Below are 922,746 nucleotides of genomic sequence, written 5' to 3'. Positions count from 1 at the left end.
CGCCCACGCCGAACACGGTGTTGATCACGATCCGCATGATGTCTTCGACACCGTCGGTGATCTTCAACTGCAGCAGGTTGTTTGCCGCAATGTAGACGTCGCCGATGTTCGAGAAGAAGTTCGTCACGCTGTCGCGCACCGGCTGCGGCGTGATGAACACGTAGCCCTTCGCGACCGGCTTGAGCGCGTACTGATCGAGCTTGTCGTTGACCGTGAAGATGGTGCGGTTCAAACCTTCGAGCGGGTCGCCCTTGGTCGGCGTCTGCACCGTCGAACAGCCGGCGAGCAGCGCTGCGGCTACCGCCAGCTTACCGGCCTGGAAGGCGCGCGCGCCGCTGATGCGTGTGGTCTGCATTCTTGTTCTCCTTATTGAGCGGCCGCGCCGGAGGCGGGCAAGCTCGGCGCCGCCGGCGCCGCCGCAGGCGCGGGCGTGCCCGTCGCCGCGCCAGGTTTGGACGCACCCGAATCCGCGGCCTTGCTGTACAGAAATTGGCCGATGAGGTTTTCCAGCACGATCGCCGACTGCGTCATGGAGATGGTGTCGCCCGCCTTGAGCATTTCGGTGTCGCCGCCGGGTTCGAGCCCGATGTATTGCTCGCCGAGCAGACCCGAGGTCAGGATCTTCGCCGAGGTGTCTTTCGGAAACTGGTACTGCTTGTCGAGGTCGATCGTGACGACGGCCTGGTAGGCGTTGCTGTCGAAGCCGATCGAATCGACGCGGCCAACCGTCACGCCGGCGCTTTTCACGGGCGCGCGCGCCTTCAGTCCGCCGATATTGTCGAACTTGAGCTTGACCGGATACGTTGCCTGGAACGACAACGAGCTCATGTTGCCGGCCTTCAGCGCGAGAAACAGCAACGCCACGAAACCCAGCACCACGAACAGGCCGACCCAGAAGTCGAGAGCAGCAGTCTTTTTCATCGTCATCCCAAAGTGAATCCGCCACGCCGCCGATACTCCCCGCCGCGCGCGCCCAGTGACGCGTCGCCGGCGGAAAACGCGCAGCGCAGTCTTAGCTGAACATCAGTGCGGTCAGCAGAAAATCGAGGCCGAGCACCGCAAGCGACGCGTACACGACCGTCTTGGTCGTGGCGCGCGACACGCCTTCCGGCGTCGGCTTGGCTTCATAGCCTTGAAACAGCGCAACGAACGTCACCGCGAGCCCGAATACCACGCTCTTGACGACCCCGGCGCCGACATCGCGCCAGACATCGACGCCGCCTTGCATCTGCGACCAGAACGCGCCGGCATCGACGCCGATCAGCAGTACGCCCACCACATAACCACCGAACACGCCGACCGCGCTGAAGATCGCGGCGAGGATCGGCATCGAAATAATGCCCGCCCACAGGCGCGGCGCGACCACGACCTTGACCGGGTCGACCGCCATCATTTCCATCGCGGTCAGTTGCTCGCCGGCCTTCATCAAGCCGATCTCGGCGGTGAGCGACGTCCCGGCGCGCCCGGCGAACAGCAGCGCCGTGACCACCGGACCGAGTTCGCGCACCAGCGACAGCGCGACCAGCAGGCCGAGCGCCTGCTCGGAGCCGTACCGGTTCAGCGTGTAATAGCCCTGCAGGCCGAGCACGAAGCCGACGAACAGGCCCGACACGGCAATGATCACCAGCGAATAGTTACCTACGAAGTGGATCTGCTTCGTGACAAGACGCGGACGGCGCAACAACGGGAAAAATTCGAGCAGCAGCCTGAAGAAAAACCGCGTGGCGTAGCCGGCCGTGCCCAGCCCGTCGATCACCGAGCGGCCGATCGCACTGATCATGACTGACCTCCGCCGATGCCGAAGTCCGCCGCGAGCGGCGTCTTGCTGGGATAGTGAAATTTGAAGGGGCCGTCCGGCGCGCCGTCGATGAACTGACGCACGGTGGCATCGGTCGACGCGCGCAGTTCGGCGGGCGTGCCTTCGGCGTGAACCCCGCCGTTGGCGAGGAAGTAGACGTAATCGGCGATCGCGAACGATTCCGGCACGTCGTGCGTGACGAGAATCGAGGTGGCGCCGAGCGCCTGATTGAGCGCGCGAATCAGGTTCGCGGTGATGCCGAGTGAGATCGGATCGAGGCCGGCGAACGGCTCGTCGTACATCATCAGTTCGGGATCGAGCGCGATGGCGCGAGCCAGCGCGACACGCCGCGCCATGCCGCCCGAAATCTCCGAAGGCGCCAGATCGCGCGCGCCCCGCAGACCGACCGCGTTGAGCTTCATCAGCACGAGGTCGCGGATCAGTTCTTCGGGGAGGTCGGTGTGCTCACGCAGCGCGAAGGCGACGTTTTCGAACACGGACATGTCGGTGAACAGCGCGCCAAACTGGAACAGCATGCCCATCTTGCGGCGCAGCGCGTACAGGCCGTCGCGCGTTTGCCGGCCGACGTCCTGGCCCTGGAACAGGATCTGGCCGCGCTGCGCGCGCACCAGGCCGCCGATCAGGCGCAGCACCGTGGTCTTGCCGCAGCCCGACCCGCCCATGACCGCGACTACCTGGCCGCGCTTGAAGCGCAGATTCAGGTTCGACAGGACGAGCCGGTCGCCATAACCGAAGTCGACGTCGCGCAGCTCGAGTAAGGTCTCGGGAGAGGAAGACACGAAACGGACAGTCCTTTTACACGGAAGGCGAATTATAGGGCCATCGTGCAAAAGTTGCCCTGAGGCTGCCCCGTCCCTTGACTAAACGTGACGATTATTGCGCAAACGCTTGTTGCAGTGCAGAAACGGCGGCGGCAGGATCCGCTGCTTCCGTTACTGCCCGCACCACGGCCGCGCAACCGACGCCCGTCGCCAGCACGTCGGGCAGCACCTGCATATCGATCCCGCCGATCGCCACCAGCGGCACCACGCCGTCGAGCAGCCGCACGTAGCGGGCTAGACGCTTCAGGCCCTGCGGCGCGGTCGGCATGACCTTGGTGGTGGTCGGAAACACCGCGCCCAGTGCAATGTAGCTCGGCCGAAAATGCAGCGCTTTCAGAATCTCGTAGAAACCGTGGGTCGACAGGCCCAGGCGGACGCCTCCCGCCGCGAGCGCGGCGAGGTCAGCCGTATGCACGTCTTCCTGACCGAGATGGACGCCGTATGCGCCGGCCTCGAGCGCGGCCTGCCAGTGGTCGTTGATGAACACCTGGGCGTCGTGCTCACGGCCGGCGGCCACGCAGCGGGCGATTTCGCGCTTCAGTTCATCGACGGGTTCGGCCGATTTGCGGCGCAACTGCACGGTCTTCACGCCGAAGCCCACCACGCGTTCAACCCATTCCGCCGTCGGCAGCACCGGATAGAGGCCGAGCCGGTCCGGGCAGCGCGCGAACGCCTGGGCCGGCGCGTCGGGCAAGCCGGCCAGACGCGGGAAATGGCTGAGATCGGCGGGAAAGGCGTCGTCGGTGCGGGTTTCATCGCCGTCGCGCCAAGCCAGCGCCAACACCAGCGCGTCATGCGGGTCGAAGCCGCAGTCGAGGAAAGCCGCCAGCGCGGCAATCCAGTCTTCCGCCAGATGACCTTCGAGGCGGTATTTTTCGCCGCCCAGATGCAGCGTGGCCTTGTCTTCAGCGGCTTCGATCACGCCGGCGCCCCGCACCAGCCAGCGCGCCACCTGCTCGCCATGCTGCTGCGCGTCGGCGATGACGATCAGATCGCCGCCGTTCGGTTCGTCCGGCGCGGTCAGGCAGATGCGCCACGGCGCATGCGTCGGCGGCCAGTCGCCCAGCCGGGCGCGGATGCGCTCGGTGGCTTCGGTGAGTTCGTCGGCGGGCGGCCAGAACAGGTCGCGGTCTTTCAATGTCAACGTCTGTGTCATGCGGCGCTCCCGTCTTGATGCCAGAACGGCATGCCGACCACCGGCGTGCTCGCGTGCGCGCTTTCGCGCTCGGCCATCGGCCCCGCCAGAAAAGCCTGGCGGCCCGCTTCGACGCCCAGCGCGAAGGCGCGCGCCATCGCGTCGGGGTGCGTCGCCTGCGAAACCGCCGTGTTCAGCAACACACCGTCGAAACCCCATTCCATGACCTGCGCAGCATGCGACGGTACGCCGAGGCCAGCGTCGACGATCAGCGGCACGTCCGGCAGCCGCTCACGCAAGACGCGCAAGCCATACGGATTGATCACGCCCTTGCCGGTACCGATCGGCGCGCCCCACGGCATCAGCGCCTCACAACCGGCGTCCAGCAGACGGCGACCGATCACCAGGTCTTCGGTGCAATACGGCAGCACCTTGAAGCCGTCCTTGACCAGTTGTGCGGCCGCTTCGATCAGGCCGACCGGGTCGGGCTGCAGCGTGTAGTCGTCGCCGATCAGTTCGAGCTTGATCCACTCGGTCTCGAAGATTTCGCGCGCCATGTGCGCGGTCGTCACCGCCTCGCCGACCGTCAGGCAGCCGGCCGTGTTCGGCAGGAGCGGCACGCCGTGGCGCTTGAGCAGGTCGAAGAAGCCGGCTTCGGCGCCGCCTTCGTTCATCTGCCGGCGCAACGCGACGGTCACCATGCCGGGCCGCGCCGCGTCGATCGAATCGGACAGCGATTGCAGCGACGGATAGCGCGAAGTACCGAGCAGCACGCGGCTCGCGAAGGTCTGGCCGTAGAGCGTGAGCGCGTCGGCGGTTTGGGGGGAAGTCATTTGCATCATCCTGTTTGTCTCCGGCAATCGGCGTTCCGGCAATGCGTGGCGGGCGCTCAGCCGCCGGCCACGGGTTGCACGACATCGAGCTTGTCGCCCGTGCGCAGCGCGCGCGCCGCATGCTGGGTGCGCGCCACGAAGTCGCCGTTCAGCGCGACCGCGAACGGCGGACGCGCGCCGAACGCGGTGAGCGCGTCGGCGACAGTCGCGCCTTCGGGCAGCGACAACGGCTTCTGATTGATATGAATGTCCATGGTGTTCGAATACGTTTCAGTCGATGGCGAAAGCGGCGTGGCGTATAGCGCTCGATTGGGTAAAGACCATTCGCGCAACGCTCATGCCGGCTCCCGCGCGGAGTCCAGTTGAAAGAGTTCGCTCCAGCGCGCATCGCGCTGCCAGTCGGCGAAGGCATCGGCGTCGCCGATGTGACCGTCGAGCAGCGCCGCGGCGAAGCGCACGGCTTCGTCGGCGACTTCGGGCACGATCATGTAGCCGTGCCGGTACAGGCCGTTCACGCGCAGTGTCTGCGCGCCGTCCCACAGCAAGGCCGGACGGTGGTCCGGCAAAGTTGGGCGGCACTGCGAATTCAATTCGAGAATGCGTGCCTCGCCGAAGCCGGGATGCACGGAAAACGCCGCGCTCAGCAGTTCGAGCGCGGAACGCACGCTGACCGGCGACATGTCCTCGCCTTCCACTTCGGTCGCGCCGATCACGTAGAGATCGTTCTGCTTCGGCGCGATGTAGAGCGGATAGCGTGGATGCAGCAGCCGCACCGGCCGCGTCAGTTTGATACCGGGCGCATGCACGCGCGCCACTTCGCCGCGAATGCCGCGCAACGTAGGCAGCACGGGCTTCGCGCCGAGGCCGCGGCAGTCGATCGTGATGCGTGCGGGCGGCAGCGCGCGATCGTCGACGGGCGTATTCCAGTGCGTGTCGACACCACGTTGCGCGAGGCCCGCGGCCAGTGCGGTCAGCACCTGACGGTTATCCAGTTGACCTTCACGCGGCAACAGCCAGCCCTGATTGAAGCGTCCCGCCAAAGCAGGCTCGGCGGCGCCGAGCTGCGCGCCCGCGAGCGTGACGAAGCCACCGTCCAGCAACTCAGCCGGGGCATTCGAGCGCACCCGGCGCTCGAACAGCGGTGCTTCGGTACGGTCGGCGTGATGCCAGACGACCAGCGTGCCATTGCGTTGAAAGAACACTGGCTCAGGAAGTTCGGCCAGCACTTGCGGCCAGGTTTCGAGCGAACTCGCGCCTAAGCGCGTGATCAGCAACTCGGCGCTGGCGGCTTCCGCGAGCGGCGCCAGCATGGCCGCGGCGACCCACGCGGCCGATTGCGTACCAGCGGCGTCGCCACGCTCATAGAGCGCCACGCCATGCCCCTGCCCGGCGAGACGCCACGCCACCAGCCGCCCGCACAGGCCGCCGCCGAGCACCGCGAAATCGGGTTGTGCAGGACGCGTCATCGCGCACACTCCGTTTCAGGACGGCAAGCAAAGCTGAAGCACGGCGCGCCGACGGCGGCGTGACGAAGAGCAAAACACATATCTGAAGAATAGGCGGTCATCGAGTCCTTTCCGTACGGCAAAAAAACGCACGTACCCAGGACGAAACCGGCGGGTGAGGCCGGCCGGGCAATGCGCGTTCCAATGACGGACGCTGCCCGGCGGGGAATGGAAGACTGGCTGCTTCCGGAAACTTCCCGCGCCGGTATTACCCGGATCGGGTGCAAAGGGTGTCTCTCAGCCTCGCCGCTGCGCCATGAAAACCATGCCGCCTGTGCGCGAAGCACCCCTGTTTTCGTCGAAGGTCATTAGACCATAAAAGGCGCGGCGCCCGCAAACCAGCGGCTGGCCGCGTCGCGCGCGATTTGATCCGGCACCATCTTTCACGTTATCAATACGGCCGAAGGCGGCGCTCTGGCACAATGCCAGCACAGGATGCCGCACGAACGCGGCGCGGGCGGCACGCCGTCCCGCCATGTTCGCAGCGGCACCGGGCGCGGGGCCTCGCGGCGCAAATTAATTTTCGCTTAAGGGCTTCACGCCAGAATCTGACGCTCACCCAGGCGTGCGTTCGTCGAGCACGACGCCCGGGCATGTACCGCAAACCCGCCGCAGGGCAGCCCGCAGACGGGCCTGCCCCGATGGGTCAGCCCGAATGGGCCAGCACTACTTCAGGATGCTCATGACACCGAATACCTCTGCCACCCCCGTGCTGCCGCCGGACGAAAAAGTCTCCGCCTGGAGCCTGATCAAACCCTACTGGGTTTCCGAAGAACGAAAAACGGCATGGGGCCTGCTCATCGCGATCATCGTGATGAATCTGCTCGTGGTGTGGATCAACGTGCGCCTGAACCGCTGGAGCGCCGACTTCTACAACGCGCTGCAAACCAAGAACGTGCACGACTTCCCGCATCTGCTGATGGTGTTCTCGGCGCTCGCGTTCGGCTTCATCATCCTAGCGGTGTACGGCCGCTACCTGCGCCAGATGCTCGGCTTCCGCTGGCGCCAGTGGCTGACCACGCGCTATCTGAACGAGTGGCTGAAGGACAGCGCGTTCTACCGGATCGAACGCGATCGCCTCGCCGACAACCCCGACCAGCGGATCAGCGACGACCTGCAGTCATTCGCCACCAGCACCCTTTCGCTGACGCTCGACCTGCTGTCCACCGTCGTCACGCTGGTATCGTTCATCACGATCCTGTGGTCGCTCGCCGGCGCGCTGACCATTTCGCTCGGCGGCATGCCGATCGAGATTCCCGGCTACATGGTGTGGGCCGCGGCGCTTTACGCCGTGGTCGGTTCGCTGATCATCCAGAAGGTCGGCCATCCGCTCGTGCCGATCAACTACCAGGCGCAGAAAGTCGAGGCCGATTTCCGTTTCGGCCTGATCCGTCTGCGTGAAAACGCCGAACAGATCGCCTTCTACAACGGCATGGACACCGAGAAGACGAACGCGCACTCGCTGTTCGGCCGCATCCGCGACAACTGGTGGCAGGTGATGAAGTACACCAAGCGGCTCACGTTCGTGCTGAGCTTCTATGGTCAGATCGCGATCATCTTCCCGCTGGTGGTCGCCGCGCCGCGCTACTTCGCCGGCGCCTTCACGTTCGGCGTGCTGATGCAGATCTCCAGCGCATTCGGCACCGTCAGCGATTCGTTCTCGTGGTTCATCAACAGTTACGGCACGTTGGTCGAATGGCGCGCCACGGTGAACCGGCTGCGTGAATTCAAGCGGGTCGTGCACGCGCCGCGTCTGAAGGAATCGGTCTCGCCGGCTACCGCGCATGGCGGCATCAATCTGCATTTCGTCGACGAAGACAAGCTCTCCACCGACGGCCTCAAGCTCGCCCTGCCCAACGGCAACCCGTTGTCGCGCATTCGCGATGTCGCGATTCAGCCGGGCTCGCGCTGGCTGGTGCGCGGCCCGTCGGGCTCGGGCAAGAGCACGCTGATGCGCGCCCTCGCCGGCTTGTGGCCGTTCGGCGACGGCTCGATCGACGCCCCGGTCAACGCGCGCATGATGTTCATCCCGCAGGTGAGCTACATGCCGATCGGCACGCTCAAAGCCGCGCTCGCCTATCCGTCCGCCGTCGACACCTACACGGACGACGAATGCCGCGAAGCGCTCATCGTGTGCCATCTGTCGGAATACGCGGACCGTCTGCAGGAATCGGGACACTGGACCCGCATTCTCTCGCCGGGCGAGCAACAGCGCCTCGCCGCCGCGCGCGTGCTGCTGCACAAGCCGGACTATCTGTTCCTCGACGAAGCGACCAGCGCGCTCGACGCGGAAAACGAAGCGCGTCTGTATCGCCTGTTCACGGAGCGGCTGCCGAAGGCGGCGATTGTCAGCGTTGCGCATCGCGAGTCGCTGGCTGCATTCCATGACGAGACGCTCGAAGTCGAGCGCTCGGGTGAAGCGGTCGCGGCATGACCACCATGAGCCGCGTGAGTGACCTGAACGACGCCGGCAGCGCCGGTTTCGAACGCGTCGTGCTGATCACCGGTGCGGGTTCCGGCATCGGCGCGGCGTTGGCCCGGCGCATCGCCGCGCCACGCTCGGCCTTGATGTTGCACGCACGCGGCGCCGATCACGACGCGCGTGAACGGCTTGCGCAAGTCGCCGTCGATTGCAGCGCGAACGGCGCGCGCTGCGCGACGGTGTTTGGCGACCTCGCCGAACGCGGGGCCGCGGAACATGTGGTCCATCAAACGCTGGCGAGCTTCGGCGCACTCGATCAAGTCGTCGCCAACGCGGGACACGCCCAGCGCCAAACGCTGAATGCGCTCGATCCCGACGCGCTCGGCGCAGCCTTTGCGGCGATGCCCGCCGCCTTCGCGGCGCTCGTCAAACGCGCGACACCCGCACTTGAACCTCGAAGCGCGGCCGCGTGATCGCGCTCAGTTCGTTCGTTGCGCACCGCTATCGCGCGGACGCGCCGTTTGCCGCGACGGCCGCCGCCAAAGCAGCGCTCGAGTCGCTGGCGAAAACCGCAGCCGCCGAACTGGCACCGCACGGCGTGACGGTCAATTGCGTGGCGCCCGGCTATACCCGTAAAGATCGCGGGCCGAGTGCCGATAATGCATCGGTGTGGACTCGGGCTGCTGAAGCGACGCCGCTCGGGCATGTCGCCGAACCGGCGGATGTCGCCGCGTTGATCGCGTTCCTGCTCTCTGACGAAGCGCGTCATATCACCGGCCAGGTGATTCATGTAGACGGTGGTCTCACGCTTGGTTGAGTGACTGGCGAGTCAGGCTACGCCAACCACAAGTCCTCCGCCGCATCCCTTCGCGATCCCAGGCAATACCCGCAACATCCCGAAACACGCGAGAAGAGTTCGAAAGCATTTGCGAAGCGGGCAAGCTGTTCCGCGCTTTGGAAATGCCCCCCAGCGGCGACGATAGTCGTGCGGGCCGTACCACGTCCTGCCCCACGTCATTCATCGCTACTGGATTCTCCGCCCATGTCATTCGATCGCCGCTCCCATCCTTTGGCCCAGCGTCTCGCGCTGGCTCTCGGCGCCGCGCTGCTCGTCACGAGCGCCGCGCACGCAGCCCAGGCGACTCAGGCAAATCCGGCCAACAAGCCGGCCGACGTTTGCCCCGCGCTCAAGCACATCGTCGACGCCGCCGATTTCCGGCAGTTGCAAACCCAAGCCGCCGCGCAACTGCCGGGCACGTCGAGCGCCGACGACTGCCGCGCCAACACGCACGCCTACGATTGCCACTGGCGCGCGCACTGGCAAGCCGACGGCGTCGTCACCGATCCGCTTGAAGAGTTCGGCGCTGATATCGCCGCCTGCTTCCCGAACGTCGTGCACGACGTCAACACACCGACGCGCCAGCATTTCATCGTCACCACCGCCGAGCGGCGCATCAGCGTCACGGCAAGCGTGCAAGGTCAAAACGAACTGCGCCTGCGCGTCACGCGCTGACGCTCGATCCAGCGCGCAGCTATCCGCGGTGATTCGCCGCGATTCACCGCATCCACTGACCGCCACCAGGCACCGCCTCATGACCTTCATGCCGAGCATGCACGCTTATGCTTTCACGCGAGCCTCGCGCGCCGCGTGGGTCACGTTGCGGCGTCCCTGCGCGTGGCTCGCCGTTTCCGCCACACTGGCGGTCGGTCTGAACGGCTGCGCCTGGACGCTGATCCAGGCCGCCGATGCCACCGGCTCCGTGATTCAGGCGGGCTACGCGATCGCCGCGAACTATTCGTCGCCGACCTTCGTCAACGGCCGGCCGGCCGAGGTGAGTAACGTCTGCATCGAAGTGAATCAGAACGTGTCGGTCGGCGATTTCGTGCCGGCGCTGCAACTCGCGCTTGACCGGCGCGGGATTCGTTCGGACGTCTACAATCCGGGCACCTCGCCCGCCGGCTGCGAAGCGCGCCTCGTTTACAACGCCGCGATCGATTATGGCCGCCGCTCGTTCAGCGACGAAACGATCCAGTATCTGTCGATCATCGACCTGACGCTGATTCAGAACGGCCGCATTCTCGTCACGGCCCGTTATCAGACCGGCGGCCTGAACACCGATCGCTTCTCTTCGGCGTCAACCAAGCTCAACGGCCTGATCGAGCGAATGGTGGTCGATCGAACCGACTTCGCGCGGCAGCCGCTGCAGACCATTCAGACCTCCCAGGCGAACTAGGCACGCGGGCTCTTGCTTTCTCTTACACGGGAAAGGATTCGAAAGCGTTACGCGCTTTGCTCCGCCCGCGCCGTTCTCTAAGATGACCTGAATGAACCAATCCATTCTGGTCGTCGACGACGACCCCGTCGTACGTGAGCTCGTCAGCGGCTATCTGCAAGGGCGCGGCTTCAAAGTTGACACGCTCGAGCACGGCATGGCGCTGCAGCGTCGCTTGCAGGACGAGCGTCCCGCCTTGATCGTGCTCGACATCATGATGCCGGAGCTCGACGGCATCAGCGCGCTGCGCGCCTTGCGGGTGGCCGGCGACGACATTCCCGTGATTCTGCTGACCGCGCGCTCCGATCCGATCGATCGCGTGATCGGCCTCGAACTCGGCGCGGACGACTATCTCGGCAAGCCCTTCGAACCGAGCGAACTGGTCGCGCGGATTCGCACCGTGCTGCGCCGTCGCGGCGGTATTGCGCCGAGCGCGCCGGAGCAGCGCGCGCCGTACCGCTTCGGCCGTTTTGAAGTGAATTTCCCAGCGCGCGAATTACGCCGCGATGGCGAGCGCATCACGCTGCGCTCGAGCGAATTCGCCATGCTGAAGGTATTCGTCAGCCACGCGATGACCGTGCTCACGCGCGCGCAGTTGCTGGAGAAACTGCACGGCAATAGCGAGCTGCATCGCAACCGCAGCCTGGACGTCTCGATCTGGCGTTTGCGCCGGCTAATCGAAGTGGATCCGTCCGAGCCGCGCTATGTGCAAACCGTGTGGGGACGCGGCTACGTATTCGTGCCGGACGGTGAAATCGGCGCGGCCGAACGCAGCGCCTGACGCGTGCATGAAGTGCGACGAACATCCCACTTCATGCATCTCTTGCGTTTCAGGTATCCAACGCGTCGTCGCCGGCTCAGAACGTCAGCACGCTCATGAACATTCGCTGCAGCCACCCCATCGTCGTGGAGTCGGACACCATCCCCACGCCCGCCTGTTCGATGCGCGCGTTCGCAACCTTGCTCGACGCCACGTAGTTGCCCGCTTCGATATCCTTAGGATTGACGATGCCCGACAGGCGCAGCCGGTCGCGGTTGCCGCTCATCGCAATCACCTTCTCGCCCGACACCACGAGATTACCGGTCGACATCGTGCCGATCACAGTGACGGCGAGCGTGCCGCTCATGCCGCTGATGTCGGTGATATTGCCCTGCCCTTTGTATTCAGTGCTCGCCGAGCCGATGTTGAACAGGCGCGCGAGCCGCGCGGCGGCATTGGTGGACTGGTCGGCGGCGTCGGCGGTAATGCTGCTCGAACGGCTCGCCGCCGCGGTCGCGCTGTTGTTGCCGCTATACGATTCCGCGAGACGGATCGTCAGCACGTCGCCGATATGCTGGGCGCGCGGCGTTTCGTACAGCAGCAACGGCGTGCCCGCCTGATAGATCGCGCCTTGCGTGTTGACGTTCAGCGGCGCCGAGGCGAGCGGCGGCGCCATCGGCGTATCGACGATCGAGTTTTGCTGGTGGCTCGCGCAAGCCGCAAGGCAAGCCGCCGCGCCCAGCGCGACAGTCAGACGTAGCGCAGTCATGCATGCTCCTTGTTCGAAACGGGCCTGGTGGCCATACTCATTGGCCCACTCATTGGCCCACTCATTGGCCACACTCGTGCCGCGCATCAACCCGCCTCCGCGCCGCTCGCCTGCCATTGCCGCACGACCGACTTCACCCACGCGTCCGAGCCCTTCAGCAGATAAGTGAGCGTGCCGTTGCGCGTGCCCGGCAGAAAGCACAACGTGATCGAACTCACGGCGTTTTCCCAGACATAGGTGGGCATCGCGCCGGACGCCGACACGTTCTGCGTCGCGAGACGCGGCGGCCCGTAGTGGTCCGCGAGCGCGTCGCGCAAGTCCTCGGCGGTGATCTCGTCGATCACGAAAGAAATCTCGTACAGATGCAGCGCGCTTTGCCCGTCCACGCGCGCGAAGCGCAGCACGTGCTCTAACGCAGGTGCGCCATCGACCACCGCCTGCGACACCGCCCAGCCGTTGTCCGCGCGATGCGCCCAGCGGCATGCCACCGTGAGACTGTCGTGCGACTTGAGCCGCATGCCGAGCGCGCCCGCCTGCACGTCCGTCTCGCAGACCGGCACGCTGCCGAGCGGCGTCGCCCGCACGCTCGAGCCCGCGCGGAATTCGTCGAGCGTGATGCCGAGCGCGATGCCACGAAACGCGAACGGCGCGTCTTGCGGGCGCCGCCGTGCATCGACGGAAGGCTCTTTCGACGCGGTGCTCGCCGCACTCGCGTCGCGCGCGGGCGGTTGCGCTTCGGCGCTCGACGACAGCACGCCGCCCAGCAACGCCAGCGCGCAGACAATCCGTTTGAGTGTCATGATTCAGTCGATGGCGGATGAGCACATGTCGAACGGCGAGGCCGCGGCATGGCCGACGACCGGGATGATTTTCAGCGTGGCCGAAGTCAGCCGGCACGGCAGCGCGGCAACGGCGCAGCCACCCAGGGGCAGCAGCGCCGCGCCGAGCGTCAACCACGCAACGACACGCATGAAGCGGTGAAGAATTCTCGGGGTCGACACATGGGCCTCGGTACGTCAGGCTGTCGTATTGACGTGGTGCCCGACGAGCCCGGCGGGCAGCGACGGCTGCGGCTGGGTGGCGGACTCCTTGGCTTGCCCGGCGGCGCCCGAGTTGTTGGCGGCTGCGGGCCTTTCGGCCGGCGGCATCGGCGCCAAGGAAGAAAAGCGGGTTGAAGTGAGATTGCTTGGAACGGTCATGGTGAGCCTCGCGTGGCGCTAGGTTTCGATTTCACGCCGCTTGCCGTGGGCCCAAGGCGTTAGGCTGTTTTCAGCATGCGGCGCAACGTACTGCACGACGAATCATCTCGCCGACCACGCAGTGCCGATGCACGAAGGAAAGCGCGCTTTCCACCGGTTCTTACGACCTGTTCCTACCCGTTGCGACCTGTTTCGACCGGTTGCAGATACGCGCAAATTCTTTCTTCGGAGGGATGTTGGCGATGCGAAACGACTTCAGCACCACTGCGCGTATCGCCAGATATGGCGCCGCTGAAATATGCCGCGAGCCTTGCGTGGCGGGCCTGACAAGCGAGCCCCCCGAAGCGGCGCGGCATGCCGTAAGCATTGGTAAGAAAACAGTCGGCCGCGCGTCACGCGCGCCAGTCTAAAATTTCGCCATGAATCCACAGGTCCTCATCGTCGACGACGATCCGGTCGTACGCGATCTACTTTGCAAGTTTCTGCAATCGAACGGCTTCGACGCGTCCGTGCTCCACGACGGCACGCATCTCCAACGCCGGCTCGAACGCGAACGGCCGTCCGTCGTCGTGCTCGACATCATGATGCCGAACACCGACGGCTTGCGCGCGCTCACCGCGCTGCGCGCCGCCGGCGACGACATTCCGGTGATCTTCGTGACGGCGCGCGGCACCGTGGCCGACCGCATCGTCGGGCTTTCGCTGGGCGCGGACGACTACCTGACCAAGCCGTTCGATCCGCGCGAATTGCTGGCCCGCATCCACACGGTGCTGCGCCGGCGCGGGCCGTCCACCACGAGCGCGCCGGAAGCCCGCAAGCCGTACCGATTCGGCCCGTTCGAACTCGACTTCGCCACGCGTTCGCTGTGCCGCGACAACTCGAAGCTGGCGCTGCGCGACAGTGAGTTCGCGCTCCTGAAGATCTTCGTCAACAATCCGTACAAGGTGCTGTCGCGCGTGCTGATTCACGATCTCGTGCATCGCGACAATCTCGCCTTCCGCGACCGCAGCCTCGACGTGCCGATCTGGCGCCTGCGCCGCGTGATCGAAGACGACCCGTCGAATCCCTGCTACGTGCAGACGGTGCGCGGCAAAGGCTACGTCTTCGTGCCCGACGCCGACGGCACGCCCTTCGCCGACGAGGCCGCCGCAAGCGCATGAAAAACCCGCTGAACACGCTGTTCGGCAGAATGGCGTTACTCTCGGCGGCGGTGTTGTTCGCAATTCAGGCCGGCTGGTTCGTGCTGGTGGTGATGCAGCCGCCGCGCCATGAAATCGACGGCTTCGCGCGCGGCATCCTGTTGGTGCTGCAAGCCATCAACGGCGAGCCGATGAAAGGCGCCGCGCTCGCGCCCGCCATGCGCGTGCATCTCGTGCCCACCTGGAACATGCCGGCGAGCGTGCATCTGCACCAGCCGACCCAGCGTCCGCTGGAAGAACTGAGCCGGCATCTGCGCGAGAACCTGCCGCCCGGCACGCAGATCGCCGTCGACGACCTGCGCCCGCCGCAGTTATGGGTGCTGTTTCCCGGCAAGTCGAACTGGGTCGTGGTGCCGGTCGACGTGCCGCCGCGCCCGCGCTTCCTGATCGAGGCGATCTCGATGCTGCTCGCCGCGCTGATCCTCTCGCTGTTCGCGGTCTGGCAGATGCAGCGGCCGCTCTCGCGCGTCGCCGACGCCGCGCGCGCATTCGGCTCGGGCGGCCGTCCGGAACCCGTGACGGTGCAGGGCCCACGCGAATTGCGCGATCTGATCGGTTCGTTCAACGACATGATGCGGCGCCTGAACGAGGCGGGCGACGACCAGGCCGTGATGCTGGCCGGCGTCGCGCACGACCTTAAGGCGCCGCTCACCCGCCTGAAGTTGCGCGCGAGCGTGCTGGTCGCCGAAAGTGAACGCGCCGGTCTGATTCGCGATGTCGACTCGCTCACCAATATCGTCCAGCAGTTTCTCGAATTCGCGGGCCAGTCCGCCGACACCGGGCCGCCGGTCGAAGTCGACGACTTTTTGCAGGAACAGTTCTCCGCCAGCGACAGCACCGAAACGCCGCTCTTCACGCTCGATCTGCGCGCCGGTTCAGCTTTCACGCTGCCGCGCACGTTGCTGGACCGGCTGGTCACGAACCTCGTCGATAACGCGCTCGAACACGGTGCGCCGCCGGTGGATATCGTCACCGCCCGCACTGACGGCCATTGGGTGATCAGCGTGCGCGACCACGGTCCCGGCATCCCCGACGACCGCATCGCCGCCGCGATGAAGCCGTTCGTCCGGCTCGACGCCGCGCGTGGCGGCGAAGGCCATTGCGGCCTCGGCCTCGCGATCGTCGCGCGGCTCGCGCACGATCGCGGCGGACGGTGTCACGTGCGCAATCACGCGCAGGGCGGCCTGGAAGTGCGGATCGAATTGCCGGTGGTGCCGGCGTTGACGTGAGAGAGAGTTGGGCGGGCGCTTACGCGCCCTTACTGCATGAACCATCACAGGCGCGGCGGCTTTATAGTCGCCCCCGGCAACCTCGATGCCGCCCTTCTCTGTCCGCCCAGTCACTTGGGGCGGACTTTTTTTGCCTGCTTCGAGCGCGCGGCGTGGACGTCTCAGACCACCAAGCGGCTGTGCAAAGTGTCGATGGTCGTCTGCGCGACGCCGAGGCCTTGCGTCAGATAGCTCATCATCGTGCCGTAGCTCGCCTGCACCTGGTCGAACCCGGCCTGCAGATAATTTTCCTGAACATTCATCAAAGGCGCTTCGGCCGACGCGACGGCGTCGCCGTCCTGCGCGCGCAACCTGTCGGTTTGCGCCTTGATCGACGGCACCAGATAGACGTTGCTCAGCAAATAGTCCTGCATGATGACGTCGAGCGGAACGTTCGCGATGCTGAGCAGAAGCGCCGCGACCCAGCCAGCGCGGTCCTTGCCCGCGTTGGAGTGAAAGAGTTGCGCGCCGGGCCCGTCGGCGAGCCTCGTCAGCAGCGCACCGTAAGCGGCGCGCTGCGCGGCGCCGGTGACGTAGCCGCGCGCCTGCGCCTCCATGAACGCGACGGCGGCACCCGCCGTATCGAAGGGCTGCGCCACGAAGTCCGTGATGCCGAGCACGTTGAGCGTCTGGCTAGTCGCGCCACCCGGCAAGATATCAGCGGTGCGCGCGATTTCACCGGGCGTGCGCAGATCGTAGACCGAGGCAATGCCGAGCCGGTCTATCGTGGCCTGATCGGTGGCGTTGAGCGTCAATGCGTTCGCGCGATAGAACGCGCCTCGGCGCATCTGCTTGCCGTCGACGGTCGGATAACCCGCGGCCGCTCCCGCCAGATCGCGGAAGTTGTCGACCGACGCAAGGCGCGGCGTGGCCGGCTGATCGGCGTCGAGGTTGCCGCCGCCGCACGCGGACAGCAGCGAGCTGCCCATGCCGGAAACCAGCAGCACACTGGCTGAGCGCTTCAGAAAAGTGCGGCGCGAGGCCAGCGGCGCCTCGTCTGAGATCTGGCTTGCCCGCGGGAACGTGCTCGCGGAGCGACGGGATGGCGAGCAGGTTTTTGCGGTAGCGGGCATTCGGCGTGGCTGTCGCGGGCGTGAGTGGATTAGTCGCAGCATCGGCGCTGCGAGCGCAGTTTAACCACGGCAAATATTGTTTGGGTTACACGGTAGTAGTTGGTAAGGAAAAAGATCTTCGCGCGTATCGCCCGAACAGCGCGATCGCCAGCCTGGCTGTGGGTCTGGCCTTTCCTCGGCCTGATTTCGCCGGCATTTCATCTGTTATCGGTTTCTTACCGTTCCCTGCCATTTTTGACCACAACTGGCCCCACGACGCCCCATCCCCGTAGAATACAAACACCCCACATTCACGCCGACGGCAGGCCAACAAGCCCTGGAGACCACAACAAAACATGCCTTCTCTCCAATGGTTCACCGAACTGACACAACGAGAACGCCGCACTCTGTACGCCGGCTTCGGCGGTTATGCGGTCGACGCCTTCGACTTCATGATTTACTCCTTCCTCATTCCGACGCTGATCGCGACATGGGGCATGACCAAAAGCGAAGCCGGCATGATCGCCACCAGTTCGCTGATCTCGTCGGCGGTGGGCGGCTGGCTTGCCGGCATTCTCGCTGACCGCTACGGCCGTATCCGCGTGCTGCAGTGGACCATCGCCACCTTCGCGCTCTTCACCTTTCTGTCCGGCTTCACGCATTCGTTCTGGCAGTTGCTCACCACGCGCACGTTGCAAGGCATCGGCTTCGGCGGTGAATGGTCGGTCGTGACGATCATGATGGCCGAGACCATTCGCTCGCCTCAGCATCGCGCGAAAGCCGTGGGCACCGTGCAGAGCAGCTGGTCGTTCGGCTGGGCGGCTGCGGCCATCATTTACTGGGCGTTCTTCGCGCTGCTGCCGGAGCAATACGCATGGCGCGCCTGCTTCTGGATCGGCCTGCTGCCCGCCGCGTGGATCATCTACATTCGCCGCAACGTGAGCGATCCGGATATTTTTCTCGAAACGCGCCGCGCTCGTGAGAGCGGTTTCGACACCTCGCATTTCCTGCAGATCTTCTCGGGCGATCACCTCAAAACCACTTTGCTCGGCAGTGCGCTGTGCACTGGCATGCTCGGCGGCTATTACGCGATCACCACCTGGCTGCCGACCTATCTGAAAACCGTGCGCCATCTGTCGGTGTTCAACACCAGTGGCTACCTGATCGTGCTGATCGTCGGTTCGTTCACCGGGTATATCGTCGGCGCGATACTGTGCGACAAGATCGGCAGGCGCGCGTCGTTCGTGCTGTTTGCGATCGGCTCTTTCGTACTCGGCATGTTCTACACCATGCTGCCGATCACCGACGGCATGATGCTCGCGCTCGGCTTTCCGCTCGGCATTGTGGTGCAAGGGATTTTCGCGGGCGTGGGCGCTTACCTGTCGGAGCTTTATCCGAACGCGATACGCGGTTCGGGACAAGGGTTCTGCTACAACCTCGGGCGCGGACTCGGCTCGTTCTTTCCGATTCTGGTCGGTACACTGTCGCAAACCATGACGCTGGTGAAGGCAATGGGCATCGTGGCCGGCTCGGGCTATCTGCTCGTGATCGTCGCCGCGTTGTGTCTGCCTGAAACCAAGGGCAAGGTACTCGGCGCGACCCGCACCGCCGCCTGAATCCGCAGTACACACACATGAAAACGATTGTTCTGGGCGGCGGCGTCATCGGCGTCGCCACGGCTTTTTACCTGCGCCAGCAGGGCTGCGAAGTCACCGTGATCGAGCGCGAGCCGGACGTCGCGCTCTCCACCAGTTTCGGCAACGCCGGCGTGATCGCGCCGGGCTATGTGACGCCTTGGGCCGCGCCCGGCATGCCGACGAAGATTCTCAAATACCTGTTCAAACCGGCCTCGCCGCTGATCTTCCGTCCGACCTTCGATCCGGCTCAATGGCGCTGGATCGCGCGCTGGCTGCGCGAATGCGACCTCGAACGGTTTCGCGTCAACAAGCAGCGCATGCAGCGCATTGCTTACTACAGCCGCGACTGCCTGCACGAATTCCGCGCCTGCTATCCCTTCGACTACGGCCGCAGCCAGGGCTATCTGCAGTTGTTCCGCAGCGAGTACGACGTCGAACTCGCGCAGCCTGCGCTCGCCGTGTTGCGCGATGCGGGTATCGCGCATCGGGAAGTCAGCGCGGCGCAATGTGTCGAGATCGAGCCGGGTTTGAGCTGGGCACGTCAGGCGCCGCTCTCGGGCCTCTATCTACCCGAGGACGAAGCCGGCGATTGCGCCCGCTTCACGCGCGAGTTGCGCGCCATCTGTGAACGCAGCGACGTGCGCTTCCGTTTCGACACGCGCGTTACGTCGCTCGATGTGCAAGGCGGTGCGGTGCGCGCGGTGCGTATCGAGAGCGAACGCGGCGCGGAGATGCTGTACGCGGATGCCGTGGTGGTGGCGCTGGGCGTCGACAGTGCGGCGCTGCTCGCGCGGCTCGGCGTGAAGGTGCCGCTTTATCCGGTGAAAGGCTACTCGGCGACGCTGCCCGTCACCGATGAAGAAAAAGCCCCGCGCGGCGCGCTGATGGACGAATCGCTGAAAACGGCGATCACGCGCTTTGGCAACAATCTTCGGGTGGCCGGCACCGCGGAACTCGGCAATCGCCAGACCACCTTGCGCGAACAGGCCCTGCAAACGCTGATGAAAGTGCTGAGCGACTGGTTCCCGCACGCGGCCAATCCTACGTCCGCGCATTTCTGGGTGGGCCGCCGTCCAATGACACCCGATGGCGCGCCGCTGCTCGGTCCGTCCGGCGTGGAAAAACTGTGGCTGAACCTCGGACATGGATCGACGGGCTGGGCGATGTCAATGGGTTCGGGACGCGTGGTGGCGGATTTGATCACGCACCGCAAGCCGGAGATCGATCTCGACGGGCTGACGTTGGTGCGGTATGGCAAGTCTCGCGGGTAGGCACGCACATAGCGCCGCGTCGCGCAGACATTAAAAAGCCGGGTCACCCTCTCAGGTGCCCGGCTTCATTTTTTACCGCTCGATGTGCCGCTGACGGCGCACATTGTCGTCTCCACCTCTTCCTGCAAGCAGTAGCCGGTTTCCACGCCACAGTCAGAGCGTGAAAAACCGACGGAGACGTTTACCGCGGCAGTTCCGAATGCCCCATCAAAAACGCATCGACCGAACGCGCGCACTGACGGCCTTCACGAATCGCCCACACCACGAGCGACTGACCACGGCGCATGTCGCCCGCGGTGAACACCTTGTCAACCGACGTGTAATAGGCCTTGTCGCCTTCGGTCGAGGCACGCACGTTGCCGCGATTATCCTTGTCGACGCCGAACGCTTCGAGCACCGGCGAAACCGGCTGCGTGAAGCCCATGGCGAGCAGCACCAGATCGGCCTTCATTTCGAATTCGGAGCCCGGCACTTCCTGCATCTTGCCGTCCTTCCATTCGACGCGCGCCGCGATCAGCTTCTCGACCTTGCCGTTCTTGCCTTCGAGGCGCTTGGTCGCGACCGCCCAATCACGCGAGCAGCCTTCGTCATGTGACGACGACGTGCGCAGCTTGATCGGCCAGTACGGCCACACGAGCGGCTTGTTCTCTTCTTCCGGCGGTTGCGGCAGCAGTTCGAACTGCGTGACGCTCTTCGCGCCGTGACGATTCGACGTGCCCACGCAGTCCGAACCCGTATCGCCGCCGCCGATCACGACCACATGCTTGCCCTTCGCGAGCAGCTGGTTCGCGACCTTGTCGCCGGCATTGACCTTGTTCTGTTGCGGCAGGAATTCCATCGCGTAGTGGATGCCTTCCAGCTCGCGGCCCGGCACCGGCAGATCGCGCGGCGTTTCCGAACCGCCAGCGATCACCACGGCGTCGAATTCTTCCTTCAGCTGATCCGGCGTGACGGTTTCCTTCGCCGTGTTGCCGATGTGCGCCGGCAGCGAATCTGGCTTGCCGATGAACACGCCCGCGCGGAACGTCACGCCTTCGGCTTCCATCTGACGCATGCGGCGATCGATCAGCCACTTCTCCAGCTTGAAGTCGGGAATGCCATAACGCAGCAAGCCGCCGATGCGGTCGTTCTTTTCGAACACGGTGACATCGTGCCCCGCGCGCGCGAGTTGCTGCGCGACGGCCAAACCGGCGGGGCCGGAACCGACCACGGCGACCTTCTTGCCGGTCTTGTGCTTCGGCGGCTGCGGCGCAACCCAGCCTTCGGCCCATGCCTTGTCGATGATCGCGTGTTCGATCGACTTGATGCCGACCGGGTCGTCATTGATGCCGAGCGTGCACGCCGCCTCGCACGGCGCCGGGCAGATGCGGCCCGTGAACTCGGGGAAGTTGTTCGTCGAGTGCAGCACTTCGATCGCGTTCTTCCAGTCCTGATGGAACACCAGGTCGTTGAAGTCCGGGATGATGTTGTTCACCGGGCAGCCGTTGTTGCAGAACGGAATGCCGCAGTCCATGCAACGCGCGCCTTGAATCTTCGCTTCCTCGTCGGTCAGTGCTGCGACGAATTCCTTGTAGTGCTTCACACGCGTGAGCGGAGCTTCGTACGCCTCGTGGCGGCGTTCGAACTCGAGAAAACCGGTTGCCTTGCCCATGTGGTTCTCTTCTCTATCTGTATCTAGGGGTGATCTGGACCCGCCGCGTCGCACCGTTGAACGGTCGCGCGCGGCGGGTACGGCTAAAGGTGACGTTTTGCTGATGAACAACGTTGCGAATCAGGCGGCGAGCACTTCCTTGTTCGCCTTCTTCGCGGCCATTTCGCCCAGCGCGCGCTTGTATTCGGTCGGGAACACCTTCACGAATTGACGGCGCGACGCGTCCCAGTTTTCGAGCAGCGCCTTGGCGCGCGGCGAACCCGTGAACTGGAAGTGACGCTCGATGAGTCCCTTGAGCAGCGCTTCGTCGGTCGTGCCGGTGTGCCACAGGCCCTTGTCGACCGTGCGTTCCTGTTCGGCCGTTTGCAGGACCGGATCGAGCGCGACCATCGACTTGTTGCACTTGCCTGCGAACGTGCTGTCCGGGTCGTACACGTAGGCGACGCCGCCCGACATGCCGGCCGCGAAGTTACGGCCCGTTTCGCCGAGCACGACCACCGTGCCGCCCGTCATGTATTCGCAACCGTGGTCGCCCGTGCCTTCGACAACCGCCGTCGCGCCCGAGTTACGCACGCAGAAGCGCTCGCCCGCGACGCCGCGGAAGAACGATTCGCCTTCGATCGCGCCGTACATGACCGTGTTGCCGCAAATGATGTTCTCTTCCGACTTGCCGCGGAAATCGTTGGTCGGACGGATGATGATGCGGCCGCCCGACAGGCCCTTGCCGACGTAATCGTTGCCGTCGCCAACCAGGTCCAGCGTGATGCCCTTGGCGAGGAACGCGCCGAAGCTCTGGCCCGCGGTGCCCTTCAACTGGATGTGGATCGAGTCGTCGGGCAGGCCGTCGTGGCCGTACTTCTTGGCGATCGTGCCGGACAGCATCGCGCCGACCGTACGGTTCACGTTGCGCACCGGCTGGATGAACGAGACGTGCTCGCCCTTCTCGATCGCCGCCTTCGCCTTCTCGATCAGCGTGTGGTCAAGTGCCTTGTCCAGACCGTGGTCCTGCACGTCCACATGCTTGCGCGCCACTTCGGCCGACACTTGCGGCAGATAGAACACGCGCGAGAAGTCGAGACCCTTCGCCTTCCAGTGCTCGATGCCCTTCTTCATATCGAGCAGTTCGGCGTGGCCGATCAGGTCGTCGAACTTGCGGATGCCCAGTTGCGCCATGATTTCGCGCGCTTCTTCCGCAACGAAGAAGAAGAAGTTCACGACGTGTTCCGGCTGGCCCTGGAACTTCGCACGCAGCACCGGATCTTGCGTCGCGACGCCGACCGGGCAGGTGTTCAGGTGACACTTGCGCATCATGATGCAGCCTTCGACGACGAGCGGCGCCGTCGCGAAACCGAACTCGTCCGCGCCGAGCAGCGCGCCGATCACGACGTCGCGGCCGGTCTTCATCTGACCGTCGGCCTGCACGCGAATACGGCCGCGCAACTGGTTCAGCACCAGCGTTTGCTGCGTTTCGGCGAGACCGAGTTCCCACGGCGTGCCGGCATGCTTGACCGACGACAGCGGCGACGCGCCCGTGCCGCCATCATGGCCGGCGATCACGACGTGATCGGCCTTCGCCTTGGCGACACCTGCGGCAACCGTACCGACGCCCGATTCCGACACCAGCTTCACCGAGATGCTGGCCGCTGAGTTGGCGTTCTTCAGATCGTGGATCAGCTGCGCCAAGTCTTCAATCGAGTAGATGTCGTGGTGCGGCGGCGGCGAAATCAGGCCGACGCCCGGCACCGAATAACGCAGCTTGCCGATGTAGTCGGACACCTTGTGGCCCGGCAACTGGCCGCCTTCGCCCGGCTTCGCGCCCTGCGCCATCTTGATCTGGATCTGATCAGCGGACGCGAGGTATTCCGCGGTCACGCCGAAACGGCCCGACGCCACCTGCTTGATCTTCGAGCGCAGCGAATCGCCTTCCTTCAACGGAATGTCGACGATCACTTCGTCGCCGATCACCGACTTCATGGTGTCGCCGTTCTTGATCGGAATGCCGCGCAGTTCGTTGCGATAACGGTTCACGTCCTCGCCGCCTTCGCCGGTGTTCGACTTGCCGCCGATGCGGTTCATCGCGACTGCCAGCGTGGCGTGCGCTTCCGTGCTGATCGAACCCAGCGACATTGCACCGGTGGCGAAACGCTTGACGATGTCTTTCGCCGATTCGACTTCGTCGAGCGGGATGGCCTTGGTCGGGTCGAACTTGAACTCGAACAGGCCGCGGAACGTCATGTGACGCTTGGTCTGATCGTTGATCAGATGCGCGTATTCCTTGTACGTCTGATATGAGTTGCTGCGTGCCGAGTGTTGCAGCTTGGCGATCGCATCCGGCGTCCACATGTGTTCTTCGCCGCGCACGCGGTAAGCGTATTCGCCGCCCGCGTCGAGCATGTTCGCGAGCACCGGGTTGTCGCCGAACGCCTCGCGATGCAGACGGATCGCTTCTTCCGCGACGTCGAAGAGGCCAATGCCGCCGACCTTCGACGACGTGCCCTTGAAGTACTTCTGCACCAGATCTTCAGCGAGACCGACTGCTTCGAAAATCTGCGCACCGGTGTACGACATGTAGGTCGAAATGCCCATCTTGGACATGACCTTCTGCAGGCCCTTGCCGACTGCCTTGGTGAAGTTGTAGACCGCCTTCTCCGCCGACAGGTCGCCCTTCAGGCCGGCTGCGAGCTGGCCAAGCGTTTCCATCGCGAGGTACGGGTGCACGGCTTCGGCGCCGTAGCCCGCGAGCAATGCGAAGTGGTGCGTTTCACGCGCCGAGCCGGTTTCCACGACCAGGCCCGCGCTCGTGCGCAGACCATGCTGGACGAGGTGCGTGTGGATTGCGGCGGTAGCCAACAGCGCCGGAATCGCGACGTTGTCGCGGTCGGTCTTGCGGTCCGACACGATCAGCATGTTGTAGCCGGACTTGACCGCATCGACGGCTTCCGCGCACAGCGAGGCGAGGCGCGCTTCGATGCCTTCCTTGCCCCACGCCACCGGATAGCAGATGTTCAGTTCGTACGAGCTGAACTTGCCGCCCGTGTACTGATCGATCGCGCGGATCTTGGCGATGTCCTTGAAGTCGAGCACCGGCTGCGACACTTCGAGACGCATCGGCGGGTTGATGTTGTTCGTGTCCAGCAGGTTCGGCTTCGGACCGACGAACGACACCAGCGACATCACCATGTTTTCGCGGATCGGGTCGATCGGCGGGTTCGTCACTTGCGCGAACAGCTGCTTGAAGTAGTGGTAGAGCGTCTTGTTCTTGTTGGACATGACCGCCAGCGGCGAGTCGTTGCCCATCGAGCCGACGGCTTCTTCGCCGGCTTGCGCCATCGGCGCCATCAGGAACTTGAGGTCTTCCTGCGTGTAGCCGAACGCCTGCTGACGATCCAGCAAAGCAGCGGCTTCGCGGCGCTCCGTCACGACGTCTTCGGCCTTCGGCTCGATTTCGTCGAGCTTGATGCGCACGGCGTCGATCCAGCTCTTGTACGGCTTGGCGTTCGCGAGGTTGTCCTTCAGTTCCTTGTCGTCGATGATGCGGCCGTGTTCCATGTCGATCAGGAACATCTTGCCCGGCTGCAGACGCCACTTCTTGACGATCTTCGACTCGGGGATAGGCAGCGTGCCGGCTTCCGACGCCATGATGACGAGGTCGTCGTCCGTGACGATGTAGCGCGCCGGACGCAGGCCGTTACGGTCGAGCGTGGCGCCGATCTGGCGGCCGTCGGTGAAGGCGATCGCAGCGGGGCCGTCCCACGGCTCCATCATCGCGGCGTGGTATTCGTAGAACGCGCGGCGGTTGTCGTCCATCAGCGTGTGCTGTTCCCAGGCTTCCGGGATCATCATCATCATCGCGTGGACGAGCGGGTAGCCGGCCATCACCAGCAGCTCGAGACAGTTGTCGAACGAGGCGGTGTCCGATTGGCCCGGATAGATCAGCGGCCAGAGCTTCGGCAGATCGTCGCCGAGCACGTGCGACGCGATTGCGCCGGTACGCGCGTTCAGCCAGTTGACGTTGCCCTTCACCGTGTTGATTTCGCCGTTGTGGGCGATCATGCGGTACGGGTGAGCCAGTTCCCACGCCGGGAACGTGTTGGTCGAGAAGCGTTGGTGCACCAGCGCCAGCGCCGACACCGTGCGCTCGTCCTGCAGGTCGCGGTAATACACGCCGACCTGGCCGGCCAGCAACAGGCCCTTGTAGACGACCGTGCGCGCCGAGCACGACGGCACGAAGTATTCCTTGCCGTGCTTGAGCTTGAGCGCCTGGATGCGGTGGCTCGCGGTCTTGCGGATCACATACAGCTTCCGCTCGAGCGCGTCCGTCACCATGATGTCCTTGCCGCGGCCGATGAAGATCTGGCGGATCAGCGGCTCGCTCGCCTTGACGGTGGGCGAGATCGGCATGGTGTGGTCGACCGGCACGTCGCGCCAGCCCAGCACGACCTGGCCCTCGGCCTTCACCGTGCGTTCCAGTTCCTGTTCGCAAGCCAGACGCGACGCGTGTTCCTTCGGCAGGAAGACCATGCCGACGCCGTACTCGCCGTGCGGCGGCAGCACTACGCCCTGCTTGGCCATTTCCTCGCGATAGAAGCCGTCCGGAATCTGGATCAGGATGCCCGCGCCGTCGCCCATCAGCGGATCGGCGCCGACGGCGCCCCGGTGGTCGAGGTTCTCGAGAATCTTCAGGCCCTGCTCGATGATCTCGTGGCTTTTCTTGCCCTTGATGTGTGCGACAAAGCCGACGCCACAGGCGTCGTGCTCGTTTTGCGGGTCGTACAGACCTTGTGCGGCGGGAACCGGATGAGTCGGTTGCTGGTGGTCGTTCATGGGGACACCGTCTGTGAGGGGCCGGACAGGCCGTTAAACCATTTTTTCTATTGCCGCAGTGCGATTCACAACCGCGACGGCGCGCTCAACGCCCGATGCTACGCGCGTCAAAAAGCGCCGGAATTCGGAATATACGCGACGAATCAATGGAATAGCAAATAAAACGTGATCATCGAACCCCAATTATCAAGTTGGTGCATTGCACCTTATTTTTATTGGTGCCACATCAAAATCGTGCAAAAGAAAACGGCATGCGAAGATGCCGTTTCGATGCAGCCCTTTGATGCGAAACGCTTTATTGCTGCTGCGGCGTCTCGCGCACCTTGCGCGGCCGTCCGCGTGGCAGCGGCGACACACGCCGATTGGCGGCCCGCGCCGCCCATTCACGATACGTGTCGCTGCCCAAAACCCAGCCCTTCAGTGTGGCCTGTTGAAGCTGGCTGGCTTCGCGTTCGTCGAGCGGCTGTTCGCACAGTTCGCGGTACGCACGCTGTCGTTCGAACGGCGTATTGCCAAGCGACCAGTACAGCGGGTGGTCGGTAATCAGGCTATCGAGCGTGAGGCCGATGTGATGGCGGTAGCTCGACCAGCGGTAGTCTTCCGGCGCGCTCACGAGCCCCGCGCGCACCGGGCACATCTCGACGACGCGGCTCGCCAGCAGGAAGTAGCGCTCGCCTTCGATCACCGTGGCGCGGTAGCGGCCTTCCCACAAGGTGCCGCGGCGCGCGTAACGCCGGTTGAAGTGCGCCACGTAGCGGCGCCCAACCGCCTGCATCGCCTTGGGCAGACTCGACTCCTCGGTGGGCGTGACGAGCAGTTGCACCGCGCCCGGCATCAACGCATAGGCGTGGATGGATAAGTGATGGTCGCGAGAAGCCGCTTTCAAACAATCGATGAAGAGCTCGTAGTCCTGGTCGTCGACGAATGCGGGCTGCTGATCGAGCCCGCGGAGGATGACGTGCTGCGGCTGGTCAGGGACATAGAGACGTGCAAGCCGTGCCATGCTGGAGTATCCGATAGTCGCGTTGGTACATACCCGAAGGTCCGAAGAACCGCATGCGCCAAAGGTTCGGCGCGGCGCGGCAAAGCCAGAAACCGCGCGGAGCTTAGGGAGAAAGCTCTAACCGCCGCGTATGGTTTGTTTCAAACGTTGTAGTCATAATGAGCGGGCCTTTTTTGGAGGAGCACATATGAAATTAAAACAGGCCGTAACGGGGATCGCGGCGCTAGCCTGCATGACAACGGCAGCGCATGCGCAATCGGCCGGTAGCTTTTTTCGTCACATCAGGCTGGTTCCATCTAGCGCCTCAATCGAGCAGCGAACCGTTGAAGGTGACAAGCATCGGCGGCAGCCCGACCAACATCACCGAAGCCAACACCGGTGCAACACTCAGTTCCGCCGACACCATCGGCTTCACTGCCGGCTACTTCGTCACCGATCACATCGCAGCCGAGTTCGTGATTGGCGTCCCGCCTTCGTTCGACCTGGAAGGCTCGGGCAGCCTCGCCCAATTCGGCAAGCTGGGCCAGGCAAAACAGTGGAGCCCGACTCTGCTGTTCAAGTACTACTTCAACGCCCCGACTGCCGCTTTCCGCCCGTATCTCGGCGTTGGCGTGAGCCGCATCTGGTTCACCGACGAAAAGATCACCAACAGCGCATTCGAGGCAAACGTACTGCATGGTCCGACCAGCGTCACTACGGATAGTTCGTGGGAGCCGGTGTTTAATGCCGGCTTCACTTACGCCTTCAACCAGCACTGGTTCGCCGGCTTTTCCGTTTCCTACCTGCCGCTCAGCACGACTGCCAAGCTGAATACCGCGGCGAACACGCCGGTCGGCACGCTGAACGTGCAATCTGAAACCAAGATCAAGCTGAACCCGATCGTTACCTACGTCAACATCGGTTACCGTTTCTAACGCTTCGAGAAAATTAGGGGCCGTAGAGTTAGGGTAGTCGAATTTTCGTGGCTTGGACAACGCCGTCATACATCCAATGGCGGCGTTTTTATTTTTGTGGGCGCTTCATGGCTCCCAGTTCGGCGCCCGTGGAAGCCACGCGCCGACCGGCTGTCAGCGTTGTAAATTTGACCCGGATTCGCGTCAGCCAGTGCAATATGTGCTGACGAATCCGCGTCCAAACCACGACAGGTGGGGCCTCTCGGGTTTGGCATCGAAGTTGCGTTCGCATGGTGTTTCCCGCGTCGCGACGTGAATCTGCGTCTTCGTGACAACGCGCGGGACCCTTTTCACCTCATCGACGGAGCGACCATGACTGCACTTCCGAATACGCGAGACGCCCTCGGCGAATCCTGGACCAGCACCAGCCGCCGTGCGCGGCGTATCGCTCGCCACAGCCGCCACGCGGCCGAAGATATCGCAGGCGAACTGCGCACGCTAATGTCGGAACTCGAATCCACGCTGGCGGACGGCACCCAGGCCGACGCGGTGGCGTTGCGCAGCAAACTTCGCAAACAACTCGAGGTCGCGCGCGCCCGCTTGAACGACACGCGCGAAGCCGTGCGCGAACGCGCCGAAGTGGCGATCGCCGATGCCGACGATTACGTGCATGAGAATCCGTGGCAGACGATTGCGATCGTCGGCGGCGTCGCGTTGATTGCGGGCGCGTTGTTCGCGTCGCGGCTGCGTTAAGACGGCTACAGCGCGGGGCGCGCCCTCGGCCTGGCGGTTGTTGCAGGTGCGCTGAAACGGCGCCGTGCACTGGTGCCGGCCCGCGGGCCGTCCGTGCCGGCGCAGCCTCGCGCCGCGCTGCTCAGTTGTCGTCGATCACGAACAGCCGCTGGTATTCCTTGACCGCGTAGCGATCCGTCATGCCCGCGATGTAGTGGGCGATCAGGCGCGGTTGCTGCGTCGCGTCGGTCGACTGGTAGCTCGGCGGTAGTAGCCGCGGATCGTCCGTGAACGCGTCGAACAGACCCGCGACGACGCGGCGTGCCTTGTTGGCCATGCGCATCACGCGGTAATGGCGATACAGGTTCTTGAACAGAAAGCGCTTGAGCGCCGCGGCCTGCGCGGCAATCGTGTCGCTGTGCGCGACGAGCGCGGGCGACAAGCGCACGGCATCCAGCGAGGCCGGTGCGTGCCGGTCCAGATTCAGCTTGGTCGTGTCGATCAGATCGACGATCAACGTATTGATGATGCGGCGCACCGTTTCGTGAATGAGCCGGCGCCCTTCGATCTGCGGAAAATCGCGTCGCGCCGCCTCATAGTGCACTTGCCACAACTCCACTTCGGCGAGTTGCTCGACGGTGAGCAGGCCCGAGCGCAGGCCGTCGTCGACGTCGTGATTGTTGTACGCGATCTCATCGGCGACATTCGCGATCTGTGCCTCGATGGACGGCTGCCGCCCTTCCAGAAAGCGCTCGCCCAATGCACCGAGCCGCCGCGCGTTCTCGCGCGAACAGTGCTTGAGAATCCCCTCACGCGTTTCGAAGCAAAGGTTCAGGCCGTTGAACGCGCCGTAGTGCTCCTCCAGATCGTCGACCACCGCCAGGCTCTGCAGATTGTGCTCGAAGCCGCCGTGCTCGCGCATGCATTCGTTGAGCGCGTCCTGCCCGGCGTGGCCGAAAGGCGTATGGCCTAAATCATGGGCGAGCGAAATGGCTTCGACGAGATCTTCGTTCACCCGCAGATTGCGCGCGACCGACCGCGCGATCTGCGCGACTTCCAGGCTGTGCGTCAGACGCGTGCGAAACAGGTCGCCCTCGTGGTTCACGAACACCTGGGTTTTGTACTCGAGCCGGCGGAATGCCGTCGAATGGACGATGCGGTCGCGGTCCCGCTGGAATTCGGTACGCGCGCTGGGCGCGGCTTCCGGATAGCGGCGGCCGCGCGATTGCGCGGAGTGCGCCGCGTACGGCGCGAGGTGCGCTTCGAGTGCTTCCTGCGAAGGCACGCCGATCGTCGACGCGCCTGCCGCCGGGTCATGCTTTACATCGTCGCTGCGCCTGTCAGTCACCGGGTTCTCCGAAACATGGGCGGCGCCTCGTGACGCTAGTGCGTGTTGCGTTGCTGGATGCCCCGCGAGACTCAGACGGCGGCGGCCAGCGTGGCGTGCACCTCGGCGTCGGGCGCCTGGGTGATCAGCGTCTCACCGAAACGCTTCAGCAGAATGAATTTGATCGCGCCGGCTTCCGCCTTCTTGTCGACCCGCATGAGTTCGACATAGCGCGAGTCGCCAAGAGCGGGCGCCCGCGTCGGCAAATGCGCGGCGACGATTACGTCGACCAAGCGCTTGCGTGCGGCCTCGTCGAGATAGCCCAAGCGCACGGACAGATCCGCCGCCATCACCATTCCGCAGCCGACCGCCTCGCCGTGCAGCCACTCGCCGTAGCCGAGGCCAGCTTCGATCGCATGGCCGAAGGTGTGACCGAAATTGAGAATGGCGCGCAGTCCGCCTTCGCGTTCGTCCTGCGCGACCACCGACGCCTTGATTTCGCAAGACCGCTTGACCGCCTCAGCTAGCGCTTCGGGTTCGCAGCGGTTCAATGCTTCGATATTGGCTTCGATCCAGCTGAAGAAACCCGCGTCGGCGATGGCGCCCGTCTTGATCACTTCGGCGACGCCCGCCGCGAGTTCACGCGCCGGCAGTGTGCGCAGCGCGCCGATGTCGGCGATCACGGCCTGCGGCTGGTAGAACGCGCCGATCATGTTCTTGCCAAGCGGGTGATTGATGCCCGTCTTGCCGCCCACCGAAGAATCGACCTGCGACAGCAACGTGGTCGGCACCTGAATGAACGGCACGCCGCGCATGTAGCAGGCGGCCGCAAAACCCGTCATGTCGCCGATCACGCCGCCGCCCAATGCGATCAACGTGGTCTTGCGATCGGCGCGGCCGCCGAGCAGCGCGTCGAAAATCAGGTTCAGGGTTTCGAGGTTCTTGTACGCCTCGCCGTCCGGCAACACGACCGTGGATACCTGCTTGCCGAGCGGCGCCAGCGCGGCGCGCAGCTTGTCGCCATACAGCGGCTCGACGGTGGCGTTGGTGACGATGGTGACCGAGCTGCCGGCGATATGCGGCGCGAACAGCGCCGTCTGGCCAATCAGATCGGCACCGATATGGATGGGGTAGGCGCGTTCGCCCAGTTCGACGTTGACGGTAATCATACGGTCCATTATGACGCAGGATGTTTGGCGACGCCGGCCATCTCGAGCTGCATCAGAACCATGTTGACGAGTCCGTTGACCGAAGGCCGGCCGGTTTCGATCACGAAATGCGCGCATTCCCGGTACAACGGGTCGCGCACTTCATAGAGTGCTTCGAGACGCGCTTTGGGGTCTTCGGTCTGCAAAAGCGGGCGATTCTTGTCGCGCCGCGTGCGCAGCCAAAGGTCGTGCGGATTGGCGCGCAGGTAGATGACCACCCCGCGATTCTGCAGTGCTTCGCGATTTTCCGGCCGCAGTATCGCGCCGCCGCCGGTCGCGAGCACGATATTGTCGCGCCCGGTGAGGTCGGAAATCACGCTGGCTTCGCGCTCGCGGAAGCCCGCTTCGCCCTCCAGCTCGAAGATCACCGGGATGCGCGCGCCCGTGCGCGCCTCGATTTCATGGTCGGAATCGAAGAACGGGCGATCGAGACGGCGCGCAATGGCCCGGCCCACGGTGGTTTTCCCTGCCCCCATGAGCCCTACAAAAAATACATTGGCGTGTGCGTCCCGCGCTTGCAACGGTGTCCTCTGGCTAATCCGGTATGGTTCGTGCCGCAGCTTACTGGCAAAGCGGCTGCCTTGTCGAGCCTGCGCGCCCCCGCTCGCAAGCGGCGGCAGCATGCCCCTAATTTGTCTGAACGACGCGCGGCGTGATGAAAACAGCCAGTTCGCTGCGCTGGTCGCGATGAGCCCGATGGCGGAAAAGCGCACCTAAAACCGGTATTTTGCCCAGGACCGGGACCTGCGTCACATCGTCCCGGTCGTCGGTCGCATAAATTCCGCCGATCGACACCGTACCACCATCCTCGACCTCGACGCGCGTTTGCACGTGCTTGGTGTTGATCGCGGGCCCGGCGTCGGTCTGTTCGCCGACGCTGTCCTTGGCGACGTCGAGGTCCAGCACCACACGGCCGTCCGGCATGATCTGCGGCTCGACCTCCAGTTTGAGCGTGGCGCGGCGAAACTGCACGCCCGACACACCCTGCCCCACTTTCGCCTGATACGGCAGCTCGGTGCCCTGCTCGACCACCGCCTTCATCCGGTCGGCCGTGACCACGCGCGGACTCGAGACGATTTCGCCACGGCCCTGCGCTTCGAGCGCGCTCAGCTCGATGTTCAGCAGCCGCGTCGCGCCGGCGGCGAACAGGGTCAGGCCGGCGGTCGCGGCGTCGAAGCCGGAAATCGGGCGGGCCGACAGATCGTAGCCGGCGCCGGTCAAGCCTCTCGCGGTGCCATCAGCGTTCGTGGCCGCCATGGAGAGCTTCACGCCGAGATTGCGCGAAAAACCATGTTCGCCTTCGACGATACGCGCTTCGATCAACACCTGGCGCGTTGGCCGGTCGACGGAAGCGAGCAGCGCCGCAATCTGCGCGAGGCGCCCTTCGAGATCGGTCACGAACAGCAGATTGGTGCGCGGATCGGCAGTCGCGGAACCGCGCTTGGACAAGACGCGTTGCGCGCCCGAACCGGTCAACAGCCGTCTGACGTCTTCGGCATGCGCGTAGTGCAGCTCGAACGTGCGGCTCGCGAGCGGCTCCAGATCGGCGGCTCGGGCGTGCGCTTCGAAGCGCTGCCGCTCGCGCGCCGCCAGATCCGCAATCGGCGCGACCCAGATCACGTTGCCGTGGCGCTCCATCGCCAGGCCGTTGACGTCGAGCAAGGTGTCGAAGGCAGTGCGCCACGGCACTTTGTCGAGCTTCAGTGAGACCGCGCCGCGCACTCTTTCGCTCGCGACGATGTTCAGCCCGGTGAACTTGGCGAACGCATTGAGGACGGCGCCGAGTTCGGCACGCTGGAAATTCAGCGAGATCGGTTTGTCGTCGGGCGCGAGGGCTGCGTCGGCGGCGCTGCGTGGCGCGTTGCTCAGACGGGCGAGCGGTGGCAGCGGCACCGGCGGACCTTCGAGCGCGGCGGTGCCGGCGGCTTCGGCGCGAGCCGGAGCGGCGGATTGCCTTCGCAGCGGGACAGAGCCGTCGGCGTCGGCATCGCCGAGATCCGGAGCCGCGGATTGCGTTGCAGCGGCGTCGGCACGCTCGTCCGTGCCGGCGTTGGCCGCCGCAGTGCTCCCGCGCGATGCCTCTGGATCGTCTGTTGAATCTTGACGAAACGGGTTGCGCACTTCGGCCGAAACGTCGTGTGGCAGCGGCGGTATGCCGCTGTACGGAGCGTCGCGCGGCGATACCGCGTCGTCGAGCGGCATGTAGGCAGGCAACGGCGGCAGTGGTGGAGTCGACGCCTGCGTGACGCTGGCGCCCAGCGTCGCGCTGAGATACAGGCCGAGACACACCTTGAGGTGAGGCGACGCACGTGTATCGACGCTCGACAATGCAAAGGGAAAGGGCTTCACCAGTCTCATCAGGAAGCCTCCGTCATCGCCAGCATGCGTGTCGCACCATCCTTCGCGAGCGTGATGCCGGACGCGTCCAGCTTCGTGACTCGCTCGGCGCCGATCCGCTCTCCGGACTCGACGGTTGCCACGCCGTCCGGTGTATCGAGCAAGGCCAGCGCGCGCGTAAGATCGCTCAGCAATCCGACCAGACGTAGTTGCGAGACATCGGGCAGATCGGCGGCAGCCTGCATCTGCGGCTGCGAAAACGGATCGAAGAAAACGATGTCTTCATCGTCGTCGGAGTCGAGGCTGTCGTCGGCGAATGCGTCCGCGGAGGTTGTCGATGGCGCCGGCCGCAGCGCGTCGAACACTTGCAGCGTAGCGCTCACCGACAACGCCGCGGCATCACGCTTGACGGTCACATCGACCGGCACGATCAGCACCGGCAAATCGGACAGTCCGCGCAAAAATGCCATCAGGTGAACGAAGTCCGTACGCGCGGTCAGTTGCAGCGGGCGCATGCTTTCAACGCCCGCGCCGCTGACCGCGCCGGGTTCCACCGCCAGCAACGCGACGTTATTTTGCGCGGCCAGTTCGGAGACGATGCGCAGGTCGTCGGCGGAACTCCACGACGCGGATGTGCTCGTGGTCGAAGCAGCAACCGGCGCGGCGGCGGCATCACGGCGCAGCGCGGGCAATTGCGCAAGCGCGCGCCGCGCGTTGGCGAGATGCAAGCTACTGGCTTCCAACGCAGTGCGGCTCGCTTCGACACCACCGAGATCGGCCACGACCCAGCCATGCGCGCCAAGACCGAACACCAATGCCGCGATCAGCAACGCGACCACCCAACGACGGCGCCGGCTCCATGCATCGAGCGGCAAGCGCACGCGCTTCATCCAATGGGAAAGTGAAAGCCGCGCGTTTGCCGCGCCGCCGAACTCGACAAAGACCGTACTCATTTCGCACCTCTTGATTGTTCAGACTTCACAGGACGCTGCGTCGTGGACCCAGCCGGGCGAGCCGCTTTCTGCGCCGGCTCGTTCCACCGCAGATGCGCACCGAATTCGATCGGACCGGCAACGCTCACCTGCGCAGCAGCCGCACCTCCGCGTGAAACCGAACGATGCAGATCGCTCACCTCCGCCCCCTTCACGCCACGGATCGCACTCAGCCGCTTGAGCCACTCGGCCGAGGCGAGATGTCCACGCGATGACGCCAGCAACTCGGTCTCGTCCTCGCGGTGGCGCAACTGCTGCAGCACCACGCCGTCGCCCGGTTCGAAACTCAGCGCGTCGAGCAGGTCGCGCAGATGCGTGAGCGGCTCAGACGCGCTCTTTGCGCGTGCGACGTCGCGGCGCTGTTCGTCTCGCGCGCGCAGCAACGCCGCGTGCTCCGCGAGCGGTGCCGACAGTTGCGTGAGCGTGTGTTCGATCGACACGCGCTGCGCATCGAGCCGCGCTCTCTCGATTACCTGCCAACCGCCCAATGCGAAAACGGCAGCGCAACCGGCGCAGACCGCGGCAACCCATTCGATCACGCGCCGTCGGCGCGCGAGCCGCGCGTTGGTTTGCCGGTACGGGAGCAGATTGAAACCGCCGAGCCACGACCGCGCGAAGCGCGTGCCGCGTACCGCCGCTCGGGTGTTAGAGGCCGTTGCGTGCAACAGGCCGCCCGTCATTCGAGCACCCCGCGCAACGCAAGCCCGAACGCGACCGCGCCAGACGGCTCGTGCAACAGCGAATCGTCCAACGGCCGCACGAGACCGCCCAGCGCCGCGCATTCGAACGGCAGCACTGCGCAGCTCAATACGTCGGCGATATCCGCGCTCGAGAAACCCACACCGTCGAGCAGATCGACCTCGCCGCTCAATAACGCGCAGTCGAGTTCCGGGCCTTGGGCCAGGTCGCGCAACGCATCGGCGAGATCGGCGTGTTCCGGTGCGGGATAGCGCATTTCGCAGCAGATGACGTCGTCGACGATCCGCCAGCCATACACGCCGTCCGTACCGATCCACAACGCGACATACGGCTCGTGCGGATCGAGCTCGTAACTCGCCGCGTAGCGCATGGCGCGCAGCGCCGCATGCGGCTCGCCGTCGATGACGGTGAGCGAGATACCCGCAATCGCCGCGCATTCGATGCGCGCTTCGAGATGTTGCCGCGCGGTAGCGGCAATGGTCACGGAGCGGACCGGCGAATACGTTTCGTCGAGATACCAGTCGACGGCGAGAGCATGCCGCTCGAGGCCGGCAATGCGCTCGACCTCGCTCATCACCGCCGGCTCAAGTTCGGCCAGTTGATGCCCGCCGTCTTCGCCGCAACCGCTCTGCGCGGCAAGCCGCGTGAGCGGCACCGTGGTGGTCATGGTGGCCGACGCGGGCAGCGCCATCGCGCATCGCAAGGCATGTGTCGCGCACGCGTGCGGCAGACCGGCGAACGCCTCGCGCAACGCACGCGCCACCGCGTGCCGGTCGGCGATCTCACTGCCAGCCATAGCACCGGCGGCAAGCGGGACGGTGCTCACGTATTCGATATGCAACGCGCCGGGTGAGCGCACGCGCTGACTCAGCACGATCAGACGCACGGTCTGCGAGCCGATATCGATCCCCGCAGCAAAACGCTGCGCACCGGGTTGCACTGCCTGAAGCCAAGATCTTTTCAACGCCATGACGCCCTCCCTCTGACTCACGCGACGAACCATTCGAACGCGAGTGATGAGGAAGAATTGTGCGTAGCCGCGCCGCCGCGCGACACTCAGCCAAATGGCTAACGTTGAGCAACGCACGTCCTGTATGCCATCAAAGCGGCTACAGTGAAGTCATTCCCGCGCGGCGCGCAGACTTGCCAATAAGTGTCAGTAAGCATGCCGAAAGCTGAAAAGCGAGGCGGCTATAATCGCGGGACTGTTTTTTGGTGCCTATATGCAATCCACGTCTCCTACGTCCCCGCCGCCCGCGCCGCAGAAGCGCAAACGCCCGCTGTGGCTGAAGCTCATCCTGGGCTTCGTGGGTCTGATCGTCGCAGGCATTCTGTGCGTGCTGCTGGTGCTCGGCTATGCGCTTGTCGTCGCCACGCCCAATCTGCCGTCGCTCGATGCGTTGACCGACTACCGGCCGAAGGTGCCGCTGCGCATCTATACGGCCGACCACGTGCTGATCGGCGAATTCGGCGAAGAACGGCGCGACATCGTCCATATTCAGGACGTGCCCGATCATCTGAAGAAGGCGATTCTCGCCATCGAAGACGCGCGCTTCTACGATCACGGCGGCGTCGACCTCACGGGCATCGCGCGCGCGGGCTTCGTCGCGCTGACCAATGGCCACGCCACGCAGGGCGCAAGCACGATCACCATGCAGGTGGCGCGCAACTTCTTCCTTTCCAGCGAGAAGACCTACACGCGCAAGATCTACGAGATGCTGCTGGCGTACAAGATCGAGTCGAAGCTGTCCAAAGATCAGATTCTTGAGGTGTATATGAATCAGATCTATCTCGGCCAGCGCGCCTACGGTTTCGCGAGCGCGGCGCGGGTGTACTTCGGCAAGGATCTGAAGGATCTGACGCTGGCGGAATCGGCCATGCTGGCCGGCTTGCCGAAGGCGCCGTCCGCGTATAACCCGGTCGTCAATCCGAAGCGTGCGAAGGTGCGTCAGGAGTACATTCTGCAACGCATGTACGAGTTGCACTACATCACCCAGGAACAATACGACGAAGCGAGCAAACAGCCGCTCGTGGTCAAGGGCGCGGGCAAGGAATTCAGCGTGCACGCGGAATACGTCGCGGAAATGGTGCGTCAGATGATGTACGCGCAATACCGCGAAGAAGCCTATACGCGCGGTCTGAACGTGGTCACCACGATCGATTCGGCGGATCAGGACGTCGCGTACCGGGCGCTGCGCAAAGGTCTGATGGACTACGAACGACGCCACGGTTATCGCGGTCCGGAGGCGTTCATCGATCTGCCGTCCGACGCCGACGACCGCGAGCAGGCCATCGACGACGCGCTGCTCGAACACCCGGACAACGGCGAGATCATTGCCGCCGTGGTCACCTCGGCGAGTCCGAAGCAGGTGCAGGCCGCTTTCATCGACGGCAATGTCGCGACGATTCAGGGCGACGGCCTGCGCTTCGCGCAGTTTGCGCTCGGTCCGCGCGCGCAGCCGAATCAACGCGTGCGGCCCGGCGCGATCATCCGGCTCGTCAAGAACGACGACGGCAACTGGTCGATCACGCAATTGCCGCAAGTGGAAGGCGCGTTCGTTTCGGTCATCCCGCAAGATGGCGCGATTCGCGCACTGGTCGGCGGTTTCGACTTCAACAAGAACAAGTTCAATCACGTGACTCAGGCGTGGCGTCAGCCGGGATCGAGCTTCAAGCCGTTTATCTATTCGGCGTCGCTCGAAAAGGGGCTTGGGCCGGCAACCGTGATCAACGACGCGCCGCTCTTCTTCAGCGCGGCTGAGACAGGCGGCCAGGCGTGGGAACCGAAGAACTACGGCGGCGGCTTCGACGGCCCGATGACCATGCGCACCGCGTTGCAACGCTCGAAGAACCTGGTGTCGATTCGTATCCTGAACCAGATCGGCACGAAGTACGCGCAGCAGTACATCACGCGTTTTGGCTTCGACGCGGATCGCCATCCGGCCTATCTGCCGATGGCGCTGGGCGCCGGTCTCGTCACGCCGTTGCAGATGGCGGGCGCGTTCTCGGTATTCGCCAACGGCGGCTATCGGATCAATCCGTATCTGATCGCTGAAGTCACCGATCAGCGCGGCATGGTGGTCGCGCACGCACAACCGCTCGTGGCCGCGCAAAGCGCGCCGCACGCGATCGAGCCGCGCAATGCGTACGTGATGAACAGCCTGCTGCAAAGCGTGGCGCAACGCGGCACGGGCGCGAAGACCAACGTACTGAAACGCACTGACCTCGCCGGCAAGACGGGCACGACCAACGATTCGCGCGACGCGTGGTTCGCCGGTTATCAGCACACGCTCACGGCCATTGCGTGGATCGGCTACGACAACCCGCGCAGTCTCGGCGACAAGGAAACCGGCGGCGGCCTCGCGCTACCCGTGTGGGTCGAATACATGGGTCGTGCACTCAAGGGCGTGCCGGAGTACAAGATGCCGATGCCCGACGACGTGACTGAAGTCGGCTCGGAGCTTTATTTCGACGACTTCACGCCGGGGCATGGTTTCATCGCCACGGTCGGCATCAGTCAGGCGGCGCTGGACGCCGAGGCGAGCGGCGCGTCGGCCGCAGCGCCCGAGCAGGTCGGCGAGCAGGAGAAGCAGGACATCATGAATCTGTTCCGCGGACACTGACGCTCCGCCCGAAGTCCCGCAGAAAGCAAAACGGCCGCGCTGAATGCGCGGCCGTTTTTTGTGCGGTTCGGGTAATCAACTCGGCCGCGTCGGCGGCACTCACGCGACCAGCGGATTTTACGCTTCGAAGTGAACCGGCTCGCCCGCCTGCTGCGTGGCGTACTCCGACAGCGCGGCAAAAAACTCCGTGCCGCTGCGCGTGTCGCGCCATTCGCCGTCGACGAAACGGAAGTGGAAACCACCCGCTTTCGCGGCGATCCAGATCTCGCTCATAGGTGGCTGCAGGTTGACGATGATCTTTGAGCGATTCTCGAATTCGAGGGTCAGGACGTTGCCGCTGCGCTCCAGTTCGATGTCGGCATCCGTGTCGTCGAGCGCGCGTTCGATGGCGGCTAGCGCGGCTTCCGCGCGGGTCAGGTATTCACTATCGGACATGCTAAACTCCATCGATTATTTATTCAGGGACAGTCATGCGAGTCGTATCTCGGATGCGCGCGGCGGCGCCCGGCCGCGCGATTGTAGCGGGTTTAGCCATTCTCGCAGGTTGTGCACTTGCCGGCTGCGGACAACGCGGTTCGCTCTATTTGCCCACCGTGCCGCCGCTACCGGCCAAGCCGATCGATCGCACGCAAACGCCGCCGAACGTTGCGCAACCCGCCTCGGCAACATCCACCGACATGAGCACCGTCCCGGATACCTCCGGCACACCGCTTTCGTTGGCGCCGGAAAACGAACTCGCCACGCCGCCCGCCTCCGCTGCATCAGCTACGGCGGCTCCGCTGCCTGCTTCCGCCGCCACACCTGTTCAATAAGACTTTCGCATGACTCGATCCGCATTTGACTACGTCGACGGCGTGCTGCACGCCGAAGGCGTGTCCGCCGTCTCCCTCGCCGAGCAGTTCGGCACGCCGCTGTACGTGTATTCGCGCGCCGCGCTCACCGAGGCGTGGAACGCCTACGCGGGTGCGTGCGCCGGGCGTCGCGCGAGTGTGCATGTCGCCGTGAAGGCCAATAGCAACCTCGCCGTGCTGAACGTTTTCGCGCGCCTGGGCGCCGGCTTCGACATCGTGTCGGGCGGCGAGCTGGCGCGTGTGTTGGCTGCCGGCGGCAAAGCGGAAAACACTGTGTTTTCCGGCGTCGGCAAGAACGCGGATGAAATGCGCGACGCGCTCGTGGCCGGCGTGAAATGCTTCAACGTCGAATCGATTCCCGAGCTCGATCGCCTGAATGCGGTTGCCGCGGAAATGGGCAAGAAAGCGCCCGTTTCGCTGCGCGTGAATCCTGACGTCGACGCGAAGACGCATCCGTATATTTCCACCGGCCTGAAGTCGAACAAATTCGGCGTCGCATTCGAAGACGCGCGCGCCACGTATCAGGCGGCCGCGGCCATGGCGAATCTCGAAGTGGTCGGCATCGACTGCCATATCGGCTCGCAGATCACCGAAGTCGCGCCGTATCTCGACGCGGTCGACAAGGTTCTGGAGCTGGTCGAGCAGATCGAGCAGGACGGCGTGAAGATTCGTCACATCGACGTGGGCGGCGGTCTCGGCATCACGTACGACGATGAAACGCCGCCGGAAATCGGCGAGTTCGTGCGCATCGTGCTCGATCGCATCGAAGCGCGCGGTCACGGCCATCGCGAAGTGTATTTCGAGCCGGGCCGTTCGCTGGTCGGCAACGCGGGCGTGCTGCTCACGCGCGTCGAGTTTCTGAAGCCGGGCGCGGAAAAGAACTTCGCTATCGTCGACGCGGCCATGACCGATCTCGCGCGCCCCGCCATGTACGAGGCGTATCACGCGATCGACCCGGTCGCGGAGCGCGACGTGCCGGCCCACGTATACGATGTGGTCGGTCCGGTTTGCGAGAGCGGCGATTGGCTCGGACGTGAACGCCTGCTGGCGGTCGAACCGGGCGATCTGCTGGCGATCCGCTCGGCCGGCGCATACGGATTCGTGATGAGCTCGAACTACAACACACGTCCGCGCGCGGCGGAGGTGATGGTTGATGGTACACAGGTGCATGTGGTTCGCGCACGCGAAGAGGTGAAGCAGTTGTTTGCGGGCGAAACGGTTTTGCCGGCGTAACCTTCAACAACTGCCCCAACATCAAAAAGGCGATGCCACCGCGGCATCGCCTTTTTGTGTTTACGTCGCCGTTGTGCGCGATCTACGTCAGCGCAGCGCCGATCAACGCGTCTTCGACGTCCTGTCACGCGCCCAAACGATCAAGCGCCAGCCCAGCAAAGCCAACATGATCGCGCCGTAAATCTTCGGCAGGATCAGATCGTGTTTGCCGGCCTTCATCCACCAGAAGTGCAGGATCGCCAGCGCGCCGATTAGGTAGATCGACCGATGCAACATCTGCCAGCGACGCCCGAGCTTGCGCACCATCGCGCGCGGCGACGTCACGGCTAATGCGATCAGCAACACGAACGCCGCGAACCCCACCGTGATAAACGGTCGCTTGCCGATGTCCTTGATGATGTCAGCGACATCGAACCATTTATCGAACCACAGGTAAGTGGTGAAATGCAGCGTCGCGTAGAAAAACGCATAGAGTCCGAGCATCCGCCGAAAACGCACGAACGCGGCGACGCCGGTGAGTCGGCGCAACGGCGTCACGGCCAGCGTGATGCAGAGAAAGACGAGCGTCCAGAGACCCGTCGAGCGCGTGATGAACTCGATCGGATTCGCGCCGAGCCGGTCGGTCAAGCCAAATAGCACGATGCGCGCGAGCGGATACCATCCCGCGATAAACACCGCGATCTTGGCCGGCACGATCCAACGCGCGCCGGCTGCGGGGCGCTTCGCCGCCACCGACGCGGACGCTTGTGCGCGCGGCGTTTTTCGTTCGGCCTGGGTAGCGGATTGCGTATCGGAAGCCATGTTCGCGCCGCTCAAAAATTCTTCTTCAGGTCCATGCCCTGATAAAGCGACGCGACCTGATCGCCGTAGCCGTTGAACATCAATGTCTTGCGCTTGGGCGTGAAGAAACCGTCTTCGCCGATGCGTCGCTCGGTCGCCTGACTCCAGCGCGGATGATCGACGTTCGGATTCACGTTCGAATAAAACCCATACTCGTTCGATGCGTACGTATTCCAGCTGGTCGGCGGCTGCTTGTCGAGGAAGCGGATCTTCACCAGCGACTTCGCGCTCTTGAAGCCATACTTCCACGGCACCACGACCCGCACCGGCGCGCCGTTCTGATTGGGCAGCACCTGGCCGTAGAGGCCCATCGTCAGCAACGTCAGCGGATTCATCGCTTCGTCCATGCGCAGACCTTCGGAGTACGGCCAATCGAGCACGGGCGTCGACAGTCCGGGCATTTGCGACGGATCGGCCAGCGTGATGAACTGCACGTATTTGGCATTGCCCGTCGGTTGCACGCGCTTGATCAACTCCGAGAGCGGCACGCCGATCCACGGAATCACCATCGACCAGCCTTCGACGCAACGCAACCTGTACACGCGCTCCTCGAGCGGCGCGAGCTTGAGCAATTCGTCGATATCGTAGACCTTCGGATTCTTGATCTCACCCTCGACGCTCACCTTCCACGGGTGCGGCCGCAGCGTCCCGGCATTGTGCGCGGGATCGGCCTTGTCGGTGCCGAACTCGTAGAAGTTGTTGTACGTGGTGATGTCCTTGTACGGCGTGATCTTGTCGAGCGCGACGAATTTGGGGTTGGTCTTCGCCGCCAGCTTTTGCGCTTTCGGGTCCGGCGACGTATAAGCCGCCAGCGCCTCGCCGTTCACCCCGATCAGACTGCCGAGCGCCACCGCGCCGGCCGCCTGCAACACGCGCCGCCGGTTCTGGAAAACGCGCTGCGGCGTGATTTCGCTGCGCGCAATGTCGTCGCCAGTGAGTTGAATTCTGTCGCTACGCTTGATCCACATCGTGCTGCTCCTTGCCGGCCCATCGGTCTATGCATCTTAAGGGGCCATATTGATGATCGCTCGTCCGGGCGTCCGTCTTTCAGCCATCCATGGGTACTGTCAGGGCGAACACTCTGGAGGCAGCCAATATTCCATTGGCCGTAAAAAAACCGCCGGTGCGAAGCACACGGCGGTTTTGAGTCGGTTCAGAACGGCAGATCTTACAGCTTGCCGTAACTATGCAGGCCCGACAGGAACATATTGACGCCGAGGAAGGCGAAGGTCGTCACCAGCAGGCCGGTCAGCGCCCACCATGCCGCGACCGCGCCACGCAGCCCCTTCATCAGACGCATGTGCAGCCACGCCGCATAGTTCAGCCAGACGATCAGCGCCCACGTTTCCTTCGGGTCCCAGCTCCAGTAGCCGCCCCAGGCTTCAGCGGCCCACAGCGCGCCGAGAATCGTCGCGATCGTGAAGAAAGCGAAACCGACGGCGATCGACTTGTACATCACGTCGTCGAGCACTTCGAGCGCCGGCAGGCGATCGGCCAGCACGCCGCGCTCCTTCGACAGGTACGCGACAGCCACCATGGCCGACAACGCGAAGCTGCCATAGCCGATAAAGTTCGCCGGCACGTGAATCTTCATCCACCAGCTTTGCAGCGCCGGAACCAGCGGCTGGATCTGCTGCGCGTCACGCGCCACCGAGTACCACATCAGGAAACCGACCGCGGCGCTGATCACCAGCAGCACGAACGCGCCAAGCGCACGGGTGTTGTAGTGCTGCTCGTAGTACAGATAGAAAAGCGCGGTGATCAGGCTGAACAGCACGAACACTTCGTACAGGTTCGAGATAGGAATATGGCCGACGTCCGCGCCGATCAGGTACGACTCGTACCAGCGCACCATCAGGCCGACAAAGCCCATCACCACTGCCGCCCACGTCATTTTCGAGCCAATCGCGGCGCCGGTCGGCGAGCGCGACAGCAGGCCGATCCAGTAGAAGACGGTGGCGAACACGAAGAGCGCGCTCATCCACAGAATTGCGGACTGGCTCGACAGGAAATACTTGAGGAAGAAGGCGTTATCCGCGCGGCTGAGATCGCCGTGATAGATCTGGATGGCCAGCAGCGACAGCGCCGCGATGCCCACCATCAGCGGACGCACCGGTTTCCAGCGCCAGCCGAGCACCACGAAAACCGGCACCGCGCAGCAGAGCACCAGCTTGTCGTAGTAATTCATGAACGGGTGATAGCGCGACAGCGCGAACCCGGCGCCCGCGACCATCGCGAGGGCAAACAGCCAGTCGACGACGCCGAGCCGCTTCAGGAACGGCCGTTCGTCGTACTCGCCGATGTTGAGTGACTCGCCTGCCAGCGCCTTTTGGGGCCGCGAAGAGGGAGATTGGGAAACCTGAGTCAAGTCCATGATCTTACCGGGTCGAATCTTGTGAGCTTGCGGACGGCGCGCCGGCGTTGCCGGATTGAGCGGAGGCGCCGGCGGCGTCGGGTGCTTCAACGAGTTTGGCGCCCAACGCGGCGCCTACCGCGTCGCGCGTCTGGACGAACTCTTTCTCGAAGTCGAGCGTCTTGCGCGCGCTCGACATCGCCATCACGACGTTCGTGCCGTGCTCGGTGTCTTTAAGCCAGAACCAGAGGCGCCGTTCGCGGACGTAGAACATCGAAAAGATGCCCAACACGAGGAGCAGGCTGCCAAGATACACGACTTTTTTGCCCGGCGCGCGCGTCAACTGAAATACCGAAGCTTGCACCTGCTTGAATGAGTCAAGCTGTAAATAGACCGGCGATCCATACAAAAAGCTGTCGGAAATCGCGTTGATCGAGCTTTGGATGAAACGGCTGGCGTCCGGATTGGCCGGCGCCTCGGGCTCGCCGAGTTGCTGGCGGGACAGTTGATACAGGTCCCACGTCGCGCCTTCGAGCATGCGCAACAGCAGGCCGGCGGCCTTTTCCTGCTCGCCCTTCGGCACCGAATGGTCGATAAAACCGGCAATAGCCTGGAAGCCGCCGACCGTCTGGCCGTTCGGCATCTTGATGCCGTTGTCCGCACCCGCAAAAAGGGTCAGCACTCGCAGCGCGCTTTCTTCGAGATGCTGTTGCAATTCCGCGTTCGAACCGGGCACCGAGCGCAGCGCGAAACGGTGAGCCGCCGAGGCGCGCATGGCCGGATCCTCGAGCGTGGCGCGCAGGTTCATCCATTCCTTGACGGTGCCACCGTTGTCGGCGGGAATGCGCAGGTAGCGGAACGGATCGTCCGGATTGACGCGCATGCCGGCGAGGAACATCTTTTCGCCGGATACGTCGACCGGCAGCATGTAGTTGTTGTACTCGCGCGCCTGGCCGTCCTTGTCGCGCACCTTGTATTGCACCGACGGGCCGACGTTGTGCAGATCGAGCGGCTTCGAGGTCTTCGCGCCGGAGCCGAGGCGCTCGTCGAACGCTTCCTTCAGCGTGCGCTGCGCCGCGACGCCGCGGGCGTCGGTCTGGCCGCTGCCGTTCTGGATGTTTTCGACGTTGATCGCGCGGAAATCTGTGAATTCGACCGTCTGGCCGTCGGCGAGCGGCGTGGCCGTGCCCAACGGCGCATTGCCGCCGATCGTGCCGCCGAACGGTGCGGTCTTCGCGCTCGCGCCGCTCATCGGGTAGGCCGTCATCTGCATCTGCGAGCCGCCGTCCTGGAAGCTCGACTGATAAATCGATACGCCGTCGTAGGTGAACGGCTTGTTCACTTCGACGCGCGCAGGAACGCGCGCGCCGGTCTTGTGATCCACCACCACGATGTCGCTCGCGAACAGCTTCGGCATGCCCGTCGAGTAGTAATCGACGATGAACTTGTTCAGTTCGATCGAAAACGGCAGGTCCTGAATCAGCGAGCCGTCCGGCTGGTTGAGGATCGCCGTGGACACGTGCTGGCCTTCCGGCACCCACGCGTAGCCGCGGAACGTCGGATTGGACTGTGACAGGCGATGGTCCGGCGTGATGTCGTTGATCACCGTGTTGGCGCGGATCGGCGACTTGTCGAACAGCCACATTTGCAGCTTGATCGGCAGATTGCTGTCCAGCAGGCCGCCGAGACAAATCACCACGATCGCAATGTGAGCAGAGATGTAGCCGAACTTGGTCAAGGCGCCGCGCTTGGCGGCGATCAAGGTCGCGCCTTCGGACTCTCGCGTGACGAACTTGTAGCCGAGCTTCGCCGAGAGCTTGGCGAGCAACGTCGCGGTCTGCGCGCGGGAGGCATGCACCGCGAATTCGCCCTTGTGATGGAAGGCGCGCAGGCTGCCTTCGCGAACCCTGTCCTTCCAGCTCTTCGCGTCGGCGACCATTTTCGGCGCATTGCGGATCACGCACAGCGACACCGACACCATCAGGAAGCCGAGAATCAGCATGAACCACCACGAGCTGTACACCGTGTACAGGCTCAGCGAGCGGAAGATGTCTGCCCAGAAGGGGCCGAACTGATTGACGTAGTTGGGATACGGATCGTCCTGCGTGAGGACGGTGCCGATGATGCTGGCGATCGACAGAATCACGAGCAACGAAATGGCAAAACGCATCGAACTCAAGACTTCGACGACGCTGCGCATGACGCGATTGCCCGACTTCGACTGCAAACCCGACGTGGTGACGCTCATTCATACTCCGACTGAACAGCAAAAAAGGGTGAAGGGCTGTCGTAGGCACGACGCCCTCACCCTTTTCTTGTTTTGTACCGGCCTCGCCGGGCCGGTTGCACTTGCGTGCGGACTTCCTAGTGCAAGCCCGCGATGTAATCGGCTACAGCCTTGATCTCGTTGTCCGACAGACGCGTTGCAATAGCATGCATCGCCTCGTTGTTGTTACGTGCGCCAAGACCTTGCGTGAACGCGGTCAACTGCGCCACCGTGTATTCCGCCCACTGCCCCGACAGCCGTGGATACTGCGACGGAATCCCTTGCCCGGTCGGCCCGTGGCAGCTTGCGCACGCCGGCACGCCCTTGTCGGCAATGCCGCCGCGATAAATCTTCTGGCCGAGCGGCACGGTGTCCTTGTTGTGCGCGTAGCCCGGCTTCTGGGTCTGCGCCGCGAAATAAGCTGCGACGTTGACCATATCCTGATCGGACAGTGCCGCCGCCATGCCCGCCATGATCGCATTGTTGCGCGCTGGCTGCTTGGCACCCGACTGGGTCTTGAAGTCCTTGAGTTGCTTGACGAGATACTCAGGGTGCTGGCCCGCCAGCTTCGGATACGCGCCGCCGGCACTGTTGCCGTCTGCCCCGTGACATGACGCGCACACCTGCACCGCGATTGCCTGCCCCCGATTGACGTCCGGCTTTGCCGGTTCTGCTGCTCGTGCCTGAATTGCCAAACCTGAAAGACCTGCCGCTACATGAAGCACCATCAGAGTCTTGCTCAGTCGATTCATTCGCACACCCTGTCTCGTCTTGTGGGATTTTTAGAGCGCCCCCAAACCTGCCGCTTCGCGCCAGGCCCGGCGTTTTTCTTGAAGGTTTTGCAAAATACGACGGCGACCGAGTGACCGCCAGGAGCCGCCAAGGCACGTGGGCTGGCCCCCTCAGGTTTTCAGTAAACCATCGTATTGTACAATAACTCGCTAATCGCTAAGACGCCAGTCGGGCTTGACCCGTCCCCACTCCGGGTTCCCCGGCGTCTCGAATCCTGGCCTGATCATGTCCTTCCTGCTCCACCAATCCCGCTTTTTCACGACCGTCAATCACTTGCGTGATCTGCCGGCCACTTCGCAACCCGAGATCGCCTTTGCGGGACGCTCGAACGCAGGCAAGTCGACGGCCATTAATATTCTGTGCAATCAGAAGCGATTGGCGTTCGCCAGTAAGACGCCGGGACGCACGCAGCATATCAATTACTTTTCGGTGGGCAAGGCGGACGAGCCGACCGCGCACCTGGTCGACCTGCCGGGCTACGGCTACGCGGAAGTGCCGGGCGCGGCCAAGGCGCACTGGGAAGCGCTGCTGTCCACCTACCTGCAATCGCGCTCGCAATTGCGCGGCATGATCCTGATGATGGATTCACGCCGCCCGCTGACCGATCTGGACCGCCGCATGATCGAGTGGTTCGCGCCGACCGGCAAGCCGATCCACACGCTCCTGACCAAATGCGACAAATTGACGCGTCAGGAAAGCGTGAACGCGCTGCGCGCGACCCAGAAAGGTCTGGCTGAGTATCGCACCGCCGGCTACCAGGGCGAACTAACCGCCCAGCTGTTCTCGGCGCTCAAACGCGTCGGCATCGACGAAGCGCACGAGCTGATCGAAAGCTGGCTGATCCCCGAGGCGAAGGGCGAAACGGACGTCGCTCAGTAAGCGAGGCGAACATCGCCGGACAAGGCAAAAACGCCATTCCGGCCGCCCATAAAAAAACCCGCCGCTTTAACGGCGGGTCAAACAGCCTAATCGAAAAACGACAGGCACCCGCTCAGGGAGGAGAAGCGGGGAGGTCAGCGCAAGGCGCCTTGCTCGATCGGTATGATATACCATTGTCTCGAAAAGTTTCCGGCAGCGGAGGCAGGCGTTACTTGTCCACTCCACACATCCACGTTTCTTCGATTCGCTATGAGCTTCTATCCGCACTACCGTCCGCGCCGCATGCGCCGCGACGACTTCTCGCGCCGTCTGATGCGGGAAAACATCCTCACCACCAACGATCTGATTTATCCCGTCTTTATCGTCGAAGGCACCAACGTGCGGCAAGCCGTGCCGTCGATGCCGGGCGTCGAGCGCGTGTCGGTCGATCTGCTGATGGGCGTGGCTGAACAATGCGTCGAACTGGGCGTGCCCGTGCTGTCGCTGTTCCCGGCGATCGAGCCGTCGCTGAAAACGCCCGATGGCCGCGAAGCGACCAACCCGGCCGGTTTGATTCCGCGCGCGGTTCGCGAACTCAAAAAGAACTTCCCCGGGCTGGGCGTGCTCACCGACGTGGCGCTCGATCCCTACACGAGCCACGGTCAGGACGGCGTGCTCGACGAAACCGGCTATGTGATCAACGACGAGACCGTCGAGATTCTGGTCGAACAGGCGCGCGCGCAGGCTGAAGCCGGCGTCGACATCGTTGCGCCTTCGGACATGATGGACGGCCGCATTGGCGCGATCCGCGAAATGCTCGAGAGCGAAGACCATATCCATACGCGGATCATGGCTTATGCGGCCAAGTTCGCGTCGGCGTTTTACGGCCCGTTCCGCGACGCCGTCGGTTCCGCGACGAACCTCGGCAAGAGCAACAAGATGACTTACCAGATGGATCCGGCCAATTCGAATGAGGCGCTGCGCGAAGTGCAAGCGGACATCAACGAAGGCGCGGACATGGTGATGGTCAAGCCCGGCATGCCGTATCTCGATATCGTGCGTCGCGTGAAGGACGAGTTCCAGTTCCCGACCTATGTGTATCAGGTGAGTGGCGAGTACGCGATGCTGAAGGCGGCCGCGCAGAACGGCTGGCTCGATCACGACAAGGCGATGATGGAATCGCTGCTTGCCTTCAAGCGGGCGGGCGCGGACGGCGTGCTGACCTATTTCGCGTTGGATGCCGCGCGGATTTTGCGCTCGCAGAAGTAAGGCGACGCGCCGCCCGGCGCCGTGACGAACCGCCGGTTTGCGTTACGCACCCGGCGCGTTCACCCGATCCAGACTGCGCAAAAATTTATCCGCGGACTCGTAGCCGACGACGCGCAGCACCTCCTTGCCACTCTGATCGAAAAAGATGATCCCCGGTGGCCCGAACAAACTGAAGCGCTTGAGCAGCATCTGATCGTCGACATTGTTGGCGGTCACGTCGGCGCGCAACAGGTTCATCTGCTTCAATTTCGCTTGAACACGCGGATCGCTGAAGGTGAATTTCTCCATCTCTTTGCAGCTGACGCACCAGTCCGCGTAAAAATCGAGCATGGCGGGCTGTGCAGCCGTTTTGACGGCCTGGTCGAGTTCATTCGATGAACGGACCGGGGCGAACGTCAAATCGCTCTGCGGCTCGCTGTCCGGCTTATTCGAAGTGTTCGCGACGCCCGCTTCTCCGCCACGCGCCGCCAACACCGCAAGCGGGCGCAGCGGATCGGATGAGCCCGCCGCCAGCCCGACCAGCAGGACCGCCGCCCAGATGGCAAATGCTGCACCGATGCCTCGCCCGAGCCGGCGCCACACGGAAGCCTCCGCTGTGGGTGCCGAGAACAAGCCGAGGGAGGCCGCGGCGATCAGCAGCCAGAGCGCGCTCAGTAGCATCGTCGCAGTCGCGCCGAGCACCGGCCAGACGATCCACAGGGCGGCCGCAAGCAGCACGACGCCGAAGAACACCTTGACGCTGTCCATCCATGCGCCGGCGCGCGGCAGCAGTGTGCCCGCGCCTAGACCGAGGATCAGCAGCGGCGCGCCCAATCCCAATCCCATCGAAAACAGCGCCGCACCGCCGAGCACGGCGTCGCCTGTATGCGCGATGAACGCCAGCACCGCGAAGAGCGGTGCGGTCATGCAGGCGCCGACCACCAACGCGGACAGCGCGCCCATCACGGCAACGGCCGCAAACTTGCCCCCGGAGCGCCCGGTCGATGCACGCGAGACGCCGTCCTGCCAACGCTGCGGCAGCGCAATGTCGAAACCTGCAATCAGGGTCAGCGCGAAAATGGCCAACAGGACGCCAAAAGCGCCAAGCACCCAAGGGTTTTGCAGCCACGCGCCGAGACTCTGCCCGACCAGCGCGGCAGCGATGCCGAGCGCCGTGTACACAAGCGCCATGCCGATCACATAGGCCAGCGACAGTGCGAATCCACGTGCACGCGTCACGCGCGCACCTTCGCCGATGATGATCGCAGAGAGAATCGGAATCATTGGGTACGAACACGGGAGCAGACTGAGCACGGCGCCGGCGACGAAATAGAGTCCGACGATCGCGAAGAAACCACCGCCTTGCAGCAGCGACTGCGCGTAGTCTGCGCTGGTGGCGCGGTCGTACCACGAGGTGGCCGCGGCAGCGGATTTCTGCGCAACTTCGGCGCCGGCGTCAGCCGCGCTGCCGGCCGACTGCAGAGCCGCGCCGCTCACGTGATACACGCGCTCCATCGGCGGATAGCAGATGCCGGCATCAGCACAGCCCTGCGACGTCACCGCCAGGTCGAACGGTCCGGCCGCCTGTTTAACGGGAATCCGGATCGTCAGTTCGTTCCGATACGTCTCGACGTTCTTGTTAAAGGTCTGATCGAACTTGACGTGGCCAGCCGGCAATTGCGGCTCGCCGATCGTGGTCGTGCCGTTGCGCGTCGCGAAGGCGAAGCGCTCACGATACATGTAGTAGCCATCCGCGATTTTGTAGGTCACGTCGACTTCGCCGGGTTTCTCCGACGCGCTGAATTTGAACGCGACCGCAGGATCGAGAAAATCGTCCGCCGCGCGGGCGAGCGTGCCGAACTGCGCGAAGATCAGGCAACCAAGCAGGAAGAATACGGTGCGCAGTGCATTGCGCGCGCGCCGATCGAGGCCGTTAAACATGAAGAGGACGTTGGGTTTCAGCAGTGATCCACTGGCCGTACGCGGCCGATGCCGTCGCTTGCCATGAGAGGATTTCCGGCGTGTCGTAGGGATGGTGAGCCTGAATGTACTGCTCGAGTTCGAGCGCGCGTGCCGCGCTGGTCTTGAACAGCAACTGGATTTCCTGCGCTGTTTCGATCGCGCCCTGCCAGTGATAGCTGGACTGCACGGTGCCTAACTGCGTGGCACAGGCGCATAGCCGCGCGACCAAGGCATCTGCGGCAAGCTTCTGAGCCACGGCCGCATCCGGCACCGTTGTCAGAATCAAGGTCACATTCACGCTCACAGATGGCTCCGGCAAAGGCACGATTCAGGTGCCGATATCGTATCACCTAGCCTTGTCCGACCGCTGAGGGCTCTGCAGCGGCCACGCGGCAAATGGCCGCAACCATTGCGTTCTGGCGCTATAAACAAAAAAGCCAGGCTTGGCGCCTGGCTTTTTTTTGGATGCGAGGAAGCTTACTCAGCTTCTTGCACTTCAACTTCTTCAACTTCCGGACGATCGAGCAGTTCGACCAGTGCCATCGGAGCGTTGTCGCCGACGCGGAAGCCGAACTTCAGAACGCGCAGGTAGCCGCCCGGACGGGTAGCGTAACGCGGACCCAGAACTTCGAACAGCTTCGTGACCGAGTCACGATCGCGCAGGCGGTTAAACGCCAGACGACGATTTGCCAGCGACGGCTTCTTGCCGAGCGTGATCAGCGGCTCGACAACCTTACGGAGTTCTTTCGCCTTCGGCAGCGTGGTCTTGATGACTTCGTGCTCGATCAGCGAATTGGACATATTACGGAGCATTGCCAGACGGTGGCTGCTCGTGCGGTTCAGTTTCCGCAAACCATGACGGTGACGCATGTTAATTCCTTCGATTCAGAGTTTTGGTCCAGCTCTTCTATCGCGCTCGAACTACCTGCGGTTTCCCAATGGTAGCGAGTGCACGGGCCGGTAGTAAAAAAGACAAGACGCGGATTTTAAAGGAAAATCCGCGTCTTTGCCAGTGCAGCGACGGGTTCTGTCCCGGGATTACTTGTCGACTTACTTGTCCAACCCTGCCGGCGGCCAGTTTTCGAGTTTCATGCCGAGCGTCAAACCACGCGACGCCAGTACTTCCTTGATTTCGTTCAGCGACTTGCGACCCAGATTCGGCGTCTTCAGCAGCTCGTTTTCCGTGCGCTGGATCAGGTCGCCGATGTAGTAAATGTTCTCGGCCTTCAGGCAGTTCGCGGAACGAACCGTCAGTTCGAGATCATCGACCGGACGCAGCAGGATCGGATCGATCTGCGGCGCACGCGACGGCGCTTCAGCCGTTGCTTCGGTGCCTTCCAGTGCAGCGAAGACCGACAGTTGATCGACCAGAATGCGCGCCGATTGACGGATCGCTTCTTCCGGCGAAATCACACCGTTGGTTTCGATGTTCATCACGAGCTTGTCGAGGTCGGTACGCTGTTCGACGCGAGCGCTTTCAACGGCGTAGCTCACGCGGCGAACCGGCGAGAACGACGCGTCCAGCACGATACGGCCGATGATCTTGGCCGACTCTTCGCCGTAACGACGTACGTTGCCCGGCACATAGCCGCGGCCTTTCTCGACCTTGATCTGCACGTCGAGCTTGCCGCCCTTCGACAGATGCGCAATCACGTGATCCGGGTTGATCACTTCGCAATCGTGCGCGAGTTCGATGTCGCCAGCGGTGACAACGCCTTCGCCTTCCTTGCGCAGCGTAACCGTTACTTCATCACGGTTATGCAGCTTGAAGACCACGCCCTTCAGGTTCAACAACAGGTTGACCACATCCTCTTGCACACCGTCGAGCGTCGAATACTCATGTACGACGCCTGCGATCGTCACTTCGGTCGGCGCGTAGCCCACCATCGACGACAGCAGCACGCGCCGGAGCGCGTTACCCAAGGTGTGGCCGTAACCGCGTTCAAACGGTTCCATGACCACTTTCGCATGGCTCTCACCAAGCGATTCAACAGCGATGATCTTGGGCTTCAACAAACTGGTTTGCATAGGTTTTCCTTTTCAATACCCTCGGCTCGTTACACCGATAAGGCTGACCGGTAACAACCTGAAAATAAACAGCCGAGGCGCCCCCTTGCTCAGCGCAATCAGGGTGCCCCGGCCGTTAATCCGATTACCGCGAATACAATTCGACGATCAGGCTTTCGTTGATATCGCCAGCGATGTCGCTGCGTTCCGGCTTCTGCTTGAACGTGCCTTCGAACTTCTTCGAATCGACAGCGACCCAGCTCGGCAGACCGCCTTGCTCAGCCAGCGACAGTGCTTCGAGAATCCGCGCCTGCTTCTTCTTCGTTTCGCGCACCGCGACGACGTCGCCTGCCTTCACTTGCATCGACGGGATGTTCGACACCACGCCGTTCACGACGATCGCCTTGTGGCTCACGAGCTGACGTGCTTCAGCGCGCGTCGAGCCGAAGCCCATGCGATACACGACGTTATCCAGACGCGATTCGAGCAACTGCAGCAGGTTTTCACCCGTGTTGCCCTTCAGGCGGTCGGCTTCAGCGAAGTAACGACGGAATTGACGCTCGAGGACGCCGTAGATGCGCTTCACTTTTTGCTTTTCGCGCAGCTGCGTGCCGTAGTCGGACGTACGTGCGCCCGAGGTGCGGCCGTGTTGGCCGGGCTTGCTGTCAAGCTTGCACTTGTCAGCGAGCGAACGACGGGCGCTCTTCAGGAAAAGGTCAGTGCCTTCACGGCGGGACAGCTTGGCCTTAGGGCCGATATAACGTGCCACGTTGATTCCTTCAATGATTAATCACGCGAATGCGTGCACTCGCGCTAGTCCGAACCCTTTGGGCCGAACGGTGGGCTTAGTCAATTCAATAGCGCAAGCAGCCTGCCGCCGCGCAGGGCGGCAACAGGCGCAAGCAATACTAGCGTCTTAGATACGACGACGCTTCGGCGGACGGCAGCCGTTGTGCGGGACCGGGGTCACGTCGGAGATCGCGGTGATCTTGATGCCAAGACCATGCAACGCGCGCACCGCCGACTCACGGCCAGGACCGGGGCCCTTGATCCGCACTTCGAGGTTCTTCACGCCGTATTCCATCGCCACGCGGCCAGCCGATTCGGCTGCCACCTGGGCTGCAAACGGGGTCGATTTACGCGAACCCTTGAAGCCCTGACCACCCGACGTTGCCCAAGCAAGTGCATTGCCTTGACGATCGGTGATCGTGATGATGGTGTTGTTGAACGACGCGTGAACGTGAACCACGCCCTCGGCGACGTTCTTCTTGACCTTCTTGCGAACGCGTTGCGCCGCGGAGTTGTTCGAAGCCTTAGCCATTACGTTTTCCTGTAACTGTCAGTTCCGCTTACTTCTTCAGCGATTGCGCTGCACGACGCGGACCCTTGCGCGTACGGGCATTCGTACGCGTACGTTGGCCGCGCAGGGGCAAGCCCTTACGATGCCGAACGCCACGGTAGCAGCCGAGATCCATCAGGCGCTTGATGTTCATCGTCGTTTCACGGCGCAGATCGCCTTCAACGATGAACTTGCCGACTTCTTCACGCAGCTTTTCGAGGTCTGCGTCGTTCAGGTCTTTGACCTTCTTCGAAAATGCCACACCAGCAGCGACGCAAATGTCGCGCGAGCGCGTGCGGCCGATACCGTAAATAGCCGTCAGGCCGATTTCGGTATGCTGGTGATTCGGGATGTTAACCCCTGCGATACGAGCCATTGTTTTTCCTCAAACAAAAAGCGCAAGCAAAAGCGCGGCGTTCAGCCTTGACGCTGTTTGTGGCGCGGATCAGAGCTGCAAATCACGCGCACAACGCCTTTGCGCTTGATGATCTTGCAATTGCGGCAAATGCGCTTAACCGATGCCATCACTTTCATGATATTACCCTTTTTTCAAATCACTTCGCCCGGAACACGATCCGCGCACGCGACAGATCGTAAGGCGTCAATTCAACCGTCACCTTGTCGCCCGGCAAGATTCGGATGTAGTGCATCCGCATCTTCCCGGATATGTGTCCCAATACGACATGGCCGTTTTCCAGCTTCACCCTGAAGGTAGCGTTAGGCAGGTTTTCGATGACTTCACCCTGCATCTGGATAACATCGTCTTTGGCCATAAGTCCTTTCAACGCATCGGGACGCCGCCGCCTTTGAAATTAGCTTTCTTCAGCAGCGATTCATACTGTTGCGACATAACGTACGACTGCACCTGCGCCATGAAATCCATTGTGACGACGACAATGATCAGCAGCGACGTTCCACCAAAATAAAACGGCACGTTCCAGCGCAGCACCAAAAACTCGGGCAGCAGACAAACAAACACGATGTAGATCGCACCGGCCAGCGTCAGACGCGTGAGGATGCGGTCGATATATCGCGCCGTTTGATCGCCCGGGCGGATGCCTGGGACGAAAGCGCCACTCTTTTTCAGGTTGTCGGCCGTCTCTCTGCTGTTGAACACCAGTGCGGTGTAGAAGAAACAGAAGAAAACGATCGCCAACGCGTACAGCAACACGTACACGGGTTGACCGGGCTTGAGGGCTTCGGCCACGTTGTGCAACGTGTCTGCGAACCAGCCGGTACGCGACCCCGAACTAAACCAGTTCAGGATAGTTGCCGGGAAGAGAATGATCGACGATGCAAAGATCGGCGGAATCACGCCCGACATGTTCAGCTTCAACGGCAGATGCGAAGACTGTCCGCCGTAAATCTTGTTACCGACTTGCCGCTTTGCGTAGTTCACAAGAATCTTGCGCTGGCCGCGTTCGATGAACACCACCAGATACGTCACAGCAGCAATCAGCGCGACGACGATAATCGCGGATATCGGGCTCATCGAACCGGTTTGCACCAGCGAAACAAGACCACCGATCGCATTCGGGAAACCCGCTGCAATCCCACCGAAAATAATGATCGAGATACCGTTGCCAAGCCCGCGTTCCGTGATCTGCTCACCTAGCCACATCAGGAACATCGTGCCGGTCACCAGCGTCACGACCGTCGTCAAACGAAAAACCATCCCCGGGTCGATCACGAGACCAGGCTGATTTTCCAGCGCCACGGCAATGCCGAAGGCCTGGAACGTTGCCAGCAGGACCGTAAAGATACGCGTGTACTGCGTAATCTTCCGTTGACCTGCCTGCCCTTCTTTTTTCAGCGCTTCGAGCTGCGGCGAGACAATTGCCAGCAACTGCATGATGATCGACGCCGAAATATACGGCATGATCCCCAGCGCAAAAATCGTGAACCGCGAAAGTGCGCCACCCGAGAACATGTTGAACATGCCAAGGATGCCGCCCGACTGGCTTTGGAACAACTTTGCCAGCTGGTCCGGGTCAATACCCGGCACCGGAATATGCGCGCCGATACGGTAGACGATCAGCGCCAGCAGCAGGAACACTGCTCGCCGACGCAGATCGCCGAACTTCGCCGCGCCGCGACCGGGTTTTGCGAGACTCGGGCTGTTAGCCAAGTACCTTCTCCGATGCAAATGCTAGTGACGGCAAATAACTTGCACGTTACTCGGCAAAAGAGCCGCCGGCTGCTTCAATAGCAGCGCGCGCACCCTTCGTCGCACCCAGACCCTTCACAACGACCTTGCGCTTGAGCTCGCCCGTCGCGATGATCTTGGCGCTCTTGATCAGCTCGCCGACCAGGCCGGCTTGCTTCAGAGCCAGCAGATCGATTTCGTCGACCGGCAGCTTTTCCAGATCCGAGAGACGCACTTCACCGACGAATTCCTTCGTCAGCGAGGTGAAGCCACGCTTCGGCAGGCGACGTTGCAGCGGCATTTGACCGCCTTCGAAGCCAACCTTGTGAAAGCCGCCCGAACGCGACTTCTGACCCTTGTGACCACGGCCAGCGGTTTTGCCGAGGCCGGAGCCGATGCCGCGACCAACGCGACGCTTTGCGTGCTTCGCGCCTTCAGCCGGCTTCAGGTTATTCAATTCCATTATCAACTCCTTGAGTCCTGGTCAGCCGCTTAGCTGATGACCTTAACGAGGTACGAAACCTTGTTGATCATGCCGCGCACAGCCGGCGTGTCCTGCAACTCGCTAACCGAGTTGAGTCGGCGCAGGCCCAAGCCACGCACCGTTGCACGGTGCGTTTCACGGGTGCCGATCAGGCTCTTGACGAGCTGGACCTTGACAGTTTTATCAGACATGGTGTCCACCTTAGCCCAGAATATCTTCGACGGACTTGCCGCGCTTCGCCGCGATGTCGCCCGGCGTGGACTGCTTGCGCAGACCGTCGAGCGTTGCACGAACGAGGTTGTACGGGTTCGTCGAACCGTGGCTCTTGGCCACAACGTTCTGCACGCCCATCACGTCGAACACTGCGCGCATCGGGCCGCCAGCGATCACACCGGTACCGTCCTTGGCCGGGGCCAGGAGGACCATCGATGCGCCGTGCTTACCGTGCACTTCGTGTTGCAGGGTACCGTTCTTGAGCGGCACCTTGAACATGTTGCGGCGAGCCTGTTCCATCGCCTTCTGAACAGCGACCGGCACTTCCTTCGCCTTGCCCTTGCCCATACCGACGCGGCCATCACCGTCGCCAACCACGGTCAGTGCGGCGAAACCGAGAATCCGGCCACCCTTCACGACCTTGGTCACGCGGTTGACCGAAATCATTTTTTCACGAAGGCCGTCGTCGCGTTCGTCAGCCTGAACTTTCGCTTGCATCTTTGCCATGACGAATTCTTCCCTTAGAACTTGAGTCCGGCTTCGCGCGCCGCATCAGCCAGCGCTTTCACGCGGCCGTGGTAACGGAAACCCGAACGGTCGAAGGCGACGGATTCGATGCCGGCAGCCTTAGCCTTTTCTGCGATGCGCTTGCCGATCAGCGTAGCAGCGGCGACGTTGCCGCCCTTGCCCGTTTGATCAGCCAGTTGCGCACGCACTTCGGCCTCGAGCGTCGACGCGCTGGCGAGCACCTTGGTGCCGCACGGCGAGAACACTTGCGCATAGATGTGCGTGTTCGTGCGATGCACGGCGAGACGCGCGACCTGCAGCTCAGCGATCTTGATACGCGTCTGACGAGCGCGGCGCAGGCGAGATTGAGTCTTATCCATGATTGCGCACCCTTACTTCTTCTTCGTTTCTTTGAGGATCACAACCTCGTTGGCGTAACGCACACCCTTGCCCTTGTAGGGCTCCGGCGGGCGATAGCCGCGCACTTCTGCAGCGACCTGGCCAACTTGTTGCTTATTGATCCCCTTGATCACGATTTCGGTTTGCGTCGGGGTTTCAGCCTTGACGCCTTCCGGCATCTGGTGCACCACGGGGTGCGAGAAACCCAGCGACAGATTCAGCTTGTCGCCTTGCGCTTGTGCGCGGTAACCAACGCCAACCAGCGTCAGCTTGCGCTCGAAACCCTTCGTCACGCCGTTCACCATGTTCGCAACCAGTGCGCGCATCGTGCCCGACATCGCATTCGCTTCGCGGCTTTCGTCAACCGGCTCGAACTTCAGCGTGCCGTTGTCGTTCACCACCTTCACGAGGCTGTTAGCAGCCTGCGAAATCGTACCCAGCGGGCCCTTGACGGTAATGCGATCGTCGCTCAGGGCCACTTCGGCGCCTTGCAGCGCGACCGGGCTTTTACCTACTCGAGACATGTTTCTCTCCTTTCGGCCTTAAGCGACGTAGCAGATGACTTCGCCGCCAACGCCCGTTGCGCGCGCCTTGCGGTCCGTCATCACGCCCTTCGGCGTCGACACGATTGCCACGCCGAGGCCATTCATGACCACAGGGATGTCGTTACGGCCGCGGTACACACGCAGACCAGGCTTCGAAACGCGTTCAATGCGCTCGATGACCGGGCGGCCAGCGTAGTACTTCAACACGATGTTCAATTCAGACTTCGCACCTTCGGACTTCACTGCGAAATCATCGATATAGCCTTCGTCCTTCAGGACCTGCGCAATCGCAACCTTGACTTTCGACGAGGGCATAGTCACCGAGACTTTCTCAACCATCTGCGCATTGCGGATGCGAGTCAGCATATCGGCGATAGGATCACTCATGCTCATTTACGTTTCTCCTATTACCAGCTCGCCTTGGTCAGGCCAGGGATCTCGCCGCGGAACGCGATTTCGCGAATCTTGTTACGCGCCAGCCCGAATTTACGGAACGTGCCACGCGGGCGACCGGTAATTGCGCAGCGGTTGCGCTTACGGGTCGGGTTAGAGTTGCGCGGCAGTTGTTGCAGTTCCAGACGTGCTGCGTAATGCTCTTCGTCCGACTTGCTCATATCGCCGATAATCGCTTTCAGCTCAGCACGCTTGGGAGCGTACTTAGCGGCCAGGCGAGCACGCTTCTTTTCACGTTCGATCAGTGCCAGTTTAGCCACGGTAACCTCAGTTTCTGAACGGGAACTTGAAGCTGGCGAGCAGAGCCTTTGCTTCGTCGTCGGTCTTCGCAGTCGTCGTGATGCTGATGTTCAGCCCACGCAGTGCGTCGATCTTGTCGTAGTCGATTTCGGGGAAAATGATCTGCTCTTTCACACCGATGTTGTAGTTGCCGCGACCATCGAACGCACGACCCGACACGCCACGGAAGTCACGCACACGGGGGAGCGCGACCGTCACGAAACGGTCCAGAAATTCGTACATTGCCTGACCACGCAACGTGACCATTGCACCGATCGGATAGCCTTGACGGATCTTGAAGCCAGCGATTGCCTTGCGTGCCTTCGTGATCACCGGCTTCTGGCCTGCGATCTTCGTCAGGTCGCCAACGGCGTTTTCGATGATCTTCTTGTCAGCAACCGCTTCGCCAAGACCCATGTTCAGGGTGATCTTGGTGATGCGCGGCACTTCCATCACGGACTTGTAACCGAACTTCTCGATGAGGCCGGGTACAACCTTCTCTTTGTAAAACTCTTGCAAACGAGCCATTTTTTTACTCCGCAGCGTCAGGCGCTCAGCTCGGCACCGGTCGTCTTAAGGAAACGGACTTTCTTGTCTCCTTCGACCTTGATGCCTACACGCGACGCCTTGCCATTCGCGTCGACCAATGCGACGTTCGAAATTTGCAGCGGCATCGTCTTGGCTTCCACACCGCCCGTCGTACCCTTCATCGGGTTCGGCTTGACGTGTTTCTTGACGAGGTTGATACCCTCGACAATCACTTTGCCTTCGCCAACGGACAGCACGACGCCGCGCTTGCCTTTATCTTTGCCGGTGATGACGATAACTTCGTCACCCTTGCGAATCTTGTTCATCGCGACTCCTTACAGCACTTCAGGTGCCAACGAAACGATCTTCATGAATCGTTCGCTGCGCAACTCGCGCGTGACAGGCCCGAAAATACGGGTGCCAATAGGTTCGAGCTTGGCATTCAACAACACAGCGGCGTTGCCGTCGAACTTGATCAGCGAGCCGTCCTGACGGCGCACGCCCTTGGCGGTGCGAACCACCACGGCGTTGTAAATTTCGCCTTTCTTCACGCGCCCGCGCGGCGTTGCTTCTTTGACGGTCACCTTGATGATGTCGCCAATGCTGGCATAACGACGCTTCGAGCCGCCGAGCACCTTGATGCACATGACTTCACGCGCACCCGTGTTGTCGGCCACTTCAAGCCGAGTTTCGGTCTGGATCATGGTTTATCTTTCCCAACTTAATCCGGCCACACCACCATGGCGTACCCGGTCAGTCTTGGTCCCGTCAGCCAATCGGCTGCTTGGGTATGAACAGCAGCGACGGCAAACGAAACCCGCCATCGCAATCCGGTGAATCCTTCGGAACAGACTGGCGCCTGGACCGCTTCCCCCACCAACTTCGCCCGCGACGGGGCTCCCATAAAAGAGGGAAGACCGAGATTATAACAAATAATCCCGGCCTTGCAAGCGAAACTTACTGCGATTTCAATTACTTCTACAACTTTGCGGCGTCAGATGACGCGAGCAGCCTCGACCAAGCGAGCCACAACCCAAGCTTTCGTCTTCGAAATCGGACGTGTTTCCTGGATTTCAACGAGGTCACCCTCGTTGTACGTGTTCGCATCGTCGTGCGCATGGTACTTCTTCGAACGCACAACGTACTTGCCGTAGATCGGGTGCTTCACGCGGTGCTCAACCAGCACGGTGACCGTCTTGTCCATCTTGTTGCTGACGACCTTGCCGACCAGCGTCCGCTTGAGCGAGGTTTTTACGCTATCGTTCATTTCTGGTTCGCCTTCTCAGTCAGGACGGTCCGCACACGTGCGATGTCGCGACGAACCTTCTTCAGCTGGCTCGTGTTCGTGAGCTGCTGGGTCGCGAGTTGCATGCGCAGGCCGAATTGCGCCTTCAACAGGTCCGACAGCTCCTTGTTGAGCGCGGCCTGATCTTTCTGGTGAAGTTCGGAAGCCTTCATCATTTGCTCCTTAGGCGCCGAGCTGACGCACGATAAACGTCGTCTTGAGCGGCAGCTTAGCTGCAGCCAGACGGAACGCTTCGCGTGCCAGCTCTTCGGTTACGCCGTCCATTTCGTACAGCATCTTGCCCGGTTGAATCTCTGCGACGTAGTACTCAGGATTACCTTTACCGTTACCCATACGTACTTCAGCCGGCTTGTGCGAGATCGGCTTGTCCGGGAAGATGCGGATCCAGATGCGGCCACCACGCTTGATGTGACGCGTCATTGCACGACGTGCCGCTTCAATCTGGCGCGCGGTCAAGCGACCACGACCGATAGCCTTCAGGCCGAACTCACCGAACGACACCGCGTTGCCGCGGGTAGCGATACCGGTGTTACGACCCTTCTGCTCTTTGCGATACTTTCTGCGTTTCGGTTGCAGCATCGTTATTCTCCAGTCTTCCCGCCGTCGCCGGCACCGCCAGCACGACGAGGAGCGCCACGGCGTGCACCTGCCGGGCCACCACCTTCACCATCGCGACGCGGACGGCGATCGCCACCCGGACGTGCGTTGCGGCGCGGACGCTTTTCTTCGGCGACTTCTTCAACCACCGGTGCGTCGTTGCGGCCGAGCGTATCGCCCTTGTAGACCCACACCTTCACGCCGATGATGCCGTACGTCGTCTTCGCTTCCGAAGTTGCGTAGTCGATATCAGCACGCAGCGTATGAAGCGGCACGCGACCTTCGCGATACCATTCCGTACGAGCGATTTCGATACCGTTCAGGCGGCCAGCGCTCATGATCTTGATGCCTTGAGCACCCAGACGCATTGCGTTTTGCATCGCACGCTTCATCGCGCGGCGGAACATAATCCGGCGCTCGAGCTGTTGCGTGATCGAATCCGCGATCAGTTGCGCATCGGTTTCCGGCTTGCGGATTTCTTCGATGTTGACGTGGACCGGAACGCCCATGCGGCGTTGCAGTTCCGACTTCAGCAGCTCGATATCCTCACCCTTCTTACCGATGACCACACCCGGACGCGAGCTATAAATCGTGATGCGCGCGTTTTTTGCCGGACGCTCGATGACGACACGACCAACCGAAGCGTTCTTCAGCTTCTTCTTCAGGTATTCACGAACACCGATGTCTTCCTGCAACATCGCCGCGAAATTGTTGTTGTTCGCGTACCAACGCGACGCCCAATTGCGGCTGACGGCCAAACGGAAGCCAGTCGGATGAATTTTCTGTCCCATCGTATGACCCCTTAATTCCCGACCGTCACAGTGATGTGACAGGATTGCTTCTCGATGCGGTTACCGCGGCCTTTAGCGCGCGCGGTAAAACGCTTGAGCGATGCAGCCTTGTCGATGTAGATGCTCGTGATCTTGAGCTCATCGATATCGGCGCCTTCGTTATGCTCCGCATTCGCGATCGCCGACAGCACGACCTTTTTCACGATTCCCGCAGCCTTCTTCGGCGAAAACGTCAAAACGTTCAGCGCCTTGTCGACCGGCAAACCGCGGATCTGGTCAGCCACAAGGCGCGTTTTCTGCGCCGAGATGCGGGCACCGCGATGAATTGCTTTCACTTCCATCATGAGCCCCTTATTTCTTAGCCTTCTTGTCGGCTGCATGACCCTTGAACGTACGGGTCAGTGCGAACTCGCCAAGCTTGTGGCCGACCATGTTTTCCGAGATGTACACCGGAACGTGTTGACGGCCGTTGTGAACGGCGATCGTCAGACCGATGAAATCCGGGAGGATCGTCGAGCGACGCGACCAGGTTTTGATCGGCTTCTTATCCCGCGAAGCTGCTGCCGCCTCAACTTTCTTCAGCAAATGGGCGTCGCAGAACGGACCTTTTTTTACAGAACGTGCCATTGCCTACTCCTTAACGCTTGTGACGGCGCTGGACGATCATGCTCGTCGTGCGCTTGTTGCTGCGGGTGCGATAACCCTTAGCAGGCGTGCCCCACGGGCTCACCGGATCGCGACCTGCAGCCGTCTTGCCTTCACCACCACCGTGCGGGTGATCGACCGGGTTCATTGCAACGCCACGCACCGTCGGGCGGATACCGCGCCAGCGGTTCGCGCCAGCCTTACCGATTTGACGGAGGCTGTGCTCTTCGTTGCCAACTTCACCAATCGTCGCGCGGCATTCAACGTGAACGCGGCGGATTTCACCCGAGCGCAGGCGGACCTGTGCGTAGATGCCTTCACGAGCCAACAGCATCGCCGACGTGCCAGCCGAACGCGCCATTTGCGCGCCCTTGCCCGGCAGCATTTCGATGCAGTGAATCGTCGTACCGACCGGAATGTTGCGGATCGGCAGCGTGTTGCCTGCGCGGATCGGAGCTTCCGAACCCGACATCAGTTGCTGGCCAACCGTCACACCCTTCGGAGCGATGATGTACTTGCGCTCGCCGTCTGCGTACAGAACCAGCGCGATGTTCGCGCTACGGTTCGGATCGTATTCAAGACGTTCGACCTTTGCCGGAATGCCGTCCTTGTTGCGACGGAAGTCGACGACACGATAGTGATGCTTATGACCACCGCCCTTATGACGGGTGGTGATGTGACCGTTGTTGTTACGGCCGGCGGTCGTGGATTGCGAGTCGAGCAGCGGTGCGTACGGCTTGCCCTTATGCAGATCCTTGTTGACCACCTTGACCATCGCACGGCGGCCCGGCGAAGTCGGCTTAACTTTAACGATTGCCATGATTACTTGGCCTCCGCTTCAAAGTTGATTTCCTGGCCGGGCTTCAGGCAGACGTACGCCTTCTTCACGTCCTTGCGCTTGCCCATGAAGCGGCCAAAGCGCTTGGCTTTGCCCTTCGAGACCAGCACGTTGACGGAATTGACTTCCACCTTGAACAGCAGCTCGACTGCAGCTTTCACTTCCTGCTTCGTGGCATCGGGCGCGACTTCGAACACGACTTGCTCGTTCTTGTCGGCCACCAGCGTCGCCTTTTCGGAGATCACCGGCGCGAGCAGGACCTGCATCAAACGATGATCGTTCTTGCGAATCTCGCTCATGACAGCAACTCCTCGATCTGGGCGACCGCAGCCTTCGTGATCAGGATCTTCTTGAAGTAGATCAGCGACAGCGGGTCGGCGTAACGCGGCTCGACAACTGCCACATGGGCGAGGTTGCGCGACGCGAGGTACAGGTTTTCGTCAACCGTGTCGGTAATCACCAGCACGGAGTCGAGACCCATCGCCTTGAATTTTTCGGCCAGCAGCTTCGTCTTCGGCGCTTCGAGCGTCAGCTCGTCGACCACCGAGATGCGGCCCTCGCGGGCCAGCTGCGAGAAGATCGAGCAGAGACCTGCGCGATGCATCTTCTTGTTGACCTTGTGCGAAAAGTTTTCTTCGGGCGAATTCGGGAAGATCCGGCCACCGCCGCGCCACAACGGGCTCGACGACATACCGGCACGGGCGCGGCCCGTACCCTTCTGGCGCCACGGCTTCTTGGTCGTGTGCTTGACTTGCTCACGATCCTTCTGCGCACGGTTGCCGCTACGGGCATTCGCCTGGTACGCAACCACTACCTGGTGAATCAGGGCTTCGTTGTAATCGCGGCCGAACACGACGTCCGACGCGCTAACGCCTGCACCTTCCTGACCATTGGCATTCAGGAGCTTAAGTTCCATTATTTCGCTCCTTTCACGGCACGCGTCTTCACGGCCGGCGTAACGAATACCTTGCCACCCTTCGCACCCGGAACGGCGCCCTTGACCAGCAACAGCTTGCGGTCAGCGTCGATACGAGCGATTTCGAGGTTTTGCACGGTTACCGTATCGTCACCCATGTGACCGGTCATGCGCTTACCCGGGAAAACACGACCCGGATCCTGCGCCATACCGATCGAGCCCGGCACGTTGTGCGAGCGCGAGTTACCGTGCGATGCACGGCCAGATGCGAAGTTGTAACGCTTGATGGTACCGGCGTAGCCCTTACCAATCGACACGCCTTGCACGTCGACCTTCTGGCCTACTTCGAACAGGTCGGGGCCGACCACGGTGCCGTTCGACAACTCGGCAGCCTTGGCAGCATCGATCTGGAATTCTTTGAGGATTTCACCGGCTTGAACACCGGCTTTGGCGAGATGACCGGCCAACGGCTTCGTCACACGCGATGCACGGCGCGTACCGAATGCAACCTGCACGGCCGTGTAGCCGTCGGTTTCAACAGTCTTGATCTGCGTCACGCGGTTGTCGGACACGTCCAGCACGGTAACGGGAATCGAATCCCCTTCTGCCGTGAAGATACGGGTCATGCCAACCTTGCGACCTACGAGTCCAAGGCTCATCGTTTTCTCCATTCCCGACTGCGATTGGTCGGGGCTAATTTACAAAATGCCGGTGCCGTTTCGGGCATGAATTCATGCTGCAGCACACCGACTTTTTTGCGCCAATGCGCGAAAAGCCTTGCATTATAGCGAGGCTTTTCGTTTTCCGCAAGCAATCAATGACTTAGCGATGTCCGGCGGACCGGATAACCGCTGGAAGCCTTATTGCAGCTTGATTTCCACGTCCACGCCAGCCGGCAGATCGAGCTTCATCAGTGCGTCAACGGTCTTGTCCGTCGGATCGACGATGTCCATCAGACGTTGGTGCGTACGGATTTCGAGCTGATCGCGCGAGGTCTTGTTGACGTGCGGCGAACGCAGGATGTCGAAGCGTTGAATGCGGGTCGGCAGGGGCACCGGACCACGAACGATTGCGCCAGTCCGCTTTGCCGTGTCGACGATTTCAGCTGCCGATTGATCGATCAGACGATAGTCGAAAGCCTTCAGGCGAATGCGGATTTTCTGGTTCTGCATGACAATTCCTTGGAAAAGAGCGAGGCGGTGTTGCACCGCCAGACAATAAAAAGAACGTAGAGCCGGGCGCCCGCTGAGGGCCGGCGCCCGGCTCCGGGCACCACTTACAGCAAATACGTCGATCCGCGATTTTACTCGAGAATCTTGGCAACCACACCTGCGCCGACCGTGCGGCCGCCTTCGCGGATTGCGAAGCGCAGACCTTCTTCCATCGCGATCGGGTTGATCAGCTTCACCGTGATCGACACGTTGTCGCCCGGCATGACCATTTCCTTGTCCTTCGGCAACTCGATCGAGCCCGTCACGTCCGTCGTACGGAAGTAGAACTGCGGACGATAGTTGTTGAAGAACGGCGTGTGACGGCCACCTTCGTCCTTGCTCAGCACATACACTTCAGCCGTGAAGTGCGTGTGCGGGTTGATCGAACCCGGCTTCGCCAGCACCTGGCCACGCTCCACGTCTTCACGCTTCGTGCCGCGCAGCAGGATACCCACGTTGTCGCCCGCCTGACCCTGGTCCAGCAGCTTGCGGAACATTTCCACGCCCGTGCAGGTCGTCTTCACCGTCGGCTTGATACCGACAATTTCGATTTCCTCGCCGACCTTCACGACGCCGCGCTCAACGCGACCCGTCACCACCGTGCCGCGACCCGAGATCGAGAACACGTCTTCCACCGGCATCAGGAACGCACCGTCAACTGCGCGCTCCGGCGTCGGGATGTACGTGTCCAGCGCGTCGGCCAGATTCATGATCGCCACTTCGCCCAGCTCGCCCTTGTCGCCTTCCAGCGCCAGCTTGGCCGAACCCTTGATGATCGGCGTGTCGTCGCCCGGGAAGTCGTACTTCGACAGAAGTTCGCGAACTTCCATCTCGACCAGTTCCAGCAGCTCAGCGTCGTCCACCATGTCGCACTTGTTCAGGAACACGATGATGTACGGCACGCCAACCTGACGCGCCAGCAGGATGTGCTCACGCGTTTGCGGCATCGGGCCGTCAGCGGCCGAGCACACCAGGATCGCGCCGTCCATCTGCGCTGCGCCCGTGATCATGTTCTTCACATAGTCAGCGTGGCCCGGGCAGTCGACGTGTGCGTAGTGGCGGTTAGCCGTTTCGTACTCGACGTGTGCCGTGTTGATCGTGATACCACGTGCCTTTTCTTCCGGCGCCGCATCGATCTGGTCGTATGCCTTCGCCTCGCCGCCAAACTTCTGCGTCAGAACCGTCGTGATCGCTGCCGTCAGCGTGGTCTTGCCGTGGTCAACGTGACCGATCGTGCCGACGTTCACGTGCGGCTTGGTCCGTTCGAATTTACCTTTAGCCATGTTTCTCTTCTTTCAAAAAGTTAATCGTTGAATGACTTGCCGCGCGATTACTTCGACTTCGCGTTGATGATCGCTTCGGACACGTTACGCGGTGCTTCGGAGTAGTGCTTGAACTCCATCGTGTACGTTGCACGACCTTGGGTCAGCGAACGCAGCGACGTCGAGTAGCCGAACATTTCCGACAGCGGGACTTCGGCGCGAACGATCTTGCCGCCGCCAACCATGTCGTCCATGCCCTGAACGATACCGCGACGACCCGACAGGTCGCCCATCACGTTGCCCATGTAATCTTCAGGCGTTTCGACTTCCACAGCCATCATCGGCTCGAGGATGACCGGTTGAGCCTTGCGCATTGCTTCCTTGAACGCCATCGAACCGGCCATGCGGAACGCATTTTCGTTCGAGTCAACGTCGTGGTACGAACCGAACGTCAGGTGAACCTTGACGTCGACGACCGGGAAGCCTGCCAGCACGCCTGCCTTCAGCGTTTCCTGGATACCCTTGTCCACCGCCGGAATGTATTCGCGCGGAATCACGCCGCCCTTGATCTCGTCGAGGAACTCGTAGCCCTTGCCTTGCTCATTCGGCTCGAGCGTGATGACCGCGTGACCGTACTGGCCGCGACCACCCGACTGCTTGACGAACTTGCCGTCAACGTCTTCCGCCTTGCCGCGAATCGTTTCGCGGTAAGCAACCTGCGGCTTGCCGACGGTCGCTTCCACGCCGAATTCGCGCTTCATGCGGTCAACCAGAATTTCCAGGTGGAGCTCGCCCATGCCCGAAATAATGGTTTGGCCCGATTCTTCGTCCGTTTGAACGCGGAACGACGGATCTTCCTGTGCCAGACGGTTCAGCGCCAGACCCATCTTTTCCTGGTCAGGCTTCGTCTTCGGCTCAACAGCCTGCGAAATCACCGGCTCTGGGAAAATCATGCGTTCGAGCACGATCGGGCTTTGCGGATCGCACAGCGTGTCGCCGGTCGTTGCGTCTTTCAGGCCGACCGCAGCAGCGATGTCGCCTGCGCGGACTTCCTTGATTTCTTCGCGCTGGTTCGCGTGCATCTGCAGAATACGACCCAGACGTTCCTTCTTGTCCTTGGTCGCGTTCAGCACGGTGTCGCCGGAATTCACAACGCCCGAGTACACGCGGAAGAAGATCAGCTGGCCGACGAACGGGTCGGTCATGATCTTGAATGCCAGTGCCGAGAACTTTTCGTCGTCGGCAGCGCGGCGCTCACCCTTTTCACCGTTTTCCAGCTCGCCGGTAACCGGCGGGATGTCGATCGGCGACGGCAGGAAGTCGAGCACGGCGTCCAGCATACGTTGCACGCCCTTGTTCTTGAACGCGGTACCGCACAGCATCGGCTGGATTTCGCAAGCGATCGTACGGTCGCGCAGACCCTTAACGATTTCCGCTTCCGTCAGCTCGCCCTCTTCGAGGTACTTGTTCATCAGGTCTTCGCTCGACTCAGCAGCCGCTTCGACCATCTTTTCGCGCCACTCGTTGCACGAATCGAGCAATTCCGCCGGGATCTCTTCGTACGAGAACTTCGTGCCTTGCGACGCGTCGTCCCAAATGATCGCTTTCATCTTCAGCAGATCGACGACGCCCGTGAAGTTTTCTTCCGCACCGATAGGCACCACAACCGGAACCGGGTTCGCCTTCAGACGCAGCTTGAGCTGGTCGTAAACCTTGAAGAAGTTCGCGCCGGTACGGTCCATCTTGTTGATGAACGCGAGACGGGGAACCTTGTACTTGTTAGCCTGACGCCACACGGTTTCCGACTGGGGCTGAACGCCGCCCACAGCGCAGTAGACCATGCACGCGCCGTCGAGCACGCGCATCGAGCGCTCAACTTCAATCGTGAAGTCGACGTGGCCCGGGGTGTCGATGATGTTGATGCGGTGCTCAGCGCGGTCGCCGGCCATGCCTTTCCAGAACGCCGTGGTAGCAGCGGACGTGATCGTGATGCCGCGTTCCTGCTCCTGCTCCATCCAGTCCATGGTGGCAGCGCCGTCGTGAACTTCACCAATCTTGTGGTTCACGCCGGTGTAGAACAAGATGCGCTCGGTCGTCGTCGTTTTGCCGGCGTCGATGTGAGCGCTAATACCGATGTTACGGTAGCGCTCGATAGGTGTCTTGCGAGCCACTTTGATCCTCTATTGGGATGACGCGATGCGAGAAAATACCCATCGCGCTGTAACACAAACGGGCGAGGCGCTTTGTAAGCGCACCCGCCCGGAATTTCTTTCCGTTTTTTCTGCTAAACCCGGGTTCGGGAAGCTTAGAAACGGAAGTGCGAGAACGCCTTGTTGGCTTCTGCCATCCGGTGAACTTCGTCGCGCTTCTTCATTGCGCCGCCACGGCCTTCGGCCGCTTCGGAGAGTTCACCTGCCAGACGCAGGGCCATCGACTTCTCGCTGCGCTTCTTCGCGGCTTCACGCAGCCAACGCATCGCCAATGCCATACGACGCGACGGGCGCACTTCGACCGGAACCTGATAGTTCGCACCACCAACGCGGCGGCTCTTCACTTCGACCACCGGCTTGACGTTGTTGAGCGCTACCGTGAACACTTCCAGCGGGTCCTTGCCACCCTTGGTCTGGATCTGTTCGAAAGCGCCGTACACGATACGCTCGGCAACCGACTTCTTGCCAGAGAGCATCAGCACGTTCATGAACTTAGCTACATCAACGTTGCCGAACTTCGGATCCGGCAACACTTCCCGCTTGGGGACTTCGCGACGACGCGGCATGTTTCTTCCTTTAACTTTTCAGTTGGAGCTATTTTTAGCCCCGCGGCCACCAACTAACCCGATTCATCTCTAACGACTTACCAGCCTGGTCGGGTGACCACTTACTCGACAGCGCCGGCGATTCCGGCACCACCGCTATTACCGCCCTTGCAGGCGACCTGAAACTACTGACCGGCTAGTTACTTGCCAGCCTTGGCACGCTTCGCACCGTACTTCGAGCGAGCCTGCTTACGATCCTTGACGCCCTGGGTATCCAGCGAGCCGCGAACCATGTGGTAACGCACACCCGGCAAGTCCTTGACACGGCCGCCGCGAATCAGCACGACCGAGTGTTCCTGCAGGTTGTGGCCTTCACCACCGATGTACGAAATCACTTCGAAGCCGTTCGTCAGGCGCACCTTCGCAACCTTACGGAGTGCCGAGTTCGGCTTCTTCGGCGTCGTGGTGTACACACGGGTGCACACGCCGCGACGCTGGGGGCAGTCCTGCAAAGCCGGGCTCTTGCTCTTCGTCGTTTCCGACGCGCGGCCTTTGCGAACCAGTTGATTGATGGTTGGCATTGTTTATTCCTGAAATTGAACAAAATCGACGCATCTGTTTCCGGGCAAAGCAGAAACGATTGCGCATCGAACTTCCGGACCGGTAGTCGGCGTACGAATCGACTTCGCGCGCAGGCATTCCAAGAACTGGAACCTAGCATAATATTCCGAAAATACTAAGGGAGTCAACAGGTTGCGACGTTTCGCATCCCTGCCGACCCGCTCAGGCACTCGCTGAGCGCTCAGTCGGCGGCGACGACTCCCAGCAATTCGTCGCCGAAACGGTCGAGTTTGCGCGCGCCCATACCCGGAATGCCGCGCAAATCCTCAATCGAATCGGGGCCGTTGCGAGCAATTTCCGCCAAGGTCGCGTCGTGGAAAATCACATATGCCGGCACGCCGTCGCTCTTGGCCGTTTCCGTGCGCCACGCGCGCAGACGCTCCCAGCGCGCGCGTTCACGCGGGCCCATGCCGATCGTCGGGTCGGCGCGCTCACTGGTGCGGCCGGACGATTGACGCGTGCGCGTCGGCTTCACATAACGACGCATCGTGACGTTCTGCCCGCCCTTGAGGACCGGCTTGCTTGCCTCGGTCAGGACCAGTGAGCCGAAGCCTTCGTGGTCGACCGTTAGATAGCCGAATGCGACCAGTTGGCGAAATACCGCGCGCCACTCCGGCTCGCCCAGCGCCGAGCCGATGCCGAACGTAGTCAGTTTCTCGTGACCGCGCTGCAGGATTTTCTCGCTGCTGTTGCCGCGCAGAATGTCGATCAGATGGCCGGCACCGAAATGAAAGCCGCTCGCCCGCTGCGCGCGGAACACGCACGATAGCGCCATCTGCGCCTCACGCGTCGCATCCCATGTGTCCGGCGGTTCGAGACAGTTGTCGCAGTTGCCGCACGGCTTGCTCGATTCGCCGAAATACGCGAGCAACCGCACACGCCGGCAGGTCGCCGCTTCGCACAGTCCCAGCAGCGCATCCAGCTTGCCCGTTTGTACGCGTTTATGCGCGTCGTCGGCATCGGATTCGTCAATCATCTTGCGCTGCTGCACGACGTCGCCGAGACCGTACGCCATCCACGCGTTGGCCGGCATGCCGTCGCGGCCCGCGCGGCCCGTTTCCTGGTAATAGCCTTCGACGCTCTTCGGCAAGTCGAGGTGAGCGACGAAGCGCACGTCCGGTTTGTCGATGCCCATGCCGAACGCGATCGTCGCGCACATCACGATCCCTTCCTCGCGCTGAAACATCTCCTGATGCTTCTGGCGGATTTCGAACTCCATCCCGGCGTGGTACGGCAGCGCGCGCATGCCTTTTTCCTTCAGCCACTCCGCCGTCTCTTCGACCTTGCGACGCGACAAGCAATAGACCACGCCGGCGTCGGTCGTGCCGTCCGGCTTTGAATGCTCGGCGCGGATGAAGTCCAGCAATTGCGTACGCGCGTTGTCCTTTTCGACGATGCGATAGCGGATGTTCGGCCGGTCGAAGCTCGACACGAAAATGCGCGCGTCATCCAACGCGAGGCGGTGGATGATCTCATCGCGCGTGATGGCATCCGCGGTGGCCGTGAGCGCGATTCGCGGCACGTTCGGAAAACGCTCGTGCAGCACAGATAGCTGAATGTATTCCGGCCGGAAATCGTGCCCCCATTGCGACACGCAATGGGCCTCGTCGATGGCGAACAAGCCGATGCGCGTGCGCTCCAGCAGTTCCTGGAAACGGGGCGTCATCAACCTCTCCGGCGCCACGTAGAGCAGATCGATATCACCGTCGCGCAACGCGCGCTCCGTTGCCATCGCCTCGGCGCTCGACAGCGTCGAATTCAGATACGCCGCGCGTACGCCCACTTCAGTGAGCGCGGCCACCTGATCCTGCATCAACGCGATCAGCGGAGAGACGACGATGCCCGTGCCGAAACCGCCTTCGCGGCGCACCAGCGACGGAATCTGATAGCAGAGGGACTTGCCGCCGCCCGTCGGCATCAACACGAGGCAATCGCCGCCGCCGGCGACGTGCTCGACAATTTCACCCTGCTGCCCTCTGAACGCGGGGTAACCGAAGACTTCGTTGAGGATTTCGAGGGGACGGGACATGAATTTGAGAGAAGCAGCGTGATGCCGGTGACACGAATTTTACCAACGCATTCGTGCTGCGCCCGCGCTTTGATGCAGCGTTAGCCGTTTGGCCTACGAATCCGCAAAGAAACGCAAAAAAAAGAAAAGCGCATAAAAAAAGCCGCTCAGTCGAAACTGAGCGGCTTCGCTGGCTGGTCAGCCCCAAGCGGCTTGCGCCGCCAGGACTTACTCGCCTGAGTGCTGCTGTTCGGCGGCCGGGGTTTCCGGCGTACCGAATTCGAACGACTCTTCCGCTGCGATCTGATCGAAACGCTCGCGGTCGGACAGTTCCTTGCTCTTGCGTGCCTTGTGGAACGCGAGACCCGTACCGGCCGGAATCAGACGGCCGACGATCACGTTTTCCTTCAGACCACGCAGGTCGTCGCGCTTGCCCATGATCGCCGCTTCGGTCAGCACGCGGGTCGTTTCCTGGAACGACGCCGCCGAGATGAACGAATCGGTCGACAACGAGGCCTTCGTGATACCGAGCAAGACGTTTTCGTACGTTGCCGGACGCTTGTCTTCCGCGATCATACGGTCGTTCTCGTCGAGCATATCCGACCGCTCGACCTGTTCGCCCGGGATGAAACGCGTATCGCCGTTGTCCGTAATCTGCACGCGGCGCAGCATCTGACGAACAATCACTTCAATGTGCTTGTCGTTGATCTTCACGCCTTGCAGACGGTACACGTCCTGCACTTCGTCCACGATGTAACGCGACAGCGCTTCGACGCCCTGCAAACGCAGAATGTCGTGCGGATCCGCCGGCCCGTCGACGATCATTTCGCCCTTGTTGACGACTTGACCATCGTGCACCAGAACCTGCTTTTCCTTCGCGATCAGGAACTCGTGCTGGTTACCCTCGAGGTCCGTGATAACGAGACGCTGCTTGCCCTTCGTGTCCTTACCGAACGACGTCGTACCCGTGACTTCCGCCAGGATACCTGCGTCCTTCGGCGAACGTGCTTCGAACAGTTCCGCCACACGCGGCAGACCGCCGGTAATGTCACGCGTCTTCTGCGATTCAGTCGGGATACGTGCGAGCACTTCACCGACCTGCACTTGCTGACCGTCCTTCACGGTGATCAGAGCGCCGACCTGGAAGCCGATCTGCACCGAGTGCTCGGTGTTCGGGATCTTGACTTCTTCGCCGTTCGCATCGAGCAGCTTGACCTGCGGACGCACCGTCTTCGACGCTTGCGAGCCACGACGCTTCACGTCGATCACGACCAGCGTGGACAGACCCGTCACGTCGTCGATCTGCTTGGCAACCGTCACGCCTTCTTCGACGTTTTCGAACTTCACCGTACCACCGTACTCGGTGATGATCGGACGCGTCATCGGATCCCACGTCGCCAGCTGCGTGCCGGCCTTGATCTGCGCGCCGTCCAGTTGCAACAGCGTCGCGCCGTACGGCACCTTGTGACGTTCGCGCTCGCGACCGTGGTCGTCAGTGATCATCGCTTCGCCCGAACGCGAGATGACGATCTGCTCGCCCTTCGCGTTGGTGACGTAACGCATCGTTGCCGTGAAACGCACCGTGCCGTTCGACTTGGCTTCAACCGACGAAGCCACTGCCGCACGCGATGCCGCGCCACCGATGTGGAACGTACGCATCGTGAGCTGCGTGCCCGGTTCACCGATCGACTGCGCAGCGATCACGCCGACTGCTTCACCAACGTTGACCGACGAGCCGCGGCCCAGGTCGCGGCCGTAGCAGGCTGCGCACAGACCGTAACGCGTTTCGCAAGTCAGCGGCGTACGCACGCGCACTTCGTCGATGCCGAGGCGTTCGATTTCTTCGACCGCGTCTTCGTCGAGCAACGTGCCCGTTTCGTACAGCGTTTCCTGCGATTCCGGATTGACGACGTCAGCCACCGTCACGCGACCCAAAATACGGTCACGCAGCGCTTCGACGACTTCACCGCCTTCGACCAACGCCTTCATGGCGACGCCGTTGGACGTACCGCAATCGTCCTCGACCACCACCAGGTCTTGCGTCACGTCGACGAGACGACGCGTCAGGTAACCCGAGTTTGCCGTCTTCAGTGCCGTATCAGCCAGACCCTTACGTGCGCCGTGGGTCGAGATGAAGTACTGCAACACGTTCAGGCCTTCACGGAAGTTCGCCGTAATCGGCGTCTCGATGATCGAGCCGTCCGGCTTCGCCATCAGGCCACGCATACCGGCCAGCTGACGAATCTGAACCGCGGAACCACGAGCACCCGAGTCCGCCATCATGTAAATCGAGTTGAACGATTCCTGACGCGTTTCGTTGCCGTCGCGATCCGTGACCGGTTCCGTCGACAGCTGCTCCATCATCGCCTTGCCGACCGCTTCCGACGTTGCCGACCAGATGTCGACCACGTTGTTGTAGCGCTCTTGCGACGTGACGAGGCCCGACATGTACTGACGGTCGTATTCCTTCACCTTCTTTGCGGCGTCGCCGACGATGGTTTCCTTCTGCGGCGGCACGAGCATGTCGTCGACGCAGATCGAGATACCAGCGCGCGTTGCCAGACGGAAACCCGACTGCATCAACTGGTCGGCGAAAATCACCGTTTCACGCAGACCGCACTTGCGGAATGCGGTGTTGATGAGGCGCGAGATTTCCTTCTTCTTCAGCGGCTTGTTGAGCACCGAGAACGGCAGGCCCGGCGGAAGAATTTCCGACAGGATTGCGCGGCCGACGGTGGTCGGGTACAGCGTGATCTTCGGCACGAACGCCGGCGCACCTTCCGACTTGTCTTCGTTATGGACCATTTCGGTGATCCGCACGTTGACGCGCGAGGCGAGCTCGACTTCCTTGTTCTCGTAAGCACGCAGCGCTTCCGAGACGCCCGTGAACGTCAGGCCTTCGCCCTTGCCGTTCACTGCTTCACGAGTCGCGTAGTACAAACCGAGCACGATATCCTGCGACGGCACGATCGACGGATCGCCGTTGGCCGGGAACAGGACGTTGTTCGACGCCAGCATCAGCGTGCGCGCTTCCATCTGCGCTTCCAGCGACAGCGGCACGTGAACAGCCATCTGGTCACCGTCGAAGTCGGCGTTGAACGCCGCGCAAACGAGCGGGTGCAGCTGGATTGCCTTACCTTCGATCAGCACCGGCTCGAAAGCCTGAATGCCAAGACGGTGCAGCGTCGGCGCACGGTTCAGCATGACCGGATGTTCGCGGATCACCTCTTCCAGGATGTCCCACACCACCGGCGTCTGGTTCTCGACTTCCTTCTTCGCAGCCTTGATGGTGGTAGCGACACCCATCACTTCCAGCTTGTTGAAGATGAACGGCTTGAACAGTTCGAGCGCCATCAGCTTCGGCAGACCGCACTGATGCAGCTTGAGCGTCGGGCCGACCACGATCACTGAACGGCCCGAGTAGTCAACGCGCTTACCGAGCAAGTTCTGACGGAAACGACCGCCCTTACCCTTGATCATGTCAGCGAGCGACTTCAGCGGACGCTTGTTCGCGCCGGTCATGGCCTTACCGCGACGACCGTTGTCGAGCAGCGAATCGACGGCTTCCTGCAGCATCCGCTTTTCGTTGCGGACGATGATTTCAGGCGCCTTCAATTCGAGCAGACGCTTCAACCGGTTGTTACGGTTGATCACGCGGCGATACAGGTCGTTCAGGTCCGACGTCGCGAAACGGCCGCCGTCCAGCGGCACCAGCGGACGCAGTTCCGGCGGCAGCACCGGCAGCACTTCGAGCACCATCCAGTCAGGCTTGATGCCCGAACGCTGGAAAGCCTCGAGCACCTTCAGGCGCTTCGCGTACTTCTTGATCTTCGCTTCCGAACCCGTGTTCTTGAGTTCGGTGCGCAGCATCTCGACCTGTTCGTCGATGTTGATCGCGCGCAGCAGTTCGCGCACGCCTTCCGCGCCCATCTCGGCACGGAATTCGTCACCATACTCTTCGACCTTGTTGTAGTAATCCTCTTCGGTCATGATCTGCCGCGCTTTCAGCGGCGTCATGCCCGGATCGATCACCACGTATGCTTCGAAGTACAGCACGCGTTCGATGTCGCGCAGCGTCATGTCGAGCACCATGCCCAGACGCGACGGCAGCGACTTCAGGAACCAGATGTGCGCAACCGGCGAGGCCAGTTCGATGTGGCCCATGCGTTCGCGACGCACTTTCGCCAGCGTCACTTCGACGCCGCACTTCTCGCAGATCACGCCACGATGCTTCAGGCGCTTGTACTTGCCGCACAGGCATTCGTAGTCTTTGATCGGCCCGAAGATCTTCGCGCAGAACAAACCATCGCGTTCCGGCTTAAACGTCCGGTAGTTGATGGTTTCCGGCTTCTTCACTTCACCGAACGACCACGAACGAATCTTGTCCGGCGAAGCCAGACCGATCTTGATCGCGTCAAAAACTTCAGGCTGTTGGACTTGCTTGAATAGATCGAGCAGAGCTTTCATTGCTTTCTCTCCGTAGTCCGATTAGTTGCGGTCGAGGTCGATATCGATACCGAGCGAGCGGATTTCCTTCACCAACACGTTGAAGGATTCCGGCATGCCGGCGTCGATCACGTGATCGCCCTTGACCAGGTTTTCATAAACCTTGGTCCGGCCTGTCACGTCGTCCGACTTCACCGTCAGCATTTCCTGCAGCACGTACGATGCGCCGTACGCTTCGAGCGCCCACACTTCCATTTCACCGAAACGCTGGCCACCGAACTGCGCCTTACCGCCCAACGGCTGCTGCGTCACGAGCGAGTACGGGCCCGTGGAACGTGCGTGCATCTTGTCGTCGACCAAGTGGTGCAGCTTCAGGTAGTGCATGTAGCCGACCGTCACCGTACGTTCGAACATTTCGCCCGTGCGGCCGTCGTACAGACGCACCTGATTCTTCGACGGCGTCATGCCGAGGTTCTTCGCGATGTCGTCCGGGAATGCCAGATCCAGCGCGCGCGACATTTCTTCTTCCGTCGCACCGTCGAACACCGGCGTGGCAAACGGCACGCCTTCGCGCAGGTTCTTCGCCAGTTCGACGATTTCGTCGTCCGTGAAGCTGTCCAGCTCTTCAGCGCGGCCCGACTCGTTGTAGATCTTGGTCAGGAATTCGCGCAGTTCTTCGATCTTCGCCTGACGCTGCAGCATTTCGCCGATACGCCAGCCGAGACCCTTCGCGGCCCAACCCAGATGCACTTCGAGAACCTGACCCACGTTCATCCGCGACGGCACGCCGAGCGGGTTCAGAACGACGTCAGCCGGACGGCCGTCGGCCATGTACGGCATGTCTTCGATCGGAACGATCTTGGACACCACACCCTTGTTACCGTGACGGCCCGCCATCTTGTCGCCAGGCTGCAGGCGGCGCTTGACTGCCAGGTAAACCTTGACCATCTTCAACACGCCCGGCGGCAGTTCGTCGCCTTGCGTGAGCTTCTTGCGTTTTTCTTCGAACGCCAGATCGAACTGGTGACGCTTCTGTTCGATCGAGTCCTTGATAGCTTCGAGCTGGGCCGCTGCTTCTTCGTCCGCGAGGCGGATGTCGAACCAGTGGTAGTGATCCAGATCTTCCAGGTAAGCCTGTTCGATCTTCGTGCCCTTCGCGAGCTTCTTCGGACCGCCGTTCGCGACCTTGCCGGTCAGCATACGTGCGAGACGCTGGAACGCGTCGCCTTCCACGATACGCAGCTGGTCGTTCAGGTCGAGGCGATAGCGCTTCAGTTCATCGTCGATGATCTGTTGCGCACGCTTGTCGCGCTGAATGCCTTCACGCGTGAACACTTGAACGTCGATCACCGTGCCGCTCATGCCCGACGGCACGCGCAGCGACGTGTCTTTCACGTCCGAAGCCTTCTCGCCGAAGATCGCGCGCAGCAGCTTTTCTTCCGGCGTCAGCTGGGTTTCGCCCTTAGGCGTGACCTTGCCGACCAGCACGTCGCCTGCTTCGACTTCAGCGCCGATGTAGACGATGCCCGACTCGTCGAGACGGCCGAGTTGCACTTCAGCCAGGTTCGAGATGTCGCGCGTGATTTCTTCCGGTCCGAGCTTCGTATCGCGAGCAACGACGTTCAGTTCTTCGATGTGGATCGACGTGTAACGGTCGTCAGCAACCACCTTCTCCGAGATCAAAATCGAGTCTTCGAAGTTGTAGCCGTTCCACGGCATGAACGCGACCAGCATGTTCTGGCCGAGAGCCAGTTCGCCGAGGTCGGTCGATGCACCATCAGCCAGCACGTCGCCACGCGACACGATGTCGCCGACCTTCACGATCGGGCGCTGGTTGATGTTCGTGTTCTGGTTCGAACGCGTGTACTTGATCAGGTTGTAGATGTCCACGCCGACGTCGCCAGCAACGGCTTCATCGTCGTTCACGCGGATCACCATACGGCCTGCGTCGACGTAATCGACCACACCGCCGCGGAATGCCTGAACCGTCGTACCCGAGTCGACTGCCACCGTGCGCTCGATACCCGTACCGACCACGGCCTTTTCAGGACGCAGACACGGCACAGCCTGACGCTGCATGTTCGAACCCATCAATGCGCGGTTCGCGTCATCGTGCTCGAGGAACGGAATCAGCGATGCTGCCACCGAGACGATCTGCGACGGCGCCACGTCCATGTACTGGATGCGGTCCGGCGTGACCATCAGCGTTTCGCCTGCTTCACGCGACGACACCAGTTCGTCGGTCAGCGAGCCGTCAGCAGCAACCGCCGCGTTCGCCTGAGCGATCACGTAACGGCCTTCTTCGATCGCCGACAGGTAGTCGATCTGATCGGTCACCTTGCTGTCCACGACCTTGCGATACGGCGTTTCGAGGAAGCCGTATTCGTTCAGGTGCGCATACAGAGCGAGCGAGTTGATCAGGCCGATGTTCGGACCTTCCGGCGTTTCAATCGGGCACACGCGACCGTAGTGCGTCGGGTGCACGTCGCGGACTTCAAAGCCTGCGCGCTCACGCGTCAAACCGCCCGGGCCAAGAGCCGAAACACGGCGCTTGTGGGTGATTTCCGACAGCGGGTTCGTTTGGTCCATGAACTGCGACAGCTGCGACGAACCGAAGAACTCGCGAATCGCCGACGAAATCGGCTTCGAGTTGATCAGGTCGTGCGGCATCAGGTTTTCGCTTTCGGCCTGGCCGAGGCGTTCCTTCACAGCACGTTCGACACGCACGAGACCTGCGCGGAACTGGTTTTCCGCCAGTTCGCCGACGCATCGCACACGACGATTGCCCAAGTGGTCGATGTCGTCCACTTCGCCCTTGCCGTTACGCAGCTCGACCAGGATCTTGATCGTGGCGAGGATGTCGTCGTCTTGCAGCGTCATCGGGCCGACGATTTCGTCGCGGCCGACACGGCGATTGAACTTCATACGACCCACCTTCGAAAGGTCGTACGCGTCTTCGCTGTAGAACAGACGGTTGAACAGCGCCTCGACCGCTTCTTCGGTCGGCGGTTCACCCGGACGCATCATGCGGTAGATCGCGATGCGCGCGGCCATCTTGTCCGCGGTTTCGTCGATACGCAGCGTCGACGAGATGTACGGACCTTGATCCAGATCGTTCGTGTAGAGCGTCTGGATATCTTTGATCTTCGACTCGCGCAGCTTCTCGAGGACGGTTTCCGTGATTTCGTCATTCGCGTTGGCGATGACTTCACCGGTGTCGCCGTCGACGACGTTCTTCGCCAGCACGCGGCCGAGCAGATAGTCTTCCGGGACCGAGATGAACTTGGTCTTGGCGTTGTCGAGGTCGCGAATGTGCTTCGCGTTGATCCGCTTGTCCTTCTGGACGATCACGTTGCCATCACGGTCCGTGATGTCGAAACGCGCGACTTCGCCACGCAGACGCTCCGGCACGAATTCCATCTGTGCGCCTTCCGGCATCAGCGTGAAATTGTCGAACACGAAGAAGTTTGCGAGGATCTGTTCCGGCGTGAGGCCGATTGCCTTCAGCAGGATCGTGACCGGCATCTTGCGGCGACGGTCGACGCGGAAGTACAGCACGTCCTTCGGGTCGAACTCGAAATCGAGCCACGAGCCGCGGTAAGGAATGATACGTGCCGAGAACAGGAGCTTGCCCGAGCTGTGCGTCTTGCCCTTGTCGTGTTCGAAGAACACGCCCGGCGAACGGTGCAGCTGCGAAACGATCACACGTTCCGTGCCGTTGATGACGAACGAACCTGTCGGCGTCATGAGCGGAATTTCGCCCATGTACACTTCCTGTTCCTTCACTTCCTTGACGACCGGCTTGCTCGGCGATTCCTTGTCGAGCAGCACCAGACGCACTTTCGCGCGCAGGGCCGAGCAGTACGTCAAACCGCGCTGCTGACATTCCTTGATGTTGAATGCCGGCGGCGACAGCATGTAGCTGACGAACTCTAGACGAGCGAACCCGTTATGCGAAACAATCGGAAAAACGGAGGTAAACGCAGCTTGCAGGCCTTCCGGCTTGCGTTGCGTGGACGACGTGTCTGCTTGCAGAAACGTGCTGAATGATTCAAGCTGGGTAGCCAGCAGGAAAGGTACTTGGTGAACGATGGGGCGCTTCGCAAAACTCTTGCGAATACGCTTCTTCTCGGTGAAGGAATATTGCATACGATCTCCGAATCACGGCGGGCATTGTTGTCGAGGCAGGATACCTTGATGAGACAACCCGAGTGTTCACCGACTGAGACCCGATGGCCGTCCGATGGCTTGAACGAGCCTAGAAGCTTGGTGGTTGGCCGCTACCAACCGCTGGCTGACGGCAGCGGATGCCTATGTTGCCCGCTACCCGACCAAACTTGCCTTCTGCAGTCGCTTCAGAAGACAAAGAGAAACGCCGGTCAATGTTGCCGAAAGGCGGTTTTCTTTGGCTTCTGGGGCGTCTGTTCTTGCCGAAATTAGCTGGCAAAAACGTAGTCCCCACAAAGCACAAAAAGGCCGGCGGTGGAAAACCGCCAGCCTTCGCACAGCGCGCTGAAACTTACTTGATTTCAGCCTTCGCGCCGGCTTCTTCCAGCTTCTTCTTGGCTTCTTCAGCAGCAGCCTTAGGTACCGATTCCTTAACAGGCTTCGGTGCGCCGTCGACCAGGTCCTTCGCTTCCTTCAGGCCAAGACCCGTCAGTTCACGAACAGCCTTAATGACCGAAACCTTGTTCGCGCCGACTTCCGTCAGGTTGACCGTGAATTCGGTTTGCTCTTCAGCAGCAGCAGCAGCGCCGCCGCCTGCCGGGCCTGCCACTGCAACAGCAGCTGCCGACACGCCAAACTTTTCTTCGAACGCCTTGACCAGCTCGTTCAGTTCCAGAACCGACATCGAGCTTACTGCCTCGAGGATGTCTTCTTTTGCGATTGCCATTTGAAATACTCCTAAATTGAATTCGGATACAGCCAGCGATCAATCACGCTCGACTGAAGTGCATTACGCAGCGGTTTCTTCGCCTTGTTTCTTTTCTGCCAGCGCGGCCAGAGCGCGCGCAAAGCCGGAAACAGGTGCCTGCATAACGTACAACAGCTTGGAGAGCAGTTCTTCGCGGCTCGGGATGTTTGCCAGCGCTTGCACGCCAGCCTTGTCCATCACCTTGCCTTCGTAGGAACCAGCCTTGATGATCAACTTGTCATTGGTTTTGCCGAAGTCGTTGACGACCTTAGCAGCAGCAATTGCATCTTCCGAGATGCCGTAGATCAGGGGACCAGTCATCTGCTCTGCCAGCGGAGCAAACGGGGTACCTTCGACAGCGCGACGCGCCAACGTGTTTTTCAACACGCGAAGGTAAACCTGTTGCTCACGCGCTTTCGCGCGCAGCTTGGTCAGATCGCCAACCGCGATTCCACGATACTCAGCCAGAACCACGGTCTGGGCTTTCGCGACTTGCGCGGCAACCTCAGCGACGACGGCCTGCTTGCTTTCTTTGTTGAGTGGCACGGTTAACCTCCAGATTCGATACACGCGGCGTGCGCCTTGTGTACCGCGTTCAATAACGGCGTCCGACCAGTCAGGAGTATTTCGACCGCCCGACACCCGCGTTGCTGCGGAGATCGACCGGCTTCATCACTACAAAACCTTTTCGGGTTCGCCATCTGCGTTGGCTTTGCATTAAGGACTCGCCCACCTGCTGCGTGCCCGCCAACGGTCTTTGACAACCGGCTGTGCCATGCAAACTGCCATTTCACAACCGCCCAAAGCCCATAAAACCGCCCCGACTTTCGCCGAGGCGATGAATTTTCTTACTGTGCTGCCAGCGATGCCTGGTCGACGCGAACGCCGACACCCATCGTGCTCGACAGCGCAACCTTGCGCAGGTAGATACCCTTGCTCGTTGCCGGCTTCGCTTTTTGCAGCGCGTCGACGAGAGCGTTCAGGTTGCTACGCAGAGCCGTCGGCTCGAACGAAGCACGGCCAATGGTGGCGTGGATGATACCGGCTTTGTCGACACGGAATTGCACCTGACCAGCCTTGGCGTTCTTGACCGCGGTCGCGACGTCCGGCGTAACCGTACCGACCTTCGGGTTCGGCATCAAGCCGCGCGGGCCGAGGATCTGACCGAGCGTACCGACAACGCGCATCGTATCCGGCGAAGCGATCACGATGTCGAAGTCCAGCTTGCCAGCCTTGACTTGTTCAGCCAGGTCTTCCATACCGACGACTTCCGCGCCGGCTGCACGGGCCTGTTCAGCCTTTTCGCCTTGTGCGAATACGGCGACGCGAACCGACTTACCGGTACCTGCCGGCAGAACGACCGAGCCACGAACCACTTGGTCCGACTTCTTCGCGTCGATGCCGAGTTGCACTGCAACGTCGATCGACTCGTCGAACTTCGCGCTTGCGCATTCCTTCACGAGCGACAGAGCTTCGTCGATCGCGTACAGCTTTTGACGATCAACCTTGGCTGCAAATGCTTGCAGACGCTTTGAAAGCTTAGCCATTTACACGCCCTCCACGGTGATGCCCATCGAGCGGGCGCTACCAGCGATCGTACGAACCGCTGCGTCCAGATCAGCTGCCGTCAGATCGGGCATCTTGGTCTTGGCGATGTCTTCAGCTTGAGCGCGGGTGATCTTGCCGACCTTGTCGGTATGCGGCTTGCTCGAACCCTTGTCGATCTTCGCTGCCTTCTTGATCAGAACCGTAGCCGGCGGCGTCTTCAGAACAAACGTGAAGCTCTTGTCCGCAAACGCGGTGATCACGACCGGAATCGGCAGACCCGGTTCCAGCGCTTGAGTCTGCGCGTTGAACGCCTTGCAGAACTCCATGATGTTCAGGCCGCGTTGACCCAGTGCCGGACCAACCGGCGGCGACGGATTGGCTTTACCTGCAGGAATCTGCAGCTTGATAAAGCCGATGATTTTCTTTGCCATGTTGAAAACCTCTTTGGAACACCGCATGGGCACATGCGGGAGTTCAGTGAGTAGTAGCGCGCGTTCGCCGAAAATCTGGGTACTTACGCTCCTCAACGGCCATTACGCGGACCGTAAGCGCGAAATACGAAACGCACCGACTGGTGCGCTCCGTAGAATTTTGGATTACAGCTTTTCGACCTGGCCGAATTCCAGCTCGACCGGCGTTGCGCGGCCGAAAATCGTAACGGAAACACGGACGCGCGACTTTTCGTAGTTCACTTCTTCGACGCTGCCGTTGAAATCCGTGAACGGACCGTCCTTCACCCGCACCATCTCGCCGACTTCGAACAGGGTCTTCGGACGCGGCTTTTCCACGCCTTCCTGCATTTGCGACATGATCTTCTCGACCTCCCGTGGGGAAATCGGACTCGGACGATTACGCGCACCACCAACGAAACCCGTCACCTTTGCCGTATTTTTCACGAGGTGCCACGTCTCGTCAGTCATTTCCATCTCCACGAGCACATAGCCCGGGAAGAAACGACGCTCGGTCACCGATTTGTGACCGCCCTTCACCTCGACCACTTCTTCAGTCGGAACGAGGATTTGACCGAACTGGTCTTGCATGCCAGCACGTTCGATGCGCTCCTGAAGCGCTCGTTGCACGCTCTTCTCCATGCCGGAGTAGGCGTGCACGACGTACCAACGTTTGCCGCTCGGGGATGCCGGAGTATCGCTCATATCATTTCCAACCCAGAATCACCGAGAAAATCGCCCATTCGATGGATTTATCACTAATCCAAAGAAAGATCGCCATGACGAACACGAAGCCGAACACTACGAGCGTTGTCTGGGTAGCCTCTTTGCGAGTCGGCCAAACAACCTTGCGAACTTCCTTATACGAATCTTTGGCGAAAGCGATGAAACCCTTGCCAGGCGCGGAGAGAAGACCGACTGCAACACCCGCGATCGCACCAACAGCCAAGGCGGCTCCGCGGACGTACCATTCCTGGCCGCTAAGCCAGAAGAACCCCACGAACCCGGCCAAGACCAACAATACGCCCCCGACGAGCATCAGCTTGTCGCCGGATGTATTTACAGTTTCGACGGAAGGATTCGCCATAACACCTTAACGAAGCGCCACATACGGCGCGAGAGTTGGCAGGGGCAGAGGGAATCGAACCCCCAACCTTCGGTTTTGGAGACCGACGCTCTGCCAGTTGAGCTATACCCCTAAACCCATTTGGGGTTGACGACACCGCCAACCCCGAAACTACCGATCAACGAGAACTATCTGGCGTTACTCGAGAATCTTGGCAACCACACCTGCGCCGACCGTACGGCCGCCTTCGCGGATTGCGAAACGCAGACCTTCTTCCATCGCGATCGGGTTGATCAGCTTCACCGTGATCGACACGTTGTCGCCCGGCATGACCATTTCCTTGTCCTTCGGCAACTCGATCGAGCCCGTCACGTCCGTCGTACGGAAGTAGAACTGCGGACGATAGTTGTTGAAGAACGGCGTGTGACGGCCACCTTCGTCCTTGCTCAGCACATACACTTCAGCCGTGAAGTGCGTATGCGGGTTGATCGAACCCGGCTTCGCCAGCACCTGGCCACGCTCCACGTCTTCACGCTTCGTGCCGCGCAGCAGGATACCCACGTTGTCGCCCGCCTGACCCTGGTCCAGCAGCTTGCGGAACATTTCCACGCCCGTGCAGGTCGTCTTCACCGTCGGCTTGATACCGACAATTTCGATTTCCTCGCCGACCTTCACGACGCCGCGCTCAACGCGACCCGTCACCACCGTGCCGCGACCCGAGATCGAGAACACGTCTTCCACCGGCATCAGGAACGCACCGTCAACTGCGCGCTCCGGCGTCGGGATGTACGTGTCCAGCGCGTCGGCCAGATTCATGATCGCCACTTCGCCCAGCTCGCCCTTGTCGCCTTCCAGCGCCAGCTTGGCCGAACCCTTGATGATCGGCGTGTCGTCGCCCGGGAAGTCGTACTTCGACAGAAGTTCGCGAACTTCCATCTCGACCAGTTCCAGCAGCTCAGCGTCGTCCACCATGTCGCACTTGTTCAGGAACACGATGATGTACGGCACGCCAACCTGACGCGCCAGCAGGATGTGCTCACGCGTTTGCGGCATCGGGCCGTCTGCGGCCGAGCACACCAGGATCGCGCCGTCCATCTGCGCTGCGCCCGTGATCATGTTCTTCACATAGTCAGCGTGGCCCGGGCAGTCGACGTGTGCGTAGTGGCGGTTAGCCGTTTCGTACTCGACGTGTGCCGTGTTGATCGTGATACCACGTGCCTTTTCTTCCGGCGCCGCGTCGATCTGGTCGTATGCCTTCGCCTCGCCACCAAACTTCTGCGTCAGAACCGTCGTGATCGCTGCCGTCAGCGTGGTCTTGCCGTGGTCAACGTGACCGATCGTGCCGACGTTCACGTGCGGCTTGGTCCGCTCAAACTTACCCTTGGCCATTTTCGACTCCTAAGAGGATTTTTCCGTACGTTGCGCCGGGCGCAAACAATCACCGAGTACTTCTGGTGCCCATGGGCAGGATCGAACTGCCGACCTCTCCCTTACCAAGGGAGTGCTCTACCACTGAGCCACATGGGCGCTACGTCTGTGTTACTGGAGCGGGTGAAGGGAATCGAACCCTCGTCGTAAGCTTGGAAGGCTTCTGCTCTACCATTGAGCTACACCCGCAAGGATTCATGGATTCCCAACAACTGCTACAACTTGCATTCTGGTGGAGGAGGTTGGATTCGAACCAACGTAGGCGTAAGCCAACAGATTTACAGTCTGCCCCCTTTAGCCACTCGGGCACCCCTCCGCAGAGAACTGATGATTATGGGGGAACAACCGCTTGTTGTCAAGGCTTGCTTGACTGCTCCAAACCCAATGCTCTCACTTATATAGTGATTGCAGCCTCGCCGTAAACGCAGAAACCCCACCTTTTCGGGGTGGGGTTTCTGTTTGCTGCGGGGGAGCCTGACGATTACCTACTTTCACACGGGTAATCCGCACTATCATCGGCGTGGAGTCGTTTCACGGTCCTGTTCGGGATGGGAAGGGGTGGGACCGACTCGCTATGGTCATCAGGCATGACTGGTTGCCGCACTGCCCGTGGAGCAGTACAGCCAATCTGGAAGAAGTAGTTTCTGGTGATGCTCACCAGGGGTAAAGCGTTGGGCTGTGCTGTTTCTGGCACAACATCGATCTCAACCTGTGTGCGCCCCCCTTCGGGGGTGGGATGCGCGCAAGTGCTGAAGCACTGACGGTCATCGCAAAACACACCGGTTATAGGATCAAGCCTTACGGGCAATTAGTATCAGTTAGCTTAACGCATTACTGCGCTTCCACACCTGACCTATCAACGTCCTGGTCTTGAACGACCCTTCAAGGGGCTCGAAGCCCCGGGGATATCTCATCTTAAGGCGAGTTTCCCGCTTAGATGCTTTCAGCGGTTATCTCTTCCGAACATAGCTACCCGGCGATGCCACTGGCGTGACAACCGGTACACCAGAGGTTCGTCCACTCCGGTCCTCTCGTACTAGGAGCAGCCCCCTTCAAATATCCAGCGCCCACGGCAGATAGGGACCAAACTGTCTCACGACGTTTTAAACCCAGCTCACGTACCTCTTTAAATGGCGAACAGCCATACCCTTGGGACCGGCTACAGCCCCAGGATGAGATGAGCCGACATCGAGGTGCCAAACACCGCCGTCGATATGAACTCTTGGGCGGTATCAGCCTGTTATCCCCAGAGTACCTTTTATCCGTTGAGCGATGGCCCTTCCATACAGAACCACCGGATCACTATGACCTGCTTTCGCACCTGCTCGACTTGTCGGTCTCGCAGTTAAGCACGCTTATGCCATTGCACTATCAGCACGATTTCCGACCGTACCTAGCGTACCTTCGTACTCCTCCGTTACACTTTGGGAGGAGACCGCCCCAGTCAAACTGCCTACCATGCACTGTCCCCAGTCCGGATAACGGACCAAGGTTAGAACCTCAAACAAACCAGGGTGGTATTTCAAGGTCGGCTCCACGCAGACTGGCGTCCACGCTTCAAAGCCTCCCACCTATCCTACACAGATCGGTTCAAAGTCCAATGCAAAGCTACAGTAAAGGTTCATGGGGTCTTTCCGTCTAGCCGCGGGGAGATTGCATCATCACAAACACTTCAACTTCGCTGAGTCTCGGGAGGAGACAGTGTGGCCATCGTTACGCCATTCGTGCAGGTCGGAACTTACCCGACAAGGAATTTCGCTACCTTAGGACCGTTATAGTTACGGCCGCCGTTTACCGGGACTTCAATCAAGAGCTTGCACCCCATCATTTAATCTTCCGGCACCGGGCAGGCGTCACACCCTATACGTCCACTTTCGTGTTTGCAGAGTGCTGTGTTTTTATTAAACAGTCGCAGCCACCAGTTTATTGCAACCCCTTCACCCTTCTGGCGCAGGCCAGTCAAGCTACAGGGGCGTACCTTATCCCGAAGTTACGGTACCAATTTGCCGAGTTCCTTCTCCCGAGTTCTCTCAAGCGCCTTAGAATACTCATCTCGCCCACCTGTGTCGGTTTGCGGTACGGTCTTGTTAAACTGAAGCTTAGAGGCTTTTCTTGGAACCACTTCCAGTTGCTTCTTCACCGAAGTGAATGGCGCCACGCCCTTGAATTGCGCACCCGGATTTGCCTGAGTGCCTTCTCCAACGCAGCGACCGGGACTTCCAACACCCGGACAACCTTCCGCGATCCGTCCCCCCATCGCATTTAACAATGGTGCAGGAATATTAACCTGCTTCCCATCAGCTACGCATTTCTGCCTCGCCTTAGGGGCCGACTCACCCTACGCCGATGAACGTTGCGTAGGAAACCTTGGGCTTACGGCGAGGGGGCCTTTCACCCCCTTTATCGCTACTCATGTCAGCATTCGCACTTCCGATACCTCCAGCGCACTTTTCAATGCACCTTCGCAGGCTTACGGAACGCTCTCCTACCATGCATATAAATATGCATCCGCAGCTTCGGTATATTGCTTAGCCCCGTTACATCTTCCGCGCAGGACGACTCGATCAGTGAGCTATTACGCTTTCTTTAAAGGATGGCTGCTTCTAAGCCAACCTCCTGACTGTTTTAGCCTTCCCACTTCGTTTCCCACTTAGCAATATTTGGGGACCTTAGCTGGCGGTCTGGGTTGTTTCCCTCTTGACACCGGACGTTAGCACCCGATGTCTGTCTCCCGTGATTGCACTCTTCGGTATTCGGAGTTTGCTATGGCGTAGTAATCCGCAATGGACCCCACAACCATGACAGTGCTCTACCCCCGAAGGTGATACACGAGGCACTACCTAAATAGTTTTCGGAGAGAACCAGCTATTTCCAGGTTTGTTTAGCCTTTCACCCCTATCCACAGCTCATCCCCTAACTTTTCAACGTTAGTGGGTTCGGACCTCCAGTACGTGTTACCGCACCTTCATCCTGGCCATGGATAGATCACCTGGTTTCGGGTCTACACCCAGCGACTGAACGCCCTGTTCGGACTCGCTTTCGCTACGCCTGCCCTAATCGGTTAAGCTTGCCACTGAATGTAAGTCGCTGACCCATTATACAAAAGGTACGCCGTCACCCCCTTGCGAAGGCTCCGACTGTTTGTATGCATGCGGTTTCAGGATCTATTTCACTCCCCTCCCGGGGTTCTTTTCGCCTTTCCCTCACGGTACTGGTTCACTATCGGTCGATCACGAGTATTTAGCCTTGGAGGATGGTCCCCCCATCTTCAGACAGGATTTCACGTGTCCCGCCCTACTTGTCGTACACCCAGTTCTTCCATTCTGTTTTCGTCTACAGGGCTATCACCTGCTATGGCTGCACTTTCCAGAGCATTCGACTAACAGTACGGATAAAGAGTACAGGCTGGTCCCATTTCGCTCGCCACTACTCTGGGAATCTCGGTTGATTTCTTTTCCTGCGGTTACTTAGATGTTTCAGTTCACCGCGTTCGCTTCACATGACCTATGTATTCAGTCATGGATGACCCATACGGGCCGGGTTTCCCCATTCGGATATCGGTGGATCAAAGCTCGTTTGCCAGCTCCCCACCGCTTTTCGCAGGCTACCGCGTCCTTCATCGCCTGTGATCGCCAAGGCATCCACCACATGCACTTGTTCGCTTGACCCTATAACGGGTGTGTCTCGTGCATGATCCACGGGGAATCATGTGCTCGCCACAATCGCTACAGGTTGAGTATTCGTGTTGCGCCGTATTCCAAAGCGATCTTTCGATCACCTTTAAAATACATTGATACAATCACAACCCTGATTCACCTACTCAATCACCCATCTCTAAGTGATCTTTCGTGAATCTCTTTACTACTTCTTCCTGATTGTTAAAGAACGACAGCCGATATAAAGCTCTGCTTCATATCACTCTGACTGGCTCAATCGCCAATGCACAACACTCTGCTTCGTGCAGAACGCTACGCATTGAGGATTGGTGGAGGATGACGGGATCGAACCGACGACCCCCTGCTTGCAAAGCAGGTGCTCTCCCAGCTGAGCTAATCCCCCAGTCATACACAGATAAACTCTCTACCTGCATGGATACCCCGGGATCATCGATCAGCACACCAGACAAGACTTTGGTGGGTCTGGATGGATTCGAACCATCGACCCCCGCCTTATCAAGACGGTGCTCTAACCGACTGAGCTACAGACCCCTGAGTCTGTCCTAGATTTCACAGCCGATAAGCGTGAGCGCTCAACGCGATTGACACGTTAGCTCGAGAAAGGAGGTGATCCAGCCGCACCTTCCGATACGGCTACCTTGTTACGACTTCACCCCAGTCATGAATCCTACCGTGGTGACCGTCCTCCTTGCGGTTAGACTAGCCACTTCTGGTAAAACCCACTCCCATGGTGTGACGGGCGGTGTGTACAAGACCCGGGAACGTATTCACCGCGGCATGCTGATCCGCGATTACTAGCGATTCCAGCTTCACGCACTCGAGTTGCAGAGTGCGATCCGGACTACGATCGGTTTTCTGGGATTGGCTCCCCCTCGCGGGTTGGCGACCCTCTGTTCCGACCATTGTATGACGTGTGAAGCCCTACCCATAAGGGCCATGAGGACTTGACGTCATCCCCACCTTCCTCCGGTTTGTCACCGGCAGTCTCCCTAGAGTGCTCTTGCGTAGCAACTAGGGACAAGGGTTGCGCTCGTTGCGGGACTTAACCCAACATCTCACGACACGAGCTGACGACAGCCATGCAGCACCTGTGTTATGGCTCCCTTTCGGGCACCCCGGCCTCTCAGCCAGGTTCCATACATGTCAAGGGTAGGTAAGGTTTTTCGCGTTGCATCGAATTAATCCACATCATCCACCGCTTGTGCGGGTCCCCGTCAATTCCTTTGAGTTTTAATCTTGCGACCGTACTCCCCAGGCGGTCAACTTCACGCGTTAGCTACGTTACTAAGGAAATGAATCCCCAACAACTAGTTGACATCGTTTAGGGCGTGGACTACCAGGGTATCTAATCCTGTTTGCTCCCCACGCTTTCGTGCATGAGCGTCAGTATTGGCCCAGGGGGCTGCCTTCGCCATCGGTATTCCTCCACATCTCTACGCATTTCACTGCTACACGTGGAATTCTACCCCCCTCTGCCATACTCTAGCCCGCCAGTCACAAATGCAGTTCCCAGGTTAAGCCCGGGGATTTCACATCTGTCTTAGCGAACCGCCTGCGCACGCTTTACGCCCAGTAATTCCGATTAACGCTTGCACCCTACGTATTACCGCGGCTGCTGGCACGTAGTTAGCCGGTGCTTATTCTTCCGGTACCGTCATCCCCCACGGGTATTAACCACGAGGTTTTCTTTCCGGACAAAAGTGCTTTACAACCCGAAGGCCTTCTTCACACACGCGGCATTGCTGGATCAGGCTTTCGCCCATTGTCCAAAATTCCCCACTGCTGCCTCCCGTAGGAGTCTGGGCCGTGTCTCAGTCCCAGTGTGGCTGGTCGTCCTCTCAGACCAGCTACAGATCGTCGCCTTGGTAGGCCTTTACCCCACCAACTAGCTAATCTGCCATCGGCCGCCCCTGTAGCGCGAGGTCCGAAGATCCCCCGCTTTCATCCACAGATCGTATGCGGTATTAATCCGGCTTTCGCCGGGCTATCCCCCACTACAGGACACGTTCCGATGTATTACTCACCCGTTCGCCACTCGCCACCAGGATTGCTCCCGTGCTGCCGTTCGACTTGCATGTGTAAGGCATGCCGCCAGCGTTCAATCTGAGCCAGGATCAAACTCTTCAGTTCAAACCTGTTACTGTTTTCGGTCCAGTTACGGACCGGTCGCTCACTCAACGTACTGACGATGATTTGATTGCTCAAACCTTCCTCTAATACTGTGTGAGACTTGATACTTTCGCTTGGTCGGCAGATCCCGAAGGACCCACCTCGCGTCGCGCATCAAGCGCCCACACTTATCGGCTGTTAATTTTTAAAGATCGGTTACGCATTCACTACCGGACCGGCACCGCGCGTCGTCAACCTCACAACCACCCGGCACCGCTTCGTTCTGCGTCGCTGCATCAGCAGCAGAGAAACGAGATTATGAAGGCTCTTTTTCGTTTCGTCAACAACATTTTTTCGCTTTCGCTTAAAACCTTGCTGACGCTACGGCCGCTGGTTTCTGCCGCGGCCCTCGTTCGCAAACGAGGAGGCGAATCTTAGGCGAACATCAGCCATATGACAAGGGTTTGACCGAAATCTTTTTTTGCGAGTCACCTGCGGGTCGATTTCACCACTGCGTCCATCGGAACCGCCTCGGCCATAGCTGTGTAGCCGGCGTCGCTCGGATGGATGTGATCGCCGCTGTCAAAGCCACGCTGCAGGCGGTCCGGCTGCGCCGGATCGCGCAGCGCAGCGTCGAAATCTACGACGCCGTCGAAAGCATGGCTGGTCCGAATCCACTGATTGACGGCGAGCCGAATGCTTTCTCGCTGCGACGGAAGCGACGCCGGCGTCAGCGTCGCGCCGAACACCTTCACGCCGGCATGCCGTGCCGCGGCGATCAACCGCTGGTACCCGGCGATCAGATCGGCAGCCGTCACCGAGGTGTGCGGGAAGTCGCAGTCGAGGCCGTTACGCGGCGGCATCGCCGCAAAATTGATGTCATTGATACCGATCAAAAGAATCGCCGTCTTGACGCCCGGGCGCGTGAGCACGTCGTGCTCGAAGCGCGTCGCGAGCGCGTCGCCGTAGCAAGGGGAGTCGCTCAGCAAGCGGTTGCCGCTGATCCCCAGATTGACGATCGCGGTCGACCGGTCGCCGCTAGTGGCGAACCGGCGCGCCAACGCGTCCGGCCAGCGGCGATTCTGGTTCAGGCTCGAACGCATGCCGTCCGTGATCGAGTCGCCGATCGCGGCAACGGCGGCGGATGCAGGTGCCGCGTCCACCGACAATCCCGTCACCCATACATATTGCGTGAACCGGGCGCGAAACGCTTCCGCGGAAGCGTCCGCCGCGTGGTTACCCGGCGCCGAAACGTAGTTCACCTGGTTCGACACGCGGTGCCAAGCCACGATACGTTGCTCGGGACCCATAAACGCGCTGACCGCATAAGGCGCACCTTCAGCAATATCGACAGCGACGGGGTCGCTGTCCAACTCGCCACCCGCCGGAATCGAAACCGCGCTCTTGCCACCGAACGTCACGCGCGCCTCGCCGTTACCAGCCGCCGCCGCGCCGCCCGCCGAGCGTGCGATACGCAGATCTTCGATGACAAGCGGAGTCTTGCCGTACCGGTTGCTGAGGTGGACTCGCGCCGACTTTCCGGACAGTGTCGGATACACAATCTGACGAACCGTGCGCCCGGCTACTTCCGGCGCGCGATAGAGCGGCGGCAAGTCCGCCCGCTGTGGGATAGGTTGCAGCGCTGTCGCCCAGGCGGTGACCCAATGTGCCGGGGCGTCGGCGGCGAAAACGGTTGGGGAAACGGCAAATTGGACAAGCAGCGCCGCGCCGCATGCGGCAGCCAGGGTGCGAATGGTCATTCGGGTGGTCGGTTCGAGGCGAAACGTGCATTGTGCCCGATCGCACCAGCCGTCGCGTGTCCGCGCGACGGCACTCCAGCGCTTGCCGACTCAGGCCGTCTGTGCCCCGGCCATCTTCAACGCGAGCGCTTCAGCGACTTCGATTCCGTCGATGGCGGCCGAATAGATCCCACCGGCATACCCTGCGCCTTCGCCAGCCGGATACAGACCTTCGACGTTCATGCTTTGATAGTCGTCCCGCCGACGCACGCGAATCGGCGACGACGTTCTCGTCTCGACGCCCGTCAGCACCGCGTCGTGCATTGCAAAGCCGGCGATCTTCTTGTCCATCTGCGGTAGAGCTTCGCGAATGGCCTCGATCACATAGTCGGGAAGCGCGGTGCTGAGATCGGTTGGATGCACGCCGGGTTTGTACGACGGCACCACCGAACCCAGCGACGTGGACGGTCGGCCGGCGATAAAGTCGCCGACCAGTTGGCCCGGCGCCATATAGTTGCCGCCGCCGAGCTCGAAAGCCCGCTCTTCCCACTTGCGCTGAAAAGCGATGCCGGCGAGCGGGCCGCCCGGATAGTCGTCCGGCGTGATGCCGACGACGATCCCCGCGTTGGCGTTCCGCTCCGCCCGCGAGTACTGGCTCATGCCGTTGGTCACCACGCGACCAGGCTCGGACGTCGCCGCCACAACGGTGCCGCCAGGGCACATGCAAAAACTGTAGACAGCGCGGCCATTGCTGCAGTGATGCACCACCTTATAGTCGGCGGCGCCCAACTGTTTGTGACCGGCAAATTTGCCGAAACGGCTACGGTCGATCAAACCCTGCGGATGTTCGATGCGGAACCCGAGTGAAAACGGCTTCGCTTCAATATAGACGCCGCGGTCGTTGAGCATCTGGAAAGTGTCGCGCGCGCTATGACCGACCGCCAGCACCACATGGTCGCAGCGCAGCGTTTCGCCGGTCGACAGCTTCAGCCCGCGCACCTTGCCCTGATCGATCTCGATATCGTCGACGCGGCTTTCGAAGCGCACCTCGCCGCCCAGCTCGTGAATGGTCGCGCGCATTTTTTCGACCATGCTCACCAGCCGGAACGTGCCGATGTGCGGCCGGCTCAGAAACAGAATGTCTTCCGGCGCGCCGGCTCGCACGAATTCGTCGAGCACCTTGCGCCCGTAGTGTTTCGGATCCTTGATCTGGCTGTACAGCTTGCCGTCCGAGAAGGTGCCCGCGCCGCCTTCGCCGAACTGCACATTCGACTCGGGATTAAGCACCGACTTGCGCCACAGGCCAAAAGTGTCCTTGGTGCGCTCGCGCACGGCCTTGCCGCGCTCGAGGATGATCGGCCGGAAGCCCATTTGCGCCAAGATCAGGCCGGCGAACAGGCCGCACGGCCCCATGCCGATCACGACCGGGCGCAGCGCGGTCATCTGCGCCGGCGCTTTGGCAACGAACCGGTAGGCCATGTCAGGCGTGACGCCGCAGTGCGGCACATCGGCGAGTCGCTTGAGCGCGGCCGCTTCATCCGTGACCTCGACGTCGACGATGTACGTGAGTTTGATGTCGGCGCGCTTGCGCGCATCGTGCGCGCGGCGAAATACGGTGTATCGGATGAGCCCGTCCGCGGCCACGCCGAGTTCCGCGAGGCGCGCACGCACGGCGGCTTCGAGGGCGCTCTCGGGATGATCGAGCGGGAGTTTGATTTCGCTTAAACGTAACATGAGTACCGGGGGATGCAGGAAGGCCGCAAATCGTGGCCAATTCGCAATTTTATAGGTTTAGTGTGGGGGCGGGGCGCCGGCGCAGACGAAACGCTTGCCAAGGAAACCGCCCAAGCCCCTATCGGCCCAATCGACCCATCTCAAAAAATTTATTAACCGACCGGTCGGTTGGCTTATACTGTGCGCACACAGACAACTTCCGCAGAGAGCGTCCCCATGTACACGCAATCCCTGGATATTCCCGGCAATGTCGCCCCGCTGGATGCTGGCGCAGACTCGTCAGAGCAGACGCAGTTCGACGCGGTCATGGCCGCCGACGGCAAGATCGAAGCTCAGGACTGGATGCCGGAGGCCTACCGCAAGACGCTGGTCCGGCAAATCTCGCAACACGCGCATTCGGAAATCGTCGGCATGCTGCCGGAGGGTAACTGGATCACGCGCGCGCCCAGCCTGAAGCGCAAGGCGATTCTGCTTGCCAAAGTGCAGGACGAAGCCGGCCACGGCCTCTATCTATATAGCGCGGCGGAAACGCTCGGCGTGTCGCGCGACCAGTTGATCGCGGCGCTGCACTCGGGCAAAGCCAAATATTCAAGCATCTTCAATTACCCGACGCCCACATGGGCCGACGTCGGCGTGATCGGCTGGCTGGTGGACGGCGCGGCGATCATGAACCAGATTCCGCTGTGCCGTTGCACGTACGGCCCGTACGCGCGCGCCATGATCCGCATCTGCAAGGAAGAGTCGTTCCACCAACGCCAGGGTTTCGACGCGCTCATGTCGATGATGGCCGGCACCGAAGCGCAACGTGAACTGGTCCAGCAGGCGGTGAATCGCTGGTGGTGGCCGGTGCTGATGATGTTCGGCCCGAGCGACAAGGATTCGATCCACAGCAATCAGTCGTCGAAATGGGGCATCAAACGCATTTCGAACGACGACCTGCGTCAGAAATTCGTCGACGCGACCGTCGACCAGGCCAAGGTGCTCGGCGTCACGCTGCCCGATCCGGACCTGAAATGGAACGAAGCGCGCGGCCATCATGACTACGGCGACATCGACTGGGAAGAATTCTGGCGCGTGGTGAACGGCGACGGTCCGTGCAACCGCGAGCGTCTCGCCACCCGCGTCAAAGCCCACGACGACGGCGCCTGGGTTCGCGAAGCCGCCCTCGCCCACGCCGACAAGCAGCGCCAGCGCGCACAACAGCACGCCGCCTAAGCAGCGCGGCATGCCAGACAAAGCATCTCAGGAGATCTGCAATGAACAAGGAATGGCCGATTTGGGAAGTCTTCGTGCGCAGCAAGCAGGGACTCGACCACAAACACTGCGGTAGCCTGCACGCCGCCGACGCGCCGATGGCGCTGCGCATGGCGCGCGACGTCTACACGCGCCGCCAGGAAGGTGTGAGCATCTGGGTGGTGCCGTCGTCGGCGATTACGGCGTCCGCGCCGGAAGACAAGGCGGAGCTGTTCGAACCGGCTGGCGACAAGATTTACCGCCACCCGACGTTCTACACGCTCCCCGACGAAGTCAACCACATGTAAGCGCGGCCATGAACATCACGCCCCAACATCTCCAATACGTGCTGCGCCTCGCGGACACCGCGCTGATCCTCGGTCAGCGCAATACCGAATGGTGCGGCCACGGCCCGATCCTCGAAGAGGACATCGCGCTGTCGAACATGAGCCTCGACCTGATCGGCCAAGCGCGCCTGCTGTACACGCACGCCGCGTCGCTCGAGCAACAGCTCACCGGCAAAAGCCGCACGGAAGACGACTACGCGTACTTTCGCGCCGAGCGCGAATTCGCCAACTACACGCTCGCGGAGTTGCCGCATGTCGGCCCGCTGTCGGCCACCGCGCAAGCCGAGAAGGATTACGCGGTCACGATCGTCCGCAATTTCCTCTACTCGACGTTGATGGCGCATCTCTGGACGGCGCTCACGGCATCCACCGACGAGCAGCTGGCGGCGATCGCGTCGAAGTCGATCAAGGAAACCAGCTATCACGTGCATCACGCCCGCGAGTGGCTGATCCGTTTCGGCGATGGCACCGAGGAATCGCATCGCCGAGCGCAAGCCGCACTGGACTATCTGGTGCCGTACACGCGCGAATTCTTCAGCACGGACGCCGTTGAGGAAGTCGTTGCGGCAGCCGGCATCGGCCCGTTGACGTCGGACCTCGAAGCGGCGTGGCTCGACGACGTGCGCGCCACGCTCGACGAAGCCACCTTGACGCTGCCCGAGCCGGTCAAGCACATCACGACCGGCAAACACGGCGAGCATTCCGAGCACATGGGTTTCGTGCTGGCCGAAATGCAGAGCCTTGCACGCCAGCATCCCGGCGCCACCTGGTAATCCGACGATGACGACTTCGACTGCCCTTCGCACAAACGACATGACCGACACGACCGACGCCGCGCTCGCACGCGCATGGGCCGTGCTCGAAGCGGTGCCTGATCCGGAGATTCCGGTGGTGTCGATTCGCGAGCTCGGCATCCTGCGCGACGTGCGGCGCGCCGCCGACGGCACGCTCGAAGTCGTAATCACGCCGACCTACTCCGGTTGCCCGGCCATGTCGCAGATTGCCGAGGACGTCGCGCATGCCCTCGACGTGGCGGAGCTCAAGCCTTATCGGATCGCCACGGTGCTCGCGCCTGCCTGGACCACCGATTGGATGACCGCCGACGCACGCGAAAAACTGCGCGCCTACGGCATCGCGCCGCCCACGGGCAATTGCGGTTCGCCTGCGCCCGTGCAGGAAAAGGTGATGCGCTTCGTGCCCCGCGCGCTGCCCGCGCCGTCGTGCCCGCGCTGCGGCTCGGCGCACACAGAGCGTCTCGCGCAATTCGGCTCGACCGCCTGCAAAGCCTTGTACCGCTGCCTCGACTGCCGCGAACCCTTCGACTACTTCAAACCATACTGATATGGCCACCCCGCAATTTCACCCGCTGCGTATCCGCGAAGTACGGCCCGAAACCGCCGATTCGGTTTCGGTCGCCTTCGAAGTCCCCGCTGAACTGCGCGACCACTATCGCTTCACGCAAGGCCAGTTCGTCACGCTGAAGACGCATATCGACGGTGAGGAAACGCGCCGGTCGTATTCGATCTGCGTCGGCGTCACCGATTACGACCGCGACGGCGAACTGCGCATCGGCATCAAGCGCGTACGCGGTGGGCGTTTCTCGAACTTCGCCTTCGACACGCTGCAGCCCGGCCACACGATCGAGGTGATGACGCCGGACGGGCGCTTCTTCACCCATCTGAACGCCGATCAAGGCCAGCAATACCTGGCGTTCTCGGGCGGCTCGGGCATTACGCCGGTGCTGGCCATCATCAAGACCACGCTCGAAGTCGAACCGCGCAGCACCTTCACATTGGTGTACGGCAACCGCAGCGTCGATCAGATCATGTTCGCGGAAGAGCTCGAGGATCTGAAGAACCGCTTCATGAACCGCTTCGTGCTCTATCACGTGCTGTCCGACGATCTGCAGGACGTCGAGCTGTTCAACGGCGTGCTCGATCAGGAGAAGTGCGCGGCCTTCATCGAGAATCTGTTGCCGGCAGATGCGATCGACGAGGCCTTCATTTGCGGCCCCGGTCCGATGATGGACGCCGCCGAAGCCGCGCTGAAAGCCGCCGGCGTGCCGTCGGAAAAGGTGCACGTGGAGCGCTTCGGTTCGCCGCTGCCGCAAGCGGGCGTGCCGCCGGTCGAAATCACCGAAGACACGCCGGCTGCCGATCTCGAAATCGTGCTCGACGGCAAACGCCGCAAGCTGCGCCTGCCGTATCAGGGCGTGAGCGTGCTCGACGTCGGCCTGCGCGCCGGCCTCGCGCTGCCTTATGCGTGCAAGGGCGGCGTCTGCTGCACCTGCCGCGCGAAGGTGCTGGAAGGCGAAGTGAAGATGGAAAAGAACTACACGCTCGAAGAACACGAGATCCGCGACGGTTTCGTGCTGACGTGCCAATGTCATCCAATCAGCGACCGCGTGGTGGTGAGCTACGACGAACGTTGAGCCGCGTGCGGCGGGCGAGCTTGCTAGACGTCCGCCGCGCTTTCAGCAGTTCCGCGATCCGCTTACACTAGGGGCCGCTCGCGATCGGACACCTGTTCCGGTCGATGAGCGGCCCCTAGTGTTGTTAACCGCCCTACGCCACTGCCGATGAGCACGATCCACCTCACCAACGGCGATGTCGCCGCCGAGTCACTGCGCACCGCATTGCGGGATGCCGGCCGCGACGATCGCGTGCACGCCTTGCGCGACGATCTCGCGGTCGGCCCGCTACGTGGCGTCGACGACGCACCGGACGTGCGAGCGGACTTCTGGGATCGCGTGAGTGCGGACACCCGACGTGATTTCCTTCGGGAATTCCGCGAACAGGCCGCGGCGCTGGAGAGTGTCGCGCGCGGCGAAGCGAATCTGGTGGTGTGGCACGGCGAAAGCGCATCGGATCAATTGATGCTGCGCCGCGTCTGCTATCACCTGCGCAACAGCCCGCAGCGGCTGAACGAAGTGCGTCTGTCGATTCGCGATCTTACCGATCCGGGCGCGTGGGCGCACAGCCGCAAAGACCGCGCGACGTCGGTCGGCATGTTCGCGCCGGCAGTGCTGCAATCCCGGCTGCCGGACGCCGCGCCGATTTCCGTACTGCGCATCAGCCGGCTCGCGCTCGAATGGCAGGAAGTCAAACATGCAAACGGCGAAACGCGGCGCTGGCGCGACAATACGTTCACGAGCGGCAGTTTCGCGGAATTGGACGCGCTGATTTTCGAGCACGTCACTGAAGACTGGCAGCCCGCCGCGCGCGTTGCCGCCGAATTGATGACCGCCGAACTCGGATTCCTGGTCAGCGACAGCATTGTGCTGTGGCGCTTCCGCGAACTGGCCGCGACCCGGCGCATCAGGCTGCGCGGCGACGCGAGCGCATGGCGCACGCTCGAATTGTGCGCGGCGTTCGCCCCCTGTCCACACTAATACAACAGACGACTATGGCCCGCACCCGTGCCCCCGACCACGAAACCCAGCGCGAGCAGATTCTCGAACTCGCCGCGGCAAAATTCGCCCAGACCAGCTATCCGAGCACCTCGATGGCCGATCTCGCCGCCGCGAGCGGCACCTCGAAAGCGCGCCTCTACCACTACTACGCGAGCAAGGAAGCGATCCTGTTCGATCTGCTGGACCGTTACACCAAGCGGCTGATGCTGATCATCGCCGAGGTGGAAGGCGCGAGTCAGCGGCGCGGTTTGTCGGAGCGAGAAACCTTCGCCGAGCTGATCCGGGCGTTTTTGTCGGAGTACGAGACGTCGCACAGCCGGCACGTCGCGCTGTTGAACGACGTGAAATATCTGGTCGATACCCAGCGCGAAGTGATCCTGAACCGTCAGCGCGACGTGGTCGCCGCTTTTGCGCGACAGTTGGCCCGCGCGTATCCGGAGCGCGCCACGCGCGACAACCAGACCGCGCTCACCATGATGGTGTTCGGCATGATCAACTGGACATTCACCTGGCTGAAGCCGGATGGCCGGATGGGCTACCGTGAATTCGCCGAACAGGTGGTCGGTATGGTGGACCACGGATTGAGTTCGAACCCAGCCTGATCCCGCACTGCAACAATATTCAGACGAAATAATGGACCAAAGTGCCCGATGTGCGACACCGTGTCAAGAACGCCTGTTCCATTTATTTATTATTTAAAATCAATAACCTAAAATTAGGGCGCCACCTTTTTAGGCATCTCCTTCAAATATTGATACGGGTTTTCCCTAGTGATCGGTCTGGATCTCCGCTAAAATTGCTTTTGCGGTGCACCACGCCGCTCGACTAAAAGGAGAACCCGACCATGAACTTGATTACACCCCGCGCCGCTGAGCCGATCGTCGCGCACGATCGTTTGACGCAGCCAGCCGGTCGTGCGCCTGCTCTGGTCCGCGAGCTCACCGCTGTCGACCGCGAGCGTCTGCTGACCCACTTCCTCGCACTCGACGAAGACGACCGGCTCCTGCGCTTCGGCCAGATCGTGCCGGATCACGTCATCGAAAACTATGTTCGCGCGATCGACTTCAAGCGCGACACCGTCTTCGGCGTGTTCAACAATCAACTGCAGTTGACCGGCGTCGGCCACCTGGCCTATCTGCCTGCCGAAGGCGACAAGCGCACGGCGGAGTTCGGCGTGTCCGTGCTGGAAAGCGTCCGCGGCCAGGGTATCGGCACGAAGCTGTTCGAGCGCGCCGCCATTCGCAGCCGCAATACGCACGTCACCATGCTGTACATGCACTGCCTGTCGCGCAATTCGACCATGATGCACATCGCGAAGAAGGCCGGCATGAAGATCGAATACGCCTACGGCGAGGCCGACGCTTACCTCACGCTGCCGCCGGCGGATCAATCGAGCATCATCGCTGAAATGCTGCAGGAGCAGGCTGCAGTGTTCGACTACGCGCTCAAGCGGCAAGCGCGTCAGGCGTCGAAGCTGTTCGAGTCGTTCATGCCGACGGAAGTCGCAGCCTAAAACGCTTGCGCTTCGGCAAACAACAAAGGGCGGCCCCGTGGCTGCCCTTTTTGTTTGCTGGGCGGTCGCACGCCACGCCGTCGTGCTCACAAAATCGGCAGCGCCGTCGTCTCCTTGATCTTTTCCAGTGAGAAGCTCGTTTTCACGTCGATCACCGACGGATGGTGTAGCAACTGGTCCTGCACGAAGCGCGAAAAGTGCGCCATGTCCTCCACCTGGACGCGCAGCAAGTAGTCCATCTCGCCGGTCATCGCATGACACGCCACCACTTCCGGCCACGTCTGAACGGCCGCGCGAAACAGATCGGCATGCGTGGCGTCACCGCGCGGACTGAGCGCCGGACCGCCGCGCTTTTCCAGCCGCACATTCACGTACGCGAGCAAGTCGAGCCCAAGCCGCTGCGCATCGAGCAACGCGACATAGCCGCGGATCACACCGCTCTCTTCCAGCCGACGGATACGCCGTAGACACGGACTCGGCGAAAGATTGATGCGCTCGGCGATCTCCTGATTCGACAGCCGGCCATTCTCCTGAAGGATCGCCAGAATCCGCCTGTCGATGGCGTCTATCTCTATATTGGCCATTTTCTGCCGTCCATTCAAAACATTGAGCTATAAACTAGCGTCAGCGTATCGATGCACGATTAAGTTCGCAAGTTTTCGCCGCAGGCAGGCCTTTACACTTGCGTCATTCAGTCGCGCTCAATCGCACATCCGGAGACAGACATGCAGGTTTCAACTTGGGAAAATCCGCTCGGCACCGACGGCTTCGAGTTCATCGAATACACCGCACCGGATCCGAAGGCGCTCGGCAAGCTCTTCGAGCAGATGGGCTTCACCGCCGTCGCGCGGCATCGTCATAAAGACGTGACGCTGTATCGCCAGGGGGAAATCAACTTCATCGTCAACGGGGAGCCGGATTCGTTCGCACAACGCTTCACGCGTCTGCACGGCCCGTCGATCTGCGCAATCGCTTTCCGCGTTCAGGACGCCGCCAAGGCGTACAAACAGGCTCTGGAAAAAGGCGCCTGGGGCTTCGACAACAAAACCGGCCCGATGGAATTGAACATTCCGGCGATCAAAGGCATTGGCGACTCGCTGATCTATTTCGTCGACCGCTGGCGCGGCAAGAACGGCGCCGAGCCGAACAGCATCGGCAACATCGACATTTACGATGTCGACTTCGAACCCATTCCGGGCGCGAACCCGAATCCGGTCGGCCACGGCCTGACCTACATCGACCACCTGACGCACAACGTGCATCGCGGCCGGATGCAGGAATGGGCGGAGTTCTACGAGCGTCTGTTCAACTTCCGCGAAGTGCGTTACTTCGATATCGAAGGCAAGGTGACGGGCGTGAAGTCCAAGGCGATGACCTCGCCGTGCGGCAAGATCCGCATCCCGATCAACGAAGAAGGTTCGGAGACCGCCGGCCAGATTCAGGAATATCTCGACGCATACCACGGCGAAGGCATTCAGCACATTGCCCTCGGCAGCAACGACATCTACCGCACGGTGGACGGCTTGCGCGCATCGAACATCTCGCTGCTCGACACGATCGACACTTATTACGAGTTGGTCGATCGCCGCGTGCCGAATCACGGTGAGCCGCTGGACGAATTGCGCAAGCGCAAGATCCTGATCGACGGCGCGCCCGATGATTTGCTACTGCAGATCTTCACCGAAAACCAGATCGGCCCGATTTTCTTCGAGATCATTCAGCGCAAGGGCAATCAGGGCTTCGGTGAGGGCAACTTCAAGGCGCTGTTCGAATCGATCGAACTGGATCAGATTCGCCGTGGCGTGGTGCAGGACAAAGTCTGACGGCTTGCGCCGCTTCACGAGAGCGGACACATAGGTCCAAATGAAAAGGGCGAAGATCTCACGATCCTCGCCCTTTTCATTAGCGCCGTTGTCTCAGGTGAAACCTTGGTCGGAGAACGGCTGGTTACTCAATCGACACACCGCCTGCGCGGCGCATCACGAATTCTGGTCTTCCTCGTCGGACTTGGTGGATCGCGTGACGCGGTCCATGGCAATGCGTGCGGGCGCGACCTGCGCCGTACGGGTTACAGCGTTCGACAGCGCGCCTGCACTGCCCGAGTTCGAACGCACCGGTGCGCTCATGGCGAAAAAAGCGGCCGAAACCATCAGGAACGTCTGGATGTTTCTCGTGTTCATGCGTACTCCTTTTCTGACTGCCCTGTTGTCGTGAAGCTCCGCCGAATGCGGAGCGTTGCGCGGACATTACTCACAGGTTGGGGGTTAGACAGACATTTCAACTGCGGTTCCGCAGATTTGTAGTTTTTACAGCTTGTTACAGGCCGTCGCAGGAACAGCGGGCGCGCACACGCCGAGCGGGCGCACGCCTATATCGGCCATATCGCTGCGGTCCCGATTTTTTCGCGGCCTGCGGCGGGTTTTCACCAGTGCTACCATCACTTAAAACACGTCAAGATGACGGCCCCGGCCCTACGCATTCACAAGATGCCGCGGCCCAAAAAAGTTTTGGTGATCCCAAACTGGTTGGAGGAGTACACATAATGAACGCCCCGCTAGACGCAGGTCAGCGAGCCTCGCTCGAAGCCGCGTTGTCTTCCGTCACGCTCGACGACAAATACACCCTCGAACGCGGCCGCGCGTACATGAGCGGCATCCAGGCGCTGGTGCGTCTGCCGATGCTGCAACAGGAACGCGACCAGGCCGCCGGGCTCAATACCGCCGGCTTCATCTCCGGTTACCGCGGATCGCCACTCGGCGGACTCGACCAATCCCTGTGGAAGGCGAAACAGCATCTCGCCGCGCATCAGGTCGTGTTCCAGCCTGGCGTCAACGAAGACCTCGCGGCCACCGCCGTTTGGGGTTCGCAGCAAGTCAATCTGTACCCGAGCGCCAAATACGACGGCGTGTTCTCGATGTGGTACGGCAAAGGCCCGGGCGTCGACCGATCCGGCGACGTCTTCAAGCATGGCAACTCGGCCGGCTCGGCGCGCAACGGCGGCGTTCTCGTGCTCGCCGGCGATGACCACGCGGCGAAATCGTCCACACTCGCGCACCAATCCGAACACATTTTCAAGGCGTGCGGCCTGCCGGTTCTATTCCCGTCGAATGTGCAGGAATATCTCGACTTCGGTCTGCACGGCTGGGCGATGAGCCGCTATTCCGGCCTGTGGGTCGCGATGAAGTGCGTAACCGACGTGGTCGAATCGTCGGCATCGGTCGATATCGATCCGCACCGCACGAAGATCATCCTGCCGGAAGACTTCGCGATGCCCGAGGGCGGCCTGAATATCCGCTGGCCGGATCCGCCGCTGGTGCAGGAAGCGCGTCTGCTCGACTACAAGTGGTACGCGGCGCTCGCCTACGTGCGTGCCAACAAACTGGACCGCGTCGAAATCGATTCGCCGCATGCGCGCTTCGGCATCATGACCGGCGGCAAGGCGTATCTCGACGTGCGTCAGGCGCTGACCGACCTCGGTCTCGATGACGAAACGTGTTCGCGCATCGGCATCCGTCTGTATAAGGTCGGTTGCGTGTGGCCGCTCGAAGCGCAAGGCGCGCAGGCTTTCGCGCGCGGCCTCGACGAAATTCTGGTGGTCGAGGAAAAGCGCCAGATTCTCGAATACGCGATCAAGGAAGAACTGTACAACTGGCCCGACGCACAGCGTCCGCGCGTGTTCGGCAAGTTCGACGAGAAAGACGGCGCGGGCGGCGAATGGTCGGTGCCGATGGGCAACTGGCTGCTGCCGGCGCACTATGAACTCTCGCCGGCGATCATCGCCAAGGCTATCGCCACGCGGCTCGACAAATTCGACCTGCCGTCCGATGTGCGCGCTCGCATCGCCATGCGCATCGCGGTGATCGAAGCGAAGGAAAAGGCGCTGGCGCGGCCGCGCGTCGAAGCCGAACGCAAGCCGTGGTTCTGCTCGGGCTGCCCGCACAACACATCGACCAATGTGCCGGAAGGCTCGCGTGCGATGGCCGGCATCGGCTGCCATTACATGACGGTCTGGATGGACCGCAGCACCAGCACGTTCAGCCAGATGGGCGGCGAAGGCGTCGCGTGGATCGGCCAGGCGCCGTTCAGCAACGACAAGCACGTGTTCGCCAATCTCGGCGACGGCACGTACTTCCACTCAGGGCTGTTGGCAATTCGCGCGGCGATCGCGTCGAAGGCCAACATCACCTACAAGATTCTCTATAACGACGCGGTCGCCATGACCGGCGGCCAGCCGGTCGACGGCGTGCTGACCGTGCCGCAGATCACGCACCAACTCGCCGCGGAAGGCGCGACGAAAATCGTGATCGTCACCGACGAGCCGGAGAAGTACTCGGCGAACGTCGGCCTTGCGCCCGGCATCGACATCCACCATCGCGACAAGCTCGACGAAGTGCAGCGCCAACTGCGCGAAGTGTCCGGCACGACGATCCTGATCTACGACCAGACTTGCGCGACCGAAAAACGCCGCCGCAGGAAACGCGGCACGTATCCGGATCCGGCGCGCCGCGTCGTGATCAACGAAGCGGTGTGCGAAGGCTGCGGCGATTGCTCGGTGAAGTCGAACTGCCTGTCGGTCGAACCGCTCGATACCGAATACGGTACGAAGCGCCAGATCAATCAATCGACCTGCAACAAGGACTTCTCGTGCGTGAACGGTTTCTGCCCGAGCTTCGTCTCCGTTGAAGGCGGTCAGTTGCGCAAGCCGAAGGCCGCCTCCGGCGTCGCCGGCGACGCGATGCCGCCGGTGCCGGAACCGGAATTGCCGTCCATGGAGCGGCCGTACGGCGTGCTGGTGACGGGCGTCGGCGGCACGGGCGTCGTGACGATCGGCGCGTTGCTCGGCATGGCCGCGCATCTGGAGAACAAGGGCGTCACCGTGCTCGACGTCACCGGCCTCGCGCAAAAAGGCGGCGCCGTGATGAGTCACGTGCAGATCGCGAAAAATCCGGCCGACATCCACGCGACCCGCATCGCCATGGGCGAAGCAAGCCTCGTGATCGGCTGCGACGCGATCGTCACGGCCAGCGACGAATGCGTGTCGCGCATGCAGGCAGGCCGCACACGCGTCGTGTTGAACAGCGCGCATACGCCGACTGCCGAACTCATCAAGAACCCGAACTGGCGCTTCCCTGGCAGCAGCACGGAAGCGGACGTGCGCGCCGCCGCCGGCGACGACGGTGTCGATGCGGTCGACGCGAATCACTTCGCAGTCGCGCTGCTCGGCGATGCGATCTATACGAATCCGTTCGTGCTCGGCTATGCATGGCAACGCGGCTGGGTGCCGCTCATGTATGAGTCGCTGATGCGCGCTATCGAGCTGAACAACGTGCAGGTCGAGAAGAACCGCGCGGCGTTCGAGTGGGGCCGCCGTGCAGCGCACGATCTGGCCGGGGTTCGCAAGCTGGCGCAATCGCAAGGACGCGGCGCCGCGGCGGAAACGGCGAGCAGCAAGATCATCTCGCTGCACACGCCGAAGGCCCTCGACACGCTGATCGACAAACGCGCCGAGTACCTGACAGCTTGGCAGAACCGCGCGTATGCCGAGCGTTATCGCGCGGTGGTCTCGCAAGTGCGTGCGGCGGAGTCGGCGCTCGATTCGATCGACGGTCAGTTGCCGTTGACCGAGGCGGTCGCGAAGAACCTGCACAAGCTGATGGCCTACAAGGACGAGTACGAAGTCGCGCGCCTGTACAGCGATCCGGCGTTCATCGAAAAACTGAAGTCGAATTTCGAAGGCGATTGGAAGCTGCACATTCACCTCGCGCCGCCGACGTTCTCGAAGAAGGATGCCAAGGGTCATCTTGTGAAGAAGAAGTACGGCCCTTGGGTTTTCAGCGCGATGCACGTGCTGGCCCGCTTCAAGTTCCTGCGCGGCACCGCGCTCGATCTGTTCGGCAAGACGGAAGAGCGTCGCACCGAGCGCGCGTTGATCGGCGAGTATGAAGCGCTGGTGCGTGAACTGATCGCCGGCCTGACTGCGCAGAAGCGTGAGCTGGCCATCGAACTGGCGAATCTGCCCGACGGCATCCGCGGCTATGGTCACGTGAAGGAAAACAACCTGAAGGGCGTGCGCGTCAAGTGGAACGAGTTGCTCGCGCGGTGGCGTTCGCCGGAGGCTGGCAAGACGCAACACGCGGCGTGATCGGAATGGCTTGACCGGCTCGCCGGTCTGAAAACAAAAGGCGACTGTCCTTGCGGACAGTCGCCTTTTTTACGTGCTATGAGACGTGACGCGTAACGCCGGCGCAACTACTGCGCCAATAAAAAAGCCACGGGTTTAGCACCCGTGGCTTTTTTTGCAAACTCGTCGCGATCGCCTCGACGAGGCGCCGCTCCGGGTCTCAAAGCATCCGCATTACTTCGCGTTCACTGCCTTGCGTGCATTGGCCGACGCGACTGCCGTCATGTTGATGATCCGGCGCACGGTCGCAGCCGGCGTCAGAATGTGCACCGGCTTTTCCGCGCCCAGCAGGAACGGGCCGACCGTCACGCCTTCGCCGCCGATCATCTTCAGCAAGTTGTACGTGATGTTCGCCGCTTCCACGTTCGGCATGATCAGCAGGTTGGCTTCGCCCGTCAGCGTCGTGCCCGGGAACGCCGCCTTGCGCACCGCTTCCGACAATGCCGCATCGCCATGCATCTCACCGTCGATCTCGAGCGACGGCGCACGTTCGGTAATCAGCTTGCGAGCCGCAGCCATGCGTTGCGACGACGACGACGGCGCGCTGCCGAAGTTCGAGTTCGACAGCAACGCCACCTTCGGCGTGATACCGAACTTCTCCATCTCACCCGCAGCCAGCATCGTCATATCGGCGAGCTGCTCGGCGGTCGGCGTTTCGTTCACGTAGGTATCGCAGATGAACAGATTGCGGCCCGGCAGCATCAGCAGATTCATCGCGGCGAAGTTCTGCACGTTGTCCGCCTTGCCCAGCACCTGTTCGATGAACTTCAGATGCGCGTGGTACTGACCGATCATGCCGCAGATCATGCCGTCCGCTTCGCCGAGGCGCACAAGGATCGCGCCGATCAGCGTGTTGAACTTGCGCATTGCGGCCTTCGCCACGTCCGGCGTCACGCCTTCGCGCGCACCGAGTTCGTGGTACGCCTGCCAGGATTTCTGATAACGCGGATCGTCTTCCGGATCGACGATCTCGAAGTCGTCGCCGCACTTGAGCTTCGAGCCCATCTTCTTCAGACGCATCTCGATCACCGACGGACGGCCGACCAGGATCGGTTTGGCGATCTTTTCCAGCAGCACGAATTGCGCGGCGCGCAGCACGCGCTCGTCTTCACCTTCGGCGAACACGATACGTGCCGGCTCCGACTTGGCCGCGGCGAACACCGGACGCATCACCATGCCCGTGCGATACACGGTCGTGCCGAGTTCTTCGCGATACGCGTCCATGTCCTTGATCGGACGGGTCGCGACGCCCGAATCCATTGCCGCTTGCGCGACGGCCGGCGCGATCTTGATGATCAGGCGCGGATCGAACGGTTTCGGAATCAGATATTCGGGACCGAATTCCAGCGAGTGGCCTTCATAGGCCTTCGCAACTTCATCGCCCTGATCGGTTTCTTCGGCCAGTTCGGCGATTGCGCGCACGCAGGCGAGCTTCATTTCTTCCGTGATGGTGGTGGCGCCAACATCCAGTGCGCCACGGAAGATGAACGGGAAACACAGCACGTTGTTGACCTGGTTCGGATAGTCCGAACGGCCGGTCGCGATGATGCAGTCCGGACGCACTTTCTTCGCGTCTTCCGGGCGGATTTCCGGTTCCGGGTTCGCCAGCGCGAGAATCAGCGGCTGGGTGCCCATTTCGGCGACCATCTCCGGCTTCAGCACGCCTGCGCTCGAGCAGCCGAGGAACACGTCGGAACTACGGATCGCGTCAGCGAGCGTGCGTGCCTCGGTGTTCGCCGCGTAGCGTTCCTTCGACGGATCGAGGTTGCCGCGGCCTTCGTAGATCACGCCCTTGGAGTCGGTGACGAGAATGTTCTTCTTCGACAAGCCCAGGTTCACCAGCAGATCCAGACACGCGATTGCCGCGGCACCCGCGCCCGAACACACCAGCTTCACTTCGTCGAGCTTCTTGCCGACCACTTTCAGGCCGTTCAGGATAGCCGCCGACGCGATGATCGCGGTGCCGTGCTGATCGTCGTGGAAGACCGGAATCTTCATACGTTCGCGCAGCTTCTTCTCGATGTAGAAGCACTCGGGCGCCTTGATGTCTTCAAGGTTGATGCCGCCGAGCGTCGGCTCGAGCATCGCGATCGCTTCGACCAGCTTGTCCGGATCGGACTCGGAGAGCTCGATGTCGAACACGTCGATGCCCGCGAACTTCTTGAAGAGACAGCCCTTGCCTTCCATCACCGGCTTCGCGGCGAGCGGGCCGATGTTGCCGAGACCGAGCACGGCCGTGCCGTTCGTGATCACGCCGACCAGGTTGCCACGCGAGGTGTACTTCTGCGCGTCGAGCGGCTCCTCGTAGATCGCCATACAGGCCGCGGCGACGCCCGGCGAGTACGCCAGCGACAGATCGAGCTGATTCGATAGCGGCTTGGTGGGCGTGACCGAAATCTTGCCGGGTTTCGGATTCTGGTGGTATGCGAGAGCGCTTTGCTTAAGTTGTTCGTCCATTTTTTGGCCTGCGAGACGTAAGAAATTGGGCCCGGCACACCGCACGTCAGCGTCGCGTGCATCTATCGAATGGATAATCGACCGAGGCGGTTTGCGCATGCGCCGGTTGAGCGCGGCGTCGAACCTCGCCGGAGGACAGGACGATGCGGAGTGCTTCGCGGGTCGGTTAGTGTACACCCCGAATGAGTCGATGCACTGACTGGTTAACGCTGCTCGCCATCGGCGAAACAGCGCTCGCGCAATGCTGCAGCGCCGCATGCGGCGGCCCTTTCGCGCTTTGTCATGCGCAGGTCACGGACAGGCTATTCGCGCTCACTCGAGCTCGGCGCCGCGTCGTTCGGGAATCAGGAAGAGTGTCGCGAAGATGTCGAGCAGGTAGATCGACGCAAGCAAAGCCAGCGCCGCGCCGAACGAATAGCGCGCGGCCAGAGCGCCCACCACCACCGGCCCGAAACCGCCCACCGCCCGGCCGACGTTGAAGAGCACATTCTGCGCGGTGGCGCGCGCATCGGTTGGATAAAGCTCGGAGATCAGCGCACTGTATCCGCCGATCATGCCGTTGACGAACACGCCCATCGCCGCGCCGCCGATCAGGAGCGCCATCGGCGTGCTCAGGTGAGCGTAGACGAACACCATCACCACGGCGCCCGCCTGGTAGAACAGAAAGGTCGGCTTGCGGCCGAAGCGGTCGGCGGCGATGCCGAACAGCCAGATGCCGCACGCCATGCCCAGAATCGTCGCGGCGGTCCACAGTCCGGATTTGGTCAGCGAATAGCCGAAGGTTTTCGACAGATAGCTCGGCAGCCAGATCATCAGGCCGTAGTAGCCGAAGTTCTGCACTGAACAGAGAGTCGCCACGCCGATGCTGGCGCGCGTGGTGCGGCCATCGGCCACCAGCAATTTCAGCGGCAGCTTGCGCATGCCGCGCGCCACGCGCTCGGTGAAGAGCGCCGGTTCCTCGACCTGGCGCCGCACGAAAAACGACACCACCGCCGGCAACAGCCCGAGCGCGAACATGCCTCGCCAACCGATCACCGGCAATAGCAGCGGCGTCAGCAATGCCGCAGCCAACACGCCGAGCTGCCATCCCAAGCCGACGTACGACGAGACGCGCGCGCGCTGTGACGCCGGCCATGCCTCGGCCACGAGCGTCATGCCGATGCCGAATTCGCCGCCGAGCCCGATTCCGGCGATGGTCCGGTATGTCAGCAGATCGGCATAACCTTGCGCCAGCGCGCACAAGCCGGTGAACACCGCGAAGATCAGGATCGTCCACGTCAGCATGCGCACGCGGCCGAAATAGTCGCTCAGCACGCCGAAAATCAACCCGCCCGCCACTGCGCCGATCAGCGTCCACGTGACGAGCGAACCGGCCTGCGCGGAACTCAGATGCAGATCGGCGGCAATCACCGGCAGCATGAAGCCGAGGATCAGCAGATCGAAGCCGTCCATCGCGTAGCCGAGCACCGAGGCGATCAGCGCCCGGCCGGCGTAGCCATTTCTCACGGATGCGCGGGGGTCGGTAGCGGAGGGAGCGGTGTTCATTGAAAGCATTCCGTAGGTCGAATGGGCGGCAATGGCGGCAGGCGCCCGAGAAATTCGCGTGAGTGTAAAGGCGCCTCCGACGCCTCACAAGCGAACCAAAAAGCGCTCGTGGATGCGGGCGCCCGATGCGCCCTTCGATGCCCGCCCAAGCCTGCCCGGTGCGCCCGTTATGACCGTCATTCGTCGCGGCCACGCACGACGGGTTCCTCGGAAGGGCCCGTTTCGGGTAAAATGTCGGCCTACGCGCGCAGCAAAAACCGGCCTGCACTCCACTGACCGGCTGCGTATTCCGCCCGGCATGGCGCGGAATACCACGCTTGCTGCGCCACCGGGCCCCGCGCCCGCTTCTCCCCGCTCACACCCAAGGATCCGCCCATGACAGGCTTCGATCGCCAGACGATCTCCGACACGACCGCCAAAATGCTGCTGGAAGTGCAAGCAGTGCACTTCAACGCGGAGAAACCGTACATTTTCACGTCCGGCTGGGCGAGCCCGGTTTATATCGACTGCCGCAAGCTGATCTCGTATCCGCGCGTGCGCCGCGGCCTGATGGAAATGGCAGAGTCCACGATTCTGCGCGACGTCGGCTATGAGCAGATCGACGCGGTCGCCGGTGGCGAAACCGCCGGCATCCCGTTCGCGGCATGGCTCTCCGATCGCCTGATGGTGCCGATGCAATACGTGCGCAAGAAGCCGAAGGGTTTTGGCCGCAACGCGCAGATCGAAGGCCTGCTGACTGAAGGTCAACGCGTGCTGCTGGTCGAAGACCTGACCACGGACAGCCGCAGCAAGATCAACTTCATCAACGCGCTGCGCACTGCCGGCGCCACGGTGAACCACTGCTTCGTGCTGTTCCACTACAACATCTTCAAGGAAAGCGTGTCGGTGCTGAAAGACATCGACGTCGATCTGCACGCGCTCGCCACGTGGTGGGACGTGTTGCGCGTCGCGAAGGAAAACAAATACTTCGACACCAAGACGCTCGACGAAGTGGAAAAATTCCTGCACGCACCGGCTGAATGGTCGGCTGCGCACGGCGGCGCAACCTCGACGCCGCAGTAAGCCTCTCCGCCTCGCGCGGATCGAATAAAAAGGGCACCTGTCTTATCGACAGGCGCCCTTTTCTATTTTTGCCTTAAGCCTCGTATGCGACCTTAAGACGTTCCGCCTGTGTTTTCCGTTGAATGCGACGACAGGTTCAGCAAGCCATTGCTTTGCGCGTACTGGAACAACTCGGAATCGCGCTCGATGCCGAGCTTGCGCATAGCGGTGTTCTTCTGCGTGCTGATGGTCTTGATGCTGCGGTTCAGATGCTCCGAGATTTCCTTGATCGTCATGCCCGACACGAACAGACGCACCACTTCCAGTTCGCGTTTCGACAGCATCACTTCGTCGTTCTTGCCACCGGCATTCATGCGCAGTGTGTCGAGCGATGCCTTGACCGACGGGCTCATGTATTCGAGGTGGCGGCTGACGTGCTGCACCGCGAGCCCAATGTGGCTGAGATCGTCCGACTTGTTGACGACAGACGTCACGCCGAGTTCGCTCAGCCGCTTGAGCAACGCCGCGTTCTCGAGCATCGTCAGGACGACGATGGGAAGGTTGGGGAAATTTCGCCGCAGATAGCCGATCAGCGGCAAACCATCGCCGTACTGACCGCCTGGCATCGCCAGATCCGTGACGAGCACGTCGCAGGCAATGGTTTGCAGCACCTTGATCAATTCCGTTGACTGTCGCGCACGCGCGACGACCTGCAGACCGGGAAACTTGAGCAAAGCCTGTTCGGCGCCGAACAGAATAACCGGATGGTCATCAGCGACCACGACCCTGACTGGATCTTGCATTGCCCTCCCCTCGACAGATAAACCACTCTGCAAAACTTCCGACATGTCTTATGTATTCTAGCTACTGAAACGGGTGAGGACGCGGCCTATCTCCGCGGGCAATTCCTCTGACTATAGCCGATTCCGGTGCGCAAATTCCAGCGGACCACAACAATGATGTGTCGTAGAGCTAATGTTAGACTTGAATCGACCTTGAGGCACAAAATAGGGACAATAACCATCGCGAGGACAACCGCCTCGCGCCCTCACAGGAGAACCGGCACATGCGCTCGCGTTGCCTGGTTGTTTCGATTGCTTCGCCGTTCCGCCGTCTGCCGTCGTTCCCCTGCGCCATGCTGGGCCTCGCCCTCCTGGCCGCTCACGGACCACACGCCCTCGCCGAAGGCGCGTTCGCGCTGACCAGTGCCAGCTTCCGTGCGGGCGGCACCGTGGCGGACGCTCAGGTTTTCAATCAGGACGACTGCAAAGGCGGCAACCGCTCACCGCAACTTTCGTGGCACGACGCGCCGCCCGGCACGCGCAGCTTCGCGGTCACCATGTTCGATCAGGATGCGCCGGGCCGCGGCTGGTGGCACTGGTCGGTGGCGGGCATTCCGGCCACGGTCAGCAGCTTGCCGGAGAATGCGAGCTCTTCCGGCTTCCTCAGCAAACTCGGTGCGGTCGAAGCGCGCAACGACTTCGATACCGACGGCTATGGCGGCCCCTGTCCGCCGCCAGGCAAACCGCATCGCTACATCGTCACCGTTTATGCGCTCAGCACCGCGGACCTGCGCCTCGCGCAAGGCCGTCCCGCGCTGATGTTCGATCACGAGATCGGCACCGCCACGCTCGGCTTTGCGCGAATGGTGGTCAATTACGGGCGCTAGCGCGTATCGAAGCGCCTCACGTGCAAGCGGCACTGCCAAGGCCGCCGACGCAAGCCGAGGCTGGCGTACGGATTGCGTCGCCTTGCCGCCCACGCGGAAATTCTGTCATCCGCGCACGCTAATGTGCAGCCTGGCGGTGTGCGCCATGCTTGCCGCTGCCGCGCCGCCGCAGGTGCGCACCATTGCCGTGCCCGACCCATCGTCTTTTCACTTTGCTGGAGTTTGTCATGTCGAAGATCGTCATCGTTTATCACAGCGGCTACGGCCACACGAAGAAAGCCGCCGAGTCCGTGCTGGCGGGTGCCCTCGAAGCCGGCGCGGACGCCAAACTGATGCCGGTCGGCGAGGTCGACGACGCCGCCTGGGCCGAACTGGCCGCCGCCGACGCCATCATCTTCGGTGCGCCGACATACATGGGCGGCCCTTCCGCAGACTTCAAAAAATTCGCCGATGCGAGCTCGAAGCCGTGGCTCGAGCAGGCGTGGAAGGACAAGATCGCGGCCGGCTTCACCAACTCCGCGACCATGAACGGCGACAAGTTCTCGACGATCCAGTACTTCGTCACGCTGGCCATGCAGCACGGCATGATCTGGGCGGGCACCGGCATGATGCCGTCCAACACCAAGGCGGCGACCCGCAACGACCTGAACTACGTCGGTGGCTCTACCGGCGTGCTCACGCAGTCGCCGGCCGATGCCTCGCCGGAAGAAGCACCGCCCCCCGGCGATCTGGAAACAGCGCGGCTGTTCGGCGCACGCGTAGCCGCGGTCACGGCGCGCTGGACCGCCGCGGCCCGCTGACGCGCGGATTGCCGCGATCGGCCGGCATCGGCGTGCATCTGCCGCATAACGGGTCACGCCGATGTCATGTCCGGCGCGCATCGTCGTTTTTTCACCCCCTTTTGCACGTGCGGCGCCATCAGGTCTTAAAATGACGTTCCGGCGCGGCGTCGCGCCCCGTTTCCAGCAAGCCAGTGAGATCGAGATGAGCACGAAAGTTTTTGTCGACGGACAGGAAGGCACGACCGGCCTGAAGATTTTTGAATACCTGTCGCAGCGCGCCGACGTTGAGATCCTGCGTATCGAAGAAGCGAAGCGCAAAGACCTCGAAGAACGCCGTCGTCTCATCAACGCGTCGGACGTCACGTTCCTGTGTCTGCCCGATGTCGCCTCGCGCGAATCCGCTTCGCTGGTCGAAAACGATCACACCGTACTGATCGATGCCAGCACCGCGTTCCGCACGTCCGCCGACTGGGCCTACGGCCTGCCCGAACTGGCCCGCTCGCAACGCGAGCGTCTGCGCTCGGCGAAACGCATTGCCGTGCCGGGCTGCCATGCATCGGCCTTCGTGCTCGCCATGCGTCCGCTGGTCGAAGCAGGCGTGGTGGCGCCCGAGTTCGCGGCGCACGCTTACTCGATCACCGGCTATAGCGGCGGCGGCAAGAAAATGATTGCCGACTACGAAGCCGGCGGCAACGACAAGCTCAAGAGCCCGCGTCCGTACGCGCTCGGTCTCACGCACAAGCATCTGCCGGAAATGGCCGCGCATACGGGCCTGAAGTCGGCGCCGGTCTTTACGCCGATCGTCGGCGACTTCTACAAGGGTCTCGCGGTCACCACCTTCTTCTCGCCGAACCAGTTGGCGAAGAAGGCCACGCCGCAAGACGTGCAGGCGCTGTTCGCCGAGTACTACGCGGGCGAGGCGTTCGTGCATGTCGCACCGTTCGACGCGGAAGCGAACCTCGACAGCGGCTTCTTCGACGTGCAGGCAAACAACGACACGAACCGCGTCGACCTGTTCGTGTTCGGCAACGAAGAGCGCTTCGTGACCGTCGCGCGTCTGGACAACCTGGGCAAGGGCGCGTCGGGCGCGGCGATCCAGTGCATGAACCTCGCGATCGGTGCCGCTGAAGAAAGCGGCTTGAAACGTTAATCAAGTTCGAAATTACGGACGGTAATTCTCCGTCAATATATTGAAAGGCTGGTCTGCAAAGACCGGCCTTTTTGTTTTAAAAGTCCGCCATTCAAAATTCCCTCTCCGCGTTTAATCAGTAGTAGCCCGTATGTCCTAAAAAATAAAAATCGGACTGCTCAAAAACCCGCCGGTAATTCATTCCTGATATCGACGCATCGCGCATAGTTTTCCGCATAGGGAAATTCCTGATTTTTTCGCGAACGGTCGTTCGCAGATGATAGAGCCATTTTGCTCAAAGGCTTACCTGGCAATGGAGTGCGGCGAAGCAACGATGCCGCCTTCCAGGCAAAAAATCGTTTTTTGTTTAAAAGACCCGCAGATGTCCACGCGGCGCGCGCGCAGCAAAAAATGCGCTGTTTGAATCGGTCTTTTTAGACGGCTCATTCAATTGACAGTCATTATCCGCGCAGCGAAATTAGCTCGCACAATTACATGAAGGGAGACAGCTGCATGTCGCACGCCATTACTCGAAGCCTCGCGATGGCCATTGCCACGGCCCCATTCCTGATCGCTTGCGGCGGTGGCAAGGCCGACAATCCAGGCGCGATCAACGCACCGCAATGTTCCGGCGCGAGCTGCGGCGTGCAAGGCCCGCCCGCCTCGGGTGCCGGCGCGGCGGCGTTGTGCCCGGCAACTGCCGACATCGTCAAGAGCACCTTCCTCGGTGGCGCGGGCAGCGGCGAAGTGGTGCAACTGAACATCGACGCGACGGCGATGACCTACACGCTGAAGTGGCTCAAATCGCCGATCCCGCTGACCAGCGCCGACGTCACGATCACGCGCGAAGGCACGCAGATCACCGGTGCGGTGATTCATCCGCCGACCGGCACGCTGCCCACCGCCGAGCAAACACGTTGCGCGTTCATTCTCGGCAAAGGTACCGGCACCGCGCCTGCCAACGGCACGACCTACACGACACCCGACTTCGTCAACAACCCGAACCCGCCGATGATCCTGGTCGGCCAGGGCGTGGCCGGCGGTGGCATTCCGGGCGCGACCGTCGAGTACGACGGGCTGACCATCATTCCGGGCATCATCGATCACGTTGGCGCAGTGCCGAACCGGCATTTCGATTTCTATCCGTTCCTCGGCTTCGCCAGCACGACGAACGACGTCACCAAGCTGGCCGGCACCTACAACGGCCTCCTGTATCACCTGGTGCCGTCCGGCTCGTACGCAGCGACCGCTACCAACACGGTCGAAACCTTCGACGCGGCCGGCAACTGCACGGGCTCCAATCCAGCGAACGCGGCCTTTACGCCGAGTTCGAGCGGCTGCCTGACGACGGGCACGGCGTGGACCGCGAACAGCAGCGGCTACTTCGACAGCCAGAATGCGCCGCAGATCGGCATGCAGCTCAAACTGCCGCCGCTGAATCAGCCGAGCGGCGTGTCCGCGCAGGCGCACATGATTCTCGGCCAGGTCAACGGCGCAACGGTGCCGCTTGTGATCCGCACGGGCTCCGTGAATCTGGGCACGGCAGTGTTGCTCCACTCCGACGCCAAAGTCGACGACGAGTCCGGTATCGCGATGCTCGCCGCTGCCACACCGCTTGCCTCCGGCGGCTTCGACGGCGGCTACGTGGGCGCCGACTCCAACTTCAAGTACACCGCGGCGTTGATCCAGGGCGGCGTCGGCACCTTCATCAATCCGTCGACTTCCGCAGGAGAAGACGGCTTCGGCCTGGGCTACGCGTTGCCGAGCCCAGGACTGGTCGGTGTCCAGCAGGCCAACGGCCAGAAAGGCCTCGCGATCGCTTCGGGTGGCCTGTATGCGATCGAGATTCAAGGCACCGTCAACGGCGGCGTCGCGCCGACGTCGCAACTCAGCAGCACGGCTTCGAGCGCGCCGTACTTCGGCATTGGAGCGCAAATCAGCAAGTAAGGCATGCAAGTAAGCCAGACAGCCAAGCCACAGCGGACCGGCAGTGGGCAGTACGAGAGACAAATAGCAAAAGGTGGCGGGACTGGGAGCCGGCCACACACAACGAGAAAATTCTGGAGGCGGTATGAAATGGAGAATCCTTTCGGTGCTCACTCTTGCTGCACCGTTGCTGGGGGCGTGCGGTGGTGGCGGCGGAGGCGACGGGCCCGTGACGGAAGTGCGTCTGTGTCCGGCGTCGCTGGACTACAGCACGGTATTCACGGGCGGCGGCGGTGACGGCGAACTGGTCAAGCTGCAACTCGATACGACCAAGATGACCTGGCAGGTCAATTACATCGAGTCGCCGATCCCCGCGACCACCGGCACCGTCGTCCCGACGCGCGCCGGCCAGACCGCCAGCGGCACGCTGACTCAGGAAACCCAGCTGCCGACCAACAAGCTCAACCAGTGCGCGTTCCGCCTGAATGGCGCGAGCCTCGATCCGAATCGTCCGGCGCGGATTTTCGTCGGCGAAGGGGTGGCGGGCGGCACGATCCCCGGCGCGGAAATCTCGTTCGGCGGGATTCTCGGCGTGGGCGCCGTGCCGGATACCAAATTCCCGTACTACCCGTTCATCGGTTTTTCGTCGATTGAAACGAATCTCGCGAACGTGGCCGGCACGTACAACCAGCTCGGCTATCACCAGGTGCCGTCGCAAAACTTCGCGCCGGTCGCGGTCGATTCGAAGATCACGATCAACGCGGACGGCACGTGGACCGAGTGCGACAACTCCGGGGTCAACGCGGGCAAGTGTCAACAGCCGGGGAGCAACTTCGCGCAGTCGGCGGACGGCAGCGGCGCGTTCCAGACCAACAACTTCCTGGGCCAGGCCAAGCCGACGCTCGCCACGACCCCGGAAGCGCGCGGCTACATGATCGTCGGCAAGCTGCGTAACCAGCTGGTGCCGATCCTGGTGCGAACGGGCGCGGCGAACTCGTCGGTGACCGTGCCGCAAAACGGCGCGCTCGGACCCTACGCCGACGACGAATCCGGCATCTCGATTCTGGCGCCGCAGAGCGCGATCACGGTGAACTCGCAGAACGGTGAGTACATCGGCGTGGATAGCCAGTTCGACTACCGCACCACCGCGCTCGAAGGTGCCGAGGCCACGCTGCTGGATCCGTTCAATGCATCGCAGGCATCGCTGGCGACGGCGCTGAATCTGGACTTCACGCAAACCGTGCCGGGCGTGGTGACGACGACGCGAGTCGGTGCCTCCACCGGCACTACGCCGACCGGAAAGATGATCTTCACGGGTGGTGTGTTCGGCTATCTCGATCTGACCAACGCGGCCTCGCCGTACTTCACGATCGGCGCCTTCGTCCAGTAACGGACTCAGCACGCGCCGCCAATCCGCAACGTGGCGTTCGCGTCCCGGCTGCCGCGCAGCGCAACCGCGCGGCGGCCGGCGCCCAACGAATATGCAGCGCGCCGGCGCGGCCGCCAACCCGCCGCCGCTTGCCGCGCGCGATGAGTTTTAGCGCGCCTCAGGAGGAACAAAATGAAAAAAATCTATTTCGCGTTACTGGCCGTCTGCCTGTCAGCCGGTGCGCACGCCCAGCAAGCGGGCGACAACGTCGCAGCGCTCGGCTGGTTCCACGTGATGCCGCAGGATTCGAGCACGCCGCTCACCACCCATGTCGCGCCGACGCCGATCAACACACCGCTGCGTCTACCGAGTTCATTCACCTCGTCCGGCACGAGCTTGTCGACCAGTAACGCCGACACCGTCGGCCTGGTGTTCAGCCATTACCTCACCGATCACATCGCCGTGACGACGGTGGCAGGCGTGCCGCCGGTCTTCAAGATCTACGGGCACGGCACCATCAAGCCGCCGGGACCGGCCGGCGCGCTCGGCCAGCAGGATCTGGGCGATCCGCAAGCCAACCCGATCGTGAAAAGCGTGCGCCAGTGGAGCCCGGCGCTGCTGTTCCAGTACTACTTCAATGCGCCGACGGCGAAATTCCGGCCGTTTGTCGGCATTGGCGTGTCGTACAACTGGTTCTCCGACATTCAGTTGAGCCCGAATTTCGTGACATCGACGCAAAACAATCTCGGCGCCGTGCTGGCCGCCGGCGCGGGCAAGCCGGGGCAGACGCAGGTGTCGGCGAAAGCGTCCTCGTCGTGGGCGCCGGTGTTTAACGCGGGCCTCGTGTACAACATCACCGAGCACTGGGGCCTTCTGGCGTCGGTCACCTACATTCCGCTGAAGACGACCTCGTCGGTCATCATCAAGGCGGCCGACGGCACGGAGCTGGGTGTGTCGAAGGCGGACCTGAAGGCCGACCCGATCATTTCGTTCCTCGCCCTCTCGTACAAATTCTGAGTTCGGTTCTGACGCTACAAAGCCGGCTGCCCCGCGCAAGGGTCAGCCGGCTTTGTCTTGTATGGGACGCTGGAAATTCAAGGCAAAAAAAAGCCCGCCTATGTGGGCGGGCTGAATCCATATCAGAGGAGACATGGAGGAGACAAGACAAACTATAGCAAACGGCTTGGTGCGGCGCAACATGAAAATTAGGGTAGACCCTCTGCGTTGTAAATTCGCAACACTATGCAAGATGTCTTGCCGCCGCCATTGACCAGCGGCTGCGCCTTGCGTCTAGTGCCGCACCAGCGCCATCATCGCGCCGAAGCCGACGAATACGCCACCCGTCAGACGATTGAACATGCGGGCGACGCTGCGGCTCTTCAACTTCGCGCCGATGCGCGTGCCGAAACCCGCGTACACCAGATACCAGCTCACCTCGATCACGGCGAAAGTAGCGACGAGCACGCCGAACTGCGGCAACTTGGGCTGCGCGGCGTCGATGAATTGCGGCAGCAGCGCCGCGGCGAACAGAATCGCCTTCGGATTGCTCCCCGCGACGAGAAAGCCGTTGCGGAACAGCGCGAAGCGCGAGCGCGCGGGCTTGACGGCCAGTTCGTCGGCATCGCCGGCGGCGGCTTCGTCAGCCGGCGCGCGCCACGCCTTGATGCCGAGATACACGAGGTACGCCGCGCCGATCATCCGCAGCGCGTTGAACATGGCCGGCCACGCCTCGAGAAACACGCCGAGGCCCGCCGCCGACACCGCCAGCATCAGCACCAGCGCCGACAGGCAACCCGCCATGGTCGCGCTGGAGCGGCGCAAGCCGTGCTGGGCGCCGTGCGTCATCACGAGCAGCATGTTCGGACCGGGAATGGCGGAAACGACGAAGACAGTGGCGACGAACAGCCACCAGGTATGCAGACTCATGGGAATCAGGGCGGATAAAGGATCGGGCGGCTATTATGCCCGCCCGCGCCCGTCAGTGCCGTTCCTCAGTGGCTCTTCAGGGCCTGTCAATTGCTCTTAGCGCCCGGCTCGCCGCGCGGCGACCTGGCCCAGCACCGCGAAATCTTTCTCGCCGTCGCCGTGAGCCATGGCTTCAAGCAGGCTGTCGCGCACCACGCTGGCAATCGGCAGCGGTGTCGTGACGGCGTCGGCCGCGGCCAGCGCGAGCCGAATGTCTTTCAGGCCGAGACGCGCCTTGAACAGCGCCGGCTCGTAGCGCTGCTCCGCGATCAGCTTGCCGTAGCCGGAGTAGACCGGTCCCGGAAACAGGCCGCTCGTCATCACGTCGAGGAAATCCTGCATGGCGAGACCGTGTCCGGTCACCAGTGTGGCCGCTTCGCCGAGCGTCTCGACTGCCGCGCCGAGCATGAAGTTGGCGGCGAGCTTCATGACGTTCGCCTGCTGCGGGAGCGAACCGATGCGCCAGGTCTTCTGGCCGATCGCGTCGAAAATCGGCTGGACGCGGTCGATCGATTCGGCCGGGCCGCCCGCGACAATGGTGAGCTTGCCCGCCGCCGCGACATCGGGCCGACCCATCACCGGCGCGGCGACGTAGTTGACGCCGCGCGAGGCGTGCGCCGTCGCCAGTTCCTCGGCCAGCGCCACCGAGATCGTCGCCATGTTCACGTGGATCAGCCCGCGCGGAGCATGTTCCAGCAGCGAAGCGGTGATGACCTCGCGCAAAGCGCTATCGTCGGCGAGCATCGAGAACACGGCGTCGCCCGCAAACGCTTCGGCCGGCGTCGCGACGACCCGCGCGCCGGCGTCGGCGAGCGGCTGCGCGCGCTCCGGTGAGCGGTTCCACACGCGCACCTGATGCCCGGCTTTCAAAATGTTTGCAACCATCGCGGCACCCATCTCGCCGAGACCGATAAAACCGATGTCCATCTGTCGCTCCGTCTTCTAAAGAACTGGAAGTAAAACACACCCATGCGACACGTGCAGGACAGCGCGCAAAGAAACACGGTGCGATACTGCGGTGATGGTGACCGCGACATTCCGCTTCTACGAGGAGCTGAACGATTTTCTCGCCCGGCCGCTGCGCCGGCGCGCGTTCAGCTACGCCTGCGCGCCGGGCGCCACCGCGAAGCACATGATCGAAGCGCTCGGCGTGCCGCATACCGAGGTCGAGCTGATTCTGGTCAACGGCGAGTCGGTCGGTTTCAATCATCCCCTCGCGGACGGCGACCGCATCGCCATCTATCCGAAGTTTGAAGCGCTCGACATCCAGCCGCTCCTGCGCGTGCGCGAACGGCCGCTGCGCGTGGTGCGTTTCATCGCCGACGCGCATCTGGGCGGCCTCGCGCCACTTCTACGGCTAGCGGGCTTCGATACGCTGTACGACAACCACTTTCCCGATGCCGACATCGAAGCGCTCGCCGCCGAGCAGCAGCGCATCGTCCTGACACGCGACCGCGAGCTGTTGAAACGCCGCAGCATCACGCATGGCTGCTACGTCCGCACGCTCAGGCCGCGCGAACAATTGCGCGAAGTATTTGAACGGCTCGATCTGGCGGGCAGCGCGCAACCGTTCCGCTTGTGTCTGATGTGCAATGTGCCGCTGCGGCGCATCCCCAAAGAGGAAGTCGGCACGCGCGCGCCCGACGGTGTGCTGGAACGGCATGCCCAGTTCGTCACCTGCGACGTGTGCCGCCGCGTGTTCTGGGAAGGCACGCATTGGCAAAGAATGCGCGCACTGATGGACAGCGTGGCTGCCGCGCCGGGCCGGTCCGAGTGAGTTTCGATTCAGAGTCATCCCGGTTCGCATTGCACGTGGCAAACCACGTGCGCGGAAGCTGAACGCCATGCGTTCGCGCGACGCTCGGCGCGATGCGTACAATGCGGGATTACTTATCTGGCAGAGGCCTTCCGTATGGCGATGAAAAAAACCGACCTTGAAAAGAACAAGGCACTCAAGCTGAACAACGCAATGAAGCTGTCGACCGCCGACCGTTTCGGCAAAGCCGCCGCAGCCGAGCCGAAGCTCGATCGTCGCGAACAGCGCAAGCTCGACCAGGCGCAGGGCCTCGTCGCGTTTGCCTGCAAGCTGAACGGTGATCTGGTGACCGAACTGAAAGAGCGCGCCGCGACCCATCCCGAAGGGATGACCGGTTTGCTCAACGAAGTCATCAAGCGCGGCCTTGCCGGCTAATCGCCGCAAAAAACCCGCCTCGAATGCAAAAAGGCCAGAGCTCGTGCTCTGGCCTTTTTGCTTGCGACGCTTTCATCCGAATCGCGCTGCACTAGCCGGCTAGCGGCGCCGTGCAGTCGACCGGCGAAGCTGGCCCGAAGGATCGGGCGACAGCTTAGTTTTGCGTGCCCTTGTCGTTCGTGCCAGCTGCCGAAGCAGCTGCCGAAACCGGAGCGCGCTTACCGTGCGTCGTCAGCTTCTTGACGTGATGCTTCTTCGGCGCGCTTGCTGCAGCAGCCGGCGCTGCGTCCGACGCTTGTGCGAAAGCTTGAACAGAAACCAGCGCGATCGAAGCGGCTGCGAGCGAGACGATAACTTTTTTCATGTGTTGTTCCCCAAACCTGGACGACTGAGTCAATGTGAATGAATAAGCTGCACGGTGAAGCAGACAGGGCTTGAGGCGCCTTCCCGCTCCCCGCGGGAGAGTATTACCCAGTGTAGGCGGTTTGTCATGCCCAAAACTCGATATGTATTTTCCGGGAGACAGCTTTGCTTTCGACCCGCTTTCACTCGTTAAGCATCCCGTACCAGGGGATTCACCTAGACCGTGTCAAACGAGGTTGCGCAGCAGGCTGGCGTTCTCCAAAAGGGTCGGCAACACCCGGTGCAGCGCGGCATTGGCCGACTCCTGCCCGATCGGCATGCTGACGCTGATCGCCGCCACGACCGAACCATGCCGGTCGCGCAACGGCACCGCGACGCCGCGCACGCCCAACTCCAGTTGCTGATCCGTGACCACGTAGCCGTTGCGGCGAATTTCGCCCAGCACTTCGCGCAACTGTTCGATCGTCGAGTAGGTGTGGGGCGTGAACACCTTGATCGGATACGACGCCAGCCACTGCTCGATGTTCTCCGGCGCCTGGAACGCCAGCAGGACCAGTCCCGCCGACGACAACGGCGCGGGCGCGCGCGAGCCGAGCACGAAACCGACCGCCATTGCCCGGTTCACGCCGTTGCGCGCCACGTACACCACATCGTGTTCGTCGAGGATCGCGACCAACGCGGTTTCCTGCACGGTCGCGGTAATGCGCTGGAGGAACGGCTGCACGGTGCGCGGCAAGCGCGCCGAATCCAGATACGACTGGCCGAGCCGCAAGACACGCGGCGCCAGCCAGAACAGCTTGCCGTCGGTATCCACGTAGCCGAGTTCACGCAGCGTCAGCAGATAACGGCGCGCCGCCGTGCGCGACAGACCCGCGCGGCCGGCGACCATGGTGGGCGTCATGCGCGCGTGCTCTTCGTCGAATGCTTCGATGATCGCCAGCGCTTTCGCGGCGCCGGCGATCCAGTCTTTCTCGTCCATTGCGTTTGCCTGAAAATCGGCCGGTCGTTGGGTCAGTCGTGTCCGAGGTCCGTGGCCGACTGGCGCGATTATCGCGCGAGTCGGCTAGAGAACGAACCGCCATGAGCGGATTCAATCATTTGAGGTCTCAGCGCATCTGCTCGGCGACGCGGTGTGACTCGGCGCACTGCCGATATCAGGCTCTCCCGCCAGCCCTTGAACCGCAGTTTGTCATGCGGCGATCCCGAGTACCTTGAGAAGACGTCGAAGCGGCATGCCGACATTTCGGATTCCCGATCGACGTACCTCAATAGCGCGATCAATAGCGATAAGTCAGTGCCGTAATCGCGAAGTAGTTATTCTTCGACTGCGCGATCAGGCTGTTCGCCGAAGCGCCGAGAAGCCGCGTCATGCCGCCAACTCGCGCTGCGCAAAGACGTGCGCGAACTCGATGAACTGGTCACCGAATTGCTGACCTTGAGCCGTCTGGAACAAGGTGCGGGACATCTGGTGCTGATGCGCGTGTCGGTGGATGAACTGCTCGATAGCGTGGCCGCGAGCATGTGCAACGATGTCGTCGCCCGCTCGCTGACGCTTTCGGTTTCCACGGGCGGGCGGCGGTTGCGCAGGCGCCCACGTATCATGTCTGCGATCCCAAGCTGGTCGCGCGTGCGCTGCTGAATCTGATCCGCAACAGCACACGCTATGCAAAGCGGGCGATTTCGCTGGGCGCGGAAGTCGATGGGACGGGCGCGCTGGTGCTGACCGTCGACGATGACGGTCCTGGCATTCCGCTCGCCGATCATGACCGTGTGTTCGAGCCGTTTCATCGACCTGATTCGAGCCGTGACCGGCATACCGGCGGGTACGGCCTCGGCCTTGCGATCGTGCGGCGTGTGGCACTGGTCCATGACGGCGACGTGCGGCTCGAGTCGGCCGCCTCAGGCGGCGCACGCTTCGTGATGACGCTGCCGGCGTTGAGGTTGCCGGCCAACGCGACCGTTAGCTAACCAGCGCCGCGCCTCTGTCGGACCACCAGCAACTTGTCACACAACAACCGAATTAGACAGACCACCTTTGAAAAACGAAACCCGCCAACACCTGCGCGCCAATGTCCTGATGCTGATCGCCGCGATGATCTGGGGCTCCGCGTTCGTCGCGCAACGCTTGAGTCTCGACGCGATCGGACCGTTCCTGTTCACCGGCCTGCGCTTCCTGCTAGGCGCGCTGGTCGTGCTGACGCTGATCGTTTGCGTGCGGCGCTCCGCGCTGGCCGAACTGTCAAAGCGCGAACCCGGCGGCGCACGCGAGCTGCTCGGCGCCGGCGCGCTGCTCGGCGTGGTCCTGGCCGCCTCGATTTCATTGCAGCAGATCGGCCTGCAATACACGAAGGTCGCCAACGCGGGTTTCATCAGTTCGCTGTACGTAGTGATCGTGCCGCTGCTGGGCGTGCTATTCAAACATCGCACGGGGATCGGCACATGGCTCGGTGCGGCGCTCGCGGCCGTCGGCATGTATTTCCTGAGTGTCAACGAGCACTTTTCGATGCTGTATGGCGACTGGTATCAGCTCGCCGGCGCGCTCGTGATCTCCATTCAGATGATGCTGGTCGGGCGTTTCGCGCTGCGCCACGACACGCTGATGCTCGCGCTCGTGCAGTTCGTGACGTGCGGACTCGCCTGCCTTGTTGTCGGTCTCGCCGTCGAACCGTTCAGCCTCGCGGTGATTGCGCTCGCCGCGCCGACCATACTGTACGGCGGAGCGCTGTCAGTCGGTATCGCTTACACGATTCAGGTGGTCGCGCAAAAACACGCGGCGCCGTCGCACGCGGCGGTGATCTTCAGCATGGAAGGTGTGTTCGCCGCGCTTGCGGCCTGGCTCGTGCTAGGCGAAACGCTGACGGCGCGCGCGCTGTTCGGATGCGCGCTGATGCTCGCGGGTTTGATCGTGTGTCAGGTGATGCCGGCGTGGCAACGCGGACGTGAACGCGTGACTCGCGCGTCGTCTTGAGGATGCAGCCAGCCACCCCATTCGACGCCAAAGCGTGCGAGATATTTGCGCAGTCGTTCGGCGTCGTTGGGTTGCTTGCTGCCCTCAGGCCGCCCGCGGATGCGCAAACAAAGCGGGCGTATCGGCGGTTGGCGGAAACACGCACCAGCAGCCGTCGTCGTGACGAAAGAAGAACAACCCGCGCGAGCCCCTCTCGAGCGAAGTCTCGACGCGCACATAACGCCGCCCTCCGAGGCGAGTGCGGCTGAATTCGGTGACGTGAACCGGCGCCGAAGGCTCCGGAGCGAGCCATTTCTCAACCAGAAACCGCAGCGACTGTTCGCTTGCCGTTCTCATGATCCGCTCCGGGCCGGCTTGTTCTGATGCGCGTCGCGCGTGGCGTCGCTATTCTCGTCGCTGTCGGCGAGGTCCGCTTCGTGTTCAGCGGATGCGTGCGCGATGGCCCGGTTGGTGGCTGCCGCCCGCAGCGTGCTGCAACGGGTGGCATGTCGGATATCCGAGAGAAGACGGACAAGCTGTCGAGCTGTTCTGCGTTTCATTCCACACCCCCCGCACTGCACCAATAACCTCAGAAAACACTTTAACTCTATGCCTGGATCGGGCGTTGCCGAAATGGTTTTGACTAAATAGCAACAGTTGCGCTTGCAAAAAGAGAGACGCAATCTTTGTACCGTCCGTCTTCAATGTGCGCGTCTGGCAGGCAGCGGTCTGTACGGTGGCGAGCGCTTGGGTAACTTGAAAAACTTGCCCGGCAACGGTTGGAGAAACGACTGCGAACGCGAGTTATCCACAATTCCCTATGAATAACTTCGGGATAGCGCATGGAACAGCCTGTGTGCGGAATCTTGATAAGACGGCGCGTCAGGCAAGCCCCGTCAAAGTTATCCCGGTTTGGTAGTTTTTCTACAGACGTGTTCCGCAGGGTTATCGAGTTTGCATGGCGTTGATGTGACGGAACATTCGGGAGTTATCCACAGAAGGGGTTAACCCTTGTTAACTATTACTACATATATATACGTATGAAGTAAAAGACATTGGATAAGTAATGCGTCGCGATGAGATTGGAGGCTGATCAGGTCTTGACCAGCCTCGACACCGCGAACGCCCGCGGACGGGTCAGGGCGCTACGCCGACTCCGCTCGCCGGCTGCACGGACGCCGCCTTGCCGATGGCATCGGGCATCTCGGCAACGGGCACTGGAGCCGTCGCTTCGACTGGCACCGGCAGCAGGCGCGTCTCGATGCGGTTATTGGCGACCGGCTGCGTGCGCACCACCGTCTGCAGATAATGATCGACGAGCCCGAAGAAGCGGTCGTAGAACTTGCCCGACGGAATGGTCTCGCTCGAAATCTTGACCATTGCATCGCTGTTCGAACGGATCGGCAATGACAGCGACCCCAGCACGCTCAGTCCGACGCTTGCCGACGTGTCGCTTTTCTTCAGCGCAAAGCCGTTCTGCACCGCGTTGACATAGACCATGCTGGTATCGCTCGCTTCTTCTCCCGGCGTACAGACCACGTGAAATTCGACGACCACGTGCGTGTCGCCCGTCGGCTGGAAGTTCTTGGTGCCGTCGACGGTATCGTTGCGGGTCATCGTCGTCAGATAGCCCTGGCTCAAGAGCGCCCGGCGCGCGGCCTCACAGCTATCCGTGGTGCTCGAATTGAAATTGCGTGCGTACGGGCTCGCGCCGGTTTCGAACAATTCCTGCTGGAATTTCGGCTGCGGCGTGCTGCTACAGGCGGCTAGGGTCAGCAGGCCGGCAAACGCGGCGGCTGTGGATCTGGAAAACGAGGTCAACATGGTCGATCGGAAGAGACGCTGCGTCAGCGCGAATGGGAATGCATTGTAGAGCGGTTGCCCACTGTGCGTAAAAAGGGCGCAACGTGGCGTCGTACGGGACGTGACAATGCATGACCGCGGCTGCGACGCTGCGGCAGGAAAAGAGACGAATGGCGCTTAGTGTGACGTCGCGGGAAGTCCCGTCGCCGACGTCGCCGCGCCGTTCAATCCGGCGGCATTGACGGCCGGGACGGTGAACGCATCGGCCCAGTTGCCCGGTGCCGCGCAACGGTCAGACGCAGGCCGTGCCGCGCACATGCCGGCCCGCACGTCCGATTGCTGTGCAGCGTCTTGCGACGGCGCGACCGCTGCGAAGTCTCCGACGCGCAAGCTCACCTTCTGCGCGTAAGCTTGCGATCCGCCGTAGCTCTTGAGCGCGGCGTTCATGTCGCCGTTGGCCGAACGCATGTAGCCGTACAGAATCGCCGAGCCCACTTCGATATTCGCGGTTGGCTCGGTCAGGTCCTTGACGTTCCTCAGCAGTCCGCGATGGGCGCCGGGCACGACCTGCATCAGCCCGGTCGCGCCGTTGGCGCCCTTGGCCTTTTCCTTGAAGCGGGATTCGATCGAGATGATCGCCAGCAGGAGCGCCGGCGGGAGGGAATATTTCGAGGCGGCCGATTGCACCGCGTCGGAAATCTTTTGAGCCTTTTCCTTTGCCAGACCGAATTTTTGCGTCAGGTACGCGGACATTCGGTCGGTGTTTTCGTCGGCCGTCGCGGTCTGCATCAGGCCGAGCGAAAGCACCATCAGGCAAAGTAACCGGCTCATAGCGGAGGACGGGAAAGAAAAGGGAATCCGGCCATTATAGCTCTGCCCCCAAATTAGACCCAGAATGAGCCGAAATTCGTCTGAAGCATCGTGGCTGGTGGGCTTTTTTCGCATGTCAGTGTGACGGCTTCGGCTTCAGCACATAGTCGTCGTTCAACGTCACCAGGAAAACGGCGACGTCGTCGATATCGCGCTCCGACCAGACCGGATGCTCGCCGGCTTTGCGTGTGAGCGGTTCGTCGGTCGTGTCGACGTTGACGCGCAGCGCGGCCGGAAAATCGTTGGATTTGTCGACCTTGCGTCGCCCGCAAATCTGGATTGCGTGGCACGCTGAGCGCATGAAGTTGAAATCCGTGAATAGCGGATGAGAGCCGTCGACGCCCACCTGATCGATATGGCAGGTGGCGGAATTGCCGCCCGCCGGATTGTCGACCAGTTTTTTCCCTCTCAACTCTTGTGCCGTTAGTTGCAATTTATTGTCCAAGTAGTAGTCGGACTTGCTTCTGTGCGGATCAAATCTCGGATCTTCGAACTCGAACCGTTCGATCGCATACATGGCGCGCGTGAAGGCCTTGGCGCGGTCAACTAAGATGTTCTGACCGAACACTTTTTGAAGCGCGCCGCGTACGGCGTCCGCTCCAGTTTCGCGAGCACGGCCGCAGGATCCTTGTCGGCCCGTTCGGATTGAACAGCGAGAAACTCGCCTGATCGTGCGGACGGCTAAAAGCGGCCATCACAACCGACACCGCCCACCGGGCGCGTTTCCCGTTTCGCTCAGACGCTCGGTCATGCTCGCCGCCTGCGCGTGACTCCGCATCGGCGTGCGGTTCAGCACGTAGCGCAGGCCCGGCACGGCGCGCTTGCCTTGCGAACGCATGTGCCACCCTACCCAACTGTGCCGCGACGCCGTTGGGCGGCCCGTACACGTGCGACGGACACTCTCACGCCGTCATTCCGCGTAACGTCGATGCAACGCCGCCGCGACTTCCGACATGCGCGCGCGCAACTCAGGCGGCGCCAGCACCTCGGCCTCGGTGCCGAAGCGCAGCAATTCCGCGCACGCCTGTCTTACGGAACCGACCGGCAGCGTCACGGTGCGCCAGCCATCGATGGGATCCGGCTCGCCAATGATCGCCGCCGACCGTGCGAACGGCGACACGAAGATTTCGAGCATCCGCATGCCCCAAGGCGACAGACGCAGCGTCGCTTCGCTCGCATGCATTTCTTCGGAGAGACGCTGCGTGCTGTCCTGCCAGTAGGCGGCGAGATCGAATGCGGGCGGCCGCTCGAACGTCTCGTCCAGCAAGCTCAATTCGAGAATGCGTGAAATTCGGTAGATGCGCACGTCCGGCGCGACGCGCCCGACCACATACCACGCGCCGCTTTTCAGCACGATGCCGAGCGGTTCGATCCGGCGAAACTTCTCCGCTTTCCAGCTCTGATAGCGAATCTCCAGCGGATGCTGCTCCCACACCGCACGCGCGATCGACGGCAGATAAGCGGGCTCGTCCGCGTCCGAAAACCACGCTGGCGCATCGAGATGAAAACGCGAGCGCATGCGCTCCGCGGTCGAGCGCAATTCGACCGGCAGCGCGGCCAGCAACTTGGTCTGCGCGCCGGCCATCACCGCGCCCAGGCCGAGCGCCTGCATCGGTCCCGGCAGGCCACCGAGAAACAGCGACTCCGCTTCCTGCGAGGACAAGCCGTTCAGCCGCGTGCGGTAGCCGTCGAGCAGGCGATAGCCGCCTTCCGACCCGCGCTCGCTATGAACCGGGACGCCTGCAGCGCTAAGGGCGTCGATATCGCGATAGATCGTGCGCAGAGAAACCGCGCAGTCGTCGGCGAGCGACTGCGCTGTGACGCGGCCACGCGCCTGCAGCGTCATCAGGATGGAAAGAAGGCGGCTCGCTCTCATGCGGACAAGTGTAGTGATACCTGACACAAACTGACAGGTATGGACGCTTAGGATGAACGCATCCCCCCGGCGCTTCGTTGCTGCCTCAAAGCCGGTTTTTTCGTCCACCACGCACATTCGGGAAGGCTCAAGCCATGACCACAGACCGCACGATCACCCTGTTCCACTCGCCGCAATGCCGCTCCGTCAGCGCGCTCACGCTGCTGGAAGAGCTCGGCGCGCCGTACCAGTTGAAGGTGCTGAACATGAAAGCCGGCGAGCAGCGCAAAGCGCCCTATCTCGCCATCAATCCGCTCGGTAAAGTGCCGGCGATTCTCCACGGCGACGCGCTGGTCACCGAACAGGTCGCCATCTTCATCTATCTGGCGGACCTCTTTCCTGAAGCCGGTCTCGCGCCGGCGCTCGATGATCCGTCGCGCGGGCCGTATCTGCGCTGGCTGGTGTACTACGCAGCTTGCTACGAACCGGCGCTGGTCGACAAAGCAATGAAGCGTGAACCCGCTCCGCCCTCCACTTCGCCCTACGGCGATTTCGATTCGATGCTCGCAACGGTAACGAGTCAGTTGCAGGCCGCGCCTTATTTGCTCGGGGACACGATGTCGGCGGCGGATATTTTGTGGGGCATCGCCTTGCATTGGGGAATGATGTTCAAGCTGGTGCCCGACACGCCGGCCTTGCTTGAGTATGTCGAACGCATCTGCTCGCGGCCGAGCTTCGTGGGCGTGAACGAGCGGGACGTCGCGCTGGCGGCCGAGCACGCGGCGGCGGTCAAAGACGCTTGAAGATGGCGGCGAGCGGCCGTGTTGCCGGCCACCGCTCGGCGCGGCTGTTGGCTCGCCGGTTGAATCGGTCCGGATTTGAGACAATGAAGCCCGCCGGCGAATATCCTCCCCGGACAACCGGGTGTAGGCTTGGCATTCGTGCCGGTGCCGGCCCATCGAACAAGAGATGTTTTCAGGTATGAGCAAGACCGCATTCATTCCCAGCGTCCCCGCGACGTCGGAGGACGATTTTGAAATTTCGGCCACGTCGAAGCTGGCCGGCTATCGGCGTTTCTTCGGCGTGTTGAAAGTGGTTCGAACCACCGACGGACGCGTGCTGTTTCCGTTCGACGGCGCGCCCGAACTCGGGCCGTACGCGACCAAGCTCGAAGCGGTCGCGGCGGCGCAGGTGTACGGCGAACATATCGTCATCAGCGATCTGGCGCGGCCGGAGTTGTAAGCGCGAGTGCGTGGCCGGTTTTGCGTTGGCCGCCTGCGTTGACCGTTGGTGGCGATCACTTCGGGAGCTGCGAATGACCTGTGCGCGCAAAGTGGGATCATCGGCCGCTGTCATGTGGCGTGCGGCCTCTCTCGTGAGCGTGCTCGCTGCGACGCTCTGTCAATCGAGCTTCGCGCAGGATGCCGACGCCCCCGCCGGACAACAGGCGCTCGGACGCGCCGAAGTGATTCACGCGCAAGTCCGCGTGGTCGCAATCAATACCGTCACGAATAGCGTCACGCTGCGTGGTCCGCGCGGCAATCTCGCTGACGTGGACGTCAATCCTGCCCTCGCCGATGTCAGCCGGCTCAAGATCGGCGACAAGCTCAACGTTGCGTATCAGCAGGCGCTGCTGGTCAACATTGACAAGCTCGCGACCAAGGGTGTGCGAGAACGCGTGGAGACGACCGCGGCGATACCGGCTTCGGCGGGCTACGCGTCGTCGGCGCATAGCGTGAAAGTGGTCGCGACGGTGATGAAGATCGACCGCAGGACCCGCATGGTCACGCTGCGTGGCCCGAAGCATCAGCAGGTGCTCAGGGCCGCAAAGGGGATTTCGCTCGATCGGTTGAAAGTCGGCGATAGCGTGCGCGCGGAGTTTGTTTCGGCGGCGGCGGTGGAGTTGGTGAGGGAGTGAGGATGAGGTTCGTGGGACGCCGACCGTAGGCGCGAAAAAAAGCCACCTGTGAACGACAGGTGGCTTTTTTCCAGCAATAGAGCAAGCAACAGCTACCTCACTCCACTGTCACCGACTTCGCCAGATTCCGCGGCTTGTCCACATCCGTACCTCGCGCACACGCCGTGTGATACGCCAGCAACTGCAGCGGCACCACATGCAAGATCGGCGACAACAAACCGTAGTGCTCCGGCATCCGGATCACATGCAAACCTTCGTCGTTAACGATCTTCGTATCCGCATCGGCGAACACATACAGCTCACCGCCGCGCGCGCGCACTTCCTGAATATTCGACTTCAGCTTTTCCAGCAGCGCGTCGTTCGGCGCCACCGTCACCACCGGCATCGCCTCCGTCACGAGCGCGAGCGGCCCATGCTTCAACTCGCCAGCCGGATAAGCCTCGGCGTGAATATACGAAATCTCCTTGAGCTTCAGCGCGCCTTCGAGTGCGATCGGGTAGTGCAAGCCACGCCCGAGGAACAGCGCATGTTCCTTGCGCGAAAACTCTTCCGACCACGCGATGATCTGCGGCTCCAGCGCCAGCACGCTATTCAATGCCGCCGGCAAGTGGCGCAGTTGCTTCAGGTACACCGCTTCCTGCTGTTCACTCACACGGCCACGCATCTTGCCCAGCGTCGCCGCCAGCACGAATAGCGCAACCAGTTGCGTCGTGAATGCCTTGGTCGATGCCACGCCGATCTCGCGGCCCGCGTGCGTCAGGAACGAGAACTCCGTCTGGCGCACCATCGCGCTCGTACCGACGTTGCAGACCGCCAGCGTATGTTTGTGGCCGAGTTCCTGCGCGTGCTTGAGCGCCGCGAGCGTGTCCGCCGTTTCGCCCGACTGCGAGATCACCACCACCAGCGACTTCGGATTCGGCACCGACTCACGGTAGCGATACTCGCTGGCGATTTCCACCTGAGTCGGAATCTTGGCGATCGATTCGAGCCAGTACTTCGCGGTCAGCCCCGAGTAGTAGCTGGTGCCGCACGCAAGGATCAGCAGGCTGTCGATCTCCGCGAACACCTTCTCCGCACCCTCGCCGAACAGCGAGGCATCGAACGAATCGGCTTGCGGGATCGTGTCGGTGATCGCGCGCGGCTGCTCGAAGATTTCCTTCTGCATGAAGTGGCGATACGGGCCGAGTTCGACCGCGCCGCCATACGCCGCCACTTGGCGCACTTCGCGCTGCGCTTCATTGCCGTCGCGATCGGCAATGCGCACACCTTCGAGCGACAGTTCGCAGACATCGCCTTCTTCGAGGAAGATGAACCGCTCGGTGCTGCCCGCGAGCGCCAACGCGTCCGAAGCGAGGAAGTTCTCGCCGTTGCCGAGCCCGACCACCAGCGGCGAACCCTGCCGCGCGCCGACCACCGTATGCGGCTGATCCTTATGCAACACGGCGATCGCATACGCGCCGTGCAATTGCCCGACGGCTTCACGCACCGCCGCGAACAGATCGCCGTGGTACAGGCTGTGAATCAGATGCGCGATAACCTCTGTGTCGGTCTGCGAGACGAACGTGTAACCCTTGCCGCGCAACATTTCGCGCAGCGTTTCGTAGTTCTCGATGATGCCGTTGTGTACCAACGCAAGCGCATCTTTCGAGAAGATCGGGTGCGCGTTGTCCGTAACCGGCGCGCCGTGCGTCGCCCAACGCGTATGGGCGATACCCGTGATGCCTTCGAGATGACTCTCGCGCACCTGTTCGTCGAGATCGGCCACCCGCGCCACGCTGCGCGCGCGGCGCGGACCGTCTGCGCCAAGCACGGCCACGCCGCACGAATCGTAGCCGCGATACTCGAGGCGACGCAGTCCTTCGATGAGGACGGGAACGATATTACGTTGCGCTACCGCGCCGACAATGCCACACATGGCTCATTCCTTTTCAGTGCTAGTGCTGCGTTTCAGGGAGCGCGCGTTGAGCGCGCGTCATGACCATCAGCTCTTTTTCTTGGTCGGGCGCACGTAGCCCGTTTTGCTCGTTTGCGTCTTGTCGTTCAGGACCAGCGCGTCGGCTTCAACGTCCTTCCAGACCGTGGTGCCCGCCGCGATCGTCACGCCGCGCTTCACGCGCACCGGCGCAACCAGTTGCGTATCCGAACCGACGAAAACGTCGTCTTCGATGATCGTGCGGAATTTGTTCGCGCCGTCGTAGTTGCACGTGATGGTGCCCGCGCCGATGTTCACACGCGCGCCGATATCCGCGTCGCCGATATACGTGAGGTGATTCGCTTTCGAACCGTGGCCGAGCACCGCGTTCTTCACCTCGACGAAGTTGCCGACATGCGACTCGTCGTGCAGCGACGCGCCGGGACGCAACCGCGCATACGGTCCGAGCACGACATTCGCGCCGACTTCGGCGCCTTCGATGTGCGTGAACGCGTCGACGCGCGTACCGGCGCCGATGTTCGCATCGCGGATGACGCAGTTCGGCCCGATGGTGACGTTCTCAGCCAGCGTCACGCGGCCTTCGAACACGCAATTCACGTCGATCGACACATCGCGGCCGCATTCGAGCGTGCCACGCACATCCAGCCGCGCCGGATCGGCGAGCGTCACGCCCGCGACCAGCAGCGCATCCGCCACGTTGTGCTGATGAATCCGCTCGAGTTCGGCAAGCTGCTGCTTGCTGTTCACGCCGAGCGTTTCCCACTCGTCGTCCGGCTGCGTGGTGACGACTTCAAGGCCTGCTTCGATCGCCATCTCGACCGCGTCGGTCAGATAGAACTCGCCTTGTGCATTGTCGTTCTTCAGCGCGGCAAGCCAGCCGCCCAGACGCTCGGTCGGCGCGACGATGATGCCGGTGTTGATCTCGGCGATCTCGAGTTGCTCGGGCGTCGCGTCTTTCTGCTCGACGATGCGCGCCACTTTGCCTTGCGCATCACGCACGATGCGGCCATAGCCGCTCGGGTCCGCGAGCGTGACAGTGAGCACGCCGTAGCCGCCCTGCCCCGCACACTCGGTCAGCGCCTGCAGTGTGCTGGCGCGCGTGAGCGGCACGTCGCCGTATAGCACCAGCGTAGGCGCGGACGGATCGAGCAGCGGCAACGCCTGCTGCACCGCGTGGCCCGTGCCGAGCTGCTGTTCCTGCACGGCGAACTGCACGTCCGGCGCGGCGACGGCCTTGCGCACGGCTTCGGCGCCGTGGCCGATCACCACCACGAGATGCGTGGGTTTGAGCGTGCGAGCCGTGTCGATGACGTGAGCGAGGAGCGGCCGGCCAGCCAGGGGATGAAGCACCTTGGGAAGCGCGGACCGCATGCGCTTGCCGGTGCCTGCCGCCAAAATCACAATGTTCATGGCACGGCAAATAGACGAGTTTGGAGGCGTCGATTCTAACACGCACCCTCTAGCGAAAAAGGCCGCTGTGGCGGCCTTGATGCGTACTGCAGTGTGCGGAAACGCCCATACCACGGGCGTTTTTCGTCAAAGCTCGTCGAACTGGACGATGGAGATCGATTTTGTTGCGCTGGGCATTGCGCCGTCGCCGGCATCGGTCGAACACGGCTCCTCGTCGAAGGCGATATCGCCTTGCGGATCGGCCTCGCCGGTCGCACGCAGGCCCGCGAACGGGAACAGCTTGTGATCCATCAAATGCGAGGGCACGACGTTCGACAATGCATTGAACATGTTTTCGATGCGACCCGGGAAACGCTTCTCCCAATCGCGAACCAGCGCCTTCATTTCCGCGCGCTTCAGATTCGGCTGGCTGCCACACAAGTTGCACGGAATGATCGGAAATTCGCGCAGCTCGGCGTACTTCTCCAGATCGGTTTCCTTCACGTAGGCGAGCGGGCGGATCACGATATTCTTGCCGTCGTCGGATTGCAGCTTGGGTGGCATGCCCTTCAGCTTGCCGCCGTAGAACATGTTCAGCAGCAGCGTTTGCAGAATGTCGTCGCGATGATGGCCGAGCGCGATCTTGGTCGCGCCGAGCTCGCCGGCGACGCGGTAAAGAATGCCGCGCCGCAGCCGCGAGCACAGCGAACAGGTGGTCTTGCCTTCCGGTACCAGCCGCTTGACGATGCTGTACGTATCCTGATTCTCGATGTGAAACGGAATGTCGAGCTGCTTCAGATATTCGGGCAACACGTGCTCGGGAAAACCGGGCTGCTTCTGGTCCAGATTCACCGCGACGATATCGAAGTTGATCGGCGCGCGCTCGCGCAGCCGCATCAGAATTTCGAGCATCGCGTAGCTGTCCTTGCCGCCCGACAGACACACCATGACCTTGTCACCGTCCTCGATCATGTTGAAGTCGCCGATCGCCTGGCCGACCTGGCGCGCGAGCCGCTTGAACAGCTTGTTGTTCTCGTACGCTTCCTTCTGTTCGCGGCGCGTGAGCGGCGACTTGGCGCGCGAGGCGGCTTGCGTGGCCTCGGTTGCGGCAGCGGCTTCGGCGGTTGCGGCGCCGTTCAGGATCTCCGGAGCATTCATGGCTCAATCCTCTTTGATGCGGAAGACTTCGACGCCCACCGCGTCGCAGTCAGGATAAACGTCCGGCTTTTCCGTCGACACACGCGCGGCTCGCACTTGCGGATGCTCGAGCATGGTCTTGACGAGGTCGTCGCAGAGCGTTTCCTGCAAATGGATGTGGCCTTGCTCGACGCGTCGCGAAATGGTCGAGCGCATGAAGTCATAGTCGACGACTTCGTTCAGCTTGTCCTGAACCGGCGTGGACAGCGCGAGCGGCACGAACAGTTCGACGTTGATCACGACGCGCTGTTCGCCGCGCTTTTCGAAGTCGTGCACGCCGATGTTGATGTGCACTTCGTAATTGCGCAGAAAAAGCCGGCGGCAATCGGCGAGCCGGGGATGCGAAAGAGCGGCAAACATGTTCGTTCCAGTCGAAAAAAGCGTGCGGAGCACGCAAAGGGGCGCTTCACAGCGCGGCGGCCGCCGCTACAACGGCTGGCCGCGCGCGCTTCAGGCGCCCGTCAAAAACATAACGTCGCGCGGCAGCGGCACGAGGTGCTGCCCGCCGTCGACCACCAGCGTCGTTCCGGTGACGCCCGCTGCATCCGCGAGATACAGCGCGGCGGCGACAATATCCTCGGCCCGCGACGCGCGGCCCAAGGGCGTAGTACGGTGAGCGGCCGCGAAACCGTCCGTCGTTTGATCGCCGGACTGCATCGTCAGACCGGGTGCGAGCCCGACCACGCGCACTTTCGGCGCCAACGCCTGCGCCAGCGCGACCGTGGCTGTCTGCAACGCCGCCTTGGTCAGCGTGTACGACAGATAGTCCGGGTTCATGTTGTACAGCTTCTGATCCAGCACGTTGATGACGACGCTGCGCAGGCTTTCGTCCGTGCGCGCGGCTTCCGGCGTCGCCTCGAACAGCCTGCGCGCCAGCACCAGCGGCGCGCCGACGTTCATCGCGGTCAGTTTCAGCAGCAAGTCGTAACTGACGGTCTGCGCCGTGTCCTCTTCGAAGCGCGACGCATTGTTGACGATACACGACGGCCGGCCCAAGGCGTCGATACAAGCCGGCAAAAGCCGCTCGACCTGGGCCTCGTCGCCCAGTTCTGCCTGCAAAGCGACTGCCCGGCGGCCCAAGGCGGTGATTTCAGCGACCAGTTCGTCGGCCTGTTCCCGCGACGCGCCGTAGTGGACGGCCACGTCCCAGCCACGCGCGGCAAAGCCGAGCGCGAGCGCCCGCCCGATACGGCGGGCGGCGCCGGTAATCAGCACGACGCGCGGCGTTTCGGGCGCGCGGGCGGCGGCGGTGTCCAGAGAGGCGGTCATTTACAATGCGGGGATGAATCCGAAAGCTCACCAACCCGATAGTTTACCTGCTCCCGGCCCGAGCGCGCTTGCGCAGTCCGAAGCGCTGGTCGCGCAGATCCGAACGGAGCTCGACGCCGCCGGCGGCTGGCTGCCGTTTGACCGCTACATGGAACGTGCGCTGTATGCGCCAAGGCTCGGCTACTACAGCGGCGGGGCCCGCAAATTCGGGCTGCGCGGCGACGACGGCAGCGACTTCGTCACCGCTCCGGAACTGTCGCCGCTGTTTGCCGCGACGCTGGCCCGCCCGGTTGCGGAAGCCTTGCAGGCGAGCGGCACGCGCGACGTGATGGAATTCGGGGCCGGCACGGGCAAACTCGCCGCCGGCTTGCTCAACGCGCTCGACGCTTTGGATGCGGAATTCGACAGCTATTCGATCGTGGATCTGTCGGGCGAGCTCCGCGAGCGCCAACGCGAGACGATCGAGGCCGCTGCGCCCGCGCTCGCGGCCAAAGTGCGCTGGCTGGATGCTTTGCCGGAGCGCTTTGAAGGCGTGGTAATCGGTAACGAGGTGCTGGACGCGATGCCGGTGCGCTTGTTCGCCTTCACCGGCGGCGCGTGGCTCGAGCGCGGCGTGGTATGGCGCGACGACGCGTTCGCCTTCGACGATCGGCCTGTGTCCGCCGCTGCGGACCTCGCGCTGCTGTCGGAAATCGAAACCGCCGGCGAAGACTACGTGACCGAAACGCACGAAGCCGCGAGCGCCTTCACACGCACGATCTGCACGATGCTCGCACGCGGCGCGGCTTTCTTCATCGACTATGGCTTTCCGCGCCACGAGTATTACCATACGCAGCGTGCGCAAGGCACGTTGATGTGCCACTACCGGCACCGGGCGCACGGCGATCCTTTCCTCTATCCGGGCTTGCAGGACATCACGGCCCACGTGGAATTCACTGGCATCGCCGAAGCCGGCGTCGAGACGGGCGCGGACTTGCTGGGCTTTACGTCGCAAGCGCGGTTTCTGCTGAATGCCGGGATTACCGAGGCATTATCCGGAATCGATCCTACGGACACGGCGAGATATCTGCCTGCGGCGAATGCGGTGCAGAAGTTGTTGTCGGAGGCGGAGATGGGCGAGCTATTCAAGGTGATCGCGTTTTCGCGCGGACTGGATGACACGCTGCAAGCGTTTTCCAGTGGCGACCGGTCGCATACGCTATGAAGTTTTGCTTCAGGAATTGGCCATGATCCGCTGGCTGTTGACTACGTTTATCGCGGTGGCGGTGTTGTCGTCTTGCTGGCCGTGGCTTAGGAAGATTGGCATTGGGCGCCTGCCGGGCGATGTGACTTTGCGGATCTTTGGGCGGGAGTACCCGTTTCCGTTTATGTCGACGTTGGTGTTGTCGATGGTGCTTTCGCTTCTGGCCAGATTGCTCTAGTTTGCCGTTGACGGCAGCGGCAAAGAAGCAGGCTCCAAGCCGCCGCCCAAGACGTCAAAAAACAAACTTAGCCGATCGCCGCTTCCACAGCCCTGACCCGCTCCTGATGCACGGCATCCTTGATCCCAGCGGGCGCATCGACAAGCCGCTTAGCCACAGCACCGGCATCCACGCCACGCGCAGCGACCAGCGCGACTCTCAACCGCTCAGCCTGCGGATAATCCCGCATCTCAAACCCAAGCCGCCCGCGAGCATCCGCCTCGCACGCCTGCAAGGCTTCGGCGAAGCGCGCGGGTTTGCGGATCGCATCGCTACGTTCAAGCAGCCTCACCAGCGCCGCGGCCCCCATCTCCATCACACGATGAATATTGCCGTGCTCACGCGCAACCAGCACCGCGAGATCGCGGCAATCGTTCGGCACCCGCAGCCGCTCGCATAACGGCTTCAACAGATCCACGCTGCGGCCCTCGTGGCCGATATGCCGCGGCAGCACGTCTTCGGGCGTAGTCGCCTTGCCGAGGTCATGGGCCAGCGCGGCGAACCGAACCGGCAACGCATAGCCCTGCTGCGCGGCATGATCGATCACCATCATCACGTGCACGCCCGTGTCCACTTCCGGGTGATAGTCGGCGCGTTGCGGCACGCCGAACAGCGCGTCGATTTCCGGCAGAATCCGCGCCAACGCGCCGCAGTCCCGCAGCACCTCAAACATGCGCGACGGCTTCTTCTCCATCAAGCCGCGCGACACTTCCTGCCACACGCGTTCGGCCACCAGCGCGTCCACTTCGCCGTCGGCCACCATCTTGCGCATGAGCGTCAGCGTCTCCGGCGCGACCGTGAAATCCACAAAGCGCGCCGCAAACCGCGCGATCCGCAAAATCCGCACGGGGTCTTCGAGAAACGCATCGCTGACGTGGCGAAACAGACGCGCCTGCAAATCACCCTGGCCGTTGAACGGGTCGATCACCGGGCCGGTCAACTCGCCGTCCGGACGCACCTCGCGCGCCATGGCGTTAATGGTCAGATCGCGGCGCGCCAGGTCTTCTTCGAGCGTGACGTCCGGCGCATAGAAGAACTGGAAGCCGTGATAGCCGGCCGCCGTCTTGCGCTCCGTGCGCGCGAGCGCGTATTCCTCGTGCGTCTGCGGATGCAGGAACACCGGAAAATCTTTGCCCACCGGACGGTAGCCTTGCGCCACCATCTGCTCCGGCGTCGCGCCGACCACCACGTAATCACGGTCCTGCACCGGGACGCCCAGCAACTCGTCGCGGATCGCGCCGCCTACTGCGTAGATGTTCATGGGCAGTCGTCTTGATACGGAACCGTGTGCGTTTCGCTCAGCGAGTCGTCGATCCACGCTTTCACCGCCGGCAGTTCCGTCACGCGCCGCACATAAGCTTGGGATACTTCCGACAGCGCCGGCTGCCACGTGTTAAAGCGCATCACGACCGGCGCGTACATCGCGTCGGCAATGCTGAATTCACCGAACAAAAACGGGCCGCCGTAGGTGTCGAGACAGTCGCGCCAGATTGCCTCGATACGCGCGATATCAGCCAACGCGCCCGGTGTCGCGTTCTTGCCCGGGAACGACGCGCGAATGTTCATCCACATGTTCGAACGCAGTTCGCCGAAGCCCGAATGCATTTCCGCGCTCACGCTGCGCGCGCGGCTGCGCGCGGCCGCGTTGCGCGGCCAGAGCGCATGTTGAGGAAATCGCTCAGCCAGCGTTTCGGCGATCGCCAGCGAATCCCAGGTGGCCGAACCGTCGTCGTTGACCAGACATGGGATCTTGCCCGAACCCGACGGCGCAAGTGCCAGCACTCTCGCATTGGTGTCCGGCTGATTCAGGTGGATCAGCACTTCTTCGAACGGAATGCCGAAGTGTCTGAATAGCAGCCACGGCCGCATCGACCATGATGAGTAATTCTTGTCACCAATAAGCAGCTTCATGCTTTGTATAAGGAATGAGAGAAAATTTAACGTCCCGCGCTGGCGCGGAATGTGTCGAAGCGCGAACGCGTGGACGTGCCGGTCAGATAAATCGGCGCGATCGTTTCGATACTGGCCGGCTCGATGCCGAGTTCAGGCGCAAGCGGTCCGCTCAACACGTTGTCGACTTTCATCGAATCGAGATTGTCGCGCGAGATCACCGGTTCGCCGGGTGCCATTTCGAAGGTCAGCGCCTGCAGCCGCGCGAACGCTTCCGGCAAGCGGATGATGCGTGCATGCTTGCCGATCACATCGCCGCAATACTTGATGAGATCTTCGAGCGAGTAAACAGTCGGGCCGCCCAGTTCATAGGTGCGGCCGCCGGCGGCATCGAGGTCGAGCACGTTGACGATCGCCTTCGCGACGTCGCCGACGTACACCGGCTGGAATTTCGCATCCGGCATGGCGAGCGGAATCACCGGAAACATCCGTTGCAGGAAGGCGAATTTGTTGAGGAATTGATCTTCCGGGCCGAACACCACGGAGGGCCGGAAAATCGTCCACGCCAGATTCGCCGCGTGCACGGCCTTCTCGCCGTCGCCCTTCGAGCGCGTGTACATGCTCGGGCCGTTCGAGTCGGCGCCGAGCGCGCTGATATGAAGCAGCCGGTGCACGCCCTTGCCTTCGCACGCGGCGACGACTTTAGTCGGCAATTCCACATGCATCCGCGCGAACTCCGGGCCATACGGCGTGCCGCGTTTGCCGTGCAGCGTGGCCACGAGGTTGATCACGCAATCGGCGCCTTCGACGAAGCGCGCGAGCTGGACCGGATCGAACACGTCCGCTTCGATCACGTCGATGGGCAACAGGGTGAGATGACGGGCGTTGTAGCGCCGCCGGGTGGCGATGCGCACGTCCTTGCCCATTTCGACGAGGGCGTTGACAAGATGGCTGCCGATAAAACCTGAGCCGCCGATGATCGCAATGGCTTTATGTCGCATTTTCGACTCCCTGGTGGAAGCCGCGGCAACGGCTGGCGTGGCGCGCCGCCGCCTCGGAACGAGGCGGCGGCGGCACGGCGCTTACGGCGCGATATAACCCAGCCGCGCCTTCAGCGATTGCGGACGGCCTTCGAACAATGCCGCGTAGTAGACCGTGTTGGACAACACATTCTTAACGTAGTCGCGCGTTTCCTGGAACGGAATCGCCTCGGCGAAGATCGCGCCTTCCACCGGATGCTGCAAGGACTGCCGCCAGTTGCGCGGACGGCCCGGGCCCGCGTTATAGCCCGCGGTGGCGAGTACGGCCGACCCATCGAACTGATTGTAGATCATCGACAGGTAGTTCGTGCCGAGCAGGATGTTGGTGTTGATGTCGTTCATCTGCTCGCGCGAGATCGGCCCCAGGCCGATCTTCTTCGCGACCAGTTGCGCGGTGCCCGGCATCAACTGCATCAAACCGCTCGCGCCAACTTCCGAGCGCGCGTTCATGATGAAGCGCGACTCCTGGCGAATCAGGCCATAGGCCCACTCCACGTCGAGGCCATTCGACTGCGAATCGCGCTCGACGATATCCTTGAACGGCGACAGATAACGCAGCGAGAAATCGTGCTCGCTCTTCGTGCGATCCGCCGTGTTGACGGTGCGGTCATACAGCTCGATACGGCGCGCGTATTCGGCGGCCGCGATCAGTTGGCGGTCGCTCATGGTGCGCAGCGGCCAGTTCCATTCGCGATTGCCTTCGAGCCGCAGATTCAGCGCGTAGAAACGCTGCGCCAGATCGAAGCCGGGCGTGTTGCCGGCCTGTTGCACTTCGGCGTCGCTCACCGTGGTTTTCGGCGGAACCGTGATCTTCTGGCCCAGTTCTTCCGCGGCTAACTGGCCGTAGAAGTTGAAGCCCTGCGAAATCGACTCGAATTCCTGATTGGCCGCGGTCGTGTCGCCGGCCTGCTTGAGCGCACGGGCATGCCAATACACCCACGACGGCTGATTGCGCAGCGCAGCGGGCATCTGTTCGATCGACCAGCGCACCATCGTCCAGTCGCCCGCGAGCAAGGCGGTGCGGGTGCGCCATTCATACGCGGGGTTCGACAGCGGCGCATTCACCGACAGGCGATACCAGTCCACCGCGCTCGGCATCTGCTTGGCGGCGGCCTGATAGGCAATCGTGCCCCAGCCGATGGCGCGCTCGGGCGAGCTCAGCGACGGCGCCACCGAGGCAAACGTGGCCGCGGCCATGGCCGGATCGTTGCGCGCCATGCGCGTGATAGCCAGCAACGCCAGTTGATGCGACTGCGTATCCGGACCGACGCCGCGCGCCAGCAGCAGCGGCGGCGTAGTGGTGGCCTGATTGAACAGCACCGGATCGGGCGGCTCGTTGCTGAGCGCGTCGACGAGTTTCGCGCCCGTGTTGGTGTAGTTCTGTTCGTAGGCGAGGCGGATCTGTTGCCACACGTCGGCCGAATTGAACTGCTGGTTGATAGCCAGCGAGTTGATCAGATCGACGCAGCCGTCACCGTACCACTTCGGATCGACGAGCAGCGCGCGCGCCGCATCCGCGACGTTTTCGCCGCGCGAGGCGCGCGATTCGAGTGCGTAGCACTTCACCTGCGTGTCGTCGTTCAGCACGAAACGGGCGTATTGCTGATCGAAGTTGCGCCAGTCGTGACGCGCGCCGAGCACCGTGAGGTAGTCGTTGCGCATGCGGTCGGCGATCGCCTGGCCGTCGTACTTTTGCAGAAACGACAGCACCGGCGCGTCCGGCGCGTCGATCCGCGCGTGGCCGCTCGAATCGAACAATTGCGGCTTGATCTGGAAGTACTCCAGATACGAAGGCGCCGGATAGCTCGGGATCATGCTGGCCAGCTGCGCTGCGCGCGCCGCGTCGTTACTGCGGGCGGCCTCGCGCAGTTGGACGAAGATCTGGTCGTCGTTTGTGAGTTGCGAAAGGGGAAGGGGCTTGACGGCGGAGGCCGTGCTGCACGCGACGAGTGCCGCAGCGGCAAGCGCCAGACCGGCCGCGCGATATACTCGGTAAAGGCGTTTTGACATCGTTGTTTCTGGAGCGCGAATTGAACCCAAGCATAGCATGCAACCCTGCAGCGGAATCGAAAAAGGCGCTGCGTAAAATGCTATTGGAAGCAAGGCTACAAGCCGCTTCTGAGCCCGCGCACAATACCGCGCTCGCACGGCACCTGCTGGATGCGTTAAAGCAGTACGGTGTGAATAGCGTGGGATTCTACTGGCCGCTCGCCGGTGAATTCGACGCGCGCGCCGCCATCTCGGTCTGGCTAGCGGCAAGCGCGCAACGCGAGGCGAGTCTGCCGGTGGTCAAGGAGCGCGGCGTGCCCCTCGAATTTCATGCATGGACGCCCGCAATGCCGATGAAGATCGGCCATCATGAGATCGCCGAGCCGACGTCCGGGCGCGTTGTGATTCCCCAACTGCTGTTCGTGCCGTGCGTGGGTTTCGACGCTCACGGGTACCGGCTTGGTTACGGCGGCGGCTATTACGATCGCACGCTGGCTGCGTGGCCGAGTGCGGCCAAGCCGATCACCGTCGGCATCGCCTATGAAGCGTGCCGCGCACCGGCATTGATACGCGAAGCCCACGACATTCCGCTCGACCTGATCGTCACCGAGGCGGCGCTCTACCCGCGCCCGGCGGATTGAGCGTTTGGCGCGCGCCGCGCTTTTAGCCTCGGCGCGCCGCGCCGCCGCAAAACAAACAGTCCTGCGTTATAAAGACGCTGCCGCCCGCGCAGCCGTGTCGTAAAGACCTGACGCGTTGCGCATCAACTGGGCCGCTTCGCCGATCTGCTCGTTGGTCAGGCCGCTTTCCTTCAACGTCGAAATCAGACAGCTCTCGCGCACCTCGCGATATTTCAGACAGAGTTCGCGGCCCGAATCGGTCGCCGAGAAGAACACTTCCTTGCCGGTCTTTTCGCTTTTTACATACCCTCTAGCTACGAGCTTCTTCAACGCGTAGGTGGCGACGTGCGTGTCTTCGATGTTCAACACGAAGCAGATGTCCGCCAGCTTCTTGCGTCGCTCGCGATGGCTGACGTGATGCAGCAGCGAGACTTCGATGGCGGTCATGTCCTTTTCGCCTGCCGCTGACATGCAGCGCACCATCCATCGGTTGAATGCATTGCCCGCCATGATGAGCGCGTACTCGAGTTCGGACAGTTCCGCGCTGGTCTCGGACACGAGATGTTCCGAGGAGACGATCTTGGTGGGATGGCGCGACATGGTGACGATTCTCGACAGACAGGTTGGGAAGGTGTCGGGAGTGTACGACGCGCGTTCGATCCCAGGGAGCCTGGCACAAACGCTTATTGAGAAATTGTTGATATTTTATTGATAATGTACGCTTCAACCGTCGCCTGCCCGATGCCGTTAACCGTTCAAAGGGTGTGCTGTGCCCGAATCCATCGACTCGACCTGGGCTGTTAATCCATGAGCCAACCAAGAATTTTTCCGCTCGGCGATAGCGCGCTAGTCTGCGAAGCGCCGCCGCCGGCCACGCTGGAATGCCAGCAGCGCGTGTGGGCGGCCGCCGAGGCCGCGCGCGACTGGCCGCACGTGCTGGAGGTGGTGCCGGGCATGAACAACCTCACGCTCGTCTTCGATCCGCTCGAGGCCGACCGCGACGCGCTGGTGAGCCACCTGCAGACGGCTTGGAATGCGGTGAGCGATGCGCCCGCGCCCGGCCGTGAAGTCGAGATTCCGGTGCAGTACGGCGGCGAGTTCGGCCCCGATCTGCAAGCGGTCGCCAATCACACGGGCTTGAGCGTGCGCGAGGTCGTCGAACGTCATTCGCGGGGCGAGTATGTCGTGTTCTTTCTCGGCTTCCAGCCGGGCTTCGCCTATATGGGCGGGCTCGAAACCGCGCTGCACACGCCGCGCCGTTCATCGCCGCGGCTGGAAGTGCCGGCGGGGTCCGTCGGCATCGGCGGCGAACAGACCGGCATTTATCCGGCCACTTCGCCCGGCGGCTGGCAGTTGATCGGCCGCACCGAGCTGCCGCTGTTCGACCCGGCGCGCCGCCCGCCCACGCTGCTGCAGCCGGGCGACCGGGTGCGCTTCACCATCGCGGGGATACACGCATGATCGATGTGATTCGCGCGGGTCTCTTGACCACGATTCAGGATCTCGGCCGTCACGGCTACCGGCATCTCGGCGTCGCGATGGGTGGCGCGCTCGATCGTCTGTCGCTCGAAGTCGGCAACCGGCTGGTCGGCAACCGGCCCGACGCGGCGGGTCTGGAAATCACCTTCGGCCCGACCGTGCTGCGCTTTCTGCGCGCCACGCGGGTCGCCATTACGGGCACCGAATTCGGCGCGACGCTCGACGGCAAGCCGGTCTACTCGTGGTGGAGCCTGCCGGTGCGGGCCGGCCAGGAACTGGTGCTCAATGCGGCCAAGCGCGGCATGCGCGGCTACGTGTGCGTGGCGGGCGGCGTCGACGTCTTACCGATGCTCGGCTCGCGCAGCACCGATCTCGCCGGTCATTTCGGCGGACTCGGCGGCCGCGCGCTGCGCGACGGCGACCGTTTACCGGTCGGCGCGCCGCCGCAGCGCGGCCATCTCGGCTTTACGCCGGAGGCGCCGGAGTTCGGCGTGAAGGCGCCCGCCTGGTGCAAATTCGTGCTGGTTCACGAGCCGCTGCGGCGCGGCCGTCATCCGTCGGGCGTGCCGTGGGCCGTGCCGATCCGCGTGCTGCGCGGACCGGAATACGAGAGCTTCACCGATGAAGCCCACGAATCGTTCTGGTCCGATGAATGGCTCGTCACGCCGAACAGCAACCGCATGGGCTACCGCCTCGCGGGCAACGAGCTCAAGCGCACCCGGAAAACCGATCTGCTTTCGCACGCGGTGCTGCCCGGCACGATTCAGGTGCCGCCGAACGGCCAGCCAATCGTGCTGATGAGCGACGCGCAAACCACCGGTGGCTATCCGAAGATCGGCGCGGTGATCCAGGCCGATCTGTGGAAGCTCGCGCAGGTGCGCCTGAACGCCGCCGTCCGCTTCATCCCGACGACGCCTTACGAGGCGCGTCAGGCCTTATTGGAAGAACGTACGTATTTGCGGCAGATCGACGCCGCGATCGCGATGCACGAAGAACGCTGCGCGCGGCAAGCGGCCGTCGCAACACTGTAACGATGAGCGCCCCCAACCTGGCGCTTCGCGCCAGCCCCGCAAGGGGGCCCCAAGAAAACTTGGGGCGGCCCGGCGTTTTCTTGAAGAGCAGAGGAACACCATGGAAATCGATTTGAACGCCGATCTCGGCGAAGGTTGCGGGTCCGACGAGGCACTGCTCGACCTGGTCAGCTCGGCGAACATCGCGTGCGGCTGGCACGCGGGCGGCGCCAACGCGATGCGCGATTGTGTGCGCTGGGCGGTGCAGAAAGGCGTGTCGATCGGCGCGCATCCGAGCTTCAATGATCCGGAGAATTTCGGTCGCAAGGAAATGGATCTGCCGGCCAACGACATCTATGCGGGCGTCCTGTATCAACTCGGCGCGCTGTCGGCGATTGCCCAGGCCGAAGGCGGGCGCATCGCGCACGTCAAGCCGCACGGCGCGCTGTACAACCAGGCCGCGCGCGACACCAAGATCGCCGACGCGATCGTCTCGGCGGTGCACGACTTCGATCCGTCGGTGGCGGTGTTCGCGCTCGCCAACAGCGGTCTCGTGACGGCCGCGCGCAACGCGGGTCTGGTCGCCGTCGAAGAAGTCTTCGCCGATCGCGGCTATCGCGCAGACGGCTCGCTGGTGCCGCGCAAAGAACCCGGCGCGCTGCTCGACGACGAAGACGAAGTGCTGACGCGCACGCTCGCAATGGTTCGCGAGCAACGCGTGCAGGCTGTGGACGGTCAATGGGTGTCGCTGAACGCGCAGACCATCTGCCTGCATGGCGACGGTCCGCATGCGCTGGCGTTCGCGCGACGCATTCGCGGCGCGCTGCAGGAAGCGGGCATCGAAGTCCACGCGGCCGGCGCCGCCCGCGCCTGAAGCGCCGGCCGAACCGCGGGACGGACAGCGCGATTCAAACCTGGTGCTCCTTGCAACGCCCCGCTCCACGCGGGGCGTTTGCCAGGTACACGACGCATTGCAGTACCCGCAGTCGATCAGCGGGTGCAGGTGTAGTTCGAAGCAAACGCGGCCATCAAGAGCCGCGGCAGCAAGACGGCGTCTGGACCACCCGGCGCCGGCCCACGTTAGCCGTCACAAGCGGCGAGGTTGAAACCCTGTTTGGAGATCCAGATGCAGACAACAGTTAGTCTATGGCCGCTCATTGGCGTGGCCGTCATCATCGTCGGCTTTTTATTACGGTTCAATCCGATGCTGATCGTGGCGGTCGCCGCGATTATCACCGGCCTGGCCGCGCACTTCCCGCCTGAAAAGATTCTCGCCGAGATCGGCACCGGTTTCATCAAGACCCGCAATATCCCGTTGATCATTCTCCTGCCGCTCGCCGTGATCGGTTTGCTCGAACGGCATGGCCTGCGTGAGCGCGCGCAAACATGGATCGGCGGCATCAAGGCCGCCACCGCCGGGCGTCTCCTGATCGTCTATCTGCTGGTGCGCGAGCTGACCGCGGCGGTCGGTTTGACCGGACTCGGCGGCCATCCGCAGATGGTGCGTCCGCTGATCGCGCCGATGGCCGAAGGCGCGACCGAAACCCGCTTCGGCAAGATCAGCGACGCGGTGCGTTTCAAACTGCGCGCGTTCTCCGCGGCGACCGACAACGTGGGCCTCTTCTTCGGCGAGGACATCTTCGTCGCGTTCGGCGCGATCGTGCTGATGACCACCTTCCTGAAAGAAGCGGGGATCATCGTCGAGCCGATTCACGTGGCCGTGTGGGGCATTCCGACCGCCATCTGCGCGTTCATCATTCACGGTTTCCGTCTGTATCTGCTCGACCGCAAGCTCGAGCGCGAACTGCGCGGCAATGCCCCGGCGAGCAACGTCGCTGGTTCGTCGACGCAATCCGCCGCAGGAGACAAAGCATGACGCTCACGATTACCTATCTGTTCTGGCTGCTGGGCGTGGTGCTGCTGGTTGTCGGCGGCATGATCGTCACGGACAACGATCACCCGCGCCGTTTTACCGCCGGCGGTTTCTGGATTCTCTACGCGCTGATCTTCCTGATCGGCGACAAGCTGCCGCCCGCCGTGGTCGGTGTGCTCGTGATCGTGATGGCGCTGATTGCCGGCTTCGGCGGCGTGACCGCGGGCAAGCCGAAAGTGCTGTCGCTCGAAGCGCGTAAGGCTAGCGCCGCGCGTCTGCGTAACAAGCTGTTCGTGCCCGCGCTGACGATACCGGTCGTCACCGTGATCATCACGCTGTCGGCGAGCCATCTGGTGTTCGGCGGCATGCCGCTGATCGAGAAGGCCAACGTCACACTGATCGGTTTCGGCATCGGCTGCGTGATCGCGCTCGCGATTGCCTGCGTGATGACGCGCGACACCGTCGGCCAGTCGATGAAGGAAACGCGCCGGTTGGTCGACGCGCTGTCATGGGCCGCCGTGCTGCCGCAGATGCTCGGCATGCTCGGCCTCGTGTTCTCGGACGCAGGCGTCGGCAAGGCCGTCGCGCACGTGACGACGGCCTACATCAGCCTCGACTATCGCTTCATCGCGGTGGCCGTGTACTGCATCGGCATGGCGCTCTTCACCATGGTGATGGGCAACGGCTTCGCCGCGTTCCCGGTGATGACCGGCGGTGTCGGCGTGCCGATTCTGGTGGGCGTGTTTCACGGCAACCCGGCGGTGATGGTCGCGATCGGCATGTTCTCCGGCTACTGCGGCACGCTGATGACGCCGATGGCCGCGAACTTCAACATGGTGCCGGCCGCGCTGCTGGAATTGCCGGACAAGAACGCGGTGATCAAGGTGCAGATACCGACCGCGCTGACCTTGCTGATCGTGAATATCTTGCTGCTGAATTTCCTGATGTTTTTGTAGGACTCTTACCGTTGATGTGAAGGAACGCCGACGTATCGCAGGATATCTCCGCGATACGTCGGTGAAATGGACTCACTGCACGGCACGGACGCAACCGAATTAGGATGCGTCCGATCGTCGGGAAATGGGGGGCGACCATACGATGCTGGACGCTCTCCCATCCACACGCGCCGGTACGCGCAGCGCGCGCCACCGACGCTCTCCCGCAGATTCCATGGAACATCAATCCCAGTCTGATCGCGCGCGCAACGAACCGCCGCACGCCGCTTACCTCGCCTCATTGGTCGACGCCGCGCTCGAAGCGCATCAGGCCAACCGACCCGACGCCGCCGAATCCCTCTATCGCGAAGCCCTCGTGCTCGATCCCGTCCATACGGGAGCGCTGCACTACTTCGGCGTGCTGCAATACCAGCGTGGTAATCACGACGCCGCCGCCAGCCTGATGAGCCGCGCGCTCAAACTCGACCGTCACGATGCCGCCTGCTGGAGCAACCGAGGACTCGTGGCCGCCGCGCTCGGCCATCTCGACGAAGCGATGATCTGCTACGACCAGGCGCTGCAACTCCAACCTGATTTCGCCGACGCGCACAACAACTTCGGCGTCGCACTGCAAGCGCACGGAGACCTGGAGGAAGCGATCGAACAGTACCGGTTGGCGCTGGCCTCGAACCCCACGCTGCTCGACGCGCATTTGAATCTCGGCACGGCGCTCAGCAAACTCGCGCGTTTCGACGAAGCCTTGGCGTGCTATCGCGGGGTCTTGTCGCTCGATCCAACATCGGCGGAAGCGCACTTCAACGCAGGCAATGCACATAAAGCGCGTGGCGACCAAGGCGCGGCGATCGCCAGCTTCGAGCGGGCGCTGGCGCTGCGCGCGAATTATGCGGAGGCGCACGTCAATCTGGGCAGCCTGATCGGTAAGCTCGGCGACTACGCGGGCGCCGAAGCGCATTACCGGCATGCGGTCGCACTCAAACCGATTCCGACTCACCTCGTGTGTCTGGGCGGATCGCTCGGTGCGCAAGGCCGGCTGGACGAAGAGGAAGGCTTTTACCGCCGGGCGCTCGCACTCGATCCGCACTACGCCGACGCGCATCAGAATCTCGCGTGGCTGTTGCTCAAGCGCGGCGACTATCGGCAAGGCTGGGCTGAATTCGCGCTGCGCTGGCGCAAGAGCGACTATGACGCAATCGCGGTGCCGGGCGTGGCCGAATGGCATGGCGAGCCGCTCGAAGGACGTCGTCTGCTGCTGGTCGGCGAGCAGGGTTTCGGCGACCACTTCCAGTTCCTGCGCTTTGCAAGCGTGCTCGCCCAACGCGGCGCGACGGTCGACCTGTGCGTGCGCGAACCGCTGCTACCTTTGGTCGAACGGATCGCGGGCGTGCATCGCGCGTTCAGCGGCAAGCCCGGCGGCGAATACGATTTCTGGGTACCGATGATGAGCGTGCCGTCGTGCATCGGCATGGATCTCTCCGACATTCCCGCAGACATGCCCTACCTGTTCGCCGATAAAGCGAAGATCAAGGCATGGCGCAAACGGCTCGGCGCGACCGACAAATCGAAGCGCAAGGTGGGCCTCGTCTGGGCCGGCAGTCCTACATTCGGCAACGACCGCTATCGTTCGATGACGCTAACCGACCTGAGCGCGCTCGGCGAGTCGGACTACGTCGCCTGGTACGCGCTGCAGAAAGGCCCGGCGCATGCGCAACTGGCCGACGCGCCGCCCGCTTTGCGTGCCCACGATTTCACCGCCGAATTGAACAGTTTCGAAGACACGGCCGCGTTGATCATGAATCTCGACCTGGTGATCGCCGTGGACACTGGCGTCGCGCATCTGGCGGGCGCGTTGGGCAAACCGGTGTGGTTGATGTTGCCCGCCAATTCGGACTGGCGCTGGCTGGAAGCACGCCGCGACTCGCCGTGGTATCCGGGGATGAGGTTGTTCCGGCAGGCGGTGCTGGGGGATTGGGCGCCGGTGGTCAAGGAAGTGACCGAAGCGCTAAAGGCCGCTATGGCTGCGTGTGCCGCGAGCGGTTTGTGGCACACGTGAGCGTCGGACTGGGCGCTTCAGATGCCGGTTCCGTGATGGCCGAACGGCCGATACGGTTTAGGACGTTTGAGTCGCTGCGTAGATCTCGTGCCGGGCTGCGATGAAGCTCAACCCGCCTCCACCACAAACCCGTGCTGCCGCAAAATCTGCAGCACGCCTTTGCGGCCACCCAGATGCAACGCGCCGATCGCCACGAAAACCGGCTTGTTCGGCGCGGCGATCAGCAGCATCCGCGAAACGAAGCGGCGGTTGCGGTCATAGACGATCTTGTTGTCGATCGAATCGGAGATGCGTTTGTCGCGAGCCAGTTTTTCGGATTTCGCGGCCTGCCAGGCGGCGATCGCATCCGCATCGCCCACGCGCCACAGACGGTGCAAGGTCCGCACATCCGCGACGTTTTCCGCCGGCGTCTGCACCAGATCCTGCGCCAGCATCTCGCGCTGCTGCGCGAGCGACAGTCCCGTGAACGCGCGCATCTGCTGCGACAACGTCTCCAGACCGACGATCTTGCCGCGCGTGCGGAGATAGACATTTTGCAGTTGCGCTTCCGACCCGTACTCAGTCTGCAGGCCGGCACTCAGCGAATCGTAGGTTTCGACCAGCAGCGAAGCGAGCCACGGCCGCATCTTCTTGATGGCGTCGAGCGCCGCCGGGTTGCCGTGCAGCCGGAGGGCCAGCTTGTGCCACAAAGGCTCGGGCAGCAATCCCGGCAGACAGTCGCGCCGGCAGACGCCGTACTTCGAGACGTCGTCTTGCGAAACCAGCAGTTCGTCGGGTGACAGTTCGAGCGCCAGCGTCGGCGAGGCGGCGAGTGCGCCGAGGATCGGCGCGCGGAAAGGCTGATTGGCGGGGTAGTCGGCGGGATCGCCGACATGCAGCGTGCCCAGCACGTAGATGGTGGTCGTGCCGCGTGTCGCGACATAGAACGGCATGCGCGCCGGCTGCGCGCGCACCGGGCCGCTCGCCGTGGTGCCCGGCAAGGCAGGCGGCGCAACGGGCGGCGGATTGAGGCCCGGCAAACTGGTGCGTGGCGGCGCCGGCATGTTGGGCACCGGGAGCGCCGGACGCCCCGCCTGCGCGGGTGCATTGGCGGCCGCCCCGGCGGCATGCGCGACGCCGATCGGCCCGACGCCGGGATGAAATACGGAACAAACGCCGAAGAGCGCGGCACCGGTCAGTGCACGCGCCCTCCAGCGCCGCGTGAAAGCAGCATTCAGGCCGCCATCACGCAAGCGGCGCGTAAGACGACGCGCCGCCAACCCATCAGGCATCCACGTCCCCCACCTCCTCGGCGCGGTGACACGACACCTGGCGGCCATCCACTTCACGCAGCTTCGGTTCTTCGCTGCGGCAGCGGTCGATCACGTACGGGCAGCGCTGATGAAACGTGCAACCCGACGGCGGATTCAGCGGCGAGGGCATTTCACCTTGCAGCTTGATCTTGATCGTGCGATCCGCCTCGAAGATCGACGGCGTGGCCGACATCAGCGCGCGCGTGTACGGATGACGCGGGTTCGAGAAAATCCGCTTCTTGTCGCCGAGCTCCGCCACGCCGCCGAAGTACATCACCATCACGTCGTCGGCGATATGCTCCACCACCGAGAGGTTGTGCGAGATGAACACGTAGCTGGTCTTGAACTGCTCCTGCAGATCCATGAACAGATTCAGAATCTGCGCCTGGATCGACACGTCGAGCGCCGACACGGGTTCGTCGGCGACCACGATCTGCGGGTCGAGAATCATCGCGCGAGCAATCGCCACGCGCTGGCGCTGACCACCGGAGAACATATGCGGATAACGCTTCGCATGTTCCGGACGCAGACCGACGGTGCGCATCATCTGCGCGATCCGTTCGGCGCGCTCGGTCACGCTTAGTTGCGTATTGATCGCAAGCGGCTCGCCGAGCGTCTGCTCGACGGTCTTGCGTGGATTCAGCGAGGCAAACGGGTTCTGGAACACCATCTGCACGCGCCGACGCAGCGCCGCGATTTTCGCGTGATCGGCGCCGGCCACGTCTTCACCGTCGATCAACAGACGGCCCGCGGTGGGCGCTTCGATCATGGTCAATTGACGCGCGAGCGTCGATTTGCCGCAGCCGGATTCGCCGACCACCGCCAAGGTTTTGCCGCGGTCGAGCGCGAACGAGACACCGTTGAGCGCCTTCACCGTGCCCGACGCGAACATGCCGCGCTTGACCGTGTAGTAGCGCGCCAATTGCTCCGCGACCAACACGTGATCGCCCGCATGGTCCGACTGGCGCCGCGTTTCGAGTACTGCGTTCATCGTGCGCCTCCATGGGTGTGAACGTTGGCGTCGCCGCTCAGGTTCAGGGGTTTGATGCAGCGCACGCGCGCCACTTCAGCGTGACCTTGCATCGGCGCGAGCGCGGGCCGCGCTTTCATGCAGTCGTCGACCACATACTTGCAGCGCGGCGCGAACAGACATCCTTTGGGACGGTCGTCGCGACCCGGCACCATGCCCGGCAATGCAGCGAGCCGCACGGCGCCGACATTGTGCTCGGGAATCGCCGCCAGCAACGCTTCCGTGTACGGATGATGCGGCGCGGCGAAGATGTCGGGCACGCGGTTGGTCTCGATCACTTCGCCAGCGTACATGACCGCGACGCGTTGCGCGACCTCGGACACTACGGCCAGATCGTGCGAGATCAGCACGAGCGCCATGCCGCGTTCCTTCTGCAGCTTGATCAGCAGCTCCATGATCTGCGCCTGGATCGTCACGTCGAGCGCGGTGGTCGGCTCGTCGGCGATCAGCAGCTTCGGGTTGCAGGCAATCGCCATCGCGATCATCACGCGCTGGTTCATGCCGCCCGACATCTGATGCGGAAACGAACCAATGCGGCCTTTCGGGTCGGGAATGCCGACCTGATCGAGCAGTTCCAGCGCGCGCTTGTCCAACGCACTACCGCGCAAGCCTTCATGCAGCTTCAGCACTTCCTTGATCTGATAGCCGACGGTGTAGCTCGGATTCAGACTGGTGAGCGCGTCCTGGAACACCATCGCGATGTCTTTGCCGATGATCTTGCGGCGTTCCTTCGCTGACGCCTTCAGCAGGTTTTTGCCGTTGAAGGTGATTTCGTCGGCGGTCACGATGCCCGGTGCGTCGATCAGGCCCATCAGCGCCATCATCGTCACGCTCTTGCCCGAGCCCGATTCGCCGACTACGCCGACCACTTCGCCCGGCGCGACATCGAGGTTGATCCGGTCGACAGCGGGCAGTCCGTTGAAGTTCACCGCCAGATTGCGGATGGTCAATAAGGTACTCATGTCAGGCCATCCTTTTCAGTTTGGGATCGAGTGCGTCGCGCAGCCCGTCGCCGAGCAGATTGATCGCGAGCACCGAGATCAGGATGGACAGACCCGGCATGGTGACGATCCACCAGGCGCTGTCGATGTAATCGCGCGCCGAGGCCAGCATCGCGCCCCACTCCGCCGACGGCGGTTGCACGCCGAGGCCGAGAAAGCCGAGAGCCGCGGCGTCGAGAATCGCCGACGAAAAACCCAACGTGGCCTGCACGATCAGCGGCGCGGTGCAGTTCGGCAGCACTTGCGAGAACATCAGACGCAAGGTGCCGGCGCCCGCCACCCGCGAGGCCGTCACGTACTCCTTCTGCAACTCGCCCTGTGCCGATGCGCGCGTCAAACGCACATAGCCCGGCAGCGCGACGATCGCGATTGCTAGCATCGTGTTGACGAGACCCGGACCGATGATCGCCACCACCGCGACGGCGAGCAGCAGCGACGGCAACGCGAGCAGCACGTCCATGATGCGCATGATCGGCGTGTCGGCCCACTTCTCGAAGAATGCCGCGATCAGACCGAGCACGACGCCGGGAATCAACGCGAGCACCACCGAGACGAAGCCGATCCAGAACGACAGCCGCGCGCCGTACATCAGACGCGAGAGGATGTCGCGGCCCGCTTCGTCGGTGCCGAGAATGAACTTCCAGTTGCCGCCCTCGAGCCATGCGGGCGGAATCTTGACGAAGTCGCGGTATTGCTCGATCGGACTGTGCGGCGCGATCAACGGCGCGAAGATCGCGATGAAGATCAGCACGAGCACGATGACGCCGGCGCTGACCGCGCCACGGTTACGCGAGAAATTCGCCCAGAATTCCCGGGCGGCGATAGCGCGGCCACTCGGAGGAGTGACCGACTGGGGGACTGTATTTTGAATGTCTGCCATTTCGGTTCACCTCGTATGGCGGATGCGCGGATTCAGCACGCCGTACAACAAATCGACGACGAGGTTCACGACGATCACCAGCGTGGCGATCATCAGGATACCGCCCTGCACCACCGGATAGTCGCGCCGGCCGATCGCGTCGATCAACCACTTGCCGATACCCGGCCACGAAAACAGCGTCTCGGTCAGCACAGCGCCCGCGAGCAGCGTGCCGACCTGCAGACCGATCACCGTCACCACCGGAATCAGCGCATTGCGCAATGCATGCACGACGATCACGCGCCCCGGCGACAAGCCCTTCGCGCGCGCGGTACGGATGTAGTCCTCACGCAGCACCTCGAGCATCGACGAGCGCGTCATGCGCGCGACGACCGCCAGCGGAATCGTGCCGAGCACGATGGCCGGCAGGATCAGATGGCTCAGCGCGGATTTGAACGCGCCTTCGTCGGTGGACATCATCGCGTCGATCAGCATGAAGCCGGTCACGTGCGGAATGTCGTATTCGACCGCGATGCGGCCGGACACCGGCGTCCAGCCGAGCTTCACGGAGAACACCATGATGAGGATCAAGCCCCACCAGAAGATCGGCATCGAATAGCCGGTGAGGGCCGTGCCCATCACGCCGTGATCGACCACCGTGCCGCGCCGCAACGCCGCGAACACGCCCGCCGGCAAGCCGACGATCAGCGCGAACAGCATCGCGCAGATCGACAGTTCGACGGTAGCGGGAAAGCGTGCGAGGAATTCGCCCATCACGCTGGTGTTGGTGATGATCGAGGTGCCGAGGTCGCCGTGCAGCGCGCGCCCGATGTAGTGGACGTACTGCATCGGCAAGGATTCGTCGAGCCCGAGCCGGTGCATCGCCGCGGCGTGCATGGCGGGATCGACGCCGCGCTCGCCCATCATCACTTCGATGGGGTCGCCCGGTATCAGGTGAATCAGCGCAAACGCGAGGATCGTGATGCCGATGAAGGTCGGAATCACCATGCCGATGCGGCGCAAAACAAAGCGGAACATGGTTCGTCCCTATGGTCTTGGTGAAGAAAAAACGCAACCGGCGACGAGGGCTCGTGACCCCGGTCGCCGGACCATTTCGACCAGTTTTCTAACCGTGCGAAAAGCGTACTGCGCGAATTTTACGACTAGCTCGACGAATTACTTGATGCTGACGCCATCGAAACGCGCGTAGCCGAGCGGTTCGATGCGCATGTCCACCACCTTCTTGCTGACAGGCTGGTACACCGTGGAGTGAGCGATCGGCGAGAACGGCAGTTGTTGCGCGAAAATCTGCTGCGCCTGCATGTAAGCCGTCGTGCGCGCGCCCTGATCGGACGTGACGCGACCCTTCTGGATCAGGTCGTCGAACGGCTTATAGCACCACTTCGAGAAGTTGTTGCCGTTCACCGCTTCGCAGCCGAGCAGCGTGCCGAGCCAGTTGTCCGGATCGCCGTTGTCGCCGGTCCAGCCAATCAGCATCGTGTCGTCCTCACCTGCGTGAGCGCGCTTGATGTACTCGCCCCACTCATACGTGACGATCTTCGCCTTCACGCCGATCTTGGCCCAGTCGGCCTGGATCATTTCCGCCATCAGGCGGGCGTTCGGGTTGTACGCGCGTTGCACCGGCATCGCCCACAGCGTGATGTCGAAGCCGTTCGGGTAGCCAGCCTTCGCCAGCAGGGCCTTGGCCTTGTCGGTATCGTAAGACGCGCCCTTCAGGTTCTTGTCGTACGACCATTGGGTCGGCGGCATCGGATTCGTGGCTGCCTGGCCCGCGCCCTGGTACACCGAGTCGATGATCGCCTTCTTGTTGATCGCCATGTCGAGCGCCTGACGGACTTCGACCTTGTCGACCGGCTTGTGCGTCACGTTGTACGCGAGGTAGCCGAGGTTGAAGCCCGGTTGCGACGGCATCGCGATGTTCGCTTCAGCCTTCAGCGGCGCGATGTCGGCGGGACGCGGATAGCTCATCACCTGGCATTCGTCGCGCTTGATCTTCTGCACGCGCACGCCGGCGTCCGGCGTGATCGAGAAGATGAGCTTCGAGATCTTCACCGTGTTCGGCTTCCAGTAATCCGGATTGCCGTCGAAGCGGATCGTCGCGTCCTTCGTGTAGCTGCGGAAGATGAACGGGCCCGTGCCGACCGGGAACTGGTTGATGTCGGCGGCCTTGCCGGCTTTCATCAACTGGTCGCCGTATTCTCCCGAGAGAATCGACGCGTATTCCATTGCCAGATTCTGGATGAACGGCGCGTTGACTTCCTTCAGCGTGAACTTGACCGTGTACGGATCGACCTTTTCGACGCTGGTGATCAGCTTGTCGAGGCCCATGTCCGTGAAGTACGGGAACTGGACCGGGTAAGCCTTATGAAAGGCCGAGTTCGGGTCCAGCATGCGCTGGAACGTGAACACGACGTCGTCTGCATTGAATTCGCGCGTCGGCTTGAAGAACGACGTGGTCTGGAACTTCACGCCATGACGCAGATGGAACGTGTACGTCTTGCCGTCCGCGGACACGTCCCACTTTTCGGCGAGGCCCGGTTCGACCTTGGTGCCGCCGCGTTCGAATTCGACGAGACGGTTGTAGACCGTGAACGTATTAGCCGTGAAATCGGTGCCCGTGGTGTATTGGGCAGGATCGAAACCCGCAGGGCTGCCTTCTGAGCAGTAGACCAGGGTTTTGTTCGGAATCTCAGCGCGGGCGACACTTGCGCCCACCATCGATGCCGCTGCAGCTGCGACGAGCGTCGTAACACGCGCGGCGCGCAACAGATTGTTTTGCTTCATGTTTCCTCCAGGTTCGTGGCCGGCTCCCGCCGGCGTAGCGCGATATTACTTGAGCTTGGCTCACAGCACCAAGCGGAGGAAATTCCAGGTGTGTCGATCGGAGTTACCGCTTTGCCGGTTACTCCGATCCCACGCAGCGTGGACGATCGGAAACCATTCGGGCATAAGGGCCGCCGCACGCCGGCGCTGGCCGGAGCATGCGGCTTTAGAGGGTCGTCTTAGCAAAAAACGGCCCGCGGGCCTTATTTCAGACCCACATTCATGAATTGCGTCGGGCCGAACGGGTCGATCTTGAAGCCCGTGACGTTCTTGCTGATCGGCTGATAGACCGTGGAGTGGGCGATCGGCGTGAACGGAACCTGATCCTTGAAAATTTCCTGGGCTTCCGTATAAGCCTTGGTGCGCTCAGGCAGAGCGGTCGTGCCACGGCCCTTTCTGATCAAATCGTCATAAGGTTTGTAGCACCATTTGGAAAAGTTACTGCCGTTGACCGCGTCGCAGCCCAGCAATACGCCGAGCCAGTTATCCGGATCGCCATAATCGCCGGTCCAGCCGATCAGCATGGCTTCATGCTCGCCGGCATGGCCGCGGCGAATATATTCGCCCCATTCAAAGGTGGCGATCTTCACTTTGACGCCGATCTTCGCCCAATCGGATTGCAGCATTTCCGCCATCAGCCGCGCATTCGGGTTATAAGGCCGTTGAACCGGCATGGCCCACAGCGTCAAATCGAAGCCGTCCGGATAACCTGCCTGTTTCAGCAGCGCTTTGGCTTTTTCGGTGTCGTACGGGGCGTCCTTCAGATTCTTGTCGTAGCCCCACTGGGTCGGCGGCATGGGGTTGGTCGCCGCCTGGCCCGCGCCTTGATACACCGACTCGATAATCGCTTTCTTATTGATCGACATATCGAGCGCGCGGCGCACCAGCACGTTGTCGAGCGGCTTTTTGGTGGTGTTGTAGGCGATATAGCCGAGGTTGAAACCCACCTCGTTCGGCATGACGAGCGACACATCGGTTTTCACCGTCGGAATATCGGCGGGACGCGGATACGACATCACCTGGCATTCGCCGCGTTTCAGTTTCTGCAGACGCACGGCCGGATCGACGGTAATCGCGAATATCAGCTTGCCGACTTTGACGACGCCCGGCTTCCAGTAGTCGGGATTACCGTCGAAGCGAATCGTGTCGTCTTTCGTATAGCTGCGGAAAATAAATGGACCGGTGCCGACCGGATATTGATTGATATCCGACGCTTTACCCGCTTTCAATAACTGATCGCCGTATTCCGCCGAGAGAATCGAGGCGAACGGCATCGCGATCTGTTGTAAAAACGGTGCGTCGACTTCCTTCAGCGTGAAACGCACCGTGTACGGATCGACCGCTTCGACCTTCGTGATGTTCTTGGCGAGGCCCAGATCGGTGAAATACGGGAACGGCACCGAGTACGCCTTGCGGAACGGTTGCTCCGGATCGAGCATGCGCTGATAGGTGAAGACGACGTCGTCCGCGTTGAATTCGCGCGTCGGCTTGAAGAACGCCGTGGTCTGGAACTTCACGCCGTGGCGCAAATGAAACGTATAGGTCAGCCCGTCCGGCGACACGTCCCATTTCTCGGCGAGACCCGGCTCGATATCCGTGCTGCCGTGCGCGAACTCGATCAGGCGGTTGTAGACCGTGTACGACCCCGCGCTGAACTCCACGCTGGTGGTGTATTGCGCACTGTCGAAGCCCGCCGGACTGCCCTCGGAGCAGAACACGAGGGTCTTGTCAGGCAGCTTGGCCGCGTCGGCGACGGCGGGCGAAAACCCGGCGCTCAGAACCGCACAGACGCTCAACGCCGGAAGGCAGGTTTGGCGAACTGCAAACAGCAACTTGGATACCGTCATCACGTTCTCCGCACAGCAGCCACGTCAGCTGCGCTTTGATCATAGACAGCACAAAAATCGGGTTCAATGCGGGCTTACGCGCCGCAAGCTTGGGTCGGGCAGGCGTGTTTGTTGCGGCGCAGCGGCCGTTGCGACGATTGTGCCAGCGTCGGATTGGTCATTCCGGCTTCATTCGCCTGACACTCGCATGGCATTTGCGGCGCGAAAAAAAACCGCACGGCTGCGTCAGCCGCGCGGTTTCGTCTCGACAACGTGATAGGAGCTTAAACGCCCAACCGTTCGCAGATCGCTTTGGTCGCTGCGGCGCCGTTCAGCGTGTAGAAGTGCAGACCCGGCACTTTGGCGTCGATCAGACGCCCGCACAGGTCGGTCACCACATCCAGCCCGAACGCGCGAATCGACTCGCGATCGTCGCCGAAGCTTTCCAGCCGGCGCGCGATCCAGCGCGGCACTTCAGCGCCGCACATCTCCGAGAAACGCATCAGTTGCGAGAAGTTCGTGATCGGCATGATGCCCGGCACGATCGGCACATCCACGCCGAGTTTTTTTGCGTCGTCGACGAAACGGAAGTACGCGTCCGCGTTGAAGAAGTACTGCGTGATCGCCGAATTGGCGCCGGACTTCACCTTGCGGGCGAAGTTTTCCAGATCGTGACGCGGCGAGCGCGACTGCGGGTGGTATTCCGGGTAGCCGGCCACCTCGATCCAGAACCAGTCGCCGAACTCGGCGCGGATGAAGCTCACCAGTTCCGACGCATAGCGCAGCTCGCCGACTTCGCCCATGCCGGACGGCAGATCGCCGCGCAGCGCGACGATATGGCGAATGCCATGCGCGCGGTATTCGTTGAGAATAGCGCGCAGGCTCTCTTTCGACGAGCCGATGCACGACACGTGCGGCGCCGCTTCGAGCCCTTCCTTCGCCATATCGACGACGGTATCGAGCGTGCCCTGTTGCGTCGAGCCGCCGGCGCCGAACGTGACGGACACGAACTTGGGCTTGAGCGTGGCGAGCTGGGCGCGTGTGGCGCGCAGCTTGTCGACGCCTTCCTGCGTTTTAGGCGGGAAGAATTCGAATGAAAGTTCGATCGGGTTCATGATTCAGTGGGTCAACCGAGACTGCGGTTGCCAAAAATAAGCGCGGACAGCAGCCACGAAACGATGCTGTACAGGATCGAGCCGAAGAACGCCGACCAGAAACCCGACACTTCAAAGCCCTTCAGCAGCGACGCGCACAGCCAGAAGCACAGCGCATTGACCACCAGAATGAAGAGTCCGAGCGTGAGAATCGTGACGGGCAGCGTCAGCAGAATCAGCAACGGCCGCAGGATCGTGTTGATCAACCCGAGCACCACCGCGACGATCAATGCGGTGCCGAAACTGCGGATATGAATCGACGGCACGAGGTAGGTGATGATCAGTAGCGCAAGCGCGTTGATCAGCCAGGTCAGCAGCACGGTCATGTAGAGCTCCTTTGGCAGGATGTCCGATAACGGGAAAAAGCGCGCAACAGAGAGCGGCAGGCGGGCATGGCGAACAAAGCGGCGCATGATGCGCCGCCCTGTCGTCAAACTGTCATGCTGTCAAACCGCCTGCGGCGCGCTTAATAGCGGTAGTGGTTCGGCTTGAACGGACCGTTCTTGTCGACGCCGATGTAGCCGGCCTGATCGTCCGACAGCACGGTCAGGTTCGCGCCGATGCGCGCGAGATGCAGGCGTGCGACCTTCTCGTCCAGATGCTTCGGCAACACGTACACCTTGTTCTCGTACTTCTTGCCTTGCGTGAACAGTTCGATCTGCGCGAGCGTCTGGTTCGTGAACGAGTTCGACATCACGAACGACGGGTGACCGGTCGCGCAACCCAGGTTCACGAGGCGGCCTTCAGCCAGCAGGATCACGCGCTTGCCGTCCGGGAAAATGATGTGGTCGACTTGCGGCTTGATGTTGTCCCACTCGTACTGACGGGTCGACGCCACGTCGATTTCCGAGTCGAAGTGACCGATGTTGCAGACGATCGCGTTGTGACGCATCGCCTTCATGTGGTCGTGGCCGATCACGTGGTAGTTGCCGGTTGCCGTCACGAAGATGTCGGCCTTGTCCGCCGCGTATTCCATCGTCACGACACGGTAGCCTTCCATCGCCGCCTGCAGCGCGCAGATCGGATCGATTTCGGTAACCCACACGGTCGCGCCCAGACCGCGCAACGATTGCGCGCAGCCCTTGCCCACGTCGCCGTATCCGGCAACCACGGCGATCTTGCCCGCGATCATCACGTCGGTCGCGCGCTTGATACCGTCGACCAGCGACTCACGGCAGCCGTACAGGTTGTCGAACTTCGACTTGGTGACCGAGTCGTTGACGTTGATGGCCGGGAACGGCAGGCGGCCTTCTTTTTCCATCTGATACAGGCGGTGCACGCCGGTCGTGGTTTCTTCCGTCACGCCCTGGATGTGTGCGAGGCGCGTGGAGTACCACGTCGGGTCGGCGTCCAGATGACGCTCGATCGACTTGTACAGCGCGACTTCTTCCTCGTTGGTCGGCTTCGAGATCACCGAGCGGTCTTTTTCAGCCTTCGAGCCGAGGATCAGCAGCAACGTGGCGTCGCCGCCGTCGTCGAGGATCATGTTGGCGAATTCGCCGTTCGGCCATTCGAAAATGCGGTGCGAGAATTCCCAGTACTCGTCGAGCGATTCGCCCTTGAACGCGAACACCGGTGTGCCGGCCTTGGCGATTGCCGCGGCCGCATGATCCTGCGTCGAGAAGATATTGCACGATGCCCAGCGCACGTCCGCGCCGAGCGCGGTCAGCGTCTCGATCAGCACGCCGGTTTGAATCGTCATGTGCAGCGAACCTGCGATGCGCGCGCCCTTCAGCGGCTGCTGCGCCTTGTACTCTTCGCGCGTCTGCACGAGACCGGGCATTTCCGTCTCGGCGATGTTGAGTTCCTTGCGGCCCCAGTCGGCAAGCGACATGTCGGCAACAACGAAATCCTGGGAATTTTTGGAATCGATAACTGCGGCGTTCATCACGCCCTCCTTTCTAAGAAATTGACTAGAAATTTGACGTGAGCGCGGTTCGATGCGGTGGATGGGAAAGCGCTATGCGCATCCGAGCCCTCCGATTGAAGTCTCCGAGCCTGGCGGGCAGCCGGCGAATAGCCTGATTCGCGGTACCCGTCGCAACGCTCCTCGGCGACGAACGGCGATTGTAGCAAATCGAGATGGCTTCGGGGCGCGCGCGTTTTCTTGGGTTTCGTGTGTGCGCGAAGCCGACGCGATGGATGCCGCGTGACTTACGACGCGGCAGTCTCCGCCATCACGTTAGCCGCGCGCAATTGCGCGATGCCTGCGCGCGCGGTGTCGACGAACTGCCTGGAAACGCGGAACGCTTCAGCGACATCGGCTGGATCCGGAATCTGCAGTCCGAGTGCGATGCGGAAATAGCGTTCGGCGTGAATCCCCGCGTGGTAATGCATGCGCACGCGCTTCACGTCATTCAGCCGCGGGTTGCCGAATATATCGCGCAGCGCCCACGACAACGCGCCGTCTTCGCCGCCTATACGGCGAAACGCATCGTCCATTGGAAAGCCGCCGAGTGCGAGGTACACGGCGCGGCGAATGAACAGGCCGCTCGGCACCGTATTGCTGAGCGTCGCCGCGTGCGCGGCGAAGTCGGGATGGGCCGTGAGGTCGCGCGGAAAATCCGCGTACTCGACGTCGAGCCGCACGGACACGTCCTTCGGGTTTTGCGCGAGGAATGCACTCGCGGCGGAGAGTGCACCGGGAAGGTATTCGTCGTCGGCGTCGAGGAAGGCGATCAGGTCGTGCGACGCATGCATCGCGCCCCAGTTGCGCGCTCGCGCCGCGCCGCCGTTGTAAGGCATTCGTAGCAGATCCACGCGCGCGTCGACGCGGCCGATTTGGCCCACGATGTCCGCGGAGGCATCGGCCGAGCCGTCGTCCACCACGATGATCTGTGCGGCTTCAGGCTGAATCCGGCAACTTTGCAAAGCACGCGCGAGTGTCGCCGCGCCGTTATAGCAGGGAATGATGATCGAAACGGGCGTCATGATGAACGGGCGCGATGGGCGGGGCGGCGGTGGAGATCCACAGATGTTATGCCGTTCGCGCGCCGCTCCATCTTGAAATGGGTGCGACGTCTTCTCCTCGGCGCAGAGCCTGACTTCGGCCGAACACAACGACCGCGATTGTCGACCACGACGCCGGCGCGCAACCATACCGACCGCTCCGTACGACCTTTCTGCAATATAAACATATTGACTTACAATCACTGAGATCATTCCAATTTGGAATTCTGGAGCCTGAGATCGTGGAACTACGTGCGCTGCGGTATTTCGTCGAAGTGGTGCGTCAGCAAAGTTTCACCGTCGCCGCCGAGCAGATGTTCGTCACGCAGCCGACCATCAGCAAGATGGTCAAGTCGCTGGAGGATGAAATCGGCTCCCCGCTTTTGCTGCGCGACGGGCGCCAGATGGTGCTGACCGATGCCGGCCGGATCGTCTACCAGCGCGGTCAGGACGTGCTGGCGGCGCACGCGCAGTTGCAGGCTGAACTGAACGATCTCGACACGCTCGGCCGCGGTCAACTCACCATCGGCATTCCGCCGATGGGCGGCTCGCTCTTCACGCCGGCCATCGCCGCGTTTCGCCAGCGCTATCCGAAAATCGAACTGAAGCTGTTCGAGCAGGGTTCACGCGCCAACGAGACGGCGCTGATCAACGGCGAACTGGACTTGGGCGGCGTGTTGCAACCGGTCGACCCGGAAAATATCGACGTGCTGCCCATGACGCGTCAGTTGCTGTGGCTGGTCGCGCGCAACGGCTCTAGCTGGGACGATCTGCACGAGGTGCCGCTCGCGCAACTCGCCAACGAGCCGTTCGTATTTTACGGCGAAAGTCTCGCTCTCAATGATGTCGTGCTGAACGCGTGCCGTACCGCCGGCTTTGCGCCGACCATCGTCGGACGCAGTGGGCATTGGGATTTTATGGCGGCGCTGGTGCTTGCCGGTGTCGGCATCGCGCTGTTGCCGGCGCCGTATTGCCGGCGTCTCGACCCCGCGCAGTTCACTTGCCGGCCGGTGGTGGAACCGGAAATTCCGTGGGAAATGGCAATCGGCTGGCGCCGCAATGGTTATCTGTCGCACGCCGCGCGCGCGTGGCTCGAGGTCGCCCGTGAGGCGTTGCCCGGTCAGGCCGGCGACGATTTCATGCTTGGGCCGGGCATCGGCGTGACCGGCATCACGACGCCGTTTCCGACACCGCCCGCCAAATGACAAGACGATGCCGCCCGAAGTGAACTGGCGGCATGTCTCGCATGCTTGGTCCTGGCCGTGCTTACTATTGCGCAACGAACTCGATGCGGCGGTTGGCGAAGCGACCGCTCGCCGTGTCGTTGCTCGCGACCGGACGCGCTTGACCGTAGCCTTGCGCCATCAGCGATTTAGCCGGGACGCCCGTCTTGACGAGATAGGCGCGCACCGCTTCCGCACGTTGCTTCGACAATTGCAGATTCGCCTGTTCGCCGCCGACGTTGTCCGAATAGCCCGCCACTTCCAGCCGCGCCGTCTTGCCGTTGCGCGCGCAGGCGTTCAGCACGCGCGCCGACTGGTTCAGATCTTCCACCGCCGAAGCAGGCACATGCGCGCTGGCGCTCGCGAAGTTGATCACCTGCAGGTTCAGCACCTTGACCACGTCTGCTGTGACGCACGGGCTATCCGGCGTGAGCAGGCTCTTGATCGCGCCGCGGAAGTTCTCGTTGGCATCGGCGACGGCGTGCGCGACGTCGAACGAACCGATCTGATACGACGTGCCGAGCAGCGACTTCAGTTCGTCGAGCAAGCCGAGCTTCTTGTCCGCTGCGGTGCCGCTCAGTTCGATCTGCGTGCCAATCACTTTCACTTCCGCGCCGGGCAGCGACAGCAGCGGCAACAGGCCGTCGAAATGGACCAGCCAGTCGGCCGGCTTCGTGGCCGGATCGACCGTGATGTTCGGGACGAAATTGTATTGACCGAGGCGCTTGGTCAACTCATCCATGAATTGGGTCTTTTCGGCTTCGCTGCCGACGGTGGCCGTGAGCGTCGGTTTGCCGGCGGCGTCGACGGTGAAACTGAGCTGGCTGTCCTGGGTCGGCGCGGGTGCGGCGGCTGGTTGCTGCGCGTCGCTTGCGCCGCTCGCTGAACTCGCGGGCGTCGATGCGCTGGCTGCCGACGCCAGCACCGCCGCATCGCTGGCGGCTAGCACGGCAACTGAAGCCTGAACCGGCGCCGATGCCGGCTGTATGGTGACCGCCGCTTCGGAACTGCCGTGTCCGTCGGCGCGGCCGACGCTCTGCTGGCTTTGGCAGCCGCGCAGAAACAGAAAGGCCAGCACCGCCGCAGCGACCGCGGGCAGCCACCACAGCCACGTGTGCGAATGGCGTTCTTCGCGCACCACAGCGTCCACAGGCACGTGGATGTTCGACAACGCGTCGGCCACCGGCTTGGCCGCGGGCGTCGGATGATCGATATGCGACGAAACGGCCTTCAACTGCGCCAGAATGTTGCCGACAAACGCGCCAAGGCCGCTCAGGCCGAGCGTGGCCATCAACCGGTCGTTCAGATAAGGCGCAATGACCGGCAGTTGATGACCGAGCAGCGTGGGCAATTGCCCGGCATTGCCCTGACCTTCGAGACAATGCCGCTTCAGCAAGCCAAGCAGGGTTGCACCGACGATGCCCGTCATGGCATGTGTGGCGTGCGCCGGCACCCCGGTTTGCGAGGCGACCTCATCGCTCAGCGCGTCGACGGGGCGGTCCAGCGCCCGTTCGAGCAATTGCCGCCCGGCCATTTCCAGTTGGCTCACGCCGTTCGTGCTGCCAACCAGATGCGGCAACTGTTCGGCGATATGGCCGTTCACCTCCGGCGAGAGAATCGTAGCGAAAAGCGAACGCGCGCCGTCAAGCGTCGCGCCCTTTTGCATCAGGCCCGCGATGAGCGACGGCGCCGTGGTGGCCAGCACCTTTTGAGTCGCGTCCGGCGGCAGCCCGAAGCGCCCCGCTAGCTGCCGTACGACACCGTCCGTCATGGCGGACTGAATCAATTGAATTGCGTTGATGCTCATCGCTTCGCTTCCTGGAGTTCCCGAACGCGCCACCTGACGCGCTGCTTTTTGCGGCGCGATTATAAGTTTCAGGAAATCTCATAAACGAAACGGCACAATTTATGACGAATTGGCAGACGTTCACCCAATTTGTCTCATATTTAGCAGCAGGAAATGAAAACGTCGCCGAACGCTCAGGCGGTATTCGTCGCCACGCCAGCTCTGCCGAGCGACGCCATCTTCAGGTCCGCTTGCGACTCGCGACGTGCCGCCGCGATCAGATCGGCCGCGCGTTCACCGATCATCACCGTCGGCGAATTGGTATTGCCGCCGATCAGCGTGGGCATCACCGAGGCATCGACGATCCGCAGCCCCGTGACGCCTCGCACTCGCAATTGCGGATCCACCACCGAGCGCGCGTCGCCGCCCATCCGACAGGTCGCCACCGGGTGATAGATCGTGTCGGCGTGCTCGGCGATCGTGCGGCGCAACTCGGTGTCCGACTGGCCGGGATGGTGTACAACTCGCTGCCGCCATGGAGCGCGAGCGACGGTGCATCGAGAATGCGCCGCGCCATCCGCGCGCCGTCCACCAGCAGATCGAGATCGCGCGGATCGCTGAAAAAGCGTGGGTCGATCACCGGCGCGGTGCGCGCATCGGCGTTTGCCAGCGTCACCGTACCGCGACTATGCGGCCGCAATACGCACACGTGCAGCGAATAACCGTGGCCCCAATGCATATGACGGTTGTGATCGTCGACGATGGCCGCACAGAAATGCAGTTGCACATCCGGCCGGTCGAGCGTCGGATTGCTCTTTAGAAAGCCGCCCGCCTCGGCGACATTGCTCGACAGCATGCCGCGCCCGTGGCGCATGAACGTGACGAACTGCGGCAGCATCCGCGCGATGCCGCGAATCGAAAACCCGGTCGGTTCGATCGACGAAACCTGTTTGTTGATGGTGAAATCTATGTGGTCGATCAGGTTCTGGCCCACCTCCGGCGCGTCGTGCAGCACGGCAATGCCGAGCGATTGCAGATGCGCCGCCGGTCCGATACCCGAACACATCAGCAGCTGCGGCGAATTGAACGCGCCCGCGGCGAGCACCACCTCCGCGCGTGCTTCGAGCGTTTGCGTGCGGCCGCCGCGCACGATCTCCACGCCGCTCGCGCGCTTGCCGTTGAAGGCCACGCGCAGCACCGTCGCGTCGGCAATCGTGTGCAGGTTGGGACGCTCGCGGTCGTAGATATAGGCGCGCGCCACACTGCAGCGGCGTCCGTCGCGCTGCGTCACCTGGTAGAAGCCGATCCCTTCCTGATCCGCGCCATTGAAGTCGCCGTTCGGCTTGTATCCGGCTTCTATAGCCGCCTGCACGAAACGGCGCGAAAACGGATTCTGATAACGCAGATCGGAGACGGTAAGCGGGCCGCTGTCGCCATGCCATGCATCGGCGCCGCGCTGGTTGCCTTCGGCGCGGCGGAAATACGGCAGCACTTCCGCCCACGACCAGCCTTCGCAGCCCAGTGCCGCCCATTCGTCGTAATCGAGCGGATGACCGCGCGTATAGATCATCGCGTTGATCGCGCTCGATCCGCCGAAGCCGCGCCCGCGCGGCTGATACCCTTGCCGTCCGCCGAGCCCCGGCTGCGGCGTGGTCAGATAACCGTAGTTGGTCTTGAGTTTGTGCGGCACCACGGCCGCCACGCCGACCGGCATGTTGACGAACAGATTGCGGTCCGTGTGCGGGCCGGCTTCGATCAGGGCGATCGTCGCGTCCGGGCAGTTATCCGCGAGACGACTCGCCAGCGCGCAACCACCCGAGCCTGCACCGACGATGATGTAGTCGTATTGCATCCGCTCCTCCTGATGGGCGCGCATTGCTCGCGAACCCTGTCACGTGCACACTTGTCTACGTGCGCTTTACCGGCATTGTAGGGAGCCTTCGGATAGCGCGGCGGGTTCGCGTCAGAGCGATTCCTCTAAACGGAAGCGGCGCCGCGACTCTATGATGAAAGACGCGCTTGCGCCCGCCGGGCGGCCGCGCACGGCATTCAAACACGGCGTCGTACGCGCCGTCCTCTCGGCCCGCGGCACGACACGCGGCGATTAAACAGCGCACTGCCGACCGACGCCGGCGAGCATGCGTTGAACGGAGACAGCAGATGGAACGGCACAGCTTCGGCCAGACTCACGAGGTGACCAATCAGGTTCCACCGCTGGCGGACTACAACCTGTTTTCCAGCGACGCCGCGTTGTCGGCCGCCCTCGAACGCGACGGCGCCGGGTGGCATCGCGGCGCGTTGCTGCAGCACGGTGCGGCGCTCACCACGCCGGACACGCTGGCGCTCGCCGAACTCGCCAACCGCCATTCGCCTGAACTATTCACGCACAGTCCACGTGGCGAGCGCATCGACGCGCTGGAGTTTCATCCTTCGTGGCACACGCTGCTTTCGCTCCTGCGCCGCGAAGGTCTGCACGCGCTGCCGTTTTCCGATCCGCAACGCGGCGCAATGGTTGCACGCTGCGCCGGCTACTTCCTGCATGCGCAAATCGAATCCGGTTCGCTCTGCCCGCTGACGATGACCTTCGCGAGCATCCCCGTGTTGCAACGCGAACCCGCGCTATTCGCCACGTTGCGCGACAAGCTCTACGCGCGCGAGCACGATCCGCGCGACGTGCCGCTCAAGCAGAAAACCTCCGCGATGATCGGCATGGGTATGACCGAAAAACAGGGCGGCTCGGACGTGCGCAGCAATCAGACCCGCGCCTATTCCACCGCCGGCAGCGGCCGCGGCGCCGCCTACCGGCTCGTCGGCCACAAGTGGTTTTTCTCCGCGCCGCAGTGCGACGCGCATCTCGTGCTCGGCCGCACCGACGAACACGAGGGCCTCTCGTGCTTCTACGTGCCGCGCTTCGCGCCGGACGGGCGCAAGAACAACGTGCAGATCCAGCGCCTGAAAGACAAGCTCGGCAACCGCTCGAATGCGAGCAGCGAAGTCGAATTCCTCGACGCGTTCGGCATCATGATCGGCGACGAAGGACGCGGCGTGCCGACCATCATCGAAATGGCGAATTACACGCGGCTCGATTGCGTGATCGGCAGCGCGGCCTTGATGCGGGCGGCGCTCGTGCAGGCCATCCACCACGCGCGCCATCGCAGCGCGTTCGGCCGGCATCTCGCCGATCAGCCGCTGATGCGCAACGTGCTCGCCGACCTGGCTTTGGAATCGGAAGCGGCGACGGTGCTGTTCATGCGGCTCGCGCGCGCTTTCGAAGAGTCCACCGACGCCGCCTCCACCTCGCTTGCCGAGCGCGCGTGGCGCCGCATCGTCACGCCCGCGGCGAAATACTGGGTCTGCAAGCGCGCGCTGGAATTCACCGGCGAGGCGATGGAAGTCTGGGGCGGCAACGGCTACGTCGAAACCGGTCCGATGGCGCGCTTCTATCGTGAAGCGCCGGTGAATTCGATCTGGGAAGGTTCCGGCAACGTGATGTGCCTCGACGTGCTGCGCGCGATGGAGCGCGAACCGGAAGCGGCGCAGGCGTTGTTCGCCGCATGGCAAGCGGACGCGCAAGCGCATCCGGCGTTGAGCGCCGCGCTCGGCAAACTCGCCGCTACGCTCAACGGACCGGCCGAGCACCGCGAAGCCTCGGCGCGGCGGATCGCGCAGCAGGTCGTGCTGATCGCTCAGGCGACCTTGCTTCTCAAACATGCGCCTGGCGAAGTCGCAGAGGCATTCATTGCCACGCGTCTTGCCGACGGCTGCGGTGAGAGCGGCCGTGTGTACGGCACGCTGCCGGCCACGTTCGATCACGCGGCGATCATCGAACGGGCTTTTCCCGCCTGACGTTCGGCACGCCGCGAAGCTGCACGAGCACATCCAATAAAAGCGCGACTCGACGCGCAATGATATCCGTCAGGGAGTGGACACATGAAGAACGATCTACCAGAGGTCGTCGCGCTCGAAGCGCTGCTGCGCGATCAGCGCCACGCATATCTGCGTACGCCGTATCCGTCGTGGGAGACACGCGCCGCGCATCTGAAAGCGCTGCGCAAAGTCATGCTCGACAATCGCGACGCGCTCGCCGACGCGATGAACCTCGACTTCGGCAATCGCGCGAAGCAGGAAGTGCTGCTCGCCGAATTCCTGCTGGTGAAAGAAGAGATCAACGGCGCGCTGAGACACGGCAAGCGCTGGATGAAACCGCAGCGCCGCAGCACCAACAAATGGCTGCTGCCGGCGCGCGCGAAGGTCGTGCCGCAGCCGCTCGGTGTGGTCGGCATCATCGTGCCGTGGAATTATCCGGTGTTGCTCGCCGTCGGACCGCTCATCAGCGCGTTGACCGCCGGTAATCGCGCGATCATCAAAATGTCCGAACTGACGCCACGCACCTCGGCGCTGTTCGAGCAGTTGATCGGACAAACCTTCGCGCGCGATCACATCGCGGTCGTGAACGGCGACGCCGCGCTCGCCGCCGCGTTCAGCGCGCAGCCCTTCGACCACTTACTGTTCACCGGCTCGACCAAGGTCGGCCACGAAGTGATGCGCGCCGCCGCCGAGCATCTGACGCCGGTCACGCTCGAACTGGGCGGCAAGTCGCCGGCCATCATCGGCGCGCACGCGCGCTTCGACAACGCGGTGGACAACCTCATCGCCGGCAAGACACTCAACGCGGGACAAACCTGCGTCGCGCCGGATTACGTACTGGTGCCGCGCGGCAAGGAGCAGGCGTTCATCGAACGGGCGCGTGCGCGGATGACGAAGATGTACCCGAACTTCGGCAACAATCCGGATTACACCTCGATCATTTCAGAGCGCCACTTTGCGCGCCTCGAACGTCTTGCCGACGAAGCCCATGCCGCCGGGGCGCAACTGCACGCGCTCACCGACAGTTCACCCGATGCAACAAGCCGCCGCTTCCCGCTGATCGCCGTCACCCACGCGCCCGACGAATGCGCGCTGATGCAGGAGGAAATCTTCGGGCCGCTGCTGCCGGTCGTGCCCTACGACACGCTCGATGACGCGATCGCCTGGATCAACGCCCGGCCGCGCCCGCTCGCGCTGTATCTTTACGCCGACGACGACGCCACGATCGACCGCGTGACGCACGAAACCATCGCCGGCGGCATGGCGATCAACGAAACGCTGATGCATCTGGCGTGCGAAAGCCTGCCGTTCGGCGGCGTCGGCGCGAGTGGAATGGGCGCGTATCACGGCTACGAAGGCTTCGTGACTTTCTCGAAGATGAAGCCGGTACTGACGCAGGCGCGTCTGAACGCCCGTGGCTGGATTTCACCACCGTACGGCAAACGGGTGAACGCGCTGCTAAAATTGATGATGCGGTTCTAACGTTCAGCGCGCCGCCGGGCCGCCTTCGATCTCGGTGGCCTCCACGTCGATGACGTCTTGCGCGTCGACACTCGCGGCTTGCGGCGGCTCGTTCTCCGCGCCGCTTTCCAGCCGATGCAGCCACGCGAGCATTTCCGCCACCGCCTGGTAAAGCTGCGGCGGAATCCGCGCGTCGAGATCCACCTGCATCAGCAGGGAAACCATTTCAGGCGCCTCGTGCACATATAGGCCGGCCTCCTTGGCGCGCTGCACGATCATCTCGGCCAGCATGCCGTAGCCTTTGGCGATCACGCGCGGCGCGGGATCGCCGCCTTGGGCGTCGTAGACGAGCGCGGCCGCGCTGCGGCGATGTTTGCGACTCATCTCACATGTCCCAATCAAAATCGTCGAGCGGCGCGGATTCCGTGCGGCTGGTTCGCGCTGTGCGGCGCACGCCCGTGGTTCGGTTCGCTGCCGAACCGGCCGCACCGCCCGCCTCTGTCGAACTACCCGCCGAAGCCGACCGCGCATACGCCGACGCTGCCGCCTGAGCGGCCGCCGCACCCGCTGCATTCGCGGCGCTGGCGGGCGCGCCGCCGCCGATCTCGCGAATCGTCAACCCATTCAATTGGATGCCCGCCGCCGCGAGCCGCTGACGGAAACTTTCGCCCTGCATCGCAAGGCGCGCGGCGCCGTTGGGACTCGCCTGCACGCGCGCGACGAGCCGCGTGCCGGTCAGTGTCAGTTCCGCGTCGACGGTGCCGAGCGTCGGCAGCGACAGCGTCAGGCGGGTGCGCCACGGCTGGTCGTCCTCGCTCGCCGAGCCGCCGCCGCTGCGGTCCCATTCATCGCCGTCCTGTTCGATGGTCCAGTCGAGTTTGGCGCCCGGCCACGCTTCGCCAGTCCAGCGAAACTGGCCGGTCGCGAGCAGATCGAGCTGCTGGCGCACCAACGGCACGGTTGCGGGATGAACCGCGGCGGCCATCGACTGCGAATTCTGCGAGGCGCCGCCGTCGACGGTTTGTGCCGCCGCGCTATGCAGGCTCGCACGCGTGGGTTGGCCGTTCAGGTCGGACAGGGAACTGGCCAGCACCTCGCCGGCCACGAAACGTGCGGCTTGCGCGTTAGGAATCGAGGGCGCCCCGCGAGCGGCGGCGCCAGCGTCCGGCGCGCCGCTGTTCGATGAACCATTCGGCGCCGCACCCGTGCCTTGGCGGGCGGACGGATTGGCGGGGGCCGCTTCGCCGCCGTCGTTCGCCCAGTCGAGCGGCAGTTGGGCGGCAGCGGCCACGAGTTTGTTTTGCGCTTCGCCCGCGAGCGAAGCGGGCGAACGCTGGCCAGCCAGCCATTGCGCGAGATGCGCTTCGTAGAAGAGGCCACTGTCGCCGACGGTCTGTTCGAGCGCGGCCGCGAGCGCCGCGACCGGCACTTGGGCCGCCGCCACATTGGCGGTGGCCGCGGTACCAGCGGCATTGGGATTGGTGGTGGGAGCAGCGGAACCCGTCGCAGCCGCGGACGTGTCGAACAACGGCAACGCACCGACTTCGACGTCGAGCGCCGGCGCGGCCGGCCAGATCGGCGTCTGGCCGATCACGGCGGGCGTCGCCTCGCCGCCCGAGCGCACGATCGCATTGAGCGTCAGCGCGACAGCGGACAGCGCGGTCTGGGCGGAAGGCTGCGGCGCGGGCGTCTCAATGAGCGCCGGCATGGTCGGCGCGGTTTCGACGCCCGCCGTGCCGGCCTGCGAAGCGGCCGCACTGCCTGGCGCGATGTTGAGCAGACTGTCGATCCGGCTCGCGAGCACCGAAGCGACAGCCGTGTCGATTCCGTTCATGCCGATTCCTTGGTCACATTGGCGGCGTCGCGCTCAAATAAAGTCAGTCGGCCGGATGGATAGAGGCGCCGCTCAGCGCGCGCGGCAAATCTCAGCGCGCCCCGTACAGCTCCTTGAGCACGCGTGTCGGCCGTCCGGCGAACAGCGCGGACAGATTGGCCATGCGCGGATTCGCCAGATCGCGGATCGCAGCGTCGTCGGCGAGGATCTGGCGGATCAGCGCGTATTTGCGCAGACGCTCCGATTCGTCGAGCTTCACCCCTGTTTCGGCGTCTTTCAACCCGTCCACCAGATGGCGGTATTCGTCTTGCAAGTGGACCAGATCGTTCCACAGTGCGCGCCGGGCAGCCATCAGCATGCGGCAGGAAATCGCTGCAATCGCCTCATAACGGGCGAAGTATTCTGCGTTCGATGTCATCTCATGCTTTCCGCGGCGGGCTGGGCTGCCATCCGCGCGATCTCCGGGGCAATCCCGATCCATGCCTCTTCGAGTGTGGCCAGAAGACCATCCACCTCGACCAGCATCGCCTCGCTTTGTTTTATGTTGGCTTCGAGCAACCGGCGCGACATATAGCTATATAGCGCGTTCAACCGCTCCGCAATCTCACCGCCCGCCTCGAGGTTGAGCGACTGCTGCAGCCCGCTTTCGACGATCTGAATCGCCTTGCCGATCGCATCTCCGCGCGCCGGCACATTGCCCTGCTGCAGGTGCATGCGCGCTTGCGCGATCGCCTGCCGGGCGCCCTGATACAACATCACGATCAGACGATGCGGACTCGCGCCCATCACCCCTGTCTCGACGCCGACGCGTGCGTACGCATTGGCTCCAGAGTGTCCTGGGGAAAACATCGGCGCTCCTCCTCTCTTGCACTGCGGTTGGTCGTGGCACCCCATCCGGGCACGTTGCCGCACCCCGATTTCTGCCTGTACCTGGTTATCGGATAGGCAGCGGGAAAGCTTTAGGCCAGTGTAAGGAGGATTAAGGGGCCAGATGGCGCGGCCCTCGTGGGCCACACGGCGCGCACGCGTTCGGGCGGGCGGAACAGCCTTGCCGCCCGAGCCGCGTTCACACCGACATCTGCATGATGTCGTTATAGGCGGACACCAGCTTGTTGCGCACCTGCAGGCCGAACTGGAAGCCCACGTTGGCCTTTTGCATATCGACCATCACGTCGTTCAGCGACACGTTCGACGAGCCGAGTTCGAACGCCTGCGATTCGCCGACCGCCTTGGTCTGATCGCCGCTGATCTTGTCCAGCGAAGCTTTCAGCGCCGAGGCAAAACCGGTGGGCGTAGCCGCGCCGGACGTGTCGGCCGCGGCATTACTGCCGCCGGCCGCTTGCGCCGCCATCGACTGAATCTGTTGCAGCGCCGACGAAAGCGCGTTCACGGGGAAAGTCATGTTTTCTCCAGGGAAGGACGACCGGCATGCCAAACCGTACCGATCTGGACGAAAGCATAGCAGCGGGCCATACGGGAAAGCCCCGAAACTAGGGGGGAAACCCGGCTCTATTCAAGCAATCGGGTTGAGCCGCGCTGCGGATAATTTCGATGGTGAAAGTCTCTGTCCGTGCGCCCGCCGACCCTCGGTGCGGCAGCGGGCAGAACGCAAAAGGCATCCCGGAGAAACCCGACGCATGGATTCGTCAGCCAACTCTTTGATCAACCCCGACGCCCGCATGGGCCTCGCCGGCGCGCAGCCAGGCGTCGGTGCGGCCGGTGCCGGCCAGGCCGGTGGAGCAGCAGACCTCGGCGGCCTGGGGAGCAACCTCGGCGGCAACTTCGGTCAGCGCCTGTCCGGCCTCGCGCAAATGCGCGGCAACCCGCGCGCTCCGCTGATTTTCGCGGTGGCGCTGCTGGTCGCCGTGGTGGCGGGGCTGTTCCTGTGGTCGCGGGCGCCGGACTACAAGGTGCTCTACAGCAACCTGTCGGACCGCGACGGCGGCGCCATCATCACCGCGCTCCAGGCAGCCAACATTCCCTATAAATTCTCCGACGCCGGCGGCGCGATCCTCGTGCCGGCCGAACAGGTGCACGAAATGCGTCTGCGCCTCGCGTCGCAGGGCTTGCCCAAGAGCGGCTCGGTCGGCTTCGAGCTGATGGACAACCAGAAGTTCGGCATCAGCCAGTTCGCCGAACAGATCAACTATCAGCGTGCACTGGAAGGCGAACTGGAGCGCACGGTCGAGTCGATTTCGTCGGTGAAGTCGGCGCGCGTGCATCTGGCGATTCCGAAGCCGTCCGTATTCGTGCGCGACAAGGAAGCGCCGTCCGCCTCCGTGCTGGTCAACCTCTACCCGGGCCGCGCGCTCGACGAAGGCCAGGTGCTGGCGATCACCCATATGGTGTCGTCGGCGGTGCCGGATATGCCGGTGAAGGGCGTGACCATCCTCGACCAGGACGGCAATCTGCTGACGCAGCCGTCCACCGGCAGCGGACTCGACGCCTCGCAACTGAAGTATCGCCAGCAGATCGAGCGCAGCACCCAGCAGCGCATCGACGCCATCCTCGCGCCGCTGTTCGGCTCGGGCAACGCGCACTCGCAGGTCAGCGCCGATATCGACTTCTCGCATAGCGAGCAGACCTCGGAAAACTACGGCCCGAACGGCACCCCGCAACAGGCGGCGATCCGCAGCCAGCAATCGAGCAGCGCCACCGAAATGTCGCAAGGCGGCGCCTCGGGCGTGCCGGGCGCGCTGTCGAACCAGCCGCCGCAACCGGCTTCGGCGCCGATCAATGCGCCAAACGGCGCGAGCGGCGTGACGACCACGCCGGTCAGCGACCGCAAGGACTCGACCACCAACTACGAACTCGACAAGACGGTGCGCCATCTCGAACAGCCGATGGGCGGCATCAAGCGCTTGTCGGTGGCGGTGGTGGTGAACTACCTGCGCGTGGTCGACGGCAAGGGTCACGCCACGATGCAGCCGGTCACCGCCGACAAGCTCGCGCAGGTCAACCAGCTGGTGAAGGACGCGATGGGCTTCGACCAGGCGCGCGGCGACTCGGTCAACGTGGTCAACAGCCCGTTCACCACCGAAGTCGATCCGAACGCCGACCTGCCGTGGTGGCGCACACCGGACATGATCGCGCTCGCCAAGCAGATCGCTACTTACCTCGGCATCGGCGCGGTCGCCCTGTTCCTCTACTTCGTGATGGTGAAGCCGGCGCTGCGCCGCGCTTTCCCGCCGCCGGAGTCGGCCGCCGCCGCGGCGCTGCCCTCGCCGGACGAGCCGATCCTGCTGGACGGCATTCCCGCCGCCGAGCGCGCGGGCGCGAACACGGTCGCCGAACTGGAAACCGACAGCGAACTGCTCGCCCTCGAAAGCTCCAAGCACAAATACGAACGGAACCTGGAATTCGCGCGCAACATCGCGCGCCAGGATCCGAAGATCGTTGCAACCGTCGTGAAAAATTGGGTGTCCGATGAGCGCTGAAGGCGTAATGAAGAGCGCGCTCCTGCTGATGTCGATCGGCGAGGAAGAAGCCGCGCAGGTGTTCAAGTTCCTCGGGCCGCGCGAAGTCCAGAAGATCGGCGTCGCGATGGCCGCACTGAAGAGCGTGACCCGCGAGCAGGTCGATGAAGTCCTGCAGGAGTTCGTGCGCGAGGCCGAGCAGCACACCGGCATGTCGCTGGATTCGAACGAGTACATCCGTTCCGTGCTGACCAAGGCGCTCGGCGACGACAAGGCCGGCGCGATCATCGACCGGATTTTGCAGGGCAGCGATACGAGCGGTATCGAAGGCCTGAAGTGGATGGATTCCGCAGCGGTCGCCGAACTCATCAAGAACGAGCATCCGCAGATCATCGCGACCATCCTCGTTCACCTGGACCGCGATCAGGCGTCGGAAATCGTCGCCTGCTTCACGGAACGGCTGCGCAACGACGTGCTGCTGCGCATCGCGACGCTCGACGGCATCCAGCCGGCCGCGCTGCGCGAACTCGACGACGTGCTGACGGGCCTCCTGTCCGGCAGCGACAACCTCAAGCGCAGCCCCATGGGCGGCATCCGCACGGCGGCCGAAATTCTCAACTTCATGTCGAGCAACCATGAGGAAGGCGTCATCGAGAATGTTCGTCAGTACGATGCGGAACTTGCGCAGAAGATCATTGATCAGATGTTTGTGTTCGAGAACCTGCTCGATCTGGAAGACCGCGCGATCCAGCTGTTGCTGAAGGAAGTCGAGTCCGAGGCGTTGATCATCTCGCTGAAGGGCGCGCCGCCCGCGCTGCGCCAGAAGTTCCTGTCGAACATGTCGCAGCGTGCCGCCGAACTGCTCGCCGAAGACCTCGACGCGCGCGGTCCGGTGCGCGTCTCCGAAGTCGAGACGCAGCAGCGCCGCATTCTGCAGATCGTGCGCAACCTGGCCGAAGGCGGCCAGATCGTTCTAGGCGGCAAGGCCGAAGATGCATATGTCTGATCAGAACTCCGCGGCGAAGGAAAGCCTCTCGGCCTACCAGCGCTGGGAGATGGCCTCGTTCGATCCGGTGCCCCCGGCGCCGCCCGAACCCGAAGTCGACGACGGCGCTTTCGAAGCCGAACTCGAACGTCTGCGCGACGCCGCTCATGCACAGGGCATCGCGTCCGGCCACGTGGCCGGCCAGGCGCTCGGTTATCAGGCCGGTTACGACCAAGGCCATGCGCAGGGTTTCGAGCAAGGCCAGAGCGAAGCGCGCGAAGAAGCCGCGCGGCTCGCCGCGCTGGCTGAAACCTTCAAGGCTGCGCTCGACGGCGCGCAAGGCGCGATCTCCGAAACGCTGGTGGCGCTCGCGCTCGACATCGCGCAACAGGTGGTGCGCCAGCACGTGCAGCACGACCCGACTGCGCTGATCGCCGCCGCGCGCGAGGTGCTGGCCGCCGAGCCCACGCTGGTCGGCGCGCCGGCTTTGATCGTGAGTCCCGCCGATCTGCCGGTCGTCGAAGCCTATCTGATGGAAGAATTGCAGACGCGCGGCTGGACCGTGCGCACCGATCCGGCGGTGGAACGCGGCGGCTGCCGCGCGCAAGCCGGCACCGGCGAAGTGGACGCCGGCATCGACACGCGCTGGGAGCGGGTGGCTGCCGCACTCGGCAAGGTGAGCACATGGTGAAGCCGACGCTCGAAGAGATCCGCGCCAGCGACCTGACGCCGCTCGAACGCGAACTGGCGCTGGCGTCGTTCGGCGCCGAGGCGCTCGCGGAAGTACCGGCTGCGGTGACACCCGCCGCGGCCGCGGTCGCGGCGATCGAAGCCGCCTTGCGCGATCCGGCGCATGCCCATCCGGCGACGGGCGCCGCCGCGAGCCGCGTTGCAGCGCCTGCGAGCTCCGCTTCCGCCGCTGTTGCCCACGCGCCGTACGATCCCGCGCTCGACAGCAATCCGCACATGCAAGCCTGGCGCGGCCGCCTCGACGCACTGCGCGCGCGCAATGCCATCGCCAAGCCGATGCGCGCCTGCGGACGTCTCACGCGCGCCGCTGGTCTCGTGCTCGAAGCCGTGGGCCTGCGCCTCTCCGTAGGCGCCGAAGTGATGATCGAACTGCCGCAAGGCAGTTCGCTGCCGATGGCCGAAGCCGAAGTGGTCGGCTTCTCCGGCGACAAACTGTTTCTGATGCCGACCACCGAAGTGATCGGCCTCCTGCCCGGCGCGCGCGTCTTTCCGCTCGAAAGCGCGCCGATCGCCGACCCGATGGCGGGCGCGAAGCGCCTGCCGGTCGGCTGGGAATTGCTTGGCCGCGTGTTGGACGCCTCCGGCCGTCCGCTCGACGGACTCGGTCCGCTCGGCACGCATGCCGACGCCCCGCTGTCCTCGCCGGTGATCAATCCGCTGAACCGCGAGCCGATCCACAAGGTGCTCGACGTCGGCGTGCGCGCGATCAACGCGCTCTTGACCGTCGGCCGTGGCCAGCGCATGGGATTGTTCGCCGGTTCGGGCGTCGGTAAGTCGGTGCTGCTCGGCACGATGGCGCGCTACACCAGCGCCGAAGTGATCGTGATCGGCCTGATCGGCGAACGCGGCCGCGAAGTGAAGGAATTCATCGAGCAGATTCTCGGCGAGGAAGGCTTGGCGCGCTCCGTGGTGATCGCCGCGCCGGCCGACGTCTCGCCGCTGCTGCGTATGCAGGCCGCCTCGTATTCGACGTCGCTCGCTGAGTATTTCCGCGACCAGGGCAAGCACGTGCTGCTGCTGATGGACTCGCTGACCCGTTACGCGATGGCGCAGCGCGAGATCGCGCTGGCCGTGGGCGAGCCGCCCGCCACCAAGGGCTATCCGCCTTCGGTGTTCGCCAAGCTGCCGGCGCTCGTCGAGCGGACCGGCAACGGGCCGGCGGGCGGCGGCTCGATCACCGCGTTCTACACGGTGCTGACCGAGGGCGACGACCAGCAGGATCCGATCGCCGACTCGGCGCGGGCGATTCTGGACGGCCACATCGTGCTGTCGCGCTCGCTGGCTGAAGCCGGCCACTATCCCGCGATCGACATCGAAGCGTCGATTAGCCGGGCAATGACCGCGCTGATCGACGATAACCATCTGGACAAGACGCGTATGTTCAAGCAGATGCTGTCGCGCTATCAGCGCAACCGCGATCTGATCAACGTCGGCGCGTATTCGAGCGGGCGCGACGCGCTGCTCGACCGCGCGATTGCGCTGTATCCGCGAATGGAAGCATTTTTGCAGCAAGGTTTTCGCGAGTGCGCGAACTTTGAACCGAGTCTCGAGATGCTGGACACGCTGTTTGCCCAAGGAGGCTGACGATGGCGAAACACTTTCCGATCAAGACCCTCATCGGCCTCGCCCAGGACGATGTGGACGCCGCCGCGCAACGTCTGGGCCGCGCGCAGCGCGAGCGCAACGACGTGCAGTCGCAGCTCGACGCCCTCGTGCAGTACCGCGACGAATACCACGCACGCTTCACCGCGACGGCCCAGACGGGCATGCCCGCAGGGAACATGCGCAATTTCCAGGCATTCATCGACACGCTCGACTCCGCCATTGAACAGCAGCGCAACCTGCTGGTGACGGCCAACGCGCGCGTCGAGGCAGCCAAGCCCGATTGGCAGCGTCAGAAGCAGAAGCTCGGTTCGTACGAAGTGCTGCAGGCGCGCGGCGAGGCAGCCGAAGCCAAGACCACGGCGCGGCGCGATCAGCGCGACGCCGACGAACACGCCGCCCGGATTCTGAGGATGCGCGCAGAAGGCGCATGACGCGCATGAGCGCCACCTCGATTGACTGAACACCGTTTGACCGATTGACAGGATTCCCTATGTCGCTTCTTTCACAGATCGGCTCGCTGCTCGGCTCCGCCAGCAGCACGTCAACCAGCGCGGCCATCGCCGCTGCGGCGAACGCCAAACCGTTCTCGCAAACCCTGCAGCAGAGCATCGACCAGCAGAGCAGCGCGGCTGCGCTGAGCGCGAGCCAGCAGCAGGCTGCGGCTGCGGCGTCGTCAGGCTCATCGTCGTCTTCGTCGAGCGTGCACGACGCGCCGCCGCCGGCCGATCCCGCACCGAAAAGCGCCGACGACGCGAGCAACAGCAAGGACACCAGCAAGCCGACGAGCTCGGCTTCGTCCACGGCTTCGTCGGGCGATACGCAACAGGCTTCGACCGACAAGACGAACGCCACGCCGGCGAAAACCGGCAACACGGCGAACCAGACCGACGCGGGCACCGCGGCGGCAGCCGCTGCCGCTCAGGCCCAGGCACAAGCTCAGGCCGACGCGAACAGCGCCAATACGCCGACAACCGCCGACCCCGCAGCAGCCTTGACCGATGCCGCGACCACGCTACCGGGCACGGCCACGGACGCTACGACCGGCGGCACGCCGGGCAAGGAATCCACCGCCACCGATCCGAAGTCACTGCAAGACGCGCTGCAGGCAGCGTTGGCCGCATTGGCGAACGGCCAGGGCGTTCCCGCGCAAGCACTGGCGAGCGGCGCAGCCGCAAGCGCCGCGACCTCGGCAAACGGCTTGGCTGGTACGAACACTGGGCTGAATGGCGCCACCGACGGCAAGAGCCTGGCGGCTGGCCTGTTCGGCGACGGCAAGGGATCGACTGCATCGAAAGCCGCGATGACGACGGCGGCGACGACCGTGGCCGACCCATCGGCGGCCGCAAAAGCGGCGGCTGACGCAATGACGGCGACGGCAGCCGGAGGCACGCAAGCCGACGATCTCGCCTCTTTCAAGAGCGCGACGGATGCAGCAACAGCGGCGCTAGCCGCTTCGCAAGCCGCGGCGAGCGCAGCGAGCACGACGGCAGCCGTCCAGACCACTGGCAACGCCGGCGCGGCGGAAGCGGCGAACGCGCTGTCACCGCAGGTCGGCACGACTGACTGGGAAGACGCGTTGAGCCAGAAGGTGGTGTTCCTGTCGAACGCACATTCGCAGAGCGCCGAGCTCACCTTGAACCCGAAGGATCTGGGGCCGCTACAGGTTGTCTTGCAGGTTGCCGATAACCATGCACATGCGTTGTTCGTGTCGCAGCACCAGTCCGTGCGCGAAGCCGTCGAAGCCGCGCTGCCGAAGCTGCGCGAGGCGATGGAATCCAACGGCATCGGCTTGGGGAGCGCGAGCGTCAGCGACGGCTTTGCGCGCCAGAGCGGCCAACAGCAAAGCGCCGACTCCGGCCGTTCCGGCGGCCGCTCGAGCGGGAGCGGATCGTTTGGCGGCAGCAGCGGCACAGACGCGATCGACACGGCGGTCAACGTACCGGTGCGCCGCACGGTAGGCCTGGTCGACACATTCGCTTGAGATTGTGCCTTGAGCGCCGGCATTCGCCGTGCGCCAAAGCATTTGCCGAACATTGATTTTGCAGACAGTTGATCAGCGGCGCCCACCAAAGGGCGCCGATTTGCGTCGGGCGGTTAAGTGAAGTACCGCCACGGCGCGCGTAGCGTCGCCGGAAGAATGAGCGCCTTGTCACTCACGCGGAATGCGCGAGAACACTGATTCCAGATGCACCACTACTGCGACTGCGCGAGGGGCCCGCTTATGAGCTGGCGGTGTGAAGCGGCTTTCTTTGCCTACTTTCTTTGTTGCGGCAAAGAAAGTAGGTGCCGCCCCGCACAGGGGCAACGCCAATAGACCACAGCGACCTCAAGGAAAGGCCAACACCCCACAGCGGACCAAAAGAAAAGCCCAACAAAAAAGCAAAAACCAGAGATAACCCTCAATCCCCCTTCTTTTCGACCCATCGCGCCGCAGGAAAATCAACAACAATCACCATCACCAGCACTAAAGGCAAGCAAAGCAAACCTCATGGCAACCACAACCGCACCCCAGCAAGCCGCGCCCGCCTCTCCGGGCCCGATGAAGCGCATCATCCTGATCGTCCTCATAGCGATCATTGCCGCGGGCGCAGCCGGCGCGGGCGTGTGGTTCTTCATGTCGAAGCGCGCCCCCGCCGCCGCATCGGCTGAAACCGCCAGCGCGCCAGCGCCACTCGCCGCTCCGCTGTTCTTCCCGCTCGAATCCATGACCGTGAATCTGCAATCAGACGACGGCCAGCAGCATTTCCTGCGCATCGGCCTGACGCTAAAACTCACCGACGCCAAGACCCAGCAGGAGCTGACAGACCACATGCCCGAAGTGCGCAGCCACATCCTGCTCGCACTCTCGAACAAGCACCCTGACGAACTCGCGCCGCTCGAAGGCAAGCGCGCGCTCGCCACGGAATTGCGCACGCTGATCGAGCAGCCGACCGACAAGGGCGCCGCGCCGATCCATGTCCAGGACGTGCTGTTCACCGAATTCGTCGTGCAGTGACGCCGGTCGTGACGTTAATCAGCGCTGCCATCATCAACCGCCACGGGACGCACGAGGAATAAGGAATGGGCCACGAAGAGTTCATGTCCCAGGAGGAGGTCGATGCCCTCCTCAAGGGCGTAACCGGTGAAACCGACTCGGAAGCCGAGCAAAGCGACCGTGCGGGCGTACGGCCTTACAACATCGCGACGCAGGAACGCATCGTCCGCGGCCGGATGCCCGGCCTTGAAATCATCAACGACCGGTTCGCGCGTCTGTTGCGCGTCGGCATTTTCAACTTCATGCGGCGCTCGGCGGAAATCTCCGTCGGTCCGGTGAAGGTGCAGAAGTACAGCGAATTCACCCGCAATCTGCCGATCCCGACCAACCTGAACCTGGTCCACGTGAAGCCGCTGCGCGGCACATCGCTGTTCGTGTTCGATCCGAACCTCGTGTTCTTCGTGGTCGACAACCTGTTCGGCGGCGACGGGCGTTTCCATACCCGCGTCGAAGGCCGCGATTTCACGCAGACCGAGCAGCGCATCATCAACAAGCTGCTGAACCTGGTGTTCGACAACTACACGGCCTCGTGGAAGAGCGTGCGTCCGCTGCAGTTCGAATATGTGCGCTCGGAAATGCACACGCAATTCGCCAACGTGGCGACGCCTAACGAAATCGTCATCGTCACGCAGTTCTCGATCGAGTTCGGCACGACCGGCGGCACGCTGCACATCTGCATGCCGTACTCGATGATCGAACCGATCCGCGACATCCTCTCGTCGCCGATCCAGGGCGAGGCGCTCGAAGTCGACCGCCGCTGGGTCCGCGTGCTGTCGCAGCAGGTGCAGGCAGCGGAAGTGGAACTGACCGCCGACCTGGCTCAGGTGCCGGTCACGTTCGAACAGATCCTGAACATGCGCAAGGGCGATGTTTTGCCGATCAACATCCCCGAACACATCACGGCGAAAGTCGATGGCGTGCCGGTGATGGAATGCGGCTACGGAATTTTCAATGGTCAGTATGCGTTGCGGGTCCAGAAGATGATCAGCGCAGCCGAAACGATGAAGGAAGGTGGATATGAGTGACCTGAACGCAAAAACTGAGGCCGAACTGGCCGCTGGCGAGCCGCAATTTGCCGCCGACGCAGCCGCTGCCGAAGACGACGCGGCCATGGCGGACTGGGCCAGCGCGCTGGCCGAGCAGAACGACAATACGGAAGTCAGCGCAACGACGGCGGGCGTGTTCCAGCCGCTGTCGAAAGTCGAGCCGACCTCGACGCGCAACGACATCGACATGATCCTGGACATTCCTGTTCAGATGACCGTCGAGCTCGGCCGCACCAAGATCGCGATCCGCAATCTGCTGCAACTCGCGCAGGGTTCGGTGGTGGAACTGGACGGCATGGCCGGCGAACCGATGGACGTGCTGGTCAACGGCTGTCTGATCGCGCAGGGCGAAGTGGTGGTGGTGAACGACAAGTTCGGTATCCGTCTGACCGACATCATCACGCCGTCCGAACGTATCCGGAAGTTGAATCGATGAAACGCGTTGCCGGTCGCGCCGTGTTGCGCACTGTTCTGAATCGCGCTGCACAGGCCGCGAACGTCGTGGCGGCGCTATGCGCCCCGGCGTCGATCTTCGCGCTGCTCGCACCGTCGGCCGTTCACGCGGCGGACATGAACGCGGTCAACAACGCCGCGAAAATCGCCTCGGGCGTCGGCGCGGGCACGGCTGTTCCGGCGCTCGGCGTCGGCGCGGTATTGCAAACCATCGTCGGCCTGCTGGTCGTGATCGGTCTGGTGTTCGGTTGCGCATGGCTCGCTCGCCGCTTCGGCTTGCAGCCGGCAAACCGCGGCGGTCTCGTGAAGACGGTCGGCGGCGCCTCGCTCGGCGGCAAGGAACGGGTCGCGGTGGTCGAGATCGGCGATACGTGGCTCGTGCTCGGCACGGCGCCCGGCAACGTCCGTCTGCTTCACACGATGCCGGCTGGTTCGGCCGCCATCGATCCGCTCGGCGCCACGCAGCCCGGTCCGGCAAGCACGCGGGCGACGGGCACGGCACTCCCAGGCACCTTCGGCCAACGCTTTCGCGACGCTTTGAAAGGCGAAGTGGGCAAACGTTTCAACGGGCAAGGCGGCGGGGTTCGGTAATGCAGTTCAGTCTTACTTCGGCGCGTCACGCGCAATCCGCTCGCATGTCCAGCACCTCCTCGAAAGTGATTTCAGCCGTGCGCCGCGTTGCGCCTGTCGCGTTGCCGGCGCTGATGCTCGTGCTGCCGACATTGTCGTTCGCGCAAACCGCCGGCTTGCCGGCCTTCAACACGAGCCCCGGCCCGAACGGCGGCACGACCTACTCGCTGAGTGTGCAGACGATGCTGCTGCTCACGATGCTGTCGTTCCTGCCGGCGATGGTGCTAATGATGACGAGCTTCACGCGCATCATCATCGTGCTCTCGCTGCTGCGCCAGGCGCTCGGCACGACCACGACGCCGCCTAACCAGGTGCTCGTCGGACTCGCGCTGTTCCTCACGTTGTTCGTCATGTCTCCGGTGCTCGACAAGGCCTACACTGACGGTTACAAACCGTTCTCCGACGGCACGATTCCGATGGAGACCGCGGTGAACCGCGGCCTCGCCCCGTTCAAGACGTTCATGCTGCGCCAGACCCGCGAAAGCGACCTCGCGTTGTTCGCCCGCATCTCGCACGCCGCGCCGATGCAAGGTCCGGAAGACGTGCCGCTGTCGCTGCTGGTGCCCTCGTTCGTGACGAGTGAACTGAAAACCGGCTTCCAGATCGGCTTCACGATTTTCATTCCTTTCCTCATCATCGACATGGTGGTGGCGAGCGTGCTGATGTCGATGGGTATGATGATGGTGTCACCCGCGACCATTTCGCTGCCGTTCAAGCTGATGCTGTTCGTGCTGGTCGACGGCTGGCAATTGCTGCTCGGCTCGCTTGCACAGAGCTTTGTTTAACCGCGCTTTTTAACCGCGCCCGCGCCCTTCACGCTTCCGGTCCCATCGCCATGAATCAAGAATCCGTCATGACGCTCGCGCACCAGGCCATGTATGTCGGCCTGCTGCTCGCCGCGCCGCTGCTGCTGGTCGCGCTGGTGGTCGGTCTGGTGGTGAGCCTGTTCCAGGCCGCCACGCAGATCAACGAAAGCACGCTGTCGTTCATTCCGAAACTGCTCGCGATTGCCGTCACGATGGTGGTCGCCGGCCCGTGGATGCTCACGACCATGCTCGACTATCTGCGCCAGACGCTCACCAACATTCCGACGCTCGTCAACTGAGCGCGGCGCCGGCTCTCACCTTCCCTTCCGACCCGCGATGTTCTCCGTTACCTACGCGCAACTGAACGCCTGGCTCACCGCGTTCCTGTGGCCGTTCGTGCGTATTCTCGCGCTGGTCGCCACCGCACCGGTGCTCGGCAACCGCTCGCTGCCGATCCGCGTGAAGATCGGCCTCGCGGCATTCGTCACGATCATCGTCGCGCCCACGCTCGGCGCGCTGCCGCAAGTCACGGTGTTTTCCGCGGAAGGCGTGTGGATCATCGTCAACCAGTTCCTGATCGGCATCGCGCTCGGCATGACCATGCAGATCGTGTTTCAGGCGATCAGCGCGACGGGCGATTTCGTCGGTCTCGGCATGGGGCTCGGCTTCGCGACTTTCTTTGACTCGCAGGCAGCCAGTTCGAGCCAGGTGCTGTCGAGCTACATGAACACGATCGCCATGCTGGTGTTTCTGGTGATCGACGGCCATTTGCAGATGATCAGCGCGCTGCTCGCCACGTTTCAGTCGGTGCCGGTGTCGGCGAACATTCTCGGCGCGCCCGGCTGGCGCACGCTGGCGAACTTCGGCAGCACCGTGTTTTCGGCGGGCCTGCTGTTGTCGCTGCCGGTGGTCGCCGCGCTCCTCATCACCAATCTCTCGCTCGGCATACTGAACCGCGCCGCGCCGCAAATCGGCGTGTTCCAGATCGGCTTTCCGCTGACCATGCTGATCGGCATGCTGCTGCTTCAGTTGATGACCCCAAACATGATTCCGTTCTTCATACGGCTCTTCGACGTCGGCCTCGATCAGATGGGGCGCGTGGCGGCGGGGTTCAAATAGCACGCTTCGCTCGCCGCGCAGTGCAATGAAAAAAAGAAGGGCGGAACCGGCTCACACCGGCTTCCGCCCTTCCCCGTTTCAGACTGCTCGTGCTATCAGTTCAAGTACTGGAACAGCGAGATATTCTGAATTTTCGCGAACGCCTGCTGCGCCGCTTGCAGTGCGGCCTGCGTCATCGTGTACTTGCCGATCGTCTTGACCATGTCGGTCTGCGTCAGATCCGCGAGATTGCTCGACGTCTGCAGCGTGTTGGTCTGCGTGACCGTCTGCAATGCCTGCACTTCCTGCTCGCGGCCACCCACTGCTGCTTGCGCCGTCACGACGTTGTTCATCGTGTTCTCGAGCTGGGTCATGCTGGTGGTCAGCGCGCTCTGGAAGCTGGCCGTCGAAGCGCCGCCCGACACCGGCGTTTGCAACGTGGTGATCAACTGGCTCAGATTGGCGAACACGTCCATGCTGCCTTGCGTGGCCGGCGTCACCGTGAAGCTGTCGCCCGCGTTCGGCGCGCCGGTGATCGACACCGACTGGCCGCCGAGCGTGATCGCCGAACCGGCCGTGAACGCTTGCGGCGCGCTCGTGGTCACCGCGCCGGTCGCCGGATCGGTCTGGCTCACGGTATAGGTGGTCGCCGACGAGAAGTCGATCGAATACTTGTCCGCGTTGGTCGGATCGGTCGGGTTGTTCAGGCTCACCGTACTGATCACGCCCGTGCCGGTGTTGCCGGTTTTCGCGGCCGGCACGGAACTGGTGCCGATCGGCGCAACGCTGCCGAAGATCGCAATGCCGTTGTCGCCGGTCTGCACCACGTGCGAATCGGTGATCTGCACGCCGGGCGTGCCGGTGTCGCCGGAATAGGTCACGACGCCGGCCGAATTCGTGGTGTACGGCTGCGCGCTGCTTTGATAACCGGCGAACAGGTAGTTGCCTTGCGGGTCGGTCGAATTGGCGAGCGTCATCAACTGGCTGCGCAAGCTTTGCAGTTGCGTCGCGATTGAACCGCGGTCGCCATCGTTCAGCGAACCGTCGCCGGCGCGCAGCACCAGCGTATGGATGGTTTGCAGCACCGTGTTGACGCTGCCGAGCGTGGTGTCTTCCTGCTGCAGCGAAGCCAGCGCGGTGCCCTGATTGGTCGTGTATTGCGACAGGGTCGTCGCCGTCGAGCTCAACTGCACGGCCTGCGCCGCGCCGAGCGGATTGTCCGATGGCGTGGAGAGGCTCACGCCGCTCGAAATCTCGGCATACAACTGCGACAACTGAGCTTGCTGATCGCTCATCGTCGCGACGTTCATGTTGAAGTACTGCGTGCTGGAGATGCGCATTGTCAACGCCTCACTGGAAGATGCCGAGTATCGTCTGGAACAGGGTCTGCGCGGTCTGGATGACCTTGCTGTTCGCCTGATACAGCTGCTGATACTGAAGCAGGTTGGCTGCTTCTTCATTGATGTTCACGCCGGAAACCGACTGCTGCGCGGTGGTGATCTGCGTCACCAGCGAGCTTTGCGCGGTGCTCGACGTCTGAATCTGGTTGGTCTGGTTGCCGATATTGTTGACGTAGTTCGCATACGCGCCCGTCAGCGTGACCGTGCCGCCCGACAGCGATTTCGCGGTGGACAGATTCGACAGCGCCAGTGCGTTGCGGCCGTCGTTGTTCGCGCCGGTGTTCGGGCCGATGGTGAACTTGTCGCCGGCAGCCGGTGCGCCGCTGATCGTCACCGAGACGTTGTTCATCTGGCCGGCGGTCGTGTTATTGATCGTCAGCGAAGCGCCGGTGGCCGACGAATACGGCACCACGGTCGTCGCGCTGGTGATCGAATACGTGGTAGCGGGGGAACCGGCCACCGTCACCGTCGAACCGACCGGGAAACCGGACAGGCCCGTGCCGTCGTACGACAGCGTGGTGGTCGAGTTCGGCATGGTGTAGCCGGCCGTCACCGTGCCCTGCGTGATCGTGGCGGTGCCGGTGTTGCTCGAGGCGGCCGCGCCCAGAACTGGCGCGGCGGCGGCGATGGCCGATGCGTCGGTGGTGGCGGTCGCGAAGCTGTTCAGCGCGCCGCGGGTCGGCTCGACCGTGAACGAGTCGCCAGGATTCATCGTCCCGGTGGTCGAGAAATTCAGGCCGTTGATCGGCTGGCTCAGGTTGGTCGCCGAACCCACCACGCTGCCCGTCGAATTGTCGGTCAACGTGTAGGTGGTGCCGTTGTAGGCGAGCGTGTAGTCGCCGGTGGTCGGTTGCGTGGGATTCGCGAACGACACGTTCAGCGACGCATTGCCGGTGTTCTGCGTATTCGCATAGACCGTCGGGCCGCCCACTGAGAACAGCGCGCCACCCTTGGCGCCGGCGAGCGTAATGCCCAGCCCGTTTTGCGCGTTGACCTGCGCGGAGAAGCTCACGGCGATCGCGCCGAGTTGCGCCTCGCCCGGATCGAGCGTCTGGCTGCGGAACGCGAGCAGGCCGCCGAGCGTGCCGCCGTCGATCTTGCTGTCGGGCAGGTTCTGCGGCGCGGCTGCCGGGTTCGCACCCGCCTGGCCGAGATACTGAACGGACAATTCGCTGGTGTCGCCGGTCGAAGGCGCCGTACCCAGGTTGTAGCTGTTGTTGGAGGACACCAGCGGCTGGCCGTTGCTCATGAAGACGCTGTAGCTGCCGTTGCTGTTCACGACGTTCACGCCGATCAGTTGCGACAGGTTGGACACGGCGAGATCGCGCTGATCCATCAGCTGGTTCGGCGGCTGGCCTTGCGTGCTGGCCTGGGCGATCTGACCGTTCAACTGCGCGATCTGCTGCGTGAAGCTGTTGATCTGCGAAACGGTGTTGGTGAGCTGCGTGTTGACGCTCTGGCGCAGCGCGTCGTATTGCTGACCCGCGGCGTTGATCTGGTTCACCAGCGTCTGCGCGCCGCTCATCGCGGTCTGACGTGTAGCCAGGCTCGACGCGTTGTTCGAGACGTTCTGCAAGCCGGTGAAGTAGCCGGTGATCGCGCTCGCAATCCCGGCGGTCGGGCTGCCGATCAGATTGTTCAGTTGCGAGATCAGCGTGTTGTACGTCGACAGCGCGCTGCCCGAGCTCTGCGCATTGTTCAGCTCAGTGGTCAGATACTGGCTGTACTGGCGCGTCACGGTCGTGGTCGAGACGCCTTGCGGCAGATAGCCCGAGCCCGTGTACTGGCCACCGCTTTCCGCATACACCGGCCTTTCGATGGTGTAGCCGGGCGTCGACGCGTTGCTGATGTTCTGGCCGGTCGTCGTAAGTCCCCACTGGGCTGCGTTCAGTCCACTGAGGCCGAGATTGATGAGATTGGACATGCGTCATCCTGAAGGGCGACACCGTACACATGCCGCCGCGTTACTTGAACATCTTGTTTAACGGCCTCAACAAGGAAAAATTGAGGTCATTCCGATGCGTGTTCGACGTTTGTTTCAACGTTTGCGAGGCTTGCCTGCCGGGCTTGTCACTCATCGCGCAGAGACGCGCGCCGGTACGGAAAACAGGTGACAAGGAAGTGACGATGAACCGGCAAGCGGACACGGTGCGCAAGCCACCCCTCTCACGCACCGCGGATCCAACATTTCAATCAGCGCACCAGCGAACGGCGCTTCATCTCGAGCTGCGTGATCAGACGTTGCAGCGTGTTTTCCGCGCTGCCCGGCAGCGTCAGAAAGCGGAAGCCGAGCTGAAAACGCTGCGTGCCATTCGGCAACGCGGTGGAGCGATGCGACACGAGTTGCAGATCGAGCGAGAGCCGGCCGAGCGCGCCGAGCGCCAGCTCGCAATCGAGCAGGCGCGTGCCCATCGGCAATTCGGCCACGCGTTCGTCCGCGGTGCGCATGCCGACGCCGCCGAGCGACAGGTCGTGCACTTCAAAGCGGAACGAATCGCCTTCGGGCAAACGGCCGGAGCATACGTACGGATCGAGAATCGGCGCATCGACGCGGAAGTACTCGCGGCGCTGCACGTAAAACAGCACCTCGGGGAAATCGGCCTCGAATGCGGGCAGTCCTTCGAAACGGGTCTCGCGCGGCGTGCTGGTGGCGAATTCGACACGCACGCCGTCCGGCTGCGCGTGGAACTGGCAGCGCGGCGCACTCAGCAAGCCTTTGTTCTGATCGGACAACGCGCCCCAATCGAACGTGAAGCTGCGGCCGCGCACGTCGACGTCGAGTAGACGCGTGACGAGCTGTCCGCCTGCGTATTGAACGGTGAGGAAATCGCCGCGATTGACGAGATTGCGCAACTGGACGCCGATCTCCAGCGGATTGCGACGGCCAAAATCGTTGCCGCCTTCGTCGGTCGGAGCGTGCAGCTGGCCGTGTGTGTCGGTCTGGCCGTTCGACTGGGTAGTATCCATGGGCTTGCCGGTATGCATGTTCTTGCGGGCGCGTGCCAGGGCTCCTGCCGGGGCTTTCGCGCGGTCTTCATCGAAGCCGCAGCACGCGCATCCCAACCGGACATTACAACGCTTTCCGGTATTGGGTCTAACTGATTAGCGGCAGCATCCGGCCAAAATTTAGGGGCCTGTAATGAATTATTTGCCGCAAACGTTAAAACGCGCCATGCCTCTCGCGGGTGGACCGGCCGCCCGTGGGCGGCCGGCCTCGTCCGTCTTGCCATGCACCTGGCCCCGTCGCGTGCATGGTTTTGATTCGGTTAAGTGATCGGTTGATTCGAACTGCGGTAACTGCGGATCAGCCCATCTTCTGCATGATGGACATCAGTTTTTTCGCGTAGTGCGGATCAGTCGCGTAACCGGCGCGCTGCATGCCATTCGCGAAGCCGTTCACGTCATGCGCCGAATTGATCACCTGCGCGTAACGCGGATTGCCCTTGAGCAGGCTCGCGTAATCGGTCATGGCTTCCTGATACGAGTCGTACGCGCGGAATTTTTCGACAACGCGCTGCGGCTTGCCGTTCACATATTCGGTAGTGACCGTCGACACGGTCTTGCCGGTCCAGTCCTTGCTCGCCTTGATGCCGAACACGTTGTGGCTGGTCGAGCCGTCCGCCTTCTTGATCTCGCTCTTGCCCCAGCCCGATTCGAGCGCGGCCTGGCCGATGATGAAGCGCGCCGGAATGCCGGTCGCAGCGCTGGCGGCTTGCGCAGGTTGGGCGAGCTTGTCGACGAAAGCGTCGACCTTCGGCGAGCTGCCGTCGCCTTTCAGCGGCGGAGTGAGCGCGCTGTTGGCCGAGTAGCCCTTGCCCATCGCCAGTTGGCCGTTGGCCTGCGCATTGCCGTACGCCTTGGCGAGCGCGTTCAGCGCCGCGGTCTGGCCTTCGTCGCCGCCGCCGCTGCCGCCGCCCAATGAGTTAGCCATGCCGGTCAAACCACCCGCACCGCCGCCCACCTGCATGCCTTGATTGCGCATCAGTTGCTTGAGCATTGCGTCAGCCACGCCAATGCCCTTTTGCGACATCTGTTGCGACAACTGCTGATCCATCATCGACGTGAAGGTGGCGCTGTCGTGCGAATCGAACGGACCGTCTTGCGGGGTCGCGTCGCGCATGCTCTTCAACATCATCTGCGTGAACACCGCGTCGAACTGCTGCGCGGCCATCTTCATGCCGGCTTGCGGCGATGCCTTGGCTTGCGCGCTCAGCTTCGCGAAACCCTGCACGTCGAGCGCGAAGCGCTGGGTCAGGTCGTTCGCCGAAGCGGCGGAATTGGTCGTATCCGAATTCATCCTGTGTCTTCCTTAGATGATTTCCAGGTCGGCGCGCAGAGCGCCCGCCGCTTTCATCGCCTGCAGGATCGACATCAGATCCGCGGGCGTCGCACCCAATGCGTTGAGCGCCTTCACCACTTCGGCGAGATTGGCGCCGGCTGTCACCAGCTTCAGTGCGCCGTTGTCCTGCTTCATCTGAATTTGCGACTGCTTGGCCACCACCGTCTGGCCGTTCGAGAACGCGCCCGGCTGGCTCACCACCGGCTGCGTATTGATCACGACCGAGAGGTTGCCATGCGCCACCGCGCAGTTCTGCAGCGTGACCATCTGATTCATCACGATCGAGCCGGTGCGCGCGTTCAGGATCACCTTCGCGGCGGCTTGCGCCGGCTTGACGTCGAGGTTCTGCAACTGCGCCATGAAGGCGACCTGCTGCTCCGGATCGCTCGGCGCGCGCAGTTGAATCGTGCGGCCGTCGAGCGCGGTTGCCGTGCCGCCGCCGAACGCGTTGTTCACCGCGGCCACCACGCGCTGCGTGGTGTCGTAGTCCATTTCGTTCAGGTCGAGCTGCATCGTGCCCGCTTGCGACACCGAAGTCGGCACCGCGCGTTCGACAATCGCGCCGCCGGCGATGCGGCCCGCGGCCAGCGTATTCACCTGCACCTTGCTGCCGTTGGCGCTCGCGCCGGCACCGCCGACCGCGAGATTGCCCTGGCCGAGCGCATACACCTGGCCGTCGGCGCCCTTCAGCGGCGTAAGCAGCAGCGTGCCGCCGCGCAGGCTCTTCGCATTGCCGAGCGACGACACGGTCACGTCGATTGCTTCGCCGGGACGCGCGAACGGCGGCAGCACCGCCGTCACCATCACCGCGGCGACGTTCTTCAGCTGGATGTTCGACAGCGACGACTGCGAGTTGCTCGAACCCGCCGCCTGGTTGTTGATCGAGATGCCGAGGTTCGCCAGCATGTTGGCGAGCGTCTGCGTGGTGAACGGCGTTTGCGTGGTCTGGTCGCCCGTACCGTCGAGGCCGACGACGAGGCCATAGCCGATCAGCGGATTGTCGCGCACGCCCTGGATCTGCACGAGGTCCTTCAGCCGTTCGGCATGAGCAGGCGTGGCGGCCGGCAGCGCCGCGCAGGCAAGCGCGACGAAGGCCAGCGCACGGCCGAAACCGGCGAATCGTGCGAGGCGGATGCGGATGCGCATACGGAAGAGGACGGTACGCATGATCACCACGGCGACACGTTGAGGAAGAAGCGCTGCAGGAAGCCCATGTTCTCGGATTCGTCGATATAGCCCTTCGCGGAATATTCGATCTTCGCGTCGGCCACCTGGGTCGAGTACACGGCGTTCAGGTTGGAGATCGTGTTGGGATTCACCACGCCCGAAAAGCGCACGAATTCATTGCCCTGGTTGATCAGCATCTGCTTTTCGCCGCTGACCATCAGGTTGCCGTTCGGCAGCACGCCGGTCACCGTGACGGTGATCACGCCGCTGAACGTGTTCGACGCATTCGCGCCGCCCGTCGCGGCGAACTTGTTGGCGCCGTTCGCACTCAGGTTGACCTTGCCGAACAGGCCGCTGAGAAAGCCGGAGGTCGGCACGTCGAAGTTGGTGTTGCCGCTGCGGTTGACGCCCGCGCCCGAGGACTTGGTCGCGTTGACGTTTTCCTGGATCACGATCGTCAGGATGTCGCCGACATTGCGCGGCCGCTGGTCTTCGAACAGCGGCCGGCCCGCGTAACCCGGGTTGTAGATCGAGCCCGGCGACTGCGCCGACGGCGGCATCGGCGGCAGCGCAGTCATCGGTTGCTGCGTGATCGGCTGCTTCGGCACGAGGCCGCAGCCACCCAGGGCCGCGAGCAGCGTGAGCTGCACGAGCGCCTGAGCGGTGCGCGAATGAACCGGATTGCGAGTGAAGTGCGACATCATCATTACCGCCTGTTAATTCCCAGTCCCTCGAGCCTTAAACCTGCATCTGGCTCAGGGTCTGCAGCATCTGGTCGGAGGTCGTCACGGCCTTGCTGTTGATTTCGTAAGCGCGTTGCGTCTGGATCATGTTCACCAGTTCCTGCACCACGTTCACGTTCGATGCTTCCACGTACCCCTGATTCAGCGTGCCGGCGCCGTTCAGGCCCGGCTGCGCGACGTTCGGCGCGCCCGACGAAGCAGTTTCCGCAAACAGGTTTTCACCCTTCGCATCCAGACCGGCCGGGTTGATGAAAGTCGCGATCTGCATCGAGCCGAGCTGCTGGCTGTTGGTCGAGCCGGCCACGGTGATCGACACCACGCCGTCGCTGCCGATGGTGAGCGAGGTCGCGTTGTTCGGGATCGTGATCGCCGGGATCACCTGGTAACCACTCGATGTCACGAGCTGGCCTTGCGCGTTGGTCTGGAACGAACCGTCGCGGGTATAGGCGGTCGTGCCGTCGGGCATCTGCACCTGGAAAAAGCCCTGACCGTTGATGGCGACGTCTTTCGAGTTGCCGGTCTGTTGCAGATTGCCCTGCGTGTACAGACGTTCGGTAGCAACTTGCTGCACGCCCGTGCCGAGCTGGATGCCGGACGGCAGTTCGGTGTTCTGCGTCGAGTTCGCGCCCGGCTGGCGGACGGTCTGATACAGCAGATCCTCGAACACCGCGCGCGAGCCCTTGAAGCCGTTGGTGCTGACGTTCGCGAGGTTGTTCGAGATCACGTCCATCTGCGCCTGTTGCGCATTCATGCCGGTCGCGGCGATGTAGAGTGAGCGATTCATGGTTCTTCTCCGGTGTCGATCGGTGTTGGCGCTTTAGCGCCTGCTCCGATCTCATGCAACTTGTTTGCTGCGCCTACGCGCCCGTTAGCTAAAGCTGAGCAACTGGTTGGCGGACTGGTCGTTCTTGTCGGCGCTTTCCAGCAGCTTCGTCTGCATCTGGAACTGGCGCGCGTTGGTGATCATCGAGACCATCGCGCTGACCGGATTCACGTTGCTGCCCTCTAGCGAGGCCGGCGCGAGCGTGACAGCCGGATCGGCGTCGGCGGCATTGCCGTCGGCGGTGCGAAAGAGGCCATCGTCGCCGCGCGTCATGGTTTGCGGATCCGGATTCACCAGCTTCAACTGATCGACCGTCACCACGGCCGTCGGCGGATCGCCCGGCGTCAGCGCGGACACCGTGCCGTCCTTGCCGATGGTGATTTCCGCGCCCGGCGGCACCGACACCGGGCCGCCGTTGCCGAGCACCACCTGATTGGTGGCGTTCACAATTTGGCCGTTTTCGTCGACATGCAGATTGCCGGCGCGCGTGTAGGCCTCGCCGCCGTCGGCGGTTTGCACCGCCAGCCAGCCCGGTCCCTGAATCGCCACGTCGAGCGGGTTGCCCGTCTGCTGGATCGGCCCGGGCGTGTAGTCCGCACCCGGCGTCGACGACAGCACGAAGGTGCGCGTGGTGTTGTCGTTGATCGAACTGCCGTCGCCGAACGACATCGGCACGGCGCGGAAAGTCGCCAGTTGCGCGCGAAAACCGGTGGTCGATGCGTTGGCCAGGTTGTTCGCGACGATTGCCTGCTGTTCGAGCGCCTGCGTACTGCCCGACATCGCGGTGTAGATCAGCCGATCCATGATGGGTTAGTCCCGGTCGCTTACAGGTTGATCAGGGTCTGGTCGACGGTCTGCTGGGTCTTGATCGTCTGCGCGTTCGCTTGATAGTTGCGTTGCGCGGTGATCAGGTTCACCAGTTCGCTCGTCAGATCGACGTTGGAGTTTTCCACCGCGCCGCCTTGCAGCACGCCGTGGTTGGTCGAGCCCGGCGCCGAAATCTGCGCGACGCCCGAAGCCGAGGTTTGCTGGAACTCGTTGTTGCCGAGGTTCACGAGACCGTTCTGGTTCGAGAAGTTCGCCAGCACGATCTGGCCGAGAGCCGCGGTTTGCTGGTTCGAATAGTTGCCGGTCAGCGTGCCGTCGGCGCCGATCGTGAAGCTCGTCAGCGTGCCCGCGGCGAAGCCGTCGGGCTGCAGCGAGTTCACGCCGTCCTTGCCGCCGAACTGCGTCGTGCCGGCGATGTTCAGCGTCAGCTTCTGCGGCGTCGACGAACCGTCGGTAGTCGGGATCGAGAAGTTGTAGGCAAACGGCGTGGTGGTGGCGACACCCGACGCGTCCGTCGTGCCGAGCAGCGTGCCCGACGAGTTGAAGTTCGCGTGGCCGACCAGTTGCGCCGTGCCCGTCGAGGTGCCGGCGTACACGTTCCACGTACCGGCCGACGTCTTGGCGAAGTACATGTTGACCGTCTGCGAGCCGCCGAGCGTGTCGTAGACCGTCGTGCTGGTCGAGTAGTTGTACGTCGACGAGCTGTTCTGGTTGAACGCCACCGGGGTCGGCGCGATCGCAACGCTGTCGCCGGTCGCCGGCACGCCGTTGAACGTGATGGTCTGGCCGTTGCCGAGCGAGATCGCCGTGCCCGCCGTGTAGGTCGCGGCGGCGGACGTCGTGCCGAGCGTGGTGTCGGTGACCGTGTAGGTCGTCGGGCTCGTGAAGTTGACGGTGTAGCTGTCGTTGTTCGTGCCCGAAGCGGTGTTCGTGATGGTCGCGCCCGGCGTCGTCAGCGTGCTGCCCGTGACGAGCGTCGGCGTGACGGCCGGCGTGCCGAGCATCAAAGGATCCTGCGCGTTCAGGTTCAGGCCGGCCGTGATCTTGGTGGTCGCTTGCGGCGCGATGTTCGCGGTCGGCACGGTGAGCGGCACGGTCTGCGCGGTGTTGATGATGCCCGAGCTGTTCGCGGCATAGCCCATCAGCTGCAGGCCTTGCGCGTTGGTGATGAAGCCGTTCTTGTCGAGCTGGAACACGCCGTTGCGCGAGTACACCAGCGAGCCGTTATTCGACAACTGGAAGAAGCCGTTGCCGTTGATCGCGACGTCGAGCGCCTGGTTGGTGCTAGTGATCGTGCCTTGCGAGAACTGCTGCTGGACTTCGGCGAGCTTGGTGCCGATGCCGACCTGGTTGCCCACCGCGGTCGCCACGGAATTGGCGTACATGTCGGCGAATTGCGCAGCGCCGCTCTTGAAGCCAACCGTATTCGCGTTGGCAATGTTGTTGCCGATCACGTCGAGGTCGCTCGACGATGCTGACAAACCACTCAAACCTTGTTGGTAACCCATGACGGTCTCCGTATCTGGAAAGTCGTAACTGACAGAATCTGAATCAGAGGATGGCGGCGACGCTGGTCAAGCCGACCGTCGAGCCGTTCGACAGCACGAGGCCCGGCGTACCGTTGGGCTGCATGACGACGCTTTGCACCGTGGAGCCCGTGAGCGTGGTGGCCGTGGCCTGTTGACCGTTGATCGTGCCGACCGCGCTGATCGTGTAGGTGCCGTCCGGCAGCGCATTGCCGGCCGTGTCGGTGGGCGTCCAGCCCACCGGAATCGTGCCGGCCGACTGCTTGCCGAGGTCGATCGTGTTGACGATCTGACCTGCCGAGTTCTTCACGACGACCTGCAGATCGCCCACCGAGTTGGCGAGCTGCACGCCGAACGCGGCGGCCTTGCCGCTCGCGACCGCGACCGAGCTGCCCGGGGCGAGCACGGTCGAGCCGATCAGCAACGCGGCTTGCGACTGCTGTCCCGCCGACATTTGCGTGGCGAGCGAGCTGAGCGTGGTGTTCAACTGGCTGATGCCCGAGACCGTGTTGATCTGCGCCAGCTGTGAGGTCATCTGCGAGCTGTCCATCGGATTGGTCGGGTCCTGGTTCTTCAACTGCGCGACGAGCAGTTGCAGGAAGGTGTTCTGCAGATCGGTCGCCGAGGTGCCGGACGTGCTGCCCGTCGAACTCGAGGCACTGTTCGTGCCGTTCATCGTGTCGAGCAGCGTTTGCGACACAGTCGTGCCGCTGCCGCCAATGGTGGTGTTGGTGGTCAAGGAGCTCTCCTCAGGTTCCGATCGTGAGCGTTTTCAGCATCAGTGTCTTGGCGGTGTTCAGGGTCTCGACGTTGGCCTGGTACGAGCGCGAGGCCGAGATCATGTTGACCATCTCCTGCACCGGATCGACGTTCGGCAACGTGACGTAGCCGTCCGAATTCGCGGCCGGATTGCCGGGGTCGTAGGCGGTCTTCATCGGCGTCGGGTCGTCGACCACGCCGGTGACCTGCACGCCGCCGACCTGCTGGCCGGAAGCCGTGCGCGCGCCGCCGAGCGGGCTGACCGCGAACACGACCTGCTTGGCCTTGTACGGCTGGCCGTCCGGGCCGGTGGTGCTGTCCGCGTTGGCGAGATTCGACGCCGTCACGTTGAGCCGCTGCGACTGCGCCGACATCGCGGAGCCTGCAACACCAAAAATGTTCATCAGGGATGGCATGTTTCCTGACTTCTCCTGCCGGTTCGAACCGGCTCAAGTGTTAATCCCGTAGCGATTGTTCTTGCGTACTGCTGAGTCTGTCGCCGTGGCTTCTTACGAGCCCGACTGGATTGCCGACAGCATCGTTTTGATCTGGCCGGATAGCACCGTCATGCCCGATTCGAAGTGCAACGTGTTGTCCGCGAACTGCACCCGCTCGGTATCGATGTCGACCGTGTTGCCGTCGAGCGCGGGTTGCGTCGGCACGCGGTATTGCAGGTTGCCGTAGTCGTCGGACGTGCCGCCGGTCGGCGTCAGCGTCGACTTGCCGGCCATGTGGCCCGGCGCGGTCGACACCATCGACATGCCGCTCGTCACACCCGCGGGCTGCATCATCGCCAGCGTCGCGTTGTTCGACGCGGCGGTTCCAGTAGCGCCGCCGCTCTTCTTCAGCGCGCCGGCGAGCGACGAGGCGAAGTCGACGTCGCGCGCCTTGTACCCGGGGGTATCGGCGTTGGCGATATTCGACGACAGCAGCTCCTGCCGATAGGCGCGTACATCGAGCGCTTCACGGCCAAAGGCGAATTCGGCATCGAGTTTGTCCAGCATAAGAATCTCCGGAGAACGTTCCCGAGGCTTCCCGTGCATGCCTCGCGTGAGGACTGCACCAGGCGGGAAGACCTTTTTGCATGAGGTGCATCTTATGGGCCGAACGCAAGCGGCAATCGGACGAATAACCGGGAAAGGGGGCTTCTATTCAACGTTTGCGCAATGGGGGCGCTCACTAGAATGCAAGGCGTACCGATGTATTCGATGGAGAACCACGATGGACCAGCCCGCCTTCGATCCGACGCACCGCGCGAATTGCGCGGCGGCGCATCGCGTGGGTGCGGGCGCTGGCGTCACGCGGCGTGCCGCGCGCACGGCCTCGCGTCTCCTGATTCGCCTCGTGGTGAGCCTGACGGTGTGGGTCGCCGGCGGCATCGTGCTGCTGCCGGTCAACGCGCAGGCTCAGGAAGCCGGCGGCCCGATCGTGATTCCGGGTCCGGGAGAAAAGAATCCGGCTGCGCTCGCGGATCTGGCCGAGCACATGCAAGCCACGCCTGCAAAGCGCACTGGCTCAGCTGCAACGTTGGCCGCCGCCACCGCGCAGTCGCTGACGCCGAATTCCACGGCTCGCGACGCCGATTCATTCACGCGCGCCGCCAATGCGAGCGGCTCGATCGTCATTCCGGGCGCGGGCGAACCGCCGGCCGCGCCGCAAATGATTCGCACCAGCTTCAAGCCCGACGCCAGCGGTGTCGTGACGATTCCCGCGCCGGGCAGTGGCAATGCCAACGCCATGGATGGCGTCGCACGGGTCAACGTCGTGCCGGGTTCGCGTCAGGCGGTTCCGGTCGTGGTGACGCCTGCGCCGCAGGCGAATGGCGCACGGCAAGCCGCGGGCGTTCAGCCGGTGGCCGCCAATGCGCCGCTCAACGCAGCCGCTGGGGCCTCCGCGGCAGCAGGATTCGATAGCCTCGCTTCACGCGGAGAGCCGCCGCAGTTGGGCGCGAATGGCAAGCCCGTCGCGACCCGGGCGACTGTCGCGCCGGCTGCGACGACCGCGTCCGCACAGGCTGCTATCGCTCGCACACCGACGGTGCGGCAAGTCGCTCCCGCCGTCGCGCAACAGAATCTTCGCCCCGCGACGCTCGCGCCAGCTGCGCCGCTGCCCGGCCAGCAAGATCCAGAAGCGATCCGCAGCGCCGCGCTCGCGTTCCTGCAGCAGCAGTCCGCCGGTTTGCCCGGCAAGGTCGACATCACCGTGGCGCCGGCGTTTCCGCGCGGTCTCGCAGACTGCACGATGCTCGAACCGTTCATGCCGAGCGGCGCGCGCCTGTGGGGCCGCATGACCGTCGGCGTGCGCTGCGCGGGCGAGCGCCCGTGGACCATTTATCTGCAGGCGCGCATCTCGCTGCACGCCACCTACTATCTGGCCGCACGTGCCATGGCGCCGGGCGAAGTGCTCACCGCCGCCGACCTCGTCGCACGCGACGGCGACCTGACCGGCTTGCCCCAGGCCATTGTCACGGATCCGTCGCAGGCGGTCGGCTCGGTCACGCTGACGCGCGTCGCCGGCGGCATGCCGCTGCGCCGCGACATGCTGAAAAGCGCGTCGGCGGTATCGATCGGACAGACGGTGCGGGTCGTGGCGGCCGGCGATGGTTTCGCGATTTCGGCGGAAGGCAGCGCGATGAACAATGCGTCGCCGGGCCAGCAGGTGCGGGTCAAGACGGCCAACGGCCAGATCATTTCCGGCATCGTGAAAGACGGCGCGACCGTGGAGATTCAGCTGTGAACCGCCGGGCTGCGCACGTCCTGCCGGTTCATCGCTTAAGGCCCGTCCCGACTTGCGCCAGCGGCGCGGCGGGCAGCGCCGAAATCAGGCCGGTCAACGGGCCGGCCGGAGATGTAAGGAAAGGTAACGCCTTGATCGATTGCGCTAAAGTTTTGATCAGCGGTAGCCGTTATAAGGATCAAATCGTTCAGGAAGCCAATCGTGAAAGTCGATTCCACAACCAATTCGAATCTGCCGACGTTGAAAGACGCCCTGTCCCGTTCGCAACAAAGCGACGCGACGACCGCGAACAGCAACGCGCAGAATGCGGGCACGGCCTCGCAGACCACCACCAGCGGTTCGGGCGATGCCAGCGTCAGCCTGTCGGGTCTGTCGCAGCATCTGCGCAGCCTCGCGGCGTCCGGCTCGGCCGATATCGACACGGCGCACGTCGAGTCGATCAAGCAAGCCATCAAGGACGGCTCGCTGAAGATCGATTCCGGCAAGATCGCCGACGGCGTGCTGAACACCGCACGCGAACTGTTGCAAAGCAAAACCTCGTCGGCCGGCAACTGATCGACGCATCGAAGTACGGTGAAGTGCCGGGCGGCGTTCGACAAACCCGGCTCGCGGAGCATTCGCGAGCCGTCGTGTTCAGCGAGTTGTTGAGATGAAAGACGCCCTGCTTGCCACCCTCATCGAAGAATATTCGGCCGTCGAGGCATTTGCCTCGATTCTGACGCTCGAGACCAAGGCGCTGACTGCCTTGTCGCCGCTGGAATTGCTGCCGCCGATCGTCGAGAAGAAAACCGAACTGATCGGCGAGCTCGCCAAGCTCGAAGCCACGCGCGACGGGCTGCTCGCCGAGCTTGGCTTTCCGGCCGGCTGGCCCGGCATGGAGCTCGCGGCCAGTACCGACGCACGAATCGCCGAGCAATGGTCGCTGCTGCAGAAAGCCGCCGAACGCGCGCGGCGCTGCAATACCAGCAACGGTGAATTGATTCGCGTGCGCATGGACTACAACCAGCGGGCACTCACAGCGCTGCAGGTGGCTGTGCCGCAGAAGGTCGGTTTTTATGGTCCAGATGGCCGGATTCCGGCGCGTCCCACCGTGTAGAGACTGTCGTTGGACCCGCGTGGCCTGACGCGCGGGTCTGGCTGAAACAGCTGTATTAAAAGGGCTCGTCTTTTGACGAGCCCTTTTTGCTTTTCAGGCATTCCGTATCGGTCACGCCGCCCTCCTTCCCACCCACGTTAGCCATCCGGCCAGATGGCGCGGAATCGCCACCCGCGTTGAAATCACGGCTTCCCCCTTACTGAGTCACTCCGTCGTCCCGGGCTTTTTCAAAGTTATCCGGACGTGCATCAACGGAGTGCTAAGCACTAGCGAGGTTGTGTAATGGTGTGTATGATTCGAGGAGTGCAGTATGAAAAGTGCCGAGGTCGTGAAACTCATTCAAGCGGCGGGTTGGCAGCTGGTCCGCATATCGGGCAGCCACCATCATTTTCGTCACGCGGCAAGATCCGGTCTCGTGACCATCCCGCATCCGAAGAAAGACCTTCCGCCCGGCACGTTGAACAGCATCCTGAAACAGGCGGGCCTGAAATGAAAAACCTGACTTTCCCCATCGCGATTGAACCGGGTAGCGCGGATCACGCGTTCGGCGTCATCGTGCCCGACATTCCGGGCTGTTATGCGGCAGGCGACACGCTGGAGGAAGCCTACGCGAACGCCAAGGAGGCTATCGAGGCACATCTGGACCTGCTGCTCGACGAGGGCTTGCCGATTCCCGCGCGACGAACGCTGCAAGAGCATCGGCGCAATCCGGACTATGCGGATTTCACGTGGGGACTTGTCGCCACCCGGAATATTCCCGCCTTGAAGAAAGCGGTACGTATCAATATCTCGCTGCCCGAAGCGCTGGTCCAGGAGATCGACACTTATGCCCAGGCGCGCGGCATGTCGCGCTCGGCCTTTCTGGCACTGGCCGCGGAACATGAAATGGCCGAGGCATGAGGAAAAGCGGATGCGCGACGCCCCGCTCACCGCTCATTCATACCATCGAGTACTCGAACTTCAGGTCGCCTCGGCGTTCGCCCAGGCCATCTCGCGCAAGCGCGTGCGCAAACGGGCCACGGCCTGGCTGTGCAACTGGCACACCCGTGATTCGCTGACTTCCATCACCGCGCCGATTTCGCGCAGGTTCATGCCGCGTTCGTAGTACAGCGACATCAGCAGCTTCTCGCGATCCGGCAGGCGGTCGATCGCCTCCACCAGCGCCGAGCGCAGGCTGTCGTCGAGCAGCGCCGACAGCGGGTCCGAGTGATCGACACAGTAGCGGTCGAGGAACGGCTCGTCGTCCGCCGAACGGTCGAAGTCTTCGTAATAGATCAACTGGCTGCCGTGCAGATCCTGCAGCATCGACTGATACTCGTCGAGCGGCATTTGCAGGTGCTCGGCAATCTCCGTTTCGCTCGCCGAGCGGCCCAGGTTCTGCTCCACCTTGTGCACCGCCGTTTCCACTTCACGCGAGGTGCGCCGCAAGCTGCGCGGCAACCAGTCGTTGCTGCGCAACTCGTCGAGCATCGCGCCGCGAATCCGCTGGCTGGCGTAAGTCTCGAACTGCGCGCCCTGGTCTTCCTTGTAGCGGCTTGCCGCGTCCAGCAGTCCGATCATGCCGGCCTGGATCAGATCGTCGAGATCGACGCTCGCCGGCATCTTGGCGACGAGCTGCAAGCCGAGGCGACGCACGAGCGGTGCGTACTTCGTCAGAACTTCGGCTTGGGAAATCTTTCCCTGAGCGTTGTACATCGTGCTCCCCTTGTCCTTGTGCCGCCTCTAGGCGTGCTGCGCAGACGGTTGGTCGGCGTGTTGCGCCGCTGTAACTGTCGCAGGCGCCATCCACGGCGTTTGCGACGACATCGCTGGCCGCATCGGCCAGTACTGCAATTCGGCCGCGAGGTGCCGGAAGTCGCGCGCAGCCGGTGTCGATGGAAACGCATCGACGACACAACGCGACAACTCCAGGGCTCGCGCCATCCGCCCGTCGGCGGCAATACAACCGGCGTCTTCCAGCGCCACCGTCAGGTAGCGCCCGGCCACGCCGGCCAGGTTTGCAAACGCGGTATGGGCGTCGTTCACGCTCTGCACGTGGTTCACCAGCACGCGGAACTGCGCGATGGCGTGCCCGTAGTGCAGGCGCTTCATGCATGCGTACGCGTCGGTGATCGCCTGCGCGGCCATGCGCGTGACGATCATCACGTCGTGCGCCTGCATCGCGAGCGCCGACAGGTGGCCTTGCGGATCGAGTTGCGCGTCGATCAGCACGACATCGGCGGAGCCCCGCAACACCACACCGAACTCCGCAGCCGTATGGCCTTCCCGGTTAGGACGCGAGGCGGCCAGCACCGAGAAGCCGAGCGCGTGCCGCGCGGCGGCGTCGTCGAGCGTCATCTCGCCACGCATCACGGCGGCGAAATTGCCTGCGCCGCGCACGCCGCCGAGCATCGCGCTCACCGACTTCTCGCCGAGGCATTCGTCGATTACCAGCACGTCTTTACCTTGCTGCGCCAGCGCGGCGGCGAGGTTCACCACCGTCGTCGTCGAGCCGACACCGGCCGAGCCGCTCGTCACCGCAATCACGCGCGAGCCGCTGCGAGCCAACATCCGCCGCAGTCCTTCTGCCTGATCGGAGATGAGCTTATCCAAAGCGGACCTCGTGCAACTCGGACGTGGAACGCGCGGACAAAGCGGACAGCAAAGCCGGAATGTCGTCGTCGTGTGGCACGAATGGCGAGTTGTCGCGCGGTATGCAGAAGGCGCTCTTGATCAGGAATTTCCTCGTCGCGACGTACAGGTTCTCCGGCACCTTCTGACCGGTCGACACGTAGTGCACCGGCAGCTTGTAGCGGATCACCGTATCGAGCACGCCGCCTAGATTGGTGGCTTCGTCGAGCTTGGTCAGAATGCAGCCGGCGAGCGGCTGTTGATCGGGCGCGCGCTGATAGGCCTGCACGACTTCGTTGAGCGTGTCGCCGTGACTCGTTGCGTTGAGCAGCAACAGGCGCTGCACCGGCTGACCAGCGTGGCACAGCATTGCGATCTGGTCGGAGACGAGGCGGTCGCGCTGGCTCATGCCGATCGTGTCGATCAGCACGATGTGCTTGTTGCGCAGTTCGGAGAGCGCGAGTTGCAGGTCGGCACCGTCCTTCACTGCGTGCACCGAAACGCCGAGAATCTTGCCGAAGATGCGCAGTTGTTCGTGGCCGCCGATCCGGTAGCTGTCGGTGGTGAGCAACGCGACCTTGCTGGCGCCGAAGCGCATCACGCAGCGCGCGGCAAGCTTGGCGGTGGTCGTCGTCTTGCCGACGCCCGTCGGGCCCATTAGCGCGAACACACCGCCGCGCTCCATCAGCGCGTCTTCGTCTTCCATCACCGGCAGGTTCGAATCGAGCACCGAGCGGACCCAGTCCATGCCGCCTTCCATGTTCTCGACGTCGTCCGGCAGGTTGTCGACCATCATCTGCACGAGCTGCGCGGAGAAACCGGCGGCGAACAGATGCTTGGTGAGCGAGGCGCGCACCGGATTGCGGCGCTGGCGCTCGCCCCACAGCAAGCCGGCGAAGTGTTCTTCCATCATCCCGCGCATCGACGACAGTTCGCTCATCACGGTGTCGTTGACGACCTGTTCCATGCGCGCCTTGATAGCTTCGGCGACCGAAGCGGGCGTGCGGGCGTCATCGCTCGAGGACGGCGCGGGTGCGTTTTTTTGCGCGGCGCGGCGCGCGGCGGCTTGCGCGCCTTCGCGCGCCCAGTCGGGCGTGTCGACGGCTTGCGGCGCGGGGGTCTTGCCCGGCTCGACGGCGGCGCCGAGACCCTTGGCCATCGCGGCGGCCGGCGTCATCGCCGCGGGGCGCGCGCTGTATGCGCCTTGCGGCTGCTGTTCGGCGGCGATGCGGCGCGCGTGGTCGATCAACCATGGATTCGATTCGGCCATCGTGCGCGGCGTTTGCGCATTGGAGCTCGGCGCGCTCGGCGCGGCCGGTACGCCGGCCGCTTTGAGCAGATCGGCGCGGATGTCTTCGGTGAGACGTGACGCCGCGGCGCGGGCGCTCGGTTGTTCGAGGGCGATCGGTTGCGACGGCAACGCCGCTGCTGGCTTGACCGGTGCCGCTGCCTTCACCGGCGCGGCTGGCAGCGCTTTGGGCGTGCCCGCCGATGCGGCCTTCGGCGCGTTCGCGGCCGGCTTCATGATGGCGGCCGGTGCGTCGCTCGCGTCTTCATCGGCGTGGCTGGAATTGGCGTGGACCGAGCTGTTGCCCGCATTCTCCGCGCCCGCTTCCGGGCTTGCGCCGAACACCGACGAGAACACATCGGGCATGCCGCTCGCATACGGATTCGCCTGCATCGCCGATGTTGCCGGCATGGCGCGCGGTGCGGCGAGCGCCGGTTGTCCAGCCATGACATTCATCGATCCAGCCTGCGTTGCGCCGGCGCCGGCGCGCGGAACCTTCGGCGTGATGGCGGCGAGGTCGCTGTCGGCCAGTGCGACGATCTCGACGCTGCCGTCGTCCATCGTGCGATTGGACAGTACGACGGCATCCGCGCCCAACGCTTCGCGCACGAGACGCAGCGCATCACGACTGGTAGCACCGACAAATTTACGAATGTTCAAGCTGGACCCCCGATGAGGTAAACGGACTAACGGACCGGCAACATACCGCTTCCCATTGAGATCATTATTGCGAAACCCGTCGAGTCACGATCGATGGATAAAGACCGTTAAACGTGGGCAATTCGGGCGATGGAAACGCGCCGCAAGTCATGCGCACGGCGGTTTTAAACATGTCTTTCCCGCGCGCGCGGCGGCGCTTTCGCGAACGCGGCATGGACTCCGCCGTCCGCTCGCGGCATGAAAAGTCAGGCGCCGAAATGAAAACCGGCGCTCGATGAGCGCCGGCAAGAGACATTGGCCGGGAGCAGGCCGCGGTGAGCTGGCCGCGTCAGCCGTGCGCGCCGATCAGATTCACCACCTTGATATTGCGCGTGTCGGGCACTTCCGCATACGACAGCACCTTCAGCTGCGGCAGGCTGCGGCGCAGGAAACGCGCGAGCATCGGCCGCAACGCGTGCTGCACGAGCAGCACGGGCGCGAGCCCGAGGTTCTGCTGACGCGTCATCGCCTTCTGGGTTTCGTTCAGCAGCGTGTGCGCAAGGCCCGGCTCGAGACCCGGATTGGAGCCGGTCGAGAGCGCCTGCGAGAGCACCCGCTCGAGATTCGAATCGAGGCCCATCACCTGCATGTCGCCAATGCCCGGGAACCACTGCTGCGTGATCGCGCGACCTAGCGCGAGGCGCACGGCGGCGGTGAGATCGTGCGCGTCGGTGATCTTCGGCGTGTGTTCGGAGAGCGCTTCGAGGATCGTGCGCATGTCGCGAATCGGCACCCCTTCTTCCAGCAGGTTTTGCAGCACCTTTTGCAGCGTGGTGAGCGGCAGCGACTTCGGCACCAGATCGTCGACCAGCGACGGCGTGTCCTTCTGCATCCGCTCGAGCAGCGCCTGCACTTCCCGGCGGCCGAGCAGTTCCGACGCGTGCGTGACCACGAGGTGATTCAGGTGCGTCGCCACCACAGTGCTCGAATCGACCACCGTGTAGCCGTACACCTGCGCCTGTTCGCGCAGGTTCGTATCGATCCAGATGGCCGGCAAGCCGAAGGCGGGATCCTGCGTCGGCGTGCCCGGCAGAGCGGCGGAGACCTGGCCTGGATTGATCGCCAGCCACTGGCCCGGATACGCTTCACCGACGCCCACTTCGACGCCCTTGAGCGCGATGCGATAGCCGTTCGGCCGCAACTCCAGGTTGTCGCGGATATGAATGACCGGCGGCAGAAAGCCGATTTCCTGCGCGAACTTCTTGCGGATGCTCTTGATCCGCTTGAGCAGTTCGCCGTCCGAGTTCTTGTCGACGAGCGGAATCAGCCGGTAGCCGACTTCGAGGCCGAGCGTGTCGATCATCGTCACGTCGTCCCAGCTCGCTTCGGTGTTTTCGACCGGCGCCATCGCCGCCGGCGCGACATCGACGAGTGCCGTGGTGTTCTTGCGATCGTCGGCGCGCTTTTTCATCGTGCGGCCGAGCTGGATCAGACCGCCGCCGAGAATCAGAAACGCGAAGTGCGGCATGCCCGGAATCAGGCCCATCAGCACGAGAATGCAGCCGGTGATCACCAGCACGCGCGGATTCGTGAACAACTGGCCGGTAAGCTGCGTGCCGATGTCCTCGTTGGTCGCGACGCGCGAGACGATCACACCGGCCGCCGTCGAAATCACCAGCGACGGAATTTGCGCGACGAGGCCGTCACCGATCGTCAGCAGCGTGTAGTTCTTGCCCGCGGACGCGAAGTCCATGCCGTGCTGGACCATCCCGACGATCAAGCCGCCGACGATGTTGATCACCATGATCAGTAAACCGGCGATCGCATCGCCGCGCACGAACTTGCTCGCGCCGTCCATCGAGCCGTAGAACTCGGCTTCCTGCGAGACTTCGGCGCGGCGCTTCCTGGCCTGTTCTTCGTTGATGAGGCCGGCGTTCAGGTCGGCGTCGATCGCCATCTGCTTGCCGGGCATCGCATCGAGCGTGAAGCGCGCGGACACTTCCGCGATCCGCCCCGCGCCCTTGGTGATCACCATGAAGTTGATCACCATCAAAATGATAAAGACGACGATACCGACCGCGAAGTTGCCGCCCACGAGGAAGTGGCCGAACGACTCGATCACCTGGCCGGCCGCGTCGGGACCGGTGTGGCCTTCGAGCAGCACGACCCGCGTGGACGCCACGTTCAGCGAGAGGCGCAGCAAGGTCGAGAACAGCAGCACGCTCGGGAATGCGGCGAAGTCGAGCGGCTTCATCGTGTACATGCTGACGAGCAGCACCATCACGGACAGCGCGATGTTGAAGGTGAACAGCAGATCCAGCAGGAACGGCGGCAACGGCAAAATCATCATGCCGAGGATCATGCAGATCAGCACCGGCCCGGCGAGGGCGCGTAAATTGGTGCTGCTCAAGGCATCCGGCCGTCGGGCGAGGAAACCGGCGCGAGCGTTCATGCGGAGGCTCCTGAAGCGTCGTCGTTATCTGGGTTGACAGCGGGGTTGAGCGTGTCGGCGGCTTCCTGCTCGGCTTCGTCGTCCGATACGCCGCCCTTGTCGAGTTCCGCGGGCACGTCGAGTTCGGTCGGTGCGAGCGGCACGTCGCCGCCTTCGGTCTTGAAGCGCCGCAACTGGTACACCCACGCGAGCACTTCGGCGACCGCGCCATACAGCGGGCCCGGAATCTCGCGGTTCAGTTCGACGTTGTGATACAGCGCCCGCGCGAGCGGCGGCGCTTCCAGCAACGGCACGTTGTTTTCGGCGGCGATTTCGCGAATTCGCGCCGCCACGAGGTTCACGCCTTTGGCGACCACCTTCGGCGCGCGCATCTCGCCGTCGGTGTATTGCAGCGCCACGGCGAAGTGCGTCGGGTTGGTCACCACCACGTCGGCCTTCGGCACGTTGGTCATCATGCGGCGACGGGCAATCGCGCGCTGCTGCTGGCGAATCCGGCCTTTGACGTGCGGATCGCCTTCGCTTTCGCGGTGTTCGCGCTTCACTTCTTCCTTCGTCATGCGCAGCTTCTTGTGGAATTGCCACAGTTGATACGGCACATCCATCGCGGCGACGACGAACATGCCCGCCACCGTCATGCCGCAGCACACGGCGATCAGATGCACGGTGTTGGCAAGCGCGAGATGCAGCGGCTGGGTGGCCAGCGCGAGAATCTCCTCGCGGCGATTCCAGACCGCGGTGCCGCCGATCACGCCCACCACCAGCGTCTTCGCGAGCGACATGCCGAGCTGGATCGGTCCGTTGATCGAAAATATCTTGCCGAGGCCGGCGATCGGATTGAGGCGGTTGAACTTCGGTTCGAGGCCTTTCGCCGACAACTGCCAGCCGCCCAGCGCCATCGGTGCGAACAAGGCGGCCGCGCCGGTGAAACCGAGAATCGGCAACAGCGCGTAGAGCCCTTCGCGGCTCGCCACGCCCGCGCCGATCATCATGCGGCGGGTTTCGAACGCGCTGGCGTGATCGAACGTGAAGGCCGCGCGCAGCATGCTCTGCAAATGTTCGCCGATGCTGCCGGACATCCCCCACACGCCGAAGAAGCCCGCCGCCAGCAGGGCAAACGTGGACAGCTCCCGCGAACGCACGATCTGCCCTTCCTCGCGCGCCTTCTGCAGGCGCCGGGGAGTGGCTGATTCGGTTTTTTCGAGGTCGCTATCCTCTGCCACAAAAGCTCTCCAGTCGGCTGAGGCACGGCGCCTCTTTCCAGTGAGAGCGATTATTCCCGCTCGACGCAAGCACCGATCGGCGGATAAGGGCGGAGAAAGGGGGGTATTTCGAGGGATGGAACAGCCGGGAAGCCGGCCGGTCGGGCTTGCTGGCTGCGCCGCGACGAGACTGTGTGGTCGACGCGAGCGTGCCGGGACGGCGCGGCGTGCTCAGTGTAAGCGCGCCGGCGCGGGCAGGTTTTCGCGGCCGATCAGTGATCGATCCGCGCAAAGCCACCGCTCGCGGCCGGACCGGACGCTCGCGCAGGTCTCGCGCGAGCGTCGGTCCCGCCTCAGCCTTCAGTGCGGCGCTTCGATCAGAACGCCACGAAAGGCGCCTGACCGCCGTTCGCGGTTTGATCGATGCCGTAGTACACGTGGCGGCCGTAGAAGAACGGCAAGCCCAGATCGAAGCTGCTGTTGCCGCCGATCTGCCCTGCCAGGTCGTTGAACGCGTAGTTGCTGCCGTTGCCGAACAGCGTCGACGCACTCAGGATGCCGATGCTGGCGCTCGCCTGCGTGTTGTTCAGCCCGACCAGCGTCAGCGTCCGCGTTTGCGCCGACGACGGGCAGTAAAAGCCCGCGAAGTTGCTGCCGCACTGCGCGAGGGAGCTATCGCCGAAGAAGTAGGCGTTCGAGCCCGAATCGAGGAAGGCTTGCACCGTCGTGCCGTTGAACACGCTGTTGTCCAGGTCGCCGAAAGCGTCGGTGGTAAAGACCTGGACCCCGGTGAGCGCATTGTTCGACTGCGTGCCGACACCGAACACCAGTGTGCCGGTTGCCGACGGCGCGCCGGTATTCGACACCGGCGGCATCTGCACGATCACGCCGTTCTTGTCGACCGGGAAGAACGGGACCGGATTGGCCACCTGCTGCGCGAGCGGCACCGCCGTGCGGGCGCAAGACGCGCCGTTCGGACAGGCGAAGTAATTGCTGAAGTTGGCCGCCGTCCCAGCATCCACGCAGGTCACACCGCAATCGGTAGGCGACGTGCCAATGCCGAGAATGCCGTTCGCGCCGAGATCGCTGGCGGTGTTTTCGTCCGAGCCGTTGCCGCAACTGCTCGTGGGCACCGTGCTCGAATCCTTGTCGCCGATGATCTGCATCGGAATCGCCGCCGTCGTTCTCTCGCCGCCGATCGCGATGGTCGCGGTGCGCACCGTGCCCCACGTGAAGCCATCCGCGAACGTCGCGCACTCGGCAAGCTGCGCGCCGCCGACGGTGCTGACCGGCAACGCACTGAGCAGCGAGCCGTTGAAAGCCGAACTGACCACGCGCAGTCCGTACGAACCCGTATCGACCTGGATATTGTTAATAGTCTGACAATTCGAGGTCGAGCCGGGCGCGCAAACCGTCACACTGACCGTCGGGATATTGACGATGCCGGTCACGCCCCGGCCGACCGTGATGGGCACGGTGTTCGCCGCGTTCGCGGCGATTGGCTGCTGGGTCGGGCTCGGCGGCAGCGAGCCGCCGTTCAGCGCGTTCGACGAATTGTTATTGGAATCGCCACCGCCGCCGCATGCAACGAGCGCCGACACCAACGCCAAGGCCGCGACGGCCTGCATCCAGCCCTTGAGCTTCACAGCAATATGCTTGGTTCGCATGTTTCGTCCTCGCTATTACTGGATGTCTGAACCGCTGACGCCGGCGGGCAGCGCCGGGGGCAGCCACGCCTGGCCGTTGAACGAGCCCATATGGCCCCCGGAGCGCACGACGAGGCCGCTCTGGTCGACCGAGACAGGGCCGCGGCCGCCGCCGCGCGCCGCGCGCACCGCCTTCACGCCGGCCACGTACTGCGGGAAATAGCTGCCGAGCAGATCGTTCAGATCCGGCATTTGCGGGCCGCGCCATGCAATGCCGAAGACGGAGCCGTTCGCGGCGAGATATTCGCGGACCACGGTGCCGTTGCCGAGCGCCGTCTCACGCACGGTGTAGGACGGGGAAGTGGAAGTGGAAGACGCAGCGTTCGATGCTGAACGCATCACGCCCTGCGCCGCATTGGCGGCGCTGCTGCCGGGCTGGATGGTACGAGTTGAAACTGACGAGCCCGTGGGCGGCGTCATGGGGGCGCCGCCCAGTCCCGCATGAGCGGACTGCACGGCGATGAGCGAACATGGCAAGGCAAGCGCCGTAACGATCCCGGCGCGGCGTACACAACTCCACATGACGAGGCTCCTCCCGAGCTGCTGCTCGATTCGCACGTCGTGCAAACCGGCTGCATGTGTGCAGATCATACGGCACCGCTGCGGTTGCACTGCGGAGGGTTTTTCCCCATCGTGCTACCGACCGGTGTGTGTCGTCACCGGAGCGCCGTGCCGCTGCTTGAGCTCGTAGTATGCCTGTGGTTTGTGTCGGTAGACAGCAAGCCGGCGCGGGCGCGCGGCTTGCTATGCGTACTGGTTCGATCTGGCGCGCCCATGGCGGGCCGCCGCGACGTGCTATGACCCCGGCAGGTCAGAAGCCGAGGCTTGCCAGCAGATCGTCGACTTGCGACTGGTCCTGCACCACGTCCGTTTTACCTTCCGGATTCATCTGCGGACCGTTCAGCAGATGTTCGGGGCTGCCGGTCGGCGAGACTTCGGCCGCCAGCGCCGCCGCGTTCGCCGCGAACTGCTCGCGCCGTTCGAGCGCGATGTTCTCGACCAGCACGCCGAGCAACTGCTGCTCGATCAGGTACACGACATCCGTGATCTTTTTGATGACCTGGCCGGTCAGATCCTGGAAGTCCTGCGCCAGCATGATCTCCATCAGCTGCGAGTTGGTCGCGCTGGTCGCGTCGGGCACACCGCGCAGGAAGGTCCGCGTGTCGTTCATCAGCGCGCGCACTTCCTCGCGCTCGATCGGCGCCGCATACCACTGCTCCCAACGCGCGTCGAGTTCGCCCGCGTCTTTCCGCAGCTGCTCCTGGATCGGCTTGGCGACGTCAATTGCGGACAGGACGCGCTCGGCGGCCTGCTCCGTCATATTCGCGATGTATTTCAGACGGTCGCGGGCATCGGGCACGGCTTCGGCCGCACGCTCGACATGCTTGTCGAGCCCGAGCTCGCGCATCGAGTCACGCAGCGTGCGCGTCAGTTGTCCAATGCGGGCGAGGATGCGGTCGGACGCGAAGTCGCCGCTCTCGTTGACCGCGTCGGCGCCTTGCGCGTTGGTCGGCAGATTCACATCAGCTCCCGGTCTTGGCCATCTTCTCGAGAATCTTGTTGAGCTTCTCGTCGAGCGTCGCGGCCGTGAACGGCTTGACGACATAACCGCTCGCGCCGGCCTGCGCCGCCGCGATGATGTTTTCCTTCTTCGATTCAGCCGTCACCATCAGCACCGGCAGGTGCGTGAGGTTGGCGTCGGCGCGAATTTCCTTCAGCATGGCCAGACCGTCGAGGTTCGGCATGTTCCAGTCGGAGATCACGAAGTCATACGTACCTCCGCGCAAACGCGCGAGACCGGCCTGACCGTCTTCCGCCTCGTCGACGTTCGAGTAGCCGAGCTCTTTGAGAAGATTGCGAACGATCCGGCGCATCGTCGGAAAGTCGTCAACAACCAGAATCTTCATTCCCTTATCCATTTCATTCCCTTTGCTTGATCCATGGTGCGGCGCCTGTCCGCCTCAAACTAACGCCTCAAATCCTACCGGCGCGCATCATACCCGTTGAACGCGGTCGCCCATTGCCGAGAGACGCGCCATCACGCGCCGGCTCATTTCCGGCAACGCTGCGATCTCGTCCGCCGCGCCGAGCGCAATCGCTTCACGCGGCATGCCGAACACGATACAGCTCGCTTCGTCCTGCGCAAGGGTGTACGCCCCTGCTTTTTTCATGTCCAGCAGTCCGGCGGCGCCGTCGCGCCCCATCCCGGTCAGAATCACGCCGACCGCGTTCTTGCCCGCATGCTGCGCGGCCGAACGGAACAGCACGTCCACCGACGGACGATGCCGGTTCACCGGCGGCTCGTCCGACAGGTGAGCAATATAGTTCGCGCCACTACGGGCAAGCAACAGATGAGCGTGCCCAGGCGCGATATACGCATGTCCGGGCAGCACGCGTTCGCCGTGCTCTGCCTCTTTAACGGTAATCCGGCACAAACCATTGAGGCGTTGTGCAAAAGATTTTGTGAAGCCCGGCGGCATATGCTGCGCGATCAGCACCGCGGGTGCGTCCGGCGGCAGCGGCACCAGCACTTCGCGGATCGCTTCCGTGCCGCCCGTCGACGCGCCGACGATGATCAGCTTCTCGGTACTGAGCAGCGGATTGTTGAAGAGCGGCGCGGCGCCGACCGGCGCCTGCGCGGCCTGCGCCGCCGCGTGCTGCGCAGGCGCGGCCTGGCGCACGCGTGCGCGAGCGGCCGCGCGAATCTTGTCGGCGAGCTTTTCCGAGTAATCGAGCATGCCGTCGCGAATGCCAACCTTCGGCTTGGTGACGAAGTCGACCGCGCCGAGTTCCAGCGCGCGCAGCGTGATTTCGTTGCCGCGCTCGGTCAGCGACGAGACCATCACGACCGGCATCGGCCGCAGACGCATCAGCTTCTCGAGGAAGTCGAGGCCATCCATACGCGGCATTTCGACGTCGAGCGTCAGCACGTCCGGATTGTGCTGCTTGATGAGTTCGCGCGCGACCAGCGGGTCGGGTGCGGTCGCCACCACCGTCATATCCGGCTGGCCATTGATGATTTCCGTCATCAGGCTGCGGATCAGCGCCGAATCGTCGACGCACAGTACTTTGATCTTTTGCACAGCGCTCACGCCTCCTCTGTAGTTCTGGCGTTGTTTGAATTAAGCGGGCGCGGGCCTGCGCCGAACAGTTCGATGCGCGGCTTCGCTGCGCCCGGACTGCCCGCTGCGGTAGCCGCTGTTCCCGCTGCCGCGCCCGCAGACGAGCCGAACAGCTCGATCTTCGGGCGGGCGGTGGCGGGCGTCGAAAACAGTTCGACCTTGGCTCTCGACGCGGCCGGCGTCGAGAACAGTTCCACCCGCTTGCGCGCCGCGGCGAGCCGCTCGGCGCGCGCTTCGGCGCTTTGCCGCATCAGCGCCTGTTCGCGCTCGGCCACGCCCGCTTCCTGCTGCAGGCGCAACTTCTTCACCATCACCTGGCCCGTGCGCGGCATGAACGCCACCTTGCGCGGATGCGAGCCCTGCAAGTCCTCGGCGACAATGCGGATTTTTTCCAGCGCCAGATAGCGGCGCACGAACTCCGAGTTGCGGTCGCCAATGTTCATCGTCGTCATGCCGGCTAGCACCGCGCCGCCGCCGAACACCTTGGCTTCGAAGCGCTCGCGCCGGCCGCCGGCCTTGATCAATTCATTGATCAGCACTTCCATCGCGTAGGCGCCGTAGCGCATCGAATCCGATGCGGCCTGCGCGACGTCCGCGCCGTCGTCGGGCAACATGAAGTGATTCATGCCGCCGATACCGGCCGTGCGGTCCTGGATGCAGGCCGCGACGCACGAGCCCAACACGGTGACCAGCACCATGTCTTCGTGCGTGGTGTAAAACTCGTTCGGCAACAACTTCACGCCGGGGCGCTGGAAGTGGTTGTCGAAATACAGATTGGTGGCGATCGGCAGGGCGCTGCTCATACGGTCACCCCGTTCGTCGTGTGATGCGCCGCCGTTGCCGTCGCGCGCGCCGGCGTGCGCACGCCGGTCGCGTCACGCGTCAGCTCGTAGACGGTCTGGCCGCGCAGCTTGAACGCCTGCGTGACGTACGTGAAGTTCTCCGAGTGGCCGGCGAACAGCAGGCCGCCCGACTTCATCAGCGGTTCGAAGCGCGCGAGCACTTGCGCTTGCGTCGGCTTGTCGAAATAGATCATCACGTTGCGGCAGAAGATCGCGTCGAACTGCGAGCGCAACTGGTAATCGCGATCGGTGAGGTTCAGTTGCTCGAAGCGCACCAGCGCGCGCACTTCCGGGCGCACCTTGACCATGCCGGCATGCGCGCCGGTGCCCTTCAGGAAGAAGCGTTTCAGCCGCTCCGGCGAGAGATGCTTCACCTGATCGAACTGGTACGTGCCGGCTTCGGCCTTGGCCAGCACCTGGGTGTCGATGTCGGTGGCGAGCACCGAGGCCTGACGCGCGCCGCTGTCGCCGAGCGCTTCGATCAGCGTCATCGCAATCGAGTACGGCTCTTCACCGGTCGAAGCCGCCGAGCACCATACCGAAACCGGCTGCGGACGGCGCGGCACGAATTCGGCGAGGATCGGAAAGTGATGCGCCTCGCGGAAAAACGCCGTCAGGTTGGTGGTCAGCGCATTGGTGAAGGCTTCCCACTCGGCCGGATCGTTTTCCGCTTCGAGCAGATCGAGATACTGCTTGAAGGTGTCGAGCCCGCGGGCACGCAGACGGCGCGCCAGACGACTGTACGCCATGTCGCGCTTGTGATCCGACAGCGAAATGCCCGCGCTGCGGTGAATCAGTTCGCGAATGCGAGCGAAGTCCGCCGACGTGAATTCGAAGTCCCGTGCCTGCTCACCGGATCTAACCGGCTCTGCCCCAACGGGACGTTGCTGTGCGCGCGTTGCCATCATGAAAGTTCCTGCCTGCGATACGAGCCATCCCGCTTTCCTGCCAAGGCATCGCCTCGAAAAGAAGGGATTGTGTTCGCGGGGTCGCGCCCGCCCGCGAGCTTCTCCAACACGCAGTCGGCCCGCGACACGCTGATAAAGCGTGCTTCGATGATTCGCTCCTCATGGAGCGAGATGCCGAATGACCGCATGTCTTTGTGCCACGTCCTAGAATGTTTCCCAGTCCGCGTCCGAGCCCGCCGAGGCCGCGCTTGCCGCGACCGGACGTGCTGCGGATTCGGATCCCGCACGGGCCGTCTTCGGCTTCAGCGCCGGTTCGACGCGTGCGGCGCCGGCATCGTGACTGCCCGAAGCCGATGCTGTGTTTGCCGCCGGATGCGCCGTGCTAGCTGCCGGATGCGCTGCGCCGCCGTTCGCGGACGCATGCGGTGCGGCTTTGCCCGCCGGCTTGCTCTTGCTGCCGGTCACACGGGACGCCCCCGATTGCGAACGCGTTGCCGCCGCGCTCTTATTCACCGCGCCGCCGGCCACTTTCCAGCCGTTCACCACGGCCTGCAACTGACGCGTCTGATCTTCGAGCGAGGCCGCCGCGGCCGCCGCCTGTTCGACCAGCGCGGCGTTCTGCTGGGTGACTTCGTCCATCTGCACGACCGCGCGATTCACCTGTTCGATGCCGCCCGACTGCTCTTCGGACGCCGCGCTGATTTCGCCCATGATGTCGGTCACGCGGCGCACGGCCTGCACGATCTCGTCCATCGTCGTACCGGCGCGGCCGACCAGTGCCGAGCCGCTTTGCACCTTGTCGACGGAGTCGCCGATCAGTTCCTTGATTTCCTTCGCGGCACTCGCGCTGCGCTGCGCGAGGCTGCGCACTTCGCCCGCCACCACCGCGAAGCCGCGGCCCTGTTCGCCGGCGCGCGCGGCTTCGACCGCCGCGTTCAGCGCGAGAATATTGGTCTGGAAGGCAATGCCTTCGATCACGCCGATGATGTCGACGACCTTGTTCGAACTGCTCGCGATGTCCTGCATGGTCGTGACGACCTGGCTCACCACGTCGCCGCCGCGCGTGGCGATGTCGGAGGCATTGACGGCCAGCTGGCTCGCCTGACGCGCGTTCTCGGCGTTCTGCCGTACCGTGCCGGTCAACTGCTCCATGCTCGACGCGGTTTCCTGCAACGAGGCGGCCTGTTGTTCGGTGCGCTGCGACAGGTCGGTGTTGCCCATTGCGATTTCGCGCGCACCGGTGTCGATCGATTCCGTGCTGCTGTGAACCGCCCTCACCATCGTCGACATGCTGTCCTGCATGCGCTTGATGCCGGCGAACAGCCGCCCGATTTCATTGCGGCTGAAGACGTTGATCGATTCGGACAGATCGCCCGAGGCGATGCGCTCGAAGCACGCCGTCGCGTCGGCGAGCGGCTGCACGATCAGGCCGCGCAGCGCGAAGCGGATGCCCACCACCACCAGCAGCGCGAGCACGGTGACGGCGATGATCAGCGTCGTCATCAGCGAGATGTTCGATTGCGCGCTCGCCTGCTGATCCACAGCGTGCTGCTGCAAGCTCTTGACGACAGCGGACGCGGCGTTGTCGTAAGACACGAACCACGGGCTGATCTTCGTATCCGCGATCGCGTGGTAGGCGGCCAGATCGTTCGCGCGCAGCGCGGCGAACTCCGGCTCCAGGCCGTCACGCATCAGCGCCGTGCGACGCGCCAGCAGTTCGTCCAGCTGCGCTTGCTCGACGCCGTTCTTGGGCGCGTCGAGATACGCCTGCCAGCTTTGATTGCCCTTACCGTACAACTCCTGCGCACGATCGAGCACCTTCTTCGCCTGCTCCGTGTCGCCCGACGCGCTCAACGCGTTGAAGCGATCCAGCGACACGCGCGAGCGCAGCAGGTACGACGAAGCATCGTCGAGTGCATGGATGGCGGCCAGATCGCCGCGCGCAATGCGGTCGAGCGACTGGCTCGCGCGATTCAGCGCGGTCAGCCCAAGCACGCCGACCGCCACGGTCAGCGCGACCAGAATGATCCCCACCATCGTCAACGACGTGCGAATCGACCACCTGCTCAGCATTTAGATGCTCCCTGTCCCAATCGTTTCGTGAAGGCTGCCGCGTTAGACGCCGAGCGTTTCGATCAGCGCCATTTCGCGGCTGGTCATGAGCTTCTCGATGTCCATCAGGATCAGCATGCGGCCGTCGACGGTGCCCAGACCCGTGAGGTACTCGGTCGTCAGCGTGGCGCCGAATTCCGGCGCCGGCATGATCTGGTCGGTGGCGAGCGTGAGTACGTCCGAGACGCCGTCCACCACCATCCCGACCACGCGATGCGCGACGTTCAGGATGATCACCACCGTCTGGTGGTCGTACTCGACACGGCCCAGATGGAACTTGATGCGCATGTCGACGATCGGCACGATGATGCCGCGCAGATTGATCACGCCCTTGATGAACTCAGGCGCATTGGCGATCCGCGTCACGTTGTCGTAGCCGCGGATTTCCTGCACCTTGAGAATGTCGATGCCGTACTCTTCGGCGCCGAGCGTGAAGACGAGGAACTCCTGACCGCCGGCGTCTGCCTGCTGCGCGTCGCGGCGGCCATTCGTACCGCTCGCGTTCGCGACGCTCGAATTGATGGATTGGACTTCTGCCACGTTAGCCCCCAAACGGTTGGGATGAATTGAGTTGAGTAAGTGTTACGACGAGTGTGACGGACATCATGCGAGACTCATCGCGCCATGCGCGTGGCGCGTTTCGCGGTTCAGCGCCGCCACGTCGACGATCAGCGCGACGCTGCCGTCGCCGAGAATGGTCGCGGCGGAAATGCCGTGCACCTTGCGGTAGTTCGTTTCAAGGTTTTTCACGACCACCTGCTGCTGGCCCACCAGTTCGTCGATCAGCATTGCAAAGCGGCGCCCTTCCGTTTGCATGATGGTGACGATGCCTTGCGTCGGTTCCTGCTTCGCCCCTTCGACGTTGAACACTTCGTGCAACGCCACGAGCGGCAGATATTCACCGCGCACCCGCACCACGCGCTCGCCGTTGGCCACCGTGTAGATGTCCTCGGCTCGCGGCTGCAGCGACTCCATCACGAAGTTCAGCGGCAGAATGAAAATTTCGTTGCCGACCTTGACGGACATGCCGTCGAGAATTGCCAGCGTGAGCGGCAGCACGATGCGCGTGGTGCTGCCCTTGCCGGCGTGCGAAGTGATTTCCACGTGACCACCCATCGACTGGATGTTCCGCTTCACCACGTCCATGCCGACGCCACGGCCCGACACGTCCGTGACCTGCTCCGCCGTCGAGAAGCCCGGCAGGAAGATCAGGTTCCAGACTTCTTCGTCGGTCATGGTTTCGCTGACCTGCATGCCCTGCTTGGCCGCCTTCGCGAGAATCTTGTCGCGGCGCAGGCCCGCGCCGTCGTCGCTCACTTCAATGACGATGTTGCCGCCGTGATGCGCCGCCGACAGCACCAGTTGGCCGGTCGAATCCTTGCCCGCCGCGCGCCGCGCTTCCACGGTTTCGATGCCGTGGTCGAGACTGTTGCGCACGAGGTGAGTCAACGGATCGATGATCCGTTCGATGAGGCTCTTGTCGAGTTCGGTCGCCTGACCGAAGGTGACGAGTTCCACTTCCTTGCCGAGTTTCGCCGCCAGATCGCGCACCAGACGCGGGAAGCGGCTGAACACGTAATCCATCGGCATCATGCGGATCGACATCACCGCTTCCTGCAGATCGCGCGCGTTGCGCTCGAGCTGCGCCATGCCGTTGAACAGGCGGTCGTGCAGCGCCGGGTCGAACGTGCTGGTGGTTTCCGCGAGCATGGCTTGCGTGATCACCAGTTCGCCGACCAGGTTGATCAACTGATCGACCTTTTCGACGCCGACGCGAATCGAACTGCCTTCCGCGCCGCCCGCTGCCGCAGCCGGGCGTGCCGCCTTGCGGTCCTGCTCGGCGGGCGCGGCTGCGCTTGCCGCGCTGGCCTGAGCCGGCGCCGGTGCACTCGGCGCCGCCGCGGGTTGAGCCGCGGCATGCGCCGGCGCGGCCGGTGCGTCGAACAGGCCGTGCGCGGCGGTTAATGCGGGTGCAGCGGTGTCGGCCGCCGGTGCCGACGATGCTGCGTGGCCCGCGTGAGTTGCCTGTACTGCTTGCGCCGGAGACGAATCGGCAGCGTCGGGCGTTCCAGGTTCGCCTTGCTGCGCGTCGTCCGCCGGTGCGGTGCCGCGGCCGATCACGATCTGACTTTCGTCGATCACGAAACAGCACACGGCGATGATGTCGTCGGAGGTCACATCGGTCGCGAGCCACAGCGTCAGATCGCCGCCGCTCTTGACCTGCCCGACGATGTTGCCCAGGTTGCCGAGCTCTTCGGCCAGCAGTTCCTGGTCCTTCTCACCAACGCCCCGTAGCGTAATTTTCAGATGTGGGCCGGATTCTTCTCCGGCTCCCGTGGCTTGCCCGGTCTGTGCCGGTTCGCCGTCAATCCATTCACCCGCCGCCTGCACCGCCTGTTCGACGACGTGCTCCGGCGGGGTCCCGCCTTGTACTGCCTGTGCTGCAACTGGTGCCGCGCTCGCGACAACGGCCGCCGCAGCCGGCGCCGCGCCGTCGCGGCTCTCCGCGTTCAGGCGTTCGAGCTTCGCGCAGATTGCCTTCGCGGTGGCCGCGTCCGGCTCGGCGCTCGCGCGGTAATCGGCGAGCTGGCCGGACAACACGTCCTTGGTTTCGAGGAACGTGTCGATCATGTCCTTGCGCAGCACGAGTTCGTTATTGCGCGCGCGGTCGAGCAGCGATTCGAGAATGTGGGTCGTTTCCGTCAGCGCAGTAAAACCGAACGTTGCCGCGCCGCCCTTGATCGAGTGCGCCGCGCGGAAAATTGCCGCGAGGTCTTCAGGGTCCGGGTGGGCGATATCCAGATTGAGCAGCAACTGCTCCATCTGCGCGAGCAGTTCGTCCGCTTCGTCAAAGAACGTCTGATAGAACTGAGTGATGTCGAGTGTCATGCCTGGGTCACCGCGAGAGTTCCTGTCTTGGCTTGGGCTGCCGTGCCGCCGCGTCGAGAGCTTCTATAACTGGGTCTATGGGTAGTGCTTACGCGTGATCTGGCTCGGCTAGCGCCGCCACCAGTTCGGTCAGCATGTCCGGGTCGAGCGGCTTTTCGATCCAGCCGGTCGCGCCCGCAGCCCGCGCCGCTTCCTTGAACGGCTCGCCCGATTCCGTCGTGAGGACGAGGATGGGCGTGGCCTGGTAAGCCGGGTTGTTGCGCAGCGCGGCGATCAGATCGAGGCCGGTCTTGCCTGGCATGTACTGGTCGGTCAGCACGAGATCGAACGACATGGCGAGCGCGTTTTCGAGCCCTTCGTCGCCGTCCGCCGCGAGCGTCACCTCGTAGCCTGCCGTCGTCAGCGTGGCGGCGAGAATCTGCCGCATCGATGCCGAATCGTCGATTGCCAGGATGTGCCTGATCATGAAAACCTCGCTGCACGTACGCTATGGATCGCCCTTCCGTCCGCGCCGGCAGGGCGCATGAACGGGCGAGGCGATCGCTGTCTGTTACTGGGCCGCCGGCGCTGCCGCCGGCAACTTCGGTGCAACCGTTACCGGCTGCGCAAGCTTTTGCAGCAACGGCTTGGAGCCGGCTGCGTCGTCCGACAAGGTGGTCGTGGTGGAGTCGTCATGGTTCAGCGCCTCCTCCGACTTCTTGTTCAGCACGATGATGCTGATGCGGCGGTTCTCCGGATCCATCGGGTCCGCCTTGTTCAGGTTTTGCGTCGACGCGAGGCCGAGCACGCGCATGACCTTCGCTTCGTCCATGCCGCCGGCGATCAGCTCGCGGCGCGACGCGTTGGCGCGGTCCGCGGACAGTTCCCAGTTGCTGTAGCCCTTCTCGCCGCCGGCGTACTGCGCGGCGTCGGTGTGGCCCTGCACGATGATGCGGTTCGGCACGTCGTTCAGCGTGTGGCCGATTTCGCGCAGAATGTCGCGCATATATGGCTCGACCTGGTCTTTCGCAGTCGCGAACATGGGCCGCTTCTGCGAATCGACGATTTCGATGCGCAAGCCGGTCAGCGTGGAGTCGATGCGGATCTGCTGCTTGAACTGGCGCAGCACCGGATTCGCCTCGATCGCGGCCATCAGCTTGACCTGCAGATCGTGCAGGCGGACCTGCTCGCGACGTTCCAGCTCGCCCTGCAACTGCTTCATCGAATCTTCGTTGTTGTGCGAGACGCTGCGCTCGGAGCGGTTGTTCGAACCGTCGGTGGAGCGCGTCACGCCTTGCGCGTCGGTCGAGATATCGCGGCCGCCGCCCTTCAGAATGCTCGAGTCCTCGGCGCTGCGGTCGCCGCCCCACAGCGTGATCTTCAGCGGCTGGTTGAAGTAGTCGGCAATGCCCTTCAACTGCACCGTGGAGGCCGAGCTCAGCAGCCACATCAGCAGGAAGAACGCCATCATCGCGGTCATGAAGTCCGCATACGCGAGCTTCCAGGCGCCGCCGTGGTGACCTTTCTTGGCCGGCGCGGAGCGCTTGACGACAATGGCGCGGTCTTTGTCCTTGCTCATCGGTTCGGTTCCCGGCGCCCTTTACTTGGCCTTGACGCGGCGCACGTGCTCTTCCAGCTCGGCGAACGACGGGCGTTCGGTCGAGAAGAGCACCTTGCGGCCGAACTCAACGGCAATCGCCGGCGCGTAACCGTTCAGGCTGGCCAGAATCGTCACCTTGATGCACTGGAACATCTTGGTCGACTCGGTCACGCGCTGTTCGGCGACGCTCGCGAGCGGCCCGATCAGCCCGTACGAAAGCAGAATCCCGAGGAAGGTGCCGACCAGCGCCTGGGCGATCATCTCGCCGAGCACGGCGGGCGGCTTGTCGGCGGAGGCCATGGTGTGCACCACGCCCATCACCGCGGCCACGATCCCGAACGCCGGCATTGCGTCGCCGACCTTGGTCAGCGCGTGAGCGGGCGCTTCGCCTTCCTGGTGATGCGTCTCGATCTCCTCGTCCATCAGGCTTTCGATCTCGAACGCGTTCATGTTGCCGCCCACCATCAGACGCAGGTAGTCGGTCAGGAATTCGATGATGTGATGGTCGGCGAGAATCTTCGGGTACTGGGTGAAGATCGGACTCTTCGACGGATCGTCGATGTCCGCTTCCAGCGTCAGCGTGCCTTCCTTGCGCGCCTTGGCCAGCAGGACGTAGAGGAGCGCCATCAGCTCCATATAGACGTCCTTGTTGTACTTCGCGCCCTTGAACAGGGTTGGAATGACGCGCAGCGTGGCCTTGATCGTCTTCATTCCGTTACCCAGAATGAATGCGCCGACGCCGGCGCCGACGATCATCAGCACTTCAACGGGCTGCAGCAGCGCGCCGAGATGGCCGCCTTCCAGCGCGTAACCGCCGAAAACGGACAAAAGCGTCACGAGTGTTCCCACGAAAATCAGCACTGCCGAGCCCTCACAAAGAAGCGACGGTGACCGTCGTTAATCTGGTTTACGGCAACGAAGCGGAAAACTTTGGCGGAAAAGCGGCTCGTCGCTCCGGTGTAAACCAGAGGCGGATGCGGCCGGTCCGGCTGGACCGGGCGTCGCGCAGGCGGGCTGGAAGGCCCCCCGCATGGGAGATGGAAGGCGCACCGCGCACCGGCGGCCGCCTTCCGGGTCAAGCTTCGAGGGCGGCGAGGCTCTCGCGGGCTCGGGCGTCGGCAAACTTCTTTGTCTTACCGGCGCGCGAGGGCGGCTGGCACAGGCCGCAGACGAATGCGTGCTGCGGATCGTGCGCATGCGCGACAAAATGTCCGCCGCAGCGGCAGCAGGCGGTCATTTGCAGCATCCCGGAGTCGAAGAAGCGCACCAGCGTCCAGGCGCGCGTGAGACTGAGCACGGGCTCGTCGTCGTGCAACTGGACGTGTTCCAGGTACAGCCGGTAGCTCTTCACGATCGACTGGATCGTCAGGCAGCCGCCATGATCGGCCATGAACCGGTAGATGTTGTAGAACAGCGATGAGTGAAAGTTCGGCTGCCAGGTCATGAACCAGTCGGTCGAAAAGGGCAACATCCCCTTGGGCGGCGAGACCCCTTTCAGTTCTTTATATAGCTTGATGAGCCGGTCGCGCGACAGGCTGGTTTCCGCTTCCAGCAATTGCAAACGCGCGCCAAGCTCGATCAGTTCGATCGCCAGGGTAATTTCCCTGACTTCGAGCACAACACTTTTATAGGCCATCCGTTTGCGTTTTCCCCGTCCTGATCGCTTTGTTTGGAATGCAACGTGCCATCAGCCGAGTTGCTCGACTGGCTGGCTTGCCATCAGGATCGCGGAATGCGCCTGAGCCACGGCGCTGGATTTGCCTTTGTCCGCCAGAGCGGACAGCACGGCATGGTCGTCGAAACGGAAACGGCACAACACCTGATTGGACGCCGCCAGCTTGACGGTCTGCGCCAACGACAGATTGGCGAGCACATCGGCTAACTGGTCCGAAATCCCCATGCGAAACATGCCCATCGGCTTGTCTTCGCGCAGCAGTCGCTGGGCGAGCAGGAGATAAGACAGGTTAACTTCTCTGATCTCATTGAGCATATCGCTTGTCGCGCTCATGATTCCCCCGGGGTGTATCTGGCTGGTCAGGCCGTTACGGAAACGTTTGCTCGAACGCGCGCACTGAAACCGCACGAATCGGCTCGTTTCTGGTCTTGCGAGCATTGTGGCGAAAGGGGGAGCGGACGAAAATCGGACAGACACCCAGCCTTATTGACGGATTAATCCGTCATTCGTGTAGGAATTTTTCCTACAAAGGCGGGTCGGAGAGGGCTTGATGGAACCCCATAGGCGCAATTTAGAAACTTTCCGTGCGCATCGATGAGGTTGCTGGCAATGATGTGAACTAAATGGTGAGTCTGATTGACTCACGGTCCGCACCGTGCAGCGGTGAGGAGGAATTATAAGACGTTTTCACTTCTCTGCAACACGCCGCGTGTAGGAGCCGATCTCCACACCCCGGGCCCGCGCCTTGCTGATGGCTTTGCAGCGTCCGAATATACGACCGGTGATTTCTCCCGATTATCGGGATGGCCGTTCCGACGACCTGTAACGGGTCATGTTTCGCGCTGTAACAACATTAAGCGTTTGAAAAATAACTCGAATTAGCGCGGCCGATCCCGATAATGAAGCCAAGGGATTACCCGATGCAGGTTCGGAGCACCCCCGGGCGGCGGCTTACCGCGCCCAACCGTCCGTCAGGCATTCGCTCCTCGCTCTACTCGAGCGCCGCTGTGCGATGCCGTTCCGATTAGGAGAAAACGCATGCGAATCGCACAAATTGCGCCGTTGTATGAAGCTGTCCCGCCGAAACTTTATGGTGGCACCGAACGCGTCGTGTCGTATCTGACCGAGGCACTGGTCGACCTCGGCCATGACGTTACGCTGTTTGCGAGCGGCGACTCGGTCACTTCGGCCAACCTCGACGCCTGCTGGCCTCGTGCGCTGCGTCTCGATCCGACGATTCGCGATGCGCTGGCTCCGCACGTCCTGATGATGGAAAAGGTGCGCAAGGTGGCGCATGAGTTCGACGTGCTGCACTTTCACCTCGACTACATGCCGTTCCCGCTCTTCACCACGATGGACACGCCGTTCGTGACGACGCTGCACGGCCGCCTCGACTTGCCGGAACTGCAACCGGTGTTCGATGCGTTCTCCAACGTGCCGGTGGTCTCGATTTCCGATTCGCAACGCGCGCCGCTACCGCAAGCGAATTGGCTCAACACCGTTTACCACGGTTTGCCGGAGCAGCTGCTCACGCCGCAGACGCATAAGAAGCCGGAATACCTGGCGTTCCTCGGCCGTATTTGTCCCGAGAAGCGCGTCGATACAGCTATCAAGATCGCTGCACAAAGCGGTTTGCCGCTGAAGATCGCCGCCAAGGTGGACAAGGTCGACCAGGAATACTTCAAGCGTGAAATCGAGCCGCTGCTGTCGCAGGCGCATGTGGAGTTCGTCGGCGAGATCAATGAAGCGCAGAAGCCCGAGTTTCTTTCCGGCGCCAAGGCGCTGCTGTTCCCGATCGACTGGTCGGAGCCGTTCGGCCTCGTGATGATCGAGTCGATGGCGTGCGGTACGCCGGTGATCGCGTTCAACCGCGGTTCGGTGCCGGAAGTGATCGACCACGGCGTGACGGGTTACATCGTTGAGGACGTGCAGGGCGCGGTCGCGGCGCTGCAACGCCTGGACGAACTGTCGCGCACCGAAATCCGGGCCCAGTTCGAACGCCGCTTCAGCTCGAAGACGATGGCTCAGAATTACGTGGATGGCTATTCGGCACTGATCGAAGCCACGCGCCGCCCGGTGTTGCGTCAAGTCGCAGTGGGCTAAACGCCGAGCTAAGCGGCTGGGCACTTTCGCTCAGCCGCTTGAGTAACGAAATCCGCCGCGTACGACGTTTCCGATTTGTAGGTCAATAGTGAGTCAATTCGTCGTGTGAATCGTTTGCGCGAGCGGTAATTTCAGGTTATCCCGCTTCTTTGTCCAGAAAAGCCGCCCCTCGAGGGCGGCTTTTTTAATACGGGCATGGATGCGCTTCCATCGCCGATTAGCGCTCAGCGAATAAAGACCGAGTACCAATAAACCTTCAGTTGGCTTTCGTCTCGACCGGCAATCGGCTCAAGCAGCACCAATCAGAAAGCGCTCGCGATTCTTACCGACGATCCATTTGGGCGGTTTGCCGCGCCCGCTCCACGTATTGCCCGACTTCGGATCCTGGTATTTCGCCGGCAGCGGCGCCTTCTTGGGCGGGCGGCCGCGCTTGGCGGCGACGGCAAAACCGAGGTCCTGAGCCGTCAGACCGTATTCAGCGATCTTTTGGCGGATGTCGGCGACCACATTGTCGATTTCAGTACGGCGCGCTTCTTCTGCTTGTGCCTGCAATTTGGCGATCTGCGCCTTGAGGTCTGCATATTGAGACATTCCGGTTCTCCCCTTTTCTAGAACTCATTGGCTCGCAGACTAACTGCAATTATAAAAATTCGCAATGGACAAGAATACCGATTTAGCAAGATATCCTCTGATAATTATTAAGACCGGTGAATTGTAAAACGGTATCTTTATCTCGCAATAAAAAGGTAAAGGCGACACCACATTGACAATTCTTGACACCTGATTTGGCCACCTTTCCCTAAAATTGCGCGTTCAAGGCATGCAGACGGACATAGCCGCGCGTGCTAGCGGAAGCCTCCATCTTTTTAGGATTACCAACCATGCAGTTGTCAAAGCGCCTCGCTGCCGAGTTGTTCGGCACCTTCTGGCTCGTGCTCGGGGGCTGCGGCAGCGCCGTCCTCGCCGCTAACTTCGCCGGCCCGGTTCATGGTCTGGGCATCGGCTTCGTGGGCGTGTCGCTCGCGTTCGGCCTGACCGTGCTGACCATGGCTTTTGCAATTGGCCACATTTCCGGCTGCCATCTGAATCCGGCGGTGAGCGTCGGCCTGACCATCGCCGGCCGCTTTCCGGCGCGCGATCTGCTGCCGTACATCGTCGCGCAAGTGATCGGCGCGGTGCTGGGTGCGCTGGTGCTGTCGCTCATCGCATCGGGCAAACCCGGGTTCGATCTCGTCGCCAGCGGCTTCGCCAGCAACGGCTATGGCGAGCGCTCGCCCGGCCACTACTCGCTCGCCGCGGCATTCATTTGCGAAGTGGTGATGACCGGCTTCTTCCTCTTTGTCATTCTCGGCGCGACCGACAAGCGCGCGCCCGCCGGCTTCGCACCGATCGCCATTGGCCTGTGCCTCACGCTGATTCACCTGATCTCGATCCCGGTGACCAACACGTCGGTGAACCCGGCGCGTTCCACCGGCCCGGCGCTCTTCGTCGGCGGTGCGGCGATGGATCAGTTGTGGCTGTTCTGGGTTGCGCCGATCCTCGGCGCAGTGATTGCGGGCGTGTTGTACCCGGTCATCGCTGAAAGCCGCAGCGGCAGTTCGCAGAAGCTGGCGCTCGACTGATTGTCGCGCGCGGTCATTCGGGCAAACAAAGCGGGCGCTACGGCGCCCGCTTTGTTTTGTGGCGGAAGCGTAAGCACCTCGATATCGCGCCGATGGCTTATTCGTGCCCGCAGTAGAATCGTGCGACTTCCCAAGCTCGTACAGGTGCCACCTATGAAGCGTTTCCGCGGATTTCTGCATGGCGTCGCACTCTCCATCGGCGGCTTGTGCGCGGGTGTGCTGGCGCTAGCCACCGCGCATGCGGCCGACGGCCAGACGGAAACGCTCGTGTTCGTGCGACACGGTGAGAAGCCTGCCCAGGGCTACGGACAACTCAACTGTCAGGGACTCAACCGCGCGCTGGCCTTGCCGGCGGTGATCGCGGCCAAGTTCGGCAAACCGGATGCGATCTACGCACCCGATCCCGGCCAGCAAAAAGACGACGGCGGCAAGCCCTACTACTACATCCGGCCGCTTGCGACGATCGAGCCGACCGCCATCCAGTTCCAGATGCCGGTGCAAACGCCCTATGGTTTCGCTCAGATCGACCAGCTCGGCACCGCGCTCGTCGATCCGGCCAATCGCAACAAGCTGATTGTCGTGGCGTGGGAACACAAGCTGATCGTGAAGCTATTGCGCCAGATGCTGAGCGCGCATGGCGGCAATGCCGCCGATGTTCCGAACTGGAAGAGCGACGACTTCGACAGTATCTATGTTGTTCGCCTCGACTGGCAAAGCGGCACGGCGCGCGCCAGCTTCAAACATGATCGTCAGGGGCTGGATGGACGCGCGACCGACTGCCCTTGCGCGGCGCTGCCCGGCGCGTCGGCGGCTGCCGGATCGACGACTTCCTCGAATGCGGCAAATTAAACGGGTAATACAGATGTAAGCCGCAATTACGCAGGCGGCCATCAGATTTGGGTAAAGCGTGGTGCCGGGCGCGCTTCGCCACGGCGCAAAGGGCCGCGAATCCTTATGCACCAGTGCTTTGACCGAACGGCGTGCGGCGCGCGACGGACTCACGTACGCCCGCTCACAGCTTTCAAAGCCTGCGACGATGCTTGCAGTCCGTAACATCTGGTCGCAGTACCCATCGACGGGAATGCGTAGATTGATCCTGTGCGACAAACATACGTCGCCTCACAGGAGAACAAACATGAAACGCATCGTCACTCACTTGCTGGTTGCTGCAGGACTCGCGGCGGGCGCATGCGGTGTCGCGCAAGCGCATACGGATCTGAACATCGGCCTGTCGCTCGGCGCACCGGTTTATACGCGTCCGGCCCCGGTCTACGTGGCGCCGCAGCCGGTCTACTACCGCAACGGCGGCTGGGACCACCGCTACGATCGCGGTGACTATTATCGCGGCGACCATCGATATGATCGCAACTGGAACCACAATGACCGCGGCTGGGGCCACGATAACCGGGGCGACCATGGCGACCGCCGTGGCGGATGGCACGGGTAATTTTCCTGGTGCGACTGACGGCGGCAGATGAGGCGGCTTGCCGGCCTTGATAGACCTCGGCGGCGCAACGCCGTCGACAGCAGCCTGAGCCACCAGACGTGCCGCTCAAAGAAACGGCCCGCGTCCATGAAAATCGACGCGGGCCGTTTCCATTTCCACTCAGGACATCAGTTCGTCGTCGAGCGAGAAGAGCTTGCGCAAATGGTGTGCGACGCCCGCTTCAAAGTTGTTGCCAATGCGCGGCACGTTTGGCAGGCGCGTCATGAGGTCGGGATTGGCGTTGTTCATCATGAACGGATGGCCGGCCGTCTCCAGCAGATCGATGTCGTTCATGTTGTCGCCGAAAGCGACGCACTGCGAGGCATCGACGCCGAGGCGCTCGAGCACGATCTGCAACGCGCGGCCCTTCGATACGTTTGCCGTCATCACTTCCAGACAGTCCGGCAGCGAATAGGTCACGTACAGTGCGTCGCCGAATTCGCTTGCGAGATTCGCCGAGACCTGCGCGAGATCAGCAGGCTCGCCGATATAGAGGGCCTTCGCGATGTCGACGCCGTCGTGTTTCGGCAAATCGGTCACTTCGTAGGTGAAGCCCGAATCCTGGTGAAACTTCAGCAGATCCGGCGCGTCGCGGTCGATCAGCCACGCCTGATCGGCGAACAGGTTGACGATCACACGACCATGCGCGCCAGCGATTTCCGGCTGCACCAGTTTTTGCACAATGGCCGGAGGCAGGTCGTCCGCGTGGATCACCGTGTTGTCCGGCGCGTGGATGCGCGCGCCATTCGATGTAATCAGATACGGACTGATGCCCAGCACGTCGCGAATACCGGCGACATCGCAATAGTGGCGACCCGTTGCAATCACGAACCGCAGCCCGTCGCTTTCAAGTTTGCGCACGGTGGCGACCGTGAACGGGTCCACCTGGTGATCCGCGTTGAGCAGCGTGCCGTCGAGATCCGTGGCGATGACTTTGTACATAGTTTGAGCAGGCGGGCAGCGTCGAAGCTGCGTATTTTACCGTTGCCGACCGCGTTCGCCGGAACGCGCCGGCTATATCCATGATTTTCAGCCGCAATCGCGCGACTCGCACACGCCGCGACGCGCCGTTTTCAGCCGCCGGCGCGGAGCGCTTCACGCTGCGCCAATTGCAATCCGCCGTGCGCGGAGTCTGCCAGCGGCTCGCGTAAGCGCGCCTGATAGATCTGCGGCACGTACTCGCGCAACGGTGCGCCAAGGCCGCCGCACAACGCGACCGGCAGGCTCGCCGACGGGTCCAGTGCGGCGATCATCTTGCCCACTTCGACGCCTGCCTCGCCGAGCAAGCGCGCCGCGAACGGATGCGTGCGGTGGGCGATGACGATCGGCGCGAGCCTCGCATAAGCTGTCTGATTCGCTTCGCACAGCCAGACGACGAGACTGTCGCGGTCGTGCGCGCCGGTGTGGGCGACCAGCGCCTGGGCCAGATCGTCGTGAGTGCCGCGACCGTCGAGCGCCTGCTGTGCGTGCACGATGGCCCGCAGTCCGAGCCACGCGCCGCTCGCTTCGTCGCCCGATGGAAAGCCGTAGCCACTCACCTGGCGGCATTCGCCCTCGCCATCCAGCACGGCCGCGACGCTGCCGGTGCCGAGCGCGACAATCACACCATGCGCGCCGCCGTGCGCGCCCAGCAAAGTGGTGTAGGCGTCGCTTTCCACGGCGAGTCCCGCTAGCGCGGGCGCTTGCGCGCGAAACGCGGCCAACCAGTCGCGATTGTTGACGCCCGCCAATCCGCAGCCGAGCACGCAGCGCGACCAGTCCAGCGTCATGCCCGCACTTGCAAATGCTTCGCTGCAGCCGGCTGCGATGGCCTGCCATGCACGTTCGACGCCAAGTCCCAAACCCGACGGCCCGCTTGCCGCCTGCGCCAGTTCGCGGCCTTGCGCGTCGCCGAGCACGACCCGCGTGCCGCTGCCGCCGCCGTCAATGCCGATCAGAAAGAAGTCTTTGTTCATGGAATCGAGTGAGTTCCGTGGATGAATAACGCATAGCGTGGCAGGTCAGTTTCAATCCGGCAATTAGCCGAATGGCCAGCTTGCAGTGCGCACGGCTTCGGCTATGCTGGCGGGCGACATCACAACGCAGGAGCGCGACAGTGACACAGCGATGCAACTGGGTATGGAGCGAAGCGCTCGCACAGTATCACGACACCGAATGGGGCGTACCCTCGCGCGACGACCAGCATCTGTTCGAGATGCTCGTGCTGGAAGGCGCTCAGGCCGGCTTGTCGTGGTCGACGATTCTTAACAAACGGGCCGGCTATCGCCGCGCTTTTGCGGACTTCGACATCGCCAAGGTTGCGCGCTTTACGCCGAAGCACGTCGAAGCGCTGGTGAAGGACGAAAGTATCGTGCGCCATCGCGGCAAGATCGAAGCGGCCATTACCAACGCCCGCGCCGTCCAGCAGATTCAGGCCGAGCACGGCTCGCTCGCCAACTTTGTCTGGTCGTTCGTCGATCAGACGCCGATTCAGAACGACTGGGCGTCGTACAAGCAGGCACCTGCATCGACCGACATTTCGGACGCGCTGAGCAAGGGGCTGAAGCGCTACGGCTGCAAGTTCGTCGGCTCGACGATCTGTTATGCGTTCATGCAGGCGGTCGGCATGGTGAACGACCACGAGGCGAGTTGCATGTGCCGCGCGCGATGCGCGGCGCTTGGCAAGAAAGGACGTAATCGCAAAGCGGGCTGAGGCGACGCGGGTTCAGCAGCGCTTAGTGCCGCAGTTCTAACAAAGGACGGCGGCTCAGGGAAAGTCCCAAGCGCCGCAGCGGGTGTCCGGTCATTACCTCGCTAGGCAAGGCCTGGAGGACGAGAACACGACGTGCCACGACGCCGGATTCGTCGCCACGCTCCCATTCGGTAAAGCCCGGCTGCGCTTATGGGGCATCTCGGTCGTTATACGGTTATGAGCTGCGGCTGCGAAAAACAAGTCAAATTCGGGAATTGACGGCTTTTCGCCTTGCTAGTCCGGGCTTCGCCGAATGGAGCACGCCCGATACTGCTAGTCGTGCGCTCAAACAACGAATAACCGCTGCGTAACGCGTGGGAGACCAACCATGAAAACTCTTAACTTTGTGACGCATCAGGAGATTTTCGATCAGGCCGTGGGGCACTTGCTGGGCCAGAAGCGCGCCGCGCTGCTACCGCGCGGCGGCGGGGCTTATCGAGGCTATTGCGGCGGCTGCCCGGTCGGCAGCTTCATCAAGCCGCGCGACTACATGACCGCGATGGAAGGTATTCCGGTGCGCTTCATCGGCAAAACGCCGGCTGAGATGCCCGCATATATGGACGTCGGCGTGTCGGCGCTGAAGAAGGCGCTGCTGCGTTCCCGCATCAATGTGTACGACCCGGCCACCGTCGATCTGCTCAGTTGCCTGCAAAACGTGCACGACGTATTCGGCACTTGGGAATGGCTCGAGCGTCTGGGCTCGATCGCCCGCCAGTTCGGCCTGTCCGCTGATCGGCTGAAGAGCGCGGCGTAAGCCGGAGACAGCTGCGGTGCCGCACTACGGCGTCGCAGCGCCCACCGTCAATCCTCCGCGCAGCACACCCCAAGTCGCGCAGCCCGCATTGACCTGAGCGATCCACCTGACGCCCCAAAAGCAAAACGGCGATGTGGCTTCTTTCGAAGCTCACACCGCCGTTCGGCCGTGCGGAAAAAGCGTGCTTAGTGCAGCTTCTTCGGCAGCATCTGGCTGCGCAGGCGCTTGTGCAGGCGCTTCACAGCAGCAGCCTTCTTGCGCTTACGTGCCGTGGTCGGCTTTTCGTACGATTGGCGCTCACGCAGTTCAGCGATCAGGCCATTCTTTTCGATTGCGCGACGAAAGCGGCGAATCGCCACTTCGAACGGCTCGTTTTCTTTCAGAAGAATCGTCGTCATTTAATTCCTAACTCAATCACTTGATAGGGGTAAATTGCGTGGCGGCATACCGCTCACGCGCCGGCCCTCCGGTCGTCTCAGTTCATGGCCAGTAACAGGCAAACGCGGGCAGAACCCGGCCAAACCACGAATGGAACGAGAGGCAAAGCGGCCACGGAGGCCGGAAAAGAGAGGTGGGGAGTTCACCGCGGAACGCGGACAGACATAATGCAAAAGCCGCGTCTGCTGCCGTTTCGCCAACCTTTCATCAACGAAGAAACATTGACGAAACAGGCAAAGATCTCAATTCACTCCCGATGATATCAGGAAACTCTCCATCCTACCAGGGGTTTAGGGATTGCGCCAGGTCACCTTTCGCGCGCTCAGGCGCTCGCTTCGTCGAGTTCGCGGACATCGGCGCCCGTCAGCATCAGATGAACCGCCGCCGCGAGGCTCTTGAGCTGATCGATCGACGTCGCGCTGGCAATAGGGGCCGTAACGCTGGGCCGCGCGATCAACCATGCCAGCGCGACGGTGGCCGACGTGCTGCCATGCGCGTCGGCAACCCGATCTAGCGCGTCGAGAATCCGCAAACCGCGTTCATTCAGATATTTTTCGACCCGGCTGCCGCGCGCCTTATTGGCCAGATCGGCCTGCGAGCGGTATTTGCCGGACAGAAAGCCGCTCGCCAGGCTGTAGTACACCACCACGCCGAGCTGATTGGCGAGCGCCACTGGTTCGATGTCGCGCTCGTATGCCGCGCGGTCATACAGGTTGTACTCCGGTTGCAGCAACTGATATTCGGGCAGGCCATGCTGGCGCGACACGGCAAGCGCCTCCTCGACCCGCGCGCCGCTGTAGTTCGATGCACCGATCACGCGTACCTTGCCCGCCTCGATCAGCTTCTGATACGCGCCGAGTGTTTCGGCGAGCGGCGTTTCGGTGTCGTCGTCGTGAGAAAAGTAGACGTCGATGTAATCGGTTTGCAAGCGCCGCAGCGAATCCTCGACCGCTGCCTGAATGTTGGGCGCCGACAGTCCCTTGCGCAGCGGATGCTTCGAAACCTTGGTGGCGAGCACGATCTTGTCGCGCTTGCCGCTCCGACGGAACCACTTGCCGATGATGGTTTCCGATTCGCCGCCCTGGTTGCCGGGCACCCACGCGGAATAGACATCGGCGGTATCGATAAAGTCGAGACCGGCATCGACAAACGCATCCAGAATCGAAAACGAGGTGGCTTCATCGGCGGTCCAGCCGAAAACATTGCCGCCGAACATAAGCGGCGCGACCTGTAATTCCGAACGCCCAATCCTGCGCTTTTGCATGATTTCTCCACGGTTTGTCACAAGAGAAAAAGAGAATACGCCGTCTTTTCAATACCTGCAGTGCGTCCGCCGATCAAGGCTGCAAGCGGCTTTCAGCGGCATTGCAATAAACCAGCATGGAAAACGTTTGGCTTGCCACTGCACAAAGTTCCTCAAGTTTTTTTAAGGGACGCCGTCAACCTTCACTGAGGCGGCCAGCAATGAACGAGTGCTTCCGCCGATGCCAACGTGGCGTATTGGGCTCAAGGCTTATTTAGGAGATTTTCCATGCTCGGAATCAATAGCAACATCAACTCGCTGGTTGCACAGCAAAACCTTAATGGCTCGCAAAGCGCCCTTTCGCAAGCCATCACCCGCCTGTCGTCGGGCAAGCGCATCAACAGCGCGGCTGACGATGCAGCAGGTCTGGCAATCTCGACGCGTATGCAAACGCAGATCAACGGCCTGAACCAGGGCGTGTCGAATGCGAATGACGGCGTGTCGATGATTCAAACCGCATCGAGCGCACTGTCCTCGCTGACCTCCAGCCTGCAACGTATCCGTCAGCTGGCTGTGCAAGCATCGACCGGCTCGCTGTCGTCGAGCGACCAAGCCGCTCTGCAGAAGGAAGTTTCGGCGCAGATCGCTGAAGTGAACCGTATCGCGTCGCAAACGACGTACAACGGCACGAACATTCTGGACGGCTCGGCAGGCAGCGTGACGTTCCAGGTCGGCGCGAACGTCGGTCAGACGATCAGCCTGGATCTGAGCCAATCGATGTCGGCAGCGAAGATCGGTGGCGGTCTGGTGCAAACGGGTCAAACAGTCGGCACGATCGCGGTCAGCCTGAGCGCGACCGGCGCATACACGAGCACCGGCGCAACGATCACGTCGGTCAACGTTCTGTCGGACGGCAAGGGCGGCTATACCTTCACGGACCAGAACAACACCGCCATCACGTCGGGCGTTGCAAACGCAATCTTCAGCGCAGGCACGGGCGCGGGCTCCGGCACGGCCATCACCAGCCTCGCCATCAGCACGGCAGCTCTGCCGACGACCGGCGCAGCTTCCGGTGCCGCCATCGCCGCCGTCAATCAGATCAACGCGATCAACGCGCCGCCGACGGTTTCGGGCCTCGACATCAGCACGGTCACGGGCGCGAACGAAGCGATGGTCTCGATCGACAACGCACTGCAGACCGTGAATACGCTGCAAGCTGCACTGGGCGCCGCGCAAAACCGCTTCACCGCAATCTCGACGTCGCAGCAAGCTGAATCGACCGACCTGTCGTCGGCACAATCGCAAATCACGGACGCCAACTTCGCACAAGAAACGGCGAACCTGAGCAAGGCGCAAGTGCTGCAACAAGCTGGTATCTCGGTGTTGGCGCAAGCTAACTCGAACCCGCAGCAAGTTCTGAAGCTCCTGCAGTAAGAGCTGACGCGGTAACGGCGATGCGCTGCGCGCAAGCGGGGCGCATCGCCGGGTTTCAAGCAACGGGAGGCATGCCTCCCGCTGTGCATTTCCGTCACTTAGTGATGTAGCATCGCGCACCACCCAATACAGATTTCCAGACGCCCGGAGCCTCTGCATGTCCTCGATCTCAACCTCGTCTTCTACAGCTAGCGCCAACGCCGCGCTGCAGTCGGCTGCTCAATCGATCATCAGCGGCTCGACGGGCAATTCGTCGATGGACGTGTCGACGCTCGTCACGGCACTCGTGAACGCAAAGGTCGCCGGGCAAGCCTCGGCTCTGGCGGCACAGCAAACCAGCGACAGCACCACGCTGTCGGCGTATGGCGCACTGAGTTCCGCGCTCAGCGCATTGCAGTCGGGCATCACGAATCTCGCCAACGGCAACACGCTGGCGACGTTCGCGGCGACCGCAAGCGGCACCGGGCTGACCGCGACAGCCGGCGTAGGCGCCGTGGCCGGCAGCTATTCCATCGCCGTGACCCAGATCGCCAGCTCGCAAGCCCTGTCGTCGGCAGCCTTCGGCTCCACGACGCAACTGGGCACCGGCACGCTGTCGATCTCGATGAACGGCAAGTCGATGGATATCAACGTCGACAGCACCAACAACACGCTGTCGGGCATCGCGTCGGCGATCAATGCGAGCAGCAGCAACCCCGGCGTCACGGCAACGATCGTGACCGGCACGGACGGCGCTCACCTTGTGCTGCGCGCGGCGAACACCGGGGCGGCCAACGTCATCAACGTCTCGACCAGCAACATCACCAGCGACACCGGCCTGTCGAGCCTCGGCGTCACGTCGACCGCCAGCACCACGGGCGGCCAGTCGACCATTACGTCGGCCAATTCGGGCAGCGCCTGGACGCAGAGCGGCTTCGCACAGGACGCGGAGTACACGATCGGCGGGATTGCGGGCAGCAGTTCCAGCAACGCGGTGACCGGCGCTATTTCAGGCGTGACGATCAACCTGACGGCGGCGGCCGTGGGCACGCCCGCGGGCACCCCGCAGATGCTGACCATTGCGCAGGACACCACCGCGCAGAACACCGCGATCAACAATTTCGTGAGCCTGTACAACACCGTCGTGACGACCATGTCCACGCTCACGTCGTTCAGCTCCGGCTCGACGTCGCAAGGGCCGCTGTTGGGCGACTCCACGCTGCAGACGATCAAGAACACGCTGGCCAACATAATCGGAGGCTCGGTCGGCTCGGGCAGCACCGGCACCACGCTGGCGGCGATCGGCATCACGCTGAAGGACGATCCGGCCGACGGCACGATGGTGGTCGACAACAACGCGCTGAACACTGCGCTGACGAGCAGCCCGGCCACGGTCGCGTCGCTCTTCAACTCGACCAACGGCATTGCCGAGCAGTTGAACGCCAGCATCACCACGTTCACGCAAACCGGCGGCATCATCGACACGCGCAACACCGCGCTGAACGCCGACCTGAAGAGCATCACCACGCAACAAACCGCGCTCGCCGACTACACGACACAGTTGACGAATCAGTACCAGGCGCAGTTCACCGCCCTGAACACGTTGATGGCGACCATGAACAACAATTCGCAATACCTGACCGCGCTGTTCGGCGGCACCAACAGCGCGGGCGCGCTGGCCACGAACAAGAGCTAAGCCATGGACGCGCACAACATGAACCAGACGGAATTGGTCGAGCGCGTGCTCTCCATCACGTGCGAAATCGAGCAGGCGGCCTCGCTGGCGGATTGGCCGGAAGCCGCCCGCCTGACCGAAACGCGCTCGCCGCTGCTGATGTCGCTCAGCGCGGATCAGGAACCGGGCGCGCTGGGCATGATCCGCCAGATCCAGGCGATCGACGCGGCGCTCCTCGCGGACGCGGCAGTCACCCAGAACGAACTGCATTTCGAGTTCGAAGCGGCGATCGGACGCACCAAGGCCGCCGGCGAATATCAGCGGATGGCCCGCCTGTAAAAAACCCGGAGCGGAGCCGCGCAAGGCGACATCCGCTCCCCCAAAGCCGGTTCAGCCGGCCGACCGAATAATAAGAACTACGTGCCGAAGTGAGGCGCGCTCGTTCCCTCAGCCCGCCTCGTGCGGGCTTTTTTCTTGCCCTTCGGCTCTCCGGCCCCTTCCTCCATACGCTAAACAGGCGGCTTTTTTACCGTCATCTCCGCGCATCGGAAAGACCGGCCTCGTCGCACAATTTCTCCATAGAACATTTTGCGCCGAGACCATGACTCTCCTGTACGAGCAGCCGCCAGCCGAACCCCTGACGCCCGAACAACAACTCGAGCAGGACATTGCGCTCGTGTTGCAGACGGCGCTCGACCATCACCACAAGGGCGAATTCGACGACGCCGAGGCGCTCTACCGGGCGATCCTCGATGCAGAGCCGCAGCACGCGGATGCCCTGTATGACCTGGGTGTGTTGCTCGGTCAAACCGGCCGCCCCGAAAACGCCGTGCCTGTGTTCGAGTTAGCGCTGGGCCAACAGCCGCATAACGGCCAGTATTGGGCGGCATATATCAGTGCGTTGATCGACGCCGGTGAAAGCGCCGCTGCGTGGCTTGCACTGGAAATGGGCCAGAAACAGGGTCTGAAGGGTCCAGCGGTAGACGGCCTGATCGTACGAATGGCCAATCCCGGCAAGGTCATCGCGACGCTGCCTGTGGCAGTGCAGAACTCGCAGGCTGGCGGCAACGCCGCTGTCGAGACAGATACCGGCGCGGCAAATACAGCGGCGGAAACCGGCAAATCCACGATCGCGGCCGGACGGCGCGTGAGCCAACAGGAAACGACGCGATTCACGTCGCTGTACAACAAAGGCCAAATCGCCGACGCCGTCAAACTGGCACGAACGTTCACCCAGCGGTTTCCCGCTGACGGTAACGCGTGGCGCTGGCTCGGCATTGCACTGCATCGTCTGGGACGGTATGACGACGCGCTGATTCCGTTGCGCAAAGCTGCCGAACTCCTGCCGGAGGAACTGGAAAGCCGCACCGTCCTCGCGGATACGCTGCGCCTGAAAGGCCTGCACAAGGACGCCGAAGAAGTCTGCCGCGCGATCATCGCGATCAATCCGGGGTACGCCGAAGCGCAACGGATCTACGGCATGTCGCTGGTTCACCAGGGACGCGTGGCCGAGGGCTTGGCCGCGGCACGGCGCGCGATCGAACTGGCGCCGGACACGTCCGGCATGCACAACACGCTGGGCGTGCTGCTGCTCGATCTGGGCATGGTGAGCGAAGCAGAGGAAAGCTTTCGCGTCGCGCTGGAGAAAGACCCGAAAGATGCAATCGCAGCGGACAACTATCTGTTTTCGCTCACTCACAATCCTGAAGTCAAGCAGGACACGCTGTTCGCCGAACACGTCAAATTCGCTCAACAGCACGAAGCGCCGGTGCGCGCGCAATGGCCGCGTCATGTGAACAAGCGCACGCCGAACCGCAAGCTGAAAATCGGCCTCGTTTCCGGCGACCTGTTCCGTCACGCGGTCGCCTCCTATCTGCTGCCGATCATGGAACGCCTGGCGACCGATCCCGGTGTCTCACTGCATGTGTACAACAACCACATCGCGGTAGACGACTACACCCATCTGCTGCGCAAATGCGCCCATGAGTGGCATCAGGTCACCGGCATGCCGGACGCGCAGTTGGCGAACCGGATCCGCGACGACAGAATCGACATTCTGTTCGATCTGTCCGGCCATACGGGTCGCAATCGCCTTCTCACGTTCGCGCGCAAGCCCGCGCCGATCCAGGTCAGTTGGCTCGGCTACCCTGCCACGACCGGGCTAAGTGCGATGGACTACTACCTCGTGGACCGGTTCGGCGTCCCGTTCGGCCCTGCGGAGCAAATGTTCTCCGAAAAGATCGTGCATTTGCCCGCGAACGCGCCCTTCCTGCCGGAAGAAAGCGCGCCGCCGGTCAACATCCTGCCGGCCATGCACAACGGCTATGTGACGTTCGGGAGCTTCAACCGCCTCAACAAATTGCGTCCCGACGTGATCGCTCTCTGGGCGGAATTGCTGCACGCACAACCGTCGTCGCAAATGTTGCTGGGCGCGATTGCAACCGACGAGGATGAACAGCTTCTGATCGACTGGTTTGCCGACGCAGGCATCTCGCGCGAGCGCCTGATGTTCCGCCGCCGTTCGAGTATTCCGGTCTACCTGCAACAGCACTTTCACGTCGACATCTGCCTCGATACGTTCCCGTACACGGGCTCAACCACCGTGCTGAACTCATTGTGGATGGGCGTGCCGACCTTGACGATTGCAGGCAACACGTTGCCCAGCCGCGCTGGCACCACCTGGATGTCGCATGTCGGGCTGGAACAGTTTCTCGCTACAGACAAGGCGGATTTCGTCGCCAAGGGCGTTGCACTGTCCTCCGATATCTCCGCGCTCGCCGCGCTGCGCACGGGCTTGCGTGAACGCTGCATGGCGTCGGCGGCATTCCGGCCTGAAGTGGTCGCTGCAGGTTTGTCGCGCGCGTTGCGAATCATGTGGCAACGCTGGTGCGACGATCAGCCGCCCGTCGCATTCGAAGTCACGGCGGAAGAAGCCATTACCGCCACGGACGACACCACCGCGTCGCCCAAATCAGGGGAAAACAAATGAACGCTGCCTTACCGCTTGGGGCCATCGCGCCGCAGATCGACGAGCGCATTTACGTTACCCAGCCGCATCTCCCGCCGCTCGAAGAATTCATTCCCTATCTTCAACAGATCTGGGACAGCAAGATCCTGACCAATGCCGGTCCGTTTCACCAACAGTTCGAAGCGGCGCTGTGCAAGTACCTCGGCGTCAAGCATCTTGCGCTGTTCACCAACGGCACGCTGGCGCTGCTCACCGCGCTGCAGGCGCTGCGCGTGACCGGCGAGGTCATCACGACGCCCTATTCGTTCGTTGCCACCGCGCACTCACTGGTCTGGAACGGCATCAAGCCGGTATTCGCCGACGTCGATCCGCACACGCTGAATCTCGACCCCGCCAAGATCGAGGCAGCGATCACGCCGCAGACCACCGCGATCATGCCGGTGCATTGCTACGGCAAGCCGTGCGACGTCGAGGCGATCCAGAAGATCGCCGACAACTACAATCTGAAGGTGATCTACGACGCGGCCCATGCTTTCGGCGTGCAGACCGAAACCGGCAGCGTGCTCGAGCACGGCGACCTCGCCGTTCTGAGCTTCCACGCGACCAAGGTCTTCAACACGTTCGAAGGCGGCGCGATCATCTGTCAGGACGCCAAGACAAAGCAGCGTATCGACCATCTGAAGAACTTCGGTTTCGTCGATGAAGTGACCGTGGTTGCGTCCGGCATCAACGGCAAGATGAGCGAGATCAACGCGGCATTCGGGTTGCTTCAACTGCAGCACATCGATGAAGCGCTGGCACGGCGCGCGCGGATCGACGCGATCTACCGCGAACGGCTGCGCGACGTGCGCGGTATTAGCTGCGTGCCGAAAGCGGGCGAGAAAGTGGCGAACCATTCGTACTTTCCGATTCTCGTCGGCCCGGACTACCCGATCAGCCGCGACGCGCTGTATCAGAAGTTCCGCGACGAGAACATTTACGCGCGCCGCTATTTCTATCCGCTGATCTCGGACTTCCCGATCTATCGCGGCCTGCCTTCCGCGCGCCCCGAAAATCTGCCGGTTGCGCACGCCGCTTCGCAACAGATACTGTGCTTGCCGATTTTCCCGGCACTGACGGACGGCATGCTCGATCGCATCGTCGGGATCATCGCGGGTAGCTGAACGTCATGAAGCTCGCGATCATGCAGCCCTACCTGTTTCCGTACATCGGATATTTCCAACTGGCGGCGGCAGTCGACAAGTTCGTCTTTTACGACGATGTGAACTTCATCAAGAATGGCTGGATCAACCGCAACCGGATGTTGCTGGGCGACCAGGTGCGTTACCTCACAGTGCCGCTCAGCGGTGCGAGTCCTTCGTTGAAGATTAACGAGGTACTGGTCGAACCGCGCGAGCGCTGGTTACGCAGACTGCTCGAATCGATTCGGCATGCGTATGCCAAAGCCCCTCACTACCCGCAGGTCAGCGCGCTGATCGGACGGATTCTGGCCGAGCCTCTCGCACCTGTTTCGCTGCTCGCGTCGCACACCGTCATGGAAATTTGCAGGTACCTCGAAATCGATACCGAGTTCGTCCCGTCTTCGACGAAGTACGGCAATGCGCAACTCAAGGGCACCGAGCGGGTTATGGACATCTGCGCCAGAGAACAGGCGAGCACCTACGTGAATCTACCGGGTGGCCGCGAACTTTACGATAGTGCGGCATTCTCGGCGCGCGGCATCGAGCTCGCCTTCATCGAACCGAACCTGTGTCCTTACGCGCAGTTCGACGACACTTTTCACCCCGCCTTATCGATTCTCGACGTCCTGATGTTCAATAGCAAAAACAGCGTCAGAGATATGCTGTCCGTCGAGGTGGCAGCATGATTGCGCGCGGGTCGCGCGCAATAGGCGGATATTTCGAACTCGAACTGCCGCGGACCGAAACGACACTTCACGACGATGCGCTGCGTTTTCAGTCGTCGCGCGCGGCGTTTCTCGCGCTGCTTCGGGCGATGCGACCGACTGCCGTCTGGATGCCCTGGTACATTTGCGACGCGATGCTCGAGCCGCTGCGCATGACCGGCACGCCGGTCAACCGCTATCGGCTCGACGCCGAATTGCGCGCGCAGTCTGTCGATGTCGCGCACGGTGAGTGGTTCGTCTACGTCAACTATTTCGGCTTGTGCGCTCAACAGGTCGACGACGTGCTCAGCCGGTTCCCGCGTGAGCGCGTCGTAATCGACAATGCGCAGGCGTTGTTCGCGCAGTCCGCCGATTGCCTCGCCACGCTGTACTCGCCGCGCAAATTCCTTGGCGTGCCGGATGGCGGGTACCTCGTCACACAGCAGCCGATCGAGATGCCGGAAGCGACCGACGATGCCTCGTTGCTGCGCTGCGGGCATCTGCTGACGCGGCTCGCGAAAGACGCCGAAGCAGGTTATGCCGACTACGCAGCGGCCGAAGAAAGCCTGAAACACCAGGAGCCGTTACGCATGTCGGCACTGACTCAAAGGCTGCTCGCGGGCGTCGACTACGAAAGCGTCCGCGCGCGGCGACTCGAAAATTTCGCCTTTCTGCATGAGAAATTGCAGCGCTACAACCGCTTCACGTTTCGCTATGACGAACACGCGGTGCCGCTCTGCTACCCGTTTTTCGGCGTGCCCGCCGGCGTGCGCGAAGCGCTTCGGGCGCAACGCATCTATACGTCCACCTACTGGCCGGACGTTGCGACCGCTGAAGGCGCGCCGGACTTCGAACGCAGCCTTCCTGACTCGACCTTGTGCCTGCCATGCGATCAGCGGCTGACGCACAACGATCTGGCGCCGATGGTGCAACACTTACTGGACCGACTCGCATGAACGACAACACGATATTCCTGCGCGAGATCGAACGCGGCGACCTGTCGACCATCAACACATGGCGCGCCGACAAGGCGCTGGTCAGCCACTTGGGCGGCGCCTTCCGGTATGTGGGCACCGAGATCGACAGTAAATGGTTCGATAGCTATCTCGGCTCCCGGGCGAATAACGTGCGTCTCGCCGTGTGCCTCGCGTCTACCCAGGCAGTAGTCGGCGTGACGTATCTGTTAGGCATCGACTGGGTGAGCCGTTGTGCGGAGTTCTCGATTCAGATCGGCGCCGAGACGGAACGCGGCCGGGGCATCGGCGAGGCCGCCACGCGCCAGACACTCGAACACGCATTCGGCGACCTCAACCTCAACCGTATTTCGCTGACCGTGCTCGCGTCCAACACGCGCGCCATCGCGCTCTACGAGAAAGTGGGCTTTCGCGCCGAAGGTCTTTTACGCCAGGCGGCCTTCAAAGGCGGCCGTTATCTCGACGTCACACCGATGGCCATCCTCGCTGCCGATCGACACTGAGCCTTTTACTTTTGCCGTTGCCTCGCACCACTCATGAACACGATTGACGATCAACACAACACCGCGCTCGCCACGGCGGGCTGGACGGTGCTTCCCGGCCTAATTCGCCGCGAATTGCTCGATTCGCTGGTGAAGGCGCTCGGTCCTTCGCTCGCGTTGCGCGACCAGATCAGGCGACGCAACGGTGTGCAGGAAAACAGCGCAGGCACCTTGCATCACCTTCTGATGGATGACCCGTGCTACGTCGAATTGCTGGCGGAGCTCTCAACGCTGGAGCCGGTTTTCAAAGGATACTTTCAAGGCAACTTCGTTCTGAATTCGTACGGCGGCGTGATCAACGAGCGCGACTCGCGCTCTTACGTTCAAAACGTGCACCGCGATATCCGCTTCGGCTCCGACTCGCGGCGCTTCATGGTGAACGCGCTGGTGATGCTCGACGATTTCACGCTGGCCAACGGCGCAACGCATATTCTTTCGCACTCGCAAAACCTCCAGCAGCAGCCCACCGACGAGCATTTTTACGCGCAGGCTTCACGGGCTACCGGGGAGCGCGGTTCGGTTCTGCTGTTCGATTCGCGCATGTGGCACGCCACCGGCCGCAACACCACCGATGCGCCCCGCCGCGCACTGACACTGACGTTCACCAGCCCGTTCTTCAAGCCGCAACTCGACTACGCACGGCTGTTCGGATACAGCAACCTCGACCGCTGCAACGCCTGGATGCGCCAGGTGCTCGGCTTCAACGCCCGGGTGCCTGAGTCCCTCGATGAGTTTTACGTGCCGGTGGAGCAGCGGTTCTATCAACGCGGACAGGATTGACGACCATGAGCAGAGACTACGACGCAGAAGCGAAAGATCATCCCGAACATCGCTACGCTTATGACTTCGATTATCTGATGCATGAATACATGCTTCGGACATTTGCACCGTTCCACGTCAGCGGCAACGCGCTTGAACTGGGATGCTTCGAAGGTAACTTCACGCGACTTCTGACACAGCGCTTCCATTCACTGGAAGTGGTCGAGGCATCGGCGGACTGCATCGCCGTTGCGTCAGCCAAGACGAAAGGCGCCGTCAAATTCCATCACTCGACGTTCGAGACTTTCGAACCCGCGCGACGCTACGACAACATCTTTCTGATCCATACGCTCGAACACCTCGATCATCCGGTCGAAGTCCTGAGCCGGATCCGTGGCTGGTTATCGGAAGGTGGCCGCCTGTTCGTGGCTGCTCCGAACGCGCGCGCCGGATCGCGGCAAATCGCGGTCAATATGGGGCTGATCGACCATCACGCGGCCGTGACGGCGGCTGAAGCCGCACACGGTCATCGCGTAACTTATTCGATCGATACGCTGCGAGCCGATCTGCGTGCGGCAAAGCTTCGCCCGGTCACCGAAGGCGGGGTCTTTTTCAAGGGCCTTGCCAACTTCCAGATCGATGCCGCATTGAAGGCCGGCATCATATCCAGAGAATATCTGGATGGCTGTTTCGAGTTGGGGCGCGTTTATCCTGACTTGTGCTCCAGCGTGTACGCGATATGCGAGCGCAGCACGCGCGGTTGATCGGTTTCGGTCCGGATGCGAAGGATATCCGAGCCGCACTGAACCAGCGGCCGGACAGCAGCGGGTAATAACGGTTATCGCGCTGCTCGACAAAGAGCGCATGGCTCCAGGACGCAAGCGGCGCGCTGCATCTGAATGCCGCCGGCTACTGGTACGACGCGGCATCGCTCGACGGGTCGTGGCGTATCAACTCACCGCCGCCGCGTGGCGGGTCAACGCGGCGAAAAACGCGCAAACGAATCTGCAGTCCGACCCGATGCTGCCCGCCGACGGCAAGAAATCCGCACAGGCGCCGGACGTCGTGATCGCCGCGCAGCCGGCCGAACTCGTGGTGACGAACGGCAAGCCGGCACTGCAACCGGTGAAAGGCGTGAATCTGCTCTCTGTCCCCAACGCCGACCGTCCGGCACGGCGCCTGTCACGCATCGCATGCCGCGGTGTCACTGAAACGTCGCATTGACCGACAGTTGCACCGCATTACCCTTCGGCCGGTTGCTGGTGTTGAATTCGTTGACCCAACGCAGCGCAGCCGAAATGGGCGTTTTCTGGACCTTGCCCGACCAGGTGATCATCGGCCCGAGGCCGACTGAATGACCCTGACTGCCGCCGACGACGTCCGCAATCCCGCCGCTGTCATGGCCGATCTGCTGGATATAGCCGCCCACCACGCCGACGCCCCAGCCGCTGCTGAAGCGCTTGAGCGCAAGCAGATCGAGCACGCTGACCGGCGCGTTGTGATAGTGGGTGTCGTTATTGGGCGTGTAGAACTCGAGGCCGTAATTCAACGACAGCTCGATGTTCTCCTGCGGCAGCAATTTCGTATAGGCGATCGTCGGCGTGAAGGTCCACGTGTTCTGTCCGGCGTTGGCGAGCCGGTTCGGGTTGTACGCACCAGTTGGCGCGTAAATTTGCACGCTCAACGCGACGTGGTCAGTCTTGGTCAGGTGATAGCCGGCGACCACCGGCGCGAAGAAGATATCGGCGAACTGCGTGCCGTGGTCGTTCGGCAAGCGGCCGTGAAACGACGAGATGTCGGTGTACTGAAGCGGCACGCCAAACGACGACGCGAAATTCCAGCCGCCTACCGTAATGCCCCACGTCTTGACCGCGTTGAGAATGGTGTAGACGGCCGTCACGTCGACGCCGGCCGTCACCTGTCCGGCGATCGGAATCGACTTGCTCGCGCCGAGCGAGCCTTCGTAATAGATCGTGGCGGCCGACACGATCCAGTCGCTGGTCGGCGGGACGACGCCGCCGTAGGGCATCACCTGCTGGCCCGTGATCGGACGGCCGATGCCGCCTTCCGTCGCCGACGCCGTTTGGGAGAGACTCACGCCGACGGTGGTCAGAAGCGCGCCCTTGCACAATCCGGCAACGAGCCGCCTGGCTGCGAAGATACAGTTAGGTTGACTCATAATCGTCCTCATCGAATGGAAGTTCGGCATTCTCACTCCTACGGAACCGCATCCGGGCGGGCTGCGTCCGCAAGCCGCACTGCGCGCGTACGCGCAGGCGTCAGGCTTCGCGCACGATTGGCGGCGGCGTCCAGTTGCCATCCAGCAGCGCTTGCTGCGGCCAGTAGGCGCGCAAGTACAGCGAGAACACCTCGTTGGCCGGCGCCGGCAGCCAATTGGCGAGTTTGTCGTCGCTGGGTCTCGCGTGTTGTACGTGGAGCGTGAGCGAGCCGTCTGCGTCGAACTTCAGGTCTTTGTTCTTCGTACCGAGTGTGTAGCGGTTTTGCGGGTTGGGTGAAAGAAAATGGTGCGAGTCATATAGCGTCAGCGACCAGAAACCTTTGACAGGGGGCAACCGGTCTCTATGGAAGGTCACAGTGTAGCGCCCGCTGCCATCAAGACATCGGCCCGATGCATCGGTATCCGAATAAAAACACTTTATCTCGTTGGCCTTGTTGACAAAGACGTGCGACGTCGCTATCGCCGTTCGCGAGTAGTAGTCCGTACCAAAGGCCGCACCGTTGCTGAACGTGTTCCAGTTTCCCGCAAGCCGCTTGCCGAACAGATTGAACTTGGAGAGCGGTGCGATCAGATCCGCTTCGGCTCTCGCCGTTTCGTCGATGATGGCGCTTCTGAGTGCGCCGTCCCGGCGCGTGGCGGCGATCAGCGCACGTGCCTGCGCATAGAGCGCCTCTTCGCCATGTTGCGGCGGCGCTTCGTCGAGCACGGCGGTCAGTGTGTCCCAGAAACGGTTCGGATCGACCCGTTCGATCTCTTCCGCGCTTGCGTGCGTCGCACTGCGGGCCGCGCCGAAACCGGGCAGTGCCGACCAGTCCGTTTCCTTGAACTGGCCGTCGTAGTCCGCGAGTGGATACACGCCGATTTTGCTGATCAGCGACTGCACCAGCGCGCGATCTTCCGGCGTGTCGTCCATGAACACGCGCGGAATCAGCATGCCTATCGCGGTGGGCGAGCGAAACATCTGGCGGATGCCCTTCGGCGCCGGGCCATGCCAGTCCGGGCCCGCCAACAGATAGAAGCCCGGCCGCGAGCCATACATCTTGCCGAGGCTCGTGAAACTATCAGTGCGCAGATCGACGGCCTGATAGACCCAGAAGCGTCTGCCGAAATCCGGTACCTGGACGATCGCCGGCGTAGTGCGCAAATCGAGCATCGCGCAACCGTCGATCAGATCGCGATTTGGGCAGCCGACGTGCCGCGTTTGCGGCTGAGCATAATCGCGCAGCATCGCGAGACGGTTGGGCGGAGCGACCGGCGCGACGCCACCATTCAGCCCCGGCCGCGGCACCTGCTGCATCGCCAGCAATCGGCGGTAGACATTCACCAGCGGCCACGCCCAGAAATAGGTCTGGCGCGCCACCAACCGCGCGTACTCCTCCGACATCGTGTCGCCCGCCACCGGACCGGGCACGGACGCCGCGCCGGCCGTCGCGGCAGACCACGGACGCTGCTGCGTCTTCGCAAGGATCGGCGCGGCAACCGACGCCAGCACGGCCGCCGTCACCCATGTCGCCGCCTTCCTGTGCATGTCGATGTCCGGGTCGTCCATGCGCGCCTCAGCGCTTCTGCAGTGTCGGAAACGCCCAACTGCCGTCGAGCACGGTCTGGTCCAGCCCGTAGATTCGCATGACGAGGTCATACGCACCGACAGGCGCGGGCAGCCAGTTCGACATTTCGTTCGCGCCCGGCGGCGTGTTCTGCACGTAGATATCCAGCGAACCGTCCGCACCGTATTTCAGTCCCTGAGTACGATCACCGACCGAGTAACGGTGAATCGGATTCGCCACCAGATGGCGCGCCGGCAAATCGTAAAGCGTCATCGACCAGAAGAACTTCGCCGGCGGCAGATCTTTTTTGTCAAAGTGCAGGACGTAGGGCTGTGAACCGATCAATTGCTGATGCTCGGCATTCACGCGCGTCCCGACGTACACCGCTTCCTGCTTCGTGTTGCCGTAGATGCCCATCGCCGCGGCGACGGCGCGCGTCGTGTAATCGTCTTTCAGATCGGCGCGGCTGCCGAACAGGTCGAAGGAACTGGTGGTGCGCTTTTCCGCGTCGGCCAATGCGGCTTTGCCGTCGGCGACGCCCGCTTCGAGCGCCGCGCGTGTGTCGGCTGGCAACGCGGCCGGATCGAACGGTGCGCCAGGTGCAATGCCGATCTTCGCGAAGCGTGCCATCAGCTCGCGCTCCGACGGCGCGGGCGGCTGCGTGAACTGCAACAGGAAGTTCAGGTAGGCAATGAAGTCGACCGAGGTCGCCTTCGCTTCGTCCCATTTCGGAAAGCTCAGTTTCGCGGCGGGCGGTGGTGCGGCCGTGTGTTCGAAAGCGGATAACGGCGTGAGCTTGTACTGCTTCTGGATCGCTTGCACGTTCTTGACGTCGCTCGCGCCGTTGAGCGCCGTGCGGCCGAGCGTCAGAATCAGGTCGGTCTCCGAGCGGAACACCTTGTCGATGCCCTTGGGCGTGTCGCCGTGCCAGCTGGGTCCGGCGAACAGATAGTGGCCTGCGCCGTTACCCGTGGTGCGCGAACCGACGTACGCGAAGTTATAGGTAAACAGGTCGATCCACTGGAACACGTAGTAGCGCTCTTTCGGCACCGCCGGCACCGTCAGCACCCACGGTTCGCGGCGCAGATCGAGCCACGCCCACGAGTACGGCGTGTCGTTGTTCGGCGTGACGATTTCCTTGTTCTCGGGACCGTACGGCCGCGAGTAGTTGCGGAATTTGCCGAAGCCGCCCACGTACGAGTTCGAAGTGGGATCGACTGCCTGCTGATAGAGCGTCTTATAGTTGAACAGCATCGGATAGGCGTACAGGAAGGCATCGCGGGCGATGCCGCGCGCTTCGTCCGGGGAAGCGGTTACCGCGGCGGCCGGGGCGCTCGTTTGCGCCGTCGCCGGCACCTGCGGCAACACGGCCAATGCCAATCCGGCGACGCATGCCCGGACTCCCAGGCGCTTCAAAAACGTCATGGCTAAGCTCCCTCGAGTTCTCGTCTATTTGCCAAACGTCATGTTCAGGCCAGCAAAAATCGTGAACTGCGGCACGCCCGCACCGGAATGCGCGATCGAGTATTGCGGTTCGATGAACGCGTTGTAGATCGTCGAACCGCCCTTCCATGCCTTGCCCGCGCCGAGGCCGACGGGGATGTAGTAGCTGCCGTGCTGCAGATCGAACGTCCATATGCCGGTCGAACGGATGTACCAGCCGCCGGGCAGATTGAATATGCCAAAGGGCTGCGCGGTCAGCGATTGCGTGGTGGGCCGGCTGCTTTGTCCGGCGAACGAGTGCTGCCACTGCACGAGCCCGCCGATCAGCCGCGCCCGGGTGGCGCTCACGGCAACAGCGGCAAGACCCGCCTGCCACTTGCCGGTGCCGAGGCTCGGATCGGTCGCGGTCGGCATGGTGACGAGCGGGCCCACGCCGAGCTGCACGTCGCCTTCCGAGAGCAGAAAGATGTCGAACAGATTGAGGTCGCCGAGGCCGGTGTTGTAGCCGCCGCTCGGATCGGGCCGCGTACTGAGCGGCACCGTGCCGCGGAAGATTTGCGGCACGCCGATCAGGCTATTCGGGCCGACCGGCACGGTAGGGCGCAGCAGCAGGTCGTTGGTGTGCGCACTCGCGCCGAATACGCTCGGCGTGTAGTAATTCTGGATGTTGAATGAGGCGGCGAGATTGAGCGGGTTATTGCTTTTATTGGCGTCGTCGGCGGATGCCTGAGCGAAGACCGGCGACGATACGAACGCGGCAGCGCATAATGCCCCCGCCCCAAACACGCAGCTGTAACCCATTATCGAGCCTCGTTTTCTGGCCATTTCTTATAGGCGAGCACCTGCCTTTGCCTGACGCGAAATCATTTCAAAGGGATGGCGTTCGGGTGACTGATTTAAATCGAATTCATCTCGCGCGCGTGGTCGCGCGTCCGGGCAGCCATGCGCAGCCGGACGCGATGTCACGCAAATAACCCGCGTTATGTCGCTTGAACATCTGGAAAGACGGCGCAGCTGGATACACGGCTTGCATGAGCGCTCCTTGAAACGAGAGACGCCGCATCAAACGAAGCATGCGGAAAGAAGAAGATTCACCACGCTGGCATGGTTAGGAATACTAGCAACGATTCTGGAAATTACAGAGATAAATTTGTAACACGGCTGAAAGCCAGATCAATCGGGTCCGACTTCCCCGCTTATTCAATTGGCATTTTTTATAGCGGAACAGGCTCAACCGTGATGTCGAAAAAATCCCACAAGGGCTGCAATAGCCGCTTTGGCCCATTAGACTTGCGCTCGCTTGAATTCGACCCACCGCTTTCGATGAGGCTGTCATGATTCGCACGTTGCACCGGTACTGCATTGCCTTCACAGTTGTCCTGCTTTCCGCTTGCTCCGTGACGCCGCGCCAGGACGCCATGTCGCAGACCGGTGCAGCGACGGCCGCCGGGCTGGCGTCATGGAACGACACGAAGACCAAACGCTCTATCGTCGACTTCGTCACGCTGGTGACGACGCCCGAGTCCAAGGACTTCATCCCGCGCGCCGACCGGATCGCCGTGTTCGATAACGACGGCACGCTGTGGCCGGAGCAACCGGCCTCGGTGCAACTGGTGTTCGCGCTGCAACGTGTGAAGACGGTGGCCGCACGGCATCCGGAATGGAAGCGTCAGGAACCGTTCCGCTCGATCCTCAAAGGCAATCTCAGGAATGTGGCGGCAAGCGGCGACGCCGGTTCGATGCGGGTGTTGGCGGCGGCCCACGCCGGCCTGACGGGCGACCAGTTCGCCGCACTCGTGCACGAATGGTTCGATGCCGCGAGCGACCCGCGCTTCAACCGGCCTTACGCCGATCTCGCGTATCAGCCCATGCTCGAGTTGCTCGCCTATCTGCGCGCGAACGGCTTCAAGACCTATCTGGTGACGGGCGGCGACGTCGAGTTCGTCCGCGACGTGGCTCAGCGCATGTACGGCATTCCGCCCGAGCAGGTGATCGGCAGCACCGTGAAGTATCGCTACGGCCAGAGCAACGGCGCGGTCTCGCTGACGCGCCTCGCGCAAGTCGACACGCTGGTCGACGGCTCGGCCAAGCCGCTTGCCATCGATCGCGTGATCGGCCGGCGTCCGGTGATCGCGTTCGGTAACGCGGACGGCGACGCGCCGATGCTCGAATGGACCTCGGCAGGCGACGGCCCGCGCCTCGCCGCGCTCGTGCATCACACAGACGCGCAACGCGAATACGCGTACGACCGCGCGGCGAAGAGCGGCAAGCTCGACAAAGGTCTGGACGAGGCCGGCGCGAAAGGCTGGCTCGTCGTCGATATGAAAGATGATTGGAAGACCGTGTTCAAGCCTGAAGGCGCGACGACGGCAGCGGCGCCGGCGACGCCCCCGGCGAACTGAGCCTGAAACGCTGAAGGCCACTCGTAAGCAGCCTTCAGCGGTTGTTAGAGTTGTCGCGCAATGTATGGCTTTAGCGCCGCGTCTAGCGACTCAGCGTAATCGCCAGATACGTGGCATAGAGCGCGCCGCAAACCAGCAACGCCCACACCGGCACGCCGCGCTCGCGCACGTTGAGCCGCAGCCACGCCGCCGACGCGAGCGTGATCACGATGCCGGTCACCACTTCGATGCGCGGCACCCACGGCGTCAGCAGAATACCGATCGCTGGCAGCAAGGTGCCTTGGAACACCATCGCGCCGGTGATGTTGCCGAACGCCAGCGTGTCCTTGCCGCGGCGAATCCACAGAATGCTGTTGACCTTCTCGGGCAACTCGGTGGCGATCGGAATGATCAGCAGCGAGAGCAGCAGCGGCGACACCCCAAGCGCCTGCGACACGCCGCGCACACCATGGATGAAGCCTTCCGCGCCCCACACCAGCAGCGCGACGGCCAGCGCCAGTTGCACCACGATGGTCGCGAGATTGGTCGGCACGCCAAGGCGCGCGATCAGCATCTTGCCCGGCGCTTCGGTGCCGTGGCCGGCATCGACCAGATCATTCGATGCGCGGAAGGTCATCACCACATAAGTGACGTACACGCCGACCAGCGCCACGCTGAAGAACGCGCGCACCATCATCTGCTCGTGCGGCACGTACATCGCTGCGGCAGCCAGCACGAACGCGCACAGGAAATAGTTGAGGTCGCGCGTGAAACCCGTACGCTCTGGCGCGACCCAGCCGCGCGCGCCGCGTGAACCGAGAATCGCGAGCGTCATGAGGAAGGTGGAGAGGGTGGAGAGCATCAGCGGCGCGCCGAGAATCGCGCCGACGCCGATCTCCTGATTGACCGCGCTATCCGTCGTGCCGCCGGCGATCGCGAGCAGCGGCACTAGCGTCTCGGGCAACGCTGTGCCGACAGCGGCGAATAGCGAACCCGTTACGCCTTCGGAAATCTTGAGGCGTTCGCCCAGATGCTCGAGCGCATTGGTGAAGAGCTCGGCCGCCACCAGAATGACGACCAGCATGATGCCAAGTTCGAACAGGAGACCAGTCATGCGCGGCGCTCCGCATACACGCAGAAGCAGCGGCGCGGCGGACGGGCAGAAGGGGAGACTGGCAGGGTACGACGTTGTTTCACAGGGCAACTCCGCGGTCGGACGTTGATGACAAACCAATGACGCACCGCCGCCCGTCCGACCAGAACGAGGCAGTGCGACAATGGGCTCGCCAAACCGACCCGGTCGAACGCGCCATGACCCGCAGGCCAAGTATGTTGACGCGCTCTCCTTCAAAGGATGAAGGAAGTCGGGACACGACAAGGCCGCAAAAAAACAAAAGGGCTTAGCGCATTCTGCGTAAGCCCTTGAACGAGATCGACTCTCTATGGTGCGCCCGGCTGGGATCGAACCAGCAACCCCTGCCTTCGGAGGGCAGTACTCTATCCATTGAGCTACGGGCGCTTCAACACGAAAGCGCGGCAACCAGAACGGATGCGACGCCAAAGCGAGACCGAAAGGATACCCGGTTTCGGCCACACCGTCCACCGGACGGCCCCAATCACCGGGTCCGGCGGCTTTCCGACAACCCTCGCGATGCGGGTAAACGCCTGCTGAACACCCCGCCGCGCCCCTCGCCGCCGTCGAAATGTTCCGTCTATAATCGTCCGTGGCTGATTAAAGAACAAGAAGTTGCCGTCACGCTGTACCGCTCACATACCCACGGAGACGAGACAAGCATGAGCGAAGCACCACACGGAGCCCCGATCAAAACCCCCGGACAGCTCGTCGCCGCGATCATCGCCAGTTTTGCGGTACCGATCGTCATCATCGTTCTGCTAGTGATCTACGTCGACAATTCGACGCGCACCGGCGCCGGCACCGACTCTCTCTCCGAAGCCGAGGTCACCGCCCGCATCAAGCCGTTCGCCCAGGTCGACATTCGCGACGCCAACGCGCCGCGCGTCTACAAGAGTGGCGAGGAAGTCTACAAGGCCGTGTGCTCCGCGTGTCACGCGTCGGGTGCGGCAGGCGCGCCGAAATTTACCAATGCCGCCGACTGGGCGCCGCGCATCGCGCAAGGCTTCGACACGCTGCTGCACACTGCCCTCACCGGTAAAGGCGCGATGCCGCCGCGCGGCGGCACCAGCCCGGACGACTACAGCGATTTCGAGATCGCCCGCGCGGTCGCCTATATGGCCAACAATTCGGGCGGAAGCTTCCCTGAACCGGCTCAGCCGGCAGCAGGCGCCGCTGCGGCGTCCGGTGCAGCGGCCGCGGCGCCGGCCGGCGCTTCCGACGCGGGCGCGGCTCAGGCCGCCGCAGCGATGGCCGCCATGGCCAGCGTGCCGCAAGCGGCCGCGCCGGCAGCGGGCGGCACGCAAAGCGCGGACGCGTCGCAAGCCGGCAAGGCGTTGTATCAGCAGGTTTGCCAGGCCTGTCACGCGGCTGGCGTGCTGAACGCGCCGAAGTTCGGCGACAAGGACGCCTGGGCACCGCGTCTGAAAGAGCCAATGGACACGGTCTATAACTACGCGCTGCACGGCAAGGGCGCGATGCCTCCGAAGGGCGGCTCGACTGCCTCCGACGCAGACGTGAAGGCCGCCGTCGACTACATGGTCAGCGCGGTGAAGTAAGACGCACCGCTCGCGGCGTTTGCCGCGTGACAAAAAATCCCTGCACCGTGGCGACGCGGCGCAGGGATTTTTTATATCTCGGCCAACAGACAGGCCTACGAGATTCGCGTTATGCGCCAGGTTGGGCGCTGTCCGCGAGCGGCTGCGCACTCGACGTTTCGAAGCGCCCACTCAAGGCTTCTGCAACAGCGCCTTCAAACTCGCGAGCCGGTCTTTCGGCGACATCGGCGCTTCTTCGGGCGTCGGCGGCGGGGCATCGTCGAGCAGCATTTCGGGGATGAAGCGCGACGGCTCGCACACCACCGTTTCACGCGCACGCTTGCGCTTCTTGCACCAGTTCAGATGCAGGCTGCGTTGCGCACGCGTGATCGCCACGTACATCAGCCGGCGTTCTTCTTCGATGCGCGCGTCGTCGATCGGCTCGTCGTCCGGACCGCCGCGATGCGGCATGATGCCTTCCTCGACGCCCACCAGAAACACGTGCGGATACTCCAAACCCTTCGACGCATGCACCGTCGAGAGCCGCACCGCGTCGGGATCTTCCTCGCGGCCTTCGAGCATCGACATCAGCGCCACGGTCTGGATCAGGCCGAGCAGACTCTTGCCGGTGTCGCCGAGACCGTCGGCGGTGTCGTAGCCGGTGGCTTCGTCGTTCGCCGCGCCCGCGGGCTCGGCCTTGGTGCCTTTGCGCTTGAGCCACTCCATGAACTCCAGCACGTTTTGCCACTTGGCCTGCGCCTGGCGTTCGTCGAACGCATCGTACAGATAGGCTTCGTAGTGGATCGCATCCATTAGTTCGTCGAGGAGCGTGCCGGCGGCATCCTTCTCGGCGCGATCAGTGAGGCGCTGCATGAAGTCGCAGAACACGCGCATGGGTTCGATCTGCCGTGGCGACAGACGCGCCTCGATGCCGCCCATGTACACGGCCTCGAATAGCGACACCTTGGCCTGGCCCGCGAACGAGCCGAGCGCCTCGAGCGTCGTATTGCCGACGCCGCGCCGCGGTGTGGTGATCGCGCGGATGAACGCGGGGTCGTCGTTCGCGTTGGCGATCAAGCGCAGATAAGCGCAGATGTCCTTGATCTCGGTTTTGTCGAAGAACGATTGGCCGCCGGACAGCACATACGGAATCCGCTCGCGCCGCAACACCTGCTCGAAAATGCGCGCCTGGAAATTGCCACGGTACAGGATCGCGTAGTCGCGGAAATTCGCGCGCCGCTCGAACTTGTGTGCCGACAGGCGAAACACCACGGACTCGGCCTCGTGCTCTTCGTCGTTGCACGGCGTGACGGTGATCGTGTCGCCCATGCCGTGTTCGGACCACAGCTTCTTTTCGAACAACTTCGGATTGTTCGCGATCACGTTGTTCGCGGCGGTCAGAATGCGCACCGTCGACCGATAGTTCTGCTCCAGCTTGATCAGATGCAGCTTCGGAAAATCCTTGCTGAGCTGGCCGAGATTCTCTAGCGTCGCGCCGCGCCAGCCGTAGATCGCCTGATCGTCGTCGCCAACCGCCGTGAACGCCGCGCGCTTGCCGGCCAGCAGTTTCACCAGTTCGTACTGGCAGGCATTGGTGTCCTGATACTCGTCGATCAGCAGATAGCGCAATTTGTTCTGCCAGCGGTCGCGCACCTGCTCGTTCTTTTCGAAGAGTTCGGCGGGTAGACGGATCAGGTCGTCGAAATCGACCGCCTGATACGCATGCAGCGTCGCCACGTAATTGCGGTAGACGATCGCGGCCTGATGTTCGTCCTCGTTCGCGGCGATCGCGATCGCCTGCTCGGGCATGATCATGCCGTTCTTCCACAGCGAGATGATCGACTGGATCTTGCGGATAAAGCCCTTGTCCGTCGAGCCGACCTGCTCCTGGATCATGCCGAAGCAGTCGTCCGAATCCATGATCGAGAACTGCGGCTTCAGGCCGACGTGCTCCGCTTCCTGCCGCAGAATCTGCACGCCGAGCGAGTGGAAAGTGCAGACCGTCAACTGATTGACGGGTACTTTGCGGCCTTCCTTGCCGGGCGTGGTCAGCGTCTTGCCTTCGAGCAGCTTGCCCACGCGCTCGCGCATTTCCAATGCGGCCTTGTTCGTGAACGTGACAGCGGCGATGTGACGTGGCTCGAAGCCCTTGGCCTCGATCAGGTGCGCGATCTTCTGCGTGATCACACGCGTCTTGCCGCTGCCTGCGCCGGCGAGCACGAGACACGGACCGTCAAGATAACGGACCGCTTCATTTTGAGCGGGGTTCAGGCCTGCGGACATCGTCTGTGGATGGGTGATGCGGTTGAAAGCGGCGGTTGAGGGCGTAGCGGCGCGGCGACTGCCGGCCGAAGGCCCGGGGGCATGCTGCGCGGCCCCGGCGGCTGGAACGGGCGCCCTGCGCGGTGCGAGGGTGTTCCGGCCCGCTGCGGTTCGCGCGAGAGGAGCGATGTTAACACGGATGCATGCACCGGATGCCCGCCTCATAAAAGCAATATCCAATCAACATGCGCCGAGCCGACGACGCTGCCGGTCCACCTTCAGGACATGCCACAATTGCGGTGTTGCGCGCCGTCGCCGCGGTGGCAAAGCGGCGCGCCGATTTTGCAGGAAGACAAGCATGTCCGCATCGCTGAAGATTGGATTGATGGGTTACGGTTTCGCCGGCGCGACCTTCCATGCGCCGGTGATCGAGCACTGCGGCCGCGCGAGCGTCGCGGCCATTGCCACGAGCCAACCCGAGCGCGCGCTCGCCGACTATCCGCACACAAAGGTGGTGGCCGACCTCGACGCGCTGCTGGCGCTCGAAGAAATCGACTGCATCGTGATCGCCACGCCGAACGATACGCACTTCGACCTGGCGCGCCGCACGCTGGAAGCGGGCAAGCACGTGGTGGTCGACAAACCGGTCACGCTGAACGCCGCCGACGCCCACACGCTGGCCAACATCGCGCTCGCCCGGAGCAAACTCTTCATACCGTTTCACAACCGTCGCTGGGACGGCGATTTTCTGACCGTGCGCGACCTGCTCGCGAGCGGCGAATTGGGACGGATCACGCAATACGAATCGCATTTCGACCGTTTCCGGCCTGAGGTGCGGCAGCGTTGGCGCGAGGAAGCGTCGCGCGGCGGCGGCTTGCTGCTGGACCTCGGGCCGCATCTGATCGACCAGACGCTGGCCCTGTTCGGCGCGCCGCAAACCGTGTCGGCCACCGTGCGCACGCATCGCGACGACGCCGGCGCACCCGACTACGTGCATATCCAGCTCGGCTACGGTGAGTTCGAAGTGGTGCTGCACGCCAGCGCGTTGACGGCACTGGTCGCGCCGCGCTTCACCATCCACGGCACGCGCGGCAGCTATATGAAATACGGCCTCGATACGCAGGAAGATCAGTTGAAGGCGGGCCTGCGGCCGGGCGACGAGGGTTTCGGCGCCGGCAATGCCGCCGGTGTGCTGCGCGTGCAGGAAGGCGATCAGGAGGTCGAGCGCGAGTTGCCGACGCGCAATGGCGACTACACCGGGTTCTACATCGCGGTGGCCGACGCCATCCAGCACGGCGTGAAATTCCCCGTCAGCGCGCAGGACGCCGTCGACGTAATGACGGTTATCGAGCTTGCCGCCCGCAGTTCGGAAGAAGGCGTCCGGCTGCCGTTTGAGCGGATTCGCTGACGGTTTGGCCTGCGTGTCGAAACGGCTTGTGTACCTAAAGCAGCACTCGCCGCCCCGCCGCGCGGGCCAAACCCTGACAAGCTCGAAAGGAACATAACGTTACAAATAAGGCCGCGCTGCCGGTCAGCGCGGCCCGGCAGTCATCCGTTGCGACCGGGTAGCACCACACAACGACAATGACTTCCGGAGAGTCCATGCCCCGTACTATCCGCGCGCTCGCCGCGTGCGCCTTGCTCAGTTCCCTCGCCGCCTGTGTGGTGGCGCCTCAACCCCAGCCGGCGCCTCGTCCCAACCCGCAACAGATCGCGGATCAGCGCCTGCGTCAGGTCGACGGCCGCATCGACAATCTCAGCCGCCGGATCGACAACCGCGTGAATCAGGGCTATTACCCGCCGCCCCAAGGCGGCGCGCTGCACCATCGCCTCGACGTGATCCGTCAGGAAGCGCACGACATGGCCGCGCAACATGGCGGCGGCCTCTCCAGCGACGAACAGCGCGTGCTGAATCAGGAACTGGACAACGCGGCGCACGCCATCGGCGAATAGTCGCGCCACGCGTCAGGTCAGGCACCAAAAGCGGCACGAGCGCGGCATCACGTCCCGCGCTTTTTTTGACAGGCGCGAGAGCGGTGCGTCAACCGCCGCGCCGCTCGCGGGCCTTTATTTGACAAGCCCCCGGCCCTCGCGTACATTCGCCGCACGCGTCGGGAGAGCGCGCTGGCCGCTGAAAATCGCAGGCCGCGCCGCCGAAGGGGCACACCCGCAAACTCTCAGGCAAAAGGACCGACCGCGTCGAAAAACCCGCGTCCAGGCAACATCGAGGCACTCGTTTTTCGCACTCTGGAGAGCGGCAGTAGCCGTCTGCATCGTTTAATCGAGCAGATTCTGGCAAGCTGCCCACCGAAGGGGCGCGCGTTTCACCGTGGCACGTCAACGTGATCACGGTGGCGCAATCTCTCAGGTATCGAGGACAGAGGGGTCATGCAGGACCACGCTCGCAGCCAGAAGGCCGCGAGGCGTAGCGCCGCATGGCCTTTTTTGTTTCGCGAGATGCCCGAGGCCCCATGACCGAACTCAAACACACCCCGCTCCACGCCACCCACCGTGCGCTCAATGCCCGCATGGTCGATTTCGGCGGCTGGGACATGCCTGTCAATTACGGCTCGCAAATCGACGAACACCGCGCCGTGCGCACCGACGCCGGCATGTTCGACGTCTCGCACATGTGCGTCGTCGATTTCACCGGCGAGCGCGTGCGCGCCTTCTTCGAATACGCGCTGGCGAACAATGTCGCCAAACTGCAAACGCCCGGCCGCGCACTGTACTCCTGCCTGCTGAACGCGAATGGCGGCGTGATCGACGATCTGATCGTCTATTACTTCGGCGAAGATCACTTCCGCGTGGTCGTGAACGCTGGCACCGCTGATAAAGACATCGCCTGGTTCGGCCAGCTCAACGCCGAAGGCGGCTTCGGCCTGACCGTCACGCCGCGCCGCGACTACGCGATCGTCGCCGTGCAAGGCCCGAACGCCCGCGAAAAAGTCTGGCAAACCGTGCCGGCCGCGCGCGCCGCCACGGAAGCCTTGAAGCCCTTCAACGCCGCTCGCATCGAAAACACGCCGTTCGGCGAATTGACCGTCGCCCGCACCGGCTACACCGGCGAAGACGGCTTCGAAATCATCGTGCCGGCGGATCACGTCGAAGCGCTGTGGAACGCATTGCAAGCCCAAGGCGTGCGCCCGGCCGGTCTCGGCGCGCGCGACACGCTGCGCCTCGAAGCCGGCATGAACCTGTACGGCCAGGATATGGACGACAACGTCTCGCCGCTCGACGCCGGCCTCGCCTGGACGGTCGACCTCACCTCGCCGCGCGACTTCGTCGGCAAAGGCAAGCTGGAAGCGGACGGTTCGCAGGCCGCGTTCGTCGGCCTGATTCTGCTGAAGGACAACGGCAAGGCGGCAGGCGTGCTGCGTGCTCATCAGAAAGTCGTCACGCCGCAGGGCGAAGGCGAAATCACCAGCGGCACGTTTTCCCCGACCATGCAGGAATCGATCGCCTTCGCGCGCGTGCCGAAGGGCGTGCAGCCAGGCGACACCGTGCACGTTCAGATTCGTGACAAAAACGTTCCTGCAAGCGTGGTAAAACTGCCGTTCGTGCGCAATGGCAAAGTGCTCGCGGTTTAAGCAACCGGCGCGTTCGTCCACTTTTTTCAAGTCACTACCGAATCACACCGCATAGGAGCATCCGATGAGCATCCCGGCCGATCTGAAATACACCGAATCGCACGAATGGGTCCGCACCGAAGCGGACGGCACGCTGACGGTCGGCATTACCGACCACGCGCAGGAAGCGCTCGGCGACATCGTCTTCTTCGAAGTCCAGGAACTGGGCAAGACCGTCACGGCAGGCGACACCGTCGCCGTGATCGAATCGGTGAAAGCCGCTTCCGATATCTACGCGCCGGTTTCGGGCGAAATCATCGAAGCGAACACCGCCGTGGCCGACACGCCTGATTCGGTCAACAGCACGCCGTACGAAAGCTGGCTCTTCAAGATCAAGCCGGCTGCGGACGCCACGCAGGACCGTCTGATCGACGCCGACGCGTACACCAAGTCAATCGGCGCCTGATTCACCTTTACGTTTAACCCGACAGGTGCGGCGTCCTTTTCGAACGGACAGCCGCACCGCCAGGAACACCCATGAAGCTCGAACACCCGGATCGTCTGATGAACCGCACTCCTCTCTCGCTCGCCGCGCTCGAAGTGCATGACGCCTTCGCCGAACGGCACATCGGCCCGGACGCGGCCGACCAGCACGCGATGCTCGAAGCCCTCGGCTTCGCGTCGCGCGCCGCGCTGATCGACGCCGTCATTCCGAAGACGATCCGCCGCACCGAAACGCTGCCGCTCGGCCCCTTCGCGCAACCGAAGAGCGAAGCGGAAGCGCTCGCCGCGCTGCGCGAACTCGCGGACAAGAACCAGGTGTTCCGCTCGTACATCGGGCAGGGCTATTACAACGCGCACACGCCGACGGTGATTCTGCGCAACGTGCTGGAAAATCCGGCGTGGTACACCGCGTACACGCCGTACCAGCCGGAAATCTCGCAAGGCCGTCTGGAAGCGCTGTTGAACTTCCAGCAGATGATCGTCGACCTGACGGGTCTGGCGATCTCGAATGCGTCGCTGCTCGACGAAGCCACGGCCGCGGCTGAGGCGATGACGCTGCTGCAACGCATCGGCAAGCCGAAGTCGAACGTGTTCTACGTGGCCGACGACGTGCTGCCGCAAACCATCGAAGTGGTGAAGACGCGCGCCACGCCGGTCGGCATCGAAGTGAAAGTGGGCCCTGCTGCGCAAGCCGCGAATGTGAACGCGTTCGGCGTGCTGCTGCAATACCCGGGCGTGAACGGCGACGTGCGCGACTACCGCGCGCTCACCGAAGCAATCCATGCAGCGGGCGGCCACGTGGTGGTCGCCGCCGACCTGCTCGCGCTGACCGTCCTCACGCCGCCGGGCGAATGGGGCGCGGACGTGGCCGTCGGTAACACGCAACGCTTCGGCGTGCCGGTCGGCTTCGGCGGCCCGCATGCGGCATACCTCGCCGTGCGCGACGAATTCAAGCGTCAGATGCCGGGCCGTCTCGTCGGCGTGACCGTCGACGCGCAAGGCAACCCCGCATTGCGTCTCGCGCTGCAAACGCGCGAACAGCATATCCGCCGCGAAAAGGCCACCTCGAACGTGTGTACCGCGCAAGCGCTGCTCGCGATCATGGCCAGCATGTACGCCGTCTATCACGGCCCGCACGGTTTGAAGACCATCGCGCTGCGCGTGAACCGCATCGCCGCGTTGCTGGCGGAAGGCGCGAAGCAGCTCGGCTACACGCTCACCAACGAAACCTTCTTCGACACGCTCACGTTCGAATCCGGCGCGCGTACGCAAGCGCTGCACGACGCCGCGCAAGCGAAGCGCATCAATCTGCGCCGCGTGAGCGACACGCAAGTCGGCCTGTCGATCGACGAAACCACCACGCGCCGCGATCTGGCCGATCTGCTCGAAGTGTTCGCGCAAGCCGCGGGCGCGAAAGACGTGCCGCAAGTCGACACGCTCGACGAAAAGCTTGCCGCGTCGAACACGGCGTCGGTCCCCGCCGCGCTCGAACGCACCAGCGCGTACCTCACGCACCATGTGTTCAACCGTCATCATTCGGAAACGGAAATGCTGCGCTATCTGCGCAGCCTGTCGGACAAGGACCTCGCGCTCGACCGTTCGATGATCCCGCTCGGCTCGTGCACGATGAAGCTGAACGCGACCTCGGAAATGCTGCCGGTCACGTGGCCTGAATTCGGCCAGATCCATCCGTTCGCGCCGGCTGAGCAAACCGTCGGCTACCGCGAAATGATCGATCAGCTCGAAGAGATGCTGGTCGCGGCCACCGGTTACGCTGCCGTGTCACTGCAGCCGAACGCCGGCTCGCAAGGCGAATACGCCGGCCTGTTGATCATTCACGCGTATCACGCGTCGCGCGGCGAAGCGCATCGCAATGTCTGCCTGATTCCCGCTTCGGCGCACGGCACGAACCCGGCGTCGGCGCAGATGGCCGGCATGCAGGTGGTCGTGGTGGCGTGCGACGCGCAAGGCAACGTCGATATCGAAGACCTGCAGAAGAAGGCCGATCAGCACGCCGACAAACTCGCGGCGATCATGATCACGTATCCGTCCACGCATGGCGTGTTCGAGCAGAACGTGCGTGAAATCTGCGAGATCGTGCATGCGCACGGCGGCCAGGTGTATGTGGACGGCGCGAACATGAATGCGATGGTCGGCCTGACCGCGCCGGGCCAGTTCGGCGGCGACGTCTCGCACTTGAACCTGCACAAGACCTTCTGCATTCCGCACGGCGGCGGCGGACCGGGCGTCGGGCCGGTCGCGGTCGGCGCGCATCTCGCGCAGTTCCTGCCGAACCAGATTTCGTCGGGCTATGAACGCGCGCCGAACGGCATTGGCGCGGTGTCGGGCGCACCGTACGGTTCGGCGTCGATCCTGCCGATCTCGTGGATGTATATCGCGATGATGGGCGCGAAGAATCTCACCGCCGCGACCGAAACCGCGATCCTCAACGCGAACTACGTCGCGAAGAAACTCGCGCCGCATTATCCGGTGCTGTATTCGGGCCCGGGCGGACTGGTCGCGCACGAATGCATTCTCGATCTGCGTCCGATCAAGGAAACCAGCGGCATCACCGTGGACGACGTCGCCAAGCGTCTCGCCGACTACGGCTTCCACGCGCCGACGATGAGCTTCCCGGTGCCGGGCACGCTGATGGTCGAGCCGACCGAATCGGAATCGAAGGAAGAACTCGACCGTTTCATCGAAGCGATGATCGCGATCCGCGAGGAAATCCGCGCCGTCGAAGAAGGCCGCTCGGACCGCGAAGACAATCCGCTGAAGCACGCGCCGCACACGGCAGCGGTGGTCATCGCGAATGACTGGAAGCACGCGTATGCGCGCGAAACCGCGGCGTATCCGCTGCCCACGCTGATCGCGAAAAAGTACTGGCCACCGGTCGGCCGCGCGGACAACGTGTACGGCGACCGCAACCTGTTCTGCTCCTGCGTGCCGATCGCCGACTACGAGTAAGCTGGACAGTTATCGCGCATCGCCCGTTGCCTCGAAAAGAGGCGGCAGGGCGGTGCGTGGTTCTGCCCTCGGTTCTCTGTCGCTCCTGGCCGCAAACGGCTAACATCACACACCGAATCAGCCTAACGAGGAGTTTCGCATGGCGCGAAAGGTGCGATTGATGCAAAGCCGGACCGAAGCAACGCGAGCGCCGACATGGCGGCAAGCCTGCACGCTGCTGTTGGCTGGCGCAGCGGTGATGCTGCCGCTGCGGCAAGCACAGGCCGCGATGAATTTTTGTGCGGCGCCCGCCCTGCAAACTAGCGAACGCACGAACGCCGATCCCGGCGTGAAAGCGCTGGTGAGCAATGTGCAGGCGCATCTGAACGATCAGCCTCATGCGCTGGCGAAACTGCATACCGAAGGCACGCTGCCGCACGAGGGCATTTACGACCAGAGCGTCGAAGCGGAGAAAGATCTCGATCTGTTGCGCGACGCCGCACTCGCCTGGCGCGCCACCAGCGACGACCGCTATCTCAAGCTCGTCGACCGCTTGTTGTTTGCCTGGGTCACGACCTATCAACCGAGCTTCAATCCGATCGACGAAACCCGTTTTGAAGGACTGATTCTCGCGTACGACATGACCGCAAGTGCGTTGCCGGTGAAAACGCGCAATGCGTCGATGGCGTTCCTGACGAAACTCGCGAACGGCTACATCGGCCAAATCGACGCGCAACCTCGGCCGCTCAAAGGGACGTTCAAGAACAACTGGCAGAGTCATCGGATCAAACTGATTGCGATGGCCGCGTTCACGCTCGATAACCGCAAGATGATCAACGCGGCGCAGCGTCTGTTCGTCGAGCATATCGGCGACAACATCGAGCCAGATGGTTCGACAATCGATTTCAGCGAACGCGACGCGCTGCATTATGTCACCTACGATCTGCAACCGCTCGTGACAGCCGCGCTCGCCGCGCGCCGCCATAACCGTAACTGGCTGCCGGAAAAGGGCGCGGACGGCGCCTCGCTGCAAGCCGCGCTCAACTGGCTGGAGCCGTATGCGGCCGGCAGCAAGACGCATGAAGAATTCGTGCATTCGAGCGTTCCGTTCGATGCAAGACGTCGCGAGGCCGGCTTGCCCGGCTATTCGGGTCAGTGGGACCCGAAGAACGCGACGGAACTGTTTCACCTGGCGGCGCGCCTCGACGGGCGCTATACGCCGATCGCGCTGCAGCTCGCACCGACGCCGCCCGCGTGGCTCGCCGTGTGTTTGCCGCTGTCGGCGCGGTAAACCAACTCAATATCCGCAGGGAGCAGTAAATGGCAGTCAGCGTGTTCGACCTCTTCAAAATCGGCATTGGTCCGTCCAGTTCGCATACGGTCGGGCCGATGCGCGCGGCGCTGATGTTCGCACAAGGGCTCGAACGCGATGGGCTGCTCGCTGCGACCGCATCGGTGAAAGTGGATCTGTACGGCTCGCTCGGCGCGACGGGCAAGGGCCACGGCACCGATCGCGGCGTCATGCTCGGCCTGATGGGCGATGCGCCCGACACCGTGGACCCGGACACGATCGTTGAGCGGCTCGAAGCCGTGCGCCTGTCCCGCAAGCTGGCGCTGCTCGGCACGCACGAGGTGCCGTTCGTGCAGAAGGATCACATTTCGTTTTATCGTCAGGCGCTGCCCGAGCATCCGAATGGTCTGAAGTTGCGCGCGTTCGACGCGCAGGGCGAAACGTTGCGGGAATCGACCTATCTGTCGGTGGGCGGCGGCTTCGTGGTCACGGCTGGCGCGCCGAACACGAAGGTGCTGAGCGCCGTCGATCAACTGCCGCATTCGTTTCGCAGCGGCAACGAGTTGCTCGCGCTGTGCGAATCCACCGGCAAGAGCATTGCTCAACTGATGTGGGACAACGAGCGCGTCTGGCATACGGAAGAAGAGACGCGCGCGGGCTTGCTGAAGATCTGGGACGTGATGCAATCATGTGTATCGCGGGGTTGCGGCATCAACAATCCGGACGCCGACGGTAACTTGCCCGGTCCGTTCCAGGTGAAGCGTCGCGCGCCGCAGTTGTATCGCGCGCTGTCGGGCAATCCTGAAACTGGCGTTGCGCGATCCGCTGTCGATGATCGACTGGATCAATCTCTATGCGATCGCCGTCAACGAAGAAAACGCCGCCGGCGGACGCGTGGTGACAGCGCCGACCAACGGGGCGGCCGGCATCATCCCGGCCGTGCTGCACTACTACACGCGTTTCATGCCGGGCTCGAATCAGCAAGGCGTGATCGACTTCCTGATGACCGCCGCGGCGATCGGTATTCTGTACAAGCTGAACGCGTCGATTTCCGGCGCCGAAGTGGGTTGCCAGGGCGAAGTGGGCGTCGCGTGTTCGATGGCGGCAGGCGCGCTTGCTGCCGTCATGGGCGGCACGCCGCGCCAGGTCGAGAACGCCGCGGAAATCGGCATGGAGCACAACCTTGGGCTAACGTGCGATCCGGTCGGCGGCATGGTGCAGATTCCGTGCATCGAACGCAATGCGATGGCTTCGGTAAAGGCGGTCAATGCGGCGCGCATGGCTTTGCGCGGCGACGGCAGCCATTACGTGTCGCTCGATTCGGTGATCAAGACCATGCGCGAAACCGGCGCGGATATGAAGACCAAGTACAAGGAAACGTCGCGCGGCGGGTTGGCGGTGAATATCGTCGAGTGTTGAGTTGCGCGCTTTCCGGGCTTTACGATGAATGACGACGCGGGCTATAAGGCCCGCGTTTTTATTTGCGCGGCACGTAATGCGCGAGCACCAAGGTTGCGCTGCGCCGTGACAGCGCAGCCGCGCCCGGCGTAAGCTGTCGAAGCGCCGCATCGGCTAGCGTCCCGCCGATGCGGCATCCTCACACCGCACTCTTGCACTGCCTGGAGGCTTCACCGCAATGTCGCAGCCGAATGCTCCTGTTTCCGGTTCCCCCGCCGCTCAAACCACTGGCGCGCGTCTCGTCGTCGATGCTTTGCTCACGCACGGTGTCGAGCGTGTTTTCTGTGTGCCTGGCGAGAGTTTTCTTGCCGTGCTGGATTCGCTGCACGACGAGACCGAACGCATCCAGACCATTGTTTGCCGTCACGAAGCGGCTGCCGCGAATATGGCGGAGGCCGTCGGCAAATTGACCGGCCGGCCAGGCGTCGCACTCGTCACTCGCGGACCGGGCGCCACGCATGCGTCGATCGGCGTGCACACCGCGTTTCAGGATTCCACGCCGATGATTCTGCTGATCGGCCAATGCGCGCGCGAGCATCTCGACCGCGAGGCATTCCAGGAGATCGACTATCGGCGCATGTTCGGTCAGATGGCGAAGTGGGTCGCACAAATCGACGATCCGAAGCGCATTCCCGAATATCTGAGCCATGCGTTTCACACGGCGACTTCCGGGCGTCCAGGGCCCGTGGTGTTGTCGTTGCCGGAAGACGTGTTGAGCGATGCATGCGAAGCCGTGGCCGGCGCGCCGGCGTATCAGCGCGTCGCGGCGTCACCGTCGGCGGCGCAGATCGAGAAGTTGCGTGTATTGCTCGAAGGCTCGCAACGGCCGATGGTGATTGCGGGCGGCAGCGGCTGGACGCCTGCTGCGTGCGCGGACTTTCGACGCTTCGTCGAAAACTGGCAACTGCCGGTTGGCCTCGCGTTCCGCTTTCAGGACACACTCGACAACGAGCATCCGAACTATGCCGGCGACGTCGGCTTGGGTATCAATCCGGCGCTGGCGCAACGTATCCGCGACGCCGACGTGCTGCTCGCAATCGGACCGCGTTTGGGCGAAGCGACGACCAACGGCTACACGCTGCTCGACATTCCGAAGACCAAACAAACGCTCGTGCATGTGCATCAAGGTGCGGAGGAATTGGGCCGCGTGTATGCGGCGGATCTGCCGATCGTTTCCGGCATGCCGGAGCTGGCAGCGCTGCTTGCGGAGTTGAAGCCTTCGTCCGATAAACTCGCCTGGTCGGGCGCGACGGACGAGGCGCATCGAGCGTATCTCGACTGGCGCAAACCGCGTCAGATTCCCGGCGACGTGCAGATGGGCGAAGTGATCCAGCAGTTGCGCGCGCATCTACCGGACGACGCGATTCTCACTAACGGTGCGGGCAATTACGCGACGTGGCTGCATCGGCACTTTTCGTATCGCCACTACCGTTCGCAGCTTGCGCCGACGAGTGGTGCAATGGGCTACGGAGTGCCGGCGGCGATCGCGGCGAAGTCGATGTATCCGCAACGCGCTGTCGTTGCGCTGGCCGGCGACGGCTGCTTCATGATGGCCGCGCAAGAACTCGCGACGGCGATGCAATATGACCTGCATGTGCTGTTCATTGTGGTGAATAACGGCCACTTCGGCACGATCCGCATGCATCAGGAGCGGCATTATCCGAACCGCGTGCATGGCACCGGGCTCACTAATCCGGATTTCGCGGCGTTCGCGCGTTCGTTCGGCGCGCATGGTGAGACGGTGGAGCGGACTGAGGATTTTCTGCCTGCGCTAAAGCGTTCGATGGAGGCGAACTGCGCGGCGGTGATCGAGATTCGTATGCCGCAGGAAGCGAGCACGCCGGGTGCGACGTTGGAGCAGATTCGGGAGCAGGGGAGGAAGATGCGAGGGGAGTAGTTGCGTTGTCGTGCCATTCGGCAGGCGACGTCGCCAAGCACCAAACAAAAAGCCCTGCGTTCGAAAACCGCAGGGCCTTTTTTTGCATCGGCTGCCGCGTCAAATCATCACGCGGCAGCCGAGTGCTCTAGCAGGTAGAGCAGCTTACTTCCCACCCACGCTTTGCAGCGTCGTCCACTTGCCGTCGACAACCTTGTACAGCGTGATGCCGCCGTTCTTCAGGTCGCCCTTGCTGTCGTACGCGAGGTTCGACGCCGTCACGGCCGGCATCGAGGTCTTCGCGAGCACCGGCAGGTACTTGGCCGGATCGGTCGAGTTCGCCTTCTTCATTGCGTCGAACATGGCCATTGCGCCGTCGTAAGCGTACGGCGAGTACGTTTGCACGTCTTCGTTGAAACGCTTCTTGTACTTCGCGACGTAGTCCTTGCCGCCCGGCATTTCTTCCAGCGGCAGGCCGGCGAGCGATGCCACCGTGCCGTTCGCCGCGTCACCCGCGATCTGGATGAACGTCGGCGTGTGGACCATTTCACCGCCCATCAGCGGCGCCTTGATGCCCAGTGCCTTCATCTGCTTGACCATCGGTGCCGCTTGCGAATCCGCGCCGCCGTAGTAGATCAGATCCGGTTGCACCGACTTCAGCTTGGTCAGGATCGACTTGAAGTCGACGGCCTTGTCGTTGGTGTATTCACGATCGACGATCTGGCCGCCCGCTGCCTTCGCTGCCTTTTCGAACTGATCCGCCAGACCTTGGCCGTAGGCCGTGCGGTCGTCGACGATCACGATCTTCTTCATGCCCAAAGTCTTCACGGCGAACGTGCCGGCGACCGAACCTTGCTGCGTGTCGGACGTCATCATGCGGAACGTGGTCTTGAAGCCTTGTTGCGTGTATTCCGGCGCCGTCGCCATTGCGATTTCGGGGATGCCCGCGTTCGCGTAAATGCGCGAAGCCGGGATCGTGGTGCCCGAGTTGAAGTGGCCGAGCATGCCCTTGATGCCGTCATCCACCAGCTTCTGTGCAACCGTCGTGCCGGTGCGCGGGTCAGCCTGGTCGTCGGCCGAATCCAGCACGAAGCGGACTTGCTTGCCGCCGATCACCGGCTTGGTCGCGTTCATGTCTTCCACTGCCAGCGTGATGCCGTTCTGGAAGTCCTTGCCGTAGTGCGCCTGCGCGCCCGTCATCGGGCCGGCGAAGCCGACCTTCACATCTTCCGTCGATTGAGCATTGGCCGTCCCCGCCAGTGACATCGCTGCAACCAGTGCAGCGCCTGCCAGCTGTTTCATCTTGTGTTGCATAGCTTCTCCTTGGTACCAGGTGTGGATGGAGCGGTTTCGGGGTCGCCGTACCGCTTCCTTCTTTTTTGAAAAGATCGTTAAGGTTCGCTCAACCGATCGTCATCAAATTCGCATTACCGCCGGCTGCTGCCGTATTCACGCTGACCGAGCGTTCCGTCAACAGACGCTCGAGCGCGTAATCCTCATCGCCGCTTTCCAACGCGCGTGCCGCGACGCCCTGCACCGAAACGATCGGGCCCGGACGCTTCGCGACTTCCTTCACCAGCGCCAGCAGTTCGTCGCTATCGCCTTCGAACAGCACGGCGTCGAACGGCGTGTCGGCGCTCTTCTTCACGCTCGCATGCGACTTGAGCGTGGCGGGCAACTGCGCCACCAATTGTTCACCAGCGGCGCCTTCGAACAACGCGCGATTTCCCGTAGCCAGCGCCGCGGCGAACTGCACGCGCGCACCGCTCGCCGTCGATGCAACACACAGCACCGTGCCGCGCGCGCCGAGCGTGTACGTGTTGCGCTCGCCAGTCGGTCCCGACAGTACCGCGGTGGCGCCCGCCGGCACATGCGACAGATAGCCGTCGCAGCGTGCGGCCAGCACCGGCTGTTGTTCCGCGATCAGCCAGTCGCGATACGCCGTCAACGCAGCGGACGGATTGTCGCTGTTTTCTGCTGCGTGCGGTACATCCGCGACCAATGCCTGTGCGAGCGACTTCGGCAAACCGGCCGGACGCGTCGCCAGCAAACGCTGCAGATACAGCGCGCCGCCCGCTTTCGGGCCCGTGCCCGACAAACCTTCACCGCCGAATGGCTGCACACCCACCACAGCACCGATCACATTGCGGTTCACATAAATGTTGCCGACGTGCGCGCGGCTGATCACGTGAGCAATGGTTTCATCGATCCGCGTATGGATGCCGAGCGTCAGGCCGTAGCCGGTCGTGCGGATCTGTTCCAGCAGCTTGTCGAGCTGGCTGCGGCGATAACGCACCACGTGCAGCACCGGGCCGAACACTTCGCGCTTCAATTCGTCGATGCTGTCGAGTTCGATCAGCGTCGGCGGAACGAAGGTGCCTTGTGCGCAACCGTCAGGCATCGGCAGTTGCTCGACCTTGCGGCCTTTCTCGCGCATCGCCGCGACGTGCGAGTCGATGCCGCGTTTCGCGTCGAGGTCGATCACCGGACCGACGTCGATCGACAGACGATCCGGATTGCCCACGGCGAGTTCGCGCATCGCGCCGGTCAGCATCTCCAGCGTGCGGTCCGCAACATCGTCCTGCAGACAAAGAACGCGCAGCGCGGAACACCGTTGACCGGCGGAGTCGAAAGACGATTGCAGCACGTCCGCGACCACCTGTTCAGCCAGCGCCGACGAGTCGACGATCATCGCGTTCTGGCCGCCCGTTTCGGCGATCAGCGGAATCGGCTTACCGTCCGGATCGAGGCGGCTCGACAGCGTTTTGTTGATGAGGCGCGCGACTTCCGTCGAACCGGTGAACATCACCGCGCGGGTGCGCGGATCGGCCACCAACGCAGCGCCCACCGTTTCACCATTGCCCGGCAGCAGTTGCACCGCGCCCGCCGGCACGCCGGCTTCGCGCAGAATGCGCACGGCTTGCGCGGCGATCAGCGGCGTTTGTTCAGCCGGCTTCGCGAGCACGGTGTTGCCGGCAGCAAGCGCCGCGGCCACCTGGCCCATGAAAATCGCCAGCGGGAAATTCCACGGGCTGATACAGACCACCGGACCGAGCGGGCGATGCGTGTCGTTGGAGAACTCGTCGCGGATCTGCGTGGAGTAATAGCGCAGGAAGTCGATTGCTTCGCGGATTTCCGCGACCGCGTTGGCCAGCGACTTGCCGGCTTCACGCACCACCAGACCCATCAGCGTATGCATCTGCGCTTCGAGCAGATCGGCGGCACGCGCGAGGCAATCGGCACGCGCTTCGACCGGCGTGGCTTGCCAGATCGGAGCAGCGGCGACGGCATGCGCCAGCGCGGCGCTCACATGCTCCGGCGTCGCTTCCACGACCGTGCCGACGAGGTCGCGATGATCCGCCGGATTGCGCACGTCGCGCGCGACGCCGACGGCGATCTCGTTGTCTTCGAGCATCGGCGCGGCACGCCACGGATGATGCGCGCTCGCCAGCAACGCCGACGACAGCGACGCCAGCCGATGCTCGTTCGACAGATCGAGGCCCATCGAATTGAGACGCTCGGCGCCGTACAGGTTGCGCGGCAGCGGAATCTTCGCGTGCGGCGCGCCGAGCGGCACGATCTTCGAGGCTTCGTCGACCGGGTCGGCGATCAGGTCCTTGATCGCGACGCTTTCGTCGGCGATACGATTCACGAACGACGTGTTCGCGCCGTTTTCCAGCAAGCGGCGCACGAGGTACGCGAGCAGCGTTTCATGCGTGCCGACCGGCGCATACACGCGACACGGACGATTCAGCTTGTCGCGGCCGGTGACTTCCTCGTACAGCGGCTCGCCCATGCCGTGCAGGCACTGGAACTCGTACTGGCCGGGATAGTAGTTATTGCCCGCGAGGTGATAGATCGCGGAGAGCGTGTGCGCGTTGTGCGTGGCGAACTGCGGATAGACCGCGTCGGGCGCGCTCAGCAGTTTTTTCGCGCACGCCAGGTACGACACGTCCGTGTAGATCTTGCGCGTGTAGACCGGATAGCCTTCGAGGCCGTCCACTTGCGCGCGCTTGATTTCGGTATCCCAGTACGCGCCCTTCACGAGGCGCACCATGATGCGGTGACGGCTACGGCGCGCCAGATCGATGATGTAGTCGATCACGAACGGGCAGCGCTTCTGATACGCCTGCACCACGAAGCCGATGCCGTTCCAGCCGGCCAGTTCCGGATCGAAGCACAACGCTTCGAGCAGGTCGAGCGAGATTTCCAGGCGGTCGGCTTCTTCGGCGTCGATGTTCAGGCCGATGTCGTAGCGGCGCGCGAGGATCGCGAGCGAGCGCACGCGCGGCAGCAGTTCGCTCATCGTGCGTTCCTGCTGCGAACGCGAGTAGCGTGCGTGCAGCGCGGAGAGCTTGATCGAGATGCCCGGGCCTTCGTAGATGCCACGGCCGCCGGCAGCCTTGCCGATCGCGTGGATCGCCTGTTCGTACGACGCGTAGTAACGCTGCGCGTCAGCTTCGGTGGTGGCCGCTTCGCCCAGCATGTCGTATGAGTAGCGGAAGCCGCGCGCTTCGTACTTGCGGCTATTGGCCAGGGCTTCGGAGATATTCTCACCCGTGACGAACTGCTCGCCCATCAGTCGCATCGCCATGTCGACGCCCTTGCGGATCAGCGGCTCGCCGCCCTTGCCGATCAAACGCGTGAGCGCCGACGAGAGACTCGTTTCGCTATTGGTCGTCACCAGCTTGCCGGTAATCATCAAGCCCCAGGTCGCGGCGTTGACGAACAGCGACGGCGCCTGGCCGACGTGCGATTTCCAGTCGCCCTTGCTGATCTTGTCGCGGATCAGCGCGTCGCGCGTGGCGCGGTCGGGAATGCGCAGCAGCGCTTCGGCGAGGCACATCAGCGCCACGCCTTCCTGGCTCGACAGCGAGAACTCGTGGATCAGCCCTTCGACGCCACCGCCCTTGCTCTTCGTACGCAGCGTCTCGACGAGCTTGCCGGCCATGGTCTGCACATCGCCCGCGAGGTTCGCCGGCAAGCGCGCCTGACCAAGCAGGAACGGCAAGCATTCCGGCTCCGGACGACGGTAAGCGGCCGTGATCGCCGCGCGCAGCACCGACTGCGGTTGCACGTTTTGCGCGAACTCGAGGAACGGGTGTGACGCGCCGTCTTCTTCCTGCTCGACCGTGGCGCCGTCGGCGAGATCCGCCGAGCCCGTCACGCCCGACAGCTCGGGCGGCAACTGACCGTGCTCGATCTTTTCGAGGTACGCGAAGATGGCCTGCTTGATGAGCCAGTGCGGAGTGCGTTCGAGACGGGTGGCGGCATCTTTCAGCCGGGAACGCAGGAGGTCGTCGACCTTGACGCCAAGGGTGGTGCTAGCCATGTTTCCTTCTTCGGATACCAGACGAATGTGCTGGAAAAAGACTAAAAGTTGGGCGAATCGTACGCCTCCCAATAAAAAGGTGCAACCATGTTAAGCGCATGGTTGCACCCTGATGGGAGCCTTGTGCGGCGGGGGTTTGCGCTAGATGGCGCTGAGCGCGGGTACGGCGGTTGCGCTTAGTACTTTCCCTGGCGTGATTCTTTTTGCATTTACCCTTATCAGAACAGGTCGGCGCGCCGTTATACGGAACATAGCGGCACGCGGCCTCCGGGCACGCACAAAAAACGGTACGGGGTTTTAGAGGACAGGCGAAATGGAAAAGTGGCTGGTGATATTGGGCATCTGGGCGATGTGCGCGACTTGCGCGGTGCTGTTCATCCGCGGCGCGACGCGTGGGCCGGGAAGGCGCGATGCCGAGGGACACACGCCCGCGGCATCGCGCGCATCGGCGAGCGACGCGCGGACCGCATTAAACGAGTGAATGGTCGCGTCCGGCGTTCCGTGCCGGACAGAGCGACGCCGATCTCCGGCTGGCCCAGCGGCAGGACGCATGCACCGCCCGGCTCGACGCCGGGGCGTGGCTTAGGCGCGTGTCAATGTTGATGAAGCGGTTCGAACTGCGCGCAGCTGTCGCCGGGCGAAACGAGTTGATCGTGCAGCCGGCAAAGCCGGCTGTCCGCCACGCTCGCGCCGAACGCGGAACCGAACACCGCGAGACCCGGAATGCCCTGCTCTAACGAATCCCGATTCTCAGCGCGATACCGGCAGCCCGCGCAGCACGGCGCGCGCGTTTCTTCGCGCGCCTGTGCCGTGCTGTCGATGCGGGCCGCGTTGCGCATCACGAGCCCTGCCCCAAGCTATTCCAGTACGGCGCGAACACGTGCGCGGACAGCGCGTAGCCGATGGCGATATTGACCACCACGCCCACCGTAAAGGCGAGGAACGGCTTCAGGCCGGTGGCGGTGAGCGAGCGTAAGCGCGTGGTCAGCCCGATGCTCAGGAAGCAGAAAGTGAACGCCCACGTGCGCAACGCCGTAATCGGCGCGACGAATTCCGGCGTCACCACCTTGCGGTAATCTGCCAGTGAATAGTGGCTGGCAATCCACGTCACCAGCGCCGACGCGATCACGAAGCCGATCACGAACTTCGGAAAGCGCGCCCAGATCTCGCCGGCATTGGCCTTCGCTTTGACGCCGCTGTCTTGGGACTCCCAGCGCGTCGTCGCGACGATCGCCAGCACGAACGCCCAGATCCCGATCCAGATATCGCGGCCGACTACTTTCATCAGCGTGAACGCCTGCAATGACGCCTCCGGCGCGCCCGCAATCGCGCCGCCCGCATGCTTCGCGAAATCGCCATACGCTTGCGCGGCCGCGATGCCGGCGGCGTCGGCGAATTCGGACGTGCCTATCCAGGCGCCGGCGACCGCGGTCGACAGTCCGAGCGAGCGGGACGCGAACGGCAACACGAAGATCATCACGATCGCCCACAGCACCACCAGCGTAATCGCCACCGAAGCCTGTTCGCGCTTGGCCCGCACCGCGCCGGCAATCGCGATCGCCGCCGAGACGCCGCACACCGCGCCGCCGACGCCGAGCACGGCGGCAAAACGCCGGTCGAGGCCGAATGCCTTCGCGGCAAAGAAAATCACGAAGAAGGTGACAAGCGAGACGATGGTCGCCTGCCCGACCGCCACCGGTCCCGCCCACACCAGCAATGTGAACGGCAACGTCGCGCCGAGCAGCACGATACCGACCTTGATATAAAACTCGACGCGCAAGCCGGCAGAAAACCATTCGGGCAGCGTGAACACGTTCGAGATCAGCAGGCCCAGCGCCAGCGCGACGAGCGGCGGCTCGAGGTTGTACTTCGACGCGTTGACCCACGCGCCGAGCGTGAAAATCAGCGCCGACGCGATGAACAGAATCAGGAACGACGCCAGGAACGCGCCGACCCGCTGCTTCAGCGCTGCCAGGCTCACGCCGAATAGCAGGGCGAACGTGATAAACAGTGCGGCATAGTTGGGCAAACGCTTGCCGATATCCTGCGCGGCCTGCGCCACGCTCGACCATTTGGCCGGCGCCACCGCCAGCCACTTGATGCTGCTGCCCGACGCGAACAGCGCCCAGGCGACCACGATCACCAGCAGGCCGACCCACACTGCCCACCAGTCTTCAGTCGAAAAAAGTCCGCCACCGTGCGTGCTGTGCCGATTCGTCGGCGCCGCGCCGGGTTGCAGCGTCGGATTGGTATCCCTCATCGCCATGCCCCGAGGAAGTTGAGATGCATCGGCGCGGGAATGTTGGAGTTTTGCCTGAAGGTGCGCCGATCCGGCGAAATATAGGCGAGCGGCGTCGCAAAACGAAACGACCATTCGCTCTAAGAATATGACCGAAAGGAGTAACGACGGCGCCGGCCCGGCGACGCGCCTTAGATGGCGAGCGGATCGACTTCGAGATTCCACCGCAGCACGCCTTTCAGACCGCGCAGCAGCGGCTGCCAGGCACGCAAGGTCGCCTGCAAAGCGGCCCGCGACGCGCTCTCGATCAGCAACTGCGCGCGATGCACGTGCATCACCTTGACGATGGTGAGCGGCACGGCATCGTAGACAGTCACGCGTTCGGCGGCCGGAATACCGGTGAGTTCGGCCGCCGCCTGCTGCAGGAAGGCGAGCGCGGCTTCGAGCGTACGGCCTTCGGCGCGCAACAAAGCCTGATAGACGAATGGCGGCAAGTGCGCGTCACGCCGCTCGGCCAGCGTGGAGTTGGCAAAGCCGACGTAGTCATGGCGGCCTAGCGCGTGGTAGAGCGCGTGGCGCGGATAACGTGTCTGCACCAGCACTTCGCCGGGCAGACCCGCGCGGCCTGCCCGGCCGCTCACCTGCATCAGTTGAGCGAAGAGTCGCTCGCTCGCGCGGAAGTCGTGGGAAAACAGCGCGGTGTCGGCGTTCAGCACGCCGACCAGCGACACGCGCTGGAAGTCGTGACCCTTGGCGATCATCTGCGTGCCGACGAGGATGTCGACCTCGCCCGCATGGACGTCGGAAAACAGCGCTTGGGCGCTGCCTTTGCGGCGCGTGCTGTCGGCGTCGATTCGCAATATTCGGGCGCCGGGCACCGCGCTCGCCAGTGTTTCTTCAACGCGCTGCGTGCCTCGGCCCATCGGCGCGATGTCGACGTTGCCGCACTCCGGGCACGAGCGCGGAATGCGCGCTTCCCAGCCGCAATGGTGGCAGCGCAGTGCGCGCTCGGGCTTGTGGAGCACGACATAGGCGCTGCATCGCGGACAACCGGCGACCCAGCCGCAGGCATCGCAGGCAAGCTGCGGAGCGTAACCGCGGCGGTTCAGGAACACGAGGCTTTGCTCGCCGCGTTCGAGTCGCGCCTTCAGCGCGGCGATCAGCGGCCCCGACAAGCCTTCCACCGATGCCCGTCCACGCCGTCGCTCCTCTTCCAGATCGATCAGTTTGACCGTGGGCAGCACGGCCTCGGCGACGGCACGGCGCGACAACGTGAGCCGTTTGTAACGCCCCTGGTCAGCCTGCCACCAGCTCTCCAGCGACGGCGTGGCCGAGCCGAGCACGACCGGCAAGTCGAGTTGCTTGGCGCGATAGATCGCCAGATCGCGCGCCGAATAACGCAAGCCTTCCTGCTGCTTGTAGGCCGGATCGTGCTCCTCGTCGACGACGATGATCGCGAGCTCGGGCAGCGACGCCAGCACCGCCAGTCGCGTGCCGAGCACGATGCGCGCGCGGCCGGTGTGCGCGGCGAACCAGTTGCGGGCGCGCTCGCCTTCCGCGAGACCGCTATGCAGCGTGACGATCGACGTGCCTTCGAGCGCGGCGAAGCGTGCGCGGAAGGCCGCCTCGAACTGCGGTGTCAGATTGATTTCGGGCACGAGGACGAGCGCCTGAGCGTCGGGCTTCGCGGCCAGAATCTCGGCGAGCGCACGCAGATAGACCTCGGTCTTGCCGCTACCCGTCACGCCGTGCAGCAGGAACGGCGCAAAGCCTTCGGCGTCGCGGATTGCTTCGACGGCGGCCGCCTGCTCGTCGGTGAGCGTGGGCAGCGTGGGCGCGGGCGCGTCAGGCGAAGCGGCGGCGGCAAGGACGGCGGCGGCTTCAATGATGTCCAGCGCAACCCAGCCTTCCGCTCGCCACGCGTCGAGCGTTGCGATCGCTTTCGGGTGCAGTGCGCGGGCGTCGGCGGCAAGGAGGAATTCTGCCTCCGCCAAGGCCTGCGCCAGCTTGCGCAATGCGCTTGCCCGAGCCGGCAGGGCATCGGGCAACGCCGTGCGGCCTTCAGGCGTCAGGCTGTAGCGCTCTTCCGGCGCGAACAGGCGCGACCAGCGGGACGCATCGCGCAGCGCCTGCGGCAACGCGGGCAACGCGACTTCCCCGAGACCACGCTGGTAATAGTCGGCAGCGAAGGCAGCCAGCTTCAGCCATTCCGACGATATCGGCGGACAAGCTGTGCATACGCTACTGACCGAGCGAAGACGGTCGGATGGTACGTCGCTGTGAGCGGTCACTTCGCAGACGAGCCCGACGACATGGCGCTTGCCGAACGGCACGCTCACCAGGATGCCCGGCGCGACGGGTTCGGGCGTGTCGCACCGGTAGTCGAACAGGGTCGGCAGCGGATGATCCAGCGCAACACGGACGAATACCTCACTCACGCGCGAGTGGAGATCAGAAGAATGGGCGCGACACGACGCCGCATCTTGGTGCCCATTACGCAGACGGTGAACCCGTCGAAGTTAAAGTAAAACTTCAATTTCGGCGCTAAGTTTTGGATTCCGCTGAACAATTGCAATCGGTCCGCGTGCCTGTGGATAACTTTGTTGAGAACTTTGCCCGGACAGCCCGGGAACCGCGCCGCAGCGGCCTTCTGTGGGATTCCGCACATTCTGTACTGATGCCGTGAAACCCTTGCCAGACAAGGCTTAGATCAAATGCGCCTGCAATGTGCAAGGGCCAGGACACGACTAAAGCTTCTACCGCGCCGCAGCGTGATGAATGTGCATAAGTCAAGTCTTGACTTTCTCAGGACCGCCATCTGACGGCCCGCTAGCTGCAAATATTCCCTTAGGCCGAGAGCCCACTTCGCTGCGTTGCAACAAAAATTGGTAACGATTACGGCTTCATACCGGTGCATGAGCGCCACTGCGAATCGCCCGGCTGTGACGATGCACCTCGTCCACGAGTTCGGCGACGTTCTCCGGCGGCGTGAACTGTGAAATGCCGTGGCCGAGATTGAACACGTGGCCCGGGTGATTCCCGAAACTGTCGAGCACTGCGCGCGCTTCCATGCGGATCGCAGCCGGCGGCGCGAACAGCACCGAGGGATCGATGTTGCCTTGTAGCGCCACCTTCCCGCCCACGCGCTCGCGCGCCTTGCTCAGGTTCACTGTCCAGTCGAGGCCGACCGCATCCACGCCGATCTCGGCGATCTCGTCGAGCCACAGGCCGCCGCCCTTCGTGAAGGTGATCACCGGCACTTTTTCGCCGTCGTGATCGCGCTTCAGCTGGCTCACCACCTGCTGGATGTAGTGCAGCGAAAAGCGTTGATAGACGCCGTCCGCCAGCGCCCCGCCCCACGTGTCGAAAATCATCACGGCTTGCGCGCCTGCTTCGATTTGCGCGTTCAAGTAAGCCGCGACCGAGCGCGCGTTGACGTCGAGAATGCGATGCATCAGATCCGGCCGCGCATAGAGCATCGACTTGACCGTGCGGAAATCCGCCGAACCGCCGCCTTCGACCATATAGCACGCGAGCGTCCACGGGCTGCCTGAAAAGCCGATGAGCGGCACGCGTTGACGGCCTTGGGCGTCGGTGAGCGCGGTGCGAATTTCGCGCACGGCGTCGGTCACGTAGCGCAGCGTCGCGTCGATGTCCGGCACCGCGAGGCGCGCGACGTCATCTTCCGTGCGTACCGGGCGAACAAATTTGGGACCCTCGCCGGTCACGAACTCGAGGCCGAGCCCCATGGCGTCGGGCACGGTCAGGATGTCGGAGAACAGGATCGCGGCGTCGAGCGGGTAACGCTCGAGCGGCTGCAAGGTAACTTCCGTCGCGAACGCCGGGCTCTTTGCCAGACCGAGGAAACTGCCCGCTCGACCACGCGTGGCGTTGTATTCCGGCAGGTAGCGGCCAGCTTGCCGCATCAGCCAGATCGGCGTGTAGTCGGTCGGCTGGCGCAGCAGCGCGCGCAGGAAAGTGTCGTTCAGGAGTTTATGGGCCACGTTGCGTACGACTGAGGGCAAAGGGGCATTTTACCGGACCCGGCTCACAGCATCGTGCTTGATCCGGCCAATAACTGTTGTGCGCGTCGCTCGCGGCCGGTTTTCCGCAGGCTGGCAGTGGCGGCGCGACCTGGCTGAACGGCCAATGTTCAAGCGCGAATTGCCGGGCTATTATCCAACGGACTTACCAAACAATTACATACAACCAAGGAGACTCGATGAACAAGGCAGCATTCGCACTGCTCGGCGCGCTGGCCGGCGTTTTGATGCACGCAGGCGTGGCCGGGGCACAGACCAGCCCCACCGCCGCCGCGCCCTCGCGGCTCGACGACATCCTCGCGCGCGGCACGCTGCGCGCCTGCACGACTGGCGACTACAAACCGTACTCGTTCTATAAGACAGACGGCCAGTTCGAAGGCATCGATATCGACATGACGGAGTCGCTCGCTAAATCGCTCGGCGTCAAGACGGAGTACGTCAAGACGTCGTGGTCGAACCTGATGAACGACTTTGTGGCCAAATGCGACGTCGGCGTGGGCGGCGTGTCGCCGACCCTCGAACGGCAGAAGCGCGCGTTTTTCACGGAGGCCTACATGGTCGACGGCAAGACGCCGATCGTTCGGTGTGACGACGGCAACAAATATCAGACCGTGGCGCAGATCGACCAGCCGGCGACGCGCGTGATCGTCAATCCGGGCGGCACCAACGAGCGCTTCGCGAAACAGTACTTTCCGCATGCGAATCTGACCGTCTATCCGGACAACGTGACGATCTTCAAGCAGATCCTCGCCGGCAAGGCAGACGTGATGGTGACGGACGCGTCGGAGACCCTGTTGCAGCAGAAGCTGAATCCGGGACTTTGCTCGGTGCATCCAGACAAGCCGTTCCAGTATGGAGAAAAGGCCTGGCTGCTGCCGCGTGGCGATGTGGCGTTCCAGCAGTACGTCGATCAGTGGTTGCACCTTGCGCGCGCCACCGGCGAATACCAAGCTATTTCAGACAAATGGCTGAAGTAGCGTAATGCGTTTTTCGGCCGCCTTACTTTTCGGTCTCCACTGTAAGGCGGCGTCGGTCGGGATACGCCAAAAGGACCTGCCTCACGCGCCAATCATGTAACGGTGCAGGGCGCTGTTAAGTAAAAACCGAACAATAACGTCAAATCGATTAATTAGCGAACCGGCCCTTGTGCCCCGATTGCGTGTAGGAGGGATGTTGCAACGCAGCCAGGCGACATTATTTGGATTCCGGAAATCGGTCCGGGCGGGCAAGCACCTGTAACACGGGCGATTCCTGTTCCAAAAGATGAACGTGCAACCATTTCATGCGGAATCGACTTAACGGATTACGCGGCATTATGCATCGCGAATAGCATCAATCATGCGTACGAAATTGCGAGCGAGTCATCGGTAAAAATTGCGTTTTAAACGTTTCCTTTTGGCAATTTATCCTGCAGCGCCTTATCTGGCGGGCGTTACAACCTGAAACACTTTGTTACCGCGCTCGTAGGTTAATTCGCCCACAATGCCCTCAACGGTTTCAACACGGATGTGGCTGGGTGCGTGGTGTGAGCGGATACGATGCACTTGCCGGTCGGCGTATGCCGAAGCCCTGTGAAGGGGCATCCCTGCTGGGGCCGTGTCGACGCAGGGTCGTCGTCTCAGTCGGTTCCTTCTTTGGTCTCCTCGCGCTAACCCCGTAGCGTGTGGTTTTTAGCGGGCTCCAGGCCCGCTTTTTTTTCGTCTGGCCAAACGTTTGCGCAGCGCTGTAAAGCGCTGTTTCGGGCATATTCGCGGTACTTGAGCGACCTTGCGCGGCAAACGCTTTGCCCCTCCGGTCTTATCTTTTGTACCTCAGTGGCTGATCCGCTTCGTGCAATGATGTGCCGCGCGCGGACCAGCCGTTGAGCGTTACGCCGTCTTGTCTTCCCGCAGCTTCAATTCACTGATCATCTGCTCGCGCATAATGAACTTCTGCACCTTGCCGGTCACCGTCATCGGCAGTTCGTCGACGAAGCGGATGTACTTCGGCACCTTGTAGTGCGCAATCTGCCCCTGGCAGAACTGCTGGATCTCTTCAGCCGTCGCTTGCTCGCCCGAGCGCAATACGACCCACGCACAGACCTCCTCGCCGTACTTCGCGTCGGGCACGCCGAACACCTGCACGCTCTGGATCTTCGGGTGGCGGAACAAAAACTCTTCGATCTCGCGCGGATAGATGTTTTCGCCGCCGCGAATCAGCATGTCCTTCAGCCGGCCGACGATGTTGCAGTAGCCTTCGGCATCGAGCGTCGCCAGATCGCCGGTATGCATCCAGCCGTCGACAATGCTTTCGCGTGTCTTCGCCTCGTCACCCCAATAGCCCTGCATCACCGAATAGCCGCGCGTGCACAGTTCGCCGGTTTCGCCCACCGGCACGATCTCGCCGAGCGGGTCGACGATTTTCACTTCGAGGTGCGGCTGGATGCGGCCGACCGTCGTCGTGCGCTTGTCGAGCGGATCGGTCGTCGAGCTCTGGAAAGAGACCGGGCTGGTTTCCGTCATGCCGTAGGCGATAGTGATTTCGCCCAGATGCATTCGAGAGACGACCTTCTTCATGGTCTCGATCGGGCAAGGCGAGCCCGCCATGATGCCGGTGCGCAAGCGCGAAAAGTCGTAGGTGGCGAAGTTCGGATGGTCGAGTTCGGCGATGAACATGGTCGGCACGCCGTGCAACGCGGTGCACTGCTCTTCCGCGACCGCGGCCAGTGTTGCAGCCGGCTCGAAGCCCTCGCCCGGAAATACCATATTCGCTCCGACCGACACGCACGCCAGCACCGCCAGCACCATGCCGAAGCAGTGATACAGCGGCACGGGGATGCACAAGCCGTCCTGTTCGGTCAACCGCATCGCCATCGCGATGTAGCGCGCGTTGTTCACCACGTTGCTGTGGGTCAGCGTCGCGCCCTTCGGATTGCCTGTTGTGCCGCTGGTGAACTGGATATTGATCGGCTCATGGCACGAGAGCGTGGCGCCAATGGCGTCGAGCTTCGCCACGTCGAGCGACACGCGCCCCTGCTCGATCACGTCGGAAAAGCTCAACATACCCGGCGTTTCCGTGTCGCACATGCGAATCACGTAGCGCAATTCCGGCAACTTAGCCGCGTGCAGTTCACCAGGCGCTTGCGTGGCCAACTCGGGCGCGAGTTCCTGCAGCATTTCCAGGTACATAGACGTCTTGAAACGCTCGGCAGCGATGATCGCCTTGCAGCCGACCTTGTTCAGCGCGTACTCAAGCTCCGCAAGCCGATACGCCGGATTGATGTTGACCAGCACGGCGCCGATGCGCGCGGTCGCAAACTGAGTCAGCAACCATTCCACACGATTGGGCGACCAGATGCCGACGCGGTCCCCCTTCTCGATACCGAGCGTGAGCAGCCCTGCCGCCAAAATGTCGACTTCTTCGGCGAACTCCTTCCATGTCCAGCGAATGCGCTGCTCGCGAAACACCACCGCCGGACGGTCCGGAAAGCGTGCGGCCGTATCGCGCAGAAACTGGCCGACTGTTGCTTCGCTCAGCGGGATATCGGTCGACCCACGGACATACGACAGTCCGTCTTTGGGTTCGATGAGTGCACCTTTGCCTGACACGTGCGTTGCCATGGTGTTGTCTCCGTGAGCTGAGCAGAAGCTCGCCTATTGAAATGAATTTGAAATCGATTGTGCCACCGGCGCGTGTCTGTCCGGCATCAAGTCTTACCCGCAGCGCATTCCAGACTGCCAAGGCGTGGCGCCAATCGATTCGAAAACCCGATTTTGCTGACCTTTCCGTAAACGTCAAGTCATGGTCAAAAAAAAGCAGCCCCGAAGGCTGCTTTCTCTCTGATGCGAATTGCTTTAGTTCTGACCGCGCAGCTTGCGCAGACGCTGAATCGCAGCGAGCTGAGCCGTCGCGTACGCGAGTTCCGCTTGCGCGGTTGCGTATTCGAGGTTCGAACCCGTGTTCTGCAGCGCTTCTTCCGCACGCTTGCGTGCATCTTCAGCCTTGGCTTCGTCGAGGTCCTTGCCGCGGATAGCCGTGTCGGCGAGAACCGTCACAGCGCCCGGCTGGATTTCGAGGATGCCACCGGCGACGAAGACAAACTCTTCTTCACCGTTTTCAGCTTCGATGCGCACCGCACCCGGACGAATCCGCGTGATGAGCGGCGTGTGGCCCGGCAAAATGCCGAGTTCACCTGCTTCGCCCGGCAGCGCGACGAACTTCGCCTGGCCCGAGAAGATTTGCTCTTCCGCGCTAACGACGTCTACTTTAATGGTTGCCATATCGACTCCTGGTGAGCGTAATTCGAGGGCACCGACATGGGCCGGCGCCCGCTTCTATACACCCGACCTTTACTGGATCTTCTTGGCCTTTTCGAAGGCTTCGTCGATCGTGCCGACCATGTAGAACGCTTGTTCCGGCAGGTGGTCGCACTCGCCGTCAACGATCATCTTGAAGCCACGGATCGTTTCCTTAAGCGGCACGTACTTGCCCGGCGAGCCCGTGAACACTTCAGCGACGTGGAACGGCTGCGACAGGAAACGCTGGATCTTACGAGCGCGCGCCACGGCGAGCTTGTCTTCCGGCGCCAGTTCGTCCATGCCCAGAATCGCGATAATGTCGCGCAGTTCCTTGTAGCGCTGCAGCGTTTGCTGCACGCCGCGTGTGATCGAGTAGTGCTCTTCACCGATCACGTGCGGGTCGATCTGACGCGAGGTCGAATCGAGCGGGTCGACTGCCGGGTAGATCCCCAGCGAAGCGATGTCACGCGACAACACAACCGTTGCGTCCAAGTGGCCGAAAGTCGTAGCCGGAGACGGGTCGGTCAAGTCATCCGCAGGGACGTACACGGCCTGAACCGACGTGATCGAGCCGGTCTTGGTCGACGTAATACGCTCTTGCAGCTTACCCATTTCTTCAGCCAGCGTCGGCTGATAGCCCACTGCCGACGGCATACGGCCGAGCAGTGCCGACACTTCCGTGCCTGCCAGCGTGAAACGGTAGATGTTGTCGACGAAGAACAGCACGTCGAGACCTTCGTCACGGAAGTGCTCAGCCATCGTCAGACCGGTCAGCGCGACGCGCAGACGGTTGCCCGGCGGCTCGTTCATCTGGCCGTACACCAGCGCGACCTTGTCCAGAACGTTCGAGTCCTTCATTTCGTGATAGAAGTCGTTCCCTTCACGGGTACGCTCGCCAACACCGGCGAACACGGAGTAACCACCATGTTCCTTAGCGATGTTGTTGATCAGTTCCATCATGTTCACGGTCTTGCCCACGCCGGCGCCACCGAACAGGCCAACCTTACCGCCCTTGGCGAACGGGCAGATCAGATCGATAACCTTGATGCCGGTTTCGAGCAGTTCCGTCGACGGCGACAGGTCCTCGAAAGCCGGAGCCTTCTGGTGAATACCGCGAACCACGTCCGAGTTGATCGGGCCGGCTTCGTCGATCGGGCGACCCAGCACGTCCATGATCCGGCCGAGGGTCGGCTTGCCGACCGGCACGCTGATCGGCTTGCCGGTGTTCTTCACCGTCGTACCACGGCGCAGACCGTCCGATGCACCCAGACAGATGGTACGGACGACGCCGTCACCCAGCTGCTGCTGGACTTCGAGGGTCAGTTCCGAACCTTCGAGAATGAGCGCGTCGTAAACCTTCGGCATGTGGTCACGCGGGAATTCCACGTCGATCACCGCGCCGATGCACTGTACGATCTTGCCTTCTACCAAAGCAGTAGTACTCATCGCTTTTCCTTTAGATACTCAATTCTTCACTTGCGCAAAGGCGCAGTTTCGGTGGGTGCGCCACGAAGGCGCACACGAAGCGGCATGCCTGACCGTCAAGGTCAGACTGCCGCCGCGCCACCGACGATTTCCGACAGTTCTTTCGTGATCGCGGCCTGACGGCTCTTGTTGTACACGAGCTGCAGTTCGCTGATGACCGTCTTCGCGTTGTCCGAAGCGGCCTTCATCGCGACCATCCGTGCCGACTGCTCCGATGCCATGTTTTCCGCGACGGCCTGATAGACCAGCGCTTCGACATAACGCACCAGCAGTTCGTCCACTACTGCCTGCGCGTCCGGCTCGTAGATGTAGTCCCACTGCGTGCTCGGCGTCGTGCCGTCTTCTTCCTGGCGCTCGAACTGATCTGCCGACAGCGGCAGCAGTTGCTCGATCACCGGCTCCTGCTTCATCGTATTGACGAAGCGCGTGTACGCCAGGTACACCGCCGAAACCTTGCCTTCCGAGTACAGGTCGAGCTGCACCTTCACCGCGCCAATCAGCTTTTCCAGATGCGGGGTGTCGCCCAACTGCACGACATTCGACACCACATGGGCGCGCAGACGATTCAGGAAACCCAGCCCCCTGGTGCCGATCGCAGTTGCTTCGATCGTCTTGCCCTGGTCTTCCAAGTCCTTGAACTTCTGCAGCGACGCACGCAGCACGTTGGTGTTCATGCCGCCGCACAGACCCTTGTCGGTCGTGACGAGGATGATGCCGGCCGCCTTCGCGCCTTCGTTCGACACCATGAACGGGTGACGATACTCCGGGTTCGCACGGCTCATGTGCGCAGCGATATCGCGGACCTTGTCAGCATACGGGCGAGCAGCGCGCATGCGCTCCTGGGCGCGGCGCATCTTCGATGCGGCCACCATCTCCATCGCTTTCGTGATCTTGCGCGTGTTTTGCACGCTCTTGATCTTGCCGCGAATTTCCTTCATTCCAGCCATTGCTTGCTCCTTGTCGGCCCGAGTTAGCGCTTTAGCGGTTACTCGGGTCCCATGCAAAGCGATCGAAGTAGCGCGGGTTCAGTTTCCTGCGACCCGCGCCGCTTCAAGGTCCGTTATGCCTTGCGGATCACTCGCGGATCAATAAGCGCCGGACTTCTTGAAGTCTTTGAGAGCCGCATGCAGCAGGGCTTCGTCGTCCTTCGAGAGTTCCTTGGTATCTTCGATGCGCTTGACCAGGTCAGCGTGGCTCGACTTCAGGTGTTCGCGCAAACCCTTTTCGAACGGCAGCACTTGCGAAATTTCCAGATCGTCGAGGTAGCCGTTGTTCGCAGCGAACAGCGCAACCGCCAGTTCCCACACTTGCAGCGGCTGATATTGCGGCTGCTTCAGCAATTCCGTCACGCGGCGGCCGCGCTCCAGCTGCTTGCGGGTGGCTTCGTCGAGGTCCGAGGCGAACTGCGCAAACGCAGCCAATTCACGGTACTGCGCGAGGTCGGTACGGATACCGCCCGACAGTTTCTTCACGACTTTCGTCTGAGCCGCGCCACCGACGCGCGACACCGACACGCCGGCGTTAATTGCCGGGCGGATACCTGCGTTGAAGAGGTCGGTTTCCAGGAAGATCTGGCCGTCGGTAATCGAGATCACGTTCGTCGGAACGAATGCGGTCACGTCGCCTGCTTGCGTTTCAATGACAGGCAGTGCCGTCAGCGAACCGCTCTTGCCCTTCACTTCGCCGTTCGTGAACTTCTCGACGTACGCTTCCGAGACGCGAGCGGCACGTTCCAGCAAACGCGAGTGCAGATAGAACACGTCACCCGGGTAAGCTTCGCGGCCCGGCGGGCGGCGCAGCAGCAACGAGATCTGGCGGTATGCCCAAGCTTGCTTGGTCAAATCGTCATACACAATCAGTGCGTCTTGACCGCGGTCGCGGAAGTATTCGCCCATCGTGCAGCCGGCGTACGGAGCGAGGTATTGCATCGCAGCCGATTCCGAAGCCGAAGCGGCCACGACGATCGTGTACTCCAGCGCGCCGGTTTCTTCCAGCTTGCGCACCACGTTCATGATCGACGAAGCCTTCTGGCCGATCGCGACGTAGATACAGAAGAGGTTCTTGCCCTTCTGGTTGATGATCGCGTCGACTGCGACAGCGGTCTTGCCGCACTGGCGGTCGCCAATGATCAGCTCACGCTGGCCACGGCCAATTGGCACCATCGCGTCGATCGACTTCAGACCGGTTTGGACCGGTTCCGAAACCGACTTACGCCAGATCACGCCCGGAGCAATCTTTTCGATTGCGTCGGCTTTCTTCGCATTGATCGGGCCCTTGCCGTCGATCGGGTTGCCCAGTGTGTCGACCACACGGCCGAGCAGTTCCGGGCCCACCGGCACTTCCAGAATGCGGCCGGTCGTCTTGACCACGTCGCCTTCCGAAATGTGTTCGTACTCACCCAGAATCACGGCGCCGACCGAGTCGCGCTCGAGGTTCAGTGCGAGACCGAAGGTGTTGCCCGGGAATTCGAGCATTTCGCCCTGCATCACTTCCGACAGGCCGTGAATACGCACGATACCGTCGGTCACGGAGATCACAGTGCCCTGGTTGCGAACGTCTGCGCTCGCTTCAAGGCCCTGGATCCGGCTCTTGATCAGCTCGCTGATCTCAGAGGGATTGAGTTGCATTATTCGCTCCTGATAGTCAATTCTGTTGCGTGCCAGCCGCTTCAGCGCTTTAGGCGCTTCAGGCCGTCAGAGCCGTCTGCATGCTGACAAGCCGCGCGCGGACCGAGGTATCGAGCACTTCGTCGCCAACCGTCACGCGCACGCCGCCGATCAACGACGAGTCGATCTCGACCGTCGGCTTCAGCTTGCGTTTGAACTTGCGTTCGAGACTTGCGATGAGGTCGTTCAACTGCGCGCCTTCGAGCGGGAATGCGCTGACGATCAGCACATCTGCCGCCCCTTCGCGGGCGTTCTTCAACTCTTCGAACTGCACAGCGATTTCCGGCAGCAATTGCAGACGATGGTTGTCCACCAGCATTTGCACCAGATTCTTCGCTTGCGCATTGTCCTTGAGCGGCGACTTGACCGCGGCCAGCAGCAGTTCGCTGACCTGGGCGCGGCTTACTTTCGGGCTCGAGGCGATCGACAGCACTTCGGGCAGACGCGCAACCTGTGCCAGCTCCTGCACGAGCGTGGACCAGGCGGCGATGTCACCAGCTTCGGCCACGCCAAACAGCGCTTCTGCGTACGGACGGGCGATGGTTGCAAGTTCGGCCATGATCAGAGCTCGGCTTTCAGTTGATTCAGCAGGTCAGCGTGAGCTGCCTGGTCGACTTCGCGCTTCAGGATCTGTTCAGCGCCCTTCACAGCGAGTGCAGCGACTTCGCCGCGCAGCGTTTCGCGCGCTTTCACGACTTGCTGTTCCGCGTCGGCTTTCGCTTGCGCGATGATGCGAGCGGCTTCAGCCTGTGCTTGAGCCTTGATTTCGTCAGCGACTGCCACAGCGCGCTTTTCTGCGTCTGCAATACGTTGCTGACCGTCGTTGCGTGCCTGAGCGAGTTCCTGGTCGACGCGCTTGTGAGCGGCTTCGAGTTCTGCCTTGCCCTTTTCAGCAGCCGACAAACCGTCAGCGATCTTCTTCGAGCGCTCGTCGAGGGCGTTGATCAGCGGCGGCCACACGAACTTCATCGTGAACCACGCGAGGATCAGGAACACGACCATTTGCGCAAACAGGGTTGCGTTGAGATTCACGGTGTTTCCTTAAACGTTGCTAGTTCGGAAAGTGAAACGGCAAGGCGCTCATCGATTCTGTATTCGATCAGCGCCCAAGTGCCCGTTCCGCCCTGCGCCTTTACCAGTTATAGCTCAGGCGCAAACTTCCGAGGAACCTCAGCCTGCCAGCTTCGACAGCAGCGGGTTCGCGAACGCAAACAGCATTGCCACACCAACGCCAATCAGGAACGCAGCATCGATCAGACCAGCCAGCAGGAACATCTTGGTTTGCAGCGGGTTCATCAGTTCAGGCTGACGTGCACATGCTTCGATGTACTTGCCGCCCATCAGGCCGATACCGATACAGGCGCCGATTGCACCCAGGCCGATGATGATGCCGATACCGATGGCGGTCAGACCCTGGATGTTGGCGATGAAAGCTTGCATGATCACTCCTTTGTGAAAAGTCTTTTAGAACTGGTTGGAACTTGGATTTAATAAAACAAAACTAAAAACAATTCGTCGTTCGACACGCCGTGATTAGTGGCTGTCGTGTGCCTGTCCGATGTACACCAGCGTCAGCATCATGAAAATGAACGCTTGCAGCAGAACGATCAGGATGTGGAAGATTGCCCAAACCGTGCCTGCGATGACATGGCCGATAAAGCCGAGCACTGACGCGTCCGCGCCGAAACCCCACATGCTGCCGAGCAGGGCAATCAGCAGGAACAACAGCTCGCCCGCGTACATGTTGCCGAACAGCCGCATGCCGAGCGAAACCGTCTTTGCGACGAACTCGATGATGTTCAATGCAAGGTTCGGGATCCACAGCAGCGGATGCGCGCCGAACGGAGCCGACAGCAGCTCATGCACGAAGCCGCCGGCGCCCTTGATCTTGAAGTTGTAGTAAATCATCAGCGCGAACACGCCGAGCGCGATGCCGAGCGTGCCGTTCAGGTCGGCGGTCGGCACGATGCGGTGATGGGGGATCACTCCCGAGAGGCCCAGCCAGCCGATCACACGGCCCGGCAGGTCGACGGGGATAAAGTCGAGCGAGTTCATCAATGCGACCCAGACGAACACGGTCAACGCGAGCGGCGCGATGAACGTGCGGGTGCCGTGGATCATCGATTTCGACTGATCTTCGACCATCTCGACCAGCATTTCGATCGCGCACTGGAAACGACCCGGCACACCGGACGTCGCCTTGCGGGCTGCCAGATGCAGGATGGCGATCGTGGCCAGACCGCAGACGATCGACCAGAAAAGGGTGTCCAGATTCCAGACGTGAATGTCGAAAATCGACGTCTGGTGCGCGGTGGAAAAGTTCTGCAAGTGGTGCGCGATGTACTCGGACGGATCCAGAGCGCGCGTGCCTTCGCTAGCTGCCATATCGTTAATGCCACCCAAATTGTCGAAAATCGTCTTAGCCCGAGCCCACAGCAATTCTGTGTTGCGGGAACGCGCCGGGTGCGGATCGTGTCATATCCGCACTCCTTACGCCAGCGCTGCGCGCCAGCCTGAATTTTTTGCTGCTACTTTTGTTGCTGCTACCTTAGCGCCAGGCTAAGGCGATCCAGTACGTCTTGAGCGCGACGAGGTAAGTCACGAGCAGCGGAACCCAGCGTACGTCGTGATACCAGAAGGCGATGGCTACAAACATCGCGATCGTTGTCCCCATCTTGAGCGCTTCGCCGATCATCCAGCTCATCACTGTTTCAGCGCCGCTCAGCGTTCTAAGTCGTGCCGCGAACAACGCGCCTGGCACCCAGCAGATCGCCCCCCCCAGGAACGCGGATAGCGCAGCAGCGCCCGGCGGCTTGTAAAACAGCCACCACACCAGCGTAGCACCCAGGGACAAAACCATTTGCGCCGCCACGACCTTGAAAGGCGTAACGCGCGATGGACGACTCACGTTGGGACCAAATAGCTTTTCAGCTTCAGCCCGCGTGAGCGGAACGATATTGTTATCTTGCTGCTCGACATCCCACGCTTCGTCAGGTGTCGCTTGCTGACCGGTGGACGCAACGGAAGCTTTGCGTTCATCGCGGTGTTCGTCGTGCCCATTCTTCGGCGCTTGATTCGACGTTTTGACCGCCATCGCAGTGTTCCGAAAGTCTTATTCCAGCCCGCGAGCTTACGCTGCGCTTACGGGGTTCCCGTGCAATTAAATCCGGGCGATTGTAAGCGATAGTTGCAGGCAATTCAAGACTTTAGGCCGTTCAATAACCAGCGTGAAAAGCCTCTCCACCATGCGGGAACGACCGCTTCGCGGGGTGAAAGACGTCAAATGTAAGGCTGTCGGGGGGTGCCAAAACATGCGGTTTGACTCGGGTGAGTTTGCACGCGTCGAGAGGCCGTTTAAACGTCGCAGCAGACGTCTCGAAAATGCAACAAACGTCGATTTTTGCCTATGCAGGTGGACATGGCGGACGGCGCCGGGTAGGCGTGAAGTGGTGCGCTCTTATTCGTGAACTAACTGGTGCGTGACGATCCACGAGAAAGGCTTTCGCGAAGTATCTCGCTCGCTCGCGTCCAATGAGTGCGCTAGTGGGTTGGCGGGCAGCTTTCAGCTTTCGCGTCGGGCACGCCCTCCTCCATGAGATTTATTCGCGCGGAGATTGCAACATAACAACTATGCGCGTGCCCGCCGTAATCCTCGCGGCCAATGAGTCCCATTGGACGTCTCGATATATGAGCAATCCTGATTATCTAGCGCCGCTTTTATTTAGGAATCCATCGAACGTTGATATGGATCACCGATCGGTCGCAAGGTCCGATCAGTGCTCCATGCGTTTGTTTTGCAAGCCCGCCGCCCCAAAGCACTCATGACGTACCCAACAGCTTGCGATCGGCATTCAGGCCCATCGCAAGCCTATCAGGCTCCCTTCCCATTCGACTCGCCGATCAGGCGGTGGCGTTGCCACGCAACCGGACCAGAATGCCTTCCAGCGCGTCCAGATCACCGAAGTCCACCAGCACCTGCCCGCGCCCGCGTCGGCCGAGCTTGATCTTGACCGTCGCCGCCAGCAAGTCCGACAGTTCTTCTTCGAGCCGTCGCGTATCGCGGCCACCATCGGGATTCGCACGCGCCTTCACCGCTGGCGCAGTCTTTGTGGTCGCCGTCACCAGCTTTTCGGTTTCGCGCACCGACATGCGCTTGTTGACGACCTGGTTGGCCAGCGTGATCTGGGTCGCGGCGTCGACGGCCAGTAGCGCACGAGCATGCCCCATGTCCAGATCACCAGCCAGCAGCATCGTCTGTACGGGCGACGCGAGGTTGAGCAAACGCAGCAGATTCGATACCGCACTACGCGAGCGCCCGACCGACTCCGCAGCCTGTTCGTGCGTGAAATTAAACTCGTCGAGCAAGCGCTGGATGCCTTGCGCCTCTTCCAGCGGATTCAGGTCTTCACGCTGAATGTTCTCGATCAGCGCCATCGCGGCGGCGGCCTGATCCGGCACGTTCCTCACCAGCACCGGCACTTCGTCGAGGCCCGCGAGACGCGCCGCGCGAAACCGCCGCTCGCCGGCGATGATCTCGTACTTGTCCGCCGACACAGGACGCACGAGGATCGGCTGCATCACCCCCTGAGCGCGGATGCTGGCCGCCAGTTCCTGCAATGCGCCCTCGTCCATACGCGTACGCGGCTGATACTTGCCCGCTTGCATCTTGCTGAGCGGCAGCACGTTGGGCGCGCCTTCGATCGCCACCGCCTCGGTAATGTCAGCTGTGCCACCCAGCAACGCTTCCAGGCCGCGACCCAATCCCTTTTTTCTCGCTACTGCATTCATCGTGCTTCCTCGATCCGCTTAGGATGCCTGGGGCGCGTCATTCAATGCGCGCACCCGCTCAATCATTTCCGCGCCGAACTGCACATACGCCTGCGCACCGCGCGATGCCCTGTCGAACACCACGCCCGGCAAACCATAGCTGGGTGCCTCGGCAAGACGCACGTTGCGCGGGATCACCACGTCGAACACCTTGTCGCCGAAATGTTCTTTCAGCTGATCTGAAACTTGCTGTTGCAACGTGATGCGCGGATCGAACATCACGCGCAGCAGACCGATCACCTTCAGGTCGCGGTTCAGGTTCGCGTGCACCTGTTTGATCGTGTTGACCAGATCGGACAAGCCTTCGAGTGCAAAGTACTCGCATTGCATCGGAATCACGACGCCGTGCGCGGCGCACAGGCCGTTAAGCGTCAGCAGCGACAAAGCCGGCGGGCAGTCGATCAACACGAACTCGTATTCGTTTTCGACCGCCGCGAGCGCGGCCTTCAATTGACGCTCACGGTTCTGCACGCTGACCAACTCGACCTCGGCCCCCGCGAGTTCGCGGTTCGCGGGCAGCACGTCGTAACCGACTGCTTCCGGCCGCACTCGCGCATCGGCCACAGCGACGCCGTCGACCAGCACTTCGTAGACGGTGTTGGCGCACGCTGCTTTATCGATGCCACTGCCCATCGTGGCGTTGCCCTGCGGGTCCAGGTCGATGAGTAGGACTCGCTGTCCCTGCGCTGCCAAGCTCGCGGCCAGATTGACTGTGGTCGTCGTCTTACCGACGCCGCCTTTCTGGTTCGCAACGCAGAAGATTTTTGCCATCGTTGATGTGTCCCTTTTGCAGCTTGGATGAAGTAAAAATCGTGGGTGATACTGATGCGACGTTGCGGCTGGCCGGCGCCAGCCTCCAGCCCGCTAGGCGCCCGCGTCTACCGAAACCTTGACCAGGTGCCGCTCGGCGTCGAGCGAAGGCACGTTCAGCCGAATAATCTGTTCCACGTGGGCGCCCGCCGGCAAGCGTTCGACCTCGCCGTCCGGCCGCACCCCTTTCATGGCCCAGATCGCGCCCTGCTCCGCAACCAGATGACGGGCCAGTGTAACGAAATCCGCGAGCTCTGCGAATGCGCGCGAGACAATTACGTCGAACTTTGCCGGTACTTCGGCGCCCGGCTGCAAAGTCTCGACCCGGCCGGTCACTACCGAGAGGTTCGCGAGGCCTAGTTCGGCCTTGGCCTGTGCCTGAAAAGCCGTCTTTTTTTGAACGATGTCGTTCACAGTGACGGTCCATTCCGGCAAAACGATCGCCAGCACGATGCCTGGCAGGCCGCCGCCGGAGCCGACATCGAGTACAGAGGACGGGCCGAGCGGAGCCAGATGCGGCACGATCGAAAGCGAATCCAGAATGTGCTGAATCAGCATCTGCCGCGGATCGCGGATCGCCGTGAGGTTGTAGACGGCATTCCACTTCGACAGCAACGCGACGTAGTCGAGCAGCTTGCCCAGTTGCGCGCTGCTCAAGTCAAGGCCAAGTTCCCGAACACCGTCCTCTAGCAACGGCGCCAGCGCGTCCCTACCACCTCCCTTCTGGCTCACCGTCATTGCGTCACCGGCGTACTGTCGGTGCCGGGCTCGGTGGGTTTCGTCGGACGACGACCCAAGCCGCGCTTCAGATGGACCATGAGCAAGGAGATCGCTGCCGGCGTAATGCCCGAAATGCGCGACGCCTGGCCAATGGTCTCGGGGCGGAATTGCGTCAGCTTCTGGCGCGCTTCGAACGACAGCCCTCGGACTTCCGCGTAGTCCAGTCCCTCGGGCAGACGCGTGCTTTCGTGCGCCTCGTTTCGTTCGATTTCGCCTGCCTGGCGGTCGATATAGCCCTGATATTTGATGCCGATCTCAATCTGTTCCTTGATCTGGGCGAGCAGCACGTCGTCTTCTGCCAAGGTCTCAGGCGCGGCACATGCGCCGGCGCGCAATCCGCAAACCCCGTCGTACGACACGCCCGGGCGACGCAGCAGATCCGCCAGGCTGTACTCGTGGTCAATCGGCTTGCCGAGCAACGCCGTCGCTTCGTCAGCCGGTAATGTCTTAGGATTCACCCAGGTCGTACGAAGACGCTCTGTTTCACGTGAAACAGCGTCGCGTTTGCGGCCGAAAGCGTCCCAACGCACGTCATCAACCACGCCCAACTCACGGCCAACCTCGGTTAGACGCATATCCGCGTTGTCTTCACGCAGGCTCAGACGGTATTCAGCACGGCTCGTGAACATGCGATACGGCTCGGACACGCCACGCGTCACCAGATCGTCGACCAGCACACCGAGGTAGGCCTGATCGCGGCGCGGGCACCAGGCTTCCTTGCCTTGCACAAACAGACCCGCATTGATCCCCGCCAGTAGACCCTGTGCAGCCGCCTCTTCATAGCCGGTCGTGCCGTTGATCTGACCCGCGAAGAACAACCCATTGATCACCTTGGTTTCCAGCGACGCCTTCAGCCCACGCGGATCGAAGTAGTCGTACTCGATTGCATAGCCCGGCCGCAGGATATGTGCGTGCTCCAAGCCGCGCATCGAGCGTACAAGCTCCAGTTGCACATCGAACGGCAAGCTCGTGGAAATTCCGTTGGGGTAGAACTCGTTGGTCGTCAGCCCTTCCGGCTCGAGAAAGATCTGATGCGATTCCTTCGACGCGAATCGGTGAATCTTGTCCTCGATCGACGGGCAATAGCGCGGCCCCACTCCTTCGATCACGCCGGTGTACATCGGCGAACGGTCGAGACCGCCGCGGATGATGTCGTGCGTACGCTCGTTGGTATGCGTTACCCAGCACGGCACTTGTCGTGGATGTTGCTCGACGCGACCGAGAAACGAGAACACCGGTACCGGATCCAGATCGCCCGGCTGCTCTTCGAGTTGCGAGAAATCGATCGTGCGACCGTCGATACGAGGCGGCGTCCCCGTCTTCAGGCGACCTTGCGGCAGCTTCAATTCCTTGAGGCGAGCAGACAGCGACACCGCCGCCGGATCGCCGGCGCGGCCACCGGTGTAGTTGTTCAATCCCACGTGAATCTTGCCGTCGAGGAATGTCCCCGCCGTCAAAACCACCGCACGTGCGCGGAAACGAATGCCCACCTGCGTGACAGCGCCGACGACGCGATCGCCCTCCACCATCAGATCGTCGACTGCCTGCTGAAACAGCCACAGGTTCGGCTGGTTCTCGAGCCGATGCCGGATAGCCTGCTTGTACAGCAGACGGTCAGCCTGAGCGCGCGTCGCGCGAACGGCCGGGCCCTTCGACGAATTCAGGATGCGGAACTGAATGCCGCCCTCGTCCGTCGCGGCCGCCATCGCACCGCCGAGCGCGTCGACTTCCTTCACAAGATGACCCTTGCCAATACCGCCAATCGACGGATTGCAGCTCATCTGGCCGAGGGTTTCGATGTTGTGGGTCAGCAGGAGCGTCGTATTGCCCATGCGTGCCGAAGCTAAAGCAGCTTCGGTACCGGCATGACCGCCGCCGACGACTATTACGTCAAATTCTGTGGGAAAGAGCATCGCGGATCTCACGCCAGATCGTCGCGTGAGCCTTTCAAAGGAAAATGTATGGGCGAATTATAACGGGTTCGGTTTAGGCCCGAATTTCGTCCGAATGGCCAACCAATAAAAAAGCGGTGTGTTTCACGTGAAACACACCGCTTTGATCAACGGGAAACAGCAACCAATCTAAGCGCTAAGCCACTTTTTTGGCCAGCCCAAGGTACGTTTCGATCACGCGCGGATTCTGCGCCAAATCCGCCGCCGGTCCTTCCAGCGCCAACTCGCCGGTCTCCAACACGTAGCCGTAGTCAGAGATTTGCAACGCGGCACGCGCGTTCTGCTCGATCAGTAATGTGGCAACGCCGGTCTGCCGCAGAGCGCTAATAATGTGGAAAATTTCTTTCACGATCAACGGCGCAAGACCGAGACTCGGCTCGTCCAGCATCAGTAGGTCCGGCTTGCCCATCAGTGCCCGGCCCACTGCGAGCATCTGCCGCTCGCCACCGGATAAGGTACCGGCAGCCTGCTTGCGTCGTTCCTTTAACCGCGGAAACAACGTAAAGACAGGCTCGAGCTGGTCGAGGAAGTTGCGCTCCCCTGCCCGCTTGCGCCGATAGGCACCGAGGACCAGGTTGTCTTCCACCGTCATCGACGCAAACAGCTCGCGCTTTTCCGGCACCAGGCACATCCCGCGCGCGACGCGCTTTTCGACTGGCACCGCGCTGACGTCTTCGCCCTGATACAGAACGGCGCCCTTCGCGTGGCCCGTGGTCGGCAACGCGCCCATGATTGCGTTCAGCAGCGTGGACTTGCCCGCGCCGTTCGGGCCGATCACCGAGACGATCTGCCCGGGCCGCACCTTGATCGCCGCGCCGTGCAGCGCCTCGACCTTGCCATAGCGGACCGACAACCCGTCCACGTCGAGAATCGGACCAGCAGCATTCATCGTGTTCTCCATCACTCCACCCCGCCGAGATACGCTTCCAGCACAGCCGGGTCTTGTTGTACCTCTTGCGGCAAGCCTTCCGCGATCCGGGTTCCAAACTCCATGACTACGAGCCGATCGGTGAGATTCATCACGAAATCCATATCGTGCTCCACCAGCAGCACGCTCATACCTTCTGCCTTGAGGCGGCGTAGCAGGTCGGCCAATTGCAGCTTTTCCTGATAGCGCAGACCAGCGGCCGGTTCATCCAGCAGCAGCAGCGTCGGGTCACAGCACAACGCGCGAGCGATTTCGAGAATTCGCTGCTGCCCCAACGCGAGGCTGCCGGCTTCGTCGTACATGTGCTGTTCCAGGCCGACGCGACGAATCTGACGAGCCGCCTCCGCCATCAGCCGCGCTTCTTCGGCGCTATTCAGGCGCACGACGCTTCGCCACACGCCGGCCTGCCCGCGCAGATGCGCGCCGATCGCAACGTTCTCGAGCACCGTCATCCCCGGCAGCAACTTGACGTGCTGAAAAGTGCGACCGATTCCGCGTTTGACGATTTCACGTGAATTCAGCGAATCGATGCGCTCGCCGCGGAACGTGATCTCACCGCTGGTCGCCTGCAACACGCCCGTCACCAGATTGAAGGTGGTCGACTTGCCAGCGCCGTTCGGGCCGATCAGACCGATGATTTGCCCTGCTTTCACCTCGAAGCTGACATCGTTCACCGCAACCAGACCGCCGAATTGTTTGCGCGCCTTGTTCACCGTCAGCAGGTCCTCACCGGCAGCTGGTTTGCTGCGCTGCGGCAACGGTTCAGCGTGATCCGCCAGATGAGCGCGCGGACCCTTCGGGAAAAACCGCGCGACGAACGGCCATACGCCTTGGCGAGCGTACTGCAGCAACAGCACCATCAGGATGCCGAACACGATCACTTCGAAGTTGCCGTTCTCGCCGAGCAGCTTGGGCAGCAACGTCTGCAGATAATCCTGCAGCACCGTCAGGATCGCCGCGCCGAGCACCGCGCCCCAGACGTGGGAGACGCCGCCAACCACGGCCATGAACAGAAACTCGATGCCGTGGTTCAGACCGAACGGCGTCGGGTTCACCGCGCGCTGCAGATGCGCGTAAAGGAAGCCCGACACCGACGCCAGCACTGCCGCGTACACAAAGATCACCACGCGCATCCAACCAGTGTTCACGCCCATCGCTTCGGCCATCATGCCGCCGCCGCGCAACGCGCGGATCGCCCGCCCCGGCCGACTATTAAGCAGGTTCTGAACTGAAATTACCGCGCCGAGCACGACCAGCCAGATCAGGTAGTAGATGTGACGGCCCGACTCCAGGTTGATGCCGAACACATTCAGCACCGGAATCCCGTTGATGCCGTCGTATTTGCCGAGCATCTCAAGATTGCCGAACAGATAGAACAGCGCGAGTCCCCACGCAATCGTCCCGAGCGGCAAAAAGTGCCCAGACAGGCGCATCGTCACCAGCCCGAGCATCAGCGCGATCAACGCCGTCACCACCACACCGGCGATCAGCGCGAGCCACGGCGAGACGCCGTACCGTGTCGTCAGATACGCGGTCGCATACGCGCCGATCCCGACAAATGCGGCCTGCCCAAAGCTCGTCATTCCGCCGATACCGGTCAGCAGCACGAGGCCGATCGCCACGATCGAATACAGGCCAATGTAGTTGAGCAGCGTCACCCAGTACTCAGGCACGTGAATCGGTTGCGGCAACACCGGCAGCGCGAACAGCACCACGAGGAACAACCAGAAGAACTTGTTTTGCATAATCCGTTTCATCGCGTCACTCCTCTTCCTCTTCGGCGTGCGGGCTGGCAAGACTTCTCCAGAGCAACACGGGGATGATCAGCGTGAACACGATCACTTCCTTATAGGCGCTCGCCCAGAACGACGAATACGATTCCAGCAGGCCGACCAGGATCGAGCCCGCAGCCGCCAGCGGATAGCTGACGAGGCCACCGATAATCGCCCCCACGAAGCCCTTCAAACCGATCAGGAAGCCCGAGTCGTAGTAGATGGTGGTCAAGGGCGCGACGAGGATGCCGCACAGCGCGCCGAGCCCCGCCGCCAGCGTGAATGCGAGGCGCCCTGCTTGCGTCGTGCCGATGCCGACGAGCCGTGCGCCGAGCCGGTTCACCGACGTCGCGCGCAAGGCCTTGCCCGAGATCGAGCGGTCGAAGTACAGATACAGCGCGCCGATCAGCACAACCGCGGTGCCAACCACCCACAAGCTCTGCCCGGAAATCGTCAGCGTACCGACGTTGAAGGTCGCATCGGAAAACGCAGTGGTGCGCGAACCTTCCGCACCGAACATCACGAGACCCAGGCCGACCATGGCGAAGTGCACCGCCACCGCCACGATCAACAGCAGCAACGTGGTCGCCTCTGCGATCGGCTCATACGCGAGCCGGTAGACGAACGGTCCCATCGGAATCACGATCAGCAGCGTCAACGCGATCTGCGCGATCATCGGCAACTGATGCATGAAAACGCCTTGCGTGAGCGCGTAGACCGCGATCGGAAACAGCAGGTATTTGCCGACCAACATGACCAGCGTGCGAGCCGCATGCCGGCGCCGTTCGGGATGCCGCACCAGCCCCGCTATCTCGACGACGAAGCAGGCTGCGCCCATCGCCATCAGCAACCAGCACGTGGCCGGAAATTTTTGTGTCTGTAGTGCGGCGAGCGTCAACGCGCCGTACGAAACAAACTCCCCCTGCGGGATGAAGATCACCCGCGTCACGGAGAACACCAGCACCAGCGCGAGCGCGAGCAGCGCGTAGATCGCGCCGGTGGTGATGCCGTCCTGCGCGAGGATCGCCGCAATTGATAGATCCATACTTCCTCGTCCTGAAGCGTCGATATCGAAACTGGGAAACAGTCGTGGCGGCAGAACTCGCGGCCGTCCACCGACCCGCAATGCCTGAAAAGGCGACCGCCGCGCCGGAACACGGCGCGGCGGTCGATGCCATTGTCATCGAACAGAATGGCAATGCGGCGTCACATGCCGCACGTTGCGCGAGAGGCGCGTACCGCTCTTGTCGTTAGTCGTTCTGCAGCTTCCACTTGCCGTCGACGATCTGCACGATCACGCGTGCGCGCTTGTCGAGGCCGTTGTGATCGGTCGTCGTGGTGTTCATGATGCCGTGCGAGACCGGCAGTTCCTTGATGTTCTCAAGTGCGCCGCGAAGTGCCACGCGAAACGCTTCGGTGCCCGGCTGAGCACTTTTCAGCGCGACCGGAATCGCCGCTTGCAGCATCTGACCGGCGTCCCACGCGTGACCGCCGAAGGTCGCCACCGAGCCCGCGCCATACGCCTTCTCGTACGCCGACTTATAGGCCAGCGACGACTTCTTCACCGGGTTCGAGTCAGGCAACTGATCCGCCACGAGGATCGGGCCGGCCGGCAGGAATTCGCCTTCGCAATCCTTGCCGCACACACGCAGGAAGTCGTTGTTCGCGACGCCGTGCGTCTGGTAGACCTTGCCCTTGTAGCCGCGCTCCTTGAGCGTCTTGGCCGGCAGCGCCGACGGCGTACCCGCGCCCGCGATTAGCACCGCGTCGGGATTCGCGCCCATCGTCTTCAGCACTTGGCCCGTCACCGATGCGTCGGTACGGTTGAAGCGCTCGTTGGAAACGATCTTCAGATTGTGTGCCGCGGCCGCTGCGGTGAAGACGTTGTTCCAGCCGTCGCCGTAGGCGTCCGCGAAGCCAATGAAGCCCACCGTCTTCACGCCGTGATGCTCCATATAGTCGGCGATCGCGTCGGCCATCAGGCTGTCGTTTTGCGGCGGTTTGAAGGCCCATGCGCGCTTCGCATCCATCGGCGAAATGATCGCCGCCGATGCCGCCAGCGAGATCACCGGCGTCTTGCCTTCGGCAGCGGCGTCGAGCATCGCGAGCGAATTCGGCGTGACGGTCGAACCGATGATCGCGTCGACGTGGTCTTCGTCGATCAGCTTGCGCGTGTTCTGCACGGCTTTGCCGGTATCGGATCCGTCGTCGAGAATGATGTATTGCACGGTCTTGCCGCCGATCTCTTTCGGCAGCAGCGCAATCGTGTTCTTTTCAGGAATCCCGAGCGATGCAGCCGGCCCCGTCGTGGAAAGCGTCACGCCGATTTTCACCTGGGCGAACGCCGCGCCCGCGCCGCACATCAACGCCATGGCGATGCCGGTGCGTACCCATTGCTTTGTCTTTGTCATTGCAAGTCTCCAAACGCTTTGAAGCGCGTATCTGTAATCCGACTCACGGGCCGGGTGTCTGAATCTAGTTATAGGGTTCAGGTGTGCCAAGCATGGTTTTCCCTGCTCAGCGCGAATACCTTTGCCGCTTTGGTGCCACTCCCTGCTGCGTACCACGACTGCAAACTGCTGCGAAATCCTGTGAACAAAACACTAACATGTTAGTAGTATTGCGTTCTGCATGAACGACGGTCAATAGACCGCAACCCAAATGCGGGTTTGTCCTGAAGCCGCGGAACCACACTTTTTCACGCGATGCGGACAATAAAAAAGACGCGTCAACTGCACGCGTCTTTTTTTAGTGAAGGTCCATATCGCTTAGCCTTCGCTCAGTCGCCGGACAACTTCCACTTGCCGCCGACAATCTCCACCATCACGCGCGCCCGCTGGTCGAGACCAGCGTGATCGTTCGCGCTCATGTTGAAGATGCCGTGCGACGCGGGCATGTCTTTGGTGCTTTCCAGCGCGGCACGCAGTGCTTCGCGGAACGCAGGCGTGCCCGGCTGACCCTTCTTCAGCGCCAGAGGAATCGCGCGTTGCAGCAGCAGGCCCGCGTCCCACGCGTGGCCGCCGAAAGTCGACACCGAGCCGGAGCCGTAAGCACTTTCGTACGCGCGCTTATAGGCGAGCGAACTCTTCTTCACCGGATTCGAATCGGGCAGTTGCTCAGCGACGAGCAACGGACCCGCCGGCAGATACGTGCCTTCGCAATCCTTGCCGCACACGCGCAGGAAGTCGTTATTGGCGACGCCGTGCGTTTGATAATACTTGCCCTTGTAGCCGCGCTCCTTGAGCGTTTTCTGCGGCAGCGCGGCCGGTGTCCCGGCGCCCGCGATCAAGACCGCATCCGGATTCTGCGACATGATCTTCAGCACCTGGCCGGTCACCGATGCGTCGTTGCGCGCGAAGCGTTCGTTCGCGACGACCTTGATCTTCGCGAGGTCTGCGGCCTTGCCGAACTCTTTGAACCAGCTCTCGCCATAAGCGTCAGAGAAGCCGATGAACGCGACCGTCTTCACGCCGTGATTCGACATGTGCTGCGCGATCGCGGTGGCCATGAGAATGTCGTTCTGCGGCGTCTTGAAGACCCACGCGCGCTTCGCATCCATCGGTTCGACGATGCTCGCCGCGGCGGCCATGGAGATCATGGGTGTGGAGGTTTCGGCGGCGACGTCGATCATGGCCAGCGAATTCGGCACGACGGTCGAGCCGATCAGCGCATCCACGTGATCTTCGCTCGTGAGCTTGCGCGTGTTCTTGACGGCCTGGGTGGAATCCGTGGCGTCGTCGAGCACGATGTAATCGATCTTCTGGCCTGCCACCTCTTTAGGCAGCAGCGCGATCGTGTTTTTTTCCGGAATGCCCAGCGACGCGGCCGGGCCCGTTGCCGACACGGTCACGCCGATTTTTACGTCCGCGAATGCATGGCCGCTCCATGCCGCGCTCACTCCGGTGGCGACCAATGCCGCACTGATCCAACGCAATGCCGACTTCATTCCGCTCCTCTATCTACCCCGTCATTCATTCGAATTTAAATCCGTGGATTTAAATCCCGACCAGGCGGTCGGTGAATAGCGAGTTTAGCGGACGAAAGCCACGTGCCGCAAGCGTTTTGCGGGGTTGAGCCGTGTGAAATAGAGACATGTTCGGTGAATAAAAAAGGGTCACCGAATTAGCGGGGGATTTGAATGGCGAATAAGCAGAAACACAAATAAAAAGCGCTGTTGGATATCAATCCAACAGCGCTTTCGTCTGGGCACTGAGTGCCTCATTGTCTCCTCGTTCTCCACCTGCAAATTTCGTGGTGCATCAGAACTGCATGAAGATTAAACGAGCACCCTGCGTACTACAACTAGCAATTACCCTAGTGGTGCACTGCGGCACTGAATTGGGGCACGTTTGCGCGAGCCTTGCCGGGTGTGCATTTCGACTCGATTATCGATCCAAACTCGCCGCATCAAAACGGCCGGATTATATCGGATGCCGAAGCAATTGCGTGTTTCACTGTGCATCACGCTCGCAGCGGCCGTACCCGCGCGATGATTTCGCCGACGATGCCGCGACGGAACGCCAGCACGCACGCAATGAAAATCACGCCGGTCACAATGGTCACCGATTCGCCCAGTGAGCGGAACCACTCGACGCCCGTGGTCGTCGCCAACGCTCCGCCGATATCGCCGAGCCGGTCCTCGAGCGCCACAATCAGCGCCGCGCCGAGTAACGGCCCGAACAAGGTGCCCATGCCGCCGACGAGCGTCATCAGGATCACGAGGCCGGACATGGTCCAGTACGCGTCGCTCAACGTCTCGAAGCCCTGCACCAATACCTTGAGCGAACCCGCGAGACCCGCAATCCCCGCCGACAGAATGAACGCGAGCAGCTTGAAGCGATCCGTATCGTAGCCGAGCGACACCGCACGCGGCTCGTTTTCCTTGATGGCCACCAGCACCTGCCCGAACGGCGAATGCACGATCCGCACGATCAGCAGGAACGCCAGCACCATCACGGCGAGCACGACAAAGTACAACGCCACGTCGGACGACAGATCCAGCAGGCCGAACAGCTTGCCGCGCGGCACGCCTTGCAGGCCATCCTCGCCATGCGTGAACGGCGCCTGCAGAAACACGAAGTAGACCATCTGCGCGAGCGCCAGCGTGACCATCGCGAAGTAGATGCCTTGGCGGCGAATCGCGAAGATACCCACGATCAGGCCGAGCAAGGTCGCCGCCGCGGTGCCGACGAGCACACCGAGCTCCGGCGAGAAGCCGAGCGTCTGGATCGCATAGCCCGTGACATAGCCGGCCGAAGCGAGAAACATCGCGTGGCCGAACGACAGCAAGCCGGTGTAGCCGATCAGCAGATTGAACGCCGCCGCGAACAGTGCAAAACACAGCACCTTCATCACGAAGAGCGGATAGATGCCGAGCACGGGCACCGCGAGAAGCACGATCAGCAGCAGACCGTAGAGCACTTTTCTCTGCATCATTTTTCCTTGCCGAAGAGACCCGCCGGGCGCACCAGCAACACCAGCGCCATGATCACGAAGACGACGGTCGCCGACGCTTCCGGGTAGTACACGCGCGTCAGCCCTTCGATCACGCCGAGTAGCAAGCCGGTGAGAATCGAGCCCATGATCGAACCCATGCCGCCGATCACGACCACCGCGAACACGGTGATGATCATCGGCTGCCCCATCAGCGGCGAGACCTGAATCACCGGTGCGGCGAGCACGCCGGCAAACGCCGCGAGCGCGACGCCGAAGCCGTAGGTGAGCGTGATCATCAGCGGCACATTGATGCCGAACGCTTCGACCAGTTTCGGGTTTTCAGTGCCGGCCCGCAGATAGGCGCCAAGGCGCGTCTTCTCGATCACGAACCATGTCGCGAAGCACACCGCCAGCGAGGCCACCACGACCCACGCGCGATAGTTCGGCAGGAACATGAAGCCGAGATTGGTTGCGCCGGAAAGCGCCGACGGCACGTCGTACGGCTGGCCGGAGGAACCGTAGATGGAACGGAACACGCCCTCCACCACCAGCGTGAGCCCGAAGGTCAGCAAGAGCCCATATAGATGGTCGAGCTTGTAGAGCCAGCGCAGCATCGAGCGCTCGATCGCGATGCCGAACAGTCCGACGATCAGCGGTGCCAGCACCAGCATGACCCAGTAAGGCAGGCCGAAATACGAAAAGCCCATCCACGCGAGCATCGCGCCCAGCATGAACAACGCGCCGTGCGCGAAATTGATCACGTTGAGCAAGCCGAAGATCACCGCCAGCCCGAGGCTCAGAATTGCGTAGAACGAGCCGTTCACGAGCCCCAGCAGCAGCTGGCTCAGCATCGCCGGTAGCGGAACGCCAAAGATTTCCATTGAAGCCTTAACCCATCGCCAAGGTGAGATCGGTCACGCACGATCCGGCCGGCGCGCGATCAGCGGCAAAGACGCCGATCGCGCGCGGCATGTGAAACGGTTCTCCGTCAGCCTGTGTACCATCGTGACATTACACATCGCCCGACAGGAGCAGCAGGCAGACGGCCATCTGGTTACGAACCAGCGTTTATTTCCACAACGCGCAGCGCGTTTCCGCCTTGGTTGTGAACGCCTGCTCGCCGGGGATCGTCGCTGTGATCTTGTAGTAGTCCCACGGCTCTTTGGATTCAGCCGGCGTCTTGACCTGCATCAGGTACATGTCGTGAATCATGCTGCCGTCCTGACGGATGTAGCCCTTCGCATAGAAATCGTCGATCTTGGTCTTCTTCAGTTGCGCCATCACCTTGTCGGAGTCGGTCGAACCCACCGCCTTCACTGCATTCAGATAGGTCATGGTCGCCGAGTAGTCAGCGGCCTGCAGGCTCGACGGCATCTTCTTCATCTTTTCGAAGTAGCGCTGCGCCCACTTGCGCGTGGTGGCGTCCTTGTTCCAGTACCAGCTGTCCGTCAGCACGAGGCCTTGCGTGGTTTCCAGACCCAGGCTGTGAACATCGTCGATGAACATCAGCAGCGCGGCGAGTTTCATCGTCTTGGTAATGCCGAATTCCTTGGCCGCCTTGATCGAGTTGATCGTGTCGCCGCCCGCGTTGGCGAGGCCGAGAATCTGCGCCTTCGACGCCTGCGCCTGCAACAGGAACGACGAGAAATCCGAAGCCGACAGCGGATGGCGCACCGCGCCCAGCACCTGGCCGCCGCTCGCTTTCACCACGTCCGACGTATTCTTTTCCAGCGCCTTGCCGAATGCGTAGTCGGCGGTCAGGAAGTACCAGGTCTTGCCGCCCTGCTTCGTCACCGCCGAGCCCGTGCCCTTGGCCAGCGCCGTGGTGTCGTACGCGTAGTGGATCGTGTACGGCGTGCATTGCTCATTGGTCAGCGTGTCCGCGCCCGCGCCGATGCTGATGTAGACCTTCTTCTTTTCTCCGGCCACGGTGTTCATCGACAGACCGGTCGCCGAGTTCGTGCCGCCGATCAGCAGATCGACGCCGTCGCGGTCGAACCATTCACGTGCGCGCGACGCTGCGATGTCCGCCTTGTTCTGGTGGTCCGCATACACCACCGTGATCGGCTTGCCGTTCACCTTGCCGCCGAAATCCGCCACCGCCATACGGATCGCTTCGAGTCCACCCTGCCCGTCGATATCCGCATACAGACCGGACATATCGGTAATGAAACCGATCTTGACCGCGTCGTCAGCCGCTTGCGCGCTGCCCATCGTCAAAGCGGCGCCGGCGGCGACCGCGAAACAAAGTGTGGCAAGCCGCGCGAGTGGGTTCTTTTTCATTCCTGTCTCCTGGTTTCTTCGCTTGTGGTTATCAGAGGCAATCGGGCGTTTTTATACGCCCAGTAGATCGTGCAGGACCGGCATCTTGCTTTCGAGTTCACTCGCCCCGAAGTGCTCGACAATCGCGCCGTGCTCCATCACGTAGAAGCGATCTGCAAGCGGCGCGGCAAAACGGAAGTTCTGTTCGACCATCACAACGGTATAGCCCCGCGCCTTGAGTGTCATGATCATGCGCGCCAGCGCCTGCACGATAACAGGCGCGAGCCCTTCCGAGATCTCGTCGAGCAGCAGCAAGCTCGCGCCGGTGCGCAGAATGCGCGCCACCGCCAGCATCTGCTGTTCGCCGCCCGACAGCCGCGTACCCTGGCTCATGCGGCGCTCTTGCAGATTCGGAAACATCGAATAGATTTCTTCGAGCGACATCATGTGTGCCTTGTCGCCGACCGGCGGCGGCAACAGCAGGTTTTCCTCGCACGAGAGGCTCGAAAAGATACCCCGTTCTTCCGGGCAATAACCCACGGCGCAATGCGCGATGCGATGCGTGGGCAGGTTGATGGTTTCGCGTCCGCCGATGCGGATCGAACCGGTGCGCCGTCCGGTCAGGCCCATGATGGCGCGCAGCGTGGTGGTCCGGCCCGCACCGTTGCGACCCAGCAGCGTGACGACTTCGCCGCGGTTCACCGTCAGATCGACGCCGTGCAGAATATGGGACTCCCCGTACCACGCCTGCAAACCCTTGATGTCCAGCGCGGGAGCAGCGTTCTCCGTCCCGCTTACGTCGAGGCTTTCACGCTCGGCAATCGTATTCATGCGTGGGCTCCGGCGAGCGCCGCGTCGGCGCTGCCCATATAGGCTTGCATCACGAGCGGATTCTTCGACACTTCGGCGTAGCTGCCTTCTGCGAGCACTTCGCCACGTTGCAGCACGGTAATCGTGTCGGAGATACCGGCGATCACATTCATGTTGTGCTCGACCATGAGGATGGTGCGGCCGCTCGATACTTTTTTGATCAACGCCGTCACGCGGTCGACGTCTTCATGGCCCATGCCTTGCGTGGGTTCGTCGAGCAGCATGAGCTCGGGTTCCATGGAAAGCGTGGTGGCAATTTCCAGCGCGCGCTTGCGGCCGTAGGAAAGTTCGACCGTCAACACATCGGCAAAATCGGTCAGTCCGACCTGGGTGAGCAGATCCATTGCGCGGTCATCGAGTTGGCGCAGCGTACGCTCACTCTTCCAGAAATGAAATGCCGTGCCGAGCTGGCGCTGCAAACCGATGCGCACATTCTGCAATGCTGTCAGATGCGGAAACACAGCAGAAATCTGGAACGAGCGGATAATGCCGCGCCGCGCGATTTGCGCCGGGCGTTCGCTCGTGATGTCGATGCCGTTAAAAACGATCTGACCCGCGGTGGGTTCCAGAAATTTGGTGAGCAGATTGAAGCAGGTGGTCTTGCCTGCCCCATTCGGGCCGATCAGCGCATGGATCGAGCCACGGCGCACGCGCAGGTTCACACCGTTCACGGCGATGAAGCCTTTGAACTCACGAGTGAGGCCGCGCGTTTCGAGAATCGTATCGCCGAGAATCATGTTCCCTTCCATACGGAGTAAGGCGAAGCATTACGATCTTACGCGCGAACCGCTGCGCGACTTTTTATGACGGCGGCACCCCGTGCCGCTCGTTGGCGTGCTGCACCAATCCGGACGGTGATCCATGGGGCGGCACGCAGCATGGCTGCCATTGTCGCGCCAATGATGCAGCGCATTCATTGGGATTTGCACTTAGTGGATGATGCCCGCCCGAGCGGGACCCATACGTGCGAGATGCCCGCCGCGCATGACGGACGGGCATCTCATGCGGCTCGTACGCTAGCTGTCACACGGCGGACATGGAAGGCGTCGAGCTCGTTTGCGCCGCGAAACTGCCGGCCACGCGCGCACGGCGATCTTCGCGGATCATCTCGCTGGCGCGTTCGGCGATCATCAGCGTGGGCGAATTGGTGTTGCCCGAGGTGATGTTCGGCATGACAGACGCATCAACCACGCGCAGTCCGTCAACACCGATAACCCGTAGCCGGTTGTCGACCACGGCGCCGGGGTCGTCTGTCGTGCCCATGCGGCAGGTGCCGACCGGATGGAAAATGGTCGTACCGACCGCGCCGGCGGCCTGCTGCAACTCTTCCTCGGTCTGGTACTGAACGCCCGGCAAAATTTCCTGCGGTCGATAGCGAGCCAGCGCGGGCGCTCCAGCAATGCGGCGCGTAAGACGCAGCGCATTGGCGGCAACGTGCCGGTCGTAATCGGTGGAGAGATAGTTCGGCGCGATCAACGGCGGCGCCGAAGGGTCGGCGGATTCGATGTGAATGCTGCCACGCGAAGTGGGCCGCAACTGACACACCGACGCCGTGAACGCATTGAACCGATGCAGCGGTTCGCCAAAGCGGTCGAGAGAAAGCGGCTGGACGTGGTATTCGAGGTCGGGCCGCGTAAGCGAGCGATCGTCCGGATCGGATTTGGCAAACGCGCCAAGTTGGGACGGCGACATCGACATGGGCCCGCTTTGAAAAAACGCGTACTGCATGCCGATCAGCAGCTTGCCCCACCAATGCGCGGACGCAGTGTTGAGCGTGCGTACGCCGTCGACTTTGTAGGCCATGCGCAATTGCAAATGGTCCTGCAGATTTTCACCCACACCACGCAGATCGTTGACGACCTCGATGCCGAGATTCTGCAGACGCGCGCCATTGCCTATGCCGGACAGTTCGAGCAATTGCGGTGAGTTGACCGCACCTGAACTAAGGATCACTTCGCAGCGGGCCTTGGCCAGATAGTCCGTGTCGTTGCCGCGATATTCGACGCCTGTGCAACGGCGTCCTTCGAAGACGACGCGCTGCGTGTGCGCACCGGTGATCACGGTGAGATTCGGCCGCTTGAGTGCGGGACGCAAAAACGCCTTCGATGCATTCCAGCGAATGCCGCGCTTCTGATTGACGTCGAAGTAGCCGACACCGGTGTTGTCACCGCGATTGAAGTCGTCGGTGGCGGGAATGCCGGTCTCTTGCGCGGCGCGTGAAAACTCTTCGAGAATTTTCCATTTCAACCGCTGTTTTTCGACGCGCCACGGTCCACCTGCGCCATGCGATTCGGTCGCGCCGGCATGGTGGTCTTCGCTGCGTTTGAAGACAGGCAACACCGAGTTCCAGGACCAGGACGGGTCGTTGGTGACACGCGCCCATTCATCGTAGTCTTCGCGCTGACCACGCATGTAGATCATGCCGTTGATGGAGGAACTGCCGCCTAAAACGCGTCCGCGCGGATATGAGAGCGAGCGGCCATTGAGGCCCGCTTCCGCCTGCGTTTTATAAAGCCAGTCCGTGCGCGGATTGCCGATGCAATAGAGATAACCGACCGGCACGTGAATCCAGTGGTAATCGTCCTTACCGCCGGCTTCGAGCAGCAATACCTGCACGTCGGGATCCTGGGTCAGGCGATTGGCCAGCACACAACCCGCCGTCCCCGCGCCCACGATGATGTAGTCGAACTCGCCTTCGAGGCGGCGGGCCGCGGGCGTCGTATCGGTATGGCTCATTGTCCAGTCTCCTAAGCTTTTTTGTCGGCGAGTCGCATGATTGTCATGCGACTGCGGCGTCGGGCTCTATTTGTGTGTTACGCCTTTCTTCTGCCCGTTTAGCACTCGTTTCTGCCACGGCCTTCGGCAAGCCACCACAAGCCTTGCCGAAAGCAAATGCCTCACACTACTTCGCTACCGGCATCGTAAACTCAGCGCCCTTGGCAATACTGTCGGGCCAGCGCTGCATGATGCTCTTGTAGCGCGTGTAGAACCGCACGCCTTCTTCACCGTACGCGTGATGATCGCCGAAGAGCGACTTCTTCCAGCCACCAAACGAGTGCCATGCCATCGGCACCGGAATCGGCACGTTGATCCCTACCATGCCGATCTGAATCTGACGCGAAAACGCGCGTGCGACGCCGCCATCGGACGTAAACAGAGACACGCCGTTAGCAAACTCGTTGGCGTTGATCAGTTCCACCGCGGAAGCAAAATCCGGCACGCGCACCACACACAGTACGGGTCCGAAAATCTCTTCGCGATAAATCTTCATATCGGTCGAAACATTGTCGAACAGAGTGCCGCCGAGAAAGAAGCCCTTCTCATGACCGCTGACCTGATGGCCTCGTCCGTCGACAACCAGCTTCGCGCCCGACGCGACACCCGAGTCGATATAGCCGACCACTTTCTCGCGATGCACCGCCGTCACCAACGGACCCATCTCGGCATCCGATTCCATGCCGTTGAGAATCTTCAAACTCTTCACGCGCGGTGTGAGCCGTTCGATCAACTCATCGGCGATATGCCCTACGGCGACGGCCACCGAAATCGCCATGCAGCGCTCGCCCGCCGAACCGTACGCCGCGCCGATCAAGGCATCGACGGCCTGGTCGAGGTCCGCGTCCGGCATCACCACCAGATGATTCTTCGCTCCGCCCAAAGCCTGCACACGCTTGCCGTGCTTCGTGCCTTCCGTGTAGATGTATTCGGCAATCGGCGTCGAACCGACAAACGACAACGCGCTGACTTCCGGATGCACGAGCAGCGCATCGACAGCAACCTTGTCGCCGTGCACGACGTTGAACACGCCGTCCGGCAAGCCGGCTTCCTTCAACAATTCCGCGAGGCGGTTCGAACAGGACGGATCGCGCTCCGACGGCTTCAGCACGAACGTGTTGCCGCACGCAATCGCGACGGGGAACATCCAGCACGGCACCATCATCGGGAAATTGAACGGCGTAATGCCGGCGACCACGCCGAGCGGCTGACGCAGATTCCAGTTGTCGATGCCGCCGCCGATCTGATCGGTGAAGTCGCTCTTCAACAGATTCGGAATGCCGCACGCGAACTCGACGATCTCGATGCCACGCATCACCTCGCCCTTCGCATCCGAAAACACCTTGCCGTGTTCACGCGTGATCAGTTCCGCGAGTTCGTCGTGGTGACGGTCGAGCAGTTCCTTGAACTTGAACAGGACACGCGCCCGCTTGATCGGCGCGGTTTCACTCCACGCGGGAAAGGCGGCACGGGCGGCGGCGACGGCGGCATCGACTTCGGCGACGCTCGCGAGCGGCACGCGCGCGCTCACGCTGCCTTGCGCGGGATTGAAGACGTCGCCGAAGCGGCCACTCGTGCCATCGAGCGTCTTGCCGTTGATGAAATGGGTCAGCGCGCGGGCGCTGGTCGCGCTGCGCTGGGTTTCGTCCTGATATGTCTCGCTCATGGTGTCCTCTTTCCTGTGAAGTCTTCCGCCCCGGCGCCCGCGGCGTGATAAAGGCATGCTGAAGCTGAAGCGTACGGCGCTTCGGGTCGACAAATCCAATGAGTAATGCTCAACTGCGCTATAAGGCGAGCTAATATCACGATATGGATCTGACTCTACTTCGGGCGTTCGTCACCGTGGCACGCGAGGGCAATCTCACGCGTGCCGCGGTGCATCTTCACCTGACCCAACCCGCCGTCAGCCTGCAAATCAAGCATTTGCAAGAGACGCTCGGGGTGACGCTGTTCACGCGAACCTCGCACGGGCTCTCGCTCACGCGCGACGGCCAGGCGCTGCTGCCCCACGCCGAACGGGCGCTCGCCGCGGCGAACGACGTGCAGCGGGCGGCGCAATCGCTGCGCCACGAAGTGCGCGGGCGACTGCGGATCGGCACGATCCTCGATCCGGCGTTTCTGCGCCTGGGCGGCTTTCTCAAGCAGCTCGTGGAGACCTGGCCGCACATCGAGACGGCCTTGCGCCACGGCATGTCAGGCTGGGTATTGGACCAGGTTCGCGCGGGTGAACTGGATGTCGGCTACTACATCGGCCTGCCGTCCGAAGACGAACCGCGCGACGGCCCCGCATTTCATGCGGTCACGTTGACTCATTTCCAGTACCGTGTGCTCGCGCCGGCCGGCTGGAAAGACCGCGTGAAAGGCGCGCGCGACTGGCGTTCGCTCGCGGCGCTGCCGTGGATCTGGACGCCGCCGGCGTCGGCGCATAACCGGTTGTTGTCGCGCTGTTTCGACGAGGCCGGCGTGAAGCCGGTCAAGGTGGCGGAAGTGGACCAGGAGCCGTCGATGCTCGACCTGGTCAAATCGGGCGTCGGTCTCACGCTGGCACGCGACGCCACCGCCATCGCCGAAGCGCATGCGCACGCGTTGACCATCGTCGAAGGTGTCACCGTGCCGACTCAGCTCACCTTTATCACGCTCGTGCAGCGCAAGGAGGAACCGGCGATTGCCGCGGCGTTGAAGCTGATCGAGCAGCAATGGACGACTTGAGGCGCAGGTGAACCGAGTTTGCGTGTAGGACACAAGGACGCCAGGGGCGAGCGATATGAGCCCCTCTCATGACACGCCCATCAAATCGTGCGGCCCTCCTGGCGATCTCCTTGCGCGGCACCTTCGCCAGCGCCGATCGCGGAACACGATCGCCCGCCCGGCATCTGAAACCACACCGTCACGCAGTTTTTGTTAGATTGAGGTTTCGCGCTCACGCGCCGGCTCCGCATCCTTTTCCGTTCCACTTGACTTTGTCCTTCCCGGCAGCTTCGCCCCGGCAACACCGGAAGCCGCCGACCACTCCATCCTTCGACAGGAGCCTGACATGGCACGCAACATTGAAATCAAAGCCCGCGCCCAGCATTTCGAGCAACTCCGCGAACGCGCGGCGCAGCTCGCGCCGGACGCGCCGCTGATCTTCCGCCAGCAGGACTTTTTCTACGACGTGCCGCGCGGCCGCCTGAAGCTGCGCCAGTTCGACGACGGCACGCCGGCCGAGCTGATCTTCTATCAGCGCGACGACCGTGACGGTCCGAAGGCGTCGTATTACACGCGTAGCCCGGTGACCAACCCGGAAGCCATGCACGCGCTGCTCGCCACCGCGCTGACGACGCGCGGCATCGTTACCAAGGAACGGCATGTGTATCTGACCGGACGGACGCGGATCCATCTGGACCGTGTCGACGGTCTGGGCGACTTCGTGGAACTCGAAGTGCTGCTCGCTCAGGACGACGACGAAGAAGGCGGCCACGCCGAAGCGCATGCGATGTTCGCCACGCTCGGCGTGCCGGAATCGGATCTGGTGGCGGTGGCTTATGTCGATCTGCTGAGTCCGGACAGCGAGCCGAAGCAAGCGGCATAAGATTGAGGCAATACGGGGCGCAGTGCGAAGTCAGCTCGCCAGGCGCCGCACCCATACTGCCGCCGCATCAAGCGGCGGCTGTCCCCGGCGACAGATGGCCCAGCGGCAACGGACCATTGCGTTTGAAGGTGGTGAGCACGATATTCGAGCGCACGCTATCGACGCCGGGCACGCGCATCAGCTTCTTCATCACGAACGTCGACAGATAGTTGAGATCAGGCGCGACGATGCGCAACAGATAGTCGGCGTCGCCCACCACGGCATGGCACTCCAGCACTTCAGGCAGCACGTCGATTTGCTGCTGGAATTGCTCGATGATCGAATCGCCGTGGTGCTTCAACTTCAAACTGGTGAACGCGGTGACGCCGAGCCCGAGCTTCTCCGGCCGCAGCACGACGCGATAGCCGTCCACCACGCCCACCTGCTCCAGACGCTGCAAACGCCGTCCGATCTGCGACGGTGACAGCGGCACTTGCTCGGCCAGTTGCTGATGCGTCGCCCGGCCGAAACGCTGAAGCACGTCCAGCAGCGCAAGATCGAAGTGATCCAAGTCGAACATGTCGAATATCCGCATTAAATAATCGGTTGATGCACGATTATTGCATATTCACATTGTAAACCGCCATCATTGCGCCCTTTCCGCACTCACGCCGCTCTACACTTGCATCACCTATTTATATCAGCCGTCACCGTAGAGCGCAGCATCATGTCCACCGCCAATACCGCCAAACTGAAAGAACAATTCGACGCCGGCCTCGAAACCCGCGCCGATTTCACCATCGATCAACCGACCGAACGCTACGGCGCGGTCGATCACGCGGTATGGCAACAGCTTTACGCGCGCCAGACGGCGCTGCTCAAAGGGCGTGTGTGCGACGAATTTCTGGCGGGCGTCGAAACCATCGGCATGCCGGCCGACCGCGTGCCTTCGTTCAAGGAGATCAACGCGAAGCTCACGCCCGCCACCGGATGGCAGATTGTCGCCGTGCCAGGCCTCGTGCCGGACCAGGTATTCTTCGAGCATCTGGCGAATCGCCGTTTTCCCGTGACGTGGTGGATGCGCCGCCCGGATCAGCTCGATTATCTGCAGGAACCGGACTGTTTTCACGATCTGTTCGGTCACGTGCCGCTGCTGATCAACCCGGTATTCGCGGACTACATGCATGCATATGGCCGCGCCGCGCTCGCCGCCCATGACGCCGGCGCCCTGCCACTGCTCGCACGCCTCTATTGGTACACAGTGGAGTTTGGACTGATCCGCGACGCGGCGAGTCCGAACGGCGTGAAGATCTATGGCGCGGGCATCGTGTCGAGCAAGGGCGAAACGCTCTACAGCCAGCAAAGCGCCGCGCCGAACCGCCTCGGCTTCGACCTCGAACGCGTAATGCGCACGCGCTACCGCATCGACACGTTCCAGAAGACCTACTTCGTGATCGACGACTTCGCGCAGCTCTTCAACGTCGCGCAAACCGATTTCGCGCCGCTGCTGGCCAGGCTCGCAGCCGAACCGGCGTTCGCGGCCGGCGACGTCCTCGAGCACGATCGCGTCATCACGCGCGGCTCGCAGGAAGGCTGGCTGGCCGACGGCGATATCTGAAAAGCAAGCCTGACGGGGCCGTCTGCGGGCGGACGGCATCCGTGAAAAAATAGCGGATGCGCACGTCCACCGGCGTGCCTGTTCAGATCAAATGAGGTGGCACCATGATTCACAAACTGACATCCGAAGAACGCGCCACGCAGATCGCCGGCTTGCATGGCTGGCAAGCCACAGCGGGCCGCGATGCGATTCAGCGCCAGTTCAAATTCGCCGACTTCAACGAAGCATTCGGCTTCATGACGCGCGTGGCGATCAAGGCGCAGGAAATGGATCACCACCCGGAATGGTTCAACGTGTACAACAAGGTAGAGATCACGCTGTCCACGCATGAAGCCGGCGGCTTGACAGAGCGCGACATCAAATTGGCTAAGTTTATCGATAGTATTACCGCGTAATACAAACGTACTAGTACGATCAGCGGGTTTAAACGCCGTAATTTGAGTATTTCTGCGGAAATGAAAGGGCTTTGCAGGTAATCCCTTGTCCAAACCTTCAGTTCTACAGGCTATTCTTAAGGTGCACGTAAGAATCCCACGCAAGCCTCGCAACCGTGTCCAAACGATCCGGTGATAGCGTGTGCTGACGCTGTACAATCATCAGCGCATACGGCTTGGAGAGCGCGCTTGCCTCCTTGCACAGAACGAGTTCGTCGCCGCTCGAAGGTGAGCGGGCGCGCCAGAAGTTGATTGCGGCTTCCAGTTCGTGAATGCTTATCTCGGACATGACTTCGTGATCGCTCTCAAGAAAACGCCGGGCCGTCCCAGGTTTTCTTGCCCCTGCGAGGGACTGGCGCGATGCGACAGGTCTGGGGGCGCCAGGTAGGCGCTTCAAGGCCGCTCGATGCCTGCTTCGTGGCCGCTTCGTGCCAGTTCGGTACGGCCACGTCGCACGCTGCCTGTGCAGCAGGCGCCCCGGCGAACCGCTTGCCCAAACGCCTAACCCATTGTACTTGAGCGAAATCCATGCGACTCCTTCTGATCGAAGATGACCGCCCCATCGCACGCGGCATCCAAAGCAGTCTCGAACAAGCCGGCTTCACCGTCGACATGGTCCACGACGGCATTTTCGCCGAACAGGCCCTCACGCAAAATCGCCATGAGCTGGTGATCCTCGATCTGGGTCTGCCCGGCATCGACGGCATGACGCTGCTCTCGCGCTTCCGTCAGAGCAATCGTCACACGCCGGTGATCATCCTCACCGCGCGCGACGAGCTCAACGACCGCGTGCAAGGCCTGAATTCCGGCGCCGACGACTACATGCTGAAGCCGTTCGAACCCACCGAACTCGAAGCGCGCATCCGCGCGGTCATGCGCCGCAGCGGTCCGCACGGTGATATGCCGCGTCCGGAAGTGTCGCTCGGCGGTGTGCGCCTGTCGGGCGTCGATCGCCGCATTTTCAACGACGACAAGCCGCTCGAACTCTCGCCGCGTGAATTCGCGGTGCTCGAAATGCTGCTGTTGCGTCATGGCCGCGTGGTCAGCAAGGCACAGCTGCAAGACCATCTGACGCATTTCGGCGGCGATCTCGGCGACACCGCGATCGAGGTCTACGTGCACCGGGTGCGTAAAAAGCTCGAAAACTGCCGTGTCGAGATCGTCACGGTGCGCGGCTTCGGTTATCTGTTGCAGGAAATCCGTCAGGCCGCATAATCGTCGTGAGGGCCGCACGTTGCATTGCGGCCTGACGGCGCCGGGCCGGCGCCGCGCACTCGGTGCGCATTTCGCCGGCATCCGGCGAAATTTCACGGTGCTTGCGCCGTTGCTACTTTCCCGCGCGTTCGATCATGCCCCAGCCGGCCGCCAATAGTCTGCGCCGCACGCTGCTGCGGCGCCTCGCTGCTCCCCTTTCGCTGCTCGCGCTCATGAGCGGCCTGATCGCTTACTGGCTAGCTTGGCAGTACACGCAGCACGTGGTCGACCGTTCGCTCGCCGATCTCGCCACCGCGATCTCCAAACAGATCCAGATTGCCGGCCCGAATGCGCGCATCACGGTGCCGCCGCTCGCGCAGGCCATGTTTTCGGACCCGGTCGAGCACCTCGTCTACCGGATCAGCACCGGCGAAACGGAAATCGCCGGCGATCACAATCTCCCGCTGCAAGGCACGAGCGTGCGGCGCATGCATTACGCGTACGTATTCGAAACGCAGCATCAAGGCGTGACGGTGCGGGTGGCGCAGGTGCGGGTCGATCAGCCGACGGGCAATCCGATCGTCGTCGAAGTCGGTCAGCCGGTGCATCACCGGTTTCGCATCGCCGCCGAGTTTCTGGTCGCGATCATGATGCCGCTGTTGCTGCTGCTGCTGGCGGGCTGGGTGATCGTGTGGCGGGTGGTCAATCAGCAGCTCAATCCGCTCACCGATCTCGCGGACTCGCTGAACCGGCAAACGCACACGTCGCTGGAACCGGTCGACGAAACCTATGTGCCGGTCGAAATTCGCCCGCTGACCGGCGCGTTGAACGCGCTACTCGGTCGCCTGAAAACGGCACTCGACGGCCAGCGCAAATTCATTGCCGACGCCGCGCATCAACTGCGCACGCCGCTCACCGCCGTCAAGCTGCATGCCGAGCAGGCGGCCATCGCGCGCGACCCGCAGCAAACGCTAACCGCTGTGCGTGAACTGCGCGCCGCAGCTGACCGCGCAGTGCGGCTGTCGAATCAACTGCTCTCGCTCGCGCGGGCCGAGCCGGGCGAACAGGCGGCTCGCTTCGTCAACGTGGACATGGCCGCGCTCGCGTTCGATACGGGCGCCGAATGGGTGCCGCGTGCGCTGACGTTCCACGTCGACCTGGGCTTCCAGCGTCTGGACGACCCCAGCAACGGCCATCCGTTGATGGCGCGCGGCAATCCCGTGCTGCTGCACGAAGTGATCGCCAATCTGCTGGATAACGCACTCAAGTACGTGCCGCCGTCGCGTTTCGATGGCGGCCGCATCACGGTGACGGTGTCGCAAACGGTCATCGACGAACTGCGCATGGCGGAGATCATCGTCGAAGACAACGGGCCGGGCGTGCCGCGCAACCAGCAAGCCGATCTCTTCAAACGGTTCTTCCGCGGGGACGGTCAGAGCGACGCCGGCGTGGATGGCGGCGCCGGTCTCGGCCTCGCGATCGTCCACGACATCATGGTGCTGCATCACGGCAGCGTGCATTACGAGGACGCACCGGAAGGCGGCGCACGTTTCATCGTGCGCATTCCGCTCGTGCCGATCAGCGTGCAGAGCATCGTGGAACCCGAACCACGGCGGCCGGCAAAAAAATCGGCGCACTCGGCGCCGGTGGATAGCTAACGGTTCAGATGCTCGACGGGCTGCCTGGCGATCACACACATGATCGACTCAGGCAGCCCGGATTTCATTTCATCTTCGCTTTCTTCGCCGACGTTTTGGCCTTCTTGGCCGACTTCTCGGACTTGCCGTCGCCCTTCTCCTTCTCGGGCGGCGCCAGCATCGTGCCGCGGCACTTACGCGCGCCGCAACGGCATTCATATTCCTTCTTGAGCTTCTTGGTCTGACGCGCGTCGATCACGAGGCCGTAGTCGTAAAAGACTTCCTCGCCTTCAGCGATATCGCGCAACGCATGCACGTACACGTGACCGTCGATTTCTTCGGCTTCGCAGTTCGGCGCGCAGGAATGATTGATCCAGCGCGCGCTATTGCCGTTCACTTTACCGTCAATGACCTTGCCGCTATCGAGTGCAAAATAGAACGTGTGATTCGGTTCGGCCGGATTGTGCGGATGACGGCGCAACGCTTCTTTCCAAGAGATCCGCTCGCCCTTGTATTCGATTAGGCGCTCGCCGGCCGCAATCGGTTCGAGGGCAAACACGCCTTTGCCGTGCACACCCGAACGGCGCACGGCGATCCTGCGTGAACTCATTGAATGAATCCTTGTGAAGAACTGGGGGTGAAGTTCGGCAGCCGTCAGAAATGCCCGCGTCTGACGCGCTGCTTTTTTCTGACGCGGATAGCAAACGCGGCGCCTTGCGAGCGCCGCGTCGGACTTGCGACGCTCGCGCGCCACAACCGGCATCCTACACGCTGAATACGGCTTCGTTCAACCGTCAAAAAGACGCGCACGTATGACGGGTTGCCAACTTCACCGTTGTCCGAACGAAATGTCGCCGAACAGTGCCTTTTGCTCGCGCGGTTGCGAACGCCAGTACTGCGGCGGCGCTTCGACCGTCGCGCCGAGTTGTGCCGCAGCGTGCCACGGCCAACGCGGGTTGTACAGTAACGCGCGCGCCAGGGCGATCAGATCGGCGTCGCCGTCTTCGATCAGTTGTTCGGCATGCAACGGGTCGGTGATCAAGCCTACGCCGATGGTCGTGAGGTCGGTGGCTTCCTTGACCGCCTTGGCAAAGGGAATCTGATAACCCGGTTCAAGCGGAATCCTCTGCAACGGCGAAACACCGCCGGACGATACGTCGATCCAGTCGCAGCCGCGCTTTTTCAGTTCCTGCGCGAACGCGATCGTGTCCTCGAGCGTCCAGCCGCCTTCGACCCAGTCAGTTGCGGAGACGCGCGCGCCGACCGGTTTGTCGGCGGGAAATGCAGCGCGCACGATATCGAAGATTTCAAGCGGAAAGCGCATGCGGTTTTCAAGCGAACCGCCGTAGTCGTCGTCGCGCTGATTGGCGATCGGCGAGAGGAACTGGTGCAGCAGATAGCCGTGCGCCGCGTGGACTTCCAGTGCGTCGACGCCGAGCCGCGCGGCGCGGCGCGCCGAGGCGGCGAAGGCTTCGCGGATGCGGTTCAGCCCAGGCGTGTCGAGCGCCAGCGGCGGCTCTTCGCCGGCCTTGTGCGGCAACGCGGACGGCGCGTGCGGCAGCCATCCACCTTGCGATACCGGAATCAGCTGACCGCCTTCCCACGGCGCGTGACTCGACGCCTTGCGCCCGGCGTGCGACAACTGCATCGTGACCTTGATGTGCGAATGCTTGCGGATCGCGGCCAGCACGGGCACGAGCGCGGCTTCGGTGACGTCGTCCCACAAACCGAGATCGCCGGGTGTAATGCGGCCGTCCGGCTCGACCGAGGTCGCTTCGATACAGAGCATGCCGGCACCGGATAACGCCATGCTGCCAAGATGGATCATGTGCCACGCCGTTGCCTCGCCACGGTCGGCGGAATACTGGCACATCGGGGACACGACGATACGATTGGGAAGCGTCACGCTACGCAGCGTGAGCGGAGAAAAAAGCGCGCTCATGGATTACGCCCAGTAGAAACCCGAGAGCGATCGAGCATAGCACCGCAAGTGATTTAGTGCTGGCCCGCGGACTTAGGATTTCAGGGTTTCGCCTCGACCTGGTCGAGCCACTCGCCAAACATGCGGCACGCGGCGGCTTCGAGCGCGGGACCGAACTTGGCGGTCTCGGCCCGCAACTGGCGCGCGTCGATGCCGTGGCCGACCAGCTCACCGGCGTTACCGATCAGCCAGGGCTCGAAGCGATCGGTACGAATCTCCGGATGACACTGCAGACCCAGCACATGATTGCCCCAGGCGAACGCCTGGTTTTCGCAGGCCGGCGTCGACGCAAGACGCGTTGCGTTGTCGGGAAGATCGAAGGTATCGCCATGCCAATGCAGCATGGAGGTCTGCGCGCCATCCAGATGACGGACGGGCGAAGCGCGGCCGGCGTCGGTCAGCGTGAGCGGTGTCCAGCCGAGTTCGGTATGGCCTGCGGGATAGACACGGGCGCCAAGGGCACGCGCGATCAATTGAGCGCCGAGGCAGATGCCGAGCGTCGGCAAACCGGCCGCGATGCGTTTCTCGATCATGGACAGCAGCGGCACGAGCGTCGGGTAAAGCGCGTCGTCGGTTGCGCTGATCGGGCCGCCCAGCACCACCATCAGCGATGCGGCGACCGGGTTCGGCGCCTCGATGCGAGCAAAGCCGACATCGAGATAACGGACCGGGCGCCCGCGCTCGCCGAGCACCAGCTCGAGACTGCCCAGATCCTCGAAGTGCACGTGGCGAATGGCCAGAACTTCGCGATTCATCGGCCTGCCCCACCTTCAGGTTGACTAAAGACTTGCCGCCACGCGGCACCAGTCGGCTGACAGGCGGCATAGGCCGCCTGCCGAAGCCGGCTTGGCAGTGTAGCGGATTGTCCCGGAAGAAGCCGCCTTATTGGGCGAAGATCTTCCAGGTCTTCTTCTGGGTGGCGACGTCGGCCGTCTCGTACACCGAGCAATCGAGGCGCAGATCCGTATCCGACATATTCAGATCGAGCAACGCGCAATGATGCGGCGTCTTCTTCGGGTTCTTGCTCGGCTCGAAGTGCGTGCAGCTCAGGCACATGCGGTGCGGCGGAATCGTGCCCTGCGCTTCCAGCTGATGCACGGTCTTGAGCAGCGTGCGATAGAACACCGCCTGCTCGTCGTCACGCAGCGTGCCGACCGCCTTGGCCAGGAAGTCCGGCCATTGCGCGGCGCGCTTCGCCGCCGTACGGCCACGCGCCGTCAGGCGAACCGCGAGGGCGCGGCCGTCGTCGAGGGCACGGCGCTTTTCGACCAGCCCTTTGGTTTCGAGCGTGCTGACTGCATCACTGGTCGTCGCGGCGGTGAGCGCCGTTTCACGGGCAATTTCGCCGAGACGCATCGGGCCTTTGCGCTGCATCAGCAAGACCAGAATTTCGCCTTGAGTTGGTGTCAGGCCAGCGCCCTCCGCCCATTCCCAAGCCTGGCTCCGCATTGCCGTGCTCAATCGCAATAGGCTGTGGGTCACCCGCCCGGTCGCCTGTTCTCCGTATACGCCTTCGCTCATAATCTTCGATTGGTTTATTTACAGCTTTCGTACGATGCCGGCGAACTGCTTGCCGACCGCGCCCGTAGCCTGTGTGGGGTAGCCTTGCCCAACTGCGACAAGACGGTTTTCTACTATCTCAAAAATTTACCGCCTTGCAAGGCAAAGCAGCGAAAACGACATTCTATGCGAGAGCGGCGAATCGTACAGCTAACTTATCCAACACAAGCTGTGGATAACCATGGGAAAACTTAGGGATAGCTTGTGCGCTGATTCTTGATAAGCACCCAGGCCCGCTCTACCCGTCCCAAAGTTGTCCTCGTATACCGGCGCCGATGCGCCTTCGATCAGCTCAGTTATGGTTTACGCAGCGCATTGACTTTGCAGGGAATTATTCAGTTGTCCACAGGCAGATGCAATGCTTGTTAACTACTACTACGTTTGTATACGTTAACTCTATAAAAACCAAAGGCACGCCGAGCTGGAAAATTAATTTACTGAAAAAAACCCGCTCGAGGCGGGTTTCCTTACGATTTGACGTAAGCAATCCTGTCTTTGCCTACGCCCGCCACTGCAAACACTGTTGCCTGACCGCTTCATGCAGAGACTTTTCCCGTTCGACCACACCGCGTAACCAGGTTGCATCATTGACCTGACCGCGAGCGATCGCGCCGATTTCAGCAAGCGCATTACCCGAACCCAACGCTTCGGCGTGCGGAGCGATCAGATCCAGCGTTTCGAGGATGTCTTCGGAAATCGTCTTGCGCTCACCCGTCTGCGGATTGATGCAGGTGCCGGCAAGACCAAAGCGGCACGCTTCGAAACGATTGAACGTATAGACGAGGTAATCGTCTTCCTGCGGCGTGATCGGTTTGTCGAGTAGCAGATGCCGGGCAAGCGTCTGGATATAGCAGGCAATCGCCGCCGCGCGATCGACCGACAACGGCGTATCCATCACACGAACTTCGATCGTGCCGAAACCCGGCTTCGGCCGGATGTCCCAGTAGAAATCTTTCATGCTGTTGACGACGCCGGTGTGGACCATCTTCGAGAAATATTCCTCGAAGCTGTCCCACGTCAGCACGAACGGCGCGCGGCCCGACAGCGGGAACGCGAACACGGAATTCAGTCGTGCCGAATGAAAACCGGTATCGACACCCTGCACGAACGGCGACGATGCGGACAACGCGATGAAATGCGGAATGAAGCGTGACAACGAATGCAGCAGATAGAGCGCGCTGTTCGGATCCGGGCAGCCGATGTGCACGTGCTGGCCGAACACGGTGAATTGCTTGGCAAGATAGCCGTACAACTCGGAGATGTACTGAAAACGTGGCGTATCGACGATCTGCCGCTCGCTCCATTGCTGGAACGCATGCGTGCCGCCGCCGCACAAGCCGACGTTCAGACGGTCGGCCGCGGACACCAGCGTGTCGCGAATCTTGCGCAAGTCGGTGACGGCCTGCTCATGCGTCGTGCAGATGCCCGTCGACAACTCGATCATGCTTTCGGTGATTTCCGGCGTGATGTTGCCGGGGATCTTTTCGTCCTTGATGAGGCGCATCAGATCCGAGCCGGCTTTGGTCAGATCATAGTCGTGCGTATTGACGATCTGCATCTCGAGTTCGACACCGAATGTAAACGGTTTCGAATCGATGAAGGGTTCGAGTGACATGGCGTCCCCTGAGTCAGGTCGGCCGGGTGTGAGCCACATACCCGGCCGTTTTTGAATCAAATATAAGTTGGATAAAGCGTGTCAAACATCGCGCCTTGAGTAGCGCAGCGCGCTCATTGACTTGCGCTTACACTTCACGCCGTTCAGCCACCAGCGCCAGGCTGCGATAGACGAGCCACGGCCCGAGAATCTGCAGCACGAAAATGGAACACATCACGATAGCCCGCAGTTGCGGATCGAAGTTCGGATACAGGTTGTAGGTGTCGTCGACCAGCAGATACGCAAGCGCCGACATCGGCGATAACGACAGACCGAGCGCCATCCCCTGCTTCCAGTTCAAGCCGCTCGGCTTGGCGAACGCCAGCACGCCGACCAGCTTAGCCACCAGGCGCGCAACAATCAGACCCAGTGCCGCGACGCCGCCAAGCGCGATGTCTTTCCATTCAAACGAAGTCAGCGTCAGCACGAACAAAATCACCGTCAGCAACCAGCCGGCCGTGCCGAAATGCTCCGGCCACAACTGCGGACGCGCCTCATGATTCTTCACAATGATGCCGGCGGCCAGCAACGCAAGAATGGTCGACAGCTTGAACAGATGCGCGACCGCAATGGCCAGCAGCACAAGACCGAACAGCGCGACGAACGAGTGCTCGTCCTGCATGTTCAAACGTCGATAGAAGAACGTGCAGGTGCGCGCGAGCAGATACGCGAGCACGAGCGAGCCGACCAGCAGATAAAGCGGCTGCAGGATGGTCGCAAATACGTTGCCGTAAATTTCCTGATGCAGCCAGCTCGACACGAGCTTTTCGATCACCACAGCATACATGCTGTTCAGCGCGGTCAAGGTCAACAAACGCTGGGTGACCTGGCCTTCCGCACGCAATTCTGTTTTCAGCTGAATCACCATGGCCGGCGATGTCGCCATGGCGATCGCGGCGAGCACCGTTGCCACCATCAGCGGCACGTTCAGGAACAGCAAAACCGGCAATACGAGCGCGAATGTCAGCGTGGCTTCGGCGACGCTCGACAGAATCAGCCAGGGATTGCGACGGATCCAGCGCAAATCGAGCCGGCTGCCGAGTTCGAACAACAGCAAACCGAGCGCGACATCGAGCAGCGGCCGCGCGGCGCTCGCGGAATCCGCATCGATCACGCCCGAACCGGCCGCGCCGGCAATCAGACCAATGACCGCATACCCGGAAATGCGCGGTAAACGCCACGCGCGATAGCAAAGCTCACCGCACAGACCGGCGGCGAGCAATGCGAGACCAGCCCAAAAAATGGCGTCGGGTGAAAGCGGCCAGGCTGGAAAAAATGAAAACGCCGAATTCATCGTGATGGGTTCTCCTTTGCAGCAACGGCAGACGACACGAACCGGCGCAAACACCGGCGAGCGAGTGGGCACATGACGCGCTCACTGTCGCGATCGCTTCGCGTGGCCAGCGTTGCGAGTTTTCAACGATCGGAATGATCTGAATGCGCGGCAACAGCAAGGAAGCTGGCGCATTCGGGGTGCGGCCGTAGCAACCGGCACGGTGAAAGAACGCCGTCGACTTTGAATCAGATTCTGATTGAGCGGCACCGTTCCGTTTGCTGCGTGTGCCGCTGTAAAGACAAGGCACGACGCGGAAAAGAACGGCGATTGTGCCATAGCTTTTTCAGCCTCGACCGAAAAGGCGCGAACATGCTGGCAAAACGGTAAAAACGTACGGTATCTCGCCGACATGAGGAAAAACCGACCGTTTTGGCTGCGAATCCGGCCGTGCTACCGGCTAGTTTGAACGCGGCAGATGTGCTTTTCGGGACATCGCCGCGGATGTTCTGCACGGGTTTAGGAGCGCTCGAGACCCGCCGACCGGCTCTCGTCCAGCCACGGTCTTTCTGTTTACAGGTTTACCGTATGTATACGTAGTAATAGTTAACAAGGTGCCTCGGTTTCTGTGGATAACTCCTGTTTACCGAAATGAATCATCGGTTTGCCGACGGCATAACAGGATGCACAGCATGTGCGGGAGCGGCGCGTATACAAGGGTAACTTTTTGCGCTTTTGGGCAGCGGCAAAGTTACCCCGTTTACGTCCACAACGGTTCCACACCAGTTGCACCGGTAAACGGCGTGGTTATCCACAACTCTCAGTGGATAACTTATCCGGCGAGCATGCTGGTTGGAGTCCGGAGTTAACCCACCGTCCCCTGACGCAGTGCGCGCAACAGGAAGCGCGCCGGGTCGATGTCTTCAGCCAGATCCCGTTCGAGCGGCCACGGTTCGCCTTCCAGTTGCGAGGCGATCAGTTCCGCGCCGAGCGCCGCCCATACGAGCCCGCGCGAACCGTACGCGAAAGCGCCGTACAGGCCGTCCGTGCGCGGCAGGTCGAGCGGCCATGCGCCACGCAGGCGCTGGGCATCGTGCGTTGCCTGCACTTCGTCGGCGAGTTGGCCGATCATCGGCATGCGATCGCTGGTGACGCAGCGGAACGCGACACGCCCCATCAACGCCGCCGACTGAGCCCGAGCGACGACGCCAGCAAATGCCGGCAGCATCTGCGCGACGCGCTCCAGGTTCTCCAGATGGCCGGCCGCGCGCAGCAATGTGTCGGGGTCGTCGAGCTCGTAGGTGGCGCCGGTTAACGTGACGCCGTCTGCGAGCGGCACCGCGTAGCCTTCGCCGATCACCGGCATCTGAAGCGGTGGCTGCACCGTGCCGGCCGGCAGCAAAGTAAGTTGGCCGCGAATGCTGCGAGTCGGCGCATGCCGCAAACCGGCGATGCGCGCGGCATCGTGAGCGCTGGCGACGATCACCACCGGAGCTTGAGCGATGGCCTCGCCCGAGTTGTCGAACACGGTCCATTGACCGTCGGACCGTTCGATCCGTGCGACGTCCACACCGAAGCGGCGCTCGAGTAGATGACCCGCCGCGGCGCACTGCGCAGCGCACAGCGACGCCGGGTCGATCCAGCCGCCGTGTGGAAAGATCCATCCGCCGCGCGCGAGCGGCATGCCGACGAGCCGCTGAGCTTCGTCCGGCGAGACAGGCGTCACGTAGTCGGACGGATAGCCGAATGTGGAGATCGCTTCGCTGATCGAGCGGGCTTCATCGTCGTCCGCGGCGATCTGCAGCAAGCCTTGGCCGCCGCGCAGCGGCGTGTGACCGAGCCGCTCGAGCGCGGCCCAACGCCTGAGCGTATACAGAAAGCCGGCACGCGTGACGCGGGACGCGACGCTGTCGTCGCGCGAAATCATGGGATGGAACACGCCCGCCGGATTGCCCGATGCGTCCTGCGCCACCGAAGCGTGCCGCTCCAGCGACGTGACGCGCCAGCCGCGCGCGGCGAGCCGTTCGATCACCGCGCAGCCCGCAAGCCCCGCGCCGATCACTACCGCATGTCGTTCATCGACCGCGAGCGGCGCGGGCGGTTCATGACGCCGCACGCGCCAGCGCGGCGCGAAGTGGCCGACCAGCATCGCCCGCTTCCAGCCGAAGCCGTCCACCTTGCGGTATTCGAAGCCGCATTGCGTCAGCGCGCGTTTGATGTCGCCGGCGCTGCTGTAGGTGGCGAACGTGGCGCCCTCGCCTGCCAGCCGCGCGAGCGCCTTGAAGATCGCCGGCGTCCACAGGTCGGGATTCTTGGCCGGCGCGAAGCCGTCGAGGTAAAACGCATCGGCGCACAGCCTCAAGGCCGGCAAGCTCTCCTGCGCGTCGCCGAACACCAGCGTGAGCACGACGCGCCCTTCATCGAATTCAAGCCTGTGCGTGCCGGGAACGAGCATCGGCCAGGCGTTCGCGAGGGCTTTCGCGAGGCCGGCAATCACCGGATCGGAAATCGTCGCCGCGACCACCTTGCGTAAATCGGCGACGGTAAAGGGATGCTTCTCAGTCGACACGAAATGCAGCCGCTCGCAACGCGACGAATCTGCGCGCCATGCGGCCCAGGTCATCAGAAAGTTGATGCCCATGCCGAAGCCTGTTTCCAGCACCGTGAACACGCGGCGGCCCTGCCACCGGTCGGGCAGCGAATTGCCGCGCAGGAAAACGTAATGAGCCTGTTCGAGACCGCCTACGGCGCTGTGATAGATGTCGTCGTAAAGCGGCGAAAAAGGCGTGCCGTTGTCGCGAAAAGCGAGGACGGCGGGGATCAGCGGATCGGTCATGCGCGACGGAAAATGACGCTCGGAAAAATGCCCCCAGAACCCGTCGCTTCGCGCCGGAGCCCCCGAGGGGTGAGGAAACCTGGAGCAGCCCGGCGTCGTCTCACACGCGGGTCGAACGTTACCGCCCGCGCGCGCAGCTCGCCGGAGGGCGAAAAAGACGCGCCGAACGTTGGCAAAAACCAACGTCAGGCCCCGTCCATACTGGGTTTCAGCCCTCGGTTGGGGGTCGTGGAGCGCAAAATTTGCGGTTTCCTTGCGATATCGGCCCCGGAACCGCGTAATTCTTCGAAACCCTTATCCTGATTGGGTTTGCGCTGCGCTATCATAGCAAGCGCCGCGAAGGGAGCGGCAGCACGGCCGCCGGACAGTCATCTGTGCGGCGCCATTGGTCCGGAGGGGATCCGGAGCCGGCGCTGCTCGACGGCGCGGCCCGCGCACGTATAATCGGCGCGTTCGCGCTGTTCGTGTCAACCTAAACTCAGAAAGGAACCTTAATGAACAAACAGGAACTGATCGACGCCGTCGCAGGACAGACGGGCGCCAGCAAGGCTCAAACCGGTGAAACGCTGGACACGTTGCTTGAAGTGATCAAGAAGTCTGTGTCGAAGGGTGATGCGGTCCAGTTGATCGGCTTCGGCAGCTTCGGTTCGGGCAAGCGCGCAGCGCGTACGGGTCGTAACCCCAAGACCGGCGAAACTATCAAGATTCCGGCCGCCAAGACCGTCAAGTTCACGGCTGGTAAGGCGTTCAAAGACGCAGTCAACAAGCGCTAAGCAGACTACTGCCAGGCAGTTGACACCCGCCGATGGCGGGTTTTTTTTCGCCTGGGCATTGTGCAGAGGATGGCCGCAACGGGCGTCGCGGCTCGATTCCGCCGAGCGGCGAAAGCCGCTCACTCGTGACGATGCACGATTTCACCGTGGCCATGACCATCGTGATCGTGGTCATGATGGTCGTGATCATCTTCGTCGAAGTCCCAGGCCGGGAATGGATCGACGAACTGTTCCCATGCTTGCGGTCCCTGCGCGTATTCCTCGTCGGTCAGCAGACACGCGTCGAACTTCGCTTTCCAGACAGTGGGATCGATGCCGACGCCGATCATCACCAGCTCCTGGCGACGGTCGCCGATGCTCAGATCGTCCGGATCGCCGTACCAGTCCGCGGCAATTTCGGCGGCCAGCTCGTCGTCACCGTCGGGCCACTCGCTGCGATCCTGAGCCGCCCACCACATGCCCGCCGGACCGTGCCGGCAAGCACCGCCCGCTTGCGAGAGCGAACCGGCGATATCGTTACGCGTGGCAAGCCAGAAGAAACCTTTGCTGCGCAGCACGCCCTTCCACTCCTGATGCAGAAGCGCCCACAGGCGTTCCGGGTGAAACGGCCGGCGCGCCCGGTAAATGAAGTTGCCGATGCCGAACTCATCCGCTTCGCCCTGATGAGCATGGCCGTGCTCGTGATCATGCTCATGATTGAGCGATGCCAGCCAGCCTGGCGCGCTTGCCGCCTCGTCGAAATCGAAGCGGCCGGTGTTCAGCACTTGCGCGAGCGGCACCTCGCCGAAACGGGCGACCACCTGCAGGGCGCGCGGATTGATCCGGGCGAGAATGCGTTGCAGGCGCGTGAGTTCGTCCGCGCTCACCAGATCGGCCTTGTTCACCACCAGCACATCGCAGAATTCGATCTGCTCGATCAGCAGTTCGACGAGCGTGCGATCGTCTTCCTCGGTCGCGGCGATGCCACGCTCGGCAAGCGCGTCGGCCGAACCGTAGTCGCGCAGGAAGTTGAACGCATCGACCACGGTCACCATCGTGTCGAGCCGGGCGACGTCGGAGAGCGACGCACCTTCATCGTCGACGAAGCTGAAGGTCTCGGCGATCGGCATCGGCTCGGCCACGCCGGTCGATTCGATCAGGATCGCGTCGAAACGCCGCTCTCCGGCCAGACGCTTGATCTCGACCCGCAGATCGTCGCGCAGCGTGCAGCAGATGCAACCGTTCGACAACTCGACGAGTTGTTCCTCGACGTGAGAAAGCGCGGCGGCATCGCGCACGAGGGTCGCGTCGATATTGACGGCGGCCAGATCGTTGACGATCACGGCCACGCGTAAGCCGACGCGATTCGCGAGGATGTGATTCAGGAGCGTGGTCTTGCCGGCGCCCAGAAAACCGGAGAGCACGGTGACGGGCAATAGCGGCTGGTTCATTGCAGTACGGGAAAACTAGAGGTTTGGAAGGCGTGCCTGGCTGAGGGCGTATAATGCTGATCGCAACCGGGCCGAGCCTCGAAGGCTGCACGAAGCCGCATTGTGCATCAAAACGGACGGAGGCCGCGTGACAGGCGGGATCAGCGCGCAGCCGGCATCAGATTCCACTTGCGCAGGATCGCGGCGATCTGCTGCGAGTACTTGTCCCGCAGCGCCGGCGTCTCGGAGTGATAGGCGCCGATTGCCTGCCAGGTGTTGCCGTACTTGTTCATCTGGCGGCGCAGATGCCATGCCGCTATGTAGACGTTCTTGCACGGTTCCATCAACGTGCCCTGCGAGATGCCGTACTGTGCGAGCGTGGGCAGATGGATCGAATTGATCTGCATCACCCCGTAGTCGGTCGAGCCGTTCGCATTTTTATGCGTTGCGTCGGGGCGATTATGCGACTCCTGCCACGCGATGGCGCGCAGAATCAAGGGGTTGACCTTCTGGTATTTCGCTGCTTCATCAAAGCAATCGGCGCGTGCGGACCCTGCTGCTACCAGCACGGCAAGTCCTACGGCGACGGTGACGAAGCTTCGTTTCATCAGTCAAGACCACTAAGCAAAGGGCAAGAGTAAGGTTCGGTAAGGCGTCGCATCGGCCATACTTCAGCCACTGACAGCCGCCGAGCCGCGCTGGCCGGGCGTTGGTCTGACACTGGGGTAAACCCGCGTCGGCAACTCGCAACCAGGGACTCGAACGGCTCGTATGATACCGGCAGGCGGACCCCCGTCAAGTTGGCTAACCGACATAAGAGAGCAGAAAACGAAGCGTTTTCGAGCTCATTCGTACGACTTTCCATTAACTTTCAATTGTTTGACAACAGGTGGCGGCCTCTAGAGAAATCGCACGAGGCAGTTCGTTTTGTGACAAATCCGACATGAAAAACTGTTACTGTTCATTTTTTTCGGACATCGGACGGCGGGCAACGAGGACGATGATCGTCAGCGAGGCCGGCCGGCAGATCGACAGGGCGGCGGCCTGCTCCCGTGTCCGCACTGCATGACCGTCGGCGGCTACGGCTGTTGGCATCGATACCCTATTCCATGAGAAGAAATCGTATGGCTTTGCGTCGCGTTGCAACGGCGCTGCTGGTGGCTGGCTTGATCACCGCGCAGACAGCACAGGCACAGGTGACACTCAACTTCGTCAACGCGGACATCGATCAGGTGGCCAAGGCGATTGGCGCGGCAACCGGCAAAACAATCATCGTCGATCCGCGCGTGAAAGGTCAGTTGAATCTCGTGTCGGAAAACGCGGTGCCTGAAGATCAGGCGCTGAAAACCTTGCAGTCCGCGTTGCGGATGCAGGGCTTCGCGCTCGTGCAGGACCACGGCGTACTGAAAGTCGTGCCCGAGGCCGACGCGAAGCTGCAAGGCGTGCCGACCTATGTCGGCAATACGCCTACGGCGCGCGGCGATCAGGTGGTCACGCAAGTGTTCGTGCTGAAGAACGAATCGGCCAACAATCTGTTGCCCGTGCTGCGTCCGCTCATCTCGCCGAACAATACCGTGGCGGCCTACCCAGCCAACAACACGATTGTAGTCACCGATTACGCCGACAACGTGCGGCGTATTGCCCAGATCATCCAGGGTGTGGATTCGGCGGCGGGCCAATCGGTATCGGTGGTGCAGCTGAAGAACGCCAACGCGATCGACATCGCCACGCAGCTGAACAAGATGCTCGACCCCGGCTCGATCGGCAGTACCGACGCGACGCTGAAGGTGTCGGTCACCGCCGACCCGCGCACCAACTCGCTGCTGATCCGCGCGTCGAACGGCGCGCGTCTCGCGGCGGCGAAGCAACTGGCGAAGGAACTCGACACGCCGACCACCATGCCCGGCAACATCCACGTCGTGCCGCTGCGTAACGCGGACGCGACGAAGCTCGCCAAGACCTTGCGCGGCATGTTCGGCAAAGGCGGCGGCGACAACTCGTCGGGCAACGCGAACGACGCGAATTCGTTCAACCAGAATAGCGGCGGCGGCCTGGGCGGCAATAATTCGACGGGCTCGTCGGGTACGCCACCGCTGCCGTCGGGCGGACTCGGCAACAGCTCGCTGTCTTCGCCGATGGGCGGCGGCAGCGGAGGCGGGTACGGTGCGGGCGGCAGCAACAATGCCGGCGGCCTGCTCGGCAGCGACAAGGACAAGAGCGACGACAATCAGCAAGGCGGGATGATCCAGGCGGACTCCGCGACGAACTCGCTGATCATCACGGCGGCCGAGCCGGTGTATCGCAATCTGCGCGCGGTGATCGACCAGCTCGACGCACGGCGCGCGCAGGTTTATCTCGAGGCGTTAATTGTCGAATTGAACTCGAACACGGCCGGCAATCTCGGCATTCAGTGGCAGGTTGCGAACAACTCGATATTCGCCGGCACCAATCTGGCGACCGGCAGCGGCAACAGCATCATCAATCTGACGGCGGGGGCCGCAGCGGCCGGGGCCACCGGCGGTCTTGCTAGCGCGCTCGCCGCCCAACAGTTGCAGCAAGGGCTGAACGTCGGCTGGATTCACAACATCTTCGGTGTGCAGGGACTCGGCGCGCTGCTGCAAGCGCTGTCGCAGACCGCCGACGCGAACGTGCTGTCCACGCCTAATCTCATCACGCTCGACAACGAGGAAGCGAAGATCGTCGTCGGTACCAACGTGCCGATCCAGACGGGTTCGTATTCGAACCTCACGAGCGCCACCGCGACGTCGGCGTTCAATACTTTCGACCGCGTCGACGTCGGCCTGACGCTGCACGTCAAGCCGCAGATCACCGACGGCGGCATTCTCAAGCTGCAGCTCTACACCGAAGACTCGGCGATCGTGACCGGCACGACCAACGCGACGACCAACCCGGCCGGCCCGGAATTCACCAAGCGTTCGATCCAGTCGACGGTGCTCGCCGATAACGGCGAGATCATCGTGCTGGGCGGCCTGATGCAGGACAACTACCAGGTGAGCAACAGCAAGGTGCCGCTGCTCGGCGATATTCCATGGATCGGGCAGTTGTTCCGCTCGGAACAGAAGACTCGCAACAAGACCAACCTGATGGTGTTCCTGCGCCCCGTGATCATCAACGATCGCGGTACCGCTCAGGCCGTGACGTCGAACCGCTACGACTACATTCAGGGCGTGCAGGGCGCGTACAAACAGGACAACAACCTGATGAAGGACAACGACGATCCGGTGGTTCCGCCGATGCCGATCGGTCCGAGCCAAGGCGGTTCGCCCGCGATGAATCTGTTCGATCTCGACAAGATGCGCCGTCAGCAGATGGCGCCGCCGCCGGCCAACGCCGGCCCGGCCACCGCCGGCCCAGCGCCGGCCACGAACGGCACCGTGCAGACCAATCCGGTCACCGTGGCGCCTTCCACCGCGTCGCCTGGAGTGCGGCCGTGAGCACGCCGTCCACGCCGCCGTCAGCGTCTGCGTCGCCCGCAGCGGTGCGAGCCGGTGCCGCGACACAAGCCGCGGCGATGTCGCCCGCGGGCGTAACCGAGCATGCCGTGCGCGAGGCGCCTTCGGCCATCGCCGCGCGGCTCGTTCCCTACGGTTTTGCCCGTGCCGGCCAGATTCTGGTCGCGCATCAGCACGCGGACAGCCTCGAAGTCTGGATCAGCGAACGTACGAGCGACGCCGCGCTTTCCGAAGTGGCGCGCAACTTCGGCGCAGTGTCGATCGTACGTCTGCCCGCCGACGAGCTCACGCAGGCGATCAACCAGGCGTATGCGCGCCAGGACGGCAGCGCTGCGCAGGTGGTCGGCGAAGTGGAAGGCGAAGTCGATCTCTCGCGCCTCATGCAGGACATCCCCGAGGTCGAGGATCTGCTGGAGTCGGAAGACGACGCGCCGATCATCCGCATGATCAACGCGTTGCTCACGCAAGCGGCGCGCGAGCAGGCATCGGATATTCACATCGAGCCGTTCGAGACTTCTTCTGTGGTGCGCTTTCGCGTCGATGGCACGTTGCGCGACGTGGTGCGGCCGAAGAAAGCGCTGCACGGCGCGCTGATCTCGCGGATCAAGATCATGGCGCAGCTCGACATCGCCGAGAAGCGTTTGCCGCAGGACGGCCGTATCACGCTGCGCGTGGGCGGCCGTCCGGTCGACGTGCGCGTGTCGACGCTGCCGACCGGTCACGGCGAACGCGCGGTGCTGCGTCTGCTGGAAAAAGATGCGTCACGCCTGAACCTCGAAGCGCTCGGCATGGGACCGGATACGCTCGGCAAGTTCGACAAGCTGATCGGCCGGCCGCACGGGATCGTGCTGGTGACCGGGCCGACCGGCTCCGGTAAAACGACCACGCTGTATGCGGCGATGTCGCGGCTCGAAACCGCGACCACCAACATCATGACGGTCGAAGATCCGATCGAATACGACCTGTCCGGCATCGGCCAGACGCAGGTCAACGAACGGATCGGCATGACCTTCGCGCGGGCGCTGCGCTCGATTCTGCGGCAGGACCCGGACGTCATCATGATCGGTGAAATTCGTGACCTGGAGACCGCGCAGATCGCGGTGCAGGCATCGCTGACGGGCCACCTCGTGCTGGCTACGCTGCACACCAACGACGCGGCATCCGCCGTGACCCGTTTGACCGACATGGGCGTGGAGCCGTATCTGCTGGCGTCGTCGCTGCTCGGCGTGCTGGCGCAGCGACTCGTGCGGCGACTGTGCCCGGTGTGCCGCGAAGAGCGTGTCGAAGAAGACGGCAGCGTGCGCTGGCATCCGGTCGGTTGCGACCGGTGCGGCCACTCTGGTTATGCGGGACGGCGCGGCGTCTACGAACTGCTGCTGATCGACGACAACATCCGTACGCTGGTTCACCGCAACGCAGCCGATGCGGAAATTCTCGCGGCCGGTCGTGCGCAAGGCATGCGCACGCTGCGTGAGGATGCGGACCGCTGGCTCGCTTCCGGGCTGACATCGCTCGAAGAAGTGATCCGCGTGACGGGCGGAGCATAAGCGCATGCCGGCATTTCGTTTCGAAGCGATCGACGCGGCGGGCAAGGCGCAAAAAGGCGTACTCGACGCGGACAGCGCGCGCGGCGCACGGACCAATCTGCGTTCGCAGGGACTGACGCCGCTCGTCGTCGAACCGGCGGCCACGCGCACGCGCGGCGAGCGCAATCAACGGCTGTCGCTGGGGCGGCGTTTGTCGCAACGCGAGCAGGCGATCCTGACGCGCCAACTCGCCAGCCTGCTGATTGCCGGCCTGCCGCTCGACGAAGCGCTCGCCGTGCTGACCGAGCAATCCGAGCGCGACTACATTCGCGAACTGATGGCGTCGATTCGCGCGGAAGTGCTCGGCGGCCATTCCCTTGCGAACGCGCTGACGCAGCATCCGAAAGACTTCCCCGAGATTTACCGCGCGCTGGTCGCCGCCGGTGAACATACCGGCAAGCTCGGTCTGGTGCTGTCGCGGCTTGCCGACTATATCGAGCAACGCAACGCGCTGAAGCAGAAGATCGTGCTCGCGTTCACCTACCCCGCCATCGTCACGCTGATCGCTTTCGGTATCGTCACGTTTCTGCTGAGCTACGTGGTGCCGCAAGTGGTGAACGTGTTCGCCAGCACCAAGCAGCAACTGCCCTTCCTCACCATCATGATGATGGCGCTCTCGGGCTTCGTGCGGAACTGGTGGTGGGCAATGTTGATCGGCGTGGTCGTGCTGGTGTATCTGGTGCGCTCGATTCTCAAGCAGCCCGGCCCGCGCCTCGCGTTCGACCGTTGGCTGCTTACTGCCCCGCTGCTCGGCAAACTCGTGCGCGGCTATAACACCGTGCGCTTTGCCAGCACGCTCGGCATTCTCACCGCGGCGGGCGTGCCGATTCTGCGCGCGCTGCAAGCCGCCGCCGAAACGCTCAGCAACAACGCGATGCGCGAGAACATCGACGACGCGATCGTGCGTGTGCGCGAAGGCACGTCGCTGTCACGCGCGCTCGGCAACACGAAAACGTTTCCGCCAGTGCTGGTTCACCTGATCCGTTCGGGCGAAGCGACCGGCGACGTGACCACCATGCTCGACCGCGCGGCCGACGGCGAAGCGCGCGAACTGGAACGTCGCACGATGTTCCTGACGAGTCTGCTGGAGCCGTTGCTGATTCTGGCGATGGGGGGCGTGGTGCTGGTGATCGTGCTGGCGGTGATGCTGCCGATCATCGAATTGAACAACCTGGTGCAGTAAGGCTGGGAAAGGGACGGGATTGCGCGATGACCGGTACGGTCACCGCGCAATCAGTTGAAATGAAGCGGTTGTGCGCCTGGCTTTAGCGCACGTAGATCGTCGGACCTGCGGGGTTGGCCGGCAGGAACACTTCGGAATGCGCGCCGTTGCGGTCGATGATGATCGAGCGGGCGCGGACTTCGGAGAGTTTGGTGCCTTGCATCAGCGCGCTGCCGAGCGACACGGCATGCGGCGGTTCGCCGCCCACGCTGACGATGGCCGCGGCGCCTTCCCGCAACGCGAGGATGCCGAACAGTCGCACGTCCTGGTTGGCGTTGCGCGTGAGTTGGCCGCCGAACAGCGTGGCAGCCTGCTCGGTCGAGATCTGCGCGTGCGCGGCGGCTGCGGGCAACGGCGCACCGGACATCGTGCTGAGCGTGATGACCCAGTAGGTCAACGTCGCGCAGAACACGGCGAACAGCGCGAGCGACAGAAGGCGGATTTGGATGGCGTTCATGCGCATCATTGTACGGACTATTGTGAAAATTGCGTGGGGTTGAAAGCGCCCCCAACCTGGCGCATCGCGCCGGGCTCCCCGAGGGGTGAGCAAACTTGAGGCGGCCCGGCGTTTTCTCAGGGCCGTTCAACTGCATGACATTAAAATGACCGGCCGGGCGTGTTCAATGGCACCCTGATTGCCAAAACGCGAATCCCGCCCAGTCAAAATTTCACCTGAAAAGAGGTAGCAAGCTATGCAACTGTCGACCACTCGCCGTCATGACATCGCGGGTCCGCGCAGCCGTCGTCAACGTGGTTTCACGCTGATCGAAATCATGGTCGTGATCGCGATTCTGGGCATTCTGGCCGCGTTGATCGTGCCGAAGATCATGAGCCGTCCCGACGAGGCGCGCCGTGTCGCCGCCAAGCAGGACATCGGCACGGTCATGCAGGCGCTGAAGCTCTACCGTCTCGACAATGGCCGTTATCCGACGCAGGAGCAAGGCCTGCGCTCGCTGATCGAAAAGCCGAGCACGGACCCCGTGCCGACCAACTGGAAGGACGGTGGCTACCTCGAGCGTCTGCCGAACGATCCGTGGGGTAACGGTTACCAGTATCTGAATCCGGGTGTGCACGGCGAGATCGACGTGTTCAGCTACGGCGCGGACGGCAAGGCGGGCGGCGAAGGCAATGATGCCGACGTCGGCTCGTGGCAGTAGGCGCTTAGTCGGTGATTTTCATGCGCGCGGCGGGATTGAACCTCGCGCGTTCCTGTCGATGCATCGTCGTTTGATTTTGAGTTGATCGTTCGTGGCCGGCACTATGCGATTGTCCCCTTGCAAGTCCCGTGTGGACACGCCCTGTACGGCTTCATTGCCTGGCGTGGCGTGTGCCGGCGCGCGCCGTCGTGGCGTGCGCCGCTCGGGTGACGCGGGCACGCCCGGCGGCAAACGCGCGGCGGGTTTTACGCTGCTGGAAATGCTGGTGGTGCTGGTGATTGCGGGCTTGCTGGTGTCCTTGACCGCGTTGACGATGACACGCAATCCGCGCACCGATCTGAACGAGGAAGCGCAGCGTCTCGCGCTGCTGTTCGAATCGGCCGGCGACGAAGCGCAGGTGCGCGCGCGGCCGATCGCCTGGCAACCGCTCGATGGCGGCTTTCGTTTCGACCTGCGCACCGAAGATGGCTGGCGTCCGCTGCGTGACGATCTGCTTGGGCCGCGTCGCTGGGAAGGCGGCGTGACCGGCGTGGCCATTAGCTATCCCGGTTCGGATGCGCAGCCCAGCCGTATCGTATTCGGCACCGAGGCGATCGACGTGCCCGTGCAGATCACGCTGTTTTCGGCAGCCGGGAGCGCGACGATCGTCGGCACCGGCAATGGCCGTTACGAGGTGCACTGAGATGCGTCGTTGCAGGAGCATGACCGCTCGCGAGATGAGCCACGGCGCGCAGCGCGGTTTCACGATGATCGAAGTGCTGGTGGCGCTGGCGATCATCGCGGTGGCGTTGGCCGCTTCGTTGCGTGCGGTGGGCAGTCTCGCGAGCGGCGAGGCCGATCTGCACCGCCGTTTGCTGGCGTCATGGAGCGCGGACAATACGTTGGCGCAATTGCATTTGGCGCATGCCTGGCCGAACGTGGGTTCCACGAGTTTCGATTGTTCGCAAGGCAACTTGCAGTTGATCTGTACAGAGCATGTGACGGCCACGCCGAATCCGGTGTTTCGTCGAGTGGAAGTGATGGTGACGATGCCGGGCGGGTCCGGCAATCTGGCTCAGATGGTGACGGTGGTCGCGAATGAAAACAACCGTTCGCTCTGAGCGCCGCCGCCCATTGGGCGTGAGGGGCGCGCGTGGTTTCACGCTGATCGAATTGCTGGTGGCGATTGCGATTCTGGCGGTGATTGCCGTGCTGTCGTGGCGCGGGCTCGACCAGATCATCCGCGGCCGGCAGACGATTACGAACGCGATGGAAGACGAGCGCGTCTTTGCGCAGTTGTTCGATCAGATGAGGATCGATGCCCGGCAGGCGGCGTCGGATGATGAGGCTGGGCAGGCGGCTGTGTCAGTGTCGGGCAGCGTGTTGCAGATCGTGCGGCAGATGAACTTGCCGGGAGCGGCGCCGCGGTTGCAGGTGGTGCGGTATCGGGTGTCCGATGGGCGTGTGATTCGGTATGCGTCGCCGCCGTTGGGGAATATGGGCGAGTTGCGACGGGCGCTGCGCGGCAGCGAAGGCGAGGGATGGAGTGGCGTGCCGTTGATGGGCGGTGTGGGTTCTATTTCTGCTCAGGTCTACGTGCCGAAGGTGGGGTGGACGACGCAGATGGGCGATGTGCAGAGCGCCATTACGGAGGCGGACAATAATCTTAAGGTGCCCCAGCTTGGGAGTGCGCCGCTGCCGCGGTCTGTGACGGGGCTTCAGGTGAGTGTCGGGGCTAAGTCTTTGGCGCGGCCTGTTACTCGCGTTTTTCTCGTCGGAGAGTGAAATGAAGTTCTCTTTTTTGTCTTTCCGACGAGTTGGGGTGTGTTCCTTTGGCGCCAACAAAAAGAGCCAAAAAACCCAAAACGGCGTAGCAATCATCAGCGCCCTGCTGGTAGTAGCGCTATCAGCGATTCTGGTCTCGGGCATGCTCTGGCGCCAGCAAGTCCAAATCCGAAGGATAGAAAACCAGCGCCTGCTCTCCCAGGCACAATGGGTATCGCGCGGCGCCTTGGACTGGACGCGCCTGATTCTCCGCTCAGAAGGCGACACCTCCGCGGGCATCACCTACTTAGGTGGCTTATGGGGCGTCCCCATCGCCAAAACCCGCCTCTCGGATTTCCTAGGCCAGATCGGCGAAGTAAGAGCGCAACAAGGCGCAGAAACGTACCTATCCGGTTCAATCGAAGACGCCCAGGCAAAATTCAACCTGAGAAATTTGGTCGAGAGCCCGGCCCCAGGCGTCATGCAACTAGACATGGACCAAATCGGCGCCTACCAGCGCCTACTGGTATCGCTCGGCGCTAACAGCCAGCTGGCAAAAACCACAGCACTCCAGGTCCGCGCGAGCCTCGCGCAATCGGCAACCCGTTTCCAGACGGTCACGTCCACGAACGGCACAACCGCGACCCCGCCGCCGATCCAGGGCGGAGCCACCGGCGGCAGCTTCACCGACAAACCTGGCATCGAAGACAGCGACGACAGCTCCGCGAACGCACCGATCCAGATGACCAGCGTCGACTCGCTGCTCGATATCCCCGGCTACACGCCGGAGATGGTCGCTCGCTTGCGCCCCTTCGTCACCGTGCTGCCGACAGTATCGGCAGTCAACGTGAACACGGCTTCGGCCGAAGTGATCGCGGCGGTCATCCCGGGCATGAGCGTGTCGACGGCGCAAGCGTTCGTCGCGCGCCGGCAGACGGTATTTTTCCGTAACGTCGGCGACATCCAGCTCGCGTTGCAAGGCGCCGGCGTGCAGTCGACCTCGATCGATCCGAGCGAACTCGACGTCAACTCGAATTACTTCCTGATCCACGGCCGCGTGCTGCACGAACGCGCCGAGGTGGACCGCACGACCCTCGTCTATCGCGACGCATTGACTCACACTACGCGTATCGTGCGAGTAGAAGACCAACTATGAATAACGCCTTTCCCAGAGAGAGTGGCCTTTGAGCACGCTGATCGTTCTATTGCCGCCGCGTGATCCGGCGGTGCCATCGCAGGAATGGCAACTGCCGGAGCTGCCGTTCGTGCTGCTCGACAAATCGGGCCGCGCCCAGCGCGCCGGCCGGTCGGCGCTCGCGCTGCTGCCGCGCGCCTCCACCACGGTGCTGATGGTCGCCGCGCGCGACCTGCTGATGATGCCCGCCACACTGCCGCCGTTGCGCGGCCCGAGGCTGCGTCAGGCATTGCCCAATATCGTCGAGGATCAACTGATCCAGGACCCGCAGACCTGTCACATCGCCGTCGATCCGAAACCGCTCGCGGGCGGTCGGCAGCTGCTGGCGATCATCGACCGCGGCTGGTTCCGGTTTATCTGCGAATCGTTCTCCAATGCCGGCCACCGCAGCTTGCGCGCGGTGCCGGTCACGCGCTGCCTGCCGCAGGCGGCCGCGCTCGATGCCGATGTGCTGGCCGAAGTCGCGGAAACGGTGAACGCCGGTGAGCCGGCCCTGGCGGGCGCCGCGGGTGTGGCGACGCCGCTGGCGGATGTCGCGCCGGCGGTGGCGCCCGGCGCAGCGGTCGCCGTCCCGATGGTGGCCGCCGTGCTCGGCGCGGTCGTGCAGACCGCGCCCGCCATGCTGCTCGAAGGCGTCGTGGACAGCGCGGGCGACAGAAGCGTGCCGCGCGTCGAACTGGCGATCGCACGCGGCGTGCAAGGTGAAGGCTTGGCAGTGCCGGCCAACGCCGTGAACACGACGCTCGGCGCGCTCGCCGGGGCGGCGAAGGTCTCGCTGCATATGCTCACCGAAGTGCCCGGCAACGAGCCGAGTCTCGCCCCGAATAGCCCGGCGCGGCTGGCTGCGCACATCCACGGCGCCAGTCCGCTGCCGTTCGAGCAACTCGCGCGGCGTGCGCTCGAGTGCCGCTTCGACCTGTGCCAGTTCGAGTTCGCTTCGCAGCCGTGGCGACTCGACCGCGCGACGCTGCGGCGTCTGCGTCTGCCGGTTTTGCTCGCGGTCGGCGCGCTGCTGATTGCGATCATCGGCGCGAACGTGCAGTGGCTGATGCTCGCGCGCCAACGCGATGCAATCAACACACAGATGACCGAACTGCTGCTCAATACGTTCCCCAAAACCACGGTCGTGCTCGATGCGCCCGATCAGATGGCGCGCCAGTTGCAGCAGTTGCGTGTCGCCGCGGGCGAGCTGTCGCCGGACGATTTCCTGCCGCTCGCCGACGGACTCGCGCGCTCGCTGGCGCCGGTGCCGGTCAACGGCATCGCCGCGCTCGACTATCACGACCGGCGGCTCGACGTGAACTTCAAGCCGGAGGTCAAGCTCGATCCCGATTTCGCGAAGCGCCTCGCCCGCAACGGCCTGAGCGGCGCGATCGATAGCAATACCGGCAAATGGACCATCAGGAACGGACAATGAAAGCTGAAATCGCTCAAACATGGGCCGGATTCTGGGAGCAGCGCACCGAGCGCGAAAAAGCCATCCTAACGTGGGGCGGCGGGATTCTCGCCGTGGTGATCGCGTGGTCGGTGCTGTGGGCGCCGGCGCAGGAGGGCCGCTCGCATCTGCGTGAGACGCTGCCCGCCATGCAGCGGCAGTTGGCGCAGATGACCGCGCAAGCGAACGAAGCGCGCCAATTGTCGGCGGCGGCTCAAGGCGTCGCGCCGACCGGCGCCGCGCTGAAGGACGCCCTCACCGCTTCACTCAGCGATCACGGCCTCGCGGCGACGCAGGTCCAGGTGATCGGCAACGCGGTCCAGATCCAGTTGAAGAACGCGTCGTTCCCGGCGTGGACGAACTGGGTCGACGACGTGCGCAAGCAGTTCAAGGTGCAAGTCTCGGAGGCGCACGCCACGGCGCTCAAGGAAGACGGTCAGGTGGACCTGACGGCGTCGTTGCAGCCGTCCACCGCGAAATGAAAATAACCGCGACCGCGCCGTCACAGGATCTCGCATGAATTACTGGATGCGGCGCTCGCGCGTCGCCCTGCCCTGGCTGGTGATCGCGGTGCTGTCCGCCGCGATCGTGATGCTGGCGATGCTGCCGGCCGCCTGGATCACGCCGCAGTTCGCCAAACAGACGAGTGGCCACGTCAATCTGGTCAATCCGGCCGGCTCGCTGTGGCACGGTTCGGCCACGCTGATGCTGGCCGCCGGTTCGGACATGAGCGCGGCAACGCTGCTGCCTGGCCGGATCGAATGGCACACGGCGTTCTGGCCGCTGTTTACCGGCCGCGTGCGCATGATCATGCGGCACAGCGAAGCGATGCCGGAGCCGATCACCGTCGATGCCACGCCGCGCACGGCGACCGTCACGCCGGGCGCGATTGCCGTGCCGGCTTCGCTGCTGAGCGGCCTTGGCGCGCCTTTTAACACACTCGATCTGCAAGGCAACGTGCAACTGTCCTGGTCGGACTGGCGCAGCTTCAATCGGGAAGCGTTCGGGCAATTGACCGTCACGCTGACCGACGTCAGTTCGCGGGTGTCGATGGTCAAGCCGCTCGGCTCATACCGCGTGCTGTTTCAGGCGCAGGGCGAGTCCTCCACGCTCGATCTGACCACCACCAAGGGCCCGTTGATGCTGACCGGCAATGGTACGGTGTCGGCTGGGTCAACGTCGTTTCAGGGGACGGCCAGCGCCGCGCCTGAGGCGCGCGATAACCTCGCGGGATTGCTGAACCTGTTGGGGCGGCCGAGCGGGCCGGACACGGTGACGTTGACATTCGTGCACTGAGGCGCGCAATAACCTCGCGAGGCTGCTGAACCTATGGGTGGCCGAGCGTCGACGCCATAGAAAAAGAGGCATGGCCGTGAAATGCGGCATGCCTCTTTTGCTTTGCCTCGACGGCCAGCGCTTCTACTCGGTGTGCATCCGCGACGGCGATGTCGTTCCGTTTTGCGCGACAGGCGCCGCCGATGACGCCGGCAGCGGCGCCGGCGCCGCCACATCGCCTGTTTCGCGATTCATCTGCGACACGTCCCAGCCGCCGCCCAGCGCCTTCACCAGACCCACCGACGACACCATCCGCTGTCCGGCGATGGTCTCCAGCTTCTGCTGGGCCGTGAAAGCGGTGGTCTGCGCCGTCAGCACGTTGACGTAGCCGACCGTGCCCGCCTTGTACTCGTTCGTGACGATGGCGAGCGCCTGAAGCGCCGAATCCACGGCTTGCTGCTGGACGACGATTTCCTGTGCAAGGATGCGCTGCGACGCGAGGTTGTCCTCGACGTCCTGGAACGCGGCCAGTACCGTTTGACGGTAGGTCGCGACATTGCCGTCGTAGGCAGCGCGCGCGGCGTCGGTCTGGGCCTGGCGCAGACCGGCGTCGAACAGCGTCGCGGCGAGTTGCGGGCCGAGCGTCCAGAAGCGCGACGGCGCGGTCAGCAATTGCGAGAACACCGAGTTTTCGAAGCCACCGGAAGCCGACAGCGTCAGCGACGGGAAGAATGCGGCGATGGCGACGCCGATCTGTTCGTTCGCCGCTGCTGCCTTGCGCTCCGCCGAAGCGATGTCTGGACGCCGTTCGAGCAATGCGGACGGCATCTGCGCCGGCACGGCGGGCGGCGTGGCGGTGAGCGGTATCGGCGGAATCGAGAAGGTCGAGGCCGGTTCGCCGACCAGAACGGCGATCGCGTGCTCGTCCTGAGCGCGCTGCACGCCGTTGTCGATCGCGGCAGCCTGCGCCGATTGCAATTGCGTTTGCGCCTGAATCACGTCGGAGCGTGCGGCAACGCCGGCTGCGTACTGGTTCTGCGTGAGTTGCAGCGAGCGCTGGTAGGCCGCGACGGTGTCGTCGAGCAGCTTCTGGGTCGAATCGAGCGAGCGCAGCGCGAAGTAGGTCTGGGCGAGTGTGGCCTGAGCCGACAGGCGTGCGTTGGCGAGGTCCGCCGCAGCGCTTTGCTGGCCGGCCTTCTGCGCGTTGACCGAGCGGCTGACCGAACCCCACAGATCCGGCTCCCAGCTTGCGTCGAGCTGCACGTTGAAACTGTTGCCGACGCCGGATCGGCTCGTCGCAGTGGTCGAGTTGCCGCCGGACGATGTCCCGTTGCCGGAGCGCGTTGCACCCGCCGACGCACCGATGGTCGGGAAATACGCCGCCCGCGCCTCGCCGACCAGCGCGCGCGCTTGCCGGTAGGCGGCGGCGAATTGAGCGACGGTCTGGTTTGCGGTGTTCAGCCGCTCTTCGAGCGCGTTGAGCTGCGGATCTTCGTAAATGGTCCACCAGTCGCCGCGATCCTGCTGATCGGCCGGTTGAGCGACTTTCCAGCCGGGCGCGGCTTCCTTGTACGACGCCGGGATTTCGGCGGCGGGCCGCTTGTAGTCGGGGCCGACTGCGCAGGCCGCCAGCAGACTGGCGAGGGCTGCGGCTACAGCAATAGTCAGGGCGCGAGGCGCAAGTGTCCGCGCGCGCGAGATTCGATCAGACTGCATGCAATGAATTCCTTCTGGACGCCGCGGCGCGGCCGATGGCGACACCGCCGGCCGGGCGAGATCTTGGTCTGCCGGAATGTTAACGTATGAGCCCGCTGGGCGCGGGAAACTGAAAGGGTAATGCGAGGAAGGAGGCAGGTGTGTTACTGAGGGTGTCGCGAAGGTTACGCGCTGTTACCGGCCAGGCCGTTACACCCGTGATTCCGTAGACTTGGCCTGGCGGGCCAGCCTACCGGCGGCGGCCCGGCACGGCGCATCGCCACGCGCCTGGCAGGCGCCGGCGGGGCCTACGTGCTTTTCCGCGCCGGCAGGAACAACAGCCGCGTTCACCGTAGGCACCGACGCGGCGACCAATTCCACTTTCGCCATCTTGACGCCCTTTTGTCCCCGCCGATGCTCGAACCACGCCAGCACCGCCACGCCGACCGATCCGCCAGGCAATACGAACAGCACGGCGAACAGCGCGAGTTTCCACCAGCGGTGCGGCCCTTGAAAGGTGCTGAGTGCGGAATCGGTCAGGGAGCGGCTCAGGCCGCCAAGCGTGTTTTTGAGGTACAGCATCGGGGAAATCCTTTTCGCACGGCGCGCTCGCGGCGTGCAGACAATCGGTCAGAACATGGTCTCGGGTGGCGCGGGTCGCGCGTAACTCGTTGCCTATAATAATATTGACTATGCAATTAAATTTCAAGATACTTCCTCCCACGCACGTCGGACGTGTTGTTTTTCTGCCGCTCGCACTACGCGAAATCAAGTTTGGCTTGTCTGCTTAGGCAGCTAAAATCCGTTCTGCCTGAGACGTTTCCGGATACACGATGACTGACGGCCCCTACAAGGCGGACGAGATTCACCTTGAATCGAGTCTTGGCTACTACCTGACGAAAGCTCGAAATGTGCTGGTCGAGCGGACGGACCGTGCGGTCAAACCATTGGGACTGACCACGCAGCAGATCGGCGTGATCCTGATGTTGTCGTCGCGGCGCGCGAGCACGCCGTTTGAGTTGTCGCGCGCCATGTCGTACGACAGCGGATCGATGACGCGACTGCTCGATCGCCTTGAAAAGAAAGGCTTTATCGTGCGCTCGCGCAGCGAGACCGATCGCCGGATGGTGAAACTCGAGTTGACGCCGCAGGGTCACGACGCCGCGCGGCAACTACCTGGTCTGGGCGCAACGGTGCTGAACGAGCAGTTGCGCGGGTTTTCGGCCGCCGACCACGCCACGTTGATCGACCTGCTCGGCCGTTTCATCGCGAACGGCATCGACGCGGGAGCAAGCGCGGGATGCGGATTGGGGCCGCAACAGGAATCGCTGGACGAATCACCCGAAGAGTCGCCGCGGGAACACGGCGAGGACTAACCAAGACGCTCTTTACAAGAGCGTCACTGTTTGAAGATATCTGTCTGGGCAGAGAGTGATCCGGCATGTAAGCACGCCATTTGGACCAGGCGATAAAGCTGTCGCGACAAGCTTTCCAGGTTGAGGAGAAGAAATATGGACGCCACGGCTTCCGCCGCTGCCCTACCCGCCGCCGAACCCGCTCCGCTCAAAGGCGGAGCCTTGGCCCTGCTCACGGTCGGGCTCGCACTCGGCACCTTCATGGAGGTGCTCGACACGTCGATTGCGAACGTCGCGGTGCCGACCATTTCCGGCAGCCTCGGCGTGGCGACCAGCCAGGGCACTTGGGTGATCTCGTCGTATTCGGTCGCCTCCGCGATCGCGGTGCCGCTGACGGGCTGGCTCGCGCGGCGGGTCGGCGAAGTGAAGCTGTTTACGCTGTCCGTGCTGCTCTTTACGATCGCCTCGGCGCTGTGCGGTTTCGCCCACAACTTCGAGTCGTTGATCGCGTTCCGGCTGGTGCAGGGGCTCGTTTCCGGGCCGATGGTCCCGCTCTCGCAGACCATTCTGATGCGCTCGTATCCGCCGGAAAAGCGCGGACTCGCGCTGGGCCTGTGGGCGATGACGGTGATTTGCGCGCCCATCTTCGGGCCCGTGATGGGCGGCTACATCACCGACAACTACACGTGGCCGTGGATCTTCTACATCAACGTGCCGATCGGACTGTTCTCGGCGGTGTGCGCGTTCCTGCTGCTGCGCGGCCGTGAGACGAAGACCACGAAACAGCGCATCGACGCGGTCGGCCTCACGCTGCTCGTGATCGGCGTGTCGTGCCTGCAGATGGTGCTCGACCTCGGCAAGGATCGCGACTGGTTCAATTCGACGTTTATCGTCACGCTGGCGGTGATCGCGGTGGTGTCGCTCGCCTTCATGCTGGTGTGGGAGATGACCGAGAAAGAGCCGGTGGTCGATCTCTCGCTGTTCAAGGATCGCAACTTCGCGCTTGGCGTGGTGATCGTCTCGTTCGGCTTCATGGCCTTCTTCGGCTCGGTGGTGATCTTTCCGCTGTGGCTGCAAACCGTGATGGGTTACACCGCCGGGCTGGCTGGTCTGGCGACCGCGCCGGTCGGTCTGCTAGCGCTGTTCTTGTCGCCGTTGATCGGCAAAAACATGCACCGGCTGAACCTGCGCGTGGTGGCGAGTTTTGCGTTCATCGTATTCGCGTTCGTCTCGTTCTGGAACTCCACCTTCACGCTCGACGTGCCGTTCAATCACGTGATCTGGCCACGGCTCGTGCAAGGCATTGGCGTCGCCTGCTTCTTTGTGCCGATGACCACCATTACGCTGTCCAGCGTGCCGGATGAGCGGCTGGCGAGTGCTTCCGGCCTGTCCAATTTTTTCCGGACCTTGTCAGGCGCGATCGGCACAGCGGTCAGTACGACATACTGGGAGAACGACACGATCTACCATCACGCGATGCTGACCGATTCGGTCAACGTTTACGCCGCGAACACGAATGCTTATACCAATGCGCTGGCCGGTATCGGCCTCTCCGGCGACGGCATCACCGCGCAGTTGAATCAGGTGGTGACCACGCAGGCTTACATGATGGCCACCAACGATTTCTTCCGCATTTCCTGCGCGGCGTTTCTCGTGCTCGCGGTGCTGGTCTGGATTACCAAGCCACGCAAGGGCGTTGGCCCTTCAATGGGGCATTGAAGTTCGACGATGCCTTTCAGCGGACGCGCGCCGACACGGTATTTTCCTTCGACTCTTCGCGCACGTCTTCAGCCGTTATTGCGTGACGGCTTCGCCATTCGTCGCCGGGATCGATTGACCCTGCATGGCATCTGGATGCGGGGTCGTGGGCGCGGCTTGCGGGGGTTTCGCGCCGCTTTGCGGCATGCCGGGCGCAGTGCCTCGCACGTATTGTTTGAAGTCGGCGCCGGCTTCCCATGGGTTCGGCTTGCAGCCCATCGAGCCGTCGCAATGCGCGGCAAAACCGATCGTTGCCGTGCCGTCCGGATTCGCGGCGCGCGTGATCTGATACGCCAACGCGCGCTTGCCGCCATCCGGGCCGACTGTCTGGATCAACGTGTCGGTCGAGGCATCGATCTTATACGTCGAATGGCCCGCCACCCACGCTTGCGCCCGTTGCCACCAGACATCGCATTGCGACTTGTTCGAGCACGTCAACGGCGTGGTCGCGATCTGCATGACGTCCGGATCGACCTGCCCTTGCGTCGAACATCCAGCCGCCGCTACGCACAGCATGGCCAACAGATTTTTTTTCATCACGTTGAATCCTCCCTCTGTGGTGCGCGTCATGTAAGTTTGGACCGTGGCGTCGGTACGGTGTTTCATCTGGATCAGAGAATCGTCAGAACGCGCGGAGAATTTGCCGATAGCGTTCGCGAGGCGGTCGCACATTGCGTAGACGTTACCGGCGCGAAATAAAAAAGCGGCCACGCTGGCCGCTCTTTCTTCACCTTGCCCGCAAGCGTTATTCAGACGCTAAACCGGTTCAGCGTGTACGCTCGATAGGCCGCAACGAACGCGTCGAACGAACCGACTTCTTCCTGTTCGAGTTTGGCCTGCTCAGCGAGCGATTGCGCAGCGAGATCGGTGAATGCCTTGGTCTGCTCCGCATCCAGCGGACGCGTGCGGAAATGCGCGGCGTGCGCTTCGCTTTGTTCGAGGCCGAAGGCGAGGAAGCTCTGCTGCTTCTCGCGCATGGTCTGCAGCACGCGCGCCGACGGCGTCAGCGATGCATCCGCCAGCTTCGTGCGTTGAACCGCGACGGCGCGTGCATGCGCGTCGCCGCCATGCAATGCGTCGAGCGTAGCCGCAGCCGCGTCGATCTTGACGAGCAGTTCGTTCGCCCATTCCGTCATCGCAACCGGACGGCCGTCGCGTGTCAGTTCGAGGCCCGGCTTGCGTCCTTCCATCGTGACACGGCCGAAATTCTGGTTGGCTTCGGCGTAAGCGTCGGGCGGCAACGGCGCGCTGTCGTCGAGCGCGCAGACCAGCAGGTAGGCGTCGAGAAAGCGCGACGTCTCGAGCGAAATACCAGTCGGCTCGAACGGATCGATGTCCATGCAACGCACTTCCACGTATTGCACACCGCGCGCGGCCAGCGCGTGCAGCGGACGTTCGCCGGGATACGTGACGCGCTTCGGACGGATCGTCGAGTAGAACTCGTTTTCGATCTGCAGCACGTTCGTGTTGATCTGCACCCACTCGCCGTCGCGCTGCGTGCCGATTGCCTCGTACGCGGGATACGGCTGGCTCACGGCCTTCGCAAGCGCGTCGAGGTAGCCCGGCAGCGTGTCGTAGTCGGCGTGCAGCGCGGCTTGCGCGGTGGTGTTCGAATAGCCGAGGTCGCTCATGCGCAGACTGGTCGCGTACGGACGATAGAGCGTGTCGGCGTCGAACGTGTCGAGCGTGTGTTTGCGATCGCGGAGGAAACGACGATCCAGCGCCGGCGAAGCGCCGAACAGATACATCAGCAGCCAGTTGGTGCGGCGGAAATTGCGGATCAGCGCGAGATAGCGATCGGACTGGAAGTCGACGGCATTCGCGGTGGATTGCTGGTCCGCGTGCAACAGCCGCCACACTTCTTCGTTCAGCGAATAGTTGTAGTGAATGCCCGCGATGCACTGCATCGTGCGGCCGTACCGAAGCGCGAGGCCGATGCGGTACACGTACTTCAGCTTGCCGATGTTCGAGCTGCCGTAGTTCGCGATCGGAATGCCGTCGTCCGTGTCGGGCAGCAGGCCCGGCATGGAGTTGTTCCACAGGATCTCGTCGCCGAGTTCCGCGTAGACAAAACGGTGGAGCGTGTCGAGCTTCTCGAGCGTGAGCGCGACGTCCTGCTCAGCCGGCGTGATCAGTTCGAGCAACGCTTCGGAATAATCCGTGGTGAGCGATGGATGCGTAAGCGCCGAACCGAGTGCGCGCGGATGCGGCGTCAAGGCGAGCTTGCCCTCGTGCGTCACGCGCAGGCTTTCCTTTTCGATGCCGCGCAGGCCGCGTATCAGCGCGTCGCGCTGCGGGCCTGAGGTCAGCACGGACAGGCGGTGCGAGAACGCGTCGGTCGTGCGGGAAGGTGTCGTGTTTGGCATTGATGCGAGTCGGGCGTTGTCGGCCGCCATGTGCCGCAGCACTGCGGTTGACAACGTTCGGCGGAATTTTCAGTAGCGGGCACTTTAACATCTCGCCAGAACGGCTGCTTGAGGCCGCCTCGGCGGCTCATCGGAGCACTCCGGGCCGCCTCTTTCCTGGGCCAATCCGCCTGCCTTTTGCGCCAATTCGTCGGCCGCGCGCCACATCACTCTGCCCGTCACGCGGCTCGCGCGCGAAACGCTTTTCTTCCCAGGAGGCGCCTGCCTTCAGCCGCCACGCGCGGCGCCCACGCGGTCCGCTACTTCATTCCACAGATGCATCGCGGCGTACGCGCGCCACGGCCGCCATGCGTCGGTGCGGGTGCGTTGCTGCGTGGGCCGCACGAGCGACGGATCGCGCGCGCAGATCGACTGCATCAGCACGAGATCCCATGCGGGCCACGCGTCGGCATCGCGCCACGCGCGCATGGCGACATACTCGACGGTCCACGGACCGATGCCGGGCAGCGCGAGCAGCGCGGCGCGCAGGCTGTCGGCGTCGGCCGTGTTGCTGTCGAGCGGCACGTCGCCGGTAGCGACCGCGTGCGCGAAGCCCTGCAACGCCGCTACACGTTTACCCGGCATGCCGATTTGCGCGAGATCCACGGCGGCCAACGCGGCGGGCGTCGGAAAGCGCCAAGCGGTGTTCTCATGCGGATGCCCCTCGATGCGCTCCCCGGCGCGCTGCACGAGTCTGCCGATGATAGTGGTCGCCGCCTTCACGCTGACCTGCTGCCCGACGATCGCGCGGACCACCAACTCGAAGCCCGACCACGCGCCCGGCACACGCAGGCCGGGCACGGCTTCGACCAGCGGCGCGAGCCACGGGTCCGTGGCGAGTTCGGGGCCGATCTTCTTTGGATCGGCCTGCAGGTCGAACATCTTGGCAATCGGCGCGACGAGCGCGTCGGCGTAAGTGCTCACGGGCCCTTCGATGCTGGCGACGAGGCAGCGCTTGCGCGGATGCAGACGCACGCTCAGCGTGCCGCTGTCGCCGGCCCAATCGATCGCGCGACGGTACGCGCCGTCTTCCACCGCTTCGACGCCGGGCGTCGCGCGTCCGCCGAAGAAACGCAGCAGGCGCGGCCAGTCGAAGGGTGGTTTGAACGGCAATTCAAGGGTAGCAACTTCGTCAAGCGTACTCACGCGGCGTGGTCCAGTTTGGTGGTGGTTTCGGTGTCGTTGCCGACGTCTGTATGGGCGCGCTGGTTGCGTTCGCCTTTGCCGCGCGAAAAGTCGCCGGCGTGCTGCGCCTCGTTGTCCAGCAGCGCGGCTTTGCGCGGCAAACCCCAACGATAGCCTGCCAGCGCTCCGCCCTTGGCCACCACTCGATGACAAGGAATCGCCAACGCGACCGGATTGGTCGCGCATGCGCTGGCCACCGCGCGTACGGCGCGTGGCGAGCCGACTGTTTCGGCGATCTCCGAATAGCTGCGCGTCTCGCCGTACGGGATGCGCCGTAACGCGTCCCACACACGCTGCCGGAATGCCGTCGCGGCGATATCCAGCGGTAGATCGAAGTCCTGACGGGTGCCGCGCAGATAGGCGTCGATCTGCGCGATGAACGGCGCCAGGTGTTCGGTATCTTCCAACAGGTCGGCGTTGGCGAATTCGCCGCGCAGGTCGTCGGCGAGCATGGCTTTGTCGTCGCCGAAACCGATCTTGCAGATGCCCTTCTCCGTCGCCGCGACCAGCACGTAGCCGAGCGGCGTCGGCGCGCTGGCATAGCGCACGGTGAGTCCGGCGCCCTTGCGGCGGTACGCGGACGGCGCCATGCCGAGTTCGGCCGAGGCGCTGTCGTACATGCGCGACGGCGAGCCGAAGCCGGCGTCGAGCGTGGCACGGGTGACGTCCGAGCCACTCTGGAGTGCGTCGCGCAACGCGGCGCCCCGTTGCGCGGCCTGATATTGGCGCGGCGACACACCCACCACCCGCTTGAACAGACGTTGCAGATGGAACGGGCTGACGTGCACGGCGTCACTCAATTGCGCGAGCGTGAGGCGCTCTTGCGGGTCGGCGTCCAGCGCGGCACACGCACGATTGACGATTTCCAGCACGCGCGGCAGGCCGCCGGGCTGGCAGCGCTTGCAATCGCGAAAGCCCGCAGCGCGCGCGGCAGCGGCATCGGTGAAAAAAGCGACGTTCTCGCGGCGCGGCAGGCGCGAGGCGCACGACGGGCGGCAGAACACGCCGGTCGTTTTGACGCCGTAGAAGAACGCGCCGTCGGCTTGCGATTCGCGATGCGTGACGGCTTCCCAGCGCGCATCGTCGGAAGTCCAGTCGGTGGCGCCGGAGGCGGTATCGGTAGGTTTGCGGTTCATGATGGTCCCGAAGAGACGGTGTCGATGCTCACCAATGTAGGCCGCATGCCGACACACTACGCCCCGGTTCTTGCTCTGTCATTGCGCTTCTTCGTAGGCTCGAAGCCCCGCCAGGCATCCGTTTTGAGGAAAACTGCGACAATTTGGCACGATATCGGGTTTTCCCTTAAAAAGTTATTGCGTCGCACCAGGTGCATGTGTATATTAGTACTTGTCTCCTCCATGTCTCCTCCTGATATGGATTCAGCCCGCTCCACATAGAGCGGGCTTTTTTTCGTCCATACGGGTCTGATCCGTCCCTCAAGACCGGTTTCACGACGCCGCACTCGCAGCGCCGCCCTTTCTTCTACACTGGCATTTCACCCGTTCTGCGAGCGAGCCAAGGGGCGTTCCACATGAAAATCCATATTCGCGAGATCGATCACGTTGTCATTCGGGCGACCAACGTCGAGGCCATGGCGCGTTTCTACTGCGACGTGCTCGGCTGCAGTGTCGAGAAAGAGCAACGCGATCTGGGCCTGACACAGTTGCGCGCGGGGCGCTCGCTGATCGACCTGTTGCAGGTCGGCGGCCGGCTCGACCATGCCGAAAACGGCGCGCCGGGCACGGGGCGGAATATGGATCACGTGTGTTTGCGCATCGATCCGTTCGACGCTGAAGCGCTCAAGGCGCATCTGGCCGAACACGGCGCGCGGCTGGGTGAACTCGGTCTGCGCTACGGCGCGGACGGCTACGGACAGTCGCTGTATCTGTTCGACCCGGAAGGCAACATGGTCGAACTCAAGGGGCCACCGGAAGCGGCTCGCGTGACGTCGCTCTAAGCGTTTGAAGCGGCAGGCGTCAGGCGTTGGCGGGCGCCTTCAACACCGTCCATTCGATTTTCACCGCATCGGCTTCGGCGCTGCCGAGCCATGCTTCGCCGTCCTGCACGGTGCATTGCAGCCGCATGGTCCGCTCGGCCAGCGAGCCGAGGGCGGTGGCGACGTCTTCGCCGAGCGTCCACACCGTCACGTTGCGCATGCGTTCCACCTTGTTGCGCACGCCCTGCCACCAGATATCCGACGTGCGGCCGCCGTAGGCGATCACGATCACCTCGTTCGAGCGACCGCTCGCCTTGGCGATGCGCCGTTCATCCGGCTGGCCGACTTCGATCCACGTTTCGATCGCGCCGGTCAGATCCTTTTGCCAGAGGTCCGGTTCGTCCACGTCCGACAAACCTTTGCAGAATTCAAGGCGTTCCTGCGCGAACAGCGCGAACGCGGCGACGCGGACCATCATCCGTTCGTCGGTTTCAGAGGGATGGCGGGCGATCGTCAGCGAATGGTCGGCATAGTAGTGCCGGTCCATGTTGGCGATCTGCAGTTCCGCCTTGTAAATCGTCGATTTGAGAGCCATGCCGTTGCTAAACCAGGCGCTCGCTCCACCGGAGCGAACTGAAAAAGAGTCGTCGACGGCGCGTTGCCGTTTTCCGTGTTTGTTGTACATCTTCTGTTCCTCCCGCGCCGCCAGCCGGCTGTCATGACTACGGGAGAAGCATTTATCGCGCCACTGTCGGTTCGAAAGCGGTGCCGTAGACCTCGCCAGCGGCTTCCCGCAAGGCTTCGAGCACGACCGAGGCCGCCGGCGAAAGCAGGTGCGACTGGCGCGTGATGATACCGAATGTATCCATCCTGCACGGCAAATCGATCGGTAATCGCTTCAGAACGCCATACTGTTGGTATTGACGCGCCACTTCGTCGGGTAAAACCGCCAACATGTCGCTTTGGAGCAGCAAGCTCGAAATCGCCAGAAAATTGTTGGTGTTGACCACGTTTTGCGGCGGATTCAGCCCGATTTGCGAAAACATCAGATCGAAGCGATGGCGCAAAACGCTGCCCGGCGGATGCAAAACCCAGCTGGCGTTGACAATTGCACGCAATGTCAAGCCTGTCTCATTTTCGAGATGATGGCCGGGACGCGCCACCACGCACAGCGGTTCGTCGGCGAGCGGTTCGTAGCGGACTTCGGTCTTGAACTGGTTTTGCCGCTCCAACACGCGGCCGATCATGATGTCCCAACTCGCCTTCCGCCAGCCGCGGCAGCATCACATCGGAGGTTTCGACCTCTGCCCAGATTTGCAGTTGCGGATAGCGTTCTTTCACGCTGGCGATCGCGCGCGGCACCATGGTCGCCGCGGCCGCCGCGATCACGCCGATCCGCACCTGCCCCGCCAGACCGGCGCGCAATGCCGAAATCTCGTCGTGTGCATGACTCAGATTCGACAGCACCATGCGCGCATGACGGATCATGACCTCGCCGTACAACGTGGCGTGCATGCCGTGCGGCGTGCGGTCGAACAGGCTCACTTCCAGCATGTCCTCGAGCTCTTTGAGCAGACGCGACGCGGCGGGCTGGGTCATGCCGAGCACGTCGGCGGCCCGCCGGACGTTGCCCTCCTCTTCCATGGCTGCGAGCAGCAGCAACTGCCGCGTCTTGAGCCGCGCCCGCACGAACCAGTTCGAGTAGCTACGCGTCATGGCTTGTCTCCAACCTGTTTTCTGTCGACCAGAGCGGGCGCTTTAGCGCCTTACTCTGGTCCCACGCAAGATGCTTGCTGATGAGGCGGCTCGAAGCCACGAACCGCGCACTCTGCCAAGGCGAGGCTCCATCATGCCATATCGAAATTGATATCGGGATAGCCTAAAAAGGGATTGGAAAGTTATTGGGGCGGCTCATACCATTCGTGGACTTTCTGAGCTTCCCCACGTGGCGCCTTTCCGTCGATGAACCGCGATCCGCTCGTCCCACTCGTTGCAAGTCCGTTCCGCCACTACATCAATGGCGGATGGGAGACGGGCGCGACCACGGGCGTCTCGCTCAATCCGTCGGACCTGGACGACCCGGTCGGCGACTATGTGCGAGCCGACGTGCGGCAGACGGACATGGCGATCGAAGCGGCGCACGCGGCTTTCCGCGAGTGGTCGCTGGGTTCGGCGCAGCGTCGCGCGGATGCACTCGACGCCATCGGCAGCGAGATACTCGCGCGCCGCGACGAACTCGGCCGGCTGCTGGCGCGTGAAGTCGGCAACACGCTGCCTGAGGCCTTGGTCGAGGCGACGCGTGCCGGACAGATCTTCAAGTTGTTCGCGGCCGAAGCCTTGCATGCTTTCGCCGAACCCGTCGCGTCGGCGCGTGCCGGCGTCGAGATCGACGTGACGCGCGAACCGCTCGGCGTGGTCGGCATCATCGCGCCGTGGAGCGCGCCGCTGGCGATTGCCGCGGCGAAGATCGGCGCCGCGCTCGCACACGGCAACTGCGTCGTGTTCAAGCCGGCAGAATCGGTGCCGGCTTGCGCGGCGGCGCTGGCCTCGATCATCAGCCGCGCCGGTTTGCCCGCGGGCGTGTTCAATCTCGTGATGGGCAGCGGCCGGCAAGTTGGTGCGCGGATCGTCGCGCATCCGTTGACGGCGGCGATCAGCTTCACCGGCTCGGCGAAAACCGGCACACGCGTGCTGCAAGCCGCTGCCGCCCGCCAGGCGCGAGTGCAGCTAGAGATGGGCGGCAAGAATCCGTTCGTGGTTCTGGCCGACGCCGATCTCGACGGCGCCGTCGAGGCCGCCTTGATCGGCGCCTATGGCTCGACGGGCCAACGCAGCACCGCGGCTGCGCGGCTGATCGTCGAACGCGCGGTGTTCGAGCCGTTCGTGGAAGCATTGCAGGCGAAGCTCGCCAAGCTCTCGATCGATCACGCCTTGAAGCACGGCACGGACATGGGTCCCGTGGCCAACGCCGCGCAGTTGGAGCGCAATCTCGACTACGTGCGCATCGGTCAACAGGAAGGCGCGCAACTGCTGCACGGCGGCCGGCAACTGGAGCGCGCGACGCGCGGCTACTTTTTCGAACCGGCGCTCTTCATCGGCGAATCCGAACATCGTGTCGCGCGGGAGGAAATTTTCGGCCCGCTCGCCGTCGTGCTGCGCGCGGACGACTACGACCACGCGCTGCATCTCGCGAACGACACCGCATACGGTCTGTGCGCCGGCGTCTGCACGCGCTCGCTCAATCGCGCGCGGCATTTTCGCCGTCATGTGCACAGCGGCCTGGTGACGATCAATCTGCCGACCACTGCCGTCGAGCATCACGCGCCCGGCGGCGGCCGTAAGGCGTCGGCCTACGGCGCCGCGGACGCCGCCTTCTGGACCGCCGTGAAAACGGCGTACGTGGCGGGCTGATGGTGATGAAACCGCTTCACTTTACCGCGCACCTTAACGCTCATCCGCGTCCCGGCTGACGCCGCCGTGCATCACCCGCTGCAACTAAACGAAATCAATGCAGCCTTTCAACTTCAGGAGACAGATATGACCAGCAAGCTTCGCCGTTTGACGCTATCCGCGATGGCGGCCGCCGCCCTCGCCGCGCCCTTTGCCGCGCAACTTTCCGCGCACGCGGATCAGCCGCTCAAAGTCGGCTTCCTCGTGAAGATGCCGGAACAGGCATGGTTCATCAACGAACAGAAAGCCGCGAGCGCGCTCGGCCAGAAGGACGGCTTTGCGGTGGTGAACATCGGCACGCCGGACGGTGAAAAAGTGCTGGCCGCGATCGACAATCTCGGTGCACAAGGTGCCAAAGGCTTTGTGATCTGCGCACCGGACGTGCGTCTCGGACCGGCGATCCAGGCGCGGGCGAAGCGCTACAACATGAAGTTCGTCACCGTCGATGATCAACTGGTCGACTCCACCGGCAAGCCGCTGCCGAACGTGCCGCATCTGGGCATGTCCGCGTTCAAGATCGGCAATCAGGTCGGCACCGCGATCGCTGAAGAGATGAAACGCCGCGGCTGGAAGCCGGAAGAAGTCGGCGCGCTGCGCATTACGAATTACGAATTGCCGACCGCGAAACTGCGCACCGATGGCGCGACGCAATCGCTCATTGCCGGTGGCTTCAAGAAGGAAAACATTTTCGACGCCCCGCAAAAGACGACGGATGACGAAGGCGGTTTCAACGCGTCGTCGCCGGTACTCGCGCAGCATCCGAACATCAAGAAGTGGGTGATCTTCGCGCTGAACGAGGAAAGCGTGCTGGGCGGCGTACGCGCGACCGAGCAATTACATATTCCGGCCGCGGACGTGATCGGTGTCGGCATCAACGGCGCGGGCGAAGCGTTCGCCGAATTCCAGAAGAAAGAACCGACGGGCTTCTACGGCACGATCGCCGTGAGCTCGACGATGCACGGCAAGGAAAGCACGGAGAACCTCGTCGAGTGGATCAAGGACGGCAAGCAGCCGCCCGCCGATACGCAGACCACCGGCAAGCTGATGGTGCGCGGCAACTGGCAGGACGTGCGTAAAGAACTCGGTATTTAAGCGCGATTCGAGTTTGCACGTTGCGGGCTGTCTCTCGCTCACGCGGGAGCGGCCCGCACAGGTTGTTCACCAGCTTGAGGTTTTTCGATGACGTCTTCACACACCGAGTCCCCCACCGCTGAAGCGGCGCCCTCGCCTGCGCTCGCGTCCACCGAGCCGTATCTGCGGCTCGACGGCATCACCGTGCGCTTTCCCGGCGTGCTCGCGCTCGACCAGGTGTCGCTCGAAGTGCGGCGCGGTGAAGTGCACGGCTTGATGGGCGAAAACGGCGCCGGCAAATCGACGCTGCTCAAGGTGTTGTCCGGCGTGAATCAACCCGCGGCGGGCACCTTGTCGCTCGATGGCGTCGAACAGCAGTTCACCACGACGAAGGCCGCGATCGCCGCCGGCGTGGCGATCATCTATCAGGAATTGCATCTGGTGCCGGAACTGACGGTCGCGGAAAACCTGATGCTCGGCGCCCTGCCGAATCGTTTCGGCATACTGGACGAAAAAGCGCTGGTAGCGCGCGCCGTGCGCGAGCTGGAACGGCTCGGCGAAAAGATCGATCCGTCGCAGCAAGTGAAGAATCTTTCGATCGGCCAGCGGCAAATGATCGAAATCGGCAAGGCGCTGATGCGCGATGCACGCGTGATCGCGTTTGACGAACCGACCAGCTCACTGTCGTCGCGTGAGACGACGCAACTGTTCCGGATCATTCGCGCGTTGAAGGCCGAGGGTCGCGCGATCATCTACGTCACGCATCGAATGGATGAAGTCTACGAGCTGTGCGATCGCGTGACCGTGTTTCGCGACGGCCGCCGCATCGATACGTTCGAAGCAGGTGAAGGACTCGATCGCGATCGCTTGATCAGTTGCATGGTGGGCCGTTCGATCGCCGACGTGTACGGCTATCGCTCGCGCGATCTCGGCGACGTGCAACTCGACGTCAAGGAATTGATGGGGCGCGGCCTGCGCGAACCGGCTTCATTCGCGGCGCGCAAAGGCGAGATCGTCGGCTTCTTTGGACTCGTCGGCGCGGGTCGCTCCGAGTTGATGAAGCTCATCTACGGCGCGGTCAAACCGGCTTCCGGCGAGATCACGCTCAAAGGCGAGCGCGTGCACTTTGCCACACCGCGCGACGCCGTGCGCGCGGGCGTGGCGCTGTGTCCCGAAGATCGCAAGCAGGAAGGCATTGTCTCGATCGCCTCCGTATCGGACAACCTCAACATCAGTTGCCGCCGCCATTTCAGCCGCTTCAATGTGCTCAACGGCCGCAAGGAAGCGCAGACCGCCAAAGAGTTCATCGGCAAGCTCGCGATCAAGACGCGCAATGGCGAAACGCCGATCGGCACACTCTCCGGCGGCAATCAGCAGAAGGTGATTCTGTCGCGCTGGCTTGCCGAAGACATCGACGTGTTCCTGATGGACGAACCCACGCGCGGCATCGACGTCGGCGCGCGCAGCGAGATTTATGGGTTGCTGTACGGGCTCGCCGAAGCGGGCCGCACGGTGATCGTCGTGTCGAGCGATCTGGCCGAAGTGATCGGCGTGGCGGATCGCGTGATCGTGATGAAGGAAGGCCGCATCGTCGGCGATCTGCCCAAGGCGCAGGCCACGCCGGATGCGCTGATCAAGCTCGCCCTGCCCCGCTGACGCCGCCGCACATCCTCGACACCACGAAGGCAATTGAATCGAATCGCGCCATTGAAACGGAATACAAACCATGCATACACCCTCAACCGATTCCTCGACCCCAGCCGTCGCCTCAGCGGGCCTGAGCGCGCGTGCCGCGCGTACCTGGGACCTGATCAACAAGTCCGGCATCGTGATGGTGTTCGTGATTCTGTTCGCGGTTTTGTCGTTCACCGTGCCGGATTTTTTAAGCTCGCGAAACATCCAGGGCTTGCTGCTCTCCGTCACGCTGATCGGTTCGATCTCGGTGACGATGATGTTCGTTCTCGCGCTCGGCGAAGTGGATTTGTCGGTGGCGTCGATCGTCGCGTTCGCGGGTGTGGTGGCGTCCACGCTGATCACTGCGACGCATAGCGTGATGCTCGGCGTCGCGGCCGGCGTGCTCGCGGGTGGCGCGGTCGGACTCGTCAACGGCGTGCTGGTCGCGCGCTACAAGATCAACTCGCTGATCGTCACGCTCGCCATGATGGAAGTCGTGCGCGGCCTCGCCTACATCACGTCGAACGGCGACGCCGTGATGATCTCCGAAGAGCGTTTCTTCGACCTCGGCGGCGGCGCGTTCCTCGGCATTTCGTATCCGATCTGGAGCAACATCGTCGGCTTCGTGCTGTTCGGATTTCTGCTGAAGAAAACGGTGTTCGGCAAGAACGTGCTGGCCGTCGGCGGCAATAGCGAGGCGGCGTTGCTGGCCGGCTTGCCGGTGACGCGCATCAAGATCACAGTGTTCGTATTGCAGGGCCTCGTCACCGGGTTTGCAGGCGTGATGCTTGCGTCACGTATGAGCCTGGGTGACCCGAAGACTTCTGTCGGCCTCGAACTCGGTGTGATCTCGGCGTGCGTGCTCGGCGGCGTCTCGCTTACGGGCGGCGTCGCGACGATTTCCGGCGTGCTGGTCGGCGTGCTGATCATGGGCTCGGTGCAGGACGCCATGAGCCTGCTGAACGTGCCGACCTTCTACCAATACCTCATTCGCGGCGGGATCCTGCTGCTGGCGGTGCTGTTCGATCAGTTCCGCCGCAGCAAACGCGTGCACTGACGCGCGCCCCCGCCCCATGTTTGCCAACAGGAGATTTCATGGCTGATTCGAATCAGACTAAAAAGCCGCTGCGCAGCCAGGCGTGGTTCGGCCTCAAGGACCGCGACGGTTTTCTGCATCGCTCGTGGATGAAAAACCAGGGTATTCCGCACGACGAATTCGACGGACGTCCGGTGATCGGCATCTGCAATACGTGGTCAGAATTGACGCCGTGCAACGCGCATTTTCGCGAGCTGGCGGAATACGTGAAGAAAGGCGTGCATGAAGCGGGCGGCTTGCCGCTCGAGTTTCCGGTGATGTCGTTGGGCGAGACCAATTTGCGGCCTACGGCGATGCTGTTTCGCAACCTGGCCTCGATGGATGTCGAAGAGTCGATTCGCGGCAATCCGATGGACGGCGTGATTCTGCTTGTGGGTTGCGACAAGACCACGCCCGCGCTGCTGATGGGCGCGGCGTCGTGCAATCTGCCGGCGCTGGCCGTGTCCGGCGGACCGATGCTCAATGGCCGGTTTCGCGGCAAGAACATCGGCTCGGGAACAGGTGTCTGGCAGATGTCCGAGGAGGTGCGCGCCGGCACGATGACGCAGGAAGAGTTCACCGAAGCCGAGTCGTGCATGAACCGCTCGCGCGGTCACTGCATGACGATGGGCACGGCGTCGACGATGGCCTCGATGGTCGAATCGCTCGGCATGGGCTTGCCGCACAACGCGGCGATTCCCGCGGTCGATGCGCGCCGTCAGGTGCTCGCGCATCTCGCGGGCCGGCGCATCGTCGATATGGTTCGCGAGGATCTGACGATGGACAAGATCCTGACGCGCCAGGCATTCGAAAACGCGATTCGCACGAATGCGGCGATCGGCGGGTCGACCAATGCGGTCGTTCATCTGATCGCGCTGGCCAAGCGGATTGGCGTGGAGTTGTCGCTAGAAGATTGGGAACTGGGTTCGAACGTGCCGTGTCTCGTGAACCTGCAACCGTCCGGTGAATATCTGATGGAGGACTTTTACTACGCGGGCGGTTTGCCGGCGGTGTTGAAGCAACTCGGCGAACAGGGGCTCTTGCATAAAGAAGCGCTGACCGTGAACGGTAAGACCCTCTGGGACAATGTGCGCAACGCGCCGAATCACGACGAGAAAGTCATCACCACGTTCGCCGAGCCGTTCAAGCCGAAGGCCGGCATCGCGGTGCTCAAGGGCAACCTGGCGCCGAATGGCGCAGTGATCAAGCCGTCGGCGGCCACCGCGGCGTTGCTCAAACATCGCGGTCGAGCGGTAGTGTTCGAGAACATCGAGGAACTGCACGCGAAGATCGACGACGAGTCGCTCGATATCGACGAGCATTGCATCATGGTGCTCAAGGGCGCGGGGCCGAAGGGTTATCCGGGCTTCGCGGAAGTCGGCAATATGCCGCTGCCGAAAAAAGTGCTGCAAAAGGGCATTACGGACATGGTCCGCATTTCCGACGGCCGCATGAGCGGGACGGCGTACGGCGCGGTGGTGCTGCACGTGTCGCCGGAAGCGGCAGCAGGCGGGCCGCTCGCGTTCGTGCAGACCGGCGACATGATCGAACTCGATGTCGAAGCGCGCCGCCTGCATCTCGACGTCACCGACGAGGAACTCGCGCGCCGGCGCGCCGCATGGCAGGCGCCCGAGGCGCCCAAACGCGGCTACTACAAGCTCTATGTCGAACATGTGCTGCAAGCGGATCAGGGCGCGGATCTGGACTTCCTGGTTGGATCGAGCGGCGCTCCGGTGCCGCGCGATTCGCATTGATCGGCTCGTAGTGAGCTAACGGTTGTTCCCTGCGCTTTGCGAGAAGGCGTACTGCCGATGCGGATTCAGACAATCCGCATCGGCTTTTTTCTGTCCGTGTCAAAGCGAAGCTAACGCGCGCAAATAAAAACGGCCAAGCATTTTCATGCCCAGCCGATTTTTAACCCACAGGTTCACCCCCTCCGACTTATTAAGTCAGAGGACGGGGCGCACAGGCGCGCAAAATCACATTCCGGCGTTTTCGCCGGAATGTCAGGGTCCAGCTTATTGCTTGATGAATCGATCGTTTGCCCAAAGGCCTTGCGTATCGCTATTACCCGAATTCACGAATTCGACGTCGTGACCGACCACGCGGACGACGCGGAAACTCGAGTTTTCCGGTGTCGAAACGCATTGATATCCGGAGAAGAACTCCTGCATCTTTTGCTGTTCACCGGCTTGCGCATGCTGGTCGGCGGCGTCGAGTTTATCCTTCGACAGGCAACCATAGGCATTAGCCTTGAACTGGATGGTTTGCTGCGGCTTGATCATGACGTCTTGCGCCTGAACAGTGGCGGCAGCCAATCCCGCAATGGCGAAAACAAGGGCGACTCGCATTTTCATATTTTCCTCCGGTGCGGGTGGATACTCAGGTTAGCTATGTATTTAACTTTAAGATTGAACCCGCATCTTGCACTTTAGGAGAATGCGAGAGAACGACAAGCACATCTTGTGTGCGGTCGCAACAGCGGCGAATTGTCGCACCGTCCATCGCACCTGCTTAATCGTTGAGCAATGGGTTAATTAGTCGTGATTGAAACGGATAACTAAAAGACGAGCAGGGCACGCCGCTTTAACCAGCAAAGCTTTGCGACGCGTGTTCGCGTAAACGAGGGGCGACAATTAAGTGATTTGCTACATTTAATCGACATACTTGGTGCATTGCACACAAAGTCATTCAACCGACTAAACCGAAATCACGAAATAACGGTGTGTTTGCAGAAGATAAATGGTGCCAGGTGTGAGGAGCGCTGCACACAGGGTCTGCCAAACGGCAGTCCTATGCGCATTCGCGGGGGTCAATCGACGTGTCGATTGGCCTCGAAGAACTCGGACTGGAACATGCACATCCGCAAGGCGTTGTGATAGCTGCCATTGCCGAAAAATTCCTCGATCAGCTCGGCCTCGTGCCTGAAGCCGCACTTTTCGTAGACGTGGATTGCCGCCGTATTCGACTTGTCGACGATCAGATAGACCTTGCGCAGGTTCAGCACTGAAAACGCATAGTCCGTCGCGAGCTGGGTGGCGAGGGTTGCGTAGCCGCGGCCTTGCGCATGCGGCGCGATGATGATCTGAAACTCACCCCGTCGATGGATATAGTCCAGTTCGATCAGTTCGACCACGCCGACGGTCTGCCCCTCGTTGTCGATCGCCACGAAGCGCCGCTCGCGCAGGTCGTGCACGTGCTGGTCGTAAAGCTGGGTGAGTTCCGAGAAGGTTTCGTACGGCTCCTCGAACCAGTAACGCATGATTTTCGCGTTGTTGTTCACTTCATGGACGAAGCGCAGATCGGTGCGCTCGAGCGGGCGCAGGGTGAGTTCGCTGCTACGTTCGGTCGTCATTGGATTCCCCTTGAGAATTATTGGTTTGGATGCGCGCGTTCGCTGCAGGCTCACGCGCTTTCCAGTTAGTCAGGGCGCGGTGCGGGGAGTTCTTGCAAGCTCTCGCGCCCGCACGGCGCTTTCTTGCGATAAACCAGGCGGCAGGCGGGTCCGGCGAGTAAAGGGCGTCGCGTTGTCGCAGGCCTGTGTTCGGCTCGATCGTGGCGATTGTGAGGCGCGCGGCACGGTACGGGTACGCGCGGTGCTCTACAATGAAATCATGCTCCTGCAATCGGAGGCCACCGTGATCGAGAACTTGATATTGGGCGTCTTTCTGGTCATTCCGCTGCTGATCGTCGCATTTCTTTTCTCCGACGAATTGTGGCAGGAACACCGGCACCTGCACGACATGCGTCCGATGCCCGTGAAACCGCGCCGCATCGACTGGCGGCATCCGCTGCGCCGCTCGCGGCATCGTCTGTGACACGTTTACGTTTGCCAGCGGATTGCCTCTCCTGCGTGCTGCACTGCACGAATCGACCAACATGGCGGCCGATTGAGCAGGGGATTCGTGTGCAAGGGTGTTTGGTGGTCGTCTGCTAAAAGCATTGCCGCCGTGTGCCGACGCCGCATCACGGCCGACACCGTACCATCGCCAGGAAATGAAACCCGCCGCGTGCGGGCTTTTTACCGCGCGCCGTAAGCGCAGCGGTCAGGCCACGCGCAAGCGCGCCAATAAAAAAGCCTGCCGTTTCGGGCAGGCCAAAAGAGATCCACACTCAATGCCTTGTAGGTACAAGGCAAGTACCAGTCTAGCCGCGCGGCACGCACCGCTGGTTTCAGCGGCTTTTACACTTATTACGGCGCATGACGGAGCACAGAACCGCGCCACGCGCCGCGTCAGTCGGCACGCCAATGCGAGCGAATGCGTTTGGCGAGCGCTTCGAGCGTGTCCGCGTCGGCGACATCGCGCGCATGCATGCGCAGCGGCTGGCCTTCCCAGCGCGGGATCACGTGAAAATGCACATGCGGCACCGTTTGTCCCGCAGCGGCGCCATTGAATTGGCCAATGAACACGCCGTCCGGCCGCAACGCGGCGCGCACCGCAATCGCGAGCTTCTGGGTCATGCGCATGCACGCCACCGTCGAAGCATCCGACAATTCAAAAATCTCCGCGGCGGCTTCCTTCGGCACCACCAGCAGATGGCCGTCCGCTTGCGGCATGAGGTCCATGAAGGCGAGGGCGGCATCGGTTTCGGCCACCTTGATGCAGGGTAGTTCGCCACGCAGAATCCTTGCGAAGGGATTGCTGTCGTCGTAGTTCATCGCGTTCCTCTCATGGTGGAAGGTCATATCGGGTAAAGCGCTGTTGCCGATATTGTCCATCACATGTGTTACATCACGCGCGCCGCGCGTTTGATCGCTTGCGGCGGCTGACCGTACGCGCGCAGAAAGGCGCGCCGCATCCGTTCGGTATCGACGAAACCGGTTTCCGCGGCCACCGCCTCCATGGAATGGCGGCCCGCTTCCAGCATGGCGCGCGCGGCTTCGACGCGCAATGCCTCGATGGCTTTGGCCGGCGATTGACGGGTTTCGTCGCGAAACGCGCGGCTGAACTGGCGCGGGCTGAGATGCGCGACGTCGGCGAGCTGTTCGACCGTCAACGGCTCGCGCAGATGACTCTTGGCGTAAGAGAGCGCGTTCTGGATGCGGTCGGATTTCGGCTCCAGGTCCAGCATGGCCGAGAACTGCGACTGGCCGCCGGTGCGGCGGTGATACACCACGAGCTTCTTGGCGATCGCGCGCGACACCTCCACGCCGAGATCGTTTTCAACGAGCGCCAGACACAGATCGATGCACGCCGTCATGCCGGCCGACGTCCACACCGACCCGTCGATGATAAAGATGCGGTCCTCGTCCACGCGCGTTTGCGGAAAGCGCCGCTGCAGATCGCGAGCGTGAATCCAATGGGTCGTGGCGTGGCGGCCGTCGAGAATCCCGGCCTCGGCCAGCACGAACGCGCCGGTGCAGATGCTGGCGGTGCGTCGCGACGCGGCGAGCGCCTCGTTCAGAAACGCCAGCAATCCCGGCGACGACGGCGCGATCTGCATCGCGCCAGTGACCACCACAGTGTCATACGCCGGATCGTCGAACGGGCGGGTGGCGATCTCCACGCCCGCCGAGCTGCGCACCATGCCGCCATGCTCGGAAATTACCTCCACGTCGTACTCAGGCTGGCCGGCCTCCAGGTTGGCCAGCTCGAAGATCGAGACCGCGACCATATCGAGGATCTGGAAGCCGGGAAAAACCACCACGCCGACGTGTCTCATTGCGATGTCCTAAAACGAGGTAAATACGACATTTGAGACAACAGGCTACGCGCCTAGACTTGCCTCGTCAACACCGCAATACCGCAAACAACGGCGCGGTGGCGGAGGTTTTCCGGTTTTCCCATTCATTCATCGGACAGGGCACAGGCGCGAGGCGCCACGCCCGCAAGGAGAGATTCAAATGGCAACGCAAGCAGGCAAAGGAACGGCATTGGTGACGGGCGCATCGTCGGGGATCGGCGCAGTGTATGCGGACCGCCTTGCGCGGCGCGGCTACGACCTGATTCTGGTGGCGCGCGACGTCGAGCGGCTGAACAGTCTGGCCGATCGTCTGAAGACGGAAACCGGCCGCCATGTCGAGACGATCGGCGCGGACCTCACCGTCAAAGCCGACGTGCGCCGCATCGAAGAACGGCTGCGCGCGGACCGTGGCATCACGATGCTGGTCAACAACGCGGGCGTCGGCGCGACCGCCTCGCTGATCGACTCGAACGTGGACGAGCTCGAAAAAATGATCGCCCTGAACGTGACCGCGCTCACGCGTCTGACGGCAGCGGTCGTGCCGGGCCTGGTGGAGCGGGGCAACGGCATCGTGATCAATATTTCGTCGATCGTGGCGCTGTCGCCGGAAACGTTGAACGGCACTTACAGCGGCACCAAGGCCTACGTGCTCAACCTGACGCAGTCGCTGCATCACGAAGTGGGCGGCAAGGGTGTGCAGTTGCAGGCGGTTTTGCCGGGCGCGACCAGCACCGCATTCTGGGACCGCGCGGGCCTCGCGGTCGAACATCTGCCGCAACAGATCGTGATGACCGCCGAAGACATGGTGGACGCCGCGCTCGCCGGCCTCGACCACGGCGAACTGGTGACGATTCCGTCGTTGCCGGACGCGGCGGACTGGGAGCGCTTCAACAGCGCACGTCAGCAGCTGCAGCCGAACCTGTCGCACAAGCTGCCGGCCGCACGCTACACGAGCGGCGCCGCCACGGCATAAAGCTGAGCGGGCGGAAAGCCTTAGCGCCAGTCAGTCGACACGTCGTCGGGATCGACCAGCGTCAATCCCGACGACGGCAGCGGCAGCGCCGTCTTGTAACGCACCTGCTTGAGCGCAAAGCTCGAGCGAATATTGGAGATGCCCGGAATCTTCGTCAGATGATCGACGATGAAGCGCTCCAGCGTCTGCATATCCGGCATCACCACGCGCAGCAGATAGTCGGCGTCGCCCGTCATCAGGTAGCACTCCATCACCTCGGGACGCTCCGAGATCGCCTGTTCGAAGCGCAGCAGCGCGTCTTCCACCTGCTTTTCCAGACTCACCTGAATGAACACGTTGATGCGCAGCCCGAGCGGCTCCGGGTTCAGCAACGTGACCTGCTGCTTGAACAGACCGAGCTTTTCGAGCGCCCGCACGCGGTTGAAGCACGGCGTGGGCGACAGGTTCACCGAGCGCGCCAGATCCGCATTGGTGATGCGCGCGTTCTGCTGCAACTGGCTCAGGATGCCGATGTCGATGCGGTCGAGCCGCCTGGGTGGCGTGGTCATAGATGAAATATTCCATCGTAATGGCGAAATTCGGAATAAATAGCCTATCGCAGCGCGGGATCACAAGCAAATGAGACGCTCATTTTGTGGGCACATGGTTACCATTGACTCACTCGATCTTGAACCGAACACGTCGAAGCGGGAGTGGTGCCATGACGGATTTGTCCAGCGGTAGCGAGCAGTTGAAGTCGTTGAATGCGCAGCGTGTTGAAAGCGCGGAGCAGGCGGACGCCGATCCGCAGGAAACCGCCGAGTGGCTGGAAGCGCTCGACGCGGTCGTCGCGCATGTCGGCCGCGACCGCGCGCAGTTTCTGTTCGACAAACTTGCGAGCCATGCGCTTTCGCTGGGTGTTGAATCGGCGCGCACCAACGTCACGCCGTACCAGAACACGATCCCGTTCGAGCAACAGCCGCGCTATCCGGGCAATCTCGAACTCGAAGAACGGCTCGCCGCCGCGCTGCGCTGGAATGCGCTCGCGATGGTGGTGCGCGCGAACCAGGCCTACGGCGAACTCGGCGGGCATATTGCGAGTTACGCGTCGGCGGCGGATCTGTTCGAGGTCGGCTTCAACCATTTTTTTCGCGCGGCCGCACCTGGCGGGGAAGAGGGCACGGGCGACCTCGTGTACTTCCAGCCGCATTCGTCGCCGGGTGTTTATGCGCGGGCTTACCTCGAAGGCTTTCTCTCGGAGGAAAACCTCCAGCACTACCGTCGCGAGATCGGCGGACCGGGCTTGTGCTCGTATCCGCATCCGTGGCTGATGCCGGACTTCTGGCAGTTCCCGACTGGCTCGATGGGCATCGGCCCGATCAACGCGATTTATCAAGCGCGTTTCATGCGCTACCTGGCCAATCGCGGCCTCGTGCAAACAGAAGGCCGCAAGGTGTGGGGCTTTTTCGGCGACGGCGAAATGGACGAGCCGGAATCGACCGGCGCGCTTTCGCTGGCCGCGCGCGAGGGGCTCGACAACCTCGTGTTCGTGATCAACTGCAATCTGCAGCGGCTCGACGGTCCGGTGCGCAGCAACGGCCGCATCATCGATGAACTGGAAGCGCACTTCATCGGCGCCGGCTGGAATGTGATCAAAGTAGTGTGGGGCTCGGACTGGGACGCGCTGTTTTCGCGCGATCGCACCGGCGCCTTGCTGCGCGCGTTCGCGCATACCGTGGACGGTCAGTTCCAGACCTTCTCGGCGAACGACGGCGCCTATAACCGCGAACGCTTCTTCGGCCAGAATCCGGAGCTTGCCGCGCTCGCCGCCCAATTGAGCGATGACGACATCGACCGCCTGCGCCGCGGCGGCCACGACGTGCGCAAACTGCACGCGGCCTACGCGAAGGCGCTCGACCATCGCGGCCAGCCGACGGTGATTCTCGCGAAGACGATGAAGGGCTTCGGCATGGGCACCTCGGGCCAGGGCCGCATGACCACGCATCAGCAAAAGAAACTTGGCTTCGACGACCTCAAGGCGTTTCGCGATCGCTTCCGCTTGCCGCTCACGGACGAGGACGTCGAACAGGTGAAGTTCTACAAACCCGCGGAAGAGAGCCCGGAAATGCAATACCTGCATGCACGCCGGGCGGCTCTCGGAGGCTATCTGCCCAGAAGGCGGAGAGTTGCATCGAAGGGGCTGACCGTCCCGCCGGTGTCCTCCTGGGGCCAATTCGCGCTGGACGCGAATGGCCGCGACATGTCCACGACAATGGCGCTGGTCCGCATGCTGACCGCGTTGCTCAAGGACGGGGAAGTGGGCCCGCGCGTGGTGCCGATCGTCGCCGACGAGGCGCGCACCTTCGGCATGGCGAACATGTTCCGCCAGGTCGGTATCTATTCGCCGCTCGGGCAGTTGTACGAGCCGGAAGATCTCGGCTCGATGCTTTACTACCGTGAGGATACGAAAGGCCAGATTCTGGAAGAGGGCATTTCGGAAGCCGGCGCGGTGTCGTCATGGATCGCGGCGGCGACGTCGTACAGCGTGCACGATCTGCCGATGCTGCCGTTCTACATCTACTACTCGATGTTCGGCTTCCAGCGCATCGGTGATCTGATCTGGGCTGCGGCGGATCAACGTGCGCGCGGCTTCCTGATCGGCGCGACGTCGGGCAAGACGACGCTCGGCGGCGAGGGGTTGCAGCATCAGGACGGCTCGAGCCATCTGGCGGCATCGACGATTCCGAACTGCCGCGCTTACGACCCGGCGTTCGCGTACGAGGTTGCCGCGATCGTCGACGAGGGTATGCGGGAGATGGTCGAGCAGCAGCGCGACGTGTTCTATTACGTCACGGTGATGAACGAGAACTACGCGCAGCCTTCGGTGCCGGGCGGCGACTTGCCGGCGTTGCGCGAAGGCATTCTGAAGGGCATTTATCCGCTGGCGGCGCAAGCTCAGGGGCAGGAGAGCACGCAAGCTCGGGTGCAATTGCTCGGCGCGGGTGCGATTCTCGGTGAAGTCATTGCGGCTCAGCAGATGTTGAAGGACGACTGGCGCATCGACGCTGCAGTGTGGAGCGTGACGAGCTTCACCGAGTTGCAGCGCGACGGCATGGCGGCAGAACGGCTCGCGCGTCTTGGCGAAGCGACTTCGGCGCCGTACGTCACGCACGCGCTCGAAGCGTCGCAAGGCCCGGTCATCGCCGCCACGGATTATGTTCGTGCCGTGCCCGAACTGATTCGCGCATACGTGCCACGCCGTTATGTGACGCTCGGTACCGACGGTTTCGGACGCAGTGACACGCGTCAGGCGCTGCGTGAATTCTTCGAAGTGGACCGCAAGGCGATCGTGATCGCCGCGCTGAAGGCGCTGGCCGACGAGGGCGCCATCGACGCAAGCGTGCTTGTTGAAGCACGCAGCAAGTACCTCGGCGACGCAGCGGTCGGCGCGGCGTCCTGGCAATGCTAGAAAGCGCATGCGTTAGAAACCGACTAACGCACTGCTACGGCTATCGCTGCAAGTGAAAACGCGCCCTGCAAAGGGCGCGCTTTCATTGCACGGTAGTAGAACCGCATCCGCAACGATCAATCGCTGACCGCCACCTGATTCTTCCCATCCCGCTTCGCTCGATACAAGCCGACGTCAGCCGCTTCGATCAGCTTCGTCACCGGCTCGGCGGCCGAAGGCACGAGCGTCGCCGCGCCGATGCTGATCGTCACGCCGCCGGTCGCGGAGCCCGCATGCGGAATCGCCAGCCCTTCGATTGCAATGCGGATCTTTTCCGCGAGCAGACGCAAGCCGCCCGCCGACGTGCCCGGCACCACCACCGCGAACTCTTCGCCACCGAAGCGCGCCGCGAGATCGGCCGAGCGCCCGAGGCACGACTCGACGGTTTGCGCGACCCGCTTGAGCACTTCGTCGCCGGCGACGTGCCCGTAGGTATCGTTGTACGCCTTGAAGTTATCCACATCGATCATCAGAAAGCCGAGGCCGGTCTTGTCGCGCGTGCTGCGACGCCATTCGGCGGCCAGATATTGATCGAGGTAGCGGCGATTCGACAGGCCCGTCAGGCCGTCCGAATGCGTGAGTCGCTGCAACTCCAGATTCGTCGCGAGCAATTGCTGCTGCGATTGACGCAGCGCCTTATAGGCCTCGTCGCGTTGAATCAGGTTCAGATACGAGCGCGAGTGATAGCGGATGCGCGCGATCAACTCGATGCGGTCCGGCAGCTTCACCAGATAATCGTTGGCACCGGCGGCGAAGGCCGCGCTTTTCACGAGCGGCTCTTCCTTGGTCGACAGCACGATGATCGGAATGTCGCGCGTCGCCGGATTCTGCCTATATTGGCGCACGAGGGTGAGACCGTCCGTGCCCGGCATCACGAGGTCTTGAAGGATCACCGTCGCACGCGTTTCCGCAGCGCAGCGCAGTGCGTCTTCAGGCGACGCGCAGTAGTGAAAGTCGACGCTCGCTTCGTCGGCCAGCGCCTGGCGAATCGCCTCGGCGATGATCGCCTGGTCGTCGACCAGCAACACCATGATCGGGCACTCCGCCGCGGGCGGATTGCCGAGGATGCGCGCCAAAGCGTCATCGATCGCGAGATTGGGAGCGTCCGCCGCGTCCGACGCGAAGTCCTGCGCGGCGGTGTCCTGATGCGGTTTAGGAGTGTCCATGTTGTTCAGCCAGAATGAATGTGAGTGAATCGAAGCGGCTCATAGGCGGCGAGTGAGCGGCTAGCGCGAGTTGACCGCCGTCGCAAGTGCGGCGGCGATGCGCGGCAATGGCAGGATCGCGGCGGCGGCGTCGAGCGCCGCGGCCGCTTTCGGCATGCCATACACGGCGCTGGTCGCCTCGTCCTGCGCGATCGTGTGATAGCCCTTAGTGCGCATCGCCTTGAGGCCGATCGCGCCGTCGCGGCCCATGCCGGTGAGCAGCACGCCGACCGCGCGCGCCGGCCAGCGCGCCACCACGCTGTGAAAAAACACGTCGACGGAAGGCCGGTAAGGCGTCTCTTCCGGCACGGGCGTGTAGCCGAGCACGTTGGGCAATTTCAGATGCAGATGATCGTCGGTGGCGGCGAGCAACGCGACGCCCGCTTGCGGCCGGTCGCCTTCGCGGGCGATTCGCACGGGCAACGCCGATTGCTGGTTCAGCCAGTCCGCCATGCCGGCGGCGAACGCCGCATCGACGTGCTGCACGATGACGATGGCCGCCGCAAAATCCTTCGGCAAACCGGCGAGCAGCGTGGCAAGTGCCGCCGGTCCGCCCGCCGATGCGCCGATCGCCACTAGCGGCGTGTCGCGGTTCGTCAAGCAGGCGGGCGTTGCCGCGGCCGCCGTGCCGGGCGCATTGCGTTCCTTGACGAGCGCCGCGATGCGGTCGATCTTCGTGATCAGCGTGCCGATACTCTTGTGCGCATCGGGACCGTTCAGCGAGGGCGTATCGACGGCGTCGAGCGCGCCCGCCCCCATCGCTTCGTAAACGCGCCACGCGTTCGCGCCCACATCGACGGTAACGATCAGGATCGCGCAGGGCGCGCGCGCCATGATGCGGCGCGTGGCCTCGATCCCGTCGACGTTCGGCATCACCAGATCCATCAGCACGATGTCGGGCCGTTGCGCGGTGCAGAAATCGACCGCCTGCTGGCCGTCCTGCGCGATCCACAGCACCTCGAAGTCGTGGCGCGCCGCGAGCGCTCGACGCAGCGCCTCCACGGCGAGCGGCATGTCGTTGACGATTCCGATTTTCATCCGTTTTACCCGTAGGTTTAACCGTAAGCTTCGCCGATCAGATCGCGCACCGCATCGAGCAGTGCTTCGTCATGAAAACCGCCTTTCGCCAGATAGTAGTCCGCGCCCGCGTTTAGCCCGGCGCGGCGGTCCTCTTCACGATCCTTGTACGACACGATCATCACCGGCAGCGACTGCAACTGCGGATCGCGTTTGATGAGCGTGACCAGCTCGATACCGTCCATGCGCGGCATGTCGATATCGGTGATGACGAGGTCGAAGCGCTCGCCGCGCACGGCGTTCCAGCCGTCCATGCCGTCGACGGCGATCGTCACGTCATAACCGCGCGTGGCCAGCAGCTTGCGTTCGAGTTCGCGCACGGTGAGCGAATCGTCGACCACCAGCACGCGGCGCGTGGCGCGCTGAGCCGCGTGCGCGACGCCATGTTGCGTATGCTTGAGATCGCCGCCCGCAACGAGCCTTTCGACGGAGCGCAGCCAGTCGTCGACGTCGGCGATCAGCACCGGATCGCCGTTCTCCATCAGCGCGCCGGCGGTGATGTTGCGGATTTTGCCGAGACGAGGATCGAGCGGTTGCACCACCAGCATCCGCTCGCCGAGAAAACGGTCGACCACCACGCCGTAGGTTTGCGGGCCGTCGCCGATCACGATCATGCTGACGGTGCCGCTTTCATCCGCGGGCGGCGCGGTGTCGAGAATCTGATGCGCAGTGACCACGCCGATGCGCCGGCCGGAAAACGCGATGTGCTGATGACCTTCGAGCAATTCGATCTCGGCGCGGCTCACGTGCAGCGTGCGGTTCACATGCGCGAGCGGCACCGCGTATGGCTCGCCCGCGACTTCGACCAACAGACTGCGGATCACCGAGAGCGTCAGCGGCAACTGCAATTGCACGCGCGTGCCGAGGCCGGGTTCGTGCGTGATTCGCACCGTGCCGCGCACGCGTTTGACGACGTCGTGCACCGCGTCGAGTCCGACGCCGCGGCCCGAGACCTCGGTCACCTGATCGCGTAGCGAGAAGCCCGGCAGGAACAGGAATTCGAGCAGCTCGCCTTCGGACAGACGCGCGGCCGTTTCGTCGCTCGCGAGTTTCTTGCGGACGATCGACGCGCGCAAGGCGTCGAGGTCGACGCCCGCGCCGTCGTCGGAAACGGTGATGAGCAGCGCGCCGGCTGTGTGACGGGCGTCGAGCGTGAGCGTGCCTTCTTCCGGCTTGCCGTGCGCGAGGCGCACGGCGGGTGTTTCGATGCCGTGGTCGAGCGCGTTGCGCAGCATATGGCCAAGCGGCGCTTCGAGCAGATCGAGAATGTCGCGGTCCACCTGAGTCGATTCGCCGACCAACTGCCAACGCACCTTCTTGCCGAGCGAACGCGCGACGTCGCGCACCATTCGCGCGAGTCCGCCGGTGCCGTCGCCGAATGGGCGCATGCGGCATTGCAGGGCGGCGTCGTAGAGTTGCTGCGACAGATGGGTCGAGCGACGGTCGAAGCTTTCCAGATCGGCGAGACGTTCGGCCAGCAGATGCTGCGATTCGGCGGTGAGGCGGCGAACTTCTTCAAGCGCGGCTTGCGCGCGCGGATCGAGCTTGAGGTCGGCGAGCGTTTCGTGCAGTTGATCCAGCGCGCGAGTGCTGTCGCGTTGGACGCGCTTGACGCGCAGCATCGATTGCGCGAAAGGTTTTAGCCAGCGCGATTCGACCAACGATTCGCCGGATAGCGACAGCAGGCGGTCGAGGTTGTCGGCGCGCACGCGCAGCATGCGGCCGGGTTCGGTGGTTGTGGTGCTTGTGCCTCGCGCGCTGTTCGACGCGGGTGTCGTGGCAGGCGTACCGTCCGGTGTGGGCGGTGGCGCGGTGGAGGCCGGTGTCGCTTCGGCGCGCAGCGCATCGGCTAGCAGATTGAATGCGGCGTCCGGGTCTGCGTCTGCGTCCGAACTTGAGCCCGAAGGTATCGTGGCGACTGAGGCTGTTGGCGGTTCGGCGGCAGTGCTGCGCGCGGGTTCAAGCGGCGCGGCTGCCGGCGGCGCCACATCCCGCCGCACCGCCACGCTATGCGGCACCACGCCCGCCATACGCGCCTGCAACGACGCGACACATGTGCCGACCGCGTCACGCGCCGACTCGTCTTCATCATTGCCGATGCGCGCGACGATATCCACCCCGCGCAGCAACTCGTCGATCCATGCGGCGTCGAGCAACGCACGCTCTTCCTGCGCGGCGACGAAGCAATCTTCCATGGCATGCGCGAGTTCGACACCGACCTGCACGCCGACAATACGCGCCGCGCCCTTCAACGAATGCGCGGCCCGCATGCAGGCCTCGAGCGCGCCGGCATCGCGCGGTGCACGGTCGAGCGCGAGCAGGCCGTCATTGAGCACGCGCGCCTGGGTCCGCGCTTCTTCGCGGAACAGATCGATCAGCGACGGGCGGCGTGGATCGTCCGTCATCCGAGACTCCGGTTCAAGGTATCGAAGAGTGCGTCGGCGTCGAGCAGGCCGACGCTCATGCCGCGCCACGGCGCGACTGCGCGCGTATGCGCGGCCGCCGCTTGCGAAAGCGTGGCGGGCGGCAAGCAAAAACTTGCCGTCGCAATCCGGTGCACGCCGTCGACCTGATCCACCGGGAACACCGCGTGTTCTTCAGCGCGCGAGACCACCAGCAAACGCGGCAGATCGTGACGCGCGCGATCGTCGCGTGCGGCGGCGTCGGCTTCGAAACCGAGTAGGTGCGCGAGCGACAGACACACCAGCAACTCGCCTTGCACATTCACCACGCCCAGCACCGCGCGATGCTGCCGATGCGGCAACGTATGAATCGGCCGCGTCTGCACGATGCGTTTGAAGATCGGCGTGGGCAGCGCCAGCCATTCGTCGCCGATGCGAAAGACGAGGAACGATTCGCTCGCGCCTTGCACATTCTGCTGCGATTGCACCGGCGCGCGCAGGTCGTGCTGCGAGAGATCCACCGACGGGATCGGCCGTTCGAGCAGTTTGGCCGCGGCCGTTTCGAACACCGGACAATTCAGGCAGCGCACGTATTCGACAAGACGCTCGCATGACGAATCGCCGCGCACGCCGATGCGGTTCCAGCAATCGTCGAAGGTCACCGTCTGCGCTTCAGCCACGTTGCGCCCCTTGCGCGCGCGACACGCGTTGCATTAGCAGGCGTGCGCCGTCGCGATCGCCTTCGAGTTCGAGCAACGTCGCGAGATGCGCGAGCGCTTCCGCATGCTGAGGGTCGAGATACAGCGCCTTGCGATACTGGCTGCGTGCGAGGTTCGCATCACCGTTGGCATCGGCCAGGACGCCGAGCAGATAAAACGCATCGGCGTGCGGGGCGTGGTGTTCCAGATAGGCGTTGATCGCCGTGGCGGCTTCCGCGAGACGGCCGGCGTCGGCTAGCGCGTGCGCGGCCTTCAATGTGTCGCGTGCTGCGTTGACCGCCGGCGACAGCGGGTTGTGTGCCGGCGGCGGAGCGGGCGTCGACGTCTCGCGCATGTACGGCGCGACGCTGTAACGCGGCGTGAACGGCGTCACACCATTGAACGGCGTGCGCGCAACCGGATCGGGCCACGCAAAAGGCTGCGCGGAAAACACGTGTGGCGGAGCAAGCGCCGGCACCTGTGAACGCGTCATCGCGAGCGCGGCAGCAGTGGCGAGCGGCGCAGTGTGCCAGCTATTCAACTGCGCTTGCTCGGGCGCGCCGCGATGAAACGCGAACGCCAGTGGGATCTTCGCGGACTGCATGCCGTAACGCATCAGCAGCCCGGTTTCCGCGGGGCCGACGAACAGCGTGCCGTTTTCGGCGAGCACGCTATTGAGCGCCTGCAAGGCTTTTTGCTGCGCCTCGCGGTCGAAGTAAATCAGCACGTTGCGGCAGAACACGAAGTCGTAGACGCCAAGCGACGATGCATCGAGCTGCATCAGATTGGCGCGCGAAAAACGCACTGCGTCGACGACGCGCGGCGCGAGACGCCAGCCGTCTTCGGTGCGCGTGAAGTGCGCGTCGCGAAACGGAAACGCATTGCCGCGAAACGAATTGCGTCCGTAGACAGCGCGTTGCGCGACGGCGAGCGAACGGTCGCTGATATCCATTGCGTCGATGCGCAACTGCGCGGCGTCGATGCCTGAGTCGAGCAGCGTCATCGCGATCGTGTACGGTTCTTCGCCGGTCGAGCAGGGCAGGCTCAGGACGCGTAGCGGCAATGCGTTACCGCGCTCGGCGAGACGCGCATGCGCGAGCCGCGCGAGTGTCTTGAACGCGTCGGCGTCGCGGTAGAACCAGGTTTCCGGCACGACGACCGTTTCGATCAGCGCCTGCACCATCGAAGGCGAACATTGCGCGGCTTCCCAATAGTCGGCGAGCGTGGCCTCGGCGTGACCGTCCGCACACCACGCCGCCACGCGCTGGTCGACCGCGCGCTCGATCGCACTATGGCCGAGCGATGCCGCATCGAGCCCGATGGTCCGATGCAACAGTTCCGCAAAGCGTCGGTAGAGCGGCGCGTTGTCGTGCTGCGCGTTCATGCGTGCGCCTCGGGAAAGAGGAGCGCTTTGACGTCGTCGGGCAGCAGATGCTCGACGCGGATCCACTGCACGAGGCCACCCGCTTCACTCGCGACCGGGCCGAGATAACGCGCGTGCGGCATGTCGAGACCGGCATCCTGAAACGCCGCCGCGTCCAGACGAATGGTGCGCGTTGCGCCTTCGAGCAGCAGCGCGAGCAAGCGCGTCGTACCCGCATGCAGATAGCGCACCAGCACGATGCGCGTCGACATCAGTTGCGCGGCGGGACGGCCGAGCGCGAGCGCCGGCAGATCGATCAGCGGCAGCGGCGCGCCTTCGTGATCGAGCACGCCCGCCACCCACGACGGCGCGCCGGGGATCGTCTTCGGCGGCGACTGCGGCGTGAGCGGCATCAGACGCTCCACCTGCGTCGCGTCGATCACATACCGTTCGCTATCGAGCGTGAAGAGGATGAAGAGCATCGACGTGTGCGTGGGCGGTGGAAGGGTGTGCGAGTGTCGGCTTCGATCAGCGCGCCGTGGCGCGTCAGGCCGTCACCTTGAAGCGCGACACGCCCGTGCGCAGACTGTTGGCGACGTGCGTCAGATCGTCGATCGCCTGGGTCGACTGACGCAGCGATTCCGCCGTCTGCTGGGCGGCCTCCGAGAGCTGCGTCAGCGCCTGGGTGATCTGCTCGGCGCCGGTGGCCTGCGTCTGCATGCCTTCGTTGACCATCGAGAAGCGCGGCGCGAGTTGCTGCACCTGCTGGATGATCTGCGTGAGATGACCGCCGACGTTCTGCACGTCGAGCATGCCACGCCGCACTTCTTCGGAGAACTTGTCCATGCCCATCACGCCGGCGGCCACTGCGGACTGGATCTCCTTGACCATCTGTTCGATGTCGTAAGTCGCCACGGCGGTCTGATCGGCGAGGCGGCGGATCTCCGTTGCCACGACCGCGAAGCCGCGGCCGTATTCGCCGGCTTTCTCCGCTTCGATCGCCGCGTTCAGCGAGAGCAGGTTGGTCTGGTCCGCGACCTTGGTGATGGTGGCGACGACCTGGTTGATGTTGCTGGCCTTCTCGTTGAGGATTGCGAGCTTCGCGTTGACCGAGCCGGCCGCTTCCATTACGAGACGCATGGTTTCTTCCATGCGTGCGAGACCGGCGTGGCCGGTGCCCGCGAGCGCCGCCGACTGGCCGGCCACTTCCGAGACTTCGTTCATGGTGCGCAGCAGGTCGCGCGAGGTCGCGAAGATTTCACGCGAGGTCGCGCCGATCTCGGTGGTGGTGGCGGCGGTTTCGTTCGCGGTGGCTTGCTGCTCGCGTGAGGTCGCGGCGATTTCCGTCACCGATGTCGTCACCTGTACCGCCGATTTTTGCGCCTGGCCGACCAGCGCGGTGAGTTCATCGGTCATACGGTTAAAGCCCGCTTCGAGCGCGCCGATTTCGTCGGCGCGATTCAGTTGCAGGCGCTGGGTCAGGTCGCCCGTGCGCATCACGTCGACGACTTGCAGCACTTTGGCCATCGGCGTGGTGACGGCGCGCAACAGCCAGTAGCCGGCTAGCACGGCGACGACGACGGCGATCAGCAGCATCACCAGCATCACGATGCCGGTCGTCTCGACCGAGTTGCGGATGCTTTCAGCGGCCTGGTCGGCATAGCTCTTGTTGTCGTCGACCAGCTTGCGCACGGAGAGGCGGCCGGTTTCCCAGAGCGGCGTAAGTTGCGTGTTGAAGATGCGCTCGGCGTTGTCTTTCGATGCCGGCAGGTTGTCCAGCACCGAAGCCTGGATCGGCAGGTACTGCGCCTGTTGCTGGCGGAAATCGTTGAAGACCTCACGATCGACGTCGCGGACGATGGTCACGCCGTAGTCGTTGATAAGCTTCTGAAGCGTTTGCTGGGTTTCCTGCAAACGTGCGGTGTCGCGCTTGACGGAATTGGCGTCCGCGTCGACGTAGATGAGGCGTTGCGTGACGCTGTAATTCTCGAACCAGGCCGCGCGCATCGCGGTCGCGTAGTAGAGGCCGGGCATCGAGTCCTGCTGCTGGCTCTTCGCGTCGCGATCGATGCCGCCAAGCTGCTGGAAGGTGACGATTGCCATTGCCAGCATCACGATCAGCACGATCCCGAAGCTGCACAGAATCCGTTGCCGGATGGTCCATTGTTTCACGCGCACGCCCCTTACTTTTTTCGCTTGTCTCGACCCGTGTTGTCGACGTGGTCCGATCCTGCGATCGACGGGCCGGAGAGCTTGGCGAGTTGCCGGATTTATCCGACAGGTTATGCGGCGGATTTTACATTGATCGGTGGAATGGGGTAGCGGGTATCAGGCTGGATTCGGTGGAGGTGCCAGTGGTAGCGCTTGCGCGCGCATTGCCCTGCAACGCCGCGTGCCGCGTTACATGGGTAATGTCCGGTTACCACTTGCAGCATCTATTTCTGCGCGCGCCAGCCACAATCTGTTCCATGCCTGAACGGCGGGGAGTCAAACATGAAAAAGATCGCAGTGGCGTTGGTGATGGTGGGAAGTCTGAGCGTGGCGGGTCAAGCGTCGGCGCACGGTAATGGCGGAGATGTCGTCGGTGCGCTGATCGGCGGCGCCGTGCTCGGGGCGGTGGTGACCTCGGCGCTGAATCCAGCGCCGGTGGTGGCTTACCAGCAGCCTGTGTACGCGCAGCCGGCGTATCAGCCCGCGCCGGTCTATGCGCAAGCGCCGCCGGGATACTGCTATGACCAATACCAACGTGCCTATGTGGCGTGCGGTGCGCCGCCGCAGCAGCAATACGGGTATCCGCAACCGCAGCCGGGTTGGTAATCAATCGTGGAGCGCGCGCATCTTTGCGCGCGCCACAGGCAAAAAGGCCGTCGTGTTACGCGACGGCCTTTTCATTTCAAATGCGCGACTCAGTGCCTGTGATGCAGCCACTCCGCATAGTGCGTGTCGAGCCAGCGCTCGAGTCTTTGCGGCTTTGTCTTCTGGTGGTAGTGGGACGCGGCCCAGATAGCGACGCCGACCAGCAGCATGACAGCAGGCCCCAGCAGATAAGCGATCAACGATTCAGACATGGGAGCCTCCGTATCGAGTTGCGTCCACCCTACAGTTTAGGCGATGAAACGCGGGAGAAAAGGACCATGTGATGCGATTTTGGCGGATGCTCATCCGTCCGTTATTCCTCACCTTTGAAACCTAGTGAGAAATTGAATTTACTATTTTGAACAATTAGTTGAGTTTGGAGTGAGGGGTTTTGTGTACCATCATAGTCTCTTGTTTCAAGGGCTAGGCACCCGACGCGGCCCGTTCAGGGCGTGCTGGTCGCCGCTCTACGTGCGCCTTCGATCTGCGCGTCCACAAAATCCGCCCATTGCTGCATGCCCCGACGCTCATTCGCGTCATTTTCCGCGCTCGCGTCTTGCTTAATACGCTCGGGCATCTCAGCCGCACCCCGGTCTATTTCGCTCGAAGGCTGCGCGATCTCGCGCAGGTGCGCCGTTGCCGTGCGCCGGAAGTCATGCAGGACGAAATGCTCCACGTCGAGGCCGAGCGCCTTGACTGCCTGATTCAGCGTACTTTTGGCGATCGGCCGATCGTCGCCCCTGACGCTCGGGAATACGAACTTTCGGCTGGCCCGCGCTTGGTAAAGCTCGCGCAGCATGGAGACCGCCTGCTGCGAAAGCGGCACTCGCTGATCACGGTCTTTTTTCAGACGCACAGCGGGAATCGTCCATAGCGCTTTCTCCAGATCGAATTCGGCCCACGTCGATTCGACCAGGTCCGATTTGCGAACCATCGTCAGCACGAGCAAGTGCAGCGCCAATTTCAGAGGCCGACGAATGCTCGATGCGTCGATCGAGCGAAACATGGTGCCGATCTCGTCGCCCGAGAGCACGCGGGTGCGGCTGTCGAACGTGGCGATGGAGCGCGCCGGCACGACCTCGGCCGGGTTGCCGGCCGCGAGTTGCCGGGCGATCAGATACTCGTAGAGACGCTTGACGACATTGCGTGTATGCAGCGCCATTTTCGGCGAACCGCGGCTTTTGATTCTGTCGCATATCGCGACGATGTCGTCGGCGGTGACGGCTTTGATCGGCAGGTGCCCGATGGCGGGTAGAACATCCTTGTCGAGCGCGCGACGCGTAGTGCGCCGGTATTCCTCCGACTTGCCCGCCATTTCCGTTGCGAGATAAAGTTCGGCGGCTTCGCGCAGGACATCGGCTTTGCTTTCCGCGCCGCGGTCGCGCCGCGCCGTGGCGACCGGCGAGATGCCTTGCGCGACCATCTCCGCATATTTCTGTGCTTTGGCCCGCGCGACGCGCAGCGAGATCATCCGGTAGTCGCCGATGGTGGCGAGCGGCTGACGCTTGCCGTTCAACGTGTAGCGGAAGCGCCAGACCTTGGTGCCGGTCGTCATGACTTCGATGACGAGGCCGCTGCCGTCAGCGACGCAATAACGGGTGGCGCGTGGTTCGAGCGCGCGGATCTGGGCTTCGGTGAGGGGGACGGCTAAGCGGGGCATGCTCGGATCGCTGATTGGCGGATAGCGGCGATTTTAAACCCCATGTTGGATGTGTACCAAAGATTTAGCGAATTTTGGGTCAACGCAGCGGGATTCTTTGCTCGCAAATCCGTGCTTTGAATTCCTCAGAAAACCTTTATGGATATGACCTCAGAGCCAATTCCCCAATCCCCGCTCACTTCCCAATACAGAACCTGCTAAAAATCACTCCGAGCAGGTCATCCGAACTAAATTCACCGGTAATCGAATTCAACTGATCCTGCGCGAGCCGCAGTTCCTCGGCGAACAAATCAAGCGCCTGCGAGTTCTGATCGGCGTGCGCTGCCGCAGTCGCCAGATGCTCCTCGGCGGCGCGCAGTGCAATCAGATGCCGCTCGCGCGCCAGATACACGCTTTCCGCGCCCGCTTGCCAGCCGGCGATCCGCAGCAACTCGTCGCGCAACAGCGCAACACCATCGCCCTGTTTCGCCGACAGCCGCACTTCGCTCAGATCGAGATCCGCGTCGAGCGCCTGCGTCGTCGGCGCGAGGCCGGTCAGGTCCGTCTTGTTCAACACGCGCACCACCGGCACACCGCCCGGAAAACGCCCGGCGATCGCCTCGTCTTCAGCCGTCATGCCGGTGCGCGCATCGAGCAGATGCAGCACCACATCCGCGCGCTCGATTTCGCTCCACGTGCGCGCAATGCCGATCTTTTCGACTTCGTCCTCGGTATCGCGCAGGCCGGCTGTGTCGATCACGTGCAGCGGAATGCCTTCTATCTGAATCGTCTGCGCAACCTTATCGCGCGTTGTGCCGGCGATCGGCGTGACGATGGCCAACTCCGCGCCGGCCAGCGCGTTTAGCAGCGACGACTTTCCGACGTTCGGCTGCCCGGCCAGCACCACCGAGAGTCCTTCGCGCAACAACGCGCCTTGCCGTGCCTCGCTCAGCACGTGCGCGAGACGCTCGCGTATGCGCGTGAGCTTGCCGCGAGCGTCGGCGGCTTCGAGGAAGTCGATTTCTTCTTCGGGGAAGTCGAGCGTCGCTTCGACCAGCATGCGCAGCGTGATCACGTCTTCGACCAGCGCGTGAATGTCGCGCGAGAACGCGCCGTCGAGCGAGCGGCCCGCCGAACGCGCGGCGGCCTCGGTGCTGGCCTCGATCAGATCGGCGACCGCTTCGGCTTGCGCCAGATCCAGCTTGTCGTTGAGGAACGCGCGGCGCGTGAATTCGCCCGGTTCGGCTAGCCGCAAACCGAACGCGCGGCCGGCATCGATGCAACGCTGCAGCACGAGTTGCAGCACCACCGGACCGCCGTGGCCTTGCAGTTCGAGTACGTGTTCGCCGGTGTAGGAATGCGGCGCCGGAAAGTACAGCGCGATGCCGCGATCGAGCGCATTGCCGCTGGCGTCGAGAAACGGGACGTAGCTCGCATGGCGCGGCGCGAGTATCTGGCCGGTGAGCGCCTGAATCAGCGGCTGGGCGGCCGCCTCGCCCGCGCGGCCGAACGAAATCCGCACGACACCGATCCCTCCACGGCCGGGCGCGGTGGCAATGGCGACGATAGGATCGGAATCGGTGGTGAGCATAAAAAGCGTGGCAAACACGGAGAGGAGGGCAGGGCGGCGCCGGCAGCGTGGCGCGAGGCATTGTAACGCGGGCGCATCCGGCGACCGTGTCGCGAGGTTCTGATTGATGGCGGAAGCTGCATTATCCAAGCAGTTGGGATTTATCTCAAACAAGCTAGGATTACTACTGCGCTTCTTCAGAATAAATAGGACGCTGTAGGACGGTGAAATCGCGAACAGGCGCACCAGATAAGGAAAAAACACCAAAAAATACAAATTCCGCCGACGCTTTACCCAAAGCGCACTACAAGCTAAAAGTATCTCAAATACGCTAAAACTAAACTTGCCCGGTTGTCAACTGGTTGGACGTTGAATTGCACAATCCGGCTCATGCCGACCAACAAAGAAAAAGCCGCCTTCGCCAAACGGTTGAAGGACCTGCTGGAGCCGCTCAAGATTCGCGGCGGGACCAAGCTCGCCGAGCAATTCAATCTGCGCTACCGAGGCGAGCGCGAAGTGACGCCGCAAACCGCTCACAAGTGGCTATCCGGTACGACGATCCCCAAGCCCGACAAGTTGCGTACGTTAGCCGAATGGCTGAACGTCAAGGAGCATTGGCTGCACTACGGACCGTCGCCGGGCGTGAACGCGAGGCCGCTGGCGCGTGGCGAGAAATATCCGCCGTCGGCTGAAACGATCGAGCTCGCTTCCAAGATCGAGTCGCTCACGCCGAAAGACCGCTTTCTGGTCGAAGAGATGATCGTGCGTTTTTACGGCGAAGACGCGGAAGAAGAGTAACGGCGGCATCGCGTGAAGCGTTTACCCGCGAGCATGAAAAAAGCCGCCCGGTGTAAACCGGGCGGCTTTTCTTTTGCCGCTGTACCAGCCAGCTTTGGCTGGAATCAGAGCCTGAAGAGAGCGGGCGTTGCCGCCCACCTCTGGCAAAACATCATCAGGCCGCTTTGGCCTTCGCCTGACCCATCATCCGCGTGATGTAGTACTGCTGGGCGATCGACAACACGTTGTTTACGACGTAGTACAGCACCAGACCGGCCGGGAAGAAGAAGAACATGACCGAGAACGCGATCGGCATGAACATCATCATCTTGGCTTGAACCGGGTCCGGCGGCGTCGGGTTCAGCTTGGTCTGCAGGAACATCGAGACGGCCATCAGCACCGGCAGAATGAAGAACGGATCCTGTTGCGACAGATCGTGAATCCACAGAATCCACGGCGCGCCGCGCATTTCCACCGACGACAGCAGCACCCAGTACAGCGAGATGAACACCGGAATCTGGATCACGACCGGCAGACAGCCGCCGAACGGATTGACCTTCTCGGTCTTATACAGCTCCATCAGCGCCGAGTTCATCTTCTGCGGATCGCCCTTGAAGCGTTCGCGCAGCGCCTGCATGCGCGGCGTGATCGCCTTCATGCGCGCCATCGACTTGTAGCTTGCAGCCGACAGCGGGAAGAACACCGCCTTGATCAGCAGCGTGAGGAGCACGATCGACCAGCCCCAGTTGCCGACATAGCTGTGGATCTTCTCGAGCAGCCAGAACAGCGGCTTCGCGATGATCGTCACCCAGCCATAGTCCTTCACCAGTTCCAGACCCGGCGCGATGCCTTCGAGCATGCGCTCTTCTTCCGGACCGGCGAACAGGCGTGCGGACACGTCGACGGTTTGGCCCGGAGCGATGGTCGCCACCGGCTCCTTCACGCCGACGCGATACAGCGTCGGATCGATCTTCTCGACGTAGATGTCGCGCTTCGCCCCTTGCTGCGGAATCCAGGCCGACGCGAAGTAATGCTGGACCATCGCGATCCAGCCGTTATCGGCCGAAGTCGCGTAGTCCTGCTTGTTCTTGTCGATGTCGCCGAACGTCATCTTCTGGAAGTGATGCTGGTCGGTATAGACAGCCGGCCCGATGAACGTGTGCGAGAAGCGCGGCGTTTCCACCGGCTGGTCGTCACGCACCAGTTCCATATAGACCGACGGGCTCACCGGCGTGGTGCCGACGTTCTGGATCTTCGTGTCGACGCCGATCACATAGCTGCCACGCGTGAACGTATAGGTCTTGATGACCTTCACGCCACCCTTCACCGGCGACTCGAAGCTGAGCTGGAACGATTTTTCGTTGCCCGTCAGGTCGTGTTGCTGGTTCGGCAACGGCGTGTAGATGTCGTTGTGGTTCGGAAAATCGCCGCCGAGCAGGCCCGTGCGCGCCAGATACGTGTGGTTCGCGGTGCGGTCGAACAGTGTGATGACGAGATCCGGCTGCTTGCCGTCGCCTTGCTTCACGAGCGACAGCTTCGACAGCGTGCCGCCGCGGGTGTCGATCTCGCCGCTATAGACGTCGGTGCTGAACTTGATCAGTTGCGCTTGCGTCGCCGCCGGCGCGTTGCCCGGTGCGGCTGCGTTCGTTGCCGGCAAATCGGCGGGCTGGGTTCCCGGCGTCGTGGTTCCCGGTGCGGCGCTACCGACGGTCTTGGTCGGCGTGGCGCTCGGGAAGAACATCGACGGGCGTCCGTGGTCGCGTTGCCAGTTGTCGAACAGCATGACCGCTGACATGAAAAAGATGACCCATAGGACGGTGCGTTTGATATCCATGCGTTGTCTCAGTGTCGATGGAACGGCGCGTCAGCGCTTTTCAGAAGTGGGAGGCGGGACGAGATCGATGCCGCCCGCGGAAAACGGGTGGCAGCGGCAAATACGCCTGGCGGCGAGATAAGTCCCGTGCGCGGCGCCATGATACTGGATTGCTTCGCGCGCGTAATCAGAGCAGGAAGGGTAAAAACGGCACCGGTTGCCGAGCATTGGGCTCACGGCAACTTTGTAAAAACGCAGTAAAGCGAAGAGTACCGTTTGCATGGCTGGTGCGGCCGGACGGCGCCGCGCAACGTGGAATACCGGGCGACGCCCGCGCAGCACGGCTGCCAAAGCTGCTTGGGCGGCCTGAACTGCAAAGCGGGCGGTCACTTGAGCGTCATTCCGTCTTGGGCGCTTCCGCGGGCGGCGCCTCACGACGGGTAATTTCGCGCGCTGCCTTGTCGAGCAGCGCCTCGATTTCGCTGCGGCACAGCGCCTTTAACGGCGGCGACGAGGCGCTCGGCAAAGCCTTCTTGTCGAAGCGCGTGTGCAAACGCAGCAGCACATCCCAACCGCCGAATTCCGCGCGACGCAGCCGGAAGGCCTCACGCGCGATTCGACGTACCAGATTACGCGTGGCCGCGCGCGGCGCATACTTCTTGCCGATCACGAGGCCTAAGCGAGCTTCGTTGCCGGTAGGCCGGCCGTACACCACGAAGTGCGCGGTGCGGCGCCACGGGCGCAAACGAAAAACGGATGAAAATTCATCCGTTTTCAGTAGCCTTGCGGCTTTGGGGAAGGCGGCTTGCGCTCGCAACGGAACTGAACCCTGTTGCAGCGCCCCAGCCGTTCCCGCTTCACCGCGGGCGTCGCTACCTGGCACAAACGGAGCGCGCAATCCGCTCGCCTGCCTTAGATGGCGAGGCGCTTGCGGCCCTTCGCGCGACGTGCGTTGATGACCTTGCGGCCACCTGCGGTCTTCATGCGAACGCGGAAGCCGTGGGTGCGCTTGCGACGGGTAACGGAAGGTTGGTAAGTACGTTTCATGTTGCTCTCACTTGATCGACTGATCGAAAATTAACCGCACGATCATCGCTGAAGCGGCAATGGCCGGGCGTTTACAGAATTGGTTTTCGCGGAACCCGCTATTTAAACCGGTTTTTCGTTGACCGTCAATAGTTTAGCCTGGTTGGACCGCGGCCCGCGAGGAGTTCGCCCGATGATCCGTCCCTGTGGATAACTCCCTTGCGGGTCCGTTTTGGCGTTAGAATCTCGCCTTACTTCCCAAAAATCCTGCACGCGGCTCCGGCTCGCTTGTCCCGCAAACCCTTGTGGCACAAGCGCCTGGAGCCATTGCGCCTGGTTAGCCTGGCTGCTCAGGGCCTTGTTGCGCGCGCGCGACAGGGGCAGCGGCGACCGCCGTGCACACCATAACGACAGCAACTCGATGAACGATTTCTGGCAACACTGTTCCGCATTGCTGGAGCGCGAGCTTACGCCCCAGCAGTACGTGACGTGGATCAAACCGTTGGCCCCGGTCGCCTTCGACGCCGCTGCGAACACGCTTAGCATCGCTGCGCCGAACCGTTTCAAGCTCGACTGGGTCAAGAGCCAGTTCTCCGGCCGCATCGCGGATATGGCCCGCGATTTCTGGCAAGCCCCGGTCGATGTCCAATTCGTGCTCGACCCGAAAGCCGGCATGCGCGCTCCCGCAGCAGCCGCGCCGGCACCGGCGCGCCCGGCTTCCGCAGCTGGTTCGATGGGCGGTAGCGCTGGCAGTGGCGCTGCGGTGGACGCGGCTGTCGGCGCCGTGCAAGCGGCGCACGCCGCGCGCGCTGGTGGCGCAAACAGCGCGATGGCCAACCTCAACGCGAACGCACGCGCGGCAGCCGAACACAACGCAAACGCGCGCGCGGCGGCTGAAGATGCCGCCGACCTCGATCTGCCCAGCCTCGACGCGAACGAAGCCGCGGCCGCCCGCCGCACTTGGCGTCCGGGCCAAAGCGCGGGTTCGAACGCGAACAGTGGCGAAAACGACTCGATGTACGAGCGTTCCAAGTTGAACCCCGTTCTGACGTTCGACAATTTCGTGACAGGTAAGGCCAACCAGTTGGCGCGCGCCGCGGCGATTCAGGTCGCCGACAACCCCGGCATCTCATACAACCCGCTGTTCCTGTATGGCGGCGTGGGCCTGGGCAAGACCCACCTGATCCACGCAATCGGCAACCAGCTCCTGATGGACAAGGCCGGCGCGCGGATCCGCTACATCCACGCGGAACAGTACGTGTCCGACGTGGTGAAGGCGTACCAGCGCAAGGCGTTCGACGACTTCAAGCGCTACTACCACTCGCTCGACCTGCTGCTGATCGACGATATTCAATTTTTCTCAGGCAAGTCGCGCACACAAGAGGAATTCTTCTACGCGTTCGAGGCGCTGGTCGCGAACAAGGCGCAGGTGATCATCACCAGCGACACGTATCCGAAGGAAATTTCGGGTATCGACGACCGCCTGATCTCGCGCTTCGACTCTGGCCTGACCGTGGCGATCGAGCCGCCCGAGCTGGAGATGCGCGTCGCGATTCTGATGCGCAAGGCGCAATCCGAGTTCGTGAGCCTGAACGAGGACGTCGCGTTCTTCGTCGCCAAGCACTTGCGTTCGAACGTGCGTGAACTCGAAGGCGCGTTGCGCAAGATCCTCGCGTACTCCAAGTTCCACGGTCGCGAGATCACGATCGAAGTGACGAAAGAAGCGCTGAAAGACCTGCTGACGGTGCAGAACCGGCAGATCTCGGTGGAAAACATCCAGAAGACCACGGCTGACTTCTACAGCATCAAGGTCGCGGACATGTATTCGAAGAAGCGTCCCGCGAACATCGCGCGGCCGCGGCAGATCGCCATGTATCTGGCGAAGGAGCTGACCCAGAAGAGCTTGCCGGAGATTGGCGAGCTGTTCGGCGGGCGCGACCACACCACCGTGCTGCACGCAGTGCGCAAAATTGCCGACGAGCGCAGCAAGGACGCGCAACTGAACCACGAACTGCACGTACTGGAGCAGACGCTGAAGGGCTGAGCGGTCTGTCTGGAAAAAACGACCTGTTTATTTCCAAACTCGCCCCCATTTTAGTGAGGCGGTTCCGTTTTCAGGCACAATACAGGTTTAACCGCCCGGCGGCCGCGGGCGGATTTCACGCCTTGACAGGCGCTGCGTGGCGCCGGCGGGGAGTCGTGGCTGCGCGCGGAAAAGCTTACCTGGCAAGGCGCGCAGGCCGTTATATCAACGAAGGAACTCTATGCAACTGGTCAAGACCGAACGCGATAACCTCCTCAGGCCGCTGCAAACCGTGAGCGGCATCGTCGAACGCCGCCATACGTTGCCGATCCTCGCCAATTTGCTGATTACCAAGAACGGCCCTGATGTGTCGTTCCTGTCGACCGACCTCGAGTTGCAGATCACCACGCGTGCCGATTTCGGCGTGGGCGGCGATTCGGTGGCGACCACGGTGGCAGCAAGAAAGCTCCTCGACATTCTGCGCGCCATGCCCGACGGGCAGGTCACGCTCACGCTGAACGACAAGCGTCTGACCGTGCAATCCGGCAAGAGCCGCTTTGCGCTGCAAACGCTCGCCGCGGACGAATTCCCGACGGTCGCGCAAGCTAAAGACTACGGCGCGAACCTCGTGGTTCCCCAAAAGACGTTCCGCCAGTTGCTCGGCATGGTCCATTTTTCGATGGCCCAGCAGGACATCCGCTATTACCTGAACGGCATGCTGCTGGTCGTGGACGGCGACCAGCTGATGGCGGTCGCAACGGACGGCCACCGTCTGGCGTTCTCGTCCATGAAGATCGAAGGCTCGTTCCAGCGTCAGGAAGTGATCATTCCGCGCAAGACGATTCTGGAACTCCAGCGTTTGCTGGAAGACATCGACGACACGCTGAAGATCGACATCGCGCAGACGCAGGTCAAGTTCACGTTCGGCCAGGTCGAACTGGTGTCGAAGCTGGTGGAAGGCAAATTCCCCGACTTCCAGCGCGTGATTCCGAAGTCGCACAAGAATCAGTTCGTGATCGGCCGTGAAGAACTGCAGCGCTCGCTGCAACGCGCCGCGATTCTGACCTCGGACAAATTCAAGGGCGTGCGCTGCATTATCGAGCCGGGCCAGTTGAAGATCATGTCGACCAATGCCGATCAGGAAGAGGCGCAGGAAGAACTGGAAATCGCATACGACGGCGACAGCGTCGATATCGGGTTCAACGTCACGTATCTGCTCGACGTGCTCGCGAACCTGAAGGTCGACACGTTGCAAGTGAGCCTGGGTGACGCCAGCTCCAGCGCGTTGATCACGATTCCCGAGAACGACGAATTCAAATACGTCGTGATGCCGATGCGCATCTAACGCGTCCAGAAACCAAGAACACACCAAGGGGCGCAGCGCCCCTTTGGCGTTTTTATGGTGTTTTGAAAAGTCCCGAGCAGCAACCTTGCAGCAACGCAGAACCGGAAAAAATCCATGACTGAAACGAACAATTCGCAACCCGACAACAGCTACGGCGCATCCTCGATTCAGATCCTCGAAGGTCTGGAGGCGGTGCGCAAGCGGCCCGGGATGTACATCGGGGATACATCGGACGGGACCGGTCTGCATCACCTCGTATTCGAAGTGCTGGACAACTCCATCGACGAAGCGTTGGCGGGGCATTGCAACGACATCCAGGTGATCATTCACGCGGACAACTCCATTTCCATCACCGACAACGGCCGCGGCGTGCCGACCGGTCTGAAGATGGACGACAAGCACGATCCGAAGCGCAGCGCCGCTGAAATCGTGATGACCGAGCTGCACGCCGGCGGCAAGTTCGACCAGAACAGCTACAAGGTGTCCGGCGGCCTGCACGGCGTGGGCGTGTCGTGCGTGAACGCATTGTCCGCTTGGCTGCGTTTGACCATTCGCCGCGACGGCAAGAAGCACTTCATGGAATTCCACCGTGGCGTGCCGCAGAACCGCATTATCGAAGAGATCGACGGCGTGGCTGTTTCGCCGATTCAGGTCACCGGCGACACCGAAAACCGCGGCACTGAAGTGCACTTCCTCGCGGACGAGACGATTTTCGGCAACATCGAATATCACTACGACATTCTGGCCAAGCGGATTCGCGAACTGTCGTTCCTGAATAACGGCGTGCGGATCAAGCTGACCGACCAGCGCACCGGCAAGGAAGAAGACTTCGCGTTCGTGGGCGGCGTGAAGGGCTTTGTCGAGTACATCAACAAGAACAAGTCCGTGCTGCACCCGAACATTTTCCACATCAGCGGCGAGAAAGACGGCGTGGGCGTGGAAGTGGCGATGCAGTGGAACGACAGCTACAACGAAAACGTGCTGTGCTTCACGAACAACATTCCGCAGCGTGATGGTGGGACGCACTTGACCGGGTTGCGTGCGGCGATGACGCGCGTGTTGAACAAGTACATCAACGATCACGAGGTCGCTAAGAAGGCGAAGGTTGAGACTTCGGGTGACGATATGCGTGAGGGGTTATCTTGCGTGCTGTCGGTGAAGGTGCCGGAGCCGAAGTTCAGCGCGCAGACGAAGGACAAGCTGGTGTCGTCGGAAGTGCGCGCGCCGGTGGAGGATGTGGTCGCGAAGGCGCTCGAAGAGTTTCTGCTTGAGACGCCGAATGACGCGAAGATTATTTGCGGCAAGATTGTCGATGCCGCGCGTGCGCGGGATGCGGCTCGGAAGGCGCGGGAAATGACGCGTCGCAAGGGTGTGCTCGACGGTGTTGGGTTGCCTGGGAAACTGGCGGATTGTCAGGAGAAGGATCCGGCCAAGTCTGAGATTTATATCGTCGAGGGCGACTCGGCAGGCGGGTCGGCGAAGCAGGGTCGGGATCGGAAGTTTCAGGCGATTTTGCCGCTGCGCGGCAAGGTGCTGAATGTGGAGAAGGCAAGGTATGACAAGCTGCTTTCTTCGGAGCAGATTGTTACGCTGATTACGGCGCTGGGTTGCGGGATTGGTAAGGAAGACTACAACCTCGATAAGCTGCGTTATCACCGCATCATCATCATGACCGATGCTGACGTTGACGGTGCGCACATTCGGACGCTGTTGTTGACGTTCTTCTATCGGCAGATGCCGGAGATGATCGAGCGTGGGTATATCTATATCGCGCAGCCGCCGCTGTTCAAGATCAAGGCGGGTAAGGACGAACGGTATCTGAAGGATGAGGCTGAGGTTAATGCTCACATTCTGAAGCTGGCTTTGCAGGGGTCGGAGTTGCTGGCTTCTGAAGGGGCTACGCCGATTACTGGGGATGCGTTGGGTGAGTTGGCTCGGGCTTATTTGCTGGCTCAGGCTGTGGTGAATCGTCTGAGCCGGTTGTATGACGCTGGGGCCCTTGAGGCTGTGATGGATGGGATCGCGATCGATCTGTCCAGCGAGGAAGCGGCTGATGCATCGGCTAAGGCTCTGGAAGCGAAGCTAAGGGATGATCCGTTGAAGCCCGAAGTTAAGGTTACGACGATGTATGACCCGGTGAGGGAGCTGCGCTCGCTGCGGGTTGCGCGGACGCATCACGGGAATCAGAAGATTTCTGTGTTGGATCAGGATTTTCAACTCACGGCTGATTACCAGCAGTTGATCAATACCGCTAATACGTTTAAGGGGTTGATTGGGGTTGGCGCCGTAATTAAGCGTGGTGAGCGGAGCATGGCTGTTACTGACTTCAAGAGTGCGATGAAGTGGTTGCTGGCTGATGCTGAGCGCAATATCTCGAAGCAGCGCTATAAGGGCCTCGGTGAGATGAACCCTGGGCAGCTTTGGGAGACGACGATGGATCCGACTGTGCGTCGCTTGCTTCGTGTGCAGATTGAGGATGCTATTGCGGCTGATGGCATTTTCACTACGCTCATGGGGGATGATGTGGAGCCGCGGAGAGCTTTCATTGAGTCGAATGCGTTGAGGGCGGGGAATATTGATGTTTGAGGACCTCCCTCCTCTGCTGAGATAAATGCATGACGCAAGAACACAGGACCCGTAAGTTGAGAAACTTACGGGTCTTTTTTATGGTTCAGACTGTCCGCGTCCCGCGGCATCCCAGGATGCGTGCACAGATAATGGTGGAGAACCTAGCTGACGAGACAGTTTGGAAGTCGCTGGAAATTGGTCGCACTTGCGTCGTTGGTGTGTGCGATGCAATCTGTGTCGTCTCGTGCCATGGCGGAAGCACGTCAGGAATGCGTCGGCCGCTATGAATTGGCGATTCCTGGCGATGTCGACGTTGCTTTGACCATTCCCACCGCGTTTTCCAAGCCGCAAGAAAATCCAATTCGGTTTTCCGACGATCAGCCGGCAATGCACTCCGTTTTTATTTATAACGGTACTTTCCGGATAACCGGATCCATGTCGCATGCTGACTTCGGTTCGATCCTGGATGGATTAAAACGCGGCTGGTTTCGAGCTCAGCGTCGACCGATGAGAACGGCCGGTTGAATCCGCAGGTGATACCGGCGGGACGGCCGGACGCATTTGCCTGGGCCGGGCATCGCGCGACTGGGTTCTACATTTATGAGAATGGGCGGGCAATCAGCTTTCGCGAGTCATCGTTGGATCCTTCTGTGGCGAAGCAACGTACTAAAGCGGTTCTAAAGGGTCTTTCCGCGCGCAATGCCTACGAAATTCCCAAAGGCGATGGCGTATGTCTGCCGGACATGTTCGTTGCCGATAACCGGAAAGACTCGGCGCGCCAGGTGGGCGTATCGTTTCATTTGAAGAACCATCCCGACGTCACAATTTTTTTCTCGATGAGAAAGCGTTGGCAGTTGACCCCAAGCTGACGTCTAAACAAAGAGCGAGTTCGTGTGGGGTTATGAATACGGAATCGGCAAGCGGATCGAGCTTGTTGGTGCGGCGCCTTACCGGACGCTCAAGCTCGATGGCCGGGAGGGCGTTGAAACATCGGCGATCATCACACGCGATGACGGCTCGACGGATTATGGGTATCTGGCTACGGTGCAAGGGGATTCTAATGCACCGGTTGATACGCCTAATCTGCTTCTCCTGGTTGAGAGAAACGCGAAGGATGCAAAGGGGAATGCGCCTGTGTCGGCGGAGGAACTTGATCTGATGGCGAAGGGGATTGCGGCGTCGATAAGGCGGCGGGCGGCTCAATAGTGGGGGACGTTGGTAGGCCGGTGCATACAGCGATGATGATCGTGGGGTGCATCGGACTGACGTTGGTGATACATCGGGCGCCGCAATTAACTTATCGACGCTTCACTAATTTCAATACCGCGTTTTTACAGAGTATGAAACATTCAGCTTCGGCCGTGTACACCACTTAGATGGTGGACGATTCGCTTCACCTCTTCACCCGAGTCACGAATGGAGCAGGATCGCGCCGAGCTACGAGATTTGAAGTCAGCCGACCAGTTTCTGGCGCGCCTCGCCGCTGCGGAGGCTGTAACGCTGACCGACGACTACTGGACAAAGACTCTGCCCACGGAGCTCGCTATATCGGCAGGCTGCAAATGCGTTCGGTATTTGTTTTGACATCAGCTACCCTCAATGCCGAATACGAGCCGACAAGTTATTTTTACCGGCAAAAACAAAATCAAGACCCACTCAGAAACAATTTCCGATTTAACATTTGCCTTTAATAATACGATTGCGAAATCCTCGTAATCTTTTGTATTATCGCGCGGTAGCGCGGGGGCGCAAATTGCATAAAAAGAGGCGGTATGGGTGCGCAGGAGATTATTGCGGCGATAAAAGGCGGATTGTTGCAAAGCGAGCGCCTGCTGAAACTCGACACGCCGCTGGGTTCGGACGTCCTATTGCCGCAAAGGGTGGTAGGGCATTCCCGTATCGGCCGTAATTACGAATTCACGCTGGATACGGTTTCCACCACCGACAATATCGAACTCAAGAAGCTGATCGCCCAGCCCGTCACGCTGTGGATCCAGCAAACCGACCAGTCGTACGCCCCGCACCATGGTTATGTCCATACCGCCCGTCGTTTAGGCTCCGACAGCGCGATTACCAGCTATCAGATCGGCTTTGTCTCATGGATGCATTTTCTGCGCTTCAGAAAAGATGCACGCATCTGGCAGGATAAAACCGTCGATGAAATTCTCACCGATGTATTCAATATGCATCCGCAGGCGCAGGGTGCTTTCCGCTTCAGCTTGAGAAACCCATTGCCGCAGCGTTCATTCTGCGTGCAATTCGAGGATGACTGGAATTTCTGTCAAAGGCTGATGGAAACGGAAGGCCTGTTCGGCTATTTCGAACAGGCTACCGACGGCAAATCGCACACGCTGGTCGTTACCGACGATATCAGTACCCTGCAACCGCTTTCGCCACAAACGGTGGATTTCTACCGCTCGGGCACCAACAGTGAAACGGATGCCTTCGTGCAATGGAGCGGCACCCGCACGTTGCAGAGCACGTCGCTGATCACCCGCACCTTCGACTACAAGGCGCCGTCCCCAGCCGCGAATCCGAAAGGCACGGCGACGCCGACCTTGAGCACACAAGGTGATCTGCCGCAGCAGGCCGAAGTGTACGAGTACACCGGCGCGTATTCTTACGCCAAACAGAACCGCGGCGACCAGCTCTCGAAGGTGCGGATGGAAGAATGGGAGTCGCGCGCCAAGCGCTTCAGCGGTGTGGGCGCGGTACGCCGTGTCGATGCCGGCCGCTGGTTCGAACTCACCAATCATCCGGACCACGGCGCGGGCAGTGCACAGGAGCGGCAGTTCGCGGTGATCGCGGTCGAGTGGGTGATCGAGAACAACCTGCCCGTCTCGAGCGGCACGACGGACTTTCCGCACAGCCTGAAGCAAAAAATCGCCGCGGCCCGCGCGCAGCACGCGAACAATCCGACGCTGGTGGTCAAAGCCACGGACGGCAGCGAAGGCTTCTTCATGGCCACCGTCGAAGCCCAACGCAAGGCCATCCCTTTCCGCAGCCCGTTCGAGCATGAAAAACCCGAGATGCACATGCAAACCGCGACCGTGGTCGGTCCGGCGAACGAAGAGGTGTACACCGATCAACTGAACCGCATCAAAGTTCAGATGCATTGGGATCGCCTGAATCCGGGCGACGAGAATGCGTCGTGCTGGATCCGCGTCGCGCAGTCGGACGCTGGCGGTAGTTATGGCGGTGTTCACGTCCCGCGCATCGGCGAGGAAGTGATCGTTTCTTTCCTCGACGGCGATTGCGACCGGCCCATTGTCACCGGTCGCGTCTACAACGGCGCGAAAACGCCGGACTGGCATTCGAACGGTATTCTCTCCGGCTACAAGTCGAAGGAATATCAGGGCAGCGGCTACAACCAGATGGTGATGGACGATGCCACCGGTCAGAACCGCATGCAGCTCTACAGCTCGAGCACCAACGCGCAACTGCACCTCGGTTATCTGATCGCCCAGAACGGCAACTCGCGTGGTGCGTATCTCGGCAGCGGTTTCGATCTCAAGTCTGATGCCTATGGCGCAGTTCGCGCGGCGCAAGGTCTTTACGTCACGACGCATCCGGCCAACGGCACGTCGAGCCAGCCGCTCGATGTGCGCGACGCCAACAGCCAGCTGACCAATTCCGAAAGCGTGATCGAAGCGCTCTCACGGGCGAGCGAGACACACCAGGCCGAAAGTCTGAACGAAGGCCACGACGCACTGAAGTCTTTCACGGATGCCACGCAGAACAGCGTGTCCGGCGCTACAGGCAGCGGAGGCAACACAGCCGGCGGCGGCACAGGCAGCGCCAACGCCTTCAAGGAGCCGATCATGCTGTTCGCCACGCCGGCGGGCATCGCAATCTCGACGCAGAAGTCGGCGCACATCACCGCGACAGAGCATGTCAATCTGGTCAGCGGGCAGAGCACACACATCGCCACGGGAAAATCGCTTCTCGCCAGCGTCGGCGAAAAGATCAGCCTGTTCGTGCAGAACGCGGGCATGAAGTTGTTCGCGGCGAAGGGCAAAGTCGAAATCCAGTCACAGTCGGACAACGTCGAACTCACCGCGCAGAAAACCTTCAGGTTGCTCTCGGCAACCGAAAAAATCGAAGCAGCCGCCGATCAGGAGATCCTGTTGACGAGCGGCGGCGCGTACATCCGTATCGCGGGCGGCAACATCGATATTCACGCGCCGGGCATGGTCGATGTCAAAGGTGCGCAGCATAGCTTCAACGGCCCGACGAGTCAGGGCTATCCACTGCCGTCGGCCCGTCCCGATCAACCGGGACAGCTCGAGTTGCTCCATCAATACGCGAATGGCGAGCCGGTCAAAGGCGGGCAGTTTTCAGTACTGGACGCTAACGGCGGAGTTCTGCGTCAAGGCGCGCTGGATGCAAACGGTCGCATGACGGTCAGCGGTTTGCCGCCAGGCGTGGCGCAAGTGCAATTCGGCGCCGATCCTCGCGATCCCTCGCAGCCGGCCAATTACTTCAAGAGCATGAACTGGCCAGCCGAGCCGTTGAACGCGTCCGGCGACGCCGCAGCCGCATCGCAGATGGCTTCGTTCCTGCCTGCCGCGGCTAGCAGCACGTCGGGCGCAGCCGCCGCGGCCGGAAGCTCCGGCGTTGCAGCGAGTGCAGCGAGCGCGTTGGCCAGTACGGCGAAGGGCGCGGTGGGCTCGGCCGTCGGCGGTGCGTCGCAACTCGCGAGCCTCGCCAACATCGCCTCACAAGGCAGCGGCGGCCTAACGTCGATGGCGAAAAGCCAGGCCACCGGATACGCCCAAAACGCGCTCACCAAGGCGTTACCTTCAGGCGCCAGCGCCGCGGTCTCACAAGCCAGTCAGGCCGCAAGCACGGCCAAGGAAATCAGCAGCATCGCGCAATCGGCACGGAGCGCATTGCCGGCAATCAACGGCATTGTCTGACGCGATGACGATCATTCGACACCAAGCAACGTTCAGTCCAATCATGAAGAAAACGGCCTTTCTCGCATTCGCCTTTGCAGTCACCTCGCTGGCTTTCGGGGCAACCGAACTGAGGATTTCCGCCGCCGCGATGGCGTCGCAATACGACAGCGACGTCGACGCCGCGACGAAATTCACCGATAAGCCGCTCGCTCTGACCGGCAAGCTGCTGTCCCTCGATTCCGGCCTGACCGATGACGTCATCGGCAAGCTTGGCGACGACTCGGACTCCGCGGTACGCGTGACCTTTGCGGACAAAAAAAGCATCGACAAGATCCGCTCGCGCGTCGGCCAAAAGATCACGCTTCATTGTGTGGGCGCATTCTCGACCACGTTCCCGGCCGCGACCGATTGCAAGGTCAAGTAAGTCGAAGATGAAATTCCCTCACACGATAATGGCGATGGTGTGCGGCGTGGCGATTGCCACAAGCGCGCACGCCCAGTCGACAGCCGACCTCCGGACGATCGCCCGCTTCGTCGAGTGCAAGCTCGACGCGCGTCAGATCGACCGCTTCATCGGCAGAGTCGACAACGCCACCGTGCCGGGTTTCGCAAGTCAGCCCTCGCACGAGAAGGCCGTCGATCTCGCCTGGAAAACGCAGAAACCGATCGAGGCTTGGGGTACATCGTCGAATCTGGTGTCGCTCGTGTCGCCGCGGCAAATGCTGCTCGCGATTCCCGCAGCCCAAGGCGACGAAATCAACGTTGCCAGGCAATGGGCCGAACGCATCGGCGGCATGAGCGAAGGAGCCGGCACGATTTCACTGCGCGAAAACGCGCATTGGCGAGGCGTCGACTATCGCAAGCCGGTCGGCGAGAAGGAAATCAGATTGCTTGTCGATCAGCAGGAAAGCCCGGGCTGGATTCTGCTCGGATGCGCCTACGACAAACTCTTTTCCCATAGCAACTAAACCGACCTGATCCAGCATGAGCGCAGCCGCTGCCCAGACTACCGCCATTGTCCGAACCGAAGTCGCCATCGCGCCGCTCGTCACCATCGCCAAGGAGGATGTCGGCTCCGCGCTCGAGCAATTCGATGCGTGGCTCAAGAGCGTCAGTGACGGCTACATCACGCTGGAGCGCGTCGAGCAACTGGCCAATTACATTCCAGTCGTTTCGAACATTCTGTCGGCGATCGATGTCGTGATGGATATCAAACGGCTGATCGAAGCGGAGTCGAAAGACTTCTTCGATTATCTGAATCTGGGTATCGACCTCATCGGCGTGATCCCGCTGCCGCCCGTAATGGGCGAATTCCGTATGGGCGCGCGGCCCCTGATGAAGCTCGCTCGCGAGGAACTCGCGAAGAGCGCCAAGGCCGTGGCGGAGGGTGGCGCGCAGATGATCGCCGATACGATCATCTCGGTGCTGGTGGCGCACATCAGCGCGAAGTTCGCTGGCGATATCGAGAAATTCATTCAGGAAGTGCAGGCGAAGCTCGCACAGATGCTCGACGATTGCGCGGATCATGCAAAGAAGCTGCTCGAAGGTCTTGCGCAGGTCTTCGAAGGCGCGGCATCGGGCAAGCTCTTCGACACGTCGGGCAACTATCGCGCGGCCGACAAACATCTCGCACAAGTCGGCGACGGCTTTGCGGCCCATGACGCGAGCAAGGTCGCCGAGAACCTGTGGTCGTATCTGAAAGACGGCACCAAGGTGCTGGTGAAGGACGCGGCGAATCTCGCGTCACGTGCAGCGAATGAAATCTCGCCGTCCACGAACCAACGGCTCAGACAGATGGCCGCGGAAGCGCGCCATGCGATTCCGATGGTGATGGAGAAGATCAAGGGCTTGAATAGCGCGGATGTCGGCGGCCTGATCTGGATGCTCGACGCGCTGATGCAGGCCGTGGCGAAGTGGAAGGAAAAGCAGAAACACAAGCAGACCGTCGGCATCAAGGCAGCCGGCAAGGTTGAAGCCGAGTTGAAGAAAACCGAAGGCGAACTGGAGACGATCGCGACGCAGGCGAAGGCCAAGCATCCCGGAGCGAGCGACTGCAAGAGCTGTGGCTTGGGACGCAGCGGCGGCTCAATCGGCTATGCACTCGGCGACGAACGCTTCGATCACCAGGACTTCGTTTTGCCCGGCGCAATGCCGGTGGTCTGGCGACGCACGTACCGTTCATTTCTCTCCGCCTACGACGAAAGCAATCTGGGCGCGCGCTGGATCACGCCCTACACCACGCGCTTCGATATCCACGCGGCGAAGCTTGTCTATCACGATTCGAGCGGACGCAGTCTCGACTACCCGCTGCTCAAGGCGGGTGAGACGCACGATGATCTCGCCGAAGATCTCACGCTCGCGCAGCTCGATAATCAATGGCTCACGCTCACGCGCGGCCATGAACTGCTCGAAGCGTACGAGAAACGCGGTGGTGCTTTCCGGCTCGCTTTCCTGAAGGACCGCAACGGCAGTCAAATCACGCTGGATTACGACGACGCGCATCGGCTCACGCGGCTGATCACCTCGCAAAGCATCGTCGTGTTTTCGCACGACGCGAGCGGCCGTCTGAGCGAAGCGGTGGAGATCGACCAGGAAGGCGAACGAGTCGGCACGCTGGTGCGTTACGCCTACGACCAGCATGGCGACCTGATTGCGGCAACCGACCGCCACGGCAATCGTCGCGAGTACGCCTATACACATCACCTCGTCACGCGATACACGGATCGTACTGGTCGTGGCATGAATCTCGAATGGGATGGCACGGGACCCAAGGCGAAGTGCGTGCGCGAATACGCGGACGACGGTAGCTTCGACACGCGTCTCGCGTGGCATCCGGATATCCGTCTCGTCGACGTGACGGACGGGCTCGGCAACGTCACCCGCTACTACTTCGATATCGACGGCTACACGTATCGGACCATTTACGCGGACGGCCTCGATGAGTGGTTCTACCGCGACGCCCAGCACAACCTGACGCAGCATATTTACCCCGACGGCAGCGTCGAGCGCTTTACGTACGACGAGCGCGGCAACCTGGTCGAACAGGCGCGCCCGGATGGCAGCGTGGTACGCATGGAGTACGACGCCAAGGATCAGATGACGGTCATCATCGATCCGCACGCGTATCGCTGGGCCCGCGAGTATGACGATGCAGGCAATGTCACCACGCAGATCGATCCACTGGGCCACAAGACGCAATACAGCTACAACGCTCAGGGACAGCCGACCGAGATCGTCGACGCAAAGGGCGGCGCGAAGGCACTCGCCTATGATGCCGCGGGCCGCCTTGTCAGCTATACCGATTGTTCGGGCAAGACGACGCAGTGGACCTACGATGGAGAAGGCCGCCTGCTCGGGAGCAAAGACGCGGGCGGGCGGAGTGTCGCCTATCGCTATGGCGGCAACGGCCAACTGGCTCAAGTCCAATCTGCCGCGGGAATCGAGAAGCTGGAGTACGACGCCGAAGGCCGGCTCCTCGTGCATACGGATCCGCTGAACCAGGTCACCCGCTATGGATACGATGCCGCCGGGCGAATCGCGCATCGTCGTGATGCAACGGGCGAACTGCTGAGCTATCGCTACGACCGCGCCGGACGGCTGAGCGCACTCACCGATTCGAACCACGCGACTTACCAGTTTCACTACGATCCGGTTGGGCGCCTCCTCGAGGAAATCGGCTTCGACGGGATGACGACCCGGTACGGCTACGACGCGGCGACTGGCCAGTTACAAACCGTCGATGAAGCGGGACAAAAGACTCAGCTCGAATACGACAGCGGTGGACGCCTCGCGCGGCGCGTCGCCGGCGCGGGCGACGAGCGTTTCATGTACGACGGAACTGGCCGTCTCATCGATGCACAAAACGCCGTCAGCCGGGTGCAGCACTTCTTCGATCCAGTCGGCAATCTGGTACGCGAACATCACGCGCAAGCGTTATTCGGCGAGCGCCGCAGCTATGTGTGGCGGCATGAGTACGATGAGCTCGGCACGCGCATCAAAACCGTGCGGCCCGATGGTCATGCCGTCGACTGGCTGGTGTATGGCACGGGCCACGTGCACGGCATGCAGCTCGACGGACAGGAATTGATTCAGTTCGAGCGCGACGACCTGCATCGTGAAACACAACGCACGCTGTCGAACCGGATTGCGCAGAACACGCGCTATGACCCGGTCGGACGGATGGAGTCCCAGGCGCTCAAACGCACCGGCGCACCCGCTGCGATCGTGGCACGGCGGTATCAGTACGATGCCGTGGGGCAACTGAAAGAGATCGACGACAGCCGGGACGGCGTGACGCGTTATCAGTACGATCCCGTCGGACGGCTGATCGAAGCAATGAGCCCTTTTGCGACCGAACGTTTCGCATTCGATCCGGCGAGCAATATTGTCGATCCGGGCAGTCCGGCCCAGGCACGCACTAGCGGCGGTGTGCAATCGAGTACCTTGCCGGCGCAGACACCGAGAGTGCTGGGCAATCTTTTGAAGGACTACGCCGGCACACACTTTACCTACGATGCCCGCGGCAACCTGATTTCCAAACGCTCGGCGGGCGCCGAGCAGCGCTACGAGTGGGACGAATTCAACCGGATGACGGCGGCCAGTGTTGCTGAGCCGGCGCGCCATCACGAGGCGCGTTATTTCTACGACGCGTTCGGGCGCCGTATCGGTAAAGAGGTCGACGGCAAACGCACGACGTTCGGCTGGGACGGCGATACGCTGGCGTACGAAAGCGCCGATGAAGGCAGCACGCATTATGTATATGAAGCGGGGTCGTTCGTGCCGCTGGCGCAGTTCGTCTCCGGCGCGATCGCGGGTATCGCTACGCCCGATTGGAAGCAGACCGATCGCTATGCGCCGGAAGACGATCCGCTGCTGAAGCCTGTCGTTCTTCCGCCCCCCGCGCATATCTTTTACTACCACTGCGATCAGCTCGGCACGCCGCAACTGCTTACCGATGAATTCGGTGAAGTCGTCTGGGAAGCCAAATACAAGGCTTGGGGTGAGGCGCTCAATGTAATCACGCGCGTGTCGAAAGCGACGGCCAGCGCTGTGCGGAATCCAATTCGCTTCCAGGGTCAACACTACGACGACGAAACCGGCCTCGCGTACAACCGTCACCGATACTACGATCCGGGCACCGGACGTTTTACGTCCAAAGATCCGATCGGACTGCTGGCCGGCGGGAATGTGTACCAGTACGCGCCGAATCCCACGGGCTGGATCGACCCGTTGGGGCTCAAGAAGAAAGCGCAAACACCGAACAAGGATTGCTGCCAGAAGGATCCCTGTGCCGGCAAAGACCCGGCTGCGCAGGCGCGAAGCTGGCAAGGCAAAGACCCTTATCCCGGAGTCGACTCCTACACGAACACGGTCTTGAAGCGCGGTACAGTGTTGTACACGTTGTACCCGTATGCGCCGCCCGACAAGATCGCGACCGCTTTGCCTGGTAATTATTTCTCCGACGCTCGCACGATTCTCAACACAGGCGGGTCAGCGCGCGAGTACAACGATATGACGCAGATTTCGCACGCAGGCAATACAGTCGACGCCCGCCCGATGAGAAGCCAATTAAGGGCATTCGTTGTCACCAAGGACATTTGCGTGGCGAAGGGACAGTCGCTCGCCAATCCCAACCTGGGCAAAGGCGGAGGCACTCAGTATTTCGTATCGAGCGCCGACAAGGGCAGCCTCGTCGGCGGCAATGTTTTGAAGTTTGGGAGTTAATGAAAGATGGCTACGTTCGATTTTTCCACTGGCACGCTGGCTATCGATGCGTCAACGAACCTGTTTCGGGGTAGGCCGTCGCCTGACGAATCGCCTTTGACAGGAGCAACGGAACTGGCGAAGTACGGCGAGTGGGAAAACTACGGCATCAAGAGCGTGAAAGTTTGGGGCAAGACGTTCGGCGTGACGGCTCGCTTTTGCGACAAAAAGCTCGCAATGCTCGACTTCGTCTGGACCGATGGCGTGGCCAAAAAGCTCGACTGGTCGGCGACCGAGGAAGATCTCGTCAAGGAGAAGAAGACGCTGTCGAAAATAATCGCCACAGAAGCACAATCGCCTTGTGTATCGTCCACGACAGGCGCGGATACCTTTGTCTTTAGCTGGGGGACGCTTACGGTGCACGCCGACCTACGCTCGATGGGTGTGACGACAAGCGTCGCATACACAGGCAGAGAGTAAGCGGATTACATGACAGGCCGAAAACTCGGCTGAGCGCCCACAAACTCCAGCTCCCAGAGATAACATGAAACGATATCTGATTCTGAACGGCGACAAGACGACCGCCAATGGCGTTGTTCAAGCCGTTCCCACCTCCATTCAATTGAGCGACAAAGACGTCGCCCACGAAGGAGATCCGGTTGCATGTCCCGCTTGCAATACAACGGGGAAGATACAGTGCGATGGACCGCGCCAGATCATGACCGCACCGGATGGAAGGCATGCAGCCTTGAGCGACGATCTCTGTATATGCGGTTGCCATCCGCCACCGCGACTGGTGTCGTCGCAGCAGATGATGTCCGTCGATGCCTAGCGAATCACCGGTGTATCCGTGGTCAACCTAATCCGCAACGAGACTCAGTAAAAAGGAGCGAAAGAATATCGCTGCCGGGCCATTTACGGGCATGCACGCTATTTTTACCGAATTCGTGTGCGCATCGAATTGGCGCGGAACAAATTCCGATTTAACATTTGTTTCCATTGAATCGATTGCGGTAAACGTCTGATCTTTTGTATTATCGCGCGATAGCGCGGGGGCGCGAATTGCATAAAAAGAGGCGGTATGGGCGCGCAGGACATTATCGCGGCAATTAAAGGCGGGTTGTTGCAGAGTGACCGTCTGCTTAAACTCGATACACCACTGGGCGCGAACGTCCTTCTGCCACAGAGGCTGGTGGGCTATTCCCGTATCGGCCGTAATTACGAATTCACGCTGGATACGGTTTCAACTACCGACAATATCGAACTCAAGAAGCTGATCGCCCAGCCCGTCACGCTGTGGATCCAGCAAACCGACCAGTCGTACGCCCCGCACCATGGTTATGTCCATACCGCCCGTCGTTTAGGCTCCGACAGCGCGATTACCAGCTATCAGATCGGCTTTGTCTCATGGATGCATTTTCTGCGCTTCAGAAAAGATGCACGCATCTGGCAGGATAAAACCGTCGATGAAATTCTCACCGATGTATTCAATATGCATCCGCAGGCGCAAGGTGCTTTCCGCTTCAGCTTGAGAAACCCGTTGCCGCAGCGTTCATTCTGCGTGCAATTCGAGGATGACTGGAATTTCTGTCAAAGGCTGATGGAAACGGAAGGCCTGTTCGGCTATTTCGAACAGGCTACCGACGGCAAATCGCACACGCTGGTCATTACCGACGATATCGCTACCCTGCAACCGCTTTCGCCGCAAACGGTGGATTTCTACCGCTCGGGCACCAACAGCGAAACCGATGCCTTCGTGCAATGGAGCGGCACGCGCACGCTGCAAAGTACTTCACTCACTACGCGCACGTTCGACTACAAGTCGCCGTCCACTGGGTCGAATCCGAAAGGCACCACGATCCCGACGCTGGGTACCCAGGGTGACCTGCCGCAGCAGGCCGAAGTGTACGAATACACAGGCGCCTACACGTACGGCAAGCAGGACCGTGGTGATCAGCTCTCGAAAGTGAGAATGGAAGAGTGGGAATCGCGCGCGAAGCGTTTCCACGGCGTGGGTGCGGTGCGTCGTGTCGACGCCGGCCGCTGGTTCGAACTGCAGGACCATCCGGAGCACAGTACGGGTAGCCAGCAGGATCGGCAGTTTGCGGTGATCGCCGTCGACTGGATCGTGGAGAACAACCTGCCGGTCTCGAGCGGCACGACGGATTTCCCACATAGCCTGAAGCAAACGATCTCTACGGTCCGTGCGCAGCATGCGAGCGATCCAGCGCTGATCGTCAAAGCGACGGACGGCAGCGAAGGCTTCTTCATGGCAACGGTTGAAGCCCAACGCAAGGCCATCCCGTTCCGCAGTCCGCTCGAACATCACAAGCCGAAAATGCACATGCAGACGGCGACCGTGGTGGGACCGCAAAACGAAGAGGTTTTCACCGACTCCCTGAACCGCGTCAAAGTCCAGATGCACTGGGACCGGCTGAATCCCGGCGACGAAAACGCCTCCTGCTGGGTACGTGTTTCCCAATCGAATGCCGGCGGAGGGCACGGTGGAGTGCACGTCCCGCGCATCGGCGAGGAAGTGATCATTTCGTTCCTCGACGGCGACTGCGATCGACCGATCATCACCGGTCGCGTCTACAACGGCGCGAAAACGCCGGACTGGCATTCGAACGGTATTCTCTCCGGCTACAAGTCCAAGGAATACCAGGGCAGCGGCTACAACCAGATGGTGATGGACGATGCCACCGGCCAGAACCGCATGCAGCTCTACAGCTCGAGCACCAACGCGCAACTGCACCTCGGTTATCTGATCGCCCAGAACGGCAACTCGCGTGGTGCGTATCTCGGCAGCGGTTTCGATCTCAAGTCTGATGCCTATGGCGCAGTTCGCGCGGCGCAAGGTCTTTACGTCACGGCGCATCCGGCCAACGGCACGTCGAGCCAGCCGCTCGATGTGCGCGACGCCAACAGCCAGCTGACCAATTCCGAAAGCGTGATCGAAGCGCTCTCACGGGCGAGCGAGACACATCAGGCCGAGAGCCTGAAAGATGGCTACGACTCGCTGAAGTCCTTCACCGACGCCACGCAGAACAGCGTCTCGGGGGCGACAGGCAGCGGAGGCAATACAGCCGGTGGCGGCACCGGCAGCGCGAACGCATTCAAGGAACCGATCATGCTGTTCGCAACGCCTGCAGGCATCGCGATGTCAACGCAGACGTCGGTTCATATAGCGGCAAACGAGCACGTCAATCTGGTCAGTGGTCAGAGCACACACATCGCAACCGGCAAATCACTGCTGGCAAGCGTCAGCGAAAAAATCAGTCTGTTCGTTCAGAACGCGGGCATGAAGCTGTTCGCGGCGAAGGGCAAAGTCGAAATCCAGGCCCAGTCCGACAACATCGAAATCACCGCGCAAAAGAGCCTGAAGCTGCTATCGGCGACGGAAAAAATCGAGGTCGTTGCCAAGCAGGACATCTTGTTGACGAGTGGCGGCGCGTACATCCGCCTGAAAGACGGAAACATCGAAATCCACGCGCCGGGAAAAATCGATATCAAAGGCAGCAGCCATTCCTTCGCCGGGCCCACGAGCCTGTCGAGCAAGCCGCCCGCGCTCCCCTCCGGCGAAGGCCCGTACAACGAGCAGTTCAAGATTCACGACAAGCACACAGGCGAGGCCGCTCCCTACGTGCGCTACCGCGTCGAGACTGCGGAAGGCAAGGTGTTCGAAGGCATGACCGATGAACAGGGTCTCACCTCGCGCATCATGACGAGCACGCCGAGTGCCCTGAAAGTTTTCCTCGATACCTGATTCCGGCCGACGAGTGCGCGCGCCTCCTTTAGACGCGCAGATTCTTTCGCCCATTCAAGCAGACCGACATCCATGAACGCTCCGAGTACAAGTCACGCGCCAGACGGCAACGGCACAACTAACACGACACCCGACAGTCTCGTGCACGTGCCGCACGATCCGGCGCCCATGCTCTACTTCCGGCCCGAGACGGGAGAATTCATTCTCGTGCCGGCGGAGGACGTCAGCGGTCTGCAAAGCGAATGCAATCTGCTGCATGACCGCGTCGACAAATTTCACAAGGCGAATGAGAAGCTCGACGTGGTGCTGAAGGCCTATGCCGAGGACGTACAGAACCATATGTCCGATCCGCGCGCCGGTGAGGCGCACAAGGCCGCCGTCGACGATGCCCTCAAGGAACGCGAGACCGCGCACAAGGCGTTAAAAAAGGAACTGGAGCCGCTCAGCAAGCTGGATAGCAAAGACCTCACCATGGTCGAGTTGATCCCGATTCATATCGACGGCGATGGAAAAAAATCCGTCAAGTTCGCCAAGTACAAACTCCACTATGTACGCTCGAACAAGATCAAGGCGGGCTGGCATAAATTCGGGCCCGCTGCTTTCGAAGACATGAAGGGCCGCAAGGAAGAAAAAGAAACCGGTGCGAAAAGCTTCATCAAGAAAAATGCGAACGGCAAGTACAAGATCGACGTCGATAAGCTGAAAGAAGGCGTGCTCATTAATCGCGAGAGCAAGATCAAGTCGCAGTTGTACGAAAAGACCAAAGTGTCCTCGGAGATCGTCGAGAAGCATGTGACGGGGACGCTTTTCGCTTGGGCGGAAGAGTGGAACAAGGATCTCAGTTACAGCGCTGGCGCGGAAGAACCGGCGGAACGTGGCGAGGGCGAGAAGAAAGAGACGGAGAAACCCAAGCAGACCGCATTCGGCAACAACGTCAGCATCGAGGCCAAAGCGCAGTTGATGCGATATCTGGCTGGCGCGGGATTGGACACGGAGTGGCAACCGCAAAAGGGCCGCGTGGCCATCAAGGCGTCGGCGCAGGCCGAATTCGCTATCGCCGAAGGTAAGGTTTCCGGCGCGTTCTACTATCCGGACATCGCCGGCTGGATGTGGAGTCTGGACGGCGATGACGGCAAGACTTATCCGCTTGGTGCGGTTCGATTCAAGTGTGAACTCGGCTTGTCGGGGATGGTGGGCGCAAGTATGGTCGCGCAGTTGGGCGTCGTCGTCGACTATCGCGACGAAAAGCGCAAGGACCTGGGTCTGTACGGCGCAGCGGTCGACAACCCCACTACGAAGCAACGCGAAATCAAGGTAGGTGGCAAGCCAGTCGATCCAAGCGCGAATGCCGACCTCGACGTATTCGCCGGTGCGCGCGCGGATCTGTCGCTCGAAGGCGCGCTCGAGTGGATGGAGCCGGCGAAGCAAGGACCGAGTGGCAAGTACAAACCATTCGCCAAGGTCGGCGACACCATCACCGCAATGGCGGGCGCCGGGCTTACCTGCATGCTCGACGTGAGCTACGCGGCGGGCCGTTTCAGAATCAAGGCGAAGGCCGGACTATGCCTGGGCGTTGGAGCGAAAGGCGACATCGAGGTGTCGGTCGACGCGCTGCGCATTGCTGAATTCGTCAAATGGTTCTTCTACCAGCTTTATCACGCGAACTTCCAAAAGTTGAAGTTCGTCGAAACGACCGCCTTTAACGCCTTCTCACATATTCAGGTGATGGTCATTCAAGGCATTCAGGATCTGGCCTCGACCGTCGGTCAGGAAGTCGATGAAATAAACAGGCTTTTCACGGACCTCATCGAGGAATACGAGAAAGAGGCCGCCCGCGTGCAATTGATGAACCGCGTGCTCAGCAATCCATGGATGCTCCAGTATGCGACCCCCGAAGCGAAGGGCATCATGATCTATCAGTTGACTCGCCATTGGTACGCGACGGATGGCATCGACATGGCTAATCACAAGTACGGTCGGTGGTACGGGAATCGCAAGGATGCTGTGAAGCAGATCCTCAAGTGGTCGCACACCAAACACGATCTGAACAACGTCGTCCAGCACATCCATCCGCAGGGGCGCACCGGCGACGTTACTGTGCGGCGACAACAGCTGAAGGAATTTCTCGAGATGTCGCTGACGAGCGCTCCTGCGGGAGACGGGAAAGAAATTGACGATTACTACGACAGCCTGCAAGCGATGCTGAAAGTCGACCCCACGCCTGGCTATGCCGTCGCGCAGGTCGACTCGACCGATTACCAGTTCCAGGCTGCCGTGGGCAGACACCCGTTTTACGACAACATGCCGGACGTGCGGGTGGTCTGACGGCGCGCCGCGAAATTCACAGAGGGCTGGTCTTTTGCACCGCGCAGCGGAAGGTCAGCGTGACAGCCGTGGGTCCTAACGTGCGCCCGTCCTTGGTTTTGATGACGTAACCGGCAGGCGGCGCCTTGTAGCGATAAACCGTCATGGCGGTTTCGGAGTTGTCGCCTTCCGCGCCACGAATCACTTTCATGGTCCCGTTCGCCGGTCCCGTGGGATTCTTCGCCGGTGAGTGTTCATAGTAGTCCGGGGCGAACCAGTCGTTGACCCAGTCTCGACCGTCGACACCGATGTCGTAAAGACCCAAGGCGTTCGGCGGATATTTGCCGACGGGATAAACATATTGTGAAACGGCGGTATCAGGCGTGTACTTCTGCTCGACCGTATCGGCGGATGGCAGGTTGTGATCCGCTTCGTACTTGCCGTTGTTCGTTCCGAAAATGACCGGCTTGCCACCCGAACGGGCGGCATATTCCCATTGCGCTTCAGTAGGCAGATCGACCGGCGCGCCGCTTTGCTTGCCAAGCCACTCGCAATAGTCTTTGGCCATCTGCCACGGAACGCCGGCCGGGTGGTCGGCGGCCCTGTATTGCCGATCCGCTTTGTCTTGCGGCCACGATGATTTGCCCGTCGCAGCGGTATAGATATCGAGGTCTGCGTACGTGACCTTGTACTTGCTGATCGAAAAACTATCCAGCGTCACCGAATGAGCAGGTTTGTTTTCCTGCTGCGACGTAAATGGAAGTTTTTCCGGTGTCACTTGCGGACCGAAATCTCCCATCGTGAAGGTCCCGCCCTTCACGAAAATCATATCCGCGAGCGATTTTTTGACGAGTGCTGTGACTTCAGGAGATTGGCCAGTCTGGCTGCATGCCGGGAAAGAAAATGCGAATACCGTCAGCGGGACAACTGTAAGCTTAACGAACTTTGGCAATGGCAAATGCATGCGTTCAATCTCCGGGCGGATGGCTAATGGATTATAAGTTCGATCCGGAGCTTTCGACATTTTCAATTGCAACAAGTCGGGTCGAGTTTCGATACAAGATGCATCGATCAACCAAGGATTCGGATGCGCCCGTTCGAAGCAAGTCCGCAGATAGTAGTGCAATGAAAACAGTGTGACTTGCCGAGTGGATTTCAACTGAGAGGCGTGCTTGACCAGCCGTCCCGCGTGGCGACAATAAGCGAGCCGCCCGGAGCTTGTCAACGCATTGGCAGTACGAAGCGACTTTTCGCCATAGACGGATGGCGACAATCTGACGGTCGCGTCGTCGAACGGACGGGCGCAGCGCAGTTCACGCCGGACCAACGCGGTGCGGTTGCGCGACGCCACGCCCCTCGAGTTATCCACAGCCCCCTCTGGACAACTTTTGTACAAGCCGTCTAACACGTTGTGGGTGGAACCTTGATAAAAACGCGACGTCGCCAGGTCGCACAAAAGTTTTCCCTGGCTCCGTGTTCCTGTCCGCGCACCCTCCGCAGGGTTATCGATTCCGCAGTGCGTTGATCCGTAAACGAAGTTTCAAGTTATCCACAGAAAGATACGAGGCTTGTTAACTATTACTACGTATACATATACAAAGACTATAAAAACCAGAGAAGCATCCGCGCAGCACGCTGCACAAGCGAGCACCGGGCAGGCAAACCCTCAAACCAGCGGTAAACAGATCTCCGTGATGAGATCGGCTGGCGCCGTATCCTTCGGGCTATTCAGATACTCCTCGAACACCGGCGCGTCGGCCGCTTCTCGCACGGACTGCACGAGCCACGTCCCGTACAACCACTCATATGCGGCACGCATATCGCTATACGGTCCTTGATGTCGCAACACCGCATACTCACCGCCCTTCACATGCGCCACGGAAACCGGCGGACTCACCGTCACGGACGCCTGAACCGGATGCGGCAACAACACCCCAGCCTTCGACCGCAACTCACTCTCCGCAACAACGCCAGGGTCGTCGTAGTAAATGCCGATCATGCGCATCTCAGCCGCGAGTAAATTGTGTTTTGCGAGCCAGCCGAACAGCGCGTCGAACGCCTTGCCGATCTGCATATACGGTCCAACGTGATCCACCGACAAAACCGCCATCGGCTCCACGTGACGAATCACCACTTCACGCATCGTCATTTGATCGTCTCCTGATAGCGCCGGCCGAAACCGGCTATGGGTGCCTTGCTTGCGATACTGCGCAGGCGGCATGCCGAACGCCGCGCGAAAAGTGCGGGAAAAAGATTGCAGACTGCTGTAGCCGGAGCGCTCGGCAATTTCCGCAATCGGCATGGAATCGTTCGCCAGATAGCCGGCCGCGCGATGCAGCCGTAAACGCCGCACGGTGGTGGCCACCGTCTCGCCATACATCGCCTGATAAATCCGGTGCCAGTGGTACGGCGACAGACAGGCAATTTCCGCCAGACGACCGATGTCGAGCGGCTCGTCGAGATGATCGTAAATATGGTCGAGCACGCGGCCGAGCCGGGTTTCATAGCGAGCTCGATTACCTGATTCGGTCATGGCTGCTGAACACGAAATGAGCACAAAAATTGTCGAACGGATGCGAACGAAAGTACCACGTCCCCATTTACCAAATCCTGCGAACTTCACCGTTGACGCGACGCGCAATTAAGCACCCACTGACACTACGCCGCCAGAACTTTGCCGAATTTCGATAACACTTCGAATAATGGCTCACTACTATCGGCTGAAGCCTGTCCGCCCAATGCACCGCAAAGCCTTGCGGCGTCGAGCCGGCGGCACCATCAGGGAGCTCCCGATGAAATCAGAGTCCAAAAATCAGCACGTCGGCAAAGTCACGCATCACGAGTTGAAGCAGACGCTCGGCACGTGGCAACTGTGGGGCATCGCGGTCGGTCTCGTCATTTCCGGCGAGTATTTCGGCTGGAGTTATGGGTGGGCGAGCGCCGGCACGCTCGGCTTCGTCATCACGGCGATCTTCATTGCCGCGATGTATACGACGTTCATTTTCAGTTTCACGGAACTCACCACCTCGATTCCGCACGCGGGCGGCCCGTTCGCTTACGCCCGCCACGCGTTCGGCCCAACCGGCGGTTATCTGGCAGGCGCGGCGACGCTTGTCGAATTCGTGTTTGCACCGCCGGCCATTGCGCTCGCGATCGGCGCGTACCTGCACGTGCAGTTTCCGGGTCTCGAACCGAAACACGCGGCGATGGGCGCGTATCTCATCTTTATGGCGCTGAATATCGTCGGTGTGCAGATTGCCGCGGCGTTCGAGTTGTGCGTGACGCTGCTCGCGATCTTCGAACTGCTGGTTTTCATGGGCGTCGTGTCGCCGGGTTTTCAGTGGTCGAACTTCACCAAAGGCGGCTGGTCCGGCGCCGACACCTTCAGCATGGGCTCGTTTCACGGGATGTTCGCGGCAATTCCGTTCGCAATCTGGTTTTTCCTCGCGATCGAAGGCGTGGCCATGGCTGCCGAAGAAGCCAAAAACCCGAAACGTTCGATTCCGATTGCCTACGTCGCCGGCATTCTGACGCTGGTGGTGCTCGCCATCGGCGTGATGGTGTTTGCCGGCGCGGCGGGCGACTGGACCAAGCTGTCGAACATCAACGATCCGCTGCCGCAGGCGATGAAATTCATCGTCGGCGAACATAGCGGCTGGATGCATATGCTGGTGTGGCTGGGTCTCTTCGGACTCGTCGCGTCGTTTCACGGCATCATCCTCGGCTATTCGCGGCAAATCTTCGCGCTGGCTCGCGCCGGCTATCTGCCGGAGTGGCTCTCGAAGGTGCACCCGCGCTTCAAGACGCCGCATCGCGCGATCATTGCGGGCGGCGTGGTCGGCATTGCGGCGATCTATAGCGACGAGCTGATCCAGTTCGGCGGTCAGACGCTGACGGCGAACATCGTGACGATGTCCGTATTTGGGGCTATCGTGATGTATATCATCAGCATGTTGTCGCTGTTCAAGCTGCGCCGCACCGAGCCGAACATGGAGCGACCGTTCCGCGCGCCGCTGTTTCCGGTCTTTCCGGCGTTCGCGCTGGTGGCCGCGGTCATCTGTCTGGCGACGATGGTCTACTTCAATTTTCTGGTGGCGATCGTGTTCGCAATCTTTCTCGCGCTGGGCTACGTCTACTTCCTGATGACGCGCCATCAACGCGAAGCCGCGCCGGCGGACGCCTTGCTCGAGGAATGACGGATCGAGCCGCTGCGCGAGCAGCGGCGATGGAGTCGTAAAGATGAGCTACACCGAGACGATCGGCAGCCGCACGTATCGCTTTGCCGATCTGAAAACCCTGATGGCGAAGGCCAGCCCGCAACGCTCCGGCGACCAGCTCGCGGGCGTGGCGGCAGCGAGCGAGGAAGAACGCGTCGCGGCCAAGATGGCGCTCGCGCAAGTGCCGCTGCGCACCTTCCTCAACGAAGCGCTGATTCCCTATGAAAGCGACGAAGTCACGCGTCTCGTGATCGACGATCATTCGCCGCAGGCATTCGCTGAGATATCTCACCTCACAGTCGGTGACTTTCGCAACTGGCTGTTGAGCAGCACGACCGATGCCGACGCGCTCACGCGTATCACCGCGGGCCTCACGCCGGAGATGGTCGCCGCGGTGTCCAAACTGATGCGCAATCAGGATTTGATCGCGGCGGCGCGCAAACGTCCGGTGATCACGCGCTTTCGCAACACGGTCGGTTTACCGGGGCACATGTCGGTGCGTTTGCAACCGAATCATCCGACCGACGACGTCAAAGGCATCGCCGCCTCGATGCTCGACGGCCTGATGTACGGTTGCGGCGACGCGATGATCGGCATCAACCCGGCCAGCGACAATCTCGCCGCGATCACCAAGTTGTTGCTGATGATCGACGACTTCCGCCAACGCTATCAGGTGCCGACGCAATCGTGCGTGCTGACTCACGTCACCAATACGATTGCCGCAATTGAAAAAGGTGCGCCGGTCGATCTGGTGTTTCAGTCGATTGCGGGCACGGAGAAAGCGAACGCGGGCTTCGGCATTTCGCTCGCGCTGCTGCAGGAAGCGTATGAAGCGGGACTCTCGCTAAAGCGTGGTACGGTCGGCAATAACTTGATGTACTTCGAAACCGGCCAGGGCAGCGCGTTGTCGGCGGATGCGCATTTCGGCGTGGACCAGCAAACGTGCGAAGTGCGCGCCTACGCAGTTGCACGCAAGTTCAATCCGTTCCTGGTGAACACGGTGGTCGGCTTCATCGGGCCGGAGTATCTGTACGACGGTAAGCAGATCACACGCGCCGGTCTCGAAGATCACTTCTGCGGCAAACTGCTCGGTGTGCCGATGGGTTGCGACATCTGCTACACGAACCATGCCGAAGCCGATCAGGACGACATGGACAACCTGCTCACGCTGCTCGGCGTGGCAGGCATCAACTTCATCATGGGCATTCCCGGCGCCGACGACGTCATGCTCAATTATCAAAGCACGTCCTTCCATGACGCGCTTTACGTACGGGATGTACTCGGTTTGCGCCGCGCGCCGGAATTCGAAGAATGGCTGGAGTCGATGCAGATCACCGACGCCCGCGGCGCGTTGCTCAGCGCATCGACACAACAACCCTTGCTGGAAGGGGCGCGCGACTGGATGGGCATCGCATGAGCGACTTCCTCGAAAAGAATCCGTGGAACGCGCTGCGGCAGTTCACCAACGCGCGCATCGCGTTGGGCCGCGCGGGCAATAGCTTGCCGACCGCGCCGCTGCTCGCGTTCAACCTGTCGCACGCGCAGGCGCGCGACGCTGTGCATCATCCGCTGGACACGGACGTGTTGCACGAGCAATTGCGCGCGCAAAACTTCAAGACGCTCGACGTGCATAGCGCCGCGCCGGATCGCGAGCACTATTTGCGGCGTCCCGATCTTGGGCGGCGTTTATCGGAAGAGAGTCGCGTGGCGCTGGCAGCGGTGCCGAACGATTCGCCCGAAGTGGTCTTCGTGATCGGCGATGGTCTTTCGGCGTTCGCCGCATCGAAGCAATCGATCCCACTGCTGCAAGCCGTCCTTCCCCGTCTCGCGGATTGGAAGATCGGCCCGATCGTGGTCGCACGCCAGGCGCGCGTCGCGTTGGGTGACGAGATCGGCGAATTGCTGAATGCGAAACTGGTGGTGATGCTGATCGGTGAGCGGCCGGGTTTGAGTTCGCCCGATAGCCTGGGAATTTATCTTACGTACGCGCCGAAAGTGGGCTGTAGCGACGCGCAACGCAACTGTATTTCGAATGTGCGTCCCGAAGGACTCGACTATCCGTTAGCCGCGCACAAGCTGCACTATCTGCTGACGCATGCAAGGCGTTTGGGTCTGACCGGCGTCGGCCTGAAAGACGACAGCGATGCGCTGCTGGCAGGTACACCATCGGCACCCGCCGTCAGCGACGATTCAAACTCGAGCGGAACGTAAACGATCAGGCATCGACACGCTCGACCGGATGCGTTTCCAGCCACGCATTCTCTTCATCCTCGAAAAGACGGGAGCGCGTCAAGAACCGCAATCCGCTGGGCCGCTCCAAAGAAAACATTCCGCCATTTCCCGGCACAGCGTCGATGATCAACTGCGTGTGTTGCCAGTACTCGAACTGCGATTCGCTCATATAGAACGGCACGCCCGCAATCGTGCCGAGTTTGACATCGGACGAGCCGACCATGAACTCACCCTGAGGAAACATCATTGGTGCGCTGCCGTCGCAGCATCCACCGGATTGATGGAACAGCACCTCGCCATGCTCGGCGCGCAACTTGTCGATCAATTCGACAGCGGCAGGCGTTGCGATCACGCGGGCGACTTCTTTCTCATCGGCCATCACATGCCCTCGCAGAAAAAAGAGCGAGCCGCGCAATGCGGCCCGCTCGAACAGGAACGCGACGCTTAGAAGAAACCGAGCGGCTTGTCGCTATAGCTGACCAGCAGGTTCTTGGTCTGCTGATAGTGGTCGAGCATCATCTTGTGATTTTCACGGCCGATGCCCGACTGCTTGTAGCCGCCGAACGCCGCATGTGCCGGATAAGCGTGATAGCAGTTGGTCCACACGCGGCCTGCCTGAATCTGCCGGCCGAAGCGATAGGCGCGCGTGCCGTCGCGTGTCCACACGCCGGCGCCGAGACCGTAGAGCGTGTCGTTGGCGATTTCGAGCGCTTCTTCTTCGGTCTTGAACGTCGTGACGGATACCACCGGTCCGAAGATCTCTTCCTGGAAGATGCGCATCTTGTTGTGGCCGCGGAAGACGGTCGGCTTCACGTAATAGCCTTTGCTCAACTCACCGTCGAGCGCATTGCGTTCGCCGCCGATCAGACATTCGGCGCCTTCCTGCTTGCCGAGGTCGACATACGAGAGGATTTTTTCCAGCTGTTCCTGCGAGGCCTGCGCGCCGATCATCGTTTTGGTGTCGAGCGGATGCCCTTGCGTAATCGCCGCGACCCGTTTTAGCGCACGTTCCATGAAGCGGTCGTAGATCTTTTCATCGATCAATACACGCGACGGACACGTGCACACTTCGCCCTGATTCAGCGCAAACATCGTGAAGCCTTCGAGCGCCTTGTCGAAATAGCTGTCGTCGGCGTTCATCACGTCGTCGAAGAAAATGTTCGGGCTCTTGCCGCCGAGTTCGAGCGTGACAGGAATGATGTTCTGGCTCGCGTACTGCATGATCAGACGACCGGTCGTGGTCTCGCCGGTAAACGCGATCTTGGCGATGCGCTTGCTGGAAGCGAGCGGCTTGCCGGCTTCGAGGCCGAAACCGTTCACCACGTTCAGCACGCCTGCGGGCAGCAAGTCCTGAATCAGTTCGGCGAGCACGAGAATCGAAGCGGGCGTTTGCTCGGCCGGCTTGAGCACGACACAGTTGCCGGCGGCGAGTGCGGGCGCGAGCTTCCACACGGCCATCAGGATCGGGAAATTCCACGGAATGATCTGGCCGACCACGCCGAGCGGTTCATGAAAGTGATACGCAACGGTGTCGTGATCGATCTCGGAGATCGAGCCTTCCTGCGCGCGCACGGCGCCGGCAAAATAACGGAAGTGATCGATGGCGAGCGGAATGTCGGCGGCCATGGTTTCGCGCAACGGCTTGCCGTTGTCGATCGTCTCGGCCACGGCGAGACGTTGCAGGTTCGCTTCCATCCGGTCGGCAATGCGGTTCAGGATGTTCGCGCGATCGCCGACTGAGGTTTTTCCCCACGCTGCTTTCGCACGATGCGCGGCGTCGAGTGCGAGTTCGATGTCGGCTTCGCGCGAACGCGGAATCGACGTAAACGCTTCGCCGGTGATCGGCGACACGTTATCGAAGTACTCGCCGCCCGCAGGCTTCACCCATTCGCCGCCGATAAAATTCGCATACTGCTTCTTGTACGGGAATTCGGTGGTCAGAAATTGCATCTCTGCGTGATTCATCTGTGTGCTCCTCACATGTTTGAATGGGCTATATTCGGCTCGATATATCGCTTGGCCGCGTGAGGCTAGAGCCAGAAGTGTGCCAATGCACCGCGCTGGTGACCCTTGCACGCGTAGAAGGCACTCGCGCACGGCATGGGGCGTCGCGCTGTTCAACCGGCGTAAGCTGAGCGTTTCGTTTCTGAGCAGTGTGTGCAGCGCTGTTCACCAATTGAACAGAGGGTTTGATGTCTGCCGATGCAAAGGCGTGAGCAGGTGTCCAATCCGTTCGGCATGGGAATTGCCTTCTCCTTGCCTTCGATCCTCCTCGATATTCCGTTTGGGCAGATCCGGTATGACGATTGACACTCTCAGCGACACCCTGTCCAGTCCGACGCTCACGCCGCAGCCGAGCTTCCGCGTGCAGACCTGCGTCGCGCACGATGCCGACGAGCAGGCGCGCAATCTCCACGGCTGGAGCCAGACCTATGACCAGCTGACGGCGGGGAGTTTTGTCGGCGGCTTGACAGAGTTGTGCCTCGACCACATGCAGGTGTTCGTCGAAACGACCAGCCACACGTTGCGGCAAACCTGCGAAGTGCAGAAGGACGCGTACTGGTTCGGCATTCCGACGTGCCCGGCGGGTTCGGGGCGCATCGACGCGCAGGTGATTGCCGGCGATGCGCTCGCGTTTTCGTCCGGGCGGCATCGAATTTGAACTGCTGACGTCGGCGGGTTATGAGATTTTTGGCGTAGTGGTCAAAGGAGAAGTGCTGCGCCGTTACGCGGCGGAAGTGGAGCGCGTCGGTCTGGCCGATCACGTGCCGAACACGCAAGTCGTGCCGATCGGCATGGCTCGCAAGCAGCAGTTGTGTGCCACGCTGCGCCAATTGCTCGACGATGGCGCGGCGCGCGGCACGCCGCTGTCTTCGGTCGCGCGCAACAATCTGCAGGCGTCGGTGCTGGCTTTGCTCTTCGACGTCGGCGCGTTGCCTGCCTCGGAGCCGGTTGCGATGCCGGCGCGTCCGCGCCGTCAGTCGATCGTGTCGGAAGCGCGCGACTATGTGCTGGCCAATCGCGAGCGGGCGGTGAGCGTGCCGGAGTTGTGCGAGCAACTGCATGTGAGCCGGCGCACGCTGCAATACTGCTTTCAAGACGTGCTGGGCATGGCGCCCGCCACGTATCTGCGCGCAATTCGCCTGAATGGGGCGCGGCGCGATCTGTCGAACGCGTCGCGTGAATCACGATCGGTGCAGGATGTTGCGGCGGCGTGGGGCTTCTGGCATTTGAGCCAGTTCGCAACCGATTACCGGAAGCTGTTCGGCATGCGGCCTTCGGATACGTTGAAGGCGGCAATCGGCGCTCGCGTGGACATGGGCAGCGCGGTTAACGCCGCTGCGTTGGCACACTAGTCTGACCGGACTTTCTCAGCCACAGGCGCGGGTCATCGTCCCTGCTTCAAACCTGTGTTGCGGTTCCGCACTGTCGGCAGAACTTCGCGTCTCCCTTTGTCAAACCACAACACCTACCACGCCCTTACCTGCGCAACAATCGCAGCCCGTTCGCGACCACCAGCAGACTCGCGCCCACATCGGCGAACACGGCCATCCACATCGTGCCCAGACCGGTCACGGCCAGCACGAGGAAGACGCTCTTGATGCCGAGCGCGAGCGTGATGTTCTGCACCAGCACCGAATGCGTCGCCTTCGAAAGACGAATGAACGACGGAATCTTGCGCAGGTCGTCGTCCATCAACGCGACGTCCGCGGTTTCGATTGCCGTGTCGGTGCCCATCGCGCCCATCGCGAAGCCGATGTCGGCGCGCGCCAGCGCGGGCGCGTCGTTGATGCCGTCGCCGACCATGCCGACCGTCGCGCCGTCGTTCGACCACTGCGCGACCGCGTTCAGCTTGTCTTCCGGCAGCTGATTGCCACGCGCTTCGTCGATACCGACCTGCTGCGCAATTGCGGCGGCGGTGTGCGGGTTGTCGCCGGTGAGCATGGCCGTGCCCACGCCGAGCCGCTGCAATTCGGCGATGGCGGCGCGGCTCGTCTCCTTCACCGTATCGGCGACCGCGAAGAGGGCGAGCACGCGTTCGGCGTCCACCAGCATCACGACGCTCTTGCCCTGGCTTTCGAGCGCGTCCAGCCGCACCTCGAGCGGCGCGGAACAGCGCCCGAGTTCTTCGACCAGCCGGTGATTGCCGAGCCAGTACGGCGCGCCGTCGATCTCGCCGCGCACGCCGCGTCCCGTGAGCGCCTCGAAGGCGTCGACGGTGACGTTGGCCAGGCCGTCGGCCTTTGCCGCCGCCGCGAGTGCCATCGATACGGGATGATCGGAACGCCCCGCGAGGCTCGCCGCCAGCGTGCGGCAACGCACGGCGTCGATCTCGGCGAGTATTTCGAACTCGGTTTGCACGGGCTTGCCGTGAGTGATCGTGCCGGTTTTGTCGAGCGCGAGCCGGGTCAGTTTGCGGCCCTGCTCGAGATAAGCGCCGCCCTTGATCAGAATGCCTTTGCGGGCCGCCGCGGCAAGACCGCTGACGATGGTCACCGGCGTCGAGATGACGAGCGCGCACGGGCACGCGATCACCAGCATCACCAGCGCCTTGTAGACCCACGCCTGCCACGACCCGTCGAACAGCAGCGGAGGCACGACGGCCACGGCGAGCGCGACGGCGAACACGATCGGCGTATACACGCGCGCGAACTGATCGACGAAACGCTGCGTCGGCGCTTTGGTGCCCTGCGCTTCCTCGACTGCGTGGATGATGCGCGCGAGTGTCGTGTTGCTGGCCGCGGCGGTGACGCGATAGTCGAACGAGCCGGTCTGGTTGATCGTGCCGGCGAACACCGCGTCGCCGACCGCCTTGTCGACCGGCAGGCTTTCGCCGGTGATCGGCGCTTGGTCCACACTCGAGCGGCCCGTTACGATCTCGCCGTCGAGCGCGATCCGCTCGCCCGGTTTCACGCGAACCACGGCGCCGAGCGCGATCGCCTTGAGTTCCATTGACCGCCAGCTGCCGTCGGGTTGCTGCACGCTCGCCTGTTCGGGCGTGAGTTGCATCAAACCCTGGATCGCATTGCGGGCGCGGTCGAGCGATTTCGCCTCGATCAGTTCGGCGATGGTGAAGAGCACCATCACCATCGCGGCTTCCGGCCATTGGCGCAGGATTAGCGCGCCGGTCACGGCGATGCTCATCAGCGCGTTGATGTTCAGGTTGCCGTTGCGGATGGCGAGCCAGCCCTTCTTGTACGTCGTGAGGCCGCAGGAGAGGATGGCGAGGATCGCCAGACCCGCTGGCAGCCAGGCAGGCGCGCCGAGCCAGCCAGCGGCCTCTGAGCCTGCCGCCGCCACACCGGCGAGCGCCAGCGGCCACCACGGCTTGGGCGGCGCGTGCGGCGTGGGCGTGGGCGCGGCGTCCGGGCCGGCGTCCGCGAGTTCGGGCGTGAAGTCGAGCGAACGCAGCGCGGCGAGGATCGGGTCGAGCGCCTCCGGCGCGTGGACGATCGTCAAGACGCGCTGCATCAGGTTGAAGTCCATGCTGCGCACGTGCGGCATGCGGCTGAATTTCTTACGGATCAGCGCTTCTTCGGTCGGGCAATCCATCTGCATGATGCGGATGGGGGTGCGCACGTTGCTGCCGATGGCTTCGGAAGGCGCCAGCGGGATCGACGCAGCTACGGCTGCGGCTGTGCCTGTTCCGCAGCACGCCGAGCCTGCATCACCGTGGGCGTGCGCGTGGCTGTGGCCGTGGCCGTCATGAGCATGGTCGTGATCATGCGCATCGTGACTATGACCGCAGCTCGCGTCGTGGGCATGGGCATGCCCTTCGTGCCCGTCCGCATGGACTTTCACCCGTTCGAGGCGGTCGGCATCGGCGTGGTCGGTTTGAGGCATGGTGGCTTCCTGGTTCGATTTGTGGTCTAGTAAACACCCTGAAGCCACTACAAGGTCAAGGCCGCCATCCGGAGGGTCCATGAAAATCGGCGAATTGGCGAAAATCGCCCATTGCACGACCGAAACCATCCGTTTCTACGAAAAAGAGGGCTTGTTGCCCGAAGCGGAGCGCACCGAGGCCAATTATCGCAGTTACACGGCGAAGCACGTCGAACGGCTGCGTTTCATCCGTAATTGCCGCGCGCTCGACATGACCCACGACGAAATCCGTGCGCTGCTGCGTCTAACCGACGCACCGGCGGACGGCTGCGGCGGCATCAATGCCTTGATCGACGAGCACATTGCGCACGTCGACACGCGCATCGACGAACTGAAGCAGTTGAAAGCGCAATTGACCACCTTGCGCGAGCAATGCCACGGCGAACAGGCCGTGGAAGACTGCGGCATCGTGCAGGGTCTCACCGACATGGATGTGAGCGCGCCGCGTGCGCGGCATACGCATCTGGGTTGACGTGCTCTAGCCGTCGCCAGTTTGGCAGCAACCGTCCCATTCACGGCCGGGCCGTTCGTGCGGCTCGCCGGATAAGCAATCGAATCCAGTTGGAGAATCAACGTGTTTACCTGTAGAAACCAGTCCTGCCAGGCGCAGTGGGAGCAATCGGACGTCGTCATCAAGAACGAAGGACAGGGCCTCCTGTTCCGTTGTCCGATGTGCGGCGCGCGCAATTACGTCGAGCGTTTTGACGGCGACGATGGCTCGGTGCTGTACGAGCAGATGGAAGGCCGTCCTGACACCGGCCCCATAGCCGAATAAGTCTCTTGCCCTTTGCCGCCTTAGCCGCTTTATCCGATTGCGAGCCATCACCCTTATGAACAGTCCCACTACCGCCGGCGCGCCGTTCAGCCAGCTAGCGCTGCCGCCCGCGACGCTCGCCAACCTGACGCAGCTCGGCTACGTCGAGATGACGCCGATTCAGGCCGCGAGCCTGCCGATCGCGCTCGCCGGCCACGATCTGATCGCCCAGGCGAAAACCGGCAGCGGCAAGACCGCGGCGTTTTCGCTCGCGCTGCTGGCGCGCCTCGACGTGCGCAACTTCGCCGTGCAGGCGATGGTGCTCTGCCCCACGCGCGAACTGGCCGACCAGGTCACGCAGGAAATCCGCCGTCTCGCGCGCGCCGAAGAAAACATCAAGGTGCTGACGCTGTGCGGCGGCACGCCGATGCGTCCGCAAACTGCGAGTCTCGAACACGGTGCGCACATCGTGGTCGGCACGCCGGGCCGCATCATGGATCACCTCGAGCGCGGCAGCCTGCCGCTGCAGTCGCTCAATACGCTGGTGCTCGACGAAGCGGACCGCATGCTCGATATGGGTTTCTTCGACGATATCGCGACCGTCGTGAAGCAATGCCCGAAAGAACGTCAGACGCTGCTGTTTTCGGCGACGTATCCCGAAGGCATCGTCAAACTGAGCCAGCAGTTCCTGCGCAATCCGAAGGAAGTGAAGCTCGCCGAGCGGCACGACAACACCAAGATTCGTCAGCGCTTCTATGAAGTGACCGAAGACGGACGGCTGCATGCCGTCGGTCTGCTGCTGAATCACTATCGTCCGGTGAGTACGCTGGCGTTCTGCAACACCAAGCAGCAATGCCGCGATCTGCTCGACGTGCTGCGCGCACAGGGTTTCCATGCGCTCGCGCTGCATGGCGAACTCGACCAGCGTGAACGCGATCAGGTGCTGATCCAATTCGCCAACCGCAGCTGCTCGGTGCTGGTGGCCACCGACGTCGCCGCGCGCGGTCTCGACATCGCGCAACTCGAAGCCGTGATCAACGTCGACGTGACGCCGGATCCGGAAGTGCACGTCCACCGGATCGGCCGCACGGGCCGCGCCGATCAGGACGGCTGGGCGCTGAGTCTGGCAAGCATGAACGAGATGGGCCGTGTCGGCAGTCTCGAACAGGCGCAAAAGCGCGAGGTCGAATGGCACAAGCTGTCCGAACTCACGGCGGCGAGCAATGAGCGACTGTTGCCGCCCATGGAAACGCTGCAGATTCTCGGCGGCCGCAAGGAAAAGATCCGTCCCGGTGACGTGCTCGGCGCGCTGACCGGCGAGGCGGGTTTCGCCGGCTCGCAGATCGGCAAGATCAACGTGACGGAAATGTCCACTTATGTGGCGGTGGAGCGCAGTGTCGCGCGTGAAGCGTTGCGCAAGCTCAGCGCCGGCAAGGTGAAGGGCAAGAAGGTCAAAGTTCGCCTGATGGACGAGGCCTGATAGACGGCGAGGCCGGTCGCGAGCGCCCGCTCGAGTCCGGCCGCATCACATTACGTCATACCTCACAGTTTTCCGCGTTCCTTACGCAGCCTCGTTTCTTCCCCGAAAGTGCCGATCTGACCGGCTTTGCCCGTGGCGGCGCGCCTTCGCGTGAGCCATGACGTAAATGCATGCCGCGCATGACAAAGTTTCGATTGTGACGGTTCTTTGGCTGATGCCTAATCACCAAACCGGAAGGGACCGCCGCGCAGCTGGCCGTTCCATGAATTCGCTACCGGATGGAGAAAGGGAGAAAGCCTTATGCAGAGCGCCACGCAAGCCCGCTCGAAGTTGCCTGACGTAGGCACGACGATTTTTACCGTGATCGGCCAGCTGGCCGCTCAGCACGATGCGCTGAATCTGTCGCAAGGCGCGCCGAATTTCGCGCCGGACGCCAAACTGATCGATGGCGTCGCTCAAGCCATGCGCGCCGGTCATAACCAGTACGCGCCGATGGCCGGCATCGCCGCCTTGCGCGAAGCGCTCGCCGACAAGGTCGCCACGCTGTACGGCGTGCGCTACGACCCGGCCAGCGAAGTCACCGTGATCGCCAGCGCGAGCGAAGGGCTGTATTCGACGATCAGCGCACTGGTGCATCCCGGCGATGAAGTGATCTACTTCGAGCCCTCATTCGACAGCTACGGTCCGATCGTGCGGCTGCAAGGCGCCACGCCGGTTGCGATCAAGCTGTCCTTGAGCGACTTCCGCGTGAACTGGGACGAGGTCGCTGCCGCGATCACGCCGAAGACCCGCATGATCATCATCAACACCCCGCACAATCCGACTGCGACCGTTTTCAGCGAAGCCGACGTCGAGCGCCTGAAGGCCATTACGCGCAACACCGATATCGTGATTCTCGCCGATGAGGTGTACGAGCACGTGGTGTTCGACGGCGCAAAGCATCAAAGCATGGCGTGTCATTCCGAACTCGCGGAACGCAGCGTGATCGTCTCGTCGTTCGGCAAGTCGTATCACGTAACCGGCTGGCGCGTCGGCTATTGCCTCGCGCCCGCGGCGTTGATGGACGAGATTCGCAAAGTCCATCAGTTCATGGTGTTTTCCGCCGATACGCCGATGCAATACGCGTTTGTCGACGCATTGGCCAATCGCGAGAGCTATCTCGGCTTGTCCGCGTTCTATCAGAAGAAGCGCGATCTGCTCACCGAGGCACTGCGCGATTCGCGCTTCGAGTTGTTGCCGAGCGAAGGCAGCTTCTTCATGCTCGCGCGTTTTCGTGGTTTCTCCGAGGAAAGCGACAGCGATTTCGTGCTGCGGCTGATTCGCGACGCACGTGTCGCGACCATTCCGCTGTCGGCGTTTTATACCGACGGTACGGACTCCGGCTTGATCCGCCTGAGCTTCTCGAAGGACGATGCGACCTTGATCGAAGGCGCGCGGCGTCTCTGCGAGATCTGATCGGATAGGCAGCGGCAACACGCGACGGCTGCATTTTTGAACGCAGTATGATCGTCGCGCGGGCACGCATCAGCGCGCCGCGGGACGGCGTGACAACAAATTCGAAGGGACAGGGATCTGCTATGAAATTGCTCAAGCCTCTTTTGGCGCTGGCCTGTGTGTTCGCATCGTTCGCGGCGTCGTCGGGTGCAAGCGCTGCCGATACGTTGCGTTTCGGCCTCGAAGCGCAATATCCGCCATTCGAATCGAAAGGCCCGAACGGTGAGTTGCAGGGTCTGGATATCGATGTCGGCAACGCGGTTTGCGTCGCCGCGAAGATGACGTGCAAATGGGTCGAGACCTCGTTCGACGGGCTGATTCCCGCGCTGCAAGGCCGCAAGTTCGACGCGATCAATTCGGCGATGAACGCGACCGAACAACGCCGTCAGGCGATCGATTTCACCACCGTCGTGTATCGCGTGCCGACGCAGTTGATCGCCAAACGCGACAGCGGTCTGCTGCCGACGCCGGCCTCGCTGAAGGGCAAGCGCGTGGGTGTATTGCAGGCGTCGATTCAGGAAACCTTCGCGAAGACGCATTGGGAATCGGCGGGCGTGAGCGTCGTGCCGTATCAGGACCAGAACCAGGTTTATACAGATCTCGTGGCGGGCCGTCTCGACGCGACGCTCGTGCTGGCGCCGGCCGGCCAGACAGGTTTTCTATCGAAGCCGAGCGGCAGTGGTTACGCCTTCGTGGGTGAACCGGTGCGCGACGACAAGATTCTCGGCAGCGGCATTGCATACGGGATTCGCAAGGGCGATACGGCGCTGCGTGACCGCCTGAATGCGGCGATCGCGAAGGTGCAGGCCGATGGCACGGTGAAGACGCTGGCCACGAAATATCTTGGCAACATCGACGTGACGGCGAAGTAATTTGTCGCGCGTGTCCGCACGCGCCGCGATATCCAGGTTGCTCGTAAGTCCGCTTGTTGATGGTGCGTTTGACAGCTACGATACGTAGGCCTTGCTGCGGCGAGGTCGACGCAACCATCGGAGAACGCGCGGATGAACGAGATCACGGAGGCGGCACTTCGAGCGAAAAGCGCTTCCGCGCCGCAGTTCTGGCGCGATGATACGTTGCCGTTTATCGAGGTGCGCTCCATTGAAGACGGTCGCGACGTCTGCTACGCCAAACACTCGCACGAAACGTTTTCGATCGGCGCCGTCACGGGTGGACGTAGCGAGTATCTGAACCGCCACGCGCGTGAATGGATCGGCGCAGGCGCAGTCGTCATGATGAACCCCGACGACGTGCATGCGTGCAATCCCGTTGCTGACGAGCGCTGGTCATATCGCATGATGCATGTCGACGTGGCATGGCTCACGGGCCTGCAACACGAGTTGGGTTTCGGCGAGAACCACGCGTTTCGCGCGTTCTCGCAGACCATGTCCACGGACGCGGAATTGTTCGACGGATTAAACCGGCTGCATGCGATTCTCGTCGACGATGACACCGACACATTGCGCAAGCAAAGCGCGGCCATCACCTTTTTCTCCGAAGTACAAAACAAGCTGAATCCGGCGGTCTTGCCGGATCACGACGCGAGCCGCCAGCTCACGCGCGCAGCCGAATTCATCGCTGAAAACTGCACGCGGTCGCTGAAGCTGGAGGATATTTGCGAGGCGGCTGATCTGTCCGCGTCGCATCTGATTCGCGCTTTCAAGCAACGCTACGGCATGACGCCGCACGCTTACCTGATCAACCGGCGTATTCAGTACAGCCGCGCGCAACTCAGGCGCGGGCGCGTGATCGCGGATGTTGCGCTCGACGCCGGTTTTGCCGACCAGGCGCATTTGCAGAGGATCTTCAAGCGGCTGGTCGCGGCGACGCCGGGGCAGTATCGCAGTTGAATCCGTGGGCTGCGCGGCGTCCTCACGCTACAAGCAGATAAAGCGCACTCGCCGCGAGCAATGCTGCCATCACACGATTGAAAAACCTCACGCGCCGCGCTTGCTGCAAGTATTTGCGCAGGAACGTGCCGGCATACGCCCAACTGGCGATCGACACGTAACAGATCGCGAAGTACACGACGGTGAATTGCCAGACGAGCCTGCCGTCGCCGTCGGCTGCATAGGCGCCCATGCCGGCCAGCGACGCGAGCCAGGCTTTCGGATTGAGCCATTGCATCGCCGCGCCATAAGCGAACGACGGTCCACGAGCCGGTTTGTCGGCGCCGAGTTGGCCGTCGTCGACGGCGAGTTTGTAGGCCATATAGAGCAGGAAGCCCACGCCCGCCCATTTGACGACGATGATCAGGTTGGGGAAGTGGGCGAGCAGTTCATGCAGTCCCAGGCCGATCAGCAGAAGCAGGACGGTGAAACCGACGGTCGCGCCGGTGACATGTCGCATGCTCGCGACAAGCCCGTGCTGGGCGCCGGCGCTGAGCGCGACGATGTTCACCGGGCCCGGAGAAATCGAGCTGGCCAGCGCAAAGGCGGCCATGGAGAGTAAAGCGGTCATCGGATGCCTCGATACGGATGCGCGCAGGATTTGCGACGGTCAACGGTATCGGGCGAAGGGGCGTGGTGTATTGAAGGAAATTGCTATGGCGGGCCCGTATCGTTGCGATTCCGGGCCTCGTCGCCTTAGCGATGGGTGATGCGGCACCACTGATAAGGGAAGACGCCTTGGCCGACATAGGCTCTGTAAGTGGTGCAGGAGCCGGCGTCGATGGCGAAACCATGCCGCTCTAACGCGGGTCGCGCCTGTTCGATCAATTGGGCATTCTCGCCGGCCACATCGCGCACATCATCCTGCCGGATGTCGAGCCGGCACACGCGCTTGTCGGTAGCGTTGGGCGTCCATCGCAGGCTCGCGTGAAGGTGCAGGCGATCAAGCGCAGCTTGCATCGCGTTGCAGCCCTTCACGCCTTCCGTTAGGCCGAGAGCGTCTGCGATCTGATCCATCTTCGCTACGTTGTCGACGCGCCAGTTGTAGCGGCCTTCGATGATCGCGTATGTAGGACCACCGCGAGAACGCACGATGTCCGCTATGTGCTGATCGAACTGAGGAGAGAACGGAAAGCTGCCGTCGATCTGCGTGAACGCGACCGACGCGGGAAAGAACTGCACGATCCAACCCCAAGGCGGATTCCCGCCGACGATAACCGCCGTCGTGTTCTGCGGACTGTCGAGCGCGGGCACGTCGGCACGGTAGCCCGCCCTTGCCCAGTGCTCGTGCCCCCATGTCTCGACACCGCCGGCCACGACAGCCAACGTCGTGACACTAAGCAACCATGCGGCCACCCGCCGCGCGGTCAGATACGGCAAGAGCCGATTGAGCAGCAGATACGCGACGAGCGGAGTCAGCGTTTCGATCGGAACGACGTAGCGGTAGATGCTGAAAACGATCATCCACAGGAAGTAGCCCAACGCCACGAAGGTGATGACGTAGACCGCTCGCAGATTCAATCGGCGCGATGGGACCCGTCTGCGCACCAGTTCCGCGAACCGGGTAGCGGCAAGCATCCAGAACAGCACGTACACGATCGGCCAGATGATCTGATGCAGGCGCGCTTGTCCGACGCGCTTCGAATCGAGCGCAAATATGAACGGCCAAAGAACGTATTCGAGCGCGCTTTTCGGCAGCCACGATTGGTCTGCGACGCCGCTTGGCGGAGTGAGCGGATTGGGGAAGATCGAGCTGAACTGCGGAAAGAACGGGTTGCCGAACGTGTGCCACATCACGGCCATCCAGTAACCGCTCGCAGCAAGCAAGCCGGCGAGCGCGCCAACACCGAACAGGAACGCGGCGCGCACGCGTGCGAACGGACTTTCCGGTAACAGCAGCAGCCCTGCGCACAGGGCGAGAGCAAACGGCGCATTGGTCAGCTTGAGTCCCATGCCCAGGCCGACGATGAGCCCCGCGCCGACCAGAGCCGCGGCGGCCGCAGCCGACCACGTCGTCAACCTGTCCCACAGATGCAGGATGAGCAACAGTGAGGCGAGCACGAATAGCGTGGTCGTGTCGTCGCCCATGGAATTGCCCAAACCGGAGAGAAAGTTCGCCGTCAGGATGCCCGCCGCGGCAAGCAGCAAAGGCGTGCGGTTCGCATCTTCGGGCGCGAGCTCCGGCAGCGTTCGCCGGATGATCGACAGCAGCAGCACGAAATTGAGGCCGTGCAGCGCGCCCATGATGAAGCCCGCCAGCAGCGCGGGAAAAGCCCGATTCAACGCGTAGTAGAAGACATCGAGCATCGGATTGAAGTAGGTCTGCATACCGGCCGCCGCGAAGTCGGTATGCAGCTTGTCATACAGGAACGCGAAGCCGTTGTACTGGTGGTAGTTGAAGCCGTCCCAATTGCGGTCCTGGCCGAGAAAAAGCGACCACAAGCCGAATAGGATCGGCACCCACACGCGCGCGGCGGCTGTCAGGCGAGGGTCGTTGAGATCCCATGACAAAGCCCGCCGCCAGAGTGAGCGGGAGCGGGCAGGACGGTCGGTTGTGTTCATGTTTTTATCGTTGCTTGAGAAGCCAAAGCTTTGCGCCGATCGAGTTGATGGCGATGCCAGCCGACACGATATCGGAAGCCGGCTGCGCAAGGGGCGGCCTAAACAGTGCTGCTTGGCGCCCAGAACGCAAAAAGCCCGGTCACAAGGACCGGGCTTTTTGCTTTGAATCTTTGGTGGGGCGTGAGTGACTCGAACACTCGACCTACGGATTAAGAGTCCGCTGCTCTACCAACTGAGCTAACGCCCCCAACAGAAGCGAAATTATGCAGTAACTTTTTTGGCTTGCCAAGTCCCCTTAGCAGATTTCTTAAAAATATTTGCATCCGCGGCCCCGAGGCATTCCCCGACGGACGCGTTGTCGTGAAAAAGGCGCTGCCTGCATCGTCCCGGTATCATGTCGCGGACACCTTGCCGCACGAAGCCTCGCGCGGCTTTCGACCGGGGATTGCCATGGATGACAAAGAGATTATCGAGTTGCTCGACCGCATCCTCGCGCCATGGGTCCGTGCGCTCACGCTGACGCCGGTCAAGGTCGATGACGAGGGCGCCACGCTGCGTCTGCCGTTCTCGGGCGGGCTGCGTCATGCGGGTGGCGTGATCTGCGGCCAGGTCTTCATGGCCGCGGCGGACACGGCCATGATCGTCGCCATTTCAGCCGCGCTCGGCGGTTTCAAACCGATGACCACCGTCTCGCTCAACATCAATTTCATGCGCGCGGTGCGCAAGGGCGACGTGCTGATCACCGCCCGCGTGTTGCGCATGGGCCGCAATCTGGTGTTCGGCGAAGTCGAATTATTCGACGAATCCGGCAACATGGCCGTCCACGCCACCACCACCTACGCACTGCTCGACTAAAACCGGCCAGAGAGCCGCATTAGAGGGAAAACCAGGATGTTCGATCAGGTCGTATTCGCCGGCGGTGGCAATCGCTGCTGGTGGCAGGCGGGTTTCTGGAACGTGATCCAGCCGGAATTGCGCATCCGGCCGCGCGTCATCACCGGCATTTCGGCCGGCGCCGCCACCGCGTGCATGCTCTACACGCGCGATTCCGACTGGGTCATGCGCTATTACGAAGACGCGCTGCGCCACAACACCCGCAACGCCTACTGGGGCAATTTGCTGCGCGGCGAGTCGGTGTTTCCGCATTACCGCATCTACCGTCAGGCGCTGCTCGACATCTACGGCGAGAAGTTTTCGACGCTCGCCGACGCGCCGGAAATCCGCATCGGCGTATCGCATCTGCCGCGCTGGCTCGGCGCGCGTAGCGCGGTTGCCGCTGGCTTGATCGCGTACAACATCGAAAAATACGTGCGCAAGACGCTGCATCCGACGCTCGGTCAGACGCTCGGCTTTCACCCGGAATTCGTGCGCGCGCAGGATTGCGCGAGCGTTGAGGATCTGGCGGATCTGATCCTGCAATCGTCGAGTACGCCGCCTTTCACGCCGGTTCTGCGGCGCAACGGCCGGCCGGTGCTGGATGGCGGAATGGTCGATAACGTGCCGGTCGGCGCGCTCGATGCCGAGGCGCCGGGCAACGTGCTGGTGATGGTCACGCGCCTCTATCCGCGGCCGCAGATGTTCGTCGTGCCGCACGGTGTACAGCAACGGCTTTATGTGCAGCCGTCGCGCAAAGTGCCGATTTCGAGTTGGGATTACACGAGCCCTTCGCAGATGGTGCACGCGTACAACCTCGGCCGCGTCGACGGTGAGACTTTCCTGGAACGCATGCCCGATCTGCTGGAAGCCGGTGCGCACGAAGCCGCGCGATGAGTTGAGTGGCGGCGGCGCGGATCCAAACGGCGACAACTGCGCCGCACGAATCCGCTCGGCGCTCCGCGCGCCGCGAAGCCCTGGCGTTTTTAACGCCGGCGGCCGCCCTGCAAAGCTTCCGGATTTGCCACGCTGGCCGTTTCGCCAGCGTCGAAGGCCAGAATATTCTTGAATGCCGCGGTGAAATATTGCTCGTAGCTTTCGCGTTCCACATAGCCGATGTGCGGCGTGCAGATCACGTTTTCCATGCGCAACAAGCTGTAGCCCTGCAGAATCGGCTCGCTTTCGTAGACGTCGATCGCGACCATGCCCGGACGGTTGTGCGAAAGCGCGTTCACCAGCGCGTTTTCGTCGAGCAGTTCGGCCCGGCTCGTGTTCACGAGCAGCGCGGTCGGCTTCATCCGCATCAGGTCTTCCTGTTTGACGATGCCGCGCGTGTCGTCGTGCATGCGCAAGTGCAGCGACAGCACGTCGCTTTGCTCGAACAGTGCCTCGCGGCTCTCCGCCACGCCGAAACCATCAGCGCGAGCGGCTTCGCGCGAATGCTCGCGGCCCCAGATCAGCACGTTCATGCCGAACGCCTTGCCATAACCGGCCACCAGCCGGCCGATCTTGCCGTAACCCCAGATCCCCAGCGTCTGGCCTCGCAATACCTGGCCCAAACCGAAGTTCGGCGGCAGCGCCGATGTCTTCAAGCCGGACTGCTGCCAGGCTCCTTGCTTAAGGTTTGCTACGTATTGCGGAATCCGCCGTTGGGCCGCCATGATGAGAGCCCACGTCAACTCGGCAGGCGCGAACGGTGAGCCGGTGCCTTCCAGCACCGCAATGCCACGCTCGGTACACGCGTTCAGATCGATGTGGCTCGAGACCTTGCCGGTCTGGCTGATCATGCGCAAACGCGGCAATTTATCGAGGAGTTGTGAGCTGATGCGGGTGCGTTCGCGAATCAGGACGAGGGCGTCGACTTCGGAAAGACGGCTTGCCAACTGGCCGAGACCGCGGACGGTGTTGTTGAAAACCTTGACCTCATGGTCGGCCAGCAATTGAAAGCAGTCGAGCTTGCGAACGGCGTCCTGGTAATCGTCGAGGATGGCAATCTTCATGGTATGTGTCTTGCGACGCACCTTGCTGGTGCGGAACGGAGTGTTATGCTGACTGTCCCACCATGTGACCTAGGTCACATGCCGGTCTGGCTGAATGCCTTACCGTAGTAGCTACCGCACAGAATGGCAGCGCCACGGCAAGGCGGATTGACATCGTTTTTAACAGTTTGTTGCGTGTTGAGGCAAGCCGCTTTACAGACGGTTGCAGAAGCCCGTCGGCTGGCGTCTCCGCTCAACAGGCTGTGTAGCCCGGAACGACCTGCACAATTGTGCGTCGGGTAGCAGGAACCTGGCGTGAAGAATTGAATGCCTCTCGCATGCAGCGTCTCTGGGCTTGTACCGTTTTTCTATTGCTTTTTCAAAACGGAGACAAGTCGATGAACCACCCCTCATTCGAAGGACAGCCCAATATCGAGGCGCCCGCGTGGGTCAAACACCGAAAGCTGCTCGACTGGGTCCAGCGCGTTGCCGCGAAGACCAAGCCGGACAGGATCGTCTGGTGCGACGGTTCGCAGGAGGAATACGACCGGCTTTGCGCGCAGATGGTCGAAGCAGGCACGCTCAAGAAACTCAATCCCGCCAAACGTCCCAATTCTTATCTCGCATGGTCCGATCCGTCCGATGTGGCGCGCGTCGAAGACCGCACCTTCATCTGCTCGCAGCGCCGCGAAGACGCGGGTCCCACCAATAACTGGATCGCGCCGGCCGAAATGCGCTCGACGCTCGACGGCCTGTTCGAAGGCGCGATGCGCGGCCGCACCATGTACGTGGTGCCGTTTTCGATGGGCCCTCTCGGTTCGCCGATCGCGCATATCGGCGTCGAATTGAGCGACAGCCCGTACGTGGTCACCAACATGCGCATCATGACGCGCATGGGCCGCAAGGTTTACGACGTGCTCGGCGAAGACGGCGAGTTCGTGCCGTGCGTCCATTCGGTCGGCGCGCCGCTCGCGGCCGGCGCGAAAGACGTGCCGTGGCCATGCAACGAAACCAAATACATCGTCCACTTCCCTGAATCGCGGGAAATCTGGAGCTACGGCTCGGGGTACGGCGGCAATGCGCTGCTGGGCAAGAAGTGCTTCGCGCTGCGCATCGCCTCGACCATGGGCCGCGACGAAGGCTGGCTCGCCGAGCACATGCTGATTCTCGGCGTGACCTCGCCGGAAGGGCGCAAGCATCATGTCGCGGCGGCGTTTCCGTCGGCGTGCGGCAAGACCAACTTCGCGATGCTGATCCCGCCGGAAGGCCTGAACGGCTGGAAAATCTCCACGATCGGCGACGATATCGCGTGGATCAAACCGGGCAAGGACGGGCGCCTGTACGCGATCAACCCGGAAGCCGGCTACTTCGGCGTGGCGCCGGGCACGAGCGAAAAAACCAACTTCAACGCGATGGCCACGTTGAAGGAAAACGTGATCTTCACGAACGTCGCGCTCACCGACGACGGCGACGTCTGGTGGGAAGGCATGACCGACGAAGCGCCCGCGCATCTGATCGACTGGCAAGGCAAGGACTGGACGCCGGCCGGCGCGAAGGAAAGCGGTCGCAAGGCGGCGCACCCGAACGCGCGCTTTACGGCGCCGGCCTCGCAATGTCCGTCCATCGACCCCGACTGGGAAAATCCGGCGGGCGTCGCGATCGACGCGTTCATCTTCGGCGGGCGCCGCTCCACCACCGTGCCGCTCGTCACCGAGGCGCGCAACTGGGTGGAAGGCGTCTACATGGCGGCGACCATGGGTTCCGAAACGACTGCCGCCGCGGCCGGCCAGCAGGGCGTGGTGCGCCGCGATCCGTTCGCGATGCTGCCGTTCTGCGGCTACAACATGAGCGACTATTTCGGTCACTGGCTGAAGACCGGCGAGCGTCTGGAGGAACTGAACGCGAAGCTGCCGAAAATCTTCTGCGTCAACTGGTTCCGCAAGGGCGCGGACGGCAAATTCGTCTGGCCGGGCTTCGGCGAGAACATGCGGGTGTTGAGCTGGATGGTCGGCCGGATCGAAGGCTCGGCTCAAGGTGAGGAACATGCTTTCGGCGTGTCGCCGCACTACGAGGACATCGACTGGAGCGGGCTGAATTTCAGCCGCGAACAGTTCGAGCAGGTCATTTCCGTCGACGACGCAGCCTGGCGCGCGGAACTCGCGCTGCACGCCGAGCTGTTTGACACATTGCAGCAAGGCCTGCCGCCGGCGCTAACGGAGGCCAAACGCGCGCTCGAAGGGAAACTTGCCGCGTGATCAGGTGAGTATTCACTTCGCACGAAAACCGCCTTCGGGCGGTTTTTTCTTTGCGGTCCACTGTCGCACTGCGATTTTTTCTGATTTCGCAATGCCGGAGCGGCCGTTGCGTCTGTTCGAACAAAAATGACAGTTCAAGCTGCACTGCAGCAGATTGTTTCCGTTCAAGGAACAATCGATGATCACGCCCCACATTGGTGAACACAGTCGCACAAATATCGACAATATTTCCGCTTTCGCGGGCAACTTCTGCACGATTTCGCGAGTCGTAGGAGAATTCCAAGTTCGCTTCACTGGTTTTCACTAATTGTCAGGAAGCAGTAACACGGCAGGAGTTGTCTTATGGATCATTTGCAGTCGATGCGAGTTTTCGTCAGAGTGGCGGATCTCGGCAGTTTTGCCCGCGCTGCGAGCGCGATGGATATTTCCAACGCAGTTGCCACCCGTCACGTTGCCGACCTCGAAGGCCGTCTAGGTACGCGACTGCTCAATCGCACCACCCGCAGCCTGTCTCTGACCGAATCAGGCCAGGTTTATCTCGAGCGCGCGCGCCAGATTCTCGACGAACTGGAAGACGTCGAGCAGATGGTGGTCGCGCGCAATCACGAGCCCGTCGGCACGTTGCGGATCGTCGCACCGGTCGTGTTCGGGCTGCACAATCTGGCACCCGTGCTCCAGACGTACGCGGAGCGCTATCCGAAAGTCATCCCCGACGTCACGCTGGTCGACCGCCAGGTCGATCTTGTCGAAGAAGGCTTCGATGTGGGCGTGGTGATCGCGCGGCAAATGCGCAGCGCGAGCATTGTCACGCGGCGTCTCACCACGGGTTGCATGACGGTGTGCGCCACGCCGGCGTATCTGGAAAAGCACGGCATGCCCACGCGTCCGGAGCATTTGCTCGAGCATCCGTGCCTGAGCCTGCCCTCCGAATATTGGGGCGACGAGCGTGTGTTCACCGGGCCGGAAGGCGAAGTGCGCGTGCGTCCGTCGAACGTGATCGTTGCGAACAACACGGAAATGCTGCGTCAGTTTGCGCTGCTCGGCATGGGCATCGCGATTCTGCCGAGCTATCTGATCGGCCGTGACATGACGCGCGGCAGGCTCGTACGCCTGCTCGGCGATTACCGGTTGCCGCAGGTCGAGATCAACATCGCGTATCCGAGCCGCCGTCACTTGCCGGCAAAAGTGCGCACGTTCATCGACCATCTGGTCGAGCATTTCAGCCAGACGCCGAACAGCCTGCTGGGTGAACAGTGGATCAAGGAGGACGGCCTCGGCCGGGCCGCCACGACGACGGCGCTCGATTCCGCGGATTCGATGCCGCCGGAAGCATTCGACGGCGCTGAGCCGCTCTCACGCCTGCTGGACAGCGAGTTATCGCCGCTGCCGAAGACGCTGGCCAAGACGACGCCTCGTACTCGGCCTACGGCCTTGTCGCCGCTGTAAGTATTGGATCGATCAAGCCGGGAAGGCCGCCGGTAGGCGCTTGCCGGCGGACAAACAAAAAGGCGCGGTCACGTGATGTGACCGCGCCTTTTTTCATGGCAAGTCCAGATGAAGCGAGCCGGAAGAGAATCTTCTTCCGGCCGCCGGTTCGAATTACGAGCCGGTTTTACGCGCCACCGCCTTCTTGGCGGGGGCTTTCTTGGCCGCCGGTGCTTTTTTCGCTGCGGCCTTCTTGGCTGCCGGCGCGGCCTTTACCGCCACCGGCGTTTCACCGTCCTCGGACTCCGATTCCGACGCTGTGTTGGCCGCCGCCTTGGCCGCCGCGGTCTTCGCGGCAGTCTTTGCCGACGGCTCCTTCTTCTCGAACTCGAAGCCGATCTTGCCGTCGTTCTGCTTGACGAGGAACGCCTTGAAGTTACGGCCGGTACGCGACGACTTGAAGTTCGTCAGCAGATCCGTGCGGCCTTCTTCGAGCAGCTTGGCCATCTGTTCACGGGCGATTTCCTGCTGCAGGATCACCTTGCCCGAACGGAAATCGCAAGTCTTCGGATTGGCGACCGAGTTCTCGCAGACGTAGCTCATGCCGTGCTCGAACACGCGGCCCTTGCACTTCGGGCACGCGCCCACCGGTTGCTGATCGGAGAAGTCAGGCGGTTCGCCGTCTTCGCCGCCCGCATCCTGGCCGAAGTCGAATTCGAGTTTGTAGTTCTTGATTTCGTCGTCGAGTGAGAGCTTCAGGATTGCCGAGAACGGCCGGCCCATCTTGCTGCGGAAGCCCGACAGCGGCCCGATCGTCTTGTTCTGCAGCAGCTCTTCGACTTCCGGGATTTCGAACTGACGTCCACCCGGAATTTTCGAGATCGAGAACTCGCATTTCGAGCAGGCAAAGCGCCGGTAGTTTTCCTTCACCTGACCGCCGCAATTCGGACATGGCGTCTGCAACGTCGCGTAATCACCCGGGATCGTGTCGGAATCGTACTCTTTCGCGCGCTTGACGATGGTCTGCGTCATGCGGGCGATTTCCTGCATGAACGCGTCACGCGGCAGATTGCCGCGTTCCATTTGCGACAGCTTGTACTCCCACTCACCGGTCAATTCCGGCGCCGTCAGTTCCTTCACACCGAGGCCGCGCAACAGCGTCATGAGCTGGAAAGCCTTGGCGGTCGGAATCAGATCGCGGCCTTCGCGAATCAGATACTTTTCACCCAGCAAACCTTCGATGATCGCCGCACGCGTGGCCGGCGTGCCGAGCCCCTTCGCCGCCATGGCTTCGCGCAGTTCGTCGTCTTCGACGAGCTTGCCCGCGCCTTCCATGGCCGACAGCAAGGTGGCTTCGTTGTAGCGTGCGGGCGGTTTCGTCACCAGTTGCTGGGCGGCGATCTTGTCCGTCTTGACCTTCTCGTCTTTTTGCACCGGCACGAGGTTGGCGTCTTCGCCGCTGATCTCGCGGCCATAAACCTGCAACCAGCCCGGTTCGACCAGCACCTTGCCTTCGGTCTTGAAGTGATGCCCGACCACTTCCGTGATGCGTGTCGTCACCTTGAATTCGGCAGCCGGGAAAAACACCGCGAGGAAGCGCTTCACGACGAGGTCGTAGAGCTTCTGTTCCGGTTCGGACAGATTCTTCGGTGCTTGCAGCGTCGGGATGATTGCGAAGTGGTCGCTGATCTTCGAGTTATCGAAGATGCGCTTGTTCGGCTTCACCCAGCCCTTGTCGAGCACCTGCTTGGCGAACGGCAGATAGTTGTTGCTCTCCTTGAGCATGCCGAGCGTCTCTTTGACCGTATCCATATAGTCTTCCGGCAGCGCGCGCGCGTCGGTACGGGGATAGGTCAGCACCTTGTGCTTTTCGTACAGCGCCTGGGCGAGGCCCAAAGTGTTCTTCGCCGAGAAGCCGAAGCGGCCGTTGGCCTCGCGCTGCAAGCTGGTCAGGTCGAACAGGGCCGGCGAGAGTTGCGTGGACGGCTTCGATTCCTCGGTCACCGTGCCGATCTGGCCACGGCAGGCGGCGACGATCGTCTCAGCCGCGGGCAGCGCCCACAGACGCGAATCGCGTTTTTCCGGATCGAACTCGTCGCGCTTGAATTTCGGATCGAACCAGCGGCCTTCGTAGAAGCCGGCCGAGCAGACGAACTCCGCTTTCACTTCCCAATAATCGCGCGGCACGAAGCGGCGAATCTTCTCTTCGCGCTCGACCACGATCGACAGCGTCGGCGTTTGCACCCGCCCGACCGTAGTCAGGAAGAAGCCGCCGCCCTTGCTGTTGAACGCGGTCATGGCACGCGTGCCGTTGATGCCGACCAGCCAGTCCGCTTCCGAGCGGCAGCGTGCCGCATCCGCGAGCGGCTGCATCTCTTCGTCGCTGCGCAGACGGGCGAAGCCGTCGCGGATTGCGCCCGCCGTCATGGATTGCAGCCACAGGCGCTGCACCGGCTGCTTGGCTTTCGCGTGCTGCGCGATCAGTCGGAAAATCAGTTCGCCCTCGCGCCCCGCGTCACATGCGTTGATCAGGCGGTCGACATCTTTGCGTTTGAGCAGCTTGGTCAGCACCTTCAGGCGCGACTCGCTTTTGGCGATCGGGTTGAGATCGAAGTGCGGCGGAATGACGGGCAGATTGGCGAAACTCCACTTGCCGCGTTTGACTTCATAGTCTTCGGGCGCGGCAATTTCCAGCAGATGGCCGACTGCCGAGGAAAGGACGTAGTCGTCGCTCTCGTAGTATTCGTCATGCTTGGTAAAGCCGCCCAAAGCGCGCGCGATGTCGTTCGCGACGGAAGGCTTTTCGGCGATGATCAGTGCTTTGGACATGACTCGATGTGAGGTTGGTAGATCAGGGTTGATGGCCGTGAGTGCGCTTCTGTTAGCGCGACCCTCGTTTGCGACCTTTGCGACCCATTAACGACCGCTTTATAGCACACGGCGCGAGACCGGCGTGTCAAGTGCGATAAAAGCGCGAAATCATAATTGCGTGCTCAGGCATCAGGCAAGCTGCGGCAAACACCTTGTGCACCGCTCGCAACGCCCGGGCCGCTGGGCTCGCAAACCGGCGAGCCTGAATCAGGCGACAGCCAGCGCGGGCCGCAGTTTCGGCGCGCCGCTGACGCCGGGCACGGCCGTCAAATCAGACAACATCCGTTCCACAATCGCCGCCTGCGGCAAAACGGTGCCGAAGAATCGTGTCGTTACCGAGTCTTCGATCAGGATGGTCGGAAAATTCTCCACATCCAGATCCTCGAAACGGTCCGCATGGGTCTCTATATCGATCCATGCGAAACAGATTTCCGGGTGCCGGTCGGCCAGCTTGTCGAAAGCGTCCCGATACTCACGGCAGGTTCCGCACCATTCCGCGCACAGGCAGGCAACGAACAGCGTCTCGGATTCGTTGACGCGCTCGGCGATCCGGTCTTGGTCGGTGTCGAGGTTTAGCGCGGGCATGGTGGTTCCTTGCGTACTTTTGTCAGGTGCTTTGGCGCGAATGTAGCATGGCCGATCCCGAATGGTGGTCAACTCTGATCAATGCGAGGTCAGCCGTGGCTCGTCCGCATGAAGCGGCCGCCGGGCAGCACGCTCACCTGGCCGGCGAGTTCGAGTTGCAGCAAGGTGGTTTGCAGTGCCGCGTCCTCCATCTCGGTGCGGGTGGCGAGAATTTCAAGCGTGGTGGGCGAATGACCGAGCGCGGCGAGGAGGCGCTGTGCTTCCGGGGCGACCGGTGGGCAAGGCGGCGCGGCGACCGGCGTCGCAGCACCTGCCGCTGCTGCTTCGGTCGGAGATGGTTCTGCCGTCTGTGCTCCAGCCGACTTGGGCTCGCCTGCTACCGTCCCGCTGACCGCTGATGTATTCGTTGAATCGACACCGCCCCAAAGAACGGCATGCGCCGACCCCGACGCCACCCGCGGCGCTGCCCGCCGCGCAAAGCCCAGCTCCTCCAGCACTTCATCCGGCGTTTCCACCAGCTTCGCGCCTTGCTTGATGATCCGATGACACCCGCGCGACAGCGGTGCGTGAATCGAGCCGGGCAGCGCGAAGATATCGCGTCCCATCTCATTGGCGAGCCGCGCCGTGATCAGCGAACCGGAGCGCATCGCTGCTTCGACGATCACCACGCCGCTGACGAGCCCGGCGATCAGACGGTTACGCTGCGGGAAATTGGCCGCGCGCGCGGGCGTGCCGAGCGGCCACTCGGAGAGAATCGCGCCCTGTACCGCGATCTGGCGCGCCAGCGCGTGATGCGCCGCCGGATACACGAGGTCCGCGCCGGTACCGATCACGGCGACGGTGCCGCCGACGCCCTCCAACCCGCCCCGATGCGCGGCGCCGTCGATGCCGAGCGCGAGCCCTGAGACGACGGTGACACCGGCCACCGACAGCTCGCGCGCGAACCGCTCCGCGTCTTCGACGCCTTGCGGTGTAGCGCTGCGGCTTCCCACGAGGGCGACTGCTCGTGTATGCAACAGTTTCAACCGGCCCTTTATATATAGCAGCGGTGGCGGATCGGGCATGGTCAGCAGCGCCGGCGGGTAAGCGGGGTCGTCGAGCGTCACGACCTGATTGCCGGGTTGCTCGCGCCACGCGATCACCGCGTCCAGCTGGGCCTCGAATTCGGGGCCCGTCGGCGCCAGCGCCGCGCGTGCCGCGGCTTCACCGGCAATCTCGGCGAGCGCCTCGGGCGTTTGATCGAAAATCGCTTTCGGCAATCCAAACGCGCCCAGCAGTAGGCGCAGCGCAGCCGGTTTCAGCCCCGGCGCGAGCGCAAGCCGCAGCCATGCGGCGAGTTCAATTTCGGTTGCGGGCAAGGTGTGCATTACGTGTCGATCCTCCTGCAGGGCCAGCGGGCAGGCGGGCGCCATGCTAAAATTTTCATCATCCGAAATAACTGCGGCGCCGCGCCCACCCGCGCGGGCTCGTCGTTTGGCGCACGAGGCGCGTTGAATCGAACCGGTTCGACACCATCTATCCTGTGCGTAACGCGACGGGCTCACAACCTGGCCGAAAGGCCAACGCGGGCCTTCCCACGGTCAGCGGCGCCCGAAAATCACACTCGAGATCATGGCTTTACTGAATATCCTCAACTACCCGGACAAACGGCTGCACAAGATCGCGAAGCCGGTCGCGGAGGTCAACGACCGCATCCGCCGCCTCGTCAAGGACATGGCCGAAACCATGTACGGCGCGCCCGGCGTCGGCCTGGCCGCGACCCAGGTGGACGTGCACGAGCGCGTGATCGTGATCGACGTGTCGGACGACCACAACGAACTGCTCGCCTTCATCAACCCCGAAATCATCTGGTCGAGCGACGAAAGGAAGCTGTCGGAAGAGGGCTGTCTCTCGGTGCCGGGCATTTACGACAATGTCGAGCGCGCCGAGAAAGTGCGCGTGCGGGCGCTCAACGAGAAGGGCGAAACCTTCGAGATGGACTGTGAAGGCCTGCTCGCGGTGTGCATCCAGCACGAAATGGATCACCTGATGGGCCGCGTGTTCGTCGAGTACCTGTCGTCGCTGAAGCAGACGCGCATCAAGAGCAAGATGAAGAAGCTCGCCCACGCAATGTAATGCGCGTTCACCTCGCCTACCGCTCCCGTTCATGAGTCATTCGTTGCGCGTCATCTTTGCCGGTACGCCGGAGTTCGCCGCGGCCGCGCTGGCCGCGATCCACAGCGCCGGTTTCCCGGTGCCGCTCGTGCTGACCCAGCCGGATCGGCCCGCCGGTCGCGGAATGAAATTGCAGGCGAGTCCGGTCAAGCGCTATGCGCAGGAGCATGGTTTGACCGTCGCCCAGCCGCCTTCGCTGCGCCGCGCCGGCAAATATCCAGCCGAAGCCGCCGCCGCGATCGATCAATTGCGCGCCACGCCGCACGACGTCATGGTGGTGGCCGCTTACGGCCTGATCCTGCCGCAGGAAGTGCTCGATATTGCGCCGCTTGGCTGCATCAACATTCACGCGTCGTTGTTGCCGCGCTGGCGCGGCGCAGCGCCGATTCATCGCGCGATCGAAGCGGGCGACGCCGAAACCGGCATTACGCTGATGCAGATGGATGTCGGCCTCGACACCGGCGCGATGATCTCCGAAGCGCGCACCGCGATTTCCGTCGACGACACGACGGCCACCTTGCACGACCGTCTCGCGCAAGACGGCGCGAAGCTGATCGTCGAGGCGCTGATCGAACTCGAGCGCACAGGCAAACTGGCGGCGACCCCGCAACCCGCGGACGGCGTGACCTACGCGGAAAAGATCGGCAAACAGGAAGCCGCGCTCGACTGGCGCCGCCCGGCGGCGGTGCTCGCGCGCCAGGTGCGCGCGTTCGACCCGTTCCCTGGCGGTGTCGGCACGCTTGAAGACGGCACGTCGATCAAGCTCTGGGCTGCGGTTCCCACCGATGTGCAAGCCAGGAGCGCGCCGGGCACGATCACCGACATCTCTCCCGACGGCGTGGTCGTAGCCTGCGGCGAAGGCGCGCTGCGTCTCACGCAATTGCAGAAACCCGGCGGCAAACGCCTGCCGGTGCGCGAATTCCTGGCCGGCTCGACGCTGGCTGTGGGGCAGCGCTTTCAACTTCCCGAAGCAAAGTAACACCGTCGCGCACGACCTGAACATCGTCCATTCGGACGATGTTCAAGACCCCGCTGGACAGGCCGGCCGCGCGTTAGAATCCTCCATGCAATAGCCCGGATTTCGAGGATTTCCATGTTCGGCATCACCCATTTCGAGTTTTTCGTCGTCGCGGTCTTTCTCCTGAACGTGACGCCCGGTCCCGATACGGCTTATATCGTCGGGCGCAGTGTCGCTCAAGGCCGTGGCGCGGGTCTCATGTCGGCGCTTGGCATTTCCGCCGGCTGCTGCGTTCACTCGCTCGCCTGCGCGTTCGGCTTGACCGCGCTGCTGGCCGCGTCGGCCACCGCATTCACGGTCATCAAGTTCGTCGGCGCTATTTATCTGATGTATCTCGGCGTGCGCCTGCTCTTTGCCAAGCCGGCCGCCAACCAGGCTGCGGGCGAAGCGCGCGCGGCCGGCGCGCCCAAATCGCTGCGCCAGCTTTTCCTGCAAGGCTTCTGGACCAACGTGCTGAACCCCAAGGTGGTACTGTTTTTCGTGTCGTTCTTCCCGCAGTTCGTGACGACCGGCAGCGACCACAAAGCGCTTGCCTTCCTCACGCTCGGAGCGGTGTTCGTCGTGATGAGCATGCTCTGGAACAGTTTTGTCGCGTGGATCGCGGGCAGTGTGACGCGGCGCTTTTCGGGCCAGCCGTCGGTGAAGAAGTGGCTGGATCGGAGTGTCGGCAGCGCTTTCGTCGGCTTGGGCCTCAAGCTCGCCACCGCATCAAGATGATTGAATTTTCCCTGCGCGCCCATATCTAACATTTCGCTTACAACCGAGCGCCGCGACCACGCGGTGCAGATATGAACCCCGCGTTAGGGCAAGGAGTTGCAGACATGTTCAATTGGGTCAAAACCGCGATGTTGATGGCCGCGATCACGGCCCTTTTCATCGTGATCGGCGGGATGATCGGCGGGTCGCGCGGCATGACGATCGCGCTCGTGATCGCCCTTGGGATGAATTTCTTTTCGTACTGGTTCTCGGACAAGATGGTCCTGCGCATGTACAACGCGCAGGAAGTCGACGAAACCAGTGCGCCGCAGTTCTATCGCATGGTGCGCGAGCTCTCCACGCGCGCCGGCCTGCCCATGCCGCGCGTCTACCTGATCAATGAAGACGCGCCGAACGCGTTCGCCACCGGCCGCAATCCGGAGCATGCGGCGGTCGCTGCCACAACCGGCATTCTGCGCGTGCTGTCCGAGCGCGAAATGCGCGGGGTCATGGCGCACGAACTCGCGCACGTGAAGCATCGCGACATTCTGATCTCGACCGTTTCGGCCACCATGGCCGGCGCCATTTCCGCGCTGGCGAACTTTGCGATGTTCTTCGGCAGCCGCGACGAAAACGGCCGTTCCACGAACCCGATCGCGGGCATCGCCGTAGCGCTGCTGGCGCCGATTGCCGGTGCGTTGATCCAGATGGCGATTTCACGGGCACGTGAATTCGAAGCGGATCGTGCCGGCGCGCAGATTTCCGGCGACCCGCAAGCGCTCGCTTCGGCGCTCGACAAGATCCATCGTTACGCGAGCGGGATTCCGTTCCCCACGGCCGAGCAGCATCCGGCCACCGCGCAAATGATGATCATGAATCCGCTCTCGGGCGGCGGCATCGCGAATCTGTTCTCCACGCACCCGGCCACCGAAGAGCGCATCGCGCGTTTGATGGAAATGGCGCGTACGGGGCGCTTCGAATAACGCCGCGCGGCACTTTGCGCGGTGTGAGGAAGGGCGAGTCGGCTGATTCGCCTTTTTTATTTCAGCGCGATGGAGCGTGAGCTAACGATAGCGACATCATTCTCTTCACCAGCGTCCGAAGGTCCGCACCGGATCTTTGACCCTGCGCTTCAAATGCCGGTCTTCCCGCCCGCCGTGGATTTGCAATCGCTACGCTTATAGACTGCCCGCGGGCCGGTGCGCTGCGCCATGTCAGGTTCGCACCGAATCGCTGAACGCCCTCCAGCCCCACACTTTCCCGTTCGGCGCAGATCCGCAGTCGGCTCGCTCACGGACCGCCCGCCGGCCCGCGCGCCGCGCCACGCTACAATGTGTGCTGATTGTGTCGCGCGCTCCCGCGCGGCCCGCTTTAGCCTTCTTCATGACCACAAAGCCTTCTTCGCGTACTGCTTCCTCATCGGCTCGTCCGCGCGAATCACGTTTGTCGATGCTGCATCTCGCGCCCGAATCGCTCGGTTTCGCGCTCGACTGCGCGGGCCAGGCGGTCGGCGCCGTGCGTCTCGGCGCAGCCTTGCCGGCCGCGCTGCAATCCGTCTTCGTGTCCGCGCCCGAGGGCAGCGCCGCCGCCGCGCGTGGCGCGGTGCAGGACATCGCGTACCGCACCATGCGGCGTCTCGCGACCGCCGAGTGGCTGATCGCGAAGCTGGTGAAAAAGGCGCCTGCGCCGCACGTCGGCCATGTGCTCGCCTGCTCGCTGGCCCTGCTCGTCGACGACGAAGCGAACGCTGCCTACGCGCCGTTCACGGTGGTCGATCAGGCGGTGAACGCGATCGGCGCACGTCGTGAATTCGCCTTTGCGAAGGGCCTCGTCAACGCCGTCCTGCGCAATTTTCTGCGCGAGCGCGAAACGCTGTTGAACGCCGCACAGGCCGATGAAGTGGCGTGCTGGAACTACCCGGCATGGTGGATCGACGCGGTCAAACGCGCGTGGCCCGACGCATGGCAGTCGGTGCTCGCCGCCGGCAACACGCAAGGCCCGCTGACGCTGCGGGTGAACGCGCGTCACTCGACAGTCGACGCCTATCTGCAAGTGCTGCAAAACCATCATATTGCCGCGAGCAAGGCCGGCGACTACGCCGTCAAGCTCGTCACGCCGATGCCGGTCGACCGCATTCCGGGTTTCAACGACGGCGTCGTCTCGGTGCAGGACGCCGGCGCGCAACTCGCCGCACAACTGCTCGGCGTGCGCGACGGCATGCGCGTGCTCGACGCCTGCGCGGCGCCCGGCGGCAAGACCGGACATCTGCTCGAACTCGCCAAACTCCAGCTCGTCGCGCTCGAAAGCGATGCGTCGCGCGCGCGCCGTATCGGTGAAAATCTGCAGCGCCTCAAGCTCGAAGCGGAAGTGCGGATCGGCGACGCGGGCGCGCCGGCGAAATGGCACGACGACATCGACCAGCCGTTCGACCGCATTCTGGCCGACGTGCCGTGCTCGGCGTCGGGCATCGTGCGGCGCCATCCGGATATCCGCTGGCTGCGCCGCGCGTCGGACATTCCCGCGCTGGTCGCCGAGCAGCGCCGCATTCTCGACGCCCTGTGGCCGCTCGTGAAGCCAGGCGGCGAGTTGCTCTACGTTACGTGTTCGATCTTTCCGGAAGAAGGCGAGTTGCAGGCGCAGTGGTTTGGAAACAAGTATCAGGATGCGGTACGATTGGACGCGCCGGGGCAACTGTTGCCTTCAGTCGCTCGCGCGCCCGCCGACACATCGGCCGGTTCTCATGCCGGACAGCCCGCTGAAGACAGCGCCGGCGCGAACTCAGACCACGACGGATTTTTCTACGCGCGCTTTCAGAAACGGTGACCATCAAACGCTTCTTCCCGCTTCGGCTCGCTGCCGTGCTCTGGATCGCGCTGGCCGTATGGCTGGCGGTGCCGGGCGTGGCGCACGCTGACTCGATCGCGGTCCAGCGTGCGTCGCTGCAATCCGACAACACCGGCTGGAATCTCGACGCGCGTTTCGACTTCGATCTGAACAGCAACCTCGAAGACGCGGTCAATAAAGGTATTCCGCTTTATTTCACGACCGACTTCGAACTGAGCCGGCCGCGCTGGTACTGGTTCGACGAGCAGCCGGTGAGCGTGTCGCAAAGCATTCGCCTGTCGTTCCAGCCGCTCACGCGCGAATATCGCGTGTCGAGCGTGTCGTCCGGCGGTTTGCAACTCGGCTTCACTACGCTCAAGGATGCGCTCGCAGTGATCAAGCACATCACGTCGTGGCACGTGATCGACCGGAGTGAAGTGCGTGTCGGCGAGACTTATAACGCGTCGGTGCGTATGCAACTCGACATCGCGCTGATGCCCAAGCCGTTCCAGATCGACGCGGTGAACAACCGCGACTGGAACCTCGCGTCCGAATGGAAGCGCTTTACCTTCACGGTGACCGAACGTGCTAAATAAAGTGCGCTCCGCTACCAGTGTCAGCAGCATCGTCGTGCGCGTGCTGGTGTCGACGGTCGCCGTCACGGCCGTGTTGCTGCTCGTGCTGCTGGCCGCGGCCAGCGCGAACACCGAATTCTTCGACCGCTATTACCAGTGGCTCTACGCGGCCAACCTCGTGGTCGCGATGATCTTTTTGCTGGTGGTGGCGACGCTCGTCATCATCATCATCGCGCGGCTGAGGAAGGGTAAGTTCGGCACGCGGTTATTGGCCAAACTTGCGTTCTTCATGGCGCTGGTCGGCGTGGTGCCAGGCGGGATCATCTACGTCGTGTCGTATCAGTTCGTGTCGCGCAGTATCGAGTCGTGGTTCGATGTGAACGTCGAAACAGCGCTCACGTCCGGCTTGAATCTCGGGCGCGGCATGCTGGACGCGTCACTGTCCGATCTGCAGACCAAGGGCCGGTTGATGTCGGAACAGTTGGCGAGCGCGGATGCCGCCGGCACCACGCTCACGCTGCTGCGTCTGCGCGATCAGTTCGGCGTGCAGGATGCGACGATCGTCGAACCCACGCGCAGCATGTCCGGTGCGACGCCCGAAATGCACGTGGTCGCGCAGGCATCGGGCAACTACGCGACGCTTGTGCCGAACGATTTGCCCACGCCGTTGATGATCGATCAGGCGCGCGGCCGCGGCTATGCGGCGATCGAAGGCGAAGTGGACGGCGATCCTCACGCGCATGGCAGCAAGGGCGTGTTGCGGCTGCGCGTGGTGCAACGCATCCCCGATTCGAACGCCTCGCTGCTGCAGCCCACCGAACGCTTCCTGCAACTCACGCAGCCGGTGTCGCCCACGCTCGCACGTAATGCCGACGCGGTGCAGCGCGCCTATCGCGAGTACCAGGAGAAGGCGCTCGGCCGCACGGGTCTGCGCAAGATGTATATCGGCACGCTGACGCTCGCGCTGTTCCTCGCCACCTTCATCGCAATGATGCTGGCGCTCGCGCTCGGCAACCAGCTCGCGCGGCCGTTGTTCCTGCTGGCGCAAGGCACCAAGGAAATCACGGAAGGCGATTACACGCCGAAGCGCGAAATCAAATCGCGCGACGAACTGGGCTTTCTCACGCAGTCGTTCAACGCGATGACGCGGCAGTTGTCCGAAGCGCGCGCGGCGGTCGAGAACAATCGCATTGCGCTCGAACATTCGAAGGCGTATCTGGAAAGCATTCTCGCGAACCTGACCGCCGGGGTGTTCGTGTTCGACCGGCAGTTCAGGCTGACCACCGCGAATCGCGGCGCCGAGCGGATTTTCCGTCAGCCGTTCCAGGCGGTGATGGGTTCGGCGCTGGATCAGATCGGCGTGCTGAGCGAATTCGGCGGTATGGTCCGTAAAGCGTTTGCCGATCGCGAAGCCGCGAGCGGCGATGGTCACGACGATCGCGGCCACTGGCAGCAGCAGTTCTCGGTGCAGGTGCCGGGCGAAACCGAGCCGCTCACCTTGCTCGTGCGCGGCGCGCGGCTCGTCTCCGCGACGGACCGCGATGCGGAAGACATGCAGACCTCCGGCTACGTCGTGGTGTTCGACGATATCTCGGACGTGATCTCCGCGCAGCGTTCGATCGCGTGGGGTGAAGTCGCGCGGCGGCTCGCACACGAGATCAAGAATCCGCTCACGCCGATCCAGCTCTCGGCCGAACGTTTGCAGATGAAGCTCGCCGACAAGCTGTCGCCATCCGATGCCGACGTGTTGAAGCGCGGCGCGACCACGATCGTGAACCAGGTCGCCGCGATGAAGCAGATGGTCGACAACTTCCGCGACTACGCGCGTACGCCGCCAGCGGTGCTCGCGCATTTGCAACTGAACGATCTGGTCAGCGAAGTGCTCACGCTGTACGGTATCGAAGAGGGCAAGGGCGCTATTCAAGTGGAGCTCGCTGCGTTGCCGGCGATCCGTGGCGACGCGACGCAATTGCGTCAGGTGATTCACAACCTGCTGCAGAACGCGCAGGATGCGGTTGCGGACCTCGAGCATCCACATGTGTTGCTCGAGACGAGGACAGTAGAATACGGAGACCCCGACGCGGAAGGCAAAGTACACGTCGCGGTGCGTCTGACGGTGTCGGATAACGGAGCGGGCTTTCCCGCGCGTATCCTCACACGTGCATTCGAGCCTTACGTGACGACCAAGGCCAAAGGTACGGGCCTGGGTCTTGCGATGGTCAAGAAGATCGTCGATGAACACGGCGCGCGCATCGACATCCGCAATCGTATGAAAGCGGGCGATGTCATCGAAGGCGCGCAGATTTCGATTCTCTTCCTTCAACTGGCAGACGATGCCGCGGCACCCGGAACAGGGCCGCGTCCGGCGCACGGCGGTGCGTCGCAGGGAAAGACAAAAGCAACAGTGCAGACAAAGGCAGCGTAAATGGCAACCATCCTGGTGGTAGATGATGAAATGGGCATCCGGGAATTGCTCTCGGAGATCCTGAGCGACGAAGGGCATGTCGTGGAGGCCGCGGAAAACGCGCAGGAAGCGCGCGAGTTCCGTTTGCGCCAGGCGCCTGACCTGGTGCTGCTCGACATCTGGATGCCCGACACCGACGGCGTGACCTTGCTCAAGGAATGGGCCGCGCAAGGGCAGCTGACCATGCCGGTAATCATGATGTCCGGGCACGCGACCATCGACACGGCGGTCGAAGCAACCAAGATCGGCGCACTCAATTTCCTCGAGAAGCCGATTGCGTTGCAGAAGCTGCTGAAGGCCGTCGAGCAGGGGCTCGCGCGCGGAACTGCGGTGGGTGCGCCCGGCGGCGCGGCAGCCAAGCCGGTGTTGCCGGTGAGTGCCTCGGCCGTGGCTTCGGCGGCGGCCTTGCCGATGCTTTCGACCGATGGCATGGGCAGCGGCGCGCTGGCTGCGCAAACGGCCTCGATCTCGTTCGATATTCCGCTGCGCGACGCACGCGATGCGTTCGAGCGCGCGTACTTCGAATATCACCTCGCGCGTGAGAACGGCAGCATGACGCGCGTGGCGGAGAAGACCGGGTTGGAGCGCACGCACTTGTATCGCAAGCTCAAGCAGCTCGGCGTCGATCTCGGCAAAAACAAGGGCGAGTGAAGGTGAGTACCAAGCAGAAGTGAAGCCGGCGTTCCGCACGCGGTTGTCACTTCCGCAGATTTTTTCGACGAGGGGCTTGCCCTGCTGCTGACCCTTTGATATTATTTCGTTCTTCGTTGGCCCGGTAGCTCAGTTGGTAGAGCAGCGGATTGAAAATCCGCGTGTCGATGGTTCGATTCCGTCCCAGGCCACCAGGATTCAGCCCCAGGAAATCGCAAGATTCCTGGGGCTTTTCCTTTTTGTGCCCCTATTGTGACGGGCGTGACGGGCATCCGTTGCTTCGGTTTTCGCGCGCCACGCGGCAGGTCGCGCTCGGCGGCATTCGGCGTCGCGTGATAAAATCGCGCCAGTTCAAGGACTTGCACGTGAGTGCGTCGCCTGAGTGCCGCGTGGCAACGCCGCCACCAGCACTGAACCCTTCGCCCGACGATTAACGGTATAAGCGCCCAGCGACTCTGCATGCGGAAGGCGCGGCCTATACTGCTTTGGGCCGGCAGCAGTGCCGGCACGCGTCGCGCCGCGTTGCTTGCATGGCGCACCTCGCGCAGCGCGACGTGGCACTCTTCATTCACGGAGTTTCACGGTGATCCGCAACGACGCTAAACGTAGCGCTCTGGTGCTGTTTTCCGGCGGCCAGGATTCCGCCACGTGCCTCGCCTGGGCGCTCGAACGTTATGAAACGGTTGAGACGCTGGGCTTCGATTACGGTCAGCGGCACCGCGTCGAACTGGAATGCCGCGAGGGGTTTCGCAACGCCGTCGCGCGCGCATTTCCCGCGTGGGCCGACCGCCTCGGCGACGACCATATGATCGATCTGTCGGTGCTCGGCGCGATCAGCGATACCGCCATGACGCGCGAGATCGAGATCGAAGCCACGGCCAACGGTTTGCCGAATACGTTCGTGCCGGGCCGCAATCTGATGTTCATGACCATCGCGGCGGCGATTGCATATCGGCGTGGTTTGCAGGTGCTGGTCGGCGGCATGTGCGAGACGGATTTCTCGGGCTATCCCGATTGCCGCGACGACACGATGAAGGCGTTGCAGGTCGCGCTGAACCTCGGCATGGACACGCGCATCCTGCTCGAGACACCGTTGATGTGGCTCGATAAAGCCGATACGTGGCGCCTTGCGCACGAGCTCGGCGGCGACGAACTGGTCGAGCTGGTGCGTGTCGAGACGCATACTTGCTATGTCGGCGAACGCGCCGAATTGCATGCATGGGGCTTCGGTTGTGGCGAGTGCCCGGCGTGCCGCTTGCGCAAGCGCGGCTACGAAGCGTATCTCTCGGGTGAGAAGGTCACCGAGGCGCCGGTCTGATGACGCTCGGCGCAGCAGCGCAACTCAGGCAATAATTTTCAGGAACACAGGGCAGAAAGCAGCATGACTTACGCGGTCAAGGAAATCTTCTACACGTTGCAGGGCGAGGGCGCGAATGCCGGGCGTCCGGCTGTCTTCTGCCGGTTCGCCGGCTGCAATCTGTGGTCGGGCCGCGAAGAAGATCGTGCCGAGGCGGTGTGCCGCTTCTGCGATACCGATTTCGTCGGCACCGACGGCGAGAACGGCGGCAAGTACCGCACGGCTGACGATCTGGTGCAGATGATCGCGTCGCAATGGCCGGCAGGCGAGGGCGAGCGTTTCGTGGTGTGCACGGGCGGCGAGCCGATGCTGCAGATCGACCCGCCGTTGGTCGACGCGCTGCATGCCGCCGGCTTCGAAATCGCCATCGAAACCAACGGCTCGCTGCCGGTGCTCGAGACGATCGACTGGATCTGCGTGAGCCCGAAGGCCGACGCGCCGCTCGTCGTGACCAAGGGCAACGAATTGAAGGTCGTGATTCCGCAGGACAACCAGCGTTTGTCCGAGTATGCGAAGCTCGACTTCGAGTATTTCCTCGTCCAGCCCATGGACGGTCCGTCGCGCGACATCAACACCAAGCTCGCGATCGACTGGTGCAAACGCCATCCGCAATGGCGCCTGTCGATGCAGACCCACAAGTATCTGAACATTCCCTGATTTGCCGTGCTGACGATTACACGAAAACTCGAATTCGACGCGGGTCACCGCATTCCTGATCACCGCAGCCAGTGCCGTAATCTGCACGGTCATCGCTATGTGCTCGAAATCACGCTGCAAGGCGATCTGGTCGACACCGAAGGCGCGCCCGATCGCGGCATGGTGATGGACTTCGCCGATGTGAAGTCGCTCGCCGTCGAGCATCTCGTCGACAAGTGGGACCATGCGTTTCTCGTCTATGAAGGCGACACGCAGGTGCGCGGTTTCCTGGAAACGATGGCCGGCCACAAGACAGTCGTGCTCGATCGCATTCCTACCGTCGAAAATCTTGCCGCTGTCGCGTTCGACATTCTCGCGAATGTCTACGACGCGCACTACGGCGTAAATCTGCGTCTGCACAAGCTGCGCCTGTACGAGACGCCGAATTGTTGGGCCGACGTGGTCCGCGACTAAATCCGGCGCCGCCTCGTCCCCCGAAGGAAGACTCCGCGGGGGAACGCCAACCCCCGCGTTATTGTCACGGTATGATCGCTCCGACAACCACACGGAGCGAGACATGCCGGTCACCGCATTGCGTCGCAGCAAGCAGCCGGGCCGCCACGGCCCGCGCGCTCATCTGGCCCACGAGGCCAGCATGCTTACCCGCAGTTCAGGCCAAGCGCCGCTTCATCGTCACGGAGCGCGGCGATGAGCACCTTCACCAATCCCCTCAAGTTACGCCTTAAAGAAACCGATCCGCTGTTCGGACTATGGCTCTCGCTCGGCAGCGACGCCGCCGCCGAAGCGCTCGCGCACGCCGGTTACGACTGGCTGCTGATCGACATGGAGCACTCGCCGAACGATAGCGGCGACGTCGCCTCGCAATTGCGCGCGATCGCTGCCGCGCATCTGCCGAGCGAGCCGGTGGTGCGCGTGCCGTCCAGCGAGGCGTGGCTCGTCAAGCGCGTGCTGGATGCCGGCGCGCGCACGCTGATGTTCCCGAATATCGAATCCGCGGACGAGGCGGCACGTGCCGTGCGTCTCACGCAATATCCGACCGCCGGAGCGCTCGATGGTGAGCGCGGCGTCGCCGGCGCGGTGCGAGCCGCGGGGTACGGCATGCGGCGCGACTACGTGCAGACGGCCAACGCGCAGATCGCGATCATCGTGCAGATCGAGTCGGCGCGCGGCTTGCAGGAGGTGGAAAAGATCGCGGCGACGCCGGGCGTCGATTGCCTGTTCGTCGGACCGGCCGACCTCGCCGCGAGCCTCGGTCATCTCGGCGATTCGAAGCACGCCGACGTGCAGGCCGCGATGGCGCGCATCGTCAGCGCCGCGGACAAGGCGGGCATTGCCGCCGGTATTTTTGCCATGGACGTCGCGGGTGCCAAGCAGCATCGCGATGCCGGTTTTCGTTTCATCGCTCTGGCCGCGGACGTCATGTGGATGTTGCGCGCGACTCGCCAGGCGCTGCAGGAGGTGAGGTCATGAAGGGGATGGTGCAGTGCGTCGTGGTGCGTCTGGCAGTCACAGCGGCATTGATGGCGAATGTGGCGGCCTATGCGCAAGACAGCCGCGTCGCGAAGTCGAACGACCCGGAGACGCAAACCGCGGTCGCCGACTACAACGCCGGCAATCTGGGCGCAGCGCTTGCCGAGTTCCGCAAGGCCGCCGAGCGCGGCAGCCGGCTCGCCGAGTTCAACTACGCGATGATGCTGCTCAACGGCGAAGGCGCGCCCGCGAATATCGATGAAGGCAAGAAATGGCTGCGTAAGGCCGCCGACGCCAACATGTCGCATGCGCAGTACGTGTACGGCAAGATGTACGACGATGGCGAGTTCGTCGGGCGCGATCCGGTCGAGGCGCACCGCTGGTTCCTGAAGGCGGCGCAGCAAGGGCACGTGCAGGCGGAGTTGGCGCTGGCCAATCAGTTCCTCGATGGACGCGGCACCGAGCGCGACAACAAGCAGGCGTTCGTCTGGTACAAGAAAGCGGCGGAGGGCGGCGACATGACCGCGCAGTACGTAGCGGGTTCGTTCTACGAGCGAGGCGGCGACGGCGTGGAGAAGAATCTCAACGTGGCGCGCGCTTATTACGCGGCCGCGGCGGCGCAGGGCGATCCGGCGGCGCGGCTCAAGTATCAGCAACTCAGCGCGCAGTTGCGGGATCAGAAGGAAGTGAAGCCGCAGTAAACCCGAGGCGGCTGATTACGCCGCTGAATACAAAAAGGGGCGCTCCGTGTGTGAAGAGCGCCCCTTTTGCTTGTGGTGTTGTCGGTGCCGTGCGCGGCTTCGCGGCGCTAACTCTGCATCAACCGTTTCTGCCGCGCGACGCTCATGATCAGGCCGATGGCCACCCCCAACGTCGTCAGTGCAGTACCGCCGTAACTCATGAACGGCAACGGTACGCCGACCACCGGCAAGATGCCGCTCACCATGCCGATATTCACGAACGCGTAGGTGAAGAACGCCATCGTCAACGAGCCGGCCAGCAAGCGTCCAAACAGCGTCGCGCCATTCGCCGCGATATACAGCCCGCGCGCGATCAGCAGCATGTATAGCGTGAGCAATACGATGCCGCCCGCCAGCCCGAACTCTTCGGAGAACACCGCGAAAATGAAGTCGGTGTGCTTCTCGGGGATGAACTCCAGATGCGCCTGCGTGCCCTTCAGCCAGCCTTTGCCAAGCGGACCACCGGAGCCGATCGCGATGACCGCCTGAATCGTGTGGAAGCCTTTTCCGAGCGGATCGGAGGTCGGATCGAGCAGCGTGCAGATGCGGTGCTTCTGGTAGTCGTGCATCAACGGCCATTGCACTTGCGGCTGACAGATCTTGTCCTGAAACGCCGCGATCGAAGCGACCGCGATCACGCCTGCAATCAGCACCGGCACGATCAACTTGAAACTCAGGCCCGCGAAGTAAATCACGAAGAGGCCGGCCGCGAACACCAGCACGGCGGTACCGAGGTCGGGCTGCTTGGCGATCAGGCCGACCGGCACGGCGAGGATCAACAGACCGACCAGGAAGTCGTACCAGCGCATCACGCCTTCGCGCCGCTGGTAGTACCACGCGAGCATCAGCGGAGTGGCGATCTTCAGGATTTCCGACGGCTGGATCACCACGCCGACATTGATCCAACGCTTCGCGCCCTTGCGCGTGAGGCCGAATAGCGCCACCGCGACCAGCAGCGCGATCCCGAATGTATAGAGTGGAACCGCGAAGCGCATCAGCGTGGTGGGTGGCACATTGGCGAGCGCCCACATCAGCACGAACGTCAGCATGATGTTGCGCAACTGGTCTTCCACGCGGCCGGGAACATCGAGACTCGCGCTGTACAGCGTGACGATGCCGACGCACAACAGCAGGAACACGATAAGTGCGAGCGGACGGTCGAAGCCCGCGAACATCCGCTTGATGCGGTCGAGCCAGGCGCGCTTGTCGAATTGCATGCCTTTCTCCTTACTCGTCGATGCCGCCGGAAACCGGCTGGCGTGGCGACGTGGCCTGAATGCCGTCATCGCGCGACGGAGCGGCGGCAGTCGGCGCCGGCGCGCTGGCCGGACGGGGTTTGTGCGGGACGCCGGATTTACGCGACGCTGGATTCTTTGCGGCGGTGGACGTCGATGCGGCCACCGGCGCCGACGCAGCAGCCGGCGCGGAGGCAAGCGCTGCCGCGGATGCGGCTTTCGCGGCCGCCGCAGCGGAGGCCGCTGCTGCCGCCGAAGCCGCGCCGGGAATCGGCAGGGCCGTGAAGCCCGCCGCGACCTTGACCGGCTGAACTCCGTCTTGCGGCGGCAACGGTGCGCCGCCGACTTCGGGCGCGGACGCATCCTCGGTCGCCGACGCCGCTGCCTCGATGGCCGCCGCCTGAGCGCCCGGCTTGTTCTTGCCGACGAGATAGTAATCGAGCACCTTGCGCGCGATCGGGCCCGCCGATTCCGCACCCCAGCCGCCGTTTTCGACGATCAGCGCGAGCGCGATTTTCGGTTGCTCGGCCGGTGCGAACGCGATGAAGAGCGCGTGGTCGCGCAAATGCTCAGCGATGGCGTGGCCCTTGTAGTTCGCGCCTTGCAGCGAGTAGACCTGCGCCGTCCCCGTCTTGCCGGCGGCCTGGTATTGCGCGCCGATGAACAGCTTCGACGCCGTGCCGTTGGTCACGACGCCTTCCATCGCGCGCTTGATGATGTCGATGTCCGATTGCTTCACAGCGATCTTGTCGCTTGGGTCGCGCACGACCGGGCGCGTGTCTTTCGTAATCGGATTTTCGATGTCGCGCACGAGGTGCGGCTTCATCACGACGCCGTTGTTCGCGAGCGTGGCCGTAGCGTGAGCGAGCTGGAGAATGGTGAACGAGTTGTAGCCCTGGCCGATGCCCAGACTGATCGTTTCGCCTTCATACCAGCGCTGCTGTTCGGGTTTTCGGTACGCCTTGCGCTTCCATTCCGTGGAAGGCAGGATGCCGCGCGCCTCGCCCGAAATGTCGATGCCGGTGATCTGGCCGAAGCCCCACGGCTTCATGAAGTTGGCGATATTGTTGACGCCGAGGTCGTGCGCGAGCATGTAGAAATACGTGTCGTTCGACACCACGATCGCGCGGTTCATGTCGACCCAGCCCTGGCCCGAACGCACGTCGTTGCGGAACGTGTGGCCGCCGAAGGTGTACGAACCCGGATCCTGAAAGCCCCAGCCCGGCGTGCGCTTATGCAGCGTGAGCGCGGCGAGCGCCATGAACGGTTTGTAGGTCGAGCCCGGCGGATAGGTGCCGTGCAGCGGCCGGTTGAGCAGCGGGTGATCGGGCGAGTTGTTGAGATCGTCCCAGGTCTGCTGGTCGATGCCGTCGACGAACGAATTCGGATCGAAGCTCGGCGCGGACACGAACGCGAGCACGTCGCCCGTGGATGGTTCGATTGCAACCAGCGCGCCGCGACGGCCCGCGAATGCCTGCTCGGCGACCTGCTGCAGCCCGATATCCAATGACAGCACGAGGTTGTTCCCAGGCGTTGCCTGAGTGCGCGACAACGTGCGCACCGGACGGCCGCCGGCGGTCACTTCCACTTCCTCGAAACCGGTCTGGCCGTGCAACTCGGTCTCATAGCTCTGCTCGACGCCGATCTTGCCGATGTAATCGGTGCCCTTGTAGTTGTTCGCGTCCAGACGCGGATCATAGTGGTCCGGATCGCTGTCGTTCTGGTCGCTGGCGTCGTCGATACGATCCTGGTCGCGCTGCGAAATCCGGCCGATGTAGCCGATCACGTGCGCCGCGGTCGGGCCGAGCGGATATTGGCGGAACAGGCGCGCGCGCACTTCCACGCCGGGAAAACGGAAACGCTGCGCGGTGAAACGCGCGACTTCGTCGTCGGTCAGGCGGGTGCGGATCGGCAGGCTCTCGAAGTTCTTCGAATCTTCCTGCAGTTTCTTGAAGCGGCGGCGGTCGCGCGCGTCGATCGAGACGACCGTGGCCAGGTTGTCGATTACGTTTTCGAGCGAGTCGTTCAGTTTCGAGGGCGTCAGTTCAAGCGTGTAGGCCGAGTAGTTCTTGGCCAGCACGACGCCGTTACGATCGGTGATGATGCCGCGGTTCGGCACGATCGGCGCGACGGAGATGCGGTTTTCATCGGCTTGCAGCGAGTATTTGCTGTAGTGCCAGACCTGCAGGAACAGGAAGCGGAAGCCGATCAGCCCGAAGCAGACGAACACGAACAGGCCCGCCGCCGCGACGCGCAGGCGGAACTTCGAGAGCTGTTGCTGAGTGTCCTTGAATTCGGTCATGCGATTCTGCAAAAGGCCGGGTGACGGCCATCATGAGTGTGCGCCTTTTCCGGCCGGAACCGGAAGGCATGAACAGCGATGCGCGTCGAGCGGGCCGGCAAAGTGGGTTCCATCAGAACAGCCGGCGGGCTCGATGCGGGATCAAATTGGCCGGGTATCGTCCGGATCGGCCGGGCGGCGCTGCGGCATCAGCAGCAGCACGCTGGTGACCGGCCACAGCGCGGCTTCGACGAAGCCGTCGATCAGATAACCCCAACCCGGAAACGCCGCGCCCGTCAACAGACGGATCACGAACGGCACCAGTTGCGCGACGACTAGCAGCGGCATGACCGCGAAGGTCTGCACGCCGAGCGACATCCACAGCACGCGGCGGTGGATCGTGATCGCGCCGTACGACAACAATGTGTACGCCAGCGCGTGTTCTCCGAGCAGGCTGGCGTTATGCACGTCCATCAGCAAACCGAGCGAAAACGCGATGCCCATGCCGACTTTGCGCGGCTGGTGCACGTTCCAGAACAGCAGCACGAGCGCGACGAAGTCCGGCACGCCGAGGAGGCGTCCCCACGGCATCAGGTTCAGCAGGAACGCCGCGGCGAGGCTGAACGAGATGAAGTAGGGATTGACCGGCTGCAGAATGTATTGCGGACGGTTCATGGCTGGGCCCCTGGCTTGGCTGGCGGCTTCGCGTTCTTCTCAGCGGCCGGTTTCTTTTCCGGGGCGGACTTTTTCTCCGCGGCGGCCGGTTTGGCCGGCGCTTTTTCGACGGGCTTGGCGGCTGCAGGTTTCTCGGCGGCGGCGGGTTTTTCACCTGCTTTTGCCGGAGACTTGTCCACCGCAGCTTTGCCGTCTGCCGGTTTGCCGCCCTTTTTCGCTTTGGCGTCTTTCGCGGCCGTGGCTGCGTCGGGCTCTTCGGCCGGACGCGGCGGCACATTGTTCACGTAATGCAGCACCAGCAACTGGCGTGCGCCGCGCACCGGCGCGATCGGCAGGCAGATCACGCGCGCGAACGCCGTGTCGGCTTGTTTGTCGACGCGCACCACCTTGGCGACCGGCAGACCCGGCGGATACACGCCGTCGAGTCCGCTGGTGACGAGTTCATCGCCGGTTTGAATGTCGGCGCTGATCGGCACAAAGCGCAGATCGAGCGTGTCGCCCTTCGGCGTGCCATAAATCACGCTGCGCAGGCCGGTGCGCACGATCTGTACAGGCACCGCCTGATCCTTGTCCGTGAGCAGCGTCACCTCGGCTTGCAGCGGGAACACGCGCGTCACTTGCCCGATCACGCCGTCTTCATTGACGACCGGCGAACCGTTCTGGATGCCTTGCTGCGCACCGCGGCCGATCACGACCTTCTGCGTAAACGGATCGCGCGTGTCGTACTGGATCTCGGCGGGCAGCGATTCCGTGGTGGAGCGCTGCGACAGTTGCAGCAGCGCGCGTAAATGCGCGTTCTCGGCAGCCAGTTCCGCGGCCGTATTGGCTTGCTGCGAAAGCTGCAGATCTTTGGTGCGCAGTTTGTCGTTTTCGCTGCGCAGCGTGGCGCTGGTCACGGCCAGGTCGGCGGCGCCCACGAACATGTCGCGCGGCACGAGCGCCGCGCGTTGCAACGGATAAAGACCCGCGCCGAGCACGCCACGCACGATTTCGAGCGTTTTGAAGCGTGCGTCGGAGATCAGCAGGGCGAGCGCCAGCACGACGAAAAACACGAGTCGTGCGAGAGCGGACGGTCCTTGCTTGAACAGGGGCGGCGGACTGTATTCCATGGTCGGCGCCGGGGGCGTGAGCGGTTGGGTGAGACGGCGGCGCGCGAGGGACGCGCGTTCAGCACGCGGAGGCTGGTAGGCCCAGCCAACGGCAAACCGGCCCGCAAGGGGCCGTTTGCCTGATCCGCGCTACTGACATGGAGACGGGCTCGCTTACTCGTACGAGAAGATGCTGCCCAGCTTGTCCATGCGTTCGAGCGCCATGCCCGAGCCGCGCACAACGCAGGTCAGCGGGTCTTCGGCGACGAGCACCGGCAGGCCGGTTTCTTCGGCGAGCAGGCGGTCCAGATCGCGCAGCAGTGCGCCACCGCCTGTGAGCATCATGCCGCGCTCGGCGATGTCCGCACCCAGTTCCGGCGGAGTCTGTTCAAGCGCGATCTTCACCGACGACACGATCTGGTTCAGCGGATCGGTGAGGGCTTCGAGAATTTCGTTGCTGGAGATGGTGAAGCTGCGCGGAATGCCTTCCGACAGATTGCGGCCCTTCACTTCCATTTCCTTGACTTCGGAACCCGGGAAGGCGGAACCGATTTCTTTCTTGATGGCTTCGGCGGTTTGCTCGCCGATCAGCATGCCGTAGTTGCGGCGGATGTAGTTGACGATGGCTTCGTCGAACTTGTCACCGCCCACGCGCACGGAGCCCTTGTACACGATGCCGCCGAGCGAGATCACGCCGACTTCGGTCGTGCCGCCGCCGATGTCGACGACCATCGAGCCGGTGGCTTCCGACACCGGCAGGCCGGCGCCGATCGCAGCGGCCATGGGTTCTTCAATGAGGTACACCTGCGAAGCGCCCGCACCGTGCGCGGCTTCCTTGATGGCGCGACGCTCGACCTGGGTCGAACCGCACGGCACGCAAATGATGATGCGCGGCGACGGCGAGAACATGCGCGATTCGTGAGCAGTTTTGATGAACTGCTTGATCATCTGCTCGGTGACGGTGAAGTCGGCGATCACGCCGTCTTTCATGGGGCGGATCGCCTCGATGTTGCCCGGCACCTTGCCGAGCATCTGCTTGGCTTCCTTGCCGACTGCCTGGATGGTTTTCTTACCGTTGGGACCGCCTTCCTGGCGGATCGAGACCACCGACGGTTCATCAAGTACGATGCCCTTGCCACGCATGTAAATGAGCGTGTTGGCCGTACCGAGGTCAATGGCCAGATCGTTGGAGAAGTAGCTGCGCAAAAAACCGAACATTCAAAATCCTGTCTCGCTGGAAGCCGGGCCTCGCAATGGTTGCGCAGGGCGGCAGCGGAAAAAATAACAGCTTCAACCGGGCGGAAGCGGCGCCACAGGAACTTGAAGCTGCGAGGGAGTCTACCGGAGGCCGGTGCAAAGCCAAGTCAGAAAAATCCGAACTATCTTTGGGAATTGTTCAGAAAGGCCTTGGTAAGTCGGTCCGGGTTTGGGTCGAACGCGTAATGATACCTTATAATTTTGGATGTTTTGAAGGAAACGGACGGCACTTTTTGCCTCCGCTGGCCCCTTTTTCGAGGTCTTCCTCCAGCGTCGTAACCCGCTGTCGCAGCGTTGTTTTTCCGTGCTGCGGCAGTCCACCACATTTTCCGGTGACTGCATGGCTCTGACCCTGACCGATGTAAAACGCATCGCGCATCTTGCGCGGCTCGAACTGGCCGACGCCGATGCTGAGCACACGCTTGTCCAGCTCAACGATTTTTTCGGCCTCGTCGAGCAGATGCAGGCGGTCGATACCACCGGCATCGCCCCGCTTGCCCATCCCATCGAGCAGATCGAAGACGTCGCGCTGCGTCTGCGTGACGACGCGGTGACCGAAACGGTCGAACGCGAAGCTTTCCAGCGCCCGGCGCCGGCTGTGCAGGAAGGCTTGTACCTCGTGCCGAAGGTGATCGAGTAAAACCCGCGCATCGAGCCGGGCGCGGCGCGCGAGCCGGCCTTCCGGCGATGTGCCACCAGCGGCATCTCGCCTCGTGGCTCCGGCGCTTGCATGACCGTTGTCTCCGGCTTCCTCGGCTCGGCTTGCCGGCGGGCAGCCGAACGCCTCCACGGCAGCGTGACTACGCTGCCGCGCTCTTCAGGATAAAACGCAATGCATGAAAAAAGTTTGACCGAACTGCGCGCCGCATTGACGGCCAAGGAATGCTCCGCAGTCGAACTGGCGCAGCTCTATCTGAAGCGGATCGACGCGGCCAACAGCCTGAATGCATTCATCCAGGTCGATCCCGAACTGACGCTCGCGCAGGCGAAAGCCGCGGACGCGCTGCTCCATACCGGCCACGCCGGCCCGCTGGTCGGCGTGCCGATCGCGCATAAGGACGTGTTCGTCACCAAGGGTTGGCGCTCCACCGCCGGCTCGAAAATGCTGTCGAACTACGAGAGCCCGTTCGACGCGACCGTGGTCGCGCGTCTGCAGAAGGCCGGCATGGTGTGCGTGGGCAAGACCAATATGGACGAGTTCGCGATGGGCTCGTCCAACGAGAATTCGTACTTTGGTCCCGTGCAGAATCCGTGGGATGTTAAGGCTGTGCCGGGCGGTTCGTCGGGCGGGTCGGCGGCGGCCGTGGCCGCGCGCCTCGCGCCTGCCGCTACCGGCACGGATACCGGCGGCTCGATCCGTCAGCCGGCGTCGTTCTCCGGCATCACCGGCATCAAGCCGACGTACGGCCGCGTGTCGCGTTACGGCATGATCGCGTTTGCCTCGTCGCTGGATCAGGGCGGTCCGATGGCGCAAAGCGCCGCCGATTGCGCGACGCTGCTCAACGCCATGGCCGGTTTCGACGAACGCGATTCGACCAGCCTCGTGCGCGACGACGAGGACTACACGCGCTACCTCGGCAAGCCGTGGAAAGAAGATAGCGCCGGCAAGCCGCTCGCCGGCTTGCGCATCGGCCTGCCGAAAGAGTATTTCGGCGCTGGTCTTGCCGACGACGTGCGCGCCTCGATCGACGCCGCGCTGAAGCAATACGAAGCGCTCGGCGCCACGCTGGTCGAAGTCTCGCTGCCGAAAACGGAGTTGTCGATTCCGGTGTACTACGTGATTGCGCCGGCTGAGGCTTCGTCGAACCTGTCGCGTTTCGATGGCGTGCGCTTCGGTCATCGCGCCGCGGAGTATCGCGATCTGCTCGACATGTACAAGAAGTCGCGCGCCGAAGGTTTCGGCCCGGAAGTGAAGCGCCGCATTCTGGTCGGCGCGTACGTGCTGTCGCACGGCTATTACGACGCGTACTACCTGCAGGCGCAGAAGATCCGCCGGATCATCGCGCAGGACTTCCAGGAAGCGTTCAAGCAGTGCGACGTGATCATGGGCCCGGTCGCGCCAACGGTTGCGTGGGACCTCGGCGCGAAGGGCGACGATCCGGTGCAGATGTATCTGGCCGACATCTACACGTTGTCGGTGAGCCTCGCCGGTTTGCCGGGCATGAGCGTGCCGTGCGGTTTCGGCGCGGGCGCGAATGCGCAGCGTCCGGTGGGTTTGCAGATCATCGGCAACTATTTCAATGAAGCCCGGATGCTGCAGGTGGCCGACGCGTTCCAGCGTGCGACCGACTGGCACCGCAAAGCACCGGCAGGAGTGTGAGCACCATGGCCAAGCAATGGGAAGTCGTGATCGGTCTGGAGACCCACACGCAACTGTCGACGCAATCGAAGATTTTTTCCGGTACCGCCACGCAATTCGGCGCCGCGCCGAACACGCAAGCCAGCCCGGTCGATCTGGCCTTGCCGGGCACGTTGCCGGTGATGAACCGCGGCGCTGTGGAGCGCGCGATCCAGTTCGGCCTCGCGATCGGCGCGACGGTAGCGCCGCGCAGCATCTTCGCGCGCAAGAATTATTTCTACCCTGATCTGCCGAAGGGCTATCAGATCAGCCAGTACGAAATCCCCGTCGTTCAGGGCGGCCAGGTGACGATTCAGGTTCCGGCCAACGAAAAGGCGGGCAAGGATGCGTACGAGAAGGTCGTCAACCTCACGCGCGCCCACCTCGAAGAAGACGCGGGCAAGTCGCTGCACGAAGACTTCGCGGGCATGACAGGCATCGATCTGAATCGCGCCGGCACGCCGTTGCTCGAAATCGTCACCGAGCCGGAAATGCGCAGCGCGGCAGAAGCGGTCGCCTACGCCAAGACGCTGCACACGCTCGTGACGTGGCTCGGCATCTGCGACGGCAACATGCAAGAAGGCTCGTTCCGTTGCGACGCCAACGTGTCGGTGCGTCCGGTCGGTCAGGCCGAATTCGGCACGCGCGCCGAGATCAAGAACCTGAACTCGTTCCGCTTCCTCGAAGAAGCGATCCAGTACGAAGTGCGCCGTCAGATCGAACTGATCGAAGACGGCGGCACGGTGGTGCAGGAAACGCGTCTGTACGATCCGGACAAGCGCGAAACGCGTTCTATGCGCAGCAAGGAAGACGCGCACGATTACCGCTATTTCCCCGATCCCGATCTGATGCCGCTCGTGATCGACGCGGCGTGGGTCGAGCGCGTGAAGAGCGAGATGCCGGAACTGCCGGTGGCGATTCAACAGCGCTTCGTGTCGCAATACGGTTTGACGCCGTACGACGCCAACGTGCTGACATCGAGCAAAGCCATGGCCGCGTACTACGAAGCGGTGGTGAGCAAAGTCGGGCCGGCCAACGCCAAGGCCGCGGCTAACTGGTTGATGGGCGAAGTGTCGTCGCAACTGAATCGCGAAGGTCTCGACTTTGCTGAGAGCCCGGTGTCGTCCGCACAACTCGCGTTGCTGCTGCAGCGTATCGCCGACGGCACGATCTCCAACAAGATCGCCAAGGAAATTTTCCTCTCGATCTGGGAAGAGAAGGCCACCGACGAAGCCGCCGCCGATCGCATCATCGAAGCGAAGGGGCTGAAGCAGATTTCGGATACCGGCGCACTCGAAGCGATCATCGACGAAGTGCTTGCCGCGAACCAGAAGTCGGTCGAAGAATTCCGCGCCGGCAAGGAAAAGGCGTTCAACGCGCTGATCGGCCAGGCAATGAAAGCGACCAAGGGCAAGGCCAATCCGGCGCAGGTGAACGAACTGCTGAAGAAGAAGCTGTCCAGTTGAAGCTGAACTAGAGAAGCACGGCTGAGGCGTCACGCTTCAGCCACCGCGGGCTGTTGCCGGAAACGAAAGTGGGGCAACGGCCCGTTTCATTTGCGGGTCTTTTTAAACGCAGATCACGGAGTGTGTGGATGGCCAAGCAACCCGAACTCGACGATTTCCGCGTGCCGTATTTCGACGACGGCAAGAAAAAAAGCAAATTCTCGCTGAGCGACTTCGACCCGGCCGCCAAGCCATTTTCGAGCGGTTCGAAAGACACCGACAGGGCGCGTCTGTCGGAGATCGGCGCGAAGCTCGACACCTTGCAGGAATGCTTGCACGCGCAGCAGACGCGCCGCGTATTGCTGGTGCTGCAGGGTATGGACACGAGCGGCAAGGACGGCACGATCCGCGCGGTGTTTCACGAAGTCGATCCGCTCGGCTTGCGCATCGTGCCGTTCAAGGCGCCGACGCCCGTCGAACTCGCGCACGACTTTCTTTGGCGCGTGCATTCGCAAGCGCCGGCCGCCGGCGAACTGACGATCTTCAACCGCAGTCACTACGAAGATCTGCTGGTGCCCACCGTGCTCGGCACTCTGGACGCGCAAGCGTTCGTGCAACGCTGCTGCCACATCCGCCAGTTCGAAGAGTTGCTGGCGTATAGCGGCACGGCCATCGTCAAATGCATGCTGCACATTTCGAAAGACGAGCAGCGTACGCGGCTGCAGGCGCGCATCGACGATCCGAGCAAACACTGGAAATTCGACGTCGCCGATCTCGAAGCGCGCAAGCAGTGGGACAAATATCAGGCGGTATATCAGGACGCGCTGGCCGCGACTTCGACGGAGTACGCGCCGTGGTATGTGATCCCGGCCGACTCGAAGACGCATCGTAATGTAATGGTCGCGGAGTTGCTGTTGCGCACGTTCGAAGCGCTCAAGCTCGAATATCCGCCCGCCAAAGAATCGCTGAAGGGCATCAAGGTCGAGTGACCGTGCCCTTTCGCTTCATCAACGAATCGAACATAAAAGGAACGACATGTTGCGTGTGATTACCGCGAACCTGAACGGCATCCGCTCAGCGGCGAAGAAAGGCTTTTTCGACTGGTTCGGCGAACAGAAGGCCGATGTGCTGTGCGTGCAGGAAATCAAATGCTCGCAGGACGACATGACGCCGGAATTCATGGCCCCGCACAATTTCACCGGCTATTTCCAGCACGCCGTGAAGAAGGGTTACAGCGGCGCGGGCGTGTACACGCGTCACGAACCGGACGAAGTGGTGATCGGTTTCGGCAGCGAGGAGTTCGACCCGGAAGGACGCTATGTCGAACTGCGTTTCGGCAAGCTGTCGGTGATTTCGGTGTATGTGCCGTCGGGTTCGAGCGGCGACGAACGCCAGCAGGCCAAATACCGTTTCATGGACGAGTTCATGCCGCATCTCGCGGAACTGTCTCAGGAGCGTGAAGTGATCGTGTGCGGCGACGTCAACATCGTCCACAAGGAAATCGACATCAAGAACTGGAAGAGCAACCAGAAGAACTCAGGTTGCCTGCCGGAAGAGCGTGCATGGCTCACCAAACTGTTCGATGAAGTGGGTTACGTCGACGTGTTCCGCACGCTCGACCAGCGGCCCGAACAGTACACGTGGTGGAGCAATCGCGGTCAGGCGTATGCGAAGAACGTCGGGTGGCGGATCGATTATCAGATCGCGACGCCGGGTATCGCGAGCAAGGCGAAACGCACCGACGTGTTCCGCGATATCAAGTTCAGCGACCACGCGCCGCTGACGGTGGATTACGACCACAAGGTCAAGAAGTAAGCACAACTCGCGGCGTGGCAGGCGAGGCTAAATTCAACGCAGAATTTGTCTCGTCAGAAAAGAGCCGCGGGCGCATTCGGCCCGCGCAATTCAATCGCGGACCAGTTTGCGGCGCGGAAGGCCCATGCCGGCGTAGTCCGGCAGCGCGTCCACCGTTTTGCCGATCGCCTTCGCGTACAACGGCAGCATGTCGGGCAAGCGCTTGATGATGTCCTGGCGGCGCGCCGGCGTGTAGGGATGCACGTAGATGAAGCCCTGATCGCGGTTGCTGCGCGTGGCCTGCGCCAGCTTGTCCCAGAGCGTGACCGCCGCGCGCGGATCGAAGCCGGCGCGCGACGCAATATCGCTGCCGATCACGTCGGCTTCGGTCTCGTCGGTATTCTCGTACTTCATTTCCAGCAGGCGCGAACCGATGCCGAGCGGGGCCGCGCCCAGATCGGCGAGCCCGAACAGCTGCGGGATCGTGCCGGACGAGTCGAGCTGGCTCGCCTGCAGTTGGCCGAGCCGCTCGCGCGCATGCTCCCGCAGCGCGTGCGCGATCTCATGGCCGATCAGCATGCCGAGCTCGTTGTCGTTCAGACGCGCGCGATCCAGCAGGCCGCCGTAGACGACGATCTTGCCGCCCGGCAGACAGTACATGCGGATATCGGGCGAGCGCACCACTGCCACATCCCACTTCCAGTTCTTGGCCCGCTCGTTCCATTTCAGCGAGTACGGAATCATCTTGTCGACGGTCGACCGCACGCGCGTGACGTGCGCGTCCGTGTCGCCGTACAGACGGTTCGCGTGCTCGGCGCCGTAGGCGATCTGTTCGAACTCTTCGGCGGCTTGCGCCTCGAGCATCGGCGATGGGATCAGGTTGCGGAACACCAGGTAGCCGCCGTAACGTAGCTGCGTGTTCGGGCTGTACGATGCGGACGCCGGCGCGGGCATCGACGGGAGGGCAGGCGCCTTGGCGGCCGCGGGAGGCGAAGCTGTCGCAGCGGGCGTTCTGGCCGTGACCGGGGCCGGCGGCGGCTGCGTCGATTGAGGTGACGAGGGCGATGCAGGCGGCGAGGGCGGCGTCGCAGCAGCGGGCGCGCTGCCGGCACCCGGCGCGCTGGTGGCGCTATTCGCGCCTTGTGCCGCCGACGTCGCGCTTTCCGGGCTCGCGGCAGTCGCTGCGGACTTCGCCGTCGGCGCGGCCGTCGTGGCCGGTGCGGCCGCCGGAGCCGCTGCGGGTGCGCTGGTAGCGGCTGCCGGGGCGGCCGCCGCGTAGGCGCTCGATGGCGCGGTCAACGCCAGGCTCACACAGCCGAGCGCCCATACTGCGTGCGGTACCACGCGGCTGGCTTTGAGCGCAGGACGCCGGGATGTAGTCGAGCGCAGCGCGCCCTTCGAAAGAAGCGCCTTCACGACCGCGTCCTCCACGGCGCGATGCGCAGCAGAAGCAACATGCCGGGCAACCCCAGCGCGGTGCAGACGATGAAGTAATCGAACCAGCCGATCTGCGCGACCACGTAGCCGCTCGCCGCCGAAGCCAGCGTGCGCGGCACCGAAGCGAGGCTCGTGAAGAGTGCGAACTGAGTGGCCGTATAGCGCGGATCGGTGGTGCTGGCGATATAGGCGGTGAACGCCGCCATCGTCAGACCGGTGGCAAAGGTTTCCAAGCCGTAGACGAGCGCCAGCGCGACTGAACGCGGCTCGAGCTGCACGGCCCAATCGACGCCCACCAGTGCGAGCAGCTTCGTCGTGCCCTCGCTCAGCCAGACGGCGATGTCGTAGATCGCCACGAGACCGGGCGAAGCCGGTCCGAGATGCGCGAGCCACGCGAAGCCGAGCGTCGACACCATCTGCAGGACGCCGAAGATCCACAGCCCGCGGCCGATGCCGATTTTCATCAGCCAGATCCCACCGACGATCCCGCCCGCCAGACTCGCGCCGAACGCGGTGGTCTTCGCGATCACGCCGATCTGCGTGCGCGAAAAGCCGATGTCGAGAAAGAACGAGGTGGACAGCGTGGTCGCCATCGTGTCGCCGAGCTTGTACAGAAAGATAAAACCGAGCACGAACAGCGCACCGCGCCAGCCGTCGCGCTGAATGAATTCCTTGAACGGCTGCACGATCGCATCGCGCAGGTTCTTGGGCGGCGTGCCGTGGACCGCGGGTTCGCGCACCACCAGTGTCATCACCATGCCGGGCAACATGAACGCGGCCGTCACGATGAAAACGGTGGTCCACGGCAAATGATCGGACAGAATCAACGCGAGCGAGCCCGGCACCAATGCCGCGATCTTGTACGCGTTCACATGCACCGCGTTGCCGAGCCCTTGCTGCGTGTCGCTCAGCAGCTCGCGCCGGTAGGCGTCGATCACGATGTCCTGACTTGCGCCAAAAAACGCGACCAGCGCCGTCAATGCCGCCACCGTCCAGATCGAATCTTTAGGTGACACGAATCCCAAGGTGGCGATGGCGCCGGCCACCAGAATCTGCGTGACCAGCATCCAGCCGCGCCGTCTGCCCGGACGCCAGCCCGGAAAACGCGGGACGTAGCGGTCCATCAGCGGCGCCCAGATGAATTTCCAGGTGTACGGGAACTGGATCAGCGCAAAGAGGCCGATTTCCTTCAGATTGACGCCTTCGGAGCGTAACCACGCCTGCACCAGATAGACGAGCGTGAACAGCGGCAATCCCGACGTGAAGCCGAGAAAGACGCAGATCAGCATGCGCGTATTCAGGAACGCGCGCCAGCCGGGATGTTCTTCGTGAGCGGTAAGTGCAGGCGCCTCGTGCGGCGGGTTCGACATGTGGATAACTTGCGTTAGCTTTTCTTGACGCGATAGACCGCAAGACTACCACGCCAGTTCACGCCCCACCGCACCACCTGCCCGTCGTGCAGCACCACGCGGTCGAGAATCTCGATGCCGACTTCCGGCGCCAGCGCCTCGAAATCCTCGATCGTGAGCACCCGCACGTTCGGCGTGTTGTGCCACTGATAAGGCAGCGACTTCGACACCGGCATGCGGCCCTGCAGCACCGAGAGCCGATGCGCCCAGTAGCCGAAGTTCGGGAACGACACAATGCATTCCTTGCCGACCCGCACGGTCTCGCGCAGGATCGCGGCCGTCTGATGAATGGTTTGCAGCGTCTGCGACAGAATCGCAAAATCGAAGCTGGCGTCTTCGAACAGGCGCAGGCCGTCTTCCAGATTCTGCTGGATCACGTTGACGCCGTTTTGCGTCGACGCCAGCACGCCGGCGTCGTTGATTTCGATGCCGTAGCCCTGCACGTCCAGTTCCTCGGTCAGGAGCGAGAGCAGCGAGCCGTCGCCGCAGCCCAGATCCAGCACCGTGGCGCGCGGTTCGACCCAGCGGGCGATCGCGCGGAAGTCCGGGCGCAGCGCCAGGTAATCGAGTGCTCGCTGGTTCATGCGTTCACCTCGTTCGCAATACGTTCGTAGTAGGCGCGCATCAGATTGTGGTAGCGCGCGTCGTCGAGCAGGAAGGCGTCGTGGCCGTGCGGTGCGTCGATTTCCGCGTAGGTGACCGTGCGCTTGTGGTCGAGCAGCGCCTTTACCAGTTCGCGCGAGCGGGCCGGCGCGAAACGCCAGTCGGTCGAGAAGCTGGCGATCAGGTATTTCGCCGTCGTGTGCGCGACCGCGGCCGTCAGATCGCCTTCGAAGGCCTTGGCCGGATCGAAGTAATCGAGCGCGCGGGTGATCAGCAGGTACGTGTTCGCATCGAAGTAGTCGGCGAATTTGTCGCCCTGGTAGCGCAGGTACGACTCCACCTCGAATTCCACGTCGAAGTTGAAGTTGTACGCATCCAGCGCGCCTTCCGCGCGGCGCAGCGAGCGGCCGAATTTCTCGGCCATGTCGTCGTCCGACAGATACGTGATGTGGCCGATCATGCGCGCGACGCGCAAGCCGCGCTTCGGCTTCACGTTGTGCGCGTAGTAGTTGCCGCCGTGGAAGTCGGGGTCCGACAGGATCGCCGAGCGCGCGACCTCGTTGAACGCGATATTCTGCGCCGACAGCTTGGGCGTGGACGCAACCACGATGCAATGACCGACGCGCTCCGGATACATCATGCTCCACGCGAGCGCCTGCATGCCGCCGAGGCTGCCGCCCATCACCGCGGCGAAGCGCGTGATGCCGAACTGATCGGCGACGCGCGCCTGGGCGTTGACCCAGTCTTCGACCGTCACGACGGGGAACGTCGCGCCGTACGGATGGCCGGTGGCCGGGTCGATACTCATCGGCCCGGTCGAGCCGAAGCACGATCCCAGGTTGTTCACGCCGATCACGAAGAACTTGTCGGTGTCGAGCGGTTTGCCCGGTCCGACCATGTTGTCCCACCAGCCGATGTCCTTGGGATTGTCGGCGTATACGCCTGCCACATGGTGCGAGGCGTTGAGCGCGTGGCACACCAGCACCGCGTTGCTACGCGCGGCGTTGAGCGTGCCGTAGGTCTCGACCATCAGGTCGTAACCGGCGAGCGAGCTGCCGTTCTGCAACTGCAGCGGCTCGGTGAAATGCATTTTTTGGGGAGCGACGATACCGATCGATTCCATTCATTCCGCCATTTATCAAAACAGGGCGGCTAAACGGCGTCGGCAAAGGCACGGAGGAACGACTGTGTGCGCGGCTGACGACCTCTTTAGCCGCATTTATAGTGAACCGCGGGAAAACGTTCCCGGCAGTTCGCGCGCCCGCAATCGAGTCAGCAAATCGGCGCGTATATGGTTTTCAAGCAGGTGTTCAGGGTGTTGCGGACAGCGGTCCCGCATGCATCGGGGTGCCGCAGTCAGGCGCAAAGTATAGCGGAAATTTTCATGCGGCAACGTCGCGGGCGCAGAGCAAGGCGCGGCGCATGCCACGCGGACTACTGAAGAATCAGGAGCAGTTGCGCGTCGGCGTGTTCGGCGGGCGGCCGCGCAAAGCCGCTGCGCACATAGCGGTGCCAGCGGCCGATGATGTAGCTCAGCAGCAGGCTCGCCCGGATTGCGGGATCGTAGCCGGCAGGCAGTGGGACGGCGCTTTCAGCCGTGTTCGCCTCCATCTGCGCGAGGCGCAGACATTGTTTCAACGAAGCCTCGACGCGCTCCAGCATCTGATTGACGCGCTCGGTGAGCCGTTCATGCTCGCCGACCAGCGCCTCGCACGTCAGCACGCGCGTCATGCCGGGATTCTTCGCGGGGAAGTTGAGCAGCATCAGCGCGATCGAGCGCGCCTGCAGCACGCCGTTGCTTTCCTTGTCGGCGATCTGGTTGATCAGCCCGAAGATAGTCTGCTCGATGAACTCGATGAGCCCTTCGAACATTTGCGCCTTGCTGGCGAAATGACGGTACAGCGCGGCTTCCGATACGCCCAGCCGCGCGGCGAGCGCCGCGGTGGTGATCTTTTCGCTCTTGGGCGCCTCCAGCATCGCGGCGAGCGTCTGGAGGATGTGCACGCGGCGCTCGCCCGGCTTCAGGCGCTGCGCGCGCGGCGCGGCGAGCGTGCTGGTCGGTTCGTGTTCGGTTAAGACTTCGTCAGGCTTGTCGATCGGCTGCATGGCTGTCGTCCCGTCTGCTGTCTTTTCAATCGAACCGAGCGGGTGCTCAGTCGTAGCGATTTTAACGAACGAATGCTCCGGTCGACATAGTGCGGCCGGCCGGTGCCCGGCAGGCGCGTCGGCACGCCGTCCGCGTGTGGCTTGCGTGGCAGATGGCCGGTGATCCACACCGTGCGGATGCCGAGCCGCCGATAGTTCTTCAGATGCGAGCGCGTGTCTTCGACGAGGATCGCGTCCTTCAGCGAAACGTGCGCGTCGCGCATGGCCTTGCGCAGCATCGCGTGGTCGGGCTTGGCGCGCCAGCGGCGGCGATCGCGCATGTGCTCGATGGCGATTACCTGTTCGAACAGACGCTCGATCCGCAGTTCGGCGAGCACCGCGCGCGCATAGGCTTCGGGCGCGTTGGTCAGCACGATCTTGCGACCCGGCAGGGCAGCCACGAGGCGTGCGACGCCGCGTTCATGGCGAATCATCGAGCCGAGATCCGGGAAGGTGTGCACGACCTTCAGGAAGTCGTTCGGATCGAGCGGATGGTGGCGCGTCAGGCCCAGCAGCGTTGCGCCATAGCGTTGCGTGTAGCCGGTGCGCAGCCGGTTGGCTTCGTCGATGTCCACTTGCAGCGCGTCGATGATGTACTGCGTCATCCCTTGATTGATTGCCGGAAAGATCGCGTGCGATGCGTGATGCAGCGTGTTATCGAGATCGAACAGCCAGACCGGACGGCCTCCTGCGATGTGCGGTCGGCGGCGTCGGGAAGTGGGAGTGCGCATGATGGAGGGCGCCGTTCAGGCGCGGACAGTTGCCTCACGCGGCGAACGCGAACGGTTCACGGTGCGGCTGATGAAAAAAGAGGGGAGAGCGGGTAGGCGCGCCATGGCGGCGCGTTGTGAGCCGCCGAAGACGCTGTGCGCGCCGTACGACTGGCCGACGCAAAGGCACGGCACACAGGGCGCGCCGAGTTGACGTGCCGCGTGTGCCGGGTTTGAGGCAGGAATCAATGCGAACGGATCATCGTGCCGAACGGCTGTTCGGTGAGAATTTCCAGCAGCACCGAGTGCTCGATGCGGCCGTCGATGATGTGCACCGAACGCACACCGCTCTTGGCCGCGTCCAGCGCCGACGAGATTTTCGGCAGCATGCCGCCGGAGATCGTGCCGTCGGCGAACAGGCCGTCGATTTCGCGCGCCGACAGATCGGTCAGCAGATTGCCTTCCTTATCCATCACGCCGGGGATGTTGGTCATCATCACGAGCTTTTCGGCGTTCAGCACGACCGCCAGCTTGCCCGCGACCAGATCCGCGTTGATGTTGTACGACAGGCCGTCTTCGCCGAAGCCGATCGGCGAGATCACCGGAATGAACGCGTCGTCTTGCAGCGCCTTCACGACCGCCGGGTTGATCGCCTCGACTTCGCCCACCTGGCCGATATCGACGTACTGGCCCGGATTGTCGCGATCCGGCATCAGCATCTTGCGCGCGTGGATCAGGCCGCCGTCCTTGCCCGTCAGGCCGACCGCGTGGCCGCCGAAATGGTTGATCAGCGTGACGATGTCCTGCTGCACTTCACCGCCGAGCACCCATTCGACGACTTCCATCGTCTCTTCATCGGTGACGCGCATGCCCTGGATGAACGTGCCCTGTTTGCCGATCTTCTTCAGCGCCTGGTCGATTTGCGGACCGCCGCCGTGCACGATGACCGGATTGATGCCGACCAGCTTGAGCAGGATCACGTCGCGCGCGAAGCCTTGCTTGAGCCGCTCTTCGGTCATGGCGTTGCCGCCGTATTTGATCACCACGGTCTTACCGTGATACTGACGAATGTAGGGAAGCGCCTCGGCCAGGATTTCAGCCTTCAGGGTGGGCGCGATCTGCGAAAGGTCGGGAAGCTCGGACATGGCGGCAGGCTCAGGCACGGGACAGTTAAAACAGGGCGAATTGTACAGGACTGGCGCGCTGCAACAGGGTTTTCGATAGTTGCGCGGGCGGCGGGCATTACCGGGTTTGCGCGCCGCGCAATGACATGCCACGGACGCCAATCGGACGAGGAAGCGTACCGCGCTTTGGATGCACCCGTGAACTAGCCGAACGGACGACTCACGACGGTTCGCCAGTCGTGGCATCATTTCCTGATCCAGGCTGAAGCGAGGGTATCCGGCCCGTCATGAAACCGTCCGTTTCCCGCTCTGAAAGCAGTGCGCGCTGCCCGCGCTGCGGCAACGCGTTCGATTGCGCAATGCATGGGCAACCCTTTGACTGCTGGTGCCGTGAGATGCCGCCGTTGCCGGCGGACCGGCTCGATTCGAGCGGGCGCTGTCTGTGTCCGGAGTGTCTTGCGGCGGAGATTGCGCGGGTGGCTCAGGGGCGGCCGGGCGGTGCGTGATCGGCGTTGAGGCCGACGGAAGCCGCGCTGTTTGAGAGCAGTATCAGGCGCTTATGGGGACTCCGCCGGCTCACGGAGGCGTCGCGGTGGCTCTGCCGGCCTACTCGGTCAGCATCGGCTTACGGTAGCGCCATAGGCCTACGCGAGCATCGCCGGCTTGGCGAGCGCCTTAGACCCGCGCGGACGCCCCACCGGCCATGAAAGCGCCGGCCACGAGCGCCACCAGCCACGAGAGCGTCACTGGCTCAAGCCGCACGGCGGTGCTGGGCCGCAAGCGCGCTCAAATCACGCGCGACGGCTTCCAGCGCCGGCTCCCACCGACCGAATTGCGGCTGCCGATACAACGTGGCGCTTGGATACCACGGGCTGTCGCCGCGGTCGAGCAACCAGACCCAGTGCGGGTTGACGTCGAGCAATACCCAGGTGCGCTGGCCGATTGCACCGCTAAGATGCGCCGCAGAAGTGCAAACCGTAATGACAAGATCGAGCGCGCCCACAAACGCGGCGGTGTCGTCGAAGGTGGCGAATTCGGCGGTGTAGTCGGCCATCGGCAAGCCGGCCGTGCGCGCTACCGCCACGTCCGCACCGGCGTCCGGCTGCAATGAATAGAACGCCACGTCCTGCATGCCGCCGAAGTAAGCCGCATAGCGTTCCCAGCCGACACGCCGGAACGGATTGCGTTGATGGCCGTGGCTGCCCGTCCATGTCAGTCCGACTTTGAGCCGCGATTCGCCGGCAAGCCGCTTTTGCCACGACTTGGCGGCTGCCGGGTCCGCGCGCAAATAGGGTGCCGCCGGAATCGTTTCCTCGTGCGTGTCGACTATTAGCGGCAGGCTCAGCAACGGAATCTCGTAGTCGAACGCGGGTAGCGATTCGACGCCGCCGCCGGCCGAAAACTCGTCTGCATGACCGCCGAGGCTGCGCGAAAGCAGCGCGCCCATCTGCGGAAACGAATTCCAGATGAGACGGCCGCCTTCGCGATGGACGCGCTCGGCCAGCATCGGGATATAGCGGCAGAACTGCAGGAGGTCGCCCATGCCTTGTTCGCCCCACGCAAGCAGCGTCTTGCCCGCGAGCGGTTCGCCACGCCAAAGCGGCGCCGGCATCACAGGACGGTTGCCGCCCAATTCCGAAGAGCCGTCCCAGCGTGCCTCGTGCGATGCCCAGCCGTGCGCGTAGTCGCCACGCACGAGTTGCAGCATGGAGAGATTGGAGCGCATGGAGGCATCGTTGGGGGCCAGCGCGCAAGCGGTTTGGGCGGCTTGCATCGCGTCGTCCCAGCGTTGCGCCTCACGCAGCGTCAGCGCATAGTTGTTGTGCGCCAGCGGGCTATGCGGCGCGCATTGCACGGCCTTTGCGCCGGCTTCGAGCGCGCGCGGCAGATCCATATTCGTGCGGTAAGCGTGCGTGAGATTGGTCCAGCCGTTGCCATCGTCAGGCTCATCGCGGACGGCGCTTTCCAGAAGCGCGATCTGTTCGTTCAGGTCGCCGCCGGTGAACGTCAGTGCGGCGGCGAGATTGTTGCGTAGGCGCGGCAATCGCGGATCGATTGCGAGTGCATGACGGTACGGGGCGATGGCCTCGTGATGCCGATTCGCCATCTGCAGCGTGTGGCCGAGACGAAAGTGCGCAAGCGCGTTGTGCGGATCGAGTTGGGCAATAATGGCGGCGAGTTCGACTGCGTCGCCGGAACGGTGTCGTTCGAGTAGCCTGGCGATGAGCGAATCGAGCGACGCATAGTCGAGCGGATGAATTCGCGCCGCGGCGTCGAGGCATTCAGCTTCGGCCTGTGCCGTGCCGTATTGCCTAGCTGCGGCGGCTTGTCGCAGAACAGTCAGGAAAGCTGAGGAGGCATCGGCCTCGTTGTCGGAAGTAGGTAGCATGGATGGGTTGCACGATGGTGGAATCGAAGAAAAGATCGTCCCCATTAGGCGCTGTCGCAAGAATTCCATGTTACCGGCGCGAAGCCGCGAGGTAAGTCGGACTAGTCCGAACAGGTAAATTAAAGTCATGCATCGAATAACCAACACCGGCCGCGTCAATCTCGGACATCTGTTCTGGCTACGCTGTCTCGCGATCATTGGCCAGTTGATGACGATCGCGTTCGTGCAGATCTTCATCGGCGTGCACCTGCCGTTGCCTGCCATGCTGCTGGTGATCGCGCTCGAAGTGATCTTCAACGCAATCACATGGTGGCGCGTCTCGCAGCAGCGCCCGGAATCCAACATGGAGTTGTTCGGCCAGATCTGGGTCGATCTGGGCGCGTTGTCGGCATTGTTGTTTCTCTCCGGCGGCACCACCAATCCCTTCGTTTCGCTCTACCTGCCATCGCTCGCGATTGCCGCGGCCGTGCTGCCGTGGCATCTGATGGCATGGCTCGCGGCGTTCGCCGTGGCCTGCTACGCGGTCCTCGGTTTCGATTCCGTGCCGCTGAATCTCGACAATCCCGCGAACCTGTTCGACTACTACCGCGCGGGCATGTGGGTGAACTTCATGGTCAGTGTCGGCCTCATTGCATGGTTCGTTGCGCGCATGTCGCGAGCATTGCGGCTACGTGACGCAGCGCTCGGAGACGCGCAGCAGCGCTTGCTTCACGACGAACGCGCGGTCGCTCTGGGTGTGCAGGCCGCTACCGTTGCGCACGAAATCGGTACGCCGTTGTCTACAATTGCCATGTTGTCCGAAGAATTGCGAGATGCAGCGCGTTCCGATAAGGGACTTGCGCCTTATAGCGCCGATCTCGAACTGCTCGAACAACAAATGACATTGTGTACGTCGGCGCTTGCGCGCTTGCGCAGCCGGGCGTCGACAACCACCAACCGGCAGCAGGTTGGCGAGTGGCTCGAATCGTTCGGCGAGCAGTGGCGCTTGCGTCATCCGCATGTGAAATTCGAGCGGATCGGCGTGCCGCCGGAAGATGTCAGTCTTGACGATACGGTGGCCGTGAGCCAGATTCTCACGATTTTGCTCGACAACGCCGCGCGTGCAAGCCGCGATCACGTGACGCTGTCCTGCACGCTGGCGTCACGCGGCGACCAGATCGTATTCGAAGTATGTGATGCGGGCCCGGGCATTCCGGCCACGTTGCGTGGCTCGCTCGGCGCGGTGCCGGTCGAGAGTACGCAAGGTGGACACGGCGTGGGCCTCTATCTGGCTTTTTCGGCGGCGGCGCGTCTGAAGGGATCGATCGAACTGACCGATGTCAGCACGATCAAGCCGCGTGGCACGCGCGCGGTCCTGAAACTGCCGCTCGCCGGGCGCAAAATTTCTGGCAAAGGCCGTCAAGGCGCTGCGCCATCCAACACGGAGAAACAGGCATGAGCGATATGAATTTTCTGGTGATCGACGACGATGAGGTGTTCTCCGGCATCCTCGCCCGCGGTCTCACCCGGCGCGGTTACACGGTGAGCGAAGCGCACAACGCTGACGAGGCGATCAAGCTGGCGAATCAGCAGAAGTTCAGCCAGATCACGGTGGATCTGCATCTCGGCAACGACTCCGGTCTGACGCTCGTCGCGCCCTTGCGCGATTTGCAGCCCGACGCGCGCATGCTGGTGCTGACCGGCTATGCGAGCATCGCCACCGCGGTGCAGGCAGTGAAAGACGGTGCCGATAACTACCTGGCCAAGCCTGCCAACGTCGAGACGATTCTGTCGGCGCTGCAAAGTGAGGCGAGCGCACTGCAAGCAGAAGAGGCGATCGAGCATCCCACGCCGTTGTCGGTGGCGCGGCTGGAGTGGGAGCATATTCAACGCGTGCTCGCCGAGCACGGCGGCAATATTTCCGCTACCGCGCGCGCGTTGAACATGCATCGACGCACGCTGCAGCGCAAGCTGGCGAAGCGGCCGGTCAAGCAGTAAGAGACGGTGTCTTGGCACCGCTTGCCGTAAGCGAAAAAAAAGCTGCCTTGTCAAAAGGCAGCCCGTTTTTATGTGCGTCGCATCCGATCCGCCTCAAGCTGTGAACACGGCAACAGCCTGAGCAGATCGCGGCTTCGGCATCACAGCACGTAGCGCGACAGATCCTCGTCTTCCGCCACTTCGTTCAACGCGCGATCGACATAGGCCGCGTCGATCTGCACCGTCCGGCCCGAGTGATTGCCGGCCGCGAACGAGACTTCTTCGAGCAGCTTTTCGATCACCGTGTAGAGACGCCGTGCACCGATGTTCTCGGTCTTCTCGTTCACCGAGTACGCGATCTCGGCGAGGCGGCGAATGCCATCGTCGGCGAATTCGAGGTGCACGTCTTCGGTGGCGAGCAGTGCCTGATATTGCTTGACGAGGCTCGCGTCCGTGGACACCAGGATCGATTCGAAGTCGTTCACCGAGAGCGAGTCCAGTTCGACGCGAATCGGAAAGCGGCCTTGCAGTTCGGGAATCAGATCGCTCGGCTTGGCCAGGTGGAATGCACCGCTCGCGATGAACAGAATGTGATCGGTCTTCACCATGCCGTACTTGGTGTTGATCGTGGTGCCTTCGACCAGCGGCAACAGATCGCGCTGCACGCCCTGCCGCGAAACTTCGCCGCCGCCGGCTTCGTTGCGCGAGGCGATCTTGTCGATCTCGTCGAGAAACACAATGCCGTTCTGCTCGACGTTCTGTACCGCCTTGGTTTTCACCTCTTCGTCGTTCAACATCTTGCCGGCTTCTTCGTCGGTGAGGACTTTCAGCGCTTCCTTCACCTTCATCTTGCGGCGCGTTTTCTTGCCGCCGCCGATGTTCGCGAACATCGAACGGATCTGCTCGGTCATGTCTTCCATGCCCGGCGGCCCCATGATGTCCATGCCGACTTGCGGCTGTTCCACGTCGAGCTCGATTTCCTTGTCGTCGAGCAGGCCTTCGCGCAGGCGCTTGCGGAATGTCTGGCGCGTGGTGCTGCCTTCGTCGACGGTATCAGCCGCGCTCGAGCTTGCGCCGAAGCCGACCGGGCGCGCGCTCGGCAGCAGAATGTCGAGAATGCGGTCTTCGGCCTGATCTTCGGCCTTGGTCCGCACTTTGCGCATTTCCGTTTCGCGCGTCTGCTTGACCGAGATTTCGATCAGGTCGCGCACGATGCTGTCCACGTCACGGCCCACATAGCCGACTTCAGTGAACTTGGTCGCTTCGATCTTGATGAACGGCGCGTCGGCCAGTTTCGCCAGACGCCGCGCGATTTCGGTCTTGCCGACGCCGGTCGGTCCGATCATCAGAATGTTCTTCGGCGTGATTTCCTGACGCAGCGGATCTTCAACCTGCTGACGCCGCCAGCGATTGCGCAGCGCCACGGCCACCGCTTTTTTCGCGCGGCCTTGGCCAATGATGTGTTTGTCGAGTTCCGAGACGATCTCGGCAGGGGTCATGGTGCTCATCGTGGGTCCTTACTCGATCGTCTCGATAACGCGGTTATGGTTCGTGTAGATGCACATGTCGCCGGCAATCTCCAGCGACTTCTCCACGATTTCACGGGGCGACAGGTCAGTGTTGTCGGAGAGCGCTTTCGCGGCGGCTTGCGCATAGGCGCCGCCCGAGCCGATCGCGCAGATGCCGCCTTCCGGATCGAGCACGTCGCCGTTGCCGGTGATGACCAGCGTGGTGGTGGCGTCCGCGGCGATCAGCATGGCCTCGAGACGGCGCAGCATGCGGTCGGTGCGCCAGTCTTTGGCGAGTTCGACGGCGGCGCGCGTGAGGTTTCCTTGATGTTTTTCCAGCTTCGCTTCGAAGCGGTCGAGCAGCGAGAAGGCGTCGGCTGTGCCGCCGGCGAAGCCGACCAGCACCTTGCCGTTATAGATGCGCCGGACTTTCTTCGCACCGCCTTTCATGACGATGTTGCCTAGCGTCACCTGGCCGTCGCCGCCGAGCGCGACCTTGTCGCCGCGGCGCACGGAGACGATCGTCGTGCCGTGAAATTGCTCCATATGCGTTCCTCTTTGCAAAACGGGTAGGACGCGGCAGCGCACTGCGCTACCGCATGAATCCTGAAAGCGGACGGCACGCGACGCTAACAAACGAACCGGCCGGCGCGCGCTCGTGCAGCGCATGTCCGATTTATTTTAGGGCGTGCGCGGTCATATCAAGAGCCGGCAAATGGCATAAGACAAAAAACACGCGAATTGGTGCGGGAGCGGACGACGCGCGCAAGAGTGGGCACCGCGTGCAAGGGAAGAGACAGAAGGACAGCGGCAGCGGACGTTCGCCGGGAATCCGCGTAACGCCAGCGTCAAGGCAGCGCTAAAGAAAGCATCACACAAAAGAAAAAGGCGCACGGCTCACCGTGCGCCTCTCGACGAAGCAGCGTTTCAGGGCGCGGAGCCGAAGCCGCGCCGCAAGCCTTCAGTCGCCGAACAGCTTCTGGCGCAGTTCGCGGCGCTCCTGCGCTTCGAGCGACAGGGTGGCCGTGGGCCGTGCGAGCAAACGCGGGATGCCGATCGGCTCACCGGTTTCTTCGCACCAGCCGTAGTCGCCCGAATCGATGCGCGCGATCGACTGCTGCACCTTCTTCAGCAGCTTGCGCTCGCGGTCGCGCGTGCGCAGTTCGAGCGCATGCTCTTCCTCGATCGTTGCGCGGTCGGCCGGGTCCGGCACGATTACCGTTTCGCGCAGGTTTTCGGTCGTCTGGCCGGCATTGCGGAGAATGTCCGCCTGCAGCTGTTCGAGCTTGTTCTTGAAGAAGGCGAGCTGATCCTCATTCATGTAATCCTTGTCGCTCATCTTCAGGATTTCGGCTTCGGTCAAGAGTCGTTTCGTCGTCATCTGGCTTACTTCTTCAATGTGAGGCAAAACTCTTACGTAGTGCCCGCACTTTCGTATTGCCCGCAAATGCGCCTCGAGGACGCGGAGCGCCAAGGCGGGCACGGACGATGGACTGTCGTGACGCCGAAGCGCCTGGCGCCCACACGCCGGGCGTCGCAACGCTAATGCGGGGCCGAACTCCTCTGGAAACCGATTCTCAGATGCTCCTGAGGCATTGCTTGCCGACAGCGCGCCTTTTCAGGCGCTGCCAGCCGGCATTGTCGGCGTATCGTCCGGATAAGATTTTCCGGCGCCTTTCAGGCCCGGCGCGGAATACGCGCTGACCGGGCAATTCGTTGTCATTCTCCAGTGGGCACGTATTGTAACTGAATCACAATCTAGCACCGCAAGTGGTGAAAATCCCCGTGCGGCACCCCGATATCCCGAAAATATAACGCGCGCACGACCAAAAAGCGATGGTCGTGCACGCTTTAATACAGCAGGGTTTTCACGTGCTTTTCCCACGCGCGACTTTTCAGTCAGCTTTCGGCTGCCGGCGGGCGGATTCAGCAGATGATTTGGCGGCCGCGCGCTTTACGAATACACCCATTTTGGGCATGGCAGCACGGCGCATGCCGCGCCGCGCCGCGCCGAGCGGGCTGTCGCTCCGACTGAATGACAAGCCCCGGACAAGCCAGGACGCCCGCGCATATCACGCGAGGCAGGCGTCCAGACCGTCGGTGATCAGGTCTTGCGGCAGTTCGATGCCGATAAACACCATCTTGTTGGTCTTTTTCTCGATCGGCTGCCATTTCGCGGCCAGATCGCTGCCCATCATCTGATGCACGCCCTGAAATACCACCTTGCGGTCGACGCCCTTCATATACAGCACACCCTTGTAACGCAGCAGGCGCTCGCCGTAAATCTGCAGAATGCCGCCGAGAAAGTCTTCCAGCTTGTTCGGATCGAACGGCCGGTCGTTGCGGTAGACGAACGACTTGATCTTGTCGTCGTGGTGCGCATGGTGGTGATGCGCGTGATCGTGGCCTTCGTGATCGCACTGCCCGTGGTCGTGATCGCAGTCGGCGTGATCGTCGTGAGTGTGGCCGTGCTCGTCATGCGCGTGAGCGTGGCTGTGCGCATGTTCGTCTTCGACGAGGAAGTCCGGATCGATCTCGAGCTTCGAATTCAGGTTGAAGCCGCGCAGGTCGAAGATTTCCTTGATGTCCGCTTCGCCGAAATTGACGACCTTGATCGCAGCCCTCGGGTTCATGTGCAGCAAGCGGTGGCGCAGATCGGCCAGTTGCTTTTCATCGACCAGATCGGACTTGGTAATGAACAGGCGGTCGGCGAAACCGACCTGGCGCTGCACGACTTCGTGCTCGTCCAGCTGGTGGTTCGCGTGCTTGGCGTCGACCAGCGTGATGATCGCGTCCAGCAGGAATTCGTTGGCGATCTGGTCATCCATGAAGAACGTCTGCGCAACGGGGCCCGGATTGGCGAGGCCCGTGGTTTCGATCACGACGCGGTCGAAATCCAGTTTGCCGGACTGTTTCTGCGCCGCCAGATCGCCCAGCACGCGCGACAGGTCGCCGCGAATCGTGCAGCAGATGCAGCCGTTGCTCATCTGGATGATCTGCTCGCCCGTGTCTTGTACGAGGATTTCGTTGTCGATGTTCTCTTCGCCGAACTCGTTCTCGATCACGGCGATCTTCATGCCGTGCTTTTCATTCAGGATGCGCTTGAGCAGGGTGGTTTTGCCGCTGCCGAGAAAGCCGGTCAGGATGGTGACTGGAATCATATTGGTCGCCTGTATTGTCGTGAAACGGTGCGTAATCGGGTGAATAGCGAATGCGTAGGCCGGGCGCGCAGCCAGGTGGCGCGCTGCCCTGTCCAGGCGGTTATTGAAACATATCTGCCGAGCCGGCGTTGGCGAGCTCCGGTTCGAGCCCGCTTTCACCGATGCCGGTGGCGCCGGAAATATCCCCTAAAACTATGGGCGATCAGGCGATTTGCAACAGCAGGCCCTTCAGGTATTCGCCTTCCGGGAACGCGGTGAGCAACGGGTGATCCACGCCGGCCCCCAGTCGCTTGAGAATCCGGGCGTCCACGCGCGCGTCGGCGGCCGCGCCGGAGACGATTTTCTGGAACAGTTCGGCGTCGATCGCGCCGGAGCACGAATAGGTGAAGAGCAGGCCGCCCGGGCGCAGCAGCTTCAGCCCGGTCAGGTTGATGTCCTTGTAAGCGCGCGACGCGCGGTCCACATGTTCACGCGACGGCGCGAATTTCGGCGGATCGAGCGCGATCAGGTCGAAGCGCTCGCCGTCGTCGTAAAGGCGGCGCAGCGTTTTGAACGCGTCGGCGTCGAGCCAGGTGGCGCGTTCGGCGTCGAAACCATTGGCCGCCACGTTTTGCTGGGCGATCGCCAGCGCGTCGCCCGACGAATCGATCGACACCACCCGTTTGGCGCCGCCTTTCAACGCTGCGAGCGAGAATCCGCCGGTGTAGCAGAAGCAGTTCAGCACCTCGCGATCCTGCGCGAGCTGTTGCACCAGCAGGCGGTTGTCGCGCTGGTCGACATAAAAGCCGGTCTTGTGGCCGTTGCGCACGTCGACGTGATAACGCACGCCGTTTTCGCTCGCGATCAACGCTTCCGACGGCGCTTCGCCCGCCAGCACGCCCGTGACCTGTTCAAGTCCTTCCTTCTGACGAATCGACACGTCCGAGCGTTCGTAGACATTCGGACAGCCGGTCGCGCCCGTCAGCGCCGCAACGATCGCTTCCTTCCACGCCTCGACGCCCGCCGCCATGAACTGGCAGACCAACTGGCTGCGCTGGCCTTCGTCCTCGGCAACGTAGTGATCGACGATCAAGCCCGGCAGGCCGTCCGCCTCGCCGAAAATCAGCCGGACCGCGCCGGTGTCGTGGACCATCGTCTGACGATGGGCGAGCGCGCGCTGCACGCGCCGCTTGAAGAACGCGTGATCGATCGGCTCGGATTCGTCGAAACTCCACACGCGGGCGCGGATCTGCGAGTGCGGGCTGTAGGCCGCGCGCGCGAGAAAACGGCCGTCGTGCGCGCGCACCAGCACGGTGGCGCCGGGCGCGGGATTGCCGTCGATCCGGTCGATCGCGTTGGCATAGACCCACGGATGGCGGCGCAGCAGCGACTTTTCTTTCGACGGTTTGAGCGTAACGGTATTCATCAGGGTGTCAGAGAGAGCAATGGGCCGCGCGGCTTAGCGCACGCGGCAGGTGAAGCGAAGGCGGAGACTGCACGCCGCGAGTCGCGGAGTCAGTCGCGTTTTTTGGCGCGCGGATGAGCCTGATCGTAGACGTGCGCGAGATGCTGGAAATCGAGCGCGGTGTAGACCTGCGTCGCGGTGATGCTGGCGTGGCCAAGCAGTTCCTGCACGGCGCGCAGATCGCCGCTCGACTGCAGCACGTGCGTGGCGAACGAATGCCGCAGCACGTGCGGATGCACATTGGCGGGAATGCCGGCGACCAGTGCCGCGCGCTTCACGCGCTCACGCACGACGTTCGGCGACAGTCGGTTGCCGCGCACCGACAGAAACAGTGGATGCGGATCGTGCTTCACCATCTGGTCACGGACGGCGAGCCAGGCGCTCAAGGCTTCCAGCGCCTTGCTGCCGACCGGCACGACGCGGCGCCGATTGCCCTTGCCGAGCACTTCGACTTCGGCGGAATCGAGCTTGAGCCAGCCGGCCGAGCGGTAGCCGTCGGCATCGGCGAAACGGGCGTCGAGACCGACTAGTTCCGCGAGCCGCAGCCCCGACGAGTAGAACAGTTCGAGCATGGCGTGATCGCGCAAACCTTCGGGCGATGCAGCGGGCGGACTTTCCATCAGGCGCGTAGCGTCGTCGACGGAAAGCGCTTTGGGCAGCGTTTTAGGCTGCTTCGGCGCGCGCACGGTCGCGACCGGATTGGCCGGCAGATCGACCCGGCCGGCGAGCCAGCGGTAAAACGCGCGCCACGCCGACAGCCGGTGACTGATTGAGCGCGCCGTCAGGCCGCCGGCGTGCGCTCGCGAAACGGCGCCGCGAATGTCCACGGCGGTCAGGCTTTCGAGCGGCCTGCCTTTGGCCAACTGCTTGAGTTCTTCGAGTTCGTGGGTGTAGCCGCGCAGCGTATGTGCCGACAGCCGCCGCTCGTGTTCGAGATTCAACAGATAGGCGGCGATCGGGTCGGCGGCGGTCACGATGGGCTTGTTGAGCGGCTGGCGCGGAGCTAGACGCGGCTCAACGCGGCAACAGACGGCTCAGCGCGGCGCTGGCCAGCGCGCCGATCTGCGTCAGGAAATCGGTGGCCATGCCGTCGTGGAAGCGGCGCGCGTCGGCCGAGCCCATCACCAGCAGGCCGAAGGTCGGCGCTTCTTCCTTGCCTTCGGGATCGCGCAGCGCGAGCAGGGCGATCGATTCGGTGGCGTGCGCCGACTCGGACGCCGCGTGGCCGGCCGCGCCCTCGTCGCTCACAGCGGCCACGGACGGCGCCAGCCACTGCGCCGCCTCGAAGCCGGTATTCGCGCCGCAATACGGCGTGGTCAGGCTATTAGCGAAGATGCGCACTTCCTCGCCGACATGGCGTGCGAAGTCGGCCTGAGCATACGGCTCGGCCACATCCCACACGCGCAGCGCGGCTTGCGGCACGTCGAAGATGTCGCGCAAACCGGTGGCGATCGTGCGCGGCAGCGCATACGGATCGCGCTCAGCCATCACGCGAATGGTCCAGCGGTTGAATTTCGACGCGATGCTGTCGTTCTCGTGGCCGTAGCGCAGGAGTTCGGCGAGACGTCGTTCGAGATGCTTGTTCTTGTCGCGCAGCATCTCCATCTGCCGTTCCTGCAGAGACACCGCGGCTTTGCCGTGTGGATTCGCGAGGCGGATCGTCGCGAGCATTTCCGCGTGTTCGGCGAAAAATTCAGGATTGGCGAGCAGATATTCGGCGACTTCGCGATCGTTCATGGTTTGGGCTAAAGGACTACGGGGCGACGCCTTGAGGCGAAGCATCGGTCAATGAGTTTATGCGGCCTGTGAATCGGCTAATGAGTCGGGCAGTTCGATTTCGCCTTCGAAGACCGTCGCGGCAGGCCCGGCCATCAGCAGCGGCTCGTCTGCTTGCGTGCTGTCCCACGTGATGGTGAGTGTGCCGCCGTGCGTGTGCACGAGCACCGGTGCGTCCAGCAGCCCGCGCCGGATGCCGGCCGCGACGGCCGCGCAGGCGCCCGTTCCGCACGCCAGCGTTTCGCCCGCGCCGCGTTCGTACACGCGCAGCTTGATCTCGCTGCGGCCGACGATCTGCATGAAGCCCGCGTTCACCCGCTGCGGAAAACGCGCATGACGTTCGATCACCGGGCCTTCGACCAGCACGGGGAATGCTTCGACGTCGTCGATCACTTGCACGGCGTGCGGGTTGCCCATCGATACCACCGAAATCCAGCGCGTCGTGCCGCTCACGTCGAGCGGCCAGAGCGTGTCCGCGCCTTCGCGGCGGCCTTCCAGACCTTTGGTGGCGAACGGTACGCGCTCCGGGTCGAACACGGGCGAGCCCATGTCGACCAGCACTTCGCCGTTTTCCTGCATGGTCAGCGTGATGGTGCCCTTTTGCACCTGCACGCGTACGCTGCGTTGATCGGTGAGGCCGCTGTCGCGCACGAACTTGACGAAGCAGCGTGCGCCGTTGCCGCAATGCTCGACCTCGCCGCCGTCGCAATTGAAGATGCGATATCTGAAATCGACGCCGGCCACCGTGGGCTTTTCGACCAGCAGCAACTGGTCGGCGCCGACGCCGAAATGCCGGTCCGCGAGCGCGCGCACCTGCACCGGCGTCAGGTTGACCGGTTGGGTGTAGCCGTCGAGCACGACGAAGTCATTGCCCGCGCCGTGCATTTTGGTGAATTTCAGTTTCATCACGCTATTGTAAGTGACGCGCCCTTGGGTGCGCCCGAACGCCGCGTTATTTCCGCGTCCGGGCGCTTTCTTCGCACACCGCGAAGGCGGCCCGTTCAATACACGCTCGGTTCGCCCGGCGGCCGGGTTTTGAAGCGCTTATGCACCCAGTAGTACTGCTCGGGCATCAACGGAATCTGCTCTTCCAGGAAAGCATTCATGCGACGGGCGTCCGCATCGTCGTCACCGGTCGGGTAGTTTTCCCACGGCTTGAACACCTTGAGGCGGTAGCCTTTGTAATTCGGCAGCACTTCGCCGATGAACGGCACGACCTGCGCGTGGCCGACCTTGGCCAGACGCCCCACCGCGGTCAGCGTGCAGGTCGGCACGCCGAAGAACGGCACGAAGGTGGAGTTGCGAGCGCCGTAGTCCATATCGGCGCCGAGCATCACCGGCTTGCCGTCGCGGAGCCAGCGCAGCACGATGCGCGCGCTGTCGGCGCGGCTCGCCATGTCCGCGCCGAAGCGCGCGCGCGCCGCTTTGGCGACTTCTTCCAGTTCCGGGTTCGACATCGGCTGATAGAGCGAGCCGCATTGGCGCTTGAGCGAATAGTTCAGGAAGATCGACCCGGCCTCGATACCGACGAAGTGTAAGCCGAGAAACAGCGTGGGCGGCAAATTCGGGTCCGTCAGATCGATCGCGCTGTCGAGCTGGATCAGCTTTTCGAGCTTCTTCGCCGAGCCGAACCACTGCACGCTGCGCTCGAGGTAGCTGCGGATCGCGTGGCGGAAATGCTTCTGCGCGACGTCTTCACGGCGTTCGTCGCTCCATTCGGGGAAGCACAGCTTCAGATTGATATGGACGATGCGTTTGCGCCGGCTCGGGATCTGATACAGCAGCCAGCCGAGTCCGTCACCGAGACGGGCGATGACACCATAAGGTAACAGTGCAAACAGTTTCAGCAGCCCGATCGCGAGTTTGGCGCCATAGCGGCTCAGCATGCCACCCCCTGAAAAGAGGCGCGGGGCAAGGCAGGCTTCAGGAAAGCGGAAAAGTTGACGTAATACCGCACTCTTGGACACTCTGTGACAATCATAAGAAGTCGCTATAATAAGGGCTTCGCCGAGTTAATAGACAACTTGCGGGGCGAAGCCGGTGGCTGCAAACCATGTGATTTGCGCCTCCCGGTAAGGTAATCCGCTAAAGCGTCGCCGCTTCAAGGCTCCCGAAGCTGGCTACGTGAAACTCAACCGTAACCACAAAACAGGAGTCTGCAACGTGGCAAACGACTATCTCTTCACTTCCGAATCCGTCTCCGAAGGCCATCCCGACAAAGTCGCGGATCAGATTTCGGATGCCATTCTCGACGCCATCCTCGCTCAGGACAAATACTCGCGTGTCGCCGCGGAAACGCTGTGCAACACGGGTCTCGTCGTGCTGGCCGGTGAAATCACCACGACCGCGAACGTCGATTACATCCAGGTTGCGCGCAACACGATCAAGCGCATCGGTTACGACAACACCGACTACGGCATCGATTACCGCGGCTGCGCGGTGCTCGTCGCATACGACAAGCAATCGCCGGACATCGCCCAGGGCGTGGACCGCGCGCACGACAACAACCTCGATCAAGGCGCCGGCGACCAGGGCCTGATGTTCGGTTACGCGTGCGAAGAAACGCCTGAACTGATGCCGCTGCCGATCCACCTGTCGCACCGTCTGGTGGAGCGTCAGGCAAATCTGCGCCGTGACGGCCGTTTGCCCTGGCTGCGTCCGGACGCGAAGTCGCAAGTCACCGTGCGTTATGTCGACGGCAAGCCGCATTCGATCGACACCGTGGTGCTGTCCACACAGCATTCGCCGGACATCGATCTGGGCACGCTGCGCGAAGCCGTGATCGAAGAAGTGATCAAGCCGACGCTGCCGGCCGAACTCATCAAGGGCGACATCAAGTTCCTGGTGAACCCGACGGGTCGTTTCGTGATCGGTGGTCCGCAAGGCGATTGCGGTTTGACCGGCCGCAAGATCATCGTCGATACGTACGGCGGTGCCGCACCGCACGGCGGCGGCGCGTTCTCGGGCAAGGATCCGTCGAAGGTCGACCGTTCGGCGGCCTACGCCGGCCGTTATGTCGCGAAGAACATCGTGGCCGCGGGCCTCGCTTCGCGCTGCCTGATTCAGGTGTCGTACGCCATCGGCGTCGCCCAGCCGACGTCGGTCATGGTGAACACGTTCGGCACGGGCCGCGTGTCGGATGCGACTATCACGCGTCTGGTGCAGGAGCATTTCGACCTGCGTCCGAAGGGCATCATCCAGATGCTCGATCTGCTGCGTCCGATCTACGAGAAGAGCGCGGCCTACGGTCACTTTGGCCGCGAAGAGCCGGAATTCACGTGGGAATCCACGGACAAGGCATTGGCGCTCGCCGAAGCCGCTGGCACGGAACCGGTTGCCGCGCTGGCCGAATAAGCGCGAGTTGTCCGTTTCAACAAAAAACCCTGCTGGCGTGAGCCAGCAGGGTTTTTTTAGTTTGCGGCGGTCGCTTTGCTGCGCAATCGACCCGCGGCTTCACCGGCCGCGATGGGCTTTCGCATCGTCAGCGCGTAGTGCGTGGAACCGCGCGGGTCGAGCAGCGTGTTCTGTACTCGCCTTAACGGCTCGCAAACGCGAACGCGAACCAGCCGGTGCTGCCATTCGTCGACATCCGACGCGGGCGCCGGCTCGTGTTCTGCGGCACGGCAACGGGTGCGCGTTGCGCGGTGAGGCGCAGCGGCGTCGGTTTGCGCAGCAGCGTGCGCAGCGAAAAACGGCGCGAGCTGCCTTGCAGACGCAAGGCGGAGAAGAACGTGTTGAACCAGGTGCGAATGCCGTCGACGGCTTTGGCATCGCGCCATTGTTCGCCCAACGCGCGGGTGCGGGTGGCGTGATGGCGCAGCGCGCGCACGACATGGCGGCGCGCGGGACGCGCCGCTTTCAGTGCGGCGCGGGTAAGACGGGTGCTCAGGAGAGTATGCATGGCTTCACAAGTAGGCAACGTGTCGCGCGACGGAATGTGCGCCATGAAGAGCACCAAATGTGCCAATGGCGGTGTCGCGATGGACGGCGCGAAAGCCCGGAATTCGACTGAAAAATGCACGGAGTACAGCGGAGTCGGCCTTGGTGGCCTGTGCGCGGCGCGAAAGTGCGGGAATGACGATCAACATGCAGCGCAGGTTACACGCGATTCGTGACGTCATAAAGTCCGTTTTTACCCTGCAAATACGGGTTTTTACGGGGTAGATCGCGATTTGCGACTGCGGGGTCGCGCCCTTTGCGGTCGATTTTTGTGCGTGCTTGCCCGTTTGAAGTGCCATGAAATCGAGCTTGACGCATGAAAGCAGTGCGTAAGCTGCGGTTTTGCGGCGGTGAAACAGCACACTGTGCGATCGCGCCCGTTTTACAATCGGGCATCAGCTTGTCGACAGTAACGGAACACCATGTCACTTCATTCCAAGAAAGAGCAGATTCAGACGTTGCGGGAGCAGGGTTTTGTCGTGGTGCCCGGATTGGTGTCGCCCGAGCGTTGCGATGAATTGAAGCAGATTGCGCAGCGTCAGTTGCAGGAAGCAGCCGCGCCGATCGAGTTCGAAGCGGATCTGCAGTATCCCGGCGCACCGAGCTCCAAACAGGCGCCCGGCGGCCATACGGTGCGGCGGCTGCTGGATGCGTATGGACGTCATGCGAGTTTCGCGCAGTGGGCGACCGCGCCGGAAATTCGCGGCTGGATGGAACTGTATTTCGGTGAGGAGCCGCGGCTGTCACGCGCACACCATAACTGCATGATGACCAAGCATCCGGCGTACGGCAGCTTGACCGGCTGGCATCGCGACGTGCGGTATTGGTCGTTCGAGCGGGACGATCTGGTTTCGGTGTGGCTTGCAGTCGGCGCGGAGACGGTGGATAACGGCGCGCTGTGGCTGGTGCCGAAGTCGCACAGCGCCGCGTTCACCTCCGACCGGTTCGATCAGTCCAAATTCTTCCGCTCCGATCTGGAAGAAAATCAGGAATGGATTCGCACGGCGGTGTCGCCTGAACTGAAGGCCGGCGACGTGGTGTTCTTTCACTGCAATACGCTGCATTCGGCGGGCAAGAACATCAGCGATCAGGTGAAGTTTTCTCTGGTGTACACCTATCACGGCGCGAGCAACGTGCCGTTGCCCGGCACCCGTTCGGCTGCGAAGCCCGAAGTGGCGTTCTAGGTTTTTCGATCTCTCGCGGCGGCGCATCGGCTTCATACGCTGAAAATCCGAGGCGCCGCACTCTCGCGCAGGCTGTTAACGCTTGCGTCCCGACAAAGCCATTCCCGTCAATCCGGCGATCGTGGCCACGACGCCGCCCACGATCAGCATGATCGCCTTGTTGGTCGGTGAACCGGTAAAGACGCGCGAGACGTCGCTACTCACCGAATTGAACGCCTGGCCGCCGAAATACAGCAGCACGACACCGCCGACAATCAACGCGATGGAAATCGCCTTCGTCATCTACCTCTCCCATGAGCTTGAATCGGGCAAAGTGTAGGGGAGCTGCAAGCGATCGTCCATCCCGCATACTGGGTGTCTGCATGCATCACGTCGATTCGCTACCATAGCGGTCTGGCCGCATCCCCTCCTACAAAAACATAGCAGCACGCCTCCCGCAGCATGCAATTGCCCATGCCCGCATACTGGTCGGGCGCCTTCACCATCAAGGACACTAGCAATGGCTTACGAAGCAGCTTCAGAACGCTATTCGGATATGCAGTACCGCGTCTGCGGCAAGTCGGGTCTCAAACTGCCGGCGCTGTCGCTCGGACTGTGGCACAACTTCGGCGACACCACGCCGATCTCCACGCAGCGCGACATCTTGCGCACGGCCTTCGACCTGGGTATCACGCACTTCGACCTCGCCAACAACTACGGGCCGCCGTACGGCAGCGCCGAAACCAATTTCGGCCGGCTCTTCAAGGACGACTTCAAGCCGTATCGCGATGAGCTGCTGATTTCGTCGAAGGCCGGTTGGGACATGTGGCCGGGTCCGTACGGTCAAGGCGGCGGTTCGCGCAAATACGTGCTCGCGAGTCTCGATCAGAGCCTGCAACGCATGGGCCTCGACTACGTCGATATTTTCTATTCGCATCGTTTCGATGCCGATACGCCGCTCGAAGAAACCGCGGGCGCGTTGGCGAGTGCCGTGCAGCAGGGCAAGGCGCTGTACATCGGGATTTCGTCGTACTCGGCAACCAAAACGCTCGAAATGGCGAAGCTGCTCGCCGAGTACAAGGTGCCGCTGCTGATTCATCAGCCCGCGTACAACATGCTCAATCGCTGGATCGAACACGAGTTGCTGGATACGCTCGAGAAGGTCGGTGCCGGCGCCATCGCGTTCACGCCGCTGGCCCAGGGTCTGCTCACCGGCAAATACCTGAACGGCGTGCCGGAAGACGCGCGCGTCAACAAGCCGGGCGGCGGTTCGTTGAAGCAGGAGCATTTGAGCGCGCAGAACATCGAGCACGTGCGCAAGCTCAACGACATCGCGCAACGTCGCGGCCAGAGCCTGGCGCAGATGGCGCTCGCCTGGGCGCTGCGCGATGCGCGCGTGACGTCCGTGCTGATCGGCGCAAGCCGTGCGGAGCAGGTGCGCGAGAACGTCGGCGCGCTGAAGAATCTCGCGTTCTCGAAGGACGAACTGGCCGAGATCGACCGCTACGCGACCGAAGGCGGCATCAACCTGTGGGAAAAGCCGTCTACGGATCAGGCGATCTGATCCCCGCGCCTTGGCCCTTCACGCCGCAGCAATAGAAAAGCCGCCCACGGGGCGGCTTTTTCTTTTAGACGAGCGCCGGCAAACCTTCGACCAGCACGACCGCGAACACTACGCCGATCAGCGCGCCAAGCACGCGCAACGCGTTGTGCCGGAATTCCGTCTTGCAGGGAAGCGCACCGACAAACAAAGCCCCGGCCAACGCCATCGGAATGACCAGGATGAAATCGCCGATCGTGAAGTAGGTCGTCATTCTCGTCTCCATATGTATTCCGGCGAAGGCGGCGGCTCGATTTATGGAGTCATGCACCGCCCACGCTCGATTTGAGTATAGGAGACAAGTGAAGTCGATATAACGGCGCTTTGCGGCGCTGCAGCGGCTATTCGCAAGCCGCTGAACCCGGTGCGGCAAGGGCCGCCGCGATTGCCGCGACGCAGCAAATGCGCCGCAAAAAATGTCGCGTTCGTTTACGTCGGCCTTACGTTTTAGCGTCATTCAATGCGCGTTGGGTCGTCGCGCGAGCATCAGATGCGAGGTTGCTCACGTCCGCGCAAGCGCATCGTTGCAACCAGTCCGATGATGAGCAGCACGCCCACCAGCCCCGCGACACCGTTCCATCCGAAACCGGCCCACACGTGACCGCCATACGAGCCGACCACGCTCGAGCCGATGTAATACGCGAGCAGATACAGGGCGGCGGCCTGACCTTTGGCATCCTTGGCGAGGCGTCCGACCCAACTGCTCGCCACCGAATGTCCGGCGAAGAAGCCGAACGTCACGCACGCGATGCCGGCCGCGATCGCCGCCAACGGCTGCAACATGGTGAGCGCGAGACCGAGCACCATCAACAGCAAGCTGGCGGTGAGCACGCGAGCGCGGCCAAAGTTATCGGCCATGCGCCCCGACCACGGCGAGGCGATTACGCCTGTCAGATACACGACGAAGATCGCGCCGATCTCCGTCTGATTCAATTGATAAGGCGGCGCGAGCAAGCGGTAGCCGATGTAGTTGTACAGCGTGACGAAGCTGCCCATCAGCACGAAGCCGAGCAGAAACAGCAGCGACAGTCCGGGTCGCGTGAATTGCTTGAGCAGGGCAGTGCGGCGATGCGTAAAGCCGAGTCCGCGCCGCGGTACGAAATGGCGTGACGGTGGCAGTAGCGCGCGAAACGCGAGCATCGACAGAATGCCGAGCACGCCGATCGTGCCGATCGCGACACGCCACGAAAACAGATCCGCGACGACGCCGGTGATCACGCGTCCGGCCATCCCGCCGATCGCCGTGCCGCCGACATAGAGTCCCATCGCGAGGCCGAGGCCGTCGGGATGCACTTCTTCCGCGAGATAGGCCATCGCGACGGCGGGCACGCCGCCGAGCGCGAGACCTTCGAGCGTGCGCAGCACGAGCAGTTGGTGCCACTGCGGCGCGATCGACACACCGATGGTCAGCAGCGCGGAAAGGGTGAGCGACAGCGTCATCAGCTTGTGACGGCTCCAGCCTTCCGAAACGAAGCCGGCGACGAACACCGCAAGCGCGAGCGCGGCCGTGGTCAACGAGAGCGACAGGCTGCTTTGTGCCGGCGTCACGTTGAACGCCGTCGAAAAAGACGGCAGCAAGGGCTGCACGCAATAGAGCAGCGAGAACGTCGCGTAACCGGCGAACAGCAACGCAATGCTGGCGCGCCAGTACGCGCGCGTGCCGCGTTCGAGGTATGGGATGTCGGGCACGGCGGAAGCGGTCGAAGAAGCGGTCGAAGCAGGAGCAGCCGAAGTAGCAGTCCGGTGGGAGTCCGGCGGCGGGGTCACGAAAAAATCTCCTCAGGGATGCAAAGGACACAAAGGAGTTAAGGATACGCTGAAAAGAGCGCGCGAGTCAGTGCAGAGCGCGGTTAACCGCCACGACGACGCGATCTGCCGGCACGTCCTGCGCCCTCTTCGCGGCATCCAAGACCGATGACTACCCGCGCGTCGCGGCATCGCTGGCGGGCGCGGAAGGATGCGCGATCTGCTCATCCGTCGGCAGCGCGGACGCGTCCCAGCCACCGCCCAGCGCCTTGATCAACGCCACGCTCGCGGCCATCCGCCGACGCGCGATCGACACGGCGTCGCGCTCGTTGGTGAGCGCAGTGGTTTGCGCGACCACCACGTCGAGATACGTGATCGCGCCGTTCTTATAGCGATTCGATACGACTGCCAGCGCACGTTGCGCGGCGGTCACCGCATCGTCCTGCGCGGTCGCTTCCTGTTCGAGCACGCGCAGGGCGGCGAGATTGTCCTCGACCTGGCCGAAGGCGCTCAGCACGGTCTGCCGGTATTGCGCGACGCTTTCGTCGTAGTGCGCGCGGGCCTGTTCCTTCACGGAAGCGCGTCCGCCGAAGTCGAGCAGCGTGCCCGCCAGCGTCGGCCCCAGCGACCACAGCCGGCTCGGCGCCAGCAACCATTGACTGTAGTTGGTGGCTTCGAGGCCACCCGTCACCGACAAGATGAGGTTCGGAAAAAACGCCGCCGTCGCCACGCCGATCTGCGCATTCATATCGGCGACGTGCCGTTCCGCCGCCGCTATGTCTGGGCGGCGTTCGAGCAACGCGGACGGCACGCCCGCCGCCGCCACGACCGGCACCGCGGCGAGCGGTGCAACCGGCAGCGAAAACGTGGAGGGCGGCTGGCCGATCAGGATCGCGATCGCGTGTTCGAGTTGCGCGCGCTGCACGCCGAGGTCGAGTGCTTGCGCCTGGGTGGTCTTCAGTTGCGTCTGCGCCTGCGCGACATCGGCGTCCGTGGCGATGCCGCCGGCGTAGCGGTGCTGCGTCAGGTCGAGCGCCTGCTTGTAGGCTTCGATCGTGTCGTCGAGCAGTTGGCGCTCCTGATCGAGCCCGCGCAGCTCGAAGTAGTCGGTGGCGAGTTCGGCCTGCATCGACAGGAGTACGGCTTGTGCATCGGCGGCGCTGGCCTGCGCTTCGGCTTTCGCGCCTTCGACACTGCGCGACACGCGGCCCCACAGATCGGGTTCCCACGACGCGTCGGCTTGCACGAGGTAGTCGTTCAGCGTTAGGCCGGCGGTCGATTTGTGCAGCACGTTCTCCGACGAACGCGCGCGTGAATAGGCGCCGGTCGCGGTGACGACCGGGAAGAAGCTCGAGCGATATTGCGCCACGGTTGCGCGGGCGGCGCGAAAGCGTGCTTCGGCGGCCTGCACGTTCTGGTTCGCGTTCGCGACCTGTTGTTCGAGCGCATCGAGCGACGGGTCTGCGTAGACGCTCCACCACGCGCCGCGGGTGAGCGTGTCGGCGGGTTGCGCGGGTTTCCAGCCGGTGCCTTCGAGTTCCTTGTAGGTTGCGGCGGTGGTGGCGGACGGCTTCACATAGTCGGGGCCGACGGTGCATGCGGTGAGTGCGCATACGCTTGCTAGCGCCAAAGCGGACGCGCGCAGCGGCGGGGCGACGAAACGGCGACGAGATGCCGGCGCGTTCATGAGGATGTCCTCGCGAACAGCAATGAGGCGACGTGCGCAGTCTCGGAGCTTGAGGCTATCGCGCTGGAGGAACCTGCCGCTCCGTCACCGCTCGGCACTGCGCCGGACGCGCTCCCTGCCGCGCCACCGCTCGCGACCGCGGCGGATGCGCCCGCCGCCGCTTTGCCGTTTGCCGCTGCGCCAGACGCGCCCGTTCCCCGTTCACCGCTCGCCGCTGCGCCAGACGCGCCCGCTGCGCCAGACGCGCCCGCTGCCCCCGACGCGCCCGCTGCGCCAGACGCGCCCGCTGCCCCTTCACCACCAGCCGCCGCGCCAGAAGCAGCCGTTGCCTCACCCGCTTTCGCCGCCACGATCCGCACCGGTGCGCCATCGACGATCGAGTCCTGTGGATTCAGGATCACCTGCTCATCGCCTTGCAAGCCGGACACGATCGCTACGCGCGTGCCGAAGTCCGTTCCCAACGACACCGGCACGAGCTTCACTTTATGTTGCGCGTCGACGGTCGCGACTTTCACACCGTCCGGACGGAACAGCAGCGCATTGCCCGGCAGCGTGAACGGCGCCGCGCCCGTGCCCAGCGCGAAGTGCACTTGCGCATACGCACCCGGTAGCAAATCGCCGTTGCGGTTATCGACATCGACTTCGACCAGCATCGTGCGTTGTTGCGGATCGACGGCGCCCGCAGTGCGCGCTACGGTGCCCGGATAATGTTTCGCCGGCGTCTCGGTCAGCGTGAGAAACGCGTTCTGCTGCGCACGAACCTGCTGCGCGTAAGCCTGCGGCACATTCACATAAACGCGCAGCCGATCCGCCTGCGCGACATGAAACAGCTCCTTCGCTGGGCCGCCGGAACTGCCCGCGTCGATCAGCGCACCGACATCGACATTGCGCGCCGTCACGATGCCGTCGAACGGCGCATACACCTTCTGGAACGACTGCGTCTTCTCGAGCCGCGCCACGTTGAAACGCGCGGCGTCGAGCGTGGCTTTCTTCGCGAGCATGTCGCCGACCTTCTCGTCGGTTTCCTGCTTCGAGACGGATTTGCTTTTCAGCATGTCGGTCCAGCGGTCGGCGGTGCTTTTCGCGAGCGCATAGTTGGCGTTGGCGTTCGCGAGATCGGCACGGGCGGCGCGCAGTTGATCGTCGACTTCCGGCGTGTCGATCTCCGCGAGCAACTGGCCGTTTTTCACATGCGCGCCGATGTCGGCGTACCACTTCCTCAGATAGCCGTTCGTGCGCGCGTAAATCGGCGTATCGAGAAAAGCCTGCACATTGCCGGGCAGCACGAGATCGAGTCCGACCGTCGACTTCTGCGGCCGCACGACTTCGACGCTCGTCTGGCTCGCATGCTCGGCATCGCGTTCGAGCGCCGCGTGTGCATCGTGGCGCGACCAGATACCTTGCGCCGCCAGCGCGATGACGGCTACGGCAACCGCAATGCCGATCCAGCGTGCGCGCTTTGCCTTTGCCGGATCGCGCGCAGTGCCGGAACCGTCTGGACGTTGTCCTTCCATCAAACTTCCCCTGTCAAGATGCATGGGCAGTCGAAGCTGCCTCTTGTGCTGCCTGCTGTTTCCGGCACGATAACCAAAGCGCTCTGCATCACGGCTTGCCCACCACGTGTTCAGCCGCGCGCAAGCGACGTGCCGCGAGTCGCCGGTAGATCATCGAAAACACCACCGGCACGAAAATCAACGTGGCCAGCGTGCCGATCGTCAGGCCGCCGATCACCGCGCGCCCGAGCGGCGCATTCTGCTCGCCGCCTTCGCCGAGACCGATCGCCATCGGCACCATGCCGATCACCATCGCGAGCGCCGTCATCAGCACCGGACGAAAACGCGTGAAGCCCGCTTCGATCGCCGCGCGCGTGGCGTCGCCGTGTTCGAGCAGCTGCTCGCGCGCAAAGCTGATCACGAGAATCGAGTTGGCGGTGGCGATGCCGATACACATGATCGCGCCGGTGAGCGCGGGAATTGACAGCGTGGTGTGCGTGAGAAACAGCATCCACACGATGCCTGCGAGCGCGCCGGGCAGTGCGGTGATGATAATGAACGGATCGAGCCACGACTGGAAATTCACCACGATCAGCAGATACACCAGCAGAATCGCGAACACCAAACCCGCGAACAGGCCCGAGAACGAATCGTTCATGGTCTGCACCTGGCCGCGCACTTCGATGGTCGAGCTTTTGGGCAGATCGGCCTTGGCGTCGTCGATGATCTTGCGGATGTCGTCGGACACGCCGCCGAGATCGCGACCGTCGGCGGTGCCGAAAATATCGATGGTGGTCTGCGCGTTGTAGTGCGTGAGCGTCGCGTTGCCCGCTTCGCGCCTCATGCTGGCGAGCGAGCCGAGAATATTGCTGCGGCCGTTCGCGTTCAGCGGAATGTTGGCGAGCGATTGCAACGAGTCGATCGTGTATTGCGGCGCTTCCGTGATCACGTTGTAGCTCACGCCGTTGCGCGGATTGAGCCAGAACGTCGGCGTGGTTTGCTGGCTGCCGGACAGCGTGATCAGCAGATTGCTCGCGATGTCGCGTTGCGAGAAGCCGGCTTGCTGCGCACGCGTGCGATCCACGTCGATAAAGATGCGCGGCAAATCCGCGGGCTGCTGGATGCGTGCATCGACGAGACCGGGTACCGTGCGCAGACGGTTCAGCAAGTTCGCGGCGAACACGCGATTGCCGGCCACGTCACGGCCGACGATCTGAATATCGATCGGCGACGGCATGCCGAAGTTGAGCGTTTGACTGACGATATCCGCGGGCAGGAAGGCGAACTGTACGCCTGGAAATTCGTCGGTGAGCGTGCGCCGCAGCGTGCGCACGTAGTCGGCGCTCGGATGGTGATCGGGATTGAGCGTGATCAGCACGTCCGCATCCGAGGTGCCGATCGTCCCGGTGTTGCTGTACGAGAGGTTGATGCCCGAGACCGGCAAGCCGATGTTGTCGATAATCGAATGCAGCTCACCGGGCGGTATCAACTGACGGATCCGCGTATCCACACGATCGGTCACTACCGCCGTTTCCTCCACTCGCATACCGGTTTTCGCGCGCAGATGCAGCGCGATCGTGCCGGCGTCGACTGCTGGGAAAAAATCGCGGCCGAGAAACGGCATCAGCAGCATCGACGCGCCACAGCAGACCAGAAACAGCGTCACGAACAAACCGGGCCGCGCGACGCGCGCTTCGAGAAACACGCGATAGCGGTCGCGCAAACGCGAGAAGCCGCCTTCGAACGCGTAGTGCACGCGCATGAACGGATTGCGCGTTTGCGCCGGCGCGTGATGCAGATCCGCCGGCTTATGGTGATAACGCAGCAGGTATTTTGCGAGCGTCGGCACGAGCGTTCGCGAGAAGAAGTAGGACGCCAGCATCGCGAACACCACCGCTTCGGCGAGCGGGATGAACAGATAGTGCGCGACGCCCGTCAGCAGAAACATCGGCACGAAGACGATGCAGATGGACAAGGTCGACACCAGCGTCGGAATGGCAATCTGATGCGCGCCGTCGAGAATCGCCTGCTCGAGCGTCTTGCCCTGTTCGAGTTGATGGCTGATGTTTTCGATCGCCACGGTCGCGTCGTCCACCAGAATGCCGACCGCGAGCGCGAGCCCGCCGAGCGTCATGATGTTGATGGTTTCGCCGAGCAGGGAGAGCGCGATGATCGACGTGATCATCGACAGCGGAATCGACACAGCGATGATCAGCGTGGCGCGCCAGTTGCCGAGAAACAGCAGAATCATCAGACCGGTCAGGCATGCCGCGATCAGCGCCTCGCGCAGCACGCCTTGCACGGACGCACGCACGAACAGCGACTGGTCGGCGACGGGGTCGATATTCAGCGAGGCAGGCACGAGATTGCGCAGCGTCGGCATCATCTTCTTGATGCGGTCGACGATTTCCAGCGTGGACGTATTGCCGCTCTTGTTGATCGTGAGGAGCGCCGCGCGCTGGCCGTTCACGCGCACGATATTGGTCTGCGGCTGGAAACCGTCGCGCACATGAGCGACGTCGCGGATATAGACGGTGCCGTTGGCGGTGGATTTGATCGGAATATTGTTCAGGCCTGCCAGCGAATCCGGACTGCCGTTCATTTGCACCGAGTATTCGGTCGAACCGATTTTCGCGGTACCCGAGGGTAGGATCAGATTTTGTGCGGTGACCGCATTGACCACGTCCATCGGCGAAAGATTGCGCTCCTGCAGTTTGCGCGAATCGATATCGACCATGATCTGCCGCTGCTTGCCGCCGTACGGCAGCGGCGCGGACGCGCCGGGCACGGTGGCGAGCTGCGTCTTCAGGAAGTTGTTGCCGAAGTCGAATAGCTCCTGCTCGGTGAGCGAGGCGGACGACAGCGCGAGCCGCAGGATCGGCACCGTCGAGGCGTTGTAGCGCAGGATATTCGGCGGCGTGATGCCGGGCGGCAGCGAGCGCAATTGCGTTTGTGACAGCGCGGTGACCTCGGCGAGCGCTTCATCGATATTGGCGTGCGGCTGGAAAAAAATCTTGACCACCGCGATGCCGTTCAGCGAGGTCGACTCGGTGTGCTCGATATCGTTGACCGCAGTCGAGAGCCCGCGCTCGTAGTTGAGCACGATGCGTTTTTCCATCTCGTCGGCAGGCAGGCCGTTATACGACCAGATCACCGAGAGCACTGGAATGTCGATATTGGGGAAGATGTCGGTGGGCGTGCGCAGGATCGTCAAAGGTCCGACGATCAGCAATAGCAGGGCCAGGACGACGAACGTATACGGGCGCCGCAGCGCGAGACGAACGATCCACATGACTAGTTCTGCCGCTCAAAGCCGCGCGGTGCGGCGCCATCTGCGTGGTGGACGCGGCGGGCGGGACGCGCGCCGCAGCGGTGCGGGCAGGCCGGCGCGGCGGACGGATCGAGCAAATGGTCTAGTTGGTGCACGTTTTTGATATCTCACCCCAGCAGGGTTTATGATGGTCTCGTTGCGACGCGTTACGCCCCGAATCATCGGTCCAGCGCGCCGTAATGGGAATAGGGCGAAACAAGGGGTAAAGAGCCTTGAGTTCGCGCTTTCCTCGGCCCCGCAAAACGGGAACAATGACTCGAACCTCTCACGCGTATCACGCGCAGCAGATTGGGTGCGTACGCAACGTTATCGGCGGAGCGACGCTTTTATCATCACCTTGACCGGCATGAAATCATAAAGCCGGCTATGGGAGAAACGGGGAAACATCATGCAAATCGGTTCCATTGTCCGATCGGTGCATATCGCCGTGCCGCAAGGCGCGCGCGGGATCGTCATGCGCATTCTCGGCGACATGGCCATGGTGGCGTGGTATGCCGGGGAGCCCGGCGCATCGCCGCACCTGAATACTGAACCCTTTTTCCTTGAAGACCTGATCGATACTGGCGAGCAAGTGCGACCGTCAAGCGCGCAGATCCATTGAAGGCAGTTTGAGTCCAAGCCGTGTGTAAGTTGTAAGCCGCGGGTGGTTCCGCGTTGTGAGCCTTCGCCCTCGTCTTTGACGGCGGCGCGGCGCACAATGCGGGCATGAACGACGACATCCTCGATCCACAGGACAGCGCAAACAGCGCTGTGCCTTTCGCCCGGCTCAAGCCGGAAATCGTGCTCGACGCGCTCGACAGCGCGCTCAGCACAGTCGGCGTGCGCACCGACGGCCGCATGCTGCCGCTCAACAGCTACGAGAACCGCGTGTACCAGGTGGGCGTGGAAGACGGCCCACCCGTGGTCGCGAAGTTCTACCGTCCTGAGCGCTGGAGCGACGCCGCCATCCTTGAAGAACATGCTTTCGTTGCCGATCTCGCCGCGCGCGAGATTCCGGCGGTGCCCGCGCGCGAGCTCGATGGCCGCACGCTGCATACCTTCGATGGCTTCCGCTTTTCCATCTTCGAACGTCGCGGCGGCCGCGCGCCGGATCTCGACCGGCGCGACACGCTCGAATGGCTCGGGCGTTTCATCGGCCGAATTCATGCGGTTGGCCAGACGCAGAACTACGCCGAACGTCCCACGCTCGACATCCACACCTTCGGCTACGAGCCGCGCGATTTTCTGCTCGCGCATCGTTTCGTGCCGGACGACTTGCGCACCGCGTGGGAAACCGTGGTGAACCTCGCGCTCGAAGGCGTGGAGCGTGCGTTCGAACGGGCCGGCGACATCCGTATGCTGCGCATGCATGGCGATTGCCATCCGAGCAATGTGTTGTGGACCGACGCGGGGCCGCATTTCGTCGACTTCGACGACAGCCGCATGGGACCGGCCGTGCAGGATTTGTGGCTGCTGCTGCCGGGCGAACGCGTCGAAGCGTCGCGCGCGTTGGCGGATCTGCTCGCCGGCTACGAAGACTTCTGCGACTTCGAGCCGCGCGAACTCTATCTGGTCGAAGCGCTGCGCACGCTGCGGTTGATTCACTATCAGGCGTGGCTTGCGCGCCGCTGGGACGATCCGGCCTTCCCCGCGGCGTTTCCGTGGTTCAACACGCAGCGTTATTGGGAAGACCGCATCCTCGAGCTGCGCGAGCAGCTCGGCGCGATGCAGGAGGGGCCGCTCTGGCCCGTTTGAGTGCATCCCGGTTGATGAAGGCATGCACTCTCTATCTGACGCGGGCGCTCACGGCGCCTGCGAAGCAACGCTCGACGACTCCACTAGCGTCGATTTGACGATCACTTCCGCACGGACGTCGCGCCCGATTGCTTCGATCGCGGGACGCATCTGCGCGAAGTCGTCGGGCGTGCAGACGTCGCTATCGAAATGCGTGGCGCCGTCGCGCGTCATCGTGACGACGTTGCCGAGCGGATCGAACGCGTACTGCGACTGGAAATCGACGAAGCGATCCTGGGTTCGTTTCGCCTCCGGCATGTCGAGCACGCGGAAATTGGCGGGCAACTCGATACGCGCGCGTTCGTGCAACGCCAGGTTGTGGCAGACGAACGGCTGCGTGCGCTGGCGCTCGCCGAGCCAGTAACGCGTATCCGCTTCGAAGCCGCCGGCCAGACTCGTCAACGCCGGAATCGAGGCCGCCGCGCCTGGCACCACCAGACTTTCCAGTGTCCCTTTCATGTTGATGACGAGCGGGCCGTCGGCGACGTTGAGGTCGTTGGTGGTGAGCATAGCGGTGCCACGCAGGTTGGCGCTGCGCAACTCGGCCTGAATCGACTCCTCGCGTTGCGCGGGCGTCTGCGTGCGCAACATCGCGCGCGCCTGTTCGGCCGAGGCGCCGACCGCTTCCAGCCGATACGTGAAACTCGCCGAGCCGTCCGGTTCGACCTTGATCGACAGATCGGTGTTACGCGTCATGAACGCTGTGGCCGGCGTGCGCGAGAGCACACCCTCGCCGACGAGCACGGTCGGCCGGTTCATATCGGACGATGGCAGAAAACCGAATTCGACATTCGACGCGGTCGAGTCCGCGTATTGCTGCAAATCCGGCAGCCACGTGATGATGTGATTGATCACGCCGTAGCCCGGCACGCTCGGCAGCGTGTAGATCGTGCCGCTGCTGATCAACGCCGGCTCGTTGCGCACGCCGGCCGCGTCGAGTAGCGCGCCGTAAAGCGCGACGTGATCCTTGCAATCGCCGTAGCGGTTCGCGAGCACCGCGCTCGCGCTGTGCGGCACCACCGCGCCGCGTCCGACATTGATCGCCACGTAACGCACATTGCGGCGTACCCAGTCGTACAGCGTCTTGGCCTTGTCGCGCGGCGTGCGGTCGTGCGCGGTGAGCTGTTGTGCAAGACGCGTGATGGCGGCGTCACGCGCGCTCGGGTCCGCTGCGGATTCGCGGTAGGTCGCGGCGAACGCGGCGTAGTCGGGGAAGGTCGAGACCATCAACCGGTCGCCATACGACACGTAGGCGACGGAACCACGTTCGAGGCGACTGAAATGAGACTTGTCGTAGCGATATTCGTAACGCGTGCGGCCGTCGCGCGTCACGGGTTGCAGAGCGGTGAAGCCGCGCGCGTCGGCATAAAGCGGCTTGTCGGCGGGCAGATCGTAGATCAGGCGGAAGTTGTGCGTCGGCGCGAGATCGGGCGGCGTGAAGTCGCTGAATTCGCCCGGCACGATCGGCTGCTTCTGCGTCTTGCGATAGGTGAGGTGCACGCGCGCGCCCGGCTCCACGGCGGGGAACACGATCACCTTTTCCTGGATGTCCTGGAACATCGGCGCGTCGAACGAACGGGCTTCCTGGACGTCGCGGATCTGCTCCGGCTGCACGTCGTGACGCACGCCGTCGGCGGTGGTCGTGTAGGCCTCGAGAATCTGCACGTCCGCCATGTTGCGGTTGAACCAGACGTATTGCTGCGCGACCCGCGCGACGCCGGCTTCGTTGTTCACGTGCAGCGTCATCGAATCGAGCTTCGAGAAGGAGCCGTCGGCGCTGACGGTGAAGGTCTGGGTCTCGCCTTCGTTCGTATAGGGATCGTCCAGTCTGGCAGGGACGCCCGCCACCGCACTGTGGATGCCGGCAAGCCAGCCGAAAGAGGCAAGACAGACCAGGAAAGAGAGGCGCATGGCAGGCTGGTATCCGAACGTAACGTTGACGGGATCGTCAGTTAGAGTCGGTTTGCGCCGCGTAGATGTCAAGCGGCTGCCGCGCGTTCGGATTGAGCAAACCGCTTAATTGTGTAATGATAGCCATTCTCATTTGAAAGGCATCGCCAGCTCTCTGTCACATTCTCCTCCTCTGTGACTGCCAGCCAGCCTCTCAGCCGGATGGCCTGGACCGCAAGCCGGGTCGTCCGGCACCTCCCTTTCGAACCCTTCCTTGATCAATGGCGGGTGAACGCGCGCTTTGTCGTCGTGTGCCCGCGACGGATCATCTTGCTGCGCCTGGAGCCCGGATTTGAACGCGCCTGACTCGATCGATATGAAACCCGCCGCTGGTCACGGCACGCAATACGTCGCCCATAAACTGGAGCGCGGCCATCATCTGATGGACGACGCTGAGCAGGCGGCGCGGCGTCGGCGTTCGCGGCGTGCGAACTTCATCAAGTGGCTGCGCAAGGTGCACGGGTGGGTCGGCCTGTGGGGCGCGGTGCTCGGCCTGATGTTCGGCGCGACCGGTTTCCTGCTGAATCACCGCGCCGGTCCGTTGAAGGTGTCGTCGGGCGAGCCGCAGGTCGAGGAAATGCAGATCCCCGTGCCGCAACAGCAGCTGCATTCGCCGATGGACATGGCGAAGTGGCTCAAGAGCGAATTGAAGATCGACGGCAAGCCGGGCAGGATGAAGCGCGAGCCGGCGCATCCGGTGGCGTGGGGCGATCGCAGCACGATGCAGCCGGAGTTCTGGCAAGTCGACATCACGGGGCCGTCGCAGAACGTGCAGGCTGAGTATTGGGTGGGCAACGGTTTCGTCGCGGTGAAACGCACGCACAACTCGTTTCTCGCGACCATGAACAACCTGCACAAAGGCGTGGGCCTGAGCGTCGGCTGGGTGTTGCTGATCGATACGATCGCCGGCAGCATGATTCTGCTTTCGCTGACCGGCGTCCTGTTGTGGACCGAGTTGAACAAGCGCCGCGTGGTGGGCGCTGTGCTCGTGGGCGGATCGGTGATCGCCGCGGTGGTGTGCGGTTTGATGTAAGCCGCGCTGCGCTATTGTGCGCAGCGGCGGTTAGGAAAAGCGCCGTGCGCCGGCAAGATTCGCTTCAAACGCTGCAAGCCGCCCCGCCGGAAGCCGCGATCTCCCGCGCGGCCTTGGCGCCTTCGACCTGAAGCAAGGTCGGCAGCGAAACGCCGTTCTTGGCCGCCGTCACCTCGGCGAGAATCGACACCGCGATTTCAGGCGGCGTGCGGCTGCCGATGTAAATTCCAACCGGTCCATGCAAGCGGGCCAACTCGGTATCGTTCAGATCGAACTCCTTAAGACGTTCGCGCCGCGCCTGATTATTCCTTCGCGAACCCAACGCGCCGACATAAAACGCCGGCGTCTTCAACGCTTCCATCAGTGCGAGATCGTCGAGCTTCGGGTCGTGCGTCAGCGCGATCACCGCGCAGCGCTCGTCGAGTTTCATCTCGATCACGGTGTCGTCGGGCATGGTCCGCACGATCTTCGTGCCGGGAATATTCCATTCCTCGGTGTACTCCTCGCGCGGATCGCACACGGTGACCTGATAATCGAGCCCCACCGCGATATGGCACAGATAGCGCGACAACTGCCCCGCGCCGATCACCAGCATGCGGTAACGCGGACCATGAATCGTCAGCAGACGTTCGCCGTCGAAATGCACGCCGTCGGTTGCCTGCGCGTCTTCGAGCTGCGTCGCGCCCGTCGACATATTCACTTCGCGAGCCACGAGGCGTCCGTTCTCCACCGCGTTGCACAGTTCGGCAATGCCGCTTTGCGGCGTCAGCGGTTCGAGCACCAACTGGATCGTGCCGCCGCACGGCAGCCCGAAGCGATGCGCTTCCTCCGCCGTGATGCCGTACTTGACCGCTTCCGGCCGTGTTTGCTCGATACCGCGTTGCCGCACGCGGTCGATCAGATCGTCTTCGATGCAGCCGCCCGATACCGAGCCCACCACGAGTCCATCGTCGCGCACCGCGAGCATCGCGCCCTCGGGACGCGGCGACGAGCCCCACGTCTTCACCACCGTCACCAGTAGCGCGCGATGTCCTTCTTCCAGCCAGCGTGCGCTGGACTTCAGGACTTCGAGATCCACGCTGTCCATGATTTCTTCCTTTTCGTTGCGTCGCCGCCGGACTCGCCGTCCGCGGCCTCATTCGATGCTGTATTGTGCGGCACCGCGTCATCGGCTGCATTCTCACCGGCGTCCGGGGCTGCCGCGCCCTCGCTGTCGCCGCCTACTTGGGCGCCGAAGCGCTTGAAGAATTCGCCTGCGATTTTACGCGCCGCGCCGTCGACGAGCCGCGAGCCGATCTGCGCGAGCTTGCCGCCGACCTGTGCGCTCGCCGTGTAGCTGAGCTTCGTGGCGGCCTCTCCGTCGGCTTCGAGCGAGACGTGCGCGTTGCCTTTGGCGAAACCCGCGGCGCCGCCCTGGCCTTCGAATACGATGCTGTACGAGTTCGGCGCGTCGATGTCGGTGAGTTGCATGCGGCCCTTGAAGCGCGCCTTGACCGGGCCGACTGCGGCGCTCAGCGCCACTACGTAGGCGTTTTCGCCGTCCGGGTCGATGCTTTCGCAGCCCGGAATGCAGGCGCGCAAAACCTCAGTGTCGTTCAGCGCGTCCCATGTGCGCTGCTGCGAAACGGGCAGCGTATGGGTTTCAGTCAATTCCATGATGTCGCTCCTGCGGTACCTGTGACGCCGGCACTGCGACGAGGCGCGCGCGAGAGTTGCGCGAGGTCGCGGCCGAACGCCGTCAGGCTGTCTAGATTATGAACTGGACGATGCGCGTCGACATACGGCAGGATCGCCTGCACGCCGCGCGCTTTCGGAGAAAAGCCGCTGAAACGCAGCAGCGGGTTGAGCCAGATGATGCGGTGTGCGAAGCGGTGCAGGCGGGCCATCTCGGTATCGAGCACATCGATCGCCTCATGATCGAGGCCGTCCGTGACGAGCAGCACCGTGGCCCGCCCGGTCAGCACGCGCCGCGCCCACCGGCGGTTGAATTCGGCGAGCGCGGCGCCGATCCGCGTGCCGCCCGACCAGTCCACCACCTGCTCGGTGAGCGTCGCGATCGCCACATCGGGATCGCGCTCGCGTAGCGCGCGCGTCGCGTTGGTGAGCCGCGTGCCGAACAGAAACACTTGCAAGCGTTCACGCGATTGCAACAGCGCGTGGCAGAAATACAGCACCGCGCGCGAATAGCTGCTCATCGAACCGGAGATGTCGAGCAGCAATACCAGCGGCGGCTTGCGTTCGACTACCGCGCGATACTTCCACACCGTCCAGTCGCCGCCCGCGCGCACCGCGTGCCGGGCGCTCGCGCGCAAGTCCGCATGCGTGCCGTGCGAGGCGGCTTTCAGACGACGCGTCGGTTCGGTGGCGAGCGGCAGACGCTGGCCGCGAATCAGATGACGCAGGGTGCGCCATTCATCGGCGGAAAGGGTGTCGAAATCGCGGTGACGTAACCGCTCTTCCGCACTGAAGGTGACGTGCGCATGCAGTTCGTGTTGCTCGGTTTCCTGCGGCGCTTTGCCATGCGGTGATTTCGGCGCGCGCACGGCCAGTGCATCGGCGAGACGGTTGTTGCGTTTGGGTGGCGGCAGGCCGTCGCGGACTTTCGGCAGAAGCAGCGCGCGCAGCTTGCCTTCCCAATCGGGATCGCGCCAGAACAAATCGAACGCGGCGTTGAACAGATCGCGCTCGTCGGGCGCCGACACCAGCGACGCGGCGAGGGCGGCGCGCACGTCGTCGCGGCGGCTCAGATCGATCCAGTGCAGCGCGGCGAGCGCATCGACGGCTTGCGCGGGCGACATCGGCAAACCGGCGCCGCGCAGCACGCGCACGAAATGCACGACGTTGCGGGCGAGCGTGGGCGTGTCGTCGAGCGGTGAGGCGGGCTCGCCGGACGCGCTGCCGGGCAAGCCAATGCGATGGCCTGAAGCGTCGCCGTTGCCCGTGTCGATTGAATTCGTCATGCTGGCTATCCAGGCGCGGCGAGACACTGTGCGATTTGCGCGGCATCGATGCGCGCCAGATCGTCCTGATACTTGAGCAGCACGCCAAGCGTGTTGTGCACCGATTGCGGATCGAGCTCCGTCACCGACAACGCCTCCAACGCGCGGCACCAATCGATCGTTTCGGCGATGCCGGGCGCCTTGAACAGATCCATGCCGCGCAGCCGGTGCACGAAATCGACCGCACGCCGCTGCAATTCCGCTGACGTTTGTGGTGCGCGAGCGGCGACGATCTCCAACTCGCGATCGCGCTCCGGATAGCCGATCCATTGATACAGGCACCGGCGCTTCAAGGCGTCGTGCACTTCGCGCGTCCGGTTCGAGGTCATCACGACGAGCGGCGGTTGCACTGCGCGGACCGTGCCGTATTCGGGAATCGATACCTGGAAGTCCGAAAGCAGTTCCAGCAGAAAGGCTTCGAACGGTTCATCGGCGCGGTCGATTTCGTCGATCAGCAACACGCGCCGCGCGCCGGGATGATTTTCGTCCGGCATCAGCGCTTGCAGCAACGGACGCTTCAGCAGGAATTCGCCGCGATACAAGGTGTCGTTATCGGGACGTTCGCCCGCGGCTTCGGCAAGCCGCAGCGCCATGATCTGCCGCGGATAGTCCCATTCGTAGAGCGCGCTGGCCGTGTCGAGACCTTCATAGCATTGCAGGCGCAACATCGAGGTGCCGAGCATGCCCGCTGCGGCCTTGGCGAGTTCCGTCTTGCCGACGCCCGGCTCGCCTTCGACGAACAACGGCCGCTCCATGCGCAGCGCGAGATACAGCGCGGTCGCCAGCTCGCGGCTGGCGAAATAGCTTTGGGCGGCGAGTTGAGCGAGGGTGTCGTCGATTGAAGCGGGCTGCATGGTGTTCCTGAATCTGCGCAATGGAGCGACGCCAATGAAGCAAAGCGGCCTTAACGCACATGAGCAAATGCGGCTGGTGTGTCCTGTGCCGAGGCACAAGGCACACCAGCCACGAACGGCAAGGAAAAGCTAAGTGTTCGCCTTCGTCACCGCGCGCGCGGCCAGCACCGGAATCAGATGCGCGCGGTATTCGGCGCTCGCGTGCATGTCGGTGTTCAGGTCGGCAGCCGACACCGTCACCCCGCGTGCTGCCTCGGGCGTGAAGTTAGCCGACAACGCGCTTTCCAGTTCCGGCACACGAAACACCGACGACGCCGCGCCCGTCACCGCGACGCGCACACCGCCCGCGAACTTCGCGACGAACACGCCGACCAACGCAAAGTGCGAAGCGGGATTGCGGAATTTCTCGTACGCCGCGCGTTCGGGCACGGGAAACTCCACGGCGACGATTAGCTCATCGGGCGCCAACGCCGTCTCATACATGCCGACGAAGAAGTCGCTCGACGCAATGCGCCGCCGGTCCGTGACGATAGTCGCGTCCAACCCCACGGCCGCCGCCGGATAACACGCGGCCGGGTCGTTGTTGGCGAGCGAGCCGCCTATCGTGCCGAGCGCTCGCACCTGACGATCGCCGATGTGCGCGGCGAGATCCGCGAGCCCTGGCGAAACGCGCCGAAGTTCCGCGTGATCCGCCACGTCGGCATGGCACACGGCGGCGCCGATCGTCACCGTTTTTGCGTCGACGGTGATCGCCTTGAGCGCGGGAATGCGCGTCACGTCGATCAGTTGCGACGGCTGGGCGAGCCGCAACCGCATGGTGGGCAATAGGCTTTGGCCGCCGGCCAGAAACTTGGCGTCGCTGTCGGCCGTGAGAATGGCGGCGGCGGCTTTAGGATCCGTCGCGCGTTGATACTCGAATGAATACATGTCGAATGCTCCGCTCAGGATCTCAATGGGGTTGCTTGGCAGCGTGAATCGCGGACCACACGCGATGCGGCGTTGCCGGCATTTGCAGGTCGGTCACACCGAGCGGCGCGAGCGCGTCGAGGATTGCGTTGATCACCGCTGGCGGCGAGCCGATCGCGCCCGCTTCGCCGCAGCCTTTCACGCCGAGCGGATTGTGCGTGCACGGCGTGCCCTTCGCGGTTTCGACGGTGAAGTTCGGCAGATCGGACGCATGCGGCATCGCGTAGTCCATGTACGAGCCGGACAGAAGTTGGCCGCTCTCGTTGTCGTACACGCAGCGCTCCAGCATCGCCTGGCCGATGCCCTGCGCGAGCCCGCCATGCACCTGTCCTTCGACGATCATCGGATTGATCACGTTGCCGAAATCGTCGACCGCGGTGAACTGCTGGATCCGGCACACGCCTGTCTCGGGATCGACTTCGATTTCGCAGATGTACGCGCCGGACGGATAGGTGAAGTTGGTCGGATCGTAGAACGCGCTTTCTTCGAGGCCCGGTTCGAGCACGTCGAGCGGGTAGTTGTGCGGCACGTAGGCGGCGAGCGAGATGTCGGCGAACGCTTTGGTGCGATCGGTGCCCGCGACGCGGAACACGCCGTCCTTGAACTCGATGTCTTCCGCCGCGGCTTCGAGCAGGTGCGCGGCGATCTTTTTCGCCTTGGTTTCGATCTTGTCGAGCGCCTTCATGATCGCCGAGCCGCCGACCGCGATCGAGCGCGACCCATACGTCCCCATGCCGAATGGAATGCGGCCGGTGTCGCCGTGGACGATCTCGACGCTTTCCAGTGCGATGCCGAGCCGGTCGGCCACCACTTGCGCGAAGGTTGTCTCATGTCCCTGGCCGTGACTATGCGAGCCCGTGAACACAGTGACCGATCCGGTGGGGTGCACGCGAATCTGGCCGACTTCGAACAGGCCGGCTCGCGCGCCCAACGCGCCCGCGATATTCGACGGCGCGAGACCGCACGCCTCGATGTAGCACGAGTAGCCAAGCCCGCGCAGTTTGCCGTTCTTTTCGGATTCCTGTTTGCGCGCCGCGAAGCCTTTGACGTCCGCGAGTTCGAGCGAGCGGGCGAGGATGGTCTCGTAATCACCGGTGTCGTAGGTGAGGCCGACCGGCGTCGCGTACGGAAACTCGCGGATGAAATTGCGCCGGCGAATCTCCGCCGGATCGAGCTTCATATCACGCGCGGCGGTTTCCACCAGCCGCTCCACCACGTACGTCGCTTCGGGGCGGCCCGCGCCGCGATAGGCATCGACGGGAACGGTGTTGGTGAAGACCGCTTTCACTTCCGCATAGATCGCGGGTGTAGCGTACTGACCGGCGAGCAGCGTGGCGTACAGAATGGTCGGCACGCTCGACGCGAACGTGGACAGATACGCGCCCATGTTGGCGGTCGTGTGGATGCGCATGCCGAGGAACTTGCCGTTCGCGTCCATGGCCAGTTCGGCCTTGGTCACGTGATCGCGGCCGTGCGCGTCCGAGACGAACGCTTCCGAGCGCTCGGCCGTCCACTTGACCGGACGGCGGATTTTCTTCGACGCCCAGGTCAGCGCGACGTCTTCCGCATATAGGAAGATCTTCGATCCGAAGCCGCCGCCGACGTCCGGCGCGATCACGCGCAGTTTCGATTCCGGCAGCGACAGCACGAACGCGGCCATCAGCAGGCGCTCCACGTGCGGATTCTGATTCGCGACGTAGAGCGTGTAGCTCTCGTCCTGCGCGGAGTAGCTCGCGTTGACCGCGCGCGGTTCGATTGCGTTCGGGATCAGGCGGTTATTGACGATGTCGAGCGTGGTGACGTGCGCGGCTTTGGCGAAGGCGGCGTCGGTGGCGGCTTTGTCGCCGTGGCCCCAGTTGTAGCAGATGTTGTCCGGCACTTCGTCGTGCACGGCGGGCTGGCCGGCGTCGGCTGCATGCGCGGTGTCGACCACCGCCGGCAGCACGTCGTAATCGACTTCGATCAATTCGGCGGCGTCTTTGGCGGCCTTGATCGAATCGGCGATGACGAGCGCGACCTGATCGCCGACGTGACGCACTTTCGTATGCGCGATGATCGGATGCGGCGGCTCGTTCATCGGCTTGCCGTCGGTGCTGTGAATCAGCCAGCCGCACGGCAGGCCGCCGACGTTGTCAGCGGCCATGTCCGCGCCGGTGAAGATCGCGACCACGCCGGGCGACTGTTTGGCCGCGGCGGTGTCGATGCTGTTGATCTTCGCGTGCGCGTGGGGCGAGCGCAGGAACACCGCGTAGGTTTGCTGGGGCAGGACGATGTCGTCCGTGTACTGGCCGTTGCCGGTCAGGAACCGATAGTCTTCCTTGCGTTCGACGGAAGCGCCAATCAGGTGAGTGTCGGGTGCGTTCATCGTCGGCTCCTCAGGCGGTGGCCGGTGCGTTGGCATTCTTGGCGGCGTTGGCCGTGCCGGCGGACTTCATGCCTTCGGCGCCTTCGAGCACTGCTTTGACGATGTTGTGATAGCCCGTACAGCGGCACAGATTGCCGTCGAACTGGGCGCGCACGTCTTCGCCGGTGAGATCCGGTTGGCGCTGGACCAGCGAGACCGCGCTCATCACCATGCCGGGGGTGCAGAAGCCGCACTGCAGGCCGTGGCAGTGTTTGAAGGCCGTCTGCATGGGATGTAATGCGCCGTCTGTCGCGAGCCCTTCGATGGTGGTGATGTCCGCGCCTTCCGCTTGCACCGCGAGGATGTTGCAGGATTTGATCGCGCGTCCGTTCAGGTGGACCGTGCATGCGCCGCATTGGGCTGTGTCGCAGCCGACGTGTGTGCCGGTGAGGCGCAGTTGATCTCGAAGGAACTGGACAAGCAGAGTGCCAGGGTCGATTGAGGCGCTGATGGGCGCGCCGTTCACCGTCAGACTGATGCTGATCGCCATGAAGTTGTCTCCTTATGGGGTGAGACCGGACCTTTTTGCTTGGTCTTTCTTCTGTTGCCTGTTTCGTGGGGTCCGATGCGGGTGCTGCGGGGTTTTTCTTTCTTTATACGGCTGCTGAAAAGTAAAGCACAAATTGGGCTGGGGCGCTATGAGGGGTTTTTTTGCGCGGGGCGCTTTTGGGGTGTTGGCCTTTCCTTGAATTCGTTGTGGTCTATTGGCGTTGCCCCTGTGCGGGGCGGCACCTACTTTCTTTGCCGCGGCAAAGAAAGTAGGCAAAGAAAGCCGCTTCACACCGCCAGCTTATAAGCGGCTCCCCTGGCTCGGAGGAGGCAGTGGTGCATCTGGAATCCGTGCCCTCGCACATTCGACGTGAGTGACAAGGCAGTCATGCTTCCCGCCTCGCACTGCGTGCTCGCCGGAACGGTCCGCCGGAACCGGCGGTTCGTTTGTGCGCTGCGGGAGCCGTCGGCTTTGCCTCGGCGAGGCGGCCGAAATGGACGCGGTTAAAGAAGCGCTCGGGCGCAAGGGGAGGGCCCGTGATTTCAGACGTGCCGCTGGCGAGACGGCCGGTGGTTTGAGAAGTGCCACCGGCGCAAGAGACGGCCGTGATTCGACGAGAGCTTCTGGCGCGAGAGACGGGTAGCGATTCGACGAGTGTTGCTGGCGCGAAAGACGGGCAGCGTTTTGAGAAGTATCGACCCGCGAGACAACCGCCGTTGGATGAACTACCGCGACGGCGCGCGGAGCGCCGCCGGAAGAATGAGCGCTTTGTCACTGACGGGTAATGTGCGAGGGGACGGATTCCAGATGCACCACTACCGCGACTGTGCGGGGGACCCGCTTAAGAATTAGCGGTGTGAAGCCGCTTTCTTTGCCTACTTTCTTTGCGGCGGCAAAGAAAGTAGGTGCCGCCCCGCACAGGGGCAACGCTAATGGACCACTATGAATTCAAGGAAAGGCCAACACCCCAAAGACCACGGGCAAAAAAACAGCCAATAAGCAGGCAAAAAAAAATCACTTGCTCAACTTGGAATGCCGCCGAGAATAGCCGAAATAGATAACCATCCCAATGAGCAACCAAACCACAAACGCCACCCAGGTAATCGCCTGAAGATTAACCATCAAAAACAGACAAGAAGCGACCGCCAAAACCGGCACAACCGGCACCCCAGGACACCGAAACGCCCTCGGCAAATCCGGATGCGTCTTCCGCAAAACCAGCACCGCAATCGACACCATCGAAAACGCGGCCAACGTACCGATATTGATCAGCTCAGCCAACACATTCAACGGCACGAGCGCCCCGATCAACCCAAAGAAAATCCCAACGAGCCAGGTCGTAAAAAACGGCGTAGCAAACCGCGGATGCACCTTCGAAAGCCGAGCAGGCAACAACCCATCCCGCGACATCGCAAAAATCACCCGCGTCTGCCCATAAGCCATCACCAGAATCACCGTCAGCATGCCCAGCACGGCGCCGAGGTCGATAAAACCCGCCACCCACTTTTGCCCCGCCACCTGCAACGCATACGACACCGGGTGCGAAATATTCGCGAACTGCGCCGACGGCACGATGCCGGTGACCACGGCAGCCACTGCCACGTACAACACCGCGCAAACGCCCAGCGACGCAATGATCCCGATCGGCAGATCGCGCTTTGGATCCTTCACCTCTTCCGCCGCGGACGACACCGAATCGAAGCCGATGAACGCGAAGAACATCACCGCCGCCGCACCGAACACGCCATTCCAGCCGTTCGGCATGAACGGATGCCAGTTGGCCGGCGTCACGTGAAACACGCCCACGCCGATCACGAGCAACACCACGACGACCTTGATCGCGACCATGATGTTGTTGATCCGCGCCGACTCGCGCACGCCGACCGACAACAGCGCGGTGATCGCCATCATCACGAGGAAGGCGGGCAGGTTGAAGAGCGTGTCATGGCCGGGCAACGCGCCCGGCGCGGCCGTCAGCGCGACCGGCAAGGACACGCCGAAGCCCGACAGCAAGGATTGCAGATAACCCGACCAGCCCACCGACACCGCCGAGGTGGCCAGCCCATACTCGAGCATCAAGTCCCAGCCGATAATCCACGCGGCCAGTTCGCCAAGCGTCGCATACGAGTAGGTGTAGATCGACCCGGCCACCGGAATCGTCGAGGCGAATTCGGCGTAGGCGAGCGCAGCGAAGCCGCAGGCGACAGCGGCGATCAGGAACGAGATCATCAGCGCCGGGCCGGCCTGCACGGCGCCCGTACCGGTCAGCACAAAAATGCCGGTGCCGATAATGGCGCCTACACCCAGGAAGGTCAGATCGAGCGCACCGAGCGCTTTCTTCAAGCCGGCGTTCTGAGCACTCGCGGCGATCATGTGCTCGACGCTCTTTTTGCGAAACAGGGACATTGGCGGGGTCTCCAGTAGTGCACGCGTGTTGCGCGCCGAATGTCGGGAAACCCGCGATTTTAGCGGATGCATGACCTTGCACCATTTTGGGACGTGCTTTTCAGGGCCGATGCGCCGGGCTGAAAATCCCCGGCAGAGACGATTCCAGCGGCACCCTCGTCCGCCGGACAGGCAATGGCCGCAAGGCTTTAGCTTGATGCGTGGCCAACCGGACGGGAATCGCTCTCTTGCAAATGAGTCGCGGCAAGGCCGAGCTATGCAGCGACACAGAGTCGCGCTGGCGTCGAAGGGAGGTCAGCCCGCCATCGCCGGATTCAGATCGATGAGCCGGTTGCTCATCACATAGAACGTCAGCTCGGCGTTATTGCGCAGTTTCATTTTCTCGAGCAGCCGAGTGCGGTAGACGCTGACCGTCTTCACCGACAGCGAGAGCGCCACGGCGATATCCGTCAGCCGCTTGCCCGACGCGAGCATGCACAACGTCTGATACTCGCGGTCGGAAAGTTTTTCGTGCGGCAACTGTTCGCCGTCGAAGGAAACGTAGTCGGCGAGCGCTTCGGCCATCGCCGGGCTCACGTATTTGCGGCCCGCCGCGACCTGCTTGATCGCGCCGATCATCTGCGCGGCGTCGACAGTCTTTGACAGGTAGCCGGCGGCGCCGGCCTTCAATGCGCGCACGGCGTACTGGTCCTCGCGGTACATCGAGAACATCAGCACGGCCACGCGCGGCGCCTTGCGCTTCAGACGTTTGAGCACTTCCACGCCGTTCATGTCGGGCAGCGAAATGTCCAGCAGCACCACGTCGTAGCTGTGGCGGGCGGCGGCGTCGAGCGCTTCCGCGCCGCTTTGCGCTTCGGTGACTTCGCGCGCCACGCCGCGGTCGAGCAGCAATTGGCGGACGCCCTGGCGAACCACCGCGTGGTCGTCGGCGAGCAGAATGCGCAGACTCATGATGGTGTACTCACGATTGCAGCGCGTGCCGAGCAGCGCGCGGCGCGTGCGCCAGCATCGCGTCCCAGGCAAAGCGCGCGCGCACGAGGGTTCCGCGCGACGCGTTGCCGCTCTCGCCGCGCTCCTGACCGGCGCGCCGTGCGCTCACGCGCAGCGTGCCGTCGAACGCCGCGCAGCGCGCCTGCATGCCGCTCAGGCCGAAATGGCCAAGGCGGCTGCGGGCGTTGCGCGTGACGCCGACACCGTCGTCGCTGATGATCAGCGTGAGGTGACGGCGGCTGGTTTCGATGCGCACGTCCGCCGATTCGGCGCGCGCGTGCTTGGCAATATTGTTCAGCGCTTCCTGCGCGACGCGGAATACGGCCAGCGCGGCGTCGGCGGGCAGGCGCGTCAGACGCACGTCGGCGGCGCACACGAAGCTCGTGCGCAGTTGCGTGCGCGCGGCGAAGTCGCCGGTCCAGTGGGCCAGCGCGCCGACAATGCCGGCCTCGAGCGACGGCGCATGCAGTTCCGCGACAGCCTGACGGCTGGCCTCGCACACGGCGTCGAGCGACCGGTTCGCCACGGCGAGCGCGGCGGCGCACTGCGGCGGCGCACCGGCGGGCAGCCAGGTTTCGACGCCGGCGAGCGCGAAACGCGTCGCCGTCAGTTCGGCACCCACGCCATCGTGCAACTCACGCGCCACATGGCGGCACGCGGCTTCCTGCGCCTGAACCAGTTCGGCCGAGAGTTCGCGCACCCGGGCGCGCAGCCGCGCGAGTTCCCGTTCGGCCGACGAAGCGAGCGCAACGGGCTCGCCCGCGACGGACGCGTCGAATCCGTCACGTGCCGGTGACGATGGAAGCGGGGCGGTGAACGGGACGACAGTCGACGTATCCATGACTTTCCCTCTCAGGAAGCGCTGTGGACAGCGAAGCGGATGCGCATCGGCGGCGCGAAGACGAAAGAACGCATGTGGGTCTCTGGCCTCCAGGTGCAGGCCGTCGCGCTTAGGACGCAACGGCCGAATCGCTACGGTGTGAAGTAACGAAATTTACATTCAGTAACATGGCGGGTGTGCCACGACAGGCGTGTCAATTCGACTGATGATGCGCCGCGATGATATCTCATTAAAAGAAAAAATGCAGTTCCACCAAGGGTTAGCGCCTACAATTCACGCAATGGTTGATGATTTGCAACGCCCGGTTTGTAGGAAGAATACCGACGCACAATGTCACTCTGGCGACGCCAAATTGTAACTGCGAAAAAAAAAGGAGCCCGAAGGCTCCTTTTGCTGATTTCGCGGCACGGGCCGCGAATTTCGGACCGTGACTTAGCCGACGAAGGCCTTTTCGACCACGTAGTGGCCCGGCGCGTTGTTGCTGCCTTCCTGGAAGCCCGCTTCGTCGAGCAGCTTGCGCGTGTCGCGCAGCATGTGCGGGCTGCCGCAGAGCATGATGCGGTCGTTTTCGAGCGAGAAACCCGGCACGCCGAGGTCGGCGAACAGCTTTTCGGTTTCGATCAGCTCGGTGATACGGCCGCGGTTCTGGAACGCTTCACGCGTGACCGTCGGGTAGTACAGCAGCTTTTCCTGAACCAGCTCGCCCAGATGCTCGTGCGCCGGCAGGTGATCCGTGATGTATTCCTTGTACGCCAGCTCGTCGACGAAACGGCAGGTGTGCGTGAGCACGACGCGCTCGTAGCGGTCGTAGATATCCGGATCTTTGATGATCGACATGAACGGCGCGAGCCCCGTGCCGGTGGACAACAGCCACAGGGTCTTGCCCGGCAGCAGGTTGTCGGCCATCAGCGTGCCGACCGGCTTTTTGCCGATCAGGACTTCGTCGCCGACCTTCAGATGCTGCAAACGCGACGTGAGCGGGCCGTCCTGCACCTTGATGCTCAGGAATTCGAGATGCTCTTCGTAGTTCGCACTTGCGAGGCTGTAGGCGCGGATCAGCGGCTTGCCGTCGACTTCGAGGCCCACCATCGTGAATTGGCCGTTTTCGAAACGGAACGACGGATCGCGCGTGCAGGTGAAGCTGAAAAGCGTATCGGTCCAGTGATGGACGCTCAGGACGGTTTGTGAATTCAGGTTGCTCATGGCTTCTTGGATAGTGCGAAAACAAAGGCGGCCAGTCGTTTTGAGCCGGCCGGCACGGCAAGGGCGATGCTGCGCTAACCCATACGGGAATCACGCGCAATCCGCTATTTTACCGCGCCCGCTGCCTGAGGGGCTGCGACGCGGCGGTTGAGCGTGGTGAAGCGGGTTACCGGACCTGGAAGCGTCGGCGCCGGCTGTCTTTGCGATCGGCGCCGCGGAATACGTTGGCGTGGTGCGGCTACGCGCTTCAGCAGGGGTGCGGCGATGGGCGAATGCCGCGCAGGGCGGCTGCCATCGGTTATCCGGGATGCGCCGGGTAGGCGCGCCGCGCGGGCAACATTTTCAGGATGATACCGAAACCCGCCATGCGCTGCAGCATTGACCCTGCTGATAAAACTGGCAAAAGCGTAATGGATGGTGAGGAAGCGGAACGCGGCGAGGTGCGCGGCGTGCGTGCGAGGGCGTTTCTATCGGGCCCGTTCTGACCGTGATAGGTTGGTACACAAAGGCGTGTGGGTGATTGATAAAAACGCCGGAATCCCATTTGTAGTAAGGATTCTGGCGTTTTCCGCTTTGATTACCTCGATGCTCATGAACGTGAGCACAAGACCGCCGCGAGCTCTCGCCGCATCGATCGACCGTTTGAGCGTGAATCAGCCAGTCACGCCGCAGCCACGACCCGCTTTTTCCCGCGCTGCTTCAGCACGCGAGCCTGCAACACGATCACCAGCAGCAGGAACACGCCTCGAATCACCGACTGCCAATACGCCGACAAGCTGATAAACCCCAGCCCGTTCTCGAAGTTCAGCAGATTGAACACCAGCCCGAGCAACAACACGCCGGCAATCGTCATCGCGATCGAGCCTTCGCCGCCCGTGAGCAGCGTGCCGCCGAGCACCACCGCCGAGATCGCGAACAGCTCCCAGCCGACGCCTTCGTTCGGTTGTCCCGCGCCGAACTGCGCGGCGAGGATCACGCCCGCCATGCCGGCGAGCAGGCCGCTCACCGCATAGGCCATCACGAGCGTGCGGTCGACGTTCAGGCCCATCAGCCGCGCGGCTTCCTCGCTGCCGCCGATCGCCAGCGAATGCCGGCCGAAGCGGGTACTGCGCAGCGCGAGCCAGCCGGCTAACGCCGCCACGACGGCGACGAGGCCCGGAATCGGCAGTCCGAACAGATCGCCCTGGCCGAAGTTGCCGAAGTTCGAGTCGGCGGCAATCGACACCGCATCGTTCTTGCCGAGCAGCAGCGCGACGCCGTGCGCGCCGAGACTCGTCGCGAGCGTGACGATGAACGGCAGGATTTTCAGGCGCGTGATGATCAGGCCGTTCAGCACGCCGACCGCGAGTCCCGCGGCGCATCCTGCCAGCACGGCAACCCAGCCGCCGTAGACGCTGGTCAGCGCGGCGACGACACTCGCCAGCGCGGCCACCGTGCCCACCGAGAGGTCGATGCCGCCCGTGATGATCACGAACGCCATGCCGACCGAGATGAGCGCGAACATCGAGTTGTAGCGCCAGAACGACGTGATGTTGTACGCCGAGCCGAAATGCTCGTAGCGCACGAGGCCGAATACGACGAGCGCGGCTAGTGCGAGCAAGATAGGGAGATTCTTTTTCATCGCTTCGAGTCCGGAATTTTCTCTGAGGCGCGTGATTTAGCGAGACTTAGCGCGAGCGCCGCTGCATATAAACCGCCGCGACGATGATGCCGGCCTTCACCACCAGCGCCGCCGCGTCGGGAATGCCGTGCGCGAGCAGCGTGTAGCGCAGCAACTGGATGATCAGCGCGCCGATCAGCGTGCCGCCGATATACGCCTTGCCGCCGGTGAGCGCCGTGCCGCCGACGGCGACCGCCGCGATCGCATCGAGCTCGACGCCGAGCCCGACCACGTTCGCATCCGAGGACGAATTCACGGAGATCGAGATCAGCCCCGCCAGCCCCGCGAGCGCAGCGCACAGCGTGTAGGCGATCAGCTTCACCGTGGCCGTCGGCACCCCGCATAGATAGGCGGCCTTTTCGTTGCCGCCGGTGATCAGCAGATACTGGCCGAACAGTGTCTTGCGCACGACCCACACGAATGCGGCGACCAGCGCCAGCATCAGCAGCACCTGGAAGGGCACGCCTGCAACCTTGCCCAGCGCGATCCACTGGAACGCGGGCGTGTTGAACGCCTGCAGGCTGCCGTCGGTGACCACTTGCGCGATGCCGCGTCCGGCGATGAACAGCACCAGCGTCGCGACAATCGGCTGCACGGATAACCTCGTCACCAGCAAGCCGTTGAAGACGCCACACAGCGCGGCGGCGAGCACCGGCAGCACGAACGCGAGCGCAATGCCGCCGGGTCCGGCAATGTTCAGGAACAGCATCGGCGCGAGCGCACCGGAGATCGCCATCGACGCACCCACCGACAGATCGATGCCGCCGGTCGCCACCACCAGCGTCATGCCGATGCCGACGATCACGATCGTCACCACCTGCGTCATGTTGACGTTGAAGGTTTGCAGCGACCAGAAATGCGGCGTGAAGATCAGATTGAAGAGCACCATCGCGAGCAGGACGATGACTTCCCGCTGCATCGCGAGATGGCGCCATTTACGCACCGTCGTTGCCGGGGCGGCGGGCGGCGCGGCCGTCATCTGCTGGGCGGTTTCGCCGAGCCGCGGCTCGGTATGCAACGATTCCGTGTGCAACTTAAGCGCCATGACGGTCGCCCTCCAACGCGTCTTCGATGTGTGCGGCGTTTGCCGTTTGCGCGGCTTCGGCCAGTTGCGAATGGCCGTCGCTGCCGTAGGCGATGGCGTCCATGATCGCGCTCTCGCTCATGTCGGCGCCGTTCAGTTCGGCGACAGTGCGGCCGTCGCGGATCACCACCGCGCGATCGGCCACGGCGGTCAGCTCCTCCAGTTCGGACGCGGACAGCAGCACGGCGAGGCCCGCGTCGCGCAACTCGCGCACGATCTTCGCCACATCCGCTTTGGCGCCGACGTCGATGCCGCGCGTCGGTTCGTCGAGCAGCAAGAGCGAAGGCTCGGCTGCGAGCCAGCGCGCCAGCAGAACCTTCTGCTGATTGCCACCCGACAGTTCGCGGATCGGCTGATCGGCGGAACGCAGCTTGATGCCGAGCGACGCGATGAAACGATCGACGATCGCCTGCTGCTTCTTCACGTCGACCACGCCGTTCTTTGCCAGCGTGCGCAGACAGACGAGCGTGAGGTTGTCACGCACCGAGAGTTCGGGGACGATGCCCTCGGCCTTGCGGTCTTCGGTGAGATAGGCGAGGCCGCGCGCAATTGCGTCCTGTGGCGACTTCAGCGCCACCGTTTCGCCGCCGATCGAGAGCGAGCCTTGCTCCAGCGGATCGGCGCCGAACATCAGCCGCATGGTTTCCGTGCGGCCCGAGCCGAGCAGGCCCGCGAGACCGACTGCTTCGCCCGCATGCACTTCGAGCGAGACGTCGCTCACCTTCGGATGCGCGCTCAGTTGTGTCGCCGCAATCATCTGCTTGCCGCGCCGCGCGAGGTTCGCTTCGCGCGCGTCGGCGTCGTCCTGCACGACGGCGGCGAGCGTGCGGCCGAGCATCGTCGTGACGAGCTGCAGTTTGTCCATGTCCGCCATCGTGCTTTGCGCGACGGTCTGGCCGTCGCGCATCACGGTGACGCGGTCGCACAGCGCATAGAGCTCGTCGAGCCGATGCGACACGAAGATCACGGCGCGGCCGTCGTCGCGCAGCTTGCGCACCACGGTGAAAAGCAACTCCACCTCGCGTTCGTCGAGCGATGAAGTGGACTCGTCCATGATCACCATCTTCGCATCCGACGACACCGCGCGCGCAAGCGCGACCATCTGCTGGATCGCGGTCGAATAGCGGCCGACCGGCTTCTTCACATCGATCTGCAAACCGAATGATTCGAGCAGTGCGGCGGCGCGTTGCTGCACCGCGCGCCAGTCGATCAAGCCGAAGCGGCGCGGCTCGCGGCCGAGGAAAATGTTCTCCGCCACCGAGCGGAACGGCACCAGATTGATCTCCTGATAGATCGTGCTGATGCCGGCTTCGCGCGCCTGCTTGGGCGTGCGGAAATCAACTTCGCGGCCTTCGAAGCGCACGCTTCCCGAGCCGCGCCGATACGCGCCGGTCAGGATCTTGATCATGGTCGATTTGCCCGCGCCGTTCTGCCCGATCAGCGCATGCACTTCGCCGGCGGCGACGCTCAGATTGGCGCTGCGCAACGCGGGTACGCCGCCGAAGCTGATGCCAATGTCCTGCATCTCGAGCAGCGGCGAACGGGTAAGGGGAGAGTGTGGCGTCTCTTTGCCGGATTCCGTCACGGGTGTCCTCCTGATGCGTGTGCTGCCTGATTTGCGGCGTGCGCGCCATGCATTGCACGTGCGAGCCGGTGCGGCCTTTCGTTCGGGCTCAGATGCGGGCGGTGTCGCCGAACCATGTTACGCCGCATAAAAGCGAAGCGACGGCTCGTGCTGCCACGAACGCGTCGCTCCGAACCCTTCCCGCCACCCGCCCCCCGAGGAGACAGATTCGGGGCGGGGACGTCCTGCAAAGCAATCCCCGGACCCCCGATGTTTCAAACAGAACTTACTTCGGGCGGGGCGACTTCCTTCTTCGGGGCGCCGCCGGAGCGCGTGGACGCTCTGCTACAGCGCAGCGCTCAAACTTCAAGACCGCGCATACAGCGGCGCTTAGCCATCAATAGCCGTACTGCATGTTCTGCTGCACGTTGCTCTTGTCGTAGAACTTGTCGGACACCTTGACCCACGTCGGGATCTTTTCGCCCTTCGCGTAACGCTGTGCGACGTCGCAGGCGAGCGGGCCGAAGAACGGGCTCGACTGCACGCTCGCGCCGAGTTCGCCGGCCGCGATCGCGTCCATGCCGCCCTTGGTGCCGTCGATCGTGACGATCTGGATGTCCTTGCCCGGCTGCTTGCCGGCAGCCTTGATCGCGGCGATCGCGCCGAGCGCCATTTCGTCGTTGTGCGCGTAGACGGCGGTCACGTCCGGATGCGCCTGCAGCAGCGTTTCCATGACCTGGCGGCCCTTGTCGCGCGCGAAGTCGCCGCTTTGCGACGCGATGATCGTCATGCCCGGATTCTTCGCGATGATCTCGTCGAAGCCCTTCTTGCGATCGTTCGCGGCGGACGCGCCGGTGGTGCCTTCGAGTTCGATGATCTTCGCCTTGCCCCCAGTCGCCTTGACGAGCCAGTCAGCGGCGCGATGGCCCTGATCAATGAAGTCCGAACCGATGAAGGTGATGTAGTCGCGGCCCGCCTTGGCGACCGATTGATCGACGTCGCGGTCGACCAGGATGACCGGAATGCCGGCCTTCTTGGCTTGCAGCACGACCGGTGCAAGCGGTTTTTCTTCGCGCGGCGGGAACACCAGCAGATCGACGTGCTGCGCGATCATGTTCTGGATGTCCGATACCTGCTTGGAGTTCGAACTGTTGGCGTCGGTCATGACCAACTGCCAGCCGCACTTCGCGGCGATGTCCTTGAAGCTCTTGGTTTCCGCCAGACGCCACGGATTGTTGCTTTCGGTCTGCGCGAAGCCGACCTTCAGCGGAGTCTTGCTGGATAACTTCGGCAGCGCGTCGTCGGCGTGCGCGGCGGCGACACCGAAACCGATTGCCAGAGCCAGCAGCGAACCCGCCAGCGGACGAATCTGCTGCTTGCGCACGTGACTGCGCGACTGCGTGTTGAGCGACGCCATGTCTTCCTCCAGTACCTGGTGAGGTAGGTGTATTTGCTTTTAATTTCTCCTGCCGGCCGGCGTTGATCCGCCCCACCGGACGTGCCGATTATTCCATCCTGAATTATTATCGGTCAATCACTAATAATATTAATTATTGGTTTTTTTGCCTCGGTAATTACCCTGACCGAACCGCGTTCGACGAGCGGACCGTCGAGCTTGACCATGCGATGCCGAACCGGCGCGCCGGCGGCACGGTTGTGTTCTTCCTGCAGCAAGGTCTCAACGGCCCAGCGCCCCAATTCGTAGTTCGGCAGCACGACCGTCGAGAGTGGCGGATGCGTGTGGCGGGCAATTTCCTGGTCGTCGTAGCCGAGCACCGAGACGTCTTCGGGCACGCGCAGGCCGAGTTGCTTCAGCGCTTCGATCGCGCCGATGGCGGTGAGGTCGTTGGCGCAGAAAATCGCGGTCGGCGGATTGGGTTCGCGCATCAGCGAGAGCGTCAGTTCGAAGCCGAGACCCGAGCTCCAGTCGCCGTCGCGCACCATTTCCGGCGCGTAGGGCAGGTCGGCGGTCGCGAGCGCGGTGCGGTAGCCTTTGAGGCGATCCTTCGAGGCATCCTGCCAGGGCTCGCCGTTGATATAGCCGATCCGCCGATGTCCGGCTTGCAGCAGATAGTCGGTCGCCAGATGGCCGCCGGCCACTTCGGCGGGCACCACCGAAGAAAACCCGCCTTCGCCCGTATAGCAGTTCAGCAGCACGGTCGGCACCTGTGACAGCGCCGTCGGCGGCGTCACCTTGCGCGTATAGACGGTCGCGTAAATCACGCCGAACACATGCGGATTCGACAGCGTGGTGTCCAGCACCTGCTTCTCGATGTCGGCGTTGCCGTGCGTCGAATAGACCGCCAGCATCTTGCCGCTTGCGTAGGCCGCATCGCGTGCGCCGTCGATGTTGACGACCGGATGCGGACTGGTGGAAATTTCGTCGGCGAGATAGACGATCAGATTGCGTTCATCGGCCGAAGCCGACACCGGCTCGCGCAGCGACAGCCGGTAGCCGAGGTCGTGCGCGGCCTTCAGCACCTTGTTGCGGGTAGTCTCCGAGAACTTCGCGCCGGTCGCGTTGTTCAGCACCAGCGAGACAGTCGATTGCGACACGCCAGTGAGCTTGGCGATGTCGGTCATGGTCGGACGGCGTTGAGTCGATTTTTTCATTGTGCGGGCCGCAGGAGCGGCGCTAAAGCTGGGGCATGCCGTGGGCATCTCGGTGCTTGACGGTACCACTAATAATATGCGCGCGGCAACGCGCGCTAACCCGTCATTTGGGAGAGCTTCATCGCCGTTTGCACGACCTCAGGCCTGCAATTTATTACTAATAATATTGACGACTGCGCTTTGGCGTGCGATTCTCGGTCGCGCGGATTCTGACAGTCCGCCGGCCGCGCGTTGTGCGCGGCACGTCATAGGAGACACCGATGCGCGTTCATGCCGCCATCCGCCTGAGGCCCCGACTTTTCTGACCATGCGCGACGTTTCCTTGAATTCGATCCGCCCGCTCGCGACCGGGCTCATGTGGCTCGATGATCCCGCGGTCGTGGCCACGGTCGTCACGCTCTCGGACGGCGCGCTGCGTGCCGTGATTGCGCCCGAAGTGGGCGGCGCGCTGGCGGCGTTCTACGAGACGACGCCCGACGGCCCGCTGCATTGGCTGCGGCCGGCAGCGCCGGCGGCCTTCGCTGAACGCGATCCGCTGCGCATGGCGAGCTTTCCGCTCTTTCCCTACTGCAACCGGATTCGCGACGCGCGTTTCGACTTCGACGGCCGCACGATCGATCTCGCCGGCAACGACACGCGTTTCGGCCATGCGCTGCATGGGAATGCGTGGCGGCATCCCTGGCAAGTCGGAGCGCGTACTGAAAGCTCGGTCGAACTGCGCTTCGAACATGAACCGGATTCGCGCGTACCCGGCGACTGGCCGTTTCGCTATTGCGCGCGGCAGCGTATCGAGTTGAGCGGCGGCGCATTGCACATTACGCTATCGGCGCAAAACCTGGCCGGGCAGCCGATGCCGTTCGGCATGGGGCATCACCCGTACTATCCGCGTACTGCGCAGACTCGCGTGTACGCCGACGTGGCAGCCATGTGGCACGCCGACGCCGACGTATTGCCGACGCATCTCGGCCCGCATCCCGCTGTGACCGCGTTGCGCGAAGGCATGTCGCCGGACGCCTTCGATCTCGACAACAACTTTGCGAACTGGTCGCGCGAGGCGACCATTGCGTGGCCCGACGAACACCGTCGACTGACGATGACCGCCGACGCGCCGTTCGATCACATGGTGATATTCGCGCCGGCCAATGATGCACAACTGTGCGTGGAACCGGTGACGAACACCACCGATTGTTTCAACGCGGTCGGCATGCGTGAGCACGTGGGCGGCTGCGTGTTGCAGCCGGGCGAGGAGATCGCCGCGACGCTGAAATGGACGCCGCACAAGGACTAATATGCGGCGCCTGTGGTTTGGTCTGTGTCTATTCGACCCGCAAGCGAGCCATATACGGCAAGTGATCCGAGAGCCACGCGGTTTCTTGCGTCGGCTGGATCCATTCGATCGGCTTCATGCCGCGCACGAACATCTTGTCGAGCGCGAGTGCGGGTGAGAAAGCCGGAAAGGTGCGGCCGGACTCGCCGAGCAGCGTGGCCACTTCTTGCAAACCATGCTCGCCGAACAGCGGCACGGAATCGTTGCGCCAGTCGTTGAAGTCGCCGGCCAGCACCAGCGGACCTTCAGGCGCTTCCTTTGCGATCCAGTGCGCGATCCAGTTCATCTGACGCAAGCGGGCCGAGCGCGTGAGCGCAAGATGCGCGCACAGCAGCGTGACCGAGTGACCGCCGAAGGTGGCTCGCGCCACCAGCAGACCGCGCTTTTCGAAGCGATGCGCGGAGATGTCCCAGCGTCCGCCGAGATCGAGCGGATGCGGCGACAGGATCGCATTGCCATGCCGCCACGACGGTTTGAAAACATTCGGTCCGAGCGCGATTTCGAGTTCGAGCGCGCGCGCGATTTCGGTGGCCTGACAATGCCAGACGTCGCTCAACGGATCGGAGAGCGGCGCGCCGAAACTGCTCGCCAGCACCGGCGACGGCATGCGCCGCGCCATCGCTTCCTGTAAAAAATAGGCGTCCGCGTGGGTCGATTGCACCCAGCGTTGCATGGCTTGCCATGCCTGAAAGCCGAGCGGTGTACGGCCTTTATGCAGGTTCCAGCTCACCGCAATGAAATCCTTGGGCGCTACGCTCTCGCGGATCAATTCTTCGGGGTTTCGCATGCCGCGTTGTCCACGTGTTCTGGTTGGGGGCGTCGGTTAGTCGCGTGCTGTTTGCGCATTCTCTTGCGTGTTCTTTGCATCGGTTCGATCAGTTTGCCGTGTTTGCGCTGTCCGCGAGACTCGCACGCACGCGGTAGACCAGGTTCGGGTCCTTGTCGACGATGGTCCAACTGGCCCATTGCCCCGTCGCCACCTTCAGACCCGGATGGCTCGCGCTCACCTGGCGCGGTTGCGGCGGCAATTTGCAGCCGGTGTCGGTTTGCCGCGCGGCGTTTTCCTCGAACGTTTCCTGCGCTTCGATCGACAGTGTGACGCCGCTTGCATCCGCCTGCAGCGGCGAGACGGTCAGCGTGCGCGCCAGATCGATACTGCCGGCGGGCTGATCCTTGCAGCCGACGTTATGTTGCACGATCTTGTGATGCGTGTCCGTGCGCGCCTGGCCGACGGTAGTGGTGCCGTCGAACGCGTCGATTTGCTGGCCGTCGCGCATGACTTGCAACTGCCATTGCACGACCTGCTGCGCGGGCCGTTGTTGCGCGCTTTGTTGCGCGCTTTGTTGTGCATTCGCAAGCAACGAGGTGCCGAGCAATACGGCCGCGATACTGGTTTTCCACATAGAAGAAGTCTCCGGTCACGAGATCCGGCAGCGTAGCCAGAGGGCCATCTTACCCCTGATGGGCGCAACGCCTTTCTGACACTTCAAACGGGGCCGGGTTCAGCAACAATCCATTTCAGATAAGGCTGGGAATCCCCAAAAACAACCCGCTGTTAGCAGCAGAGCGGCACGACTGCTGGCTTGCACGCGAATATGGCCTCGTTACACTGGACCTGAAACGGTGCCCACCAGGCGCCGCAGCAGCAAGACCAGCCAGACGGGGTGAGCGATGACAACAGCAATGGTCAAACAGGAAATCGCCGTGGCGTCTTTCAGCAGGGTGTACGACCTCGATCAGGTCGAGACCGCGCTGAACGATCTCGGTGAAGGCGCGAACGAGGCACTGCGCGCGACATACGAAAAGATGCTGAAAACCGGCAATATGCGCTTTTGCGTGAAGCCGAACCGCATGCCGTCGATCGACGATCTGATCGACGCGCTGCCCAACTTTTCCGCGCCGCTCGACGACATCCGCAAGCAGGTCGCGTTGTGTCTCGAAACAGAAGACCGGCTCGAACTGATGCCGATCCTCCTGCTCGGCGACCCCGGCATCGGCAAAACTCACTTCGCCAAGCAGTTGGCGCGCCTGCTCGGCACCGCGTATCAATACGTGGCGATGAGTTCGTTGACGGCGGGCTGGATTCTCTCGGGCGCCTCGTCGCAGTGGAAGAACGCAAAACCGGGCAAGGTGTTCGATGCGCTCGTGAACGGCAGCTACGCGAACCCGGTGATCGCCGTCGACGAAATCGACAAGGCCACGGGCGATTCGCAATACGATCCGCTCGGCGCGCTGTATGCGCTGCTCGAGCACGACACGGCGCAGACTTTCATCGACGAGTTCGCCGAGATTCCGATCAATGCCGGCCACGTGATCTGGATTGCGACCGCGAACGACGAACGCTCGATTCCCGAGCCGATCCTGAACCGGATGAACGTGTACGAGATCCCGCCGCCGGATCACGACGGCGCGCGCCGTATCGCGCAGGCGATCTACGACGAGATCCGCTGCGCGCACAACTGGGGACTGCGCTTTCCCGACGTGCTCGGCGACGCCGCACTCGATGCGCTGATGCGGGCATCGCCGCGTGAAATGCGCCGCGCGATTCTCAACGGCTTCGGCGCGGCGCGAATCGATGGACGGGATCATGTCGAAGCTGGCGACATTCGCCTCGACCACGGAAACCGGCGAAAACCTATTGGTTTTTGAGCATTTTTGCCACTTTTTCGTAGAAAAGCCGTCGCCGGGCGGCTTTTTTATGGCCGAAGCCGGGAATCCGTGCCCGAAACGCGGTGAATGCCGTGGCAATTGTTGCTATTAATGAGATGCTAAGTTGTAGTCAATCAATCTAGCTTTTCGATAGTCAGGGAATAAACTGAGCCCCCAACGAGATGACATCCGCGCGACACGCCAGACGTCACTCCGCAACGCACAGAACCCCAATTCAACGACTATTGGAAACCACCATCATGCGAACGGCTTCCCTCGCTTTGCTTTTTTCCTCCACTATCGCCGCACCGGCCTTCGCGAGCGGCTACGGACCGGCTGCGTCGTACCGTCCCGAAGTCGCCACGTACACGCAACCGAGCGGCGTGACCCGCGCGCAAGTGCACGCGGACGTCGCGCAAGCTCGCGCAGCCGGCGAGTTGAACCAGAATCCGTACGCGCCGATTTCAGCCGATAGCGTGAGCGCGACGCCCGACAACGGTCCGAAGACCCGTGCCCAGGTGAAGGCTGAGTTGGCCGAAGCTCGCGCCAACGGTCAATTGAGCCTGAATCCGAACGCGCCGGCTTATCAGCAGGAACTCGCGGTCGGCGGCTACACCGTGCCGCGCGCGCAAAAGACCCATGTGGCGGAAGCTGCGCATCGAGGCGTCAGCACGCAGGACTAAGCGCCGGCCGTCCCGCAAGCACCGCGGCCCCGACCGGGCCGCGTGTCACATTCACCGGCCACGCGAAGAAGCGAGCGCGGCGACCCTCGACGGCGTACACTAATTAGTCCGGCCGCTACGTTTGAGACCCGCTCAAGACCGCATGCCCGCAGTCATTGCCGACTGCGGGCATTTGTGTCTGTACGGCGTCGTACAATTTTACGTAGCGGTTGCGAATGGACAGGAGCGTTCGGCAGCGAGCGGTGGACGGCACGCGACAGCCGCACCCTGTCTTCATCTTGATCGGGTGAACGAGGTAGCGCGCGGCGAAGTTGGCCGCGTCAAGGGACATGGACCAAATCGAATGTGTAGTGATCGGCGCCGGCGTGATCGGTCTCGCGGTGGCGCGCGCACTGGCGGCTCGAGGCCGCGACGTCATCGTGCTGGAGGCGGCCGAAGCAATCGGCGTGGGCACCAGCTCGCGCAACAGCGAGGTGATTCACGCGGGCATCTACTATCCGCGTGGCTCGCTCAAAGCCGGGCTTTGCGTGCGCGGCCGCGAGATGCTCTACGACTACTGTGTCGAGCGTAACGTGCCGCATTCACGCTGCGGCAAATTGCTGGTGGCCACTTCGCGCAACCAGATTCCTCAGCTCGAAAGCATCATGGCCAAAGGCCGCGACAACGGTGTGCTCGACCTGATGCGGATCACCGGCGACCAGGCGCAAGCGCTCGAACCCGCGCTCGAATGTGTCGAAGCGGTGTTCTCGCCGCAGACGGGCATCGTCGATAGTCATCAGTTCATGCTGGCGCTGCAGGGCGACGCCGAACGAGACGGCGCGGTGTGCGCGTTTCACTCGCCGGTCCAGGCGATCGAAGCGAGCAATGGCCGCTTCATCATCAAGGTGGGCGGCGATGCGCCGACCACGATCAGCGCAGCGTGCGTGATCAACAGCGCCGGTTTGCAGGCGAACGCATTGGCGCGCAAGATCCGCGGACTCGACGCGCGGCACGTGCCGCCCCTCTATCTCGCGCGCGGCAACTACTTCAGCATCTCGGGGCGCGCGCCATTCAGCCGCCTGATTTATCCGATGCCGAACGAAGCGGGCCTCGGCGTGCATCTGACCATCGACCTCGGCGGCCAGGCGCGTTTCGGTCCCGATGTCGAATGGGTCGATGCGATCAATTACGACGTCGATCCGCGTCGCGCGGAATCGTTTTACGCGGCGATTCGCGCCTATTGGCCGGCGCTTCCGGACGATGCATTGCAGCCCGCGTATGCGGGGATTCGTCCGAAGCTTTCCGGTCCCGGCGAACCCGCTGCCGACTTCGTGATTCAAGGTCCGGCCGCGCATGGTGTGCGTGGACTCGTCAATCTGTTCGGTATCGAGTCGCCGGGATTGACGGCGTCGCTTGCGATCGCGCAGCGAGTGTGCGAGTTGAGCGGACGCGCGTGATTCACGCGGTTCGCGCCAACGGTTTCACTGCGAGCGCCTCGACTCGCGCGCGGTTTGCGCATCGCGTGTTTCCCCGCAAAGTGTCACCTCGCATGCGATCGATTCGCATTCCGCGCGACATTCAGCCGCGCGGTCGTACCAATTCGGTTATCTCTATCATTTGGACCGTCACGCGCGACAGCTTCATTGCTATCCTTGAGAACCGCTGTCACTAGAACGGCGATCAGTTCAATAGAAATGGAGTGAGTCCCCATGAAACCTTCCCGTCGTACGTTTTTGATCACCAGCATTGGTGTGGCGTCCACCTTTGCGTTGTCGCGCCAGGCATTCGCCGACGCACCGAAAGTCGCCGAATCCGATCCGACCGCGCAAGCACTCGGCTACAAGGAAGACGCCACGAAAGTCGACAAGGCGAAATTCGCCAAGTACGCACCGGGCCAGGACTGCGGCAACTGCAGCTTCTACCAGGCCAAGCCGACCGACCCCTACGGCGGCTGTCCGATGTTCGCCGGCAAGCAGGTGGCGAGCAAGGGTTGGTGCAGCGCATATAACAAGAAGGCCTGATTAGCCATCAGCCGCACACGCACTCAGTGTTGCGCGAAATGCGCCGCAACATGGCGGTGCGCATTCGAGGCCCAGTCATTCAGGCGTCTGCCACCCCGCGCGGCAGACGCCTTTTTGCTGCTTGAAAACCGCTTGTGCGCTCTTTACACTCCAAGGCGACCTCAACGGCTCGCGCTCTTTTTTCTCGCTCGCGCTAATACGGCATTGCACTAAAACGACGCACCACAGGATACTTTTGGCAGGCTGGAGATTCGAATGAAACCAGCGTCAAGGAGCCTTCATACGCGAGCCGTCGTCGCGGCTGTGATCGGCAATGCACTCGAGTGGTACGACTTCACCGTGTTCGGTTTTCTGACGGTGGTGATCGCGCAGTTGTTCTTCCCGGCCGGCAACGACTATGCGCCGCTGCTCCTCGCCACCGCGACGTTCGGCGTCGCTTTCGTCATGCGGCCGATCGGCGGCATCGTACTCGGACTCTACGCGGATCGCGCGGGACGTAAAGCGGCGTTGTCGCTCGTCATCGCGCTGATGACGCTCGGCATTCTGCTGCTGGCGATCGCACCGCCGTACTCGGCGATCGGCATCGGCGCGCCGTTGATGATCGTAGTCGGACGCTCGCTGCAAGGCTTTTCCGCCGGCGGGGAGTTCGGCAGTTCGACGGCGTTGCTGATCGAAGCGGCGCCGTTTTCGAAGCGCGGCTTCTACGGCAGTTGGCAGATGGCGAGCCAGGCGGCGGCGCTGCTGCTCGGCGCACTGGTGGGCGCATTGATCACGCGCGGACTGTCGCCCGAGGCGCTGCAATCCTGGGGCTGGCGCGTGCCCTTCATTCTGGGTTTGATCATCGGGCCGATCGGCTTTTATATCCGCCGGCATCTCGCGGATTCCGAAGCGTTTCTACTCGCGCAAAAAACCGCGCGGCGCGCGACGCTCGGCGAAGTTTTCAGAACTCATACCCGTGACGTGCTCTGCGGCCTCGGCTCGGTAATCGCGCTCACGGTGACGATCTACGTGCTGATCAGCTATCTGCCGACCTTCGCGGTCAATCAACTCAAGCTGCCTTACGCGCAATCCTTTTACGCGGTGATCGTCGGCAATCTGCTGTTGACGGTGCTGTCGCCATTGACCGGCGCATGGTCGGACAGGATCGGGCGCAAGGGGCTGTCGCTGTGGTCGCTGGTGGTTACGCTCGTGATCATCTATCCGCTGTTCGCGTGGCTCGCGGCGGAGCCGAGCGTGTCGAAACTGATTCTCGTGCAGGCGTTGCTGTCGATCACGCTCTCCGGTTATTACGGACCGTTCGGCGCGCTGATCGCAGAGTTGTTTCCGGCGAACGTGCGCTCGACCGGCTTATCGCTCGCCTACAACATTGCGGTGATGGTGTTTGGCGGCTTCGGGCCATTCGTCGTGACATGGCTCATCAACACCACCGGCTCGCCGCTCGCGCCGATTTACTACGTGATGGGCGGACTGGCGCTGTCGATCGTCGCGGTGGCCTGCATTCCGGGTAAGCGCCACGCGGATCTCGACGCGCATCGCAAGCCGGCCTGACCGGGCGGCTGAATTTCAGTCAGGCTTTGCTGCCGGCAGCGGACCATTGCCGCTACTTCGCTGCGACACCTTCTCCTAAACCTCTCGTCTAGTTGCGTGCCTGTATCAAAGGCGGCCGCTTGTCGAACCACGGCCTTGCCGTTTCGAGCTGCGCGGCCAGACGCAGAAGCGTCGCCTCGCCGCCGTCGCGCGCGGCAAATTGCACGCCGATCGGCAGCCCGCGCGCATTCCAGTAGAGCGGCACCGACATCGCCGGCTGGCCGCTCAGGTTGAACAGTTCCGTGCAACCGGCCCACGTGAACGCCTTGTTCGACGCTTCCATCAGCACCTTCTTCATCAACGCCTCGAGAGGCATGGTGGTGACGGCGCGCATCTGCATGCGTTCCGCCGACGTGGGCCGCATCTCGCCGATCTTGATCGGCGGCGCGGCGAGCGTGGCGCACAGAATCACGTCGTAGCGATTCAGCAGATCGGTGAGCAGCCCGGTGATGCGGCGTTGTTCTTCGAGCGCGGCGGGCAGGCCGCGTTCGCCGAGTTTGCGGCCCACATGCGCCATCGCCCATGTCGAGATTTCGAATTCGGCGCGCAGCGGTTTGCGGCCGCTGATCCGTTCGGCGTTCAGCACCAGATCTTCCGCCGTCACGGACCAGAGCGTGAGGAACGCGTGGCGAACCGTCGCGAAGTCGATGCCGAGCGACACCGGTTCGATGTTATGGCCGAGCGAGCTGGCAAGTTGCGCGGCGTCTTCGAGCGCGGCGCGCGCGTCGGCGGAAAGCGACGGTGCGAGCATCGGCTCGGTGACGTACGCGATATTCAGCGGTTTGCACGGCTCGCGGCTCGCGCTCAGAAACGTGCCCGGCGCGCCGAGCGGCCGGTCGGCATTGCCGCCAAGCAGATCGAGCAGCAGCGCACTGTCGCGCACACTGCGCGACACCGCATGATCGACGCCGAGTTCACCGGCCTCAGCCTCCGCGGTCGCACGCGGCACACGTCCGCGTGAAGGTTTGAGGCCGAAGAGTCCACAGCATGACGCCGGAATGCGGATCGAGCCGCCGCCGTCCGATGCATGCGCGAGCGGCACGATGCCGGCGGCAACCGCCGCCGCCGCACCGCCGCTCGAGCCGCCCGGCGTATGGTCGAGATTCCACGGATTGCGGCACGCGCCGAACAGTTCGGGCTCCGTATAAGGCATCTGGCCGAGCTCGGACGTGCTGGTCTTGGCGAAGATATTGAGGCCGGCCGCTTTCGCCAGCGCGACCACCGGGGCGTCTTCGGTGGGAATGAAGTGGCGGTAGTGGCGGCTGCCCATGGCCATGCGCAGTCCGGCGACCGGCGCGCCGAGGTCCTTGATCAGATAGGGCACGCCGGCCAGCGCTGTTTGCGCGCTGACGCCATCGGCGTTGTTTGCGCCGTTCGCACGGCTCGCGTCGTCGCGTGAAGCGCGTTGACGGGCTGCGTCGTAGTCCTTCAGGACAATCGCATTGATCGCGGGATTGACGGCTTCGGTGCGTGAAATCGCAATGTCGAGCAACTCGCGCGCACTTGCTTCGCGCTTGCGTATCAATTCGGCGAGGCCGGTGGCGTCATGAGCGAGATAGTCTGAATGCACGACGGATGAGCCCTCGCTATCGAGTGTTGAACCGGCCGGCGGTCCATGCGCGCGCTGAACCGCGCCGCGAGGTTTCGTCGCCCGGATTGATTGCCGCACATGGAAAAGACGGCGTGCCACAGACACGCCGTCTTTGAGAGAGTAACTGAGTTATGTGCGCGAGTTACTGACGCACATGAAAAGCGCCAACAAAAAAGCGCAATTGACGCGCGCTGATAAGCGTCGCGAACAGCGGCAGCAATCAGCGCACCAATTAGAACCGCGCGTTACAGACGTTCGCCGAGGAACGTCAGCGTGCGGCCATGTGCCAACGCGGCGGCGCGCTGGTTGTACGACGCGCGGTCCGAACAGTTGAAGCCGTGATCGGCGTTCGGATAGATGTGGAATTCGGCGTCGGTGCGGCCGGCGAAGCGTTCCTGAATCTGACCGACGGCCGACAGCGGGATATGCGCGTCGAGTTCGCCGTAGTGAAATTGCATCGGCACTTTGACCTTTGCGGCTTCGTCGAGCTGGTTCTGGATGCCGCCGCCGTAGTAGGCGACCGCGCCGTCGAGCGTGCCTTGCGCCGCGGCCAGATACGCGAGCCGGCCGCCGAAGCAAAAGCCGATTGCCGCCACCTTGCCGGTCACTTCCGGCATGGCGCGCAGTGCGGCTGCGGCTGCGCCGATATCGGCCACGGCTTCATCGACCTTGAGTTTCTGCATCAGTTCGATGCCCTTCTCGCGATCGGCGCCGTCGTACGTCAATTCCACGCGCGGTTGCACGCGCCAGAACACGTCCGGTGCGAGCGCGACGTAGCCGTCTTGCGCGTACTGATCCGCGACCGAACGGATATGGCTGTTCACGCCGAAGATTTCCTGAATGATGATGACCGCCGGTCCCTTGCCGCCTTTGGGCAACGCCAGGTAGCCGCCGAAACTGTCGTTGCCGGCGGGAATGTCGATCCATCGGGAAGTGGTGCTCATGTTGCTCTCCATTGACTCGCGCGCGGCTGCGCGAGGTCGGTCTGAATGAATACCAGAGGCTTCAATACCTGAAGCGGGGCGGTCAGTTTGCCACCAAAAGAAACGCCCTGCAGCGCGGCCCCGCGAAGCGGAAATCTCGTAAGGCGATTGAAACGTTCTCGATAATTCATTTTTCCCGTGCGGGCCGCCTCGGTACATTGAAGCGTATCGGCTCGCTCATGTCGCGAGCGCATTGACGGGAAAGGAAATCATCATGAGTGAAGGCAGTTTTGTGACGCCGTTTGCGGAGCGTTTCGGGTTGCGCGTGCCGGTCGTGCAGGCGCCGATGGCGGGCGGCGCAACGACGCCGGCGATGGTCGCCGCGGTATCGAACGCGGGCGGTCTCGGTTTTCTGGCGGGTGCGGCGCTCTCGCCCGAGAAGATCGCAAGCGAAGTCGCGGCGATTCGCGCGCTGACGGATCGTCCGTTCGGCGTGAATCTGTTCGTGCTCGAGCCGGCCACGCCGGACGATGCGACGGTGCGTAGCGCGCTCGAAGCCATCGATCCGTTGCGCCACGACCTCGGTTTGCCGCCGGGCGCTCCGCTCGCACGCTACGCGCCGGACTTCCGCGCGCAACTGGACATGTTGATCGAATTGCGCGTGCCGTTGGCGAGCTTCACATTCGGATTGCTGCCGGCCGACGACGTCGCCCGGTTGCACGCCAACGGTCTATATGTAATAGGCACGGCGACGCATGCCGCCGAAGGTGTGGCCTGGCGCGACGCGGGCGCCGATGCGATTGCCGCGCAAGGCGCGGAGGCCGGCGCGCATCGCGGCACATTCATCGGCGCATTCGAAGACGCGCTGGTCGGCACGATGGCGCTCGTGCCGCAGCTCGTCGACGCAACCGGGCTGCCGGTGCTCGCCGCCGGCGGCATCATGGACGGACGCGGCATCGTCGCCGCGCTCGCGCTCGGCGCGCAAGCCGCGGTGATGGGCACCGCGTTTCTCACCTGTCACGAGAGCGCGATCCCGCAGGCATGGAAAACCCGAGTGCGCTCCACGTCCGACACGTCGACTTCGGTCACGCGCGCGATTACCGGCCGCCATGCGCGCGGCATACGCAATCCGCTGATGCAGCGGTTGAGCGAAGCGGCGCAGAAGATCGCGCCGTATCCAGTGCAAAACGCGTTGACGCAAGAGCTGCGGCAAACCGCGAGCCGTGCGGAAAACGGCGACTATCTCTCGCTCTGGTCAGGCCAGGGCGCGCCTATGGGCCGCGCCCGCCGCGAAGGTCTCGGCGCCGCCGAACTGATGGGCCAACTCGAACACGAATGGCGCGAGGCGACGGCGCGCATCGCCGCGTTCAAACGCTGATTCAGCACGAACCGGACGGGGTCCGGACGTGCCTCCTTTTCAAGCACGAAGCCTATTCGGATGATTAACGGTTTAACACGCTAAAAGCTTTAGGCCGTGCTGTTAGACGAAAGCCTCACATAGCGGAAACCCGCATGGGCTGGTGCTTTCCAGTCTCTCTTTCCAGCCGGAATCAGCGCCTGTTGGATAAACGCTATTAGTGTTCATCCCACTTCCTCAAAAAAGCCCCACAAATTAATTTGATGGCCTACACTTGCGCGCAAGTACGGTTTGCCGCCTGCCACAAACAGTCCGGCGAGCGTGCTGGCCAAGTGCATGAACGATGCAACCGGCGTGGTCGTCCACGGGACTGAGCGACACGTGTTGGGGAAGCGGGGGCACAGGGCGATTACGTTGTTTTTGGGACCGAAACTGGAGACTTACATGAACATCAAGATTCAAAAGCTGTTGCCGATCAGCGCTGCGGCGATGCTGTTCGCGACGTTGGCAACTTCGGCTGCAGCCGACACGGTCGTCAAGATCGGTCACGTTGCACCGCTGACCGGCGGTATCGCTCACCTGGGTAAAGACAACGAAAACGGCGCGCGCCTGGCAGTTGAAGAAATCAACGCCAAGGGCCTGACGATCGGTGGCCAGAAAATCACGCTGCAACTCGATCCGCAAGACGACGCAGCCGACCCGCGTACGGCAACTCAAGTCGCACAGAAACTGGTCGACGATAAGGTCGTCGCGGTGGTTGGCCACTTGAATTCGGGCACGTCGATCCCGGCTTCGAAGATCTATAGCGATGCTGGCATCGTGCAGATCTCGCCGTCGGCAACGAACCCGGCCTACACGCAACAAGGTTTCAAGACGACGTACCGCGTCGTGGCGACCGACGCGCAACAAGGTCCGGCACTGGCTAACTACGCAGCGAAGGGTCTGAAAGTGAAGAGCGTCGCGATCGTCGACGACTCGACCGCTTACGGCCAGGGTCTCGCAAACGAATTCGAAAAGACCGCCAAGTCGCTGGGCCTGAACGTGATGTCGCACGACGCGACGAACGACAAGGCTGTCGACTTCCGCGCGATTCTGACGAAGATCAAGGGCGAAAACCCGGACGCGATCATGTACGGCGGCATGGACGCCACCGGCGGCCCGTTCGCCAAGCAAGCCAAGCAACTCGGCTTGCGCGCGAAGGTGCTGGCAGGCGACGGCGTGTGTACCGACAAGCTGTCGGACCTGGCCGGCGACGCAACCGACAACATCGTCTGCTCGGAAGCCGGTATGGCGCTCGAAAAGATGGCTGGCGGCTCGGCGTTCCTCGCCAAGTATCAGAAGCGTTTCGGTCAGCCGATCCAGATCTACGCTCCGTTCACGTATGACGCTGTGTACATCATCGTCGACGCTATGAAGCGTTCTAACTCGACCGATCCGGCGAAGATCCTGGCAGCGATGCCGAGCACGGATTACAAGGGTGTGATCGGTGAAACCACGTTCGACTCGAAGGGCGACCTTCAACACGGCGTGATCTCGCTGTACAACTACAAGGCAGGCAAGAAGACGCTGCTCGACGTAGTGAAGATGTAAAAATCGCGTGACCGAAGGCAGCGTGTTGTCTGTCTTCGGTTGCATGAGAAAAGAGGCACGCGCGCCGCGAGGTTCGCGTGCCTTTTGTTTTGCGGATTCTTTTTGCCGATCCGCATTGCTCGGAGAGACTGCCGTGACCACCGTGACCCGTTCGTTCGACGATGCGTGGCGCCGCTGGATCGCCGAGAATCTGCTGCTCGACGCACCATCGTCCGCGTTGCATGGCGCGCTGGTCGGCCATGGTTTCGACGCGGCGGATGCCACGCGAGAAATCGATGCGGCGCTCGCGAGTCCTTATTTTCACGGTGCAGCGCGTTTGCGCAATCGTTTGCGTAAGCGCGAATGGATTTTGTCGGTGTATGGCGAGCTCAATCGCATGCGAGCGGCGAGCGGTGTAATCGAACGGCGCGAACGTTTATCGCGCGACGCGTTCTTCGAGCAGTACTACTTTCAGAACCGGCCGGTGATCATCACCGGCGCATTCGATTTCTGGCCTGCGCGTTCGCGATGGAACTGGGATTACCTTCGCGAACGGTGCGGCGATTGTGAAGTGGAAGTGCAGTTCGGCCGCGAAACGGACGCGAATTACGAAATCAATCAGCTCAGGCTCAGGCGCATGATGCGCTTTGCCGATTATGTCGATCTCGTCGAGCGGAGCGGGCGGACTAACGATTTCTACATGACCGCCAATAACACCTCGCGCAATCGCGCGGCACTCGCGGCGTTATGGTCCGATGTACCGCCAATCGACGAATATCTCGACGGCGCGTCTCCCGACACCGGTTTCTTCTGGATGGGACCGGCCGGAACAAAGACGCCGTTTCACCACGACCTGACCAATAACTTCATGGCGCAGGTGATCGGCCGCAAACAGATCAAACTCGTGCCGCTGTCCGACACGCCGTATATGGCAAACCATCTGCATTGCTATTCGCAAGTGGACGGTGGCGCGATCGACTACGACAGTTTCCCGTCGATGCGGCAAGCGCAGTTGATCGAATGCTCGCTCGCGCCCGGTGAATTACTTTTTCTGCCGATCGGCTGGTGGCATTACGTGGAAGGACTGGATGCGTCGGTGACGATGACGTTCACCAATTTTCTCCGCAGTAACGACTTCTCGCGTCACTACGATACGTATCACGAACTGTGACACGCAGATAAAAAGGTGCTGCTTTCAAGCGGCGCCGGCGGAATGTGATGCTGGCGGCGATTGCGCGGAAAAAAAACAGCGAGCCGGTTGCCGGGCTCACCGCCCCCTTCGACGCTTGTTTTTCCGCGCCGTTACGGTCAGAGATGCGCCGAGACCGGTTGTGTCGCCCGCGGTTTGGGGCGTCTGCGCGAGCGTGCTGGTGATCGGCGTGATCGCGGTGTCGACGTAACGTAAAGCGAGCGCGTTTCGCTTGGCGCCGCACGCACCGAAGCAGCAGCGGCGCGCTTTCGCATCAGATCTTCAAACGCCGCAGCACCTTCGGACCGACGAGCGCGATCAACGCGGAACAGATGGCCACCACCGACAACCCGATCGGCAAACTGGTCACCTGCGTCACCGCGCCGATGATCACCGGCCCGAGCAGCAGTCCGAAGTACGCCAACCCGGCAACATGCGCGAGTCCTTCCGCCGCATGAATGCCTTTGACGTTCGCCGCCGCCGCGAACAGCACGGGCATCATGTTCGCCAGACCGAGGCCCATCAGCGTAAAGCCGATCAGCGCGACAACCGCATTCGGTAGCAATAGCGCGCCGACCATCCCGACGCAGGCGAGCGTCGCGCTTGCCATCACCAGTTGCGGCGCGCCGAAGCGGGCGCGCACCGCGTCGCCGGCAAAGCGCGCGGCCGCCATGCCGCCCGAGAATGCCGCGTAGGCCGCGCTCGCGAGCGCGGGCGTGGCCAGCACGACGTCGCGCATATAGACGGTGGCCCAGTCGTACATCGCGCCTTCCGCGATCAGCGCGACCAACGCCATCGCGCCGAGCGCCCACAACGCCGGCGAGCGCCAGCGGTTGGCGCGCGGCGTGGCGGAGTCGGGGTGATCGGCGTGCGGCACGTGCGGCAGCACGGAAGGACAGGCGGCGATCAGCACGAGCGCACTGACCGCGGCAGCCAGCATGAGATGCACCGCCGGCGCCATGCCGCGCGACAGCAGCGCGCCGCCGACCGCCGCACCGAACATCCCGCCGACGCTGAACATGCCGTGCAACGACGACATGATCGGCTTGCCGAGCGCTTTCTCGACGGCGCTGGCCTCGGCGTTCATTGCGACATCGAGCGTGGCCATGCCCGCGCCGAAAGTGGCCAGCACGACCAGCAGCAGCCAGTAAGTGGGCACGACCAGAATCAGCGCCGCGCATACCGCCATCACGAGCCCGCCGGTGAGGCAGGCGCGGCGCGTGCCGACCCGCGCGATCCACGAGGCATTGGCCGCCATCGCGCCGATCGAACCGCCCGCCACGGCCAGCAGCGCAACGGAGAGCAGCGCCGCGTTCAGATGGAAACGGTCGCGCACCGTCGGTACGTGCACCCCCCACGACGCGTACATCATGCCGGCGATGAAGAACACCGCCATCGTGGCGATACGGGCTCGCTGCCGGGCGGTATCGGACAGGGCGCGGTGAGCGGCGGGAAGGGCGGCGAATTCGGAGGAGCGGTCTGACACGGAAATCTCGAGGAGCGCTGACGCGCGGAAAGCGCGTTGAAAGCGAATTTCCGATTCTAACGAAGCGTGCTGTCTTATGCTTGGAAGGCGGAATCCCCATTTTTGCGATTGTTTGGCCCGGACGTGACAGGCGTTGGGCGTGCGTTGGGCATTGTGGTCCGCTGGCCGGTCTTTTTGTGGTTCGCCGCACATCTATCGAGGAACGCGCACTTGAATATTCCCGCTCACGCTCCGCTGCATCTGCTGCACACGGCCGCTGTCGGCACGCTCGCCACTCACGCGCGCCAGCCGGAAGGTTTTCCTTATCCGTCCGTGCTGCCGTTCGCACCGGACCCACAACACCGTCCGACGATCCTCGTGAGTCGGCTGGCCGAGCACACGCATAACCTGCACGCCGACCCGCGCGCCGGTTTTCTGGCCGTCGACGCTCCCGACGGCGACGTGCTGAGCGGCCAGCGTGTCACCTTGCTAGGCACCTTCGAGCCGGTCGACTCGACGCCCGAAGTGGTGCAGCGCTATCTGCGCTATCACCCGGACGCGGAGCGCTACCTCGTGCTTGGCGATTTCACGTTCTGGGCGATGAGGCTCGAGCGGCTGCGTTATATCGGTGGCTTCGGCGCGATGGGATGGCTCGCCGGGGCCGAACTCGATCCTTTGCCGCCGCTCGGTTTCGATGAAGAGAACGCGCTGATCGCGCAATTCGCTAGCCATTCCGGCAGCAAGGGCGAATTTCAACTGCTCGGTGTCGATCGATATGGCGCCGATGTGAAACTGAACGGTGCGCGCAGCCGTTTTGTCTTTGACGACGCGAAACTCAAAATCGAAACCTTGCACGCGGCGCTCGAAGATTGCATGCAGCGCTACATGAATTAGATTTTTTTTACCGACGTTTGGGGAAAACACTCATGCGAATACCAGCGCAGAACGGCTGTCGCAATATGTTACGAAGTTTCATGTTAAAGCTCTCATGGCGTGAAATGTTGGTGCCAAATAACCATCTTAATTTTCATCTTTTGATAGTTAATCCCATAATTACTCATGCCAACTGCGTTTTCAGCAAAATGCGAAATCAGCTATTTGAAAGGGAGCGGTGTAACGCGGTGGCGGACGGAAATTTTTTGAAACGAATTGGGATTAATTTAACGCGCGCGCTTTTGTAATCTTTCTATTTTGTGTTAATCTCGCCGTCAAATTCCGAGGCATGATCCAACTTCAAAGGGCAAGCTGGCTTAAGACTGGCAGTCATTTATCCAAACCACAAAGGGAACCTATGTCTTCCTACAAGGAACTACTCGCTCAGCGCGAGAAGCTCGAAAAGCAGATCGAAGAAGCGAAGTCGCGCGAATACGCGGAAGTGTTGAATGAGATCAAGCAGAAAATGACCGACTACGGCATTTCTCTGACAGAACTCGGTGGTGGTCGTGCCGCCAAGGGGGCTAAAGCCGCGCGTCCGCGCGCAGGTGTCGCACCGAAGTATCGCGACCCGGATAGCGGCAGCACGTGGTCTGGCCGTGGCAAGCCGCCCCGCTGGATCGCAGGTCTGGATCGCGAGAAGTTTCTGATCCAGAAGTAATGCTTCTGGCCAGCCGCTTTTGCCGGCCGCTTTGCCAGCAACTAATGCCTCTGGCCGTTAAGTAATACGAATAGCTTCAATCAGACGCACCTATCGCGTCTGCCGTTGCAAGAGAGAACCGCGTACCGTCGAGGGCGCGGTTTTTTATTGCCGTGTCCAATGCCGTCGGTTTTTATCGCGTGAACTCCATCCAACTTGAACGCGAATGCTTTTCGTTTAGATAAGCGGTTGATTTAAAAGGAATTTTTTAGGTATCTCCAGCGCGTTTCGAGATGCGCCGAGTAGAATGTAGGGATTGAACTTTTCATTCCGCTTCAGAGATGCCTGCCGCCGCCGCTGCCCAATCCGCCGAAAAACATCGCGTTGCGCGCAAAAGTACCTTTGTCAGTATTGCGCTCAATACAGTGTTGATGACGCTGCAAATCGTCATCGGCGTGTTTGCTCACTCGCAGGCATTGGTCGCCGACGGTGTCCATTCCCTCGCCGATCTGATTTCCGATTTTGTCGTGCTGTTTGCCAATCGGCACAGTGGCGCAAAGCCCGACGCGGATCACAATTACGGGCATAGCCGCTACGAAACCGTGGCGTCGTTATTTCTGGGCGCGCTTCTGATCGCGGTAGGTGTCGGCATGTTATGGCGGGCCGGAACGCGTCTCGCCGATTTGCAAAACATCCCCGCCGTGCATATGAGCGCGCTTGCGGTCGCGGTGCTAGTTCTGTTTTCCAAAGAAGGTCTGTTTCGCTACATGCTGCGCGAAGCGCAACGCGTGCGATCCGCCATGTTGATCGCTAATGCGTGGCACGCGCGCTCGGATGCGGCGTCGTCGCTGGTGGTCGCGATCGGTATTGTCGGCAGCCTTGCTGGCGTGCGGCTGCTCGATCCGATTGCCGCGGCGATCGTCGGCTTCATGGTGGCGCGCATGGGCTGGATGTTCGGCTGGGACGCGCTGCAGGATCTCTCCGACCGCGCGCTCGACAACGCCGCCGCCGCCGACATGCGCGCGCTGCTGCTCTCGACGCCCGGCGTACGCGACGTGCACGAAATGCGCACGCGCAAGATGGGCGACTTCGCGCTCGTCGACGCGCATATTCTGGTCGATCCGCTGATCTCGGTATCGGAGGGGCATTACATCGCCGAGTCGGCGCGTTTGCGCGTGCTGACGGACAACCGCGTGCTCGACGCTTTGATTCATGTCGATCCCGAGAACGATGCGCTTGCGCGTCCGCCCTTCGATCTGCCTACGCGCGAGCGGGTCATCGCTGAAGTGAACGCCGCCTTGGCGCCTCACGGCGTAAAAGCGGCCGCGGTGAATATCCACTACCTGAGCACGGGACTGGATGTCGAAGTGGCGCTGCCGGCCGCGTTGTCGTCGCGCGCGCTGGACAGCGAAACGCAACGCGCTGGGCGAGTGGATCTGGCGGCGCTGAAGGCGCGCCTGGGCGCGCGCAAAGTGGACCTGCTACTGGAATTGGACGCGCTGTCCGGGGACGCCGATCCGGCGACGCTCGACCCAAAGGCCGGCGGGGCTCTTGAGGAACGCGCGAAGGCGACGGAACCGCACAGCGCCACCTGACGCCCGCGGCGCCGCGCGAGATGCTGCGGCGTGGTGCGGTTAAGCCATCAACGGATCACAGCGGCAATTGCGTGTCGAACTTGATTTCGCGCAGCACGACGCTCGTACGAACCTGGGCGACGGCGGGAATCTTGAAGATGCGTTCGTGCAGGAAGCTGTCGTATGCCTTGATATCCGGTGCGACGATCTTGAGAATGTAGTCGGATTCGCCGGTCGTGCTGTAGCACTCGGTGACTTCCGGGCAGGTGGCGATTTCCCGCTCGAACTGTTCCACGCCGCCTTCGGTGTGCCGCGTGAGGTGAATATGCGCGAGGGCGCACACGTGCAGCCCGAGCTTTTCCCGATCCAGTAGCGCCGTGTAGCGCTGGATGACCCCCGACTGTTCCATGTCCTTAATGCGCCGCCAGCATGGCGTGCTCGACAGGCCGACCTGGTCGGAAATTTCTTGCACCGAGCGGCGTGCGTCGAGCTGCAATAGGCGCAGGATTTTTTGAGAGAACGTATCGAGTGTCAACTGCGCCTCCGTTTGCGTCGCCGTATCAACGCATGGTAGAGGGCGCGAAAACGAAACGCAATGTAAAACGGGTTCGACGAGGGAGATTACCTAATTTGCCGGTTCCTCAGCGGCGTTTTGTCCTGTGCCGTCCCCATCTCTACCCGCTGCGAGCGTGATCGCCTGACTTGCGCGCAGATCCTTCAACATGTTGCAGAAAAGCGCGCCTTGTTCGATCGCGTCGTCCAGCGCGACATGCGTGTGCGGATGTTCGTCGAACCAGTGCTTGGGAAAGCGCGGCTTGATGTTCTTGCGGTACGGCAGCCCGGTCATGGCGAAGGCCAGCGTCTTGATGTCGAGCGCCGACCACGAAAACGGACAGCGGCCGACAAACCGCATCATGTACCAGAACATATAAGTGAAGTCGAAGCCGGCCGGCATTGCCACGAACACCGGTTTTCCCGGTAAGGCTTCGACCCAGTCGACATACGCCGTCAATGCGGCCAACGGTGTCTGCAAGTCCTTGCGGCAGGCTTCCCACGCTTCGGGCTGCGTCTTCCACCACGCTTCCTGCACGGGATGCGCCTTGGCTCCCTCGAGCAACTCGAGATTCGCCGAGAAGGTGGCGATCAGTTGCTTGTCTTCGGTATAAGCGGCGGAGGCGAAACTGAGCATGGAATGCGGACCGGGAATCGGGCCGTCCGCTTCGACATCGGTGCTCACGTAGATTTCGCTGCTCATGCCTCGACTCCGTCGGCGACGTACGGATTGGTGCGGCGCTCAGCGCCGAACGTCGAAGTGGGACCGTGGCCCGGAACGAAGGTGATGTCGTCGCCGAGCGGCCAAAGCTTTTCGCGGATCGAGCGCACCAGATCCGCATGATTGCCACGCGGAAAATCCGTGCGCCCGATCGAGCCGGCGAACAGCACGTCGCCCACCAGCGCGAGCCGATGCGCCCGGCTGACGAACACCACGTGGCCCGGCGTATGGCCCGGGCAGTGATAGACCTCGAGCGTTTCGTCGCCGAACTGCACGGTCTCGCCATTCTGCAACCAGCGATCCGGTTCGAACGCCTCGGCGGCCGGAAAGCCGAAGCGTGTGCTTTGATCCGGCAGCTTGTCGAGCCAGAAGCGTTCGTCGGGATGCGGGCCTTCGATCGGCACGCCGTAGTGCGTGGCCAGCGTCTTCGCGCCCGCGCAGTGATCGATGTGGCCGTGCGTCAGGAAAACTTTTTCGACCGTCACGTTCTGCCGCGCGATTTCGCCCTGGATGATGTCGAGGTCGCCGCCCGGATCGACGACGGCCGCGCGTCCGGTAGCCTCGCAAACGAGCAGCGAACTGTTCTGCTGGAACGGCGTGACGGGGATCAAGGTGACTTTCATGGATGACGGCGCCGCTGGAAAAACGTTGATTGTACCGGCCTCTCGCCCACGTTCGCCGAGGCCGCCGAAGCCCCGGCCCAGCGGGCTTTGCGCTGCTCATTTTTGCAGCAGGAGTGAAAATTCATCAAGGTTTTCAGTCGCTTGTCATCCCGAAATTCTGTTTTAGGTATAATGCACTCCATGCACAGGGAATTGTGCTGCCACAGGGCGATGCGTCCCCATCAAAAATGGGCGCGCGGATTGCCACTCAAGTATGGGCTGTCGCACTTTTGGACGGCCATCAAGTATCGATGCATTCGATGCACACGTCTTGCCCAGCCAGGCGCCGCGCGCCTGCTACGGACTTAACTGCCGTGACGCTGGGTGGGGCCTACGCCGCCGTTCCTGCACGCTGAGTTTCGCGCGCAAGAACGTGTTTGCCACGTTCGATGGCGGCATGTGGGGTCTGGTCAGGCTGCCGGGGACAGGTTGCGCCAGACGTGAAAATTAACCGTGCGGTAGCGGCTGAGTGAGCCGCATCCGGGCTTTGACGTTCTGCGCTCGTCTGCGCGGCGCGTTGTCGTCCATTGCCGCCGGAGTCGCAGGCAACACGCTCAACTTTGCGTGATGCGGCTCGACAATGTGATTGCACGTCTTATGAAAACTCGGTTATCCCGTGGTCTGGGGACTCTTTTTGCCTTTTTTGTGCTGGCGGGTTGCGCCACGCCTCCGGGCGCTAGCAACACGTCGGAAAGCGGCGCGCCGCAGAGCACGAAATTGACGCAAGCGGGCTCCTTCGGACCGCAAGCTTACGGTAGCGCGCCGGCCTCCGACGCGACCGCCAAGGGCTCCTCGCTGGCCGACGCAAAGCCTCTTACGGATGATGGTTCCGGCATTTCGGACTTTCATCAGACCGGCCGCGCTTCGTGGTACGGCCGCGGCTTCCATGGCCGCCGTACCGCCAACGGCGAACGCTACGACATGCACGCGCTGACCGCGGCGCATCGTACGTTGCCGCTCGGCTCCTATGTGCGTGTGACCAATCCGGCCACGTCGCGCTCGGTCGTCGTGCGTATCAACGACCGTGGTCCGTATGCGCGTGGCCGCGTGATCGATCTGTCCATGGCCGCTGCCTCCGCGCTCGACATGCGCCACGCCGGTACGGCGCGGGTGCAGATCGAAGGGCTCACGCAGCAGGAAGCACGCGACGCGCGTAATGAGATGCTGGCATCGAACTCGGATTCGAGCGCCCAGAAGTGATGTAACGGCGGCGAGCGCGGTCAGGCGCGCTCCTCGTAGCGCCGCGCAGCACGGCGGCCGCTTGGGTTGTGTCCGCAGAAAAACGAAGGGCCGCATTGCGCGGCCCTTTTCATTTGTCCGTCAGCTTTACTCTTCGTCTTTCTTCAACGCCAAGGCGCGCGTGTACAGCGCGTTGCGCGACGCTCCGGTGATGGCTGCCGCTACTTTGGCCGCGCTGCTCACCGTCAACTCCTCCAGCAGAATGCCCAGCAGCGCGTCGTGATCGTGTTCGCCGGCGGCTTCCGGCTGCGCGCCTTCCACCACCAGCACGAATTCGCCGCGTTGCCGGTTCGGATCGGCGGCGAGCCACGTTGGCCCTTCGGCCAGGGTGCCGCGGTGCAGCGCTTCATGTAACTTCGTCAATTCCCGTGCGATGAGCAGCTTGCGCTCGCCGCCGAATGCGTCGGCCAGTGCCTGCACCGTTTCGACGATCCGATGCGGTGCTTCGTAGAACACCATCGCGTGAGGATGGGTCGCGAGCGGCTGTAGCGTCGCGGCGCGGGCTTTTGCTTTCGGCGGCAGGAAGCCGAGGAACGAGAACGTTGCGACCCAGTCGCCGGCCGCGCTCAACGCGGTCGCGAGCGCGCTTGCGCCGGGTAGCGGAATAACTGGAAATCCGGCTTCACGGACCGCGTCGACGAGTTTCGCGCCGGGGTCCGAGATGCCCGGCGTACCCGCGTCGGACACATAGGCCACGCGTTCGCCTGCCTGTAGATGCTCGATCAGGCGCAGCGCCGCGGCCCGTTCATTGTGCTGATGCACGGCGACGAGCGGCTTCGAGATGCCGTAGCGCGCGAGCAGCTGACCGGTGTTGCGGGTGTCTTCGGCGGCGATACGGTCCACCAGTCCGAGCACGTGCAACGCGCGCAGCGTGACGTCGGCGATGTTGCCGATCGGCGTGGCCACCACATACAGCGCGGAGGTGGGGTACTGCTGCCCTTGCGCGAGTTCGGAGAGAGGAGTCATGAGGCAGAAGACGCAAACAGACGAAACGAGGCCGCCATTGTGCCACGCAGTGTCACGCGGCCTGCGAGGCCCGCGCGGCGGACCGGCCATGAGCGCGACGGCGCCGATCGGTGCCTTCGCCACGCCGCACAACTTTTCGGGACGCGCCGGGTCCAAACTCGTCGGTGCGGCTTTCGAGTCGCGTGCGCAGGAATTTTTGCAGCGCCAGCGTTTGCGGTTCGTCGCGCGCAATGTGTCGTGCCGCGGCGGCGAGATTGATCTGGTGATGCGCGAGCGTGACGGCGCGCTGGTGTTCGTCGAAGTCCGCGCGCGTGCGCAGCGCCGATATGGTGGCGCTGCGGCGAGTATCGGGTGGCAGAAGAAGCAGCGCATCGTACGCGCCGCGCAGCATTTTCTGGTGACCCGTGTCTCGCACTTGCGGGATCAACCCGCGTGCCGGTTCGACGTGATTGCGTTCGAAGCCGGCCGGCTCGTGTGGTTGCGCGATGCGTTCCGTGCCGACGAAGTCTGACGCCATGCGCGGAGAACGCGCGTGAGTGCGATAAACTTGCGCTCGCGTGCAGGCCACGGGGCAGCGTCGACAACGCAGGAAGCAGCGCAATAAGCGATGGTTTGCGCGCTTGCATCGCGTTGCTGGCCAGGTTCATCGGAGCGGCACGACTTCACATACGACTTCACAACACGACCGCGCAGTGCGGTCCATTCGCGGTAGAAGATAGAGACTCGATGTCAGTCGAACGCATTCAACAACACTTCCGCGACAGCGCGGCAGTCAAACTCGAAGCCCTCGAAACCCTGTCGATGCCGATCGCCGCCGCGATCGACACGATGTTCGCCGCGCTGGCCAACGGCAATCGCATTCTCTCGTGCGGCAACGGCGGCTCGGCGGCCGACGCGCAACACTTCGCCGCCGAGCTGATCGGCCGCTTCGAGCGTGAGCGGCCGGGCTTGCCGGCGATCGCGCTGACCACCGACACGTCGGTGTTGACCGCCATCGCCAACGACTATTCGTTCGAGCAGATTTTCTCGAAGCAGGTCTGGGCACTCGGCCAGCCTGGCGACGTTCTGCTGGCGATCACTACGTCCGGCAATTCCGCCAACGTGCTCTCCGCGATCGAGGCCGCGCACGAGCGCGAAATGATCGTGGTCGCGCTGACCGGCAAGGGCGGCGGACGCATGCAGGAAGTATTGAGTGATACCGATATCCATGTATGCGTGCCGTCGGATCGCACCGCGCGTATTCAGGAAGTGCATTTGCTGACCATCCATTGTCTGTGCGACGGCATCGATGCCATGTTGCTGGGCGAAGACTGAGATTGATTCCGAAGGAGAGCTAGTTGATGAGCGTATTCCGCGTCAAGAAGACACTGGTGAGAACCGTGCTGGTGGTTGGGTTCGCGGCGGGGCTGTCCGCAACGTTGCAGGGTTGCTTTCTCGCCGTTGCCGGCGCGGCGGGCGGCAGCGCGCTGGTGGCGACCGACCGGCGCACGCTCGGCGCGCAGACGGAGGATCGCGAGTTGCAAGTGAAGGCGCTCTCGCAGATCAGCCAGAACTTGCCCGACAACGCGCACGTCAACGTGGCCGTGTTCAACCGCCGCGTGCTGCTGACGGGCGAAGTGGCGGGAGACGTGTCGAAGCAACGCGCGGAGACCATCGTGCGTGGCTTGAACAACGTCAGCACGATCGTCAACGAACTGACGATCATGCCGGCCAGCTCGTTCTCGTCGCGCACCAATGACACTTACCTCGAGACGCGTGTGAAGACCGCGCTGATCGCCGAGAAGAACATTTCGGCGAACAACTTCAAGGTGGTGGCCGAGCGTGGCTCGGTGTATCTGATGGGCCTCGTCACCATGGACGAAGGCAATCGCGGCGCCGACGTCGCGAGCCGTGTGCCGGGCGTGGTGCAGGTCGTGAAGGTGTTCCAGTACATCCAGCCGGCGGAAGCCACGGCGGCAGCCGCCGCAGCGGGGACGGCGCCCGTGGCGGCTTCGCAACCGGACGCGAACGCGGCGACCGTCGGCGCGATTCCTGATTCGTCGGTGAGTTCGCGGCCGCTCGAACAGCAGGCCCCCGCGCCGGTCACTAATTCGAACGCCGTGCATCCAGGTAATCCGAAGGCGACGACGCCATGATGCGCGGTGTTGCCGTTGCAGTCAGCGCTGTGATGCTTGGCGCGCTGGCGGGAGTTGTCGCGCCGGCCGCGCGTGCCGCCGATGCGCCGAGTGGTCAACGGGTCGCCAACGCGAATGCCTGCATGGGATGTCACGCGGTGGATCGCAAACTCGTCGGGCCGTCGTTTCAGCAGATCGCCTCGAAGTACAAGGGCGATGCGCAAGCGTCGGCGAAATTGTCACGCAAGGTGAAGGACGGCGGCTCCGGCGTGTGGGGCATGATTCCGATGCCCGCGCATCAATCGATGAGCGATGCGGATATTCGTACGGTGGTGGATTGGGTGCTTGCGGGTGCGCCTTCCAAGTGATGGTTTTTCGTCGGGGGGCCAAGGGTTGGAGGCTTGGCAAAACGGAAAATGCTTGTGCTAGAATTGTTTGCACGTCGGGGGGGTAGCTCAGCTGGGAGAGCGTCGCGTTCGCAATGCGAAGGTCGGGAGTTCGATCCTCCTCCTCTCCACCAGTAAAAATCAAAGGGTTACAGGTGTTTTGCCTGTAACCCTTTCTGCTTTTTACGGCCCCTGTAACCGCAGTGTAACCAGATTTGCTCCTACTCGATCCATCTCAATCCAAGTGCCTGATGGGGGCGTGCGTCGGTCGTCGTGCGATATTTGCTGGTCCCCGCGCGGCATGGAATGGGATGCTGCCGGTGAGCGCGGCTACCGAGCTTCGCGGTCCATATCGGAACATCGCGTTTGTACTTTCCGTGGTGCGCATCGCGTCGATTCGATTACAGGGCGCTGAGGTTGTAACGTGAGGCCCGAGTCCGAGTCTGTGTGTCTCCATTGTTCCGGCACATGCGCGCGCGTGTTCGAGGGCTGTCGCCCGCGGCGACGCGATAGAATCGCGCGATCACGGCAGCAGACGGCTGTCGAAGAAAAATCGACGTAGCGCTATGGGGTTATGACGAACACAAAATCACCACAACAACGCATCGCTGCCGCAAGGCAGCTTTATGCCGTATTGAGGGAGTATCTCGATCGGCCAACCTGGACGCCGATCGAAGGGGCGCTCATTCTGTCGGGCTTGCACGGACCGGCAGGATGTACAGAATTCCCTCGTGAGGCAACGGGCCTTGACGGCAGGCCGTTTGAAGGCGATGTCATCGATCGTTGGATCAAGGCTCGCGAAATCATGCGGCTATGGGAATGGCGCTGCCGGGATGATGAGGAATGCGGTGCCATTACGCCGACTCAGCTTGAGCCCTACGAGTTCATCGAATGGTGTCAGGATCTCGATGTCGAGACAGATTGGATGCGCCTGATTTTTGACGTCATCAGTCGCGGCAAGGTGCAAGCAGATCAACCGGATTTGATTCCACTTGCTGTTGCCGAATATGCTGCCCAAGCAGTAGAGACGATCGGCGCCATCCACGCCCTTGCCGGACAGGTGCCGAGCGAATCAACAATGAGCGCGCCGGTACCGATGAGGGTAGATAAGAGCGCCGCGCGCGTTCCGATGCCGATTCCGACAAACCGCGATCACGTGTCCACCGATGAATTAGCGGCCATTCTGGCTATTGCGCCTCAATCGATCCGAAAGCGATATTCCTCGGACGGCAGCTACCTCGGCATCAGGCCGACGAAGCTTCCAAACCGCCGATTGCTTTGGCCGGTGGCAGATATCAAGAGGCTATTGAGCGGCGGTGGCCTTCTGTAGGGTAATCGTACGGCTTCTTCATCGTGCTTGTGAATGGGGCTTCACACGGGAGCGATTGCCGAGGCACACACCGCCAAGAGCCTGAGGACGATTGGATGCAATCGGTTCAAGTTACGAATCTACTTTTTGCTGGGAACGTATAAGTGCAAGTCCGCGTCAAGCTGTCATCCGGCCCTCTGATCGGCTATTGGCAATTTTGCCAGGAAATCGCCAGGGCTGTTTGCCCGATCGATAGGAATCCGAAGGGCATCGACTGTGTATGGGCCAAGCGCTACCCCTCCGGCGTTTCGAGTCCGTACGCTGGTACAGATGTACCTCTCCCTCTGGACGTCGCTGATCGGGAGGCGCTTGCAAAGGTATTGCAGAAGCTGCCTCCTCTGAAATATCCAATGTCCGAAAAAGACATCGCTTCTTTCATAGAGGCGTATGTCAAGCTGCCGAGCCGCCCCATGTGGATGCCGGTCCTTGTGACAGAAGAGACAGTCCTCGGGGCTAAAATCAAACGCAACCAAATCGTGGATCGTCATTTGGCGGCGATACGAGAAGAGCGCAAGGCTGGGCGGCTTGTTCCGGTCGATATCAATCACGTTCCGCTTGAGGCTGTGCAGATCGGAGCGCATTTGTCTCGTAAAGATGCCATTGCGTACCTAGAACGACATGGCTTGGCGTATGACGACGAGGAAACAGCAAAGAGCCTTGAGCAGGGTAGCTTGTCGGGCGAAGCCGGACATCCGGCTCTAGATGTCGATCCGCTGGCGTTGAGCGAGGGAGCCAGCGTTGTGGGACGTCAGAGATTTAGCGCCGCAAAGAAAGCGGAGGCTGTCAAACGCAGCAACGAATTGCAAGCTGCGGGGGAAAAGAACTTTAGGAAGCGGGTGGCGGAGGAGTACGGCACGACTGAACGATCCATTTACGACTGGGTCAGGGAGGACGAGGCAATGAAGGAAACAAAGCCAACCTTGGCCATCTTTCTCCACGGAAGGAAGAAGAAATGATTCCGACCATCTTCCGACGTACTTCCGACTGACGACAGAAGGCCTTGTCAGACGGGGCCGGACGAGGATCGACAAATTGCGCTTGCTCGGAACTGCAGTTCCGAGTGGAAGATTTCTCACATACGGCACCCGCCGGACCCCACGGTCGGAATAGATTTTTCCCGGTCGTCCTAACTTGTGAGAAAGAATCCATGACTACGCGAGCCCATGCCGTCATGCGGCAGCCTGATCCCTTAAGCAGTGGCGCCTCGTTGGAGGCGAACTCGATCGCTCATCCAATCGAGAAGGTACTGCGCATCCTTCGTATGAAGCAACTGATCGAGCGCACGCGACTGTCGCGTGCAACGTTGTACGTGCTCATGGCGAGTGATCCGACCTTCCCGCGCAGAATCAAGTTAACGGCACGCACCGTGTGCTGGCTCGAATCCGAGGTGGATGCCTGGATCACGTCGCGCGCCAACTCGCGCGTTGCCGCATAAATCGGAGGAAAGGATGTTCATTTCCGAACCGATGTCGGATCGCACGCAGACGTACTCGATTGTGCGAGCAAAGGGCGGCGCATTGAGGAACCCTCTTGCGCCGAGTCGCCCCTCGTACCCCATTGGCAGCTTCCCAGGGCTCCTGGGGATGCTTGCGCGCGATCTCAGTGCCAGCGGCGGCGTTGCCGCTGAAATTGTGGGGACCGAGTTGATTGCGTTTGCGTCATTGCTCACCCAAGGTATCGCCGACACGACGTGGCCGAACGGGCAGCCGATCTCGATCGGCGCCAACGGGCTTCTGGCATCGCCTTCGGGCAGCGGCAAGTCGCTCATTTTCAAACGGCTCATTCACCCGATCGAAAAATACCTGGCCACGGACAACCAGCGGCGCGAACGCTGTCACCTTCTGCTGGAGGATGCGACACGCGAGGCGATTGTGAAAGACCTTCATGAATGGCCGGTGGCCGGGCTCCTCACTGATGAAGCGGGAATGCTCAAAAGCCTCCTCAGGGACGCGCCTACGCTGGTCAAGCTGCTAGATGGCTCGCCTCTGCGGAGCGCACGCATTTCCACAGGCCGTATTGCTCTTCTGGGGCAGCGTTTTTCCATGCTGCTGATGGAGCAGCCTGAGATCTTCGAGGAAACAAAGCTGCTGTTGGGCGCGAGCAAGGGCGGTGTCGGTCTGGTCAACCGCTTTTTCGTCGTAGCATCGACGGATTTTTGTGCCGAAAATTCGCCCCATTCCGTCACGTTGTCGGGTGACGTGGCACAGATGTATGACACCAGAGTTCAAGAGCTCCTTGGCATGCTTTTCGAGCACGTCGAGCAAGGAAATCCGGTGCGCCCGACGGTCAAGCTCAGTGTCGAAGCGAGCCGATGCCTTGTTGACGTCGACCACGAGGCGCGGAGGAAATCCATGCCGGGTTCTCCGTGGTCTTTCATCGCCGAATACATCTTGCGCCATGCCGAACGTGTTCTGCGCCTGGCCGGCGTGTTCCACGTCTTCGAACATGGGTCGCGTGGTGAGATCGCACTGGATACGCTTCAGCGCGCGGAAAGTTTTGGGAATTGGTACGTCGAGTCATTCGCTCAGATCTTTCACGAGGAACCCAAGCCAACGAAAGCGGAGGTCGATGCGGACGAACTCGGGAATGCGTTCGTTCAAATGTGGCTGTCGAAGGGCATCTGGATGCTCCGTCAGTCCGAGTTGCGTACCTGGGCATTGAATTTGGGCCTGACATCGACGCGCTTTACGCGAGCTCTGGCGGTGCTTTGCAAGCAGGGGCGGGTTGGCGTGTTTCCGTATCGCAATGTGCCTTGGGTTGAGCTGAACCGCTCTCTTTTGCCTTTGTACCGGTGACGTAGACCTCATCACGGATGCACGAGGTGCATCCGTGGTGCTTGTATGTCGTCAATAAATCGGAATAACTACGCATATCGCAGCAGCTATGGAATTCACCATGGCTGATTGAGAGTGTGATTCCCAAATGCGCGTATCCACTGTGCTTTTTCCGTGCTGTGGTTCTGGTTATTAGTGGGATATAGTTTCTTTACTTAAAGAGTAAAGATTATCTATAGATTCGCTCAATGCGCTAATGGCTGAATCATACGCGAATGAAAATTGATTGAGAAGATATATTTCCACTCAATGCCAATGGCTAATTGAGTGAATTTCGATGACCGAGAGGTGTAATGATTAACTCTGATATCAACCTGTATGTGATCAAGTCGAATGGCAGGGATTACATCATGCCATATTTCATGGATGGCATTGCTGATCTAATGAAATTCATGAAACTTGTAATCTACAAGGATATGCTATTCCATTGGGACGTCATGGGGGCGCGTGGTGTTACAGTGAGGGAGGTTTCCCCACTGGGAAACCATATCGAGAGCTTGCAGGGTTACAGTCAGCTCTATTCGAGCGCACACACGTTCTCACCTATGCTCTCCTTCTTCTTCGAGCAATATCGAAAGCATCCAATCAAGGGTTACGCCTTGGTGCTCGACAAGTTTGACCCCAGTGGATTTAGCTCTGACCTGTTTAATGACTTTGTCTCGACGATGCGAAGTGAGGCTGTGGTCACGAAGCTGAAAAAGAAGGTTTCTGATTGGAACGGAAAATTTCGGGATGGCAGTGACCGGCTTGTTAAGTTTGAAGCTGATCTGTTCAGTCGTTATTCTCGGTTGATGGTCATCCGCCTGGATTTCGATTATCACAAGGCGATTCTCACTGCTGAGGAAGTGGAAAAGGTGTATGCCGAGGCAGTGACGCGGAAAGAGCGCGATCTGATTGATTACCTGTCTGGAGCCGACATTTCTGTTCCGAAGGCCATTGAGGGTCGTATTTCATTGGAAGAGGTGCAAAAGGATCGAAAGCGCTTTTTCTCGAATATGAAAGGCAAGCCCTCGCTCTTCAAACACCTGGTTGGTTATGTCTGGCGTATCGAGTGTGGTCGTGAAGCAGGTTATCACTTGCACGTTATGTTGTTTTTCGATGGCACGTACGTTCAGAGTCACCAGTACTATGCGCAGGCGATAGGTTGCTACTGGAGGGATGTGATTACTGAAGGACGGGGATATTTTGAAAACTGTAATCGAAAGAAATCAAGATATGGAGATGATTGGGCGCTTGGACAGATTGACCATGGGGACCAGGTGAAGCGAGGCAAGTTGCGCAAGGCAATGCAATATTTTTGCAAGACCAGCCAGGTTGTCCAGGTCGTGCCCTATCCGAAATGCCGTCTCTTCCAATGCGTTAACGCGCGCCGACCGCGCAAGGCGGCGGGGGGACGCCCGCGCACGAGGGCTGTGCCACGACTGCCAACCAGCGTGCTGCTTCTTGAACATGCATATCCGTTTTTTGTCCCTTTCTAAGTAATCAAAGACTTATGAAAGATCGTGTTCACCGGGTGCGATGGTGGTTGCCACGGTTCGCACCTGGTTTGGAAGGGGCTGATGGCTTGTCTATGGCCGTGAGTGCGTCAGGTCGAATTGTCTTGCGCGGCGATTTTTTCAGGTGGTAAACAGCAACCATTAATCGATCGCAGTTAGAGCAGGGTGAAGGCACGGGGGCTGCACCTGCCCATCATCCTTTTGTGTTCAGCGGAGCACAACCACGACGAGTTCATCGCGAAGCAGATCGGTGAATACTGGGGCGATGTCGTGACGGAGGGCACGGGCGACTACTGGAACAGCAATAAGACCGAGCTGAGGCCAGGATATGAGAAGCGTGGTCAAGGTATCGGCGTAGGCCAGATCAACCGGGACGATACTGAGAAGCGAAAGGCGCTACGGACGAATCTGCTGTATCTCGCCAAGGCCGAACAGTACCTGATGATCAAGGCGGCGGAGCGCATCCGTACGTTCGGCACGGTGCACGTGCCGCATAAGGTGAAATCAGGGCGGCCCCGTGTTGATTCTGGTATGCGATCGTCGGAACCCTGTCGAGACGTCAGGCCTCTTCGAATTCAACCTCCCGAATTGCAAGCTCAAGTCCATACTGGCGGCTCAGGGCATGCAACATTTTTTGCCTGCGGTTCTCAATGAACTCAGGCGGATTCTGCCACGTGAGCGAATCTGGCCCGGGGATGAAATCATAGGATGCCCAGTACTTGCTGCCGTCAGCGCTGTTGAAAAATTCGCAGGGATTCCGCGCCCGTTTGTAGTTGTTTACTTCGGCCGGCATTGGCTGGAAGTTCCAGAGAACGTCCACGGTTTCCTTATAGCCCTCCTGCTGGTTTGGCAGGCTGATAGGAAAGATGTGATCGACCTGTGGCTTGCTGTCGTGAAAGATATAGCTGCGGCTCGGCATGAGCACTTTGGTCGCCAGCCAAGGCTGGCTTATCAATTGATACTCATGTAAGTCGCCCGTACGGTTTTTCTCAATGGCGATTTGACGAATCCGCTCCAACGGAAAGGATTTGCCGGCTTCGCCGTTTGCAAACGCCTCGCGTGCGAACGCGTTCACCATAGTCTGCGTATTCCAGTCGCAGAATTGAGACAGCAGGAAGTACTGATGGATCTGCTGGATATCGGTTGCCCCCAAGGAGCGAATACGCCACTCGTGCCCCTTGCGCTTGCGAGCTACCAAATAGGCGGCAATCGGCAATACGGCAAGCCAGCGTGGCACAATGGAGGCATGATTGATATTGAACAGGCCAGCGAGATACCGAGCGAACAGTTCAACGAGCGGCTCGGTGTCGTTCCGCAGTACATCCTGAAAGGCTTGGATGTCTCGGCTCGCTAGCCGGTCTTCGTCGATACGAATAGTGTTCTTAACGAGCAAATGAAAAAACTGCACGATTGCCGTTGATGAAAATCTAATACCGCCGCTTTCCTTGCGAATCCTGTCAGAGAGCTCCCAGAGCTTTTCCTCGTAGTCCGACTCGACGGCCTTGATCTTTCCGAGCACGAGTTCCAATTGGGTCAGCGCGATTCCGCCTGTATTCAATCGGCGGAATACCTCATTTACCTCTTTTGGCGTTTCCGCCTTTACTGAGAAATAGGCAATAGACTTGACGTTGGAGTCCACGAAAATTTCCCACAGTGCGCTCAGGTTTCTGCGTACCCGAATTTTCAAGTCTTTATCGTCACTCGCCGCAACCACTGCCCGGTCCTCAAGGTCGACCTTTTCTTTCTCGTCGCACCGCATACAAGCCAGTTCGGTCATGCGGAGATACCGCGGTTGCGAAGCGGACGAAGCGTCACGGAAAAGAAAACCTGTGTCATCGGCCTCTGAGTCTGACGGATCGAACAAAAGGTCATAGTGAAGCACGCGTCCGTTAAAGCGGTGCCTGAGTACTGAATACAGCGTCTGCAAACGCTGCTGGCCATCGTAGACGAGCGCTTTTGATGCACCCCATAAGCCTTCGTCAACTTGGCGCGCGAATTTGCCCGGTGCATAGTCTCCAACGAAGAAGCGATAGGGGACCTTCTGTTCAGTTTCCCAAAGTACCACCCCGCCGATCGGATAACGCTTCAGCAGCGAGTCGAGCAGCAGGCAGACATAATCTTCCGACTCATGGCGTGCGCCCCAAACATATTGCCTTTGTACTTGTGGCAGGAACCACCCGTTGTTCGGCGAGTTCAGCTTATCCAGTGCTTCTCGCACGGAAATACCTGCATATGACATCCGTTTTCTTCCCCGATAATGTTGCTTGTCCAGTCTCAATGAATTCGTACCGTTGGTGCTTAGAATGCAGCTTTCATTCAAGCTTCCATCTCGCGTGGAGCGCCGCTGTCCCGGGATGCCAAGTTGTTGCTGCTTCATGAAGCAGCAAACCGGGCCGACAGAGCATTGAGCGAACGTCAATACTATTGCCTTGGCGAGTGTCAGAGCCAGTTCGAATCCGCTCGCAGAGGTAGGTTTGGACAGCGATTCGGCATCCACCCGTTGAATCCGCCAGCCTTAAGTGGACGTGAACGTGGTCCCTTCGATATTGTAAGTCACCGCCTGTGCTGCCGGCATGTGACGCCGCGCTGGGAGATAGAGGCACAGGCAATCGATGCAGCCGCTCGGCGTCGCGGGTCGCTCTCCCGCGACGTCTGCGCGCGGAGGCAGCAACGACGAGCCTGGGAAACATAGACTGCCTTGCGATGCGAGGCAATGATTTCAGCCCTCATAACAGTCAGCTTCGTGGGTTTCAGTTCGGAAGCGAACACAAGACGACATCAAAATGTCTTCGAGGCGCTCCTACTCTTCCTATACTTCGCATCAACTTGCTTTCAAAACGCTAAACGTATCCTGCTGTTATGCACTTGACTTCAATCGCTATTTTTATCCAGCGAGAGTGCAACTGTGTTGTGCGTATCTGCGAAGTATGACTGTTTGTCTGGTACATCGCCGCCGAATTCCGATGTCGTATCTTTCTAATTCGGCGCCAATGAGGAACGCTATGCCGTCTACAACCCGCCCGGCAGTTCCGCCGGACGGTGCAAATCCACTTGCTGATCCTATATGTCATTCGCATGGAATGCGAACAGAGGAAATTTTTCACATATAAACACGACACAGTGTTTGGGTTTGCCTTGACTAGGCCGGTTCGCCCGCACGCACAGTTGACTGGCAGCAGGGAGCACACGTCGTAAATTCTGTCGGACGAACAGTTCAGGAGAGTGGGATGAACGACTTCGTGCAGGCTGCGAATGCAGGCCCTCCGGACACCGTCGATCTGAAGCGACGACTCTGGTGGCGAGGCTTCCGGTGCTTTCGCGAAGTCGAGCACATTTCGCCGTCAAGCCCTAACGCAGACCAGCAACTTAAAGAAGAGTTGTCCCCCGCGAAAGACGCAGCGCTCGTCTACGCAATTCTGGAGTTTCAGGTTTACAGCCTGTACTCGCCGTTTCTCGCCAAGATAGAGGCAGATGGAAAACTGGCTCGCAGCGACGGCACGATCCGCGCAAGCCTGACGCAAAAGCTCCTCGATCCACCACCTGTCGCGGACGGAACGTGGAACGATGGGCGGTGGACCGAATGTCTTGAGCTATGGGAGGATAAGAGCGCGGGACCGCGGGGCTACGTATGTCCGCTGGTGATCGAGCGACTTGTCCAGACTTTTGCCAATGGTGACGAAAACACTGACCTGTCGCACGCCGAGACCGATCGCACCGAAGTGTGGTGGACGGACTCGAATGATGAAGGCCGTTACTTCTGCGCGCGCGATTTTTCCGGCATGTTTCCCATTGACCCGAACGATCCGGCTTGGCGGAACGCAGGAGAAGAGCCGCCCCCTCAAGCTGATCCGGAGTGGCTTCAGTCACGCCGGCTGTTCGCATGGCACGGCAACCACCTGGAGAAGGGATTCATCGGCGTGCCCTGGCGTGTCACGGAGTTGCGGCCAAAGATTCTCGCCGACAAGGACGCGATTTACGATTCCCGCGCATGGACCTCGATCTTCCGCATCGTGCGCGCGGTCAGTGAACGCGAATGCGCCGGCTACTTCGATAAATTCCAGTCCTACGACAACGCTTTCTTCTCACTGCCTTTATTCCATTTCGCGGTCCCCGGAATTAGGAAGGCGCTCACTGCGATGCCCGCGTCGCCCCTAGGAGGTGCGACGTTCTGGGTCGACTGGCGACAGCGCACCGGCAAACAAGGCTCGCCGCCATCGCTCTCGCAGGCCGGTTTGCGCGTCAGAGGAGCGCTCGGGACCGATGACCTCGGATCCGGACATGAATACGATACAGGGTCTGCCGAATCGCTCTACTCTGCCTATGGCATGCAGGCGAAGCTCGCCCGCTGGGATGAAGCGTCGCTGAATCTGCACGAGTCGCTAGAACTGCTGCGGTGTCCTTCCCTTAACTACCGCATTGCGATGGCGTTTCGTACGCGTCCGGATGTCCGCGATGCGCTATGGTCGCTCGCGCATCAGCGCGTCCGCTTCGTCGCGCATTTGCCGCTCATCGGCGACGACCTGCCCGAGATCTGGCGAGGCAAGCGCTTGGGCGATGTAGTGACGAGCGAAGTGACGTTGGCCATGGCTGTCAGAATGATCGTGTTCAATCCCGCGTTCGTGGTGCGTGAGCCGGGCGACGAAGCGTGCGGCGGACGCACGCCGGTCAAGGTCGCCAGGGGAACGGCCGAGAAGCCGGCGCTGCTCAACTTGATGCTGGCGGCATGGAAGGCCGCCACCGGCGATGTCTCCCGGTTCGAGACGAAACTGGCCGACCTGCTCATCGCCAAATCAGGGAAGGGCAACGATCTAAAGCAAATCCGCGACTGGGGCGCTTCACTCGGCGCAGGGCATTATCGACTCGAAGCCGCAGAGCTTCAGGACCAAACGCTGTCGCTGTCGAATGAACCATATACGTCGCCTTTCTTCGCCAAAGGCGAGCAGCGCTTTGCAGACCCGTTTCCGCTGGACACGACGGACCATCATCCTGCACCAGCCGACGTACCGGCGCTTCTTCACAAAGCGAGCTTTGACTCATTGGCCGGCCAAGCCGGTTTGCGGCCCGGTCTTCCTGCGGCGCCGACGAAGAACTCCTGGCAGAAGAAAACACTGGACGACGCACGTCGCAAAGCGCAGGCGCGCGAGGTCCAGAATGCTGCGGCCTGTGGTCGTGCGCTGTTGCTCGATGGCGCCTATGCTGCGTTCGACGCTTCGCAAAAGCGCACGCATCCTTTGTTCAACCAGCGCTGGGCGCGGTTACAGCTGGAACACTTCAAGGATGGACGGCGATCCGCGCTCCTGTGCGGACCTTCTGGCGGTCCGCCGAAGGGTGTCGATGCCTGTTTCATCCTCGATGCGACCAGCGCGCCAATCTTCGCGTACGACGGCCGCATCGAAGGCGCGGTCAGGGCGCTGCCACTCGGACAATGGAAGGCCGGCGACGGCGCCATATCGAACGATGACCAGATTCAGCCGGATGCGGGATCGTTCGGCCTGAGCAGCGAGCCGGTTCCGGAGCGCACCTTGACGATCTTTCGCGGCGCACTCGACAAGTCGGGCGGCGCGCCCGTGTTCGTCGACAGCTTCCGAGTCACGGTGGACGAAACGGGCCTGCACGCCCGGCTCGGCGCTTGCCGGATGGACTTCGATCTTCGGAGCGAGACGTCTCGGGTGGCCGCGAGCGACTTCGGCTTCTTTGTCGAATTCCTCGCCTGGCGGCTAAGCTCGCAGAAAGATGCTGCTGCGAGCGCGTGGCTCGACGGACTGGGCTTCATCTTGGCAGCGCGCTTGAAGTCCGAGACAGCCCTGTTTTGCCAGCAACTCCCGATGAGCGCGTGGGACGCCGGTGTTTCGGTTTCCCTCTGGGACGGCCTGCTACGAAGTCCCCGAAGGCCCGCGGACACCGGCGAACTCGCGCATGTGGTGCTGAGCTGGCCGGCTATGCACCGTTGGCGAACCGTTCTGCGCCAAAGCCCGCTCGCGCGCCGGGCACTCTACGACGCATGGCGTGTCCGCCTGCGGGACGTGCTTGCCGCGCCCGTCCCCGGATGGTCACAGCCGACGCAAATCGGATGGTTTCAGCTCTTTACCAGTGTCGAGACGATGACCGCCATCGCACGGTGGCAGATGCTCGACGCGGCGAGCATGAAGCGCGTGCTGACCGAGCGCGCGACGACGCAGGCCATCCAGAAATGGATGAAGCAACAGCAGAAGGGCGACATATCGACATGGACGAAAGACGACGAGATCCAGGTCTTTCGCGAAGTCGTGCTGGCGCGTCTGCCCGCGGGCGATCTGTCGGCGGAACTCAAGGCACTGCCTGCCGCCACTTTGCGCAGCTACACGAATCAGTTCGAAACGCTGTTCGACTGCTCCGCTCTGCAGGGCACGGAACGTTCGTCGGCCGGCGTCCATCACGGCGTCGTCATTTCCCGTCCGGCCGGTAATGCCGCCGGCGTCGCCCTCGGCCTGCTGACCTCCGCTTCCCCGGTCAGCGCCCTCGCGCAGACAGCAGGCGGCGCATCTGCGATCTGCACGGTCACGGGCATCGTGCCGATCCTGTCTAACGGCCGCACAGGAAAGGGCGCCGCGCTGATGTTGCCGGCTCCCGTTCAGCTCACACTTGTCACCGATGCAACTCAGTCCCTAAGCGTCGCCGTAAAGGATGCGCCCGACGCCACGGCACAGCCGGTCGATCTGAGCTTCGCCGAGATCGGCGAAGCGTTCGAGATCGAGACGGACGTCGCGGCGTGGCTCGGCGGATTGGGCGAGGGCGTTGCGCTGATGCTGCGGGTGACCGGGAAGAAGGTCGATGGCGCGCCATCGACCTGGATGGTGGAGGCAGAAGCGCGCCTCCGTGTTCCCTGGCTGGTGGCCGACGTGGTGTTTGCCCGTCAGGAGATTAGCGGCATTCAGGCCACGGCGACCGGCGACGGCAGCATTATCTGGACGATTCCGGTCCTTACGGGCGCGTCGCTCGCCGGCGTGCTTCCAGCGGGCCTGAATGCGAAGGCCGAGATGCAACTCGTCATCGGCATCGATCCGCAAACCGCGCACGTCGTCGCGCGACTCGAGATGGAGGCGATGTCGCTCGACATTCCACTCGGGTCGCCCATCGCGACACTTCATCTCGTCTCGGCTGCTCAGAACGGTGCGTCCCTCGCCAAGGCGATCGTCGACCTAGTTGCGGGGGAGGTCAGCGTCACGGCAACTCAAGACCTGAGCGTTTCGCTCGATCTTCAGTTGGCTCCTGTCACGATTTCGAACGTGACGCATGATGAGGAAGCAGGCAAGCTGGATGCGACGTCAAAGACGGCTCGCGTGATCCCGATGACGGGTCCGGCCAACTCTCCGTTCGGGATGGATTTCCAGACGGTGTCGCATCCCGCAACCCCATTCCTGCGCTTTGACGGCAAACATCTGCGGCTTCACAGGTCCCTCTTGGACAATGTCCCCAAGTGGCTCAAGCCGGACGCAGAATTCTGTCTCACGGACGCCGTGGGCGAGATGTTCGGCCGCACGCTTGCCGTGCTGAGATGTCAAGTCGATAGTGGGAAACCGCCCGCGCGCGCAGACGGTGAAAATACGCTGGTATGGGCATTCCGTCTGACATTGAGCCTCACCGACAAGGATGGCGGAACGGTTCTAGGTGGGAGTGCCGCGACCGACGTGACAGTGTCTTGCCAGCTCGACAAAAGCGAGCTGGTTCTCGGCGCGGAGGCTTTCGCGGCGGAGGTCACGAGCCTGACGTTCGACTTCGATATGGGCAGTGGGCGCAAAGTCGAGTTCGGCTCGTTTGGAGTGCTCGCGTTTCCCCCGATCCTCAAGGCCAAACTCGACCCGCGCGGCGGTGATCACGCACTGGAGTTTCAGCTCGACGCTGCGCCCATCGAATTGCGTTTCCTGTCTGATGGCGGCGTGATCTTCGACATCGCGAAACTTGCTTTCGGTGCGGGCGGCGTGTCGCTCGAGGGCGTCGTCCGGCCCGGCTCAGCCGACATGCCCGGTCTGACCGTGTTCGGCCAGCGCCTGCGAGTGCGCCCCGCAGCGAACGGCGTAGGGCGCTTCAAAGTCGTGAAGGGGCGCCTGACGGATGCCAGTCTCGAAGCCGAAGCTCAACTGACTTTCTTCGACGACGCGACAGGAGTCGTCAGCATGCGGCTATTTGAAGAACCCGGACAGCAGGGATTGTCCGCGATAGCCCGGTTCGACGTGGGATGTGGACGGCGCTTTCATGTGGAAGCGCTCTGTCTCGTCGTCGAGGTCGACAGCATCCACTTGTCGCTGCGTTGGCAAAATCAAACGTGGACGACGGAGGGCGGCATCACGGGCAGTCTCTCGTTCGAGCCGAGCCGTGCGCTGGATGGCATGCTCAAGGAATTCTCCGAACTGTTCGACGGCACCCGTGTGCATTTCGAAAACCTGAATCTTGCCAATCTGGGTGATCTCGAAGTGCGCGTCGAATTCACGCCGCGCGTGTTCAAAATTGCGCAGTTGTTCGTGGTGACCTTGCGCGGACTGATAATTCGACCGCGCAACTTCGGAAACGCCGCCCGCTGGCTGAGTCTACTCGGCGACATCGAGTTCATCTGGCGCATGCCGACACTCAATTTCGGCCTCACGCTCGGTGAGATTGCACTCGTTCAGCGCGATGTGTCGGACCTTATTCCGCATATTGGAATTCAGCGCCTCGGGCTGTCGGGCGGTCTGCCCGGAGGATTCCAGTTGAAGGGAACACTCCAGCAGATCGACAACGAGCAAGAGGTGGGATTCGCCGGCGATGCCTACGTCAAGACCAGTAGCCTTCCCGGTATGAACGCCGCTATCAAGCTGACACGGCTCAAGCCGTCCAATCGTCCAGCATTGGTCGTCTATGTCGGCGTGGAGCGCAACGACCATCTCGCCTATGGGTTCTTCCTGCGCATGGTGGGGTTGGGCGTAGCCGTCAATCAAGGGCTGAAGTATTTTTCCGACCAAGACGCCCGCCGCACGCCGCTTGCCCAGCGTGTCGAGACGGCCGTGCAGAAGGGCATTCCGAATCCGGCCGATCCGAATAGCTGGGTCCCGGTCAGCGAGGACGGCGCGCTGGTGGTGTCCATCGTCGCCTATGCCGAGGTGTCGTTCGGATGCCTGGGCCGCGACGTAGAGCACCTCGTCATGACCAACATGGTGCTCTCGGTCGATGAACACCTCGACGTCATCGCCGGCATAAACGGCTGGTTCTACACGTCGCCGAACCAGTCGCACGACCCGAGATTCATCGAGCGTCCCGCAATGCGCGGGGCGATTGGCCTCTCGGTGCGCGACCAGGTGCTCTACGGGCGCTTCGTCACTTTGCCGAAGCCGATGACAGGGGGCGATGGCGTCGTCGGTGAAGTCGCGCAACTGCTGAGCGGAGCGCTTTCGACGTTCCCGCAGTCCGTCTCCATTTACAGCGATCCGCGCGGGGCGCTCGTCGAGGTCGCGTATCCGCGTCAGGCGCGCTACGGCATCTCGCTCGGCCCGGTGCGCGGAGAAGCCGAGTTGGGCTTCCGTTTCGGCTTTTATCGTGAAACCCAGGTAATCGGACTGAACCTCGCCGCGCGCGCGGAGATATCCGCAGATTTCTCTGGCGACTTGGGATTCGCCAATGTGGAGCTGAGCGCGCGGGCGGAATTCGCGATGCAAGGCGCCTTCGCAGGCGCTTACTCGACCGACGGGCGTGCTTACGTACTGGCGGATCTGCAGGTTGCGGCCATGTTCGAGATCGCGGCGCACGTCTACAAGCGTATCCATGTCGAGACTTTTTTCTGCTCCTTTACCGTAACGCTGTTCGACATCACCGCGAGCGTGCGGCTCGGCGCAACCGCGTCACTGGCCGTCGCGATCGTGCCCTCGGGCATCGGGTTCGCAGGCTCGGTCGCCGTGCAGTTGAACGTCGCGGGATTCGGCCTCAGCGCAAGCTTGCGCATTGCCATGGACGAGGGGCGGATCGCCGAAGCGCGGGATGTCATCAACCGGCTCGTCCCCCCCATCGACCAATTGATTCAAGCGTCCTCACATGCCAGCGCAATGACGTGGACATTGCCCGCGCCCAGCGAAACTCCGCCCGAAATGCATGCGGCAAGCGAAGTCGCGGCACCCGCTTCGGCACCGGCCGTGGTCACATGGCGTCACCACGTGCGGGCGGTGAGTGCGCCGGATGACTCGGGCAAGATGGTGTACCGTACCCGTCTTGTGCTGTTTCCAGATGCGCGTCGAGACGGAAGCTTTACGCCCGTGCAACCGGCGTCGGGCCCGGATCCAAAGTACGGCGCGCGGACGCATCGGCTCGTTTTGAAGCCGATGCTCGCCAAACTCATCAAGGATCAGGAAGATCGCAAGACCTTCCTGATGCTCGGCGGCGGGAAGTACACGTTCGATAAATCCGCTAGCACGCTCGATCTCGTCGAGCAAGACGACCGTATACTGATCACGGCAGACATGCTCAAAGCGCGTGACCCGTCCATCGAACGCCCGCTCTTCGTGGGCGACCTGCTGGTTCGCCCGAGAGATCAGGTGCTCGCCGTGACCGAGAAACGAGAGGTTGTCGACGAGCGCACACGGCATCCCGAGCCTGGCAATTTCGACGACCCCGCAGTGCAGCTCGATCCACATCGGCGCTCCACGCGCTTTCGCATTCAGAATGGCGACGGCGTGACGCTTAGTTATGACGAATATCTGCTGCTCGCGCGGCAGTCGCATGAATCCGCCGTGCGGCAGGACGATGGCGACGGACACTGGAACGCGGAGCTTCTCACTCATTTGCTGCGACTCGCGGAGGTGCCCCCCAAGCCAGGCGGTGCACATGTTTTCGCGAACCCGGCGGGCGCGGATGACTTCGATCCGCTCCTTTTCGCGGGCGCTTTGAGTCTCGTACTTGATTTCGAGGACGACGAAAACCAAACGCAATTCAAGGCATTGTCGAGCGGTGGTTTGGCCGATCTGGTCGAGAGCGCGCAAATGTTCGGCGCTGCAGCGAACCTCGCCAGCGCGTCGACGCGTGTGCATCGGATCGATCCGGACTGGTGCCAGTGGTTTCAGGGCAACGGCGAAGTCGGCCTCGCCTGGCAGTTGTCCTGCAGCGACGACAGGCAAACCTGGCGCAGCGACGGACCTCACAGTCACGACGAAATCCATCATTACGTCGTGCGCCGCAAGCCGCAGAGCAGTTCATCGGCCGTGTCAGGGCAGGAATTCGAATTCATCCCGCATTGGCCACACTGGGACAAGGTAAGCGGACCGAACGCCGTGGAGCGGACATTCATCCGTCCACGCTTCGGCTTCGTCGACACGGGGCTTCCGGCAGATACCGCAGTGCTGCTGACTTATGAGGTCGAGGCATTCGGTGGTATGGATGGCAAGACGTCTCTCGTCAAGCACGTTTTCGATGGCGTCTGGTATCGGCCGTTGCGGCTCCCGCTCGAGATTCTCAATGCGCAGGCAACGTTGGAGCGCCCCGTGGCAAACCCTTGGGCGCCGGCGACGAGCGCCGGTGTCGCCGGCGCGCCTTTGCGCGCCCGTTTGCGGGTGCTGGTCATGGTGAGCGGCAAGGATCTGCCTGACGAGAAAACGCTAAAAGACCTTCTCGACAAGCGCTTGAAATTGTGGGCGCGACCGGTGAGCGCGGGCACCGTCGGACGATACGGCGCCGGCGACGAAACCGACATGGCGCTCGCCTGGTCGCCACAGTTGCAAAGCACGGACCTGAAATTGCCGGTTCCCGCTGCTTCGCGAGGGCGTGACCTCGATCTGCTCAACGCAGCTCGTCCTGTCGAATTGTCGGTATGGAATCTGACCAAGGTCGATCCGAAAGCACAAGCGCCTAACCACCAGCGGCTTGCGTGGGCCGACATCAAACTTCCAGTGGGCGGCAACGAGGCCGATTTCTGGCAGGCGGTGGGCATGCAAGACGATGCCGCCATTGAACTGTTCGTTGGTCTCCTTCTTGGCGATGCCAAATCCGGTTCCAACATTCCCCCAGCGGGCACCGCAGTGCTGCGATGCCGGTTGGCGTTATCAGATGGTCCGTTTGCCGGTCGGGCAAGCGCCCCAACCGATGCGGATTTTGGTGCAGGACGCCCCGTGGCCGCACTCGAACGAATGCCGTTCGACGCGCAGTATCGAGCGGAATGGCTTGATGCGGCGGCGGTCGTCGCATCGCCGCGAGTCGAACGCATCGCAGATGACGTGAAGGCTTCGGTCAATATCATCTGGCCCCATGTGATGACGTCGAACGACGATCGCGGCGTGCCGGTCGAATATCAGGTGTGGTGGTACGACGAACCCACCGCGGCAGGACGCGCCGATCCGATCGGCGCGGTCGCATCGCGCATCGTTGCGGTTCAGCCGGAGCGCGTATTTCGCGGGCAGCAGAACGCCGTCTATCCGACCTTGAGGAAAACCAGGGATGTCTCTCCGGTCCAGCCAAAAACGCAGACTGCGCAAGATCAGACGCCCACGCAGTTGGACTGGAGGCTAACGGGAGCGTGTATCGAAATCAGCTCGCCACAGCAGCACCGTGATGCGTCGAGCGGTGTCGAGCGCGGACTGCTCCACGAGTTGTTTGCCAAGGCGACCAGTGCTTCGGGCGGGGACGTCATTCTGTGCCGGTCGCTCGCGAACCTGTACAGCGGTGTGTTTACGAAATTCCAGTTTCCCGCCGGTTCGCGCGTGTCGTTCGATGTCGCCGAAGCGCTGCTTCCCCCCGCGCAGCAAGGCGACGCAAAAGACCGCGCTGCGGAATTGCTGCAACGTCACTCGCCGGATACCGACGCGCTGTGCTGGAAGCTACTGGAAGCGCTGGGCGCCAGTGCGACGTTCTGGATCGAGAACGACGACGAGTGTATCGGATTCGAGTCGGTGGAAGGGCACTTGCGCAACGACGTCGTCGCGATCGTTTTCGATCGTCTGCCCGCGCAGCTTCGGCCGCCGATCGGCCATTCCACGCTCTACGCCTTCCGCGTGTTCGATGTCGGCATCCTGCAGGAACTCCTGCTGCTCGCCAAGCTGGAAGGCACGGACCGGCAGAACAAAATCCGAGATCTGGTCGGACATCGCCCGGCTGACGGCCAGTCCGTCCCAGACGCCAGCCCACTTCAGTACGCGCTTTCCTGGCTCGCGCCCAAATCGGTCGCGAAATCGGACGACTCGTGCGAGAAGCTGCTCGCGACCTTGATAGACGAGGGGCTGAACAGGTTCAGGTTCGTCGAGCTGACGAGCCAGCCACAGCAACGAGTGGCCCGGTTTACACGGAATGATCTGGGTCCGCTACGTGCGTCCACACCGGCCGACCCGGCAGGCGGCGACGGACATGCATCGGTGACCGAAGGTTCGGTCGTGTTGCCTGCGGTCAAGGGCTGGGTCTGGTTCAACGCGCCGCTGACGGGAGGCTACGGCAGGCGGCTGCGAATCGCGATCGAATGCGCAAGGCGTCGTGACCCGCCTTGGCCTTGCGGCGACGATGTCGCGTGCGCCCTCCGGGATCCGAGCGTGCCGTATGCCGTCGTCAGGGTTCCCCGCACGCTCTCGCTTCAGCCCGATATCGCCGGTTTGCGTATCAACGCACTCAATGCTATCGAAGCGGAGGTCAGTGTGCATCCCGCACAGCAGTTGACCATGCAACGGGAGGATCTGGTGCGGCATATCGGACGCGTGCGTCAGAGTGTGGCGCTCGTGCGTGCACTCGATCCGCGCTTCACCGAAGCCGCAACAGGAATGCATACCAACTTGCCGAGCGATTTCGACTGGGAGGCGTACGGAGAAAGCTGGCATGCGCCGGGCGTTGCGGCCTCAATCGAACGATGGCGGAGCTTCCGGGCCGGCGTGGTGGGGCTGCAGCGCGGCGCCGAGCGTTTCGCGTTTCCCGCGCTGCCCGCCGGGTATCGCTGGAGCGTTTCCGTGCGCACGACCGCGGGCGTGCGCGCGTCCGCCGAGGGTCCGCCGCAGAGAGGGCGCGTCCAGCCCGACAAGGGCACCATCGTCCCCGTCTATGCCGAGCGCGGGAAGGAGCTGGTGCTCGCCTACGAGAGTGGGTCGTTCGCATGGTCGTTGAGCGAGAGCGCGCTGCACTTGCGCATGCCGTTTCCTCGCCCGATCGATGCGCTCCCTTCCGAAGTGCGCAATTACTGGACCGCCCGTGACATCGCCTGGACTGCGCCAGACACGGACTTGCCGCCCGTCCCCGTCCTTTGCCTCGCAGATCCGTCCGCCAGCTGGATCATCAGCGCGCGTACGCCGGACGGCGGCACGCGGGTCGATCTGTTGCGCATAGCGCTGGAGGCAGGCGGCAAACCGGTGCCCACCTTTCTCTGGCGCGGACTGGACAAGCCGAACGGAAACGGCCCGGACGCCAAGGCGCGGACCGTGCAGTTCGTCTCGGATGCGGAGCCGGCTGCGTGGTTTGGTCGCCTGGGTGTCGAGGTATCGATCGGAACCGGCGCGGCGCAGTCGCTCGACTGGCTTTGGGCTGCATTGGGGGCAACGGACCCCGGCTGGTCGCTCAATGTGTCGATCGAGCGCGACGGGGTGCGATTCGCATGCGAGGAAATCAGATGAGCAACGCGATCATTGGTACCTTTGATGTCATGGGCCTCGTGGACGGCGGGAATTACGGCGCCCCCAAGGTCCGCGTCATATGCCTGTCGATCACGCTGGAAGTCCACGATTTTCAGCCTGTTACCGAAATCGGCCTGATGCACGGCGCCAGTCAATGCGTTCAGTGGCACGCTGCTAACGCGCCTGCCATGTTCCGGATCACGCGGCCGTTAAGTGATGCGAATCCGGGCGACAACATTGCGTGCGATGTCAGTGGCGACGCCGTGCTCGAAGAGACGGGCGGCATATGGCGGGTGCGACTCGGCGTGCTTGCGTGTCGCGTGAGGCGTACGACTGATCCTTCCGGGCTGGCGGGGCTGCTGTGGCCTCGCTCCATCGGCGACGGCGCCGCTCCTCGCACGTTTTTGTTCATTCCGGACGGACTGGCCGCGACCCACCATTTCGCGACGGATGTGAGGACGCGCGCCCGGAACGATGTGGTGACCTTGCTGCTGCCCAAAGCGCCGAAAAAAAAGTCTGTCGAGGTTTCGCTCCGGGCGCCGCCCGAGATCGACGCGGATGACGTCGACTGGGCCGCCGAGGGAGTCGTCACGAGCCCGAGCGGATTCATGAGTCCGAGAGGCATACTGGGCGCCGAGCTTGCGCCCGATTCACCCAATGGCGACTGGCCGGGAGACAAGGCCTGGCTCGTCAGGCGATGGCAGGTGCTAAGCCGTGCCGACGAAGCGACCAGTGATCTGCTCGACGCGTGGTCCGCGCCCTTCGTCGACGACAAGATCGTTTCTCTCGTTGATGATCGCCGCGATCCGACTCCCGACGGCGACCATTTCGTCGCAACGCTGTACGAGCTTCTTGAAGTTCGCGTCCACGCTTTCGAAGCGAAGCTGATACCGAGCGGCGTGGTGCTGGACTGGAACCGCCGCGTGCTGGACGCAGACTTCGACTGGGCCGACGATCGCCGTTCCCGTCTCTTCACTGATTGCATGCGCGCGAGCGCCTCCGTCTCCGGCTCGGGCGGTGCGAAGCGCACGCATTTGACGCTGCGGGCCGCGAAGGCATCTGGGCTGAAGGCAGACATTTTTCTCGAATGGCAGGAAGGCCGCAAAGTCACGAAATTCGAACTGGAGTCCTCGGCCATGGCCCACGCGGGCATCGCGACCGCGCAAGCGAACGGTGATGCGGCAGCCCCACGCGCCGTCGCCCCGACTCACCTGTGGCTCAAGGAGGGTACGCTCGATGTCCGGGATGCGTTGCCTTCCGAGGCGGCCGGCAAGTCGGTCGACGAGATTCTCGATCAGATCGCCGGTTCGGGCGAACGATTGAGAGGCGGTTTGCCGGTGTCCGCAGCGTTCCTGAAGATGCAGGGTCGGGATGTCGCGCTCGTGCCCGGTGATCTCGTGGCGTGGCCCGTGGATTCCGAGACGGCCAGCGGCGTTCAATTGCGCTTCAGTTCGAACCGGACGGTCAGCGTGTCATTGTGGAAGCCGGTGCTCCTGTGGCGCACACCGTCGTGGTGGATCAGCGACGGGCTTGGCGCGGGGATGGACGCGGTCGGCCGCGCGCTCGACGACGCGGCCCCCAACGGCGACTCCGACTACACCGTTCCAGCAAGAACACTCGCGCGGCGGCTGGAGAAGGCGTTATGCGCGACGCTTTGGGTCGGCCGAAGCGGCAGCCACGGCACTTGGGAGCTGGAAATGCCGAGCGCGAAGCGCCTAGCTTCATCCCCGCTCACGTGGCGTATCAAGGCGAAAGGTCTGTCGGTCTGGACAAGCCCGCAAGGCCGTGGACTTCTCACGACCCTTGCGCCCGCCGTCGCCATTCCTGACGCCGCGTTGTTGGATCCGGCCCGGGTCTGGGTTGGTGGCAAGATCGTTCGCGACCAGACCTTGGTCTTATGCGTGGGCGACGGCGCGCTTCCGTGGTTCGAGACGCACCCGTGGCCGGCTGGGGGCATTCCGGTGGGCGACGTGCCGACCACCGAGCTGTTCCATCCGCGCGTCCCGGGTCTGACTGCCACCTACGATGCACGCGCGCAATCGCTACTGTACATCTACAGGCACGGCTTGCCGATACTGACCGATGCACGTGCACGGATGCGGCCCGATGGAACGCTAGCCATCGACCCTGATGCGCCACCGCAGGTCGACGCCACCCGACCATACGACGATATCGCGCTCGTCAACAGCAAGGATGGCAGCCCGGCCGCGCTAAGCGTTTCAGAGGCGAAAGAGCTGACGTTAGGGGCGTCGGGCGACTATGCCATCCAGGGCTGGGTACCGGGCGTCCTGCTGCCGCTGACGAGCATCAGGCTGACAGTTGGCTTCGACTTTGAAGCCGCCACGGCGCCCGCTCTCAAGCTGGACTTTGCCACGACGGATGGCAAAACCGCGCAAGCCAGCATCGACGAAACGGCGGCCGACTTCACGCCCCTGCTTCGTCTGTCCGTCGACAGCCACGGCGTTCCGGTCGGACTTGAGTCCTCTTCCGACGCCAATGATCCTCGCGCGCTCGTGCGCTTCGGTCAACCGCTGCTGTTCACAGACCAAAACGCCATGCCGTTCGTCGATGGAGAGGGCAGGGGCTGGGCGCGAGCTGTCGACGGTCTTCGACCGTTCACTCGCCTGGTTTCGAGCGCCCCGGATCCGAGGACCGAAGTGACGGATACGGCTTGGGTATCGCTTAAGGTGTCCCAGGCGAGCACCTCGTCGCGGTTGGGCCTGTCCGTCTTCGGGGTGACTCCGGGCGAAGCGGTAGGCGAGCGCTGGGATCTCGTCGGAGATGATGGGCAAAGGTTCGTCGCGCCCCGGATTCAATTGCACGCCCTGTTACCTCTGGACCTAAGCGTCGCGACGGTCGACAGCCGGGCGATGCGCGTCCGGATCGGACCGCCGTTCATGTCGACCTACGAGGCTGAGCGTCAGAGCGGCGGCCAATGCACGATGCTATGGAGCCGGCAGCTCGGAACATGGACAGTCGCACTCAAAGGCGCAGCCGGTGACAACCGCTTCGACTGGCGGCCGACCCAGACCACCGCGACCGGACTCGGCGTCCGCAGACTCCAGGGATCGATTTCGATCGTCGACGGCGCGCTCATCTTTACGCTGGAGCGCGTCACGATTGCTTCGGCTCTGGGCGATCTTTCGTTCAATGTCGAGCCGAACGACTTCGAGTTCGACGAGTCGTCGATGTGTGGCTTGTTCCAGGCACAGGTCAAGGACCCTAAAAGTTTGTTCGAGTGCAAACTCGTGCTTTGTGTGGACTCGAAGGGCTGGTCCATTCTGGAAGGAGGGAAGTACGATCCGCCGAACTGGTCCACGAACAGTAATCCGCCGCTGATTATCCGGACGGGCTGGGATGGCTCGGTTTCAGTACATAACCTGAGACTGCATCCTGCCGACGAGGCGCAGGCCGATGGCAGGGTCGATCTGAATCAGGTGGAGAGCAACGCGTGGATCTTCTCGTGGTCCGCTGCGTATCCGGGGCAAGGGCAGGCCGGGCGCGCGCTCGCCGGCGTCATCCGGGTCATGAACAATGAAAGTGGTGACACAGCTCCGACGCTCTCACTCGACCTGCGAGGCACTGCGGTGCTCAATGTGAGCAAGCTATTCGCGGCGGCTCAGGGCGGTCACGTGCGCGGCGACTTGTCCCGATCGATTCGTTTCGGCGCGGCCGATCCGCCGTTCGGCGACTCGACGATAACCGGCCATGTGGTGCTCCTCAATGACTACAGGTTTCAGGTCGACTCGGCCGATGGGAAAAGCAAGTCGGTGGTGGAACTCGAAGCAGTCGTTTATATGGTGGACATTCCACTGGATCCCGTCACCGGCGGAATCGGCGAAGACCTGGTCGCCGCGGTGACGTATCGCAAGAAAACGGTCCTCCCCGCTTTCAGTTTCCAGATCGTGCAGCGGCTGAAGACCACCCGGCCCGACTCAAAATCAATAGCCGTCGCTGTGGAGTCGCATGCGGTGGTCGTCGTGCGGACCGAGCGTTTTGAAGGCAACGTACTCGTCGCGCCGCAAATCGTGTGCGCTGGCGATCCGACACTGAGTGTGTCGCGCGAAACGCTGACAGATGTGCCCGGCGCCGCCGATGCGCGCCTGTTGCGAATCCCGTTTCGGACGCTCGGCGGCAAGCTTCTCGCGGTGCCGGCCGACAAGCCCGCTGTGGCGGAGATGCCGTGGCGTCCTGATCGCAGCATCGACGAGGAGGACACTGCCAGAATCCCGTCGTCCGACTTGTGGCATTGGCACGGACCGCTCGCGGACCAGATCATGCCAGCGCGGTTGGCGTCATATGTCCGCGCGCCATGCGACGCGACATATCGTGGTCAAGCTCGACCGCAATCCAACGAGCCGATGCCGGAGTGGCGATACTGGCTCGATCGAACCGATACGGGTCGCCATATGGCTGGCTTGCTCAGCGAGAGCGGCGGAGTGCTGGCTATGCAATATCACGTCATGGCCGTGCAACCATCGCCGCCGAACTTGCCCGTTGTGGCGCCAGACGACATCGCGCCTGTCTTTCCGGCTTGCTTGCTGGTCGTATCGAAACTTCCGCTTCCACCGACAGCCCGAGTCAGGCTGAAACTGGAAGCGACGGCTGCCGTCAGCGGCGTGGACGCCGGGACAGCAGTTGGATCATGGGCGCGCGATGAATTGCGCCGACGCAACCTGCGCCATGGTGGCGTCGCCACGATCCGAGGTCGTGCGGACGCCATCCAGGTCGTGCGCCGAAGCGAACAGATCGCTTCCCTCGATGACACGGTGGTTCCCTTGCCGGTCGTCCGGCTTCCCGGAGCGCGATCGGGCAGCGAACTTCTCGACCTGATGCCACACAATCAATTACGGCAATGGGGATCCCGCCGCATCGCTGACAGCCGCGCAGCCGCGGCGCCCGAACTGCTCATCAGCACACCGCGGTTAGACGGAGCCGAAGCAGGGCGCCGGGATCGGATCGTGTGTGCCGAAGTCTTGAATGCGTCGGCCGACGCCGCGCTGGGCATCGAACCGCTCGCGCTGACGGTATCGCAAAGCGTGCCCTTCGTGGATCCGCGCGTCGTTCCTACATCAGGCGACCAGTCTTTGGACCGTGAGCGGTGGGCCGTCGTCCGCCCACAGGATTCGGACAACCCTGACGTCACGATCGTGCTGCCGCCATGCATTGACGTGATGCATTGGGCCATTCGTAGCGCCGACATGTGTCAGACGACCTACGCCTTCACGAGTCAGACCGACGAAGGGCCGGCCGTGTACGCGTCTTTGCGCGAGGCACGGGCCGGCGGGCCTCTGTCCCAAAAGGAGGCGCCGAGCGTCTCACTGAAGCTCGAACAATCGCTGCCTTCGCGGGTTGGCGGTATTCCCTGGACCCTTCACCGTTTTGCGATGACCCAGCGGATCGGGACGCCGTCGACGCAAGCCGTGCAGGGCGATCTACGGGTCGCGCTCGTCTTCCCCCGTGGCTCGCTCCAAGTCGACATGATGGTGAATCCCCCAAAACCAGACCCTACCGAATATGTCTTCCTCGAACTCGCGCCTGTTGCGCAATCGTTCCGATTGCTCGATCCCCTGCTCGTCGGATTGTTTCGGAATGCTTCGAGCCCGCTCGTAACGGGCCGACTGGCCGTGGCGGCGAACGCACTTACCGGCGAACTGCCGTCCGACAAGCTTCAGGATGCGCGCGTATTGCTGAGTTCCCCGCAAGCCCTGGCGGCGTGGAACGCTGACCCGAATGGAACGCAGGCCATTTCGTTGCGCACGGTTTCGACGATGGCCGATCTGCCTTCCGGCGATCAGGGAGACAAACCGGAGAAGTATTCCCGGATGGAAGGCGACTTGTTACGTCAACTCGTCGCTGCGCTGCAGACGGGCAACTCTGTTCCATGGCTGCTGGCCCGGGAGCAGAACGGTCCCTGGTTGATCTGGCTCACGCCCATGCCCGGGCGAGGAACGAGCTTCAAGGTCACACGGATCGCCCAGATTTCTTTCCAGCGCTCGAACGCGGCCGTCGATCTTCCACGTCAACTTCTCGTGTCCTCGAAAGATGCGCATCTGGGCTTTGGTGCAGTGACGGCGAAGCCTTCCCTGGGGGTGGGAACTGCCGACGGCGTACCATTTTTTGAACTTCGCCGGTCTACTTCCGCCCTTGAGCAGGCCAGCAATCCAACAGCGCTTGACCTGCACGCGTGGCTTTTTGGCGAGAACGGCGCTTTGATTGCACGATGGGGATCATCGTAATCTCGATTCAAGTGCATCGTTTGCGGAGTACTTCTCTTCGCGGATTGCATAGAGACGCGATTGACAATAATGGCGGATGCATTCTTCCTGGTTCGATGCTCACGACAGACTCGACTGATTGGACGGACGTATAGCATCAAGCACGACGGTCGTAGAAGAAGATCATTATCGTAGCTCGAATTTATATGGGTTCTTTATGGAGGCCACAATGGCTACAGCTGCAAACGTGCTTATGACGTTCGTCACTGATGGAAAAAAGGAAGTTGCGGTTACGGTCACCGACGATGAGCGTTGGACTATTACGGGAGATCCCAAGAGTATCCTTCCTGTAGGAGACAATACTTGGGTGAGAACGCCAGATTCAGGCACGGAGCTTAAAGTCGGCACCGAGACGGTTGTCATCCTCGTTGCGCTGAAGCTTCATGACGCGGCCGCCGGGGATTCTGAAATCGCGTACCTCTTCCCATCGACAGCGAACGAGGTGGGTCGATACCAAGTCACGGACGTAATTTGATGTCGCTACACGCTTGCGTTGGCAGAATTGCGACCATTCAATTGACAACGTAGATCCGAGGCGTAAATGAACCCCGCGTTTGCGATCACCGACTTTGTTGCACCATATTTTCCCGCAATGCGCGAAGCACGCGTCCGCGCTGACGTTGAATCTGTTCGCCAAATGGCACAAAGCCATTGTCGGGAGCGTAGGCGTCTCTCAGGGAGTCTCTGGCTGAGGTTCGCCTAGGTCGCTAATCCGCTGGGTCTCGATGTCGGAGTCCGCGACCGTTGACCTCGAGAGACCGGTGATTGGCTTGAAGTTGCGGCAAACGACAGCGATGGGTCCGGCTTGCGCCGCTCGAAGCAACCAGAGATCAAAAAAAATTTGATTCTCGGATCTGGCCAGGCGCACCATCTGGTGCACCTGGCCTCATTGGAGAACCGTGGGAACGGGACCGGTCGCAGCCAAGCCACGCTGGCGTTCAGTAGCCTTCAGGAAGCAGAATCGTCGTGGTCGAGCGATCGGCCTCGGTGATGACCCAGACTTTTTCGCCACTCGGCAGTGCGTAATTCGACAAAATGCGCCTACCGGCCATCAAGGCAAGGTTGTTTGCCGCAAGATCCTCGATCGGCAGTTCGCCCCAATCGCAGTTTACGTCGCGCGAGCAGCCGTACTGCTGGAATAGTCGCCGCGTCGAGGGCGGCTTGAGCCGCAGGCGTGATGGCCGGCTTGCCAAACGGAAGCATGGTCCGTTTCCGTTTGGCCCGTTCATGCGCGTGTTCCCGTCACGTGGCTGACGGCGAGTCACACAGGACGTTCGCGATCGGGCGTTGATGATGAGGGTGCGTCACCGCTGGTCGCGATTTCACCGAGCTTCTCGAGGGTCGTGCTGGAACGGTCCCATTCCGTGATCACGATGATCCGGGTGCCGTCGGGCAGATGATAGAGGGAGATCAGGCGCAGGCCCGTTCCGATTGATAGATCATTCTGCTTTTTGTCGTCGTCGGAAATTACGCCCCAGTCACCAGCAATGTGACGCAGCATGACGCTAATGACGGGAACGCCGTTTGTGTGCAGTGCTGCCAATGCAGGGAGCGTGACGAGTAGTCGTCCGGGATGAAAGAGCGGTCTGAGGCGCGTGGCCTGATTCATGATGGGAATCTCCTGACAATGGATGAGCACGCCCCCTCCGGCGGGAGCCGGATGGGAGGCGTTGATAGGCGTGGAGAGCCGGCGGCGCACGCAGGCGCACCGGTCGTCGGGGGATAGAAGCCCGGGTTAATTCGTTGGGGCGAGTTCGACGAGCTGACGGCGCAGGGCGGAGGCTCGTGCCTGCGAGCAGCCGAGATAACGGCGGATGTCGGCGACGGTCGCGCGTACGCGACCTGCCGCGATGTCGTCAACGAGTCGCGACACATCGCCATCCGACGACACGTCCGGCAGCGGCGTGACTGGATCGTCGCGCGGAGGGTTACCGCCGGTTACCGCTGCATGACGACCCATGACCGCTTCGCGACTAACGATCTCCTCTGCGTGACTCGCCGTTACTGGCTGTTGAGGCATGACAGAAACGTTCGCGACTGGCGGGGCCTCGGTTGGCATGGCTTCCGACACCACGGGCACTGAAGCCGGTAGCGACGTCGACCGAAGCGCGACTGTCCAAAACAGGCACGCGACGCCTTCCAGAACGGCCGCGAAAGCCAGCCCTGATAGCATATCGACGCGTGCCGTACTGACGCCGAATAATGTCGCCAGCCGTGACGTGACCGGATCGGCCCGTAGTGCGTCACGCACTGCCATGACGCGGTCATGCCCGGCTTGCTGTCGCCGGATTTCATCGGCTTCGGCATTCAGTGCATCGACTTTCGCGGCGAGCGTGACGCGACGTGCCTCCAGTCCGGCGCAGTCACGCGAACAGTGCCGCACTTTCGCGAGCGCGAGTTCACGCGTGACCGTCGCCCGTTCCTCCATGACGGGCGTGAGGGCGCGTGTCGGACGTGCCGCGATGTCCGTCACGTCGTCAGTCACGGCGGACGCACGAACATCGCCGGCATGCTGCTGCGCGAGCGTGAAAAAGGTTGCGTGACCGTAGCAGGCGGTGACCATGCAGGCTCCCCATAACAGGTAACCCATGAGCCGGACCTTCACCGGCGTGCGGCGTAACAGCGTGGGTAGCAGGTGCGCGCTGACGACGAGCACCACACCGATCGCGACCCACACGACCCGCTCAGGTAATGTCCCGCCTCGCTGCCAGCCCGCCAGAACTGACAGGCAGACCGCCGTACCCGTCGCCGTAACGGCGAGAAGCTTGGCAGGGCGTAACGCGGTCATGCTGCGTTCCCCCCAAGTAACGCCGCCCGTTGATCCAGCCGGGCCTTCAGGCCGGAAGCCGTTGGTGCTCCGGTCTCGACATTACCTTTGTCGTCGCCACTCGGAACCTCGGCCGGATAGAACTCGTCGACGACCGCAGCACCATCTTCCGCATTCTCCTCGAACGCGCCGTTGCCAAACCCGGCACGTGCGGCCGCGTCAAGTGCCGTCTGATCGAATCCAGCCGACTTACGCCGGGCGTCAAGTTCCCGCGCCTGTATGATCGCCTCTTCGAGCGTGCTGCCGGTCCGCACGCCGAGGTCAACGTAATAGATCGCCGACCGGTAGCTTTGCGTCGTCGACTTCCCACGCAACTTCAGCTCTAGCGGCAGGCAGGCCAGCAGGTTGCCGGATACAGCACTGAAATAGTGCAGGCGCGCGGCGAGCGTCCGGATCGAGTTGAACGACGTCGTCCGGAAGATGAAACTGCCCGTCTCGTCTTCATCTCCGAGCAGCACATTGAGGCGGCCATATGGCTTGCAGCTACCTTTCTGGCCGAATGCGCAGCCGTCCGGCGATGGGCACGGCAGGGTTTCGATGCCGTCGTTGCCAACGCGCCGGCATGACTCACCGTTGCCGACGCACACCGGCCGGCCGGTTTCTCGCTCGAACAGCGAATACTCGGCACGCAGGTTGAGATCTGGGTCAGCAAACAGAAACCGCACGGGTATCGACCTCAGCTTGCCGGTGCAGAGCTTCCGCAATTCCGAGTCCAAGGGGTGCAATAGCCATCCGTCCCGCCCGTGGATTTGAGTCGTAATCGTGAACTGGTCATCCTTCTCGGGAAGCCTTTTGCCGTTCTTCTCGACGACACGGCCGATGGAAATCCGCCCGACCACGGGCGGCGTGATTGCCAAACCTTTGAGCATGGCTTTCTCCTGAATGCAAACAGAACAGCATGGGAACGAAGGGGGGCAGTACAGCGAGCCGCCAGATCAGACGGAGATCAGAAACCGGCGTGAACCCGGCTTCGTGAGTGAGTACCGCGCGGCAAGTTGCGGCTGATCGGCGAGCAGCCGTTTGAGATCGATGGCGGAGCCGTCTTTGCTGCGTTTGTACGAAACGGAGCCTGTCTCGAACAGTGCCTGGTCGGCCTCGCCCATCACCTGCTGAATGGTCTGCTTCAACTGCGCCTCGACCTGCTGGCGCGTTTCGATCTCGGCCCGTACGGCGACCAGATCGGCAAACGCTGCCGACAGCTTGCGGTCGTTTGTGAAATCGACCGTGCCGCCGGCACCGGGAAACAAACAGCGCAGCGCACGATCCGCCGAATCCGAGCCGTCCGCTGGCGGCGGCGTATCGGTTTCCACGAAATGCCAGAACGCGGCCTCGAGTTCGATCAGACGGGCAATGAGCCCGTCGTCGCGCTCAATGCGATGCACCTCTAATCGCTGCCCGCAAAGCAACACCGCGACATCGGCCGCCTGCTTTCCAGTCACGGCCAGTTGATGCTGCACCTGAAGCTGAACGTATTCCGGCACCCCATCGCGCCACAACCGAGCCCCAAACTCGCCCGCCGTCTTGCATTCGAGTAGCTGCACATCGCAATTGCCAACGACTTCACGGTCTATATTGGCGAGCATGAACGGGATCGTCGGATGCTGGAGCACGGCGTTGATCCGCCGGACCTTGTTGCCGGTCTGCTTCGTGTATGACGCGGCAACGATGGGTTCCAGCAGCGTGCCCCAGTACACGGGTTCGGTCGTGTCGTCCGAATTGGGGCGTGGCAGGTTCGCATCGCGCCCGGTCTTGATGAGCCACAGTTCGAGCGGGCTCATATACGGATTCAGGCCCACAGCTGCGGCAGCGTCCGATCCGCCGATCCCGTTTTTCCTCACATCAAGCCATTCGTTACGTGAGAGGTTTCTCGTTTCCACGAGACGTAATGCCGGACGGTTCCTGCCACGTCCAGCCTTTTCGGGTTGAGACATGAACACCTCCAGAATGAAAAATGCCCGGCGGGGAAGATCCCGGCCGGGCTGTATGCCGCAATGGAAAATCTCACGCGACAAGTTTCATGGCTTCGTCCCATGCCTTTTGTTTAAGGGTGGCTCCGGCGCCGAACCATGCGGCGTCGCGCCGATGATCGTGGCTGCGCGCACGGCGCTGATGATCGACGAACTCCGTGACTGAGTTAACGAGGCCCCATGCCGTACCAGACGCCGAGGGCAGGGTGGCGCCCCGGCCGCGACCGGCATACAGCGCGTGGGCAGCCTTGATCGCGCTGTCGTTGGTGGTCGGCGCAGGCGTGTTCTGACCGCTTGCCGGATAGGTGAGCACGCGCTGGAAGAATGTTTCGGCGACGGTGTCGCTGACTTTGCATTCAGCCAGTGCCTTCATGCGGGCCATGAAGCCGTCCCACGACGAGATCGCGATGCCGAGCTGGCACTTCACGGCCTGCGCATCGAACTGGCTGCGGTGCGGTACCTTGACGGCGCCGGTGTTGTCGCCGATCGCAATTGCCAGAGTGTTGTTGCAGACGACACGAACCGACGTGAACTGCGCTGTAGTCGCGAGCGTGCCGTCGCAGGCAGTAGCGAGCAGCAGGTAACCGTTCACCTCGTCGCGGCCCTTGAGTGAAACCGACTGGCCGGTGCGGGCGAGCGCCCACAGTTTCCTGCCGCCCTTGAGCACGCCGGCCGTCTCCAGCTCAAAGCCGCCGACTTCCGTGAGGTCACGATAGAACTCAAGTATTTCGCTTGGCTGAACGATCTGATATCTCGACGACACGACTGACAGCGGTTCCTTGGTGTCCGAGCGGTACAGCACACGTTGCTCGGGAAAGGCGTGGATAGAACCGAGACTGCCGGTAGCGCTGGTGACACCGGCCACGAAGCGGACCTCGGCCGATTCGATGTTCCAGTCCATGCCGGCCTGCTTTGCCCAGACTTCGATTGGCTGTTTCGGCGAAAGCTGGTTGCCGAGACCGTGCCACGGGGTTTCGCCGACGTAAGCCATCGATTGAACGAGATGCATGGAGACTCCTTTTGCAAAAACAGAGTGCATAAAGCCCGACCGAAGCCGGGTGATGGGAATGAAGGGAGGCGGTGAAGTGGTTAGTGTGGCTGAACGCTGAAGGTGCGTCCGCAAGCAAGGCACCGCCAGTTGTCGAAGACCTTTTGGTCCAAGGCTTCGCCAAACGCCGCGCCGGTCGCGCAACCGGCGGCGCCGGCGATCAGCCCGGCGAGGATAGCGCCAGCCACCCCGCCGCATGCCGCACCGATCGGGCCTGCGATCAGGCCCGCCATGGCGCCGGCTTCCGCGCCAGACAACGCAATGGCGACGGCGCTTGTCGCACCAGCCGCCGCGCCAACTGCACCACCGATGCGCCGTGCGACGTGACGTTGTTCCGTAAGCAGCGACTGGCAACGCGGGCACGGATAAACAAGGCCCGCGCCCGGACGGCAGTGCGGGAATTCACTTGAGTCAGGTCGGGGCGGGCCAGAGTGCGACAGTTCCTCTTCTTCGTCGAACGGACCAAACGGATGGTGATCATTCATGGGCCGCGGCTTCCGTCCGGATTTTGTTGGCATATTGACGCATGCCAACCGACGTGAGCACGCCGGCGACGAAGATAACGGCGAAGGTGATCAGAAATTCAAAAGGAGAAGGGTAGCTAGGCATCACGGCTCCCAGAGATGTTCGTTCGCCCACACGGAATTGCGAGGGCGGAGCGGGCAGCCTACGGCCGTGCTCAGAGCGGTGATATGTGTTTGAAAGAATTTTGAGTCGTGGGAAGTTGCTGGCTCATTTATTTAGCCGACCATCAGCAAATGCTGATCACGCGACGGGACCGTCGGACGGAGAGCCGTCACGTGCATAAGACCGACGCTGAGCAAGGAGCCCGATGTCCAGGCCCGCCAGTTGTTCGTGCGTGAGTGCGTACTGTTTGGACTCGTCGCTGCTCGTCCATGCGAACCGCCTCTGACGCAATCGGCGCGCGGCAAGCCAGATACCGATGTCGCCGTGAACCAATACTTTCACGCGGTTGGCACCGCGATTAATGAACGAGTGCGCGTGGCGCGGATGCGCTACGCCGAACAGCTTGATTACATTGACCAGCGCGGTTTCGAAACCGGCGCGCATGTCCCATAGATCAACAGCCAACCACACTTTCCCGATGCAAATCATCGTAGCCACCCAACAGTTCTGCGAACAACGGGCCCTCCATTAATCGCGCCTTGGTTGCCTTTGATGAGGTCGTAAAACGGATCGAGACCTGCCGCAATCGAGAAGCAAGCGGCTTGTCTATCATTCAAGCGCTGGGAGCGCAATGGCGATGAGAATACCGGCACCGTATGTGACCCGCGGGTCCCCTAAGAGCATGGTTTCTGTCAGCCTTTTCGTCTCAAGATGATGATCTATTCGGTCTTCTAACTAACAAACGAAAACTGTTTTGTGGATATTTGGTGCACTGGAAGCACTGATTCTGGCCCTTTTTTTGAGTCGTACATCGACCGCTGATCCATCCAGAGGGATGTCCGTCATTTGAGCAGTCCACGACTAGGGGGCAGCGAGCAAGAGGCGGCGTTGGCACGATAGCACGGTCTCAGCGCCAGGCTATGCTCACAGCGTAAAACCAAGTGGTGCACCTGCCGGTATCGAAGCCAGCGTTGGCGCACCGAAGTGTTCCAGCATGGCCACAGATCCCAGCGCTTTCTGGATCTCATTGGTTCGATCACTCATTGCGGTCTCCTTTCCGACCTTTTCCGTCACCCACCGTTGCGCCGGAGCTACACATCTCCATCACTAAAACCCCTGTATCTCACTGAAAATATGGAATTTTCCTCCGAAAAATGCGACACTATCGAGCAATTCGGTGTGCAGTTTTGATGGGGATTTTTTTGACTATGGGTGCAGTTATGGCGCACAAAGCGATTGTTGTTACCAACTGCACCAACAGAAAGCGTCAGAGTGGCGTAGGTGTCGCCCTAGCCGCAGTCGAAACGAGCGGTCCGCTTGCCACTGTTGCAGCCCGTTGGGCCAAAGCTGTTCGGAAGGCAAGGCCGTCGAGTGAGGCTCGGGACGTTTACATGGGGCGAGCCTTTACGGAGGCGCAGCGCGTAACTGCGACTCTAAAAGGCACGTTACACATCATCTCCGCGGGACTCGGCGTGGTTGATGCCGCAGATCGTATCCCGTCGTACGACCTGACGGTCTCCGAGGGTACGAATTCATTAAAACCCTTGCTCATCCAGTTGGGTAAAGAGCCGAGTGACTGGTGGGCAGCATTGACGGCAGAGTTGGGAGGCCAGCATTCTGTTCCAGCATTGCTTGACCGACATCCGGACGCCCTGGCGCTCTTCGCGTTGCCGGGAAGTTACGTCGCCCTGATCGCTCAGGATCTGGCTTCCCTGACCAAAACCCAAATCAGCCGGATTCGCATTGTCACCTCGGGTCATGGTCGGACGTTCTTGCCTGACAATGTTCGCCACGTCGCTCTGCCGTACGACGAGCGCCTGGAGGGTTCGGCCTACGCGGGTACGCGAACTGATTTCGCGCAGCGGGCGTTGCGCCACTTCATCGAAGTGCTGGGCGGTCATCGACTCTCCACTGAAGAGGCTAGGGCAACTGTGGCGAATGCAATGCGGAATTTGAAGAAGCCCGTTGTTCCCGTACGGGAAAAGAAAACCGATGCAGAAATTCTGGCGCTTCTACGAAAGAACTGGCGCCGGTTTGATGGAGCATCAACACGATTGCTGCGTTACCTGCGCGATGAAGAGTTGGTTGCGTGTGAACAAGGGCGATTTCGCGGTCTTTGGTGTGAACTCCAGCAAGAACTCGACACAAAGGGCTAACGTCGGCATGGCTAGGAATGAGATCGTGGTGCGAGCACTGCGTACGACCCAGGGTGAAGGCCTGGATGTTTATGCTTTCTTCATTCATGGGTCAGACATCGTAAAGGTGGCGGACATATCGAGGGTAGACCGCGACGAATCGGATGTCCTGAAAGGCTTTCAGCGACCGGAGATTCGAACCCACGTCAAAGGTATCGTTGACTATTTGAATCAGGGCAATGTCCTATTTCCGAACGCGATCATCCTTGCGATGTCGCCGGCAGTTCATTTCGCCGCCGCTCGCGGTACAAAGCCCACAGGAGATCAGGGAATTGCGCAGGCTGGTACTTTGACGATCCCTGTCTATGACGAGGGGCGACGGGTTGCATGGATTGTCGATGGTCAGCAGCGTTCGCTAGCCTTGGCACAAGCGGGAAGGAGGAGCATTCCGGTACCAGTCGTCGGTTTTGTCTCGGATAACTTGGAAGTTCAGCGTGAGCAGTTCATTCTAGTTAATAAGGCGCGTCCCTTGCCGACGCGTTTGATCAACGAACTACTACCTGAAACACGTAGCATTCTTTTGCCGCGAGAACTGAGCGCGCGGAAGGTACCGTCGGAGATTTGTAGTCTGCTTAATCGTGATCCGGAGTCACCATTTCACAAGCTTATTAAGCGCATCTCGGAGAAAAGTAGCAATGTCAGCGTAATTACGGATACCGCGATCATTACCATGATACGCAATAGCATGAACAATCCGCTTGGTGCGTTGGCGCCCTACAAGGGATTGGGACGGGAAGGCGTAGATGTCGGCGGCATGTATAAGATCCTCATCACATACTGGTCAGCTGTACGCGATGTCTTTCCTGATGCTTGGGGAGTTGACCCGAAACGCAGCAGGCTTATGCACTCAGCGGGTATCGAAGCCATGGGCGTATTGATGGATAGAATCTACGCCCGCTTGGCTGGACAGAGCGAAGACTATAAAACAGTCCGCAAAGAACTTGAGAAAGTCGCGCCCGCTTGCCGCTGGACCAATGGAACTTGGGAGGCGCTCGGCGTGTCGTGGAATGAGATCCAGAGCGTCCCGCGCGATATTAGAAGACTCCAAGACACACTGGTGCAGATTTACACCAGTTCGATGAAACAATGAAATTCCTTTACTCCGACACTCAGGATTACGTCGATCCCGAGTACGACTTTATTAACGATCGCAACGCACCCGGTCGTCGCCGCTACTGGGATGACATGTACGCGCACGAGTTGATGACTCCGGCTCCGTACGATGGCCTCCTTGTAGCGATGAGCGCGGTCCGCCAAGCGGCTGGCGTTCCAAAATCGAAGGTTCGTTATTCGACTGCTGAAGAGCAACGCATGTTGCGCGATGGCGTGCGTAAGTTCCTTCGCTATGGTGGAGCGCCATTCAAGGATGCAATGGTGATGGGCGACTGTGGCGCGTTTGCGTACGCTGACAACCAGACTCCTGCGTACCCTCCAAATGAAGTAGTCGAGTTCTATCTCGACGCAGGCTTTACACACGGGGTTTCCCCCGACCACATCATCTTTGACTGCCTGACCGATAATCCGCCCGCGAGCGACATTGACGGGAGCATTGTCGAGCGGTACGAAATCACGCTTGCCAACGCGCAGGAGTTCATCAAACTCACAGCGTCCGAAGGGCATGCGTTCGAACCGCTTGGTGCGGTCCAAGGGTGGTCACCCCGAAGCATGGCCGCGGCGGCGGTGGAGTTGGAGAGGATGGGCTACCGCTATCTTGGCATCGGAGGTCTCGTTCCGCTTAAGGTAGATGTCATCAAACAGGTGCTGCATGCCTTACGAAGCGCGATCAAGCCAGAAACCAAGATTCATCTTCTCGGGTTCGCCAAGGCAGACACAATTCACGAGTTTACGAACTTCGGGATCACCAGTTTCGATTCGACTTCGCCGCTCATTCGTGCGTTCAAGGACGCAAAGGCCAATTACTACATCGACTCGCCGAAAGGCGGCTTGGATTACTACGCCGCCATTCGCATTCCACAGGCTATTGAAAACGCTAGACTGATGCAAGGCATTAAGCGTGGCGTACTCAGTTCGGAAGACTTGCAGCGTCGCGAGGAAAAGGCGCTCACCACGCTACGTCGGTTCGACAGCGGTGGAGTTAAGGTGAAAGAAGCGCTCGACGCGGTAATGGACTATCAACAGTTCCTCACGCTCGCGGACAGTGTGTCGCCCGAGGCTCACTACAAAGATCTGATGAAGATGCGGGCGTTGGTTGAACGCACGTTGGAAGACGCGCCGTGGAAGCGTTGCAACTGTTCCATTTGCAACAAGGCTGGCGTCGAGGTCATTATTTTCCGTTCGAGCAATCGAAACAAGCGTCGTGGATTTCACAATCTGGGCGTTTACCACAAGCACGTACAACGTACCCTGGAGAAGCACCGGTGAGTGTCTATCGATTCAAGGCCATTCGCGCGTCGCAAGCCGCGGAACATGATGTTTTCACTTTTGCCGCCACGCCCGAGCAGATATTGGCTTTCTCGGAAATCGAGCGAGTCGGGCGCGAGGAGAGTGGGGAACTGCGTGGCTTTCAGAGACATCAGATAGCCTCGCACATTAAGGAGATTCGAGACTATCTTCGACGCGAAGATGCACTACTGCCTAACGCGCTGATTGTCGCGTTTATCGGTGGCGTCAAGGTCAAGGACAGAAGCGATGGCGTGGTGGATATCGAGATCAAAGCGGCCGACAGTAAGCCGGGCTTCGTGGTGGACGGTCAGCAGCGGCTGAGCGCGCTGGCGGGCATCACGAAGCCGGGATTTCAGGTTTTCGTGTCGGCGCTGATCTGCAAGGACTACAACGAACTGCGTCAGCAATTCGTGTTAGTCAACAACACGCGACCTTTGCCCAAGACGCTGATCTACGAACTGCTGCCGAACGTCGAAGGTCTGCCGGAAAGATTCACGGCTCGCAAATTTGCTGCACGCATCGTCGACAGACTGAATTTCTCGCGTAACTCGGCGCTTCGAGGAGAGATACGTCAGCACACCAATCCCAAGGGGGTTCTGAGCGATACGGCCATGCAGAAGGTCGTTATGAACTCGGCGTCGGACGGCGCTATTCGCGAGTTCATCAAAGATGGCGACTTCGAGAATCGCGCATACGACTTCGTGAATGCGTTTTTTGGGGCAGTTACCGAGGTATTCGGCAGCGAATGGATCGGTATGAGTCCGAAGACCTCGCGTTTGCGACACGGAGCCGGGCTAGTGGCGATGGGCTTCGTGATGGAGTTTCTTTACTCCAGCGAAGGAGCAACCACGCAGGCGGAGTTCGAACATGGCCTTGTGCTACTAAAGGAATACACATCGTGGACTAGCGGCCAGTGGCGTCTCGCACCAAATGATGAGCGTCCCTGGAACGGCATTCAGAACACCCCAAGCGATATTGACCTGCTCACCAACTATCTTGTCCGGTCGATGAAGCGAGCGCTTCGTCAACACCGTCTAGTTGCGAACTCCTAGCCATTTAAGGTTCATCATGAAAACGCGCGCAATCGTTCTTTTCTCCGGCGGGCAAGACTCGACAACGTGCCTGGCATGGGCGCTCGACCGCTATGAGCATGTCGAGACGGTGGGGTTCGACTATGGGCAACGACACTCGGTGGAATTGGAGTGCCGCGTGAAAGTGCTGCGACAGTTGCGTGAGCAATTTCCAGCATGGCGGGCAAAACTCGGTGACGATCACATGCTTGATCTTTCGATCCTCGGGCAGATTAGCGACACGGCCCTGACGAAAAGCAAGGCCATTGAATTTGCATCGGACGGTCTGCCGAATACCTTCGTGCCTGGCCGCAACTTGCTGTTTTTCACACTGGCAGGCGCGCTGGCTTATCGTCGCGGATTGCAGGTGCTGGTGGGCGGAATGTGCGAGACGGACTATTCGGGCTATCCGGACTGTCGCGATAGCACGTTGAAGGCACTTCAAGTCGCGCTCGCACTCGGCATGGATCAACCGCTCGTCATCGAAACGCCACTGATGTGGATCGACAAGGCGGATACTTGGCGCATGGCGGATCGTCTGGGCGGCGAGACGCTCGTTGATCTGATTCGTACCGAGACGCATACCTGTTACGTCGGAAATCGTACCGCTCAGCACGATTGGGGCTACGGTTGTGGCGAATGTCCCGCATGCGAACTGCGGCAAAAGGGTTTCGAGTCGTTTCAGCAAGCAGTGGTCTGATAAGTGCGTTGTCGATCGACGCTAGCTTCTGAACGATGGGGGAATATGAAGTGGCACCGGAACAGATGAACTACGAACTCAGCCAGAAGTTCTACTTCGAGGCTGCGCATACGCTACATCGGGAGGTCGACGCCGAGGGCAGTCGCCGCGTTCACGGGCACACGTATCATGCGCAAATCTTCGTGCGCGGCCGTCCGGATCCGACTACACGAATGGTGGTCGACCTAGGCTTGCTGCGCAGGGAGATCGAACACGTACGCGACCAACTCGATCATCGCTTTCTCGATGAGGTACCTGGGCTCGGCGCCGCGACACTTGAGGGCTTATGCGCGTTCATCTACCGGAGTTTGTCGCGTGCGTTACCCAATATTTCGAAGGTGCGGGTGGAGCGGCCCGCGAGCGGGGACTGCTGCGATTTGGATTCAGCGACGGCGATTATGGACTAACGAAGGGTACTCGGCCAAACGTAGGGCTCGATGCCGAATTAGTGATAATAAAAATGCTGCGTGCAGTTACGTGTCCGCCACTCGCGATGACTTGAAATAGGGCACAACGCGATTAATGATCCAAATCATGGCATCTTCAAAATTCTCAGCCTGATAAGATGCGTGCTGTGAACCTTTGCTAAGGTTCCAAGATGGTGTGAATCGACCCGGCACATACACCGTTGTACATCCTGCCGCACGTGCGGGGTCGATGTCGCGATCCAACTGGTCACCAAGTACCACAACCTCTGCTGGAAGAAATCTGCTGCGGAGACGTTCGTATTGTTGCAGCGATTTGGTCATCTCTAGTACTGCCCTGAAATTCTCGGACAATTTGTGGCTTTCGATGATTCGCTTTTGTTTGTCGATTCGACCTTCGGTAAGCATGTAGATCGGAACGTCCTTTTGCAGTGCGAGCCTCAAGCCGTCTCGCACCCCGGGCAGTAACCTGGGAATCACCTTCAGGCGCTCTTGAAAAAGCGACCCGAGTTCTTCAGCTGCCTCCAGCGAGATGGGACCGGCTTGAGATATTCCTGAGACGATCTGAATCGCCGCTGTCTCTGGCGATTTTCCATTAAGACCTTCGGTTAACGCCAACACCAAAAGGTGCGGAGGATATCGCAGGTGCAGATGATGTATTAGGGCCAATGCCTGGTCGTATTGTCTGACAAAATCAAGGCGATCCGGGCGGTCGCATTGCGCACCGATCATTGACTCAATATTTTCCAAGAGCGCCCGTTGAGCGTCAGCAAAAACCGCGTCAGTGTCCCACAGCGTGTTGTCGGCGTCGCATAGAACAACTGGCATGATCATGAGTACATCCTCTTCCTGATTGCTTGATCGTTCTCACTGTATCACTTGCGGCGGGGCTCGATTCAGCAGCAGCGGGCAGGGTAGACCCGCTTACATGTCTTTTCATATCACCAGAATCGTTGACATCCGTTGCCGGAGCGACGGCCCCCAGCGCAGCAAATGGGGGCGCGCACGGATAGCAAAGCGGCACAACAGATACCTGTGTAACCGGACTATTTGTCACCTTGGGGATCCAGAGGGCCACGACGAACAGCAGCAGAAGCCAAATCACCAACAATTTGATGGCCAATCGGAGCAATTTCTGTCCCGGTTGGAGATATCTCAACTTGTCTCCGAGCTTCGCCGCGACGAGGTAGGCTTCCGAAACGTAATTCTTGTAGTAACTCGAGGTTAGTCTATTGCCATCCTCCTTCTTTGAAGTGCTGTCTACAAACGACCGCGCCCAGCCAACGGGGTCTGTCCGCAGGATGCTCCGATAGAAAAGGAACGAATTAGCGGAGTCGTAGGTAGCCTCTTCCGATTTTTCTTTTGGCCATACAAATCTTGTCTGCGTCGCGTGGAAAATGATCAAAGCACCACACGCAACGCACAAAAGAAATAGTCCAAAAAGCGAATAAACACCACCGAGAAAAGCCCCTTTGATTGGGGACAATAGGAAAGTTTGATGAAGCGGATAAGCATCCAATAGCTTGGAGAATAATGCTCCCGCTGCAGCAGTAAGGAAGGCGACGATGGTCAACAGTCTTGCAGCTTTCTGGTCCTGATATTCCGTAAGATCCTTGACCTCCTTGAGAGAGTCCTTTGCCCGATCCAAATAACTCCCATCGATTACTCCGAGATCGTCGAGCCGTTGTAATTCACTCGCTATCTTTGGAAGGTACGTATCCGGTGAAACGGTCTCACCCTGCTGCCGCGGATAGTAATCGATTTCCTTGCCGATGAAGGCGTTAAAAACGGCGGGCAGAATCCAAAGATTTCTGTTTGAAGGCATGCGCGTGAGTTTGAATTGTTTAAGTCTGCAATGACAATCTGAATGCAACGCCGACAGCATAACCAAGTGGAAAGGGTGCGAACCAGCTGGTCAAGATACGGAAATCAGTAGATCAGGCGCGCTTCTTTAAGAGGGCTCCGTTCTGCTATTGTTGTTACCTTGCCGCCTGAATCTGCTTCATCACCGTTTCCACGATGCGCGTCGTTCCCGTGCCCTGAACATGACACAGCGCATCGGGCGTACGCAGTGCGTCCTTGATGCAAAAGAACGCTTGATGGGTGGCCACGCTCGATACGAAGAACACGAAGTCGGCATGCCGTGAGCTTTGACGCAGGCGCTGCGTGCATTCCGTGTCGCAGTTCGTCGTGATCTTGAGTTTCGGACTCAGCGCTTTCAGCATATCCATTGCGCGTCGGGTCGCCTGGCTGTCGAGGCTGTAGATCATGACCCGCGCCTCCGAATCGGTCCCTTCTGGCTGGTCGACATTCATCACCTCATGCGTTGGCAGCGTGATGGGAATCGGCATTTCGCTCGCCAGCAACCGCAAAAGAGCTTTCTGTGTATCGGCGAGACGGGAAAAGAACTCGCTACCTGCACTTAGAATGGCGACCAGCAACTGATTGCGCGCCTGCTCGTCGCGGGATGGAGCGATCACCAGCGCATCGGCGAGATCGAGCGCCCAAGACATGGATTGAGGTGAGCGCACGGCATCGAATATGCGCTGCAGTCGCTCCATCAACTGATTGTACTGTTCGGGCGTCGGGCCTGCCCGTACGACATGCAGTGCCGCCTGTTTGATGAGGTCGAGTTCACTCTCTCCGTAACTGTCGCGCACCCACATGGTGTCGAGCAACTGTTCGTACAGCGGCATGAACGGAGCGTGCGGCTTGGCGCGCTCGATGATCCAGCCAAACCAGACTGGGAGAAGCGCGTCAAAGGTTCCGGAGTTGCTCAGCACCTCATCTTCCATGCTTTGCACCAGACGCTGTTGCATGGCGTCATCGATCTTGACCAGCGCGTCGGTGTTCGCGAGTTCGCGCCAGAACTCGACAACGTTGTTAGCCGCAGTCCGTTCGCCCTCGGGTTCCACCAGTAACTGAGCCCTCAGGTCTTCGGGCGGCCTGCTTGCGGCAAGACGTGTGACGTCGCTCAGCAGACGCGTGCGGGTCTGCTGGACCGCCGCGAGTATCGATGAATCGCTCGCCTGCACTCGCCCGACGGTTTGCCCAGCGCGCTCGGGATCGTCGATTTCCTTCGCGCAACGAAGCAAGGCAATCAACACATCCGTGCCGTCATCGAGTGACCACAGCAGATCGTAGGCCTGTTCGTAGCGCTCGAGGTTCATGTCCTCGCACGCTGCGTCGAACCCGTGCTTTGGGGTGAGCGCGTCGATCAGCCCGCCGATAGCTGCCGTGGTGGGGCCAAATGCATCGTCACCGAGTTCGGCCAACCATTGAGCGCAGAGATCGACGGCGGGCCGGGTCTGCGACAGTTCATGCAGCACGAACGACTTCAGCGCGGCGGGGCGACGCGAGCGTCCCAGCGAACGCAGCAGATGGCCGGCGGCCGGGCGAACCTGCGTTTCGAAGACCTTCTTGAGCCGCTCAGGATCACCGGACGCCTCCTGCGGACGAATCCAGGTTTCGTACAGCGCTTCCCAAATGTCGCCGAAGGTTTCCGGAGGCAGCCGCAACTTGAGCAGATGCGAAAAGTTTTCGTGGTCGAGGATCTCGTCCCATCGGCCGAACGACGCCGCGATGCGAATGTCCAGGAATGCACGGTTCTCGGCGCTCAGACCGTGCTGTTCGCGCAAAGCCGAGACGGCGGCGCTGGCTTCGGCCTCGTTCTTTGCAAGCAAGGCCCAGTCGAGCGCCGCGCGCAACTGCGCGAACGTCCGATGCTCCAGCTTCCGGCGCTTCGGTTTGCGCTGCAACAGCGCCCAATACACACACCACTGCTCGACGATCTGCTTGTCGAACGTCGGTCGGTTCGCGGTGAAGCGCACCGCATGAAAACCGTGCTTCGTGAACAGACCGTCGGCATCCGTAGGGGGGACTGTCGAAACGTCGAAATCTGCGAAGCCTGGGCCGACGAATGCATCGAGATCGGCGCGGACTGCGCGCTCGCCCGGCTTGTCGCGCGCGCACGCGTACCAGGTCACACGTTCGTCCGCCGCGCGGCGGAATGGCAGCAGCATGGGCAGATCGGCTTCGCCCTTGCGTGTACGCTGGATCGCAGTGACCAGCGCTTCGGGGACTTCATTGGCGTTTTGGTCGCCGGTATTATCGTGTCCCGCGGCCGGAAGCACGAACAGATTGGGCGCGGCGAAGAACGCATCGAGACACGCGGCCGCACTTTGCGCCAACTGTAACTGATGCTCAGATGCCATGGTCTTGGAACTCCATCTTGGCCTGCGCTATACGCTCTCCATCGAATTCCAGCGTCACGTGTTCCTCGTTGAGCGAGATGCCGCGCTCCGTGAAGTTCATCGATCCAGCGATCAACACGTGGTCAGTAAGCAGGCTCTTGGTATGCAAGGTATTGCTTTCCTTCCAGTCGCACTTGTCCTGCAGTCCGGAATCCGCCAGCGCGCCAAAGAGGCGTTTTTCGAATGGCTTGTTGTGATTCTCTGCGCGGACCCGGATCACGAGCCGCGTGTCATTGGAAGCAATTGCCACCAAAACGTCGACCAGGCGAATCTCGCGCCGGCTCCATTCGGGATTGAGCCCGCTGAAACTGCCTATGCTGTTATCAAAGATGACAATATTGCTGATCCACGGTGCAAGCAGATGTACCGTTTTGCTCGGCGCCAGCAACTCCTTGGCGAAGACCGCCGCCAAGGCGTTGCGCACGGCTTCCGGTGCGGACGTGGCCGACTTGAAAATGCTTCGGGAGGTACTCATGCGGATTCCGGAATCGAGAAGTGGAGCTCGATCGTGTCTTCACGTCGCCTGACCGAAGACAGCGTCGCGAAAACGTTCAGATAATCGAAGTGGATCGGCTCGACGGTCAGTGTGCGGATGATCGTCGGGACGAGTTCATGCGCTTGGGCAGCCGCCACCGCAAATACTGCCTCAGAGCGAGCGATCAGTTGCTCGCGCGCGCTTTCCAGCCAACCCGGCTGGCTCGGATCGATCGGTGCTTGGCGTTGCGTAAGCCATTGTCCGAGCAGCAGACGCTCAGTCGCGATATTTGGCACGAATCGATTCGAGAGCGGCAGATTTACCGCGCGCAGTGCGTGGCCCTGTGGCCACAACAGACCCATCAGCACACCGAAGCGCCAGCTTTCGCGGTCGCTAGCGGGCAAAACGAGGCCAGAGGACATAAAGGCGGTGTCCAAGCGCGTGTCGCTGCTGTAGACCGCGCACATCACCCGAACATCGATCTCGATGCCGTGCAGGTGTTCGAGTTGCGTCCAGTGACCATGAATCTCGGCAATCAGTCGATCGATTTCCTCGGGGGTTCCGGGCCTCAGCATGCGCAGACTCAGGGCCACGGCGTAGCCGTGGAATACCGCTTGCCCGCGTCGCACCAAGTCCGCGCGCAGACGGGCGAATTCTGCCTGCGCCGTGGTTGGACTAGCGGCATTACGCACGCGCATGACCGCATCGACGATTTCGGCTTTGCGATCGTTGCCGCCGAGCCATTCCACCAGCTGTTTTAACTGCGTGTTGGTCGACTCGAGATCACTGGCTTCTAGCGCGGCCTCGACGTGCCGGTAAAAACTGTCGGGACGCGAAGCGAGCAGTTCGACCACCTGTTCGATCATGCCGTTTCCGCCGGGGCTGGTCTCCGAGATCCAGATCTCCGCTCGCTGTGGCGCAGTGCCGTCGAGGCGTATGCCGGGATCGATATCGACGATCAGTCCTTCCGGATCGACCTGTGGGCAGGCCTGCTGAATGGCCTCCAAGCAGGCGGCTCCGAGAGTGGCGCGCAGGGTGCGGGACAGCCACGTTTCCCATTCTGCGTCGATCGGCGCGACGAGTACGCGTGCCGCGTCCCGCACGGCGAGCCGCACGCTTTCGAGACCGAGCGCTTCAGTGAGCGCTTGCCTGAGGCGATCGGGGCTTTCATCGCCAGGCTCTGTCTCGGGCATCTGGAATACCGTGGAGAGCACGCCCTGCAGCATTTCCATGCGTGCGCCGTTGGCGACCTCGTTCAACGCGACCGTCAGTGACAGTTTCTCCGTGGTGGCCACCAGAATAGCCGCAATCTGGAAAATCTGTGCAATCCAGCCGCGCAGAAACGGATTGGCTACGGTCTCAACGAAGCTCGGGCAATGCTGCGCTTCCCAGTTGTAGCGTGCGGCACGGGCGGCGCGCACGCGTGCCTCATCCGACCAGTCGATGCTCTTGTGCAACTCGGCCGGTAGATTCAGCACGATCAGAAGCGCGTCCGCATCGATCTCGAAGCCGACGCCGGAGGGTTTGCCCTCTTGTGTGAAGCGCCAGTCGACGGTCAGGCGGTGCGACGTGTTGCCGATCCGCATGCGCATATCGGCTCGCGATGCGATTGCGTACCGCCGCATCAGCGCCGCAGACTGCCCCGCGTGCGTATGTGCGACGATTGAGCTGACAAGGCGACTCACGCCGATATGCTCGGGCGGTCGGAATTCCGTACCGTCGCGCGGCCCTTCGAGATGCGAGCTCCATTTGAGCTGCGCATTTGTGGTGTCGTTTATCTCGGGCAAGCCGGCGCTGCGTGCGGGGGCTGCCTGCAGGCGCGCGGTGCGGGGACGAAAGGCTTGATACTCGACCACCTTGCCGCCTTCCATGCGATGGAACGGCCGCTCGCCCTGCATTTGATACCAGTCTCCGATATCCGCATCTTGCTCGACGATCTCCTGATTCATGTCGAGGTAGCTTTTGAGCGTTTGCGCTGAAACACCCAGCCAGAGCGCAAGGTCGTAACGACGCGAGACCTTGCCGGGCGCAAACTCGCCCAGCGCCTGCTGGACCGGCAGATAGTGGTCGTCCGCTGCCTCGCCGGGCAGAGCAAGGCGCATTTCGGGCAGGCTCAGATCATCGAACAGATTGGCTGGAATGTAGTCGGGCAGGGGATGGCCCGCGCTGTAGTCGGGATGCGCCGCGTCCTTGCCCAGCCAGTTCATCTGCAGACGGCGCATGGCGGTAGGCACCGCGCCGAGCAGTAGCGGGCGCGGCTGGTTCCACAGCAGCACATCCAGGTCTTCGCGCGGGATCGCAAGGCGTTTCTGCAACGAAGCAGCGAGGCGCTCGGCCGCATCCTGGCGGATTAGGACGTGTCTGAGTAGATCGTGAAGACGCTTGTGAGCGAGGCGCGTCTTCAACCAGTACCAGCCCGATGTTTCCAGGTTCTCGCCCCTATGCCAGCCTTTCGGCGCGAGTTGCTTCGCCTTGGTCCGCAATGCGTTGTACTGGGCGGAAATTTTCTCGGGCTGGGTGCTTTTGAGGAGTTCCTTGAGCTCGCGATGGTTATGCGGCTCCCAGTGTTTCAGCAGTGCTTCATCGGGCGGCCCTTTCATATCACGCCAGACGTAGATTCCGAGCGGGTCCGTGTGCGTCATATCACCAAGTTCATCGAGCAGCGCATAGACCGACTGCATGCGTTGCACGTAGCGATTCGAAAGCGGTAACTGACGCGCCGGAAGCTCGGGATCGAATAGCGTATCGTAGGCCTGATAGGCGAGACGGTCCCGGCCGTAGTCGGTCAGGACGATCATCGTCCACGGGCGCATGTGACGCGTGCGGCCCGCCCGTCCCTTGCGCTGCAGGAACGAGGCGATGTCGCGCGGCGCTTTATGTTGCACGACCACGCCGACGGCCGGATCGTCGAAGCCGACCTCAAGCGCAGCGGTAGCCACCACGACTTCGCTGGCAGAGCTGACGCCAGAGTCGAGTGCCGTGGTGCGCGCGATTTCGAGCCGCGCTTCTAACTTGTGACCGATGTGCTCTGGCACACGCCAATCCTGGCCGCCATCGTAGCGGCGATTCTGCTCCATTCTTGAGCGTAGCCGGGCAAGACCGCCCTCGGGATGACGCGATGTATTCGGGTGGCCAGAGAAATGGCGGCCTTCCGCATCCAGAAGATTGCGGAACAGGCGGTTGGCTGCATCCAGCTGATCGGTGAAGGCGAACGCACGCCAGCCGAAGAACGGGTTGCTGGTCTTGTCGAAGCGATCGCGTGGGTCGAGCAGACGCGCTGCGAGCATCAGCGTCTGGATGGTGGTTGACAGAAGCGCGGCCTGAGACACTGGATCACCGCGAAGAGCGAGCAGATACTCCGCGCCTTCATCGATGATGTCATTCTCCAGCGGCTTGATCTCCTGCACCACGGAATCGTCCAGCCCGGTGAGACTGGCGAAGAAGCGCCTGCCTTCGGAGATGGTCGCGGAGAGGCCGACGAAACTCGAGCGTCTGCCGCTCGCGCTCCACCATCGGCGCATCAGATACGCGACCTGTGCGCCGTAGGTGCCGGAGTAGAGATGCACTTCGTCCATGAGCACGAGGCCAGGTGCTTCGAGGGCCTTCGGACCGATGCCGAACAGATGACGCAACTGCGGGTTGGATAAATGGCGGTTGAGCATCTCCACCGACGTGAACAGCACATCGGGCGGCTCTTTTGCCATGGCTTCACGTGTAAATGCGAGCCGGTCCGATTCGACACAATGTCCGCACGACTTGCAGACCAGCCGGTCACGCGCCAGTTCCTTGTCTTCGGCGCGCACGACCATCTCTCCGCCGCAACCGGGCTTGGGGCAGGCGAAGAACGGGCAGACGGATTCGCGTCCATTGGATCGCCAGCCGCTTTGCTTGAGCGCGCTTTGACGCGTTCCGGGCGTTTCGCCGTACAGGACGCCGACTCGCAGCGGCGCGCCGCCGCGGCTCGAGATCCAGTCATCGAACTTGCCGCACTGTTCGTAGACCTCTGCTAGTTGATCCTTGAGCAATTCGTTACGTGGATACAGTGCGAGGACACGAACCGACGACTTTGACGACTCCACCCGCTGCCGGGCGATCCACGCGAGCGCGGGCAGATAGAAGGCGAGCGTCTTGCCGCTGCCGGTGCCCGCCGAAACTAGCGTGCCCGCTCGCACACGATGGTTCAGGCCATCCAGAATGCGCGCGGCGGCATCGACCTGAAAGCGCGACATGCCTGCATTCGGCGGCAGCTGATCGAGCCAGTGCGCGACGGCCGAGCGCAACAGGGGATCGGTCACGGCCGTGTCGATGACGCTCATCACCGCATCGCGCCGCTGATCACGTTTTGGGTAACGGCGGGCGCGGCGCAGGAAGCGGTAGTCCGCAACCAGCGTCGGCGCGGAGGTCCATTGAGTGGGCCCCGCGTGTTGCGGAAACATCTGGCGCAGCCGCGCGATAAGGCGTACGCCTTCGGCCATACGCGTGCGCCAGCGCGGGCTATGGTCACCCGAGCCGGTTTGCGAATTCGGTACTTCGAATATCATGCGGAGCGCGACGAGCTGGTTCCGCAAGTCACGCGCGGTGGCGATATTGCAGGCCACGTCGTAGCGCAGTTCAGCGTTCCGTTTGTCGTTGAGGACACGGTTCAGTGCCTCGTACACTTCGTCATCGCCGAGGGCGTTGTCGACCAGACCCCAGACGAGCGCGCGTGCCTCAATCTGCTCCAGTTCGTCGAGTGCGCGTTCTGCCAACGTGAGATCGGGAGTCAGCGCCATGTGCCCACCGTGCGGGTACGGATGACGAAGCGAGAGGTGTCGTCGTATTGTCGGAGCCAGATGAGAACTTCCTCGGTGAGGAGATCGAGCGCGGCGCCGTCTGCCTCCATTGCCTTGAAGAACAATTTGACGGACTGAGGCGTAGGCGTCAGCGTCGAGACAATCTTGCGCAATTCTTCGACGTGTTGGCGCAGCGCGTCCGCCGACCGGGTATCGGGAGGCATGGCAGCGCTCTTAAGCGAAGCGTACAGCGTGTATACCTCGCGATATCGGGCGAGCGCCTGTTTGTTGCCGGGAGTCTCCGGTTCACGTGCAAGCAGTGCCGAGGAGGCTTCCGGTTCACCGAGATCGCGGATCAACGCGCGCCAGCTTGCGCGGATGGCATCGCTGCTGAGGCTGTTGGCTTTGTCGGCCTGGGCCAGTAGTCGTATCCAGAACTCATCGCGCGACAACGCTTCGACACCGTCGCTTTTACTGAGCCGTTCGCGCGCTTCCGCGCATAGTGCTCGCGTGGCCTCGTCCGCGCTTGCAAGCTCGGCCAGTTTGGATGCGGGTGGCATAAGGTAGCCGGACTTTACTTGCAGTTCGGCGCGCTTTTCCTTGCGGCGGGACCATTCGGACGAACGGTTTTGAATGGCTGACAAGTGATAACGTAGTTGGTTGGTACGGAGGACTTGATCGAGTCCGGTTCGTGTCAGTTGAGCCTGTTCGAGCAGTGTTGGCATCATTCCTCCCAAACCAGATCTTGGAAGAGCGCGTCATGCGCCTGGACGGCTGCCTGATCGTCGATCGAACTGGTCTGTGCTTTGATGGACTTGTCTAGTTCAATGAAGAAGCGCCGAAGCAGGGCAACTTCCTTGTGGATTGTGATGAGTTGCGGCAACGGGACGAGCGAGAGGGCCGCCAGTTTCTGATGCGTTTCCCAGTTCACGTCAACGGGCTGCACTTTTCGCAGGCGCTGGATCGCCTGGTCGAGCGCCTCGGCCGCCAGACGATCCACTGCACCGCGTACTTCGCTCAGCGCGACGGAGTTGGTCGGCCAAGCGGGCGTCTGACTCGCCTGATCCACGATTGCGCGCATTTCGTCTCGCCATGCGACGCGTGCATGGTCGTCGGCGAACGCTGCGGCAGCTTCCGGCAAATATAGGTCGACTGCCGTTGCGAGGTCTCGCACGATCATATCGACGGCTTGCGGCTCAAGTCGGTCGAGCATATCCTGCACTTCGTTGCCAGCCTCGCCATGGCCGTTGAGCACGAACACCCAACGGTCCTGAACTTCCTGCTTAATGGACAAGCGGAAGCGCTCGTTGTCGATGGCCAGCACCTTGCCGCCGTCACCCTGATAGCACGATAAGTAGCGGCGCAGGCGCTCCTGCAGTCGGGGGCGCGTGTCAGTCGCCAGTTTCCGGGTCGTCATCGCTCTGCGCACTTGCTGCGAAAGATCATCGACTGCGACGGCGATTTCCTTGGGTGCATCGGCAAGCAAGTCCCGCAGGCTCGGGTTGTCCGCACGCGTGGTCAGGCCGAGCAGCAAATCCTGTCGATGCAGTGCGAGCACGGCAATACCGGTGTCGCGCACGGCCTCATCGAGCACCATGTCGAGTATCTGATGTTCAAGCCGTTCTAATAAGGTGTTGGCTGCGGCATAGTCGGTCTCCCCGTTGGGATAGGACCAGGATTTGCCATTGCTGTCCCAACGGTCGAGCGCTTTCAGACCGGCGATGACAGTCGGTGAAATAGGCACGTCCGGCGGCGAAACTTCAATCTTCAAGCCCTTGGTGGGATTGCTGATCGTGCTGGCGGGCGGTAGCCAGAACCAGTCCCGGTTGACTTCCTGCCCGCTCAGGCAGTAGTCGCCGAAGTTCATCCGCTTATTCAGAGCATCGGCGAGCAGGGTGCGCGTTCTGACCGGATATGTTCTGATCAGGCGCGTGTTCTGGTCCCACAACTCGAGCGCCTGTGCATATGGGCTTTCCGCTGGTTCGGGCGGTGGTGGCGGTGGCGGAGGTGGTGCCACTTTGTCGCCTCCATGCGGTTGCGGCTCGACCGGTTCGGGTTTGGGCGTCACGATCGCATCGAAAGGCCATGGCAGCGAGAACGCGTCGAACACGTTGCGTGTGGCTGGTGGGGCCGTATCGAGCGAGTTGGGATTGCCACCCCAGTGTGCGAGCCCCGATGTCACTCGACCGAGTTTTTCGGGTGTCAGACCTTGATAAGTCAAACCGACGCTCACTGCGGACAATAGCTTCGGATTGCGGAAGTTGGCGGGCGGGAAGCCGGCAGCCTGGAAGGCAAAGCGCTGTCTGAGCGTGCTGCTCAACACCTCGTTGATGTAGGCGCGTGGATTGAATGTCCAGGCGTCGCCGATTTTGAGGACGCTCGAAGCTAGCGATTTGATCGCGGCGACATTGAACGGAAAGAGGCTATAACCCGATTCACTGCTGCCGAACGACGCCAGTTTTTCGGACCAGGCCGCGTCCAGCGTGGGATCGAATTTGGGCACCCACGAATAGAGATCGTCCCGGTTCGGTGCCACTGTGTTGAAACGCTGCTTCAAATGAGCGATGCCGTGGCGGGCTGCGTTGAGGTAGCGTCCCGTGAACTCGACCAGCAGACGCGTGACGGTTTCTTCGTCGATGCCTTCGCTCGGCACGACCCATTGCTCCCGCGCGCGCGTCAGCACGGTCTGCCGGCCGGCAAGGAAACCATCCGTTACAGCCACTGCCGTGCGGATCGGGGCGCGCACGCGCACGCCTTTCTCGTCGCTCTCGGCGATCATGATGTCCAGCAAGGGTTGCTGAATGCCTGAGAGGGCCGCCAGATCCTCGATGAGCAGCACCAGTTCCTTGCCGTCTGCGAGTAGTTCCCGTCGAATCTCGTCGACGACGTCCTGAATAGTGCGTTGATTCAGCGCTTCTGTGAATCGGAAAATGGTGCGTAGAGCCGCATCCAGCACTTCCTGCAGCACTTCTGCGGCGATGCCGCGGGCGGCGCCGTTCGAACTGGCCAGGAACGCCAGCGCTTGGCCCACGGTCCGCCGCAGTTCCATGCTCGCGATGGCTGCAGGTGGTTCGAAGTCCGCGACCTGGAATTGCCGGCGCGCGGGGTCGGACGTGCCGCTCAGGCTTGCATCGACGATTCTCAACAGAACGTTCCGGAACCACTGATCGCGAATCTCGGGGTCGCGGATCAGATCGCGCACCCGGTTTGCAGCGACGATGCGAGGTCCGAGCGATCGGTCGCCGTTCGCGCGGATTTGCTCCTCCACTTGTGCAGCGTAGGGGCCAAGTTCCTCGGCGAGCGCGGTCGCGAGCAGTTCGGCCGCGCGTGGCGGGTCGAGCGACTCCACCGCGCGGCTCAGATCCGCCCTCAGCGCGTCGTACCGGGCGCCGCTCAGTGGGGCGAGAATCCGTTCGACTACTTCGCGAAGACTCGCCGTCTTCGGAATCGGAACCACGACTAGGTCTTTGCGGCGCGGATGGCGATCGAGTTGCGCGCCGAGCCAGCGGATCATGTGCGATTTGCCGACGCCGGACGCGCCGGTAATCGCAATGATGACCGAGCTGCCGTCGTTGACGGGGCGCATGAGCGAGTCGAGCAGGTCGACTTCAGACGCGTCTACTTCGTTGCCGGCCTGAGCGGAGCGTCGCTTCAGCGTGATGGGTAGATGTACTGCGAGCAACAGGGCCTGATCCACCGTTTCGGCTTCGGTGCGCAGACATTCCTCCACATGTTCGCCGGAGGGCCAGAATTCGATCAAAGGGTTCATCACATGGCTCCTGCGCTGGGTCTTGCGATCCACTGAAAACTCAGGTCTGCGCGCATGCCGTTTACACCGGTAAGAACGATAGAACTGCCGACGTCTGCGCGACGCTGCAACAGCAGGTCTCCTGATCCGCGCAAATTGAGCAAAGCCCTGGACAATGCGGTGCTGAGCTGACCCGCCTGTAACGGCGCGAGTGCGTTGCCGTCTACGGAGGAGAGGACTTCTTGCCTCCACATGCCACGGTCGAGCACGGGCAGGGCCTGCGCGATTTTGTCGACAAACTGGGTAGCGTCGATGTCTTCGCCTTCCTTCAGGATCTTGGGCAAGACATCACGTATCGCGACGGTGGGATCGATGTCCGCAAACGGTTGCTGGCTGAAGCCGAGGAAGCGCGCCCAGTATTGCAAACCAGTGCGTCGAGTCGGGTTGCGGAACAGCAATCGGTCGGACTCTCCCATTTGCTGCACTTCCATCGCCTCGAACTGGCTGAAGCCGGTTCGATACACGTCCTGAGCGAGCATCCATGCAAGGGAACGAGTTAGGTCCGCCGCGGCCGCGCCTTCGGACATCCAAAACTCTCCATTGTTTTCTGCAGCCATGACGCGCGCGCAGGCAGTCCGGCGTGTGAACGCGAGCAGGTCCTTTGCGCTGTCGCGGCGGCTGGCAGGACGCTCAGTTACCGTGATCGCACCGTCGACTTCCTGAAATAGTCCCAGCGCCGTCCAGCGCAACAGCGTGCCGCGCGCCAGTTTTCCAGCATCGGAAACCAGAGCGGGGGGCGCGACGGCATCGAGCAAGGTTTCGCGGGGAATGGGTTTGATCGCACGCAGGACCGTGGCGTGTAGCTGGACGAGGATGTTCGGCAGCCCGTCGTTGGTGAGATTCAGTAGGCTCATAGGGTCAATGCCCGGATCAGGGACTGTTCATCGGTATGCGGAAGTACGCTCGACCACAGACGGTCGGATCGATCCGGATCTCGAGCAGAATTGGGAAGAAGCACGACAGTCATCGCACAGGGCGACGTTTTCAAAGCCAAACTTAGGGAGTGACCGATTGATTCGGAAGTCAAAATGACGATCCGTACTTCATGTTCGGCGCCATCCAGGCCGCCGTCGGGCCGGGCCGGATCGAACAAGTCGATGAATGCATCGGAGCGCAGGCGTCGCAAGCGCGCCCGCATCGCGTTCAGCGCGACATCCTGCGTCTCACGCTCGAGCGCGATCGTGTGTGGCTTCAAAGTGCTGACGAGCGCGTCGAGGACGTTTGTGGTCGACTGTTGCAGAACACGAGAAACGTCATCCACCACGATGAATGACAGATTGCCATACACGCGAGGTACGCCCCGCAATGCGTTCGGAACATCCGGTCTCCGCGAAAAGATGTCCAGTCGAGCAACGAACGGTGACGGCGCCACCGGCTTGCGCGGTCGCTCGGACCAGTGATGGTTGCAACCTCCGCAATAAGGACGAACCGGAGCGAAAACCGCATGCAGCGCGACCCGATAGAGTTCACTCAGGGCGTCCTCTACCTTCCGCTCATTGCGGGCGATTGACAGCATCAGTTCCATGCCCTTGTTGTTGGCCGACCGCGCGTCACTTCGAGCGCGCTGCATCTGCTGATCGAAAGTCGCTCTCGCGAGATGGCCTGCATTGGAGAGGCGTACCGCTGCATACGTAACGGTCGTTTCGGATTCTTCGAGGTCACTATCAGGTTTGCCGAATCTGTCCGGCGGAACCGTGGACAGCGCCGTTATATCGATTAAGCCAGCGCACGCCATGAGATTGAGCGTGCGGAGATTCCATTCGAGATTGGTTGAACCTTGCACATTTAGCGCCGGACGGAGCCGGCGCAGATCCACCCAAATCTGGTCGCCTTCGGCGTCACGCGCAACCGGACGCTCGATCATCATGCTCCAGCGCTCGAAGGCTATTTCGTTGCCAATGTAGCGTGGCGCTGCGAGCCCTTGCGCCTGCTGGATATCCTCCTGTGTGTAGAGCAGCAGACTGGCGGACGCGATGCCGTCACGCCCGCCGCGCCCGACCTCCTGATAGAAGCGGTCCAGCGATTCTGGCAGCGTCGCGTGGACGATGGTGCGGACATCACTCTTGTCGACGCCGACGCCGAACGCGGAAGTGGCGATCATGCCGTCCAACTCATCTCGTTTCCATTGCGCGAGCAGCGTTTTTCGCGCGCCTGCACCCGTTTCGCCAGTGAACTGCGCGATGCGTTCGAAGCCATCTTCGAGGAGTATTCGTAGCCAATCCTCTGCCTCGTCGGGCCGTGTGACATAAAGGATGAACGGGCGCGGCGCGAACCTGAGCGCCTCGACGACACGTTGCTTCCGTTCGGCGAGCGTTGCACAGAAATGAGTTGCGTAACGCGGCTCTGGCCGGAGATAGACGGCAGAAATGAGCTTGGTCTTCTCGAGCGGTCCAAACTGGCGTTGCAGCACTTCGATAGTGTGCGAGGTGAGCGTCGCAGACGCGAGCACGACCCGGATCGAGCGCGGCGCCATGCTGCGCAGGCGTGAAATCAGCGCGGGGAGAAGTTGAAACGCTGGCCGGAAGCCACTGCCCCAGGTAACGACGAGATGCGCTTCATCCACGACGACGTGGGTAAGACGCCCCGCTTTCGCACAGTCTTCTAGCAAGCCTCGCAGCGAGCCGGTTGCTGCCTCGGGCGAGGTGAACAGCACACGCTGAGTGCCATTGTTCATCGCACGAAACACTGCGGTGCGCTCTTCCGGGCTGAGGCCGCCGTGATACGCGAGCGGCTTCTCCTGCCAGTTGAGGTCTTCTCTGCGGAAGAACTCGGCCATGCGCTCGCCCTGATCGATTGCCAGCGCGACCGTGGGCACAATTGCTAGCGTGACATGGCCTTCACCGCTCAGAAGTGGCGGCAGTTGGGCCAGCAGTGATTTGCCGCTCCCCGTCGGCAGCGCGGCGATCAGCGTGATGTCGGATGGCATGTGAAGGAGGCTGCGCACTGCCTCGCGCTGACCAGCGCCGGTGAAGAACGGCAACCCCAGCGCGTCGCCGACGACGGGCTCCGCTGCGATCCATTTGCGGTCGAGCGCCTGAGTCTCGACTAGCACGTCGTCGAACAGATCGCTCTGCTTGCCCAACCAGCTTAGCCGGGGACTTTGTGCGCGAATCTCGAAACGGCGCTCGAAAGCGATCACCTGGAACTGAGCTGCTTCCCACGCGTGGCGATCAGGCCATATCGGTCCGCTCGGAACGCTCAGCCATTGCGCGCCGCCGCGGTTGGTATGCAGCAGCAACCACTGCCGCAGTAAGGCCGCCAATTCGACGTGCGAGCGGTGCGCATGACCATCGACGTATCGCAGCAGTACTTGCCGGAGGCGCTCGAGCAAACCTGTGGCCTGATGCGTCGTCAGAATCTGATCGGCTCGCCCCCAATCCGCCAGACACTCCTTGAGTTCGGCGTCACCAAAGAATTCGCGCTTCATTGCTCGAACGGGTCTTCAGAGGCCAAGAAAACCGCGCCCGCGACATCGAGATCGATATCGGGTTCGGCGAGTGAATTGCGGATCGCGGCGCAAAGCGCGTCGTCGTTGGAGCGCTCTTCGAGTTCGCATCGCCGCTGCGCTCCCGTCAGCCGCGCTAGCCGCGATTCCGTCTGGGCGCGACGCAGCCGCTCTTCGCCGTCCAGCGCGGCCAGCGCCTGTCTGACGTGCGCACGGCACGCGTCGGACTGAAGCGCGGCGGCTTCGGCAGTCTGGCGCGCTTCTGCGCACAGGGCCGGCCAGTCTCGTAGCCAGCTGGTTTGGATCGGCGACGGAAGGTCGCGCCACCGGCGAGGATTTAGGTTGAAGTCGTGGCGCGTGCCTTGCCAGAAATCGACATACGACGCTTCCATCAGTTCCGATGGGGCCGATACGACCGCGCCAGAACCATCTACCCAGATGCGAAGGAACATCGGCGCGAGCAGCGCCTGCGACTTGCGGGTGAGTGACTGTTCGAGAATCGACTGTCCGTCGGCACCGCGTCCGTCCAGCTTCGCGACGAGTGCGGCCGGCCGGATGATGAAATCGAACCGGAAGAACAGATCGGCGCCGCTCGGATCGTGCACCTCGTATTCACGGTCGACACGCCACATGGCGAAGGCGCGTCCGCGGTCGTCCTGCTCGCAGAACGCTTCGAGCGATGCCACCAGCGGATCGCCCACGCGCAGTACGCGCACGCCCTGCGACCGCGCAGCGCGCGTCAGCGCATTCTGCCGGCGAAACACGTAGCGATAGGTCAGCGGCGAGCGCGAGCGATCGCTCGGCGCATCGACGTCGATGCTCTGCAGGAACGTGCGCAGATAACCGCCCATCGGGATGAGCGTTCTGGGCACACCATGTTCCATCACATAGGCTAGCCTGAACGCCTCGTCCGAATCTTGGTTAATGGGACGTGAGCCGTCGTAGCGAACTTGGAACTTGAGGGCTTCGCCAGCAAACCGGATCAGCGCGGCGCGCCAGTCGCGCCATGACTGATCACATTCGTCTACTTGTTCCATGGCGTCCAATTCTTGCTCACCGAGTGCATCGAGCCCGTCTTGATGATCGATCTGCTTGCGTTCACGCTCGACCAAGCCCATTGGCCCGCTGAGCGTGGTTGCGTGTTCACGAATAGCCGGTGTACCTTGCGCGAACCACTCTTCCTCGAGCGTCTGCAAGGCTGATTCGATCAGGTACTGCAGGCTCGCAACCGAGCGGTTGAAAACCTGCCAGCCAGTATCAAGCGTGTCGATCCACGCGCCTTCATCGGGGTTTGATTCGTCATGCAGCGCATAGGACACGATGGGATCACCCTTACCGAAACGGTCGAGCCGTCCGAGACGTTGCTCGCAGCGGTTCGGCGAACCCGGCATGTCGAAGTGAACGGCGATCTTTTTGCCTCCGTGGAGATTTACGCCTTCTTCCGCGCGCGCGTCGCACACGAGCACGCGAACCTTGTCGGTCGTCGACAGGAATTTCTGCCAGGGCAGTGGGGTGTCTTCGTCCTCACAGTTCGCACGAACTTCGTGACGAACGACCTGCGCGCCAAAGGAGCGCTGCAGGTGTTGAGCGGCGCGGTCGGCATCGGCGCGATCGCTGCAAAAGACCACCACCTGCGCGTTGGGTGTCGCCAATGTGCCTTCGAGCGTGGCAGTGAGGGCATCTAGGCGCTCCTGACCGTCGCGCATGCGTTTCGCGCTGTCGTCTAGTGCGTCGGCAATTTCGAGCGCCTTGTCGTCGCGGATGTTGTGTTGCTCGAGCAGCTTGCGCACCGGGGTGCGGTCGCGCGAATTGAGCACATGACCGAGCACGGCAGCTCGCAGCGTTGCGGGAAGCGTGTCGAGGCCGTTCAGATGCAACCGCAACTCCTCCAGTTGACGCCTCCAACGCTCAGCCCCGGCGCTCCTGAACGGGACTCGCTTGAGGCCAGCACGTCTAGGCGTGGCCCATTGCAGCGACTTGCGGCGATTCCGCAGAATACGTCGATGCAAACGATAACTTTCCACCAGATGCGTTTTCAGATCCGCAAGTGCGTTGACGTATGCCTCGTCTTCCTCATCCGGAAAAGCGTTAAGAATCGCGCGCAAGGCATCGACTTTTTCCATCAGCGTGATGTCTTCACCGTAGGCATCTTGCAGGCGGTCCAACTCGCCGGTGAGACTCCAAAGATTCTCAGGAGTCAGCATTGCGACTACTTCTGCGACGACCTGGCGCGTTGCGATTCGGCGTTTGAATCCATCGAGATCGTCGAGCGGGAATGCCACCGGATCGAGCAGATGCAGTACGCGCAGAAAGCCCTTAGGGTCAGATAGCACGGGCGTTGCTGACAGAAGCAATAAGCGGGGAATGCGGTGCGCGTGGGCCTTCAGTCGCCGGTACAGCGTGATCTCGTGCTCGCTGCTAAAACGTGAAAGGTGATGCGCCTCGTCGACTACGAGCAGTCCGGCGTTAGCGAGTTCGTCTTCAACATCCGCGACATCTTCGTGGCTGACAACATGAAGAAAGTCATCGAGGTTGTTACCGAGACCGAATCTCGTGGTTAGTTCCTCTCGCCATTGCGCGACGAGAGCGGGAGGCGCAAGAACGACGGCATGTGAACTTCCCGGCGGAGTGTCAAGAAAGAACTGGCGAATGATCACGCCGGCTTCGATGGTCTTGCCCAAGCCCACTTCGTCGGCGAGCAGGTAGCGCTGCACCGGGTCGGTCAATACGCGCCGGACGACCTCAAATTGATAATCGACCAGTTCGATAGATGACGAGAGAGCGGCTGTGATGCCCGAAGCCGCTCTGTACTGAAGCGCGACCTGACGCGTGAAGGCGCTGCGTGCATCAGCGAGAAAGGGTGTTTCAGTGGCTTCGCTGGTGAGCAGTGGCAGAGGGTCGCGCAGGGGGCGGTTCCAACGGACCTGAAGATCGGCGGCCTCGACATTAGCCGATTCACCGTTTGGGAATTGCACGAAAATGACAGCGCCATTTCCGTCGGTCACGCGTCCCACCTGCCAGCGGCCAGTCGATTGCCGCCTAAATACGCGTGTCTGGGTAGGCAGGCAAATCGACTTGATGTTCGTCAGGGATGATTCAACAACTTGCGGTTCAGCCCCAGGTGTATCGAAATATTGAACACGGGCGATTCCGTTCGTTGCACCGGCGAACTTTCCGATTCCCCAGGCAGAGTACGGCGCGGCGGTGATCTGGACGAATGCGCCGACTTCAGGTCGAGCGGCCGGCATTACCGCGCCCCCGACAGAATGGACCCAGATTCGCTCGATGTCGGGATTTTCCGATACACGTCGGGATAGCATTCCCGAGCACGACGCTCACAAGTGAAACGACAAAAGTAAAGTTGCGGCATCTCTGCTGGCGCCTTGCGCTTCTAGTCTTTCTGTTTATCGCTCACGTGAGCAGTTAATGGTCGCTTCGCTCGACCCCTCTCTCATGAGGTCCCCGGTGTGCCTTACAACGTCGCAATCTTAAGCTTTTTTTGACGATTGGCGCGACGGTGAATGTTACCTATGTCTCAAAGTAACAACTAAGGAGGCTACAGAGCAGTAAACGGCACCGTAAATTCTTTCTTGAACGCTAAATAGCTGTTGAGACCTGCGACAAGTCGCAAATATGAGCGATTTGCCGCTGCTACCTATTCAGGCAATCGAACCCCATTTTTTAATCGATTCAGCGTCGCGAGTGTGCTTAAGTGCGTGTCGGCACAAACGACCCAGTAGTGAATGTGGCGGCAATTCAGCGCTTCCATCCGAAGTGCGATGTATCAATTTGAAATTTGATTTGCGCGATACTATTCGTCACCTTGGCAGGGTATGGAGTGATCAGTGCAGACAACGGAGTCCGAAGCGCGGCGAGACTAACAACTGCTACGCGAGAACGTGCAAGGCGCAAAAAGAGCAAACCTACGCTCGTACCTGTCGCGTTTCCCCGCTTTAAGCGATACGGACCTTGCGCAACAACACCCAAGACCAGATAGCGCCCCCTGTAACCTTCGCAAGAAATTGCAGTCCTGCGATTGTCGGGAATATCGTGCCGAATGCGATCAGCGGGAATATGAGCGAGTCAATCGCTGCGCTGGCTACGTTTGCGCCATTCGCACGCGTGAGAACGGGATAGCGTCGCACCGCTTGGAACACGACCGCGCTCGTAATGGCCGCCGCGCTAAATGCGACGAGCGACGCCAAGGATATAACGCCTGAAGCCGGATTGAGCATATAGCTGACGACACCGGCGCCGGTGATCAGGCAGAACATACGAGCCCACAGCGAGCGCCCATGCCAGTCCAAGTGAAGACGATCTCGGATAGCAAGGTCGAGGCCGATCAGCAAGAAGGCGTTGATCGGAGTGGACGCCGGGCCGAAGTGCGCGACGCTCAGGTTTGCTACGGCAACCGCTGCAATGTAGATCAAAATGTACACAGAAAATGACAAGGAGAAGTTGGATGTGCAATCGATGCCTTCGATAACTAGCGAAGGTGACATGGACCGTTTGCGTTCTATGGTTTTTTGTCTTCTGCTCTATAGTTTGCTGGCGATCTTAGGAAGGCCTCGATGTCGGCAACTCGCCAGCCAATCGATCTTGGCCCGATCTTCAACTGGGGAGGAAAGGTCCCCTCTTTGACCCGCTGATAGATCGTAGAGCGAGAAAGCCCAGTTTCCCTCTCGACCTCTACGCGCCTCATAATTGCGGCAGGTGGCCGCGGATTCGCTGCCTTCATCGGGGTGGTCTCCGCTTGCGATTCGGGACCTTGAGGACCGTTATGTTCTTCCTCTACTTGTCGGACGGATTTTGCTCCGAACTCTATCAGCATTTTTGCGAGTTCGTCACCCACTGCGTGCCACCGTGCGAATGCCTCGCAGTAAGAGACGACGGAACGCGCATCAACGCTGCTGAGCACTCCAGCATCGGAGAGTTGTTTGGCTACGGTAGGCCAGTGCGCGATTGCTGCGGGAGAAAGCTGCCACAACACATCTGTATCAGCACCGTGTTTAGGACGGTTTCGCCGATTTGCCTCATTCGATTGATCCGATGCACTAGCTTCTCCGGTTTGGCCTGATTTCCGCGGGCGCATATCTCGGTCCTTTCAGTTGCCTGTGAACTTGATCCCCGCTTGATTGAGCACCCAGGCTTCGATCTTGTCATGCCACATCCGCAGCAGGTCGAGTGGCCGACGTCGATAGTGCTTCTCGGCAAGTGCCGACGGTTTGTGTCCTTGGATCTGGGCGACGACGCCAACGGGAACCTCGACCCACTCTGACAGGGTTCCGAACGATCGACGTAGGCCGTGCAGCGAGACATGCGGCAAACCTGTCGGTGCCAATGCTCGGTTATGCGCATGACGTGGTTCGGCGATCTTTCCATCGGCCGCCGTCTTGCTGGCGAAGACCCACTCGGACGGTTCCCATTCTTCTCGTCTTTCGGCAAGTCGCTTCGTTTGACGTTTGTTCGGCGGGGTCTCGTTCAGTCGCCGAAGATTCAACAATAGGCTCGCCAAATACGGGGTGAGCGGTATCGTGCGTCCACCAGTACCCTCGACTTTGTCGTTCATAGTGAGACTGCGCCAGCGGAAGTCCACGTCTTCCCAACGCAATGCAGCTAGCTCTTCCCGCCGGGCGCCCGTGATCAGCAGGCCTTGGAGATATGCGCTAATGACTGGGTTCTCGATGCCGCGCACCGCGCTAAACCAAGCCGACAACTGCTCCCGTTGCAAGCAGTCGTCTTTCGCGGCGCTTCGCGGAAGGATACCTTTGACCTTAGGGGATGTGTAAGCGTCGTGCGGAATGATGCCCGCATATGCCTCGTCACTGTCACACCATCGAATGAACGCTTTGAACAGACCGAAAGCATGGCCCGCATTTGTCGGTCCCCGGGGTATCTCAGCCTCTAGCCATTCCGACATGGACGTCGCCGTGATCTCGGTCAACCTCCGCGGCATGAGCGGGGCCAATGGCCCCCGCACCTTTTCTTTGCCGCCGCGTTTCGCAATACCGCCGCCGGGCGAGGAAAGGTTGATGTGATCGATGATGTATCGCTCGGACCGCGGCTTCTTTGTTTTGGGGGAGATCTTCGTTCGCAGATGCTCTAGATAATGCTCCCATGCTTCACCGACAGTCACGTCCTGACGGCGCTTCGCTGCCTGACGGGCTTCGTGTTCGGCCTTCTGCTCAGCCTCTCGCTCGCGCGGATCAACTCCGCTGTCAATAATCGTCTGGAGACTGCGAGCGCGCTCTTGAGCCTTGTCGATCGTCCAGCTCCTCGGATCGCCGATCGTCATCCGGATCGTCGAGCCATGGATCTTCCCTTGGTAGATATAAGCCTTGGCTCCACTAGGCGTGGCTCGCAAGCCGAGGCCGGGGGTCTTGCTGTCCCAAAGAAATGACTGCGACTTACCCTCTTCGCAGCGATGCGCCTCTACACGAGCCGCAGTGAAGTTGACCTTCGCCACCCAACCCCCTTGCCCATAAGCCGACGATTTCATGTAACCGCCATGTAACCGAATTATGCGCCAATGAGGGAATCTCGATCAACAATATTGAGAGGTGGGGGCAGTAAAATTTGTTTAAATTCATTAAATTACTGATTTCAATAAGCCCTAATCCACCTAGGTCAACGTCGACTTGTTCGCATTCGCAATGCGAAGGTCGGGAGTTCGATCCTCCTCCTCCCAATAGAATTTGTTGTCACGCGAAAATCGGCTACACGCCGGTTTTCGCTCTTCCGGACCAGGCTTTTCACTTAAGCCGCTTTGCTCCCCCAGCCAAGCCATGTCCTGCGAGAGCGCCACCCGCACACAACCACGGCGCTCAAGCAGAAAAACACGTTCAAAACTTATCCCACCCATCATCCGCCCCGACCGCCGTCGCCAATACGGCAACCGGCGCCGCAACCGGCGCAGCTGTCGCCCGCACAACCCGCCGCACAGGCGCACCAGCCACCTCCCGTCGCACCGTCCCCTCACGCAAAGGCGCAGCAGAAACAAAGCCCGCCCCACCACCCACAATCTGAAAAAACGCCACAGCCTCATTCAACTGCTGCCCCTGATCCTCCATCGACCGCGAAGCCGCCGCCGCTTCTTCCACCAACGCAGCATTCTGTTGCGTGACGTTATCCATTTGCGTGATGGCAAGATTGACCTGCTCAATGCCACGGCTTTGTTCACTCGATGCCGCCGCGATCTCCGACATGATGTCCGTCACCCGCGCCACCGCCTGGGTGACTTCGGCCATCGTCTTGCCCGCTTCGCCAGCGAGCGCCGAGCCGTCGCGGATCTTGTCCACGGAGGTGGCAATCAGATCCTTGATCTCCTTCGCCGCGCTCGATGAGCGCTGCGCCAGGCTTCTGACTTCGCTCGCCACCACCGCGAAACCGCGGCCCTGTTCACCGGCGCGCGCGGCTTCGACGGCCGCGTTGAGCGCGAGAATGTTCGTCTGAAACGCAATGCCTTCGATGATGCCCGTGATATCCGCGATCTTGGTCGAGCTGTCGCTGATGTCGTGCATCGTGTTCACCACTTGGCCGACTACCTCGCTGCCTTTCTGCGCAACCGACGAAGCATTCGCGGCCAGCATGCTGCCTTGCTGCGCATTGTCGGCGTTCTGCTTCACCGTCGAGGTGAGTTGTTCCATGCTCGACGCCGTTTCCTGCAGCGAGGCTGCCTGCTGTTCGGTGCGCTGGCTCAGATCCATATTGCCCGCGGCAATCTCGCGCGCGGCGCCGGCGATGCTCGTGCTGCTGTCGCGCACGCGTCCGACGATGGTCGTGAGCCGCTCGTTCATTTCGCGCAGGGCGCCCAGCAGCTTGCTGGTTTCATCGTTCCCATCGACGGTGATGCGCGTGCGCAGATCGCCTTCCGATACGGTGCGCGCGACGTCGATCGCCTGGCGCAGCGGTCCGGTCACCGCGCGTGTGATCAGCACGCATGCGCCGATCGCTAGCGCCACTGCGATCAGGCTGATCGCGATCAGCAGATTGCGTTGGTTCTCATAGTGCGCCGCGTACTCGTTGATCATCTGTTCCTGGCGCGTATGCGTGTAGTCGGCATACGCGTTGGTCGCGCGAATCAGCGCGGCGAGCAACGGCCGGCATTGATCGTCCATCTTGACGATCGCTTCGTCGCGTTTATTGGTCAGCGCGAGATTGACGATGTCGGTGGCGACCGGTCCATACGACGCCTCGACCCGGTTGATCTCGGCGACGAGACTGCGCGCTTTTTCCGACGTGTCGGTAGCGGTCGCGATCATGGCATTGAGCTTCTTCAGATCGGTCTGCACATCTTCGTGCGCGCGCAGCACATCGGCTTTCTCTATGTCGAGATCCTGAGGTTTGGTCACGAGCACGAGGTTACGCGCGGCGATTGCCCGGCGATCGACCGCGGTTCGCACCTGCACCGCCATGTCCGCGCGTGCGTTGATGCCGTGCACGAAGCTGGAAAATCCATCGGTCGAGTCGCTGAGCGCTTTCAGGGAGAGCCCGGAAACCGCGACGACGATAAGAGACAGCATGCCAAAACCGGCAGTGAGTTTTGCTTTGATGGTGAGGTGGTTCAGTGTCACGATTTTTTTCTCCAATAACGAAACGTGGATGCGTTCGCAATGGACTCTCAGGTCCGGGTATGGGAGCGTCTAGATCGCCGCCGCGTACCGCGGCGGGTTTGCGCGGTCTATCCCTTCGCTGTCTCACGTCGATACATCAGTGAAAGCGCATCGCCGTGAGACACAAAATGGGTATCCCATCTACCGGATATCGGTTCGCATACTCGAGGACTGAAGGCGGATCGGGTATATCTCTAAAAGGCTTGCACGCGATGACCGACGAAAATGAGATTTCGTGCCAAATGAATATATTTGGGCATGTGATGAAAGCATCCCGTTGAGCAAAATGTCGAAAACCGCTTGAACGATTTGCCGTTCGTGTATATGATTGAGCAATCACTCATTTATCGACTGCAGCAAAACCGAATCCGCATGGCCCGTCCCAAGAGCGAAGACAAACGTAACGCCATCCTTGCTGCTGCGGCCGAGGTCATTGCCGAGCAAGGGCTGGGCGCGCCCACGTCGCGCATCGCCAAAGTGGCGGGTGTGGCGGAAGGCACGCTGTTCACGTACTTCGACAACAAAGACGACCTGCTGAACGTCCTGTATCTCGACATCAAGGCCGAACTGCGCGAAGTGATGGTGGCCGGTTATCCGAAGCACGCCACCGTGCGCGAGCGGGCGCAACACGTGTGGAACAAGTTCGTCGACTGGGGTGTCGCGCAACCGAACAAGCGCCGCGCCGTGGCGCAACTGGCCGTGTCGGAGCGCTTGACCGACCACACGCGGGCGAAGGGCATGCAGTCGTTCGCCGACATCAACGACATGATTCAGGCAAGCGTGGCGAGTGGCGCGTTGCGGGATCATCCGCCGGCTTTTCTGTCGGCGATCATGGGCGCTTTGGCGGAAACGACCATGGACTTCATCGCTCGGGAACCGGCTGAGGCCGAGCGTTATCGCCGCGCTGGCTTCGACGCGTTCTGGAACGCGATCGCCCGCCACTAAGTTTTTTTGTCGTATTAATGAGTGATTACTTGCTCAATTAATTTCAAGGAGTGCAATATGGCTAAGGTCTGGTTGGTTACCGGTAGCGCCCGTGGACTTGGGCGCGAAATTGTCGAAGCAGCTTTGCAGGCAGGCGAACAGGTTGTCGCGACCGCGCGTGACCCGCGTCAGTTGGCTGATCTGTCGGCGCGTTATGGCGAACGGGTCCGCGCGGTCGCGCTCGACGTCACGGATCCGCAGGCGGCGCGCCAAGCCGTGCAAGCCGCCGTCGACGCGTTCGGCCGGCTGGACGTGGTGGTCAACAATGCCGGCTTCGGTCACCTGGTTCCGTTCGAGCAAAGCTCCGAGGACGACTTCCGCGCGCAGATCGACACCAATTTCTATGGCGTCGTCAACGTGACGCGCGCGGCCTTGCCGGTGCTGCGACAGCAGCGCGCCGGGCACATCATCCAGATTTCGTCGGTGGGCGGGCGCGTGGGGATTGCCGGCTTGAGCGCCTATCAGGCTGCCAAGTGGGCCGTGGGCGGCTTCACTGAAGTGATTCGCCAGGAACTCGCGCCGTTCGGCGTTCACGTCACCGCGCTCGAACCGGGCGGCATGAAAACGGAATGGGGCAACGAGGCGGCCGGCGCCACGCCGGAATTGTGGCCGGATTACGTGCCGTCGGTGGGCGCCGTCATCGATATGCTGTCTCAGTACATCGGCCACGAAGCCAGCGATCCGGCGAAGGTCGCGCAAGTGGTGCTCAAGCTGGCTTATCACGATGCTTTGCCTGCGCATCTTTTGCTGGGCACCGACGCATTGCACTACTGTGGAGAAGGCGAGAAGGCACGCGCGGCCGACGCGCAAGCGTGGCGTGCCGTCAGTGAGTCGACGGATTTCTCCGCGCCGTCGCCGCTGCCGGCATTTCCGGCCGCAGCGGCGAAAGCTTGAGCGCCGAGCCGAGCCTGGCAAGCAGGTCAAGGGCCGAAACCGACCGAAGGCAACCATGAGAACCATGAACATGGCGAACTGGACCACCGCGGACATTCCGCCTCGGAGCGGCCGCCTCGCGGTGATCACCGGCGCGACCGGAGGGCTGGGTTTCGAGACTGCGCTTGCGCTGGCCGGCGCGGTCGCGGGCGCGGACGTCGTGCTCACCGGACGCAACGAGCAGAAAGCGCAAGCCGCGGTCGCCGCCCGTTTGTGGGCGATTTCCGAAGCACTGACTAACGCGCGCTGGCCCAGCGCGACCATGGAGCATGCATCATGAAGGTTCTCATTTTTGGCGCGACCGGCATGGTCGGGCAGGGCGTGTTGCGCGAGTGTTTGCGCGCGCCGGACGTCGAAGTGGTGCAGACAGTCGGCCGCACTCGCACCGGCCAGCTCGATCCACGGCTCATCGAAGTGGTTCAGCCGGACCTGATGGACTATCGCGCGGCGGAAGCGTCGCTCATGGGTTTCGACGCATGTTTCTTCTGCCTGGGCGTGTCGTCGGTGGGGATGCAGGAGGCGGAGTATGCGCGCCTCACCTACGACCTCACGTTGGCGGCGGCGCGGACGCTCGCCCGTCTCAATCCGCAGATGACCTTTGTCTACGTGTCCGGTGCGAGCACCGACAGCACGGAGCAAGGTCGCAGCATGTGGGCGCGCGTCAAGGGCAAGACCGAGAACGCGTTGCAGCGGCTGCCGTTCAAGGGCGTCTACCTGTTCCGTCCGGGCGTGATTCAACCGCTGAACGGCGCGCGCTCCAAGACCCGCTCGTACCAGTTGTTCTACACGCTGGCCCGGCCTTTCCTGTCGACGCTGCGTGCGCTTTTCCCCAACCAGATTCTGAGCACCGAAGACATCGGTCTCGCCATGCTGGCGGTTGCCCGTCACGGCGCCGACAAGGCGGTGCTCGAGACCGCCGACATCCGCGCGTTGAGCCGGTCGGCATCCGGGCCCATGCTCGATCTGCATACCGGCTGAGCACGGGCGAGCAACGTCAAGCTCGCCCGACCCGGCAAAAACCGGTCTTTTCGATGATTCGGCGGGGCACGTCGTCTGGTACGCTACCGGTTCACGGTACGCGCCGGTCCGGACGCGGCCCTCTTCTTCACGCGCGTAGGTCAGCGCATGTTCGAAAGAAACGCCCATGGTGACGCGCCGACCGAACATCGTGATTGCTATCAGTATCGTGCTGGCCAGTGCGATTCTTGCGATCGCCGTGTGGGTGCTGGCGCAGATGCGCGACGACGCTTTGCGGCGCGCCCAGGACTCGGTCTTCAACGTGTCGCTGCTGGTCGAGCGCGACGTGTCGCGCAATCTGGAGATTTACGATCTCTCGCTGCGCGCGGTGATCGACGGCCTGAAACAGCCCGGCGTGCTGGACCTGAAGCCGGCCATCCGCCAGATGGTGTTGTTCGACGGCTCGGCGAGCGCCAAAGACATGGGTTCGATCCTCGTGACCGACGAGACCGGCAACGTCAAGTTCGACTCGCAAGCCTCTCCGCCGCGCCACGTCAATCTCGCCGACCGCGACTACTTCAAGGTGCAGCGAGACTCGCCCAATGTCGGCCTGTACATCAGCCATCCGTTCATGCCGAAGATCAGCGGCAAGGAAGTCAGCATCGCGCTGAGCCGGCGCATCACGCGACCGGACGGCAGTTTCGGCGGTGTGGTGGCCGGCACCATGCGCCTGACCTATTTCCGCAGCCTGTTCGCCGGCATGAATCTCGGCGCCGGCGGCTCAATGGCGCTGATGCTGAGCGACGGCACGATGCTGATGCGGCGTCCTTATGATCCGAAAATCATCGGTATCAATCTGACAGGCACCGCCAATTACTCGCGTTTCACCCAGCAGCCGAGCGGGGACTTCTTCGGCACGGCGGCGATCGACGGCGTCGAGCGCTGGTATGCGTTCCGCCATATCGACATGTATCCGCTGATCCTCGACGTCGCGCTTTCCACGCACGATATCTACGTGGAGTGGCGGCGGCGCGCGTGGATCATCGGTTCGCTGATCGCCGCGCTCGACGTCACGATCATCGCGCTGGCGGTGCTGTTCTCGCATCAGTTGCGGCATCGCCGCGCGGCCGAAGAAGAGTTGCGCGTGCTGGCGCGCACCGACGGGCTGACCGGCCTGAACAATCGCCGCACTTTCGAGGAACACGCGGAAGAAGAATGGCGCCGCGCGCAGCGCAACGCGTGGCCGCTGTCGATGCTGCTGATCGACGTCGACAGTTTCAAGGGCTTCAACGATCTGTACGGCCATTCCGCGGGCGACGACGCGCTCACCGGCGTGGCCCGCTGCATCGCGCAGAGCGTGCGGCGTCCGGGCGACACGGCGGCGCGCTACGGCGGCGAAGAGTTCGCTGTGCTGCTGCCGGACACCGACGAAACCGGCGCCACCTTCATCGCCGAGAAGATTCGCACCGCGGTTCAGGCGCTCCAGCTTCGCCACGTGGCGAGTTCGCATCATGTGCTGACGGTCAGCATCGGCATCGCCACCACGCGAGGCCAGGCATTCGCAACGAGCCGCGCCCTCCTGAATGCCGCCGACGACGCCCTATACGAAGCCAAGGATGCGGGCCGCAATCGCGTGCTGTGCTATCGGACCGTGACGCACGCGTCGCACGGCGGCGCCGCCACGGTGGCGCCTGGAACCGAAGCGCGGAACTCTGTCTGAGAGACGCAGTATAAATTTACCCGGGTAATATGTTGCACTTTAATTTAACCCGGATATAATTCGACAAATTCTTTTCTTGGAGTTTGTCATGACCGCCCGTTCCCAAACCTGCACCGCGTTCGAAGGCCATCGCCGCATCGCGTCAGGCGCTTTGCCCGACGTAGCGCTCGCGGTAAGAGAAGTGCTCGCGCGCGGCCAACAGGCGCCGGTGCTGGTCTTCGACGACATCACCAGCCGGCCGGTCGAATTCGATCTACGCGGCACGCCCGAGCAGATCGTCGCGCGACTCGCAAGCCAGAATGACGAAGCCGAAACCGCTCACGCCGCCGTCGACGCAGCGGAGGACGCTCCGCGTGGTCGTGGCCGGCCCAAGCTCGGCGTGGTGGCGAGAGAAGTCACGTTGTTGCCGCGTCATTGGGATTGGCTGAACGGGCAGTCGGGCGGCGCGTCGGTCGCGCTACGCAAACTGGTCGATGCGGCGCGCGCTGCCGGCGAGGACAAGGACCGCCGGCGCGCGGCGCAGGAAGCCGTGTATCGCTTCATGACCGCGCTCGCGGGCAATCTGCCGCGCTATGAAGATGCCACCCGCGCGCTGTACGCGGACGATCGCCCGCGTTTCGAAGAGATCGTCGCGACATGGCCGGACGACGTGCGCGACTACAGCTTGCAACTCGCAGACGCCGCTTTCGCGACGCACGCGTAAAGCAGTCGCATCGCAGCATCTTCGCGAGCGCAAACAACGAATCGCGCGGACGAAAAAAACCGCTCACGCCGGGGAAGCGTGAGCGGGAAAGTCGGAGAGTTACAACAACATCGCGTGCGTTTACTCATGGGGTCAACGCAGCAGAAACAAGTCTAAGAGCTTGCCTCGCCCCTATACATCAGACGAATCCCAAACATATCGCCAATACGCCGCCCGCAATGGCTTCTCGCGACCCGGCCTCGTGCGCTAAGCATTGCTTACAACATCCTGTCCCGGTTATTCCTGACATTTCCCTTATCAAGTCTCGGTGATGGCCGCCGTAAATGAGGTGAGAGCGCCGCCACGTATCCGATAGATCGCGAAGGTTTCGCGATGGCGTGGTGGCGCCGACGTCCCGTCGTGACTCATGAAGGATGCTGAAATGAAGTGGTTCGACCGCATGCCCGTGTTCAGGAAACTGCTGCTGGCGTTTGCCGTGGTGATTGGTTTTTGCGTCGTGATCGGCGCGACGTCGCTGAGTACGCTGTCGGCGATGCACGGCATTACCGACGCGATCGGCGATAAACACATGGACGGCCTGTACTGGATGGAAGAGGCGAACCGGCACAAGATCGATTCGGATCTGGCCGCCGCGAATCTCGGCTATGCCGCCGACGACGCCGGCCGTCAAAAGTTGAAGAACAACATTGTCGGCTCACTCAAGGAGATGCACGCTGCCTACGATCAGTATCGCGCGACGATCGAGACGAGCCAGGGCCAGGAAATATTCGACGACGTGCTGCGCAAGTCTGCGGTGTGGGAAGGCATCGTGCATCAGCAGATCGGTCTCGAACCGATTCCGGCAGGTGTCGATAACAACGAACTCGTGCGCCGGGCGATCGCGTCGAGCGAGGCGCTGCGCGATCGCATCACGGCGCTGATCGACTATCGCCGCCAACAAGCCAACGACGCGCAACTGGAAGCGTCCACCGGCTATCAGCACATGCGCATCGTCATGAGCGCGCTGGTGCTGGGTGCGATCGTCGCGGGCATGCTGCTCGCCACCGTGATCGCGCGTCGTCTGTCCGGGCAGCTCGGCGGCGAACCGGATTACGCGATGCAGATCGCCAACCGCATCGCTGGCGGCGACCTTAGCGTGCGCGTCGAAACCCGCGCGGGTGACTCTCACAGCTTGCTGTTCGCGTTGCGCAACATGCGCGAGCGGCTAGCGGGCATCGTGTCGGGCATCAGCGAATCGAGCGAATCGATCCTGATGGCGTCGGGCGAAATCGCGCAAGGCAATACCGATCTGTCGCAACGCACGGAAGAGCAAGCCGCCGCGTTGCAGGAAACCGCGTCGAGCATGCAGGAACTGACGTCGACGGTGAAGATGAACGCGGAGAACGCGCAGCAGGCGGGCGGCGTGGCGCACGGCGCGTCGGAAGTCGCGGCGCGCGGCAGCCATCTCGTCGGCGACGTGGTCGAAACGATGCGTGAGCTGGCGGCAGGCTCGAAGCGCATGACGGACATCATCGCGGTGATCGACGGGATCGCGTTCCAGACCAACATCCTCGCGCTGAACGCGGCGGTCGAAGCGGCGCGCGCCGGCGAACAAGGTCGCGGCTTCGCGGTGGTGGCAGGCGAAGTGCGCTCGCTCGCGCAGCGCAGCGCTGTGTCGGCGAAGGAGATCAAGGAACTGATCGAAAGCTCGACGGCGCGCGTGGGCAGCGGCGCTGAACTCGCCGAGCGGGCCGGGCAGACGATGGCCGAAGTCACCCACGCGGTGAAACGCGTGACCGACATCATGGGCGAGATTTCGTCGGCGTCGCAGGAACAAAGCACCGGCATCGAAGAAGTCAATCGCGCGGTCGCGCAGATGGACGACGTGACCCAGCAGAACGCGGCGTTGGTCGAGCAGGCGGCTGCCGCGGCGGCGTCGATGGCGGATCAGGCGAGGCAGTTGCAGGCGGCTGTCACGGTGTTTTCGCTGGAAGCGCGGCACGGCTGAGCGCCGCGCATTTCCCCGAGCTTGCCAGGCCCAATGGCACTCCGTACACTCGCGCCTAATTCCTGGGCGGCGCCTTGTGCCGGCGCCGCGCCACCATAAATAGCGCCGAACAGAGGAGAACCCCCGCCATGGCCGATTCCTACTTCCCCCGCTGGCGCGCCCAGTCCGCGGCTGCCGAGGGCCGCATCGTCGGCACCGACGAGCGGCTCGCGTGGCCGCAGATGTTCGCGATGGGCGTGCAACACGTCGTCGCGATGTTCGGCTCGACGGTGCTCGCGCCGTTGCTGATGGGCTTCGATCCGAACCTGTGCATCTTCATGTCGGGCATCGGCACGCTGTTGTTCTTCGTGCTGGTGGGCGGCCGCGTGCCGAGCTATCTCGGCTCGAGCTTCGCGTTCATCGGTCTCGTGATCGCGGTCACGGGGTACGGCGGCCACGGCCCGAACATGAACATTCCGGTCGCGCTGGGCGGGATCATCGCGTGCGGGGTGGTGTACGCGCTCATCGGCCTGATCGTGTCGGCGGTCGGCACCACATGGATCGAGACGTTGATGCCGCCGGTGGTGACGGGCGCGATTGTCTGCGTGATCGGTTTGAATCTGGCGCCGATCGCGGTGCATGGCGTGAGCGGCAGCAACTTCGATTCGTGGATGGCGCTCGTCACCGTGTTGTGCGTGGGCGCGGTCGCGGTGTTCGCGCGCGGCATGCTGCAGCGTCTGCTGATTCTGGTTGGCCTGCTGATGGCGTACGTGATTTACGCGATCGTCACCAACGGTCTCGGCATGGGCAAGCCGATCGATTTCGCCATCGTCGCGAATGCCGCATGGTTCGGCATGCCGCATTTCACGGCGCCGGTGTTCAACATGCAGGCGATGACCTTGCTCGCGCCGATCGCGGTGATTCTGGTGGCGGAGAACCTCGGGCATATCAAGGCGGTGAGCGCGATGACGGGCCAGAATCTGGACCGCTACGTCGGCCGTGCATTTCTCGGTGACGGACTCGCGACGATCGTGTCGGGCTTCGCCGGCGGCACCGGTGTCACGACGTATGCCGAGAACATCGGCGTGATGGCCGTCACCAAGATCTATTCGACGCTGGTGTTCGTGATCGCCGCGTTGATCGCGCTGGTGCTGGGTTTTTCGCCGAAGTTCGGCGCGGTGATCCAGACCATTCCGGGGCCGGTGCTGGGCGGCGTGTCGATCGTCGTGTTCGGCCTGATCGCCGTGACCGGCGCGCGGATCTGGGTCGTCAACAAGGTGGACTTCTCCGACAACCGCAATCTCATCGTGGCCGCGGTCACGCTCGTACTCGGCGCCGGCGATTTCTCGCTGAAGCTCGGCGGCTTCGGTCTGGGCGGTATCGGCACCGCGACCTTCGGCGCGATCATTCTCTACGCTCTCCTGAGAAGGAAACCGGCGCATGGTCCGGTGGCGTGATTTTTCTCGCGCTGAACTAGTCGTTTCCACAGGTTCGCCGGCGGCGCAGGCTTTTCTCTTACGCACGTTGTTTCGATCGAAGAAAAAGCCCTCGCCGCTAGAATCGCAACTACTCAGTGCGAGTGCCCGTTACTTCCTTCGCGCCGTCAGCGCAGTCTCCGACAAATCCACTTCGCGCATCAGCTTGTTCAACGTCTCGTCGTTGATCTCCTGACTGCTGCGCAGTTCAAGCAGCGTCTTGCGCTCGGCTCTCATGGCCGCGAGTTTCATTCTGAACTCCAGCGCGTCGGCACGGCGCGCCAGTTCGCGCGGTTCACGTTCTTCATCGAGCGTGGCGAGGCGGCGCTGATAGAGGTCCATCACTCGTGCGGTGACATCCGCCGCATACGCCGAAGCCGACTCATCGAGATTCGCGCACTCCCTGTCGTGCACCTCGTCGACAGCGCGAATCGCGGCTTGCGCGGCCATGGTCCGTGCGAGCGCCTCCTCGGCCGCATGCGGATCCTTGCCGCGGCGCCAGCCGCTCAGCAACAGCGGCAACGCCACCACCGCCACGATCAGCGAGACCAGGATCACGCCGGATGCGATGAAGATCGCGAGATCGCGGCCCGGCAACGCGGCGCCTCCCGGCAACAGCTCTGGCAACGACAGCACGCCCGCGAGCGTCACGGCCCCGCGCACACCGGCCACCGTCGTCACTGCGGCGGTGCGCAAGCCCGGAACGGCATTCGCCACGCCTTGCTTCGCGGCGCTGCGGCTCGCGAAATAGCGCAGTAGCCACACCCACACGAAGCGCATTGCGTACAGGGCACCCGCCACTGCGGCGACGTAGCCGACCAGCCGCCAGACCTGCGCGTTACTGGTCTCGTGCGCGTCGAGCAGTGCCCGGCCGAGAATGTGCGGAAACTGCAGCCCCAGCAGAATGAACACCATGCCGTTGAAGACGAACTCGATCATCGTCCACGTGCTGCTGGCGCGCACTCGCGACGACGCCGGCCCGGCGGTCACAATGGTCGTGTAGTTCATCATCATGCCGGCGGCGACCGCGGCCAGAATGCCCGACAACTCGAAACGCTCGGCGACCAGATAAGCGGCGAATGGAATCAGCAGAGTCATCACGACGCCGGGCGCCGGGTCGCCTTCTTCGGTGAGATTCAGAAAGTGGGCCGACACAAAGCCGAACACCCAGCTCACTGCAGCGCCCGTCGCGAGGCCGCCCACGGCGATGATCACGAAACTGATCGACGCGTCGCGCAACGAAAACACGCCGGTCAGCGCCGCGGCAATCGCGAACTTCAACGCGACCAGTCCCGACGCGTCGTTCATCAACGCCTCGCCTTCGAGGATATGCATGAGCCGCCCCGGAATCTTGCCCTTGCCGGCGATGCCGGACAGCGCCACCGCATCCGTCGGCGACAACACTGCAGCGAGCGCGAATGCAACTGGCAGCGAGATCGACGGCACCAGCGCATGCACGAAATAACCGACCACCAGCACCGTTATGAAGACGAGGCCGAGCGCGAGCATCAGGATCGAGCGTCGCGCCATGAAGAACTCGCGCTTGGGAATGCGCCATCCGTCCGCGAACAGCAGCGGCGGAATGAACAGCATCATGAAAATGTCCGGATCGAACGTGACGTGCAGCCCGAGCCTGGGCCATGCGAGCAACGCGCCGATCACGATCTGCACGAGCGGCAGCGGCAGCGCGATCGGCAGGATGCGGATGACGACGCCCGACGCGGCGACGGCGAGCAAAAGAATCAATACGGTAAAGACAATGTCCATCGGTCTATTTCTGGGGATATAACGGTGTTAGTTCGGTGATCTTCGACGATGCGGCCACGCGATGCTGACGAAGCGTAAGGCCGAAGTTTAGCCCGACGACGTGTAGCGCCACGCCCAGGCCGACATGGAGCGCCGCCGACCCGGCGCGAGCGCGTCTTCGCGACCCGGCGCACCTTAACGGTGCGAGTCACGCCCACACGCGGCGCATGCTCCCTTACACGGGTGCAATCTTTCGGACAAATTTCATCGGAATGTGCGTCAGCGTGCGCATGGAGCTTGCTTAAGGTATATCGATGACGCACATTTGAGAAACGGCGCCGAAGTTGTTCGCTTCCGCGTTCCGACCGGCCCGGCTCTCGCGTGAGAGGACTGCATGACGATTGCGCAACAGGAAAGGACGGCCAGCGCGCCACATGGCTTCGGTGTCGAGATGACGTCGGGGCTCGAACGTTTCACGGTGCAGCATGGCGAACTCACGCTGAGCAGCGTGTTTCAACCGATTTTCAGCCTGTCGCATATGCGGGCGGTCGGTTACGAAGGGCTGCTGCGCGCGCACGATGCGCTCGACCGGCCCGTGTCGCCGCTCGACGTATTCGGCGAGGCCGCGCGCCTCGGCGATGTGCTGCAGGTCGACAAACTGGCCCAGACCCTGCATCTGGAAAATTTCAAGGTGCTCGGCGCCGAGCGCGAGTGGCTGTTCCTGAACGTGCATCCCGGTGCGCTCACCGATCCGTATCTCGCCGCTGCCTTGCTGGCCACGCTGAAGCGGCTCGATTTGCCGCCGCGGCGCATCGTGCTCGAAGTGCTCGAGCATCGCGCCGAAGATCTGGAACGTCTCGCCGACGCCGTGCGTCAGTTCCGCGAGCGTGGCTTCCTGATCGCGCTCGACGATTTCGGCGCGGGACACTCGAACGTCGAACGGATCTGGCAATTGAATCCCGACATCGTGAAGCTCGATCGCATCATGCTGTCGCACGCCGCGCATCGCGCCGACATGGCGACGATTCTGCCGGGCCTCGTGGCGCTGCTGCACGAAGCGGGCAAGCTGGTGCTGGTCGAAGGCGTGGAAACCGAGCATGAGGCGCAGATGGCGCTCGCCTGCAATGCGGACTTCGTGCAGGGCTTTTTTTTCGGCCGTCCGAACCCGGGCGCGGCCGATGCGTTGCACGCGACGACGTGTATCAGCGAACTCACCGAGCGTTATCGCGATCAGGCCGACGCGCGCGAGCGCCGCAATGCCAGCCGGATCGCGCCGTACTTGCGGGCTTTCGAGCGGGCGGCGGAACGGCTCGCGGCCGGCGAACCGCTCGAGGAAGTGTGCTGGAATTTTCTCGCGCTCGACCATGCCGCGCGCTGCTTCCTGCTCGACGCGAAGGGCAAGCAGGCGGGCCGCAACGTCGTGCTGCGCGCCGATCGCGCGGCGCATGAAACGCGCTTTCTGCCGCTCGCTGATGCGCAAGGGGCGAACTGGCTGCGTCGTCCGTATTTCCGCGATGCGATCAATGCGCCGGAGCGTGTGCATGTGACGCGGCCGTATCTGTCGATCAACGAGGCGTTGCCGTGCGTGACGCTTTCGGTGGCGACCCGTGTCGGCGAGCAGACCTGCGTGCTGTGCGGCGATATCGACTGGGTGGACGAAGAGCAGTTCTGAGATCATGTCGTTTTCAACGATATTTAACGACACTCTCCCGCGCTTATGTCCGTGCTCCTCGAAGTCATTGCCACAACTGTTGCCGACGCGCGCCTCGCCGCGCAAGCCGGTGCTGACCGTCTGGAACTTGTCACCGCGATGGGCGAGGGCGGCCTGACGCCGAGCCTCGGCTTGATCGAAGCGGTGGTGGCGGCGGTCGGGATTCCCGTGAACGTGATCGTGCGGCCTCACAGCCGTTCGTTCGTGTACGACGCCGACGACTATGCGGTGATGCTGCGCGACGTGCGGGCCGTGAAAGCGGCGGGCGCGAATGGCGTGGTGATCGGCATGCTGAACGCCGCTGGCGAGATCGACCGCGAAGGCCTCGCGCGTGCGATCGATGCGGCGGATGGACTGGCTGTCACCTTCCATCGTGCGTTCGATGAAGCGCGTGATTTGCGCCAATCGCTCGATGTACTGCTCGGTTTCGAGGCCGTGACGAATGTGCTGACCTCGGGTGGACAAGCTTCAGTGCTGCACGCGGAAGCCACGATTCGAGAGCTGGTGCAGCAGGCGGCCGGTTCGCGGTGCACAGTGCTGGCTGGCGCGGGTCTGACAGTCGACGCCATCGCCGGTTTTGTGAGCAGGACACGAGTTGACGCGGTGCATTTTGGTTCAGGCGTTCGCGTGAACAGCAACGGTCTCGCGCCGGTCGATGCAGACAAAGTTGCCAAGGTCAGAGCACTGCTGAACGCATGACCAAATAATTAAACCGGCGAAGCAAAGAAAAATGCCGCATCGAGATCGCTCTCGAAACGGCATTTCTTCTTCTGCGTCTACGTGCCCAAGAAAAACTACTTCGCTACGACCACCGGAATCCCGCGCAACTGCCCCGCGCCCTTCACCTCTTCCAGCGATTTCCGCACCGACTCACCCGTCGCCGCGTCGATCTGCAAACGTGCGGCCAAGTCGCGCTCGCCGCGCTTCACGCCCGCCAGATTCGCGAGTTTCACGTGACCATAACCGCGCACACGAGCGTGCAGGTCGGCCAGCTTCGCCACGTCTTCCAGATTGCCGGCATCGAGCTTGGCGAGCGCACGCTTCAAGGTGGTTTCGTAATCGCCAGCGAGTTCGCGTTCCATCTTGCGTTCCAGCGTGCGGCCAAACGGATCGAGCATCGTGCCGCGCAGACTGCTGAATTTTGCCAGCGTGCCGAGCACCGGCCACATCCACTGACCGAAGGTTTTCTTGGTCGGATTCTTGCCGGGTTCAGGACGCGTGAGCGTCGGCGGCGCGAGATTGAACTTGATGCCGAAATCCTTGCCGGCCACGCCTTCGAATTGCGCTTCCAGCGCCTCACGGAATGCAGCATCCGTGTGCAGGCGCGCCACTTCGTATTCGTCCTTCACCGCGAGCAGACGATAGAACGTGGTCGCCACCGCGCGCGTCAAGCGTTCGCTTTTCGCGTCCACTGCGAATTCCGCGCGGCGTGCGGCGTCGACCAGCGCGCGATAACGCTTCACATAGCTCGCGCCGCCGTAAGTCTGCAGACGGCCTTCCCGATGCGCGATCAGTTCATCGAGCGTATCGACGCGCACGCTTTGCTTCGCCAGATGCCGCGCTTGCCACAGCGATTCGAGCGCGGCTGGATCTTCGGCGGCGAGGCGCCCGATCGAAAACGCCAACTGATTCATCTGCACCGCGACGTTGTTCAATTCGATCGCGCGCATCATCGCGCCGAACGACACGGGCACGAGACCCAGTTGCCAGGCATAACCGAGCATCAGAATGTTCGCGCCGATGGTGTCGCCGAGAAACCGCGTGGCGAGCGCCTGCGCGTCGCACGTCGACATACGCTCCGGGCCGGCCGCGTGACGCATCTTGTCGAGCAGCGCGTCGGCGTGCAGCGTCGCGTCCGGATTCGTCACGAACGTGGCGTTTGGAATCGCATGCGTATTCACGACAATGCGCGTGCGGCCATGACGCACCGTTTGCAGCGCATCGGCGCTTGCGCCCACCACCATATCGCAGGCGAGTAGCACGTCGGCCTGTTGCGTGTCGATGCGTACCTGATTGAGCCACTCGTCGCGCGCGGCGAAGCGCACGAACGACAGCACCGAGCCGCCCTTTTGCGCGAAGCCCATGAAGTCGAGCACCGACGCGCTCTTGCCTTCCAGATGCGCGGCCATGCTGATCAATGCGCCGACCGTCACGACGCCCGTGCCGCCGACACCCGTGACCAGAATGTCGTACGGGGCGGCATCGAGATGCGTTGCGGGAATCGGCAACGCGTCGACGCGCGCAGCTAGCGCTTGCGGATCGAATGCGGCGCCCGCGGCTTTCTTCAGCTTGCCGCCTTCCACCGTGACGAAGCTCGGGCAGAAGCCGTTCACGCACGAGTAGTCTTTGTTGCACGACGATTGATCGATGCGACGCTTGCGGCCCAATGCCGTTTCAACCGGTTCCACGGATAGGCAATTCGACTGCACGCCGCAATCGCCGCAACCTTCGCAGACTTCCTCGTTGATGAAGAGGCGCTTGTCCGGATCGGGGAATTCGCCCTTTTTCCGGCGCCGGCGTTTTTCCGCCGCGCAGGTCTGGTCGTAGATCAGCACGGTCACGCCGTCGGTGTCGCGCAATTGACGCTGCACGGTGTCCATCTCGCTGCGATGGTGAAACGTGGTGCCCTTCGGAAACTGATCGTGATGGCCGTCGTATTTCTCCGGCTCGTCGCTGACCACGACGAAGCGCGACACGCCTTCGGCTTCCACCTGACGCGCGATCTGCGGCACCGAGATGCTGCCGTCCACTGGCTGGCCGCCCGTCATCGCGACGGCGTCGTTATAGAGAATCTTGTACGTGATGGTGGCTTTTGCCGCCACGGCCTGGCGGATCGCCAGAATGCCCGAGTGGAAGTAGGTGCCGTCGCCGAGATTCTGGAACACGTGGCGCGTTTTCGTGAACATCGAATGCGACGCCCAGTCGACGCCTTCACCGCCCATCTGGATGAGACCGGTCGTGTCTCGTTCCATCCACGACGCCATGAAGTGGCAGCCGATCCCCGCATGCGCGATCGATCCTTCCGGCACTTTGGTCGAGGTGTTGTGCGGGCAACCCGAGCAGAAGTACGGTGTGCGTTTCACGCTGTCCGCGGCGTTCGAGAGAATTTGCGGCGCGACCAGATCGACCACGCGTTCGCGGCGATCGAGTGCGGGCTTGTGCTTCGCGAGCCAGTTGGCGAACACCGGCAGAATGCGCGACGGCCGCAATTCGCCGAGCGACGACAGCAGCAGCGTGCCGTCTTCGGCGTTCTTGCCGACGACGATCGGCCGCGTGCCTTGCGTGCGGTTGTACAGATAGTCCTTGATCTGCTGTTCGATGACCGGGCCTTTCTCTTCGATCACCAGCACTTCGGACAAGCCGGAGACGAACGCGTCGATACGCGTCATCTCCAGCGGAAACGACAGGCCGACCTTGTAGATCCGCACGCCGGCCGCTTCCAGATCGGTGACCGTCAGATCGAGGCGGCGCAGCGTTTCCATCAGGTCCAGATGCGCCTTGCCGCAGGTCACAATCCCCACGTTCGCATGCGGGCTCGGCGCGATCCATTTGTCGATGCTGTTCACGCGCGCGAAGTGCCGCACCGCGTCGAGCTTCGCGTGCATCCGCGATTCGATCGTCAGGCTGGGCAGATCGGGCCAGCGATTGTGCAGGCCGCCTGCCGGTGCTTCGAAATCCTGCGGCGCGGCCCAGTCTGTGCGCAGCGCGTCGAGATCGACCGTCGAGCCCGATTCGACCGTTTCGGAGATCGCCTTGTAGCCGACCCACGCGCCCGAAAAGCGCGACAACTCCCAGCCGTACAAGCCGAACTCGAGCATGTCGGCGATGTTCGACGGATTCACGACCGGCATGTGCCACGCCATCATCGCGAAGTCGCTCTGATGCGGCATCGACGACGACACACAGCCGTGGTCGTCGCCCGCCACCACCAGCACGCCGCCGTGCGGCGACGAACCGTAGGCGTTGCCGTGCTTGAGCGCGTCGCCGGCGCGGTCCACGCCCGGGCCTTTGCCGTACCACATCGCGAACACGCCTTCGACGGTGCGCTCCGGGTCCGATTCCACCCGCTGCGTGCCGAGCACGGCGGTGCCGCCGAGTTCTTCGTTGATGGCGGGCAAGAAGCGAATATCACTCGCCGTGAGCAGTTTTTGCGCTTTCCACAACTGCTGGTCGACCATGCCGAGCGGCGAACCGCGATAGCCGCTGATGAAGCCGGCGGTGTTCATGCCGCGCGCCTTATCGGCGGCGCGCTGCATGAGCGCGAGGCGCACCAGCGCCTGCGTGCCGGTCAGGAAGATTCGGCCGCGCGTCGCGGTGAGGTTGTCGGAAAGCTTGTAATCGGCCAGTGCGGGCGTGCCGTCGATGGGCAGGCGAGCGGTCATGGGTGAGTCTCCTGTTTTGCATCCGCGCGCAGTGGTGGGGACCACGAAGGTGGCGCAGCGAAAGAGACTCTATTTTTTAGCGCCAATGGGAGAGAATTTTTCCTACTTTGACCGGCCGCTCGCGAATAGGCGCGACGAGCCACGCGTTTTAGTGGCGTTTTGAGATGGATCTCCCACGCAACGGCCGGATGCGGGTATGCCCTGGTGCGTTTTTCGAACGGCTTACGGTGCCGGCGCCGTTGCCTTGGCGGCCGCGACGGGCGTATCGTCGAGCGGCACGATTTCGTCGAACAGCGCGTAATCGATATGACTCACGCCGTCTCGCTCGCTCATGATGTCCACGAAACGGTGATGCCAGTAGATCTGATCGCACGACCACATGTGGCGCGCCTGCATGGTTTGCGAAGTCGATTCGTCGACGCCTTCCAGGGTGAGAATCAATGAGGTGTCGAGGCGCTTGAGCGTTTCGGCGGTTTCGCCGAACAGCGGGCTGTTTTCGTCGACGATGTGCATCACCGTCCAGCCCAGTTTGAACACCGGGTGTTGATCGCGCACCAGCGTGAGGTCGTACAGTTTGCGCAGCGTATAACCTTCGGCCGTGGTTTCCTGGCGCAGAATGCGCAGCCTTGCGCGGGCCTCGGCGATCACGTTCTGACGCGCGTTGGCCGAGCGCACCATCAGCGTCATGCGGCCGTCGAGCGGCCGGATCACCGCGTAACGCGTGAACATGATCTTGGCGTGCGGGCGCGAAAAGCGCGCGAAGATCAACCCCGTCGCCAACGCGATGCCGGACATGCCGACGAAAATTTCCAGCGTGGCGATCCAGTGCGCGTAGACGGTTTGCGGATGCATGTCGCCGTATCCGACCGTCGCGAGCGTTTCGACGCTGAAGAAAAACGCGCCGCCGAAACCGGCTGGAAACTGGTTGGCGATCGGCGCATTGCCGAGCATATAGAGCTCGGCGAACGTCGTGTTGAGCAACACGAACAGGACTGCGAGCGAGACGAAAAACGTCGGCCACCGAACCACCAGAGCGCGGTGATAGAGATCCTGCCAGAGCGGCGCCGGCATGCCGTGCGCGATGATCACGCGATCGTCCAGACGCAACTCGCGGCTGCCGCGCGAGCGGCGCGCCGGTGCGCGTGCTTCGGCGTCGCCGAAGCCGGAAGGACGGTCTGACGGTTCAGTCGCCATCGCGGGCTCGTGGAAATGAAAACGGCCAAAGCGTAGCACGCCGCTTCGTCCGCGGAAGGTGATTTTCGGCGTGGTGCGCGGGCGCGTGAAAGCGTGCCGCTGCCGTGTGCTCGCCGTGCATGCACGGCGTTTCAGCGAGGCATATCAACACGGCCTTACGGTGCGCTTGTACCGCGCACTGAAGCAATCACGCAATCAAGCACGCGCGCCACAGCGTGCGCGCGCTTCGGACTTACGGGAAGGCTCGCGGCTTGGGAATGCCAGCGCCGTGTTCGATATCATCGACGGCTTGCTGATGAGCTGCCGCGACAGCTTCGGTTTCGTCGCCGTAGCCGTTGTCGCCGCCCACCGTCGTCCACGATTTGACGGCTTTCTCGCGATGGCGGATTTCGTATTCCGCGTCCCAGCGCGCACCGTTGAGTTCGAGTGGGCGGACGTGAATCGAATACACGCCGTAGAGGAAGAGCTGTTCAGCCATGACCGCCTCCGGCCGGTTGGTTCAGGGTGGCGCAACGCGAACACAAACGCTCGGCGCCGGTTTTCTACCTAGAGTTCGATTTCCCCAAGGATGCGGTGAGCGAGCGCTTTGGCTTCCTCGAGCGCTTCTTCCGGCGTCGACGAAGTGGCTTCGACTTCGTAGAGCGTGGTTTCCTGATCTTCCGTGGCGTCGCCTTCGTCGCGCGAGAGGGTGACTACGCCTTGCCAGGTATCTTTTTCTATTTCTCTGGTCGAGGCCGTAGCCGTGTAGATGCCTTTGGTGTAGGTGATGTCGTCCATGGCGTCTCTCCGTCTTCCAAAGGTTTCGGTTTTTTCATCCTAGCACGATGACGGAGCTTCGGTTCTCCGCCCTGGCGGCGCACCACGCCGGTGACAATGCGCGCCGCACAAGGCAACAGAATTACAGCAGCGCGACCACTTCATCGAGCGACGGCGCGTGCGCGCCGGCATGGCGGCAAGCGGCCGCGCCGGCGGCCAGCGCGAACGCCAGGTGCTCCGGCCACGCCCGCTGCGGCGCAGTCATCAGGCTGAATAGCAGGCCGCCGATCGACGCGTCGCCCGCACCGACCGTATCGACCACCTCGACGCGCGGCGGCCGCGCTTCGCTCACCATAGCGCCGTCGATCAGCACGGCGGTCTCCGGTCCGCGCGTCACCAGCACGGTGGCGGCCGGATTCATGGCTCGCAACTGCGCAAGTGCGCCGGCCTCGTCGTCGGTCTTGAACAGCAGGCGCAAGTCCTCGTCCGACACCTTGATCAGATCGGCGAGTGCGGCCATTTTTCGCAGCGTGGGTTCGTAGCCGTGCTCCATCAGATTCCGATAGTTCGGATCGAAGCTGATCTTCACGCCTTGCGAACGCAACTCGGCCGCCAAAGTGGCGAGCGTGTTGCCGATGGGTTGGCGAACGAGGCTGATGCAGCCGAAGTGCGCCCACTTCACCTGACCGATCCAACCCGCCGGCAGGCGGGCCGGATCGAAGGCCAGATCGGCGCTGTTCTCGCCCATGAAGAAGTACGCGGGCGGATGCGTCTGATGCACGATCGCCAGCAAGGGCGGCTGCTCGACGCGCTGCATGAAGCGCATGTCGAGCCCGGCCGCGACACTCGCGTTCCACAACTCATCGGAGAAGTTATCGACGCCCAGCGAGCCGGCGCACGCGGTCGGCAGACCGAGCCGCGCCACGCAGCGCGCCACGTTCCAGCCGGCGCCGCCGGGGCGCGAGAGCCATTGCGAAGTGCCGGTGCGCACGAGATCGGTGAGGATGTCGCCGGCTGAGACGAAGAAGGGAAATTCGTGGTTCGCGCTGGGATTGCTCATTTTGTTTGCTCCGCGGATTCGGGCGCAGCGGCCGCCCCGTCGGGCAGCGCGTGGGCCAGTACTTCGTAGCACGCGCCCATGGTGTGATAGTCGGTCTTGCCGGCCGGACTCTTTTCGTCGCTGTACTTGCGGTTGTCGCACGTGAGGATGCGGTACCACGCGCCATACTTGTGATCGACGAAATGCGCCCAGCTATAGCGCCAGATCTCGTCGTACCAGTCCCAGAAGCGTTCGTTGCCGGTGCGCTTGCCGAGCAGCGCTGCCGTGGCGAAGGTTTCCGCCTGGACCCAGAAATACTTGTCATGGTCGCACACGGTGCCGTCGGGGCCGAAGCCGTAGTAGAGGCCGCCGTGGTCTTCGTCCCACGCGTGCGTCATGGCGGCGTCGAACAGTTCGATCGCTCGCGGCAGCAGCCACGGCAACGGACGGAAGCGCTCGAGAATCAGCAGCAGCTTCGCCCATTCCGTCTGGTGTCCCGGCTGGAAGCCCCACGGGCGGAAGATGTTCGAGCTGTCCTCCTCGTTATAGTGCCAGTCGACCGACCAGTCCGCGTGAAAGTGCTCCCACACCAGACCCTGCGACAGCTTCGCCTGACGCAGCGTGATATTCGACGCCACCCGTTCCGCGCGATCAAGATAGACGAGATGGCCGGTCGCTTCATGCGCGGCGAGCAGGGCCTCCGTGGTGTGCATGTTCGCGTTTTGCCCACGGTACGAGCTGACCCGCCACTCGGGCGACGCTTCGTCGGCATAGAGGCCCGCGGCGGCGTCCCAGAAGCGATGTTCCATCAGTTCGAAGGTCGCGCCGATCATCGGCTTCGCTTCCTCGATGCCGGCCATCGCCGCATGCGAATAGGCGAGCAGCACGAACGCGAGGCCGTAGCAGTGGCGCGTCGCGTCGAGCGTGCGCTTCTTGCCGTCGTGCCATTCGAGCTCCCAGTCGTAGCCTTCGTGCTGGGCGTCCCAATGCGCTTCGCGCAGGAACTGCAAGCCGTGGCGCGCGTATTCGAGATGCTGCGGGTCGCCGAACTGGCGATACGCCATCGCGTAGTTGAACACGTAGCGGCAACTGCTCACCAGATGCCGCGTGGTTTTGTCGTAGACCGAACCGTCGTCGCGAAAGAAATGGAAAAAGCCGCCGCTCGGATCGAACACGTTCGGTGCGTAAAAGCGCAACGTGTCCTGCACATGCGCGAGCAGAAAGTCGCGTGTGCGGAAGCTGTCGACGGGCGGCGCCGGAGTGGCACCGTTGGCAGGGTGAAGCGGATCGGATTGCGTCATGGCATTTTTACCAAAGTACTGGCACGGGCAATGAGATGGACGGGCAAACGGACTTCCAGTTCAGCAGGGGCGTCTTCGAGCAGAAGCTCGACGCCGCGCCGGCCGAGCGCTTCCTTGTCGACCGAAATGGTCGACAGCGGCGGCGTGGCATGGGCGGCGGCGGGAATGTCGTCGAAACCGATGATGGCAATGTCCTCGGGCACGCGCAGTCCGCGTGCGAGGCACGCGCGCAGCGCAGCGAGCGCGGCGGCGTCGTTATAGGCAAACACGGCGTCGGGGCGCGGGCCGGGTGCATCGAGCAACTGATGCATCGCACGCGCGGCGCCGCTGTCGGGGTCGAGGCCGGCGTCGATCGTCACTTCCAGCGACGGGTCGAACAGCAAGCCCGCTTCGAAGAATGCGCGCCGGTAGCCGAGCGCGCGCTGCGCGATGCTGAAGTGCGCGAGCGAGCCGCCGATGAACGCGACGCGCTTGCGCTGCTGCTCGAACAGATGCCGCATGGCGAGCGTTGCGCCCGCGGCGTTGTCGAGATTCACCGAGCGCATGCCGGGTGCCCACAGGTCGATCAGCACGAGCGGGCGCTGCATCGCCACCAGCGTGGTTAGCGTTTCCGGTTCGACGAAACCGGCAATTGCCACCGCGTCGGGCGCGTGCAGGCGCATCTGCTGGTTCACGTCTTCGGTGGGGCCGGCGGTCAGCACGGACGGCACGATGCCGCGTTCGCGGCAGGCGTCTTCCACACCGTGCAGCACGTGCGAAAAGAACGGGCTGACGGCGAAATTGTTGTGCTGACGGTGCAGCAGAAACGTGAGACGGCGGATGCGCGGGCGCAGTTGGGCGGCGTCATAGCCGAGCTTGCGTGCCGCTTCGACGACGCGCTCGCGGGTGGCCTCGGAAAGGCCCGGCTGGTTCTTCAATGCGCGTGAGACGGTGCCGATCGACACGCTGGCCGCGCGGGCGACGTCGCGGATGGTTGTGGCCATCGAATGAAGCGGACGCGCAAGGGCGGCCGCACGGTGTTTGGGTTCGGGCGATTGTATAGTAAAACCGCGCTAAAACCGCCCGAAAAACACCCGCTCGACACAGGGAAATACCCGTAGGCGTTGGAGTTGGCCCGGAATATGCTGTTTAGTAAAATTAGCTAAACAATGTCCGATGCTTAGTCTCGACGACGCGCGTTCACTCCAGCGAAACGTGAGCGGCTTCGGCCTGTCCGCGCAGCAACGCCACGCTTTCGTCGGCGCCGATCAGCACGAAACCGCTTGTCTCATGCTTCGCGCGCCGCTTGGCCAGCGCCGCGACGGACGCAATTTCCTCGCTGCTATAGAGCGACGGGCCATCGGCGGGCTCGACGCGCACGCAGCCGATCGCCATCGTCACGAAACCGAAGAAGGTCGGATTGCCGCGCCGGTCCTCACCGTGGATGCCGCCGGCGAGCCGATCGGTCGGCGCATAAAACCGCTGTGCGCCCTCGTTGAACACGTGGATCGCGCGCAGCACGCGATCGCGCCAGTCGTCGCTCTGGAACAGGATCAGGAAGTCGTCGCCGCCCACGTGGCCGAGGAAGTCACGGGTTGGGTCGCACACGTCGGCGAGTACGACGGCGGCGAATTTCAGTACTTCGTCACCTTGCCAGTAGCCGTACTGGTCGTTGAACGGCTTGAAATGGTTCAGGTCGACGTAGCACGCGTAGAAACCGGCGTCGTTGCCGAGCAGCCGGGCAATGTGCGAACTGATCGGAATGTTGCCCGGCAGGAAGGTCAGCGGGTTCGCGTAGCGCGCGGCTTCGATGCGCACCTCGGTCACCGCGCGCACGAGCTTCTCGCCGGTGCCGAGGCCGACATACTTGCCGTTGTCGGTGATGACGAAGCCGTCGGCGAGATAACGCTGGTCGTCGCTCGCGAGGAGCTTGGCCATCTGCTCGACCGTCATCGATTTCTCGATGATGACCGGCGACGCATTGGCGAACAGCAGGCAAGGGCGCTTGCCGAACAGCTCGCGGTGATACGGCAGTGCGTAGCGGTCCATGAAGCTGCGGCGGTTGATCAGCGCGACCGGCTCGTCCTGCTCGACCACTGCGACCGCATGCAGGTCGGGCAAGCGGTTGAACAGTTCGAGCACGTCGTTGTTGGTCGCGTGGCGCGGCAGCGCGGGCGCGTGTACCAGCATCTTTTCTGAGGCCATGCCGCCCGAAGGCGACGCACTGCTCACCGCGCGCGTGGTCTCCGGGAACACAGCGATGTGGCCGGCGCGCAGTGCGTCGCGGGCGTCGTCGGTCACCTGGCGAGCCGGCTGCGCGTGCGGACGGCCGAAGAAAAAACCCTGTCCGCAGCCGATCCCCATGTCGCGGACCACGATCAGATCGGCTTCGTTTTCGATGCCCTCTGCGACCAGCCGCGCGCCGCTTGCGCTGGCGAAGTGCTGCATCGCGCGCACGGCCTCGAACTTGAGCGGATCGCAGGCAATGTCGTGAATGAAAAAGCGGTCGATCTTCACGACGTCCGGTTGCAGCCGCACCCACAAGTTCATGCTGGCGTTCGCGGTGCCGTAATCGTCGAGCGCGAATTGCGCGCCGGCCGTGCGCAGAGTCGAGATCACCGGCAGGAAACTGCCGACATCCAGAATCGTGCTTTGCTCGGTCAACTCGATCACGATCCGCTGCGGATCGACGCCGCGATGGCGCAGCAGCGCGAGTGTGTCGTCGCGCGCCTCGGCCAACTGGCGCATCGCGCCCGCGCTGAAATTGAGGAACAGCTTGCCGTCGAAGTCGAGCTGCGCGAACGCTTCGATGCAAGTGCGCGCGGCGGCGCGTTCGAGCTCGATCGTGCAGCCCTCGGCGAGCGCTTGCGAAAACAGGGCGAACGGCGCTTCGAGCGACGTGCCGGCCGGGCCGCGGATCAGACCTTCGTAGCCGAGAATCGCGCCGTCTTCGAAATCGATGATCGGCTGGAACACAGCGGACAGATCACGCCGGGCGATCAACTCCTCGATGCGCGGCGCGGCGGATCGGGAGGGCGAGCGAGGGTGCATGGCAGGTAGGCGTAGCGATCGACCTTCGGCTTATCGGCCCGGGTTGCCTGGAATTAAGTGAACTTTTAGTGAACCGTTGCACTGGGATGGTGCGCTCGCTTGTATTCGATCGAATCATTCTGAAGGCGGGTTCCGCGTTGCCTGGAATTGGCCTATGCCATCTGGCCGAGGCGACAGGGGCGGCGTTTGCGCGTGAAATAACAAAAAAGCCGCGCGAGGCGGCTTTCTTCAAATGACGCTCAGGGAGGGCGCTTATGAATGTCCTGTTTGCATTGCGCGCGTATTCACCGGCGCGCGACGGCGGCGGTGGTCCGCTCGCGCGAGGCGGCGTGAGTCTCGCCACTCATGTCGCGCGCGCCCCAGCGCTGCGCGAGCGCGGCGCACACCATCAGCTGGATCTGGTGGAACAGCATCAGCGGCAAGACTACGGCGCCCACCGCATGCGAGGCGAAAATCACCTTGGCCATCGGCACGCCGGCGGCAAGGCTCTTCTTCGAACCGCAAAAGATGATGGTGATTTGATCCGCACGGCTAAAGCCGAGCCGCTTGCTGACGAACATCGTCACCGCCAGGGCCAGGGCGAGCAGCACGACGCACAGCAGCAGCAGGCCGCCGAGCGCGGAGAGCGGGATCTGGTGCCACAGCCCTTCATTGACGGCCTCGCTGAACGCGCCGTACACCACCAGCAGGATCGAGCCTTGGTCGACGAACTTGAGCACGCCGCGATTGCGCTCGATCCATTTGCCGATGAGCGGCCGCAGCAACTGGCCGGCCACGAACGGCACCAGCAGTTGCAGCACAATGTTGCCCACCGTATGCCACGGCGAAGCGCCGCCGCCAGCCGCCTGATTGGTGACGACGAAGCTGACGAGCGCGGGCGTGATGAAGATGCCGAGCAGGCTCGAGGCGGACGCGCTGCACACCGCAGCCGGCACATTGCCTTTGGCGATGGACGTAAACGCGATCGACGACTGAACCGTAGACGGCAGCGTGCAGAGGAAGAGGACCCCCGCATAGAGCGCCGGCGTGACAAGTGGCGAAAGGAGCGGTTTAAGCGCGAGGCCGAGCAGCGGAAAGAGCGCGAACGTGCTGAGAAGCACCACCAGATGCAGGCGCCAATGCGTCGCGCCCGCAATGATCGCTTCGCGTGAGAGCTTGGCGCCGTGCAGGAAAAACAGCAGGCCGACCGCCACGTTGGTCACCCAGTTGAACCCGACAGCGGCCTGCCCATGAACCGGCAGCAAGCTGGCAAGGATCACGGTGCTGACGAGGCATAAGGTGAAGTTGTCGGGAAGCAGTTTCGGGCGAGCCATGTTGGAATCTCGAATCGGTAACGCGGAAAAGCGCGCGGGACGCGCGCCTGAAGGCGCCGTCCCAGCCTATGGGAAAGAGCTATTGTTGATGATTTTCGATTAAATATGCAAATTCATTTACCGAATCGATTAATGAGGGCTGCGCATCGAAAGACGCGCCCCGGAAAATTTGGACGGCGCGGCGACCCAGGTTTTCAGTATTGGCGACGTGATCTGTTTGGTCCATGCAGTTTTGACATTTGAGGTGAAAATGCGGCTGCGTTTCGTCATACGCAAGAGCTCGTAAGTTGTCTCTCCAAGTCCTTGAAAGCAAGCGGTTTCAGGGTTTTCGCGCAAGGACTCTGTCGTAGAAAAACGTCGCAGTAACAAGGTGTTACATCCGCGTCCGAGGCCTAACACTTTTTGGCTCGACACCCTTTGCCGGCACCCATAAATTACGGTTCAAAGGCCATCGGGATGCCCCGCGCCGCGATATCGTCGCAGCCGCTCGTGCCAGTCCCAAAACAAGTCCACCGCAGCTCGAACGGTGGTCTTCAGGCAAGTCTTCGGGCATGTGAGTCACTGGGTGGACGGGTTGTCGAGAACGAGGCACTGGGCGTTGGGCGCGGTCATCGCTGCGCTGTGCTCGTTCGCCTATGCGAAAGCGCCAGGCATGCCGCACGGCGGTGGTGGCGGCTATTCGCATGCCGGAGCGAATCACGCTGTGCGTGGCGAATTGCATAACGGTGACCGCTCCTACGGCGCAGCAGCACCGGCCCGCAATACGATGGTCGATCGCAGCGCGCGCCCGGCGCGTGGCGGAGCGAATTTCGCAGGCGGAAGTTACGCCGACGGCTATGACGTCTACAAGCCGGGCATGCGTCGTGTCACCGGACCGGCTGGATACGCTGGCGACGGCCGCGGCGGCATGCAATACGCCGGCGCTATTACGCCGGTCAGTGCCGAGTCGCGCACGGTGCCTCGGCCACCGGCCAATGCGCCGGTTCGCGCCGGCTCGATTCGCGCCGACGTCGCCCGCTACAACGAGGAGCGTGGTTCATCGCGCGGCATACAGCGTCAGTCCGATGATCCACGTCAGTCGGAGGGCTCGCCTTACCGGAACTAGGCGTTCGTGCTTCGCGGACTGACTATGCGTTACGTTCGTTGCGTGAGCAACCAGTGTTTGCCGTTTAGTCTGTGCCTAGACAGCGCACGCACACATCTACTTCTGTTTCCCTTCGCTGACTTCCCCATGCCGCTTCGACATTGTTCGAGTGCCGGCCATTCGGGTATCTGACTCCGCCTTCACGCCTGCATCATCCCGAAGGGGGCCGCGGCATCTCTGCCATTTCGTCCTCCCAAATTCTCATCGCTGCGGTTCCGCTCGATCGCTGCTCCTGCCTTTCAAACTGCTTGACAGCAGCCTTCCGCCATAACGTCGTCCCAAGGCCCGCTATCAATGTGACGTTTCGACGCCACACTTTTTTGAAAACACTCGGCAGCAGACCCTCTCCCATCGTCAAATTTGGTCGTTTCTGCGGCGGTGCGTCATCCGCGTGTCATTTAAGGCGTTATCAACCCGTCCGCCGCAATGTGAGTAACGCTTTGCGCGGTGCCGCAAAATTTGCGGCGGCACGGCGAGCGCGCTGTCTGCCAAGGGTTTATCAGGCCGATAAGCGACAAAACTAATCAGACCGATATACCCGCAATAACCCACGATATTTTTGTTTATAAAAATGGTCCGCAAAGATGGTCCCGCCCAGATTGGCTCGATGATCGAACGGACAACAACAATGATTCGCGCGAGCTCCCCCATTCGCACAGCCACACCTTTTTTGACAAAGACAGGAGAACCCATGAAAACAAGCATCAGCAGTGCGCTGAAGACCACCCTCAAGGCAACCGCGTGTGCCGCTTTGCTGGCCAGTGCATCGTCTGCTTTTGCGCAATCGAGCGTGCAACTCTACGGTCAGGTCGACGAATGGGTCGGTGCGCAGAAATTCCCGGGCGGCAAGACTGCGGTGCAGGTCGCGGGCGGCGGCATGTCGACTTCGTACTGGGGCTTGAAAGGGGCGGAGGATCTGGGCAACGGCTACAGGGCGATCTTCGCGCTGGAAGGGTTCTTCCTGGCGCAAAACGGCCAGTACGGCCGCTTCACGGGCGACACGATGTTTTCGCGTAACGCGTACGTCGGTATCGAATCGCCCTACGGCACGGTGACGGCAGGCCGTCTGACGACGCCGCTGTTCGTGTCGACGATTCTGTTCAACCCGTTCGTCGACTCGTACCAGTTCTCGCCGATGGTCTGGCACACGTACCTCGGCCTCGGCACGTTCCCGACCTACTCGACGGATCAGGGTGTGACGGGCGACTCCGGTTGGAGCAACGCGGTGTCGTACTCGTCGCCGAACTTCAACGGCCTGTCGGCGACGGCCATGTACGCGCTCGGCAACACGACCGAGAACGGCGCGAAGAAGTGGAGCGGCCAGGTGCTGTACTTCCACGGCCCGTTCGCGGCCACGGCGGTGTATCAGTACGTGAACTTCAACAACGTGCCGAGCGACCTCGGCAGCTTCAGCACGTCGGGCGTGCCCGGCCTGAAGAGCCAGAGCGTCGCGCAACTCGGCGTGTCGTACGACCTGAAGTTCGTGAAGTTCTTCGGCCAGTACATGTACACGTACAACGACCAGCAGGTCACGAGCTGGCACGTGAACACGGCGCAAGGCGGCGCGACGGTGCCGTTCGGCCCCGGCTTGGTGATGGCGTCGTACGCCTACTCGCGCGACGGCGGCGGGTTCGACCAAACCCGTCAGACGGCCTCGATCGGCTACGACTATCCGCTGTCCAAGCGCACGGACATTTACGCGGCCTACATGTACGACCACATCTCCAGCATGTCGAGCGGCAACACCTACGGCGTCGGCCTGCGCGCCAAGTTCTAAGCGTCCCGGCCCGCGCGACGCCTGCCCGCAGGCTTCGCGCACTGGCCGCATCAGCTTGATCTCCAAGCCCGCTTTCTTCGGAAGGCGGGTTTTTTTGCTTTTGCGCCGCTGTATTCATTCGTTGGGAAGCGTTTTGCCGACCAGTCTTTGATAAACACGGCAAAATGACGCCGATTGATTCCTGAAGCGAGCGATTGAGATGGATACCCTCGTCAGCATGAAAGTGTTCCGCCACGTGGTCGAAGTCGGCAGCTTTGTCGGCGCGGCCGAACGGATGGAGATGTCGGCGGCCATGGCGAGCAAGCACGTGATGCACCTCGAACAGCAACTCGGCGCGCGTCTCTTGAACCGCACCACGCGGCGGGTCGCGCCGACCGAGGCGGGCCGCGAGTACTACGAGCGTCTGAGCCAGGTGCTCACCGAACTCGAGGAGGCCGAGCAGGTGGTCGGCGCAGCGAGCGTCGTGCCGCAGGGACGCTTGCGGGTCTCGTCGCTGTCGGCGTTCGGCCTGAGCCACGTGATGGCCGCGGTGGCCGACTACGCCGCGCAATATCCGCAGGTCATCGTCGATATGACCTTGTCGGACCGCGTGGTCGAACTGATCGACGAGGGTTTCGATGTCGCGATCCGCGCTTCACCGAGCGGGCTGAAGTCTTCTTCATTAATCGCGCGGCAGATCGCGACCGCGCACCTCGTGCTGTGCGCGTCGCCGGCGTATTTGAAGCGGCACGGCACGCCGAAGACAGTCGCCGATCTGGCGCGCCACAACTATCTGCAATACGCGGGCGTGTCGGCGCTCGAAATCGCGCCCGCGACCGGCGACGCCTCGCCGCGCGTGCGTCTGACGGGCAATCTGATCGTCAATCATCTGGAAGCGCAGCGCGTGATCGTGCTGCAAGGCGCGGGCATCGCGATGCTCGGCACCGAGGTGATCGGCGACGATCTGGCCGCGGGGCGTCTCGTGCCGCTGCTGGTGGACGACGTGCCGCCGCGCGAACTGCCCATTCACGTGGTCTATGCGAGCCGCCGGCATCTGTCGGCCAAGGTGCGCTCGTTTGTCGACTTTCTCGCCGAGCGGTTCGCGAACGAGTCGCTGTGGCCGTCGCTCGAACAGATCAAGGCGTTGGCGGTGCGCTAGGCCGCCCAGGCCGCCGAGGCGTCTCGACCCGTTTCGCTATACTGGTTGGCAACACCCATACGCGAACGATCTGGGGGAGACATGACCGATCTGTCCACGCCGCAGCGCGCCGGCAGCCACAAGCTGCCCGCGGGCCGGCGCCTGCGCTTTGTCACGGCGGCCGCTTTGTTCGATGGCCACGATGCGTCGATCAACATCATGCGGCGCATTCTGCAGGCGAGCGGGGTCGAGGTGATTCACCTCGGCCACAACCGCTCCGTCGATGAAGTCGCCACCGCCGCGCTGCACGAGGACGCCGATGGCGTCGCCGTGTCCAGCTACCAGGGCGGCCATAACGAATACTTCCGCTATCTGGTCGACTTGCTGCGAACGCGCGGCGGCGAGCGCATGAAGGTGTTCGGTGGAGGCGGTGGGGTGATCGTCCCTGAGGAAATTGCAGAACTCGAGCGTTACGGCGTCGAGAAGATCTATTCGCCGCAGGACGGGCAGCGGCTTGGTCTGCAAGGCATGATCGACGATATGATCGCGCGCTGCGCCGAAGGCGCGCGCGTCAGCGCCGCCGACATCGCCAACGCGCCCAGCATTGCCGGCACGGCTAACGCGGCCGACCCCGCATCCCACACCTTCCGCCGCCTCGCGCAACTCATCAGCGCATTCGAAGCAGGCGCTATCGACGCATCCGCCCGCGAAAAACTGTCCGCGCAGGCGAAGGCAACCACGACCCCCATCCTTGGCATCACCGGAACCGGCGGCGCCGGCAAATCCTCGCTCACCGACGAACTGATCCGGCGCTTTCGCCTCGACTACGGCGACGCTCTCACCATCGCCGTGCTCGCCATTGACCCATCGCGCCGCAAGTCCGGCGGCGCGCTGCTGGGCGACCGCATCCGCATGAACGCCATCGGCGACTGGGGCGGCGGCGCGCGCGTGTATATGCGTTCGATGGCGACGCGCGAGGCATCGAGCGAAATCTCCGACTCGCTGCCCGACGCGCTGATGCTGTGCAAGGCGGCGGGCTTCGACCTGATCGTCGTCGAAACATCCGGGATTGGCCAGGGCAATGCGGCGATCGTGCCGTTCGTCGACGAATCGCTGTATGTGATGACGCCCGAGTTTGGCGCAGCGAGCCAGTTGGAGAAGATCGACATGCTCGACTTCGCCGGCTTCGTCGCGATCAACAAGTTCGATCGCAAGGGCGCGCCGGACGCGTTGCGCGACGTCGGCAAGCAGGTGCAGCGCAATCGCGGCGACTTCGCGAAGGCGCCGGAAGCGATGCCGGTGTTCGGCACGATCGCCTCGCGCTTTAACGACGACGGCGTGACCGCGCTCTACCGGCACGTCGCCGAGGCGCTGCGCAAGCACGGCTTGCGCGCTGGCGGCGACCGGCTGGCCGCGCCCGAAGGTCTGCGCTTTTCGAGCGACCGCAACGCCATCGTGCCGCCGGCGCGAGTGCGCTATCTGGCGGACATCGCGCAGACGGTCCACGCATATCGCGAGCGAGCCGACGCGCAAGCGCGCGTGGCGCGCGAGCGCTGGCAACTTGTCGAGGCGCGTCGGATGCTGGCTGAAGCGGGTGCGGCTGCAAGGGCGGTTGCGAACCCGGACGCCGGCGCAAACACGTCGGCGAACTCAATTGCAGGTTCAGCGGCGAACACAGAAGGTGCTGGCGCCAATCCGTCGCTTCAGCAACTCGACGCTCTCATCACCCAACGCACCACCTCTCTCGGCGAACGCGAGCGCGCCCTGCTGGACACCTGGCCGCAAACCGTCGCCGCTTACTCAGGCGACGAACACATCGTCCGAATCCGCGACCGTGAGATCCACACCGCGCTCACCGTCACGACGCTGTCGGGCTCCGAGGTCCGCAAAGTCTCCCTGCCGAAGTTCGTCGACCACGGCGAGATTCTGCGCTGGCTGATGCTCGACAATCTGCCCGGTTACTTTCCCTTCACCGCGGGCGTGTTCCCATTCCGCCGCGAAAACGAAGACCCGACGCGGATGTTCGCCGGCGAAGGCGATCCGCAACGCACCAACCGCCGCTTCAAGCTGCTCTCAGAAGGCATGCCGGCCAAACGTCTGTCGACCGCCTTCGACTCGGTCACGCTCTACGGCGAAGAACCGGACGAGCGCCCCGACATCTACGGCAAGGTGGGCAATTCGGGCGTCTCGGTGGCGACGCTCGACGACATGAAGACGCTTTACGACGGCTTCGACCTCTGCGCGCCGGAAACCTCGGTCTCGATGACGATCAACGGGCCCGCGCCGACCATCCTCGCGATGTTCTTCAACGTCGCGATCGATCAGCAGATTGCGCGCATGACGCAGCAGCAAGGCCGCCCGCTCACGGACGACGAACTCGCCGCGACGCGCCGCACGGCGCTGGAAAACGTGCGCGGCACCGTGCAGGCCGACATCCTCAAGGAAGACCAAGGCCAGAACACGTGCATCTTCTCGACCGAATTCAGCCTGAAAGTGATGGGCGATATTCAGGCGTACTTCGTCGAGCACGGCGTGCGCAATTTCTATTCGGTGTCGATCTCCGGCTATCACATTGCCGAAGCCGGCGCGAACCCGATCTCGCAACTTGCCTACACGCTCGCGAATGGCTTCACCTATGTCGAGGCCTATCTGGCCCGCGGCATGTCGATCGACGACTTCGCACCGAATCTGTCGTTCTTCTTTTCGAACGGCATGGACCCGGAGTACACGGTGCTGGGCCGCGTCGCGCGACGCATCTGGGCCGTTGCCATGCGCGAGCGCTACGGCGCGAACGAACGCAGCCAGAAGCTCAAGTATCACGTGCAGACTTCGGGCCGCAGCCTGCACGCGCAGGAGATCGACTTCAACGATATCCGCACCACGTTGCAGGCGCTGATTGCAATCTACGACAACTGCAACTCGCTGCACACGAACGCCTTCGACGAAGCGATCACCACGCCCACCGAGGATTCGGTGCGCCGCGCGGTGGCGATCCAGTTGATCATTAACCGTGAATGGGGGCTTGCGAAGAATCAGAATCCGAACCAGGGCAGCTTCGTGATCGAGGAACTGACCGATTTGGTGGAAGCGGCGGTGCTCGCCGAATTCGACCGGCTGACCGAGCGCGGCGGCGTGCTCGGCGCGATGGAAACCGGCTATCAGCGCGGGCGCATCCAGGACGAGTCGATGCTGTACGAGCATCGCAAGCATGACGGCTCGTATCCGATCGTCGGCGTGAATACGTTTTTGAGCGCGCATCCGCACGAGGCGCCGCAGCCGATCGCGCTGGCCCGTTCCACCGACGATGAAAAGCAAGGTCAGTTGCAACGTCTGCGCGCGTTCCAGGCGCAGCATCGCGACGCGGCGCCCGCCGCGCTCGAACGCCTGAAGCGCGCGGTGATCGACGATGAAAACGTCTTCGCGGTGCTGATGGACGTCGTGCGTGTCTGCTCGCTCGGGCAGATCACGCATGCGTTGTTTGAAGTGGGCGGACAGTACCGCCGCAATATGTAAGCCCTGCTGCGTGGCGATCGCTGCTGCGGCCTGGCGTGGAGCCAAGCCGCAGCATACGAAACCGCTTAACCCAGGCACCTCACCCGAGGCGCTCCAACATGATGCTCAGCGCGCGATGCCCAGCCGCGCCTTCGCATCGTCATATTCCTTCGTCAAACGCCGCACCAGCTCGCTCACGCTCGGCACGTCGTCCATCAGGCCGACGCCCTGGCCTGCGCCCCAGATGTCTTTCCACGCCTTCGCCTTGTCGCTGCCGAAGTTCATCTTGGTCTTGTCCGATTCCGGCAGCGCGTCCGGGTCCAGCCCCGCGTTCAGGATACTTTCGCGAATGTAGTTGCCATGCACGCCGGTGAACAGGTTCGTGTAGATGATGTCCGACGCCGTGGAGTTGACGATCGCCTGTTTGTAGCTGTCGACAGCGTGAGCTTCCTTGGTCGCGATGAAGCGCGTGCCCATATAGGCGAGGTCCGCGCCCATGGCCTGCGCCGCGAGAATCGAGCCGCCGTTGGCGATCGAGCCCGACAGCACGATCGGGCCGTCGAACATGCGCCGCACTTCGCCGACCAGCGCGAAGGGCGAGGTCGTGCCGGCATGGCCGCCCGCGCCGGACGCCACCAGGATCAGTCCGTCGACGCCTGCTTCCAGCGCCTTTTGCGCATGACGCAAGTTGATCACGTCATGCAGCACGATGCCGCCGTAGCTATGCACCGCATCGACGATTTCCCGCGCCGGCGCCCGCAGGCTCGTGATGAAAATCGGCACCTTGTGTTCGACGCACACGCGCACGTCGTGTTCGAGCCGCGTATTCGACTGATGGACGATCTGGTTGACGGCGATCGGCCCGATGACCGCCTCGGGGTTGGCCGCCTTGTGCTCCGCGAGCTGCGCCTGAATCTGCGTGAGCCATTCATCGAGCAGTTCGGCCGGGCGGGCATTCAGCGCGGGGAACGAGCCGACGATCCCGGCCTTACATTGAGCCAACACAAGTTCGGGGTAGCTGACGATGAACATCGGCGAAGCGACGACGGGCAGCGCAAGTTTTTGCAGGACGGCGGGCAATGCCATAGTGCGAGTCTCCTGATTTAAGCGAGCCGGTGCGTCGTTGCGCGCCGGCGATGACTGAGTTTAGCGGCACATGGCTTGCAGCGCTTTTGCCAGCCGCAGCCATCCGAAAATTTAAGAACGGTCGTTCGATTATAGGCGAAGCGCGGCGTACGCGTTCGATTGGGTCGTTTGGAACAGTTGGAAGGAGTGTTCAGGTTCTATGTTTGCGTGGGCTATCCCACCTCGCGTGGACACATTGGGCTTTTACAATGCAGGGACTCCAAAATCACGAGAGAGACGTCATGGCCTTCGAGGATTTCACGCCCTTTCGCGTCGCCGTGGGCGATGTCGATATTTTCGGAGTGAAGGGCGGGGCGGGGCCGCCTCTTCTGTTGCTGCACGGTCATCCGCAGTCGCATCTGATCTGGCAAAAGTGCGCCGCGCAACTGGCGCAGCATTTCACGGTGATCGCCACTGACTTGCGCGGCTACGGCGCATCGGGCAAGTCGCCGAGCGACGCCGCGCACACGCCGTATTCCAAGCGCGTGATGGCGGCCGATCAGGTCGCCGTGATGCGCCATTTCGGCTTCGAACGTTTTCTCGTGTGCGCGCACGATCGCGGCGCGCGCGTCGCGCATCGCATGGCGCTCGATCATGCTGATGCCGTCGAGCGTCTGATGCTGCTCGACATCGCGCCGACGCTCGCCATGTACGAGGCCACCGACCGCACCTTTGCGACGCACTACTTCCACTGGTTCTTCCTGATCCAGCCGGAGCCGCTGCCCGAAACGCTGATCGGCGCGAATCCGGCGGCATATGTCGATGCGGTGATGGGCAGCCGTCACGCGGGCCTGGCGCCGTTCGAGCCCGCCGCGCTCGACGCCTATCGCTCGGCCCTCGCGCAACCGGGCGCGGTGCACGCGATGTGCGAGGACTACCGCGCGTCGGCGAGCATCGACCTGGAACACGATCGTGCCGACATCGAGCGCGGCCACAAGATCGGCTGTCCGCTGCGCGTGCTGTGGGGCGACAAGGGCGTGATCGAGAAGTGCTTCGACGCGCTGTCGGAATGGCGTCATGTGGCGCGTGACGTGAGTGGCCGCGCGCTGTCTTGCGGCCACTACATACCTGAAGAAGCGTCGGACGAACTGGTCGCCGAAATGCTGTCTTTCTTCGAAGCGGTCGAACAGTAGGCCTTTCCGTCCGTTCCGGTTTGCTCATACGCGAAGCCGCGCCCGCGCGTAGCTCAACCGAGCGGCGGCAAGCGGCGCGCGACCGGCGTCGACTTGACGATCGCGGTGCTGGTTTCCGCGCGCTCGGTGACTTTCGACAGAATTTCGTCGAGCTGTTCGATCGAATGGAGATACAGGCGGCAGATGAAGCAATCGTCGCCCGTTACCTTGTCGCATTCGACGAACTCCGGAATCCGCCGGATCACCTCTTCCACGAGATGCAACTGACCGGGCAACGGCTTCACGCGCACGACGGCCTGCAGCGTGTAGCCGAGCGCGCGCGGATCGATCTGCACCGTGAAGCGCTCGATCACGCCTTGCGCTTCGAGCCTGCGCACGCGCTCCGCCGTGCTCGGCGCCGACAGGCCGACCTGACGCGCCAGTTCGCTGACTGGCTGACGCGCGTCTTCCGCGAGCGCGGCGAGAAGCGCCCGGTCCGTATCGTCGAGCAGGGCGGGCGTTGGAGGAGTAAGGCGTTTGGTCATGACGGCCTTCGATTATTAGGCTGCATCGCGTGAATACTTAAGTTTAGCCATGTATTCGCACGATCGGATTAATTACACTGCTCGTCATGCAGGGATCAATCGAGGATCGAATCATGGCGTCAAATGAAATCCGCCGCGGAGCCGCGGAAATGACCATGGCGATGCTGATGTCCGGCACCATCGGCTGGCTGGTGGTGTCGTCGCAGCAAAGCCCGTTCAATGTGGTGTTCTTCCGCTGCATTTTCGGCGGAGCGACGCTCGCGCTCGTGTGCGCCGTGCTGGGGCTGTTCCGGCGCCGGCTCTTCTCGTGGAAGATGCTCGGCCTCGCGTTGCTCGGCGGCGCGGCGATCGTCATCAACTGGGTGTTGCTGTTCGCCGCATATTCGCGCGCGTCGATCTCGATGGCGACGGCCGTCTACAACACACAGCCGTTCATGCTGGTGGCGCTGGGCGCGTTGGTGTTCCGCGAGCGCATCAGCGCGTCGACGGTGGCCTGGCTGGTGGTCGCGTTCATCGGCCTCGTGTTCGTCGTGAAGGTCGAGCCGGCGGTGTTGGCGGTGCCGGGGCAATATCTGGTCGGCGTCGCGTACGCGGTGGGCGCGGCGGCGATGTATGCGGTGTCGTCGATCATTACGAAGCGGCTCAAGGGCACGCCGCCGCATCTGATCGCGTTGATCCAGGTGTCGCTCGGCGTGCTGATGCTCGCGCCGTTCGTGCGCTTCGACGCGTTGCCCACAACCGGCGTGCAATGGCTCGAATTGATCGTGCTCGGCGTCGTCAATACGGGCCTCATGTACGTGCTGCTGTACGGCGCGATCCAGAAGCTGCCGACTTCGATGACTGGCGCGCTCTCGTTCATCTATCCGGTGGTGGCGATCATTGTCGACCGGGTTGCGTTCGGACAAACGCTCGCGTGGATTCAGGTGCTCGGCGCAGTGCTGATTCTGGTGGCCGCGGCCGGCGTCAATCTCGGCTGGCGGATCGTGCCGCAAAAGCGCCTGTCGTCGACCTGACGGGCGTCGCGCCGTTGCGATCAATCACAATGCTACGGATTCCAGAGTAATCGGATGCGCAGATTGTTCATATCCGCGGACTAATGATTCGAAAGATACGCGACTGCGGGGCCTCGTCACGTGACGTGTATGCGGCTTTAAAAGCAGACGTCAAACTTCTGTAGGGAAATCACCGATGCGGTCAAAAAACAGGCACGCGTATCATGCGTCTTGACGCTGATCACGTCCGACAGAATTTCCGCCGCTCGCCTGTAATGGTCGAGCGGCTTTCTTTTTGTAGCGACGGTATCTAGCGTGCCTGTGTCAGCGGCGGCGCGTCAGGCCGCACGCGCGACGATGCGCGCTCCATCCACTTCCAGCGGTCCATTCTTCCCCTCCAGCTCTTCGACGATCCCTCGCACCAGCGCGGGCCATTCGTCGCGCGGCTTGAGCATCGACGCGGCGGCGCGCATCACACTGGCGTCGTCGAGCATTTGCAGTAACGTGTCGAAGCCCATTGCACGGACTTCGAGCAGCTTGAACACGATCAGCACCTTCAGCGCGTTCTTTGCGTTGCGTGCCGGATCGGCGCGCAGCCACGCAACACGCGAAAACGCGCGTTCAAGCGCCTGTTCGACATTCGTGAAGGGTGAGCCATGGCCGGGGATCACGAGGCGCACGTCGAGCCTCGCAATGGCTTCCAGCACGGCTTGCTCCTCGGCGAAACCGCTTTCGCCTTCCAGCTCGGGAAAGATCACACCGAAACCGTTTTCCCAGAGCGCGTCCGCGCTGATCAGGATGCGTTCGCTCGCGCAGTACAGCATCAGCGAATGCGGATCGTGGCCGGGTGCGCCGAGCACGTCCCAGTCGAGCGCGCCGAGCCGCAACTGCGCGCCGGGCGCGATCGTCCCGGTGAAGGTGAAGCGCTCGCAGGTCTGGCCGGTGGCGCGAAACGTCAGGCGCGCTTCGTCCCACTCCTGCACAGCGCCGGCTTCCGAGGCCGGAATGACGGTGCGGCACGGCCACGTCGCCTGCAAAAACGCGTTGCCGCCGCAGTGATCCGAATGCAGATGCGTGTTGACGATCAGATCGAGCGGCCGCGCGCCGAGTGCTTGCCGCACCAAGGCGAGCGTTTGCGGCGCGTGCGTGGCATAGCCGGTATCGACGAGCGCGGCGCAGGCGTCGTCCACCAGCAGCACGTTGTTCGACGAGAGCCAGCCGCGCTCGAAAACCCGAATCGATTCCGGCAGCGCGATCATGGCGAGTTGGGCGCTGCGTTAGCCTCAGCATCCGCATTCGCGGACGCTTCGGGTTTCGGCATCACGAGAATCGTCGACGAGCCGACCAGCATGGTCTCGCCACGCTGATTCACGACCGAGCCTTCGAGATGCGTCAGATCGCCGTTCAGGCTCGGCTTCCAGTAAGCATGCTTCACGCGCCAGGTGATCGTGAGCGTGTCGTTCGCATGGACGGCTTTCTTCAGCTTGATATCGAACTCCAGACCGAGCGGTTGCGCGTAGGTCGAGTAATGCGTCGCGAGCAGCGCCATGAAATGCGCGGTCGGTTGCGTGCCGGACGCGATCAGGCCGCCGAAGCGGCTTTGCGCGGCATACGCTTCATCGTGATGCAGCGGGTTGTAGTCGTTGACGAGCGCAGCGAACGATTTCACCGACTCCGCCGATAGCGCCAACGTCGAACTAAACGTCTCTCCAACCGTGACGATGCGTGGCGCGGCGTTCATCGCCGCACCTTCGGCTGGCTCGCGACGAACTCCGCGTGGCGCGCCTCGATCGCGTCCCAGACCGCGCGCTTCGCGTCGTTGTCGAACAACGACCAGCCGGCGATTTCGTCGATGGTGCGCAGGCATCCTTCGCACCAGCCGGTCGACGCGTCCATCCTGCATACGTTGATGCATGGCGACGGCACGGCGTGGTGGTCTTCGTTATCGGGACCTGCTGTCATCATCGTCATCGCGTCACGCCGTCTCGCGCAGCGCCACGTCGATCACCGGCGCGCCCGTCAGCGCGATCAGTTCCTGCGCCGTCAGATTGAACACCGCATGCGGATGACCCGCGGCAGCCCACAGACTGTCTAGTTCGAGCAGATCCGCGTCGATCAGCGTGACCGGCTCGGTCGCATGACCGATCGGGCAAACGCCGCCGATCGCATAGCCGGTTTTTTCGCGGACGAACTTCGCGTCCGCCCGGCCGATGTCGCCGACCTGCGCGGCGACCTTCTTTTCGTCGACGCGATTCGCGCCGCTCGCGATCACCAATACCGGCACGTCGTCTTCCCGGCGGCGAAACAGGATCGACTTGGCGATCTGCGCGACCGAGCAGCCGAGGCCTGCCGCGGCTTCGGCGGAGGTCTTGCCGGTTTCCGGCAGCATCACGATCCGGCCCGCGTGACCGCGTTCGCGCAGCAGCAGCGCGACGCGGCGTGCCGAGTCGGGCAGCGCGGTGAGATCGTCGGATTCGAGAGAAGCGTGGTCCGTCATCGTTTCAGGTCCTGATTGATTGCATGAGTGTTCAGCCAACGCGTCGAACCAACGTCAGACGCAGTTGGCCGCTTCGCTGCGCGCTTTGGCGAGCAGCGCTTTACCGGCGCGCGAGACATTGGGCTTACCGATGGACGTCGAGATGAAATCGCCGATCGCCACGACTTGCGCGAGGTCGATGCCGGTCTCGATGCCGACGCCGTTCATCAGATACAGCACGTCTTCGGTCGCGACGTTGCCGGTCGCGCCCTTCGCATACGGACAGCCGCCGAGGCCCGCCACCGACGCGTGATAAATCTCGATGCCTTCCTGCAACGCCGCGTAGATGTTGGCGAGCGCCTGACCATAAGTGTCGTGGAAGTGGCCGGATAGACGCTCGCGCGGAAATACCTGGGTGACGGCCTCGAACACTTCACGTGTGCGCTTCGGCGTGCCGACGCCGATCGTGTCGGCGATATCGATCTCGTCGCAGCCGAGCGCCGCGAAACGCTGGACCACATCCACTACCGACGCGACCGGCACTTCGCCCTGATACGGACAGCCCAACGCGCACGATACGCTGCCGCGAATCCGCAGGCCGTGTTCCTTCGCCGCCTGCGCGACAGGCGCGAACCGGTCGATGCTTTCCGCGATGCTGCAGTTGATGTTCTTCTGCGAAAACGCTTCGCTGGCCGCGCCGAAGATCACGATCTCGTCGGCACGCGCGGCGAGCGCGCCCTCGAAACCGCGAAGGTTCGGTGTCAGCACCGAGTAGATCGTGCCGGGACGCCGTTCGATGCCGGCCATCACGTCGGCGCCGTCGGCCATCTGCGGCACCCATTTCGGCGACACGAACGAAGCCGCCTCGACGTTGCGGAAGCCCGCGGCCGACAAACGGTTGATCAACTCGATCTTGGTCGCGGTAGGGACGAACTCTTTTTCGTTCTGCAATCCGTCACGCGGACCGACTTCGACGATTTTCACTTGCTGGGGCAGGGCCATGATGTGTCTCCTATGTCGACGCCGCGCGTGGCGGCGCTCCTTCAATGGGATTCGATGGGTTCAGTATCCACGTTCGATATTCACCACGCCGCTGACCGTGTCGCCGCGCACGAGCGCGGTGATCTTCCGCGCGACCTGGGCGACGCTTTCTTCGCGCAACGTCAGCGCGGACACGTGCGGCGTGATCGTGATGCGCGGCTCTTGCCAGAACAGATGATCCGGTGGCAATGGTTCCTCGCGGAACACGTCGAGCGTGGCGGCGGTGAGCTGCCCGCTCGCGAGCGCGTCGAGCAAATCCTGTTCGACCAGATGGCCGCCGCGCGCCACGTTGATCAGATACGCGCCGTGCGCGAGCTTCGCGAAGGTGCGCGCGTTCAGCACATCGCTCGTCTCCGGAGTATGCGGCAGCAGATTGACCAGCACTTTCACGCCGTCGAGAAACACGTCGAATTGGGCTTCGCCGGCGAACGTCGTGATGCCGTCGATCTGCCGCGGGCTGCGGCTGTAGCCGCGCACCGGCATACCGAACGCCGCGAGCGCTTGTGCGACATGCGCGCCGAGCACGCCGAGTCCCAGCACGCCGACCGTGAAAATGTCGCGCGAATGCGGTTCGAGCACTTCCCAACGGCGCTCGTTCTGCAGCGTCTGATACTCGTCGAAACGGCGCAGGTAGCGCAGCACCGCGTGCGTCACATACTCGGCCATTTGCAGCGCCATGCCGGTGTCTTCGAGACGGATCAACTGCGCGTTGCGCGGCAACGTGCCGGGCTGTTCGTGTTCGAGCGCGAGGATCGCGTCGACGCCCGCGCCGAGATTGAAGATCGCGCGCAGATCGTCGCGGCCGGCCAGCATCTCACGTGGCGGACGCCACACGACCGCGAAGTCGGCCGGCGCGCTGTCGCCCGGCTGCCATTCACGCAGATCGGCGTCCGGCAGGGCGCGGGCGAAGTCGTGCAGCCACACTGCGGCGTCGGCATGCGGCATGTAGAAGAGGATTTTCATACGGTGCGGAAGGCGCCTGCGAGTTCGGGTCGAGTGACGAAGAAGCCACGGCATGGCCGGCGCGACGGCTGCGGCGTTGCGGACGACGCTTGCGGCATGAGGCCTCCTCCTTTTATGGGTAGGCTTCATTCTACTTTTTCGACGCGAATCGCGCGCGTTTGCGTACGGGCGTGCGGTTCGGCGATGAGTTTTCCGCCGCGCGGCCCATATCTGGCGGCGCATTTGCCTGTGCATTTGCCTGTGCATTTGTCCGCGCATTTGCTCGCTCATTTGCCCGATAACCAAAGCACAAAAACTTGGTTCGTCCGCGCGGCGCCCGGCGGGACAATCATTACCCCGATTCCCGCAGCGAGGCACACACATGCTTTCATGCACCAAATCGACATGGCCGCCGCGGCTCGTCACCGTTCCCGGTTTGCACGGCAGCGAGGGCGCGCACTGGCAGAGCTGGCTGGAGCGGCAGTTCGCGCGCTCGCTGCGCGTCGAGCAAGCCGACTGGGACGCGCCGGACCTCGCGCTGTGGTCGAAATCGCTGCGCGATCTGCTGGCGCGCGAACGCGGGCCATTCGTGCTTGCCGCGCATAGCTTCGGTTGCCTCGCGACTGCGCATGCGTTGCAGCAGGCCTCATATGCGAACGACGTGGTCGGCGTACTGTTCGTCGCGCCCGCGAGTCCGCAGAAATTCGCCTTCGCGGGACCGTTCGACGCGCGGCGTCTCGGCGTGCCTTCGATCCTGATCGGCAGCGAAACCGATCCATGGATGCCGCTCGCCGGTTCGCGCGATCTCGCGCAGCGTTTCGGCAGCGCGTTCGTCAACCTCGGCGACGCGGGGCATATCAACACCGCGGCCGGATTCGGTCCGTGGCCGCGCGCCAAGTATTTCGTCGATACGCTGGTGCATTGCGCGGCGCCGCTGCGTTTTCGCGAGGAGCCGTTCGAGGCCGCACAGCACGCGTTCGTGTGAGCGATTGGGCCGCGGCGTTCGCGCATCGAGTGACGCGCGAACGGGTCACTGGCCAAGTAAGCGATCCGTTAGAATCCCGCTTCACGCTGCACGTTCGTGCGGCCACTGGTTTTTCATCATCGATAGGCGGGGACAAGATGGCAGGCAAGACGGGGACATCGCGCTGGCGGGCAGCCGGCATGACGGCAATCACGCTCGCGCTGGCGGGCATGTCGACGGCGCACGCGGATACATCGCTGCTCAACGTGTCGTACGACGTGACGCGCGAGCTGTACAAGGACATCAACGCCGGCTTCATCGCGGCGTATAAGCAGAAGAGCGGCGAGAACGTGTCAATCCGCCAGTCGCACGGCGCGTCGAGCGCTCAGGCGCTGTCGGTGCTGCAAGGCCTGCAGGCCGACGTGGTGACGATGAACCAGCCGAACGACATCGACCTGCTCGCGGAGAAAGGTCAACTGGTACCGGCCAACTGGCGCGCGCGTCTGCCGGACGACAGCGCGCCGTACACCACGACGATGGTGTTCCTGGTACGCAAGGGCAATCCGAAGCACATCAAGGACTGGGACGATCTCGCCAAGCCGGGCGTGCAGGTGATCATCGCGAATCCGAAGACATCGGGCAACGGACGCTACTCGTATCTCGCCGCATGGGGTTATCGCAAGCAGCACGGCGGCACCGACGCGCAGGCGCTCGATTTCGAAAAAGAGATCTTCAAGAATGTGCCGGTGCTCGACACGGGCGGCCGCGGCGCGACGACCACGTTCACGCAACGCGGCATCGGCGACGTGCTGGTGACTTTCGAAAACGAAGTGGCGCTGATGGACACGGGCGTGGGCGGGGGCAATTTCGAGGCGGTGTATCCGTCGGTGAGCTTGCTGGCGGCGCCGCCGGTGTCGATCGTCGACAAGGTGGTCGACAAGCGCGGAACGCGCAAGGAAGCGCAGGCGTATCTCGACTATCTGTGGTCGCCGGCCGCGCAGGACATCATCGCGCAGCATCATCTGCGTCCGCGTGACAAGACCGTGCTCGCGAAGCATGCTGCGGAGTTCAAGCCGATCAAGACGTTCACGGTGGAAGAGATGTTCGGTAGCTGGCAGAAAGCGCAGCAAACGCATTTCTCCGATGGCGGGACGTTTGATCAGATCATCGTCGACAAGAAGTAAAGCTCCAGTCGTGTAGTAAGTAAAAAGGCTGCCTCAAAAACGAGGCAGCCTTTTTTATTGCTCGTGCTTTATCTCACGCGATACAAACGCTCAGTTCGGCGCAGCGTGTTTATCGCAGCCATGCTCGCAGCCGCTTTGATCGAGTGGCATCTGTTGCGCGGCCTCGGCGCGAATGCCGAGGCGTTCGAGCAGCTTGCGGTCCGCTTCTGCTTGCGGGTTGCTGGTGGTCAGCAACTGATCGCCGTAAAAAATCGAATTCGCGCCAGCGAGGAAGCACAATGCCTGCAGCGCTTCGTCCATCTGCTCGCGTCCGGCCGACAAACGCACCATCGCGCGCGGCATGGTGATGCGCGCAACCGCGATCGTACGCACGAATTCGAACGGGTCGATCGCTTCGGTGCCGGTCAGCGGCGTGCCTTCCACCTGCACCAGATTGTTGATAGGCACCGATTCCGGATACGGCTCCATGTTCGCCAGTTGCGCGATCAGGCCGGCGCGCTCACGGCGCGATTCACCCAGGCCGACAATCCCGCCGCAGCACACGTTGATGCCTGCATCGCGCACGCGTTCGAGCGTGTCGAGGCGATCCTGATACGTGCGCGTCGAAATGATCTGCCCGTAGAATTCCGGCGACGTATCGAGGTTGTGGTTGTAGTAGTCGAGGCCCGCTTCGCGCAGTCCTTGCGCCTGATGCGTTTCGAGCATGCCGAGCGTCACGCAGGTTTCCAGACCCATGGCCTTTACGCCGCGAATCATGTCCTTGATCGGTTCGAGGTGACGGTCTTTCGGATTGCGCCACGCGGCGCCCATGCAGAAGCGCGTCGCGCCGTTTTCCTTGGCGACTTTTGCGGCGGCGAGCACTTCGTCGACCGGCATCAGCTTATCGGCTTGCAGGCCCGTGTCGTGATGCACCGACTGCGGACAGTACGCGCAATCTTCTTCGCAGCCGCCGGTCTTGATCGACAGCAGCGTCGACAGTTGCACGGTGTTCGCATCGAAATGCTCGCGATGGGTTTGCTGTGCCTTGAACATCAGATCGTTGAACGGCAGTTCGTACAACGCGACGATGTCGGCGACGCGCCAGCGCGCGACCTGCTTGGTTGCCGCGGCGTTGGCATTGTTGTTTGCCACTGCCGTGTCGGCGGGCGTCGGAGCGATGTTCAGTTGCGTCATGTCGTCAATCCTCATGGATGGATGTGTGAGTTTTTCAGCGCTGCGTGTGCCGCAGCGTCTGCAAAAGCCGGTTGATGTCGAGTTGCGCCGCTGCGAGTTCGGGCGAAGCCGGACTCAGATGCGGCACGATGCCGAGCAGCGGCGCGTCGTATTCGCGGGCGAGATGCTCGCGGATCGACGCGATGTTTTCATCGGGGAACGTCATGTCCGGATCGATGCGGTTCGCAACCCAGCCGGCGAGCGTGAGCCCGCGTGCGGCGATTGCTTCGGCGGTGAGCAGCGCATGGCTGATGCAGCCGAGCCGCATGCCGACCACCAGCACGACCGGCAGCCTCAACGCGACGGCTAGATCGGCGGTGTCCTGAGTGGCCGTCAACGGCACACGAAAGCCGCCGACGCCTTCCACCACGACGATCTCCGCGCGCTTGAGAGCTTGCGCATGACAGTCGACGATATGGTCGAGATCGAATGTCACGTTTTCCAGCGCGGCCGCGATATGCGGCGCGGCCGGTTCTTTCAGCAGATAGGGCGTGCGCATTTCGGGCGGCAGCAGGACGTTCGACGCGGCATCGAGTTGATCCGCGTCTTCGTTGTGCAGCACGCCGTTCAGTTCGAATGCGCCGGCGGCGATCGGCTTCATCGCGGCGGCTTGCAGGCCTTCGCGGACGAAGCCGCGCAACAACGCCGACGAGACGAACGTCTTGCCGATTTCCGTATCGGTGCCAGTGACGAATAAGGACAGTGCGTTTTGACTCGAGCCACTCATGCCGCTTTCGCTCCGAGTTGCTGCAAGCCTGCTTCGAGCCGGTCGAGGTCCGCTTGCGAGTGCGCGGCCGATAGCGAGATACGCAAACGCGACGTGCCGCTGGGCACGGTCGGCGGACGGATCGCCGGCACCCACAGACCCGCGCGATCGAGCGTGGCCGCGATGTCGAGCGTGGCTTCGTTCGCGCCGATGATGAGCGGTTGCACGGCCGTATGCGAGTCGACCGGCAGCCACGGCGTCGCCTTCAGCATGGCGCGCGTGCGTTCGATCAATTGCTGAAGATGCGCGCGCCGCGCGTCGCCTTCCTCGCCACCGATGATGCGCAGGCTCGCCGACACCGCGTGCGCCGCGGCCGGCACCGATGCCGTGGTGAAGATGTACGGACGCGCGCGCTGCACGAGCCACTCGATCACCGTCTCATGCGCCGTGACGAACGCGCCGGAGACGCCGGCCGCCTTGCCGAGCGTGCCGATCGAAATGAGGTTCGGCGAGCGTAGCGCGGCTTGCGCGATCGCGCCGCGGCCTTGCGGGCCGAGCACGCCGAAACCGTGAGCGTCGTCGACGATCAGCCACGCGCCGTGTTGCTCCGCGAGTTCGAGCAGGCGCGGCAGTGGCGCGATATCGCCGTCCATGCTGAAGACGGTATCGGAGACGATCACCTTGACGTCGGCGTCCGAGGCTTCGAGCATCGCACTCAGCGCTTCTGTATCGCAGTGCGGGTAGATCTGCACGTCGGCGCGTGACAGACGCGCGCCGTCGATCAGCGACGCGTGATTCAGAGCATCGGAGAAGAGCGCCGTGCCGCGGCCCGCGAGCGCGGTGAGCGTGGCGAGATTCGCCATATAGCCGGTGCTGAAGTAGAGCGCGCGCGCATTGTCGACGAAGCCGCCCGCAAATTCCGCGAGATCGTCTTCGAGTTGCGCATGCGCGCGCGAGTGGCCGCCGAGCAGATGCGAACCGCCGCTACCCGCGCCATAACGTTGCGCGCCTTCCGCGATCGCCGCGATGAGCTGCGGATGCGCGGCGAGGCCGAGATAGTCGTTGCTGGCGAAGCCGATGATTTCGCGGCCGTCCACTGTCATGTGCGCCGCGCACGGTGTGTCGGCGGTGCGGCGGCGACGGCGCAGGCCGCGCGCGTCGATTTCCTTCAGGCCTTCGGTGAGCGTGTCGAGCAGGTGCATCAGCGGGTCTCCGCGAGCGTGGCTTCGAAGGTTTCGCGCGTGCGCGAGGCGAGCAGCGCGAGTTCTTCGTCGTCGAGGATATAAGGAGGCATCAGATACACCGTGGTCGAAATCGGGCGCAGAAGCAGTTCGCGCTGCAACGCGTTTTCGAAGAAGCGGCGCGAGAATGTTTTGGCTTGCTGAGCATCGTCGATCACGGCGTCGAACGCGAAGATCGTGCCGCATTGGCGCAGATTGCGGACTTGCTTGTGCTCCGCGAGCGGCGCGAGCGCGGCCTTCAGCTTCGCGGATTTTTGCGCGTTGACGGCGAGCACGTTGTCGCTCGCGAACAGATCGAGCGTGGCGAGCGCGGCGCGGCACGCGAGCGGATTGCCGGTGTACGAATGCGAGTGCAGGAAGCCGCGCGCGGTGTCGTCGTGATAGAAGGCTTCGAAAATTTCATCACGGGACAGCACGATCGAGAGCGGCAGATAGCCGCCACTGATGCCTTTCGACAGACAGAGAAAGTCCGGCCAGATGCCGGCCTGTTCGCATGCGAAGAAGGTGCCGGTGCGTCCGCAGCCGACGGCGATTTCATCGGCGATCAGATGCACGCCGTATTGATCGCACAAGGCGCGCAATCCCGCGATATACGACGCGTCGTGCATGGCCATGCCGGCGGCGCATTGCACCAGCGGCTCGACGATCAGCGCGGCAATTTTCGTGGCGCGTGCGTCGAACAGCGAGCGAACGTGATCGAGCGCACGGCGTGCGACATCGGCGGCGGTTTCGTCGGCTTGGGCGAGGCGCGCGTCGGGCGATGCCACGACGTGCGCGTGGCGGATCAACGGATCGTAGGCGTCCTTGAAGAGCGCGACATCGGTGACCCCGAGCGCGCCGATGGTTTCGCCGTGATAGCTGTTGGCGACGCAGACGAATTCCTGCTTGTCGGCGAAACCGCGATTGCGCCACGAGTGGAAGCTCATCTTCAGGGCGATTTCGACGGCGGACGCACCATCCGACGCGAAGAACGCGTGGCCCAGCGTGTTGTTCGTGAGCGCGCTGAGCCGCTCCGCGAGTTCGATGGCCGGTTCGTGCGTGCAGCCGGCGAGCATGGCGTGTTCGAGCGTGTCGAGTTGGTCTTTCAGTGCCGCGTTGATGCGCGGATTGGCGTGACCGAACAGGTTGACCCACCAGGAGCTGATGGCATCCAGATAACGATGACCGGCGCGATCGTAGAGCCACGCGCCTTGACCGCGCGCGACGGGCACCAGCGGCAGGCGTTCGTGGTGCTTCATCTGCGTGCAGGGGTGCCAGACGGCTCGGAGGCTGCGGGCGATCCAGTCTTCGGGGGCTGCTGATGGTGGTACTGGGTTTTCCAAAGGGGTACTCCACGGGGTGCTTTTTTGCCGCTGCGCGGCGTGGCTTTTTTAGGGCCTTTTCGAGCCTCATGCGCACTTTTTTCTGCGCTGCGCGCGGCCCTTGGCGGGCTTGCGGGGTCGAGATTAGCGGTTTATTTCGTGCTCTGCACTAGGGGTGTGAGCGCGGTTTTTGCCCGCGGGGCTGGGGTTTGGCGATGTTCGGAGCAGGTGGTTTCTGTTTGTGCGTGAAGGTCGCTGATCGGCGGAGTTGACGACGGCAAAGTAGTTGCAACTTACTGGCGGGGATTTGGGGTTTGTGCCTGCTCGGCGGGTGTTTTTTGTCTGTGTTCTCTGAGGTGTTGGCCTTTCCTTGAATTCACGGTGGTCTATTGGCGTTGCCCCTGTGCGGGGCGGCACCTACTTTCTTTGCATGCCGCAAAGAAAGTAGGCAAAGAAAGCGGCTTCACACCGCCAGCTTATAAGCGGGTCCCCTGGCTTTGAGGAGGCAGTGGTGCATCTGGAATTCGTGCCCCCGCACATTCGATGTGAGTGACAAGGCAGTCATACTTCCCGCCTCGCACTACGTGCTCGCCGGAACGGCCTGCCTGAAACCAGTGGCTTTGTTTGTGCGCGGTGGGGGCCGTCGGCTTCGCCTCGGCGTGGCGCCGAAGGGCGCAGCTACATGGAAGGCTGTGATGCGAAGATCGCTGGTGGAAAAATGGGCGGCCAGTCAGTAAATACTGCTGGCGCGCGAGCAACCCGATGGTTCGCTGAATTACCGCGACGGCGCGCGTAGCGCTGCCGGAAGAATGATGGCTTTGTCACTGGGGGTGAATGTGCGGGGGCACGGATTCCAGATGCACCACTACCGCGACTGCGCGAGGGACCCGCTTAAGAGTTAGCGGTGTGAAGCCGCTTTCTTTGCCTACTTTCTTTGCGGCATGCAAAGAAAGTAGGTGCCGCCCCGCACAGGGGCAACGCCAATAGACCACCATGAATTCAAGGAAAGGCCAACGCCTCAGAGAACACAGACAAAAAACAAGACCCGAGCAGGCACAAACCCTCAACCCTTATTCCCGACTAGCAATAGCCCGCCGCGCATCGGCGCCACCAGCAGCAACCCCACCATCAGCCGTCTGAGAAGACCGATCCCCCCAAACAACCGCATTATTCACCGCATACAACCGGCAAGGCGCGGAAGACTGCTTCTGACAATTCGCGACCGCGACAGACATCGGATCATCACCACCTTCAGCCCAGGACCAGGCCCCTGAATCAGAAACAGCAAACGCCCGACTAGGAAACTGATGCAAGAAATTCCGATACCCATTACGCCCGGCTTCATCGACAAACGGCACGGCGTCGACCGCATCGACAGCAGCAAACCCGCTCGCCTTAGGCATGGACGGATCCGACACCCGATACTGCACACCAGTCGGCATCCCCACTTGCGCAAGGAACGCCTCGACAGCCGGCCACCACACGTGCACACCATCGCGATCACCGACCAGACGATGCGCGTCGTTCTTGTAGTTGCCGAAATCCACCATCTTCGCGCTCGCGCCATGCGCGCCATAAGCGGCGTACATGCCCGCCACCAACGGCGCGTTCCAGACCGAATCGTTATCGCCGTACATCCACAGCGACGGCACCTTGGTCTTCTCGCCATACGCGCCGAACGCACGCGTCAGATTGCCTTGCCAGTCATTGCACGCATCCTGCCGCAAGCCGCCCGAGAAATTGATCAGCGCCCGCACGCCCGACGCGGCTTCCGTGCCGTACGCCATCGTTGCAAGACCGCCGTGCGAGGTGCCGGCCACGACGATATGCGTGGCGTCCACGTAAGGCTGCTTCGACATGAAGTCGACCGTCGCGGCGACGTCGCCGGCCTGGCCGATGCCGTTCTTTTCAACGTCGCAGCCATCCTGCTGATATACGCCGTCCGAGTGGCCGAAACCCTGGCGGTTCGGCGCCACCACCACGTAGCCGCGCCGCACGAATTCGCGCGCGAACGGCAGCGGGTCGCTGCGTTCCTGCGTGTGCGGATCGCCGGGGATCTTGCCGTGGTTGAAAACGATCATCGGAAACGGGCCAGCGCCGTCCGGTTTGTAGATCGTCGTTTCAAGGGTGACGGTGCCGGCTGCGTCAACCGGTACGCGGATGATCTGTTCGTTCAGACCTGCGGTGGGCAGATAGACGTCGTCGTCGAGCGCGATGCGCGGCACGTGCGCGCGGGTCAACGGCCCCGCCTGGGTGTCCGCGAGCGGATCGGCGTGTGCGAGTGCGACAGCGCACGTAGCCGCTGCACAGATCACCGCACACTTCGTCAGAACCTTGCTGAACACCATTCACGCACCTGCCTCAAAAACCTGCCCTGAACACCGTGATGCCTGTTCGTCGAAAGTCATTGCTGACATTTGCCTTTCGGGCAGGTTTTCGACAAACAAAAACACACTCGCGTACGGAGTGCGCCAGAGGCGCACGCACGCTAATCGAGATCGCACGGGATGAACCCAAACGGCCGACGCGACCCCACGCGCCGATGATGAGCGTCACGGCTGCTGCCTGAAACCGCCGCCGGAACCACACTGTCTGGTGTCCGCCAGGGCTTCCTGCGCATTTTGCGGAGTTGGTATGGACCGGCTCTCGCAACGTGACGTCATGAAGCTACAGCCTCATCCTGGCACGACAATTTTGTTTTGTGCAATCAAGGAGAACCCGCGAACCATCCATTGCGGCGTGCTGATTTGCCGCCTCAGGCCGCTCGATACAGGCCTCGCCGGTGTTTGGCGCAACGAAACAATCAGGCGCGGCGCGGGTCTTGTGGCATCGAGCCAACAAAAAAATGGCCCTGCTATCAGGGCCATATGTGAGCGCGGCGTAAGGACGTTGTGGCGTCTTGTAAGGGGCAGAAAGGGACTTTATTCGCTGACGTCGCCGTCGACATAGCGCCAGCGGCCATCGTCGCCGCGAACGAAGCGGCTCAGTTCGTGCAGCCGGTGTGCGCGGCCGCCCACCTTGTAACGTGCGACGAATTCGACCGTGGCGTGATCGGCGCCGGTTTCAGCGAACGCCTTGATTTGCAGTCCGAGCCAACGCGGCGCGTCGGGTGCGGCCAGGTCGACGTCGAGATCGGCGGGGCAGGTGTGAGGCGCCCACGTGGCGCGCAGATAATCCGTTGCACCGACAACATACGCGCTATAGCGCGAACGCATCAGTTCAAGGGCGCGTGGCGCCGCTTCGCCGCCGTCGATATAGCGCCCGCAGCACTGCGCGAAGCGCGGCGCCCTGGCGCCGCTGCGCTGGTCGGGCGCGGCACCGCCGCAGGGACAGTCGGATGGTCGTTGCATTGCCAACAGTTGCTTATTCATCAGACTTTCAGCCAAGGCCGCGCGCGATCAAAATTTTCTGGATGTCGCTGGTGCCTTCGTAGATCTGGCACACGCGCACATCGCGGTAAATGCGCTCGACCGGGAAGTCGCTCAGGTAGCCGTAGCCGCCATGAATCTGTAAGGCGGCCGAACAGATCCGCTCTGCGGCTTCGGAAGCGAATAGCTTGGCCATCGCGGCTTCGGTCAGACACGGTTGGCCGGCGTCCTTCAACGACGCGGCGTGCCAGATCAACTGGCGCGCGGCTTCGAGTTGCGTCGCCATGTCGGCGAGGCGGAATTGCACGGCCTGGTGCGAAAAGAGCGGCGCGCCGAAGCTTTCGCGCTCCTTCGCATAACTCAACGCCGCTTCGAACGCGGCGCGCGCCATGCCGACGCTTTGCGCGGCAATACCGATACGGCCACCTTCGAGCCCCGACAGTGCGATCCGGTAGCCTTCGCCTTCCGCGCCGATCAGGTTCGCGGCTGGCACGCGGCAGTCCTCGAAGATGATCTGCGCCGTATCCGACGAATGCTGCCCGAGCTTGTCTTCCACCCGTGCGACGACGTAGCCCTTTGTATCGGTGGGCACGATAAACGCGCTGATGCCGCGCTTGCCCGCGGCTTTGTCGGTCACAGCCATCACGATCGCGACGTTGCCGTTCTTGCCGCTCGTGATGAACTGTTTGACGCCGTTCAGCACATACGCGTCGCCGTCGCGTGTCGCAGTGGTTCGGAGCGCGGAAGCATCGGAACCGGCTTGCGGTTCGGTCAGGCAAAACGCGCCGAGCATTTCGCCGCGTGCGAGCGGCGTCAGCCAGTCGCGTTTCTGCGCATCGTTGCCATAGGTGAGCAGAATGCTGCACACCGGGCAGTTGTTGACGGAGATGGCCGTCGAGGTGCCGCCGTCGCCGGCAGCGATCTCTTCGAGAATCAAGGCGAGCGCCAGCGCGTCCATGCCGGCGCCGCCGTACGTTTCGGGCACCAGCACGCCGTATGCGCCGAGTCCGGCGAGTTGCCGATGCACGTCCTTTGGAAAAGTGCGCTCGCGATCCCACGCCGCCGCATGCGGCGTGATCGCTTCGCGCACGAAGGTGCGCAGCGCGTCGCGGACCATCAAGTGATCCTGATCAAGCACCATGAGTCTGTCTCCTGTCGACCAGAGTTGGCGCTTTAGCGCTTACTCTGGTCCCATGCACCGCAGTCGACCAGAGTTGGCGCTTTAGCGCTTACTCTGGTCCCATGCACCGCAGTCGACCAGAGTTGGCGCTTTAGCGCTTACCCCGGTCCCATGCAAGCTCGTTGCTCACCAGTCGAGCAGCGTGCCGTCGTATTGATAGAAGCGGCCGTTGAACTCGTCGTGCGCGGCCGCTGCTTGCGCCAGCACTTCACGCATGCCGGTGACGCTGCGCGCTGGATCGATCGCCGCCTGGGCGCCGCCCATGTCGGTGCGCACCCAGCCCGGATGCAACGAAACGCACGCGGCACGCATTGCTTCCAGCGACGCGAGTTTCAGCGCGTCGTTCAACGCCGCCTTGCTCGCCCGATACAGCCAGCCGGTCGTGCCGCTCGCGTCGCCAATGCTGCCCATCTTGCTCGAAATCACCGCGAACACGCCTGCTGCCTCTTCGACGAGCGGCAGCAGGATCGGCATCAATTGCATCGGTCCGCGCACGTTGGTGTGCATGACGTGGTCGAAGTCTTCTGCGGTAATCGTCTCGATGCCTTCCGTGCGCGGGCCGTACACGCCCGACACCAGGATCGCCGCATCGAGCCGTTCACCGTCGAGCTTCCAGCCGAGCGCGGCGATCTCCTCGGGCGCGCTCACATCGAGCGAAAACGTTTCGGCGCCGAGTTCGTTCAACGCGTCGAGCGCGGCGCCGTCGCGCGCGGTGGCGAGCACGCGCCAGCCGCTCTTTTTGTACTGCCGTACAAACTCCTGGCCGATGCCGCGCGACGCACCGACGATCAACACTGTCTTCATCGAATACCCCAGGCCGTCAAAATAAAGCGCTGTGAAAACGCGCGCTACACCAGTTCGATACCCATTGCCGTCGCTTCGCCGCCGCCGATGCACAGCGTCGCGACGCCACGCTTCAGCCCGCGCTTCTTCAGCGCGCCGATCAGCGTGACGAGAATCCGCGCACCCGACGCGCCGATCGGATGGCCGAGCGCACAGGCGCCGCCGTTCACGTTGACCTTCTCGTGCGGCAGATGGTGTTCCTTCATGGCCGCCATCGTCACGACGGCGAACGCCTCGTTGACCTCATACAGATCGACCTCGTCGGCGCGCCAGCCGTTCTTCTCGAACAGTTTGCGAATCGCCCCGACCGGCGCGGTGGTGAACTTCGCCGGTTCCTGCGCGAAGGTCGAGTGACCGACCACGCGCGCGATCGGCTCGACGCCGAGACGCTTCGCCGTCGACTCGCGCATCATGACGAGTGCGGCCGCGCCGTCGGAAATCGACGATGAGTTCGCCGCCGTCACCGTGCCGGTTTTGCTGAACGCGGGTTTGAGCGTCGGAATCTTTTCGAGGTTCGCTTTGAACGGCTGTTCGTCGCGATCGATGGTGACATCGCCTTTGCGGCTCTCCACTTTCACCGGCGCGATTTCCCAGGCGAACGAGCCGTCTTCGTTCGCGCGCTTCGCACGATTGAGCGACTCGACGGCAAACGCGTCCTGCGCCTCGCGCGTGAAGTCGAACGACGCCGCGCATTCTTCGGCGAAGGTACCCATCAGACGGCCTTTTTCGTAGGCGTCTTCGAGGCCGTCGTAGAACATGTGGTCGATCACCTGGCCGTGGCCCATGCGCATGCCGCCGCGCGCTTTGGGCAGGAGGTACGGCGCATTCGACATGCTTTCCATGCCGCCCGCGACGATCACGTCGACGGAACCCGCAGCGAGCATGTCGTGTGCGAACATCGCCGCGCGCATGCCGGAGCCGCACATCTTGTTCACCGTGGTGCTGCCGGTGGCGAGCGGCAAGCCGGCGCCGAGCGCGGCCTGACGCGCGGGCGCCTGGCCGAGGCCGGCGGGCAGCACGCAGCCCATCACCACTTCGTCGATCTGTTCGGGCTTCAGGCCCGCGCGCTGCACGGCAGCCTGGATCGCCACCGAGCCCAACTGCGGTGCGGTCAGCGCGGCGAAGTCACCCTGGAATGCTGCCATCGGCGTGCGGGCCAAGCCCACGATGACGATCCGATCAATCTTTGTCTCACTCATGTTTAAGCTCCTTGATTACGCCTTCGACGATAGCCGGCACATCGCCGAGCTGCGCCGCATCGGCGGCGACTACGTCGTTCTCTGCCTTGTGCGCGCCGCTCGCCGACACCGCCGCGACGCACTTCTGATAGGTTGCATCGAGCGCGGCCGGCTCGCTGATCGTCATGCCGAGGTTGCGCACCTTGCCGTCATGCACGCCGTACGCCCAGCCGTGCACCGTCAACTCCTGGCCACGCGCCCACGCATCGTTGACGATGGTGGTGCGGCACACGTTCATCACCTGTTCGATCGCGTTCAGTTCGACCAGCCGCCGGTGCCGAACCTCGCCGAGCGGCCATTCCTCGATCAGCGCCGCATGCTTGGTGCGCACGTCCTGCACGTGATGCAGCCAGTTGTCCGCGAGACCCACGCGACGGCCATGCAGCGCCGCGCCGACACCCGAGCAGCCGTAGTGGCCGACCACCATGATGTGCTTGACCTTCAGCAGATCGACGGCGAACTGGATCACCGAGAGACAGTTCAGATCGGTATGCACCACTACGTTGGCGATGTTTCTGTGCACGAACACTTCGCCCGGCGGCAAGCCGATGATCTGGTTCGCCGGCACGCGCGAATCGGAGCAGCCGATCCACAGATACTCGGGCGTCTGCTGATGCGCGAGACGCGAGAAATACTCGGGGTCTTCGGACAACTTGCGGGCGACCCACGCTTCGTTGTTGTCGAACAGATGTGAGAGCGGATTGTCAGGGGTGGAATCGTTCGTGTTCATGTTGCGTCTTGGCGGTTGCTCGACCGATTGACCGGTCGATGTCGTTACATAAGGTTCGGACGAGGCAGTCAGCGCTGCCGGGTGCGTATGAGCTTCACGCCACCCGCACGCTGCGCTCGTCGGCTGGCGCGTCCGGCGCGGGCGATGCGCGGCCGGCGGCATCGGCAAAGCGTTCCGGATAGCGGTTGCAGAAGCGCACGCTGTCGTCGTACGGGAAAAAGTCGGGCAGTTCGCCTTTCAATAGATGATCCTTGTGCCGTTGCCATAGCGCAGGATCGAAGAAGTCCGCGTGATGCTGCATGAAGGAACGGCGCACGCGTGGGTCGCCGAGCAAAAATGTGCCGTACGTTTCCGGGAAGATGTCGTGCGGGCCGACGGAGTACCACGGCTCGCCTGACATTTCGTCCTCCTCGTTACGCGGCGCCGGCACCGCGCGCACGTTGCAGTCGGTCAGATATTCGATTTCGTCGTAGTCGTAGAACACGACGCGGCCATGACGCGTCACGCCGAAGTTCTTGTACAGCATGTCGCCAGGGAAGATGTTCGCCTGCATCAGTTCCTTCACCGCGTTGCCGTATTCCTTGATGCCGTGCTCGACGTCCTCGTCGTTGCCGTTCTGCAGGAACAGGTTGAGCGGCACCATGCGGCGCTCGATATACATATGTCGAATCACCAGGTTGTCGCCGTCGTATTCGATCAGCGACGGCACTTCCCTTTCGAGCTCGCGCACCAGCGCGTCGTCGAGGCGAGAGCGGGGCAACGCGACGCTCGAATATTCGAGCGTATCGGCCATGCGGCCCAAACGGTCGTGCCGTTTGACGAGCTGATACTTGCCCTGGATTTGCGCACGCGTGGTTTCCTTAGGCGGCGGGAAGTTGTCCTTGATCAGCTTGAACACGTACGGAAACGACGGCAGCGTGAACACCAGCATCACGAGCCCCTTGATGCCGGGCGCGACGATGAACTGATCGCTCGAATGCGACAGATGGTGCAGCAGGTCGCGATAGAACAGATTCTTGCCCTGCTTCTGCAAACCCACCGACGTATAGATTTCCGCCTTCGGCTTGCCCTGCATGATCGTGCCGAGAAATTCGACGTACGCGGACGGTACTTCCATGTCCACCAGAAAGTACGAATGCGAGAAGCTGAAAATGATCAGCAACTGGTCGCGCTTGAGCAGCACCGTGTCGAGCGCGAGCACGCCCGGCGTTACGTGACGCAAGGGCACGGCGAACGGCAGCAGCAGATCGCCGTTGATGATCCGTCCGACGATATATGCCGACTTGTTCCGGTAAAACAGCGACGAGAGCACGTGAATCTGGAAGTTGGCCGCTTCGTCGAACACGCCGAACGCGTCGTGGATCGCCTGCATCACGCAGCCGGCGTCGCGCGTCAGGTCTTCGAACGGCGGCTCCAGCTGGAAGTTCGTGACGATGCGTTCGAGCGTCGCCGCGAGCCCGTCCTTGCCGGGATAGTAAGCACGGTAAGTCGGCTTCGCGGCCGGCTCGTCGTTCTCGATGTATTCGGTCGAGATGGCCGGGCGCACGAAAATGAAGTCGTTGTTGAAGTACGAGCGGTGCAGGATCTTGCAGCACACCGAATTGAAAAACGTTTCCGCGCACTCCGGCTGGCGGTGCGTGGTCAAAAGGCCGATGTAATGCAGCTTGATCTGCTGCCACACTTCGCTGTCGATTTTTTCCGCGTCGTATTCGTCTTCGAGCAATTCGACGCATTCGTCGACGCGCTCGTCGTATGAGGTAATGCGATCGCGCGCGAGCTTCTGCAGACCGTGCCAGTCGGCCTTTTCAAAGAGCGTTTTGGCATGGATCGCGGCGTCGCGAAAGATCCGGTAATGCCGGTCGAATCCATCGAGCATGGTCTGCGCGAGGTCAAAGCCGATTTGCGACGACAACAGTTTGGGGAAGTGATTCATGTCGACCGTGCATTCGTCTCATGTCGTGAAGACACCCGTGATTGTATCGTTCGGGTGGACCCGCGACGCATCGCGCCGCTCGACTCGTGCCCTGGCGCCTTCGCGCGTTATCAGGCGTTCGCCGACTTTCAGACTATCTCCGCTCAATGCCTCAGTTTGGCATGCCTTAACAGACGTAACTTTCGACAAAAAATATTTCGCCGAGCGCCGTTCATGCCGGTTTGGCTTCGCGCGTGCCGCTTTCCAGCAACGCGCGCGCCTGGGTTTCGTATTGTGCGAGGTCTTCGAGCGTCGCGTTCAGGTCCTCCAGTTGGCGCTCCAGCACTTCGCGATGACGCGCCACCGTGGCGAGGAACGCATGCAACTGCGGCACCGTGTCGGTGGGCGACTCGTACGCGTCCAGCAGATCGCGAATCTCCGACAACGTGAAGCCGAGCCGTTTGCCGCGCAACGTGAGTTTCAGACGCGTTCGATCGCGGCCCGAATAAACGCGCCGCAAGCCGCTCGATCCTTCGCGGCTCGGTGAGAGTAAACCCTGATCTTCGTAGAAGCGGATGGCTCGCGGCGTGACGTCGAATTCCCGCGCGAGCTCGGTGATCGTGTATTGCGTGTTCATCGGGGCATTCCGTGGCCGGGCAGAAAATCGGATTGAACGATAGAATCGACGTTTACGTTATCGTCAACTTGAGTTGAACGCAACCAGGCGCAGTACGGCGGCGGTACGTCACTCGCACGCCGCAACCACGCCGCCCGGCATCGCACACCTCGCCATGCCGGACGGCCGACGGAGTAAGACACCCACAATGAATGCACTCGAACATCAACTCGACTACCCGTTCAGCGACACCTTGCCGGACGCGGGCCACGCGATGGAAGTCGCGCCAGGCGTGTTCTGGCTGCGCATGCCGCTGCCTTTCGCTCTGGATCACATCAACCTCTGGCTGCTACGCGACGAGATCGACGGCCAGCAGGGCTGGACGGTGGTCGATTGCGGCATCACCTCGGATACGATCAAGGAGAACTGGGAGAAAGTGTTCGACTCGGTGCTCGACGGCCTGCCGGTACTGCGCGTGATCGTCACGCATTGCCACCCCGATCACATCGGCCTCGCGCACTGGATCTGCGCGGGTGGCGACAAGAAGCGCTGGGACGTGCGGCTATGGATGACGCTCGGCGAATACATGCAGGCGCGCGTAATGGGCGCCTGCGACGGCTCGAATGCGGGCGGCGAGGGCGCGGCGCGGCACTTCGCGCGGCACGGCGTGACCGACGAGGAATCGCTCGAGAAACTGCGCAATCGCAAGAGCTATTACGCGAGCCTCGTGCCGGCGATTCCGGGGCAGTATCGCCGCTTGCGCGAAGCCGATGGCGTGAAGATCGGCGGCAAAACGTGGCACGTGGTGACCGGTTTTGGCCATTCGCCGGAACACTGCGCGCTGTTCTGCGAAGAGACCGGTGTGCTGATTTCGGGCGACATGGTTCTACCGCGTATCTCGACTAACGTGTCGGTGTTCGATATGGAGCCGGAAGGCTCGCCGCTGGCGCTGTATCTGGAGTCGCTCGGCCGTTACGAGACGATGCCGGAAGATACGCTAGTGCTGCCGTCGCATGGCAAGCCGTTTCGCGGCGTGCGCACCCGCATCCGGCAATTGCGCGAGCATCACGACGCGCGTCTGGCCGAAGTGCGCGAGGCGTGTGCAGAGAAACCGCAGAGCGCCGCGGATATCGTGCCGCTCATGTTCAAGCGCCAACTCGATATCCATCAGATGACGTTTGCGATGGGGGAAGCGCTGGCGCACTTGCATCTGCTGTGGCTTGCGGGTGAGTTGAAGCGTAAGCAGGATGCGGATGGTGTGATTCGGTTTTCGCCGGCGTGAATGCGGTGGTGTATCGATAAAAAAAGCCCGGTGCTTTCGCAACCGGGCTTTTTTCACGTTCAAACGCGGACGCGATTACTGCACCGACACCGCCCCAAAGTTCTGCCGTCCAAACGGACTCACGTGATAACCGCTCACGTTCGTGCGCGTGATCGCCGCCGCAGTCGGATACCCGAGCGGAATCCACAGCGCCTGATCGTGGATGATCTGCTGCGCCTGTTCATATGCCTTCGCGCGCTTGGCCTGATCCGGCGTCGCCTTGCCGTCGGCGATCAGCTTGTCCAGATCCTGGTCGCAGAAGCGCGCGAAGTTGATCCCCGACTTCACCGCGTTGCAACTGAAGAGCGGCGACAGGTAGTTGTCCGGGTCGCCGTTGTCGCCGGCCCAGCCCATGAAGAGTGAATCATGCTGGCCTTGCTTGGCCTGCTTGATCAACTCGCCCCATTCGATCACCTTCACGTCGGCCTTCACGCCGATCTTCGCGAAGTCGGCTTGCAGCAGTTCGGCCCCGGCCTTCGGATTCGGATTCAGCACGCTGCCGTTCGGCCGCACCCAGATCGTCGTTTCGAAGCCGTTGGGATAGCCCGCGTCGGCAAGCAGCTTCTTCGCCTTCGCCGGGTCGTATGGCCAGGCCTTCACGGCCTTGTCGTAGCTCCACGTGTTCGGCGGATACGGGTTCACGGCCGGTGTCGCCGTGTTGTCGAACACGGTCTTCAGATACGTGGTGCGGTCGAACGCCATGTTCAGTGCGGCGCGCACCTTCTGGTTGTCGAGCGGCTTCTTCTGCGTGTTCAACGCGACGAACGCCGTCATGAACGCGGGCGTCTGCACGATGGCGAGCGACTTGTCGCCCTTCGCATCGGCGAGATCCTGGGGCTTCGGCGACAAAGCGATCTGGCATTCACCGGCCTTCACTTTTTGCGCCCGTACCGTGGCGTCCGGCGTGATCGCGTAGATCAGACGGTCGATCTTCGGCTTCGGGCCCCAGTAGGTCGGGTTCACGTCGTAGCGGATGACCGCGTCTTTCGTATAGCTCTTCAGTTCGAACGGACCGGTGCCGATCGGCTTCGAATTCAGATCGACCTGCTTGCCGGCCTTCAGCAACTGGTCGGCATATTCGGCCGAATAGATCGAGGCGAAACCCATCGTCAGGATCGACACGAAGGTCGCGTCGGGCGCGTTCAGCTCGAACTTGACGGTGTTGTCGTCGACCTTGCTGATCGACTTGATGAGCTTCGGCAGGCCCATCGACTGCGCATGCGGGAAACCGCTCGCGCCCGTCACCTTGTGCCACGGATTGCTGTCGTTGAGCATGCGGTCGAACGTGAAGACGACGTCGTCGGCGGTAAGCGGCCGGGTGGGCTTGAAGTAGTCGGTGGTCTGGAACTGCACGTTCGGGCGCAAATGGAACGTGTAGGTGAGGCCGTCGGCGCTCACGTCCCACTTGTCGGCCAGCGCCGGCACCACTTTCTTCGTGGCCTCGTCGTACGAGACCAGCGAGTTTAAGATCACGTCAGCCGACGCATTGGTCGTGACGAGCGAATTGAACTGCACGACATCGAAGCCGTCGGGGCTCGACTCGGTACAGACGGTCAGCGGTTTGGCGAGCACGAGCGCGGGCGCCGTGAACAGTACGGCGGCTGCGAGCAGTTTGAAGCGCATAGGATCTCCCATAACAAGCGCAGTCAGGCAGTGCGTCTGGTTGTGTGGTTATGTTCCGTTGACGAGGGACGGGCGGCCTTGCGGCGTAGCCGTCGTCTTTATTGTGATACGTTTCCGGCGCTGGCGCATGGGTCGGGTAATGCCGCCTACGCGCGCGTGGGCCTTCGCGAAAGCTTATCGAAGGGTGGTTGCGGCGACAACAACATAATCCGCATATTCATATGGAGCGGGCAGCGGGCTTGCGCTCATGCCGTCGCGGCGCGTCGCAGCAGATAGGTGACGCCTTCGATCGCGCGCACGCCGTACCACGACACCATTTCCCCATCGATCAACTCGATGCGCTTGCCGGCCAGTCGCGGATCGCGTTTCAGCGCGTCGCAATGGACCTGCGTGAAGCGATACGGCTCGCTGGAGAGCAGGATGCGGTCGACCTGGGCGAGCCACGGCGCGGCGTCGAAGTCGAGTGTCGGGTAACGCGCGGCGCCTGCCGCACCGCCTTGCACGTCCGGCAGCGTGTGCCAGTTCACGAGCCGCAGCATCGTCGAGATATAGGTGTCGCGCGCCACGGTCATCCACGGCTCGCGCCAGATCAGATACAGCACGTTTTGCGGAGTGAACGCGCGCGCCGTCGCTTCGCTCAGACGGGCTTCGAGCGCATCGCTCAGGCGCCGCGCTTCCTGGGCGCGATCGAAGATCGCGCCCAGCAGCGTATACAGCGCCAGGTTGTCCCGCGGTGTTTGCGGATGTGTCACGACGATATGCGGCACGAACGCGCGCAATCGCTCGACGGTATCGCGCTCGTTTTCGTCGATATTGACGATCAGATGGGTGGGGCGCAACGCACGAATGGCGTCGAGATTCACGGCCTTGGTGCCGCCGACCTTGCGTACCTGCCGCACCTTGTCGTGAGGATGCACGCAAAAGCCGGTGCGGCCGACAATCTGGCTGTCGAGTCCGAGCGCGAACAGCAGTTCGGTGATGCTCGGCACCAGCGAAACGATGCGCGCTGCGGTGCCTGCTGGTTCATGCGCGACGCCGGCTGCATCGACCGCACGGGGTTGCATGAGTTACTCGGCTTCGGCGGTGGCGCGCGGCTTGCGCGGCGCGCGTTCGAACGCGCGGTCGTAGAGCCAGCGCGGCAGCACATGCAGCAGCATGGCCACTACGCGCATCTGCCAGGGGAACACCGCGAATGCCGTTTGACGCTCGATCGCCTGCGCCACCTTCACCGCGAAACGATCGGCGTCCATCAGGAACGGCATGGTGTACGGATTGTGCTCGGTCATGGGCGTGCGGATATAGCCGGGCGCGATAGTGACCACGCCGACATCATACGGTCGCATTTCAACGCGCAACGCTTCCAGATACTTGAGCGCCGCCGATTTCGACGCGCTATACGCGCCGGAGCCCGGCAAGCCGCGCACGCTCGCGACGCTGGCGATACCGACCAGCGTGCCGCGTTTTGCCGCGCCCATCGCGGCGGCGAACGGCTCGAAGGTGGCGACCATGCCGAAGTAATTGATGTCCATCACTTCGCGGAAGGTGCGCAGATCGCCGTGACCAGTGACCGCGCCGCGGCTGATGCCGGCATTGGCGATCACGACATCGGGCAAGCCGTGCCGCGCGATGAACTGCGCGGCCGCATCGGCGAGCGCTTCGGCGTCGCGAACGTCGACGGAATAGATGGAGACGGTGTTCTGCGGATGGGACTGCTGGAAGGCGGCGAGAGCGTCGCCGCGGCGGGCAACGAGGCCGAGAATCGCGCCGCGCCGCGCATATTCGGCGGCGAGCGCGAGGCCTATGCCACTCGAGGCGCCGGTAATGAAAACCTTCAGAGGTGAACTCATTCCGGCGCCTCGGCTTTACATCTTCTTGGCGCGGACCTGCGCGACCAGGTAGTCCAGCACCTGAATCGTGCCCGGCAGGCTGTTGGTCGCAGCTGGGCCGGTTTCATACTTGCCCTGCACGGCCAGCGTCGGCACGCCGTCGATCTTGTAGTCGTCCAGCAGCTTCTTGTCCTTCTGCAGCGCGCTTTGCGTCGAGAACGAGTTGTACGCGTCCATGTACTTCTTCGGATCGACGCCGTTCTTCGCGAGGAATTTGGCCTGATCTTCCGGCGTCAGCAGGTAGTCCTTGTTGACGTGGATTTCATTGAAGACCTTCGGCGTGAGCTGCGCAGCCAGGCCGAGCGCGTCGAGCGCGTGATACATCTTGGAATGTGGAATGAAGTCGTCACGGAAGGCGACCGGCACGCGCTTGAACACCACGTCCGGACCTTGCTTCTTCACCCACGCTTCGAGGTACGGGTCGAATTCATTGCAGTGCGGGCAGCCGTACCAGAAGAATTCGGTGACTTCGATCTTGCCGGCCGGCACGTCGGTGGGCTGCGCGGTGGGCAGCACGGTGAAATCCTTGCCCGACACCGGCGCGGCCGGCGATGCCTGTGCCGAGGCTGCAACGAGGCCCAGCGAGAGGAACAGAATGCTCAGCAGTTTCTTCATGTTGTGTTGACCCAAGTAGGCGTAAAACGGTGGCGCCACGCAAATGCCCGTCACCGTCTTCAAGATTCGGCGTTGGACGGTTTGAACCGTCCGTCGTGTTTGTGACACGCGCCGCACGCCGATAGTTCGGCGGCGGCGCGTTCCGGCAAATCACCGTAGGTTTATTGTTGGCTTATTGCTTCGTGAAGCGGATCACTGCGGTATCCACGCCCGCGTCCGACAAACGCTGACGGCTCGAATTCATATCTTCGAACTTCGAGAACGGCCCGATACGCACGCGGTAATACGTGACGCCGCCGGCATCGCGCTGCGTGACTTTCGATTCGAACCCCTGGAAGGCGAGACGCGCGCGCTGCTGTTCGGCATCCGCCGAGGTCTTGTACGCGCCCACTTGCAGGAAGTAGCCGGTGTTGGCATCGCCCGGCGCCGGCGCCGCGCCCGAACCGGGCTTGGCGTTGGCGGCCGTGGCGGACGAACCGCTCTTCGGCGCCGAACCTGCCGCGGTGGCGGCCGGTGCGCTGGAGGCTTGCGGCTTCTTCGCCGGCGTGGTGGCCGTGCCGTTGCCGTTATCCTGCGCGGGCTTCGGCGCTACCGCCGTGCCGTTCGCGTTGCCGTTGGCGGGCGGCACTTCGACGATCTGCGGTTCTTCCAGCATGCCCGACTGCGTCTGCGAGTTGGTCTGGCCCGGCGCGGTGTTCGGCGGCGCCGGCTGCGCGGCTTGCGGCACCGGCTGGCCCGGCGTCTTGCCTTGCAGCGGACGGTTCGGGTCGTACTGCGGCTGGCTCGCGCCCGAATCGGGTGCCGCTGGCGGCGCCACCTTCGAGACGAATGGCGTGGGCGCGCGGGTGATATACAGCGCCACCACTACCGCGATCGCAAGGCCGACGATCAGGCCCAGCACGATGCCGAGAAAAGTCCCCCCGGTTTGTTTCGATTGCTTTGTTGTGCGGCGTGGTTTTGCCATCGTATGAATCACCTGCAAAAAGAATCCTGGAACGGCCGTCGATTATAACGACGGCCGCATGCATGTTGCGCCGGAGGACTTACATCTTGACGGGAGCGGAGACGCCGATCGTCGCGAGACCGTTGGCCAGCACTTGACGCGTGGCCGCGAGCAGCGCGACGCGTGCATTGCGCTCGGCCGCATCGTCGACCAGCACGCGCTCGGCTCTGTCATTGTAGAACGAGTGGAATTCCCCGGCGAGGTCGCGCAGATAGAACGCGACCGCGTGCGGGGCGAGTTCGTCGGCGGCATGTTGCAGCATGTCCGGGAATTCGGCGAGCTTGTTCAGCAGGGCCATCGCGCGTTCGCTGGTGAGCGGCGCGACGTCCACGTCAGCCAGCGTGCTTTCGTCCGTGCTGTAGCGCGCCTTGCACTCGGCGATGACCGAGCAGATCCGCGCGTGCGCATACTGCACGTAGTGCACCGGATTCTCGTCGTTCTGCTTCAGCGCGAGGTCGATGTCGAACACGAATTCCGTATCGGCCTTGCGCGAGATCAGGAAAAAGCGCACCGCGTCGCGGCCACGGCGAATCGTTTCCTCGTCGATCAGATCGACGGCGGCTTCCGAGCCCGGCGTCGCGCCGCCCGACCATTCGATCAGGTCGCGCACCGTCACGTAGCTGCCGGCGCGCTTGGAGATTTTCACCTCTTCGCCGTTGCGCATGACCGTGACCATCTTGTGCAGGATGTAGTCGGGATAGCCCTTCGGAATGCCGATGCCGAGACCCTGCAGGCCGGCGCGCACCCGCGCGATCGTGCCGTGGTGGTCCGAACCCTGAATGTTGATGACCTTGGTGAAGCCGCGTTCCCACTTGGCGACGTGATAGGCGACGTCCGGCACGAAGTACGTGTAGGTGCCGTCGCTCTTGCGCATCACGCGGTCTTTGTCGTCGCCGTCGTCGGTGGTGCGCAGCCACAGCGCGCCTTCCTGCTCGTAGGTCTTGCCGGCGGCGATCAATGCGTCGACGGTTTTCTCGACGCGGCCTTCCTTGTACAGCGACGACTCCAGGTAGTACTGGTCGAACTTCACGCCGAACGCCTGCAAGTCCATGTCCTGCTCGCGGCGCAGGTACGCCACGGCGAAACGGCGGATCGCTTCGAGGTCTTCGACGTCGCGCGCGCCGGTGACCGGCTCGCCGTCGCTCGCGGCCACGGTGGCGCCGCTCAGATAGTCTTGCGCGATCTCGGCGATGTACTCGCCGTTGTACGCCGAAGCCGGCCAGCCTTCGTCGCCGGGCGCGAGGCCGCGGGCGCGTGCCTGAGTCGACAGCGCGAGCGTCTGGATCTGCACGCCGGCGTCGTTGTAGTAGAACTCGCGATGCACGTCCCAGCCTTGCGAGGCCAGCACGTTCGAGAGCGCGTCGCCGAGCGCGGCCTGACGGCCGTGGCCGACGTGCAGCGGGCCGGTCGGGTTGGCCGAGACGAATTCGATCAGCACATGCTTGCCGGCGTCGCGTTGCGAGCGGCCGAAAGCCTCTTTCTCAGCGAACACGGCGGCGATCACCGCCTGTTTGGCAGCGGACGCGAGGCGCAGGTTGATGAAGCCGGGGCCGGCCACTTCGGCGGCTTCGATGAGGCCCTTGGCCTGCGGTTGCGCGAGCAGCGCGTCGACGATCTGTTGCGCCAGCTGGCGCGGATTGGCGCGCAGCGGCTTGGCGAGTTGCATCGCCACGTTGCATGCGACGTCGCCGTGCGCGGCGACCTTGGGGCGTTCCAGCGTGATGGTGGGCGACACGAACGCGGCTTCGGCCGCGCCTTGCGAGGCGGTCGCGGCTTGCTTCACCGTGTCGGCGAGCAGTGTTTCGAGGGTATGTTTATGTGCAGGCAGCATGCTTGTTGCGAGTCCAGTGAGGCAATCCGGTGATGCGGGAGAGGCGCCGGCCGCGCGGCAGGCGCGGCCGGTTCGTCAGAAGCGTGGAAAGCGGCATGCATCTGCCGAAGCGCAGCGGTCGCAATGGGTGCGGTATCAGGCACGTTGCCTGCAACGCATCGAGTGCGGTGCGCGGCGGCTTGCCATGGCGTTGGCTGGCGCGGCATGCGGGTTGCGCACAACCGGCCGAGCCACGCTACCTGCGCTTCGCCGCGCGCGCGGCGCATTGCGGCACGCTTTTCCGTCCAGACGGATTTTAGCAGGTGCTAATATGTTCAATGAGATGCCCAACAAGGGCCGTGGCCGCCGCGCCTGATCGGCGAGCCAACGTAACGCGCGCCGGCAGCCGCCTTTGAGCCGCTCGCGCGCCAATCCAACATAACGAAAAAGGGAACAGTCATGTTGATTACTTTCAAATGCCGAGCCTGCCCGGACGTGATGATGCTGGAAAACCTTGCCCAGTACCTGGTCGGCATCGTCGGCAAGCGGCTGGGTCAACGCGGCGTCATCACTCACGACGAACTGGCCCCCGCCATCGAGAAACTCGAGGCAGCGATTTCCGTCGACAAGCAGGAACGTGCCGAGCACGACGGCCATTTCCACGAAGGCGAAGACGGCCACGAGCATCACGAGATTCCGCCGGGACTCGCGCAGCGTGCGTATCCGTTCCTCGACATGCTGCGCGCGGCGCAGAAGGAAAACGCGGATATCGTCTGGGGTATCTGATCCGGCGCTGAACCGCTGTGCGCGGCGCTTTCGATAAAGCCGCGGCGCCCGGCGGCGCGAACCTTGCGCACCAATGAAAAGAGCCCGCTCGATGCGGGCTCTTTTTTGTTCAGAGATTCAGACCGGCCGGCGCTGCCGTACTGTGCTTACTGGCTGGCGGCGTCCGCCGGCGCGGCCGCGGGAGCCGACGCACCCTTCTTCGCTTTCTGTTTCTTCGGTTTCTTGACGTGTTTCACCGTGGGCGGCGAATACGAACTGACCGAGCTGGAACCGCCAGGCGCGGCGGGCTGGGCCAGCGCCGCCGTGGCGCCCAAGGCAAGCGAAACAGCGGTCAACAACAGCGTCAGCTTCTTCATACGATTTTCTCCGTTGACGATTGCAATTAGTAAGCCGACGCGTTTTGGCCGCGTCTGGCGGGGTCAAGCCGCCTCAGTCTACAAAGCCGAAAATTACGTTGCCGCAAATATTCAGTCTTTCAAGGCCGATATAGTGGGCTTCCCGCCACGCCCGAAGGCTTACAGCAAAGGCGCCAAGGCCCGTTCCGCATCCGTTTTCGACAGCGACATGCGCTTTGCGTAGTCTTCCAACTGGTCCTGACCGATCTTGCCGACCGAGAAGTAAGTGCTGTCTGGATGCGCCAGATAGAAGCCGGAGACGCTCGCCGCCGGCAGCATGGCCAGCGATTCGGTCACGCTCATGCCGATATCGGTGGCTTGCAGCATGTCGAACATGTCGCGCTTCACCAAGTGATCCGGGCAGGCCGGATAGCCGGGCGCGGGACGGATGCCGTGGTACTTTTCCGCGATCAGGTCGTCGTTGGAGAGGGTTTCGGCGTTCGCGTAGCCCCACAGGTCGCGCCGCACGCGCGCATGCAGCGCTTCGGCGAAGGCTTCGGCGAAACGGTCGGCGAGTGCCTTCAGCATGATCGCGCTGTAGTCGTCGTGGTCCTTTTCGAACTGTTTTTCCTTCACGTCGACACCCAGACCCGCCGTCACCGCGAACATGCCGATGTAGTCGGCCACGCCCGAATCCTTCGGCGCGATGAAGTCGGCAAGCGAGCGGTTCGGCCGCATCACGCCGTCCACCACCGGACGCACGCTCTGCTGGCGCAGATTGCGCCACGTGAGCGCGACTTCCGAGCGCGATTCGTCCGTGTAGATTTCGATGTCGTCGTCGTTCACCGTGTTGGCCGGCAGCAGCGCGATCACGCCGTTCGCTTGCAGCCAGCGACCCTGGATCAGACGCGCGAGCATCGACTTGCCGTCCGAGAATACACGCCGCGCCGATTCGCCGACGATCTCATCGTTCAGGATGGCCGGATACGGGCCGGCCAGGTCCCACGTCTGGAAGAACGGACCCCAGTCGATATAGTTCGCCAGGTCGCTCAGATCGAAGTTCTTGAACACGCGGCGGCCGATGAATTTCGGCTTGACCGGCTGGTAGCTCGCCCAATCGACCTTGGTTTTGTTGGCGCGGGCTTCGGCCAGTGTCACCATCGGCAGCGCTTTCTTGTTGGCGTGCTGATCGCGGATCCGGTCGTAATCGGACTTGAGTTCGTCGAGGTACTTCGCCGCGCCTTCGTCGGACAGCAGGCTCGATGCCACCGAGACCGAGCGCGACGCGTCCGGCACGTAGACCACCGGCCCTTCGTAATGCGGCGCAATCTTCACGGCGGTGTGCACGCGCGAGGTGGTCGCGCCGCCGATCAAAAGCGGAATCTTCTTGATGCGGAAGTAGTCGTCGCGCTGCATTTCCGAGGCAACATACGCCATCTCTTCGAGGCTCGGCGTGATCAGGCCGGAGAGCCCGATGATGTCCGCGCCTTCGACCTTCGCCTTGGCGAGAATGTCGTTGCAGGAAACCATCACGCCCATGTTGACCACTTCGAAGTTATTGCACTGAAGCACCACCGAGACGATGTTCTTGCCGATGTCGTGCACGTCGCCCTTCACCGTGGCGATGACGATCTTGCCCTTAGCGCGCACGTCGGCGCCCGCTTCGGCCATCAGCTTCTTTTCTTCTTCGATGTACGGAATCAGATGCGCGACGGCCTGCTTCATCACGCGCGCCGACTTCACCACTTGCGGCAAGAACATCTTGCCCTGGCCGAACAGGTCGCCGACGATGTTCATGCCGTCCATCAACGGGCCTTCGATCACGTTGATCGGGCGGCCGCCGTCCGCGGCGATCTTCGCGCGGACTTCTTCGGTGTCTTCGACGATGAAGTTGGTGATGCCATGCACGAGCGCATGCGACAGACGCTTCTCGACCGGCTGGTTGCGCCACTCGAGGTTTTCTTCCTTCTTCGCCGCGCCGGTCTTGAACTTGTCGGCGATTTCGAGCAGCCGGTCGGTGCCGTCTTCACGGCGGTTCAACACGACGTCTTCAACGCGTTCGCGCAACTCCGGATCGAGGTCGGCATACACGCCGAGCTGGCCCGCGTTGACGATGCCCATGTCCATGCCCGCCTGGATCGCGTGATAGAGGAACACGGTGTGGATCGCTTCGCGCACCGGATCATTGCCGCGGAACGAGAACGACACGTTCGACACGCCGCCGCTCACCTTTGCGTATGGCAGATTCTCTTTGATCCAGCGCGTGGCGTTGATGAAGTCGACGGCGTAGTTGTTGTGCTCTTCGATGCCGGTTGCGATCGCGAAGATGTTCGGATCGAAGACGATGTCTTCCGGCGGAAAACCGACTTCGTTCACCAGGAAATCATACGAGCGCTTGCAGATCTGCGTCTTGCGCTCGAAGGTATCGGCCTGGCCCTTTTCGTCGAAGGCCATCACCACCGCGGCCGCGCCGTAGCGGCGAATCAGGTTCGCGTGGTGGCGGAACGCTTCTTCGCCTTCCTTCAGCGAGATCGAGTTGACGATCGCCTTGCCTTGCACGCACTTCAGGCCCGCTTCGATCACTTCCCACTTCGACGAGTCGATCATGATCGGCACACGCGCGATATCCGGTTCCGATGCGATCAGATTCATGAAGCGCACCATCGCCGCTTTTGAATCGAGCATCGCCTCGTCCATGTTGACGTCGATGACCTGCGCGCCGTTTTCGACCTGCTGCCGCGCCACCGCGATCGCGTCGTCGAACTGGTCGTTCAGGATCATTCGCGCGAACGCCTTCGAGCCGGTCACGTTGGTGCGTTCGCCGACGTTGATGAAAAGCGTCCCGGACGTGACGTTGAACGGCTCGAGGCCGGAAAGGCGCATGGTGTGATCGGTCATGGCGTATGTGCTCGATTGCTGCGATTAAGTGCGTCGTGTTCGATAGCGGAAGTGCGGCGGCGCCAGCTCGGCGAGGCGCCGCTGGGCTCAGGCTGCGTCGCGGTATTGCGTGGGCCACGCGCGCGGCTTCACTTCGGCCAGCGCCTGGGCAATCGCCGCGATATGCTCCGGCGTCGTGCCACAGCAACCGCCGGCGATATTCACAAGCCCGGCCTGCGCGAATTCCTTCAGTAGACCCGACGTATCCGCGGGCAGTTCGTCGAAGCCCGTATCGCTCATCGGATTCGGCAAGCCGGCGTTCGGATAGCACGACACGTACGTGTCGCAAAGCTTGGCCAATTCGGCGATATACGGACGCATCAAAGCCGCGCCCAACGCGCAATTCAAACCGAACGTGAGCGGCTTCGCATGACGCAGCGAGTTCCAGAACGCTTCAACCGTTTGACCCGACAGAATGCGGCCCGACGCATCGGTGACGGTGCCGGAGATCATGATCGGCAAACGCTCGCCAGTGTCTTCGAACAGTTCGTCGAGAGCAAACAGCGCAGCCTTCGCGTTGAGCGTGTCGAAAATGGTCTCGACGAGGAACAGATCCGCGCCGCCGTCGAGCAAAGCCTTGGCCTGGTCGTAGTAGGCTGCGCGTAGTTCGTCGAACGTCACATTGCGCGCGCCCGGATCGTTCACGTCAGGGGAAATGCTCGCGGTCTTCGGCGTCGGTCCGATCGCGCCGGCGACGAAACGCGGCTTGTCGGGCGTCGAAAATTTGTCGCAGGCGGCACGCGCCAGTTTCGCCGATTCGAGATTCATCTCGACGGCGAGCGCTTCCATGCCGTAGTCCGCCTGGGCAACCGTGGTCGCACCGAACGTGTTGGTTTCGATGATGTCCGCGCCCGCCGCCAGATACTGCTCGTGGATCTCGCTGATGATTTGCGGCTGCGTGATCGACAGCAGTTCGTTGTTGCCTTTGATGTCGCGCCCGTAGTCCTTGAAGCGCTCGCCGCGATAGCGGGCTTCGTCGAGCTTGTAGCGCTGGATCATCGTGCCCATTGCGCCGTCCAGGATCAGGATGCGCGACTTGAGCAGCGCGGGCAGCCCCGTGCCGCGCGTGTAGGCGGCGTCGGGACGGACTGGCGTGGCGGTTTGAGCGGGCTGGTTCATGGCGGACGAGGGCTTGCGCCGGCTTTTTCGGGAAACCTGTCATTGTAGCCGCTGCCGGGCAGATCCGCCCGGCGCGGGCGAGGCGCAGTCACCCGGGCTGTCGAGGGTGCACTGCATGGAAAAGAACGTAAAAGCGAACGTTAAAGCAAACGTTAAACCGGCATGGCAAAGAAAACGGCCCAGCGAGACAAAAGCCTGCTGGGCCGCTTCATATTTGCCGACCGACTTGTAAAAGCCGCCGGGTTACCCGGTTACGGGGCCGGACGGCGCGGTCGATGTATGTCGCCAAAAACGTTAAATCGAACCCTGCCGTTAGTGAAGAATCACCGGTTGATGCATCAGGCTGTCGAACTGACCGAGGAATTCGTCTACTTCATCCAGCGACGGCTCCTCTTCGATCAGCTTCTGCACGTGCTCGCGAAAACGCGCCGCCATTGCTCCGTCGATATAGATCTCACGCTGCATGTTTTTGTCGACGATCTCGTAGCCGCCCGACTTCATGGCCAGCGGGCCTTCCTGCGGCGGAAACTCGACGACACAATAGTTGGGGCTGTTGTAGATCATTTGCATGGCGACACTCCTTATTTCCGTTGGCTCCTGGCCATTCCTGCGCCATAGGTGGAGCGTATGGTTTGGAATTCAAGGGGTGGGTCCGGATTGACGCTTGTAAAGTTCCGAACCTACCGGTTAGACCGGCCTTTCAAGAAACGTTTCAAGCAGTGCAGCAAAACGGTGAGATTGCTCGATGGGCGCGAGATGAGCGGCATCCAGCAGTTCGAAACGTGCGCCTTCGATGGCCTCTGCTATTGCCTGTGTAGAAGCAGGCGGCGTGCCCGTGTCGTGGCGGCCCGCCACGGTCAATGTTGGGCATCGGATTGCTCCCAGCTTACTGCGTACGTCGAAATCGCGCAGGGCTTCGCACGCCATGGCGTAGCCTTCTGACAACGTGTGGGTCAACACGTCGCGGATCTGCTCGACCGCTTCGGGATGCGCGGCCTGAAAATCGGCTGTCAGCCAGCGGCTCAATGTCGCGGGCACGAGCGACGCCATCCCGTCGCGGCGGGCCGCCGCGGCGCGCTGATCCCACGTGGCGCGGGCTTCCGGCGGCATGCCGGCGCTGCTGTCGGCGATCGTCAAGGAGTCGACGCGCGCGGGATGATCGAGTGTGAATTGCTGGGCGATCATGCCGCCCATCGACATGCCGACCAGATGCGTACTGGGTGCGTCGAGTGCATCGAGCAGCGTGACGAGATCGTGCGACAGATCGGCGATGCTGAAGGGCGCGCCGGATGCGGCGGTCTTGCCGTGGCCGCGCACGTCGTAGCGCAGCACGGTGTAGTCGTCGCGGAAATAGCCTGCGAGCTGGTCCCACACGGACAAATCACCACCGAGCTGATGGATGAACGTCAGCCACGGGCCGCCGCCCTCGTTGCTCAGCACATAGCGCGTCTCGATACCGTTGATGTTCACTTGCATGCGGGCTCCTTTGAAGGGGAACGCAGTGGAAGGGTCCATTCGCGCGCGCTGTGTCCCATCTGTGATGGGCTAATTACCGCTGATCCATATACGCAGCATAGGCGCGAACAGTTGCAGCAGTTGGTGCGAGTCAACCTTAATGCGGAAGTTTCGCCGATCTGATGGAGACCTAGTTCGGATTCGTCGCTTAGGGTTTGATGATGCCGGGTGTATTGGCGGGATCGGTCGGATCGACCGGAGATGAGGGCACGGCCTCGGGCGTAACTGCCGATGCGGCCGGCGCTGGCGGGCTGGTCGAAATGTCAGGGGAAGGCGTGCTTGCGTCGCCATTGCTGTTGGGCGGGCTGCCGGCCGTGTCGGCATTGAGCTTGCCGCGCCATACCAGTTCGAATTGCGTGCCGTTAGGTTCCGTCTGAACGATACGCGCGGCCAGCCAGCCGAGCGACGGCGCAAGCCACACGTCGATGCGGCGCAAATCGCCATCGCGGCGGGGCAGGCGCTTGAAATGGCGCGTGTCGAGGAAACCTTGGGCCGTGCGGATGGTTTCGTCGCCGATCGTCTCGACCGGCCAGTTTTCGCCGCTATCGTTATCCACCACGAAGAACTGCCGCGTCACGCCCGGCTTGTAGGCGGCCGGGTCGCCGCGCACGAGGCTGGCGAGTTGCATCACCATGCTGAAACGGTCCTGCGCGCCGTCGGGTAACGGCAGCGTGGTTGGGGTGCGAGTAAAGGCGATTTTCTTGTCAGTGCGGTTGAAGATCGCGATGTCTTCCGGCCGGCGTCCGCGCTTTTCGACGTACTGATCCGGCGCGAGGCCGAATGCGTCGATGCGGCCGTGGCTCGAATACACGAATGTACCGACGAAAGGCAGTGGCACGGAGACGACCATTTCGTAGCTTTGCGCGTTGCTGGTCCAGTGGATCGTGCCGGGCTGGTTGCGCACGCCGTTGTAGAACGTGTCGTATTGCAATTCGCCCGACGGCGGGACGGAGAACTTCACGCCGGGCGACGCTTGCGGCGCGCTCGCGGCAGCGGGAGCGCTGGCTGTGCCGGCGGCGCTGGCGGTGGCATTGGGTGCCGCGGTGGGGCCTGCTGCGGCCGGGGCGCTTGCCATGACGTCAGATGCCGCGGCAGGTGCTGCTGGCGCGGCCTGCTTTGCCGGTTGCAAGGCGGTGAGCACATGTTCGCGCGGCTTGCTCGCCGCGGCGTGGCGCGCCGGTGCCGGTTCAGGCGCGGGTGACGCGGCGGCCGGTTTGCGTTCGATGCGTTCGGGCGTCAGCAACGCGACCTGCACGGGAACATGCTCATTGTCCGAGGGGTTGAGCGTCGCGCGATTGCGCTCGACCCATTGCGCGGCGATCCAGTGCAACACGGCCACGACCAGCAGCACCACGATCCAGCGCCACACGCGCAAACCGGTGCGCGGCCCGCTGGGCGGCGTGTGATCGGAACGGCGGGTCACGGGAGCGGAGGACATCGGTCAGTGAATGTGTGCGGGCGGAAAACTTCGGAATCGACGAGCGGCGCGTGTGAGCGGCGAATATTTCGAAAAAGACGCCAGGCCTGATGCCTGATGCGTACGAGGCAGGCAGCGAACCGATTCGACCGCACAGCCGCGAGCGATGTTCCGCGCCGATGAAAACACGCGTACGTTCAGTACGCAGAACCACGCATGCAACGCCGTATTGCCGCGTTGCCGACTGAGTTCGCTTCAAGTCTTGCGACCAACAAGCGTCCAACGCGCAACATCACGCCTATTCGTCGCGTGGCGACGCACTATACCCCAGCTCATACGAGAGCTTTTGCGCGCACTCGCGCAACGCCATATCGATCTCGCCGCCCCAGCGAATATCGAACGCGCCTTCATGACCGAGCGCGACGAGGCCGAGCGCGAGTTCGCCGGTCGAATCGAACACCGGCATGCAGAACGCGTGAATGGTCGGCAGCAACATGCCTTCCACGCGCGCCGCCTGATGCTCCCGCACTTGCGCGAGGATCTGCTCGACTTCGTCGCGCGTGCGCGGGCCGCCCATATGCGTCGAACGGCGCGAGTCGGCCAGTTCGCGTTCGAGCATCGCAGCGGTCTTGCTCGCTGGCAGGTACGCGGCGAACAGCAGCCCGGTGGCGGAACTGAGCAGCGGCATCACATCGCCGAGTTTCAGCGACGCCTTGGCCGGATAGCTCGACTCCATCCAGTGCACCATGGTCGGCCCCTGATTGCCCCATACCGCGATGCCCACGGTGAGATCGAGCCGGTCGCGCAGTTCCGACAGCGCGACGCGCGCGAGCTTGACGCCGTCGACCCGAGCCAGCCGCGCGAGTCCCAATTGCAGCGCGAACCCGCCAAGTTCATAGCGGCCCGACAGCGGGTCTTGCGACACCACACCGAGGCGCAGAAAACTCACGAGATAACGATGCGCCTTCGCCGGGCTCATGCCCGCACGCTGGGCGAGATCGCGCAGCATCATGGCGCGCGGCTCGTGGGTCAGCACGTCGAGCAACTTGAAGCCGACTTCGATCGACTGGATGCCCGAGCGCAGCTTTTCCTCGCCGCTCTCGACGCTGTCGTCGTCGGGTTCGGTCGGGTCGAGCGGTGGAGCGGAGTCGGCGTCGGTACGGATCGCGCCGGAGCGGGCATTTGGAGGCATGAGCGAGGCGCACGCAGCGCATTCAAAAAGTGACACACGGACGACGCAGACTGCGGGCACTTGGGCCGCGCCGATTCACCATCGTAGAATAGATTCCTTCTATCGTCACTAACACGGTTCATTCCTCTATGAAACTTGCCACGCTGAAGGACGGCACGCGCGACGGCCAGCTGATCGTCGTGTCCCGCGACCTGCACACCGCGGCTATCGCCGACGCGATCGCGCCCACGTTGCAGCGCGTGCTCGACGACTGGGCCTTCTACGCGCCGCAATTGCACGATCTGTACGACGCGCTCAATCAGGGCCGCGCGCGCAACACGTTCCCGTTCGACGCCAAGGAATGCATGGCGCCGCTGCCGCGCGCGTTTCAATGGGCCGACGGCTCGTCGTATGTGAATCATGTCGAACTGGTGCGGCGCGCGCGCGGCGCGGAAATGCCGCCGGAATTCTGGACCGATCCGCTGATGTACCAAGGCGGCAGCGACGACTTCATCGGGCCGAAAGACGACGTGCTGTGCGCGTCCGAAGCATTCGGTATCGACTTCGAGGCGGAAGTCGCCGTGATCACCTCCGACGTGCCGATGGGCGCCACGCCCGACCAGGCGCTCAGAAGCGTGCGTCTGATCACGCTCGTCAACGACGTCTCGCTGCGCAATCTGATTCCCGCCGAACTCGCGAAGGGCTTCGGCTTTTTCCAGAGCAAGCCGGCCACCTCGTTCGCACCGGTCGCGGTGACGCCCGACGAACTCGGCGAACACTGGCGCGAAGGCCGCGTGCATCGGCCGATGATCGTCCACTGGAACAACAGGAAGGTCGGCCAGCCGGACGCCGGCACCGACATGGTGTTTCACTTCGGCCAGTTGATCGCGCACGCGGCGAAGACGCGCAATCTGCGCGCGGGCGCGATCGTCGGCTCGGGCACGGTGTCGAACAAGGACGCCAAGCGCGGCTACTGCTGTATCGCCGAGAAGCGCTGCCTCGAAACCATCGAGCACGGCGCGCCGCAGACCGAGTTCATGAAGTACGGCGATACGGTGAAGATCGAAATGTTCGACGAAGCGGGCAAGTCGATTTTCGGTTCGATCGACCAGGGCATCGCGCCGCTGGATTGAAGCGCTGCTTTTGTGCGGAGTGCGGCGTCCGGGCCGCGTTCCGCAGCGCGCCGCGCCCGATTCGAAAGGGTTTCGCCCGATGCCGCGGCGAGTGCGCGCGGCTACACTGACTGGCGCGACGGCGTGGCCGGGGTGGCCGACTGCGAGTTCATCGCAGGACCGTCGCGAAGCCGCGTGTGAACGGCACGTGAGCAGGGCATGAGCCGGGACATCGGCAGCACATCAAAAACGAAAAACCAACGTGAGGAGACAGCATGCCGCGAATCGAATCTCTTGAACCTGGAACCCGGCGCGCTCGCGCATCCAACCACTTGCGCTTGACGCCCTCGCGCAATCGGCTCGCGCGCCGCGCCGTTGCGTTGTGCGCGACGCTTGCCGGCGTGTTGCCCGGCATCGCGCTGGCGCAAGTGAAAATCGGCCTCGTGTTGTCGCTCACCGGGCCGGCCGCGTCGCTCGGCATTCCCGCGCGCGATACGGTCGCGCTGCTGCCCAAACAGATTGGCGGTCAGAGCGTCGAATACATCGTGCTCGACGACGCGTCCGACACGACCCAGGCCGTACAGGACACCAAGAAACTGATCTCCGAAAATCACGTCGACGCGATCATCGGTTCGTCGATCACGCCGAATTCGCTGGCGATGATCGACGTGGTCGCCGAAGCTCAAACGCCGATGATCTCGCTGGCGTCGTCGGCGAAGATCATCGAGCCGGTGGATGCAAAACGCCACTGGGTCTTCAAGACGCCGCAAACCGACGCAATGATGGCGTCGGCGATTGCCGAACATGCGAGCCTGCACGGCGTCAAAACCATCGCCTTCATCGGCCAGGCCGACGCGCTTGGCGAGACCTTCTACGCCGAGGTCGCGAAGTTCGCGCAACTGCATCACATCGAGATGGTGGCGAGCGAGCGCTTCAATCGCACTGATCCGAGCGTGACTGGCCAGGTCCTCAAGATTCTCGCGACGCACCCCGACGCGGTAGTGGTCGGCGCGGCCGGCACGCCCGCCGCGTTGCCGCCGAAGACGCTCAGGGAGCGCGGCTACAAAGGGATGATCTATCACAATCACGGAGTCGGAAATAACGATTTCCTGCGCGTGTGCGGCGCCGACTGCAACGGCACGTTCCTGCCCGCGAGTCCGGTACTGGTCGCCGCGCAATTGCCGGCGGATCATCCGGCCAAGCGCCTCGCGCTCGACTACATCGCGCGCTTCGAAGCGGTGCGTGGCGCGGGCAGCGTGTCGGCGTTCGGCTCGTACACATGGGACGCCGGCATGCTGCTCAGCAACGCTGTGCCGATCGCGCTGAAAAGCGGCGCGCCGGGCACGCCGGAATTTCGTCGCGCGCTGCGCGATGCGCTCGAGGCGACGCGCGGTCTCGCGGATACCAACGGCGTCGTCAACATGAGCGCCACGGATCACCTCGGGCTCGATCAACGGGCGCGTGTGATGGTCGAAATCAAGAATGCAAAGTGGGTTTATCAGCCGCGTTGAATGAACGCGGCACGGTTCAACCGACACACGATACACGGACTGCTCATCATGTCTCAGGCACCACACCGTAACGACGCGTTTTACGCGCGCTACCAGTCGCTCCAGTTGCATCGCCATCCGCACGGCGTGCTCGAAGTCGTGATGAGCGGCGAGGGCGCCAACAAGAGCGCGCTCGCCACCGCCAACGCGCGCATGCACTTCGAACTCGCGGAGATCTGGCGCGACATCGACCGCGATCCCGATACGCGTGTGGCAGTCATTCGCGGTGAAGGCAAGGGCTTTTCGGCGGGCGGCGACCTGCAGCTCGTCGAAGACATGGCGACCGATTTCGACGTGCGCGCGCGGGTGTGGCGCGAGGCACGCGATCTCGTCTACAACGTGATCAATTGCAGCAAGCCGGTTGTGTCGGCCATGCACGGACCGGCGGTGGGTGCCGGGCTTGTCGCGGGCCTCCTCGCCGACATCTCGATCGCGACGAAGACGGCGCGCATCATCGACGGGCATACGCGTCTGGGCGTGGCCGCGGGCGATCATGCGGCGATCGTCTGGCCGCTCCTGTGCGGCATGGCGAAAGCCAAGTACTACCTGATGCTGTGCGAGCCGGTGAGCGGCGAGGAGGCGGAGCGCATTGGGCTCGTCTCGCTCGCCGTCGACGAGAACGATTTGTTGCCCAAAGCATTCGAGGTCGCGCAGAAGCTGGCCAACGGCTCGCAAACGGCGATTCGCTGGACCAAGTACGCGTTGAACAACTGGCTGCGCTCGGCGGGACCGGCGTTCGATACGTCGCTCGCGCTGGAATTCATGGGCTTTGCCGGGCCGGACGTGCGCGAAGGCGTGAACTCGCTGCGCGAGCGGCGCGCGCCGGATTTCGGCGGCGCCGACCCGTGGCGCGCACCGCCGTCGGACGGCGGCGCAACAGGCGGCGAGGGCTCCTGAGGCCGCCTGCCGCACGGTATGATCGAAACAGACGCGCGCGGGACGGCGCCCCTTCTTTACTTTACGCAGCGAGGCGACAAGCATGACCGATACTCCTGGCTCCACGCCGCCCTTTCCCGGCTTTCCCGGTTTCCCGCCCGCTGAAATGCTCGAACGCATGTGGGGCATGATGCGGCTGTCGCCGTTCGGCTCGGCTTTTTCCGGCGCGCAGCCGGCCGGCGGCGGCCTCGGACCGTCGCTCTCGATGATGTCCGACATGATGGCGCCGCTCACCAACGTCGAGGAACTCGACAAGCGCATCACCGACATGCGCGCGGTCGAGCAATGGCTCAAGCTGAACCTGAGCATGTTGCAATCCGCGATTCAGGCGCTCGAAGTGCAGCGCGCGACGCTCGCGACACTACGCGCGTTCGGCGCTTTCGCGCAGTCGTCGATGGCGCAACCCGCAGAGTCGGCCGCGCCGAGTCCCGCACCGGCGACGGGCTGGCCGCATCCGGCGGCGCCTGCCCCGGCGCCAGCGCCGGCTGCTTCGGCGAGCGCCGCTTCGTCGGCTGAGGAGCCGGCCGGCGGGGAAGAGGAGGCGCCCGGCACGCCGCCCTTCGACGCATCCGCGTGGTGGAATCTGCTGCAATCCCAATTCAACCAGATCGCCCAGTTCGCGATGACGCAACCGCCGAACGCCGGTGCGGGTGCCGAGGCATCTGATTTTGTGCCCGACGATGCGGAGGCTTCGGCAGCCGGCGGCGGGCCAGCGGCCGACGCGCCGCAGGCGCCGGCACAGGACGCGGAATCCGCGGGCAGGCGACCGGCGGCGAAGCGGACGCCGGTGGCCGCGAAGCGCACAAGCGGCGCGAGCGCCAGCCCGAAAGCCACGAAAAAGTCTGTCTAAAGGCGGGAATGAAACGCGGTGGCGTGACGCGGGTGTCGACGCAGCACAGAAAAGGCGAGTTCGCCGTCTGTCATGGTTTTGACCCCGATCGTCCGCCACACTCCGCGAATCGCGCGTTTTCTTGCGCAAGGTCAGCCAGGCACCGGAATTGCGGCTGTTACGGCGCGGGTTCGGCCAGGTCAGCGTGCTATCATTGTGTAAGCTTTATTTTTGGCTTTTGGGCGTGCGCTGAAAACTACCAATCCAGCCGCCCTTGCTCCATTCACCGCCGGCAACACCGGCGCAGGGCTGGACGGTGCGGTTTTCATCGCAAACTGGCTCGACCTCAGGCACAGGGTATCCCTCACCCACGGTTGGCCGCGCAGCGCGTAACGTAGGGGTAGGCGCGCGGGCGCAAATGCCTGGACTTCTTTGCCGTCAGGTGCATCTAGGCGGCCGATTACCGCGTAAAATTGAATGCTTGGCCGGCAAACGGTGCACATCCGTTCGTCGTGAGCAAAAGTACTACACGTAGTAGTGACAGACACACACAGTATGCGCAGAACAGGGGTGGGACTATGAACACCATGCTTTATCCGGAACTTTATAAATCGCTCGAATCCGTTCGATGGGACATGGAGAAAGACATTCCCTGGGACAAATTCGATGCATCGCTATTGACCGACGAGCAGGCAGCGACGATCAAGATGAACGCGATCACCGAATGGTCGGCGTTGCCCGCCACGGAAATGTTTCTGCGTGACAACCATCACGACAGCGATTTCTCCGCGTTCATGAGCGTGTGGTTCTTCGAAGAACAGAAGCATTCGCTGGTGCTGATGGAATATCTGCGCCGCTTCAAGCCGGAAATGTGTCCGACCGAAGAGGAGCTGCACGCCGTGCGCTTCGAATTCGATCCGGCGCCGCCGCTGGAAACGCTGATGCTCCACTTCTGCGGCGAAATCCGCCTGAATCACTGGTATCGCCGTGCCGCCGAATGGCACACCGAGCCGGTCATCAAGCACATCTACGAGACCATTTCGCGCGACGAAGCGCGTCATGGCGGCGCGTACCTGCGCTACATGAAGAAGGCGATGGCGCAAACCGGCGACATCGCGCGTGCCGCGTTTGCGAAGATCGGTGTCCTGATGGCATCGGCTCGGCGCACGGAAAAACCGCTGCACCCCACCAACCTGCACGTGAACCAGGCGCTGTTCCCGCGCGACACGATTCAATCGCGTTTGCCGGATCCGGAATGGCTCGAACGCTGGCTCGACGAACAGATCCGTTTCGACGACGGCTGGGAAAAGAAGGTGGTCGAGCGCATTCTGCACAACCTGTCCATTCTGTTCGAGCGCACGTTCAACACGGCGCAGGAACTGAATCGCTACCGCAAGGAAGTCGTCGCGCGTCTGCAGGCGGATCAGAAGTCGGCTGAACAGCCGGCCTGATGGTCGCGAGCAGGTGACTCGGCTTCGCGGCGCCACGCGCTGCGAACTGGTTTGAAAAAAAGAACGGCCTGGCGCACTTATGTGCGCCAGGCCGTTTTGTTTCATGCGGCCCATCGTGTATGGTGACGGCACCTTCCTGTCCTTTCCGATTCCTCCATGGCTGCCATTTTTGAACGCAAGATTCTGACGCGCGACGCACTGGTGACGCTGCGTCCTTCGCTGAACGCGCCGGTGGTGTTTACCAACGGCGTGTTCGATATCCTGCATCGCGGGCATGTGACTTACCTCGCGGATGCGAAGGCTTTGGGCGCTTGCCTGATCGTCGGCGTCAATAGCGATGCGTCGGTTCGTATGCTCGGCAAAGGCGACGATCGGCCTATCAATAACGAGGCTGATCGGATGGCGTTGCTGGCGGCGCTAGAGAGTGTCGACTACGTGGTGTGCTTCGGCGAAAAGACGCCCGTCGAGTTGATTTCGGCGGTGCGGCCAGACGTGCTCGTCAAGGGCGGCGACTACGACATGGATGTGCTGCCCGAGTCGGCCATTGTGCGAAGCTGGGGCGGTAAGGCGCTAGCGATTCCCTTCGAACACGACCGCTCGACTACCGCACTGCTGAAAAAAGTTCGTACGCAGGGCTAAAGGCCAACTGCCGCGCGAACAACGCACCGACTTCGCGTCTCGCGTCGCCCGCCGCGAAGTCTGTCCGCTCGTTGCGTGACTGCTTGCGTTACTGCGACAGCGCGGACGCCGCGATCGGCGCCACCGGCGCTGGGCCGCCGACAACAGCCTGATCGGCAGCGTCCGACGCCGTGACCGGCTGCACCTTCAACCATTCCTGATGAACCTGGCGATTCAGATGGTTGGGCTCGCGTCCGCCGGCTGTAGGCGTCGGGCCGAATACGCCGCGCACCGCGACGAATGCCAGCATGTTGGCAAGAAACAATATGGCGATCAGCCAGCGCAGCATTGTTGGTTTTCCCCGTCCAGAAGTTGAGCCGCCGTTATCCCTATGGCCGCGATTCAGTTGCCGCGTTCCATGACGCGCTCGGCAGCAATCAGCGCAAGACCGGAGAGCACGAGCGAATCGTGGCGAGTATGCGGCACTTTCAGCGCGCTCGCCACTTCGTCCACGGCGCCGCCGCTGACCAGGAGGCGCACCGGAACCTGCCATTCATCCTGCAGATCGCGCCACATGCGCTCGATCAAGCCCGCTTGCGCCAACGTGCAACCGGCGGATAGCGAGCGCGGCGTGTCCGTCGCGAAGAACGGGCCGCGGCGCGTCGTATCGGGCATGCTGCCGTCGAGCAGGCCGCGCGCGGCTTGGGCGTCGAGCGTCGGCAGTTGCGCCGTGTGCTCGCCGAGCGAGCGCATCATCAAGCTCCACCCCGGCGCGATCAGGCCGCCGACAAAGCAGCCGTCCGCGCGCAATGCTTCGAGCGTGGTCGCCGTGCCGAAAGTCGCTATCAGCAGATGTTCACCGGGAAACGCCGCGTGCGCGCCGATCATGCCGGCCCAGCGGTCGCTGCCGAGTGCATCCGGCGTGGTGTAGCTGTTGGTCACGCCGCATTGCCGCGCGCAGGCGCGAATCGTCGTAAGCGGCAGTTGCGGCCAGCGCGCGTCGAGCAATGCGGCAATCCGTGCGGCGACGTTTTCGCCCGCCACATTCGACATCCATGCGCCGCCGGGCGCCGGCAAATCCGACCAGTCCGGCTGATCCGCGCCGCCATGCGTCAGCGCGCCGGCCGCGATCTGGGAGCCGTCCGCCTGCACCAGCGCCCACTTGATGCGGCTATTGCCCGCGTCGATCAACAACCAGGGCGCGCCGCTCGTCATGCGGCACCGTCGGCCAGACGCAGCGAGACGTCGCCGGTCGCCACGGTCTCGCGGCCGGTCGGCGTGTCGAGCAGCAACTGGCCGCGCTCGTCGACGCCCGCCGCCACGCCGCGCATCTGTTCTTCGCCCTGTTCCAGCAACACCACTTCGCGGCCCGCGTAGGCGTGCACCGCGTTCCAGCGCGCCTGGAACGGCGCGAAGCCTTCAGCGCCGAAGCGCTGCAAGGCCGGTTCGAGCGCGTTCAGCTCGGCGGCGAGCGTGTCGGTGAGGTTGGCGTTGGGCAGCGCGCGCTGCAGCGCGGTCGGCGCGGTGCCGCGCGCCTGCGGCGGCACGCCGGCGTTCAGCGCGCCGACCTTGGCCGCGAGTTCGTCCGCGCCCTTGACGTTGGTGCCGATGCCGATCACCACCGCGCTGGCGTCGTCGGTGCTCCACGCGGTCTCGATCAGGATGCCTGCCAGCTTGTCGCCTTCGAGCAGGACGTCGTTCGGCCACTTCAGCGCGATCTGGCCGGGGCCGGCGACGGGCAGCGAGCGCAGCCCGTCGACCAGCGCGACGCCCACCGCGAGACTCAGGCCCGCGAGCCCCTCGAGTGGACACGGCAGCACGCACGCCACCGAAAACAGCAGCGCATTGCCCGGCTCCGCATACCACGGACGGCCACGGCGGCCACGCCCGGCGGTTTGCAGATACGCGACCCGCACGATCGGCCGCGGCAGCGCGCCAGCCTTGCGCGGCAGCGCTTTGACGCGTGCCATCAGGTCGGCGTTGGTCGAGCCGGTTTCCTCGACGATTTCGATCGGCCAGTCATGCGCGTGCGGGCCAAACAGGGCGACTGCGCGCTCGCGATCGATGCGCCAGTCTGCTTGAGGGGGAGTCTTGGAAGCGTTCATGGTTCATATTGTAGCGACAGCGAACCCGGTAAGCCCGCGCGCACGGTTCCTGCGCCGCGCCTTCGTTACAATGGCCGCTAATCCGATAACCAGATTCAACGATCCTTGAACTACGACACTCCGCCCGGCCTCGAAGTCGCGGCAGGCAGCCAAGGCAAGATCGTCCGGCTCTCGGGCCAGTGGACGGCGCTCGCGCTCGCGCGCGACAAGGCCACCGGGCACGTGATCCCTCTATTGCGGTCGCTGGTCGGCGCCGAAGGCATCGGTCAATGGGACCTGTCGCGTATCGACCGGATGGACCACGTCGGCGGCCAGGCGCTGTGGCGCGTGTGGGGCCACAAGATGCCGCCGGACACCACGCTCACCGACACGCAACGCGACATTTTCGAGCGCATCGCCCTGCTGGACACCGTGCGCGAAACCGCCGAGCCGGTGATCAAGTTCGATCCGTTCACGCGGCTGGGACTCGCGATCTTCTCGTTCTTCGAGCATCTGTATGGCGGCGTGGCCATGCTCGGGCGCGTCGTGCTCGATCTGTTGGCGATCGCGCGCAAACCGAAAATCACGCCGTGGACCGAGATCTCCGCGAACATCTATAACGCCGGCACCAAAGCCATGCCGATCACCGCGCTGGTCGCGTTTCTGATCGGCATCGTGCTCAGCTATCTGTCGGCGCAGCAACTGCGGCTGTTTGGCGCGAACCAGTACATCGTCAATATTCTTGGCCTTTCGGTGATCCGCGAACTCGGGCCCGTGCTCGCGGCGATTCTGGTGGCAGGCCGCTCGGGCTCGGCGATCACCGCGCAGATCGGCGTGATGCGCGTGACCGAGGAACTCGACGCGATGCGCGTGATGGGCATCCCGCACGGCCTGCGGCTGATCCTCCCGCGCGTGGTCGCGCTCGGCGTGGCCATGCCGCTGCTCGTGATGTGGACTAACATCATTGCGCTGGCGGGCGGCGCGCTCGCCGCCAAGATCGCGCTCGGCATCGACATGAACTACTTCGCGCGGGCCTTGCCGAGCGTGGTGCCGGTCGCGAATCTGTGGATCGGCTTGGGTAAGGGCGTCGCGTTCGGTATGCTGATCGCGATCGTCGGCTGTCATTTCGGTTTCCGTATCAAGGCCAATTCGCAGAGTCTTGGCGAAGGCACGACGACCTCGGTGGTGACCTCGATTACCATCGTGATTCTCGCGGACGCCGTGTTCGCGATTCTCTTCCAGAACGTGGGGCTCGGATGATCGCGCCACTCACTCAGGCCGTGCGCGGCCAGCCGATGCCCTCGATCGCCGAGCCGGTGATCGAAGTGATCGACGTGACCAAGCGCTACGGCCGCAACATCGTGCACCAGCATCTGAACCTGGACGTGCGGCGCGGCGAGATCGTGTCGATCGTCGGCGGCTCGGGTTCCGGCAAGACCACGCTGGTGCGGCAGATTCTCGGTCTCGAGCGTCCTTCGTCGGGCACCATCAAGCTGTTCGGCGAGAATCTCGCGACCATTTCGCCGGAAACCGCACTGCTGATGCGCAGCCGCTCCGGCATGCTGTTTCAGCGCGGCGCGCTGTTCTCGTCGCTGTCGGTGTTCGACAACATCGCGCAGCCGGTGCGCGAACTCGGCAAGGTGCCCGAAGATCTGTTGCGCGACATTGTGATGCTCAAGCTCGAGATGGTCGGTCTGCCGTGCAAGCACGCGTCGAAAATGCCGTCGGCGCTGTCGGGCGGCATGATCAAACGCGTGGGCATTGCGCGGGCGATCGCGCTCGAACCCGAGTTGCTGTTTCTCGACGAACCGACCGCCGGGCTCGATCCGCAGGCGTCGGATGAATTCGTCGAGCTGATCTCCGCGCTGCATCGCGCGCTCGGCCTGACGGTGGTGATGGTCACGCACGATCTCGACACGATGATCGCGCTGTCCACACGCGTCGCCGTGCTGGCCGATCGCAAGGTGCTGGTCGCCGCGCCGGTGGAGGAGGCCGCGGGGGTCGATCATCCTTTCATCCGCGAATATTTCCTCGGCCTGCGCGGACGCCGCGCGTTGCAGGCGCTGCCGCCGGAGCGCCGCGCGAGGCTGCCGCGGGCGGCGCTCGAGCCGGCATCGTCCGAATTGCCGCTGTGAACCAGGGAACCTGACAATGGAAAACAAATCACATGCCTTCTGGGCCGGGCTCTTCACGATCGTTCTGCTGGTGGCCATTGCGCTGGCGGCATTTTTGTTCAACGTCGACCGTGCCGTGCGGGTGCCGTACGATCTGATTGCGCGCACCAACGTGACGGGCCTGTTTACCGACGCGGCGGTGCGTTATCGCGGGCTCGACGTCGGCAAGGTGCAGTCGATCAAATTCGACCCGGCTCATCCGGGGCAGATTCTGATCCGCATCCTTGTCGATACGCACGCGCCGATTACCCATTCGACGTTCGGCAGCCTGGGTTTCCAGGGCGTGACGGGTATTGCCTTCATCCAGCTGGATGACAATGGGCGCGACCCGTCGCCGTTGCCGTCGTCGGCCAAACAGGTGGCGCAGTTGCCGATGCGCCCTGGCTTGCTCGATCAACTGCAGCAACGCGGCGACGTGTTGCTGCGCAAACTCGAAAAAGTCGCGGACGACGTCGACAATTTGCTGTCGCCGGAAATGGCCGACCAGTTGCAAGGCACGGCCGCAAGCCTGCAGAAAGCCGCCGACGGCGTGGCCACGCTGAGCCAGAAAATGACGCCGGCCGCCGGCATGCTGCCCGACACGATCAAACAGTTGGATCGCACGCTGGTGTCGACCAATCAGCTGATCACCGGCCTGAACCAGCCGAACGGCCCGTTCGAGACCAACCTGAACAAGGTCGGCACGGCCGCGCAGCAGGCCGGCGACGCGCTGGTGTCGATCAATGGCGTCGTGCAGGAACTGTCGGCGCGAGTTGGCTACGACACCTTGCCGCGCGTCAACTCGCTCGCGGAAGACGTGCGCTCCGCGGCCCGCTCGGTGGACCGCGCCGCCGATACGTTCAGCACCAGCCCGCGCAGCGTCCTGTTCGGCGCGCCGGGTGCGGCGCCCGGCCCCGGTGAAGCAGGCTTCAAGTGGCCCGCTGCCCGCGCTGCTCAATGATTTTGAAGGTTTGAAGAAAGGAAGATTGTCATGTCACGTTCGATTCACCGATTCTTGTCCTCGCGCGCCGCGTTCGCGGTGCTGCTCGCATTCGGCGTGCTCGCCGCGGGCTGCGCCGGTACGCCCGCAGCGCTCTCGGACATCCGCTACGACTTCGGGCCGCCGAGTCCGGCAGCGTCAGCGGGCACGTCGCCGGCTGTGAAGGTGCTCGATGTGAGCGCGCCCGACGTGCTCGAGTCGGACAAGCTGATTTACCGCCTGAGCTACGCCGACGCACAGCAGACGGCCGCGTACGCGAACAGCCATTGGACCATGACGCCTTCGCAGTTGCTGACCCAGCGTCTGCGTGGCGCGCTCAGTTCGCGCGGCACCGTGCTGACGGGCGCCGACGGCGTCGCCGCGCCGGTGCTGAAGGTCGATCTGAGCGAGTTCGAACAGGTCTTCGACAGCCAGTCCCAAAGTCACGCCGCGGTCACCGCGCGCGCCACCCTGACGCAGAACGGCAAGGTGCTCAGCCAGCGCACGTTCATCGCGCGCGCGCCGTCCAGTTCGGCGGACGCCGCCGGCGGCGCGCAAGCGCTCGCCACCGCCAGCGACGATCTGGTCGCGCAAATCGGCGCATGGCTCGGCGTGCAGGCGCTGGTCGCCGCGCAATGACCGGCTTGCAGCGCACACAGAGGAGCGCTGCATGAGCGTAAAACCCTGGGCGCGCCGTCCGTCGGTGCTCGCCCGGCAGGCGCTGGTGCTGTATACCGCGTTGATCGTCTACGGTTCGTGGTATCCGTTTACGGGCTGGCGTTCGCTCGGCCTCGGCCCGTTTGCCTACCTGTCCGATCCCATGCCGCAGTACCTGACGGCGTTCGACGTCGTCACCAACGTGCTCGGCTATATGCCGTTCGGCGCGTTAGTGGTGCTCGCGGTCTATCCGCGCTGGCGCGGCACGCTGGCGGTCGCGTTTGCCTTCGTGCTCGGCGGGCTGCTGTCCGGCGTGATGGAAGCCGTGCAAACCTATCTGCCCACGCGTGTCGCCTCCAATCTCGATCTCGCCGCCAATGCGCTCGGCGCGTTGCTCGGCGCGGCGATCATGTCGCCGGCGACGGGCGCGCTGCTCGATCGCGGCTTGCTGCGGCGCGTGCGGCTTCTGTGGTTCGAGCGCGACCGAGCGGCGCTCGCGTGCCTGGTGCTGGCCTGGCCGTTCGCGACGATGTATCCGGCGCCGCGCCTGTTCGGTCTCGGCAACTGGCCGCGCGCGCTCTGGCTGCGTTTCGATTCGACGACGCAAGATGCCTTGCTCGCGTGGACGCCACCGGGCTGGCACGTCGGTACATGGCCGGCGCTCGCCGCCGCCTGGATGCCTGACGACGTGTGGGAAGCCGTGATCACCACGCTCAACCTGTTCGCCGCGCTCGCGCTGGCGTCGTTGCCGGTGCGCCGCCATGCGCCGCGCGTGCGCCTGTTGCTGCTGTTTATCGTGATGACCTTGTGCGTAAAGGTGGGCGCGACCTTTCTACAGTCGCAGTCCGGTCTCGCGTTCGACTGGGCGACGCCCGGCGCGTTGGCGGGCCTTGTGTGCGGTACCGGCGCGGCACTCTTCACGTTGCGTCTGCGGCGCAGATCGCGCGCGGCGCTGGCGGGCGCCGCGCTGACCGTCGCACTGGTGTTCGTCAATCTGCTGCCGGTGAATCCGTATTTCGATGCCGTGCTGGCCGACTGGCGGCAAGGGCGTTATCTGCACTTCAACGGTCTGGCGCACTGGCTCGCGTGGATCTGGCCATATGCCGCACTCGTGTGGCTCGCCTATATCGTCGAGCAGGCATGGCTCAAACGGCGCATGAAGCACACGTGAAGCGCGCTCGGAGCGTGGGGCAAGCGTGGACAGCATCAGCGACCGCCAGCCCCGCTCGTTATAATCGTTCGCACAACAGGCGCGCCGCCGTGCATCCAGCGCCGTTCCTCACATTGACAGCCTCGCCCCCGGACATCATGGACTCCTTCTACAAGTACCACGTCTTCTTCTGTCTCAATCAGCGCGAGCCCGGCGCCGAGCGCCCAAGCTGCGCGAACTGCAACGCGCAGGAGATGCAGGAGTACGCAAAAAAACGCGTGAAGAAACTCGGTCTCGCAGGTCCGGGCCAGGTGCGCATCAACAAGGCCGGTTGCCTGGACCGCTGTGAACTCGGTCCGACGGTCGTCGTGTATCCGGAAGGCATCTGGTACACGTACGTCGACGAGAGCGACATCGACGAAATCGTCGACTCCCACCTCGCGAACGGCAAGATTGTCGAGCGTCTGAAAATCGATCAATAAAGCGTCGCCATGAACGTACATACCAGGAAGTATCTGATCGACGGCCCGGTCGGCAAGATCGAGGTCGCGCTGGATCTGCCCGACGAGACGCGCGAGAACGGCGCCGCGCCGCGCGGCATCGCGCTGGTCGCGCATCCGCATCCGCTGTTCGGCGGCACCATGGACAACAAGGTCGCGCAGACGCTCGCGCGCACGCTCGTGCAGTTGAACTACGTGACGTATCGCTCGAATTTTCGCGGTGTCGGCGAAACGCAAGGTGAGCATGACGCGGGCATCGGCGAGCGCGACGACCTGCGCGCCGTGCTCGATCACATGCGCGCCGAACCGGGCCAAGGCGATCTGCCCCTCGTGCTGGCGGGTTTTTCGTTCGGCACCTTCGTGTTGTCGCACGTGGCCGCGCAGTTGCGCGAAGAAGGTCAGGAGATCGAGCGAATGGTGCTGGTCGGCACCGCGGCGAGCCGCTGGGACGTCGCGCCCGTGCCGGAAAACACGCTCGTGATTCACGGTGAAACCGACGAGACGGTTCCCATTCAATCCGTTTACGACTGGGCGCGGCCGCAGGAATTGCCGGTCGTCGTGATTCCGGGGGCGGAGCATTTTCTGCATCGCAAGCTGCACGTGCTGAAGCGGATCATCGTCGACGCGTGGCGGTAATCGGCAGGCGATGTGTGTTTTCCGGGGTACAGGTACGCACAAACGCAAATTAATCGCCGACCTTGGAGCAAAGTAACCGGGATAGCGCGCGTATAATGGCGACTCTTTTTTGGGCGCAGCGCCGCCCATCCGGCAGTTCGCGCGACGCGTAGCGTCTTTTCGCGCGCAGCGGTGCCGGATGCAAGGCGTGCTGCGCGAACCGATCGCGTGGCCGGAAGTCCAATGGGCGCCGCGCCGTTTTTACGGCCAGACGCTCGCCGACCGGCTCTTCCAAACTTTGCGCCCTGCGCGCGATGTATTTTTCTGCACCAATCGACCCTATGCGTTTCTCCACCTCCGGCCGCACGTCATTCCCTTCAGTTGCTTCCTTCGTTCCTTCCGCGCTTAGCCGTGCCGTGACCCTCGGTGTCGTGCTGCCGGCCACGCTCGTCGCCAGCACCGCATTTGCGCAGGTGCCGCCGCCGGCCGTGAACGCGCGCTCATGGGTGCTCGTCGACGCGACCAGCAACCAGGTGCTCGCCTCGGGCAACCCCGACGAGCGCGTGGAACCGGCGTCGCTGACCAAGCTGATGACGGCGTACCTCGTCTTCGAAGCACTGCAGACGAAGAAGATCAACATGGACCAGACGGTCATGCCGAGCGAAGCGGTGCGCCGCGTGCGCACCGACGAATCGCGCATGTTCATCGAAGCGAACAAGCCGGTGACCGTGCACGATCTGGTGTACGGCATGATCGTCCAGTCGGGTAACGACGCGGCGATCGCGCTGGCCGAACTGGTCGGCGGCAGCGAGTCGCAGTTCGTCAACATGATGAACACGGAAGCGCAGCGCCTCGGCATGAAGAACACGCATTTCGCCGATGTGAACGGCATGCCCGATCCGCAGCACTACACCACGGCGGGCGACCTCGCGGTGCTGTCGGCGCGTCTGATTCGCGACTTCCCTGACTACTACAACATCTTCTCGGTCAGGGATTTCACGTACAACAAGATCAAGCAGCCGAACCGCAACCGCCTGCTGTGGATCGACCCGACGGTCGACGGTCTGAAGACCGGTCACACGCAAGCCGCCGGTTACTGCCTGATCGCGAGCGCGAAGCGTTCGCTGCCGGGCGCGACCGACGCGTCGCGCCGTCTCGTCTCGGTCATGATGGGCGAGACCAAGGAACACGACCGCGTGCAGGACAGCCTGAAGATGCTGAATTACGGCTACAGCGCGTACGACACGGTGCGTCTGTACAAGGCGAATCAGGTGGTGGGCACGCCGCGCGTCTACAAGGGTGCGCAGGACACCGTGCAGATCGGCGTGAAGAGCGATCAGTACATCACCGTGCCGAAGGGCATGGGCGACAAGGTGAAGCCGCAGATCGAGCAGGTCGATCCGCTGATCGCACCGATCGCGAACGGTCAGCAGGTCGGTACGGCGAAGCTGGTTGCCGACGGCAAGGTGTTGGCGCAGTTCCCGATCGTGGCGTTGCAGGCTGTGCCGCAAGCCGGCGTGGTGGGCCGCGTGTGGGATTCCCTGATGCTCATGTTCAACAAGAAGAAGTAAGAGCCCGATTGCGATGACCGCTGTTTCCGATGTGTCGCCTGATCCGATTGTCTATCTGAACGGCGAGTTGGTGCCGTTGTCCGAAGCGCGCGTGCCGGTTCTCGACCGCGGCTTCATTTTCGGCGACGGCATTTACGAAGTCGCGCCGTTGTATGCGCAAACCGGGGCCGCGCGCGGCCGTACGCCGTTTCGCTTCCAGCAGCACCTGGCGCGGCTCGCGCGTTCCGTCGACAAGATCGGCATCGTCAATCCGTTCGACGACGCCGGCTGGCGCGCGCTGATCGAGCGCGTGGTCGCGGCGAACGAGGCGGACGGCGGTCTGCGTGCCGATCAGGACGCAATTGCCTATATTCAGGTCACGCGTGGTGTCGCCAAACGCGGTCACGCGTTTCCAGCCGGCATCCGGCCGACCGTGTTCGTGATGGTCACGCCGCTGAACCTACCGAACGCGGCGCAGCGCGCGCAAGGCGTGCGTTGCGTGAGCGCGGAAGATCGTCGCTGGCTCAATTGCGACATCAAGTCCGTGTCGCTGCTCGGCAATGTGCTGATGGCGCAATATGCCGCCGAGAACGACGCGTTCGAGACGATCCAGTTTCGCGACGGCATGCTGACCGAGGGATCGTCGTCGAATGTGTGGATGGTGAAGGACGGCGTGTTGTCCGCGCCGCCGCGCAGCCACAAGATCCTCGAAGGGATCCGCTACGGTCTGATTGAGGAACTGACGGGCGAGTGCGGCATCCGTTTCGAAGCGCGTGAGATTAGCGAAGCCGAACTGCGCGCGGCTGACGAGATCATCGTCAGTTCCGCAACCAAGGAAGTGCTGCCGGTCACGCAACTCGACGGCCAAGCGATCGGCGAGGGCAAGCCGGGCGCGGTCTTTGCGGCGCTATACGCTGCTTATCAGCGAGCCAAGACCCAGGAAGCGCGCGAGGCGCAGCAAGGAGTAGAGAATGAGTCCCGTGAACGAGTCACTGTTTGAGTTTCCTTGCGATTTCCCGATCAAGATCATGGGCAAATCGCATCCCGAGTTCGCCGAGACGATCGTCACGGTTGTGCGGCAGTTCGACAATGAAGTCGATGCCTCGCGCATCGAAACGCGGCCGTCCAGCGGCGGCAACTATACGGGCCTGACGGTCACGGTGCGCGCCACGAGCCGTGAGCAGCTCGACGATATCTATCGCGCGCTCACCGGCCATCCGATGGTCAAAGTGGTGCTTTAAGCCCCGCTCGCCGCCTCGTTCGTATTACGGCGTGACGCGCAATGCGTCCGCGGACAGATCGGTGCTTGCGGCGGGTCTCAACTCGCAAGCCCGGTCGAAAAGCTGCTTGAAGCGTCCCACCTCCTCAAACACCCAGTCGCGAAACGCTTTCACGCGGGCGGTCTCGAGCATCTGCGGCGGGCAGATGAGGTAGTACTGCCACGGGCTCGGCCCATCCACATCGAATAGCCGCACGAGGCGGCCCGCCGCGATCTCGTGCATGGCCAGCGAGCGTCGCGTGAGCGCGACGCCTTGGCCGTCGATGGCCGCCTGCAACAGGTTCGACGAATCCTGATACAGCACGCCGCGCTTCGGCTCGGGCCAGTCGGTGAGGCCGGCGGCGTCGAACCAGGGGCGCCAGAGTTCGTCATCGGAGCGCAGGAGCGGGACTTTCGCTAGATCGGCCGGCGTTTTCGGCAGCTTGCCGCCGTTGAAGTTCGGCGCGCAGGCGGGAAAGAAAATCTCCTCCAGCAGCAACTCCGAATGCAAACCCGAATATTTGCCGAAGCCGAAACGGATTGCCACGTCGACGTCGTCGCGCGCAAAGTCCGTGAGCGCGTTGGTGGACAGCAGTTCGAGATCCCACTGCGGATGCGCCTCGATAAAGCTGCCCACGCGCGGCGTCACCCAGCGCGCCGCAAACGACGACAGCATGGACACCACCAGCCGCCGCTCGCGGTCGCCGGCGCGGATTTCGCGAGTGGCATCGGCGAGCGCCATCAGCGCCGAGCGCACGTGCGTAGCGTAGCGCCGGCCGGTCTCGGTGAGCCGCACGCGCTTGCCGTCACGAGCGAACAGCGAGACGCCCAGTTCGGCCTCGAGCGCGCGAATCTGGTGGCTGACGGCGCCGTGGGTGACGAACAGTTCGTCGGCGGCGCGCGAAAAGCTTTCGTGGCGGGCGGCGGCCTCGAATGCCTTGATCGCGTTCAGTGGCGGTAATTGCCGAAGGTCCATGGCAATATTTCTCACATAGAGGTGAAAATAGATCGTTTTGCGTAAACCCTTGTTACGCCTAGGATTGTAGTCATGAAACGATTTTTGGCGAGGGCATCATGCGAGAAATTTCCTCTAGCATCGCGTTTGAAATCCGCAGTGGCGAAACAGTTCCCCTGAAGGTGGCGCGCAGCACCAAGCTGGTCGTTCGTGGCGGGGCGGTGTGGGTCACGCGCAGCGACGATACGGAAGACTACTGGCTGCAGCCCGGCCATACGCTGAGACTGCGGCGCGGCGAACGGTTGTGGTTGAGCGCCGAGGGCAACGGACAGGCGAGAGTGGCGTTTTCCGTGCCGACGCGCTGCGACGAGCGTGCGCTGAACTGGTTTGCGCGCATCGGCGAACGGTTGGCGGCGCGTATGCGAGGCGGCTGGCGCACGGTTTGATCGAAGGACGTGGCGCGCGCCGCGCCGGTTCGGCGGAATGGCGCGCCGCGCGATTGATTCTGGCGGCGGCCCGGCTCGACCACGCCGCCGCGATTTGACACTTCCTAATGTAGCCGCCTCCGGCGGGAATTCCCAGATTTCGGTAAACTGCCGGGATCATGTGCGCCACCCCGGTTTCCCCGACTCCCTTGCCCCTCGCGGTGCCGCTCACGCTGCGCTGGCGTGGCCGCGAACCCTATCAAGCCAGTTTCGAAGCCATGCGCGCGTTCACAGACGGGCGCACGGCCGACACTCTCGACGAAATCTGGCTGGTCGAACACCCACCCGTCTTCACGCTAGGCCAGGCGGGCGATCCCGCCCATCTGCTCGCCGCCGACAGCGGCATTCCTCTGGTCAAAGTCGACCGGGGAGGGCAGATCACGTATCACGGGCCCGGCCAGGTGGTGGCCTACCTGCTGCTCGATCTGCGCCGCCGCAAGTTGATGGTGCGCGAGTTGGTCACGCGGATCGAGCAAGCCGTGATCGACACCCTTGCGGCGTATAATCTCGCCGGAGAACGAAAGGCGGGCGCTCCCGGTATCTACGTGGCGCCCGGGCCGGACGCCGGGCTGCACGCCGGCGCCAAGATTGCGGCGCTGGGTTTGAAGATCCGCAACGGCTGCAGCTATCACGGCGTGAGCCTGAACGTGAACATGGATTTGCGGCCGTTTCTGGCCATCAATCCATGTGGCTACGCAGGGCTCGAAACAGTCGATATGGCCACGCTCGGCGTGGCCGCCGGCTGGGACGACGTGGCCCGTACCTTTGCAGAACGCCTCACCGCAAACCTCGACGGCAGTCCCGCGGCCGTCGCCCAACCACAGGCCGGTGCCCTCACCGCCTGACTGGACCGAACGAATGACTGACGTTACCGCGAACCTCGCAGCTTCCCCCACTCCTGACGCCGTGCCGGCCGCCGCCTACGACGCCACCGCGAAGCAGAAGGCGCAAGCCAAGACCGCCCGTATTCCGATCAAGATCATCCCGATCGAAAAGCTGAAGAAACCCGACTGGATCCGCGTCAAAGCGGCGACCGGCAATTCTCGCTTCTACGAAATCAAGCAGATTCTGCGCGAGCACAATCTTCATACGGTGTGTGAAGAGGCGAGCTGCCCGAACATTGGCGAATGCTTCGGCAAGGGCACGGCGACCTTCATGATCATGGGCGACAAGTGCACGCGCCGCTGCCCATTCTGCGACGTCGGCCACGGCCGCCCGGATCCACTCGATGTGGACGAGCCGGGTAACCTCGCGCGCACCATCGCCGCGCTGAAGCTGAAGTATGTGGTGATCACCAGCGTCGACCGCGACGATTTGCGCGACGGCGGTGCGGCCCACTTCGTGGAATGTATCCGTCAGACGCGCGAGCTTTCGCCCGAGACGCGCATCGAAATTCTGACGCCGGACTTCCGCGGCCGTCTGGATCGCGCGCTCGGTATTCTGAACGCCGCTCCGCCCGATGTGATGAATCACAACCTCGAAACGGTGCCGCGTCTGTACAAGGAAGCGCGCCCGGGTTCCGACTACGCGCATTCGCTGAAGCTGCTGAAGGACTTCAAGGCGCTGCACCCTGACGTCGCCACCAAGTCCGGTCTGATGGTCGGCCTCGGCGAAACCGAAGAAGAGATTCTGCAAGTGATGCGCGACCTGCGCGAACACGACGTGGACATGCTGACGATCGGCCAGTACCTGCAACCGTCGGAACACCATCTGCCGGTGCGCTCGTACGTGCATCCGGACACGTTCAAGATGTACGAGGAAGAAGCGTACAAGATGGGTTTCACACACGCAGCCGTGGGCGCGATGGTCCGTTCGAGCTACCACGCCGATTTGCAGGCGCATGGAGCTGGCGTGGTCTGAATGTCTTAGCTAGAGCTGTCAGTTTGAGAAAAGCCTGCGCGTGTTGCAGGCTTTTTCTTTTGGACGGTCAGACTTTGACTGCCGGCACTGCGCATCTTTGCGCTTCTCTGCGAAGCGTTACCGGTAATGCCGTGCGAGCAGCATGCAGATCGAGGCAATCGTGCTACCGATGATTGAAAAAGGAGCGGCAAGTTCGATCAGGCGATTGCGCAGTTCGCGATTTTCCATGACGTAGTCGATCAGATTGGGCATTTAAGTTCTCCCTGTTAGATATGCTTGAAAGTATAGCTCTGACGATTGCCAATTAGTTAGTTTAACGAATAATGAGATAGGGCAAATGAGGCAACCACCGCTGCAGTCATGATCGCCGATGTCCACATCAACCTTCGTTCGCGTGCCTCGTCGCCGCGATGATAATCAAGATGCGGTGCCGAGTCAGCCGCGCCGAACGTGACGAGGATGGACGCCACGACGAGAAACAGAACATGCCAGAGCAATCCGGCCAGCATGAAGGCCAGCGTGCTATTTGTCGAAGCCTCGCCCAGCGCGCTGCCGATCTCGTAGCACGCGCTGGCGCACATCGAAATGACGACCCAGAGAAGTTGTCCGTTCTGCACGGAACGTATCGCAATCCCTTTCGACGACTCCCGATAGAAGCGCGAGAAGCTCAACAGAGGCAGCAGCGCAAAGGGCGCGCACACTGGCACGCCGACGTTGAAAAGCAACCAGCAAATGCGCCCAATAAAATCGATCATAGGAATGCGAAGCTTTGGCGACGCAAAGATGATCCCGCTCCGGTCAATTGCAGGTCAATCTGCCGAACGGCCAGCTTGCGCAAAAGCGCCACGATCCGCATCATTCGCTGGAACCGTCCGCCCCCCGCAACAGCAGTCGCCGCTAACCAACCGAACGTGAAAAGCAATGCTCGAACAGCGTGATTAGCAATCGCGGATTAATTAGAACCGGCCGCGAACAAACTGCCTATAGTCGAAAGCCTCCCGAACAACACCTGCTCAAGGGGCATTCCGATGAACCGCTTCCGCCGTCCGCTTGCCGCGTTCGCTACGCTGCTTGCACTGTCCGCATCGTTTGTTTCCACGGCGCACGCCGACACCAAAGAAGTCGTGATCGCGTATCAGGACATGGTGGTGCCGTGGCGCTACGCGCAGGCCACCGGCGAAGTGGAGAAAGCCACCGGCTACAAGGTCACCTATCGCAAACTCGGCAGCGGCGCCGACGTGATCCGCGCGCTTGCGTCCGGCTCGGTGCAACTCGGTGAAGCCGGTTCGAGCCCGATCGCAGCGGGTTTGTCGCAAGGCGTGGATATTTCGCTGTTCTGGATTCTCGACAGTATCAACGACGCCGAAGCGCTAGTCGCACGCGACGGCTCCAATGTAACGAGCGTCGCCGGTCTCAAAGGCAAGAAAATCGGCGTGCCGTTCGTGTCGACGTCGCACTTTCACACGCTGGTCGCGTTGCAGAGCGCGGGCGTGAATACGTCCGATGTCAAGATCGTCAACTTGCGTCCGCCTGAAGTCGCGGCGGCGTGGGAGCGCGGCGACATCGACGCGACGTATATCTGGGACCCGGTGCTCGCCAAGGTCAAGAAGAACGGCAAGGTGCTCATCACCTCGGGTCAGGTTGCGCAGCAGACCGGCAAGGCGACCTTCGACGGTTTCGTCGTCGATCGCAAGTTCGCCAGTCAGAACGCCGAGTTCGTCGCGCGCTTCGTGAAGGTGCTGGCCGCGACGGACGCGAATTACCGCGATCACACGTCGGCATGGACGGCAGCGTCGCCGCAGGTCGAGGCGGTCGCCAAAGAGTCCGGCGCGAACGCGCAGGAAGTGCCGGCGAGCCTCGCGTTGTACGCGTTCCCGACGCCGGCCCAACAGGCTTCGAATGCATGGCTTGGCGGCGGCGCGCAATCGGGTGCGGCGAAGTCGCTGGCCGCCACCGCGGCGTTTCTTAAGACCCAAGGCACGATCCAGAACGTGCTGGCCGACTATTCGACCGGCGTCGATCCGCAGTTCGTGCAACGCGCGGCGCATTGATCGTCGCGCGCTGTCTCCTATCGACATCATGAGGTGCGGCGATGAGCGGTCTTGAAATCCGGCGACTGCACGTCGCCTACGAAGGCGCGCGCGGCGCGGCGCCGCACGTCGCGCTGGCCGATGTCGATCTGCGTATCGAACCCGGCGAGTTCGTGGTCGCGCTGGGCGCGTCGGGTTGCGGCAAGACGACCTTGCTCAATTGCATTGCCGGCTTCATCCCGCCGACGGAAGGCGAGGTGCGGCTGAACGGCGAGCCCGTGCTCGGGCCGGGCGCGGACCGTGGCGTCGTGTTCCAGAAGTACGCGTTGATGCCGTGGCTCGACGTGCTCGACAACGTCGCGCTCGGTTTGCGCTTTCAGCGCGTGCCGAAGGCGGAGCGCGAGCGCATTGCGTTCGAGATGCTGACGCTCGTCGGGCTTGAGAAGCATGCGCGCTCGCGGGTCTATGAGTTGTCGGGCGGCATGCAGCAGCGTGTGGGTATCGCCCGTGCACTCGCAAGCGATCCGCACGTGCTGCTGATGGACGAACCGATGGGCGCGCTCGACGCCATGACGCGCGAGTCGATGCAGGAACTCGTACTCGATGTCTGGGGCCGCACGCGCAAAACGGTGTTCTTCATCACGCACAGCGTCGAGGAGGCGCTTTTTCTCGCGACCCGTCTCGTCGTCATGACGCCGGGCCCGGGCCGCATCGCCGATAGCTACGACTTGCCGTTCGCGCGGCGTTTTCTACAGACACGCGACGCACGTGCGGTGAAGTCGTCGGCGGATTTCATCGAATGGCGCGAGCGGCTGGTGCATCGGCTGCATGAGCGCAATCAGGAAGAGGTGCTGTCGTGACGGCTTCGCGGGAATCTTTGGGCAAGGTGCCGCTCGCCCAGGCCGGCAAGCGGCCGCAGCGGGCCGTGCGGCCCGTGCGCGGCTGGCGTTTGCCGGGCGAAGGTCCGAGCGCGGCGCTTAGCGCGGTCTCGGTCTCGACGCTCGCGGCGTTGTGGTGGCTTGCCACGCATCTGCACTGGTTGCCGCCGCTATTTCTGCCCACACCCGAAGCGGTGTGGAGCGCATTTCTCGACGCGTGGCACGGCCGCATTCAAGGCGGCTTGCCCCTCTCCGAGCATCTCGCGTGGAGCGCCTTGCGTGTGTTCGGCGCGTTTGCGCTGGCTGCGGTCACGGCCGTGCCGGTCGGCATTCTGATGGGAGTGAGCCGGGTCGCGCGCGGCCTTCTCGATCCGCCGCTCGAGTTCTATCGACCGCTGCCGCCGCTCGCTTATCTACCGCTCGTGGTGATCTGGTTCGGCATCGACGAAACGGCGAAGATCGTCGTGATCTATCTGGCCTGCTTCGCACCTATTGCCATGGCCGCGCGGGCCGGCGTGCGCAGCGCGACCATCGAGCAGATTCATGCGGCGTATTCGCTGGGCGGCCGCTTCTCGCAGATCGTGCGGCACGTGGTTTTGCCTGCGGCGTTGCCGGAGATTCTGACCGGCCTGCGCATCGCGATCGGCTTCGGCTGGACTACGCTGGTCGCCGCCGAAATGGTTGCGGCCACTGCGGGGCTGGGTCAGATGGTGTTGAACGCATCGAGCTTTCTACGCACCGACGTGGTGGTGATGGGCATCGTGTTGATCGGGCTGATCGCGTGGCTCTTCGATCTCGGTATGCGTGCACTGGAACGGCGGCTCGTGCCGTGGAAAGGGCGCGCGTAGCGCGGCGGCTCAGGCTCAGGTCAAGACTCAGGCAAACAGTTCAATCACCGGCCAGCCGCGTTCCGTGGCGATCGCCCGCAGCCGCGCGTCAGGATTGGTCGCAACCGGATTCGTAACGCGCTCCAGCAACGGGACGTCGTTGATCGAATCGCTATAGAACCAGCTCTGCGGGAAATCCTGCAGACGATGCCCGAGCGAGGCCAGCCAACTCTCGGTGCGCGTGATCTTGCCTTCGCGAAAGGTCGGTGTGCCGACAGCCATTCCCGTAAAGCGCGCCAACGGATCGCCCCCTTCGGTGCCAAGCTCGATTCCCAGCAGATGCTCGAAGCCGAGCGCCTTGCCGATGGGCTCCGTGATGAACACATTAGTGGCGGTAACGATGCAACACAGGTCGCCCGCATCCAGATGGCGTTGTACGAGCGCACGCGCTGCCGGCAGGATCGCAGGCGCAATCACCTGCTGCATGAACTGCGTATGCCACGTGTCGAGCTGCTCGCGCGAGTGGCGGGCAAGCGGCGCGAGCGTGTAGTTCAGGTAAGCAGCCATGTCGAGCGTGCCGGCCACATATTGACGGTAGTAATCGTCGATTTCCTGCGCGTGCCGCGCGGCGCCTTCTATACCCAATCCCGCAATGAAGTGGGCCCACGCCTGATCGCTATCCAGCGGCAGTAACGTGTGATCCAGGTCGAACAACGCAAGGTTGCGGCTCATCCAGAGTCCTCGTGATTAAGTGGGCGAGCGGTCGAGTGGTCGAACTCCCCGTATGACTGACCAAGAGCCGGCACACAGCCATCCACAGCTTGACACGAGCCTATATTTAAAAGCACAAAATTACAATAAGGCAAAAATGTGCAACACTACTGTCATACGCCCCGGGTGCCGGTTCGCGCGGCATGCGGTTCGGGTCATGGCAGCAGGAACGGATGCGCAGTGCCTTATGTTGATTCTCCTAAACCTTCTGGCCGGTGTGGCGCTCCTCGTGTGGGGTTCGCACATTGTGCGCACCGGCATCCTGCGAGTCCTCGGCGCCGACCTGCGCAGCGTGTTGGGGCGCAGCACCAGTAGTCGCTGGCGAGCTTTCCTCTCGGGTGTTGGCGTCACGAGTCTCGTGCAAAGCAGTAATGCCACTGCGGTGATCGTCACGTCGTTCGCGGCGCAGGGACTATTGCCGCTCACCAGTGGTCTCGCGATCATGCTCGGCGCCGACGTCGGCACCGCGTTGATGGCGCGGATCCTCACACTCGATCTGTCCTGGTTGTCGCCGATCCTGATTCTGCTCGGCGTGCCGCTGTTCCTTTCGCGAAAGCAAACCCGTCTCGGCCAGGCCGGCCGAACGTTGATCGGCCTCGGCTTGATTCTGCTGGCGCTGCGTCTGATCGTCGAAGCTGCTCAGCCGATGATGCAAGGCGCCGGCGTGCGCGTGATGTTCGGTGCACTGACTGGCGACACCATGCTCGACGCATTGGTCGGCGCCGCGTTCGCCATGCTGTCCTATTCGAGCCTTGCCGCGGTGTTGCTGACCGCGACGCTCGCCTCGTCCGGTGTGATTTCGCTGAAGGTCGCCCTGTGCCTCGTGATCGGCGCTAATCTTGGCAGCGGCTTGCTCGCGCTCCTCGGCACCGTCGCACAAAACGCGGCGGCGCGGCGTCTCGCGTTGGGCAGCTTTGCGTTCAAGCTGGCCGGCGCGTTGCTGATCCTGCCGTTCACTTCGCTGCTCGCGCGCGGTCTGCCGGTGCTGATCGCGAATCCGCGTGAAGCCACGGTCGGCTTCCATCTGATCTACAACACGCTGCGTTGCTGCGCCTGCCTCTCGCTGATCGATCCGGTGGCGCGCGTCTGTGTGCGTATCTTGCCCGACCGGCCGATGCCGAATGGCGAGCTGCGGCCGCTCCATCTGGATACCGCGGCGCTGTCCACGCCGACGCTTGCACTCGCGCATGCCGCACGCGAGGTGCTGCGGATCGGCGACATTGTGCGCACTATGCTCGACAACGTCGCGGACCTGATCCATAACAACAATCTGGACAAAGCGCGCGAAACGGCGCGCATGGACGACGACGTGGACGAGCTCTACGCCGCCGTCAAAACCTATCTGACGCTGATCTCGCGCGAGCAACTCGACGAAGCCGACAGCCGCCGCTGGACCGACATCATTTCATTGACGATCAACCTGGAGCATGCGGGCGACATCATCGAGCGGATCGTGCGCGACATCGAGGAAAAGAAGATCGCCCACCGTCTGTCGTTTTCGGAGGAAGGGCTGGGTGAACTGGACGACTTGCAGGCGCGGCTCGTCAGCAATTTGCAGCTTGGCTTGTCGGTCTTTCTGAACAACGATCTGCGTTGCGCCGAGCGCCTGCTCGCGGAGAAGGAGCGCTTTCGTGATCTGGAGCGCGCGTATTCATACCGCCATCTGGACCGGCTCACCGGACAGACCTTGCGAAGCATCGAAACCAGTGCGCTGCATCTCGATCTGATCAGCGACATGAAGCGGCTCAACTCGTTGTTCTGCTCGACCGCCTATCCGGTACTCGACGCAGCCGGTGCGTTGCACGACACCCGCTTGCGCAAGCGTTCGCTCGACACGATGCATGTGAAGGAATAGACCTCGAGTCTTCTGACCTAAGGCCCAAGCCCTAAGCGAGCACGATCTCTTCGAGCTTCTTTTTCAGCGATGCAAACTCGGCGGCTTCGGCCGCCTTTTTGTTGGTGACGAGCACGTCGATCCGCTCGACCGGGCAGTACGAGATACGACTGCGCTGGCCGATCTTGCTGTAGTCGGCGAGGATCACCACGCGGTCCGCGTTGGCGACCATGGCGCGCGCGACTTCGGTTTCGGCGTGATCGTAGTTGGTCGCGCCATGCCGGTGATCGATGCCGACCGGCGACAGCAGCGCGAGGTCCGCGCGATAGCGCTGGATGTCGAGCACGGTGGTGGCGCCGGTGGTCGCCATGGCGCGGTCGCTGATCGATCCGCCCAGCAGAATGACTTCGTTGGCGGCTTCGGTTTGATCGACTGCGCCGCGCATCTTCAACGCGACATCGATCGAATTGGTGACGATGGTGAGGTTCGCGAGTTTCGCCAGTTCTTCGGCTAGCGCGGCGGTGGTGGTGCCGGCGTCGATGAAAAGCGTCTGGCCGCTCGTGATCAAACGCGTAGCCGCCTTCGCAATCGCCGTTTTGGATTTGACACGCATATGCGCGCGTTCGGCGATCGGCGCTTCGTCGGCGGGCTTGATCGCGCCGCCGTGCACGCGCCGCAGTTCACCTAGCGCTTCGAGATCGAGCAGGTCGCGCCGCACGGTTTCGCGCGACACCCCGAGATCCGCCATGATCCGTTCCGTGGACACACGTTGCAGCGTGGACAGCAACGCGCGAATTCTTTGATGCCGGTCTTCCTGCCACATGCATTTTTCCCTGGATGCGTACGCGCGTTGATTCAGCTTGTATTTAACTGCGACATCGTGGTCACGAATGTGTGTCCGGAGGATGTCAAGCGTACTACTTTAGCCGGATTGTGTTGTATTTTTTTGGCAGCTTGCAAGTTTGTGTATTTCAACTTAGCCTTCGCAGATCGAAGCGCTGAGTCTATTTCGAACATCAAATGTTCGAAAAGGAATTGAAATGTCCGGTTCCGAGCATTTCGCGGCGTTTTTGGCAATTTGATTGACCTGTGCCGTCGCCATAATGGCTCTTGGGGTTTGCCGTCCGGGCGATAGGCCGGTGATGTTTCGCGCTGCGGGATGACTCCACGCTTCGTCATCCTGACAATGACATTGCAGTGTGCGGCGCGATGAGAACATGCAGCGTACGCCCGGGTATCGCCGCGCTCGCCTTAGCGCGATACTACGCACGGGCTCGCGCGTGGAGACAGCATGAGGCCGCGCTGGATCATGATGGCCGAGGCAGCAGTGATGGCCGGGAACGTGTCGAGAGCATAGTCAACCCGCTCTATCTGAAAGGTAACGAGACGTGGGAAACGGGATTAATCGCACCTTATCCGCAGACTGGCCTTATCCGCGACTGGCTGCGCATCGCTGCGGCGGCACGCTGGCGCCGGAAAACACGCTAGCCGGTTTCGACGCCTGCGTGCGCTATGGCTACCGCATGGTCGAATTCGACGCCAAGCTATCCGCCGACAACCAACTCTTCCTGCTGCACGACGACACGCTCGAGCGGACCACCAACGGCCACGGCGCCGCCGCCGAACACACATGGCAGCAACTGGCAACGCTCGACGCCGGCGCCTGGTACGGACCGCAGTTCGCCGGCACGCGTTTGCCGACGCTCGCCGAGGCGGCCGAGCGTTGCGCGCGCGACGGCATTGCCGCCAACATCGAAATCAAACCGTGTCCGGGCCGCGACGAGATCACCGGCACTTTGGTGGCAAGCGGCGCGCTGACGTTATGGCAAGGCCAGACGCCGCCGTTGCTGTCGTCGTTTTCGTTCGAGGCGCTGGCCGCGGCGCGCGACGCCGCGCCGTCGGTGCAACGCGGCATGCTGTTCGACGAGGTGCCTGACGACTGGCTGCGCATCGTGCGTGAACTGGACTGCGTGTCCTTTCACGCGAACCAACGCTATCTCACGGAGCGGCTGGTTGCGGAGATTCACTGCGCCGGCCTGCGCGTGCTCGCCTACACGGTCAACGACACGGCGCGCGCGCAACTGCTCGCGCAATGGGGCGTCGACATGATTTGTACAGATCGCATCGATACACTGCGACCCCACATGTTCTCGGCGCCGGCCAACCCGGCCTGAACATGGCGCGGGCGCGCAAGTGCAGGAGTGCACGACGCGCCCCGAAGCTCGAATTAGAAATTTTCCAAACGTAGCAATTTCGGCAGAGGATGGGGAAAGACTATGAACCGCACCGCGTTAGCTCGCATACTTTCGATGTCGGCCGTTGCGGGTGTCACCGCCGCCGGCGTCAGCAGCAGCGCTTCGGCCGCGCCGCTCGACGCACTGATCGCCGCCGCCAAGCAGGAAGGCCAACTCACCGTGATCGCGCTGCCGCACGACTGGTGCAATTACGGTGAACTGGTGGCCGGTTTTCAGAAGAAGTACGGCATCAAGATCAACGAATTGAATCCGGATGCGGGTTCGGGCGATGAAATCGAAGCCATCAAGGCGAACAAGGGCAACAAGGGTCCGCAGGCGCCCGACGTGATCGACGTGGGTCTGTCGTTCGGTCCGTCGGCGAAGGCGGAAGGTCTGCTGCAGCCGTACAAGGTCGCCACGTGGAACTCGATTCCGAAAGAGTCGAAGGATGCCGACGGCTATTGGTATGGCGATTACTACGGCGTGCTCGCGTTCGAAGTCAACGCCGACATGATCGACAAGGCGCCGTCGGACTGGAGCGACCTGCTCAAGCCGGACTATAAGAACGCTGTCTCGCTGGCCGGCGACCCGCGCTCGGCCAACCAGGCGATTCAAGCCGTGTACGCCGCCGGTCTGTCGCAAAGCAAAGGCGATGCGAGCAAAGCCGGACAGGCCGGCCTCACGTATTTCGCCAACCTGAACAAGAGCGGCAACTTCGTGCCGGTGATCGGCAAGGCCGCATCGCTCGCGCAAGGTACTACGCCGATCATCGTGCGTTGGGACTACAACGCGCTGGCCGACCGCGACACACTGAAGGGCAATCCGAAGGTGGAAGTGGTGGTACCGAAAACGGGCGTGGTCGCCGGCGTGTATGTTCAGGCGATCAGCGCCTACGCCCCGCATCCGAACGCAGCCAAGCTGTGGATGGAGTATCTGTACTCCGACGAAGGCCAGATCGGCTGGCTGAAGGGTTACTGCCATCCGATGCGCTACAACGAACTGGTGAGCGGCAAGAAAGTGCCGCAAGCGCTGCTCGACAAGCTGCCGCCGCCGTCGGCTTACAAGAACGTGGTGTTCCCGACGCTCTCGCAACAGGACGCGTACAAGGACACCATCACGAAGCACTGGGACGAAGCGGTCGGCGCGAACGTCAAGTAAGCGGCATAGCGTGAGTCGCGGCGGCAACGCAGCACGCGCGCCGCGACGCCGAACCGAAGCCTGAAGTTTTGTCGCCCCGGCGCGCCGCCGCTCGTGATGAGCGCTGCGCGCCGGGTGCGTTTGCCAGATTGCCCCAAGGGTGAGCTATGAGCGCTTCATCGGATGCTGGATCGGTGCAGCCGGAATTGCTGGTTCCGCCTGTGCCCACCCCAACGCCTCGCGTCAACGGTCCAAGCCGCGCGTCGTCGTTGCTCGCCTGGATCGGCGTGGTGCCGTTTTTCACGTTCGCGCTGCTGTTCCTGATTCTGCCGACCGGCTTTCTGATGGTCGGCGCGTTCCAGGATTCGCAAGGCCATTTCACGCTCGCCAATTTCCGCGACCTGCTCCAGCCGACCGTGATGGACGCGTACTGGATCAGCTTCAAGGTGAGCGCCGCCTCCTCGATCGGCGGCGCGGTGATCGGCTCGCTGCTCGCATGGGCGGCGGTGCAGGGCAAATTGCCCGGGTGGATTCGTCCGACCTTGATGACGTTTTCGGGCGTCGCGTCGAACTTTGCCGGCGTGCCGCTCGCGTTCGCTTTCATCTGCACGTTGGGGCGGGTCGGGCTCGTCACTGTGCTGCTGAAGAAATACCTCGGCTTCAATCTGTACTCGACCGGCTTCAGCATCCTGAGCTTTTCCGGTCTGACGCTGACCTATCTGTATTTCCAGATTCCGTTGATGGTGCTGATCGTCACGCCCGCGCTCGACGGCCTGAAGCGCGAATGGCGCGAGGCCTGCGATTGCCTCGGCGGCACCGCATATCAATACTGGCGCTACGTCGCGCTGCCGGTGCTGTGGCCGAGCGTGCTCGGCGCCGCGCTGCTGCTGTTCGCCAATTCGTTCGGCGCGGTCGCCACGGCCTATGCGCTGACCGGCAGTTCGCTGAACATCGTGACGATCCTGTTGTACGCGCAGATTCGCGGCGACGTGATGCACAACCAGAATCTCGGCTATGCACTCGCGCTCGGCATGGTGCTTGTCACCGGCCTTTCGAATGGCGGCTACATCTGGCTGCGCTCGCGTGCTGAAAGGGGACGTCGATGAAAAGCCAATCGCGTGTGGGTGCGTGGACCGCGATGATCGTCGGTTCGCTGTACTTTCTCATTCCGTTGATCGCGACATTCGAGTTCAGCCTGCGCATGAAGCGCGGCACCTATAGCTTCGAAGCGTACAGCGTCGTGCTCGGCGATCCGCGCTTTCAGGCCTCGTTCGGCTACTCGATTCTGATGGCGCTGCTGACGATCGTCGTCGGCGTGTTGCTGGTCGTGCCGACCGCGTACTGGGTGCAGTTGCGCTTGCCGAAGCTGCGGCCGCTGGTCGAATTCATCACGCTGTTGCCGCTGGTGGTGCCGGCGATTGTGATCGTGTTCGGTTATCTGCGCATCTATAACAGCAGTTCGATTCTGCCGCTCACCGGCAACGAGCGCGCCACCGATCTGCTGCTGGTGTTCGGCTATGTGACGCTCTCGCTGCCGTACATGTACCGCGCCGTCGATGCCGGTCTGCGCGCGGTCGACGTGCGCTCGCTCACCGAAGCCGCCGAATGTCTCGGCGCGAACTGGCCGACGATTCTCTTCAAGGTGATCTTCCCGAACATCCGCTCGGGCATTCTGTCCGGCGCCTTTCTCACCTTTGCGGTGGTGATCGGCGAGTTCACGCTGGCGAGCCTGCTCGACCGTCCCGCGTTCGGTCCGTACCTGCAATTGATCGGTGCGAACCGCGCGTACGAGCCGTCGGCGCTCGCGATCATCGCGTTCGTGATCACGTGGGCGTCGATGGGATTGATTCAGGTATTCGGCTCGGCCCGCGCGATGAGCGGCCAGAAAGTGTGACCAATGAGTTTGACGGACTGAGGCAGCGAATCATGGCATTTCTTGAAATCGAAAATCTGCATAAGTCCTTCGGGGCGAACATTGCGCTGCATCACTTCGACATGCAGATCGAACGCGGCGAATTCACTACTTTCCTCGGACCGTCCGGCTGCGGCAAGACGACGGTGCTGCGCATGATCGCCGGCTTCGAAACGCCGACGCGCGGCATCATCCGGCTCGACAACAAGGACGTCACGCACCTTCGCACGCGGCAACGCAAGGTCGGTATGGTGTTCCAGTCGTATGCGCTGTTTCCGAACATGACGGTGGCCGCGAACATCGGCTTCGGACTGAAGATCACGCATCGGCCGCAGGCGGAGATCAGTCAGCGCGTGGAGGAGATGCTGCAACTGATCAAGCTGCCGCATCTCGGCGGGCGTTATCCGTGGCAATTGTCCGGCGGCCAGCAGCAGCGCGTGGCGCTCGCGCGCGCGCTCGCCGGCAAGCCGCAGGTGTTGCTGCTCGACGAACCGCTCTCCGCACTCGACGCCAAGATTCGCATCTCGTTGCGCCAGGACATTCGCGCGTTGCAGCGCGAACTGGGCATCACGTCGATTTTTGTCACGCACGATCAGGAAGAGGCGCTGTCGATTTCCGACCGCATCGTCGTGATGAACGAGGGCCGCGTCGAACAGATCGGCACGCCCTCGGAGATCTACAACTTTCCGCGCACACGCTTCGTTGCATCGTTCGTCGGCACGCTGAATATCCTGGCTGGACATGTGGTCGATCCGGCGACCGGCAAGATGATCGTGGACGGCCAGGAGCTGACCACCACGCAGGAGTTGCCGTCGAACGATGCGGGCAAGAAACGCCTGCTCGCGCTGCGGCCCGAAGCTATCGTGCTGGAGCCGGCCGCGCCCGGCCGCAACACGTTGAACGCCACCGTCGAAGAAGTGAATTTCCTCGGCGCCGTAGTGCGCATCCGAACCCGCGTGAAAGACGCCGTGATTTCGCTCGACATATTCAACGACCCGAATCGCGGTTTGCCCGAACGCGGGCAGCCGGTGTCGCTCGGTTTCTCGCACGAGAATCTGCTGGTGCTGGAAGAGGGCAGCGTTTAAACGAGACGAGTCAGGCGGCGCTTGCTTCCGGCAACGCACGCCGTAAAAAGCCCTACGGGTTATCCCGAGGCTGCCGCCACAATGGATTCCGGATTCCCCGACAGCCCTTGTCCGGATTTCCGGAATCCCAGACGGCACATAGGATGAAGCGCCGGAAAACCCATAAGAATCAAGGCGTCGAGCCCGGCATCAAGCTGGCATCGACCTTGCGAAATAGAAGCCGCGGCCGCAACGGTCCGACAACTAAAGCAAGGAGACAACGATGTCCGATTTCCCTTCCCGGTATTTCTGAATTCGTCGTCTTGTCGCGGCCTAATGCCGTGCACAGGCGTGACGACTATTCGTTCGCATGATGCGCAGCGTGGCAGGCCATTGAGCTCATCCACATCGCAGGAACCATCGTGAAGAAACCTATCCACAAAGTGCTGTACGTCCAGGTGATCGTGGCGATCATCATCGGCATCGCGCTCGGGCATTTCTACCCGAATTTAGCCGTCGACATGAAGCCGCTCGGCGACGGCTTCATCAAGCTGATCAAGATGGTGATCGGGCCGATCATCTTCTGTACGGTGGTGACGGGCATCGCCGGCATGGAAGACATGAAGAAGGTCGGGCGCGTCGGTGGCAAGGCGCTGCTGTACTTCGAAATCGTCTCGACCTTCGCGCTGGTGCTCGGCCTGATCGCCACGCACGTGCTGAAGCCGGGCGTCGGCTTCAACATCGACCCGGCGACTCTCGACGGCAAGTCGGTCGCGTCGTACGCCGCCAAGGCGCACGGCCAGACCACGGTCGACTTCCTGATGCACATCATTCCGGACACGCTCTCGTCGGCATTCGCGCAGGGTGAAATCTTGCAGATTCTGCTGATCGCGCTGCTGTTCGGTGCGGTGCTCGCGACGGCCGGTGAGAAGGGCAAGGTCGTGACGAACTTCATCGACGGGCTCTCGCATATCCTGTTCGGCATCGTGCGGATCATTACGAAGCTGGCGCCGATCGGCGCGTTCGGCGCGATGGCCTTCACGATCGGCAAGTACGGTATCGGCTCGCTGCTGCCGATGCTGAAACTGATCGGCACGTTCTATCTGACCTCGATCGTGTTCGTGGTGGTGGTGCTCGGCATCATCGCGCGTGCGGTGGGCTTCAACATCCTGCGCTTCGTGGCGTATATCAAGGAAGAGATGCTGATCGTGCTCGGCACGAGCTCGTCCGAAGCCGCGCTGCCGCAACTGATGCTGAAGCTCGAAAAACTCGGCTGCTCGCGTTCGGTGGTGGGCCTCGTGGTACCGACCGGTTATTCGTTCAACCTCGACGGCACCAACATCTACATGACGATGGCCGTGCTGTTCATCGCGCAAGCCACCAACACCGACCTCACGTGGACGCAGCAGCTCACGCTGCTGGCGGTGACGATGCTGACCTCGAAGGGCGCGAGCGGCGTGACCGGCGCGGGCTTCATCACGCTGGCCGCGACGCTGGCCGTGGTGCCGACCATTCCGCTGTCGGGCATGGTGCTGATTCTCGGTATCGACCGCTTCATGAGCGAATGCCGCGCGCTGACGAACATCGTTGGCAACGGCGTGGCGACGGTGGTGGTGTCGGCATGGGAAAAGGAACTGGACCGCAACAAGCTGAACGCCGCCTTGCGTGGCGACGTGACGGTCAAAGAGCCGGCCGGCGTTTAAGCCGCGCATCGGCAACGTCTTGTAACGCAACCCTCCCGGCCGCGGACACCAGCGTATGAATCCGGTGCCCGCCGGCCAGACTCCCGCGCCGTCGGCCGACGAGGCTAGCGCCGACGACGCGTCGCCTTATGCCACAATAAACGATCCTCATCGATCGGATATTGCCAACGTGACGCGACGCCTGCTGATCTTCTTCGCGCTCGTCGCCGGGCTCGTGGTGGCGTGCGGGCTCACGTACAGCATCGCGTGGCAAAGCGGCATCGACCATTTGCGGCGCAACGCCTCGGTACGGGTCGACCGTACGACCAGCGCGCTGAAGAGCACGCTCGAACGCTACGAATCGCTGCCTTATCTGCTGGCCGAACATCCCATCGTGCAGGACGTGCTGGTTAGTCCCACTCCGGCCAATGTCGCGCGCGCCAATGTCTATCTTGAAGATCTGAACCGCCACGCGCGCGCCACGGTCACCTATATCATTCCGCTCGACGGCTTCTGCGTCGCGGCGAGCAACTGGCGCGGGCCGGGCAGCTTCGTCGGCGCGGGCTATCAATTCCGGCCGTATTTTCTCGATGCGGTCAAAGGCAGCGTGGGCCGCTTCTTCGGCATCGGCACGATCTCGCAGGCGCCGGGCTACTACATCTCGCAGCCGGTGCGGCGCGAGGGCAAGATCGTCGGCGTGGCGGTCGTCAAACTCGACCTTGAATGGTTTCAGGGCGCGGATGCGTCTGAGCCGCTCGTCGTGACCGACGACCACGGCGTGATCTTTCTGTCGTCGGTGCCGGCATGGAAATACCATACGATCCGGCCGCTGTCGGGGCCCATCGCCGATTCGATCTACCAGGCGCGTCAATACGCGCAGCAACCGATCGCGGCGCTGCCGGTGTCGATCGAACGCACACTCGAAGGCAACGCGCAGATCGTGCGCATTGGCGGCGGCCGCTACGCTCCGCGTTATCTGGCGTCGCGGCGTGGCATGGGCGAGCCGGACTGGCATCTGATCACCCTGTCACCCGTCGATCCGGTCGACGCCGACGCGCGCAAGGCGACCATCGTCACCGCCTTCGGCTACGTGTCGCTGGTGTTGCTCGCGTTCTACTGGAGAATGCGCCGGGCGCGCGTGCGCGAGGTGATGCGCAGCCGCGCGCTTCTGCAAAAAGCCTACGCCGAACTGAACCGGCGAGTGGCCGAGCGCACCGCGGATCTCTCGCAGGCGAACGAACAGTTGCAGAAGGAAGTGGCCGAACGCACGCGCGCCGAGCAGGAGTTGCGCGCCGCGCACGACGAGCTCATCCAGGCGAGCAAGCTCGCCGCGCTCGGTCAGATGGCCGCCGGTATCACGCACGAACTGAATCAGCCGCTCGCCGCGCTGCGCGGTTTCTCGGACAACACGCGTGTGCTACTCGAGCGCGGCGACCAGGCGTCGGCGCGCGAAAATCTCGAAGCGATCGCCGCGCTCACGGAGCGCATGGGCAAGATCACCAATCAGTTGAAACTGTTCGTCGGACGCGCGCGGCCACGCAGTGCGCGCGCGCCGATCGTGCGGGCGTTGCGCAATGTCGTCGCGCTGTTGCAAAAGCGCTTGCAGGGCGTCGAGGTCGAATTTGCTTTGCTCGATGCGCACAGTGGCATGCGCACGCCGCTGAATCTCGCCGACGATCATCCCGAACTGATCGCGCATTGCGACGATCTGCGGCTCGAACAGGTGTTGATCAACCTGCTCGGCAACGCGCTCGATGCAACCGCCGACGTGCACCCGCCGCGCATTTCGATTGAGATCGAAGTCGCCGATGCGAATCTGTCGTTCGCCGTGAGCGATAACGGCCCCGGCATTCCCGACGAGGTCCTGCCGCATCTGTTCGAACCGTTCTTCACCACCAAGGAAATGGGCCACGGGCTGGGGCTCGGCCTCGCGATCTCGTCGTCGATCGCGCGCGATTGCGGCGGCACGCTGGTGGCGCGCAACGCGCAGGACGGCGGTGCATTATTCGTGTTGACGCTGCGCCGTGCGCGCGTGCAGACGAACCACACATCGGACCCGCTGACCGCGGGCTCCTGAATCACACGGAAGACGCCATGCTGAACCACGGCCTGCAAGTGCTGTATATCGAAGACGACGAACTGGTGCGGCGCGCCAGCGTGCAGAGTTTGCAACTGGCGGGCTTCGACGTGATCGGCCATGCCTCGGTGGAGTCCGCGGCGAAGACGATCAGCGCGGACTTCTCCGGCGTGATCGTCAGCGACATTCGCTTGCCGGGCGCAAGCGGCCTCGATTTGCTCGCGCAATGCCACGAGCGCGCGCCCGACGTGCCGGTGATTCTGGTGACGGGCCATGGCGATATTTCAATGGCCGTTCAGGCGATGCGCGACGGCGCGTACGACTTCATCGAAAAGCCTTTCGCGTCCGAACGTCTGATCGAAACCGTGCGGCGAGCGTTGGAGCGTCGCAAGCTGGTGCTGGAGAACCTCGCGCTGCGCCGTGAGTTGGCGGAACAGAACTCGGTGGCGCCGCGCATCATCGGCAGGAGTCCGGCCATCGAACAGGTGCGGCGGCTGATCGCCAATGTCGCGCCGACCGACGCCTCGGTGCTGATCAACGGCGACACGGGCGCGGGCAAGGAATTGATCGCGCGCAGCCTGCACGAACTGTCCCCGCGCCGTGACAAACCGTTTATCGCGGTGAACTGCGGCGCGTTGCCGGAGCCGATGTTCGAGTCGGAAATGTTCGGCTACGAGCCGGGCGCTTTCACCGGTGCGGCGAAACGCCGCATCGGCAAGCTCGAACATGCGTCGGGCGGCACGCTGTTTCTGGATGAAATCGAAAGCATGCCGCTCGCCTTGCAGGTCAAGCTGCTGCGCGTGCTTCAGGACGGCGTGCTGGAGCGGCTCGGCTCGAATCAGCCGATTCGCGTGAATTGCCGCGTGGTCGCCGCCGCCAAGGGCGACATGGCCGAGCATGTCGCGGACGGCTCGTTCCGGCGCGATCTGTTGTACCGGCTGAACGTGGTGACGATCGCCCTGCCGCCGTTGGGCGAGCGTCGCGAGGACATCGTGCCGCTCTTCGAGCACTTCCTGCTGGACGCGGCCGTGCGTTATCAACGCCCCGCGCCGATCCTCACCGATCGTCAGCGCGCGAGCCTGATGCAGCGCGACTGGCCGGGCAACGTGCGGGAGTTGCGCAACGCCGCCGACCGCTTTGTGCTCGGCATCGCCGACGATCCGGTCATGTCTTTCGGCGACGACGGCACGGACACGCAGCCCTTGAAGGAGCGCGTCGAGCAATTCGAGCGGGCGGTGATCGCGGAGGCGTTGGAGCAGACCGGCGGCGTGGTCGCGGTCGCGGCAGACAAGCTGCAACTCGGCAAGGCGACGCTCTACGAAAAGATCAAGCGATATGGCCTCGCGGCCAAAGGGGAAGGGGAACGGTGAGGATATGAAAACGCCGGCCTTGAGATGCGAGGCCGGCGGTTTTTTGAATCAACTGAATCCCGTCAAGCCGCTTTGAGCGCCTTTTCCAGCAACTGGTCGAGTTCCGCGAATTGCGGTTCGCCGACATAGCGCTTCAGAATCTTGCCGTCCTTGTCGATGAGGAACGTGGTCGGCGTGAGCTGGACGTTGCCGAACTGCTTGGCGGCCGAGCCGTCGTCCATTGCCACCTTGAACGGCAACTGGCGAGTTTGCGTGTAGTTGGCCACGTACATCGGCGCGTCGTAGTTCATGGCCACGGCGACGAATTCGAGACCTTGACCCTTGAAGCGGTTATAGGTCTGGACCATCTGCGGCATTTCCTTCATGCAGGTATCGCAGCTCGTTGCCCAGAAGTTGACGAGGTAGACCTTGCCTTTCAGGTCGGCGGTCGAGACTTTCTGGCCGGACAGCAACGTGAAGGTCGCGTCAGGCACGCGCTGCTGGCCGGCAAACGCGAAATAACCGGCGATGGCGATCGCAACGGCCACGGCGGCGATGATGATGTAGCGAAGCGGACTCGCGCGCCGGGCGGCGGTGGACGGGGTGGAGCTCATGAACGGAACCTCGAGAGTCGCGCGGAACGCGCGGGACAGTGCGTCGGTTTGGGCTTTCGGCCCGTGCTGAACAGCGTCGCTATTGTAGCCCCATTCCGGCGGCGCGGCAGGACGTCGGCAGGGAGCGGATAATAGGGTTTTACGTTCTCGTCAGTCCGATCTTCTGTCCCCATGTTCCGAACTGTTTTTCGCGTCAGTCGCGTTGGCCGCGTCAGTCACTTCCTCGCTCGAATTCCGTCCCGTCTTACTTCTGCCAGCCGCTCAACGGAGCGCTCTTCGCGTTGTGTGGCGGCCGACTCCACGTCTCGGCTGTCGAGCGCGCGTGCAATCCTCGGCACGCTGGCTTGCACGGTGGTTTTGGGTGCCGCGCTGAGCGCCTGCTCGCCGACCTTCGACTGGCGGACGATCATGAATAACGACAACGGTTATACCGTCGACTTGCCCGCCAAGCCGGGCAACGATCAGCGGGCTGTGCAGATCAACGGCACGCCGATGCAGATGGCGATGCAGACGGCCGAAGCCGGCGACGCCGTCTTCGCGGTCGGCACCGTGATGCTGCCCAACGACGACGCGGCCACGCAACGCGCCGCACTCGATTTCCTGCGCAACGGTCTCGCCCGCAACGTGGGCGCCGCGCCCGAAGCGCGTGCCGTGCAGATCCCGCTGGCGGCCGGCGGCCAGGTGCTTGGCCTGGAAATGAAGCTGAGCGGCGAGGCGGGTTCGCAACACGAAGCGCGCACCGTCTACGCACGACTCGTCGCGCGCGGCCGACACGTCTATCAGGCGGCGATCATTGCATCCAAGCCGATGCAGCAGGAACAGATCGACCAATTTTTTTCGTCGTTCCAACTGTATTGAGAGCGGTATTTTTGTCCGATTCGGCGCGTGATGGGGCTCAACTGAGGCGCTGCGCACAGTGAAAGTTCCTTCGCAGCATCGCGCGCTAATTCCCGGTTTACGTTGAAGTTTTCCTGTTACTCACCGCGCCTGTGGATAACTCTGTTGAGAACTCGGGCAAATTGGCCGGAGATGCCCATTCTATGGGCACTCTGTCAGATTCGTCTCGCACAAGGTCGTTAAAAAAAGTCAATCAAATCAATGCTTTTCGGATGCTGCCCGCGACGTACCTTTCAGTTGTTTCAAAATCTATCTGGAACGTGCGCGTGTGCATAAGTCAAGTCTTGACAGCAGATTTTTCACCTCATAGGGAGCCAAAAGCCCGGCGATATTGGATCGCTTCGCCGATCTGCGCGGCGCTCGGCATGGGCGCGCCGGTGAGGTCGGCGATGGTGCGCGCCACCTTCAGAACCCGGTAGTACGCGCGCGCCGACCAGCCGAAGCGCTCACCTGCTTCGCGCAGCAAGGCTTCGCCCGCTGAGTCGGGGCGGCAGACCTCGTCCACTTCTCGTCCTCCCAGTTCGCGATTGGTTTTGCCCTGACGACTCAATTGCCGCTCGCGGGCGCGGCTGACGCGTGCCGCAATGGCCGCGCTTGTCTCGCCGGCCGCCGTTGAACGGGCGGACAGTTCCGCCGGCGTGAGCGCTGGTATCTCAAGTTGGATGTCGATCCGGTCGAGCAGCGGCCCGGAAAGCTTGCGCAAATACCGCGCAGCAATCTCGGGTGTGCAGCGGCAGCGGCCGTTGGGATCGCCGCGCCAGCCGCATGGGCAAGGATTCATGGCGGCGATTAACTGGCAGGCTGCCGGAAAATCCGCCTGCAAGGCGGCGCGTGAGATTGTGATGCGCCCGGCCTCAAGCGGCTCACGCAGCGTTTCGAGGACTTGGCGATCGAATTCAGGAAGTTCGTCGAGAAAGAGCACGCCTAGATGCGCCAACGTGATTTCACCGGGCTGCGGCGGGTTGCGCCCGCCGACCAGCGCCGCGGCGCTCGACGAATGATGCGGGGCGCGAAACGGTCGTCGACGCCATTGCGAGGGCATGAAACCGGCCCGGCTGGCGGACAACAACGCAGCGGAGGCGAGCGCTTCGTCGTCGGTCATGGGCGGCAGCAGGCCCGGCAGGCGGGCGGCGAGCATCGATTTGCCCGCGCCGGGCGGCCCGACCAGCAAGACATGATGGCCGCCGGCCGCGGCGACTTCAAGCGCCCGGCGCGCGCCGCGTTGACCGATGACATCGCCCATATCCGGTACGACGGCTGCTGGGCTTTCGGCGAGGTCCGGCACGGCGATTGGATAGAGCCGCGCGTCTGGCGCTCCCGCGAGATGGGCGCACAGCGAAGGCAGATCGGCTGCGCCGTAGACATCGACGCCGGGTACGAGCGCCGCTTCCGCCGCGCTCGCAGCGGGCAGATAGAGCTGCGGCGTGGAATGAGCGGGCGACTCGCATGCGGCAAGCGCGCTCGCAATCCCGACGGACTGCGCCGCACCGCCGCCTTGAGCCACGGCGCTGCGCGCCGTTCCGCACGCCATGGCGAAAGCGCCGCGCATCGGCCTGAGCGCGCCGGTCAACGACAGTTCGCCCGCGAATTCACGATGCAGCAAGGACTCGGCGGGAATCTGGCCGCTCGCGGCGAGGATGCCCAACGCGATTGGCAGATCGAAGCGGCCGGATTCCTTGGGCAGATCGGCGGGCGCGAGATTGACGGTGAGAATCTCTGTAGTATTCTCCATACGCTCTAGGTGACTAACCCAACAACGACCGATGAATCAAAGACAATGCCTACTTATATCGCACTGACTAACCGCTCAGTCCCGGACGTGTTGGTCTTCAACATGGCGAGACGGGTCAAAGGCCGTGACTATCTGCGGCCGGTAAGCGTTGATGCCGGTGAACTGGGGATGACGATGGCAGGCACATGGGTCGCGGCGGTGCTGCTTGCTTTGCACGGGAGGAGCGTAACGGAGGGAGCGATAAGTGGCGATTTGCTTGTCTTTTCAAAAGTTCTGACCCTTGCCGGCGGAGACGATGTAGCCAAAGCAATTTTGTGCAAACCCATCCGTACGATAGGCAGAGCTGACGTTATTAGGCTTTTTGACAAGGTCGAAGCCTTGATTTCTTTGGTCCCGAGTTGGGCTGGACCAACGCGAGCAGCCAATTCAAGCGTCTTCCGCCGTTTTATGGCTGAGGAGGTTCCCAAAGCCTTATTTGCGGAAGATGTATCGAGCCATCGCCGATATTTTCAAACGGTTCTAAGAGAAAGGCACAAACCCCGAGCCACTTTGAGCGAGCTGCCTTCAGTAGACTCCGATATTGTGGACCCGATTGGGGCCATTCCTCATGAGCGTATTGAAGACTTGCGCGAAACCTCCCTTAAGCGATTGATGGATGACATAGAGGCGGTTAAAGATGCGTGCACATATGACTTGGAGTTTTGGTCAAAAGTACGGAATACGATGCGCACCTATGCCCGTAAAGCTATCCCCCGAGCCGACTACAGGCATATCGTCAATTTTGTGAACGACCGGGTAGTTGCTCAAAAAAATATGTTGACCATTTGGGACTTTCCTATCGAAACTGTTATCGGCGCTTTGGGAAGATTTGAGCGCAATAAGCGCATCAGTCGAAATTTATTAAGCCTCTGCTTTGATAGGCTCCTTCAAGCGAAGATAACCTCTAAGCTCGAGATTGCAGAAGAGGAATGCGGCGCTGTAAGTATTCGCCAAATTGCAGGCCTGACCATCTGTGTGAACTCTCGCGAGATGGTAGCTTCATTTCATATCCTACTTATCCACACCGGCTGGAATGCGGATGCATTGTTGAATATGAGAATCAACAATCTAATCCCTTCCGAAAATGGATACTTGATTCAAGGTTTAAAAGGTAAAGTCGACAAACGCACGCAGCAGGTATTTGTTGGTCCGGGTGACCGCGGCGCGTGGATTGCCATCAATTTACTCATTTGGAACTATCATCAATTACATGGGCGAGGACTGATTGACGCCGATGACGAGCGCTTGTGGTTTTGCTGGTCGCGGCCATCAAAGAAAGTGATGACGCAGTTGACCAACATGGAACGTCCAAAAAGAATGATGTTGGCGCGCCACAGAATAGAATGGTTCAGCGACGAGCAAATCAGAAACCATATGCTTTTGCTTATCAGCATGCGACGTCGCAATGGATTGCTCGACGCTCAGATGGTTGCCGACCACTCCTATATTGGAACAACGGCACATTACGCGGACCAACTCATTACAAAACTACTATCCAGCTCTATAAACCTGGAGTTTCAACGCAGACTTGATTCGACTTTGAAAATTTCCTTGTGGGGCGAACATTCAGAATTCGTCAAAAGACTACGCTTTCAGAAATTTGACCCTAATCTCGCAATACCAATTGGTGATGGAACATTATGCGTCGCGCCTGAAAATCCGCCGAATGTGGATTGGCTAATGGACGGAATATGTGATGCAAAGCGATGTCATTCCGGGCGTGGATGTGCAAACAACCGCATTTCCGTTAGCGCATCAAGTGTGGAAGAGTTATCACGTTTTGTTCAGTATTACAAGAAAAACTGGCGGCGACTGCTTGCCGACAACGATGCTGCGTTCCGAGAATTCCACGGTCCAGCGATGCTGTTCGCCCTGGCATTCATGCAGTTCATACAAACCGGTCCCTACTGGGAAAAATTGAAGCGATACGTGGCAATTGAGGAAGTTTGATGAATATACCGAATAAAGTTGAAGATTCCGCGATAGCTCCAACGCCAATTTCGCCGAGTTGGATTAACGAACGCATTATTTGTTCGGAACTGCATCTCGGTGAAGATTGGGTTCTACGTCTTGATAAACTCGATGTTGAAGGCGGTGGAGTGTGGGAGGCAGACATTCGGGAATTGCTCTTGCCACCCAATCAAATCACTCAGCAGGTAATAAGTTTCGCGGAGCATGTCGAGTACGCTGCGATACTTGTCGCAACAGTCGACCATTATTTGTCGCATTCTTCCCGAGATACGCATTCCCGTGCGCGACAGGCTACGTTGATTGTCAGAGAAATAGTTCTATTTCTCGAATTTCTTTGGCTTCGCAACTGTCTGAGTTTGAGAACTGCAACGGAAAAGGTGTTTGAAGAATTCGCTTCGACACTTGCCAGCGGTGGTCACATAGATGCACTAAGAATTGAAGAAAGAATCGCATCTTTGGAAGATGGTGCGTCCATGGAAAACGGTCTCGTCGCCAAACGTTTAGGTACTAATTTGGTACATTTCAACGGTCAGTTGAAAGCGAAAAGCGACGCCAGCAAGAAAAAGACAAGTTCAAGTGCTTTGAAAATAACCTTTTTGCACATTAATAGGTTCTGCGAAATCATACCTGAGTTAAAAATATCATTCCGTCCGTACCCACGTCCTTCGATACTAGCCGACAGACTCGGGAAGCCCCGGCAAAGCACAAGAAATTTGCCGCAGCAGGTTGTCGGACGACTTCTACGCGTGTCATTTCTTTGGCTTTACGAGCGCGGCCCATTATTGCATTCTCTACTAGAGGAGATAATCGATTTATACGAAAAAAATGCTGAGTCTGGATATAAATGGGTAGGGCACAATGTGCGCGAGGTGCTTTTTGCATCGCGCAATCTGGCGGTACTCAATAAATTGCTTCCTCGCCCGATTAATAGACTAAGTCATTCGCAGCATCATACCGATTCTTCGAGCATTTCATTAAGAGATGCTATAGATTGCTTTATGGCATCGTGTGCAATTCTTATCAGTCTTTTTAATGCAAGGCGGCCGGGTGAAATTACGCATCCTATTGTTGGTCTTCAAACCGGAAATCTACGCGTAGTTGACATATCATTGGAGTTGGCTGTAGTGTCTTTTTATTTGGAAAAGGGAGCAAAGAAAAGGGTTCCGTTTTTCGTCAACGCAACTACGAAAGACGCAATTGCTTCTCTTGAAGATTTGCAGCTTCAGTTGGAACGCTTGGATAGTCAAGGTCAAAACGATAGTTCGATTTTTTGTACTCGAACATTCAATCGTAAAAATGGACTGAATTCCAAGACAAGATTTAGCTTTCGTGAATCTACGCGCGGAAGACGAGACGTAGATTTTTCGGTCGTGGTTGAAGCCCTCGGCGCTAACGTAGAATTCGGCGGCTTGAGAACGTTTCGGCGAATGCACGCAGTTATGCATTTTTATCGCTACGAGAACGGGGATATTCAAGCGCTCAGTTTTCAGATGGGGCATGATGCTTTGACGACAACTGTCGGCTATGTGGGCGATTCACTCAGCCGTCCAGATTTTCAAAGTATATTTGACATATCTCCCGACGAAGTGGAGGAGCTTAAGCGTGCGGCACTAGCCGATTTAGACGATAGGCATAAAGACCTCGAAGAGGTCGGCTACGGAAAACTCATGGAAGAGATACTTATTGTACTCAACAACGGCAGAGTGTCTGGGGGTTATAAAAAAATTATTAAACGTTTGGCTCTTAAAGTCGCCGGGTCAGCCAAGTTCCACGGAGGGACGGACGAGAAAGCACAGGCTGTGTTTCAGGCGGTCAAGGCTCGAGGTCACTTTCCAAAACCAATGAAACATGGCGAATGTATGATTGGTGGTGCCGTGAAGATTAAGTCTGCGCGGTGCTATTCACGTAGCGAAGGGAGACTTTGTCCGGAGAATGCGTCTCCAATGATTTGCGATAACTGCAACTTTCACCAGGCGAAGCCGGCCTATATACGTAATCTGACTGATGACCGCGTGCGAATGGAGAGGCGACTGGCGGATGATTGTTTGACGGCTTTTGAACGTAAAAGACTCGAGACCGAATTGAAAAACTTGACTCAAGGAATCGAGCTCATGCGTGCACGGTTTGAGATAAATCTATGAGTAAAAGTTCATCGGCAACTCGACCAAAGCCGGAAGACAAAAAGCAGCTTAAGCCTTCTATTGCTTATTCTTCAGAGGAACTTGCGTTAAAAAATATAAAGAATAAACTAGAAGCGTTGCGATGCTTGCTTGAAGCTTGCAAAAAAGATGCCGCAGTTGCCCGTTTGATTTGGAACGAAATCAACAAAAATGCCGAAAGAATTTTGGTACCTTTTTCACAAAGGCAGTTTTTGATATGGACAAATGAGGGGGCGCTCAAGATTATAGGTGTCGAGGCGGTGACATTTTCAAAAATAGGAAATGGCACTTTAGGAAGGTATCCAGAGCTTCACAAAGAAGTGGGTACTATAACGAAGGATTTATTTGGCCGGTTAAAGTCAGCAAACGAGATAACTGAGCTGACTGAAAATCAGACGAAAAGGGCGTTGAAAAAGGAGCGTAATCGAACGAAAATTCTTGAGGCAGAACTGGTACGGTTGCGACGTGAACTTAGAGATGCAAAGATTGATGTCGAAGCCAGAGAGTCTGAAATCAGGGACTTGTGTAGACAGCACGGATTGTTTAGAAAGCCTGCAATCGTCAAGAACTGACAATAAGGAATCATGGCATGGATGCGGAACGTAAGCGTGTTTCATTAAAACCGGTGCGCGAACAAGGGCGTCTATACTACGTTGCTTATTCTCACGATGATGAACTGGTAATTCCACTGATAGATTATTCAATGTATCTGTCAGATAGACGAGCACTAGACGAAAAATCGGTGGATAAAATAATTCGTAGCGTCGGCTCTTTTTTTGATTTCATGTACAACGTCCCTAACGTTGAGTCGCATTGGCAGTTTTTGACGCATGTGCATGACCGATTGTTAGAAAAGTATCGTGATACCGAATTCAAGAGGGTTAAAGAAAACAAGTTGGGTAGCGGCGATTCCTTGGCTGCCCAAAAAACTGTCAATGGAAAGTTAATCGAAATTTACAATTTTCTACTTTGGTATCAACACACCAACAAATTGAAAGAACTGATAGGCCCATTTGAATGCCGAGTTAGCTGTCGGAAAATATTTGGTGAGACATCAAAGGACAGATTTGGTGGACAAAATTATTTTCCGTTGCTTTATAAAAGAACGGGGGCTTGTACAGGTGGCGTGGCTAGTTATATACCTAGCGAGACCGACGTCTCGGCGCTGTCGCAATACATGGAGGGTTTCACGGAGTTCGTCACTTTTCGGAATTTGCTCATGTTGAGGCTGGCGAAGGAGATGGGGTGGCGTCGGGCTTCGCTCGCAGCCCTGCGTTGTTCGCAGTTTTCTGAAGAGCGTTTAGCGGAGATGTCGGACCGGGGCTTAGTATGCGTACCGCCGTCCCAGAAGTTTGGTTATCAGAACGGGTTCGTGGTGCCTCCTGTTTTAGCGATGAACGTTTTCAATTTCATTCATGACTGTCGCGCAACCTTTCTGGCAGAATTGGGATGGGATGAGACTCGAGGGGACGACCACATTTTCATCTCTGCGAGCACGGGGCGGCCGCTCCGAGGCAATTCCCTTTCCGCCATTGTTGGAAAGGGGATGAAATCAATCGGTGCACCACGCCGTGCCGGTCTTCATAGCTTTAGGGGTTTATTTGCCGAAGACAAGGTGGGGGACGAAACGGTCGCGCGAGTCGCATTGGGGCTGGACACGAGCACGGCCTCAGTGAGCGCAGCGGTCGCGCTTGAAATGGGGCAGCGCAATCCCGATTCGCTGCGAGCGTACGTCAATCAAAAGCAGTCAGAGTTGGTCAGGCGAGCGGTAAGACGACTTAACGATGACGATACTCAATTGGGTACCCGTGACCTGACGCCAGTTGAGCGTGCGCGCTTGCTAAAGAAGTGAGCAGCGTCTAGCCTGCTTCGCCGCGCTTCAGATAACTTCCTATGTAGCCCTTCGCAGCACGAGGCGACATTTCAGGATAAGTGTCGCGGAATGCTCGTTCGGCCTGCGGTAGTTGCAGGCTGCTAGCAACAATCGCCCGCGCCAAGTCGCGCGCAAGTTGCAATGCTGTTGGTGGAACAAGGTATCGAGGCATGTCCGGATTCTCAAAAGGCAGTGAGGATTAAGTCATTCCAGCGCCGCGACTGCGCTCCGCAGGTAGTCATGCGCCGCGTCAATCTTGTCGGGGTGTGTTCCCTTGTCTAGGTCAGCGCGGTCCTTCTCGCCCAAGAAATACGCCGTGCGGTCAGGTTCCTCTTTACGTGGATGGGGGAGGCCATGAAGCACTCGTTCCTTGTTCAAGAAGCCTTCCTTGGTCAGCCACTCGACGCCTCTCGACGCGGCCGCTCCCACGGGGATGAAGACCGCTTCTGGCATGGCTTTTACCATCTTCCCGAAGTGGTTTTTCATCTGGAGGCGCAGCATCGGGTCTCTTTCGGGATGCCACCCCGCCCTGAAGTTCTCGCCATTTTTGAACACGGGAAACTGAAGCACGGACGACACCTGCAACAAGTCGCCCGCTTTGCCGAATAGGTCTGCGCTCGAGCCCAGGCCCAACCACTGATGCACGCCAATATGGTCGAGGAGCGCAACGACACGTTGGCGCGTCACCCCGGCAAACGCAGCCGCGAGACTGGCACGACGTAGCACCTCGGGCACAGGAGCACCCTCAAGCAGTGCGCGGTGCGCCTCGGTCAACGCAATGTCGGCCTGTGCCTTCCAGGGAGTGGCGTCAACGAGAACGAGCTTCGCCGTGGGACTCACCCACTCGAGCGGCGCGTAATACACCACAAGTTCGCCATTGCGGTGCATGCGGAGGGATGCAGATTGTGGGTCGCCCTGGGGGCCTCGGTAGTCCCGGATTGCAGATTGGTACTTCTCGAAGAGCTCGAAGTTCACTTGCATTGCCTCCCTGAGGTTCTTCGTCTCATCGCGCTTTCGCGGCCGACCCAGCATGGCGGAACGATGTGGGCTCGGGCGAAACTGACGTTGCTGGAGCAGCCGCCGTCGGAGTCGACGCCGCCTGGGGGACGACAGCCGGCGCCACTTGAACTGTGGTTGTTAATGCCAGCATCTTTGGATTAAAAATTAGAAGAATCGTAAGAACTATGGTTGCGGCCGCCGCGACTATGAGCGCCTGCTGTGACCGATGGACCCAACCTGCTTTGTTGGCTGCCACCGTCGCAACCGAGTGGTTGGCCACCTTCAGCTTCTCAATGACGAAGTCCAGCAGTTCGAATTCCGCAGTCGCATATGTATCTACCGAGGTCTGCGACACCAATTTCCGGTAGCCAGGCCCGCATTCTTCACCCGTCGCTGGAAGTTCCGAATCTCGCGCAAACAGCGCCCATAGGGCTGCGAGGACGCTGCAGCCGAGAGCGCCGGTTATCACAAGCAGAACGACGATTGCCAGTAGGCTCGGCGTGTCCGTGAGTTTCGAGACAAAGCCAAGGTCTGCTGCTAGTAACGCACCGGCAATAGTCGTCGCCCCCTGCGCTTTACGGTCAGCAGAATCAAAAACATCGCACTGGAGCTTGTACTCCTTCTCCGCTCTCTCGATAGCGCCGCGCCGCGCGGTGACCAGCAGCGCTGCCAAGTCGTTACTCATTGAAATTAACCCGGTTAGTTGAAGCGAGACCGTTTTTTACACTGATGTCATGCGTTACGTCGAGTATGCCTACTGCCTCATTGTCGAAGAAGTCAACCCAAGAATTACCGCGACGGACACGCTTTCTGACGAACTCTCGATGCGCGCGGGACGCTGACGCGTTCGGCGACGCCCAGTTTTACATACCATCTTGTCTAGTGTCCTGTTCGTCTTCCAGCCAGAACGTCGGAACGAGCTTGTCCCCGTTCCGCCACTCCTGGACGAAGTGAACTCCTTTCTGTCCGTCCCAAAACTGATGCCCTGCATGGTCGAGCACGATAATCTGGAGGTGGCCTTTGTATGTCGACGCCGCGGCGCCAAAGGTTTTGAAGAATCGCTTCACGGCCTCCGAGTCCTCGTCCCGTACCTTGTAGTTCTCTTCGATACTGCCGTCCGTGAGCCGCCGCGGGAAATACACCTGACTTGGCTGGTCAAAAACTAGCACTCCCGGAACAGGCGAGTGCTTTTCTCGCGAGAACAGAAGATGGAGCGCCAGGAGGGCCGCAACGTGGTACGTGAGCCAATTCGCACCGCTTCCGAGCTGCCAGAGGTAGTCGGCTCCGCCATTTTCGTTACTCACCTTGACGGTCAGCTCTTTCATGTCGAGCTGCACAGCGGCCTTTTCGTCTTCGGCATCCAGGTTCTCGGCAATCCGGCCCATCCACCGCGTCAGTCGTTTTTGAACCCGCTCAAGCCTTACCTGGTAGGAGTGGCCCGACAGCTCCCCTTTCAACTTTTCAATGCGCGCCAACATTTTGTCGAGTTCATCCTGTGACCCGCCGCGCTCTCTGCCTTTATATACTTCGAGAGCTTGCTCAAGCGCACCGATGAAACGGGCCGCCTGCGTGACCAGAAACTTCTGCTGCCTCGCCCTCTGATTCCGCGCTTCAATTCCTTTCCTGGTAGCGGCGACTGCGCCGAGTTCATCGACGAGCTCACGCAGCTTTTTTTCCAACGCAACCCAGTCGCGGTCGTACACGGACGGCGCACGCGCAACTCGTCGCGCTTCGGACTCGACGACCACGAGCGCATCGACAAGTGTCTCGACTTTCTCAGCGTGACCATCAAGAGACTGGCTGCACACGGGGCATGCTGCGTCGACAGTCTCTTCAGTATGAGCGCGCAGCCACCTCGAAAGCCCAAGACGTTCCTGCCTCGTACCGAGCGATAGTTCGAACTGGTTGACCGAAGACCGAAGGTCAGAAAGTCGACTCATGCGATGCCGAACTTCCGCTATTTCAGCATTCAGTTTCGCCTCCTGCTTTGTCAACTGCCCGTACGCATCGGCAGCCTTAGCGATGCCTTCGGCATCCGGTGTCGGCTCGGGCAAGTTAGCAGTGGTCAATCCTGAAAGAGCGTCCAATATGGCCGGTTCCTCAGCATCTTTCAGCGAATCCACCGGTAGGAATCCAAGCTCATAAGCCTCGGACACCCAGTTTCCAAGGTTGGCTCGCCAAGTCGCGGATGCGCGCTCGTAAGCGGCGAGTTCCTTTTCCAGAACGCGCGCCGCTTTGCGAAGGCTTTCATACTCCCATTGCTTCTCGAGGATTTCTGGCGTCGTTACGCCTAGAACGTAGGGAAATATCGCCCGCAGTTTCTCTCGGTGCTCCGTTGTGTCCGCACGGTAGAAGAGGACGTCGGGGTTGGCCACCAGGTTCTGCGGCTGGAAACAGAACGCCATCAGGTCCCGAAAGCTGGGACGGCCCGCGTAGCCACTCGTCGTGTTTTGGGCATCCGTACCGAGGCGCGTCAGCCTTGCCAGCCGGTCCATCGTCAGCTTAACCCGGTCGACGTTGGTATTGGCGATGGGAACATCCAGAGGAGTCTTACCTTCCTGCACAGCCTTGACGTACATATCGGTCGAGGTTGGCTGCCTTCCCGGTTCAGGCCGGGCAAGCAGCATTAGCCCTTCGTCCGTGTCCACCACCATGCCGAACCAGGCCACTGCTTTACGGATGACGCCAACCGGGATTGCGCAGCGCTCAGACCCGAGACAGTAGTCGATGATTGGGATAATCGATGACTTTCCGGTTTTCGATGCCCCGGTAATGATGTTCGCTTTGTTTCGCTCGAACGGAACTACCTGAGGGGCAAGACCTGCGTTTCTCGGCCACAAGATAAGTTCAATAATTTGCAGCTTCAATCTAAAGCTCCAGACGAAAAACGAAGCAGAATTCCCGCAACGAAGCCCCTGCGGCCCAGCGTCCCAACTTCTCAGCTGCCTTCATCAGTTCCTTGGGCATCTTCCCTTCCAACACCGGGTGCGCTGTTGCACGGGAACGGAATGTAGCGTCTTCAGCGTCGACGGCGAGCAGGCCGGCCCGTAAAGCGATACCCAGACTTTCACTTGACAGGTCACGCATGCTCAAGACGTTCATTTGTGCCGTCGTCGCGATGGTCTCATCGTTGTTTAGCTTTTCATCAATTTTGCGCAGGCCCTTTTTGGTCCTAACAACGACCTCAAGAGTCGACTTGTTGTACAAGAGTGGGATAACGAGAAACGCATATGGAAGAGGCACTGCCTCCTCCGATTGAGACGCGAACGCACGTCCGAATTGCCATATCAGTGCGGCACCGAGTCCGGGATTCTGGACCTGCCACATCTCTTTGTTGAGCATAAGAGACCTATTTCGCGAGTGCCGAGACGAGCGCCTTCCAATCAGGATGCCACCCAATTTTTAGTTCGTTGGCAATCTCGTGGAAGCTGCCCCGGGAAAAGTAGGACGGAACGTCCACTTTCTGAATGCGCGTCTCTTTCTTCATGCAGAGAAGGAGAAGCTTCACGCCTCGCTGGATTGGCGTTTTGTCCGTATCGAGGGTCTTTACTTCCAGTGAGCTCTGCTTCCAATGGTCTTGGAGCTCTTCAACGAACGGCCCGATACTACGCGGGTTCAGATACCCAAGGGCCGCCCACGACGTCCGCGCAGACGAGGCCCGCATATAGTCTTTGATGTAGGCTTCAATTGCTTCTTCCTCCAGCTCAAGAACGTTTAGCTGACGGACAAAATTCGAGCCGTCGAGGTGCTCCTCGATTTCGCTTCGCTGGGGTGTGAGCGTGTGCTCCGGGAATTCCTTCAGCTTGCCCAGAACTCGCTCGTAGACGACGAGGCGATACTCCCTGAAGTCATCGAAGGGGATGCCGACAACTCGGCGCGCTTCAATCTGCGCCATCACCTGGGTCTTCGTCCAGCCGAGAAGGGATTCAGTCACTTCCTCGACGTGCTCATCGCGAACATGCGCAGAAATTTCGCTCCGCACCTCGTTCACTGGGGAGGCAGTCCCTTTCTCGATAGAGAAATACGTAACAACGGATGCGATAACTTCGTCGTCGTTGGCGAACACTCTACGAAGCTGCTTAACAAGCGCTGTAGGGCTCTCGTCGGCAAGCTCTGACTCGTCGCCCGAGGTGGCACTGTTAGTCTTCTTCACGGCGCTCTTGCCTGCTGTTATTGTTTCTTTGGTTTGGAGTTCCCCAGCGAAGTGCTTACGAAGCCTGCCGACGAGTTCAATGGCGTCGTCGGTCTTGGTACAACGGTGCAATTCATCCGCAATCGGGCCCTCGTAAGGTTGTGCCACGTACAACACGTAGACAGCCGCGGCCGGCAGGGAACCGTCACGGCGCGCATCAATCCAGTTGGCTAGAGTTTTCCAAAGCGATACGGCTCTATCCGCAATCGGATTGTGGGCCAGCCCACTCTTGTCCTCTTCGGAGACCACTCGACCATCTGCGGTCCGGGTGGAAACGTCGCCAACATGCTCGAATGCCACTACATCGCCTGGCCTCGCACGCATGAGATGCCACAGGACTCGAACTTCCTGGACCAGGATGCCGTACGCTTGACCCGGAACAGACGAACTCCGCTTCACACGGGGCTTCTTCCTAACCTTTTCTGTGGTAGACATGGCAGCATCTTTACAATGGCATCATTTCCCCGATGACGCCGAGGTGGTCTTTTCTTTCTATACCTGCTGATACACCGCAAGCCCGTGAGGCGTGACGAACCCCGCCAACCATGCGCCCTCGGTTATGCGTTATAGCAGGACACCAAATACAAGCTACGTCAGTCATGCACTGGAGCAATCAAGGCAGACAAACAGGTTTCATCCTCGAAGAATGCCGTTACCAGAGCTTGCGCGTCGTAGGATTGTGCATGCAATCACACGGCAAATCCATCGAAGAATGAATGGTTAGTTGCTTCCGCGACGGGGACATGCAGAGGAATTTTGAAGTCCCCGATGGATTATCGAAAATGCATACACAACTACGACATCCGCCGCATCGCCGACTGTCCACATCCAGAACAAATTATGCCAAAGCGATTCGAAAACGAAACTTTTAGGAACTCAGCTCCATCATGGGCAAATGCCTGCGTTGGCAACAACGGCTCCCCAGGAATTGTCGACTATGCCGAAGGATTCGCGAATGCCGCGAACGTTCTCCTGGAGCAGGTTCTGGAACATAGGGGTTTGAAGCATTCAACAGATACGTTTGTGTATCCCATCTGCTTCAATATGCGTCACGCTATCGAACTTTATCTAAAGGCGGCGATTGGATTGATGCCAGCTCTCCTCCATCACGACATCCGTTTGACGGATGTAGATGTCGATACCTCGCATAACATTGGTCGACTTTGGGACTACATCAAGGAGCATGCAACCAACATTGACCGTCGGTACTGGGACCTGATAACGCAGTTAGACAGGGGTATCGCAGACTTCGCTGAGGTGGATGCAACTGGACAAGTATTTCGATACCCGTTCGACCGCGACAACCAGAAACATCTGACGCAACTAGCGATTATCAACCTCGGCGTTCTTTGGACAAATTTCAAGGTGCTGATTGAGAGGTTGAAGAGCCTGAGCCGTCTGGGAGAGCAACTGGTAGAGGAATACCGCTACAAGACCTACACATCACACTTGTCGCGGTTTGACCTTATTTGTGTGGCTTACCGGCTACCACCTCGGGGGGATTGGCCAACGGCCGCTTTTGCTGATGCGAAAGATGACATTCGCGCGCGATTTAAGCTGAGCGGAAAAGAGTTTTCCAAAGCTGTAGAGATTATAGAAGGTAACCTAGAGATGGCCGCGCTTATTGATAAGCCACAGCCGTTTCGACACCTGACGGAGACCCAGCTTCAGATGTTTTTTGATTCGTGGCGCGACTATCACGACCTTGACAAGATGAGGAGACGATTCAATGGCATACCCAATGACGTCGATGCTGCAATCAAGGAAGCGGAGACTTTTGAAGCGTTTGACCTGAGGGATATATTGGACGACAAACGCGACGTCCGAATGACGGCGTGGCCGCATTTGTCGAAAGAAGTAACTCCAGAAGCTTTCGGTGAGCTCAGCGCAATGTTTTACTTCGCCCGGGATAGATTGCGCTACAGTGAGGCCTTTGAGCGGCAACGGGAATTTTCAATCCGTGACTTCGTGGCGAAGCGCGCAGCAGGCGAAGATGAGTTCAGGCATTCGGTATTTCATCTCCTCGAGAAGACCTCTGCTCTGGAGCACGTATCAAACACCCTGCGTTTTTTTGGAAGACTGGACATCGCGGCAAGCTTGCTAAAGCGTTGTGAATTGGCCGAATACTCCGAGCAGATTTTGGAAGAAAGTTCGATACGGATGCGAGCGCGACATGAGGAAGCGTCAGCTAGCATGGGTGTGGCTGTAAGGCACCCGTCATGCGAGCGGCTTTAGTGTTTTACTTCGGCTGGGCGATGGCGTCAGCCGCAGATGCAGTAGTGGGCTTTGCGTAATGGTGACGACTACCGCAAATTCGGTCGCAAAATCGATGGCGCGAGCCTATGAAATCGACATCAAGAGAGGCGTCACGCCGCGAGACGGTGCTCGTAGTACGGCCGGTGGCGGTCATCCAAAATTGCGTAAAGCGACTCGAGGTCTCTGGGGTCTGGATTCAACCAGGCGTCAACGTTTTCGGGCTTGATGGGAATGATGCACCGGTCGTGGCCGGCCGCTTCAATCTCCGGTGGCGGGTCATCCGTGATGGCGGCGAACGACAGCAGGTCTGGCTGGCCCGGGGCGCTCCATCGTGACCACAGACAGGCAACGTGCATCAGTTCACCGTTGCTCGGGCGGAACTCGAGAACGACATTCTCATCGCGCTCGTGAGTCTCAAGTAATGTGTTCTCGAACTTCGCCTTGCTCACATTCTCGTAGAAAACTTCAACGAGAAGGACAGCATGCGTGTGCCCAAAGCATGGTGCCCAGAAACCTTCAAGGCTATCCCGGCGCGCGTTGTAGGTGCCGGGAAACTTGATGTCGTAAGACGCGGGCTTTCCAGCAATGCGGCACTGATAGCGCATTGGTTTGACCACGCGGTTGCCGTTCTCCATAACCATGACAGGCGCGTAGTGACCCGGGAATATGCGCGAGTCGCGTGCTTTCGGCACAATTCGCTGCATGTCTTCAAGCTTGCCCAGGGTCCAGGCGATTTTGTCTGTTGCGATTCGCTGACTTTCTGTGGCCGCCTTCGTGACCTTCGTTTGAAGCGTGCGTTCCGCGTCTGCCAGTCTCTTACGTTGCTTGAACAAGTCCTGCTCAAGCTTCGAAGACTGAGCTGAATTGAACTTGTCGATGGCCGCTTTAATCTCGCGCTCGGCGTCAGTTTGCGGTTCGGCAAAGGCATCCTCCATCGCTTTGGGCACCTTCGTTTTGCTGACACCTTCGGCGCGCTCGAAGAACAGCCGAGCGAACTCGCCGATGTCCATGATGGCGCCGAACGTGCGCACGAACTTCCGGTAATCAGCTTGAATCTGGGCCGAGTAGCACATGAATGCCTCCGTTTCGTCTTCCCATGATACGCATTCTCCGAGGCGACACAGGCCGGGCGCCCGGTGGACACGTTGAATTCGAACCCTGGTTGCTAGTAAAGGAAGCCACGAGTTCGGTCACAGCATCGGTTCAACAAAAATTCCGACTCGCGGTAGTCAATCCGCCGAGCAGATGAGACATGTCGACCAGCCGCTGAGCAACGAGATGTCGGACCTCACCTTCACATTGCCATGTGCCATAGACCGCCAGTAGCGATGCGCCCAAAGCTTCCTTCCGTTGTCGTTCGAACAGGGATGGCCAGACAATTACATTGACGTTGCCAGTTTCGTCTTCGAGCGTCACGAACAGCACACCCTTCGCGGTGCCGGGGCGCTGTCTAACGGTGACGAGCCCACATCCGCGTGCCAGCCGGCCGTGGCGATAAGTACGCAGCGTCGATGCCGGCATCAATCGGTTTTCGAGCAATTGCGGCCGCAGTAGCTCAAGAGGGTGACGTCCTAGCGTCAGGCCAACGGAACGATAGTCTGCGACGATGTCGTGCTCTTCTGACGGTGCGCCCAACTCAGGTGTCTCATCCTGTGTCGAGGCGATGGCAAGCATGTCTTTGTCCGGCACGGCCGCGACCGACTGCCAAAGAGCTTCCCGCCTGTTTCCGGCAAGCGATGCCAACGCGTTTGCGTCAGCAAGGACATGCAGGTCCTTTCGGTCGAGCTGCGCTCTGCGGGCAAGGTCGCTAACGCTTTCGAACGGCCGAACCGCTCGCGCATTGTCGATTCTTTCCGCGGCACCATCCTTCATGCCGCGAAGCAGCGACAGACCGAGACGGACAGCCGGTCGGGTCGCGCCAGCACCGTGCTCAAGTGACGAATCCCATCCACTGATGGCCACGTCAACTGGCAATACCCTGACATCATGGCGTTGCGCGTCCTGCACCAACTGCGAAGGCGAGTAAAAGCCCATTGGCTGCGAGTTCAGCATCGCGGCGAGGAACGCTTCCGGTTCGTGGCACTTTAACCAACTGCTCGCATACACGAGCAGCGCGAAGCTGGCCGCATGGCTCTCCGGAAAGCCATACTCACCGAAGCCTTTAATCTGCTCAAAAATCGACTCGGCGAAGGCAAGGTCGTACCCGCGTTCCTGCATGCCGACCACGATGCGGTTGTAGTATTTTTCGAGGCCGCCCTTGCGCTTCCACGCGGCCATGGCTCGCCGCAAGCCATCAGCCTCGCCAGGAGTGAAACCGGCTGCCAGGATGGCAACCTGCATCACTTGCTCCTGGAAAATCGGCACGCCCAGCGTGCGGCCAAGCGCGGTCTTCAGCGCGTCGCTCGGATAGGTCACAGGCTCGAAACCTTGCCGCCGCTGCAGATACGGGTGAACAGCTCCGCCCTGAATTGGGCCTGGCCGAACGATGGCGACCTCGATAACCAAATCGTAGAACGTACGAGGTTGCATGCGCGGCAGCATCGACATCTGGGCTCGAGATTCAATCTGGAAGACGCCAACGGTGTCCGCCGCAGAAATCATCTCGTACGTCGCGGGGTCCTCAGGCGGGATGTCCTGCATTTCGAAACGTTCACCGCGCTGCTCCGACACAATGTCGAGCGTGCGGCGAATCGCGGACAGCATCCCGAGCGCAAGCACATCAATTTTCAAAAGTCCGAGCGATTCTAAATCGTCCTTGTCCCATTCAATTACGCTGCGGTCTGCCATTGCAGCGTTTTCCACCGGGACGAGGCGCGTGAGCTTGCCGCGACTGATGACGAATCCACCTGAGTGCTGTGACAGATGCCGCGGAAAGCCGAGCAGTTGCGATGCAAGCTTCGCCCATGCCTGAATCAGCGGCTTCTCCGGGTCAAGGCCGGATTCAGCAAAGCGCTTAAGCAGGTCCTGACTCGTGTCGAACCAGTGATGGCTCTTCGCGACCACATCGACAATCTGCGGGTCGACGCCTAGCGCCTTGCCGGTCTCACGCAGCGCCCCGCGTGGCCGATATGTCGACACTGCGGCTGCAATCGCTGCGCGGTCGCGTCCGTATTTCCGGTAGATGTATTGGATGACCTCTTCGCGTCGCTGGTGCTCGAAGTCCACATCAATGTCCGGCGGCTCCCCGCGCTCCTTGCTGATAAAACGCTCGAACAACATGTTCCCGCGCGCGGGGTCCACCTCGGTGACCCCAAGGCAGTAACAGACTGCGGAATTGGCAGCCGACCCGCGCCCCTGACAGAGGATGTGCTGGCTCCGCGCGAAACGCACGATGTCATAGACAGTGAGAAAGTACGGTTCGTATTGCAGGTCGGCAATCAGTTCCAGCTCGTGTTCAATCTGCTCCTGCACTTTGTGCGGAATGCCAGATGGAAAGCGTCGCTGCGCGCCGATGTATGTCTCCTGACGAAGATACGCCGCCGACGTGATGCCAGCAGGCACAAGTTCGTCGGGATATTCGTAGCGCAGTTCATCGAGCGAAAAAGTGCAGCGATTCGCAATGTCTACAGTCGCAGCGAGCGCGTCATCTGGATACAAATTGGCCAGCCGCAACCGCGAGCGCAGATGCTGTTCTGCGTTGGGCGCGAGGTCATAGCCACATTCGTGAACGGGCTTGCCGACGCGGATGGCAGTCATCGTGTCCTGCAGAGGTTTCCTGGAGCGCACATGCATGACGACGTCGCCGAGCGCAACGACGGGGACATCGAAGTTGCGAGCAACAAATTCGACCGCGCCACGATGGATGTCGTCCATTGCCCGCTGATGGAGGACGAGTCCAACCCACGCGCGACCAGTGAATGTGGCATCGAGCCACTCGACCTGCGCTTCCAGCACGTCCTCCTTTGCGGGGAAGTCGGGGACGAGAATCGCAAGACAATCCGGCGCTCCCAGCAGATGGCGATATTCCTTGTCTGGTCGCGACAGGTCCTGAGGCGTGAGTCGATATTCGCCCTTCGGCGCGCGTGTCCGGGCGAGAGTGATGAGTTCGGACAGGTTGCCGTATCCCTCGCGATTCTTCGCGAGCAGGATAAGTCCGAATGCTGGCGACCCGTCGGCGTTGACCAGCTTGAAGTGAGCGCCGACGATAAACGGGAGCTTCGCTTCCTTGGCCGCAACGTGCGCGCGGACCACGCCGGCAAGTGAACATTCGTCAGTTATTGCGAGTGCCGAATAGCCCAGTTGTGCCGCGCGTTCGGCAAGCTCCTCTGCGTGCGAGGCGCCTCTCAGGAAAGAAAAGTTCGACCGGCAGAAAAGCTCGGCGTAAGCCGGAAGGATATTGAAGGTCGTATCCACAGCACATCATCCAAATAGGCCATGGAGGAACCAGCGCTGCTCTTCTTCCGCATCGCGGCTGCTGACGCGTTCCCGGTAAATCCAGTAACAGCTCGTGTCTTCTCCCTGCGCGACAAAATAATCACGCGTCACGAGCTCACCATCAAACCAACCGGCCTCAATGCGCTCACCGGGCGACACCATGCGCAACGGCGAACCATAAAACGGCCGGTGCTGACGCATCAGCAATCGCACCGGTGTATCAAGCATCCATGTGGGCCTCGGCAGACCTTCAGGGAGCGTGTCTGGCTTTTTCTTTTGCGAGACTGGAATCCAGTGGTTCGCAATTTCGGGGCGATGGTCGGCTGTGGGCGCCGGCCGCAGGACGTTCTCCTCGCCCAGCCGTGCGACAAGTAGTTCGAGCAGCTTCTGATGGTCCTCTTGCGAGCCACCCGGTTCAGGGAAAAGCGTGTCGGACGCTGGCGCTGCAGTCTCCACGTTCGTCGCATCAAGCCGCAAAGCAATCATCGGCGCGGCCAGTTCAATACGATGCAACCGCTCCTTCAGCAGTCTGACCAGGTGTTCTTCGCGCCATGTCGGTTCTCCCAATGCGATGTCGACAATGGTTGGCTCAATGGCATCGCGTCCGCGCTCGTGCTCGAGCGAGAGACGGACGCCTGTGACTGCGAGTTGTTTGGCGCAAAGCCATCCGCATAACTGCACAATCAGACGGTGCGCGGCAAACACCGCTCCATCCGCATGTTCGAGCCGGTCTGGCATCTCGATGCGCGCCGAGAAGGTTGGCGGCAATTCGAGCCAGTCAAAGAGTTCGGGCGCCGTGCCAAAGGCTCCGTCAAGAGAATCCAGAAGGTGCTCGCCACATCGGCGTTGCAGTCCTGCGCGAGGTAAGCGCCGTATGTCAGCGATGGTCTCGCAGCCCAAGCCGTCGAACCAGTCGAAAAACGGACGGACCTCGGGGACCGCGACCATCGGCAGTGCGGAGAGGTGATGTTCAAGCGATGCAAGTTTCAACACTCGCCGGTTCCCATGCTTCGAGAGCAGCCAGGCACCCTGGCCAGTCGGCGCTGCGCTGATGCGCGCGGTGAAGCCGAGCGCACCGAGGACGGCCTTCGCCTCGCGACACAGTGCAAGCAGGCCGCCAAAGAGGCGCAAACTCGCGCCGACCTCGACGACGACCGTCGCTTCATCGAGCAGTGCGACTTCGGGCGAGAAGCGCATCAGGGCGATGCCAACCTCGCGCTGCGCCGCGCCTTCGCGACTTATGTCGCGCTCATGCATTTCCGTTTCGGGCGACAGCGTCAGCACACCGCCGCGCTTCATCCCAAGGCGCACTCCTGCCGTGCGGGCGGTGGCATCCGCAATGACAACCTTGTCTTTCTCGAGCACGGCGCTGCCGTGAGCAGGCTCAGGTGACCACTTCGGTCTGAAGACCTCGAGCGGCAACTTCGGCAGATGAACGGCGAGAAAGACGCGCATGTCGTGAAAGCAGAACAGGGGTTGGTTGAAGGGGAATCGACAAGGGCTCTGCGCGAGAGGGTCCTCGTCGTTTCACAATGTCCACAGTCAGACCGTCAGCCGATGGTCTGAGCGCCAGCCGCAGCAGCGCGGGTGATGCATCCTGCGCAGAGGCCAGCGGCCGGACCATGATGAACAGCGTTTCCGATGACTGGGCAGCAAGGTGCAGACGTCGAAGCGATGAAGCCTGCGCGTACTGCGTCCAGAAAATCAGCGCACCACAACTGCCGGCACGAAGAATCTGCTCCGCCGACCACAGCGCATCCGCAGTTTTTTGCGTGTTCACCCGAAGCACCTGGTCCAAAGACAGCCCGATGTAGCTGAGCCCCAGTCCGTCAGGGGTATGCGGAGGCTGCACGAATGCAACCGGCCGATTTCCCGCGGCACTGAGCGCCGGACGTAGCAGTCGCAGTTCGCCGACGCCGGCTTGCTGGACCAGCAGGTCGACTAGCGCTCCGACAGGCCATCCGCCCCCCGGCAACTCCGCCGACAGCGCCGGATACCCAGTCTCGACAACCCGTCCGCGACTGCGCGCAAGCTGCGACGCCCGCCACAGGGACGGGTGTATCTCCTCAGCAAGGACGGTAGCAGTGGACATGGGCGGGTCAAAAGCCTGTATATTTATACAGTATCGTACACGCAAATCCGCGAGAGTGAACTGACACTTTTTAACGAGGGCTGAATCATGGATGCACGCGTTCGGCGGCTCGACCATCCGATGCCGGAGATGGCTACGTTCGTCGCAAAACTGCGTTCAGCCTTCGGAGACGAGGCGATTGACGATGCGGTCAGGCGCGGAAAAGCTGGTGAGCCGGTCTTTTACGCATGCGAAAATGGCCGCACCGTTGGGACAGCAGGTCCGGTGAGCGAAAACGTCTGGCGTGCTAACGCTGACATACGGGACCGGCAATATTGTCCCGGCTGTGACGGCGAATGCGTCGGACAGGGTATTGGTTGCAAGGAGTGGCTGAAACGAGCAGCCGGTAGGGAGAAATTGTGAAAAAAATTGGACTGGCGTTATTGATGGCTACGCTCGCGCCCACTGCGTTCGCAGCTGGCACATACTCAGAAGTATGGAATCCGCCAGAGGCACGTGGGACCATGCCGAAACACGTCAGGGCTACGCGGAAGGTTGCATCTCATCGACGTGCAGCGCCGCATTCGGTGAAAGTGCATGCGCGGCGTGCCCTCACACCGTCGCCCAATCTCATGGCAAAGCAGCGCAACTTGCAAAAAGCCGTTCCTGCGAGCGAACCAGACATGTCGGATATTCCGCGCCAGATAACCCCCGAGGGCAACGTGCTTCGCGTGACGGCTCACGGAGCATCGGCTGAGGTGGCCCGCTGATGGAGTCGCAGTCCTACCATAGTTACAGCGTGTGGGGGCATGCCTGTTGCCGCCGACGCCAGTTTGCCCCGGATGCTGACATTCGGCTGGACCTCCAGAGCCAGTCGCGACATTGCTGCTGGAACCCCTTTCCGATTGGCAGGGATGGTCAGTCCGCCGTCGGCATGCGGGTAAGGTTGATGTCAGCCTCAACTTTCATATAGAAGCAAAGGAGCCCTTCAAATACAATAAAATTCGCTTGTGTATTTTGTTGTAGCACGCTACGATTAATTTTATTGAGCGGAGGAACAATATTGTGAGCTACAGCAATGAAGGGTTCGAGTCTGGACGCTATCGTCGCGCATCGACCATGTCTCATCATGCGGACAAGCGTGCGAAGCAGCGCGGCATTGACAAGGTCGCCCTTCCGTTGCTGTTGGCATACGGACAACGCGAGTTCGACGGAAAGGGTGGCATTCGTTACTTGATGACTTCTGACTCGCTTGACACCCTCAGTCGTGCGGTTGGCCGCACCAAGCAAGTGGAGGCGCTGGCTGGGGTCTATGCCGTGGTCAGCGCCGCGGACCAGACCGTCATCACAATGGGCCACCGCCACCACAATTAAGAAAAGACGAATAGCACCATGGCACGAATCGAAACACCTGCTACGAGGGCCTGTTGGCAACTGGCAAATCTTGCGCGAGCTGATGGTACCGTTGATGCGCAGATGTTCGTCCTGACCTGGCTGGCCGCAGGTCGCATGGTCATCAAGGGGAAAGCAGGGCGTGTTTCCACGATTGACCAACTTACCGACCTTCACGCCTGGAGTGAGCTTTTGGAGGCGGGACTGCCACCGGAAGCGTACGACCGCATTGTTCCCAAGCGGTCCTCTGCGGCCGCTCATGATGTTGGGCAGCGCGCAGCTGCGGCAGCCATCGTTTCCGCGCTAGAAGCGGAACTGGGGCAGCACCGTTGGGATGTTTTGCCATCCATGACCGAGTTGGAGGGGCGACGCGGCAACACCGAAGGCATCGTGGTACCCGAGCTGGCTGCGTTACTGATGGACATGGTCGATGCGCCGCTAGATAGTGAGGTCTGGATTCCGTTCGACTTTAAAGGACAGTTGACCGTCGAAGCCCTGCGCCGTGGATGGCGTGTTCTTACCGCGTCGCCGTTGGGGTTTTCGCAACTGGAGAGGCAGCTTCTGTTGACGATTGAAACGGGCCAGTCTCAACCGCCAACGGTGAGAGCCGAGGTGGAGCGCGACGCTGCTGGCCGTCCGATAGGGCGAGCGGATTTCGCGCTGGTGATGCCCCCCTTCGCTATGCACATCAAGGACAGCCCCATGTCGATGTGGGACATCACCGGAACTCGGGCCTATGAGCAGTTCGCTCGTAGCGAGTCCTGGGCCTTCTTCGAATTCGCAAATCGCATCGACAAGCGGGCAGTATTCGTGACGCCTCAAGGTGTTTTGTTTTCGAAGGGGCAAGAACAGCGTCTGCGAGAATACCTGCTGAACCGGGGTGATGAAGGCACTAGGGTTCAGGCCGTTGTCACGCTCCCCCCTGGTGTGTTCCCGACCATGGGCATCGCGGGCGCCATCACGGTACTAGACGCGACAAGTGGGTCAGACGCTATCTACATGGCCGACCTGGGCAGTGGCCGTCGTTCGCTGCAAGAGGCTGGAGACATTGTTTCGGCAGGCCGGGAGGTGGCGCTTCGACGCGCTCAGTCGGACAAGGCCCGACTTGTGAGCCGCGACGAGATTGAGGCAAACGAATTCAGCTTCGCCCCCTCGCGCTACCTGCGGCGCGTTGCTGACCTGGGTGATAACGCGGTCAAGCTTGGCGACATCTGCGCGGCCGTGAGACCGCCTGTGTCCTCGAAAGAGGTTACCCCTATCGAAGTCGCAGAGGTAGGGCTGGCAGACCTGCACCAGTGGCAACCCATCAACCGTGACATCGAGAAAACCGTCTACCTGAAATCAGCACCGAAAGACTCGACGCTGGTGCAGCCGGGGGACATCGTGATTTCCATCAAGGGCTCAGTCGGGCGGGTTGCGCTGATGGGAACTGCTGCGCAGCAACGCCCAACCGTTGTGTCTCAGAGTTGCCTTGTACTGCGCTTGGACCCGAAGTGGCAAGACAAACACCTGTCACCCGAGGTCCTCGTCATGTACCTGCGTTCCCCGCATGGCCAGGCACAGCTTGAAGGTCTCCAGGTCGGAGCTGGCGTGCAGCACATCAGCCCCGGGACACTGCTGAGCGCGGTCATGGTGCCGCTGCCATCCGAACGGACCTATATAGAAATCCGACAAGACTACGACCGGCTATGCCACCTTGAAAACCAGGTCGCCAGTCTGGAGGGAGAAATTGCTGACATCTCGCAACGACGTTGGCCGGACACGCTTCAATAGGCCATCCACCTGTTTTCACAGGTCATCCCAATACATCGCGTTAAGAATCGAACAACCTCTATGGCTACCTACGGAAGCAACGGAATGAATCAACAAAATCTCGCGGCTGACATCTGGAATATTGCGGATACGCTGCGTGGTCCCTTCAGGCAATCGGAATTTGGTCGCGTCATCCTACCGTTTGCGGTACTGCGCCGTCTCGAGTGCGTGCTGGAGCCGACAAAAAAGGACGTATTGGCACAGCACGAGACCGTCAAGAGCTCAAGCATCGACCTCGACTTGCTGCTTCCGGCCACGGCCAAGGCGACCTTCTACAACACGTCACCGTTCAGTTTGGCGACGCTCGGCTCGACCAGCACCCGTGCCAACCTTGAGGACTACGTCTCCAGATTCTCGGCGAATGCTCGACAGGTGTTCGAGCATTTCGAGTTCGGCAAGTGGCTGGAGAAGCTGGAGAAGGCGAACCGCCTATTTCTGGTTGCTCAGAAATTTTCAACATTCGACCTGCATCCGGCAACCATCAGCAACCATGAAATGGGTCTGGCGTTCGAGCACCTCATTCGGAAGTTCGCTGAATCAGCGAACGACACGGCCGGGGAATTCTTTACGCCGCGCGACGTCGTGCGGCTTGTCACGACGCTTATTTTTGCCACCGACCATGATGCTTTGACTGGCGACGGCGTGATTCGCACCGTGTACGACTGCGCTGCCGGCACCGGCGGCTTTCTATCCACGGGCATCGAGCAGGTGGGTGAGTGGAATCCGAATGCCCGGCTCGTTCCATACGCTCAAGAACTCAACGCAGAGACCTACGCCATCTGCGTGGCCGACAAGTTGATTCAGGGCTACGACACCAAAAACATCAAGCTTGGCGACACACTCCGAGATGACCAACTGCGCAACGAGCGCTTTGACTACTGCTTGGCGAACCCGCCCTTTGGTGTGAAGTGGGAGGCGGTTCAAAAAGAGGTGCAGGCCGAACATGTCAACGAAGGCTATGGCGGCCGCTTTGGCCCAGGCCTGCCACGCGTTGGCGACGGCTCGCTGCTGTTTCTCATGCATCTGCTATCCAAACGCAAGCCCGTCAATGCCAAAAGCAAAGGCACGCGTATCGGTATCGTGCTCTCTGGTAGCCCCCTGTTCAACGGCGGCGCCGGCTCCGGTGAGAGCGAGATTCGCCGCTGGATTCTGGAGAACGACTGGTTAGAAGCCATCGTCGCGCTGCCGACGGACCTGTTTTACAACACGGGCATCGGCACCTATATCTGGGTGCTCAGCAACAACAAGGCTCCCGAGCGCAAGAATCTGGTGCAACTGATTGACGCGACCGGAATGCACTCACCGATGCCAAAATCTCTGGGCAGCAAACGAAAGCGCCTGTCTGATGAGCAGATTGCCGAAGTGGCACGCATGCAGGCGGCCTTAGTGGACAAGGGCGTGAGCAAGCTTTTTAAAACTACGGAGTTCGGCTATCGCCGCATTACGGTCGAGCGCCCGCTGCGTATCCGCTTTGAAGCAACCGATGCGAGTGTTGCTAGCTTCAACGTTGCTACGAGCGACGTACATGCTGCTGCTATGGAAAGCGTACGAGGAGCCTTCGATAGTATCGACGCGGTTCTGAAGGCCGCCGGCATCAAGAAGTTGACCAAGGCACATTTGAAGGAGCTCATAGTCAACATGGGAAGCAAGGACCCGGATGCCCAGCCCATGCGTGATGAAAAGGGTAACGTGATGGCCGACCCGGACTTTCGGCAGTTCGAAAACGTGCCGTTGGACCAAGACATCCACGAATATTTCACCAAGGATGTCTTGTCACACGTGCCGGATGCATGGATTGACGAGTCAAAGAAGGATGATAAAGACGGCCACGTCGGCGTCGTTGGTTATGAAATCAATTTTAATCGCTACTTTTTTCGGTACCAGCCGCCCCGAGCATTGGTTGCCATTGATGCGGACTTGAAGGCCATCGAGGACGAGATTGCGGGCTTGCTTGGCGAGGTGACCGAATGAGTCACTACAAACCGTACCCCACGTATAAGGACACCGGCATCGAGTGGCTGGGACAGGTGCCTGAGGATTGGGCTGTGCTGCGGTTGAAACAAGTCATAACGGAACAACTATCCTACGGTGCTAACGCAGCTGCGGAAGATGATGACCGCAGCAATCCGAGGTTCATACGCATCACTGACTTGAATGAAGATGGTACGTTGAGAGACGATACCTTTAAGTCATTGCCACCTTCCACGGCGGCGCCGTATATGCTGCGAAGTGGCGACATCTTGTTAGCACGCAGTGGTGCAACAGTTGGGAAAAGTTTCATTTACAAGCAAGAAATGGGTCCTGCGTGTTATGCAGGATACTTGATTCGGGCACGGCTTGATAAGAAGGCGTGTCTGCCAAAATACTGTTGGTTCATTACACAGTCCCAATACTACTGGGGATTTATCGGCGAGACATCTATCCAGGCAACCATTCAGAACGTCAGCGGAGAAAGATATGCCAATCTTTGGTTAGCGTTGCCTAGTGTCGAAGAACAACAGGCAATCGTTGACTTTTTGGAGGTTGAATCGGCTCGATTCGACTCCCTCATCCGGAAGAAGACCCGCTTCATCGAACTTCTGCGTGAGAAGCGCCTGGCTCTCATCACGCATGCGGTGACGAAGGGGCTGGACCCCAGTGCGCCTACGAAGGATTCAGGGGTGGAGTGGCTGGGACAAGTACCCAAGCACTGGAGAGTATTGAGCTTTCAGCGTTGCGTGTATATTGCGGAAGGACAAGTCAACCCGCTAGAGCCACCTTACTCAGACATGGTGCTGATTGCACCAAATCATATCGAGTCCAGCACAGGAAGGCTTCTTTACACAGAAACTTCAGCGGAGCAAATGGCCGAGAGCGGGAAGTATCTATGCCTTGGGGGCGATGTCATTTACAGCAAGATTCGCCCGGCGTTGCGAAAAGCATGCATTGCCCCTGTTGATTGCTTGTGCAGCGCAGACATGTATCCATTGAGAGGTGATGAATCTGTCAATAACCAGTACCTTTTGTGGTTTCTGTTGTCAGAACCTTTTTCCGCGTTCGCGGTGCTCGAAGCTGATAGAGTTGCGATGCCAAAAATCAACAGAGAATCTCTCAATGCGTTGAAGCTGGCTCTTCCGCCTATTGAGGAGCAAGAGATAATCTCGAGAAGACTGACACAAGCAGCGACTCGGATTGATGCGATTATTGAGAAAACGGAGCGCAGCATCGAACTGATTAGAGAACGTCGCTCGGCGCTTGTCACTGCTGCCGTGACTGGGCAGATAGACCTCCGGGACACTTCCGGGGCTGAGAGCCAGATAGGCCTGAGGAAGACCGCATGAGCCTCATCCACCACGAGTGCGAACTCGAACGGCATATCGTCGAACAACTAGAAATCATTGGCTGGAAGGTGGGGAATCCGTCGGCGTACGACAAGGCTCGAGCCCTCTACCCGGAAGACGTCGTCTCGTGGCTTAAGTCGAGCCAGGAAGCTGCGTGGAAAAAGCTAGAAAGCCTGAACGGCGTAAACACCGAGAAGACTCTGCTCGACCGGCTCGTGAAAGGGTTGGAGGCCAAGGACGGCGGCACCGTGGTGGTGTTGCGCGATGGCTTCCAATTGGCCGGTGCCGGCACGCTGAAGATGAGCGAAAGCCTGCCCGAAGATGACCGTAACGAGACCGTTGCTCAGCGCTACGCCTGCAATATCTTTCGGGTGGTTCCACAGGTGCGGTATTCGCTCGATAACGAGAACGCCATCGACCTGGTGTTCTGTGTCAACGGGTTGCCAGTGGCCACGGCCGAGCTCAAAACCGATTTCACCCAGTCGGTTTTCGCCGCCATCAGGCAATACAAGGAGGACCGCACGCCCAAGAGCAAGTCCACCGGCCGTGCCGAACCGCTGCTAACTTTCAAGCGTGGTGCGGTCGTCCACTTTGCGATGAGCGACAGCCTCATCTACATGACCACAAAGCTGGCGGGCGATTCCACGTTCTTCCTGCCGTTTAACCGTGGCAACGACGGCGCGGCTGGCAACCCACCGGGCGAGCCGGGGCCGGATGGTCAACCGACCTATCCGGTGAGCTACTTTTGGACGCGGGTTCTCCAGAAGGACAATTGGCTGCGTATCTTTCATCGCTTTGTCCTGCTGGAGAAGAAAGAAGACAAGGACGCCAAGGGCAACACCTTCATCAAGGAGAACCTCATCTTCCCTCGGTTTCACCAATGGGAAGCGGTTACGAAGATGCTGGGTGCCGTACGCGCCGAAGGAATCGGCCAGCCATACTGCATCCAGCATAGCGCGGGCTCCGGTAAAACAAACACTATCGCCTGGACGGCGCATTCGTTGATTCGCGTGCGCCATTCTGATGGCGAGCCGTACTTCCATAGTGTCATTGTCGTGACGGACCGTACGGTGCTGGATAAACAGCTCCAGGACGCCATCACCCAGATTGAACACCAGTCGGGTGTCGTCAAGGCAGTTGACCGCGAGACGTCGAATCTGTCGAAGAGTCAGCAGCTCGCTCAAGCGATGCTCGGCGGCACACCGATTATTGTCTGTACGCTGCAAACCTTCCCGTACGCACAAAAAGTGATTCTGGAAGAGAAAAGCCTGCGCGACCGGCGCTTTGCAGTGGTCATCGACGAAGCGCACAGCAGCACCGGCGGCAGTACGGCCGATGACCTACGTTATGTGTTGACCGGTCAGAGCGAAGAGGAGTGGGAAAACCTCTCCAAGGACGAGAAGCTCTCGGTGTGGCAGTCGTCCCGCCAGCGCCCGGGCAATGCAAGTTACTTCGCGTTCACGGCTACGCCCAAGCACAGCACGTTGATGCTGTTTGGGCGCCCGAAGAACCCTGCCTTGCCGGTCTCGAACGAAAATCCGCCTGTCCCGTTTCACCTGTACACGATGCAGCAGGCTATCGACGAGGGGTTCATTCTTGATGTGCTCAAGAACTATACCTCGTACAAGGTCGCTTACCGTCTCGGCTCCGAACTGGCCAGCGCGACTCACGAACGAATCGACGAAAAATCGGGGCGACGCTCGCTGGCCAAATGGATGTCACTACATCCGACGAACGTCGGTCAGAAAGTGCGGCTCATCACGGAGCACTTCCGCACAAACGTGGCCAAACTTCTGAATGGACAGGCAAAGGCGATGGTCGTGACCAGTTCGCGCGCGTCGGCGGTAGCCTACAAACGGTCGTTCAGGGCGTACTGCGAGTCGCAGGGTTACACGAACCTGCATGCGATAGTGGCGTTCAGCAATGATGTCCAGAATCTCGACAAGCAGACCGGCGTGCTGATTGACGACTCGCTGGACGCGGACCACCAGTTTAATGAAGTCAACATGAACCCGGACCTGCGGGGCCGGGACATGCGTAAGGCGTTCGACACATCGGAATTTCAGGTGATGATTGTCGCCAACAAATTCCAGACGGGCTTTGACCAGCCCAAGCTGGTCGCAATGTATGTCGACAAGAAGATTTCAAACGTGGAGGCGGTGCAAACGCTCTCCCGGCTGAACCGGACCTACCCGGGGAAAGACACGACTTACGTTATCGACTTCGTCAACGAGCCGGAGGAGATTCTTGCGGCGTTCAAGACCTACTACCGCGATGCCAAGGTGTCCGACGTGCAGGACTTCAATGTCGTCTATGACCTGAAGCAGAAACTTGACGCGATGCACCTCTACGAACATCAAGAGGTGGAAAGCTTTGCTCACGCTATCGTCGACAGGAACGTCACACACGAGAAACTGTTCACGCTGACCCAGCCGGCGACGGACCGCTTCAACAAGAAACTGGATGAGCTGACCAAGGCTATCGACCACTGGGACAAGGTATGGGAGCAGGCCGAAGCCGACGGTAATGAGGTTGGTAAGAAGGAGGCGGATGCTCACCGTTCCGAAGCCTCGAAGGAACGCGACGAGCTCCTGGTTTTCAGTTCCAGCTTGTCCAAGTTTGTGCGTAACTACGAGTACATCGCCCAGCTTATTGACTTTGGTGACCCGGACCTCGAGGCCTTCGCCGGATTTGCTCGTCTACTGCGCAAACGCTTGGGAGGCGTAGGAGCTGACCAAATCGACCTGGAAGGGCTGAAGCTCACCCATTACCGGCTCAAGAAGGACAAGGCGTTAGCGGGTGTCGGGCCAGAAGGCGAGACGCCGACTTTGGACCCCATCACCGACAATGGGATGCGTGAGGGTCGCGACAGGCAGAAAGCCTACCTCGAAGAGCTCATCGAGAAGTTGAACAACGCCTTTGGCAAGGACATGAGCGACAAGGACAAGGTGGCTCTTGCAGTGCACGTCTCGGAGAAGCTCCGCGATGACAAGCAGGTCATGGCTCAGGTGGAGAACAACACCAAGGAACAGGCTATGAAGGCCAATCTTCCGCAGGCGGCCGTCCAAATCATCGTACAGGCGATGCAGAGCCATCAAGCCTTGGCGACCAGGCTGCTGAGTGATGAGACCAGTCGAGGGCTGTTCCTGGATGTCGTGTATGACCTGCTCAAGAAGGACAGCGGGGACGATTTGATGCGGGCTGTTCGGTAGTAAGCTGGATAAGTATGCTTCGATGCTGGATTCATGAAGTAGAAAAGCAAGCAGTAGCTCGCTCTCAAACATACGAACCGTTTTGCCTTGAGCGCGATTTGTCCCTACGGATGGTCGGAAGCAGCAATACCGAATCGTTTTGTTGAGCTTGAGCTTCCCGTTCGGAGCACGCATGCACTGAGGTGCCGGCCGACTCGGCATGGGTGGGTCGGCACTGAAAGTCATGCGAACTTCGCGTCATCTAATCGACGAAGCAAAACGTTGTACAGTCGATTGCGTGGGGCCTATCGTTTGAGCTCGACAACAAAGGCGTAATAGTCGTTTATGAGGACGTCCTGGTGAGCTCGACCGCCGTGTCCGCATTGGTGTACCCGACTCTCAATACTGGCAACAACTCCCCGACCTCAGGCAACTCGACCGGTGCAACGTAACAGCTCGTCGCGGTATTCACGCCAAACTGAAGGCCCGCCACTAGGACGCGCTGCACGAATTCTCACTGAACTTGAGAATTCTCAAACGTCGCGAGAAGTCTTGAGAAGTGGGGAGCCAGGGAGCAATGACGGCGGCCGGTGTGTGGTCGGGAAGCCTTGGTTCGGCAGCGTGCGCGTTGGATACGTGAGAAGCTCGCTCTGGTCAATAAGCCGATGGCCGAAGATGCGGTCGTGACGGGCAGTCGTCTGAGGTACTGCGGCCGTAGCTACTTCACGGAAATCCGGCAATTGCCCGCACTGACGACGCCCAGGCTGGCATTTTCAGCCTCCCGCTTCGTGGTCGAGTGTCCATGGGGAAACTCTACTACTCCTGAGGTCGTGGCACCATTGTTTGAAGGCTTCTTCCGCGAACGCGCCGAAGAGAAGCTGCTGCCACGCGTTCGTCATTGGGAAAGGGAAACAGGGCTGAAATCTGCAGGTGCACGCTTCCGTCACTTTCAAAGCCGGTAACGGACAGACGGCCGCGGCAGCATTCTCCGCGCGCGCACGGCAAGGTGACCGGATAGCAAATACTGTTGTCATTAACGAATACCTTGTTTCATCTTAGACTAGCAACCCGTCACATCTTGATTCCCTATGGTGAAGCACCCCCGTTCTTTTACTGGCCTATAGGAAAGCAAACCAGCTCTCCGACGTTCACTTGCACGTTGCTCGCTGGTTTCGCACCTCTTCAAATTCCGTAGAGCTTTCCTCCATCGCCTGCTCGCCGCGAGTCCGCCTGAATTTTTTTTCAGCCAAATCTCTAATGCTCGCGGCCACAATTCCGAGTGCGTCCTTCCCATGCGAAATCATCACCCCTGTTGCGCGGTATACATACTGCTGCCTGCTCCGCGGTGCAGCCGCGCGACTGGTCGGACATCAACGGCAGCGGTCGCGGGACAACCGGTACTGTGGGATAGCCTTGAGACACCGGACAGGGTGGCGAAGTTAGCGCCCTGAGGCGAACGGCTGACGGGCGACGCTGGCTCCGAGGGGCATCTCATGATGCTTTGGAACGTGTCTGAAGGCCTCACTCAGGATAAGGCGGGGCTCAACTTCACCAAGGGGCATTCACAAAAACAAGAGATGTACGCTAGAGAGAATTCTGCAACTCGACCGAGAGGCGGGGAGTGATAACGCTGGCGGATATGAACAGCACACCGGAGGTGAGTGAAGCTTGGTCCTCCTTCTGGCGCAACGAGCGATGGTTTGCTCTCGCTGCGCCAGCATCGGACGGAAACATCAGGCTGGAAGTGAGCACAGAAACGCTTGTGGACATGCTGCGAGAAGTCGAAGCCAATGACCCGATTGACTAGCGGACCTTCCGTTTGGAGAGCAAGAACTTCGACGCCTCGGTATGACCTCTCTCGTCGAGCGTCATCGCCAGGTCGAAGCTGGCAACCCCGTCGATGAATTCACGGAGTTCGAATTTGGTGATTTCTTCAGCCGAGAAAAGGTCATCAAAATATCGCTGCACCTCTGCTCGCGTGCGACATGTCGTGGCATACGGGAGACTGGCCGGCCCCACCACTCGCCAGTCGATAGTGGCTGCAATGAGTGCCAGCAGGGCGTGAACCTCGCCCCGGCCAAATGCGGTGTATGCGTCTTTGACGACCTTCATCGCGTTGCACATGTCAATCTCCCGGGCGGCAATCAACGAGAGAAAATAGGGGAGTACGCAGATGTGGACAGACGCTTTACTCCGCTAGCGATAGTTACTGCGTCCCTATCATAGAACCGGTCAAGTCAAGATTCCCGCTGCAGCGCGGTTGCCTCCGCGCCGCACTACCAAGCCGGCAAGTTGATGGCAATCGTGCAAGCCGACGCCAGGGAGACGGGTATGTTCCCTCCAGTTGCCATCAATCGCCAACCGCTCAATTACACGCTCAATTCGACCGAGGCTTCCGGCACCGCGGTGACATCGGCATTTGCAGCAGGCGCCTTGACCGCCGCAATCCTCTTGGCAGCCGCCTTCTTCGCGCCCGGACGCTTCGCTGGCGAGGCAACGACCTTCTGCGCTATAACCTTCTTGCTGGCGGCAGGAGGTTTCGTGGTGACAGTCTTCTTGGGAGCTACTGCCGTCTTGGCTGCCGCAGCTTTCCTGGTCACCACCTTCTTCGCTGCGGTTTTCTCGGCAGCGGCCGTCTTCGCCACCGGAGCAACGGCTTCCGTACCGGCAATCAGGAACTTCGCCCTATCCTTGGCGCCAGACATCCACGCCGGAGCCGGACCGCGTCCGCTCCAGGTCGCGCCGGACTTCGGGTCGCGATACTTAGCCGGCTGCGGACCTTTCGGCTGACCCGTGCCAGCAGCGGCACTGACCGACGACAAAGCCTTCTTGCCCGCAGTCTTGGCCTTCTTCGCACTTGCCACGCCTGCAGCGACAACTGAATCGGCACTACCCTCAATCAGGAATCTGCTGCGGTCTTTCGCGTTCGCAATCCAACCCGGAGCGCGTCCGTGTCCGGACCATGTAGCCCCTGTCTTCGGGTCCTGATATTTCGCTGCGGAGGGCTTGGCAACGACCGCAGATTTAGCTGCGGCTTTCGGTCCGCGTTTCTTGTCGCCAACATGCGCGTCAAGGTCAGCTGTCGTCAGGCCGTGCGTTGACATCAACTCGCGAATCTATTCGATAACAGCGCTCGACTTCTTCGCGATGAGTGCGTCTGCTTGGTTCTGCAGTTTTTGGATTTTTGCTTGCAAGGATTCCAAGGGCGTCATTCGCACCTCCGTAGTTGAGATGCCGGCACTATGCCATGCACAAGATGCAGTGCGCTACTTCTAGCTGGATGGCCGAATAGATAGCTGCCACATGCTCATCCACCCTCGATAGGACCCAGTCTATCGGTACGGTCGAGCGGCGTTCGGATAGCCCGTTCGCCTGCGGCATCGCAGCGACTCGCATCCAGCCGGTTACGCCACCAACCTTCATCACGTCGGGCATCAGGTCGTCCGGCGCACAGCGACCATTGCGGTGGCGAAGCGGCCGAAGCAATCGAAGGCGCCGCTGGCAGTATGGTGTGGGACGGGCATGGGAAGCCGGACAGCCCGAACGTTTATACCGTGATTTCGTCCGTCGGCGTCGTTTTCCATCTCCATCGTGTCTGCCGCGTTGGCGGGCGGCCAACAGAGCCACGCTATTTCAAGGATAAAAGCCGTGTCGAAACGTCAAGCTAAAGCGCGTCGCAGGTGACGTCTAACTGCCAGAGAGCAGGTCGGTTCGATGGTTCGGCCATCACTAAGGTCCCCACTCGAAGCCACGGTCCGTAGGATTTCACTGGCCGAATGTCCCTCAGGCAGAGTACAGGTCACCGCTTTATTAACTTCTACGCCGAAAATTCCTTGGTTTAAGGCCCCAGACGTTGCGTCTTCATGCCGGTGTTGTTACGCTGGCGCCCAACCCGAGGATTTGTACCTTTGCGTTAGTCGGTGACGGTGCAAAGGCAAAGGTCTTGGGCAAACTTTGACTAGAAGCGAGGAACTCATGGCAACCACCACCCCGAAAAAAACTGCGGCTCCGGCCACGAAGAAAACTGCGGCTCCGGCCACGAAGAAAGCGGCAGCTCCGGCTACGAAAAAGGTGACGGCCGCCAGCAAGAAGGCTCCGCCTGTCGCCAGGAAAGCTGCTGTGCCCGCAGCAAAAAAAGCCGTTGTGGCCGCTCCGTTGAAACCCATCAAGGATTCGTTTACGAAGGCATCGCTGACCGTTCATCTGGCAGAGCGCTCAGGCGTCGAACCCAAGGCGGCAAAGGCGTTGATGGCGGCGCTTGAAGAAACGGTGCTCGCATCGATTCACAAGAAGGGCGCGAAAGAGTTCACGCTCCCCGGCCTGCTGAAGGTTGTCGCGCAAGACGTACCCGCCAAGAAAAAGCGCTTCGGCAAGGACCCGTTCACGGGTGAAGACAAGTGGTTCGCGGCGAAGCCCGCTTCAGTGCGCCTTAAGGTGCGCCCGCTGAAGAAGCTGAAGGACGCCGCACTGTAAGCGAAAGTGTTCTGACGTGATAACGCCCCTCGCGACCAAAATCCGCGGGGCGTTTTCATTTGCGGCGCACGTCGTCGGCGTAGCAATTGGAAGACGCGTCGTTTTGTGAGTGAACCGGTTCTGGTTCGCCATTTCCTTCTCAAGGACAGGCTCGCGCGTGAGTATGACGCACGACACTTCTCGTCCGGGCCGAAAGCCTCACTACGGTGCGACGGCATTCGACGGCGGCAAGCCTGGCAATGAAAAACCTTCAGGCCAGCTCTTTAACCTGTCGCGTCGCCCGCTCCGAACCAAGGAGACCCTCGAGCATCCGAGCCTCAGCTTTCGCGATGTCGTTGAGGGAGGCAGCGCTGAGTTGCTCACTGAATACAGCAAGAGCGGTAGATAAAGGCAAGTAATCTGCATCACAGACACGCCACCCGCCGCCCGCGCGCTCCTCTGCGTGAATATGCATAAGTGCGGCTCGTGCCGATTCAATGTCGCCCGCCGCGCTTGCCCGATGACCGAGCCGTCCGAGTCCTTCCGCAATCAGAAGGGTTCGACCAAGCGCTGAAAACAGGTCGTGTGAGCCGTGGCCCCGTCGGAAAGCATCCAGGGCGATGTAGCACTGCAGAAGCATCGCCTGCGTCACGGGCTCGAGCGAAGCGTGGCTGTAAGTCAGCGCGCGCAGTAAAGGTGACATAGCCGGGCGGCTTTGTTTTCGAGAGCGAATTTTGCGGTTCACGTCAGTTGTCTGGTAGCGCGGTAACCGGCCAATATGTTGAGTTAGATGGACGAAAAGCAAGATGGCTGCACGACCGTTTTTTGCCGAGCCTCTAAGGCTACAGCGAGGTCGGCCCGTTAGCACGCTGCTGCCCATGACACCGGCTCAAACCGGATATGCCTTTCGATTCACCCTTATGCTCAGGGCTATCGCCGCGCACGTTGCGAGGACTCACGTTAACAACTGTTTCGAGGACCAGGGACAGCGGAACGCCCAGACACGAATGGACATCCTGGGGCGATGCCAGCAATGATTTCAACGTGGTCGGCTGAAAACGAAAATCCTCGCCGCATGCCACCATGCAGACACCCGCTAATACTTCGGCCACACAAAAGACAGAGAGAAATATGAGCCCGGAAGCTGGCGGCGGGGCCTGGCATTCGTGTTCCAGATTGACCTTACCGGTTCTCCCGCAATCCGCCATACGCGTCGTTGACGCTGCTGTAGGTAGGTATTGGCATTCTCATCAACAGTGGTCGGGTACTGGCCCTTGTGATTCCGGTAATTCTCTTGATAGTTTCGGTTCGTTTTTTTCTACGCCCGAGAGGGTGCTACAAATTACGCGGGCCGACATCAAGATGAGTTGACGCACACGGATTATGGCTGCGCCGATGTCGCGCGATTCTTCAGCGGCGGGTTACCGTTGGCCTGCTTCGACTCCCATTGCACCAAGTCATGTCTGACATCCCGAGCCGAGGTCATTTCCGCAACTCGATGGTGTATATCGTCGCAGACCTGGCTGCCGATGGTGCTGAGCGACGCACTGACCTGGCAATAGAGGGGCTCGAGCGAGAGTGCTATCGCGAACGCGGAAGCTTCGCGTCGACCCTCGGCTCCCCAAAATTCAAGTCTCCCATCCGGTCTGACCACAATCACCTCCCTGGCGCCGCCTTCCAGGTACGACGCGACCCGACGGTCCATCTCGCGCTGCCGGTCGCTATCGAGAAGTACCTCAACGCAAAGGTCGGGCACAAACGGCACGGGCGTGTCACCTTCAAGACCTTCCCATTTTTCGGGCGCCATCCATACCACGTCCGGGACCCTGATACCAAACGATGGCGTCACCACGGGCACTGACATGGCGGCAAGGTGCCCCATCTGCTCTGCCAGCTGACAGTAGATGTCTGTGAAGGCCAGCTGGCGCGTACCCGATGGGCAACCATTCGCCGCCACCTCGCCGAACTCGTTCAACTCGTACCGGTCGCGCGCAGCATGTTCCGCGGTCGCGACAAGGCGATGCCATGCGGCAAGCAGGCCGTTGCGGTCCAGCAGGATGGGCGTGTCCATGGATGTCTCGCAGGGCATTTATCTAAGCGTATACCCTTTCTCTTTGGTTTAACAACATGTAACACTTCTTTCGTGCGGTGCAGCGCACAATTACAGCTCGGGCAGTAGCCGTTATCAAGTGTCGGCAGCCGCACACTGCAGGCTGTCAGTTTCCTTGCTCCTAGAGGCCTTGCAGTCTAGTATTCAAGTAGTTTCTCAGGTTGACTGTGCACTGCAGGAGGACACCGATGAGAGCCAGGACACGACATGCTGAAAGGACATTGGGTGGCGTCAACCGCGCCCGCACCTGTGCGGTGCTGAGGGCGGTCGCGCCCCGGAAGGCAATGCGATTGGCAGCAACGGAAGACACCACCGAGGCCGCTTTGCCACACGACGTCCAGCACCGCGAGTCACATGAGCCGCCATCGGAGATTCGTGTCCGTCGGAGGCCGAAGCGGGTACTTAACTGAACTGGGGACGCCCGCAAGTTGGCGGGACCGGGCAGCGCCTTGGAGCAGTCAGCCCAGGGTGCGCTCTGCCCGCTAAGGAGTTCCGATATGAAACTTGACGCCGCCGCTTTCCGGCAACTGCGTCGCCTGGCTCCCGTCCTCGACGACATCCTTAACGCAGGCGAGGTCGAGTATGCAGACCAGGCTGTGAATCTCACTGCATTGGCAACCCTGTGCTCACAATTGTTCGACGCATACCGCCGCCTGCATCCGGACGATACGGAGCAGGCATGCCTCGAGGCCCTCGAGTCGCGGTAACACACTTCCTCTGGGCTGGCTCGCGGCTTCAGGTATCGCCCGTACAATCAAAGGACCTATCGCTTTGACCCAGAACATGACCGCACGCCCATGCGTACAGGACGATTTTCTGCAGACGCTCGCAAACGACAAGACCACCGTAAACGTGTTCCTCGTGAACGGCATCAGACTGAGTGGTCAACTGGCCGGCTTTGACCAGTTTGCAGTGCTGCTGGAGTCTGGCTCGGGCGTGCAACTTGTTTTCAAACATGCCATATCGACCGTGCTACCGGCCAATGGCAGAGCCCCGGCACGCGGTTCCGGCGTGGCGGTGAATCGGGACAAGCCGAACAACTTGTGAGTTCGCGTCCGATGAGAACTGTCATGACATGCTGTGGTCTACGCTTGACCTGCGCATAGCCGAAGCCGCAATCGCATTTCCGCAACAAGGTTTTTCACTCGCCAACACCAGCTGCTAAAACGTGTAAAAAGCCACGAAGCAGGCAGTCGATGTCGCGCAAGGTACTTTGAGCGCCGCAACGAACGCGGCATCGGAGGTAGCCGAAGCGGCTGAACAGGCAGTTGAGAAAGCCGCGAAGCCGGCAAAGCCGGCAAAGCAGAAATTTGAAAAACCAGTACCGATGGTGGCGACGACTCGGATGGAAGTACTCGCCTCGATGGAGACCAGCCAGGCAGTGAAATCCGCTGGTAGAGGCAGAAAAAGCAAGAGCCCTTACACACCGCAAAATGTCGATATTGCAATCGACCATCTTGAACGGGTTGTGCTCGAAAAACAGTCAGAGTCGTTATTCCCCCGAGCCTGTTTGCTTGAGCGAATCATTCAGGCGTTCCCGACGCCCGGGCTCAATCCAGTCCAACAGCAGCGACTGGAACGACTGCTTGAGCGCATCAGCGCTTCTGTGCCTTGAACCGCCGCCCCGTGGCGTCACCGCCTGTCCAATTGATGCCCCCACATTTCGACAATCAGACTGCTGCGGCGGCTGCGTTTCCTGCTCGGGTCTTAACTACCCGATGCGTCGCGCTCAAGCTGTGCTTGCGATACATGGCGGACATCGGCACCCTTGACAGCGTAGACCACAAATTCGGCGATGTTCTTCGCGTGGTCGCCGATACGTTCGATGGCCTTCGCTACGAACAGGTAGTCCAGCCCAATCGAAATCATCCGAGGGTCTTCCGTCATATACGTCACGAGCTTGCGCACGAATGCATGGAACTCGTTATCGATGGCCTCATCGTCCCGGACAATCTGTGCAGCGGCAACCGCATCCATCCGCGCAAATGCATCCAGCGCTCTGCGCAGGACGTGTAAGGCCATTTCGCCGGAGACCCTGATTTCAGCGATGTTGAGCACTCGTGCAGCGCCGTCCCGGTGGATTCGGCGCATACGCTTTACCAGCTTTCGCGCCTCGTCGCCCGCGCGCTCGAGGTTCGTAATGCACTTCGAAGTGGCCATCAGGAATCGCAGGTCACGAGCGGCGGGCTGTCGACGCGCAATGATTTGACTGACTTCTTCGTCGATTGCGATTTCCATCGCATTGAGGCGACGTTCACCCTCGAGGACGTCGTCCACGAGCGCCGAGTCGAATTCGTTCAGAACCGCGAGCGCGTGTGCCGTCTGTGCTTCCACGAGTCCACCCATTTCGAGCAGCTTCGATGAAAGGAGGTCAAGGTCCGCCTCGAACCTGCTGGAAACGGCTCACAGCAAGCATGACTAAGGCAGCGCAGATGCTGGACTTGAACCAGCTTGGGGGAGCATCAATGGCAGCTTTGAAGACACAGGGAATTGAACTCCCACGCGTCGGATTTGGCACATTCCGCATGCCACGTGATGGCTGCCAGCCGGTAGTCGAGAGTGCGCTCGAGCTTGGATATCGACACATCGACACTGCCGAGATGTATCAGAACGAGGAAGCCGTAGGCGCCGCGTTTGCCGCCTTGGGTCTCGGACGCAAGCAACTACATCTGACGTTTAAGGTATGGCACGAGAAGCTCGAGTCGGAGTCGCTCCATCTCGCACTGGACGTCGGCCTCGGCAAGCTTGGTGTCGACTAGGTTGACCTGTACATGGCGCATTGGCCGTCGCGTGATATGGACCTCGGCGCCGTCATGAAGACAATGCAAGGCTTTCTGCAGAAGGGCACAGTTCGCTCATGTGCTCAATTTCAACGTGACGATGCTGCGAAAGCTGTCGAGGAAATCGGCGCACCCATCTGGGTCATTTACTTCATGGGGCTCGTGCTCGTCTACATGCTGACCGGCTGGCTGCCGACGCCGATGAAGGAAGCGGGAATCCCGATGGCATAGGCCGCAGTCGTGACGGGCATGTTCATGTTTGGCAGCGCCTTCGGCACCATTCTGATGGGCTGGCTGATGGACCGCATGAACATCCACGTCGTGTTGGGTGACCGTAAAGGTCCCGCCGGTTTTGGAGGCTGATTACGACGCGCTCAGGGAGTCGCCCGAGACATGAACGCGCTCACCGACCAGGACCGGCGGCTGCTTCGTGTAGTGAAGTTCCGGTAGCTGCCGTCGTGCATCCTGACCTGCACCAGGTAGCTCGTCGCCTTGCGCACAGCGTGCTCAGTGCCGGACGACGGAAGCATCTTGGGAAAAACATGCGGCGCGTTATAACTGGCACCGGCACATCAGTTCGGGGCGGCCGTCGAGCAGGGTGTGCACCTCGGCCTAGTGCCCGGATGCGCGAACGCTTCACCAGCAGGACCGTCAGCCGTGCCTTGAGCCACGTTCTGTAAGCAACCAGCCAGGCGCGTCTCCCTGTCGGTTCCGGTAGCCTTCAGTTTGCGTTGTACTTTCTATCTCGATGGCTTTGACCGCCTCAATCACAACGGCGCAAGCGCGCCAGGGGTTCATGAAATGGAGACGCCAAGCGCGTGGCCGACGCCGAAGGTGAACCCCGCCGCCAGAAGACCAATGATGACCTGCCGGAATGACGAAAACAGTGCGCTACGGCCGTTAAAAAGCGATGTGAAGACGCCGATGGAGGCCAAAGCCAAAGCGCTCAGGACGATGCACTGAACGATTGCACTGAAGCCGTGGGACCACAAGAATGGCATTGTCGGGAAGATGGCACCGACCGAGAAAAGGCAGAAAGACACGGCCGCCGCCGACCACGGATTGCCGCCCAGCTCCGCCGGGTCCAGTCCGAGTTCCTCACGCGTCAGGGTATCGAGCGCCTTGTCCTTGTCCCGCATCATTTGCGATGCCACGCGCTTCGCTTCGGCCGCATCGAGGCCTTTGGCCCGGTAAATGAGCGCGAGTTCGTGCTCTTCAGCTTCGGGTGATGTCTCCAGTTCGTCAGCCTCCTTCGCAATCTGGGTGCTAGCCAGTTCGCGTGCGTTGGTCACCGACAGCCATTCACCAAGCGCCATCGAACATGCCCCGGCTATCAATCCCGCCAGCCCTGTCAGCAGAATGGCCTTGTTGCCGGTTCCCGCACCCGCCACGCCCATAATCAGGCAGAAATTGGAAACCAGTCCGTCATTCGCCCCCAGCACTGCGGCGCGCAGGTCGTTGCCCGACGATACACCCTTGTGCCATGACTCTGCCGCGGCGATGCGCGCGCCTTGCGACATTTCCGGGTCGCCAGCGCCACCGGCGAGTGCCTGAACGACCGCCGCATGGTGGTGCTCGTCGGCCGACATGCGCCCCGCATCCGGTTGACCCTGGTACTTGTTCCGGTCGGCGTGTTCGGCGGCGGCCAGTGTCGGCAAGACAAAACCCGGACCGAAAATCCGCACCAGCGCCTTCATCAGGCGTGTTTTCACAGCGGGGGCTCCGCCGCGATGCCGGATGCCATTGGCGTTCAGCTTGTCGGCCCAAACCTGCGCATGCTCGCGTTCTGATTTGGCCAGGTCGCTATAGATTTCCTTGCGCGTGTTATCACGCTCAACCTTCGCGAGCGTTTCGTACAACGCAGCGCTATGGAGTTCGTCGGACAGATTCGCCCGATATCGTTGTACTTCGTGTTTCGATGCCATCGTGATGTCCTTGCGCGTCGTCTGTTCCGTCGCGCAGCGTAACCCTTTTTGCATGGCAATCCGGAAAGTCCCTAATCCCCGCGTTAAGCGAGAACGCCAACGGTTCTCATGCCGATTTGACTCCCCCCGGCGTTGCCGGCATTGAGCCGAATCCCGCGACACCGACCAGGACGCTACGTCATCGACACATAAAGTGTTGCCGGGACAACGCTCAAACCAGCTGTGGCGTTGGTTCCGTCAGCGAACTCTACCGCTCATACACACGGCCTGCGGAATTCGAACGACTAAAAAGGTTCTGCCGCTCCTGAATGAGGGAGAGGATGGTATGGCGATGGTGGGCCGAAGTGCGAATCAAGGTTTCCCTTGGCGACGCAGACCGATGCGTCACACGCCCGCCGGTCGCTTTGCTTCAATCAAAGGTAGCGCACCGACCTTGTGCGTTGCGCAGCAACATCTTCGCTACAGCAGCTTCGACGCTGCCTTGATTCGGCGTTTCTGTTTTTTCTTTAGAGCACGGAGGGCCGCTTTCGCGTCGGCGCCATCGGGCAGCGACACACGGTGTGCGTTGAGAAGGTCGCGGCTCGCGACGACATCGTTTAGCGCGCCAAAACGCTTTTGCAACTGCTTCGGATTTTTCAGACTTTGGCGCTGCTTCTTCTTTAGCAAGGGCTCGAAGAACTCAATGAGGTACCGCACTTTTTTTCCGGCTTTGCGTACGTCGTGGTATGAACTGTAGTCGGCGCTGCTCGCTTTCGACGCGCGATGCATTCGCTTCTTTAGTTGGTCTTGTGCCGCCGTTGTTCTTTTCTGCGCGAACTTCGTGAGCGGCGTTCGCCCGCAGGAGGTTCTCAACTCCCGGTTGGCCTCGCTTACTGCGTTGCGCAGGGTCTCGTCGAGATGGGAGTTTCTTAGCGTCTCGGCGCTTTTCTCGGCCGTTTCATTCCGGGTTTTTCTGAATGAGCTCAACAAAGTCTTGTTGGTGTTATTTTCGACAAGCGCAATCAGTATGTCCCAATCGCGTGTGTTGCCCGCGGCACTCGCAAGAGATTTGAAGAGTTCACGCTGCTCATTGTCAAATTTCGCATCCAGTATCGGCCGATAGGCCCAAAGCAGAGTTCGCAGACGACGCAGTGCTACGCGAAGCCTGTGTAGCTTCTCGGCGTTGACATCGTTCCGAAGAGCGGCTGCCTCTTCGATGGCTTTAGTGACCAACGGGTTGGCATAGGTGGCGAAATTCGCCTCCGCCACCGCGTGGGGGCCGCGCGCATGGGTGCCAGCGCCTGTAGTCATGGTCGTTTCCTCGCCTTGCAGCTAGGCGAGCTGCGGCAAGAACCGTACCCCGCCCTGGATGGCTTGCCGGCCGCCAGGCGCGGCGCTTGCTCGTCAGGATTTGCGGCGCTTGTGGCGTGTCCGGTCCATGTGTCGTCACTTTCGGAGCCGCATATGGACGAGCAATCGGATTCGGGAAACGGCACAGCTCCTGACGACAATGGCTCGGCACGCTGGGTTCCGTGGGCCGTGCTGCGACCCACGCAGGGGGCAATCGGCTACGTCCAGGTACTGGCGAAGGCGGCGAGCTATCTTGAGCTTAGACCTGAAGCAAGACGAGCGTTCGCCGAAGAACAGGCCATCGCGGTCGTTCATGGGCCGTCAGGGTCGCTCCACGTCATTGACCATCATCATTGGGCGCGCGCATGGTTTGACATGGGCCTGCCCGAAGCGCCGGTTCGCATCAGGGAAGATTTTCGCGGCCTCACGGAAGAGCAATTTGTGAAGACCATGTCAGAGCGAGGCTGGCTGCACCCCTTCGATGAACACGGGCGGAAATATCCGCTCCCTGACTTGCCTGAGTCTGTTGAAGCAATACCCGACGACCTCTTTCAGAGCCTCGCTGCATTTGTAAGAACAGCAGGCGTTTTTGAAAATCCCGGTGAGTTCAACGCCAAATTCGCGTGGGCAGACTTCTTGAGAGGACATGTTGCCCAGCGCCCTGCGACAGTGGATGGATTTGCACTCATGCTTGCGGAAGCGTTCGCAGCCTCGCGGTTGCCCGAGGCGGGGCAGCTTCCCGGGTTCATACCAAACCGGGAGTCACGAGCATGACTAAACGTTATATTGTGGAGGTCTGTTTTGAGGACGAAGGCTTGCTCGAGCTCCCCGTTGATGCAACCTACACGTTAGCGGCGTTCACTGGCGAAACCGACATGCAGGTCAGCGTGTTTGAGACACTCGATGAGAATCTCGCCGCCCAATGGACGCAGATACTTGACGCCAAAGACCGGGCTTACGTCGCGCGGGTGATGGATGGAAATAAGCTCGTTTCCCAGCAATGTACGCGGAATCCCGGTTGGCGCGCAACTTAGAAGCGCCCGAAAGGTGTGCTCAGATTGAAACGCGGTTTTGCGGCGAGTATGTGACTGTCCCGGTCTGACCATGGTGTCGATGCGATTTTTCGTGTGGCTGACTAGCGCTTCACATGTTGGTCGCGGTCCCATATCCCAGCAAGTCGAACACCGTTACCAGAACGAGAGAACGCGTGCCGGTCAGCACGCATCCGAGCTGTGCCTACGACTATACCAGCGGTTGGCCGCGGCGCGCGCTCACGCCCGTTGCCGTGTCAACGTCTGTGCTCAAATCGACGGCGCGTCTAGTCCGAGGCGTTAATCCATCAGCAGCGATTCGCTCTCGGTTGCGCCAGGCGGTGCGGTGTTAAAGAACAGCCGGCGACTCGGTATATGTTCGTCTCATCGGAACAGCTTGCTGACATATGTACATGGCTGAGCGAAGGCATGCCAGCAGCGCTGATTGACGAGCTTGAAGTGATAGAGCTGCGACCGCCGTTTGCCCGGTCTGACCACTTTTGAGCGATTGTCCACGCTGCAAAGGCAAGCGATTCGCTATAACGGAAAACGTGACGCCATCCACCCAAAGAGCTGCCGGGCAGTGTCATCGCTGACGACAACGGAATAGTTATTCGCTGAAGACTTCCCGTTCAAGTTGCTCGCGCGAAACGTGGCGCACGTCCTTGCCCTTGACGACGTAGATAATGATTTCCGCTATGTTCGTCGCATGGTCGCCAATGCGTTCAATGGCCTTCGCGATGAAAAGGTGGTCCAGCCCAATGGCGACCATTCGCGGGTCGTCCATCATGGTAGTCACCAACTTCTGTATGACTGCACGAAATTGTTCATCGATGGCGTCATCGTCGCGGACGATTTGTGCGGCGGAACCTGTATCTAGGCGCGCGAACGCATCAAGCGTACGGCGGAGAAGAGTTATGGCCATCTCACCGGATAGTGCGATTTCCGTGATATTGATGGCCATTGCATTGCGGTCTTCTGCAATTCGTCGAGTCCGCTTCGCGACCTTCCGCGCTTCATCCCCAGCACGCTCGAGGTTCGTGACGGTCTTGGAGATGGCCATCAGCAGACGCAGGTCGCGTGCAGCCGGCTGGTACCGTGCGATGATTTTGATGCACTCTTCATCGACTTCCGCTTCGAGGGCATTGAGTCGACACTCGTCCGTGTTGATTCTGTCGACCAGGTCCAAATCGAGGTGGTTCAGCGCCTGCATCGCATTGATGAGTTGCGATTCAACGATGCCGCCCATCTCGAAAACCGTGGACAATATCCCGTTGATGTCAGCGTCGAATCGACTGGAAAGGTGGTTATCGGGCATCGGAACTCCTGTCAGCCGACCATCTGGTTTTTAGTTGCCCCCCGGTTTCATAACCACTGCAGCACGAAGGAACGGTGGCAGAAGCTCCGCGAAAAGTGCGTAGGCATCGGGCGCAGCGGTGAAACCCGGGCTCCAGGGGCGGCCCGCTCGGAGCGTGGTAAAGCTACGATTTTGCTGGTCGACCGGTCTTGACGGTTTCGACCGCGGAAACAGCTGCCAGCAGACTCTCTGCGGTGGGAGCCGAGTCCAGTAAAAGCAGCCCAGCGCGAAGAAGCTCACTCTTGCTCACCGAGACGCCTGCGTTGAGACACTTCCGTTTCAGCGCTGCGATTTTCTCGTAGTCGGGCTTCGGCATGGTGAAGCTGTCGCGCACGACCTTCTCCTTCTTCGCGCGTTTTGCTTTCACTTCTGCCGGACTGACCTGTGCGGTTTCAGCGGGTTTGGCACGCTTCTGTTTGTCGGCCTTCGTCGGGGCCGGCTGGGCATCTCGTGCTGCAGCCGCGCTCCTCTCATCCGCCGGCTTCTCATCGGCTTTTGCATGGCCGTTGGCATTCTTCGGAAAGTGAAAGGCCTTCTTCGTCGGTTTCCTCACGCTGGGTTGACTCATGACTATCTCCAGACTGGTAAACGGTATAAACAGTATATACCGTTATCTTCTGACTGCCAGACTGCATTGGACCTACCATCCCGATGCCCGGACCACCAAGTTATCCACACAATCTGTTCGCAAGGCTGTGGACAACTCCCGGGCAAGCGGAATAAGTAGCTGAAAAGAATGAATTTGTGCAGTGCGCGCCGAACATGCGCATCTCGCAGTTCATCTGTGTCGGGCACCAGGCAGTGGAGTAAGCGCATCCGTGGTCTGCAGCACGCAAAGTATCCCTAAAGACAAAACGAAGCGATAGGTCTATTCAATTTGCGCACGAACGGGCAGCGTCGCCTAATCGACCTCTCTGAAGCTGCCCTTCGTACTCAATGCCAGGAGAGCGCCATGGCCCAGCCCAACGCTGAAGATGTCATCAAGGCGATTGCCGCTGACACCAATACCCCCACAGAGACCGTGTCGAAACTGTATGAGGACACATGGGCGGAATACAGTGACGGCGCGCGGGTGATGGATTACATGACAGTTCTCGTGGCCAAGCGTGTTCGCGAGAATTTGCGACATCGGCACTAGGGCCGAATTGTCATCGATACCATCGCGGTGCCATGCAACTCCACATTCTGCCGCATTAAGGGAAAGTGCACTTAAAGGCTCCTGGTCCTGTGTCGTTGACGTACCTCATGTGATTGGGTAAGTTCGACTGGTCATAGTTACTGCAGGACCGGTATTGATGGCCGAAGATTACGAATTCACCAGGGAAATCGAAGTCGAGTTGGATGGCACCCGCTATCGGGGCCACTACCGCGTCATGAGCGGCACGGTTATCGTCTACTTCGAGGACGAAATCAAGTTCGCCAGCCACGACATGAACGAACCTGGCGTAGTTGCCAGATGGCTCCTGACAGACTTGTCGCGACGGGTCGAGTCGAGGAAGCGGAAAGCATCTGGAAGCTAGAATGATTCAGGAATGGTTGTATTCACCGGCTCAAAAAACAGTCTGCACGCAGCATTCGAGCGCTCCCCGTCCATGGAGCTGGTGGTCATCCATATATTTGAGTGCCCCTCGATGCCGCTCGACCGGCTCAATAAGAGATTTAAAAGAGTCCTTCATCGGCCGGTTCACTGACAGCAATGCCCGCAACGCATCCCAATCCCTTGTTTCGCGCAGATTCAGCCAGCGACCTGAATGTATGTGTCACCATGAAATTTTGCGTCCTGCATATCGAGGGGGTCGCATACTCCCATCCGGCGAGGCTCTTCCCTGCGACACCTGAAGAATTGCGATAAAGGTTTCCGGCTTACTTGTTCTTCAGAAAGTCGGCCGCGCTCACATACTCTCAACGGACATTCAAGCTAGGGTTCGCTCAACTCACCTTCCAGAACCCATTGGCGCTCGCTTTCCGATAAGCGGTTAATCCGGAGCGTGCCCGCTCCCTTCAGTCCATTGAATTTACCTGTCGCGCCGCTGACTTCCCACAGGCCATTGAAAGCAGAATGAGGCGTCCCGGGTTTGCCGGCCAAGGTTATCTGCCGCAGTTGCGTCTTCAGATACAGTATGTCGCTGGAGCCCTTAGTGATGACGAGATAGCCGGTTCCTAGACCATTGGTTTCAGGCCCCAAAGTCACTTCGTGGAATCCCCACTCCTGGACCGTCGCGCCGCGAAGCATGCCCTCACTTACCACCTTGCCCGAGCGACGCACCAGCGCGACATAGCGATTGCTGCCGTCTGCAAAAACCAGTTTCGTGTATTCATTGGGCAACCCCGGCTCGCCGTTCTTGATGTCAAACCGGAGTTCGAGAGTGAACGGCTTTGCCTGAGTCAATTGGCCGGCCTGCGACTGATTGTGCTGTTGTTCTCCGGGAACTGCCTCCGCACAGGCAGTGAACACGGCCATCAAGCTCAGGATGCCAGCGAGGACGATTCGATGCTGCATGTTGCCTCCCTTATGCTCGCGCATTCCAGCAATGCAAGTGCTTCTCTCGCGTACACCGAATCTTCAGACACGCCGCACCCTTGTGAGAACGAGAAGCGTAGGTCCTTGTTGCTCTGAACCGAACTACTTATGGACGTTGCCTCCAGTGACGGCGCATCGCTTGTTGTCCAGGACAGTATCAACGACCCATTAGCCATTGCTCAGCATCCAGCTCAACGTGGTATCAACGCCAACGCTGGTCTATCGAACCAGGAACCCATAAGTCAAGGGGTCACGCTCGTCCACAATCCAATTTGCAAAGCCGAAAAGGTATGCGTTGCCTTCCACCTCCGTGATGACTGCCTTGAAGTTGCCGACGGTCGTTTCGCTGAGCACGCGGCCTTTGAAAACAGTTCCGATGATAGACTCATTTACAAGCGTCTCGTCTTTGCCCAATTCGCCGCGTAGGTAAAGTTGAGCGACGCGACCGCCTGTTCCGGAATGTCGGGATGCTGAACCGGGAATGCCTGATTTGCAGCGTCCTTCACTTCGGCACCGAACTTGATGAGCTCTTCGACAGAAGACCCGCGCACTTCAAGACCGTGCGGCGCGCCGTCCGTGTAGAAGTAAAATGCGCCACCGAAGGCAATGTCGCCCTTGACCGTGCCAAACGACGCGGTCTCGACAGTGACATCTCGCTTCCAGATAAAGGACGGCACATTAACGAAACGGACATTGCCCGCGTGCTCGCCGTCCCACTGCACGAATGCCTCGATGAATCCGCACGGCGCATCGATACCGACGCGGGTTTCGGGCACCTGACGTTGCACCCACCCAAGCTCCACCGCCGCCGTCGACAGTGCGATGACACCGTGCCCGCAATGGTCGCTGTAGCCTTCGTTGTGAAGGAAGATGATGCCGAAATCAGCGTTCCGGCTAACCGGCTCCGTCAGATAATTGCCGTACATGTCTGCATGACCGCGAGGTTCGAACATCAGGGCCTTGCGGATTTCGTCGGCGTTCTCCTTCAACCACGCGCGTCGCTTGACGATAGTGTCGCCAGGCAAGCGCGGAAGACCGCTGGTGACAATGCGGAATGCTTCGTCGCCTAACTGGTTGTCTGAGATGCCTCCCGCGTCGTTCACCTCACGCGGCAGGGCTCGCCATCAACGGCCATGGCGGCTCATCGGTAGTGCTACATCGCAAATTTGATTGATGCGACTTCGTTGCGTCCGGGCAGAGGAGCACCTATAACATAAGGAAGGCGACGCCTGCGGTTACGGTCGGCAGGAGCGCGGCGCCGAGTAATTTCAGCGGACTCACCGCTCCTCCAGAAAACCGATTACCAAGTATCGCCAAGCCCGCGGGGTTCGGCGCGTTTGCAATCACGGTCAGTCCGCCGCCGGTCACCGCTCCGGCCACGAGCAGGTACTTTGCGCTGTCAGATAACCCAGGTATGAGCGACCCCAGATAGGTGATGGCGGCGTTGTCCATCACTGCAGTCAGACCTGTGGCGCCAAAGTACAGCGTCAATGCATCCATGGAACTCACAATCGGCTGAAGCCACCATTGTTGCAATCCGCCAAGCACAACGAGGCCGCCGAGGAAGAACGCCACCAGAAGACTTTCGCGAAGCATGAGAGGCGATTGATGGCGCTCGTAAGCGTGAGTGAAGCCCAGAAAAAAGAGGAATGCGCCCACGAACACGACGGCGTGATGCGAATTGATGACGACCAGAGCGAGGAACGCGATATGAACAAGCGTGACGCCAACTGGGACTCGCTGCGATTGGGAGACACCCGCGTCTTCGCTCCCTTGTGACGTCGGCACGCTCTTGGCAATCAGAGCGATGAAGGCCGTAGCATTGAAAAGAACGGCGAGCGCCGCCTTCCATCCAAAAGTCGCCGCCATGAATCCGGTGTTCCACCCCCAGGCGCTTGCGACCATCAACACCGGTGGCGCCGCGTACGCCGTCATGACGCCGCCGATTGATACGTTCACGAAAAGTAGCGCCAGGCCGAAATACTTCACACGCTCCGAGATTCGCGCGGAGAACAGTGTGTCGCGCAGCAATAGCGCGGCGAGCGTCATCGCTGCCGGTTCAGTGATGACGGAGCCCAGAAGCGGCACAGCGGACAGGGAGAACCAGATAACGGCCACTTCAGTGCGTACTGGCAAGAACCGCGAGAGATGCATCACGACGCTCGTTACCAAGACGAGAATCGGTCGACTCGCGGCAACCACCATGATGACAAAGACGAACAGCGCCTCCGTAAACTCACGATGCTCCAGGTACTCGATGGTCGCGTGCGACCCGACGAGCGCCCACATCAGGAGACACAGAATCAGCGCCCAGAATCCGAAGACGACCTCCACCTCCGCGAGGAAGTGGAAGACGCCGGCATGCCGCGGGAAACGGTGCGAGAGCTTCTCAATGCGTGCTACGGCGAACGTATGAATGAGAGCAAGGGCAAAGATAACGGCGGCAGAAATTTCAACAGAATTGGGCATTGAACAGGGTGCTGGAGACGCTTTCGTGTTGACGACCCGTCATAATATTACAAACACCCTACGCGCCAAATGTTTCTGCGGCGGCGACGTTGCATTCGCGGCACTTGCTCAGGCTAAGATGAAACGCTGGACGAAGGCCAACTGACTGATGCTGCAATCGCCTGGAGAATCCGACCTTGCCATGCGCTACCCCACCTATTCCCAGCGCGCCCGTGCCTTGTTCATTGATTCGCTTTGGTGGACCGTCATCGTGCTTTTTGTGCCTCGGACCGTCAACCCACGACCTGCTGCTGGCGCCTGACGCCTTTGCTTCGACCCTTGTCTTATGGCTGCTGGTAGGCCAGTGTGTCCCGATTCTCGTGACCGGCATTCTTTGGGCCGTATGGGGCACGTCTCCCGGTAAGCGCGTCTTGCGGTTGCGAATCGTGGATGCGGATACAGGTCTGCCAATGACGGTCAGGCAAGCTTTCTTGCGCACAGCGGGCTACATGCTCACCTTCGCGACGTGCGGAGGCGACTTTTGACAACATCACGAGCACGATTAAGGCGCGCAAGCACGGATTCCATGACTGCATCGATTCGGAAGAAATGTACATCGAAATGCTGACCGACCTTCGGGAGCAACGCTACATTCCCTGATGTTAGTCGCGCGGGCCGTACGTATTCCCACCACGCCAATACCTTGAAATGAGACCGTCTGGTGGAATCGCTGGTGACAGTAAGATAGTGGTCGCGCAGCCATCCGGTGTTCGCAATTTGGGCGCTTCCTGCCAAGCATCCCTTCGTTGCCTTCAGCTTTGAACTGAGCAACGAGGGTGTCCATGTCGGGCCGCGGCCCCGAATTCTCACTAGCCTTGCTGGCCGAGAAGCCGAGATAGAGCAACGGATGCGCGCTTAAGCAACTCTGCAAACTGCTCGACCCGCTGCTCGGTGACCCGGACGCTCGGACCAAAGATGCATAGCGAGCCTGCGACCTGATTGGCCCCGTTGAAGAAGGGTGCCGCAACGGCGACGGCGCCATCAATCAATTCGTGTTGGCTCGTACCAAAGCCTTTCAAACGAATTTGTTCGATGTCGTGAATCAACGCCGACACATCTTGGGCAGGGTCGGCGAGATAACGCGTTAATTCGTCTGGTGTGAGTCGCATTTGCGAAAGAATGGTGCGGCCGCTGGCGCCGCGCACCAGTTTTTCGCGGTATCCGACACCGCGTCGAAAACTAAGTGGCTGATGACTCTCCAGTTCCGCCACGCAAAGTCGATACGTGTCGTCTGGAACAAACAGAGCGACCGTTTCGGATGTCGCCTCCCAAAGGTTGCGGAGCACCGGCTGCGCCAGTTCGGCGATTTTGTGTTCGCTCAGCCAGACGTGGGCTAACTGCGCCACCGAGCTTCCTAGGTGGAACCGCTGCGGTTCGCCTGACGATGCGACGAACCCCGCCCGCTCCAATGTGCTTAGCAACCGATACAACGTCGGACGGCTGAGGTTCACTCGCCCAAGCAACTCAGCGACGGTTAAAGATTCATCTCCCGGTCTGAATGCCAACAGTATGTCCAAAGCTCGCTCCACCGCACGAACGCTCTCGTGCGCCTTTTTTTCTTCCATGTTCCGCTGTCCCCTTGGGCAATACCGTCTGCGCCATTGTAGAGAAACTACCTACCCGCAGATGCTTGACTTCAAATTCCATGTCCGTAGAATGAGAACACAATCTCACCAGACGGACAACGTCGTTACGAATGGAGTTTGAGCATGGACAAGAACATGTCGGAAACGCTCGTGCGCACTGGCCCGGGCACCGCGATGGGCAATCTGATGCGGCGTTACTGGGTGCCGACCCTGCTGGCAAGCGAAATCGCCGAGCCGGACTGCCCGCCGGTGCGCGTGCAAATTCTCGGAGAAAAGTTGCTTGCGTTCCGGGACTCGGACGGCAATGCCGCGCTGATTAACGAGTTCTGCTCGCATCGCGGTGTGTCGCTTTATTTCGGGCGCAACGAGGAAAACGGCATCCGCTGCTCGTATCACGGCCTCAAATTCGACCGAAACGGCGACTGCGTCGAGGTACCGTCCGCGCCGCAGGCGTGCAAGCACATGAGCATCACTGCGTACCCGTGTATCGAGCGCGCAGGCATTGTGTGGGCTTACATGGGTCCGAAGGACAAGCAACCGGCACCGCCGGACCTCGAGTGGTGCAACTTGCCGCCGGACCATGTGTTCGTATCAAAGCGGCTGCAGGAGTCCAACTATTTGCAGGCGATGGAAGGCGGCATCGACACGAGCCACGTGTCGTACGTTCACCGCTACGAGGTCGACGAAGACCCGATGCACCAGGGCACCAAAGCGCTCGAATACATCAAGGCGGACGGCAACGTTATCTTCGAAATCGAGAAACAGCCGTTCGGTCTCACGCTCTTCGGGCGCCGAAATGGCGAGCCGGATTCTTACTACTGGCGAATCACACAGTACCTGTTCCCGTGGTACACGCTTATTCCTCCGTTTGGCGACCACTCGCTGGCGGGCCATGTCTGGGTGCCAATTGACGACCATACCTGCTGGGCGTGGAGTATCAACTTCCGTCCGGACCGTCCATTGTCCGAGGACGAGATGAACGACCTGAATGCAGGCAAGGGCATTCACTGCGAATACGAGCCGGGCACCTTCCGTCCGAAGGCGAACAAGGACAATGACTACCTGATTGACCGTCAGGCCCAAAAGGACAAGCGCGCTTACTCAGGCGTCTTCGGCTTCGCGATGCAGGACGCGTCACTGCAGGAAAGCATGGGTCCCATTCAGGACCACAGCAAAGAGAAGCTGCTGCCGACGGACCGCGCCATCGTAATGGCTCGACGCATGCTCTATGAGGCAGCGACTGCCTTGCAGCTTGACACTGACCCGCCCGCAATCGATGCAAACCAGCAGCGCGTGCGCGCGGCCGGCGCCTTGCTCCCGCGTGACCAGAAACCGCAAGAGTGGGCTGTCATCCATCTCTCGGATGGCAAGGGCCAGCCGATTTACTCCATCTGAGCGCGCTCAACGCTCACCATTCTTCTCTGTATAAGGAGGCCGGCACCATGCCGGCGTGAGATGCAAGGTTCAAGACTAAGAGACAAAGTCGCGCTGATTACTGGCGGCGGAGGCGGCATTGGGGCCGCAACCGCGCGCGTGTTTTGCGACGAAGGTGCGGCAGTCATCCTCGTCGATGCAAATTCACAAGCCTTGGCGAACGTCGCCGACGACTTGCTCAGCCGTGACCCCGCGGCGAAGGTTCAAACCTATGTGGCCGACGTTGCGAACGCGGACCAGGCGGCGGCGGCAGTCGAGCTTGCAGTACGTGCGTTTGGGCAGCTTCACGTTCTCGTCAACAATGCCGCAATGCGCAACTACAGCGCACTCGCCGACGCGACGCCGGAAGAGTGGCAAAGCATGGTGTCGGTGAACCTGGTGGGCACCTCGAACTACTGCAAGGCGGCGTTGCCGTTATTGCGCAAAGCGAAATCGGCGAGCATCGTCAACGTATCGTCCTGCTTCGCGGTCACGGGCCGCAAAGGCATGGGCCTCTACGACGCGACTAAGGCCGGCATCCTTGCCATGACTCGCACGCTTGCGTTTGAGGAGGCGGTGCATGGCGTGCGCGCCAACGCAATATGTCCCGGCTCGACGTTGACTGATTTTCACGTCAACCGCGCGCAGGCAGCGGGAAAGAGCGTAGAGGTGCTCAAGACACAAAGGCAGGACACGTCGTTAATAGGACGATGGGCGTCTCCCGAGGAAGTCGCCTGGCCGATTCTATGGCTTGCAAGCGACGAGGCATCGTTTATCACCGGCACAACGCTGATGGTCGACGGCGGCATGTCGATTATGTGACGGTGGTGGCCATGAACGATTCCACACTGACCGTGCGGGTTGCGCGGCGCAATATTGAGGCTGACGGCATCGTCAGTTTCGAACTCACCGGTTTGGACGGTCGTGATTTGCCGGCGTTCGATGCTGGTTCACACATCGATGTTCACTTGCCAACGGGGCATGTGCGGCAGTATTCGATTTGCAGCGCGCCGCACGAGCGGGCACGCTATCAGATTGCCGTGTTACGGGAAGCGCAATCGCGCGGTGGTTCGGCAGGTATGCACGACGCCGTCAAAGAAGGAGATGAACTGCGGGTTAGCATGCCTCGCAATCATTTCTCTCTCGCGTCCGGTCCTGCGAAGCACCTGTTGCTGGCCGGAGGCATCGGACTGACTCCGCTGCTGTGCATGGCACAACACCTTGACCGTGCCGGCGAAGAATTCCAGCTGCACTACTGTGTACGCTCGCGTTCGCGTGCGGCCTTCCTCGAGCGACTTGCGGACGCATCCTGGGCTGGACGCGTCCAGTATCACTTCGACGACGAGGATGAGCAACAACGCCTTCGTCTTGATGCGCTGCTACAGGAGGCAACCCCGGATACTCATCTCTATGTCTGCGGGCCGCAAGGCTTCATGAATGCGGTGCTTGATGCGGCGCGTTTGAGCGGGTGGCCAGAGAGTCGACTGCATTACGAGTTCTTCTTGGCACCTGCCGTCGATACGTCGTCCGATGGCGCCTTTGAAGTATGCCTCGCGCGCACCGGCAAGACTGTAACCGTCCCCGCAGACCGCACGGTGGCGCAAACGCTCGCGGACGCTGGAGTCGAAGTGCCCGTTTCGTGCGAGCAGGGCATTTGCGGAACCTGCCTCACCCGCGTGCTCGACGGCGAGCCGGAACATCGCGACCTGTTTCTATCTCGGGAAGAGCAGTCGCGTAACGACCAGTTTCTGCCGTGCTGCTCGCGCTCGAAATCGAGGAGACTTGTGCTGGACCTGTAACGCCGCAATCCTGCAATACACGCCCGGCGCACACTGCGTGCCGGATGTCGAAACCGAAGAAGAATAAGGGCGGCGTAAGCGCGCCATACATGGAGGAGTCGTGGAAAAAAACCTGACGTCACCGGGTGATGCGCCGGGCGCGGACTGGGCCGCGTCAAGCGCGGGTGAGACGGAGGCTAGCCCCTACCGCTGGGTTGCTCTGTTCATCGTGTGGGCAGCATTTCTGCTCAGCTACGTAGACCGCGTCGCATGGAGCACGGTCGCAGCGCCCGTCGGCGCCTCGCTTGGTATCAAGGTGTCGCTCCTGGGTGCCTTCGTCACGGCGTTCTATGCGGGATACGTCGTCGCGAACATCATCGGAGGCATGCTGACCGACTTTCTTGGCGGTCGGGCCATGATGGCGCTCGCCTTGCTTCCACTCGGTGTCTTCACGTTCTTCTTTGGCGAGACGACCTCGCTGACAGTGGGCATTCTGATTCAGCTGGCAATGGGCTTTGCCGCCGGAGCTGATTATTCCGCCGGAATGAAGGTGATTCCCGCATGGTTCACGCGAGACCGCGGTCGAGCGATGGGCATTTACACTACAGCGACATCGCTCGCGGTGGTGCTCGCCAATGCAATCGTGCCCACCGTTTCTGCCCAGTACGGCTGGGCGAGCGCGTTTCGCATGCTCGGTGTCGCCACGTTCGCCTGGGGTATCGTCTCCGTTCTGTTTCTCAAGAATCGCCCGGGTGGCGAACGGGCTCCGGCTCGCAACAGTGCAAAGGAGATGCTTGGCCTCTTGCGCAATCGCAATCTGATATTCCTTTCCATTGCAGGTTGCGGCGGTCTATGGGCGACTGTTGGCTTCGGCGCATGGGGAAATGCGCTGATGACGCGCCAATACGGCATCACTCCTGTCGTGGCTGGGTCGATTATCGCGTCCTTCGGAATCGGCGCGGTCATTGCGAAACCCACGCTCGGCTGGATTTCCGACCTGCCCGGAATCTCGCGTCGGCTCATGTCCATTCTGATTCTGGTTGCGTTTGCCATCACTCTGGTGGTGTTCGGCATGTGCTCGACGGTCACGCAGTTCTACATCGTCGCACCGGTTCTGGGCGCATTCGCCTATGGCTACCTACCGGTTCTGATGGCACAGGTGAGCGATGCATCCGGAAAACGTCTGGCGGGAGCGAGCGCTGGTTGGACGAACGCCATCTGGCAGATGGGTAGCGCTGTGTCCCCGCTCGCGGTCGGACACGTATATGGCGGGACACATTCCATCGTGCTTGCCGCTCTTACGCTCGCCATAGGGCCGGTCATCGGACTTGTAGCGATGTTGTTCGTGAGCAAGCGCATCGCTCAGGTTTAATTCACGCCGAAAGCTCGGGCGCAAGTCGAAAATCGACTTGCGCCGCTGCAACACTAAGTTAGTACAACTACCAACATAAGGTAAGGAGACAGGCTTGAAATCGAACCACGCCACGCGACTGGTGAGGACTGTGTTCGCCGCTACGTTGTGCTCATCGGCAACTGTTGCAGCTCACGCTCAGTCCTCGGTGACGCTCTACGGCATCCTTGACTCTGGCGTCGAGTATGTCACCCATGCAGCCAAGCAAGGCTCCGGCACCTTGTTTCGTGTGAACACCGGCAATCGCATCAATTCGCGTTGGGGTTTCACAGGCAAGGAAGACCTCGGGGGAGGCCTGCGCTCCATATTCACGCTCGAATCGGGCTTCGCGACGAACAACGGCACCTTGCAGCAAGGTGGACGGTTATTCGGCCGCCAGGCGTTCGTTGGCCTGGAGAGCGACAGGTTGGGTGCGGTGATGGCTGGCCGGCAGATGACGCCGATGTATCGCTTTTTCCCTGGCGTTGGACCCTCTCAACTACTCCAGCTATGGCTTGTCCGCCCAGGATGCGCAGTTTGTTGGACGGGCCGATAACGCGCTCTCGTATCTGGGTCATGCCGGTCCGTTCGAGTTGAACGCGCTCTACAGCTTTGGCTACGATTCGACGATTGCCAATGGTGCCCAGGTGCCGGGAGAGTTCCGAGTTGGTAAGCAATTTGATATGGGCGGCCGGTATCGCCAGGGTCCATTTAACCTGACATTGGTTTATGAGCAACGGCAAGGTACGAGTGTTGCCTCGTCTGGCGACAGCGAGCGGCGCTATCTGGCGGGCGGCTCGTGGGCCATCGGCAATGCGACCCTGTACGCTGGTTACGAGGTCCTTCTAAACGACATTGCCGCTACGCTCGCGGCGTCACCGCCGCAGACCATGGCATTCGGAGGCCTTCGCTACAAGATAACGCCAGCGTTTCACGTTTCGGCGGCTTCGTACTATCACGCGTTCCGGAAGGTTTCGGCGCATGCCATAAGCTCAGGCGTCAATGCTGACTACCTGTTATCCAAGCGCACCACTCTGTACACGGATGTCACGTACGTCATCAACAGCGCGAAGTCTGCTTTGAGTGCGACAGGGTCGACAACCTCAGTCGCGACCGGCGCCAACCAGCTCGCGGTAGTGGTCGGCATCGTGCATGCGTTCTGAGTCGTAAGAGTCAGCAGGGCGGGACGGGTTGCGCGGAAATTGCCAGCATTGCTGCCGCGCGTCCGCGTCTCAGGATAGGCCTAACGCTGTGAATCTGTCCCGGAGAAGCAATCGCATGCACTAACGCATCGAGGCTATATTCAGACGGCTCGTGCTCGCGATGATTGAGTGCGTCGCCGCCGGCTAACGGACAGCTTCGACGTGGTTTGATGTTGCTGGGCGTCCCAAGACGCGCAACCTCAGCTCGAACGGGCGAGAACGCAACTTCATGGGCTTGGCCCGCGCTCGTCGGACGTCCACTTTGACAGGTATGCCACCGGCACAACCGGAGTAAGCCATACGCCGTTATCCGAGCGGGAGAAGGTGTATCCGTCCGCGTACATTTGCGCGGCAGCCACAACGAGGACCAATGGCGGACCGTGGCGAGCACCTACGCGCGTTGCCATGTCAACGTCTGTGCTCAGATGGACAGCGTGCCGGCTCCGAGGCGTCAATCCATCCGCAGCAATACTCTCCCAGTTGCTCCAAGCGGTGCCGTGATAAAGAACAGCCGGCGGCTCCATATCGGCATATCCGAGGTCCACGCCTATCGAGTGACCCTGTGCCGCTCGTATCCGCAGGCCGTCCGGAGATAGCGAAAAGCGCTTTTTGTCGTTTGTGGTCACGACCGCGAGGATGACGTCTCGCGTGATTGCCGGCAATGTCCTCAGTCGCTTTGACGCACCCGCCTTACGTGCGGTACGTTCTATTGCGCGTATCAGCTCATCAATAGATACCCAGCCTTGGCCGTCGAGACGGATACCGACTATCTCGGGTTCGTGGCGCAGAATCTTCGAGAGAAGTCTGCTCACGGCGACGTAGTTTTCCGGTGACCGCGAATCGTTGTCCATGTTCATAGAGGTTACAAGCCTGCGGGGGCATCCAGAATGTACAGTGAAGCCAGCTCGCAGTCGCCGCGGCGTTGCGTTCGTTTCAATCGGGTATCGGCCGCGTGGCGCGCAACTGCTCCAGTTCCTTGCTGAGTGCGTCTATTTGTGCTTGCATGCCGGCCGCTCGTTTCAATAGCTGTCCGACTGCATGCCAGTAGGCATATCCTAAGTCCCCGTCCTCTAGGCCCAATTCGTGAAGCTTGCGAAGCGCAATCTCAAGGTCAATATGGTTGTCCGAGTTCATCTCTTTTTCCGCTGATTTTGAGGCGTCGTGGTCGCGCTCTGTCGCAGGCTTGCGCCTGAACAAAATCCCTTCGTTCACGTATCTCCTTTTGATGCGCACCACGAACAGGCTGAGTACGAACCCGACTGCTGGCACGACCAGAAGTGCGGGGTTATTAAGCGCGAAGGTCAGGAGTTCTTTCATGGCGAGCAGACGTAAGAAACTGCGGTCTAGTGCCTACGTGAACAGCCGCGCGTATTGCTCTGCAAAGGTCGCGGCTTCCTCAACAACCGGCTCAACATTTTGGAGCCGATGCAGTAGCGGTAAGTTTCGGAAAACGAATTCCAGAATTTCTTCCACGGCCTCGAAAGGAGCTGTGCTCAGCGCTTCGTAAATTCTTCAGCGGCTTTCAGCACAGGCTTGACCTTTTTTATCGCGAGAAATTGGAGCGGCGTGGCGCCACCAAGAGCCTCTGTCGGAGTTGTGAAAAAATCCCATCTGCTCCAACCGGATGTATCGCCCAAGCTACGTAAGACCTTCGCGAAGTCGTTGTGATGAATCATGGGGGAGAGAAAAAATCCAGGGATGTACACCTCTCCTTCGAGCTCAACGCTAAAGACTTTCCCTGAAGCGAGAGATTTGCTCAGTTTCTTCTCTGTGACTCCTGCCGCTCCAATGTAGTCTTCCATACGTAGCAACTTTCCATGGTCCACGAGAGCGTGGCGCTCGGCATTTGCCGACTCACTCTGTATCGCATCCTCGTGTGTACGCAGTTTCGATTGCCGACGAATGCGCTTGCGTAAATTCTCGCCCTCTTGATGCAACGCGGGGAGGTCTAGGTTGAGTATCGTAGACACGCCGATGACTCTCCAGAGCTGATTCTTAAACATACGCCCGAGCTCCTCATCGGGGAGCTCGAGAAGTGCGTTCCAGCCTATGGGGTCACATAGGAGGGCAGCGACAACTGCACGATGAATCGCATGGTCTATCAGTGCCAGCCGTGCTTCTTCAGGCGAAAGAGCTTCTCGTTTTTGACGAGAGTGCCGCAGTACTCCATTGGTTGCAATTGGATTCATGGCGGTAGGTGTTAGTCGGAGACCGGCGTCGTTCTTGTGATACTAGAAAACGTCGCACTTAGTGCTTTGAAATCTGAAGCTGCGGCTAGTGCTCGCTCCACTTCCTCGCCCATTAGAAGCCTCAGTGGCGTGAGCCCTCCTAGAGACTCTGATGGCGTCGTAAAGAATTTCCATTTGCCCCAACCGGTTGAGTCACCCAAGCGCCGTACGACCCTCGCGAAATCCTTAGGGCTAACTAAATTCGATAAGGCGAACGTTGGGTAATACTGCGTGAACTCGAATTCCACAGCAAACACTCTGCACGACGCAACTTCTTCGCTTAGCTTCTGCTCAGTGATGCCTGCGGCTTTGCAAAAGTCCTCAGCGGGAAGCAGCCTTCCTTGTAGAACAAGGGAGTACCGCTCTATGTTCGCCGCAGAGACATTGGTCAACCCCGGAAGTTCTGAAGCTCGGCGGTTGGTCAGCCGCCCTTGCTTCTCGTCTTCCTCACGAGTTGAACTTAAATCCAAGTTCGACAACGTAGCGGTGCCGATGACTTGGATGAGGTGTGCTTTGAAGAGGCGCCCGACTTCCGCATCGGATAGGAAAAGACTTGCTTCAGCGCCTGTTGGGTCCGACAGCATCGCCGCAACGGCTGCATTTCGCATGACTTGTCGCACATCAGTGCTCGTATTACTTCCGGACCGCGGCATATCCATCCCTTTGTATTGCTACTTCAAACCTGCCGGTGCAGGACAAAGTCGAACGTCCGCGCCTAACGAATGGCGGGCCTTCTCGGACGACCTCGTTCTGGTGCTCGACGCAGATTTCGAGTCTCGCTCGTACTCAGCCGTTTTCGAAGCTCAATACTTTCACTAACCGCGGGCTCTTAACACGCCTACCGGATGCCGCAGGCGAACACCGTCTTGTCTCTCCGTCGGTGGTCGAATACCAGTAGTGCACGACGTCCGAATCTTCGGCTTGAACCTCTTGCCACAATCCGCTTACTCGACACAGCGTGACGGAAGCGTCAGCTTCATTGCGAGCCAACAGGTGAACCGAAAACGTTACATCGCCAAGATGCAATACCAGTTCAATCAGCGCCTCGGCACCGTCCACCAGCCAACCGTCCGGGCTCGCGCAGTCCGCACCGCCAGAGGAGGCTACGACAAAAAAGTTCAGCGTGAGGTCCGACCATCCAACGCAGCGCCACGGAAGAAGTGGCTGCATGAGCCTCTTCTTTATGGGATGTGGCTCTTCCCAGCTGCTGTCGGTAAATAGCATCACATGGGACCAACGAAATGAGGCTGAGCGTTACACCGGGTCTCCATCAGTTCCTCGTATAAGGTAAAACGGCAAGTTAACGTCGCCACAATCGCTAGCAAGCAGCGCGACAAGTCCTACGTGTCGGCAACATCCACGCGCCACGTCCATAGATGAGCAAAGTCTACGAAACTAAATATGAATAGTAAAGACTGTCAGTTTATAAACTGGATATTTACAAACTGTAGATTCAAGCGCTGCAATGATTGATGCTCCTGCCCCATATGGCAGACGAAGCAATTGCACGTCAGGAAGCGGTCCGAGACCGACTGTCGACGAATCTAAAATTATTTCGCGGCAAGCTGAGCATGTCCCAGGAAGTCCTGGCAGACCGTGCTGGTTTGCATCGCACTCATGTAAGCCAAATCGAACGGGGAAATGCCAACGTCGCGCTCGACACATTGGTCGCATTGGCGATGGCGCTAGGAGTCAGCGAGGCACAGTTGCTAACCGAGCAGGATGAACTGCCAATTCCGATGAAATCTGGGCGAAAGAAGGCTTTGGCGGACTCAGCGGTAAAGCTGCCACGGGCGAAGAACTGATTCCCTGTCGAGCGACCATTCCCAGTCCCTAATTTCATCGGGCTCTCGAATGTCCGAACCGCTAATACAGGGAAGTTAAAGCCGTGCCGCTTCCCCGTGTGCACAACTTCGCTGCCCACACCACGAGGGTGTGGACAGCCGCCTGACGGCGGTTCCGAAGTTGCACACACTTGAGCGTCTGACGCGCCCCTCGCGGGGCTTGCCCTAATTGAGAGAGTGAAAACCTTACCTAGAGCAAAAAGTCGCAAAACGCGGTTGACAACAGAAGATGCGTCGGACGGGAAAGTCGAAATTGCAGTTCTGCAGCGCCGCGCGCACGCGCTCGCGGCTTTCGCGCACTTCCAGATCAGGCAGCCCGACGATCGAGAAAGAGGGTAATCCGTTCGCGAGGTGGACCTCGACGGTTACTTCGGGCGCGCGGCCAGAGGCCGGCGCGCGACTGCGCACCACGGCAAGCGACATGTTTTCTCCCGTCGGACGGCGCGCCGAAGGCGCGCGCAAGTCCCCTAAAACGCTGATGACGTCACGGCTCGCTTGCCTGTGATGTGCAGCACTGCGCGGCGACTTCGCCGCGAGCAAAGCGTTACGGCGTTTGCGTGACCGGCAGCTTCTGTTCGAGCTCGGCGACGCGGCGTTCCAGCTCTTCCAGGCGAGCGCGCGTGCGCACCAGCACCTGGGTCTGGGTATCGAATTCCTCACGCGTGACCAGATCGAGCTTCGAGAAACCCTGCGACAGCATGGCTTTGACGTTGCGTTCGACATCTTTGGCCGGCGAGTTCTTGAACAGCTCGCTCATGCGGGCCTGAAAGTCGTTAAAAACATCGTTCGGTTGTTTCATGGTGTTCCCCTAGGTGCACAAAAACTGTGCATGTTTCGTTACGCCTGTGCTTTGTGACGGCGAATGGGCGGTGTTGGTGCATGGCCCGTTGCGTGCCGTTGCCGCATGAGCCCCTTTGGTGCGCGCCCGTGCGTTCAAAACCTTCGAACACTCTAGCAACGATCCATACGCCGCGCCAGCGTGCCCCCGCCAACGTTGGCCGTCCGGCCAGGGCGGCTTGCGCCCCTTTTGCCACGGCCACGGTGCGCAGTCTGACACAACATGGCATGCGAGTTGCTGTTACTGCCCCGCGCGCACTGCCGGCGCCTTTTTACCGGCAGCGGAACGAGACCACGCGAACGTGTTACGGGAACGCACGAGAGTTACGCAACGAAAGTCAGGCAACACGGGTTACGCAAACGGGTTACGCAACTAAGCGAGGGATTTCATGAAACTCATTACCGCAATCATCAAGCCGTTCAAGCTCGATGAGGCGCGCGAAGCCTTGTCGGCCATCGGCGTCTCGGGCATCACGGTGACGGAAGTCAAAGGCTTCGGTCGCCAGAAGGGCCATACGGAGCTGTATCGCGGCGCTGAATACGTCGTCGATTTTCTGCCGAAGGTGAAGATCGAGGCCGCTGTCTCGGACGACATCGTCGACCAGGCGATCGAGGCGCTCGAACGCGCGGCACGCACCGGCAAGATCGGCGACGGCAAGATCTTCGTCACGCCGATCGAACAAGTGATTCGGATCCGTACCGGGGAGACCGGCGCGGACGCTCTGTAATACCAAAAGATAGCGACACAGATAGCGACAAGAGGAAACGAAAGATGCGCAAATTAATGATGTCCTTGCTGATGGCCGGTTCGCTGCTCGCGGGCGGTATCGGCGCCGCCCTCGCGGACGACGCTTCCGCCCCCGCAGCCGCCTCGGCCGCTGCTTCCGATACGACGGCGAGCGCGCCGGCGCCGGACGCTTCGGCAGCACCTGCTGCCGCCGCGGCTTCGGCACCGGCCGCTGACGCGTCCGCCGCACCGGCTGCCAGCGCGGCTGCCGCCGCACCCGCAGCATCGGACGCTGCGCCGGCTGCCCCGACCGCGCCGTTCTCGGTCGATTCGTCGAAGATCAATTCGGGCGACACCGCCTGGATGCTGACCTCCACCGCACTCGTGCTGTTCATGACGATTCCGGGTCTGGCGCTGTTTTACGGCGGCATGGTCCGCAAGAAGAGCGTGCTCGCGATCCTGATGCAAAGTTTCGCGATCACCTGCCTCGTGTCGATCATCTGGGTCGTGGTGGGCTACAGTCTCGCCTTCACGCCTGGCGGATCGTTCATTGGCGGCTTCTCGCGCTTCTTCATGTCGGGCATGAACTACATCAAGGGCGACAAGGCTACGACGCTGACCGTCAGCCACCTCGCGCCGACGATCCCGGAAACGGTCTACGTCGTCTATCAGATGACGTTCGCGATCATTACCCCGGCGCTGATCACGGGCGCGTTTGCCGACCGTATGAAGTTCTCGGCCATGCTGGTGTTCATGACGCTGTGGTCGATCATCGTCTACTCGCCGATCGCTCACATGGTTTGGGAACCGACCGGCTGGCTGGCTAGCGCGGGCATCCTCGACTTCGCAGGCGGCACGGTGGTGCACATCAACGCCGGTATCGCGGCGCTGGTCTGCGCTCTGGTGCTCGGCAAGCGTGTCGGCTACGGCAAGGAAGCGATGGCGCCGCACAACCTGACGCTCACGCTGATCGGTGGCGCCATGCTGTGGGTAGGCTGGTTCGGCTTCAACGCGGGTTCGGCAGTGGCGGCTGACGGCCGTGCCGGTTTCGCGATGTTCGCCACGCAAGTGGCAACGGCGGCAGCAGCACTCGCATGGATGTTCGCCGAATGGGCAGCCAAGGGTAAGCCGTCGGTGCTCGGTATCGTGTCAGGCGCAGTGGCGGGTCTCGTGGCGATCACGCCGGCTTCGGGCTTCGTCGGTATGGCGGGTTCGCTGGTGATCGGTATCGTGGCAGGCGTGGTCTGCTTCTGGTCGGCAACGTGGCTCAAGCACAAGCTCGGTTACGACGACTCGCTCGACGCGTTCGGCGTGCACTGCATCGGCGGTATCGTGGGTGCGCTGCTGACCGGTGTGTTCGCGGTGAAGGACATCGGCGGCGCGGACGGCAGCGTGATCCTGCAAGCCAAGGGCGTGCTGACGACGCTGATCTACAGCGGTGTGGTGAGCTACATCCTGCTGAAGGGGATCGACATGGTGATGGGCCTGCGTGTAACAGAAGAACAGGAACGCGAAGGTCTGGACGTGACGCTGCACGGCGAACACGTCGAATAAGCAACGCACGGCGAGCCCGCGCTCCCGGGCTCGCTGGATCACGAATAAGCGCAGCGATTTTGGCCCGCCTTCATGGCGGGCTTTTTTCTTGCGGGCTATCTTGTAAACGGTAGTTTTCCCCGCCTATCATGGCGATAGCGAGAATGCATTCGCGTCCGCTTGCGAATGGAGAAACCGTCCCCAAATGGACAAAGCATTTGCTCTACAATCTTTTTTCTCCAGTCTGCGAGTGATCAATGGTTCCGCACCTAGTTACGGCGTTAAACGGCCCGCTGCTCGATCTTGAGCGGAAGATCCTCGACGCTACCCCCGCCATCGAACGCTGGTTCCGGCTCGAATGGCAGGAGCACACGCCGCCGTTCTACTGTTCCGTCGATCTGCGCAACGCGGGCTTCAAGCTCGCGCCGGTCGACACCAATCTGTTTCCCGGCGCGTTCAACAATCTGCCGCAGGAGGTGTTGCCGCTCGCCGTGCAGGCCGCGATGGCATCGATCGAGAAGATCTGCCCGGACGCCAAGAACCTGCTGGTGATTCCCGAACGCCACACGCGCAACGCGTTTTATCTCGAGAATGTCGCCCGTCTGGCCGCGATCATGCGCCAGGCCGGCTTGAACGTGCGTTTCGGCACGCTCGACGAAACCATCAACGGGCCGGTCACGATCGCGCTCTCCGACGGCCAGAAGCTCGTGCTCGAACCGCTCGAGCGCTCGCAGCGGCGCCTCGGCCTGAAGAATTTCGACCCGTGCTCGATTCTGCTGAATAACGATCTGTCGGGCGGCATTCCGCCTGTGCTCGAAAATCTGCACGAGCAGTATCTGCTGCCGCCGCTGCATGCGGGCTGGGCCGTGCGCCGTAAATCGACGCATTTTTCCTGCTACGACGACGTCGCGAAAAAGTTCGCGAAGATGGTCGAGATCGATCCGTGGATGATCAATCCGTACTTCGCGCACGTGGAAGGCGTCGACTTCCAGGAACGCACCGGCGAGGAAGCGCTGACGGACGCGATCGACGGGGTGCTGAAGAAGATCGCCAAGAAGTATCGCGAGTACGGCATCTCCGAAAAACCGTATGTTGTCATCAAGTCGGATGCGGGCACGTACGGCATGGGTGTGATGACCGTGCACGACGCGTCGGAAGTCGCCGCGCTTACCAAGCGCGAACGCGCCAAGATGGCCGCGACCAAAGACGGCCTCGAAGTGCATGACGTGATCGTGCAGGAAGGCGTGTACACCTTCGAGCGCATCGGGGAAGAAGTGGCCGAGCCGGTCGTGTACATGATCGACCGCTATGTGGTGGGCGGCTTCTATCGCGTGCACGGCAGCCGCGAGCGCGATCAGAATCTGAACGCGCCGGGCATGCACTTCGTGCCGCTCGGCTTCGAGCATACGGCGCTGCCCGACGCGCACGCCAAGCCCGGCGCGGCGCCGCCGAACCGCTTCTATATGTACGGCGTGGTGGCGCGGCTCGGACTGCTGGCCGCATCGGTGGAACTGGAAAAGACCGATCCGGAAGCGATTCAGGTCTAAGCCCCCTTGGGTGGTCGATGGCGGCATGCGTGCCGCCATCGCCATTTTCAACGACTATATTTACGATCAATGCCAAGCCCGTCAGGGCGCACCGGGACCTTCATGGACATTCTTTTCATCGCCGATCCGCTCACGCAATTCAAGATCTACAAAGACTCGACCTACGCGATGATGGCCGAAGCGGCGCGCCGCGGTCACGTGGTGTACACGTGTGAGCCGAAGCATCTGGCGTGGACGGGTGGCGACGTCGAGGCGAACGTGCAGCGCTTTGCGATTGTCGGCGACGTCACCGATCTGCATCGCGAAGTCTGGTACGACGCCGAACCGGCCGCGCCACGCACGCTCAAGAGCTTCAGCGCCGTGGTGATGCGCAAAGACCCGCCGTTCGACATGGAATACGTCACGTCGACTTGGCTGCTCGAAATGGCCGAACGCGGCGGCGCGCGCATCTTCAACAAACCGCAGGCGATTCGCGATCACTCGGAAAAGCTCGCGATCGGCGAGTTCGCGGAGTTCGTCGCGCCCACGCTGGTTACGCGCGACGCAACCCGCTTGCGCGCCTTCCATGAGGAGCACGGCGACGTGATCCTGAAGCCGCTCGACGGCATGGGCGGCATGGGCGTGTTTCGCGTGAAGGCCGACGGCATGAACCTCGGTTCGATCATCGAAATGCTGAGTCACGATGGCGCGCGTTCGGTGATGGCGCAAAAATTCATCCCCGAGATCAAGGAGGGCGACAAGCGCATCCTGCTGATCGGTGGCGAAGCCGTGCCGTATTCGCTCGCACGTATTCCTCAGGGCAATGAAGTGCGCGGCAATCTCGCGGCAGGTGGCCTCGGCGTGGCGCGTCCGCTGACCGAGCATGACCGCAAGATCGCCGATACGCTGGCGCCGGTGCTGGCCGCGCGCGGTTTGGTGCTGGTGGGGCTGGACGCGATCGGCGACTGGCTGACCGAAGTGAACGTGACGAGCCCGACGTGTTTCCGCGAGATCATGGATCAAACCGGCTTCGACGTCGCCGCCATGTTCATCGACGCCTTGGAGCGCGCGGCGGCTTGATGGCGCGGCCGATTGGCGGCACTTGAATGCCCGCCATGTCCCCCAAACTGTGTAGTAAATCCGCATCACGCAGCACGCCCGATTTGGCGCGAAAATGAGCCTGATACAATGCCCGCTCCTCCGCGCCAGGCGCAATCGCTGGCACTTGTTGGGTGTCACAGGCATGGTTGCGGACTGTAGGCGAGCGGTGTTTCGCCGGCGCAGGCACGAGGCCATGCGCGGCGGCCCGCTCGTCAAACGATGCGTTCCGGCCCTGATGGCCCACGGCCGGCAGAGGGCGCTGACGAACCGGGCTTTGGCCCGGTCCACGGTTCGGGGCCGTTCTTTTGCAGTAAGGCTGACATGGCAGGCATTCTGATCATTGCGCACGCTCCGTTCGCCACCGCGTTGCGCGATTGTATTTCGCACATCTATGGTGGCTTGCCGGCTCGCATCGGCGTAATCGACGTATCGCCGGATTGCGATCCCGTACAGCAGGTTGCGTTTGCGAACTCGGAAATCGAGCGCCTCAAGGAAGAAAACGGCGCGCTCGTCCTCACGGATATGTTCGGCGCCACGCCGGCGAATATCGCCGGCCGGCTCGCGTCGCTGCCGGACGTGCGCGTACTGTGCGGCGTCAACTTGCCGATGCTGGTGCGCGCGGTCTGTTATCGCGCCACGCCGCTCGACACGCTGGTCGACAAGGCACTCGCCGGCGCCACCAAGGGCGTGCATGCAATCGGACCGGCGACCCCGGCGCCCGTCGCGCCGACTGCGGAGTCCGGCGACTGTTTGCCGGCTCTGCCGCCCGATGCGGCGTGCGGTGGCGCGTGCTTGCCGGCCTTGCCGGCCGACGCGGACCTGACGCAGAAAGCCGACTCGGCTGGCTTGTAGATAGATCGGCCGACTCGTCAGGGTGTCAAACGCATTGCAACCGCTTAGCAGTTTCACTTTTCACAACACTTACCCGCGCTTCGGACCATCACATGCTGCAACAGGAAACGACTATTGTGAACAAGCTGGGGCTGCACGCGCGTGCGTCGGCCAAGTTGACGCAACTCGCGGGCAACTACCAGGCGGAAATCTGGATGAGCCGCAATGGCCGCCGCATCAATGCCAAGAGCATCATGGGTGTGATGATGTTGGCCGCGGGCATCGGCAGCACGGTGCTGATCGAAACGGAAGGCTCGGACGAAAAAGAAGCGATGGACGCATTGTTGAAACTGATTGCCGATAAATTCGGCGAAGGGCAGTGAGCTAACGCGTCCACGTTGCGATGAGCAAAAACGCCGCGGTTGTCCGCGGCGTTTTTTTTAGCGCGTGACAATGGCTAGACGGAACGCGCGTGAGGGCGCGCGCGTCGAGACGCACATGCAGGATTCGCATTGCCGAAACGCGAGACGGATGAAGGCGCATCAATACGGCTGCTTACGGTATTTCGTGCTGCACTGCACACAGCCCCAGCGCACCTGCAAAGGGCGCGGAATTTATAATGACGACCAGTGTCTGAGAGCATTGCAGCGGTTTGCCGCGGCATTACACAACTAGAGGAGGTGCGCGTGTCCTTCACGCTGCATGGAATTCCCGTGTCACGCGGTATCGCCATCGGGCGGGCTTATCTGATCGCCCCGGCTGCACTTGACGTAGACCACTATCTGATCGAACCCGCCCAGATCGAGAGCGAGATCGAACGCTTTCGCGCGGCCCAGCAACACGTGCATCAAGAGCTCGACACGCTGCGCGCCGATCTCGCCGCGGACGCGCCCAGTGAAATGGGCGCGTTCATCACCGTTCATTCAATGATCCTGAACGATGCGATGCTCGTGCAGGAAACCTTCGACCTGATCCGCACGCGCCGCTACAACGTGGAGTGGGCGCTGACCGAACAACTCGAGCGCCTGTCGCGTCATTTCGACGATATCGAAGACGAGTACCTGCGCGAGCGCAAAGCCGACATCGAACAGGTGGTGGAGCGCGTGCTGAAGGCGCTTGCCGGTGCGTCGGTGGCGCTGGGCGCTGGCGTGCACGGCGCCTGCGACGAGATGATCGTGGTCGCCCACGACATCGCGCCGGCCGACATGATGCAGTTCAAGACCCAGACGTTTCAGGGTTTCGTCACGGACCTCGGTGGCCGCACGTCGCATACGGCGATCGTCGCGCGCAGCCTGGGCATTCCGGCCGCGGTCGGCGTGCAGCACGCGAGCGCGCTGATTCGTCAGGACGACCTGATCATCGTTGACGGCGATCACGGCATTGTGATCGTCGACCCCGCGCCGATCGTGCTGGAAGAGTACTCATATCGGCAGAGCGAGAAAGCGCTCGAACAGCGCAAGCTGCAGCGGCTGAAGTTTTCGCCCACGCAGACGCTGTGCGGCACCCGCATCGAACTGTGCGCGAACATCGAGTTGCCGGACGACGCGCTCGCCGCGATCGACGCGGGTGCGACGGGCGTCGGCCTGTTCCGCACCGAGTTCCTGTTCATGAATCACAAGGACCGTTTGCCGGAAGAGGAAGAGCAGTTCGGCGCGTACCGTCGCGCGGTCGAGTTGATGAACGGCCTGCCGGTCACCATCCGCACGATCGACGTGGGCGCCGACAAGCCGCTCGATTCGATGAGCGGGGGCGACGGCTACGAAACCGCAGCGAACCCGGCCTTGGGGCTGAGAGCGATTCGCTGGAGCCTCTCCGAGCCGCAGATGTTCCTCACGCAGTTGCGCGCGATTCTGCGCGCGTCGGCGTTCGGCTCGGTGAAGATTCTGATTCCGATGCTCGCGCATGCGCAGGAAATCGACCAGACGCTCGATCTGATTCGCGAAGCCAAGCGCCAGCTCGACGACGCGGGCATGGCCTACGATCCGAACGTGCAAGTCGGCGCGATGATCGAGATCCCGGCCGCCGCGATCGCGTTGCCGCTGTTCCTGAAGCGGCTCGATTTTCTGTCGATCGGCACCAACGATCTGATCCAGTACACGCTCGCAATCGATCGCGCGGACAACTCGGTCGCGCATCTGTACGACCCGCTGCATCCGGCCGTGCTGCATCTGATCGCGTTCACGCTGCGCGAAGCGAAGCGGGCCGGCGTGCCGGTTTCGGTGTGTGGTGAGATGGCGGGGGATCCGGCGTTGACGCGTCTATTGCTCGGCATGGGCCTCACCGAGTTTTCGATGCATCCGAGCCAGTTGCTGGTGGTCAAGCAGGAAGTGCTGCGCTCGCATCTGAAGACGCTGGAGAAGCCGGTGGCGGATGTGCTGGCTTCGTTCGAACCGGAAGAAGTGCAGGCTGCGCTCAAGCGCGTGATGCTGGCCTGAGTCGCCGCGCTCGCTCCGTCAGATAAAGAAACGCCGCACGTTGTGCGGCGTTTCTTTATCAGCGTGCGGTTGAGGCGCTGGCGTCAAGCCGTGTGCGTTTGCCCGCATACCGGGCAATCCGGCTGGCGCGCGACGCGCATCGTGGTCCACTCCATCCGCAGCGAATCGAGCATCATCAGGCGGCCGAGCAACGGCGTGCCGATTGCGCCGATCACCTTGAGCGCTTCGGCGGCCTGCATCGAACCGACGATGCCGACCGTCGGCGCGAACACGCCCATGGTCGAGCACGCGACTTCCTCGAACGGCTGGTCCTCGGGAAATACGCAGGCATAGCAGGGCGAAGCTTGGTCGCGGAAATCGAAGGTGCTGATCTGGCCGTCGAAGCGCAACGCCGCGCCCGACACCAGCGGCACGCCGTGCTTAACACAGGCGCGGTTGATCGCATGGCGCGTCGCGAAGTTGTCGGTGCAATCGAGCACGACGGTCGCATTCGGCACGTGCGCGTCGAGCCACGCGTCGTCGACGCGCTCGGCCACTGCGTTCACCACGACCTCGGGATTGATCCGTGCGATCGCGTCGCGCCCGGACTCCACCTTCTTGCGTCCGACGGACGCCGTCACGTGCAGGATCTGCCGCTGCAGGTTGGTCAGGTCGACCGTATCGGCATCGACGAGTGTCAAGCGGCCGACGCCGGCCGCCGCCAGATACATCGCAGCGGGCGAACCCAGGCCGCCAGCGCCGACGATGATCGCGTGCGCGTCGATAAAGCGCTGCTGCGCCTCGATACCGATTTCATCGACGAGGATGTGGCGGGAATAGCGAAGGAGTTGATCGTCGTTCATGGCGGGGCGCGTGAATGTGTCGCGCGCTGAGATGCAGGACCGATGGGCCTGCCGTGCGCGTTTTCGATATTTTAATCGCGCCGGGAGCGGGTGTTCTTGCTGGTGCCGGGTATGACAGCGTGTCTTCGCAGCATGTTCCGCTGCGAAGACACGTCAGGTTTTGCTGCTTAGTTGCTTTGCGAAGCAGGCGCCGGTACCGGGCCCGATGCGCCCGGCACCGGTTGCGTCGGCTTCACCGCGACCGGCGCGGACGCCGACGTGGCCGGCTTGTTCTGCGCGAGACGGCGCTCGGTCAGCGACTTCGATTCCTGCACCTGCTTGCCCTCCAGCTTGTTCAGAGCCTGTTGCAGCATGAAGTCGTCGGTCGAACCGAATTCCACCGGCTTGCGCTCACGATCCTTCTGACGCTGTTCCGGCGTCTTCTTATCGTTCTGCTCTTCGAGCTGGCGCAACTGGTCCATGCGTTCCTGTTCGCGCTGTTCCGCTTCCTTCTTCTCGTTCGGGTCTTGCGTGTTCGCAAGGTGATTCGAGTAGTCGACTTCGCGGGTGACGAGTGCGTCGTCCGGATCGCCTTCTGCGTATTGATCGACCGCGATGTCAGGACGGATGCCCTTGTTCTGGATCGAGCGGCCGCTCGGCGTGTAGTAGTACGCCGTGGTCAGACGCAGCGCGGTGTCGGCCGTCATGGGGCGCACGGTCTGCACCGAACCCTTGCCGAACGTAGTCTTGCCGACGATCAGCGCACGATGCTGATCCTGCAGCGCGCCCGCGACGATTTCCGACGCCGACGCGGAGTACGCGTTGGTCAGTACGATCATCGGCACGGTCTTGAAGATCGGCGCTTCGTCTTTCAGCGGATCGCTGTCGAAGGATTGCAAGCGGTAGTTGTCGTAGGTGTCGCGATAGACCTGTTTCGAATCCGGAATCTGGCCGTTGGTGGACACCACAACCGAATTCGGCGGCAGGAACGCGCCGGCCACGCCGACCGCGCTTTGCAGCAGACCGCCGCCGTTGTTGCGCAGGTCGAGCACGAGGCCCTTCAGATTCGGCTGCTGACGCGCGATGTCTTGCAGTTTCGCGGCCAGATCAGGCGTGGTGCGCTCCTGGAAGCTGGTTACCCGCACATAGGCGTAGCCCGGCGCGAGGATCTTCATCTTGACCGACTGGACCTTGATGATTGCGCGCGTGACGGTGAGCGGGAACGTGCGGTCGTCGGTCTTGCGGAAGATCGTGAGCGTGACCTTGGTGCCCGGGTCGCCGCGCATCTGCTTGACCGCCTGGTCGAGCGTCATGCCGCGCACGGGTTTGTCGTTGATACGCGTGATCAGGTCGCCCGGACGGATGCCGGCGCGGAACGCGGGCGTATCCTCGATTGGCGAAATCACCTTGATCAATCCGTCTTCCGACGAAATTTCGATGCCGAGACCGGCGAAGCGACCCTTGGTCTGCTCCTGCAGTTCTTCGTAATCGGTCTTGTCGAGATACGACGAGTGCGGGTCGAGGCTCGACACCATGCCCTTGATGGCGGCGGTGAGAAGCTTTTTATCGTCGACCGGTTCGACGTACTCGTGCTTGATTTGCCCGAAGACTTCGGCAAAGAGCCTGAGTTGGTCCAGCGGCAGCGGTGCAACAGCGTTCGACGCTGCGCTGGCGGGTTGCTGGGCCGAAGCCGAGAGTTGCAGGGTGGCAAATACACCGGTAGCAAGGCCCGCGGCAATCAGGCCGATATTTTTCAGGTTCTTTCGCATAGAGTCTGTTGCGGTCGGAAGCGCGTGGCAGCGTCGATAGAGATGGGGACGGACAAGTATAACTGCACACCCGCCAACTCAGGGCGCGGCGCAGCCAATCGTGATTCGACAGCACGCGCCGGGCCCGGTTCGTGGGATTGCGCGCACAACGATGAAGTAATGTGCCGTAACGGACTGATGGCGGCCAGAAGGGCGCTCGCAAATGACGTGAGCCGCGCTGACCGGTGCGTCTTGCCGGGCGGCGCGGCCCTTTTGCCGCCATTGCGCTGCATTTCTGACAGCAGCATGGCGGCAAGATGGCAGATCAGCCCGCCGCCTTACCCTGCTTGGCGACGGCGGCCTGCGCTTTGGCGATCGCTTCCTGGTCGCCCAGATAGTAGTGCTTGATAGGCTTCAGGTTTTCGTCGAGTTCATAGACGAGCGGCACGCCGTTCGGAATATTCAGGCCGACGATGTCGTCGTCCGAAATATTGTCCAGGTATTTCACCAGTGCGCGGATCGAGTTGCCGTGGGCCGCGATCACGAGCTTGCGGCCCGACTTGATGGCCGGCGCAATCGACTCGTTCCACAGGGGCAGAACGCGCGCGACCGTGTCTTTCAGGCATTCGGTGAGCGGCAGTTGCTCGCGCGGCACCTTGGCGTAGCGCGGATCGTCGTACGGTGCGCGCTCGTCCGTCGGTTCGAGCGCCGGCGGCGGCGTGTCGTAGCTGCGGCGCCAGACCAGCACCTGCTCGTCGCCGAACTTGGCGGCCGTTTCCGCCTTGTTCAGCCCCGACAGCGCGCCGTAGTGGCGTTCATTCAGACGCCACGAATGCACCACCGGCAGGTACATCAGATCCATTTTGTCCTGCACGTGCCACAAGGTGCGGATCGCGCGCTTGAGCACCGACGTGTAGGCGATGTCGAACGTGTAGCCCGATTCCTTCAGCAGCACGCCCGCTTGCTGCGCCTCATTGTTGCCCTGCTCGGTAAGGTCGACGTCGACCCAGCCCGTGAAGCGGTTTTCCTTGTTCCACGTCGATTCGCCGTGGCGGATGAGAACGAGTTTGTACATGAGATTGCCGGTCGGTAGTGAAGAAGCCGTCAAGCGCCGCGGAGGTCCTCTAGAGGAGCGCCGCCATCGCGTCAGATGGTTATTTTATAATGGCTGGATTGCCCTTTCCGATTTCTCCCTTTTTCGGCGGATTTTCCGTGAAGTTTTTCACTGATTACACAAACCTTGTACTGATCGCGATCGTCCTCATCTCCGGTGGGTTGCTGCTGTGGCCGACGATCAGCCGGCGCGGCCGTGGCGGCCTGTCGGCCGCTGAAGCCACGCAACTGATCAACCGGCGCAATGCGGCGGTCATCGATCTGCGTCCGTCCGCCGACTACGCCAAAGGGCATTTGCCCGCGGCACGGCACCTTGAATTTGCAGAGTTGCAGGCAAAAGTCGCGCAACTCGTGAAAAACAAGAGCAACCCGGTGCTGCTGGTATGCCAGACCGGCCAGCAGTCGAACAAGGCAGCGCGTATCGTGCAGGATGCAGGTTATGCGGAAGTGCATGTTCTCGAAGGCGGTGTCGACGCCTGGCAGAAAGCCGGCATGCCGGTTGTGAAACAAGGAGCAGCGAAGTGAACAAAGTGATCATGTACAGCACCCAGGTGTGCCCGTATTGCCAGATGGCCGAACGTCTTTTAAAGTCGCGCGGCGTCGAGCACGTTGAAAAGGTACTGATCGACAAAGACCCGGCCCGTCGTGAGGAAATGATGACCCGGACCGGTCGCCGCACGGTGCCGCAGGTATTCATCGGCGAGACGCATGTGGGCGGGTACGATGACCTCTCAGCGCTCGATCGCGCGGGCGGTTTGATGCCGCTGCTCGAAGCAACCGCCTGAATTCGCGCGCCCGCGGGCGCGCGAGCAGGGCGGATGAACACCAAGCCGGCGCGGCCTCGCCTCTTCAGGGCGGGCGGCGCGCCGCAACGATCTGGCGGCCCATGCAAGCATGGGCCGCCGCCATGCATACCTATCAGGGAATCACTTCATCATGTCCGACGAGAATAACCAGCCGTTCTTCAACATCCAGCGCATCTACCTGAAGGACATGTCGCTCGAGCAGCCGAATTCGCCGGGCATCTTCCTCGAGCAGGAAATGCCCTCGGTCGAAGTCGAAGTCGACGTGAAGGCCGAGCGCCTCGCCGACACCGTGTTCGAAATCCTCGTCACGGGCACGGTCACGGCCAAGGTGTCGGACAAGGTTGCGTTCCTGATCGAAGCCAAGCAAGCCGGCATTTTCGACATCCGCAACATTCCGGCTGAGCAGATCGATCCGCTGGTCGGCATTGCCTGCCCGACCATACTGTTCCCGTACCTGCGCTCGAACATCGCCGACGCGATCACTCGCGCCGGTTTCCCGCCGATCCACCTCGCCGAGATCAACTTCCAGGCGCTGTACGAGCAACGCCTCGCGCAGATGGGTGGCCAGGACGGCGCGGCGCAAAACGGCGTCACGCACTAAAGTGCCGCAGGCAGTGCCGGCTATGAAGGTTGCTGTCCTTGGCGCCGGCGCGTGGGGCACAGCCCTCGCCGGCCATCTGGCCGTACGGCACGACACGGTGTTGTGGGCGCGCGAGCCTGCGCTCATTGCCGATCTCTCCGCTTCGCACGAAAACGCCCGCTATCTGGCGGGCGTTGCTTTGCCGCCGGCGCTTCGCTATGAAGCCGATCTGAACGCGGCGCTCGACCACGCGCTCGCCGACGATGCGTTATGCGTCGTGGCGACGCCCGTCGCCGGACTGCGCGGTTTGTTTCAGGCCATGCGCGATGCGGGTAAAGTGCCGGCGCATGTGGTGTGGTTGTGCAAAGGTTTTGAAGCCGATTCGCAGTTGATGCCGCACCAGGTGGTCGCGGCCGAATTGCCGGAGCACGGCAGTAACGGCGTGTTGTCCGGTCCGAGCTTTGCGCGCGAAGTCGGGCAGGGCTTGCCGGTCGCGCTGACCATCGCGAGCGCGTCGGCGGCGTGCCGCGAGCGTACGGTCGCCGCGTTTCATCATGGCGCCATGCGCATCTATACCGGCGACGACGTCGTCGGCGTGGAAGTGGGCGGCGCGGTGAAAAACGTGCTGGCCATTGCAACGGGCATCGCCGACGGCCTCGGCCTCGGTCTGAACGCACGCGCGGCCCTGATCACGCGCGGCCTCGCTGAAATGTCGCGCCTCGGCGTGACGCTCGGCGGACGGGCGGAAACGTTCACCGGTTTGACCGGCCTGGGCGATCTGATCCTGACCGCAACCGGCGATCTGTCGCGCAATCGCACGGTCGGCCTGCAACTCGCCGCGGGCCGCACGCTCGACGATATTCTCGGCGCCCTCGGTCACGTGGCCGAAGGCGTGCGTTGCGCGCAAGCGGTCCTCGCGATCGCCCGCGCTCATTCAATCGAGATGCCGATCACGCAGGCGGTCTGCGCCGTGCTGTTCGACGGCGTGGCGCCGCGCGACGCCGTCAGCGCCTTGCTGCGGCGCGACTCCAAAGCTGAATAAGCCTTGTCTTTCAGCCGTTTAGCGCGCAAAAGCGTTGAACGGCTGCCCGCTATCGCTGTCCACGTTTTTATCGACGCTTCGGATCAGCGAGGTTCCTATGCTCAGACTCAACCGTTGCACGCTGGAAGCACGCGTGGTCGACATCACGACGCTCGCCGTGGATGCGATTGTCAACGCCGCGAATACGTCGCTATTGGGCGGAGGCGGCGTGGACGGCGCGATTCATCGCGCGGCCGGCAAGGATTTGCTGCGCGAATGTGAAACGTTGGGCGGTTGCGCGACCGGCGACGCGAAGCTGACCGGCGCCTACCGTCTGCCGGCTAAACATGTGATTCATGCCGTCGGCCCGGTCTGGCGTGGCGGGACGCATGGTGAGGCCGACTTGCTCGCGTCCTGCTATCAGCGCTCGCTCGAGGTGGCGCGCGAGGCGCAGTGCAACAGCATCGCGTTCCCCGCGATTAGTTGCGGCATCTACCATTTTCCCGCTGACGAGGCCGTGCGAATTGCGGTCGGCACGGTGCTCGACACGTTGCCGCGCACGCCGCAGATCGAGCAAGTAGTGTTCGCCTGTTTCGACGACACCATGTTCGCGCGCTACGAGGCCGAATTGAAACGCCGTCAGGCGCCGCCTTCGAAGCCGGTCTGACGCCACGCTTCGAACACCACGACCGCGACGGTATTCGATAGATTCAGGCTGCGGTTGCCCGGACGCATGGGCAGGCGCACGCGTTGCTCGTTGGCGAACTGGTCGAGCACCGAGTCGGGCAGGCCGCGCGTTTCGGCGCCGAACACGAACCAGTCGCCGGATTGAAACGCGTGCTCGTGAAAGCGGCCCGAGCCGCGCGTGGTGAAGGCGAACATGCGCGCCGGGTCCGGCGATTCCTTGGCGATGAACGCCGCCCAGTCAGCGTGCACGTTCATCTGCGCGTACTCGTGATAGTCGAGGCCGGCGCGGCGCAACTTGGCGTCGTCGAGCGGAAAGCCGAGCGGCTCGATCAGATGCAGCCGGGCGCCGGTGTTGGCGCACAGGCGGATCACGTTGCCGGTGTTCGGCGGGATTTCCGGTTCTACGAGAACGACATTGAACATGGTGAACTCAGGTGGAGACTAGTTTTTCGGTGTGCGCAACGCGACGAAGTTGGTGACCCGCCGCGCACCGGCTGCCTTGAGCGTGCGCGCCAGCGCTTCGAGCGTGGCGCCGGTCGTCATCACATCGTCGACGATGCCGACGTGCAGCCTTTGCACGGACCCGGCGACCTTGAAAGCGCGGCCCACGTTCAGGCGGCGGGCGTCGAGATCGAGCCGCGACTGCGGCGCGGTGTGAATCACGCGATTCAGCAAGGTCGCGTCGCTGCGTACATGCAGCGCGCGGGCCAGCGGCCCCGCGATTTGCCAGGCCTGGTTGTAGCCGCGCTCGGTGAGACGTTTGCTTGCAAGCGGCACGGGCGCGATCACATCCGGCCATTCAGCAAGGTCTTGCCAGGAGTCCTGTGCAAGACGTGCGAGCCGTTGTGCGAACTCGCGCGCCAGCATCAGCCGGGCGCGGAATTTCAGGCCGACCGCCAACGTGTCGAGCGGCGCCCGATAGTCGGCGAGGGCGAAGGTCGCGTCGAACGGCGGCGGCTCGCCGATGCAATCCGCACAGCGATATTGCGTGCGCGCTGCCAATCGCGAACTGGATAAGGGCACCGCGCAGACGGTGCAGCGCAACCGGCTTTCGTTCCAGTAGGCTTCGTCGCAACCGGCGCACAGCGTGGTATGCGACAAATTGCCGCATAACGCGCAGAGGTTCGGCAACGCGGCGTGCATCACGCGCGGCCAGGCCGATTGCAAGGTGCGCGCGAAACGCGCGAATCTGCCGCCGGAAAATGACGAATTGGGTCGGAATGGCATGATTGGACCGCCCGCGAAGGCCTCTCACGCTGAATGGACGGAAGCGAGCGAGTATACTTCCTGCTCCACGCCAGCACGACACTCATGTCCCCAACTCCCGCTCAATCAGGCCGTCCGGCCTATGATTCCCGGCGCCTCCGGCGGATCTTCGACCGCCGCGCAGCGACTTTCAGCGACGTCGCGTTCCTGCCTCGTGAAATCGCGCAACGCATGCGCGAGCGGCTCGACTACATCAAGGTCACGCCGGCGAGCGTGCTCGACGCCGGCTGCGGTGCGGGCGAAGACATCCCCGCTTTGCGCGAGCGCTTTCCCGAAGCGCCGGTGTTCGGCTCCGACCTGTCGCACGGCATGCTCACGCGCGCGCTGCAACACGATTCCGGCGACACGAGCTGGCGGCGCTTCCTGCCGGCCTCGCTCGGCAAAGCGCTCGGCGCCCGCGGTCCGCGTTTCGCGCAAGCCGACTTTTCGGCGCTGCCCTTCGCGGCCGGCGCCTTCGAATTCATCTGGTCCAACCTGGCGCTCCATTGGCACTCGCGGCCCGATCTGGTGTTCCCCGAGTGGCAGCGCGTGCTCAAAGTCAACGGCCTGCTGATGTTCAGCACGCTCGGTCCAGACTCGCTCAAGGAATTGCGTGGCGCTTACGCCGAAGTCGAGGCCGCGCACGGCGTTGCCTCGCGCAAGCACGTGATCGACTTCGTCGACATGCACGATCTCGGCGACATGCTGGCCGAAAGCGGCTTCGAGATTCCTGTGATGGACCAGGAAGTGCTCACCATTACTTATAAGTCGCCGCAGTCGCTGCTCGCCGACGTGCGCCGCTGGGGCGCCTATCCGTTCGAGCGCGAAGCGTCGTCGAGCGCCGCCGCGCGCCGGCTGCACAAGGCTTTGCTGGCGGCCCTCGAAGCCCGTCGGCGTGCCGACGGCACGATCGCGCTGACCTTCGAAGTGATCTACGGACACGCATGGAAAGCCGTGCCGCGCACCACGGCGGAAGGTCATGGCATCGTCCGAATCGAGGACATCGGGCGCGGTTCGTCAAGGAATCGTTGAGGAATCGACGAGGCGGTAAAGAGGACATCTGTTATGTCTGAAATTACCGCTTCAAAAGACGCGCAAAAGGTGCGTCAAAACGGCGCGGAGGCTTGTCGCGCCTGGCTTGTGGGCCAATAGAGGCTTGCTTGTGGATGCTATGGATCGCGCCTATAATGCGTCAGTTTGTCGCCCGGAGTTCCCACATTTGGGGCGGCAGGCCCGAGGCACAGGGCAGCAAGATAAGATGGCGCAGCGGTGATCGAGCGGCCGGAATAATGGTCGCCAGCAATGGCCGCGGGCGGCGATTGGAGACAATCGGCGGGAGGCAGCGATGGGAGCATCAGATCTGCTGGCGGATTCAGAACCAGTTCTCAAAGACTGGACGATGAAACGCAACTGTTCGATATCGCCGCGGCAGTTCGTATGTTTCTACGTGTCGCTTGCGTTGTTCTCGTTGGCAATTGCTTTCATGCTGGTTCTGGTCGGCGCCTGGCTGGTGTTGCCGTTCACCGGTGTCGAATTGCTGGCGGTGGGCATCGCGTTTGCCATATATGCGCGTCATGCTGTGGATTACGAGCGTATCCGGTTGTTTCAGAACCGGCTCGTCATCGAGCAGGTCAGCGCCGAGCAGCTTACGCAGTTCGAGTTCAATCCGCGCTGGGTGCGGATCGAGGCGGGCGCAACACCGCGTGACCGGATCAAACTGGTCTCGCGCGGGCAGACGATCATGATCGGGCAACATCTCGCGCAGTATCGGCGCGCGCAGTTCGCAGGCGAATTGCGTATGTGGCTCACGCGTTGTTAGGGGCCCCCAAACCTGGCGCTTGGCGCCGGGCCCTCCAAGGGGGAAGAAAACCTGGGGCGACCCAGACGTTTTCTTAGACGCGTGGAGTCGCGCGGCGTTCACGGGGAGCGCGAGGCAACCTGCCAGCGGGGTCGAGGGTTTGAATGGAAATTTTGGGTAAGGAAGCTATGAAAACAATCAAGCGAGCCCTCATGGGCGTGCTGGCGATGAGCGGACTGCTTTTCGCCGGCGCGGCCCTGGCAGTGGGCGATGTTCCGGGCGGCCCTGCCGTCAACGAGATCAATCTCCAGCCGCCTGCGACGAAAATCGCTGAGGAGCTTTTCAGCCTCCACATGTTCATGCTGGTTCTTTGCCTGGTTATCTTCGTCGGCGTGTTCGGCGTGATGTTCTATTCGATCTTTGCGCACCGCAAATCGAAAGGCCACAAAGCTTCCAACTTCCACGAAAGCACCACCGTCGAAATCATCTGGACGATCGTGCCGTTCATCATCGTCGTGCTGATGGCCCTGCCCGCCACCAAGACGGTGGTCGCGATGAAAGACACCACCAACGCCGACGTCACCATCAAGGTCACCGGCTATCAGTGGAAATGGGGCTACGACTACGTGAAGGGCCCGGGCGAAGGCATCAACTTCCTGTCCACGCTGGCCACGCCGCGTGCGGAAACCGATGGCCGCGAGCCGATTTCCACCACGTATCTGCAGGAAGTCGACAATCCGCTGGTCGTCCCGGTCGACAAGAAAATCCGCATCATCACCACCGCGAACGACGTGGTCCACTCCTGGTACGTGCCGGCTTTCGGCGTGAAGCAGGACGCGATTCCGGGCTTCGTGCGCGACACGTGGTTCAAGGCTGACAAGGTCGGCACGTTCCGCGGCTTCTGTACCGAACTGTGCGGCAAGGAACACGCGTTCATGCCGGTGGTGGTCGAAGTGCTGTCCGCCGACGACTACGCGAAGTGGGTCGACACGCAGAAGAAGAAAATGGCCGCCGGCCAGGACGATCCGAACAAGACCTACACCATGGCCGAGCTGATGGAGCGCGGCGGCAAGGTCTACGCGGCGAACTGCGCGGTCTGCCACCAGCCGACCGGCAAGGGCGCGGGCGCATTCCCGGCGCTCGACGGCAGCAAGATCGCCAACGGCGCGATCGCCGAGCACGTCAGCCTGGTGCTGAAGGGCAAGAACGCGATGCCGTCGTGGGCGCCTACGCTGAACGACGTCGAAATCGCTTCGGTGGTCACGTACGAACGTAACTCGTGGGGCAACCACACCGGCGACATTCTCCAACCGAAGCAGGTTGCGGACGCCCGTAACGGCAAGCTGCCGGAAGGCGGCAACCATCTGGCCGATGCAGGCGCAGCGGCGAGCGGCGCAGAAGCGGCTTCGGGGGCGGCGGCAGCATCCGGCGCCTCGGGCGCGGCAGCGGCGGCACCGGCAGCTTCGGACAGCGCGGCAACGCAAGCAGCATTGCCGGCGAGCATCTACTTCGAAACCGGCAAGAGCACGTTGCCGGCCGACGCGAAAGCGGCAGTCGACGCAGCCGCGGCCTACGCGAAGGCGCATCCGGACGCGAAATTCACGCTGTCGGGCTTCACCGACGCCACCGGCTCCGCCGACCTCAACGCGAAGCTCGCGAAGAGCCGCGCCGAAGCCGTGCGCGACGCGTTGAAAGCAGCCGGCATTGCCGAAGACCATATTATTTTGAAGAAGCCGGAAACGATCACGGGCGGCAGCGACGCGAAAGAAGCCCGGCGTGTTCAGATCAGCCCGGCTGCCTGACGTGTTCATGGTCAGCACCGCAGTATTCGCTTTAGGAGATTGTCATGTCTAGCATCGGACACGATGTAGTCGCAGGCCACGAACACGTGCACGGCGACCATGCTCACGAAACGCCGCATGGCTGGCGTCGTTGGCTGTTCGCAACCAATCACAAGGACATCGGTACGCTGTACCTGATCTTCTCGTTCACCATGTTCCTCTCCGGGGGAGTGATGGCGCTGATGATCCGTGCCGAACTGTTCGAACCGGGCCTGCAGATCATGCGTCCCGAGTTCTTCAACCAGTTGACCACCATGCACGGCCTGATCATGGTGTTCGGCGCGATCATGCCGGCTTTCGTCGGCTTCGCGAACTGGATGGTGCCGCTGCAGATCGGCGCATCGGACATGGCTTTTGCGCGCATGAACAACTTCAGCTTCTGGCTTCTGCCGGTGGCGGCTGTCCTGCTGGTCGGCTCGTTCTTCTCGCCGGGCGGCGCGACCGCCGCTGGCTGGACGCTCTACGCGCCGCTTTCCACGCAGATGGGCCCGGGCATGGACTTCGCGATTTTCGCGGTCCACTTGATGGGTGCTTCGTCGATCATGGGCGGGATCAACATCGTCGTGACGATCCTGAACATGCGCGCACCCGGCCTCACGCTGATGAAGATGCCGATGTTCGTGTGGACGTGGCTGATCACCGCCTACCTGCTGATCGCCGTGATGCCGGTTCTGGCAGGCGCGATCACCATGGTGCTGTTCGACCGCCACTTCGGCACGTCGTTCTTCAACGCGGCAGGCGGCGGCGACCCGGTCATGTACCAGCACATCTTCTGGTTCTTCGGGCACCCCGAGGTGTACATCATGATCTTGCCGGCGTTCGGGATCGTGTCACAGGTGATTCCGGCGTTCTCGCGCAAGCCGCTGTTCGGCTATAGCTCGATGGTGTACGCAACCTCGTCGATCGCGATTCTGTCGTTCATGGTGTGGGCGCACCACATGTTCGCGACCGGCATGCCGGTGACGGGCCAGCTGTTCTTCATGTACGCGACCATGCTGATCGCCGTGCCGACGGGCGTGAAGGTGTTCAACTGGGTCGCGACGATGTGGCGCGGTTCGCTGAGCTTCGAAACGCCGATGTTGTTCGCGGTCGGCTTCCTGATCGTGTTCACGTTCGGCGGTCTGTCGGGTCTCATGCTGGCAATGGCCCCGCTCGACATCCAGTATCACGGTACTTATTTCGTCGTCGCGCACTTCCACTACGTGCTGGTGGCGGGCTCGCTCTTCGCGCTGTTCTCCGGCTGGTACTACTGGGCGCCGAAGTGGACCGGCTGGATGTACAACGAAACGCGCGGCAAGATCCACTTCTGGGCATCGCTGTTCTTCTTCAACCTCGCGTTCCTGCCGATGCACTTCGTTGGCCTCGCAGGTATGCCGCGTCGTTATGCTGACTACCCGGCACAGTTCACGGACTGGAACCAGGTCATCTCGATCGGCGCGTTCGGCTTCGGTCTGGCGCAGGTCTACTTCCTGTTCGCGGTTGCACTGCCGGCCTACCGTGGCGGCGGCGAACTCGAAAAGGCTGGAGACAAGCCGTGGGACGGCGCAACGGGCCTCGAATGGACCGTGCCGAGCCCGGCTCCGTTCCACACGTTCGAAAACCCGCCGACCGTCGAATAATCGGTAGTTGGTGAGGTAGCGGGTTCTGGTGCCGCAAGTTATATCGCCACCAGAACCTGACAGCCGCCTAAGGGGTGGCTGTCGACCGGTAGTCACGAAAGCAGGTATTCAGAAAGTCGAGCATGACGCGCAATTCACTGGAAAGACGTACGCCGGAACAGATTCGCGCAGGCAACCGGCGTATCGGTTTTGTGATGTTCGTGATCGCCGCGGTCTTTTTCGCGAGCGTCATCATCCATCAGAAGTGGTTTTCCTGACGGACTGATCCAAGTCTGTGTGCAGGTTTGTTGAGGATTGAGATGTCGACGCAACCGCCGGCTCAGGCCGACCGCTCTTTTAACCGTTCGATGCTGATCAAGCTGTTCATCGTCGCGTTGATGATGTTCGGTTTCGGTTTCGCGCTGGTGCCGATGTACCGCGCAATCTGCCAGATCACCGGCATCAACAACCTCGTACAGCGTGACGCCACGGTGCGCGAGGCGAAGAATACGCAGGTCGACATGAGCCGCACGATTTCGATCGAATTCGATGCGAACGCGCGCGGCCCGCTCGGTTTCAAGCCGGAGCAGCGCAGTCTCGACGTGCATCCGGGCGAAGTGACGACGGTGATGTACGAGGTGAGCAACGAACAGGCGCGCACGATTCAGGCGCAAGCCATTCCAAGCTACGCGCCGAAGCAGGCCACCGAGTACTTCAAGAAGATCGAGTGTTTTTGCTTTACGCAGCAGACGTTGACGGCCAATCAGACGAAGCGCCTGCCGGTGGTGTTCGTGGTCGATCCGAAGTTGCCGAAAGACGTGAAAACGATCACGTTGTCGTACACGTTCTTTGAATTGAGTACGCCGGCAGCGGCCACGGCCGGAAGCGCAGCACCCACGGCCAATACGGATACACGCGCGGCGGCCACCGCCGCCAATCCCGCCTGACGGCTCGCGCCGCAGGCGAAGGAAGAAGAAAAGAGATGAGCGATAACGGCGGCAGCCCGCGCAAGAGCAGTTTTGGTCAGTCGATGCGTGCGGTGCTCTGGTCGTTTTTCGGGGTGCGCAAGCGTCGCGATCTGGAGGCGGACGCCACGCAGTTGAACCCGCTGCACGTGATCGCGGCAGCGTTGATCTGCGCGGCAATTTTTATCGTGGTGCTGATTCTGATCGTACGGGCCGTAGTAGGGTGAAGTGCCCGGCGCACACGTAGAATCGGGCGAACAGCGCCCACGAATTAGAGCGAAGCGGTGCGGTATCGACGCGCCGCCGAAGATACAGCCGGAGATTCCGGAACAACTGGACTGAAGTGGAGAATCAAGAATGAGCGGTCAAAACGAGAGCCCGTACTATTTCGTACCGCATCCGTCGCGGCATCCGATTAGCGCCGCCGTTGGGTTGCTGGTCATGCTCGGATCGCTTGCGGCCTGGATCAACGAACATGACTGGGCGCCGATCGGCGTCGTCGCCGGTTTGTTGTGGCTGCTCTTTACGCTGTGGCACTGGTTCGGCGACGCGATCGCCGAGTCGGAAGGCGGCATGTACGGCAAGAATGTCGACAAGTCGTACCGCTGGAGCATGAGCTGGTTCATCTTCTCCGAAGTGATGTTCTTCGGTGCGTTCTTCGGCGCGCTGTTCTATGCGCGTGAGATCGCGCTGCATCAATTGGGTAGCCTCGATTACAAGCTGATCTGGCCGGATTTCTCGGCGGTGTGGCCGAACAACGGTCCGGCAGCGCTGGTTTCGACCTTCAAGTCGATGCAGCCGTGGCCGGTGCCGACCATCAACACGGCGCTGCTGCTTTCCTCGGGCGCGACGCTGACGGTCTCGCACCACGCGCTGCGTGAAGATCATCGCAAGAAAGCGATCATCTGGCTGGCTGCAACGCTCGTGCTCGGCGTCTGCTTCCTGTTCCTGCAAGGCTTCGAATATTTCCACGCGTACAACGAACTGAATCTGACGCTGTCGTCGGGCGTGTATGGTTCGACGTTCTTCCTGCTGACCGGCTTCCACGGCTTCCACGTGTTCCTCGGCGGCACGATGCTGGCGGTCGTGCTGGCGCGTATGATTCGCGGTCACTTCACGGCGGAGCATCACTTCGCGTTCGAAGGCGCGGCCTGGTATTGGCACTTTGTGGACGTCGTGTGGCTCGGGCTGTACGTCGTCGTGTACTGGCTGTAACGCAGTCCCGCCTGCGCCGACCGGCAAGCCGGAATGTGTGCAGGCCATGTGCGCCACGCCCTTCGGGGCGCGGCGCGCGAGCAGTATGCAAGACCTATGCAGCGCCGCCCTCGACCCTGTCAGGGCGGCGTTTTGTTTGGCGGCGTGGAGATTGTTCCGCCGGGCTCAGCGCCCGTAAGGAATACCGGTCGACTGAATCCAACCCATCCAGTGAGCGAACAGGATGAACAGGAACAGCGAGATCGACAGGCCCACCCGCGTGGCGAGCGACCAGACCATCCGCTTGGTTTTGCCCTTGTCATGCATCATGAAGTACAGCGCCGACACCATGCTGGCGATGATCAGGACGAAGGCGATGGGAACGAGAATGTGCATGGAACCGGCTGAAACCAGGAAGCGCAGAGGCAAGACGTTTATTATCGCACCGCGAGCCTGCGTTTGCCGTGCGTTCCCCGTGACGTCGCAGGCGACGTTGGAGCGTGCGCGATGAAGTTCCGCCTCGTTCCCGCGCTGTTGATTCTGCTGGTGATCGTGGTGACGGTGCGGCTAGGTTTCTGGCAGCGCGACCGCGCGCATCAGAAGGAAGCGCTCGAAGCGCACATCACGCAGTTCGAGAACGCGCCCGCGCAAGCGGTGAGCGCCGCGCCGGTTCAGTTGAAGGACATCGAGTTTCATCGCGTGAAAGCGCGTGGCAGTTTCGTCGCGGACAAGGTCGTCTACCTCGATAATCGTCCATATAACGATCAGCCGGGCTTTTACGTCGTGATGCCTTTTAAACTGGCCGACGGCGGTTACGTGCTGGTCAATCGCGGCTGGTTGCCGCGCAATATGAACAACCGCGAGACCATCGCGCCGTACACCACGCCGCAAGGCGACATCGAAATCGAAGGCATTGCGCGGGCCGACGCGTCGCGCGCTTACGAGTTGGGGCAGGGCGGTTCGGCCGAGCATCAACTGATCCGTCAGAATCTGGATGTCGCCGCGTACGCCGCGGAAACCGGCTTGCCGCTGCAATCGTTCGTGATTCAGCAATTGAGCGACGACGGCGACAAGCTGGTGCGCGATTGGCCCGCGCCGACTAGCGGCGTCGAACGCAACTATGGCTACATGTTCCAGTGGTGGGGCATGGCGGCCGCGGCGCTGGTCTTCGGCCTGTATGCCGCGCGCCGCGCCGCGAAGAAAGAGCACGCGCCGGGCGTGTAACGCAGCACATGCGGTCTGTGGCCAGAGTTCGAGTCACAAGCCGCGCAAATCATTGATAGAGGTCCAGTAGTGTCGACGCAATCTCCCCGTTCGCCGCAAGCCGGCAAACCCTCAACGTCTCAAGCCACGCCCGGCCAACCCAACGGCAAAGGCTCGTGGCAACGCGGCCGCTGGATGCTGCTGCTGGTGGCGATCATCTGCGCCGCACCGATCGCCGTGTCGTATTTCACGTACTACGTGATCCGGCCGGCCGGCGGCACCACGAGCTACGGCACGCTGGTCGAACCGCAACGCCCGATTCCCGATTCGCTCACGGTCACCGGCGAGGATGGCAAGCCCGTCAAGTTCGCCACGCTGCGCGGCCACTGGCTGATGATTTCCGTCGACAACAGCGCGTGTGACAAAGCGTGCGTCACCAAGCTCTACTTCATGCGACAAATCCGCGCAGCTCAGGGCCCGGAACGCGAGCGCGTCGTGGAAGTATGGCTGCGCACCGATGCAGGCAACGTCGCGGACGTGATACAAAAGGCCTACCCCGACACCGACATGATGATCGCCGATCCGGCGCAGGTGTCCGCGTGGCTGCCAACGGATAGCGGCACCAAAGTCACTGACCACATTTACCTGGTCGATCCGAACGGCAATCTGATGATGCGTTTCCCGAAAGATCCGAACCCCGGCAAGATCAAAGGCGACCTGACCAAGCTGCTCAAATGGTCGCGCATCGGCTGACGCCGCAATATAGGTAAGAGAGATGTTCGTACTGCAACTGGCTCTGATCGGCTTGTGTATCGCGTTGTTGCCGCTGTCCTACGTGTGGGTCAAGGCCGACGACAACAAATTCCGCAAGCTGGTCTGGCTCACCACCTTCCTCACGCTCGATCTGGTGATGTTCGGCGGCTTTACACGGCTCACCGATTCCGGGCTTGGCTGTCCGGACTGGCCGGGCTGTTACGGCACATCATCGCCGTTCATCGCGCATGCGGCGATCGCGGCCGCACATCAGGCGATGCCCACCGGACCGGTCAGCATGACGAAGGCCTGGATCGAAATGATCCACCGTTACTTCGCGATGGCGATCGGCGTGCTGATCATCGCGCAGACCCTCATCGCGTGGACGGCGCGTATCAAGCGACGCCCGCTGCATGTATCGCCGTGGTGGCCGACCTCGCTGTTGCTGCTGATTCTGGTGCAAGGCGCGTTCGGCGCCTGGACCGTGACGATGAAGCTGCAACCGATCATCGTGACAACGCACTTGCTGCTCGGACTCGCGCTACTGGGCACACTCGGCTGGCTGGCCGCGCGGCAAACGCCGTTGCCCGCTTACGAGCCCGAGGCCGCGCGCTGGCGTGCGGCGGCGATCACGGGTCTCGTGCTGCTGATCGCGCAGATCGCGCTGGGCGGCTGGGTCAGCACGAACTACGCGGTGCTCGCGTGCACGGATTTCCCGACCTGCAACGGCCAATGGGTCCCGCCGATGGATTTCGCGCACGGCTTCCATCTGTGGCGCGCGCTCGGCATGACCGGCGACGGCGACATGATCACGCAGGATGCGCTGGTGGCGATCCACTGGACGCACCGCACGTTCGCCATCGTGGTGGTCGCGTATCTGGTGTGGTTCGCGCTCAAACTGCGCCGCTTCGAGTCGCTGCGGCGGCCCGCAAACGGCGTGCTGCTGGTCGTGCTGATCCAGTTCATCACCGGGCTGTCGAACATCGTTCTGCAATGGCCGTTGCCCATTGCGGTCGCGCATAACGGGGGGGCCGCGATCCTGCTGCTTCTGCTCGTTATGTTAAACTTTCGGATCGCTTATAGCCGTCCCGGCCGCGCCGTGCTCCCTGCGCGCGATGCCGCGCCAGCGTGACTCCACATGGACAGCACAACACTCTCCCAAACGCCCGGTAGCCGGGTCTCCCAGTACATCGCCCTGACGAAGCCGCGCGTCACGCAACTCGCCGTGTTCTGCGCCGTCATCGGCATGTTTCTGTCGACGCCTGGCATGGTGCCGTGGACTCCCCTGATCGGCGGCACCGTCGGCATCTGGTTGCTGGCCGGCGCGGCGTTCGCCATCAATTGCCTCGTCGAGCAGAAAATCGACGCCAAGATGCGCCGCACCTCGTGGCGCCCGTCCGCGCGCGGCGAAATCACCACCACGCAGATTCTGCTGTTCTCGGCCGTGCTCGGCGGCCTCGGCATGTGGACGCTCTACACGTTCGCCAATCCGCTCACCATGTGGCTCACGCTGGCCACGTTCGTCGGCTATGCCGTTATCTATACGCTGCTGCTCAAGCCTGCCACGCCGCAGAACATCGTGATCGGCGGCGCCTCGGGCGCCATGCCGCCCGCGCTCGGCTGGGCCGCGGTCACCGGCCACGTGCCCGGCGACGCCTGGATCCTGGTGCTGATCATCTTCGTGTGGACGCCGCCGCATTTCTGGGCGCTCGCGCTGTATCGCCGCAAAGACTACGAAAACGCCGGCCTGCCGATGCTGCCGAACACGCACGGCGAGAAGTACACACGTCTGCATATTCTGTTGTACACGGTGATCCTGTTCGCGGTCACCATGATGCCCTTCATCTCCGGCATGAGCGGCGTGGTGTACCTCGCGTCGGCCGTGCTGCTGGGCGCCGTATTCCTTGCCTATGCGTGGAAGATCTATCGCGAGTATTCGGACGATCTGGCGCGCAAGACCTTTCGTTATTCGATCGTCTATCTCTCGCTGCTATTCGCCGCGCTGCTGATCGACCACTATGCGCGCGTCCTGATCGGCGCGTAATACCATGCTCAATAACCGCTTCGCGCGCATGGCGCGTGCTGCCGTGATCGCTTGCGCGCTCGGTGGCGCCTTGCTGGTCGCAGGCTGCGGCAAGCAGCCGCCGGCGTTCCAGAATCTCGACATCACGGGCAATACCCAGTTCGGCAGCAACTTCTCGCTGCCCGACACGGCCGGCCACCTCCGCAGCATGGCGGACTACAAAGGCAAGGTGGTGGTGCTGTTCTTCGGCTACACGCATTGCCCGGACGTTTGCCCGACCACCATGGCCGAGCTCTCGCAAGCGTTGCAGCAACTCGGCCCGGAAGACGCGAAGCGCGTGCAGGTGCTGTTCGTCACCGTCGATCCGGATCGTGATACGCCGGCTTTGCTCGCGCAATACGTGCCGGCGTTCAACCCGACGTTCGTCGGCTTGCGTCCGGCCGATCAGGCGCAGCTCACCAAGATCACGAAGGACTTCCGCGTCTACTACGCGAAGGTGCCGGGCAAGACGCCTGACAGCTACACGATGGATCACACGGCCGCGAGCTATGTGTTCGATACGGACGGCAAGCTGCGTCTGTTCGCGCGCGACGGCCAAGGCGCAACGCCGTGGGTGCACGACATCAAGCTGCTGCTCGACTGACACGCGCAGCCGTAAGGGCGCGTGTCGTATCACGCGCCCGTTTTCAAATTTCCTTGCGCTTCAAGACTTAAGCCGGCATCGGCAAATTCAATCCGGGCGCTAGCCGCGTCGCCTTGAACTCCGTCACCTCGTAACGCGCAAGGTTCTGCTGCGCGAACGGGTCGCTGGCGAGAATCTCATCCAGCTTATCGCGCTCGATGCGCACCGCCAGAATGATGCCGCCGTCGCGCGGCACTTTCGGCCCGGCGGCGACGAACACGCCTGCTTCGAACTGCTGCGTCAGAAATGCGCGATGGGCTTCCAGCGCGTCGTCGACGCGTTCGAGCGGTGCGGTGTAGGTAAGGTCGATGACGTACATGGGCGTTCTCTCCGCAATGGAATGTGCCGCTAAAAGGTGCGGCCGCAGCCTCGGATTATCGGTCAGAGAATGATTCAGCGCGTGTGATCTGGCTGCACGCACGCCATCCTCGCCAGGCGGTTGGTTTCCTTGCAGCGTCTCTCAAGTTGCCCGTTTGTCTTGCCGTTATATCTATAGCAATCGTTTGCGCGCGATACGCAGTCGCGTGCCTGCGACTGCGAACGGAACACGAATCACACGAGAGAGACCACAACAATGAGCAGGATGAGTTTGAATCGCAAACTATGGCTGTCGCTCGCGCTCGTCTGGCTGGGGCTGCTGGGCGTCGGGCTGTGGAGCGCGGTCGAAACGCGCAGCACGATGCTGGCCGAGCGCAAGGCGGGCATGGTGAATCTGGTCGATGCCGCGCAGGGCATCGTGAACGGATATTACGCGCTTTCGCAAAGCGGCAAGCTGAGCGAGGCCGATGCGCAGCGCGAAGCGCTCGCCCGTCTCTCGACCATGCGCTACGGCGAATCCGGCTACCTGTTCGTGATGGATTCGAAGCCCGTCGTGCTGATGCATCCCACATTGCCGCAAATGACCGGCAAGCCGGTCGGCGACTTCAAGGACCCGGACGGCAAGCTCCTGTACGTGGCGATCGTCGACGCGGCCAAGGCGAGCGGCCGTGGTTTCGCGGAGTATCGCGGACGCCTGCCGCACAGCGAAACGGCCGTGCCGAAGATCAGCTACGTGGTGCGTTTCGCGCCGTGGGACTGGAACATCACGAGCGGCGTGTTCATCAAGGACATCGACACGGTGTACTACGAGACGCTGCTCGGCCACCTGGCTGTAGTGCTGGTCATCGGCGCGATCATCTCGCTGGCGATGGTGCTGATTATCCGCAACGTGCGTGCGAGCCTCGGCGGCGAACCTGACCAGGCGGCGCGGCTCGCGGCGAGTATCGCGCAAGGCGATCTGACGCAGGTGGTCGACGTTCGTCCGCAGGACAAGACCAGCATGATGGCGGCCATGCATGAAATGCAGAACCGTTTGCAGCGGACCATCGGCGAGATTCGTCGCTCGGCCGAATCCATTGCGTCGGCGACGCAGCAGATCGCCGCCGGCAATGGCGATCTGTCGCAGCGCACCGAGCAGCAGGCGGCTTCGTTGCAGGAGACCGCGGCGAGCATGGAAGAACTCACCGCGACGGTCAAGCAGAACGCCGACAACGCGCGGCAGGCGAGCGGACTCGCACATAACGCGTCCGAAATCGCGACGCGCGGCAACGACGTGGTGAGCCGCGTGATCGGCACGATGGGCGAGATCAACGACAGCTCGCGGCAGATCGCGGACATCATCGGCGTGATCGAAGGCATTGCTTTTCAGACCAACATTCTTGCGTTGAACGCGGCCGTGGAAGCGGCGCGCGCCGGTGAGCAGGGCCGCGGTTTCGCGGTCGTCGCGGGCGAGGTGCGCAGCCTCGCGCAGCGCTCGGGAACGGCGGCGAAGGAGATCAAGCAGTTGATCAGCGCGTCGGTGGAACGCGTGCATAACGGCTCGACGCTGGTGCAGCAGGCCGGCACGACGATGGGCGAAATTCTGCAAGCCGTGCAGCGTGTCACCGACATCATGGGCGAGATCGCGGCGGCATCCGAAGAGCAGAGCAGCGGCATTTCGCAAGTCGGGCGCGCCGTCACGCAAATGGATGAGGTGACGCAGCAGAACGCGGCGCTGGTCGAGCAGGCGGCCGCCGCGGCGGCTTCGTTGCAGGATCAGGCGGGGCGTCTGCGTGACACAGTGAGCGCGTTTCGCGTGAATAGTGCGGACGTTGCCGTGCAGAATTCGGCTGCGGTGGCGGCGCGGAGAGTGACGGCTACGGCGACGGCTGCGGCGCCGCAAGCAGCCGCAACGGCGGCGGCAATGCGCGAAATCGGCACGGCACTGCACTCTGCGTCGGCATCGTCGCGCGCGGAGCCGAAGCTGTCGGCTCCCGCCAGAGCGTCCGCCGCGCCGACCTCGGCATCACCCGCGCATGTAACGAGCGCCAAGCCTGCCGCCTCGACCGCGCCACGCGCATCAACCGTGGCAATGAAAGCCACCCCGCCCGGCGACGACTGGACCACCTTCTGATTCTCCGCTGCAGCGACCGCGTGCCTCTCATGAGCACGCGGTCCCGCGCCGTTCAACGCGCATAACCATATGCGATCGTGATATTTCCCATCTCGCCGGGACTATGAGACCATTTCAGGTCCAGTCGGCGGCGCATTGTCAAAAGCAATGTCCGCCGTCGGCTTCCACCCGAATCTGACACCGATCAGAAGTCGATGAGCCATCGATCACGTCACCGATCAAGCCGTCGATTAGAAACAAGCGAGAATCACATGCAGCGCAGAAACATCCTCAAAGCCCTCTCGGCAGTCGTCGCCAGCACGGCGATCTTCACCAGCTTCGGCGCGCACGCCGACGACAAAGTCATCAAGGTCGGTACCATCGGCGGCCCTGACGCGCAGATCTGGGAAGTCGTCACGAAAGTGGCGAAGCGCGAAGGCCTGAACGTGAAGGTCGTCGAATTCAACGACTACGTGCAGCCGAACGCCGCGCTCGACGCCGGCGACCTCGACGCAAACAGCTTCCAGCATCAGCCGTACCTCGATAGCCAGATCAAGCAGCGCGGCTACAAGATCGTCAATGCCGGTCTCACGTACATCTCGCCGCTCGGCATCTACTCGAAGAAGCTGAAGTCGCTGAAGGATCTGCCGCAAGGTGCGAAGGTCGCGGTGCCGAACGATCCGTCGAACGAAAACCGCGCGCTGCTGTTGCTGCAAGCGCAAGGCGTGCTCAAGCTGAAGACCGGCGCGGGCACGAACGGCAATAACGCGACGCCGCTCGACGTCGCCGACAATCCGAAGAAAATCAAACTGGTCGAACTCGACGCCGCGCAATTGCCGCGCTCGCTGTCGGACGTCGACGCCGCCGCGATCAACACGAACTTCGCGTTGGCCGCCGGCCTGCAGCCGACCAAAGATGCGATCGCGCTCGAAGACGTGCATAGCCCGTACGCGAACCTGATCGCCGTGCGCACGCAGGACAAGGACAAGCCGTGGGTCAAGAAGCTGGTGGCCGCTTACCAGTCGGAAGACGTGCGCCAGTTCATCAAGACGCAGTTCAAGGGTTCGGTGGTGCCGTCGTTCTAAGCGGCGACGCTTGCTACAAGCCTAATTCCCATCGCTCGATCATCAGGTCCTTGCCGAAACGGCGCTCAGCCGCCGTGCCGGCGAGCCTGAACCCGGTGCGCTCGCACAGGCGCCGTGGTTGTTCGAGCGAGGCGGCCGTTGTCAGCGTGAGCTTCGTATAGCCCGCGCGCCTCGCAAAGCGCACGCATTCGCTCACCAACTGCGTGCCGATCCCCAGCCGCTGCACATCTGGCTCGACCCACAGCAGCCGCACGCCGGCCACTGTCGTCGACAGGCCGACGATGCAGACCGAGCCGACCACCATGCCTTCCTGATCGGCGACCCAGCACATCTCCCGCACCGGATCGTTGCGTTGCGTGTAATCGGCGACGACCCGCGCGAGCAATCCCTCGAACGATGGATCCCAGTCGTATTGCGCGGCGAACCATTGCGCCTGCCGATGCACGAGCCAGCCGCATTCACCTGGGCGCGGCTGGCGGAGCACCACGAGTTCGTGCCTCGGCTTGTCGCCGAGCAGCCGTTCGATGGTCTTCATCGCGGTGATCAACTGATCCTGAGAGAGGGCCGTGAGGCCGGAAAGCAGTATCGACACTTCTTCGATCGCCGCGTTATCGAGCGGTGCGTACGCGGCGTGGCCGCTGTCCGTGAGGGCGATCAGCGACTGGCGCGCGTCCGTCTCGGACGGGCGGCGCGTGATCAGATCGCGTCGTTCGAAGCTGGTCAGCAGACGGCTGAGATAACCGCTGTCGAGACCGAGGGAACGCCCGAGCACCGAGGCCGTTTGAGGACGTCCGCGGGAGAGCTCGTGCAGTACGCGCACCTCGGTCAATGAGAACGCGCTCTTTGCCAAATGCTCATGCAGTGCGCCAATGTGTCGGGTATAGAAGCGGTTGAAATGGCGGACGGCCTGAGCGCGCCTCAGCGCCTCGGAATCTGTCAAATGCTGCTCCCAGGGGATTGTTATAGCTTGCTACTCAGCACTATATTGGAACGCACCCCATTACAAAAGCCACGCCGGCAAAGGCTTGGTCGGCACTGGTATTAAAAAGGTATCGATCGCGGCAGAGTGTCAGCGTACTGAAACCCTGCTTAAAGCCGGCCAGATGCGTTCCCGAAGCCCAATACGGGTAAATCCTGGGCTCCAAAAAACCTTCTCCAGCGCCTGCGAATGCCCCTCTAAGCCTTATTCAGCAAGGCTTTGCGCCAAATCATACCAGCATGGAACCAGTTGATTGACTGGTATTATGTTGGTTATATAATGGGCTCTCATTTTTCGTAGGCCTACCTTTTCGCGAAGGCCGCCGGAGCCCCATGGAAACTCGCTGGTCCGCACTGATGCCTGACGCCCGCAACGTCACGCCGCTCTATTTGCAGCTCGCGCGCAATCTTGCGACAGCGATCCACTGCGGCGTGTGGTCGGCCGGTGAGGCGCTGCCCTCGGAGCGCACGCTCTCGGACGCGATCGGCGTGTCGCGCATCACGGCGCGCAAGGCGATCGAGTTGCTGGTCGAGCAAGGGTTGATCCGGCGCGCTCGCGGCGCAGGCAGCTTCATTACGCCGCGCGTCGAAGACCCGCTTTCGCGGCTCACCGGCTTCACGAAGAAGATGCAGCAGCGCGGTTTCCGGCCGGATTCGGTGTGGCTCGAGCGCGATATCCGCGCCGCCAACCGTGACGAACTGGTGCACCTCGGCCTGTCGCCCGGCGCGGCGGTGACGAGTCTGCGGCGCCTGCGGCGCGCGGACGGCATCGTCATGGCGGTCGAGCATTCGGCCTTGCCGGCGGCGATCGTGCCCGATCCGCACGCCATCGGCGACTCGCTTTACAGCTATCTCGAACGCCGTGGCGCCGCCGTCGTGCGCGCCTTGCAACACTTCCGCGCGGTCAACGCTTCGAGCGAGATCGCTTCGTTGATGGACATCGAACCGCGCTCGGCGCTGCTGGTCATTACCCGTATCGGCTATAGCGCCGACCAGCGCGCAATCGAACTGACCGACACCTATTGCCGCGACGATTACTACGACTTTGTCGCTGAATTACGCACCTGAACTGCTCGACCGGGCAGAGCGCGAAGCCCGCAAGTTCAGGTGCGGCGCCGCCGTCAGGCGCCATTCAGTCACGCCCCGTATCACGCCTCACCAGAGAGACTCATGCTGACCGGAAACATACTCACCACCGATGGGTGGATTCACGGCACGCTCGAATACGAAAACGGCCGCATCACGGCGCTCACCGGCGAACGCGTCGATCCGTCGACGAACGACGCGCCGTACATCCTGCCCGGCTTCATCGATCTGCACGTGCATGGCGGCGGCGGGTCCGACGTGATGGAAGGCGGCAACGCGATCGAAACCATCACGCGCACGCATGCGCGTTACGGCACGACCAGCCTGCTTGCCACCACCATGACCGCGCCGCGCGACGAACTGATGAGCGTCGTCGCTGAGTTGGGCAACAACGCGCGGATTCGAACGCCCGGCGGCGCGCGCGTGCTCGGCGTGCATCTGGAAGGGCCGTACATCAACCCCGGCAAGCTCGGCGCGCAACCAGACGCGGCGGTCTCGGCGGTGATGGACGAAGTGCTGAAGTATCTGTCCATCGCGCCGATTCGCGTGGTCACGCTGGCGCCGGAAATTGCCGGCCATATGGAGATCATCTCCGAGATGGCGGCGCGCGGCGTGCGCGTGCAACTGGGCCATTCGCTCGGCACTTACGACGATGCCGTCGCCGCGCTCAAGCACGGCGCCTGCGGCTTCACGCATCTGTTCAACGCCATGTCGCCGCTGCACCATCGCAATCCAGGCCTCGTCGGCGCGGCGCTCGCGCACGCCGAGTTCGCCGAAATCATTCCCGATCTGCTGCACGTCCATCCTGGGGCGATCCGCGCGGCCTTGCGCGCGATTCCGCGTCTCTATGTGGTCACGGACAGCACCTCGGCCACCGGCATGCCCGACGGCGAATACCGCCTCGGCAGCCAGCATGTGACGAAGTGCCTCGGCGGCGTGCGTCTCGCCGACGGCACGCTCGCCGGCAGCACCCTGACCATGGATCAGGCGCTGCGCAATCTCGTATCGATCGGCTTGCCGATCGCCGATGTATCGAACCGTTTGTCGCGCTACGCCGCCGACTACCTGGGCATTGAAGACCGCGGTCGCATCGCGCGCGGTGCATGGGCCGATGTGGTCGTGTTCGATCGTGAACTGGCGTTGACCGCGACTTACGTCGAAGGAGAAGCAATTGTCGAATATGCTTAAAGAGGCGCTGGCGTCCGCTGAAACGGTCGCCGCGCAACTTACGGACACCTCGCGCGTCGAGGCGCTGGCAGCGAAGCTCGCCCAGCAGCCGCGCCATGTCGCGCTGACGGTCGCGCGCGGCAGCTCCGACCACGCCGCGAGCTACTTCGCCAGCCTGACGATGAGCCGCCTCGGCGTGCCGGTCGCCTCGCTGCCGATGTCGGTCGCCACGCTGCAACAGGCGCCGCTGCAGGTGCGCGATCAACTCGCGCTGGCGTTCTCGCAATCGGGTAAGAGCCCTGACCTGGTCGGCACCATGGAAGCGCTGCGCCAAGCCGGCGCGCTGACCGTTGCCGCCGTGAACGTGTCGGGCTCACCCTTGGCCGACGCGTGCGAATTCGAGTTGCCGCTCGAAGCCGGTCCGGAACTGAGCGTCGCGGCCACCAAGAGCTATATCGCGATGCTGTCGATTTCCGCGCAGCTCGTCGCGCATTGGCAGCAGGACGCCGAATTGCTCGCCGCGTTGAAGACGCTGCCCGAAGCACTGCGTGCCGCGGGTGAACTCGACTGGTCGGCAGCCGTGGAGGAATTGCGCGGCGTCGAGCGCATGATCGTGATCGGCCGCGGTCTGGGTCTTGCCATCGCGCAGGAAGCCGCGCTGAAACTGAAGGAAACCTCCGGCATTCAGGCCGAAGCGTTTTCGAGCGCGGAAGTGCGTCACGGTCCGATGGAATTGATCGATCGCGACTATCCGCTGCTGGTCTTCGCACCGCGCGGCCCCGAGCAGGCCGGCTTGCTGCAACTCGCGCGCGATATGAAGGCGCGCGGCGCCCGCGTTCTGCTCGCAGCGCCGGCCGACGTGCCGGAAGCCACGCTGCCGCTTGCCCCCACCGCTCATGCGGCGCTCGATCCGATCGCCGCAATCCTGTCCTTTTACGTGATGGCCGCCGGCCTTGCCGCCGCGCGCGGGCGCAATCCCGATGCGCCGCGCCATCTCAACAAAGTCACCGAAACTCACTGACGAGAAATCAGATGCGACGTGTCGAGGAGTCCCGCTTGATGAGCCATTCTGAAGGCCATATTGTTTTACTCGCGCCCATGACCGGTCCGGTCGTGCCGCTCGCGAACGTGCCCGACCCTGTGTTTTCGGGCGGCATGTTCGGCGACGGCATCGGCATCGATCCGCTCGAGGGCCGACTCGTCGCGCCGTGCGACGGTACCGTCACCCATCTCGCGCGCACCGGTCATGCCGTGACGCTGGCCACGGCCGAAGGCGCCGAAATTCTGCTGCATATCGGTATCGATACGGTCGAACTGAACGGCAAGGGCTTTGCGCCGATGGTCGCTCAAGGCGCTCACGTGCGCGCTGGCGACGTGCTGATCGAGTTCGATCAGGATCAGGTCGCGCTGAATGCGCCGAGCCTCGTGTCGGTGATCGCGATCGCCAATTCGGATGCGTTCGAGATCGTCGAACGTGTGCAAGGCGGCTTGCTGAAGGCGGGTGAAACGCCGCTGCTGGTGCTGCGTGCGCGCGGCGGCGCGGCGGCCGAAGCCTCGCGCGAGGCGAGTGCAACGAACGTGACGGAGGAAGCGCGTCAGCAGGTCACGCTGGTTCACGCAGGCGGTCTGCATGCACGCCCGGCGGCGCGTGCACGTGAAGCGGCACGCGGCTTCGACGCACGCGTCGAAGTGCGTTACGAAGGACGCAAGGCGGCGATCGAAAGCGTGGTCGGTTTGCTGGGCCTTGGCGCAGGTGAAGGCGCGACCATCGAACTGCTCGGCGTTGGCCCGCAAGCAAAGGCCGCAATCGAGGCGATCGCGCATGAACTGACGCGCGAAGCGCACGGCGAAGTCGAAGAAAAACCGGCGCGCCAAAGCTCGCCGGCGCCGCAGGCCGTCGCGCGTCCGGCGGGCGAACCGCTCGCGCCGAATACACTCGCCGGCGTCTGCGCGGCGCCGGGCGTCGCGGTCGGCAAGCTGGTGCGCTGGGACGACGCGGACATCGATCCGCCCGAAAAAGCGAACGGCACGTCGGCTGCGGAGAGCCGTCTGCTCGACAAGGCGATTGCCACGGTCGATGCGGACCTCGGCACGACCGTACGCGACGCCTCGCAACGCGGCGCGGTTGGCGAAGCGGGCATTTTCGCGGTGCATCGCGTGCTGCTCGAAGATCCGACGCTGCTCGACGCCGCGCGCGATCTGATCAGCCTCGGCAAGAGCGCAGGCTTTGCGTGGCGCGAAGCGATCCGCGCACAGATCGCAATCCTGACGAATATCGAAGACGCGTTGCTCGCGGAACGCGCCGCCGATCTGCGGGACATTGAAAAGCGCGTGCTGCGCGCGCTGGGTTACACGAACGCCGCGGCGCGCACGTTGCCGGAAGAGGCCGTGCTCGCGGCTGAAGAGTTCACGCCGTCGGATCTGTCCACGCTGGATCGCTCACGTGTCACCGCCTTGGTGATGGCGCGCGGTGGCGCGACCTCGCATGCGGCGATTCTCGCGCGTCAGGCCGGCATTCCCGCGCTGGTGGCAGTCGGCGACGCGTTGCATGCGATTCCCGAAGGCACGCAAGTGGTAGTGAACGCCACGACCGGCCGCCTCGAATTCGCGCCGACCGAACTCGATGTCGAACGCGCACGCACCGAGCGCACTCGCCTCGCCGATGTGCGCGAAGCGAATCGCCGCACCTCGCAGCAAGCGGCGGCCACGTCCGATGGCCGCGCGATCGAAGTGGCGGCGAACATCGCCACGCTCGACGACGCGAAGACCGCCGTCGAAAACGGCGCCGATTCCGTCGGCCTGTTGCGCACCGAACTGCTGTTCATTCACCGCGCCGCTGCGCCGACCACGGACGAACATCGTCAGAGCTACCAGGGAATCGTCGACGCATTGAGCGGCCGCACCGCGATCATCCGCACGCTGGATGTCGGCGCGGACAAGGAAGTCGACTATCTGACGCTGCCGCCCGAACCGAATCCCGCGCTCGGCTTGCGCGGCATCCGACTCGCGCAAGTGCGCCCGGATCTGCTCGACGATCAGTTGCGCGGCCTGTTGGCGGTGCAGCCGCTCGGCGCCGTGCGCATCCTGCTGCCGATGGTGACCGACGTCGGCGAATTGATCCGTATCCGCAAGCGTATCGACGAATTCGCGCGCGAGTCGGGCCGCACGGAGCCGATCGAAGTCGGCGTGATGATCGAAGTGCCGTCGGCGGCGCTGCTTGCCGATCAACTGTCGCAACACGCGGATTTCCTCTCGATCGGCACCAACGATCTGACGCAATACACGCTCGCCATGGACCGTTGCCAGGCCGACCTCGCCGCCCAGGCGGACGGCTTGCATCCGGCTGTGCTGCGGTTGATCGCGGCCACCGTGCAAGGCGCGAACAAGCACGGCAAATGGGTCGGCGTGTGCGGCGCGCTGGCGGGCGACCCGCTCGCCGTGCCGCTGCTGGTTGGCCTTGGCGTGACCGAGCTCTCGGTGGATCCGGTGTCGGTGCCGGGCATCAAGGCGCGGGTGCGCAACCTCGATTATCAGCTGTGCCGTCAACGCGCCCAGGATGCCCTGGCGCTCGAATCGGCGCAGGCGGTAAGAGCAGCAAGCCGCGAAACCTGGCCTTTGGACTGAACCCCATACGGTCCGCAGCCAGCTTCGCTCAGTCATTACTCATAGCTACAAAACTCAACGACGCCGTTTAATCACGGCGTTCAACAAAGAGACAAGGATTGGAGGTATCAATGGATGGGAATCCGTTTCTGAAGATTCAGCGCCTGGGACGCGCGCTGATGCTGCCGATTGCGGTGCTGCCGGTTGCCGGCCTGCTGCTGCGCCTCGGTCAACCCGATGTGTTCAACATCAAGATGATCGCCGACGCCGGCGGCGCGATCTTCGACAACCTGCCGCTGCTGTTCGCGATCGGCGTGGCGGTCGGCTTCGCGAAAGACAATAACGGCGTGGCGGGTCTGGCCGGCGCGATCGGTTATCTGGTCGAAGTCGCGGTGATGAAGGACATCAACGACAAGCTCAACATGGGCGTGTTGTCCGGGATCGTGGCGGGTATCGTCGCGGGCTTGCTGTACAACAGATACAAAGACATCAAGCTGCCCGATTACCTCGCGTTCTTCGGAGGGAAACGCTTCGTGCCGATTGTCACAGGGGTGGTCTGCCTCGTGCTCGGCATAGCGTTCGGCTACGTGTGGCAACCGGTGCAAGCCGTGATCGATACGGCCGGCCACTGGCTGACCACCGCGGGCGCGCTCGGCGCGTTCGTGTTCGGCGTGCTGAACCGCTTGCTGCTCGTCACGGGTTTGCATCACATCCTCAATTCGCTGACGTGGTTCGTGTTCGGCACGTTCACGCCGCCGGGTGGCGCCGCCGTGACGGGCGACCTGCATCGCTTCTTCGCGGGCGATCCGACTGCCGGCACTTTCATGACGGGCTTCTTCCCGGTCATGATGTTCGGCTTGCCGGCTGCCTGTTTGGCAATGTTCCATGAAGCACCGAAGGAGCGCCGCGCGCTGGTCGGCGGCCTGCTGTTCTCGATGGCGCTCACGTCGTTCCTGACGGGCGTGACCGAGCCGATCGAATTCAGCTTCATGTTCCTCGCACCGGTGCTGTACGTGATCCACGCGCTGTTGACGGGCCTCTCGCTCGCCATCTGTTCGGCGCTCGGCATTCACCTCGGCTTCACGTTCTCCGCTGGCGCGATCGATTACGTGCTGAACTACGGCCTGTCGACTCGTGGCTGGTGGGCGATTCCGATCGGTCTCGTCTACATGGTGGTGTACTACGGGTTGTTCCGCTTCTTCATCCGCAAATTCAACATGGCGACGCCGGGCCGTGAACCCGCTGCAGCCGATGAACAAGTCGACTCGTTTGCTGCTGGTGGTTTCGTTTCACCGGTCGCCGGTGCGGCTGTGCCGCGTGCGCAGCGTTATATCGCTGCTCTCGGTGGTGCGTCGAATCTGTCGGTGGTGGATGCCTGCACGACGCGACTGCGTTTGTCGGTGGTCGATTCGAACAAGGTCTCTGAAAACGAACTGAAGACGATCGGTGCGCGTGGTGTGCTCAAGCGCGGCTCGACCAACGTGCAGGTGATCATCGGACCGGAAGCGGACATCATCGCGGACGAAATCCGCACGGTGATCGCGCAGGGTGGTGGTGAGGTGGTGAAGCCGGTGGTTGCCGCTGCGGTTCCGGCAGTGGCGGCTGCGCCGGTTGCAGCTTCGGGTGCTCAAGGTAGCGGTCCGCTCGATCCCGATCCGCTGCGCTGGCTGGCCGTGTTCGGCGGCGCGGGCAACGTGGTGTCGCTTGATGCGGTGGCGGCCACGCGTCTGCGTATCGTCGTGCGGGATCCGTCGGCGGTTGATCGTCAACGTCTGGCGACGCTCGATACGGCGTGGATTTCTGCGGACACGTTCCATATCGTCGTCGGCGATGCGGCGCAGCGCTACGCTGAAAAGCTGACAACGCGCACGACGCAAAGCGGCGGTGCAACGCCTTTGCCGGCATGACGCAGTGCTGAAGCAGGAGCGGCTCGCGCTGCTTCGCCTCCAGTAGTCATGCAGCAATAAAAAAGCGGCACCTTGAATCATTCAAGGTGCCGCTTTTCCGTTTACCGGCCCGTGGCCGGCACATGCTGTTTTAGCGTCTCTTCTGTGCGCCGGCTTCCGACGGCCGATGCGATTCCAGCCACATCACATTGATGATGCCGAACGCCAACGCCACGCCGATCCCGAGAATCCAACTGAAATACCACATCGCAAACTCCTGTTAAGCGTGTTGCGGATCAATACATCGTATGGTGATTTTCTTCGAGCGCGGCGGCGGTCACCTTGCCGCGCATCACGCGATACACCCAGCTCGTATAGATCAGGATGATCGGCAGGAAAATGATCACGGCGATCAGCATGATCTGCAGCGTCATGCGGCTCGAGGTCGAATCCCACACGGTGAGACTGCTGCGGCCGTCGAGCGAGGAGGGCATGATGAACGGGAACATCGAGAAGCCCGCCGTCAGAATCACGCCGATGATCATCAGCGAGGTCGACAGGAAGGCGCTCTTTTCGAAGCGCGAGCGCGCGAGCAACGTGGCCAGCACGCCGCCTGCGAGACCGGCCACCGGCGCGCTCACCATCCACGGATAATTCGCGTAGTTGGTGAGCCACAGGCCGGGTGCGCCGATCACGTTCTTCATCAACGGATTGGCGACCGTGTCGAGCGGCGGGGCGTCGATCACCTGATAGCCGCCGATCATCGTGGAGATCAGCGCGCCGGCGATCAGGAACAGCGCCACGCAAGAGAGCGCAGCGATCCGCAGCGCCAGCGAAGCGCGCTCGGCGACGATGTCGTCCGCTTTCATCTTGACGAAGGCGGCGCCGTGCGCGGTCAGCATCGAGACGCTGACGAGGCCGCACAACACGGCGAACGGGTTGAGCAGCGCGAAGAAGCCGCCGTGATAGGTGACGCGCAGGTCGGTATCGAACGAGAACGGCACGCCTTGCAGCAGGTTGCCGAACGCGACGCCGAACACCAGCGCCGGCACGAAGCCGCCGACGAACAGCGCCCAGTCCCACGCCGTGCGCCAGCGCGGGTCTTCGCGTTTGCTGCGGTAGTCGAAGCCGACCGGCCGGAAGAACAGCGAGAACAACACCAGCAGCATCGCGAAATAGAAGCCGGAGAACGATGCCGCGTACACCAGCGGCCACGCGGCGAACATCGCGCCGCCCGCCGTGATGAGCCAGACCTGATTGCCTTCCCACGTCGCGCCCACCGTGTTCACGACGATGCGCCGCTCGGCGTCGGTCTTGCCGATGAACGGCAGCAGAATCGCCGCGCCCATGTCGAAGCCGTCGGTGAGCGCGAAGCCGATCAGCAGCACGCCGATCAGCACCCACCAGATCAGTTTGAGGGTTGCGTAATCCATGATGATCTTTTCCCTTGAAGCTCAGTGGCGGCGAATCAGGCGGCCGTGTTGGTCGGCAGCGGCTGATTCAGCGGCTGTTGTTCGTGGTGATAGCGGCCCGTATGCAGCGACGAGGGCCCGAGCCGCGCGTACTTGAACATCAGCATGATTTCGATGATGAACAGCACCGTGTAGAACACCACGAAGCCCGCGATACTCAGATACAGGTCATTCGGTGTCAGGCTCGAGGCCGACAGGTTGGTCGGCAGAATGCCCGCGATGGTCCACGGTTGACGGCCCACTTCAGCGACAATCCAGCCGAACTCCGCCGCGAGCCAAGGCAGCGGAATCGCCCACACGGCCCAGCGCAGGAACCAGCGGCGCTTCTCCAGCAACAACGAGCGCTGCGCGCAGAACCAGAACGCCAGCACGAAAGTGGCGAGGAACAGAATGCCGAGGCCCACCATCAAGCGGAACGAGAAGAACACGGGTGCCACAGGCGGGATCGTTTTCTTCGCGGCCTGGGCGATCTGATCCGGCGTGGCGTCGGTGACGTTCGCGGTGAACTGCTTGAGCATCAGGCCGTAGCCGAGATCCTGCTTGTGCGCGTCGAAGTCGGCTTTGGCTTCGTCGGTGATGTCGCCTTGCTTCAGCTTCTGTAGCGCGGCGTAGGCGAGCATGCCGTTTTTGATGCGCTCTTGGTTGCGCGCCATCAAATCTTTCAGGCCGACCACGGGTTCATCGAGCGAACGCGTGGCGATCAGGCCGAGCGCGTAGGGAATCCGGATAGCGTAGTCAGTGCGCTCTTCCTTCTGATTCGGAATCCCGATGATCGTGAACGGAGCCGGCGCGGGCGCGGTTTCCCATTCGGATTCGATCGCGGCCAGTTTGACCTGTTGGACTTCGCCGGTGCGGTAGCCGGATTCGTCGCCGAGCACGATCACGCATAACGTAGACGCCAAACCGAAGCCGGCGGCAATCGCGAACGAGCGCAATGCGAATTCAGTGTCGCGGCGCTTCAGCAGATACCACGACGACACGCCAAGCACGAACATCGACGCCGTCACATAACCGGCCGACACGGTATGCACGAACTTGACTTGCGCGACCGGATTGAACAGCACGGAGAAGATGCTGTCGAGCTCCATGCGCATGGTCTGATAGTTGAAGGTAGCGCCGACCGGATTGTTCATCCAGCCATTGGCCACCAGAATCCACAGCGCCGACAGGTTCGAGCCGAGCGCCACGAGGAACGTGACGAACACATGCTGGGTCTTCGACAGCCGGTTCCAGCCGAAGAAGAACAGGCCGACGAAGGTCGACTCGAGGAAGAACGCCATCAACCCTTCAACCGCGAGCGGCACGCCGAAAATATCGCCGACATAGTGCGAGTAATACGACCAGTTTGTGCCGAACTGAAATTCGAGCGTGAGGCCGGTGGTGACACCCATCGCAAAGTTGATGCCGAACAGCTTGCCCCAGAACTGGGTCATGTCCTTGTAGATCTGCTTGCCGGTCATCACATAGACCGACTCCATGATGACGAGCAACCAGGACAGGCCGAGCGTGAGCGGGACGAACAGGAAGTGGTAAAGCGCGGTGATGGCGAACTGGAGGCGCGACAGTTCTACGACTTCGCTAACGGGCATGTTGATCACCTTGGGACGGATGCGAGGCAGACACGGACAACAGCGCCTGCGCGACTTGCTCAGGCGGCAGCGACATGTGCTCCGCCTGTGGATGATTGAAGAACGCGTACTTGAGCGCCATCAGCAGTACGAATTTGATGGCGAGGACGATGGCGATATCCCGCGCCAGCGTCGGACCGCGCACCCAGCCGTGGAACCGTTTGCGCAGGCTCGGGCGGCGGGTGGTGCTGCGATTGAGGGCTGTGGTCATGATCGGTAGAAGGCAACTTCACACCGGTGAATCCGGCTGGCGCCAGGCCGCTTGGGCGGTTTGGCGAGTGCATCCCGATTCTAGGAGTAGAACCTCGCGCGCAACAGTTCGGCGCTGCGGCATTGGGTCGCGAGACTTGCCCCATTCAAGCAGTATTGCTATCTGGTTTGTGATACGTCAAGAAACGCGTGTTGCTCGCTGATGTTCTTGCGTCAGTGTGCGCGTGCGCGAAACCACCGCGGCGTGGGCGAAAAAAAGCCCCGCCGTCTTGCGAGGGCGGGGCTTGGCGGCTGGATACCGCGCGCCGGGCGAACCGGCGTGCTGACAATCTTCAAGCTTTACGCGTATTCGGTCAGTGCACCGCGCATCTTCTTCATAGCGCTTGCCTCGATCTGGCGAATACGTTCGGCGGACACACCGAATTCGTCGGCCAGTTCGTGCAGCGTCGAACCGCCCGAACCGTCGTCTTCCACTTTCAGCCAGCGTGCCTCGATGATGCGGCGGCTGCGGGCGTCCAGTGCGTCCAGCGCGCTCGCGATACCGTCGCTCTGCAGCTTGTCGCGCTGACGCGAAGCCAGCACGGCGGTCGGCTCGCTATGCGAGTCAGCCAGATAGGCGATCGGCGCGTACGACTCTTCGCCGTCCTCGACCTGCCCTTCCAGCGCGATATCGCCGCCTGAGAGGCGCGTTTCCATTTCGGACACTTCTTCGCGCTTCACATTCAGCTCTTTGGCGAGACCTTCGATCTCGTCCGGCGTGAACGCGCCCAGCCCTTGCTTGTGGCTGCGCAGGTTGAAGAACAGCTTGCGCTGCGCCTTGGTAGTGGCGACTTTCACCATCCGCCAGTTGCGCAGAATGTATTCGTGGATCTCAGCCTTGATCCAGTGCATGGCGTACGACACGAGGCGCACGTTCTGCTCCGGGTCGAAGCGCTTCACGGCCTTCATCAGGCCGATATTGCCTTCCTGGATCAGGTCGGCGTGCGGCAGTCCATAGCCCAGATAGTTGCGCGCGATCGATACGACCAGCCGCAGGTGCGACAGGACGAGACGGCGCGCGGACTCTAGGTTGTCCTGCTCGCGAAATTCGGTGGCGAACTGGCGTTCTTCCGCCGGCGTCAGCATCGGAATCCGATTTACGGCCTGGATGTAGGCGTCGATATTGCCCAGTTGACCGGGCAGCAGCGAGGAATGCGAGAGCGCCAGTGCACCTGCCGAAGCGGCCTTAGCCGACGACGGGCTCAAAGTACTCGGAAGGGTCATTGCATGGCTCACGTAGGAAACTCCTTTGGAATCAGACAAAAGCTTATTCAGGTAACGACTCCAGCGTTGGATGTTAGCACTCTGAATTGCCGAGTGCTAATACTTAGAGGCTGTAGGGGCATCCAAGTTCCGTAAATTCCTATTGAAATTCACGATTCAATAGCCATAGTACGCCTCCTTCGGCTTCTTTGCTCGGAGCGTAGAACTTACCTAACAGATCGCCTTCATTGTTATAAGTGACCGACTTTTGCTAGTTTTGACGTGACTAATTGCGGAAAGTCGGGTTTCTTCATACGATCCACTGAATTGAGATTGTCTTTACAATACGCAAAACGGTTAAGGATTGTTCAACGTTCGGCGGAGCTCGGGTGTTAGATGAACAACAAAAAGAATGCTTTGCGTGGTCTGGCTCTAAATATCACGGCTGGCGCCGTGCTGGTGGGAACTTCAGGATGGGCTTCGGCGGACCAGTTTGGCGTGCAGGTGGCCGGCGGCCTCGGCGATCGCCACGTCAAGAAATTCGACCTCGGTTTCGTCTGGGACCCGGATCTGACCTGGTGGCAGATCGGTGATTGGCATTTCTCGCTGATCGGCGAAGCGCACGTGGCCTGGTGGCACACCAACGAAGGCAATGTGCACGACAACATCGGCGAAATCGGCGTGACGCCGATCATCCGCTTCATCAAGGGATCGGGCTCGATCCGCCCGTACGCCGAACTGGGCGCGGGCATCCGGCTGCTGTCGAGTCCCCGGATTTCTTCGACCTTCACATTGGGCACTGCGTTCCAGTTCGCCGACATGGCCGGCGTGGGCATGCAGTTCGGCAGCCACCAGCAGTACCAGGCAGGCTATCGCTTCCAGCATATTTCCAACGGCGGTATCAAAGAGCCGAATCCTGGTATAAATTTCCACCAGCTATATCTGCAATATAACTTCTGACGACCGTGGCCACGTTCGGCTCACCGGTGCGAGGGGCTGAGCGATGGCGGCAAAGATAATCGAAGCGGTTCGCGAACTCGAGCGAGAGCGTTTTCGCGCGATGGTCGACGGCGACGGGCAATCGCTCGACACGCTGCTCGCGGACAACGTGAGCTACGTTCACACGAACGGCAAGCGGGAAACGAAACGGCAGTTCATCGACGGGATTACCGCGGGCCGCCGCCGCTATCGGCAGATCGAGATTCAGTCGCAAGAGGTGCTGCCGGTCGGGCGCGAGACCTGCGTCGTGACCGGCCGGGCGCTGATCGAAATGGAAGCCAATAACGGAGCGCTGTTGTTTCCGATCGCCTACACGGCGATCCATACGCAGGAAGACGGGCGATGGCGCCTGATTGCCTGGCAGGCAACGCGTTGCGCAATCGAGTGAGCCTTTTGAGCTCACTGTTTCCGGGCTGGCCGCGCCTTGTAAGCGGGTTGCTCCGGCTGACGCGGGCACGCGGGTAGCGCGCTTGTGCGTCGGTTCTTGCGTCACTCGCCCTGATTCTCAGGCAGCGACGCTTTCCTCATCCACACCGCTCCACTCGCGACGATCGGCCGCACCGGCTTCGGCCACTTCCGGCTCATGCGCCGCGACGCCTTGTCGCTCCCCGCTTTTCGCTCGTATGACCGCATCGCCCGCATACGGATGCCGCGGATGCACCGGCAACTGATTGCAGCGCTCCACGACGCGCCGGACCGCCTCGATATCCGAGAAATCGAGCCCGGTATCGACGCCTTGCGCAGCCAGATTCATCGCCAGCGTCACGAGATCGACGTTGCCGGTCCGCTCGCCATTGCCGAACAGACAGCCCTCGACGCGGTCCGCGCCCGCCAGCAGCGCCAGTTCCGCGGCGGCCACCGCGGTGCCGCGATCGTTATGCGGATGCACCGACAGCACGATGCTGTCGCGATAGCCGAGATTGCGGTGCATCCATTCGATCTGGTCGGCGAATACGTTCGGTGTCGCCGCTTCCACGCTCGCGGGCAGGTTGACGATCATTTTGTGATCGCGCGTGGGTCGCCACGTCTGCGCCACTGCGTCGCACACCTCGCGTGCAAATGGCAGTTCGGCCGCGTTGAACGTTTCCGGCGAGTACTGGAAGGTCCAATGCGTGTCCGGCCGCGCCTGCGCATGCTCCTTGATGATCTGCGTGCCTGCCACGGCCAGCGCTTTGATTTCGGCCTTCGACTGGTTGAACACGATCCGGCGAAACGACGGGCAGATCGCGTTGTACAAGTGCACGATGGCGCGCGGCGCGCCTTCCAGCGCCTCGAACGTGCGCGCGATCAGTTCCGCGCGCGACGGCATGAATACCTCGATGGTCACGTCGTCGGGAATGCGCCTTTCTTCGATCAGCTTGCGGACGAAATCGAAATCCGTTTGCGACGCCGACGGATAGCCGACCTCGATTTCCTTGAAGCCGATCGCGACCAGCATCTCGAAGAACTCGAGCTTTTGCGCCGCGTTCATCGGCTCGATCAGCGCCTGATTGCCGTCGCGCAGATCGGTGCTCATCCAGACCGGCGCCTGGTCGATCGCGCGGCTCGGCCATTTGCGGCCGGTCAGCCGCACGGTGGGGAAGGGGCGATATTTTTCAGCGGGATTTTGCAACATGGTGAGCCTCGTTCGTTGTGTCGCATGCGAAAGGATGTGGCGTCGAGCGGTTGGCGGACTGCCACGGGTGCACGGGCCGCCAGCCGGGGGCTAGCGGCAACAACGAACGGGCGCGAACGAACAGCGTCATCGTGACGGCGAAAACGGACGTGGATAAAGCCCATGCGGCGTGCATTTGATCCTCGCGCTTCGTCCGCGCGGTAAACGGACGAATGCAAACGACTACAGGTTGTGAAGAACTACGCTTAGGGGGTGAAACGGAACAACGGAACTGCTGGAGAGACCGCGCTTCGAGCAACCTGAGCTGCCAACGCGCGGCGCTACGCCTGACTTACGCTAGGCGTAGCGATAGGGGCCGCGCTAGGCGGCCGGATGTAATTCGGAGGGTGTTCGGAAGGGAACGCATGGGTCTAATGTATGACGGCGCGTCGCGGCGTGTCAACCCGCGCAGGTCGCAGCGGGCGACGGCAAGCGCGCCGCAGCGCTTACGCGGAGGCGGTTACACCGGCATTCTTGCGACGTCCACGATCAGTTCGACCTGCCGTTCGATCGCGCTCGGCACGGGCGCCTCGCCGCGCAATACGGCGCTGATCCAGGCCGCTGTCGTCGGCGCGTCTTTAGCCTCGGGCAAGTCCACTTCCGGCGCATCCGGCGACGAGCGTTCATGCGGCACGCGCGTTTCGCAGACGCCGTCGTGCAACCAGTCGACTTGCACCTGGCGCCGCGTATCGGCCACCGCTTCGCCTTCCGTGCCGCGCGCAAGCAGCGCGCCGCCGGCGGCCGCGTCCGGATGCGTGTTGAACAGTTGCGTGAGGCTGTCGCGATACGGCGGGTGGGTGTAGTTGACGAGGCGCAAACCCGCGGGCGCGAACGGCTGCAGGATTTTCACCAGCGTGTGCGTCGAGTTACGCACGCCCATGCGCCGGCGCAGCGCAAGCAGGCGCGCGAGCTTCGGCGCGAGCACGCCGATCGGCGCAAACGCAAGGCGGTGCTCAGCGAGACCGTCTTCGATATCGGCGTGCGATCGCGCGTGCGGAATTTGCAGATGCGTGAAGATCTCCGCGCTCGTCACGCGGCCCGGATCTTCGGTGACGCCATGCACCAGCACCGGCACGCCTTCGCGCGCCAGCAGCAGGGCGAGCAGCGGCACCAGATTCGGCTGCTTGCGCGCGCCGTTGTAGCTGGGTATCGAGACGGGTCGGAACGTGCCGTGCGGCAGATGAACCGGCTCGAACGACGCATGCGCGCCGGCCAGCATTGCGGCGAGTTCGTCGGCGGTTTCGCCCTTCACGCGGTACGCGAGCAGCACCGCGCCGAGTTCGAGCTCGGCCACACGGCCGTCGAGCATTGCGGTGTAGAGCGTGCGTGTATCGTCGGCGGTCAGCGCGCGGGCGCCGTTCGGGCCGCGGCCGATTTCCTTGATGAAGCGGGCGCAGGGGAAGGGATTGACGGTGTCGGCGGAGTCGGTCATCGGGCGCAGTGGGACGTGTTGGCGTGCCGCCTCGGAGCGGTCGGCCGCAGTATTCAGGAGACGCTATTGAGTGTGAGTATCGCATCTATGGCGATCCCGCGAGACAGCACGCCCGCGGTGCGGGCCTTGCCGGTCCATGCCGAACTGGCGCGCGCGGCGCTTTGTCGCGCGTTACACTCGATGTTTTATTGTCGCGCTGGCGGCACACATCAAGAAACGGAGAACGGGATGAGTTACGTATTTGCACCCGCACCGGTGGTCGCGGTGCCGGTTGTGGGGTCCAGCGAGCAGTTCGCGGTGCGTCGCATCTACTGTGTGGGCCGCAACTACGAGGCGCATGCGCGCGAGATGGGACACGATCCCGACCGCGAACCGCCGTTCTTCTTCGCCAAGCCGGCCGATGCCGTGTTGTACGTCGCGCCCGGCGCCACCGGCGAGTTTCCCTATCCGTCGCAGTCGAAAAACGTCCACTTCGAGATGGAAATGGTCGCGGCGATCGGCAAGGGCGGCAAGAACATTCCGGCGAGAGCGCGCTCGACCACGTCTACGGTTACGCGCTCGGTCTCGACATGACGCGCCGCGATCTGCAGGCCGAAGCGAAGAAGCTGGGCCGTCCCTGGGATACCGCGAAGGGCTTCGATCACTCGGCGCCGCTTGGTCCGATTCATCCGGTCACGACCGTCGGCCATGTCGACAAGGGCGCGATCTGGTTGTCGGTGAACGGCGACGAAAAGCAGAACTCGGACGTGTCGCAACTGATCTGGTCGGTGGCCGAGACGATCGCTTATCTGTCGACGCTGTTCGAACTGCAACCCGGCGATCTGATTTTCACCGGCACGCCGGAAGGCGTCGGCGCAGTGGTGCAGGGCGATCTGATGAAGGGTGGCGTGGACGGGCTCGGCGAGCTCAGCGTGCGCGTCGTCTGACGGCCAGTTGGGGGAGACAGACAACATGAAGCTCTACAGCTATTTCCGTAGCTCGGCGTCCTATCGCGTGCGCATCGCGCTGAACGTGAAGAATCTGCCGTACGACTACGTGCCGGTGCACCTTGTGCGCGACGGCGGCGAGCAGTTGAAGCCCGAATACCGCAAGGTGAATGCGGACGGGATCGTGCCGACCTTCGTCGACGGCAATGACGTGATGCCGCAGTCGCTCGCGATCATCGAGTATCTGGAAGAGACGCATCCCGAGCCGCCGCTCCTGCCCGCGACGCCGGCCGATCGCGCATATGTGCGTGCGCTGGCGTTGCAGGTGGCGTGCGAGATCCATCCGCTGAACAATCTGCGCGTGCTGAAGTATCTGAAGCACACCTTGTGTCTCGACGACGATGCCAAGGACGCCTGGTACCGTCACTGGGTGGAAGCGGGTTTCGCGACGTTCGAAACGCATCTGGCGGGCGATTCGCGCACCGGCAAGCTGTGCTTCGGCGATACGCCGACCGTCGCCGATACCTGTCTGATTCCGCAGGTGTTCAACGCGCAGCGCTTCAAGGTCGACACGGCGAAGTTTCCGACCATTCAGCGCATCTACGATCACGCGATGCAACTCGACGCGTTTGCCCGCGCGGCGCCCGGCGCCCAGCCGGACGCTGAGTGACCTGTCCTGATCCGGCAGGCAGGATGAAAAAAAGGCACTCCTCGGAGTGCCCTTTTTGCTGCTTTAGCCGCGGCCGCTGTTTGGCGTTCAGCCGCCCAGCAGTGCGTCGGAAAACTCTTCCGCGCTGAACGGCTGCAAGTCCTCGACCTTCTCACCGACACCGATGAAATACACGGGAATCGGACGCTGCCGCGCGATCGCGGCCAGAATGCCGCCCTTCGCCGTGCCGTCGAGTTTGGTGACGATCAGGCCGGTGAGGCCGAGCGCGTCGTCGAAAGCCTTCACTTGTGCGAGCGCGTTCTGGCCGGTGTTAGCGTCGATCACCAGCAGCAGTTCGTGCGGCGCGCCGTCTTGCGCCTTGCCGATCACGCGCTTCACCTTGCGCAGTTCTTCCATCAGATGCAGTTGGGTCGGCAGGCGGCCGGCCGTGTCCGCCATCATCACGTCGATCTTGCGCGCGCGCGCGGCGCCGACCGCGTCGAAGATCACCGCCGCCGGGTCGCCGCTTTCCTGCGACACCACGGTCACGTTGTTGCGCTGACCCCAGATGGCCAGTTGCTCGCGCGCGGCGGCGCGGAACGTGTCGCCCGCGGCCAGCAGCACCGACTGGTCGAAACTCTGCAGATGCTTGGCGAGCTTGCCGATGCTGGTGGTTTTGCCCGCGCCGTTGACGCCGGCGATCATCATCACGAGCGGCTGCGCGCGGCCGAGCATGAGCGATTTTTCCAGCGGCTTGAGCAGGTCGACCAGCAGCGTGCGCAGCGCCGCTTTGACCTGCTGGGGATCGGCGAGGCGCTCGGTGCGCACTTTTTCGCGCAGCGCTTCGAGCAGGAATTCGGTGGCGTCGACGCCCGCGTCCGACATCAGCAGCGCGGTTTCGAGTTCTTCGTACAGGTCTTCGTCGATCTTCGTGCCGACGAAAATGCCGGTCAGATTCGAACTCGTCTTCGACAAGCCGGTCTTCAGACGCGTCAGCCAGGAGCGTTTCGCGCCTGCGTCCGGCAGCGGCGGCGGCACGATTTCGACGGTTTCCTCGAAGGCGAATGCTTCCGGCTCGGGTTCGGGTTCGGGCTCGATCGCGGACGGAGCGGCTACGGGTGGCGTCTCGACGCGAACCGGCGCAGCGGCTGGGCGCGGGGCAGCCGGCGCGACGGGCGCAGGCGCCTCCACGGCGGCGTCAAGCGTCGAGCCTTCTGGCGCTGTTTGCGACTCTTCTGGCGCGTTATCGGACTCTTTCGAACCCTTGAATCGTTTGAAAAAGCTGAACATGATCTGGCGTGGTGAGAGCGCGCGCCGATGCGCGCAGCCGGCATAAGACCGGCGGGAGCGGCAGGCAGCGTTGCGATGCGGGATGCAAGGCGCTGGAAGCCGCACATTTTATCAGGCGCGCCGCCGCCCGTCGTATCGGCCGAACGGCCAGGCTGGACGTGGGGCGTCGCTGTGGTAACGTTGGCGCTCCGGCCCGCACGTGTCGACGTTGCGGGCGCCTTCATCACGTAATCGAAACTGCATGCCCCGTTCAGCACCTTCACGCGCCCATGGCGCTTCGTCCAAAGGCGGCAAGCCGCACGCCATCCGTATCATCGGCGGTGACTGGAAGCGCACGCCGTTGCCCGTGCTCGACCTCGACGGCCTGCGCCCCACGCCCGATCGCGTGCGCGAGACGCTGTTCAACTGGCTCGGCCAGAATCTGGACGGCCAGCGCTGCCTCGATCTGTTCGCCGGCAGCGGCGCGCTGGGCTTCGAGGCGGCGTCGCGCGGCGCGGCACGAGTCTTGATGGTGGAGCGCAATGCGCGGGCCGCCAGCCAGTTGCGCGCGAATCAGGAACGCCTGTCGGCGCGCACGATCGAAATCGCTGAAGCTGACGGTTTGCGCCTCGCCGCGAGTCTCGCGCCCGGTTCGTTCGACGTCGTATTTCTCGACCCGCCGTTCGGCGACGATCTGCTCGGCAAAGCGCTCGCGCTGGCGGTGCCGCTCGTGAGCGCGGACGGATTTCTGTACGTGGAAGCGGGCGAGGCGCTCGAACTCGATGAGAACGAGACGCTCGCCGGGTGGGAAATCGTGCGGCAAGGTAAAGCGGGCGCTGTCCACTTTCATTTGCTGCAGCGCGAAAATAAGGAATAATGCGCGTTCCAAAACAAGCGCCGGGCGGTTTGCCGTCACGGGCGCGGTCGGTGCCAAATGCGTCGCGTGGACGCTTTGACGTGCCCCTTTGTCTGAAGAGAGGAGAAGTCTCATGGTAGTCGCCGTGTACCCGGGCACGTTCGACCCGCTGACGCGCGGTCACGAAGACCTCGTTCGGCGCGCGTCGAGCATTTTCGACACGCTGGTGGTCGGCGTTGCCGACAGCCGCAACAAGAAGCCGTTTTTCACCCTCGAAGAGCGCCTCGACATCGCTCACGAAGTGCTCGGGCACTACCCGAACGTTCAGGTGATGAGCTTCAAGGGGCTGCTGAAGGATTTCGTGCGCACCAATAACGCGCGGGTGATCGTGCGCGGGCTGCGCGCCGTATCGGACTTCGAATATGAGTTCCAGATGGCCGGCATGAATCGCTATTTGCTGCCCGACGTCGAAACCATGTTCATGACGCCGTCCGATCAATACCAGTTCATCTCCGGCACGATCGTGCGTGAAATCGCGCAACTCGGCGGCGATGTCAGCAAGTTCGTGTTCCCGTCGGTCGAAAAATGGTTGACCGAAAAGGTCGCCGCGATGGATCCGGCTAGCGGCGCGTCGGCGGGACAGCCGTAACCGGCGTAAACTGTCGGTTTGACGGATCAAAGCTGGCTGCGGCCGGCGTGAAGTGAGAGAAGTATGGCCTTGATGATTACCGACGAGTGCATCAATTGCGACGTGTGCGAGCCCGAGTGCCCGAACGACGCAATTTCGATGGGCCCGGAAATCTACGTGATCGACCCGAAGAAATGTACCGAGTGTGTCGGGCATTTCGACGAGCCGCAGTGTATTCAGGTGTGTCCGGTCGAGTGCATTCCGCGCGACCCGGACCATCTGGAGACGCCCGATGGCTTGATGGCAAAGTACCACGCGCTGCAGGCTGCGAAGGGCGCGTGAAGTACAGAGTCTAAAAAAACGGCGAGGCTTTTGGCCTCGCCGTTTTTTTTGCGGCAAGGCTTTGCGCCGTGCTATCCGACGTATGCGCTGAAGATCTCGCGCAATGCGTCCAGCAGAATGTCGCATTCGGCGTCGGTGCCGACCGAGATGCGCAGATGCTGGTCGATGCGCGGCGCCTTGAAATGGCGCACGAAAATCTCCTTTTCCCTCAGTCGCAGCACGAGCGTTGCGGCGTCGTAGCCTTCGTGACGAGCGAACAGCAGATTCGCCGCCGAAGGCACCACCTCGAAGCCCAGCGCCGTCAACCCCGCGGCCAGTCGCTCGCGGCTTGCAATGACCTTGGCGCGGGTGTCGCGAAACCACGCGTCGTCTTCGTATGCCGCCGTGGCCGCGACTTGCGCCAGGCGGTCCAGCGGGTACGAGTTGAAACTGTCCTTCACTCGGTTCAGCGCACCGATCAATTCCGGGTTGCCGAACGCAAAGCCAATGCGCATTCCCGCCAGCGAACGCGATTTCGACACAGTCTGAACGACCAGCAGATTCGGATAGCGGTCGATCAGACTGATAGCCGATTCGGCGCCGAAATCCACGTAGGCCTCGTCGATCACCACCACGGAATCGGGGTTGCTCGCCACCAGGCGCTCGATATCGGCGAGCGGCAGCGGACGTCCGGTCGGCGCGTTCGGGTTCGGAAACAGGATGCCGCCATTCGGCGACGCGTAATCGTCGACGTTGATCGCAAAGCTGTCGTCGAGCGGGATGGTCCGGTAGTCGACTTCAAAAAGTCGCGCATACGTCGGGTAGAAGCTGTAGGTGATGTCCGGGAACAGCAACGGTTTGTCGTGCTTGAGCAATGCCTGGAACGTGAGCGCGAGCACTTCGTCCGAGCCGTTGCCCGCGAACACCTGTTCAGCGCGGATGCCGTGATACGCGGCAACCGTTTCGCGGAGCTTTTGCGCGGTCGGATCAGGATAACGCCGCAGCGATTCGGCGGCGTCGCCCAGTTCCTGCCGGATCGCCTCGAGTACGCGCGGCGACGGCGGATACGGATTCTCGTTGGTATTCAGCTTCACCGGATGCGCGACCGCGGGCTGTTCGCCCGGCACATATGGCGTCAGACGGTGAACGATGTCACTCCAATAGCGGCTCAAGCGATTCTCCTGTGTCGACCGGAGTTAGCGCTTTAGCGCTTAGTCCGGTCCCATGCAAGGCGGTCGACCGGAGTTAGCGCTTTAGCGCTTAGTCCGGTCCCATGCAAGGCGGTCGACCAGAGTTAGCGCTTTAGCGCTTAGTCCGGTCCCATGCAAGGCGGTCGACCAGAGTTAGCGCTTTAGCGCTTGGTCCGGTCCCATGCAAGGCGGTCGACCAGAGTTAGCGCTTTAGCGCTTAGTCCGGTCCCATGCAACATACTTGCGCGAAGAGGGTACAGCGAATACCGATTCCAGCGGGCATTCTACGGATTGCGATGCAGTTGCATCATCGCGCGTTCCAACTCGCCCTTGATGATTTGCGGCATGACGGCGAGCCCGCGCTCGATCGACGCATCGATCACGTCCTGCTCTTCGCGCCGCGGCGGCTTCAGCACGTAATTGGCGACGTCGGGCTTGGCGCCGGCGCGCGCACTCTCGGGAATCAGGTCTCGCGGATGGCCAATGCCAATCCGCAGCCGCCAATACTGTTGCGACGACAAATGCGCGGTGATGTCCTTGAGCCCGTTGTGGCCGCCGCTGCCGCCACCGAGCTTCAGCTTGACGCTGCCGGGCGGCATGTCGAGTTCGTCGTGCGCGACCAGGATTTCGTCGGGGAGAATCTTGAAGAACTGCGCAACTGCCACGACCGATTGGCCCGAACGGTTCATATACGTCTGCGGTTCCAGCAGATGCACTTCTTCGCCGTGAAGCCGTGCTTTGGCATAGAAACCGTGGAAACGCCGCTCGTCGCGCAGCGTCGCGCCTGCTTCGCGCGCCAGTTGATCGACCAGCCAGAAGCCGGCGTTGTGGCGCGTCGCGGTGTATTCGGCGCCCGGATTGCCGAGGCCGACGATCAGCTTGATCATGATTGCGTAGGTCCATCTGGCTCAGCAGCCGAACGCAGCCGAGCCGAAAAAAACCGAAAAAAAACCCGCCGGGCGAACCTCGGCGGGTCACGTCGACCGTTTCATTGAAACGGATCGAGAGGATTTCTTGCTCTTCGCGTGAGGCGCCCTTAAGCAGCCGGCGTTTCGCCTTCGCCTTCAGCAGCGGCGGCTTCGCCTTCAGCGATTGCGCCAGCCGGGATCGTTGCAGCTGCGACCACCGGGTTTTCTGCTTCAACGTGAGCAACCAGCGACACACCTGCCGGCAGCTTGATGTCCTTGGCGTGAACCGAGTGACCCGCTTCGATCGTCGCCAGATCAACTTCGAGGAATTCCGGCAGTGCCGACGGCAGGCACTCGATTTCGATTTCGTTGATAACGTGCGAGATCACCGCGCTCGACAGCTTCACTGCCGGGTTCGATTCCTGGTTCATGAAGTGCAGCGGCACCTTGGTGTGCAGCTTCTTCTTCGCGTCGACACGTTGGAAGTCCACGTGCAGCACGAGCTGACGGAACGGGTGGTATTGCACGTCGCGCAGCAGAACCTGTTGCGACTTGCCTGCCACTTCCAGATCGAGGATCGACGAGTGGAAAACTTCTTTCTTCAGCGCGTGCCACAGCGCGTTGTGGTCCAGTTCGACCAATTGCGTTTCAGCACCAGCGCCATATACGATGCCCGGGGTCTTGCCCGAGTTACGCAGGCGGCGGCTCGCACCCGTACCTTGCAAAGAACGCTCGAAAGCGACTACTTTCATTTTGAATCTCCAATGCACTGCCCGCGACCAGGCAGTAAAAACGGGGCCTCCAAGCCAGATGGCTGAGGCCCCAGAGCTGCGGCACGAACCTTCGTTCGTTCATGCCGATTGTGCAAAAGCGCAGCGTACCGCATGGTGCGGCGCGCTGCGCCTTCGCAAATCCTTAACTTTCAGCGAACAGCGACATCACCGAATCGCCGCGGCGAATCCGCGAGAACGTTTCGGCAAGCAGGCCGGCGCTGGTCAAAGAACGGATCTTCGCGCACGAGCGGGCTTCGTCGCCGAGCGGGATCGTGTCCGTCACAACGAGTTCGTCGAGTGCGGAAGCGGCGATACGCTCGCCTGCGCCACCTGACAGAACCGGGTGCGTAGCGTAAGCGAACACCTGCTTCGCGCCGCGTTCCTTCAAAACTTGTGCTGCCTTGCAGAGCGTGCCGGCGGTGTCGACCATGTCGTCCATGATCACGCAGGTACGGCCTTCGACTTCACCGATGATGTTCATCACTTCGGCAACGTTCGCCTTCGGGCGGCGTTTGTCGATGATCGCGAGATCGCAATTCAGTTGCTTGGCCAATGCCCGGGCGCGCACCACGCCGCCGACGTCCGGCGAAACGACCAGCAGGTTCTCGTAGTTCTGCTTGCGCAGATCGCCGAGCAGCACGGGCGTCGCGTAGATGTTGTCGACCGGAATGTCGAAGAAGCCTTGAATCTGGTCGGCGTGCAGATCCATCGTAATGATCCGCTCGACGCCGGCGATTTCCAGCATGTTCGCCACGATCTTCGCCGAGATGGCGACGCGCGCGGAACGCGGGCGACGATCTTGACGGGCATAACCGAAGTAGGGGATGGCTGCTGTGATCCGGCCGGCGGATGCGCGCTTGAGCGCATCGACCATGATCATCAGTTCCATCAGATTGTCGTTCGCCGGTGCGCACGTGGACTGCAGGACGAAGACATCCTTGCCACGCACGTTTTCCTGAATCTCGACCTGGATTTCACCGTCCGAGAAACGGCTAACCATTGCTTTGCCGAGGGGAATACCGAGGATTTTGACGACTTCCTGTGCAAGCGCGGGATTTGCGTTGCCAGTAAAAACCATCAGGCCGTCATGGCTGCTCATCGTGCACCTACTTCAGGCTGGGGGCGAGGGAAATGCGAGAAATTTTGGCAGGGGAGAAAGGATTCGAACCTTTGCATGCCGGAATCAAAATCCGGTGCCTTAACCAGCTTGGCGACTCCCCTACACTAACTCTGAGCTTCGTCGAACGTGGAGTTTCGTTCGACGAAGCAAAACTTATGACGCGAAAGTAAAGAGTGGATGCTGATCGAGACTTGCGGCCACTGCGCTGTTCCATTCGGCTGGCAGTTTGGCTTGCACCGCTTCTGCTTCAGCTTTACTACGGAACGCTGCAAAAACACTTGCACCTGATCCAGACATCCGCGCTGGCGCGATGTTTTCAAACCATCGCAACACTTGCGCTACTTCCGCGTATTTCCCTACGACAACCTGCTGCATGTCATTCCGGCCGAAACTTTCTGGCCATTCAGTGTTGCAGCTAAGTTCTGCAGGAAAGTCCGTAATTGTGAGGGGTTTTGAATCTCTTGTCAACGCTTTTTCAGAAAAAATCGCTGCAGTCGGAACATGAACCCTCGGCGTCACTACTAGGAAATGGCGCGGCGGCAATTGTACAACGTCTAGTGCTTCTCCGACACCCTGCGCGAACGCATTTTTTCCAAACACAAAAAATGGCACATCCGCGCCGAGTTTCAATGCCAGCGCCTGCAATTCGAGGCGCGGCAAGTTGAGCTTCCACAGACGGTTCAGTGCGAGCAGTGTCGTCGCTGCATCGGAGCTGCCGCCGCCGAGGCCCGCGCCCATCGGCAGACGCTTGTCGATTTCGATATCGACGCCTTCAGGCGAGCCCGTATGCGTTTTGAGCAGCGTCGCGGCGCGCACGGTCAGGTCATGTTCCGGCGGCACGTCGGCGATCTCGGTGCTGCGCGTGATGAGGCCGTCGTTGCGTCGCGTGAAGTGCAGCGTGTCGCCCCAGTCGAGCAACTGGAAGACCGTTTGCAGCGTGTGATAGCCATCCGGCCGACGGCCGGTAATGTGCAGGAAGAGGTTGAGTTTCGCTGGCGCGAGGCAATCACGCAGCGAATCGGTCGTTTCAATCATGAGTCGAGGCTACATGCGCCACATAGCGCAGAAGAAGCGGCAAGGTCGCGCGCGAAAAAGTGCGTGAAGCGGCGCGGGTTACTGGTCCAGCACGAGCTTGATGTCGAGCGGTGGATCCGAGCGGGTCAGGTTGATGCGCTTCACGCCGGTGGCCGGCGCGTCGGCATAAGCCAGATAGTCGATCGTCCAGCCGTCCTGCGTGATTTGCTTCAGCCGCGACGGTTGCTCCGGATCCTTCTCGGTCTTGGCGCGCGAGGTGGGCGCCGGCGACGGTTGCAGCCAATAGCGCAGCCCTTCGACCGGCAGCGCGAAGCCGAGCGCATTCTGCATTAACGTGGAGACGTTATCCGCGGTGAGCGGCTGGCGATTCGGCAGTTCCAGCGTGGCCGAAGCCGGTGACGAAGTCACCACCGCCAGCGTCTGGCCGAGCGGATTGCGCAACTGCAGGGTCACGGTATCGCCGGTTTCCTGCCACGTGAAGTTGCCGTAAGCGTTGCGCTGCTGGCCGTTCTGATCGTTGTACTGGACCGCGAAGCGGCCCTGGTAAGCACGGCTCGTTTGCGCGGTGACGGAAGTCGCGGCATTCGACGTGGACGGACCCTGCGGTTTGACTGACGCACAACCGGCCAATACGACGACCGCTGCCGCTGCGAACCCGAGCGCCGCGCCACGCGGCGCCCGGGGAAAGAAAATCAGACGGGAAAGACGCATCAAAGATCGTTCACCTGAAGACGTTGGAGCGTTTTGACAAGCGTGTCGTTGTCCGGTTCGAGCTTGCGCGCATCGCGGAAAGCAGCGCGTGCCTGATCCTGATTGCCGGTTTTCCACAGCACTTCGCCGAGGTGCGCGCCGATTTCGGCGTTCGGCTGCATGTCGTACGCTTTGCGCAGCAGCTTGATCGCGTCCGATGTATCCCCCATCCGGTATTTGACCCAGCCGACGCTGTCCATGATGAACGCGTCGTTCGGCGCCAACGAGGATGCCTTCTCGACCAGCTTGTCCGCTTCGGCGAGGCGCTGATTGCGATCAGCCAGCGAGTAGCCTAGCGCGTTGTACGCTTGCGGATTGTCGGGCTGCGTCTGGATCAGCTTGCGCAACTGCGCTTCCATGACGTCGTAATGGCCGGTTTTTTCAGCGGACATCGCGTAGTCGTAGGTCAGATCGGGGTCGTCGGGGAATTGCGCGGTGGCTTGCTGCAGACGTGTTTCCGCCTCCGGGTAGCGCTTCGCGTCGAACAGGATCGCCGCGTCGGTGCGGGCGATCAGCGCCTGGTCGCGCGGGTCCGACGCGGGCAGGTTAGCCAGCAGCTTGCGCGCGTCATCGGTCTTGCCCTGCTTGGCGAGCAATTGCGCACGCGTGATCTGCGCCGGCACATATTGCTGGCTCGACGGCGAGATCTTGTTCAGCCAATCGCTCGCAGCCGCTTCGTTCTTCTGTTCGAGCGACAACTGCGCAAGGTAGATATACGCCTGGCCCGGATCGGCGCCCGGCGTTTTTTCCGCTTGCTGGGCGTACTGAGTCAGGTACGTTTGCGCGTCGTTGAAATTCTTCTGCTGGATCTTGATCAACGCGAGCGCCATGAGCGGCGTCAGTTCGTTCGCGTTGTTCTTATGCATGATCTCGAACTGCTTCTGCGCGTCGTCCAGACGGTCGCTCGCGAGATACATCTGCGCGAGCGCGAGACGCGCGTCATGCGATTTCGGATTCTGCTGCACGTACTTTTCGAGCGAGGCGATGCCTTCCTTGCGCTCTTCAGGGCCCATTTGCGACAGCATCAGCGCCGCCGGCAAATAGTCGGGCTTGAGCGTGAGCGCCTGTTCGAGCGACTTGCGCGCGCCCGGCGCGTCGTCCGACACGAGCTGCTGGCGTGCGATCGCCAGTTGCGCTTCGGGCCGGTTCATGTCGTTCTTGAGCAGATCCTGCAGCACGTGCAGGCCGCCGATCCGGTTCGGGCCGCGCGACAGCAGCAGTTGCAGTGCCAGAATCGCGCTGCCGCGATTGTCGGCGGGCACCCGTGCGAGTTCGCGGGCGAGGATCGGCGAAGCTTCGTCAGGTTTGCCGGACAGCACGAGCAACGACGCGTCGAGTTGCGCGGCGCGTTCCGAGTTGGGCGCATACTGCTGCCACAATTGCGCGGCGGTCAAAGCGTCCGACGGGCTCTGCGCGGCCAGCGCGATCTCGGTGGCGCGCTGCGCCATGCGGGGATCATGCGTGTCGCGCGCGAGGGCGAGGTAGGTCTGATAGGCGGGCGCCGGCTGGTCGCGCTGCAGCGCGACTTCGGCGGCGAGCACCTGGAATACGATCTGGCTCGTCAGCGGCACGCCGGGCAGCGACTTCTGGTCTTCCGCCGAGGCCGGGCCGAGCGGATCCGGCAGGGTGACCGAAGTGTCATCCGAGTCCGGCGATGGGTCCTGCGCGTGGGCGGGCACGGCAGCCAGCGCCCAGACGGCGAGCGCCGCCGCACCGAGCATCCGGCGAGCGGACACGGCGTGAGGTACGCGGAATGCGCTAGCCGGGCGCTTCAAAAACAGCTTCACGAAGGACAAGTTCATGGAAATCCGTTCAATGTTTCGGACGATTGTAACGCGCTCGCTACAATACGCGCACAACCACTCACGCAAGTTGCAGACCAGTTAGACATGCCAGAGTTGCCAGAAGTTGAGGTTACCCGACGGGGAATCGAACCGTATGTGTCCGGGCGCAAGGTTGAACGCGTCGATGTGCGCACGCCCGCATTGCGCTGGCCGATTCCGGCCGACCTTGCGAAAACCTTGCGCGGGCACGTCGTGCGCAAGGTCGAGCGGCGCGGCAAATATCTATTGTTCGAGATCGACGCGGGCTGGTTCATCGTGCATCTTGGCATGACTGGGACGCTACGGGTGCTGCGCCATGTGCCGCATCCGCCGGCCGCGGCGAAACACGATCACATCGACTGGATTTTCGACGAGTTCATTTTGCGCTATCGCGACCCGCGGCGCTTCGGCGCGGTGCTGTGGCACCCGCGCGAAGCCGGCGACGTGCTCGAGCACCCCTTGCTCGCGAGCCTCGGCGTCGAACCGTTTTCGCCCGCGTTCTCCGGCGCGCTGATGCACCGGCTCACGCGCGGGCGCAAAGTCTCGGTGAAGCAGGCGCTGCTGGCCGGTGAAATCGTGGTCGGCGTGGGCAATATCTACGCGTCGGAGAGCCTGTTTCGCGCCGGCATCCGGCCGACCACCGCGGCGGGGCGCGTCTCGCTCGTGCGCTACGAGTTGCTGGCGGACGCCGTGCGCGTGACGCTCGCCGCCGCCATCGAGAAGGGCGGCAGCACGTTGCGCGATTTCGTCGGCAGCAATGGCGAAAGCGGTTACTTCCAGCTCGACTATTTCGTCTATGATCGCGCCGGGCTGCCATGCCGTGTGTGTGGAACGCCGATCAAACAGATCGTGCAGGGGCAGCGTTCAACGTATTTCTGTCCCACCTGTCAGCGCTAAATCCCCAATGCCTTCTCGCTTAACTCCCCGTTCAACCCCGTCCGCCGCGCCTCGAGCGCCTGCTTTTCCGGTCATGTCTGATTTTTCCACGCGTCTGATCGCGTGGCAGCGTCAGCATGGCCGGCATGATTTGCCGTGGCAGAACACGCGCGATCCGTACCGCATCTGGTTGTCGGAAATCATGCTGCAGCAGACGCAGGTGTCGACGGTGATTCCGTATTACGCGAAATTTCTCGCGCGTTTTCCGACTGTTGCCGCGCTCGCCGCCGCGCCGTCTGACGACGTGATGGCGTTGTGGGCCGGCCTTGGCTACTACACGCGTGCCCGCAATCTGCATCGCTGCGCGCAAGTCGTGGTCGAGCAGCATGGCGGCGCGTTCCCGGCATCGGTCGAGGAGCTGGCGGAGCTGCCGGGCATCGGCCGTTCGACGGCGGCGGCGATCGCGTCTTTCGCGTTCGGCGCGCGCGCGACGATTCTCGACGGCAACGTAAAGCGCGTGCTGGCGCGCGTGTTCGGCGTGGAAGGTTTCCCGGGCGAAAAGAAAGTCGAAAACGCGATGTGGACGCTGGCGGAGTCGCTGCTTCCGTCGAACGCATCGGACGCCGAAGTCAGCGCGTACACACAAGGCTTGATGGATCTCGGCGCGACGCTGTGCGTGCGCGGCAAGCCCGACTGCCTGCGCTGCCCGTTCGCCGCCGACTGCGTCGCCAACGTGACCGGACGCCAGCGGTTGCTTCCCACGGCGCGTCCGAAGAAGACCGTGCCGACGCGCCGTACGTGGATGCTGGTGCTGCGCGACGGCAACGCGGTGATGCTGGAGAAGCGCCCGCCGTCCGGTATCTGGGGCGGCTTGTGGAGCTTGCCCGAAGCCGCCGATGAAGCCGCGCTCGCCGACCGCGCGCGCGCCTTCGGTGGCGACGGTGCGGTCTCGCCGCTTGCGCCGCTCACGCATGTGTTCACGCATTTCAAACTGGACATCGAGCCGCGGCTCGCGGAGCTGGATCGAGGCGTGGGCGCCTTGGCTGCGCTGGGCGACGCCGACACGGCGTGGGTCGCGCTCAGCGATCTCGATTCGTTCGGTGTGCCCGCGCCGGTGCGCAAGCTGCTGGAGAGTTTGCAGGGCTCGCTGATCTGATCAATCCGGCGGCCACGCGGCCGCCGTCACAGCAGCTGATGCTGCTGCATGTAGCGATGAACCACGTCGATCCGCGCGCCGGCGTCCAGCAACTCCATCAGTTTCTGGCGAGCACGCAGCGCAATCGGCAGCACTTCGGCAAGACGGTTCGACACCCATGACGGATCTTCGAGCCTGAACGGTTCCGCGAACGGCAGGCTTTCCGGATCGCGCTCGCGGATCGTCGCGATGATCCGTTCGAGCACCTCCGCGCATGCGCCGAACTTGGCCAGTTGCTCGTTGCCTTCGAGCGGCATATCCTCGCCGAGCGGCTCCGCCATGCCGACCAGCAAACCACTCGACTCGACGCGATGCGACAGCAGACGAAAACGCCGCGTGCCGCGTGCGCGAATCAGCAGCATGCCGAAGGCTTCGACATCGCACTCGTCGATTTCAGCGAGACAGCCGATTGCTTCGGGCACCGAAGGCTCTTCCTCGCGCGCCACTTCCGCACCGCTTTTCAGCAGGCACACGCCGAACGGCGTTTTTTCGCGCAGACAGTCGCGCGCCATGTCGAGGTAGCGCGCTTCGAAAATCTTCAGCGGCAGCAGTCCATCGGGAAACAGCACCGTATGCAGCGGAAACAGCGGCACATCGGCAAGCACAGTAGAAGAAGACATGGCGCAACGCTTCGAGTTGAGGCCGCGCGATGCGGCCGGTTAAGCCACTAACTTCGATGATTCGCCGGCTTCGACCGGCGCATCGCGGTGCCGCACAATGACATTCGCCGACGATGCGAGACGCGCGGCGAGCGTCTCCGCAATGAACACTGAACGGTGCTGGCCTCCCGTGCAACCGATCGCGACGGTCAGATAACTGCGGTTGTCGTCGCGGAAATGCGGGAGCCACTTGGCGAGAAAGTTCTCGATGTCGTCGATCATTTCATGTACGACCGGCAGTGCATCGAGAAAATCGATCACCGGTTTGTCGAGGCCCGTGAGCGGCCGCAATTCATGATCGTAGTACGGGTTCGGCAAGGTGCGGACGTCGAACACGAAATCCGCGTCGAGCGGCACACCGCGCTTGAAACCGAACGACTCGAACATCAGCACGAGTCCCGAATCTTTCTGCTCGATGAAACGTTTGACCCATGCGCGCAGCACGTTCGCGCGCAGATTGCTCGTGTCGATCTGATGGCCGAATTCGGCCAGACCCGCCACGAGTTCACGTTCGCGTTCGATCGCTTCGGCGAGCGAGGTGAGCAGGCCGACGTCGGCGTCGTGCGAAGTGGAACCGGAGAGCGGATGGCGGCGGCGCGTTTCGGAGAAGCGTTGAATCAGCGACTGCGTGCTCGCGTTCAGGAACAGCACACGCACGTCGTGGGCGCGCGACAGGTCGCGGATCATGGCGGGCATTTCGTCGAGCGAGGCGCTCGAGCGCGCGTCGATAGCGACCGCGAGACGGTCTTGCCCGTCCTCGGCGAGATAGGAGGCCAGTTGCGGCAGGAAACGCGGCGGCAGATTGTCGACGCAGTAATAGCCTGCGTCTTCAAGCGCGTTCAGGGCAACTGATTTGCCGGAGCCGGATATACCGGTGATCAGGATTATGCGCATGGAGTCGTCAAAACCGTACATTTCATCATAGCATCTGGTCTCCGTGCGTGTACCCGCGGCCTGCCGCCGGCTGCGGGCACCGCATTGTCTTGCGGCTCAGATCAGCTTGCCGGGGAACTGGCTGTCGGGGTCTTGCATCGCCAGGCGCTGGCGATCCATGAAGTCGCGCAGCGTGTCGATGCCGCGCAGTTGCAGGATCGTATTGCGCACGGCGGCTTCGACCAGCACGGCGAGATTTCGGCCGGCAGCCACCTGAATCGTGACCTTACTGATCGGCAGGCCGAGCACGTCGACGGTCTGGCTTTCCAGCGGCAGCCGCTGGAATTCGCCATCGGGACGGCGGACCAGTTGCACGATCAGCTTGAGCTTCATTTTCCGGCGCACCGCGGTTTCACCGAAAATCGTCTTGATATCGAGCAGGCCGAGGCCGCGCACTTCCAGCAGGTTTTGCAGCAGCGGCGGACAACGCCCTTCGACGAAGTCAGGACCGAGGCGCACGAAATCCACCGCGTCGTCGGCGACTAGGCCGTGGCCGCGGCTGATCAGTTCCAGCCCGAGTTCACTCTTGCCGAGGCCCGAGTCGCCGGTGAGCAGCACGCCCATGCCGAGGATGTCGAGAAACACGCCGTGCAGCGTGGCGCGCGGCGCCAGAATGCGCGACATGTAGAGGCGCAGGCTGTCGATCACCGCGGCGGCGGACATCGGCGTGGTGAATAGCGGTGTGGACGAGCGCGTGCAGCGCAGGACCAGTTCCGGCGGCGCGGCGACGCCGCCCGCCACCACCAGAAACGGCGGTTCCAACGCGATCAGCTCGGCCATGTGGCGCGAGCGGTCTTCGTCGGTTTGGCGTTTGTAGTAGTCGATTTCGGCGTCGCCGAGCACCTGGATCCGGTTCGGGTGGATCAGGTTCAAGTGGCCGACGAGGTCGGCGCTCGACGTGGCATTGGCGACCGATTCCGAAGAAAAGCCGCGCTCCCAGCCTTCATGCCCCGTCAGCCAGCTGAGCTTCAGCATGGCGGCGTTGTCGTCGAAAATGCTTTGGGCGTTGATGCTGGACGTATCCATGAGTCAGTGACTCCAGTGTGGGCCGCTTGCCGGGCAAAGCAACGGCCGCGCTAGCGCGGGCCGCTTACCTTGCCAGACTGTATCCGCACGTGGGCGGATCACCGGCGTGCGGATAACCGCCGATGCATCAAGGTTGCCACTGAGTGAGCAGGCGATGCAATGATTCGCGGTCTTCTTCCGTATGCAGGCGCTCGCGGGCTTCGCGATCGGACAGCAACTGGGCGATTTCCGAAAGGATTTCGAGGTGCTGTTGAGTGGCCTGTTCGGGCACGAGCAGGAAGATGAGCAGCGAGACCGGCTGACCGTCGGGCGATTCGAAGGGGATGGGTTCGGCAAGACGGACGAACGCGGCGAGCGGTTGCTTCAAGCCTTTGATCCGGCCATGCGGAATCGCCACGCCTTCACCAAGGCCAGTCGATCCGAGGCGCTCGCGCGCGAACAGATTGTCAGTGACCGTGCTACGGGCGATGCCGTTCTGGTTCTCGAAGATCAGGCCCGCTTGCTCGAACACGCGTTTCTTGCTGGTGACCGATAGTCCGACGACGACGTTCTCGAGGGGAAGAAATTTGGCTAAACGATTCATGTTGACAGGCGGAAACGTGGCCTGGGTTCTCCTCGCTGGGGCGTTTGAGTGGCGTTCCATTCGTTTGATGCTCGCGGCGACGTGCGTTGGAGTCCGAAAGCGCAGGACTCCGGTCGACCGATTTCCGCTTGAGCTTACCTGACCCCGATGGTAACCGGAACATTATAGAACAGGGTAGCCACGGATGGTGCGGCGCGCCATCAATGCGTATTGAGTTCATTTGAAGCGCCGGCACTTGCTGCGACGCCGCGCGAAAACCAGCGACCGGAAACAAAAAACCGCCCGGGTCCGGGCGGTTTCGCTGGTAAGAGAAAACGAAGGTCTATCGAAGAAAACCCTCTAATTTCCCCTATTGCGGCGGCACATCTAGTTGCGGCGCCGGTTGATACTTGATCGCCTCATGCGCATGGCCTTGCAGGCGGTCCTTATGGCGGATGACTTGCCGGTCAAGCTTGTCGATCATCAGATCGATCGCAGCGTACAGGTCGCTGTCACAGCTCTCGACAAAGATGTCCTTGCCCTTGAGATGCAGGTTGATTTCAACCTTTTGACGCTTTTCCTTTTCCTTGTGGTTGTCGACCGAGAGGACCACACTGCCGTCGATTACCTGATCGAAATGTCTTAGCACCCTATCCAGTTTGGTGATCACGTATTCGCGCAACGCAGGCGTTACTTCGAGGTGGTGTCCACTGATCTGCAGATTCATAGTGCTTCTCCAAGCTAATGGCCGCTTGGTCCGCACGATGACGAAGGTCCGGTCGATCTGTCGGCTTGCCTGAGTCGCCCCCCGGTGACTGACTTCTGGCAGGTCGCATCGGCCGGCCTTTCCGCCAACTGCGGAGCGGCCGGTAAATGCCCGCCACGGAAGGCGACGGGCTACAGAGACTTGCGCAGGTTGACTGCCGGGATCTTGAGCGCTTCGCGATACTTCGCAACGGTACGCCGTGCGACCACGAAGCCCTGTTCCGCCAGCAGTTCGGCTATGCGGCTGTCTGAAAGAGGAGATTTCGGGTTTTCCGCTCCTATCAGTTGCTTGATGAGCGCACGGATCGCCGTTGAAGACGCCGCGCCGCCCGTGTCAGTCGAAACGTGTGATCCGAAGAAGTACTTAAATTCAAGCGTCCCGAATGGGGTCAGCATGTATTTACCGGTTGTCACACGCGAGACAGTTGACTCGTGTAGGCCCAGCGTATCAGCAATTTCCCGCAAAACCAAGGGGCGCATGGCAATTTCGCCGTGGACAAAAAAGCTCTTCTGGCGTTCCACAATTGCCTGCGCCACGCGCAGAATCGTCTCGAAGCGTTGCTGGATATTTTTGATCAGCCAGCGCGCTTCCTGCAGTTGCTGGCGCAACGAACCACTGCCCGGATCGCCCCGGTTATTGCGCAGAATATTCGCGTACAGATGGTTAATCCGTAGCTTCGGCACCACTTCCGGGTTCAGTTCGGCCTGCCAGCCCTGTGCCGTTTTGCGCACCATGATGTCCGGCACGACGTAGTCCGCTTCGGCCTTGCCGTAGGCGGCGCCCGGAAACGGTTCGAGCGAGCGGATCAGCACATGCGCATCGCGCAGATCGTCGTCGTTGGCCTTCAGATGCTTGCGCAGACGCGTGAAATCGCGCGCTGCGAGCAGTTCCAGATGGTGGGCGACGATGTCGAGGGCGAGCGTGCGCGTAGGCGATCCGTCGAGCCGCAACAATTGCAGCTTGAGACATTCCGACGCGGAGCGCGCGCCGACCCCGGCCGGGTCGAAGCTATGCAGCAGCGCCAGCGCGGCGTTCATTTCGTCGAGGTCGACTTCGAGCTCTTCGGGCAGATCGGCCAGCACTTCTTCGAGCGTGGCGGCCAGGTAGCCGTCGTCGTCGAGCGATTCGATCAGGAAGGTGATCAGCGCCCGGTCGCGCTGGCCCGCCTGGGTAACGCGCAATTGCGCCATCAGGTGGTCGCGCAGCGAGGTGCTCGATTCGTGGATTTGCAGCGGCGGCAGGTCGTCGTCGTCGGAGGCGTTGCCCGAGCGGCCGTAATCGTCGAGATTCCATTGCGACGCGTCGCCGTTACCGTCGCCGGCCATGCCGTTGTATTCGTCCACGCCCTGCGGCTCGCCGTTCTCGGCGCGCTCGTTGCTGCTGCTGGACGAGGACGACGTATTGCCGCCCATCTGGTCGGGCGGCGCGGAAGAATTGGGCGCCTGGGCGATCAGCGAGCCGTCGGCCGCCACGCGCAACGGGCTCGCGATCCAGTCGTCCTCGTTTTCGAGGAGCGGATTTTGCGAGATCGCCATTGCGACTTCCTGCTGCAATTCGAGCGTAGACAACTGAAGCAGCCGGATGGACTGCTGCAGTTGCGGCGTCAGCGCAAGATGCTGCGATAGGCGGAGTTGGAGGCTGGCTTTCATGGCAAGTTGAGATTCATTGTAGAGAGTTTGCCACGACCGCGATACCTTGCGACATTCGCAATTACGCGTGCGCCTGTTTTAGGCGGCGATGGGCGCGAGACGGCCCAGGTCAAAAAACCGGGTGTGCGCTTGCCGCATAGGGGCCGGCGGGTGCGCGCTCGCACTGCCGGTAATCCCTCATGCGCTTACATGCGGAAATGCTCGCCCAGATAGACGCGCCGCACGCTTTCGTTTTCGATGATTTCGCTCGGCGCGCCGGCGGCCAGCACGCTGCCGTCGCTGATGATGTAGGCGTGATCGCAGATGCCGAGCGTTTCACGCACGTTGTGATCGGTGATCAGCACGCCGATATTGCGCTGCTTCAGAAATTTAACGATCTTCTGAATTTCCAGCACGGCGATCGGATCGACGCCGGCGAACGGTTCGTCGAGCAGAATAAAGCTCGGATTAGTGGCCAACGCCCGGGCGATTTCAACCCGGCGGCGCTCGCCGCCCGACAGCGACAGCGCCGGGTTTTCGCGCAAATGCGCAATCTGCAGTTCGTCGAGCAGGGCTTCCGTGCGGCTCGTGATGGTGTCCTTGCTGAGCCGCTTGCCGTTGTCTTCGTGCTGCAATTCCAGTACCGCACGAATGTTTTCTTCGACGCTGAGCTTGCGGAACACCGAAGCTTCCTGTGGCAGATACGACAAACCCAGTGAAGCGCGCTTGTGGATCGGCAGCAGGCTGATCGACTTGCCGTCCAGGTCGATTTCACCCGCGTCGAGCGGCACGAGGCCGACGATCATATAGAACGAGGTGGTCTTGCCCGCGCCGTTGGGGCCGAGCAGACCGACCACTTCGCCGCTCTTCACGTCGAGCGACACGTCTTTGACGACCGTGCGCGAACCGTAACGCTTTTTCAGGTTGCGCACCGCCAGCGAACTGCTGGTGCCGGCCGGCTTGCGATTGGGGAGGGACGCTGAGGTGCTCACTGGTTCGGCGCTCCGGGAATCGTCGTGGACGGCGCGAGCGTGGCCGATGCGCCGTTCAGCGGCGCGGCGCCGCCGTTGCGCGGCGACAGCATGGCGCGCACGCGGCCAGTCGGGTTGCCCGGGCCGGCGACGTCCTTGCCTGCCTTCGCGGTGTAGAAGTCGTTCTGGCCGTCATACGTAATGACGCTGCCGTGCACCTGGTCCATCACCGTGGAGAGGCCTTGCAGGCGCTTCACGGTGGCGTTGGTGGTGAGCGTGGTCAGATCCTGCTTGCCGTCGTAGTCGATCCGGATGGCCGTGCCTTCGATGTATTCGTCGAGCCCTTCGCGTTTCTGGCGGAAATACGACAGATTGCCGCCGCTCGAGGTGCCGGTGGCGTACTGATAGCCTTGGGGGTCTTGCGTCACTTCGACACGGTCGGCCTTGATCACGATCGTGCCTTTGGTGGCGACCACATGGCCGGTAAAGATGTTGACCTGCTTGAGGTCGTCGTAAGTCATGTTGTCCGCTTCGATGTTCAGCGGCTTGTCCTTGTCGGCACGATCGGCGTGCGCAAGCGGCGCGAAGCCGGCGAGCGGCAACGCGACGATCAGCGCAGCGAGTCCGGCGCGGCACGCGGACAGGGTGCGCGTGCGGCCGGTATCAAAACGGGGGAACGATTCGTTCATGCAGTCACGCCTGGAATGGATTACCCGGGTTGCTTGGGCGAGCTGCCGCCTGCTTCGGACGGGGCGATGTTGCCTTTCACGTTGCCGAACAGCTGCATCACCCGGGTGACGTTGTTGTAGTTCATGCCGCTGGCAGTCATCACCGACATGCCGCGCTGAAGTTTAACCGGCTTTTCTGTCTCGATCACATCGTCGTTGACCAGCACCCTAAAATGCTGCGAATCCGCCTGCATCTGCGGATCTCCGTAGCCGGGCGCCCGCACGATGCGCGCGTTGTCGTACAGATCGACGATCGACGCGTCGCCGTTCACCTTGCCGGTGTCGCCGGTTGCGGTGACGATCGGCTTGCCGGGCTGGAACGCGCGCATGGCCGGTTTGACCAGGTCGCTCAGTTCGTCGTCTTCGTAATGGATCAGCGACTGGGCGGTCAGCCGGTATTGCGTGGAGCCCGACTGATCGAGTTCGGAAACCGAGAAGTTGTCGGCGAAGTAGTCCGGCGTGTGCTCCTTGGGACGCACCACGCCTTCGTTCTGCCGGGGCAGGGTGGCTTGCAGCAGCCACCATGTGATACCGGCGAGCGCCGCCATGGCGACCAACGGAATCAGTGAAGTCAGGCGAAACTGATTCATCCGACGAGGCCCCGCTGTTCGCCGCTACAGGCGGCCGCGAGCAGCGCCTCGTACTTGTGCTGCGCGCGCAGCAGGGTGTCGCAGACTTCGCGCGCCGCGCCGTGGCCGCCGCGCGCCTCGCTGACCCAGTGGGCCCGCGCAATCACTTCAGGATGTGAATTGGCCGGCGCCGCCGCGAAGCCGACTTTCAGCATCACGCCGAGATCGACCCAGTCGTCGCCCATGTAGCCGCACTCTTCGGCCGTCATGCCGGTTTGCTGCAACAGGTCCGCGAACGCCTGAGGTTTGTCCTGCACGCCCTGATAGACGTGCGTGATGTTCATTTCCTTCGCCCGCGCCGCCACGATGCCCGACTTGCGCCCGGTGATGATCGCCGTTTCGATGCCGGCCTGGCGCAGCAGCTTCATGCCGTGGCCGTCCATCGAATTGAAGCCCTTCATCGTGTCGCCTTCCGCCGTGAACAGCAGACCGCCGTCGGTCAACACGCCGTCGACGTCGAAAATCATCAGCTTGACGCGGCTTGCGCGTTCGGTCGCGGTGGGAGGAGCGATTGCCATCAGATCACCTTCTTCGAGAACAGGTCGTGCATGTTGAGTGCGCCGATCAGCTTGCCTGCTTCGTCGACGACCAGCATCTGATTGATGCGGTAGCGCTCCATCAGTTCCACGGCTTCGACCGCGAGTTGATCCGGACCGATGGTGCGCGGGCCGGCGGTCATGACCGAGGCGATCGACAGTTCGCGGAAATCGCCGTCGCGTTCGAGCACGCGGCGCAGGTCGCCGTCGGTGAAGATGCCGGTCACGCGGTCGTCGTGATCGACGATTGCGGTCATGCCCATGCGCTTGGCGGTCAACTGGAACAGCGCGTCGCGCACGGTGGCGTCGGGCGTGACCTTCGGAACCTGGTCGCCGGTGCGCATCACGTCGCGTACATAAGTGAGCAGGCGCCGGCCGAGCGCGCCGCCCGGATGCGAGCGCGCGAAGTCGTCGCGGCCGAAGCCACGCGCGTCGAGCACCGCGACCGCGAGCGCGTCGCCGAGCGCGAGCGCGGCGGTGGTGCTGGCGGTCGGCGCAAGATTCATCGGGCAGGCTTCTTTCGACACACCGGAATTCAGGTGCACGTCGGCCAGTTGTGCGAGACTCGAAGACGGACGGCCCGTCATGGCGATCAGCTTCGCGCCGAGCCGCTTGATGAGCGGCAGGATCGCCACGAGTTCTTCGGTTTCACCGGAATTGGACAGCGCGAGGAACACGTCGTCGGCGGTGACCATGCCGAGGTCGCCATGACTGGCTTCCGCGGGATGCACGAAGAACGCCGGCGTGCCGGTGCTGGCGAGCGTGGCCGCGAGCTTGCGAGCCACATGGCCGGATTTGCCGATGCCGGAAACGACCACGCGCCCACGGCAACCCAGGATGAAGTCGACCGCCCCGACGAAACCATCGTCGAGTTGATCGCGAAGCGCGCGCACGGCGTCCGCTTCGATGTCGAGCACGTCGCGAGCGAGCGCGAGTGCCCGGTCGCCATTGATTTTCGCTATCATTCGCGAAGTATAGCAAAGGCGCTTGTTCGCCGCGCCGGGCCTGCTGTGCCAAGCCGCTGCCTCTATCGCTGCCTTTACCGGCCCCTCAACCTTGTCGCACGGCGTTTCGCGTGCGCGGTTCCGCTGACGAACGAGGACGCTTTGCCGATGCGTTTTTGCCGATGATTTCCCCCCTCGAAATGACGCTGTTCCTGCTGCTGGCATCGGTAGCGGGCGTGGTGGTCTTTCGCTTTCTGAATCTTCCGCCGATGCTCGGCTATCTGACGGTGGGCATCGTCGTCGGTCCGCATGCGTTCGGTCTGATTCCCGACTCGGCGGGCGCGCAGAACCTCGCCGAGTTCGGCGTAGTGTTCCTGATGTTTTCGATCGGGCTGGAGTTTTCGCTCGCCAAGCTGCGCTCCATGCGCCGGCTCGTGTTCGGCCTCGGCCTGTTGCAGGTGATCGGCACCATCGCAGTGGCGGTCACGCTCGGCTTCGTGCTGGAGCGCTGGGTGCACATCAGGTGGCAAGCGAGCGTGGCGCTGGGCGGCGCGCTCGCCATGTCGTCGACGGCGATCGTCAGCAAGATGCTGGCGGAGCGGCTCGAGATCGAGACCGAGCATGGCCGCAATATCTTCGGCGTGCTGCTGTTTCAGGATCTGGCGGTGGTGCCGCTGCTCATCGTCATCGCTGCGCTGGGCGGCAACTCCGAAGATCTCGTCAGCGCGCTCGGCGTGGCGGCCATCAAGATCGTCGTGGCTCTGTCGCTGCTCCTGATCGTGGGCCAGCGCTTCATGACACGCTGGTTCAACGTGGTGGCACGCCGCCGCTCGCAGGAACTGTTCATTCTCAATCTGTTGCTGGTGACGCTGGGTTGCGCGTTCATCACGGACAAGTTCGGTTTGTCGCTCGCGCTCGGCGCGTTCATCGCCGGTATGTTGATCGCCGAGACGCCGTACCGGCATCAGGTGGAAGAGGACATCAAGCCGTTTCGCGACGTGCTGCTCGGGCTCTTCTTCATCACCACCGGCATGCTGCTCAATCCGCGGGTGATCTGGGAGCATCCGCTGATCGTGCTCGGCTTTCTGATCGGGCCGATTCTGCTGAAGGCGGTCATGGTGACGGGCCTTTCGCGGCTGTTCGGTGCGTCGCCGGGCGTCGCGATGCGCACCGGTATCGGCCTCGCGCAAGCGGGCGAGTTTGGCTTCGTGCTGCTGAATCTGATTCTCGACAAGCATCTCGTCGACGCCACCATGCTGCAGGCGATTCTCGCGGCCATGCTGCTGTCGATGCTGGCCGCGCCGTTCATGATCCAGAACGCGGACCGGATCGTGCTGCGGCTGTCCTCGACTGAATGGATGATGCAGTCGTTGCAGATGACGCGTATCGCCACGCAGAGTCTCAAGCAAAGCGGCCACGTGATCATTTGCGGTTACGGTCGTGCAGGACAGAACCTGGCGCGCATGCTGGAGCACGAGGGCTTGTCGTATGTCGCGCTCGACCTGGATCCCGATCGTGTCGCGGCAGCTGCGGCGGCGGGCGAATCGGTCGTGTTCGGCGATGCAGGGCGGCGCGAATCGCTGCTCGCCGCCGGTATCCATCGCGCGGCCACGATTGCGATCACGTATGCGAATACGCCGTCGGCATTGCGCGTGCTGCACAACATTCACGAACTGGAACCGACGCTGCCGGTGATCGTTCGTACCGTCGACGACGCCGATCTGGAAAAGCTGCTGGCCGCGGGCGCGACCGAGGTGATTCCGGAAATCGTCGAAGGCAGTCTGATGCTCGCCTCGCACACGCTCGTGGTGATGGGCGTGCCGATGCGGCGTGTGGTGCGCCGGGTCGAGGAAATGCGCGATGAACGCTACGCCCTTCTACGCGGCTATTTCCACGGCGCCGACGACGTGGATGACGACGACGGCCACGAACAGGTGCGGCTACAATCGGTGCCGGTCGACGAAAGCGCGGACGCGGTGGGCCGTACCCTCGCGGAACTCGGTCTGTTCGATCTGGGTGTCGAAGTGACGGCGATTCGCCGGCACGGCATTCGCGGCGTGGAGCCGGACCCGTCCACCAAGCTGCGCGCGAGCGACATCGTAGTGCTGCGCGGTCTGCCCGAACAGTTGGCGGAGGCCGAGGAACGGCTCTCGAAGCACCGGCGCGCCGGCGCCGCCGCGGCCTGACGCCTGCTCGTGGCAAGCTTCGCCTGCCGGGGCGCCGCTAGTTGAGTTTTTCATCGGACCTGTCGAGGTCCATCCGGAGACATCATGTCCAACGCGCTTGCGAGCGCGCCGCTCGATGCGGCCGATTACATCAAAAACCACATTCGCACGGTACCCGACTGGCCGCAGCCGGGCGTGCAGTTCCGCGACATCACGCCGCTCCTGCAGGAGCCGAAGTCGCTGCGCGTGCTGATCGATCTGTTCGTGCAACGGTATATCGACGCCAAGCTCGACTACATTGCCGGGCTGGACGCGCGCGGTTTCATCATCGGGCCGATTCTCGCGTACGAGCTGAACCTCGGCTTCATTCCGATCCGCAAGGCGGGCAAGCTGCCCTACAAGCGGGTCTCGCAATCGTATGAGCTCGAATACGGCACCGCGACCGTCGAAATTCATGAGGATGCCTGCAAGCCGGGTGACCGCGTCGTGATCATCGACGATCTGATTGCGACGGGCGGCACGATGATGGCGGGCAAGATTCTGCTCGAGCGCCTCGGCGCGGTCGTGGTGGAAGGCGCGGCGATCATCGATCTGCCCGAACTAGGCGGCTCGAAGCTGCTGCGCGAGGGCGGCCTCGCACTCTATACGGTGACGGGATTCGACGGTCACTGATCAGTCGCAGCCAAGCCGCTATGAACTACTTTCCGGTCACAAGAAGGTAAGAACGATGCCCAACTTCCTGCTGTTTCTCGCCACCTCGATTGCTATCACCATGGCGCCCGGCCCGGACAATCTGCAAGTGCTCGCGCGCGGTATCTCGCAGGGCCGCGCGGCGGGGCTCGTCGCTGCGCTCGGTTTTGCAGCCGGCATCACGTTTCACACGACGTTGGCCGCGCTCGGCGTGGCCGCGTTGCTGCGCTCCTCGCCGGTTGCCTTTGAAGTCATCAAACTTGCCGGCGCCGCGTATCTGATCTGGATCGGCATCAAGGCACTGCGCAGCCAGGGTCTCGCGACCGCGCACGAACGCGCGCCGCAGCCGTTGATGGCGGTGTTTCGCCAGAGCGTGCTCGGCAATCTGCTGAATCCGAAGGTGACGTTGTTCTTCGTCGTATTCCTGCCGCAGTTCGTGCAGCCGCACGGCACGCAAGGCGTCACGCTGCAAATGCTCGAACTCGGCGTGCTGTTCATGCTGCAGACGGTGGTGGTGTTTTCGCTGTTCGGCGTGTGCGCGGGGATGATCGGCGGTTGGCTGAAGCGCCGGCCGCGCGTGGGCGTGTGGCTTGATCGCCTGGCCGGTGCCACGTTCATCGCAATCGGGATTCGCGTCGCGTTGCGTGATTGATTGGATTGGGTCGATAAGACGCTCGGCGCTCATCGGCAGCGACCGCAGACAGTTAGCTTGGAGCTTTAAATGACTTTGCCTTGCATCACCGCCGCGCGCCGCTTCGACGTGCAGGCGCATGTGCCGTTCTGGATCGATGCCGAACAAGTCGGCTGGATCCGGACGAGCGATGTGCCGCTGCTCGCGCGCTGGCCCGATGTGTTCGCGATCGACCGCGCCCGTGTGACGCTCGCGTCCACGTTCAATACCGTGGATTTACGCAGCGCGGCGCTCGGTTCCGTGATCGGCGCACTTGCCGCCGATGGCCGCATTCCGGGCTGGCGCAACGAGACCTACGCGATCCGTAATGCGTTCGACGCGCCGCCGCTTGCGTATATCGAACGCGCGGCGTCGCGCTTCTTCGGCACGATGACCTACGCGGTGCATCTGAACGGCGTCGTAGAATACGAGGATAGCGCCCCGCAATTGTGGATCGCGCGCCGCAGCGACACCAAGGCGACCGACCCGGGCATGCTCGACAATGTCGTGGCGGGCGGCATCGGCTGGGGCTTCGGCGTCGAGGCAACGATCATCAAGGAATGCTGGGAAGAAGCCGGCATTCCCGAGGAGATCGCCGCGCGCTCTGTGGCGGGCCGCACCGCGCATGTGCTGCAATCGTTGCCGGAAGGCACGCAGGCCGAACAGATTTTCATCTACGACCTCGCGCTGCCGGCCGATTTCGCGCCGCGCAATCAGGACGGCGAAGTGGGTGAACACCGGCTCGCGCGCATCGACGAAGCGGCGCGCTGGATCGAGGAGGGCGCGATGACCGTCGACGCGAGCCTGGCCACGCTGGATTGCCTGCTGCGCCGCCGCTGGATCGATGAAGACGCGTGCGCCGGCATCGAGGCCTTGTTCGTGCCGCCGGTATTCGCCTGAGCGCCGCATCGGTGCGCGCGCAACGACCATGCCGAAACACGCTTCACCGAACCAGACACACCGAACAAACCACGCATTGAAGAAGGGAGTCACCCAGGTCATGTCGACCGATCACAGCTTTATCCTCAAACTGTCGTGCGCCGACCGGCCCGGCATCGTTCACGCCGTGTCGGGCTTTCTATTCGAGCGTGGCAGCAACATTCTCGACTCCGCGCAGTTCGGCGACAGCCGCACCGGCGAGTTCTTCATGCGCGTGCATTTCCAGCAGGTGGGCGGCGATCCGGGTCTGGAGGCGCTGCGCACGTCGTTCTCGGCGCTCGCCGAGCAGTTCGGCATGCGCTGGGAGTTGCACGATGCGTCGGTGAAGCCGCGCGTGGTGATCATGGTGTCGAAGATCGGCCATTGCCTGAACGATCTGCTGTTCCGCTACCGCACCGGCCAGCTGGGTATCGAGATTCCGGCGATCATCTCGAACCACAAGGAGTTCTACCAACTCGCCGCCAGCTACGACATTCCGTTCCATCATTTCCCGCTGATGGGCGCCACGCCCGACGCGAAAGCCGCGCAGGAAGCGCGCGTGCTCGAAGTGATCGACGAACATCAGGCCGACCTGGTGGTGCTCGCGCGCTACATGCAGATTCTGTCGCCGAAGCTGTGCGAAGCGCTGGCTGGCCGCGCGATCAACATTCACCACTCGTTCCTGCCGAGCTTCAAGGGCGCGAAGCCGTATTACCAGGCGTTCGACCGCGGCGTGAAGCTGATCGGCGCGACCGCCCATTACGTGACGACGGATCTCGACGAAGGTCCGATCATCGAACAGGAAGTGGAGCGCGTGGACCACAGCATGACGCCGGAGCAGCTCACGGCGATCGGCCGCGATGTCGAGTGCGTGACGCTGGCGCGTGCGGTGAAGTGGCACGTGGAGCATCGCGTCGTGTTGAACGGCAGCAAGACGGTGGTGTTTCGCTAAGAGCCGTTGCTAGCAGGCTTGCGCAGTAGAGGGCGGTGGCCGGACGATCCCGGCGCCGCCTTTTTTTTGAGTCTATGAGCGCGCTGCGGACTGGCCCGCGTCGCGCGCCACATTGGCGTTTTGCGCCGAACGGCGGCGCGCGTTCAGCTTCTTCAGCCAGATCAGCAGCCCCGTGGCGCTCAGCACGGCGACCGCGACGCCGACTGCGGTGATCAGAATCCGTCCGCCGAGACCTAGGATGCGTCCCGAGTGCAGAGGGAATTGCACCTGCACGAAGATGTCGCCCGCCGTGCCCTTGCCGGGAATCTGCGCGCCGAGTTGCTTGCCGGTGGCCGCGTCCCAATACATCCACGGATTGCCGAGGCCGAGATCGCCGTGATCATTGCCGGTCGCGTAGAAACCGACGCCGTACGCATGCAGGAATTCCGCGTAGTAGATGCCGCCTGGCGCGACGTCGAGGTTTTGCGCCTTGCCGGCCTGCTCGGCCAGTTGCACGATGCGCTCGCGGCTCAATACTTTGTCGCCGGGTTGCGCGGCGCGCAGGATTTCAGGGTTGTTGATCGGATCCGGCGTGAGCTTCGAGAACAGCGACACGATTGGGCGCACCACTGGCGCTGACAGATTCATCGACACCGACGTCAGCGCGACGATCATCAGCAAGCCCCAGATCCACACGCCGCCCGAGCGGTGCAAATCGAAAGTGAGCGCATAGCCGCCCCGCCCGAGGCGGAACGCGAACGACTTGCGCCACGCCTTGACGCTCGGAAACGAGAGCCACAGCGCGATCACGCTGTCGAACAGCCAGATGATGCCGACGATCCCCATCAACCACGTGCCGATATCGACGCCGCCCGTAAACGGCAGTTGCAGCGTGTAGTGGAGCTTGTAGATGAACGGGATCAGATTGAGCCGCGCGAGCGAGACGACGCCCCATTCGCGGCGTCCCTGGATCTCGCCGGTGGCGGGATCGACGGCGATCTGATTGAAATCGAGCGGGTAGGGCTTCTGCGTGGCCGGGTTGGTCCGCGGCAGCACCATCATTTGCAGCGTATGGCCAGGCTCGGCCGCCAGCGGCAGATACGTCACCTGGAGACGCGGATCGGCGGCTTCCACGCGGCGCGCCAACTCGAGGCCCGACAGTGCCGGGCCGGCGGTGCGGGCTTTGAAGAAAGATGGATTCAGCGCCGCATCGAGTTCATGGTCCCACGCGATGATCGCGCCAGTCAGACCGGCGACGAACAGAAACAGCGCCGTGGCGACACCGAACCAGCGGTGCAGACGGACGAACTGGCGCCTCATGGGCGAGCCGTCGCGACGGAGCAGGACTTCGAAAGGGGTGTCACGACAGAGGCTTAGTGCAAATGGGAATTGTTCGCATCTTAAGGAATCATGCCACGCGCTGCAAGTTTGTCGTAAATGTGGCGTGGCTCGACAACAGCCGCCTGCTTGCGCGCGGCCCTGAGAGCACCATTCAGCAAGGGTTTCAGCCAACATGGCTGCAGCCTGTGCGACAAAATGTCGCATATCGAAGCTTACAATTAGCATAAATCTTCGGCATCATCGCGACCTTGTCGAATGGGAATCATTCTCATTTGGTGGGGAAAAACAAAAACTGCGGAATCAGGCGATGAGCGTAAGAAACGGGGTAGAAGAGCCGAAGAAAAAACTGACGATGCGGCCGCTGCATTTGACAGTGTGTCTGGCGCTGGCAACCAGCCACGCGGCATGGGCACAGCAGGCGTCGGCCACGGCAGCGTCCACGGATAACGGCGAAAAAGCGCTGCCGGCCGTCAAGGTCACAGCGGCGCAAGACACCGAGCAGCATCTGAAGGAAGACGTGAGCAGCGGCGCGCTCGGCACACGATCGCAACTCGACACGCCGTTCTCGACCACCGTGGTCACGAGTGAAGAGCTGCAGGATCGCCAGCCAACCAAGCTCGGCGATGTATTCGCCACCGATGCCTCCGTGTCCGACAACGGCAACGCCTACAACGCATGGGCCACGTATCTGACGGTGCGCGGCATGCAGCTCGACTGGCAGTCGGGCTTCAAGATCGACGGCATGCCGTTTAACAGCTACGGCGTCACGATGCCGTACGAGCAACTCGAGAAAGTGGAATTGCTCAAGGGGCTGACCGGTTTCATGTACGGCTTCGGCGCGCCGGGCGGCGTGGTCAACTACGTGACGAAAAAGCCGCCGGTCTCGACGACGCCCGTGCGCAGCGTCGACATCGGCTATTACACCGACGGCGTATGGACCGAGCATGCGGATCTCGGCGGCCGGGTCGGTCCTAACGGCATGTTCGGCTATCGCCTAAACGCCACGCACGAGGAAGGCAAGACTTATAACGACGGCAACGTGCGGCGCGACTCGGTGTCGGTCGCACTCGATGCACGCATCACGCGCGACCTCAAGGCCACGTTCGGCGCGCTGTATCAGGAGCGCCATTCGAGCGGTATCACCGGCGCGATCTCGACGGCGGAATATCCGGGCACCGTCTTGCCGCATACGATGAGCGGCGGCACCAGCAACCTTTCCGGTCCCGACCAGCATCTGAACACGAACGTCCAGCTCTATACCGCGGGCGTGCAGTACAACCTGAGCCCGGACTGGACGCTGAACGCGACCTACAGCTACAGCAAAAGCTCGCGCGATCGCAACGAAAGCACCTACTACCTGCAGAACAGCGCCGGCGATTACACCGACAGCCGCTTCGCCGGCAAGGAAGGGCATCAGTTGAGTTTGTGGCAGGTGTCGGCGGAAGGCAGCGTGAAGACGGGGCCGTTGCAGCACCAGCTCGTGATCGGCGCGGCGTATCAGCGTCAAACGAACGACTACGGCGCGAACAGCTTCTTCGGCCAGATCGGCACCGGCAACCTCTACCAGCCGAACACCAATACGTTCTACAGCGCGTCGAACTACTACACCTACCGCGACAGCGACATTACGCAAAAAGCGTTGTTTGCGAACGATACGATCCAGTTGACGCAGCGCTGGTCGGTACTCGGCGGCGTGCGCTACACGAATTACGAGCAGCACGGCTACTCGACCACCGGCGCGACCACGTCGACCTATAGCCAGAACGGCGTCGTGACGCCGACGGTGGCGCTGATGTTCAAGCTCGCGCCGACCACGACGCTCTACACGAGCTACGTTGAGTCGCTGGAAGCGGGCACCGTGGTCGGCGACACCTACGCGAACCGCGGCGAACTCCTCAAGCCGTTGCGCAGCAAGCAATACGAAGTCGGGATCAAGAGCGAGCATGAGCGCTGGAGCGCGACGGCCGCGCTGTTCCGGATCGAGCGCGGCTCGGCCTACGCGAATAGCGCTAACGTCTACACGCAGGACGGCGAGTCGATCTTCCAGGGCGTGGAGTTCGGCGGCGATGTGCGCCTCGGCACGAGCTGGGACGTCGGTGGCGATCTCATGTGGATCAACACGAAGTACGAGAAGGGCTCGGCCAATAACGGCAATCGCGTGGCCGGCGCGCCGCAGTTCGTGGTAGCGGGCCATGCGACGTACTCGGTGCCGTATGTGCCGGGGCTGCGCATTGGCGCGGACGCGAAGTTCACGGGCAACACCAACGTGCGCCCGTCCGGCAATCTGGATACGCCGGGCTACATGCTGGTCAATCTCGGCGCGAGCTATGCGACGCGCATAGGCGGCTACGATGTGACGTTCCGCGCGGCGATCGACAACCTGCTCAATCGCCGCTACTGGGAGTACCAATACGCGGACTATGTGACACCGGGCGACCCGCGCACGTTGTCACTGAACGCGCGCATCGACTTCTGAGCATGAAAAAAGCGGCACCGAAAGTGCCGCTTTTTCTTATCCGCCGACCCGCGTCCAGACCGCTCGCCGCAGCCTCAAACCAACCGCAAGTAAATCAGTTCGCGCTTGATGTACGCATAAAAAATCGGCGCCGCGATCACGCCGGGAAGACCGAACGCGGCTTCCATGATGAGCATGGCGATCAGCAATTCCCACGCGCGCGCCTCGATCTGTCCGCCGACGATACGCGCGTTCAGGAAGTACTCGAGCTTGTGAATCAGGATCAGGAACACGAGCGACATGACGGCCGCCGGAAAGCTCACCGAGAGCGCCACCGCCACGATGATCGTGTTCGAGATCAGATTGCCGATCACCGGCAGCAAGCCGACGATAAACGTGACCAGCACCAGCGTCTTCGACAACGGCAGTGTGTCGTGGAAGATCGGCAGGATCACCAGCAGGAAGATACCGGTAAAGACCGCATTGATCGCCGAAATCTTCACCTGAGCAAACACGATGCGGCGAAACGCATCGGCGAAACGTGTCACGCGTGTGACGAACGCCGTGGACAGCGGCAGCCGTTGCATATGCTTCTGCGCGCCGACCGCGATGATCGCGCCGATGATCATGCCGATCAGGATATGCGTGAACGCGCGCGCCGCGGTCTTGCCGCTTTGCTGAAGCATGTTGGCGTGCGTCTGCATCAGCTCCGCCGCCTTGGTCTTCATCTGTTCGGTATCGACCGGCAGATAGTTGGCGACAAATTGAGGAATCCGGCCGCGCGCCTGGTCGATCAGCTGCATGGCCTGGTCGAGCAGCTTCTGCACGCTCGGCACGTCGTTCTCGAAATGCTCGATGATGCCGAGCGTGAGCCCCGTCAGCGCGCCCACGATCACCGTGGCCAGGATCACCACCGCGAGCCAGCGCGCCCGCTTGCTCGACATGTGGCGCTCTATGCGCGGCGCGATCGTGTGGACCAGTTGGAACACCAGCAGCCCGGCGAGCAACGCGCCGAGCAGACGAAGTTCGATGACCGCCCACATGCCGAACAGCATCACAATATAACTGCCGATTTCGACCGCCGACAGCTTCGGCAGGCTCATGTCGCTCGTCAGCCTGACCGGGCGTGGGCGTAGGTCCTGCACTTGCCCGTCGTCGCGCGCCTGATTCCGCTTGGCCATGGCTTATTCCGTCTCCAACCTGAGTTGTGCAGCGTTACTTTTTACTGGCCGCGCGTTTCAGCAGAGGCGCCAGGTACTTACCGGTAAAACTTGCCTTTGACTTCGCCACCTGCTCCGGCGTGCCCTGGGCAATGATCTGCCCGCCGCCGGCCCCGCCCTCGGGACCCAGGTCGATGACCCAGTCCGCAGTCTTAATTACATCGAGATTATGCTCGATGATCACGACGGTATTACCCTGGTCGCGTAATCGATGAATCACTTCGAGCAACAAAGCGATGTCATGAAAATGTAGGCCGGTGGTCGGCTCGTCAAGTATGTATAGCGTGCGACCCGTGTCACGCTTGCTCAGTTCCAAAGATAGTTTGACGCGCTGTGCCTCGCCGCCCGACAGCGTGGTGGCCGACTGACCCAGGCGGATATAGCCTAGACCCACGTCCAGCAAGGTTTTCAGCTTGCGCGCGACGACCGGCACCGGTTTGAAGAACTCGTAGGCGTTCTCCACCGTCATGTCGAGCACTTCGCTGATGTTCTTGCCTTTGTACTGCACGTCGAGCGTTTCGCGGTTGTAGCGCTTGCCGTGACAGACGTCGCACGGCACGTACACGTCCGGCAAGAAGTGCATCTCGACCTTCAGTACGCCGTCGCCCTGGCAGGATTCGCAGCGGCCGCCTTTCACGTTGAACGAGAAGCGGCCGGCTTCGTAGCCGCGCTCTTTGGCCGCGGGCACGCCCGCGAACAGTTCGCGGATCGGCGTGAAGAGGCCCGTGTAGGTGGCCGGGTTCGAGCGCGGCGTGCGGCCGATCGGCGACTGGTCGACGTTGATGACCTTGTCGAAGTGCTCGAGGCCCTCGATCGATTCGTACGGCGCCGGCTCCGTAGCCGAGCCATACAGGTGATGCGCGACCGCGTGGTACAGCGTGTCGTTGATGAGCGTGGACTTGCCCGAGCCGGACACGCCGGTCACGCAGGTGAGCAAGCCAACCGGCAAGTCCAGCGACACGTGCTGCAGATTGTTGCCGTACGCCTCGACGATACGCAGGCGCTTATCGTCGGGCTCCTTGCGTTCGTCCGGGAACTCGATGTTGCGCGCGCCGGACATGTATTGCCCGGTCATCGACGCCGCGTTCGCCTGCACCTGCTTGGGCGTGCCCTCGGCGATCACCATGCCGCCGTGTTCGCCCGCGCCCGGGCCCATGTCGACCACGTAGTCGGCCATGCGGATCATGTCTTCGTCGTGTTCGACGACGATCACCGAGTTGCCGAGGTCGCGCAGATGCTTGAGCGTGGCGATCAGCCGGTCGTTGTCGCGCTGATGCAGGCCGATGGACGGCTCATCGAGCACGTACATCACGCCGGTCAGGCCCGAGCCGATCTGCGACGCGAGGCGAATCCGCTGCGCCTCACCGCCTGACAGCGTCTCCGCGCTGCGTTCGAGCGACAGGTAATCCAGCCCGACGTTATTCAGGAACATCAGCCGGGCGACGATTTCCTTGACCACCTTGTCGGCGATCTCGCGCTTCGAGCCTTCCAGGCGCAGCGTCTGGAAATAGCCGAGCGCGTCGCGCAGCGGCCAGCCGCTGATTTCGAAGATGCCGCGCGCGTCGCCGTCCGCGCCGATCCGCACGAAGCGCGCTTCGCGGCGCAGCCGCGTGCCGGCGCAGGCCGGGCAAGGCTGGTTGTTCTGATACTTGGCGAGCTCTTCGCGCACCGCGACCGAATCGGTCTCGCGGTAACGCCGCTCCAGATTCGGAATGATCCCTTCGAATACATGCTCGCGCACCGAAGTGCGGCCACGTTCGTTGATGTACGAGAACGGGATCTCCTGCTTGCCCGAACCGAACAGCAGGATCTTGCGCACTTTCTCCGGCAAATCTTCGACCGCTGTGTCGATGTCGAACTCATAGAACGCGGCGAGACTCTGCAGCATCTGGAAGTAGAACTGGTTGCGCCGGTCCCAGCCCTTCACCGCGCCCGCCGCGAGCGACAGCGAAGGATGCGCGACCACCCGCTTCGGATCGAAGAAAGTGATCTGGCCGAGGCCATCGCATTCCGGGCATGCGCCCATCGGATTGTTGAACGAGAAAAGACGCGGCTCCAGTTCCTGCAGCGAGTACGAGCAGATCGGGCAGGCGAACTTCGAGCTGAACAGATGCTCCTTGTCCGTGTCCATTTCGAGCGCGATCGCGCGGCCGTCGGCGAGACGCAGTGCCGTTTCGAACGATTCCGCGAGACGCTGCTTCATGTCGGGGCGCACTTTCAGGCGGTCCACGACCACGTCGATGGTGTGCTTGTCGTTCTTCTTCAGTTTCGGCAGCGAGTCGACTTCATAAATCTTCGCCACGCCTTCATTGGCGGTGCCGCCGCCCGAGCGCACGCGGAAACGGATAAAGCCTTGCGCCTGCATTTCCTCGAACAGTTCGACGTGTTCGCCTTTGCGGTTCGCCACGACGGGCGCGAGGATCATCAGCCTGGTTTCTTCCGGCAGCGCGAGCGCCGCGTCGACCATCTGCGAGACGCTTTGCGCTTCCAGCGGAATTTCGTGATCCGGACAGTAAGGCGTGCCGACCCGTGCGAACAATAGCCGCAGGTAGTCGTGAATCTCGGTGACGGTGCCAACCGTGGAGCGCGGATTGTGCGAGGTCGCTTTCTGTTCGATCGAGATTGCCGGCGACAGCCCTTCAATCAGATCGACGTCCGGCTTTTCCATCAATTGCAGGAACTGGCGTGCGTAGGCGGAGAGACTTTCGACGTAGCGCCGTTGTCCTTCCGCATAGAGCGTGTCGAACGCCAGCGACGATTTGCCCGAGCCTGAAAGGCCCGTGATAACGACGAGCTTGTGACGGGGTAGGTCGAGATTGACGTTCTTCAGGTTGTGGGTGCGAGCCCCACGAATACGGATTTGTTCCACGGATTTATTCCATGAACTGGCGGAAAGAGGAAGAGGCTAAACCTGCTACTATAACGACTTTTCAAGACCGCCGTTACGGCTTCCTGACAGCCTGAAGAGGCGTTGAGGCGAGCTGTAAGGCAGCGGTCCAGCGCCGCGGGGAAGAGGTCTAACTGGGGCCGTTTTCCGCGAGTACAAGGCAACCGCAAGACACCGCGAGGCGCCAGCGGGCATGCAGCAAGGCCGTCGGCTCGAACGCCGCGCCGCTGCCAGCCCGCCGTCTTGCGGTAAGCCGCGCGGTCGTGGCCGCTCCGCCGCTGTGCCTGCCCGCGGTGTGCCGCCCAGCTCAATCAACGAACGCTCCCGATGTCCAATCCGTCTGCCACCTCCTCACGCATGAGCGCGCCTGAACTGCGCGCGACCGTGTCGCTTGCCGCGATCTTCGCGCTGCGCATGCTCGGTCTCTTCATGATCATGCCGGTATTCTCGATCTACGCGAAGACCATCCCCGGCGGCGATAACGTGCTGCTGGTGGGGATCGCGCTCGGCGCGTACGGCGTGACGCAATCCATGCTGTACATCTTTTATGGCTGGGTCTCCGACAAGGTCGGACGCAAACCGGTCATTGCGACCGGTCTGCTGATTTTCGCGCTAGGCAGCTTCGTGGCGGCGGGCGCGCACGACATGACGTGGATCATCGTCGGGCGGGTGATTCAGGGCATGGGCGCGGTGTCGTCGGCGGTGATCGCGTTTATCGCCGACCTGACCGCCGAGGAACATCGCACCAAGGCGATGGCGATGGTGGGCGGCAGCATCGGCGTGTCGTTCGCGGTGGCGATTGTCGGTGCGCCTATCGTGTTCCAGTGGGTCGGCATGAGCGGGCTGTTTACGCTCGTCGGCATCTTCTCGATTCTGGCGATCGGCGTGGTGCTGTGGATCGTGCCCGATGCGCCGAAGCCGGTGCACGTACGCGCGCCGTTCGCCGAAGTGCTGCACAACGTCGAGTTGCTGCGTCTGAACTTCGGCGTGCTGGTGCTGCATGCCACGCAAACCGCGCTGTTTCTCGTCGTGCCGCGCATTCTCGAAGCCGGCGGCCTGCCGGTCGCGTCGCACTGGAAAGTGTATTTGCCGGTCATGGGCCTCTCGTTCGTGATGATGGTGCCCGCGATCATCGCCGCCGAAAAGCGCGGCAAAATGAAGATCGTGCTGCTGTCCGCGATTGGTCTTATCCTGATCGGACAGTTGTTATTGGGCGTCGCTCCGCATACGATTCTGAGTGTGGCGGCGATTCTTTTTGTGTACTTTTTGGGCTTCAATATTCTTGAGGCTTCGCAGCCTTCGCTGGTGTCGAAACTGGCGCCCGGCACCCGCAAGGGCGCGGCCGCAGGCGTGTACAACACCACGCAGTCGATCGGTCTTGCGCTGGGCGGAGTGGTCGGCGGTTGGCTGCTGAAAGTGGATGGTCAGAGCGCTGTCTTTTTTACGTGTTCGGGGCTCGTCTTGTGCTGGCTTATAATCGCCGCACAGATGAAACAGCCGCCGCGCAAAGCGTAATACGGCGCATCCCGAACACACCCAGAACTCACCCGGCGGCGGGCAGAGGCGCAGTTCCGGTCTCGGGCCTGCCGGCCCTGAAACGCGAAAACGTGTATTGCCGCGCCGCCCGTAACGGAATCAACAGGAGAAACTCATGGCATCCGTGAACAAGGTCATTCTCGTCGGCAATCTCGGAGCCGATCCGGAAGTCCGTTATCTTCCGAGCGGCGACGCAGTGGCGAACATCCGCCTTGCAACGACGGATCGGTACAAAGACAAGGCGTCCGGCGAAATGAAGGAAGCGACCGAATGGCACCGCGTGTCGTTCTTCGGCCGCCTCGCGGAAATCGTGTCCGAATATCTGAAGAAGGGCTCGTCGGTCTACCTGGAAGGGCGCATCCGCACCCGTAAGTGGCAGGCGCAAGACGGCACCGACCGTTACTCGACGGAAATCGTCGCCGAGCAGATGCAGATGCTGGGTGGCCGTGGCGGTTCGATGGGCGGCGGTGGCGACGAAGGCGGCTACAGCCGTGGCGAACCGTCGGAGCGCAGCGGCGGTGGCGGTGGTGGCGGCCGCGCGGTGTCGGGCGGTGGTGCGCGTGGTGGCAGCGGTGGCGGCGGTGGTGGTGCAAGCCGTCCGAGCGCGCCGGCCGGCGGTGGGTTCGATGAGATGGATGACGATATTCCGTTTTAATCATCCGCACTCGCACCGAATCGATGCAAAAAACCCCGCTCAACCAGCGGGGTTTTTTATTGGCGCATCCATAAGACAGTTCAGCCGACAACACGTCGCTCCCCACCCATGACCACAGGCCAGGGATAAACCTGGTCATGAGTCCTGGCGTGCCTCAGCGGCGCATTTGCCGCCAATCATCGGCCTTTCCAGGAATGTCGCCTTGACATTCACCCGTCCGCCGACAATACTCGAATCACACTTTGTACGGACAAAGTAACAAAGACCGATAAGTCACTCGGAAACCGCAATCAAGTTGCATGGGACCAGAGTAAGGCGCGAAAGCGCCAACTCTGGTCGACAGGAGACAGGCATGGAGTCCGACGTCGCAGTCAAAACGCGCATTCGCGCCAGCTACGGCCGCTACCTCGAAGATTTTCAGGTGGGCGATATCTACGAACACCGGCCAGGGCGCACTATTACCGAAGCCGACAACATCCACTTCTCGCTGCTGACGATGAATTTCCATCCGATGCACTGCGACGCCGCCTACGCGGCCAAAAGCGAGTTCGGCCGCCTGCTCGTCAATAGCGGTCTGACGGTTGCCGTGGTGCTGGGTCTGTCGGTGAACGACGTCAGCGGCAAGGCCATCGCCAATCTCGGCTGGAAAGAGATTCGTCTGACCGGCCCGGTGTTTTGCGGCGATACGATCTATGCGGAATCCGAAGTGCTCGAAAAGCGCGAATCGAAGTCGCGTCCGGGGCAGGGCATCGTCACCGTGCAAACCCGCGCGTTCAAGCAGGACGGCACGCCGATCATGGATTTCGTGCGCAGCGCGCTGGTGCCGGCACGTGGGCACGGTGTCGGCGATTGATTGACGCGTCGTCCGGCGCACACCGCCGCGTGTTCGGGTCGAAGACCCGCAGTCTGAGAACGACAAGCAGCAAAACAGCGCCCACCTGCCGTCAAGAGCAGCCAGCGCGCGGATTCCGGCGACGCCCGAACAGGCGTCACGATGCGGCGAGCGTTAGCGCGGCCGCATGCACACCAAGGAGACAAAGGTGGCTATCGGTATCGTCAACTCGGGCGCGCGACTCGATCGCCTGCCCATCGCGTCCTTTCACTGGAAGGTTCTCGGGCTCATCAGCGCGGGCGCCTTTCTCGACGCCTTCGACATCTATCTCGCCGCCGGCGCGCTCGGCGCGATGGTGAAAGCGGGCTTCTCGGATCTGAAGCTGAACGCGCTATTCATCTCGGTGACGTTTCTCGGCATGCTGATCGGCGCAGGGTTTGCCGGCTATCTCGGCGACCGCTTCGGCCGCCGCTCGTCGTACCAGACCAACCTGCTGATCTTCGGCCTCGCGTCGATTGCCGCGTGCTTCGTGCCGAACATGATGTGGCTGATCGTGCTGCGGCTGATCATGGGCGTCGGCCTCGGCGCCGAACTGGTGGTCGCGGCGGGCACCCTGTGCGAGTTCATCCCGCCCGCATCGCGCGGACGCTGGACCGCTCTGCTCGCGCTCATCATCAATTCCGGTTTGCTGGTCTCGACGGCGGTGGGCTACGTCGTGATTCCGCATCTGGGCTGGCGCTATATGTTCGCGATTGCCGGCGTCGGCGCGATCATCGTGTGGGTGCTGCGGCACCGGATGCCGGAGTCGCCGCGCTGGCTCGAATCGGTCGGACGCAGCGAAGAGGCCGAGGCCACTGTCGCCGCCATCGAGCAGGAGGTCCAGCGTCAGAAAGGTCCGTTGCCGCCGGTCGAACGCACCGAAAGTCTCGAAGTGCCGAAAGCGCCGTTCTCCGCCCTGTTTTCACAGGCCATGCTCGGCCGCACGCTGGTCGCCATTCTCACGGCGGTCGCCGTGAATATCTCGGTGTACGGTTTTGTTGCGTGGCTGCCGACCTTCTTCGTCAAGGAAGGCCTCACCATCGTGCAATCGCTAGGCTTCACCACGCTGATGGCGTTCGGCGCGCCGGGCGGCGCATTGGTCGGCTTCTTCTGTGCGGACCGCATCGGCCGGGCGCGTGGTCTCGTGATTTTCGCGATCGCCACGATCGTGGTCGGCTTCATCTATCCGAACATGCATGCGGGCTGGGCGATCAGCAGCGTCGGGTTCGTGTTGATCACCTGCATCTACACCGTGACCACGCTCGGTCTGTTTGCCTACATCCCCGAACTCTTTCCGACCGAACTACGTCTGCGCGGCACCGGCACGGCAGGTGTATGTGGCCGTGCCGCCTCGATGACCACGCCGTATCTCGCGGTGCTGCTCTACAACTCGTTCGGCGTGTCCGGCGTGCTGGCCATGGTGAGCGGCATCCTCGCATTGCTGGTGTTCGGCATTCTGCTGCTGCGTGTGGAAACCAATCAGCATGCGCTCGAGCAGATCTCGCCGAGCCTCGACCCCAACTCTGATTCGCTACCCGCTACCCAGCAAGGTTAAAACCCATGACTTCACTCGATTCCTCCGTCACGCTGTCCGATCAGTACGCGCGCTTCGGCTTGGGCCTGCAATTGCGCGACGTGCCGCGCGCCGTGCAGACGCGCGCCAAGCATCTGATTCTCGACGCTGTCGGCATTGCGTTCGCGTCGCGTGGTTATCCGTATGCGGATGTCTCGCTCGCTGCTTTCTCCGAACTCGGCAGCGGTGCCTCGCCGGTGATCGGTTACGGCCGGCGGCTCGCCTTGCGCGACTCGGCGATGATGAACGGCGTGCTGATTCACGGACTCGACTTCGACGACACGCATTCACGCGGCGTCATTCACTCGACCACCAGCGCATTGCCGTGCGTGCTCGCGCTCGCCGACCGCGACGGGCTGAGCGGCGCGGACTTGCTGGCAGCGTACATCGTCGCAATGGAAGTGTCGACGCGCGTGGCATCGGCGGCCAAGGGCGGATTCCACGACGCCGGGTTTCATCCGACGGGTCTAGTCGGCGCGTTCGGTTGCGCGGTTGCCGCGTCGCGTTTGCTGCAACTCGACGAAGCCCGCATGGCGCACGCGCAAGGCATCGTTCTGTCGATGGCGGCCGGCAGCCTCGAATTCCTCGAAGACGGCGCGTGGACCAAGCGCGCCCATCCCGGTTTCGCGGCGGCCTCGGGCATCACCGCCGCGACGCTCGCGAAGCACGGGTTCACTGGGCCGCGTTTGGCTTACGAAGGGCGCTTCGGTTTATACGCTAGCCACCTCGGCAAGCCGCTCGACGCGGCTGATCGTCAGCTCGCCACCGAAGGCCTCGGCAGTACGTGGCAGATCGACGAAGTCGCAATCAAACCGCTGCCGGCGTGTCACTTCACGCATGCAGTCGCCGATGCGGCGATCGCGCTGCATCGCGAGCATCGCTTCTCGGCAGAAAAGCTCGACTCGATCAAACGTGTGATCGCCAAAGTGCCGCGCGGCACGGTCGAAATCGTGTGCGAACCGGTCGACGCGAAGCGCAAACCGGTAACTGCCTACGACGCGCAATTCAGCGTGCCGTACATCGTCGCCACCGCGTTGCTCAAGGGCCGCTTCACGCTCGACGAACTCGAACCTGCCGCGCTTGCCGATCCGGCGGTCTTGGCACTCGCCGAAAAAGTCGATTACGAAATCGATCCCGACACGACATTCCCGCGCCACTACACCGGCGAGGTCGTGGTGGAACGCAGCGACGGCTCGCGCGTCGCGCATCGGGAGGCGATCAATCGTGGCTGCGCGGATCGGCCCGTCAGCAACGACGACATCGTCGCCAAGTTCTACGCGAACGCGCAGCGCAGCGTCTCGCGCAGTGCCGCCGAACAGATTGCCCAAGCCGTATTGCAACTCGACGAACGGCCGGCCCGCGCGTTCGCGGACACGCTTGCCGGACACACCGCATCCTAAGGACGTCATCATGACCGCAACCGAACTCGACACGCTGGAAAACGATCAACTGATTCTCGACATGCTGGACCGCTTTCTCGAAACCGAGGTGCGTCCTTACGTCCACAAGTTCGATCACGACGATATCTACCCGGCGGAGATCGTCGAGAAGATGAAGGAGATGGGCCTATTCGGCTGCATCATCGATCCCGAGTATGGCGGGTTGGGTCTGTCGACCCGGACCTACGCGCAGATCGTTGCGCGCATCTCGCGGGTGTGGATGTCGGTGAGCGGCATCATCAATTCGCATCTGATTCTCGCGATGCTGGTGCAACGCAACGGCACGCCCGAGCAGAAAAGCAAATATCTGCCGAAGTTCGCCACCGGCGAATGGCGCGGCGGCATCGGTCTCACCGAGCCCGATTGCGGCACCGATCTGCAGGCCATTCGCACGACCGCCAAACGCGTCGGCGACGAGTACGTCGTGAACGGCAACAAGACGTGGATCACCAACAGCAAGCACGGCAACACGCTGGCGCTGCTGGTGAAGACGGATACGACCGCGCAGCCGCGTCATCGTGGGATGAGTTTGTTGCTGGTGCAGAAAGGGCCGGGGTTCGAGGTCAGCCGGCAACTCGAAAAGCTCGGCTACAAAGGCATCGATACCTGTGAGTTGTCGTTCAACGACTATCACGTATCGACCGATGCATTGATTGGCGGCGTGGAAGGAAAGGGCCTGCAGCAGATACTCGGCGGGCTCGAACTCGGCCGCATCAATGTCGCGGCGCGCGGCGTCGGCGTCGCCCAAGCCGCGCTCGATGAATCGGTCAGCTACTCGCAGCAGCGCAAAACCTTCGGCAAGCCGATCTGTGAGCACCAGGCGATCCAGTTGAAGCTCGGCGAGATGGCGACGCGTGTCGAAGCGGGCCGCCTGCTGGTCGACGCCGCCGCGAAGAAGTACGACCGCGGCGAACGCTGCGACATGGAGGCGGGCATGGCGAAATACTTCGCGACCGAAGCCGCGTTGGAAAACAGCATCGAGGCCATGCGCATTCACGGCGCGTACGGCTACTCGAAGGAATACAACGTCGAGCGCCTGTATCGCGACGCACCGCTTCTCACGATTGGCGAAGGCACCAACGAGATGCAACGGATCATCATCGCCAAACAGTTGATCGAAAGGAGTCCGGTATGAGTTTGCCCCTTTCCGGTGTGCGCGTGCTCGCCATCGAACAATATGGCGCCGGGCCTTTCGCCACCCAGCATCTCGCGGACCTCGGCGCGGAGATCATCAAGATCGAGCATCCGAGCAATGGCGGCGACGTCGGCCGCGCGGTCGGCCCATATTTCTTCGGCGAAGGCGATAGTCACTTCTTCGAAGCCTTCAATCGCAACAAGTGCAGTCTGACGCTCGACCTGAAGAAGCCCGAAGCGCGCGCGGTGCTGCTGGACCTCGTCGCGAAGAGCGACGCCGTGTTCAACAATCTGCGCGGCGATCTGCCAGCGAAACTCGGGCTCACTTACGCGCAGCTTTGCGAGGCGAATCCGAAGATCGTGTGCGGGCATCTGTCCGCGTACGGACGCAGCGGCAGCCGCGCGGCATGGCCGGGCTACGACTATCTGATGCAAGCCGAGGCCGGCTATCTGTCGGTCACGGGCGAGCCTGATAGCCCGCCGGCGCGCTTCGGCTTGTCGATCATCGACTTGATGACCGGCACGACCGCGGCGATGGCGCTGCTCGCCGGTCTCGTGGATGCGAAGACCTCGGGCAAAGGACGCGATATCGACGTGAGTCTCTTCGACGTCGCGCTGCATAACCTCGCCTATGTCGCGACGTGGTATCTGAACGGCGGCGTGGTGACGGGGCGCGAGAACCGCTCGTCGCATCCGTCGCTCACGCCGAGTCAGTTGTACAAGACGCAGGACGGCTGGATCTTCCTGATGTGCAACAAGGAGAAGTTCTGGGGCGTGCTCGCCGAAGTGATCGACAAACCATCGTGGGTAACCGATCCGCGCTTTTGCAACTTCCAGGCGCGCCTCGCGAATCGCGAGCTGGTGCAGACCGAACTCGACGCAGTACTCTCGACCGCCACCACGGCGCAATGGCTCGAACGCTTCGGCGGCCGCGTGCCGGCCGCGCCGGTGTTCAACGTCAAGGAGGCGCTGGAGAATCCCTTCGTCGCCGAACGCGAATGCGTGGTGGACGCCGAGCACCCGCGCTTCGGCAAGGTACGCGGCGTGGCCGCGCCGGTGCGGATCGACGAGCCCCTGCCGACGCGCGCCGCGCCGGATCTCGGGCAGGACACGCAGCGTTTGCTCGACGAACTGGGCTACGGCGCGGAAAGGATCGCTTTGCTGAGGGAGGCGGGTGTGGTGCAATAAGGCCGGGCGGGCAACCGTCCGCCCTTTCACTTTTTTTGCACATCCAGATGGCCACGACAGTCCTCGGGCAACAGCCGCGCTACATGCAACTGGCACAGACGCTCCTGAACGAGATTCAGGGCGGGCAGTTTCCCATCGGTACGTTGCTGCCGACCGAGTTCGAGCTCTGCGAGCAGTTCGGCGCGAGCCGCTTCACGGTGCGGCAGGCGATCAAGCAACTCGAGCAGCGTGGTCTGGTGGACCGGCGGCCCGGCATCGGCACCCGCGTGAAAGCCACGCAAAGCGAGACCGCGTACCGTCAGGTGATGGAGCGCCTGAGCGATCTGCACCGTTATACGACCGACACGGAATTGGAAATCGCGTCGACGCAGACTGTCGAGATCGACGACCCGGATCTGATCGAGCGCCTCGGCGCAAAGCCGGGCGAAACCTGGCTGCTGGCCGAGGGCATTCGCCTGTCGCCGGAGAGTGTCGAACCGATCTGCCACACCGAGGTGTATATCCACCCCGCGTTTCGCTCGTTGACGGGCCTGAGCGGCCGGACGCACGTGCCGATCTATACGATGATCGAAAAGCAGTTCGGTGAGCAGATCGCCGAAGTGCAGCAGGAAATCCGCGCGGTCGCGTTGCCGGCGAAGCTGGCGCAGCGTTTGAACGCGAAGCCGCGCTCGCCCGCGCTGTGGTTGTGCCGCCGCTATCTGAACCGGCGCGCGCAGGTGGTCGAGCTGACCATCAGCGTGCATCCGGCGGATCGCTACAGCTATTCCGAAACGTTTCAACGCGACTGGCACGCGAACTAGCATCATCGCGAAGCGTGCCGTTCAGGAGAACAGGATGGACGCACGCAGTTATCTGTTCGTGCCGGGCGACCGCCCCGAGCGCTTCACGAAGGCGCTCGACAGCGGCGCCGACGCGGTGGTGATCGATCTCGAAGACGCGGTCGCGCCGGCGGCCAAGCAAGCCGCGCGCGAGGGCCTGCAACGCTGGCTGTCGACCGCGGACCCTGCGCGGCTGATGGTCCGCGTGAATGCGGTGGGCACGCCGTGGCATGTCGACGACGTCGACATGGTGCGCGCGTCCGGCGTTTGCTCGATGATGCTGCCGAAGTCGGACAGCGCGCAGCAACTCGCCGATGTCGCCGCGCGGCTGCCGTCGCGGATCCGAATCGTGGCGCTCATCGAAACCGTGGCGGGCGTGGTGGCGATGCGGGAGATTGCCGGCGCGCCGTCGGTCATGCGGCTCGCCTTCGGCACGGTGGATTTTTGCGGCGATGCCGGCATCGAAGGACTCGGCGTCGAACTGGACTACGTGCGCTCGCAGATGGTGATCGAATCGCGCTATGCGGGCCTGCCCGCGCCGATCGACGGGGTGACGCTGGAACTCGACGATCTTGCGCGCCTGGCCGGGCATGTGGCCACCGCGCGGCGCTTCGGCTTTGGCGGCAAGCTGTGCATTCATCCGAGACAGGTGGAACCGGTCAACCGCGGCTTCGCACCCAGCGAGGACGAGCGCCGGTGGGCGGCGCGCGTTTTGGCGGCTTCTCGCGAGCATCCGGAAGGGGCGTTCGCGGTGGATGGCAAACTGGTCGACCGGCCGGTCATCGAGCGGGCGAAGCGGATTGCGGAGTTCGACGCGCGCATCCGGTGATGCTGTGTGGTGCTCACCGTCTCAAATGGTCCAGAGCATCCCGCATAGGCGCGCTGGAGATGACAATCGGGCCCGTAAACGGCGTATCCAGATCGACGATCACATAGATCGCTGAAGCAATCGACACCGCGCCCAGCGAAATCGTGACCAGCGCCAGCGCGTTGCGCGGCGCTATCAAGCCGAAACTCAGAAAGATCACACCCAGCCAGAACGTCAGCGTTTTGAAGAACGGCTGGGAGATCGAGCTGTGCGCTTCCTCGATGATCTTCCACCGTGCGTCCACGACGCGCCGGTATTGCTTCAATCCGTCATCGAGCGCGCGTTGCTGTAACGGATCGTGCGCCCGCAGTGTCCGCAATTCCCGGCCCACGGCGGTCAGCATGTCGCCGAGCCGCACGTTCTCCAGTTTCTGCGAGTTGTCCTGCGTTCCGATGTCTTTCGGATATGCGCCGGTGGGCGGCGTTTCGGCGGGCCACGTCGATGCAATCGCCGCCGCGGTGTACTGGCTCAACAGGTGTCGGGCTGAATCGGTGTCCGTACCGTATTCCCGCAGGGTCGTGTCGAACTCGATCAGATCGGCCGCGTAGGTGCGCAAATCGTTCGAGACCGTGTCGAAGCTGGACTTCGCGGACGCCGTCATCAAGCCGAGTACCAACGCCGCGAACGTCACCAGCATGCCGATCACCAGCTGGATCAACTGCACCGTCTCATGCGCCTTGTGCTCTTCAGGCAGCAGCGGGCGCACCCACACGCCGACTCCGGTCGCGGCGAGCAATAGAACGAATACCAGCAGAGCCGAGCCCACTTCCGACATCGCAATGCTCCGTAGACACATCCCCGACACTTTCCATCAACGGCAGCCCGCCGAGAACCCGGGTAGTCCCGCAACGCCCGGCGCTAATCACCCTTCATATGCGCTCGTATGTTGATGTATCGCAAGCACATGCGCCATCAACCATAAAGTTTTTCGTTATTAAGCCGTAGTCCTTATATGTGGCGTTCGCTTAAATTTATACAAGAGTTGCGGACCTGGCCGAACGGGCTTGGGCGCAGCACGCGTGGCCGAGGCTTTCACTGAACATTCGGTCAGGCAGCCCAACGGAGACAAGCCCGATGTTGAAAAATCTGTCGATTCGCACCTGCCTTACCCTGATGATCCTGTTCTTCGGTGTCGTGCTGCTGTTCGGCGCCGCCGCCGGCTTGCTGTCGCTGCGCTCGAGCAACGCTTCGCTGCAACAGATGTACACCGTCGATACGCCGGCTGTCGCCGACCTCGAAGGCAGCGCCGGACAGTTGCTGCGCCTGCGCCTTGCGCTGGCGACGTACGCATCGCTCGTCGATCTGAACGACCAGGACGGCGCGAATGCCGTGCTCAAGCGTTTTGATCAGTACCAGAAAGCTTCCAATGACCGTCTTGCCCACTATGTGAGCCGCGCGAGCGCGGACGCCGACGAACAGCGTCTCATCAAGGACATGCAGGACAAGCGCGACACCTTCCTGCACGAAGGCGTCGATCCGGCTCTCGCCGCGCTCAAGTCCGGCGACAAGACGACCTTCCAGCAATTGCAGGCTCACAAGCTGCCGTCGCTCTACAGCGCGTACGAAAAGGCGATGCTCGCGCTCGAACAGTTGCAGCTCGATCACGGCGCGCAACGCTATCAGGACGCGCAGGATCTGTTCTATGCGATCTGCATCGCGGTGGCGATCGGCATTGTCGCGTCGCTGCTGGGAGCGTGGATCGGCCGCGCGGTGCTGGTGCGCGCGATCGTCCGTCCGGTCGACGCCACCATCGCGCAGTTTCAGCGCATCGCCAACGGCGACCTGACCGGCCAGATCGTCGTGGCCAGCAATAACGAAATGGGCCGTCTCGCGGCCGCGTTGCGCAAGATGCAGGAATCGCTGATTACGACGGTGAACTCGGTGCGTCAAGGCACGGAATCCATCGACACCGGCGTGAGCGAGATCGCCGCAGGCAACACCGATCTGTCGCAACGTACCGAGGAACAGGCCGCGTCGCTCGAAGAAACGGCGGCGAGCATCGAACAGCTCACCTCGACGGTCAAGCAAACGGCGGACAACGCGAAACAGGCCAGCTCGCTCGCGCAGGGCGCATCCACCCTTGCGGCACAAGGCGGCGATCTGACGGAGCAGGTGGTGGGCACGATGCATGGCATCGTCGACGATTCGCGGCGGATTGCCGACATTGTCGGCGTGATCGAAGGCATCGCGTTTCAGACCAATATTCTGGCGCTGAACGCGGCAGTCGAAGCCGCGCGCGCCGGTGAGCAGGGCCGCGGTTTCGCAGTGGTGGCGAGCGAAGTGCGCTCGCTCGCGCAACGCAGCGCGGCAGCGGCCAAGGAGATCAAGGGCTTGATCGACGAGTCGACCGCGCGGGTGCAGGCCGGCTCGCAACTGGTTCAACGCTCGGGCTCGACAATGACCGAGATCGTGGACGCGATTGCGCGTGTGAGTGCGATCATGGGTGAAATCGCGGCGGCCGCGCTCGAGCAGAGTACGGGCATCGATCAGGTCAATCTCGCGGTCGCGCAGATGGACGAGGTGACGCAGCAGAACGCCGCGCTGGTGGAGCAGGCCGCGGCGGCCGCGAGTTCGCTGGAAGAGCAGGCGCGGCGGCTGACGTCCGCGGTGTCGGTGTTCCAGACTGGGAGCGGTGCGGCGTCTTCGTCTTCGTTTGCCGGGCGGCGTAGCGGTTCGATCGCCGCACCGAAGACGGCCGATGCCAACGGGTTTGCAACGGCTTGATATCGGCGGATGTCTCGCACGGTGGCGCGCTGACTCTTCGGGACAAACGGCGCCGCGCTGACAAAGCGGCCGTTACTGCATGGCCGCATAGTATTTGGCGACGCTGTCGATCTCGGCCGGCGTCATTTGCCGCGCCACGTTGCGCATCTGTTCATTGATGTCGTTATGCCGCGCGCCGGAAGCAAAGGCGCGCATCTGCGCCGCGAGATAAATCGACGACTGTCCGCCCAGCCACGGCGCCGCGCCCTTGCGATCGAGCTGCCCGTGACAGGCGGCGCAAGGCGCAATATTGCGCTGCGGATCGCCCTGCATGGCAAGCTTCACCGCATTCGCGTCCGGTCCCACGCCGGTGGGCAGCGTCTCCGCCGCGGGCGCTCTCGGCAGCGACGCGTAGTAAGCCGCCAGATCGTGCAGATCCTGATCGCTGCGCGCGGCGATGATCGGTTGCATGATCGCGTTCTGACGCACGCCGTTCTGGTAGTCGCGCAACTCTTTATAGATCACGTCGGCATATTGCCCGGCCAACGCGGGCGCCGTCACCTGCACCGTGCCGAGTACGCCGTGACACATCGAGCAATTTTGCGTCGCGATCGTCGCGCCGCGGCCGATCGAATTCGCGTCGGCCCGCGCGCGCCGTAACGGCGGCAAGACCACCACGTCGCTAGGCGCCGGACCAGTGAGATTGGCGCCGCCGTACCAGCTCGACGGCGCACCGGCGGCGCTGCAGATCGTCGCCCACAAGCCGCGTCCGGCGAACGCGCTGTTCGCCGAAGGCAGCCAGATGAAGCCGATCAGTATCGATACAACGGCAATCGCAATGATGCCGCCCACGCTCACCGTGAACCAAGGGTTGCGCAAGCTGAAGACGCGTTCCTGATTCATCGCTGCGCTCCGACGACGACTGCCGGCACGGACGTCTGCGGCAATCTGAGCAACTGCACGATCGGCACACTGTAGTTGACGACCGTGAGTCCGATCATCAGCGCCACCCATAACCCGAAGCTATTGAGCGCGGCCGGCACGCGCACCACCGGCTGCGCCGCGCTCGCAAAGCGGAAGCTTTGTTGCTCAACCACCGGGCCGAATTGCGACTTCGCCAGGATGTAGATGAACAGCACGCCGGACACCACGAGGATCAATCCGCCGACCGCCGACATGCCGACCCAGAACGCCTGCGACTGCAAGCCGAGAGCGTTGTAATCGTAATAGGCCATGCGGCGCGGCGCACCGAGCAGGCCGACGTAGTGCCACGGCAGCGTCACCACCATCATGCCGATGAACCACAGCCACAGTTGCCAGCGCACCAGCTTCACCGATGCAATCGCACGGCCGGTCAGTTGCGGCCACAGTTCGTAGGCGATCGCGAAGTACATGATGACGATCGCGCCACCGAAGATCAGATGGAAGTGGCCCGTTACCCACTGGGTGTTGTGCACGGTCGAGTTCAACTGGTAACTCATGTTGATCAATCCACCCGCGCCGCCGAGACCGAGCATCACGAACGAAAACGCGATCACGAGCATCATCGGGTTCTGCCAGGGCAGTGCGGTGAGCCAGCCGAACGCGCCCTTGCCGCCGCGCAATCTGCCGGCGATTTCGACCGACGCGCAAATCGTGAACACCGTCAGCAGCGTTGGCACCGACACCATGCCGGTGAACACCGCATGCAGGAACTTGAAGCCGGAGCCGACCTGCGGATCGGCGAACAGATGGTGGATGCCGATCGGCATCGCGAAGACGAGGAACAGGATGAACGACACGCGCGCCATCGAATCGCTATAGAGCCGTCCGCCGATCGCGCGCGGCACCAGCGTGTAGTAGGCGATATAAGCGGGAATCAGCCAGAAATAGACGATCGCGTGCAGCGTCCACGAGAACAGGATGCGCGAGAGGCCGGCGTCGATCGTGTTGGTGAGGCCGAACGCGACCGGAAGGATCTGGAACAGGATCTCCAGCGCCGCGCCGACGGCGGTCCATGCCCACAGATACGCGCCCGCCACGTTGGCGAACATCGCGAGCGGCACCGGCTTGCCGGGATTGGCGCGCTTCCAGATGCGCAGGTTCACGTGCATCAGCGCGACCCAGATCCACGAGCCGACCACCACCAGCACCACGCCGAGGTAATAGAACGGACTACCGATCATCGGCGGATAGAAGGTGTAGAGCACCGATGCCTGGCCGAGCGCCACCGGCACCATCGCCATCACCGCGCCGACCGCCAGCATGATGAACGCGGCCCATGCCCATTTGAGACCGACGAGGCGCTGCGCGAGCGCGAGTTCGACGATCGCGTAGCCGAAGCCCATCGACACCAGCGTGGGCAGTACGTACGCCATCACCGAGCCGTGCGCGGTCACCGAACGATAGTAGAGCTCGGGGTCGCCGACCCATGGCACGAGCGGGCTGCGCACCAGCATCTGCCAGGCGCCGAGCAGCAGCGCGATCAGAAACGCAATGAAGGCGAGCCAGAAATGCGCGAGAACGAGTCGCTTAGCGTGAAACACAGCTCAGCCTCCGTGATTGTCGGGCTTGCTCGAAGAAGGTGGCTTTGTCGATGACTTTCACGTGCGCCCACATGGTCTGGTGGCCGAAGCCGCAGAACTCGTGGCACGGCATGGTGTGATCGGCGGGCGCGTCGAAACGCGTATTGAGCGTGGCGACATAGCCGGGCACGACCATCGTGTTGATGTTGGTGTCGGTGACGAGCAGGCCGTGCACGACATCGGCGCTGGTGGTGCGGATCGTGATCGGCGTGTCGGCGGGCACCAGCAGACATTGCGGCGTGAACGAGTACTGCTGCGCGATGAAGCGCACCACCACCGAGCCGTCCGGTTCGACCGCGCTGCCGAGATTGTCTTCGACGAATTCGCCTGACAGTTGCAGGCGCGACGGATCGATCGTCTCGACGCGCGAGGGCGGCATCATCGCCCAATGCAGCCCGGAGAACACGATGACCGCCAGCATCAGCACGATCAGCGCGACGGCGAAGATGGCCCAGCGTCGCTCGGCGCGTAGCGCGACCGCGTGGCCGCCGCCCGGTTGATGATTGGAATCGGTCGACATGATCAGTGAACGACGCCGCGCGGCAGAAACACGACGAAGTAGAAGCCGAACCAGATCGCCATCACGATCAGCGTGGCGACACCGGCCACGGCGATCGCGCCGTGCGGGCCGGCCGCGACGACGCGTTCCACTTCGTCATCCGTAGGCGGGGTCGCGCTGCGGGTATCGTTCGCTTCCATCTAGAAGTTCTCCAGTGCGGCGCTTCAGTGCAGCGGCGCCTTGCGCAACTCGTTGACCTCGCGGGATGTCACGGGCTGGCCGTGATTGCCCCACGCAGTGCGGATATAGGTAACCACGGCAGCGGCGTCGGTGTCGTTCAGTTCCTGGCCGAAAGGCGGCATGCCGTACGGTTCCGGATTGCGCATGGTGCCCGGCGGGAATCCGCCGTTGAGCACGATGCGGATCGGGTTGACCGCGGAGTCCATTTCGATCGACTGGTTGCCCGCGAGCGGCGGGTAATGCTGCAACTTTCCTTCGCCCTTCGCGCCGTGGCAGAGCGCGCACTTGTCGGCGTAGATTTTTTCGCCGAGCGCGAACACGTTGGTGTTGGTCGGCGCAGACGGCCCGGACTTGCGACCGCTCTTGTCCGGCAAGGTCTTCAGATAGACGGCCATTGCCTTGACGTCTTCTTCCGTCATGTACTGGAGGCTGTGATACGTGACTTCGGCCATCGGACCGTACACTGCACCGCGATCGGAAATGCCCGCTTGCAGCAGATCGACGATGTCCTTGATGCTCCAGTCGCCGAGGCCGCCGTCCTTATCCGAGGTCAGCGACGGCGCGTACCAGTTCTGCACCGGAATCAGGCCGCCCGCGAACTGCTCGCTCTGCGACGAGCCGCCGAGCATGTTGATCTTGGTGTGGCACATGGTGCAGTGCCCGAGCCCTTCGACCAGATATGCGCCGCGGTTCCATTCGACCGATTTGGTCGGATCGGGCTGGAACTCGCCCTCGCGGAAATACAGCGTGCGCCAGCCGTACAGCAGCTTGCGCTGGTTGAACGGGAAGCGCAGCGTGTGTTTGTGATTCGGCTCACGTACCGGTGCGACCGTCTTCAGATAGGCGAAGATCGCATCCGAGTCTTCGCGCGTGACCTTCGTGTATTGCGCGATCGGCATCGCAGGGTAGATCAGTGTGCCGTCCGGCGTGCGGCCGGTGCGCATCATGTTGAAGAACGCCTCCTGACTCCAGGTGCCGATGCCGTACTGGGCGTCCGGTGTGATGTTCGGCGAATACAGCGTGCCGAACGGCGTTTCCATCGCGAGGCCGCCGGCGAACAGTTTGCCGCGCGGCGCCGTGTGGCAGGCGACGCAGTCGCCGGCGCGCGCCAGATACTCGCCGCGTTTGACGATGTCGGGACGCGTGTCGGCGCCCGGCGCGGATGCCGTGGTGGTTTCAGCGGCGCGTGCTTCGGCGATCAGCAGGGGCGTGGGCGATGCGTGCAGAAGCGCCGCGCTGCCGGCCACGATCAGGCCGCCAATCAGCAGACTGGATACGAGCGACGCCGGCACGCGACGGCGCTTCATCGTGAGGATCAAAGCGGCGCGCACTGCGCGGAAGTAGCCCAAAGTGCGAAGTGTCGGCTTCATTGCGGTTGGCTCCCGCAGGCGAGAGGCAGCCGCTCCGTGGACGCCGGCGCGGGCCGCGGATCGGCCGGACGCGGTTGGCGCGCGAGCCAGCTCGATACCGCGGTGATGTCCTTGTCGGTCAGCTTGACCGCGATCGAGTGCATGCAGTCCGGCGCGAGCGCGTGCCGCGTGCCCGAACGCCAGGTGCCCATCTGCCCGGCGATATAACTCGCGTGCAGACCGAGCAGGCCGGGAATGCCCGGCTGCGTGCCGGTCATCCGCGCACCGTGGCACGCGATGCACGCCGGTATCTTGCGGGCCGGGTCGCCCTGTGTGACGAGGCGCTGTCCGGCGGCGAGCACGGCGGGTGCGACGTTGCTTTGATCGGCGTTGGGGTAGGGCGGTTGCAGATCGGCGAAATACTGGCTGATCTTGCGCAGATAGTCGTCGGGCAGGAAGGCGAGGAGGTAACCCATCGGCGGATAGGTGCGGCCGCCGTCGCGGAACGCGGTCAACTGATTGAACAGGTAGTCGGCCGGTTTGCCGGCAATCCGCGGAAAGTAATCGTTGTTCAGGCCCTGGCCCTGCACGCCATGACATGAGGTGCAGGCGCGCACGCGCTCGTCCATGGCCGAGGGCATGGCGCCGGACGCCTCGGTGGCGGCGAGCGCCGCACCGCTCCACATGACGTAAAGCACAAACAGAACCGACGATCCGATAGTTCGACGATGCACGCCAGGCCTCGATTGGGAACGTTCTTTGTTCTCGATTATCTCTCGCGCATTCTCACGTGGATTCGCTTATGAAGCCGACGGATGACGCATGTCAACTCTGCCGGCTTTTCTTGTGTAACGACTGCAAGAACAGCAAATCGAAACGGACTTATTCTGGATGGCGAGTGATGATTCGCTACGGCGATGCGATTGCTTTGCTAAAACAATGATCGGCCTGAATGCGCCTGCGGGTGGCGGTTTCGGGCTGCGGGAATTGACGCTTGAAACGTTCAGCAGCGTGTACGAGGTTGCAGGAAATTAGTCGACGCGTCAATAGCAAACAAAAGCTCATTCGACGGGACACCTGATCATGATAGGCGTCGACCAGGGGGCTTTCAACATTTCCATTGCGAATCGTCTCGTGTGTCGACGCTATCGCGCGAATGTGATCTTTTGATGATCAGCCGCGGGCTTCCATGAGACGGCGTGAGCCCATCTTCCATGAGTCAACTGAAGAGCCGCATCAAGGCCGTGCGAGCGTTGCTGACCAGTTCGCTTTCGCCGATTCGCCCAGGCAAGAGATGAAATTCCACGGCGGGCAACGCGGGCAAACCGACACTTGCCGGACAGGCCACGACACCGCCGCCAATCGACGATTCGTTCAGGCAGGAAATACCCAGCCCGGCCTTCAGCGCGAGTTGCAGGCCGGCTACGCCGGAAGCGGAATGCGACACCACATACGGTACCTTGTGCTCGTCCAGCAGCTTCACGACGAAACGCTGCAACTGGCAGCTCGACGGCAGCAATACGAGTGGATAGGGCGTGGCCGGCCGTGGACTTGAATCGGCCGCGCTGACCCACAGCAGTTTTTCGCGGCGCACAACCGTGCTTTGCGCGCCGGTGCGCCGGCTCGCGGCGCGCGTGTTGTCCGTGACGAGCCGCAGCGAGAGACCGATGTCGAACGACGCATCGTCGCCCGCATTGCTGTCGATCACCGCGCTCGGCAGCACGGTGACGTGCAGCTTCAGACGTGGGTGCTGTTCCGAGAACGTCTTGAGAATGCGCGCGATGTCGTGCGGGCGGTAGTAGTCCGTGATGGCGATGCGCAACTCGCCGTCGAGCGAGCGGCCTTGCAGGTCTTCGAACGCGGCTTCGCTCATCGCGATGATGCGCCGCGCGTGCTCGAGCAGCCGGCTGCCGGCGGGCGTGGCGCTCACGCCCTGCTTGCTGCGCACGAAAAGCGGCTGGCCGGCGCGCTCCTCCAGTTTCTTCAACTGTTCGCTGACCGAGGACTGCGACAGGAACACGCGCTCGGCGCCCGCCGAGACGCTGCCCGATTCGGCGACGGCGACGAAGGTCCGCAACTGCGTCAGGTCAAATCCGCGTTGGCTCATGATTCGGTATATCCGGTGGAAGTCATCTATTTTTCCGGCTTTTCCGATGGAAGCCTCAGCCGTAGGATACCCCCAGATTCTTTGCGGAGGGTGTCATGGGAAGCGAATCAATTGCGGGCTTAGGGTTATCCGGCGGCCGAACGGCAAGTCATCGGTGGAAGGTGCTTGGCGTCGGCTTCGCCGCCAATGCGAGTTTTTCGGCGGCGTTCTCCGGGATTCCGACGACGGCGGTGTTCTTGCGCTCCGGCTATCACCTGGGCAATGACGGACTAGGCCTCGTGCTCGGCATGCTCGGCCTCGGCATCGCGGTCAGCGAATTGCCGTGGGGGCTGCTGACCGACCGCTGGGGCGACCGGCGCGTCTTGCTGCTCGGACTGCTTTCGACCGCGGCCGCGCTGGCCGGTCTGGCGCTGTTCGTCGTGCCGTCCGGTGCGCATGTCCCGAGCGTGACGATGCTCGCGCTCGGCCTGTTGCTGGTGGGGTTGCTCGGCGGCAGCGTCAACGGATCGAGCGGCCGTGCGGTGATGGCCTGGTTTCGCGAGGGTGAGCGCGGTCTGGCCATGAGTATTCGCCAGACCGCGGTGCCCGCGGGCGGCGGCCTTGGCGCATTGCTGCTGCCGGTGCTCGCGTCGCGTTTCGGCTTTGCGAGCGCCTATACCGTGCTGGCGCTAGCATGCGCGATCACCGCGGTGTTCGCGTGGCGCTGGTTGCACGAACCTTCCCATACCGAGGCGGACGGGGCGCGTGAGGTGCGCGACACGGCGGCGGTGAACGGCGTGCCCGCCAGGGTCTCGCCGTTGCGTGACATCGGCATCTGGCGCGTGGCGCTCGGCGCCGGCGCGCTGTGCGTGCCGCAACTTGCCGTTGTGACGTTCGGCACGGTGTTTCTTCACGATTTCAGCCGCGCCGGCGTGCTGGCGATCAGCGTGACCATGGCCGCGGTGCAAACGGGTGCCGCGATCGCGCGGGTCTGGAGCGGCGGTTGGACTGACCGGCGCGGCAATCGCCGGGCCTACATGCGCGCCTGTAGTCTGCTGACGGCGGTACTGTTCGCATCGCTCGCGTTGCTGACGGGTCTCGCCGGCATGCATCACGCGGCGATGACCGCGGTATTCGCACTAATGGTCGTGGTGGGCGGCGTGAGCGCGTCGGCCTGGCACGGCGTGGCCTTCACGGAACTCGCCACGCTGGCAGGGACGAGCCGCGCGGGCACTGCGCTGGCGATCGGCAACACCTGTGTGTTTCTTACGCTGTTCCTGACGCCGCTGGCGATTCCGCCGCTGTTGTCGGTCGGTTCGTGGCCGATGGTGTGGGCCGTGGCCAGCGTGTGCGCATTGATCGCATTGCCGGTGTTTCCGCGCGCGGCGCGTGAAGGCAAGGTGAGCGCCGCGCGCGCTTGCGATGCAACTTGATATGGATCACGGTGCCCGTTGTTGACGATGCTGCGGCCGATACGGCGCACCGTGCCGAAACTTCTGCGATGAATGGTCGAGTCGTTGAGTTTCCGCCGAAAATGCGCCGCTCGAGAAACTCGACAATATCCATTCCGCGTAATTATGTTTTCTATTTCTAATCAATCCGCAATGGACTATTAGTTTCTCTGCAGGATTCGGAGCGCTCCGATTTTCGTGAAGTTGTGGCGGTGATTTTATGGGCGCCTTGGCACATTGAGCGTTGCCGAGGGGCCGTTAAAGCATGCGCAGAGTGGCTCAGATTTTTCTGCGTATGCGCATTCACTCCTACAACAAACGAGAGACAATCCCAGTGAATCTTCGAATTATCCTGGCGGACGATCATCCATTCGTTATCCTTGGCATCCGCGCCGCACTTGAAATGCATGCCGGCGTGACTGTCGTCGACGAGGCGACGAATCCCCTTACGCTAATCGAACGCCTGCGGAGCACGCCCTGCGATGTGCTCGTCACCGACCTGGCGATGCCGGAACACTCATTCGCCATCGACGATGGCCTGAATCTCGTGCGACGAATCCGAACCGGCTGGCCGCAATTGCGCGTCGTGGTGATGACAACTCTGGCAAACGCCGCGATTCTTCGCGCGATAGTGTCGGACGGCGCCGTGAGCATGGTCGGCAAGGCGGAGTCGATGGACGAGCTCTGGCAAGCCATTCTCGCAGCTCGGCACGGAGAAACCTACCTCGGCCGTTCCATCATCGAAGCGCTGGCGCAACCACAAGATCCCGAGTGCGAACAACCGCCGGCGCCACGTTTGACGTGCAAACAGGCCGCAGTCGTCAGGCTGCTGGTAAGTGGCCAGTCGATATCGGACATTGCTGCGGTGCTCGGCTGCGATCGTCGCACGGTCACGCGGCAAAAACGCGAAGCGATGGCCAAACTCGGTGTCACCAACGATCCCGGTCTTTTCTCTTATGTGCGCGCTTATGGAATTCTTAATTTTGAATCGCATATCTAAGCAATTTACTTTTTGAATTGACTGAGGTTGTTTCGGACCGATCTTATGTTTATTCTCGCGAGAATATTTAATCATCGTGACAGGAGCAGGGTTGACGAAAGAGGGCGGCAATCATTCAAGGTACGGAGGAGAAGTAGAAGATGCGCGACACCGCTGCGGTAAGCACACCCGTTCGCGCGATCATCGCGGACGATCATCCACTGGTGCTGCTGGCAATCGAAAACCTGATAAGCGGCTATCCGAATATGGAGATCGTCGGCCGTGCAGCCGACGCCACCGAACTCTTCGCAGAAGTCGATCGCGGTTCATGCGACCTCGTGCTCATGGACCTCTACATGCCGGGCGGTTCGGATGGCAGCGGACTGGAAGTCGTCAGGCAGTTCAAGACGCGCTACCCCGACATCGCGCTCGTCGTGCTCACCATGGAAACCGAGGCGGCCGAACTTCAAAAGGTCATTTCGCTCGGCGTCGAGGGACTGGTGAGCAAGCGGGACCGGATCGACCTGATCCATGTGGCCGTCATCACGGCGCTGGCACGCGAGTGCTATGTCGGGCCGGCGGTGCGCGCATTGATCGCCGACGCATCGGCGACCCAGCGGCTCGATTACGTCCGGAAGATTCTCTCGCGCCGCGAACTCGAAGTGTTCACCCAATATGCGTCAGGGTATGGCGTCACCGAGATCGCCGCGCGTCTGGAACGCAGCGTCAAAACGATCAGCGCGCAGAAGTGCACGGCTATGCGCAAGCTGGCCCTGCACAGCGATGCGGAACTGTTTCGCTTCGCCGTCGAATACGGTGTGATTCCTGAGGAGCGCGTGCCGAAGCGGCAATGAGCCGGCGATAAGTCGGCCACGTGTCGCGCCGTCGCGCGACGAATAGAAGATGTATTGGCATCGCCCGGGGAAGCACATCGTGTGCAGGGCATACCAATCGATAAGACAATAGAAAATGAGACAGAAGATCCGCGTCATCATCGCAGACGATCACGACTGCGTTCGCGTCGGCGTCAAGCGCGTGTTGCAAGCCGCGCCGCACATCGAATGTGTCGGCGAGGCGGCCGACACTCACGGACTGGCGGAATTAATCGACGCCTGCGCGTGCGACGTCGTCGTTTCCGATATCAACATGCCCGGCATTCATGGCGGCAGCAACGCGGTGTCGTTTCTGCGCCGTCTGTTGCGGGGCCAGTCGCGTCCTTGCGTCGTCGTCCTCACCATGATCTGCCACGCTCACATGCTGTCCGGTCTTCTGCATATCGGCGTGGGCGGCATCGTCGATAAACGCGAGACCGTCACGGCGTTGATCGATGCGATCGAGGCAGCGTTTGCCGGGCGCGTCTACCTGTCGCAACACGCGCGTGTTGCGATGGAGGCGGCCGACACGCCGCTGCAGTTGCGCGCCGGCATGCTGAGCGCGCGCGAGTGGGAAGTCTTTCAGCTTTACGTGCAAGGCCTTGCCGTCCATGAAATCGCGGTACGTTTGCAGCGCAGCGGCAAGACCATCAGTACCCAGAAACGTAGTGCGATGCGCAAGCTCGGGCTGGAAACGGAAGCTGACCTGATCGGCTATGCGCGGCAGATCGGATTGGCCTGACAGCTGGCGAGCAATATTGCATTGCGCCGTCGGCGGATGATTTTGGCGAACCAGAAATTTAGGAGTCTTCTGATTGGTTGCGGGACGTTGGCGTCTCATAGTTCTGAATTCACTACGGCTTATTCCGTACTCTCCTGACGAAATCGATCATTTCGTCAAGCTGAGCGATTCCCGGGCCGAGAGAATTCAGGCAGATGTCTGATGGCAATCGTGCGATGCCGTCTGCCTGGGAGCAGATTCAGGAGGCGGCATGGATGCGTTAGGTAAGCGGTTGTTGGTCGAGGGTGTTGGAACGGCGTGGCTGGTGTTCGTCGGCTGCGGCAGCATTGTGTTGAACGTCGGTGCCGTCCAGCAGGCAGGTGGCGTGCTGGAGGTGGCGTTGGCGTTCGGTCTCGCGCTCGTCACGGCCACTTACTGTTTCGGCGGCGTGTCCGGCGGTCATTTCAATCCCGCTGTCACAGTGGGCTTCACTGTCGCGCAACGTTTTCCGGTCAGGGATCTGCTTCCCTACATTGCCTCGCAGATTCTCGGCGCGATCGTGGCCGCCGCGCTACTCCTTTACGTGGCGGGCGGCCGTCCCGGGTTCGATCTTGGCGCGAGCGAGTTCGCGGCAAATGGCTTCGGCGACCATTCTCCCGCCGACTATCAGATGCATTCAGCGCTGGCCATCGAGTTCGTGCTGTCCTTCGGGTTCGTCACGGCCAGCCTGCTGATCGCCCGCCGGCAAGACATGGCGTCGATCGCGCCGCTGGTAGTCGGTGCCTGTCTGGTGCTGGTCTATCTCGTGTCGATCCCGGTTACCAATGGTTCGGTGAATCCCGCCCGCTCCACGGCCCAGGCATTGCTCGTCGGCGATTGGGCGCTGGACCAGCTGTGGCTGTTCTGGGCTGCGCCTCTGTCAGGCGGGGTCATGGCCGGTGTGCTGTTCTCGTTTCTGCACGGCAAGGCCGACCGCGCTGCCGCGACGCTCGCCGGCGGGCGTGGCGAAGTTGCCTGAGCGTCGCCGGGTGCCATTACCGTGTCTGCCGTCAATTTCATGCCAGGCGTTGCAATGAGGCGTGCGCTTGAACGCCTCTCGCTGGGTCTGCTCGCAGGGCTCTTATTTTTCGCCGCACAAACATTAGCGTTTGCTCAATCGTTCGACAATCGCTCGAACACTGAGGTTGTTGCCAGTTTCCCCGCGAAACTGACCGTCGGCGTGCTCGCCAACAGTTGGCTGCCGTTCGACGCTCTGCAAGACGGACAGCTCACCGGCATGAGTGTCGACTATCTGCGCGCCCTCGTCGGGCCGAACGTCGTCATCGAAGCCAAAGCGTTCCCGGACCTGCCGCAACTGCTTGCCGCAGCATGCGCCGGAAATGTCGATCTGCTGATGAGCTTTGCCCGCACGCCCGAGCGCGAGCGGTGCTTGAGTTTCACCGCGCCTTATTTCCGCTCTTCCACGTCTGTCGTGGTACGCCGGGACAGTAACAGTTATGGAAGTCCCGCCCAGTTGGCTGGAGCGCGTATCGCGCTGGAGAAAGGTTTTGCGCTCGAGCGTGTGACACGCGAACGCTTCCCACACGCCCAGATCACCACGTTCACCGCGACGCACGCCGCACTCGCCGCAGTGATCCAGGGCGACGCAGATGTTTATCTCGGCTCCACTGCTGTCGTGCAATATGCATTGTCCACCGACGAGTTTCGCGGCTTGCGAGTGGCCTTCGAGGAGAACAGCAAAACCTCCAATTTGCGCTTCGCGGTGCCCCGCAAACAGACTGCATTGCGGGACCAGCTCGACCAGGCGCTCGCGTCGATGAACCCGGCCGACGAAGTGGCGATTCGCATGCGCTGGCTATCCGGCAACTTCGACGCGAAGCCTGTGCCCGCCGCGCCGAGTCTCGCGCTGACGCCGCAAGAGCAGGCCTGGCTTCGTACGCTGCCACCATTGCAGGTTGGTTTCGATAATCGCTGGCCGCCCTTCAGCTACGTCGACAACTCCGGCCGACCGGCGGGCATCGCCGCCGACTATCTTACGTATCTGAGCCGCACTCTAGGCGTCGTCTTCAACCGCGCCCAAACCGCCGATTGGCCTGCCACGATCGAAGCTTTCCAGCGCGGCGAACTGGCAATTCTCGCCACAGCTTCCAGTCACGATCCACGCCTCACGAAGGCGCGGCATACCAGCGCATACGAGAGCTATCCGCTGGTGATCGTCGGACGTGAGGACGAACCGGCCGCTCGCTCGCTGAATGATTTCGCGTCGCGCCGCATCGTCGTTTCGTCGCATGTCGCCGGTTCGGTCACGCTCGCATTCCAGCGAATTCCGGCGGACCACGTCGCGGTCGCGCCCAGTCTCGACGACGCGCTCAAGATGGTGGAGTCCGGCGAGGCGGACGTTCTGGTGGGCAACGTGGCCGCCGTGGATATCCTGCTCAAGCAACGGTACGACGGCGTCCTCAAGATCCTCGGCACGGTGGGCGACTCCGACGCGCTCGACTTCGCTGTACGCCCGGACCTGAGCCCGCTCGCTGGGCTGATCGACCGTGCGCTGCTGGCTATGCCGCCCGCGGAAAAGCAGCGCATCCGGCAGAAATGGGTCACCGGCAACGCGCCGGAGTCGGGCATGTGGAGCGTGACCGCGGTACGTCTGCTGCCGGTGCTGATCGGCATCGGCGTCGCGCTGCTGATTACCCTGCGCGCCTATCTGTTGCTGCAGCGGGAAGTCAGGTTGCGCAAGAAAACCGAGCGTGAACTGGAGCTGCAACTGAACTTCCAGGAAACCTTGATGAAGACGGTGCCCTATCCGCTCGTCGCCAAGGACCTCGATGGCCGGTATATCGCCGTCAACGAGGCCTATGAGCAAGCCTGCGGATTGGGCCGCGAGGCGATCATCGGACGAAGCACCATCGAAGTGCGGACATGGGGCGAGGCCAATAGCCGCATCCTGGACGAGATCACACGCGAGATGCTGAACGGCGGCGAGACCGCGGAGGTGGAGTTGCAGTTCGAGCGCGGCGCGGGCAATGTGCGGCATGGCCTTTTCTGGACCCGCATCTGCCGCGGCAGTGACGGTCAGCCCGTTTGCGTGCTCGGCACGGTAGTCGATATCACCGATATCCGGCGCGCCGAAATGCTCGCGCGCGAAACCGAGCGACGCCTCTTCGACGTGACGCGATCGCTGCCGGCGGTGGTGTTTCAACTGCGCCGCACTGCGGATGGCGTGTATTCGTTTCCGTATATCGGCGGCGACACGCGTCATCTGCTGGGCGTGCGAGACGGTTCGCAGAGCAGCAGCGATCACGTCGATTTCCAGCGCGTGTGCGAAGAGGATAGGGCGTTCGTGCTGGCTGAACTCGAGCGCTCGGCGCACTGCGAAACGCCGGTGGACATGGAGTTCCGTTTCGCAGGCGATGAGGACATCAAGTGGGCGCGTGCCGAATTGGTACCGCATCGCGAATCGGATGGCAGCGTCGTCTGGAGCGGTTACTGGGTGGACGCCAGCGTGGAGCACGCGCGCTCCGACGAGCTTGCGCGCGCGCGTGACCTGGCCGAAGCGGCCTCGCGCGCCAAAGATGACTTCTTCGCCATGATGAGCCATGAAATCCGCACGCCAATGAATGGCGTGCTCGGTCTCGTGGAAGTGTTGGAGCGCACGCCGCTCAACGCGGACCAAGGCGAAATGCTGGGCATGATCCACGAGTCGGCCGGCGCGTTGCTGCAGATTCTCGACGACTTGCTCGATTATTCGAAAATCGAAGCGGGACGGCTGACCATCGAGGCCGAATCCATCGACATACGTGACCTGGTGGACAACGCTGTCGGCCTGTTGGCCGGCCGCGCCCATGAAAAGGGTCTCAAAGTGCGCGTGGATATCGGCTCGGACGTTGCCGCCACGCTGCGCGGCGATAGCGTCCGATTGCGGCAGATTCTCTTTAATCTGCTCGGCAATGCCATCAAGTTCACACCGCAAGGCAAGGTCGACGTGTGCGTGTCGGTCGTCGCGCAGAGCGACGGCATTCAGACGCTCGAAATGATCGTCGAGGACACTGGCATCGGCATCGCGCCGGAGGTGCAAGTCAAGCTCTTCGAGCCGTTCGTGCAGGCGGAATCGTCCACCACGCGCCGGTTCGGCGGCACGGGCCTTGGCTTGACGATCTGCCGCAAGCTGATTGACCTCATGAACGGCTCGCTCACGTTGCACAGCGAACCGGGTAGCGGCACGCGCATGACCGTGCGGCTTGCCATGCCGTTCGAGACTCAGCACTATTCCGTGAACGGCTTGCGTGGCAAGCGCGGAATCGTGGCAACCGGCGACGCGCGTATCGCCCAGGCGCTGATGCACTTCGGCGAAGCGCTCGGCCTCGAATTGCGCCGCGTTTCACCTGGCGCACCCGAACTGCACGATCGCGCCGCACTGGCCGACGTGGATTTGCTGTTCGTGAATGAAGAGGTGGACTTGCCCGCGGACATCAGGCCGCGCACGCGTGTCATCTGTCTGACCGAAAAGCCGAAGCCGACGGGCTACCGCATTCTCGACGACAACGTGCGCGTCAGCATCAATCCCATTTCGTGGCGCGGCCTCGGCGCCGCGTGCGCCGCCGCGATGACCGGGCTGCCGTCGGTGACGCCGCGATCGGCAGGTATCTCGCGTACGCCCGAGGGCGCCACTCCGCCTCCGGACCGCGAGCGGGCCATCGCCAGTGGCCGGCTGATCCTCGTCGCTGAAGATCATCCGGTCAATCAGGAGTTGATCCGTCACCAGCTCGCGTTGCTCGGCTTCGCGTGCGACGTCACGAACGATGGCGCCGAGGCGCTGGCCGCGCTGGAACATACGAGCTACGGGTGTCTGATCACGGATTGCCACATGCCAAAGGTGTCCGGTTACGAACTCACGCGGCGCATTCGTGAAAGTGAGCAGGGCGGCGCTTATCGCCTGCCCATTCTGGGTATCACGGCGAACACCGCGCCCGAAGACCTGAATCTGTGCCGCGACGCCGGCATGGACGACAGCCTCGTGAAGCCCACACGGCTCGCCACGCTGCGTGATTATCTGAGCCGTTGGTTCGGCACCGACAGCGCGTGGCAAGCCGCGCCTTCGGAGGCCGTCAACACGCCGGCAGTCGCCGTGCCGGATGTTCATGGCGGCGCCGAGCCGTTCGTCCCGGTCGATCTCGGGCACATGACACAACTGTGGGGTAGTGAATCGACTGTCAAGGCGTTGCTCGACTCGTTCGTGTCGTCCGTTCGCGAGGACGTGCAGTCGTTGTCGCCGTTGCTCGAGCGCGTCGAGACGGAGCGGATCGAGGTGGACCGCGTGCGCGAGTGGCTTCATCGCGTGGCGGGGGCGGCGAGCGTCTTGCAATATCCACCGCTGCTCAAGGCACTTGAAGACTATCGCCGCGAAATCACGGTCAAGCCGCCGGAACGGGTGCGCGACGATGGGATGGTTTTAATCGACAAGTGCAATGCCATGCTGGACGGAATCGAACAGCAGGCCGCGTTGCTCGTATAAAAAACCGCTTTCGCAGATGCGACCGCATCAAAGCGCTACAGCGCCTGTGTGAGCGGGGGCGCGACAAAGACGAAAAAAAACGCGGCCGAAGCCGCGTTAAAGATTTGGAGACTTCCCTCGATGAAGGAGTCACTTCTCGCAAGAAGAAGCATAACCGGGATATTGCCGGTCATTCATTACAAAATGCGCAATTAACTGTTTGAGGAAATCGATTAAAACGCCGTCGAGGCGCCTTCGGATCGATATCGCAAGCCCGTTTGTGCGTCGGAAAAAAGCCCGGGATCACTTTGGACAACTACAAAGTGCCACGCGGTTCGGTTGCCGCCAACGCGGTGCAGTGCGCGAAAGTGACGGACTAAAAAGGCGCGATGGCCTCGCGCTCCCCAGCAAAAACAGGTTCGGCGGATTTGCACTAGTATGTGGTGGCTTCGCGCGCGGCCGAGTGTCGGTGCGGCGGTGCATCAAGTCCGGAGAAGACCATGATTGCGCTTCGAAAACTGAATCTTGCCGTGGTGCTGTGGGCGTTGGCGTCGGGCGTTGCCTTCGCGGACACGGTGGCGTTGAAGGCGGATCTCGAGCCTTCGAGCGAAGTGCCGCCTCGCGTGAGCCACGGGCACGGCATGTTGGACGCCACGTTCGACACGTCGACAAAATCCCTGCAATGGACAGTCAGCTACGAAGGCTTGAGCGGCCCGGCAACCGCCGCGCATTTCCACGGCCCCGCGCCGGTGGGCCAGAACGCCAAGATTCAGGTGCCGATCGACAAGGGCGCGCTCGCCAGCCCGATCAAAGGTTCGGCGGCGCTGACCGAACAGCAGGTGACGGATCTGATGGCGGGGCAGTGGTACTTCAACGTCCATACCGCACAGAACCCGATGGGTGAAATTCGCGGGCAGGTTTTGCCGGCGAACTAGGCGACCGGAAAGCCTTACCGCGGCGACGCAGGCGTTTTTGAGATTAGAAGCGGCCATCCACCGGCGTAGTAGCGAACGCACGTAACATGACAGGACACAATCGAAGGAGCGTGTCCCGATGAGTTGGCAAAGTGCACTCGCGTGCTGGTATCTGCGTAGACAGTTTCGACCGGAGACCCTCAAGCCACGCATCGATGTCGAAAGAGCGCGCGCGCTGACCGCCAAGCGCGTCTGGTCGCCGCGGGTCCCGGGCGGGTGGCGTCTGCGTGAGCTGTACGGCGCGGACGATACGCCCTTGCGCGGCGAGTGGATCGAGCGCGCCGACGGTGCGCCAGCCGCAAACGCCGGACCGACCGTGCTGTATTGCCACGGCGGCGGCTACTACTTCTGTTCGCCGCGTACCCATCGTTCGATCGTGTTCGGTCTCGCGACGCGCGCCGATGCGCCGGTTTTTTCCCTCGACTACCGTCTCGCGCCAGAGCATCGCTTCCCGGCGGCGCTCGACGACGCGACAGCGGCGTACCGTCAGTTAATCGCCGGGGGCATCGCGCCCGAGTCGATCGTGATCTCGGGCGATTCAGCGGGCGGCGGTCTTGCGCTCGCCACGCTGGTGGCGTTGCGCGACGCCGGCGATCCCATGCCGGCAGGCGGGCTGCTATTTTCGCCGTGGACCGATCTGGCCGCGACCGGCGCCAGCATCCGCACCAACGACGGTCTCGATCCGATGTTCAGCGGCTCGGCGATTGCCCTAGCGGGAAAGGTCTACCTCGGCGACACGCCGGCAACGCATCCCTACGCTTCTCCGGTTTATGCCGATCTGCGCGGCTTGCCGCCGCTTCTCATCATGGCGGGCAGCACCGAGGTGTTGCTCGACGATTCGCGGCGCGTGGCCGACAACGCGCGGGCGGCGGGTGTCGACTGCGAACTCGAAGTGTGGAACAAGATGCCGCACGTCTGGCCGATCTTCGCGCCGTTCATCCCCGAAGGAAATCGTGCGCTCGACCGCGCCGCGGCCTTCGTGCGACGCGTGACGAGCCGCGCGGCTCAGCCGTCGAGCGCAATGTCGATCGCCTGATAGGCGGCTTCGACCGTTTCCTGGCCGTACTGCCGTTCCAGTCGACGCACGGTGAAGTGACCGTGCGCGACCTGCTGGAAGTGGTCGATGAAAACCGTATTGACCATCGCGCCGAGCACCGCGCCGATCGCCGGGATGGATTTGGCGGCGATCTGTTCGCTCACCTGCACGGAGAAGCGCGCGGCGATCGTGTTGAGCAGGCGCAGCAAGGCCGCGGAGCCGTGCGCGGTGAAGCCTTTGGTCGCGATTTCAGACGAAGCTTTCGACACCGCCTGCGCGAGCGCGCCGCGCATGATGAAGTAGCCGAAGTCGGCGTCGTCGTCGGAGCTCGACGTGCCGCCCATGCCGAGCACCGTCAGACATTGCAGCTGCGTGTCGATCGACGTCAGATCCTCGCCCTCGCTGCGCGCAATGTCGCAGATCGAACGGAACATCAGCGTGGTCGTGACCGGCAACTCGACGGGTAGCGCGAACAGCCCGAATGCGCCGCCGGCCGCGCCGGTAGTCGCCACGGCGAACTTGTGCAGCAAGTTGCTCGGCTTGTCGGGCACCACCAGCGGCGTCGCGCCGTCCTGCCGCCCCAGTGTGCGCAGCGCGATCGACAGGCACTTGCGCAAGGCCAGCTCCGTCGCGTCGGTGACTTTTTCGTTGGCGAACGCCGGCATGCGCGAGAGCAGTTTCTCCAGCGGCGCGCCGACGATGCTCGCCAGCTTCATCGCCAGAGCGGGGCTCTCCAGTTCATGTTTCGCGCGGCGCAGCGCTTTCAGGTCGTCGTCCGATAACGATTGTGTTGCGAGCGAACTCGGCTCCATGTGCCTCCCTGGCGTCATGTGATATCCATTCTTCAGTCGACTGCCGATGCGGCGAACCACGACGGCTTGTCCCGCTTAGAGCGTCGCAGCGTGGTATGATTCCCAATCGTTTGACGTGTCAACTGTTGCTCCATCAAAAATGGCTGTCCATACCGCGGCCCACCACTCGAGTGGGCAAGTTTTACCGTTCCGTGAATCGCTACTGGCGATGCTCGGCATCTCCTTCGTTACGATGCTGGTCGCGCTCGACCAGACCGTCGTCGGCACCGCGTTGCCCACGATCGTCGCCGAACTCAAGGGTTTCGAGCTGTACGCGTGGGTCGCCACGTCGTATCTGCTGACCTCGGTGATCACCGTGCCGATTTTCGGCCGGCTTGGCGATTACT

805 protein-coding genes, 11 tRNA genes, 3 rRNA genes, 14 pseudogenes and 5 riboswitches (2 of these 838 only partly in view) are annotated in these 922,746 nt (G+C 62.2%); of the genes and pseudogenes, 368 read left to right on the top strand and 465 right to left on the bottom strand.

The window, feature by feature from the left end; all coding sequences use genetic code 11:
* From B0G74_RS21585 to B0G74_RS21550, 8 genes are all read right to left on the bottom strand, one after another.
* Positions 1 to 355, bottom strand: the beginning of a protein-coding gene (locus B0G74_RS21585; protein WP_132376740.1) for a VacJ family lipoprotein. It extends 653 nt beyond the left edge of the window; only the first 355 of its 1,008 coding nucleotides appear in the window; its start codon is at positions 353 to 355; its stop codon lies off the left edge, out of view.
* A gap of 11 nt (positions 356 to 366) precedes the next feature.
* Positions 367 to 921, bottom strand: coding sequence for an outer membrane lipid asymmetry maintenance protein MlaD (gene mlaD, locus B0G74_RS21580; protein ID WP_132376739.1), 555 nt, complete (start codon positions 919 to 921; stop codon positions 367 to 369).
* A gap of 91 nt (positions 922 to 1,012) precedes the next feature.
* On the bottom strand, positions 1,013 to 1,780 hold the full coding sequence (mlaE, locus tag B0G74_RS21575) for a lipid asymmetry maintenance ABC transporter permease subunit MlaE (RefSeq protein WP_132376738.1): 768 nt from the start codon (positions 1,778 to 1,780) through the stop codon (positions 1,013 to 1,015).
* Positions 1,777 to 2,598 carry an ABC transporter ATP-binding protein gene (locus B0G74_RS21570; protein ID WP_132376737.1) on the bottom strand — a complete coding sequence of 274 codons (822 nt, stop codon included), beginning with the start codon at positions 2,596 to 2,598 and terminating at the stop codon, positions 1,777 to 1,779. The genes mlaE and B0G74_RS21570 overlap by 4 nt, the downstream gene beginning before the upstream one ends.
* Positions 2,599 to 2,692: 94 nt before the next feature.
* Positions 2,693 to 3,796, bottom strand: a complete 1,104-nt coding sequence (thiE, locus tag B0G74_RS21565) for a thiamine phosphate synthase (RefSeq protein ID WP_132376736.1) — start codon at positions 3,794 to 3,796, stop codon at positions 2,693 to 2,695.
* Positions 3,793 to 4,608: a thiazole synthase gene (locus B0G74_RS21560; RefSeq protein ID WP_012434521.1), complete on the bottom strand. Its 816-nt coding sequence runs from the start codon at positions 4,606 to 4,608 to the stop codon at positions 3,793 to 3,795. Before B0G74_RS21560 ends, thiE begins: the two co-directional genes overlap by 4 nt.
* A gap of 56 nt (positions 4,609 to 4,664) precedes the next feature.
* On the bottom strand, positions 4,665 to 4,862 hold the full coding sequence (thiS, locus tag B0G74_RS21555; protein WP_132376735.1) for a sulfur carrier protein ThiS: 198 nt from the start codon (positions 4,860 to 4,862) through the stop codon (positions 4,665 to 4,667).
* Positions 4,863 to 4,943: 81 nt separating this feature from the next.
* Positions 4,944 to 6,074, bottom strand: coding sequence for an FAD-dependent oxidoreductase (locus B0G74_RS21550; RefSeq protein ID WP_132376734.1), 1,131 nt, complete (start codon positions 6,072 to 6,074; stop codon positions 4,944 to 4,946).
* A gap of 216 nt (positions 6,075 to 6,290) precedes the next feature.
* Positions 6,291 to 6,414: riboswitch (TPP riboswitch) on the bottom strand.
* A 381-nt stretch (positions 6,415 to 6,795) separates the two neighbouring features.
* On the opposite strand from B0G74_RS21550, the gene B0G74_RS21545 reads away from it, so the two are divergent.
* From B0G74_RS21545 to B0G74_RS21525, 5 genes and pseudogenes are all read left to right on the top strand, one after another.
* Entirely contained in the window at positions 6,796 to 8,547 is a 1,752-nt protein-coding gene (locus B0G74_RS21545) for an ABC transporter ATP-binding protein/permease (RefSeq protein ID WP_132376733.1), read from the top strand.
* A pseudogene (locus tag B0G74_RS21540) lies at positions 8,544 to 9,352 on the top strand (SDR family oxidoreductase). Before B0G74_RS21545 ends, B0G74_RS21540 begins: the two are co-directional and overlap by 4 nt.
* A gap of 225 nt (positions 9,353 to 9,577) precedes the next feature.
* Complete coding sequence (locus B0G74_RS21535; protein ID WP_132376732.1) at positions 9,578 to 10,048, top strand: hypothetical protein; 471 nt, start codon at positions 9,578 to 9,580, stop codon at positions 10,046 to 10,048.
* Positions 10,049 to 10,127: 79 nt separating this feature from the next.
* Complete coding sequence (locus B0G74_RS21530) at positions 10,128 to 10,769, top strand: hypothetical protein (RefSeq protein WP_132376731.1); 642 nt, start codon at positions 10,128 to 10,130, stop codon at positions 10,767 to 10,769.
* Between the two features lie 91 nt (positions 10,770 to 10,860).
* Positions 10,861 to 11,589 (top strand): response regulator, encoded by a 729-nt coding sequence (locus tag B0G74_RS21525; RefSeq protein ID WP_132376730.1) that lies wholly within the window; start codon positions 10,861 to 10,863, stop codon positions 11,587 to 11,589.
* Positions 11,590 to 11,665: 76 nt separating this feature from the next.
* Here the strand turns inward: B0G74_RS21525 and B0G74_RS21520 are convergent, their stop codons facing one another.
* The 4 genes from B0G74_RS21520 to B0G74_RS21505 form a co-directional block, all read right to left on the bottom strand.
* Entirely contained in the window at positions 11,666 to 12,337 is a 672-nt protein-coding gene (locus B0G74_RS21520) for a flagellar basal body L-ring protein FlgH (RefSeq protein ID WP_132376729.1), read from the bottom strand.
* An 86-nt stretch (positions 12,338 to 12,423) separates the two neighbouring features.
* Entirely contained in the window at positions 12,424 to 13,137 is a 714-nt protein-coding gene (locus B0G74_RS21515; RefSeq protein WP_132376728.1) for a hypothetical protein, read from the bottom strand.
* Positions 13,138 to 13,140: 3 nt separating this feature from the next.
* A complete protein-coding gene (locus B0G74_RS21510) occupies positions 13,141 to 13,308 on the bottom strand; it encodes a DUF6726 family protein (protein ID WP_308706150.1) in 168 nt (55 codons plus the stop codon).
* A gap of 45 nt (positions 13,309 to 13,353) precedes the next feature.
* The gene (locus tag B0G74_RS21505; protein WP_132376726.1) at positions 13,354 to 13,536 is read right to left on the bottom strand and encodes a hypothetical protein; all 183 of its coding nucleotides are present in this window, start codon (positions 13,534 to 13,536) and stop codon (positions 13,354 to 13,356) included.
* Between the two features lie 419 nt (positions 13,537 to 13,955).
* Between B0G74_RS21505 and B0G74_RS21500 the strand changes: the two genes are divergently transcribed.
* Both B0G74_RS21500 and B0G74_RS21495 read left to right on the top strand, forming a co-directional pair.
* Complete coding sequence (locus B0G74_RS21500) at positions 13,956 to 14,696, top strand: response regulator (RefSeq protein WP_132376725.1); 741 nt, start codon at positions 13,956 to 13,958, stop codon at positions 14,694 to 14,696.
* Positions 14,693 to 15,964 (top strand): ATP-binding protein, encoded by a 1,272-nt coding sequence (locus B0G74_RS21495; RefSeq protein ID WP_132376724.1) that lies wholly within the window; start codon positions 14,693 to 14,695, stop codon positions 15,962 to 15,964. The genes B0G74_RS21500 and B0G74_RS21495 overlap by 4 nt, the downstream gene beginning before the upstream one ends.
* A 161-nt stretch (positions 15,965 to 16,125) precedes the next feature.
* Here the strand turns inward: B0G74_RS21495 and B0G74_RS21490 are convergent, their stop codons facing one another.
* Positions 16,126 to 17,076 (bottom strand): tyrosine-protein phosphatase, encoded by a 951-nt coding sequence (locus tag B0G74_RS21490; protein WP_132376723.1) that lies wholly within the window; start codon positions 17,074 to 17,076, stop codon positions 16,126 to 16,128.
* 335 nt (positions 17,077 to 17,411) lie between these two features.
* Between B0G74_RS21490 and B0G74_RS21485 the strand changes: the two genes are divergently transcribed.
* Entirely contained in the window at positions 17,412 to 18,671 is a 1,260-nt protein-coding gene (locus tag B0G74_RS21485) for an MFS transporter (protein WP_132376722.1), read from the top strand.
* Positions 18,668 to 19,963, top strand: coding sequence for a D-amino acid dehydrogenase (locus tag B0G74_RS21480; protein ID WP_342960589.1), 1,296 nt, complete (start codon positions 18,668 to 18,670; stop codon positions 19,961 to 19,963). The genes B0G74_RS21485 and B0G74_RS21480 overlap by 4 nt, the downstream gene beginning before the upstream one ends.
* A gap of 181 nt (positions 19,964 to 20,144) precedes the next feature.
* Here the strand turns inward: B0G74_RS21480 and B0G74_RS21475 are convergent, their stop codons facing one another.
* The 3 genes from B0G74_RS21475 to B0G74_RS21465 form a co-directional block, all read right to left on the bottom strand.
* Positions 20,145 to 21,614 carry a glutamate synthase subunit beta gene (locus B0G74_RS21475; RefSeq protein ID WP_132376720.1) on the bottom strand — a complete coding sequence of 490 codons (1,470 nt, stop codon included), beginning with the start codon at positions 21,612 to 21,614 and terminating at the stop codon, positions 20,145 to 20,147.
* 120 nt (positions 21,615 to 21,734) lie between these two features.
* Positions 21,735 to 26,438, bottom strand: coding sequence for a glutamate synthase-related protein (locus B0G74_RS21470; RefSeq protein WP_132376719.1), 4,704 nt, complete (start codon positions 26,436 to 26,438; stop codon positions 21,735 to 21,737).
* A gap of 295 nt (positions 26,439 to 26,733) precedes the next feature.
* The gene (locus B0G74_RS21465) at positions 26,734 to 27,441 is read right to left on the bottom strand and encodes a transposase (RefSeq protein WP_007180173.1); all 708 of its coding nucleotides are present in this window, start codon (positions 27,439 to 27,441) and stop codon (positions 26,734 to 26,736) included.
* A gap of 187 nt (positions 27,442 to 27,628) precedes the next feature.
* On the opposite strand from B0G74_RS21465, the pseudogene B0G74_RS21460 reads away from it, so the two are divergent.
* A pseudogene (locus B0G74_RS21460) lies at positions 27,629 to 28,355 on the top strand (OmpW family outer membrane protein).
* A gap of 351 nt (positions 28,356 to 28,706) precedes the next feature.
* The gene (locus B0G74_RS21455) at positions 28,707 to 29,087 is read left to right on the top strand and encodes a DUF883 family protein (RefSeq protein ID WP_132376718.1); all 381 of its coding nucleotides are present in this window, start codon (positions 28,707 to 28,709) and stop codon (positions 29,085 to 29,087) included.
* 121 nt (positions 29,088 to 29,208) lie between these two features.
* Here the strand turns inward: B0G74_RS21455 and B0G74_RS21450 are convergent, their stop codons facing one another.
* The 7 genes from B0G74_RS21450 to pilM form a co-directional block, all read right to left on the bottom strand.
* Complete coding sequence (locus B0G74_RS21450) at positions 29,209 to 30,414, bottom strand: deoxyguanosinetriphosphate triphosphohydrolase (protein ID WP_132376717.1); 1,206 nt, start codon at positions 30,412 to 30,414, stop codon at positions 29,209 to 29,211.
* Between the two features lie 71 nt (positions 30,415 to 30,485).
* The gene (gene aroB, locus B0G74_RS21445) at positions 30,486 to 31,571 is read right to left on the bottom strand and encodes a 3-dehydroquinate synthase (protein WP_132376716.1); all 1,086 of its coding nucleotides are present in this window, start codon (positions 31,569 to 31,571) and stop codon (positions 30,486 to 30,488) included.
* The gene (locus tag B0G74_RS21440) at positions 31,571 to 32,122 is read right to left on the bottom strand and encodes a shikimate kinase (RefSeq protein WP_106284162.1); all 552 of its coding nucleotides are present in this window, start codon (positions 32,120 to 32,122) and stop codon (positions 31,571 to 31,573) included. The genes aroB and B0G74_RS21440 overlap by 1 nt, the downstream gene beginning before the upstream one ends.
* Positions 32,123 to 32,228: 106 nt before the next feature.
* Positions 32,229 to 33,959: a type IV pilus secretin PilQ gene (pilQ, locus tag B0G74_RS21435; protein ID WP_132376715.1), complete on the bottom strand. Its 1,731-nt coding sequence runs from the start codon at positions 33,957 to 33,959 to the stop codon at positions 32,229 to 32,231.
* A complete protein-coding gene (locus tag B0G74_RS21430) occupies positions 33,959 to 34,891 on the bottom strand; it encodes a hypothetical protein (RefSeq protein WP_132376714.1) in 933 nt (310 codons plus the stop codon). The genes pilQ and B0G74_RS21430 overlap by 1 nt, the downstream gene beginning before the upstream one ends.
* Positions 34,888 to 35,610 carry a fimbrial assembly protein gene (locus B0G74_RS21425; protein ID WP_132376713.1) on the bottom strand — a complete coding sequence of 241 codons (723 nt, stop codon included), beginning with the start codon at positions 35,608 to 35,610 and terminating at the stop codon, positions 34,888 to 34,890. The genes B0G74_RS21430 and B0G74_RS21425 overlap by 4 nt, the downstream gene beginning before the upstream one ends.
* Complete coding sequence (gene pilM, locus B0G74_RS21420; protein ID WP_132376712.1) at positions 35,607 to 36,599, bottom strand: pilus assembly protein PilM; 993 nt, start codon at positions 36,597 to 36,599, stop codon at positions 35,607 to 35,609. Before pilM ends, B0G74_RS21425 begins: the two co-directional genes overlap by 4 nt.
* Positions 36,600 to 36,852: 253 nt before the next feature.
* Between pilM and B0G74_RS21415 the strand changes: the two genes are divergently transcribed.
* The gene (locus B0G74_RS21415; RefSeq protein ID WP_132376711.1) at positions 36,853 to 39,252 is read left to right on the top strand and encodes a penicillin-binding protein 1A; all 2,400 of its coding nucleotides are present in this window, start codon (positions 36,853 to 36,855) and stop codon (positions 39,250 to 39,252) included.
* A gap of 117 nt (positions 39,253 to 39,369) precedes the next feature.
* On the opposite strand, the gene cyaY is transcribed toward B0G74_RS21415, so the two are convergent.
* Positions 39,370 to 39,687 carry an iron donor protein CyaY gene (gene cyaY, locus B0G74_RS21410; protein WP_011490036.1) on the bottom strand — a complete coding sequence of 106 codons (318 nt, stop codon included), beginning with the start codon at positions 39,685 to 39,687 and terminating at the stop codon, positions 39,370 to 39,372.
* Between the two features lie 35 nt (positions 39,688 to 39,722).
* Between cyaY and B0G74_RS21405 the strand changes: the two genes are divergently transcribed.
* The gene (locus B0G74_RS21405; RefSeq protein WP_132376710.1) at positions 39,723 to 40,064 is read left to right on the top strand and encodes a lipoprotein; all 342 of its coding nucleotides are present in this window, start codon (positions 39,723 to 39,725) and stop codon (positions 40,062 to 40,064) included.
* Positions 40,065 to 40,073: 9 nt separating this feature from the next.
* Positions 40,074 to 41,336: a diaminopimelate decarboxylase gene (gene lysA, locus B0G74_RS21400; protein ID WP_132376709.1), complete on the top strand. Its 1,263-nt coding sequence runs from the start codon at positions 40,074 to 40,076 to the stop codon at positions 41,334 to 41,336.
* Positions 41,337 to 41,438: 102 nt separating this feature from the next.
* On the opposite strand, the gene msrQ is transcribed toward lysA, so the two are convergent.
* The 5 genes from msrQ to B0G74_RS21375 form a co-directional block, all read right to left on the bottom strand.
* A complete protein-coding gene (msrQ, locus tag B0G74_RS21395; protein WP_132376708.1) occupies positions 41,439 to 42,137 on the bottom strand; it encodes a protein-methionine-sulfoxide reductase heme-binding subunit MsrQ in 699 nt (232 codons plus the stop codon).
* Positions 42,138 to 42,148: 11 nt separating this feature from the next.
* On the bottom strand, positions 42,149 to 43,144 hold the full coding sequence (msrP, locus tag B0G74_RS21390) for a protein-methionine-sulfoxide reductase catalytic subunit MsrP (RefSeq protein WP_132376707.1): 996 nt from the start codon (positions 43,142 to 43,144) through the stop codon (positions 42,149 to 42,151).
* 200 nt (positions 43,145 to 43,344) lie between these two features.
* Positions 43,345 to 44,550 carry a c-type cytochrome biogenesis protein CcsB gene (gene ccsB, locus B0G74_RS21385; RefSeq protein ID WP_132376706.1) on the bottom strand — a complete coding sequence of 402 codons (1,206 nt, stop codon included), beginning with the start codon at positions 44,548 to 44,550 and terminating at the stop codon, positions 43,345 to 43,347.
* Between the two features lie 4 nt (positions 44,551 to 44,554).
* On the bottom strand, positions 44,555 to 46,777 hold the full coding sequence (locus B0G74_RS21380; protein WP_132376705.1) for a cytochrome c biogenesis protein ResB: 2,223 nt from the start codon (positions 46,775 to 46,777) through the stop codon (positions 44,555 to 44,557).
* 116 nt (positions 46,778 to 46,893) lie between these two features.
* A complete protein-coding gene (locus B0G74_RS21375; RefSeq protein WP_132376704.1) occupies positions 46,894 to 47,547 on the bottom strand; it encodes a c-type cytochrome in 654 nt (217 codons plus the stop codon).
* 265 nt (positions 47,548 to 47,812) lie between these two features.
* Here B0G74_RS21375 and yihA point away from each other — a divergent pair, with 265 nt between their 5' ends.
* Both yihA and hemB read left to right on the top strand, forming a co-directional pair.
* Positions 47,813 to 48,466, top strand: a complete 654-nt coding sequence (yihA, locus tag B0G74_RS21370; RefSeq protein WP_132376703.1) for a ribosome biogenesis GTP-binding protein YihA/YsxC — start codon at positions 47,813 to 47,815, stop codon at positions 48,464 to 48,466.
* 249 nt (positions 48,467 to 48,715) lie between these two features.
* Entirely contained in the window at positions 48,716 to 49,714 is a 999-nt protein-coding gene (gene hemB, locus B0G74_RS21365; protein ID WP_132376702.1) for a porphobilinogen synthase, read from the top strand.
* A 42-nt stretch (positions 49,715 to 49,756) separates the two neighbouring features.
* Here hemB and dsbD read toward each other — a convergent pair whose 3' ends face one another.
* The 38 genes from dsbD to rpoB all read right to left on the bottom strand — a co-directional run bounded on the left by dsbD (position 49,757) and on the right by rpoB (position 82,100).
* The gene (gene dsbD / locus B0G74_RS21360) at positions 49,757 to 51,634 is read right to left on the bottom strand and encodes a protein-disulfide reductase DsbD (protein WP_132376701.1); all 1,878 of its coding nucleotides are present in this window, start codon (positions 51,632 to 51,634) and stop codon (positions 49,757 to 49,759) included.
* The gene (gene cutA / locus B0G74_RS21355; protein ID WP_207915688.1) at positions 51,627 to 51,953 is read right to left on the bottom strand and encodes a divalent-cation tolerance protein CutA; all 327 of its coding nucleotides are present in this window, start codon (positions 51,951 to 51,953) and stop codon (positions 51,627 to 51,629) included. Before cutA ends, dsbD begins: the two co-directional genes overlap by 8 nt.
* A 179-nt stretch (positions 51,954 to 52,132) precedes the next feature.
* A complete protein-coding gene (gene rplQ, locus B0G74_RS21350; RefSeq protein WP_006052227.1) occupies positions 52,133 to 52,525 on the bottom strand; it encodes a 50S ribosomal protein L17 in 393 nt (130 codons plus the stop codon).
* 180 nt (positions 52,526 to 52,705) lie between these two features.
* Entirely contained in the window at positions 52,706 to 53,683 is a 978-nt protein-coding gene (gene rpoA, locus B0G74_RS21345; RefSeq protein ID WP_028199575.1) for a DNA-directed RNA polymerase subunit alpha, read from the bottom strand.
* Positions 53,684 to 53,807: 124 nt separating this feature from the next.
* The gene (rpsD, locus tag B0G74_RS21340; protein ID WP_106284146.1) at positions 53,808 to 54,431 is read right to left on the bottom strand and encodes a 30S ribosomal protein S4; all 624 of its coding nucleotides are present in this window, start codon (positions 54,429 to 54,431) and stop codon (positions 53,808 to 53,810) included.
* A gap of 147 nt (positions 54,432 to 54,578) precedes the next feature.
* Positions 54,579 to 54,983 carry a 30S ribosomal protein S11 gene (rpsK, locus tag B0G74_RS21335; RefSeq protein WP_006052224.1) on the bottom strand — a complete coding sequence of 135 codons (405 nt, stop codon included), beginning with the start codon at positions 54,981 to 54,983 and terminating at the stop codon, positions 54,579 to 54,581.
* A gap of 28 nt (positions 54,984 to 55,011) precedes the next feature.
* Complete coding sequence (gene rpsM, locus B0G74_RS21330) at positions 55,012 to 55,377, bottom strand: 30S ribosomal protein S13 (RefSeq protein ID WP_006052223.1); 366 nt, start codon at positions 55,375 to 55,377, stop codon at positions 55,012 to 55,014.
* A gap of 41 nt (positions 55,378 to 55,418) precedes the next feature.
* Positions 55,419 to 55,535 carry a 50S ribosomal protein L36 gene (gene rpmJ / locus B0G74_RS21325; RefSeq protein WP_004199844.1) on the bottom strand — a complete coding sequence of 39 codons (117 nt, stop codon included), beginning with the start codon at positions 55,533 to 55,535 and terminating at the stop codon, positions 55,419 to 55,421.
* Between the two features lie 20 nt (positions 55,536 to 55,555).
* Entirely contained in the window at positions 55,556 to 55,774 is a 219-nt protein-coding gene (infA, locus tag B0G74_RS21320; RefSeq protein ID WP_004521905.1) for a translation initiation factor IF-1, read from the bottom strand.
* An 8-nt stretch (positions 55,775 to 55,782) separates the two neighbouring features.
* Entirely contained in the window at positions 55,783 to 57,129 is a 1,347-nt protein-coding gene (secY, locus tag B0G74_RS21315; protein ID WP_132376699.1) for a preprotein translocase subunit SecY, read from the bottom strand.
* Between the two features lie 46 nt (positions 57,130 to 57,175).
* Positions 57,176 to 57,610, bottom strand: a complete 435-nt coding sequence (gene rplO / locus B0G74_RS21310) for a 50S ribosomal protein L15 (RefSeq protein WP_011490050.1) — start codon at positions 57,608 to 57,610, stop codon at positions 57,176 to 57,178.
* Between the two features lie 29 nt (positions 57,611 to 57,639).
* Positions 57,640 to 57,822, bottom strand: coding sequence for a 50S ribosomal protein L30 (gene rpmD, locus B0G74_RS21305; protein ID WP_007180126.1), 183 nt, complete (start codon positions 57,820 to 57,822; stop codon positions 57,640 to 57,642).
* A gap of 10 nt (positions 57,823 to 57,832) precedes the next feature.
* Complete coding sequence (gene rpsE, locus B0G74_RS21300) at positions 57,833 to 58,351, bottom strand: 30S ribosomal protein S5 (protein WP_006052219.1); 519 nt, start codon at positions 58,349 to 58,351, stop codon at positions 57,833 to 57,835.
* A gap of 14 nt (positions 58,352 to 58,365) precedes the next feature.
* Positions 58,366 to 58,731, bottom strand: coding sequence for a 50S ribosomal protein L18 (rplR, locus tag B0G74_RS21295; RefSeq protein WP_006052218.1), 366 nt, complete (start codon positions 58,729 to 58,731; stop codon positions 58,366 to 58,368).
* A gap of 12 nt (positions 58,732 to 58,743) precedes the next feature.
* The gene (rplF, locus tag B0G74_RS21290) at positions 58,744 to 59,274 is read right to left on the bottom strand and encodes a 50S ribosomal protein L6 (RefSeq protein WP_132376698.1); all 531 of its coding nucleotides are present in this window, start codon (positions 59,272 to 59,274) and stop codon (positions 58,744 to 58,746) included.
* A gap of 18 nt (positions 59,275 to 59,292) precedes the next feature.
* Positions 59,293 to 59,688 carry a 30S ribosomal protein S8 gene (gene rpsH / locus B0G74_RS21285; RefSeq protein ID WP_006052216.1) on the bottom strand — a complete coding sequence of 132 codons (396 nt, stop codon included), beginning with the start codon at positions 59,686 to 59,688 and terminating at the stop codon, positions 59,293 to 59,295.
* A 14-nt stretch (positions 59,689 to 59,702) separates the two neighbouring features.
* Complete coding sequence (gene rpsN / locus B0G74_RS21280) at positions 59,703 to 60,008, bottom strand: 30S ribosomal protein S14 (protein ID WP_006052215.1); 306 nt, start codon at positions 60,006 to 60,008, stop codon at positions 59,703 to 59,705.
* Positions 60,009 to 60,015: 7 nt separating this feature from the next.
* Entirely contained in the window at positions 60,016 to 60,555 is a 540-nt protein-coding gene (gene rplE, locus B0G74_RS21275) for a 50S ribosomal protein L5 (protein WP_006052214.1), read from the bottom strand.
* Between the two features lie 17 nt (positions 60,556 to 60,572).
* The gene (gene rplX / locus B0G74_RS21270; RefSeq protein ID WP_006052213.1) at positions 60,573 to 60,881 is read right to left on the bottom strand and encodes a 50S ribosomal protein L24; all 309 of its coding nucleotides are present in this window, start codon (positions 60,879 to 60,881) and stop codon (positions 60,573 to 60,575) included.
* Positions 60,882 to 60,890: 9 nt separating this feature from the next.
* Positions 60,891 to 61,259: a 50S ribosomal protein L14 gene (gene rplN / locus B0G74_RS21265; RefSeq protein WP_006052212.1), complete on the bottom strand. Its 369-nt coding sequence runs from the start codon at positions 61,257 to 61,259 to the stop codon at positions 60,891 to 60,893.
* A gap of 290 nt (positions 61,260 to 61,549) precedes the next feature.
* A complete protein-coding gene (gene rpsQ / locus B0G74_RS21260; RefSeq protein ID WP_007180129.1) occupies positions 61,550 to 61,822 on the bottom strand; it encodes a 30S ribosomal protein S17 in 273 nt (90 codons plus the stop codon).
* The gene (rpmC, locus tag B0G74_RS21255) at positions 61,819 to 62,013 is read right to left on the bottom strand and encodes a 50S ribosomal protein L29 (RefSeq protein WP_007180130.1); all 195 of its coding nucleotides are present in this window, start codon (positions 62,011 to 62,013) and stop codon (positions 61,819 to 61,821) included. Before rpmC ends, rpsQ begins: the two co-directional genes overlap by 4 nt.
* 10 nt (positions 62,014 to 62,023) lie before the next feature.
* Positions 62,024 to 62,440 carry a 50S ribosomal protein L16 gene (gene rplP / locus B0G74_RS21250; RefSeq protein ID WP_007180131.1) on the bottom strand — a complete coding sequence of 139 codons (417 nt, stop codon included), beginning with the start codon at positions 62,438 to 62,440 and terminating at the stop codon, positions 62,024 to 62,026.
* 2 nt (positions 62,441 to 62,442) lie between these two features.
* Positions 62,443 to 63,249: a 30S ribosomal protein S3 gene (rpsC, locus tag B0G74_RS21245; protein ID WP_011490053.1), complete on the bottom strand. Its 807-nt coding sequence runs from the start codon at positions 63,247 to 63,249 to the stop codon at positions 62,443 to 62,445.
* A gap of 11 nt (positions 63,250 to 63,260) precedes the next feature.
* Positions 63,261 to 63,593, bottom strand: a complete 333-nt coding sequence (rplV, locus tag B0G74_RS21240; protein ID WP_007180133.1) for a 50S ribosomal protein L22 — start codon at positions 63,591 to 63,593, stop codon at positions 63,261 to 63,263.
* 7 nt (positions 63,594 to 63,600) lie between these two features.
* Complete coding sequence (rpsS, locus tag B0G74_RS21235; protein WP_004199273.1) at positions 63,601 to 63,876, bottom strand: 30S ribosomal protein S19; 276 nt, start codon at positions 63,874 to 63,876, stop codon at positions 63,601 to 63,603.
* Between the two features lie 10 nt (positions 63,877 to 63,886).
* A complete protein-coding gene (gene rplB, locus B0G74_RS21230; RefSeq protein ID WP_132376697.1) occupies positions 63,887 to 64,714 on the bottom strand; it encodes a 50S ribosomal protein L2 in 828 nt (275 codons plus the stop codon).
* A gap of 2 nt (positions 64,715 to 64,716) precedes the next feature.
* Positions 64,717 to 65,031, bottom strand: coding sequence for a 50S ribosomal protein L23 (gene rplW / locus B0G74_RS21225; RefSeq protein WP_007180135.1), 315 nt, complete (start codon positions 65,029 to 65,031; stop codon positions 64,717 to 64,719).
* Complete coding sequence (rplD, locus tag B0G74_RS21220) at positions 65,028 to 65,648, bottom strand: 50S ribosomal protein L4 (RefSeq protein WP_007180136.1); 621 nt, start codon at positions 65,646 to 65,648, stop codon at positions 65,028 to 65,030. The genes rplW and rplD overlap by 4 nt, the downstream gene beginning before the upstream one ends.
* Positions 65,648 to 66,307 carry a 50S ribosomal protein L3 gene (gene rplC, locus B0G74_RS21215; RefSeq protein WP_007180137.1) on the bottom strand — a complete coding sequence of 220 codons (660 nt, stop codon included), beginning with the start codon at positions 66,305 to 66,307 and terminating at the stop codon, positions 65,648 to 65,650. The genes rplD and rplC overlap by 1 nt, the downstream gene beginning before the upstream one ends.
* Before the next feature lie 201 nt (positions 66,308 to 66,508).
* Entirely contained in the window at positions 66,509 to 66,820 is a 312-nt protein-coding gene (gene rpsJ, locus B0G74_RS21210) for a 30S ribosomal protein S10 (protein WP_006998489.1), read from the bottom strand.
* Positions 66,821 to 66,951: 131 nt separating this feature from the next.
* Positions 66,952 to 68,142 (bottom strand): elongation factor Tu, encoded by a 1,191-nt coding sequence (tuf, locus tag B0G74_RS21205; protein ID WP_012434572.1) that lies wholly within the window; start codon positions 68,140 to 68,142, stop codon positions 66,952 to 66,954.
* A 47-nt stretch (positions 68,143 to 68,189) separates the two neighbouring features.
* On the bottom strand, positions 68,190 to 70,292 hold the full coding sequence (gene fusA, locus B0G74_RS21200; RefSeq protein WP_132376696.1) for an elongation factor G: 2,103 nt from the start codon (positions 70,290 to 70,292) through the stop codon (positions 68,190 to 68,192).
* Between the two features lie 134 nt (positions 70,293 to 70,426).
* Positions 70,427 to 70,897 (bottom strand): 30S ribosomal protein S7, encoded by a 471-nt coding sequence (gene rpsG, locus B0G74_RS21195; RefSeq protein WP_006053291.1) that lies wholly within the window; start codon positions 70,895 to 70,897, stop codon positions 70,427 to 70,429.
* A gap of 179 nt (positions 70,898 to 71,076) precedes the next feature.
* Entirely contained in the window at positions 71,077 to 71,457 is a 381-nt protein-coding gene (rpsL, locus tag B0G74_RS21190; protein ID WP_006998493.1) for a 30S ribosomal protein S12, read from the bottom strand.
* Positions 71,458 to 71,678: 221 nt separating this feature from the next.
* Complete coding sequence (gene recQ, locus B0G74_RS21185) at positions 71,679 to 73,526, bottom strand: DNA helicase RecQ (protein WP_132376695.1); 1,848 nt, start codon at positions 73,524 to 73,526, stop codon at positions 71,679 to 71,681.
* Between the two features lie 207 nt (positions 73,527 to 73,733).
* A complete protein-coding gene (gene rpoC / locus B0G74_RS21180) occupies positions 73,734 to 77,972 on the bottom strand; it encodes a DNA-directed RNA polymerase subunit beta' (RefSeq protein ID WP_132376694.1) in 4,239 nt (1,412 codons plus the stop codon).
* A gap of 21 nt (positions 77,973 to 77,993) precedes the next feature.
* On the bottom strand, positions 77,994 to 82,100 hold the full coding sequence (gene rpoB, locus B0G74_RS21175) for a DNA-directed RNA polymerase subunit beta (protein ID WP_132376693.1): 4,107 nt from the start codon (positions 82,098 to 82,100) through the stop codon (positions 77,994 to 77,996).
* A gap of 124 nt (positions 82,101 to 82,224) precedes the next feature.
* Between rpoB and B0G74_RS21170 the strand changes: the two genes are divergently transcribed.
* Positions 82,225 to 82,467, top strand: a complete 243-nt coding sequence (locus B0G74_RS21170) for a hypothetical protein (RefSeq protein ID WP_132376692.1) — start codon at positions 82,225 to 82,227, stop codon at positions 82,465 to 82,467.
* A gap of 3 nt (positions 82,468 to 82,470) precedes the next feature.
* Here B0G74_RS21170 and rplL read toward each other — a convergent pair whose 3' ends face one another.
* From rplL to B0G74_RS21080, 18 genes are all read right to left on the bottom strand, one after another.
* Positions 82,471 to 82,845 carry a 50S ribosomal protein L7/L12 gene (gene rplL / locus B0G74_RS21165; protein ID WP_011490060.1) on the bottom strand — a complete coding sequence of 125 codons (375 nt, stop codon included), beginning with the start codon at positions 82,843 to 82,845 and terminating at the stop codon, positions 82,471 to 82,473.
* Positions 82,846 to 82,908: 63 nt separating this feature from the next.
* The gene (gene rplJ, locus B0G74_RS21160; RefSeq protein ID WP_007180144.1) at positions 82,909 to 83,412 is read right to left on the bottom strand and encodes a 50S ribosomal protein L10; all 504 of its coding nucleotides are present in this window, start codon (positions 83,410 to 83,412) and stop codon (positions 82,909 to 82,911) included.
* Between the two features lie 302 nt (positions 83,413 to 83,714).
* Positions 83,715 to 84,413 (bottom strand): 50S ribosomal protein L1, encoded by a 699-nt coding sequence (gene rplA, locus B0G74_RS21155; RefSeq protein WP_132376691.1) that lies wholly within the window; start codon positions 84,411 to 84,413, stop codon positions 83,715 to 83,717.
* Positions 84,414 to 84,845: a 50S ribosomal protein L11 gene (rplK, locus tag B0G74_RS21150; protein WP_007180146.1), complete on the bottom strand. Its 432-nt coding sequence runs from the start codon at positions 84,843 to 84,845 to the stop codon at positions 84,414 to 84,416.
* A gap of 165 nt (positions 84,846 to 85,010) precedes the next feature.
* A complete protein-coding gene (gene nusG, locus B0G74_RS21145; protein ID WP_007180147.1) occupies positions 85,011 to 85,568 on the bottom strand; it encodes a transcription termination/antitermination protein NusG in 558 nt (185 codons plus the stop codon).
* A gap of 1 nt (position 85,569) precedes the next feature.
* Positions 85,570 to 85,950, bottom strand: a complete 381-nt coding sequence (gene secE, locus B0G74_RS21140; RefSeq protein ID WP_132376690.1) for a preprotein translocase subunit SecE — start codon at positions 85,948 to 85,950, stop codon at positions 85,570 to 85,572.
* A gap of 36 nt (positions 85,951 to 85,986) precedes the next feature.
* Positions 85,987 to 86,062, bottom strand: a tRNA-Trp gene (locus B0G74_RS21135).
* Between the two features lie 65 nt (positions 86,063 to 86,127).
* On the bottom strand, positions 86,128 to 87,318 hold the full coding sequence (gene tuf, locus B0G74_RS21130) for an elongation factor Tu (protein WP_012434572.1): 1,191 nt from the start codon (positions 87,316 to 87,318) through the stop codon (positions 86,128 to 86,130).
* Between the two features lie 63 nt (positions 87,319 to 87,381).
* A tRNA-Thr gene (locus B0G74_RS21125) sits at positions 87,382 to 87,456 on the bottom strand.
* A 16-nt stretch (positions 87,457 to 87,472) separates the two neighbouring features.
* Positions 87,473 to 87,546: transfer RNA gene (locus B0G74_RS21120), tRNA-Gly, on the bottom strand.
* A gap of 41 nt (positions 87,547 to 87,587) precedes the next feature.
* A tRNA-Tyr gene (locus B0G74_RS21115) sits at positions 87,588 to 87,673 on the bottom strand.
* 156 nt (positions 87,674 to 87,829) lie between these two features.
* A 5S ribosomal RNA gene (gene rrf / locus B0G74_RS21110) occupies positions 87,830 to 87,943 on the bottom strand.
* 201 nt (positions 87,944 to 88,144) lie between these two features.
* A 23S ribosomal RNA gene (locus B0G74_RS21105) occupies positions 88,145 to 91,025 on the bottom strand.
* 315 nt (positions 91,026 to 91,340) lie between these two features.
* Positions 91,341 to 91,416: transfer RNA gene (locus B0G74_RS21100), tRNA-Ala, on the bottom strand.
* A 72-nt stretch (positions 91,417 to 91,488) separates the two neighbouring features.
* A tRNA-Ile gene (locus B0G74_RS21095) sits at positions 91,489 to 91,565 on the bottom strand.
* Between the two features lie 68 nt (positions 91,566 to 91,633).
* Positions 91,634 to 93,164 (bottom strand): 16S ribosomal RNA (locus B0G74_RS21090).
* The 16S, 23S and 5S rRNA genes sit together here with 5 tRNA genes alongside, the layout of an rRNA operon.
* A gap of 467 nt (positions 93,165 to 93,631) precedes the next feature.
* Positions 93,632 to 94,903, bottom strand: a complete 1,272-nt coding sequence (locus B0G74_RS21085) for an SGNH/GDSL hydrolase family protein (protein WP_132376689.1) — start codon at positions 94,901 to 94,903, stop codon at positions 93,632 to 93,634.
* Between the two features lie 90 nt (positions 94,904 to 94,993).
* Positions 94,994 to 96,616 (bottom strand): NAD(P)/FAD-dependent oxidoreductase, encoded by a 1,623-nt coding sequence (locus B0G74_RS21080; protein WP_132376688.1) that lies wholly within the window; start codon positions 96,614 to 96,616, stop codon positions 94,994 to 94,996.
* A gap of 216 nt (positions 96,617 to 96,832) precedes the next feature.
* On the opposite strand from B0G74_RS21080, the gene paaA reads away from it, so the two are divergent.
* The 8 genes from paaA to B0G74_RS21040 all read left to right on the top strand — a co-directional run bounded on the left by paaA (position 96,833) and on the right by B0G74_RS21040 (position 103,121).
* The gene (gene paaA, locus B0G74_RS21075) at positions 96,833 to 97,831 is read left to right on the top strand and encodes a 1,2-phenylacetyl-CoA epoxidase subunit PaaA (protein ID WP_132376687.1); all 999 of its coding nucleotides are present in this window, start codon (positions 96,833 to 96,835) and stop codon (positions 97,829 to 97,831) included.
* A 41-nt stretch (positions 97,832 to 97,872) separates the two neighbouring features.
* Entirely contained in the window at positions 97,873 to 98,157 is a 285-nt protein-coding gene (paaB, locus tag B0G74_RS21070) for a 1,2-phenylacetyl-CoA epoxidase subunit PaaB (RefSeq protein ID WP_007179854.1), read from the top strand.
* A gap of 8 nt (positions 98,158 to 98,165) precedes the next feature.
* On the top strand, positions 98,166 to 98,969 hold the full coding sequence (gene paaC / locus B0G74_RS21065; RefSeq protein ID WP_132376686.1) for a 1,2-phenylacetyl-CoA epoxidase subunit PaaC: 804 nt from the start codon (positions 98,166 to 98,168) through the stop codon (positions 98,967 to 98,969).
* 7 nt (positions 98,970 to 98,976) lie between these two features.
* Positions 98,977 to 99,537 (top strand): 1,2-phenylacetyl-CoA epoxidase subunit PaaD, encoded by a 561-nt coding sequence (gene paaD, locus B0G74_RS21060; protein WP_132376685.1) that lies wholly within the window; start codon positions 98,977 to 98,979, stop codon positions 99,535 to 99,537.
* A 1-nt stretch (position 99,538) separates the two neighbouring features.
* Positions 99,539 to 100,627, top strand: coding sequence for a 1,2-phenylacetyl-CoA epoxidase subunit PaaE (gene paaE, locus B0G74_RS21055; protein WP_132376684.1), 1,089 nt, complete (start codon positions 99,539 to 99,541; stop codon positions 100,625 to 100,627).
* Positions 100,628 to 100,774: 147 nt separating this feature from the next.
* On the top strand, positions 100,775 to 101,587 hold the full coding sequence (locus B0G74_RS21050; protein ID WP_132376683.1) for a DUF1835 domain-containing protein: 813 nt from the start codon (positions 100,775 to 100,777) through the stop codon (positions 101,585 to 101,587).
* Positions 101,588 to 101,601: 14 nt separating this feature from the next.
* On the top strand, positions 101,602 to 102,210 hold the full coding sequence (locus B0G74_RS21045) for a TetR/AcrR family transcriptional regulator (RefSeq protein WP_132376682.1): 609 nt from the start codon (positions 101,602 to 101,604) through the stop codon (positions 102,208 to 102,210).
* A 242-nt stretch (positions 102,211 to 102,452) separates the two neighbouring features.
* Positions 102,453 to 103,121, top strand: a complete 669-nt coding sequence (locus B0G74_RS21040; protein WP_132376681.1) for a GNAT family protein — start codon at positions 102,453 to 102,455, stop codon at positions 103,119 to 103,121.
* A gap of 86 nt (positions 103,122 to 103,207) precedes the next feature.
* Here the strand turns inward: B0G74_RS21040 and B0G74_RS21035 are convergent, their stop codons facing one another.
* Positions 103,208 to 103,705 carry an Lrp/AsnC family transcriptional regulator gene (locus B0G74_RS21035; protein WP_132376680.1) on the bottom strand — a complete coding sequence of 166 codons (498 nt, stop codon included), beginning with the start codon at positions 103,703 to 103,705 and terminating at the stop codon, positions 103,208 to 103,210.
* Positions 103,706 to 103,846: 141 nt separating this feature from the next.
* Here B0G74_RS21035 and hppD point away from each other — a divergent pair, with 141 nt between their 5' ends.
* Positions 103,847 to 104,944 (top strand): 4-hydroxyphenylpyruvate dioxygenase, encoded by a 1,098-nt coding sequence (gene hppD, locus B0G74_RS21030; protein ID WP_132376679.1) that lies wholly within the window; start codon positions 103,847 to 103,849, stop codon positions 104,942 to 104,944.
* 156 nt (positions 104,945 to 105,100) lie between these two features.
* Here hppD and B0G74_RS21025 read toward each other — a convergent pair whose 3' ends face one another.
* Positions 105,101 to 105,301: a hypothetical protein gene (locus tag B0G74_RS21025; RefSeq protein ID WP_132376678.1), complete on the bottom strand. Its 201-nt coding sequence runs from the start codon at positions 105,299 to 105,301 to the stop codon at positions 105,101 to 105,103.
* A gap of 362 nt (positions 105,302 to 105,663) precedes the next feature.
* On the opposite strand from B0G74_RS21025, the gene B0G74_RS21020 reads away from it, so the two are divergent.
* On the top strand, positions 105,664 to 109,263 hold the full coding sequence (locus B0G74_RS21020; protein WP_132376677.1) for an indolepyruvate ferredoxin oxidoreductase family protein: 3,600 nt from the start codon (positions 105,664 to 105,666) through the stop codon (positions 109,261 to 109,263).
* A 213-nt stretch (positions 109,264 to 109,476) separates the two neighbouring features.
* On the opposite strand, the gene B0G74_RS21015 is transcribed toward B0G74_RS21020, so the two are convergent.
* Both B0G74_RS21015 and B0G74_RS21010 read right to left on the bottom strand, forming a co-directional pair.
* Positions 109,477 to 111,759, bottom strand: coding sequence for an NADP-dependent malic enzyme (locus B0G74_RS21015; RefSeq protein WP_132376676.1), 2,283 nt, complete (start codon positions 111,757 to 111,759; stop codon positions 109,477 to 109,479).
* A 312-nt stretch (positions 111,760 to 112,071) separates the two neighbouring features.
* On the bottom strand, positions 112,072 to 113,304 hold the full coding sequence (locus tag B0G74_RS21010; RefSeq protein ID WP_132376675.1) for an MFS transporter: 1,233 nt from the start codon (positions 113,302 to 113,304) through the stop codon (positions 112,072 to 112,074).
* 375 nt (positions 113,305 to 113,679) lie between these two features.
* Between B0G74_RS21010 and B0G74_RS21005 the strand changes: the two genes are divergently transcribed.
* The gene (locus tag B0G74_RS21005) at positions 113,680 to 114,366 is read left to right on the top strand and encodes an orotate phosphoribosyltransferase (RefSeq protein ID WP_128585320.1); all 687 of its coding nucleotides are present in this window, start codon (positions 113,680 to 113,682) and stop codon (positions 114,364 to 114,366) included.
* 92 nt (positions 114,367 to 114,458) lie between these two features.
* On the opposite strand, the gene B0G74_RS21000 is transcribed toward B0G74_RS21005, so the two are convergent.
* Positions 114,459 to 115,148, bottom strand: a complete 690-nt coding sequence (locus tag B0G74_RS21000; RefSeq protein WP_132376674.1) for a response regulator — start codon at positions 115,146 to 115,148, stop codon at positions 114,459 to 114,461.
* A gap of 263 nt (positions 115,149 to 115,411) precedes the next feature.
* Here B0G74_RS21000 and B0G74_RS20995 point away from each other — a divergent pair, with 263 nt between their 5' ends.
* From B0G74_RS20995 to B0G74_RS20970, 6 genes are all read left to right on the top strand, one after another.
* Entirely contained in the window at positions 115,412 to 116,014 is a 603-nt protein-coding gene (locus tag B0G74_RS20995) for a YbhB/YbcL family Raf kinase inhibitor-like protein (protein WP_132376673.1), read from the top strand.
* 227 nt (positions 116,015 to 116,241) lie between these two features.
* Entirely contained in the window at positions 116,242 to 116,814 is a 573-nt protein-coding gene (locus B0G74_RS20990) for a flavodoxin family protein (RefSeq protein ID WP_132376672.1), read from the top strand.
* 184 nt (positions 116,815 to 116,998) lie between these two features.
* A complete protein-coding gene (gene argC / locus B0G74_RS20985; protein WP_132376671.1) occupies positions 116,999 to 117,946 on the top strand; it encodes an N-acetyl-gamma-glutamyl-phosphate reductase in 948 nt (315 codons plus the stop codon).
* Between the two features lie 492 nt (positions 117,947 to 118,438).
* Complete coding sequence (locus B0G74_RS20980) at positions 118,439 to 119,872, top strand: DUF2957 domain-containing protein (RefSeq protein WP_132376670.1); 1,434 nt, start codon at positions 118,439 to 118,441, stop codon at positions 119,870 to 119,872.
* Between the two features lie 124 nt (positions 119,873 to 119,996).
* A complete protein-coding gene (locus B0G74_RS20975) occupies positions 119,997 to 121,241 on the top strand; it encodes a DUF2957 domain-containing protein (protein WP_132376669.1) in 1,245 nt (414 codons plus the stop codon).
* A gap of 171 nt (positions 121,242 to 121,412) precedes the next feature.
* Positions 121,413 to 122,237, top strand: coding sequence for an OmpW family outer membrane protein (locus B0G74_RS20970; protein ID WP_132376668.1), 825 nt, complete (start codon positions 121,413 to 121,415; stop codon positions 122,235 to 122,237).
* Between the two features lie 273 nt (positions 122,238 to 122,510).
* On the opposite strand, the gene B0G74_RS20965 is transcribed toward B0G74_RS20970, so the two are convergent.
* Both B0G74_RS20965 and B0G74_RS20960 read right to left on the bottom strand, forming a co-directional pair.
* On the bottom strand, positions 122,511 to 123,146 hold the full coding sequence (locus B0G74_RS20965) for a LysE family translocator (RefSeq protein ID WP_132376667.1): 636 nt from the start codon (positions 123,144 to 123,146) through the stop codon (positions 122,511 to 122,513).
* Between the two features lie 96 nt (positions 123,147 to 123,242).
* Entirely contained in the window at positions 123,243 to 124,112 is an 870-nt protein-coding gene (locus tag B0G74_RS20960) for an NAD(P)-dependent oxidoreductase (RefSeq protein WP_132376666.1), read from the bottom strand.
* A 94-nt stretch (positions 124,113 to 124,206) separates the two neighbouring features.
* Between B0G74_RS20960 and B0G74_RS20955 the strand changes: the two genes are divergently transcribed.
* Positions 124,207 to 124,962, top strand: a complete 756-nt coding sequence (locus tag B0G74_RS20955; RefSeq protein ID WP_132376665.1) for a Mut7-C RNAse domain-containing protein — start codon at positions 124,207 to 124,209, stop codon at positions 124,960 to 124,962.
* A 135-nt stretch (positions 124,963 to 125,097) separates the two neighbouring features.
* Positions 125,098 to 125,376: a hypothetical protein gene (locus tag B0G74_RS20950; RefSeq protein ID WP_012434605.1), complete on the top strand. Its 279-nt coding sequence runs from the start codon at positions 125,098 to 125,100 to the stop codon at positions 125,374 to 125,376.
* A gap of 154 nt (positions 125,377 to 125,530) precedes the next feature.
* On the opposite strand, the gene B0G74_RS20945 is transcribed toward B0G74_RS20950, so the two are convergent.
* Positions 125,531 to 125,740, bottom strand: a complete 210-nt coding sequence (locus B0G74_RS20945; protein WP_132376664.1) for a hypothetical protein — start codon at positions 125,738 to 125,740, stop codon at positions 125,531 to 125,533.
* A gap of 225 nt (positions 125,741 to 125,965) precedes the next feature.
* A complete protein-coding gene (locus tag B0G74_RS20940) occupies positions 125,966 to 126,718 on the bottom strand; it encodes an IclR family transcriptional regulator C-terminal domain-containing protein (RefSeq protein ID WP_132376663.1) in 753 nt (250 codons plus the stop codon).
* A 393-nt stretch (positions 126,719 to 127,111) separates the two neighbouring features.
* On the opposite strand from B0G74_RS20940, the pseudogene B0G74_RS20935 reads away from it, so the two are divergent.
* Together B0G74_RS20935 and B0G74_RS20930 are read left to right on the top strand one after the other, a co-directional pair.
* Positions 127,112 to 127,707, top strand: a pseudogene (locus B0G74_RS20935) (ATP-binding protein); the annotation flags it as partial.
* Between the two features lie 67 nt (positions 127,708 to 127,774).
* Positions 127,775 to 128,707 (top strand): DMT family transporter, encoded by a 933-nt coding sequence (locus B0G74_RS20930; protein WP_132376662.1) that lies wholly within the window; start codon positions 127,775 to 127,777, stop codon positions 128,705 to 128,707.
* Between the two features lie 84 nt (positions 128,708 to 128,791).
* Here the strand turns inward: B0G74_RS20930 and B0G74_RS20925 are convergent, their stop codons facing one another.
* The 5 genes from B0G74_RS20925 to B0G74_RS20900 form a co-directional block, all read right to left on the bottom strand.
* Positions 128,792 to 129,043 (bottom strand): hypothetical protein, encoded by a 252-nt coding sequence (locus tag B0G74_RS20925; protein ID WP_132376661.1) that lies wholly within the window; start codon positions 129,041 to 129,043, stop codon positions 128,792 to 128,794.
* A gap of 780 nt (positions 129,044 to 129,823) precedes the next feature.
* Positions 129,824 to 130,510, bottom strand: a complete 687-nt coding sequence (locus B0G74_RS20915) for a DUF2242 domain-containing protein (RefSeq protein ID WP_132376659.1) — start codon at positions 130,508 to 130,510, stop codon at positions 129,824 to 129,826.
* A gap of 156 nt (positions 130,511 to 130,666) precedes the next feature.
* Entirely contained in the window at positions 130,667 to 131,320 is a 654-nt protein-coding gene (locus B0G74_RS20910) for a transglycosylase SLT domain-containing protein (protein WP_132376658.1), read from the bottom strand.
* Positions 131,321 to 131,435: 115 nt separating this feature from the next.
* On the bottom strand, positions 131,436 to 131,804 hold the full coding sequence (locus B0G74_RS46720) for a hypothetical protein (protein ID WP_243658239.1): 369 nt from the start codon (positions 131,802 to 131,804) through the stop codon (positions 131,436 to 131,438).
* Positions 131,805 to 132,269: 465 nt separating this feature from the next.
* A complete protein-coding gene (locus B0G74_RS20900) occupies positions 132,270 to 133,235 on the bottom strand; it encodes a YafY family protein (RefSeq protein ID WP_132376657.1) in 966 nt (321 codons plus the stop codon).
* 134 nt (positions 133,236 to 133,369) lie between these two features.
* On the opposite strand from B0G74_RS20900, the gene B0G74_RS20895 reads away from it, so the two are divergent.
* The 3 genes from B0G74_RS20895 to B0G74_RS20885 all read left to right on the top strand — a co-directional run bounded on the left by B0G74_RS20895 (position 133,370) and on the right by B0G74_RS20885 (position 135,132).
* On the top strand, positions 133,370 to 134,017 hold the full coding sequence (locus tag B0G74_RS20895; protein WP_132376656.1) for a glutathione S-transferase family protein: 648 nt from the start codon (positions 133,370 to 133,372) through the stop codon (positions 134,015 to 134,017).
* 178 nt (positions 134,018 to 134,195) lie between these two features.
* The gene (locus B0G74_RS20890) at positions 134,196 to 134,456 is read left to right on the top strand and encodes a DUF6723 family protein (protein WP_132376655.1); all 261 of its coding nucleotides are present in this window, start codon (positions 134,196 to 134,198) and stop codon (positions 134,454 to 134,456) included.
* Positions 134,457 to 134,589: 133 nt separating this feature from the next.
* Complete coding sequence (locus tag B0G74_RS20885) at positions 134,590 to 135,132, top strand: copper-binding protein (RefSeq protein WP_243658238.1); 543 nt, start codon at positions 134,590 to 134,592, stop codon at positions 135,130 to 135,132.
* 97 nt (positions 135,133 to 135,229) lie between these two features.
* On the opposite strand, the gene glmS is transcribed toward B0G74_RS20885, so the two are convergent.
* The 5 genes from glmS to B0G74_RS20860 form a co-directional block, all read right to left on the bottom strand.
* Positions 135,230 to 137,047, bottom strand: a complete 1,818-nt coding sequence (gene glmS, locus B0G74_RS20880) for a glutamine--fructose-6-phosphate transaminase (isomerizing) (protein WP_132376653.1) — start codon at positions 137,045 to 137,047, stop codon at positions 135,230 to 135,232.
* Between the two features lie 66 nt (positions 137,048 to 137,113).
* Complete coding sequence (gene glmU / locus B0G74_RS20875; protein WP_132376652.1) at positions 137,114 to 138,475, bottom strand: bifunctional UDP-N-acetylglucosamine diphosphorylase/glucosamine-1-phosphate N-acetyltransferase GlmU; 1,362 nt, start codon at positions 138,473 to 138,475, stop codon at positions 137,114 to 137,116.
* Positions 138,476 to 138,601: 126 nt separating this feature from the next.
* Positions 138,602 to 139,612, bottom strand: coding sequence for a tRNA 2-thiocytidine(32) synthetase TtcA (ttcA, locus tag B0G74_RS20870; protein ID WP_132376651.1), 1,011 nt, complete (start codon positions 139,610 to 139,612; stop codon positions 138,602 to 138,604).
* Between the two features lie 3 nt (positions 139,613 to 139,615).
* Entirely contained in the window at positions 139,616 to 140,011 is a 396-nt protein-coding gene (locus tag B0G74_RS20865) for a dihydroneopterin aldolase (protein WP_012434647.1), read from the bottom strand.
* A gap of 90 nt (positions 140,012 to 140,101) precedes the next feature.
* On the bottom strand, positions 140,102 to 140,920 hold the full coding sequence (locus B0G74_RS20860) for an SDR family oxidoreductase (RefSeq protein WP_132376650.1): 819 nt from the start codon (positions 140,918 to 140,920) through the stop codon (positions 140,102 to 140,104).
* 13 nt (positions 140,921 to 140,933) lie between these two features.
* Here B0G74_RS20860 and B0G74_RS20855 point away from each other — a divergent pair, with 13 nt between their 5' ends.
* Together B0G74_RS20855 and B0G74_RS20850 are read left to right on the top strand one after the other, a co-directional pair.
* The gene (locus B0G74_RS20855; RefSeq protein WP_132376649.1) at positions 140,934 to 142,124 is read left to right on the top strand and encodes an SAM-dependent methyltransferase; all 1,191 of its coding nucleotides are present in this window, start codon (positions 140,934 to 140,936) and stop codon (positions 142,122 to 142,124) included.
* A 22-nt stretch (positions 142,125 to 142,146) separates the two neighbouring features.
* A complete protein-coding gene (locus B0G74_RS20850) occupies positions 142,147 to 142,341 on the top strand; it encodes a DUF2905 domain-containing protein (protein WP_132376648.1) in 195 nt (64 codons plus the stop codon).
* Positions 142,342 to 142,408: 67 nt separating this feature from the next.
* Here the strand turns inward: B0G74_RS20850 and B0G74_RS20845 are convergent, their stop codons facing one another.
* The 4 genes from B0G74_RS20845 to B0G74_RS20830 all read right to left on the bottom strand — a co-directional run bounded on the left by B0G74_RS20845 (position 142,409) and on the right by B0G74_RS20830 (position 147,320).
* Positions 142,409 to 143,641, bottom strand: coding sequence for a multifunctional CCA addition/repair protein (locus B0G74_RS20845; protein ID WP_132376647.1), 1,233 nt, complete (start codon positions 143,639 to 143,641; stop codon positions 142,409 to 142,411).
* A complete protein-coding gene (locus tag B0G74_RS20840; RefSeq protein WP_132376646.1) occupies positions 143,638 to 144,291 on the bottom strand; it encodes a glutathione S-transferase family protein in 654 nt (217 codons plus the stop codon). The genes B0G74_RS20845 and B0G74_RS20840 overlap by 4 nt, the downstream gene beginning before the upstream one ends.
* Positions 144,292 to 144,317: 26 nt before the next feature.
* On the bottom strand, positions 144,318 to 145,271 hold the full coding sequence (locus B0G74_RS20835; RefSeq protein ID WP_132376645.1) for a complex I NDUFA9 subunit family protein: 954 nt from the start codon (positions 145,269 to 145,271) through the stop codon (positions 144,318 to 144,320).
* An 81-nt stretch (positions 145,272 to 145,352) separates the two neighbouring features.
* Entirely contained in the window at positions 145,353 to 147,320 is a 1,968-nt protein-coding gene (locus B0G74_RS20830) for a lytic transglycosylase domain-containing protein (RefSeq protein ID WP_132376644.1), read from the bottom strand.
* A gap of 77 nt (positions 147,321 to 147,397) precedes the next feature.
* Here B0G74_RS20830 and B0G74_RS20825 point away from each other — a divergent pair, with 77 nt between their 5' ends.
* The gene (locus B0G74_RS20825; protein WP_243658237.1) at positions 147,398 to 147,940 is read left to right on the top strand and encodes a 5-formyltetrahydrofolate cyclo-ligase; all 543 of its coding nucleotides are present in this window, start codon (positions 147,398 to 147,400) and stop codon (positions 147,938 to 147,940) included.
* 66 nt (positions 147,941 to 148,006) lie between these two features.
* Here the strand turns inward: B0G74_RS20825 and B0G74_RS20820 are convergent, their stop codons facing one another.
* Positions 148,007 to 148,519: a winged helix DNA-binding protein gene (locus tag B0G74_RS20820; RefSeq protein WP_132376643.1), complete on the bottom strand. Its 513-nt coding sequence runs from the start codon at positions 148,517 to 148,519 to the stop codon at positions 148,007 to 148,009.
* Positions 148,520 to 148,726: 207 nt separating this feature from the next.
* On the opposite strand from B0G74_RS20820, the gene pxpB reads away from it, so the two are divergent.
* The 6 genes from pxpB (at position 148,727) to B0G74_RS20790 (ending at position 155,287) form a co-directional block, all read left to right on the top strand.
* Entirely contained in the window at positions 148,727 to 149,380 is a 654-nt protein-coding gene (gene pxpB, locus B0G74_RS20815; protein ID WP_132376642.1) for a 5-oxoprolinase subunit PxpB, read from the top strand.
* A complete protein-coding gene (locus B0G74_RS20810; protein ID WP_132376641.1) occupies positions 149,377 to 150,429 on the top strand; it encodes a biotin-dependent carboxyltransferase family protein in 1,053 nt (350 codons plus the stop codon). Before pxpB ends, B0G74_RS20810 begins: the two co-directional genes overlap by 4 nt.
* A gap of 100 nt (positions 150,430 to 150,529) precedes the next feature.
* The gene (pxpA, locus tag B0G74_RS20805; protein WP_132376640.1) at positions 150,530 to 151,282 is read left to right on the top strand and encodes a 5-oxoprolinase subunit PxpA; all 753 of its coding nucleotides are present in this window, start codon (positions 150,530 to 150,532) and stop codon (positions 151,280 to 151,282) included.
* 252 nt (positions 151,283 to 151,534) lie between these two features.
* Complete coding sequence (locus tag B0G74_RS20800) at positions 151,535 to 152,284, top strand: DUF969 domain-containing protein (RefSeq protein ID WP_132376639.1); 750 nt, start codon at positions 151,535 to 151,537, stop codon at positions 152,282 to 152,284.
* Entirely contained in the window at positions 152,281 to 153,237 is a 957-nt protein-coding gene (locus B0G74_RS20795; protein WP_132376638.1) for a DUF979 domain-containing protein, read from the top strand. Before B0G74_RS20800 ends, B0G74_RS20795 begins: the two co-directional genes overlap by 4 nt.
* Before the next feature lie 214 nt (positions 153,238 to 153,451).
* Positions 153,452 to 155,287, top strand: coding sequence for a tetratricopeptide repeat protein (locus B0G74_RS20790; protein ID WP_132376637.1), 1,836 nt, complete (start codon positions 153,452 to 153,454; stop codon positions 155,285 to 155,287).
* Positions 155,288 to 155,394: 107 nt separating this feature from the next.
* On the opposite strand, the gene B0G74_RS20785 is transcribed toward B0G74_RS20790, so the two are convergent.
* The 11 genes from B0G74_RS20785 to B0G74_RS20735 all read right to left on the bottom strand — a co-directional run bounded on the left by B0G74_RS20785 (position 155,395) and on the right by B0G74_RS20735 (position 168,224).
* The gene (locus tag B0G74_RS20785) at positions 155,395 to 156,558 is read right to left on the bottom strand and encodes a TraB/GumN family protein (RefSeq protein ID WP_132376636.1); all 1,164 of its coding nucleotides are present in this window, start codon (positions 156,556 to 156,558) and stop codon (positions 155,395 to 155,397) included.
* Complete coding sequence (locus B0G74_RS20780; RefSeq protein ID WP_132376635.1) at positions 156,551 to 157,570, bottom strand: peptide ABC transporter ATP-binding protein; 1,020 nt, start codon at positions 157,568 to 157,570, stop codon at positions 156,551 to 156,553. Before B0G74_RS20780 ends, B0G74_RS20785 begins: the two co-directional genes overlap by 8 nt.
* Positions 157,567 to 158,571, bottom strand: coding sequence for an ABC transporter ATP-binding protein (locus B0G74_RS20775; RefSeq protein WP_132376634.1), 1,005 nt, complete (start codon positions 158,569 to 158,571; stop codon positions 157,567 to 157,569). Before B0G74_RS20775 ends, B0G74_RS20780 begins: the two co-directional genes overlap by 4 nt.
* Position 158,572: 1 nt before the next feature.
* Positions 158,573 to 159,490, bottom strand: coding sequence for an ABC transporter permease subunit (locus tag B0G74_RS20770; RefSeq protein WP_106284839.1), 918 nt, complete (start codon positions 159,488 to 159,490; stop codon positions 158,573 to 158,575).
* Positions 159,491 to 159,496: 6 nt separating this feature from the next.
* Positions 159,497 to 160,507: an ABC transporter permease subunit gene (locus B0G74_RS20765; RefSeq protein ID WP_091798153.1), complete on the bottom strand. Its 1,011-nt coding sequence runs from the start codon at positions 160,505 to 160,507 to the stop codon at positions 159,497 to 159,499.
* A gap of 138 nt (positions 160,508 to 160,645) precedes the next feature.
* A complete protein-coding gene (locus tag B0G74_RS20760; RefSeq protein ID WP_132376633.1) occupies positions 160,646 to 162,274 on the bottom strand; it encodes an ABC transporter substrate-binding protein in 1,629 nt (542 codons plus the stop codon).
* A gap of 242 nt (positions 162,275 to 162,516) precedes the next feature.
* The gene (locus B0G74_RS20755) at positions 162,517 to 164,160 is read right to left on the bottom strand and encodes an ABC transporter substrate-binding protein (protein ID WP_132376632.1); all 1,644 of its coding nucleotides are present in this window, start codon (positions 164,158 to 164,160) and stop codon (positions 162,517 to 162,519) included.
* Positions 164,161 to 164,423: 263 nt separating this feature from the next.
* Complete coding sequence (gene metF / locus B0G74_RS20750; protein ID WP_132376631.1) at positions 164,424 to 165,254, bottom strand: methylenetetrahydrofolate reductase [NAD(P)H]; 831 nt, start codon at positions 165,252 to 165,254, stop codon at positions 164,424 to 164,426.
* An 11-nt stretch (positions 165,255 to 165,265) separates the two neighbouring features.
* Positions 165,266 to 165,619: a phage holin family protein gene (locus B0G74_RS20745; protein ID WP_132376630.1), complete on the bottom strand. Its 354-nt coding sequence runs from the start codon at positions 165,617 to 165,619 to the stop codon at positions 165,266 to 165,268.
* Positions 165,620 to 165,759: 140 nt separating this feature from the next.
* Positions 165,760 to 167,181, bottom strand: coding sequence for an adenosylhomocysteinase (gene ahcY, locus B0G74_RS20740; RefSeq protein ID WP_132376629.1), 1,422 nt, complete (start codon positions 167,179 to 167,181; stop codon positions 165,760 to 165,762).
* 33 nt (positions 167,182 to 167,214) lie between these two features.
* Positions 167,215 to 167,351: riboswitch (S-adenosyl-L-homocysteine riboswitch) on the bottom strand.
* 96 nt (positions 167,352 to 167,447) lie between these two features.
* Positions 167,448 to 168,224 (bottom strand): glycosyltransferase family A protein, encoded by a 777-nt coding sequence (locus B0G74_RS20735; protein WP_132376628.1) that lies wholly within the window; start codon positions 168,222 to 168,224, stop codon positions 167,448 to 167,450.
* A gap of 260 nt (positions 168,225 to 168,484) precedes the next feature.
* Here B0G74_RS20735 and B0G74_RS20730 point away from each other — a divergent pair, with 260 nt between their 5' ends.
* Positions 168,485 to 169,447 carry a LysR family transcriptional regulator gene (locus B0G74_RS20730; protein WP_132376627.1) on the top strand — a complete coding sequence of 321 codons (963 nt, stop codon included), beginning with the start codon at positions 168,485 to 168,487 and terminating at the stop codon, positions 169,445 to 169,447.
* A 64-nt stretch (positions 169,448 to 169,511) separates the two neighbouring features.
* Here the strand turns inward: B0G74_RS20730 and B0G74_RS20725 are convergent, their stop codons facing one another.
* Together B0G74_RS20725 and B0G74_RS20720 are read right to left on the bottom strand one after the other, a co-directional pair.
* On the bottom strand, positions 169,512 to 171,272 hold the full coding sequence (locus B0G74_RS20725) for an OmpA family protein (RefSeq protein WP_132376626.1): 1,761 nt from the start codon (positions 171,270 to 171,272) through the stop codon (positions 169,512 to 169,514).
* 173 nt (positions 171,273 to 171,445) lie between these two features.
* Positions 171,446 to 173,103, bottom strand: a pseudogene (locus B0G74_RS20720) (GMC family oxidoreductase N-terminal domain-containing protein).
* 308 nt (positions 173,104 to 173,411) lie between these two features.
* On the opposite strand from B0G74_RS20720, the gene B0G74_RS20715 reads away from it, so the two are divergent.
* Both B0G74_RS20715 and B0G74_RS20710 read left to right on the top strand, forming a co-directional pair.
* Positions 173,412 to 175,097, top strand: coding sequence for an isovaleryl-CoA dehydrogenase (locus B0G74_RS20715; RefSeq protein ID WP_132376625.1), 1,686 nt, complete (start codon positions 173,412 to 173,414; stop codon positions 175,095 to 175,097).
* An 84-nt stretch (positions 175,098 to 175,181) separates the two neighbouring features.
* Entirely contained in the window at positions 175,182 to 176,600 is a 1,419-nt protein-coding gene (locus B0G74_RS20710; protein ID WP_132376624.1) for a coniferyl aldehyde dehydrogenase, read from the top strand.
* A 3-nt stretch (positions 176,601 to 176,603) separates the two neighbouring features.
* Here the strand turns inward: B0G74_RS20710 and B0G74_RS20705 are convergent, their stop codons facing one another.
* The 5 genes from B0G74_RS20705 to fliE all read right to left on the bottom strand — a co-directional run bounded on the left by B0G74_RS20705 (position 176,604) and on the right by fliE (position 179,815).
* Positions 176,604 to 176,963, bottom strand: coding sequence for an EscU/YscU/HrcU family type III secretion system export apparatus switch protein (locus B0G74_RS20705; protein ID WP_132376623.1), 360 nt, complete (start codon positions 176,961 to 176,963; stop codon positions 176,604 to 176,606).
* A gap of 1 nt (position 176,964) precedes the next feature.
* Complete coding sequence (locus B0G74_RS20700; protein WP_132376622.1) at positions 176,965 to 178,413, bottom strand: flagellar hook-length control protein FliK; 1,449 nt, start codon at positions 178,411 to 178,413, stop codon at positions 176,965 to 176,967.
* A gap of 91 nt (positions 178,414 to 178,504) precedes the next feature.
* Positions 178,505 to 178,831, bottom strand: coding sequence for a flagellar protein FliT (locus tag B0G74_RS20695; RefSeq protein ID WP_132376621.1), 327 nt, complete (start codon positions 178,829 to 178,831; stop codon positions 178,505 to 178,507).
* Positions 178,828 to 179,262 (bottom strand): flagellar export chaperone FliS, encoded by a 435-nt coding sequence (fliS, locus tag B0G74_RS20690; RefSeq protein ID WP_132376620.1) that lies wholly within the window; start codon positions 179,260 to 179,262, stop codon positions 178,828 to 178,830. Before fliS ends, B0G74_RS20695 begins: the two co-directional genes overlap by 4 nt.
* Positions 179,263 to 179,479: 217 nt before the next feature.
* Positions 179,480 to 179,815: a flagellar hook-basal body complex protein FliE gene (fliE, locus tag B0G74_RS20685; RefSeq protein WP_132376619.1), complete on the bottom strand. Its 336-nt coding sequence runs from the start codon at positions 179,813 to 179,815 to the stop codon at positions 179,480 to 179,482.
* 235 nt (positions 179,816 to 180,050) lie between these two features.
* Between fliE and fliF the strand changes: the two genes are divergently transcribed.
* From fliF to fliR, 13 genes are all read left to right on the top strand, one after another.
* Positions 180,051 to 181,850: a flagellar basal-body MS-ring/collar protein FliF gene (fliF, locus tag B0G74_RS20680; protein WP_132376618.1), complete on the top strand. Its 1,800-nt coding sequence runs from the start codon at positions 180,051 to 180,053 to the stop codon at positions 181,848 to 181,850.
* A complete protein-coding gene (gene fliG, locus B0G74_RS20675) occupies positions 181,840 to 182,835 on the top strand; it encodes a flagellar motor switch protein FliG (protein ID WP_007179928.1) in 996 nt (331 codons plus the stop codon). Before fliF ends, fliG begins: the two co-directional genes overlap by 11 nt.
* A complete protein-coding gene (gene fliH / locus B0G74_RS20670; RefSeq protein ID WP_207915670.1) occupies positions 182,822 to 183,505 on the top strand; it encodes a flagellar assembly protein FliH in 684 nt (227 codons plus the stop codon). Before fliG ends, fliH begins: the two co-directional genes overlap by 14 nt.
* Positions 183,499 to 185,148 (top strand): flagellar protein export ATPase FliI, encoded by a 1,650-nt coding sequence (gene fliI / locus B0G74_RS20665; protein WP_132376616.1) that lies wholly within the window; start codon positions 183,499 to 183,501, stop codon positions 185,146 to 185,148. The genes fliH and fliI overlap by 7 nt, the downstream gene beginning before the upstream one ends.
* Positions 185,149 to 185,150: 2 nt before the next feature.
* On the top strand, positions 185,151 to 185,600 hold the full coding sequence (fliJ, locus tag B0G74_RS20660) for a flagellar export protein FliJ (protein ID WP_132376615.1): 450 nt from the start codon (positions 185,151 to 185,153) through the stop codon (positions 185,598 to 185,600).
* Between the two features lie 59 nt (positions 185,601 to 185,659).
* Complete coding sequence (locus B0G74_RS20655; protein ID WP_132376614.1) at positions 185,660 to 187,150, top strand: flagellar hook-length control protein FliK; 1,491 nt, start codon at positions 185,660 to 185,662, stop codon at positions 187,148 to 187,150.
* A 507-nt stretch (positions 187,151 to 187,657) separates the two neighbouring features.
* The gene (gene fliL / locus B0G74_RS20645; RefSeq protein WP_132376613.1) at positions 187,658 to 188,164 is read left to right on the top strand and encodes a flagellar basal body-associated protein FliL; all 507 of its coding nucleotides are present in this window, start codon (positions 187,658 to 187,660) and stop codon (positions 188,162 to 188,164) included.
* A gap of 65 nt (positions 188,165 to 188,229) precedes the next feature.
* On the top strand, positions 188,230 to 189,228 hold the full coding sequence (gene fliM / locus B0G74_RS20640) for a flagellar motor switch protein FliM (protein ID WP_132376612.1): 999 nt from the start codon (positions 188,230 to 188,232) through the stop codon (positions 189,226 to 189,228).
* Positions 189,221 to 189,685, top strand: a complete 465-nt coding sequence (gene fliN / locus B0G74_RS20635; RefSeq protein WP_132376611.1) for a flagellar motor switch protein FliN — start codon at positions 189,221 to 189,223, stop codon at positions 189,683 to 189,685. Before fliM ends, fliN begins: the two co-directional genes overlap by 8 nt.
* Positions 189,682 to 190,293, top strand: coding sequence for a flagellar biosynthetic protein FliO (gene fliO, locus B0G74_RS20630; RefSeq protein ID WP_207915669.1), 612 nt, complete (start codon positions 189,682 to 189,684; stop codon positions 190,291 to 190,293). The genes fliN and fliO overlap by 4 nt, the downstream gene beginning before the upstream one ends.
* Positions 190,294 to 190,337: 44 nt before the next feature.
* Positions 190,338 to 191,117: a flagellar type III secretion system pore protein FliP gene (gene fliP, locus B0G74_RS20625; RefSeq protein ID WP_243658236.1), complete on the top strand. Its 780-nt coding sequence runs from the start codon at positions 190,338 to 190,340 to the stop codon at positions 191,115 to 191,117.
* A gap of 50 nt (positions 191,118 to 191,167) precedes the next feature.
* The gene (gene fliQ / locus B0G74_RS20620) at positions 191,168 to 191,437 is read left to right on the top strand and encodes a flagellar biosynthesis protein FliQ (RefSeq protein WP_106284814.1); all 270 of its coding nucleotides are present in this window, start codon (positions 191,168 to 191,170) and stop codon (positions 191,435 to 191,437) included.
* Positions 191,438 to 191,474: 37 nt separating this feature from the next.
* A complete protein-coding gene (gene fliR / locus B0G74_RS20615) occupies positions 191,475 to 192,257 on the top strand; it encodes a flagellar biosynthetic protein FliR (RefSeq protein WP_132376609.1) in 783 nt (260 codons plus the stop codon).
* A gap of 95 nt (positions 192,258 to 192,352) precedes the next feature.
* Here fliR and flgL read toward each other — a convergent pair whose 3' ends face one another.
* The 12 genes from flgL to flgB form a co-directional block, all read right to left on the bottom strand.
* On the bottom strand, positions 192,353 to 193,576 hold the full coding sequence (gene flgL / locus B0G74_RS20610; protein ID WP_132376608.1) for a flagellar hook-associated protein FlgL: 1,224 nt from the start codon (positions 193,574 to 193,576) through the stop codon (positions 192,353 to 192,355).
* A 10-nt stretch (positions 193,577 to 193,586) separates the two neighbouring features.
* The gene (flgK, locus tag B0G74_RS20605) at positions 193,587 to 195,560 is read right to left on the bottom strand and encodes a flagellar hook-associated protein FlgK (RefSeq protein WP_132376607.1); all 1,974 of its coding nucleotides are present in this window, start codon (positions 195,558 to 195,560) and stop codon (positions 193,587 to 193,589) included.
* 269 nt (positions 195,561 to 195,829) lie between these two features.
* Positions 195,830 to 196,603, bottom strand: coding sequence for a flagellar brake protein (locus B0G74_RS20600; RefSeq protein WP_207915668.1), 774 nt, complete (start codon positions 196,601 to 196,603; stop codon positions 195,830 to 195,832).
* A gap of 337 nt (positions 196,604 to 196,940) precedes the next feature.
* A complete protein-coding gene (flgJ, locus tag B0G74_RS20595) occupies positions 196,941 to 197,933 on the bottom strand; it encodes a flagellar assembly peptidoglycan hydrolase FlgJ (protein WP_132376605.1) in 993 nt (330 codons plus the stop codon).
* A 12-nt stretch (positions 197,934 to 197,945) separates the two neighbouring features.
* Complete coding sequence (locus B0G74_RS20590) at positions 197,946 to 199,142, bottom strand: flagellar basal body P-ring protein FlgI (protein ID WP_132376604.1); 1,197 nt, start codon at positions 199,140 to 199,142, stop codon at positions 197,946 to 197,948.
* Positions 199,143 to 199,144: 2 nt separating this feature from the next.
* The gene (flgH, locus tag B0G74_RS20585) at positions 199,145 to 199,843 is read right to left on the bottom strand and encodes a flagellar basal body L-ring protein FlgH (RefSeq protein ID WP_132376603.1); all 699 of its coding nucleotides are present in this window, start codon (positions 199,841 to 199,843) and stop codon (positions 199,145 to 199,147) included.
* 37 nt (positions 199,844 to 199,880) lie between these two features.
* Positions 199,881 to 200,669: a flagellar basal-body rod protein FlgG gene (flgG, locus tag B0G74_RS20580; RefSeq protein ID WP_012434703.1), complete on the bottom strand. Its 789-nt coding sequence runs from the start codon at positions 200,667 to 200,669 to the stop codon at positions 199,881 to 199,883.
* Between the two features lie 84 nt (positions 200,670 to 200,753).
* Positions 200,754 to 201,512, bottom strand: a complete 759-nt coding sequence (flgF, locus tag B0G74_RS20575) for a flagellar basal-body rod protein FlgF (RefSeq protein ID WP_132376602.1) — start codon at positions 201,510 to 201,512, stop codon at positions 200,754 to 200,756.
* Between the two features lie 20 nt (positions 201,513 to 201,532).
* Positions 201,533 to 203,044, bottom strand: coding sequence for a flagellar hook protein FlgE (locus B0G74_RS20570; RefSeq protein WP_132376601.1), 1,512 nt, complete (start codon positions 203,042 to 203,044; stop codon positions 201,533 to 201,535).
* Between the two features lie 43 nt (positions 203,045 to 203,087).
* Positions 203,088 to 203,801: a flagellar hook assembly protein FlgD gene (locus tag B0G74_RS20565; RefSeq protein ID WP_132376600.1), complete on the bottom strand. Its 714-nt coding sequence runs from the start codon at positions 203,799 to 203,801 to the stop codon at positions 203,088 to 203,090.
* A gap of 10 nt (positions 203,802 to 203,811) precedes the next feature.
* Entirely contained in the window at positions 203,812 to 204,237 is a 426-nt protein-coding gene (gene flgC, locus B0G74_RS20560) for a flagellar basal body rod protein FlgC (RefSeq protein WP_012434707.1), read from the bottom strand.
* A gap of 93 nt (positions 204,238 to 204,330) precedes the next feature.
* Positions 204,331 to 204,825, bottom strand: a complete 495-nt coding sequence (gene flgB / locus B0G74_RS20555) for a flagellar basal body rod protein FlgB (RefSeq protein WP_132376599.1) — start codon at positions 204,823 to 204,825, stop codon at positions 204,331 to 204,333.
* Positions 204,826 to 205,042: 217 nt separating this feature from the next.
* On the opposite strand from flgB, the gene flgA reads away from it, so the two are divergent.
* The 5 genes from flgA (at position 205,043) to B0G74_RS20530 (ending at position 208,553) form a co-directional block, all read left to right on the top strand.
* Positions 205,043 to 206,557, top strand: coding sequence for a flagellar basal body P-ring formation chaperone FlgA (flgA, locus tag B0G74_RS20550; RefSeq protein WP_132376598.1), 1,515 nt, complete (start codon positions 205,043 to 205,045; stop codon positions 206,555 to 206,557).
* A 201-nt stretch (positions 206,558 to 206,758) separates the two neighbouring features.
* The gene (gene flgM, locus B0G74_RS20545; protein WP_132376597.1) at positions 206,759 to 207,112 is read left to right on the top strand and encodes a flagellar biosynthesis anti-sigma factor FlgM; all 354 of its coding nucleotides are present in this window, start codon (positions 206,759 to 206,761) and stop codon (positions 207,110 to 207,112) included.
* Between the two features lie 94 nt (positions 207,113 to 207,206).
* A complete protein-coding gene (locus B0G74_RS20540; protein WP_132376596.1) occupies positions 207,207 to 207,653 on the top strand; it encodes a flagellar protein FlgN in 447 nt (148 codons plus the stop codon).
* A 310-nt stretch (positions 207,654 to 207,963) separates the two neighbouring features.
* Positions 207,964 to 208,146 carry a type II toxin-antitoxin system HicA family toxin gene (locus tag B0G74_RS20535; RefSeq protein WP_132376595.1) on the top strand — a complete coding sequence of 61 codons (183 nt, stop codon included), beginning with the start codon at positions 207,964 to 207,966 and terminating at the stop codon, positions 208,144 to 208,146.
* Positions 208,143 to 208,553, top strand: coding sequence for a type II toxin-antitoxin system HicB family antitoxin (locus B0G74_RS20530; protein WP_132376594.1), 411 nt, complete (start codon positions 208,143 to 208,145; stop codon positions 208,551 to 208,553). Before B0G74_RS20535 ends, B0G74_RS20530 begins: the two co-directional genes overlap by 4 nt.
* Positions 208,554 to 208,613: 60 nt before the next feature.
* Here the strand turns inward: B0G74_RS20530 and B0G74_RS20525 are convergent, their stop codons facing one another.
* The 20 genes from B0G74_RS20525 to flhD all read right to left on the bottom strand — a co-directional run bounded on the left by B0G74_RS20525 (position 208,614) and on the right by flhD (position 231,007).
* The gene (locus B0G74_RS20525) at positions 208,614 to 209,348 is read right to left on the bottom strand and encodes an RNA polymerase sigma factor FliA (RefSeq protein ID WP_132376593.1); all 735 of its coding nucleotides are present in this window, start codon (positions 209,346 to 209,348) and stop codon (positions 208,614 to 208,616) included.
* A gap of 27 nt (positions 209,349 to 209,375) precedes the next feature.
* Complete coding sequence (locus B0G74_RS20520) at positions 209,376 to 210,245, bottom strand: AAA family ATPase (protein ID WP_132376592.1); 870 nt, start codon at positions 210,243 to 210,245, stop codon at positions 209,376 to 209,378.
* Positions 210,238 to 212,211: a flagellar biosynthesis protein FlhF gene (gene flhF, locus B0G74_RS20515; protein WP_132376591.1), complete on the bottom strand. Its 1,974-nt coding sequence runs from the start codon at positions 212,209 to 212,211 to the stop codon at positions 210,238 to 210,240. The genes B0G74_RS20520 and flhF overlap by 8 nt, the downstream gene beginning before the upstream one ends.
* A gap of 328 nt (positions 212,212 to 212,539) precedes the next feature.
* The gene (gene flhA / locus B0G74_RS20510) at positions 212,540 to 214,642 is read right to left on the bottom strand and encodes a flagellar biosynthesis protein FlhA (protein WP_132376590.1); all 2,103 of its coding nucleotides are present in this window, start codon (positions 214,640 to 214,642) and stop codon (positions 212,540 to 212,542) included.
* Positions 214,639 to 215,862, bottom strand: a complete 1,224-nt coding sequence (gene flhB, locus B0G74_RS20505) for a flagellar biosynthesis protein FlhB (RefSeq protein WP_132376589.1) — start codon at positions 215,860 to 215,862, stop codon at positions 214,639 to 214,641. The genes flhA and flhB overlap by 4 nt, the downstream gene beginning before the upstream one ends.
* Before the next feature lie 356 nt (positions 215,863 to 216,218).
* Positions 216,219 to 217,508: a DUF3443 domain-containing protein gene (locus tag B0G74_RS20500; protein WP_132376588.1), complete on the bottom strand. Its 1,290-nt coding sequence runs from the start codon at positions 217,506 to 217,508 to the stop codon at positions 216,219 to 216,221.
* A 15-nt stretch (positions 217,509 to 217,523) separates the two neighbouring features.
* Entirely contained in the window at positions 217,524 to 218,069 is a 546-nt protein-coding gene (locus B0G74_RS20495) for a DUF2844 domain-containing protein (RefSeq protein ID WP_132377018.1), read from the bottom strand.
* 289 nt (positions 218,070 to 218,358) lie between these two features.
* Complete coding sequence (gene cheZ, locus B0G74_RS20490; protein WP_132376587.1) at positions 218,359 to 219,069, bottom strand: protein phosphatase CheZ; 711 nt, start codon at positions 219,067 to 219,069, stop codon at positions 218,359 to 218,361.
* A gap of 1 nt (position 219,070) precedes the next feature.
* The gene (cheY, locus tag B0G74_RS20485; protein ID WP_095417937.1) at positions 219,071 to 219,466 is read right to left on the bottom strand and encodes a chemotaxis response regulator CheY; all 396 of its coding nucleotides are present in this window, start codon (positions 219,464 to 219,466) and stop codon (positions 219,071 to 219,073) included.
* A gap of 75 nt (positions 219,467 to 219,541) precedes the next feature.
* Entirely contained in the window at positions 219,542 to 220,630 is a 1,089-nt protein-coding gene (locus tag B0G74_RS20480; RefSeq protein ID WP_165923885.1) for a chemotaxis response regulator protein-glutamate methylesterase, read from the bottom strand.
* A 5-nt stretch (positions 220,631 to 220,635) separates the two neighbouring features.
* A complete protein-coding gene (gene cheD / locus B0G74_RS20475; protein ID WP_132376585.1) occupies positions 220,636 to 221,472 on the bottom strand; it encodes a chemoreceptor glutamine deamidase CheD in 837 nt (278 codons plus the stop codon).
* Positions 221,469 to 222,419, bottom strand: coding sequence for a CheR family methyltransferase (locus B0G74_RS20470; RefSeq protein WP_132376584.1), 951 nt, complete (start codon positions 222,417 to 222,419; stop codon positions 221,469 to 221,471). The genes cheD and B0G74_RS20470 overlap by 4 nt, the downstream gene beginning before the upstream one ends.
* A 204-nt stretch (positions 222,420 to 222,623) precedes the next feature.
* Positions 222,624 to 224,492, bottom strand: a complete 1,869-nt coding sequence (locus B0G74_RS20465) for a methyl-accepting chemotaxis protein (RefSeq protein WP_132376583.1) — start codon at positions 224,490 to 224,492, stop codon at positions 222,624 to 222,626.
* A 42-nt stretch (positions 224,493 to 224,534) separates the two neighbouring features.
* A complete protein-coding gene (locus B0G74_RS20460; protein ID WP_074762485.1) occupies positions 224,535 to 225,071 on the bottom strand; it encodes a chemotaxis protein CheW in 537 nt (178 codons plus the stop codon).
* Positions 225,072 to 225,134: 63 nt separating this feature from the next.
* Positions 225,135 to 227,420: a chemotaxis protein CheA gene (cheA, locus tag B0G74_RS20455; RefSeq protein WP_132376582.1), complete on the bottom strand. Its 2,286-nt coding sequence runs from the start codon at positions 227,418 to 227,420 to the stop codon at positions 225,135 to 225,137.
* A gap of 88 nt (positions 227,421 to 227,508) precedes the next feature.
* Positions 227,509 to 227,886 (bottom strand): response regulator, encoded by a 378-nt coding sequence (locus B0G74_RS20450; protein ID WP_132376581.1) that lies wholly within the window; start codon positions 227,884 to 227,886, stop codon positions 227,509 to 227,511.
* 84 nt (positions 227,887 to 227,970) lie between these two features.
* The gene (motB, locus tag B0G74_RS20445; protein ID WP_132376580.1) at positions 227,971 to 228,978 is read right to left on the bottom strand and encodes a flagellar motor protein MotB; all 1,008 of its coding nucleotides are present in this window, start codon (positions 228,976 to 228,978) and stop codon (positions 227,971 to 227,973) included.
* 21 nt (positions 228,979 to 228,999) lie between these two features.
* A complete protein-coding gene (gene motA, locus B0G74_RS20440; RefSeq protein ID WP_013340867.1) occupies positions 229,000 to 229,860 on the bottom strand; it encodes a flagellar motor stator protein MotA in 861 nt (286 codons plus the stop codon).
* A 214-nt stretch (positions 229,861 to 230,074) separates the two neighbouring features.
* Positions 230,075 to 230,635 (bottom strand): flagellar transcriptional regulator FlhC, encoded by a 561-nt coding sequence (gene flhC, locus B0G74_RS20435; protein ID WP_132376579.1) that lies wholly within the window; start codon positions 230,633 to 230,635, stop codon positions 230,075 to 230,077.
* A gap of 51 nt (positions 230,636 to 230,686) precedes the next feature.
* Positions 230,687 to 231,007, bottom strand: coding sequence for a flagellar transcriptional regulator FlhD (gene flhD / locus B0G74_RS20430; RefSeq protein ID WP_013589958.1), 321 nt, complete (start codon positions 231,005 to 231,007; stop codon positions 230,687 to 230,689).
* Positions 231,008 to 231,712: 705 nt separating this feature from the next.
* Here flhD and B0G74_RS20425 point away from each other — a divergent pair.
* On the top strand, positions 231,713 to 232,777 hold the full coding sequence (locus tag B0G74_RS20425; RefSeq protein ID WP_132376578.1) for a glycosyltransferase family 4 protein: 1,065 nt from the start codon (positions 231,713 to 231,715) through the stop codon (positions 232,775 to 232,777).
* Positions 232,778 to 233,065: 288 nt separating this feature from the next.
* On the opposite strand, the gene B0G74_RS20420 is transcribed toward B0G74_RS20425, so the two are convergent.
* The gene (locus B0G74_RS20420; RefSeq protein WP_007179981.1) at positions 233,066 to 233,368 is read right to left on the bottom strand and encodes an H-NS histone family protein; all 303 of its coding nucleotides are present in this window, start codon (positions 233,366 to 233,368) and stop codon (positions 233,066 to 233,068) included.
* A gap of 290 nt (positions 233,369 to 233,658) precedes the next feature.
* On the opposite strand from B0G74_RS20420, the gene aqpZ (B0G74_RS20415) reads away from it, so the two are divergent.
* From aqpZ (B0G74_RS20415) to B0G74_RS20405, 3 genes are all read left to right on the top strand, one after another.
* Positions 233,659 to 234,399 carry an aquaporin Z gene (aqpZ, locus tag B0G74_RS20415; protein ID WP_132376577.1) on the top strand — a complete coding sequence of 247 codons (741 nt, stop codon included), beginning with the start codon at positions 233,659 to 233,661 and terminating at the stop codon, positions 234,397 to 234,399.
* A 153-nt stretch (positions 234,400 to 234,552) separates the two neighbouring features.
* Positions 234,553 to 235,248 carry a histidine phosphatase family protein gene (locus tag B0G74_RS20410; RefSeq protein ID WP_132376576.1) on the top strand — a complete coding sequence of 232 codons (696 nt, stop codon included), beginning with the start codon at positions 234,553 to 234,555 and terminating at the stop codon, positions 235,246 to 235,248.
* A 286-nt stretch (positions 235,249 to 235,534) separates the two neighbouring features.
* Positions 235,535 to 235,846 carry a PXPV repeat protein gene (locus B0G74_RS20405; protein WP_132376575.1) on the top strand — a complete coding sequence of 104 codons (312 nt, stop codon included), beginning with the start codon at positions 235,535 to 235,537 and terminating at the stop codon, positions 235,844 to 235,846.
* Positions 235,847 to 236,005: 159 nt separating this feature from the next.
* Here the strand turns inward: B0G74_RS20405 and B0G74_RS20400 are convergent, their stop codons facing one another.
* Together B0G74_RS20400 and B0G74_RS20395 are read right to left on the bottom strand one after the other, a co-directional pair.
* Positions 236,006 to 236,827, bottom strand: a complete 822-nt coding sequence (locus B0G74_RS20400) for a Cof-type HAD-IIB family hydrolase (RefSeq protein ID WP_132376574.1) — start codon at positions 236,825 to 236,827, stop codon at positions 236,006 to 236,008.
* Positions 236,828 to 236,958: 131 nt separating this feature from the next.
* Entirely contained in the window at positions 236,959 to 237,840 is an 882-nt protein-coding gene (locus tag B0G74_RS20395; RefSeq protein ID WP_132376573.1) for a BadF/BadG/BcrA/BcrD ATPase family protein, read from the bottom strand.
* Positions 237,841 to 237,980: 140 nt separating this feature from the next.
* On the opposite strand from B0G74_RS20395, the gene B0G74_RS20390 reads away from it, so the two are divergent.
* The gene (locus B0G74_RS20390; protein ID WP_165923884.1) at positions 237,981 to 238,577 is read left to right on the top strand and encodes a DNA-3-methyladenine glycosylase I; all 597 of its coding nucleotides are present in this window, start codon (positions 237,981 to 237,983) and stop codon (positions 238,575 to 238,577) included.
* Positions 238,578 to 238,944: 367 nt separating this feature from the next.
* Positions 238,945 to 239,370, top strand: coding sequence for a hypothetical protein (locus tag B0G74_RS20385; RefSeq protein WP_132376571.1), 426 nt, complete (start codon positions 238,945 to 238,947; stop codon positions 239,368 to 239,370).
* 185 nt (positions 239,371 to 239,555) lie between these two features.
* Here the strand turns inward: B0G74_RS20385 and rpsU are convergent, their stop codons facing one another.
* Positions 239,556 to 239,768 carry a 30S ribosomal protein S21 gene (gene rpsU, locus B0G74_RS20380; protein WP_006050883.1) on the bottom strand — a complete coding sequence of 71 codons (213 nt, stop codon included), beginning with the start codon at positions 239,766 to 239,768 and terminating at the stop codon, positions 239,556 to 239,558.
* Positions 239,769 to 240,130: 362 nt separating this feature from the next.
* A complete protein-coding gene (locus tag B0G74_RS20375) occupies positions 240,131 to 241,072 on the bottom strand; it encodes an aldo/keto reductase (protein WP_132376570.1) in 942 nt (313 codons plus the stop codon).
* A 267-nt stretch (positions 241,073 to 241,339) separates the two neighbouring features.
* Between B0G74_RS20375 and B0G74_RS20370 the strand changes: the two genes are divergently transcribed.
* From B0G74_RS20370 to B0G74_RS20320, 11 genes are all read left to right on the top strand, one after another.
* Positions 241,340 to 242,485 (top strand): flagellin, encoded by a 1,146-nt coding sequence (locus B0G74_RS20370; protein WP_132376569.1) that lies wholly within the window; start codon positions 241,340 to 241,342, stop codon positions 242,483 to 242,485.
* Positions 242,486 to 242,642: 157 nt separating this feature from the next.
* Positions 242,643 to 244,160 (top strand): flagellar filament capping protein FliD, encoded by a 1,518-nt coding sequence (gene fliD, locus B0G74_RS20365; RefSeq protein WP_132376568.1) that lies wholly within the window; start codon positions 242,643 to 242,645, stop codon positions 244,158 to 244,160.
* Positions 244,161 to 244,163: 3 nt separating this feature from the next.
* On the top strand, positions 244,164 to 244,478 hold the full coding sequence (gene fliT / locus B0G74_RS20360; protein ID WP_132376567.1) for a flagellar protein FliT: 315 nt from the start codon (positions 244,164 to 244,166) through the stop codon (positions 244,476 to 244,478).
* 262 nt (positions 244,479 to 244,740) lie between these two features.
* Positions 244,741 to 247,128: a tetratricopeptide repeat protein gene (locus B0G74_RS20355; protein WP_132376566.1), complete on the top strand. Its 2,388-nt coding sequence runs from the start codon at positions 244,741 to 244,743 to the stop codon at positions 247,126 to 247,128.
* A complete protein-coding gene (vioA, locus tag B0G74_RS20350; protein WP_132376565.1) occupies positions 247,125 to 248,270 on the top strand; it encodes a dTDP-4-amino-4,6-dideoxy-D-glucose aminotransferase VioA in 1,146 nt (381 codons plus the stop codon). The genes B0G74_RS20355 and vioA overlap by 4 nt, the downstream gene beginning before the upstream one ends.
* Positions 248,271 to 248,275: 5 nt before the next feature.
* On the top strand, positions 248,276 to 248,974 hold the full coding sequence (locus tag B0G74_RS20345) for a WbqC family protein (protein ID WP_132376564.1): 699 nt from the start codon (positions 248,276 to 248,278) through the stop codon (positions 248,972 to 248,974).
* On the top strand, positions 248,971 to 249,948 hold the full coding sequence (locus tag B0G74_RS20340) for a hypothetical protein (protein ID WP_132376563.1): 978 nt from the start codon (positions 248,971 to 248,973) through the stop codon (positions 249,946 to 249,948). Before B0G74_RS20345 ends, B0G74_RS20340 begins: the two co-directional genes overlap by 4 nt.
* Positions 249,945 to 250,469: a GNAT family protein gene (locus B0G74_RS20335; RefSeq protein ID WP_132376562.1), complete on the top strand. Its 525-nt coding sequence runs from the start codon at positions 249,945 to 249,947 to the stop codon at positions 250,467 to 250,469. Before B0G74_RS20340 ends, B0G74_RS20335 begins: the two co-directional genes overlap by 4 nt.
* A gap of 33 nt (positions 250,470 to 250,502) precedes the next feature.
* A complete protein-coding gene (locus tag B0G74_RS20330) occupies positions 250,503 to 251,288 on the top strand; it encodes a phytanoyl-CoA dioxygenase family protein (protein WP_132376561.1) in 786 nt (261 codons plus the stop codon).
* A gap of 5 nt (positions 251,289 to 251,293) precedes the next feature.
* The gene (locus tag B0G74_RS20325) at positions 251,294 to 252,031 is read left to right on the top strand and encodes a class I SAM-dependent methyltransferase (RefSeq protein WP_132376560.1); all 738 of its coding nucleotides are present in this window, start codon (positions 251,294 to 251,296) and stop codon (positions 252,029 to 252,031) included.
* A 178-nt stretch (positions 252,032 to 252,209) separates the two neighbouring features.
* Complete coding sequence (locus B0G74_RS20320) at positions 252,210 to 252,491, top strand: hypothetical protein (protein WP_132376559.1); 282 nt, start codon at positions 252,210 to 252,212, stop codon at positions 252,489 to 252,491.
* Here B0G74_RS20320 and B0G74_RS20315 read toward each other — a convergent pair.
* The 4 genes from B0G74_RS20315 to B0G74_RS20300 form a co-directional block, all read right to left on the bottom strand.
* Complete coding sequence (locus tag B0G74_RS20315) at positions 252,472 to 253,446, bottom strand: transporter (RefSeq protein ID WP_243658235.1); 975 nt, start codon at positions 253,444 to 253,446, stop codon at positions 252,472 to 252,474. The two genes, B0G74_RS20320 and B0G74_RS20315, sit on opposite strands and share 20 nt — an antisense overlap.
* 100 nt (positions 253,447 to 253,546) lie before the next feature.
* Entirely contained in the window at positions 253,547 to 255,055 is a 1,509-nt protein-coding gene (locus B0G74_RS20310; RefSeq protein WP_207915667.1) for a DUF1214 domain-containing protein, read from the bottom strand.
* Positions 255,056 to 255,062: 7 nt separating this feature from the next.
* The gene (locus B0G74_RS20305) at positions 255,063 to 256,478 is read right to left on the bottom strand and encodes a DUF1254 domain-containing protein (protein ID WP_132376557.1); all 1,416 of its coding nucleotides are present in this window, start codon (positions 256,476 to 256,478) and stop codon (positions 255,063 to 255,065) included.
* Between the two features lie 24 nt (positions 256,479 to 256,502).
* Complete coding sequence (locus B0G74_RS20300; RefSeq protein ID WP_132376556.1) at positions 256,503 to 257,297, bottom strand: hypothetical protein; 795 nt, start codon at positions 257,295 to 257,297, stop codon at positions 256,503 to 256,505.
* A gap of 533 nt (positions 257,298 to 257,830) precedes the next feature.
* Here B0G74_RS20300 and B0G74_RS20295 point away from each other — a divergent pair.
* The gene (locus B0G74_RS20295; RefSeq protein WP_132376555.1) at positions 257,831 to 258,898 is read left to right on the top strand and encodes an HAD family hydrolase; all 1,068 of its coding nucleotides are present in this window, start codon (positions 257,831 to 257,833) and stop codon (positions 258,896 to 258,898) included.
* A gap of 82 nt (positions 258,899 to 258,980) precedes the next feature.
* Here B0G74_RS20295 and B0G74_RS20290 read toward each other — a convergent pair whose 3' ends face one another.
* Both B0G74_RS20290 and B0G74_RS20285 read right to left on the bottom strand, forming a co-directional pair.
* Positions 258,981 to 259,991 (bottom strand): sodium:calcium antiporter, encoded by a 1,011-nt coding sequence (locus B0G74_RS20290; RefSeq protein ID WP_132376554.1) that lies wholly within the window; start codon positions 259,989 to 259,991, stop codon positions 258,981 to 258,983.
* 100 nt (positions 259,992 to 260,091) lie between these two features.
* A riboswitch (yybP-ykoY riboswitch) is annotated at positions 260,092 to 260,245 on the bottom strand.
* A gap of 75 nt (positions 260,246 to 260,320) precedes the next feature.
* A tRNA-Arg gene (locus B0G74_RS20285) sits at positions 260,321 to 260,396 on the bottom strand.
* A gap of 275 nt (positions 260,397 to 260,671) precedes the next feature.
* Here B0G74_RS20285 and B0G74_RS20280 point away from each other — a divergent pair.
* Positions 260,672 to 261,568, top strand: coding sequence for a c-type cytochrome (locus tag B0G74_RS20280; RefSeq protein WP_132376553.1), 897 nt, complete (start codon positions 260,672 to 260,674; stop codon positions 261,566 to 261,568).
* 171 nt (positions 261,569 to 261,739) lie between these two features.
* Here B0G74_RS20280 and B0G74_RS20275 read toward each other — a convergent pair whose 3' ends face one another.
* A complete protein-coding gene (locus B0G74_RS20275) occupies positions 261,740 to 263,830 on the bottom strand; it encodes a UvrD-helicase domain-containing protein (protein ID WP_132376552.1) in 2,091 nt (696 codons plus the stop codon).
* Between the two features lie 337 nt (positions 263,831 to 264,167).
* Between B0G74_RS20275 and B0G74_RS20270 the strand changes: the two genes are divergently transcribed.
* The 8 genes and pseudogenes from B0G74_RS20270 to B0G74_RS20235 all read left to right on the top strand — a co-directional run bounded on the left by B0G74_RS20270 (position 264,168) and on the right by B0G74_RS20235 (position 275,477).
* Complete coding sequence (locus B0G74_RS20270; RefSeq protein WP_132376551.1) at positions 264,168 to 265,217, top strand: oxidoreductase; 1,050 nt, start codon at positions 264,168 to 264,170, stop codon at positions 265,215 to 265,217.
* A gap of 194 nt (positions 265,218 to 265,411) precedes the next feature.
* Positions 265,412 to 265,762: a hypothetical protein gene (locus tag B0G74_RS20265; protein ID WP_132376550.1), complete on the top strand. Its 351-nt coding sequence runs from the start codon at positions 265,412 to 265,414 to the stop codon at positions 265,760 to 265,762.
* A gap of 149 nt (positions 265,763 to 265,911) precedes the next feature.
* Positions 265,912 to 266,013: riboswitch (glycine riboswitch) on the top strand.
* Positions 266,014 to 266,046: 33 nt separating this feature from the next.
* Positions 266,047 to 266,200: riboswitch (glycine riboswitch) on the top strand.
* 80 nt (positions 266,201 to 266,280) lie between these two features.
* Complete coding sequence (gene gcvT, locus B0G74_RS20260) at positions 266,281 to 267,399, top strand: glycine cleavage system aminomethyltransferase GcvT (protein WP_132376549.1); 1,119 nt, start codon at positions 266,281 to 266,283, stop codon at positions 267,397 to 267,399.
* 64 nt (positions 267,400 to 267,463) lie between these two features.
* Complete coding sequence (gene gcvH / locus B0G74_RS20255; protein WP_012434788.1) at positions 267,464 to 267,844, top strand: glycine cleavage system protein GcvH; 381 nt, start codon at positions 267,464 to 267,466, stop codon at positions 267,842 to 267,844.
* A gap of 71 nt (positions 267,845 to 267,915) precedes the next feature.
* Positions 267,916 to 270,852 (top strand): aminomethyl-transferring glycine dehydrogenase, encoded by a 2,937-nt coding sequence (gene gcvP, locus B0G74_RS20250; RefSeq protein ID WP_132376548.1) that lies wholly within the window; start codon positions 267,916 to 267,918, stop codon positions 270,850 to 270,852.
* Positions 270,853 to 270,991: 139 nt separating this feature from the next.
* On the top strand, positions 270,992 to 272,122 hold the full coding sequence (locus B0G74_RS20245; protein ID WP_132376547.1) for an alginate lyase family protein: 1,131 nt from the start codon (positions 270,992 to 270,994) through the stop codon (positions 272,120 to 272,122).
* A gap of 29 nt (positions 272,123 to 272,151) precedes the next feature.
* A pseudogene (locus B0G74_RS20240) lies at positions 272,152 to 273,541 on the top strand (L-serine ammonia-lyase).
* A gap of 217 nt (positions 273,542 to 273,758) precedes the next feature.
* Positions 273,759 to 275,477 (top strand): thiamine pyrophosphate-binding protein, encoded by a 1,719-nt coding sequence (locus B0G74_RS20235; RefSeq protein WP_132376546.1) that lies wholly within the window; start codon positions 273,759 to 273,761, stop codon positions 275,475 to 275,477.
* A gap of 144 nt (positions 275,478 to 275,621) precedes the next feature.
* On the opposite strand, the gene B0G74_RS20230 is transcribed toward B0G74_RS20235, so the two are convergent.
* Entirely contained in the window at positions 275,622 to 276,770 is a 1,149-nt protein-coding gene (locus B0G74_RS20230; protein WP_132376545.1) for a branched-chain amino acid ABC transporter substrate-binding protein, read from the bottom strand.
* Between the two features lie 88 nt (positions 276,771 to 276,858).
* Positions 276,859 to 280,788, bottom strand: coding sequence for a trifunctional transcriptional regulator/proline dehydrogenase/L-glutamate gamma-semialdehyde dehydrogenase (gene putA, locus B0G74_RS20225; protein ID WP_132376544.1), 3,930 nt, complete (start codon positions 280,786 to 280,788; stop codon positions 276,859 to 276,861).
* A gap of 313 nt (positions 280,789 to 281,101) precedes the next feature.
* Between putA and B0G74_RS45830 the strand changes: the two genes are divergently transcribed.
* Entirely contained in the window at positions 281,102 to 281,269 is a 168-nt protein-coding gene (locus B0G74_RS45830; protein WP_165923883.1) for a hypothetical protein, read from the top strand.
* Positions 281,270 to 281,381: 112 nt separating this feature from the next.
* On the opposite strand, the gene B0G74_RS20220 is transcribed toward B0G74_RS45830, so the two are convergent.
* The 4 genes from B0G74_RS20220 to hemE form a co-directional block, all read right to left on the bottom strand.
* Positions 281,382 to 281,627: a hypothetical protein gene (locus B0G74_RS20220; RefSeq protein ID WP_132377015.1), complete on the bottom strand. Its 246-nt coding sequence runs from the start codon at positions 281,625 to 281,627 to the stop codon at positions 281,382 to 281,384.
* A complete protein-coding gene (locus B0G74_RS20215) occupies positions 281,627 to 283,048 on the bottom strand; it encodes a putative sulfate exporter family transporter (protein WP_132376543.1) in 1,422 nt (473 codons plus the stop codon). Before B0G74_RS20215 ends, B0G74_RS20220 begins: the two co-directional genes overlap by 1 nt.
* Before the next feature lie 170 nt (positions 283,049 to 283,218).
* A complete protein-coding gene (locus tag B0G74_RS20210; RefSeq protein WP_132376542.1) occupies positions 283,219 to 285,465 on the bottom strand; it encodes a primosomal protein N' in 2,247 nt (748 codons plus the stop codon).
* Between the two features lie 465 nt (positions 285,466 to 285,930).
* Complete coding sequence (gene hemE / locus B0G74_RS20205; protein ID WP_132376541.1) at positions 285,931 to 287,031, bottom strand: uroporphyrinogen decarboxylase; 1,101 nt, start codon at positions 287,029 to 287,031, stop codon at positions 285,931 to 285,933.
* Positions 287,032 to 287,249: 218 nt separating this feature from the next.
* Between hemE and B0G74_RS20200 the strand changes: the two genes are divergently transcribed.
* Complete coding sequence (locus tag B0G74_RS20200; RefSeq protein ID WP_132376540.1) at positions 287,250 to 288,047, top strand: transporter substrate-binding domain-containing protein; 798 nt, start codon at positions 287,250 to 287,252, stop codon at positions 288,045 to 288,047.
* A gap of 891 nt (positions 288,048 to 288,938) precedes the next feature.
* On the opposite strand, the gene B0G74_RS20195 is transcribed toward B0G74_RS20200, so the two are convergent.
* The 26 genes from B0G74_RS20195 to B0G74_RS20070 all read right to left on the bottom strand — a co-directional run bounded on the left by B0G74_RS20195 (position 288,939) and on the right by B0G74_RS20070 (position 319,576).
* Positions 288,939 to 290,669, bottom strand: coding sequence for an AMP-binding protein (locus tag B0G74_RS20195; RefSeq protein WP_132376539.1), 1,731 nt, complete (start codon positions 290,667 to 290,669; stop codon positions 288,939 to 288,941).
* Positions 290,670 to 290,903: 234 nt separating this feature from the next.
* Positions 290,904 to 291,329 (bottom strand): F0F1 ATP synthase subunit epsilon, encoded by a 426-nt coding sequence (locus B0G74_RS20190; RefSeq protein WP_012434800.1) that lies wholly within the window; start codon positions 291,327 to 291,329, stop codon positions 290,904 to 290,906.
* A 69-nt stretch (positions 291,330 to 291,398) separates the two neighbouring features.
* Positions 291,399 to 292,793, bottom strand: coding sequence for a F0F1 ATP synthase subunit beta (gene atpD, locus B0G74_RS20185; protein ID WP_132376538.1), 1,395 nt, complete (start codon positions 292,791 to 292,793; stop codon positions 291,399 to 291,401).
* Positions 292,794 to 292,894: 101 nt separating this feature from the next.
* Complete coding sequence (gene atpG, locus B0G74_RS20180; RefSeq protein ID WP_132376537.1) at positions 292,895 to 293,779, bottom strand: F0F1 ATP synthase subunit gamma; 885 nt, start codon at positions 293,777 to 293,779, stop codon at positions 292,895 to 292,897.
* A 138-nt stretch (positions 293,780 to 293,917) separates the two neighbouring features.
* The gene (atpA, locus tag B0G74_RS20175) at positions 293,918 to 295,459 is read right to left on the bottom strand and encodes a F0F1 ATP synthase subunit alpha (protein ID WP_132376536.1); all 1,542 of its coding nucleotides are present in this window, start codon (positions 295,457 to 295,459) and stop codon (positions 293,918 to 293,920) included.
* Positions 295,460 to 295,517: 58 nt separating this feature from the next.
* Positions 295,518 to 296,057: a F0F1 ATP synthase subunit delta gene (locus tag B0G74_RS20170; RefSeq protein ID WP_132376535.1), complete on the bottom strand. Its 540-nt coding sequence runs from the start codon at positions 296,055 to 296,057 to the stop codon at positions 295,518 to 295,520.
* A gap of 2 nt (positions 296,058 to 296,059) precedes the next feature.
* Positions 296,060 to 296,530, bottom strand: coding sequence for a F0F1 ATP synthase subunit B (locus B0G74_RS20165; RefSeq protein ID WP_006050845.1), 471 nt, complete (start codon positions 296,528 to 296,530; stop codon positions 296,060 to 296,062).
* A 138-nt stretch (positions 296,531 to 296,668) separates the two neighbouring features.
* Positions 296,669 to 296,938 carry a F0F1 ATP synthase subunit C gene (atpE, locus tag B0G74_RS20160; protein WP_007180033.1) on the bottom strand — a complete coding sequence of 90 codons (270 nt, stop codon included), beginning with the start codon at positions 296,936 to 296,938 and terminating at the stop codon, positions 296,669 to 296,671.
* Positions 296,939 to 297,031: 93 nt separating this feature from the next.
* The gene (gene atpB / locus B0G74_RS20155; protein ID WP_132376534.1) at positions 297,032 to 297,883 is read right to left on the bottom strand and encodes a F0F1 ATP synthase subunit A; all 852 of its coding nucleotides are present in this window, start codon (positions 297,881 to 297,883) and stop codon (positions 297,032 to 297,034) included.
* A gap of 163 nt (positions 297,884 to 298,046) precedes the next feature.
* Complete coding sequence (locus B0G74_RS20150) at positions 298,047 to 298,592, bottom strand: ATP synthase subunit I (protein ID WP_132376533.1); 546 nt, start codon at positions 298,590 to 298,592, stop codon at positions 298,047 to 298,049.
* An 806-nt stretch (positions 298,593 to 299,398) separates the two neighbouring features.
* Entirely contained in the window at positions 299,399 to 300,286 is an 888-nt protein-coding gene (locus B0G74_RS20145; RefSeq protein ID WP_132376532.1) for a ParB/RepB/Spo0J family partition protein, read from the bottom strand.
* 18 nt (positions 300,287 to 300,304) lie between these two features.
* Positions 300,305 to 301,096, bottom strand: coding sequence for a ParA family protein (locus B0G74_RS20140; RefSeq protein ID WP_132376531.1), 792 nt, complete (start codon positions 301,094 to 301,096; stop codon positions 300,305 to 300,307).
* A 93-nt stretch (positions 301,097 to 301,189) separates the two neighbouring features.
* Positions 301,190 to 301,873 (bottom strand): 16S rRNA (guanine(527)-N(7))-methyltransferase RsmG, encoded by a 684-nt coding sequence (rsmG, locus tag B0G74_RS20135; RefSeq protein ID WP_132376530.1) that lies wholly within the window; start codon positions 301,871 to 301,873, stop codon positions 301,190 to 301,192.
* Positions 301,870 to 303,828 carry a tRNA uridine-5-carboxymethylaminomethyl(34) synthesis enzyme MnmG gene (gene mnmG, locus B0G74_RS20130; RefSeq protein ID WP_132376529.1) on the bottom strand — a complete coding sequence of 653 codons (1,959 nt, stop codon included), beginning with the start codon at positions 303,826 to 303,828 and terminating at the stop codon, positions 301,870 to 301,872. Before mnmG ends, rsmG begins: the two co-directional genes overlap by 4 nt.
* Positions 303,829 to 304,003: 175 nt before the next feature.
* Positions 304,004 to 304,756 (bottom strand): ABC transporter ATP-binding protein, encoded by a 753-nt coding sequence (locus B0G74_RS20125; RefSeq protein ID WP_206001998.1) that lies wholly within the window; start codon positions 304,754 to 304,756, stop codon positions 304,004 to 304,006.
* A gap of 11 nt (positions 304,757 to 304,767) precedes the next feature.
* A complete protein-coding gene (locus tag B0G74_RS20120; protein WP_132376527.1) occupies positions 304,768 to 306,552 on the bottom strand; it encodes a branched-chain amino acid ABC transporter ATP-binding protein/permease in 1,785 nt (594 codons plus the stop codon).
* Between the two features lie 4 nt (positions 306,553 to 306,556).
* The gene (locus tag B0G74_RS20115) at positions 306,557 to 307,612 is read right to left on the bottom strand and encodes a branched-chain amino acid ABC transporter permease (protein ID WP_132376526.1); all 1,056 of its coding nucleotides are present in this window, start codon (positions 307,610 to 307,612) and stop codon (positions 306,557 to 306,559) included.
* Positions 307,613 to 307,817: 205 nt separating this feature from the next.
* On the bottom strand, positions 307,818 to 308,978 hold the full coding sequence (locus B0G74_RS20110; protein ID WP_132376525.1) for an ABC transporter substrate-binding protein: 1,161 nt from the start codon (positions 308,976 to 308,978) through the stop codon (positions 307,818 to 307,820).
* Positions 308,979 to 309,346: 368 nt separating this feature from the next.
* Positions 309,347 to 310,513, bottom strand: coding sequence for an ABC transporter substrate-binding protein (locus B0G74_RS20105; protein WP_132376524.1), 1,167 nt, complete (start codon positions 310,511 to 310,513; stop codon positions 309,347 to 309,349).
* A gap of 515 nt (positions 310,514 to 311,028) precedes the next feature.
* Positions 311,029 to 312,000 (bottom strand): branched-chain amino acid ABC transporter permease, encoded by a 972-nt coding sequence (locus B0G74_RS20100; RefSeq protein WP_165923914.1) that lies wholly within the window; start codon positions 311,998 to 312,000, stop codon positions 311,029 to 311,031.
* Positions 312,000 to 312,884, bottom strand: a complete 885-nt coding sequence (locus B0G74_RS20095) for a branched-chain amino acid ABC transporter permease (protein WP_132376522.1) — start codon at positions 312,882 to 312,884, stop codon at positions 312,000 to 312,002. Before B0G74_RS20095 ends, B0G74_RS20100 begins: the two co-directional genes overlap by 1 nt.
* A 187-nt stretch (positions 312,885 to 313,071) precedes the next feature.
* The gene (locus B0G74_RS20090) at positions 313,072 to 314,286 is read right to left on the bottom strand and encodes an ABC transporter substrate-binding protein (RefSeq protein WP_132376521.1); all 1,215 of its coding nucleotides are present in this window, start codon (positions 314,284 to 314,286) and stop codon (positions 313,072 to 313,074) included.
* 51 nt (positions 314,287 to 314,337) lie between these two features.
* Positions 314,338 to 315,096, bottom strand: a complete 759-nt coding sequence (locus tag B0G74_RS20085; protein WP_132376520.1) for an ABC transporter ATP-binding protein — start codon at positions 315,094 to 315,096, stop codon at positions 314,338 to 314,340.
* Positions 315,093 to 315,872 carry an ABC transporter ATP-binding protein gene (locus tag B0G74_RS20080; RefSeq protein WP_132376519.1) on the bottom strand — a complete coding sequence of 260 codons (780 nt, stop codon included), beginning with the start codon at positions 315,870 to 315,872 and terminating at the stop codon, positions 315,093 to 315,095. Before B0G74_RS20080 ends, B0G74_RS20085 begins: the two co-directional genes overlap by 4 nt.
* Positions 315,873 to 316,158: 286 nt before the next feature.
* The gene (locus tag B0G74_RS20075; RefSeq protein WP_132376518.1) at positions 316,159 to 317,871 is read right to left on the bottom strand and encodes a GMC family oxidoreductase N-terminal domain-containing protein; all 1,713 of its coding nucleotides are present in this window, start codon (positions 317,869 to 317,871) and stop codon (positions 316,159 to 316,161) included.
* Positions 317,872 to 318,037: 166 nt separating this feature from the next.
* On the bottom strand, positions 318,038 to 319,576 hold the full coding sequence (locus tag B0G74_RS20070; protein WP_132376517.1) for a CoA-acylating methylmalonate-semialdehyde dehydrogenase: 1,539 nt from the start codon (positions 319,574 to 319,576) through the stop codon (positions 318,038 to 318,040).
* 143 nt (positions 319,577 to 319,719) lie between these two features.
* Here B0G74_RS20070 and B0G74_RS20065 point away from each other — a divergent pair, with 143 nt between their 5' ends.
* The gene (locus tag B0G74_RS20065) at positions 319,720 to 320,619 is read left to right on the top strand and encodes a LysR family transcriptional regulator (RefSeq protein ID WP_132376516.1); all 900 of its coding nucleotides are present in this window, start codon (positions 319,720 to 319,722) and stop codon (positions 320,617 to 320,619) included.
* Positions 320,620 to 320,944: 325 nt separating this feature from the next.
* A complete protein-coding gene (locus B0G74_RS20060) occupies positions 320,945 to 321,481 on the top strand; it encodes a class IV adenylate cyclase (protein ID WP_095417868.1) in 537 nt (178 codons plus the stop codon).
* A 67-nt stretch (positions 321,482 to 321,548) separates the two neighbouring features.
* Here the strand turns inward: B0G74_RS20060 and B0G74_RS20055 are convergent, their stop codons facing one another.
* On the bottom strand, positions 321,549 to 322,040 hold the full coding sequence (locus B0G74_RS20055) for an Lrp/AsnC family transcriptional regulator (protein WP_132376515.1): 492 nt from the start codon (positions 322,038 to 322,040) through the stop codon (positions 321,549 to 321,551).
* Positions 322,041 to 322,187: 147 nt separating this feature from the next.
* Between B0G74_RS20055 and phhA the strand changes: the two genes are divergently transcribed.
* Both phhA and B0G74_RS20045 read left to right on the top strand, forming a co-directional pair.
* Entirely contained in the window at positions 322,188 to 323,078 is an 891-nt protein-coding gene (gene phhA, locus B0G74_RS20050) for a phenylalanine 4-monooxygenase (protein WP_243658234.1), read from the top strand.
* A gap of 104 nt (positions 323,079 to 323,182) precedes the next feature.
* On the top strand, positions 323,183 to 323,473 hold the full coding sequence (locus tag B0G74_RS20045; RefSeq protein WP_132376513.1) for a 4a-hydroxytetrahydrobiopterin dehydratase: 291 nt from the start codon (positions 323,183 to 323,185) through the stop codon (positions 323,471 to 323,473).
* Between the two features lie 103 nt (positions 323,474 to 323,576).
* On the opposite strand, the gene B0G74_RS20040 is transcribed toward B0G74_RS20045, so the two are convergent.
* Positions 323,577 to 323,801 carry a DUF3717 domain-containing protein gene (locus B0G74_RS20040; protein ID WP_132376512.1) on the bottom strand — a complete coding sequence of 75 codons (225 nt, stop codon included), beginning with the start codon at positions 323,799 to 323,801 and terminating at the stop codon, positions 323,577 to 323,579.
* 239 nt (positions 323,802 to 324,040) lie between these two features.
* Here B0G74_RS20040 and B0G74_RS20035 point away from each other — a divergent pair, with 239 nt between their 5' ends.
* Together B0G74_RS20035 and B0G74_RS20030 are read left to right on the top strand one after the other, a co-directional pair.
* Positions 324,041 to 324,727, top strand: coding sequence for a response regulator transcription factor (locus B0G74_RS20035; protein ID WP_013590077.1), 687 nt, complete (start codon positions 324,041 to 324,043; stop codon positions 324,725 to 324,727).
* Positions 324,728 to 324,861: 134 nt separating this feature from the next.
* On the top strand, positions 324,862 to 326,364 hold the full coding sequence (locus B0G74_RS20030; protein ID WP_132376511.1) for a sensor histidine kinase: 1,503 nt from the start codon (positions 324,862 to 324,864) through the stop codon (positions 326,362 to 326,364).
* 64 nt (positions 326,365 to 326,428) lie between these two features.
* Here B0G74_RS20030 and B0G74_RS20025 read toward each other — a convergent pair whose 3' ends face one another.
* The 7 genes from B0G74_RS20025 to mnmC form a co-directional block, all read right to left on the bottom strand.
* Positions 326,429 to 326,953 carry an SET domain-containing protein-lysine N-methyltransferase gene (locus B0G74_RS20025; protein WP_132376510.1) on the bottom strand — a complete coding sequence of 175 codons (525 nt, stop codon included), beginning with the start codon at positions 326,951 to 326,953 and terminating at the stop codon, positions 326,429 to 326,431.
* 219 nt (positions 326,954 to 327,172) lie between these two features.
* A complete protein-coding gene (locus tag B0G74_RS20020; protein WP_132376509.1) occupies positions 327,173 to 328,285 on the bottom strand; it encodes an NADH:flavin oxidoreductase/NADH oxidase in 1,113 nt (370 codons plus the stop codon).
* A gap of 80 nt (positions 328,286 to 328,365) precedes the next feature.
* Positions 328,366 to 329,079: a glutamine amidotransferase gene (locus B0G74_RS20015; protein WP_132376508.1), complete on the bottom strand. Its 714-nt coding sequence runs from the start codon at positions 329,077 to 329,079 to the stop codon at positions 328,366 to 328,368.
* Between the two features lie 127 nt (positions 329,080 to 329,206).
* Positions 329,207 to 329,845, bottom strand: coding sequence for a MarR family winged helix-turn-helix transcriptional regulator (locus tag B0G74_RS20010; RefSeq protein ID WP_132376507.1), 639 nt, complete (start codon positions 329,843 to 329,845; stop codon positions 329,207 to 329,209).
* Positions 329,846 to 330,383: 538 nt separating this feature from the next.
* Complete coding sequence (locus tag B0G74_RS20005; protein ID WP_132376506.1) at positions 330,384 to 331,499, bottom strand: YbdK family carboxylate-amine ligase; 1,116 nt, start codon at positions 331,497 to 331,499, stop codon at positions 330,384 to 330,386.
* A 127-nt stretch (positions 331,500 to 331,626) separates the two neighbouring features.
* Positions 331,627 to 332,832 carry a cation:proton antiporter gene (locus tag B0G74_RS20000; RefSeq protein WP_132376505.1) on the bottom strand — a complete coding sequence of 402 codons (1,206 nt, stop codon included), beginning with the start codon at positions 332,830 to 332,832 and terminating at the stop codon, positions 331,627 to 331,629.
* A gap of 844 nt (positions 332,833 to 333,676) precedes the next feature.
* Positions 333,677 to 335,647, bottom strand: a complete 1,971-nt coding sequence (mnmC, locus tag B0G74_RS19995) for a bifunctional tRNA (5-methylaminomethyl-2-thiouridine)(34)-methyltransferase MnmD/FAD-dependent 5-carboxymethylaminomethyl-2-thiouridine(34) oxidoreductase MnmC (RefSeq protein WP_132376504.1) — start codon at positions 335,645 to 335,647, stop codon at positions 333,677 to 333,679.
* Between the two features lie 494 nt (positions 335,648 to 336,141).
* Between mnmC and B0G74_RS19990 the strand changes: the two genes are divergently transcribed.
* The gene (locus B0G74_RS19990) at positions 336,142 to 336,420 is read left to right on the top strand and encodes an HU family DNA-binding protein (RefSeq protein ID WP_006050811.1); all 279 of its coding nucleotides are present in this window, start codon (positions 336,142 to 336,144) and stop codon (positions 336,418 to 336,420) included.
* 119 nt (positions 336,421 to 336,539) lie between these two features.
* Here B0G74_RS19990 and B0G74_RS19985 read toward each other — a convergent pair whose 3' ends face one another.
* Together B0G74_RS19985 and B0G74_RS19980 are read right to left on the bottom strand one after the other, a co-directional pair.
* Positions 336,540 to 337,850 (bottom strand): GTP-binding protein, encoded by a 1,311-nt coding sequence (locus tag B0G74_RS19985; protein ID WP_132376503.1) that lies wholly within the window; start codon positions 337,848 to 337,850, stop codon positions 336,540 to 336,542.
* A gap of 140 nt (positions 337,851 to 337,990) precedes the next feature.
* Positions 337,991 to 338,437 carry a lytic transglycosylase domain-containing protein gene (locus B0G74_RS19980; RefSeq protein WP_132376502.1) on the bottom strand — a complete coding sequence of 149 codons (447 nt, stop codon included), beginning with the start codon at positions 338,435 to 338,437 and terminating at the stop codon, positions 337,991 to 337,993.
* A 516-nt stretch (positions 338,438 to 338,953) separates the two neighbouring features.
* Here B0G74_RS19980 and gspD point away from each other — a divergent pair.
* From gspD to gspF, 3 genes are read left to right on the top strand one after another with little or no spacing between them, the layout of a single operon-like run.
* Positions 338,954 to 341,284, top strand: coding sequence for a type II secretion system secretin GspD (gene gspD, locus B0G74_RS19975; RefSeq protein ID WP_132376501.1), 2,331 nt, complete (start codon positions 338,954 to 338,956; stop codon positions 341,282 to 341,284).
* Positions 341,281 to 342,849: a type II secretion system ATPase GspE gene (gene gspE, locus B0G74_RS19970; protein WP_132376500.1), complete on the top strand. Its 1,569-nt coding sequence runs from the start codon at positions 341,281 to 341,283 to the stop codon at positions 342,847 to 342,849. The genes gspD and gspE overlap by 4 nt, the downstream gene beginning before the upstream one ends.
* Positions 342,850 to 342,853: 4 nt before the next feature.
* Complete coding sequence (gspF, locus tag B0G74_RS19965) at positions 342,854 to 344,071, top strand: type II secretion system inner membrane protein GspF (RefSeq protein ID WP_132376499.1); 1,218 nt, start codon at positions 342,854 to 342,856, stop codon at positions 344,069 to 344,071.
* 82 nt (positions 344,072 to 344,153) lie between these two features.
* Here the strand turns inward: gspF and B0G74_RS19960 are convergent, their stop codons facing one another.
* Entirely contained in the window at positions 344,154 to 344,567 is a 414-nt protein-coding gene (locus B0G74_RS19960; protein ID WP_132376498.1) for a general secretion pathway protein GspC, read from the bottom strand.
* 235 nt (positions 344,568 to 344,802) lie between these two features.
* Here B0G74_RS19960 and gspG point away from each other — a divergent pair, with 235 nt between their 5' ends.
* The 8 genes from gspG to B0G74_RS19920 all read left to right on the top strand — a co-directional run bounded on the left by gspG (position 344,803) and on the right by B0G74_RS19920 (position 350,936).
* The gene (gene gspG / locus B0G74_RS19955; RefSeq protein WP_132376497.1) at positions 344,803 to 345,267 is read left to right on the top strand and encodes a type II secretion system major pseudopilin GspG; all 465 of its coding nucleotides are present in this window, start codon (positions 344,803 to 344,805) and stop codon (positions 345,265 to 345,267) included.
* A 103-nt stretch (positions 345,268 to 345,370) separates the two neighbouring features.
* Positions 345,371 to 345,949, top strand: a complete 579-nt coding sequence (locus B0G74_RS19950; protein ID WP_132376496.1) for a GspH/FimT family pseudopilin — start codon at positions 345,371 to 345,373, stop codon at positions 345,947 to 345,949.
* Position 345,950: 1 nt separating this feature from the next.
* Positions 345,951 to 346,367, top strand: coding sequence for a type II secretion system minor pseudopilin GspI (gene gspI, locus B0G74_RS19945; RefSeq protein ID WP_132376495.1), 417 nt, complete (start codon positions 345,951 to 345,953; stop codon positions 346,365 to 346,367).
* Positions 346,345 to 347,031 (top strand): prepilin-type N-terminal cleavage/methylation domain-containing protein, encoded by a 687-nt coding sequence (locus B0G74_RS19940; protein ID WP_132376494.1) that lies wholly within the window; start codon positions 346,345 to 346,347, stop codon positions 347,029 to 347,031. The genes gspI and B0G74_RS19940 overlap by 23 nt, the downstream gene beginning before the upstream one ends.
* 1 nt (position 347,032) lies before the next feature.
* A complete protein-coding gene (gene gspK / locus B0G74_RS19935) occupies positions 347,033 to 348,166 on the top strand; it encodes a type II secretion system minor pseudopilin GspK (protein WP_207915666.1) in 1,134 nt (377 codons plus the stop codon).
* Positions 348,167 to 348,194: 28 nt separating this feature from the next.
* On the top strand, positions 348,195 to 349,622 hold the full coding sequence (gspL, locus tag B0G74_RS19930) for a type II secretion system protein GspL (RefSeq protein WP_132376493.1): 1,428 nt from the start codon (positions 348,195 to 348,197) through the stop codon (positions 349,620 to 349,622).
* Positions 349,619 to 350,122 (top strand): type II secretion system protein M, encoded by a 504-nt coding sequence (locus tag B0G74_RS19925; protein WP_132376492.1) that lies wholly within the window; start codon positions 349,619 to 349,621, stop codon positions 350,120 to 350,122. Before gspL ends, B0G74_RS19925 begins: the two co-directional genes overlap by 4 nt.
* 34 nt (positions 350,123 to 350,156) lie before the next feature.
* Positions 350,157 to 350,936, top strand: coding sequence for a type II secretion system protein N (locus tag B0G74_RS19920; protein ID WP_132376491.1), 780 nt, complete (start codon positions 350,157 to 350,159; stop codon positions 350,934 to 350,936).
* A gap of 123 nt (positions 350,937 to 351,059) precedes the next feature.
* Here B0G74_RS19920 and B0G74_RS19915 read toward each other — a convergent pair whose 3' ends face one another.
* Positions 351,060 to 352,631 carry an efflux transporter outer membrane subunit gene (locus B0G74_RS19915; RefSeq protein WP_132376490.1) on the bottom strand — a complete coding sequence of 524 codons (1,572 nt, stop codon included), beginning with the start codon at positions 352,629 to 352,631 and terminating at the stop codon, positions 351,060 to 351,062.
* Between the two features lie 189 nt (positions 352,632 to 352,820).
* Complete coding sequence (locus tag B0G74_RS19910; RefSeq protein ID WP_132376489.1) at positions 352,821 to 353,192, bottom strand: hypothetical protein; 372 nt, start codon at positions 353,190 to 353,192, stop codon at positions 352,821 to 352,823.
* Positions 353,193 to 353,443: 251 nt separating this feature from the next.
* Here B0G74_RS19910 and B0G74_RS19905 point away from each other — a divergent pair, with 251 nt between their 5' ends.
* Together B0G74_RS19905 and B0G74_RS19900 are read left to right on the top strand one after the other, a co-directional pair.
* Positions 353,444 to 353,986 carry a MarR family transcriptional regulator gene (locus B0G74_RS19905; RefSeq protein WP_132376488.1) on the top strand — a complete coding sequence of 181 codons (543 nt, stop codon included), beginning with the start codon at positions 353,444 to 353,446 and terminating at the stop codon, positions 353,984 to 353,986.
* 135 nt (positions 353,987 to 354,121) lie between these two features.
* Complete coding sequence (locus B0G74_RS19900) at positions 354,122 to 355,684, top strand: DHA2 family efflux MFS transporter permease subunit (RefSeq protein WP_132376487.1); 1,563 nt, start codon at positions 354,122 to 354,124, stop codon at positions 355,682 to 355,684.
* Between the two features lie 75 nt (positions 355,685 to 355,759).
* Here B0G74_RS19900 and B0G74_RS19895 read toward each other — a convergent pair whose 3' ends face one another.
* From B0G74_RS19895 to ada, 4 genes are all read right to left on the bottom strand, one after another.
* Entirely contained in the window at positions 355,760 to 356,260 is a 501-nt protein-coding gene (locus tag B0G74_RS19895) for a hypothetical protein (protein WP_207915665.1), read from the bottom strand.
* Positions 356,261 to 356,472: 212 nt separating this feature from the next.
* Positions 356,473 to 358,089 carry a glutamate--cysteine ligase gene (gene gshA / locus B0G74_RS19890; protein ID WP_132376485.1) on the bottom strand — a complete coding sequence of 539 codons (1,617 nt, stop codon included), beginning with the start codon at positions 358,087 to 358,089 and terminating at the stop codon, positions 356,473 to 356,475.
* 267 nt (positions 358,090 to 358,356) lie between these two features.
* Positions 358,357 to 359,274, bottom strand: coding sequence for an AlkA N-terminal domain-containing protein (locus tag B0G74_RS19885; protein WP_132376484.1), 918 nt, complete (start codon positions 359,272 to 359,274; stop codon positions 358,357 to 358,359).
* Entirely contained in the window at positions 359,271 to 360,449 is a 1,179-nt protein-coding gene (ada, locus tag B0G74_RS19880) for a bifunctional DNA-binding transcriptional regulator/O6-methylguanine-DNA methyltransferase Ada (RefSeq protein WP_132376483.1), read from the bottom strand. Before ada ends, B0G74_RS19885 begins: the two co-directional genes overlap by 4 nt.
* Positions 360,450 to 360,844: 395 nt before the next feature.
* Here ada and B0G74_RS19875 point away from each other — a divergent pair, with 395 nt between their 5' ends.
* Complete coding sequence (locus B0G74_RS19875) at positions 360,845 to 361,270, top strand: VOC family protein (RefSeq protein ID WP_132376482.1); 426 nt, start codon at positions 360,845 to 360,847, stop codon at positions 361,268 to 361,270.
* A gap of 19 nt (positions 361,271 to 361,289) precedes the next feature.
* On the opposite strand, the gene B0G74_RS19870 is transcribed toward B0G74_RS19875, so the two are convergent.
* A complete protein-coding gene (locus B0G74_RS19870) occupies positions 361,290 to 361,844 on the bottom strand; it encodes a YaeQ family protein (protein WP_132376481.1) in 555 nt (184 codons plus the stop codon).
* Between the two features lie 142 nt (positions 361,845 to 361,986).
* Positions 361,987 to 362,965 (bottom strand): annotated as a pseudogene (locus B0G74_RS19865) (LysR family transcriptional regulator).
* A gap of 246 nt (positions 362,966 to 363,211) precedes the next feature.
* On the opposite strand from B0G74_RS19865, the gene B0G74_RS19860 reads away from it, so the two are divergent.
* The 5 genes from B0G74_RS19860 to B0G74_RS19840 all read left to right on the top strand — a co-directional run bounded on the left by B0G74_RS19860 (position 363,212) and on the right by B0G74_RS19840 (position 370,273).
* Positions 363,212 to 364,660, top strand: coding sequence for an aldehyde dehydrogenase family protein (locus B0G74_RS19860; protein ID WP_132376480.1), 1,449 nt, complete (start codon positions 363,212 to 363,214; stop codon positions 364,658 to 364,660).
* 126 nt (positions 364,661 to 364,786) lie between these two features.
* Entirely contained in the window at positions 364,787 to 365,791 is a 1,005-nt protein-coding gene (locus B0G74_RS19855; protein ID WP_132376479.1) for an arabinose ABC transporter substrate-binding protein, read from the top strand.
* 87 nt (positions 365,792 to 365,878) lie between these two features.
* Positions 365,879 to 367,426: an L-arabinose ABC transporter ATP-binding protein AraG gene (gene araG / locus B0G74_RS19850; protein ID WP_132376478.1), complete on the top strand. Its 1,548-nt coding sequence runs from the start codon at positions 365,879 to 365,881 to the stop codon at positions 367,424 to 367,426.
* Positions 367,427 to 367,496: 70 nt separating this feature from the next.
* Entirely contained in the window at positions 367,497 to 368,501 is a 1,005-nt protein-coding gene (gene araH / locus B0G74_RS19845) for an L-arabinose ABC transporter permease AraH (RefSeq protein WP_132376477.1), read from the top strand.
* A 38-nt stretch (positions 368,502 to 368,539) separates the two neighbouring features.
* Positions 368,540 to 370,273, top strand: a complete 1,734-nt coding sequence (locus B0G74_RS19840; RefSeq protein WP_132376476.1) for an IlvD/Edd family dehydratase — start codon at positions 368,540 to 368,542, stop codon at positions 370,271 to 370,273.
* A gap of 264 nt (positions 370,274 to 370,537) precedes the next feature.
* Here the strand turns inward: B0G74_RS19840 and B0G74_RS19835 are convergent, their stop codons facing one another.
* Complete coding sequence (locus tag B0G74_RS19835; RefSeq protein ID WP_132376475.1) at positions 370,538 to 370,876, bottom strand: hypothetical protein; 339 nt, start codon at positions 370,874 to 370,876, stop codon at positions 370,538 to 370,540.
* A gap of 455 nt (positions 370,877 to 371,331) precedes the next feature.
* Complete coding sequence (speG, locus tag B0G74_RS19830; RefSeq protein ID WP_132376474.1) at positions 371,332 to 371,874, bottom strand: spermidine N1-acetyltransferase; 543 nt, start codon at positions 371,872 to 371,874, stop codon at positions 371,332 to 371,334.
* A gap of 10 nt (positions 371,875 to 371,884) precedes the next feature.
* On the opposite strand from speG, the gene B0G74_RS46715 reads away from it, so the two are divergent.
* Positions 371,885 to 372,337, top strand: coding sequence for a hypothetical protein (locus B0G74_RS46715; RefSeq protein ID WP_243658233.1), 453 nt, complete (start codon positions 371,885 to 371,887; stop codon positions 372,335 to 372,337).
* Positions 372,338 to 372,753: 416 nt separating this feature from the next.
* Here the strand turns inward: B0G74_RS46715 and B0G74_RS19820 are convergent, their stop codons facing one another.
* Complete coding sequence (locus tag B0G74_RS19820; protein WP_106284957.1) at positions 372,754 to 373,179, bottom strand: HIT family protein; 426 nt, start codon at positions 373,177 to 373,179, stop codon at positions 372,754 to 372,756.
* Between the two features lie 68 nt (positions 373,180 to 373,247).
* Positions 373,248 to 374,183 carry a GlxA family transcriptional regulator gene (locus tag B0G74_RS19815; protein ID WP_132376473.1) on the bottom strand — a complete coding sequence of 312 codons (936 nt, stop codon included), beginning with the start codon at positions 374,181 to 374,183 and terminating at the stop codon, positions 373,248 to 373,250.
* A 181-nt stretch (positions 374,184 to 374,364) separates the two neighbouring features.
* On the opposite strand from B0G74_RS19815, the gene B0G74_RS19810 reads away from it, so the two are divergent.
* Positions 374,365 to 375,177, top strand: a complete 813-nt coding sequence (locus B0G74_RS19810) for an SDR family oxidoreductase (RefSeq protein ID WP_132376472.1) — start codon at positions 374,365 to 374,367, stop codon at positions 375,175 to 375,177.
* 20 nt (positions 375,178 to 375,197) lie between these two features.
* On the opposite strand, the gene B0G74_RS19805 is transcribed toward B0G74_RS19810, so the two are convergent.
* Entirely contained in the window at positions 375,198 to 375,725 is a 528-nt protein-coding gene (locus B0G74_RS19805; RefSeq protein ID WP_132376471.1) for an Lrp/AsnC family transcriptional regulator, read from the bottom strand.
* 152 nt (positions 375,726 to 375,877) lie between these two features.
* Here B0G74_RS19805 and mdeB point away from each other — a divergent pair, with 152 nt between their 5' ends.
* Positions 375,878 to 378,625, top strand: coding sequence for an alpha-ketoglutarate dehydrogenase (gene mdeB, locus B0G74_RS19800; RefSeq protein WP_132376470.1), 2,748 nt, complete (start codon positions 375,878 to 375,880; stop codon positions 378,623 to 378,625).
* A 116-nt stretch (positions 378,626 to 378,741) separates the two neighbouring features.
* On the opposite strand, the gene B0G74_RS19795 is transcribed toward mdeB, so the two are convergent.
* The 7 genes from B0G74_RS19795 to B0G74_RS19765 all read right to left on the bottom strand — a co-directional run bounded on the left by B0G74_RS19795 (position 378,742) and on the right by B0G74_RS19765 (position 387,581).
* On the bottom strand, positions 378,742 to 379,830 hold the full coding sequence (locus B0G74_RS19795; RefSeq protein ID WP_132376469.1) for a diguanylate cyclase: 1,089 nt from the start codon (positions 379,828 to 379,830) through the stop codon (positions 378,742 to 378,744).
* A 60-nt stretch (positions 379,831 to 379,890) separates the two neighbouring features.
* Positions 379,891 to 380,907: a chemotaxis response regulator protein-glutamate methylesterase gene (locus B0G74_RS19790; RefSeq protein ID WP_132376468.1), complete on the bottom strand. Its 1,017-nt coding sequence runs from the start codon at positions 380,905 to 380,907 to the stop codon at positions 379,891 to 379,893.
* Between the two features lie 17 nt (positions 380,908 to 380,924).
* Complete coding sequence (locus tag B0G74_RS19785) at positions 380,925 to 383,351, bottom strand: hybrid sensor histidine kinase/response regulator (RefSeq protein WP_132376467.1); 2,427 nt, start codon at positions 383,349 to 383,351, stop codon at positions 380,925 to 380,927.
* Complete coding sequence (locus tag B0G74_RS19780; protein WP_132376466.1) at positions 383,348 to 384,028, bottom strand: chemotaxis protein CheW; 681 nt, start codon at positions 384,026 to 384,028, stop codon at positions 383,348 to 383,350. The genes B0G74_RS19785 and B0G74_RS19780 overlap by 4 nt, the downstream gene beginning before the upstream one ends.
* Positions 384,021 to 385,430 carry a CheR family methyltransferase gene (locus tag B0G74_RS19775; RefSeq protein ID WP_132376465.1) on the bottom strand — a complete coding sequence of 470 codons (1,410 nt, stop codon included), beginning with the start codon at positions 385,428 to 385,430 and terminating at the stop codon, positions 384,021 to 384,023. Before B0G74_RS19775 ends, B0G74_RS19780 begins: the two co-directional genes overlap by 8 nt.
* The gene (locus tag B0G74_RS19770; protein ID WP_132376464.1) at positions 385,427 to 385,891 is read right to left on the bottom strand and encodes a chemotaxis protein CheW; all 465 of its coding nucleotides are present in this window, start codon (positions 385,889 to 385,891) and stop codon (positions 385,427 to 385,429) included. The genes B0G74_RS19775 and B0G74_RS19770 overlap by 4 nt, the downstream gene beginning before the upstream one ends.
* Before the next feature lie 64 nt (positions 385,892 to 385,955).
* Positions 385,956 to 387,581, bottom strand: coding sequence for a methyl-accepting chemotaxis protein (locus B0G74_RS19765; RefSeq protein ID WP_132376463.1), 1,626 nt, complete (start codon positions 387,579 to 387,581; stop codon positions 385,956 to 385,958).
* Between the two features lie 321 nt (positions 387,582 to 387,902).
* Here B0G74_RS19765 and B0G74_RS19760 point away from each other — a divergent pair, with 321 nt between their 5' ends.
* On the top strand, positions 387,903 to 388,226 hold the full coding sequence (locus B0G74_RS19760) for an ecotin precursor (RefSeq protein WP_132376462.1): 324 nt from the start codon (positions 387,903 to 387,905) through the stop codon (positions 388,224 to 388,226).
* A gap of 89 nt (positions 388,227 to 388,315) precedes the next feature.
* Here B0G74_RS19760 and B0G74_RS45825 read toward each other — a convergent pair whose 3' ends face one another.
* From B0G74_RS45825 to mnmE, 3 genes are all read right to left on the bottom strand, one after another.
* Positions 388,316 to 388,477 (bottom strand): hypothetical protein, encoded by a 162-nt coding sequence (locus B0G74_RS45825; RefSeq protein ID WP_012434883.1) that lies wholly within the window; start codon positions 388,475 to 388,477, stop codon positions 388,316 to 388,318.
* A gap of 233 nt (positions 388,478 to 388,710) precedes the next feature.
* Positions 388,711 to 389,925: an integrase arm-type DNA-binding domain-containing protein gene (locus B0G74_RS19755; RefSeq protein ID WP_132376461.1), complete on the bottom strand. Its 1,215-nt coding sequence runs from the start codon at positions 389,923 to 389,925 to the stop codon at positions 388,711 to 388,713.
* A gap of 175 nt (positions 389,926 to 390,100) precedes the next feature.
* Positions 390,101 to 391,495: a tRNA uridine-5-carboxymethylaminomethyl(34) synthesis GTPase MnmE gene (gene mnmE, locus B0G74_RS19750; RefSeq protein WP_132376460.1), complete on the bottom strand. Its 1,395-nt coding sequence runs from the start codon at positions 391,493 to 391,495 to the stop codon at positions 390,101 to 390,103.
* A gap of 369 nt (positions 391,496 to 391,864) precedes the next feature.
* Between mnmE and B0G74_RS19745 the strand changes: the two genes are divergently transcribed.
* Positions 391,865 to 392,272: a transcriptional regulator gene (locus tag B0G74_RS19745; protein ID WP_012434886.1), complete on the top strand. Its 408-nt coding sequence runs from the start codon at positions 391,865 to 391,867 to the stop codon at positions 392,270 to 392,272.
* A gap of 154 nt (positions 392,273 to 392,426) precedes the next feature.
* Here B0G74_RS19745 and yidC read toward each other — a convergent pair whose 3' ends face one another.
* The 4 genes from yidC to rpmH all read right to left on the bottom strand — a co-directional run bounded on the left by yidC (position 392,427) and on the right by rpmH (position 395,111).
* On the bottom strand, positions 392,427 to 394,085 hold the full coding sequence (gene yidC / locus B0G74_RS19740; protein ID WP_132376459.1) for a membrane protein insertase YidC: 1,659 nt from the start codon (positions 394,083 to 394,085) through the stop codon (positions 392,427 to 392,429).
* A 30-nt stretch (positions 394,086 to 394,115) separates the two neighbouring features.
* Positions 394,116 to 394,346, bottom strand: a complete 231-nt coding sequence (yidD, locus tag B0G74_RS19735) for a membrane protein insertion efficiency factor YidD (protein WP_132377012.1) — start codon at positions 394,344 to 394,346, stop codon at positions 394,116 to 394,118.
* Between the two features lie 115 nt (positions 394,347 to 394,461).
* The gene (locus B0G74_RS19730) at positions 394,462 to 394,947 is read right to left on the bottom strand and encodes a ribonuclease P protein component (RefSeq protein ID WP_132377011.1); all 486 of its coding nucleotides are present in this window, start codon (positions 394,945 to 394,947) and stop codon (positions 394,462 to 394,464) included.
* A gap of 29 nt (positions 394,948 to 394,976) precedes the next feature.
* Entirely contained in the window at positions 394,977 to 395,111 is a 135-nt protein-coding gene (rpmH, locus tag B0G74_RS19725) for a 50S ribosomal protein L34 (RefSeq protein WP_004198824.1), read from the bottom strand.
* A gap of 400 nt (positions 395,112 to 395,511) precedes the next feature.
* Between rpmH and dnaA the strand changes: the two genes are divergently transcribed.
* The 14 genes from dnaA (at position 395,512) to B0G74_RS19655 (ending at position 417,721) form a co-directional block, all read left to right on the top strand.
* The gene (gene dnaA, locus B0G74_RS19720) at positions 395,512 to 397,134 is read left to right on the top strand and encodes a chromosomal replication initiator protein DnaA (protein ID WP_243658232.1); all 1,623 of its coding nucleotides are present in this window, start codon (positions 395,512 to 395,514) and stop codon (positions 397,132 to 397,134) included.
* Between the two features lie 220 nt (positions 397,135 to 397,354).
* A complete protein-coding gene (dnaN, locus tag B0G74_RS19715; protein ID WP_007180118.1) occupies positions 397,355 to 398,458 on the top strand; it encodes a DNA polymerase III subunit beta in 1,104 nt (367 codons plus the stop codon).
* Between the two features lie 114 nt (positions 398,459 to 398,572).
* Entirely contained in the window at positions 398,573 to 401,044 is a 2,472-nt protein-coding gene (gyrB, locus tag B0G74_RS19710; protein WP_132376457.1) for a DNA topoisomerase (ATP-hydrolyzing) subunit B, read from the top strand.
* A 207-nt stretch (positions 401,045 to 401,251) separates the two neighbouring features.
* Complete coding sequence (locus B0G74_RS19705) at positions 401,252 to 401,551, top strand: hypothetical protein (RefSeq protein ID WP_132376456.1); 300 nt, start codon at positions 401,252 to 401,254, stop codon at positions 401,549 to 401,551.
* On the top strand, positions 401,548 to 401,895 hold the full coding sequence (locus tag B0G74_RS19700; RefSeq protein WP_132376455.1) for a T6SS immunity protein Tli4 family protein: 348 nt from the start codon (positions 401,548 to 401,550) through the stop codon (positions 401,893 to 401,895). Before B0G74_RS19705 ends, B0G74_RS19700 begins: the two co-directional genes overlap by 4 nt.
* A gap of 22 nt (positions 401,896 to 401,917) precedes the next feature.
* On the top strand, positions 401,918 to 402,232 hold the full coding sequence (locus B0G74_RS19695) for a hypothetical protein (protein WP_132376454.1): 315 nt from the start codon (positions 401,918 to 401,920) through the stop codon (positions 402,230 to 402,232).
* Positions 402,233 to 402,798: 566 nt separating this feature from the next.
* On the top strand, positions 402,799 to 405,945 hold the full coding sequence (locus tag B0G74_RS19690; RefSeq protein ID WP_132376453.1) for a type VI secretion system Vgr family protein: 3,147 nt from the start codon (positions 402,799 to 402,801) through the stop codon (positions 405,943 to 405,945).
* A 43-nt stretch (positions 405,946 to 405,988) separates the two neighbouring features.
* Complete coding sequence (locus tag B0G74_RS19685; RefSeq protein WP_132376452.1) at positions 405,989 to 406,351, top strand: hypothetical protein; 363 nt, start codon at positions 405,989 to 405,991, stop codon at positions 406,349 to 406,351.
* Between the two features lie 7 nt (positions 406,352 to 406,358).
* Positions 406,359 to 406,895 carry a hypothetical protein gene (locus B0G74_RS19680; RefSeq protein WP_132376451.1) on the top strand — a complete coding sequence of 179 codons (537 nt, stop codon included), beginning with the start codon at positions 406,359 to 406,361 and terminating at the stop codon, positions 406,893 to 406,895.
* 16 nt (positions 406,896 to 406,911) lie between these two features.
* Entirely contained in the window at positions 406,912 to 411,651 is a 4,740-nt protein-coding gene (locus tag B0G74_RS19675) for an RHS repeat-associated core domain-containing protein (RefSeq protein ID WP_132376450.1), read from the top strand.
* Positions 411,652 to 411,657: 6 nt separating this feature from the next.
* Positions 411,658 to 412,110 (top strand): hypothetical protein, encoded by a 453-nt coding sequence (locus B0G74_RS19670; protein WP_132376449.1) that lies wholly within the window; start codon positions 411,658 to 411,660, stop codon positions 412,108 to 412,110.
* Positions 412,111 to 412,174: 64 nt separating this feature from the next.
* Positions 412,175 to 412,462, top strand: coding sequence for a PAAR domain-containing protein (locus B0G74_RS19665; protein WP_132376448.1), 288 nt, complete (start codon positions 412,175 to 412,177; stop codon positions 412,460 to 412,462).
* 249 nt (positions 412,463 to 412,711) lie between these two features.
* Positions 412,712 to 415,396 (top strand): type VI secretion system tip protein VgrG, encoded by a 2,685-nt coding sequence (locus tag B0G74_RS19660; RefSeq protein ID WP_132376447.1) that lies wholly within the window; start codon positions 412,712 to 412,714, stop codon positions 415,394 to 415,396.
* Positions 415,397 to 415,468: 72 nt separating this feature from the next.
* Positions 415,469 to 417,721 carry a hypothetical protein gene (locus B0G74_RS19655; protein WP_132376446.1) on the top strand — a complete coding sequence of 751 codons (2,253 nt, stop codon included), beginning with the start codon at positions 415,469 to 415,471 and terminating at the stop codon, positions 417,719 to 417,721.
* 16 nt (positions 417,722 to 417,737) lie between these two features.
* On the opposite strand, the gene B0G74_RS19650 is transcribed toward B0G74_RS19655, so the two are convergent.
* Together B0G74_RS19650 and B0G74_RS19645 are read right to left on the bottom strand one after the other, a co-directional pair.
* On the bottom strand, positions 417,738 to 419,051 hold the full coding sequence (locus B0G74_RS19650) for an SUMF1/EgtB/PvdO family nonheme iron enzyme (protein WP_132376445.1): 1,314 nt from the start codon (positions 419,049 to 419,051) through the stop codon (positions 417,738 to 417,740).
* Between the two features lie 315 nt (positions 419,052 to 419,366).
* A complete protein-coding gene (locus B0G74_RS19645) occupies positions 419,367 to 420,233 on the bottom strand; it encodes an AraC family transcriptional regulator (protein WP_132376444.1) in 867 nt (288 codons plus the stop codon).
* A 259-nt stretch (positions 420,234 to 420,492) separates the two neighbouring features.
* Between B0G74_RS19645 and eat the strand changes: the two genes are divergently transcribed.
* From eat to eutC, 3 genes are read left to right on the top strand one after another with little or no spacing between them, the layout of a single operon-like run.
* Positions 420,493 to 421,896 carry an ethanolamine permease gene (gene eat, locus B0G74_RS19640; protein ID WP_132376443.1) on the top strand — a complete coding sequence of 468 codons (1,404 nt, stop codon included), beginning with the start codon at positions 420,493 to 420,495 and terminating at the stop codon, positions 421,894 to 421,896.
* A gap of 43 nt (positions 421,897 to 421,939) precedes the next feature.
* On the top strand, positions 421,940 to 423,334 hold the full coding sequence (locus B0G74_RS19635; RefSeq protein ID WP_132376442.1) for an ethanolamine ammonia-lyase subunit EutB: 1,395 nt from the start codon (positions 421,940 to 421,942) through the stop codon (positions 423,332 to 423,334).
* Positions 423,331 to 424,128, top strand: a complete 798-nt coding sequence (gene eutC, locus B0G74_RS19630) for an ethanolamine ammonia-lyase subunit EutC (protein ID WP_132376441.1) — start codon at positions 423,331 to 423,333, stop codon at positions 424,126 to 424,128. The genes B0G74_RS19635 and eutC overlap by 4 nt, the downstream gene beginning before the upstream one ends.
* A gap of 4 nt (positions 424,129 to 424,132) precedes the next feature.
* On the opposite strand, the gene B0G74_RS19625 is transcribed toward eutC, so the two are convergent.
* Positions 424,133 to 424,528, bottom strand: a complete 396-nt coding sequence (locus tag B0G74_RS19625; RefSeq protein WP_132376440.1) for a DUF779 domain-containing protein — start codon at positions 424,526 to 424,528, stop codon at positions 424,133 to 424,135.
* A 65-nt stretch (positions 424,529 to 424,593) separates the two neighbouring features.
* Positions 424,594 to 426,114: an aldehyde dehydrogenase gene (gene adh / locus B0G74_RS19620; RefSeq protein WP_132376439.1), complete on the bottom strand. Its 1,521-nt coding sequence runs from the start codon at positions 426,112 to 426,114 to the stop codon at positions 424,594 to 424,596.
* Positions 426,115 to 426,448: 334 nt separating this feature from the next.
* Between adh and B0G74_RS19615 the strand changes: the two are divergent.
* Positions 426,449 to 427,505, top strand: a pseudogene (locus B0G74_RS19615) (helix-turn-helix domain-containing protein).
* A 124-nt stretch (positions 427,506 to 427,629) separates the two neighbouring features.
* On the opposite strand, the gene B0G74_RS19610 reads toward B0G74_RS19615, so the two are convergent.
* Positions 427,630 to 429,993: a heavy metal translocating P-type ATPase gene (locus tag B0G74_RS19610; RefSeq protein ID WP_243658231.1), complete on the bottom strand. Its 2,364-nt coding sequence runs from the start codon at positions 429,991 to 429,993 to the stop codon at positions 427,630 to 427,632.
* Positions 429,994 to 430,072: 79 nt separating this feature from the next.
* Here B0G74_RS19610 and cadR point away from each other — a divergent pair, with 79 nt between their 5' ends.
* The 6 genes from cadR to B0G74_RS19580 all read left to right on the top strand — a co-directional run bounded on the left by cadR (position 430,073) and on the right by B0G74_RS19580 (position 435,610).
* The gene (cadR, locus tag B0G74_RS19605; RefSeq protein ID WP_132376438.1) at positions 430,073 to 430,504 is read left to right on the top strand and encodes a Cd(II)/Pb(II)-responsive transcriptional regulator; all 432 of its coding nucleotides are present in this window, start codon (positions 430,073 to 430,075) and stop codon (positions 430,502 to 430,504) included.
* A 102-nt stretch (positions 430,505 to 430,606) separates the two neighbouring features.
* On the top strand, positions 430,607 to 430,807 hold the full coding sequence (locus tag B0G74_RS19600; protein ID WP_132376437.1) for a hypothetical protein: 201 nt from the start codon (positions 430,607 to 430,609) through the stop codon (positions 430,805 to 430,807).
* A 55-nt stretch (positions 430,808 to 430,862) separates the two neighbouring features.
* The gene (gene dbpA / locus B0G74_RS19595) at positions 430,863 to 432,266 is read left to right on the top strand and encodes an ATP-dependent RNA helicase DbpA (RefSeq protein ID WP_132376436.1); all 1,404 of its coding nucleotides are present in this window, start codon (positions 430,863 to 430,865) and stop codon (positions 432,264 to 432,266) included.
* A gap of 300 nt (positions 432,267 to 432,566) precedes the next feature.
* Positions 432,567 to 433,721: a pyridoxal phosphate-dependent aminotransferase gene (locus tag B0G74_RS19590; protein WP_132376435.1), complete on the top strand. Its 1,155-nt coding sequence runs from the start codon at positions 432,567 to 432,569 to the stop codon at positions 433,719 to 433,721.
* Positions 433,722 to 433,843: 122 nt separating this feature from the next.
* Positions 433,844 to 434,632: an ABC transporter substrate-binding protein gene (locus B0G74_RS19585; protein WP_132376434.1), complete on the top strand. Its 789-nt coding sequence runs from the start codon at positions 433,844 to 433,846 to the stop codon at positions 434,630 to 434,632.
* Positions 434,633 to 434,764: 132 nt separating this feature from the next.
* Positions 434,765 to 435,610, top strand: a complete 846-nt coding sequence (locus B0G74_RS19580) for an AraC family transcriptional regulator (protein ID WP_132376433.1) — start codon at positions 434,765 to 434,767, stop codon at positions 435,608 to 435,610.
* Between the two features lie 22 nt (positions 435,611 to 435,632).
* On the opposite strand, the gene B0G74_RS19575 is transcribed toward B0G74_RS19580, so the two are convergent.
* The 3 genes from B0G74_RS19575 to B0G74_RS19565 form a co-directional block, all read right to left on the bottom strand.
* Complete coding sequence (locus B0G74_RS19575) at positions 435,633 to 436,220, bottom strand: LysE family translocator (RefSeq protein WP_132376432.1); 588 nt, start codon at positions 436,218 to 436,220, stop codon at positions 435,633 to 435,635.
* A 125-nt stretch (positions 436,221 to 436,345) separates the two neighbouring features.
* The gene (locus B0G74_RS19570) at positions 436,346 to 438,211 is read right to left on the bottom strand and encodes a glycosyltransferase 87 family protein (protein ID WP_132376431.1); all 1,866 of its coding nucleotides are present in this window, start codon (positions 438,209 to 438,211) and stop codon (positions 436,346 to 436,348) included.
* 171 nt (positions 438,212 to 438,382) lie between these two features.
* Positions 438,383 to 438,458: transfer RNA gene (locus tag B0G74_RS19565), tRNA-Lys, on the bottom strand.
* A 203-nt stretch (positions 438,459 to 438,661) separates the two neighbouring features.
* On the opposite strand from B0G74_RS19565, the gene B0G74_RS19560 reads away from it, so the two are divergent.
* Both B0G74_RS19560 and B0G74_RS19555 read left to right on the top strand, forming a co-directional pair.
* A complete protein-coding gene (locus tag B0G74_RS19560; RefSeq protein ID WP_132376430.1) occupies positions 438,662 to 439,066 on the top strand; it encodes a PaaI family thioesterase in 405 nt (134 codons plus the stop codon).
* 36 nt (positions 439,067 to 439,102) lie between these two features.
* The gene (locus tag B0G74_RS19555; protein ID WP_132376429.1) at positions 439,103 to 439,981 is read left to right on the top strand and encodes a patatin-like phospholipase family protein; all 879 of its coding nucleotides are present in this window, start codon (positions 439,103 to 439,105) and stop codon (positions 439,979 to 439,981) included.
* An 89-nt stretch (positions 439,982 to 440,070) separates the two neighbouring features.
* Here B0G74_RS19555 and B0G74_RS19550 read toward each other — a convergent pair whose 3' ends face one another.
* Entirely contained in the window at positions 440,071 to 441,084 is a 1,014-nt protein-coding gene (locus B0G74_RS19550) for a D-2-hydroxyacid dehydrogenase family protein (RefSeq protein WP_132376428.1), read from the bottom strand.
* A 377-nt stretch (positions 441,085 to 441,461) separates the two neighbouring features.
* On the opposite strand from B0G74_RS19550, the gene B0G74_RS19545 reads away from it, so the two are divergent.
* The gene (locus tag B0G74_RS19545) at positions 441,462 to 443,318 is read left to right on the top strand and encodes a phosphoenolpyruvate carboxykinase (GTP) (protein ID WP_132376427.1); all 1,857 of its coding nucleotides are present in this window, start codon (positions 441,462 to 441,464) and stop codon (positions 443,316 to 443,318) included.
* Between the two features lie 342 nt (positions 443,319 to 443,660).
* Entirely contained in the window at positions 443,661 to 444,764 is a 1,104-nt protein-coding gene (locus B0G74_RS19540; protein ID WP_132376426.1) for a LysR family transcriptional regulator, read from the top strand.
* Between the two features lie 153 nt (positions 444,765 to 444,917).
* Here the strand turns inward: B0G74_RS19540 and B0G74_RS19535 are convergent, their stop codons facing one another.
* From B0G74_RS19535 to dprA, 3 genes are all read right to left on the bottom strand, one after another.
* The gene (locus tag B0G74_RS19535) at positions 444,918 to 447,572 is read right to left on the bottom strand and encodes a DNA topoisomerase III (protein ID WP_132376425.1); all 2,655 of its coding nucleotides are present in this window, start codon (positions 447,570 to 447,572) and stop codon (positions 444,918 to 444,920) included.
* Positions 447,573 to 447,821: 249 nt separating this feature from the next.
* Positions 447,822 to 448,199: a thioredoxin family protein gene (locus B0G74_RS19530; RefSeq protein WP_132377009.1), complete on the bottom strand. Its 378-nt coding sequence runs from the start codon at positions 448,197 to 448,199 to the stop codon at positions 447,822 to 447,824.
* Between the two features lie 89 nt (positions 448,200 to 448,288).
* Positions 448,289 to 449,566, bottom strand: coding sequence for a DNA-processing protein DprA (dprA, locus tag B0G74_RS19525; RefSeq protein ID WP_132376424.1), 1,278 nt, complete (start codon positions 449,564 to 449,566; stop codon positions 448,289 to 448,291).
* A gap of 244 nt (positions 449,567 to 449,810) precedes the next feature.
* Between dprA and def the strand changes: the two genes are divergently transcribed.
* The 14 genes from def to B0G74_RS19455 all read left to right on the top strand — a co-directional run bounded on the left by def (position 449,811) and on the right by B0G74_RS19455 (position 462,765).
* Positions 449,811 to 450,314, top strand: a complete 504-nt coding sequence (gene def, locus B0G74_RS19520; RefSeq protein WP_132376423.1) for a peptide deformylase — start codon at positions 449,811 to 449,813, stop codon at positions 450,312 to 450,314.
* Between the two features lie 31 nt (positions 450,315 to 450,345).
* Positions 450,346 to 451,332, top strand: a complete 987-nt coding sequence (gene fmt / locus B0G74_RS19515) for a methionyl-tRNA formyltransferase (RefSeq protein ID WP_132376422.1) — start codon at positions 450,346 to 450,348, stop codon at positions 451,330 to 451,332.
* A 114-nt stretch (positions 451,333 to 451,446) separates the two neighbouring features.
* Positions 451,447 to 452,088 (top strand): LysE family translocator, encoded by a 642-nt coding sequence (locus B0G74_RS19510; protein ID WP_132376421.1) that lies wholly within the window; start codon positions 451,447 to 451,449, stop codon positions 452,086 to 452,088.
* A 104-nt stretch (positions 452,089 to 452,192) separates the two neighbouring features.
* Positions 452,193 to 453,050 carry a zinc metalloprotease HtpX gene (gene htpX / locus B0G74_RS19505; RefSeq protein WP_132376420.1) on the top strand — a complete coding sequence of 286 codons (858 nt, stop codon included), beginning with the start codon at positions 452,193 to 452,195 and terminating at the stop codon, positions 453,048 to 453,050.
* A 400-nt stretch (positions 453,051 to 453,450) separates the two neighbouring features.
* Positions 453,451 to 454,890: a 16S rRNA (cytosine(967)-C(5))-methyltransferase RsmB gene (gene rsmB, locus B0G74_RS19500; protein WP_132376419.1), complete on the top strand. Its 1,440-nt coding sequence runs from the start codon at positions 453,451 to 453,453 to the stop codon at positions 454,888 to 454,890.
* Entirely contained in the window at positions 454,887 to 455,486 is a 600-nt protein-coding gene (locus B0G74_RS19495) for a DUF4390 domain-containing protein (protein ID WP_132376418.1), read from the top strand. The genes rsmB and B0G74_RS19495 overlap by 4 nt, the downstream gene beginning before the upstream one ends.
* Positions 455,476 to 457,890, top strand: coding sequence for a PAS domain-containing sensor histidine kinase (locus tag B0G74_RS19490; RefSeq protein ID WP_132376417.1), 2,415 nt, complete (start codon positions 455,476 to 455,478; stop codon positions 457,888 to 457,890). The genes B0G74_RS19495 and B0G74_RS19490 overlap by 11 nt, the downstream gene beginning before the upstream one ends.
* Positions 457,891 to 458,580, top strand: a complete 690-nt coding sequence (esaR, locus tag B0G74_RS19485) for a response regulator transcription factor EsaR (protein ID WP_132376416.1) — start codon at positions 457,891 to 457,893, stop codon at positions 458,578 to 458,580.
* A gap of 118 nt (positions 458,581 to 458,698) precedes the next feature.
* Positions 458,699 to 458,774 (top strand) — tRNA-Phe (locus B0G74_RS19480).
* A 389-nt stretch (positions 458,775 to 459,163) separates the two neighbouring features.
* Positions 459,164 to 459,898 (top strand): 7-cyano-7-deazaguanine synthase QueC, encoded by a 735-nt coding sequence (gene queC, locus B0G74_RS19475; RefSeq protein WP_132376415.1) that lies wholly within the window; start codon positions 459,164 to 459,166, stop codon positions 459,896 to 459,898.
* 63 nt (positions 459,899 to 459,961) lie between these two features.
* A complete protein-coding gene (gene queE / locus B0G74_RS19470) occupies positions 459,962 to 460,594 on the top strand; it encodes a 7-carboxy-7-deazaguanine synthase (RefSeq protein WP_132376414.1) in 633 nt (210 codons plus the stop codon).
* 9 nt (positions 460,595 to 460,603) lie between these two features.
* Positions 460,604 to 461,047, top strand: a complete 444-nt coding sequence (gene queD / locus B0G74_RS19465; protein WP_090518804.1) for a 6-carboxytetrahydropterin synthase QueD — start codon at positions 460,604 to 460,606, stop codon at positions 461,045 to 461,047.
* Between the two features lie 234 nt (positions 461,048 to 461,281).
* Entirely contained in the window at positions 461,282 to 462,064 is a 783-nt protein-coding gene (locus B0G74_RS19460; RefSeq protein ID WP_132376413.1) for an aldolase/citrate lyase family protein, read from the top strand.
* Positions 462,065 to 462,114: 50 nt separating this feature from the next.
* Positions 462,115 to 462,765, top strand: a complete 651-nt coding sequence (locus B0G74_RS19455; protein ID WP_243658272.1) for a tetratricopeptide repeat protein — start codon at positions 462,115 to 462,117, stop codon at positions 462,763 to 462,765.
* 107 nt (positions 462,766 to 462,872) lie between these two features.
* On the opposite strand, the gene rodA is transcribed toward B0G74_RS19455, so the two are convergent.
* The 5 genes from rodA to B0G74_RS19430 form a co-directional block, all read right to left on the bottom strand.
* A complete protein-coding gene (gene rodA, locus B0G74_RS19450; protein WP_132376411.1) occupies positions 462,873 to 464,021 on the bottom strand; it encodes a rod shape-determining protein RodA in 1,149 nt (382 codons plus the stop codon).
* A 10-nt stretch (positions 464,022 to 464,031) separates the two neighbouring features.
* Complete coding sequence (gene mrdA, locus B0G74_RS19445) at positions 464,032 to 466,341, bottom strand: penicillin-binding protein 2 (RefSeq protein ID WP_132376410.1); 2,310 nt, start codon at positions 466,339 to 466,341, stop codon at positions 464,032 to 464,034.
* Positions 466,342 to 466,482: 141 nt separating this feature from the next.
* Positions 466,483 to 466,995: a rod shape-determining protein MreD gene (gene mreD, locus B0G74_RS19440; RefSeq protein ID WP_132376409.1), complete on the bottom strand. Its 513-nt coding sequence runs from the start codon at positions 466,993 to 466,995 to the stop codon at positions 466,483 to 466,485.
* On the bottom strand, positions 466,992 to 468,104 hold the full coding sequence (gene mreC, locus B0G74_RS19435) for a rod shape-determining protein MreC (RefSeq protein WP_132376408.1): 1,113 nt from the start codon (positions 468,102 to 468,104) through the stop codon (positions 466,992 to 466,994). Before mreC ends, mreD begins: the two co-directional genes overlap by 4 nt.
* A gap of 153 nt (positions 468,105 to 468,257) precedes the next feature.
* Positions 468,258 to 469,301: a rod shape-determining protein gene (locus B0G74_RS19430; RefSeq protein ID WP_004189550.1), complete on the bottom strand. Its 1,044-nt coding sequence runs from the start codon at positions 469,299 to 469,301 to the stop codon at positions 468,258 to 468,260.
* 379 nt (positions 469,302 to 469,680) lie between these two features.
* Between B0G74_RS19430 and gatC the strand changes: the two genes are divergently transcribed.
* The 5 genes from gatC (at position 469,681) to B0G74_RS19405 (ending at position 474,938) form a co-directional block, all read left to right on the top strand.
* On the top strand, positions 469,681 to 469,980 hold the full coding sequence (gene gatC, locus B0G74_RS19425; protein WP_132376407.1) for an Asp-tRNA(Asn)/Glu-tRNA(Gln) amidotransferase subunit GatC: 300 nt from the start codon (positions 469,681 to 469,683) through the stop codon (positions 469,978 to 469,980).
* A gap of 192 nt (positions 469,981 to 470,172) precedes the next feature.
* On the top strand, positions 470,173 to 471,660 hold the full coding sequence (gene gatA, locus B0G74_RS19420; RefSeq protein WP_132376406.1) for an Asp-tRNA(Asn)/Glu-tRNA(Gln) amidotransferase subunit GatA: 1,488 nt from the start codon (positions 470,173 to 470,175) through the stop codon (positions 471,658 to 471,660).
* A gap of 5 nt (positions 471,661 to 471,665) precedes the next feature.
* A complete protein-coding gene (gatB, locus tag B0G74_RS19415) occupies positions 471,666 to 473,144 on the top strand; it encodes an Asp-tRNA(Asn)/Glu-tRNA(Gln) amidotransferase subunit GatB (RefSeq protein WP_132376405.1) in 1,479 nt (492 codons plus the stop codon).
* A 128-nt stretch (positions 473,145 to 473,272) separates the two neighbouring features.
* Positions 473,273 to 474,112: a PPK2 family polyphosphate kinase gene (locus B0G74_RS19410; RefSeq protein ID WP_132376404.1), complete on the top strand. Its 840-nt coding sequence runs from the start codon at positions 473,273 to 473,275 to the stop codon at positions 474,110 to 474,112.
* A 46-nt stretch (positions 474,113 to 474,158) separates the two neighbouring features.
* On the top strand, positions 474,159 to 474,938 hold the full coding sequence (locus tag B0G74_RS19405) for an exodeoxyribonuclease III (protein WP_012431400.1): 780 nt from the start codon (positions 474,159 to 474,161) through the stop codon (positions 474,936 to 474,938).
* Between the two features lie 90 nt (positions 474,939 to 475,028).
* Here the strand turns inward: B0G74_RS19405 and B0G74_RS19400 are convergent, their stop codons facing one another.
* The 7 genes from B0G74_RS19400 to argB form a co-directional block, all read right to left on the bottom strand.
* On the bottom strand, positions 475,029 to 476,333 hold the full coding sequence (locus B0G74_RS19400; protein ID WP_132376403.1) for a M48 family metallopeptidase: 1,305 nt from the start codon (positions 476,331 to 476,333) through the stop codon (positions 475,029 to 475,031).
* Positions 476,330 to 477,724 carry an AmpG family muropeptide MFS transporter gene (locus B0G74_RS19395; RefSeq protein WP_132376402.1) on the bottom strand — a complete coding sequence of 465 codons (1,395 nt, stop codon included), beginning with the start codon at positions 477,722 to 477,724 and terminating at the stop codon, positions 476,330 to 476,332. Before B0G74_RS19395 ends, B0G74_RS19400 begins: the two co-directional genes overlap by 4 nt.
* Positions 477,725 to 477,738: 14 nt before the next feature.
* Positions 477,739 to 478,347 (bottom strand): methionine biosynthesis protein MetW, encoded by a 609-nt coding sequence (gene metW, locus B0G74_RS19390; RefSeq protein WP_132376401.1) that lies wholly within the window; start codon positions 478,345 to 478,347, stop codon positions 477,739 to 477,741.
* Entirely contained in the window at positions 478,344 to 479,489 is a 1,146-nt protein-coding gene (locus B0G74_RS19385) for a homoserine O-acetyltransferase (RefSeq protein ID WP_132376400.1), read from the bottom strand. Before B0G74_RS19385 ends, metW begins: the two co-directional genes overlap by 4 nt.
* Positions 479,490 to 479,800: 311 nt before the next feature.
* Complete coding sequence (gene slmA / locus B0G74_RS19380; RefSeq protein WP_132376399.1) at positions 479,801 to 480,472, bottom strand: nucleoid occlusion factor SlmA; 672 nt, start codon at positions 480,470 to 480,472, stop codon at positions 479,801 to 479,803.
* Positions 480,439 to 481,242 (bottom strand): pyrimidine 5'-nucleotidase, encoded by an 804-nt coding sequence (locus B0G74_RS19375; protein ID WP_132376398.1) that lies wholly within the window; start codon positions 481,240 to 481,242, stop codon positions 480,439 to 480,441. Before B0G74_RS19375 ends, slmA begins: the two co-directional genes overlap by 34 nt.
* A gap of 224 nt (positions 481,243 to 481,466) precedes the next feature.
* Entirely contained in the window at positions 481,467 to 482,366 is a 900-nt protein-coding gene (gene argB, locus B0G74_RS19370) for an acetylglutamate kinase (RefSeq protein ID WP_007179687.1), read from the bottom strand.
* A 266-nt stretch (positions 482,367 to 482,632) separates the two neighbouring features.
* Between argB and B0G74_RS19365 the strand changes: the two genes are divergently transcribed.
* Positions 482,633 to 482,851, top strand: coding sequence for a cysteine-rich CWC family protein (locus tag B0G74_RS19365; RefSeq protein WP_132376397.1), 219 nt, complete (start codon positions 482,633 to 482,635; stop codon positions 482,849 to 482,851).
* Positions 482,852 to 483,096: 245 nt separating this feature from the next.
* Here B0G74_RS19365 and B0G74_RS19360 read toward each other — a convergent pair whose 3' ends face one another.
* The gene (locus B0G74_RS19360; RefSeq protein ID WP_132376396.1) at positions 483,097 to 484,734 is read right to left on the bottom strand and encodes a hypothetical protein; all 1,638 of its coding nucleotides are present in this window, start codon (positions 484,732 to 484,734) and stop codon (positions 483,097 to 483,099) included.
* A gap of 127 nt (positions 484,735 to 484,861) precedes the next feature.
* On the opposite strand from B0G74_RS19360, the gene B0G74_RS19355 reads away from it, so the two are divergent.
* Together B0G74_RS19355 and B0G74_RS19350 are read left to right on the top strand one after the other, a co-directional pair.
* Positions 484,862 to 486,172 (top strand): ATP-binding protein, encoded by a 1,311-nt coding sequence (locus B0G74_RS19355; RefSeq protein WP_132376395.1) that lies wholly within the window; start codon positions 484,862 to 484,864, stop codon positions 486,170 to 486,172.
* A complete protein-coding gene (locus tag B0G74_RS19350) occupies positions 486,169 to 486,711 on the top strand; it encodes a response regulator transcription factor (RefSeq protein WP_012431409.1) in 543 nt (180 codons plus the stop codon). The genes B0G74_RS19355 and B0G74_RS19350 overlap by 4 nt, the downstream gene beginning before the upstream one ends.
* A gap of 140 nt (positions 486,712 to 486,851) precedes the next feature.
* On the opposite strand, the gene hslU is transcribed toward B0G74_RS19350, so the two are convergent.
* From hslU to B0G74_RS19305, 9 genes are all read right to left on the bottom strand, one after another.
* On the bottom strand, positions 486,852 to 488,198 hold the full coding sequence (hslU, locus tag B0G74_RS19345) for an ATP-dependent protease ATPase subunit HslU (protein WP_132376394.1): 1,347 nt from the start codon (positions 488,196 to 488,198) through the stop codon (positions 486,852 to 486,854).
* Positions 488,199 to 488,207: 9 nt separating this feature from the next.
* Positions 488,208 to 488,744, bottom strand: a complete 537-nt coding sequence (gene hslV, locus B0G74_RS19340) for an ATP-dependent protease subunit HslV (protein WP_132376393.1) — start codon at positions 488,742 to 488,744, stop codon at positions 488,208 to 488,210.
* 415 nt (positions 488,745 to 489,159) lie between these two features.
* Positions 489,160 to 489,579 carry an RNA polymerase-binding protein DksA gene (gene dksA / locus B0G74_RS19335; protein WP_012431412.1) on the bottom strand — a complete coding sequence of 140 codons (420 nt, stop codon included), beginning with the start codon at positions 489,577 to 489,579 and terminating at the stop codon, positions 489,160 to 489,162.
* A 691-nt stretch (positions 489,580 to 490,270) separates the two neighbouring features.
* Positions 490,271 to 491,359, bottom strand: a complete 1,089-nt coding sequence (locus tag B0G74_RS19330; protein WP_132376392.1) for a GTP-binding protein — start codon at positions 491,357 to 491,359, stop codon at positions 490,271 to 490,273.
* A 202-nt stretch (positions 491,360 to 491,561) separates the two neighbouring features.
* Positions 491,562 to 492,764: a class I SAM-dependent rRNA methyltransferase gene (locus B0G74_RS19325; RefSeq protein ID WP_132376391.1), complete on the bottom strand. Its 1,203-nt coding sequence runs from the start codon at positions 492,762 to 492,764 to the stop codon at positions 491,562 to 491,564.
* An 89-nt stretch (positions 492,765 to 492,853) separates the two neighbouring features.
* A complete protein-coding gene (gene xerC / locus B0G74_RS19320) occupies positions 492,854 to 493,777 on the bottom strand; it encodes a tyrosine recombinase XerC (protein ID WP_132376390.1) in 924 nt (307 codons plus the stop codon).
* A 40-nt stretch (positions 493,778 to 493,817) separates the two neighbouring features.
* On the bottom strand, positions 493,818 to 494,540 hold the full coding sequence (locus B0G74_RS19315) for a DUF484 family protein (protein ID WP_132376389.1): 723 nt from the start codon (positions 494,538 to 494,540) through the stop codon (positions 493,818 to 493,820).
* A gap of 57 nt (positions 494,541 to 494,597) precedes the next feature.
* On the bottom strand, positions 494,598 to 495,485 hold the full coding sequence (gene dapF / locus B0G74_RS19310; protein WP_132376388.1) for a diaminopimelate epimerase: 888 nt from the start codon (positions 495,483 to 495,485) through the stop codon (positions 494,598 to 494,600).
* Positions 495,486 to 495,580: 95 nt separating this feature from the next.
* On the bottom strand, positions 495,581 to 496,465 hold the full coding sequence (locus tag B0G74_RS19305) for a lipid A biosynthesis lauroyl acyltransferase (protein WP_132376387.1): 885 nt from the start codon (positions 496,463 to 496,465) through the stop codon (positions 495,581 to 495,583).
* Between the two features lie 277 nt (positions 496,466 to 496,742).
* Here B0G74_RS19305 and metK point away from each other — a divergent pair, with 277 nt between their 5' ends.
* The gene (gene metK / locus B0G74_RS19300; RefSeq protein WP_132376386.1) at positions 496,743 to 497,933 is read left to right on the top strand and encodes a methionine adenosyltransferase; all 1,191 of its coding nucleotides are present in this window, start codon (positions 496,743 to 496,745) and stop codon (positions 497,931 to 497,933) included.
* A gap of 181 nt (positions 497,934 to 498,114) precedes the next feature.
* Here metK and B0G74_RS19295 read toward each other — a convergent pair whose 3' ends face one another.
* Positions 498,115 to 498,480: a hypothetical protein gene (locus B0G74_RS19295; RefSeq protein WP_132376385.1), complete on the bottom strand. Its 366-nt coding sequence runs from the start codon at positions 498,478 to 498,480 to the stop codon at positions 498,115 to 498,117.
* Between the two features lie 4 nt (positions 498,481 to 498,484).
* Positions 498,485 to 498,817 carry a hypothetical protein gene (locus tag B0G74_RS19290; protein WP_132376384.1) on the bottom strand — a complete coding sequence of 111 codons (333 nt, stop codon included), beginning with the start codon at positions 498,815 to 498,817 and terminating at the stop codon, positions 498,485 to 498,487.
* A gap of 123 nt (positions 498,818 to 498,940) precedes the next feature.
* Between B0G74_RS19290 and B0G74_RS19285 the strand changes: the two genes are divergently transcribed.
* Positions 498,941 to 499,702, top strand: a complete 762-nt coding sequence (locus tag B0G74_RS19285) for a phytanoyl-CoA dioxygenase family protein (RefSeq protein ID WP_132376383.1) — start codon at positions 498,941 to 498,943, stop codon at positions 499,700 to 499,702.
* Between the two features lie 75 nt (positions 499,703 to 499,777).
* On the opposite strand, the gene B0G74_RS19280 is transcribed toward B0G74_RS19285, so the two are convergent.
* The gene (locus B0G74_RS19280) at positions 499,778 to 499,984 is read right to left on the bottom strand and encodes a DUF3185 family protein (protein ID WP_132376382.1); all 207 of its coding nucleotides are present in this window, start codon (positions 499,982 to 499,984) and stop codon (positions 499,778 to 499,780) included.
* A gap of 217 nt (positions 499,985 to 500,201) precedes the next feature.
* On the opposite strand from B0G74_RS19280, the gene mgrA reads away from it, so the two are divergent.
* Positions 500,202 to 501,245 (top strand): L-glyceraldehyde 3-phosphate reductase, encoded by a 1,044-nt coding sequence (mgrA, locus tag B0G74_RS19275; protein WP_132376381.1) that lies wholly within the window; start codon positions 500,202 to 500,204, stop codon positions 501,243 to 501,245.
* Positions 501,246 to 501,309: 64 nt separating this feature from the next.
* On the opposite strand, the gene B0G74_RS19270 is transcribed toward mgrA, so the two are convergent.
* The 5 genes and pseudogenes from B0G74_RS19270 to B0G74_RS19250 all read right to left on the bottom strand — a co-directional run bounded on the left by B0G74_RS19270 (position 501,310) and on the right by B0G74_RS19250 (position 509,499).
* Positions 501,310 to 501,495, bottom strand: coding sequence for a hypothetical protein (locus tag B0G74_RS19270; RefSeq protein WP_007179669.1), 186 nt, complete (start codon positions 501,493 to 501,495; stop codon positions 501,310 to 501,312).
* 272 nt (positions 501,496 to 501,767) lie between these two features.
* On the bottom strand, positions 501,768 to 503,048 hold the full coding sequence (locus B0G74_RS19265) for an MFS transporter (protein ID WP_132376380.1): 1,281 nt from the start codon (positions 503,046 to 503,048) through the stop codon (positions 501,768 to 501,770).
* 151 nt (positions 503,049 to 503,199) lie between these two features.
* Positions 503,200 to 504,714 carry an efflux transporter outer membrane subunit gene (locus B0G74_RS19260; RefSeq protein ID WP_132376379.1) on the bottom strand — a complete coding sequence of 505 codons (1,515 nt, stop codon included), beginning with the start codon at positions 504,712 to 504,714 and terminating at the stop codon, positions 503,200 to 503,202.
* A gap of 230 nt (positions 504,715 to 504,944) precedes the next feature.
* A pseudogene (locus B0G74_RS19255) lies at positions 504,945 to 506,228 on the bottom strand (efflux RND transporter periplasmic adaptor subunit); the annotation flags it as partial.
* An 88-nt stretch (positions 506,229 to 506,316) separates the two neighbouring features.
* Positions 506,317 to 509,499, bottom strand: coding sequence for an efflux RND transporter permease subunit (locus tag B0G74_RS19250; RefSeq protein ID WP_132376377.1), 3,183 nt, complete (start codon positions 509,497 to 509,499; stop codon positions 506,317 to 506,319).
* A gap of 427 nt (positions 509,500 to 509,926) precedes the next feature.
* On the opposite strand from B0G74_RS19250, the gene B0G74_RS19245 reads away from it, so the two are divergent.
* Positions 509,927 to 510,139: a hypothetical protein gene (locus B0G74_RS19245; protein WP_132376376.1), complete on the top strand. Its 213-nt coding sequence runs from the start codon at positions 509,927 to 509,929 to the stop codon at positions 510,137 to 510,139.
* A gap of 104 nt (positions 510,140 to 510,243) precedes the next feature.
* Entirely contained in the window at positions 510,244 to 511,272 is a 1,029-nt protein-coding gene (locus tag B0G74_RS19240) for a serine/threonine protein kinase (protein ID WP_132376375.1), read from the top strand.
* A 48-nt stretch (positions 511,273 to 511,320) separates the two neighbouring features.
* On the opposite strand, the gene B0G74_RS19235 is transcribed toward B0G74_RS19240, so the two are convergent.
* A complete protein-coding gene (locus B0G74_RS19235; protein ID WP_132376374.1) occupies positions 511,321 to 513,222 on the bottom strand; it encodes a DUF3857 and transglutaminase domain-containing protein in 1,902 nt (633 codons plus the stop codon).
* A gap of 331 nt (positions 513,223 to 513,553) precedes the next feature.
* Here B0G74_RS19235 and B0G74_RS19230 point away from each other — a divergent pair, with 331 nt between their 5' ends.
* Positions 513,554 to 514,294 carry a PepSY-associated TM helix domain-containing protein gene (locus B0G74_RS19230; RefSeq protein ID WP_132376373.1) on the top strand — a complete coding sequence of 247 codons (741 nt, stop codon included), beginning with the start codon at positions 513,554 to 513,556 and terminating at the stop codon, positions 514,292 to 514,294.
* A gap of 64 nt (positions 514,295 to 514,358) precedes the next feature.
* On the opposite strand, the gene B0G74_RS19225 is transcribed toward B0G74_RS19230, so the two are convergent.
* The 16 genes from B0G74_RS19225 to B0G74_RS19135 all read right to left on the bottom strand — a co-directional run bounded on the left by B0G74_RS19225 (position 514,359) and on the right by B0G74_RS19135 (position 534,338).
* Positions 514,359 to 515,381: an XdhC family protein gene (locus tag B0G74_RS19225; RefSeq protein ID WP_132376372.1), complete on the bottom strand. Its 1,023-nt coding sequence runs from the start codon at positions 515,379 to 515,381 to the stop codon at positions 514,359 to 514,361.
* On the bottom strand, positions 515,354 to 515,950 hold the full coding sequence (locus tag B0G74_RS19220; protein ID WP_132376371.1) for a carbon monoxide dehydrogenase subunit G: 597 nt from the start codon (positions 515,948 to 515,950) through the stop codon (positions 515,354 to 515,356). The genes B0G74_RS19225 and B0G74_RS19220 overlap by 28 nt, the downstream gene beginning before the upstream one ends.
* On the bottom strand, positions 515,941 to 517,254 hold the full coding sequence (locus B0G74_RS19215) for a VWA domain-containing protein (protein WP_243658230.1): 1,314 nt from the start codon (positions 517,252 to 517,254) through the stop codon (positions 515,941 to 515,943). Before B0G74_RS19215 ends, B0G74_RS19220 begins: the two co-directional genes overlap by 10 nt.
* Before the next feature lie 5 nt (positions 517,255 to 517,259).
* Positions 517,260 to 518,147, bottom strand: a complete 888-nt coding sequence (locus B0G74_RS19210; protein WP_132376370.1) for a MoxR family ATPase — start codon at positions 518,145 to 518,147, stop codon at positions 517,260 to 517,262.
* 129 nt (positions 518,148 to 518,276) lie between these two features.
* Positions 518,277 to 519,074, bottom strand: a complete 798-nt coding sequence (locus B0G74_RS19205; RefSeq protein ID WP_132376369.1) for a xanthine dehydrogenase family protein subunit M — start codon at positions 519,072 to 519,074, stop codon at positions 518,277 to 518,279.
* Positions 519,075 to 519,096: 22 nt separating this feature from the next.
* Positions 519,097 to 521,478: a xanthine dehydrogenase family protein molybdopterin-binding subunit gene (locus B0G74_RS19200; protein WP_132376368.1), complete on the bottom strand. Its 2,382-nt coding sequence runs from the start codon at positions 521,476 to 521,478 to the stop codon at positions 519,097 to 519,099.
* 10 nt (positions 521,479 to 521,488) lie between these two features.
* Entirely contained in the window at positions 521,489 to 522,007 is a 519-nt protein-coding gene (locus tag B0G74_RS19195; protein ID WP_132376367.1) for a (2Fe-2S)-binding protein, read from the bottom strand.
* Between the two features lie 1,014 nt (positions 522,008 to 523,021).
* On the bottom strand, positions 523,022 to 524,413 hold the full coding sequence (locus B0G74_RS19180; protein WP_132376366.1) for an amino acid permease: 1,392 nt from the start codon (positions 524,411 to 524,413) through the stop codon (positions 523,022 to 523,024).
* A gap of 294 nt (positions 524,414 to 524,707) precedes the next feature.
* Complete coding sequence (rqpR, locus tag B0G74_RS19175; RefSeq protein WP_132376365.1) at positions 524,708 to 525,364, bottom strand: response regulator transcription factor RqpR; 657 nt, start codon at positions 525,362 to 525,364, stop codon at positions 524,708 to 524,710.
* A gap of 10 nt (positions 525,365 to 525,374) precedes the next feature.
* Positions 525,375 to 526,244 carry an ATP-binding protein gene (locus B0G74_RS19170; protein ID WP_132376364.1) on the bottom strand — a complete coding sequence of 290 codons (870 nt, stop codon included), beginning with the start codon at positions 526,242 to 526,244 and terminating at the stop codon, positions 525,375 to 525,377.
* Positions 526,245 to 526,676: 432 nt separating this feature from the next.
* Positions 526,677 to 527,447: a ferredoxin--NADP reductase gene (locus B0G74_RS19165; RefSeq protein ID WP_132376363.1), complete on the bottom strand. Its 771-nt coding sequence runs from the start codon at positions 527,445 to 527,447 to the stop codon at positions 526,677 to 526,679.
* Between the two features lie 661 nt (positions 527,448 to 528,108).
* Positions 528,109 to 529,068 carry an ABC transporter permease gene (locus B0G74_RS19155; protein ID WP_132376362.1) on the bottom strand — a complete coding sequence of 320 codons (960 nt, stop codon included), beginning with the start codon at positions 529,066 to 529,068 and terminating at the stop codon, positions 528,109 to 528,111.
* Between the two features lie 46 nt (positions 529,069 to 529,114).
* A complete protein-coding gene (locus B0G74_RS19150) occupies positions 529,115 to 530,152 on the bottom strand; it encodes an ABC transporter permease (protein WP_207915664.1) in 1,038 nt (345 codons plus the stop codon).
* Positions 530,142 to 531,716 (bottom strand): sugar ABC transporter ATP-binding protein, encoded by a 1,575-nt coding sequence (locus B0G74_RS19145; RefSeq protein ID WP_243658271.1) that lies wholly within the window; start codon positions 531,714 to 531,716, stop codon positions 530,142 to 530,144. The genes B0G74_RS19150 and B0G74_RS19145 overlap by 11 nt, the downstream gene beginning before the upstream one ends.
* A gap of 436 nt (positions 531,717 to 532,152) precedes the next feature.
* Positions 532,153 to 533,172 (bottom strand): ABC transporter substrate-binding protein, encoded by a 1,020-nt coding sequence (locus B0G74_RS19140; RefSeq protein ID WP_132376360.1) that lies wholly within the window; start codon positions 533,170 to 533,172, stop codon positions 532,153 to 532,155.
* A gap of 113 nt (positions 533,173 to 533,285) precedes the next feature.
* Complete coding sequence (locus B0G74_RS19135; RefSeq protein WP_132377006.1) at positions 533,286 to 534,338, bottom strand: LacI family DNA-binding transcriptional regulator; 1,053 nt, start codon at positions 534,336 to 534,338, stop codon at positions 533,286 to 533,288.
* A gap of 337 nt (positions 534,339 to 534,675) precedes the next feature.
* Here B0G74_RS19135 and B0G74_RS19130 point away from each other — a divergent pair, with 337 nt between their 5' ends.
* The gene (locus B0G74_RS19130) at positions 534,676 to 535,656 is read left to right on the top strand and encodes an aldose 1-epimerase (protein WP_132376359.1); all 981 of its coding nucleotides are present in this window, start codon (positions 534,676 to 534,678) and stop codon (positions 535,654 to 535,656) included.
* Positions 535,657 to 535,684: 28 nt separating this feature from the next.
* Here B0G74_RS19130 and B0G74_RS19125 read toward each other — a convergent pair whose 3' ends face one another.
* Both B0G74_RS19125 and B0G74_RS19120 read right to left on the bottom strand, forming a co-directional pair.
* The gene (locus tag B0G74_RS19125) at positions 535,685 to 536,482 is read right to left on the bottom strand and encodes an endonuclease/exonuclease/phosphatase family protein (RefSeq protein WP_132376358.1); all 798 of its coding nucleotides are present in this window, start codon (positions 536,480 to 536,482) and stop codon (positions 535,685 to 535,687) included.
* A gap of 88 nt (positions 536,483 to 536,570) precedes the next feature.
* On the bottom strand, positions 536,571 to 537,098 hold the full coding sequence (locus tag B0G74_RS19120) for a hypothetical protein (RefSeq protein ID WP_132376357.1): 528 nt from the start codon (positions 537,096 to 537,098) through the stop codon (positions 536,571 to 536,573).
* Between the two features lie 268 nt (positions 537,099 to 537,366).
* On the opposite strand from B0G74_RS19120, the gene B0G74_RS19115 reads away from it, so the two are divergent.
* The 5 genes from B0G74_RS19115 (at position 537,367) to B0G74_RS19095 (ending at position 542,575) form a co-directional block, all read left to right on the top strand.
* Positions 537,367 to 538,344, top strand: a complete 978-nt coding sequence (locus tag B0G74_RS19115) for an AAA family ATPase (protein ID WP_132376356.1) — start codon at positions 537,367 to 537,369, stop codon at positions 538,342 to 538,344.
* A 260-nt stretch (positions 538,345 to 538,604) separates the two neighbouring features.
* Positions 538,605 to 539,027: a DUF4148 domain-containing protein gene (locus tag B0G74_RS19110; RefSeq protein ID WP_132376355.1), complete on the top strand. Its 423-nt coding sequence runs from the start codon at positions 538,605 to 538,607 to the stop codon at positions 539,025 to 539,027.
* 329 nt (positions 539,028 to 539,356) lie between these two features.
* On the top strand, positions 539,357 to 540,463 hold the full coding sequence (locus B0G74_RS19105) for an NAD(P)/FAD-dependent oxidoreductase (RefSeq protein WP_132376354.1): 1,107 nt from the start codon (positions 539,357 to 539,359) through the stop codon (positions 540,461 to 540,463).
* Between the two features lie 252 nt (positions 540,464 to 540,715).
* On the top strand, positions 540,716 to 541,027 hold the full coding sequence (locus B0G74_RS19100) for a high-potential iron-sulfur protein (RefSeq protein WP_132376353.1): 312 nt from the start codon (positions 540,716 to 540,718) through the stop codon (positions 541,025 to 541,027).
* Positions 541,028 to 541,282: 255 nt separating this feature from the next.
* Positions 541,283 to 542,575, top strand: coding sequence for an MFS transporter (locus tag B0G74_RS19095; RefSeq protein ID WP_132376352.1), 1,293 nt, complete (start codon positions 541,283 to 541,285; stop codon positions 542,573 to 542,575).
* Positions 542,576 to 542,663: 88 nt separating this feature from the next.
* Here B0G74_RS19095 and B0G74_RS19090 read toward each other — a convergent pair whose 3' ends face one another.
* Positions 542,664 to 544,184 carry an amidase gene (locus B0G74_RS19090; protein WP_132376351.1) on the bottom strand — a complete coding sequence of 507 codons (1,521 nt, stop codon included), beginning with the start codon at positions 544,182 to 544,184 and terminating at the stop codon, positions 542,664 to 542,666.
* Positions 544,185 to 544,450: 266 nt separating this feature from the next.
* A complete protein-coding gene (locus B0G74_RS19085) occupies positions 544,451 to 545,149 on the bottom strand; it encodes a dienelactone hydrolase family protein (protein ID WP_132376350.1) in 699 nt (232 codons plus the stop codon).
* Positions 545,150 to 545,402: 253 nt separating this feature from the next.
* Here B0G74_RS19085 and B0G74_RS19080 point away from each other — a divergent pair, with 253 nt between their 5' ends.
* The 3 genes from B0G74_RS19080 (at position 545,403) to B0G74_RS19070 (ending at position 549,225) form a co-directional block, all read left to right on the top strand.
* Positions 545,403 to 546,506, top strand: a complete 1,104-nt coding sequence (locus tag B0G74_RS19080; RefSeq protein ID WP_132376349.1) for a nitronate monooxygenase — start codon at positions 545,403 to 545,405, stop codon at positions 546,504 to 546,506.
* A 423-nt stretch (positions 546,507 to 546,929) separates the two neighbouring features.
* On the top strand, positions 546,930 to 548,075 hold the full coding sequence (locus tag B0G74_RS19075) for a branched-chain amino acid ABC transporter substrate-binding protein (protein ID WP_132376348.1): 1,146 nt from the start codon (positions 546,930 to 546,932) through the stop codon (positions 548,073 to 548,075).
* Between the two features lie 133 nt (positions 548,076 to 548,208).
* Positions 548,209 to 549,225 carry a cupin-like domain-containing protein gene (locus tag B0G74_RS19070; RefSeq protein ID WP_132376347.1) on the top strand — a complete coding sequence of 339 codons (1,017 nt, stop codon included), beginning with the start codon at positions 548,209 to 548,211 and terminating at the stop codon, positions 549,223 to 549,225.
* Positions 549,226 to 549,517: 292 nt separating this feature from the next.
* Here B0G74_RS19070 and B0G74_RS19065 read toward each other — a convergent pair whose 3' ends face one another.
* Complete coding sequence (locus tag B0G74_RS19065) at positions 549,518 to 550,729, bottom strand: MFS transporter (protein WP_132376346.1); 1,212 nt, start codon at positions 550,727 to 550,729, stop codon at positions 549,518 to 549,520.
* Between the two features lie 210 nt (positions 550,730 to 550,939).
* Here B0G74_RS19065 and B0G74_RS19060 point away from each other — a divergent pair, with 210 nt between their 5' ends.
* The 3 genes from B0G74_RS19060 to B0G74_RS19050 all read left to right on the top strand — a co-directional run bounded on the left by B0G74_RS19060 (position 550,940) and on the right by B0G74_RS19050 (position 553,876).
* Positions 550,940 to 551,602, top strand: coding sequence for a pyridoxamine 5'-phosphate oxidase family protein (locus B0G74_RS19060; RefSeq protein ID WP_132376345.1), 663 nt, complete (start codon positions 550,940 to 550,942; stop codon positions 551,600 to 551,602).
* Between the two features lie 397 nt (positions 551,603 to 551,999).
* Positions 552,000 to 552,302, top strand: a complete 303-nt coding sequence (locus B0G74_RS19055) for an H-NS histone family protein (protein WP_132376344.1) — start codon at positions 552,000 to 552,002, stop codon at positions 552,300 to 552,302.
* A gap of 320 nt (positions 552,303 to 552,622) precedes the next feature.
* Positions 552,623 to 553,876 carry a cation diffusion facilitator family transporter gene (locus B0G74_RS19050; protein WP_132376343.1) on the top strand — a complete coding sequence of 418 codons (1,254 nt, stop codon included), beginning with the start codon at positions 552,623 to 552,625 and terminating at the stop codon, positions 553,874 to 553,876.
* Positions 553,877 to 553,931: 55 nt separating this feature from the next.
* Here B0G74_RS19050 and B0G74_RS19045 read toward each other — a convergent pair whose 3' ends face one another.
* From B0G74_RS19045 to B0G74_RS19035, 3 genes are all read right to left on the bottom strand, one after another.
* A complete protein-coding gene (locus tag B0G74_RS19045; protein ID WP_012431468.1) occupies positions 553,932 to 554,390 on the bottom strand; it encodes an Lrp/AsnC family transcriptional regulator in 459 nt (152 codons plus the stop codon).
* 90 nt (positions 554,391 to 554,480) lie between these two features.
* Positions 554,481 to 555,110, bottom strand: coding sequence for an exonuclease (locus B0G74_RS19040; RefSeq protein ID WP_132376342.1), 630 nt, complete (start codon positions 555,108 to 555,110; stop codon positions 554,481 to 554,483).
* Positions 555,107 to 555,751, bottom strand: a complete 645-nt coding sequence (locus B0G74_RS19035) for an MBL fold metallo-hydrolase (RefSeq protein ID WP_132376341.1) — start codon at positions 555,749 to 555,751, stop codon at positions 555,107 to 555,109. The genes B0G74_RS19040 and B0G74_RS19035 overlap by 4 nt, the downstream gene beginning before the upstream one ends.
* Before the next feature lie 606 nt (positions 555,752 to 556,357).
* Here B0G74_RS19035 and B0G74_RS19025 point away from each other — a divergent pair.
* Positions 556,358 to 556,990, top strand: a complete 633-nt coding sequence (locus B0G74_RS19025; protein WP_132376339.1) for a septal ring lytic transglycosylase RlpA family protein — start codon at positions 556,358 to 556,360, stop codon at positions 556,988 to 556,990.
* Positions 556,991 to 557,116: 126 nt separating this feature from the next.
* On the opposite strand, the gene rsmI is transcribed toward B0G74_RS19025, so the two are convergent.
* Positions 557,117 to 557,995: a 16S rRNA (cytidine(1402)-2'-O)-methyltransferase gene (rsmI, locus tag B0G74_RS19020; RefSeq protein WP_132376338.1), complete on the bottom strand. Its 879-nt coding sequence runs from the start codon at positions 557,993 to 557,995 to the stop codon at positions 557,117 to 557,119.
* A gap of 88 nt (positions 557,996 to 558,083) precedes the next feature.
* Here rsmI and B0G74_RS19015 point away from each other — a divergent pair, with 88 nt between their 5' ends.
* The 10 genes from B0G74_RS19015 (at position 558,084) to B0G74_RS18970 (ending at position 566,176) form a co-directional block, all read left to right on the top strand.
* Positions 558,084 to 558,506 (top strand): YraN family protein, encoded by a 423-nt coding sequence (locus B0G74_RS19015; protein ID WP_132376337.1) that lies wholly within the window; start codon positions 558,084 to 558,086, stop codon positions 558,504 to 558,506.
* 215 nt (positions 558,507 to 558,721) lie between these two features.
* A complete protein-coding gene (locus B0G74_RS19010) occupies positions 558,722 to 559,309 on the top strand; it encodes a phosphoheptose isomerase (protein WP_132376336.1) in 588 nt (195 codons plus the stop codon).
* Between the two features lie 26 nt (positions 559,310 to 559,335).
* Positions 559,336 to 560,130, top strand: coding sequence for a BON domain-containing protein (locus tag B0G74_RS19005; protein WP_132376335.1), 795 nt, complete (start codon positions 559,336 to 559,338; stop codon positions 560,128 to 560,130).
* Complete coding sequence (locus B0G74_RS19000; RefSeq protein WP_243658229.1) at positions 560,127 to 560,477, top strand: c-type cytochrome; 351 nt, start codon at positions 560,127 to 560,129, stop codon at positions 560,475 to 560,477. The genes B0G74_RS19005 and B0G74_RS19000 overlap by 4 nt, the downstream gene beginning before the upstream one ends.
* Positions 560,478 to 560,553: 76 nt before the next feature.
* Positions 560,554 to 560,629, top strand: a tRNA-Ala gene (locus B0G74_RS18995).
* A gap of 440 nt (positions 560,630 to 561,069) precedes the next feature.
* On the top strand, positions 561,070 to 561,825 hold the full coding sequence (locus B0G74_RS18990; protein WP_132376334.1) for a hypothetical protein: 756 nt from the start codon (positions 561,070 to 561,072) through the stop codon (positions 561,823 to 561,825).
* Between the two features lie 143 nt (positions 561,826 to 561,968).
* Entirely contained in the window at positions 561,969 to 562,820 is an 852-nt protein-coding gene (locus B0G74_RS18985) for a hypothetical protein (RefSeq protein WP_132376333.1), read from the top strand.
* A 215-nt stretch (positions 562,821 to 563,035) separates the two neighbouring features.
* Entirely contained in the window at positions 563,036 to 563,299 is a 264-nt protein-coding gene (locus B0G74_RS18980; protein ID WP_132377004.1) for an AlpA family phage regulatory protein, read from the top strand.
* Positions 563,300 to 563,312: 13 nt separating this feature from the next.
* On the top strand, positions 563,313 to 564,659 hold the full coding sequence (locus B0G74_RS18975; protein WP_165923882.1) for a DUF3987 domain-containing protein: 1,347 nt from the start codon (positions 563,313 to 563,315) through the stop codon (positions 564,657 to 564,659).
* 332 nt (positions 564,660 to 564,991) lie between these two features.
* A complete protein-coding gene (locus B0G74_RS18970) occupies positions 564,992 to 566,176 on the top strand; it encodes an inovirus-type Gp2 protein (protein WP_132376331.1) in 1,185 nt (394 codons plus the stop codon).
* Positions 566,177 to 566,753: 577 nt separating this feature from the next.
* On the opposite strand, the gene B0G74_RS18965 is transcribed toward B0G74_RS18970, so the two are convergent.
* On the bottom strand, positions 566,754 to 568,691 hold the full coding sequence (locus tag B0G74_RS18965) for a DUF262 domain-containing protein (RefSeq protein WP_243658228.1): 1,938 nt from the start codon (positions 568,689 to 568,691) through the stop codon (positions 566,754 to 566,756).
* Between the two features lie 730 nt (positions 568,692 to 569,421).
* On the opposite strand from B0G74_RS18965, the gene B0G74_RS18960 reads away from it, so the two are divergent.
* The 3 genes from B0G74_RS18960 (at position 569,422) to B0G74_RS18950 (ending at position 587,520) form a co-directional block, all read left to right on the top strand.
* The gene (locus tag B0G74_RS18960; RefSeq protein WP_132376330.1) at positions 569,422 to 580,767 is read left to right on the top strand and encodes a hypothetical protein; all 11,346 of its coding nucleotides are present in this window, start codon (positions 569,422 to 569,424) and stop codon (positions 580,765 to 580,767) included.
* Positions 580,764 to 587,006 (top strand): hypothetical protein, encoded by a 6,243-nt coding sequence (locus B0G74_RS18955; RefSeq protein ID WP_132376329.1) that lies wholly within the window; start codon positions 580,764 to 580,766, stop codon positions 587,004 to 587,006. Before B0G74_RS18960 ends, B0G74_RS18955 begins: the two co-directional genes overlap by 4 nt.
* A 208-nt stretch (positions 587,007 to 587,214) precedes the next feature.
* Entirely contained in the window at positions 587,215 to 587,520 is a 306-nt protein-coding gene (locus B0G74_RS18950) for a hypothetical protein (RefSeq protein ID WP_132376328.1), read from the top strand.
* Between the two features lie 463 nt (positions 587,521 to 587,983).
* Here B0G74_RS18950 and B0G74_RS18945 read toward each other — a convergent pair whose 3' ends face one another.
* The 9 genes from B0G74_RS18945 to tnpB all read right to left on the bottom strand — a co-directional run bounded on the left by B0G74_RS18945 (position 587,984) and on the right by tnpB (position 594,003).
* Entirely contained in the window at positions 587,984 to 588,274 is a 291-nt protein-coding gene (locus B0G74_RS18945) for a hypothetical protein (RefSeq protein ID WP_347814518.1), read from the bottom strand.
* Positions 588,275 to 588,306: 32 nt separating this feature from the next.
* Positions 588,307 to 588,654, bottom strand: coding sequence for a hypothetical protein (locus B0G74_RS18940; RefSeq protein WP_132376327.1), 348 nt, complete (start codon positions 588,652 to 588,654; stop codon positions 588,307 to 588,309).
* A gap of 126 nt (positions 588,655 to 588,780) precedes the next feature.
* Entirely contained in the window at positions 588,781 to 589,833 is a 1,053-nt protein-coding gene (locus B0G74_RS18935) for a hypothetical protein (protein ID WP_132376326.1), read from the bottom strand.
* Positions 589,830 to 590,741: a phage capsid protein gene (locus B0G74_RS18930; RefSeq protein ID WP_132376325.1), complete on the bottom strand. Its 912-nt coding sequence runs from the start codon at positions 590,739 to 590,741 to the stop codon at positions 589,830 to 589,832. Before B0G74_RS18930 ends, B0G74_RS18935 begins: the two co-directional genes overlap by 4 nt.
* A gap of 66 nt (positions 590,742 to 590,807) precedes the next feature.
* Positions 590,808 to 591,803, bottom strand: a complete 996-nt coding sequence (locus B0G74_RS18925; RefSeq protein WP_132376324.1) for a lambda-exonuclease family protein — start codon at positions 591,801 to 591,803, stop codon at positions 590,808 to 590,810.
* A gap of 70 nt (positions 591,804 to 591,873) precedes the next feature.
* Entirely contained in the window at positions 591,874 to 592,848 is a 975-nt protein-coding gene (locus tag B0G74_RS18920; RefSeq protein WP_132377002.1) for a DUF932 domain-containing protein, read from the bottom strand.
* Positions 592,849 to 592,928: 80 nt separating this feature from the next.
* Positions 592,929 to 593,372 carry a hypothetical protein gene (locus B0G74_RS18915; protein ID WP_132376323.1) on the bottom strand — a complete coding sequence of 148 codons (444 nt, stop codon included), beginning with the start codon at positions 593,370 to 593,372 and terminating at the stop codon, positions 592,929 to 592,931.
* The gene (locus tag B0G74_RS47480) at positions 593,365 to 593,496 is read right to left on the bottom strand and encodes a hypothetical protein (protein WP_279388599.1); all 132 of its coding nucleotides are present in this window, start codon (positions 593,494 to 593,496) and stop codon (positions 593,365 to 593,367) included. The genes B0G74_RS18915 and B0G74_RS47480 overlap by 8 nt, the downstream gene beginning before the upstream one ends.
* A 156-nt stretch (positions 593,497 to 593,652) precedes the next feature.
* Positions 593,653 to 594,003 (bottom strand): IS66 family insertion sequence element accessory protein TnpB, encoded by a 351-nt coding sequence (gene tnpB, locus B0G74_RS18910; RefSeq protein ID WP_279388612.1) that lies wholly within the window; start codon positions 594,001 to 594,003, stop codon positions 593,653 to 593,655.
* A 902-nt stretch (positions 594,004 to 594,905) separates the two neighbouring features.
* Here tnpB and B0G74_RS18905 point away from each other — a divergent pair.
* From B0G74_RS18905 to B0G74_RS18880, 6 genes are all read left to right on the top strand, one after another.
* Positions 594,906 to 595,670: a hypothetical protein gene (locus tag B0G74_RS18905; RefSeq protein WP_132376321.1), complete on the top strand. Its 765-nt coding sequence runs from the start codon at positions 594,906 to 594,908 to the stop codon at positions 595,668 to 595,670.
* Positions 595,606 to 596,799 (top strand): DGQHR domain-containing protein DpdB, encoded by a 1,194-nt coding sequence (gene dbpB, locus B0G74_RS18900; protein WP_243658227.1) that lies wholly within the window; start codon positions 595,606 to 595,608, stop codon positions 596,797 to 596,799. Before B0G74_RS18905 ends, dbpB (B0G74_RS18900) begins: the two co-directional genes overlap by 65 nt.
* On the top strand, positions 596,796 to 598,091 hold the full coding sequence (gene dpdA, locus B0G74_RS18895; RefSeq protein WP_132376320.1) for a tRNA-guanine transglycosylase DpdA: 1,296 nt from the start codon (positions 596,796 to 596,798) through the stop codon (positions 598,089 to 598,091). Before dbpB (B0G74_RS18900) ends, dpdA begins: the two co-directional genes overlap by 4 nt.
* A complete protein-coding gene (dbpB, locus tag B0G74_RS18890; RefSeq protein WP_132376319.1) occupies positions 598,088 to 599,164 on the top strand; it encodes a DGQHR domain-containing protein DpdB in 1,077 nt (358 codons plus the stop codon). The genes dpdA and dbpB (B0G74_RS18890) overlap by 4 nt, the downstream gene beginning before the upstream one ends.
* A gap of 16 nt (positions 599,165 to 599,180) precedes the next feature.
* Positions 599,181 to 599,882 carry a 7-cyano-7-deazaguanine synthase QueC gene (gene queC, locus B0G74_RS18885; protein ID WP_132376318.1) on the top strand — a complete coding sequence of 234 codons (702 nt, stop codon included), beginning with the start codon at positions 599,181 to 599,183 and terminating at the stop codon, positions 599,880 to 599,882.
* Positions 599,883 to 599,947: 65 nt separating this feature from the next.
* Positions 599,948 to 600,328: a 6-carboxytetrahydropterin synthase gene (locus B0G74_RS18880; protein ID WP_132377000.1), complete on the top strand. Its 381-nt coding sequence runs from the start codon at positions 599,948 to 599,950 to the stop codon at positions 600,326 to 600,328.
* 66 nt (positions 600,329 to 600,394) lie between these two features.
* Here B0G74_RS18880 and B0G74_RS18875 read toward each other — a convergent pair whose 3' ends face one another.
* The 15 genes and pseudogenes from B0G74_RS18875 to B0G74_RS18810 all read right to left on the bottom strand — a co-directional run bounded on the left by B0G74_RS18875 (position 600,395) and on the right by B0G74_RS18810 (position 625,672).
* Entirely contained in the window at positions 600,395 to 601,180 is a 786-nt protein-coding gene (locus B0G74_RS18875) for an HAD family hydrolase (RefSeq protein WP_132376317.1), read from the bottom strand.
* Positions 601,128 to 602,171 carry a hypothetical protein gene (locus B0G74_RS18870; RefSeq protein WP_132376316.1) on the bottom strand — a complete coding sequence of 348 codons (1,044 nt, stop codon included), beginning with the start codon at positions 602,169 to 602,171 and terminating at the stop codon, positions 601,128 to 601,130. The genes B0G74_RS18875 and B0G74_RS18870 overlap by 53 nt, the downstream gene beginning before the upstream one ends.
* Positions 602,172 to 602,325: 154 nt before the next feature.
* Positions 602,326 to 604,560: a protein DpdD gene (dpdD, locus tag B0G74_RS18865; RefSeq protein ID WP_132376315.1), complete on the bottom strand. Its 2,235-nt coding sequence runs from the start codon at positions 604,558 to 604,560 to the stop codon at positions 602,326 to 602,328.
* Positions 604,550 to 605,074 carry a phospholipase D-like domain-containing protein DpdK gene (gene dpdK / locus B0G74_RS18860; RefSeq protein WP_132376314.1) on the bottom strand — a complete coding sequence of 175 codons (525 nt, stop codon included), beginning with the start codon at positions 605,072 to 605,074 and terminating at the stop codon, positions 604,550 to 604,552. Before dpdK ends, dpdD begins: the two co-directional genes overlap by 11 nt.
* On the bottom strand, positions 605,071 to 609,846 hold the full coding sequence (gene dpdJ, locus B0G74_RS18855) for a protein DpdJ (protein WP_132376313.1): 4,776 nt from the start codon (positions 609,844 to 609,846) through the stop codon (positions 605,071 to 605,073). The genes dpdK and dpdJ overlap by 4 nt, the downstream gene beginning before the upstream one ends.
* Positions 609,837 to 610,571, bottom strand: coding sequence for a hypothetical protein (locus tag B0G74_RS18850; RefSeq protein WP_132376312.1), 735 nt, complete (start codon positions 610,569 to 610,571; stop codon positions 609,837 to 609,839). Before B0G74_RS18850 ends, dpdJ begins: the two co-directional genes overlap by 10 nt.
* Positions 610,571 to 613,615: a protein DpdH gene (gene dpdH, locus B0G74_RS18845; RefSeq protein ID WP_279388598.1), complete on the bottom strand. Its 3,045-nt coding sequence runs from the start codon at positions 613,613 to 613,615 to the stop codon at positions 610,571 to 610,573. The genes B0G74_RS18850 and dpdH overlap by 1 nt, the downstream gene beginning before the upstream one ends.
* The gene (gene dpdG / locus B0G74_RS18840) at positions 613,615 to 614,508 is read right to left on the bottom strand and encodes a protein DpdG (RefSeq protein ID WP_132376310.1); all 894 of its coding nucleotides are present in this window, start codon (positions 614,506 to 614,508) and stop codon (positions 613,615 to 613,617) included. The genes dpdH and dpdG overlap by 1 nt, the downstream gene beginning before the upstream one ends.
* Positions 614,505 to 617,081 (bottom strand): protein DpdF, encoded by a 2,577-nt coding sequence (gene dpdF / locus B0G74_RS18835; protein ID WP_132376309.1) that lies wholly within the window; start codon positions 617,079 to 617,081, stop codon positions 614,505 to 614,507. The genes dpdG and dpdF overlap by 4 nt, the downstream gene beginning before the upstream one ends.
* Positions 617,078 to 620,347, bottom strand: a complete 3,270-nt coding sequence (gene dpdE / locus B0G74_RS18830; RefSeq protein ID WP_165923880.1) for a protein DpdE — start codon at positions 620,345 to 620,347, stop codon at positions 617,078 to 617,080. Before dpdE ends, dpdF begins: the two co-directional genes overlap by 4 nt.
* 705 nt (positions 620,348 to 621,052) lie before the next feature.
* Positions 621,053 to 621,601: a VUT family protein gene (locus tag B0G74_RS18825; RefSeq protein WP_243658226.1), complete on the bottom strand. Its 549-nt coding sequence runs from the start codon at positions 621,599 to 621,601 to the stop codon at positions 621,053 to 621,055.
* Between the two features lie 14 nt (positions 621,602 to 621,615).
* A complete protein-coding gene (locus B0G74_RS46225; protein WP_207915682.1) occupies positions 621,616 to 621,837 on the bottom strand; it encodes an AlpA family phage regulatory protein in 222 nt (73 codons plus the stop codon).
* Positions 621,838 to 621,933: 96 nt separating this feature from the next.
* A pseudogene (locus B0G74_RS46220) lies at positions 621,934 to 622,191 on the bottom strand (P27 family phage terminase small subunit); the annotation flags it as partial.
* 12 nt (positions 622,192 to 622,203) lie between these two features.
* The gene (locus tag B0G74_RS18815; protein ID WP_132376998.1) at positions 622,204 to 623,565 is read right to left on the bottom strand and encodes an integrase family protein; all 1,362 of its coding nucleotides are present in this window, start codon (positions 623,563 to 623,565) and stop codon (positions 622,204 to 622,206) included.
* A 376-nt stretch (positions 623,566 to 623,941) separates the two neighbouring features.
* On the bottom strand, positions 623,942 to 625,672 hold the full coding sequence (locus B0G74_RS18810) for a methyl-accepting chemotaxis protein (RefSeq protein WP_132376306.1): 1,731 nt from the start codon (positions 625,670 to 625,672) through the stop codon (positions 623,942 to 623,944).
* Positions 625,673 to 626,083: 411 nt separating this feature from the next.
* On the opposite strand from B0G74_RS18810, the gene B0G74_RS18805 reads away from it, so the two are divergent.
* From B0G74_RS18805 to B0G74_RS18770, 8 genes are all read left to right on the top strand, one after another.
* Positions 626,084 to 626,656, top strand: a complete 573-nt coding sequence (locus B0G74_RS18805; RefSeq protein ID WP_132376305.1) for a TetR/AcrR family transcriptional regulator — start codon at positions 626,084 to 626,086, stop codon at positions 626,654 to 626,656.
* A gap of 57 nt (positions 626,657 to 626,713) precedes the next feature.
* Complete coding sequence (locus tag B0G74_RS18800; RefSeq protein WP_132376304.1) at positions 626,714 to 627,589, top strand: SDR family NAD(P)-dependent oxidoreductase; 876 nt, start codon at positions 626,714 to 626,716, stop codon at positions 627,587 to 627,589.
* 55 nt (positions 627,590 to 627,644) lie between these two features.
* A complete protein-coding gene (locus B0G74_RS18795; RefSeq protein WP_243658225.1) occupies positions 627,645 to 627,908 on the top strand; it encodes a hypothetical protein in 264 nt (87 codons plus the stop codon).
* On the top strand, positions 627,905 to 628,606 hold the full coding sequence (locus tag B0G74_RS18790) for an NAD-dependent epimerase/dehydratase family protein (RefSeq protein WP_132376303.1): 702 nt from the start codon (positions 627,905 to 627,907) through the stop codon (positions 628,604 to 628,606). Before B0G74_RS18795 ends, B0G74_RS18790 begins: the two co-directional genes overlap by 4 nt.
* 166 nt (positions 628,607 to 628,772) lie before the next feature.
* Positions 628,773 to 630,305 carry a sensor domain-containing diguanylate cyclase gene (locus tag B0G74_RS18785; RefSeq protein ID WP_132376302.1) on the top strand — a complete coding sequence of 511 codons (1,533 nt, stop codon included), beginning with the start codon at positions 628,773 to 628,775 and terminating at the stop codon, positions 630,303 to 630,305.
* 88 nt (positions 630,306 to 630,393) lie between these two features.
* A complete protein-coding gene (locus B0G74_RS18780; RefSeq protein ID WP_132376301.1) occupies positions 630,394 to 631,008 on the top strand; it encodes a DUF2239 family protein in 615 nt (204 codons plus the stop codon).
* A 421-nt stretch (positions 631,009 to 631,429) separates the two neighbouring features.
* Positions 631,430 to 632,995 carry a methyl-accepting chemotaxis protein gene (locus B0G74_RS18775; protein WP_132376300.1) on the top strand — a complete coding sequence of 522 codons (1,566 nt, stop codon included), beginning with the start codon at positions 631,430 to 631,432 and terminating at the stop codon, positions 632,993 to 632,995.
* Between the two features lie 128 nt (positions 632,996 to 633,123).
* Entirely contained in the window at positions 633,124 to 634,431 is a 1,308-nt protein-coding gene (locus B0G74_RS18770) for a solute carrier family 23 protein (RefSeq protein WP_132376299.1), read from the top strand.
* A 129-nt stretch (positions 634,432 to 634,560) separates the two neighbouring features.
* Here B0G74_RS18770 and B0G74_RS18765 read toward each other — a convergent pair whose 3' ends face one another.
* Complete coding sequence (locus B0G74_RS18765; RefSeq protein WP_132376298.1) at positions 634,561 to 636,216, bottom strand: Na+/H+ antiporter; 1,656 nt, start codon at positions 636,214 to 636,216, stop codon at positions 634,561 to 634,563.
* Between the two features lie 373 nt (positions 636,217 to 636,589).
* Here B0G74_RS18765 and B0G74_RS18760 point away from each other — a divergent pair, with 373 nt between their 5' ends.
* Together B0G74_RS18760 and B0G74_RS18755 are read left to right on the top strand one after the other, a co-directional pair.
* The gene (locus B0G74_RS18760) at positions 636,590 to 637,867 is read left to right on the top strand and encodes an EAL domain-containing protein (protein ID WP_132376297.1); all 1,278 of its coding nucleotides are present in this window, start codon (positions 636,590 to 636,592) and stop codon (positions 637,865 to 637,867) included.
* 45 nt (positions 637,868 to 637,912) lie between these two features.
* Complete coding sequence (locus B0G74_RS18755; RefSeq protein ID WP_132376296.1) at positions 637,913 to 638,605, top strand: copper homeostasis protein CutC; 693 nt, start codon at positions 637,913 to 637,915, stop codon at positions 638,603 to 638,605.
* Positions 638,606 to 638,700: 95 nt separating this feature from the next.
* On the opposite strand, the gene B0G74_RS18750 is transcribed toward B0G74_RS18755, so the two are convergent.
* The 9 genes from B0G74_RS18750 to B0G74_RS18710 form a co-directional block, all read right to left on the bottom strand.
* Positions 638,701 to 642,288 carry an indolepyruvate ferredoxin oxidoreductase family protein gene (locus B0G74_RS18750; protein WP_132376295.1) on the bottom strand — a complete coding sequence of 1,196 codons (3,588 nt, stop codon included), beginning with the start codon at positions 642,286 to 642,288 and terminating at the stop codon, positions 638,701 to 638,703.
* Positions 642,289 to 642,510: 222 nt separating this feature from the next.
* Complete coding sequence (locus B0G74_RS18745; protein ID WP_132376294.1) at positions 642,511 to 643,482, bottom strand: ion channel; 972 nt, start codon at positions 643,480 to 643,482, stop codon at positions 642,511 to 642,513.
* A gap of 232 nt (positions 643,483 to 643,714) precedes the next feature.
* Complete coding sequence (locus tag B0G74_RS18740; RefSeq protein WP_012431489.1) at positions 643,715 to 643,960, bottom strand: hypothetical protein; 246 nt, start codon at positions 643,958 to 643,960, stop codon at positions 643,715 to 643,717.
* Positions 643,961 to 644,028: 68 nt separating this feature from the next.
* Positions 644,029 to 644,259: a hypothetical protein gene (locus B0G74_RS18735; RefSeq protein ID WP_132376293.1), complete on the bottom strand. Its 231-nt coding sequence runs from the start codon at positions 644,257 to 644,259 to the stop codon at positions 644,029 to 644,031.
* 121 nt (positions 644,260 to 644,380) lie between these two features.
* Positions 644,381 to 645,298: a carbohydrate kinase gene (locus B0G74_RS18730; RefSeq protein ID WP_132376292.1), complete on the bottom strand. Its 918-nt coding sequence runs from the start codon at positions 645,296 to 645,298 to the stop codon at positions 644,381 to 644,383.
* A complete protein-coding gene (locus B0G74_RS18725; RefSeq protein WP_132376291.1) occupies positions 645,295 to 646,578 on the bottom strand; it encodes an AGE family epimerase/isomerase in 1,284 nt (427 codons plus the stop codon). Before B0G74_RS18725 ends, B0G74_RS18730 begins: the two co-directional genes overlap by 4 nt.
* A complete protein-coding gene (locus B0G74_RS18720) occupies positions 646,575 to 647,561 on the bottom strand; it encodes a LacI family DNA-binding transcriptional regulator (protein WP_132376290.1) in 987 nt (328 codons plus the stop codon). Before B0G74_RS18720 ends, B0G74_RS18725 begins: the two co-directional genes overlap by 4 nt.
* A 196-nt stretch (positions 647,562 to 647,757) precedes the next feature.
* Positions 647,758 to 649,608: a phosphodiesterase gene (locus B0G74_RS18715; protein ID WP_132376289.1), complete on the bottom strand. Its 1,851-nt coding sequence runs from the start codon at positions 649,606 to 649,608 to the stop codon at positions 647,758 to 647,760.
* A 284-nt stretch (positions 649,609 to 649,892) separates the two neighbouring features.
* Positions 649,893 to 650,921 (bottom strand): bile acid:sodium symporter family protein, encoded by a 1,029-nt coding sequence (locus B0G74_RS18710; RefSeq protein WP_132376288.1) that lies wholly within the window; start codon positions 650,919 to 650,921, stop codon positions 649,893 to 649,895.
* Positions 650,922 to 651,486: 565 nt separating this feature from the next.
* Here B0G74_RS18710 and B0G74_RS18705 point away from each other — a divergent pair.
* Complete coding sequence (locus B0G74_RS18705; protein ID WP_165923912.1) at positions 651,487 to 652,026, top strand: hypothetical protein; 540 nt, start codon at positions 651,487 to 651,489, stop codon at positions 652,024 to 652,026.
* A 393-nt stretch (positions 652,027 to 652,419) separates the two neighbouring features.
* Here the strand turns inward: B0G74_RS18705 and B0G74_RS18700 are convergent, their stop codons facing one another.
* Complete coding sequence (locus B0G74_RS18700) at positions 652,420 to 652,758, bottom strand: hypothetical protein (RefSeq protein ID WP_132376286.1); 339 nt, start codon at positions 652,756 to 652,758, stop codon at positions 652,420 to 652,422.
* Between B0G74_RS18700 and B0G74_RS18695 the strand changes: the two genes are divergently transcribed.
* The 3 genes from B0G74_RS18695 to B0G74_RS18685 all read left to right on the top strand — a co-directional run bounded on the left by B0G74_RS18695 (position 652,757) and on the right by B0G74_RS18685 (position 658,472).
* Positions 652,757 to 653,842 (top strand): porin, encoded by a 1,086-nt coding sequence (locus B0G74_RS18695; RefSeq protein ID WP_132376285.1) that lies wholly within the window; start codon positions 652,757 to 652,759, stop codon positions 653,840 to 653,842. The genes B0G74_RS18700 and B0G74_RS18695 overlap by 2 nt on opposite strands.
* 199 nt (positions 653,843 to 654,041) lie before the next feature.
* Positions 654,042 to 654,980 (top strand): LysR family transcriptional regulator, encoded by a 939-nt coding sequence (locus B0G74_RS18690; protein WP_132376284.1) that lies wholly within the window; start codon positions 654,042 to 654,044, stop codon positions 654,978 to 654,980.
* A gap of 81 nt (positions 654,981 to 655,061) precedes the next feature.
* Positions 655,062 to 658,472 carry a methylmalonyl-CoA mutase family protein gene (locus tag B0G74_RS18685; protein WP_132376283.1) on the top strand — a complete coding sequence of 1,137 codons (3,411 nt, stop codon included), beginning with the start codon at positions 655,062 to 655,064 and terminating at the stop codon, positions 658,470 to 658,472.
* A 105-nt stretch (positions 658,473 to 658,577) separates the two neighbouring features.
* Here B0G74_RS18685 and B0G74_RS18680 read toward each other — a convergent pair whose 3' ends face one another.
* Positions 658,578 to 659,537: a nitronate monooxygenase family protein gene (locus B0G74_RS18680; RefSeq protein ID WP_132376282.1), complete on the bottom strand. Its 960-nt coding sequence runs from the start codon at positions 659,535 to 659,537 to the stop codon at positions 658,578 to 658,580.
* Positions 659,538 to 659,818: 281 nt separating this feature from the next.
* Between B0G74_RS18680 and B0G74_RS18675 the strand changes: the two genes are divergently transcribed.
* Positions 659,819 to 660,709 (top strand): alpha/beta hydrolase, encoded by an 891-nt coding sequence (locus B0G74_RS18675; RefSeq protein ID WP_132376281.1) that lies wholly within the window; start codon positions 659,819 to 659,821, stop codon positions 660,707 to 660,709.
* Positions 660,710 to 660,762: 53 nt separating this feature from the next.
* Here the strand turns inward: B0G74_RS18675 and B0G74_RS18670 are convergent, their stop codons facing one another.
* Complete coding sequence (locus B0G74_RS18670; protein ID WP_132376280.1) at positions 660,763 to 661,233, bottom strand: Lrp/AsnC family transcriptional regulator; 471 nt, start codon at positions 661,231 to 661,233, stop codon at positions 660,763 to 660,765.
* A gap of 113 nt (positions 661,234 to 661,346) precedes the next feature.
* Here B0G74_RS18670 and B0G74_RS18665 point away from each other — a divergent pair, with 113 nt between their 5' ends.
* A complete protein-coding gene (locus tag B0G74_RS18665; RefSeq protein ID WP_132376279.1) occupies positions 661,347 to 662,246 on the top strand; it encodes a DMT family transporter in 900 nt (299 codons plus the stop codon).
* A 317-nt stretch (positions 662,247 to 662,563) separates the two neighbouring features.
* Here B0G74_RS18665 and B0G74_RS18660 read toward each other — a convergent pair whose 3' ends face one another.
* From B0G74_RS18660 to B0G74_RS18635, 6 genes are read right to left on the bottom strand one after another with little or no spacing between them, the layout of a single operon-like run.
* Positions 662,564 to 663,484: an MBL fold metallo-hydrolase gene (locus B0G74_RS18660; RefSeq protein WP_132376278.1), complete on the bottom strand. Its 921-nt coding sequence runs from the start codon at positions 663,482 to 663,484 to the stop codon at positions 662,564 to 662,566.
* A complete protein-coding gene (locus tag B0G74_RS18655) occupies positions 663,481 to 663,966 on the bottom strand; it encodes a MaoC family dehydratase (RefSeq protein WP_132376277.1) in 486 nt (161 codons plus the stop codon). The genes B0G74_RS18660 and B0G74_RS18655 overlap by 4 nt, the downstream gene beginning before the upstream one ends.
* The gene (locus tag B0G74_RS18650; RefSeq protein ID WP_132376997.1) at positions 663,963 to 664,187 is read right to left on the bottom strand and encodes a DUF1289 domain-containing protein; all 225 of its coding nucleotides are present in this window, start codon (positions 664,185 to 664,187) and stop codon (positions 663,963 to 663,965) included. The genes B0G74_RS18655 and B0G74_RS18650 overlap by 4 nt, the downstream gene beginning before the upstream one ends.
* Positions 664,188 to 664,200: 13 nt before the next feature.
* A complete protein-coding gene (locus B0G74_RS18645; protein WP_132376276.1) occupies positions 664,201 to 664,722 on the bottom strand; it encodes a YbaK/EbsC family protein in 522 nt (173 codons plus the stop codon).
* 54 nt (positions 664,723 to 664,776) lie between these two features.
* Positions 664,777 to 665,703, bottom strand: a complete 927-nt coding sequence (locus B0G74_RS18640; RefSeq protein ID WP_132376275.1) for a hydroxymethylglutaryl-CoA lyase — start codon at positions 665,701 to 665,703, stop codon at positions 664,777 to 664,779.
* Between the two features lie 60 nt (positions 665,704 to 665,763).
* Entirely contained in the window at positions 665,764 to 666,705 is a 942-nt protein-coding gene (locus B0G74_RS18635) for a glyoxylate/hydroxypyruvate reductase A (protein WP_132376274.1), read from the bottom strand.
* A 361-nt stretch (positions 666,706 to 667,066) separates the two neighbouring features.
* Between B0G74_RS18635 and B0G74_RS18630 the strand changes: the two genes are divergently transcribed.
* Together B0G74_RS18630 and B0G74_RS18625 are read left to right on the top strand one after the other, a co-directional pair.
* Complete coding sequence (locus tag B0G74_RS18630; RefSeq protein ID WP_132376273.1) at positions 667,067 to 667,669, top strand: alpha/beta hydrolase; 603 nt, start codon at positions 667,067 to 667,069, stop codon at positions 667,667 to 667,669.
* A gap of 137 nt (positions 667,670 to 667,806) precedes the next feature.
* On the top strand, positions 667,807 to 668,832 hold the full coding sequence (locus B0G74_RS18625; protein ID WP_132376272.1) for a sulfate ABC transporter substrate-binding protein: 1,026 nt from the start codon (positions 667,807 to 667,809) through the stop codon (positions 668,830 to 668,832).
* Between the two features lie 90 nt (positions 668,833 to 668,922).
* Here B0G74_RS18625 and bioB read toward each other — a convergent pair whose 3' ends face one another.
* The 12 genes from bioB to B0G74_RS18555 all read right to left on the bottom strand — a co-directional run bounded on the left by bioB (position 668,923) and on the right by B0G74_RS18555 (position 683,200).
* A complete protein-coding gene (gene bioB, locus B0G74_RS18620; protein ID WP_132376271.1) occupies positions 668,923 to 670,005 on the bottom strand; it encodes a biotin synthase BioB in 1,083 nt (360 codons plus the stop codon).
* Between the two features lie 34 nt (positions 670,006 to 670,039).
* On the bottom strand, positions 670,040 to 670,771 hold the full coding sequence (gene bioD / locus B0G74_RS18615; RefSeq protein WP_132376270.1) for a dethiobiotin synthase: 732 nt from the start codon (positions 670,769 to 670,771) through the stop codon (positions 670,040 to 670,042).
* Positions 670,768 to 671,952 (bottom strand): 8-amino-7-oxononanoate synthase, encoded by a 1,185-nt coding sequence (gene bioF, locus B0G74_RS18610; protein ID WP_132376269.1) that lies wholly within the window; start codon positions 671,950 to 671,952, stop codon positions 670,768 to 670,770. Before bioF ends, bioD begins: the two co-directional genes overlap by 4 nt.
* On the bottom strand, positions 671,952 to 673,229 hold the full coding sequence (gene bioA / locus B0G74_RS18605) for an adenosylmethionine--8-amino-7-oxononanoate transaminase (protein WP_243658224.1): 1,278 nt from the start codon (positions 673,227 to 673,229) through the stop codon (positions 671,952 to 671,954). Before bioA ends, bioF begins: the two co-directional genes overlap by 1 nt.
* Positions 673,230 to 674,362: 1,133 nt before the next feature.
* Positions 674,363 to 675,640, bottom strand: a complete 1,278-nt coding sequence (locus B0G74_RS18595) for a CocE/NonD family hydrolase (protein ID WP_132376267.1) — start codon at positions 675,638 to 675,640, stop codon at positions 674,363 to 674,365.
* 573 nt (positions 675,641 to 676,213) lie between these two features.
* Complete coding sequence (locus B0G74_RS18585; RefSeq protein ID WP_132376266.1) at positions 676,214 to 676,663, bottom strand: YchJ family protein; 450 nt, start codon at positions 676,661 to 676,663, stop codon at positions 676,214 to 676,216.
* Between the two features lie 7 nt (positions 676,664 to 676,670).
* Positions 676,671 to 677,801: an acyl-CoA dehydrogenase family protein gene (locus tag B0G74_RS18580; protein ID WP_132376265.1), complete on the bottom strand. Its 1,131-nt coding sequence runs from the start codon at positions 677,799 to 677,801 to the stop codon at positions 676,671 to 676,673.
* Between the two features lie 165 nt (positions 677,802 to 677,966).
* Positions 677,967 to 678,644 carry an SDR family oxidoreductase gene (locus tag B0G74_RS18575; protein WP_132376264.1) on the bottom strand — a complete coding sequence of 226 codons (678 nt, stop codon included), beginning with the start codon at positions 678,642 to 678,644 and terminating at the stop codon, positions 677,967 to 677,969.
* Between the two features lie 44 nt (positions 678,645 to 678,688).
* Positions 678,689 to 679,882: an acetyl-CoA C-acetyltransferase gene (locus B0G74_RS18570; RefSeq protein ID WP_132376263.1), complete on the bottom strand. Its 1,194-nt coding sequence runs from the start codon at positions 679,880 to 679,882 to the stop codon at positions 678,689 to 678,691.
* On the bottom strand, positions 679,875 to 680,651 hold the full coding sequence (gene can, locus B0G74_RS18565; protein WP_132376262.1) for a carbonate dehydratase: 777 nt from the start codon (positions 680,649 to 680,651) through the stop codon (positions 679,875 to 679,877). The genes B0G74_RS18570 and can overlap by 8 nt, the downstream gene beginning before the upstream one ends.
* A gap of 94 nt (positions 680,652 to 680,745) precedes the next feature.
* Positions 680,746 to 682,584, bottom strand: a complete 1,839-nt coding sequence (gene aceK, locus B0G74_RS18560; RefSeq protein ID WP_132376261.1) for a bifunctional isocitrate dehydrogenase kinase/phosphatase — start codon at positions 682,582 to 682,584, stop codon at positions 680,746 to 680,748.
* A gap of 211 nt (positions 682,585 to 682,795) precedes the next feature.
* Positions 682,796 to 683,200, bottom strand: coding sequence for a MerR family DNA-binding transcriptional regulator (locus B0G74_RS18555; RefSeq protein WP_132376260.1), 405 nt, complete (start codon positions 683,198 to 683,200; stop codon positions 682,796 to 682,798).
* Positions 683,201 to 683,387: 187 nt separating this feature from the next.
* On the opposite strand from B0G74_RS18555, the gene B0G74_RS18550 reads away from it, so the two are divergent.
* Positions 683,388 to 684,461, top strand: coding sequence for an MBL fold metallo-hydrolase (locus B0G74_RS18550; RefSeq protein WP_132376259.1), 1,074 nt, complete (start codon positions 683,388 to 683,390; stop codon positions 684,459 to 684,461).
* A gap of 75 nt (positions 684,462 to 684,536) precedes the next feature.
* Here B0G74_RS18550 and B0G74_RS18545 read toward each other — a convergent pair whose 3' ends face one another.
* The 6 genes from B0G74_RS18545 to argS all read right to left on the bottom strand — a co-directional run bounded on the left by B0G74_RS18545 (position 684,537) and on the right by argS (position 691,458).
* Positions 684,537 to 686,123, bottom strand: coding sequence for an ABC transporter substrate-binding protein (locus B0G74_RS18545; protein ID WP_132376258.1), 1,587 nt, complete (start codon positions 686,121 to 686,123; stop codon positions 684,537 to 684,539).
* Positions 686,124 to 686,368: 245 nt separating this feature from the next.
* Positions 686,369 to 687,187, bottom strand: a complete 819-nt coding sequence (locus tag B0G74_RS18540) for a cobalamin-binding protein (protein WP_132376257.1) — start codon at positions 687,185 to 687,187, stop codon at positions 686,369 to 686,371.
* Between the two features lie 3 nt (positions 687,188 to 687,190).
* Entirely contained in the window at positions 687,191 to 687,970 is a 780-nt protein-coding gene (locus B0G74_RS18535) for an SDR family oxidoreductase (RefSeq protein ID WP_132376256.1), read from the bottom strand.
* 15 nt (positions 687,971 to 687,985) lie between these two features.
* Entirely contained in the window at positions 687,986 to 688,624 is a 639-nt protein-coding gene (locus B0G74_RS18530; RefSeq protein ID WP_132376255.1) for a thiol:disulfide interchange protein DsbA/DsbL, read from the bottom strand.
* Between the two features lie 172 nt (positions 688,625 to 688,796).
* Positions 688,797 to 689,606 carry an SPOR domain-containing protein gene (locus B0G74_RS18525; RefSeq protein ID WP_132376254.1) on the bottom strand — a complete coding sequence of 270 codons (810 nt, stop codon included), beginning with the start codon at positions 689,604 to 689,606 and terminating at the stop codon, positions 688,797 to 688,799.
* 61 nt (positions 689,607 to 689,667) lie between these two features.
* Complete coding sequence (argS, locus tag B0G74_RS18520; protein WP_132376253.1) at positions 689,668 to 691,458, bottom strand: arginine--tRNA ligase; 1,791 nt, start codon at positions 691,456 to 691,458, stop codon at positions 689,668 to 689,670.
* A gap of 438 nt (positions 691,459 to 691,896) precedes the next feature.
* On the opposite strand from argS, the gene B0G74_RS18515 reads away from it, so the two are divergent.
* Positions 691,897 to 692,223, top strand: a complete 327-nt coding sequence (locus B0G74_RS18515) for a DUF1840 domain-containing protein (RefSeq protein ID WP_132376252.1) — start codon at positions 691,897 to 691,899, stop codon at positions 692,221 to 692,223.
* A 146-nt stretch (positions 692,224 to 692,369) separates the two neighbouring features.
* Here the strand turns inward: B0G74_RS18515 and B0G74_RS46710 are convergent, their stop codons facing one another.
* From B0G74_RS46710 to B0G74_RS18480, 7 genes are all read right to left on the bottom strand, one after another.
* Positions 692,370 to 692,579, bottom strand: coding sequence for a hypothetical protein (locus tag B0G74_RS46710; RefSeq protein WP_012431543.1), 210 nt, complete (start codon positions 692,577 to 692,579; stop codon positions 692,370 to 692,372).
* 159 nt (positions 692,580 to 692,738) lie between these two features.
* Entirely contained in the window at positions 692,739 to 695,456 is a 2,718-nt protein-coding gene (gene metH, locus B0G74_RS18505; protein ID WP_165923879.1) for a methionine synthase, read from the bottom strand.
* 87 nt (positions 695,457 to 695,543) lie between these two features.
* Positions 695,544 to 696,614, bottom strand: a complete 1,071-nt coding sequence (locus B0G74_RS18500; RefSeq protein WP_132376251.1) for a homocysteine S-methyltransferase family protein — start codon at positions 696,612 to 696,614, stop codon at positions 695,544 to 695,546.
* A gap of 312 nt (positions 696,615 to 696,926) precedes the next feature.
* Positions 696,927 to 697,184, bottom strand: a complete 258-nt coding sequence (locus B0G74_RS18495) for a DUF3567 domain-containing protein (protein WP_007179533.1) — start codon at positions 697,182 to 697,184, stop codon at positions 696,927 to 696,929.
* Between the two features lie 117 nt (positions 697,185 to 697,301).
* Complete coding sequence (locus tag B0G74_RS18490) at positions 697,302 to 698,090, bottom strand: alpha/beta fold hydrolase (protein WP_132376250.1); 789 nt, start codon at positions 698,088 to 698,090, stop codon at positions 697,302 to 697,304.
* 187 nt (positions 698,091 to 698,277) lie between these two features.
* Complete coding sequence (locus B0G74_RS18485) at positions 698,278 to 699,567, bottom strand: DUF3108 domain-containing protein (protein WP_132376249.1); 1,290 nt, start codon at positions 699,565 to 699,567, stop codon at positions 698,278 to 698,280.
* Positions 699,568 to 699,844: 277 nt separating this feature from the next.
* Positions 699,845 to 700,738 (bottom strand): IclR family transcriptional regulator, encoded by an 894-nt coding sequence (locus B0G74_RS18480; protein WP_132376248.1) that lies wholly within the window; start codon positions 700,736 to 700,738, stop codon positions 699,845 to 699,847.
* A 128-nt stretch (positions 700,739 to 700,866) separates the two neighbouring features.
* Here B0G74_RS18480 and B0G74_RS18475 point away from each other — a divergent pair, with 128 nt between their 5' ends.
* The 6 genes from B0G74_RS18475 (at position 700,867) to rfaE2 (ending at position 707,234) form a co-directional block, all read left to right on the top strand.
* Positions 700,867 to 701,850, top strand: a complete 984-nt coding sequence (locus tag B0G74_RS18475) for a fumarylacetoacetate hydrolase family protein (protein ID WP_132376247.1) — start codon at positions 700,867 to 700,869, stop codon at positions 701,848 to 701,850.
* A 254-nt stretch (positions 701,851 to 702,104) separates the two neighbouring features.
* A complete protein-coding gene (locus B0G74_RS18470) occupies positions 702,105 to 703,340 on the top strand; it encodes an ABC transporter substrate-binding protein (RefSeq protein ID WP_132376246.1) in 1,236 nt (411 codons plus the stop codon).
* Positions 703,341 to 703,388: 48 nt separating this feature from the next.
* Positions 703,389 to 704,276: an enoyl-CoA hydratase/isomerase family protein gene (locus tag B0G74_RS18465; RefSeq protein WP_132376245.1), complete on the top strand. Its 888-nt coding sequence runs from the start codon at positions 703,389 to 703,391 to the stop codon at positions 704,274 to 704,276.
* Positions 704,277 to 704,358: 82 nt separating this feature from the next.
* Positions 704,359 to 705,165 (top strand): PhaM family polyhydroxyalkanoate granule multifunctional regulatory protein, encoded by an 807-nt coding sequence (locus tag B0G74_RS18460; RefSeq protein ID WP_132376244.1) that lies wholly within the window; start codon positions 704,359 to 704,361, stop codon positions 705,163 to 705,165.
* Between the two features lie 557 nt (positions 705,166 to 705,722).
* Positions 705,723 to 706,595 carry a ferritin-like domain-containing protein gene (locus B0G74_RS18455; protein ID WP_132376243.1) on the top strand — a complete coding sequence of 291 codons (873 nt, stop codon included), beginning with the start codon at positions 705,723 to 705,725 and terminating at the stop codon, positions 706,593 to 706,595.
* 156 nt (positions 706,596 to 706,751) lie between these two features.
* Positions 706,752 to 707,234, top strand: coding sequence for a D-glycero-beta-D-manno-heptose 1-phosphate adenylyltransferase (gene rfaE2 / locus B0G74_RS18450; protein WP_012431554.1), 483 nt, complete (start codon positions 706,752 to 706,754; stop codon positions 707,232 to 707,234).
* An 88-nt stretch (positions 707,235 to 707,322) separates the two neighbouring features.
* Here the strand turns inward: rfaE2 and B0G74_RS18445 are convergent, their stop codons facing one another.
* From B0G74_RS18445 to B0G74_RS18435, 3 genes are read right to left on the bottom strand one after another with little or no spacing between them, the layout of a single operon-like run.
* Complete coding sequence (locus B0G74_RS18445; RefSeq protein ID WP_132376242.1) at positions 707,323 to 707,562, bottom strand: hypothetical protein; 240 nt, start codon at positions 707,560 to 707,562, stop codon at positions 707,323 to 707,325.
* A 53-nt stretch (positions 707,563 to 707,615) separates the two neighbouring features.
* Positions 707,616 to 708,428, bottom strand: coding sequence for a type III pantothenate kinase (locus B0G74_RS18440; protein WP_132376241.1), 813 nt, complete (start codon positions 708,426 to 708,428; stop codon positions 707,616 to 707,618).
* Positions 708,425 to 709,318 carry a biotin--[acetyl-CoA-carboxylase] ligase gene (locus B0G74_RS18435; protein WP_132376240.1) on the bottom strand — a complete coding sequence of 298 codons (894 nt, stop codon included), beginning with the start codon at positions 709,316 to 709,318 and terminating at the stop codon, positions 708,425 to 708,427. The genes B0G74_RS18440 and B0G74_RS18435 overlap by 4 nt, the downstream gene beginning before the upstream one ends.
* 105 nt (positions 709,319 to 709,423) lie before the next feature.
* On the opposite strand from B0G74_RS18435, the gene B0G74_RS18430 reads away from it, so the two are divergent.
* From B0G74_RS18430 to B0G74_RS18385, 10 genes are all read left to right on the top strand, one after another.
* Complete coding sequence (locus B0G74_RS18430) at positions 709,424 to 710,557, top strand: ABC transporter permease (protein ID WP_132376239.1); 1,134 nt, start codon at positions 709,424 to 709,426, stop codon at positions 710,555 to 710,557.
* Positions 710,554 to 711,432 (top strand): ATP-binding cassette domain-containing protein, encoded by an 879-nt coding sequence (locus B0G74_RS18425; RefSeq protein WP_132376238.1) that lies wholly within the window; start codon positions 710,554 to 710,556, stop codon positions 711,430 to 711,432. Before B0G74_RS18430 ends, B0G74_RS18425 begins: the two co-directional genes overlap by 4 nt.
* Positions 711,433 to 711,448: 16 nt before the next feature.
* Positions 711,449 to 712,411: an MlaD family protein gene (locus B0G74_RS18420; protein WP_132376237.1), complete on the top strand. Its 963-nt coding sequence runs from the start codon at positions 711,449 to 711,451 to the stop codon at positions 712,409 to 712,411.
* A gap of 30 nt (positions 712,412 to 712,441) precedes the next feature.
* Entirely contained in the window at positions 712,442 to 713,068 is a 627-nt protein-coding gene (locus B0G74_RS18415; RefSeq protein WP_132376236.1) for an ABC-type transport auxiliary lipoprotein family protein, read from the top strand.
* Positions 713,069 to 713,099: 31 nt separating this feature from the next.
* Positions 713,100 to 714,257 (top strand): VanZ family protein, encoded by a 1,158-nt coding sequence (locus B0G74_RS18410; protein WP_132376235.1) that lies wholly within the window; start codon positions 713,100 to 713,102, stop codon positions 714,255 to 714,257.
* 137 nt (positions 714,258 to 714,394) lie between these two features.
* Complete coding sequence (locus tag B0G74_RS18405) at positions 714,395 to 714,718, top strand: ferredoxin (RefSeq protein WP_132376234.1); 324 nt, start codon at positions 714,395 to 714,397, stop codon at positions 714,716 to 714,718.
* Positions 714,719 to 714,727: 9 nt separating this feature from the next.
* The gene (locus tag B0G74_RS18400; RefSeq protein ID WP_132376233.1) at positions 714,728 to 715,372 is read left to right on the top strand and encodes an alpha/beta hydrolase; all 645 of its coding nucleotides are present in this window, start codon (positions 714,728 to 714,730) and stop codon (positions 715,370 to 715,372) included.
* Positions 715,373 to 715,692: 320 nt separating this feature from the next.
* Entirely contained in the window at positions 715,693 to 716,922 is a 1,230-nt protein-coding gene (locus tag B0G74_RS18395; RefSeq protein ID WP_132376232.1) for a D-alanyl-D-alanine carboxypeptidase family protein, read from the top strand.
* Between the two features lie 13 nt (positions 716,923 to 716,935).
* Positions 716,936 to 717,901, top strand: a complete 966-nt coding sequence (locus B0G74_RS18390) for a D-amino acid aminotransferase (protein WP_132376231.1) — start codon at positions 716,936 to 716,938, stop codon at positions 717,899 to 717,901.
* The gene (locus tag B0G74_RS18385) at positions 717,873 to 718,142 is read left to right on the top strand and encodes a DUF493 family protein (RefSeq protein WP_132376230.1); all 270 of its coding nucleotides are present in this window, start codon (positions 717,873 to 717,875) and stop codon (positions 718,140 to 718,142) included. The genes B0G74_RS18390 and B0G74_RS18385 overlap by 29 nt, the downstream gene beginning before the upstream one ends.
* 24 nt (positions 718,143 to 718,166) lie before the next feature.
* Here B0G74_RS18385 and B0G74_RS18380 read toward each other — a convergent pair whose 3' ends face one another.
* Positions 718,167 to 719,135 (bottom strand): transcriptional regulator GcvA, encoded by a 969-nt coding sequence (locus tag B0G74_RS18380; protein WP_132376229.1) that lies wholly within the window; start codon positions 719,133 to 719,135, stop codon positions 718,167 to 718,169.
* 98 nt (positions 719,136 to 719,233) lie between these two features.
* On the opposite strand from B0G74_RS18380, the gene B0G74_RS18375 reads away from it, so the two are divergent.
* The 3 genes from B0G74_RS18375 (at position 719,234) to lipA (ending at position 721,459) form a co-directional block, all read left to right on the top strand.
* Positions 719,234 to 719,560 (top strand): DUF2917 domain-containing protein, encoded by a 327-nt coding sequence (locus tag B0G74_RS18375; protein ID WP_132376228.1) that lies wholly within the window; start codon positions 719,234 to 719,236, stop codon positions 719,558 to 719,560.
* Between the two features lie 158 nt (positions 719,561 to 719,718).
* On the top strand, positions 719,719 to 720,444 hold the full coding sequence (gene lipB, locus B0G74_RS18370; RefSeq protein ID WP_132376227.1) for a lipoyl(octanoyl) transferase LipB: 726 nt from the start codon (positions 719,719 to 719,721) through the stop codon (positions 720,442 to 720,444).
* Positions 720,445 to 720,457: 13 nt separating this feature from the next.
* Positions 720,458 to 721,459, top strand: a complete 1,002-nt coding sequence (gene lipA / locus B0G74_RS18365) for a lipoyl synthase (RefSeq protein WP_132376226.1) — start codon at positions 720,458 to 720,460, stop codon at positions 721,457 to 721,459.
* Between the two features lie 117 nt (positions 721,460 to 721,576).
* Here lipA and B0G74_RS47475 read toward each other — a convergent pair whose 3' ends face one another.
* Positions 721,577 to 721,711 (bottom strand): hypothetical protein, encoded by a 135-nt coding sequence (locus B0G74_RS47475; RefSeq protein WP_279388592.1) that lies wholly within the window; start codon positions 721,709 to 721,711, stop codon positions 721,577 to 721,579.
* Between the two features lie 56 nt (positions 721,712 to 721,767).
* Positions 721,768 to 722,214 carry a hypothetical protein gene (locus tag B0G74_RS18360; protein WP_132376225.1) on the bottom strand — a complete coding sequence of 149 codons (447 nt, stop codon included), beginning with the start codon at positions 722,212 to 722,214 and terminating at the stop codon, positions 721,768 to 721,770.
* A 273-nt stretch (positions 722,215 to 722,487) separates the two neighbouring features.
* Here B0G74_RS18360 and tauA point away from each other — a divergent pair, with 273 nt between their 5' ends.
* Genes tauA through B0G74_RS18345 form a run of 3 tightly spaced genes read left to right on the top strand, consistent with a single transcriptional unit; the run spans position 722,488 to position 725,215 of the window.
* Positions 722,488 to 723,510 (top strand): taurine ABC transporter substrate-binding protein, encoded by a 1,023-nt coding sequence (gene tauA, locus B0G74_RS18355; protein ID WP_132376224.1) that lies wholly within the window; start codon positions 722,488 to 722,490, stop codon positions 723,508 to 723,510.
* Between the two features lie 41 nt (positions 723,511 to 723,551).
* On the top strand, positions 723,552 to 724,349 hold the full coding sequence (locus B0G74_RS18350) for an ABC transporter ATP-binding protein (RefSeq protein WP_132376223.1): 798 nt from the start codon (positions 723,552 to 723,554) through the stop codon (positions 724,347 to 724,349).
* Positions 724,350 to 724,375: 26 nt separating this feature from the next.
* Positions 724,376 to 725,215: an ABC transporter permease subunit gene (locus tag B0G74_RS18345; protein WP_243658269.1), complete on the top strand. Its 840-nt coding sequence runs from the start codon at positions 724,376 to 724,378 to the stop codon at positions 725,213 to 725,215.
* 27 nt (positions 725,216 to 725,242) lie between these two features.
* On the opposite strand, the gene B0G74_RS18340 is transcribed toward B0G74_RS18345, so the two are convergent.
* Positions 725,243 to 725,926, bottom strand: a complete 684-nt coding sequence (locus tag B0G74_RS18340; protein WP_132376221.1) for an HAD family hydrolase — start codon at positions 725,924 to 725,926, stop codon at positions 725,243 to 725,245.
* Between the two features lie 226 nt (positions 725,927 to 726,152).
* Here B0G74_RS18340 and B0G74_RS18335 point away from each other — a divergent pair, with 226 nt between their 5' ends.
* Entirely contained in the window at positions 726,153 to 727,820 is a 1,668-nt protein-coding gene (locus tag B0G74_RS18335) for a Na/Pi cotransporter family protein (protein ID WP_132376220.1), read from the top strand.
* A 31-nt stretch (positions 727,821 to 727,851) separates the two neighbouring features.
* Here the strand turns inward: B0G74_RS18335 and B0G74_RS18330 are convergent, their stop codons facing one another.
* A complete protein-coding gene (locus B0G74_RS18330) occupies positions 727,852 to 728,622 on the bottom strand; it encodes a DeoR/GlpR family DNA-binding transcription regulator (RefSeq protein WP_132376219.1) in 771 nt (256 codons plus the stop codon).
* Between the two features lie 565 nt (positions 728,623 to 729,187).
* On the opposite strand from B0G74_RS18330, the gene ugpQ reads away from it, so the two are divergent.
* The 8 genes from ugpQ to B0G74_RS18290 all read left to right on the top strand — a co-directional run bounded on the left by ugpQ (position 729,188) and on the right by B0G74_RS18290 (position 739,275).
* Positions 729,188 to 729,973 (top strand): glycerophosphodiester phosphodiesterase, encoded by a 786-nt coding sequence (ugpQ, locus tag B0G74_RS18325; protein ID WP_132376218.1) that lies wholly within the window; start codon positions 729,188 to 729,190, stop codon positions 729,971 to 729,973.
* A 102-nt stretch (positions 729,974 to 730,075) separates the two neighbouring features.
* Positions 730,076 to 731,191, top strand: coding sequence for an ABC transporter substrate-binding protein (locus B0G74_RS18320; protein WP_132376217.1), 1,116 nt, complete (start codon positions 730,076 to 730,078; stop codon positions 731,189 to 731,191).
* Between the two features lie 146 nt (positions 731,192 to 731,337).
* Positions 731,338 to 732,276 carry an ABC transporter permease subunit gene (locus B0G74_RS18315; protein WP_132376216.1) on the top strand — a complete coding sequence of 313 codons (939 nt, stop codon included), beginning with the start codon at positions 731,338 to 731,340 and terminating at the stop codon, positions 732,274 to 732,276.
* The gene (locus B0G74_RS18310; RefSeq protein ID WP_095417604.1) at positions 732,273 to 733,064 is read left to right on the top strand and encodes an ABC transporter permease; all 792 of its coding nucleotides are present in this window, start codon (positions 732,273 to 732,275) and stop codon (positions 733,062 to 733,064) included. The genes B0G74_RS18315 and B0G74_RS18310 overlap by 4 nt, the downstream gene beginning before the upstream one ends.
* A 32-nt stretch (positions 733,065 to 733,096) precedes the next feature.
* Entirely contained in the window at positions 733,097 to 734,167 is a 1,071-nt protein-coding gene (locus tag B0G74_RS18305; protein WP_132376215.1) for an ABC transporter ATP-binding protein, read from the top strand.
* Between the two features lie 401 nt (positions 734,168 to 734,568).
* Positions 734,569 to 735,849 (top strand): dicarboxylate/amino acid:cation symporter, encoded by a 1,281-nt coding sequence (locus B0G74_RS18300; RefSeq protein WP_132376214.1) that lies wholly within the window; start codon positions 734,569 to 734,571, stop codon positions 735,847 to 735,849.
* Between the two features lie 55 nt (positions 735,850 to 735,904).
* A complete protein-coding gene (locus B0G74_RS18295; RefSeq protein ID WP_132376213.1) occupies positions 735,905 to 737,905 on the top strand; it encodes an ATP-binding protein in 2,001 nt (666 codons plus the stop codon).
* A gap of 17 nt (positions 737,906 to 737,922) precedes the next feature.
* On the top strand, positions 737,923 to 739,275 hold the full coding sequence (locus B0G74_RS18290) for a sigma-54 dependent transcriptional regulator (RefSeq protein ID WP_207915662.1): 1,353 nt from the start codon (positions 737,923 to 737,925) through the stop codon (positions 739,273 to 739,275).
* A gap of 62 nt (positions 739,276 to 739,337) precedes the next feature.
* On the opposite strand, the gene B0G74_RS18285 is transcribed toward B0G74_RS18290, so the two are convergent.
* Positions 739,338 to 739,868 carry a TlpA disulfide reductase family protein gene (locus B0G74_RS18285; RefSeq protein ID WP_132376212.1) on the bottom strand — a complete coding sequence of 177 codons (531 nt, stop codon included), beginning with the start codon at positions 739,866 to 739,868 and terminating at the stop codon, positions 739,338 to 739,340.
* Positions 739,869 to 740,039: 171 nt separating this feature from the next.
* Here B0G74_RS18285 and B0G74_RS18280 point away from each other — a divergent pair, with 171 nt between their 5' ends.
* The gene (locus B0G74_RS18280) at positions 740,040 to 740,726 is read left to right on the top strand and encodes a hypothetical protein (RefSeq protein WP_243658223.1); all 687 of its coding nucleotides are present in this window, start codon (positions 740,040 to 740,042) and stop codon (positions 740,724 to 740,726) included.
* A gap of 343 nt (positions 740,727 to 741,069) precedes the next feature.
* Here the strand turns inward: B0G74_RS18280 and B0G74_RS18275 are convergent, their stop codons facing one another.
* Positions 741,070 to 742,497 carry a YifB family Mg chelatase-like AAA ATPase gene (locus B0G74_RS18275; RefSeq protein ID WP_243658222.1) on the bottom strand — a complete coding sequence of 476 codons (1,428 nt, stop codon included), beginning with the start codon at positions 742,495 to 742,497 and terminating at the stop codon, positions 741,070 to 741,072.
* Between the two features lie 45 nt (positions 742,498 to 742,542).
* On the opposite strand from B0G74_RS18275, the gene B0G74_RS18270 reads away from it, so the two are divergent.
* The 4 genes from B0G74_RS18270 to B0G74_RS18255 are packed head-to-tail and all read left to right on the top strand — an operon-like array spanning position 742,543 to position 748,518.
* Positions 742,543 to 744,486: a hypothetical protein gene (locus tag B0G74_RS18270; RefSeq protein ID WP_132376211.1), complete on the top strand. Its 1,944-nt coding sequence runs from the start codon at positions 742,543 to 742,545 to the stop codon at positions 744,484 to 744,486.
* Complete coding sequence (locus tag B0G74_RS18265; protein WP_132376210.1) at positions 744,486 to 746,648, top strand: hypothetical protein; 2,163 nt, start codon at positions 744,486 to 744,488, stop codon at positions 746,646 to 746,648. Before B0G74_RS18270 ends, B0G74_RS18265 begins: the two co-directional genes overlap by 1 nt.
* Positions 746,645 to 747,238, top strand: coding sequence for a hypothetical protein (locus tag B0G74_RS18260; RefSeq protein ID WP_132376209.1), 594 nt, complete (start codon positions 746,645 to 746,647; stop codon positions 747,236 to 747,238). Before B0G74_RS18265 ends, B0G74_RS18260 begins: the two co-directional genes overlap by 4 nt.
* 17 nt (positions 747,239 to 747,255) lie before the next feature.
* Entirely contained in the window at positions 747,256 to 748,518 is a 1,263-nt protein-coding gene (locus B0G74_RS18255; protein WP_132376208.1) for a hypothetical protein, read from the top strand.
* Positions 748,519 to 748,743: 225 nt separating this feature from the next.
* Here the strand turns inward: B0G74_RS18255 and B0G74_RS18250 are convergent, their stop codons facing one another.
* From B0G74_RS18250 to B0G74_RS18230, 5 genes are all read right to left on the bottom strand, one after another.
* The gene (locus tag B0G74_RS18250; protein WP_132376207.1) at positions 748,744 to 749,514 is read right to left on the bottom strand and encodes a hypothetical protein; all 771 of its coding nucleotides are present in this window, start codon (positions 749,512 to 749,514) and stop codon (positions 748,744 to 748,746) included.
* A gap of 28 nt (positions 749,515 to 749,542) precedes the next feature.
* Positions 749,543 to 750,211, bottom strand: coding sequence for a hypothetical protein (locus B0G74_RS18245; protein ID WP_132376206.1), 669 nt, complete (start codon positions 750,209 to 750,211; stop codon positions 749,543 to 749,545).
* Positions 750,212 to 750,401: 190 nt separating this feature from the next.
* Positions 750,402 to 752,405 carry a DUF3732 domain-containing protein gene (locus B0G74_RS18240; protein ID WP_132376205.1) on the bottom strand — a complete coding sequence of 668 codons (2,004 nt, stop codon included), beginning with the start codon at positions 752,403 to 752,405 and terminating at the stop codon, positions 750,402 to 750,404.
* Position 752,406: 1 nt separating this feature from the next.
* On the bottom strand, positions 752,407 to 752,880 hold the full coding sequence (locus B0G74_RS18235; RefSeq protein WP_132376204.1) for a three component ABC system middle component: 474 nt from the start codon (positions 752,878 to 752,880) through the stop codon (positions 752,407 to 752,409).
* A 7-nt stretch (positions 752,881 to 752,887) separates the two neighbouring features.
* Positions 752,888 to 754,030, bottom strand: a complete 1,143-nt coding sequence (locus tag B0G74_RS18230) for an ABC-three component system protein (RefSeq protein WP_132376203.1) — start codon at positions 754,028 to 754,030, stop codon at positions 752,888 to 752,890.
* Between the two features lie 468 nt (positions 754,031 to 754,498).
* On the opposite strand from B0G74_RS18230, the gene B0G74_RS18225 reads away from it, so the two are divergent.
* Positions 754,499 to 755,965, top strand: coding sequence for a hypothetical protein (locus tag B0G74_RS18225; protein WP_132376202.1), 1,467 nt, complete (start codon positions 754,499 to 754,501; stop codon positions 755,963 to 755,965).
* Between the two features lie 131 nt (positions 755,966 to 756,096).
* On the opposite strand, the gene B0G74_RS18220 is transcribed toward B0G74_RS18225, so the two are convergent.
* From B0G74_RS18220 to imuA, 4 genes are all read right to left on the bottom strand, one after another.
* On the bottom strand, positions 756,097 to 757,059 hold the full coding sequence (locus B0G74_RS18220; RefSeq protein ID WP_132376201.1) for an SOS response-associated peptidase family protein: 963 nt from the start codon (positions 757,057 to 757,059) through the stop codon (positions 756,097 to 756,099).
* 130 nt (positions 757,060 to 757,189) lie between these two features.
* Positions 757,190 to 760,339 carry an error-prone DNA polymerase gene (locus tag B0G74_RS18215; RefSeq protein WP_132376200.1) on the bottom strand — a complete coding sequence of 1,050 codons (3,150 nt, stop codon included), beginning with the start codon at positions 760,337 to 760,339 and terminating at the stop codon, positions 757,190 to 757,192.
* A 6-nt stretch (positions 760,340 to 760,345) separates the two neighbouring features.
* Positions 760,346 to 761,815 carry a DNA polymerase Y family protein gene (locus tag B0G74_RS18210; protein ID WP_132376199.1) on the bottom strand — a complete coding sequence of 490 codons (1,470 nt, stop codon included), beginning with the start codon at positions 761,813 to 761,815 and terminating at the stop codon, positions 760,346 to 760,348.
* Positions 761,745 to 762,452, bottom strand: a complete 708-nt coding sequence (imuA, locus tag B0G74_RS18205) for a translesion DNA synthesis-associated protein ImuA (RefSeq protein ID WP_132376198.1) — start codon at positions 762,450 to 762,452, stop codon at positions 761,745 to 761,747. Before imuA ends, B0G74_RS18210 begins: the two co-directional genes overlap by 71 nt.
* Positions 762,453 to 762,539: 87 nt before the next feature.
* Here imuA and B0G74_RS18200 point away from each other — a divergent pair, with 87 nt between their 5' ends.
* The 7 genes from B0G74_RS18200 (at position 762,540) to B0G74_RS18165 (ending at position 773,108) form a co-directional block, all read left to right on the top strand.
* Positions 762,540 to 762,854: a hypothetical protein gene (locus B0G74_RS18200; RefSeq protein WP_132376197.1), complete on the top strand. Its 315-nt coding sequence runs from the start codon at positions 762,540 to 762,542 to the stop codon at positions 762,852 to 762,854.
* 642 nt (positions 762,855 to 763,496) lie between these two features.
* The gene (locus tag B0G74_RS18190) at positions 763,497 to 763,805 is read left to right on the top strand and encodes a hypothetical protein (protein WP_132376196.1); all 309 of its coding nucleotides are present in this window, start codon (positions 763,497 to 763,499) and stop codon (positions 763,803 to 763,805) included.
* An 18-nt stretch (positions 763,806 to 763,823) separates the two neighbouring features.
* Positions 763,824 to 765,596 (top strand): N-6 DNA methylase, encoded by a 1,773-nt coding sequence (locus tag B0G74_RS18185; protein ID WP_132376195.1) that lies wholly within the window; start codon positions 763,824 to 763,826, stop codon positions 765,594 to 765,596.
* An 84-nt stretch (positions 765,597 to 765,680) separates the two neighbouring features.
* Entirely contained in the window at positions 765,681 to 767,606 is a 1,926-nt protein-coding gene (locus B0G74_RS18180; RefSeq protein ID WP_132376194.1) for a class I SAM-dependent DNA methyltransferase, read from the top strand.
* Complete coding sequence (locus tag B0G74_RS46210) at positions 767,603 to 768,955, top strand: restriction endonuclease subunit S (RefSeq protein WP_207915661.1); 1,353 nt, start codon at positions 767,603 to 767,605, stop codon at positions 768,953 to 768,955. Before B0G74_RS18180 ends, B0G74_RS46210 begins: the two co-directional genes overlap by 4 nt.
* A complete protein-coding gene (locus tag B0G74_RS18170) occupies positions 768,952 to 772,167 on the top strand; it encodes a DEAD/DEAH box helicase family protein (protein WP_132376193.1) in 3,216 nt (1,071 codons plus the stop codon). Before B0G74_RS46210 ends, B0G74_RS18170 begins: the two co-directional genes overlap by 4 nt.
* A gap of 569 nt (positions 772,168 to 772,736) precedes the next feature.
* A complete protein-coding gene (locus tag B0G74_RS18165; protein ID WP_243658221.1) occupies positions 772,737 to 773,108 on the top strand; it encodes a YgjP-like metallopeptidase domain-containing protein in 372 nt (123 codons plus the stop codon).
* An 841-nt stretch (positions 773,109 to 773,949) separates the two neighbouring features.
* On the opposite strand, the gene B0G74_RS45820 is transcribed toward B0G74_RS18165, so the two are convergent.
* Together B0G74_RS45820 and B0G74_RS18160 are read right to left on the bottom strand one after the other, a co-directional pair.
* Entirely contained in the window at positions 773,950 to 774,270 is a 321-nt protein-coding gene (locus B0G74_RS45820; RefSeq protein WP_165923798.1) for a nuclear transport factor 2 family protein, read from the bottom strand.
* 245 nt (positions 774,271 to 774,515) lie between these two features.
* Positions 774,516 to 775,250, bottom strand: a complete 735-nt coding sequence (locus B0G74_RS18160) for an H-NS histone family protein (protein WP_207915660.1) — start codon at positions 775,248 to 775,250, stop codon at positions 774,516 to 774,518.
* A gap of 871 nt (positions 775,251 to 776,121) precedes the next feature.
* On the opposite strand from B0G74_RS18160, the gene B0G74_RS18150 reads away from it, so the two are divergent.
* Positions 776,122 to 776,619 carry an HU family DNA-binding protein gene (locus B0G74_RS18150; protein WP_132376191.1) on the top strand — a complete coding sequence of 166 codons (498 nt, stop codon included), beginning with the start codon at positions 776,122 to 776,124 and terminating at the stop codon, positions 776,617 to 776,619.
* A 250-nt stretch (positions 776,620 to 776,869) separates the two neighbouring features.
* Here the strand turns inward: B0G74_RS18150 and B0G74_RS18145 are convergent, their stop codons facing one another.
* Both B0G74_RS18145 and B0G74_RS18140 read right to left on the bottom strand, forming a co-directional pair.
* On the bottom strand, positions 776,870 to 777,343 hold the full coding sequence (locus B0G74_RS18145; RefSeq protein ID WP_132376190.1) for a hypothetical protein: 474 nt from the start codon (positions 777,341 to 777,343) through the stop codon (positions 776,870 to 776,872).
* Between the two features lie 636 nt (positions 777,344 to 777,979).
* On the bottom strand, positions 777,980 to 778,669 hold the full coding sequence (locus B0G74_RS18140; protein ID WP_132376189.1) for a Uma2 family endonuclease: 690 nt from the start codon (positions 778,667 to 778,669) through the stop codon (positions 777,980 to 777,982).
* Between the two features lie 536 nt (positions 778,670 to 779,205).
* Between B0G74_RS18140 and B0G74_RS18135 the strand changes: the two genes are divergently transcribed.
* The 3 genes from B0G74_RS18135 (at position 779,206) to B0G74_RS46205 (ending at position 780,323) form a co-directional block, all read left to right on the top strand.
* Positions 779,206 to 779,415 carry a hypothetical protein gene (locus B0G74_RS18135; protein ID WP_132376188.1) on the top strand — a complete coding sequence of 70 codons (210 nt, stop codon included), beginning with the start codon at positions 779,206 to 779,208 and terminating at the stop codon, positions 779,413 to 779,415.
* A gap of 76 nt (positions 779,416 to 779,491) precedes the next feature.
* Positions 779,492 to 779,755, top strand: a complete 264-nt coding sequence (hfq, locus tag B0G74_RS18130; RefSeq protein ID WP_132376991.1) for an RNA chaperone Hfq — start codon at positions 779,492 to 779,494, stop codon at positions 779,753 to 779,755.
* 166 nt (positions 779,756 to 779,921) lie between these two features.
* Positions 779,922 to 780,323 (top strand): hypothetical protein, encoded by a 402-nt coding sequence (locus B0G74_RS46205; protein WP_207915659.1) that lies wholly within the window; start codon positions 779,922 to 779,924, stop codon positions 780,321 to 780,323.
* Positions 780,324 to 780,415: 92 nt separating this feature from the next.
* Here the strand turns inward: B0G74_RS46205 and phoU (B0G74_RS18120) are convergent.
* A pseudogene (gene phoU / locus B0G74_RS18120) lies at positions 780,416 to 781,108 on the bottom strand (phosphate signaling complex protein PhoU); the annotation flags it as partial.
* A gap of 65 nt (positions 781,109 to 781,173) precedes the next feature.
* Here phoU (B0G74_RS18120) and B0G74_RS46705 point away from each other — a divergent pair.
* The 3 genes from B0G74_RS46705 to B0G74_RS47470 are packed head-to-tail and all read left to right on the top strand — an operon-like array spanning position 781,174 to position 781,851.
* Positions 781,174 to 781,467 carry an aldo/keto reductase gene (locus tag B0G74_RS46705; RefSeq protein WP_243658219.1) on the top strand — a complete coding sequence of 98 codons (294 nt, stop codon included), beginning with the start codon at positions 781,174 to 781,176 and terminating at the stop codon, positions 781,465 to 781,467.
* A 54-nt stretch (positions 781,468 to 781,521) separates the two neighbouring features.
* Positions 781,522 to 781,719 carry a hypothetical protein gene (locus B0G74_RS46700; protein WP_243658218.1) on the top strand — a complete coding sequence of 66 codons (198 nt, stop codon included), beginning with the start codon at positions 781,522 to 781,524 and terminating at the stop codon, positions 781,717 to 781,719.
* A 9-nt stretch (positions 781,720 to 781,728) separates the two neighbouring features.
* Positions 781,729 to 781,851 carry a hypothetical protein gene (locus B0G74_RS47470; protein WP_279388591.1) on the top strand — a complete coding sequence of 41 codons (123 nt, stop codon included), beginning with the start codon at positions 781,729 to 781,731 and terminating at the stop codon, positions 781,849 to 781,851.
* Between the two features lie 431 nt (positions 781,852 to 782,282).
* On the opposite strand, the gene B0G74_RS18110 is transcribed toward B0G74_RS47470, so the two are convergent.
* Positions 782,283 to 783,413, bottom strand: coding sequence for a VIT1/CCC1 transporter family protein (locus tag B0G74_RS18110; RefSeq protein ID WP_132376990.1), 1,131 nt, complete (start codon positions 783,411 to 783,413; stop codon positions 782,283 to 782,285).
* Between the two features lie 459 nt (positions 783,414 to 783,872).
* The gene (locus B0G74_RS18105; protein WP_132376186.1) at positions 783,873 to 784,703 is read right to left on the bottom strand and encodes a CHAD domain-containing protein; all 831 of its coding nucleotides are present in this window, start codon (positions 784,701 to 784,703) and stop codon (positions 783,873 to 783,875) included.
* Positions 784,704 to 784,856: 153 nt separating this feature from the next.
* Between B0G74_RS18105 and B0G74_RS18100 the strand changes: the two genes are divergently transcribed.
* On the top strand, positions 784,857 to 785,516 hold the full coding sequence (locus B0G74_RS18100; RefSeq protein WP_165923878.1) for a ParB/Srx family N-terminal domain-containing protein: 660 nt from the start codon (positions 784,857 to 784,859) through the stop codon (positions 785,514 to 785,516).
* Positions 785,513 to 785,776, top strand: a complete 264-nt coding sequence (locus B0G74_RS18095; RefSeq protein ID WP_132376184.1) for a hypothetical protein — start codon at positions 785,513 to 785,515, stop codon at positions 785,774 to 785,776. The genes B0G74_RS18100 and B0G74_RS18095 overlap by 4 nt, the downstream gene beginning before the upstream one ends.
* Positions 785,777 to 786,383: 607 nt before the next feature.
* On the opposite strand, the gene phoU (B0G74_RS18085) is transcribed toward B0G74_RS18095, so the two are convergent.
* Both phoU (B0G74_RS18085) and B0G74_RS18080 read right to left on the bottom strand, forming a co-directional pair.
* Positions 786,384 to 787,091 carry a phosphate signaling complex protein PhoU gene (gene phoU, locus B0G74_RS18085; protein ID WP_132376183.1) on the bottom strand — a complete coding sequence of 236 codons (708 nt, stop codon included), beginning with the start codon at positions 787,089 to 787,091 and terminating at the stop codon, positions 786,384 to 786,386.
* A gap of 163 nt (positions 787,092 to 787,254) precedes the next feature.
* Positions 787,255 to 787,698, bottom strand: coding sequence for a hypothetical protein (locus B0G74_RS18080; RefSeq protein WP_132376182.1), 444 nt, complete (start codon positions 787,696 to 787,698; stop codon positions 787,255 to 787,257).
* A 384-nt stretch (positions 787,699 to 788,082) separates the two neighbouring features.
* Here B0G74_RS18080 and B0G74_RS18075 point away from each other — a divergent pair, with 384 nt between their 5' ends.
* A complete protein-coding gene (locus tag B0G74_RS18075; RefSeq protein ID WP_132376181.1) occupies positions 788,083 to 788,268 on the top strand; it encodes a DUF3562 domain-containing protein in 186 nt (61 codons plus the stop codon).
* A 157-nt stretch (positions 788,269 to 788,425) separates the two neighbouring features.
* Entirely contained in the window at positions 788,426 to 788,650 is a 225-nt protein-coding gene (locus B0G74_RS18070) for a hypothetical protein (protein WP_132376180.1), read from the top strand.
* A gap of 398 nt (positions 788,651 to 789,048) precedes the next feature.
* On the opposite strand, the gene B0G74_RS18065 is transcribed toward B0G74_RS18070, so the two are convergent.
* From B0G74_RS18065 to B0G74_RS18055, 3 genes and pseudogenes are all read right to left on the bottom strand, one after another.
* Complete coding sequence (locus B0G74_RS18065) at positions 789,049 to 789,630, bottom strand: hypothetical protein (protein WP_132376179.1); 582 nt, start codon at positions 789,628 to 789,630, stop codon at positions 789,049 to 789,051.
* Positions 789,631 to 789,870: 240 nt separating this feature from the next.
* Positions 789,871 to 790,754 (bottom strand): annotated as a pseudogene (locus tag B0G74_RS18060) (proline racemase family protein).
* A 103-nt stretch (positions 790,755 to 790,857) separates the two neighbouring features.
* The gene (locus B0G74_RS18055) at positions 790,858 to 792,120 is read right to left on the bottom strand and encodes a putative Na+/H+ antiporter (RefSeq protein WP_132376178.1); all 1,263 of its coding nucleotides are present in this window, start codon (positions 792,118 to 792,120) and stop codon (positions 790,858 to 790,860) included.
* Between the two features lie 212 nt (positions 792,121 to 792,332).
* Here B0G74_RS18055 and B0G74_RS47660 point away from each other — a divergent pair, with 212 nt between their 5' ends.
* Complete coding sequence (locus tag B0G74_RS47660; RefSeq protein ID WP_347814517.1) at positions 792,333 to 792,644, top strand: RDD family protein; 312 nt, start codon at positions 792,333 to 792,335, stop codon at positions 792,642 to 792,644.
* A 324-nt stretch (positions 792,645 to 792,968) separates the two neighbouring features.
* On the opposite strand, the gene B0G74_RS18040 is transcribed toward B0G74_RS47660, so the two are convergent.
* Complete coding sequence (locus B0G74_RS18040) at positions 792,969 to 793,724, bottom strand: IclR family transcriptional regulator (RefSeq protein WP_132376177.1); 756 nt, start codon at positions 793,722 to 793,724, stop codon at positions 792,969 to 792,971.
* A 144-nt stretch (positions 793,725 to 793,868) separates the two neighbouring features.
* On the opposite strand from B0G74_RS18040, the gene B0G74_RS18035 reads away from it, so the two are divergent.
* From B0G74_RS18035 to B0G74_RS18015, 6 genes are all read left to right on the top strand, one after another.
* Positions 793,869 to 795,140 (top strand): aromatic ring-hydroxylating dioxygenase subunit alpha, encoded by a 1,272-nt coding sequence (locus B0G74_RS18035; protein WP_132376176.1) that lies wholly within the window; start codon positions 793,869 to 793,871, stop codon positions 795,138 to 795,140.
* A gap of 60 nt (positions 795,141 to 795,200) precedes the next feature.
* The gene (locus tag B0G74_RS18030; protein WP_132376175.1) at positions 795,201 to 795,980 is read left to right on the top strand and encodes an SDR family oxidoreductase; all 780 of its coding nucleotides are present in this window, start codon (positions 795,201 to 795,203) and stop codon (positions 795,978 to 795,980) included.
* An 11-nt stretch (positions 795,981 to 795,991) separates the two neighbouring features.
* Positions 795,992 to 796,957, top strand: a complete 966-nt coding sequence (locus B0G74_RS18025) for a PDR/VanB family oxidoreductase (protein ID WP_132376174.1) — start codon at positions 795,992 to 795,994, stop codon at positions 796,955 to 796,957.
* Between the two features lie 100 nt (positions 796,958 to 797,057).
* On the top strand, positions 797,058 to 798,308 hold the full coding sequence (locus B0G74_RS18020) for an MFS transporter (protein WP_132376173.1): 1,251 nt from the start codon (positions 797,058 to 797,060) through the stop codon (positions 798,306 to 798,308).
* Between the two features lie 94 nt (positions 798,309 to 798,402).
* Entirely contained in the window at positions 798,403 to 798,882 is a 480-nt protein-coding gene (locus B0G74_RS47465; protein WP_279388590.1) for a porin, read from the top strand.
* Positions 798,842 to 799,489 carry a porin gene (locus tag B0G74_RS18015; protein ID WP_279388589.1) on the top strand — a complete coding sequence of 216 codons (648 nt, stop codon included), beginning with the start codon at positions 798,842 to 798,844 and terminating at the stop codon, positions 799,487 to 799,489. Before B0G74_RS47465 ends, B0G74_RS18015 begins: the two co-directional genes overlap by 41 nt.
* Before the next feature lie 266 nt (positions 799,490 to 799,755).
* Here the strand turns inward: B0G74_RS18015 and B0G74_RS18010 are convergent, their stop codons facing one another.
* The 5 genes from B0G74_RS18010 to B0G74_RS17990 form a co-directional block, all read right to left on the bottom strand.
* Entirely contained in the window at positions 799,756 to 800,379 is a 624-nt protein-coding gene (locus B0G74_RS18010; protein WP_132376989.1) for an RNA 2'-phosphotransferase, read from the bottom strand.
* Positions 800,380 to 800,461: 82 nt separating this feature from the next.
* Positions 800,462 to 800,845: a hypothetical protein gene (locus B0G74_RS46690; protein WP_243658216.1), complete on the bottom strand. Its 384-nt coding sequence runs from the start codon at positions 800,843 to 800,845 to the stop codon at positions 800,462 to 800,464.
* Positions 800,846 to 801,021: 176 nt separating this feature from the next.
* Positions 801,022 to 801,717: a hypothetical protein gene (locus tag B0G74_RS18000; protein ID WP_132376172.1), complete on the bottom strand. Its 696-nt coding sequence runs from the start codon at positions 801,715 to 801,717 to the stop codon at positions 801,022 to 801,024.
* An 11-nt stretch (positions 801,718 to 801,728) separates the two neighbouring features.
* Positions 801,729 to 802,364, bottom strand: coding sequence for a hypothetical protein (locus B0G74_RS17995; protein ID WP_102633009.1), 636 nt, complete (start codon positions 802,362 to 802,364; stop codon positions 801,729 to 801,731).
* 178 nt (positions 802,365 to 802,542) lie between these two features.
* Entirely contained in the window at positions 802,543 to 802,926 is a 384-nt protein-coding gene (locus B0G74_RS17990; protein WP_132376171.1) for a hypothetical protein, read from the bottom strand.
* A 302-nt stretch (positions 802,927 to 803,228) separates the two neighbouring features.
* Between B0G74_RS17990 and B0G74_RS17985 the strand changes: the two genes are divergently transcribed.
* Positions 803,229 to 803,561 carry a helix-turn-helix transcriptional regulator gene (locus B0G74_RS17985; RefSeq protein ID WP_132376170.1) on the top strand — a complete coding sequence of 111 codons (333 nt, stop codon included), beginning with the start codon at positions 803,229 to 803,231 and terminating at the stop codon, positions 803,559 to 803,561.
* Positions 803,562 to 803,828: 267 nt separating this feature from the next.
* On the opposite strand, the pseudogene B0G74_RS17980 reads toward B0G74_RS17985, so the two are convergent.
* Together B0G74_RS17980 and B0G74_RS17975 are read right to left on the bottom strand one after the other, a co-directional pair.
* Positions 803,829 to 804,023, bottom strand: a pseudogene (locus tag B0G74_RS17980) (magnesium chelatase domain-containing protein); the annotation flags it as partial.
* A 121-nt stretch (positions 804,024 to 804,144) separates the two neighbouring features.
* The gene (locus B0G74_RS17975) at positions 804,145 to 804,399 is read right to left on the bottom strand and encodes an accessory factor UbiK family protein (RefSeq protein ID WP_012431591.1); all 255 of its coding nucleotides are present in this window, start codon (positions 804,397 to 804,399) and stop codon (positions 804,145 to 804,147) included.
* Between the two features lie 427 nt (positions 804,400 to 804,826).
* On the opposite strand from B0G74_RS17975, the gene B0G74_RS17970 reads away from it, so the two are divergent.
* The 7 genes from B0G74_RS17970 to ptsP (B0G74_RS17940) all read left to right on the top strand — a co-directional run bounded on the left by B0G74_RS17970 (position 804,827) and on the right by ptsP (B0G74_RS17940) (position 812,590).
* Positions 804,827 to 805,165 (top strand): P-II family nitrogen regulator, encoded by a 339-nt coding sequence (locus B0G74_RS17970; RefSeq protein ID WP_006048089.1) that lies wholly within the window; start codon positions 804,827 to 804,829, stop codon positions 805,163 to 805,165.
* A 44-nt stretch (positions 805,166 to 805,209) separates the two neighbouring features.
* Positions 805,210 to 806,718, top strand: coding sequence for an ammonium transporter (locus B0G74_RS17965; RefSeq protein WP_132376168.1), 1,509 nt, complete (start codon positions 805,210 to 805,212; stop codon positions 806,716 to 806,718).
* A 236-nt stretch (positions 806,719 to 806,954) separates the two neighbouring features.
* Positions 806,955 to 808,244, top strand: a complete 1,290-nt coding sequence (gene gshA, locus B0G74_RS17960) for a glutamate--cysteine ligase (protein ID WP_012431593.1) — start codon at positions 806,955 to 806,957, stop codon at positions 808,242 to 808,244.
* 102 nt (positions 808,245 to 808,346) lie between these two features.
* The gene (gshB, locus tag B0G74_RS17955; protein ID WP_132376167.1) at positions 808,347 to 809,303 is read left to right on the top strand and encodes a glutathione synthase; all 957 of its coding nucleotides are present in this window, start codon (positions 808,347 to 808,349) and stop codon (positions 809,301 to 809,303) included.
* Between the two features lie 342 nt (positions 809,304 to 809,645).
* On the top strand, positions 809,646 to 810,176 hold the full coding sequence (locus tag B0G74_RS17950) for a PTS mannose transporter subunit IIA (protein ID WP_132376166.1): 531 nt from the start codon (positions 809,646 to 809,648) through the stop codon (positions 810,174 to 810,176).
* A gap of 92 nt (positions 810,177 to 810,268) precedes the next feature.
* Positions 810,269 to 810,538, top strand: a complete 270-nt coding sequence (locus B0G74_RS17945; RefSeq protein WP_012431596.1) for an HPr family phosphocarrier protein — start codon at positions 810,269 to 810,271, stop codon at positions 810,536 to 810,538.
* A 303-nt stretch (positions 810,539 to 810,841) separates the two neighbouring features.
* Complete coding sequence (gene ptsP / locus B0G74_RS17940; RefSeq protein ID WP_132376165.1) at positions 810,842 to 812,590, top strand: phosphoenolpyruvate--protein phosphotransferase; 1,749 nt, start codon at positions 810,842 to 810,844, stop codon at positions 812,588 to 812,590.
* Positions 812,591 to 812,673: 83 nt separating this feature from the next.
* Here the strand turns inward: ptsP (B0G74_RS17940) and moeB are convergent, their stop codons facing one another.
* From moeB to gpmA, 3 genes are all read right to left on the bottom strand, one after another.
* Complete coding sequence (gene moeB, locus B0G74_RS17935) at positions 812,674 to 813,432, bottom strand: molybdopterin-synthase adenylyltransferase MoeB (protein WP_132376164.1); 759 nt, start codon at positions 813,430 to 813,432, stop codon at positions 812,674 to 812,676.
* 167 nt (positions 813,433 to 813,599) lie between these two features.
* Positions 813,600 to 815,180: a S41 family peptidase gene (locus tag B0G74_RS17930; protein ID WP_132376163.1), complete on the bottom strand. Its 1,581-nt coding sequence runs from the start codon at positions 815,178 to 815,180 to the stop codon at positions 813,600 to 813,602.
* A gap of 304 nt (positions 815,181 to 815,484) precedes the next feature.
* The gene (gene gpmA, locus B0G74_RS17925) at positions 815,485 to 816,234 is read right to left on the bottom strand and encodes a 2,3-diphosphoglycerate-dependent phosphoglycerate mutase (protein WP_132376162.1); all 750 of its coding nucleotides are present in this window, start codon (positions 816,232 to 816,234) and stop codon (positions 815,485 to 815,487) included.
* Between the two features lie 137 nt (positions 816,235 to 816,371).
* On the opposite strand from gpmA, the gene B0G74_RS17920 reads away from it, so the two are divergent.
* From B0G74_RS17920 to B0G74_RS17900, 5 genes are all read left to right on the top strand, one after another.
* The gene (locus B0G74_RS17920; RefSeq protein WP_012431601.1) at positions 816,372 to 816,797 is read left to right on the top strand and encodes a rhodanese-like domain-containing protein; all 426 of its coding nucleotides are present in this window, start codon (positions 816,372 to 816,374) and stop codon (positions 816,795 to 816,797) included.
* The gene (gene grxC / locus B0G74_RS17915; protein WP_007179466.1) at positions 816,794 to 817,057 is read left to right on the top strand and encodes a glutaredoxin 3; all 264 of its coding nucleotides are present in this window, start codon (positions 816,794 to 816,796) and stop codon (positions 817,055 to 817,057) included. Before B0G74_RS17920 ends, grxC begins: the two co-directional genes overlap by 4 nt.
* Before the next feature lie 151 nt (positions 817,058 to 817,208).
* The gene (gene secB / locus B0G74_RS17910) at positions 817,209 to 817,679 is read left to right on the top strand and encodes a protein-export chaperone SecB (RefSeq protein ID WP_007179465.1); all 471 of its coding nucleotides are present in this window, start codon (positions 817,209 to 817,211) and stop codon (positions 817,677 to 817,679) included.
* Positions 817,680 to 817,701: 22 nt separating this feature from the next.
* Complete coding sequence (locus B0G74_RS17905) at positions 817,702 to 818,700, top strand: NAD(P)H-dependent glycerol-3-phosphate dehydrogenase (RefSeq protein ID WP_132376161.1); 999 nt, start codon at positions 817,702 to 817,704, stop codon at positions 818,698 to 818,700.
* Between the two features lie 97 nt (positions 818,701 to 818,797).
* Complete coding sequence (locus B0G74_RS17900; RefSeq protein WP_132376160.1) at positions 818,798 to 819,346, top strand: O-acetyl-ADP-ribose deacetylase; 549 nt, start codon at positions 818,798 to 818,800, stop codon at positions 819,344 to 819,346.
* Here the strand turns inward: B0G74_RS17900 and trmL are convergent.
* Complete coding sequence (gene trmL / locus B0G74_RS17895) at positions 819,319 to 819,789, bottom strand: tRNA (uridine(34)/cytosine(34)/5-carboxymethylaminomethyluridine(34)-2'-O)-methyltransferase TrmL (RefSeq protein WP_132376159.1); 471 nt, start codon at positions 819,787 to 819,789, stop codon at positions 819,319 to 819,321. The two genes, B0G74_RS17900 and trmL, sit on opposite strands and share 28 nt — an antisense overlap.
* Before the next feature lie 18 nt (positions 819,790 to 819,807).
* On the bottom strand, positions 819,808 to 820,593 hold the full coding sequence (locus tag B0G74_RS17890; protein ID WP_132376158.1) for a ComF family protein: 786 nt from the start codon (positions 820,591 to 820,593) through the stop codon (positions 819,808 to 819,810).
* A gap of 84 nt (positions 820,594 to 820,677) precedes the next feature.
* Between B0G74_RS17890 and B0G74_RS17885 the strand changes: the two genes are divergently transcribed.
* From B0G74_RS17885 to B0G74_RS17855, 8 genes are all read left to right on the top strand, one after another.
* Entirely contained in the window at positions 820,678 to 821,643 is a 966-nt protein-coding gene (locus B0G74_RS17885; RefSeq protein ID WP_132376157.1) for a methyltransferase domain-containing protein, read from the top strand.
* Between the two features lie 313 nt (positions 821,644 to 821,956).
* Entirely contained in the window at positions 821,957 to 822,430 is a 474-nt protein-coding gene (locus tag B0G74_RS17880; RefSeq protein WP_132376156.1) for a DUF2244 domain-containing protein, read from the top strand.
* 143 nt (positions 822,431 to 822,573) lie between these two features.
* Positions 822,574 to 824,211, top strand: coding sequence for a cytochrome c oxidase subunit II (gene coxB, locus B0G74_RS17875; RefSeq protein WP_132376155.1), 1,638 nt, complete (start codon positions 822,574 to 822,576; stop codon positions 824,209 to 824,211).
* Positions 824,212 to 824,255: 44 nt separating this feature from the next.
* The gene (ctaD, locus tag B0G74_RS17870) at positions 824,256 to 825,869 is read left to right on the top strand and encodes a cytochrome c oxidase subunit I (RefSeq protein WP_106282189.1); all 1,614 of its coding nucleotides are present in this window, start codon (positions 824,256 to 824,258) and stop codon (positions 825,867 to 825,869) included.
* A gap of 122 nt (positions 825,870 to 825,991) precedes the next feature.
* Positions 825,992 to 826,126, top strand: a complete 135-nt coding sequence (locus B0G74_RS46685; RefSeq protein WP_243658215.1) for a cytochrome oxidase small assembly protein — start codon at positions 825,992 to 825,994, stop codon at positions 826,124 to 826,126.
* A 42-nt stretch (positions 826,127 to 826,168) separates the two neighbouring features.
* Positions 826,169 to 826,795 (top strand): cytochrome c oxidase assembly protein, encoded by a 627-nt coding sequence (locus B0G74_RS17865; RefSeq protein ID WP_132376154.1) that lies wholly within the window; start codon positions 826,169 to 826,171, stop codon positions 826,793 to 826,795.
* 35 nt (positions 826,796 to 826,830) lie between these two features.
* The gene (locus tag B0G74_RS17860; protein WP_132376153.1) at positions 826,831 to 827,040 is read left to right on the top strand and encodes a DUF2970 domain-containing protein; all 210 of its coding nucleotides are present in this window, start codon (positions 826,831 to 826,833) and stop codon (positions 827,038 to 827,040) included.
* Between the two features lie 130 nt (positions 827,041 to 827,170).
* Complete coding sequence (locus tag B0G74_RS17855; protein ID WP_132376152.1) at positions 827,171 to 828,028, top strand: cytochrome c oxidase subunit 3; 858 nt, start codon at positions 827,171 to 827,173, stop codon at positions 828,026 to 828,028.
* A gap of 165 nt (positions 828,029 to 828,193) precedes the next feature.
* Here B0G74_RS17855 and B0G74_RS17850 read toward each other — a convergent pair whose 3' ends face one another.
* On the bottom strand, positions 828,194 to 828,403 hold the full coding sequence (locus B0G74_RS17850; RefSeq protein WP_007179452.1) for a twin transmembrane helix small protein: 210 nt from the start codon (positions 828,401 to 828,403) through the stop codon (positions 828,194 to 828,196).
* A 111-nt stretch (positions 828,404 to 828,514) separates the two neighbouring features.
* Between B0G74_RS17850 and B0G74_RS17845 the strand changes: the two genes are divergently transcribed.
* The 5 genes from B0G74_RS17845 to B0G74_RS17825 all read left to right on the top strand — a co-directional run bounded on the left by B0G74_RS17845 (position 828,515) and on the right by B0G74_RS17825 (position 832,629).
* Positions 828,515 to 829,231, top strand: a complete 717-nt coding sequence (locus B0G74_RS17845; RefSeq protein ID WP_132376151.1) for an SURF1 family protein — start codon at positions 828,515 to 828,517, stop codon at positions 829,229 to 829,231.
* A gap of 69 nt (positions 829,232 to 829,300) precedes the next feature.
* Positions 829,301 to 829,963, top strand: a complete 663-nt coding sequence (locus tag B0G74_RS17840; RefSeq protein ID WP_132376150.1) for a cytochrome C oxidase subunit I — start codon at positions 829,301 to 829,303, stop codon at positions 829,961 to 829,963.
* A 22-nt stretch (positions 829,964 to 829,985) separates the two neighbouring features.
* A complete protein-coding gene (locus B0G74_RS17835; protein ID WP_132376149.1) occupies positions 829,986 to 831,095 on the top strand; it encodes a COX15/CtaA family protein in 1,110 nt (369 codons plus the stop codon).
* Positions 831,096 to 831,101: 6 nt separating this feature from the next.
* A complete protein-coding gene (gene cyoE, locus B0G74_RS17830) occupies positions 831,102 to 832,007 on the top strand; it encodes a heme o synthase (RefSeq protein WP_132376148.1) in 906 nt (301 codons plus the stop codon).
* A gap of 4 nt (positions 832,008 to 832,011) precedes the next feature.
* Positions 832,012 to 832,629 (top strand): SCO family protein, encoded by a 618-nt coding sequence (locus B0G74_RS17825; RefSeq protein ID WP_132376147.1) that lies wholly within the window; start codon positions 832,012 to 832,014, stop codon positions 832,627 to 832,629.
* 67 nt (positions 832,630 to 832,696) lie between these two features.
* Here the strand turns inward: B0G74_RS17825 and B0G74_RS17820 are convergent, their stop codons facing one another.
* Positions 832,697 to 832,987 carry a YciI family protein gene (locus B0G74_RS17820; RefSeq protein ID WP_132376146.1) on the bottom strand — a complete coding sequence of 97 codons (291 nt, stop codon included), beginning with the start codon at positions 832,985 to 832,987 and terminating at the stop codon, positions 832,697 to 832,699.
* 255 nt (positions 832,988 to 833,242) lie between these two features.
* Between B0G74_RS17820 and B0G74_RS17815 the strand changes: the two genes are divergently transcribed.
* Positions 833,243 to 835,099 carry a methyl-accepting chemotaxis protein gene (locus B0G74_RS17815; protein WP_132376145.1) on the top strand — a complete coding sequence of 619 codons (1,857 nt, stop codon included), beginning with the start codon at positions 833,243 to 833,245 and terminating at the stop codon, positions 835,097 to 835,099.
* A 251-nt stretch (positions 835,100 to 835,350) separates the two neighbouring features.
* On the top strand, positions 835,351 to 836,163 hold the full coding sequence (locus tag B0G74_RS17810; RefSeq protein ID WP_132376144.1) for a MetQ/NlpA family ABC transporter substrate-binding protein: 813 nt from the start codon (positions 835,351 to 835,353) through the stop codon (positions 836,161 to 836,163).
* A 13-nt stretch (positions 836,164 to 836,176) separates the two neighbouring features.
* On the opposite strand, the gene B0G74_RS17805 is transcribed toward B0G74_RS17810, so the two are convergent.
* Positions 836,177 to 837,103 carry a bifunctional helix-turn-helix transcriptional regulator/GNAT family N-acetyltransferase gene (locus B0G74_RS17805; protein ID WP_132376143.1) on the bottom strand — a complete coding sequence of 309 codons (927 nt, stop codon included), beginning with the start codon at positions 837,101 to 837,103 and terminating at the stop codon, positions 836,177 to 836,179.
* 371 nt (positions 837,104 to 837,474) lie between these two features.
* Between B0G74_RS17805 and B0G74_RS17800 the strand changes: the two genes are divergently transcribed.
* The 5 genes from B0G74_RS17800 to nagE all read left to right on the top strand — a co-directional run bounded on the left by B0G74_RS17800 (position 837,475) and on the right by nagE (position 844,904).
* Positions 837,475 to 838,209, top strand: a complete 735-nt coding sequence (locus B0G74_RS17800) for a GntR family transcriptional regulator (RefSeq protein WP_132376142.1) — start codon at positions 837,475 to 837,477, stop codon at positions 838,207 to 838,209.
* A gap of 102 nt (positions 838,210 to 838,311) precedes the next feature.
* The gene (gene nagA, locus B0G74_RS17795) at positions 838,312 to 839,415 is read left to right on the top strand and encodes an N-acetylglucosamine-6-phosphate deacetylase (protein ID WP_132376141.1); all 1,104 of its coding nucleotides are present in this window, start codon (positions 838,312 to 838,314) and stop codon (positions 839,413 to 839,415) included.
* On the top strand, positions 839,408 to 840,415 hold the full coding sequence (locus B0G74_RS17790) for an SIS domain-containing protein (RefSeq protein ID WP_132376987.1): 1,008 nt from the start codon (positions 839,408 to 839,410) through the stop codon (positions 840,413 to 840,415). The genes nagA and B0G74_RS17790 overlap by 8 nt, the downstream gene beginning before the upstream one ends.
* A 38-nt stretch (positions 840,416 to 840,453) precedes the next feature.
* Positions 840,454 to 843,018: a phosphoenolpyruvate--protein phosphotransferase gene (ptsP, locus tag B0G74_RS17785; RefSeq protein WP_207915658.1), complete on the top strand. Its 2,565-nt coding sequence runs from the start codon at positions 840,454 to 840,456 to the stop codon at positions 843,016 to 843,018.
* Between the two features lie 110 nt (positions 843,019 to 843,128).
* Complete coding sequence (gene nagE, locus B0G74_RS17780) at positions 843,129 to 844,904, top strand: N-acetylglucosamine-specific PTS transporter subunit IIBC (RefSeq protein WP_132376139.1); 1,776 nt, start codon at positions 843,129 to 843,131, stop codon at positions 844,902 to 844,904.
* A gap of 130 nt (positions 844,905 to 845,034) precedes the next feature.
* On the opposite strand, the gene cydX is transcribed toward nagE, so the two are convergent.
* The 5 genes from cydX to rpoH form a co-directional block, all read right to left on the bottom strand.
* Entirely contained in the window at positions 845,035 to 845,151 is a 117-nt protein-coding gene (cydX, locus tag B0G74_RS17775) for a cytochrome bd-I oxidase subunit CydX (protein WP_132376138.1), read from the bottom strand.
* Positions 845,152 to 845,179: 28 nt separating this feature from the next.
* Complete coding sequence (gene cydB / locus B0G74_RS17770; protein ID WP_132376137.1) at positions 845,180 to 846,316, bottom strand: cytochrome d ubiquinol oxidase subunit II; 1,137 nt, start codon at positions 846,314 to 846,316, stop codon at positions 845,180 to 845,182.
* Between the two features lie 35 nt (positions 846,317 to 846,351).
* Positions 846,352 to 847,944 (bottom strand): cytochrome ubiquinol oxidase subunit I, encoded by a 1,593-nt coding sequence (locus tag B0G74_RS17765; RefSeq protein ID WP_132376136.1) that lies wholly within the window; start codon positions 847,942 to 847,944, stop codon positions 846,352 to 846,354.
* The gene (gene cydP, locus B0G74_RS17760; RefSeq protein ID WP_132376135.1) at positions 847,934 to 848,194 is read right to left on the bottom strand and encodes a cytochrome oxidase putative small subunit CydP; all 261 of its coding nucleotides are present in this window, start codon (positions 848,192 to 848,194) and stop codon (positions 847,934 to 847,936) included. Before cydP ends, B0G74_RS17765 begins: the two co-directional genes overlap by 11 nt.
* 338 nt (positions 848,195 to 848,532) lie before the next feature.
* Complete coding sequence (gene rpoH, locus B0G74_RS17755) at positions 848,533 to 849,468, bottom strand: RNA polymerase sigma factor RpoH (RefSeq protein ID WP_007179432.1); 936 nt, start codon at positions 849,466 to 849,468, stop codon at positions 848,533 to 848,535.
* Between the two features lie 363 nt (positions 849,469 to 849,831).
* Between rpoH and B0G74_RS17750 the strand changes: the two genes are divergently transcribed.
* Positions 849,832 to 850,395, top strand: a complete 564-nt coding sequence (locus tag B0G74_RS17750) for an acyloxyacyl hydrolase (RefSeq protein WP_132376134.1) — start codon at positions 849,832 to 849,834, stop codon at positions 850,393 to 850,395.
* Between the two features lie 43 nt (positions 850,396 to 850,438).
* Positions 850,439 to 850,822 (top strand): nuclear transport factor 2 family protein, encoded by a 384-nt coding sequence (locus tag B0G74_RS17745; protein ID WP_132376133.1) that lies wholly within the window; start codon positions 850,439 to 850,441, stop codon positions 850,820 to 850,822.
* Positions 850,823 to 851,065: 243 nt separating this feature from the next.
* On the opposite strand, the pseudogene B0G74_RS17740 reads toward B0G74_RS17745, so the two are convergent.
* A pseudogene (locus B0G74_RS17740) lies at positions 851,066 to 852,049 on the bottom strand (2-isopropylmalate synthase); the annotation flags it as partial.
* 499 nt (positions 852,050 to 852,548) lie between these two features.
* Positions 852,549 to 853,520, bottom strand: a complete 972-nt coding sequence (gene ybiB / locus B0G74_RS17735; protein ID WP_132376131.1) for a DNA-binding protein YbiB — start codon at positions 853,518 to 853,520, stop codon at positions 852,549 to 852,551.
* A 228-nt stretch (positions 853,521 to 853,748) separates the two neighbouring features.
* Between ybiB and B0G74_RS17730 the strand changes: the two are divergent.
* Both B0G74_RS17730 and maiA read left to right on the top strand, forming a co-directional pair.
* Positions 853,749 to 854,446: pseudogene (locus B0G74_RS17730) on the top strand (fumarylacetoacetate hydrolase family protein).
* A gap of 25 nt (positions 854,447 to 854,471) precedes the next feature.
* On the top strand, positions 854,472 to 855,116 hold the full coding sequence (maiA, locus tag B0G74_RS17725) for a maleylacetoacetate isomerase (RefSeq protein WP_132376130.1): 645 nt from the start codon (positions 854,472 to 854,474) through the stop codon (positions 855,114 to 855,116).
* Between the two features lie 87 nt (positions 855,117 to 855,203).
* On the opposite strand, the gene ftsY is transcribed toward maiA, so the two are convergent.
* Positions 855,204 to 856,385 (bottom strand): signal recognition particle-docking protein FtsY, encoded by a 1,182-nt coding sequence (gene ftsY, locus B0G74_RS17720; RefSeq protein ID WP_132376129.1) that lies wholly within the window; start codon positions 856,383 to 856,385, stop codon positions 855,204 to 855,206.
* Between the two features lie 241 nt (positions 856,386 to 856,626).
* Between ftsY and rsmD the strand changes: the two genes are divergently transcribed.
* From rsmD to B0G74_RS17705, 3 genes are all read left to right on the top strand, one after another.
* The gene (gene rsmD, locus B0G74_RS17715) at positions 856,627 to 857,241 is read left to right on the top strand and encodes a 16S rRNA (guanine(966)-N(2))-methyltransferase RsmD (protein WP_132376128.1); all 615 of its coding nucleotides are present in this window, start codon (positions 856,627 to 856,629) and stop codon (positions 857,239 to 857,241) included.
* 112 nt (positions 857,242 to 857,353) lie between these two features.
* Complete coding sequence (gene coaD / locus B0G74_RS17710; protein WP_012431643.1) at positions 857,354 to 857,869, top strand: pantetheine-phosphate adenylyltransferase; 516 nt, start codon at positions 857,354 to 857,356, stop codon at positions 857,867 to 857,869.
* Between the two features lie 63 nt (positions 857,870 to 857,932).
* Positions 857,933 to 858,190, top strand: coding sequence for a YfhL family 4Fe-4S dicluster ferredoxin (locus B0G74_RS17705; protein ID WP_012431644.1), 258 nt, complete (start codon positions 857,933 to 857,935; stop codon positions 858,188 to 858,190).
* 71 nt (positions 858,191 to 858,261) lie between these two features.
* Here the strand turns inward: B0G74_RS17705 and hisC are convergent, their stop codons facing one another.
* The 8 genes from hisC to B0G74_RS17665 form a co-directional block, all read right to left on the bottom strand.
* On the bottom strand, positions 858,262 to 859,341 hold the full coding sequence (hisC, locus tag B0G74_RS17700) for a histidinol-phosphate transaminase (protein ID WP_132376127.1): 1,080 nt from the start codon (positions 859,339 to 859,341) through the stop codon (positions 858,262 to 858,264).
* A gap of 302 nt (positions 859,342 to 859,643) precedes the next feature.
* A complete protein-coding gene (gene pth / locus B0G74_RS17695; RefSeq protein ID WP_132376126.1) occupies positions 859,644 to 860,246 on the bottom strand; it encodes an aminoacyl-tRNA hydrolase in 603 nt (200 codons plus the stop codon).
* Between the two features lie 149 nt (positions 860,247 to 860,395).
* Positions 860,396 to 861,019 (bottom strand): 50S ribosomal protein L25/general stress protein Ctc, encoded by a 624-nt coding sequence (locus tag B0G74_RS17690; RefSeq protein WP_132376125.1) that lies wholly within the window; start codon positions 861,017 to 861,019, stop codon positions 860,396 to 860,398.
* 163 nt (positions 861,020 to 861,182) lie between these two features.
* Positions 861,183 to 862,139 (bottom strand): ribose-phosphate pyrophosphokinase, encoded by a 957-nt coding sequence (locus tag B0G74_RS17685; RefSeq protein ID WP_025597839.1) that lies wholly within the window; start codon positions 862,137 to 862,139, stop codon positions 861,183 to 861,185.
* Positions 862,140 to 862,184: 45 nt separating this feature from the next.
* A tRNA-Gln gene (locus B0G74_RS17680) sits at positions 862,185 to 862,261 on the bottom strand.
* Between the two features lie 52 nt (positions 862,262 to 862,313).
* Positions 862,314 to 863,195, bottom strand: a complete 882-nt coding sequence (gene ispE / locus B0G74_RS17675; protein WP_132376124.1) for a 4-(cytidine 5'-diphospho)-2-C-methyl-D-erythritol kinase — start codon at positions 863,193 to 863,195, stop codon at positions 862,314 to 862,316.
* A gap of 78 nt (positions 863,196 to 863,273) precedes the next feature.
* Positions 863,274 to 863,906 carry a lipoprotein insertase outer membrane protein LolB gene (lolB, locus tag B0G74_RS17670; RefSeq protein WP_132376123.1) on the bottom strand — a complete coding sequence of 211 codons (633 nt, stop codon included), beginning with the start codon at positions 863,904 to 863,906 and terminating at the stop codon, positions 863,274 to 863,276.
* Positions 863,906 to 865,747, bottom strand: a complete 1,842-nt coding sequence (locus B0G74_RS17665) for a tetratricopeptide repeat protein (RefSeq protein ID WP_132376122.1) — start codon at positions 865,745 to 865,747, stop codon at positions 863,906 to 863,908. The genes lolB and B0G74_RS17665 overlap by 1 nt, the downstream gene beginning before the upstream one ends.
* An 87-nt stretch (positions 865,748 to 865,834) precedes the next feature.
* Between B0G74_RS17665 and mutM the strand changes: the two genes are divergently transcribed.
* Together mutM and mutY are read left to right on the top strand one after the other, a co-directional pair.
* Positions 865,835 to 866,665: a bifunctional DNA-formamidopyrimidine glycosylase/DNA-(apurinic or apyrimidinic site) lyase gene (gene mutM, locus B0G74_RS17660; protein WP_012431652.1), complete on the top strand. Its 831-nt coding sequence runs from the start codon at positions 865,835 to 865,837 to the stop codon at positions 866,663 to 866,665.
* 7 nt (positions 866,666 to 866,672) lie between these two features.
* Complete coding sequence (gene mutY / locus B0G74_RS17655) at positions 866,673 to 867,800, top strand: A/G-specific adenine glycosylase (RefSeq protein WP_207915657.1); 1,128 nt, start codon at positions 866,673 to 866,675, stop codon at positions 867,798 to 867,800.
* Positions 867,801 to 867,826: 26 nt separating this feature from the next.
* Here the strand turns inward: mutY and B0G74_RS17650 are convergent, their stop codons facing one another.
* The 11 genes from B0G74_RS17650 to kdsD form a co-directional block, all read right to left on the bottom strand.
* Positions 867,827 to 868,459 carry an LON peptidase substrate-binding domain-containing protein gene (locus tag B0G74_RS17650; protein WP_132376120.1) on the bottom strand — a complete coding sequence of 211 codons (633 nt, stop codon included), beginning with the start codon at positions 868,457 to 868,459 and terminating at the stop codon, positions 867,827 to 867,829.
* A gap of 39 nt (positions 868,460 to 868,498) precedes the next feature.
* On the bottom strand, positions 868,499 to 869,392 hold the full coding sequence (gene rapZ, locus B0G74_RS17645; RefSeq protein WP_132376119.1) for an RNase adapter RapZ: 894 nt from the start codon (positions 869,390 to 869,392) through the stop codon (positions 868,499 to 868,501).
* Positions 869,393 to 869,488: 96 nt separating this feature from the next.
* Positions 869,489 to 870,457 carry an HPr(Ser) kinase/phosphatase gene (hprK, locus tag B0G74_RS17640; protein WP_012431656.1) on the bottom strand — a complete coding sequence of 323 codons (969 nt, stop codon included), beginning with the start codon at positions 870,455 to 870,457 and terminating at the stop codon, positions 869,489 to 869,491.
* A 127-nt stretch (positions 870,458 to 870,584) separates the two neighbouring features.
* Positions 870,585 to 871,100, bottom strand: a complete 516-nt coding sequence (locus B0G74_RS17635) for a PTS sugar transporter subunit IIA (protein WP_132376118.1) — start codon at positions 871,098 to 871,100, stop codon at positions 870,585 to 870,587.
* Between the two features lie 289 nt (positions 871,101 to 871,389).
* Positions 871,390 to 871,746 (bottom strand): ribosome-associated translation inhibitor RaiA, encoded by a 357-nt coding sequence (gene raiA, locus B0G74_RS17630; protein ID WP_106282113.1) that lies wholly within the window; start codon positions 871,744 to 871,746, stop codon positions 871,390 to 871,392.
* Positions 871,747 to 871,916: 170 nt separating this feature from the next.
* Positions 871,917 to 873,434, bottom strand: a complete 1,518-nt coding sequence (locus tag B0G74_RS17625) for an RNA polymerase factor sigma-54 (RefSeq protein WP_132376117.1) — start codon at positions 873,432 to 873,434, stop codon at positions 871,917 to 871,919.
* Positions 873,435 to 873,619: 185 nt separating this feature from the next.
* A complete protein-coding gene (lptB, locus tag B0G74_RS17620) occupies positions 873,620 to 874,405 on the bottom strand; it encodes an LPS export ABC transporter ATP-binding protein (protein WP_132376116.1) in 786 nt (261 codons plus the stop codon).
* Positions 874,402 to 875,073 carry a lipopolysaccharide transport periplasmic protein LptA gene (lptA, locus tag B0G74_RS17615; RefSeq protein ID WP_132376115.1) on the bottom strand — a complete coding sequence of 224 codons (672 nt, stop codon included), beginning with the start codon at positions 875,071 to 875,073 and terminating at the stop codon, positions 874,402 to 874,404. The genes lptB and lptA overlap by 4 nt, the downstream gene beginning before the upstream one ends.
* Positions 875,074 to 875,093: 20 nt before the next feature.
* Positions 875,094 to 875,702, bottom strand: coding sequence for an LPS export ABC transporter periplasmic protein LptC (gene lptC, locus B0G74_RS17610; protein ID WP_012431662.1), 609 nt, complete (start codon positions 875,700 to 875,702; stop codon positions 875,094 to 875,096).
* The gene (locus tag B0G74_RS17605; protein ID WP_132376114.1) at positions 875,699 to 876,259 is read right to left on the bottom strand and encodes an HAD family hydrolase; all 561 of its coding nucleotides are present in this window, start codon (positions 876,257 to 876,259) and stop codon (positions 875,699 to 875,701) included. Before B0G74_RS17605 ends, lptC begins: the two co-directional genes overlap by 4 nt.
* Entirely contained in the window at positions 876,259 to 877,242 is a 984-nt protein-coding gene (gene kdsD, locus B0G74_RS17600; protein WP_132376113.1) for an arabinose 5-phosphate isomerase KdsD, read from the bottom strand. The genes B0G74_RS17605 and kdsD overlap by 1 nt, the downstream gene beginning before the upstream one ends.
* Positions 877,243 to 877,403: 161 nt before the next feature.
* Between kdsD and B0G74_RS17595 the strand changes: the two genes are divergently transcribed.
* The 5 genes from B0G74_RS17595 to purU all read left to right on the top strand — a co-directional run bounded on the left by B0G74_RS17595 (position 877,404) and on the right by purU (position 882,616).
* A complete protein-coding gene (locus B0G74_RS17595; protein WP_132376112.1) occupies positions 877,404 to 879,407 on the top strand; it encodes a monovalent cation:proton antiporter family protein in 2,004 nt (667 codons plus the stop codon).
* A gap of 84 nt (positions 879,408 to 879,491) precedes the next feature.
* The gene (locus B0G74_RS17590) at positions 879,492 to 880,058 is read left to right on the top strand and encodes an adenine phosphoribosyltransferase (protein WP_132376111.1); all 567 of its coding nucleotides are present in this window, start codon (positions 879,492 to 879,494) and stop codon (positions 880,056 to 880,058) included.
* A gap of 55 nt (positions 880,059 to 880,113) precedes the next feature.
* On the top strand, positions 880,114 to 880,728 hold the full coding sequence (locus B0G74_RS17585) for a LysE family translocator (RefSeq protein WP_132376110.1): 615 nt from the start codon (positions 880,114 to 880,116) through the stop codon (positions 880,726 to 880,728).
* 69 nt (positions 880,729 to 880,797) lie between these two features.
* A complete protein-coding gene (locus tag B0G74_RS17580; protein ID WP_132376109.1) occupies positions 880,798 to 881,646 on the top strand; it encodes a DUF4743 domain-containing protein in 849 nt (282 codons plus the stop codon).
* 100 nt (positions 881,647 to 881,746) lie between these two features.
* On the top strand, positions 881,747 to 882,616 hold the full coding sequence (gene purU / locus B0G74_RS17575) for a formyltetrahydrofolate deformylase (protein ID WP_132376108.1): 870 nt from the start codon (positions 881,747 to 881,749) through the stop codon (positions 882,614 to 882,616).
* A gap of 72 nt (positions 882,617 to 882,688) precedes the next feature.
* Here the strand turns inward: purU and B0G74_RS17570 are convergent, their stop codons facing one another.
* Complete coding sequence (locus B0G74_RS17570; protein ID WP_132376107.1) at positions 882,689 to 883,915, bottom strand: PepSY-associated TM helix domain-containing protein; 1,227 nt, start codon at positions 883,913 to 883,915, stop codon at positions 882,689 to 882,691.
* 328 nt (positions 883,916 to 884,243) lie between these two features.
* On the opposite strand from B0G74_RS17570, the gene B0G74_RS17565 reads away from it, so the two are divergent.
* Positions 884,244 to 886,412: a TonB-dependent receptor gene (locus B0G74_RS17565; RefSeq protein WP_132376106.1), complete on the top strand. Its 2,169-nt coding sequence runs from the start codon at positions 884,244 to 884,246 to the stop codon at positions 886,410 to 886,412.
* Positions 886,413 to 886,486: 74 nt separating this feature from the next.
* Here the strand turns inward: B0G74_RS17565 and B0G74_RS17560 are convergent, their stop codons facing one another.
* Positions 886,487 to 887,572 carry an AI-2E family transporter gene (locus B0G74_RS17560; RefSeq protein ID WP_132376105.1) on the bottom strand — a complete coding sequence of 362 codons (1,086 nt, stop codon included), beginning with the start codon at positions 887,570 to 887,572 and terminating at the stop codon, positions 886,487 to 886,489.
* A gap of 34 nt (positions 887,573 to 887,606) precedes the next feature.
* Positions 887,607 to 890,480: an excinuclease ABC subunit UvrA gene (gene uvrA, locus B0G74_RS17555; RefSeq protein ID WP_132376104.1), complete on the bottom strand. Its 2,874-nt coding sequence runs from the start codon at positions 890,478 to 890,480 to the stop codon at positions 887,607 to 887,609.
* A gap of 345 nt (positions 890,481 to 890,825) precedes the next feature.
* Here uvrA and B0G74_RS17550 point away from each other — a divergent pair, with 345 nt between their 5' ends.
* The 9 genes from B0G74_RS17550 (at position 890,826) to B0G74_RS17510 (ending at position 900,541) form a co-directional block, all read left to right on the top strand.
* Positions 890,826 to 892,013 (top strand): MFS transporter, encoded by a 1,188-nt coding sequence (locus tag B0G74_RS17550; protein ID WP_165923877.1) that lies wholly within the window; start codon positions 890,826 to 890,828, stop codon positions 892,011 to 892,013.
* Between the two features lie 136 nt (positions 892,014 to 892,149).
* A complete protein-coding gene (locus B0G74_RS17545) occupies positions 892,150 to 892,689 on the top strand; it encodes a single-stranded DNA-binding protein (protein WP_012431674.1) in 540 nt (179 codons plus the stop codon).
* A gap of 352 nt (positions 892,690 to 893,041) precedes the next feature.
* On the top strand, positions 893,042 to 893,542 hold the full coding sequence (locus tag B0G74_RS17540; RefSeq protein WP_132376103.1) for a MaoC family dehydratase: 501 nt from the start codon (positions 893,042 to 893,044) through the stop codon (positions 893,540 to 893,542).
* Positions 893,543 to 893,708: 166 nt separating this feature from the next.
* Entirely contained in the window at positions 893,709 to 895,115 is a 1,407-nt protein-coding gene (locus tag B0G74_RS17535) for an MFS transporter (protein WP_132376102.1), read from the top strand.
* Positions 895,116 to 895,120: 5 nt separating this feature from the next.
* On the top strand, positions 895,121 to 896,533 hold the full coding sequence (locus B0G74_RS17530; protein ID WP_132376101.1) for an MmgE/PrpD family protein: 1,413 nt from the start codon (positions 895,121 to 895,123) through the stop codon (positions 896,531 to 896,533).
* A gap of 10 nt (positions 896,534 to 896,543) precedes the next feature.
* Positions 896,544 to 897,707, top strand: a complete 1,164-nt coding sequence (locus B0G74_RS17525; RefSeq protein WP_132376100.1) for an acyl-CoA dehydrogenase family protein — start codon at positions 896,544 to 896,546, stop codon at positions 897,705 to 897,707.
* Positions 897,704 to 898,894: a CoA transferase gene (locus B0G74_RS17520; protein ID WP_132376099.1), complete on the top strand. Its 1,191-nt coding sequence runs from the start codon at positions 897,704 to 897,706 to the stop codon at positions 898,892 to 898,894. Before B0G74_RS17525 ends, B0G74_RS17520 begins: the two co-directional genes overlap by 4 nt.
* Before the next feature lie 47 nt (positions 898,895 to 898,941).
* Positions 898,942 to 899,694, top strand: coding sequence for a GntR family transcriptional regulator (locus B0G74_RS17515; RefSeq protein ID WP_012431680.1), 753 nt, complete (start codon positions 898,942 to 898,944; stop codon positions 899,692 to 899,694).
* A 34-nt stretch (positions 899,695 to 899,728) separates the two neighbouring features.
* On the top strand, positions 899,729 to 900,541 hold the full coding sequence (locus tag B0G74_RS17510; protein ID WP_132376098.1) for a CoA ester lyase: 813 nt from the start codon (positions 899,729 to 899,731) through the stop codon (positions 900,539 to 900,541).
* Positions 900,542 to 900,554: 13 nt separating this feature from the next.
* On the opposite strand, the gene B0G74_RS17505 is transcribed toward B0G74_RS17510, so the two are convergent.
* Positions 900,555 to 901,355: a DUF4239 domain-containing protein gene (locus B0G74_RS17505; protein WP_132376097.1), complete on the bottom strand. Its 801-nt coding sequence runs from the start codon at positions 901,353 to 901,355 to the stop codon at positions 900,555 to 900,557.
* Positions 901,356 to 901,654: 299 nt separating this feature from the next.
* On the opposite strand from B0G74_RS17505, the gene B0G74_RS17500 reads away from it, so the two are divergent.
* Positions 901,655 to 903,304 (top strand): methyl-accepting chemotaxis protein, encoded by a 1,650-nt coding sequence (locus tag B0G74_RS17500; protein ID WP_132376096.1) that lies wholly within the window; start codon positions 901,655 to 901,657, stop codon positions 903,302 to 903,304.
* A 72-nt stretch (positions 903,305 to 903,376) separates the two neighbouring features.
* Here the strand turns inward: B0G74_RS17500 and B0G74_RS17495 are convergent, their stop codons facing one another.
* From B0G74_RS17495 to B0G74_RS17470, 7 genes are all read right to left on the bottom strand, one after another.
* The gene (locus B0G74_RS17495) at positions 903,377 to 904,186 is read right to left on the bottom strand and encodes a c-type cytochrome (RefSeq protein ID WP_132376095.1); all 810 of its coding nucleotides are present in this window, start codon (positions 904,184 to 904,186) and stop codon (positions 903,377 to 903,379) included.
* Positions 904,183 to 905,808, bottom strand: coding sequence for a b(o/a)3-type cytochrome-c oxidase subunit 1 (locus B0G74_RS17490; protein WP_132376094.1), 1,626 nt, complete (start codon positions 905,806 to 905,808; stop codon positions 904,183 to 904,185). Before B0G74_RS17490 ends, B0G74_RS17495 begins: the two co-directional genes overlap by 4 nt.
* On the bottom strand, positions 905,795 to 906,367 hold the full coding sequence (locus B0G74_RS17485; RefSeq protein WP_106282064.1) for a cytochrome C oxidase subunit II: 573 nt from the start codon (positions 906,365 to 906,367) through the stop codon (positions 905,795 to 905,797). The genes B0G74_RS17490 and B0G74_RS17485 overlap by 14 nt, the downstream gene beginning before the upstream one ends.
* A gap of 2 nt (positions 906,368 to 906,369) precedes the next feature.
* Entirely contained in the window at positions 906,370 to 906,546 is a 177-nt protein-coding gene (locus B0G74_RS45815) for a hypothetical protein (protein WP_165923876.1), read from the bottom strand.
* A 24-nt stretch (positions 906,547 to 906,570) separates the two neighbouring features.
* Positions 906,571 to 907,956: a cytochrome c gene (locus B0G74_RS17480; RefSeq protein ID WP_132376093.1), complete on the bottom strand. Its 1,386-nt coding sequence runs from the start codon at positions 907,954 to 907,956 to the stop codon at positions 906,571 to 906,573.
* Positions 907,953 to 908,669: a c-type cytochrome gene (locus B0G74_RS17475; protein WP_132376092.1), complete on the bottom strand. Its 717-nt coding sequence runs from the start codon at positions 908,667 to 908,669 to the stop codon at positions 907,953 to 907,955. The genes B0G74_RS17480 and B0G74_RS17475 overlap by 4 nt, the downstream gene beginning before the upstream one ends.
* A gap of 485 nt (positions 908,670 to 909,154) precedes the next feature.
* Positions 909,155 to 910,042 (bottom strand): LysR family transcriptional regulator, encoded by an 888-nt coding sequence (locus B0G74_RS17470; RefSeq protein WP_132376091.1) that lies wholly within the window; start codon positions 910,040 to 910,042, stop codon positions 909,155 to 909,157.
* A 95-nt stretch (positions 910,043 to 910,137) separates the two neighbouring features.
* Between B0G74_RS17470 and B0G74_RS17465 the strand changes: the two genes are divergently transcribed.
* The 8 genes from B0G74_RS17465 (at position 910,138) to B0G74_RS17430 (ending at position 921,548) form a co-directional block, all read left to right on the top strand.
* Positions 910,138 to 911,454, top strand: coding sequence for an MFS transporter (locus B0G74_RS17465; protein WP_132376090.1), 1,317 nt, complete (start codon positions 910,138 to 910,140; stop codon positions 911,452 to 911,454).
* A 313-nt stretch (positions 911,455 to 911,767) separates the two neighbouring features.
* Positions 911,768 to 912,472 carry a response regulator transcription factor gene (locus B0G74_RS17460; protein WP_165923911.1) on the top strand — a complete coding sequence of 235 codons (705 nt, stop codon included), beginning with the start codon at positions 911,768 to 911,770 and terminating at the stop codon, positions 912,470 to 912,472.
* A gap of 140 nt (positions 912,473 to 912,612) precedes the next feature.
* Positions 912,613 to 913,305 carry a response regulator transcription factor gene (locus B0G74_RS17455; protein ID WP_132376089.1) on the top strand — a complete coding sequence of 231 codons (693 nt, stop codon included), beginning with the start codon at positions 912,613 to 912,615 and terminating at the stop codon, positions 913,303 to 913,305.
* A 115-nt stretch (positions 913,306 to 913,420) separates the two neighbouring features.
* On the top strand, positions 913,421 to 914,065 hold the full coding sequence (locus tag B0G74_RS17450; RefSeq protein ID WP_132376088.1) for a response regulator transcription factor: 645 nt from the start codon (positions 913,421 to 913,423) through the stop codon (positions 914,063 to 914,065).
* A gap of 250 nt (positions 914,066 to 914,315) precedes the next feature.
* Positions 914,316 to 915,062, top strand: a complete 747-nt coding sequence (gene aqpZ / locus B0G74_RS17445; RefSeq protein ID WP_132376087.1) for an aquaporin Z — start codon at positions 914,316 to 914,318, stop codon at positions 915,060 to 915,062.
* Between the two features lie 54 nt (positions 915,063 to 915,116).
* Complete coding sequence (locus tag B0G74_RS17440; protein WP_207915656.1) at positions 915,117 to 919,559, top strand: transporter substrate-binding domain-containing protein; 4,443 nt, start codon at positions 915,117 to 915,119, stop codon at positions 919,557 to 919,559.
* Positions 919,560 to 920,038: 479 nt separating this feature from the next.
* Complete coding sequence (locus B0G74_RS17435) at positions 920,039 to 920,473, top strand: CHRD domain-containing protein (protein WP_132376085.1); 435 nt, start codon at positions 920,039 to 920,041, stop codon at positions 920,471 to 920,473.
* Between the two features lie 118 nt (positions 920,474 to 920,591).
* Positions 920,592 to 921,548 carry an alpha/beta hydrolase gene (locus tag B0G74_RS17430; RefSeq protein WP_132376084.1) on the top strand — a complete coding sequence of 319 codons (957 nt, stop codon included), beginning with the start codon at positions 920,592 to 920,594 and terminating at the stop codon, positions 921,546 to 921,548.
* Here the strand turns inward: B0G74_RS17430 and B0G74_RS17425 are convergent.
* Entirely contained in the window at positions 921,518 to 922,360 is an 843-nt protein-coding gene (locus B0G74_RS17425; protein WP_132376984.1) for an EcsC family protein, read from the bottom strand. The two genes, B0G74_RS17430 and B0G74_RS17425, sit on opposite strands and share 31 nt — an antisense overlap.
* Positions 922,361 to 922,499: 139 nt before the next feature.
* On the opposite strand from B0G74_RS17425, the gene B0G74_RS17420 reads away from it, so the two are divergent.
* Positions 922,500 to 922,746, top strand: the 5' end (the start) of a protein-coding gene (locus B0G74_RS17420) for an MDR family MFS transporter (protein WP_132376083.1). The gene runs 1,349 nt beyond the window's last position; only the first 247 of its 1,596 coding nucleotides appear in the window; its start codon is at positions 922,500 to 922,502; the stop codon falls past the right edge of the window.

The organism is Paraburkholderia sp. BL9I2N2, assembly GCF_004339745.1.
Classification (GTDB): Bacteria; Pseudomonadota; Gammaproteobacteria; order Burkholderiales; family Burkholderiaceae; genus Paraburkholderia.
The sequence above is the reverse complement of the archived record's forward strand: the minus strand, read 5'-3'. Positions and strand labels throughout refer to the sequence as shown.

Excerpts from the sequence above, each read along its gene's own strand:
- B0G74_RS21505 (WP_132376726.1), bottom strand. The coding sequence starts at position 13,536 with ATGACCGTTCCAAGCAATCTCACTTCAACCCGCTTTTCTTCCTTGGCG.
- B0G74_RS18435 (WP_132376240.1), bottom strand. The coding sequence starts at position 709,318 with ATGAACGCTTCCAAGACTCCCCCTCAAGCAGACTGGCGCATCGATCGC.
- B0G74_RS19580 (WP_132376433.1), top strand. The coding sequence starts at position 434,765 with ATGAACGAGATCACGGAGGCGGCACTTCGAGCGAAAAGCGCTTCCGCG.
- B0G74_RS19305 (WP_132376387.1), bottom strand. The coding sequence starts at position 496,465 with ATGCTGAGCCGCTATGGCGCCAAACTCGCGATCGGGCTGCTGAAACTG.
- B0G74_RS17930 (WP_132376163.1), bottom strand. The coding sequence starts at position 815,180 with ATGCGAAAGAACCTGAAAAATATCGGCCTGATTGCCGCGGGCCTTGCT.
- B0G74_RS17540 (WP_132376103.1), top strand. The coding sequence starts at position 893,042 with ATGGAGTCCGACGTCGCAGTCAAAACGCGCATTCGCGCCAGCTACGGC.
- B0G74_RS18395 (WP_132376232.1), top strand. The coding sequence starts at position 715,693 with ATGCGTTTCTCCACCTCCGGCCGCACGTCATTCCCTTCAGTTGCTTCC.
- B0G74_RS18150 (WP_132376191.1), top strand. The coding sequence starts at position 776,122 with ATGGCAACCACCACCCCGAAAAAAACTGCGGCTCCGGCCACGAAGAAA.
- B0G74_RS20075 (WP_132376518.1), bottom strand. The coding sequence starts at position 317,871 with ATGAGCCATACCGATACGACGCCCGCGGCCCGCCGCCTCGAAGGCGAG.
- mreD (WP_132376409.1), bottom strand. The coding sequence starts at position 466,995 with ATGAACCGTCCGCAATACATTCTGCAGCCGGTCAATCCCTACTTCATC.
- B0G74_RS21415 (WP_132376711.1), top strand. The coding sequence starts at position 36,853 with ATGCAATCCACGTCTCCTACGTCCCCGCCGCCCGCGCCGCAGAAGCGC.
- atpA (WP_132376536.1), bottom strand. The coding sequence starts at position 295,459 with ATGCAACTCAATCCCTCTGAGATCAGCGAGCTGATCAAGAGCCGGATC.
- B0G74_RS18980 (WP_132377004.1), top strand. The coding sequence starts at position 563,036 with ATGCGGCAGCCTGATCCCTTAAGCAGTGGCGCCTCGTTGGAGGCGAAC.
- B0G74_RS19395 (WP_132376402.1), bottom strand. The coding sequence starts at position 477,724 with ATGTCGAACCCGCCGCACGAGGCGCCTGCACTTACCGCTCACGAAGAA.
- B0G74_RS21380 (WP_132376705.1), bottom strand. The coding sequence starts at position 46,777 with ATGAGCGTCACCACGTCGGGTTTGCAGTCGAAGTCGGGCAATCGCGTC.
- tnpB (WP_279388612.1), bottom strand. The coding sequence starts at position 594,003 with ATGATTTGCATCGGGAAAGTGTGGTTGGCTGTTGATCTATGGGACATG.
- B0G74_RS17585 (WP_132376110.1), top strand. The coding sequence starts at position 880,114 with ATGCCCAACTTCCTGCTGTTTCTCGCCACCTCGATTGCTATCACCATG.
- B0G74_RS17810 (WP_132376144.1), top strand. The coding sequence starts at position 835,351 with ATGCAGCGCAGAAACATCCTCAAAGCCCTCTCGGCAGTCGTCGCCAGC.
- pilM (WP_132376712.1), bottom strand. The coding sequence starts at position 36,599 with ATGGCGTTGAAAAGATCTTGGCTTCAGGCAGTGCAACCCGGTGCGCAG.
- B0G74_RS19050 (WP_132376343.1), top strand. The coding sequence starts at position 552,623 with ATGCCTGCCGCCGCCGCTGCCCAATCCGCCGAAAAACATCGCGTTGCG.
- B0G74_RS19980 (WP_132376502.1), bottom strand. The coding sequence starts at position 338,437 with ATGAAACGAAGCTTCGTCACCGTCGCCGTAGGACTTGCCGTGCTGGTA.
- B0G74_RS17965 (WP_132376168.1), top strand. The coding sequence starts at position 805,210 with ATGCGCAAATTAATGATGTCCTTGCTGATGGCCGGTTCGCTGCTCGCG.
- eutC (WP_132376441.1), top strand. The coding sequence starts at position 423,331 with ATGAGCGACTTCCTCGAAAAGAATCCGTGGAACGCGCTGCGGCAGTTC.
- flgC (WP_012434707.1), bottom strand. The coding sequence starts at position 204,237 with ATGCCATCCCTGATGAACATTTTTGGTGTTGCAGGCTCCGCGATGTCG.
- atpB (WP_132376534.1), bottom strand. The coding sequence starts at position 297,883 with ATGGCAGCTAGCGAAGGCACGCGCGCTCTGGATCCGTCCGAGTACATC.
- B0G74_RS20400 (WP_132376574.1), bottom strand. The coding sequence starts at position 236,827 with ATGTACAAAGTCATCGCCACGGATCTCGACGGCACGCTGCTCAACGCG.
- cheA (WP_132376582.1), bottom strand. The coding sequence starts at position 227,420 with ATGACACTCGACATCACTCAGTTCTATCAGACGTTCTTTGACGAAGCG.
- B0G74_RS19460 (WP_132376413.1), top strand. The coding sequence starts at position 461,282 with ATGAGCACCTTCACCAATCCCCTCAAGTTACGCCTTAAAGAAACCGAT.
- B0G74_RS20825 (WP_243658237.1), top strand. The coding sequence starts at position 147,398 with ATGCTATTGGAAGCAAGGCTACAAGCCGCTTCTGAGCCCGCGCACAAT.
- araG (WP_132376478.1), top strand. The coding sequence starts at position 365,879 with ATGACGTCTTCACACACCGAGTCCCCCACCGCTGAAGCGGCGCCCTCG.
- B0G74_RS19915 (WP_132376490.1), bottom strand. The coding sequence starts at position 352,631 with ATGCAGTCTGATCGAATCTCGCGCGCGCGGACACTTGCGCCTCGCGCC.
- B0G74_RS19790 (WP_132376468.1), bottom strand. The coding sequence starts at position 380,907 with ATGAAAATCGGAATCGTCAACGACATGCCGCTCGCCGTGGAGGCGCTG.
- B0G74_RS18825 (WP_243658226.1), bottom strand. The coding sequence starts at position 621,601 with ATGTCACCTTCGCTAGTTATCGAAGGCATCGATTGCACATCCAACTTC.
- B0G74_RS19815 (WP_132376473.1), bottom strand. The coding sequence starts at position 374,183 with ATGAGACACGTCGGCGTGGTGGTTTTTCCCGGCTTCCAGATCCTCGAT.
- paaC (WP_132376686.1), top strand. The coding sequence starts at position 98,166 with ATGAACATCACGCCCCAACATCTCCAATACGTGCTGCGCCTCGCGGAC.
- B0G74_RS19215 (WP_243658230.1), bottom strand. The coding sequence starts at position 517,254 with ATGACGAATTCAATCGACACGGGCAACGGCGACGCTTCAGGCCATCGC.
- B0G74_RS20990 (WP_132376672.1), top strand. The coding sequence starts at position 116,242 with ATGTCGAAGATCGTCATCGTTTATCACAGCGGCTACGGCCACACGAAG.
- B0G74_RS18220 (WP_132376201.1), bottom strand. The coding sequence starts at position 757,059 with ATGTGCTACTCGGCCCAGATTCAAGCTGATTACCGGAAGTTCGTGCGC.
- rqpR (WP_132376365.1), bottom strand. The coding sequence starts at position 525,364 with ATGAGTCTGCGCATTCTGCTCGCCGACGACCACGCGGTGGTTCGCCAG.
- B0G74_RS21495 (WP_132376724.1), top strand. The coding sequence starts at position 14,693 with ATGAAAAACCCGCTGAACACGCTGTTCGGCAGAATGGCGTTACTCTCG.
- B0G74_RS18170 (WP_132376193.1), top strand. The coding sequence starts at position 768,952 with ATGAGCCTCATCCACCACGAGTGCGAACTCGAACGGCATATCGTCGAA.
- B0G74_RS20035 (WP_013590077.1), top strand. The coding sequence starts at position 324,041 with ATGCGACTCCTTCTGATCGAAGATGACCGCCCCATCGCACGCGGCATC.
- B0G74_RS21000 (WP_132376674.1), bottom strand. The coding sequence starts at position 115,148 with ATGCAAGATCCAGTCAGGGTCGTGGTCGCTGATGACCATCCGGTTATT.
- B0G74_RS20215 (WP_132376543.1), bottom strand. The coding sequence starts at position 283,048 with ATGAGGGATACCAATCCGACGCTGCAACCCGGCGCGGCGCCGACGAAT.
- argC (WP_132376671.1), top strand. The coding sequence starts at position 116,999 with ATGAGCACGAAAGTTTTTGTCGACGGACAGGAAGGCACGACCGGCCTG.
- B0G74_RS18785 (WP_132376302.1), top strand. The coding sequence starts at position 628,773 with ATGGTGACGCGCCGACCGAACATCGTGATTGCTATCAGTATCGTGCTG.
- gyrB (WP_132376457.1), top strand. The coding sequence starts at position 398,573 with ATGACTGAAACGAACAATTCGCAACCCGACAACAGCTACGGCGCATCC.
- B0G74_RS20335 (WP_132376562.1), top strand. The coding sequence starts at position 249,945 with ATGAACGACAACACGATATTCCTGCGCGAGATCGAACGCGGCGACCTG.
- B0G74_RS19960 (WP_132376498.1), bottom strand. The coding sequence starts at position 344,567 with ATGAACGCCATCCAAATCCGCCTTCTGTCGCTCGCGCTGTTCGCCGTG.
- aceK (WP_132376261.1), bottom strand. The coding sequence starts at position 682,584 with ATGAATCACTTCCCCAAACTGTTGTCGTCGCAAATCGGCTTTGACCTC.
- kdsD (WP_132376113.1), bottom strand. The coding sequence starts at position 877,242 with ATGATAGCGAAAATCAATGGCGACCGGGCACTCGCGCTCGCTCGCGAC.
- B0G74_RS17425 (WP_132376984.1), bottom strand. The coding sequence starts at position 922,360 with ATGGAGCCGAGTTCGCTCGCAACACAATCGTTATCGGACGACGACCTG.
- B0G74_RS18630 (WP_132376273.1), top strand. The coding sequence starts at position 667,067 with ATGCTTTCATGCACCAAATCGACATGGCCGCCGCGGCTCGTCACCGTT.
- rplQ (WP_006052227.1), bottom strand. The coding sequence starts at position 52,525 with ATGCGTCACCGTCATGGTTTGCGGAAACTGAACCGCACGAGCAGCCAC.
- B0G74_RS17515 (WP_012431680.1), top strand. The coding sequence starts at position 898,942 with ATGGCCACGACAGTCCTCGGGCAACAGCCGCGCTACATGCAACTGGCA.
- rpsC (WP_011490053.1), bottom strand. The coding sequence starts at position 63,249 with ATGGGACAGAAAATTCATCCGACTGGCTTCCGTTTGGCCGTCAGCCGC.
- B0G74_RS19270 (WP_007179669.1), bottom strand. The coding sequence starts at position 501,495 with ATGACGACCTACTTCACGATCGGCGATTTCATCCTGGTCATTCCGATG.
- B0G74_RS19000 (WP_243658229.1), top strand. The coding sequence starts at position 560,127 with ATGATGCGCGGTGTTGCCGTTGCAGTCAGCGCTGTGATGCTTGGCGCG.
- B0G74_RS21530 (WP_132376731.1), top strand. The coding sequence starts at position 10,128 with ATGACCTTCATGCCGAGCATGCACGCTTATGCTTTCACGCGAGCCTCG.
- B0G74_RS19285 (WP_132376383.1), top strand. The coding sequence starts at position 498,941 with ATGTCACTTCATTCCAAGAAAGAGCAGATTCAGACGTTGCGGGAGCAG.
- B0G74_RS20790 (WP_132376637.1), top strand. The coding sequence starts at position 153,452 with ATGGAACATCAATCCCAGTCTGATCGCGCGCGCAACGAACCGCCGCAC.
- B0G74_RS18275 (WP_243658222.1), bottom strand. The coding sequence starts at position 742,497 with ATGGAGAATACTACAGAGATTCTCACCGTCAATCTCGCGCCCGCCGAT.
- lptC (WP_012431662.1), bottom strand. The coding sequence starts at position 875,702 with ATGAATCAGTTTCGCCTGACTTCACTGATTCCGTTGGTCGCCATGGCG.
- gatC (WP_132376407.1), top strand. The coding sequence starts at position 469,681 with ATGGCTCTGACCCTGACCGATGTAAAACGCATCGCGCATCTTGCGCGG.
- B0G74_RS19625 (WP_132376440.1), bottom strand. The coding sequence starts at position 424,528 with ATGGCCGATGAGAAAGAAGTCGCCCGCGTGATCGCAACGCCTGCCGCT.
- B0G74_RS19705 (WP_132376456.1), top strand. The coding sequence starts at position 401,252 with ATGCAATCTGTGTCGTCTCGTGCCATGGCGGAAGCACGTCAGGAATGC.
- cydP (WP_132376135.1), bottom strand. The coding sequence starts at position 848,194 with ATGACCACAGCCCTCAATCGCAGCACCACCCGCCGCCCGAGCCTGCGC.
- B0G74_RS18585 (WP_132376266.1), bottom strand. The coding sequence starts at position 676,663 with ATGAATAAGCAACTGTTGGCAATGCAACGACCATCCGACTGTCCCTGC.
- phoU (WP_132376183.1), bottom strand. The coding sequence starts at position 787,091 with ATGCCCGATAACCACCTTTCCAGTCGATTCGACGCTGACATCAACGGG.
- B0G74_RS19055 (WP_132376344.1), top strand. The coding sequence starts at position 552,000 with ATGTCTTCCTACAAGGAACTACTCGCTCAGCGCGAGAAGCTCGAAAAG.
- queE (WP_132376414.1), top strand. The coding sequence starts at position 459,962 with ATGACTTACGCGGTCAAGGAAATCTTCTACACGTTGCAGGGCGAGGGC.
- rsmD (WP_132376128.1), top strand. The coding sequence starts at position 856,627 with ATGCCCCGTTCAGCACCTTCACGCGCCCATGGCGCTTCGTCCAAAGGC.
- secB (WP_007179465.1), top strand. The coding sequence starts at position 817,209 with ATGTCCGACGAGAATAACCAGCCGTTCTTCAACATCCAGCGCATCTAC.
- B0G74_RS17435 (WP_132376085.1), top strand. The coding sequence starts at position 920,039 with ATGATTGCGCTTCGAAAACTGAATCTTGCCGTGGTGCTGTGGGCGTTG.
- B0G74_RS19635 (WP_132376442.1), top strand. The coding sequence starts at position 421,940 with ATGAGCTACACCGAGACGATCGGCAGCCGCACGTATCGCTTTGCCGAT.
- argB (WP_007179687.1), bottom strand. The coding sequence starts at position 482,366 with ATGTCCGAGCTTCCCGACCTTTCGCAGATCGCGCCCACCCTGAAGGCT.
- queC (WP_132376318.1), top strand. The coding sequence starts at position 599,181 with ATGAAAACGCGCGCAATCGTTCTTTTCTCCGGCGGGCAAGACTCGACA.
- B0G74_RS20570 (WP_132376601.1), bottom strand. The coding sequence starts at position 203,044 with ATGGGTTACCAACAAGGTTTGAGTGGTTTGTCAGCATCGTCGAGCGAC.
- B0G74_RS17470 (WP_132376091.1), bottom strand. The coding sequence starts at position 910,042 with ATGAGCCAACGCGGATTTGACCTGACGCAGTTGCGGACCTTCGTCGCC.
- paaE (WP_132376684.1), top strand. The coding sequence starts at position 99,539 with ATGGCCACCCCGCAATTTCACCCGCTGCGTATCCGCGAAGTACGGCCC.
- rplO (WP_011490050.1), bottom strand. The coding sequence starts at position 57,610 with ATGGAATTGAATAACCTGAAGCCGGCTGAAGGCGCGAAGCACGCAAAG.
- B0G74_RS19040 (WP_132376342.1), bottom strand. The coding sequence starts at position 555,110 with ATGAGCAGCGAAATCTACGTGAGCACCGATGTCGAAGCGGACGGCCCG.
- B0G74_RS21050 (WP_132376683.1), top strand. The coding sequence starts at position 100,775 with ATGAGCACGATCCACCTCACCAACGGCGATGTCGCCGCCGAGTCACTG.
- fliE (WP_132376619.1), bottom strand. The coding sequence starts at position 179,815 with ATGACTTTCCCCGTGAACGCGCTTTCGTCGGCGCTGCAACAGATTCAG.
- yihA (WP_132376703.1), top strand. The coding sequence starts at position 47,813 with ATGTCCTTCCTGCTCCACCAATCCCGCTTTTTCACGACCGTCAATCAC.
- rpmH (WP_004198824.1), bottom strand. The coding sequence starts at position 395,111 with ATGAAACGTACTTACCAACCTTCCGTTACCCGTCGCAAGCGCACCCAC.
- B0G74_RS19985 (WP_132376503.1), bottom strand. The coding sequence starts at position 337,850 with ATGAACCAGCCGCTATTGCCCGTCACCGTGCTCTCCGGTTTTCTGGGC.
- B0G74_RS18650 (WP_132376997.1), bottom strand. The coding sequence starts at position 664,187 with ATGACAGCAGGTCCCGATAACGAAGACCACCACGCCGTGCCGTCGCCA.
- B0G74_RS21455 (WP_132376718.1), top strand. The coding sequence starts at position 28,707 with ATGACTGCACTTCCGAATACGCGAGACGCCCTCGGCGAATCCTGGACC.
- B0G74_RS20980 (WP_132376670.1), top strand. The coding sequence starts at position 118,439 with ATGTCGCACGCCATTACTCGAAGCCTCGCGATGGCCATTGCCACGGCC.
- flgK (WP_132376607.1), bottom strand. The coding sequence starts at position 195,560 with ATGTCCAATCTCATCAATCTCGGCCTCAGTGGACTGAACGCAGCCCAG.
- B0G74_RS20230 (WP_132376545.1), bottom strand. The coding sequence starts at position 276,770 with ATGCAACACAAGATGAAACAGCTGGCAGGCGCTGCACTGGTTGCAGCG.
- B0G74_RS18100 (WP_165923878.1), top strand. The coding sequence starts at position 784,857 with ATGGACGAGCAATCGGATTCGGGAAACGGCACAGCTCCTGACGACAAT.
- B0G74_RS19100 (WP_132376353.1), top strand. The coding sequence starts at position 540,716 with ATGAAACCTTCCCGTCGTACGTTTTTGATCACCAGCATTGGTGTGGCG.
- B0G74_RS19900 (WP_132376487.1), top strand. The coding sequence starts at position 354,122 with ATGGACGCCACGGCTTCCGCCGCTGCCCTACCCGCCGCCGAACCCGCT.
- B0G74_RS18185 (WP_132376195.1), top strand. The coding sequence starts at position 763,824 with ATGGCACGAATCGAAACACCTGCTACGAGGGCCTGTTGGCAACTGGCA.
- B0G74_RS17550 (WP_165923877.1), top strand. The coding sequence starts at position 890,826 with ATGTCCAATCCGTCTGCCACCTCCTCACGCATGAGCGCGCCTGAACTG.
- B0G74_RS20140 (WP_132376531.1), bottom strand. The coding sequence starts at position 301,096 with ATGGCAAAAATCTTCTGCGTTGCGAACCAGAAAGGCGGCGTCGGTAAG.
- B0G74_RS18920 (WP_132377002.1), bottom strand. The coding sequence starts at position 592,848 with ATGCATCTCGTTCAATCGATGGCTTACGTCGGCGAAACCCCGTGGCAC.
- B0G74_RS17560 (WP_132376105.1), bottom strand. The coding sequence starts at position 887,572 with ATGGCCAAGCGGAATCAGGCGCGCGACGACGGGCAAGTGCAGGACCTA.
- B0G74_RS18580 (WP_132376265.1), bottom strand. The coding sequence starts at position 677,801 with ATGGTGCTTGATCAGGATCACTTGATGGTCCGCGACGCGCTGCGCACC.
- B0G74_RS18070 (WP_132376180.1), top strand. The coding sequence starts at position 788,426 with ATGGCCGAAGATTACGAATTCACCAGGGAAATCGAAGTCGAGTTGGAT.
- B0G74_RS19110 (WP_132376355.1), top strand. The coding sequence starts at position 538,605 with ATGCGAACGGCTTCCCTCGCTTTGCTTTTTTCCTCCACTATCGCCGCA.
- B0G74_RS17465 (WP_132376090.1), top strand. The coding sequence starts at position 910,138 with ATGGGAAGCGAATCAATTGCGGGCTTAGGGTTATCCGGCGGCCGAACG.
- fliI (WP_132376616.1), top strand. The coding sequence starts at position 183,499 with ATGGTGAAGCCGACGCTCGAAGAGATCCGCGCCAGCGACCTGACGCCG.
- B0G74_RS18915 (WP_132376323.1), bottom strand. The coding sequence starts at position 593,372 with ATGAATGATCACCATCCGTTTGGTCCGTTCGACGAAGAAGAGGAACTG.
- B0G74_RS19545 (WP_132376427.1), top strand. The coding sequence starts at position 441,462 with ATGAACCACCCCTCATTCGAAGGACAGCCCAATATCGAGGCGCCCGCG.
- B0G74_RS17995 (WP_102633009.1), bottom strand. The coding sequence starts at position 802,364 with ATGCGAAATGCAGCCGTTGCGGCGATGCTGTCGGACCCAACAGGCGCT.
- B0G74_RS20085 (WP_132376520.1), bottom strand. The coding sequence starts at position 315,096 with ATGAATACGATTGCCGAGCGTGAAAGCCTCGACGTAAGCGGGACGGAG.
- lipA (WP_132376226.1), top strand. The coding sequence starts at position 720,458 with ATGACTGACGTTACCGCGAACCTCGCAGCTTCCCCCACTCCTGACGCC.
- B0G74_RS20715 (WP_132376625.1), top strand. The coding sequence starts at position 173,412 with ATGGAACGGCACAGCTTCGGCCAGACTCACGAGGTGACCAATCAGGTT.
- moeB (WP_132376164.1), bottom strand. The coding sequence starts at position 813,432 with ATGAACGACGATCAACTCCTTCGCTATTCCCGCCACATCCTCGTCGAT.
- B0G74_RS19240 (WP_132376375.1), top strand. The coding sequence starts at position 510,244 with ATGAACGACGACATCCTCGATCCACAGGACAGCGCAAACAGCGCTGTG.
- flgF (WP_132376602.1), bottom strand. The coding sequence starts at position 201,512 with ATGGATCGGCTGATCTACACCGCGATGTCGGGCAGTACGCAGGCGCTC.
- B0G74_RS17500 (WP_132376096.1), top strand. The coding sequence starts at position 901,655 with ATGTTGAAAAATCTGTCGATTCGCACCTGCCTTACCCTGATGATCCTG.
- esaR (WP_132376416.1), top strand. The coding sequence starts at position 457,891 with ATGGCAACCATCCTGGTGGTAGATGATGAAATGGGCATCCGGGAATTG.
- B0G74_RS17635 (WP_132376118.1), bottom strand. The coding sequence starts at position 871,100 with ATGGAACGCCACTCAAACGCCCCAGCGAGGAGAACCCAGGCCACGTTT.
- B0G74_RS18140 (WP_132376189.1), bottom strand. The coding sequence starts at position 778,669 with ATGGACACGCCCATCCTGCTGGACCGCAACGGCCTGCTTGCCGCATGG.
- B0G74_RS20040 (WP_132376512.1), bottom strand. The coding sequence starts at position 323,801 with ATGTCCGAGATAAGCATTCACGAACTGGAAGCCGCAATCAACTTCTGG.
- fliD (WP_132376568.1), top strand. The coding sequence starts at position 242,643 with ATGTCCTCGATCTCAACCTCGTCTTCTACAGCTAGCGCCAACGCCGCG.
- thiS (WP_132376735.1), bottom strand. The coding sequence starts at position 4,862 with ATGGACATTCATATCAATCAGAAGCCGTTGTCGCTGCCCGAAGGCGCG.
- B0G74_RS21425 (WP_132376713.1), bottom strand. The coding sequence starts at position 35,610 with ATGACGGGCGGCCTGTTGCACGCAACGGCCTCTAACACCCGAGCGGCG.
- B0G74_RS21465 (WP_007180173.1), bottom strand. The coding sequence starts at position 27,441 with ATGGCACGGCTTGCACGTCTCTATGTCCCTGACCAGCCGCAGCACGTC.
- B0G74_RS18410 (WP_132376235.1), top strand. The coding sequence starts at position 713,100 with ATGAGCGTAAAACCCTGGGCGCGCCGTCCGTCGGTGCTCGCCCGGCAG.
- B0G74_RS19895 (WP_207915665.1), bottom strand. The coding sequence starts at position 356,260 with ATGAAAAAAAATCTGTTGGCCATGCTGTGCGTAGCGGCGGCTGGATGT.
- B0G74_RS18035 (WP_132376176.1), top strand. The coding sequence starts at position 793,869 with ATGGACAAGAACATGTCGGAAACGCTCGTGCGCACTGGCCCGGGCACC.
- ada (WP_132376483.1), bottom strand. The coding sequence starts at position 360,449 with ATGAACCGCAAACCTACCGATACCGCCTCCGGCGCCACCGACTGGACT.
- B0G74_RS20120 (WP_132376527.1), bottom strand. The coding sequence starts at position 306,552 with ATGAAACGGATTATGCAAAACAAGTTCTTCTGGTTGTTCCTCGTGGTG.
- B0G74_RS20115 (WP_132376526.1), bottom strand. The coding sequence starts at position 307,612 with ATGGATCTATCAATTGCGGCGATCCTCGCGCAGGACGGCATCACCACC.
- B0G74_RS17790 (WP_132376987.1), top strand. The coding sequence starts at position 839,408 with ATGCTTAAAGAGGCGCTGGCGTCCGCTGAAACGGTCGCCGCGCAACTT.
- ctaD (WP_106282189.1), top strand. The coding sequence starts at position 824,256 with ATGTCTAGCATCGGACACGATGTAGTCGCAGGCCACGAACACGTGCAC.
- B0G74_RS18755 (WP_132376296.1), top strand. The coding sequence starts at position 637,913 with ATGTCCGTGCTCCTCGAAGTCATTGCCACAACTGTTGCCGACGCGCGC.
- B0G74_RS20840 (WP_132376646.1), bottom strand. The coding sequence starts at position 144,291 with ATGAAGCTGCTTATTGGTGACAAGAATTACTCATCATGGTCGATGCGG.
- B0G74_RS20970 (WP_132376668.1), top strand. The coding sequence starts at position 121,413 with ATGAAAAAAATCTATTTCGCGTTACTGGCCGTCTGCCTGTCAGCCGGT.
- B0G74_RS18625 (WP_132376272.1), top strand. The coding sequence starts at position 667,807 with ATGGCAGGCAAGACGGGGACATCGCGCTGGCGGGCAGCCGGCATGACG.
- B0G74_RS20005 (WP_132376506.1), bottom strand. The coding sequence starts at position 331,499 with ATGTCACTCGAACCCTTCATCGATTCGAAACCGTTTACATTCGGTGTC.
- B0G74_RS18665 (WP_132376279.1), top strand. The coding sequence starts at position 661,347 with ATGGCGTCAAATGAAATCCGCCGCGGAGCCGCGGAAATGACCATGGCG.
- B0G74_RS18940 (WP_132376327.1), bottom strand. The coding sequence starts at position 588,654 with ATGAATCAGGCCACGCGCCTCAGACCGCTCTTTCATCCCGGACGACTA.
- B0G74_RS18475 (WP_132376247.1), top strand. The coding sequence starts at position 700,867 with ATGAAACTTGCCACGCTGAAGGACGGCACGCGCGACGGCCAGCTGATC.
- B0G74_RS20195 (WP_132376539.1), bottom strand. The coding sequence starts at position 290,669 with ATGGCAACGCACGTGTCAGGCAAAGGTGCACTCATCGAACCCAAAGAC.
- B0G74_RS17820 (WP_132376146.1), bottom strand. The coding sequence starts at position 832,987 with ATGTACGTCATCGACCTTACCTACACCGCACCGCTCGAACGCGTCGAC.
- B0G74_RS20425 (WP_132376578.1), top strand. The coding sequence starts at position 231,713 with ATGCGAATCGCACAAATTGCGCCGTTGTATGAAGCTGTCCCGCCGAAA.
- fliG (WP_007179928.1), top strand. The coding sequence starts at position 181,840 with ATGAGCGCTGAAGGCGTAATGAAGAGCGCGCTCCTGCTGATGTCGATC.
- B0G74_RS17495 (WP_132376095.1), bottom strand. The coding sequence starts at position 904,186 with ATGAATCAGGAACGCGTCTTCAGCTTGCGCAACCCTTGGTTCACGGTG.
- B0G74_RS17880 (WP_132376156.1), top strand. The coding sequence starts at position 821,957 with ATGGGAGCATCAGATCTGCTGGCGGATTCAGAACCAGTTCTCAAAGAC.
- B0G74_RS46690 (WP_243658216.1), bottom strand. The coding sequence starts at position 800,845 with ATGAAAGAACTCCTGACCTTCGCGCTTAATAACCCCGCACTTCTGGTC.
- tuf (WP_012434572.1), bottom strand. The coding sequence starts at position 68,142 with ATGGCTAAAGGTAAATTCGAACGGACCAAGCCGCACGTGAACGTCGGC.
- tuf (WP_012434572.1), bottom strand. The coding sequence starts at position 87,318 with ATGGCCAAGGGTAAGTTTGAGCGGACCAAGCCGCACGTGAACGTCGGC.
- B0G74_RS19225 (WP_132376372.1), bottom strand. The coding sequence starts at position 515,381 with ATGGACAGCGTGGATCTCGAAGTCCTGAAGTCCAGCGCACGCTGGCTG.
- B0G74_RS18025 (WP_132376174.1), top strand. The coding sequence starts at position 795,992 with ATGAACGATTCCACACTGACCGTGCGGGTTGCGCGGCGCAATATTGAG.
- B0G74_RS18200 (WP_132376197.1), top strand. The coding sequence starts at position 762,540 with ATGGATGCACGCGTTCGGCGGCTCGACCATCCGATGCCGGAGATGGCT.
- B0G74_RS21430 (WP_132376714.1), bottom strand. The coding sequence starts at position 34,891 with ATGAGTACGGTCTTTGTCGAGTTCGGCGGCGCGGCAAACGCGCGGCTT.
- B0G74_RS17855 (WP_132376152.1), top strand. The coding sequence starts at position 827,171 with ATGAGCGGTCAAAACGAGAGCCCGTACTATTTCGTACCGCATCCGTCG.
- B0G74_RS18495 (WP_007179533.1), bottom strand. The coding sequence starts at position 697,184 with ATGCAAATGATCTACAACAGCCCCAACTATTGTGTCGTCGAGTTTCCG.
- B0G74_RS19155 (WP_132376362.1), bottom strand. The coding sequence starts at position 529,068 with ATGAAAAAGAATCTCCCTATCTTGCTCGCACTAGCCGCGCTCGTCGTA.
- hfq (WP_132376991.1), top strand. The coding sequence starts at position 779,492 with ATGACCGCACGCCCATGCGTACAGGACGATTTTCTGCAGACGCTCGCA.
- dpdH (WP_279388598.1), bottom strand. The coding sequence starts at position 613,615 with ATGAACCCTTTGATCGAATTCTGGCCCTCCGGCGAACATGTGGAGGAA.
- rplX (WP_006052213.1), bottom strand. The coding sequence starts at position 60,881 with ATGAACAAGATTCGCAAGGGTGACGAAGTTATCGTCATCACCGGCAAA.
- lolB (WP_132376123.1), bottom strand. The coding sequence starts at position 863,906 with ATGCGTCTTTCCCGTCTGATTTTCTTTCCCCGGGCGCCGCGTGGCGCG.
- B0G74_RS18040 (WP_132376177.1), bottom strand. The coding sequence starts at position 793,724 with ATGGAAGAAAAAAAGGCGCACGAGAGCGTTCGTGCGGTGGAGCGAGCT.
- B0G74_RS17825 (WP_132376147.1), top strand. The coding sequence starts at position 832,012 with ATGCTCAATAACCGCTTCGCGCGCATGGCGCGTGCTGCCGTGATCGCT.
- rpmD (WP_007180126.1), bottom strand. The coding sequence starts at position 57,822 with ATGTCTGATAAAACTGTCAAGGTCCAGCTCGTCAAGAGCCTGATCGGC.
- B0G74_RS18080 (WP_132376182.1), bottom strand. The coding sequence starts at position 787,698 with ATGAGTCAACCCAGCGTGAGGAAACCGACGAAGAAGGCCTTTCACTTT.
- B0G74_RS19855 (WP_132376479.1), top strand. The coding sequence starts at position 364,787 with ATGACCAGCAAGCTTCGCCGTTTGACGCTATCCGCGATGGCGGCCGCC.
- vioA (WP_132376565.1), top strand. The coding sequence starts at position 247,125 with ATGAACGCTGCCTTACCGCTTGGGGCCATCGCGCCGCAGATCGACGAG.
- rplA (WP_132376691.1), bottom strand. The coding sequence starts at position 84,413 with ATGGCTAAGCTTTCAAAGCGTCTGCAAGCATTTGCAGCCAAGGTTGAT.
- B0G74_RS18975 (WP_165923882.1), top strand. The coding sequence starts at position 563,313 with ATGTTCATTTCCGAACCGATGTCGGATCGCACGCAGACGTACTCGATT.
- B0G74_RS18260 (WP_132376209.1), top strand. The coding sequence starts at position 746,645 with ATGAGTAAAAGTTCATCGGCAACTCGACCAAAGCCGGAAGACAAAAAG.
- B0G74_RS19675 (WP_132376450.1), top strand. The coding sequence starts at position 406,912 with ATGAGCGCAGCCGCTGCCCAGACTACCGCCATTGTCCGAACCGAAGTC.
- B0G74_RS18595 (WP_132376267.1), bottom strand. The coding sequence starts at position 675,640 with ATGGTGTTCAGCAAGGTTCTGACGAAGTGTGCGGTGATCTGTGCAGCG.
- speG (WP_132376474.1), bottom strand. The coding sequence starts at position 371,874 with ATGACGACCGAACGTAGCAGCGAACTCACCCTGCGCCCGCTCGAGCGC.
- argS (WP_132376253.1), bottom strand. The coding sequence starts at position 691,458 with ATGCTGCCTGCACATAAACATACCCTCGAAACACTGCTCGCCGACACG.
- B0G74_RS20820 (WP_132376643.1), bottom strand. The coding sequence starts at position 148,519 with ATGTCGCGCCATCCCACCAAGATCGTCTCCTCGGAACATCTCGTGTCC.
- B0G74_RS20010 (WP_132376507.1), bottom strand. The coding sequence starts at position 329,845 with ATGAGCGAAGGCGTATACGGAGAACAGGCGACCGGGCGGGTGACCCAC.
- B0G74_RS18700 (WP_132376286.1), bottom strand. The coding sequence starts at position 652,758 with ATGGGTTCTCCTGTCTTTGTCAAAAAAGGTGTGGCTGTGCGAATGGGG.
- ccsB (WP_132376706.1), bottom strand. The coding sequence starts at position 44,550 with ATGGACTTGACTCAGGTTTCCCAATCTCCCTCTTCGCGGCCCCAAAAG.
- B0G74_RS20860 (WP_132376650.1), bottom strand. The coding sequence starts at position 140,920 with ATGACCGCCTCTCTGGACACCGCCGCCGCCCGCGCGCCCGAAACGCCG.
- B0G74_RS20530 (WP_132376594.1), top strand. The coding sequence starts at position 208,143 with ATGAAAAACCTGACTTTCCCCATCGCGATTGAACCGGGTAGCGCGGAT.
- dnaN (WP_007180118.1), top strand. The coding sequence starts at position 397,355 with ATGCAACTGGTCAAGACCGAACGCGATAACCTCCTCAGGCCGCTGCAA.
- B0G74_RS17950 (WP_132376166.1), top strand. The coding sequence starts at position 809,646 with ATGGCAGGCATTCTGATCATTGCGCACGCTCCGTTCGCCACCGCGTTG.
- ttcA (WP_132376651.1), bottom strand. The coding sequence starts at position 139,612 with ATGAATGCTCCGGAGATCCTGAACGGCGCCGCAACCGCCGAAGCCGCT.
- rpsQ (WP_007180129.1), bottom strand. The coding sequence starts at position 61,822 with ATGAACGATAGCGTAAAAACCTCGCTCAAGCGGACGCTGGTCGGCAAG.
- fliT (WP_132376567.1), top strand. The coding sequence starts at position 244,164 with ATGGACGCGCACAACATGAACCAGACGGAATTGGTCGAGCGCGTGCTC.
- lptA (WP_132376115.1), bottom strand. The coding sequence starts at position 875,073 with ATGAACGAATCGTTCCCCCGTTTTGATACCGGCCGCACGCGCACCCTG.
- B0G74_RS20030 (WP_132376511.1), top strand. The coding sequence starts at position 324,862 with ATGCCCCAGCCGGCCGCCAATAGTCTGCGCCGCACGCTGCTGCGGCGC.
- B0G74_RS20500 (WP_132376588.1), bottom strand. The coding sequence starts at position 217,508 with ATGCGAACCAAGCATATTGCTGTGAAGCTCAAGGGCTGGATGCAGGCC.
- B0G74_RS19260 (WP_132376379.1), bottom strand. The coding sequence starts at position 504,714 with ATGAACGCGCCGGCATCTCGTCGCCGTTTCGTCGCCCCGCCGCTGCGC.
- rplE (WP_006052214.1), bottom strand. The coding sequence starts at position 60,555 with ATGGCTCGTTTGCAAGAGTTTTACAAAGAGAAGGTTGTACCCGGCCTC.
- B0G74_RS20280 (WP_132376553.1), top strand. The coding sequence starts at position 260,672 with ATGAGCGAAGCACCACACGGAGCCCCGATCAAAACCCCCGGACAGCTC.
- B0G74_RS19860 (WP_132376480.1), top strand. The coding sequence starts at position 363,212 with ATGAACCGCGATCCGCTCGTCCCACTCGTTGCAAGTCCGTTCCGCCAC.
- B0G74_RS20110 (WP_132376525.1), bottom strand. The coding sequence starts at position 308,978 with ATGACAAAGACAAAGCAATGGGTACGCACCGGCATCGCCATGGCGTTG.
- rpsU (WP_006050883.1), bottom strand. The coding sequence starts at position 239,768 with ATGACGACGATTCTTCTGAAAGAAAACGAGCCGTTCGAAGTGGCGATT.
- B0G74_RS20850 (WP_132376648.1), top strand. The coding sequence starts at position 142,147 with ATGATCCGCTGGCTGTTGACTACGTTTATCGCGGTGGCGGTGTTGTCG.
- B0G74_RS17845 (WP_132376151.1), top strand. The coding sequence starts at position 828,515 with ATGAAGTTCCGCCTCGTTCCCGCGCTGTTGATTCTGCTGGTGATCGTG.
- B0G74_RS18725 (WP_132376291.1), bottom strand. The coding sequence starts at position 646,578 with ATGACGCAATCCGATCCGCTTCACCCTGCCAACGGTGCCACTCCGGCG.
- rpmJ (WP_004199844.1), bottom strand. The coding sequence starts at position 55,535 with ATGAAAGTGATGGCATCGGTTAAGCGCATTTGCCGCAATTGCAAGATC.
- B0G74_RS20710 (WP_132376624.1), top strand. The coding sequence starts at position 175,182 with ATGAAGAACGATCTACCAGAGGTCGTCGCGCTCGAAGCGCTGCTGCGC.
- B0G74_RS19905 (WP_132376488.1), top strand. The coding sequence starts at position 353,444 with ATGACTGACGGCCCCTACAAGGCGGACGAGATTCACCTTGAATCGAGT.
- B0G74_RS19325 (WP_132376391.1), bottom strand. The coding sequence starts at position 492,764 with ATGAATACCGTTACGCTCAAACCGTCGAAAGAAAAGTCGCTGCTGCGC.
- flgH (WP_132376603.1), bottom strand. The coding sequence starts at position 199,843 with ATGTCGCACTTCACTCGCAATCCGGTTCATTCGCGCACCGCTCAGGCG.
- gatA (WP_132376406.1), top strand. The coding sequence starts at position 470,173 with ATGCATGAAAAAAGTTTGACCGAACTGCGCGCCGCATTGACGGCCAAG.
- B0G74_RS46700 (WP_243658218.1), top strand. The coding sequence starts at position 781,522 with ATGAAGACAATGCAAGGCTTTCTGCAGAAGGGCACAGTTCGCTCATGT.
- B0G74_RS21545 (WP_132376733.1), top strand. The coding sequence starts at position 6,796 with ATGACACCGAATACCTCTGCCACCCCCGTGCTGCCGCCGGACGAAAAA.
- B0G74_RS19025 (WP_132376339.1), top strand. The coding sequence starts at position 556,358 with ATGCGGCTCGACAATGTGATTGCACGTCTTATGAAAACTCGGTTATCC.
- rsmB (WP_132376419.1), top strand. The coding sequence starts at position 453,451 with ATGACCACAAAGCCTTCTTCGCGTACTGCTTCCTCATCGGCTCGTCCG.
- gshA (WP_132376485.1), bottom strand. The coding sequence starts at position 358,089 with ATGCCAAACACGACACCTTCCCGCACGACCGACGCGTTCTCGCACCGC.
- B0G74_RS18850 (WP_132376312.1), bottom strand. The coding sequence starts at position 610,571 with ATGCCAACACTGCTCGAACAGGCTCAACTGACACGAACCGGACTCGAT.
- B0G74_RS19210 (WP_132376370.1), bottom strand. The coding sequence starts at position 518,147 with ATGCAGCCCGCTTCAATCGACGACACCCTCGCTCAACTCGCCGCCCAA.
- B0G74_RS20395 (WP_132376573.1), bottom strand. The coding sequence starts at position 237,840 with ATGAACAAAGACTTCTTTCTGATCGGCATTGACGGCGGCGGCAGCGGC.
- B0G74_RS18160 (WP_207915660.1), bottom strand. The coding sequence starts at position 775,250 with ATGTCAACGCACGGCCTGACGACAGCTGACCTTGACGCGCATGTTGGC.
- B0G74_RS17970 (WP_006048089.1), top strand. The coding sequence starts at position 804,827 with ATGAAACTCATTACCGCAATCATCAAGCCGTTCAAGCTCGATGAGGCG.
- bioB (WP_132376271.1), bottom strand. The coding sequence starts at position 670,005 with ATGACGCAACTGAACATCGCTCCGACGCCCGCCGACACGGCAGTGGCA.
- B0G74_RS19080 (WP_132376349.1), top strand. The coding sequence starts at position 545,403 with ATGAGTGAAGGCAGTTTTGTGACGCCGTTTGCGGAGCGTTTCGGGTTG.
- B0G74_RS18465 (WP_132376245.1), top strand. The coding sequence starts at position 703,389 with ATGTCTCAGGCACCACACCGTAACGACGCGTTTTACGCGCGCTACCAG.
- atpG (WP_132376537.1), bottom strand. The coding sequence starts at position 293,779 with ATGGCTGGAATGAAGGAAATTCGCGGCAAGATCAAGAGCGTGCAAAAC.
- atpD (WP_132376538.1), bottom strand. The coding sequence starts at position 292,793 with ATGAGTACTACTGCTTTGGTAGAAGGCAAGATCGTACAGTGCATCGGC.
- B0G74_RS45820 (WP_165923798.1), bottom strand. The coding sequence starts at position 774,270 with ATGTGCAACGCGATGAAGGTCGTCAAAGACGCATACACCGCATTTGGC.
- mgrA (WP_132376381.1), top strand. The coding sequence starts at position 500,202 with ATGGCTTACGAAGCAGCTTCAGAACGCTATTCGGATATGCAGTACCGC.
- B0G74_RS18280 (WP_243658223.1), top strand. The coding sequence starts at position 740,040 with ATGTTCCGAACTGTTTTTCGCGTCAGTCGCGTTGGCCGCGTCAGTCAC.
- B0G74_RS20300 (WP_132376556.1), bottom strand. The coding sequence starts at position 257,297 with ATGGGTTACAGCTGCGTGTTTGGGGCGGGGGCATTATGCGCTGCCGCG.
- rplF (WP_132376698.1), bottom strand. The coding sequence starts at position 59,274 with ATGTCTCGAGTAGGTAAAAGCCCGGTCGCGCTGCAAGGCGCCGAAGTG.
- B0G74_RS19535 (WP_132376425.1), bottom strand. The coding sequence starts at position 447,572 with ATGTCCAAAGCACTGATCATCGCCGAAAAGCCTTCCGTCGCGAACGAC.
- B0G74_RS19645 (WP_132376444.1), bottom strand. The coding sequence starts at position 420,233 with ATGACCGAATCAGGTAATCGAGCTCGCTATGAAACCCGGCTCGGCCGC.
- B0G74_RS20245 (WP_132376547.1), top strand. The coding sequence starts at position 270,992 with ATGGCGCGAAAGGTGCGATTGATGCAAAGCCGGACCGAAGCAACGCGA.
- paaB (WP_007179854.1), top strand. The coding sequence starts at position 97,873 with ATGAACAAGGAATGGCCGATTTGGGAAGTCTTCGTGCGCAGCAAGCAG.
- B0G74_RS18745 (WP_132376294.1), bottom strand. The coding sequence starts at position 643,482 with ATGGCGACTGAACCGTCAGACCGTCCTTCCGGCTTCGGCGACGCCGAA.
- motB (WP_132376580.1), bottom strand. The coding sequence starts at position 228,978 with ATGAGCAAGGACAAAGACCGCGCCATTGTCGTCAAGCGCTCCGCGCCG.
- araH (WP_132376477.1), top strand. The coding sequence starts at position 367,497 with ATGCATACACCCTCAACCGATTCCTCGACCCCAGCCGTCGCCTCAGCG.
- rplD (WP_007180136.1), bottom strand. The coding sequence starts at position 65,648 with ATGGAACTTAAGCTCCTGAATGCCAATGGTCAGGAAGGTGCAGGCGTT.
- hprK (WP_012431656.1), bottom strand. The coding sequence starts at position 870,457 with ATGGATACGTCCAGCATCAACGCCCAAAGCATTTTCGACGACAACGCC.
- B0G74_RS17595 (WP_132376112.1), top strand. The coding sequence starts at position 877,404 with ATGATTTCCCCCCTCGAAATGACGCTGTTCCTGCTGCTGGCATCGGTA.
- B0G74_RS20940 (WP_132376663.1), bottom strand. The coding sequence starts at position 126,718 with ATGGACGAGAAAGACTGGATCGCCGGCGCCGCGAAAGCGCTGGCGATC.
- pxpB (WP_132376642.1), top strand. The coding sequence starts at position 148,727 with ATGAGCCAACCAAGAATTTTTCCGCTCGGCGATAGCGCGCTAGTCTGC.
- B0G74_RS20090 (WP_132376521.1), bottom strand. The coding sequence starts at position 314,286 with ATGAAAAAGAACCCACTCGCGCGGCTTGCCACACTTTGTTTCGCGGTC.
- gcvP (WP_132376548.1), top strand. The coding sequence starts at position 267,916 with ATGAAGCTCGAACACCCGGATCGTCTGATGAACCGCACTCCTCTCTCG.
- B0G74_RS20795 (WP_132376638.1), top strand. The coding sequence starts at position 152,281 with ATGACGCTCACGATTACCTATCTGTTCTGGCTGCTGGGCGTGGTGCTG.
- recQ (WP_132376695.1), bottom strand. The coding sequence starts at position 73,526 with ATGTCCCGTCCCCTCGAAATCCTCAACGAAGTCTTCGGTTACCCCGCG.
- mnmC (WP_132376504.1), bottom strand. The coding sequence starts at position 335,647 with ATGACCGATCCGCTGATCCCCGCCGTCCTCGCTTTTCGCGACAACGGC.
- fmt (WP_132376422.1), top strand. The coding sequence starts at position 450,346 with ATGAGTCATTCGTTGCGCGTCATCTTTGCCGGTACGCCGGAGTTCGCC.
- ftsY (WP_132376129.1), bottom strand. The coding sequence starts at position 856,385 with ATGTTCAGCTTTTTCAAACGATTCAAGGGTTCGAAAGAGTCCGATAAC.
- mdeB (WP_132376470.1), top strand. The coding sequence starts at position 375,878 with ATGACGGATTTGTCCAGCGGTAGCGAGCAGTTGAAGTCGTTGAATGCG.
- B0G74_RS18480 (WP_132376248.1), bottom strand. The coding sequence starts at position 700,738 with ATGCCTCCAAATGCCCGCTCCGGCGCGATCCGTACCGACGCCGACTCC.
- B0G74_RS18030 (WP_132376175.1), top strand. The coding sequence starts at position 795,201 with ATGCAAGGTTCAAGACTAAGAGACAAAGTCGCGCTGATTACTGGCGGC.
- B0G74_RS18765 (WP_132376298.1), bottom strand. The coding sequence starts at position 636,216 with ATGGACATTGTCTTTACCGTATTGATTCTTTTGCTCGCCGTCGCCGCG.
- B0G74_RS17665 (WP_132376122.1), bottom strand. The coding sequence starts at position 865,747 with ATGAACTTGTCCTTCGTGAAGCTGTTTTTGAAGCGCCCGGCTAGCGCA.
- gspD (WP_132376501.1), top strand. The coding sequence starts at position 338,954 with ATGGCTTTGCGTCGCGTTGCAACGGCGCTGCTGGTGGCTGGCTTGATC.
- B0G74_RS19760 (WP_132376462.1), top strand. The coding sequence starts at position 387,903 with ATGAAAAAGATCGCAGTGGCGTTGGTGATGGTGGGAAGTCTGAGCGTG.
- B0G74_RS18255 (WP_132376208.1), top strand. The coding sequence starts at position 747,256 with ATGGATGCGGAACGTAAGCGTGTTTCATTAAAACCGGTGCGCGAACAA.
- B0G74_RS20235 (WP_132376546.1), top strand. The coding sequence starts at position 273,759 with ATGTCGCAGCCGAATGCTCCTGTTTCCGGTTCCCCCGCCGCTCAAACC.
- B0G74_RS20835 (WP_132376645.1), bottom strand. The coding sequence starts at position 145,271 with ATGCGACATAAAGCCATTGCGATCATCGGCGGCTCAGGTTTTATCGGC.
- B0G74_RS19560 (WP_132376430.1), top strand. The coding sequence starts at position 438,662 with ATGGATGACAAAGAGATTATCGAGTTGCTCGACCGCATCCTCGCGCCA.
- metH (WP_165923879.1), bottom strand. The coding sequence starts at position 695,456 with ATGACCGATCACACCATGCGCCTTTCCGGCCTCGAGCCGTTCAACGTC.
- B0G74_RS18415 (WP_132376236.1), top strand. The coding sequence starts at position 712,442 with ATGTCACGTTCGATTCACCGATTCTTGTCCTCGCGCGCCGCGTTCGCG.
- B0G74_RS20055 (WP_132376515.1), bottom strand. The coding sequence starts at position 322,040 with ATGTTCGACTTGGATCACTTCGATCTTGCGCTGCTGGACGTGCTTCAG.
- B0G74_RS21020 (WP_132376677.1), top strand. The coding sequence starts at position 105,664 with ATGAACGCCCCGCTAGACGCAGGTCAGCGAGCCTCGCTCGAAGCCGCG.
- B0G74_RS21550 (WP_132376734.1), bottom strand. The coding sequence starts at position 6,074 with ATGACGCGTCCTGCACAACCCGATTTCGCGGTGCTCGGCGGCGGCCTG.
- B0G74_RS20220 (WP_132377015.1), bottom strand. The coding sequence starts at position 281,627 with ATGCGCAACGCGGCCCGCATCGACAGCACGGCACAGGCGCGCGAAGAA.
- B0G74_RS18790 (WP_132376303.1), top strand. The coding sequence starts at position 627,905 with ATGAAGGTTCTCATTTTTGGCGCGACCGGCATGGTCGGGCAGGGCGTG.
- B0G74_RS20375 (WP_132376570.1), bottom strand. The coding sequence starts at position 241,072 with ATGCAAAAGCGCAGGATTGGGCGTTCGGAATTACAGGTCGCGCCGCTT.
- mrdA (WP_132376410.1), bottom strand. The coding sequence starts at position 466,341 with ATGACCGAATTCAAGGACACTCAGCAACAGCTCTCGAAGTTCCGCCTG.
- B0G74_RS19875 (WP_132376482.1), top strand. The coding sequence starts at position 360,845 with ATGAAAATCCATATTCGCGAGATCGATCACGTTGTCATTCGGGCGACC.
- B0G74_RS21375 (WP_132376704.1), bottom strand. The coding sequence starts at position 47,547 with ATGAATCGACTGAGCAAGACTCTGATGGTGCTTCATGTAGCGGCAGGT.
- dprA (WP_132376424.1), bottom strand. The coding sequence starts at position 449,566 with ATGCACACCTTGCCCGCAACCGAAATTGAACTCGCCGCATGGCTGCGG.
- rpsH (WP_006052216.1), bottom strand. The coding sequence starts at position 59,688 with ATGAGCATGAGTGATCCTATCGCCGATATGCTGACTCGCATCCGCAAT.
- fliO (WP_207915669.1), top strand. The coding sequence starts at position 189,682 with ATGAAACGCGTTGCCGGTCGCGCCGTGTTGCGCACTGTTCTGAATCGC.
- B0G74_RS18385 (WP_132376230.1), top strand. The coding sequence starts at position 717,873 with ATGAGTCCCGTGAACGAGTCACTGTTTGAGTTTCCTTGCGATTTCCCG.
- B0G74_RS20655 (WP_132376614.1), top strand. The coding sequence starts at position 185,660 with ATGTCGCTTCTTTCACAGATCGGCTCGCTGCTCGGCTCCGCCAGCAGC.
- B0G74_RS19005 (WP_132376335.1), top strand. The coding sequence starts at position 559,336 with ATGAGCGTATTCCGCGTCAAGAAGACACTGGTGAGAACCGTGCTGGTG.
- rpmC (WP_007180130.1), bottom strand. The coding sequence starts at position 62,013 with ATGAAGGCTTCCGAACTTCACCAGAAAGATCAGGCCGCGCTCAACAAG.
- B0G74_RS18290 (WP_207915662.1), top strand. The coding sequence starts at position 737,923 with ATGCTGAACCACGGCCTGCAAGTGCTGTATATCGAAGACGACGAACTG.
- B0G74_RS17690 (WP_132376125.1), bottom strand. The coding sequence starts at position 861,019 with ATGAAAGTAGTCGCTTTCGAGCGTTCTTTGCAAGGTACGGGTGCGAGC.
- B0G74_RS18950 (WP_132376328.1), top strand. The coding sequence starts at position 587,215 with ATGGCTACAGCTGCAAACGTGCTTATGACGTTCGTCACTGATGGAAAA.
- B0G74_RS19795 (WP_132376469.1), bottom strand. The coding sequence starts at position 379,830 with ATGGACACTCCTAAACCGCATCAGGACACCGCCGCGCAGGACTTCGCG.
- rplC (WP_007180137.1), bottom strand. The coding sequence starts at position 66,307 with ATGAGCCTTGGACTCGTAGGTCGCAAGGTTGGCATGACCCGTATCTTC.
- B0G74_RS18570 (WP_132376263.1), bottom strand. The coding sequence starts at position 679,882 with ATGAGTGAGACAAAGATTGATCGGATCGTCATCGTGGGCTTGGCCCGC.
- B0G74_RS46685 (WP_243658215.1), top strand. The coding sequence starts at position 825,992 with ATGACGCGCAATTCACTGGAAAGACGTACGCCGGAACAGATTCGCGCA.
- dsbD (WP_132376701.1), bottom strand. The coding sequence starts at position 51,634 with ATGTTTAACGGCCTCGATCGGCGCGCGCGCAATGCACTGCGCACCGTA.
- ispE (WP_132376124.1), bottom strand. The coding sequence starts at position 863,195 with ATGATTGAAACGACCGATTCGCTGCGTGATTGCCTCGCGCCAGCGAAA.
- B0G74_RS17650 (WP_132376120.1), bottom strand. The coding sequence starts at position 868,459 with ATGTCTTCTTCTACTGTGCTTGCCGATGTGCCGCTGTTTCCGCTGCAT.
- dpdF (WP_132376309.1), bottom strand. The coding sequence starts at position 617,081 with ATGAAGCGCGAATTCTTTGGTGACGCCGAACTCAAGGAGTGTCTGGCG.
- B0G74_RS20765 (WP_091798153.1), bottom strand. The coding sequence starts at position 160,507 with ATGTTCCGCTTTGTTTTGCGCCGCATCGGCATGGTGATTCCGACCTTC.
- rpoC (WP_132376694.1), bottom strand. The coding sequence starts at position 77,972 with ATGAAAGCTCTGCTCGATCTATTCAAGCAAGTCCAACAGCCTGAAGTT.
- B0G74_RS17580 (WP_132376109.1), top strand. The coding sequence starts at position 880,798 with ATGACTTTGCCTTGCATCACCGCCGCGCGCCGCTTCGACGTGCAGGCG.
- pilQ (WP_132376715.1), bottom strand. The coding sequence starts at position 33,959 with ATGAGACTGGTGAAGCCCTTTCCCTTTGCATTGTCGAGCGTCGATACA.
- B0G74_RS18740 (WP_012431489.1), bottom strand. The coding sequence starts at position 643,960 with ATGGCTGAACAGCTCTTCCTCTACGGCGTGTATTCGATTCACGTCCGC.
- yidC (WP_132376459.1), bottom strand. The coding sequence starts at position 394,085 with ATGGATATCAAACGCACCGTCCTATGGGTCATCTTTTTCATGTCAGCG.
- dnaA (WP_243658232.1), top strand. The coding sequence starts at position 395,512 with ATGAACGATTTCTGGCAACACTGTTCCGCATTGCTGGAGCGCGAGCTT.
- dapF (WP_132376388.1), bottom strand. The coding sequence starts at position 495,485 with ATGAAACTGAAATTCACCAAAATGCACGGCGCGGGCAATGACTTCGTC.
- maiA (WP_132376130.1), top strand. The coding sequence starts at position 854,472 with ATGAAGCTCTACAGCTATTTCCGTAGCTCGGCGTCCTATCGCGTGCGC.
- B0G74_RS18340 (WP_132376221.1), bottom strand. The coding sequence starts at position 725,926 with ATGAGCCGCAACCTTGCGTTGTTCGACCTGGATCACACGTTACTGCCG.
- B0G74_RS18000 (WP_132376172.1), bottom strand. The coding sequence starts at position 801,717 with ATGAATCCAATTGCAACCAATGGAGTACTGCGGCACTCTCGTCAAAAA.
- B0G74_RS17850 (WP_007179452.1), bottom strand. The coding sequence starts at position 828,403 with ATGCACATTCTCGTTCCCATCGCCTTCGTCCTGATCATCGCCAGCATG.
- B0G74_RS21490 (WP_132376723.1), bottom strand. The coding sequence starts at position 17,076 with ATGCCCGCTACCGCAAAAACCTGCTCGCCATCCCGTCGCTCCGCGAGC.
- mreC (WP_132376408.1), bottom strand. The coding sequence starts at position 468,104 with ATGGAATACAGTCCGCCGCCCCTGTTCAAGCAAGGACCGTCCGCTCTC.
- B0G74_RS19365 (WP_132376397.1), top strand. The coding sequence starts at position 482,633 with ATGAAACCGTCCGTTTCCCGCTCTGAAAGCAGTGCGCGCTGCCCGCGC.
- dpdA (WP_132376320.1), top strand. The coding sequence starts at position 596,796 with ATGAAATTCCTTTACTCCGACACTCAGGATTACGTCGATCCCGAGTAC.
- B0G74_RS19820 (WP_106284957.1), bottom strand. The coding sequence starts at position 373,179 with ATGAACTACGACGACAGCAATCCCTTCGCAAGGATTCTGCGTGGCGAA.
- B0G74_RS18870 (WP_132376316.1), bottom strand. The coding sequence starts at position 602,171 with ATGCCTTCAAACAGAAATCTTTGGATTCTGCCCGCCGTTTTTAACGCC.
- B0G74_RS45830 (WP_165923883.1), top strand. The coding sequence starts at position 281,102 with ATGGAAAAGTGGCTGGTGATATTGGGCATCTGGGCGATGTGCGCGACT.
- B0G74_RS20265 (WP_132376550.1), top strand. The coding sequence starts at position 265,412 with ATGCCCCGTACTATCCGCGCGCTCGCCGCGTGCGCCTTGCTCAGTTCC.
- mnmG (WP_132376529.1), bottom strand. The coding sequence starts at position 303,828 with ATGCTCTTTCCCACAGAATTTGACGTAATAGTCGTCGGCGGCGGTCAT.
- B0G74_RS19665 (WP_132376448.1), top strand. The coding sequence starts at position 412,175 with ATGAAACGATATCTGATTCTGAACGGCGACAAGACGACCGCCAATGGC.
- gatB (WP_132376405.1), top strand. The coding sequence starts at position 471,666 with ATGGCCAAGCAATGGGAAGTCGTGATCGGTCTGGAGACCCACACGCAA.
- nagE (WP_132376139.1), top strand. The coding sequence starts at position 843,129 with ATGGATGGGAATCCGTTTCTGAAGATTCAGCGCCTGGGACGCGCGCTG.
- B0G74_RS19990 (WP_006050811.1), top strand. The coding sequence starts at position 336,142 with ATGAACAAACAGGAACTGATCGACGCCGTCGCAGGACAGACGGGCGCC.
- rodA (WP_132376411.1), bottom strand. The coding sequence starts at position 464,021 with ATGCAATTCGACAAGCGCGCCTGGCTCGACCGCATCAAGCGGATGTTC.
- tauA (WP_132376224.1), top strand. The coding sequence starts at position 722,488 with ATGAACCGCTTCCGCCGTCCGCTTGCCGCGTTCGCTACGCTGCTTGCA.
- B0G74_RS19035 (WP_132376341.1), bottom strand. The coding sequence starts at position 555,751 with ATGAAAGTCACCTTGATCCCCGTCACGCCGTTCCAGCAGAACAGTTCG.
- B0G74_RS19685 (WP_132376452.1), top strand. The coding sequence starts at position 405,989 with ATGAAGAAAACGGCCTTTCTCGCATTCGCCTTTGCAGTCACCTCGCTG.
- B0G74_RS19375 (WP_132376398.1), bottom strand. The coding sequence starts at position 481,242 with ATGCGCACTCCCACTTCCCGACGCCGCCGACCGCACATCGCAGGAGGC.
- B0G74_RS20100 (WP_165923914.1), bottom strand. The coding sequence starts at position 312,000 with ATGCAGAGAAAAGTGCTCTACGGTCTGCTGCTGATCGTGCTTCTCGCG.
- B0G74_RS19805 (WP_132376471.1), bottom strand. The coding sequence starts at position 375,725 with ATGACCACGCCACCCAGGCGGCTCGACCGCATCGACATCGGCATCCTG.
- coaD (WP_012431643.1), top strand. The coding sequence starts at position 857,354 with ATGGTAGTCGCCGTGTACCCGGGCACGTTCGACCCGCTGACGCGCGGT.
- flhA (WP_132376590.1), bottom strand. The coding sequence starts at position 214,642 with ATGAACGCTCGCGCCGGTTTCCTCGCCCGACGGCCGGATGCCTTGAGC.
- flhC (WP_132376579.1), bottom strand. The coding sequence starts at position 230,635 with ATGGCCTATAAAAGTGTTGTGCTCGAAGTCAGGGAAATTACCCTGGCG.
- B0G74_RS18640 (WP_132376275.1), bottom strand. The coding sequence starts at position 665,703 with ATGGCCCTGCCCCAGCAAGTGAAAATCGTCGAAGTCGGTCCGCGTGAC.
- rsmG (WP_132376530.1), bottom strand. The coding sequence starts at position 301,873 with ATGACGGTGAGCCAGAAGGGAGGTGGTAGGGACGCGCTGGCGCCGTTG.
- B0G74_RS18990 (WP_132376334.1), top strand. The coding sequence starts at position 561,070 with ATGACGAACACAAAATCACCACAACAACGCATCGCTGCCGCAAGGCAG.
- B0G74_RS21500 (WP_132376725.1), top strand. The coding sequence starts at position 13,956 with ATGAATCCACAGGTCCTCATCGTCGACGACGATCCGGTCGTACGCGAT.
- B0G74_RS18380 (WP_132376229.1), bottom strand. The coding sequence starts at position 719,135 with ATGGACCTTCGGCAATTACCGCCACTGAACGCGATCAAGGCATTCGAG.
- nagA (WP_132376141.1), top strand. The coding sequence starts at position 838,312 with ATGCTGACCGGAAACATACTCACCACCGATGGGTGGATTCACGGCACG.
- B0G74_RS18315 (WP_132376216.1), top strand. The coding sequence starts at position 731,338 with ATGAGCGCTTCATCGGATGCTGGATCGGTGCAGCCGGAATTGCTGGTT.
- B0G74_RS18515 (WP_132376252.1), top strand. The coding sequence starts at position 691,897 with ATGTTGATTACTTTCAAATGCCGAGCCTGCCCGGACGTGATGATGCTG.
- B0G74_RS21475 (WP_132376720.1), bottom strand. The coding sequence starts at position 21,614 with ATGGGCAAGGCAACCGGTTTTCTCGAGTTCGAACGCCGCCACGAGGCG.
- B0G74_RS20845 (WP_132376647.1), bottom strand. The coding sequence starts at position 143,641 with ATGAACATCTACGCAGTAGGCGGCGCGATCCGCGACGAGTTGCTGGGC.
- B0G74_RS18780 (WP_132376301.1), top strand. The coding sequence starts at position 630,394 with ATGACCGCCCGTTCCCAAACCTGCACCGCGTTCGAAGGCCATCGCCGC.
- B0G74_RS20775 (WP_132376634.1), bottom strand. The coding sequence starts at position 158,571 with ATGAGTACCTTATTGACCATCCGCAATCTGGCGGTGAACTTCAACGGA.
- dbpA (WP_132376436.1), top strand. The coding sequence starts at position 430,863 with ATGAACAGTCCCACTACCGCCGGCGCGCCGTTCAGCCAGCTAGCGCTG.
- B0G74_RS20915 (WP_132376659.1), bottom strand. The coding sequence starts at position 130,510 with ATGTTGACCTCGTTTTCCAGATCCACAGCCGCCGCGTTTGCCGGCCTG.
- flgJ (WP_132376605.1), bottom strand. The coding sequence starts at position 197,933 with ATGAATTCGGATACGACCAATTCCGCCGCTTCGGCGAACGACCTGACC.
- B0G74_RS18880 (WP_132377000.1), top strand. The coding sequence starts at position 599,948 with ATGAACTACGAACTCAGCCAGAAGTTCTACTTCGAGGCTGCGCATACG.
- fliJ (WP_132376615.1), top strand. The coding sequence starts at position 185,151 with ATGGCGAAACACTTTCCGATCAAGACCCTCATCGGCCTCGCCCAGGAC.
- secE (WP_132376690.1), bottom strand. The coding sequence starts at position 85,950 with ATGGCGAATCCTTCCGTCGAAACTGTAAATACATCCGGCGACAAGCTG.
- thiE (WP_132376736.1), bottom strand. The coding sequence starts at position 3,796 with ATGACACAGACGTTGACATTGAAAGACCGCGACCTGTTCTGGCCGCCC.
- B0G74_RS20305 (WP_132376557.1), bottom strand. The coding sequence starts at position 256,478 with ATGACGTTTTTGAAGCGCCTGGGAGTCCGGGCATGCGTCGCCGGATTG.
- B0G74_RS19130 (WP_132376359.1), top strand. The coding sequence starts at position 534,676 with ATGCGCGACGTTTCCTTGAATTCGATCCGCCCGCTCGCGACCGGGCTC.
- B0G74_RS20495 (WP_132377018.1), bottom strand. The coding sequence starts at position 218,069 with ATGTGGAGTTGTGTACGCCGCGCCGGGATCGTTACGGCGCTTGCCTTG.
- B0G74_RS17545 (WP_012431674.1), top strand. The coding sequence starts at position 892,150 with ATGGCATCCGTGAACAAGGTCATTCTCGTCGGCAATCTCGGAGCCGAT.
- B0G74_RS18540 (WP_132376257.1), bottom strand. The coding sequence starts at position 687,187 with ATGCAACCCCGTGCGGTCGATGCAGCCGGCGTCGCGCATGAACCAGCA.
- mlaD (WP_132376739.1), bottom strand. The coding sequence starts at position 921 with ATGAAAAAGACTGCTGCTCTCGACTTCTGGGTCGGCCTGTTCGTGGTG.
- B0G74_RS19670 (WP_132376449.1), top strand. The coding sequence starts at position 411,658 with ATGGCTACGTTCGATTTTTCCACTGGCACGCTGGCTATCGATGCGTCA.
- B0G74_RS21010 (WP_132376675.1), bottom strand. The coding sequence starts at position 113,304 with ATGAACACCGCTCCCTCCGCTACCGACCCCCGCGCATCCGTGAGAAAT.
- B0G74_RS18360 (WP_132376225.1), bottom strand. The coding sequence starts at position 722,214 with ATGATCGATTTTATTGGGCGCATTTGCTGGTTGCTTTTCAACGTCGGC.
- B0G74_RS20355 (WP_132376566.1), top strand. The coding sequence starts at position 244,741 with ATGACTCTCCTGTACGAGCAGCCGCCAGCCGAACCCCTGACGCCCGAA.
- nusG (WP_007180147.1), bottom strand. The coding sequence starts at position 85,568 with ATGAGCGATACTCCGGCATCCCCGAGCGGCAAACGTTGGTACGTCGTG.
- aqpZ (WP_132376577.1), top strand. The coding sequence starts at position 233,659 with ATGCAGTTGTCAAAGCGCCTCGCTGCCGAGTTGTTCGGCACCTTCTGG.
- flgA (WP_132376598.1), top strand. The coding sequence starts at position 205,043 with ATGGACCAGCCCGCCTTCGATCCGACGCACCGCGCGAATTGCGCGGCG.
- B0G74_RS18775 (WP_132376300.1), top strand. The coding sequence starts at position 631,430 with ATGAAGTGGTTCGACCGCATGCCCGTGTTCAGGAAACTGCTGCTGGCG.
- B0G74_RS17535 (WP_132376102.1), top strand. The coding sequence starts at position 893,709 with ATGCACACCAAGGAGACAAAGGTGGCTATCGGTATCGTCAACTCGGGC.
- B0G74_RS18730 (WP_132376292.1), bottom strand. The coding sequence starts at position 645,298 with ATGAGCAATCCCAGCGCGAACCACGAATTTCCCTTCTTCGTCTCAGCC.
- B0G74_RS18735 (WP_132376293.1), bottom strand. The coding sequence starts at position 644,259 with ATGGACGACATCACCTACACCAAAGGCATCTACACGGCTACGGCCTCG.
- putA (WP_132376544.1), bottom strand. The coding sequence starts at position 280,788 with ATGGCTAGCACCACCCTTGGCGTCAAGGTCGACGACCTCCTGCGTTCC.
- B0G74_RS19140 (WP_132376360.1), bottom strand. The coding sequence starts at position 533,172 with ATGGCGTCGCTCAACACGCAGTCGCGCAGTCACGTGCGCAAGCAGCAG.
- B0G74_RS17975 (WP_012431591.1), bottom strand. The coding sequence starts at position 804,399 with ATGAAACAACCGAACGATGTTTTTAACGACTTTCAGGCCCGCATGAGC.
- B0G74_RS19295 (WP_132376385.1), bottom strand. The coding sequence starts at position 498,480 with ATGCATACTCTCCTGAGCACCCGTCTTACCCGCGCCGCACTGAAAGCG.
- B0G74_RS21535 (WP_132376732.1), top strand. The coding sequence starts at position 9,578 with ATGTCATTCGATCGCCGCTCCCATCCTTTGGCCCAGCGTCTCGCGCTG.
- dpdG (WP_132376310.1), bottom strand. The coding sequence starts at position 614,508 with ATGAGCCTACTGAATCTCACCAACGACGGGCTGCCGAACATCCTCGTC.
- B0G74_RS18010 (WP_132376989.1), bottom strand. The coding sequence starts at position 800,379 with ATGGACAACGATTCGCGGTCACCGGAAAACTACGTCGCCGTGAGCAGA.
- B0G74_RS19575 (WP_132376432.1), bottom strand. The coding sequence starts at position 436,220 with ATGACCGCTTTACTCTCCATGGCCGCCTTTGCGCTGGCCAGCTCGATT.
- B0G74_RS18720 (WP_132376290.1), bottom strand. The coding sequence starts at position 647,561 with ATGGCCACAACCATCCGCGACGTCGCCCGCGCGGCCAGCGTGTCGATC.
- B0G74_RS19655 (WP_132376446.1), top strand. The coding sequence starts at position 415,469 with ATGAACGCTCCGAGTACAAGTCACGCGCCAGACGGCAACGGCACAACT.
- B0G74_RS17510 (WP_132376098.1), top strand. The coding sequence starts at position 899,729 with ATGGACGCACGCAGTTATCTGTTCGTGCCGGGCGACCGCCCCGAGCGC.
- bioD (WP_132376270.1), bottom strand. The coding sequence starts at position 670,771 with ATGAGTGGCTCGAGTCAAAACGCACTGTCCTTATTCGTCACTGGCACC.
- B0G74_RS18075 (WP_132376181.1), top strand. The coding sequence starts at position 788,083 with ATGGCCCAGCCCAACGCTGAAGATGTCATCAAGGCGATTGCCGCTGAC.
- B0G74_RS19770 (WP_132376464.1), bottom strand. The coding sequence starts at position 385,891 with ATGCTCTTCATCCTCTTCACGCTCGATAGCGAACGGTATGTGATCGAC.
- B0G74_RS19775 (WP_132376465.1), bottom strand. The coding sequence starts at position 385,430 with ATGAACGCGCAGCACGACAACGCGCCGCTCTACCGACGCTTTGCGGAA.
- atpE (WP_007180033.1), bottom strand. The coding sequence starts at position 296,938 with ATGCAAGCTTTCATCGCCAACATCCAGGGTCTGACCGCCATCGGTATC.
- B0G74_RS21080 (WP_132376688.1), bottom strand. The coding sequence starts at position 96,616 with ATGTTACGTTTAAGCGAAATCAAACTCCCGCTCGATCATCCCGAGAGC.
- dpdD (WP_132376315.1), bottom strand. The coding sequence starts at position 604,560 with ATGGCATCTGAGCATCAGTTACAGTTGGCGCAAAGTGCGGCCGCGTGT.
- B0G74_RS20955 (WP_132376665.1), top strand. The coding sequence starts at position 124,207 with ATGGTGACCGCGACATTCCGCTTCTACGAGGAGCTGAACGATTTTCTC.
- B0G74_RS17890 (WP_132376158.1), bottom strand. The coding sequence starts at position 820,593 with ATGCCATTCCGACCCAATTCGTCATTTTCCGGCGGCAGATTCGCGCGT.
- B0G74_RS18750 (WP_132376295.1), bottom strand. The coding sequence starts at position 642,288 with ATGACCGCTCGCCTGCCCATCGACGGCACGCCCGCACTGGCCGATTAC.
- B0G74_RS18760 (WP_132376297.1), top strand. The coding sequence starts at position 636,590 with ATGACGATTGCGCAACAGGAAAGGACGGCCAGCGCGCCACATGGCTTC.
- B0G74_RS18440 (WP_132376241.1), bottom strand. The coding sequence starts at position 708,428 with ATGACGAGCGGCGCGCCCTGGTTGTTGATCGACGCGGGCAATAGCCGC.
- hppD (WP_132376679.1), top strand. The coding sequence starts at position 103,847 with ATGCAGGTTTCAACTTGGGAAAATCCGCTCGGCACCGACGGCTTCGAG.
- B0G74_RS18270 (WP_132376211.1), top strand. The coding sequence starts at position 742,543 with ATGCCTACTTATATCGCACTGACTAACCGCTCAGTCCCGGACGTGTTG.
- B0G74_RS19315 (WP_132376389.1), bottom strand. The coding sequence starts at position 494,540 with ATGAACGATCGCGAAGTCGCCGAATATCTGCTCGCCAATCCTGAATTT.
- fliL (WP_132376613.1), top strand. The coding sequence starts at position 187,658 with ATGGCAACCACAACCGCACCCCAGCAAGCCGCGCCCGCCTCTCCGGGC.
- rplV (WP_007180133.1), bottom strand. The coding sequence starts at position 63,593 with ATGATGGAAGTGAAAGCAATTCATCGCGGTGCCCGCATCTCGGCGCAG.
- B0G74_RS20000 (WP_132376505.1), bottom strand. The coding sequence starts at position 332,832 with ATGAATTCGGCGTTTTCATTTTTTCCAGCCTGGCCGCTTTCACCCGAC.
- pth (WP_132376126.1), bottom strand. The coding sequence starts at position 860,246 with ATGATCAAGCTGATCGTCGGCCTCGGCAATCCGGGCGCCGAATACACC.
- aqpZ (WP_132376087.1), top strand. The coding sequence starts at position 914,316 with ATGGATGCGTTAGGTAAGCGGTTGTTGGTCGAGGGTGTTGGAACGGCG.
- B0G74_RS19085 (WP_132376350.1), bottom strand. The coding sequence starts at position 545,149 with ATGAGCACCACTTCCCGATGGATCGACATTCCCGCCGGCAACGACAGT.
- B0G74_RS18335 (WP_132376220.1), top strand. The coding sequence starts at position 726,153 with ATGTTGATTCTCCTAAACCTTCTGGCCGGTGTGGCGCTCCTCGTGTGG.
- B0G74_RS18375 (WP_132376228.1), top strand. The coding sequence starts at position 719,234 with ATGCGAGAAATTTCCTCTAGCATCGCGTTTGAAATCCGCAGTGGCGAA.
- B0G74_RS19910 (WP_132376489.1), bottom strand. The coding sequence starts at position 353,192 with ATGCTGTACCTCAAAAACACGCTTGGCGGCCTGAGCCGCTCCCTGACC.
- B0G74_RS20830 (WP_132376644.1), bottom strand. The coding sequence starts at position 147,320 with ATGTCAAAACGCCTTTACCGAGTATATCGCGCGGCCGGTCTGGCGCTT.
- B0G74_RS20095 (WP_132376522.1), bottom strand. The coding sequence starts at position 312,884 with ATGGAAATCTTTGGCGTTCCGCTACCGGCGATGCTGAGCCAGCTGCTG.
- B0G74_RS19180 (WP_132376366.1), bottom strand. The coding sequence starts at position 524,413 with ATGTCCCTGTTTCGCAAAAAGAGCGTCGAGCACATGATCGCCGCGAGT.
- B0G74_RS19330 (WP_132376392.1), bottom strand. The coding sequence starts at position 491,359 with ATGATTCCAGTCACCATCCTGACCGGCTTTCTCGGCAGCGGCAAAACC.
- rplB (WP_132376697.1), bottom strand. The coding sequence starts at position 64,714 with ATGGCAATCGTTAAAGTTAAGCCGACTTCGCCGGGCCGCCGTGCGATG.
- B0G74_RS18960 (WP_132376330.1), top strand. The coding sequence starts at position 569,422 with ATGAACGACTTCGTGCAGGCTGCGAATGCAGGCCCTCCGGACACCGTC.
- aroB (WP_132376716.1), bottom strand. The coding sequence starts at position 31,571 with ATGGACCGTATGATTACCGTCAACGTCGAACTGGGCGAACGCGCCTAC.
- B0G74_RS18795 (WP_243658225.1), top strand. The coding sequence starts at position 627,645 with ATGAGAACCATGAACATGGCGAACTGGACCACCGCGGACATTCCGCCT.
- fliQ (WP_106284814.1), top strand. The coding sequence starts at position 191,168 with ATGAATCAAGAATCCGTCATGACGCTCGCGCACCAGGCCATGTATGTC.
- B0G74_RS21035 (WP_132376680.1), bottom strand. The coding sequence starts at position 103,705 with ATGGCCAATATAGAGATAGACGCCATCGACAGGCGGATTCTGGCGATC.
- B0G74_RS19940 (WP_132376494.1), top strand. The coding sequence starts at position 346,345 with ATGAAAACAACCGTTCGCTCTGAGCGCCGCCGCCCATTGGGCGTGAGG.
- gspF (WP_132376499.1), top strand. The coding sequence starts at position 342,854 with ATGCCGGCATTTCGTTTCGAAGCGATCGACGCGGCGGGCAAGGCGCAA.
- B0G74_RS19015 (WP_132376337.1), top strand. The coding sequence starts at position 558,084 with ATGAGCGCGACGGCGCCGATCGGTGCCTTCGCCACGCCGCACAACTTT.
- cyoE (WP_132376148.1), top strand. The coding sequence starts at position 831,102 with ATGGACAGCACAACACTCTCCCAAACGCCCGGTAGCCGGGTCTCCCAG.
- B0G74_RS20065 (WP_132376516.1), top strand. The coding sequence starts at position 319,720 with ATGGATCTGACTCTACTTCGGGCGTTCGTCACCGTGGCACGCGAGGGC.
- B0G74_RS20810 (WP_132376641.1), top strand. The coding sequence starts at position 149,377 with ATGATCGATGTGATTCGCGCGGGTCTCTTGACCACGATTCAGGATCTC.
- B0G74_RS20295 (WP_132376555.1), top strand. The coding sequence starts at position 257,831 with ATGATTCGCACGTTGCACCGGTACTGCATTGCCTTCACAGTTGTCCTG.
- mlaE (WP_132376738.1), bottom strand. The coding sequence starts at position 1,780 with ATGATCAGTGCGATCGGCCGCTCGGTGATCGACGGGCTGGGCACGGCC.
- B0G74_RS19950 (WP_132376496.1), top strand. The coding sequence starts at position 345,371 with ATGCGATTGTCCCCTTGCAAGTCCCGTGTGGACACGCCCTGTACGGCT.
- B0G74_RS17430 (WP_132376084.1), top strand. The coding sequence starts at position 920,592 with ATGAGTTGGCAAAGTGCACTCGCGTGCTGGTATCTGCGTAGACAGTTT.
- rpsJ (WP_006998489.1), bottom strand. The coding sequence starts at position 66,820 with ATGCAGAACCAGAAAATCCGCATTCGCCTGAAGGCTTTCGACTATCGT.
- def (WP_132376423.1), top strand. The coding sequence starts at position 449,811 with ATGGCTTTACTGAATATCCTCAACTACCCGGACAAACGGCTGCACAAG.
- B0G74_RS17860 (WP_132376153.1), top strand. The coding sequence starts at position 826,831 with ATGAGCGATAACGGCGGCAGCCCGCGCAAGAGCAGTTTTGGTCAGTCG.
- B0G74_RS20950 (WP_012434605.1), top strand. The coding sequence starts at position 125,098 with ATGGCGATGAAAAAAACCGACCTTGAAAAGAACAAGGCACTCAAGCTG.
- phhA (WP_243658234.1), top strand. The coding sequence starts at position 322,188 with ATGTCCACCGCCAATACCGCCAAACTGAAAGAACAATTCGACGCCGGC.
- B0G74_RS20785 (WP_132376636.1), bottom strand. The coding sequence starts at position 156,558 with ATGCCTGATGGGTTGGCGGCGCGTCGTCTTACGCGCCGCTTGCGTGAT.
- yidD (WP_132377012.1), bottom strand. The coding sequence starts at position 394,346 with ATGCAAACGGTACTCTTCGCTTTACTGCGTTTTTACAAAGTTGCCGTG.
- B0G74_RS21005 (WP_128585320.1), top strand. The coding sequence starts at position 113,680 with ATGACAGGCTTCGATCGCCAGACGATCTCCGACACGACCGCCAAAATG.
- B0G74_RS19540 (WP_132376426.1), top strand. The coding sequence starts at position 443,661 with ATGGATCATTTGCAGTCGATGCGAGTTTTCGTCAGAGTGGCGGATCTC.
- B0G74_RS20960 (WP_132376666.1), bottom strand. The coding sequence starts at position 124,112 with ATGGACATCGGTTTTATCGGTCTCGGCGAGATGGGTGCCGCGATGGTT.
- B0G74_RS20470 (WP_132376584.1), bottom strand. The coding sequence starts at position 222,419 with ATGATGGCAACGCGCGCACAGCAACGTCCCGTTGGGGCAGAGCCGGTT.
- B0G74_RS20275 (WP_132376552.1), bottom strand. The coding sequence starts at position 263,830 with ATGTCCGCAGGCCTGAACCCCGCTCAAAATGAAGCGGTCCGTTATCTT.
- B0G74_RS21560 (WP_012434521.1), bottom strand. The coding sequence starts at position 4,608 with ATGACTTCCCCCCAAACCGCCGACGCGCTCACGCTCTACGGCCAGACC.
- B0G74_RS18330 (WP_132376219.1), bottom strand. The coding sequence starts at position 728,622 with ATGTGGCAGGAAGACCGGCATCAAAGAATTCGCGCGTTGCTGTCCACG.
- B0G74_RS18490 (WP_132376250.1), bottom strand. The coding sequence starts at position 698,090 with ATGCAAGTGAACATCAACGGTATCGAGACGCGCTATGTGCTGAGCAAC.
- trmL (WP_132376159.1), bottom strand. The coding sequence starts at position 819,789 with ATGTTCAATGTCGTTCTCGTAGAACCGGAAATCCCGCCGAACACCGGC.
- B0G74_RS18500 (WP_132376251.1), bottom strand. The coding sequence starts at position 696,614 with ATGAACCAGCCCGCTCAAACCGCCACGCCAGTCCGTCCCGACGCCGCC.
- B0G74_RS20540 (WP_132376596.1), top strand. The coding sequence starts at position 207,207 with ATGAAAGACGCCCTGCTTGCCACCCTCATCGAAGAATATTCGGCCGTC.
- B0G74_RS18210 (WP_132376199.1), bottom strand. The coding sequence starts at position 761,815 with ATGCGCGTCTTTCTCGCCGTTCATCTGCCGAAGTTGCCGCTCGAGGTC.
- metF (WP_132376631.1), bottom strand. The coding sequence starts at position 165,254 with ATGAACCCGATCGAACTTTCATTCGAATTCTTCCCGCCTAAAACGCAG.
- adh (WP_132376439.1), bottom strand. The coding sequence starts at position 426,114 with ATGAATCACGCAGAGATGCAATTTCTGACCACCGAATTCCCGTACAAG.
- B0G74_RS18535 (WP_132376256.1), bottom strand. The coding sequence starts at position 687,970 with ATGAGTTCACCTCTGAAGGTTTTCATTACCGGCGCCTCGAGTGGCATA.
- msrP (WP_132376707.1), bottom strand. The coding sequence starts at position 43,144 with ATGTGGATCAAGCGTAGCGACAGAATTCAACTCACTGGCGACGACATT.
- B0G74_RS20945 (WP_132376664.1), bottom strand. The coding sequence starts at position 125,740 with ATGAAAAAAGTTATCGTCTCGCTCGCAGCCGCTTCGATCGCGCTGGTT.
- B0G74_RS18690 (WP_132376284.1), top strand. The coding sequence starts at position 654,042 with ATGGATACCCTCGTCAGCATGAAAGTGTTCCGCCACGTGGTCGAAGTC.
- B0G74_RS19250 (WP_132376377.1), bottom strand. The coding sequence starts at position 509,499 with ATGTGGATCGTTCGTCTCGCGCTGCGGCGCCCGTATACGTTCGTCGTC.
- B0G74_RS18105 (WP_132376186.1), bottom strand. The coding sequence starts at position 784,703 with ATGACTACAGGCGCTGGCACCCATGCGCGCGGCCCCCACGCGGTGGCG.
- rplR (WP_006052218.1), bottom strand. The coding sequence starts at position 58,731 with ATGGATAAGACTCAATCTCGCCTGCGCCGCGCTCGTCAGACGCGTATC.
- B0G74_RS19195 (WP_132376367.1), bottom strand. The coding sequence starts at position 522,007 with ATGGCGATCAGCATCAGTCTGACGGTGAACGGCGCGCCCATCAGCGCC.
- glmU (WP_132376652.1), bottom strand. The coding sequence starts at position 138,475 with ATGAACATTGTGATTTTGGCGGCAGGCACCGGCAAGCGCATGCGGTCC.
- gspG (WP_132376497.1), top strand. The coding sequence starts at position 344,803 with ATGCAACTGTCGACCACTCGCCGTCATGACATCGCGGGTCCGCGCAGC.
- B0G74_RS17885 (WP_132376157.1), top strand. The coding sequence starts at position 820,678 with ATGTCCCCAACTCCCGCTCAATCAGGCCGTCCGGCCTATGATTCCCGG.
- B0G74_RS20700 (WP_132376622.1), bottom strand. The coding sequence starts at position 178,413 with ATGAACGGAATCGACACGGCTGTCGCTTCGGTGCTCGCGAGCCGGATC.
- B0G74_RS20170 (WP_132376535.1), bottom strand. The coding sequence starts at position 296,057 with ATGGCCGAACTTGCAACCATCGCCCGTCCGTACGCAGAAGCGCTGTTT.
- rpoB (WP_132376693.1), bottom strand. The coding sequence starts at position 82,100 with ATGCAATATTCCTTCACCGAGAAGAAGCGTATTCGCAAGAGTTTTGCG.
- B0G74_RS18445 (WP_132376242.1), bottom strand. The coding sequence starts at position 707,562 with ATGCTGCGCTGGCTGATCGCCATATTGTTTCTTGCCAACATGCTGGCA.
- fliH (WP_207915670.1), top strand. The coding sequence starts at position 182,822 with ATGCATATGTCTGATCAGAACTCCGCGGCGAAGGAAAGCCTCTCGGCC.
- rpsL (WP_006998493.1), bottom strand. The coding sequence starts at position 71,457 with ATGCCAACCATCAATCAACTGGTTCGCAAAGGCCGCGCGTCGGAAACG.
- B0G74_RS19010 (WP_132376336.1), top strand. The coding sequence starts at position 558,722 with ATGTCAGTCGAACGCATTCAACAACACTTCCGCGACAGCGCGGCAGTC.
- B0G74_RS19430 (WP_004189550.1), bottom strand. The coding sequence starts at position 469,301 with ATGTTCGGTTTTTTGCGCAGCTACTTCTCCAACGATCTGGCCATTGAC.
- B0G74_RS20045 (WP_132376513.1), top strand. The coding sequence starts at position 323,183 with ATGATTCACAAACTGACATCCGAAGAACGCGCCACGCAGATCGCCGGC.
- flgG (WP_012434703.1), bottom strand. The coding sequence starts at position 200,669 with ATGAATCGCTCACTCTACATCGCCGCGACCGGCATGAATGCGCAACAG.
- fliN (WP_132376611.1), top strand. The coding sequence starts at position 189,221 with ATGAGTGACCTGAACGCAAAAACTGAGGCCGAACTGGCCGCTGGCGAG.
- rpoA (WP_028199575.1), bottom strand. The coding sequence starts at position 53,683 with ATGCAAACCAGTTTGTTGAAGCCCAAGATCATCGCTGTTGAATCGCTT.
- paaA (WP_132376687.1), top strand. The coding sequence starts at position 96,833 with ATGTACACGCAATCCCTGGATATTCCCGGCAATGTCGCCCCGCTGGAT.
- gshB (WP_132376167.1), top strand. The coding sequence starts at position 808,347 with ATGGACATTCTTTTCATCGCCGATCCGCTCACGCAATTCAAGATCTAC.
- B0G74_RS17605 (WP_132376114.1), bottom strand. The coding sequence starts at position 876,259 with ATGGCAATCGCTCCTCCCACCGCGACCGAACGCGCAAGCCGCGTCAAG.
- B0G74_RS20145 (WP_132376532.1), bottom strand. The coding sequence starts at position 300,286 with ATGAATGCAGTAGCGAGAAAAAAGGGATTGGGTCGCGGCCTGGAAGCG.
- B0G74_RS20465 (WP_132376583.1), bottom strand. The coding sequence starts at position 224,492 with ATGCTGAGCAGGTGGTCGATTCGCACGTCGTTGACGATGGTGGGGATC.
- B0G74_RS18265 (WP_132376210.1), top strand. The coding sequence starts at position 744,486 with ATGAATATACCGAATAAAGTTGAAGATTCCGCGATAGCTCCAACGCCA.
- B0G74_RS20975 (WP_132376669.1), top strand. The coding sequence starts at position 119,997 with ATGAAATGGAGAATCCTTTCGGTGCTCACTCTTGCTGCACCGTTGCTG.
- B0G74_RS18530 (WP_132376255.1), bottom strand. The coding sequence starts at position 688,624 with ATGAAGAAACTGCTGAGCATTCTGTTCCTCTCGCTGGGCCTCGTTGCA.
- B0G74_RS20020 (WP_132376509.1), bottom strand. The coding sequence starts at position 328,285 with ATGAGCGCGCTTTTTTCTCCGCTCACGCTGCGTAGCGTGACGCTTCCC.
- B0G74_RS45815 (WP_165923876.1), bottom strand. The coding sequence starts at position 906,546 with ATGGAAGCGAACGATACCCGCAGCGCGACCCCGCCTACGGATGACGAA.
- mutM (WP_012431652.1), top strand. The coding sequence starts at position 865,835 with ATGCCAGAGTTGCCAGAAGTTGAGGTTACCCGACGGGGAATCGAACCG.
- B0G74_RS18955 (WP_132376329.1), top strand. The coding sequence starts at position 580,764 with ATGAGCAACGCGATCATTGGTACCTTTGATGTCATGGGCCTCGTGGAC.
- B0G74_RS18660 (WP_132376278.1), bottom strand. The coding sequence starts at position 663,484 with ATGATCGCGCTGCCGGAATCGATTCGGGTTTTCGAGCGCGGCTGGCTC.
- B0G74_RS20410 (WP_132376576.1), top strand. The coding sequence starts at position 234,553 with ATGAAGCGTTTCCGCGGATTTCTGCATGGCGTCGCACTCTCCATCGGC.
- B0G74_RS20705 (WP_132376623.1), bottom strand. The coding sequence starts at position 176,963 with ATGAGTCGCAAACATCGCCGCAGCGCGGCCGCGCTCGTCTACGACGCC.
- B0G74_RS21085 (WP_132376689.1), bottom strand. The coding sequence starts at position 94,903 with ATGACCATTCGCACCCTGGCTGCCGCATGCGGCGCGGCGCTGCTTGTC.
- B0G74_RS20315 (WP_243658235.1), bottom strand. The coding sequence starts at position 253,446 with ATGAGTCAACCTAACTGTATCTTCGCAGCCAGGCGGCTCGTTGCCGGA.
- htpX (WP_132376420.1), top strand. The coding sequence starts at position 452,193 with ATGTTCAATTGGGTCAAAACCGCGATGTTGATGGCCGCGATCACGGCC.
- dpdJ (WP_132376313.1), bottom strand. The coding sequence starts at position 609,846 with ATGGCGCTGACTCCCGATCTCACGTTGGCAGAACGCGCACTCGACGAA.
- rplL (WP_011490060.1), bottom strand. The coding sequence starts at position 82,845 with ATGGCAATCGCAAAAGAAGACATCCTCGAGGCAGTAAGCTCGATGTCG.
- B0G74_RS19680 (WP_132376451.1), top strand. The coding sequence starts at position 406,359 with ATGAAATTCCCTCACACGATAATGGCGATGGTGTGCGGCGTGGCGATT.
- raiA (WP_106282113.1), bottom strand. The coding sequence starts at position 871,746 with ATGAATCTGCAGATCAGTGGACACCACCTCGAAGTAACGCCTGCGTTG.
- B0G74_RS18715 (WP_132376289.1), bottom strand. The coding sequence starts at position 649,608 with ATGCACCCTCGCTCGCCCTCCCGATCCGCCGCGCCGCGCATCGAGGAG.
- B0G74_RS19870 (WP_132376481.1), bottom strand. The coding sequence starts at position 361,844 with ATGGCTCTCAAATCGACGATTTACAAGGCGGAACTGCAGATCGCCAAC.
- B0G74_RS19610 (WP_243658231.1), bottom strand. The coding sequence starts at position 429,993 with ATGCCTCAAACCGACCACGCCGATGCCGACCGCCTCGAACGGGTGAAA.
- B0G74_RS17485 (WP_106282064.1), bottom strand. The coding sequence starts at position 906,367 with ATGTCGACCGATTCCAATCATCAACCGGGCGGCGGCCACGCGGTCGCG.
- gcvH (WP_012434788.1), top strand. The coding sequence starts at position 267,464 with ATGAGCATCCCGGCCGATCTGAAATACACCGAATCGCACGAATGGGTC.
- gspK (WP_207915666.1), top strand. The coding sequence starts at position 347,033 with ATGAAGTTCTCTTTTTTGTCTTTCCGACGAGTTGGGGTGTGTTCCTTT.
- cyaY (WP_011490036.1), bottom strand. The coding sequence starts at position 39,687 with ATGTCCGATAGTGAATACCTGACCCGCGCGGAAGCCGCGCTAGCCGCC.
- B0G74_RS20770 (WP_106284839.1), bottom strand. The coding sequence starts at position 159,490 with ATGGCAGACATTCAAAATACAGTCCCCCAGTCGGTCACTCCTCCGAGT.
- B0G74_RS18305 (WP_132376215.1), top strand. The coding sequence starts at position 733,097 with ATGGCATTTCTTGAAATCGAAAATCTGCATAAGTCCTTCGGGGCGAAC.
- gshA (WP_012431593.1), top strand. The coding sequence starts at position 806,955 with ATGGTTCCGCACCTAGTTACGGCGTTAAACGGCCCGCTGCTCGATCTT.
- rapZ (WP_132376119.1), bottom strand. The coding sequence starts at position 869,392 with ATGCGCATAATCCTGATCACCGGTATATCCGGCTCCGGCAAATCAGTT.
- dksA (WP_012431412.1), bottom strand. The coding sequence starts at position 489,579 with ATGACGACGAAACGACTCTTGACCGAAGCCGAAATCCTGAAGATGAGC.
- cydX (WP_132376138.1), bottom strand. The coding sequence starts at position 845,151 with ATGTGGTATTTCAGTTGGATTCTCGGGATCGGCGTGGCGTTGGCGTTC.
- B0G74_RS21525 (WP_132376730.1), top strand. The coding sequence starts at position 10,861 with ATGAACCAATCCATTCTGGTCGTCGACGACGACCCCGTCGTACGTGAG.
- B0G74_RS20760 (WP_132376633.1), bottom strand. The coding sequence starts at position 162,274 with ATGAAGCAAAACAATCTGTTGCGCGCCGCGCGTGTTACGACGCTCGTC.
- gcvT (WP_132376549.1), top strand. The coding sequence starts at position 266,281 with ATGACCGAACTCAAACACACCCCGCTCCACGCCACCCACCGTGCGCTC.
- fliR (WP_132376609.1), top strand. The coding sequence starts at position 191,475 with ATGTTCTCCGTTACCTACGCGCAACTGAACGCCTGGCTCACCGCGTTC.
- B0G74_RS18390 (WP_132376231.1), top strand. The coding sequence starts at position 716,936 with ATGACCGCTGTTTCCGATGTGTCGCCTGATCCGATTGTCTATCTGAAC.
- B0G74_RS19745 (WP_012434886.1), top strand. The coding sequence starts at position 391,865 with ATGCCGACCAACAAAGAAAAAGCCGCCTTCGCCAAACGGTTGAAGGAC.
- B0G74_RS18545 (WP_132376258.1), bottom strand. The coding sequence starts at position 686,123 with ATGCGCTTCAAACTGCTCGCAGCCGCCGTACTGTTCACGGCGCCCGCG.
- fliM (WP_132376612.1), top strand. The coding sequence starts at position 188,230 with ATGGGCCACGAAGAGTTCATGTCCCAGGAGGAGGTCGATGCCCTCCTC.
- ahcY (WP_132376629.1), bottom strand. The coding sequence starts at position 167,181 with ATGAACGCCGCAGTTATCGATTCCAAAAATTCCCAGGATTTCGTTGTT.
- B0G74_RS18935 (WP_132376326.1), bottom strand. The coding sequence starts at position 589,833 with ATGACCGCGTTACGCCCTGCCAAGCTTCTCGCCGTTACGGCGACGGGT.
- B0G74_RS20965 (WP_132376667.1), bottom strand. The coding sequence starts at position 123,146 with ATGAGTCTGCATACCTGGTGGCTGTTCGTCGCCACTGTCTTCGTCGTT.
- B0G74_RS18770 (WP_132376299.1), top strand. The coding sequence starts at position 633,124 with ATGGCCGATTCCTACTTCCCCCGCTGGCGCGCCCAGTCCGCGGCTGCC.
- B0G74_RS19455 (WP_243658272.1), top strand. The coding sequence starts at position 462,115 with ATGGCGAATGTGGCGGCCTATGCGCAAGACAGCCGCGTCGCGAAGTCG.
- mutY (WP_207915657.1), top strand. The coding sequence starts at position 866,673 with ATGCCTTCTCGCTTAACTCCCCGTTCAACCCCGTCCGCCGCGCCTCGA.
- B0G74_RS18970 (WP_132376331.1), top strand. The coding sequence starts at position 564,992 with ATGATTAACTCTGATATCAACCTGTATGTGATCAAGTCGAATGGCAGG.
- slmA (WP_132376399.1), bottom strand. The coding sequence starts at position 480,472 with ATGCAGCCGATCGACAAGCCTGACGAAGTCTTAACCGAACACGAACCG.
- rpsM (WP_006052223.1), bottom strand. The coding sequence starts at position 55,377 with ATGGCTCGTATCGCAGGGGTTAACATCCCGAATCACCAGCATACCGAA.
- B0G74_RS18710 (WP_132376288.1), bottom strand. The coding sequence starts at position 650,921 with ATGGCTCGCCCGAAACTGCTTCCCGACAACTTCACCTTATGCCTCGTC.
- cheY (WP_095417937.1), bottom strand. The coding sequence starts at position 219,466 with ATGGATAAGGGAATGAAGATTCTGGTTGTTGACGACTTTCCGACGATG.
- B0G74_RS19105 (WP_132376354.1), top strand. The coding sequence starts at position 539,357 with ATGGACCAAATCGAATGTGTAGTGATCGGCGCCGGCGTGATCGGTCTC.
- B0G74_RS20450 (WP_132376581.1), bottom strand. The coding sequence starts at position 227,886 with ATGATCAGGCACATCCTGGCAATCGACGATTCGGCATCGATGCGGCAG.
- B0G74_RS46705 (WP_243658219.1), top strand. The coding sequence starts at position 781,174 with ATGGCAGCTTTGAAGACACAGGGAATTGAACTCCCACGCGTCGGATTT.
- B0G74_RS20190 (WP_012434800.1), bottom strand. The coding sequence starts at position 291,329 with ATGGCAACCATTAAAGTAGACGTCGTTAGCGCGGAAGAGCAAATCTTC.
- B0G74_RS21045 (WP_132376682.1), top strand. The coding sequence starts at position 101,602 with ATGGCCCGCACCCGTGCCCCCGACCACGAAACCCAGCGCGAGCAGATT.
- B0G74_RS17520 (WP_132376099.1), top strand. The coding sequence starts at position 897,704 with ATGAGTTTGCCCCTTTCCGGTGTGCGCGTGCTCGCCATCGAACAATAT.
- B0G74_RS20745 (WP_132376630.1), bottom strand. The coding sequence starts at position 165,619 with ATGACCGTGCTGCTGACCTGGCTGATCAACGCGCTTGCGCTACTGATC.
- B0G74_RS18405 (WP_132376234.1), top strand. The coding sequence starts at position 714,395 with ATGGACTCCTTCTACAAGTACCACGTCTTCTTCTGTCTCAATCAGCGC.
- rplK (WP_007180146.1), bottom strand. The coding sequence starts at position 84,845 with ATGGCAAAGAAAATCATCGGCTTTATCAAGCTGCAGATTCCTGCAGGT.
- B0G74_RS19200 (WP_132376368.1), bottom strand. The coding sequence starts at position 521,478 with ATGAACGCACCCGACACTCACCTGATTGGCGCTTCCGTCGAACGCAAG.
- B0G74_RS19840 (WP_132376476.1), top strand. The coding sequence starts at position 368,540 with ATGGCTGATTCGAATCAGACTAAAAAGCCGCTGCGCAGCCAGGCGTGG.
- B0G74_RS20290 (WP_132376554.1), bottom strand. The coding sequence starts at position 259,991 with ATGACTGGTCTCCTGTTCGAACTTGGCATCATGCTGGTCGTCATTCTG.
- B0G74_RS20865 (WP_012434647.1), bottom strand. The coding sequence starts at position 140,011 with ATGTTTGCCGCTCTTTCGCATCCCCGGCTCGCCGATTGCCGCCGGCTT.
- B0G74_RS20910 (WP_132376658.1), bottom strand. The coding sequence starts at position 131,320 with ATGAGCCGGTTACTTTGCCTGATGGTGCTTTCGCTCGGCCTGATGCAG.
- B0G74_RS17450 (WP_132376088.1), top strand. The coding sequence starts at position 913,421 with ATGAGACAGAAGATCCGCGTCATCATCGCAGACGATCACGACTGCGTT.
- B0G74_RS18235 (WP_132376204.1), bottom strand. The coding sequence starts at position 752,880 with ATGCTCAACAAAGAGATGTGGCAGGTCCAGAATCCCGGACTCGGTGCC.
- B0G74_RS46210 (WP_207915661.1), top strand. The coding sequence starts at position 767,603 with ATGAGTCACTACAAACCGTACCCCACGTATAAGGACACCGGCATCGAG.
- B0G74_RS18320 (WP_132376217.1), top strand. The coding sequence starts at position 730,076 with ATGAACCGCACCGCGTTAGCTCGCATACTTTCGATGTCGGCCGTTGCG.
- B0G74_RS18095 (WP_132376184.1), top strand. The coding sequence starts at position 785,513 with ATGACTAAACGTTATATTGTGGAGGTCTGTTTTGAGGACGAAGGCTTG.
- bioF (WP_132376269.1), bottom strand. The coding sequence starts at position 671,952 with ATGCACCTGCTCGACACGCTCACCGAAGGCCTGAAGGAAATCGACGCG.
- B0G74_RS21405 (WP_132376710.1), top strand. The coding sequence starts at position 39,723 with ATGCGAGTCGTATCTCGGATGCGCGCGGCGGCGCCCGGCCGCGCGATT.
- mnmE (WP_132376460.1), bottom strand. The coding sequence starts at position 391,495 with ATGCTCACCACCGATTCCGATCCTATCGTCGCCATTGCCACCGCGCCC.
- B0G74_RS18680 (WP_132376282.1), bottom strand. The coding sequence starts at position 659,537 with ATGGCATTGCCCGCCGTCCTGCAAAAACTTGCGCTGCCCGTCGTCGCT.
- B0G74_RS19280 (WP_132376382.1), bottom strand. The coding sequence starts at position 499,984 with ATGACGAAGGCGATTTCCATCGCGTTGATTGTCGGCGGTGTCGTGCTG.
- rfaE2 (WP_012431554.1), top strand. The coding sequence starts at position 706,752 with ATGGCTGCCATTTTTGAACGCAAGATTCTGACGCGCGACGCACTGGTG.
- B0G74_RS18670 (WP_132376280.1), bottom strand. The coding sequence starts at position 661,233 with ATGACCAAACGCCTTACTCCTCCAACGCCCGCCCTGCTCGACGATACG.
- B0G74_RS17905 (WP_132376161.1), top strand. The coding sequence starts at position 817,702 with ATGAAGGTTGCTGTCCTTGGCGCCGGCGCGTGGGGCACAGCCCTCGCC.
- B0G74_RS18655 (WP_132376277.1), bottom strand. The coding sequence starts at position 663,966 with ATGAACGCCGCGCCACGCATCGTCACGGTTGGAGAGACGTTTAGTTCG.
- B0G74_RS19165 (WP_132376363.1), bottom strand. The coding sequence starts at position 527,447 with ATGAGCAACCTGAATTCACAAACCGTCCTGAGCGTCCATCACTGGACC.
- B0G74_RS19125 (WP_132376358.1), bottom strand. The coding sequence starts at position 536,482 with ATGCGAAACCCCGAAGAATTGATCCGCGAGAGCGTAGCGCCCAAGGAT.
- B0G74_RS18645 (WP_132376276.1), bottom strand. The coding sequence starts at position 664,722 with ATGACGGACCACGCTTCTCTCGAATCCGACGATCTCACCGCGCTGCCC.
- B0G74_RS18905 (WP_132376321.1), top strand. The coding sequence starts at position 594,906 with ATGGGGCGAGCCTTTACGGAGGCGCAGCGCGTAACTGCGACTCTAAAA.
- B0G74_RS19220 (WP_132376371.1), bottom strand. The coding sequence starts at position 515,950 with ATGGAATTGACTGAAACCCATACGCTGCCCGTTTCGCAGCAGCGCACA.
- flhD (WP_013589958.1), bottom strand. The coding sequence starts at position 231,007 with ATGAGCGCGACAAGCGATATGCTCAATGAGATCAGAGAAGTTAACCTG.
- cadR (WP_132376438.1), top strand. The coding sequence starts at position 430,073 with ATGAAAATCGGCGAATTGGCGAAAATCGCCCATTGCACGACCGAAACC.
- B0G74_RS20080 (WP_132376519.1), bottom strand. The coding sequence starts at position 315,872 with ATGATTCTCGGCGATACGATTCTCGAAACGCGCGGCCTCACTCGTGAG.
- cydB (WP_132376137.1), bottom strand. The coding sequence starts at position 846,316 with ATGGATTACGCAACCCTCAAACTGATCTGGTGGGTGCTGATCGGCGTG.
- B0G74_RS17800 (WP_132376142.1), top strand. The coding sequence starts at position 837,475 with ATGGAAACTCGCTGGTCCGCACTGATGCCTGACGCCCGCAACGTCACG.
- B0G74_RS17745 (WP_132376133.1), top strand. The coding sequence starts at position 850,439 with ATGGCGGCAAAGATAATCGAAGCGGTTCGCGAACTCGAGCGAGAGCGT.
- B0G74_RS19355 (WP_132376395.1), top strand. The coding sequence starts at position 484,862 with ATGCATCGAATAACCAACACCGGCCGCGTCAATCTCGGACATCTGTTC.
- B0G74_RS20900 (WP_132376657.1), bottom strand. The coding sequence starts at position 133,235 with ATGAGAGCGAGCCGCCTTCTTTCCATCCTGATGACGCTGCAGGCGCGT.
- B0G74_RS19755 (WP_132376461.1), bottom strand. The coding sequence starts at position 389,925 with ATGCCCCGCTTAGCCGTCCCCCTCACCGAAGCCCAGATCCGCGCGCTC.
- ybiB (WP_132376131.1), bottom strand. The coding sequence starts at position 853,520 with ATGACCGACTCCGCCGACACCGTCAATCCCTTCCCCTGCGCCCGCTTC.
- B0G74_RS19290 (WP_132376384.1), bottom strand. The coding sequence starts at position 498,817 with ATGGCACTTCAAACGGGCAAGCACGCACAAAAATCGACCGCAAAGGGC.
- B0G74_RS18555 (WP_132376260.1), bottom strand. The coding sequence starts at position 683,200 with ATGAACACGCAATACACGATCACCGAGCTCGCGCGGGAATTCGACGTC.
- B0G74_RS19170 (WP_132376364.1), bottom strand. The coding sequence starts at position 526,244 with ATGGATACGTCGACTGTCGTCCCGTTCACCGCCCCGCTTCCATCGTCA.
- B0G74_RS20025 (WP_132376510.1), bottom strand. The coding sequence starts at position 326,953 with ATGAGTTCACGCAGGATCGCCGTGCGCCGTTCGGGTGTGCACGGCAAA.
- rpsE (WP_006052219.1), bottom strand. The coding sequence starts at position 58,351 with ATGGCAAAGATGCAAGCGAAAGTTCAGGCTGACGAACGCGACGACGGC.
- B0G74_RS19530 (WP_132377009.1), bottom strand. The coding sequence starts at position 448,199 with ATGCCCGCGCTAAACCTCGACACCGACCAAGACCGGATCGCCGAGCGC.
- hemB (WP_132376702.1), top strand. The coding sequence starts at position 48,716 with ATGAGCTTCTATCCGCACTACCGTCCGCGCCGCATGCGCCGCGACGAC.
- B0G74_RS21470 (WP_132376719.1), bottom strand. The coding sequence starts at position 26,438 with ATGAACGACCACCAGCAACCGACTCATCCGGTTCCCGCCGCACAAGGT.
- B0G74_RS45825 (WP_012434883.1), bottom strand. The coding sequence starts at position 388,477 with ATGTCTGAATCGTTGATCGCTTATCTGCTGGGGCCTGCTGTCATGCTG.
- B0G74_RS19550 (WP_132376428.1), bottom strand. The coding sequence starts at position 441,084 with ATGAAGATTGCCATCCTCGACGATTACCAGGACGCCGTTCGCAAGCTC.
- B0G74_RS18135 (WP_132376188.1), top strand. The coding sequence starts at position 779,206 with ATGAAACTTGACGCCGCCGCTTTCCGGCAACTGCGTCGCCTGGCTCCC.
- dpdE (WP_165923880.1), bottom strand. The coding sequence starts at position 620,347 with ATGCCGGCCGCTCGACCTGAAGTCGGCGCATTCGTCCAGATCACCGCC.
- B0G74_RS20060 (WP_095417868.1), top strand. The coding sequence starts at position 320,945 with ATGGCACGCAACATTGAAATCAAAGCCCGCGCCCAGCATTTCGAGCAA.
- B0G74_RS18425 (WP_132376238.1), top strand. The coding sequence starts at position 710,554 with ATGATCGCGCCACTCACTCAGGCCGTGCGCGGCCAGCCGATGCCCTCG.
- B0G74_RS21510 (WP_308706150.1), bottom strand. The coding sequence starts at position 13,308 with ATGCGTGTCGTTGCGTGGTTGACGCTCGGCGCGGCGCTGCTGCCCCTG.
- rplW (WP_007180135.1), bottom strand. The coding sequence starts at position 65,031 with ATGAGCGAGATTCGCAAGAACGATCATCGTTTGATGCAGGTCCTGCTC.
- B0G74_RS17750 (WP_132376134.1), top strand. The coding sequence starts at position 849,832 with ATGAACAACAAAAAGAATGCTTTGCGTGGTCTGGCTCTAAATATCACG.
- B0G74_RS17625 (WP_132376117.1), bottom strand. The coding sequence starts at position 873,434 with ATGAAAGCCAGCCTCCAACTCCGCCTATCGCAGCATCTTGCGCTGACG.
- B0G74_RS19360 (WP_132376396.1), bottom strand. The coding sequence starts at position 484,734 with ATGCTACCTACTTCCGACAACGAGGCCGATGCCTCCTCAGCTTTCCTG.
- B0G74_RS18455 (WP_132376243.1), top strand. The coding sequence starts at position 705,723 with ATGAACACCATGCTTTATCCGGAACTTTATAAATCGCTCGAATCCGTT.
- B0G74_RS18310 (WP_095417604.1), top strand. The coding sequence starts at position 732,273 with ATGAAAAGCCAATCGCGTGTGGGTGCGTGGACCGCGATGATCGTCGGT.
- B0G74_RS19135 (WP_132377006.1), bottom strand. The coding sequence starts at position 534,338 with ATGACCGACATCGCCAAGCTCACTGGCGTGTCGCAATCGACTGTCTCG.
- B0G74_RS20125 (WP_206001998.1), bottom strand. The coding sequence starts at position 304,756 with ATGAATGCTGCTGGTCCGATTCTCGACGTGGACGGGTTGTCGGTCCGC.
- flgL (WP_132376608.1), bottom strand. The coding sequence starts at position 193,576 with ATGCGCATCTCCAGCACGCAGTACTTCAACATGAACGTCGCGACGATG.
- B0G74_RS20780 (WP_132376635.1), bottom strand. The coding sequence starts at position 157,570 with ATGAACGCAGTACTCGAAACGCGGCGCCAGTCGGACCATGCGGGCGAT.
- lysA (WP_132376709.1), top strand. The coding sequence starts at position 40,074 with ATGACTCGATCCGCATTTGACTACGTCGACGGCGTGCTGCACGCCGAA.
- lipB (WP_132376227.1), top strand. The coding sequence starts at position 719,719 with ATGTGCGCCACCCCGGTTTCCCCGACTCCCTTGCCCCTCGCGGTGCCG.
- B0G74_RS20525 (WP_132376593.1), bottom strand. The coding sequence starts at position 209,348 with ATGTACAACGCTCAGGGAAAGATTTCCCAAGCCGAAGTTCTGACGAAG.
- B0G74_RS46225 (WP_207915682.1), bottom strand. The coding sequence starts at position 621,837 with ATGAAGGCAGCGAATCCGCGGCCACCTGCCGCAATTATGAGGCGCGTA.
- B0G74_RS19570 (WP_132376431.1), bottom strand. The coding sequence starts at position 438,211 with ATGAACACAACCGACCGTCCTGCCCGCTCCCGCTCACTCTGGCGGCGG.
- B0G74_RS20105 (WP_132376524.1), bottom strand. The coding sequence starts at position 310,513 with ATGAAGTCGGCATTGCGTTGGATCAGTGCGGCATTGGTCGCCACCGGA.
- B0G74_RS19835 (WP_132376475.1), bottom strand. The coding sequence starts at position 370,876 with ATGAAAATGCGAGTCGCCCTTGTTTTCGCCATTGCGGGATTGGCTGCC.
- B0G74_RS20755 (WP_132376632.1), bottom strand. The coding sequence starts at position 164,160 with ATGACGGTATCCAAGTTGCTGTTTGCAGTTCGCCAAACCTGCCTTCCG.
- ptsP (WP_207915658.1), top strand. The coding sequence starts at position 840,454 with ATGAGCCATTCTGAAGGCCATATTGTTTTACTCGCGCCCATGACCGGT.
- B0G74_RS20310 (WP_207915667.1), bottom strand. The coding sequence starts at position 255,055 with ATGGACGACCCGGACATCGACATGCACAGGAAGGCGGCGACATGGGTG.
- B0G74_RS19555 (WP_132376429.1), top strand. The coding sequence starts at position 439,103 with ATGTTCGATCAGGTCGTATTCGCCGGCGGTGGCAATCGCTGCTGGTGG.
- infA (WP_004521905.1), bottom strand. The coding sequence starts at position 55,774 with ATGGCCAAAGACGATGTTATCCAGATGCAGGGTGAAGTCATCGAAAAC.
- B0G74_RS17835 (WP_132376149.1), top strand. The coding sequence starts at position 829,986 with ATGTTCGTACTGCAACTGGCTCTGATCGGCTTGTGTATCGCGTTGTTG.
- B0G74_RS20590 (WP_132376604.1), bottom strand. The coding sequence starts at position 199,142 with ATGCGTACCGTCCTCTTCCGTATGCGCATCCGCATCCGCCTCGCACGA.
- B0G74_RS19205 (WP_132376369.1), bottom strand. The coding sequence starts at position 519,074 with ATGTATTCATTCGAGTATCAACGCGCGACGGATCCTAAAGCCGCCGCC.
- B0G74_RS18285 (WP_132376212.1), bottom strand. The coding sequence starts at position 739,868 with ATGAGCTCCACCCCGTCCACCGCCGCCCGGCGCGCGAGTCCGCTTCGC.
- flgB (WP_132376599.1), bottom strand. The coding sequence starts at position 204,825 with ATGCTGGACAAACTCGATGCCGAATTCGCCTTTGGCCGTGAAGCGCTC.
- gpmA (WP_132376162.1), bottom strand. The coding sequence starts at position 816,234 with ATGTACAAACTCGTTCTCATCCGCCACGGCGAATCGACGTGGAACAAG.
- B0G74_RS17945 (WP_012431596.1), top strand. The coding sequence starts at position 810,269 with ATGCTGCAACAGGAAACGACTATTGTGAACAAGCTGGGGCTGCACGCG.
- B0G74_RS20600 (WP_207915668.1), bottom strand. The coding sequence starts at position 196,603 with ATGGATACTACCCAGTCGAACGGCCAGACCGACACACACGGCCAGCTG.
- rplN (WP_006052212.1), bottom strand. The coding sequence starts at position 61,259 with ATGATCCAGACCGAAACTCGGCTTGAAGTGGCCGACAACACGGGTGCG.
- B0G74_RS20695 (WP_132376621.1), bottom strand. The coding sequence starts at position 178,831 with ATGACATCGAACGCAGAATACTTCGCCCGTTATGAGGCGATTGCAGCG.
- B0G74_RS19075 (WP_132376348.1), top strand. The coding sequence starts at position 546,930 with ATGAACATCAAGATTCAAAAGCTGTTGCCGATCAGCGCTGCGGCGATG.
- coxB (WP_132376155.1), top strand. The coding sequence starts at position 822,574 with ATGGAAATTTTGGGTAAGGAAGCTATGAAAACAATCAAGCGAGCCCTC.
- B0G74_RS18805 (WP_132376305.1), top strand. The coding sequence starts at position 626,084 with ATGGCCCGTCCCAAGAGCGAAGACAAACGTAACGCCATCCTTGCTGCT.
- B0G74_RS19385 (WP_132376400.1), bottom strand. The coding sequence starts at position 479,489 with ATGGAATCGATCGGTATCGTCGCTCCCCAAAAAATGCATTTCACCGAG.
- B0G74_RS20925 (WP_132376661.1), bottom strand. The coding sequence starts at position 129,043 with ATGAGAACGGCAAGCGAACAGTCGCTGCGGTTTCTGGTTGAGAAATGG.
- B0G74_RS18550 (WP_132376259.1), top strand. The coding sequence starts at position 683,388 with ATGAATGCACTCGAACATCAACTCGACTACCCGTTCAGCGACACCTTG.
- B0G74_RS18295 (WP_132376213.1), top strand. The coding sequence starts at position 735,905 with ATGAATCCGGTGCCCGCCGGCCAGACTCCCGCGCCGTCGGCCGACGAG.
- B0G74_RS18225 (WP_132376202.1), top strand. The coding sequence starts at position 754,499 with ATGGATTATCGAAAATGCATACACAACTACGACATCCGCCGCATCGCC.
- paaD (WP_132376685.1), top strand. The coding sequence starts at position 98,977 with ATGACGACTTCGACTGCCCTTCGCACAAACGACATGACCGACACGACC.
- B0G74_RS20890 (WP_132376655.1), top strand. The coding sequence starts at position 134,196 with ATGAGCAAGACCGCATTCATTCCCAGCGTCCCCGCGACGTCGGAGGAC.
- B0G74_RS18350 (WP_132376223.1), top strand. The coding sequence starts at position 723,552 with ATGAGCGGTCTTGAAATCCGGCGACTGCACGTCGCCTACGAAGGCGCG.
- B0G74_RS19115 (WP_132376356.1), top strand. The coding sequence starts at position 537,367 with ATGACAACAGCAATGGTCAAACAGGAAATCGCCGTGGCGTCTTTCAGC.
- B0G74_RS17440 (WP_207915656.1), top strand. The coding sequence starts at position 915,117 with ATGAGGCGTGCGCTTGAACGCCTCTCGCTGGGTCTGCTCGCAGGGCTC.
- B0G74_RS18635 (WP_132376274.1), bottom strand. The coding sequence starts at position 666,705 with ATGAAAATCCTCTTCTACATGCCGCATGCCGACGCCGCAGTGTGGCTG.
- B0G74_RS20895 (WP_132376656.1), top strand. The coding sequence starts at position 133,370 with ATGACCACAGACCGCACGATCACCCTGTTCCACTCGCCGCAATGCCGC.
- B0G74_RS20270 (WP_132376551.1), top strand. The coding sequence starts at position 264,168 with ATGTCCGCATCGCTGAAGATTGGATTGATGGGTTACGGTTTCGCCGGC.
- B0G74_RS18930 (WP_132376325.1), bottom strand. The coding sequence starts at position 590,741 with ATGCTCAAAGGTTTGGCAATCACGCCGCCCGTGGTCGGGCGGATTTCC.
- B0G74_RS21515 (WP_132376728.1), bottom strand. The coding sequence starts at position 13,137 with ATGACACTCAAACGGATTGTCTGCGCGCTGGCGTTGCTGGGCGGCGTG.
- B0G74_RS19920 (WP_132376491.1), top strand. The coding sequence starts at position 350,157 with ATGAATTACTGGATGCGGCGCTCGCGCGTCGCCCTGCCCTGGCTGGTG.
- B0G74_RS18575 (WP_132376264.1), bottom strand. The coding sequence starts at position 678,644 with ATGAAGACAGTGTTGATCGTCGGTGCGTCGCGCGGCATCGGCCAGGAG.
- B0G74_RS19150 (WP_207915664.1), bottom strand. The coding sequence starts at position 530,152 with ATGGCGCTTAAGTTGCACACGGAATCGTTGCATACCGAGCCGCGGCTC.
- B0G74_RS20855 (WP_132376649.1), top strand. The coding sequence starts at position 140,934 with ATGAATCCGAAAGCTCACCAACCCGATAGTTTACCTGCTCCCGGCCCG.
- B0G74_RS18055 (WP_132376178.1), bottom strand. The coding sequence starts at position 792,120 with ATGCCCAATTCTGTTGAAATTTCTGCCGCCGTTATCTTTGCCCTTGCT.
- eat (WP_132376443.1), top strand. The coding sequence starts at position 420,493 with ATGAAATCAGAGTCCAAAAATCAGCACGTCGGCAAAGTCACGCATCAC.
- B0G74_RS17505 (WP_132376097.1), bottom strand. The coding sequence starts at position 901,355 with ATGTCGGAAGTGGGCTCGGCTCTGCTGGTATTCGTTCTATTGCTCGCC.
- B0G74_RS20535 (WP_132376595.1), top strand. The coding sequence starts at position 207,964 with ATGAAAAGTGCCGAGGTCGTGAAACTCATTCAAGCGGCGGGTTGGCAG.
- can (WP_132376262.1), bottom strand. The coding sequence starts at position 680,651 with ATGAACACGAACGATTCCACCCCTGACAATCCGCTCTCACATCTGTTC.
- purU (WP_132376108.1), top strand. The coding sequence starts at position 881,747 with ATGTCGACCGATCACAGCTTTATCCTCAAACTGTCGTGCGCCGACCGG.
- B0G74_RS19585 (WP_132376434.1), top strand. The coding sequence starts at position 433,844 with ATGAAATTGCTCAAGCCTCTTTTGGCGCTGGCCTGTGTGTTCGCATCG.
- B0G74_RS19095 (WP_132376352.1), top strand. The coding sequence starts at position 541,283 with ATGAAACCAGCGTCAAGGAGCCTTCATACGCGAGCCGTCGTCGCGGCT.
- B0G74_RS18695 (WP_132376285.1), top strand. The coding sequence starts at position 652,757 with ATGAAAACAAGCATCAGCAGTGCGCTGAAGACCACCCTCAAGGCAACC.
- B0G74_RS19810 (WP_132376472.1), top strand. The coding sequence starts at position 374,365 with ATGGCAACGCAAGCAGGCAAAGGAACGGCATTGGTGACGGGCGCATCG.
- B0G74_RS17815 (WP_132376145.1), top strand. The coding sequence starts at position 833,243 with ATGAGCAGGATGAGTTTGAATCGCAAACTATGGCTGTCGCTCGCGCTC.
- B0G74_RS19590 (WP_132376435.1), top strand. The coding sequence starts at position 432,567 with ATGCAGAGCGCCACGCAAGCCCGCTCGAAGTTGCCTGACGTAGGCACG.
- B0G74_RS46710 (WP_012431543.1), bottom strand. The coding sequence starts at position 692,579 with ATGAAGAAGCTGACGCTGTTGTTGACCGCTGTTTCGCTTGCCTTGGGC.
- B0G74_RS17590 (WP_132376111.1), top strand. The coding sequence starts at position 879,492 with ATGTCCAACGCGCTTGCGAGCGCGCCGCTCGATGCGGCCGATTACATC.
- bioA (WP_243658224.1), bottom strand. The coding sequence starts at position 673,229 with ATGAAGCACCACGAACGCCTGCCGCTGGTGCCCGTCGCGCGCGGTCAA.
- metW (WP_132376401.1), bottom strand. The coding sequence starts at position 478,347 with ATGAACCAGCGAGCACTCGATTACCTGGCGCTGCGCCCGGACTTCCGC.
- B0G74_RS17900 (WP_132376160.1), top strand. The coding sequence starts at position 818,798 with ATGCTCAGACTCAACCGTTGCACGCTGGAAGCACGCGTGGTCGACATC.
- B0G74_RS20330 (WP_132376561.1), top strand. The coding sequence starts at position 250,503 with ATGAACACGATTGACGATCAACACAACACCGCGCTCGCCACGGCGGGC.
- B0G74_RS19785 (WP_132376467.1), bottom strand. The coding sequence starts at position 383,351 with ATGACGGACGATCCACGCCGCCCGTCGCTGATCGATCTGTTCCGCGAA.
- B0G74_RS20725 (WP_132376626.1), bottom strand. The coding sequence starts at position 171,272 with ATGAGCATCAACGCAATTCAATTGATTCAGTCCGCCATGACGGACGGT.
- B0G74_RS19350 (WP_012431409.1), top strand. The coding sequence starts at position 486,169 with ATGAGCGATATGAATTTTCTGGTGATCGACGACGATGAGGTGTTCTCC.
- B0G74_RS18875 (WP_132376317.1), bottom strand. The coding sequence starts at position 601,180 with ATGATCATGCCAGTTGTTCTATGCGACGCCGACAACACGCTGTGGGAC.
- pxpA (WP_132376640.1), top strand. The coding sequence starts at position 150,530 with ATGGAAATCGATTTGAACGCCGATCTCGGCGAAGGTTGCGGGTCCGAC.
- B0G74_RS17525 (WP_132376100.1), top strand. The coding sequence starts at position 896,544 with ATGACCGCAACCGAACTCGACACGCTGGAAAACGATCAACTGATTCTC.
- B0G74_RS47475 (WP_279388592.1), bottom strand. The coding sequence starts at position 721,711 with ATGCCCAATCTGATCGACTACGTCATGGAAAATCGCGAACTGCGCAAT.
- B0G74_RS17565 (WP_132376106.1), top strand. The coding sequence starts at position 884,244 with ATGAGCGTAAGAAACGGGGTAGAAGAGCCGAAGAAAAAACTGACGATG.
- hslU (WP_132376394.1), bottom strand. The coding sequence starts at position 488,198 with ATGAGCACCATGACCCCTGCCGAGATCGTCTCGGAACTCGACAAACAC.
- B0G74_RS17460 (WP_165923911.1), top strand. The coding sequence starts at position 911,768 with ATGCGCATTCACTCCTACAACAAACGAGAGACAATCCCAGTGAATCTT.
- B0G74_RS20200 (WP_132376540.1), top strand. The coding sequence starts at position 287,250 with ATGAACAAGGCAGCATTCGCACTGCTCGGCGCGCTGGCCGGCGTTTTG.
- B0G74_RS18400 (WP_132376233.1), top strand. The coding sequence starts at position 714,728 with ATGAACGTACATACCAGGAAGTATCTGATCGACGGCCCGGTCGGCAAG.
- B0G74_RS17865 (WP_132376154.1), top strand. The coding sequence starts at position 826,169 with ATGTCGACGCAACCGCCGGCTCAGGCCGACCGCTCTTTTAACCGTTCG.
- B0G74_RS20995 (WP_132376673.1), top strand. The coding sequence starts at position 115,412 with ATGCGCTCGCGTTGCCTGGTTGTTTCGATTGCTTCGCCGTTCCGCCGT.
- B0G74_RS19660 (WP_132376447.1), top strand. The coding sequence starts at position 412,712 with ATGGGCGCGCAGGACATTATCGCGGCAATTAAAGGCGGGTTGTTGCAG.
- glmS (WP_132376653.1), bottom strand. The coding sequence starts at position 137,047 with ATGTGTGGCATTGTCGGCGCGGTAGCGCAACGTAATATCGTTCCCGTC.
- B0G74_RS19120 (WP_132376357.1), bottom strand. The coding sequence starts at position 537,098 with ATGTGGAAAACCAGTATCGCGGCCGTATTGCTCGGCACCTCGTTGCTT.
- imuA (WP_132376198.1), bottom strand. The coding sequence starts at position 762,452 with ATGTCCACTGCTACCGTCCTTGCTGAGGAGATACACCCGTCCCTGTGG.
- B0G74_RS17570 (WP_132376107.1), bottom strand. The coding sequence starts at position 883,915 with ATGAGGCGCCAGTTCGTCCGTCTGCACCGCTGGTTCGGTGTCGCCACG.
- B0G74_RS20405 (WP_132376575.1), top strand. The coding sequence starts at position 235,535 with ATGAAACGCATCGTCACTCACTTGCTGGTTGCTGCAGGACTCGCGGCG.
- B0G74_RS20340 (WP_132376563.1), top strand. The coding sequence starts at position 248,971 with ATGATTGCGCGCGGGTCGCGCGCAATAGGCGGATATTTCGAACTCGAA.
- B0G74_RS18685 (WP_132376283.1), top strand. The coding sequence starts at position 655,062 with ATGACCGATCTGTCCACGCCGCAGCGCGCCGGCAGCCACAAGCTGCCC.
- rpsS (WP_004199273.1), bottom strand. The coding sequence starts at position 63,876 with ATGGCACGTTCTGTAAAAAAAGGTCCGTTCTGCGACGCCCATTTGCTG.
- B0G74_RS17455 (WP_132376089.1), top strand. The coding sequence starts at position 912,613 with ATGCGCGACACCGCTGCGGTAAGCACACCCGTTCGCGCGATCATCGCG.
- B0G74_RS17685 (WP_025597839.1), bottom strand. The coding sequence starts at position 862,139 with ATGAGCAGCCATGACGGCCTGATGGTTTTTACTGGCAACGCAAATCCC.
- rpsK (WP_006052224.1), bottom strand. The coding sequence starts at position 54,983 with ATGGCTAAGGCTTCGAACAACTCCGCGGCGCAACGCGTTCGCAAGAAG.
- B0G74_RS19510 (WP_132376421.1), top strand. The coding sequence starts at position 451,447 with ATGTTCGGCATCACCCATTTCGAGTTTTTCGTCGTCGCGGTCTTTCTC.
- rsmI (WP_132376338.1), bottom strand. The coding sequence starts at position 557,995 with ATGACTCCTCTCTCCGAACTCGCGCAAGGGCAGCAGTACCCCACCTCC.
- fliP (WP_243658236.1), top strand. The coding sequence starts at position 190,338 with ATGTCCAGCACCTCCTCGAAAGTGATTTCAGCCGTGCGCCGCGTTGCG.
- hslV (WP_132376393.1), bottom strand. The coding sequence starts at position 488,744 with ATGGAGCAATTTCACGGCACGACGATCGTCTCCGTGCGCCGCGGCGAC.
- rpsG (WP_006053291.1), bottom strand. The coding sequence starts at position 70,897 with ATGCCGCGTCGTCGCGAAGTCCCCAAGCGGGAAGTGTTGCCGGATCCG.
- B0G74_RS19925 (WP_132376492.1), top strand. The coding sequence starts at position 349,619 with ATGAAAGCTGAAATCGCTCAAACATGGGCCGGATTCTGGGAGCAGCGC.
- B0G74_RS18460 (WP_132376244.1), top strand. The coding sequence starts at position 704,359 with ATGACCGATACTCCTGGCTCCACGCCGCCCTTTCCCGGCTTTCCCGGT.
- dpdK (WP_132376314.1), bottom strand. The coding sequence starts at position 605,074 with ATGAGTACCTCCCGAAGCATTTTCAAGTCGGCCACGTCCGCACCGGAA.
- B0G74_RS20070 (WP_132376517.1), bottom strand. The coding sequence starts at position 319,576 with ATGAGCGAGACATATCAGGACGAAACCCAGCGCAGCGCGACCAGCGCC.
- B0G74_RS21485 (WP_132376722.1), top strand. The coding sequence starts at position 17,412 with ATGCCTTCTCTCCAATGGTTCACCGAACTGACACAACGAGAACGCCGC.
- B0G74_RS20420 (WP_007179981.1), bottom strand. The coding sequence starts at position 233,368 with ATGTCTCAATATGCAGACCTCAAGGCGCAGATCGCCAAATTGCAGGCA.
- B0G74_RS20325 (WP_132376560.1), top strand. The coding sequence starts at position 251,294 with ATGAGCAGAGACTACGACGCAGAAGCGAAAGATCATCCCGAACATCGC.
- B0G74_RS21040 (WP_132376681.1), top strand. The coding sequence starts at position 102,453 with ATGAACTTGATTACACCCCGCGCCGCTGAGCCGATCGTCGCGCACGAT.
- B0G74_RS18065 (WP_132376179.1), bottom strand. The coding sequence starts at position 789,630 with ATGCAGCATCGAATCGTCCTCGCTGGCATCCTGAGCTTGATGGCCGTG.
- gspI (WP_132376495.1), top strand. The coding sequence starts at position 345,951 with ATGCGTCGTTGCAGGAGCATGACCGCTCGCGAGATGAGCCACGGCGCG.
- B0G74_RS17985 (WP_132376170.1), top strand. The coding sequence starts at position 803,229 with ATGCTCCTGCCCCATATGGCAGACGAAGCAATTGCACGTCAGGAAGCG.
- B0G74_RS20015 (WP_132376508.1), bottom strand. The coding sequence starts at position 329,079 with ATGAATCGCGAAGTTCTGGCCATTCGCCACGTGCACTTCGAGGATCTG.
- B0G74_RS19405 (WP_012431400.1), top strand. The coding sequence starts at position 474,159 with ATGTTGCGTGTGATTACCGCGAACCTGAACGGCATCCGCTCAGCGGCG.
- B0G74_RS19690 (WP_132376453.1), top strand. The coding sequence starts at position 402,799 with ATGGGTGCGCAGGAGATTATTGCGGCGATAAAAGGCGGATTGTTGCAA.
- B0G74_RS18180 (WP_132376194.1), top strand. The coding sequence starts at position 765,681 with ATGAATCAACAAAATCTCGCGGCTGACATCTGGAATATTGCGGATACG.
- B0G74_RS20345 (WP_132376564.1), top strand. The coding sequence starts at position 248,276 with ATGAAGCTCGCGATCATGCAGCCCTACCTGTTTCCGTACATCGGATAT.
- B0G74_RS17530 (WP_132376101.1), top strand. The coding sequence starts at position 895,121 with ATGACTTCACTCGATTCCTCCGTCACGCTGTCCGATCAGTACGCGCGC.
- B0G74_RS20385 (WP_132376571.1), top strand. The coding sequence starts at position 238,945 with ATGAAAACTCTTAACTTTGTGACGCATCAGGAGATTTTCGATCAGGCC.
- cheD (WP_132376585.1), bottom strand. The coding sequence starts at position 221,472 with ATGAGCAGCGCCCTGCCGATCGCCACCAATCTGTATTTCGACAACCAC.
- B0G74_RS18420 (WP_132376237.1), top strand. The coding sequence starts at position 711,449 with ATGGAAAACAAATCACATGCCTTCTGGGCCGGGCTCTTCACGATCGTT.
- B0G74_RS20150 (WP_132376533.1), bottom strand. The coding sequence starts at position 298,592 with ATGGCGGTCAAAACGTCGAATCAAGCGCCGAAGAATGGGCACGACGAA.
- B0G74_RS47480 (WP_279388599.1), bottom strand. The coding sequence starts at position 593,496 with ATGCCTAGCTACCCTTCTCCTTTTGAATTTCTGATCACCTTCGCCGTT.
- B0G74_RS17705 (WP_012431644.1), top strand. The coding sequence starts at position 857,933 with ATGGCCTTGATGATTACCGACGAGTGCATCAATTGCGACGTGTGCGAG.
- B0G74_RS18675 (WP_132376281.1), top strand. The coding sequence starts at position 659,819 with ATGGCCTTCGAGGATTTCACGCCCTTTCGCGTCGCCGTGGGCGATGTC.
- fliF (WP_132376618.1), top strand. The coding sequence starts at position 180,051 with ATGGATTCGTCAGCCAACTCTTTGATCAACCCCGACGCCCGCATGGGC.
- B0G74_RS20735 (WP_132376628.1), bottom strand. The coding sequence starts at position 168,224 with ATGACGCCCGTTTCGATCATCATTCCCTGCTATAACGGCGCGGCGACA.
- B0G74_RS21015 (WP_132376676.1), bottom strand. The coding sequence starts at position 111,759 with ATGGACGAACAACTTAAGCAAAGCGCTCTCGCATACCACCAGAATCCG.
- B0G74_RS18485 (WP_132376249.1), bottom strand. The coding sequence starts at position 699,567 with ATGTCCTCCGCTCCCGTGACCCGCCGTTCCGATCACACGCCGCCCAGC.
- B0G74_RS18945 (WP_347814518.1), bottom strand. The coding sequence starts at position 588,274 with ATGAACGGGCCAAACGGAAACGGACCATGCTTCCGTTTGGCAAGCCGG.
- B0G74_RS18110 (WP_132376990.1), bottom strand. The coding sequence starts at position 783,413 with ATGGCATCGAAACACGAAGTACAACGATATCGGGCGAATCTGTCCGAC.
- B0G74_RS19145 (WP_243658271.1), bottom strand. The coding sequence starts at position 531,716 with ATGCAGGACATTGGCATCAGCTTCGGCGGCGTACCCGCGTTGCGCAGC.
- B0G74_RS19235 (WP_132376374.1), bottom strand. The coding sequence starts at position 513,222 with ATGCGCCTCTCTTTCCTGGTCTGTCTTGCCTCTTTCGGCTGGCTTGCC.
- B0G74_RS18470 (WP_132376246.1), top strand. The coding sequence starts at position 702,105 with ATGCCGCGAATCGAATCTCTTGAACCTGGAACCCGGCGCGCTCGCGCA.
- fliS (WP_132376620.1), bottom strand. The coding sequence starts at position 179,262 with ATGTTTTCCCCAGGACACTCTGGAGCCAATGCGTACGCACGCGTCGGC.
- B0G74_RS20370 (WP_132376569.1), top strand. The coding sequence starts at position 241,340 with ATGCTCGGAATCAATAGCAACATCAACTCGCTGGTTGCACAGCAAAAC.
- B0G74_RS18925 (WP_132376324.1), bottom strand. The coding sequence starts at position 591,803 with ATGTCTCAACCCGAAAAGGCTGGACGTGGCAGGAACCGTCCGGCATTA.
- msrQ (WP_132376708.1), bottom strand. The coding sequence starts at position 42,137 with ATGGCTTCCGATACGCAATCCGCTACCCAGGCCGAACGAAAAACGCCG.
- B0G74_RS17480 (WP_132376093.1), bottom strand. The coding sequence starts at position 907,956 with ATGAAGCCGACACTTCGCACTTTGGGCTACTTCCGCGCAGTGCGCGCC.
- B0G74_RS18800 (WP_132376304.1), top strand. The coding sequence starts at position 626,714 with ATGGCTAAGGTCTGGTTGGTTACCGGTAGCGCCCGTGGACTTGGGCGC.
- B0G74_RS19245 (WP_132376376.1), top strand. The coding sequence starts at position 509,927 with ATGCAAATCGGTTCCATTGTCCGATCGGTGCATATCGCCGTGCCGCAA.
- B0G74_RS21025 (WP_132376678.1), bottom strand. The coding sequence starts at position 105,301 with ATGAACACGAGAAACATCCAGACGTTCCTGATGGTTTCGGCCGCTTTT.
- B0G74_RS19410 (WP_132376404.1), top strand. The coding sequence starts at position 473,273 with ATGGCCAAGCAACCCGAACTCGACGATTTCCGCGTGCCGTATTTCGAC.
- B0G74_RS20800 (WP_132376639.1), top strand. The coding sequence starts at position 151,535 with ATGCAGACAACAGTTAGTCTATGGCCGCTCATTGGCGTGGCCGTCATC.
- B0G74_RS17765 (WP_132376136.1), bottom strand. The coding sequence starts at position 847,944 with ATGCCCGTTAGCGAAGTCGTAGAACTGTCGCGCCTCCAGTTCGCCATC.
- B0G74_RS17990 (WP_132376171.1), bottom strand. The coding sequence starts at position 802,926 with ATGCAGCCACTTCTTCCGTGGCGCTGCGTTGGATGGTCGGACCTCACG.
- B0G74_RS21520 (WP_132376729.1), bottom strand. The coding sequence starts at position 12,337 with ATGACTGCGCTACGTCTGACTGTCGCGCTGGGCGCGGCGGCTTGCCTT.
- rplP (WP_007180131.1), bottom strand. The coding sequence starts at position 62,440 with ATGCTGCAACCGAAACGCAGAAAGTATCGCAAAGAGCAGAAGGGTCGT.